The 900951-nt window shown below is 71.3% G+C and carries 833 protein-coding genes, 6 tRNA genes, 1 other RNA gene, 21 pseudogenes and 3 riboswitches (2 of these 864 cut by a window edge); of the genes and pseudogenes, 472 read left to right on the plus strand and 389 right to left on the minus strand.

Annotated elements, in window-relative coordinates; all coding sequences use genetic code 11:
* From ACWY4P_RS35530 to obgE, 4 genes are all read left to right on the plus strand, one after another.
* A protein-coding gene (locus tag ACWY4P_RS35530; RefSeq protein WP_456204645.1) for an Rne/Rng family ribonuclease crosses the window boundary here: on the plus strand, nucleotides 1–303 show its final stretch. 4131 nt of this gene lie to the left of the window's left edge; 303 of the gene's 4434 nt are visible here — the last part of the coding sequence; the start codon falls outside the window, past its left edge; it ends in the stop codon at nucleotides 301–303.
* 307 nt (nucleotides 304–610) lie between these two features.
* Entirely contained in the window at nucleotides 611–931 is a 321-nt protein-coding gene (gene rplU, locus ACWY4P_RS35535) for a 50S ribosomal protein L21 (protein ID WP_456204646.1), read from the plus strand.
* A gap of 14 nt (nucleotides 932–945) precedes the next feature.
* Nucleotides 946–1203, plus strand: coding sequence for a 50S ribosomal protein L27 (gene rpmA, locus ACWY4P_RS35540; protein WP_014179696.1), 258 nt, complete (start codon nucleotides 946–948; stop codon nucleotides 1201–1203).
* Nucleotides 1204–1348: 145 nt separating this feature from the next.
* Nucleotides 1349–2782, plus strand: a complete 1434-nt coding sequence (obgE, locus tag ACWY4P_RS35545; RefSeq protein ID WP_456204647.1) for a GTPase ObgE — start codon at nucleotides 1349–1351, stop codon at nucleotides 2780–2782.
* 250 nt (nucleotides 2783–3032) lie between these two features.
* On the opposite strand, the gene ACWY4P_RS35550 is transcribed toward obgE, so the two are convergent.
* Nucleotides 3033–5144: a hypothetical protein gene (locus ACWY4P_RS35550; RefSeq protein WP_456204648.1), complete on the minus strand. Its 2112-nt coding sequence runs from the start codon at nucleotides 5142–5144 to the stop codon at nucleotides 3033–3035.
* Nucleotides 5145–5517: 373 nt separating this feature from the next.
* On the opposite strand from ACWY4P_RS35550, the gene proB reads away from it, so the two are divergent.
* From proB to ACWY4P_RS35575, 5 genes are all read left to right on the plus strand, one after another.
* Nucleotides 5518–6693 carry a glutamate 5-kinase gene (gene proB / locus ACWY4P_RS35555; RefSeq protein WP_456204649.1) on the plus strand — a complete coding sequence of 392 codons (1176 nt, stop codon included), beginning with the start codon at nucleotides 5518–5520 and terminating at the stop codon, nucleotides 6691–6693.
* 212 nt (nucleotides 6694–6905) lie between these two features.
* Complete coding sequence (locus tag ACWY4P_RS35560; RefSeq protein WP_456204650.1) at nucleotides 6906–7376, plus strand: hypothetical protein; 471 nt, start codon at nucleotides 6906–6908, stop codon at nucleotides 7374–7376.
* Nucleotides 7377–7545: 169 nt separating this feature from the next.
* The gene (locus ACWY4P_RS35565) at nucleotides 7546–8853 is read left to right on the plus strand and encodes a glutamate-5-semialdehyde dehydrogenase (RefSeq protein ID WP_456204651.1); all 1308 of its coding nucleotides are present in this window, start codon (nucleotides 7546–7548) and stop codon (nucleotides 8851–8853) included.
* Between the two features lie 186 nt (nucleotides 8854–9039).
* Nucleotides 9040–9699 (plus strand): SCO2584 family spore wall biosynthesis protein, encoded by a 660-nt coding sequence (locus ACWY4P_RS35570; protein WP_456204652.1) that lies wholly within the window; start codon nucleotides 9040–9042, stop codon nucleotides 9697–9699.
* 70 nt (nucleotides 9700–9769) lie between these two features.
* Entirely contained in the window at nucleotides 9770–10855 is a 1086-nt protein-coding gene (locus ACWY4P_RS35575; protein ID WP_456204653.1) for an SCO2583 family membrane protein, read from the plus strand.
* A 4-nt stretch (nucleotides 10856–10859) separates the two neighbouring features.
* Here ACWY4P_RS35575 and ACWY4P_RS35580 read toward each other — a convergent pair whose 3' ends face one another.
* Complete coding sequence (locus ACWY4P_RS35580; RefSeq protein ID WP_456204654.1) at nucleotides 10860–12023, minus strand: M48 family metallopeptidase; 1164 nt, start codon at nucleotides 12021–12023, stop codon at nucleotides 10860–10862.
* A 123-nt stretch (nucleotides 12024–12146) separates the two neighbouring features.
* Between ACWY4P_RS35580 and ACWY4P_RS35585 the strand changes: the two genes are divergently transcribed.
* The 7 genes from ACWY4P_RS35585 (at nucleotide 12147) to ACWY4P_RS35615 (ending at nucleotide 16401) form a co-directional block, all read left to right on the plus strand.
* Nucleotides 12147–12299, plus strand: coding sequence for a hypothetical protein (locus ACWY4P_RS35585; protein WP_456213372.1), 153 nt, complete (start codon nucleotides 12147–12149; stop codon nucleotides 12297–12299).
* A gap of 66 nt (nucleotides 12300–12365) precedes the next feature.
* On the plus strand, nucleotides 12366–12530 hold the full coding sequence (locus ACWY4P_RS35590) for a hypothetical protein (protein ID WP_456204655.1): 165 nt from the start codon (nucleotides 12366–12368) through the stop codon (nucleotides 12528–12530).
* A gap of 17 nt (nucleotides 12531–12547) precedes the next feature.
* Entirely contained in the window at nucleotides 12548–13201 is a 654-nt protein-coding gene (gene nadD, locus ACWY4P_RS35595) for a nicotinate-nucleotide adenylyltransferase (protein WP_456204656.1), read from the plus strand.
* 10 nt (nucleotides 13202–13211) lie between these two features.
* On the plus strand, nucleotides 13212–15077 hold the full coding sequence (locus ACWY4P_RS35600; RefSeq protein ID WP_456204657.1) for a LytR C-terminal domain-containing protein: 1866 nt from the start codon (nucleotides 13212–13214) through the stop codon (nucleotides 15075–15077).
* 83 nt (nucleotides 15078–15160) lie between these two features.
* Nucleotides 15161–15601, plus strand: a complete 441-nt coding sequence (gene rsfS / locus ACWY4P_RS35605; protein ID WP_456204658.1) for a ribosome silencing factor — start codon at nucleotides 15161–15163, stop codon at nucleotides 15599–15601.
* On the plus strand, nucleotides 15598–16251 hold the full coding sequence (locus tag ACWY4P_RS35610; RefSeq protein ID WP_456213167.1) for a histidine phosphatase family protein: 654 nt from the start codon (nucleotides 15598–15600) through the stop codon (nucleotides 16249–16251). The genes rsfS and ACWY4P_RS35610 overlap by 4 nt, the downstream gene beginning before the upstream one ends.
* Nucleotides 16252–16328: 77 nt before the next feature.
* Nucleotides 16329–16401, plus strand: a tRNA-Ala gene (locus ACWY4P_RS35615).
* A gap of 31 nt (nucleotides 16402–16432) precedes the next feature.
* Here the strand turns inward: ACWY4P_RS35615 and ACWY4P_RS35620 are convergent.
* On the minus strand, nucleotides 16433–17371 hold the full coding sequence (locus ACWY4P_RS35620) for a helix-turn-helix transcriptional regulator (protein WP_456204659.1): 939 nt from the start codon (nucleotides 17369–17371) through the stop codon (nucleotides 16433–16435).
* A gap of 190 nt (nucleotides 17372–17561) precedes the next feature.
* Between ACWY4P_RS35620 and ACWY4P_RS35625 the strand changes: the two genes are divergently transcribed.
* The 9 genes from ACWY4P_RS35625 to ACWY4P_RS35665 all read left to right on the plus strand — a co-directional run bounded on the left by ACWY4P_RS35625 (nucleotide 17562) and on the right by ACWY4P_RS35665 (nucleotide 28799).
* The gene (locus ACWY4P_RS35625) at nucleotides 17562–19076 is read left to right on the plus strand and encodes an MFS transporter (protein ID WP_456204660.1); all 1515 of its coding nucleotides are present in this window, start codon (nucleotides 17562–17564) and stop codon (nucleotides 19074–19076) included.
* Entirely contained in the window at nucleotides 19073–19267 is a 195-nt protein-coding gene (locus tag ACWY4P_RS35630) for a hypothetical protein (protein ID WP_456213168.1), read from the plus strand. Before ACWY4P_RS35625 ends, ACWY4P_RS35630 begins: the two co-directional genes overlap by 4 nt.
* 6 nt (nucleotides 19268–19273) lie before the next feature.
* Nucleotides 19274–19507 carry a hypothetical protein gene (locus tag ACWY4P_RS35635; protein WP_065959277.1) on the plus strand — a complete coding sequence of 78 codons (234 nt, stop codon included), beginning with the start codon at nucleotides 19274–19276 and terminating at the stop codon, nucleotides 19505–19507.
* A 130-nt stretch (nucleotides 19508–19637) separates the two neighbouring features.
* Nucleotides 19638–19710 (plus strand) — tRNA-Ala (locus ACWY4P_RS35640).
* 310 nt (nucleotides 19711–20020) lie between these two features.
* The gene (gene leuS, locus ACWY4P_RS35645; protein ID WP_456204661.1) at nucleotides 20021–22897 is read left to right on the plus strand and encodes a leucine--tRNA ligase; all 2877 of its coding nucleotides are present in this window, start codon (nucleotides 20021–20023) and stop codon (nucleotides 22895–22897) included.
* Nucleotides 22898–23050: 153 nt separating this feature from the next.
* Nucleotides 23051–23866 carry a hypothetical protein gene (locus ACWY4P_RS35650; RefSeq protein WP_456204662.1) on the plus strand — a complete coding sequence of 272 codons (816 nt, stop codon included), beginning with the start codon at nucleotides 23051–23053 and terminating at the stop codon, nucleotides 23864–23866.
* Nucleotides 23867–23921: 55 nt separating this feature from the next.
* A complete protein-coding gene (locus ACWY4P_RS35655; protein ID WP_456204663.1) occupies nucleotides 23922–24767 on the plus strand; it encodes a DegV family protein in 846 nt (281 codons plus the stop codon).
* Nucleotides 24768–24882: 115 nt separating this feature from the next.
* Nucleotides 24883–26019 (plus strand): helix-hairpin-helix domain-containing protein, encoded by a 1137-nt coding sequence (locus tag ACWY4P_RS35660; protein ID WP_456204664.1) that lies wholly within the window; start codon nucleotides 24883–24885, stop codon nucleotides 26017–26019.
* Nucleotides 26016–28799 (plus strand): ComEC/Rec2 family competence protein, encoded by a 2784-nt coding sequence (locus ACWY4P_RS35665; RefSeq protein WP_456204665.1) that lies wholly within the window; start codon nucleotides 26016–26018, stop codon nucleotides 28797–28799. The genes ACWY4P_RS35660 and ACWY4P_RS35665 overlap by 4 nt, the downstream gene beginning before the upstream one ends.
* 54 nt (nucleotides 28800–28853) lie before the next feature.
* Here ACWY4P_RS35665 and ACWY4P_RS35670 read toward each other — a convergent pair whose 3' ends face one another.
* Nucleotides 28854–29132, minus strand: a complete 279-nt coding sequence (locus tag ACWY4P_RS35670; protein ID WP_456213169.1) for a hypothetical protein — start codon at nucleotides 29130–29132, stop codon at nucleotides 28854–28856.
* A 53-nt stretch (nucleotides 29133–29185) separates the two neighbouring features.
* Between ACWY4P_RS35670 and holA the strand changes: the two genes are divergently transcribed.
* The gene (holA, locus tag ACWY4P_RS35675) at nucleotides 29186–30172 is read left to right on the plus strand and encodes a DNA polymerase III subunit delta (protein ID WP_456204666.1); all 987 of its coding nucleotides are present in this window, start codon (nucleotides 29186–29188) and stop codon (nucleotides 30170–30172) included.
* Between the two features lie 79 nt (nucleotides 30173–30251).
* Here the strand turns inward: holA and ACWY4P_RS35680 are convergent, their stop codons facing one another.
* Both ACWY4P_RS35680 and rpsT read right to left on the minus strand, forming a co-directional pair.
* Nucleotides 30252–31226, minus strand: a complete 975-nt coding sequence (locus tag ACWY4P_RS35680; RefSeq protein WP_456204667.1) for a hypothetical protein — start codon at nucleotides 31224–31226, stop codon at nucleotides 30252–30254.
* A 239-nt stretch (nucleotides 31227–31465) separates the two neighbouring features.
* Nucleotides 31466–31732 (minus strand): 30S ribosomal protein S20, encoded by a 267-nt coding sequence (gene rpsT, locus ACWY4P_RS35685; RefSeq protein WP_089506760.1) that lies wholly within the window; start codon nucleotides 31730–31732, stop codon nucleotides 31466–31468.
* Between the two features lie 252 nt (nucleotides 31733–31984).
* On the opposite strand from rpsT, the gene lepA reads away from it, so the two are divergent.
* From lepA to hemW, 4 genes are all read left to right on the plus strand, one after another.
* Nucleotides 31985–33853: a translation elongation factor 4 gene (gene lepA, locus ACWY4P_RS35690; RefSeq protein WP_456204668.1), complete on the plus strand. Its 1869-nt coding sequence runs from the start codon at nucleotides 31985–31987 to the stop codon at nucleotides 33851–33853.
* A gap of 297 nt (nucleotides 33854–34150) precedes the next feature.
* Complete coding sequence (locus tag ACWY4P_RS35695) at nucleotides 34151–36040, plus strand: AMP-dependent synthetase/ligase (RefSeq protein WP_456204669.1); 1890 nt, start codon at nucleotides 34151–34153, stop codon at nucleotides 36038–36040.
* 194 nt (nucleotides 36041–36234) lie between these two features.
* Complete coding sequence (locus ACWY4P_RS35700; RefSeq protein WP_456204670.1) at nucleotides 36235–38400, plus strand: SpoIIE family protein phosphatase; 2166 nt, start codon at nucleotides 36235–36237, stop codon at nucleotides 38398–38400.
* A 152-nt stretch (nucleotides 38401–38552) separates the two neighbouring features.
* On the plus strand, nucleotides 38553–39785 hold the full coding sequence (gene hemW / locus ACWY4P_RS35705; protein ID WP_456204671.1) for a radical SAM family heme chaperone HemW: 1233 nt from the start codon (nucleotides 38553–38555) through the stop codon (nucleotides 39783–39785).
* 112 nt (nucleotides 39786–39897) lie between these two features.
* On the opposite strand, the gene ACWY4P_RS35710 is transcribed toward hemW, so the two are convergent.
* Both ACWY4P_RS35710 and ACWY4P_RS35715 read right to left on the minus strand, forming a co-directional pair.
* Nucleotides 39898–40728: a DUF3097 domain-containing protein gene (locus ACWY4P_RS35710; protein WP_456204672.1), complete on the minus strand. Its 831-nt coding sequence runs from the start codon at nucleotides 40726–40728 to the stop codon at nucleotides 39898–39900.
* Between the two features lie 22 nt (nucleotides 40729–40750).
* Nucleotides 40751–41485, minus strand: a complete 735-nt coding sequence (locus tag ACWY4P_RS35715; protein ID WP_456204673.1) for an MBL fold metallo-hydrolase — start codon at nucleotides 41483–41485, stop codon at nucleotides 40751–40753.
* Between the two features lie 195 nt (nucleotides 41486–41680).
* Here ACWY4P_RS35715 and hrcA point away from each other — a divergent pair, with 195 nt between their 5' ends.
* The 14 genes from hrcA (at nucleotide 41681) to era (ending at nucleotide 54797) form a co-directional block, all read left to right on the plus strand.
* Nucleotides 41681–42697 carry a heat-inducible transcriptional repressor HrcA gene (hrcA, locus tag ACWY4P_RS35720; RefSeq protein ID WP_456213170.1) on the plus strand — a complete coding sequence of 339 codons (1017 nt, stop codon included), beginning with the start codon at nucleotides 41681–41683 and terminating at the stop codon, nucleotides 42695–42697.
* Complete coding sequence (gene dnaJ, locus ACWY4P_RS35725) at nucleotides 42698–43837, plus strand: molecular chaperone DnaJ (protein ID WP_456204674.1); 1140 nt, start codon at nucleotides 42698–42700, stop codon at nucleotides 43835–43837. It begins immediately after the preceding gene.
* Between the two features lie 175 nt (nucleotides 43838–44012).
* The gene (locus ACWY4P_RS35730) at nucleotides 44013–45104 is read left to right on the plus strand and encodes a nitronate monooxygenase (RefSeq protein ID WP_456204675.1); all 1092 of its coding nucleotides are present in this window, start codon (nucleotides 44013–44015) and stop codon (nucleotides 45102–45104) included.
* Entirely contained in the window at nucleotides 45101–45844 is a 744-nt protein-coding gene (locus ACWY4P_RS35735; protein ID WP_456204676.1) for a 16S rRNA (uracil(1498)-N(3))-methyltransferase, read from the plus strand. Before ACWY4P_RS35730 ends, ACWY4P_RS35735 begins: the two co-directional genes overlap by 4 nt.
* A gap of 121 nt (nucleotides 45845–45965) precedes the next feature.
* Nucleotides 45966–46454 (plus strand): hypothetical protein, encoded by a 489-nt coding sequence (locus tag ACWY4P_RS35740; protein WP_456204677.1) that lies wholly within the window; start codon nucleotides 45966–45968, stop codon nucleotides 46452–46454.
* 128 nt (nucleotides 46455–46582) lie between these two features.
* Nucleotides 46583–46942: a histidine triad nucleotide-binding protein gene (locus ACWY4P_RS35745; protein WP_456204678.1), complete on the plus strand. Its 360-nt coding sequence runs from the start codon at nucleotides 46583–46585 to the stop codon at nucleotides 46940–46942.
* A gap of 5 nt (nucleotides 46943–46947) precedes the next feature.
* A complete protein-coding gene (locus ACWY4P_RS35750) occupies nucleotides 46948–47868 on the plus strand; it encodes a ribonuclease Z (protein WP_456204679.1) in 921 nt (306 codons plus the stop codon).
* 177 nt (nucleotides 47869–48045) lie between these two features.
* Nucleotides 48046–49170: a carbohydrate kinase family protein gene (locus ACWY4P_RS35755; RefSeq protein ID WP_456204680.1), complete on the plus strand. Its 1125-nt coding sequence runs from the start codon at nucleotides 48046–48048 to the stop codon at nucleotides 49168–49170.
* A 137-nt stretch (nucleotides 49171–49307) separates the two neighbouring features.
* Nucleotides 49308–50309, plus strand: a complete 1002-nt coding sequence (locus ACWY4P_RS35760; protein ID WP_456204681.1) for a PhoH family protein — start codon at nucleotides 49308–49310, stop codon at nucleotides 50307–50309.
* 12 nt (nucleotides 50310–50321) lie between these two features.
* Nucleotides 50322–50819, plus strand: a complete 498-nt coding sequence (gene ybeY / locus ACWY4P_RS35765) for an rRNA maturation RNase YbeY (RefSeq protein ID WP_456204682.1) — start codon at nucleotides 50322–50324, stop codon at nucleotides 50817–50819.
* A complete protein-coding gene (locus ACWY4P_RS35770) occupies nucleotides 50816–52129 on the plus strand; it encodes a hemolysin family protein (RefSeq protein WP_456204683.1) in 1314 nt (437 codons plus the stop codon). The genes ybeY and ACWY4P_RS35770 overlap by 4 nt, the downstream gene beginning before the upstream one ends.
* A gap of 117 nt (nucleotides 52130–52246) precedes the next feature.
* A complete protein-coding gene (locus ACWY4P_RS35775; protein WP_456204684.1) occupies nucleotides 52247–52609 on the plus strand; it encodes a cytidine deaminase in 363 nt (120 codons plus the stop codon).
* Between the two features lie 185 nt (nucleotides 52610–52794).
* Nucleotides 52795–53790 (plus strand): aldo/keto reductase, encoded by a 996-nt coding sequence (locus ACWY4P_RS35780; protein ID WP_456204685.1) that lies wholly within the window; start codon nucleotides 52795–52797, stop codon nucleotides 53788–53790.
* 41 nt (nucleotides 53791–53831) lie between these two features.
* Entirely contained in the window at nucleotides 53832–54797 is a 966-nt protein-coding gene (gene era / locus ACWY4P_RS35785; protein ID WP_456204686.1) for a GTPase Era, read from the plus strand.
* A 309-nt stretch (nucleotides 54798–55106) separates the two neighbouring features.
* Here era and ACWY4P_RS35790 read toward each other — a convergent pair whose 3' ends face one another.
* Nucleotides 55107–55373 carry a protealysin inhibitor emfourin gene (locus ACWY4P_RS35790; RefSeq protein ID WP_456204687.1) on the minus strand — a complete coding sequence of 89 codons (267 nt, stop codon included), beginning with the start codon at nucleotides 55371–55373 and terminating at the stop codon, nucleotides 55107–55109.
* Nucleotides 55374–55451: 78 nt separating this feature from the next.
* Nucleotides 55452–56546 (minus strand): M4 family metallopeptidase, encoded by a 1095-nt coding sequence (locus tag ACWY4P_RS35795; RefSeq protein ID WP_456204688.1) that lies wholly within the window; start codon nucleotides 56544–56546, stop codon nucleotides 55452–55454.
* A 307-nt stretch (nucleotides 56547–56853) separates the two neighbouring features.
* On the opposite strand from ACWY4P_RS35795, the gene leuA (ACWY4P_RS35800) reads away from it, so the two are divergent.
* From leuA (ACWY4P_RS35800) to ACWY4P_RS35820, 5 genes are all read left to right on the plus strand, one after another.
* Nucleotides 56854–58638, plus strand: a complete 1785-nt coding sequence (gene leuA / locus ACWY4P_RS35800) for a 2-isopropylmalate synthase (RefSeq protein WP_456204689.1) — start codon at nucleotides 56854–56856, stop codon at nucleotides 58636–58638.
* A gap of 206 nt (nucleotides 58639–58844) precedes the next feature.
* The gene (locus ACWY4P_RS35805) at nucleotides 58845–59612 is read left to right on the plus strand and encodes a TerB family tellurite resistance protein (protein ID WP_456204690.1); all 768 of its coding nucleotides are present in this window, start codon (nucleotides 58845–58847) and stop codon (nucleotides 59610–59612) included.
* A gap of 274 nt (nucleotides 59613–59886) precedes the next feature.
* Entirely contained in the window at nucleotides 59887–61953 is a 2067-nt protein-coding gene (locus ACWY4P_RS35810; protein ID WP_456213171.1) for an MMPL family transporter, read from the plus strand.
* A gap of 107 nt (nucleotides 61954–62060) precedes the next feature.
* Nucleotides 62061–63521 carry a sensor histidine kinase gene (locus ACWY4P_RS35815; RefSeq protein ID WP_456204691.1) on the plus strand — a complete coding sequence of 487 codons (1461 nt, stop codon included), beginning with the start codon at nucleotides 62061–62063 and terminating at the stop codon, nucleotides 63519–63521.
* Nucleotides 63518–64204, plus strand: coding sequence for a response regulator transcription factor (locus tag ACWY4P_RS35820; protein WP_456204692.1), 687 nt, complete (start codon nucleotides 63518–63520; stop codon nucleotides 64202–64204). The genes ACWY4P_RS35815 and ACWY4P_RS35820 overlap by 4 nt, the downstream gene beginning before the upstream one ends.
* A 3-nt stretch (nucleotides 64205–64207) precedes the next feature.
* Here ACWY4P_RS35820 and ACWY4P_RS35825 read toward each other — a convergent pair whose 3' ends face one another.
* Entirely contained in the window at nucleotides 64208–64798 is a 591-nt protein-coding gene (locus ACWY4P_RS35825) for a carboxymuconolactone decarboxylase family protein (RefSeq protein ID WP_456204693.1), read from the minus strand.
* Between the two features lie 70 nt (nucleotides 64799–64868).
* Between ACWY4P_RS35825 and ACWY4P_RS35830 the strand changes: the two genes are divergently transcribed.
* Nucleotides 64869–65363 carry a MarR family winged helix-turn-helix transcriptional regulator gene (locus ACWY4P_RS35830; protein WP_456204694.1) on the plus strand — a complete coding sequence of 165 codons (495 nt, stop codon included), beginning with the start codon at nucleotides 64869–64871 and terminating at the stop codon, nucleotides 65361–65363.
* An 88-nt stretch (nucleotides 65364–65451) separates the two neighbouring features.
* On the opposite strand, the gene sigJ is transcribed toward ACWY4P_RS35830, so the two are convergent.
* Nucleotides 65452–66444, minus strand: a complete 993-nt coding sequence (gene sigJ, locus ACWY4P_RS35835; protein ID WP_456204695.1) for an RNA polymerase sigma factor SigJ — start codon at nucleotides 66442–66444, stop codon at nucleotides 65452–65454.
* A 152-nt stretch (nucleotides 66445–66596) separates the two neighbouring features.
* Between sigJ and ACWY4P_RS35840 the strand changes: the two genes are divergently transcribed.
* From ACWY4P_RS35840 to ACWY4P_RS35855, 4 genes and pseudogenes are all read left to right on the plus strand, one after another.
* Entirely contained in the window at nucleotides 66597–67115 is a 519-nt protein-coding gene (locus tag ACWY4P_RS35840) for a carboxymuconolactone decarboxylase family protein (protein ID WP_456204696.1), read from the plus strand.
* A 10-nt stretch (nucleotides 67116–67125) separates the two neighbouring features.
* Nucleotides 67126–67593: pseudogene (locus ACWY4P_RS35845) on the plus strand (helix-turn-helix domain-containing protein); the annotation flags it as partial.
* 291 nt (nucleotides 67594–67884) lie between these two features.
* Nucleotides 67885–70605, plus strand: coding sequence for a WGR domain-containing protein (locus ACWY4P_RS35850; protein ID WP_456204697.1), 2721 nt, complete (start codon nucleotides 67885–67887; stop codon nucleotides 70603–70605).
* A 161-nt stretch (nucleotides 70606–70766) separates the two neighbouring features.
* On the plus strand, nucleotides 70767–72140 hold the full coding sequence (locus ACWY4P_RS35855) for a recombinase XerD (protein WP_456204698.1): 1374 nt from the start codon (nucleotides 70767–70769) through the stop codon (nucleotides 72138–72140).
* On the opposite strand, the gene ACWY4P_RS35860 is transcribed toward ACWY4P_RS35855, so the two are convergent.
* Entirely contained in the window at nucleotides 72104–72523 is a 420-nt protein-coding gene (locus ACWY4P_RS35860; RefSeq protein WP_456204700.1) for a hypothetical protein, read from the minus strand. The two genes, ACWY4P_RS35855 and ACWY4P_RS35860, sit on opposite strands and share 37 nt — an antisense overlap.
* Before the next feature lie 144 nt (nucleotides 72524–72667).
* On the minus strand, nucleotides 72668–73150 hold the full coding sequence (locus ACWY4P_RS35865; RefSeq protein WP_456204701.1) for a hypothetical protein: 483 nt from the start codon (nucleotides 73148–73150) through the stop codon (nucleotides 72668–72670).
* Between ACWY4P_RS35865 and ACWY4P_RS35870 the strand changes: the two genes are divergently transcribed.
* From ACWY4P_RS35870 to ACWY4P_RS35880, 3 genes are all read left to right on the plus strand, one after another.
* Entirely contained in the window at nucleotides 73143–74099 is a 957-nt protein-coding gene (locus tag ACWY4P_RS35870; protein ID WP_456204702.1) for a hypothetical protein, read from the plus strand. The genes ACWY4P_RS35865 and ACWY4P_RS35870 overlap by 8 nt on opposite strands.
* A 1716-nt stretch (nucleotides 74100–75815) precedes the next feature.
* Nucleotides 75816–76628 carry a hypothetical protein gene (locus tag ACWY4P_RS35875; RefSeq protein ID WP_456204704.1) on the plus strand — a complete coding sequence of 271 codons (813 nt, stop codon included), beginning with the start codon at nucleotides 75816–75818 and terminating at the stop codon, nucleotides 76626–76628.
* Nucleotides 76628–77029 carry a hypothetical protein gene (locus tag ACWY4P_RS35880; RefSeq protein ID WP_456204705.1) on the plus strand — a complete coding sequence of 134 codons (402 nt, stop codon included), beginning with the start codon at nucleotides 76628–76630 and terminating at the stop codon, nucleotides 77027–77029. Before ACWY4P_RS35875 ends, ACWY4P_RS35880 begins: the two co-directional genes overlap by 1 nt.
* On the opposite strand, the gene ACWY4P_RS35885 is transcribed toward ACWY4P_RS35880, so the two are convergent.
* Complete coding sequence (locus ACWY4P_RS35885; protein ID WP_456204706.1) at nucleotides 77020–77229, minus strand: hypothetical protein; 210 nt, start codon at nucleotides 77227–77229, stop codon at nucleotides 77020–77022. The two genes, ACWY4P_RS35880 and ACWY4P_RS35885, sit on opposite strands and share 10 nt — an antisense overlap.
* Before the next feature lie 19 nt (nucleotides 77230–77248).
* Nucleotides 77249–78004, minus strand: a complete 756-nt coding sequence (locus ACWY4P_RS35890; protein ID WP_456204707.1) for an AraC family transcriptional regulator — start codon at nucleotides 78002–78004, stop codon at nucleotides 77249–77251.
* Between the two features lie 150 nt (nucleotides 78005–78154).
* On the opposite strand from ACWY4P_RS35890, the gene ACWY4P_RS35895 reads away from it, so the two are divergent.
* A complete protein-coding gene (locus ACWY4P_RS35895) occupies nucleotides 78155–79315 on the plus strand; it encodes a MalY/PatB family protein (RefSeq protein ID WP_456204708.1) in 1161 nt (386 codons plus the stop codon).
* Between the two features lie 85 nt (nucleotides 79316–79400).
* Nucleotides 79401–80615, plus strand: coding sequence for an MFS transporter (locus tag ACWY4P_RS35900; RefSeq protein WP_456204709.1), 1215 nt, complete (start codon nucleotides 79401–79403; stop codon nucleotides 80613–80615).
* 224 nt (nucleotides 80616–80839) lie between these two features.
* Here ACWY4P_RS35900 and ACWY4P_RS35905 read toward each other — a convergent pair whose 3' ends face one another.
* Entirely contained in the window at nucleotides 80840–81043 is a 204-nt protein-coding gene (locus tag ACWY4P_RS35905; RefSeq protein WP_456204710.1) for a hypothetical protein, read from the minus strand.
* 307 nt (nucleotides 81044–81350) lie between these two features.
* Nucleotides 81351–82031, minus strand: a complete 681-nt coding sequence (locus ACWY4P_RS35910; RefSeq protein WP_456204711.1) for a GNAT family N-acetyltransferase — start codon at nucleotides 82029–82031, stop codon at nucleotides 81351–81353.
* 91 nt (nucleotides 82032–82122) lie between these two features.
* On the opposite strand from ACWY4P_RS35910, the gene ACWY4P_RS35915 reads away from it, so the two are divergent.
* Nucleotides 82123–82332 carry a helix-turn-helix domain-containing protein gene (locus ACWY4P_RS35915; protein ID WP_043491624.1) on the plus strand — a complete coding sequence of 70 codons (210 nt, stop codon included), beginning with the start codon at nucleotides 82123–82125 and terminating at the stop codon, nucleotides 82330–82332.
* Entirely contained in the window at nucleotides 82332–82922 is a 591-nt protein-coding gene (locus ACWY4P_RS35920; protein ID WP_456204713.1) for a Clp protease N-terminal domain-containing protein, read from the plus strand. Before ACWY4P_RS35915 ends, ACWY4P_RS35920 begins: the two co-directional genes overlap by 1 nt.
* 58 nt (nucleotides 82923–82980) lie before the next feature.
* Here ACWY4P_RS35920 and ACWY4P_RS35925 read toward each other — a convergent pair whose 3' ends face one another.
* A complete protein-coding gene (locus ACWY4P_RS35925) occupies nucleotides 82981–83892 on the minus strand; it encodes a LysR family transcriptional regulator (protein ID WP_456204714.1) in 912 nt (303 codons plus the stop codon).
* Between the two features lie 176 nt (nucleotides 83893–84068).
* Between ACWY4P_RS35925 and ACWY4P_RS35930 the strand changes: the two genes are divergently transcribed.
* The 3 genes from ACWY4P_RS35930 to ACWY4P_RS35940 all read left to right on the plus strand — a co-directional run bounded on the left by ACWY4P_RS35930 (nucleotide 84069) and on the right by ACWY4P_RS35940 (nucleotide 87799).
* Nucleotides 84069–84887, plus strand: coding sequence for an alpha/beta fold hydrolase (locus tag ACWY4P_RS35930; protein WP_456204715.1), 819 nt, complete (start codon nucleotides 84069–84071; stop codon nucleotides 84885–84887).
* Between the two features lie 180 nt (nucleotides 84888–85067).
* Nucleotides 85068–85586, plus strand: coding sequence for a hypothetical protein (locus ACWY4P_RS35935; RefSeq protein ID WP_456204716.1), 519 nt, complete (start codon nucleotides 85068–85070; stop codon nucleotides 85584–85586).
* A gap of 11 nt (nucleotides 85587–85597) precedes the next feature.
* Entirely contained in the window at nucleotides 85598–87799 is a 2202-nt protein-coding gene (locus ACWY4P_RS35940; protein WP_456204717.1) for a hypothetical protein, read from the plus strand.
* Between the two features lie 58 nt (nucleotides 87800–87857).
* Here the strand turns inward: ACWY4P_RS35940 and ACWY4P_RS35945 are convergent, their stop codons facing one another.
* The 6 genes from ACWY4P_RS35945 to ACWY4P_RS35970 all read right to left on the minus strand — a co-directional run bounded on the left by ACWY4P_RS35945 (nucleotide 87858) and on the right by ACWY4P_RS35970 (nucleotide 95329).
* Complete coding sequence (locus ACWY4P_RS35945) at nucleotides 87858–90365, minus strand: acyl-CoA dehydrogenase family protein (RefSeq protein ID WP_456204718.1); 2508 nt, start codon at nucleotides 90363–90365, stop codon at nucleotides 87858–87860.
* Complete coding sequence (locus ACWY4P_RS35950) at nucleotides 90362–90577, minus strand: acyl carrier protein (protein WP_456204719.1); 216 nt, start codon at nucleotides 90575–90577, stop codon at nucleotides 90362–90364. Before ACWY4P_RS35950 ends, ACWY4P_RS35945 begins: the two co-directional genes overlap by 4 nt.
* Nucleotides 90578–90679: 102 nt before the next feature.
* Nucleotides 90680–92395: an acyl-CoA dehydrogenase gene (locus tag ACWY4P_RS35955; RefSeq protein WP_456204720.1), complete on the minus strand. Its 1716-nt coding sequence runs from the start codon at nucleotides 92393–92395 to the stop codon at nucleotides 90680–90682.
* Nucleotides 92392–93228: an acyl-CoA thioesterase gene (locus tag ACWY4P_RS35960; protein WP_456204721.1), complete on the minus strand. Its 837-nt coding sequence runs from the start codon at nucleotides 93226–93228 to the stop codon at nucleotides 92392–92394. The genes ACWY4P_RS35955 and ACWY4P_RS35960 overlap by 4 nt, the downstream gene beginning before the upstream one ends.
* Nucleotides 93229–93234: 6 nt before the next feature.
* Nucleotides 93235–93501 carry a MoaD/ThiS family protein gene (locus ACWY4P_RS35965; RefSeq protein WP_456204722.1) on the minus strand — a complete coding sequence of 89 codons (267 nt, stop codon included), beginning with the start codon at nucleotides 93499–93501 and terminating at the stop codon, nucleotides 93235–93237.
* A 25-nt stretch (nucleotides 93502–93526) separates the two neighbouring features.
* The gene (locus tag ACWY4P_RS35970; RefSeq protein WP_456204723.1) at nucleotides 93527–95329 is read right to left on the minus strand and encodes a fatty acyl-AMP ligase; all 1803 of its coding nucleotides are present in this window, start codon (nucleotides 95327–95329) and stop codon (nucleotides 93527–93529) included.
* Between the two features lie 251 nt (nucleotides 95330–95580).
* Between ACWY4P_RS35970 and ACWY4P_RS35975 the strand changes: the two genes are divergently transcribed.
* The 8 genes from ACWY4P_RS35975 to ACWY4P_RS36010 all read left to right on the plus strand — a co-directional run bounded on the left by ACWY4P_RS35975 (nucleotide 95581) and on the right by ACWY4P_RS36010 (nucleotide 103341).
* Nucleotides 95581–97014: an MFS transporter gene (locus ACWY4P_RS35975; protein ID WP_456204724.1), complete on the plus strand. Its 1434-nt coding sequence runs from the start codon at nucleotides 95581–95583 to the stop codon at nucleotides 97012–97014.
* A 14-nt stretch (nucleotides 97015–97028) separates the two neighbouring features.
* Entirely contained in the window at nucleotides 97029–98501 is a 1473-nt protein-coding gene (locus ACWY4P_RS35980) for a cytochrome P450 (RefSeq protein WP_456204725.1), read from the plus strand.
* A 142-nt stretch (nucleotides 98502–98643) separates the two neighbouring features.
* Entirely contained in the window at nucleotides 98644–98940 is a 297-nt protein-coding gene (locus ACWY4P_RS35985; protein WP_456204726.1) for a hypothetical protein, read from the plus strand.
* Complete coding sequence (locus tag ACWY4P_RS35990) at nucleotides 98937–99887, plus strand: acyl-ACP desaturase (protein ID WP_456204727.1); 951 nt, start codon at nucleotides 98937–98939, stop codon at nucleotides 99885–99887. The genes ACWY4P_RS35985 and ACWY4P_RS35990 overlap by 4 nt, the downstream gene beginning before the upstream one ends.
* The gene (locus ACWY4P_RS35995; RefSeq protein ID WP_456204728.1) at nucleotides 99863–100339 is read left to right on the plus strand and encodes a holo-ACP synthase; all 477 of its coding nucleotides are present in this window, start codon (nucleotides 99863–99865) and stop codon (nucleotides 100337–100339) included. The genes ACWY4P_RS35990 and ACWY4P_RS35995 overlap by 25 nt, the downstream gene beginning before the upstream one ends.
* A 19-nt stretch (nucleotides 100340–100358) precedes the next feature.
* The gene (locus tag ACWY4P_RS36000) at nucleotides 100359–100715 is read left to right on the plus strand and encodes an acyl-CoA thioesterase (protein ID WP_456204729.1); all 357 of its coding nucleotides are present in this window, start codon (nucleotides 100359–100361) and stop codon (nucleotides 100713–100715) included.
* A 42-nt stretch (nucleotides 100716–100757) separates the two neighbouring features.
* The gene (locus tag ACWY4P_RS36005) at nucleotides 100758–101729 is read left to right on the plus strand and encodes an alpha/beta fold hydrolase (protein WP_456204730.1); all 972 of its coding nucleotides are present in this window, start codon (nucleotides 100758–100760) and stop codon (nucleotides 101727–101729) included.
* Nucleotides 101730–101739: 10 nt separating this feature from the next.
* Nucleotides 101740–103341, plus strand: a complete 1602-nt coding sequence (locus ACWY4P_RS36010) for an AMP-binding protein (protein ID WP_456204731.1) — start codon at nucleotides 101740–101742, stop codon at nucleotides 103339–103341.
* A gap of 127 nt (nucleotides 103342–103468) precedes the next feature.
* Here the strand turns inward: ACWY4P_RS36010 and ACWY4P_RS36015 are convergent, their stop codons facing one another.
* Together ACWY4P_RS36015 and ACWY4P_RS36020 are read right to left on the minus strand one after the other, a co-directional pair.
* Nucleotides 103469–104947, minus strand: coding sequence for a hypothetical protein (locus ACWY4P_RS36015; RefSeq protein ID WP_456204732.1), 1479 nt, complete (start codon nucleotides 104945–104947; stop codon nucleotides 103469–103471).
* 173 nt (nucleotides 104948–105120) lie between these two features.
* Nucleotides 105121–106344, minus strand: a complete 1224-nt coding sequence (locus tag ACWY4P_RS36020; protein WP_456204733.1) for a DUF4032 domain-containing protein — start codon at nucleotides 106342–106344, stop codon at nucleotides 105121–105123.
* A gap of 146 nt (nucleotides 106345–106490) precedes the next feature.
* On the opposite strand from ACWY4P_RS36020, the gene ACWY4P_RS36025 reads away from it, so the two are divergent.
* Nucleotides 106491–107597 carry a hypothetical protein gene (locus tag ACWY4P_RS36025; RefSeq protein WP_456204734.1) on the plus strand — a complete coding sequence of 369 codons (1107 nt, stop codon included), beginning with the start codon at nucleotides 106491–106493 and terminating at the stop codon, nucleotides 107595–107597.
* A gap of 39 nt (nucleotides 107598–107636) precedes the next feature.
* Here ACWY4P_RS36025 and ACWY4P_RS36030 read toward each other — a convergent pair whose 3' ends face one another.
* The gene (locus ACWY4P_RS36030) at nucleotides 107637–108230 is read right to left on the minus strand and encodes a TetR/AcrR family transcriptional regulator (RefSeq protein WP_456204735.1); all 594 of its coding nucleotides are present in this window, start codon (nucleotides 108228–108230) and stop codon (nucleotides 107637–107639) included.
* A gap of 110 nt (nucleotides 108231–108340) precedes the next feature.
* Here ACWY4P_RS36030 and ACWY4P_RS36035 point away from each other — a divergent pair, with 110 nt between their 5' ends.
* Genes ACWY4P_RS36035 through ACWY4P_RS36045 form a run of 3 tightly spaced genes read left to right on the plus strand, consistent with a single transcriptional unit; the run spans nucleotide 108341 to nucleotide 110435 of the window.
* A complete protein-coding gene (locus ACWY4P_RS36035) occupies nucleotides 108341–109165 on the plus strand; it encodes an SDR family oxidoreductase (protein ID WP_456204736.1) in 825 nt (274 codons plus the stop codon).
* Nucleotides 109166–109167: 2 nt separating this feature from the next.
* Nucleotides 109168–109557 carry a pyridoxamine 5'-phosphate oxidase family protein gene (locus ACWY4P_RS36040; RefSeq protein WP_456213172.1) on the plus strand — a complete coding sequence of 130 codons (390 nt, stop codon included), beginning with the start codon at nucleotides 109168–109170 and terminating at the stop codon, nucleotides 109555–109557.
* A gap of 11 nt (nucleotides 109558–109568) precedes the next feature.
* The gene (locus tag ACWY4P_RS36045) at nucleotides 109569–110435 is read left to right on the plus strand and encodes a haloalkane dehalogenase (RefSeq protein ID WP_456204737.1); all 867 of its coding nucleotides are present in this window, start codon (nucleotides 109569–109571) and stop codon (nucleotides 110433–110435) included.
* Between the two features lie 324 nt (nucleotides 110436–110759).
* Here the strand turns inward: ACWY4P_RS36045 and ACWY4P_RS36050 are convergent, their stop codons facing one another.
* Nucleotides 110760–111596 (minus strand): helix-turn-helix transcriptional regulator, encoded by an 837-nt coding sequence (locus tag ACWY4P_RS36050; protein ID WP_456204738.1) that lies wholly within the window; start codon nucleotides 111594–111596, stop codon nucleotides 110760–110762.
* 106 nt (nucleotides 111597–111702) lie between these two features.
* On the opposite strand from ACWY4P_RS36050, the gene ACWY4P_RS36055 reads away from it, so the two are divergent.
* Nucleotides 111703–112425: an SDR family oxidoreductase gene (locus ACWY4P_RS36055; protein WP_456204739.1), complete on the plus strand. Its 723-nt coding sequence runs from the start codon at nucleotides 111703–111705 to the stop codon at nucleotides 112423–112425.
* Nucleotides 112426–112436: 11 nt separating this feature from the next.
* Nucleotides 112437–112811, plus strand: coding sequence for a hypothetical protein (locus tag ACWY4P_RS36060; protein WP_456204740.1), 375 nt, complete (start codon nucleotides 112437–112439; stop codon nucleotides 112809–112811).
* Nucleotides 112812–112904: 93 nt separating this feature from the next.
* Here the strand turns inward: ACWY4P_RS36060 and ACWY4P_RS36065 are convergent, their stop codons facing one another.
* The 6 genes from ACWY4P_RS36065 to ACWY4P_RS36090 form a co-directional block, all read right to left on the minus strand.
* Nucleotides 112905–113762, minus strand: coding sequence for an NmrA/HSCARG family protein (locus ACWY4P_RS36065; RefSeq protein ID WP_456204741.1), 858 nt, complete (start codon nucleotides 113760–113762; stop codon nucleotides 112905–112907).
* Nucleotides 113763–114022: 260 nt separating this feature from the next.
* The gene (dctA, locus tag ACWY4P_RS36070) at nucleotides 114023–115348 is read right to left on the minus strand and encodes a C4-dicarboxylate transporter DctA (RefSeq protein ID WP_456204742.1); all 1326 of its coding nucleotides are present in this window, start codon (nucleotides 115346–115348) and stop codon (nucleotides 114023–114025) included.
* A gap of 210 nt (nucleotides 115349–115558) precedes the next feature.
* Nucleotides 115559–116962 (minus strand): aldehyde dehydrogenase family protein, encoded by a 1404-nt coding sequence (locus ACWY4P_RS36075; protein WP_456204743.1) that lies wholly within the window; start codon nucleotides 116960–116962, stop codon nucleotides 115559–115561.
* The gene (locus ACWY4P_RS36080; protein ID WP_456204744.1) at nucleotides 116959–117393 is read right to left on the minus strand and encodes a cupin domain-containing protein; all 435 of its coding nucleotides are present in this window, start codon (nucleotides 117391–117393) and stop codon (nucleotides 116959–116961) included. Before ACWY4P_RS36080 ends, ACWY4P_RS36075 begins: the two co-directional genes overlap by 4 nt.
* A gap of 40 nt (nucleotides 117394–117433) precedes the next feature.
* Entirely contained in the window at nucleotides 117434–117736 is a 303-nt protein-coding gene (locus ACWY4P_RS36085; RefSeq protein ID WP_456204745.1) for a putative quinol monooxygenase, read from the minus strand.
* The gene (locus ACWY4P_RS36090) at nucleotides 117733–118830 is read right to left on the minus strand and encodes an Ldh family oxidoreductase (RefSeq protein WP_456204746.1); all 1098 of its coding nucleotides are present in this window, start codon (nucleotides 118828–118830) and stop codon (nucleotides 117733–117735) included. Before ACWY4P_RS36090 ends, ACWY4P_RS36085 begins: the two co-directional genes overlap by 4 nt.
* A 169-nt stretch (nucleotides 118831–118999) precedes the next feature.
* On the opposite strand from ACWY4P_RS36090, the gene ACWY4P_RS36095 reads away from it, so the two are divergent.
* Nucleotides 119000–119242, plus strand: coding sequence for a helix-turn-helix transcriptional regulator (locus tag ACWY4P_RS36095; protein ID WP_014179785.1), 243 nt, complete (start codon nucleotides 119000–119002; stop codon nucleotides 119240–119242).
* 2 nt (nucleotides 119243–119244) lie between these two features.
* A complete protein-coding gene (locus ACWY4P_RS36100; protein WP_456204747.1) occupies nucleotides 119245–119784 on the plus strand; it encodes a hypothetical protein in 540 nt (179 codons plus the stop codon).
* Between the two features lie 47 nt (nucleotides 119785–119831).
* Here ACWY4P_RS36100 and ACWY4P_RS36105 read toward each other — a convergent pair whose 3' ends face one another.
* Nucleotides 119832–120770 carry an SDR family oxidoreductase gene (locus ACWY4P_RS36105; RefSeq protein ID WP_456204748.1) on the minus strand — a complete coding sequence of 313 codons (939 nt, stop codon included), beginning with the start codon at nucleotides 120768–120770 and terminating at the stop codon, nucleotides 119832–119834.
* A gap of 139 nt (nucleotides 120771–120909) precedes the next feature.
* Here ACWY4P_RS36105 and ACWY4P_RS36110 point away from each other — a divergent pair, with 139 nt between their 5' ends.
* The gene (locus tag ACWY4P_RS36110; RefSeq protein WP_456204749.1) at nucleotides 120910–121476 is read left to right on the plus strand and encodes a TetR family transcriptional regulator; all 567 of its coding nucleotides are present in this window, start codon (nucleotides 120910–120912) and stop codon (nucleotides 121474–121476) included.
* Between the two features lie 13 nt (nucleotides 121477–121489).
* On the opposite strand, the gene ACWY4P_RS36115 is transcribed toward ACWY4P_RS36110, so the two are convergent.
* A complete protein-coding gene (locus ACWY4P_RS36115) occupies nucleotides 121490–122218 on the minus strand; it encodes a GntR family transcriptional regulator (RefSeq protein WP_456204750.1) in 729 nt (242 codons plus the stop codon).
* Nucleotides 122219–122352: 134 nt separating this feature from the next.
* On the opposite strand from ACWY4P_RS36115, the gene ACWY4P_RS36120 reads away from it, so the two are divergent.
* From ACWY4P_RS36120 to ACWY4P_RS36130, 3 genes and pseudogenes are all read left to right on the plus strand, one after another.
* The gene (locus ACWY4P_RS36120) at nucleotides 122353–122706 is read left to right on the plus strand and encodes an antibiotic biosynthesis monooxygenase family protein (RefSeq protein ID WP_456204751.1); all 354 of its coding nucleotides are present in this window, start codon (nucleotides 122353–122355) and stop codon (nucleotides 122704–122706) included.
* A gap of 44 nt (nucleotides 122707–122750) precedes the next feature.
* Nucleotides 122751–122849 (plus strand): annotated as a pseudogene (locus ACWY4P_RS36125) (SAM-dependent methyltransferase); the annotation flags it as partial.
* Between the two features lie 101 nt (nucleotides 122850–122950).
* On the plus strand, nucleotides 122951–123427 hold the full coding sequence (locus ACWY4P_RS36130; RefSeq protein WP_456204752.1) for a RidA family protein: 477 nt from the start codon (nucleotides 122951–122953) through the stop codon (nucleotides 123425–123427).
* 37 nt (nucleotides 123428–123464) lie between these two features.
* Here ACWY4P_RS36130 and ACWY4P_RS36135 read toward each other — a convergent pair.
* A pseudogene (locus tag ACWY4P_RS36135) lies at nucleotides 123465–123729 on the minus strand (hypothetical protein); the annotation flags it as partial.
* Nucleotide 123730: 1 nt separating this feature from the next.
* On the opposite strand from ACWY4P_RS36135, the gene ACWY4P_RS36140 reads away from it, so the two are divergent.
* Nucleotides 123731–124834 (plus strand): mandelate racemase/muconate lactonizing enzyme family protein, encoded by a 1104-nt coding sequence (locus ACWY4P_RS36140; RefSeq protein ID WP_456213173.1) that lies wholly within the window; start codon nucleotides 123731–123733, stop codon nucleotides 124832–124834.
* A gap of 55 nt (nucleotides 124835–124889) precedes the next feature.
* Here the strand turns inward: ACWY4P_RS36140 and ACWY4P_RS36145 are convergent, their stop codons facing one another.
* A complete protein-coding gene (locus tag ACWY4P_RS36145) occupies nucleotides 124890–125789 on the minus strand; it encodes an NmrA family NAD(P)-binding protein (RefSeq protein ID WP_456204753.1) in 900 nt (299 codons plus the stop codon).
* A 193-nt stretch (nucleotides 125790–125982) separates the two neighbouring features.
* Between ACWY4P_RS36145 and ACWY4P_RS36150 the strand changes: the two genes are divergently transcribed.
* Nucleotides 125983–126669: a TetR/AcrR family transcriptional regulator gene (locus ACWY4P_RS36150; RefSeq protein WP_456204754.1), complete on the plus strand. Its 687-nt coding sequence runs from the start codon at nucleotides 125983–125985 to the stop codon at nucleotides 126667–126669.
* A gap of 271 nt (nucleotides 126670–126940) precedes the next feature.
* Here the strand turns inward: ACWY4P_RS36150 and ACWY4P_RS36155 are convergent, their stop codons facing one another.
* Nucleotides 126941–127837, minus strand: coding sequence for an RNA polymerase sigma-70 factor (locus ACWY4P_RS36155; protein WP_456204755.1), 897 nt, complete (start codon nucleotides 127835–127837; stop codon nucleotides 126941–126943).
* Nucleotides 127838–127995: 158 nt separating this feature from the next.
* A complete protein-coding gene (locus ACWY4P_RS36160) occupies nucleotides 127996–129186 on the minus strand; it encodes an NAD(P)/FAD-dependent oxidoreductase (protein WP_456213174.1) in 1191 nt (396 codons plus the stop codon).
* A gap of 319 nt (nucleotides 129187–129505) precedes the next feature.
* Between ACWY4P_RS36160 and ACWY4P_RS36165 the strand changes: the two genes are divergently transcribed.
* Complete coding sequence (locus ACWY4P_RS36165) at nucleotides 129506–129718, plus strand: hypothetical protein (protein ID WP_456204756.1); 213 nt, start codon at nucleotides 129506–129508, stop codon at nucleotides 129716–129718.
* 43 nt (nucleotides 129719–129761) lie between these two features.
* Here the strand turns inward: ACWY4P_RS36165 and ACWY4P_RS36170 are convergent, their stop codons facing one another.
* Nucleotides 129762–130880, minus strand: coding sequence for an FAD-dependent oxidoreductase (locus ACWY4P_RS36170; RefSeq protein ID WP_456204757.1), 1119 nt, complete (start codon nucleotides 130878–130880; stop codon nucleotides 129762–129764).
* A 53-nt stretch (nucleotides 130881–130933) separates the two neighbouring features.
* Here ACWY4P_RS36170 and ACWY4P_RS36175 point away from each other — a divergent pair, with 53 nt between their 5' ends.
* The gene (locus ACWY4P_RS36175; protein WP_456204758.1) at nucleotides 130934–131626 is read left to right on the plus strand and encodes a TetR/AcrR family transcriptional regulator; all 693 of its coding nucleotides are present in this window, start codon (nucleotides 130934–130936) and stop codon (nucleotides 131624–131626) included.
* Between the two features lie 82 nt (nucleotides 131627–131708).
* Here the strand turns inward: ACWY4P_RS36175 and ACWY4P_RS36180 are convergent, their stop codons facing one another.
* Nucleotides 131709–131891 (minus strand): hypothetical protein, encoded by a 183-nt coding sequence (locus tag ACWY4P_RS36180; RefSeq protein WP_456213175.1) that lies wholly within the window; start codon nucleotides 131889–131891, stop codon nucleotides 131709–131711.
* Between ACWY4P_RS36180 and ACWY4P_RS36185 the strand changes: the two are divergent.
* Nucleotides 131844–132064 (plus strand): annotated as a pseudogene (locus tag ACWY4P_RS36185) (IS701 family transposase); the annotation flags it as partial. The gene ACWY4P_RS36180 and the pseudogene ACWY4P_RS36185 overlap by 48 nt on opposite strands.
* A gap of 59 nt (nucleotides 132065–132123) precedes the next feature.
* Here the strand turns inward: ACWY4P_RS36185 and ACWY4P_RS36190 are convergent.
* Both ACWY4P_RS36190 and ACWY4P_RS36195 read right to left on the minus strand, forming a co-directional pair.
* Entirely contained in the window at nucleotides 132124–132735 is a 612-nt protein-coding gene (locus ACWY4P_RS36190) for a hypothetical protein (protein ID WP_456204759.1), read from the minus strand.
* Between the two features lie 85 nt (nucleotides 132736–132820).
* Nucleotides 132821–133288 carry a lipocalin-like domain-containing protein gene (locus ACWY4P_RS36195; RefSeq protein WP_456204760.1) on the minus strand — a complete coding sequence of 156 codons (468 nt, stop codon included), beginning with the start codon at nucleotides 133286–133288 and terminating at the stop codon, nucleotides 132821–132823.
* Between the two features lie 78 nt (nucleotides 133289–133366).
* Between ACWY4P_RS36195 and ACWY4P_RS36200 the strand changes: the two genes are divergently transcribed.
* Together ACWY4P_RS36200 and ACWY4P_RS36205 are read left to right on the plus strand one after the other, a co-directional pair.
* Nucleotides 133367–133876 carry a MarR family winged helix-turn-helix transcriptional regulator gene (locus ACWY4P_RS36200; RefSeq protein ID WP_456204761.1) on the plus strand — a complete coding sequence of 170 codons (510 nt, stop codon included), beginning with the start codon at nucleotides 133367–133369 and terminating at the stop codon, nucleotides 133874–133876.
* A gap of 89 nt (nucleotides 133877–133965) precedes the next feature.
* On the plus strand, nucleotides 133966–134433 hold the full coding sequence (locus ACWY4P_RS36205; RefSeq protein WP_456204762.1) for a MaoC family dehydratase: 468 nt from the start codon (nucleotides 133966–133968) through the stop codon (nucleotides 134431–134433).
* Here the strand turns inward: ACWY4P_RS36205 and ACWY4P_RS36210 are convergent.
* Nucleotides 134384–134868, minus strand: a pseudogene (locus ACWY4P_RS36210) (hypothetical protein); the annotation flags it as partial. The gene ACWY4P_RS36205 and the pseudogene ACWY4P_RS36210 sit on opposite strands and share 50 nt — an antisense overlap.
* Before the next feature lie 602 nt (nucleotides 134869–135470).
* Here ACWY4P_RS36210 and ACWY4P_RS36215 point away from each other — a divergent pair.
* The 3 genes from ACWY4P_RS36215 to ACWY4P_RS36225 all read left to right on the plus strand — a co-directional run bounded on the left by ACWY4P_RS36215 (nucleotide 135471) and on the right by ACWY4P_RS36225 (nucleotide 138786).
* Nucleotides 135471–135740, plus strand: coding sequence for a hypothetical protein (locus tag ACWY4P_RS36215; protein ID WP_456204763.1), 270 nt, complete (start codon nucleotides 135471–135473; stop codon nucleotides 135738–135740).
* The gene (locus tag ACWY4P_RS36220) at nucleotides 135733–136356 is read left to right on the plus strand and encodes a DUF6879 family protein (RefSeq protein ID WP_456204764.1); all 624 of its coding nucleotides are present in this window, start codon (nucleotides 135733–135735) and stop codon (nucleotides 136354–136356) included. The genes ACWY4P_RS36215 and ACWY4P_RS36220 overlap by 8 nt, the downstream gene beginning before the upstream one ends.
* A gap of 87 nt (nucleotides 136357–136443) precedes the next feature.
* Complete coding sequence (locus ACWY4P_RS36225) at nucleotides 136444–138786, plus strand: ATP-binding protein (protein ID WP_456204765.1); 2343 nt, start codon at nucleotides 136444–136446, stop codon at nucleotides 138784–138786.
* Between the two features lie 24 nt (nucleotides 138787–138810).
* Here ACWY4P_RS36225 and ACWY4P_RS36230 read toward each other — a convergent pair whose 3' ends face one another.
* Entirely contained in the window at nucleotides 138811–139230 is a 420-nt protein-coding gene (locus ACWY4P_RS36230; protein ID WP_456204766.1) for an ATP-binding protein, read from the minus strand.
* 169 nt (nucleotides 139231–139399) lie between these two features.
* Here ACWY4P_RS36230 and ACWY4P_RS36235 point away from each other — a divergent pair, with 169 nt between their 5' ends.
* Together ACWY4P_RS36235 and ACWY4P_RS36240 are read left to right on the plus strand one after the other, a co-directional pair.
* Nucleotides 139400–140251: a helix-turn-helix domain-containing protein gene (locus ACWY4P_RS36235; RefSeq protein WP_456204767.1), complete on the plus strand. Its 852-nt coding sequence runs from the start codon at nucleotides 139400–139402 to the stop codon at nucleotides 140249–140251.
* A gap of 10 nt (nucleotides 140252–140261) precedes the next feature.
* On the plus strand, nucleotides 140262–140465 hold the full coding sequence (locus ACWY4P_RS36240) for a DUF397 domain-containing protein (RefSeq protein WP_456204768.1): 204 nt from the start codon (nucleotides 140262–140264) through the stop codon (nucleotides 140463–140465).
* Nucleotides 140466–140648: 183 nt separating this feature from the next.
* Here ACWY4P_RS36240 and ACWY4P_RS36245 read toward each other — a convergent pair whose 3' ends face one another.
* The 3 genes from ACWY4P_RS36245 to ACWY4P_RS36255 all read right to left on the minus strand — a co-directional run bounded on the left by ACWY4P_RS36245 (nucleotide 140649) and on the right by ACWY4P_RS36255 (nucleotide 143562).
* A complete protein-coding gene (locus ACWY4P_RS36245; RefSeq protein ID WP_456204769.1) occupies nucleotides 140649–141125 on the minus strand; it encodes a hypothetical protein in 477 nt (158 codons plus the stop codon).
* Between the two features lie 76 nt (nucleotides 141126–141201).
* Entirely contained in the window at nucleotides 141202–143088 is a 1887-nt protein-coding gene (locus ACWY4P_RS36250) for an alpha/beta hydrolase (RefSeq protein WP_456204770.1), read from the minus strand.
* Between the two features lie 9 nt (nucleotides 143089–143097).
* Complete coding sequence (locus tag ACWY4P_RS36255) at nucleotides 143098–143562, minus strand: hypothetical protein (RefSeq protein ID WP_456204771.1); 465 nt, start codon at nucleotides 143560–143562, stop codon at nucleotides 143098–143100.
* A gap of 307 nt (nucleotides 143563–143869) precedes the next feature.
* On the opposite strand from ACWY4P_RS36255, the gene ACWY4P_RS36260 reads away from it, so the two are divergent.
* The 6 genes from ACWY4P_RS36260 to ACWY4P_RS36285 all read left to right on the plus strand — a co-directional run bounded on the left by ACWY4P_RS36260 (nucleotide 143870) and on the right by ACWY4P_RS36285 (nucleotide 148841).
* Entirely contained in the window at nucleotides 143870–144115 is a 246-nt protein-coding gene (locus ACWY4P_RS36260) for a hypothetical protein (RefSeq protein WP_456204772.1), read from the plus strand.
* A 47-nt stretch (nucleotides 144116–144162) separates the two neighbouring features.
* The gene (gene recO / locus ACWY4P_RS36265) at nucleotides 144163–144912 is read left to right on the plus strand and encodes a DNA repair protein RecO (RefSeq protein WP_014179800.1); all 750 of its coding nucleotides are present in this window, start codon (nucleotides 144163–144165) and stop codon (nucleotides 144910–144912) included.
* A gap of 35 nt (nucleotides 144913–144947) precedes the next feature.
* Nucleotides 144948–145784 carry an isoprenyl transferase gene (locus ACWY4P_RS36270; protein ID WP_456204773.1) on the plus strand — a complete coding sequence of 279 codons (837 nt, stop codon included), beginning with the start codon at nucleotides 144948–144950 and terminating at the stop codon, nucleotides 145782–145784.
* Nucleotides 145785–146114: 330 nt separating this feature from the next.
* The gene (locus tag ACWY4P_RS36275; RefSeq protein ID WP_456204774.1) at nucleotides 146115–146912 is read left to right on the plus strand and encodes a CPBP family intramembrane glutamic endopeptidase; all 798 of its coding nucleotides are present in this window, start codon (nucleotides 146115–146117) and stop codon (nucleotides 146910–146912) included.
* Between the two features lie 19 nt (nucleotides 146913–146931).
* Nucleotides 146932–148245 carry a sensor histidine kinase gene (locus ACWY4P_RS36280; RefSeq protein WP_456204775.1) on the plus strand — a complete coding sequence of 438 codons (1314 nt, stop codon included), beginning with the start codon at nucleotides 146932–146934 and terminating at the stop codon, nucleotides 148243–148245.
* Nucleotides 148197–148841, plus strand: coding sequence for a response regulator transcription factor (locus tag ACWY4P_RS36285; RefSeq protein WP_456204776.1), 645 nt, complete (start codon nucleotides 148197–148199; stop codon nucleotides 148839–148841). Before ACWY4P_RS36280 ends, ACWY4P_RS36285 begins: the two co-directional genes overlap by 49 nt.
* A gap of 21 nt (nucleotides 148842–148862) precedes the next feature.
* Here ACWY4P_RS36285 and ACWY4P_RS36290 read toward each other — a convergent pair whose 3' ends face one another.
* The 4 genes from ACWY4P_RS36290 to ACWY4P_RS36305 all read right to left on the minus strand — a co-directional run bounded on the left by ACWY4P_RS36290 (nucleotide 148863) and on the right by ACWY4P_RS36305 (nucleotide 152223).
* On the minus strand, nucleotides 148863–149285 hold the full coding sequence (locus ACWY4P_RS36290; protein ID WP_456204777.1) for a Fur family transcriptional regulator: 423 nt from the start codon (nucleotides 149283–149285) through the stop codon (nucleotides 148863–148865).
* Between the two features lie 89 nt (nucleotides 149286–149374).
* The gene (locus ACWY4P_RS36295; protein ID WP_456204778.1) at nucleotides 149375–150295 is read right to left on the minus strand and encodes a metal ABC transporter permease; all 921 of its coding nucleotides are present in this window, start codon (nucleotides 150293–150295) and stop codon (nucleotides 149375–149377) included.
* Nucleotide 150296: 1 nt separating this feature from the next.
* Entirely contained in the window at nucleotides 150297–151193 is an 897-nt protein-coding gene (locus ACWY4P_RS36300; RefSeq protein WP_456204779.1) for a metal ABC transporter ATP-binding protein, read from the minus strand.
* Between the two features lie 49 nt (nucleotides 151194–151242).
* Nucleotides 151243–152223, minus strand: coding sequence for a metal ABC transporter substrate-binding protein (locus ACWY4P_RS36305; protein WP_456204780.1), 981 nt, complete (start codon nucleotides 152221–152223; stop codon nucleotides 151243–151245).
* Between the two features lie 20 nt (nucleotides 152224–152243).
* Between ACWY4P_RS36305 and ACWY4P_RS36310 the strand changes: the two genes are divergently transcribed.
* The 3 genes from ACWY4P_RS36310 (at nucleotide 152244) to ACWY4P_RS36320 (ending at nucleotide 154229) form a co-directional block, all read left to right on the plus strand.
* Entirely contained in the window at nucleotides 152244–152417 is a 174-nt protein-coding gene (locus ACWY4P_RS36310) for a hypothetical protein (protein ID WP_456204781.1), read from the plus strand.
* A gap of 10 nt (nucleotides 152418–152427) precedes the next feature.
* Complete coding sequence (locus tag ACWY4P_RS36315; protein ID WP_456204782.1) at nucleotides 152428–153810, plus strand: glycine--tRNA ligase; 1383 nt, start codon at nucleotides 152428–152430, stop codon at nucleotides 153808–153810.
* Nucleotides 153811–153935: 125 nt separating this feature from the next.
* Entirely contained in the window at nucleotides 153936–154229 is a 294-nt protein-coding gene (locus ACWY4P_RS36320; protein WP_456204783.1) for a hypothetical protein, read from the plus strand.
* On the opposite strand, the gene ACWY4P_RS36325 is transcribed toward ACWY4P_RS36320, so the two are convergent.
* On the minus strand, nucleotides 154198–154581 hold the full coding sequence (locus ACWY4P_RS36325; RefSeq protein WP_456204784.1) for a hypothetical protein: 384 nt from the start codon (nucleotides 154579–154581) through the stop codon (nucleotides 154198–154200). The two genes, ACWY4P_RS36320 and ACWY4P_RS36325, sit on opposite strands and share 32 nt — an antisense overlap.
* A 335-nt stretch (nucleotides 154582–154916) precedes the next feature.
* On the opposite strand from ACWY4P_RS36325, the gene ACWY4P_RS36330 reads away from it, so the two are divergent.
* The gene (locus tag ACWY4P_RS36330; protein ID WP_456204785.1) at nucleotides 154917–156113 is read left to right on the plus strand and encodes a histidine kinase; all 1197 of its coding nucleotides are present in this window, start codon (nucleotides 154917–154919) and stop codon (nucleotides 156111–156113) included.
* Nucleotides 156101–156742 (plus strand): response regulator transcription factor, encoded by a 642-nt coding sequence (locus tag ACWY4P_RS36335; protein ID WP_456204786.1) that lies wholly within the window; start codon nucleotides 156101–156103, stop codon nucleotides 156740–156742. The genes ACWY4P_RS36330 and ACWY4P_RS36335 overlap by 13 nt, the downstream gene beginning before the upstream one ends.
* Nucleotides 156743–156751: 9 nt before the next feature.
* Here the strand turns inward: ACWY4P_RS36335 and ACWY4P_RS36340 are convergent, their stop codons facing one another.
* Complete coding sequence (locus tag ACWY4P_RS36340) at nucleotides 156752–158125, minus strand: MFS transporter (RefSeq protein ID WP_456213176.1); 1374 nt, start codon at nucleotides 158123–158125, stop codon at nucleotides 156752–156754.
* A gap of 204 nt (nucleotides 158126–158329) precedes the next feature.
* On the opposite strand from ACWY4P_RS36340, the gene ACWY4P_RS36345 reads away from it, so the two are divergent.
* Complete coding sequence (locus tag ACWY4P_RS36345; RefSeq protein ID WP_456204787.1) at nucleotides 158330–159262, plus strand: helix-turn-helix transcriptional regulator; 933 nt, start codon at nucleotides 158330–158332, stop codon at nucleotides 159260–159262.
* Here the strand turns inward: ACWY4P_RS36345 and ACWY4P_RS36350 are convergent.
* Entirely contained in the window at nucleotides 159196–160290 is a 1095-nt protein-coding gene (locus ACWY4P_RS36350) for a serine hydrolase domain-containing protein (protein WP_456204788.1), read from the minus strand. The two genes, ACWY4P_RS36345 and ACWY4P_RS36350, sit on opposite strands and share 67 nt — an antisense overlap.
* Before the next feature lie 141 nt (nucleotides 160291–160431).
* A complete protein-coding gene (locus ACWY4P_RS36355) occupies nucleotides 160432–161886 on the minus strand; it encodes an MFS transporter (RefSeq protein WP_456204789.1) in 1455 nt (484 codons plus the stop codon).
* A 148-nt stretch (nucleotides 161887–162034) separates the two neighbouring features.
* On the opposite strand from ACWY4P_RS36355, the gene dusB reads away from it, so the two are divergent.
* The gene (dusB, locus tag ACWY4P_RS36360) at nucleotides 162035–163168 is read left to right on the plus strand and encodes a tRNA dihydrouridine synthase DusB (RefSeq protein ID WP_456204790.1); all 1134 of its coding nucleotides are present in this window, start codon (nucleotides 162035–162037) and stop codon (nucleotides 163166–163168) included.
* 108 nt (nucleotides 163169–163276) lie between these two features.
* Here dusB and ACWY4P_RS36365 read toward each other — a convergent pair whose 3' ends face one another.
* A complete protein-coding gene (locus ACWY4P_RS36365) occupies nucleotides 163277–164686 on the minus strand; it encodes an MGH1-like glycoside hydrolase domain-containing protein (RefSeq protein WP_456213177.1) in 1410 nt (469 codons plus the stop codon).
* A gap of 172 nt (nucleotides 164687–164858) precedes the next feature.
* On the opposite strand from ACWY4P_RS36365, the gene ACWY4P_RS36370 reads away from it, so the two are divergent.
* The 5 genes from ACWY4P_RS36370 (at nucleotide 164859) to ppdK (ending at nucleotide 172763) form a co-directional block, all read left to right on the plus strand.
* A complete protein-coding gene (locus tag ACWY4P_RS36370; protein ID WP_456204791.1) occupies nucleotides 164859–166268 on the plus strand; it encodes an ABC transporter substrate-binding protein in 1410 nt (469 codons plus the stop codon).
* Nucleotides 166265–167338 (plus strand): carbohydrate ABC transporter permease, encoded by a 1074-nt coding sequence (locus ACWY4P_RS36375; RefSeq protein WP_456204792.1) that lies wholly within the window; start codon nucleotides 166265–166267, stop codon nucleotides 167336–167338. The genes ACWY4P_RS36370 and ACWY4P_RS36375 overlap by 4 nt, the downstream gene beginning before the upstream one ends.
* Nucleotides 167339–167358: 20 nt before the next feature.
* Entirely contained in the window at nucleotides 167359–168225 is an 867-nt protein-coding gene (locus ACWY4P_RS36380; protein WP_456213178.1) for a carbohydrate ABC transporter permease, read from the plus strand.
* A gap of 148 nt (nucleotides 168226–168373) precedes the next feature.
* Nucleotides 168374–169573 carry an ROK family transcriptional regulator gene (locus tag ACWY4P_RS36385; RefSeq protein ID WP_456204793.1) on the plus strand — a complete coding sequence of 400 codons (1200 nt, stop codon included), beginning with the start codon at nucleotides 168374–168376 and terminating at the stop codon, nucleotides 169571–169573.
* 463 nt (nucleotides 169574–170036) lie between these two features.
* On the plus strand, nucleotides 170037–172763 hold the full coding sequence (gene ppdK / locus ACWY4P_RS36390) for a pyruvate, phosphate dikinase (protein WP_456204794.1): 2727 nt from the start codon (nucleotides 170037–170039) through the stop codon (nucleotides 172761–172763).
* A 121-nt stretch (nucleotides 172764–172884) separates the two neighbouring features.
* Here the strand turns inward: ppdK and ACWY4P_RS36395 are convergent, their stop codons facing one another.
* The 5 genes from ACWY4P_RS36395 to ACWY4P_RS36415 form a co-directional block, all read right to left on the minus strand.
* Nucleotides 172885–173034: a hypothetical protein gene (locus ACWY4P_RS36395; RefSeq protein WP_456204795.1), complete on the minus strand. Its 150-nt coding sequence runs from the start codon at nucleotides 173032–173034 to the stop codon at nucleotides 172885–172887.
* 552 nt (nucleotides 173035–173586) lie between these two features.
* The gene (locus tag ACWY4P_RS36400) at nucleotides 173587–173772 is read right to left on the minus strand and encodes a hypothetical protein (RefSeq protein WP_456204796.1); all 186 of its coding nucleotides are present in this window, start codon (nucleotides 173770–173772) and stop codon (nucleotides 173587–173589) included.
* Nucleotides 173769–174185 carry a hypothetical protein gene (locus tag ACWY4P_RS36405; protein WP_456204797.1) on the minus strand — a complete coding sequence of 139 codons (417 nt, stop codon included), beginning with the start codon at nucleotides 174183–174185 and terminating at the stop codon, nucleotides 173769–173771. Before ACWY4P_RS36405 ends, ACWY4P_RS36400 begins: the two co-directional genes overlap by 4 nt.
* 102 nt (nucleotides 174186–174287) lie before the next feature.
* Complete coding sequence (locus ACWY4P_RS36410; RefSeq protein ID WP_456204798.1) at nucleotides 174288–175484, minus strand: helix-turn-helix domain-containing protein; 1197 nt, start codon at nucleotides 175482–175484, stop codon at nucleotides 174288–174290.
* 166 nt (nucleotides 175485–175650) lie between these two features.
* On the minus strand, nucleotides 175651–176274 hold the full coding sequence (locus ACWY4P_RS36415) for a TetR/AcrR family transcriptional regulator (RefSeq protein ID WP_456204799.1): 624 nt from the start codon (nucleotides 176272–176274) through the stop codon (nucleotides 175651–175653).
* A gap of 67 nt (nucleotides 176275–176341) precedes the next feature.
* Here ACWY4P_RS36415 and ACWY4P_RS36420 point away from each other — a divergent pair, with 67 nt between their 5' ends.
* Nucleotides 176342–176773, plus strand: a complete 432-nt coding sequence (locus tag ACWY4P_RS36420) for a hypothetical protein (RefSeq protein WP_456204800.1) — start codon at nucleotides 176342–176344, stop codon at nucleotides 176771–176773.
* Nucleotides 176774–177013: 240 nt separating this feature from the next.
* Nucleotides 177014–178633 (plus strand): MFS transporter, encoded by a 1620-nt coding sequence (locus ACWY4P_RS36425; protein ID WP_456204801.1) that lies wholly within the window; start codon nucleotides 177014–177016, stop codon nucleotides 178631–178633.
* Between the two features lie 61 nt (nucleotides 178634–178694).
* Here the strand turns inward: ACWY4P_RS36425 and ACWY4P_RS36430 are convergent, their stop codons facing one another.
* Nucleotides 178695–179609 (minus strand): MBL fold metallo-hydrolase, encoded by a 915-nt coding sequence (locus tag ACWY4P_RS36430; protein WP_456204802.1) that lies wholly within the window; start codon nucleotides 179607–179609, stop codon nucleotides 178695–178697.
* Nucleotides 179610–179709: 100 nt separating this feature from the next.
* On the opposite strand from ACWY4P_RS36430, the pseudogene ACWY4P_RS36435 reads away from it, so the two are divergent.
* Both ACWY4P_RS36435 and ACWY4P_RS36440 read left to right on the plus strand, forming a co-directional pair.
* Nucleotides 179710–180630 (plus strand): annotated as a pseudogene (locus ACWY4P_RS36435) (AraC family transcriptional regulator); the annotation flags it as partial.
* Nucleotides 180631–181001: 371 nt separating this feature from the next.
* Nucleotides 181002–182120, plus strand: a complete 1119-nt coding sequence (locus ACWY4P_RS36440) for an ArsR/SmtB family transcription factor (RefSeq protein ID WP_456204803.1) — start codon at nucleotides 181002–181004, stop codon at nucleotides 182118–182120.
* Between the two features lie 9 nt (nucleotides 182121–182129).
* Here the strand turns inward: ACWY4P_RS36440 and ACWY4P_RS36445 are convergent, their stop codons facing one another.
* From ACWY4P_RS36445 to ACWY4P_RS36490, 10 genes are all read right to left on the minus strand, one after another.
* Nucleotides 182130–182966, minus strand: coding sequence for a carbohydrate ABC transporter permease (locus ACWY4P_RS36445; RefSeq protein WP_456204804.1), 837 nt, complete (start codon nucleotides 182964–182966; stop codon nucleotides 182130–182132).
* A 5-nt stretch (nucleotides 182967–182971) separates the two neighbouring features.
* Nucleotides 182972–183886 carry a carbohydrate ABC transporter permease gene (locus tag ACWY4P_RS36450; protein ID WP_456213179.1) on the minus strand — a complete coding sequence of 305 codons (915 nt, stop codon included), beginning with the start codon at nucleotides 183884–183886 and terminating at the stop codon, nucleotides 182972–182974.
* Nucleotides 183887–183945: 59 nt separating this feature from the next.
* Entirely contained in the window at nucleotides 183946–185217 is a 1272-nt protein-coding gene (locus ACWY4P_RS36455; RefSeq protein WP_456213180.1) for an ABC transporter substrate-binding protein, read from the minus strand.
* Between the two features lie 128 nt (nucleotides 185218–185345).
* The gene (pcaDC, locus tag ACWY4P_RS36460) at nucleotides 185346–186626 is read right to left on the minus strand and encodes a bifunctional 3-oxoadipate enol-lactonase/4-carboxymuconolactone decarboxylase PcaDC (protein ID WP_456204805.1); all 1281 of its coding nucleotides are present in this window, start codon (nucleotides 186624–186626) and stop codon (nucleotides 185346–185348) included.
* Between the two features lie 183 nt (nucleotides 186627–186809).
* Nucleotides 186810–188426: a lyase family protein gene (locus ACWY4P_RS36465; protein ID WP_456213181.1), complete on the minus strand. Its 1617-nt coding sequence runs from the start codon at nucleotides 188424–188426 to the stop codon at nucleotides 186810–186812.
* A 106-nt stretch (nucleotides 188427–188532) separates the two neighbouring features.
* Entirely contained in the window at nucleotides 188533–189144 is a 612-nt protein-coding gene (pcaG, locus tag ACWY4P_RS36470; protein ID WP_456204806.1) for a protocatechuate 3,4-dioxygenase subunit alpha, read from the minus strand.
* Entirely contained in the window at nucleotides 189144–189911 is a 768-nt protein-coding gene (gene pcaH / locus ACWY4P_RS36475) for a protocatechuate 3,4-dioxygenase subunit beta (RefSeq protein WP_456213182.1), read from the minus strand. Before pcaH ends, pcaG begins: the two co-directional genes overlap by 1 nt.
* Nucleotides 189912–189922: 11 nt before the next feature.
* Nucleotides 189923–191134: a thiolase family protein gene (locus ACWY4P_RS36480; protein WP_456204807.1), complete on the minus strand. Its 1212-nt coding sequence runs from the start codon at nucleotides 191132–191134 to the stop codon at nucleotides 189923–189925.
* 5 nt (nucleotides 191135–191139) lie between these two features.
* On the minus strand, nucleotides 191140–191928 hold the full coding sequence (locus ACWY4P_RS36485; RefSeq protein ID WP_456204808.1) for a CoA-transferase subunit beta: 789 nt from the start codon (nucleotides 191926–191928) through the stop codon (nucleotides 191140–191142).
* Nucleotides 191928–192767 (minus strand): CoA transferase subunit A, encoded by an 840-nt coding sequence (locus ACWY4P_RS36490; RefSeq protein WP_456204809.1) that lies wholly within the window; start codon nucleotides 192765–192767, stop codon nucleotides 191928–191930. The genes ACWY4P_RS36485 and ACWY4P_RS36490 overlap by 1 nt, the downstream gene beginning before the upstream one ends.
* 229 nt (nucleotides 192768–192996) lie before the next feature.
* Between ACWY4P_RS36490 and ACWY4P_RS36495 the strand changes: the two genes are divergently transcribed.
* Nucleotides 192997–193434 carry a MarR family winged helix-turn-helix transcriptional regulator gene (locus ACWY4P_RS36495; RefSeq protein WP_456204810.1) on the plus strand — a complete coding sequence of 146 codons (438 nt, stop codon included), beginning with the start codon at nucleotides 192997–192999 and terminating at the stop codon, nucleotides 193432–193434.
* Nucleotides 193435–193440: 6 nt separating this feature from the next.
* Here the strand turns inward: ACWY4P_RS36495 and ACWY4P_RS36500 are convergent, their stop codons facing one another.
* On the minus strand, nucleotides 193441–194247 hold the full coding sequence (locus ACWY4P_RS36500) for an IclR family transcriptional regulator (RefSeq protein ID WP_456204811.1): 807 nt from the start codon (nucleotides 194245–194247) through the stop codon (nucleotides 193441–193443).
* A gap of 297 nt (nucleotides 194248–194544) precedes the next feature.
* Here ACWY4P_RS36500 and ACWY4P_RS36505 point away from each other — a divergent pair, with 297 nt between their 5' ends.
* From ACWY4P_RS36505 to ACWY4P_RS36515, 3 genes are read left to right on the plus strand one after another with little or no spacing between them, the layout of a single operon-like run.
* Nucleotides 194545–195555: a zinc-dependent alcohol dehydrogenase gene (locus tag ACWY4P_RS36505; protein WP_456204812.1), complete on the plus strand. Its 1011-nt coding sequence runs from the start codon at nucleotides 194545–194547 to the stop codon at nucleotides 195553–195555.
* Nucleotides 195542–196438: a sugar phosphate isomerase/epimerase family protein gene (locus tag ACWY4P_RS36510; protein WP_456204813.1), complete on the plus strand. Its 897-nt coding sequence runs from the start codon at nucleotides 195542–195544 to the stop codon at nucleotides 196436–196438. The genes ACWY4P_RS36505 and ACWY4P_RS36510 overlap by 14 nt, the downstream gene beginning before the upstream one ends.
* 52 nt (nucleotides 196439–196490) lie before the next feature.
* Complete coding sequence (locus tag ACWY4P_RS36515) at nucleotides 196491–197858, plus strand: MFS transporter (protein WP_456204814.1); 1368 nt, start codon at nucleotides 196491–196493, stop codon at nucleotides 197856–197858.
* Here the strand turns inward: ACWY4P_RS36515 and ACWY4P_RS36520 are convergent.
* Nucleotides 197827–198816, minus strand: coding sequence for an NADP-dependent oxidoreductase (locus ACWY4P_RS36520; protein ID WP_456204815.1), 990 nt, complete (start codon nucleotides 198814–198816; stop codon nucleotides 197827–197829). The genes ACWY4P_RS36515 and ACWY4P_RS36520 overlap by 32 nt on opposite strands.
* Before the next feature lie 133 nt (nucleotides 198817–198949).
* On the opposite strand from ACWY4P_RS36520, the gene ACWY4P_RS36525 reads away from it, so the two are divergent.
* Nucleotides 198950–199270 (plus strand): hypothetical protein, encoded by a 321-nt coding sequence (locus ACWY4P_RS36525; RefSeq protein ID WP_456204816.1) that lies wholly within the window; start codon nucleotides 198950–198952, stop codon nucleotides 199268–199270.
* Between the two features lie 2 nt (nucleotides 199271–199272).
* Complete coding sequence (aroQ, locus tag ACWY4P_RS36530; protein WP_456204817.1) at nucleotides 199273–199743, plus strand: type II 3-dehydroquinate dehydratase; 471 nt, start codon at nucleotides 199273–199275, stop codon at nucleotides 199741–199743.
* An 84-nt stretch (nucleotides 199744–199827) separates the two neighbouring features.
* On the opposite strand, the gene ACWY4P_RS36535 is transcribed toward aroQ, so the two are convergent.
* The 3 genes from ACWY4P_RS36535 to ACWY4P_RS36545 are packed head-to-tail and all read right to left on the minus strand — an operon-like array spanning nucleotide 199828 to nucleotide 201446.
* Nucleotides 199828–200205 carry a roadblock/LC7 domain-containing protein gene (locus ACWY4P_RS36535; protein WP_456204818.1) on the minus strand — a complete coding sequence of 126 codons (378 nt, stop codon included), beginning with the start codon at nucleotides 200203–200205 and terminating at the stop codon, nucleotides 199828–199830.
* Nucleotides 200206–200250: 45 nt separating this feature from the next.
* Nucleotides 200251–201087 (minus strand): hypothetical protein, encoded by an 837-nt coding sequence (locus tag ACWY4P_RS36540; RefSeq protein ID WP_456204819.1) that lies wholly within the window; start codon nucleotides 201085–201087, stop codon nucleotides 200251–200253.
* Nucleotides 201084–201446 carry a hypothetical protein gene (locus tag ACWY4P_RS36545; protein ID WP_456204820.1) on the minus strand — a complete coding sequence of 121 codons (363 nt, stop codon included), beginning with the start codon at nucleotides 201444–201446 and terminating at the stop codon, nucleotides 201084–201086. Before ACWY4P_RS36545 ends, ACWY4P_RS36540 begins: the two co-directional genes overlap by 4 nt.
* Nucleotides 201447–201667: 221 nt before the next feature.
* On the opposite strand from ACWY4P_RS36545, the gene ACWY4P_RS36550 reads away from it, so the two are divergent.
* On the plus strand, nucleotides 201668–202033 hold the full coding sequence (locus ACWY4P_RS36550) for a hypothetical protein (RefSeq protein ID WP_456204821.1): 366 nt from the start codon (nucleotides 201668–201670) through the stop codon (nucleotides 202031–202033).
* Nucleotides 202034–202171: 138 nt separating this feature from the next.
* Nucleotides 202172–202915: a class I SAM-dependent methyltransferase gene (locus ACWY4P_RS36555; RefSeq protein ID WP_456204822.1), complete on the plus strand. Its 744-nt coding sequence runs from the start codon at nucleotides 202172–202174 to the stop codon at nucleotides 202913–202915.
* 6 nt (nucleotides 202916–202921) lie between these two features.
* On the opposite strand, the gene ACWY4P_RS36560 is transcribed toward ACWY4P_RS36555, so the two are convergent.
* Nucleotides 202922–203851, minus strand: a complete 930-nt coding sequence (locus tag ACWY4P_RS36560) for an oxidoreductase (RefSeq protein WP_456204823.1) — start codon at nucleotides 203849–203851, stop codon at nucleotides 202922–202924.
* Nucleotides 203852–203981: 130 nt separating this feature from the next.
* Between ACWY4P_RS36560 and ACWY4P_RS36565 the strand changes: the two genes are divergently transcribed.
* On the plus strand, nucleotides 203982–204992 hold the full coding sequence (locus tag ACWY4P_RS36565; RefSeq protein WP_456204824.1) for a WD40 repeat domain-containing protein: 1011 nt from the start codon (nucleotides 203982–203984) through the stop codon (nucleotides 204990–204992).
* Here ACWY4P_RS36565 and ACWY4P_RS36570 read toward each other — a convergent pair.
* The gene (locus tag ACWY4P_RS36570; protein ID WP_456204825.1) at nucleotides 204984–205406 is read right to left on the minus strand and encodes an ATP-binding protein; all 423 of its coding nucleotides are present in this window, start codon (nucleotides 205404–205406) and stop codon (nucleotides 204984–204986) included. The two genes, ACWY4P_RS36565 and ACWY4P_RS36570, sit on opposite strands and share 9 nt — an antisense overlap.
* A 154-nt stretch (nucleotides 205407–205560) precedes the next feature.
* Between ACWY4P_RS36570 and ACWY4P_RS36575 the strand changes: the two genes are divergently transcribed.
* From ACWY4P_RS36575 to cpt, 3 genes are read left to right on the plus strand one after another with little or no spacing between them, the layout of a single operon-like run.
* Nucleotides 205561–206397 (plus strand): helix-turn-helix domain-containing protein, encoded by an 837-nt coding sequence (locus ACWY4P_RS36575; protein WP_456204826.1) that lies wholly within the window; start codon nucleotides 205561–205563, stop codon nucleotides 206395–206397.
* Nucleotides 206398–206407: 10 nt separating this feature from the next.
* Nucleotides 206408–206611, plus strand: a complete 204-nt coding sequence (locus ACWY4P_RS36580; protein WP_456204827.1) for a DUF397 domain-containing protein — start codon at nucleotides 206408–206410, stop codon at nucleotides 206609–206611.
* A gap of 18 nt (nucleotides 206612–206629) precedes the next feature.
* The gene (gene cpt, locus ACWY4P_RS36585; RefSeq protein WP_456204828.1) at nucleotides 206630–207181 is read left to right on the plus strand and encodes a chloramphenicol phosphotransferase CPT; all 552 of its coding nucleotides are present in this window, start codon (nucleotides 206630–206632) and stop codon (nucleotides 207179–207181) included.
* Here the strand turns inward: cpt and ACWY4P_RS36590 are convergent.
* Both ACWY4P_RS36590 and ACWY4P_RS36595 read right to left on the minus strand, forming a co-directional pair.
* Nucleotides 207156–207575, minus strand: a complete 420-nt coding sequence (locus ACWY4P_RS36590; RefSeq protein WP_456204829.1) for an SRPBCC family protein — start codon at nucleotides 207573–207575, stop codon at nucleotides 207156–207158. The genes cpt and ACWY4P_RS36590 overlap by 26 nt on opposite strands.
* A 48-nt stretch (nucleotides 207576–207623) precedes the next feature.
* Entirely contained in the window at nucleotides 207624–208484 is an 861-nt protein-coding gene (locus ACWY4P_RS36595) for an alpha/beta fold hydrolase (protein ID WP_456204830.1), read from the minus strand.
* A 102-nt stretch (nucleotides 208485–208586) separates the two neighbouring features.
* On the opposite strand from ACWY4P_RS36595, the gene ACWY4P_RS36600 reads away from it, so the two are divergent.
* Genes ACWY4P_RS36600 through ACWY4P_RS36610 form a run of 3 tightly spaced genes read left to right on the plus strand, consistent with a single transcriptional unit; the run spans nucleotide 208587 to nucleotide 212041 of the window.
* Nucleotides 208587–209021, plus strand: coding sequence for a MarR family winged helix-turn-helix transcriptional regulator (locus ACWY4P_RS36600; RefSeq protein ID WP_456204831.1), 435 nt, complete (start codon nucleotides 208587–208589; stop codon nucleotides 209019–209021).
* A 26-nt stretch (nucleotides 209022–209047) separates the two neighbouring features.
* Nucleotides 209048–209941: an amidohydrolase family protein gene (locus ACWY4P_RS36605; RefSeq protein ID WP_456204832.1), complete on the plus strand. Its 894-nt coding sequence runs from the start codon at nucleotides 209048–209050 to the stop codon at nucleotides 209939–209941.
* Nucleotides 209942–209998: 57 nt separating this feature from the next.
* On the plus strand, nucleotides 209999–212041 hold the full coding sequence (locus ACWY4P_RS36610) for a hypothetical protein (protein WP_456204833.1): 2043 nt from the start codon (nucleotides 209999–210001) through the stop codon (nucleotides 212039–212041).
* Between the two features lie 40 nt (nucleotides 212042–212081).
* Here ACWY4P_RS36610 and ACWY4P_RS36615 read toward each other — a convergent pair whose 3' ends face one another.
* From ACWY4P_RS36615 to ACWY4P_RS36635, 5 genes are all read right to left on the minus strand, one after another.
* Nucleotides 212082–214481, minus strand: coding sequence for a beta-xylosidase/alpha-l-arabinosidase (locus tag ACWY4P_RS36615; RefSeq protein WP_456204834.1), 2400 nt, complete (start codon nucleotides 214479–214481; stop codon nucleotides 212082–212084).
* A 57-nt stretch (nucleotides 214482–214538) separates the two neighbouring features.
* Nucleotides 214539–215465, minus strand: coding sequence for a carbohydrate ABC transporter permease (locus tag ACWY4P_RS36620; protein WP_456204835.1), 927 nt, complete (start codon nucleotides 215463–215465; stop codon nucleotides 214539–214541).
* Entirely contained in the window at nucleotides 215462–216433 is a 972-nt protein-coding gene (locus ACWY4P_RS36625; protein ID WP_456204836.1) for a carbohydrate ABC transporter permease, read from the minus strand. The genes ACWY4P_RS36620 and ACWY4P_RS36625 overlap by 4 nt, the downstream gene beginning before the upstream one ends.
* Nucleotides 216433–217749, minus strand: coding sequence for an ABC transporter substrate-binding protein (locus tag ACWY4P_RS36630; protein ID WP_456204837.1), 1317 nt, complete (start codon nucleotides 217747–217749; stop codon nucleotides 216433–216435). The genes ACWY4P_RS36625 and ACWY4P_RS36630 overlap by 1 nt, the downstream gene beginning before the upstream one ends.
* 185 nt (nucleotides 217750–217934) lie before the next feature.
* Entirely contained in the window at nucleotides 217935–218978 is a 1044-nt protein-coding gene (locus ACWY4P_RS36635; protein ID WP_456204838.1) for a LacI family DNA-binding transcriptional regulator, read from the minus strand.
* Between the two features lie 128 nt (nucleotides 218979–219106).
* Here ACWY4P_RS36635 and ACWY4P_RS36640 point away from each other — a divergent pair, with 128 nt between their 5' ends.
* The 5 genes from ACWY4P_RS36640 (at nucleotide 219107) to ACWY4P_RS36660 (ending at nucleotide 225028) form a co-directional block, all read left to right on the plus strand.
* On the plus strand, nucleotides 219107–220315 hold the full coding sequence (locus ACWY4P_RS36640; RefSeq protein WP_456204839.1) for an endo-1,4-beta-xylanase: 1209 nt from the start codon (nucleotides 219107–219109) through the stop codon (nucleotides 220313–220315).
* 13 nt (nucleotides 220316–220328) lie between these two features.
* On the plus strand, nucleotides 220329–221750 hold the full coding sequence (locus ACWY4P_RS36645; protein WP_456204840.1) for an endo-1,4-beta-xylanase: 1422 nt from the start codon (nucleotides 220329–220331) through the stop codon (nucleotides 221748–221750).
* A gap of 166 nt (nucleotides 221751–221916) precedes the next feature.
* Complete coding sequence (locus ACWY4P_RS36650) at nucleotides 221917–222516, plus strand: RNA polymerase sigma factor (protein ID WP_456204841.1); 600 nt, start codon at nucleotides 221917–221919, stop codon at nucleotides 222514–222516.
* Nucleotide 222517: 1 nt separating this feature from the next.
* Nucleotides 222518–223705: a CU044_5270 family protein gene (locus ACWY4P_RS36655; RefSeq protein WP_456204842.1), complete on the plus strand. Its 1188-nt coding sequence runs from the start codon at nucleotides 222518–222520 to the stop codon at nucleotides 223703–223705.
* Between the two features lie 69 nt (nucleotides 223706–223774).
* A complete protein-coding gene (locus ACWY4P_RS36660) occupies nucleotides 223775–225028 on the plus strand; it encodes a hypothetical protein (RefSeq protein ID WP_456204843.1) in 1254 nt (417 codons plus the stop codon).
* Here ACWY4P_RS36660 and nirD read toward each other — a convergent pair.
* The 11 genes from nirD to ACWY4P_RS36715 form a co-directional block, all read right to left on the minus strand.
* Nucleotides 225011–225385 carry a nitrite reductase small subunit NirD gene (gene nirD, locus ACWY4P_RS36665; RefSeq protein ID WP_456204844.1) on the minus strand — a complete coding sequence of 125 codons (375 nt, stop codon included), beginning with the start codon at nucleotides 225383–225385 and terminating at the stop codon, nucleotides 225011–225013. The genes ACWY4P_RS36660 and nirD overlap by 18 nt on opposite strands.
* The gene (gene nirB, locus ACWY4P_RS36670; RefSeq protein ID WP_456204845.1) at nucleotides 225382–228024 is read right to left on the minus strand and encodes a nitrite reductase large subunit NirB; all 2643 of its coding nucleotides are present in this window, start codon (nucleotides 228022–228024) and stop codon (nucleotides 225382–225384) included. Before nirB ends, nirD begins: the two co-directional genes overlap by 4 nt.
* Before the next feature lie 2 nt (nucleotides 228025–228026).
* Complete coding sequence (locus ACWY4P_RS36675) at nucleotides 228027–229373, minus strand: NAD(P)/FAD-dependent oxidoreductase (RefSeq protein WP_456204846.1); 1347 nt, start codon at nucleotides 229371–229373, stop codon at nucleotides 228027–228029.
* Between the two features lie 81 nt (nucleotides 229374–229454).
* The gene (locus tag ACWY4P_RS36680) at nucleotides 229455–230810 is read right to left on the minus strand and encodes a cytochrome P450 family protein (protein ID WP_456204847.1); all 1356 of its coding nucleotides are present in this window, start codon (nucleotides 230808–230810) and stop codon (nucleotides 229455–229457) included.
* Complete coding sequence (locus ACWY4P_RS36685) at nucleotides 230807–232039, minus strand: cytochrome P450 (RefSeq protein WP_456213183.1); 1233 nt, start codon at nucleotides 232037–232039, stop codon at nucleotides 230807–230809. Before ACWY4P_RS36685 ends, ACWY4P_RS36680 begins: the two co-directional genes overlap by 4 nt.
* A gap of 104 nt (nucleotides 232040–232143) precedes the next feature.
* A complete protein-coding gene (locus ACWY4P_RS36690) occupies nucleotides 232144–232929 on the minus strand; it encodes a GTP-binding protein (RefSeq protein ID WP_456204848.1) in 786 nt (261 codons plus the stop codon).
* On the minus strand, nucleotides 232913–233272 hold the full coding sequence (locus ACWY4P_RS36695; RefSeq protein ID WP_456204849.1) for a DUF742 domain-containing protein: 360 nt from the start codon (nucleotides 233270–233272) through the stop codon (nucleotides 232913–232915). The genes ACWY4P_RS36690 and ACWY4P_RS36695 overlap by 17 nt, the downstream gene beginning before the upstream one ends.
* Nucleotides 233269–233715, minus strand: coding sequence for a roadblock/LC7 domain-containing protein (locus tag ACWY4P_RS36700; protein ID WP_456204850.1), 447 nt, complete (start codon nucleotides 233713–233715; stop codon nucleotides 233269–233271). Before ACWY4P_RS36700 ends, ACWY4P_RS36695 begins: the two co-directional genes overlap by 4 nt.
* The gene (locus tag ACWY4P_RS36705) at nucleotides 233715–234971 is read right to left on the minus strand and encodes an ATP-binding protein (protein WP_456204851.1); all 1257 of its coding nucleotides are present in this window, start codon (nucleotides 234969–234971) and stop codon (nucleotides 233715–233717) included. The genes ACWY4P_RS36700 and ACWY4P_RS36705 overlap by 1 nt, the downstream gene beginning before the upstream one ends.
* A gap of 91 nt (nucleotides 234972–235062) precedes the next feature.
* Nucleotides 235063–236373, minus strand: a complete 1311-nt coding sequence (locus tag ACWY4P_RS36710) for a sensor histidine kinase (RefSeq protein ID WP_456204852.1) — start codon at nucleotides 236371–236373, stop codon at nucleotides 235063–235065.
* A gap of 7 nt (nucleotides 236374–236380) precedes the next feature.
* Nucleotides 236381–237058: a response regulator transcription factor gene (locus tag ACWY4P_RS36715; RefSeq protein WP_456204853.1), complete on the minus strand. Its 678-nt coding sequence runs from the start codon at nucleotides 237056–237058 to the stop codon at nucleotides 236381–236383.
* Between the two features lie 136 nt (nucleotides 237059–237194).
* On the opposite strand from ACWY4P_RS36715, the gene ACWY4P_RS36720 reads away from it, so the two are divergent.
* The 4 genes from ACWY4P_RS36720 (at nucleotide 237195) to ACWY4P_RS36735 (ending at nucleotide 241049) form a co-directional block, all read left to right on the plus strand.
* On the plus strand, nucleotides 237195–237710 hold the full coding sequence (locus ACWY4P_RS36720) for a hypothetical protein (RefSeq protein ID WP_456204854.1): 516 nt from the start codon (nucleotides 237195–237197) through the stop codon (nucleotides 237708–237710).
* A 328-nt stretch (nucleotides 237711–238038) separates the two neighbouring features.
* A complete protein-coding gene (locus tag ACWY4P_RS36725) occupies nucleotides 238039–238278 on the plus strand; it encodes a hypothetical protein (RefSeq protein ID WP_456204855.1) in 240 nt (79 codons plus the stop codon).
* A gap of 40 nt (nucleotides 238279–238318) precedes the next feature.
* Complete coding sequence (locus tag ACWY4P_RS36730; RefSeq protein ID WP_456204856.1) at nucleotides 238319–240154, plus strand: stealth family protein; 1836 nt, start codon at nucleotides 238319–238321, stop codon at nucleotides 240152–240154.
* A 109-nt stretch (nucleotides 240155–240263) separates the two neighbouring features.
* Nucleotides 240264–241049 (plus strand): sulfite exporter TauE/SafE family protein, encoded by a 786-nt coding sequence (locus ACWY4P_RS36735; protein WP_456204857.1) that lies wholly within the window; start codon nucleotides 240264–240266, stop codon nucleotides 241047–241049.
* A 13-nt stretch (nucleotides 241050–241062) separates the two neighbouring features.
* Here ACWY4P_RS36735 and chvE (ACWY4P_RS36740) read toward each other — a convergent pair whose 3' ends face one another.
* The 4 genes and pseudogenes from chvE (ACWY4P_RS36740) to ACWY4P_RS36755 form a co-directional block, all read right to left on the minus strand.
* Nucleotides 241063–242220, minus strand: coding sequence for a multiple monosaccharide ABC transporter substrate-binding protein (gene chvE / locus ACWY4P_RS36740; protein ID WP_456213184.1), 1158 nt, complete (start codon nucleotides 242218–242220; stop codon nucleotides 241063–241065).
* A 129-nt stretch (nucleotides 242221–242349) separates the two neighbouring features.
* Nucleotides 242350–243096 (minus strand): annotated as a pseudogene (locus ACWY4P_RS36745) (serine/threonine-protein kinase); the annotation flags it as partial.
* Nucleotides 243097–243217: 121 nt separating this feature from the next.
* Nucleotides 243218–243406, minus strand: a complete 189-nt coding sequence (locus ACWY4P_RS36750; protein ID WP_456204858.1) for a DUF397 domain-containing protein — start codon at nucleotides 243404–243406, stop codon at nucleotides 243218–243220.
* Nucleotides 243407–243409: 3 nt separating this feature from the next.
* Complete coding sequence (locus tag ACWY4P_RS36755) at nucleotides 243410–244291, minus strand: helix-turn-helix domain-containing protein (protein ID WP_456204859.1); 882 nt, start codon at nucleotides 244289–244291, stop codon at nucleotides 243410–243412.
* Nucleotides 244292–244500: 209 nt separating this feature from the next.
* On the opposite strand from ACWY4P_RS36755, the gene ACWY4P_RS36760 reads away from it, so the two are divergent.
* The 5 genes from ACWY4P_RS36760 to ACWY4P_RS36780 all read left to right on the plus strand — a co-directional run bounded on the left by ACWY4P_RS36760 (nucleotide 244501) and on the right by ACWY4P_RS36780 (nucleotide 248826).
* The gene (locus ACWY4P_RS36760) at nucleotides 244501–244953 is read left to right on the plus strand and encodes an ATP-binding protein (protein ID WP_456204860.1); all 453 of its coding nucleotides are present in this window, start codon (nucleotides 244501–244503) and stop codon (nucleotides 244951–244953) included.
* 77 nt (nucleotides 244954–245030) lie between these two features.
* Nucleotides 245031–245567 (plus strand): SRPBCC family protein, encoded by a 537-nt coding sequence (locus tag ACWY4P_RS36765; protein ID WP_456204861.1) that lies wholly within the window; start codon nucleotides 245031–245033, stop codon nucleotides 245565–245567.
* A 458-nt stretch (nucleotides 245568–246025) separates the two neighbouring features.
* Nucleotides 246026–247261 (plus strand): DUF222 domain-containing protein, encoded by a 1236-nt coding sequence (locus ACWY4P_RS36770; RefSeq protein ID WP_456204862.1) that lies wholly within the window; start codon nucleotides 246026–246028, stop codon nucleotides 247259–247261.
* 152 nt (nucleotides 247262–247413) lie between these two features.
* Nucleotides 247414–247920, plus strand: coding sequence for a carboxymuconolactone decarboxylase family protein (locus ACWY4P_RS36775; protein ID WP_456204863.1), 507 nt, complete (start codon nucleotides 247414–247416; stop codon nucleotides 247918–247920).
* Nucleotides 247921–248148: 228 nt separating this feature from the next.
* A complete protein-coding gene (locus ACWY4P_RS36780) occupies nucleotides 248149–248826 on the plus strand; it encodes a TIGR04222 domain-containing membrane protein (protein WP_456204864.1) in 678 nt (225 codons plus the stop codon).
* 24 nt (nucleotides 248827–248850) lie between these two features.
* Here ACWY4P_RS36780 and ACWY4P_RS36785 read toward each other — a convergent pair whose 3' ends face one another.
* A complete protein-coding gene (locus ACWY4P_RS36785; RefSeq protein ID WP_456204865.1) occupies nucleotides 248851–250047 on the minus strand; it encodes an epoxide hydrolase family protein in 1197 nt (398 codons plus the stop codon).
* A 50-nt stretch (nucleotides 250048–250097) separates the two neighbouring features.
* Nucleotides 250098–251555 (minus strand): MFS transporter, encoded by a 1458-nt coding sequence (locus tag ACWY4P_RS36790; protein WP_456204866.1) that lies wholly within the window; start codon nucleotides 251553–251555, stop codon nucleotides 250098–250100.
* A 172-nt stretch (nucleotides 251556–251727) separates the two neighbouring features.
* Here ACWY4P_RS36790 and ACWY4P_RS36795 point away from each other — a divergent pair, with 172 nt between their 5' ends.
* Nucleotides 251728–252195 carry a MarR family winged helix-turn-helix transcriptional regulator gene (locus ACWY4P_RS36795; RefSeq protein WP_456204867.1) on the plus strand — a complete coding sequence of 156 codons (468 nt, stop codon included), beginning with the start codon at nucleotides 251728–251730 and terminating at the stop codon, nucleotides 252193–252195.
* A 120-nt stretch (nucleotides 252196–252315) separates the two neighbouring features.
* Here the strand turns inward: ACWY4P_RS36795 and ACWY4P_RS36800 are convergent, their stop codons facing one another.
* Nucleotides 252316–254607, minus strand: a complete 2292-nt coding sequence (locus ACWY4P_RS36800) for an alpha-galactosidase (RefSeq protein ID WP_456204868.1) — start codon at nucleotides 254605–254607, stop codon at nucleotides 252316–252318.
* Nucleotides 254608–254689: 82 nt separating this feature from the next.
* Here ACWY4P_RS36800 and ACWY4P_RS36805 point away from each other — a divergent pair, with 82 nt between their 5' ends.
* The 5 genes from ACWY4P_RS36805 to ACWY4P_RS36825 all read left to right on the plus strand — a co-directional run bounded on the left by ACWY4P_RS36805 (nucleotide 254690) and on the right by ACWY4P_RS36825 (nucleotide 261550).
* Nucleotides 254690–255724 (plus strand): LacI family DNA-binding transcriptional regulator, encoded by a 1035-nt coding sequence (locus ACWY4P_RS36805; protein WP_456204869.1) that lies wholly within the window; start codon nucleotides 254690–254692, stop codon nucleotides 255722–255724.
* A gap of 115 nt (nucleotides 255725–255839) precedes the next feature.
* A complete protein-coding gene (locus ACWY4P_RS36810) occupies nucleotides 255840–257168 on the plus strand; it encodes an ABC transporter substrate-binding protein (protein ID WP_456204870.1) in 1329 nt (442 codons plus the stop codon).
* Nucleotides 257169–257184: 16 nt separating this feature from the next.
* Nucleotides 257185–258126 (plus strand): carbohydrate ABC transporter permease, encoded by a 942-nt coding sequence (locus tag ACWY4P_RS36815; protein ID WP_456204871.1) that lies wholly within the window; start codon nucleotides 257185–257187, stop codon nucleotides 258124–258126.
* Nucleotides 258123–258971, plus strand: coding sequence for a carbohydrate ABC transporter permease (locus ACWY4P_RS36820; RefSeq protein WP_456204872.1), 849 nt, complete (start codon nucleotides 258123–258125; stop codon nucleotides 258969–258971). Before ACWY4P_RS36815 ends, ACWY4P_RS36820 begins: the two co-directional genes overlap by 4 nt.
* 26 nt (nucleotides 258972–258997) lie before the next feature.
* On the plus strand, nucleotides 258998–261550 hold the full coding sequence (locus ACWY4P_RS36825) for a CBM35 domain-containing protein (protein ID WP_456204873.1): 2553 nt from the start codon (nucleotides 258998–259000) through the stop codon (nucleotides 261548–261550).
* Nucleotides 261551–261599: 49 nt separating this feature from the next.
* Here the strand turns inward: ACWY4P_RS36825 and ACWY4P_RS36830 are convergent, their stop codons facing one another.
* Nucleotides 261600–261998 (minus strand): cupin, encoded by a 399-nt coding sequence (locus tag ACWY4P_RS36830; RefSeq protein ID WP_456204874.1) that lies wholly within the window; start codon nucleotides 261996–261998, stop codon nucleotides 261600–261602.
* A gap of 125 nt (nucleotides 261999–262123) precedes the next feature.
* Between ACWY4P_RS36830 and cutA the strand changes: the two genes are divergently transcribed.
* On the plus strand, nucleotides 262124–262447 hold the full coding sequence (gene cutA, locus ACWY4P_RS36835) for a divalent-cation tolerance protein CutA (protein WP_456204875.1): 324 nt from the start codon (nucleotides 262124–262126) through the stop codon (nucleotides 262445–262447).
* 59 nt (nucleotides 262448–262506) lie between these two features.
* On the opposite strand, the gene ACWY4P_RS36840 is transcribed toward cutA, so the two are convergent.
* Complete coding sequence (locus tag ACWY4P_RS36840) at nucleotides 262507–263220, minus strand: SanA/YdcF family protein (RefSeq protein WP_456204876.1); 714 nt, start codon at nucleotides 263218–263220, stop codon at nucleotides 262507–262509.
* 214 nt (nucleotides 263221–263434) lie between these two features.
* On the opposite strand from ACWY4P_RS36840, the gene ACWY4P_RS36845 reads away from it, so the two are divergent.
* A complete protein-coding gene (locus tag ACWY4P_RS36845) occupies nucleotides 263435–264421 on the plus strand; it encodes an adenosine deaminase (RefSeq protein ID WP_456204877.1) in 987 nt (328 codons plus the stop codon).
* 54 nt (nucleotides 264422–264475) lie between these two features.
* On the opposite strand, the gene ACWY4P_RS36850 is transcribed toward ACWY4P_RS36845, so the two are convergent.
* A complete protein-coding gene (locus tag ACWY4P_RS36850) occupies nucleotides 264476–266659 on the minus strand; it encodes a molybdopterin oxidoreductase family protein (protein WP_456204878.1) in 2184 nt (727 codons plus the stop codon).
* 351 nt (nucleotides 266660–267010) lie between these two features.
* Here ACWY4P_RS36850 and ACWY4P_RS36855 point away from each other — a divergent pair, with 351 nt between their 5' ends.
* The 5 genes from ACWY4P_RS36855 (at nucleotide 267011) to ACWY4P_RS36875 (ending at nucleotide 274489) form a co-directional block, all read left to right on the plus strand.
* The gene (locus ACWY4P_RS36855; RefSeq protein ID WP_456204879.1) at nucleotides 267011–267835 is read left to right on the plus strand and encodes a sirohydrochlorin chelatase; all 825 of its coding nucleotides are present in this window, start codon (nucleotides 267011–267013) and stop codon (nucleotides 267833–267835) included.
* Nucleotides 267832–269319 (plus strand): deoxyguanosinetriphosphate triphosphohydrolase, encoded by a 1488-nt coding sequence (locus tag ACWY4P_RS36860; protein ID WP_456204880.1) that lies wholly within the window; start codon nucleotides 267832–267834, stop codon nucleotides 269317–269319. Before ACWY4P_RS36855 ends, ACWY4P_RS36860 begins: the two co-directional genes overlap by 4 nt.
* 217 nt (nucleotides 269320–269536) lie before the next feature.
* Complete coding sequence (locus tag ACWY4P_RS36865) at nucleotides 269537–270817, plus strand: NAD(P)/FAD-dependent oxidoreductase (protein ID WP_456204881.1); 1281 nt, start codon at nucleotides 269537–269539, stop codon at nucleotides 270815–270817.
* Nucleotides 270818–270878: 61 nt separating this feature from the next.
* Complete coding sequence (dnaG, locus tag ACWY4P_RS36870; protein WP_456204882.1) at nucleotides 270879–272879, plus strand: DNA primase; 2001 nt, start codon at nucleotides 270879–270881, stop codon at nucleotides 272877–272879.
* 197 nt (nucleotides 272880–273076) lie between these two features.
* Nucleotides 273077–274489, plus strand: a complete 1413-nt coding sequence (locus ACWY4P_RS36875; protein WP_456213185.1) for an RNA polymerase sigma factor — start codon at nucleotides 273077–273079, stop codon at nucleotides 274487–274489.
* Nucleotides 274490–274583: 94 nt separating this feature from the next.
* On the opposite strand, the gene ACWY4P_RS36880 is transcribed toward ACWY4P_RS36875, so the two are convergent.
* Entirely contained in the window at nucleotides 274584–276065 is a 1482-nt protein-coding gene (locus tag ACWY4P_RS36880) for an FGGY family carbohydrate kinase (protein ID WP_456204883.1), read from the minus strand.
* 27 nt (nucleotides 276066–276092) lie between these two features.
* Nucleotides 276093–276362 (minus strand): YtxH domain-containing protein, encoded by a 270-nt coding sequence (locus tag ACWY4P_RS36885; protein ID WP_456204884.1) that lies wholly within the window; start codon nucleotides 276360–276362, stop codon nucleotides 276093–276095.
* Nucleotides 276363–276572: 210 nt separating this feature from the next.
* Between ACWY4P_RS36885 and ACWY4P_RS36890 the strand changes: the two genes are divergently transcribed.
* The 4 genes from ACWY4P_RS36890 (at nucleotide 276573) to ACWY4P_RS36905 (ending at nucleotide 278043) form a co-directional block, all read left to right on the plus strand.
* A tRNA-Asn gene (locus ACWY4P_RS36890) sits at nucleotides 276573–276645 on the plus strand.
* 5 nt (nucleotides 276646–276650) lie between these two features.
* Nucleotides 276651–276723, plus strand: a tRNA-Asn gene (locus ACWY4P_RS36895).
* 204 nt (nucleotides 276724–276927) lie between these two features.
* Nucleotides 276928–277001 (plus strand) — tRNA-Ile (locus ACWY4P_RS36900).
* 415 nt (nucleotides 277002–277416) lie between these two features.
* Nucleotides 277417–278043: a hypothetical protein gene (locus ACWY4P_RS36905; RefSeq protein WP_456204885.1), complete on the plus strand. Its 627-nt coding sequence runs from the start codon at nucleotides 277417–277419 to the stop codon at nucleotides 278041–278043.
* A 151-nt stretch (nucleotides 278044–278194) separates the two neighbouring features.
* Here the strand turns inward: ACWY4P_RS36905 and ACWY4P_RS36910 are convergent, their stop codons facing one another.
* Nucleotides 278195–279859, minus strand: a complete 1665-nt coding sequence (locus ACWY4P_RS36910) for a DUF3105 domain-containing protein (RefSeq protein ID WP_456204886.1) — start codon at nucleotides 279857–279859, stop codon at nucleotides 278195–278197.
* Between the two features lie 107 nt (nucleotides 279860–279966).
* On the opposite strand from ACWY4P_RS36910, the gene ACWY4P_RS36915 reads away from it, so the two are divergent.
* Nucleotides 279967–280305, plus strand: coding sequence for a hypothetical protein (locus ACWY4P_RS36915; protein ID WP_456204887.1), 339 nt, complete (start codon nucleotides 279967–279969; stop codon nucleotides 280303–280305).
* 364 nt (nucleotides 280306–280669) lie between these two features.
* On the opposite strand, the gene ACWY4P_RS36920 is transcribed toward ACWY4P_RS36915, so the two are convergent.
* Nucleotides 280670–280999, minus strand: coding sequence for a hypothetical protein (locus tag ACWY4P_RS36920; RefSeq protein ID WP_456204888.1), 330 nt, complete (start codon nucleotides 280997–280999; stop codon nucleotides 280670–280672).
* Nucleotides 281000–281206: 207 nt separating this feature from the next.
* Between ACWY4P_RS36920 and ACWY4P_RS36925 the strand changes: the two genes are divergently transcribed.
* On the plus strand, nucleotides 281207–281662 hold the full coding sequence (locus ACWY4P_RS36925) for a hypothetical protein (RefSeq protein WP_456204889.1): 456 nt from the start codon (nucleotides 281207–281209) through the stop codon (nucleotides 281660–281662).
* Here the strand turns inward: ACWY4P_RS36925 and ACWY4P_RS36930 are convergent.
* Complete coding sequence (locus ACWY4P_RS36930) at nucleotides 281634–281888, minus strand: Txe/YoeB family addiction module toxin (protein ID WP_456204890.1); 255 nt, start codon at nucleotides 281886–281888, stop codon at nucleotides 281634–281636. The two genes, ACWY4P_RS36925 and ACWY4P_RS36930, sit on opposite strands and share 29 nt — an antisense overlap.
* Nucleotides 281885–282148: a type II toxin-antitoxin system Phd/YefM family antitoxin gene (locus ACWY4P_RS36935; RefSeq protein ID WP_456204891.1), complete on the minus strand. Its 264-nt coding sequence runs from the start codon at nucleotides 282146–282148 to the stop codon at nucleotides 281885–281887. The genes ACWY4P_RS36930 and ACWY4P_RS36935 overlap by 4 nt, the downstream gene beginning before the upstream one ends.
* A 754-nt stretch (nucleotides 282149–282902) precedes the next feature.
* On the opposite strand from ACWY4P_RS36935, the gene ACWY4P_RS36940 reads away from it, so the two are divergent.
* Entirely contained in the window at nucleotides 282903–284249 is a 1347-nt protein-coding gene (locus ACWY4P_RS36940) for a hypothetical protein (RefSeq protein WP_456204892.1), read from the plus strand.
* A 375-nt stretch (nucleotides 284250–284624) separates the two neighbouring features.
* Entirely contained in the window at nucleotides 284625–284732 is a 108-nt protein-coding gene (locus ACWY4P_RS36945) for a pyridoxine 5'-phosphate oxidase C-terminal domain-containing protein (RefSeq protein WP_456204893.1), read from the plus strand.
* Nucleotides 284733–284941: 209 nt separating this feature from the next.
* On the opposite strand, the gene ACWY4P_RS36950 is transcribed toward ACWY4P_RS36945, so the two are convergent.
* Nucleotides 284942–289057, minus strand: coding sequence for a molybdopterin-dependent oxidoreductase (locus ACWY4P_RS36950; protein WP_456213186.1), 4116 nt, complete (start codon nucleotides 289055–289057; stop codon nucleotides 284942–284944).
* 660 nt (nucleotides 289058–289717) lie between these two features.
* Between ACWY4P_RS36950 and ACWY4P_RS36955 the strand changes: the two genes are divergently transcribed.
* A complete protein-coding gene (locus ACWY4P_RS36955) occupies nucleotides 289718–290389 on the plus strand; it encodes a hypothetical protein (protein ID WP_456204894.1) in 672 nt (223 codons plus the stop codon).
* Between the two features lie 199 nt (nucleotides 290390–290588).
* On the opposite strand, the gene ACWY4P_RS36960 is transcribed toward ACWY4P_RS36955, so the two are convergent.
* On the minus strand, nucleotides 290589–290942 hold the full coding sequence (locus ACWY4P_RS36960; protein WP_456204895.1) for a DUF4333 domain-containing protein: 354 nt from the start codon (nucleotides 290940–290942) through the stop codon (nucleotides 290589–290591).
* Between the two features lie 239 nt (nucleotides 290943–291181).
* Between ACWY4P_RS36960 and ACWY4P_RS36965 the strand changes: the two genes are divergently transcribed.
* Entirely contained in the window at nucleotides 291182–291802 is a 621-nt protein-coding gene (locus ACWY4P_RS36965) for a choice-of-anchor C family protein (RefSeq protein ID WP_456204896.1), read from the plus strand.
* 114 nt (nucleotides 291803–291916) lie between these two features.
* Here the strand turns inward: ACWY4P_RS36965 and ACWY4P_RS36970 are convergent, their stop codons facing one another.
* On the minus strand, nucleotides 291917–292921 hold the full coding sequence (locus ACWY4P_RS36970) for an AraC-like ligand-binding domain-containing protein (RefSeq protein ID WP_456204897.1): 1005 nt from the start codon (nucleotides 292919–292921) through the stop codon (nucleotides 291917–291919).
* Nucleotides 292922–293119: 198 nt separating this feature from the next.
* On the opposite strand from ACWY4P_RS36970, the gene ACWY4P_RS36975 reads away from it, so the two are divergent.
* The 6 genes from ACWY4P_RS36975 to ACWY4P_RS37000 all read left to right on the plus strand — a co-directional run bounded on the left by ACWY4P_RS36975 (nucleotide 293120) and on the right by ACWY4P_RS37000 (nucleotide 298464).
* On the plus strand, nucleotides 293120–294634 hold the full coding sequence (locus tag ACWY4P_RS36975; RefSeq protein WP_456204898.1) for an FG-GAP and VCBS repeat-containing protein: 1515 nt from the start codon (nucleotides 293120–293122) through the stop codon (nucleotides 294632–294634).
* A 245-nt stretch (nucleotides 294635–294879) separates the two neighbouring features.
* Nucleotides 294880–295665, plus strand: a complete 786-nt coding sequence (locus ACWY4P_RS36980) for an RNA ligase family protein (RefSeq protein ID WP_456204899.1) — start codon at nucleotides 294880–294882, stop codon at nucleotides 295663–295665.
* Entirely contained in the window at nucleotides 295652–296845 is a 1194-nt protein-coding gene (locus tag ACWY4P_RS36985; RefSeq protein WP_456204900.1) for an AAA family ATPase, read from the plus strand. The genes ACWY4P_RS36980 and ACWY4P_RS36985 overlap by 14 nt, the downstream gene beginning before the upstream one ends.
* Before the next feature lie 75 nt (nucleotides 296846–296920).
* Nucleotides 296921–297343 carry a thioredoxin gene (gene trxA, locus ACWY4P_RS36990; protein ID WP_456204901.1) on the plus strand — a complete coding sequence of 141 codons (423 nt, stop codon included), beginning with the start codon at nucleotides 296921–296923 and terminating at the stop codon, nucleotides 297341–297343.
* On the plus strand, nucleotides 297336–297935 hold the full coding sequence (locus ACWY4P_RS36995) for a histidine phosphatase family protein (RefSeq protein ID WP_456204902.1): 600 nt from the start codon (nucleotides 297336–297338) through the stop codon (nucleotides 297933–297935). Before trxA ends, ACWY4P_RS36995 begins: the two co-directional genes overlap by 8 nt.
* A gap of 103 nt (nucleotides 297936–298038) precedes the next feature.
* On the plus strand, nucleotides 298039–298464 hold the full coding sequence (locus tag ACWY4P_RS37000; RefSeq protein ID WP_456204903.1) for an OsmC family protein: 426 nt from the start codon (nucleotides 298039–298041) through the stop codon (nucleotides 298462–298464).
* Here the strand turns inward: ACWY4P_RS37000 and ACWY4P_RS37005 are convergent.
* Complete coding sequence (locus ACWY4P_RS37005; RefSeq protein ID WP_456204904.1) at nucleotides 298439–299053, minus strand: hypothetical protein; 615 nt, start codon at nucleotides 299051–299053, stop codon at nucleotides 298439–298441. The genes ACWY4P_RS37000 and ACWY4P_RS37005 overlap by 26 nt on opposite strands.
* A gap of 173 nt (nucleotides 299054–299226) precedes the next feature.
* On the opposite strand from ACWY4P_RS37005, the gene ACWY4P_RS37010 reads away from it, so the two are divergent.
* The 3 genes from ACWY4P_RS37010 to ACWY4P_RS37020 all read left to right on the plus strand — a co-directional run bounded on the left by ACWY4P_RS37010 (nucleotide 299227) and on the right by ACWY4P_RS37020 (nucleotide 301907).
* Nucleotides 299227–300003 (plus strand): IclR family transcriptional regulator, encoded by a 777-nt coding sequence (locus ACWY4P_RS37010; protein WP_456204906.1) that lies wholly within the window; start codon nucleotides 299227–299229, stop codon nucleotides 300001–300003.
* Nucleotides 300000–300869 (plus strand): SMP-30/gluconolactonase/LRE family protein, encoded by an 870-nt coding sequence (locus ACWY4P_RS37015; protein WP_456204907.1) that lies wholly within the window; start codon nucleotides 300000–300002, stop codon nucleotides 300867–300869. The genes ACWY4P_RS37010 and ACWY4P_RS37015 overlap by 4 nt, the downstream gene beginning before the upstream one ends.
* A 213-nt stretch (nucleotides 300870–301082) precedes the next feature.
* Nucleotides 301083–301907 carry an SCO2400 family protein gene (locus ACWY4P_RS37020; RefSeq protein ID WP_456204908.1) on the plus strand — a complete coding sequence of 275 codons (825 nt, stop codon included), beginning with the start codon at nucleotides 301083–301085 and terminating at the stop codon, nucleotides 301905–301907.
* A gap of 66 nt (nucleotides 301908–301973) precedes the next feature.
* Here the strand turns inward: ACWY4P_RS37020 and ACWY4P_RS37025 are convergent, their stop codons facing one another.
* Nucleotides 301974–302432: a MarR family winged helix-turn-helix transcriptional regulator gene (locus tag ACWY4P_RS37025; protein WP_456204910.1), complete on the minus strand. Its 459-nt coding sequence runs from the start codon at nucleotides 302430–302432 to the stop codon at nucleotides 301974–301976.
* Between the two features lie 75 nt (nucleotides 302433–302507).
* On the opposite strand from ACWY4P_RS37025, the gene ACWY4P_RS37030 reads away from it, so the two are divergent.
* Nucleotides 302508–303536 (plus strand): NADP-dependent oxidoreductase, encoded by a 1029-nt coding sequence (locus tag ACWY4P_RS37030; protein ID WP_456204912.1) that lies wholly within the window; start codon nucleotides 302508–302510, stop codon nucleotides 303534–303536.
* A 39-nt stretch (nucleotides 303537–303575) separates the two neighbouring features.
* Here the strand turns inward: ACWY4P_RS37030 and ACWY4P_RS37035 are convergent, their stop codons facing one another.
* Nucleotides 303576–305837 (minus strand): alpha-galactosidase, encoded by a 2262-nt coding sequence (locus tag ACWY4P_RS37035; RefSeq protein ID WP_456204914.1) that lies wholly within the window; start codon nucleotides 305835–305837, stop codon nucleotides 303576–303578.
* Between the two features lie 257 nt (nucleotides 305838–306094).
* Between ACWY4P_RS37035 and ACWY4P_RS37040 the strand changes: the two genes are divergently transcribed.
* Genes ACWY4P_RS37040 through ACWY4P_RS37050 form a run of 3 tightly spaced genes read left to right on the plus strand, consistent with a single transcriptional unit; the run spans nucleotide 306095 to nucleotide 309293 of the window.
* Nucleotides 306095–307432, plus strand: a complete 1338-nt coding sequence (locus ACWY4P_RS37040; RefSeq protein ID WP_456204915.1) for an extracellular solute-binding protein — start codon at nucleotides 306095–306097, stop codon at nucleotides 307430–307432.
* Nucleotides 307429–308394, plus strand: coding sequence for a carbohydrate ABC transporter permease (locus tag ACWY4P_RS37045; RefSeq protein ID WP_456204916.1), 966 nt, complete (start codon nucleotides 307429–307431; stop codon nucleotides 308392–308394). The genes ACWY4P_RS37040 and ACWY4P_RS37045 overlap by 4 nt, the downstream gene beginning before the upstream one ends.
* Nucleotides 308391–309293, plus strand: coding sequence for a carbohydrate ABC transporter permease (locus ACWY4P_RS37050; protein WP_456204917.1), 903 nt, complete (start codon nucleotides 308391–308393; stop codon nucleotides 309291–309293). Before ACWY4P_RS37045 ends, ACWY4P_RS37050 begins: the two co-directional genes overlap by 4 nt.
* Nucleotides 309294–309367: 74 nt before the next feature.
* On the opposite strand, the gene ACWY4P_RS37055 is transcribed toward ACWY4P_RS37050, so the two are convergent.
* A complete protein-coding gene (locus ACWY4P_RS37055; RefSeq protein WP_456204918.1) occupies nucleotides 309368–310783 on the minus strand; it encodes a glycoside hydrolase family 30 protein in 1416 nt (471 codons plus the stop codon).
* 172 nt (nucleotides 310784–310955) lie between these two features.
* Between ACWY4P_RS37055 and ACWY4P_RS37060 the strand changes: the two genes are divergently transcribed.
* From ACWY4P_RS37060 to ACWY4P_RS37080, 5 genes are all read left to right on the plus strand, one after another.
* Nucleotides 310956–311963 carry an arabinan endo-1,5-alpha-L-arabinosidase gene (locus ACWY4P_RS37060; RefSeq protein ID WP_456204919.1) on the plus strand — a complete coding sequence of 336 codons (1008 nt, stop codon included), beginning with the start codon at nucleotides 310956–310958 and terminating at the stop codon, nucleotides 311961–311963.
* 152 nt (nucleotides 311964–312115) lie between these two features.
* Nucleotides 312116–313099 (plus strand): phage baseplate protein, encoded by a 984-nt coding sequence (locus tag ACWY4P_RS37065; protein WP_456204920.1) that lies wholly within the window; start codon nucleotides 312116–312118, stop codon nucleotides 313097–313099.
* 350 nt (nucleotides 313100–313449) lie between these two features.
* Nucleotides 313450–313866 (plus strand): hypothetical protein, encoded by a 417-nt coding sequence (locus ACWY4P_RS37070; protein WP_456204921.1) that lies wholly within the window; start codon nucleotides 313450–313452, stop codon nucleotides 313864–313866.
* 54 nt (nucleotides 313867–313920) lie between these two features.
* Nucleotides 313921–314172 (plus strand): hypothetical protein, encoded by a 252-nt coding sequence (locus ACWY4P_RS37075; RefSeq protein ID WP_456204923.1) that lies wholly within the window; start codon nucleotides 313921–313923, stop codon nucleotides 314170–314172.
* Nucleotides 314173–314249: 77 nt separating this feature from the next.
* A complete protein-coding gene (locus ACWY4P_RS37080) occupies nucleotides 314250–314633 on the plus strand; it encodes a hypothetical protein (RefSeq protein ID WP_456204924.1) in 384 nt (127 codons plus the stop codon).
* A gap of 15 nt (nucleotides 314634–314648) precedes the next feature.
* On the opposite strand, the gene ACWY4P_RS37085 is transcribed toward ACWY4P_RS37080, so the two are convergent.
* The 3 genes from ACWY4P_RS37085 to ACWY4P_RS37095 all read right to left on the minus strand — a co-directional run bounded on the left by ACWY4P_RS37085 (nucleotide 314649) and on the right by ACWY4P_RS37095 (nucleotide 316613).
* The gene (locus ACWY4P_RS37085; RefSeq protein WP_456204925.1) at nucleotides 314649–315155 is read right to left on the minus strand and encodes a DinB family protein; all 507 of its coding nucleotides are present in this window, start codon (nucleotides 315153–315155) and stop codon (nucleotides 314649–314651) included.
* Between the two features lie 36 nt (nucleotides 315156–315191).
* Nucleotides 315192–315728 carry a hypothetical protein gene (locus ACWY4P_RS37090; RefSeq protein WP_456204926.1) on the minus strand — a complete coding sequence of 179 codons (537 nt, stop codon included), beginning with the start codon at nucleotides 315726–315728 and terminating at the stop codon, nucleotides 315192–315194.
* 186 nt (nucleotides 315729–315914) lie between these two features.
* A complete protein-coding gene (locus tag ACWY4P_RS37095; protein WP_456204927.1) occupies nucleotides 315915–316613 on the minus strand; it encodes a tectonin domain-containing protein in 699 nt (232 codons plus the stop codon).
* A 492-nt stretch (nucleotides 316614–317105) separates the two neighbouring features.
* Here ACWY4P_RS37095 and ACWY4P_RS37100 point away from each other — a divergent pair, with 492 nt between their 5' ends.
* Both ACWY4P_RS37100 and ACWY4P_RS37105 read left to right on the plus strand, forming a co-directional pair.
* Complete coding sequence (locus tag ACWY4P_RS37100) at nucleotides 317106–317858, plus strand: ABC transporter ATP-binding protein (protein WP_456204928.1); 753 nt, start codon at nucleotides 317106–317108, stop codon at nucleotides 317856–317858.
* 5 nt (nucleotides 317859–317863) lie between these two features.
* Nucleotides 317864–319645 carry an ABC transporter permease gene (locus ACWY4P_RS37105; protein ID WP_456204929.1) on the plus strand — a complete coding sequence of 594 codons (1782 nt, stop codon included), beginning with the start codon at nucleotides 317864–317866 and terminating at the stop codon, nucleotides 319643–319645.
* Nucleotides 319646–319676: 31 nt separating this feature from the next.
* Here ACWY4P_RS37105 and ACWY4P_RS37110 read toward each other — a convergent pair whose 3' ends face one another.
* Nucleotides 319677–320975 carry a hypothetical protein gene (locus tag ACWY4P_RS37110; RefSeq protein ID WP_456204930.1) on the minus strand — a complete coding sequence of 433 codons (1299 nt, stop codon included), beginning with the start codon at nucleotides 320973–320975 and terminating at the stop codon, nucleotides 319677–319679.
* A 200-nt stretch (nucleotides 320976–321175) separates the two neighbouring features.
* On the opposite strand from ACWY4P_RS37110, the gene arfA reads away from it, so the two are divergent.
* Nucleotides 321176–322723, plus strand: a complete 1548-nt coding sequence (arfA, locus tag ACWY4P_RS37115) for an arabinosylfuranosidase ArfA (protein WP_456204931.1) — start codon at nucleotides 321176–321178, stop codon at nucleotides 322721–322723.
* Here arfA and ACWY4P_RS37120 read toward each other — a convergent pair.
* Nucleotides 322707–323357: a DsbA family oxidoreductase gene (locus ACWY4P_RS37120; protein WP_456204933.1), complete on the minus strand. Its 651-nt coding sequence runs from the start codon at nucleotides 323355–323357 to the stop codon at nucleotides 322707–322709. The genes arfA and ACWY4P_RS37120 overlap by 17 nt on opposite strands.
* A 38-nt stretch (nucleotides 323358–323395) precedes the next feature.
* Nucleotides 323396–324103 (minus strand): SDR family oxidoreductase, encoded by a 708-nt coding sequence (locus tag ACWY4P_RS37125; protein WP_456204934.1) that lies wholly within the window; start codon nucleotides 324101–324103, stop codon nucleotides 323396–323398.
* A 112-nt stretch (nucleotides 324104–324215) separates the two neighbouring features.
* On the opposite strand from ACWY4P_RS37125, the gene ACWY4P_RS37130 reads away from it, so the two are divergent.
* Nucleotides 324216–325172, plus strand: a complete 957-nt coding sequence (locus tag ACWY4P_RS37130) for a helix-turn-helix transcriptional regulator (protein WP_456204935.1) — start codon at nucleotides 324216–324218, stop codon at nucleotides 325170–325172.
* Nucleotides 325173–325229: 57 nt separating this feature from the next.
* Here ACWY4P_RS37130 and ACWY4P_RS37135 read toward each other — a convergent pair whose 3' ends face one another.
* The 6 genes from ACWY4P_RS37135 to ACWY4P_RS37160 all read right to left on the minus strand — a co-directional run bounded on the left by ACWY4P_RS37135 (nucleotide 325230) and on the right by ACWY4P_RS37160 (nucleotide 331979).
* Nucleotides 325230–326645: a GntP family transporter gene (locus ACWY4P_RS37135; protein ID WP_456204936.1), complete on the minus strand. Its 1416-nt coding sequence runs from the start codon at nucleotides 326643–326645 to the stop codon at nucleotides 325230–325232.
* Entirely contained in the window at nucleotides 326642–327574 is a 933-nt protein-coding gene (locus ACWY4P_RS37140) for an NAD(P)-dependent oxidoreductase (RefSeq protein ID WP_456204937.1), read from the minus strand. Before ACWY4P_RS37140 ends, ACWY4P_RS37135 begins: the two co-directional genes overlap by 4 nt.
* A 288-nt stretch (nucleotides 327575–327862) precedes the next feature.
* Nucleotides 327863–328729, minus strand: a complete 867-nt coding sequence (locus ACWY4P_RS37145) for a class II fructose-bisphosphate aldolase (RefSeq protein ID WP_456204938.1) — start codon at nucleotides 328727–328729, stop codon at nucleotides 327863–327865.
* The gene (locus tag ACWY4P_RS37150) at nucleotides 328726–330159 is read right to left on the minus strand and encodes a four-carbon acid sugar kinase family protein (protein WP_456204939.1); all 1434 of its coding nucleotides are present in this window, start codon (nucleotides 330157–330159) and stop codon (nucleotides 328726–328728) included. The genes ACWY4P_RS37145 and ACWY4P_RS37150 overlap by 4 nt, the downstream gene beginning before the upstream one ends.
* 142 nt (nucleotides 330160–330301) lie before the next feature.
* A complete protein-coding gene (locus ACWY4P_RS37155; RefSeq protein ID WP_456204940.1) occupies nucleotides 330302–331021 on the minus strand; it encodes a FadR/GntR family transcriptional regulator in 720 nt (239 codons plus the stop codon).
* A gap of 175 nt (nucleotides 331022–331196) precedes the next feature.
* Nucleotides 331197–331979, minus strand: a complete 783-nt coding sequence (locus ACWY4P_RS37160; protein ID WP_456204941.1) for an intradiol ring-cleavage dioxygenase — start codon at nucleotides 331977–331979, stop codon at nucleotides 331197–331199.
* Between the two features lie 362 nt (nucleotides 331980–332341).
* Here ACWY4P_RS37160 and ACWY4P_RS37165 point away from each other — a divergent pair, with 362 nt between their 5' ends.
* The 3 genes from ACWY4P_RS37165 to ACWY4P_RS37175 all read left to right on the plus strand — a co-directional run bounded on the left by ACWY4P_RS37165 (nucleotide 332342) and on the right by ACWY4P_RS37175 (nucleotide 335704).
* Nucleotides 332342–333346 carry a pectate lyase family protein gene (locus tag ACWY4P_RS37165; RefSeq protein ID WP_456204942.1) on the plus strand — a complete coding sequence of 335 codons (1005 nt, stop codon included), beginning with the start codon at nucleotides 332342–332344 and terminating at the stop codon, nucleotides 333344–333346.
* Nucleotides 333347–333460: 114 nt separating this feature from the next.
* Nucleotides 333461–334831, plus strand: coding sequence for a jacalin-like lectin (locus ACWY4P_RS37170; protein ID WP_456204943.1), 1371 nt, complete (start codon nucleotides 333461–333463; stop codon nucleotides 334829–334831).
* A 42-nt stretch (nucleotides 334832–334873) separates the two neighbouring features.
* Nucleotides 334874–335704: an EI24 domain-containing protein gene (locus tag ACWY4P_RS37175; protein ID WP_456204944.1), complete on the plus strand. Its 831-nt coding sequence runs from the start codon at nucleotides 334874–334876 to the stop codon at nucleotides 335702–335704.
* Between the two features lie 3 nt (nucleotides 335705–335707).
* On the opposite strand, the gene ACWY4P_RS37180 is transcribed toward ACWY4P_RS37175, so the two are convergent.
* Together ACWY4P_RS37180 and ACWY4P_RS37185 are read right to left on the minus strand one after the other, a co-directional pair.
* Nucleotides 335708–335998, minus strand: a complete 291-nt coding sequence (locus tag ACWY4P_RS37180) for a hypothetical protein (protein ID WP_456204945.1) — start codon at nucleotides 335996–335998, stop codon at nucleotides 335708–335710.
* 6 nt (nucleotides 335999–336004) lie between these two features.
* Nucleotides 336005–336259, minus strand: a complete 255-nt coding sequence (locus tag ACWY4P_RS37185) for a hypothetical protein (RefSeq protein ID WP_456204946.1) — start codon at nucleotides 336257–336259, stop codon at nucleotides 336005–336007.
* 251 nt (nucleotides 336260–336510) lie between these two features.
* Here ACWY4P_RS37185 and ACWY4P_RS37190 point away from each other — a divergent pair, with 251 nt between their 5' ends.
* Together ACWY4P_RS37190 and ACWY4P_RS37195 are read left to right on the plus strand one after the other, a co-directional pair.
* A complete protein-coding gene (locus tag ACWY4P_RS37190; protein WP_358702537.1) occupies nucleotides 336511–337350 on the plus strand; it encodes a helix-turn-helix domain-containing protein in 840 nt (279 codons plus the stop codon).
* Nucleotides 337347–337556, plus strand: a complete 210-nt coding sequence (locus ACWY4P_RS37195; RefSeq protein ID WP_456204947.1) for a DUF397 domain-containing protein — start codon at nucleotides 337347–337349, stop codon at nucleotides 337554–337556. The genes ACWY4P_RS37190 and ACWY4P_RS37195 overlap by 4 nt, the downstream gene beginning before the upstream one ends.
* Before the next feature lie 77 nt (nucleotides 337557–337633).
* Here the strand turns inward: ACWY4P_RS37195 and ACWY4P_RS37200 are convergent, their stop codons facing one another.
* From ACWY4P_RS37200 to ACWY4P_RS37245, 10 genes are all read right to left on the minus strand, one after another.
* The gene (locus ACWY4P_RS37200; protein WP_456204948.1) at nucleotides 337634–341626 is read right to left on the minus strand and encodes a trypsin-like peptidase domain-containing protein; all 3993 of its coding nucleotides are present in this window, start codon (nucleotides 341624–341626) and stop codon (nucleotides 337634–337636) included.
* Between the two features lie 65 nt (nucleotides 341627–341691).
* Nucleotides 341692–342849 carry an aldose epimerase family protein gene (locus ACWY4P_RS37205; RefSeq protein WP_456204949.1) on the minus strand — a complete coding sequence of 386 codons (1158 nt, stop codon included), beginning with the start codon at nucleotides 342847–342849 and terminating at the stop codon, nucleotides 341692–341694.
* A gap of 34 nt (nucleotides 342850–342883) precedes the next feature.
* On the minus strand, nucleotides 342884–344116 hold the full coding sequence (gene mmsB / locus ACWY4P_RS37210; protein WP_456204950.1) for a multiple monosaccharide ABC transporter permease: 1233 nt from the start codon (nucleotides 344114–344116) through the stop codon (nucleotides 342884–342886).
* Nucleotides 344113–345675, minus strand: a complete 1563-nt coding sequence (gene mmsA / locus ACWY4P_RS37215; RefSeq protein WP_456204951.1) for a multiple monosaccharide ABC transporter ATP-binding protein — start codon at nucleotides 345673–345675, stop codon at nucleotides 344113–344115. Before mmsA ends, mmsB begins: the two co-directional genes overlap by 4 nt.
* Nucleotides 345676–345692: 17 nt before the next feature.
* Nucleotides 345693–346808, minus strand: a complete 1116-nt coding sequence (chvE, locus tag ACWY4P_RS37220) for a multiple monosaccharide ABC transporter substrate-binding protein (protein WP_456204952.1) — start codon at nucleotides 346806–346808, stop codon at nucleotides 345693–345695.
* Between the two features lie 36 nt (nucleotides 346809–346844).
* Nucleotides 346845–347843, minus strand: a complete 999-nt coding sequence (locus ACWY4P_RS37225; protein WP_456204953.1) for a hypothetical protein — start codon at nucleotides 347841–347843, stop codon at nucleotides 346845–346847.
* Between the two features lie 202 nt (nucleotides 347844–348045).
* Nucleotides 348046–349083, minus strand: coding sequence for a zinc-dependent alcohol dehydrogenase (locus ACWY4P_RS37230; protein ID WP_456204954.1), 1038 nt, complete (start codon nucleotides 349081–349083; stop codon nucleotides 348046–348048).
* Between the two features lie 76 nt (nucleotides 349084–349159).
* Complete coding sequence (locus ACWY4P_RS37235) at nucleotides 349160–350323, minus strand: mandelate racemase/muconate lactonizing enzyme family protein (RefSeq protein WP_456204955.1); 1164 nt, start codon at nucleotides 350321–350323, stop codon at nucleotides 349160–349162.
* 640 nt (nucleotides 350324–350963) lie between these two features.
* Complete coding sequence (locus ACWY4P_RS37240; RefSeq protein ID WP_456204956.1) at nucleotides 350964–351824, minus strand: hypothetical protein; 861 nt, start codon at nucleotides 351822–351824, stop codon at nucleotides 350964–350966.
* Between the two features lie 154 nt (nucleotides 351825–351978).
* Nucleotides 351979–352368 (minus strand): VOC family protein, encoded by a 390-nt coding sequence (locus ACWY4P_RS37245; RefSeq protein ID WP_456204957.1) that lies wholly within the window; start codon nucleotides 352366–352368, stop codon nucleotides 351979–351981.
* Between the two features lie 112 nt (nucleotides 352369–352480).
* Between ACWY4P_RS37245 and ACWY4P_RS37250 the strand changes: the two genes are divergently transcribed.
* From ACWY4P_RS37250 to ACWY4P_RS37260, 3 genes are all read left to right on the plus strand, one after another.
* Nucleotides 352481–352696, plus strand: a complete 216-nt coding sequence (locus ACWY4P_RS37250) for a DUF6011 domain-containing protein (RefSeq protein ID WP_456204958.1) — start codon at nucleotides 352481–352483, stop codon at nucleotides 352694–352696.
* Between the two features lie 282 nt (nucleotides 352697–352978).
* A complete protein-coding gene (locus ACWY4P_RS37255) occupies nucleotides 352979–353269 on the plus strand; it encodes a hypothetical protein (protein WP_456204959.1) in 291 nt (96 codons plus the stop codon).
* Between the two features lie 12 nt (nucleotides 353270–353281).
* On the plus strand, nucleotides 353282–353812 hold the full coding sequence (locus ACWY4P_RS37260) for a DUF3515 family protein (protein WP_456204960.1): 531 nt from the start codon (nucleotides 353282–353284) through the stop codon (nucleotides 353810–353812).
* A gap of 9 nt (nucleotides 353813–353821) precedes the next feature.
* On the opposite strand, the gene ACWY4P_RS37265 is transcribed toward ACWY4P_RS37260, so the two are convergent.
* The 3 genes from ACWY4P_RS37265 to ACWY4P_RS37275 form a co-directional block, all read right to left on the minus strand.
* Nucleotides 353822–354655, minus strand: a complete 834-nt coding sequence (locus ACWY4P_RS37265; RefSeq protein ID WP_456204961.1) for a hypothetical protein — start codon at nucleotides 354653–354655, stop codon at nucleotides 353822–353824.
* 12 nt (nucleotides 354656–354667) lie between these two features.
* On the minus strand, nucleotides 354668–355429 hold the full coding sequence (locus ACWY4P_RS37270) for an SGNH/GDSL hydrolase family protein (protein WP_456204962.1): 762 nt from the start codon (nucleotides 355427–355429) through the stop codon (nucleotides 354668–354670).
* Nucleotides 355430–355526: 97 nt separating this feature from the next.
* Nucleotides 355527–356177, minus strand: coding sequence for an NAD(P)-dependent oxidoreductase (locus tag ACWY4P_RS37275; protein ID WP_456204963.1), 651 nt, complete (start codon nucleotides 356175–356177; stop codon nucleotides 355527–355529).
* Nucleotides 356178–356254: 77 nt separating this feature from the next.
* On the opposite strand from ACWY4P_RS37275, the gene ACWY4P_RS37280 reads away from it, so the two are divergent.
* On the plus strand, nucleotides 356255–356860 hold the full coding sequence (locus tag ACWY4P_RS37280; protein WP_456204964.1) for a TetR/AcrR family transcriptional regulator: 606 nt from the start codon (nucleotides 356255–356257) through the stop codon (nucleotides 356858–356860).
* Nucleotides 356861–357382: 522 nt separating this feature from the next.
* Here the strand turns inward: ACWY4P_RS37280 and ACWY4P_RS37285 are convergent.
* From ACWY4P_RS37285 to ACWY4P_RS37295, 3 genes are read right to left on the minus strand one after another with little or no spacing between them, the layout of a single operon-like run.
* On the minus strand, nucleotides 357383–357652 hold the full coding sequence (locus ACWY4P_RS37285) for a type II toxin-antitoxin system RelE family toxin (RefSeq protein ID WP_456204965.1): 270 nt from the start codon (nucleotides 357650–357652) through the stop codon (nucleotides 357383–357385).
* Nucleotides 357649–357921: a type II toxin-antitoxin system Phd/YefM family antitoxin gene (locus ACWY4P_RS37290; protein WP_456204966.1), complete on the minus strand. Its 273-nt coding sequence runs from the start codon at nucleotides 357919–357921 to the stop codon at nucleotides 357649–357651. Before ACWY4P_RS37290 ends, ACWY4P_RS37285 begins: the two co-directional genes overlap by 4 nt.
* A 43-nt stretch (nucleotides 357922–357964) precedes the next feature.
* The gene (locus tag ACWY4P_RS37295; protein ID WP_456204967.1) at nucleotides 357965–358684 is read right to left on the minus strand and encodes a DUF4232 domain-containing protein; all 720 of its coding nucleotides are present in this window, start codon (nucleotides 358682–358684) and stop codon (nucleotides 357965–357967) included.
* A 167-nt stretch (nucleotides 358685–358851) separates the two neighbouring features.
* Between ACWY4P_RS37295 and ACWY4P_RS37300 the strand changes: the two genes are divergently transcribed.
* On the plus strand, nucleotides 358852–360207 hold the full coding sequence (locus tag ACWY4P_RS37300) for an alpha/beta hydrolase (RefSeq protein ID WP_456204968.1): 1356 nt from the start codon (nucleotides 358852–358854) through the stop codon (nucleotides 360205–360207).
* A 79-nt stretch (nucleotides 360208–360286) separates the two neighbouring features.
* Here ACWY4P_RS37300 and ACWY4P_RS37305 read toward each other — a convergent pair whose 3' ends face one another.
* The 3 genes from ACWY4P_RS37305 to ACWY4P_RS37315 all read right to left on the minus strand — a co-directional run bounded on the left by ACWY4P_RS37305 (nucleotide 360287) and on the right by ACWY4P_RS37315 (nucleotide 363855).
* The gene (locus tag ACWY4P_RS37305) at nucleotides 360287–361873 is read right to left on the minus strand and encodes a beta strand repeat-containing protein (protein ID WP_456204969.1); all 1587 of its coding nucleotides are present in this window, start codon (nucleotides 361871–361873) and stop codon (nucleotides 360287–360289) included.
* 162 nt (nucleotides 361874–362035) lie between these two features.
* Complete coding sequence (locus tag ACWY4P_RS37310) at nucleotides 362036–362773, minus strand: IPT/TIG domain-containing protein (RefSeq protein ID WP_456204970.1); 738 nt, start codon at nucleotides 362771–362773, stop codon at nucleotides 362036–362038.
* 458 nt (nucleotides 362774–363231) lie between these two features.
* Nucleotides 363232–363855, minus strand: a complete 624-nt coding sequence (locus tag ACWY4P_RS37315) for a TetR/AcrR family transcriptional regulator (RefSeq protein WP_456204971.1) — start codon at nucleotides 363853–363855, stop codon at nucleotides 363232–363234.
* A gap of 212 nt (nucleotides 363856–364067) precedes the next feature.
* Between ACWY4P_RS37315 and ACWY4P_RS37320 the strand changes: the two genes are divergently transcribed.
* Nucleotides 364068–366548, plus strand: coding sequence for a glycoside hydrolase family 3 protein (locus ACWY4P_RS37320; protein ID WP_456213187.1), 2481 nt, complete (start codon nucleotides 364068–364070; stop codon nucleotides 366546–366548).
* Between the two features lie 26 nt (nucleotides 366549–366574).
* On the opposite strand, the gene ACWY4P_RS37325 is transcribed toward ACWY4P_RS37320, so the two are convergent.
* Entirely contained in the window at nucleotides 366575–367519 is a 945-nt protein-coding gene (locus ACWY4P_RS37325) for an SGNH/GDSL hydrolase family protein (RefSeq protein ID WP_456204972.1), read from the minus strand.
* Between the two features lie 327 nt (nucleotides 367520–367846).
* Here ACWY4P_RS37325 and ACWY4P_RS37330 point away from each other — a divergent pair, with 327 nt between their 5' ends.
* Nucleotides 367847–368341 (plus strand): DUF3145 domain-containing protein, encoded by a 495-nt coding sequence (locus ACWY4P_RS37330; RefSeq protein WP_456204973.1) that lies wholly within the window; start codon nucleotides 367847–367849, stop codon nucleotides 368339–368341.
* A gap of 81 nt (nucleotides 368342–368422) precedes the next feature.
* Entirely contained in the window at nucleotides 368423–369322 is a 900-nt protein-coding gene (locus tag ACWY4P_RS37335) for an NAD(P)-dependent oxidoreductase (RefSeq protein WP_456204974.1), read from the plus strand.
* A 166-nt stretch (nucleotides 369323–369488) separates the two neighbouring features.
* Here ACWY4P_RS37335 and fabF read toward each other — a convergent pair whose 3' ends face one another.
* From fabF to ACWY4P_RS37360, 5 genes are all read right to left on the minus strand, one after another.
* Nucleotides 369489–370751: a beta-ketoacyl-ACP synthase II gene (fabF, locus tag ACWY4P_RS37340; RefSeq protein WP_456204975.1), complete on the minus strand. Its 1263-nt coding sequence runs from the start codon at nucleotides 370749–370751 to the stop codon at nucleotides 369489–369491.
* A 69-nt stretch (nucleotides 370752–370820) separates the two neighbouring features.
* Nucleotides 370821–371069, minus strand: coding sequence for an acyl carrier protein (locus tag ACWY4P_RS37345; RefSeq protein WP_319686044.1), 249 nt, complete (start codon nucleotides 371067–371069; stop codon nucleotides 370821–370823).
* A 75-nt stretch (nucleotides 371070–371144) separates the two neighbouring features.
* Entirely contained in the window at nucleotides 371145–372179 is a 1035-nt protein-coding gene (locus ACWY4P_RS37350; RefSeq protein ID WP_456204976.1) for a beta-ketoacyl-ACP synthase 3, read from the minus strand.
* Between the two features lie 13 nt (nucleotides 372180–372192).
* Nucleotides 372193–373164, minus strand: coding sequence for an ACP S-malonyltransferase (locus ACWY4P_RS37355; protein WP_456204977.1), 972 nt, complete (start codon nucleotides 373162–373164; stop codon nucleotides 372193–372195).
* 89 nt (nucleotides 373165–373253) lie between these two features.
* Nucleotides 373254–374438, minus strand: a complete 1185-nt coding sequence (locus ACWY4P_RS37360) for a PucR family transcriptional regulator (RefSeq protein WP_456204978.1) — start codon at nucleotides 374436–374438, stop codon at nucleotides 373254–373256.
* 60 nt (nucleotides 374439–374498) lie between these two features.
* On the opposite strand from ACWY4P_RS37360, the gene ACWY4P_RS37365 reads away from it, so the two are divergent.
* Nucleotides 374499–375182, plus strand: a complete 684-nt coding sequence (locus tag ACWY4P_RS37365; RefSeq protein ID WP_456213188.1) for a pirin family protein — start codon at nucleotides 374499–374501, stop codon at nucleotides 375180–375182.
* Between the two features lie 65 nt (nucleotides 375183–375247).
* Here ACWY4P_RS37365 and ACWY4P_RS37370 read toward each other — a convergent pair whose 3' ends face one another.
* Nucleotides 375248–376063, minus strand: coding sequence for a serine hydrolase domain-containing protein (locus ACWY4P_RS37370; RefSeq protein ID WP_456204979.1), 816 nt, complete (start codon nucleotides 376061–376063; stop codon nucleotides 375248–375250).
* 142 nt (nucleotides 376064–376205) lie between these two features.
* Between ACWY4P_RS37370 and ACWY4P_RS37375 the strand changes: the two genes are divergently transcribed.
* Entirely contained in the window at nucleotides 376206–376658 is a 453-nt protein-coding gene (locus ACWY4P_RS37375) for a MerR family transcriptional regulator (protein WP_456204980.1), read from the plus strand.
* A 181-nt stretch (nucleotides 376659–376839) separates the two neighbouring features.
* On the plus strand, nucleotides 376840–377775 hold the full coding sequence (locus tag ACWY4P_RS37380) for a DUF5829 family protein (protein WP_456204981.1): 936 nt from the start codon (nucleotides 376840–376842) through the stop codon (nucleotides 377773–377775).
* Between the two features lie 75 nt (nucleotides 377776–377850).
* On the opposite strand, the gene ACWY4P_RS37385 is transcribed toward ACWY4P_RS37380, so the two are convergent.
* The 6 genes from ACWY4P_RS37385 to ACWY4P_RS37410 form a co-directional block, all read right to left on the minus strand.
* Nucleotides 377851–379053 carry an alpha/beta hydrolase gene (locus ACWY4P_RS37385; RefSeq protein ID WP_456204982.1) on the minus strand — a complete coding sequence of 401 codons (1203 nt, stop codon included), beginning with the start codon at nucleotides 379051–379053 and terminating at the stop codon, nucleotides 377851–377853.
* 122 nt (nucleotides 379054–379175) lie between these two features.
* Nucleotides 379176–379850, minus strand: coding sequence for a response regulator (locus ACWY4P_RS37390; RefSeq protein WP_456204983.1), 675 nt, complete (start codon nucleotides 379848–379850; stop codon nucleotides 379176–379178).
* Nucleotides 379847–381340, minus strand: a complete 1494-nt coding sequence (locus tag ACWY4P_RS37395; RefSeq protein ID WP_456204984.1) for a sensor histidine kinase — start codon at nucleotides 381338–381340, stop codon at nucleotides 379847–379849. Before ACWY4P_RS37395 ends, ACWY4P_RS37390 begins: the two co-directional genes overlap by 4 nt.
* Before the next feature lie 54 nt (nucleotides 381341–381394).
* Nucleotides 381395–382402, minus strand: a complete 1008-nt coding sequence (locus ACWY4P_RS37400) for a DUF4429 domain-containing protein (RefSeq protein ID WP_456204985.1) — start codon at nucleotides 382400–382402, stop codon at nucleotides 381395–381397.
* A 177-nt stretch (nucleotides 382403–382579) separates the two neighbouring features.
* Nucleotides 382580–383785, minus strand: coding sequence for an alpha/beta hydrolase (locus ACWY4P_RS37405; RefSeq protein WP_456204986.1), 1206 nt, complete (start codon nucleotides 383783–383785; stop codon nucleotides 382580–382582).
* A 110-nt stretch (nucleotides 383786–383895) separates the two neighbouring features.
* On the minus strand, nucleotides 383896–384549 hold the full coding sequence (locus ACWY4P_RS37410) for a TetR family transcriptional regulator (protein WP_456204987.1): 654 nt from the start codon (nucleotides 384547–384549) through the stop codon (nucleotides 383896–383898).
* Between the two features lie 117 nt (nucleotides 384550–384666).
* On the opposite strand from ACWY4P_RS37410, the gene ACWY4P_RS37415 reads away from it, so the two are divergent.
* Nucleotides 384667–386268: an MFS transporter gene (locus ACWY4P_RS37415; RefSeq protein ID WP_456204988.1), complete on the plus strand. Its 1602-nt coding sequence runs from the start codon at nucleotides 384667–384669 to the stop codon at nucleotides 386266–386268.
* Nucleotides 386269–386396: 128 nt separating this feature from the next.
* Here ACWY4P_RS37415 and aceE (ACWY4P_RS37420) read toward each other — a convergent pair whose 3' ends face one another.
* The gene (gene aceE / locus ACWY4P_RS37420; RefSeq protein ID WP_456204989.1) at nucleotides 386397–389129 is read right to left on the minus strand and encodes a pyruvate dehydrogenase (acetyl-transferring), homodimeric type; all 2733 of its coding nucleotides are present in this window, start codon (nucleotides 389127–389129) and stop codon (nucleotides 386397–386399) included.
* A gap of 499 nt (nucleotides 389130–389628) precedes the next feature.
* Between aceE (ACWY4P_RS37420) and ACWY4P_RS37425 the strand changes: the two genes are divergently transcribed.
* The 6 genes from ACWY4P_RS37425 to ACWY4P_RS37450 all read left to right on the plus strand — a co-directional run bounded on the left by ACWY4P_RS37425 (nucleotide 389629) and on the right by ACWY4P_RS37450 (nucleotide 394256).
* A complete protein-coding gene (locus ACWY4P_RS37425; protein ID WP_456204990.1) occupies nucleotides 389629–390066 on the plus strand; it encodes a DUF3052 domain-containing protein in 438 nt (145 codons plus the stop codon).
* Between the two features lie 142 nt (nucleotides 390067–390208).
* Nucleotides 390209–390667 carry a peroxiredoxin gene (locus ACWY4P_RS37430; protein WP_456204991.1) on the plus strand — a complete coding sequence of 153 codons (459 nt, stop codon included), beginning with the start codon at nucleotides 390209–390211 and terminating at the stop codon, nucleotides 390665–390667.
* A 164-nt stretch (nucleotides 390668–390831) separates the two neighbouring features.
* Nucleotides 390832–391407, plus strand: coding sequence for a TerD family protein (locus tag ACWY4P_RS37435; RefSeq protein WP_450492254.1), 576 nt, complete (start codon nucleotides 390832–390834; stop codon nucleotides 391405–391407).
* A 153-nt stretch (nucleotides 391408–391560) separates the two neighbouring features.
* Nucleotides 391561–392136, plus strand: a complete 576-nt coding sequence (locus ACWY4P_RS37440) for a TerD family protein (RefSeq protein ID WP_456204992.1) — start codon at nucleotides 391561–391563, stop codon at nucleotides 392134–392136.
* Nucleotides 392137–392187: 51 nt separating this feature from the next.
* A complete protein-coding gene (locus ACWY4P_RS37445; RefSeq protein ID WP_456204993.1) occupies nucleotides 392188–393360 on the plus strand; it encodes a DUF475 domain-containing protein in 1173 nt (390 codons plus the stop codon).
* A 167-nt stretch (nucleotides 393361–393527) separates the two neighbouring features.
* A complete protein-coding gene (locus ACWY4P_RS37450; protein WP_456213189.1) occupies nucleotides 393528–394256 on the plus strand; it encodes a TerD family protein in 729 nt (242 codons plus the stop codon).
* Nucleotides 394257–394319: 63 nt separating this feature from the next.
* Here ACWY4P_RS37450 and ACWY4P_RS37455 read toward each other — a convergent pair whose 3' ends face one another.
* A complete protein-coding gene (locus ACWY4P_RS37455) occupies nucleotides 394320–395447 on the minus strand; it encodes a TerD family protein (RefSeq protein ID WP_456204994.1) in 1128 nt (375 codons plus the stop codon).
* Nucleotides 395448–395679: 232 nt separating this feature from the next.
* On the opposite strand from ACWY4P_RS37455, the gene ACWY4P_RS37460 reads away from it, so the two are divergent.
* The 3 genes from ACWY4P_RS37460 (at nucleotide 395680) to ACWY4P_RS37470 (ending at nucleotide 400520) form a co-directional block, all read left to right on the plus strand.
* On the plus strand, nucleotides 395680–396870 hold the full coding sequence (locus ACWY4P_RS37460) for an HpcH/HpaI aldolase/citrate lyase family protein (protein ID WP_456204995.1): 1191 nt from the start codon (nucleotides 395680–395682) through the stop codon (nucleotides 396868–396870).
* Nucleotides 396871–396933: 63 nt separating this feature from the next.
* Entirely contained in the window at nucleotides 396934–399681 is a 2748-nt protein-coding gene (locus ACWY4P_RS37465) for a phosphoribosyltransferase (RefSeq protein ID WP_456213190.1), read from the plus strand.
* On the plus strand, nucleotides 399681–400520 hold the full coding sequence (locus ACWY4P_RS37470; protein ID WP_456204996.1) for an HAD family hydrolase: 840 nt from the start codon (nucleotides 399681–399683) through the stop codon (nucleotides 400518–400520). The genes ACWY4P_RS37465 and ACWY4P_RS37470 overlap by 1 nt, the downstream gene beginning before the upstream one ends.
* A 54-nt stretch (nucleotides 400521–400574) precedes the next feature.
* Here the strand turns inward: ACWY4P_RS37470 and ACWY4P_RS37475 are convergent, their stop codons facing one another.
* Nucleotides 400575–401198 carry a DedA family protein gene (locus tag ACWY4P_RS37475; RefSeq protein WP_456204997.1) on the minus strand — a complete coding sequence of 208 codons (624 nt, stop codon included), beginning with the start codon at nucleotides 401196–401198 and terminating at the stop codon, nucleotides 400575–400577.
* Between the two features lie 134 nt (nucleotides 401199–401332).
* Here ACWY4P_RS37475 and ACWY4P_RS37480 point away from each other — a divergent pair, with 134 nt between their 5' ends.
* Genes ACWY4P_RS37480 through ACWY4P_RS37490 form a run of 3 tightly spaced genes read left to right on the plus strand, consistent with a single transcriptional unit; the run spans nucleotide 401333 to nucleotide 403853 of the window.
* Nucleotides 401333–402523, plus strand: coding sequence for a sensor histidine kinase (locus ACWY4P_RS37480; RefSeq protein ID WP_456204998.1), 1191 nt, complete (start codon nucleotides 401333–401335; stop codon nucleotides 402521–402523).
* Nucleotides 402514–403182: a response regulator transcription factor gene (locus tag ACWY4P_RS37485; RefSeq protein ID WP_456204999.1), complete on the plus strand. Its 669-nt coding sequence runs from the start codon at nucleotides 402514–402516 to the stop codon at nucleotides 403180–403182. The genes ACWY4P_RS37480 and ACWY4P_RS37485 overlap by 10 nt, the downstream gene beginning before the upstream one ends.
* A gap of 59 nt (nucleotides 403183–403241) precedes the next feature.
* On the plus strand, nucleotides 403242–403853 hold the full coding sequence (locus tag ACWY4P_RS37490; RefSeq protein WP_456213191.1) for an O-methyltransferase: 612 nt from the start codon (nucleotides 403242–403244) through the stop codon (nucleotides 403851–403853).
* Here the strand turns inward: ACWY4P_RS37490 and ACWY4P_RS37495 are convergent.
* From ACWY4P_RS37495 to ACWY4P_RS37505, 3 genes are all read right to left on the minus strand, one after another.
* Nucleotides 403807–404586: a DUF4383 domain-containing protein gene (locus ACWY4P_RS37495; RefSeq protein WP_456205000.1), complete on the minus strand. Its 780-nt coding sequence runs from the start codon at nucleotides 404584–404586 to the stop codon at nucleotides 403807–403809. The two genes, ACWY4P_RS37490 and ACWY4P_RS37495, sit on opposite strands and share 47 nt — an antisense overlap.
* 154 nt (nucleotides 404587–404740) lie before the next feature.
* Entirely contained in the window at nucleotides 404741–404962 is a 222-nt protein-coding gene (locus ACWY4P_RS37500) for an FmdB family zinc ribbon protein (protein WP_456205001.1), read from the minus strand.
* Between the two features lie 75 nt (nucleotides 404963–405037).
* Complete coding sequence (locus ACWY4P_RS37505) at nucleotides 405038–406294, minus strand: hypothetical protein (protein ID WP_456213192.1); 1257 nt, start codon at nucleotides 406292–406294, stop codon at nucleotides 405038–405040.
* A gap of 354 nt (nucleotides 406295–406648) precedes the next feature.
* Here ACWY4P_RS37505 and ACWY4P_RS37510 point away from each other — a divergent pair.
* A tRNA-Val gene (locus ACWY4P_RS37510) sits at nucleotides 406649–406720 on the plus strand.
* A gap of 180 nt (nucleotides 406721–406900) precedes the next feature.
* On the opposite strand, the gene ACWY4P_RS37515 is transcribed toward ACWY4P_RS37510, so the two are convergent.
* The 8 genes from ACWY4P_RS37515 to ACWY4P_RS37550 form a co-directional block, all read right to left on the minus strand.
* Nucleotides 406901–408028, minus strand: a complete 1128-nt coding sequence (locus ACWY4P_RS37515) for a methyltransferase domain-containing protein (RefSeq protein ID WP_456205002.1) — start codon at nucleotides 408026–408028, stop codon at nucleotides 406901–406903.
* Nucleotides 408025–408987 (minus strand): ATP-grasp ribosomal peptide maturase, encoded by a 963-nt coding sequence (gene tgmB / locus ACWY4P_RS37520; RefSeq protein ID WP_456205003.1) that lies wholly within the window; start codon nucleotides 408985–408987, stop codon nucleotides 408025–408027. The genes ACWY4P_RS37515 and tgmB overlap by 4 nt, the downstream gene beginning before the upstream one ends.
* A 26-nt stretch (nucleotides 408988–409013) precedes the next feature.
* Nucleotides 409014–409268: a putative ATP-grasp-modified RiPP gene (tgmA, locus tag ACWY4P_RS37525; RefSeq protein WP_456205004.1), complete on the minus strand. Its 255-nt coding sequence runs from the start codon at nucleotides 409266–409268 to the stop codon at nucleotides 409014–409016.
* Nucleotides 409269–409432: 164 nt separating this feature from the next.
* Nucleotides 409433–409660 carry a hypothetical protein gene (locus tag ACWY4P_RS37530; RefSeq protein WP_456205005.1) on the minus strand — a complete coding sequence of 76 codons (228 nt, stop codon included), beginning with the start codon at nucleotides 409658–409660 and terminating at the stop codon, nucleotides 409433–409435.
* Nucleotides 409657–409851 (minus strand): hypothetical protein, encoded by a 195-nt coding sequence (locus ACWY4P_RS37535; RefSeq protein WP_456205006.1) that lies wholly within the window; start codon nucleotides 409849–409851, stop codon nucleotides 409657–409659. Before ACWY4P_RS37535 ends, ACWY4P_RS37530 begins: the two co-directional genes overlap by 4 nt.
* Complete coding sequence (locus ACWY4P_RS37540; RefSeq protein ID WP_456205007.1) at nucleotides 409848–410180, minus strand: hypothetical protein; 333 nt, start codon at nucleotides 410178–410180, stop codon at nucleotides 409848–409850. Before ACWY4P_RS37540 ends, ACWY4P_RS37535 begins: the two co-directional genes overlap by 4 nt.
* A 190-nt stretch (nucleotides 410181–410370) precedes the next feature.
* Nucleotides 410371–411534: a helix-turn-helix domain-containing protein gene (locus ACWY4P_RS37545; RefSeq protein ID WP_456205008.1), complete on the minus strand. Its 1164-nt coding sequence runs from the start codon at nucleotides 411532–411534 to the stop codon at nucleotides 410371–410373.
* Nucleotides 411535–411839: 305 nt separating this feature from the next.
* Nucleotides 411840–412241 carry a hypothetical protein gene (locus ACWY4P_RS37550; protein WP_456205009.1) on the minus strand — a complete coding sequence of 134 codons (402 nt, stop codon included), beginning with the start codon at nucleotides 412239–412241 and terminating at the stop codon, nucleotides 411840–411842.
* Nucleotides 412242–412363: 122 nt separating this feature from the next.
* On the opposite strand from ACWY4P_RS37550, the gene ACWY4P_RS37555 reads away from it, so the two are divergent.
* Together ACWY4P_RS37555 and ACWY4P_RS37560 are read left to right on the plus strand one after the other, a co-directional pair.
* Nucleotides 412364–412843, plus strand: a complete 480-nt coding sequence (locus tag ACWY4P_RS37555) for a hypothetical protein (RefSeq protein ID WP_456205010.1) — start codon at nucleotides 412364–412366, stop codon at nucleotides 412841–412843.
* 95 nt (nucleotides 412844–412938) lie between these two features.
* Nucleotides 412939–413715 (plus strand): AraC family transcriptional regulator, encoded by a 777-nt coding sequence (locus ACWY4P_RS37560; protein WP_456205011.1) that lies wholly within the window; start codon nucleotides 412939–412941, stop codon nucleotides 413713–413715.
* On the opposite strand, the gene ACWY4P_RS37565 is transcribed toward ACWY4P_RS37560, so the two are convergent.
* The 13 genes from ACWY4P_RS37565 to ACWY4P_RS37625 all read right to left on the minus strand — a co-directional run bounded on the left by ACWY4P_RS37565 (nucleotide 413663) and on the right by ACWY4P_RS37625 (nucleotide 427440).
* Nucleotides 413663–415288: an MFS transporter gene (locus ACWY4P_RS37565; protein ID WP_456205012.1), complete on the minus strand. Its 1626-nt coding sequence runs from the start codon at nucleotides 415286–415288 to the stop codon at nucleotides 413663–413665. The genes ACWY4P_RS37560 and ACWY4P_RS37565 overlap by 53 nt on opposite strands.
* A gap of 172 nt (nucleotides 415289–415460) precedes the next feature.
* A complete protein-coding gene (locus ACWY4P_RS37570) occupies nucleotides 415461–416099 on the minus strand; it encodes a restriction endonuclease (RefSeq protein WP_456213193.1) in 639 nt (212 codons plus the stop codon).
* A gap of 182 nt (nucleotides 416100–416281) precedes the next feature.
* Nucleotides 416282–417883, minus strand: coding sequence for an MFS transporter (locus ACWY4P_RS37575; protein WP_456205013.1), 1602 nt, complete (start codon nucleotides 417881–417883; stop codon nucleotides 416282–416284).
* Nucleotides 417880–418803, minus strand: a complete 924-nt coding sequence (locus ACWY4P_RS37580) for an NAD-dependent epimerase/dehydratase family protein (protein WP_456205014.1) — start codon at nucleotides 418801–418803, stop codon at nucleotides 417880–417882. Before ACWY4P_RS37580 ends, ACWY4P_RS37575 begins: the two co-directional genes overlap by 4 nt.
* Nucleotides 418804–418806: 3 nt before the next feature.
* The gene (locus ACWY4P_RS37585; RefSeq protein ID WP_456205015.1) at nucleotides 418807–419406 is read right to left on the minus strand and encodes a hypothetical protein; all 600 of its coding nucleotides are present in this window, start codon (nucleotides 419404–419406) and stop codon (nucleotides 418807–418809) included.
* On the minus strand, nucleotides 419403–421124 hold the full coding sequence (locus ACWY4P_RS37590; protein WP_456205016.1) for a class I adenylate-forming enzyme family protein: 1722 nt from the start codon (nucleotides 421122–421124) through the stop codon (nucleotides 419403–419405). Before ACWY4P_RS37590 ends, ACWY4P_RS37585 begins: the two co-directional genes overlap by 4 nt.
* The gene (locus tag ACWY4P_RS37595; protein ID WP_456205017.1) at nucleotides 421111–422073 is read right to left on the minus strand and encodes a hypothetical protein; all 963 of its coding nucleotides are present in this window, start codon (nucleotides 422071–422073) and stop codon (nucleotides 421111–421113) included. Before ACWY4P_RS37595 ends, ACWY4P_RS37590 begins: the two co-directional genes overlap by 14 nt.
* Nucleotides 422070–423263, minus strand: a complete 1194-nt coding sequence (locus ACWY4P_RS37600; RefSeq protein WP_456205018.1) for a beta-ketoacyl-[acyl-carrier-protein] synthase family protein — start codon at nucleotides 423261–423263, stop codon at nucleotides 422070–422072. The genes ACWY4P_RS37595 and ACWY4P_RS37600 overlap by 4 nt, the downstream gene beginning before the upstream one ends.
* On the minus strand, nucleotides 423260–423598 hold the full coding sequence (locus tag ACWY4P_RS37605) for an acyl carrier protein (protein WP_456205019.1): 339 nt from the start codon (nucleotides 423596–423598) through the stop codon (nucleotides 423260–423262). Before ACWY4P_RS37605 ends, ACWY4P_RS37600 begins: the two co-directional genes overlap by 4 nt.
* Nucleotides 423595–423870, minus strand: a complete 276-nt coding sequence (locus ACWY4P_RS37610; RefSeq protein ID WP_456205020.1) for an acyl carrier protein — start codon at nucleotides 423868–423870, stop codon at nucleotides 423595–423597. The genes ACWY4P_RS37605 and ACWY4P_RS37610 overlap by 4 nt, the downstream gene beginning before the upstream one ends.
* 89 nt (nucleotides 423871–423959) lie before the next feature.
* On the minus strand, nucleotides 423960–425387 hold the full coding sequence (locus ACWY4P_RS37615) for a class I adenylate-forming enzyme family protein (protein WP_456205021.1): 1428 nt from the start codon (nucleotides 425385–425387) through the stop codon (nucleotides 423960–423962).
* Nucleotides 425387–426598 carry a 3-dehydroquinate synthase II family protein gene (locus ACWY4P_RS37620; protein ID WP_456205022.1) on the minus strand — a complete coding sequence of 404 codons (1212 nt, stop codon included), beginning with the start codon at nucleotides 426596–426598 and terminating at the stop codon, nucleotides 425387–425389. The genes ACWY4P_RS37615 and ACWY4P_RS37620 overlap by 1 nt, the downstream gene beginning before the upstream one ends.
* On the minus strand, nucleotides 426595–427440 hold the full coding sequence (locus tag ACWY4P_RS37625; protein ID WP_456205023.1) for a 2-amino-3,7-dideoxy-D-threo-hept-6-ulosonate synthase: 846 nt from the start codon (nucleotides 427438–427440) through the stop codon (nucleotides 426595–426597). The genes ACWY4P_RS37620 and ACWY4P_RS37625 overlap by 4 nt, the downstream gene beginning before the upstream one ends.
* Nucleotides 427441–428017: 577 nt before the next feature.
* Between ACWY4P_RS37625 and ACWY4P_RS37630 the strand changes: the two genes are divergently transcribed.
* From ACWY4P_RS37630 to ACWY4P_RS37640, 3 genes are read left to right on the plus strand one after another with little or no spacing between them, the layout of a single operon-like run.
* Nucleotides 428018–429388: an MFS transporter gene (locus ACWY4P_RS37630; RefSeq protein WP_456205024.1), complete on the plus strand. Its 1371-nt coding sequence runs from the start codon at nucleotides 428018–428020 to the stop codon at nucleotides 429386–429388.
* A gap of 16 nt (nucleotides 429389–429404) precedes the next feature.
* A complete protein-coding gene (locus tag ACWY4P_RS37635) occupies nucleotides 429405–429836 on the plus strand; it encodes a RidA family protein (RefSeq protein ID WP_456205025.1) in 432 nt (143 codons plus the stop codon).
* On the plus strand, nucleotides 429833–430621 hold the full coding sequence (locus ACWY4P_RS37640; RefSeq protein ID WP_456205026.1) for a hypothetical protein: 789 nt from the start codon (nucleotides 429833–429835) through the stop codon (nucleotides 430619–430621). Before ACWY4P_RS37635 ends, ACWY4P_RS37640 begins: the two co-directional genes overlap by 4 nt.
* Nucleotides 430622–430633: 12 nt before the next feature.
* On the opposite strand, the gene ACWY4P_RS37645 is transcribed toward ACWY4P_RS37640, so the two are convergent.
* Nucleotides 430634–431266 (minus strand): histidine phosphatase family protein, encoded by a 633-nt coding sequence (locus ACWY4P_RS37645; protein ID WP_456205027.1) that lies wholly within the window; start codon nucleotides 431264–431266, stop codon nucleotides 430634–430636.
* Between the two features lie 327 nt (nucleotides 431267–431593).
* Here ACWY4P_RS37645 and ACWY4P_RS37650 point away from each other — a divergent pair, with 327 nt between their 5' ends.
* The 3 genes from ACWY4P_RS37650 to ACWY4P_RS37660 all read left to right on the plus strand — a co-directional run bounded on the left by ACWY4P_RS37650 (nucleotide 431594) and on the right by ACWY4P_RS37660 (nucleotide 434395).
* Nucleotides 431594–432310 carry a hypothetical protein gene (locus tag ACWY4P_RS37650; protein ID WP_456205028.1) on the plus strand — a complete coding sequence of 239 codons (717 nt, stop codon included), beginning with the start codon at nucleotides 431594–431596 and terminating at the stop codon, nucleotides 432308–432310.
* Between the two features lie 191 nt (nucleotides 432311–432501).
* Nucleotides 432502–433002 (plus strand): hypothetical protein, encoded by a 501-nt coding sequence (locus tag ACWY4P_RS37655; protein ID WP_456205029.1) that lies wholly within the window; start codon nucleotides 432502–432504, stop codon nucleotides 433000–433002.
* Between the two features lie 22 nt (nucleotides 433003–433024).
* Nucleotides 433025–434395, plus strand: a complete 1371-nt coding sequence (locus ACWY4P_RS37660) for a hypothetical protein (RefSeq protein WP_456205030.1) — start codon at nucleotides 433025–433027, stop codon at nucleotides 434393–434395.
* Here ACWY4P_RS37660 and ACWY4P_RS37665 read toward each other — a convergent pair.
* The 3 genes from ACWY4P_RS37665 to ACWY4P_RS37675 form a co-directional block, all read right to left on the minus strand.
* Nucleotides 434392–435396, minus strand: a complete 1005-nt coding sequence (locus ACWY4P_RS37665) for an MASE1 domain-containing protein (RefSeq protein WP_456205031.1) — start codon at nucleotides 435394–435396, stop codon at nucleotides 434392–434394. The genes ACWY4P_RS37660 and ACWY4P_RS37665 overlap by 4 nt on opposite strands.
* Nucleotides 435396–435575, minus strand: coding sequence for a hypothetical protein (locus ACWY4P_RS37670; RefSeq protein ID WP_456205032.1), 180 nt, complete (start codon nucleotides 435573–435575; stop codon nucleotides 435396–435398). The genes ACWY4P_RS37665 and ACWY4P_RS37670 overlap by 1 nt, the downstream gene beginning before the upstream one ends.
* A 154-nt stretch (nucleotides 435576–435729) precedes the next feature.
* Nucleotides 435730–436557, minus strand: coding sequence for a PP2C family protein-serine/threonine phosphatase (locus ACWY4P_RS37675; protein WP_456205033.1), 828 nt, complete (start codon nucleotides 436555–436557; stop codon nucleotides 435730–435732).
* A 310-nt stretch (nucleotides 436558–436867) separates the two neighbouring features.
* Between ACWY4P_RS37675 and ACWY4P_RS37680 the strand changes: the two genes are divergently transcribed.
* Entirely contained in the window at nucleotides 436868–437650 is a 783-nt protein-coding gene (locus tag ACWY4P_RS37680; protein WP_456205034.1) for an alpha/beta fold hydrolase, read from the plus strand.
* Here the strand turns inward: ACWY4P_RS37680 and ACWY4P_RS37685 are convergent, their stop codons facing one another.
* From ACWY4P_RS37685 to ACWY4P_RS37710, 6 genes are all read right to left on the minus strand, one after another.
* On the minus strand, nucleotides 437651–438250 hold the full coding sequence (locus ACWY4P_RS37685; protein ID WP_456205035.1) for a lytic transglycosylase domain-containing protein: 600 nt from the start codon (nucleotides 438248–438250) through the stop codon (nucleotides 437651–437653). It abuts the gene before it with no gap.
* 187 nt (nucleotides 438251–438437) lie between these two features.
* Complete coding sequence (locus tag ACWY4P_RS37690) at nucleotides 438438–439091, minus strand: DedA family protein (protein WP_456205036.1); 654 nt, start codon at nucleotides 439089–439091, stop codon at nucleotides 438438–438440.
* A gap of 210 nt (nucleotides 439092–439301) precedes the next feature.
* The gene (locus ACWY4P_RS37695) at nucleotides 439302–439781 is read right to left on the minus strand and encodes a DoxX family protein (protein ID WP_456205037.1); all 480 of its coding nucleotides are present in this window, start codon (nucleotides 439779–439781) and stop codon (nucleotides 439302–439304) included.
* A 42-nt stretch (nucleotides 439782–439823) separates the two neighbouring features.
* Complete coding sequence (locus tag ACWY4P_RS37700) at nucleotides 439824–441794, minus strand: FAD/NAD(P)-binding protein (RefSeq protein WP_456205038.1); 1971 nt, start codon at nucleotides 441792–441794, stop codon at nucleotides 439824–439826.
* Nucleotides 441795–441924: 130 nt separating this feature from the next.
* Nucleotides 441925–443718: an alkaline phosphatase D family protein gene (locus ACWY4P_RS37705; protein ID WP_456205039.1), complete on the minus strand. Its 1794-nt coding sequence runs from the start codon at nucleotides 443716–443718 to the stop codon at nucleotides 441925–441927.
* 154 nt (nucleotides 443719–443872) lie between these two features.
* Nucleotides 443873–444544 (minus strand): HNH endonuclease family protein, encoded by a 672-nt coding sequence (locus ACWY4P_RS37710; RefSeq protein ID WP_456205040.1) that lies wholly within the window; start codon nucleotides 444542–444544, stop codon nucleotides 443873–443875.
* Between the two features lie 395 nt (nucleotides 444545–444939).
* On the opposite strand from ACWY4P_RS37710, the gene ACWY4P_RS37715 reads away from it, so the two are divergent.
* Together ACWY4P_RS37715 and ACWY4P_RS37720 are read left to right on the plus strand one after the other, a co-directional pair.
* The gene (locus tag ACWY4P_RS37715) at nucleotides 444940–445761 is read left to right on the plus strand and encodes an ABC transporter permease (protein WP_456205041.1); all 822 of its coding nucleotides are present in this window, start codon (nucleotides 444940–444942) and stop codon (nucleotides 445759–445761) included.
* A gap of 197 nt (nucleotides 445762–445958) precedes the next feature.
* Nucleotides 445959–446540, plus strand: coding sequence for a TMEM165/GDT1 family protein (locus ACWY4P_RS37720; RefSeq protein ID WP_456205042.1), 582 nt, complete (start codon nucleotides 445959–445961; stop codon nucleotides 446538–446540).
* Between the two features lie 71 nt (nucleotides 446541–446611).
* Here the strand turns inward: ACWY4P_RS37720 and ACWY4P_RS37725 are convergent, their stop codons facing one another.
* Nucleotides 446612–447274 carry an HAD-IA family hydrolase gene (locus ACWY4P_RS37725; protein ID WP_456205043.1) on the minus strand — a complete coding sequence of 221 codons (663 nt, stop codon included), beginning with the start codon at nucleotides 447272–447274 and terminating at the stop codon, nucleotides 446612–446614.
* 189 nt (nucleotides 447275–447463) lie between these two features.
* Nucleotides 447464–448693, minus strand: coding sequence for a peptidoglycan-binding domain-containing protein (locus ACWY4P_RS37730; protein WP_456205044.1), 1230 nt, complete (start codon nucleotides 448691–448693; stop codon nucleotides 447464–447466).
* A gap of 247 nt (nucleotides 448694–448940) precedes the next feature.
* On the opposite strand from ACWY4P_RS37730, the gene ACWY4P_RS37735 reads away from it, so the two are divergent.
* Entirely contained in the window at nucleotides 448941–451013 is a 2073-nt protein-coding gene (locus tag ACWY4P_RS37735; RefSeq protein WP_456205045.1) for an MDR family MFS transporter, read from the plus strand.
* 330 nt (nucleotides 451014–451343) lie between these two features.
* On the opposite strand, the gene ACWY4P_RS37740 is transcribed toward ACWY4P_RS37735, so the two are convergent.
* Entirely contained in the window at nucleotides 451344–451877 is a 534-nt protein-coding gene (locus ACWY4P_RS37740; protein WP_456205046.1) for a GNAT family N-acetyltransferase, read from the minus strand.
* A gap of 147 nt (nucleotides 451878–452024) precedes the next feature.
* Here ACWY4P_RS37740 and ACWY4P_RS37745 point away from each other — a divergent pair, with 147 nt between their 5' ends.
* Nucleotides 452025–452708, plus strand: a complete 684-nt coding sequence (locus ACWY4P_RS37745) for a hypothetical protein (protein ID WP_456205047.1) — start codon at nucleotides 452025–452027, stop codon at nucleotides 452706–452708.
* Entirely contained in the window at nucleotides 452708–453121 is a 414-nt protein-coding gene (locus ACWY4P_RS37750; protein ID WP_456205048.1) for a hypothetical protein, read from the plus strand. The genes ACWY4P_RS37745 and ACWY4P_RS37750 overlap by 1 nt, the downstream gene beginning before the upstream one ends.
* A 78-nt stretch (nucleotides 453122–453199) precedes the next feature.
* Here ACWY4P_RS37750 and ACWY4P_RS37755 read toward each other — a convergent pair whose 3' ends face one another.
* Nucleotides 453200–453631: a protein-tyrosine phosphatase family protein gene (locus ACWY4P_RS37755; protein WP_456205049.1), complete on the minus strand. Its 432-nt coding sequence runs from the start codon at nucleotides 453629–453631 to the stop codon at nucleotides 453200–453202.
* 204 nt (nucleotides 453632–453835) lie between these two features.
* On the opposite strand from ACWY4P_RS37755, the gene ACWY4P_RS37760 reads away from it, so the two are divergent.
* From ACWY4P_RS37760 to ACWY4P_RS37770, 3 genes are all read left to right on the plus strand, one after another.
* Complete coding sequence (locus ACWY4P_RS37760; protein ID WP_456205050.1) at nucleotides 453836–454813, plus strand: endonuclease/exonuclease/phosphatase family protein; 978 nt, start codon at nucleotides 453836–453838, stop codon at nucleotides 454811–454813.
* Nucleotides 454814–454880: 67 nt separating this feature from the next.
* Nucleotides 454881–455918, plus strand: a complete 1038-nt coding sequence (locus ACWY4P_RS37765; RefSeq protein ID WP_456205051.1) for an endonuclease/exonuclease/phosphatase family protein — start codon at nucleotides 454881–454883, stop codon at nucleotides 455916–455918.
* Nucleotides 455919–456040: 122 nt separating this feature from the next.
* On the plus strand, nucleotides 456041–457498 hold the full coding sequence (locus ACWY4P_RS37770) for an SMI1/KNR4 family protein (RefSeq protein WP_456205052.1): 1458 nt from the start codon (nucleotides 456041–456043) through the stop codon (nucleotides 457496–457498).
* A gap of 22 nt (nucleotides 457499–457520) precedes the next feature.
* Here the strand turns inward: ACWY4P_RS37770 and ACWY4P_RS37775 are convergent, their stop codons facing one another.
* Both ACWY4P_RS37775 and ACWY4P_RS37780 read right to left on the minus strand, forming a co-directional pair.
* On the minus strand, nucleotides 457521–458261 hold the full coding sequence (locus tag ACWY4P_RS37775; protein WP_456205053.1) for a class I SAM-dependent methyltransferase: 741 nt from the start codon (nucleotides 458259–458261) through the stop codon (nucleotides 457521–457523).
* Between the two features lie 78 nt (nucleotides 458262–458339).
* Nucleotides 458340–459263 carry a MarR family transcriptional regulator gene (locus ACWY4P_RS37780; RefSeq protein ID WP_456205054.1) on the minus strand — a complete coding sequence of 308 codons (924 nt, stop codon included), beginning with the start codon at nucleotides 459261–459263 and terminating at the stop codon, nucleotides 458340–458342.
* Between the two features lie 191 nt (nucleotides 459264–459454).
* Here ACWY4P_RS37780 and ACWY4P_RS37785 point away from each other — a divergent pair, with 191 nt between their 5' ends.
* Nucleotides 459455–459703 carry a hypothetical protein gene (locus ACWY4P_RS37785; protein WP_456205055.1) on the plus strand — a complete coding sequence of 83 codons (249 nt, stop codon included), beginning with the start codon at nucleotides 459455–459457 and terminating at the stop codon, nucleotides 459701–459703.
* Nucleotides 459700–461112 carry a serine hydrolase gene (locus ACWY4P_RS37790; protein ID WP_456205056.1) on the plus strand — a complete coding sequence of 471 codons (1413 nt, stop codon included), beginning with the start codon at nucleotides 459700–459702 and terminating at the stop codon, nucleotides 461110–461112. The genes ACWY4P_RS37785 and ACWY4P_RS37790 overlap by 4 nt, the downstream gene beginning before the upstream one ends.
* Nucleotides 461113–461164: 52 nt before the next feature.
* On the opposite strand, the gene ACWY4P_RS37795 is transcribed toward ACWY4P_RS37790, so the two are convergent.
* The 4 genes from ACWY4P_RS37795 to ACWY4P_RS37810 all read right to left on the minus strand — a co-directional run bounded on the left by ACWY4P_RS37795 (nucleotide 461165) and on the right by ACWY4P_RS37810 (nucleotide 464389).
* On the minus strand, nucleotides 461165–461491 hold the full coding sequence (locus tag ACWY4P_RS37795) for an antibiotic biosynthesis monooxygenase family protein (RefSeq protein WP_456205057.1): 327 nt from the start codon (nucleotides 461489–461491) through the stop codon (nucleotides 461165–461167).
* Nucleotides 461492–461546: 55 nt separating this feature from the next.
* Nucleotides 461547–462527: a WD40 repeat domain-containing protein gene (locus ACWY4P_RS37800; protein WP_456205058.1), complete on the minus strand. Its 981-nt coding sequence runs from the start codon at nucleotides 462525–462527 to the stop codon at nucleotides 461547–461549.
* 394 nt (nucleotides 462528–462921) lie between these two features.
* A complete protein-coding gene (locus tag ACWY4P_RS37805) occupies nucleotides 462922–463515 on the minus strand; it encodes a dihydrofolate reductase family protein (protein WP_456205059.1) in 594 nt (197 codons plus the stop codon).
* Nucleotides 463516–463633: 118 nt separating this feature from the next.
* The gene (locus tag ACWY4P_RS37810) at nucleotides 463634–464389 is read right to left on the minus strand and encodes a dienelactone hydrolase family protein (protein WP_456205060.1); all 756 of its coding nucleotides are present in this window, start codon (nucleotides 464387–464389) and stop codon (nucleotides 463634–463636) included.
* Between the two features lie 145 nt (nucleotides 464390–464534).
* Between ACWY4P_RS37810 and ACWY4P_RS37815 the strand changes: the two genes are divergently transcribed.
* The 3 genes from ACWY4P_RS37815 (at nucleotide 464535) to ACWY4P_RS37825 (ending at nucleotide 468400) form a co-directional block, all read left to right on the plus strand.
* Nucleotides 464535–465074, plus strand: coding sequence for a hypothetical protein (locus tag ACWY4P_RS37815; protein WP_456205061.1), 540 nt, complete (start codon nucleotides 464535–464537; stop codon nucleotides 465072–465074).
* Nucleotides 465075–465425: 351 nt separating this feature from the next.
* Nucleotides 465426–467492 (plus strand): bifunctional glycosyltransferase 87/phosphatase PAP2 family protein, encoded by a 2067-nt coding sequence (locus ACWY4P_RS37820; RefSeq protein WP_456205062.1) that lies wholly within the window; start codon nucleotides 465426–465428, stop codon nucleotides 467490–467492.
* Nucleotides 467493–467647: 155 nt separating this feature from the next.
* Entirely contained in the window at nucleotides 467648–468400 is a 753-nt protein-coding gene (locus tag ACWY4P_RS37825; RefSeq protein ID WP_456205063.1) for a superoxide dismutase family protein, read from the plus strand.
* A 21-nt stretch (nucleotides 468401–468421) separates the two neighbouring features.
* Here ACWY4P_RS37825 and ACWY4P_RS37830 read toward each other — a convergent pair whose 3' ends face one another.
* Nucleotides 468422–469078 carry an HD domain-containing protein gene (locus tag ACWY4P_RS37830; RefSeq protein ID WP_456205064.1) on the minus strand — a complete coding sequence of 219 codons (657 nt, stop codon included), beginning with the start codon at nucleotides 469076–469078 and terminating at the stop codon, nucleotides 468422–468424.
* A 73-nt stretch (nucleotides 469079–469151) separates the two neighbouring features.
* Nucleotides 469152–470384: a cytochrome P450 gene (locus tag ACWY4P_RS37835; protein WP_456205065.1), complete on the minus strand. Its 1233-nt coding sequence runs from the start codon at nucleotides 470382–470384 to the stop codon at nucleotides 469152–469154.
* Nucleotides 470385–470640: 256 nt separating this feature from the next.
* Here ACWY4P_RS37835 and ACWY4P_RS37840 point away from each other — a divergent pair, with 256 nt between their 5' ends.
* Complete coding sequence (locus ACWY4P_RS37840) at nucleotides 470641–471810, plus strand: steroid 3-ketoacyl-CoA thiolase (RefSeq protein ID WP_456205066.1); 1170 nt, start codon at nucleotides 470641–470643, stop codon at nucleotides 471808–471810.
* Here ACWY4P_RS37840 and ACWY4P_RS37845 read toward each other — a convergent pair.
* Entirely contained in the window at nucleotides 471794–472432 is a 639-nt protein-coding gene (locus ACWY4P_RS37845; protein WP_456205067.1) for a TetR/AcrR family transcriptional regulator, read from the minus strand. The genes ACWY4P_RS37840 and ACWY4P_RS37845 overlap by 17 nt on opposite strands.
* A 113-nt stretch (nucleotides 472433–472545) precedes the next feature.
* On the opposite strand from ACWY4P_RS37845, the gene ACWY4P_RS37850 reads away from it, so the two are divergent.
* On the plus strand, nucleotides 472546–473013 hold the full coding sequence (locus tag ACWY4P_RS37850) for a nuclear transport factor 2 family protein (protein ID WP_456205068.1): 468 nt from the start codon (nucleotides 472546–472548) through the stop codon (nucleotides 473011–473013).
* Nucleotides 473014–473133: 120 nt separating this feature from the next.
* Nucleotides 473134–473673 (plus strand): hypothetical protein, encoded by a 540-nt coding sequence (locus ACWY4P_RS37855; RefSeq protein ID WP_456205069.1) that lies wholly within the window; start codon nucleotides 473134–473136, stop codon nucleotides 473671–473673.
* Nucleotides 473674–473767: 94 nt separating this feature from the next.
* On the opposite strand, the gene ACWY4P_RS37860 is transcribed toward ACWY4P_RS37855, so the two are convergent.
* Genes ACWY4P_RS37860 through ACWY4P_RS37880 form a run of 5 tightly spaced genes read right to left on the minus strand, consistent with a single transcriptional unit; the run spans nucleotide 473768 to nucleotide 479640 of the window.
* A complete protein-coding gene (locus ACWY4P_RS37860) occupies nucleotides 473768–474739 on the minus strand; it encodes an ECF transporter S component (protein WP_456205070.1) in 972 nt (323 codons plus the stop codon).
* Nucleotides 474736–476412: an ABC transporter ATP-binding protein gene (locus ACWY4P_RS37865; RefSeq protein WP_456205071.1), complete on the minus strand. Its 1677-nt coding sequence runs from the start codon at nucleotides 476410–476412 to the stop codon at nucleotides 474736–474738. The genes ACWY4P_RS37860 and ACWY4P_RS37865 overlap by 4 nt, the downstream gene beginning before the upstream one ends.
* Nucleotides 476409–477644 carry a CbiQ family ECF transporter T component gene (locus tag ACWY4P_RS37870; protein ID WP_456205072.1) on the minus strand — a complete coding sequence of 412 codons (1236 nt, stop codon included), beginning with the start codon at nucleotides 477642–477644 and terminating at the stop codon, nucleotides 476409–476411. The genes ACWY4P_RS37865 and ACWY4P_RS37870 overlap by 4 nt, the downstream gene beginning before the upstream one ends.
* Nucleotides 477641–478315 (minus strand): SCO2322 family protein, encoded by a 675-nt coding sequence (locus tag ACWY4P_RS37875; RefSeq protein ID WP_456205073.1) that lies wholly within the window; start codon nucleotides 478313–478315, stop codon nucleotides 477641–477643. The genes ACWY4P_RS37870 and ACWY4P_RS37875 overlap by 4 nt, the downstream gene beginning before the upstream one ends.
* A complete protein-coding gene (locus ACWY4P_RS37880; RefSeq protein WP_456205074.1) occupies nucleotides 478315–479640 on the minus strand; it encodes a prenyltransferase/squalene oxidase repeat-containing protein in 1326 nt (441 codons plus the stop codon). Before ACWY4P_RS37880 ends, ACWY4P_RS37875 begins: the two co-directional genes overlap by 1 nt.
* Nucleotides 479641–479803: 163 nt before the next feature.
* Nucleotides 479804–479929: riboswitch (cobalamin riboswitch) on the minus strand.
* A gap of 90 nt (nucleotides 479930–480019) precedes the next feature.
* On the opposite strand from ACWY4P_RS37880, the gene ACWY4P_RS37885 reads away from it, so the two are divergent.
* Nucleotides 480020–480847 (plus strand): DUF5984 family protein, encoded by an 828-nt coding sequence (locus tag ACWY4P_RS37885; protein WP_456205075.1) that lies wholly within the window; start codon nucleotides 480020–480022, stop codon nucleotides 480845–480847.
* Here the strand turns inward: ACWY4P_RS37885 and ACWY4P_RS37890 are convergent.
* A complete protein-coding gene (locus ACWY4P_RS37890; RefSeq protein ID WP_456205076.1) occupies nucleotides 480819–481541 on the minus strand; it encodes a TetR/AcrR family transcriptional regulator in 723 nt (240 codons plus the stop codon). The two genes, ACWY4P_RS37885 and ACWY4P_RS37890, sit on opposite strands and share 29 nt — an antisense overlap.
* Nucleotides 481542–481933: 392 nt before the next feature.
* Here ACWY4P_RS37890 and ACWY4P_RS37895 point away from each other — a divergent pair, with 392 nt between their 5' ends.
* The 4 genes from ACWY4P_RS37895 (at nucleotide 481934) to ACWY4P_RS37910 (ending at nucleotide 486931) form a co-directional block, all read left to right on the plus strand.
* Complete coding sequence (locus tag ACWY4P_RS37895; protein WP_456205077.1) at nucleotides 481934–483082, plus strand: hypothetical protein; 1149 nt, start codon at nucleotides 481934–481936, stop codon at nucleotides 483080–483082.
* 130 nt (nucleotides 483083–483212) lie between these two features.
* Nucleotides 483213–485366 carry an LppP/LprE family lipoprotein gene (locus ACWY4P_RS37900; RefSeq protein ID WP_456205078.1) on the plus strand — a complete coding sequence of 718 codons (2154 nt, stop codon included), beginning with the start codon at nucleotides 483213–483215 and terminating at the stop codon, nucleotides 485364–485366.
* Between the two features lie 93 nt (nucleotides 485367–485459).
* A complete protein-coding gene (locus ACWY4P_RS37905; RefSeq protein ID WP_456205079.1) occupies nucleotides 485460–486083 on the plus strand; it encodes an RraA family protein in 624 nt (207 codons plus the stop codon).
* Between the two features lie 2 nt (nucleotides 486084–486085).
* Entirely contained in the window at nucleotides 486086–486931 is an 846-nt protein-coding gene (locus tag ACWY4P_RS37910) for a class I SAM-dependent methyltransferase (protein WP_456205080.1), read from the plus strand.
* Between the two features lie 26 nt (nucleotides 486932–486957).
* Here the strand turns inward: ACWY4P_RS37910 and ACWY4P_RS37915 are convergent, their stop codons facing one another.
* Complete coding sequence (locus tag ACWY4P_RS37915) at nucleotides 486958–487563, minus strand: TetR/AcrR family transcriptional regulator (protein ID WP_456205081.1); 606 nt, start codon at nucleotides 487561–487563, stop codon at nucleotides 486958–486960.
* Between the two features lie 113 nt (nucleotides 487564–487676).
* Between ACWY4P_RS37915 and ACWY4P_RS37920 the strand changes: the two genes are divergently transcribed.
* Nucleotides 487677–488474 (plus strand): acetoacetate decarboxylase family protein, encoded by a 798-nt coding sequence (locus tag ACWY4P_RS37920; protein WP_456205082.1) that lies wholly within the window; start codon nucleotides 487677–487679, stop codon nucleotides 488472–488474.
* Between the two features lie 26 nt (nucleotides 488475–488500).
* Here ACWY4P_RS37920 and ACWY4P_RS37925 read toward each other — a convergent pair whose 3' ends face one another.
* Entirely contained in the window at nucleotides 488501–489235 is a 735-nt protein-coding gene (locus ACWY4P_RS37925; RefSeq protein ID WP_456205083.1) for an alpha/beta fold hydrolase, read from the minus strand.
* Nucleotides 489236–489298: 63 nt separating this feature from the next.
* On the opposite strand from ACWY4P_RS37925, the gene ACWY4P_RS37930 reads away from it, so the two are divergent.
* Entirely contained in the window at nucleotides 489299–490297 is a 999-nt protein-coding gene (locus tag ACWY4P_RS37930) for a helix-turn-helix transcriptional regulator (protein ID WP_456205084.1), read from the plus strand.
* A 65-nt stretch (nucleotides 490298–490362) separates the two neighbouring features.
* On the opposite strand, the gene ACWY4P_RS37935 is transcribed toward ACWY4P_RS37930, so the two are convergent.
* Together ACWY4P_RS37935 and ACWY4P_RS37940 are read right to left on the minus strand one after the other, a co-directional pair.
* Nucleotides 490363–490896, minus strand: coding sequence for a GNAT family N-acetyltransferase (locus ACWY4P_RS37935; protein WP_456205085.1), 534 nt, complete (start codon nucleotides 490894–490896; stop codon nucleotides 490363–490365).
* A gap of 191 nt (nucleotides 490897–491087) precedes the next feature.
* The gene (locus ACWY4P_RS37940) at nucleotides 491088–492323 is read right to left on the minus strand and encodes an epoxide hydrolase family protein (protein ID WP_456205086.1); all 1236 of its coding nucleotides are present in this window, start codon (nucleotides 492321–492323) and stop codon (nucleotides 491088–491090) included.
* A gap of 63 nt (nucleotides 492324–492386) precedes the next feature.
* Between ACWY4P_RS37940 and ACWY4P_RS37945 the strand changes: the two genes are divergently transcribed.
* Nucleotides 492387–493355 carry a helix-turn-helix transcriptional regulator gene (locus ACWY4P_RS37945; RefSeq protein ID WP_456205087.1) on the plus strand — a complete coding sequence of 323 codons (969 nt, stop codon included), beginning with the start codon at nucleotides 492387–492389 and terminating at the stop codon, nucleotides 493353–493355.
* Nucleotides 493356–493384: 29 nt separating this feature from the next.
* On the opposite strand, the gene ACWY4P_RS37950 is transcribed toward ACWY4P_RS37945, so the two are convergent.
* Complete coding sequence (locus tag ACWY4P_RS37950) at nucleotides 493385–494245, minus strand: ATP-grasp peptide maturase system methyltransferase (RefSeq protein WP_456205088.1); 861 nt, start codon at nucleotides 494243–494245, stop codon at nucleotides 493385–493387.
* Nucleotides 494246–494522: 277 nt separating this feature from the next.
* Nucleotides 494523–494938: pseudogene (locus ACWY4P_RS37955) on the minus strand (ATP-grasp ribosomal peptide maturase); the annotation flags it as partial.
* Between the two features lie 34 nt (nucleotides 494939–494972).
* Here ACWY4P_RS37955 and ACWY4P_RS37960 point away from each other — a divergent pair.
* Nucleotides 494973–495295: pseudogene (locus ACWY4P_RS37960) on the plus strand (VOC family protein).
* Nucleotides 495296–495379: 84 nt separating this feature from the next.
* Here ACWY4P_RS37960 and ACWY4P_RS37965 read toward each other — a convergent pair.
* From ACWY4P_RS37965 to ACWY4P_RS37985, 5 genes are all read right to left on the minus strand, one after another.
* A complete protein-coding gene (locus ACWY4P_RS37965) occupies nucleotides 495380–495514 on the minus strand; it encodes a hypothetical protein (RefSeq protein ID WP_456205089.1) in 135 nt (44 codons plus the stop codon).
* A gap of 261 nt (nucleotides 495515–495775) precedes the next feature.
* Nucleotides 495776–496891, minus strand: coding sequence for a cytochrome P450 family protein (locus ACWY4P_RS37970; RefSeq protein WP_456213194.1), 1116 nt, complete (start codon nucleotides 496889–496891; stop codon nucleotides 495776–495778).
* Entirely contained in the window at nucleotides 496873–498327 is a 1455-nt protein-coding gene (locus tag ACWY4P_RS37975) for a cytochrome P450 (RefSeq protein ID WP_456205090.1), read from the minus strand. The genes ACWY4P_RS37970 and ACWY4P_RS37975 overlap by 19 nt, the downstream gene beginning before the upstream one ends.
* Nucleotides 498328–498642: 315 nt before the next feature.
* Complete coding sequence (locus ACWY4P_RS37980; RefSeq protein ID WP_456205091.1) at nucleotides 498643–500121, minus strand: cytochrome P450; 1479 nt, start codon at nucleotides 500119–500121, stop codon at nucleotides 498643–498645.
* 178 nt (nucleotides 500122–500299) lie between these two features.
* Entirely contained in the window at nucleotides 500300–501397 is a 1098-nt protein-coding gene (locus tag ACWY4P_RS37985) for an MBL fold metallo-hydrolase (protein ID WP_456205092.1), read from the minus strand.
* Nucleotides 501398–501534: 137 nt separating this feature from the next.
* Here ACWY4P_RS37985 and ACWY4P_RS37990 point away from each other — a divergent pair, with 137 nt between their 5' ends.
* From ACWY4P_RS37990 to ACWY4P_RS38015, 6 genes are all read left to right on the plus strand, one after another.
* Complete coding sequence (locus tag ACWY4P_RS37990; protein ID WP_456205093.1) at nucleotides 501535–503001, plus strand: aldehyde dehydrogenase; 1467 nt, start codon at nucleotides 501535–501537, stop codon at nucleotides 502999–503001.
* Nucleotides 503001–503261: a ferredoxin gene (locus ACWY4P_RS37995; protein WP_456205094.1), complete on the plus strand. Its 261-nt coding sequence runs from the start codon at nucleotides 503001–503003 to the stop codon at nucleotides 503259–503261. The genes ACWY4P_RS37990 and ACWY4P_RS37995 overlap by 1 nt, the downstream gene beginning before the upstream one ends.
* 178 nt (nucleotides 503262–503439) lie before the next feature.
* Entirely contained in the window at nucleotides 503440–506127 is a 2688-nt protein-coding gene (gene lanKC, locus ACWY4P_RS38000) for a class III lanthionine synthetase LanKC (RefSeq protein WP_456205095.1), read from the plus strand.
* A gap of 90 nt (nucleotides 506128–506217) precedes the next feature.
* Nucleotides 506218–506358 carry a SapB/AmfS family lanthipeptide gene (locus ACWY4P_RS38005; RefSeq protein ID WP_456205096.1) on the plus strand — a complete coding sequence of 47 codons (141 nt, stop codon included), beginning with the start codon at nucleotides 506218–506220 and terminating at the stop codon, nucleotides 506356–506358.
* 224 nt (nucleotides 506359–506582) lie between these two features.
* Complete coding sequence (locus ACWY4P_RS38010; protein WP_456205097.1) at nucleotides 506583–508448, plus strand: ABC transporter ATP-binding protein; 1866 nt, start codon at nucleotides 506583–506585, stop codon at nucleotides 508446–508448.
* Nucleotides 508441–511002, plus strand: coding sequence for an ATP-binding cassette domain-containing protein (locus ACWY4P_RS38015; protein WP_456205098.1), 2562 nt, complete (start codon nucleotides 508441–508443; stop codon nucleotides 511000–511002). Before ACWY4P_RS38010 ends, ACWY4P_RS38015 begins: the two co-directional genes overlap by 8 nt.
* Here ACWY4P_RS38015 and ACWY4P_RS38020 read toward each other — a convergent pair.
* Together ACWY4P_RS38020 and ACWY4P_RS38025 are read right to left on the minus strand one after the other, a co-directional pair.
* A pseudogene (locus ACWY4P_RS38020) lies at nucleotides 510928–511584 on the minus strand (response regulator transcription factor); the annotation flags it as partial. The gene ACWY4P_RS38015 and the pseudogene ACWY4P_RS38020 overlap by 75 nt on opposite strands.
* Before the next feature lie 39 nt (nucleotides 511585–511623).
* Nucleotides 511624–512331 carry a TetR family transcriptional regulator gene (locus ACWY4P_RS38025; protein ID WP_456205099.1) on the minus strand — a complete coding sequence of 236 codons (708 nt, stop codon included), beginning with the start codon at nucleotides 512329–512331 and terminating at the stop codon, nucleotides 511624–511626.
* Nucleotides 512332–512747: 416 nt separating this feature from the next.
* On the opposite strand from ACWY4P_RS38025, the gene ACWY4P_RS38030 reads away from it, so the two are divergent.
* The 3 genes from ACWY4P_RS38030 (at nucleotide 512748) to ACWY4P_RS38040 (ending at nucleotide 516100) form a co-directional block, all read left to right on the plus strand.
* On the plus strand, nucleotides 512748–514130 hold the full coding sequence (locus ACWY4P_RS38030) for a glycosyltransferase family 4 protein (protein ID WP_456205100.1): 1383 nt from the start codon (nucleotides 512748–512750) through the stop codon (nucleotides 514128–514130).
* Nucleotides 514131–514271: 141 nt separating this feature from the next.
* The gene (locus ACWY4P_RS38035; protein ID WP_456205101.1) at nucleotides 514272–515006 is read left to right on the plus strand and encodes a methyltransferase domain-containing protein; all 735 of its coding nucleotides are present in this window, start codon (nucleotides 514272–514274) and stop codon (nucleotides 515004–515006) included.
* Nucleotides 515003–516100: a prenyltransferase gene (locus ACWY4P_RS38040; protein WP_456205102.1), complete on the plus strand. Its 1098-nt coding sequence runs from the start codon at nucleotides 515003–515005 to the stop codon at nucleotides 516098–516100. Before ACWY4P_RS38035 ends, ACWY4P_RS38040 begins: the two co-directional genes overlap by 4 nt.
* A gap of 116 nt (nucleotides 516101–516216) precedes the next feature.
* Here ACWY4P_RS38040 and ACWY4P_RS38045 read toward each other — a convergent pair whose 3' ends face one another.
* From ACWY4P_RS38045 to ACWY4P_RS38060, 4 genes are all read right to left on the minus strand, one after another.
* A complete protein-coding gene (locus ACWY4P_RS38045; protein WP_456205103.1) occupies nucleotides 516217–517227 on the minus strand; it encodes an LLM class F420-dependent oxidoreductase in 1011 nt (336 codons plus the stop codon).
* 170 nt (nucleotides 517228–517397) lie between these two features.
* Nucleotides 517398–518228, minus strand: coding sequence for a hypothetical protein (locus tag ACWY4P_RS38050; RefSeq protein WP_456205104.1), 831 nt, complete (start codon nucleotides 518226–518228; stop codon nucleotides 517398–517400).
* A gap of 165 nt (nucleotides 518229–518393) precedes the next feature.
* Nucleotides 518394–519302: an N-acetylmuramoyl-L-alanine amidase gene (locus tag ACWY4P_RS38055; RefSeq protein WP_456205105.1), complete on the minus strand. Its 909-nt coding sequence runs from the start codon at nucleotides 519300–519302 to the stop codon at nucleotides 518394–518396.
* Nucleotides 519303–519394: 92 nt separating this feature from the next.
* Nucleotides 519395–519991 (minus strand): class I SAM-dependent methyltransferase, encoded by a 597-nt coding sequence (locus ACWY4P_RS38060; RefSeq protein WP_456213195.1) that lies wholly within the window; start codon nucleotides 519989–519991, stop codon nucleotides 519395–519397.
* Between the two features lie 186 nt (nucleotides 519992–520177).
* On the opposite strand from ACWY4P_RS38060, the gene ACWY4P_RS38065 reads away from it, so the two are divergent.
* The 6 genes from ACWY4P_RS38065 to ACWY4P_RS38090 all read left to right on the plus strand — a co-directional run bounded on the left by ACWY4P_RS38065 (nucleotide 520178) and on the right by ACWY4P_RS38090 (nucleotide 527367).
* The gene (locus tag ACWY4P_RS38065; RefSeq protein WP_456205106.1) at nucleotides 520178–521269 is read left to right on the plus strand and encodes an NADP-dependent oxidoreductase; all 1092 of its coding nucleotides are present in this window, start codon (nucleotides 520178–520180) and stop codon (nucleotides 521267–521269) included.
* Between the two features lie 54 nt (nucleotides 521270–521323).
* Nucleotides 521324–521743, plus strand: a complete 420-nt coding sequence (locus tag ACWY4P_RS38070) for a MerR family transcriptional regulator (RefSeq protein ID WP_456205107.1) — start codon at nucleotides 521324–521326, stop codon at nucleotides 521741–521743.
* 107 nt (nucleotides 521744–521850) lie between these two features.
* Entirely contained in the window at nucleotides 521851–524247 is a 2397-nt protein-coding gene (locus ACWY4P_RS38075; RefSeq protein WP_456205108.1) for an acyl-CoA dehydrogenase, read from the plus strand.
* A 121-nt stretch (nucleotides 524248–524368) separates the two neighbouring features.
* Nucleotides 524369–525817: an MFS transporter gene (locus tag ACWY4P_RS38080; protein WP_456205109.1), complete on the plus strand. Its 1449-nt coding sequence runs from the start codon at nucleotides 524369–524371 to the stop codon at nucleotides 525815–525817.
* Nucleotides 525818–525883: 66 nt separating this feature from the next.
* Nucleotides 525884–526423, plus strand: coding sequence for a SigE family RNA polymerase sigma factor (locus ACWY4P_RS38085; protein ID WP_456205110.1), 540 nt, complete (start codon nucleotides 525884–525886; stop codon nucleotides 526421–526423).
* A complete protein-coding gene (locus ACWY4P_RS38090) occupies nucleotides 526420–527367 on the plus strand; it encodes a hypothetical protein (RefSeq protein ID WP_456205111.1) in 948 nt (315 codons plus the stop codon). The genes ACWY4P_RS38085 and ACWY4P_RS38090 overlap by 4 nt, the downstream gene beginning before the upstream one ends.
* 52 nt (nucleotides 527368–527419) lie before the next feature.
* On the opposite strand, the gene ACWY4P_RS38095 is transcribed toward ACWY4P_RS38090, so the two are convergent.
* Together ACWY4P_RS38095 and ACWY4P_RS38100 are read right to left on the minus strand one after the other, a co-directional pair.
* The gene (locus ACWY4P_RS38095) at nucleotides 527420–528025 is read right to left on the minus strand and encodes a response regulator (protein WP_456205112.1); all 606 of its coding nucleotides are present in this window, start codon (nucleotides 528023–528025) and stop codon (nucleotides 527420–527422) included.
* Entirely contained in the window at nucleotides 528022–529299 is a 1278-nt protein-coding gene (locus ACWY4P_RS38100; RefSeq protein WP_456205113.1) for a sensor histidine kinase, read from the minus strand. The genes ACWY4P_RS38095 and ACWY4P_RS38100 overlap by 4 nt, the downstream gene beginning before the upstream one ends.
* 348 nt (nucleotides 529300–529647) lie before the next feature.
* Here ACWY4P_RS38100 and ACWY4P_RS38105 point away from each other — a divergent pair, with 348 nt between their 5' ends.
* The 3 genes from ACWY4P_RS38105 (at nucleotide 529648) to ACWY4P_RS38115 (ending at nucleotide 532686) form a co-directional block, all read left to right on the plus strand.
* Nucleotides 529648–530535, plus strand: a complete 888-nt coding sequence (locus ACWY4P_RS38105; RefSeq protein ID WP_456205114.1) for a MaoC/PaaZ C-terminal domain-containing protein — start codon at nucleotides 529648–529650, stop codon at nucleotides 530533–530535.
* Between the two features lie 57 nt (nucleotides 530536–530592).
* A complete protein-coding gene (locus tag ACWY4P_RS38110) occupies nucleotides 530593–531678 on the plus strand; it encodes a Zn-dependent alcohol dehydrogenase (RefSeq protein ID WP_456205115.1) in 1086 nt (361 codons plus the stop codon).
* 69 nt (nucleotides 531679–531747) lie between these two features.
* A complete protein-coding gene (locus tag ACWY4P_RS38115) occupies nucleotides 531748–532686 on the plus strand; it encodes a 3-oxoacyl-ACP reductase (RefSeq protein ID WP_456213196.1) in 939 nt (312 codons plus the stop codon).
* A 60-nt stretch (nucleotides 532687–532746) separates the two neighbouring features.
* Here ACWY4P_RS38115 and ACWY4P_RS38120 read toward each other — a convergent pair whose 3' ends face one another.
* Both ACWY4P_RS38120 and ACWY4P_RS38125 read right to left on the minus strand, forming a co-directional pair.
* On the minus strand, nucleotides 532747–532920 hold the full coding sequence (locus ACWY4P_RS38120; RefSeq protein WP_456205116.1) for a hypothetical protein: 174 nt from the start codon (nucleotides 532918–532920) through the stop codon (nucleotides 532747–532749).
* A gap of 188 nt (nucleotides 532921–533108) precedes the next feature.
* Entirely contained in the window at nucleotides 533109–534842 is a 1734-nt protein-coding gene (locus ACWY4P_RS38125) for a hypothetical protein (protein WP_456205117.1), read from the minus strand.
* A 431-nt stretch (nucleotides 534843–535273) separates the two neighbouring features.
* On the opposite strand from ACWY4P_RS38125, the gene ACWY4P_RS38130 reads away from it, so the two are divergent.
* Genes ACWY4P_RS38130 through ACWY4P_RS38140 form a run of 3 tightly spaced genes read left to right on the plus strand, consistent with a single transcriptional unit; the run spans nucleotide 535274 to nucleotide 538195 of the window.
* Nucleotides 535274–536179: a Nif3-like dinuclear metal center hexameric protein gene (locus ACWY4P_RS38130; RefSeq protein ID WP_456205118.1), complete on the plus strand. Its 906-nt coding sequence runs from the start codon at nucleotides 535274–535276 to the stop codon at nucleotides 536177–536179.
* Nucleotides 536176–536919 carry a zinc ribbon domain-containing protein gene (locus ACWY4P_RS38135; RefSeq protein ID WP_456213197.1) on the plus strand — a complete coding sequence of 248 codons (744 nt, stop codon included), beginning with the start codon at nucleotides 536176–536178 and terminating at the stop codon, nucleotides 536917–536919. The genes ACWY4P_RS38130 and ACWY4P_RS38135 overlap by 4 nt, the downstream gene beginning before the upstream one ends.
* Before the next feature lie 4 nt (nucleotides 536920–536923).
* Nucleotides 536924–538195, plus strand: coding sequence for a bifunctional RNase H/acid phosphatase (locus ACWY4P_RS38140; RefSeq protein ID WP_456205119.1), 1272 nt, complete (start codon nucleotides 536924–536926; stop codon nucleotides 538193–538195).
* Between the two features lie 3 nt (nucleotides 538196–538198).
* On the opposite strand, the gene ACWY4P_RS38145 is transcribed toward ACWY4P_RS38140, so the two are convergent.
* On the minus strand, nucleotides 538199–538909 hold the full coding sequence (locus ACWY4P_RS38145) for a TetR/AcrR family transcriptional regulator (protein WP_456205120.1): 711 nt from the start codon (nucleotides 538907–538909) through the stop codon (nucleotides 538199–538201).
* A 145-nt stretch (nucleotides 538910–539054) separates the two neighbouring features.
* Here ACWY4P_RS38145 and ACWY4P_RS38150 point away from each other — a divergent pair, with 145 nt between their 5' ends.
* Nucleotides 539055–540245, plus strand: coding sequence for an FAD-dependent monooxygenase (locus tag ACWY4P_RS38150; RefSeq protein WP_456205121.1), 1191 nt, complete (start codon nucleotides 539055–539057; stop codon nucleotides 540243–540245).
* Between the two features lie 42 nt (nucleotides 540246–540287).
* Here the strand turns inward: ACWY4P_RS38150 and eda are convergent, their stop codons facing one another.
* Both eda and yaaA read right to left on the minus strand, forming a co-directional pair.
* On the minus strand, nucleotides 540288–540950 hold the full coding sequence (gene eda / locus ACWY4P_RS38155) for a bifunctional 4-hydroxy-2-oxoglutarate aldolase/2-dehydro-3-deoxy-phosphogluconate aldolase (protein WP_456205122.1): 663 nt from the start codon (nucleotides 540948–540950) through the stop codon (nucleotides 540288–540290).
* 92 nt (nucleotides 540951–541042) lie between these two features.
* The gene (gene yaaA / locus ACWY4P_RS38160; RefSeq protein ID WP_456205123.1) at nucleotides 541043–541840 is read right to left on the minus strand and encodes a peroxide stress protein YaaA; all 798 of its coding nucleotides are present in this window, start codon (nucleotides 541838–541840) and stop codon (nucleotides 541043–541045) included.
* A gap of 160 nt (nucleotides 541841–542000) precedes the next feature.
* On the opposite strand from yaaA, the gene ACWY4P_RS38165 reads away from it, so the two are divergent.
* The 3 genes and pseudogenes from ACWY4P_RS38165 to ACWY4P_RS38175 all read left to right on the plus strand — a co-directional run.
* Nucleotides 542001–542579, plus strand: coding sequence for a Uma2 family endonuclease (locus ACWY4P_RS38165; RefSeq protein ID WP_456205124.1), 579 nt, complete (start codon nucleotides 542001–542003; stop codon nucleotides 542577–542579).
* Between the two features lie 56 nt (nucleotides 542580–542635).
* An RNA gene (rnpB, locus tag ACWY4P_RS38170) (RNase P RNA component class A) lies at nucleotides 542636–543042 on the plus strand.
* Nucleotides 543043–543537: 495 nt separating this feature from the next.
* Nucleotides 543538–543788: pseudogene (locus ACWY4P_RS38175) on the plus strand (RNA polymerase subunit sigma-24); the annotation flags it as partial.
* Between the two features lie 29 nt (nucleotides 543789–543817).
* Here the strand turns inward: ACWY4P_RS38175 and ACWY4P_RS38180 are convergent.
* Nucleotides 543818–545410 (minus strand): class I adenylate-forming enzyme family protein, encoded by a 1593-nt coding sequence (locus ACWY4P_RS38180; protein ID WP_456205125.1) that lies wholly within the window; start codon nucleotides 545408–545410, stop codon nucleotides 543818–543820.
* Between the two features lie 521 nt (nucleotides 545411–545931).
* Here ACWY4P_RS38180 and ACWY4P_RS38185 point away from each other — a divergent pair.
* The 5 genes from ACWY4P_RS38185 to ACWY4P_RS38205 all read left to right on the plus strand — a co-directional run bounded on the left by ACWY4P_RS38185 (nucleotide 545932) and on the right by ACWY4P_RS38205 (nucleotide 550223).
* Complete coding sequence (locus ACWY4P_RS38185; protein ID WP_456205126.1) at nucleotides 545932–547269, plus strand: aromatic ring-hydroxylating oxygenase subunit alpha; 1338 nt, start codon at nucleotides 545932–545934, stop codon at nucleotides 547267–547269.
* A complete protein-coding gene (locus ACWY4P_RS38190) occupies nucleotides 547266–547802 on the plus strand; it encodes a 3-phenylpropionate/cinnamic acid dioxygenase subunit beta (RefSeq protein WP_456205127.1) in 537 nt (178 codons plus the stop codon). The genes ACWY4P_RS38185 and ACWY4P_RS38190 overlap by 4 nt, the downstream gene beginning before the upstream one ends.
* 17 nt (nucleotides 547803–547819) lie before the next feature.
* Nucleotides 547820–548869, plus strand: coding sequence for an LLM class F420-dependent oxidoreductase (locus ACWY4P_RS38195; protein WP_456205128.1), 1050 nt, complete (start codon nucleotides 547820–547822; stop codon nucleotides 548867–548869).
* Between the two features lie 239 nt (nucleotides 548870–549108).
* Nucleotides 549109–549663 (plus strand): hypothetical protein, encoded by a 555-nt coding sequence (locus ACWY4P_RS38200; protein WP_456205129.1) that lies wholly within the window; start codon nucleotides 549109–549111, stop codon nucleotides 549661–549663.
* Nucleotides 549660–550223, plus strand: a complete 564-nt coding sequence (locus ACWY4P_RS38205; protein WP_456205130.1) for a hypothetical protein — start codon at nucleotides 549660–549662, stop codon at nucleotides 550221–550223. Before ACWY4P_RS38200 ends, ACWY4P_RS38205 begins: the two co-directional genes overlap by 4 nt.
* Before the next feature lie 182 nt (nucleotides 550224–550405).
* Here ACWY4P_RS38205 and ACWY4P_RS38210 read toward each other — a convergent pair whose 3' ends face one another.
* The gene (locus ACWY4P_RS38210) at nucleotides 550406–551881 is read right to left on the minus strand and encodes an FAD-binding protein (RefSeq protein ID WP_456205131.1); all 1476 of its coding nucleotides are present in this window, start codon (nucleotides 551879–551881) and stop codon (nucleotides 550406–550408) included.
* 463 nt (nucleotides 551882–552344) lie between these two features.
* On the opposite strand from ACWY4P_RS38210, the gene ACWY4P_RS38215 reads away from it, so the two are divergent.
* Complete coding sequence (locus ACWY4P_RS38215; protein ID WP_456205132.1) at nucleotides 552345–552896, plus strand: hypothetical protein; 552 nt, start codon at nucleotides 552345–552347, stop codon at nucleotides 552894–552896.
* 79 nt (nucleotides 552897–552975) lie between these two features.
* Here ACWY4P_RS38215 and ACWY4P_RS38220 read toward each other — a convergent pair whose 3' ends face one another.
* The 5 genes from ACWY4P_RS38220 to ACWY4P_RS38240 all read right to left on the minus strand — a co-directional run bounded on the left by ACWY4P_RS38220 (nucleotide 552976) and on the right by ACWY4P_RS38240 (nucleotide 558184).
* Nucleotides 552976–553797: an ABC transporter permease gene (locus tag ACWY4P_RS38220; protein WP_456205133.1), complete on the minus strand. Its 822-nt coding sequence runs from the start codon at nucleotides 553795–553797 to the stop codon at nucleotides 552976–552978.
* Nucleotides 553794–554807 carry an ATP-binding cassette domain-containing protein gene (locus ACWY4P_RS38225; RefSeq protein ID WP_456205134.1) on the minus strand — a complete coding sequence of 338 codons (1014 nt, stop codon included), beginning with the start codon at nucleotides 554805–554807 and terminating at the stop codon, nucleotides 553794–553796. Before ACWY4P_RS38225 ends, ACWY4P_RS38220 begins: the two co-directional genes overlap by 4 nt.
* 170 nt (nucleotides 554808–554977) lie before the next feature.
* Nucleotides 554978–555598 carry a TetR/AcrR family transcriptional regulator gene (locus tag ACWY4P_RS38230; RefSeq protein WP_456205136.1) on the minus strand — a complete coding sequence of 207 codons (621 nt, stop codon included), beginning with the start codon at nucleotides 555596–555598 and terminating at the stop codon, nucleotides 554978–554980.
* Between the two features lie 73 nt (nucleotides 555599–555671).
* The gene (locus ACWY4P_RS38235) at nucleotides 555672–556385 is read right to left on the minus strand and encodes an SDR family NAD(P)-dependent oxidoreductase (RefSeq protein WP_456205138.1); all 714 of its coding nucleotides are present in this window, start codon (nucleotides 556383–556385) and stop codon (nucleotides 555672–555674) included.
* 146 nt (nucleotides 556386–556531) lie between these two features.
* A complete protein-coding gene (locus ACWY4P_RS38240) occupies nucleotides 556532–558184 on the minus strand; it encodes an FAD-binding oxidoreductase (RefSeq protein WP_456205140.1) in 1653 nt (550 codons plus the stop codon).
* Nucleotides 558185–558592: 408 nt separating this feature from the next.
* Here ACWY4P_RS38240 and ACWY4P_RS38245 point away from each other — a divergent pair, with 408 nt between their 5' ends.
* From ACWY4P_RS38245 to ACWY4P_RS38295, 11 genes are read left to right on the plus strand one after another with little or no spacing between them, the layout of a single operon-like run.
* A complete protein-coding gene (locus ACWY4P_RS38245; RefSeq protein ID WP_456205142.1) occupies nucleotides 558593–560257 on the plus strand; it encodes a fatty acyl-AMP ligase in 1665 nt (554 codons plus the stop codon).
* The gene (locus ACWY4P_RS38250) at nucleotides 560254–560526 is read left to right on the plus strand and encodes an acyl carrier protein (RefSeq protein WP_456205144.1); all 273 of its coding nucleotides are present in this window, start codon (nucleotides 560254–560256) and stop codon (nucleotides 560524–560526) included. The genes ACWY4P_RS38245 and ACWY4P_RS38250 overlap by 4 nt, the downstream gene beginning before the upstream one ends.
* 3 nt (nucleotides 560527–560529) lie before the next feature.
* Nucleotides 560530–561348 (plus strand): acyl-ACP desaturase, encoded by an 819-nt coding sequence (locus tag ACWY4P_RS38255; protein ID WP_456205146.1) that lies wholly within the window; start codon nucleotides 560530–560532, stop codon nucleotides 561346–561348.
* Entirely contained in the window at nucleotides 561348–561641 is a 294-nt protein-coding gene (locus ACWY4P_RS38260) for an acyl carrier protein (RefSeq protein WP_456205148.1), read from the plus strand. Before ACWY4P_RS38255 ends, ACWY4P_RS38260 begins: the two co-directional genes overlap by 1 nt.
* Nucleotides 561634–562878: an aminotransferase class I/II-fold pyridoxal phosphate-dependent enzyme gene (locus ACWY4P_RS38265; protein WP_456205150.1), complete on the plus strand. Its 1245-nt coding sequence runs from the start codon at nucleotides 561634–561636 to the stop codon at nucleotides 562876–562878. Before ACWY4P_RS38260 ends, ACWY4P_RS38265 begins: the two co-directional genes overlap by 8 nt.
* Nucleotides 562875–564611: an AMP-binding protein gene (locus ACWY4P_RS38270; protein WP_456205151.1), complete on the plus strand. Its 1737-nt coding sequence runs from the start codon at nucleotides 562875–562877 to the stop codon at nucleotides 564609–564611. The genes ACWY4P_RS38265 and ACWY4P_RS38270 overlap by 4 nt, the downstream gene beginning before the upstream one ends.
* Nucleotides 564608–565699 carry a methyltransferase gene (locus ACWY4P_RS38275; RefSeq protein ID WP_456205152.1) on the plus strand — a complete coding sequence of 364 codons (1092 nt, stop codon included), beginning with the start codon at nucleotides 564608–564610 and terminating at the stop codon, nucleotides 565697–565699. Before ACWY4P_RS38270 ends, ACWY4P_RS38275 begins: the two co-directional genes overlap by 4 nt.
* A 6-nt stretch (nucleotides 565700–565705) precedes the next feature.
* Nucleotides 565706–566884 carry an acyl-CoA dehydrogenase gene (locus ACWY4P_RS38280; RefSeq protein ID WP_456205153.1) on the plus strand — a complete coding sequence of 393 codons (1179 nt, stop codon included), beginning with the start codon at nucleotides 565706–565708 and terminating at the stop codon, nucleotides 566882–566884.
* A gap of 41 nt (nucleotides 566885–566925) precedes the next feature.
* Entirely contained in the window at nucleotides 566926–569292 is a 2367-nt protein-coding gene (locus ACWY4P_RS38285) for an MMPL family transporter (protein ID WP_456205154.1), read from the plus strand.
* A gap of 7 nt (nucleotides 569293–569299) precedes the next feature.
* Complete coding sequence (locus ACWY4P_RS38290) at nucleotides 569300–570571, plus strand: hypothetical protein (RefSeq protein WP_456205155.1); 1272 nt, start codon at nucleotides 569300–569302, stop codon at nucleotides 570569–570571.
* An 18-nt stretch (nucleotides 570572–570589) separates the two neighbouring features.
* Complete coding sequence (locus tag ACWY4P_RS38295) at nucleotides 570590–571039, plus strand: SRPBCC family protein (protein WP_456205156.1); 450 nt, start codon at nucleotides 570590–570592, stop codon at nucleotides 571037–571039.
* Between the two features lie 161 nt (nucleotides 571040–571200).
* Here ACWY4P_RS38295 and ACWY4P_RS38300 read toward each other — a convergent pair whose 3' ends face one another.
* From ACWY4P_RS38300 to ACWY4P_RS38310, 3 genes are all read right to left on the minus strand, one after another.
* Nucleotides 571201–571905, minus strand: a complete 705-nt coding sequence (locus ACWY4P_RS38300) for a response regulator (RefSeq protein ID WP_456205157.1) — start codon at nucleotides 571903–571905, stop codon at nucleotides 571201–571203.
* Nucleotides 571906–572167: 262 nt separating this feature from the next.
* Nucleotides 572168–572848 (minus strand): hypothetical protein, encoded by a 681-nt coding sequence (locus tag ACWY4P_RS38305; protein WP_456205158.1) that lies wholly within the window; start codon nucleotides 572846–572848, stop codon nucleotides 572168–572170.
* Nucleotides 572849–573045: 197 nt separating this feature from the next.
* A complete protein-coding gene (locus ACWY4P_RS38310) occupies nucleotides 573046–573840 on the minus strand; it encodes an SDR family oxidoreductase (RefSeq protein ID WP_456205159.1) in 795 nt (264 codons plus the stop codon).
* A gap of 247 nt (nucleotides 573841–574087) precedes the next feature.
* On the opposite strand from ACWY4P_RS38310, the gene ACWY4P_RS38315 reads away from it, so the two are divergent.
* Nucleotides 574088–575710, plus strand: a complete 1623-nt coding sequence (locus ACWY4P_RS38315) for an alkaline phosphatase D family protein (RefSeq protein WP_456205160.1) — start codon at nucleotides 574088–574090, stop codon at nucleotides 575708–575710.
* A 246-nt stretch (nucleotides 575711–575956) separates the two neighbouring features.
* Nucleotides 575957–576073, plus strand: a pseudogene (locus ACWY4P_RS38320) (NUDIX domain-containing protein); the annotation flags it as partial.
* 132 nt (nucleotides 576074–576205) lie between these two features.
* Here ACWY4P_RS38320 and ACWY4P_RS38325 read toward each other — a convergent pair.
* Nucleotides 576206–576790, minus strand: a pseudogene (locus ACWY4P_RS38325) (recombinase family protein); the annotation flags it as partial.
* Nucleotides 576791–577296: 506 nt separating this feature from the next.
* Here ACWY4P_RS38325 and ACWY4P_RS38330 point away from each other — a divergent pair.
* Together ACWY4P_RS38330 and ACWY4P_RS38335 are read left to right on the plus strand one after the other, a co-directional pair.
* Nucleotides 577297–578583, plus strand: coding sequence for an ice-binding family protein (locus tag ACWY4P_RS38330; RefSeq protein WP_456205161.1), 1287 nt, complete (start codon nucleotides 577297–577299; stop codon nucleotides 578581–578583).
* Between the two features lie 306 nt (nucleotides 578584–578889).
* On the plus strand, nucleotides 578890–579048 hold the full coding sequence (locus ACWY4P_RS38335; RefSeq protein WP_456205162.1) for an ice-binding family protein: 159 nt from the start codon (nucleotides 578890–578892) through the stop codon (nucleotides 579046–579048).
* Between the two features lie 406 nt (nucleotides 579049–579454).
* Here the strand turns inward: ACWY4P_RS38335 and ACWY4P_RS38340 are convergent, their stop codons facing one another.
* Entirely contained in the window at nucleotides 579455–580453 is a 999-nt protein-coding gene (locus ACWY4P_RS38340; RefSeq protein WP_456205163.1) for a Gfo/Idh/MocA family protein, read from the minus strand.
* Between the two features lie 99 nt (nucleotides 580454–580552).
* On the opposite strand from ACWY4P_RS38340, the gene ACWY4P_RS38345 reads away from it, so the two are divergent.
* Together ACWY4P_RS38345 and ACWY4P_RS38350 are read left to right on the plus strand one after the other, a co-directional pair.
* Complete coding sequence (locus ACWY4P_RS38345) at nucleotides 580553–581869, plus strand: multidrug effflux MFS transporter (protein ID WP_456205164.1); 1317 nt, start codon at nucleotides 580553–580555, stop codon at nucleotides 581867–581869.
* The gene (locus tag ACWY4P_RS38350; protein ID WP_456205165.1) at nucleotides 581845–582978 is read left to right on the plus strand and encodes a serine hydrolase domain-containing protein; all 1134 of its coding nucleotides are present in this window, start codon (nucleotides 581845–581847) and stop codon (nucleotides 582976–582978) included. The genes ACWY4P_RS38345 and ACWY4P_RS38350 overlap by 25 nt, the downstream gene beginning before the upstream one ends.
* Before the next feature lie 3 nt (nucleotides 582979–582981).
* On the opposite strand, the gene ACWY4P_RS38355 is transcribed toward ACWY4P_RS38350, so the two are convergent.
* On the minus strand, nucleotides 582982–583398 hold the full coding sequence (locus ACWY4P_RS38355; RefSeq protein WP_456205166.1) for a VOC family protein: 417 nt from the start codon (nucleotides 583396–583398) through the stop codon (nucleotides 582982–582984).
* A gap of 15 nt (nucleotides 583399–583413) precedes the next feature.
* Nucleotides 583414–583842 (minus strand): helix-turn-helix transcriptional regulator, encoded by a 429-nt coding sequence (locus ACWY4P_RS38360; protein WP_456205167.1) that lies wholly within the window; start codon nucleotides 583840–583842, stop codon nucleotides 583414–583416.
* 121 nt (nucleotides 583843–583963) lie between these two features.
* On the opposite strand from ACWY4P_RS38360, the gene ACWY4P_RS38365 reads away from it, so the two are divergent.
* Both ACWY4P_RS38365 and ACWY4P_RS38370 read left to right on the plus strand, forming a co-directional pair.
* A complete protein-coding gene (locus ACWY4P_RS38365; protein ID WP_456205169.1) occupies nucleotides 583964–584374 on the plus strand; it encodes a VOC family protein in 411 nt (136 codons plus the stop codon).
* A gap of 52 nt (nucleotides 584375–584426) precedes the next feature.
* Complete coding sequence (locus ACWY4P_RS38370) at nucleotides 584427–586859, plus strand: ATP-binding cassette domain-containing protein (RefSeq protein WP_456205170.1); 2433 nt, start codon at nucleotides 584427–584429, stop codon at nucleotides 586857–586859.
* Between the two features lie 15 nt (nucleotides 586860–586874).
* Here ACWY4P_RS38370 and ACWY4P_RS38375 read toward each other — a convergent pair whose 3' ends face one another.
* Both ACWY4P_RS38375 and ddaH read right to left on the minus strand, forming a co-directional pair.
* Entirely contained in the window at nucleotides 586875–587912 is a 1038-nt protein-coding gene (locus ACWY4P_RS38375) for a small ribosomal subunit Rsm22 family protein (RefSeq protein WP_456205171.1), read from the minus strand.
* A 324-nt stretch (nucleotides 587913–588236) separates the two neighbouring features.
* Nucleotides 588237–589031 carry a dimethylargininase gene (gene ddaH, locus ACWY4P_RS38380; RefSeq protein WP_456213198.1) on the minus strand — a complete coding sequence of 265 codons (795 nt, stop codon included), beginning with the start codon at nucleotides 589029–589031 and terminating at the stop codon, nucleotides 588237–588239.
* 177 nt (nucleotides 589032–589208) lie between these two features.
* Between ddaH and ACWY4P_RS38385 the strand changes: the two genes are divergently transcribed.
* Complete coding sequence (locus tag ACWY4P_RS38385; protein WP_456205172.1) at nucleotides 589209–589811, plus strand: TetR/AcrR family transcriptional regulator; 603 nt, start codon at nucleotides 589209–589211, stop codon at nucleotides 589809–589811.
* Nucleotides 589812–589850: 39 nt separating this feature from the next.
* Here the strand turns inward: ACWY4P_RS38385 and ACWY4P_RS38390 are convergent, their stop codons facing one another.
* Nucleotides 589851–590663: a glycerophosphodiester phosphodiesterase gene (locus ACWY4P_RS38390; protein WP_456205173.1), complete on the minus strand. Its 813-nt coding sequence runs from the start codon at nucleotides 590661–590663 to the stop codon at nucleotides 589851–589853.
* A gap of 205 nt (nucleotides 590664–590868) precedes the next feature.
* On the opposite strand from ACWY4P_RS38390, the gene ACWY4P_RS38395 reads away from it, so the two are divergent.
* Nucleotides 590869–591612, plus strand: coding sequence for a bifunctional DNA primase/polymerase (locus ACWY4P_RS38395; RefSeq protein ID WP_456205174.1), 744 nt, complete (start codon nucleotides 590869–590871; stop codon nucleotides 591610–591612).
* 82 nt (nucleotides 591613–591694) lie between these two features.
* On the opposite strand, the gene ACWY4P_RS38400 is transcribed toward ACWY4P_RS38395, so the two are convergent.
* The 5 genes from ACWY4P_RS38400 to map form a co-directional block, all read right to left on the minus strand.
* Nucleotides 591695–592600, minus strand: coding sequence for a hypothetical protein (locus tag ACWY4P_RS38400; RefSeq protein ID WP_456205176.1), 906 nt, complete (start codon nucleotides 592598–592600; stop codon nucleotides 591695–591697).
* Complete coding sequence (gene efeU / locus ACWY4P_RS38405) at nucleotides 592551–593543, minus strand: iron uptake transporter permease EfeU (RefSeq protein ID WP_456205177.1); 993 nt, start codon at nucleotides 593541–593543, stop codon at nucleotides 592551–592553. The genes ACWY4P_RS38400 and efeU overlap by 50 nt, the downstream gene beginning before the upstream one ends.
* A gap of 28 nt (nucleotides 593544–593571) precedes the next feature.
* Entirely contained in the window at nucleotides 593572–594882 is a 1311-nt protein-coding gene (gene efeB, locus ACWY4P_RS38410) for an iron uptake transporter deferrochelatase/peroxidase subunit (RefSeq protein WP_456205178.1), read from the minus strand.
* Between the two features lie 13 nt (nucleotides 594883–594895).
* The gene (gene efeO / locus ACWY4P_RS38415; protein ID WP_456205179.1) at nucleotides 594896–596023 is read right to left on the minus strand and encodes an iron uptake system protein EfeO; all 1128 of its coding nucleotides are present in this window, start codon (nucleotides 596021–596023) and stop codon (nucleotides 594896–594898) included.
* A gap of 157 nt (nucleotides 596024–596180) precedes the next feature.
* Nucleotides 596181–597038, minus strand: coding sequence for a type I methionyl aminopeptidase (gene map / locus ACWY4P_RS38420; protein ID WP_456205180.1), 858 nt, complete (start codon nucleotides 597036–597038; stop codon nucleotides 596181–596183).
* Between the two features lie 71 nt (nucleotides 597039–597109).
* Between map and ACWY4P_RS38425 the strand changes: the two genes are divergently transcribed.
* Nucleotides 597110–597364 carry a hypothetical protein gene (locus ACWY4P_RS38425; protein ID WP_456205181.1) on the plus strand — a complete coding sequence of 85 codons (255 nt, stop codon included), beginning with the start codon at nucleotides 597110–597112 and terminating at the stop codon, nucleotides 597362–597364.
* Between the two features lie 219 nt (nucleotides 597365–597583).
* On the opposite strand, the gene ACWY4P_RS38430 is transcribed toward ACWY4P_RS38425, so the two are convergent.
* From ACWY4P_RS38430 to ACWY4P_RS38440, 3 genes are all read right to left on the minus strand, one after another.
* Nucleotides 597584–598903 carry an MFS transporter gene (locus ACWY4P_RS38430; protein WP_456205183.1) on the minus strand — a complete coding sequence of 440 codons (1320 nt, stop codon included), beginning with the start codon at nucleotides 598901–598903 and terminating at the stop codon, nucleotides 597584–597586.
* A gap of 72 nt (nucleotides 598904–598975) precedes the next feature.
* Nucleotides 598976–599581 carry a hypothetical protein gene (locus ACWY4P_RS38435; protein WP_456205184.1) on the minus strand — a complete coding sequence of 202 codons (606 nt, stop codon included), beginning with the start codon at nucleotides 599579–599581 and terminating at the stop codon, nucleotides 598976–598978.
* A 98-nt stretch (nucleotides 599582–599679) separates the two neighbouring features.
* Nucleotides 599680–599877: a DUF5708 family protein gene (locus ACWY4P_RS38440; RefSeq protein ID WP_456205185.1), complete on the minus strand. Its 198-nt coding sequence runs from the start codon at nucleotides 599875–599877 to the stop codon at nucleotides 599680–599682.
* Between the two features lie 256 nt (nucleotides 599878–600133).
* Here ACWY4P_RS38440 and ACWY4P_RS38445 point away from each other — a divergent pair, with 256 nt between their 5' ends.
* From ACWY4P_RS38445 to ACWY4P_RS38470, 6 genes are all read left to right on the plus strand, one after another.
* Complete coding sequence (locus ACWY4P_RS38445) at nucleotides 600134–601261, plus strand: sialidase family protein (protein WP_456205186.1); 1128 nt, start codon at nucleotides 600134–600136, stop codon at nucleotides 601259–601261.
* A complete protein-coding gene (locus tag ACWY4P_RS38450; RefSeq protein WP_456205187.1) occupies nucleotides 601258–602613 on the plus strand; it encodes an ABC transporter substrate-binding protein in 1356 nt (451 codons plus the stop codon). The genes ACWY4P_RS38445 and ACWY4P_RS38450 overlap by 4 nt, the downstream gene beginning before the upstream one ends.
* On the plus strand, nucleotides 602610–603539 hold the full coding sequence (locus tag ACWY4P_RS38455; RefSeq protein WP_456205188.1) for a carbohydrate ABC transporter permease: 930 nt from the start codon (nucleotides 602610–602612) through the stop codon (nucleotides 603537–603539). The genes ACWY4P_RS38450 and ACWY4P_RS38455 overlap by 4 nt, the downstream gene beginning before the upstream one ends.
* A complete protein-coding gene (locus tag ACWY4P_RS38460; protein ID WP_456205189.1) occupies nucleotides 603536–604477 on the plus strand; it encodes a carbohydrate ABC transporter permease in 942 nt (313 codons plus the stop codon). The genes ACWY4P_RS38455 and ACWY4P_RS38460 overlap by 4 nt, the downstream gene beginning before the upstream one ends.
* A 46-nt stretch (nucleotides 604478–604523) precedes the next feature.
* Entirely contained in the window at nucleotides 604524–605246 is a 723-nt protein-coding gene (gene npdG / locus ACWY4P_RS38465) for an NADPH-dependent F420 reductase (protein ID WP_456205191.1), read from the plus strand.
* Between the two features lie 129 nt (nucleotides 605247–605375).
* Complete coding sequence (locus ACWY4P_RS38470; RefSeq protein WP_456205193.1) at nucleotides 605376–605588, plus strand: hypothetical protein; 213 nt, start codon at nucleotides 605376–605378, stop codon at nucleotides 605586–605588.
* Nucleotides 605589–605604: 16 nt separating this feature from the next.
* Here the strand turns inward: ACWY4P_RS38470 and ACWY4P_RS38475 are convergent, their stop codons facing one another.
* Nucleotides 605605–606390, minus strand: coding sequence for a site-2 protease family protein (locus ACWY4P_RS38475; RefSeq protein WP_456205194.1), 786 nt, complete (start codon nucleotides 606388–606390; stop codon nucleotides 605605–605607).
* Between the two features lie 146 nt (nucleotides 606391–606536).
* Here ACWY4P_RS38475 and ACWY4P_RS38480 point away from each other — a divergent pair, with 146 nt between their 5' ends.
* Entirely contained in the window at nucleotides 606537–610043 is a 3507-nt protein-coding gene (locus ACWY4P_RS38480; RefSeq protein WP_456205195.1) for an AfsR/SARP family transcriptional regulator, read from the plus strand.
* 38 nt (nucleotides 610044–610081) lie between these two features.
* On the opposite strand, the gene ACWY4P_RS38485 is transcribed toward ACWY4P_RS38480, so the two are convergent.
* The 3 genes from ACWY4P_RS38485 to panB all read right to left on the minus strand — a co-directional run bounded on the left by ACWY4P_RS38485 (nucleotide 610082) and on the right by panB (nucleotide 612978).
* The gene (locus ACWY4P_RS38485; protein WP_456205197.1) at nucleotides 610082–610909 is read right to left on the minus strand and encodes an ABC transporter permease; all 828 of its coding nucleotides are present in this window, start codon (nucleotides 610907–610909) and stop codon (nucleotides 610082–610084) included.
* Nucleotides 610906–611919: an ATP-binding cassette domain-containing protein gene (locus ACWY4P_RS38490; protein ID WP_456205198.1), complete on the minus strand. Its 1014-nt coding sequence runs from the start codon at nucleotides 611917–611919 to the stop codon at nucleotides 610906–610908. Before ACWY4P_RS38490 ends, ACWY4P_RS38485 begins: the two co-directional genes overlap by 4 nt.
* A gap of 168 nt (nucleotides 611920–612087) precedes the next feature.
* Nucleotides 612088–612978, minus strand: a complete 891-nt coding sequence (panB, locus tag ACWY4P_RS38495; protein WP_456205199.1) for a 3-methyl-2-oxobutanoate hydroxymethyltransferase — start codon at nucleotides 612976–612978, stop codon at nucleotides 612088–612090.
* A 202-nt stretch (nucleotides 612979–613180) separates the two neighbouring features.
* Here panB and ACWY4P_RS38500 point away from each other — a divergent pair, with 202 nt between their 5' ends.
* The 5 genes from ACWY4P_RS38500 to ACWY4P_RS38520 all read left to right on the plus strand — a co-directional run bounded on the left by ACWY4P_RS38500 (nucleotide 613181) and on the right by ACWY4P_RS38520 (nucleotide 618577).
* A complete protein-coding gene (locus tag ACWY4P_RS38500; RefSeq protein WP_456205200.1) occupies nucleotides 613181–614809 on the plus strand; it encodes an MFS transporter in 1629 nt (542 codons plus the stop codon).
* Nucleotides 614806–615414 carry a TetR/AcrR family transcriptional regulator gene (locus ACWY4P_RS38505; RefSeq protein ID WP_456205201.1) on the plus strand — a complete coding sequence of 203 codons (609 nt, stop codon included), beginning with the start codon at nucleotides 614806–614808 and terminating at the stop codon, nucleotides 615412–615414. The genes ACWY4P_RS38500 and ACWY4P_RS38505 overlap by 4 nt, the downstream gene beginning before the upstream one ends.
* Nucleotides 615415–615636: 222 nt before the next feature.
* Entirely contained in the window at nucleotides 615637–616665 is a 1029-nt protein-coding gene (locus ACWY4P_RS38510) for an endonuclease/exonuclease/phosphatase family protein (protein ID WP_456205203.1), read from the plus strand.
* A gap of 140 nt (nucleotides 616666–616805) precedes the next feature.
* Entirely contained in the window at nucleotides 616806–618011 is a 1206-nt protein-coding gene (locus ACWY4P_RS38515) for an MFS transporter (RefSeq protein WP_456205204.1), read from the plus strand.
* A gap of 143 nt (nucleotides 618012–618154) precedes the next feature.
* Nucleotides 618155–618577, plus strand: coding sequence for a hypothetical protein (locus tag ACWY4P_RS38520; protein ID WP_456205205.1), 423 nt, complete (start codon nucleotides 618155–618157; stop codon nucleotides 618575–618577).
* A gap of 10 nt (nucleotides 618578–618587) precedes the next feature.
* Here ACWY4P_RS38520 and ACWY4P_RS38525 read toward each other — a convergent pair whose 3' ends face one another.
* Nucleotides 618588–619622 carry a hypothetical protein gene (locus tag ACWY4P_RS38525; RefSeq protein ID WP_456205207.1) on the minus strand — a complete coding sequence of 345 codons (1035 nt, stop codon included), beginning with the start codon at nucleotides 619620–619622 and terminating at the stop codon, nucleotides 618588–618590.
* A 128-nt stretch (nucleotides 619623–619750) separates the two neighbouring features.
* On the opposite strand from ACWY4P_RS38525, the pseudogene ACWY4P_RS38530 reads away from it, so the two are divergent.
* The 5 genes and pseudogenes from ACWY4P_RS38530 to ACWY4P_RS38550 form a co-directional block, all read left to right on the plus strand.
* Nucleotides 619751–619906, plus strand: a pseudogene (locus tag ACWY4P_RS38530) (methyltransferase domain-containing protein); the annotation flags it as partial.
* Between the two features lie 211 nt (nucleotides 619907–620117).
* A complete protein-coding gene (locus ACWY4P_RS38535; protein ID WP_456213373.1) occupies nucleotides 620118–620465 on the plus strand; it encodes a hypothetical protein in 348 nt (115 codons plus the stop codon).
* A gap of 18 nt (nucleotides 620466–620483) precedes the next feature.
* The gene (locus ACWY4P_RS38540; RefSeq protein ID WP_456205208.1) at nucleotides 620484–621719 is read left to right on the plus strand and encodes an MFS transporter; all 1236 of its coding nucleotides are present in this window, start codon (nucleotides 620484–620486) and stop codon (nucleotides 621717–621719) included.
* 64 nt (nucleotides 621720–621783) lie between these two features.
* Entirely contained in the window at nucleotides 621784–622569 is a 786-nt protein-coding gene (locus ACWY4P_RS38545) for an alpha/beta fold hydrolase (RefSeq protein WP_456205209.1), read from the plus strand.
* A 270-nt stretch (nucleotides 622570–622839) separates the two neighbouring features.
* Nucleotides 622840–623613 carry an SDR family oxidoreductase gene (locus ACWY4P_RS38550; RefSeq protein WP_456205211.1) on the plus strand — a complete coding sequence of 258 codons (774 nt, stop codon included), beginning with the start codon at nucleotides 622840–622842 and terminating at the stop codon, nucleotides 623611–623613.
* Nucleotides 623614–623950: 337 nt separating this feature from the next.
* Here the strand turns inward: ACWY4P_RS38550 and ACWY4P_RS38555 are convergent, their stop codons facing one another.
* Nucleotides 623951–625708, minus strand: coding sequence for an NAD+ synthase (locus ACWY4P_RS38555; protein WP_456205212.1), 1758 nt, complete (start codon nucleotides 625706–625708; stop codon nucleotides 623951–623953).
* A 137-nt stretch (nucleotides 625709–625845) separates the two neighbouring features.
* On the minus strand, nucleotides 625846–627414 hold the full coding sequence (locus ACWY4P_RS38560) for a multicopper oxidase family protein (RefSeq protein WP_456205213.1): 1569 nt from the start codon (nucleotides 627412–627414) through the stop codon (nucleotides 625846–625848).
* Nucleotides 627415–627885: 471 nt separating this feature from the next.
* On the opposite strand from ACWY4P_RS38560, the gene glnA (ACWY4P_RS38565) reads away from it, so the two are divergent.
* The 4 genes from glnA (ACWY4P_RS38565) (at nucleotide 627886) to ACWY4P_RS38580 (ending at nucleotide 635607) form a co-directional block, all read left to right on the plus strand.
* Nucleotides 627886–629247, plus strand: coding sequence for a type I glutamate--ammonia ligase (glnA, locus tag ACWY4P_RS38565; protein ID WP_456205214.1), 1362 nt, complete (start codon nucleotides 627886–627888; stop codon nucleotides 629245–629247).
* 76 nt (nucleotides 629248–629323) lie between these two features.
* Complete coding sequence (locus ACWY4P_RS38570) at nucleotides 629324–630961, plus strand: serine/threonine-protein kinase (protein ID WP_456205216.1); 1638 nt, start codon at nucleotides 629324–629326, stop codon at nucleotides 630959–630961.
* Nucleotides 630962–631091: 130 nt separating this feature from the next.
* The gene (locus ACWY4P_RS38575) at nucleotides 631092–634349 is read left to right on the plus strand and encodes a bifunctional [glutamine synthetase] adenylyltransferase/[glutamine synthetase]-adenylyl-L-tyrosine phosphorylase (protein WP_456205218.1); all 3258 of its coding nucleotides are present in this window, start codon (nucleotides 631092–631094) and stop codon (nucleotides 634347–634349) included.
* A gap of 184 nt (nucleotides 634350–634533) precedes the next feature.
* A complete protein-coding gene (locus tag ACWY4P_RS38580) occupies nucleotides 634534–635607 on the plus strand; it encodes a ketoacyl-ACP synthase III family protein (RefSeq protein ID WP_456205219.1) in 1074 nt (357 codons plus the stop codon).
* Between the two features lie 27 nt (nucleotides 635608–635634).
* Here the strand turns inward: ACWY4P_RS38580 and ACWY4P_RS38585 are convergent, their stop codons facing one another.
* Nucleotides 635635–636924, minus strand: coding sequence for a cytochrome P450 (locus tag ACWY4P_RS38585; RefSeq protein ID WP_456205221.1), 1290 nt, complete (start codon nucleotides 636922–636924; stop codon nucleotides 635635–635637).
* Nucleotides 636925–637096: 172 nt separating this feature from the next.
* Nucleotides 637097–637576 (minus strand): winged helix-turn-helix transcriptional regulator, encoded by a 480-nt coding sequence (locus ACWY4P_RS38590; RefSeq protein ID WP_456205222.1) that lies wholly within the window; start codon nucleotides 637574–637576, stop codon nucleotides 637097–637099.
* A gap of 186 nt (nucleotides 637577–637762) precedes the next feature.
* On the opposite strand from ACWY4P_RS38590, the gene ACWY4P_RS38595 reads away from it, so the two are divergent.
* Together ACWY4P_RS38595 and ACWY4P_RS38600 are read left to right on the plus strand one after the other, a co-directional pair.
* On the plus strand, nucleotides 637763–639172 hold the full coding sequence (locus ACWY4P_RS38595; protein WP_456213199.1) for an MFS transporter: 1410 nt from the start codon (nucleotides 637763–637765) through the stop codon (nucleotides 639170–639172).
* The gene (locus ACWY4P_RS38600) at nucleotides 639163–639651 is read left to right on the plus strand and encodes a pyridoxamine 5'-phosphate oxidase family protein (RefSeq protein ID WP_456205223.1); all 489 of its coding nucleotides are present in this window, start codon (nucleotides 639163–639165) and stop codon (nucleotides 639649–639651) included. Before ACWY4P_RS38595 ends, ACWY4P_RS38600 begins: the two co-directional genes overlap by 10 nt.
* A 24-nt stretch (nucleotides 639652–639675) precedes the next feature.
* Here ACWY4P_RS38600 and ACWY4P_RS38605 read toward each other — a convergent pair whose 3' ends face one another.
* Together ACWY4P_RS38605 and ACWY4P_RS38610 are read right to left on the minus strand one after the other, a co-directional pair.
* A complete protein-coding gene (locus ACWY4P_RS38605) occupies nucleotides 639676–640401 on the minus strand; it encodes an IPT/TIG domain-containing protein (RefSeq protein WP_456205224.1) in 726 nt (241 codons plus the stop codon).
* A 49-nt stretch (nucleotides 640402–640450) separates the two neighbouring features.
* Nucleotides 640451–641464, minus strand: a complete 1014-nt coding sequence (locus ACWY4P_RS38610; protein ID WP_456205225.1) for a LysR family transcriptional regulator — start codon at nucleotides 641462–641464, stop codon at nucleotides 640451–640453.
* Nucleotides 641465–641536: 72 nt separating this feature from the next.
* Here ACWY4P_RS38610 and ACWY4P_RS38615 point away from each other — a divergent pair.
* From ACWY4P_RS38615 to ACWY4P_RS38625, 3 genes and pseudogenes are all read left to right on the plus strand, one after another.
* Nucleotides 641537–641783: pseudogene (locus ACWY4P_RS38615) on the plus strand (hypothetical protein).
* Between the two features lie 31 nt (nucleotides 641784–641814).
* Nucleotides 641815–642393, plus strand: a complete 579-nt coding sequence (locus ACWY4P_RS38620) for a TetR/AcrR family transcriptional regulator (RefSeq protein ID WP_456205227.1) — start codon at nucleotides 641815–641817, stop codon at nucleotides 642391–642393.
* Between the two features lie 105 nt (nucleotides 642394–642498).
* Nucleotides 642499–643797 carry a hypothetical protein gene (locus ACWY4P_RS38625; protein WP_456205228.1) on the plus strand — a complete coding sequence of 433 codons (1299 nt, stop codon included), beginning with the start codon at nucleotides 642499–642501 and terminating at the stop codon, nucleotides 643795–643797.
* A 62-nt stretch (nucleotides 643798–643859) separates the two neighbouring features.
* Here the strand turns inward: ACWY4P_RS38625 and ACWY4P_RS38630 are convergent, their stop codons facing one another.
* Together ACWY4P_RS38630 and ACWY4P_RS38635 are read right to left on the minus strand one after the other, a co-directional pair.
* Complete coding sequence (locus ACWY4P_RS38630; RefSeq protein ID WP_456205230.1) at nucleotides 643860–644009, minus strand: hypothetical protein; 150 nt, start codon at nucleotides 644007–644009, stop codon at nucleotides 643860–643862.
* 744 nt (nucleotides 644010–644753) lie between these two features.
* Entirely contained in the window at nucleotides 644754–644912 is a 159-nt protein-coding gene (locus ACWY4P_RS38635; protein WP_456205231.1) for a hypothetical protein, read from the minus strand.
* 141 nt (nucleotides 644913–645053) lie between these two features.
* Here ACWY4P_RS38635 and ACWY4P_RS38640 point away from each other — a divergent pair.
* The 3 genes and pseudogenes from ACWY4P_RS38640 to ACWY4P_RS38650 all read left to right on the plus strand — a co-directional run.
* A pseudogene (locus ACWY4P_RS38640) lies at nucleotides 645054–645425 on the plus strand (Scr1 family TA system antitoxin-like transcriptional regulator); the annotation flags it as partial.
* A 49-nt stretch (nucleotides 645426–645474) separates the two neighbouring features.
* Nucleotides 645475–645711 (plus strand): Scr1 family TA system antitoxin-like transcriptional regulator, encoded by a 237-nt coding sequence (locus ACWY4P_RS38645; RefSeq protein WP_456205232.1) that lies wholly within the window; start codon nucleotides 645475–645477, stop codon nucleotides 645709–645711.
* Between the two features lie 14 nt (nucleotides 645712–645725).
* Entirely contained in the window at nucleotides 645726–645887 is a 162-nt protein-coding gene (locus tag ACWY4P_RS38650; RefSeq protein ID WP_456213200.1) for a DUF397 domain-containing protein, read from the plus strand.
* A 5-nt stretch (nucleotides 645888–645892) separates the two neighbouring features.
* Here ACWY4P_RS38650 and ACWY4P_RS38655 read toward each other — a convergent pair.
* The 3 genes and pseudogenes from ACWY4P_RS38655 to ACWY4P_RS38665 form a co-directional block, all read right to left on the minus strand.
* Nucleotides 645893–646168 (minus strand): annotated as a pseudogene (locus tag ACWY4P_RS38655) (DUF6368 family protein); the annotation flags it as partial.
* A gap of 143 nt (nucleotides 646169–646311) precedes the next feature.
* Nucleotides 646312–647091, minus strand: coding sequence for an alpha/beta fold hydrolase (locus ACWY4P_RS38660; protein ID WP_456205233.1), 780 nt, complete (start codon nucleotides 647089–647091; stop codon nucleotides 646312–646314).
* A 92-nt stretch (nucleotides 647092–647183) separates the two neighbouring features.
* On the minus strand, nucleotides 647184–648335 hold the full coding sequence (locus ACWY4P_RS38665; RefSeq protein ID WP_456205234.1) for a TDT family transporter: 1152 nt from the start codon (nucleotides 648333–648335) through the stop codon (nucleotides 647184–647186).
* Nucleotides 648336–649372: 1037 nt separating this feature from the next.
* On the opposite strand from ACWY4P_RS38665, the pseudogene ACWY4P_RS38670 reads away from it, so the two are divergent.
* Nucleotides 649373–649507 (plus strand): annotated as a pseudogene (locus tag ACWY4P_RS38670) (hypothetical protein); the annotation flags it as partial.
* A pseudogene (locus tag ACWY4P_RS38675) lies at nucleotides 649508–652153 on the plus strand (multifunctional oxoglutarate decarboxylase/oxoglutarate dehydrogenase thiamine pyrophosphate-binding subunit/dihydrolipoyllysine-residue succinyltransferase subunit); the annotation flags it as partial. It lies immediately after the preceding pseudogene.
* A gap of 18 nt (nucleotides 652154–652171) precedes the next feature.
* Here the strand turns inward: ACWY4P_RS38675 and ACWY4P_RS38680 are convergent.
* The 7 genes from ACWY4P_RS38680 to ACWY4P_RS38710 all read right to left on the minus strand — a co-directional run bounded on the left by ACWY4P_RS38680 (nucleotide 652172) and on the right by ACWY4P_RS38710 (nucleotide 660055).
* Nucleotides 652172–653185: a GlxA family transcriptional regulator gene (locus ACWY4P_RS38680; RefSeq protein WP_456205235.1), complete on the minus strand. Its 1014-nt coding sequence runs from the start codon at nucleotides 653183–653185 to the stop codon at nucleotides 652172–652174.
* Between the two features lie 110 nt (nucleotides 653186–653295).
* A complete protein-coding gene (locus ACWY4P_RS38685) occupies nucleotides 653296–653928 on the minus strand; it encodes a helix-turn-helix transcriptional regulator (protein WP_456205236.1) in 633 nt (210 codons plus the stop codon).
* Complete coding sequence (locus ACWY4P_RS38690) at nucleotides 653925–655040, minus strand: threonine synthase (protein WP_456213201.1); 1116 nt, start codon at nucleotides 655038–655040, stop codon at nucleotides 653925–653927. The genes ACWY4P_RS38685 and ACWY4P_RS38690 overlap by 4 nt, the downstream gene beginning before the upstream one ends.
* 157 nt (nucleotides 655041–655197) lie before the next feature.
* Nucleotides 655198–655986 carry an HAD family hydrolase gene (locus ACWY4P_RS38695; protein ID WP_456205237.1) on the minus strand — a complete coding sequence of 263 codons (789 nt, stop codon included), beginning with the start codon at nucleotides 655984–655986 and terminating at the stop codon, nucleotides 655198–655200.
* 329 nt (nucleotides 655987–656315) lie between these two features.
* Entirely contained in the window at nucleotides 656316–657206 is an 891-nt protein-coding gene (locus tag ACWY4P_RS38700) for a phosphatase PAP2 family protein (RefSeq protein ID WP_456205238.1), read from the minus strand.
* Nucleotides 657207–657321: 115 nt separating this feature from the next.
* A complete protein-coding gene (locus tag ACWY4P_RS38705; RefSeq protein WP_456205239.1) occupies nucleotides 657322–658362 on the minus strand; it encodes a LacI family DNA-binding transcriptional regulator in 1041 nt (346 codons plus the stop codon).
* Nucleotides 658363–658387: 25 nt separating this feature from the next.
* Nucleotides 658388–660055 carry a glycoside hydrolase family 13 protein gene (locus ACWY4P_RS38710; protein ID WP_456205240.1) on the minus strand — a complete coding sequence of 556 codons (1668 nt, stop codon included), beginning with the start codon at nucleotides 660053–660055 and terminating at the stop codon, nucleotides 658388–658390.
* 264 nt (nucleotides 660056–660319) lie between these two features.
* On the opposite strand from ACWY4P_RS38710, the gene ACWY4P_RS38715 reads away from it, so the two are divergent.
* The 3 genes from ACWY4P_RS38715 to ACWY4P_RS38725 are packed head-to-tail and all read left to right on the plus strand — an operon-like array spanning nucleotide 660320 to nucleotide 663498.
* Nucleotides 660320–661603, plus strand: coding sequence for an extracellular solute-binding protein (locus tag ACWY4P_RS38715; protein ID WP_456205241.1), 1284 nt, complete (start codon nucleotides 660320–660322; stop codon nucleotides 661601–661603).
* Between the two features lie 12 nt (nucleotides 661604–661615).
* Complete coding sequence (locus ACWY4P_RS38720; RefSeq protein WP_456205242.1) at nucleotides 661616–662665, plus strand: carbohydrate ABC transporter permease; 1050 nt, start codon at nucleotides 661616–661618, stop codon at nucleotides 662663–662665.
* A 2-nt stretch (nucleotides 662666–662667) separates the two neighbouring features.
* A complete protein-coding gene (locus ACWY4P_RS38725) occupies nucleotides 662668–663498 on the plus strand; it encodes a sugar ABC transporter permease (protein ID WP_456205243.1) in 831 nt (276 codons plus the stop codon).
* A gap of 24 nt (nucleotides 663499–663522) precedes the next feature.
* On the opposite strand, the gene ACWY4P_RS38730 is transcribed toward ACWY4P_RS38725, so the two are convergent.
* Complete coding sequence (locus ACWY4P_RS38730; protein WP_456205244.1) at nucleotides 663523–666153, minus strand: SpoIIE family protein phosphatase; 2631 nt, start codon at nucleotides 666151–666153, stop codon at nucleotides 663523–663525.
* Nucleotides 666154–666287: 134 nt separating this feature from the next.
* Nucleotides 666288–667895, minus strand: coding sequence for a GMC family oxidoreductase (locus ACWY4P_RS38735; RefSeq protein ID WP_456205246.1), 1608 nt, complete (start codon nucleotides 667893–667895; stop codon nucleotides 666288–666290).
* Between the two features lie 310 nt (nucleotides 667896–668205).
* Here ACWY4P_RS38735 and ACWY4P_RS38740 point away from each other — a divergent pair.
* Nucleotides 668206–669585 (plus strand): annotated as a pseudogene (locus ACWY4P_RS38740) (alpha-amylase); the annotation flags it as partial.
* 55 nt (nucleotides 669586–669640) lie between these two features.
* On the opposite strand, the gene ACWY4P_RS38745 reads toward ACWY4P_RS38740, so the two are convergent.
* Complete coding sequence (locus ACWY4P_RS38745; RefSeq protein WP_456205247.1) at nucleotides 669641–670252, minus strand: hypothetical protein; 612 nt, start codon at nucleotides 670250–670252, stop codon at nucleotides 669641–669643.
* A gap of 200 nt (nucleotides 670253–670452) precedes the next feature.
* Between ACWY4P_RS38745 and ACWY4P_RS38750 the strand changes: the two genes are divergently transcribed.
* Nucleotides 670453–670980, plus strand: coding sequence for a DinB family protein (locus tag ACWY4P_RS38750; RefSeq protein ID WP_456205248.1), 528 nt, complete (start codon nucleotides 670453–670455; stop codon nucleotides 670978–670980).
* A 7-nt stretch (nucleotides 670981–670987) separates the two neighbouring features.
* Here the strand turns inward: ACWY4P_RS38750 and ACWY4P_RS38755 are convergent, their stop codons facing one another.
* Nucleotides 670988–673024: a hypothetical protein gene (locus ACWY4P_RS38755; protein ID WP_456205249.1), complete on the minus strand. Its 2037-nt coding sequence runs from the start codon at nucleotides 673022–673024 to the stop codon at nucleotides 670988–670990.
* 187 nt (nucleotides 673025–673211) lie between these two features.
* On the opposite strand from ACWY4P_RS38755, the gene ACWY4P_RS38760 reads away from it, so the two are divergent.
* Nucleotides 673212–674417 (plus strand): hypothetical protein, encoded by a 1206-nt coding sequence (locus tag ACWY4P_RS38760; protein ID WP_456205250.1) that lies wholly within the window; start codon nucleotides 673212–673214, stop codon nucleotides 674415–674417.
* 82 nt (nucleotides 674418–674499) lie between these two features.
* Here ACWY4P_RS38760 and ACWY4P_RS38765 read toward each other — a convergent pair whose 3' ends face one another.
* The 5 genes from ACWY4P_RS38765 to ACWY4P_RS38785 all read right to left on the minus strand — a co-directional run bounded on the left by ACWY4P_RS38765 (nucleotide 674500) and on the right by ACWY4P_RS38785 (nucleotide 680780).
* Complete coding sequence (locus tag ACWY4P_RS38765; protein WP_456205251.1) at nucleotides 674500–677637, minus strand: alpha-N-acetylglucosaminidase; 3138 nt, start codon at nucleotides 677635–677637, stop codon at nucleotides 674500–674502.
* Nucleotides 677638–677770: 133 nt separating this feature from the next.
* Nucleotides 677771–678910, minus strand: coding sequence for a winged helix DNA-binding domain-containing protein (locus tag ACWY4P_RS38770; RefSeq protein WP_456205252.1), 1140 nt, complete (start codon nucleotides 678908–678910; stop codon nucleotides 677771–677773).
* Nucleotides 678911–678937: 27 nt separating this feature from the next.
* Nucleotides 678938–679597 (minus strand): LuxR C-terminal-related transcriptional regulator, encoded by a 660-nt coding sequence (locus ACWY4P_RS38775; RefSeq protein WP_456205254.1) that lies wholly within the window; start codon nucleotides 679595–679597, stop codon nucleotides 678938–678940.
* A gap of 87 nt (nucleotides 679598–679684) precedes the next feature.
* Nucleotides 679685–679885: a DUF397 domain-containing protein gene (locus ACWY4P_RS38780; RefSeq protein WP_456205255.1), complete on the minus strand. Its 201-nt coding sequence runs from the start codon at nucleotides 679883–679885 to the stop codon at nucleotides 679685–679687.
* Between the two features lie 10 nt (nucleotides 679886–679895).
* Nucleotides 679896–680780 (minus strand): helix-turn-helix domain-containing protein, encoded by an 885-nt coding sequence (locus ACWY4P_RS38785; RefSeq protein ID WP_456205256.1) that lies wholly within the window; start codon nucleotides 680778–680780, stop codon nucleotides 679896–679898.
* A gap of 133 nt (nucleotides 680781–680913) precedes the next feature.
* Between ACWY4P_RS38785 and ACWY4P_RS38790 the strand changes: the two genes are divergently transcribed.
* Nucleotides 680914–681348: an ATP-binding protein gene (locus ACWY4P_RS38790; RefSeq protein WP_456205257.1), complete on the plus strand. Its 435-nt coding sequence runs from the start codon at nucleotides 680914–680916 to the stop codon at nucleotides 681346–681348.
* 53 nt (nucleotides 681349–681401) lie between these two features.
* Here ACWY4P_RS38790 and ACWY4P_RS38795 read toward each other — a convergent pair whose 3' ends face one another.
* On the minus strand, nucleotides 681402–681626 hold the full coding sequence (locus ACWY4P_RS38795; RefSeq protein ID WP_456205258.1) for a WD40 repeat domain-containing protein: 225 nt from the start codon (nucleotides 681624–681626) through the stop codon (nucleotides 681402–681404).
* A gap of 26 nt (nucleotides 681627–681652) precedes the next feature.
* Between ACWY4P_RS38795 and ACWY4P_RS38800 the strand changes: the two genes are divergently transcribed.
* The 3 genes from ACWY4P_RS38800 (at nucleotide 681653) to ACWY4P_RS38810 (ending at nucleotide 684668) form a co-directional block, all read left to right on the plus strand.
* A complete protein-coding gene (locus ACWY4P_RS38800; RefSeq protein WP_456205259.1) occupies nucleotides 681653–682609 on the plus strand; it encodes a LysR family transcriptional regulator in 957 nt (318 codons plus the stop codon).
* A gap of 48 nt (nucleotides 682610–682657) precedes the next feature.
* Nucleotides 682658–684073, plus strand: a complete 1416-nt coding sequence (locus ACWY4P_RS38805) for a PT domain-containing protein (RefSeq protein WP_456205260.1) — start codon at nucleotides 682658–682660, stop codon at nucleotides 684071–684073.
* Between the two features lie 220 nt (nucleotides 684074–684293).
* A complete protein-coding gene (locus ACWY4P_RS38810; protein WP_456213202.1) occupies nucleotides 684294–684668 on the plus strand; it encodes a VOC family protein in 375 nt (124 codons plus the stop codon).
* A gap of 51 nt (nucleotides 684669–684719) precedes the next feature.
* On the opposite strand, the gene ACWY4P_RS38815 is transcribed toward ACWY4P_RS38810, so the two are convergent.
* The 3 genes from ACWY4P_RS38815 to ACWY4P_RS38825 are packed head-to-tail and all read right to left on the minus strand — an operon-like array spanning nucleotide 684720 to nucleotide 686172.
* Nucleotides 684720–685067, minus strand: coding sequence for a VOC family protein (locus tag ACWY4P_RS38815; protein WP_456205261.1), 348 nt, complete (start codon nucleotides 685065–685067; stop codon nucleotides 684720–684722).
* Entirely contained in the window at nucleotides 685064–685807 is a 744-nt protein-coding gene (locus tag ACWY4P_RS38820; RefSeq protein WP_456205262.1) for a hypothetical protein, read from the minus strand. Before ACWY4P_RS38820 ends, ACWY4P_RS38815 begins: the two co-directional genes overlap by 4 nt.
* A gap of 26 nt (nucleotides 685808–685833) precedes the next feature.
* Complete coding sequence (locus tag ACWY4P_RS38825) at nucleotides 685834–686172, minus strand: putative quinol monooxygenase (RefSeq protein ID WP_456205263.1); 339 nt, start codon at nucleotides 686170–686172, stop codon at nucleotides 685834–685836.
* Nucleotides 686173–686310: 138 nt separating this feature from the next.
* Here ACWY4P_RS38825 and ACWY4P_RS38830 point away from each other — a divergent pair, with 138 nt between their 5' ends.
* Nucleotides 686311–687243 (plus strand): hypothetical protein, encoded by a 933-nt coding sequence (locus ACWY4P_RS38830; protein WP_456205264.1) that lies wholly within the window; start codon nucleotides 686311–686313, stop codon nucleotides 687241–687243.
* A gap of 205 nt (nucleotides 687244–687448) precedes the next feature.
* A complete protein-coding gene (locus tag ACWY4P_RS38835) occupies nucleotides 687449–689587 on the plus strand; it encodes a hypothetical protein (RefSeq protein WP_456205266.1) in 2139 nt (712 codons plus the stop codon).
* A gap of 13 nt (nucleotides 689588–689600) precedes the next feature.
* Here ACWY4P_RS38835 and ACWY4P_RS38840 read toward each other — a convergent pair whose 3' ends face one another.
* From ACWY4P_RS38840 to ACWY4P_RS38850, 3 genes are all read right to left on the minus strand, one after another.
* Nucleotides 689601–690764, minus strand: coding sequence for an ARPP-2 domain-containing protein (locus ACWY4P_RS38840; RefSeq protein ID WP_456205267.1), 1164 nt, complete (start codon nucleotides 690762–690764; stop codon nucleotides 689601–689603).
* Nucleotides 690761–692185 (minus strand): hypothetical protein, encoded by a 1425-nt coding sequence (locus tag ACWY4P_RS38845; protein WP_456205269.1) that lies wholly within the window; start codon nucleotides 692183–692185, stop codon nucleotides 690761–690763. Before ACWY4P_RS38845 ends, ACWY4P_RS38840 begins: the two co-directional genes overlap by 4 nt.
* 221 nt (nucleotides 692186–692406) lie before the next feature.
* On the minus strand, nucleotides 692407–693690 hold the full coding sequence (locus ACWY4P_RS38850; protein ID WP_456205271.1) for a sensor histidine kinase: 1284 nt from the start codon (nucleotides 693688–693690) through the stop codon (nucleotides 692407–692409).
* A gap of 308 nt (nucleotides 693691–693998) precedes the next feature.
* Here ACWY4P_RS38850 and ACWY4P_RS38855 point away from each other — a divergent pair, with 308 nt between their 5' ends.
* Nucleotides 693999–696212: an MMPL family transporter gene (locus ACWY4P_RS38855; RefSeq protein WP_456205273.1), complete on the plus strand. Its 2214-nt coding sequence runs from the start codon at nucleotides 693999–694001 to the stop codon at nucleotides 696210–696212.
* Between the two features lie 117 nt (nucleotides 696213–696329).
* Here ACWY4P_RS38855 and ACWY4P_RS38860 read toward each other — a convergent pair whose 3' ends face one another.
* Together ACWY4P_RS38860 and ACWY4P_RS38865 are read right to left on the minus strand one after the other, a co-directional pair.
* Entirely contained in the window at nucleotides 696330–696932 is a 603-nt protein-coding gene (locus ACWY4P_RS38860; protein WP_456205274.1) for a winged helix-turn-helix domain-containing protein, read from the minus strand.
* A 105-nt stretch (nucleotides 696933–697037) separates the two neighbouring features.
* Nucleotides 697038–697169 (minus strand): hypothetical protein, encoded by a 132-nt coding sequence (locus tag ACWY4P_RS38865; protein WP_456205276.1) that lies wholly within the window; start codon nucleotides 697167–697169, stop codon nucleotides 697038–697040.
* 121 nt (nucleotides 697170–697290) lie between these two features.
* On the opposite strand from ACWY4P_RS38865, the gene ACWY4P_RS38870 reads away from it, so the two are divergent.
* The 6 genes from ACWY4P_RS38870 to ACWY4P_RS38895 all read left to right on the plus strand — a co-directional run bounded on the left by ACWY4P_RS38870 (nucleotide 697291) and on the right by ACWY4P_RS38895 (nucleotide 700542).
* Nucleotides 697291–697662, plus strand: a complete 372-nt coding sequence (locus ACWY4P_RS38870; RefSeq protein WP_456205278.1) for a 5-carboxymethyl-2-hydroxymuconate Delta-isomerase — start codon at nucleotides 697291–697293, stop codon at nucleotides 697660–697662.
* Between the two features lie 171 nt (nucleotides 697663–697833).
* Entirely contained in the window at nucleotides 697834–698109 is a 276-nt protein-coding gene (locus ACWY4P_RS38875; RefSeq protein ID WP_456205279.1) for a hypothetical protein, read from the plus strand.
* Complete coding sequence (locus ACWY4P_RS38880) at nucleotides 698094–698234, plus strand: hypothetical protein (protein WP_456205280.1); 141 nt, start codon at nucleotides 698094–698096, stop codon at nucleotides 698232–698234. The genes ACWY4P_RS38875 and ACWY4P_RS38880 overlap by 16 nt, the downstream gene beginning before the upstream one ends.
* 120 nt (nucleotides 698235–698354) lie before the next feature.
* Nucleotides 698355–698804: an SPW repeat protein gene (locus tag ACWY4P_RS38885; protein WP_456205282.1), complete on the plus strand. Its 450-nt coding sequence runs from the start codon at nucleotides 698355–698357 to the stop codon at nucleotides 698802–698804.
* A gap of 287 nt (nucleotides 698805–699091) precedes the next feature.
* A complete protein-coding gene (locus ACWY4P_RS38890; RefSeq protein WP_456205283.1) occupies nucleotides 699092–699907 on the plus strand; it encodes a carbon-nitrogen hydrolase family protein in 816 nt (271 codons plus the stop codon).
* Nucleotides 699908–700047: 140 nt separating this feature from the next.
* Nucleotides 700048–700542 carry an inorganic diphosphatase gene (locus ACWY4P_RS38895; RefSeq protein WP_456205284.1) on the plus strand — a complete coding sequence of 165 codons (495 nt, stop codon included), beginning with the start codon at nucleotides 700048–700050 and terminating at the stop codon, nucleotides 700540–700542.
* Between the two features lie 20 nt (nucleotides 700543–700562).
* On the opposite strand, the gene ACWY4P_RS38900 is transcribed toward ACWY4P_RS38895, so the two are convergent.
* From ACWY4P_RS38900 to ACWY4P_RS38920, 5 genes are all read right to left on the minus strand, one after another.
* Entirely contained in the window at nucleotides 700563–702485 is a 1923-nt protein-coding gene (locus tag ACWY4P_RS38900) for an ABC transporter ATP-binding protein (RefSeq protein ID WP_456205285.1), read from the minus strand.
* A gap of 192 nt (nucleotides 702486–702677) precedes the next feature.
* Nucleotides 702678–703889: a sugar ABC transporter permease gene (locus ACWY4P_RS38905; RefSeq protein WP_456205286.1), complete on the minus strand. Its 1212-nt coding sequence runs from the start codon at nucleotides 703887–703889 to the stop codon at nucleotides 702678–702680.
* A complete protein-coding gene (locus ACWY4P_RS38910; protein WP_456205287.1) occupies nucleotides 703886–704668 on the minus strand; it encodes an ATP-binding cassette domain-containing protein in 783 nt (260 codons plus the stop codon). The genes ACWY4P_RS38905 and ACWY4P_RS38910 overlap by 4 nt, the downstream gene beginning before the upstream one ends.
* 5 nt (nucleotides 704669–704673) lie before the next feature.
* The gene (locus tag ACWY4P_RS38915) at nucleotides 704674–705774 is read right to left on the minus strand and encodes a sugar ABC transporter substrate-binding protein (protein WP_456205288.1); all 1101 of its coding nucleotides are present in this window, start codon (nucleotides 705772–705774) and stop codon (nucleotides 704674–704676) included.
* A gap of 25 nt (nucleotides 705775–705799) precedes the next feature.
* On the minus strand, nucleotides 705800–708409 hold the full coding sequence (locus tag ACWY4P_RS38920) for a SpoIIE family protein phosphatase (protein WP_456205289.1): 2610 nt from the start codon (nucleotides 708407–708409) through the stop codon (nucleotides 705800–705802).
* Between the two features lie 510 nt (nucleotides 708410–708919).
* Here ACWY4P_RS38920 and ACWY4P_RS38925 point away from each other — a divergent pair.
* Entirely contained in the window at nucleotides 708920–710149 is a 1230-nt protein-coding gene (locus tag ACWY4P_RS38925) for an Ig-like domain repeat protein (RefSeq protein WP_456205290.1), read from the plus strand.
* Between the two features lie 128 nt (nucleotides 710150–710277).
* Here the strand turns inward: ACWY4P_RS38925 and glnA (ACWY4P_RS38930) are convergent, their stop codons facing one another.
* Nucleotides 710278–711687 carry a type I glutamate--ammonia ligase gene (gene glnA / locus ACWY4P_RS38930; RefSeq protein ID WP_456205292.1) on the minus strand — a complete coding sequence of 470 codons (1410 nt, stop codon included), beginning with the start codon at nucleotides 711685–711687 and terminating at the stop codon, nucleotides 710278–710280.
* Nucleotides 711688–711954: 267 nt separating this feature from the next.
* Here glnA (ACWY4P_RS38930) and ACWY4P_RS38935 point away from each other — a divergent pair, with 267 nt between their 5' ends.
* A complete protein-coding gene (locus ACWY4P_RS38935; protein WP_456205293.1) occupies nucleotides 711955–712422 on the plus strand; it encodes an RDD family protein in 468 nt (155 codons plus the stop codon).
* Nucleotides 712423–712574: 152 nt separating this feature from the next.
* On the opposite strand, the gene ACWY4P_RS38940 is transcribed toward ACWY4P_RS38935, so the two are convergent.
* The 4 genes from ACWY4P_RS38940 to lipB form a co-directional block, all read right to left on the minus strand.
* Nucleotides 712575–713255, minus strand: coding sequence for a DUF4191 domain-containing protein (locus ACWY4P_RS38940; RefSeq protein ID WP_456205294.1), 681 nt, complete (start codon nucleotides 713253–713255; stop codon nucleotides 712575–712577).
* A 10-nt stretch (nucleotides 713256–713265) separates the two neighbouring features.
* The gene (locus ACWY4P_RS38945; RefSeq protein WP_014180346.1) at nucleotides 713266–713466 is read right to left on the minus strand and encodes an SCO2195 family GlnR-regulated protein; all 201 of its coding nucleotides are present in this window, start codon (nucleotides 713464–713466) and stop codon (nucleotides 713266–713268) included.
* 227 nt (nucleotides 713467–713693) lie between these two features.
* Entirely contained in the window at nucleotides 713694–714644 is a 951-nt protein-coding gene (lipA, locus tag ACWY4P_RS38950; RefSeq protein WP_456205296.1) for a lipoyl synthase, read from the minus strand.
* Between the two features lie 156 nt (nucleotides 714645–714800).
* On the minus strand, nucleotides 714801–715583 hold the full coding sequence (lipB, locus tag ACWY4P_RS38955) for a lipoyl(octanoyl) transferase LipB (protein ID WP_456205298.1): 783 nt from the start codon (nucleotides 715581–715583) through the stop codon (nucleotides 714801–714803).
* Between the two features lie 215 nt (nucleotides 715584–715798).
* On the opposite strand from lipB, the gene ACWY4P_RS38960 reads away from it, so the two are divergent.
* Nucleotides 715799–717286 (plus strand): regulator, encoded by a 1488-nt coding sequence (locus ACWY4P_RS38960; protein ID WP_456205300.1) that lies wholly within the window; start codon nucleotides 715799–715801, stop codon nucleotides 717284–717286.
* A gap of 161 nt (nucleotides 717287–717447) precedes the next feature.
* On the opposite strand, the gene ACWY4P_RS38965 is transcribed toward ACWY4P_RS38960, so the two are convergent.
* The 4 genes from ACWY4P_RS38965 to ACWY4P_RS38980 form a co-directional block, all read right to left on the minus strand.
* The gene (locus ACWY4P_RS38965; RefSeq protein WP_456205302.1) at nucleotides 717448–717633 is read right to left on the minus strand and encodes a hypothetical protein; all 186 of its coding nucleotides are present in this window, start codon (nucleotides 717631–717633) and stop codon (nucleotides 717448–717450) included.
* 329 nt (nucleotides 717634–717962) lie between these two features.
* Nucleotides 717963–719342 (minus strand): NAD(P)/FAD-dependent oxidoreductase, encoded by a 1380-nt coding sequence (locus tag ACWY4P_RS38970; protein WP_456205304.1) that lies wholly within the window; start codon nucleotides 719340–719342, stop codon nucleotides 717963–717965.
* Nucleotides 719343–719552: 210 nt separating this feature from the next.
* Nucleotides 719553–720461 carry a TIGR01777 family oxidoreductase gene (locus ACWY4P_RS38975; RefSeq protein WP_456205306.1) on the minus strand — a complete coding sequence of 303 codons (909 nt, stop codon included), beginning with the start codon at nucleotides 720459–720461 and terminating at the stop codon, nucleotides 719553–719555.
* A gap of 121 nt (nucleotides 720462–720582) precedes the next feature.
* On the minus strand, nucleotides 720583–721101 hold the full coding sequence (locus ACWY4P_RS38980; RefSeq protein ID WP_456213203.1) for a DUF4240 domain-containing protein: 519 nt from the start codon (nucleotides 721099–721101) through the stop codon (nucleotides 720583–720585).
* A 145-nt stretch (nucleotides 721102–721246) separates the two neighbouring features.
* Here ACWY4P_RS38980 and ACWY4P_RS38985 point away from each other — a divergent pair, with 145 nt between their 5' ends.
* Nucleotides 721247–722167, plus strand: a complete 921-nt coding sequence (locus ACWY4P_RS38985) for an SDR family oxidoreductase (RefSeq protein ID WP_456205307.1) — start codon at nucleotides 721247–721249, stop codon at nucleotides 722165–722167.
* Here the strand turns inward: ACWY4P_RS38985 and ACWY4P_RS38990 are convergent.
* From ACWY4P_RS38990 to ACWY4P_RS39020, 7 genes are all read right to left on the minus strand, one after another.
* A complete protein-coding gene (locus ACWY4P_RS38990) occupies nucleotides 722158–723162 on the minus strand; it encodes a helix-turn-helix transcriptional regulator (RefSeq protein WP_456205309.1) in 1005 nt (334 codons plus the stop codon). The two genes, ACWY4P_RS38985 and ACWY4P_RS38990, sit on opposite strands and share 10 nt — an antisense overlap.
* Before the next feature lie 110 nt (nucleotides 723163–723272).
* On the minus strand, nucleotides 723273–725975 hold the full coding sequence (aceE, locus tag ACWY4P_RS38995; protein ID WP_456213204.1) for a pyruvate dehydrogenase (acetyl-transferring), homodimeric type: 2703 nt from the start codon (nucleotides 725973–725975) through the stop codon (nucleotides 723273–723275).
* Nucleotides 725976–726133: 158 nt separating this feature from the next.
* On the minus strand, nucleotides 726134–726757 hold the full coding sequence (locus tag ACWY4P_RS39000; RefSeq protein ID WP_319699170.1) for a GntR family transcriptional regulator: 624 nt from the start codon (nucleotides 726755–726757) through the stop codon (nucleotides 726134–726136).
* Nucleotides 726758–726870: 113 nt separating this feature from the next.
* On the minus strand, nucleotides 726871–728619 hold the full coding sequence (gene sucB / locus ACWY4P_RS39005; protein WP_456205311.1) for a 2-oxoglutarate dehydrogenase, E2 component, dihydrolipoamide succinyltransferase: 1749 nt from the start codon (nucleotides 728617–728619) through the stop codon (nucleotides 726871–726873).
* A 50-nt stretch (nucleotides 728620–728669) separates the two neighbouring features.
* On the minus strand, nucleotides 728670–730058 hold the full coding sequence (lpdA, locus tag ACWY4P_RS39010) for a dihydrolipoyl dehydrogenase (protein ID WP_456205312.1): 1389 nt from the start codon (nucleotides 730056–730058) through the stop codon (nucleotides 728670–728672).
* 312 nt (nucleotides 730059–730370) lie between these two features.
* Entirely contained in the window at nucleotides 730371–731924 is a 1554-nt protein-coding gene (locus ACWY4P_RS39015) for a leucyl aminopeptidase (RefSeq protein WP_456205314.1), read from the minus strand.
* 380 nt (nucleotides 731925–732304) lie between these two features.
* Nucleotides 732305–733300 (minus strand): adenosylcobinamide-GDP ribazoletransferase, encoded by a 996-nt coding sequence (locus tag ACWY4P_RS39020; RefSeq protein ID WP_456205315.1) that lies wholly within the window; start codon nucleotides 733298–733300, stop codon nucleotides 732305–732307.
* Nucleotides 733301–733333: 33 nt separating this feature from the next.
* On the opposite strand from ACWY4P_RS39020, the gene ACWY4P_RS39025 reads away from it, so the two are divergent.
* The gene (locus ACWY4P_RS39025; RefSeq protein WP_456205316.1) at nucleotides 733334–734077 is read left to right on the plus strand and encodes a hypothetical protein; all 744 of its coding nucleotides are present in this window, start codon (nucleotides 733334–733336) and stop codon (nucleotides 734075–734077) included.
* A gap of 61 nt (nucleotides 734078–734138) precedes the next feature.
* On the opposite strand, the gene ACWY4P_RS39030 is transcribed toward ACWY4P_RS39025, so the two are convergent.
* On the minus strand, nucleotides 734139–735917 hold the full coding sequence (locus tag ACWY4P_RS39030; protein ID WP_456205317.1) for a phosphatidylglycerol lysyltransferase domain-containing protein: 1779 nt from the start codon (nucleotides 735915–735917) through the stop codon (nucleotides 734139–734141).
* A 47-nt stretch (nucleotides 735918–735964) separates the two neighbouring features.
* Nucleotides 735965–737089: a nicotinate-nucleotide--dimethylbenzimidazole phosphoribosyltransferase gene (gene cobT / locus ACWY4P_RS39035; RefSeq protein WP_456213205.1), complete on the minus strand. Its 1125-nt coding sequence runs from the start codon at nucleotides 737087–737089 to the stop codon at nucleotides 735965–735967.
* A 137-nt stretch (nucleotides 737090–737226) separates the two neighbouring features.
* Here cobT and ACWY4P_RS39040 point away from each other — a divergent pair, with 137 nt between their 5' ends.
* The gene (locus ACWY4P_RS39040) at nucleotides 737227–737979 is read left to right on the plus strand and encodes a PH domain-containing protein (RefSeq protein WP_456205319.1); all 753 of its coding nucleotides are present in this window, start codon (nucleotides 737227–737229) and stop codon (nucleotides 737977–737979) included.
* Nucleotides 737980–737996: 17 nt separating this feature from the next.
* Here the strand turns inward: ACWY4P_RS39040 and ACWY4P_RS39045 are convergent, their stop codons facing one another.
* Nucleotides 737997–739196 (minus strand): bifunctional adenosylcobinamide kinase/adenosylcobinamide-phosphate guanylyltransferase, encoded by a 1200-nt coding sequence (locus tag ACWY4P_RS39045; protein WP_456205320.1) that lies wholly within the window; start codon nucleotides 739194–739196, stop codon nucleotides 737997–737999.
* A 118-nt stretch (nucleotides 739197–739314) separates the two neighbouring features.
* On the opposite strand from ACWY4P_RS39045, the gene ACWY4P_RS39050 reads away from it, so the two are divergent.
* Complete coding sequence (locus ACWY4P_RS39050) at nucleotides 739315–739524, plus strand: hypothetical protein (RefSeq protein ID WP_456205321.1); 210 nt, start codon at nucleotides 739315–739317, stop codon at nucleotides 739522–739524.
* 20 nt (nucleotides 739525–739544) lie between these two features.
* On the opposite strand, the gene ACWY4P_RS39055 is transcribed toward ACWY4P_RS39050, so the two are convergent.
* Both ACWY4P_RS39055 and ACWY4P_RS39060 read right to left on the minus strand, forming a co-directional pair.
* Nucleotides 739545–740249 carry a class I SAM-dependent methyltransferase gene (locus ACWY4P_RS39055; protein ID WP_456213206.1) on the minus strand — a complete coding sequence of 235 codons (705 nt, stop codon included), beginning with the start codon at nucleotides 740247–740249 and terminating at the stop codon, nucleotides 739545–739547.
* An 86-nt stretch (nucleotides 740250–740335) separates the two neighbouring features.
* Nucleotides 740336–740932, minus strand: a complete 597-nt coding sequence (locus tag ACWY4P_RS39060; RefSeq protein WP_456205322.1) for a DUF3043 domain-containing protein — start codon at nucleotides 740930–740932, stop codon at nucleotides 740336–740338.
* 240 nt (nucleotides 740933–741172) lie between these two features.
* Between ACWY4P_RS39060 and ACWY4P_RS39065 the strand changes: the two genes are divergently transcribed.
* From ACWY4P_RS39065 to ACWY4P_RS39080, 4 genes are read left to right on the plus strand one after another with little or no spacing between them, the layout of a single operon-like run.
* Entirely contained in the window at nucleotides 741173–741943 is a 771-nt protein-coding gene (locus tag ACWY4P_RS39065; protein ID WP_456205323.1) for a PspA/IM30 family protein, read from the plus strand.
* 35 nt (nucleotides 741944–741978) lie between these two features.
* Nucleotides 741979–742257, plus strand: coding sequence for a PspA-associated protein PspAA (gene pspAA / locus ACWY4P_RS39070; RefSeq protein ID WP_456205324.1), 279 nt, complete (start codon nucleotides 741979–741981; stop codon nucleotides 742255–742257).
* Nucleotides 742258–742286: 29 nt separating this feature from the next.
* Nucleotides 742287–743579, plus strand: a complete 1293-nt coding sequence (locus ACWY4P_RS39075) for a sensor histidine kinase (protein WP_456205325.1) — start codon at nucleotides 742287–742289, stop codon at nucleotides 743577–743579.
* Nucleotides 743576–744256 (plus strand): response regulator transcription factor, encoded by a 681-nt coding sequence (locus ACWY4P_RS39080; RefSeq protein WP_456205326.1) that lies wholly within the window; start codon nucleotides 743576–743578, stop codon nucleotides 744254–744256. Before ACWY4P_RS39075 ends, ACWY4P_RS39080 begins: the two co-directional genes overlap by 4 nt.
* 101 nt (nucleotides 744257–744357) lie before the next feature.
* On the opposite strand, the gene nadA is transcribed toward ACWY4P_RS39080, so the two are convergent.
* Entirely contained in the window at nucleotides 744358–745545 is a 1188-nt protein-coding gene (nadA, locus tag ACWY4P_RS39085; RefSeq protein WP_456205327.1) for a quinolinate synthase NadA, read from the minus strand.
* Between the two features lie 228 nt (nucleotides 745546–745773).
* Here nadA and ACWY4P_RS39090 point away from each other — a divergent pair, with 228 nt between their 5' ends.
* Entirely contained in the window at nucleotides 745774–746127 is a 354-nt protein-coding gene (locus ACWY4P_RS39090; RefSeq protein WP_311724667.1) for a HesB/IscA family protein, read from the plus strand.
* Nucleotides 746128–746225: 98 nt separating this feature from the next.
* Here ACWY4P_RS39090 and ACWY4P_RS39095 read toward each other — a convergent pair whose 3' ends face one another.
* Nucleotides 746226–747803, minus strand: a complete 1578-nt coding sequence (locus ACWY4P_RS39095) for a hypothetical protein (RefSeq protein WP_456205329.1) — start codon at nucleotides 747801–747803, stop codon at nucleotides 746226–746228.
* A gap of 249 nt (nucleotides 747804–748052) precedes the next feature.
* Between ACWY4P_RS39095 and ACWY4P_RS39100 the strand changes: the two genes are divergently transcribed.
* Nucleotides 748053–749030 (plus strand): carbohydrate kinase family protein, encoded by a 978-nt coding sequence (locus tag ACWY4P_RS39100; protein ID WP_456205331.1) that lies wholly within the window; start codon nucleotides 748053–748055, stop codon nucleotides 749028–749030.
* A 31-nt stretch (nucleotides 749031–749061) separates the two neighbouring features.
* Here ACWY4P_RS39100 and ACWY4P_RS39105 read toward each other — a convergent pair whose 3' ends face one another.
* Nucleotides 749062–750516, minus strand: a complete 1455-nt coding sequence (locus ACWY4P_RS39105; RefSeq protein ID WP_456205332.1) for an aminotransferase class V-fold PLP-dependent enzyme — start codon at nucleotides 750514–750516, stop codon at nucleotides 749062–749064.
* A 276-nt stretch (nucleotides 750517–750792) separates the two neighbouring features.
* Between ACWY4P_RS39105 and ctaC the strand changes: the two genes are divergently transcribed.
* From ctaC to ACWY4P_RS39125, 4 genes are all read left to right on the plus strand, one after another.
* A complete protein-coding gene (gene ctaC, locus ACWY4P_RS39110) occupies nucleotides 750793–751755 on the plus strand; it encodes an aa3-type cytochrome oxidase subunit II (RefSeq protein ID WP_456205333.1) in 963 nt (320 codons plus the stop codon).
* Nucleotides 751752–753494 (plus strand): aa3-type cytochrome oxidase subunit I, encoded by a 1743-nt coding sequence (gene ctaD, locus ACWY4P_RS39115; protein WP_456205334.1) that lies wholly within the window; start codon nucleotides 751752–751754, stop codon nucleotides 753492–753494. The genes ctaC and ctaD overlap by 4 nt, the downstream gene beginning before the upstream one ends.
* Nucleotides 753491–753889 carry a cytochrome c oxidase subunit 4 gene (locus ACWY4P_RS39120; RefSeq protein ID WP_456205335.1) on the plus strand — a complete coding sequence of 133 codons (399 nt, stop codon included), beginning with the start codon at nucleotides 753491–753493 and terminating at the stop codon, nucleotides 753887–753889. The genes ctaD and ACWY4P_RS39120 overlap by 4 nt, the downstream gene beginning before the upstream one ends.
* A 153-nt stretch (nucleotides 753890–754042) precedes the next feature.
* Nucleotides 754043–755296 (plus strand): Ig-like domain-containing protein, encoded by a 1254-nt coding sequence (locus ACWY4P_RS39125; RefSeq protein ID WP_456205336.1) that lies wholly within the window; start codon nucleotides 754043–754045, stop codon nucleotides 755294–755296.
* Nucleotides 755297–755324: 28 nt separating this feature from the next.
* Here ACWY4P_RS39125 and ACWY4P_RS39130 read toward each other — a convergent pair whose 3' ends face one another.
* Nucleotides 755325–755726 carry a hypothetical protein gene (locus ACWY4P_RS39130; protein WP_456205338.1) on the minus strand — a complete coding sequence of 134 codons (402 nt, stop codon included), beginning with the start codon at nucleotides 755724–755726 and terminating at the stop codon, nucleotides 755325–755327.
* Nucleotides 755727–755977: 251 nt separating this feature from the next.
* On the opposite strand from ACWY4P_RS39130, the gene ctaE reads away from it, so the two are divergent.
* The 6 genes from ctaE to ACWY4P_RS39160 all read left to right on the plus strand — a co-directional run bounded on the left by ctaE (nucleotide 755978) and on the right by ACWY4P_RS39160 (nucleotide 763287).
* On the plus strand, nucleotides 755978–756598 hold the full coding sequence (ctaE, locus tag ACWY4P_RS39135; RefSeq protein ID WP_014180385.1) for an aa3-type cytochrome oxidase subunit III: 621 nt from the start codon (nucleotides 755978–755980) through the stop codon (nucleotides 756596–756598).
* Between the two features lie 68 nt (nucleotides 756599–756666).
* Nucleotides 756667–757476 carry a cytochrome bc1 complex diheme cytochrome c subunit gene (gene qcrC, locus ACWY4P_RS39140; protein ID WP_456205339.1) on the plus strand — a complete coding sequence of 270 codons (810 nt, stop codon included), beginning with the start codon at nucleotides 756667–756669 and terminating at the stop codon, nucleotides 757474–757476.
* Nucleotides 757473–758534, plus strand: a complete 1062-nt coding sequence (gene qcrA, locus ACWY4P_RS39145; RefSeq protein ID WP_456205341.1) for a cytochrome bc1 complex Rieske iron-sulfur subunit — start codon at nucleotides 757473–757475, stop codon at nucleotides 758532–758534. Before qcrC ends, qcrA begins: the two co-directional genes overlap by 4 nt.
* Entirely contained in the window at nucleotides 758531–760162 is a 1632-nt protein-coding gene (qcrB, locus tag ACWY4P_RS39150; protein WP_456205343.1) for a cytochrome bc1 complex cytochrome b subunit, read from the plus strand. The genes qcrA and qcrB overlap by 4 nt, the downstream gene beginning before the upstream one ends.
* Before the next feature lie 194 nt (nucleotides 760163–760356).
* Nucleotides 760357–761430, plus strand: coding sequence for an anthranilate phosphoribosyltransferase (trpD, locus tag ACWY4P_RS39155; RefSeq protein WP_456205344.1), 1074 nt, complete (start codon nucleotides 760357–760359; stop codon nucleotides 761428–761430).
* Between the two features lie 140 nt (nucleotides 761431–761570).
* Nucleotides 761571–761688, plus strand: a riboswitch (SAM riboswitch).
* A gap of 204 nt (nucleotides 761689–761892) precedes the next feature.
* On the plus strand, nucleotides 761893–763287 hold the full coding sequence (locus ACWY4P_RS39160) for an aminotransferase class V-fold PLP-dependent enzyme (RefSeq protein WP_456205345.1): 1395 nt from the start codon (nucleotides 761893–761895) through the stop codon (nucleotides 763285–763287).
* Nucleotides 763288–763308: 21 nt separating this feature from the next.
* On the opposite strand, the gene ACWY4P_RS39165 is transcribed toward ACWY4P_RS39160, so the two are convergent.
* Entirely contained in the window at nucleotides 763309–763590 is a 282-nt protein-coding gene (locus ACWY4P_RS39165; RefSeq protein WP_089514181.1) for an Lrp/AsnC ligand binding domain-containing protein, read from the minus strand.
* Nucleotides 763587–764297 (minus strand): rhomboid family intramembrane serine protease, encoded by a 711-nt coding sequence (locus ACWY4P_RS39170; RefSeq protein ID WP_456205347.1) that lies wholly within the window; start codon nucleotides 764295–764297, stop codon nucleotides 763587–763589. Before ACWY4P_RS39170 ends, ACWY4P_RS39165 begins: the two co-directional genes overlap by 4 nt.
* 164 nt (nucleotides 764298–764461) lie before the next feature.
* Between ACWY4P_RS39170 and ACWY4P_RS39175 the strand changes: the two genes are divergently transcribed.
* The 5 genes from ACWY4P_RS39175 (at nucleotide 764462) to ACWY4P_RS39195 (ending at nucleotide 770085) form a co-directional block, all read left to right on the plus strand.
* Nucleotides 764462–764707, plus strand: coding sequence for a hypothetical protein (locus ACWY4P_RS39175; protein ID WP_319698276.1), 246 nt, complete (start codon nucleotides 764462–764464; stop codon nucleotides 764705–764707).
* Nucleotides 764708–764724: 17 nt separating this feature from the next.
* Complete coding sequence (locus ACWY4P_RS39180) at nucleotides 764725–766086, plus strand: NYN domain-containing protein (RefSeq protein WP_456205348.1); 1362 nt, start codon at nucleotides 764725–764727, stop codon at nucleotides 766084–766086.
* A gap of 304 nt (nucleotides 766087–766390) precedes the next feature.
* Nucleotides 766391–767416, plus strand: a complete 1026-nt coding sequence (locus ACWY4P_RS39185; protein ID WP_456205349.1) for an NlpC/P60 family protein — start codon at nucleotides 766391–766393, stop codon at nucleotides 767414–767416.
* 220 nt (nucleotides 767417–767636) lie between these two features.
* Nucleotides 767637–768725 (plus strand): NlpC/P60 family protein, encoded by a 1089-nt coding sequence (locus ACWY4P_RS39190; protein ID WP_456205350.1) that lies wholly within the window; start codon nucleotides 767637–767639, stop codon nucleotides 768723–768725.
* 64 nt (nucleotides 768726–768789) lie between these two features.
* Nucleotides 768790–770085: a hypothetical protein gene (locus ACWY4P_RS39195; RefSeq protein ID WP_456205351.1), complete on the plus strand. Its 1296-nt coding sequence runs from the start codon at nucleotides 768790–768792 to the stop codon at nucleotides 770083–770085.
* Here the strand turns inward: ACWY4P_RS39195 and ACWY4P_RS39200 are convergent.
* Complete coding sequence (locus tag ACWY4P_RS39200; RefSeq protein WP_456205352.1) at nucleotides 770042–770350, minus strand: hypothetical protein; 309 nt, start codon at nucleotides 770348–770350, stop codon at nucleotides 770042–770044. The two genes, ACWY4P_RS39195 and ACWY4P_RS39200, sit on opposite strands and share 44 nt — an antisense overlap.
* Here ACWY4P_RS39200 and ACWY4P_RS39205 point away from each other — a divergent pair.
* Nucleotides 770334–770624 carry an MATE family efflux transporter gene (locus ACWY4P_RS39205; protein WP_456205353.1) on the plus strand — a complete coding sequence of 97 codons (291 nt, stop codon included), beginning with the start codon at nucleotides 770334–770336 and terminating at the stop codon, nucleotides 770622–770624. The two genes, ACWY4P_RS39200 and ACWY4P_RS39205, sit on opposite strands and share 17 nt — an antisense overlap.
* 43 nt (nucleotides 770625–770667) lie before the next feature.
* Nucleotides 770668–771816 (plus strand): glycosyltransferase family 4 protein, encoded by a 1149-nt coding sequence (locus ACWY4P_RS39210; RefSeq protein WP_456205355.1) that lies wholly within the window; start codon nucleotides 770668–770670, stop codon nucleotides 771814–771816.
* Between the two features lie 48 nt (nucleotides 771817–771864).
* Here ACWY4P_RS39210 and ACWY4P_RS39215 read toward each other — a convergent pair whose 3' ends face one another.
* Nucleotides 771865–773664, minus strand: coding sequence for an AMP-dependent synthetase/ligase (locus ACWY4P_RS39215; RefSeq protein WP_456205357.1), 1800 nt, complete (start codon nucleotides 773662–773664; stop codon nucleotides 771865–771867).
* A 252-nt stretch (nucleotides 773665–773916) separates the two neighbouring features.
* On the opposite strand from ACWY4P_RS39215, the gene ACWY4P_RS39220 reads away from it, so the two are divergent.
* From ACWY4P_RS39220 to ACWY4P_RS39245, 6 genes are all read left to right on the plus strand, one after another.
* The gene (locus tag ACWY4P_RS39220; RefSeq protein ID WP_456205358.1) at nucleotides 773917–774678 is read left to right on the plus strand and encodes a metallophosphoesterase family protein; all 762 of its coding nucleotides are present in this window, start codon (nucleotides 773917–773919) and stop codon (nucleotides 774676–774678) included.
* A gap of 138 nt (nucleotides 774679–774816) precedes the next feature.
* The gene (locus tag ACWY4P_RS39225) at nucleotides 774817–775260 is read left to right on the plus strand and encodes an SRPBCC family protein (RefSeq protein WP_319698143.1); all 444 of its coding nucleotides are present in this window, start codon (nucleotides 774817–774819) and stop codon (nucleotides 775258–775260) included.
* A 159-nt stretch (nucleotides 775261–775419) separates the two neighbouring features.
* Complete coding sequence (locus ACWY4P_RS39230) at nucleotides 775420–776730, plus strand: ArsA family ATPase (RefSeq protein WP_456205360.1); 1311 nt, start codon at nucleotides 775420–775422, stop codon at nucleotides 776728–776730.
* A 101-nt stretch (nucleotides 776731–776831) separates the two neighbouring features.
* Entirely contained in the window at nucleotides 776832–777335 is a 504-nt protein-coding gene (locus ACWY4P_RS39235) for a DUF5304 domain-containing protein (protein ID WP_456205361.1), read from the plus strand.
* Nucleotides 777336–777392: 57 nt separating this feature from the next.
* The gene (locus tag ACWY4P_RS39240; protein ID WP_456205362.1) at nucleotides 777393–778334 is read left to right on the plus strand and encodes an ROK family glucokinase; all 942 of its coding nucleotides are present in this window, start codon (nucleotides 777393–777395) and stop codon (nucleotides 778332–778334) included.
* Nucleotides 778335–778355: 21 nt separating this feature from the next.
* Nucleotides 778356–779171, plus strand: a complete 816-nt coding sequence (locus tag ACWY4P_RS39245; protein WP_456205363.1) for an endonuclease/exonuclease/phosphatase family protein — start codon at nucleotides 778356–778358, stop codon at nucleotides 779169–779171.
* 15 nt (nucleotides 779172–779186) lie between these two features.
* Here ACWY4P_RS39245 and ACWY4P_RS39250 read toward each other — a convergent pair whose 3' ends face one another.
* The 4 genes from ACWY4P_RS39250 to ACWY4P_RS39265 form a co-directional block, all read right to left on the minus strand.
* On the minus strand, nucleotides 779187–780173 hold the full coding sequence (locus tag ACWY4P_RS39250) for a CU044_5270 family protein (protein ID WP_456205365.1): 987 nt from the start codon (nucleotides 780171–780173) through the stop codon (nucleotides 779187–779189).
* Nucleotides 780166–780786: an RNA polymerase sigma factor gene (locus ACWY4P_RS39255; RefSeq protein ID WP_456205366.1), complete on the minus strand. Its 621-nt coding sequence runs from the start codon at nucleotides 780784–780786 to the stop codon at nucleotides 780166–780168. The genes ACWY4P_RS39250 and ACWY4P_RS39255 overlap by 8 nt, the downstream gene beginning before the upstream one ends.
* 120 nt (nucleotides 780787–780906) lie before the next feature.
* Nucleotides 780907–781515 carry a hypothetical protein gene (locus tag ACWY4P_RS39260; RefSeq protein ID WP_456205368.1) on the minus strand — a complete coding sequence of 203 codons (609 nt, stop codon included), beginning with the start codon at nucleotides 781513–781515 and terminating at the stop codon, nucleotides 780907–780909.
* Nucleotides 781502–782317, minus strand: a complete 816-nt coding sequence (locus ACWY4P_RS39265; protein ID WP_456205370.1) for an alpha/beta hydrolase — start codon at nucleotides 782315–782317, stop codon at nucleotides 781502–781504. The genes ACWY4P_RS39260 and ACWY4P_RS39265 overlap by 14 nt, the downstream gene beginning before the upstream one ends.
* A 181-nt stretch (nucleotides 782318–782498) precedes the next feature.
* Between ACWY4P_RS39265 and ACWY4P_RS39270 the strand changes: the two genes are divergently transcribed.
* The 4 genes from ACWY4P_RS39270 (at nucleotide 782499) to ACWY4P_RS39285 (ending at nucleotide 786550) form a co-directional block, all read left to right on the plus strand.
* The gene (locus tag ACWY4P_RS39270) at nucleotides 782499–783305 is read left to right on the plus strand and encodes a lysophospholipid acyltransferase family protein (protein WP_456205371.1); all 807 of its coding nucleotides are present in this window, start codon (nucleotides 782499–782501) and stop codon (nucleotides 783303–783305) included.
* 61 nt (nucleotides 783306–783366) lie between these two features.
* Nucleotides 783367–784605 carry a MacS family sensor histidine kinase gene (gene macS, locus ACWY4P_RS39275; RefSeq protein WP_456213207.1) on the plus strand — a complete coding sequence of 413 codons (1239 nt, stop codon included), beginning with the start codon at nucleotides 783367–783369 and terminating at the stop codon, nucleotides 784603–784605.
* Nucleotides 784605–785333 carry a response regulator gene (locus ACWY4P_RS39280; RefSeq protein ID WP_456213208.1) on the plus strand — a complete coding sequence of 243 codons (729 nt, stop codon included), beginning with the start codon at nucleotides 784605–784607 and terminating at the stop codon, nucleotides 785331–785333. Before macS ends, ACWY4P_RS39280 begins: the two co-directional genes overlap by 1 nt.
* A 188-nt stretch (nucleotides 785334–785521) precedes the next feature.
* A complete protein-coding gene (locus ACWY4P_RS39285) occupies nucleotides 785522–786550 on the plus strand; it encodes a 6-phosphofructokinase (RefSeq protein WP_456205372.1) in 1029 nt (342 codons plus the stop codon).
* 71 nt (nucleotides 786551–786621) lie between these two features.
* Here ACWY4P_RS39285 and ACWY4P_RS39290 read toward each other — a convergent pair whose 3' ends face one another.
* The gene (locus tag ACWY4P_RS39290) at nucleotides 786622–788583 is read right to left on the minus strand and encodes an anthranilate synthase family protein (RefSeq protein WP_456205373.1); all 1962 of its coding nucleotides are present in this window, start codon (nucleotides 788581–788583) and stop codon (nucleotides 786622–786624) included.
* 94 nt (nucleotides 788584–788677) lie between these two features.
* The gene (locus ACWY4P_RS39295; protein WP_106516695.1) at nucleotides 788678–788734 is read right to left on the minus strand and encodes a trp operon leader peptide; all 57 of its coding nucleotides are present in this window, start codon (nucleotides 788732–788734) and stop codon (nucleotides 788678–788680) included.
* 115 nt (nucleotides 788735–788849) lie between these two features.
* Here ACWY4P_RS39295 and ACWY4P_RS39300 point away from each other — a divergent pair, with 115 nt between their 5' ends.
* Nucleotides 788850–790199, plus strand: a complete 1350-nt coding sequence (locus ACWY4P_RS39300; RefSeq protein WP_456205375.1) for a class II 3-deoxy-7-phosphoheptulonate synthase — start codon at nucleotides 788850–788852, stop codon at nucleotides 790197–790199.
* A gap of 124 nt (nucleotides 790200–790323) precedes the next feature.
* Entirely contained in the window at nucleotides 790324–790575 is a 252-nt protein-coding gene (locus tag ACWY4P_RS39305; RefSeq protein WP_456205376.1) for a (2Fe-2S)-binding protein, read from the plus strand.
* A gap of 32 nt (nucleotides 790576–790607) precedes the next feature.
* Here the strand turns inward: ACWY4P_RS39305 and bfr are convergent, their stop codons facing one another.
* Nucleotides 790608–791087, minus strand: coding sequence for a bacterioferritin (gene bfr, locus ACWY4P_RS39310; protein WP_456205378.1), 480 nt, complete (start codon nucleotides 791085–791087; stop codon nucleotides 790608–790610).
* Between the two features lie 158 nt (nucleotides 791088–791245).
* Here bfr and ACWY4P_RS39315 point away from each other — a divergent pair, with 158 nt between their 5' ends.
* Nucleotides 791246–791869 carry a sulfite oxidase-like oxidoreductase gene (locus ACWY4P_RS39315; protein ID WP_456205379.1) on the plus strand — a complete coding sequence of 208 codons (624 nt, stop codon included), beginning with the start codon at nucleotides 791246–791248 and terminating at the stop codon, nucleotides 791867–791869.
* Nucleotides 791870–791885: 16 nt separating this feature from the next.
* Here the strand turns inward: ACWY4P_RS39315 and ACWY4P_RS39320 are convergent, their stop codons facing one another.
* The 7 genes from ACWY4P_RS39320 to thiO all read right to left on the minus strand — a co-directional run bounded on the left by ACWY4P_RS39320 (nucleotide 791886) and on the right by thiO (nucleotide 798363).
* Nucleotides 791886–792428 (minus strand): DUF4396 domain-containing protein, encoded by a 543-nt coding sequence (locus tag ACWY4P_RS39320; protein WP_456205381.1) that lies wholly within the window; start codon nucleotides 792426–792428, stop codon nucleotides 791886–791888.
* Between the two features lie 86 nt (nucleotides 792429–792514).
* Nucleotides 792515–793396, minus strand: a complete 882-nt coding sequence (locus ACWY4P_RS39325) for a deoxyribonuclease IV (RefSeq protein WP_456205383.1) — start codon at nucleotides 793394–793396, stop codon at nucleotides 792515–792517.
* 64 nt (nucleotides 793397–793460) lie between these two features.
* A complete protein-coding gene (gene pknB, locus ACWY4P_RS39330; RefSeq protein ID WP_456205384.1) occupies nucleotides 793461–795413 on the minus strand; it encodes a Stk1 family PASTA domain-containing Ser/Thr kinase in 1953 nt (650 codons plus the stop codon).
* A gap of 162 nt (nucleotides 795414–795575) precedes the next feature.
* Nucleotides 795576–796028, minus strand: a complete 453-nt coding sequence (locus ACWY4P_RS39335) for an SRPBCC domain-containing protein (protein WP_456205385.1) — start codon at nucleotides 796026–796028, stop codon at nucleotides 795576–795578.
* Between the two features lie 25 nt (nucleotides 796029–796053).
* On the minus strand, nucleotides 796054–796797 hold the full coding sequence (locus tag ACWY4P_RS39340; protein WP_456213209.1) for a thiazole synthase: 744 nt from the start codon (nucleotides 796795–796797) through the stop codon (nucleotides 796054–796056).
* A gap of 133 nt (nucleotides 796798–796930) precedes the next feature.
* Nucleotides 796931–797131 carry a sulfur carrier protein ThiS gene (gene thiS / locus ACWY4P_RS39345; protein WP_456213210.1) on the minus strand — a complete coding sequence of 67 codons (201 nt, stop codon included), beginning with the start codon at nucleotides 797129–797131 and terminating at the stop codon, nucleotides 796931–796933.
* Nucleotides 797132–797139: 8 nt separating this feature from the next.
* Complete coding sequence (thiO, locus tag ACWY4P_RS39350) at nucleotides 797140–798363, minus strand: glycine oxidase ThiO (protein WP_456205386.1); 1224 nt, start codon at nucleotides 798361–798363, stop codon at nucleotides 797140–797142.
* A riboswitch (TPP riboswitch) is annotated at nucleotides 798360–798474 on the minus strand. (Overlaps the previous gene by 4 nt.)
* Nucleotides 798475–798699: 225 nt before the next feature.
* On the opposite strand from thiO, the gene ACWY4P_RS39355 reads away from it, so the two are divergent.
* From ACWY4P_RS39355 to ACWY4P_RS39375, 5 genes are all read left to right on the plus strand, one after another.
* Nucleotides 798700–799878, plus strand: a complete 1179-nt coding sequence (locus tag ACWY4P_RS39355; RefSeq protein ID WP_456213211.1) for an NAD(P)/FAD-dependent oxidoreductase — start codon at nucleotides 798700–798702, stop codon at nucleotides 799876–799878.
* A 114-nt stretch (nucleotides 799879–799992) separates the two neighbouring features.
* A complete protein-coding gene (locus tag ACWY4P_RS39360) occupies nucleotides 799993–800358 on the plus strand; it encodes an Rv2175c family DNA-binding protein (protein WP_456205388.1) in 366 nt (121 codons plus the stop codon).
* Between the two features lie 221 nt (nucleotides 800359–800579).
* Entirely contained in the window at nucleotides 800580–801236 is a 657-nt protein-coding gene (gene thiE / locus ACWY4P_RS39365) for a thiamine phosphate synthase (RefSeq protein ID WP_456205390.1), read from the plus strand.
* Between the two features lie 120 nt (nucleotides 801237–801356).
* Nucleotides 801357–802274: a methylenetetrahydrofolate reductase [NAD(P)H] gene (gene metF / locus ACWY4P_RS39370; RefSeq protein ID WP_456205391.1), complete on the plus strand. Its 918-nt coding sequence runs from the start codon at nucleotides 801357–801359 to the stop codon at nucleotides 802272–802274.
* Nucleotides 802275–802313: 39 nt separating this feature from the next.
* Nucleotides 802314–803261: a hypothetical protein gene (locus ACWY4P_RS39375; protein ID WP_456205392.1), complete on the plus strand. Its 948-nt coding sequence runs from the start codon at nucleotides 802314–802316 to the stop codon at nucleotides 803259–803261.
* A 105-nt stretch (nucleotides 803262–803366) separates the two neighbouring features.
* Here the strand turns inward: ACWY4P_RS39375 and ACWY4P_RS39380 are convergent, their stop codons facing one another.
* Nucleotides 803367–804968 (minus strand): phytoene desaturase family protein, encoded by a 1602-nt coding sequence (locus ACWY4P_RS39380; protein ID WP_456205394.1) that lies wholly within the window; start codon nucleotides 804966–804968, stop codon nucleotides 803367–803369.
* 557 nt (nucleotides 804969–805525) lie between these two features.
* Nucleotides 805526–806128: pseudogene (locus ACWY4P_RS39385) on the minus strand (TetR/AcrR family transcriptional regulator); the annotation flags it as partial.
* 216 nt (nucleotides 806129–806344) lie between these two features.
* Between ACWY4P_RS39385 and ACWY4P_RS39390 the strand changes: the two are divergent.
* The 3 genes from ACWY4P_RS39390 (at nucleotide 806345) to ACWY4P_RS39400 (ending at nucleotide 808594) form a co-directional block, all read left to right on the plus strand.
* Complete coding sequence (locus ACWY4P_RS39390; protein ID WP_456205395.1) at nucleotides 806345–806878, plus strand: SAV_6107 family HEPN domain-containing protein; 534 nt, start codon at nucleotides 806345–806347, stop codon at nucleotides 806876–806878.
* Between the two features lie 250 nt (nucleotides 806879–807128).
* On the plus strand, nucleotides 807129–807911 hold the full coding sequence (locus ACWY4P_RS39395; RefSeq protein WP_456205397.1) for a methyltransferase: 783 nt from the start codon (nucleotides 807129–807131) through the stop codon (nucleotides 807909–807911).
* 281 nt (nucleotides 807912–808192) lie between these two features.
* Nucleotides 808193–808594 (plus strand): DUF3040 domain-containing protein, encoded by a 402-nt coding sequence (locus ACWY4P_RS39400; protein WP_014180435.1) that lies wholly within the window; start codon nucleotides 808193–808195, stop codon nucleotides 808592–808594.
* Between the two features lie 252 nt (nucleotides 808595–808846).
* Here the strand turns inward: ACWY4P_RS39400 and ACWY4P_RS39405 are convergent, their stop codons facing one another.
* The 4 genes from ACWY4P_RS39405 to ACWY4P_RS39420 all read right to left on the minus strand — a co-directional run bounded on the left by ACWY4P_RS39405 (nucleotide 808847) and on the right by ACWY4P_RS39420 (nucleotide 814572).
* Nucleotides 808847–811279, minus strand: coding sequence for a transglutaminase family protein (locus ACWY4P_RS39405; RefSeq protein WP_456205398.1), 2433 nt, complete (start codon nucleotides 811277–811279; stop codon nucleotides 808847–808849).
* A complete protein-coding gene (locus ACWY4P_RS39410; protein ID WP_456205400.1) occupies nucleotides 811276–812679 on the minus strand; it encodes a DUF58 domain-containing protein in 1404 nt (467 codons plus the stop codon). The genes ACWY4P_RS39405 and ACWY4P_RS39410 overlap by 4 nt, the downstream gene beginning before the upstream one ends.
* Complete coding sequence (locus tag ACWY4P_RS39415) at nucleotides 812679–813794, minus strand: AAA family ATPase (RefSeq protein ID WP_456205401.1); 1116 nt, start codon at nucleotides 813792–813794, stop codon at nucleotides 812679–812681. Before ACWY4P_RS39415 ends, ACWY4P_RS39410 begins: the two co-directional genes overlap by 1 nt.
* 202 nt (nucleotides 813795–813996) lie before the next feature.
* Entirely contained in the window at nucleotides 813997–814572 is a 576-nt protein-coding gene (locus ACWY4P_RS39420) for a beta-class carbonic anhydrase (protein ID WP_456205403.1), read from the minus strand.
* A 417-nt stretch (nucleotides 814573–814989) separates the two neighbouring features.
* Between ACWY4P_RS39420 and rsmH the strand changes: the two genes are divergently transcribed.
* The 16 genes from rsmH to ACWY4P_RS39500 all read left to right on the plus strand — a co-directional run bounded on the left by rsmH (nucleotide 814990) and on the right by ACWY4P_RS39500 (nucleotide 833381).
* On the plus strand, nucleotides 814990–815952 hold the full coding sequence (rsmH, locus tag ACWY4P_RS39425; RefSeq protein ID WP_456205404.1) for a 16S rRNA (cytosine(1402)-N(4))-methyltransferase RsmH: 963 nt from the start codon (nucleotides 814990–814992) through the stop codon (nucleotides 815950–815952).
* 220 nt (nucleotides 815953–816172) lie between these two features.
* Nucleotides 816173–816733 (plus strand): FtsB family cell division protein, encoded by a 561-nt coding sequence (locus tag ACWY4P_RS39430; protein ID WP_456205405.1) that lies wholly within the window; start codon nucleotides 816173–816175, stop codon nucleotides 816731–816733.
* 55 nt (nucleotides 816734–816788) lie between these two features.
* Nucleotides 816789–818786, plus strand: a complete 1998-nt coding sequence (locus ACWY4P_RS39435) for a penicillin-binding transpeptidase domain-containing protein (protein ID WP_456205406.1) — start codon at nucleotides 816789–816791, stop codon at nucleotides 818784–818786.
* 90 nt (nucleotides 818787–818876) lie between these two features.
* A complete protein-coding gene (locus ACWY4P_RS39440) occupies nucleotides 818877–820496 on the plus strand; it encodes a UDP-N-acetylmuramoyl-L-alanyl-D-glutamate--2,6-diaminopimelate ligase (RefSeq protein ID WP_456205408.1) in 1620 nt (539 codons plus the stop codon).
* Between the two features lie 62 nt (nucleotides 820497–820558).
* On the plus strand, nucleotides 820559–822004 hold the full coding sequence (locus ACWY4P_RS39445) for a UDP-N-acetylmuramoyl-tripeptide--D-alanyl-D-alanine ligase (protein WP_456205409.1): 1446 nt from the start codon (nucleotides 820559–820561) through the stop codon (nucleotides 822002–822004).
* An 8-nt stretch (nucleotides 822005–822012) separates the two neighbouring features.
* Nucleotides 822013–823080 (plus strand): phospho-N-acetylmuramoyl-pentapeptide-transferase, encoded by a 1068-nt coding sequence (gene mraY, locus ACWY4P_RS39450; RefSeq protein WP_089514099.1) that lies wholly within the window; start codon nucleotides 822013–822015, stop codon nucleotides 823078–823080.
* Nucleotides 823065–824513, plus strand: coding sequence for a UDP-N-acetylmuramoyl-L-alanine--D-glutamate ligase (murD, locus tag ACWY4P_RS39455; RefSeq protein ID WP_456205410.1), 1449 nt, complete (start codon nucleotides 823065–823067; stop codon nucleotides 824511–824513). Before mraY ends, murD begins: the two co-directional genes overlap by 16 nt.
* 54 nt (nucleotides 824514–824567) lie before the next feature.
* On the plus strand, nucleotides 824568–826052 hold the full coding sequence (gene ftsW, locus ACWY4P_RS39460) for a putative lipid II flippase FtsW (RefSeq protein WP_456205412.1): 1485 nt from the start codon (nucleotides 824568–824570) through the stop codon (nucleotides 826050–826052).
* 6 nt (nucleotides 826053–826058) lie between these two features.
* On the plus strand, nucleotides 826059–827153 hold the full coding sequence (gene murG / locus ACWY4P_RS39465; protein WP_456205414.1) for an undecaprenyldiphospho-muramoylpentapeptide beta-N-acetylglucosaminyltransferase: 1095 nt from the start codon (nucleotides 826059–826061) through the stop codon (nucleotides 827151–827153).
* Nucleotides 827154–827218: 65 nt separating this feature from the next.
* Entirely contained in the window at nucleotides 827219–828016 is a 798-nt protein-coding gene (locus ACWY4P_RS39470) for a cell division protein FtsQ/DivIB (RefSeq protein WP_456205415.1), read from the plus strand.
* A 277-nt stretch (nucleotides 828017–828293) separates the two neighbouring features.
* Entirely contained in the window at nucleotides 828294–829532 is a 1239-nt protein-coding gene (gene ftsZ, locus ACWY4P_RS39475; RefSeq protein WP_456205416.1) for a cell division protein FtsZ, read from the plus strand.
* A 44-nt stretch (nucleotides 829533–829576) separates the two neighbouring features.
* Complete coding sequence (gene pgeF / locus ACWY4P_RS39480) at nucleotides 829577–830308, plus strand: peptidoglycan editing factor PgeF (RefSeq protein ID WP_456205417.1); 732 nt, start codon at nucleotides 829577–829579, stop codon at nucleotides 830306–830308.
* A gap of 3 nt (nucleotides 830309–830311) precedes the next feature.
* Nucleotides 830312–831031 carry a YggS family pyridoxal phosphate-dependent enzyme gene (locus ACWY4P_RS39485; protein ID WP_456205419.1) on the plus strand — a complete coding sequence of 240 codons (720 nt, stop codon included), beginning with the start codon at nucleotides 830312–830314 and terminating at the stop codon, nucleotides 831029–831031.
* A gap of 123 nt (nucleotides 831032–831154) precedes the next feature.
* Entirely contained in the window at nucleotides 831155–831769 is a 615-nt protein-coding gene (locus ACWY4P_RS39490; protein WP_456205420.1) for a cell division protein SepF, read from the plus strand.
* Between the two features lie 72 nt (nucleotides 831770–831841).
* Entirely contained in the window at nucleotides 831842–832138 is a 297-nt protein-coding gene (locus tag ACWY4P_RS39495; RefSeq protein ID WP_014180455.1) for a YggT family protein, read from the plus strand.
* Between the two features lie 49 nt (nucleotides 832139–832187).
* Nucleotides 832188–833381, plus strand: a complete 1194-nt coding sequence (locus ACWY4P_RS39500; protein WP_456205421.1) for a DivIVA domain-containing protein — start codon at nucleotides 832188–832190, stop codon at nucleotides 833379–833381.
* Nucleotides 833382–833668: 287 nt separating this feature from the next.
* On the opposite strand, the gene ileS is transcribed toward ACWY4P_RS39500, so the two are convergent.
* Nucleotides 833669–836806 carry an isoleucine--tRNA ligase gene (gene ileS / locus ACWY4P_RS39505; protein WP_456205423.1) on the minus strand — a complete coding sequence of 1046 codons (3138 nt, stop codon included), beginning with the start codon at nucleotides 836804–836806 and terminating at the stop codon, nucleotides 833669–833671.
* A 591-nt stretch (nucleotides 836807–837397) separates the two neighbouring features.
* On the opposite strand from ileS, the gene ACWY4P_RS39510 reads away from it, so the two are divergent.
* The 4 genes from ACWY4P_RS39510 to ACWY4P_RS39525 all read left to right on the plus strand — a co-directional run bounded on the left by ACWY4P_RS39510 (nucleotide 837398) and on the right by ACWY4P_RS39525 (nucleotide 840289).
* Nucleotides 837398–838162 (plus strand): TraR/DksA family transcriptional regulator, encoded by a 765-nt coding sequence (locus tag ACWY4P_RS39510; RefSeq protein ID WP_456205424.1) that lies wholly within the window; start codon nucleotides 837398–837400, stop codon nucleotides 838160–838162.
* A 74-nt stretch (nucleotides 838163–838236) separates the two neighbouring features.
* The gene (lspA, locus tag ACWY4P_RS39515; RefSeq protein ID WP_456205425.1) at nucleotides 838237–838815 is read left to right on the plus strand and encodes a signal peptidase II; all 579 of its coding nucleotides are present in this window, start codon (nucleotides 838237–838239) and stop codon (nucleotides 838813–838815) included.
* Between the two features lie 65 nt (nucleotides 838816–838880).
* Complete coding sequence (locus ACWY4P_RS39520) at nucleotides 838881–839822, plus strand: RluA family pseudouridine synthase (protein WP_456205426.1); 942 nt, start codon at nucleotides 838881–838883, stop codon at nucleotides 839820–839822.
* Nucleotides 839819–840289 (plus strand): GNAT family N-acetyltransferase, encoded by a 471-nt coding sequence (locus tag ACWY4P_RS39525; protein ID WP_456205428.1) that lies wholly within the window; start codon nucleotides 839819–839821, stop codon nucleotides 840287–840289. The genes ACWY4P_RS39520 and ACWY4P_RS39525 overlap by 4 nt, the downstream gene beginning before the upstream one ends.
* A 13-nt stretch (nucleotides 840290–840302) precedes the next feature.
* On the opposite strand, the gene ACWY4P_RS39530 is transcribed toward ACWY4P_RS39525, so the two are convergent.
* Entirely contained in the window at nucleotides 840303–841424 is a 1122-nt protein-coding gene (locus ACWY4P_RS39530) for a mechanosensitive ion channel family protein (RefSeq protein ID WP_456205430.1), read from the minus strand.
* A 77-nt stretch (nucleotides 841425–841501) separates the two neighbouring features.
* On the opposite strand from ACWY4P_RS39530, the gene ACWY4P_RS39535 reads away from it, so the two are divergent.
* Nucleotides 841502–842059 (plus strand): dienelactone hydrolase family protein, encoded by a 558-nt coding sequence (locus ACWY4P_RS39535; protein WP_456213212.1) that lies wholly within the window; start codon nucleotides 841502–841504, stop codon nucleotides 842057–842059.
* A 26-nt stretch (nucleotides 842060–842085) separates the two neighbouring features.
* On the opposite strand, the gene ACWY4P_RS39540 is transcribed toward ACWY4P_RS39535, so the two are convergent.
* The 3 genes from ACWY4P_RS39540 to ACWY4P_RS39550 form a co-directional block, all read right to left on the minus strand.
* A complete protein-coding gene (locus ACWY4P_RS39540) occupies nucleotides 842086–842922 on the minus strand; it encodes a thioredoxin domain-containing protein (RefSeq protein WP_456205432.1) in 837 nt (278 codons plus the stop codon).
* 65 nt (nucleotides 842923–842987) lie between these two features.
* Nucleotides 842988–843668: a hypothetical protein gene (locus tag ACWY4P_RS39545; RefSeq protein WP_456205434.1), complete on the minus strand. Its 681-nt coding sequence runs from the start codon at nucleotides 843666–843668 to the stop codon at nucleotides 842988–842990.
* A gap of 121 nt (nucleotides 843669–843789) precedes the next feature.
* A complete protein-coding gene (locus ACWY4P_RS39550) occupies nucleotides 843790–845115 on the minus strand; it encodes a DUF2252 domain-containing protein (RefSeq protein WP_456205436.1) in 1326 nt (441 codons plus the stop codon).
* Between the two features lie 206 nt (nucleotides 845116–845321).
* Here ACWY4P_RS39550 and dnaE point away from each other — a divergent pair, with 206 nt between their 5' ends.
* Nucleotides 845322–848867, plus strand: coding sequence for a DNA polymerase III subunit alpha (dnaE, locus tag ACWY4P_RS39555; protein ID WP_456205437.1), 3546 nt, complete (start codon nucleotides 845322–845324; stop codon nucleotides 848865–848867).
* 94 nt (nucleotides 848868–848961) lie between these two features.
* Here the strand turns inward: dnaE and ACWY4P_RS39560 are convergent, their stop codons facing one another.
* On the minus strand, nucleotides 848962–849162 hold the full coding sequence (locus ACWY4P_RS39560) for a hypothetical protein (RefSeq protein WP_456205438.1): 201 nt from the start codon (nucleotides 849160–849162) through the stop codon (nucleotides 848962–848964).
* 275 nt (nucleotides 849163–849437) lie between these two features.
* On the opposite strand from ACWY4P_RS39560, the gene ACWY4P_RS39565 reads away from it, so the two are divergent.
* The 4 genes from ACWY4P_RS39565 to ACWY4P_RS39580 all read left to right on the plus strand — a co-directional run bounded on the left by ACWY4P_RS39565 (nucleotide 849438) and on the right by ACWY4P_RS39580 (nucleotide 853550).
* Nucleotides 849438–850793 carry an NYN domain-containing protein gene (locus tag ACWY4P_RS39565; protein WP_456205439.1) on the plus strand — a complete coding sequence of 452 codons (1356 nt, stop codon included), beginning with the start codon at nucleotides 849438–849440 and terminating at the stop codon, nucleotides 850791–850793.
* A 114-nt stretch (nucleotides 850794–850907) separates the two neighbouring features.
* Nucleotides 850908–851927, plus strand: coding sequence for an ABC transporter ATP-binding protein (locus ACWY4P_RS39570; protein ID WP_456205441.1), 1020 nt, complete (start codon nucleotides 850908–850910; stop codon nucleotides 851925–851927).
* A 106-nt stretch (nucleotides 851928–852033) separates the two neighbouring features.
* Nucleotides 852034–852834, plus strand: a complete 801-nt coding sequence (locus ACWY4P_RS39575; RefSeq protein WP_456213213.1) for an ABC transporter permease — start codon at nucleotides 852034–852036, stop codon at nucleotides 852832–852834.
* Nucleotides 852835–852893: 59 nt separating this feature from the next.
* The gene (locus ACWY4P_RS39580; RefSeq protein WP_456205442.1) at nucleotides 852894–853550 is read left to right on the plus strand and encodes a DUF2567 domain-containing protein; all 657 of its coding nucleotides are present in this window, start codon (nucleotides 852894–852896) and stop codon (nucleotides 853548–853550) included.
* 161 nt (nucleotides 853551–853711) lie between these two features.
* Here the strand turns inward: ACWY4P_RS39580 and ybaK are convergent, their stop codons facing one another.
* Genes ybaK through ACWY4P_RS39595 form a run of 3 tightly spaced genes read right to left on the minus strand, consistent with a single transcriptional unit; the run spans nucleotide 853712 to nucleotide 856603 of the window.
* Nucleotides 853712–854209 carry a Cys-tRNA(Pro) deacylase gene (ybaK, locus tag ACWY4P_RS39585; RefSeq protein WP_456205444.1) on the minus strand — a complete coding sequence of 166 codons (498 nt, stop codon included), beginning with the start codon at nucleotides 854207–854209 and terminating at the stop codon, nucleotides 853712–853714.
* A gap of 24 nt (nucleotides 854210–854233) precedes the next feature.
* The gene (locus ACWY4P_RS39590; protein WP_456205445.1) at nucleotides 854234–854974 is read right to left on the minus strand and encodes an LON peptidase substrate-binding domain-containing protein; all 741 of its coding nucleotides are present in this window, start codon (nucleotides 854972–854974) and stop codon (nucleotides 854234–854236) included.
* 33 nt (nucleotides 854975–855007) lie between these two features.
* Nucleotides 855008–856603, minus strand: a complete 1596-nt coding sequence (locus ACWY4P_RS39595; protein WP_456205447.1) for an oxidoreductase — start codon at nucleotides 856601–856603, stop codon at nucleotides 855008–855010.
* 169 nt (nucleotides 856604–856772) lie between these two features.
* Between ACWY4P_RS39595 and hisD the strand changes: the two genes are divergently transcribed.
* From hisD to hisF, 8 genes are all read left to right on the plus strand, one after another.
* The gene (gene hisD / locus ACWY4P_RS39600; protein WP_456205448.1) at nucleotides 856773–858098 is read left to right on the plus strand and encodes a histidinol dehydrogenase; all 1326 of its coding nucleotides are present in this window, start codon (nucleotides 856773–856775) and stop codon (nucleotides 858096–858098) included.
* Nucleotides 858095–859213 carry a histidinol-phosphate transaminase gene (locus ACWY4P_RS39605; RefSeq protein WP_456205449.1) on the plus strand — a complete coding sequence of 373 codons (1119 nt, stop codon included), beginning with the start codon at nucleotides 858095–858097 and terminating at the stop codon, nucleotides 859211–859213. Before hisD ends, ACWY4P_RS39605 begins: the two co-directional genes overlap by 4 nt.
* Nucleotides 859210–859803, plus strand: coding sequence for an imidazoleglycerol-phosphate dehydratase HisB (gene hisB, locus ACWY4P_RS39610; protein ID WP_456205450.1), 594 nt, complete (start codon nucleotides 859210–859212; stop codon nucleotides 859801–859803). The genes ACWY4P_RS39605 and hisB overlap by 4 nt, the downstream gene beginning before the upstream one ends.
* Nucleotides 859800–859964: a hypothetical protein gene (locus tag ACWY4P_RS39615; RefSeq protein ID WP_456205451.1), complete on the plus strand. Its 165-nt coding sequence runs from the start codon at nucleotides 859800–859802 to the stop codon at nucleotides 859962–859964. Before hisB ends, ACWY4P_RS39615 begins: the two co-directional genes overlap by 4 nt.
* Nucleotides 859961–860605, plus strand: a complete 645-nt coding sequence (gene hisH / locus ACWY4P_RS39620) for an imidazole glycerol phosphate synthase subunit HisH (protein ID WP_456213214.1) — start codon at nucleotides 859961–859963, stop codon at nucleotides 860603–860605. Before ACWY4P_RS39615 ends, hisH begins: the two co-directional genes overlap by 4 nt.
* Before the next feature lie 78 nt (nucleotides 860606–860683).
* Complete coding sequence (gene priA / locus ACWY4P_RS39625) at nucleotides 860684–861415, plus strand: bifunctional 1-(5-phosphoribosyl)-5-((5-phosphoribosylamino)methylideneamino)imidazole-4-carboxamide isomerase/phosphoribosylanthranilate isomerase PriA (RefSeq protein WP_456205452.1); 732 nt, start codon at nucleotides 860684–860686, stop codon at nucleotides 861413–861415.
* Nucleotides 861412–861819: a RidA family protein gene (locus ACWY4P_RS39630; protein WP_456205453.1), complete on the plus strand. Its 408-nt coding sequence runs from the start codon at nucleotides 861412–861414 to the stop codon at nucleotides 861817–861819. The genes priA and ACWY4P_RS39630 overlap by 4 nt, the downstream gene beginning before the upstream one ends.
* A complete protein-coding gene (hisF, locus tag ACWY4P_RS39635) occupies nucleotides 861816–862601 on the plus strand; it encodes an imidazole glycerol phosphate synthase subunit HisF (RefSeq protein WP_456205455.1) in 786 nt (261 codons plus the stop codon). The genes ACWY4P_RS39630 and hisF overlap by 4 nt, the downstream gene beginning before the upstream one ends.
* A 266-nt stretch (nucleotides 862602–862867) precedes the next feature.
* On the opposite strand, the gene ACWY4P_RS39640 is transcribed toward hisF, so the two are convergent.
* Nucleotides 862868–863620: a TetR/AcrR family transcriptional regulator gene (locus ACWY4P_RS39640; protein ID WP_456205456.1), complete on the minus strand. Its 753-nt coding sequence runs from the start codon at nucleotides 863618–863620 to the stop codon at nucleotides 862868–862870.
* A gap of 118 nt (nucleotides 863621–863738) precedes the next feature.
* On the opposite strand from ACWY4P_RS39640, the gene ACWY4P_RS39645 reads away from it, so the two are divergent.
* The 3 genes from ACWY4P_RS39645 to ACWY4P_RS39655 are packed head-to-tail and all read left to right on the plus strand — an operon-like array spanning nucleotide 863739 to nucleotide 867101.
* A complete protein-coding gene (locus tag ACWY4P_RS39645; protein ID WP_456205457.1) occupies nucleotides 863739–864362 on the plus strand; it encodes an NADPH-dependent FMN reductase in 624 nt (207 codons plus the stop codon).
* A 17-nt stretch (nucleotides 864363–864379) separates the two neighbouring features.
* A complete protein-coding gene (locus tag ACWY4P_RS39650; protein WP_456205458.1) occupies nucleotides 864380–865942 on the plus strand; it encodes an MDR family MFS transporter in 1563 nt (520 codons plus the stop codon).
* 40 nt (nucleotides 865943–865982) lie between these two features.
* On the plus strand, nucleotides 865983–867101 hold the full coding sequence (locus ACWY4P_RS39655; RefSeq protein WP_456205459.1) for an NADH:flavin oxidoreductase: 1119 nt from the start codon (nucleotides 865983–865985) through the stop codon (nucleotides 867099–867101).
* 45 nt (nucleotides 867102–867146) lie between these two features.
* Here the strand turns inward: ACWY4P_RS39655 and ACWY4P_RS39660 are convergent, their stop codons facing one another.
* Nucleotides 867147–867461 (minus strand): DUF1330 domain-containing protein, encoded by a 315-nt coding sequence (locus tag ACWY4P_RS39660; RefSeq protein ID WP_456205460.1) that lies wholly within the window; start codon nucleotides 867459–867461, stop codon nucleotides 867147–867149.
* A 78-nt stretch (nucleotides 867462–867539) separates the two neighbouring features.
* On the opposite strand from ACWY4P_RS39660, the gene ACWY4P_RS39665 reads away from it, so the two are divergent.
* Complete coding sequence (locus ACWY4P_RS39665; RefSeq protein WP_456205461.1) at nucleotides 867540–868262, plus strand: TetR/AcrR family transcriptional regulator; 723 nt, start codon at nucleotides 867540–867542, stop codon at nucleotides 868260–868262.
* Nucleotides 868263–868297: 35 nt separating this feature from the next.
* Here ACWY4P_RS39665 and ACWY4P_RS39670 read toward each other — a convergent pair whose 3' ends face one another.
* Entirely contained in the window at nucleotides 868298–868603 is a 306-nt protein-coding gene (locus tag ACWY4P_RS39670; RefSeq protein WP_456205462.1) for a hypothetical protein, read from the minus strand.
* A gap of 207 nt (nucleotides 868604–868810) precedes the next feature.
* Here ACWY4P_RS39670 and ACWY4P_RS39675 point away from each other — a divergent pair, with 207 nt between their 5' ends.
* Entirely contained in the window at nucleotides 868811–869152 is a 342-nt protein-coding gene (locus ACWY4P_RS39675; RefSeq protein ID WP_456205463.1) for a nuclear transport factor 2 family protein, read from the plus strand.
* Between the two features lie 14 nt (nucleotides 869153–869166).
* Here ACWY4P_RS39675 and ACWY4P_RS39680 read toward each other — a convergent pair whose 3' ends face one another.
* Complete coding sequence (locus tag ACWY4P_RS39680; RefSeq protein ID WP_456205464.1) at nucleotides 869167–869931, minus strand: GntR family transcriptional regulator; 765 nt, start codon at nucleotides 869929–869931, stop codon at nucleotides 869167–869169.
* Between the two features lie 167 nt (nucleotides 869932–870098).
* On the opposite strand from ACWY4P_RS39680, the gene ACWY4P_RS39685 reads away from it, so the two are divergent.
* Nucleotides 870099–870539 (plus strand): ATP-binding protein, encoded by a 441-nt coding sequence (locus ACWY4P_RS39685; RefSeq protein ID WP_456205465.1) that lies wholly within the window; start codon nucleotides 870099–870101, stop codon nucleotides 870537–870539.
* 263 nt (nucleotides 870540–870802) lie between these two features.
* On the plus strand, nucleotides 870803–871609 hold the full coding sequence (locus tag ACWY4P_RS39690) for a nucleotidyltransferase domain-containing protein (protein ID WP_456205466.1): 807 nt from the start codon (nucleotides 870803–870805) through the stop codon (nucleotides 871607–871609).
* On the opposite strand, the gene ACWY4P_RS39695 is transcribed toward ACWY4P_RS39690, so the two are convergent.
* The gene (locus ACWY4P_RS39695; protein WP_456205467.1) at nucleotides 871610–872209 is read right to left on the minus strand and encodes a hypothetical protein; all 600 of its coding nucleotides are present in this window, start codon (nucleotides 872207–872209) and stop codon (nucleotides 871610–871612) included.
* Nucleotides 872210–872479: 270 nt separating this feature from the next.
* Here ACWY4P_RS39695 and ACWY4P_RS39700 point away from each other — a divergent pair, with 270 nt between their 5' ends.
* Nucleotides 872480–872908 (plus strand): hypothetical protein, encoded by a 429-nt coding sequence (locus ACWY4P_RS39700; RefSeq protein WP_456213215.1) that lies wholly within the window; start codon nucleotides 872480–872482, stop codon nucleotides 872906–872908.
* Complete coding sequence (locus ACWY4P_RS39705; protein ID WP_456205469.1) at nucleotides 872905–874449, plus strand: multicopper oxidase family protein; 1545 nt, start codon at nucleotides 872905–872907, stop codon at nucleotides 874447–874449. Before ACWY4P_RS39700 ends, ACWY4P_RS39705 begins: the two co-directional genes overlap by 4 nt.
* Nucleotides 874450–874510: 61 nt before the next feature.
* Here the strand turns inward: ACWY4P_RS39705 and ACWY4P_RS39710 are convergent, their stop codons facing one another.
* On the minus strand, nucleotides 874511–875446 hold the full coding sequence (locus ACWY4P_RS39710; RefSeq protein ID WP_456205471.1) for a GntR family transcriptional regulator: 936 nt from the start codon (nucleotides 875444–875446) through the stop codon (nucleotides 874511–874513).
* Between the two features lie 202 nt (nucleotides 875447–875648).
* Between ACWY4P_RS39710 and ACWY4P_RS39715 the strand changes: the two genes are divergently transcribed.
* Nucleotides 875649–876758 carry an FAD-dependent monooxygenase gene (locus ACWY4P_RS39715; RefSeq protein WP_456205472.1) on the plus strand — a complete coding sequence of 370 codons (1110 nt, stop codon included), beginning with the start codon at nucleotides 875649–875651 and terminating at the stop codon, nucleotides 876756–876758.
* 334 nt (nucleotides 876759–877092) lie between these two features.
* On the opposite strand, the gene ACWY4P_RS39720 is transcribed toward ACWY4P_RS39715, so the two are convergent.
* Together ACWY4P_RS39720 and ACWY4P_RS39725 are read right to left on the minus strand one after the other, a co-directional pair.
* Nucleotides 877093–877647 (minus strand): hypothetical protein, encoded by a 555-nt coding sequence (locus ACWY4P_RS39720; RefSeq protein WP_456205474.1) that lies wholly within the window; start codon nucleotides 877645–877647, stop codon nucleotides 877093–877095.
* Nucleotides 877648–877666: 19 nt separating this feature from the next.
* Nucleotides 877667–878161, minus strand: coding sequence for a hypothetical protein (locus ACWY4P_RS39725; RefSeq protein WP_456205476.1), 495 nt, complete (start codon nucleotides 878159–878161; stop codon nucleotides 877667–877669).
* Between the two features lie 316 nt (nucleotides 878162–878477).
* On the opposite strand from ACWY4P_RS39725, the gene ACWY4P_RS39730 reads away from it, so the two are divergent.
* Nucleotides 878478–878939 carry an FAD-dependent monooxygenase gene (locus tag ACWY4P_RS39730; protein ID WP_456213216.1) on the plus strand — a complete coding sequence of 154 codons (462 nt, stop codon included), beginning with the start codon at nucleotides 878478–878480 and terminating at the stop codon, nucleotides 878937–878939.
* Between the two features lie 21 nt (nucleotides 878940–878960).
* Here the strand turns inward: ACWY4P_RS39730 and ACWY4P_RS39735 are convergent, their stop codons facing one another.
* On the minus strand, nucleotides 878961–879668 hold the full coding sequence (locus ACWY4P_RS39735) for a FadR/GntR family transcriptional regulator (RefSeq protein WP_456205477.1): 708 nt from the start codon (nucleotides 879666–879668) through the stop codon (nucleotides 878961–878963).
* A gap of 265 nt (nucleotides 879669–879933) precedes the next feature.
* On the opposite strand from ACWY4P_RS39735, the gene leuA (ACWY4P_RS39740) reads away from it, so the two are divergent.
* Nucleotides 879934–881697: a 2-isopropylmalate synthase gene (gene leuA / locus ACWY4P_RS39740; RefSeq protein WP_456205478.1), complete on the plus strand. Its 1764-nt coding sequence runs from the start codon at nucleotides 879934–879936 to the stop codon at nucleotides 881695–881697.
* Nucleotides 881698–881789: 92 nt separating this feature from the next.
* Here leuA (ACWY4P_RS39740) and ACWY4P_RS39745 read toward each other — a convergent pair whose 3' ends face one another.
* Both ACWY4P_RS39745 and ACWY4P_RS39750 read right to left on the minus strand, forming a co-directional pair.
* A complete protein-coding gene (locus tag ACWY4P_RS39745) occupies nucleotides 881790–882422 on the minus strand; it encodes a TIGR03085 family metal-binding protein (protein ID WP_456205479.1) in 633 nt (210 codons plus the stop codon).
* 129 nt (nucleotides 882423–882551) lie between these two features.
* Nucleotides 882552–883535: a hypothetical protein gene (locus ACWY4P_RS39750; protein WP_456205481.1), complete on the minus strand. Its 984-nt coding sequence runs from the start codon at nucleotides 883533–883535 to the stop codon at nucleotides 882552–882554.
* Between the two features lie 110 nt (nucleotides 883536–883645).
* On the opposite strand from ACWY4P_RS39750, the gene hisI reads away from it, so the two are divergent.
* The 16 genes from hisI to ACWY4P_RS39830 form a co-directional block, all read left to right on the plus strand.
* Complete coding sequence (hisI, locus tag ACWY4P_RS39755; protein WP_456205482.1) at nucleotides 883646–884011, plus strand: phosphoribosyl-AMP cyclohydrolase; 366 nt, start codon at nucleotides 883646–883648, stop codon at nucleotides 884009–884011.
* 32 nt (nucleotides 884012–884043) lie between these two features.
* Complete coding sequence (locus ACWY4P_RS39760; RefSeq protein WP_456213217.1) at nucleotides 884044–885537, plus strand: anthranilate synthase component I; 1494 nt, start codon at nucleotides 884044–884046, stop codon at nucleotides 885535–885537.
* A gap of 86 nt (nucleotides 885538–885623) precedes the next feature.
* A complete protein-coding gene (locus tag ACWY4P_RS39765; RefSeq protein WP_456205484.1) occupies nucleotides 885624–886310 on the plus strand; it encodes a TIGR02234 family membrane protein in 687 nt (228 codons plus the stop codon).
* Nucleotides 886311–886482: 172 nt separating this feature from the next.
* Complete coding sequence (locus ACWY4P_RS39770) at nucleotides 886483–886731, plus strand: HGxxPAAW family protein (protein WP_456205486.1); 249 nt, start codon at nucleotides 886483–886485, stop codon at nucleotides 886729–886731.
* Nucleotides 886732–886895: 164 nt separating this feature from the next.
* On the plus strand, nucleotides 886896–887417 hold the full coding sequence (locus ACWY4P_RS39775) for a DUF2752 domain-containing protein (protein WP_456205487.1): 522 nt from the start codon (nucleotides 886896–886898) through the stop codon (nucleotides 887415–887417).
* Nucleotides 887418–887619: 202 nt separating this feature from the next.
* Entirely contained in the window at nucleotides 887620–888429 is an 810-nt protein-coding gene (gene trpC / locus ACWY4P_RS39780) for an indole-3-glycerol phosphate synthase TrpC (protein WP_456205488.1), read from the plus strand.
* Nucleotides 888430–888436: 7 nt separating this feature from the next.
* Nucleotides 888437–888622, plus strand: coding sequence for a tryptophan biosynthesis modulator TrpM (gene trpM / locus ACWY4P_RS39785; RefSeq protein WP_456205490.1), 186 nt, complete (start codon nucleotides 888437–888439; stop codon nucleotides 888620–888622).
* A gap of 227 nt (nucleotides 888623–888849) precedes the next feature.
* Complete coding sequence (gene trpB / locus ACWY4P_RS39790) at nucleotides 888850–890082, plus strand: tryptophan synthase subunit beta (protein WP_456205492.1); 1233 nt, start codon at nucleotides 888850–888852, stop codon at nucleotides 890080–890082.
* Nucleotides 890082–890891, plus strand: a complete 810-nt coding sequence (trpA, locus tag ACWY4P_RS39795; RefSeq protein WP_456205493.1) for a tryptophan synthase subunit alpha — start codon at nucleotides 890082–890084, stop codon at nucleotides 890889–890891. The genes trpB and trpA overlap by 1 nt, the downstream gene beginning before the upstream one ends.
* Nucleotides 890892–890946: 55 nt before the next feature.
* Nucleotides 890947–891705: a DsbA family protein gene (locus ACWY4P_RS39800; RefSeq protein ID WP_456205495.1), complete on the plus strand. Its 759-nt coding sequence runs from the start codon at nucleotides 890947–890949 to the stop codon at nucleotides 891703–891705.
* A 70-nt stretch (nucleotides 891706–891775) separates the two neighbouring features.
* Entirely contained in the window at nucleotides 891776–892810 is a 1035-nt protein-coding gene (lgt, locus tag ACWY4P_RS39805; RefSeq protein ID WP_456205497.1) for a prolipoprotein diacylglyceryl transferase, read from the plus strand.
* Nucleotides 892811–892984: 174 nt separating this feature from the next.
* Complete coding sequence (locus ACWY4P_RS39810; protein ID WP_456205498.1) at nucleotides 892985–893719, plus strand: VIT1/CCC1 transporter family protein; 735 nt, start codon at nucleotides 892985–892987, stop codon at nucleotides 893717–893719.
* A 295-nt stretch (nucleotides 893720–894014) separates the two neighbouring features.
* A complete protein-coding gene (gltB, locus tag ACWY4P_RS39815) occupies nucleotides 894015–898565 on the plus strand; it encodes a glutamate synthase large subunit (RefSeq protein ID WP_456205499.1) in 4551 nt (1516 codons plus the stop codon).
* On the plus strand, nucleotides 898558–900018 hold the full coding sequence (locus ACWY4P_RS39820) for a glutamate synthase subunit beta (protein ID WP_456205500.1): 1461 nt from the start codon (nucleotides 898558–898560) through the stop codon (nucleotides 900016–900018). The genes gltB and ACWY4P_RS39820 overlap by 8 nt, the downstream gene beginning before the upstream one ends.
* A gap of 184 nt (nucleotides 900019–900202) precedes the next feature.
* Nucleotides 900203–900646: a GntR family transcriptional regulator gene (locus ACWY4P_RS39825; protein ID WP_456205501.1), complete on the plus strand. Its 444-nt coding sequence runs from the start codon at nucleotides 900203–900205 to the stop codon at nucleotides 900644–900646.
* A protein-coding gene (locus ACWY4P_RS39830; protein ID WP_456205502.1) for an ABC transporter ATP-binding protein crosses the window boundary here: on the plus strand, nucleotides 900643–900951 show its 5' portion. 681 nt of this gene lie beyond the right edge of the window; only the first 309 of its 990 coding nucleotides appear in the window; the start codon lies at nucleotides 900643–900645; the stop codon falls past the right edge of the window. The genes ACWY4P_RS39825 and ACWY4P_RS39830 overlap by 4 nt, the downstream gene beginning before the upstream one ends.

Here is a 900951-nt window from a genome sequence, read left to right on the forward strand (position 1 = left end):
TCGGCACCGGAGCCGGTGGCCGTGGGCGAGCCCGAGGCCCCTGAGACGGCCTCCGAGGCGGCTTCCGAGGCCGCGGTGGAGCCGGAGGACGCGGCCGCCCCGGCGCCGGCGAAGAAGACGGCCCGCAAGGCCGCCAAGAAGGCGCCGGCGAAGAAGGCGGCGGCCAAGAAGACGGCGGCGAAGAAGACGACCGCCAAGAAGACCGCCGCGAAGAAGACGACGGCCAAGAAGTCGGCGGCCAAGAAGACCGCGGCGGCGGAGCAGCAGACGCCGTCCTCGGTCTCGGCCTCCACCGACGACTGAGCACGCCGGACCGGGGCCGGGGCGCCCGGGGCATCCACTGACAACGCTGTGGAGCCCCGGGCGCCCCGCCCCGGTTTGACCCCCTGGTCCCGGCCCCGTAACCTTGACCGTCGGCGTTTGTACGCCAACCCCCTGAGTAGAAACCCCCTGAGCAAATCCCTCCCGCTCTGTCGGGAGAGGCCGCTCGCCGATGCCGTATCACTCTCATGAGGCGATACGAGTCGATCGGTGAACCACGGACCGTACGGGTCGGTGGGGAGCGGCTGGCATCAGAGGTCCCGATTACTAGCGAGAGAGTGAGAACCGCGTGTACGCAATCGTGCGCACCGGCGGCCGCCAGCAGAAGGTGGCCGTGGGCGACGTCATCGAGGTCGACCGTTTGTCCAGCAGTAAGGTCGGCGACACCGTCGAGCTCTCGACTCTGCTCGTTGTCGACGGCGACGCCGTGACCAGCGACCCGTGGGTCCTGGCCGGGGTCAAGGTGCAGGCCGAGGTCGTGGACCACCACAAGGGCGTCAAGATCGACATCCTGAAGTACAAGAACAAGACCGGCTACCGCAAGCGGATCGGCCACCGTCAGCTGCACACCGCGCTGAAGATCACCAGCATCGACGCGGCTGCGAAGTAAGGGACTGAGGAGAGATGGCACACAAGAAGGGCGCATCGTCCACCCGGAACGGTCGCGACTCCAACGCCCAGCGGCTCGGCGTCAAGCGCTTCGGCGGCCAGGTCGTCAACGCGGGTGAGATCCTGGTCCGCCAGCGCGGCACGCACTTCCACCCGGGCACGGGCGTCGGCCGTGGCGGCGACGACACGCTGTTCGCGCTGGCCGCCGGTGCGGTGCAGTTCGGCACCGCGCGTGGCCGCAAGGTCGTGAACATCGTTCCGGTCGCTGAGTAATCAGCCCGGGGCGACACCACACACCTTTCCGAGGGCGGACCGCTCTTTCCCGTGACGGGGAAGCGGGTCCGCCCTCGGCGCGTTACGTCTAAGACATTCCGTACGTAAGACGTTCGGTACGTAGCTAATTTGGAGGCACAGCGTCATGACCACCTTCGTGGACCGCGTCGAGCTGCACGTCGCCGCGGGTAACGGAGGCCACGGCTGCGCCTCCGTACACCGGGAGAAGTTCAAGCCGCTCGGCGGCCCGGACGGCGGCAACGGCGGCCGTGGCGGCGATGTGATCCTGGTCGTCGACCAGTCGGTCACCACGTTGCTCGACTACCACCACAGCCCGCACCGCAAGGCCACCAACGGCAAGCCCGGCGAGGGCGGCAACCGCTCCGGCAAGGACGGCACGGACCTGGTCCTGCCCGTCCCGGACGGCACCGTCGTCCTCGACACGGGGGGCAACGTCCTGGCCGACCTGGTCGGCCAGGGCACCACCTACGTCGCCGCCCAGGGCGGGCGCGGCGGCCTGGGCAACGCCGCCCTGGCCTCGGCCCGCCGCAAGGCCCCCGGCTTCGCGCTGCTGGGCGAGCCGGGCCACGCCGGGGACGTCGTCCTGGAGCTCAAGACGGTCGCGGACGTGGCCCTGGTCGGCTTCCCGAGCGCCGGCAAGTCCTCGCTGATCTCGGTGCTCTCGGCCGCCAAGCCGAAGATCGCCGACTATCCGTTCACCACCCTGGTGCCCAACCTCGGCGTGGTGACGGCGGGCTCGACCGTCTACACGATCGCCGATGTGCCGGGCCTGATCCCGGGCGCCAGCCAGGGCAAGGGCCTGGGCCTGGAGTTCCTGCGCCATGTCGAGCGCTGCTCGGTGCTCGTCCACGTCCTGGACACGGCGGCGCTGGAGTCCGAGCGCGACCCGCTGAGCGACCTCGACGTCATCGAGGCGGAGTTGAGGGAGTACGGCGGCCTCGAGAACCGGCCGCGGCTGGTTGCCCTGAACAAGGTCGACGTCCCCGACGGCCAGGACCTCGCCGACATCATCCGGCCGGACCTGGAGGCCCGTGGCTACCAGGTCTTCGAGGTGTCGGCGGTCTCCCGGCACGGCCTCAAGGAGCTCTCGTTCGCCCTGGCGAAGATCGTCGGGGACGCGCGGGAGGCCAGGCCCACGGAGGAGGCGACCCGTATCGTCATCCGCCCGAAGGCCGTGGACGACGCGGGCTTCAGGGTCGTCGCCGAGGACGGCTTCTACCGGGTCGTGGGCGAGAAGCCCGAGCGCTGGGTCCACCAGACCGACTTCAACAACGACGAGGCCGTCGGCTACCTCGCCGACCGGCTGGCCCGGCTGGGCGTCGAGGAACAGCTGGTGAAGGCCGGGGCGCGGGCGGGCGACGAGGTCGTCATCGGCGCCACGGACGATGCCGTCGTCTTCGACTGGGAGCCGACCATCACGGCCGGTGCGGAGATGCTCGGCCGCCGTGGCGAGGACCACCGCTTCGAGGCCCCCCGCCCGGCCGCCCAGCGCCGCCGCGAGCGCGACGCGGAGCGGGACGAGGCCGACCACGAGTACGGCGCGTTCAAGCCCTTCTAGCGGCGCGTGAGGGCCTTCGGCGGGGGCCCGGCCCTCCGGCGCCGAGGCCCCCTTCCCGCGCCGCCTGTGGCCGGTAAGGCGGGCCCGTACGGCGCGGGGCGCGGTTACGGTTGCCCGCGTACGGCGAAGGGCTCGCACAGCGGCTTGTACGGCGAAGGGCCCCGGGAGAACCAGACGTTCTCCCGGGGCCCTTCACTGTGCCACTTGACTGTGCCGCGCTGCCCGGACGAGTCCGGGGAGTGTGGTCCGGTCAGACCGCCGCCGTCTCCTCCGCCTCGGGCGAGCCCGGCTCCAGCTCCGCTTCCTCCGCGGCGTCCCTGGCCTCGCGCTGCGCGGGGATCTCGTCCGCCAGGCGGGTGGCCATCCGGGCCCGGCGGGCGTCGGCCTTGGCGCACAGGGCCTGCGCGGCCTCGTTGAAGCGCACCAGCGACGGCGGGTCGGACGGGCCCAGCAGGTGCACCTTCAGCTCTGCGCGGGCGGCCACGTCGGTGTCCTTCTCCGGGTCGCGGACCGCTTCGAGCAGCGCGGGCACGCCCTTCGCGTCCGGGGTGAGGACGGTCGCGGCGCGCACCGTCGGGAAGCCCGACTTGAACTCGGCCTCGGACAGCCCGCTGGTGTTCGCCACCGCGTACGGCTTCTCGCTCGTCAGGTAGTCGGAGACCACGCTCGAGACGTCGCTGATCAGCAGGTCCGACTGGTTGAAGCAGGTGAAGATGGCCGGCCGGGGGCCGGTGATGATCTGGTGCTCCCACACCGGCATCGACGCCCAGTAGGCGTTCTCCCAGGCCGCGGTGGCCGCCGCGACGACCGCGGCGCGGTCCTTGTCCGGGGCGCCCTGGAGCTTCATGCGCTCGATCTCGTCCGCGTTGGGGCGGAAGGAGGTGCTGGTGAGGCGGTTGAGCTCGTCGGTACGGCGGGTCAGCTCGGCGGCGGCCTCCGAGCCGGGCCGGGCGCCGCTCCGCTTGGTGTTCGCCTCGGTGATCATCGCCATGATGCGCTCGTTGGAGCGGCCCGCGCGCGGGTCGACCGAGCCGGTCATCGGGTGCGGCTTGTACAGGAGGCGCACCTTGGGGTCGGCGAGCAGCTCGCGGACGATGTTCTCGCCCGCCAGGATGACCGAGGTGTTGCCCGGGTTGCCGTCCCAGCCCTCCCAGGTGGGCGCGTACAGCACGGTGGTGAAGTGCTCGCCGCCGGTGCCGCCGAGCGCGCCGTTGGCCGCGGCCGCGTAGGGGCGGATCGGGGCCAGCTGCGGGCGGCCGACCTCGACCACGTCCTTGTCCTCGACGCCGATGTCGGCGAGCTGGTAGCGCTCACGCGCCGCCGGACCCGCGACCCACACCTCGTCGTATGCCTTGGCGTACGGGTTGCAGCTGGAGAGCTTGTCGCTCTCGCCGTGGTTGGTGAAGGCGTGCTTGATCGACGGGATGCGCAGGACCTGCGAGGTCTTGCCGGAGTTCGCCGGGTGCAGCAGCACCTTGAGCGTGGAGTGCTCCAGCCGCATGAGGTGCGCGACCTTCGGCAGGCACACGATCGGCACGTCCGTCGCGTCGATCTTCTGCACCATGAAGCGCTCGCGGAGCACGATGATCGGGTTGCCGTCGAGCGCGGCGAGCGTGGAGAGCCACATGTTCGCCTGGTACGCCGAGGTGGTGCCGCCGGAGAAGTACATCCCCACCGTCGGCTGGTACTCCGCCAGCCACTTGTCCAGCCACGCCAGCGCCTTGGCCTCGCCGGCCACGCGCTTGCGCGGCAGCAGCCAGGTGCCCAGGTGGGCGGTGCCGGCAACCGAGATCAGCAGGCCGACGGCCACGCCGATCGCGCCCCACAAGGCGTTCTCGGTGCCCGCGGTGACCAGCAGACCCACGGTGACCGGGATCGACAGGCGCATCAGCCGACGGCCGTGCTGGCGGGCGAACAGCCGCGGCGGGGCGTCGCTCAGCCGCAGCGCCGACGCGTCGATGTTGCGGGTGACGAACGGCAGCTGGCGGGTGCGGCGGACCAGTATGGCCACGGCCTGGCAGGCGAAGTGCGTCACATAGAACAGCAGCAGCCCCGCCGTGAGCGGCGCCTGCTCGTGCAGCGGGTCGATGCCGTCTATGCGCAGCAGTCCCACCACGATGAGCATGTCCCGGAACAGCTGCCGCACCGTGACGTCGAAGCGGACCTTGCCGAGCAGCGACAGCAGTCCGGGTTGCTGGTGCTGCAGATATAGATCGAGCGCGAGGCCACCCGCCGAGGCGGCGATCAGGAGGGGCACGTTCGGGAGTACGGCGCCGACGAGCTGTGTGGTGAAGAACACCAGCATCGCGAGCAGCGCAGCCAGCTGTACGGCCCGGCGGGGGGCGATTCCGGCAGAGGGCACGGGTTGAGCTCCTGGCAGGAGAACGAAGGAAGTGTATGGGGGGACCCCTGACCGTATGCCGCCGCCAGGCCCGGTGACAATCCGCGCCCGCGCCAACCGTCTCGAATCGGGGCCAAAGGAGCCGCCCGAGGTCGGGCGGGCGACCACCGGGCGACCTCGAGGCGACTGTCAGGCGACCGGCAGGCGGCCGGCGGACGGTCGGTGGGGGTTCATCAGGGTGGCTCGTCGGGTGGCTCGTCGGGCGGCTCGTCCAGGGGGTGAAATGCGCGGGCGCTCGGCGCCGTGGCTGACGTACATTGCGCGCTTGTCATGATGAGTGTGTAGGAAGCGCTCGCCAGGGCGCGTACGACCAGGGGACGAGCAGGGGAGCGGCGTGAGCGAGCAGGACGGGTCGGCGGCGGTACGGGACGAGGTGGCCGCGGCCCGCAGGATCGTGGTCAAGGTCGGCTCGTCCTCCCTCACCACCGCGGCGGGAGGCCTGGACGCCGACCGGGTCGACGCGCTGGTGGACGTCCTCGCCAAATTCGCGGATGGCCCAGGCGGGCCAGGCGGCCCCGGCGGCGCGGACGGCAAGGAGATAGTCCTGGTCTCCTCCGGTGCCATCGCCGCGGGCCTGGCGCCGCTGGGGCTGGAGCGGCGCCCGCGCGACCTCGCCCGCCAGCAGGCGGCCGCCAGCGTCGGCCAGGGCCTGCTGGTGGCCCGCTACACCGCCTCCTTCGCGCGCTACGGGCGCCGGGTCGGCCAGGTGCTGCTCACCACCGACGACACCAGCCGCCGCGCCCACTACCGCAACGCCACCCGCACCCTGGACCAGCTGCTGGCCATGGGGGCCGTGCCGGTCGTCAACGAGAACGACACGGTGGCCACGGACGAGATCCGGTTCGGTGACAACGACCGGCTCGCGGCCCTGGTCGCCCATCTCGTACGGGCCGACCTGCTGGTGCTGCTCTCCGACGTGGACGGCCTCTACGACGGGGACCCCCGGACCCCCGGCGCCTCCCGGATCGCCGAGGTCACCGGCCCCAAGGACCTGGACGGCGTCTCGATCGGCAGCGCGGGCCGCTCCGGGGTGGGCACCGGCGGCATGGTCACCAAGGTCGAGGCGGCCCGTATCGCGGCCGCGGCCGGTGTCCCGGTGGTGCTCACCTCCGCCAGCCGGGCCGGTGACGCCCTGCTGGGCCGCCCCACCGGCACGTTCTTCCACCGCACCGGCCGCCGCTCCGCCGACCGGCTGCTGTGGCTGGCCCACGCCTCCGCCCCGCGCGGGTCGCTCACCCTGGACGACGGGGCCGTGCGGGCCGTGGTCGAGCGCCGCACCTCGCTGCTGCCGGCCGGTATCGCCGCCGTGGAGGGCGAGTTCACCGCGGGGGACCCGGTCGAGCTGCGCGACACCGAAGGGCGGGCCGTCGCCCGCGGGCTGGTCAACTTCGACGCCAAGGAGATCCCCCGGCTGATCGGACGGTCGACGCGTGAGCTGGCCCGGGAGCTGGGCCCCGCGTACGAGCGCGAGGTCGTGCACCGGGACGACCTGGTCGTGTTGCACACGTGACGGACGTCACTGAGGGGACAGAAAATCCGACAAGTCCGTTCATTCATCGGAGAGCTTCCGGAAAATCGCCACGCGGCCTCCCGCGGGCTGGTCAACTTTGTTGCACGGGGCCGCACCGGCAGTGGGCCCGTACACCGAACCGCGGGTAACCGCAGCACAACACCGGCTCCGCCCGGCGCGTGAGCGGAGCAGCGAGCAACAGGAGGCCGCCGGTGAGACGAGGGCGCTCGGGGGCGCTGCCCAAAGGAGTGGCGGGGCGCACCCTGACCAGTGTCGGGACCGTGGGCGCCGGGGTGGGCGAGGCGCGGGACACGGTGGGCGCGGCGGGCGCGCCCGGCGAGGTCACCCGCATGTGGCACGTCACCCTCAGCCTTTCGGGCGCGGAGGCCCCGCTGCGGGACGTCCGGCAGGCGCTCGAGCGGCTGGCCCACGACCATCCGTTCCTGCTGACCAGCCGCTATGCCAACGATCACGCCGAGATCCGCTACTGGGAAGAGGCCCGGGACCTGCACGACGCCGCGGCGGTCGCCCTGCGGCTGTGGGGCGAGCACCGGTCCACGGCCAAACTGCCGCCCTGGGAGATCGTCGGCCTCGAGGTCATCGACCGCGAGACGTACCACCAGCGCGTGGCGGAGGGGTACGGCCCGCCGCCGGCCGCGCCGGTAGGGGTGCACCCGTACTGATGGGCTGATGGGCGCTGACAGGGCGCGGCCGTTTTCGCGCGCCCTCAGGGCGTGTCCTTGTGGCGTGATGGAGTGCCCTTATGGCGCGAACGTTCCCATCGTGAGAATTCCGTCTCGAAAAGCGGAACGGCGGAGGGCATACGGCCGGGCGCTCAGTAGGCTTCACTCCATGACCAGCGCACCCACCTCGCCCCTCACCGACCCCTGGCCGAAGTCCCCGGTCCTCCAGGCCGCCTACCGGGCCCGGGTCGCGGCCACTGAGCTCGCCCCGCTGCCGCGCGCGGCCAAGGACGACGCGCTGCTCGCGATGGCCGACGCCCTCGAGGTGCGGACCAGGGAGATCGTCGAGGCCAACGCGGCGGACGTGGAGCGGGCGCGCGAGGCGGGCACGAGCGAGGCGATCGTCGACCGGCTCACCCTCACCCCCGAGCGGGTGCGGGCCATCGCCTCGGATGTGCGGGACGTGGTGGCGCTGCCCGACCCGGTCGGCGAGGTGGTGCGCGGCTCGACCCTGCCCAACGGGATCGATCTGCGCCAGGTGCGGGTACCGCTCGGCGTCGTCGGAATCATCTACGAGGCCCGGCCCAACGTCACGGTGGACGCGGCCGCGCTGTGCCTGAAGTCGGGCAACGCCGTGCTGCTGCGCGGCTCGTCGTCCGCGTACCAGTCCAACGCCGCGCTGGTGAAGGTCCTGCGCGACGCGGTCGGCGGGGCCGGACTGCCCGCCGACGCCGTGCAGTTGGTGCCGGGCGAGAGCCGGGAGTCGGTGGCCGAGTTGATGCGCGCCCGCGGCCTGGTGGACGTGCTGATCCCGCGGGGTGGCGCGTCGCTGATCCGTACGGTCGTCGAGGAGTCGACGGTCCCGGTCATCGAGACCGGCACCGGCAACTGCCATGTGTACGTGGACGCGCAGGCCGACCTCGACATGGCGATCGAGATCCTGGTGAACTCCAAGGCGCAGCGGCCCAGTGTGTGCAACGCCGCCGAGACCCTGCTGGTCCACCAGGACATCGCGCCCGCGTTCCTGCCGCGCGCGCTGGACGCGCTGGCCGAGGCCGGGGTGACGGTGCACGCCGATGAGCGGGTGCTGGCCCTCGCGGAGCAGTTGGAAGGGTCCAAGGCCACGGTCGTTCCGGCGGTGGTGGAGGACTGGGAGACCGAGTACCTCTCGTACGACATCGCGGCGGCGGTCGTGGACTCCCTGGACGCCGCGGTGGCCCACATCCGGCTGTGGTCCTCCGGCCACACCGAGGCGATCGTCACCACCTCCCAGACGGCCGCCCGCCGCTTCACCCAACTGGTGGACTCGACGACGGTCGCGGTCAACGCCTCCACCCGGTTCACGGACGGCGGCCAGTTCGGCTTCGGCGCCGAGATCGGCATCTCCACGCAGAAGCTGCACGCCCGCGGCCCGATGGGCCTGCCCGAGTTGACCTCGACCAAGTACATCGTCACCGGCGACGGCCACACCCGCTGAGCGGGATTCCCGCTGCGGCGTCACCCGTGTGGGGTCCCCCATCCGGCGTCCCCCGATCGGGGGACGCCGCCGCCTCTCGGGGGTACGCCGGTCGGGTGGAACTTCCGCCGCCCCACTCCTGGCCCGCGTTCCCCCGAATACCATTTCACCCTGCCCAAATTGACCCGTCCGGTCTACTCTGAATGGGTGCCGGACGACGTGGGAGGCAAGCCGTTCCCGGACGGTGACGAGCCCGACGACCGCAGCCACGGGGAAGCGAACGACGAGTTCGCCGCCGTGGTCTTCGACGAGGACTTCGTACGGTCCGCCACGATCCACGAACCCACCGCCATCGAGCGGATGCTGGCCGCCGCCCAGGCCCGCGCCGACGCCGAGGCGTCCCGCCGCCGCATGGCCGGTGTATCCCCCGAGGACGAGCTGTACGAGGACGGTTACGGCCCCGACGGCGACGCCGAGTTCGGATATGACCCTGATGACGACTCTGACACCGACCCGGGCTATGGATTCGGCCACGGCCGGGACGCCGACGGACCCTATGGCCCGTACGGCCGGTACGGCAGCGCCGGGCGCCCCTACCGCGGCCATGCCCGCTGGCACCGCCCGGTGGCCTGGCTGCTGGCCGTCCTGATGGGGATCGGGGTGGTCGCGCTGGCCTTCACGGCCGTCTACCGCGGTGCCTCCGGCAACCGTCAGGACCCGACTCCGCCGCCCGCCACCAGCGGCGTCGATGCCACGCCCGCCGACCGCCCGGGCGCCGTGCCGTCGGCGTCGTCGGCAGCGTCGTCGGGGTTTGCCGACGCGGACCGGCCGGCCGCCACGGCGACGACAGTGCCGCGCTCGCCGTGACCGTCGCCGTGACCGAAGTTGTGGAGTATCACCGCGTTTACCGGCGCCCCTCGCGACCTACTCTTGAGGTATGACCGGGCGTGGAAACCCTCCTGAGGGGACCCCCGAGGGCGTCCCGGGAGGTGGTGACGACGAATATCGCTCCGTCGTTTTCGACGAGTCGTTCGTCCGCGCTGCCCGGCTCCAGGAATTCTCGGCCCAGGAGCGCATGGGCGAACATGCCAGAGCGGTGCGCAGCCGGCACGCCTGGGCGCGGGCGGGCGCCTCGCGCCAGGCCGTCATCCTGGTGCTGCTGATCGCCTTCGCCTTCGCCGCCGCCGTCTATATGGGCGTGCGCCACCCCTACCAGAACCCCCAGCCGCAGGCCGTCGAGCCGTTGCGCAGCAGCGTGGTGCCGCTCGCGCCGCGCGGCCAGGTGCCCGGCGGGGAGCCCGCGGCCCTGTTCGAGAACAGCCCGGCCGACGCGTTCGCCACCGGCGCCGCGGGCGTCACCCTGCCCGGAGTGCGGCGCACCCACAGCTTCTCCGAGAGCCAGGTGATGACCGCGCTCACCACCGCCAAGGAATACCTCGTCAAGTCGGCCATCGACCCGGCCGTGCTCACCGGCGGCGAGGCGCGGTCCGTACGGCTGCTGCTCGATCCGGACCAGCTCGACCAGTTCGACCGCAGCTTCGAACACCCGGCCGACGACGGGCGGTACGCGGCCACCGGCTGGCTGACCCGCTTCAACCCGGCCGAGGTGACGCTGGCCGCACCGGCCGTACGGGTCCACGGCACCCTCACGGCCACCGAGCGGAGCACCACGACGCTGGAGGTCACCGCCGACCACACCTTCGTCTACGCCGTGCGGCGGCCCCATGAGGGCGGCACCGACCACTCCTCGCTGTTCACCGTGCGGCGCGAGACGCGATTCCGCTTCGACCGCGACGATCTGCGCGACCACCACCTGGAGGTGGTGCAGAGCTCCGTGCTGGCGGGCCCGCAGGCGTGCGCCGCGAACACGGCCGGATATCTGCGGCCGCTGCTGGCCGGGCAGAGCGCCAAGGGCGACGCACCGCCCGGCACGGACCCGTACAGCTCCGGCCGTCCCACGGCCTCCCTGTGCGGCGTCCTGTCCCCCGGAGCCCTGCCGCACCTGCCGGGCTCCGCCTCCTGACGTTTTACGGAAGGTCCGGCTCGGGATCGGCCTTGGGCGGAGCGTCACCGCCCTGGCCGCCCTGACTGCCCTGGCCGTCCTGACCACCCTGGGGTGACTCCTTGGCAGACGGGGCGCCGCCGGCGAACTTCTCGCGCAGCTTGCTGCCGAGGTCCCCGGCCCCGCCCGCCACATCGCGCACAAAGGCCATCAGCGGGTCCTTGCTGCCGCGCACCGACTCCGCGTAGTGGTTCGCCGACTCCTTGAAGGAGTCGCTGACCGAGGTGTCCTTGTCCTCGTCGCGCCGCGGGTAGTGACCGTCCATGATCCGCTGGTAGTCGCGTCCGGCGGCCCACTTCTTCAGCTCGGCGGCGCGCACGGTGGTGAACGGGTGGCTGCGCGGCAGCATGTTCAGGATCTTCAGCACGGAGTCCCGCAGATCGCCGCCGGCCTCGTACTCCTCGGCCTGCTCCAGGAAGGCGTCCACGTTCATCTCGTGCAGGTGGTGGCCGCCCGCGAGCTTCATCAGCCCACGCATCGACGCTCGCAGGTCCTGCCCCACCAGCAGCCCGGCGCGGTCCGCCGACAGCTCCGACTTGCGGAACCACTCGCGCAGCGCCGTCACCACGGCCATCACCGCGACATTGCCGAGCGGGATCCAGGCGACCTTCATCGCCAGGTTGGTCAGGAACAGCAGGATCGTGCGGTAGACCGAGTGACCGGACAGCGCGTGGCCCACCTCGTGGCCGACGACCGCCCGCATCTCCTCCTCGTCGAGCAGCTCGACCAGGCCGGTGGTCACCACGATGATCGGCTCTTCCATGCCGATGCACATCGCGTTCGGCCGCGGGTCCTGTGTGACGTACATCGCGGGGATCTTGTCCAGGTCCAGGATGTAGCAGGCGTCCCGGAGCATGTCGTGGAGGTGCGCGAACTGCCGGTCGCTCACCCGCACCGAGTCGGACAGATACAGCAGCCGCAGGCTCCGCTCGGGCAGCAGCCCGCTCAGCGCCTTGAAGATCGTGTCGAAGCCGGTCAGCTTGCGCAGCGCGACCAGCGCGGACCGGTCCGCCGGGTGTTCGTACGCGCGCGAGGAGATGCCCGGGAACCGCCGCCGGTCACGCCCCGGCACCCGCTCCTGCCCGCCGCCCGCGCCGTGCTCGCCCCCAGGCGTGTTGCTGTCGCTCATCTGGCCCCCTCGCTGGACTGCTTGGTCGGTGCCGTCACCAGCCTAGGGCCTCGCCCCGTGCTCGCGGCGGACACGGCCCAGGCTGGTGACGGCCGTCGGCCGGGGGAGGGTTAGCGTGGAGGCATGCCCGACATGACTGGTCTCACCGAAGTGCTCGCCGTCACCACCAAGCACGGCGGAGGGCCGGGCGCGCTGCTGCGCGTCGTCCTCGTGGTGGGCGTCGTGGGCGCCGTGCTGCTGGCCTGGTTCCTGTTGCGCGGGTACAAGCAGGACTGAGATCCGGCTCGCATACGATGTGGCGGACGCACTTGCCCGCCTCGACCCGGATAGGTTCTGCCTGCGATGACCGCTTACAGCACCGCGCACGCCACCCTGACCACTCTCGCCTCCGAGAGCGAGCACGTCGACAAGCACGCCAGCATCAGCCCCTACATGACCGGCGGCGGGGCTCTGTTCATCCTCCTTCTGCTGCTGTGGGTCACCACGCGCTTCAACCGGGACCGCTGACCGAGGTCACAGTCCCCATGGGTCCCGGCGCGCAGCCGGGCCCAGTAGGGTCTGCTCGCATGGGAGAGCAGATGGGCCACGTCAAGCGGCGGCTCGGGGTGATGGGCGGGACGTTCGACCCGATCCACCACGGTCACCTGGTCGCCGCCAGTGAGGTCGCCTCGCAGTTCCACCTGGACGAAGTGGTGTTCGTACCGACCGGGCAGCCATGGCAGAAGAGCCACAAGAAGGTGTCCCCGGCCGAGGACCGCTATCTGATGACGGTGATCGCGACGGCCTCGAACCCGCAGTTCTCGGTCAGCCGCATCGACATCGACCGGGGCGGCGCCACGTACACCACGGACACGCTGCGCGATCTGCGCGCGTTGAACAGTGACGCGGACTTGTTCTTCATCACCGGTGCGGACGCGCTGGCCCAGATCCTCACCTGGCGGGACGCCGAGGAACTGTTCTCGCTCGCGCACTTCATCGGGGTGACCAGACCCGGGCACATACTGGCCGACCCGGGGTTGCCGGAGGGCGGGGTGTCGCTGGTCGAGGTGCCGGCGCTGGCGATCTCCTCCTCGGACTGCCGCGCGCGGGTCGCACACGGCGAGCCGGTCTGGTATCTGGTGCCGGACGGTGTGGTGCGCTACATCGACAAGCGCGAGCTGTACCGGCACGACTGCTGAAGGGGCACCGGTGAACGACCGACAGGACCCGTACGACCCGTACGCGCGGGATTCCTATCCCCAGGACCCGCAGATCTACGGCTACGACGCCTATGGCCGGCCGGTGTACCAGCCGCAGGACGAGCAGCAGGGCTACGACCCGTATGCGCAAGGGCAGCCGCAGCAGCAGCCGCCGCAGGAAGGTTACGGCTACGACCCGTACGCGCAGCAGCAGGCGCAGCAGTACGGGCAGGGGCAGCAGCCCCAGTACGACCCGTACGCCGGGCAGCAGCAGTACCCGCAGCAGCCGCAGCAGCCGCAGCAGGGCTACGACTACGCCCCGTACGACAGCCCGCAGGGCCCTGCGCCCGGCTCGGCCCACGGCACGCCGCAGGACGCCTCGTACGGCGCGGCGCCCTACGAGACGCCCTACGCCCCCGGCGGCCGCCCGACCGTCCCCCCGCAGCGCGACCCGGCGGCCCCTGGGGACGCGTACGAGGGGCCCGGCCCCGCCGAGCGCGAGGGGGCGCCCTCCCGGGCCGACGCCCGCACCGGCGGACAGCCCGGCAGCCAGGCGGACAGGCCGTCCGCCGGGCCGTCCGCCGGGCAGCCCGCGGATCAGTCCGACGGCGAGCCGTACCGCACCGAGCAGTTCTCCTTCGTCGAGGAGCCGGACGAGGACTCCGAAGACGTCATCGACTGGCTCAAGTTCGCCGAGACCCGCTCCGAGCGGCGCGACGAGCGCAAGCGCAAGGGCCGCAACCGCCTGGTGGCGCTCGTGGTGGTCATGGTCCTGGCCGCGGTGGGCGGGGTCGGCTACCTCTGGTACGCGGGCAAGCTGCCGGGCCTGTCCGGCGACGAGCAGGGCCCGGCCGCCGCCGGCGGACCCCAGAAGCGCGATGTGATCGTGGTCAACCTGCGCGAGACCAAGGGCGGGCGCACCTCCACCGCCCTGCTGGTCGACAACGAGACCACCAAGAAGGGCACCACCGTCCTGCTGCCCAACGCCCTCGCCCTGTCCACCGAGGACGGCGGCTCCACCACCCTCGGCAAGTCGGTGGTCGACGAGGGCTCCGACGCCACCCGTGACTCCCTGAACACGCTGCTGGGCTCGAAGATCCAGGGCACCTGGCGACTGGACACCCCGTATCTGGAGAACCTGGTCGAGCTGGTGGGCGGCATCACCGTTGACGCCGACGCCACCGTCCCGGGCGCCGCGAAGGGCGACGACCCGCTGGTCGAGCGGGGCAAACAGCGCGACCTGGGCGGCGAGGCCGCCGTCGGGTACGCCACCTACCGCGGGCAGGGCGAGGCGCAGACCAAGCAGCTCGCGCGGTTCGGACAGGTCATGCACGCGGCGCTGAAGAAGATCTCCAGCGACCCGTCCGGCGCCACCAGGACCGTGGAGTCGCTCGCCCAGATCCCGGACCCGTCGCTGAGCGAGAAGGAACTCGGCGCGTCGCTGGCCCGGCTGGCCGAGCAGGCCAAGGGCGGCTCGTACGGCACCACTATGCTGCCCGTCCAGCCGGACGGCACGCTCAGCGAGCAGTCCACCGACCAGGTGGTCAGGACCATCCTCGGCGGCGCCGTCAAGAATGCCGATCAGGACGCGGCACCGCGGGTCAGCGTGAAGAACGCGGGCTCGGTGCGGGGCGCGGCGAACGAGGCGCAGGTCGCCCTGGTCAACGGCGGCTTCACGGTCGTCGGCGCCACCGAGCAGGGCGGCACGCCGCAGGCGGCCTCGCAGGTGCTGTACGCGGACGCGAAGCAGGCCGCCCAGGCGAAGGAGGTCGCCAAGACGCTCGGACTGGGTGCCACCGCCGCGAAGAAGGGCAAGGTCGCCTCGAACGCGGACATCACGGTGCTCCTCGGCCCGGACTACCAGCCGAAGAGCTGACCGGGCGGCGAACGGCCGGACGGGGTGACGGTGGGGCGTGAGACGCTTGGGGTATCACGTCCCACCGACCGAAAGCCTCGCCTGTGACCGCCACGGACCGCTCCATCGAGCTCATCAACGCCGCCGCCCAGGCCGCCGCCGACAAGCTCGCGCACGACATCATCGCGTACGACGTCAGCGATGTGCTCTCGATCACCGACGCCTTCCTGCTGGCCTCGGCTCCCAACGACCGCCAGGTCAAGTCGATCGTCGACGAGATCGAGGAGCGGCTGACCAAGGAGTTGGGCGCCAAGCCGGTCCGCCGCGAGGGCGACCGCGAGGCCCGCTGGGTGCTGCTGGACTACGTGGACATCGTGGTGCACGTCCAGCACAGCGAGGAGCGCGTCTTCTACGCCCTGGAGCGGCTGTGGAAGGACTGCCCGCGGCTGGAGCTGCCCGCCGACGCCGAGGCCACCCGTGGCAAGGGGCAGGAGTACGCGCAGGCTCAGGCCGCCGACAGCGGGCTGGACGGTGAGCTGCGCTGAACGGCTCCCAGGGCGGCCGTGGCCGCCGCGTAGTCCTGTGGCGCCACGGCCAGACGGCCTGGAATCTCGAGCGCCGCTTCCAGGGGACCACGGACATCGAGCTGACGGAGACGGGGGTCGTGCAGGCGCGCCGCTCGGCCCGGCTGCTGGCCGCGCTGAAGCCGCACGCGATCCTCGCCTCCGACCTCAGCCGCGCCAAGGCGACGGCCGCCGAGCTGGCCACCGTCACGGGCCTGGAGGTCAACTACGACGCGGGGCTGCGGGAGAGCTACGCCGGGCAGTGGCAGGGGCTCACCCATGAAGAGATCACGGCCCGGTTCGGCGAGCAGTACGCGGCGTGGAAGCGCGGTGAGCCGGTGCGGCGCGGCGGCGGCGAGCTGGAGACCGAGGTGGCCGACCGGGCCGCGCCGGTCGTGTCGGAGGCCGCCGACAAGCTGCCGGACGGCGGCACGCTCGTCGTGGTCAGCCATGGCGGCACGATCCGCACCACCATCGGGCGGCTGCTCGGCCTCGAGCCGAATTCCTGGGAGGCGCTCGGCGGGCTGTCCAACTGCAGCTGGTCGGTGCTGGGCGAGGGCGCGCGCGGCTGGCGGCTCCTGGAGCACAACGCCGGGTCGCTGCCGGAGCCGGTGCTCGGCGACGACGACTGAGACGGCTGGATTTCCTTTTCCGGCAGGTCACCGGCTAAGCTTCATCCCGTTCGAAGCGCTTCGGCGCGACGGAGAGCGGGGCTATAGCTCAGTTGGTAGAGCGCCTGCATGGCATGCAGGAGGTCAGGAGTTCAATTCTCCTTAGCTCCACAGATACCCGATCACGGTGATCCCGCTTCCCTCACAGGGAGGCGGGATCGTTCGTTTCCGCCTCCGTGGCCGCCGCTTGCTCCGCCAGAATCTCGGAGACGTGCCGGGCGTGCCGGGGGCAGCCGATGAGCAGATCGTCGATCGCGCGCAGCCGGCCCAGCAACGCCCGGCTCTGTTCGTCGCTCGGGGTGTAGACCACGACGCGGCTCTCCGGAGCCCCCTGAACCACCAGGGAGGTCGAGAGCAGCCGCAGCTCGCCGACCGAGGCATGCCGCACGAGCTTGATCCGGGAGCCGGGCGGGGCGACATCCCCGCTGCGCCACATCCGGGCGAATTCCTCGCTGAGGCCCAGCAGCCGGTTGATGAAGTCCTCCCAGGCGGGCTCGCCCACATGGCGGCCGTATCCGCCGCGCAGCGTCGCCACCATGAGCGGCAGCTCATTGGCCCGGTTGATGAACATGGAGCAGCAGTTGGGGTGGGAGAACAGCTGCCACAGCGCGTTCCGCTCGGGGCGGGGGGCTATCGCGAGCGACGGGAAGAGGGTCGTGTACGCGGCGTTCAGCGCCAGCATGTCGTACCGCGCGTTGTAGACCACCGCCGGGAGCGGGTCCATCGCGTCGATGATGCCCTGCACCTCGGGGCTGACCGTCTGAGCCTCGTCCGCCGGGTCGGGGGCGTACGGCACCTCGGCGAGGTGGTAGAGGTGCTCGCGCTCGGCCTGGTCCAGGCGCAGGGTGCGGGCCACCGCGTCCAGCACCTGGGCGCTGGCGTTGATCGGGCGGCCCTGTTCCAGCCAGGTGTACCAGGTCACGCCGACCCCGGAGAGCTGGGCGACCTCCTCCCTGCGCAGCCCCGGCGTGCGGCGGCGCAGGCCCGGGGCCATGCCCACGTCGGCCGGCGTCACGCGGGCGCGCCGGGTGCGCAGGAAGGCGGCCAGCTCCGGCCGCCGGCGGTGGGTGCTCACTGCCATCGTCGTCCCCCAAATCCCCCATGCCCCCAAGCCCCCAAGCCCCATGGGCGGGCGTCCCGCGTGCCCCGGATCCCCTCGGGGGTCTCCGTCCGTCCATGCTCCCCGCCGCGGCGGCCGGCTGCCAGGTGCTGCCAGTACCAGCATCGGCGGGCTCTCGTTACCCGTACCGGCCCGGCTCCAGGCTCGCTCCATGACACACACCACCCCGACCACCTCCGTGGCGCCCGGCGCGCTCGACGACACCGGTGGATCCAGTAAAGGCGATGCCACTGACAACCGGGCCCGGCGCCGGGCGCCGGGCCCCGGCCGACTGCTCGCGATCGTCCTGACCGGGCAGCTCATGGCGGTCCTCGACGTCTTCATCGTCAACGTCGCCGCCCCGACCCTCCGCGCCGATCTGCATGCCTCGGGCTCCGGGCTGCAACTGGTCGTCGCGGGCTACACGATCTCCTACGCCGTGCTGCTGATCACCGGCGCGCGGCTGGGCGCCCTGATCGGCCACCGGCAGGCGTTCCTGGCCGGGCTCACGGTCTTCACCGTCGCCTCGCTGGCCTGCGGGCTGGCCCCCGGGACCGGGGCGCTGATCGCCTTCCGGTTCGTCCAGGGCGCGGGCGCGGCGGTGATGCTGCCGCAGGTGCTCAGCCTCATCCAGCGCACTTTCACGGGCGCTTCGCGGGCCCGCGCGCTCGGGGCCTACTCCGTGGTCCTGGCCTCCGGCGCGGCCGTCGGGCAGGTCCTGGGCGGGGCGCTGGTGCAGGCGGATCTGTTCGGGGCCGGCTGGCGCCCGGTCTTCCTGGTGAATGTGCCGATCGGCCTTCTGCTGCTGGTCCTGGGGCCGCGCTGGCTGGGCGGTGCCGAGGAGCGGCCGGCGGCGGGCGCGGGCGGCGGCGCGGCGGGGCGGTCCGGGGCCCTGGATCTGGCCGGTCTGCTGCTGCTCGCGGCGGCGGTGCTGCTGTTCACCGTGCCGATGGTGCTCGGCCAGGAGCGGGGCTGGCCGCTGTGGGGCTGGGTCATGCTGGGCCTGAGCGCGGTCCTGGCGGCGGTCTTCGCGGCGTACGAGTCCCGGCTGGCCGGGCGTGGCGGGGCGCCGCTGATCTCGCCCCGGGTGGTGGGGGCGCCGGGCATGCCGCTGGCGATCGCCCGGATCGTCCTGGCGATGGCGGCCAACGGGGGCTTCCTGTTCGTGCTGACGCTGCATGTGCAGGGCGCGCTCGGCTACAGCGCCCTGCGGGCCGGCTGCACCTTCGCGCCCACGGCCGTGGCGTTCGGCCTGGCCGGCCTCAACTGGCAGCGCATTCCGGCCCGCTGGCAGCCCGTCACCGTACCGGCCGGATTCGTGCTGGCGGCCGCCTCGTTCGCCGGGGCCGGGCTGGTGCTGCGCGACGGATCGGATGGCGGTCCCTGGCTGTTCGTTGCCCTGGTGGGCATCGGGATGGGGCTCGCCCTCGCCTACAGCCCCGTGCTGACCCGGACGTTGGCGACCATCAGGCCGCAGGACGCGGCGGACGCCAGCGGGGTGCTGGTGACATCGGCTCAACTCGGCCTGCTGACCGGCGTCGCCGTCTTCGGCGCGGTCTTCCTGGGCCACGGGCCGGGCGTGGACGCCTCCGCGGACGCCCTGTGGGTGACCTGCCTGGCGCTGGCGGGCGCGGCGCTGTGCGGAGCGATTGTTGGTCTGGTGATACGTGTGAGGTATCTCCGCTGACCTGGGCGCCCTCCCATGGCAGAATCGGCGGCCGGGGGGATGGGGCGACGAGTCCGAAGGGGAGGGACAGTGGGATGCCGAGCAGCATTCTGCGGTGCCCGTCCTGCGGCTCCGGTGAGGTGGCCCAGGTCCTCGGTGACAACGGCGGTGTTTCCTACGTGTGTACGGCCTGCGGCCACAGCTGGAGCTGAGTGAGATTGGGAGCACACAGCCGGAAGTGCGACTGGTGTGGCAGCGGGACGCCGATCGTGCGCGACATGGAGCCGCTCAACCCCGACTACCAGTACTGGTGTGTGGAGTGCGCCCGGGCGCTGATCATCAAGGGCGACCCGATCGAGACGTACCGGGAGCTCGAAGGGGAGCCGATCTACGGACGGCTCCTTGACGAGCACTGCACCCTGAAGCGTTTCTACTCCTTCGCGACGGCGTAGACGGCATAAACGGCATAAAAGGGCGGCTGTGAGGGGCGCCCCGGCCCCTGGATAACCGATTTGGCAGAAGGCCGGGCGCTCCGTGTAATGTAGGCGATGCCGCCGAGGGGAACCGGGCGGAGCAGGGCCTGGGGCTATAGCTCAGTTGGTAGAGCGCTTGCATGGCATGCAAGAGGTCAGGAGTTCAATTCTCCTTAGCTCCACAGTGTGAGTGGGCGGGCCGTCCGGCGAGGACGGCCCGCCCATTGTCGTAGGCCCGGGGCGCGGGCGGCGAGTCCGGCCCGGCGGCAACCTCTGTGCGCGCCATTGGTGCCCTGCGGTAACCTGGCTCCATGCGTGCCGTACGCCTTCTGCTTAGCGGGCCGCGCTGATCAGTCCCGACCGGTGATCCACCTGGTCGGAATCGGCGCGGCGTCCCCTCCTGTGCGAGGGGTCTTTTTGTTTCAGATGCGACTGCGACGAAAAGTCGCCCGGTACCGCGGGCAGAGACGACCTGATGGAGCTTTGAGGACCATGAGCGAGACCAATGCCGCCGCCGAGGCGGCCGCGCCGCACCGCTACACCGCCGCGCTGGCCGCTGACATCGAGGCCCGCTGGCAGGACTTCTGGGACGCGAACGGCACGTACGACGCCTCCAACCCGAGCGGTGAGCTGGCCGGGGACCCGGAGGACGCGGCGCGGCCCAAGAAGTTCGTCATGGACATGTTCCCGTACCCCTCGGGTGCGGGCCTGCACGTCGGCCACCCCCTGGGCTATATCGCCACCGACGTCTACGCGCGCTTCCACCGCATGACGGGCCACAACGTCCTGCACACCCTGGGCTTCGACGCCTTCGGCCTGCCCGCCGAGCAGTACGCCGTGCAGACCGGCACCCACCCCCGGGTGAGCACCGAGGCCAACATCGGGAACATGCGGCGCCAGCTGCGCCGCCTGGGCCTGGGCCACGACCCGCGCCGCTCCTTCGCGACGATCGACCCGGACTACTACAAGTGGACCCAGTGGATCTTCCTGCAGATCTTCAACTCCTGGTACGACGAGGAGGCCGGGAAGGCGCGTCCGATCGCCACCCTGGTCGAGCAGTTCGCCTCCGGTGAGCGGGCGACCCCGGACGGGCGCCCCTGGGACGGGCTGACCGCCGCCGAGCGCGCGGATGTCCTGAGCGGCTACCGCCTGGCGTACGCCTCCGACGCGCCCGTCAACTGGTGTCCGGGCCTGGGCACCGTGCTGGCCAACGAGGAGGTCACCGCCGAGGGCCGCTCCGAGCGCGGCAACTTCCCGGTCTTCAAGGCCAACCTGCGGCAGTGGAACATGCGGATCACCGCCTACGCGGACCGGCTGCTGGAAGACCTGGAGGCGCTGGACTGGCCGGAGGCCATCAAGCTCCAGCAGCGCAACTGGATCGGGCGGAGCGAGGGCGCCCGGGTGGACTTCCCCGTGGCGGGCCACCCCGACGCCCAGATCACGATCTTCACCACCCGCCAGGACACCCTGTTCGGCGCCACCTATATGGTGCTGGCTCCCGAGCACGGCCTGGTGGACGCCATCGTCCCGGCCGCCTGGCCCGAGGGCACACACGACGTGTGGACCGGCGGCCACGACACCCCGGCCGAGGCCGTCGCCGCGTACCGGAAGCAGTCCGCCGCCAAGTCCGACGTCGAGCGGCAGGTCGAGGCCAAGGACAAGACCGGCGTCTTCACGGGCGCCTTCGCGGTCAACCCGGTCAGCGGCGACCGGGTGCCGGTCTTCATCGCCGACTATGTGCTGATGGGCTACGGCACCGGCGCGATCATGGCCGTCCCCGCGCACGACACCCGCGACTTCGCCTTCGCCCGCGCCTTCGAGCTGCCGATGCGCTGTGTCGTCGAGCCCTCGGACGATCGCGGCACCGACCCGTCCACCTGGGACGACGCCTTCGGCTCGTACGACGCGAAGATCGTCAACTCGGCGGGCGAGGACATCTCCCTGGACGGGCTCGGCGTCGTGGAGGCCAAGGCCCGGATGGCCGAGTGGCTGGCCGCCCGCGGCATCGGCGAAGGCACCGTCAACTTCCGGCTGCGCGACTGGCTGTTCAGCCGCCAGCGCTACTGGGGCGAACCCTTCCCGATCGTCTACGACGAGGACGGCGTGGCCCACCCGCTGCCCGAGTCGATGCTGCCGCTGGAGCTGCCGGAGGTCGAGGACTACTCGCCGCGCACCTTCGACCCCGACGACGCCGACACCTCCCCGGAGACCCCGCTGTCCCGGAACGAGGACTGGGTCAACGTGGTGCTGGACCTGGGCGACGGCGCCGGGCCCAAGCGGTACCGCCGCGAGACCAACACCATGCCCAACTGGGCCGGCTCCTGCTGGTACGAGCTGCGCTACCTGGACCCGCACAACGCCGAGCGGCTGGTCGACCCGGACATCGAGCGGTACTGGATGGGGCCGCGCGAGGGGCAGCCGACCGGCGGCGTCGACCTGTACGTCGGCGGCGCCGAGCACGCCGTGCTGCACCTGCTGTACGCGCGCTTCTGGTCCAAGGTGCTGTACGACCTGGGCCACATCTCCTCGGCCGAGCCGTTCCACAAGCTGTACAACCAGGGCATGATCCAGGCCTATGTCTACCGGGACAGCCGCGGCATCGCGGTCCCGGCGGCGGAGGTCGAGGAGCGGGACGGCGCGTACCACTACCAGGGCGAGAAGGTCACCCGCCTGCTGGGCAAGATGGGCAAGTCCCTGAAGAACGCCGTCACCCCGGACGAGATCTGCGCCGAGTACGGGGCCGACACGCTGCGCCTGTACGAGATGGCCATGGGGCCGCTGGACGTGTCGCGGCCCTGGGACACCCGAGCGGTGGTCGGCCAGTACCGGCTGCTGCAGCGCCTGTGGCGCAACGTGGTGGACGAGGCCACCGGCGAGGTCACCGTCGTGGACACCGAGGCGGACGAGGCGACGCTGCGCGCCCTGCACAAGGCGATCGACGGCGTGCGGCAGGACATGGTGAACCTGCGGTTCAACACCGCCATCGCCAAGATCACCGAGCTGAACAACCACGTCACCAAGGCCCGCGAGGTGCCGCGCCAGGTCGCCGAGGCCCTGGTGCTGCTGATCGCGCCGCTGGCCCCGCACATCGCCGAGGAGCTGTGGCGCACGCTGGGCCACGACACGACGGTCGTCCACGAGCCCTTCCCGGTCGCCGACCCGGCGTATGTCGTCGACGAGACCGTGACCTGCGTGGTGCAGGTCAAGGGCAAGGTCAAGGCACGGCTGGAGGTCGCGCCTTCGGTCTCCGAGGAGGAGCTGGAGAAGCTGGCGCTGGAGGACCCGGCGGTGGTGGCCGCGCTGAACGGCGCGGGGATCCGGAAGGTGATCGTACGGGCGCCGAAGCTGGTGAACATCGTCCCCGCGTGATCGCTTGCTGAGCGCTTCGGGGTCAGGGATCCCGCGTACGGGCGGGTCGGGGGGGCGTCGGGAACCCCCGACCCGCCCGTTGCGTTTACGGTGGGAGGACGACCGATGCCGCCGGCCGGTGCCGCCCGGCCCGCCCGCCGCGAAGGAGCGCGCATGGAAGCCGTTGTCTGGATCCTGCTGCTTGTCTTCCTGCTCTTCGTCTCGGCGGGGGTCTACGCGAGCGTGCGGGCGGTCAAGGCGGCCAAGCGGGGCATCGATCGCACGGTCAGCCAGGCTCGCCGCACGGTGGAGGACACCAGGCTGCGGGCCAAGCAGTTCGTGCAGCCCGGCCCGGCGGGCGAGCTCGCCGAGCTGCGCCTGTCGCTGCGCACCTCGATTCGGGCGACCCATGAGGCGCTGCGGGCGGGGGCGCCCCAAGACCCGTCGCTGTCGGAGGCATTGGGCCTGTTCGAGCGGCTCAGCGCCCATGGGCGGGAGCTGGACGAGGAGCTGAAGCGGCTGGAGCAGGAGCCCGCCAAGGGCCGCCTGAAGTCCCAGCTGCCCGAGCTCCGGGAGCGTGCGGAGCGGATCACCCGCTCCGCGGACTCGCTGCGCTGGGCGGCGCAGGACCGGGCGCAGCGCTTTGCCCGGGACGACCTGGACGCGCTGGACCGCGAGATCGAAGTCGAGGCGAGCGCGCTGCGGCACTGGGCGCCGGGGCCCGAGCCGTCCCCGGCGGCCCCCGGGTCCGCGGCAGGATCTCCGGCCGGGTCCGCAGCCGGCTCCGCTGGGCCTGCCGCGTCCGCGTCCGCGCCCGGCCCGGCGTCCTCGGCGGATCGCCCGACGGCAGGCGAGGCACCCCGGTCCATCACCGGCCCCAGCTCCAGGGGCGGGGCGGACCGCTGGTGGCAGACAGTGACCTCAACGGCTGACGCCGCGGGAACCTCAGCGGCTGACGCCGCGGGCGCGCGCCGCGAGAACACGACCTGATCATCCGGCGGGGTCGCGCTGTCCGCCCAGGCCATCCCCCGATAACCTCCCAGTCATGTCCCGCCATGTCGCGATCGTGACCGATTCCACGGCGTACCTTCCGCAGGAGGCCATGGAGCGGCACCACATCGTCTCGGTGCCGCTGACGGTGGTGCTCGAAGACCGGGCACTGGAGGAGGGGACCGAGATCTCGGCCCGGTCCCTCGCGCAGGCGTTGCAGAAGCGCAGACCGGTGACCACGTCCCGGCCCAGCCCGGGGACGTTCGCGGCCGCCTACCGCGCGGCCGCCGAGGCGGGCGCGACGGGCATCGTCTCCCTCCATCTGTCGGCCGAGTTCTCCGGCACCTACGACGCGGCCGTGCTCGCGGCTCAGGACGCGCCCGTGCCGGTGCGGGTGGTGGACAGCGGGATGGTGGCCATGGCGCTCGGCTTCTGCGCCCTGTCGGCGGCCGAGGCCGCGGAGAGCGGCGGCACGCTGGACGAGGCGGTCGCGGCCGCCGAGAAGCGGGCCGAGGGCACGGCCGCCTACTTCTACGTCGACACCCTCGACTATCTGCGCCGCGGCGGCCGCATCGGGGCGGCCCAGGCGCTGCTCGGCTCGGCCCTCGCGGTCAAGCCGCTGCTGCAACTGGACGAGGGCCGGATCGAGCTGCGGGAGAAGGTCCGCACCGCGTCCAAGGCCATCGCCCGGCTGGAGGAGATCGTGGTGGAGCGGGCCGGCCGGAGCCCCGTGGACATCGCGGTGCAGCACCTGGCCGCGGGCGAGCGGGCGGCGGCCCTCGCGGACCGGCTGCGCGACCGGGTGCCCGGGCTCCAGGAGCTGTACGTGAGCGAGGTGGGCGCGGTGATCGGCGCCCACACCGGCCCTGGTCTGCTGGGCGCGGTGGTCTCGCCGCGCTAGCGGGGCGGGGCCGGGTGCGCCCGTCCGGGTGACGGAGTTATCCACAACTCGTGGGTTATCCCCGGAAATTGGGGTGCGTCGGCGAGATCGGCCGAGGCGGCCTACCGTCAGGCGCATGGGAGCACACTCACGCACAGTAACCACCAGGCCCGGCCCGGCACGCCGACACAACCGCCGCCCGCCCTCCGGCCCGGGCCACCACCTGCTCCGCCGCCCCGGCGCCGGCACCCGCCCGGCCGCGGCCGCGTACCACCGCCACGCACGAGCGACCGCACTCTTCCGCACCGCACCACGAGTCACCGCCGCCACCCCCCAACCACCCCCGGCGGATGCCGATGCCTCCGGGAGCCGGGGTGCCCGGCGAGACACGGAGCGGGACGAGGCGAGCGAAGAACGCGCCGCTACCGATATGGACGCGGCGGACGGCGTCAAGGCGGTCGAGGCAGTCAGAACAGTTGAGGAGGCCAGGCCGGTCAAGGCGGAAGTCGGCACCGGCAACCGGGGCTTGCCGCGCCGCGACCGCCTGCGGCTCGCGCTGAAGGAGCGGCTGCCACTGTGGCTCCAGCTCCGCTGCGGCATCGAGCTGCGGACCCTGGCCGCGCTGGCCGTCGCGCTGCTCGTCGCGGCAGCCTTCGCGGCGTATCACTTCTTGACCGGCCGACCGCAGACCGTCACGGCGCCGGCCCCGGAGCCCCCTCGCACGGCGGCCTCCGAACCGGCCCCGGCTCCGTCCCCCGGGGCGGGACCCATGGCCGGGGCGGGGCCGACCCCGGGCGCCGCGAGGTCGGTCGTGGTCGATGTGTCGGGCAAGGTCCGCGACCCGGGTGTGCACCGGCTGCGCTCGGGTTCGAGGGTCGCCGACGCGCTGGAGGCGGCCGGAGGGGCCCGGCCGGGCACGGACCTCAGCGGGTTGAACCGGGCCCGTGTCCTGACGGACGGCGAGCAGATCATGGTCGGCGCGCTCCCTGCCCCGACCTCCGCCGGCAGTGGCCCCGCCGTTACGGCCGAGTCGGGCGGCACAGCGGGCGGCACAGCGGGCGGCGCGGGGCCCGCGCCCGCCGCACCGGTCAGCCTGAACTCCGCCACCGCCGACCAACTGGACACCCTTCCCGGGGTCGGACCCGTGCTGGCCCGGCACATCATCGATTACCGCACCCAGCACGGCGGTTTCCGCTCCGTCGACGAACTCCGCGAGGTCAACGGGATCGGCGACCGCCGGTTCGCCGACCTCCGCCCGCTGGTCCGCCCATGACGCCCCGACAGGCCCAGCGTGCCCGCGCCCCGGTGCACGCCGAGGCCGCCTCCCCGCGTGGAGCCTCCGCCCCACGCCAGGAGGGCCCGGCCGACCTACGCCTCGTGCCGCCCGCCCTCGCGGCCTGGCTCGCGGCGGCGCTCGCACTCGGAGCGTCCGGCCGTACGGTGGCCCTGGCCTGCGCGGGAGCCTGCCTCGCGGCAACCGCCCTCGTGTGGGCCGCCCACCGCCCTCGGGGTGCCGCCGTCCCACCGCCGCCCGACACTCCGGCCCGGGCCGCGGCCACCGTGACACCTTCCCGCGCCGGGGGAGGCGGCGCCGGGGCCGCTCCCCGACGCCTGGGGCCGTCTGCTGCCGCGTCACGGACGACATCCACGGGCACACCCAGGCGGGTTGCCCGAGGCCCGGGCATCGCCCCGCGAGCGGGACCGGTAGGTCCCGGCGAAGCGGGAGTTGGGGCCGGCCCGGGAGTTGGGGCGCGGCGGCGTGGGCTTGTGGGGAGCGTGGCCGCGGCGCTGGTGTGCGGGGCCGCGGCGGCCGCCGTCGCCTGGGCACACGGGGCGGACGTGCGGCGGGGGCCGGTGCCGTCGCTGGCCCGGGCGTACGCCGGGGCCACCGTCGAGCTGACCGTCACGGGCGACCCGCGCCTCACCCGTCCCCGGGTGCGGGGAGCCGCGCCCGCGCCCGCGTCCGTGGTGCTGGAGGCGGAGGCGACTCGTGTCGCCGCCGATCGCGGCGGCTCGGCGGCCACCACCCGCGCCCCCGTTCTCGTGATCGCCCACTCACGGCCCCGGGAGCAGGCCGCCTGGCTCCGGCTGCTGCCCTCCGCGCGCCTGCGCGTGCACGGCCGCCTTGCCCCGCCGGCACATGGCGGCGACCGCATCGCCGCCGTGGTGCGGGTCGACGGCGGCGGTTCGCCGCGGATTATCGCGGGGCCCACCGCGGCCCAGCGCGTGGCCGGGCGGCTGCGGGCCGGTTTGCGCGCCGCGACCGACGGGCTGGCCCCGGACGCGCGGGCGCTGCTCCCGGGGCTTGTCGTGGGGGACACCTCAAGGGTGCCGCCGGACCTCGACGAGGCGTTCCGGGCCGCGGACATGACGCACCTGCTGGCGGTCAGCGGAAGCAACTTGTCCGTGATCCTCGCGCTGCTGATCGGCCCGCCCCACCTCGCCGCCCGGGCCGAGCGGCGCGGCCTCGCCGCCCGGCTGGGCATCTCGCTGCGGATGACGGCGCTGCTCGGCGGGGGACTCACGCTCGGCTTCGTCATCGTCTGCAGACCCGACCCCAGCGTGCTGCGCGCCGCCGCGTGCGGGCTGATCACCTTGCTGGCCATCGCCACGGGCCGCCGCCGGTCCCTGCTGCCGGCCCTGGCCGCCGCCGTTCTGGGGCTGGTCCTCTACGACCCCTGGTTGGCGCGGAGCTACGGATTTCTGCTCTCCGTGCTGGCCACGGGCGCGCTGCTGACCCTCGCGCCGGGCCTCGGCGCCGCTCTGCGGCGGCGCGGGCTGCCGCCACGGGCCGCCGAGATGCTGGCCGCGGCCGTGGCGGCCCAGGCGGTGTGCGCGCCGGTCGTCGTGGTGCTGGCCGGGCGGGTGAGCCTGGTGGCGATCCCCTGCAATCTGTTCGCCGAGCTCGCGGTCGCCCCCGCCACGATCCTCGGCTTCGCCGCCCTCGCGGCGGCCCCGCTCGCGTTCCCGGCCGCCGAGTGGCTGGCCTGGCTGGCCGGTTGGCCGGCCGGGTGGATCGCCTCCGTGGCCCGCGCGGGCGCGGGGCTGCCCGGGGCGGAGATGGCCTGGCCGGGCGGCTGGACCGGCGGGCTGCTGCTGGCCGCCGTCACCGCGGTCGCGGTGTTCACCGGCCGCCGCCTGCTGAGGCACCGGCTGCTGTGCGCGCTCTGCGCGCTGCTTCTGTTGCTCGTGCTCATCCGCCCGGCCCCGCTGGCCCGCGTCATCTCCGGCTGGCCGCCGCCCGGTTGGCGCCTGGTGGTCTGCGACGTCGGCCAGGGCGACGCGCTGGTCCTCTCCGCCGGCCCCGGCACGGCCGTCGTCGTGGACACCGGTCCCGAGCCGCGCGCCGTCGACCGCTGCCTGCGGACGCTGGGCGTGGTGCGTATTCCGCTGCTCGTTCTCACCCACTTCCACGCCGACCATGTGGCCGGGCTGAGCGGCGCGCTGCGCGGCAGGGCGGTGGGCGCGATCGAGACGACGCCCCTGTGGGACCCGCCGGACCAGGCCGAGTCCGTGCGCCGCCGGGCCGGGGCGGCGCATATCCCGATGATCACCCCCGCGCCGGGGGAGCGCCGCCGGGTCGGCTCCCTGTCCTGGGAGGTGCTGTGGCCGCCGCCCACGGCCGTATCGACTGCGGAAGGTCCGGACACGGCCGTGCCGCCCACGGAGGGAGCGGGCGCAACCGTGCCGCCCGTGGAGGGGCCGAACGACGCGAGCGTCACCCTCCTGGTCCGCACGGCGGGCCTGACCTTCCTCCTTCTGGGCGATCTCGAACCGCCCGCACAGAGCGCCCTGTTGGCCGCCCACCCCGCGCTGCCCGAGGTGGACGTCCTCAAGGTCGCCCACCACGGCTCCGCCTACCAGGACCCGCGCTTGCTCCGCCGCGTGAGCCCCCGCCTCGCGCTGATCAGCTGTGGCGCGGACAACCCGTACGGCCACCCGTCGCCCCAAACCGTCACCGCCCTCCGTGCGCAGGGTGCGGCCGTCCTGCGCACCGACTCCGCCGGCCCGATCGCGATCACCGGCCCGGACCTGCGGGCGGCCATCCGATGACGTGGCGCGCAGGCGCGTCCGGCACGGGCACGCGCAGCCACTCGGCCCCCGGGGCTATTCGGCCTCCAGCCATCCCTCGTACTCGGCCGCGAACGCGTCCAGCGCCGTCGGATCCAGCGCCCCGGCCGGGTCCTCCACGACCACCAGCCACTGCGCGTCCTCCGCGTCGTCCTCACCCGCCAGCGCGTCCCGGATCAGATGGGGTTCCTCGGCGACGCCGAAGCGGTCGGCCAGGCCCTCGGCCACCTCCTGCGCCGCGTCACGGTCGGGCAGCACCAGGACATGTCGTACGGGGTCGGAGCGTGCGTCGGTCACTGGATCATTGTCGGGTATCCGGGAAGCGGGGCTGTCGGGGTTGTCGGCGGGGCGTGGGATGCTGGACGGCGATGGCCAGGAAGACGACGACCGACGATCCGCTCGCCCCCGTGACCCTTGCCGTGGGCCAGGAGGACCTGCTGCTCGACCGTGCCGTGCAGCAGGTCGTGGCGGCGGCCCGGGCCTCCGACCCGGACACCGATGTGCGCGACCTCACGCCGGACGCGCTACAGCCCGGCACGCTTGCCGAGCTGACGAGCCCCTCCCTGTTCGCCGAGCGCAAGGTCGTGGTGGTGCGCAACGCACAGGATCTGTCGGCGGACACGATCAAGGACGTGAAGGGGTATCTGAGTGCCCCCGCCGAGGAGATCACCCTTGTCCTGCTGCACGCCGGCGGTGCCAAGGGCAAGGGGCTGCTCGACGCCGCCCGCAAGGCGGGCGCGCGCGAGGTCGCGTGCCCGAAGATGACCAAGCCGGCCGACCGGCTGGCCTTTGTGCGGGCGGAGTTCCGGGCCACCGGGCGGTCCGCCACGCCGGAGGCGTGCCAGGCGCTGGTCGACGCCATCGGTAGCGATCTGCGCGAGCTGGCGAGTGCCTGCGCGCAGCTCGTCGCCGATGTCGAGGGCACGATCGACGAGGCCGTCGTCGCCCGCTACTACACGGGCCGCGCCGAGGCGTCCAGCTTCACCGTCGCCGACCGCGCGGTCGAAGGGCGCACCGCCGAGGCCCTGGAGGCGCTGCGCTGGGCCATGGCCACGGGCGTGGCGCCGGTGCTGATCACCAGCGCCCTCGCCCAGGGCGTGCGCGCCATCGGCAAGCTGGCCTCAGCGCCGCGTGGCGCGCGCCCCGGCGACCTGGCGCGCGAGCTCGGCATGCCGCCCTGGAAGATCGACCGGGTGCGGCAGCAGATGCGCGGGTGGTCGGCGGACGGCGTGGCGGTGGCGCTGCGCGCGGTGGCCGACGCCGACGCGGGGGTCAAGGGCGGCGGTGACGACCCGGAGTACGCGCTGGAGAAGGCGGTGGTCACCATCGCCCGTGCCGCCCGCGCGGGCCGTTAGACCCCGTTGGGCCCGGCGCCGTTGGGCCCGGCGCCGTGGACCCGCCCGGGAGCGGCCCGTCAGGGCCGCTTCGGGCCGTCTACTTCTGAAGCTTCTCCAGCGTCCCCTTCGCGCTCTTCTTGAGCATTTCGGTGATCTCGGAGTTGCTCTTGACCGAGTTGCCCGACGAGCTCGACGCGTACTGCGACCACGTCGTCTGATACGTCATCCAGCCGTCGCGCACCCCGAGGATCACATAGGCGCTGGTGTTGCTGGTGCCCTCGTACTCCTGGGCCACCACGTACGCCTCGTCGCCGACGCCGCTGACCTTGGACACCTTGTAGTGGGTGGAGGAGGTCTTCTGGTTCTTGTACGACATGTAGGTCGCCTTGAACTCGGGCGTCGGGTCCGTCTTCCGGTGCAGATACGCCGTCGTGTAGAGCCAGGCGGAGGAGTAGTCACCGCTGGACGAGGAGCTGGGCTCGTAGTCGACGTTGCACGTCATGGAGTCCATGGCCGGGTCTTCCGAGCTGCTGTGCTGCGGATTGGTCCCGCTGGTCGCCTCCTTCTCCTTGAAGGAGGCGTCCTGGATGGGGGAGAAGTCGCTGGAGGTGCACAGGTTGCCGGCGTACTGGTAGCTCCCCAGGTCGGCCTTCTTCTCGGCGCTCCCGAAGCCGCCGGTCGAGAACACGACCCCGGCCCACACCGCCGAGGCGACGACCGCCCCGCCCAGGGCCCACAGCCAGCCCTTGCCGCGGCCGCCGGGGCCGCCCGGGCCGGCGGGCGGCATCGGGGGCTGGGTGCCCATCGGGCCGTATCCGCCCCCGGGCGCCGTCTCGGGCGTGGACCAGCCACCGGCCCCGGGAGGCCCGGGAGGACCAGGGGGCATCGCGGTGACGGCGGGCATGGCGGGCATCGTCGGCTGCGCGTACGGATACGGCGACTGCTGGGGCGACTGTCCCTGCTGCGGGCCTTGCGCGTAGGGGTTCGGCTGCGGGGCCGGAGCGCCGGGCTGAGGTGGCTGGGGCTGCTGGGGCGGCCCGTACGGGTTGGGAGACTCCCCCGGTATCGACATGACGTGAACATACCCGATTAAAGGCAAAAGCCCCACGCTGCCCTGGGGAAAGGGCGAGCGTGGGGCCTTCGCTTGAAGCCGAGTGCGCCGCACCCGCGTGGCGAACGCAGGCCGCGTGCGGCGCGGTGCCGCAGTCATTGCTGTCGGCTGCCGGCGCGGAGCGGGTGAGAGGGACCGCTTGTGTCCGTACCGGCAGGGTGGGGCGGTAGCCCCTGGGGTCAGCGCGGTGGCCCCGAGGATCAGCCCTGGAGGCCGGCGACCTGGCTGGCCAGGGCCGACTTCTTGTTGGCGGCGTTGTTCTTGTGGAGGACGCCCTTGCTGACGGCCTTGTCCAGCTTCCGGGACGCGACGCGGGCGGCGGCGGTGGCCTTCTCGACGTCACCGGCGGCGACGGCCTCGCGGGTCCGACGGATCGCGGTCTTCAGCTCGGACTTGACGGACTTGTTGCGCAGGCGCGCCTTCTCGTTCGTCTTGTTCCGCTTGATCTGGGACTTGATGTTCGCCACGTAAAGAGCCTTCGCAGGTTCGTTGGATTTCGCTGTTTCGTTTCGCATCCGGTGTCGCGCGCGATAAGAGGGGCGCGAGACACAGTCGGCCAGGTTACCAGTAGGCTTCACGGCCGCCCAAACCAAGACCTGGGGGCGTCGGAACAGGGCCCGAATCCGTACCGAATCCGTACCGAACCCGGCACGGTCGCCAGGCATGGGACCATGGACTGAACTGACAACACCGAGTCCCGCCTAGACACAGGACCCTGCGTGCCCGCGACCCCTACCAATGTGCCGGAGCCGAGCCGTACCGACCCGGCTCTCATCCGCAACTTCTGCATCATCGCGCACATCGACCACGGCAAGTCGACGCTCGCCGACCGGATGCTCCAGCTGACCGGGGTGGTCGAGCAGCGGCAGATGCGCGCGCAGTACCTCGACCGCATGGACATCGAGCGCGAGCGCGGCATCACGATCAAGTCCCAGGCGGTCCGGCTGCCCTGGGCACCCACCCAGGGCGGGGATGCGGGCGCCACCCACATCCTCAACATGATCGACACCCCGGGCCACGTGGACTTCACCTACGAGGTCTCACGCTCCCTCGCGGCCTGCGAGGGTTGCATCCTGCTGGTCGACGCGGCCCAGGGGATCGAGGCGCAGACCCTCGCCAACCTTTACCTGGCCCTGGAGAACGACCTCACGATCATCCCGGTCCTCAACAAGATCGACCTCCCCGCCGCCCAGCCCGAGAAGTACGCCGCCGAGCTGGCCCACATCATCGGCTGCGACCCCTCCGACGTGCTCAAGGTCTCCGCCAAGACCGGGGAGGGCGTGGCCGAGCTGCTGGACGAGGCCGTCAGGCTGATCCCGGCCCCGGTGGGCGTCAAGGACGCCCCCGCCCGAGCCATGATCTTCGACTCGGTCTATGACGCGTACCGGGGCGTCGTGACCTACGTCAAGGTCGTCGACGGCACGCTGGGCAAGCGCGAGCGCATCAGGATGATGTCCACCGGCGCCGCCCACGAGCTGCTCGAGATCGGCACCAACTCGCCCGAGATGACCCCGGCCGACGGGCTGTCCGTCGGTGAGGTGGGCTATCTGATCACCGGGGTGAAGGACGTCCGCCAGTCCAAGGTCGGCGACACGATCACCCAGTTCAGCAAGGGCGCGACCGAGGCGCTGGGCGGTTACAAGGACCCCAAGCCCATGGTCTTCTCCGGGCTGTATCCGCTGGACGGCTCGGACTACCCCGAGCTGCGCGAGGCCCTGGACAAGCTCCAGCTCAACGACGCCGCGCTGGTCTACGAGCCGGAGACCTCTGCCGCCCTCGGCTTCGGCTTCCGGGTCGGCTTCCTCGGCCTCCTCCACCTGGAGGTCATCCGTGAGCGCCTGGAGCGCGAATTCGGCCTCGACCTGATCGCCACCGCGCCCAATGTGGTCTACCGCGTGGACATGGAGGACGGCAGCGAGCACACCGTCACCAATCCCAGCGAGTTCCCCGTGGGCAAGATCGACAAGGTGCACGAGCCGGTCGTCCGGTCCACCATCCTGGCCCCGAGCGAGTTCATCGGCGCGATCATGGAGCTCTGCCAGAACCGTCGCGGTGTGATGCTCGGCATGGACTACCTCTCCGAGGATCGGGTCGAGATCCGCTACACCCTTCCGCTCGCCGAGGTGGTCTTCGACTTCTTCGACCAGCTGAAGTCCAAGACCCGCGGCTATGCCTCGCTCGACTACGAGCCCACCGGCGAGCAGGCCTCCGACCTGGTCAAGGTCGACATCCTGCTGCACGGCGACAAGGTCGACGCCTTCTCCGCGATCACCCACAAGGACAAGGCGTACGCGTACGGCGTCCGGCTGGTCGCCAAGCTGCGCGAGCTGATCCCGCGGCAGAACTTCGAGGTGCCGATCCAGGCCGCCATCGGCAGCCGGGTGATCGCCCGTGAGACGGTCCGTGCCATCCGGAAGGACGTCCTGGCCAAGTGCTACGGCGGTGACATCTCCCGGAAGCGGAAGCTGCTGGAGAAGCAGAAGGAGGGCAAGAAGCGGATGAAGATGGTCGGCAACGTGGAGGTCCCGCAGGAGGCCTTCATCGCCGTGCTGTCCTCCGACGAGGGCGACGCGAAGGCGAAGAAGTAGCCCCCCGGTCATCCCTGGCCACCCTGGGGTCGCCCCTGGGTCACCTCTGGGTCACCCCGGGGTCGGCGGGCCCGGCGCGCGGCGCCGGGCCCGCCGACCGCTTTTGCGACGTTCAGCGACTTTCACCGCAACGCTTCCATAGTTTCAACTAGGTGGCCGAAGCCCCCTTACGCGGTACGGTTCCGGCCCTTACCCTGATCACTGCTCGAAGGTTACTCGCGAGTCAATAAGCACGGGGCGAGCAGTGACACGAGGCAAGCAGTGAGGCAAGCACCGAGGCGGGCTCCGGAGGATGCCGTGACCGACACACAGACTTTGCTCGAGAACCGCCCGCCGTCCCTGGCGACGCACTTCCTCCAGCGCGTCGAGGCGACGCCGGACAACGAGGCATACCGCTATCCGGTCCCGCCCGCCTCGGGCGAGGGCCCCGACGACTGGCGGCCCCTGACCTGGCGCGAGACCGCGGACCGGGTCTTCGCCATCGCCGCCGGCCTGATCGGCCTCGGCATCCGCCCCGAGGAGCGGGTGGCGCTGGCCTGCTCCACGCGCGTCGAGTGGATCCTCACCGACCTCGGGGTGCTGTGCGCGGGCGCCGCGACCACCACGGTCTACCCGAGCACCAACGTCGAGGAGACCGCCTTCATCCTCTCCGACTCCGGCAGCCGGGTGCTGATCGCCGAGGACGCGGCGCAGCTGGCCAAGGTGCGGGAGCAGCGCGAGGACCTCCCCGAGCTGGCCCATGTCGTGGTGATCGAGGCCGAGGACGCGACCCCCGCCGAGGGCGACCCCGAGGGTTGGGTGCTCTCGCTCGCCGAGCTGGAGAAGCGCGGCACGGCCTACCTCGACGATCACCCGGACGTGGTGCGCGAGCGCATGGACGCGCTCCGCGCCGACCAGCTGGCCACGCTCATCTACACCTCCGGCACCACCGGGCGCCCCAAGGGCGTACGCCTGTCGCATGACACCTGGTCGTACATGGCCATCGTGATCGGCAATCTCGACGGCATCCTCTTCGCCGACGATGTGCAGTACCTGTGGCTGCCGCTGTCGCATGTCTTCGGCAAGGTGCTGACGGCGGGGCAGGTCTACGTCGGGCACACGACGGCCGTGGACGGCCGAGTGGACAAGATCATCGAAAATCTGCCGGTGGTCAGGCCCACGTATATGTGTGCCGTGCCGCGGATCTTCGAGAAGGTCTACAACGGCGTCGCGCAGCGGGCGCGCGAGGGCGGCGCGGCCAAGTACAAGATCTTCCGGTGGGCGGCCGAGATCGCCCGCGAGTACGCCAAGACCTCCCAGGACAACTTCCGCCGCACCGGCACCGCCTCCGTGCCGCTCGGTCTCAAGGCCAAGCACGCCGCCGCCGACAAGCTCGTCTACGCCAAGCTGCGCGAGGCCTTCGGCGGGCGGCTGAGGGCCGCGGTGTCCGGCGCGGCCTCGCTCGCGCCCGAGATCGGCTACTTCTTCGCCGGCGCCGGCATCAACATCCTGGAGGGCTACGGGCTGACCGAGACCAGCGGCCCGGGCTTCCTGAACCCGGTGGAATACCGCACCGGCACGGTGGGGAAGGCGTTCGCGGGCCTTGAGGTGCGGATCGCCGAGGACGGCGAGATCCTGATGCGCGGCCCCTCCATCATGCAGGGCTACCACGAACTGCCGGAGCTGACCGGGCAGGTGCTGGAGTCCGACGGCTGGTTCCACACCGGCGACATCGGCGAGCTTTCCCCGGACGGCTATCTCACCATCACCGACCGGAAGAAGGACCTGATCAAGACCTCGGGAGGCAAGTACGTCGCGCCGGCCGAGGTCGAGGGCAAGTTCAAGGCCGTGTGCCCCTTCGTCTCCAACATGCTTGTGCACGGCGCGGACCGTAACTACTGCACCGCGCTGATCTCCCTCGACGAGCCGACGATCATGGGCTGGGCGCAGGAGCACGGCCTGGAGGGGAAGTCGTACGCCGAGGTGGTGGCCACGGAGGAGGTGCGGCAGTTGATCGACGGCTATGTGGGACGGCTCAACGAGGGGCTGCAGCGCTGGCAGACGATCAAGAAGTTCCGGCTGCTGCCGCGCGACCTGGACATCGAGCACGGTGAGCTCACACCGAGCTTGAAGCTGAAGCGACCGGTAGTCGAGCGGGAATACAAGGACCTGCTGGAGGATATGTACGACGGCGCGCGGGAAGTCTGAGGGTTCGGGAGGCTTGAGGGTCGCCCATGCGCCGGGCGACCCCGGGCGGGGTGTCGGGGTGGGGGTGTCGGGTGGGGCTCATGGGCCGTACGAGGCGTACGATCCGCACAAGCGCCGCAGTTCCGACGCACTCTTCACCTGATTTTTCCCCTCATCGCGGCTCACTTGCGTAACTCGGCGCATATGAGGGCGGCATGTCTGCCACTCTGTCGGTGTCGGACTACGGCGTTACGCCGGGACTGCTCAGGAGCCGCACAGTGGGGACGCCTTCTTCTGCCACACCTGCTTCTGTCTCATCTGATCCGGCGCCGGGGGCGGTGCCGGGTGTAGTGCCTCGCCCCCGGCCCGGATCCGGGCCGGGGCCGGCGCTCGTAGCCGTGCCCGGGGCCGTGCCGGCCGCTCGGATCGCCGCCGCGCGCACCAGCCTGCCCGGCAATCCGCTGGCGGCCTCCGCCGCGCGCCGGTTCGCCCGCACGGCCCTCGCGGACTGGACCTCGCTCGACTTCCCCGCCGTCGGCCGGATCCCCGACGGGGTCGCGGACGAGGTCGTGCTGCTGGTGAGCGAACTGGTCACCAACGCCGTGGTGCACGCCGGGACGGCGGTCGAGGTGAGCTGTGCGCTGGACGTCTTAACCGGAGACGGGGAAGTGCCCTCCGTGGTCGTCGAGGTGACCGACCATCACCCCACCCGTTTCCTGCGCGGCGAGCCTCCCGACGGGGGCGAGGAGCCGGGGTGCGGCGGACACGGGCTGCGGCTGGTCGCCGAGCTCGCCGAATGCTGGGGCACGGCCTATCGCCGGGACAGCAAGACGGTGTGGTTCCAATTGCCCGTCACCCCGGCCGAGGCCGTCGCCCTTCCGAGCGAACCGCTTCCGGGTGAGCCGCTTCCGGGTGGCTCACTGCCCACCGACGGCTCCCCCAAGGACGGCTCCCTCAACGGGGACTCCTCAAAGGACGACTCGCTGAAGGACGACTCGCTGAAGGGCGACCCGTCGAGCGGCGACTCGCTGAGTGGCGATGCGTACGCCGTCGAACTCCTGGCCCCCGCCCCCCGGCGCGTCGGCGTCCGCCACACCGACGCCGACTGGGTCCGGGAGGGCGCGCTGTCCTTCCTCGCCGAGGCGTCCGAGCTGCTGGCCGGGCAGTTCGACGAGGACATGGTGACCTCGCTGGCCGCCCAGCTGCTCGTGCCGCGGTTCGCCGACTGGAGCGCGGTGTGGCTCGACGCGGAAGGCGGCCCGCCGCGGCTCGCCCAGGTGTGGCACGCGAGCGAGAGCCGGATCGAGACCCTCCGCCAGGTGCTCGAGAAGGAGCCGCTGGAGCTGCCCGCCACCGCGCGCGGCCGAGCCGTGCCCTGGGCGTGGCCCAGCGACCCCTCCGCCTACGGGCCCGGCGGCGCGGCCCTGGCCTGCCGCCTCATCGCGAACGGGCGCACCGTCGGCACGCTGCTGCTCGGCCGGGCCGGGCTGATGCGAGTGCCGGGCGAGGTGGCCGACCTGGTCGAGGACTTCGCCCGCCGGGTCGCGCTCGCGCTGTCGTCCGCCCGGCAGTACACGCGGCAGGCGACGATCAGCCGGGTGCTGCAGCGCGGGCTGCTGCCGTCCCATATCGCGCGGATCCCGGGCGTGGAGTCGGCGGTGGTGTACGAGCCGACCGGCGGCATCTCGGCCGGGGGCGACTTCTACGACATCTTCCCGGCGGGGAACGGCCGCTGGGTCTTCGTCCTGGGCGATGTGTGCGGGAACGGGCCGGAGGCGGCCGTGGTGACCGGGCTCGTACGGCCCTGGCTGCGGCTGCTGGCGCGCGAGGGATACGGCGTGGGGGCGGTCCTGGAACGGCTCAACCGGATGCTGGGGGAGGAGGCCGTCGAGGCCGCGGTCGAGGGCGCGGCGGAGGCCGTGGCGGCGGGCGTGGGGCTGCCGGTGGGCGGCGGGGTGTCGCGGTTCCTGTCGCTGCTGTACGGGGAGCTCGTGCCGCTGGGCGAGGACGGCGAGGACGGCATCCGCTGCACGCTCGCCAGCGCGGGACATCCGCTGCCCCTGGTGCTCCGGCCCGACGGGTCGGTGCGCACCGTCGCCGAGCCGCAGATCCTGCTGGGCGTCGTGGACGACGTCACGTACGAGAGCGAGACCTTCGAGCTGGCGCCCGGGGAGACGCTGGTGTGTGTGACGGACGGGGTCACGGAGCACAGATCGGGCGCCCGGCAGTTCGACGACGGGGACGGGCTGGCGTCGCTGCTCGGCGACTGCGTGGGGCTGGACGCGGGGGATGTGGCGGAGCGGATCCGGCAGGCGGTGCACGCGTTCGCGGTCGAGCCGCCGGACGACGATCTGGCGATGCTGGTGCTGCGGGCGCGGTAGGGGCGGCGCCCGGACGGATCTCTCCCTCCCCCCGTCCCTACCCGACACCGGGGGCGGGGTTCCACCGCGTGGGGGGGCTCGGAGGCCTGGGGCGGGCCGCCCCAGGCCGCGAGGCGTTCGGGGCGCTGCCCCGATGGCGGACAATGGGGGGCATGCCTTCCGTACTGCCCGATGGCGAGCCCATGCCCGAGGACGGCGCGCTGCCCGCGAGCGCCGTGGCCGGGGCGGCACACCGGCCGCTCGGGTTCTATCTGCATGTGCCCTACTGCGCGACGCGCTGCGGGTACTGCGACTTCAACACCTACACCGCCACTGAGCTGCGCGGTTCCGGCGGCGTGCTCGCTTCCCGCGACAACTACGCCGAGATGGTCGCCGAGGAGGTCCGCCTCGCCCGCAAGGTGCTGGGGGACGACCCCCGGCCGGTCGAGACCGTGTTCGTCGGGGGCGGCACCCCGACCCTGCTGGCCGCCGCCGACCTCGGGCGGATGCTCGGCGCCATCCGGGACGAGTTCGGGCTGGCGGAGGGGGCCGAGGTCACCACCGAGGCCAACCCGGAGTCGGTCGACCCGCGGTATCTGGAACAGCTGCGGGAGGCCGGGTTCAACCGGGTCTCGTTCGGGATGCAGAGCGCCCGGCAGCATGTCCTGCGGGTGCTGGACCGCACCCACACCCCGGGCCGCCCGGAGGCGTGCGTGGCCGAGGCTCGGGCGGCCGGGTTCGACCATGTGAACCTGGACCTGATCTACGGCACGCCGGGGGAGAGCGACGAGGACTGGCGCGCCTCGCTGGAGGCCGCGCTGGGCGCCGGGCCCGACCATGTGTCGGCGTACGCGCTGATCGTCGAGGAGGGCACCCAGCTCGCCCGGCGGATCCGGCGCGGCGAGGTCCCGATGACCGACGACGATGTGCACGCCGATCGGTATCTCATCGCGGAGGAGACGCTGTCGGCGGCCGGGTTCCGCTGGTACGAGGTGTCGAACTGGGCCACGTCGGACGCCGGCCGGTGCCGCCACAACGAGCTGTACTGGCGCGGCGCGGACTGGTGGGGCGCCGGTCCCGGCGCGCACAGCCATGTGGGCGGCGTGCGCTGGTGGAACGTGAAGCACCCCGGCGCGTACGCGCAGGCGCTGAGCGAGGGCCGGTCCCCGGGGGCGGGCCGCGAGATGCTGACCGACGAGGAGCGCCGGGTGGAGCGGATCCTGCTGGAGCTGCGGCTTGTGGAGGGCTGCCCGCTGGACCTGCTGGCCCCGGCGGGCGCCGCCGCGGCGGCCCGGGCCGTGGCGGACGGCCTGCTGGAGCCGGAGCCGTACGGCGAGGGCCGGGCGGTGCTGACCCTGCGGGGGCGGCTGCTGGCCGACGCGGTGGTGCGCGATCTGGTGGACTGACACCTGTCCGGACGCCCGCCTGACCCGACGGCGTGAGGATGACCCGACGCCCGGGTGACCCGACGCCCGGATGACGTGACGCTCGCATGCCCCGACGCCCGGACGGGCCCCGCTACGGCCCGTCCGGACCGCCCACGGTCACATGGTCGATCAGCTCCTCCACCCGCCCCAGCAGGGTCGGCTCCAGGTCCTTGTAGGAGCGGACCGAGGACAGGATCCTCTGCCAGGCCGCCCCCGTGTTCTCGGGCCACCCCAGCGCCCGGCAGACGCCCGTCTTCCAGTCCTGGCCGTGCGGCACCGTCGGCCAGGCGGCAATGCCGACCGAGGAGGGCTTCACGGCCTCCCACACGTCGATGTAGGGGTGCCCGACGATCAGCACGTGCTCGCCGGTGACCTCGGCCGCGATACGGGACTCCTTCGTGCCCGGGACCAGGTGGTCGACCAGCACGCCGAGGCGGGCGTCGGGGCCGGGGGAGAAGTCGCGGACGATCGCGGGCAGGTCGTCGATGCCCTCCAGGTACTCCACGACCACGCCCTCGATGCGCAGGTCGTCCCCCCACACCCGCTCGACGAGCTCCGCGTCGTGGCGCCCCTCCACGTAGATGCGCCCCGCGCGGGCGACGCGCGCGCGGGCCTGAGGGAGGGCGAGGGAGCCGGAGGCGGTGCGGCGCGGGGCCGTGGGGGCGGCGGCGCGGGGGCGCACCAGGGTGACGACGCGGCCCTCCAGGAGGAAGCCGCGCGGTTCCATGGGGAAGACCCGGTGTTTGCCGAAGCGGTCCTCCAGAGTCACCGTGGGGCCCTGCGCGGTCTTCTCGCAGCGGATCACGGCGCCGCAGAACCCGGTGGTGACCTCCTCGACGACCAGGTCGGGCTCGGCGGGCACCTCGGGCGCGGGCGCCTGGCGCTTCCAGGGCGGGGTCAGGTCCGGGTCGTACTGTCGCATCCGAGTGACCCTAGCGCCGGCGTCAGGAGGACACGCCGAAACGAGCGGCGAGCTCATCGCGCTGCGCCCGGACGAAACGGGCGTCCACGGCGGCGCCGTGCCCGGGGACGTACAGCGCGTCCTCGCCGCCGAGGGCGAGCAGCCGGTCCAGGGCGGCGGGCCACTGTCCGGGGATCGCGTCGGCGCCCGCCTGGGGCGGTCCCGACTCCTCGACCAGATCGCCGCAGAAGACCACCTCGGGCTCGCCCGGGGCCTGGCCGGGGACGAGGACGGCCAGGTCGTGGGCGGTGTGGCCGGGGCCCACGTTCGCCAGCAGGACGGGCCGGTCGCCCAGGTCCAGGGTGAGCTCGCCGCACACCAGGTGGTGCGGGCGTACGAGATGGTCGGCGGCCCCGGCGGCGGCGTCGGGGTCCGCGCCGTGGCGCACCGCGTCCTCGCGCAGCGTGTCCCGCTCGCGGCGCAGCAGCTCGTCGAGCCCGGCGGCCCCGTACACCTCGCAGCCCGCGAAGGCGGCGGTGCCGAAGACATGGTCGAAGTGGGGGTGGGTGAGGGCGATGTGAGTGGGGCGGCGGCCGAAGAGCCGGGTGATCTCGCGGCGTACCCAGGCACCCTCGGCCAGGTCGGCGCCGGTGTCGACGACCAGGACGCCGGTCCGGCCGGCGATCGCGCCGACGGTCGCGTCCCAGCCGGGCAGACGGCACCGGGCGACGGACGGCGCGAGATCTTCCCAGCGCGCCTCTTCCCAACGGGTGTCCATACGGAGACGCTAGCGGGGGCAGAGGCAAACCGAGACGCCAACAGACGCCAACGACGCCAACAGGGGCAGTGGCAAAGCGGCGGCTCTTGCCCCGGCCACGGCACCCCGCCGTACACTGGCTGAGGGGTTCTGGCACTCGTGACCATTGAGTGCCAGGGGGAAGACCTGATGAGACGGCTGGACTGGAGGTGCGCGGTGCTCAGCGAACGCAGACTCGAGGTACTGCGTGCGATCGTCCAGGACTATGTGGGCACGGAGGAGCCGGTCGGCTCCAAGGCGCTCACCGAGCGGCACCGGCTGGGCGTCTCCCCGGCCACGGTGCGCAACGACATGGCGGCGCTGGAGGACGATGGCTATATCGCCCAGCCGCACACCAGCGCCGGGCGCATCCCCACGGACAAGGGCTACCGGCTCTTCGTCGACAAGCTGGCCGGGGTGAAGCCCCTGTCCACGCCGGAGCGGCGGGCCATCCAGAACTTCCTGGACGGCGCCGTGGACCTCGACGATGTGGTGGGGCGCACGGTCCGGCTGCTCGCGCAGCTGACCCGGCAGGTCGCGGTGGTGCAGTATCCCTCGCTGACCCGCTCGACGGTCCGCCATGTGGAGCTGCTGGCGATGAGCCCGGCGCGGGTGATGCTGGTGCTGATCACCGACACCGGCCGGGTCGAGCAGCGCATGGTGGACTGCCCGGCGCCCGTGAGCGAGGAGTCGCTCGCGGATCTGCGGGCCCGGCTGAACAGCCGGGTCGTGGGCCGGCGGTTCTCGGATGTGCCGCGGCTGGTGCAGGACCTGCCCGAGGCCTTCGAGCAGGAGGACCGGGGGACCGTCTCGACGGTCCTGGCCACCCTGCTGGAGACGCTGGTCGAAGAGACCGAGGAGCGGCTGATGATCGGCGGCACCGCCAATCTCACCCGCTTCGGGCATGATTTCCCCCTGACGATCCGGCCCGTGCTCGAAGCGCTGGAGGAGCAGGTCGTTCTGCTCAAGCTGCTCGGCGAGGCGAAGGACTCGGGCATGACCGTACGGATCGGGCATGAGAATGCTCACGAGGGCCTGAATTCCACTTCGGTCGTGGCAGTCGGCTACGGTTCGGGCGACGAGGCGGTCGCCAAACTCGGCGTGGTCGGACCGACCCGCATGGACTACCCCGGAACGATGGGAGCGGTACGCGCAGTGGCACGTTACGTCGGACAGATCCTGGCGGAGTCGTAAGTGGCGACGGACTACTACGCAGTCCTGGGCGTGCGGCGTGATGCCTCGCAGGACGAGATCAAGAAGGCATTCCGCCGGCTCGCGCGTGAGCTGCACCCGGACGTGAATCCGGATCCCAAGACCCAGGAGCGGTTCAAGGAGATCAACGCCGCCTACGAGGTCTTGTCCGATCCTCAGAAGAAGCAGGTCTACGACCTGGGCGGGGACCCGCTGTCCGCCTCGGGCGGCGCCGGGGGCGGCGCGGGCGGCTTCGGCGCGGGCTTCGGCAACTTCTCCGACATCATGGACGCCTTCTTCGGCACCGCGTCGCAGCGCGGCCCGAGGTCCAGGACCCGGCGCGGCCAGGACGCCATGATCCGCCTCGATGTGGAGCTGACCGAGGCGGCCTTCGGGACCACCAAGGACATCCAGGTCGACACCGCGGTCGTCTGTACGACGTGCAGCGGCGAGGGCGCGGCGCCCGGCACCTCGGCGCAGACCTGTGACATGTGCCGCGGCCGGGGCGAGGTGTCCCAGGTGACGCGGTCCTTCCTCGGCCAGGTCATGACCTCCCGGCCGTGCCCGCAGTGCCAGGGCTTCGGCACCGTGGTGCCGACCCCGTGCCCGGAGTGCGCGGGCGACGGGCGGATCCGCTCGCGCCGGACGCTGACCGTGAAGATCCCGGCCGGTGTGGACAACGGCACCCGGATCCAGCTCGCCGGCGAGGGCGAGGTCGGCCCGGGCGGCGGCCCGGCGGGCGATCTGTACGTGGAGATCCACGAACTGCCGCACCCGGTCTTCCAGCGCCGGGGCGACGACCTGCACTGCACGGTGACCATCCCGATGACGGCGGCGTCGCTGGGCACGAAGGTGCCCCTGGAGACGCTCGACGGCCTGGAGGAGGTCGACATCCGGCCCGGCACCCAGTCCGGCCAGTCGATCCCGCTCCACCAGCGCGGCGTCACCCACCTGCGCGGCGGCGGCCGCGGCGACCTGATCGTCCATGTCGAGGTGCAGACCCCGGCCAAGCTCGACCCGGAGCAGGAGGAGCTGCTGCGGCGGCTGGCCAAGCTGCGGGGCGAGGAGCGGCCGGTGGGCGAATTCAAGCCAGGGCAGCAGGGGTTGTTCTCGCGTCTGAAGGATGCGTTCAACGGGCGGTAGGCGCCCGGCCGGGGGTCCGGGGGTGGCCCCCGGGGGATGGAGTAAGCCAGGGCAGCAGGGGTTGTTCTCGCGCTTGAAGGATGCGTTCAACGGGCGTTAGGCGGCTGGCCCGACCCGAAGGGCGCGGCCCTGAGCCGGGTTCTGACCGGCGCGGAGGACATGACACGATGTCGCCATGTCCTCCGCGCTGACCGATCTCTTTCGGTACCCGATCGTGCAGGCCCCGATGGCGGGCGGGGCCTCCTGCTCGCAGTTGGCCGCCACCGTCTCCGAGGCCGGCGGCCTCGGGTTCCTCGCCGCCGGCTACAAGACGCCGGAGGCGATGTACCAGGAGATCAAGCAGCTGCGGGGGGAGACCGCCCGGCCCTTCGGCGTGAACCTGTTCATGCCGCAGCCGCTCACCGCCGACCCCGCCGCCGTGGAGGTCTACCGGGAGCAGCTCGCCGGGGAGGCGGCCTGGTACGACACCCCGCTGGGCGACCCCGACGCGGGCTCCGACGACGCGTACGACGCCAAGCTGGCGATCCTCCTCGACGACCCGGTCCCGGTCGTCTCGTTCACCTTCGGCTGCCCCACCCGCGCCGTCCTCGACGCCTTCGGCAGGGCCGGGACGCGGACGGTGGTGACCGTGACCTCGCCCGCCGAGGCGCAGTCCGCCCAGTGGGCGGGCGCCGACGCCGTGTGCGTACAGGGCGTCGAGGCGGGCGGCCACCAGGGCACCCACCGCGACGACCCGCGCGCCGACGGGACGGGCGCCGGGTTCGGCCTGCTGTCGCTGCTCGCGCTGGTCCGGGAGGTCGTGCAGATTCCGGTCATCGCGGCGGGCGGGCTGATGCGCGGCTCGCAGATCGCCGGGGCGCTGGCGGCGGGCGCGGTCGCGGCCCAGCTGGGGACCGCGTTCCTGGTCTGCCCCGAGTCGGGGGCCAACGCCCTGCACAAGCGGGCCATGACCGACCCGGTGTTCGGCCGTACGGAGCTGACCCGCGCCTTCTCCGGGCGCCCCGCGCGCGGGCTGGTCAACCGCTTTATGCGCGAGCACGGCCGATACGCCCCGGCCGCCTACCCCCAGGTGCACCACCTCACCTCGGGGCTGCGGAAGGCGGCGGCGAAGGCCGGCGATCCGCAGGGCATGGCGCTGTGGGCGGGGCAGGGCCACCGGCTGGCCCGGGAGCTGCCCGCCGCGCGGCTGGTGGAGGTGCTGGCGGCCGAACTGGACGCGGCACGTGAGGGTTTGGGCGTCATGCGGGACAGAGGGGCGGTGTCGTGACCGCACCCGTCTTCCTGGCCGACTCCCTGGCGGGGGCGGCCGTGGGGGCGCGGCTGGCGCTCGAGGGGCCGGAGGGGCGGCATGCCGTGTCGGTGCGCCGGCTGCGCGTGGGCGAGCCGGTGGTGCTGACGGACGGGGCGGGTACGGGCGCGTTCGGCGTCGTGGCGGCGGTCGAGGGCAAGGACCGGCTGCTGGTCGAGGTGGCCGAGGTGCGCCATGAGGCGCAGCCGAGCCCGCGGATCACCGTGGTCCAGGCGCTGCCGAAGGGGGACCGCGGCGAACTGGCCGTGGAGACCATGACGGAGACCGGCGTGGACGCCATCGTGCCCTGGGCGGCGGCGCGTTGTGTCACCCAGTGGAAGGGCGAGCGCGGCCTGAAGGCGCTGGGCAAGTGGCGGTCGACGGCCCGGGAGGCGGGCAAGCAGTCGCGTCGGCTCATCTTCCCCGAGGTGGCGGACGCGATGACGACCCGCCAGGTTGCTCGGCTTCTGGCCGAATCCGACTTCGCCGCTGTGCTGCACGAGGAGGGCAGCGAGCCGCTCGCGACCGCGCCGCTGCCCGCCGAGGGAAGCGTTGTGCTGGTGGTCGGCCCGGAAGGGGGCGTATCACCCGAGGAGTTGGCGGCCTTCGCCGAGGCGGGGGCGCGCCCGTACCGCCTGGGCCCGACCGTGCTGCGCACCTCCACGGCCGGAACGGCGGCGGCCGCGCTGCTCCTGGGCCGCACGGGGCGCTGGGGCTGACGCACCTGCCCCCGGGCGCCCCGGGCGCCCCCGACCGCCCTCGCACGCCCGGCGGATCATGTGGCCGAGTGTGCTCTTCCGGATCCCCCCGCTCCGGTGGGAACCTCTGTCTATGGGGGCAATGAGGCATCAAAGGAACGCGCTCTTCGCGGGGGTGGCGGCGGCCCTGACGATCGTCGCGGTGGCGGCGTGCGAGCCCAGGGACGACACCGGGCTCAACGCCATCGGGGTGGCGGTCACCACGGACCGGGTCAGCACGCGCGCGCTCGAAAAGGGCGGCATCGACGTGCGCTGGATGACATGCAACGCGGATGTGAAGGGCAAGCACACGTCCGGCCCCTCGCAGGACGCGAAGGCCTCCGTCCACTGCCGGGGCAAGACCGATGACGACCGCACCATCAAGGTCACCGGCACCGTCACCTACGAGCGCGAGAACATCTGCGTACGGGGCGATCTGACCGCCAAGGTGGACGACCACCGCGTCTTCCAGGCCAATGTGATCGGCGACTGCAACGCACGGAAGACGAGGCATCCCAAGCCGTCCCGGAACACCACCCACCCGTGGGACCGGCGGACCACGGCGGGCAGCGACAAAGGCAGCGACAAGTAGGTCGGCAGCCGATGGCGCACGCTTCCGCTCGACGGGCGCGTGACCACCATGTGGTTCCGGCGCGCGGCCTCCGGGCCTCCCGGTAGCATCCGGTTGCGTACCAGCCGACGATGCGTAAGGAGCCACCGGTGCCGGGAGAACCGCAGGCCGACTGCCTGTTCTGCAAAATCGTCTCGAAGGAGGTGCCGGCGACCGTCGTCCGCGAGACCGAGACGACCCTCGCCTTCCGGGACATCAACCCCCAGGCGCCGACCCACGTCCTGGTGATCCCCAAGGTCCACTACCCGGACGCCGCCTCCCTCGCGGACGCGGAGCCGCAGATCGCCGCCGACATACTGCGCGAGGCGGGTGCGGTCGCCGCCGACGAGGAGATCGACGACACCGGCTTCCGCGTCATCTTCAACACCGGCGCGGGCGCGGGCCAGACCGTCTTCCACGCGCACGCCCACATCCTGGGCGGCCGCGGCTTCAACTGGCCCCCGGGGTAATCCCCTTGTCCGTACGTGAACTGGTCGTCCTGGGCACCGCGAGCCAGGTGCCGACCCGGCACCGCAACCACAACGGCTATCTGCTGCGCTGGGACGGCGAGGGCATCCTCTTCGACCCCGGCGAGGGCACCCAGCGCCAGATGCTGCGGGCGGGGGTCGCGGCCCATGACATCAACCGGATCTGTGTCACGCACTTCCACGGGGACCACTCGCTGGGCCTGGCCGGGGTCGTCCAGCGGATCAACCTGGACCGGGTGCCGCACCCGGTGACCGCGCACTACCCGGAGAGCGGGCAGCGCTTCTTCGAGCGGCTGCGCTACGCGACCGCGTACCGCGAGACCGTGCCGCTGGCCGAGGCGCCGGTGGCGGGCGAGGGCGGGGTCCTGGCGCGGACCGCCGGGTACACGCTGGAGGCGCGCAGGCTCTCCCACCCGGTCGAGTCCTACGGCTACCGGCTGACCGAGCCCGACGGCCGCCGCATGCTGCCCGAGAGGCTCGCGGCGTACGGCATCCGCGGGCCGGAGGTCGGCCGGCTGCAGCGGGAGGGGACGCTGGAGCGGGAGGGGCGCACGGTCACCCTGGAAGACGTCAGCGAGATGCGGCGCGGGCAGCGCTTCGCCTTCGTCATGGACACCCGGCTGTGCGAGGGCGCCCACGACCTTGCGCAGGGCTGTGACCTGCTGGTGATCGAGTCCACCTTCCTGGACGAGGACGAGCCGCTGGCGGTGGAGTACGGGCATCTCACGGCCGGGCAGGCGGCGCGGCTGGCCGCGGAGGCGGGGGTGCGGCACCTGGTGCTGACCCACTTCTCCCAGCGGTACGGCGACCCCTCCGACTTCGAGCGCCAGGCGCGGGCGGCGGGCTTCGAGGGGGAGCTGACGGTGGCGCAGGACCTGATGAGCGTGGCGCTGCCCAAGCGGCGCTGACCGCTCCAGGGCCCGGCGCCGCTGTCGGTGCCATCGTGCACACTGGCCGCAGCCGCATTCACCCGCATTCGTGACGACATTCGTGACGACATGAAGTGCATTCGCTGAACGAGATTCGCTGAACGACATTGACTGAACGGGACCGGCGACGAGGCCGGTCCGATCTGGGAGCGCACGGTGACCACAGACCACGGCCAGCCGCTCGCGGCGGAATGCCCGGCGGAGTACCCCCTGCTCGACCCGCTCGCGGCCGTCCGCAGACTCGGTGACCCGGCCTGGGACGTCTATCTCACCGGCACGGTCTTTCTGGACATCATCTTCACCGGCCTGGACTCCGCCCCGGTGCGCGGCACCGAGTCCTGGGCCCGCGGCATGGGCTCCAGCCCCGGCGGGGTGGCCAACATGGCCACCGCCCTGGCCCGCCTCGGCCTGCGCACCTCCCTCGCCGCCGCCTTCGGGGACGACATGTACGGGGACTACTGCCGCGACGCCCTGGACCGCGGCGAGGGCATCGACCTGTCGCTGTCCCGTACGGTGCGCGGCTGGCACTCCCCGGTGACCGTGTCCATGGCCTACGAGGGCGAGCGCACGATGGTCTCCCACGGCCATGAGGCGCCGCCGCCCGAAGAGCCCGCCCCCAGCTGCCCGCCCCCGGCCCGCGCGGCCATCGCCTCCCTGGTCCCGGGGAACCGCGAGGAGTGGGTCGCCCAGGCCGTCGGTCACGGCAGCATGGTCTTCGCGGACGTCGGCTGGGACGACACCGGCCGCTGGGACCCGGCCGACCTCGCCGATCTCGAGCACTGCGAGGCGTTCCTGCCCAACGCGGCCGAGGCGATGCGGTACACCCGCACCGACTGCCCGCGCGCCGCCGCCCGCGCGCTCGCCGACAAGGTGCCGCTCGCGGTCGTCACCCTCGGCGCCGAGGGGGCGTACGCGGTGGACGGGCGGACCGGCGAGACCGCCGAGGTGCCCGCGATCGCCGTGGAGGCCCTGGATCCGACGGGCGCGGGCGATGTGTTCGTCGCGGGCTTTGTCACCGGCACCCTCGCCCAGTGGCCGCTCGCCGACCGGCTGGCCTTCGCGGGCCTGAGCGCCGCGCTGTCCGTGCAGGAGTTCGGCGGCTCGCTGTCGGCGCCCGGCTGGGTGGAGATCGCCGCCTGGTGGCAGCACGCGAAGTCGTACGACGACCAGGACCCCTCCGCGCTGCGCCGCTACGCCTTCCTGGACCGGATCCTCCCGGCGGCCGCCCGCCCCTGGCCGCTGCGCCGGGCCGTGCCCACGATCGGCTTCCGGCAGGCGTGAAGCGAGCGTGAAGCAGGATCCGGTGTGGAGTAAAAGGACTCGGGTGTTGTCAGTGCTCCGTCGTACCCTTGTACTCGAGGTTGTCGAGCAACGAGAACCCCGCAAGAGGAGGTAGGAGCAGGCCTCAGAGCCGGCCCATGACGCAACCAACCACAGCACGCCAGGCGCATGCGCAGTTCACGGTTCCGAACAAGCACCCGATGGTCATGGTGCTGGGATCGGGCGATTCGCTGCTGCGTGTCATCGAAGAGGCCTTCCCGGCGACCGACATCCATGTGCGGGGCAATGAAGTCAGCGCGACCGGTGACCCCCGGGAAGTCGCCCTCATCCAGCGCCTGTTCGACGAGATGATGCTGGTGCTCCGCACCGGTCAACCGATGACAGAGGACGCGGTGGAGCGCTCGATCGCCATGCTGCGCGCGGCGGAGGACGGCGAGATAGGGGTGGAGACCCCGGCCGAGGTGCTCACCCAGAACATCCTCTCCAACCGCGGCCGCACCATCCGCCCCAAGACCCTCAACCAGAAGCGCTATGTCGACGCCATCGACAAGCACACCGTCGTCTTCGGCATCGGTCCGGCCGGCACCGGCAAGACCTATCTGGCCATGGCCAAGGCGGTCCAGGCCCTGCAGTCCAAGCAGGTCACCCGGATCATCCTGACCCGGCCGGCGGTCGAGGCGGGCGAGCGGCTCGGCTTCCTGCCCGGCACGCTCTACGAGAAGATCGACCCGTATCTGCGCCCGCTGTACGACGCGCTGCACGACATGCTCGACCCCGACTCCATCCCGCGCCTGATGGCCGCGGGCACGATCGAGGTCGCACCGCTGGCGTATATGCGCGGCCGCACGCTCAACGACGCGTTCATCATCCTCGACGAGGCCCAGAACACGAACCCCGAGCAGATGAAGATGTTCCTCACCCGGCTCGGTTTCGACTCCAAGATCGTGATCACGGGTGACATCACCCAGATCGACCTCCCTGGCGGGACCAAGAGCGGTCTGCGCCAGGTGCAGGAGATCCTGGAGGGCGTCGATGACGTCCACTTCTCCCGGCTCACCAGCACCGATGTGGTCCGCCACAAGCTGGTCGGCCGTATTGTCGACGCGTACGAGTTGTACGACAGCCGGAACGGAAAGTAAAACAACACTCTTATGGCGATCGACGTCAACAACGAATCCGGCACGGAGATCGATGAGCGGGCGGTGCTGGATGTCGCCCGCTACGCCTTGGCCCGGATGCGTATCCACCCGCTCTCCGAGCTCTCGGTGATCGTCGTCGATGCCGACGCCATGGAGCAGCTCCACATCCAGTGGATGGACCTGCCGGGGCCCACCGACGTCATGTCCTTCCCGATGGACGAGCTGCGCCCGCCCGCGAAGGACGACGAGGAGCCCCCGCAGGGCCTCCTCGGGGACATCGTGCTCTGCCCCGAGGTGGCCAAGAAGCAGGGGGAGGAGGCGCCGACCGGACACTCCATGGACGAGGAGCTTCAGCTCCTGACCGTCCACGGCGTCCTCCACCTCCTCGGCTACGACCACGAGGAGCCGGACGAGCGGGCCGAGATGTTCGGCCTCCAGGCCGCCATCGTCGACGGCTGGCGCGCCGAGCAGGGCATGACCGGTCCCTCCCCGGCCCCCACGACCCGATGACCGGCCGACTGATCGCAGCGGCCGTCCTGCTGGTGGTGGTCGCCTGGCTCGCGGCCTGCGCCGAGGCCGGCCTGGCCCGCACCACCCGATTCCGCGCCGAGGAGGCCGTGCGGGCCGGGCGGCGCGGCAGCGCCAAGCTGATGCAGGTCGCGGAGGACCCCACCCGCTATCTGAACGTCGCGCTGCTGGTGCGGGTCGCCTGCGAGGTGGCGGCCGGCGCGGTCGTCACCTACGCGTGTCTGCGCGAGTTCGACGAGACCTGGAAGGCGCTGACCATCGCGATCGGCGTGATGGTCCTCGTCTCGTATGTGGCCGTCGGCGTCTCGCCGCGCACCATCGGCGCCCAGCACCCGCTGAACACCGCGACCGCCGCCGCGTATGTCCTGCTGCCCCTGGCCCGGGTCATGGGCCCCATCCCGCCGCTGCTGATCCTCATCGGTAACGCGCTGACCCCCGGCAAGGGCTTCCGCAAGGGGCCCTTCGCCTCCGAGGCCGAGCTGCGCGCCCTGGTGGACCTCGCGGAGAAGGAGTCGCTGATCGAGGACGAGGAGCGGCGCATGGTGCACTCCGTCTTCGAACTCGGCGACACGCTGGTGCGCGAGGTGATGGTGCCGCGCACCGACCTCGTCGCCATCGAGCGCTTCAAGACCATCCGGCAGGCCCTGACCCTCGCGCTGCGCTCCGGCTTCTCCCGGATCCCGGTCACCGGGGAGAACGAGGACGACATCGTCGGCATCGTCTACCTCAAGGACCTCGCCCGCAAGACGCACATCAACCGCGAGGCCGAGTCCGAGCTGGTCTCCACCGCCATGCGGCCCGCCGCCTTCGTGCCCGACACCAAGAACGCCGGCGACCTGCTGCGCGAGATGCAGCAGGACCGCAACCACGTCGCGGTCGTCGTCGACGAATACGGCGGCACGGCCGGGATCGTCACCATCGAGGACATCCTCGAGGAGATCGTCGGTGAGATCACCGACGAGTACGACCGCGAGCTGCCGCCCATCCAGGACCTGGGCGACGGCAGCCACCGGGTCACCGCCCGGCTCGGCCTGGACGACCTCGGCGAGCTGTACGGGACGGACCTGGACGACGAGGACGTTGAGACGGTCGGCGGGCTGCTGGCCAAGTCGCTGGGGCGGGTGCCGATCGCGGGAGCCACGGCGGAGGTCGAGGTGGAGGACGGCGGTGCCGACTCCGACCTCAAGGCCCTGCGGCTGACCGCAGAGTCCCCGGCCGGCCGCCGCAACCGCATCGTCACGGTCCTGGTCGAGCCGGTCCGCGCGACGGCGGAGACCGAGCCCGAGGATTGAGTCCCCCCGAAAGCTGACCTTGCCGGAGGGGGCCGGCGCGGCGGCCCGCGCTCGCACGCGGGCTGACCTTGGCTGACGGTGGGCCGGCTCCTGTCCGCCACGCCCGCGGCCCCGCCTATGCTCGTCCGCATGAGCGAAGCCGCACCCCTGGACCCCGAAGACCGCAAGATCATCACCCTCGCCCGCTCCGCACGAGCCCGCAACGGCGTTCCCGAGGGCGCCGCCGTACGCGACGAGACGGGCCGTACGTATGTCGCCGGCACCGTCGCCCTCCCCTCGCTCCCGCTGAGCGCGCTGCGGACCGCCGTCGCGATGGCGGTCGCCAGCGGCGCGAAGTCCCTGGAGGCCGCGGCCGTCGTGACCGAGGCCGAGGCCCTTCCGGAGGAGGACCGCGCGGCCGTACGGGACCTGGGCGGGGAGGGCACCCCGGTGCTGCTGGCGGGCCCCGACGGCGGGCTGCGCACCACGATCCAGGCCTGAGGGACCCGTACGAGAGCCGGTCTGCGCGCGCGGGGCAGGGCGTCATAGCCGTCGGCTATGACAACAGCTCTTGGACGCGCGCCGGGGTCGGGCGGAAAGCTGAGGCAGGAAAGGACAGGCCGGGGGCAACACCCCGGCCACCCCCGCCCCCACCCCACCCCCTCCGCACCGAGGAGCCCGCGCCCATGCCCGCCCTTCCCATCCGTACCCTTGGCGACCTGAAGATCTCCGCGATCGGCTACGGCGCCATGGTGCTGTCCCCCGGCGTGTACGGGGAGATCGACGACGACCGCGCCCTGACCGCCCTGCGCTCCGCCCTCGACGAGGGCGCCACGCACATCGACACCTCCGACGGCTACGGCGAGGGCGGCCACAACGAGCGCATCGTCGGCCAGGCCGTCCGGGGCCGCCGCGACGAGGTCACGATCGCCACCAAGTTCGGCTTCCGCCGCCCCGAAGGCGTCGAGGGGCACGCCTTCCCCGTCAACTACACCTACGGCGAGCTGGCCGTGAACGCCGAGCCCCGCCACATCCGCCGCTACGCGGAGACCTCCCTGCGCACCCTCGGTACCGACCGGATCGACCTCTACTACCCGCACTTCCCGGACCCCACCGTCCCGATCGAGGACACCGTCGGCGCCGTCGCCGAGCTGATCTCCGACGGCCTGGTACGCCACCTGGGGCTGTCCAACGTCACCGCCGAGCAGCTCGCCCGCGCCCATGCCGTGCACCCGGTCGCCGCCGTACAGACCCAGTGGTCGATGTGGACCCCCGTGGACGCCGAGCTGCTCGCCGCGGCCCGCGAGCTGGGCGTGGGCGTCGTAGCCTGGTCCCCGCTGGGCAGCGGCTTTCTGACCGGCACGGTCCAGGACATCGCCGCCGACGACTTCCGCCGCTTCATCCCGCGCTACCACGACGGCAACCTCCGGGCGAACAACGACCGCTACGCGCCGCTGCGCGCCATCGCCGGGGACCTCGGCCTGACCCCGGGGCAGCTGGCGCTGGCCTGGCTGCTCCACCAGGACGAGCACGTCGTCCCGATCCCCGGCAGCCGCACCCCGGCCCATATCGCGGAGAACCTCGCCGCCGCCCGCGCCGAGCTCACCCCCGACACCCTCGCCCGGATCGCCGAGGCCCTGGCCGCCTTCGCCCCCGAGGGCGCCAGCGCCCTCCTCGGCTGACTGTGGCCGTCTGGTCGGCGCGGGCCGGGGTATCGGGGACAATGGGCGCCATGAGTGCCGCTACGTCCCCTTCCCAGCCCGAGCCGCAGGCGTCCCCGCACCGCGCGGGCTTCGCCTGCTTCGTCGGCCGCCCCAACGCGGGCAAGTCGACCCTGACCAACGCACTGGTAGGGACGAAGGTCGCGATCACCTCCAACCGCCCGCAGACCACCCGCCACACCGTCCGCGGCATCGTGCACCGCCCCGACGCCCAGCTGGTGCTGGTCGACACCCCGGGCCTGCACAAGCCGCGCACCCTGCTCGGCGAGCGCCTGAACGACGTCGTACGGACCACCTGGGCCGAGGTCGACGTCATCGGCTTCTGCCTGCCCGCCGACCAGAAGCTCGGCCCCGGCGACCGCTTCATCGCGGGCGAGCTGGCCGGGATCAAGAAAACCCCCAAGATCGCCATCGTCACCAAGACCGACCTGGTCGACTCCCAGCAGCTCGCCGAGCAGCTGATCGCCGTCGACCGGCTCGGCAAGGAACTGGGCGTCGAGTGGGCCGAGATCGTCCCCGTCTCCGCCACCGGCGGCGACCAGGTGGGCCTCCTCGCGGATCTGCTCGCGCCGCTGCTCCCGGAGAGCCCGGCGCTCTACCCCGAGGGCGACCTCACCGACGAGCCCGAGCAGGTCATGGTCGCCGAGCTGATCCGCGAGGCGGCCTTGGAGGGCGTCCGGGACGAGCTACCGCACTCCATCGCCGTGGTGGTCGAGGAGATGCTGCCCCGCGAGGACCGCCCCGCCGACCGGCCGCTCCTCGACATCCACGCCAACCTCTACATCGAGCGCCCCAGCCAGAAGGGCATCATCATCGGCCCCAAGGGCAAGCGCCTGAAGGAGGTCGGGACGAAGTCCCGCAAGCACATCGAGGCGCTGCTGGGCACGCCGGTCTTCCTGGACCTGCACGTCAAGGTCGCGAAGGACTGGCAGCGGGACCCCAAGCAGCTGCGGAAGCTGGGCTTCTGACGACACCGGTCACCGCCGGTCGGAGGCCGGCGCAGCCGTCCGAAGCCCGGGAGGCCCCTGGGGCCGAGGGGTGCGAGGGTGGCGGACAGGAGGAGGTCCCCAAGCAGCTGCGGAAGCTGGGCTTCTGACGACACCGGTCACCGCCGGTCGGAGGCCGGCGCAGCCGTCCGAAGCCCGGGAGGCCCCTGGGGCCGAGGGGTGCGAGGGTGGCGGACAGGAGGAGGTCCCCAAGCAGCTGCGGAAGCTGGGCTTCTGACCACACCGGTCACCGCCGGTCGGAGGCCGCTTCAGAAGCTTGGGCCCCCGGCCCTACGCGCCCTCCTTGAGGACCGTACGCACCAGCTCCCGCTGGGCGTCGCTCAGGTGCGGGTCGGCGGCGTGGACGGTCCGGCCGTCCACCGTGATCTCGTAGTGGAAGCCGTCCGGGACGCCGCGCGAGGGCGTGATGTGTCCGGTCTCGACGGCCTGGTGGGCCAGGGCTTCCAGGTGCTTGGCGTCGGGCCGGCCGGAGGTGTCCAGCTCGGCCCGGCGCTCGATACCGGCGAACCCGCCGGTGCGGATGACGGAAATGCGCATGGATCCATCAGTACCCGGTGCGGGCCGCGGCCCGCAGCGGGCGCGGAGATCCGTCCGTACGGCCCTCGCGGCGCGCCGCTAGCGCGCCCCCGCCCGCGCCCGCAGGTCGGAGATGCCCACCTTGGCCCAGGCGTCCAGCACCGCCTGCTGCTCCTCGCCCTCCCCGTACCGCGACTGCGCGGCCGCCGCCGTCAGCTGGGCGAAGTCGGCGAAGTCCGCGTCGTAGGCCAGCTCCCCGCCGGTCAGGGTGTCGTACCAGATCTGTCCGGCCCGCTCCCAGGCGTGGCCGCCGAGGGCCTTGGCGACGAGGTAGAAGGCGTGGTTGGGGATGCCGGAGTTGATGTGCACGCCGCCGTTGTCCCGCGAGGTGCGCACATAGTGCTCCATCGTCGCCGGCTGCGGGTCCTTGCCGAGGACGTCGTCGTCGTACGCCGTGCCGGGGGCCTTCATCGAGCGCAGCGCGACGCCGGTGACCCGGTCCGCCAGCAGCCCGGCGCCGATCAGCCAGTCGGCCTCGTCGGCCGTATGGCCGAGCTGGAACTGCTTGGTGAGCGAGCCGAAGACATCCGACATGGACTCGTTGAGCGCGCCGGACTGGCCGAAGTACTCCAGGTTGGCCGTGTACTGGGTGACGCCGTGCGTGAGCTCGTGGGCCGTCACGTCGACCGGGATGGTGAAGTCTTTGAAGATCTCGCCGTCGCCGTCGCCGAACACCATCTGTTCGCCGTTCCAGAAGGCGTTGCCGTACTCCTGGCCGTAGTGGACGGTGGCGTTCAGCGGCAGCCCGGAGTCGTCGATGGAGCGCCTGCTGTACGCCTTGAGGAACATCTCGAAGGTCGCGCCGAGGCCGTCGTACGCACGGTTCACCGTGTCGTCGCCGGTGGCCTGGCCGCCCTCGGCGCGCGCCTTCTTCCCCGGCAGGGTCTCCTTGTGCCCGGCGTCGAAGATGGTGCGCTTGGGCTTGTCGGAGGGCGCTCCGGTGGGGGCGGCGAGGCCGCGGACGGTGGTGATACGGCGGCGGGTGCGCTCCAGGGCGTCGCGCTCCAGGGTGCGGCGGGCGGGGTCGGCCAGCGCGGGGTCCTCGGCGCGGGCCAGTTTGTCGAGGACGTGCGGCGGCACGATGGTGCAGAAAACAGGGTGATGGTCACGACGGTTGTGAGCGTTGGCGTCCATGCGAGGCAATGTGGCACTCTGTCCTGCGGTTGTCACGCCTTGGAGTCGCGATTCCTGAAATCGAGTGGTTGATAGCGATTCTTCCGCAGCGAATGTGACGCATGCGTCATCCCGCATGGTGATACGGGGCCACCGGTCCCGCGGGTCTCGGTTACGCTTCTAGGCATCATGCGTTTCGGGCTGCTTCTTCTTAGCTGCCGCGGCGAGGGCCTGTAGTCGTAGGCCGACCCCCTCCCCGCGGAGTTCGATGTTGCGGTGCATACGCCCCGTCGGCCGCCCAGCGGACATACGAGGAGCCCTACGCATCATGAGCACGTCTGATCATTCCGCGAGCGCCCAGAGCCCCGTCGGCCGTCGTACGCCGATCACCGCCGCGGCCGTCACCCAGCGGCCGTCCGGGATGCCGATCCACAAGTACGGCCGGTACGAGGCCGTGGACATCCCCGACCGCACCTGGCCGGACCAGCGCATCACCGCCGCCCCCCGCTGGCTGTCCACGGACCTGCGCGACGGCAACCAGGCCCTGATCGACCCGATGTCCCCGGCCCGCAAGCGCGAGATGTTCGACCTGCTGGTGCGCATGGGATACAAGGAGATCGAGGTCGGCTTCCCCTCGTCCGGGCAGACCGACTTCGACTTCGTACGGTCGATCATCGAAGAGGGCGCGATCCCCGAGGACGTGACGATCTCCGTCCTCACCCAGGCCCGCGAAGAGCTGATCGAGCGCACGGTGGAGTCCCTGCGCGGGGCCCACAAGGCGACCGTCCACCTGTACAACGCCACCGCCCCCGTCTTCCGCCGGGTGGTCTTCCGGGGCTCGCGCGAGCAGGTCAAGCAGATCGCGGTGGACGGCACCCGGCTGGTGATGGAGTACGCCGACAAGATCCTGGGCGACGAGACGGCCTTCGGCTACCAGTACAGCCCCGAGATCTTCACCGACACCGAGCTGGACTTCGCGCTGGAGGTCTGCGAGGGCGTCATGGACGTCTGGCAGCCCGAGGACGGCCGCGAGATCATCCTCAACCTGCCCGCCACTGTCGAGCGCTCCACCCCCTCCACGCACGCGGACCGCTTCGAGTGGATGTCGCGCCACCTGTCCCGGCGCGAGCACATCTGCCTGTCGGTCCACCCGCACAACGACCGCGGCACCGCCGTCGCCGCCGCCGAGCTGGCCATCATGGCGGGCGCGGACCGCATCGAGGGATGCCTGTTCGGGCAGGGCGAGCGCACCGGCAACGTCGACCTGGTGACGCTGGGCATGAACCTGTTCTCCCAGGGCGTCGACCCGCAGATCGACTTCTCGCAGATCGACGAGATCCGCCGCACCGCCGAGTACTGCAACCAGATGGAGATCCACCCGCGCCACCCGTACGCGGGCGATCTGGTCTACACCGCCTTCTCCGGCTCCCACCAGGACGCCATCAAGAAGGGGTTCGAGGCGATGGAGGCGAGCGCGGCCGAGCAGGGCAAGACGGTCGACGAGATCGAGTGGGCGGTCCCCTACCTGCCGATCGACCCCAAGGACGTCGGCCGCTCCTACGAGGCGGTCATCCGCGTCAACTCGCAGTCCGGCAAGGGCGGCATCGCCTATGTCCTGAAGAACGACCACAAGCTGGACCTGCCGCGCCGGATGCAGATCGAGTTCTCGAAGATTATTCAGGCCAAGACCGACGCCGAGGGCGGCGAGGTCACCCCGGCCCAGATCTGGTCGGTCTTCCAGGATGAGTACCTGCCCACCGACGACAACCAGTGGGGCCGGATCGCGCTGCGCACCGCGCAGACCTCGACGACGAGCGAGGGCACCGACGCGCTCACCGTCGAGGCCGTCGTGGACGGCGCCGAGACCGTGCTGACCGGCTCCGGCAACGGCCCGCTGGCCGCGTTCTTCGACGCGCTGGCCGCCATTGACCTGGACGTACGGCTGCTGGACTACTCCGAGCACACCCTCAGCGAGGGTGCGGGCGCGCAGGCCGCCGCGTACATCGAGTGCGCGATCGACGGCAAGGTGCTGTGGGGCGTCGGCGTCGACGCCAACATCGTGCGGGCCTCCCTGAAGGCCGTCGTCTCCGCGGTCAACCGCGCCGGCCGCTGAGCCCCGCGCCGACCGCGTCAACCGCGTGAGGCGCCGAGCGGTGGCTTCACTCACACGGGCCCTGCCCGCCGTGTACCCGGATGTCACGGCGGGCAGAGCCGCGTCTTTGGCCTGTTGTCTCCGTTCGGGGTACTGACGCCGCATCATAGATGTGGCTAGCATCACGTCAGCGCGGCAACGTGGCCGAAGCGTTATGGAGGTGTGACGTGGCGCACGCGCAAGCCCGACGCGACCGGGATCTGTGTGTGATAGGCGTCCGCACTCTGTGGCGGACCGTGGGCGACGGCGAGTTCTTCTGCCCCGACTGCGGAGGCGACCGGAACTATCGCCGCCGCACCGGCCGTCGCCGTATCGTCGTTCTCGGCCTCCCGGTCCTGCCGCGCGGGCCGGTCGCCCCGGTCGTCGAGTGCGCCGCCTGCGGCGGCCGCTTCGGCACCGAGACGCTGGACCACCCCACCACCACCCGCTTCTCCGCGATGCTGCGCGACGCCGTGCACACCGTGGCCCTCGCGGTGCTCGCCGCGGGCGGCACCGAATCGCCCGCGGTGCGGCAGGCCGCGGTCGGCGCGGTGCGGGCCGCGGGGTTCACCGACTGCGGCGAGGAGCAGCTGCTGGAGCTCATCGAGGCGCTCGCCGCCGACACCGGACGGCTGCCCGGCGCCGCCGCGTACGACGCCGCGACCGCCGCGGCCGCGGGCACCGCCGGCCAGGGCGGGCGGGACATCGGGCGGGACGGCCTCGACCCGTGCGGCACCGCGCTGGCCATCGAGCTCCACGAGGCCCTGGAGCCGCTGGCGCCGCACCTGGCGCCGACGGGGCGGGAGTCGATCCTGCTCCAGGGCGCCCGGATCGCGGTGGCCGACGGCCCGTACCGGCCGGCGGAGCGCGCCGTGCTGGAGACCGTGGGCCGGGCGCTGATGATCTGCCCCGACGACACGGCCCGGCTGATGGCCGCGATCCGCGCGCCCTTCTGAGCCGTCTCCGAGCGCTGCACGACGTCGCTTTCCGCGGCGGCGTTACTTCCCCGGGAGTAGTCAGGCCCGTTCCGCACCCGGCGCAGTAGCCGCCATCTCCCCCGTCGGCGCGACGATTCGCCCGCCCGGCGCCGGGAGCCTGGACGGCATGCAGACCACGCAGCCAACGCACACGACCCCGCCGCGAGAACCGTCACGGGAGCGGCGAGAACCAGCCCGCGCCCCGGGCCGTCGCCGCACACTGCCGTGGACTGTGGTCGCCGCATGGGTGCTGGTGCTCCTGGCCGCCGTGCCCTTCGCGGGCAAGCTGGGCGACGTCAAGCGCGACACGGCGGTCGACTATCTGCCCGCGAGCGCCGACTCCACCCAGGTCGCGAAACTCCAGGCGGCGCTGCCCGGCGGCGACACCACCGACCTCGTCCTCGTCTACCGGCGGGACGGCGGGCTGACCGCCGCCGACCGGGAGGCGGCCGACGCGCAGGTCGCCCGGGTCGTCGGGAGCCGCGAGACCGTCCAGGGCAGGCCGCCGCGCGCCATCCCGTCCCGGGACGGCACCACCGTGATGTACCCGGTGGCGCTCACCGGGCTGAAGGACGAGAAGGTGCGCGCCGACGCCGTCAAGGACGTACGCGCCGAACTGGCCGACCACCCCGAGGGCCTGAGCGTCCGGCTGGGCGGCGACGGCGCGCTGCGCGCCGACTCGCAGGAAGTCTTCCAGTCCACGGACGGCACCTTGATGTTCGCCACCGCCGGTGTCGTCGCCCTGCTGCTGATCCTCACCTACCGCAGCCCGTTCCTGTGGCTGGTGCCGCTGGTGGTCGTCGGCGTGGCCGCGGCGGCCGCGATGGCCGTCGTCTACGGCCTGGTCCAGAGCTTCGACCTCGTCGTCACCAGCATGAGCTCGTCGATCATGACCGTTCTCTTGTTCGGCGCCGGCACCGACTACGCCCTGCTGCTGGTCTCCCGCTACCGCGAGGAACTGCGCCGCCACCGGCTCCCGTACGACGCGATGCGCGCCGCCGTACGCGGCTGCGGCCCCGCCGTCCTCGCCTCCTGCGGCACCGTCGCGGCCGGGCTGCTGTGCCTGCTCGCCGCCGACCTCAACAGCAGCAGCGGCCTCGGGCCCGTCGGCGCGGTGGGCGTGGTGTGCGCGCTCGCCGCCATGATGACGCTGCTGCCCGCGGTGCTGGTGCTGCTCGGCCGCCGGGTGTTCTGGCCGCTGATCCCCGCGTACGGCAGCGAACCGCGCGCCCGGCGCGGCCTGTTCGCGGCCATGGGGAGCTCGGCGGGACGCCGGCCCGGCACCGTCCTGCTCGCCGGCGGCGTGCTGCTTGGCGCCCTCGCGCTCGGCGTCCTCAACCTGCCCGGCGACCTCAAGCAGGCGGACACCTTCACCGAACGGCCGGAATCCGTCGTCGCCATGAAGACCCTGGCCGACGCCTACCCCGAGAGCAGCAGCCAGCCGATCAGCGTCCTCGCGCGCACCGGGCGGGCCGGTGAAGTGCTCGACCGGGCGGGCGGTACGGAGGGGGTCGCGCGGGCTGAGCGCGGCCGCAGCGGCGGCGGATGGACCGAGATCGACGTCTACGCCAAGGCGCCCCCGCAGTCCGCGGGGGAGCGGCACACCATCCACGCCCTGCGCGCCGGACTCCACCGCGTCGAAGGGGCCGACGCCCACGTCGGCGGGGCCAACGCCCAGGAACTCGACCTGAAGGACACCAACTCCCGCGACCGGACGGTCGTCATCCCGCTCGTCCTCGCCGCCGTCCTGCTGATCCTCGTCGCCCTGCTGCGCAGCCTGGTCGCGCCACTCCTCCTGGTCGTCGCCGTGGTCGCGGTATGGGGCGCGGCGATGGGCCTCGGCGGTCTCTTCTTCGAACCGGTCTTCGGCTTCGCGGGGATCGACCCCGGACTGCCGCTGCTGTCCTTCGTCTTCCTGGTCGCCCTCGGCGTCGACTACGGCATCTTCCTGATGCACCGTATGCGGGAGGAGTCCCTGCGCGGCGCGGACGTCCCGGAGGCCGCGCTCACCGCCCTGCGCACCACGGGCGGGGTGATCGCCTCGGCCGGCCTGGTGCTGGCGGCCACCTTCGCGGTGCTGGGGTCGCTGCCGCTGGTGATGCTGGCCGAGATGGGGTTCGTCGTCGCGGTCGGGGTGCTGCTGGACACCTTCCTGGTCCGGACGTACCTGGTGACGTCGGCGAGCCTGCTACTGCGGCGCGCGGTGTGGTGGCCGGGAGCGCTCTCCCGCCGCCCGGCCGGCCCCACGTCCGGGGCCCCCGCCCCGGAGCGGGCGGAGGCCGGTGACGGGGGGCTTCCCGCTACCCGCCCCTTCCCGTAGCCGGTCGATGTGCGGTTCCGCCGCGTGGGGGGCTCCGCCCGGGCCGGGAAAGGGCGGCAGGAGCCCCTCCGCCCGGGCCTGGCCCCCGCAGATGCCGATGCCCGAGGATGGAGCCCGTGCCCGCACAGACCGTCACCGAGCCCGCGCGTCGGACGGCGCCGACATCCCGGCGCCTGCCGGTGCGCGTGCTGCGCAGCCTCCACCGCCTTCCCGGCGCGGCCGAGACCCGGGCCGAGGCCGCGTCCCGGCGGCGGGTCGACGCCGGGCTCGCGGCGGTCGTGCTCGCCGTGCAGTGCGGGCTGGCGCTGTTCGTGCACGGGACCGGCGCCCGCCGGCCCGACGCGATCGGGTGGACGCTGCTCGTCGGGAGCGCGGTGGTGCTGGCCGGGCGTCGGCACAGTCCGATGCTCGTCACCGTGGCGGTCGTCTGCATGGTCGGGTCGTACCACGCCCTGAACTACGAGCACGTCGCCGCCGTCCCGGCCGGGCTGACCGCCCTCTACACCCTCGCGGTCTTCGGCCCGCCCCTGCGGTCCCTGCTCACCGTGACCTTCGTGATCGGTCTCATGGTGACGGTCATGTCCTGGGGCGGCAGACCTCACGGCGCCACGGACATGCTGCGCAGCTCCGGCTGGGTGCTGTCGGTCGTGGTGATCGGCGAGGCGGTGCGGATCCACCGCCAGTACGTCGCGGCGATCGTCGAACGCGCCGAGCGCGCCGAGCGGACCCGCGAGGAGGAGGCCGCCCGGCGCGTCGCGGAGGAGCGGCTGCGGATCGCCCGCGACCTGCACGACCTGCTGGCGCACAGCATCACGCTGATCGGCGTCCAGACCTCGGTCGCCGCCCACGTCCTGATCGCCGACCCCGACCGGCTCGACCGCGAACTGTTGGCCAAGGCGCTCGACTCCATATCCGACACCTGCCGCGACGCGCGCGCCGAACTGCGGGTCACCTTGCAGGTGCTGAGGGCGGGGGAGGGTGGCGAGGCCGGTGCGGCCGACGGGATCGACGGGATGGACCGGATCGAGGGGATAGGCACCGGTCCGCCACCCGGGCTCGCCGGGCTGGCCGACCTGGCGGCGGCCGCGGAGGCGGCGGGGGTACGGGTGCGGCTGACCGTCGACGTGGACGCATCGGACCTGTCGCCGGCCGTGGGCGCGGCCGCGTACCGCATCGTGCAAGAGGCCTTGACCAACGCCGTCCGCCACGCGCCCGGCACCCTGGTGCGGCTCACTGTGGCCCGGGACGGCGGGGGCGGCCTGCGCGTCACGGCAGTGGACGACGGTCCGTCGGATCCGTCGGGTTCGTCGGGTTCCTCGGGCGAGGGCGCGCCCCCGCCCGCGCCCGAGGACCCCGACCGCCCGCACGGCTACGGCCTCGTCGGCATGCGCGAGCGCGCCCGCAGCGTGGCGGGAACCCTGACCGCGGGGCCGCGCCGGGACGGCCCCGGCTTCGCCGTGACGGCCGCCCTGCCGTACGGCAGGGGCGCGCGGGAGCGCGCGGCGCCACCCTCGCTCAGGCGCGACCACGCGCGGACTCATTCACCGTCAACGGAGGGAACGACATGAGCGCGCCGATCAGGGTGCTGCTCGCCGACGACCAGACGCTGGTGCGGGCCGCCTTCGCCATGCTGATCGAGTCGGCCCGCGACATGGAGGTCGTCGGACAGGCGGGCACCGGCCGGGAGGCGATCGAACTGGCCCGTACCGCACGCGCCGACCTGGTCGTCATGGACATCCGGATGCCCGACCTCGACGGCATCGAGGCGACCCGCCGCATCGCCGCCGACGACGATCTCGCCGGGGTGCGGATCCTCGTCCTGACCACGTACGACACCGACGAGCACATCGTCGAGGCGCTGCGCGCGGGCGCTTCCGGCTTCCTGGTGAAGGACACCCGGCCCGCCGAACTGCTGGACGGGATACGGACCGTGGCGGCCGGTGAGTCCCTGCTGTCCCCCGGCCCGACCGCCCGCCTCATCGCCCGCATGCTGCGCCTCCCCGCGGCCCCGCCCCCGGCCGCCTTCGCCCCCGCCGGCCTGGGCGCCCTCTCCGAGCGGGAGCGTCAGGTCCTCACCCTCGTCGCCCGCGGTCTGAACAACGCGGAGATCGCCGAGGCGCTTGGGCTGTCGCCGCTGACGGCCAAGACCCATGTGAGCCGCATCATGGGCAAGCTCGCCGCCCGCGACCGGGCCCAACTAGTCATCACGGCCTACGAGTGCGGCCTGGTCACCCCGTCCCGCTCGCCCTGAACGTCAGGCAGCCTCCCCGCTCCACGCGAAGGGCGCGAGCTGCTCGTCCAGCGGCGCGTCGACCATCCGGTTGGCCAGGGTCGACACGGTGTAGGCGCCGATGCCCAGCACGACTTCGAGGGCGTTCCGCGGGGTGTATCCGTGCGCGAGGAAGGCCTCCAGCTCGTCTGGCCCGACAGCTCCCGCGGCCTCCAGGACCTGGAGCGTGAAGGCCCTTACGGCCTCCAGCCGTTCGTCGGCCAGCGGCCGCCGCTCGCGCAGCGCCGCGGTCAGTTCGGCGTCGGCGTCCAGCGCGGCGAGCTTGCCGGTGTGCATGGCGACACAGACGTGACAGGCGTTGCGGGTCGCGATGGTGAGGATGACCACCTCGCGCGCCAGCGGGTCTAGGGTCGTCGTCTCGAACAGTCCGCTGAGCTTGAAGAAGCCCTCGAGCAGCTGCGGCGAGGAGGCCAGCCGCGCCATCGGCGCCGGGAGGTAGCCCATGCGCTGGGCGGTGGCCTCCATGAGTCGGCGCGAGGCGGCCGGCGCGGACTCCAGGGTGTGATCGACGAACGGAACAGACGGAGCTGACGGGACAGGCGGGTGTGCGGGCATGGCGAAGCTCCCTGACCTAAGATAGACAACATGGTTGTCGAAAACGTAAACCAGGTTGTCGAGTTGCGCAATGGCGGATGACGCCCAGGGCATTCAGCCCGCCCAGGACCGGCCGGGCTACGAGCTGCCTCTGCTGCTGTTCGCCGGATTCCGGTCCCTCATCGACCAGTTGCACGCCGAGCTCGCCCGCCAGGGCCATCCGGACGTCCGCCCCGCCTATGGCTTCGCCATGCAGGCCATCGGCCGCGACGGCGCCACCGCCAGCGAGCTCGGCCGACGGCTCGGCGTCTCCAAACAGGCCGCGGGCAAGACGGCCGACCGCCTGGAGGCGCTGGGCTACGCCGTCCGGGCCGAGGACCCGGCGGACGCCCGGCGCAAGGTGATCCGGCTGACCCCGCGCGGCCTGGACGGGCTGGCCAGATCGGCCGCCGTCTTCGAGGAGCTGCGCGCCCAGTGGGCCGCGGCGCTCGGCCCGGAGCGGCTGCGCGGTCTGGAGGACGACCTGCGCGTCATGGTGCCGCCCAGCGGCTTCCGCCTCGATGTGGCCGGGTGGTTCGGCCCCTGAAGTGTGGCCAAGCCTGTGCTGGTGCGCAGACTGACCGACGAGGAGGGGCAGAGGCCGCAGCAGTTCGACTTGAGGGGCCACACCCAACTCAGACAGCCCGCGTCTTTGGGAGTCTCGGTACCTCTCTGCCGGGCAGGCCGCAGCTGTGGCCCACCGTCCACGGCCGGAGCTTCTCGGGGTTGCGTACGGCCCAGATGTGGGTGATCCGGTCGCCTGCGATGTCGAACGCGTACACGGTCACGATGACGCCGTCCTGCTGGGCGACCAGGCCGGGCTGTCCGTTGACGGTACGCTCCAGGATCGTCAGGTTGGCCAGCCTGCCGGTGAGATCGACGAGGCCGTGCGCGAGCTGCTCGGCGTCTTCGACAGGGCGGCGCACGGTGGTGGCGAGGCCGCCGCCGTCGCCGGTTGCCGTGACATCCGGATCGAGGAGGCCGATGAGGGCGTCGATGTCCTTGGCTTCCCAGGCCTGCTTGAAGTTCCTGACGATGGCGGCCTGCCGGGCGGTTGGGGGCGCGGCTGTCTGCGAGGTGCGGATGCGCCGGCGGGCCGATGAGGCCAGCTGGCGGCAGGCCGCCGGCGTGCGGCCGACGATGTCGGCGACTTCGGTGAAGGGGTAGCGGAAGACGTCGTGGAGGATGAAGGCGACGCGTTCGGCCGGGGTCATTGATTCGAGTACGACGAGGAAGGCCATGCTGATCGACTCGTCGAGGGTGACGCGGTCGGCCGGGTCGATGGTGGTGTCGCCCGCCCGACCACCTGACCACTCCGCGGGTTCGGGCAGGGGCTCGGGAATCCAGTCGCCGACGTAGTTCTCCCGTCGGGCTCGTGCCGAGCTGAGCAGGTTGAGGCAGATGCGGCCGGCGACCTTGGTCAGCCAGGCACCGGGGGATTCGATGGCTTGCTGCTGCTGTGGGGACAGGGTGTACCAGCGGGCGTAGGTTTCCTGCACGGCATCCTCGGCTTCGGCGAGGGAGCCGAGGAGCCGGTAGGCGAGGTTGATCAGCTGCCGCCGCTCGCTCATGATCGCGCTCAGGCTCGGGTCGGGTCGGCCGTCTCCCGGCTCGGATGAGGTGGTCATGGTGTCGGCGGCTCCCTCGGTCGCGTCTGTCCTCACCAGTTCGACAAGACAGCGCCTCTAAACGTGAGGTTGGCGCCCCGCCTCACATTCCGAGCGACTGTCCTGTCGGACTGGTGAGACACCATCCAGCACACAGGAAGGAAGACCTCGCCATGTCCACGCAAACGGCGACCGACACGACGACGGAGCAGGACGGCATCCAGTCGCGTCTGCCCGACCTCACCCAGCTCTTTCCCGAGCTGGCAAAACTCTCCGGAGCCGTGCGTAACGCCGTCCGGAACGGGCCGGTTCCGCAGACCACCATCAGCCTGATGCTGCTCCGCGCCGCGCAGATCGTCGGCAGCACCTACCACGCCGTCTCGTTGACCGACAACCTCCGCAAAGCCGGGGAAACCGAGAAGCGCATCACCGCCGTGGCGACATGGCAGGACGCCCCCTACTTCACCGACGCCGAACGGGTCGCACTGGAGCTCGTGGAGGCCGTCCTCACCCCGAACCCGTTCGGAGAGCGCGTCTCCGACGAGCTGTTCGCCAAGGCGTCCGCACTCTACGACGACGACGCGATCTGGACGCTGACCATGGCGATCGGCCACTTCTGCTTGTTCGTCCCGGTCGCTCTCATCGGCAAGCCGATCCCCGGTAGGCCCATCGGGAAGAACTACAGCAAGTAACGCCAACAGGCTCAGGGCGCGCCGGCATGAGGCGGGGCCGCCGGTGGACCCGGAGGTGGCCTGGGCCTGGCGCCGGATCGTCGTCAGCCGTGGCCTGGCCCGGGTCGACGGACTCGCAGCCGAGGTCGGGTGGAGCCGTAAGCGGCTGTGGTCCCGGTTCCGGTCGCAGCTCGGCCTGCCGCCCAAGCGCGCCGTGAAGCTGGTCCGCTTCGACCATGCCGCCCACCGCCTGGTCGCGGGTGAAGGCGCGGCCCAAGTCGCGGCCGAAACCGGCTACGCCGACCAGTCCCATCTGCACCGGGACGTCATGACGTTCACCGGGTCAACTCCCGCGACCGTGGCCGGAGAGCTGTTTCTCGCCGTTGACGACATCGCATGGCCCAGCCGCGGAAAAGCGGGTGCGGAACAAGTTCGGGGCGACTCGGCTTGGGTTCGCTCTGCTCGGGCTGCGGCGTACGGACGCGCACCGGCTGGGTAGGCGGTGCAGATCTGCACCGTCCGCTACATCGGCCGGTTCCTGCTGTTGCCCGGCGTCTCGATGCCGGCGTCGCGCCTCTGTGAGCAGGCTGAGAAGGGGTGCATGGCCGGGAGCAAGTGCAGGGCCGTCAGCGGCTGTTGTCAGTGACCGGATCTACTGTGAGGCCCGTCGATCGCCCGTGTCGGGGGCGGGTTCATCACAGGAGCGCTGACCTGGGGTCGGCGTGGGTCCGAGGAAGGGGCGGCCGTGCGGCGCTGGGAGCCGGCTGACGGGGGAGAAGACAGCCCGACCATGTTCTGGGAGGTCGGGTCGGACGGCGCGGTGGTGACCGTCCGTCACGGAGAGGCCGGTGCACCGGGGCATACGCGGGTCGAGGACTGCGGCTCGGCGACGGCCGCGCAGGCGTACGTGGCCGAGGCCGTGCGGGAGAAGGAGCGCCAGGGGTACGCGCCCGTGGGCGCCGGCCACACGCCGGACGCCGGGGGCACCGGAAATGCCAAAGATGCCGCGGCGACGCCCGACGAGGACTCCTTCACGCTGCCCGCCGCCTGGCGGCAGAGCCTCCGCCCGCGCTGGGGCGGCATCACCCGGTACTCGCACGCCCCCCACGAGTCCGCTCTCGACTCCTGGGACAGGCGGCTCGCGGTGGCGAAGGAGGAGTGGACCGGCACGGTCCTCGGCGGGGCCGTCCCGGGCATCGCCCCTGAGCCGGCAGCCGCCGCACGCCGCTATCTGGAGGGGACGGCGGATCCGGTCGGCGCCGCGGTTCTGGCCGTGGTCACCGACCGCGGGAAGTTGCTGTACGACGCGGTCGCCGACGCCTGGTATCTGCGGCACGGGCGGGTCTTCGCGGCCCGTGCCGCGGTGGAGCTGTTCGAGCTCGACCACGAGGACGACCAGGGCCGGACCACCAGGCTGGCCGTCCTGCCCGAGGGCGACTCGCCGCAGCGGCTGTGGTTGCGCCGGGGCGCCGCCGACCGGGTGCGGACGCTGCTGTCGATGGCCGGTGAGGACCAGTACCGCGAGGTGGTGGCGGCTCTGGCCGCGCACCGCGGCGGTGCGCGGCGCCGAATTGTGGTGTCGTATCTGGTCCCGGGCGAGACCGACTGGGTCGCGGAATGCTGCGCCGACCCGGGGGAGAGCGGCCGGGAAGACCGTGTCGTACGCGCCATGCTGTTCGAGTCGCTGAACGACGAGGAGCAGCTGCGGGCTCTGCTGCGGGCGGGCGGCGTGCCCGCCTACGACGGCAGGCTCTCCACCGCGGCCACCGTCGCCGAGGGCGTCGGCCCGGCCGTCGCCGCGCTGATCGCGGAGATCTGGCGGCACCGTACGCCTTCCTACGGGGCGTCGGCGGAAGAACAGGCGGGCATCCTGGCGGAACTGCCGACTGACGAGGCGTTCGAGCTGCTGATGTCCCACGCGGACGACAAACAGGTGCGTCCGGCGCTGCTGGAGGCGGTGCGTCGGTATCCGGTGCGCGCGGCCCGCCTGCTGGCCGGCCGGGCGGCGCCCGCCCCGGGCCGCAACTCCTTCCTGCTGGGCCAGTTGCTGACCGCGCATGTAGCCACGCACGGTGAGTTGCTGAAGTCGCGGCTCGCACAGTTCCCGCCCAAGGCCGCCGAGGTGGTGCGGGAGCTGCTGCACCCGGCCGCCGCCGACGCCCCTGCCGACGCGCTGCCCGAGCTGCTGGTGAGCCCGCCGTGGACAGGCAGGCGGACGGCGCCGAAGCCGAGAACCGTCAAGGGGCTCGTCGCCGGGGAGGAGACCCGCATGCTGTGGCAGCCCGGCGAGCGCGAGGCATGGGCTGCCGCCGTCGAGGAGCCCAGGCGGCGGGTGCGGCGCCGGCAGAACGAGCCGTATCCCGACGTCCGAACCCTGGGGGAGCAGTTCACGGGCCTCGACAACTATCGTCTGGCCGCCCTGTTCGCCGACGGCCCGGACACGTACCGCCCGCTGCTGGCGCAGTGGACTCCCGAGCACATGTGGGAGCTCGTCAAGGAGCTGAAGCCGGTGGCCGCCCGATGGGAGGAGGACGCGCTGCCGCCGCTGCTGCACGCCGTGGCGCGGCAGCCCGCTGTGGCCGGCGGGCTGCTCCTGCCCTATCGGCAGCTGGAGGTCGCGCGGCTGATGGCCGACTGGTTCGTGCGGCTGAAGTCCGTGGCGGCCACGACCCGTGCCTGGTTCGCCCGGCACGGCGCGGACGCCGCCGCGCTGCTGGTGCCCGACGCGGCCGGTCCGGCGGGCGCCGCCCGCCACGGCGCCGAGCACGCGCTGCGGGCCATCGCCGCCACACACGGCAAGGACGCCGTCCTCGACGCGGCGGCCGGTCACGGTTCCCAGGCGGTCGCGGTCGTCCGTGACCTGCTGTCGGCCGATCGTCTGGAGCTCGCGCTGCCGTCGAGGATGCCGGAGCCCGCAGCCTGGGCGGCCCCCCGGTTGCTGCCGCGAGTGCTGCTGAGTGGCCGGACCTCGGCGCTGCCGGCCGAGTCCGTGCGCCATCTGCTGACCATGCTGGCGATCTCCCGGCCGGGCGCGGTCTATACGGGCGTGGAGATGGTGAAGGAGGCGTGCGATCCCGAGTCGCTGGCCGCCTTCGCCTGGTCCTTGTTCGAGCAGTGGCGGCTGTCCGGGATGCCGGCCAAGGAAAGCTGGGCGCTGCATGCCCTGGGGTGGCTCGGCGACGACGACACGGTGCGCCGGCTGACGCCGGTCCTGCGGAACTGGCCGGGCGAGGGAGCGCATCAGCGGGCCGTGGAGGGCCTGGACGTGCTGGCGGCCATCGGCAGCGACGTGGCCCTGACGCATCTGCACGGGGTGTCCCAGCGGGTGAAATTCAAGGCGCTCAAGACGCGCGCCAAGGAGAAGATCGAGCAGGTGGCGGCCGATCTGGGGCTGTCCGGCGAGGAACTCGCCGACCGGCTGGTGCCGGACTTCGGGCTGGACGCCGACGGCTCGACCGTCGTGGACTACGGGCCCCGTTATGCAAGGGAAGTCCAGCTGTCTCAGCAGTGATCCCTGAGTGACATGAGGCCCCAGATGCGGCTGTTAGGTTCCAGCCTCCTGGATGTCTCATGATCATGGTGGTACGGGGTGGACTACTTCTTTGTCTCACGCAGCAAGGTGCGTCGCTTCTACGAGGCGCCTCCCGGCGTCGATCTCGACGCGATGGGTACGTGTCGAGGCCGGGGGCGCTGAAGGAGGGGACGCCCTTCTTCTTCGACTCACGGATGCGCCCGGCGGAGCCGCTGGTCTCGTTCTTCCTTGAGATGGCGAAGACGCTGAAGGCGAAGTTGCTGCAGGACTACACGTACGACGCCCTCGACTTGACCGAGTACTTGGAGAACGAGCTCGACCCGCCGGTCGACCTGTTGTCAGTGATAGAGGAAGACCTCGTGGCGTACCGGGAGGACTGCACCGAGCACCGCGAGTCGCCCGATGCGCCGGCGACATGGAAGCGGCGCCGGGCACTGATCAACGGCTTCTACGGGTGGGCCGAAGACCAGAAGCTGATCGACAAACGGCCCTACTTCCGCCGCCGCAACGGCCGTGACGTGTTGTCCTGGGGTGCCACGACGCAGCTGGACGTGCGTCATTTGACCTGGCGGCAGTGGAACTTTTTCAAGCAGGTGGGGCTGCGCGGCTATCTGCCCACCGGGCGCGTCGACCACGCGTTCCGCGGGCGCTCCCCGCTGCGCAACAGCGCGGCGCCAGAACTGGCGATCACGACGGGGATGCGGTTGCAGGAGTTCAGCTGCCTGCTGGACATCGAGGTCGGGCCACCACGCCGAGACGGTTCCCCGGCGGAGGTGCCGCTGCAGGCGATCGCGAAGTACGGGCTGCCCCGCACGGTGACCATCCAGGACGCGACGCTGCGGGAGCTGGACATGTACCGGCGTACTGAGAGGGCAGCGCAGGTCAGGGCTGCGGCGAAGGCGCTGTGGAGGCGGCGCGAGGAGCTGTTCATCGTCGACGACGTCGACCTTCGGCGGATGAAGCTGCGCGGGAAGCTCGACGGCCGGCGCCGAACCTTCCGGGTCGAGAGCATGAACGCCGGTAAGCGCCGTCTCGCCGTTGTCGAGGGGGATCACGGCTTGGAGCCGATGGCGCTGTTCGTCGGCCGCGGCGGCAGGATGCCGAGCAGGCAGCGGTGGGAGCAGATATTCGACGAGGCGCACCTGCGCGCACTGCGGCTGAGTGAGGAGTACGAGGTCGGCTTCGTCATGCCGCGCGAGGTTCGAATCCACGACACGCGCCACACCTTCGCTGTCTACATGCTGCGGTTGCTGACCAAGCTGATCCTCCAGGAGGAGGCCGAGCAGTACCTGGCGGGTGGGCACATCGGCTACCTGACGGACCACATCTCGCGGAACCCTCTGCTGATCCTGCAGGGCCTGTTGGGTCACCGCAGTCCAAGCTCGACCTTGCGTTACCTGCGGTACATGCGCGACACCAACGTGCTGGTGGCGAAGGCGATCGCCGAGTGGAACAACCGGGATACGACCTACGCCGACTACGCGGCCGCGATCGCCGAACAGAGGGCAGCCTGATGCCCCGCCGCGGTGAGCGCAAGCCGCGCGTCCGCAGCAGCGTTCCCGAGCCGCTGCCCACCCGGGAGCCGAACCGCGTCGGGATCCGGGCGCTGACGTGGACGCGCCGTGGAGTGACGGCCCGCCGTACGGTGGATCCGGCGAAGTACCGGTGCAGCACCCTGGCGGCGCAGCTGGCCGACGAGTGGATCACGTACACCCGTGCGATGGCGCGGAGCGACGGTGGCGTCGACCTGGCCCAGGCGGTGCGCAGCTTCGCCAAGTTCGTCGACAAGCACCTGCCCACGCTCGGCATGGACCCGGCAGATGCCCGCCTGGACGGCCACGAGATGGATCTGGTCGAGGTCATCCACGCGTGGGAGGAAGACCTGCGGCAACAGCACGGACTGCGCTCCAACTCCCCCCATGTGAAGACCAACTGCCTACTGACGCTGATCGAGCAGCGCGCGCTGAAGGACACGGGCATACCGGAGGTGCTGCGGCTGCGCGCACAGGCCCCGCCCGCCTACCCGCCGCGCAGGAGCGAGCTACTGGACGAGTTCTCCAACGCGGAGCGGATCGCGCTGCGGGACGCGGCTCGTGATGCCGTCCGGGCGCTCGAGGCCCGGCTTGCCCGGGGCCGGCAACTGCCGGCCCGTGGGATTGATCCCCGGGAGGGCGGGTGGCACGAGCCGGCGAACCTGGCGTGGGCGGCGGCGCACCCGTGGCTGCTGACCGTGGAGGTGCTCAAGCCGCAGTTCCCTCAGAACGTGCTGAGCTGGCCGGAGCCGGTGAAGGACCTGCTGCCCGCGGCCTCGGACGGCACCCTCCTCAAGCGTGGATTCCGCTATCTCGTCGCCGAGCTGGGCGCGCTGCTGTTCCCCACCGAGATAGACCTTCAGGCCTTCCGGGTGCTTCTGCTGCTGGGCATGAGCGATACGAGCCCGGAAGAACTTCACGATCTCCAACTGCCCGACATCGAGTTCACCGACGGTGGCGTGCGCCTGGTGCAGCGCAAGGACCGTGCCCACCGAGTCCGCGCAGACCTGCACCCCGACCCCCGGCCCGGAAGAGGGGGCGGCGGAGTTCGCCGGGGACGGCGCCTGGGACGTTCCGGGCCTGCTGCGCCGGCTCCTGGCAGCGACCGAATTGTCCCGGAAGGTCTTCCCCGATGCCGAGCCCTGGCTGTTCCTGGCGGTGGAACGACGTCACAGGGGTGTCCTGGACGCCGAAGTCGCCCAGTTCAAGAACCGGGAACGGCGCTTCGGCGGCTGGATCGCCCAGCAGCGCGACGCCACCGGGAAGCCCCTGGATATCTCCCGGCCCTTCGAGATTCGGCGGCTGCGCAAGACGACCAAGGTCGTACGCGCGGTCGCGCTCGGCGGCACGGTGAGCGACCTGGCCGGAGACGACCACCACATCGAGGTCTACCGCATGCACTACGCGCACGGCACGACCGCGCACATCCTGGCCGGACGGGCCATCAACCGGGCCCAGAAGTGGGTCTTCGAGCGCATGAGCACGGCTACGCGCCCCGTGCTCGTCACCGAGGAGGCCGAGAAACATCTGGAGAAGCCCGAAGTCGCCGAAGACCTCGGGCTGGAGATCGAGCAGGCCAAGGCCCTGCGCTCGGGGGATCTGGACATGGGCCTGGTCAACTGCCGCAACCCCTACGCCTCGCCGCACCGCAAGGACGCCAAGGTCTGCCACGTCGCCCCCGCGATGTGCATGCTGTGCCGCAACGCCGTGGTGTTCACCTCCCAGATCCCGCGCCTTCTGCTGCTGTCCGATCACATCGAGCGGATGCGGACCACCCTCGCCCCGCCGCACTGGCAGGCCCTGTGGGGCCGGCAGGCGGCCGCTCTGGCAGAGGTCTTCGCCGAGTGCGCCGAACTCGTACCCGACGCCCGCCGCGAGATCGCCGAACTCGGCCTGCGCCTCCATCTTCCCCTGGGGATGAGAACGGAGTTCGACCGATGAGGGCCCGCCCCGCGCCCGCGCCCCTGCCCTCGACAGCCTTCCGCGACGACGAGAAGGTCTTCAACCACGGCGGCTACCAACTCCTCGACACCATCGCCGTGCCACGGTTCGGCGACACCCGCTACTGGCCGGCCGACTGCATCGGCCGCCCTGCCAACCGGAAGCCGTCGGACTGGCGGTTCGTCTTCCCCCAGGACGACCCGCTGATCAACCTTCAGCTGCGCGAGTACTGCTTCGCCCTGCTCAACCCCTCCCACCCAGTCCTGCGTAAATCGCTGATCTTCCTGTCAGCCGTACCGCTGTCCGTCGCCACCATCAACCCGTCGATGATGGAAATCAGAAAGGTCATGCACTGGGGCCGCGAGCAGGGACTGCCGGCCGACCTCGGCCTGTGGGACCCGGAAGACTGGCACGAGGCGATAGCCCACAAAGCATCCCAGGTCGAGGGAGCCAAGACCGTCGCCTTCCACGTAACGGCCATCCGACGCCTGCGCCAACTCACCGCGGTCATCACCGGCATCAGCGCATTCGACGACCCCTGGGGCGACGAGACAGCCGAGGCCATCGGTGCCAAGGCATACGACGAGGACACTCCCAGCCGGGACACCCTCGCCACCCCTGCGATCCCGCCGCAGACCTGGTGGCCGCTCCTACGCGGAGCCTGGACCTACATCCACACCTTCGCCCCGGACATCTTCCGCTGGCGGGACCACTTCGCCCAGCAGATGGAGCCACGGCCCGATGCGCCGCGCTCCACCAGCGCACGCCCGACCCGTGCTGAGGACACCGACGCCCTCCTGGAGGAGTGGCTCAGCACGCCGGGCAACGAGGTGCCGGTACACGAGGCCGACTACCAGAACGCCAAGGCCGGGACGCCTATGTGGACTGCCCTCAGCAAGATGGTCACTGGCGGAAGGTCGATGAACATCTTCGGGGCGACCAATACGAGCAGCAGGCCAGAGCAGCGGCGCGCCATCGTCCTGGTCGCGATCGGCGAAGGCCGCGTGGCGACCGTCAGGGCAGGCGTGGGCCGCGGCAGGGGCTCCGCCGCACCGAGCTACATCGCGCCGGGCACCGGTCCGGGCGTCACCCAGGCACAGCTGGACGACGACGTCCGACAGTGGCTCGCCGATCCGTCCACGCTGGTGCCCGTGCACGCCACCAACGACCACGGGAAGGCGGGAGAACCGATCTGGGCGATGGCCGCCCGCATGATCTGGGGCCCCACTCCCCCAGAGACTCATCGGAAGCGGTACGCCAAGAGACTCGACCTGCGCCACCGGACAGGAGCGGCGCGCGGGCGCATGCTGATGGAGGCCGTGGCCGCCGGCCGCGGCGTGCCCGTCGATCTCGGCGTGGGGGTGGGCTGGCGTGCCTACCCGCTGCCGTGCCCGGACGCCGCCCGCATCCAACGCGAGGACGGCACGTCGGCCCCATGGCGTACGCAGATCAGCGCTGCAGAACTCGCCTTCGAACTACACATGCTGCGAGCAGCCGTGTACGTGTTCGCCAGCGCGCTGACACTGATGCGCGACTCGGAGGTCCAAGAGATCCAGCGCGACGCCGTGCGCACCTACTTCGGCTCCCCGGCCGTCGTCTCCCGCAAGACCAAGATGGACCCGGCCCGCCCGGAGCCGCACTGGTGGATCATCGAACCAGTCGCTGAGGCGCTTGCGGTCCTCGAGCAACTGTCCTTGGCACCCCACCCACCTGTTCGTGGCGCTGGCCCCGCCCACCGGCAAACAGCCCCACAGCGAGCCCGGGGTCCACTCCGAGGTCGAGATCGACTTCTTCATCAACGGCATCAACACCATCGCCCACCGGCACGGACTGGCCAAGATCCCACCCTCGCACGTGCGCTCGCACATGTTCCGAAAAACCATGGCGCAGCTCGCCGGACGAGAGCCCGACTCGGAGATTGCGCTCGGCCTCCAGCTGAAGCACGCCGTGCGCCGGGCGGTGGCCAACCGCACCACCCAGGCGTACGCGCAGATGGACGCGAGCTGGGCCAAGGAATTCGACACCGAACTGCACCACGCCGCCGCCCGCAAGCTCGTGGATCTGCTACGAGGCCGCCGCCAGGGCGAACGCGTCGCGGTCGGCCCTGGCGCCGCCCGGCTCCACGCCGGGCTCGACAAGGTCATCGCCACCATCGACCACGACCCTCAACTACGCGCTCAGATCGCCGACGAACGAGTCGAAGAAGCCCTCCTGGCCGACGAGTTCCCCAACCTGCACCTGGGCACCATCAACCATTGCATGTTCGACGCCCCGCAGGCCGAGTGCCAGGACGAACTACCCGAAGACCAGCGCGGACTGGCCCCTCTGATCGGCGCCTGCCAGCCGGCTCGGTGCCGCAACTCGACCATCACCCGAGCCCACGCCCCGTACTGGGGTGCGGAAGAGGACGACCTGACCGCTCTGTCCAAGGATCCGCGGCTGTCGCCCCCGAACCGTGAGGCGGCCTTCATCCGCCTCGCCGACGTCCAGCGCATCACCCGCGCGCTTGAAGAGGAAGGCCCCGCCTGATGCCGGTATCTGCAGCGTCCGCCGAGAAACTGAAGGCGGCCATGGCCCGGCTGCTGGCGGGCAAACCCCTGCACACCGACGGCGCCCTCACGAAGGAGAACCTTGCCCGCGAAGCACAGGTCAGCCATGCGACCGTGCACCGCGCCGAAGGCATACTCGCCGAGTGGGACGCACAGGTTGCCCGCCCCGTCCTGCGCACACCCGGCGAGGTCCAGCGCGACGAGACGATCGCTGAGCTCCGCAGGCAGTTGCGCGAGGCGAAGGCACAAGCTGCCGAGAACCAGGGGAAGCTCGACGCCCTCGCCACGGTGACGGCGAACCTCTACGCAGAGAACCTCGCGCTGAAGAAACGGCTCGGACGTAAGGGCGTGGCGGTCTTGCCCACCGAAGATCACGAATAGCCGACCTTGCCATCAACCGCGCTCTCGTCTGAGCCTCCGCTCCTCGACGACGGCGGTACGCCGGTGACGTTCGCCTTCTGGCACACCGACTGGCTGGAGAAGACCGAGCGCGCCGCGCCGTGATCCGGGATGACGAGGTCGGGGAAGTTCCTCATCGGGCGAGACGGAGTCGGCTGCCGACCGGTGGCCTGGGTGCGCATGGCGGAGTCGTTGTGACGGTCAACCTGTCTGCCGGCGGGGCTGGTGTGTTCCCGGGGTGTGTCCGAAGGCGCGGCGGAAGACGTCGATGAAGGCGCTGGCGGACGACCAGCCGCACAGGTGGGCCACGGTGGTGACCGGGGTGTTCTCGGCCAGCAGGACCAGGGCGCGGTACAGCCGCAGCTGGGTGCGCCACTGGGGGAAGGTCATGCCGAGGTCGGCCTTGAACAGGCGGGAGAGGGTGCGGTCGCTGGCGCCGACTTCCCTGCCGAGGGCTGCCAGGGTGCGGTCGTCGGCAGGGTTCGTGCGCAGAATGTCGCAGACCGCCCTGAGCTGAGGGGTGGTCGGGGTGGGCAGGTGCAGGGGCTGCTGGGGCGAGGCCCGCAGCTGGTCGAGCAGTACGGCCCGCAGCCGCCCGCGCTCGGGACTCTCGTCGTGCGGGGTGTGCGTGTAGGCGAGGATCAGTTCCCGCAGGAGCGGCCCGACCGTGAGCACGGTCGGGCCGTCCAGACCGAGCGGGTTGTCGCTCGCGGGCAGGCCGACCAGGTGGAGTTCGAGCTCGCCGTGGGCCTGGTGGGCGTGCACGGTGCCGGCCGGCACCCAGATGGCGCGGGTGCCCGGCGCGATCCACGTCCCGGTGCTGGTCGTCACGGCCAGCACGCCCCTGCCCGCGTAGACGATCTGGTGGTCGTCGTGGCGGTGGGCGTCGATGGCGGCTCCGGGCGCCAGCCACTGGGCGCGAGTCGGCGCTGTGGGCTCGTGGCGGATTTCTGTCATTGGTTGGCAGTTTATCGGAAGCACGACATATCGCTCGGCGTCGACCATGGCGATGTGCCGGTCCCGCCAGCCCGCGCGTCGCCGGCCCCGGCCGCCGAGACGCACGCCCCCTCTGCCTTCCCGTCGTCACGATCTCCAGGAGCCCCATCGATGAGCAGCGCCTTCCGGGTCCCCCCGCTCACTGAACTCCGTCAGCGCCTCAGCGCGAAATGGCAGACCTTCCCGCACGATGTGCTGCCCCTGCCCGTCGCCGAGATGGATTTCCCGCTCGCCGAGCCGGTCGCCGCCGCCCTGCACCAGGCGATCCGCCGCTCCGACACCGGCTACGCGGCACCCACCGCCGATCTCGCCAAGGCGGTCGCCGGCTACGCCCTGCGCACCTGGGACTGGGACATCGACCCCGACGGCGTGCACACCGTCGCCGACGTCGGAATCGGGATCGTCGAGACGTTGCGCCGCATCGTCGCCCCCGGGGACAAGGTGGTCATCAGTCCGCCGGTCTACGAGCCGTTCTTCTGGTGGGTGCAGGAGGTGGGCGCCCATGTCGTCGAGGCGCCGCTGACCGAGGCACCCTCGGCCGACAGCATCGCGCGGGGCCCGCGCCTGGACCTGGCCGCCCTGGGGCGGGCCTTCGCCGACGGGGCCAGGGCCTACCTGCTGTGCAGCCCGCACAATCCGCTCGGCCTCGTGCACCCGCGCGAGGACCTGGTCGCGCTGGCCGAACTGGCCGAGAAATACGGCGTCTTCGTCCTCGCCGACGAGATCCACGCCCCGCTCGTGCTGGCCGGGGCGGGGTTCGTCCCGTTCCTGTCGGTGTCGCAGGAGGCGCGGCGCTGGGGCTTCTCGTTCCTGTCCGCCAGCAAGGGCTGGAACCTGGCCGGGCTCAAGGCCGCCACCATCATCACCGCCGACCCGGCGCCGAAGCGGTACGTCGAGCGTATGTCGCCCCACTGCCTCTACCGCACCGGGCACCTGGGGGTGATCGCCACCGTCGCCGCCCTCAACGACGCGGACGCCTGGCTCGCCGAGGTCCTGGAGGTCCTCGACCACAACCGGACCCTGCTCGCCGAGCTCCTGGACAAGCATCTCCCCGCGGCGCGCTACACGCCGCCGCAGGCCAGTTTCCTGGCGTGGATCGACTTCCGGGCCCTCGGCTGGGGCGACGACCCCGCCGCCCACATCCTCGGCGCGGCCAAGGTCGCCCTGAACTCCGGTCACCGTTACGGCTTTCCCGGCTTCGCCCGGCTCAACTTCGGCTGCGCGCCGGAGACCCTCACCGAGGCGGTCATCCGTATCGCCGAGTCCTGCTGACACCCGCTCGCGCGTAGCGGTTTTCCACTACTAGTTGGCTTTTTAGCGGAAGCGGGACACCTTGCCCGGCGGTGAGCATGGTGAGGTGTCAAGGAACAGATCGATCACTCTGCTGTCGGTCGGCCATGCCTGCGTGGACATCTACCAGGGCGCGGTCGCCTCTCTGGTCCCCTTCTTCGTCGCCGAGCGCGCCTACAGCTACGCCGCCGTCTCGGGCATCGTGCTCGCCGCATCCGTCCTGTCCTCGGTGGCCCAACCCGTGTTCGGCCTGCTCACCGACCGCTGGGCGATGCCCTGGCTCCTGCCCGCGAGCACGATCCTCGGCGGACTGGGGATCGCCCTGAGCGGTCTGAGCGGCTCCTACGCCCTGACCCTGGTGTTCGTCGCGGTGTCCGGCATCGGGGTCGCCGCCTACCATCCCGAGTCCGCCCGCGTCGCCCGGCTCGTCAGCGAAGGAAGTCACAGCGCGATGGGCTGGTTCTCCGTCGGCGGCAACCTCGGCTTCGCCGCCGCGCCGCTCATGGTCACCGCCGTCGTCGCCTCCGGTGGTCTGCGCCTGTCGCCGTTGCTCGTGCTGCCCGCCCTCGCCGGCAGCGTGCTGTGCCTGCCCGTCCTGCGCACACTGCAGCGGAAGGCAGCCCTCGGCGGCTCCAACACTGCCATCGCGGCGGGCGCCGACGACAAAGCGTCGTTCGTGAAGCTGTCGCTGGCCGTGGTCTTCCGGTCCGTCGTCTTCGTCGGCCTGAGCACCTTCATCTCGCTCTACGCCCAACAGCGCACGGACGGCGGTACGGCAGCCGGCACCGCGGCCCTGTTCGTGCTCTACATCGGCGGCGCGCTGGGCTCCGTCCTGGGCGGCAGCCTCGCCAACCGCTGGGACCGGGTCACCGTCGCCCGCTGGTCCTACCTCCTCACGATCCCCGCCGTCGCCGGAACCGTGTTCGCCCCCGGCCCGGCGTTCTACGTATTCGTGGCGCTGACCTCCGCCGGCCTGTACATCCCCTTCTCCCTGCACGTCACCCTCGGCCAGGACTACCTGCCCACCCGCGTCGGCACCGCCAGCGGGGTCACGCTCGGACTCACCGTCAGCATCGGCGGCCTCGTCAGCCCCCTCATCGGCACCATCGCCGACGCGACCTCCCTGCGCACCGCCCTGGCCCCCCTGATCCTGATGCCCGTGCTGAGCTGGCTGCTGTTCCGCACCCTGCCCGAACCCACCCCGCCGGAGCCCATCGCGACGGCGCGGCAGACCGAGGACGGCACGGCTGCCGAACTCTCTCCGGCGCACGATCTGCGCTGAGCGGCAACTCGACGTCCGCACGCGAAACCGCCTCACGAAGTATCCATTGGCCAGGCCAGAAGGTCACGAACGAGCAACGGTTCCTAGTTGTCCCTGAGATACCTGCTCGCCTGGCTCGCAATGGATCATCCTTGGGCCTCACCTGGGTGTTGGTGAGATAGGAGGGGGTCTGAGACAGGCGAGCTGTTCATAATCAGCATCAGCTACTGGAATCTGCGGGCCCGTCACAGTGCCGCGGCCGCGAGCGCGGCCGAGGCTTCCCGCCATCGCGCGAAGAAGATCGCCGCTGCTCTGGTCGCCGTCCACGGTCCGAACCTGACCGTCGAGGACTGCGACATCCGTACCTGGTTCCGCCTGTGGGGCCGTGCCTGCTCGGCCACCGCCCCCGGACGGCTGATCGCCGCACTCGCCGCCGAGTGCACGGCCACCGGCGGACGGCTCCTGCGTGCCTCGACCTTCACCACCGCCCTGTCTCAGCACTGCCTGTGCGGCCGACGCGTACCCAAGTCTCTGCGCGACCGCACCCATCACTGCGACCCGGTGGGCGGCGGATGCGGGCTGCGTGGCGACCGTGACCTGGTCTCCGCCGCCCTGGCCGCCTTCACCACCCTCACCGACCCCGACGACCCCACCACCGCCCGCCTGGACCAGACCCGCACCCCAGCGGCCCAAGGCCCACACCGGAACGACACGACCGCACACCGGCCGCCCCCGCACACACATACGGGACAAGTCTTAGTGAGGAGTGTCGTCCTCGCCGCCCTTCTCGCCCTCCGTCACACCGAACAGCTCCAGGCACGGCTCGAGGCCCGCCACCCGCACCGGGACGGTGCGCTGCGCCTCCCAGTCGGCGCGGTCCAGGCGCAGCCGCTGGAGGGTGCGGGACTGCCCGCGTACGGACAGCACCTCGAGCCCGTCCGGGCGGTAGCCGACCCGCCGCGAGACGCCCAGTGAGCGCCCGTTCTCCAGCATCGCGGCCGAGATCACGCTGCGCGCCCCCAGCCCCTCGAAGGCCAGGTGGGCCACCGCCGCGCGCATCTCCGTGCCGATGCCCTGTCCTTGATGGGCCAGGCCCAGCCAGGAGCCGGTCTCCGCCTGCCGGGTGATCGCGAAGTCGGTCGCGAACAGGTCCTGGCGGCCGACCACCTTGCCCTCGTGCAGCACCGCGAAGCTCATGTTCCACTTCTCCGGGCGCCACTCGGCGATGGTGCCCAGCAGGTGCTGGAAGGTGCCGCGCCCCACCTGTTCCGGGGGGCCGTCGGTCCACGGGAAGCAGAACGGCATCTCGGCGGGGTCGTGTACGCCCGCCACCGCGACCGCGGCTATCTCGTCGAGGAGTTCCAGGTCCGGAAGGCGCAGCTCCAGGCGCGGCGTGGTGAGCCGGAGCCCGAAGGGCGGCCAGTAATGGAGGTCCATGACGAGAGGCTGCCGAATATCCGTTCGCCCGTCGAGCCAATTTCGTCAACCGAGGTTGACGCGACCCGTTGTGTCAACCTACATTGACAGCATGACCGAGGCAACGAACCTCGCCGAGCGGGCGGGCGACCAGGACCCCCGGGTCGGGCTGCGTGCCGTCGCCGCGCTCCGCCGGCTGTTGGAGCAACTGGAGGCCGTGCAGGTGCGCAGCGCCCGCGCGAAGGGCTGGTCGTGGCAGGAGATCGCCGCCGAGCTGGGTGTCAGCCGGCAGGCGGTCCACAAGAAGCACGGGAGGCGTTGATGTTCGAGAGGTTCACCACCAGTGCGCGCCAGGTCGTCCGGGGAGCCGTGAGGTACGCCGACGGCACAGGCGGCGGCGCAGGCGGCGGCACGGGCAGCGGCACTGTCGGCGAGGCGGAGCTGCTGCTCGCGCTCCTGGACCGTACGGGCACCCCCGCCGCCGACGTCCTCACCGCCCTCGGCGCGGCCGGCCGCCGCGCGGCGATCGAGCGCGACCTGGCCGCGGTGCGCCGCCGCGGCGGCATCTCGGCCGAGGACGCGAAGGCCCTGGCCGGGCTCGGCATCGACGTCGAGGAAGTCGTCGCGAGCGTCGAGCGGGTCCACGGCCCGGGCGCCCTCGCCGAGCCCGCGGAGACCACCCGGCGGCGCGGCCGGCCGGTCCGGAGGCCCTTCACACGGGAGGCCAAGTCGGTCCTGGAGCGGTCCCTGCGGATCTCGCTGGGCCGCGGCGACAAGTACATCGGCGACGAACACCTGCTGCTGGCCCTGACCGCCCGCCCGGGCGTCGCCGCGCATGTGCTCGCCGATCACGGAGTGACGTACGTCCAGGTCGAACGGGCCCTCGTCGCCCACCGGGCAGAGGCAGGCTAGAGCCGATGCCGGATGCCGGTGACCTACGCGTCCGACCCGTGAGCTTGCGGCGACGAGGTCACTCGCCGCCCAGGCCCTGGCGCATCGCGGCGATCAGCGTGCGGTGCAGGGCGGACGGCCGCCGGTCCGCGCGCCGGGCGACGAACACCGGCAGGCGGGGCCGGGCATCGGCGATCCGTATCTCCCGCAGCGAGCCGTCCGCCAGCTCGGCCGCGACCGACGCGCGGAACAGCAGCGCGGCTCCGAGCCCGGAGCGCACGGCGTGCTTGATCGCCTCGGGGTGGCCCAGCTCGATGACCACGTTGCGGTCGGTGACGCCGAGCTCCGCGAGCTCGGTGTCCTCGATGTCCCGGCGGCGGGAGCCTCGCGGTGTGGAGACGAAGGGCATCCGTGCGAGGTCGGCCGCCTGGACACGGGTGTCCGCCGTGCCGCTCGTGTCCGCCGCGCCGACCAGGACGAGGTCCTGGTGTCCCACCAGCTCGCCGGACAGGCCCTGACCGGGCGGGATCCGGTGGGCGATGGTCACGGCCAGGTCGCACAGCCCCGAGGTGACGGCCTCCCAGATGTGGTTGGGGTCGAGCACATGCGCGGCGATGCGGGCGTCCGGGTGGGCCGAGGCGAAGTCGACGAGGACGGGAGGCAGCAGATAGCTGCCCACCGTCATGCTGGCGGCCACCGTGACGGCGCCCGCGGTGCCGTCGGCCAGCCCGGCGAGTTCGCGCTCCAGCTCACTGCTTCGGCGCAGCGTGTCGCGCGCCCATCCGTACGCGGCCCGGCCCGCGTCGGTGAGTTCCAGGCGCTGTCCGGCCCGGTCGAAGAGCTGTGCTCCCAGGCGCTGTTCCAGGGACCGGATGTGGCCGCTGACGACCGGCTGGGAGACATACAGCCGACCGGCGGCGCGGCCGATCCCGCCGAGCTCGACGACCGTGCAGAGGACTTCCAGCTTGTACAGCGAGATCCGGTTGTCCACCCCGGCGGCCCCTTCCAGTACACGTCATAGCCTTTTGGCTATGACCGGCTCACCATAGTCGTCTTTGTGTGCCGCGGAGGTGCCAACTAGCCTCGCAGAAAAGGGCATTCGGATCAGCGTATGGGTCCTCCGCCGCGCAAGGGCGCGGGATGACGCTGAAGGAGTGAGGCGATCCCATGGTTCCCACGAGCGAGTTCACCTTCCACGGCGGAGACGGCTGCCCGCTGTACGCCACCACCGTCGGCCGGGCCGAGGCCGGCCGCGACGGCCCCCCGCTGGTGCTGCTGCACGGCGGGGGCCCGGACCACCACAGCCTGCTGCCGCTGGCCCGTCTGCTGGCCGACCGCCTGACGGTGGTCCTCCCCGACGTACGGGGCTACGGCCGCTCCGTGTGCCACGATCCGTCCCGGCACACCTGGGCGCGGTATACCGACGACCTCATCGCGCTGCTGGACCGTCTGGATGTCCGTGGCGCCGTCCTGGGCGGCACCGGTCTCGGTGCCACGGTCGCCCTGCGCACCGCGCTCACCCACCCCGACCGGGTGGCGGCCACCGTCCTGATCAGCCTCGAGGACATCGAGGACGACGAGGCCAAAGCGGCCGAGACCGCGTTCCTGGACGCGTTCGCCGCCCGCGTCCTGGCCGACGGGCTCGAGGCGGCGTGGGCGCCGGTCCTGGAGCAGATGCCCCCGGTGATCGGCTCGATGGTGCGCGACGCGTTCCCGCGCACGGATCCGGCCAGCGTCGCCGCGGCCGCGTACATCGGCCATGACCGGGCCTTTCACGACGTCGCCGAGCTGACCGCGGTGCGAGCGCCCACCCTGATCGTCCCCGGCACCGACGCGCGGCACCCGACCGAGTTCGCCGGGCGGGTGGCCGATGTCCTGCCCCGCGGCCGCCTCGCGCCCGTGGGCATCTCGCCGGATCTGCGCACCGCCGCCGACCTCGCGGAGGCGGTGGCCCCGGCCGTCCGGGAGTTCCTGGACGGCGTCTGATCCTCGCGTCGATCTGGCGCTGACCTGCGGCGAAGACCACGATCTACAGCTGGAGTAGGGCTCCCGTTTCCATCCTCGTAAAGATCCGTATTCCGTCGTCCCGAACGATGCCAGAGGGACAGCCGACGGCACTTCGCCGTTCGGAGCGTCAGGGGGAAGCGGGACAGGGGGAAGCGGAAGATGTCCTTCGACGAGGAATGGGCCCAGCTCAAGGCCGCCGCGCAGGAGGAGCACTCCACGCCGGGGCGGTCCAGCGGTATGCGGCTCAACCAGCTCGACGGCGGGGGCGGCGGCGGTGGTGGGTTCACCCCGTACGGCGGGCTGTGCACGACTCCGGCGGAGAAGAAGACGGCGGCCGGGGTCATCGAGAACGAGCTGGAGCCGGGCCTGAGCAAGGCGGGCGACGACGCGGACACCAAGTCCAACACGGCGATCAGCGAGTTCCACGGCTGGGACACGGCGCTGGGGCTGAAGGACGTCCTGACCGAGTGGCAGACGCAGGTGAAGGCCCTGGTGAAGCGGATCGGCGGGGAGAAGGAGGCCCTGCGCGGCACCAACACCCTCTTCACGGGCACGGACCTCCACACCGGCTCGAGCTTCTGCGGCATCTACCAGTCCCAGGGCTCCCCGTACGGCACTTCCGCCACCGGCGGCTCGCAGCCGCCGCTGCCCCTCCCCCTCGCCTCCTCGCACCACTGAGAGGGAACCTGATGGTCACCTACCGCCAGGTCATGGACACCGACCTCGCCAAGCTGACCGACGCCGCCCAGGCGTGGGACGACATGGCGGACAAGCTCGAGAAGCTGGAGACGACGTACCAGACCAAGGTCCAGAAGATCAGCTCTGGCATGTCCTGGTCCGGCATCAGCGCCAACGCCGCCTTCAACACGGCCGTCCAGACTCGCCATGAGCTCGACGCGGCCCAGGTGGAGGCGCGGGCCGTCGCGGATCTGCTGCGCGATGCCCACGGACAGTTCGTGCGGCTGGTGGCCGCGGTCAAGGACGCGGTCAAGCAGGCCCAGCAGGCCGGGATGAAGGTCGACGCCGACGGCCGGTGCACCTTCGACTACGCCAAGGCCACCGAGAAGGAGGCCTTCGCCGCCCACCACGACCCCGACCTCCCGGAGACCGAGCGCTCCTGGACCCGGCTGATCGAGCAGGCCGTGAAGGCCGTCGAGGACGCCGACTACGGCGTCAAGCTCGCGCTGCGGGAGTCCGTGAAGGACACGGACGGCAAGGGCGACCCGCACGGCTTCAACGGGGCCGCGCAGGGCGATGTCGAGGTGTACGAGGGGCGGCGGGCCACCGAGCTCGGGGAGAAGCTCGCCGACGGGAAGCTGTCGCCGGCGGAGCTGAAGGAAATGCAGATCCTGATGCGCAACAACGCGCAGAGCAAGCCCTTCAGCCAGACGTTCCTCGGCGGCCTGGGTCCTGAGGAGGCCATCAAGCTGGGCGACAAGCTCACCGGGCTGTCGTACAACAAGGACGGCTCGGTCAACACCGAATACCTCTCGGTGGAGCAGGGGCTGGCCCACTCGGTGGCCACGGCCACCACCGTGCCCGGGAGCATCAACGAACGCCCGCCGGGCTCACCGGAGTTCAACACCTGGCTGAAGAGCCCGGACGGAAAGTTCTTCCGCGAGTGGACGGAAGGCGTCAAGAAGGTCGGCGACAAGAACTTCGGCAGCAACACCGAGCCGCGGTACGGCTACCAGTCGTATATGAGCATGCTCCAGACCTACGACAAGTTCGACGACCAGTACCTCTACACGCTGGGCGACGACATCATCGAGGTGGAGAAGAAGCATCCGGACCTGTGGACCCAGTGGAACGGCAACGACGCCGGCGTCGAGAACGATCCGCTCGACGCCGCCCTGGGCCTCATGGGCAAGAACCCCGAGGCCGCCACCGCGTTCCTCGACCCCGGCGGCAAGGGGCCGCTGAAGAACGACCACCTCACGTATCTCATCGAGCAGCGTGACTGGCCGAAGGACGTGCTCAACGGCCCCGGCGCGATGCTGGAGATGGACGACCCGACCGCCAAGGCGGGCTTCGGAGCCGCGCTCGAAGCCGCCGCCACCGGCAATGTCCCGGGCACCAAGTACGCACTGGGAGAGCACACCCCGGCCGAGGCCCGGGTGATGTACGAGGCCATCGAGGGCTTCAACAGGGCCGGGGCGGCGGAGAACCTGGACCTGAACCTGCGCCGGCCGATGGCGCACATCCTCGCCGACTACACCCCCGACCTGCACCAGACCCTCGCCCGCGACAACACCCTCTACCGCGAGCACAACGGACTCTGGAACGAGAACGGCGAACTCAAGGTCTCCGTCCCCGAGGACCACCTCGTCAAGATCATGCGCGGGGTCGCCAACGACCCCAGCGCGTTCGCCGATCTCTACAACACCCAGGCCTACTACGAGGCGGGAACCTTCTCCGGCATGCCGGAGAAGGTCTCCGAGCACACCCGGGTGCCGATCCAGGAGGCGTCCTCGGTCCTCGGCATGTACGACGGGGTGCGCGCGGACGCCCTCTTCGACGACCGTGACAAGAAGATCCAGTGGGAACGGGACTTCAACAACCGCCTCACCAGCATCACCAGCCTCGGCCCGAAGTTCGTGTCCAACTCGGCCGCCGGGTTTGCCTCCGAGGTCGTCTACCGGATCATCCGCACCGAAACCCACGACATCATGTGGGAGCGCATCAAGGAGGCCGGCCAGGAGGCGACCCTGGAGAACGCCAAGCAGTTCACGGCGGGCCAGAAGGAAGTCGACTCCATGGTCGCCGCCTGGGCGAAGACCCACGGCCACGCCGAGGACAGCAACTACACCAAGGACCTCATCGGCATCGGCCAGACCAAGCACGCGGAAGGCCGCAACCAGGCCCTGATCCATCTGCGCGCCGACTACTGAGCCACCTCCCCGCGGCCGGTGGGTCCCGCACGGCCGCGGGGCCCGCACCGGCCGTACGTCAGGCGGGGCGGCGCGCCGCGATCAGCCGGATGCCGAGCGCGGCGTCGTCCCACGCGGTCCGCACATGCCCCAGCCCCGCCGCCGTCAGTACGCCCTCGACCTCGCCGGCCGCGGGCGTCCACCCGCCCGCGAGCGCGAGGTCCAGGCGCGCCGCGGCGGCGCCCAGCGGGCGCTTCGGCGGCAGCGGGCACGGCAGGACGACCCAGCCGCCGGGCAGCAGCGCCTCCACGGCCGCCGTGACGGCCGCCCGCAGCTGATCGGGGCCCGGCAGCCCGGCGGCGGGCAGCCAGGCGAGCGCGAGCCGGTCGCCCGCCGCGAAGCCCCCCGCCGCAAAGCCTTCCGCCGTGACGCTCATGGGGTCGCCGACCCGGACCCGCACCTCCCCGCCGCCTGCGATCCCGACCCCGATGCCGGTTCCGCCCGCGCCCACGGCCACCGGCTCCGGCTCCGGCTCCAGCGCGAGCACCGGTACGAACGGGATGTGACGCGCCAGCTCGACGGCGGACCGGCCGCCGTCCCCGGCCGCGCAGCCCACCTGCGCCCCGGGCCGGTCCAGCAGCTCCGGCAGCCCCTCCAGCCTTCCCAGCAGGGAGTTGACCAGCACATCGGCCAGCGGCGCCGCCTCGCCTCCGCACCCGGTCAGCGACTCCCGCCCCGCGACCGGCTTTCCGTCCCGCAGCCGGACCCCGCCGTCCAGCGCGCGCCGCAGCCGCGCCGCGAACGCCGAGGCGCGCGGGCCGCCGATCAGCACCCGCTCCAGGCCTTCATCGGCGGTGTAGCGGCCCTCGCCGTCCCGGCGCACCACCGAGGCGGCCACCAAAACCTCCAACAGCCCCTCGGCGAGGCCGGGCGGCAGCAGGTCCTCGGCCGCCTCCCGTACCGTGCACGGCTCCAGCAGCCGGGCCAGCAGCCCGGTCTCGCCCGCCACCCCGCACGCCAGCAGGCCCCACGCCCCCGCCCCCAGGCTCGCGAGCCGCCCCTCGAACAGGCCGGCCGGCCCCTGCGGCAGCGCCTCGGGCGCCCGCCCCGCCCGTACGGCCGCCACCAGGGCGTGGGCCCTGTCGAGCAGCGCGGCCGCCGCGCCGCGCCGCTCCGCCCGGAAAGCGTCGGAGGCGTCGGGGGCATCGAGTGCGTCGGGGACATCAGGGGTGTCGAGTCCGGCCGCCGAGACCACCGCCGCCACCGCGTCGGCGAACTCCCCGCCGTCCCCGTACGCGGCGGCGTGCAGCGCCCACCACCCGTCCGCCAGCTTGGCGACGGTGCGCTCGGCGGCCTCCTCCCGTACCCGCTTGCCCTCCAGGCCGACGATCGTGCGCTGACCCAGTTGCAGAAGAAGCATCTCCTGGGAGCCCTGACCGGAGATCAGGCCCAGGATGTCGCGCATGAACCGCTCCCACGGGAACGCGGACATGTACGCCTCGCCGCCCTGGAGGCTCATCACCAGTTGGCCGACGCGCAGCGCGCACTCCGATGCCTGGTGCTTGGCGACGGTGGCGAACTCGTCGAAGTACGGGTCGCGGTCCGGCGACCGGGTGCCGTCCAGCGCCCGGTAGACGCTCGCGCGGGCCGACTGGAGCAGCATGCGCAGCTCGCCGACCGACCGCTCGACGTTGGCGTGGTCGAGTACCCGCCGCCCGCCGCGCCTGCGGGAGTTCAGCGCCTCCACACAGTTCTCGATCACCCCGTCCAGCGCGCCCAACACCCCGCACGCGCTCATCGTCCGGCGGATGCGCGCATAGGTGTTCAGCTCGCTGAGCGCGTCGGCGCGCCACAGAAGTCGCGCCGGGGACAGCCGCACCTCGTGCAGGATCACCTGGCCCAGGCCCATGGTGTGCATGCCCATGGTGTCCATGTGTACGGGAGTGACGCCCGGGTCGTCCTTCTCGACGAGGAACGCCAGCATGTCGTTGGACGCCTCGTCGCGCAGGAACAGCACGAACAGATCGGCGAAGCGCGCCCCGGCCAGAAACCGCTTGGCGCCGTTGAGCACCCAGACATCGCCGTCCAGCCGCGCCGTGGAGTGGTAGTCGTACGGGTCCCGGCTCTCGTACGCGCCCTGCACCCCGAAGCGCCGGCCGGCCAGCAGATCCGGAACGTAGGCCTCGATCAGCTCCGGTGTGCCGCTGGACAGGATCAACTCGGTGATCTCGACGCTGATGTCGAGCAGGACGGCGAAGCCGGGGTCGCGCGAGAGGCGGGCGATCTCCTCGACCACCACGCCCCACGCCAGCTTGTCCCGCCCCTCGCCGCCGATCTCGGCCGGCAGCGAGAACCCCAGCAGCCCCAGCTCGCCGGCCTGCTCGAAGACGCGGTTGTCGAGCGGCCGGCACTCCTTGTCGCGGAAGTGCGAACCGGGGTTGGCCACATCCAGGACGAAGCTCCCGAACCGGCGCCGGGCCTCGCGGCGGACCCGCTCGATCTCGGCGTCCAGGGTGCGGTGTCCACTCCTTGGGGACAGGTCCGCCCGGTTCATCACATCGGCGGCGTGCGCCCGGCGGCCCGTCATGCCCCGGCCCCCTGCCGGGTGCTGTCCAGCTCATGCACCAGGTCCTGGAGCGTCTCCTCGCCGAGGAACCGCTCCAGCGGGATGGTGGCGCCGGTGCGCTCCTCGACCTCGACGGAGAGCTGGGCCGCGGTGAGCGAGTCGATGCCGATCTCGCCCAGCGGCCGGTCGACGGGCAGCCGCCGCCCGTCGAGGCCGAGCAGCTCCCCGATCAACGAGGGCAGCCAGGCGTCGGCGGACTCGGCGGACTCGGCGGACTCGGCGGTCTCGGCGGACTCGGCGGTGCCGTCGTGCTGTTCGGTGGTGATGACGTCCTCCTAAATGCGGCCCGGCGCGGACCCCCGGTACTGCGGAGCGAGCCGCAGCGGGACGAGGGAGAACGCCCGATCGTCGTCGTCAAGGTCTTCGAGCCGGCGCACCAGCCGGTCCTCGGCCTCCCGGTCCGGCCCGACCGGGAACCCCAGCCGCTCCACCACGCGGCGCAGCGCGGCCGAGAGCCAGGCCCGGTCCGCGGCCAGGCCGCCGAGCGCCTCCCGGCGCCGCAGCCAGGTGTGCAGACAGCAGGCGCCCGCGTGCACCAGACAGTGCCGGCGGGCCGCCTCGTACGCCTCGGAGGTGCGCGCCGGGCCGAGCGTGCGCAGCGTCTCCCGCGTCTCGTCGCGCACCGTCAGCAGCGTGCGCCCGAGCGAGGACAGCTCTTGGTCGTCGCCCAGCGCCGCCACCGCCTCGTCGAGGAGGTCGACCACCTCGTCGGCGCCCCCGTAGGTGAGCGACGGGCGCTGGTCCCGGGGCGCCACCGGAGTCACCGGCTCGCCGAACCCGAACAGCAGCGGCAGGGGCACCTCGGCCCGCCCCCCGGCCCGCCGCCGCGCCCCGCTGACCAACTGGGCGCGGACCGTGTCCAGCTGCACCAGCTGCGTGCCCTCGAACACCGGGGTGATCGCCACATCGCGCACCAGCTTCTGGAACGCCCCGTCCGCGACCCCCTCGCGCAGATAGGCCCGCGCGCTCAGCACCTCGCCGCACGCGTTCACCGCGTCCACGCAGAGCGCGGGCACCACGTACTTCGCCACCGCGGACCACAGCGCCATCCGCTGCCGAGCCACATCGAGGGCGCGCGCCGCGGCCAGCCCGGTGCACTCCGCGATCAGCAGGTCGGCGAAGGCGCGCGCCAGCAGCGAGCGCACCGGGGCCAAGGCCAGCGTCGGTTCGCCGTACAGCACACGCCCGCGCGCGTGCCGCAGCGCGATGCGCAGCGCCGTGTCGGCCGCGCCGAGGCTGCTCCCGCCCACCAGCGTCCGGGTGAACTGGAGCATGCCGGTGACCATCTCGATGCCGCGGCCCGGCCGTCCGATCACGGCGTCGGCGCCGACCCGGCAGTCGTCGAGGACGAAGCCGCTCAGGTCGTGGCCGCGCAGGCCGTGGGTGGGCACCTTCGGCAGCCGCCGCACCGCGTCGCCGCCGACGGCGACAGCTTCGAAGTCCACCAAGAACAGTCCGAAGGACGGGTCGGAAGCGGCGAGTACGGTGGCGAACGAGGACCGCCTGCCGTTGCCGACCAGCCACTTCTTCCCGTTCAGCACAAACCCGTCGCCCGTGGGCACCGCGCGGGTGGCGGTGGCGAGCAGATCGCTGCCCGCCGCCTCCTCGCTGATGCCGGCGGTGCCCCAGGCGCGGCCGAGCGCCAGCTCGGCGACCCGGCGCCGCTGCGCGTCGTCACCCCAGATCCACACCGGCGCGGTGGCCAGCAGTGTCGAGCCGAACCCCACCGAGACCGCGAGCTCCCGGCGCGACGCCGCGCGCACCACGGCCAGCAGCGACTCGAACGAGCCGAGCCGGCCGCCCTCGGCGACCGGCACCAGGTGCTCATGCAGACCGGCCGCCCAGGCCGCCTCGTACGCGGCCGTGGGCTCGGCCTCCAGATCGTCCGCGCGCACACCGCCCGCCAGCGACATGCCGGTGCCCGGATCGAACGGGCAGCCCAGCGCCCGCTCCAGCTCCTCCGCCGCCCCGAACGTCTCCATCCCGGTCATGCGTGCTCCACCACGATCGCGTACGGCCCTGAGCCGTCGCCACCGTCGTCGTCGAGCCCCAGCTCATGGACGAACGCGAGCCGACCGCCGTGGCGGTAGACGGTGGTGCGCACCCGCAGCAGATCCCACAGCTGGCCGGCCCGCAGCCAGGTCGCGTCGACCCGGCGGATCCCCTCGCCCAGCGCACGGCGCAGCTCGGGCGCCTTCCCGCCGTGCCGCATCACACACTCCTCGCGCGCGCCGCCCGCGAACCCGAGGGACTCGACCCAGTACCACTGGTCGGCCACCTCGCAGTGGTGGCGGTGGACCCGGAACGTCGTGGTGTTCGAGGCGATCCGCTCGCCCTCGCGCTCGTACGTGCCCAACAGCCCGCGCACCGGCGACAGATACGGGGAGCGCTCGATCTCGTCGTCGTGGAAGCCCGCCACGAACGAGTCCGGCAGCGTCGTCGGCGCGCCTGAAAGAGCCTGGTCGCCGCTGAGCCGCAGCGGCACCGAGGTGGCGCGGGTGCGCACCGCCACCCCCGCCGGGCCCGAGACCGTCATCTCCATCTCCAGCTGCGAGGAGCGCGGCCCGCGCACCCGGGCGCGCACCTCGACCAGCGCGTCGTCGGCGTCGGGGAACCGCAGGGGCCGCTCGTACTCCAGCTGCCAGGCCCACAGGACGAATCCCACCCGGTGCTCGGACACCAGCGTGCGGTGGCCGCACACATGGTCGCGCAGCCAGCGGGTGCCGGCCTGGAACGCGAGCCGCCCGACGGCGGTGGGCTGTAGCTGGGCCGGGGTGAAGAGGCTCGCGTCGAGCACGACCTCGTAGGTGGAGCTGCGCGGCATCGGCGGCTAGCCCCCGGATATCGCGGTGACGATGTCCACCCGGTCGTCCTCGGTGGCCTCCCGGTCCAGCTCGTCCAGGGAGAGCTTTTCGCCGTTGAGGGCGATCAGATGCGTGGCGCGCACGCTTCCCTCCCGGTCCATCAGCACCTCGGCCAGGTCGGGGTAGCGGTCGGTCAGCGCGGTCAGTCCGGCGCGCACGGTGGCGCCGCCGACCTCGATCTCGTTCTCGTAGCCGGTGAACCGGAGCAGGACGCCCCGCACTTTGACGATCACGTCGGTTTCCCCCTCGTGGATGTGGTCATATCGCGGGCGCGGGCCGGGCGGGAGCCTGCCAGCGGGCGAGCTCGTCGAGTTCGCCGGCGAGGAACTGGCGGCGTGCCAGCCAGCGCTGCACCTTGCCGCTCGACGTCTTGGGGATGGTCCGCGGCCGTACCAGGACCACGGTGTACGGCGGGACGCTCAGCTCCATCGAGACCGCCCGCCGGATCCCCTCCATGGCCGCCCCGTATCGCGCCTCATCCCCCGCTGCCCCTTCTTTTACGGGGTTTGCCTCGTAAACCAGCACCAACCGCTCGGCCGCGCCCTCGTCGTCCTCGACCGCGAAGGCGGCGCCGCAGTTGCGGCGGATGTCGGCGACCTCGGCCTCGCAGACCCGCTCGATGTCGACGGGGTGGTAGTTGCGCCCGTTGACGACGACCAGGTCCTTCAGCCGCCCCGCCGGGAACAGCTCGCCGTCCAGGACGAACCCGAGGTCGCCGGTGCGCAGATACGGGCCTTCGCCGGTGGTGGTCGTGGCGCCGAAGGTGGCGTCGGTGTCCTCCGGGCGCCGCCAGTAGCCGTCGGCGACGCTCGGCGAGTCGAGCCAGATCTCGCCCACCGCGCCCTCGCCCAGCGGCTCGCGGGTGGCCGGGTCGGCGATCAGCAGCCTGGTCTCGGGGCCGGGGGAGCCGCAGCTCACCAGCGACCTGGAGCGCTCCTGCGGCCCGGCCGGGCGGGCCGTGCCGTGCGCCTCGAGCGCGTCGCGCGCGACCGACACCGAGCGCCAGCCGCCCAGCGGTTTGCCGCCGGTCACGAACAGAGTCGCCTCGGCGAGCCCGTAACACGGATAGAACGACTCGGCTCTGAAGCCGCACGGCGCGAAACGCTCGGCGAAGCGTGCCATGGTGTCGGCGCGGACCGGCTCGGCGCCGGTGAAGACGAGCTCGACACCCGACAGGTCGAGCCCCTCCAGGTCCGCGTCCTTGGCGCGCCGTACGCACAGGTCGTACGCGAAGTTCGGGCCGCCGGTGACCGTCACGCCGTAGCGGGAGACCATGCGCAGCCAGGACAGCGGGCGGCGCAGGAACGTCACCGGCGACATGAGCGTCACCGGAATGCCGGAGGACAGCGGGGTGAGGATGCCGCCGATCAGCCCCATGTCGTGGTACGGGGGCAGCCAGACGCCGCCCGAGCTGCTCCGGTGCAGCCCGAACCCGCGGGCGATCTGTGAGGAGTTGTCGATCAGCTGGGCGTGGCTGAGCATGACGCCGCGCGGCAGCGACGTCGACCCCGAGGTGTACTGGAGCAGCGCCAGCCGGTCCGGCCGGATCTCCGGCAGTGAACCCTCGTCCGGCGAAGCGTCGCCGGTCGGGTCAGTCGGGTCGGCCAGGTCGGTCGCGATCAGACGGGGGGTGCGGCCGGCGAGCGCCGTGGCGAGCCACTCGGCCAGCAGCGGCGCGATGTCCGAGGTGGTCAGGACGGTGTCCGAGCCGGTGTCCTCGATGATGGCGGCGAGCCGCGGCATCGTACGCGCCAGGCGCGCCGGGTCGGGCGGGAAGGCGGGCACCGCGGGCACCCCGGCGTAGAAGCAGCCGAACAGCCCCGCGAGGTAGTCCAGGCCGGGCGCGAAGAGCAGCAGCGCCGGGTCGGGCCGCCCGCCGGTGGCGGCCGACAGCCTGGCCGCGACGGCTCGTGCGCGTGCGTCGAGCTCGGCGTAGGTGATCTCGGCGGCCGACTCGTCGTCCGCCACGAACCGGTAGGCGAGGGCATCGGGTGCTTGCGCCGCCCGCTCACGCAGCAGCCGCGCGAAGCTTTTGGCCCCGCGCCCATGTGGACCAGCCAACTGAGCCGTCTCCCCCCGTGATCGACACGGCGAGCAAGTGTTACAGCAACGTTGACGAACCGTCAACGATCTTATTTTCGCGGTGGGTTGAGCGGTGGGCCGAGCGGACCGAGATGGGTTCCGCGGGGCCGCCGGGGGATTGACACTCGCGGGTAACAACGAGCATCGTGATCAGCCTCACCAGGGTGAAGGATCAGGGTGAAGGATCGGTGCCTCAGACCGCGTGCCTGTCCAGGAGGGGACACCTGCCCATGACCGACTTACCGGTCGCTCCCGACGGAACGCGGGACGCCGTGGCGAACGATCCCGCCGCCGAGCCACCCGCCAAGCCACCCGTCAGGCTCGTCCTGCTGTGCTGCCTCGGCGCCTTCGTGGCATTCCTGGACAGCACCATCGTGAACGTGGCGTTCCCCAACATCGCCGAGACCTTCGACACCACCGACCTGCCCACGCTGTCCTGGGTGCTCAACGGCTACAACGTGGTGATCGCCGCGCTCCTCATGCCCGCCGGCCGGGCGGCCGACCGGCTCGGCTGCCGACGGGCCTTCGTGGTGGGTCTCGCCACGTTCACCGTCGCGTCCGCGGTCTGCGGGATCGCCGACTCGGCCGCGGTCCTCATCGGCGCCCGGCTGGTACAGGCGGTCGGCGCCGCGATCCTCGTCCCCACCTCGCTCGCACTGCTGCTGCCCATGTTCCCGATGGCCAGGCGCCTGGTGGCGATCACCATCTGGAGCGCGTCCGCCGCGCTGGCCGCCGGGATCGGGCCCGGCCTCGGCGGGCTGCTCGCCGAGCACTGGAGCTGGCGGGCGGTGTTCCTGGTGAACATCCCGATCGGGATCGTCGCCGTATGGGCCGGCCGGCACCTCGCCGAGCAGCGCGAACGCGGCGGCCCCACCCCCGACGTCCTGGGCTCGGTGCTGCTCGGCGCCTCCCTCGGCCTGCTCGCGCTGGGCCTGGTCAAGGCCCCGGACTGGGACTGGGCGAGCGCGCGCACCATCGGCTGCCTGGTCGCCGGGGCGGTGCTGGCGGCGGCGGCGGTGGTCCGCAGCGCACGCCACCCGGCCCCGGTCGTCTCCCTCGATCTGCTGCGCTCGCGCAACGCCGTGGGCGGCAACATCGGCTCGATGCTGTTCTCGGTGACCTTCTACGCCGTCATCCTGAACAACATCCTGTTCCTGACCGGCCACTGGCACTGGTCCCTGCTCACCGCGGGCCTCGCCACCACACCACCGCCGCTCGCCAGCGCCCTGGTGGCCCGGCCGGCCGGCCGCCTCGCCGAGAAGTTCGGCGACCCGCTGGTCGTCATCGCCGGCTGCCTGATCTACATCTGCGGCACCCTGCTGCTGTTCTGGGGCGGCGGCCAGGACCCGGACTTCCTGACCCACTGGCTGCCCGGGGCGGCCGTCATGGGTCTTGGCGCCGGCCTGGTCTGGCCGGTGCTGGGCGGGGTGGCCCTGGCCGGGGTCGAGCCCAGCCGGCTGGCCACCGCCAGTGCGGCCAACGCCGCCTTCCGCCAGCTCGGCGCCGTCCTCGGCACGGCGCTCGCGGTGTCCATCGTCACCTCGTCCGCGGGCGACCCGCTCGGCGGAGCGCGCAACACCTGGTACCTCTCGATCGGCTTCGCCTTCGGGGTGGCGGTGCTCACGGCCGTGACCGTACGCCGCACCACGGCCCCGGCGGCCTGACACCGGAGACGACGATGGCGAGCAAGGCGACAGCGACCACGGCGGCCGGAGTGACCGGAGCGGCCGAAGTGACCGGAGTGACCGAAGCGCCGACCGTGGCCGGAACGCCGCTGCTCGGCTCGATGCCCGACCTCCTGGGCGACCCGCTGGCGGCCTACCTGCGGGCCCGCCGCGACCACGGCGACGTCGTCCGGTTCCGCGCCGGGCCGCCCGGTCTGCGGCGGGACATCTACGCCGTGTTCTCGGCCGAGGGCGTCCAGCAGGTCCTGGCGACGGAGGCGGCCAACTTCCGCAAGGACAACGTCATCTACGAGGAGCTGCGACAGGCTCTCGGCAATGGCCTGCTCACCAGCCAGGACGAGGACTACCGGCGGCAGCGCCGGCTCATCCAGCCGCTGTTCACCCGCCGCCGGGTCGAGAGCTACGCCACCGCCGTCACCTCGGAGGCCGCGGCCCTCGCCGCCCGCTGGCGGGAGACCCCGGGCGGCGCCGGCGGCACCCTCGAGCTGGTGGAGGAAATGCGCGGATACGCGCTGCGCGTCGTCGGCCGCGTCCTGTTCGGCTCCGACGTCGAGCAGACCATCGAGGTCGTCCGGGACAGCCTGCCGATGCTCAACGAGCGCGCGCGGGCCCGCGCCCTGTCCCCGGTCAAGCTGCCCCGCGACTGGCCCACCCCCGCCAACCGCCGCGCCGCCCGGGCCCAGGCCGGGCTGTACGCGCTGTGCGACGCCATCATCGGCAAGCGCACGGAAGGCCGGGAGCGCGACGAGTGCGACGAGCGGGCACCCGGACCCGGACCGGAGGACGGCGTCGAGGATCTGCTCACCCTCCTCATCCGTACCCAGAACGCCGAGGACGGCAGCCTGACCCGCGCCGAACTGCGGGAACAGGTCCTGGTCTTCTTTCTCGCCGGACACGACACCACCGCCACCGCGCTCACCTTCGCCCTCCACCTCCTGGCCCGCCACCCGGCCGAGCAGCGGCGGGTGCACGACGAACTGGACCGGGTGCTCCCCGACGGCCGCACCCCCACCGCGGCGGACCTGGAGGCCCTGCCCCGCCTCACCATGGTGCTGAAGGAGGCCATGCGGCTGTTTCCGCCGTCCCCGGCCGTCAGCCGCCGCGCCGTGGCCGAGACCGTCATCGGCGGCCGCCGTATCCCGGCCGGTGCCGCCGTTCTCGTCAGCCAGTGGGTCGCCCACCGCCACCCCGCCTACTGGAAGGACCCGGAGCGCTTCGACCCGGAGCGCTTCACCCCACAGGCGGAGGCCGGTCGGCCGCGTTACGCGTACTTCCCGTTCGGCGGCGGGCCCAGGGCCTGCATCGGGCAGCACTTCTCGACGCTGCATTCGGTGCTGAGCCTGGCGACACTGCTGCGGGAATACGACATCGAAGACGCATCGGACGGCGGCGACGTTCCACTCGGCGCCGGGATCACGCTGCTGACGAAGGGTCCGGTGCGGGTAGGTGTGCGCCCTCGCACCTAATTGGCGACATTGCCGCGATATCGCCGGACAGGAGGATTCGGTAACTCGGATTGACGCCCTCCGTTTGTTCCGGTTGGCATCAACTGGCCTGTGTCTCCTATCACTTGGCCGAAAGAGCCGAAAGCCAGTACGCTTCTGGACCATGGTCGCACCTGAGGTAGAGCCTTACATCCGGAAGAAATTCGCAGAGAACGCAGATCTTACGGAAGAGCAGCTATTCACGGCCGACGCGACATTGGCCGATGTGGTCGCCGCCAGCCCGCGAATGACCAACAGCATCGATCTCATGGAAGCGTTTGCGCGCACCGCAAACGCATTGCGGAAGGACTACGGTGTGCGGGTGCGCCTCCCGGCGCTGCCTCTCGATACGCCGATTACGACCGTGCTGAAGACCTTCCTCGAGGAATTCGAGCGTCAGCAAAAGGAGGCGGCCGCATGAGCATCGCCGAGACGGACCAGGCCGCGTCCCCGGTCATCCGCCGGTCGGTCGCCCCCGACGGGCCGGCCGCCATCACCACCGACCTCTATGACGCGCTGACCAAGCGCGGCATGTCCCTGGTCGACGTCACCTGGGAGCAGCAGCGGCTGCACGAGTCCCGGCGGTGGAGCGTCGTGGAGATGCTGGAGGCCGTCGACCTGGCCAGCCTCACCCCGCTCGACCGCAACCTGGTCTGGAACGCGGGCCGGGCCGAGCTGACCACCAAGCCGGGCGCGGACCGTCTCGAGCGCCAGGCGGAGGCCGAGGTCCGGCGCTGGCAGGACAAGAACCCCACGGTCGCCTCGATCATGGAGGCGTGCGGCACCTGGAGCCGCTACTGGAACGAAGAGGAAGCCCACCACGAGACGGTCTTCAACCGGCTGGCCGATCTCAGCGGGATGGAGCCGATCTCGGACGAGACCTTCATCCAGTTCCGCCAGGTGTTCCCCGACGACGACATGCTCCGCACGCTGGTGCTGCTCGCCATCTCGGAGATCACGGCCGCGGTCAACTACGGCCAGTGCCAGCACGTCATCGAGGACCCGGGGCTGCGCCGCATTTTCAAGCAGGTCGCCGCCGACGAGATTCAGCACCGCAACTACTTCGTCTCCTTCGCCAAGGCGCTGGTGGACAGCGGCGAATACCCGGCCAAGGACGCGTTCGCGGTGGCCCACCTCTTCCTCCGCGAGGAGGGTGAGCTCCAGGGCAGCGCCCGCAAGCAGCTGGAGCAGCGCGGTTCGCATGTGAACTGGTGGGATCAGCTCGAAACGGGTGACAGCGACTTCCGTCCCGAGGCGCTGGAGAAGAAGGAGCAGCTCATCTGCGGCGCCCTGAAGAAGATCACCGGGATCGAGGTCCATTCCCGTGAAGAGGTCGAGGACACGTGGATGGATCTCGTCGGGAGCTGATCGGTCTGGGGCACGACCTCCAGCTGATCAGTGAACTGGAGGTCGCCTCCTCTCTCCGTGAACCCGATGTCTTCTTCACCCGCGGAGAACTGCGCCACTTCGAATCGAAGGTCTCTCCCCTGGAGAGCATGGCGGGGGCGTTCGCGGCCAAAGAAGCTCTTTTCAAAGCAATTCCGGCGGCGGCTGAGACCTGGTTCTGGACCGATGCCGAGCTGGTCCACGACCACCGTGGCGCACCGCGGTTCCAGGCCCACGGAGCGCTGGCCGGCCATCTGGCCCGACACCGGCTCCGGGTCAGCGTTTCCCTCTCGCACAGCGGCGGCTTCGTATCCGCCGTGGTCATGGTGACCGGCGGGACCGCGGCACTGACACGTTTCTTCGACACGACCAATCGGGCGGTACGACGTGTTTTTCGGCGAATCCCGGCTGACCCTGCCGGTGCGCCCCAATGACCTCGATGCCTTGGGGCATGTGAACAACGCGGTCGCGCTCGAATACCTGGAGGCCGGGCGGTGGGACTGGCTCGGCCGCCAGGGGCTGGTGCACGGCGACCGCATGATCGCGGTGGTCGCCCGCACCGAGATCGACTACCTGGCGGAGATCCCTCGCGGCCAGGTCGAGGTGTGTACGTCCCTCGAGTCGCCGTCCGCGGAGGAGTTCGACGAGGACGACCTCACCTTCCGGGCGCGGTTCCGGCAGCGACTCCACCTTCCGGAGGCGGCGCGCCCCGCGGTGGACGCCCTGGTCACCGTGGCCTTCCTGGATGCCGCCCAGCGGTGTCTGGTCTCGATGCAGGACTTCCTCGCGGCCTCCGCCGTCTCGAACTGAACGAGCCTGCACGAGCCTGCACGAGCAAGGATGGAGAGCGCGATGAGCACGGCAGACGATCCGGCAGGTGACCCGCCAGGTGACCCGGCGGAGACCGAACGCTGGGTGCCGACCTCCGACGGCCATGAGCTGCACCTCAGGCAGGTGCGACCGGGGGCCGACAGCGGGGGAGCGCCCGGTGTGCTGTTCCTCCCCGGCCTCTTCGCGGACGGGGGGTTCTTCCTCGGCAGGTCCGGACAGGGGCCCGCGAAGGCGTTCCTGGACGAGGGCTTCGCCGCGTACGTGGCCTCGCTGCGCGGGCACGGCCCCAGCCGCTGGCCCGAGCGGCGGGCCTACGACTGGAACTTCGACACCTATGTGCGCCACGACGTGCCGGATCTGATCCGGGCGGTGTCGGCGGCCCACGACGGGCCGCTGTTCGTCCTGGCGCACAGCATGGTCGGCTATGCGGCCCTGGCCGCGCTCGGCGTCGACCCCGACCTGCAGAAACGACTCGCCGGGGTGGCCACGGTCTCCTCCGCGGTCAACGACTTCAGCGACGGCGGACTGTCCAAACGGGCCCAGGTGACCTTCTCCGCGGTGATCTCCCGGCTGGCCGGACGGTTCCCGGCGCGGGCGCTGAAGCAGGGCCGCTGGGACGAACCGCCGGGGCTGATGCGGCAGTTCGCCGACTGGGGCCCCTCCGGCGCCTTCCGTAGCGCCGACGGACAGACGGACTACTGGCAGGCCCTCGGACAGGTGACGCTGCCGGTGCTGGTCGGGGTCGGCGCGGGCGACACCTTCCACGCGTCCCCCGCCCGGGCCCGGAAGCTGGCCGACCACCTGGGCGGCGGCGCGGAGTTCACCCTCTTCGGCCGGGAGACCGGGCTGAGCTGGGACCCCGGCCACGTCGATGTGATCCGCGGCGCCCGCGCCCAGGAGCAGGTGCTGCCCCGGCTGGTGGCCTGGATGCGCGGCATTTCCCCCACCGGCGACACGACCGGCGATGCCGCCGGACAGACGACCGACGAGTAGGAGAGGCGCGGTGCTCGAGCACATTCAGCGCAACCAGGAGTGCCCGCCCGAACGGGGCCTGTACCTGTACGACAAGTTCATCGACCCGCCCGAGTTCGTCAGTTACCAGGACGTCCCGGAGCAGGTCGCCGCGTACGCCGACTTCTTCCGCGACCAGGGCGTGGAGCCGGGGACGCGGGTGCTGTTCCCGTTCGAGACATCCAGCGCGGTGATCTTCGCCTTCCTGGGCCTCATGGAGATCGGCGCCGTCCCGCTGTCGGTCAAGCCGCTGGTCCTGGACACGCCGAGGGAGGCCTATCTGGACTTCCTGGGCCGGGTCGCCCGGGACTACGAGGCGGCCCGCGTGCTGGAGGTCCCGACCCTGGCCACGCTCGACCTGCCGGTCCCCGGCCTGCCGCTGCCGCCGGCCGGGATCCGTAAGCCCGGCGCCCGGCTGCGCACCCCGGCGGCCGACGAGCTGGCGTTCGTACAGTTCTCGTCCGGGTCGACGTCCTTCCCCAAGGGGATCCCGGTCCGGCAGGACATGCTCCGCGCCAACCTGACCATGATCACCCGTACGGACGGCCGGAAGCCCGAGGAGCGGGTCAGCAGCTGGCTGCCGCTCTACCACGACATGGGACTGGTCGGCGGACTGCTGTCCTGCCTCGCCACGGGGTGCGATCTGCTCCTCGCCGAGCCGGTGACCTTCCTGTTCGATGCCCGTGGCTGGTGGGAGCACATGGCTCGGGAGGGGGCCGCCGGCACGGTGATCCCCAACTTCGCGGTCGACTACTCGCTCAAGCTGATGCAGGACCTCGACGCCGAGGAACTCGCCGAGATCGACCTCTCCCGGGTGCGGTCGATCTACCTCGGCAGCGAACCCATCAACCTGCCCAACCTCAACGCCTTCCTGGACCTGATGGCCCCGGCGGGGCTGCGGCGCGATGTGTTCATGCCCTGCTACGGCATGGCCGAGGCCGTGCTGCTGGTCTCCAGCCGCCCGGTGAGCAGCGAGATCCGGGTCGTTGACACCCCCTCGGGGGTGCCGGCCATCTCGGTGGGCCGGCCGATGCCGGAGTACACCGTGCGCCTCCGCGATGAGCAGGGGCGGGTGTGCGAGGACGGCCAGCTGGGCGAGATCGAGCTGACCGGCGGCAGCCTGGCCGCCTCCTACCTCGACAAACAGGCCCCGCTGACGGGGGACGACGGCTACTACGCCACCGGCGACATCGGATTTCTCGACGACGGCGAGCTGTTCATCACCGGCCGCATCAGCGACCGGATCAAGGTGGGCGGCCAGAGCTACTTCGCGTCCGACTTCGAGCAGGCGTTGGAGCGGCTGGAGTTCGTGCGCGACGGCCGCGCCGCCGTGCTTCAGATCGGCGCGGACATCGTCGTCCTGTCCGAGGTGGACCGCACGGCACGCGAGGACATCGAGGGCAGCCGGGCGCGGATCGTCGACCATCTGGTGCGCACGGTCGGGGTGACGGTACGGGCCACGGATGTGCACTATGTGCGCCCCGGCCAGCTGGAGCGCACCAGCAGCGGCAAGCTGCGGCGCCGGGCGATCGCGGAGGCGTACGAGCAGGGACGGCTGAAGGGGCTGACCTTCGACCTGCCCGCGGGCGGGTGAGATGTGCGGCTCCACCGCGTGCGGCTCCACCGCGCGGGGCCCTGCCCCAGACCCCCGTCCGGGGGCGGAGCCCAAGCCGCGCGGTGGAGCCGCACATCGCCGGAGCCGCGCATCGACGGTCCGGGGGCTACTTCGCCCCGAGCACCAGGGCCAGCGGCACCTTCTCGTGGGATTCGGTCGCGGGCTTCATGGCGTTCTTGCTGCCTATGTAGAGCCGCTTGTCCGTGTAGATGACCTGCCCGTCCGAGGTGTAGCTGTTCTCGGTGAACGCGGTGTCCTCCGGGTTCTGCATCAGCTTCTTCTTCTCGTACGACTTGGTGTCGATGAGCCAGACCGCGCCGCCCCGGCTGATCGTGGGCTCCTGGTACGCCAGGACGGAGGAGCCGTCCTCGTCGAGCCGCAGCGGCACCAGCGGGCCGCCTTCGGCGCCGTCGGCCTTGGCGGTCACCTTGCCGGTCTTCAGGTCGATGGCGACGATCTCGTTGGACGGGCCCGACGCGGCGCTCGCGCGGTAGTCCGTGCCCAGATAGAGCAGGCCGGCCGGCTTGCTGACGACGATCTGCGTACAGCCCCCGACGTCGGTCGCCTCGCAGTCGGCCTCGTACTTGCCGCCCTCCATGCCGAACTTGCTCAGCAGCTTGCCTTCTTTGCCGCTGTCGTCGATCGCCAGGAAGTCGGAGACCCCCGACCCCGACGAGTCGCCCGCGTTGATCCCGATGACCAGCGGGTCGGTGGACACCACATGGGCGTATTCGATGCCCGACGTCACCTTGTACGAGGACTTCACCGCCCGGGTCTTCGGGTCCACCGTCTGGACCTCCAGCTGCGGGCTGCCGGACACCTCGCACTCGCGCACCGCGATCAGCTTCGGTCCGTCGCCGACATAGCCGTTGTCCGAGCAGTCCTCGTCCGAGTCCGGCATCCACAGCGGCTTGCCGTCGGTCGACCAGGCCGCGCCGCCGCTGATGCCGCCCGCGGCCACGGTGTCGCCGCCTATGGTCACCTCGTCGAACATGACCGGGCTGTCGGACGCCAGCTCACCGGTCTCCCGGCCCTGCTTCGTCCAGACCAGCTTGCCCTTCTTCAGGTCGACCAGGCCGACCTGGGTGCACACCGAGGGGTTCTGCGAGTCGTCCTCAAAAAGGATCGCGGTCAGGCCCGCCTCGGTGACCTGCGGCGACGACCAGCAGATCTCACCGTCGAGCGGGATCTCCCACGAGGCGGAGCCCCCGGTGAGCGGATAGCCGACGATCTTCTTGACGTCCGCCTTGACCAAGTTCTTGTCGGTCACCCACATGCCCGCGGTGTCGACCATCTTGGCGACCTTCGGCATCGGGACCTGGCCCAGCACCTGCGCGTCGATGGCCCCGGACGCCGAGTCGCCGCCCTTCCCGCCCCCGCCGTCGCCCGAGTCCTTGCCCACGGCGAACCAGACACCGCCGGCGACCAGCACGAGCGCCACCACCGCGCCGACGATGACCCCGGCGGGCGACTTCGACTTCGACTTCCGACGGCGGTCGGCCCGGCCCCCGCCCGGCGGCGGCCCCGGGGGCGGGGGCCCCGGCGGCGGATAACCGTGGCCGGGCGGCGGGGGCGGCTGGGACATCGCAATTCTCCTTCTCGCAGGGGTGGTCGCACGGGTCACACAAATATGTGGAACGACAGCGAGAAGGATTTCTATCAAACTCGCGCCATTGATGCACGGCGCGGGTGCGGATTTTCGGGAAACCGCAGTTCACGCGATTACTGATCCAAATTCCAGTGGAAATGTTCCGCGGATTATTTTCCGAATTCGGTCTGCCGGGGACCGAGTATCGTCCGCACGTAGTCCTCGACCGTCGCCTCGAGCCCCACGTCCCGGCCCGCCTGCTCGGACAACGACCAGCGGTGTTCGAGCAGTTCGTGGTAGATCTGCGCGGTATCGGTGGAACCCCGCAGCTCCAGGGGCACGGCCCGCACGGTGGGCCGGAAGACATCGCGGACCCAGCGGTGCGCGAGCACTTCCGGGCGCGCGCCGAGCGGGTCGCCCGGAGCGTAGTCGTCCTGTGAGACCATCCATGTCTCCAGATCGTTCAGGAGGCTGCGCGCCTGATTCTCCTCCGCGTCGAGACCGGTCAGCCGCAACAATTGCCGCTGATGGTGACCGGCGTCCACGACTTTCGGCAGAAAAGTGACCGTATCTCCATCCGGCGACCGCTGGATCTGCATTTCCGCGACATCGAAACCGAGATCGTTCAGCCGTCGCACCCGCCGGTCGATGTAGTGCCGCTTGGCCAGCGGATAGACCGACTCGCGGGTCAGCTCGTGCCACAGCTCGTCGTACCGCTCGACGATCTCCCGGCCGAACAGCACCGGATCCACGGAGGGGTGCAGCGACCCGCCCGCCTCCAGGTCCATCAGCTCGCCCGCGATGTTCACCCGGGCGACCTCGATGTCATAGCTGCGCTGCCCGCCCGACAGCCGCGGATGGAGCTGCCCGGTCTCCGCGTCCACCAGATACGCCGCGTACGCGCCCGCGTCCCGTCGGAACAGCGTGTTGGACAGCGAACAGTCGCCCCAGGCGAAGCCGCTCAGATGCAGCCGCACCAGCAGCACGGCGAGCGCGTCGAGCAGCCGCTTGATCGTGCCGGGCCGCATCGTCGTCTCGAACATCGACCGGTACGGCAGCGAGCCCACCAGATGGCGGGTGATCAGCGCGGGCTCCAGCGGTTCGCCGCGCTCATCGGTCCGCCCCGTGACCACCGCGACCGCGTCCACGGCGGGCACGGCCAGCCGGTCCAGGTCCCGCAGCAGCCCGTACTCCCGCACGGCCGCCCACTCGCCGACCTCCTTGACCGCGACCACCTCCCCGCCCGCCCGCGCGAACCGCACCACATGGCGCGAGATACCACGCGGCAGCGCGACCAGATGCTCATCCGGCCACTGCTCCAGCGGGACGCTCCACGGGAGGTCCAGGAGGGCGGCCGGATGCTCGGGGGAGGTCGCGGTGATTTTGAGGTCCATGGGAAACCAGTGACACACCGGCGCGCCGGAGTCCAGGGTTCGGCGCCCGGCAGCGACGGGCATCACACCTGGCCGGGCGGTGACCGACGGCCGTTGTCAGACCCTCGCCGTACGGTTCTCATGACGCCGTTCACACCGGAGGAGCCATGACCTTCGCCGCCCGTCTCGTCACCACCTTCCCAGCGCCCTTGCACGGCCGGGCTGGGGTGGACGCCCCGATTCCGCAGATCGGGCCGGGGATGCGGCTGGTCGTGCAGCGCGGCGACGCCGAGGTGGCGGCGTACGACCTCGACGAGTACGCCGCCGAGGGCGAGGCCGCGGTGGTCCGCTTCCCGGCGCCCTGGCCGCGCCGGTTCGGCAGGGTCGCCGTCTCCCCCCGCCGGGACCTCGCCGTCTTCGTCGGGGTGCACGCGCTGCGGGCCGTGGACGCGACGGGCGCGGTGCGATGGGAGGTCCGGCACGGCTGCTGGGAGGGGCGCTGCCGCGCGTCGCACATGTCGTACGAGGAGTACGCCGACCTGGACGAGCACCCGTACACCGGCAGTGGCTCGGCGGCCGTCTCGGCGGACGGCAAGCTGGTCTGGGCGCACATCCGCGGCCCGCTCGCCTCGGACGCCGACCCCGATCCGGGCGCGCTCGACGAATGGCTGGTGCTCGACGCCGCGGACGGCCGGGTGCTGGGCCGGATGGACGCGCAGACGTCGGCCGTCGGCTCGGAGCATGTGCCGCACCCCGACCCCGGGCAGATGGCGTTGAGCGTCGGCGAGGGCCAGGACGGGGCGCCGCTGCTGTGGGGCCGCTGGGACGGTCGGACGCTCTCCGTCGACCGACTGGGCGACGACGACTGGGTGCTGCTGGCGATCAGCCCGTCCGGCGACCGCTTTCTGACGGTCACCCACTACCAGGAGACGCTCGCCGTGCACCGCGCCGCCGACGGCTCGGTGCTCGCCGAGCTGGTCGCCGAGGCCGCCGTGCCTCCTCACCCCGATGCGCAATTCGAGCACCGAGAGGTGTGGTGGGACCACAACGCCGGTTTCCTCGACGAGGACACCGTCATCACAGGGACGTTCGAGAGCGACCTGATAGCCGGGGGCGAGGTCGGCCGCAACTGGCTGCTGGACGCGGCGCGGATGCGCCTCACCGGGCAGATCGACTACCCGTTCCCCCTGTCGAGCTGGCCCACGGCGCTGGGCGACGGCACCTGGCTCACCTGGTCCGAGGCCTCGGACGTCCTGCACCTGTGGACCCTGTGAGACCCCGTTGATCAGTCCCGTTGATCAGGTCCCGCTGATTCAGGTCAGGGTGTCGAGCCAGCGGCTGAGACGGGCCCCCTCGCGGGTCATGATCTCCGGGTCGCGCAGGGCGTTGGAGAGCAGGGACATGCCCTGGTAGGCGCCGACGAGAGCGAGCGCCAGGCCCTCGGGGTCGGCCACGCCCATCTCGCGGTACTGCCGCTCCACCCAGTCCAGCAGCTGCCGGACGACATGGCCCGCCACGAGGTCGAGGCCGCCTTCGTCGCGTTTGCCGAGCTCGGTGGCGAGGGTGCCGGTGGGGCAGCCGTAGCGGGCCGCGATGTCGCGCTGGCCGACCCAGGCGGCCACCAGGCTCTTGAGGCGTTCGCGCGGGTCGGGGAGCTGGTCGAGCTGGTCGGTGAGAACTTTCAGATGGGAGACATGCTCGGCGAGGGCCGCCTCGACCAGCTCGTCCTTGGTCTTGAAGTAGTAGTACACGTTGCCCGCCGGGACATCGGCGGCGCGGGCGATGTCGGCGATGGTCGTGCGCTCCACGCCCTGCTCATGCAAGACCCGGGCCGCGGCGGCCGTCAGCCGCTGCCGCTTGCCGACGGCCTTGCGCGGACGGGGCGGCGAATCTTCTGAGTCAGTCACCCGACTAACTATAGACAGCCGGTGGTCGAACTGTGCTAGCTTCTCCTCGTGCCGAGTTAGTCAGTCGACTAACTAACCAAACAACTCGCTCATCGAACAGGGAGAACAACATGATCGTGGTGACTGGTGCGACCGGGAACGTCGGGCGGGCGCTGGTGCGGATGCTCGCCGAGGCCGAGGTGCCGGTGACGGCCGTGGCCCGGCACATCACCGACGCCGATGTGCCGCCGGGGGTGCGGGCGGTGGCCGCCGACCTGGCCGAACCGGCCGGCCTGCGAGGCGCGTTCGAGGCGGCCGAAGCGCTGTTCCTGCTGGTGGCGGGGGAGGACCCGCGCGGCATCATGGAGATGGCGCATACCGCCGGAATCCGCACGGTGGTGCTGCTGTCCTCGCAGGGCGCGGGGACCCGCCCGGAGGCATACCGTCACCCGGGGCTGTTCGAGGCGGCCGTACGGGAGTCGGGACTGGACTGGACGGTCCTGCGCTCCGGCGGCATGGCCGGCAACGCCTTCGCCTGGGCCGAGTCGATCCGTACGGGACGGGCGGTCGCGGCGCCGTTCGGTGACGTGGGCCTGCCCTTCATCGACCCCGATGACGTGGCCGCGGTCGCCGCCGCCGTCCTGCGCCGCCCGGACGCCCACCTCGGCGCCGTCTACACCCTCACCGGCCCCGCCCCCACCACCCCGCGCGAGCGGGCCGCGGCGATCGCGGCAGCCCTCGGCGAACCGGTCCGCTTCACCGAACAGACCCGCGAGGAGGCCCATGAGCAGATGGCGCGGTTCATGCCGCTGCCCGTGGTCGAGGGCACCCTGGCCATCCTGGGCGAACCGACCGAGGACGAGCAGCGGGTGAGCCCCGATGTCGCACATGTCCTGGGCCGGGCGCCGGGCACCTTCGCCGCCTGGGCCGAACGCAACATCGCGGCCTTCCGGTGAGCGTGCCGGTGAGCGTGTCGGCCGAGGACTTCCTCGCCGAGCCGCACATAGCCACCCTGACCACCTTGCGCCCCGACAGCTCGCTCCACGTGGTCGCGGTGCGCTTCACCTGGGACGCCCGTGCGGGTCTCGCCCGTGTCCTGACCGTCGACACGACGCGTAAGGCCAGAAACCTCATCGCCGGGCCGGGCGGGCGCGCGGCGCTCTGCCAGGCGGTGGGGTTCCGGTGGGTGACGCTCGAAGGGCCCGCCACCGTGCACGACGCACCCGAGCGGGTGGCCGAAGGCGCCCGCCGCTACACCACGCGCTACGGAACGCCGCCGCCTGCCCCGCCCGGCCGCGTGGTCATAGAGATCGCGGTCGACCGCGTCACTCACCTCAACCTCCGCTAAAGGAGCGCATCATGCCTGTTCAGCACCTCCACGGCTCGACCATGCACTACCGGGAGTCCGGCACCGGGACGCCGATCGTCTTCCTGCACGGCAACCCGACCTCCTCCTACCTGTGGCGGCACGTCATGCCGGCCGTAGGCCCCGGACGGCTGCTGGCCCCCGATCTGATCGGCATGGGCGAGTCGGGCAAGCCCGAGATCGACTACACCTTCGCCGACCACGCCCGCTACCTGGACGCCTGGTTCGACGCGCTCGACCTTCAGGACGTGGTACTGGTCGGGCACGACTGGGGTGGCGCGCTGGCCTTCGACTGGGCCGCGCGCCATCCGCACCGGGTGCGCGGCATCGCGTTCACCGAAACCATCGTCAAGCCGATGGCCTGGGAGGAGTTTCCCGAAGGCGGCCGGGAGCTGTTCCGGGCGATCAAGACTGACGGCATCGGCGAGGCGATGATCCTCGACGACAACGCCTTCATCGAACAGGCCCTGCCCGGCACCGTCGCCACCCCCCTCACCCAGGGCGACCTCGACGTCTACCGCAAGCCCTACCCGACCCGGGAGAGCAGGCTGCCGCTTCTGCGCTGGCCGCGCTCGATGCCGCTGGGCGGCGAGCCCGCCGACGTCGTGGCCAGGATCGAGGCGTACGACCGGTGGCTGAAGGCCAGCCCCGACGTGCCCAAACTACTGCTCACGTTCGCGCCCGGGCCGGGGGCGATGATGCACGAGGACATCATCGCGTGGTGCGCGGAGAATATCGCCGGCCTGGAGATCGAGCGCTCCGAGGCCGTCGCCGGGCACCACACGCCGGAGGATCAGCCGCAGTTGATCGCCGCCGCCATAGCGGCCTGGGCGGACAGCCACGGCCTGCGCCTCCCGTGAAGGCCTGCCGAACCGCCGACGGATGATGCGGATCAACCGGGCAGAAGAGGTGGTAACTGCTGGCCGAGAGGTGCGAATAAGGCCGGGTGAGCTCGATCGTGTGATGGTCGGCTTCCGGGGTTGAGGTTTCCCCTGCGTGGCGGGGTGGCGTGAACTCGCGCTCTGGGACGACGGGTTCGGCGCCGGTGTGCGGGGCCAGCGCTCAAGACCGTTCGGGGCGTGCCAGTGCGCGGACTCACTCCCGCTCACTGCTCAGGATCGAAAATCGGGCAGTACCTCCGCTCGAAACCTCTGGCGGAGGCCCGAACCGGTATCGAACGCCTCTCAGGCACGCCGGAGCCCGGTCACCCGCAGCATGTCGAGCGCCGTAGCTTCGGGGGTTCCCGGCTCGGCCGAGTACACGAACACGGTCTGGTTGCCGTCCGGGAGCAGGAGGGTGTCGCAGTCGAGCGTGATCGTGCCCAGTTGGGGATGGCTGATGCTCTTGGTCGCGACACGCCAGGGGGTGGAACACCCCTCCTGCCACAGCTCCTCGAAGCGCGGGCTGCCACAACGTAGCTGCGTGATCAGTTGCGCGAGGTCGGGGTCATCGGGGTAACGGGCCTGGGCGGCACGCAGTGTGCCGACCGAGGCGCGCGCGGCCGCGTCGTCTTCGCCCGGGCCCGTGGCCACCTGACAGCGGCTACTACCGAGAAAACGTTGCCAGATGAGGTTCCGTCGCTGCCGCGGCCACGCGGACATGTCGCCCTGAAGCGCCGCCGCGAGGGGGTTCCAGGCCAGCACGTCGCCCTTGGCGGAGAGCACCAGCACGGGCAGATCCGACATCCGGTCCAGGAGTCGCAGAGCGGTGGGCCGTACGGTCATCGCGATGCGTCCGGCGTGCGGCGGTTCGTGGCCGGCGAGCCGGAACACCAGGTCGCGGTCGTCGTCGTTGAGCCGCAGGGCCTGGACCAAAGCGGCGATGACCCGGGGCGAGGGGCGCGGGCCGCGCCCCTGCTCCAGCCGGACCACGTAGTCGACGCTCAGGCCCGCGAGCGTCGCCACTTCTTCCCGGCGCAGGCCCGGCACCTGGCGGTGCGTTCCCGACGGCAGCCCGACGTCCTGCGGTCGCACGCGCGCCCGCGCTCTGCGGAGCACCTCGGCGAGTTCGGCGCGGTTCATTCCTCAATGATGCCGCACGGATCGCGCCGGCCTGGCGGGCTGGTACCGCGGGTCCCATGCCTCAGCGGCCCTGGTGTGACCGGGCGCGCTCACCGACGATCACCCCATGGCAGACACGAAGACGGTGGCGCTGGTCACCGGAGCGAACAAAGGGCTGGGCCGGGAGGCCGTGCGCCGCCTGGCAGGGGAGGGATGGCTGGTCTTCCTGGCCGCCCGGGATCGGGAACGCGGCATGCTGGCCGCGGACACGCTGACGGGTGAGGGGCTCGATGTCGAGTTCGTCGAACTCGACGTGACCTCGGACGACTCAGTGGCGGCGGCCGTGAAGGCCGTCGCCGGGCGCGTGGATCACTTGGACGTCCTGGTCAACAACGCGGGAGTCGGTGGTCCGTTGCTGGATCCGGCCGACGTGGACGTCGACGCGGTACGGGCTCTGTACGAGACCAACGTGTTCGGTCAGGTGCGGGTCACGCACGCGTTCCTGCCGTTGCTTCGCCAGTCCGAGCAGCCGCGTATCGTCATGGTGTCCAGCGGTCTCGCCTCACTGACACACGCCGGCGACCCAGCCCGCCCCGAGTCCGGCTTCCTCAGCCTGGACTACGCCTCGTCAAAAACGGCGCTCAACATGGTCGTGTCCCAGTACGCCCGAGCGCTGCCCGAGTTCAGGGTCAACGCTGCTGATCCGGGCTTCCCCGCCACTGACATGAACCATCACACCGGCATCCACACCCTCGCCGAAGGCACCGACGCGATCGTCCGGTTGGCTGCCCTGGACCTGGACGGGCCGACCGGAGGCTTCTTCGACCGTAACGGCCCCGTCCCCTGGTAGGAGCACAGAAAATGACAAGGATAAGGATTCTGACGATCGGGCTCCACCCGAGCGCGATCGACTACACCAAGCATCCGGGCCTCGACGAGGCGACGCTCACCGCACGGATCGAGCAGGGCGATGCGGCTCTGCGGATGGCTGGCTTCGACGCGGTGACGTGCCTGGTCGCATCCGACCCGGACGCGGCGGAGAAGTCCATCCGCGAACGGCTTTCCGAGGGATCGTTCGGCGTGGTCATGATCGGAGGCGGTGTGCGCATGGCGCCCGAGCACACCCTTCTGTTCGAACGGCTGATCAACGTGCTGGCCGCGACGGCATCCGGGATCCGGTTCTGCTTCAACACCTCACCGGAGACGACGATCGACGCCATTCGCCGTTGGGTATAGCCGCACCCGGCCCTTCGGCCACTGTTCCGGTGCCCTGTCCCGGCGGGTTGGCCCCTTTCAGTTGTCGGACCAGTTTCAGTTGTCGGACCCGGCTCAGCCCAACGGACGAGGCCGCGGCCACTGCTGGTCGGCGGCCCAGTCCGTGAAGGAGGTCCAGGCGATGTCCGGGAAGTCGGCGCGCAGCGCGGGGATGTCCACGGCGTAGCCGGTCTCCGTGAGGAACGTGAACATGGCTCCCATGTCCGCGCTGGCCTGCCGGACCAGGTCCAGCGGCACATGGCGGTACTCGACCGGACCGCCGGCCGCCGCGGTGATCGCCTGGGCCATCTGCCGTGGTGTGGGCGCGTCGCCCGCGACCTCCATCCGGCGTCCGATCCACTGCCCGGGGTCGGCGATCACGGCGGCCACGACCGCGCCCAGGTCGCGGCGGGCGATCTGCTGGAGCGGGGTGTCGGCGGGCACCGCGAGCGACAGCGTGCCCTGGGCGATCTCGTCCAGGCCGCCCAGGGCGTTCTCGAAGAAGTACGTCGGTGCGATCACGGTCGCCGGCAGGTCCGTCTCCGTCAGCAGCCGCTCGATCCGCGCCTTGCTCTCGAAGTGGGGGATGCCGGTGGAACGGTTCGCCGAGGCCACCGAGGCGAGCACCAGATGCGCCAGCCCCGCCCGGCCGGCGGCCTCGATGATCGCCTGGCCCTGCCGCACCTCCGCGTCCGTGCCCGACTCGAACGGCGTGGTCACCGCGAAGGCGGCGGACGAGCCGTCGAAAGCCGCCGTCAGCGACCGGGCGTCGGACAGCTCGCCGGGGACCACGTCCACCCCCTGCTCGGCGAGCCGGCGCGCCCGCGGCGCCGCGGGGTCACGGACCACAGCCCGAACGCCCTGCCCAGACGCCACCAGCGCCTGTGTCACCGCGCCGCCCTGTCCACCGGTGGCTCCCAGTACTGTGATCATGCGTACTCCGTAGAACAGCCGAGGCCCACGGCCTCGGAACTCGATGGGCGCGCTCGTGCCGGTGCGCCCCCACCGTCTTACATGATCAGCGAGCGGATGGCAGCCGCGGTGGTACCCAGTCGCCGTGTCGCAGGATGGCCTGGACGGTGACCCGGCACCACCTCCGCCTACTACCGCACGGTCTGGTGAACGGCGGAAGCGTGTCCGAGGAGCAGATCCGCGGGCTGGTGGCGGCGGCTCTGCGATAGCCCGCGCGATGGCTACGCGCGTACGCCGGCGGCGTTGGTGACGGGGCCGACGTCCTTGCCGTCGAGGACCGCCTTGGCGCGTTCCAGGTCGAACTCGCCCTCCCATTTGGCGATGAAGATGGTGGCGACGGCGTTGCCGAGGACGGTGGTGAGGATGCGGCCCTCGTTGAGGAAGCGGTCGATGCCGACGATCAGGGCCAGGGCCGCCATCGGGACGTGGCCGATGATGCTGACGCTGCTGGCCAGTACGACGAAGGCGCCGCCGGGGACACCGGCCGCCCCCTTGCTGGTGAGCATCATGATGCCGAGCATGGTGAGCTGTTCGCCCAGCGACAGGTGGATGTCCAGGGCCTGGGCGAGGAAGAGCGAGCTCATCGTGAGGTAGATGGCGGTGCCGTCGAGGTTGAAGGAGTAGCCCGCCGGCAGGGTGAGGCCGACGACCGGCCGGGAGGCGCCCAGGTGCTCCATCTTGCCGACCATGCGGGGGAGGACGGCCTCGCTGGAGCAGGTGGCGAGGATGATCAGGAGCTCTTCCTTCAGATAGCGGCAGAGCTTGAACAGGTTCAGGCCGGTGTAGCGCAGCAGCCCGCCGAAGACGACGAGAATGAACACCAGGCAGGTCACGGAGAAGATCGCGATCAGGATCAGCAGCTGGTGGAGGGTGCCGATGCCGTACTTGCCGACGGTCAGCGCCAGGCCTCCGAAGGCGCCGAGCGGGGCGGTGCGCATGACCCAGCCGACGACCTTGAAGACGACCTGGGAGAGGTTCTCCACGCCGCGCAGCAGGCCCTGGGCGGGCTCGCCCACGGCCTTGACGCCGATGCCGAACAGCACGGAGACGAGCATGACCGGCAGGATCTCGCCCTCGGTGAAGGCGCTGAACATGGTGGTCGGGATGATCGACAGTACGAAGTCGGGCAGGTCGATGTGGGTGCCGGTGGTGCCCTCGGGCAGGTCCTCCGTGCTGAGGGAGGACGCGTCGATGTGCATGCCCGCGCCCGGCTGGAACACATTGCCGACCACCAGGCCGACGGCCATGCACAGCCCCGTCAGGACGATGAAGTAGGCGAGTGACTTGGCGCCCACCCGGCCGACCCGGCCGATGCTGTCCACCTTGCCCACGCCGAGGACCACCGCGCAGAAGATCACCGGTGCGACGATCATCTTCATCAGGCCGACGAATCCGTCACTGAACGGCTGCATCCGCACGGCGGCGCTCGGCCACACCGCACCGACCACGATGCCTGCCGCCACGCCGATGAGGACCTGAACCCACAGCTGGCGCAGCCAGTATCCGATGCCGCGCGTCGTTGCTGCCGCGCTCGGAGTGCTGGACATTTCTCATCCCTTCTACGGGCCCTGCTACGGGCCGGAGATCCGGAAACCCGGAAACACATCTCTGTATACAGGGATGAATTCAGAACTGTATAGACCTCTGTCGACAACTTCTGGGGCGGTGTCCCCGGAACACCAAAGGCCCCGTCCGCGCAGCCGCGCAGACGGGACCCCGGAAGAAACCCAGCAGGTCACACGGGTGGTGACAGGAGATCAGCGGCCGACCGTGCGCCCCACCCAGTACGTACGGGTGTTGGTGAACTCAACGAGGCCCTCGGCCGCCAGCTCCCGCCCGTATCCGCTCCGTTTGGTGCCGCCGAAGGGCAGCCGCGGGTCCGAGGCGACGATCGCGTTGACGAAGGCCGCGCCGCTGGTGACGCGGCGGGCCAGGGCCACACCGCGGACCGGGTCCGCCGTCCACACGCTCAGGCCGAGCCCGTACGCGGTGGCGTTCGCGAGCCGGACGGCGTCCTCGTCGTCCCGGGCGACGGCGAGGGCGGCCAGCGGGCCGAAGGTCTCCTCGTCGAAGGCGGCCATGCCCGGCCCGGTGTCCGCCAGGACGGTCGGCTCGTAGAAGTAGCCGTCGCCCGGCAGGGGACGGCCTCCGGTGAGGAGACGGGCCCCGGCGGCCACGGAGCTCTGGACCTGCCGGTGGATCGCCGCGCGCAGGTCGTCCCGGGCCAGCGGGCCGACCTGGGTGTCCGGCTCCCGCGGGTCCCCGACCCGCAGCGCCTCGACACCGGCCACGAACGCGGAGGTGAAGGCGTCCGCCACCGACTCGCTGACGATGAACCGCTTCGCACAGACGCAACTCTGGCCGGAGTTGGCGAAGCGCGCCTTCACGGCGGCCGCCGCGGCCGCCCCGACATCGGCGTCGTCGAGCACCACGAAGGCGTCCGAACCACCCAGCTCCAGAACGGACTTCTTCGCCGCGCGCCCCGCCGCCGAGCCCACGGCCGCACCCGCCCGGTTGCTTCCCGTCAAGGTCACGGCGGCGACGCGGTCGTCCGCGATGAGCCGGGCCGTGACCTCGGGCACGTCGGGCTCCGCGATCAGCAGCGCGGTCACCAGGTGCTCGGGGAAACCCGCCGCCACGAACAGGTCCTGCAGCGCCAGCGCGCTCCCGGTCACGTTCGACGCGTGCTTCAGCAGCACGCCATTGCCCGCCACCAGCGAGGGGATGGCGAAGCGCATGACCTGCCAGACGGGGAAGTTCCACGGCATGACCGCCAGCACCAGCCCCAGGGGCTCGTGGGACACCCAGGCCGCCTCGGCGGCGTCGACCTCGATGTGCCGGTCGGCGAGGATGGCCGGCCCCTGCCGCGCGTAGTACTCGGCGGTGAGGGCGGACTTCTCGACCTCGCCCTCCGCCTCGCTCACCGGTTTGCCCATCTCCGCCACGACCAGGGAGGCGAGCGCGCCCCGGTGTTCGCGCAGCGCGCGGGCGAGGCGGGCGGCGCGGGCCGCCCGTTCGGCGACCGGGAGCAGCGCCCAGGCGCGGCTCGCCGTGTGCGCCCGCTCCACGGCCGCCTCGACGCGCTCCGCGTCCCACCCTTCGACGGCCGATATGAGCTGACCCGTAGCGGGATTGACGACCTTCATGGTGTTGTCGCTCATGCGGTGGGCGCCCCTCCCTTGTCGTGCTCGGAGAGGTGCTCGAAGGTCTCGCCGGTGGCGGTGATGGTCCGGGTGACGTCCCGCCCGCCGTAGACCCAGTAGATCCGCATGACGCCCGCGCCCCGGTTGAAGAACCGGTGCGGAACACCGGCCGGGACCCAGGTGGCCTGGCCGGCCTCCAGGTCGAAGAGCTCGCCGTCGATCTCGGCCGTCGCCTCGCCCTGGAGGATCAGCACGGACTCCTCGACGTTGTGGCTGTGCAGCGGAAGTCCGGTGCCCGGCTGGAACACGGTCTGGCCGGTGGTGATGACGGCCGTGTCGGAGTTCCACTTGCCGACGTAGGGGAGGGTGGCGACACCTCCGCCGCGGTCGAAGCGTTCGACCTCGGCGGGGTGGATGAGCAGGTTCGGTGCGGCGGGCTTGGTGCACATGGGGGTCGGGTTCCGTTCTTCGAGGTGCGGGCCTGCGGGGTCAGGAGTGGTGGAACAGACGGCGGGAGAGGGTGTTGACCTGGCTCCCGGGCACCACGTACTTCGCGGCGGCCTCGCGCCAGACCGCGAAGTGCGGGGCGGAGCGGTGGGCCTCGACGGCGGCCTCGTCGTCGTAGATCTCGTGGAAGACGAAGTGGTGGTCGTCGCCCAGATCGCAGACGACGTCGAAGAAGCGGCAGCCGGGTTCGTCGTGGAAGGAGCGCTCGGCGTTCTCCTCGATGGCGGCCAGGAAGTCGTCGCGGCAGCCGGGGACGACCTGGAGGGATACGGTCAGCGCGATCATGCGGGGAGCTCCTTGGAAGCGGCGATCGGGGTGGTGGCCGGGGTGGTGATCGGGGTGGGCAGAGGCGCGCCGGTGGCGGTGGCGACGCGGGTGAGGGAGCGCCAGGTGTCCTCGGCGACCGCGATGCCCTCGGTCCGCAGCCGCTCGGCGGTACGGGCCTCCGGCTCGCCGGGGACGAAGACCTCGGCCGCGCCCGGCGCGGTGGGGGTGGCCTTGGTCTCCTCGATCAGCGTCTCCACCCGCCGCTCGAACTCGGCCGGTTCGGCCATCGCGCGGATGTCGAGGCAGATCAGCAGATGGCCCACGCCGCTGCGGCCCGTCGGCCGGTACGGACCGACGACCGAGGTCCCGAACGCGCTGCCGGTCAACACCCCGGCCAGCACGTCGAACATGAACGAGATGGCGTACCCCTTGTGGCCGGCCATCGGCAGGATCAGCCCCTCGACGGCCCGGCGCGGATCGGTGGTCGGCACGCCGTCGGCATCGGCCGCCCAGCCCTCGGGGATCGGCTGCCCGCGCTCCCTGGCGTGGTAGATCTTGCCGCGCGCCACGGCCGTGTTGGCGATGTCCATCACGACCGTGCCGTAGCGGCCGCCCGGCGCGGCGATCGACCAGGGGTTGGTGCCGACGCGCTTCTCCCGCCCGCCCCACGGGGCCATGGCTGGGCTGGCGTTGGTGGCGAGGATCGCCACACAGCCCCGCTCGGCGGCCTTGCGGGTGAAGTAGGCGGCGGTGCCGAAGTGACCGGAGTCGCGTACGGCCACCGCGCTGATCCCGTGCTCCCGGGCCCGCTCGACGCCCCAGCCCACCGCCCGGTCGGCGAGCACCTGCCCCAGCCCGTCCCGTCCGTCCACCACCAGCACCGCCCCGCCGTCACTCACGATCCGCGGGTCGGCGACCGGGGCCGTCGCGCCCGTGGCCAGGCGGTCCAGGTACCACGGCAGGCGCAGCATCCCGTGGGAGGGATGCCCCCATAGCTCGGCGGTCACCAGCGTGTCCGCGAGGAGGTGGGCGTCCCCGGGCGGTACGCCATGGGCTTCGGCGGCGGCGGTGGCGAACCGGAGCAGGTCGGCGGCGCGGACGGTATGCGGCATGAGGCTGTCCTCGCGTCAGGTCGGTGAGGGGGCAGGGCGGACACAGATTTGTATCCATTCCTGTATACATCAGCGCGTACGAGGAAGTCACGGGGAGGGGTGGGGTGGTGGCGGTCACGCGTCGGCGGATCTGTTGCAGCGGTACTGCGGGATGTAGTACTTCTTATATATGAGCGAGCAGGTGCACAACAGATTGGCGATGGTGCGCGCCGAGCGGAAAGTGTCGCGTCAGAGCCTGGCCGAGTCGGTAGGGGTGCACTACCAGACCATCGGCTATATCGAGCGGGGGCAGTACAACCCGAGCCTCGACCTGGCGCTGAAGATCGCGAAGTTCTTCGGGCTGCCGGTGGAGGCGCTGTTCTCGCTCGAGCCGTTCCGGCCGCTCACGGACGAGGTCTACGGGAGGAAATAGCCATGCCGACGACTCGAATGACCGACTATGACCGGCGCATGGTGCGGCTGATGAACGACCGCCGAGCGCGCTCGCTGTACGCCACGGCCGCACGCCGACGCCTGGCCGTCGCCGTACACATCACGCTCACCGCGGCCTTCGGGGCGCTGATGACCCACCTCTACCTCGCGGAGTCGGAGCCGATCTGGGCCATCGTCGTGATGGCGGTCCTGCTGCTGCCCTGGATGATCGCGACCGGAGCGATCAACGCCGCCACCCACGGCCTGCTGGAACTGCGCGAACGCGCCCTGGACGAGCGGCAGTCGGCCGAACGCAGCCGGGTCCTGGCCCGTGCCCACCGGGTGATGACCCTGCTGCTGGCCACGGCCGCGGCCGGCCTGCTGACCGCGGGCGCGGCCGGCGGCGACGCGCCTACCGCCTACGTGGCGCCCGTGCTCATCGCCGTCCTCGTGGCCCACTGGCTGATGCCGCTGTGGATGGCCGGCCTCATGGCCGAGGACGAACCGGCCGAGGACGAGGCGCTCGCGGTTCAGCCAGGCTGACCCGGCCGGCCCGGGCCGGCCCGCTCGGCCCGGCCGGCCGGGGCCGGTCATGCGGTCGTCGAGGTGCGGAAGTAGTGGCCCTCGCCGAGGTCGTCGATGAGCCCGGGGTGGGTCGGCTGCCACCCCAGCAGCTCGCGGGTCAGCGCGCTCGAGGCCGGGCTGTCGGTCGCGAGGAAGCCGGCCAGCCAGGTGAAGTGCTCGGCCGAGTCCTCGGGGGAGACGGAGGCGACAGGGACCTCGAGGTGGCGCCCGATCACTTCGGCGACGGCGCGGATCTGCACGCCCTCCTCGGCGATCGCGTGCAGCACCGATCCCGCCGGGGCCTTCTCGAGCGCCAGGCGGATCAGGTGCGCCGCGTCGGACCGGTGCACGGCAGGCCAGCGGTTGGTCCCGTCGCCGATGTAGCCGGAGACGCCGTGGGTGCGGGCGATGTCGACCAGCGTCGCCATGAAGCCGTGGTCCCCCTCGCCGTGCACCGTCGGGGCGAGCCGCACAACCGACGAGCGGATGTCGCGGGAAGCGAAGGAGGCCGCCAGTTGTGCCGTGGCCAGCCGCGCCCGCGGCCCGGCGCCCAGATGCTCCGGGGTCCGGCCGCCGGGAGTGCCGTCCTCTTCGGTGGCCACCTGCCCCGGTGCGAGCCCGAGCGTCCCGGAGGCGACGACCAACGGCCGCCCGGAGCCCGCGAGCGCCTCGCCGAATGTCTCGACGGCGCGGCGATCCGCGTCGGCGGCCTCCTCGAAGCCCCCTGAGAAAGCGATGTCGTGCTTGAAGGCGAGGTGGACCACGCCATCCGAGGCGGCAGCCGCGCTCCGCAGACCGTCGAGATCGTCAAGGGTGCCGCGATGCACCTCGGCCCCGGCCGCGGTGAGCGCGGCGGCCGAGGAGTCCGAGCGGGCGAGCCCGACGACCTGATGGCCCGCGCCGATGAGCTCGGGCACGACGGCGGAGCCGATCCAGCCGGAAGCGCCGGTGACGAAGACGCGCATAAGAAAAACCTCCAGTAAGTCGGCCGTCCCTGCCGCACGGCATGACGCGGCGACCAGGACAGGTCGACAGTCGATGTCAGTCACTGTCATCGACCGTAGCATCTGATGTCATTCACTGTCATCGCGTAGGATCGGCGGCATGAGTCGATGGGAGCCGAACGCGCGTGGGCGGCTCGAGCAGGCGGCGCTGGAGCTCTACAGCGAGCGCGGGTTCGAGCAGACGACGGTGGCGGAGATCGCCAAGCGGGCGGGGCTCACGGAGCGAACCTTCTTCCGGCACTTCGCCGACAAGCGTGAGGTTCTGTTCGCAGGCTCGGGCTCGCTCCAAGAGCTCTTCGTGAGCACCGTCACCGGCGTGCCCGATTCCGCGGCGCCGATCGACGCGGTGGCCGCGGCCCTCGAAGCCGTCGCCGCCGCATTCCAGGGACGCCACGCCCACTCCCGAAAGCGCCAGGCCGTCATCGTCGCCAACGCCGAGCTCCGGGAGCGCGAGCTGATCAAGCTCGCGTCCTTGTCCGCGGCACTGGCCGAGACGTTGCGTCGGCGCGGCGTCGCGGGCCCGGCCGCGAGTCTGGCCGCCGAGGCGGGCATCGCCGTTTTCAAGATCGCGTTCGAGCGCTGGATCGACGAGACCAACCAGCGAGACCTGTCGCAACTCATCCGAGAGTCCCTCGACGAGCTCAAAGCCGTAACAGCAGGGAATTGATCGCCGGTAGGGCTCAGCGGGCGATGTCCAGCTGGATCTCCACGCCGGGCGCGGCACCCTCGCCGCTGGTCAGACTCTCGATGAGCGCCTGGAGGGTCTGCGCCAGGTGGTGGCGGGAGGCCGACTCGGCCGCCTGGGCATCCCCGTGCGTGATCGCCTTCAGCATCGCGCGGTGCTCCTCCAGCGAGGTCAGCATGCGCCGCGGGCCACTGTGCGACAGATGCCGCAGCCGCACGGTCTGGCTGCGCAGATCGCGGATCGTACGGGCCAGATACGGGTTGCGACACGCGGCGATGACCGCCTGGTCGTAGCCCTCGGCCAGCGCGTAGAAGTCCTGATACCCGCGCGTCTGGGCGGCGAGGTCCAGGGCGCGGAAGGACTCCTCGAACGCGTCCAGCCGCGCCAGCAGCTCATGGAACGGAGCCAGTACGCGCTCGTCGGTCGCCCCCGAGGTCGCGACCAGGGCCGCGGCCCGGGGCTCCAGCAGCATCCGGATCTCGAAGAGCGCCCGCACCCCGCCCAGCGAGATCGCGGCCACCCGCGCCACCTCGCCCGGCACGAAGTCCACGAGCCCCTCGGCGGCCAGCCGGCGGATGGCCTCGCGTACGGGGGTGCGGGAGGCCCCGAGCTCCTCGCCGAGCTGGACCTCGCTCAGCTTCGCCCCGGGCTTCAGGCGCAGCGACTCGATGTCCCCCTTCAGCCGCTCATAGACGGCTTCGCTCTTGCCGGTCGCCCGGGCCATCCCGGCCCCCCTTGTCGATCCATCCGCACACGTCTCTGTATACACAGCCTACCCAGTGCGGCCGACCCGCGGCCCGTGTATCCCGTTCAGGAGGACGCTGGATCGTTGGGCGCATCCCGCCTTACGGTGGCGCCATGAGCGATCACTCCGAAGCGCCTGTCACGCCGGTCGAGGCCTTTGAACCCCCCTACTACGTGGCTGTCTTCACTGCGGTGCGAACCCAGGACCAGAGTGGCTACAGCGAGACCAGCGCACGCATGGAAGACCTGGTGAAGGACGTCCCTGGGTTCCTGGGGATGGACTTCGCGCAGACTCCTGGTGGGCTGGCCATCACCGTCGGGTACTTCCGCGACGCCGACGCCCTCACGGAGTGGCGGAGCAACGCCGAGCACCGCGCGGCGCAAAAGCGCGGGCAAGCCGAGTGGTACCAGAGCTACACGCTGCATGTGGCGAAAGTGGAGCGGAGCCACGGGTTCACGCGGGCGTAGGTCCCACAGAGCCTGACAGCAGGCTGACCAACCGAAGCGTAGTCCTCGCTCGCGAGACCTACCCTGACCTGCGGTTCGAGGTCGGCTCCATGGACGCCCTGGACGTGGCCGACGGCGGGCTGAACGGCATCGTGTGGTGCAGTTGCTGGAGGGGGAGTTCGGGACGTTCCATACGCCCATGCATATCAGCCAGGTCCTGGGCAGGTATTGGACGTATCGGTGCAGGTCACCTAGCGTTCGGCGGATGACAGAGCGACTGACAGAGCGACTGACAGAGCGACTGACGGAGAGACCGGCGGAGCGGCGGGCGGAGCGGCCGGAGCAGCGGCCGAGGGAGCGGCGCGCGATCCTCAGCGGTTCGACGTTCGAGGAGCGGATCGGCTACGCCCGGGCCGTGGTGGACGGCGACTGGGTGCACGTCTCCGGGACGACCGGTTTCGACTACGCCGCCATGACGATCTCCGACGACGTGGTGGTCCAGGCCGAGCAGTGCCTGCGCAACATCGAGGCGGCGCTGGCCGAGGCGGGCTGCACCCTCGCCGACGTGGTGAGGGTGCGTTACATGCTCCCCGACCGCGAGGACTTCGAGCCGTGCTGGCCGACCCTGCGCCGCGCCTTCGGCGGGATCCGCCCGGCCGCGACCATGCTGGTGTGCGGCCTCTCCGACCCCCGTATGAAGATCGAGATCGAGGCGTACGCCCGGCGGCGGCCTGCCACGTGACGGCCCGCGCGACCGCCCGTGCCCAGGGCAGGGCGTGTCTGAGGCGGGCGAAGTAGCGTTCGACGACGTTGCGGGCCTGGTACAGCGGGCGGTCCGCGCCGCGCCCGGTTGGCTTTCCGGTTGGCGCGCTCCGGGATGACCGCCCGGATGCCCCGGCGCCGCAGGCCCTGGCGCCGCAGGCTCCGGCGGATCGCCCGCCACCCTCTCTCGGCGCGCCCTGGCCGATCAGGCCGCCGAACCGCGCAGCGCCTTGCCGCGCGTCCGACAGAACCCCCTGAGTGTGATGAGGCCTGATCGATGACCATCGCCGCTGTCCATGTCCACCGTCTGGTGGCTCCCCTCCACACGCCGTTCGTCACTGCCCTGGCGCACCTGACCCACGTCTCGACCGTCGTCGTCGAGATCGTGGACCGCGACGGGCGCTCCGGCTTCGGTGAGGCGCCGGAGGTGTGGACTGTCACCGGATCCTCACTCGCCTCCAGCGAGGCCTGCGTCACCGAGGTCTTCACCCCGCTTCTCATCGGTCGCGACGCCGATGACCTGGTGGAGAACTGTCGCAGGGTCAGCCGCGCCGTGGTCGGCAACGAGCCGGCCAAGGCCGCGGTGGACATCGCGCTCCACGATCTCGCCGCGGTCCGCCTCGGGGTCCCGCTGGTCCGACTGCTCGGCGGCTCCCGGCTGGTGGTGCCCACCGACGTGAGCCTTGCGGTCGGCACGGTGGACAGCATGGCCACGGCGGCGAAGAGCCGGGTCGCGGAGGGATTCGACGTGCTGAAAGTCAAGGTCGGCACGGACGCGGCCACGGACATCGACCGCGTGACGGCAGTCCGCCAGGCGGTCGGTCCCGAGGTGAGGATCCGTCTCGACGCCAACCAGGGGTGGACGCCCCGCGAGGCGGTACGGGTCATCCGCTCGCTGGAGGACGCCGGCATGGGGGTGGAGTTCGTCGAACAGCCGGTGACCTACCGGGATGTGGCGGGCCTGGCCTGGGTGAGCGACCGCGTCGAGACCCCGATCATGGCGGACGAATCCGTCTTCGACGTGCGCGACCTGGTGGAGGTGATCCGCCGGCGCGCGGCGGACCTGGTCAACGTCAAGCTGGCGAAGAGCGGCGGACTCAGCGCCGCCCGTACCCTCCTCGAACTGGCGCGAGCCCAGGGCATGGGCACCATCCTCGGCTGCATGCTGGAGAGCGAGATCGGCACCGGCGCCGCGGCCAGCCTGGTAGCCGCCTACGGGACCACGATGGTGAGCGACCTCGACGCAGTGTGGTGGCTCCAGTGTCCCGCCGTCGTCGGCGGCATGCGGTACCAAGGCGCTGCGGTCGTGCTGCCCGACGCGCCGGGCCTGGGCATCTCCGGCCTGGTGGCCACAGAAGCCCGGGAAGCCACGGACGCACGGGCATGACGATCGCCGTCCCTTCCGCCGGTCGCCACGTCCAGCGCCTCCGAGCCGAAGCCCGTCATACCGCGCTTGAGGGTTTGGGGTTCCAGCCGTCGCGGCTACTTTGCGCCGTGGGCCAGAGATGGGACACCGGGGCCTTCGTGGGGTGACCGATGGTGGCTTCGAGCGTGGGGTTGGTGGCGTTGAACTCGCCATTGCGCGATGCGGCGAACATCGTCAAGGCGAACTCCGCAGCCGGCCGCGGCATCCCGCCGGCGACTGCTGCGGATATCCACTCGTTGTCGTCCATGACGACTCGGGTGATGGTCCGGCCGGTGATGCGGCTGAGGATTTCGGCAACGTCGGCGAAGTCCAGCGTGTGGGGGGCGGTCAGCGGCGGCGTGATCCCTTCGAGTGCGCCGTCTTCGGCCAGGGCGAAGGCCGCGGCTTCTGCCAGGTCCTCGTGGGCCGTCCAGGACACCGGGCCGTCCTGTGGCACGGCGAGCGTGCCGGTCTCCAGCGCCGCGCCGATGTAGTAGCCCAAGGTGGAGGCGTAGAACCCGTTGCGAAGAGCGGTGTAGGGGACTCCTTGCCGCTTGAGGTGTTCCTCGGTGGCCGCGTGGACCTTCTGTGGCGGGAAGAGCGACGTGGGAGAGGCGGCCTGGTGGCTGGTGTACAGGATGCGTTGGGCGCCCGCTTCCCGCGCCGCGTCGATGGCGGCGCTGTTGGCGGTCAACGCGCCGTCGCCTCGAATGGCCGCGGAGACGACCAGGACGCGCTCGGCACCTTCGAAGGCGTGCTTCAGACTGCCGGGTTCGGTGAAGTCCCCCGCTCGGACTCGGACGCCGCGCTCGGCGAGGTCGGCGGCCTTGCTCACGTCGCGCACACTGACGGCGATCCTGTCGGCCGGTACCCGCTCCAGCAGGCGGTTGACGATCAGCGACCCGAGGCGGCCGGTGGCTCCCGTGACGATCAGCATCGGTGGCTCCAGTCTGGTGGTGTTTCCAACGGAACGAAAATAACGGTAACACTGATACTTCCGTTGGATGCAACTGTGTGAGTCCATCCGGAGATCGGCTGGCGCTGCCAGCAATTTGGACAGGCCGACGGAGGTTCGTTGGCAATATCGGCGATAACATCGCCTGTCACACATGGGCGATACCATCGTCTCCATGGCACCGAACACGCAGCGGCGAGACATCACCCGGGACCGCATCGTGAAGACCGCGGCCGGCCTGCTGCGCGACCAAGGGCCGGCCGCGGTGACCACGCGCCGCGTGGCCCACGAGGCCGGGCTCCAGCCTCCCGCTCTCTACCGTTTCTTCCAGGACAAGGACGACCTGCTGGATGCCGCCGCGGAGCATGTCTTCGCCGAACATGTGGCGAGCAAGCGGACCACCGCGCCCTCGGACGACCCTGTGGAAGACCTCCGCGCCGGATGGAACACGCAGATCAGCTTTGGCCTGGCCAACCCGTACGTGTACGGCCTGTTGCTCGACCCGGCCCGCGCACGCGACACCCCGGCGCAGGTCAGGGGTGTGCGGATCCTCGCCGAGCGTGTGCACAGAATCGCCGCCGCCGGGCGGCTTCGGGTGAGCGAGGAACGCGCTGTCAACCTCATCCGCTCGGCGGGGACCGGAACCGTCCACACTCTGCTGTCCCTGCCACCGGAGCAAAGCGACCCGCACCTGGCCGACGCCGCCTTCGACGCGATCGCTCGCGCCATCCTCGCGGATGAGCCCGCTGTCCCCACCCAGGCCCCGGCGGCCGTCGTCGCGGCCTTCCGCACCCTCCTGCCCGAACTGCCCGGTCTCAGCAAAGCCGAGGCCGCGCTTCTCGACGAGTGGCTGCAACGCTGACCCACCACCGCGCCGGCGACTACCGTCGTGGCTCCGCGGTGATCGTCCTTTGGCCACCGAGTTCCGGCGAGAGGGAACCCGCTATGACCGATATCTTCGCTGTCTCCATCGACGCCGTCGAGGGACGCACCCTCCGGGGGAGGGTGCACATCGTCAACCCCGACGAGTCGAGCTGCGTCGCGGCCGGATGGATCCGCTCGCCGTGGTCTGCCGGCAGGCGCACGCAGCGTGCGAAGGCGCGGCTCGCGGACAGCGGGGGGCGGGGGGACGGTCAGCGGGAGGTGAGGGGGGTTTCGGACTCGACGCGGGTGAGCTTTTCGGGGTTGCGGACGTAGTAGAGGCCCGCGACGTGGGCGTTCTCCACGCGGAAGGCCAGCACGCCGTCGATCACGCCGTCCAGACGCAGGATGAGTCCGGGGTTGCCGTTGACCGTCGTGGGTTCACTGGTGAGGGTGCCGCCGGCCTTGTCGAGACTGCCGATCATGTAACGGAGCACCTTGTCGGCGCCGACGACCGGCCGCAGGGCCGCCAGTTTGAGGCCGCCGCCGTCGCTGACGAAGACAACGTCCGGGGCGAGTACGTTGAGCAGCCCCTGCAGGTCCCCGGTCACGAGGGCGGACTGGAACGAATTCAAGGCTGCCCGGGTTTCTTCCGGTGAAACCGGTGTGCGCGGCCGGCGGGCGTCGACGTGTTGGCGGGCGCGGTAGGCGATCTGGCGTGCGGCGGCGGGGCTCTTGTCGATCGCGGCCGCGATGTCGTCGTAGCCGATGTCGAAGACCTCGCGCAGCACGAAGACGGCGCGTTCGGTCGGTGAGAGGGTTTCGAGGATGAACATGAGCGCCAGCGACAGGTTCTCGGACAGTTCGACGTCCTCGGCCACATCCGGCGCGGTGAGCAGAGGCTCGGGCAGCCAGGGGCCGACGTAGGCCTCCTTGCGCCGTTTGAGGGTGCGCAGCCGGTTGAGTGCTTGCCGGGTTGTGATCCGTACCAGGTAGGCGCGCTGGTCCCGCACCTGCGCCAGGTCGACCTTGACCCACCGCAGCCAGGCCTCCTGGAGGACGTCCTCGGCGTCCGCCGCCGATCCGAGCATCTCGTAGGCGACGGTGAACAGCAGGTCGCGGTGGGCGACGAAGGCCTCCGTCGCGGGGTCGGTGGCGTGGTCGTTCATGTCGTGCGCTTCACTCTCTGGTGGTCGGCCCCATGGGCCGGAAGCAGGCCGTGGAACATGTACCCAGTCTGATGACGGGGTCGTCGGCAGCAGCCTCCTCACTGGTCAGGCCGCGTGGGCCGGACCGGTCGGGTCCGGCCCACGGAGGCTCCTGGCGGCTAGGCCGAGCGCCGGGTGCCGGACGGCGTCGTGCGGTTTTTCGACTGCGGCGATTCCAGGCGGTCGCCGTGGGATGCGCGGGAACTGGCCTTGCGTGCCCCGGACACCAGCTTGTTGAGGGTGAACCGGCAGGCGATCTCCTTGACGCCGGCACCGGTCCGCCCGCTGATGCTGAGCGCGTTCACCTTGTCGTTCGGGTAGGAGAACTGGGTGACGCCCTCGTCTCGGCCGAGGCTGAGGCACTGCCCGGCGAAGAACATCCGGACGGGAGCGGCTTTCTTTCCCGCGATCCGGCGCAGGATCGTGTCGGCGGCCGCCGGGCCCAGCTGCACGGCGGCCTGGCAGCTCATCCGGAACGGGTGGTCCGGCATCACTCCCGCGTCCCCGGCGGCGACGATGCGCTCGTCGTCCACACTGGTCAGCGTCGTGTCGGTGACCAGGCGGCCTTCGGCGTCGGTGCGCAGCCCGCTGCGGGCGGCCAGGTCCGGGACACGGAATCCCGCGGTCCAGATCGTTACCGGGCTGGGCAGCTCGCGGCCGTCGTCGAGCCGTACGGCGTCGCGTGTCACTTCCGTCACCCGCGCACGGGGACCTTCGAGGACGGTCACACCCAGCTTGGCGAGCCGACGGGCGACCGGGCGGCGGACTCGGGCATGCAGGGAGGGGCCGAGCACGTTGCCGCAGACCAGGGTGACCTTGCGGCCCGCTTCCGCCAGCTCGGCGGCGGTCTCCAGGCCGGTCGGGCCGGCCCCGACCACGGTCACCGGAGCCGACGCGGGCGCCGCGGCCAGCGTCGACCGCAGTCGTTCCGCCCCCTCGAGGTCCGACACCCAGTGAGCGAACTCCACCGCTCCGGGCACGCCGGGATCGGAGGCGCCGCTGCCCACCGCGTAGACGAGGTAGTCGTAGGAGACCGTGCCACCGCCCGCCAGCGACACCTTGCGCTCGGCGGCGTCGATCCGGGTCGCGGTGTCGACCACCAGCCGGACGTTCCCGCCCAGAACCTCACCGAAGCCCTCGACCGCGTCATCGGAGCCGGTCACGAGCTGGTGCAGGCGGATCCGCGAGACGAAGTCGGGACGCGGATTGACCAGGGTCACCGACACGCCATCGCGCCGAGCCAGGCGATTGGCCGCCGTCACGCCCCCGTACCCGCCGCCGACCACGACCACCTCGACGTTCTCGTTCATCATGTCTCCCTCGCGTTGCGGACTCGGCATGGAGACACCAGCCGCGCGCCCGGTGTAACAGCCCGCGGATGAGACGCAGCGCACACCGGACGCGGCGGAAACGCCGCCCCTTCCGCCGCGAGTGGCGTAACACGGCCCTGACGAGGTCGGGCAGGGGCCGGGGAGTCTTGCGGTAGCGGGCGAGTGGGGCCCAGCCCGCTGTTACCTCACTCCACCGCTACCTCGCGGAGGCAGCCTCTGCCGCCGCGCCGTCCGGAAGGTACGCGCCAGGTTCCTGCGCGAGGCACGGATCACCGCCCGCCTGCGGCACCACGACATCGTGACCATCCACGACCTCGGCGAGACCGGAACAGAGGGCAACAGGGCCCCGTTCCTGGTGATGGAACTGGTCCGGGGCGAGGGCCTGGACGCGAAGCTGCGCCGAGGTGCCGTCACCCTGCCAGACGCTGCCCACCTGGCCTCGCCGTACGGTCACGCCCTGGTCGAGCGTGGCGCGCTCGGCGGGCTCCAGGTCGGCCGTGCGGTCCCGTGAAGCCGTGGCGAGCTGTTGGTGCTGGTGCTCTCGCGCTTGGCAGTCAGGATGGCTGGACTTGGTCGAAGAGGGCGAGGGCTTCGGCGGGGTCCGGGCTCACAAGGCGTTCCAGACCGGCCGTCGTGATCTTCGCCCACCTGCCGGCCCGTGCCCACATCTGTTCCTCGAAGGCGCGGACGGCCTCGTCCAGATCTCCAGGGCCGGTGGCGATGGACTCGGCGAGTTCGGCGCCTTCCAGCATCGCGAGGTTCGCGCCCACCCCCAGTGGGGGCATCAGATGGGCGGCGTCGCCCAGTAGCGTCACCCCGAAGACGTGGGTCCAGGTATGGGACACGGGCAGGACGTAGAAGGGGCGGTGGACGAAAGCGGTGCCGTTGCGGAGGAGGTCGAGGACGGGAGCGGCCCAGCCGTCGAACAGAGCCAGCAGGCTCGATCGCACGGCCTCGACGTCGGCCAGGTCCAGGTTCGTGTGCCAGTCCAGCGGCGCGCGGAATTTGGTGTACACCTTCACGTGGCCGCCGCTGTTGCGCTGGGCGACGAGGCTTCGGTTCACGCCATACACAACCACGGAACCGTCGCCGATCAGCCGGGCGAGGTCAGGGTGGCGGGTGTCGACGTCGTCGAGGGAGGTCTCGATCGAGGTGACGCCGGTGTAGTGCGGCGTCACCGACGAGACTGCCGGGCGGACCCGGGACCAGGCGCCGTCCGCGCCGACCACGAGGTCGAACGTCTCCTGTCGCCCGTCCGCGAAATGGACCAGTACGCCATCCCGGGTCCCCGGCACCACCTGCGTCACGCCCCGGCCCCACTGGACGTCGAGAGGGCCGAGCAGCAGGTCACGGAGTTGCCCGCGGTCGATCTCGGGATTGGCCCGGTCATCTGGACGGGGTCGCCAGTCGCGCAGGACGGTCCCATCCGTGTCCAGGATGCGCATGGCCTGCCCCTCGGGACGAGACAGCGCCTGGTACTCCGCCAGCAGCCCCGCCTTGTCCAGCGCGAGCTGGCCCAGCCCTTCATGCAGGTCCAGCGTGCCGCCCGGGGGGCGGGCGTCGGGGGCGGGATCGCGTTCGAGGACGGCGACGGGGTAATCATGGCGGTGCAGGACGCGGGCGAAGGTAAGGCCGGCAGGGCCGCTCCCGACCACTGCGATGCGATGTCTCATACCAATACACTGTATTGCTTCATTGCAGTGCATCGCAACAGTATGGTGTGACCATGACTGTGTGGGACCGGCCGGAGCCGCCGACTCAGCCCGTGCCGCTCGACCGGGAGCGGATCGTAGCCGCGGCCATCGCGCTGGCCGACGAGGGCGGGCTGGAGGCGGTGTCCGTGCGCAAGGTCGCCGCCCGCCTGGATGCCGGCCCCATGCGGCTGTACAGATACATTTCCACCAAGGAGGAGCTGTTCGACCTCATGGTGGACGAGGTCCAGGCCGAGATCCGCCCCGAGGAGCAGCCCGGTGACTGGCGGGAGGCGCTGCGCGTCCTCGCCCAGCGCACCAGGCAGGCCGCTCTCCGTCACGAATGGCTGGCCGACCTGCTAGGCGGCCGCCCGACCCTGGGCCCGAACGGCCTTGCCATGACCGAGGCCACGCTGGCCGCCCTCGACGGCCTCGCCGACATCGACACCGTCATGCGCGCTGTGGAGACTGTCAGCGCCTACTTCACCGGCGCGATCAGGCGCGAGATCGCGAACCTGCGGGCCGAGCGCGCCACGGGCCTGTCCAAGCGCGACTGGCAGCGCGCCTCCGGCCCGCATGTGACGAGGATGTTGGCCACGGGCCGCTTCCCGGCGCTGGCCAAGGCCGTGTACGACGGCACGGACGTGGACGCCGAGACATCCTTCGCGACCGGCCTGGACTGGGTCCTCGACGCCGTGGCCGCCAAACTCGCCCGGCCGCCGGCGTGACGCCCAGCTCCTGCCGAATGTGAGCGAGGCCGAGGGCCGTACTGCTCAACGGGCATGACAGGGTCCTTCACAGAGGTGGCGGTCAGGCGGCCGTGCTGAAGCCGGAGACGGCCGGGTCCTGGTCGCGGAGCTGGGTGAAGTCGACGTCGAGTTTCGAGTCGTACGCCTCGGGCTGGATGCCGAGTTCGTGGGTGGAGTACTCGCCGAACCGTTTGATGTGCTCGGTCAGGTACGGCGAGATGTGGGCCAGGTCCTCCGGGTCGATCTCCCAGCCCGGGCGGGAGACTTGGCGCTGGGCCTGCTGTCGGACCTGCCGAACGCAAGAACTGCTGGAGCATCGCCGAGTGGGCCGGGCAGATCACTCCGCATGGCATGCGGCACCTGCTGAAGGGCACGCGCACCATCGGTGTGCAGCGCCAGTACACCGGCACCACCGGGAGCGAGCCGCGAATCAGACATGAAGATCACGAATGCGATTGGAGTACTGGAAGGCGTATTCAGACGCAATCCCACAGGAAGCGGCCCTCCTTGCCGTCCGGCGAGACAAAGACCCAACCGGCTCCCCACCCGCTTCGCTCCCAGGCGTAATAGCACGGCTCGATATCTTCCGTCACCCCATCCTCTGCCAGACCCTCGAGCGGGAGCCAGTCCGACAGTTCTGACGTGAGCTGAACGACCAGTTCCCAACCCTCTCCCGGATACCGCTCGTCGTGTATCCAATCCGGCTCCACCCCAGGCCCGCCGAGGAACACGGACGTGTTCTCCGCCAGGCGTGGCAGATGGTCGATACACACCGCGGGCCCCTCGGCCTGCGCCCGCACGGTCACAAAGTCCGGTACGCGGCCACCCGGTTGGATCACCACCGCGTTTTCGCCACCCTCGGCGATATGGGTTCCGCCAACGGCCTCTTCATCGCCCATGAACAGATAGGCGAGCCGCCCGCCAGCGAGTGTGAACTGACCCAGGAACTGCATGGGCTCGCCAGTGGTGCTCGAGAGTGGCCACTGCGGCTCCTCCAGCCACACCGGCTGCCCGCCGACCTTGATGACCGGCTCACGTACGGGGCCGTCGGCGGGGACGAATTCGAGGCGGGCGCCAGGCGGGAACATGGACTCTCCTTGTGGTCGACGTTGGGCAAGATATCTTGGGTAATGCGGTCTTCCTTCCCGATGAGACCGGGTCCGGGCTCGGAGCTCAGGCCCGGGGGTGGTGCGGGGCCCGGCGCCAGGTGAGGGTGCCCGTGCGCTCCCGTCCGTTCTTCAGGATCGGCTCGATCAGGTCGAGTGTCAGGGTGTCGCCGGTGATGCGTGCGCGCCGGGGGACGTCCGCGCCTTCCCAGTTGGGGAACAGGCTGGTCGTCGGCTGGTGCGTGACGACGTCGTCCGCGACGGAGTAGGTGCCGGCGTAGGCGAGGTAGCCCACCGCCGCGGCGGCCCGCTCGGGCGGCGTGCCGCCGTGCAGGGCCCCGTCGCTGTAGGCGGGGCGCCCGGAGCTGCTGATCTGCACGGACATGAACCCGTCCGCCGTGTAGATGATGACGCCTTGGGCGTCGGCCCCCAGGGGATGCTCCGCGTGGCCGCCGTCGGCGTCCGCGGTCACGTAGGAGGCGAGGGTCCAGGCGCCGACCAGACCGTCTGCGAGAGCTGCTGTTGATGCGTTCATAGCTGCCAGGCTACAAGATAGGTGCATATACACGTGACTGTTGTTAGGGTGGCTGACACAGACGGGAGGAGCGCGATCGTGGCCGAGCAGGACCCGCAGGGAGGGGCCGAGAGAGCCGAACTGCGGCGGCTTCTGAAGGAGACCGAGGGAACGTGCTTCGCCGCGGCCGCCCGACGTGCTGCCCGGCTCCTGACCGCCGCCTACGACCGGGCACTGGCACCATCCGGTCTGCGGATCGGCCAGTTCAGCCTGCTGCACTCGGTGGCGCTGCACGGGCCGCTCCCGCTCGCCCAGCTTGCCGAGCACATCGGCATGGACCGGACCACGCTCACCCGGAACCTCAAGCCGATGGTGCGCGAGGGGCTCCTTGCTGTCACGCCCGGCGCGCAGGACCACCGCGTCCGCGCCGTGGCCGTGACCAACCACGGCGCCGAACGGCTGCTGCAGGCGCTCCCGTTGTGGGAGGGCGCGCAGGCGGACGTCGCCGCGGACTTCGGGGTCGACCGGGCCGCCCGGCTGCGATCGGAGCTGAAGGCCGTGGCACGGACCGGACCGGCCGCCGCAGACACCGGTGCCGCCCCCGCGTGAACCCGCGGGGGCGGAGGCCGGCCCCCGCAAGTCCCCGCCCCGGGCGGCCCCGCGATACGAGGCCGTGACCGACAAGGAGGGACCCCCTCGTGACACCCCCTCATCCGCTCTACCTCGACGACCTGAAGGCCGGAGACGAGTTCCGCAGCGCGGAGCACCAGGTCGACGCCGATCAGGTCATCGCCTTCGCCCGGGACTTCGATCCGCAGCCCTTCCATCTGGACCCGCAGGCCGCGAAGGACACGTTCTTCCAGGGCCTGGCCGCCAGCGGCTGGCACACGGCCGCGATCACCATGAAGCTGCTGGTCGGCAGCCTGCCGCTGGGCAGCGGCATCATCGGCGCCGGAGGCGAGGTGGCCTGGCCCCGCGCGGTCCGCCCTGGCGACGCACTGCACGTGGTCAGCACCGTCCTTGAGGTGGCCCCGTCGCGCTCACGCCCGGACCGGGGGATCGTCACCTTGGAGTGCCGCACGGTGAACCAGACGGGCGACACCTGCCAGCGCCTGGTCACCAAGCTGGTCGTGATGCGCCGGCCGGAGCAGCCGACCGCTGTGTGACGACCCCCCTCCGCTCGCGCACGGCAGCGAAGCGCGGGCCATCCACCGCTGTGCTCGCGCTCCGCTGCTTGGCGAGAACCGCCGCCGCGCCGGGCCGCTCGCCGAGGTGGGTCAGCGAGGAGTGGCGCCACTCGTGCAGGTCCCAGCCGGTGCCCGGCCCGGCCAGGGGCCGTGTGCCTGGTCGAGCAGCGCGTGGGCCTGCCCGTAGGAGAGGCGGGCCAGGCCGGTGTCCGGGCAGACGTCGCGGGCGGAGAGCACCTTGCCGAGGCCGGGGCGGCGGTGGGCGACGAACACCGGCCCGCGGGTGCGGTCGCGGATCAGCCGTGGCAGCAGCCGGGCGATGCCGGCGTCCCAGTACACCGTCTCCAGCACGAAGTCCTCGCGGGCGGTGCCGCGGCGGCGGACCTTGGGCTGGGCGCCCTTGGCCTTCACTGGGTCCACGCGAAGGTCTCAACGTCAGGTGTCGGCTGCTCGCCCTCCTCGCGGTACGGCTTGTAGGTGTCCCGGTACTCCGGCAGGGTGGTCGACTCGCACGGCATGGGCGTCCTCCGGGGTGTCCGACAGGCTGGACACCGTACCCACGCCTCCCGCCCGTCACGGCGGGATCGCGTCACCTTCCCTGCGGACGTCAGCGGGGACGACGTTGTCCGGACAGCCGAGCCACACCCGCTGACCGGCGGAGGTGGCAGTGAGCCCGAATCGTGTGCGCGTCGGCCGGCCGGCCCGCGCCCACCAGGTGCGTGTCGCCTCCAGCTCGTTCCAGAGTAGCCGTGGGCTGTCGCTCTCGGCCGGGTCCGGCTTCCCTCCATGCTTCCCCCAACTGGCCAGCCTCTTGGTCGTCGATAAACGCAATTCATGGTGACGTGCAGTCAGGCCGTCTGGCAGGGCGCAAAGACGCACTCGCTGGCAGACTGCGTCGCATGCGCTCCGACACGTCTCCGTTGGCGTCACAGCCATAGCATGACTGGCACTTGATGTGTCACAAGCCTGTAAAGTGATGGGCAGTCAGTGATGCTGGGAGATGATGGAGGCAGCTGATGGCTCGTATCTGGGAGGCTGACCCGTCGGCGTTATTCGTCAAACGTCTGGGAAAGTCAGCGGCAGAGCTTGGCAACTCTGAGGACGAGGAAAAGTGCCCGGATATTTGGCAGCTGGAAAATGGTGATATCGCCGTGATCGGCCGCGACCTCACTGCCGCCTACGCTTCGCGTTTGCCAAGTGGCGTGCCCATCGGTTCCGGAGAGCGGCTGGTTGTGATTCCCGGAAACATGCTCAGCGCAGCAAAGGCAGATATTCCCGATGCTTGATCTTCGCGCCCCAGCGCTCCCGGCTGAACAAGGCGAACCACTCGATGACGACGCCTACGTCACTGACTTCCGGGCACGACGCAAGGCCATCCGTAATGGCGAGTCCTGGAAGTTGGAACGGCTACAGCACTTCGAAGAGGAGGGCAGCCCCGCCCGCGACGCGCTCCGTCGAGGCGACTGGGGCGAAGCGCTCCGGCTCTTCGAGGCGAGGCGTGAGGGCACACAGAAGGCGGCTGAAGAGGATCGGCGGAAGGGCTCCCCGTTCCATCGCTTGCGCGTGGTGGAAGAGCCGCTGACGCCATACATGCAATGGGAGCTGCACTCGCTCCACGTCCGTGCGGAGGCCGGGCACCCCACTCGTGTGCTGCCCGCGAAGGAAGTCGCCGCCGCTGAGATCGAACACCTTCTGCCCGAGTTCGTCATCCTCGACAATCTCACTCTTTATGAGATTCTCTACACCGAGACCGGAGCCTTCGAGAGCGCCCGCCGTTTCACCGACCCCGAGATCGTAGAACCTTGGGTGACCTATGTGAAGCAGGCTTGGGCGGTAGCGGAGGACATCCGGACCTACTTCGAGCGTGCGGTGGTGCATCTTCCGCCGCCCCCGGCGGCATGAGCGGAGCAAATCAACGCCTCGGCCGGGGACGAGGGAAGTCATCCACAAGGCTCTCAGAATGAGCTGTCAGGGTCGTCTCGGGACGTCGTGCAGGCCGGCAATGTCTCGGGCGGAATCAACTTTTACCAGGGGGCGCCGGGGGAGTCGGCCGGCCTCATACCGCGACAGCTTCCGGCTGATGTGCACGCCTTTGTCAACCGCACCGACGAACTGCATCAGCTTGATGCGATCCTGACCAGCCCAAGCGGCGACCGACTGGTTGTCTCGATCCATGTAGTGGACGGCACGGCAGGTGCGGGGAAGACCTCGCTGGTGTTGCGCTGGGCCCATCAAGTCAAGGACCGCTTTCCCGACGGTCAGCTCTTCGTCAATCTGCGGGGCTACGACCCCGGCGAACCCGTCACCGCGGACCAGGCACTACGCCGATTCTTGCGCGCGCTCGGCGTGCCTGCCGACCAGATTCCCCAGGATGTCGATGCTGCCGCCGCTTTGTACCGCTCGCTGCTCGCCGAGCGACGCGTCCTGATCCTGCTCGACAACGCCGCCACGGTCAGCCAGGTGCGGCCGCTCCTGCCCGGTACTGGTAACAGCCTGGTAGTGGTGACCAGCCGCAACCGGCTCGCCGGCCTCACCGTACGAGACGGGGCCCGCCGTCTGACGCTCGGCACCCTTCCCGAGCCTGAGGCGATCGCCTTACTGCGCGCGGTCACCAGCGGCTATCGGCCCGGAGACGATGGGGAAAAGCTGACCGAACTGGCGCGTCTTTGCGCTCGGCTGCCGCTCGCCTTGCGTATCGCGGCAGAGCGCGCCGCCAGTCATCCTCACATGAGGATCGACGATCTCATCTCTGACTTGCGGGACGAGTCGGCGCTGTGGGACGCGCTCAGCACAGGCATCGACGAGGAAGCAGAGGCGGTCCACTCGGTTTTCGCCTGGTCCTACCGCGCCCTGCCGGAACCCTCCGCGCGGCTTTTTCGCCTGCTGGGAATTCATCCGGGTCCCGAGTTCAGCCTCCACGCGGCCGCGGCCCTCTGTGAGCTCAGCCTCAGCCGCACGAGGCAACTCCTGGACGATCTCGTGGGCGCCCACCTGCTTGAACAAACCGCGCCGGACCGATTCCAGTTCCACGACCTACTGCGTGCCTTCGCCACCGGTCAGGCGCAGAGCGATGAACCCGCGGAGCAACGGAACGCGGCCCTGCGCCGTGTGCTGGACTGGTATCTGCATACTGCTGACGCGGCGCAGAGTTGGCTCAGACCTTCCGAGCAGCATTCCCTCCTGGCGGCATCGACAGCTTCCGTGCCTCCCCTGGTCTTCGCCGATTACGACGCGGCGGCGGACTGGGCGGACCGCGAACACACGACTCTGCTCCGTTTGGTTCCGGCCGCCGCATCAGCCGGGATCGACACTCTCGCCTGGCGCCTGGCCGAGGTGCTGTGGAATGCCCGCTACCCATCAGCGCCAGGCAGTGACTGGATCGACCCGATGCGTGCCGGTCTGGCGGCAGCGGAACGGGCGGACGAACCGGGTGCCCAAATCCGTTTGCTCAACTACCTCGGCATGGCCTACCGGAAATACCGCCGCCTCGACGAGGGCATGGAATGTCACCGACGAGCCAGGGAAGTCGCGCACAGGACAGCCATACCCCTCGAAGAGGCGCGCTCGCTGAATCTCATCGGCCTGATTCACCTTGAGAGCCGCCAATTCGACCCGGCCGCTGACCACTTCGAGCGTTCCGCTGCGATCTTCCGTGATGCGGATGAACCTCGCAGAGCGGCCATGGCCCTGTCCAACATCGCCAGCACCCGTCTCGACGCGGGCCGCCTGCCTGAGGCCGAGGAGGCCGCCCAACAGGCGCTCGCCGCCCACCGAGCCCTGAACAACGAAAGAAGCGTGGGCAATGCCTTGTATATCGTCGCCGAGCTCCGCCGCGAGCAGGGTGAACTCACAGAGGCACGACGTGCGATCGATGAAGCCCTTGACATCGCGCTCAACCTCAGGAGCCACGTCCTGGAGGGCTTTTGGCTGCTCACTCTGGGCGACATCCAGCGTGCCGATGGGCAATACGGCGACGCGCTGACCTCGTACCAGCGGTCCGCCAAACTCCATCGCCGTCTCGGCGACCGCAGCCGAGAAGCCCTCGCCTGGCGAGGCACCGGGCAGACCTATGCGGCAATGGACCGCGGCGATGAGGCTGCCGCGTTCCATCGGCGAGCCGCCGCCGTGCACGGACAGCTCGGCGATGCTTGGCAGCACGCTCTGGAACTCGACCACCTGGCCGCCGCTGTGGATAGGGAGGACCCCCAAGCGGCCCGCGTCCACTGGGTCGAGGCTCTATCCCACCTGGCTGAATACACCGACCCCCGGGCTGTGGCCGTGCGGTCCCGCATCGAGAGGCGTCTGGCCGATCCTCCTGTCGAGGAGCGGTGACCTTGCGGTGCGCCGCTGGACCCGTCATTCGGCGAGCGGGTCGCGCAGCTCGAACCAGATGTGCTTGCCGGTGGGCTGTGCGCCGCTCTCCCAGGTGACGCCGCAGGCGTGGGCGAGTTGCTTCATGAGGAAGAGGCCGCGGCCACCTTCCTCGTCGGTCTCCGCCCTGCGCGGGCGGGGGAGGTCGTCCGGGGAGCTGTCGCGTACGGCGATGGTGGCGATGCGGTCCCGTACGAGGGTGTCGATGTGGATGACGGGGGTGGCTGTGTGCTGGTGGACGTTGGTGACCGCTTCCGATACGAGGAGGCGGGCCGTGTCCGCGAGGTCGTCCAGGCCGTTGGCCTGGAGGAGGGCGGCGATCGCGTCGCGGCAGGCTTTGGGGCTCTTGGGGGAGTTGGGGGCGCTGAGCCGGTAGGCGTAGGCGGGTTCGGCGACTTCGGGCATGGCGGGTTCTCCCAACGCGGTGCGTGATGGTTCCGATGCGCTGTGCTATCGAGACCATAAGGCATTGAGTGCATCCCTGTACTCATTCACGGATATCTCTGCCCTCGATCTGGTGATCCGGTAATCTCGCGACGACACTGTGTGATGACGGAGTGAGGGAGGGCGGGGCATGACGCACACGGCAGCCCCGAGCGCGAGGCGGCGCCGACTCGGCGCGGAGCTGCGCAAGATGCGTGAGCACGCCGGGATGACGGTGGCCTACGCGGCTCAGCAACTGGGCGCCGAGGGCCCGCGGATCAGCAACATGGAGTCCGGTCGCCTGGGCGTGAGCGAGGAGCGTGTCAGGATGCTGGCCGCCATCTACGCCTGCGGCGACCAGGCATACGTTGACGCTCTTGCGGCCATCGCCACCGAGCGCGGCCGGGGGTGGTGGGAGGGCTACCGGGACCGGATGGCTGTCGACGCGCTGGATCTGGCCGAGCTGGACTTCCACGCCGTGGGTCTGCGCGCGGTGCAGATCATGCACATTCCGGGGCTGCTGCAGACCGAGGACTACGCGAACGCCGTGTTCTCCACCGCCGAACCCGCACTCACCCCGGTGCAACGGCGAGTGAACGTCTCGTACCGGATGAGGCGCCGCGAGGTGCTCGATCGGGATGTCCCTCCGCAGTGCACCTTCCTCATTCACGAGGCAGCGTTGAGGATGGAGTTCGGCGGGTCCAAGGTGGCCCGTGGACAGTTGGAGCGCCTGTTGGAGGCGTCGGAGTGGGACAACGTCACCGTCCGGGCCATTCCCTTCTCCGCTGGGGGATTTCCGCATGCGGGAGCCTCCGTGACGTACATGTACGGAGTGGTTCCGCAGTTGGATACGGTTCAGCTCGACACGCCCACCGGCGTGACCTTCCTGGACGGGGAGACGCATCTCGCCAACTACCGGCGGATCCTCGACCGGACGGAAGGGCTGTCCCTCGCACCTGCGGACACGCGCGATTTCATCCAAGCCATCGCACAACGACTCTGAAGGCATCGAGATGTCCGACATACAGTGGCAGAAGTCGTCCTACTCGGCGGACGGCCCCGGCAACAACTGCGTCGAGCTGGCCCGCGCCGCCGACGCGTCGATCCTCCTGCGGGAGAGCGACGAACCGCACACCGTGATCACAACCACCCCCACCGCCCTCCGCTCCCTCACCCTCGCCGTGAAGGCCGGGCGGTTCGATCACTTCCCCCACTAGGGGGTGTTCGGGGGCTTTGCCCCTGGACCCCGGGGTCTGGGGCAGCGCCCCCACGCGGCGGAGCTGTGTGGTCAGGGGCGGCCTTCGGCAGGCTGCCCCTCGATCGTGCGACAGCGCCGCAGGTAGTGACAGCGGCGGGCGACTGCTCGGCGTCCGCGGGCAGTCGCGTTTCAGGATGGGGCGTCAGTAGTTGTCGCGGTCGACTCCCTTGGGGGTTCGGTAGATGGGAGACCCGACGGAGAACACGATTCGGTCGTTCTTGGGCGCGGACGCATGCGCGTTTTCTCCGGAGCTGCTGACCCAGAGCTCCGCGGACAACGAGTACTTGTCCTTTTCGTGTACGGCCTCTATCTCCAACTGGCGGTCCGTTGAATTCACGTGCCCGAACCGAGTGATGCGCCACCCCTCCTTCGGAAGTTCTTCACGCAAGCGGTTGAAGCCGCGCGTCAACTCCCGCTCAGACAGGCGAGAGATGGACCAGAAATGCTGGACGAAATACTCCCGTTCCCTCTGTTGGGAGGGCATTGTCGCAGGTCCGGCCGGCGACACTTTCCCTTGAAGCCGGACCATGTCGAACACGTCACTGGACAGCTTTCTGACGTGCTGCTTGGCCTGCGTCGGATGCATTTCCTTCGGCGCCGCACCGTCCGAGTCATTCATGGATCCGCACCCCACGACACATAGGAGAACCGCCGCAGCGGCCAGTACCCGTCGAAATCGCCACACCTTCCACACTTCAGACGTCCCAATTCGCCGGCTCACGCCAGTCGACCGGCAGAAGTGATCCATCGTCGCGTGGCTTCATTTGCACCTTGCCGTATTCTCCCACGATGACCCTTCCTTGGTTCTCGATACTGAGACTCGGCACATTTTTGTCGTCGTCGTAGTCCCAGTAGCCGCTGTGCCCCTCGGTATCGGTGGCCATCTGGTTGGCGCCGAAGATTGGGTCAGTTGGGTCAATGCCCGAGACCCCGCCCCCGTGGCCGAAGCGGCCAACGCCGTTTACCAAATCGTCACCCTTGGCGTGCTCATTCCAGACATGCCCCTTGCCCACGTCCAGATCCGCGGCATTTTCCACCCGGGCGCCAGGGCTGCCGGCGAACACGATGTCGTCGACGCCGAGGTCCCTGTCTTCGGCCGCGGCGCCGATGACCGTGGTCCCATATGAATGTGCGATTGCAGTGATGTGAGCGTCGGAACCAGATTTGTTCGCAGCGTTGAGGCCATCGATGAACTGGCCGTACGCGCCTACGGCATTGTCCGCATATTCATCCCGAGTGGCGTCTGAGAGTTCCGGCGGCGCATCGTAGCCTATCCAAGTAACGGTCGATACTTCCTGATCGGTCAAACGCTGGGACGTTTTCCACAAGTTCACCCCGCGATTGATGTCTCCGTTACTGTTACTGAGCGAGGCTCCGGTTCCAGGTGTGTACACCGCGATGTGATCCGCATCATCAGGATTTCCGTTGGCGACGATGGCCCGCCCCCGCCCTTCCGCGCTGAATCCCAGCAGATACGCCTCCGGCAGACCGTCCTCTCCGGTCCTGTCAAAGCGGCGCTGAATGGCGTCCATACCCTTCAAGGATTCGTTAATCCTGGTTCTTTCCCTGTCCCACGCCTGCCAGGCCAGCGTCACCTGCTTTTCCCCCTGAACGGGAAGATGAGTTATGTTGTTCCACTTTTGCTCGTACTTCGCGGGCTCATTCTTGCCGAGCTCGTCGAGTTTCAGGTTGAGTTCGGCACGGGTTTCGGCGAGCACGGTCCGGTTCGCTTCGTCGCGCACGGCTGCGGGTAAACCGTCACGCTTGCCGAGTCCTGCTGGATCGAGGGCGAGAATAGCGTCCTGCTCATTCTTCGAGAGGCTCTTCCACCACGTGGCGTTCTCTTCCGGATTGCTGTCGTTCAGGGGCGCTTTGATGGCGTCCAGATATTCCTTCGCACTGCGGCGGACGCCACCCATGTCTCTCTTCGCGTCAGCCCAGTCCTCGGCGGCGACGACCAGGTCGTCGTCAGCCTTCAACTTGCGCAGCTCAGGGGCCCACTTTTCGTCGGCCCGGGTGGCCTGGTGGACGGCTTGCGCAATGCGGTTGGCGATGGCCAGCGCGCGGGCGTAATTCGGGTTGCCGTGGAGGTTCGACGCCTGGCGGTCAAGAGCCTCGGCCGTGTCCTTCGCGTCCCCAGCAGGGTCGATCGGGTTGCGGGTCTCCCCGGAGGCAACCCCCTTGACCGTACCGCCCTCGGGCACCTTGCCGTCGACCTTGTCGCCGGCCGACGGGTAGCTCACCGAGCCGTCGGAGTCCACGGTGAACTGTGCGGCAGCGGCATCCTCCACAGCGGCGTCGAGCTTGTTCTTGGCTGCCCGTAGTTCGTAGGCCAGAGAGTTGAGAGCGGTGGTGATGAGTGCGCATTCGACCTGGGTGTAATGGAAGTTCGTGGCCAGCTTCCGGAGTTTCCGGACAGCCTTGTCCACGGCTTTGCCCTCGAGCGATTTCCGCATCCCCGCGGTCACTTGCTGCTCGATGTCGTCCTTGGCCTGACTCGCCATGTCGCCGAGGGTCCGATAGCCGCCTGCCGCGTCCTCGAACTCAGAAGGCTTGAGGGACTTGAGAGTCGTGTAATCCACTGGTCCGCGTCACCGCCCCCGGCTCTCGCCACCGACGGGCTTCGTGTCCTTGTACAGGCCGTCCCATCTATCGAATGCGCTCTCGATGGCCGCGTCGTTCTCGTAGTGGTGATCCCCGGCCTTCTGGAGCCGGTCCTGAAAGGTGCCGCACTTGCCGCTCACACCTTTCAGATAGCGCTTCCAGGAGTGGTAGAGCTCCCGCTGGGCCGCCGCGCTCTCGATACCGCCGCCGGTCTCGCTGCCCGCGCCCAGGCCCTTCTGCTCCTCCTCCAGCTTTGTCAGCGCGGTCTTGATGTTCCCCCGCAGCTTGCCGACTCCCTGGCCCGCCTCCGTCCACGCGTTCTTGCTGGACCTCACGCCACCCGATCCCTCTTGCCCCCAGTCGGGCTTGTCACCGGCGCCCGCGAGGCTCATCCCGGTCTCCCCGGATGCCTCGCGCTTCATCTGCGCCCATTCGGCCTCGAATGTCGACATGCGATCCTCTCCCCCTCGTACTGCACACCTGGCAGCGATGCGCAAAACGATCATCCTAGCGTCACGTCGACGTCACGGCGCGTGTCGCTGCCTCAATATTCACCACAAACGCACAGGTGAGCGCTAAGGCCGCCGGGACTGGGCCGAGCCGTGAGGCCCCGCGTCCCCGCGGAGCGGACCGCGTACAGTCGGCCCGGCGCGCGGCGTCGGACCCGTTGCGCTCACGAGTGCAGGGGGACCGCAGGCCAGGGGGCCGACTCGCCGGACGCACGGTGCTCGCCGAGCTGCTCGACCTGCCCTGCATCAGTTGCTGCGGCCGGTCGCCGGGCTGATCGACGCGACGCCCGGTCCGCAGCGGGACGCCGTGCGCGGGGCGTTAGGGCTGGCGGCGCCGCCTGCCGTGCAGGACCGGTTCCTGGTGGCCGCGGGGGTGCTGTCGCCCGAGGCCATCGACTTCCAGATCCCGACGGCCAGGGTAATGAATGAACGGAACGGCGCTGCCGTTCGACGAGGACGCCCAACGGCGCTCATCGCCCACTTCGCCACCGCCTGAGCAGGCGACGTTCTCCGCGGTGTCCGCCGTCATGGAGAATGAGCGCCATGAGTCTGTTCCGCGACGACGGCATCGTGCTGCGCACCCAGAAGCTGGGCGAGGCGGACCGGATCATCACGCTGCTCACCCGTGGTCACGGCCGGGTACGGGCCGTGGCCCGGGGGGTGCGGCGGACGAAGTCGAAGTTCGGGGCGCGGCTCGAGCCGTTCAGCCATGTCGATGTGCAGTTCTTCTCGCGCGGGGGCGGCGAGCTGGTCGGCCGCGGGCTGCCGCTGTGCACGCAGAGTGAGACCATCGCTCCGTACGGCAGCGCCATCGTGACCGACTACGCCCGCTACACCGCCGGTACGGCGATGCTGGAGACCGCCGAGCGGTTCACCGACCACGAGGGCGAGCCCGCCATGCAGCAGTATCTGCTGCTGGTCGGCGCGCTGCGGACGCTCGCCTCGGGGGAGCATGAGCCGCATCTGATCCTGGACGCGTTCCTGCTCCGCTCGCTCGCGGTGAACGGCTACGCGCCGAGTTTCGACAACTGCGCGAAGTGCGGCATGCCCGGGCCGAACCGGTTCTTCTCGGTCGGTGCGGGCGGGGTGATCTGCGGGGAGTGCCGGGTGCCCGGAAGCGTCGTACCCTCGGCGGAGGCGCTGATGCTGCTGGGTGCGCTGCTGACCGGGGACTGGGAGACGGCGGACGCGTGTGAGGCTCGGCATGCCCGGGAGGGCAGTGGGCTCGTGGCGGCGTATTTGCACTGGCACCTGGAGCGGGGGCTCCGGTCGCTTCGGTACGTAGAGAAATAAAGCGCAAAAGCAGTTGAGAGGGAGACGGCAGGCACATGGCACGACGCGGGATTCTGGGCCGACAGCGGCGCGAGTACCGGGCCCCGGACCTGCACCCTTCGGGTGCCCGTCCGCCGAAGATCCCCGGTGAGCTGGTGCCCAAGCATGTGGCCGTTGTCATGGACGGCAACGGCCGCTGGGCCAAGGAGCGCGGGCTGCCGCGTACCGAGGGGCACAAGGTGGGCGAGGGCGTGGTCCTCGATGTGCTCAAGGGGTGTCTGGAGATCGGGGTCAAGAACCTCTCCCTCTACGCCTTCTCCACCGAGAACTGGAAGCGCTCGCCCGACGAGGTCCGCTTCCTGATGAACTTCAACCGGGACGTCATCCGCCGCCGCCGCGACGAGATGGACGAGATGGGCATCCGCATCCGCTGGGCGGGGCGGATGCCGAAGCTGTGGAAGTCGGTGGCGCAGGAGCTGCAGGTCGCGCAGGAGCAGACCAAGGACAACGACGCCATGACCATGTACTTCTGTATGAACTACGGCGGCCGGGCGGAGATCGCGGACGCGGCGAAGGCGCTGGCGGAGGACATCAGGGCGGGCCGGCTGGACCCGTCGAAGGTGAACGAGAAGACCTTCGCGAAGTACCTCTACTACCCCGACATGCCGGATGTGGATCTCTTCCTGCGGCCCTCGGGCGAGCAGCGCACGTCCAACTACCTGATCTGGCAGAGCGCGTACGCGGAGATGGTCTACCAGGACGTGCTGTGGCCGGACTTCGACCGCCGCGACCTGTGGCGCGCCTGCCTGGAGTACGCCTCGCGCGACCGCCGCTTCGGCGGGGCGATCCCGAACGAGGTGCAGAAGGACGGTTCCCAGCCCGGTCCGCAGTAACGCCGACCGACCACCCTGCCGCGTCTTCCCCGGCCGGTGCCGTTGCCTTAATTGGCGGCGGCACCGGCCGTTGTGCTCTCAGCCACGCCCATGCCCGTCCCGGCGGCGTCGCCGGTTCCGGTCCCAGCGGTGGCGCCCGTCCCGGGCCCCGGCAAGGTCCCCGAGGGCCGCAAGGTGCGGGACTGGCTGCGGCGGGGCAGGCGGTGAGTGCGTAGGGGGTAGATCTGGATACACCCCTGTTCGGCAGCTACGTGCAAGGGCAGCGGGCTCCCCGACCGGCATCGTCGACAGCGACGACATCCGGTTCGACCCGATCGGGGGCCTGGCGGCATGCACAAGTGGAAAGCGAAGGCGGGGGTGTTCCTCGCGGTCACGTTTGTGACGGCGGGGGTGTTGGGCGCGGCCCAGTCCGCGACCGGGATACCGGTGGAGGTCATCCAGCTGACCCAGTTCGGGCCCGCGCTGGGGGTGGTGGCGGTGGCGCTGCTGTGGCCTTCCCCGGTGCGGTCGCTGCTCGCCGGAGCGCTGCCCGAGGGCCGGGCAGGGTGGGCGACGGGCCCCTCGGCGCGGCGGGCGGGCCGTGCGCTGCCGCTGCTTGCCACGGCGGTGCTGATCACCGCGATCGGCGCGGGCGCGTACGCCCTGGCGACCGGTGATGCTCACGTCACCGATCCGCGCACACTGGACCACCCCTTCACGCTGATCGTGGTGGCGCAGCTGGTCGGGGCGTGCGGTGAGGAGATCGGCTGGCGCTGCTTCTTCCAGCCCCTGCTGCGGACCCGTTTCGGCCCGCTCGCCGCGTCGACCGCGGTGGGCGCGGTGTGGGGCGTGTGGCATGTGCAGGTGTTCGCGCAGGCTCCGGCGTACGCGGCCGGGTTTCTGCTGTCCACGGTGGCGATGTCGGTCGTGCTGGGGCTCGGCCTGGAGCGGGTGCGGGCGAACCGGCTGCTGCTCGCGGGTGGCTTCCACACCCTGATCAATCTGGGCATGCTCCTGTTCATGGACGAGGAGTCCGGTGCGGTGCTGCCCATGGTGCTGTTCGGGGCCGCCTGTCTGGTGGCGGCGGTGCCATGGGTGAGGCGGGCAACGGCGGTTAGGATCCGCGCGATGGCGCACTCGGCGCGCTGAAGGGGAGCAACGGGCGGTCATGGGGGGAACACGGGGCGGCGGCCTGCGCGCCCTCGTCCGGTGCCAGCTGCTCGGGCTGGCCGCCTTCGCGGTGTGCGCCCTCGGCGGGCTGGTGATCTGCGCCCTGCTGCTGCTCCCGATCGGGGTCGGGTTCCGGCTCCTGCCGCCCGCCGCGGCGGCCCTGCGCGGGCTCTCCGACCGGTACCGGTCGTGGACCGCCCGCTGGACGGGTACGGGGATCAGCCCGCCGGAGCCGCTCGCCCTCGACCGGGCCGAGCGCCCCCGCCGCCGGGCGGCCGTGGTCCTCGGCGACGAGGGGTTCTGGCACGATCTGCGGTGGGCCTGGCTGGAGCCGTGGTTCGGCGGGCTGCTGGTCGCGATCCCGCTCGCCCTCGTCGAGTACGGGGCGTTCGGCGCGCTGGTGCAGCCGTTCATCTGGCGGCTCATCGACGACGGCAACTGGTACGCCTTCATCCCCGTACGCTCCACCCCGACCATGCTCGCCGCGCTGGTCCTCGGCCTCGCGTTCATCGCGGCGGGTGTGCGCCTGGCTCCCGTCATGCTCAAGCTGCACGCCCGCTGGAGCCGTCGTCTGCTGTCCGCGCCGCTCAGCACCGAACTCGCCCGGCGCGTCGAACGGCTCACCGACATCCGTGACGAGTCGCTGGACGCGCAGGCGGCCGAACTGCGCCGCATCGAACGGGACCTGCACGACGGCGCACAGGCCAGGCTGGTCGCCCTCGGCATGACGCTGGATGAGGCGACCCGGCTGCTGGGCACCGGCCACACCGGCGACACGGGCCACATCGGCGACATCGACCTCAGCGCCGTCCGCGCGCTGCTGCTCGACGTGCGGGAGTCCTCCGCACGGGCGCTCCAGGACCTACGCGACCTGGTCCACGGCATCCAGCCCCCGGTGCTCGCCGACCGGGGGCTCGGCGACGCCGTACGGTCGCTCGCGCTCGACAGCTTCCTCGACGTCCACGTCGAGGTTCACCTGCCGCCCGGGCGGCTTCCGGCACCGGTCGAGTCCGCCGCCTACTTCGCGGTCAGCGAGCTCCTCGCCAACGCGGCCAAGCACTCCGGCGCCCAGGAGGTGCGTATCTCCCTGACCCATGAGATCGCACGGCTGCACATCACGGTCACCGACGACGGCCGGGGCGGCGCGGACCTCTCCCACGGCACCGGACTGCGCGGCGTCCAGCGCCGGTTGGGTACCTTCGACGGCACTCTCGCCCTGCGGAGCCCGCCGGGCGGCCCGACCACCGTGACCCTGGAGATTCCGTGCGCGTCGTCCTCGCCGAAGACCTCTTCCTGCTCAGGGACGGGCTGATGCGCACCCTGCGGGAGCACGGCTGCGAGGTGATCGCCTCCGTGGACAACGGCCCGGCCCTACTGCGCGCGCTGCGCGAGGAGGACCTGGACGTCGCCGTGGTCGACATCCGTCTGCCGCCGACCCACACCGACGAGGGTCTCCAGGCCGCCCTGGAGGCCCGCCGCACCCGCCCCGCGCTGCCGGTGCTGATCCTGTCCCAGTACGTGGACCAGCTCTACGCCCACGAGCTGCTGGCCGGGGGCGAGGGCGGCATCGGCTATCTCCTCAAGGACCGGGTCACCCACACCGGGCAGTTCATCGACGCGGTGCGCACCGTCGCGGCCGGCGGCACGGTCATGGACCCGCAGGTGATCGCCAAGCTGCTGGCCCGCAGCGACGCCAGGGGCCGCACCGGAAGCCTCACCCCGCGCGAACACGACGTGCTGAAACTGATGGCCGAGGGCCGGTCGAACGCCGCCGTCGCGCACGCCCTGCACATCAGCGAGAGCGCGATCGCCAAGCACACCGCGAGCATCTTCGACAAGCTGCGGATCGAACCGTCCGCCGACGACAACCGCCGCGTGCTGGCCGTACTGGCCTATCTCAAGCGGTGAGGCTGCCCGCGGGGCGTCGCGTTACCCCTTGGCCGCCGTCGCCGCGCAGTCCCCGCAGGTGCCGAAGATCTCGATCGTGTGGGCGACGTCCACGAAGCCGTGCTCCGCCGCGATCGCGTCGGCCCACTTCTCCACGGCCGGGCCCTCGACCTCGACCGCCTTGCCGCAGGAGCGGCAGACCAGGTGGTGGTGGTGCTCGCCGCTGCTGCAGCGGCGGTAGACGGCCTCGCCGTCGGTGGTGCGCAGGACGTCGACCTCGCCCGCGTCGGCGAGGGACTGGAGCGTGCGGTAGACCGTGGTCAGGCCGACGGAGTCGCCGCGGTGCTTGAGCATGTCGTGGAGCTCTTGCGCACTGCGGAACTCGTCCACCTCGTCCAGCGCCGCCGCTACCGCCGCGCGCTGCCTGGTGGACCGGCCGCGTACTGGGGGACCCGCGGTCACCACAGTTGCCTCCTCAACATCGCCTGCTCGTCGCCTGCTCGTACGTCGCGCATCCGCGTGGCCATTGTGCCAGGGAAAGCTGAGCGGACGGGCTAGACCAGCACATCGTCCCCTTCGCCCGCTCCGGAGGAGGGCGCGGCCGTACGGGCGCCGGGGAGCGGGAGGGTGCAGCGCTCCTCGGCCGCGGCGGCTCTGCGGGCGCGACTTCTCGCCAATGGGGCGGCGAGCGCGGTGATCGCGGCGAAGACGGCGATGGCGAGCACGACGATGCTCGCACCGGGCGGGACGTCCTCGTAGAAGGAGAAGACCGTGCCGGAGAGCGTCACCACGACGCCGATGGCGACGGCGAGCGCGAGCGTCATCGCGAAGCCGCGGGTGGCCTGTTGGGCGGCCGCGACCGGGACCACCATCAGGGCGCTGACCAGCAGCAGGCCCACGACGCGCATGGCGACGGTGACGGTGACGGCGGCGGTGATCGCCAGCAGCAGGTTGAGGGTGCGCACCGGAAGGCCGGTCACCCGCGCGAACTCCTCGTCCTGGCAGACCGCGAACAACTGGCGGCGCAGCCCGAGGGTGATCAGCACGACGAAGGCCGCGAGGCAGCTGATCACGGTCACGTCCTCGCGCGAGACGGTGGTGATCGAGCCGAAGAGATACGTGGTGAGGTTGGCGTTGGAGCCGGTCGGCGAGAGGTTGATCAGCAGCACGCCGCCGGCCATGCCGCCGTAGAAGAGCATCGCGAGGGCCAGGTCGCCGCGCGTCTTGCCGTACCAGCGGATCAGCTCCATGAGGATCGCGCCGAGCGCGGAGACCGCGACGGCTGTCCACACCGGGTTGGTGCCGGTCAGGAAGCCGAGCGCGACGCCGGTGAGCGCGACGTGGCCGATGCCGTCGCCCATGATCGCCTGGCGGCGCTGGACGAGGTAGATGCCGACGGCGGGGGCGGTGATGCCGACAAGAACGGCGGCGATCAGAGCCCGCTGCATGAACGCGTAGTCGAGGATCTCCAACATGTCAGGTCAGCAATCCCGTCCGGATCGGTTCGGCGTCGTGCGCCGCGTGCGGGTGTACGTGGTCGTGGCCGGGCAGCGCGTGCTGGCCCACGGCCTTGGGCGGCGGGCCGTCGTGGACGACGCAGCCGTCGCGCAGCACCACCGCGCGGTCGATCAGCGGCTCCAGCGGGCCGAGCTCATGGAGGACCAGCAGCACGGTGGCGCCCTGGGCGACCTGCTCGCGCAGCGTCTCGGCGAGGATCTCCTGGCTGGCCAGGTCGACCCCGGCCATCGGCTCGTCCATGATCAGCAGTTCGGGCTCGCCGGCCAGCGCGCGGGCGATCAGCACCCGCTGGTGCTGGCCGCCGGACAGGGCGCCCACCGGGTCCTTGGCGCGGTCGGCCATCCCGACGAGCTCCAGCGCCCGCCGCACCGCCGCCCGGTCCGCCGCGCGTGGCGGACCCAGCCGCCTGCGGGCCAGCCGCCCGGCGGAGACCACCTCGCGGACGGTGGCGGGGACGCCGCTGGCGGCGGTGGTGCGCTGCGGTACGTAGCCGATGCGGGCCCAGTCGCGGAAGCGGCGGCTGGGGGTGCCGAACAGCTTCAGCTCGCCGCTGGACAGCGGCACCTGGCCGACGACGGAGCGCACCGCCGTGGACTTGCCGGAGCCGTTGGCGCCGAGCAGCGCGACGACCTCGCCGCGCCGTACGGTCAGGTCGACGCCGCGCAGCACGGGGCGGCCGCCGAGCGAGGCGGTGGCGCCCCGCAGCGATATGACCACCGGGGCCGCGTCGGAGGTCTCGGCGGATGTTTCGGTAGAGGTCTCGGCGGAGGTTTTGGTAGAGGTCTCGGGGGAGGCCTTGGCAGGGGCCTCGGCGGCCGGCGCGGTGCCGGGGGCTGTGGCGGGTTCCGGCTTCATACGGCTTCCTCCGCTCGTCGTGGGTCGTGCGCTCGTCGTGGGTCGCGCCTCACTTGGCGCCCAGGGCCGTCTTGAGCGCCTTGAGGTTCGCGTGCATGACCTCGAAGTAGTCGTCGCCCTTGGACTTGTCGCTGATGCCCTCGATCGGGTCGAGCACATCCGTACGCAGACGCAGATCCCCCGCCAGGGTCTTGGCGGTCTTGTCGCTCACCAGCGTCTCGAAGAACACCGTGCCGACCTTTTCCTTCTTCGCGACCGAGTGCAGCGCCTTCATCCGGGCCGGGCTGGGCTCGGAGTCCGGGTCGATGCCGGAGATGGCCTCCTGGCGCAGGCCGTAGCGCTCGGCGAGATAGCCGAAGGCGGCGTGGGTGGTGATGAAGGTGTCCGAGGTGCGGTTCTTCAGGCCGGTCGTGAAGTCGTCGTTCAGCGCGCCGAGCTGCTTGACCAGCGCGGCGGTGTTCTTCTTGTAGTCGGCCGCGTTGTCGGGGTCGGCCTTCCGCAGCGCCTTGCCGACGCCCTCGGCGACCTGGGCGTAACGCACCGGATCCAGCCAGATGTGCGGGTCGGAGCCGGCGTCCTCGCCGTGCCCGTGCTCGTCGTCCCCGTGCTCGTCGTGCTCGTGCTCGTGCTCGTCGCCCGCCACCTCGGTACCGTGGTCCTCCAGGGTGGTGAACGAGGCCGCGTCGGCGACGTGCTTCGGCTCGGCCTGGCCGATGGCGGCGTCGACGGCCGGCTGTAGCCCCTTGAGGTAGATGACCAGTCCGGCCTTGCTGAGGTCCGCGGTCTGCCGGGCGCTGATGTCCAGGTCGTGCGGTTCCGCGCCGGGCTTGGTCAAACTGGACACATGGACGTGACCGCCGCCTATCCGCTCGGCGAGGAACTGCATCGGGTAGAACGACGCCACCACATCGAGTTTGCCGTCCGTACGGCCGTCTGTCGCATCGGCGGAGCAGGCTGTGAGTGTCGTGGCCAGACCGAGAACAGCGGCTCCGGCGACAGCGGCCGGGAGGATGGGGCGGCGTATGTTCATGACTCTCATTTTCAACAAAGATGGAAACGATTGTCAACAACGATCTGCTTCCTGATCGCTTCGCTTACCGATTTGATCCGAGGGGTGGAGCCGCCGGTAATCTGAAGCATTCGCTTTGTCGTCCGCTTGCCGTCCGCAAAGCCGCCATCAGTCGTCATCAGCCATCACCAGTCGTCATCAGCCGTCATCAATGAAGAGAGCACCGTGGCCGCCGACAAGATCGACACCATCGTCAGCCTGAGCAAGCGCCGTGGCTTCGTCTACCCGTCCAGCGAGATCTACGGCGGGCAGCGAGCTGCCTGGGACTACGGACCGCTCGGCGTTGAGCTGAAGGAGAACATCAAGCGCCAGTGGTGGCGCTCGATGGTCACCTCGCGCGACGACGTGGTCGGACTCGACTCGTCGGTGATCCTCGCTCGCGAGGTCTGGGAGGCGTCCGGCCACGTCGCCACCTTCACCGACCCGCTCACCGAGTGCACCTCCTGCCACAAGCGGTTCCGCGCGGACCACCTGGAGGAGGCGTACGAGGCCAAGCACGGCCGGCAGCCCGAGAACGGGCTGGCGGACGTCAACTGTCCGCACTGCGGCACCAAGGGCAGCTTCACCGAGCCCAAGCAGTTCTCCGGCCTGCTCTCCACGCACCTCGGCCCGACCCAGGACTCCGCCTCGGTCGCCTATCTGCGCCCCGAGACCGCCCAGGGCATCTTCACCAACTTCCTCGCCGTGCAGCAGACCTCGCGCCGGAAGCCGCCGTTCGGCATCGCCCAGATCGGCAAGTCCTTCCGTAACGAGATCACGCCGGGCAACTTCATCTTCCGCACGCGCGAGTTCGAGCAGATGGAGATGGAGTTCTTCGTCAAGCCGGGCGAGGACGAGCAGTGGCAGGAATACTGGATGGAGCAGCGCTGGAACTGGTACCGCGACCTCGGCCTCCAGGAGGCCAACATCCGCTGGTACGAGCACGCCAAGGAGAAGCTCTCCCACTACTCCAAGCGCACCGCCGACATCGAGTACCGCTTCAACTTCGGCGGCTCTGAGTGGGGCGAGCTCGAGGGCGTGGCCAACCGCACCGACTACGACCTGAAGGCCCACTCCCAGGCCTCCGGCCAGGACCTGTCGTACTTCGACCAGGAGGCCGGCGAGCGCTGGACGCCGTACGTCATCGAGCCGGCGGCGGGCGTGGGCCGCGCCATGCTGGCCTTCCTCCTCGACGCGTACGTCGAGGACGAGGCGCCCAACGCCAAGGGCAAGATGGAGAAGCGCACCGTGCTGCGGCTCGACCCGCGCCTCGCGCCGGTCAAGGTCGCCGTGCTGCCGCTGTCCCGTAACCCGCAGCTCTCGCCGAAGGCCAAGGGGCTCGCGGCGGACCTGCGCAAGCACTGGAACATCGAGTTCGACGACGCGGGCGCGATCGGCCGCCGCTACCGCCGCCAGGACGAGATCGGCACGCCCTTCTGCGTCACCGTCGACTTCGACACCCTCGAGGACAACGCGGTGACCGTGCGTGAGCGCGACACGATGAAGCAGGAGCGGGTCTCCCTCGACCAGATCCAGTCCTACCTGGGCGGCCGACTGATCGGCTGCTGACCAGGGCGTTTCAAAGGCGATCAGGCTGAGACGGGCCCTGGTGCCGCGGGTAGACTGCCGCGGCGCCAGGGCCCGGCTTTGTGGCTCTGCGGAGAACCGGGGGTTCCGGAATCGTGTTGCGAGGTGTGACGCATCACATCACTGCCACCCGCGAGGACGGCACCGTCTTCGAGGTGAGCTACGGATACGGCGCGCGGCAGCGGCGGATGCTCGGCTGTCTGCACTGTGACTGGGAAGAACAGATCACCTACGGCGGCGCCCGGCACAAGGGGCTCGATCACCTCGCCCAGGCACACGGCGCGGTCGGCAGGCCGACGATGGCGGCCGACGCGCGGGCGCGGCGGCAGGTCATGTGGGCGATGACGGTCTGCTTCCTGATCTCCGCGGTCATCCTGTGGTGGGCCACGTCCCAGACCTGAGGTCCGTGTCGGGAGCCGTCTTCTTCAGGGCCAGCACCGCGCACACCACCGCAAGCGGCAGCTCCGCGCACACCGCCATCGCCAGGGCCGCGGCCACCTCGGCGCCCGGGGCCGCCGTCACGGTGTCGAACCACGCGTCCACCACCAACAGCGCGCAGGTCGCCGCCGCGGTGAGCCGGTGGCGGCCGTCGCCGCGCCGCCGCAGCAGGCCGGTGGCCAGCAGACCGAGCGCCTCCAGCGCGTCCAGGCCCGCCCACGCCGCGTTCCAGTGGCCGACCTGGGTGGTGGGCGGCAGCGTCGTCGCCAGTACGACCAGCCAGGGGACCAGCGCCGCGCCGCTGACGAGAAGCACCCACTCCACCCGGATCCGGCGCCCGCGACGGCCGGGGCCACTCCGACGGCTGGGGCCACTCCGACGGCTGGGGCCACTCCGACGGTTGGGGCCTCCGGGCTCGACGCGGCCCGCGCGGGCGGTCCGTGCGGGGCGGGCCGTGGGGGCGTACAGGGCGCTCATCGGTGCTGCTCTCCTTCCGGCCCGGCTCCTCCTCGGGCACGGCCACCAGCCTTCTCGACGCGGCCTCGCCTGTCGGTAACGCGAGTTGCCGAACGGGGGTGGCACCAGTTGCACCCCCGATCCGGGTACGGGCATGAACGACCCGCCCCAGGGCGGCGGTCTAAGGTCGGCGCATGAGACTCCCCACCGCGCCGAGAGCAGCGCTCGGCCGGCTGCGGCGCGACGCGGTGTTCGGGCTCGCGGGCATATCCGTGCAGTTCGTGGCGGCGCTGGTGATGGCGGTGCCGTGGCTGACATACGACGGCGGGCCGTCCGAGTTGCTGGCGGTCCTGTTCGCCGTCGCCCTCCCCGTCGGCGTTCTGGCCGCCGTCACCCCGATGTTCACCCACATGCAGCGGCGCCGCTTCAAGGCCCTGCTCGACGTCGACATCCCCGGCCAGGCGCGCAGGGGGCGGCAGCTGCGCTACAACCTGCTGATCGGCCCGGCCATCGCGTGCGGCGCGGTACTCGCCTGGAGCTTCGCCCTGGCGGGGCTGGCGGCCGCGACCGTGTTCATCTGGAGCGCGCCGGTACCCGGGCGGCTGAAGTTCCTCCCCAACGCCACGGCGGCCGGGTATCTCACCGCGGGCGGCGTGGCCCTGCTGGCCCTCGCGTACTGGCTCACCGGCGCCCTCGTACGGCTCGACGTCCGCGCCGCCACCGCGCTGCTCGGCCCCGACCCGGCCAAGGTGCTGGAGCGCCGGGTCGAGGACCTGACCGAGCGCCGCGCGGGCACCGTCGACGCGGCCGACGCCGAACGCCGCCGCATCGAGCGCGACCTGCACGACGGCGCCCAGCAGCGGCTGGTCTCCATGGCGGTCAACCTCGGCCTGGCCAAGGCCACGCTCGGCGATCTGCCCGAGGAGGCCCGCAAGGTCATCGACGAGGCGCACCGGGAGGCCAAGGAGGCCATCGAGGAACTGAACAACCTGGTGCGCGGGCTGCACCCCGCCGTCCTCGACGACCGCGGCCTGGACGCCGCCCTCTCCGGCATCGCCGCCCGCGCCCCGCTGCCGGTGCGGCTGCACGTCGACATCCCCGGGCGCCCCGTGCCCACCGTCGAGGCCGTCGCCTACTTCGTCGTCTCCGAGTCCCTGGCCAACGTCACCAAGCACGCGCAGGCCACGGGGGCCGAGGTCACGGTCGTGAGGACGGGCGACATACTGCGGGTGGTCATCGCCGACGACGGGGTCGGCGGTGCCGATCCCGCCCAGGGCAGCGGCCTTGCGGGGCTCGTGGGGCGCGTGGGCTCCGTGGACGGGACCTTCGACCTCAGCAGCCCCCGCGGGGGCCCGACCGTCATCACCGTGGAGCTGCCGTGCGTGCTGTGATCGCCGAGGACTCGGTCCTGCTGCGGATCGGTCTGGTGAAGGTCCTTCAGACCGCGGGCTTCGAGGTCGCGGCGGAGACGGATGACGCGGACGGCCTGCTCGCGGCGGTCGAGGAACACCGCCCGGACATCGCCGTGGTCGACGTCCGGATGCCCCCGGGCTTCACCGACGAGGGCGTACGGGCCGCGCTGCTGATCCGGCGCCAGTGGCCGGACACGGCGGTGCTGCTGCTGTCCCAGTACGTGGAGGAGCGCTACGCCGCCGACCTGCTCACCGCGCACACCAGCGGGATCGGCTACCTCCTCAAGCAACGCGTCGCGGACGTCGAGGACTTCATCGCCGCCCTCCACCGCGTCGCGGGCGGCGGCACCGCCCTCGACCCCCAAGTCGTCGCCCAACTCCTGGTCCGCCACCGTGGCCCGCTGGACCGGCTCACCGTGCGCGAGCGGGAGGTTCTGGAGCTGATGGCCCAGGGGCGGTCCAACGCGGGGATCGCGGAGGGGTTGGTGATCAGCGAGTCGGCGGTGGCCAAGCACATCAACAGCATCTTCGTGAAGCTCGACCTGCCGGTGGCCGAGGGGGACCACCGACGGGTGCTGGCGGTGCTGCGCTTCCTCGGCGTGGGGTGACCTCCCCGCTCACCCCAGGACACGCGGCAGCCGCAGGCTCAGCAGGCCCGTCACCACGACCCCCGCGAGCTGAATGGCCAGGGTCCTGACCAGGGCGTCTCCCATGCCCACCGACGGCGCCAGGGTCAGGAAGAGCGTGCCGAGGGTGGCCACGCCCAGCGCCAGGGCGGACTGCTGGGTGGTGACCATCACTCCGCTGCCCACCCCGGCCCGCTCGGCGGGGACCTCGGCGAGGATGCCGCGGATCAGGACCGGGAGCTGCAGGCCCTGGCCGAAACCGGCGACCGCGATGCCGGGCGCCAGGTCGACCACGGACAGGTCGGTCCAGCTCCGCTGGACGGCCAGGATCAGCAGCGCGATGCCCACGGCCTGGATCACCGCGCCCGCGGTCACCACCCGGCTGCCATACCGGCTCACCAGGCGCGGGCCCATCAGCGACGCCACGAAGAAGGTCGTGGCCATGGGGGTCAGGGCGACACCGGCCTCGACGGGCCCGTACCGCAGGCCCTGCTGAAGGGCGACCGCGATGACGAACATGAAGCCGCCGAAGCCCGCACTGAACGGCAGGATCATCAGCAGGCCCCGCCGCAGCCCCCGCAGCGCGAACAGGCTCGGCGGCAGCAGCGGGGTGCGGCCGGAGGCCTCCAGGCGGCGCTCGACGGTGTAGAAGGCGATGGCCGCGACGGGGAAGACGCCCAACAGCAGCCAGGTCCACAGGGGCCAGCCGGCCGCGCGGCCCTCGGTCAGCGGCAGCAGCAGCGCGATCAGGGCGAGGGCCAGCAGCACGGTGCCCGGCGCGTCGACGGGCGCGGGACGCTCGGAACGGGTCTCCGGGATCGCGCGGGCCGCGAGGACCAGGCCGGCCAGCGCGACCGGCACATTGACCAGGAAGACCGCACGCCAGCTGGTGCCCGCGAGGTCGGCCGCCACCAGCACACCGCCCAGGATCTGCCCCGCCACCATGGCAAGACCGGCCGTGGCGCCGTACAGGCTCACCGCGCGGGCGCGGCGCGGCCCGGAGGTGGTGGCGTGGATGGTGGCGAGCACCTGGGGGAGCAGCAGCGCCGCCGAGGCGCCCTGCGCCACGCGGCCCGCCACCAGGCTCCACGCGTTCGGCGCGAGCCCACAGGCCAGGGACGTCAGCCCGAAGGCGGCCATGCCGGCGAGGAAGAGCCTGCGCCGCCCGAAGGTGTCGCCCAGCCGGCCGCCGAGGACCAGCAGTACGGCGTACGCGACGCCGTACCCGGCGACGACCAGCTCCAGCAGGGCGGGGCCCGCGTTCAGATCGCGGTCCATGGCGGGCAGGGCGACGTTGACGATGAAGAAGTCGATGAGGGGGAGGGCCGCGCCGAGCAGCACGGTGAACAGGCCGAGGGCGTTCAGGCCCCCGGCGGCGCCGCTCGGTGCGCCGGTGGCCCTGACGGCTCCGGCCGGCTTGACGGCCCCGGCGGCCGGGCTCTGAGTACGGATGCTTGTCTGCGTCACGACTACGACCCTGGCGCCTGGCTCAGACGGGTACCAGAGTGTTCTTATCCTGGTACAAGAACTACCTGGCAACCGGCTGAGACCTCAGGCACCCTGGATCCCATGACCACCATGGCGCAGGAGACCGCGACCGCGACCGCGGCCACCGACATACGACGCGGCGAGCTGGCGGCGTTTCTGCGCAGCCGGCGCGAGCGGATCACCCCCGAGCAGGTGGGCCTGCCACACGGCCGGCGCAGGCGCACGCCGGGGCTGCGCCGCGAGGAGGTCGCCCAGCTGGCCGCGGTCGGGGTCACCTGGTACACCTGGCTCGAACAGGCCCGGGACATCCATGTCTCCACGCAGGTCCTCGACTCGATCGCCCGCGCGCTGCTCCTGGACCGCAGCGAGCGCGAGCACCTGTTCGCGCTCTCGGGCGCCGTCGACCCGAGCCCCGGCAGCCAGTGCGCCGGCGTGACCCCCGCGCTGGAGCTGATGTTGGAGCAGCTGGAGCCCTTCCCGGCCTGCCTTCAGAACGCGCGGTTCGACATCCTCGCGTACAACCGCACCTACGGGCGGCTGCTGTGCGACCTGGACGCGGTGCCGCCGGAGGACCGCAACGGCCTGTGGCTGGCCTTCACACACGACGAGTGGCGCGCCAGCATGGTCGACCGGGACGAGTCGGTCCGGTTGATGGCCGCCAAGTTCCGGGCCTCGATGGCCGAGCACCTGGCCGAGCCGCCGTGGAAGGCGCTGCTGAAGCGGCTCCAGGACGCCTCGCCGGAGTTCCGCGAGGTCTGGGCCCGGCACGAGGTGCTGCGCCCCGGCGACAAGGTCAAGGTCTTCCGCCAGGCGCAGGTGGGCACGCTCCGGGTCACCGCCACCAGCCTGTGGACCGGCCCGAACTCAGGCCCCAAGCTGGTGGCCTACACCCCGGCGGACGCCGAGACGCACGAGCGCCTGGAGAAGCTTCACGCCTTGGCGAAGGCTCAGTCCTCGCCCACCACGGTCAGGTCGTCGCCCAGGGCCGTGGCAATCTCGGCAGCGCGGGAGTGATCGTCCAATCGGCGCGTCAGGTAGGCGCAGGCGTGCTGGTGCCGGAGCGACCACCAGGCGACCGAGCCGCCGATACCACCCTTGGCGATCTTGCCCTTGTCGCGGATGAAGCCCAGCGTCCAGGTGATCTCGGTGCCGAAGACCTCATCGAAGTCGGTGACCTGGGAGGTGAGGAGCTCGGTGTGCAGCCGCGGCCCCAGCAGTTCGTGTACCGGTCCGTCCTCGCTGGTGAGGCGGGAGAAGAACGCCGCCATGGCGGTCGCGGTCGTGTGCAGGTTGGCCGCTCCGAAGACCGACTGCCGCCAGGCCCGGGAGTTCGTCCGCGCTATGTCCAGGGCGCCGGCGGGGATCTCCAGCCATGGCGCCGCGTGGAGCTGCCGCGGCCAGTCCGGGTCCGCATACTCCAGGTCGGCGACGCGGTCCAGCGCGTGATCCGGCACTCCGAACCAGGCGTCGAGCCCCAGCGCGGGCCGCACCACATCGTTGAACATCTCGCCCAGCGTTGTCCCGGCGCCCGCGCGCAGGATGCCGTCGACCAGGTGGCCGTAAGTCAGTGCGTGTTCCCCGAGCGACGTTCCGGGAGCGTACTCCGGCGCCGCCCGCGCCAGGCTTTCCCGCAGCCCGCTGTCATCCAGTAGGTCGAGACCCGAGGCTTCGGCCGCGAAACGCGGCTGGCCCGCCCGGTGTGTGAGCACCTGACGGAGTGTGGTCCGCTCCTTGCCCCGGACCCCGTACTCGCGCCAGTACCTGGCGATCGGCTCGTCCAGCGCCAGCGCCCCCTCGCGCACCGCCACCAGGGCGGCGAGCGTGACGAACGACTTCGACAGCGAGTAGGGCTGGACCAGCGTGTCGCTCTGCCAGGGACGGCTCCGTCCGGCATCGGCCCACCCCCCGCTCAGCCGGACGACCTCGCGGCCCTCCCGCCAGACCGACAGCCCCGCCCCTGTTTCCAGGCCCTCGTCCATCAGCCGCTGGAAGACCTGACGCACCGCGTCATACCCGTCCGCGACGAACCCCTCGACCTTCACCGTGCCCCCTCCTCTGTCCCACGCCCAGGTGAGCCAGGCCCCGGGCATATACCCTCCGGGGGTATCTTGGCTTCGGAAGAATACCTGGGCGGGGTATGTGCGGCAAGGTGGGCGCCGGGTGCACGGCCCGCGCGGCGGGCCTTACGCCTTGGCGCCGGCCGAGGTCTGAGCGGGCGCGCGTTCGCCGTCGTCGAAGAGCGCGGCGGCGCGCCGGGCGGTGGTGGCCGCCCACTTGCCGGTGGTCACCAGCCCGAGCAGCAGGACCGCGGCCCCGCACCCGGCGATGATCCACCAGGCGGGGCGGGCCGCGTCGGTGAAGCGCGCGGCGGTGCCCGAGGCGCCCGAGGACAGCACCGCGCCGATCACCGCGACACCCAGCGACGCGCCCACCTGGCGGCTGGTGGAGGCCACGGCGGCCGCGACCCCGGCCTGGGTGCGCGGCATGCCGGACACCGCGGTGTTGGTGATGGGCGCGTTGACCAGGCCGAAGCCGATGCCGAACAGCACATAGCCGGCCAGCAGCAGGGCGTCGGTGGCCTGGGCGTCGAAGGCCGCGAACAGCACCCCGCTCGCCCCCATCGCCGCCCCGGCCAGCAGCAGCGAAACACGCGGCCCGCGGCTGCCGACCAGCCGCCCGGACAGCGGCGCGAAGACCAAGCACATGGCCGCCATCGGCAGCATCCACAGCCCGGCGTGCAGCGCGTTGAGCCCGCGCACGTCCTGTAGATACAGCGTGTTCAGGAACAGGAACCCGCTCAGCGCCGCGAAGGCGCTCACCGCTATGACCGTGGCTCCGCTGAAGGGCACGCTGTGGAAGAAGCGCAGCTCGATCAGTGGCTCGGTGCGGCGCCGCTCGTATGCCACGAGCGCGGCCAGCGATCCGGCCGCGACCGCGGTGCACACGGCGATCAGCGGGGAGCCCCAGCCCCGGTCGGGCGCCTCGATGATCGCGTAGGTGAGCGAGCCGAGCAGGGCGATCACCAGCAGCTGGCCCACCGGATCGGCCCGGCGCGGCTTCGGGGCGCGCGACTCGGGCACGTACCGGGCGGTCAGCACCAGGGCCGCGAGCCCGACCGGCACATTGAGCCAGAAGATCGAGCGCCAGCCGACCGACTGCACCAGCAACCCGCCCACCAGCGGTCCGGCCGCCATGCTGATGCCGACGACCCCGCCCCACACCCCGATCGCGCGGGCCCGCTCCTTGGGCTCGGTGAAGGTGTTGGTGATGATCGACATGGCGACGGGGTTGAGCATCGAGCCGCCGACCGCCTGCACCATGCGGAAGGCCACCAGCGCCTCCAGGTTCGGCGCGAGACTGCACAGCGCCGAGCCGAGGGTGAAGACCACCAGGCCGGTCTGGAAGGTGCGCTTGCGCCCGACCCGGTCGGCCGTCGAGCCCGCGAGCATCAGCAGCGCGGCGACAACCAGGGTGTACGCGTCGATCGTCCACTGCATCCCGGAGACGGAGGCGTCCAGCTCACGCCGCATCGAGGGCAGCGCGACATTGAGGACGGTGTTGTCGAGGCTGACGAGCAGCAGGCTCATGCAGCAGATCGCCAGCACGAGCATGCGACGCCGGTGGCTCAGCTCAGGCATGGTTGAACGCTACATCGACAATCCGGGGCCGGCCCGCGAACCGTTCGGACATTCCCCCGTGGCGGATAGGGGACGGGGGTGCGCGACAATAAGAGTTCCGCCTCCGTTCACGACCGTACCCGAGGAAGCCCTTTCCATGACCGCCCCCATGACTGCCACGCAGCTGCAGATCGGACCGCACACGGTGACCCCGCCGGTGGTGCTCGCGCCCATGGCCGGGATCACCAACGCGCCGTTCCGCACCCTGTGCCGGGAGTTCTCCGGTGGCAAGGGGCTGTTCGTGAGCGAGATGATCACGACCCGGGCGCTGGTCGAGCGCGACGCCAAGACCATGCGGCTGATCCACTTCGACGGGACCGAGAAGCCCCGCTCCATCCAGCTGTACGGGGTGGACCCGGTGACCGTCGGCAAGGCCGTACGGATGATCGTCGAAGAGGACCTGGCCGACCACATCGACCTGAACTTCGGCTGCCCGGTGCCCAAGGTCACCCGCAAGGGCGGCGGCTCGGCGCTCCCGTACAAGCGGAACCTGCTGCGTGCGATCCTGCGCGAGGCCGTCACCGGCGCGGGCCCGCTGCCGGTGACGATGAAGATGCGCAAGGGCATCGACGACGACCACATCACCTACCTCGACGCGGGCCGCATCGCGGTCGAGGAGGGCGTGACCGCCATCGCGCTGCACGGCCGTACGGCGGCACAGCACTACGGCGGCACCGCCGACTGGGACGCCATCGCCCGGCTGAAGGAGGCCGTCCCCGAGATCCCGGTGCTGGGCAACGGCGACATCTGGTCGGCGGAGGACGCGGTGCGGATGATGCGCGAGACGGGCTGCGACGGCGTGGTCGTGGGGCGCGGCTGCCTGGGGCGGCCGTGGCTGTTCGGCGACCTGGTGGCGGCCTTCGAGGGCGGCGGCGCGCCGGCCCGGCCGACGCTCAAGGAGGTCGCGGCGGTCATGCGGCGCCACGCCGAGCTGCTGGCCCAGTGGCTGGAGGACGAGGAGCGTGGCGTGATCGACTTCCGTAAGCACGTCGCGTGGTACACCAAGGGCTTCTCGGTGGGCTCCGAGATGCGCAAGCGGCTGGCGATCACGTCGTCCCTGGACGAGCTGGACGCGCTGCTCGGCGAGCTGGACCTGGACCAGGAGTGGCCGACGGGCGCGGACGGGCCGCGCGGGCGTACCTCCGGCCGCAACCGGGTGGTGCTGCCGGACGGCTGGCTGGACGACCCGTACGACCGCGCCGGCGTGAGCGCGGACGCGGAGCTGGACACCTCCGGCGGCTGAGCCAGTTGGCGGCCGGTTGGGTGAGTGGCTGAGCCAGTTGGTGGCTGACCGGTTGAGTGGCTGAGCCAGTTTGGCGGCTGACCGGGGCGGCGGGCCTCCGGCCGTCCGTCACTCCGATCCGGCCGCCATCTCCCGCTCCGACGCGACCAGGTCCGCACCCGCCTCGCCCGAGGTCACCAGCAGGTCCAGCGCCAGCGCCGCCGTCCAGCCGAAGTCGCGGGTGCCGCGCGCCTCGCCGGTGTACGGGTCGACGTACTCGGCGAAGCCGGAGGAGACGGCCGTGTCGAGGACGGTGGAGCGCAGCGCGTCGGCCCGGTCCACCGCGCCGTGCTGCCGCAGGCCACGCTCCACCAGCCAGTTGACGTTGAACCAGGCGGGCCCGCGCCAGTACCGGGACGGGTCGAAGGCGCGCCCCAACAGGTCGTAGCTGGGCACGAGACGCGCCGAGGCGCCCAGGCCGCCCGGATCGCCCAGGCCGAAGTGGGGGCCGGACGCGGTGCGGATCAGGGCGGTGGCGATCCCGTGCGGCAGGTCGGGCACGATCAGCGGCAGCAGGCCCGCGGCGCTGCGCTCGGGAATCAGCGCACCGCCCCCTGCGCCCGCCCCGCCACCCCCTGCGCCCGCGCCGCCGCGTAGGTCACGGCACAGGAACAGCCCCGCGGCCGGGTCCCACAGGCGCTCGACCAGGGCGGCGGTGAGCCGCCGCGCCCGCGCCCGGTGTGGCGCCGGGTCGGCGCCGACGGCGGCGGCGATCTCGGCCAGCGCATGCTCGGAGGCGATCAGCAGCGCGTTGACCCCGGGGTCTTCCACGGCGAAGGCGGGTGGTGGACCGTCGTCGCGGTAGCCGCGGTCCCGGTAGTCGGCGGCGAGCCGCACATAGCGGCCGTAGTCCAGGTCGGTGGGCCGGTCGGCGGCCGCGCCGTGGTCGAGGTCGGCGCGGCGGAAGGTGCCGGGCGGGGCGGGTTCGACCCGCGCCAGCGGGGCGTCCCAGCAGGGGCTGTTGTCCATGCCGGGCTCCCAGGGGTGGACCACGGACACCAGCCCGTGGCCGCCCAGGTCCCGGGACTCGGTGAGGTAGCGGTGCCAGGCCGCGAGCCGCGGGTACAGCCGGGCCAGGAAGCCGCGGCGGGCCGAGGCCCGCGGGTCGGCGAGGTGCACCAGCCGGCAGGCGAGGGCGTGGACGGGCGGCTGGACGATGCCGGAGGTCTCGACGGCCGAGGGGGCGCCGAGCGCCGCGCCCGCGCTGGATGAGCGCCAGAAGTCGGGGCTGGGGAAGTACGCGTCCAGTGGCACCGCGGGGTTGAAGACGATGTGCGGGATCCGGCCGTCGCCCCACTGGGCGCCCAGCAGGGTCTCCAGCTCGCGCTGGGCGCGGCGCACCGACAGATGGCGCAGCCCGATGGCGATGAACGCCGAGTCCCAGCTCCACTGGTGCGGGTACAGGCCGCGCGAGGGGACCGTGGAGGTGCCGGTCCAGTTCTCCAGGAGCACCCGCCGGGCGCCGCGCAGCAGCCGCATCGGCGCGGGTTGGAAGAGCTCGCCGCTTTCCACGAAGGACTCCGAGGGGGGTGGGGTTGTGGCTTCGTCATTGCTGTTACGGCGAAGGTATCTCAGGCTTATGTCTTGTCAATACGCAAAACTGCTGCTGTGATGCGTTGCTCATAAGCATAAGTTGTGCGTGAGGACAGAGATGCGACTGTGGACCCGGCGGTCGAAGGCGACCGCAGCCGGGATAGCCGCGGCACTGGGTATCGGGCTACTGGCCGGGTGCTCGGGCGGCGCGACCAACAAACCCGCCAAACCCGACAACAAGCTCACGGTGTGGTCACTGGAGAGCCTGCCTCCGCGGATGGCGGCGACCCAGAAGATCGTCGACCGGTTCGAGAAGAAGACCGGCATCAGCGTCAAGCTGGTGGGGGTGAGCGAGGCGCAGCTGCCCCAGATGATCATGTCGGCGGCGGCCGCCGGGCGGCTGCCCGATGTGATTGCCGCCCTCCCGCTGGGCCAGATGTGGCAGATGTACAGCAACGGCCTGGTCAACACCCGCGTCCCGGCAGATGTGATCAGACGGCTCGGCCCCGGCACCTTCGATGCCAACGCCCTCGGCCTCGCCTCCGACCGGGGCACCCGGCTCGGCGTACCGTCCGACGCCTGGCTCCAACTGCTCGTCTACCGCAAGGACCTGCTCGAACAGGACGGTCTTTCGGCCCCCGACAGCTACCGCGACCTGCTGCGAGCCGCCGACCGGCTGGACGTACGCGGCCGGGACGGGATCTCCGCCGCCACCGACCCCGCGGACGTGTTCACCCAGCAGAGCTTCGAGAGCCTCGCCCTCGCCAACGGCTGCCGGCTCATCGACGACCAGGGGGACGTGGGGCTGGACTCCCCGGCCTGCCGCACCGCCTTCACGGCGTACGACACTCTGGCCCGGCGCCACGGCGCGCCCGGCACCCAGACCGTCGACTCGACCCGCGCCACGTACTTCTCCGGGAAGTCGGCGATGGTCATCTGGTCGTCGTTCCTCCTGGACGAGCTCGCGGGGCTGCGCAAGGACGCACTGCCCAGCTGCCCCCAGTGCGCGCGCGACCGCTCGTTCCTCGCCGACAACAGCGGGATCGTCACGGCGCTCAAGGGCCCGGACGGCCGGGAGGCCGCGCAGTTCGGCGACGTCACCTCCTGGACCGTGACCAAGACCGCCGAGACCGAGGCGACGAAGACCTTCCTCACCTACATGATGACCTCGGGCTACGAGGGCTGGTTCGGCATGGCGCCCGAGGGCAAGATCCCCGTCCGCACCGGCACCGCCGAGTCCCCGGGCCGCTATCTGCGGGCCTGGCGCGCCAGCGACATGGGCGTCGACACCAGGAAGCCGATGAACGAGGTCTTCCCCGACGCGCTGCTCGACGAGCTCGCGGCGGGCGTCGGCAGGATCAAGCGCTGGGGGATCGAGCAGGGCGAGGGCGCCCTGGTCGGCGCGCTCAACGGCGAGCTGCCCATCCCCAAGATCGTCTCCGCCATGACCGGCGGCCAGCTTTCGCCCGACCGGGCCGCGCACGACGCCGCCGAGGAAGTCACCGCTCTGCGGAGGTCCCTGCGATGACCGCCACCAGCCCCGCTTCCGACCCCAGGCCCCACTCCGACCCCGACCCCAGTCCCCACTCCGACACGAGTCCCGCTCCCGGCGCCGACGCCCGCCCCGCGCAGACCCGGCCCGCCCCCGGCCCCCGACGCCTCGCCGCCGCCCGGCGCGAGAACCGCGCGGGCCTCGCCTTCGTCACGCCCACCTTCGTGGTGGTGCTGGTCGTGGTCGTGCTGCCCATCCTGTGGACCGTACTGCTGGCCTTCCAGCGCGCCCGGCTCATCGACATCCAGGGCATGGGCCTGTTCGGTCACTGGACCCTGGACAACTTCACGGCCGTCTTCGACTCGCCCGGCTTCTGGTCCTCCCTGTGGACCACCCTCCTCTACACCGCGGGGGCCACCTTCGGCTCGATCACCCTCGGCCTGGTCACCGCGCTCGCGCTGCGCCGGCCGTTCCGCGGCCGGGGGCTGCTGCGCGGGGCCATGCTGCTGCCGTATGTCGCCCCGGTCGTCGCCGTCGCCTTCGTCTGGCAGGTGGCGCTCAGCCCGCAGTACGGCATCGTCAACGCGTGGGGGGCCAAGCTGTTCGGCTGGGACGACCCGATCGCCTTCCTGTCCACCCGCCAGTACACCGTGGAGCTGCCGGGGCTGAGCTTCGACGTACCGCTGGCCCTGCTGACCGTCATCGCTTTCGAGACCTGGCGCTACTTCCCCTTCGCGTTCCTGTTCCTGCTGGCCCGGCTCCAGGCGGTGCCGCCCGGCCTGGAGGAGGCGGCCAAGGTCGACGGCGCCACGCCCAGCCAGCGGCTGAGGCACATCCTGCTGCCGCAGCTGATGCCGGTGATCGCGCTGCTGAGCGTGTTGCGCTTCATCATGACCTTCAACAAGTTCGACGACGTCTATCTGCTCACCGGCGGTGGCGCCGGGACGGATGTGGTCGCGGTACGGGTCTACGACTTCCTCACCTCGCGCTACGACGTCGGGGCGGCCTCCGCCCAGGCCCTCGTCCTCGCCGCGGTGCTGATGGCCCTGCTCGGCGTCTACTTCGCCTTCTTCGCCCGTAAGACCCAGGAGGAGGCAGCCAAATGAGCCAGCCGACGCGCCGTCCGATGAGCCGTGCGCAGTTCGAGGAGCGCCTGTTCGCCGTCGCGCGCTGGGTGGTGATCGCCTTCCTCGCGCTGATCACCATCGTGCCGTTCGGCTACATGCTGCTGCTGTCGGTGAAGCCGATCGACGCGCTGCTGCTGGACCCCGGCAGCCTCTGGGTGTCCGCGAAGGACTTCACCCTCGACACCTACCGGAGCGTCCTCAAGTCGGCTGACGAGGGCGGCCAGGGCTTTCTGCGGATGCTGCTGAACTCCGCGCTGGTCTCGCTCGGCACGGTCGCGCTGACCCTGCTGGCCGCGGTGCCCGGCGCGTACGCGGTCAGCAGGCTGCGGTTCTTCGGCAGCCGCCAGGTCGGGGCGCTGTTCCTCGCGGTGTATCTGTTCCCCGCGACGCTGCTGGCCGTGCCGCTGTTCGTCATGTTCGCCAAGCTGGGGCTGCAGGGCAGCCTGGTGGGGCTGGCGATCGTCTACGTCGCGCAGACCGTGCCGGTGTCGGTGTACATGTTGAAGAACTACTTCGACACCGTCCCGTACAGCGTCGAGGAGGCCGCGGCGCTGGACGGCTGCTCTCGGCTGCAGACGATCCGCAAGGTCGTGCTGCCGCTTGCGCTGCCCTCCCTCATGGCGACCGGCCTGTACATCTTTATGATCGCCTGGAATGAATTCCTCTTCGCGCTGCTCTTCCTCGCCGCCGAACCCGACCTGTGGACCGTCTCCCTGGGACTCCAGCAGCTCGCGGGCGGCGTCGAGGTCTCCAAGACGGTCCTCATGGCCGGATCGGTGGTGCTCACCCTGCCGGTGGTGCTGCTGTTCTTCGCCGCCGAGCGACTGTTGACCGAGGGCCTGACCAGCGGCGCGGACAAGGGGTAGCCACCCGGGTGCCGGTCTGTCATACGGGCGCAACAGGCGAGCACGTACAACAGACACACAGGCACCAGGAACACAGGCAACAGGAACACAGGCACCACAGACACGACTGGCAGCAGGTCGTATCCGACCGAGGGCCGTGAGGAGCGAGATGGCGGGCAGCACCGGGACCCAGGCCAGTGCGGGCCACCTGCTTCAGCTGATCCGCAGCGGGCGGGCCACCACGCGCGGCGAGTTGCAGGCCGCCACCGGGCTGTCCAGGTCCACCGTCGGGCACCGCCTGGACCAGCTCTTCCGGGCGGGCTGGGTGCGCGGCGGCGCGGGCGGCACCTCCACCGGGGGGCGCCCCTCGGCCCGGCTGGAGTTCGACCCCGGCCATGCCGTGGTGCTGGCCGTCAATCTGGAGACCCGGCACGGGCGGGCCGCCGTCCTGGACCTGGCGGGCACCCCGCTGGCCGAGCACACCGCGCCGCTGGACATAGCGGATGGCCCCGAGCGGGTGCTGGACGAGGTCGGCGGGTGGTTCGGGCCGCTGCTGGAGCGGGCCGGGAGCGACCCGGGGCGGGTCTGCGGCATCGGTCTTTCCGTCCCGGGCCCGGTGGACTGGGAGAGCGGACAGGCCGTGCAGCCGCCGATCATGCCGGGCTGGGACCGCTATCCGATCGGGGAGCGGACCCGGCGCGCCTTCACCGAGAAGGTCGCGGGGGCGGCCCCGGTGCCGGTGCTGGTCGACAACGACGCCAATTTGATGGCGTACGGGGAACAGCGCGCCGGCTACCCCGACTGCTCGGCGTTCGTCCTGGTCAAGGTCTCCACCGGGATAGGCGCCGGAGTGGTCGTCGGCGGCGAGATCTATCGCGGCATCGACGGCGGGGCCGGGGACATCGGCCACATCCGGCTGCACGACCGCCCCGACGCGCTGTGCATGTGCGGCTCGTACGGCTGTCTGGCGGCGGTGGCCAGCGGGCGGGCGCTGGCCCGGGACCTGAGCGCGGCGGGGCGGCCCGCCGCCTCCGGCTCGGATGTGCGCGGGCTGCTGGCGGAGGGCGACCCGACGGCGGTGCGGATGGCCAGGGAGGCCGGGCAGCGGGTCGGGGAGGTGCTGGTCACCGTGGTCACGCTGCTCAACCCGGGGGTGCTGATGGTGGGCGGGGACCTGGCCGGGGTGCCGTTTCTGACCGGCGTGCGGGAGTTGCTGTACCAACGGGCGCTGCCGCGCACCACGGCCAATCTCCAGGTGGTCACCTCGCGGCTGGGCGACCGCGCGAGCCTGGTCGGGGCCACCGCGATGGTCGTGGAGTCGCTGTACTCCCCGGAGCGGGCGGACGCCCGGCTCGCGGCGCTCGCCTGAAGCCGCCCCGACCCGCCCCGACCCTGCCCATCTGAGCGTGCTCGTTTGAGCAGGCCCCCACTCGTTGTATCCAAAAGGCGAGATGAAGCCCCGTCAGAGCGCGTGATTCGCGCCACTCTGATAGGCGCATTGCTCAGATGAGCGCCCGCCCGGGGGTGGTCCAGTGGTTGGGGGCTGTGCTCACCTCTCCAAGTCATGGCACTCCGTGCCACCTGTTGATGTTCGACATCTCGAACCCTCGATTACGTAGGGTGATAATCGAGCGCTTTGATGTGGGCGCAGCGTGGGTGTGTGTTCGATTCTTGAAGAACTCGAGAGGTGGGGTCATTCGTACGAGTGACTTTCGAACTCGTGGCAGGCGGGTGGTTACGGCCGAGTGACGGGGGAGTGGACATGCTCAGGCGCCTTTGATCTGGGTACGCTCCCCGCCGTCAGGGCAGCCGAGCCGAGGAGTTCGAGTCCCGTGCCGGAAACACAAGATCAGCAGAAGTTCGTTTACGACTTCACCGAGGGCAACAAGGATCTCAAGGACCTGCTCGGCGGGAAGGGCGCGAACCTCGCCGAGATGACCAATCTCGGTCTCCCGGTGCCACCGGGTTTCACCATCACCACTGAGGCCTGCAAGGTCTACCTCGACAGTGGTGAGGAGCCCGCGGCCCTGCGCGACGAGGTGAGTGCGCACCTCGACGCCCTGGAGCAGAAGATGGGCAAGGAGCTCGGTCAGACGGACGACCCGCTGCTGGTCTCCGTACGCTCCGGGGCGAAGTTCTCGATGCCCGGCATGATGGACACCGTCCTGAACATCGGGCTCTCCGACGACTCGGTCGCGGGTCTGGCAGCCCAGGCGGGCGACGAGCGGTTCGCGTGGGACTCCTACCGCCGCCTCATCCAGATGTTCGGCAAGACGGTGCTCGGCGTGGACGGCGACCTCTTCGAGGAGGCGCTGGAGGAGGCCAAGCGCGCCAAGGGCGTGACCGTCGACGTCGACCTGGACGCCAGTGACCTCAAGCGGCTGGTCGGCGAGTTCAAGGACATCGTCGCCAAGGAGACCGGCCGCAGCTTCCCGCAGGAGCCGCGCGAGCAGATGGACCTCGCGGTGCGGGCGGTCTTCGACTCGTGGAACGGCGACCGCGCCAAGCTCTACCGCCGCCAGGAGCGCATCCCTCACGACCTGGGCACCGCGGTCAACATCTGTTCCATGGTCTTCGGCAACCTCGGCCCCGACTCGGGCACCGGCGTCGCCTTCACCCGCGACCCGGCCAGCGGCCAGCAGGGCGTCTACGGCGACTACCTGCAGAACGCGCAGGGCGAGGACGTCGTCGCCGGCATCCGCAACACCGTTCCGCTCGCCGACCTCGAAGAGATCGACAAGGGCTCGTACGACGAGCTCATGCGGATCATGGAGATCCTCGAGACGCACTACCGGGACCTGTGCGACATCGAGTTCACCATCGAGCGCGGCAAGCTGTGGATGCTCCAGACCCGCGTCGGCAAGCGCACCGCCGGGGCCGCCTTCCGGATCGCCACCCAGCTGGTGGACCAGGGCCTGATCGACGAGGCCGAGGCGCTGCGCCGGGTCAACGGCGCGCAGCTCGCCCAGCTGATGTTCCCGCGCTTCGACGAGGAGGTGGCCGAGGGCGGCACCGTACGGAAGCTCGGGCGGGGCATCGCCGCCTCGCCGGGCGCCGCCGTCGGCAAGGCCGTCTTCGACTCGTACACCGCGGTCAAGTGGTCCCGGTCCGGCGAGAAGGTCATCCTCATCCGCCGTGAGACCAACCCCGACGACCTCGACGGCATGATCGCCGCCGAGGGCATCCTGACCTCCCGGGGCGGCAAGACCTCGCACGCCGCCGTGGTCGCCCGCGGCATGGGCAAGACCTGTGTCTGCGGCGCCGAGGAGCTCGAAGTCGACACCAAGCGGCGCCGGATGACGGTGCCCGGCCTCGACGGCAAGGACGGCCTGGTGATCGAGGAGGGCGACGTCGTCTCCATCGACGGCTCCACCGGCAAGGTCTACCTCGGCGAGGTGCCGGTCGTCCCGTCCCCGGTCGTCGAGTACTTCGAGGGCCGGATGCACGCGGGCGCCGACGACGCCGACGAACTGGTGGGCGCCGTGCACCGGATCATGGCCTACGCCGACCGGGTGCGCCGGCTGCGGGTGCGGGCCAACGCCGACAACGCCGAGGACGCCTCCCGCGCCCGGCGGTTCGGGGCCCAGGGCATCGGCCTGTGCCGCACCGAGCACATGTTCCTCGGCGAGCGGCGCGAGCTGGTCGAGCGGCTGATCCTCGCCCACACCGAGGAGGAGCGCGAGGCCGCCCTCGGCGCGCTGCTGCCGCTCCAGAAGGACGACTTCGTCGAGCTCTTGGAGGCGATGGACGGCCTGCCCGTCACCGTACGGCTGCTCGACCCGCCGCTCCACGAGTTCCTGCCCGACATCACCGAGCTGTCCGTGCGCGTCGCGCTCGCCGAGTCCCGCAAGGACCACAACGAGAACGACCTGCGGCTGCTGCAGGCCGTGCACCGCCTGCACGAGCAGAACCCGATGCTGGGCCTGCGCGGGGTGCGCCTCGGCCTCGTCATCCCGGGCCTGTTCGCCATGCAGGTACGGGCCATCGCGGAGGCCGCCGCCGAGCGCCGGAACGCCAAGGCCGACCCGCGTGCCGAGATCATGATTCCGCTGGTCGGCACGGTCCAGGAGCTGGAGATCGTCCGCGAGGAGGCCGAGCGCGTCATCGAGGAGGTGGAGCGGGCCCGGGGCGTGGACCTCAAGCTGACCCTCGGCACCATGATCGAGCTGCCGCGCGCCGCGCTGACCGCCGCTCAGATCGCCGAGTCCGCCGACTTCTTCTCCTTCGGCACCAACGACCTCACCCAGACCGTCTGGGGCTTCTCCCGCGACGACGTCGAGGCCAGCTTCTTCACCGCCTACCTGGAGAAGGGCATCTTCGGCGTCAGCCCCTTCGAGACCATCGACAAGGACGGCGTCGGCTCCCTCGTCCGCAGCGCCGCCGAGGCCGGCCGCGCCACCCGCCCCGACCTCAAGCTCGGCGTCTGCGGGGAGCACGGCGGCGACCCGGAGTCCGTCCACTTCTTCCACGAGGTGGGCCTGGACTACGTCTCCTGCTCGCCGTTCCGTATCCCGGTCGCGCGCCTGGAAGCCGGCCGCGCGGCGGTCATGGAGCGGTAACCGGCCAGCCAGACCACCGGAGTCGGCCCGGGGCACCCTACCCTCAGCCCCATCGCCGACTCCGGACCGCGAAGGGGGCGGCACCTGTGCGGAGGTGCCGCCCCCTCCTTCGCTGATCGGGTCAGCGGCTGGTGTACGTGTAGGCGAGCAGCGCTATCGGCATCGCGGCGCACACGGCCAGGCAGATCATCCACGCGGGCACGCCGAAGAAGCGGGTCCCCTCGTCATCCTCGTGAGGCTCAGCGCCCGCGCACTCCGGACGCCGGCACATCCCTACAGTCCGAATCTTCATGGCCTACCGCTTCCGCAGCCAGGGGAGGAGTACCAGCGTCATGGCCCCGAGAGTAGCGAGCGGTAAGGGTGCCGCGACCATGCATCCACTTGACCCTCCTGCCATCCCCATGTCGCCGCCCGGGGCGGACGTGCGGTGCTTCCCAGCGTTGTTGCCCTTGCTGTGCTTCCCCTTTGCGGTGCCGCTCGCCTTGTCCTGGTACTCGCTGTAATCGCTCACGAAGCCTCCAAGGTGGTGAATGGGATTCGCCCGATCGGCTGTCCGCGCCTCCGGCGGCGCCGCCGAGGCGGGGATGAAGCAGGCCCGCCCGCCTCCGAGGGGCGGTACGGAAGCGGGCGGACGCCGTGAGGCGGCCACTGGGTGGGTGCTCCGGTACGGGGGGAACCGGACGCCAGCGGCCCACTGCCTACGTGGCCGCGCGCTCGCTACCCCTGCGTCGGCAGATTGCGGGGGCACGGCACCACTCCTGCACCTCGGCGTACCGGGGGTCTCGGTTTGCGAGGCGGCGGTACGGAGTCATTCGGGCGGCCATCAGGCCCTGCCCAGCTGCCGGGCGCGGCGGAGAGCGGCGAGCGGGTCGCGCTGCTGCGGGAAGCGAGAGGCATGCTCGGGGCAGGCGTAGATGGTGCGGCCGCCGGCGCTCGCGCTGTGCTCGATCGCGACGACGACCGGCTTGCTGGTTGGCTTGTCGCAGCTTGCGCAGATCTGAGACGTCATCGGCCGACCCCTTGGACGGGGCCGAGCTCCTTGAGGGTGGCCAGGGTCAGCGCCCCATGCAGCAACTGGGCGTCGGTGAGGTAGCAGTCGGGACCCACAGGGATCCTCCAGTACGTTCCCGGGCTGCTCGTCCAGTGCGCGGGCGGCACGCCGACATAGCTGGCCTCGGCGGTCGAGGCGCCGAGCACCTGCACGTCCCGCACGTTCCAGCCGTCCGCGGCCCCGGGGGCCACCAGCCAGTACAGGGGCCCATGCCGATCCTGGATGACGGCGCCGGACGCGTCGCCGAGGAGTTTGAGCGCGTGCTCGCCAACCCTCACGGACGCTCTGACGGAGTCCCACCATTTGCCTGTCGGGACGACCTTGATGTCGTATCCGCTCGGCGGGGTCCACTTCAGGGCTTTGATCGTCATGGCCGGCTCCATGTACGGACGGTGTACTGACCGTCACAGCGTGCCAACCTGGCAGGGCGTCAGGTTGCACCGAACTGTGCAACCTGACGTTGACTGCCGGTGCTACAGGCCGATCCAGCTCGCATACTCGGCAAGCTCGCTGCTGCGCGACCGCTCACGCGACCGCAGGGCGATGACCGCCTCGCGGGTCGTGGGGTGATACCGCGTCTGCTGCGGCGCCGTCCGGCGAGCCTTCTGCAGACAGCTGAGTGCCTGGGTGGAATCCCCGGTCCACACGTTGGCCCTGCCCAGGTCCAGCCAGTGATGCCCTGCCCGAGACCGGTCCCAGCGCTTGGGGAACCGCACATCGTCCGCTAGCTGGACAGCCTGGCCGTACTCCTCCAAGTCGCAGGCGATGGAGACCGCGTGGACGCCGACATTCGCCGGCCCCCATCCCACGCCGTAGGCGGCGGTCTCGCCGGTCCGCTGTGCCAGTCCGCGGGCCTCGGACAGACGGGCCTCGACCTGAGCGGGTTGCTTCATTCGGCCAGCGATCACAGCTGCCCGCAGGTGAAGGACACCAGCCATCGCGGCCAGGCCGTCCGTACTCCGCGAATCCTGACCTTCCAGGTCCCGGAGAGTGCTGTCCACGACGCGCATGCCCAGGTCGTATCGGCTGGAGGAGAGAGTGGTCTGGGCGCGCAGGTAGCCGTACATGGCGGCAAGGCCCGGTTCGTCGGCGCGAGGTGCCGCCCAGTCCAGGCGCTGCAGGGCAACGGTGGCGAGGTCCACGTATCCGAAGGACCAGGCCAGCGTGAAGACGCACCGGAACGCCCACGCCAGGCACTCATGGGCCTGCCGCTGCTCCTCGCCGCTGGTGGTGTGGACGGCCTGAACGCATTCGTCGATGAGTGCTGGGAGGTCGGCGGCCATCGGTAGGTACTCGGCTTGCCGCCGTTGGACCAGCACCTTCTCCATGTCGGCGCGGATGAGCGCGACGGGGCGGGCTGGCACCTGCCAGTCGAGGGGAATGTCCCAGTTCTCCATGCTCACTCGGATGGGCTGTATGACCTCGTCGAGCCGCTCGCGCCGGAGTTCCTGGGTGTAGGGCTGGCCGAGGAGATCCGAGGTGGTCACGCTGAGCGCGCGGGCGCAGGCCGCTATGAGCGATGGCGAGGCGGGCCGCTGGCCGCACTCGACCTTGGACAGTAGGGACTTCGAGACGTTGGCACGCATGGCCAGACCTTGTTGGGTCAGGCCGCGCTCGCGGCGGGTGCGCGCGATTCGTGCGCCGGTGTGTTCCTCATTGCTCTGTGGCATGCTGAACTCCGTTCTGACCTAGACACTCAGAACGGTACCCGCGGTCGGCTCTGCGGGTACGGCTGATCGGCCCCCGACCACTCGTCGGGGGCCGTCGCGCTACTGGAGAGATGGCGAAAGGGCTCGCGCGCCCGCGCCGCCGTCATCACTCCGGACCGCGAAGCCCTCAGGAGCCGTCCGCATCGTGGTCGACGAGGGCCGCGTCAGATGCCAGGGCGCGGGCGGCGTCGGCGAAGTACTGCTCGTCGGCGCCGGGGGCGAGGCCGAGGAGGACGCCCTGGGTGAGGCCGACGAACAGTGCCCTGAGTGCGGTGACCAGACGCTGCGCCTGATGCGACGTCAGCACGGTCCCGTTGTGTGATCTGCCGGTGAACAACGCGATCAGGTGGCTCTCCTGTGTCCGGACGGACGCGGCGAGTCGGGAACCCAGTTCGGGGTCGTGCAGGGTCATGTCCAGCAGGGTGATCTGCAGCGACAGGGCAGGCAGCGCGTCGGGAGCGTCACAGCTGCGCCGGTAGTGCCGGGCAAAGGCGTCGACTGCTTCAAGGAGATCCATTTCGGCGGGAATCGCCTGTTCGACCTCTTCGTAGTGCGGCCGCAGGTAGTCGGTGACCAGGGCTACCACCAGGCCGCTCTTGCTGCCGAACAGCGAGTAGATGGCGCCGGTGGTCAGGTCGGCCCGCTCGGCGATCTCCTCCAGCCTGGCGCGGTACCCATCTCGGGAGACGACCTCGAACGCCGCATCCAGCAAGGCACGGCGGTTGCGTTCCTTGGTCTCCGCTCTTGTCATTCTCATAATTCCATTATCCTAGTAATCTCGTTACGATGGACGGGACAGGCATCAGGGAGGAACGCTCATGACGCAGGCCCAGGCTGTGACACCGTCAGCGACGCGCCGCTTGGTCGGCGCCATCGCCGATGGCAGTGTCAAGGTGTTGCTCGGTGCCGTCTTCATCATTGGCGCTGCGCGGCTCGGCGATTGGCTCGGTGTATCTACCTGGCTGATGGTCGTCTCCGGCGTTGCCCTGCTGATCGGCGGCGGGATCGAGATCAGGTATGTGCGCAGCCGCCCGATGTCCACATACACGCGGCTCATGGTCGCCTACGACAGCGGCTGGGTGCTGGCTGCGCTTGTCGGCCTGCTGATGGCATGGCGGGGCAGCGGTGCCGGGGGCGAGGTGTGGATCGGATACCAGGCGGCGGCACCCATCGCGCTCGCCGCACTGCTGGTGGCTGCCGCCCCCTTGCCGCCGACTCCGGACACCCGCACCACGAACCCGGCGGGCTGACCGGGGACTTCTGCCCCCGTCCGTGATCGACCGGACGTGCGAGCCCCACGTGTTACGCTCCGAGTCGACTTCTCACCGTCGGGCCTCGCGCCTCGCCAACCAGCTTCCCCCGGGTCCGGATGACACGGGGAAGGTGGAAGTCACCTCACCACATCCTGGGAAGGGTGTTCTGTGATGGTGGCGACGTGCGTGCGTCCGTCGGCTCTTCCGGTTCTCCCTTCCCTCAGGGAGGTTTCCGGAGTGTCGGAAGTCAAATCCGCGGAGCAACCAACCACGCAGTCCGTACAGCGTCCGTGGCTGGTCCTCGCGATCATGTGCATCGGCTTCTTCATGTCGTTGCTCGACGGATCCATCGTCAACGTCGCCATCCCCACCCTGATCGACAGCCTTGACGCCTCGTACGACCAGGTGCTGTGGGTCATCGACGGCTATCTGCTCGTCTTCTCGGTGCTGCTGATCACCACCGGGCGGCTGGGGGACATCTACGGCTACCGACGGCTGTACGTGATCGGCATCGTCGGCTTCACCGTCGCGTCGGCGCTGTGCGGGCTGGCCGATTCGCCGGGTCGGCTGCTGGCCGCGCGGGCGTTGCAGGGGCTGGCCGGGGCGCTGCTGTTTCCGCAGGTCATTTCGTCGATCCTGACGATCTTTCCGCCACGGCAGCGCGGCCGTGCGTTCGGTCTGTTCGGGGCGATCGTGGGCTTCGCGCCAGTCGTCGGCCCGGTTGTGGGCGGTTTTCTGCTCGCTCATCTCAGCTGGCGCTGGATCTTCTTCATCAACGTCCCGATCGGGATCGCCACCGCCGTGCTGGCGCTGACCTTCGCGCCGCCCATGCGCTCGGGCCGCACCCACCGGCTCGATCTGGTCGGCGTCGCGCTTGCCACCGCCGGGCTGAGCGGCATCGTGTTCGGCCTGATCGAGGGGGAGCGCTATGACTGGGGCACCATCGCAGGGCCGATCAGCATCGCCTCGGTCATCGTCGCGGGCGTCGTGCTGCTGGTGGTGTTCGTCCTCTGGCAGCAGCGGCAGCAGCGGCAGCGGGAAGAGCCTTTGATGCCGCTGGCGTTGTTCCGGGCGCGCAACTTCGCGGTCGGCAACTGGGTCGGCTTCGTCTTCCAGCTCGGCATGATCGGCATCATGTTTGTGCTGGTGCTGTATCTGCAGATGGCGCGCGGGTACTCGGCGCTGGAGACGGGGTTGGTGGTGCTGCCGAACGCCGTGCTCACCGTGGTCGGCTCCGCGTACGCCGGACGGCTGTCGGACAAGTTCGGCGGCAAGTACATCCTGATGGCTGGGGTGACGCTGCTGGCGGTCGGTCTGCTCGTACTGGTGGCGATGGCCGGCCCCACTAGCAGTGCGTGGAGTCTGCTGCCTGGTCTGACCATCATCGGGATCGCCAGCGGCGCCACGTTCGCGCCCCTGCAGCAGGCCACCATGGACGGCGTCGACCCACGGCTGGCCGGGGCGGCCTCCGGCGTCTCCAGCACCACCCGGCAGGTCGGCGGCGTCCTCGGCACCGCCGTACTGGGCGCCCTGCTGTCGGCCCGCCTCTCCTCGACGTTGCACAGCGAGGCCGAGAAGCGCGCCGGTCGGCTGCCGGAGCAGCTGCGTACGCGATTCATCGACAACAGCGCCGCCGCCGGGCAGCACTTCCGTCCGCCCACGGCGCCGGACGGTCTGACCCCGGCCGCGACCAGGCTGTACGAACGCGTCACCAGCGACACGTTCGCCACCGGTTTCGTAGGCGCCATGCGCACCACGTTTGTGGCGTGCGCCGTGGTTCTGGTGGCCGCCGCCTTGTTCTGCTTCCTGTTCGGCCCGGGGAGGAAGCCGACGGCCGAGACCGCACCGCTGGAGTGACCGGGTGATGACGGTGGTCGCGGCCCGGTGGCCGTGACCACCGTCAAGCTCACTTCTCGATCTACCGCGTTCCGTAGGCCGCCCACCGATCGAGAGCGAACCCGCCGCCCTCCCGCCGGACCTCCACGGCACCCGCCCCGCCGAAGTGCGCGGGGATGACCAACTCCCGTTCGTCAGCGGCTCGTTCGAGGATCCGGCGGCGGCTGGACACCGCCTGCGCCGGGTCGAGGCAGAAGCAGGTGCTGAGGGAGGGGTGGAGAATCTGCACCGGGCTGTGCAGCAGATCGCCGACGAACACCGCCCGGTCGCCGCCGGAGGCGAGCCGCAGGACTGATGAGCCGGGCGTGTGGCCGGGCGCGGACTCCAGGGTGAGGTGCTGGTCGATGCGGTACGAGCCGTTCCACAGGACGGCCTGACCGGCGCGGTGGATGGGCGCGATGCTGTCCTCGTAGATCAGCCGGTCGTCTTCGCGCAGGCCGTTGGCATATGCGTTGTCCGGGCCGAAGTGGTGGTCGTCGGCCGCGGGGATGAGGTATTGGGCGTGGGGAAAGGTCGGCAGCCATTCCCCCTCGGCGTCCTTGGTGTTCCAGCCGACGTGATCGCCGTGGACATGGGTGTTGACGACGACGTCGACGTCCTGCGGGCGGACCCCGGCCCGCGCCAGGCGGTCGAGGAAGTCACCGCGCCAGTGGTGGAACTGCGGCGAACTCGGCCGCTCTCGCCCGTTGCCGACCCCGGTGTCGATCAGGACGGTCCGCCCGCCGCTGCGCAGCACCCAGCTCTGCAGGGCGACCACCGCCCTGTCGCTGTCCGGATCCCAGTGGTCCGGTGCCAGCCATTCCTCGTTGTCCTTCCACACCTCGGCGGCCGCCTCCGGGACGAGGCCGCGGGTGGGTGCGAATGGCCCCTGCCACTCGGTGACCCGGATGACCTCGACATCGCCCAGCACGATGCTCTGCACGCTCTCGTTCTTCATGTCCTCGAACCTAGAAGGAGCGGTTGATCTCCTCAATGCTCGTCGAGCTCAGACAGATACGCATCCGGCTCAGTCTTGAGTCCACCGATACCCTGGCTCGATGGATGTGGTGAGCGACGCGATCTCGACCGTGCGCCTCGGGCGGCCCTCCTCCAGCCGGGTGCGGGTGAGCGGGAGTTGGTGCACCCGGCTCGCCCCGTATGACGGCGCGGGCTTCCATGTCGTACTGGAGGGCGGCTGCTGGCTGCTGCCCGACGGTGGCCCTCCGGTCTCGCTCGGTGCGGGTGACGCGGTGCTGCTGCCACACGGCACGGGGCATGTGATCGCCGACTCTCCCGTGGACGCGGTGGCCGTGGAGCGGGCGGTGCCGTTCGAGCGATGGCTGGACGGGACGGTTCCGCGCCGGCCGGCGGCCGTCTCGGGCGAGGCGGCGGGCAAGGTGGCGATGGTGTGCGGCAAGTACCGGCTCGACCGCAGTCGCGTACACCCGCTCATGGCGGAACTGCCCGAGGTCGTCCATCTGCCGAACCGCGTCGGCAGCCACCCCGAACTCCGGTCCGTCATCGACCTGCTGGGCCGCGAGCTGGGGGGACAGCAGCCCGGCTCCTGCATGGCGATCCCCAGCCTGCTCGATCTCTTCCTCATTTACGTGCTCCGTTCCTGGATGGCCGAGGGCGCGTCCGGAGCCTGGCCGGGCGTTCTGGGCGATCCGGTGGCGGCCGCCGCGCTACGGGCGCTGCACTCCGACCCGTCCGCCCCGTGGACCAACGACCGCCTGGCCACCGAGGTGGGCGTCTCGCGCCCCACCCTGGCCCGCCGGTTCACGGCCCTGGTCGGCCGGCCCCCGATGGCGTACCTCACCTGGTGGCGTCTGACCCTCGCCGCCACCCAGCTCCGCGACACACCGGATCCCCTGGCCACCATCGCCCGCCGGGTCGGCTACGGCACCCCGTACGCCCTCTCCCACGCCTTCAGCCGGGAGTTCGGGACCAGCCCCGGGCGGTACCGGGCGGAGATCGCCGCGGGACGGACCACCCCGCGGGCGAGGGGGCGGCACCTGGCCGGGAGCCGCCCCCTCTTACTCCCCCCACGGGAGCCGTTGCCGCTCGCATCGGCTCGGGCGGCAACAGAAGTGCCCAGACGGCCGTAACACACTCGTCACCCCCCACGGGAACGAGCAATCCGGTCGTGAGCACCGCCTGTTGAATTGCGGACGTCCCCCGGGGCCTTTCCCGGTGGCCGCGCTTTTCAACGAGGAACAGCATTCCGGCCCCGCCCGGCCCGCCGCGCCCCGTTTCAACTCTGGCCAAAAGGACGTGGTCACTGACGGTGGCACCGTGCATACTCATCCGTGGTCGGGGGCGATCACGGGTGTCACTTGGTGGGGGTCCAGTGCTGCGTGTGCATTTCGGCGAGCTCGATCTGGCCCGGCTGCGGATGGCGATCCGCCCGGACGCGCTGTGGGAAACGGTTTTGAGTTTCCACCGGCTGCGGGAGCACCGGGCCGCCACCGTATACGGAGAATGGCGTTCACTGGCGCGAAATAGGTTGAACGGCGAAGCGCGGCTGCTCGCGCCGCTCATTCCCTCACGCGGCTATTTCCCCGACTTCCTGACCCCCGCCGAGGGCGGAATCGGCCGCGACAACGGCATGGAGGCGCTGCGCGCCACCTCGCAGGCCCGGCTGCACACCGAGATCTCCCGCCTCCCCGCGGCCCGCCTCCCCGGCTGGATACGCGACCTCGGCCAGGGCGAGCGGCGGTCCCTGGACCGCCTGACCACCGCGCTGACCTCCTACCACCAGGCCGCCATCGCCCCGTACTGGCCGCGCCTCCAGGCCCGTATCGAGGCCGACCGCGCCGTGCGGGGCCGCGCCCTGCTGGACGGGGGAGCCGACGGGCTGCTGGCGTCCCTGCCGCCCACGATGCGCTGGCGGCCGCCGGTCCTGGAGGTCGACTACCCGGTCGACCGCGACCTGGAGCTCGGCGGGCGCGGGCTGCTGCTCCAGCCGTCGTTCTTCTGCCGAAGAACCCCGGTCACCCTCTACGACCCCGACCTCAGACCGGTGCTGGTCTACCCGGTCGAGCACACCCCGCGCCCCGTACCGCCCTGCCCCCCGGCCCGTCCCGCCACGGCCCTCCACACCCGGCCCGCGCCGATTTCCGGCCCCGCCCCCGGCCCCGCCCCCGGCTCCGCTCCCGGCTCCGCCCGCGGTCCCGTTCCCGGCCCCCTTCCCGTACCTGGCCGCGAGGCCGCCCAATCGCTGAGCAAGCTCGTCGGACAGACCCGCTCCGCCGTGCTTCAGGGGGTCGGCGGCGGCTGCACCACCAGCGAACTCGCCCGCCGCGTCGGCGTGTCGATCGCCTCCGCCAGCCAGCACGCCAGCGTGCTGCGCGACGCCGGCCTGCTGCTCACCCTCCGCCGGGGCAGCGCCGTGCTGCACACTCTGACCCCGCTGGGCGCCGCCCTGCTGCGCGGCGGCGCCCCCGAACAGCGCACGGCCCGGCTGTAGCCCGGCGCCTCAGTCGTCGATGCCCGAGCGCTCCACCCCCGCCACGATGTAGCGCTGGAGAAAGAGGAAGACCACCAGCAGCGGCAGAATCGAGACGGCCGCGGCGACGAACAGCTCGTGGATGTTGACGGTCTGGGCGGTGGTGAACGTCGACAGGGCGACCTGGACGGTCCACGCCTCCCGGTCCTGGCCGATGACCAGCGGCCACAGGAAGGAATTCCAGGCGCCGATGAAGACGATCGTGCCGACGGCGGCGAACACCGGCCGAGAATTGGGCACGACGACCCGCCAGTACGTGCGCCAGTAGCCGAGCCCGTCCACCCGCGCCGCGTCCTCCAATTCCCGGGGGAACCCGAGAAAGTACTGGCGGAAGACGAACGCCGCGAACGCGCTGAAGAGCGTCGGCACCACCAGCCCGCGCAGCGTGGACACCCAGCCCAGCGAGGACACCAGGACGAAGGTCGGCACGAAGGTGACGGCCGCCGGGACCATGAGGGTGCCCAGGATCCAGTAGAAGACCACGTTCGCGTAGCGGTACGGGATCCGGGCGAGTCCGTACCCCGCGAGGGAGGCCAGCAGCAGCGTGCCCAGCGTCGTCGCCACCGCGATCAGCGAGGAGTTGAGCAGCGCGTGCGCCATCGGCACATTCGGGTCGTCGAACAGCTCGCCGATGTTGGACCACCGCAGATCGCTCGGGAAGAACGTCCACTCGGCGGAGGTGATGTCCTCCTCGCGCGACAGCCCGTTGCGCACCAGCAGATAGAAGGGGATCAGGAAGACCATCGCCAGCGCGATCAGCAGGACGAGCCGCAGCGCGCGGCCGACGCGGACGAGGGGCTCTCGCATCACTGTCAGTCCTCCTTCCGGCCGAGCCCGAACCAGCGGGCCTGAGCCACCGTCACCACCGCGATGATCAGCGCCAGAATCACCGCGCCCGCGCTGCCGAGCCCCAGGTTCTGCCCCTGCCCCAGCGCCGTGTAGTACAGGTACACCAGCGGCGGGCGGGCGTACGGCGGATAGCCGCGCGAGTCCGAGAGCAGGTTGTAGAACTCGTCGAACGCCTGGAAGGCGTTGATGACCAGCAGCAGCGTCACCGCGATCGACGTCGCCCGCAGCTGCGGAAAGGTGATGTGCCGGAAGACCTGCCACCCCGGCCGCGCCCCGTCCACGGCCGCCGCCTCGTACAGGCCGCGCGGGATGCGCTGGAGCCCGGCCAGGAACAGCACCATGTAGAAGCCCGCCTGTAGCCACAGCCGTACGGTCACGATGACCAGCCAGTACCAGGGCGGGTCGGTCGTCGACAGCCAGGCGATCTGATCCGTGCCGAACCAGCCGAGCACGGTGTTGGCCAGCCCGAACCGCACCCCGTTGAAGATCGACATCTTCCAGATCAGCGCCGCCACGACATACGAGCACGCCACGGGGAGGAAGAACACCGACCGGAAGAACGCCTGCGCCCAGCGCAGCCTGTTGACCATCAGCGCGAGTGAGAGCGAGAGAACGTAGGTGGCCGGGACGATGAAGGCCGTGAAGACCAGGAAGGTGACGAGGCTGTCGGTGAAGGCGTCGTCCCGCAGCATCGCCGTGTAGTTGTCCAGGCCGACGAACTCGGTCGGCGAGACCGTGTTGTGCGCGTCGAAGAAGCTGAGGTAGACGCTCCACGCCAGCGGTACGTAAGTGAACAGACCGAGCCCGATCGCGAACGGGCCGACGAAGACCCAGAACCAGAGCGTGCGGTTCTGCTTGCCCAGCAGCCTGCGCCGCATACCCCGCGCGGGCTTGTCCTGAAGCGGGCGCGACAGCGTGTCCTGCGCCATCGCCGCCGTCAGCTCTTCTTCACGCGCCGCAGCTCCGCCCCCACCTTGCGCACCACGCCCCGCAGCTCCTGGTCCGCGCTCGCGCCGTCCTTGATGATCCGGCTGAGCGCGTCCTGGTAGGCGGTCCGGCTCGCCGGGGTCCACAGCAGCGGCTCGGCGAAGCCGTGGTCGGTGGCGTAGCGCACCGCGTCCCCGGCCGCGCCCTCGCGCAGCTTGTCGGCCTTCTTGGCGAGCGAGATCCGGGCCGGGATGTGGAAGCCGTACGACAGCGCGAAGTCCTCCTGGTACTCCGTCCTGTCCACCCACAGCCACTTCACGAAGGCCTTCGCCTCCTCCTTGTGCCTCGCCTTGGAACTGACCGCCGCGCCATACGCCCCGACCGGCACCGACGGCTTCCCCGCCGACCCGTCCTTCGGGAACGGCAGCACCCCGAAGTCGTTGCCCAGCTCCTTCTTGACCAGCGGCAACGCCCACAGGCCCGACCACTGCATGGCGGTGAGCCCCTGGATGAACGCCGACGGATCCGACCAGTCCGAGGGCGCGCCGAGCAGCAGCGACTTGTCCGCGTACAGCCGGTGGATCTTCTCCAGCGCGCGGGCGGCGGCCGGGTCGTCGAAGCCGACCTCGCCCTCGTCGGTGACCAGCCGCAACCCCGCGGCCTGGAGCGGGGTGCCGCCGAGCACCCCCGCGCCCCCGTCATTGCCCAGGAACAGCCCCTTGGTCTTCTTGTCCGTGAGCTCCTTCGCCGCGTCGACCAGCGCGTCGAGCGTCCGCGGCGGCTCCACGCCGGCGTCCTTCAGCAGGCTCTTCCGGTAGTAGAGCAGCTGCATGTCGACGACCTGCGGAACGCCCCAGATCTTGCCGTCGTACGTCTTGGGCGCGAGGACCGCCTGGTTGAAGTCGTCCTTGACGCCGTCGAGGAGGTCGGTCAGATCCTCCACCTGACCGCCCTGGATCTGGTCCAGCGTCGGTCCGTTGGCCTCGAAGACGTCCGGGCCGGACGTGGTGAGCAGCGCGGCGGCCGTCTGCTGGTCGTAGTTCCCCGGCCGCCACTGCACCTCGACCGTGGCCTTGCCGGTCTTGCCGTACGCCGCGGCGTACCGCTTCACCGCCCGCTCGGTGCCGTCCTCGCCGTACTGGTGGTACCACTGCTCGATGACCGGCTTGCCGCCCGAGTCCTCCGACTCCCGGCCGGTGTTCGAGCCGCACGCGGCGGCCAGCGCTCCCGTCAGAGCCAGGCTCCCGCCGGTGCCGAGCAGTCGTCTGCGGCTGATGGACATGTGATTGCTGGACATGCTGCGCCCCCTCGCGCCGTCGCTCCCTGTGACCGGATCGTGCAACCAACCACGGTACGGCCCCAATGATCAACCATGGGGGTGGATTGCGACAGCGCTGTTGCGGCGGTATGTCAGCTGCTCTGGTTGACGTTTGACGGGCCGTCGGGGCCGTCGGGGCCGTCAGCCGGCCCCAGCTCGTCGAAGACCCGCTGGGCCGTGGCGAACGCGGAGTTCGCCGCCGGGACGCCGCAGTAGACCGCGCTCTGCAGCAGCACCTCGCCGATCTCCTCGCGGGTCAGGCCATTGGTGAGGGCGGCCCGTATGTGCATGGCCAGCTCCGCGTCGTGGCCGTGGGCGATGAGCGCGGTGAGGGTGATACAGCTGCGGGTGCGGCGGTCCAGGGCGTCGCCGGTCCAGATCTCGCCCCAGGCGTAGCGGGTGATGAAGTCCTGGAACCGGGCGGTGAAGGGGGTCGTACGGGCGATCGCGCGGTCGACGTGGGGGTCGCCGAGGACGGCGCGGCGGACGGCCATTCCGGCGGCGCGGCGGGAGGCGTCGTCGCTGGTGCTGGTGCCGGTGCGGGCTTTGGTGCCGGTGTTGGCGTTGATGTCCGCCTCTGCGTCCGTGCCCACCCCCGCGCCCCCGGCGAAGTGCGCGAGCAGCACGGCCGTGACCGGCTCCGGCCGCTCCACCCCGGCCAGATGCGCCGCCCCCGCCACCTCCAGCAGGCTCGCCCCCGGCACCGCGTCCGCGATCTCGCGGGCGTGGGCGGGCGGGGTGGCGGGGTCGTCGCGGCCGGCGACGACGAGCGTGGGCACGCCCGTGATGGACGGCAGCGCGGAGCGCAGGTCGTACGAGGCGAGGGCGTCGCAGCAGGCGGCGTACCCCGCGCGGGCACAGCTCCGCAGGTCCTCCAGCAGCGCGACGGCGCGGGGTGAGGCGGCGAAGCGGTGCGAGAACCATGTGCCCGGGCGGCTCGCGACCATCGCATCCGTACCCTCCGCCCGCACGAGCGCGGCCCTCTCGCGCCAGGCCGCGGGGTCGCCGAAGCGGGCCGAGGAGCAGATCACGGCGAGCGATTCGACCCGCTCCGGGTGGTGCGCGGCCAGGTGCAGACCGACCGCCCCGCCGATCGAGATCCCCGCGTACGCGAACCGCTCCCACCCCTGCGCGTCGGCGAGCCGCAGCACGAGGGCGGCGAGGTCGCCGACGGTGGCGCTGCCGTCGGAGGGCAGCAGCCCGGCGGGGGAGCGGCCGTGCCCGGGCAGATCCCAGCGCAGCACGCGGTGCGTGCGGGCGAGGGCGGGCAGCTGGGGCTCCCAGACGGCGAGGGAGGTGCCGACGGACGGGCCGAGGATGAGGGGCGGGGCGGTGGCGGGGCCGTCGAGGAGGTGGTGCGGGAGGTCAGTCATGGTCGGCGCTCCGGGCGGCGGTGGGCGTTGGGCATGGGGCGGGCTCGGGAAAGGCTGGTGACGGGCTGGACTGGGCTGGGACAGGAGGCCGGGCTGGGCCGGGTTGGGACAGAGGGCCGGGGGCCGGGCTGGGCTGGGACAGGTGGCCGGGGGCCGGGCCGGGCTGGGACAGGGAGCCGGGGATCACGCACCGTCGGTCTGCGGGGTCTGCGGGGTCTGCGGGGTCTGCGGGGAGCCGGGGACATCAGGAGCCGCGCGGCGGAGTGCCCGGTCGACGAGCGCGCCGGCGGAGCCGGTGTAGCGGGCCGGATCCGTCAACTCCCGCAGCTGCGCCTCGGGCAGCAGGCCCGCGAGTCCCGGTACCTCCGCCAGCGCGTCGGCCAGCGCCGCCGCCAGTCCGCCGCCCTCCTCCCTCGCCCGCCGGGACGCCGACGTCAGCAGCTCCTTCGCGCGCGAGCGGCCCACGAGAGGAGCGAGGGCGGCGGCGATGCGCTCGCTGACGATGAGGCCGTCGGTGAGTGCGAGGTGTTCGCCCATCCGGCGCGGGAACACCCGCAGGCCCTCCGCCAGCTCGGCGGCCTCCCGCGCGGCCCCGCCCGCCAGCCGCAGCAGCTCGCGCAGCGGCTGCCACTCGGCGTGCCACGCCCCGGCGGGCCGCTCGTCCTCGGCGGCGAGCGAGCCGAGGAGCGTGGCGGCAAGCCCGGGCGCCTGCCGGGCGGCGGCGGCGATGAGCGTGGCGCGGACGGGGTTGCTCTTGTGCGGCATCGCGGACGAGCCGCCCCCGCTGCCCTCGGCGACCTCCCCGATCTCCGTCCGGGAGAGCACCAGGACATCCGCCGCGACCTTGCCCAGCGCGCCGGTGGCGAAGGCGAGCGCGGCCCCGAGATCGGCCACCGGGGTACGCAGCGTGTGCCACGGCAGCACGGGCTCAGCGAGCCCCAGCTCCCCAGCGAACCGCGCCACGAGCCGGACCCCAAGGTGGACCCCAAGGTCTCCGCCCGGCCCGGGCGCAGCGCCTGGCCCGGCCGGGGCGGCTGGTGTCGGGCCGCCGGCCTCGCCGGGCGTTCGGCCGCCGATGTCGGCGGCCGGGTCGGCCGGGGCCGCGGTCGCCGTGCCGGCCGCCATGGTCGTGGCGGCCCTGCCCCGTTCGGCGTCCGGACCCGTCGCCGGCCGCACGCCGGGGGACTGCGGCCGGTCGGGCGTCGGCGCGCGCTCCGTGTCGGCGTCGGGCCGGTCTGGTTGGCCGGGTGCCGATCCCGTGTCGGGGGCCTCCGCTGGCGCGGCGAAGGCCGCCAGCGTGCCGGCCGCGCCGCCCAGTTGGGCGGGCGGGCGGAGGGCGGTGAGGCGGTCGTGGGCGTCCAGGGTCAGGGCGCGCCAGCCTGCCGCCTTCAGGCCGAAGGTGGTGGGCACGGCGTGCTGGGTCAGGGTGCGGGCGGGCATGGGGGTGTCGCGGTGTGCGGCCGCGAGCCGGCCGAGCGCCGTGGCCGTGCGGCCGAGGTCGGCCAGGATCAGCGGCAGGGCGCGGGCGGCGACCAGCATCGCGGCGGTGTCCAGGATGTCCTGGCTGGTCGCGCCGCGATGAACGTACGCGGCCGCCTCCCGGTCCGTACGGGCCACCGCCGCCGTCATCTCGGCGACCAGCGGGATGACCGGGTTGCCCCCGGCGCGGGCCCGCACGGCGAGGTCCCGCACGTCGTACAGCTCCGCGCGCGCCACGCCCGCCACCGCCCCCGCGGCCGCTCCGGGCGCCTGCCCGAGCGCGGCCTGCGCCCGGGTGAGCGCGGCCTCCGCGTCCAGCATGGCCTGGAGGAAGGCGACGTCCCCGGTGGCCTCCTCAACGCTCGCCCCGACCCGCACCGGCGACAGCAGCCCGCTGTCGGCGGCGAGAGCAGCCGGGTCGTGGGAGTTAGCGGAACTCAAGGAAGACCGTCTCCCCCTCGCCCTGGAGGCGGATGTCGAAGCGGTACGTCCCCGGCTGCGGCCCGGCCGTCGCCACCAGGGTCTCGCGGCGGGCCGGGGGCAGCGAGGCGAGGAGGGGGTCGGCGGCGTTGGCGGCGGCGTTTTCGGGGAGGTAGACGCGGGTGAAGAGGTGGTGCAGCAGGCCGCGGGCGTGGACGCAGACGCTGATGTAGGGGGCCGGGGAGGGGGCGCCCGGGGGGAGGGTGTGAGCGGTCCAGTGGCCGTCGGCGTCCGTGGGGATCCGGCCGAAGCCGGTGAAATCCACGCCGTTGCGGCCCGCGTAGCCGCCGGTCACCGGGTCGCGGCGGATCGAGCCGGGGGCGCCGGACAGAGAGCCGTCCGGGCCCGCCTGCCAGAGTTCGACCAGGGCGTCGGGGACGGGGGCGCCCGCGCCGTCGTAGACGTATCCGTGCAGGGTGATCGCGTCCGCGCGCCCCGCCGGGGCCATGTCGCCGCCGCCGGTGAAGGGGAGCGCGTAGCCGTAGAAGGGGCCGACGGTGTGCGAGGGGGTGGGGGACAGGTCGGGGGACGGGGTGGGGGACATGGGCTGCGTGGACATCAGCGGCCCTCCTCTGTCCAGGTGGCGGACGGCCCGTCCAGGACGATGTCCCAGCGGTAGCCGAGCGACCATTCGGGCTGGGAGAGCGCGTGGTCGTACGTCGCGACCAGCCGCTGTCGCGCCCGCTCGTCGGTGACCGACTGGAGGATCGGGTCGTAGCCGAACAGCGGGTCGCCGGGGAAGTACATCTGGGTGACCAGGCGCTGGGTGAACGCCGTCCCGAAGAGGGAGAAGTGGAGGTGTGCGGGGCGCCACGCGCCCACGTGGTTGCGCCACGGATACGCGCCCGGCTTGATCGTGGTGAAGGTGTAGCCCCCGTCGTCGCCGGTGAGGGTGCGTCCGACGCCGGTGAAGTTGGGGTCGAGCGGGGCGGGGTGCTGGTCGCGCAGATGGGCGTAGCGCCCGGACGCGTTGGCCTGCCACAGCTCGACGAGCTGTCCGCGCACCGGGCGGCCCCGGCTGTCGAGGAGCCGTCCGGAGACGGTGATGCGCTCGCCGAGGGGTTCGCCCTGGTGCTGGACGGTGAGGTCGTTGTCGGTCGCGGTGATGTCGGTGTGGCCGAAGACCGGCGTGTGCAGCTCGACGGTCTCCGGGTCGCCCTGGACGGCGACGAGTGGCTGCTTGGGGTGGCGCAGCAGGCTGCTGCGGTACGGCGGGAAGTCGCGTGACGGGTGGTCGGCGGCGGGCGCCCCGTCGGCGCGGGCCTGGCCGTACTCCTCGCGGATCACGGCCAGTTCGCCGTCGATGTCGGACTGGGTGAGAGACAACTGTGTCACCGTTACCTTTCGAGTACGAGGGCGAGGCCCTGCCCGACGCCGATGCACAAGGTGGCCAGGCCCACCCCGGAGCCCGCCGCCGCGAGCTGGTGGGCGACGGCCCCGGCGAGCCGGGCGCCGGAGGCGCCGAGGGGGTGGCCGATGGCGATGGCGCCGCCGCGCGGGTTGACGAGGGCGGGGTCCAGGTCCGGCCACTCGGCGAGGCAGCCCAGCACCTGTGCGGCGAAGGCTTCGTTGAGCTCCAGGGTGGTCAGGTCGGCGAAGGTGCGCCCGGCCTTGGCGAGCGCGCGGTGCACGGCCTCGACCGGCCCGAGGCCGAAGTACTGCGGCTCGATGCCGGTGACGGCGGATGCGCCGATGCGGGCCAGCGGCTCGCGCCCGGTGGCCCGCAGCCCCTCCTCGTCGACGAGCAGCAGCGCGGCCGCGCCGTCGTTGAGCGGCGAGGCGTTGCCGGCCGTGACCGTGCCGCCGTCCTTGCGGAAGGCGGGCTTCAGCTTGGCCAGGGACTCAAGCGATGTGGTGTCGCGGATGGTCTCGTCCCGGGGCAGGTCCACGCCCTCGTACGGCACGACCTCCGCGTCGTACGCCCCTTCCCGCCACGCCCGCGCCGCCTTCTCATGGCTGGCGAGCGCGTACGCGTCCTGCGCCGCGCGGCCGATGCCGTGCTTGTCGGCGATCAGTTCGGCGCCCTCGCCGAGGGCGACGGTCCACTCGGGCGGCATGTCGGGGTTGGTCATGCGCCAGCCGAGCGTGGTGGAGTACAGCTGCTGGTGCCCGGCCGGGAAGGCCCGCTCCGGCTTGGGCAGCACCCAGGGGGCGCGGCTCATCGACTCCACGCCCCCGGCCAGCGCGATGTGCGCGTCGCCGACGGCGATGGCGCGGGCGGCCTGGAGCACGGCCTCCAGGCCCGAGGCGCACAGCCGGTTGACGGTCGCGCCCGGCACGCCGACGGGGAGCCCCGCCAGCAGGACGGCCATCCGGGCCACATCGCGGTTCTCCTCGCCCGCGCCGTTGGCGTTGCCGAAGTAGACGTCGTCGATGCTGGCCGGGTCGAGGTCGGGGGTGCGGGCGAGGAGGGCGCGTACGACATGGGCGGCCAGGTCGTCGGGGCGCACGCCCGCGAGCGCGCCGCCGTACTTGCCGACGGGCGTGCGCACGGCGTCGACGATGTAGACCTCGCGCAGGGTGCCGTTGCGCGGCGTGGCGTTGGTCATCGGGATCAGGCGTCCTTTCCGGAGCTCTTTCCGGAGCTCTTTCCGGCGTTCTTGAGCGCGCGCAGGGCGGCGAGCTCCTGCGGTGTCGGCGGCTCGGTCGCGCCAAGCTCGTCGCTCACCCGCAGCTCCCAGCCCGTGGCGGCCCGTACCTGCTCCACAGATACCCCCGGGTGCAGCTCGGTCAGCACCAGCTCCGCGGTCGCCGGGTCGGGGCGCAGCACGCCGAGGTCGGTGATGACGGCGACCGGGCCCGCGCCGGGCATGCCGAGCTTCTTGCGGTCGCCGGGGCCGCCGCCGTGGCCGAGGGTGGTCACGAAGTCGAGCTTCGGGACGAAGTTGCGGGTGGAGTGGCGCAGCACCATCAGCACCTTGCCGCAGTTCGAGGCGATCTCGGGGGCGCCGCCCGCGCCCGGCAGCCGGCCCTCCGGCTTGTCCGGGCCGCGGTTCACGACCGTGGTGTTGATGTTGGCGTAGCGGTCGACCTGCGCCGCGCCCAGGAAGCCGACGTCGATCCGGCCGCCCTGCAGCCAGTAGTTGAACATCTCCGGCACCGGCACCACGGCGTCCGCGGTCTCGGCGAGCTCGCCGTCGCCGATGGACAGCGGCAGCCGGGTCGGCTTGGAGCCGATCGTCCCAGACTCGTAGATCAGGACCAGGCCCGGATTGACCGTGGCGCGGGCGAGGTTGGCGGCGGTGCTGGGCAGCCCGATGCCGACGAAGCAGGTCCTGGCGCCGGCGAGCGCGCGGGCGGCGTTGACCTCCATCAGCTCGTCGCGGGTGAAGTTGTCGGTCATCACGCGCCAACCTTGTCGCCGCTGCCGCTGGGGATGCTGCCTCGCACGTGCTCCTCGATCCATCGCGTGAACGCCTCGCGGTCGCGGGCGATCAGGTCCCAGGCCTGGTAGAAGGCGTTGTCCCGGACCGAGTACCCGGAGGCGTACGAGGGGTGGGCGCCGCCGGGGACGTGGGCCACCGCGTCGATGACCCAGGTCGGCAGGACGACCCCGCCCGGCCGCGGCTCCAGCGTGTCGACGATCTCCTCAACGGTCACCAGGACCCGGTCGGCGGCGAGCGCCGCCTCCTTCTGCACACCGGTCAGGCCCCACAGCTGGACGTTGCCGTCCCGGTCGGCCTGCTGGGCGTGGATGACGGTGACGTCCGGGTTCAGGGCCGCGACCGCGGCCAGCTCCTCGCCGGTGAAGGGGCAGACGACGGTTGCGACCGTCTCCGTACGGGACGGGATGTCGCTTCCCCGGTAGCCGCGCAACACGGCGAACGGCAGCTTGGACGCGCCCGCCACATAGCGGTTGGCCATGCCCGCGTGGCTGTGCTCGTCCAGCTCCAGGGGGCGCGGCCAGCCGTTCTCCACGGCGTCGCGGAAGCGGTGCAGCGAGCCGACGCCGGGGTTGCCACCCCAGGAGAAGATCAGCTTGCGCACCAGTCCGGCGCCGATCAGCTGGTCGTAGATGACGTCGGGGGTCATCCGGGCGAGGGTGAGGTCGGTGATGCCCTGACGGATGATCTCGTGCGCGGCGGCGTACGGAATCAGGTGGGTGAAGCCCTCCATCGCGAGGGTGTCCCCATCGTGGACAAGGTCCGCCACGGCGTCGTGCAGGCTACGAATGTCGGCCATCGTCACTCCGCGGTGCTCGCACAACTGAGGCCATCTGGGGCCGTCTGAGACCATCTGGACCCAGATGCTCAGTGTGCTGATTATTTTTGTCTGCCCAGAACGCTGTCATTGGCGAGGAGGTGCGGTCAAGGGACATGCGGAAGAAAAACCTGTGCTCGACGTGCGCGCTTCCGCAGGGCAGAATTATTCAGTGTACGAATGAAATGCGAGGGAAGAGGGGCGACGGGGCATGGGCGCGGTCGATCTGAGCACGCACCCCGGGCACCTGGCCCGCCGGCTGCAGCAGGCACACTCCCTCCTGTGGGGCGCGATGGTCTCGGAGGAGACGACCTCGCCGCAGTTCGCGGTGCTCAACGCGCTCGTCGAGAAGCCGGACATCGACCAGCGCACCCTCAGTGAACACGTCCACCTCGACCGCTCCACCATCGCCGACGTCGTGGCCCGGCTGGCCCGGCGCGGGCTGGTCGAGCGGGTGCGTGACCCGCGCGACGGGCGCCGCAATGTGCTCAAGCTGACGGATGAGGGCGTCCGCGTCCACCGCAAGCTGGTGACGCGTACGGCGCGGATGAACCGGGTCTTCCTCGCGCCGCTGGACGAAGGGGAGCGGGAGACGCTGCTGCGGCTGATCGCGCGGGTCGCGGACGCGGCGGAGGAGTTGCGGGCGTAGGTCGCCCTATCCGCGCAGGCCGCCGAACCCCCCGCTGCCCCCGACCGTGCGGGCCGCCGTCGTCAGTGAGTTGACGAAGCGTGGCAGCCGCTCCGCCGTGAAGCGGGCGGATGGGCCGCCGAAGGACAGTGCCGCGACCACCTCGCCGCCCCGTGCCCGTACCGGGACGGCCACCGCCGACAGCCCTTCCTCGTGCTCGCCGTGGCTGACCGCGTACCCGTTGCGCAGTGTGTCGGCCACCCAGCGGCGCAGCGTCGTGGTGTGGTCCGGGCCGTGGGGGGAGCGGCGGGCGACCCGGTCGAGCAGCGTGTCGTCCGCCCCGAGCAGCAGCACCTTGGACGGGCCGCCCGCCCACAGCGGCAGTTCGTCGCCGACCTGGACGACATGGCGCAGCGCCTGTGGGCCCTCCTCCTGGGCGATGCAGATGCGGTGCACATCGCGCCGTACGTACAGGTGCACCGTCTCCCGGTGCTCGGCGGCCAGTTCGCGCAGCGCCCGGCGGGCGGGGGCGGGCAGCCGCCAGCCCTGGTCCGCCATGCGGACCCAGCGCAGGAAGGCGGGGCCCGCGGTGTAGCGGCCGTGTTCATCCAGCCAGAGCAGGCCGTTGAGGCGCAGGGTCTGGAGGATCCGCAGCACGGTGGTCTTGGGCAGGCCGCTGGTGGTGACGATCTCGCGGAGGGACAGCGCGGGGCGGTGCTCGTTGAACAGCTCGAGGATGTCGATGGTCCGCTGGACCGTCCGCATACCCCGGGCCTCGCCGCCTTCCTTGCCGCCTTCCTTGTCGTCCTTGCTGCCCGTGCTGTCTTCGCTCATGCCGCCGTTCCTTACCGTTCGGTCCGCTCGGCGGACCTGTCCAGTCCCGATATGGACGCCCAGTATGGACCGAGGTCCGCTGCGCGGACCAGGGCCGGAGCGGGGCGGGTAAGGGCTTTCTGGCTTGGCAGGCCCCGATTCCCGGTCCGGCTGCCCCATTTACACCGCGGTTACTCGCCCGCAACCTCTTGTCGATGCTCAGCATACGTTCTATCGTCACCGGCACACGGACCCAAAGGTCCATTCAGCGGACCAACTCCCCATGTCCGCCCTCCCCCTCCCCACGTAGGAGACACGGTGAAAGCAGCCGTCCTCACCGCTCCCCGCCGCCTTGAGACAGTCGACGACTGGCCGGAACCCGAGTGTGGCCCCCACGATGTCCTGGTCCGCCTCGAAGGCATGGGCATCTGCGGCTCCGACCTGGCCGTCTTCGACGGCGACCGGGCCGTCCCGGCGCTGCCGTGGGTCGTCGGCCACGAGGGCTTCGGCCGGGTCGTCGCCGTCGGCGAGCGGGTCGTGGACCGCGCCGTGGGTGGGCGCGTGGTCATCGAGCCGAACTACGCCTGTCTCGGCTGCCCCGAGTGCGCCCGCGGCCTGACCTCCGCCTGCACCAAGCGCGCCATCGTCGGCATGAACGCGCCCGGTCTCCTCGCCGAGCGGATCGCCGTCCCCGCCCCCTTCGCCCACCCCGTCCCCGACACCGCCGATCCCGCCGACCTCGCCTGCGCCGAGCCGTACACGGTGGCCCGCACCGCCGTGCGGCGCGGGGGAGTCGGCGCCGGGGACAAGACCCTGGTCGTCGGCGCGGGCGCGCAGGGCCTGCTGCTGTGCCAGGCGCTGCTGGCCATCGGCGTCCGCCCGGCCGTCGTGGAGCCGCACCCCCGCCGCCTGGCGCACGCCGAGGCGCTCGGCGCCCGCGCCGCGGCCGACGGCGAGGGCGGTTTCGCGTACGTCTTCGAGTCCTCCGGGGTGGCTGCCGCGCTGGGCGCGGCCCTGGAGCGTACGGTCCCCGGCGCCACCGCCGTCCTCGTCGGGCTCGGCGCGGCGGCGCTGCCGCTCAGCGTCAACCAGCTGGTCCGCTCCCAGCTCACCCTGCGCGGCTCGCTCATCTACGACCACCCCGGCGACTTCACGGCCGCGCTGGCCGACATCACCTCCGACGCGGTGCGGCCCGGCGCGGCGACCTGTGCCCGCTTCCCGCTGGAGCGTGCGCAGGAGGCGTTCGCGGGGGCCCGGGACCGGGCCGGCAAGACCTGGATCTCCCTGGATCTCTTCGATGACGGCGGCTGCCCCGATGACGGCGACTGACGCCCCCGGGCTCACCCTGTCCGCCCTGACCCTGCGCACCGCCTCCTTCGGCGAGCGCGTCCGGGCCGCCGCGCAGGCCGGGTTCACCGGCATCGGCCTGGCCGTGCACCAGTACCGGAGGGCCCGCGCGGAGGGCTGGACCGACGCCCGGCTGGCGGCCCTGCTGTCCGAGTACGGCCTGCGGCTCACCGAGGTGGAGCTGCTGCGCCACTGGGCGCGGCCGCGGCGCTACGACGAGCGGCGGCGCAGCGAGGACGACACCGTCTTCCGCATCGCGGAGACCTTCGGCGCCCGGCGGGTCAACGCCGGGATGTTCGACGAGCACCCGTACCAGGACCTGGTCGACGGGCTCCGGGCGGCCGCCGAGCGCGCCGAGCGGGCGGGGGCGGTGCTGGGACTGGAGTTCATGCCGTTCTCCGGCATCCGCGATCTGGGTCTCGCGGCGCGTGTCGTGTCCGCCGTACGGTCCCCACGCCCGACAGGGGCCGCGTCCGCGCCCGCCTCCGCGCCCGCCTCCGCGTCCGCGTCCCCCGGGCTGATCCTCGACGCCTGGCACCTCACCCGGGGCCGTACCCGTCCTGAGGAGATCGCGGCCCTGCCGCCCGGCGCCGTGGTGAGCGTCCAGCTCGACGACGTGCTGCCCACCCCCCTGTCCGACACCCTGCACGAAGCCCGCCACCAGCGGCAGCTGCCGGGAGAGGGAGCGGCCGACCTCACCGGTCTGCTGCGACTGCTGTGCCGAGCCGGCGTACAGGCTCCCGTCTCGGTCGAGGTCCTCTCAGACGACCTCGACGCCCGCGCACCCGCGGAGACCGCCGCGCGCGCGTACCGGACCACGTGTCGCGTCCTTGCCACGGCTGCCGTGGCCACCCCCGCCGCCTGACTTCCCGCTGAGTCCCCCAGCTGAGTCCCCCGGCCGAGACAAAGGAGTCTTCATGAGCACCACAAGCACCAACACTGACGCCAATGCCGACGACTCCACCGCTCCACCACCCCTCATCCCCGACCGCGCCCGCCCGGCCGTCAGCCGCGCCCGCTACGGCCTGCTCGCGTCGCTGTTCGTCATCACCGCGATCAACTACCTGGACCGTACGAACCTGTCGGTCGCCCTCCCGCACATCAAGGACGACTTCCACCTCAGCGCCACCGAACAGGGCGTGCTGCTCTCCTCCTTCGGCTGGGCGTATCTGCTGCTCCAGATCCCCACCGGGCGGCTGATCGACAAGGTCGGCGCCAAGCTGGCCTTCGGCTACGCGCTCATCGGCTGGTCGCTGGCCACCGGCGCCATGGCGCTGACCCGCGGCTTCGGCTCGCTGATCGGCGTGCGCGTCGCGCTCGGCGCCTTCGAGGCCCCGGCCTTCCCGTCCAACAACCGGCTCGTCGTCAACTGGTTCCCCGGCCGCGAGCGCGGGCGGGCCACCGCCACGTACACCGCGGGCGAGTACATCGGCCTGGCGATCGCCGCACCGGTGCTCTCGCTGCTCACCGTGCACTTCGGGTGGCACTCGGTCTTCCTGGTGACCGGGGCCATCGGGCTGCTCTTCTCCGTCGTCTGGTTCCGCCGGGTGTACGACCGGCCGGAGCAGAGCCCGCGGGTCAGCGCCGAGGAACTCGCCCACATCCGGCAGGCGGACGAGCAGGAGACGGCCGACGCCGCCGAGAAGGCCGCGGCGAGCGAGCCCACGGACATCTGGGACGATCTGCGGGTACTGCTCACCAACCGGCGGCTGTGGGGCATGTACATCGGCCAGTTCGCCAGCGCCTCCGTGCTGTTCTTCTTCCTCACCTGGTTCCCCAGCTATCTGGTGGAGGAGAAGGACATGGGCGTCATCAAGGCCGGGTTCTGGGCCTCCGCCCCGTATCTCGCGGCGCTGGTCGGCACGCTGGTCGGCGGCGCCTGGTCGGACCGGATGCTCAACAGCGGGAAGTCCCGTACGTTCGCCCGCAAGGCCCCCGTGATGATCGGCTTCGTACTGGCCTCGATCATCGTCTGCGCGAACTTCACCAACTCCGTTCCGCTCGTGATCACTTTCATGTCGATCGCGTTCTTCGCCCAGGGCCTGATGCAGAACAGCTGGGCGCTGTTCTCGGACGCCGTCCCGCGCCGGCTCACCGGCACCGGCGGCGGCGTGTTCAACTTCATGGCCAACGCGGGCGGGGTGCTCACCCCGCTGGTGATCGGCGTCATCGTCGACAGCACGGGCTCCTTCGCCTGGGCGCTCGGCTACATCGGCATCGTGGTGGCCGTGGGGCTGCTGGCGTACGCGCTGCTCATCGACAAGGTGGAGCGGGTCGAGGCGTGACGTGGGGCTCGTCACCGACATGGAGGACGATCTTGCCGCGCGGGTGTTCGGTACGCAGCGCCTCGTACGCGGCGCGGGTATCGGCGAGCGGGACGACCCGGTCCACCACCGGGGTGAGCCGTCGGCCGTCGATCAGTTCGGTGATCGCCTCGAGACCGGCGCGATCGGGCTCGACGACGAAGAACACGCCACGCGCACCACGGGCGGCGGCCCGCTCGGGGTTCGGCGGCCGCACGATGCTGACCAGCGTCCCGCCCCGGCGCAGCACCGTCCACGAACGGGTCTGCGTCTCGCCGCCCACCGTGTCGAACACGACATCGGCGTCGGCGACGCGGTCCTCGAAGCGCTCGGCGTGGTGATCGATGACCTCTTCGGCGCCCAGCCCCGTGACGAACTCGCGGTCCCGCGCTGAGGCGGTGGCCGTCACCCGCGCGCCCAGCGCCACGGCGATCTGCACGGCGAAGGACCCCACGCCGCCCGCGCCGCCGTGGACCAGCACATGCTGTCCGGCCTCTGTGCCGGCGTGGTCGGACAGCGCCTGCCAGGCGGTGAGAGCGGCAAGGGGAACGGCGGCCGCGGTGTCGTGGTCCAGCCGGGCGGGCTTGGCGGCGAGCGCGGCGGTGGGGACGGTGACGTACTCGGCGGCCGCGCCGTCGCGGGTGAAGGGGATCAGCCCGTAGACCTCGTCGCCCACCGCGAGATCCGTGACGCCCCCGCCGAGCTCGGCGACGACCCCCGAGACCTCGTGTGAGGGGACGACCGGCGTGCGGGCCCGGCCCGTTCCGTCGAAGCTGTCGGTCCAGGAGGCGTCCCAGGCCAGTTCGCCGGAGGTGATGGAGGCGGCCCGCACCTCCACGAGAACTTCCCCGGCCCCGGGCTCCGGCCGTGGCGCGGACTCGTACGCCAGCCGCTCGGGGCCACCTCGTGTGTGAGCCCGTACCGCATGCATCGTGCTCATCGGTCGATCAGCTCCTTTCACACGTACCTCGCACTCACCAGTGTGGAACCGGTGGCGTGGCGGGGCGCGTCGAGCAGGTCCGTACAGCGGACCACGAGAACCGTTCAACGGTCCCCGGAGCTACCATGTCCAGGTGACCGTGACTCAACAGCCCCCCACTCCGGCCGACTGGTGGGTGACCGCGGACCAGTCGCTCACCCTCGCCGGCCGCCACACCGGCGCCGCCCACACCGCCCCCGATCTGCTCGCCACCCTCAGCGAGATCGCCGAGGCCCGCCGCGCCACCGACTCCGCCCTCGGCGCCGCGGTACAGGCGCTGCTCGGCTCGGGCCACAACTGGGACGAGATCGCCGCCGCCCTCGGCCTCCCCGACGCCGAAACGGCCCGCCGGGCCACCGCCTCCGCCCTCGAAGGCGCCCGCCGCGCCCTCGACGAACGAATCGGACACCATTGACGATGACCACCCGCCCCCGTGTCCTGCTGCTGCACGGCCCGAACCTCAACCTCCTCGGCGAGCGTGACCCCGGCACCTACGGATCCACCACGCTCGAGCAGATCGAGGAGCGTACGGCTGCGCTGGGGCAGGAGCTGGGCGCCGAGGTGCGGTGCGCGCAGAGCAACAGCGAGGGCGTGCTCGTCGACCTCGTCCACCAGGCCCGCCACGACGACGGCATCATCTTCAACCCCGGCGCGTACGCGCACTACAGCTACGCGCTGCGCGACGCGGTGGACGCGGTGGCGGGCCTCGGTGTGCCCTGTATCGAGGTCCACATCTCCAATGTGTACGCCCGCGAGCCATTCCGGCACACCTCGGTGACGGCGGCGGTGAGCCAGGGCTATCTCTGCGGCCACGGCGTCTTCGGCTACGAACTGGCGCTGCGCGCCGTACTCCACCGCATCGAGGAGCGCCGCCGTATCAACGGCTGACGAGGCGGCTGATCAGCCGCCTGACCAGAGGGTTGATCAGACGCCTGATCAGACGGTTCATCAGGCGCCCGATCAGGCGGTTGATCAGGCGCTGAGATCCACGGACATCAGGGCGGCGAGGCGCTCGACGGTCGCGCGGGAGGTCACATGGAGCCCGTCCAGGTCGAGCCCCTCGTCCCCCCTGACCGCCAGCAGCGCCTGCTCCCCGATGGCGTACACGACGAGGTGCCCCGACTGCGCGCGAGTGACCACCTCGCGCAGCCCGCCGATGCCGACCTCCCCCGCGGTGCGCCGGGCGAGGCCCAGCGAGGCGGCCGCGAGCGCCGCCACCGACTCGGCGTGGATCTCGTAGCTGTCGGAAGCCACGAGAAGGCCGTCGGCGGTGGCGACGAGCGTGTCGCTCACGCCAAGGACTTGTTCCCGCAGGCCTTTCAGCTCCTGGACCAGTCCTTCATCACTCACTACGAGAACTCCTTGCGCCGTGTGCGGGGGGTGGTGCTGCGGTATTCAGTTGGTCGGGCGGTTGGTGCCCGGGCGGCGCCGGGGCAGTGCGGCGGGCGGGAGCGGGTCGGGCGGTACGACGCCGGAGCCGACCCCGGCCCCGGCCGCGCCACCGCCCTCCTCCCGGGCAGGTGTCCTGATCGCGGCGCCGGCGGCCCCGGCGGCCCCCGTGGGCGCAGGGGCGGGCCGGCCGTCCAGCAGGCCGCGGGTGGCCATGGAGACGATGTCGGTGACGACGGCGAAGGTGCCGCGCCCGACCAGAAAGGCGATGTCACGGGGCGTGTGCCGGCCGTTGGCGTGCAGCAGGATGTCGCGGAAACGGGGGTTCGCCACGCCGCTCGGGGCGGCCCGGCCCGTCACCCGGTGCAGCACCAACTGCTGTGGCGAGCCCCACCGTTGGGACAGCTCGGACAGCCGACGGCGGTTCTCCCGCAGCAGATCCCGCGGATGCACCCCGGGCCGTACGGGAAGCGGGAGATTGACGGCTCCGGGCTCGGCCTGCCACCGCTCCGGCCGGTTCAGCGCCATGGTGAAGGCCCCGTCGTACAGGGCGGAGACCGTGACCACCTCCAGCTCCGCCGCGCTGATCCCGGCGGTCGCCGTCAGCTGCTCCGCCACCCGCTCCTCGGCGACCCCGGCGGCGAACGCCGCGGACCACTCCCGCTCGGTGATCCGCCCCGACTTCAGCAACAGGGACTCGGGCCCCGGGGCACCGGGGGTGACGATCCCCGCGATCAGCCCCTCGCGCAGATGCATGACCCCCGCCGGGCTTCCCTCGATCCGCAGCACCCCGGTGAACCGTTGCTCACACAGCGCCGTCAACTCGCTCCGGAAGTCGTTCATGCGAGCAATTGCCGTGCGTGGTCGTCAATCTGACGGGCCGCCAACGCCAGGTTCGTACTCTCCCTGGCGAGCGCGACCACCAGCAACAGGGCGTCGCCCCGCTCCCGGGGCACCACCCGGGTGAGGTAGTGACACTGCGTGGTGGTCACCGTGATGTTCTCCAACTCCGCGTATCCCGTGGCGGCTTCGAAAGTGTCCGAAACCTGACGAGCATCGTCACAGGCCTGCTCGGCACGCGGCAGCGCCGAACGATCACCACTGAAGCCGTACTCCAGCCCCGTGGTGCCGTCCACCAGCATGGCGGCGCTGACTCCCTGGTGGTCGAGCAAGTGGCGCATGGACATGGCCAGTTCGGACACCCCGCCCCCTTCACTTCTGGAGTGCCGCGACGATACTCTTCGATCACAATTTTGGCGAGAAAGAACTCAGCCGATCACAATCTGCCTAAAAATCATCAACAGTTGTGCTTCTCTTGCACGTTACGTGATGGCGCCCGTTGCCGCACGAGCTCTGCCGACCATCCTGCTCGCCACCCGTCGTACGGCGTGACGACCCGCCGAAGACCTCGAAGGAAGTGCTGATGAACATCGAGACTGCTCTGAAGGAGGCCATGACGATCGACGGAGCCTTGGGGGTGGCTCTCGTCGATTACGAGAGCGGCATGACCCTGGGCACCGTGGGCGGCGGCAGCGGCCTCGACCTGGAGCTGGCCGCGGCCGGCAACACGGAGGTCGTCCGGGCCAAGATCCGCACGCTGGCCAGCCTGGAGATCCGCGACTCCATCGAGGACATCCTCATCACGCTGACCAACCAGTACCACCTCATCCGACCGCTGCAGCAGTCGAACGGCTCGCTCTTCCTCTACATCGCCCTGGACCGCCAGCGCGCGAACCTCGCCCTCGCGCGCCACAACCTGCGCAAGCTCGAGCAGGGCCTGGAGGTCTGACCGGCGCGGCGCGCGACATCGGCTACACGGGGGCGCACCGGGCAGCCGGTGCGCCCCCGTGCTGCGCTCACTGAATGTCCAGGGCCCGCCGTGCCTGGCCTGCCCACAGCGGTGAAAGCCCTGCGCAAACTGAGATGCATGGCCATCTATGACACGCTCAGCGCGACCTACGGCCGGACCCGGCAGCCGGATCCGCGGATCGCCGCGCAGATTCACGCCGCGCTCGGGAACGCCGCGGACGTGATCAACGTAGGAGCGGGCACCGGCTCCTACGAGCCGCCGCAGACGGTTCTCGCCCTCGAGCCCAGCCACGTCATGCTCACCCAGCGCCCACCCGGGGCCGCGCCCGCCGTGCGCGCGGTCGCCGAACATCTTCCGCTGCGCGACAACGCTGCCGACGCCGTCATGGCACTGCTGACCGTCCATCACTGGAGCGATGTTGCGGCCGGCATCGCCGAACTCCGCCGGGTCGCGCGCCGCCGCGTCGTCATCCTGACCTGGGACCAGCAGATCTTCCGCGAGCAGTTCTGGCTCGTGCGCGAGTACCTTCCCCAGGCCGCCGCCTTCGACGACACCCGGGCCATCCCGACCGGCCGGCTGGCCACGCTGCTTGGCGGGGCGCAGCACGAGCCCGTCCGCGTCCCGCACGACTGCACGGACGGGTTCGGAGCGGCCTACTGGCGCCGCCCCCACGCCTATCTCGACCCACAGGTGCGCGCCGGAATCTCCATGCTCGCCCAGACCGGAGAAGACGTCCTCGCCCCCGGCCTGACAAGGCTCAGCGACGACCTCGCGACCGGCCGTTGGCACCACCGTCACGCCGACCTGCTCGCACTCGACACCATCGACGTCGGCTATCGACTGCTGGTGACCGACTCCTGACCTGCGTCAGCCCGCGAGCGCGTCGTACCGCACACCCGTCAACCGCTCCGACGCCGCCCACAACCCCCTGCCCGCCCTGTCGTCCCGCGTCCACTTCGCGCGGGCCGAGCGGGTGGGGGTGCCGCGCCACATCTGGAAGGGCGGGCCGAAGAAGTCGTCCTGGCGTACGTCGGGGGCGGTGGCCGCGTAGAGGGTGGGGAGGGCGCCGTTGTCGGGGGTCTGGGCGAAGAAGCGGTTGCCGATCTCCATGAAGCGCTGGGTCCCGCGGCGGCCCTCCATCCTGGGGGCGGCGGTCTGGAGATTGGTCGAGGCGTAGCCGGGGTGGGCCGCGGCGGCAGTCAGCCAGGCGCCGGAGGCGCGCAGACGGCGGGACAGTTCGTGGATGAAGAGGAGATTGGCGCTCTTGGAGCGGGAGTAGGCGGTCCAACGCCGGTATTTGTGCTCCATGTTCAGGTCGCGCGGATCGACTGTCCCCAGCATGTGCATAAAGCTGGAGACGCTCACCACTCGCGCTCCCGGGCCCGCCTCCAGCAGCTTCGGCAGCAGCAGCCCGGTCAGCGCGAAGTGCCCCAGGTGGTTGACGCCGAACTGCATCTCGAAGCCGTCGGCGGTTCTGCGGTACGGGAGGGCCATCACGCCCGCGTTGTTGATCAGCAGATCGAGCCGGTCGCCCTTGTGCTCGGCCGCGAAGGCCCGTACGGACTTCAGGTCTGCCAGGTCCAGCGACGCGACCCGCACGTCCGCGCCCGGCGCCTGCGCCCGGATCCGCTCCGCGGCCTCGGACCCGCGCGCCTCGCTGCGGCAGGCCAGCACCACCTGGGCGCCGTGGCGGGCCAGCTCGCGGGCGGTGACGTAGCCGATGCCGCTGTTGGCGCCGGTCACCACGGCGGTGCGGCCGGTCTGGTCGGGGATGTCGCTCGCGGTCCAGCCCTTCATCACATGCTCCTTCGCCGTCTGCGCTACGCGCTGGTAGCCGTCGCCTCCGGCCACAGATTAGGCGCGCAGTCGCGAAGGTGCGAGGTGGGTTTCGCCGTGTGCTTCGGCGCCTCGCCTTAGCATCACCGGCATGACTGACGATCGGTTGATCAAGCACAGCATGATTCCGTCCGAAGGAAACATCGACGACTTCGCTGTGGTCGATGTGAACGGACGTCCCTTGGCGGTGTGCGCCAGTCGCAACGACGTGTGGACGTGGGACCTGCTCAGCGGTGAGTGGCTGGAGCGGCCACTGGCCGATTTCGACAACGGGTCGTACGGCATTCCCGTGTACCCGGACTTCCAGCATGTTGACGTGGCCGTCGCCGATGGGCGGGTGCTGTTCGCTGCGGGCGGGCAGCACCAGGGGCCGGGCCTGTGGGACGTGATGAGCGGCGAGCTGCTCAATGCCCCGCCGGAGTTCCGCAGCTGCGTCCACGCCTTGGCCCTGACCTCGGTGGGCGGGCGCACCACCCTTGTGGCCGGTGCGGCCGCGCCCGAGGTGTGGGTGTGGGATCCGTCGGATCCCGAGGTCGAGGCGTGGGGTCCGACAGATGACGAGTACGCGGAGGGGCAGGAGCCTCGGGAGCTTCCCGGTCATTCCGACGATATGTGCGGTCTCGTGGCGGGGCGGCTGCACGGGCGTCCGGTTGTCGTGTCGGGCGGCGACAGCGAAGTTCTGCTGTCGGATCTCGAGTCCGAAGAGCTGCTCCACAAGTGGTCTGCCGACGGATCGGTCCACGCCGTTGCCCTGTCCGAGGTCGGTGGCCGTCCCGTTGTGCTGGCGGTGACCCACTCCGGCGAGATGCGGATCTGGGACGCGGTCGGCGGCGATCCGGTCAGCAACTTCCCCACGGGCCATACGGAGCGCACGTCCGCCTTGGCCACCGCTGTGATCGGAGCCCGGACACTCGCGGTGACCGGCAGCGACGACGGGACGGCCCGGATCTGGGACCTCGCCGAGGGCCGGCAGGTCGGGGCGCCACTGGCCGGACACGAGGGCGAAGTCTGGACCGTGGCGATCACGCTGGCGGAGGGCCGTCACGTGGTGCTGACGGCGGGCCGAGGAGGCGTCGTACGCGTCTGGGACCCATCAGCCTGACGACGACGGCGAAGGTGCGAGGCGGGCGGACCGGCACTCGAACCACACGTCCTTGCCGGTGGGTGTGGGCAGGACGCCCCAGCGGTGGGCGGTGCTACTGAGGATGAACATGCCGCGCCCGCTCTCGGCGCACCAGTCCGGTTCGCGGACGGTGGGGAGCGTGGGCTCCGTGTCGCTGACCGTGGTGCGGACGCCGTCCGGGGTGTTCTGGAGCCGGAGGTGGCACTCGCCGGAGTCGGTGTGCTTGTGGACGTTCGCCAATACTTCGGTGACGCAGAGCGCCACGGCGTCGATGAGGTCATCGCGGCCCCAGAGCCGCAGATGGGCGCCGATGATGCGGCGGATGCGGATCAGTATTTCGGGGGCGGCGTGCAGGTGCTGATCGTAGCGCTGGGGGACCTCTTCAACTGCCATGGCGGGCACGGCCTTTCGGTGACGGTCGGTGATGCCGCGATGATGGGCCGTCACCTATCGCTCAGGCAAGTTATTCCTTAGCCGTCACTCGTATGAGTGATGAAAGTGCGCAAGGCGCTTGTTCGGAAGTCCGATTGCGGAGCAGCATGCCGCCATGGCACAGAGCGATATGCCCACCATGCGCAGTCGTCGGCTCGGCGCGGAGCTGCGCCGACTCCGCATTGAGGCGGGCTTGAAGGTCCATGAGGTTGCCGAAGTCCTGGAGTGCGGGCAGCCGAAAGTCAGCCAGATCGAGAACGGGAGGCGAGGCATCCGGCCGCTGGATCTGACGGTGCTGCTCAAGCACTACGGGGTCGAGGACGAGCGTCAGTGTGCGAGCCTCAGGCGGCTGGCCAAGGAGATCCACAAGGTGGACTGGTGGAGCGGTCAAGGCCCGCTATTGCGGGATGACTTGAGAGACCTCCTCACCCTTGAGGCGGACTCCGAGCTGGTGCGCACCTACGAGTCCATGCTCATTCCGGGTCTGCTGCAGACCGAGGAGTACGTGCGGCATATGTTCGCGGTGCTCCCCTCCGACCGTGTGGAACTCCTTGTCGAGACAAGGATGAAGCGCAGGGAACTGCTCGACGACCAGTCCGGGTTCTGCCTGCGCGCCATCATCGACGTACCCGCGCTGCACCGCATCGGCGGATCTCCGGATGTGGCTCTTGAGCAGCTTGAACATCTTCTGCGCGAGGCGAAACGGCCCAACGTGAACATCCAGATCCTGCCGCTGGATGCGCCCCTTCCGTTGGAACAGTGTCCTCCGTTCACCGTCTTCCGTCAGAGGGGCGAACCCCCGGCGGACATCGTCTGGTTGGAGCACATCACCGGTGGTAGCTTGCTCGAACGGCGGCAGGACGTTGTGCGGTACTCGACGGCGTGGGACGAGCTGACGGCCGCCGCACTGTCTCCCGCCGCATCTCTGCAGTACATCCACGACCTCACTTAGGAAGCAGACCGTGATATCTGAGCTTGACCGCGCGATGTGGCACAAGAGCAGCTACAGCGGCACCGCGAACAACTGCGTCGAACGCGGCATCCTCCCCACCGGCCGTCAGGCCGTCCGTGACACCAAGGACCGCGCGCGCGGCGCCCTGCGCTTCGAGCCATCGGCCTGGCAGGCGTTCGTGGACGCCGTCCGGGACGGCGAGCTCGACGGTTAGGCCGTTTACCCTGGCGCGATGGCTACTCACGTGATCGTCCTCAACGGTGGTTCCAGCTCGGGGAAATCCAGCCTCGCCAGGGGGTTGCAGGCGGTTCTGCCGGATCCATGGCTGACGTTCAGCATCGACACGCTGATCGAGGCGATGCCCGCGTCCATGACGGGGTCGACATCGGGGATCGAGATCGCTCCGGATGGCGGCGTGAGCGTCGGGTCCGAGTTCAGGGCGCTGGAGGCCGCGTGGATCGAGGGGGTCGCCGCGATGGCCCGGGCCGGGGCTCGGGTCATCGTCGACGAGGTGTTCCTGGGGCAGGCGGAGTCACAGCAGCGGTGGGTGAAGGCTCTGCGCGGCCTCGGTGTGCTGTGGGTCGGCGTCAGGTGTGAGCCCAAGGTTGCCGCGACCCGTGAGGCCGCCCGCGGGGATCGGGCTGTGGGAATGGCCGAGTCGCAGGCGGATGTGGTCCACCAGGGCGTGAGCTACGACCTGGAGGTGGACACCACGCACACCGAGCCCCTGGAGTGTGCGCGGGCCATCGCCGCTCGTGTCAGCCGCGCTCCGTCACCTGCTTGAGCGTGGCGAGGTCGCGGGTCACCGCGTCCGCGTCGCGTCGGAAGTCCTCGTCGCTCATGTCCGGCTGTCGGCGGAGGGTGAACACCACCTCGCAGCCGGTGGCGTCAGCGATCACCCGCACCGGGTTGTAGACGGTCTCGCCCGACGGCAGTGTGACATCGTGATCGAGGACGCCGAACTCGTTTCGGGGCGCGAAGGCGACCACGACCCGCCCCATGGGCGACGACTCGGCGATCCACTGCCCGTCGATCTTGTCGATGGAGTTCCCCAGCCCGTGAGCCCACCGGGGCAGGTTGGTGGGGGTCGACGCAAAGTCGTAGACCTCCTTGGCGGGGCGGTCGATATGTGTGCTGATGTGGCGCGATTCCGAAGCGATTTTCTCCGTGTTCTCCATGGCCTCGACGGTACGGTGCCGCTGCCGACGTGGTCTTGAACGAATCGGTCATAGCTGAGCAGGGACGGCGAGCAGGTCGCGCAGGCGGGCCGCGTAGCCGGACGGGTGGCTGGTGTTGCCGTTGTGGCCGCCGGGCAGTTCCACCACCTCCGTGCCGAGCGCGCTGGCGAGGGCGTAGGCGCAGCGGCGGTCGAAGACGCCGTCGGGGGTGGTGCGGCCGACGGCCGGGATGATGCGGGTGGGGGTGGCCGTGAGAGCGGGGAGGTCGAGCGTGTCGGCGAGTACCGCCGTGAAGTCGTGGCGGATGAAGTAGTCGAAGTTGGCGCGGCGCAGGTCGTTGATGGGCTGTGGGGTCAGGCTGGGTTCGGAGTCGCGGCCGCTGGTGTCGATGCCGAGGACGCGGGCGATCTCGGGGAGGGCTGCGGCGAGGCCGTCGCGTACGTAGAGCTGCCGCAGGTGGGCGAGTTCGTGTTCGTGGTGGGTCCGTTCGGCGGCGGGGAGCAGCCGTGGCGCGACGGGCTCGTGGGCGATCAGGGTGTGGATTCGGCCGGGGTGGCGCAGCGCGAGGTGCAGGCCGATGACGGCGCCGAGGCTGCAGCCGAGCATCGCGGCCGGTTCGGGTGTCACCGCCGCGAGTACGCGCGCCGCGTCGTCCGCGTGCTCGGTGAGCTTGGCCCCGCGCGACGGGTCGTGGAGTCGGCTCCGTGACAGGCCCCGCCGGTCGTAGGTGACCACCGTGTACGTGTCGGCGAGGCGCGCGGCGAGGTCGACGCTGCGGTCGGCGTCCCCCTCGCCACTCTGGCCGATCAGCAGCGCGGGGCCGTCCCCGCGCACCTGGTAGTGGAGGGTGGCGCCGGGCGCGTCGAGGGTGCCGGTGCGAGTGTTCTCATACGTGTTCTCGTACGTCATGGGGTTCCCCTCGTGTCAGTGGCGTGGCTGCCACGCATCACAGTAATCCATCGAATTCGATGCATCAAGATAGATGTATCCAATTCGATGTACCCTCGCTCCGTGAACGGAGTCGAACTCTTCCTCCTCGGCCGTACGCTCATGAAGATCGGCGAGGACGCCATGCCCGAACCCCCCGGCGGGAGCGAACGCCACGCGGGCAGCACCCGCCTCGTGCTGATCGCCGCCAGCGACATCGCCGCTCACCCCGGCACCACCGTCGGCGATATCGCGGCCCGCACCGGACTGCCGCAGAGCCAGATCTCCACCGCCGTCGCCCGCCTGAAGGAGGCGGGGTCCATCACCACCGCCCCCGACCCCGCCGACCGTCGCCGCGCGCTCATCAGCCCCGCTGCCGAGCCCTCCGCCCGCGTCGCGCAGGTGCGCGCCACGACCATCGACGCGGCCCTCGCCACCGCCCTCGGCACCGACGACCCTCAGCGGCTGCGCGAGGTGACCGACGCCCTCGCGGTCCTCGCCCGCCACTTCACTCCGTAAGCGACCACGGCACTACCCTGCCGTTCATGGCCGACCCGCTTCTCATGACCGCCGAGCGTGCCGACGTCGCCGCCTTCCGCGCCGAGGTGGGGCTCGACCACCTCATCGACGTCCACACCCACTTCATGCCGCAGCGCGTCCTGGACAAGGTCTGGGCGTACTTCGACGCGGCGGGCCCTCTCGTGGGGAAGGTCTGGCCGATCGCGTACCGGCAAGAGGAGCAGGAACGCCTCGACGTGCTGCGCGGCTTCGGAGTGCGCGCCTTCACCGCGATGCTCTACCCGCACAAGCCCGCCATGGCCCGCTGGCTCAACGACTGGGCCGCCGACTTCGCCGCCCGTACGCCGGACTGTCTGCACACCGCGACCTTCTACGCCGAGCCCTGCGCCCTCGACGATGTGCGCCGCGCCCTCGACCAGGGTGCGCGCGTCTTCAAGTGCCATCTGCAGGTCGGGGGCTTCGACCCCAACGACCCGCTGCTGGACGGGGTGTGGGCGCTGCTCGCCGAGCGCGGCATACCCGTGGTCAGCCACTGCGGCTCCGGGCCCATCCCCGGCCGGCACACCGGGCCCGGCCCGATCGGCGCCGTCCTCGCCCGCCATCCCGCGCTGCGGCTGGTGGTCGCGCATCTGGGCGGGCCGGAGTACGCGGAATTCCTCGACCTGGCCGAGCGGTACGAGCACGTCATGCTCGACACGACCATGTCCTTCACCTCGTTTGTCGAGGCCGATATGCCCTTCCCGCGCGCCGAGCTGCCCAGGCTCGCCGCCCTGCGGGAGAAGGTCCTGCTGGGCACCGACTTCCCGAACATCCCGTATCCGTACGTGGATGCCCTGCGCGCCCTGCGGGACCTCGGTCTCGGCGCCGACTGGCTGCGCGCGGTCTGCCATGACAACGCCGCCCGGCTTTTCGGTCTTTGAGTCGTTCTGTGACCGGCAGGTCGGCCCGCTGTCGGACCCATGAGTCAAGATCTCTCCATGGAGACAACAGCAGGCGGGCTGGTGACGGCGCGGGCCGAGGTGGCGGCCCTGGACGATCACGGCGTGGGGAGCGCGCTGAGCGGGCTCATCGGCGGGTGGGGGTATTGGACGCGTGACGGCGCCCTGGCCGGCATCGAGCGGACCGGGCGTTATCTGGCCGGGACCTCGGATCCGGCCGGGCCGGACGGCGGTCCGGGGAAGGCCGGGGAAGGGTCCTGGACGCGGTTCATCGGGCGGATCGGGGCCGTGGCCCTGCGCGCCGCCGCGCCGTCCACCTGCGAGGAATTCCGTCAGCGGCTGCTGGCGCTGCTGGAGTTCTGGGCGGAGGGGCCCTTCGCCGACCCGGAGGCCCGGCTGCGCACGGGTGTGGTGCGGCTGGCGGAGGACGCGCCGGAGTCGGTGCGGGACGAGCGGGGGGCCGCCGTCGCGGTCTGGTGGTCCCGTGAGCACGGCGAGGACGGCCGTAGGTTCGTCGACCTGCGGGCCGGGGACGCGGACCCGCCGAGCCTGGGGACCATCGAAGAGGTGCACGAGGTCCCGCACGGCTGGGGCAGCGCCGAGCAGCTGCGCCGCCTCGTGGGCCTGGTCCGTGAGCGCGGGCCGGTGCCGTGGGATCACGAGGCCGTGGCCCTGCTGCGCGACGGCACGGGCATGGGGCGTGCGGGCGCGTCCCTCGCGTTGGCGGGGCTCATCACCCGGGTGCACGTCCGGTGCTTCGAGAACCACGAACGGGGGATTCTGCGGCTCAAAGTGGCCGAGGCCGAGGACGGCGCGTCCGAACACAATCGGCTGACCTCGCTGGAGCGGCTTGAGCTGCTGGCGGACGTGCTGCCCGAGGACCCGGCCGAGCTGTGGGAGCCGGGCGGGATGCGGGCGGTGGCGGAGCGGCTGGCCGAGGCGTGGCGGGCGCGGCGCGGGCGGCGGGTCGTGGTGCCGCAGCCTACGCATAACGCGGTCGTCGACCTGCAGCTGCTGCGCCTGTCCGCGGCCGAGTTCTGCGCGGCGTTCACCAATCCCACCGCCGAACCCGGGCTCAGCGCCCCCGTCGACACCTGGATCAAGAACACCGACCACGGCCCGATGGTCACCGACGCCAATGCCCGGTGGGACATCGCGAGGTTCGAGGACCGCCTGCTCACCGTCGTCCCCCACCTGTCCTGGGTCTACTCCGACATCCCCGCCGGTGACCCCGTCCGCGACGGGGCGCCCGGCCTGGTACGAGTGCTTCAGGAGCGGTTGAACCACCCGGGGCTGCTGCTGGACGCAGGCACGCTCGACCACAAGGTGGGGCCCTCGGTCGCCGACGTGCACGAGCGATTCGGGTACCAGCCGTATGCAGGGCCGGAGCGGCTGGACGTCGCGAGCATCGACGACGGGCTCACCGTGGTCACGGACGGCATAGTCGACCGCAGGGGCTACCTGTCCCGGACCCGCCTGTACTTCCGTCCGGCGTTCTACGGCGACGACGAGCGTTCCCGGGCGCTGTTGGCGGCCAGGGCCGACTCCCGCTACGACCGCGAGCTCGGGATCGTGGAGTGGCTGCGCGGCCCGGCCTGCGCGCGCATCGTCGAGCGGATCGAGAGCGCCGCGCTGCCCGCCGGCGCGTACGAGACGAACCCGGCGGCCTCCGCGCCCGACGTGGTGGCGCGGGTCGCGGGCAAGCTCGGCCTCGACGAGGACGCGGCGGCGCTCTACCTCCAGCTGCTGGCCCTGCCCGTGCCGAGCGACCGGAACATCCGCACCTGGAACGGGTGGAAGACCGCCCGGCACCAGAAGGCCGCCGCCCAGCTGGTCGAGCGCGGCCTGGTCGTCGAGGACAAGCGTCCCCGGGCGGGCCGTCAGCTCTTCCTGCCGGGCGAGTGGATCCACGCCAAGAAGCCCTACCAGCCCATGGAGGCGTGGAAGGCGGAGCTGATCGGGGTGGACCGCTCCTACAACGGGCGCCTGGAGAACCCCCTTCCGCTGCCCACCCGCACCCTGCCCGAGCTGTTCGCCCACGCCTGGGCGCTGGTCGAGAGCGGAAGTGGTCCTTCGGCGTAAGGCATGTAAGGCATGTAAGGCATGTAAGGCCTGTAAGACCTCACTTCACCTTCGCCTCGCACACCAGCCGCCGCCGGTGGTCCACCGCCCGCTCCGGCCCGGTCAGCGTCAGCGGCACCGTGTGCCGTACGTCGGCGTCCGCGCTGGAGGCGGCCAGGCGCAGCTCCAGGGGCCCGGGTTCGACGATCCGGCCCCCGTCGGGGGCGCCCGGGTAGGAGGCCAGGTCGGCGTGGAAGGTGAAGTGGACCTCGGCGCTCTCGCCGGGGGCGAGCGGGACGCGGGCGTAGCCGATGAGCCGGGTGACCGGGCGGACGGTGCGGGCCACGGGCTGGCGCAGATAGAGCTGGACCACCTCGGTGCCGGGACGCTCGCCCGTGTTGCGGACGGTCAGGCGCAGCGTGGTCTCGCCGTCGGTGGCCAGGGTGGCCGCGTCCGCCGCGTCCGTCACCGGGGGCTCCCAGGCGAAGGAGGTGTACGAGAGGCCGTGGCCGAAGGGGTGCAGCGGGGTCGGGTCGACGTTGCTGGCCTCGCCCCGCAGGCCGAGCGGAGGCTGTAGGTACGTCCAGGGCTGGCCGCCGGTCGCGTACGGGACGCTGACGGGCAGCCGGCCCGAGGGGTTGACCCGGCCGGAGAGGACCGCGGCGACGGCCGGGCCGCCCTCCTCGCCGGGGAAGAAGGCCTGGACGGCCGCGGCGAGCAGGCCCGACCAGCGGCCGAGCGCGTACGGGCGGCCGGTGAGCAGCACCAGCACGACGGGCGTGCCGGTGGCCAGGAGGGTGTCGAGCAGCGCGCCCTGTTCGCCGGGGAGTTCCAGGTCGGCGGCGTCGCAGCCCTCGCCGGAGGTGCCCCGGCCGAAGAGGCCGGAGCGGTCGCCGAGCACGGCGACGCAGACATCCGCGTCCGCGGCGGCGCGGGCGGCCCGTGCGAGGCGGCTCTCGGTGGCGACGGCGGCCGAGGTGCCGGTGGCACCGGGCGGGGCTGTGGCCGGGCCGGGCGGGGCGCAGCCCTCGGCGTGGGTGACGCGTGCGTCGGGGAGTTCGGCGCGCAGGGCGGCGAGCAGCGTCGGCAGGTCGATGCCGAGGGGCAGCTCCGGGTGTTCGACGCCCACGTGCCGGGGGAAGGTGTAGCAGCCGAGCATCGCGGCGGGGTCGTCGGCGAGCGGGCCGACGAGCGCGATCCGGGTCTCGGGCGCGAGCGGCAGCGCGTCGCGGTCGTTGGCGAGCAGCACCACCGACTCCTCGGCCAGCTGCCGGGCCACCTCCCGCATCACCGGCGGGTCCAGGTCCACGACCTGGGGCAGCGCGGGCGGCGTGGCCGACCAGTCCGGGTCCAGCAGCCCCAGCTCGCACTTCTGCCGCAGCACCCGCAGCGCCGCCCCGTCCACCAGCGCCTCGTCCACCTCCCCGGCCCGTACGGCCTCGTACAGCGGCGCGGCGAAGCAGCGCACGGCGGGCAGTTCCACATCCACGCCCGCCTCCAGGGCGAGCGCCGCGGCGCGCGCGGGGGTGCCGGCGACGCGGTGGTGCAGCTCCAGGAAGGAGAGGCTGAAGTAGTCGGAGACGATGGTGCCGGTGAAGCCCCAGCGCTCGCGCAGCAGTTCCGTCAGCAGCCATCGGTTCGCGGCCGACGGGACGCCGTCGAGGTCGTTGTAGGAGGGCATGACCGAGCGCGCCCCGCCCTCCCGTACGGCCATCTCGAACGGCGGCAGGATGACGTCCGCGAGCTCACGCGGGCCGATGGAGACCGGGGCGTGGTTGCGGGCGCCGCGCGAGGCGGAGTAGCCCGCGAAGTGCTTGAGGGTGGCGATGATCCCGGCCGACTGGAGGCCCCGCACATACGCGGTGCCGATGGTCCCGACCAGGTACGGGTCCTCGCCGATGGACTCCTCCGTGCGGCCCCAGCGCGGGTCGCGCACCACGTCGAGGACGGGCGACAGGCCCTGGTGGATGCCCACCGCCCGCATCGAGGCGCCGATCAGCTCGGCGGCCCGGCCCACCAGCGCCGGGTCGAAGGTCGCGCCCCAGGCCAGCGGGGTGGGGAAGACGGTGGCGCCCCAGGCGGCGAACCCGGTCAGGCACTCCTCGTGGGCGACGGCCGGGATCCCGAAGCGGTTGCCCGCGGCGACCCGCGCCTGGGTGCGGGCGAGGGCGGCGGCGCCCTCGCCCGGCTCGACGGGGCCGGTGCCGAAGGGGCGGGTCAGCTGGCCGAGTCCGTGGCGGAGCAGGACGTCGAGGTCGACCTCCTCGTTGACCTGGTGCTGGAGCGGGGCGACGTCCTCGCCGCCCCCGCCCCCGCCCCCATCCCCGGAGCTGGAGCTGGAGCCGGAGCCCGGCCAGACGCCGGCGAGTTGGGCGAGCTTCTCCTCCAGGGTCATCCGGGAGAGCAGGTCCGCGGCGCGATCTTCGGCGGAAAGGGAGGTGTCCTGCCAGGGGTGAGGCATGAAGCTCCTTGTCTCAGGACTCTCGGGCTCGGGGACGGCTGCTCGGTCGGGGGCCGCTCACTTGCCGCCCACGCCCATCAGGCCGTTGATCAGCTGACGGCGGGCGAAGAGATAGACGACGAAGATCGGGACGATGGACAGCACGACCGCGGTGAGCAGCGCCGGGGTGTCCACCCGGAACTCGCCGACGTAGTCGTACAGGCCCAGGGTCAGCACCCGGTTGCTCCTGGACTGGGTGAGGATCAGCGGGAACATGAAGCCGTTCCAGGCGTGCAGCGCCGAGTACACGCCGACCGTGGAGATCCCCGCCCGCGACATCGGCACCACCAGCCGCAGCAGCACCCGGGTCGGCCCGGCGCCGTCCAGCGCCATCGACTCGTACAGCTCCTCGTCGATGTCGCGCATGGTGCCGGTCAGGATCAGCACGCTGACGGGGAGGGAGAAGGCGGCCGTCGGCAGGATCACCGCCAGCAGGGTGTCGTACAGCTGGAGCTTGGTGATCACCAGATAGATCGGGATGATCACCGCCTGGGACGGGATCGCGAGCCCCAGCAGAAAGATCTGGAAGGCGCGCCGGGACACCCGGCTGCGGGAGCGCACCACCGCGTAGCCGACGGTCACCGACAGCACGATGACGATGGCGGCGCAGACGGCGGTGACGACCAGGGTGTTGCCCAGGTAGGTGAAGAAGTGGCTGCTGAGGACCCGGTCGTAGTTGGCGAGGGTGGGGTGGGTGGGCAGCGAGAGCGGCCCGTTGTCGATATAGCCGTCGCGGGTCCGGAAGGTGGTGGCCACCAGGACGTACAGCGGGGCGCCGACGATGACCAGCCAGAGGAGGGAGGCAAGCCCGGCGGGGTAGTTGGGTCTCCGGGGGCCGCTCCCCTTCAGAAGCCGGGGCAGGCCCGGGCGGCGGGGCTTCGGCGGCGGGGCCGCCTTGTCGGCCGTACGGTCCGCCTCGGGGCGCTGGTGCAGCACGTCGGTCACATCCCCTCCCTGGTGCTGCGCATCGCGCTGAAGCCGGTCAGCCGCACCAGCAGCAGCGAGACGGTGGTGGCGACGACGACGAGGAGGGCGGCGACCGCGCTGGCGTAGCCGAGGTCGAAGGCCTGGAAGCCGTTCTTGTACATCAGGAACGGCACGATGCTGGTGTCCGTGCCCGGGCCGCCCTTGGTGAGGATCAGGACGGTGTCGAAGAAGGTCAGCGCGCCCACCACCATGATCACCGACGAGGTGACCACGGTGTTGCGCAGCTGGGGCAGCGTGATCGAGAAGAACTGGCGGACGGTGCCCGCGCCGTCGATGGCCGCCGCGTCGTAGAGCGAGCGCGGGATGGCCCGGGCGCCGCCCTGGTAGATCAGCGTGTGGAGGGGGATGAACTGCCAGGCGGTGACGAAGAGGATGGCGCCGAAGGCGCCCTGGGGGTCGCCGAGCAGATCGCCGTCCGCGAAGCCGAGGGCGGGCCCGATCTCCGCGATGAGGCCGAAGTTGGGGTCCAGCAGCTGCTTCCACACCAGGGCGAGGGCGACGGAGGACGCCAGCAGGGGCAGGAAGAAGATCGCCGACAGCAGGGCGCGGTTGCGCTGCCGCCCGGCCGCCCACACCCCCAGCAGCAGCGCGATCGGGGTCTGTACGAGCCAGGTCAGGACGGTCAGCAGCAGGCTGAGCCAGACCGCCTGGCGCATGTCCGGGTCGTGCCACAGCCGGGACCAGTTGTCGGTGCCGATCCACTGAGGGGAGCCGATGCCGTCCCAGTCGGTGAAGGCCAGATAGCCGACCAGCAGCATGGGGGCGACGGCGAAGCACGCGAAGAACAGCACCCCGGGGAGCGCCCAGGCGGCGCTGGGGCGGCCCACACCGTTACGGCCCCCGCCGTTACGGCCCCCGCCGACGCGGGGCGCGCCCTTGTCGGGCGCGCCCTTGGGGTCGGCGCCTTTGCTGACGGCGCCCGCCACTACTTGATGTCCTTCTGCATCGCCGCGACGAAATCGGCCGGGCTCAGCTGCCCGTTGAACAGCTTCTGGATGTTCGTGTGCAGCTTCGGGGTGTTCTTGGCCGACAGCGCCTGGTCCCAGGAGAGGGTGAAGCTGGGAGCCTCACGGACCATGTCGTACTGGAACTGCGCATAGGTCGGGTTCTCGTGCTTGCTCAGCAGCGAGGTGGCGTCCGAGGTGGCGGGCACATCGCCGTTGGCTATCAGGTCCTTGGAGTAGTCCTGCTTGGCGGCGAACTTCACGAACTCGATCGCCGCGTCCTTCTTCTTCCCCTTGGCCTTCGCGTTGACGGACCAGTAGTTGGTCGGATTGCCCACCACGTTCTTGGGGTCGCCCTTGCCGTCCGGGACCGCCGGGAAGTCGGTCCAGCCGAGCCCGGACTTGGCGAAGTCCGGCTGGTTCGCCTTCTGGTTGGCGTACTCCCAGGAGCCCATCAGATGCATCGCGGCCTTGCCCTTGGCGAAGAGCGTGGAGGCCCCGTCGGCGGTGTAGTTGACCGACTTGTAGTTCTTGCCGAAGGTGCCCCGGTCGACCAGGTCCTTGATCGTCTCGGCGGTCTTCAGCACGGCCGGGTCGCTCCACCCGGAGGCGTCCCCGCTCTGGATCCTCTTGAAGACGTCGGCCCCGCCGTAGCGGTCCACCAGGTACTCCACCCACATCAGCTCGGTCCACGGGTCCGTGCCCGCGAGCGCGAAGGGGGTGACGCCCTTCTTCTTGAAGGTGGCGATGAGGCCCAGCAGATCGTCCCAGGACTTGGGGGGCTGTGCCCCCGCGTCCTTGAACACCTGCTTGTTGTAGAAGAGGATCACCGGCTGCATGCCGCGCATGGGGATGCCGTAGTACCTGCCGTTCACCGCCCCGGCCTTGAGGATGGAGGGGATGAACGCCTTCTTCAGCTCCGGGTCCTTCTCCAGCGCCGGGCCGAGGTCGACCAGCATGTCCTCCTTGACGAAGTCGCTGATGCTGCCCCCGCCCCAGTTGAAGAAGACGTCCGGGGCGTTGGGGGTGCCCATGGAGGTGCGCATCTTGTCCGAGTAGCCCTCGCCGGGCACCTCGGTGAGCTTCACCTTCACATCCGAGGTCTTGTTGAAGCGCTCGACGACCGCGCGCTGCACCTTGGTCGAGGCGTCCTGGTAGACCCAGACGCTGAGTTCGTCGTCCGAGCCGCCGGGGCCGGAGCTGCCGCAGGCGGTGAGGGTGGTGGTGGCCAAGAGCAGTGCGGCAGCGAGGGTGGACGCACGGAGGATCGACCGTGACCTGGGGGTACGCATCGGCATCGTCGCATTGCCTTCCGGAAGTAGCCCGATAATTCTCGGAAGTGATTGCGTGGGACGGTATGAGCGTGCTGATGCCCTGTCAATAGATCGCGCAGACAGGGCTGGAGGGGCGGGCGACGGGCGGGCGACGGGCGGGCGATGGGCGGGCGATGGGCGGGCGATGGACGGGCGGGCGGACGGGCCGGCTACGGGGCGCTCGGCGGGGCCGTACTGGCGCGCACGACCAGCGCCGTCGCGAGTTCCACCCGGGGGGACTCGATCTCCTCGCCGCGCGCCTGGCGCAGCACCGTACGGGCCGCCAGCTTGCCCATCTCCGCGAGCGGCTGGCGCACGGTGGTCAGCGGCGGGGCCGACCAGCGGACTTCCGGAAGGTCGTCGAAGCCCACCACGCTCACGTCCTCCGGCACCCGCAGGCCCCGGCGGCGCAGGGCCTCGATCGCGCCCAGGGCCATCTGGTCGCTGGAGGCGAACACGGCGGTGGGCGGGGTGGCCGCGTCCATCAGCTGATCGCAGCCGACGAAACCGGACTCGTGGTAGAAGTCGCCCTGCGCGACCAGCGCCTGGTCGTACGCCACCCCCGCCGCCTCCAGGGCGGCCCGGTGGCCGTCCAGCCGGGCCCGGCTGCACAGCAGCCGCGGCGGGCCGGCGATAAAGCCGATCCGGTGGTGGCCCAGGCCCAGCAGATGCTCGGTCGCGGCCATTCCGCCGGCCCAGTTGGTCGCCCCGATGGTGGGCGCGTCCAGGGCGGGGGCGCCGGCCGGGTCGACCACCACGATCGGCACGTTCAGCCGCCGCAGCTCCTCGTGCAGCACCGGTTCGAGCACGGAGGTCACCAGGATCACCCCGTCCGAGGCGCGCGCCCGCAGGTTCTTCATCCACTGCCGCGCCGCGCCCGCCCGGCCGTGGATGGCGGAGACCACCGTGCCCACGCCGTCCTGGTGCGCGACCTCCTCCACACCGCGGATGATCTCCACCGCCCAGGGGCTGTCCAGGTCGTTGAAGACCAGGTCCACCAGGGCGGCCCGGTCGCCCGGGGCGGTCTGGCGGCGGCGATAGCCGTGGAGCCGCAGCAGATTCTCCACCCGGGCCCGGGTCTCGGGCGAGACGTCCGAACGTCCGTTGACGACCCGCGAGACCGTGGGCACCGACACCCCGGCCTCCTGTGCGATGGCCGTGATCGTCACCTTGGGCCGGGCGCCGCCCTCGGCCCCCACGCTCTCCGTAGCCATTTCCGCCTCCTCCGTTGACGAGAGTCACTCCCGCCTCTAGCTTTCCGGGCGCACCCTCGGAACCTTGCAGAAGTCTTCCGGAAAACCGGATCAGACGTGAAGAGAAGAGAGGGACGTCCATGAAGCTCATGAGCTTACGCAGCGGCGCGCTGGTGGCCTCGGCCGCCGTGGCGACCCTGGCCTTCGGCCTCGCCGCCCCCGGTCAGGCCGCGGATCACCCGGCCGGAAAGGCGACCGCCAAGACCGCCAAGACCGCCAAGACCGCCAAGACCGCCAAGACCGCCAAGACCGCCAAGACCGCCAAGACCGCCGAGACCGCCGAGACCGCCAAGACCGCCGACTCCGCTGACACAGCCGGCACCGGCGGCGACACCCGCGTCAAGGCGAACCCCACCCTCCGCGAGGTCGCCGACCGCACCGGCCGCTTCGTCGGTACGGCCATCAACGACGGCCGGCTCGGCGACGCCACCTACGCCAACATCGCCAAGAGCGAGTTCTCCAGCGTCACCGCCGAGAACGCCATGAAGTGGGGCTCGGTCGAGCCCAACCGCGGCCAGTTCAACTGGGCCGCCGCCGACCGGCTGGTCTCCTTCGCGCAGAGCAACAACCAGAAGGTCTACGGCCACACTCTCGTCTGGCACAGCCAGATGCCGAACTGGCTGGCCAACGGGTCGTTCTCCAACGCCGAGCTGCGCACCATGATGACCGGCCACGTCACCACCCAGGTCAGCCGCTACAAGGGCAAGGTCCAGCGCTGGGACGTGGTCAACGAGGCGTTCAACGAGGACGGGACGCTGCGCCAGTCCAAGTTCCAGCAGCAGCTCGGCGAGTCGTACATCGCCGACGCCTTCCGCGCCGCCCGCGCCGCCGACCCCGGCGCCAAGCTCTTCATCAACGACTACAACACCGAGGGCACGGGCGCGAAGAGCAACGGCCTGTACAACCTGGTCCAGCGGCTCAAGAGCCAGGGCGTGCCCATCGACGGCGTCGGCTTCCAGAGCCACCTCATCGTGGGCCAGGTGCCCTCCACCATGAAGGCCAACCTCCAGCGCTTCGCCGACCTGGGCCTGGACATCGTCGTCTCCGAGCTCGACATCCGCATGGCCACCCCGGCCGACTCCGCCAAGCTCCAGCAGCAGGCGGCCAACTACAAGACCGTGGCCCAGACCTGCCTGGCCATCTCCCGCTGCGTCGGCATCACCGTATGGGGCTTCGGCGACCGGGACTCCTGGGTCCCCGGCACCTTCCCCGGCCAGGGCGCGGCCAACCTGTACGACAACAACTACCAGCCCAAGCCCGCCTACACCGCGTTCCGCGACGGCCTGGCCGGATCCTAGGGAGCGGCACCCGATGAGACTTCACCCGCACGGTCCGCGCCCGCACGGTACACGGGCCCAGGGCATACGCAGAGCCGCGCTCGGCCTGGCCGCCGCCGGAGCGCTCCTGCTGGGCCTGGCCACGCCCAGCAGCGCGGCCGACCCGGTGCTGCGCGACCTGGCCCAGGCGAAGGGCAAGTACTACGGCACCGCCGTGACCGCGTCCAAGCTGGGCGGCACCTACGCCACGATCGCCGGCGGCCAGTTCGACTCGATCACCCCCGGCAACGAGATGAAGTGGGAGTCCGTCGAGCCCAGCCGCGGCACGTACAACTGGTCCGGCGCGGACGCCGTGGTCAACTTCGCCCAGTCACACACCATGCAGGTGCGCGGCCACACCCTGGTCTGGCACAGCCAGCTGCCGGGCTGGCTGACCTCCGGCACCTGGACCGCCGACCAGCTGCGCACCCTCATGACCGACCACATCACCACCGAGGTCGGCCGCTACAAGGGCAAGATCTCGCACTGGGACGTGGTCAACGAGCCGTTCAACGAGGACGGCACCTTCCGGCAGTCGATGTGGTACACGAAGCTCGGCCAGAGCTATATCGCCGACGCGCTGCGCGCCGCCCGCGCCGCCGACCCGGACGCCAAGCTGTACCTCAACGACTACAACACCGACGGCACGGGCGCGAAGAGCGACGCCATGTACAACCTGGTCAAGTCGCTCAAGGCGCAGGGCGTCCCGATCGACGGCGTCGGCTTCCAGGGCCATCTCATCCTCGGCCAGGTGCCGTCCACGATGCAGGCCAACCTGCAGCGCTTCGCCGACCTCGGCGTGGACGTCGCCGTCACCGAGCTGGACATCCGGATGCAGCTGCCGGTCACCGACGCCAAGCTCGCGCAGCAGAAGGCCGACTACAAGGCCGTCACCAGCGCCTGCGTCGCCGTCACCCGCTGCAAGGGGGTGACGGTCTGGGGGTTCACCGACTCCGACTCCTGGATCCCCGACGTCTTCGACGGCCAGGGCGCCGCCACCCCGTACGACGAGAACTACCAGCCCAAACCGGCGTACTACGGCATCGCCGAAGCCCTCGGCTGGAGCGGCGACGGCGGGCAGGACCCGACGCCCACCACGGGCTGCGCGGTGACCTACTCCGTCACCAACCAGTGGAACACCGGCTTCACGGCGAACGTCACCGTCAAGAACACCGGGTCCAGTCCCGTCAGCGGCTGGAAGGTGGCCTGGACCTACCCCTCCGGCCAGCAGGTGACCTCCGCCTGGAACGCCACCGTGACCCAGACCGGCTCCCAGGTCACGGCGGCCGACGCGGGCTACAACGCCACGATCGGCGCCGGCGGCTCGGTGTCGTTCGGCTTCAACGGCAACTGGTCCGGCTCCAACACCGCACCCAGCGCCTTCACTCTCAACGGCGCGACCTGCACAGCCGGCTGAGAGCCCCCTCGCCTGGACGGTGACTCCGCCTCGCCGTCCAGGCACCGCACCGCACCGCACCGCACTGCACTGCACCGCACGCTTTCGAATTCCCTCTCCTCAGGGTGTAAGAAATCGCGGTTCTCGACCACTGCCAGGTGAGAGAGCCGAGATGAGGAGACGGCGCGTGACCGACGCCCAACGCTTCCGTGACCTGTACGAGGAGTGCTATCCCCGTGTGCTCGCCTACGCCTCGAGCCTGGTGGGCCGGCAGGTCGGTGAGGACATCACCAGCGAGACCTTCACGGTCGCCTGGCGGCGGATGCGGGACATCCCCACGCCACCGCTGCCGTGGCTGCTCGGCGTGGCCCGCAATCTGACCAGCGAGCTGCGCCGCCGCGACGGCAGACAGTACGCCCTGGCCGCGGAGGAGGCCCAGCGCATCATGGCCTCCGGCGCCCAGGTCGACGACGTGGCCGCGGATGTGACCGAGCGCGAGGCGGCGCTGCAGGCGCTGGCCAGGCTGTCCGACGCGGACCGCGAGGTGCTGACGCTGGTCGCCTGGCACGGGCTCGGCCCGAGACAGGCCGCACGCGTCCTCGGCTGCTCCACCGCCACGTTCTCGGTGCGGCTGCACCGGGCCAGGCGGCGGCTCGAGCGAGCCGTGAACACAGTCGCAGCCGTGAACACAGACGCAGCCGTAAACACAGTCGCAGCCGGCGCCGCGGCCGGACTCTCTCGCGATCCTCGCGACTCTCGCCCGAAAGTGACAGTGAAGGAGCACTGACATGGCACGCAAGCGGCCCGATGTCATGAAGACGCTGGCAAACGCCCGGCCCCCGGAGTTCGACCCGGAGCGCCTGGCCGGTTCCGAACGCGCCCGGCACGACCTGATCACCATCCTGAGCAGCGCCCCCGAGGGGCCGGAAGCCCGCCGGTCCGCCCGGCCGTTCACCTGGCGCTGGGCGCTGCCCGTCGCCGCGACGGCGGCCGTGGCCGGGGTGCTCGTCGCCACCCTCCCCCAGGGCGGCCCGGGCGTCCAAGGCGCCCACGGCTCCCGGGCGACCGCCGGTCCCGCCACGAACAGCCCCCGGCACACCCCCGATACCGGCCGCCTGGCGCTGCTGAACGTGGCCGCCCGGGTGGATCGCGCGGCGGACGAGGGCACGTACTGGCAGACGACCACGCGGTCGGCCTGGATCGGCGTCGTCGCCGAGCCCGAGTCGACCTTCGCGGTCGTCTCCTCCGAGACGCAGCAGTGGTCCTTCGGGGTACGGCCCGGGACGCGGAGCCTGTGGGTCTCGGGGATCGACGACACCACCAAGCCCCGCACCGAGCGCGACACCGCGCGCTGGCGGGCCGCCGGATCGCCGAAGGACCTGACGCTCGCCGACTCCAGGTCGGGCGGCAGGCTCGGGCTGCGGATGGACATGGGGTCCGGCAAGCGGCCGACGGTGACCCGGATCAACAGCGGCGACAAGATCGCTGCCCTCGGTGCGCGCAATGTGACCTACGCGGACCTGCGGAAACTGCCCGGCGACAGGGCGAAGTTGAAGGAGGTGCTGGCGGACCTGTACGAGGAGGACCGGGGGAGCGAGATCTCCGGCCGCACCGAGTGGACGTGGCGGCAGGCGGCCAACCTGATCGACCTCCCGGTCAGGCCCGAGGTCCGGGCCGCCGCGTACCGCGTCATCGCCGATCTGCCGGGCATCCGGTCGCTCGGCGAGGTGACCGACCCGCTGGGCCGCAAGGGGGTCGGCTTCGCCCTGCCCGCGACCGACCGGCCCGACTACGGGGAAGCCCGGTCGGAGCTGATCGTGGACCCGGCGACCGGGGCCCTGCTGTCCGACCAGGAGACACTGACCAAGCCGAACGCGAAGGCCGCCGAGGCGGGGCTCACGGCGGGCACGGTGGTGAACTACACCGCCAACGTCAGGTCGGAGTGGTCCGACCGGCAGCTCAAGACCCCCAACTGAGAGCTGTAAGAACCGGCGGGCAGCGGCCATTTCCTTCTGAGAACCCACCCCCCGAGCAGAAGGAGCACCATGGCCAGGAACGCAGGGCGGCCCGAAGCGCGTCGGATGCGGCTGCGCATGGCGGTCGCGGTGTGCGCGGTCGTACTCGGCACGTCCGGCACGTTCGGCGCGCAGGCCAACGCCGCGCCCGGCACCGCGTCCGCCACCGCGACCGGCGCCGCGACCGACCGCGCGTCCCGCGCCGCCACCCCGTGGCAGCTGCGGACGCCGCTCAGCGAGACCGTCTCGACGGAGTTCTGGGGCGTCGCCTCGACCGGCGCCAAGGACGCCTGGGCGGTGGGCCGGAAGACGGACGGCGCCGATGGGCCCACCCCCGTGATCAGGCACTGGAACGGCACGAAGTGGGCGGATGTGCCCGCCGCCGCCACCGGCGGCAAGGCCGCGCAGCTGGAGAAGGTCGCCGCCGCGGCGCCCGACGACGCCTGGGCGGCCGGCTCCCTGGCCGACAACATGTCCGCGCCGATCCTGCTGCAGCACTGGGACGGCAAGAAGTGGACGAAGGTCGACCACGCGGCGCCCGCGGAGGGGTCGGTGAGCTTCGTCGGCAGCATCGCCACTTTCGGTACGAAGGCGGCCTGGCTGACCAGCTTCGACTGGGACCCGACCGGCAACACCGCCACATACCGCCTGGAGCGCTGGACCGGCTCCGCGTGGCAGAAGGTGTCCCTGCCCGCAGCCCCCGGCGGCGGCCAGGTACAGCCCTGGGACATCACCGGCACCGGCCCGGACGACGTCTGGGTCACCGCCGACGCGGTGACCGGCGATGTGTCCGTACCGCTGCTGTACCACTGGAACGGCAGCGGCTGGACGGTCCGCGAGGTGCCGACCCCCACCGACCACCCGACCGGCTGGTCGGCCAACCACGCCGTGGCCACCGGCCGTAACTCGGTCTACGTCATCGGGAAGACCAACGACCCGCAGGCGCCCACCGCCACCCTGGCCACCCGCTGGAACGGCAGCCGCTGGCAGTCGCTCCCCGCGCTCCCCGTCGACGAGGCGAACGCCGCGGGCGCGGACGGCGCCGGGGGGCTGTGGATCGGCGGCTGGATCCCGGGCAGCCCCCACTCCGTGCTGTCTCGCTGGACCGGCACCAAGTGGGCGACCGAGGAGCTGCCCGCCGATGTCACCGAGCACAGCGAGATGTCCACGGTGCTCGGCATCGCGGGCGTCCCCGGGACGAAGGGCGTGTTCGCCGCGGGGACGGCCGGCTGCGCGAGCGACCCCGTCATGTGCGGGGTCGTGGTCTCACGCGACCTGCGCTGACACCCCGTCATCCGTACGGGCCGCATACGCCTGGACGACGACCCCCCCGTCGTCCAGGCACCGCCCCGTCTCCAGGTCGAAGCGCTGCTTCAGCAGCGGCGAGGCGACGAACGACCGGCCCTGTACGGAGCCCAGCAGACCCCGCGAGAGCACATACGCGCCGGTGAACGGATCGCGGTTGTCGATCGCGTACGGCCGCCCCGCGCGGTCCAGGAAGACCGCGACCTGGGTCCCGTCCGGCAGCAGCGCGGCCACCCCGCGCCCCGGCGTCAGGTCCGAGAGGTCGCAGACCGCGAACCACCGCTGGTCGATCAGGAGTTCCACGCGGACATCGATCCGCTCGGGTGCCATGGTCATCGGCTTGCGGTCCCTTCGAGAGTACGGTCGAGAGTGCGGACGGGGATGCTGGGGCCGGACAGGATCGTCAGGTCCGGCTTCACCTGGTCGCGCTCGGGCACGAACTTCACCGTTGGGTCCGGCGCGCCCGGCGCGTTGACGAAGGACACGAAGCGCCGCAGCCGCTCCGGGTCGTCGAGGGTCTCGGCCCACTCGTCGCGGTAGCCCGCCACATGGTCGGCCATCAGCGCCTCCAGCTCGGCGCACAGCCCCAGCGAGTCGTCGACCACCACGTCCCGTACGTGGTCCAGGCCGCCCTCGATCCGCTCCAGCCAGGCGGAGGTGCGCTCCAGCCGGTCCGCGGTGCGGATGTAGAACATCAGGAACCGGTCGATGAGCCGGATCAGCTGCTCGTCGTCGAGGTCCTGGGCGAGCAGGTCCGCGTGGCGCGGGTCCGCGCCGCCGTTGCCCCCGACGTACAGGTTCCAGCCGTTCGAGGTGGCGATCACCCCGAAGTCCTTGCCGCGCGCCTCCGCGCACTCGCGCGCACACCCGGAGACGGCCGACTTCAGCTTGTGCGGGGAGCGCAGCCCCCGGTAGCGCAGCTCCAGGTCGATGGCCATCCGGACCGAGTCCTGCACGCCGTAGCGGCACCAGGTCTGCCCCACGCACGACTTCACGGTGCGCAGCGCCTTGCCGTACGCGTGCCCCGACTCGAACCCGGCGTCCACCAGCCGCGTCCAGATGAGCGGCAGTTGGTCCACGCGGGCGCCGAACATATCGATCCGCTGCCCGCCGGTGATCTTCGTGTAGAGCCCGAAGTCGCGCGCCACCTCGCCGATGACGATCAGCTTCTCGGGGGTGATCTCCCCGCCGGGGATGCGCGGCACGATCGAGTACGAGCCGTTGCGCTGGAGATTCGCCAGGAAGTGGTCGTTGGTGTCCTGAAGCGCCGCCTGCTCGCCGTCCAGCACATAGCCGCTGGCGCCCACCGTCGGAGCGAGCGAGGCGATGATCGACGCCACGGTCGGCTTGCAGACCTCACAGCCGTTGCCGCTGCGCGCCTCCTCGCGGCCGTGGCTGTCCAGCAGCGCGGCGTAGGAGGTGATGCGCAGCGTCCGGACGATCTCGTACAGCTCGGCCCGGGTGTAGGAGAAGCAGCCGCACAGCCCCTTGTCGACGCTGACGCCGCTCGACTCCAGCTCGTCGTTGACCAGAGTCGTGAGCGCCTTGAGGCAGCTGCCGCAGCCGGTGCCCGCCTTGGTGCACTTCTTCACCTCGGGGACCGTGGCGCACTGGTGGTCGGTGACCGCCCCGCGGATCGTGCCCTTGGTGACGTTGTGGCAGTTGCAGATGACCGCCTCGTCCGGCAGCGCCGACGGGCCGATCGCGGCCGGCGCCCCGAGCCCGGCCGGCAGCACCAGCTGCTCGGGCGCGACCGGCGGCACCGAGCCGGTCAGCGGCCGCAGCATGCCGTACGCCTCGGCGTCGCCGACCAGCACCCCGCCGAGCAGCGCCCCGTCGGAGCCGATCACCAGCTTCTTGTAGACGCCCGCGCGGGAGTCGGAGTACACCACGTCCAGACAGCCCTCGGCCGCGCCGTGCGCATCGCCGAACGAGGCCACGTCCACGCCAAGCAGCTTGAGCTTGGTGGACGTGTCGGCTCCCGTGAAGCCACTCTCACTGCTTGCTTCGGCCGCCTCCGCGATGTCGCCGGCGGCCACCAGCGCCATCTCGTACCCCGGCGCCACCAGCCCGTACACCCGGCCGTCGGCGGCCAGCGCGCACTCGCCGATCGCGTACACCGCCGGGTCGCTCGTACGGCACCGCTCGTCCACCGCGACCCCGCCGCGCTCGCCGACCGTCAGCCCGCAGTCGCGCGCCAGCTGGTCGCGGGGGCGCACCCCCGCCGAGAAGACGACCAGATCGGTGTCGATGGACGACCCGTCCGACAGGGCCATGCCGGTGACCGCGCCGTCCGCGCCCGCCGTGATCTCCTTCCCGCCGACGCCCGTGTGCACGACCAGGCCCATGTCCTCCACGGTCCGGCGCAGCGCGGCGCCGCCGCCCTCGTCCACCTGGATCGCCATCAGCCGCGGGTTGAACTCCACGATGTGCGTGGTCAGCCCCAGTCCCTTGAGCGCGCCCGCCGCCTCCAGGCCCAGCAGCCCGCCGCCGACCACGGCGCCGGTCGAGCAGTTCTTGGCGTACTCCTCGATCTCCAGCAGGTCTTCGATGGTGCGGTAGACGAAGCAGCCCTGGCTGTCCTTGCCGGGCACCGGCGGCACGAACGGGTACGAGCCGGTGGCCAGCACCAGCGTGTCGTACGCGACGGTCAGCCCGGAGCGCGCGGTGACCGTGCGCGCGGCGCGGTCGATGTGCTCGGCCGGGTCGCCCAGGTGCAGCTCGATGCCGTGCCGGGCCATGAAGCCGTCCTCCACGAGGGACAGGTCCTCGGCGGTCCGGCCGGAGAAGTACGAGGTCAGCTGGACGCGGTCATACGCCGGGCGCGGCTCCTCGCACAGCACGACGACCCGGGCGCGCTCGGTCACGCCCTGCTCGGCGAGGGCCTCCAGGAAGCGCTGGCCGACCATGCCGTGCCCGACGAGCACGATGGTGGGGGCGGCGGTGGCGGTGGTGGCGGGGTTCGGTGCGCTCATCGTCAGGAGCCTCCATCGTTGGTCAGCAGGTGGAGCAAGGGAGCGGAGGGGAGCGGCTCGTCACCCTCCCAAGTACGGGCGAGCGCGCCGACGCTGCCGAGATCGCCGAGCAGAATCCCCCCGACGAGGCGGTCCCCGCGGACCACGACCTTGCGGTACGCGTTCCGCGTGGCGTCGGTCAGATGCACGACGTCGTCGCCGGGGGCGGGGGTGGTCTCGCCGAACGCGGCGAGGTCCAGGGGGCTGGACGCGGCGGCGAGAGTGAGGCGGGTGAGGGCGCGTGATCCCGCGTACCGGGGTCCGGTTTCGCTGCCGTCTGCGGCCCGGTGGCCGGGTTGTGCCCACCCGTTCCGCCCCGCGGAACGATTGCCCACAACATGCGCCAAAGTGTCCGCCTGGTCCTGGGCCGGGCCGGCCAGCCCGTACAGGACGCCGCCGTGCTCCGCGCAGTCGCCGATCGCGAAGACCCGCGGATCGCTGGTGCGCAGCGTGTCGTCCACGACGACACCGCGCGCCACGTCGAGCCCGGCCGCGCGGGCCAAGCCCACGCGTGGCCGGACGCCGCAGGCGAGCACGACGAGATCGGCCTCGAGCGCGTATCTGTCCGCCAGCTCCACGGCGCTCACGGCGCGCCCGCCGCCGTCCACGGACCGCGTGCGCAGGCCCCGCACGCGGCACTCCGTGTGGACTTCCACGCCGAGCGCCTCCACATGGCGCCGCAGCAGCTCCGCGGCGCCCGTGTCCAGCTGCCGTTCCATGAGGTGTTCGCCCTGGTGGGCGAGGACGACCTGGGCGCCGCGCTGGGCCAGGGCCCGCGCCGCGGAGACGCCGAGCAGGCCGCCGCCGATGACGACGGCGCGGACGCCGGGGCGGATGGCCGCGGCGAGGGCCAGGCAGTCGTCCATGGTCCGGAAGGCGTGGACGCCGTCCGGCAGATCGTGGCTGTGGGGCTCGAAGAGCCCGCGCAGCGGGGGCAGCACCGGGTTGGAGCCGGTGGCCAGCACCAGCGAGTCGTACGGGACGCGGCGCCCGTCGTCGCACACCACTTCCCCGGGGTCCCGGTCGAGCCGGACCACGCGTACGCCGCTGAGCCGGCGGACCGCGGCGGGGGCCGGGAGGGCGATGACATCCGGGGTGTACCGCCCGGCGAGGACCTCGGCGAGCAGCACACGGTTGTACGCCGGGTGGGGCTCCTCCCCGATGACCATCACATCGAGGGCGCTGTCGGCGCCATCGGCGGCTGTCGCGGCGAGCTGCTGCGCCAGCCGCGTCCCGGCCATGCCGCCGCCGACGACCACCACCCTGTGGCGGCCGCGCGGCTCGCTGTCCGGCTCCCTGTTCGACCTCATGCCAGGAAGCGTGCGGGGTGCCTGTTACCCGGCCGCATCACCGCCGTTTCCCTGAAGCAACGCTGCCCTCAGCGCGCCCCGTCAGCCGCTGTGAGCCGCGGGCCGTACGCCGTCGAGCCGGAGCGGAAGCTCCTGGGGGCTGTTGCCGACGAAGCTGGGGTGCGGGACGAGCTCCCCGTCGCGGACGGCCAGGTCCAGCCCGGGGAAGCGGGTGAACAGCGCGTCGAGGGCGACCGTGGCCTCCATACGGGCCAGTGGCGCGCCGAGGCAGTAGTGCGCGCCGTGGCCGAAGGACAGATGGCGGGCGGCGTCCGGGCGGGTGTGGCGGGTGATGTCGAAGCGGTCGGCGTCCGCGCCGTGGGCCCGCGGGTCGCGCCCGGCGGAGGTGTACGAGACGAGGACGGGGGCGCCCTGGGGGATCACCGTGCCGCCGACGGCCAGGTCACGGGTCGGGTAGCGGAAGGGGAAGAAGCTGACGGGGCTGTCGTAGCGCAGGGTCTCCTCGACCACATCGCCCCAGGATGCCTGGCCGGCGCGCACCAGCTCCAGCTGGTCGCGGTGGGCGCACAGCGCCCGCACGGCGTTGGTGATCAGGTTGAGCGTGGTCTCGTGCCCGGCGATGATCATCAGCAGCAGTGTGCCGATGAGCTCCTCCTCGCTGAGCCGGTCGCCGGCCTCCTCCCCGTCGCGTACGTCCCGCACGGCTATCAAGGCGCTCGTGAGGTCGTCGCCGGGGGAGCGCAGCCGGGCGGCGGCCACCTGGCCCAGGATGGCCACCATCTCGCGGTTGGCGGCCAGCGCCCGCTCGGGCGCGGTCCGGGTGCCGACGATGTCGTTGGAGAGGGCGTGCAGCCGGTCCTGGTGCTCGGGGCCGACGCCGAGCAGCCGGCAGATCACGCCCATGGGCAGCGGCAGCGCGAAGTGGCGGCGCAGGTCCACCACGCCGTCGGGGGCCTCGGCGGCGGCCTCGGCCAGCCGGTCCAGGAGGGAGGCGGCCAGCTCCTCGACGGCGGGGCGCAGCGCCTCCACGCGGCGCGGGGTGAAGGCCCGGGTGACCAGGGAGCGCAGCCGCTTGTGGTCGGCGCCGTCGGCGGTGGTCATGCCCCGTACGGTGGCGAAGGTCGCCAGCGGCCAGCCGGGCGGGATCTCTCCGTCCCGCAGCGCGGCGAAGTGGCGGGCGTCCTTGGCGACTTCGGGGTGGGAGGTGAAGTCCTTGAGTTCCTCGTGCCGGGTGATGGCGTAGGCGGTGACGTCGCCGGGCAGCAGGACCGGGACCGCGGCCCCGCGCTCCCGCAGCCGTTCGTTGACCGCGTGCTGGCCGGCCCCGGTGGGGTCCAGCCGATGAGGGGAGGCCGGTTCGTGGGGGGCCTGGCCGTGCGGGGCCTGGCCGTGCGGGGCCGGGGCGGCGTGCGGTAAGGGGCATCGGCCGTCGGTCATCGTAAGCCTCCTGAGTCTGCCGTGTGGGTGGTCGCCGCCGCGCCCGCCGCGCCCGCCGCGCCCGCCGCGTCCGCCGCGAGCTGCGGGGCGGTGAACCGCACCGGCAGCCCGGCCAGGTTCTTGGACCAGGGCGAGGTGATCCAGGCGAGCTGGTCCTCGGGCACGGCGAGTTCGAGGTCGGGCAGCCGGTGCCGGAGCGTGTCCACGGCGGTCCGGGTGATCAGCCGCGCCGGGTCCCGCGCCGGGCAGGTGTGCGGGCCGGCCCCGAAGGCGAGGTGCGAGCGGTTGCCGACGACCGGCCGGCCGTCCTCGGGCAGTACGTGGGGGTCGGCGTTCGCCCCCGCCAGGCCCAGGATGAGCATGTCCCCGGCGCGGATGTGCTGCCCGCCGAAGCGCAGATCGCGGGTGGCGTAGCGGCCGGGGAAGTTGGCGGTGGGCGGATAGCGCCACAGCACCAGGTCCAGCGCGTCGTCGACCGTGAGGTGCCCGCGGGCCAGCGAGGAGCGGAAGCCCGGGTCGGTGAGGAGGATCCGTACGGTGTCGGCGATCCAGTTCACGGTCGTCTGGTTCCCCGCCACGATGATCACTACGAGGTTGTGCAGGACTTCCTGGTCGCTGAGATCGGCCGGGTGTTCCAGCAGCCAGGAGGTCAGGTCCGCGCCCGGCCGCCGCTTCTTCTGCTCGATCAGCTCCAGCAGGATGCCGCCCATGCGCCGGTTGGCGCCGGTGGCGGCGGCGGTGGGGTTGACGATGGCGGCGATCGCCTCGACCAGCCGCGGCCCGCGCTCCTCGTCGAGGCCCAGGGTCTGGGTGACCACCTGGAGCGGGAGCATCCGCGCGTACTGCGGCACGAGATCCGCCTCGTGCCGGTCCGCGAACTCGGCGATGAGCCGCTCGGCGGTGGACCGCACCCTGCGGATCAGCTCGTGCCCGTCGAGCCGGCCCAGCGCCTCGGCGACCGCCGAGCGCATCCGGCGGTGCTGCTGGCCGTCGGCGAACAGCAGCGCCGGGCGCCAGCCGACCAGCGGGATCAGCGGCGAGTCGGGCGGTACGCGGCCGTCGCGCAGCGGGGTCCAGCGCCTGGGGTCGTGGGAGAAGTACTGCTCGTCGCGGGTCAGATGGAGCAGCTCGCGATGGCCGAGCACCAGCCACGCCTCGATGCCGGGCGCGATGGCGACGGGCACGACCGGGCCGTGCTCGTGGCGCATCCGTTCGTACAGCGCGGGCATGTCACCGTTCAGCGTCGGCCCGTACAGCGGCACCGGAGTCGGCAGCGCGCCGACCGCCCCGCCGGCTGCCCCACCGGCCGTCCCACCAGCTGCCCCATCGGCCGTCACGACGCCTCCGTGAGGGTCTCTATGAGGTGGGTGACCAGTGAGATCAGCGCCTTGACCGAGGACTTGTGCTCCCGGGCGTCGCAGATGACGAGCGGGGTGTGGGGGAGCAGATCGAGCGCGGAGCGCAGATCGTCCTCGCTGTGCAGCACGCTGTCGGGGAAGGCGTTGACCGCGACGGAGAACGGGACGTCCAGGTCCTCCAGATGCCCGATGGCATCGAAGGAGGCCTCCAGATCACGAGTGTCGACCAGCGCGAGCGCGCCCAGGGCGCCGCGCGCCAGGTCCTTCCACGCGGGTAGAAAACGCTGCTGGCCCGGCGTGCCGAACAGATAGAGCACCAACTCGCCGCCCAGCGTGATCCGGCCGAAGTCCAGGGCCACCGTGGTCGTGATCTTGGATGGCCGTACGGCGGTGTCGAGCCGGGCGCCCGCCTGGGTCATGGTCGCCTCGGTGGACAGCGGCTTGATCTCCGAGACCGTGCCGATCAGCGTGGTCTTGCCGACGCCCATGGGGCCGACGACCAGGATCTTGGCCGCGCCGGACACGCTGGACTGCACGTACATGACGGGTGTCCCGGCCAGATCGTCCGCGTCGGCCGAGTCGTCCGCGTCATTCATGTCGGCCATGTTGTCCCCGTCACCCTCGTCGTCTTCGTCGTTCACGCCGTGCACACCGACCACGTCCTCCACGTCGTCCATGCCGTGCACACCGTCCATGTCATCCGCGCCGTTCGTCCCGTCCGTGCCGTCTGCGCCGTCCGAGATCTCAGAGCTTGCTCTCAAGCCCATCGAGCACCTTCCTCAGCAAGTCTCTGTCGGCACGCTCGACGGCCCGGACGGGCGGGCGCGCCACGATATGCCCCCAGTCGATGAGATCTGCCAGCAGCACCTGCACCACGGCCGGTGGCTGGCCGAGGTGCGCGGCCACCTCCGCCACCGACAGCAGGCCCTGGCAGAAGTCGACGATCCGGCGGTACTCGGGCTGTAGTTCCGGGGGCGGCGCGCTCCCCGAGGCCATGACGAGCGTCTCCCACGGCAGATCGTCCCGTGAGGAACCCGCGCGGCCACGTGTGATCACGTAGGGCCGCACCGCCGGGGTGGTCCGTTCCTCGCGGGGCTCGGTCATGACGTCGGGTTCATCGGCTCCCGAGGACGGCTGCTCAGATGGGCGCCGATCTTCGCCACCAGCAGCTGCATCTGCTGGGCCACCAGACCGACATCCGCTTCCATATCGGTGGCCACGCCCAGGGACGCCCCTTGTCCGGCCGAGGTGAACAGCACGAACCCCTTGTCGGACTCGACCATAAGCTGCCGCACCCCCGCGTCGTCCCCGAATAACAGCGCCGCCGTGGACTGCCCGGTCACCGTGAGCGCCGCGCAGGCGGCGGCCAGCGACTCGGCCTCCGCCACGCCCAGCCGGGGCACGTCCCCCGTCAGCCCCTCGGCGGAGCCGTGTCCCATGCGCAGGCCGTCCTCCGAGACGACGACGGCGTGTCGCACGCCCGGGATCTGCGTCAGCGGACGCAGCATCCATCCAACGTCCGGCAGCCTGGATATGGTTCCGGCCACTACCAGCCTCCTTCTCGATCTGCTCGGTCCTGTTGGTCGGTCTCGGCCACCTCCGCGCGCCCGCGCCGGGTGCCGGAGACGATGCTGGCGATGGAGGCGCGAGCGGCCTCGGGGGTCCACGGGTCGCCGGCGGGGGCGGGGGCGGGTGCCTCGGCGCCGGGCGCCTTCGGGTTCGTACGGCGGCGGTTGCGCCGCCGCGGCAGCCCGGCCCCGGACTCAGCCCCGGCCCCGGACTCAGCCCCGGCCTCGGCGAGTACGGGTACGGGTGCGGGTGCGACCGGGGCGGTCAGGGGCTCGATGACGACCGGCTCCGCGTCCACGACCGGCTCGGCGCTCCCGCCCAGCAGCCGGTGCGGTACGAAGACCACCACCCGCGTCCCGCCGTACGCCGATGCCGTCGACAGCTCCACGCTGAAGCCCAGCTCCCGCGACCACCGCCCGACACACGCCAGTCCCAGCCGCGGCACCGCCCCCAGCTGCGCCAGGTCCAGCCCCTCCCGGAGCTGGGCGACGGCCTGCTCCAGCACATCGGGCGGCATGCCGAGCCCCGCGTCGTCGATCTCGACGACCGCGCCCGCGGCGACCTCCCGGATGGAGACCGCGACCTGGGTGCGCGAGGGGGAGAAGACCGTGGCGTTCTCCAGCAGTTCGGCGACCGCGTGCATCAGGCCCTCGACCGCGGGCGCCACCACGTACAGCGTCTGTCCGCCGTGCACATCCACCCGCCCGAACTCCACGATCCGCGACTGCGCGCCGCGCACACAGTCGAAGAGCGTCACCGGCCGGGTCTCGCGCCGCGCGGGCCAGATCCCGCACATCACCATCAGGGTCTGCGCCTTGCGGGTCATCTGGGCCGCGGCGTGGTCGGCCTTCATCACCTCGGCCATCAAGGCCGCCTCGCTGATGCGCTGTTCGAGGCCGTCGAGCACCTGCTGCTGCACCACCGCCATGGCGTGCATGTTCCTGGCCACGGACTCGAACGACGCCTGGACGGAGTCGCGCAGGTTGCGCTCCCGGCGGGCCGCCTCGTCCAACTCGGCCCGTACGACGGCCAGCCGCGCGACCTCCTCGCCCCGTTCGGCCGCGACGCCCCGTTCCCGCTCCGCTTCGGCTCGCGCCTCAGCGGCGGCGGCCCGCTCCCGCTCCGCCGCCGTACGCGCCTCAGCGACCGCTTTGCGCAGCCTGACGACCCATAACAAGCCCAGCAGCGACGTCAGCACCAGCAAAGCGGATGCGACGACGATGACGGCCACCATCCCCGACAACACCTTCGTACACCTCCACCCGCGACGCGGCCAAGAACGGGCAGATACTACTGACCAACCGATCAGTCTGTTCCGGTAGTTGTCAAAGTCTCATCTGAGAAGGCAGTCGCAGCAGCACCCGGACCCCTCCCCGGGGGCTGGTGTGGAGGGTCAGGGTTCCGCCGTGGGCGTGCGCGATGTCCTTGGCGATCGCGAGGCCGAGCCCGGTGCCGCCGTCCTGCCGGGCGCGGGCGTCGTCCAGCCGGGTGAAGCGCTCGAAGACGCGCTCGCGGTCGGGTTCGGGGATGCCGGGGCCGTCGTCGTCCACGGAGAGTTCGACCATGCCGTCGCGGACCGCGACACCGATCGAGACGGTCGTGCGCGCGTGTCTGCGGGCGTTGTCGGTGAGGTTGGTGAGCAGCCGTGAGAGCTGTACGCGGCTGCCGTGGACGACGGCGGCGGCCGGTCCGGCGTCCCCGTCGGAGGCGTCCGCGCACTCCGGCACCGTGCCGGGATGGCGCCGTACCTCCTCGGCCGCCAGCGCCGCGAGGTCCACCGGGGACCGGGGCGGCGCCTCCTGCGCGTCGAGCCTGGCGAGCAGCAGCAGATCGGAGGCGACGGCCTGGAGGCGTTCGGTGTCCTGGAGGGCCTTGTGCACGGCGGTCGGCCAGTCCGTCCGCGAGGGGCGGGCCAGGGCGAGTTCGAGCTGGGCCCGTACGGCCGCGATGGGGCTGCGCAGCTCGTGAGAGGCGTCCGCGACGAACTGGCGCTGCCGGGTCATGGCCTGGTACAGCCGGTCCAGGGTGGCGTTCATCGTCCGCGCCAGCCGGGAGATCTCGTCGCGCGCCTTGGACACCGGGACCCGGCGGTGCAGATCGCGCTCGGTGATCTCGGTGAACTCCTCCCGTATGGCGGCCACCGGGCGCAGGGCGCGGCCGACCAGCAGCCAGGTGAGGGCGGCCACGAACAGCACGAGCCCGGCGGCCGCGGGGGCGACCTGGCGCAGCAGCAGCCGGGTGGCGTTGTCGAGGGCGGTGGTCGAGGGGGTGACGTCCACGCTGTACGGCGTGCTGGCCGTTACGGGAACGATGGTGAGCGGGTTGCCGGCCATCGCGCGGTCCGACGGACGTTGCGCCGTCGCGTGTGAGGGGATGAACACCCGTCCCGTCTTGTCCTTGATGGTCACCGGGTCGGGCGCGACGACCACCGCCTCGCGCCCATCCTTCCAGGGCGTCTTCAGCTGGCTCTTGATGGAAACGGCGGCCTGCTCGGCGTCCGTCTTCGCGCTGTCGCGCAGGTTCTGCTGAAGGACCAGCACCAGGGTCAGCATGCACAGCGCTATCGCGAGGGCGACGGTGCCGACGGCGGCCGACGTGGCCTTGGCGCGGACACTCATCCCGGTCAGCGGGCTCATGGAGCGGTCACCCTCCGTCGCGGGCCAGCAGATATCCCGCGCCCCGTATCGTGCGGATCGCCTGCCGGCCGTACGGGACGTCGATCTTCCGGCGCAGGGTTCTGATGTAGACCTCGACGAGATTGGCCCCGCCTTCGTAGGCGGTGTCCCACACCGTGTGCACGATCTCGGTCTTGGAGACCACCTGTCCGGCGCGGCGGGCCAGGCACTCCAGTACGGCGAACTCCTTGGCCGTCAGCGTGACGCTCTCCTTCCCCCGGCTGCAGGCCAGGGCCGCCGGCTCCAGCCGCAGATCGCCCAGTTCGAGCACCTCGGGCCGGTCCAGGCCGCCGCGCCGCACCAGGGCGCGCACCCGCGCGATCAGGACGACGTAGGAGAACGGCTTGGTCAGATAGTCGTCCGCGCCGACGTCGAGCCCGTCGGCCTCGTCGTATTCGCCGTCCTTGGCGGTCAGCATCAGGATCGGCGTCCAGACGCCGGCCTCCCGCAGTCGCGAACAGACCTGGTAGCCGGACAGCCCGGGCAGCATCACATCCAGCACGATCGCCGCGTACTCGGTGCGCTGGGCCAGCGCCAGGCCACCGCGCCCGTCGCCGGCCGTCTCGACGGTGAAACCCTCCTGCTCCAGACCTTCCTTGAGAAGTTCGCGGAGCCGGGCGTCGTCTTCCACCACGAGAATGCGCACGGGAGCAGCATGGCACGCGCAAGCTGAGCCTCCGCTGAAGAGCCTTCAGCGAGGACTCAGCATCGGTGCGCCACGGTGGGTGCACCGACGGACCGGGAGTCCGCCGGGTTCACCTTCCGTGCGTAGGGAGACACTTGTGACTCGCTCCAGCTCCACCGCCACGAAGCGCCGAGGCGTCGCGCTCGCCGCGGCGGTCGGCGTCCTGACGCTGGGGGCCGCGGCCTCCGCCTCGGCGGCCGGGCCGTTGCGCACCGCCTCGAAGGGGAGTGCCGATGTGAAGATCGCCACCAAGGGGCCCAATGGCCTGTGCGCGGATCCGTCCGTCAAGCTCGGGACGCCGGGCAAGGGCACCACGGTCCCCAAGGCCGGCAAGGCCATCATGGTCACCAAGCCCGGCAAGTTCGTCCCGGGCACCAAGCCCGGCGAGACAGTCGAGATCTCCAAGATCACCAAACGGTCCGTGCCCAAGGACGCCACCGGCATGCCGATCGGTATCTGGAAGTGCCCCGGTCTGACCCTGCAGGGCGAGCCGGGCAACCAGGACAAGCCGTGCAAGGTCATCGAGGTCAAGGGTGATGCCTCGACCTGGAACGAGACCCCGGGCGAGGAGTGCCACGCCATCGCGGTTCAGGCAGCCTCGAAGAAGCGGTAGCGCGCGGCCGCGGCCAATGACGGATTGCCAGCTCGGGGGTGGCCGGCGGTCCCGGACCTGGGTCGGTCCGGGTCTCCGGGCGGCGATAGGTGACTGGTGTTGAGCGGGTCTTCCTGGGCGTGCGGTGTCGCCGTTGAGGGCGTCAGGATCGTGTTGTCGGCTGGTGCTCGGATGGCCTGTGGGCGGCTCGTGGCCGTTTCGGGGATTGCTGAGGGTCTTGGCGCGGCCGGGTGCGGGGCGTTCGCGTGGTCTTGGGCCTCTTCCGGCAGTCAGCCGGTGGCCCCCGCGAACGTTTTCCACCCATCAGGCAAGTAACGGTGACCGGTCTGTGCGACGAAAGGTGTCCGCGGTGTTCGTCTTCCGCTACTCGATGGCCGCGCTGACCCGTCTGACCAGCCGGGTCCGGGTCCGGACGGGGTTCCCCGCATCGGCCGACGACGTATTCGGCGAAGCGGAGGGCTGGCCCGTCCGCCATTGCGACGACTGTGGCCGGACACGGTTGTCGGAGGCCTCGGGCGACGGCTTCCACACCTGTGTCTTCTGCGGTTCCGTCGACGTCGGCGTCTGACCCGGTCCCATATGCAGATCATTTCGAGAGGTCGGGACACGTGAAGAAGCAATCTGCGCAGGATGCGACGCCGCCGTCCGAGGACTCGCCGTGGAGCGCCCACGCGGCGGCGCTCGTCCGGCGGAACCCCGAGACGTCCTGGTGGGTCGGCGTCTACCGGCGGAGTCTGCCGGTGAGCACGCGCCGAGCGCTCGCCCAGCGGTTCTCCCCCGAGGTGCGCAGACAGGTCAAGCGGCGCCTTGCCGCCGTCCCGACGGCCGCGTCCGGCGTGGGCCGGATACGGGCCGCCCGCGAACTGCGACGCCTCAAGGACCTGCTCACCGGCCCGGACCGGGCGCTGCACAGCGTGCGGGGCGTCCCCAAGGTCGCCCTGGTCGGTCAGGCCGTCTCGCCGTTGCAGGCGCGCGGCGACAACCTGGCCGCGGTGTGCCGGGCCCTGGACGCGGCGCACGTGGACTACTTCTGTGTACGTGGCGGCCGGGACGGCTCCGCCGTCGTCGCGGCACCGGCCGAGGACCGCCCCCGTGTCCACCAGGCCCTGGCCGAACTCTGCGCGACCCTGCCCGGCTATGTCTCCGCCATGGACCGGCGGACCCGTACGCCCCGCTCCTCCGAGCCCGGCTTCGCCCCCGCCTCCTGGCACCGGCTCGCCACGGCGGAGGTGATCCGTATGACCTGGTACCACAGCGACCCCACCGGCCGACTGGTGCTGGGCCCCGAACACGGCTGTGACGTGGAGTTCTGGCCGGCGGACGGAGACCGGCTACTCGCTCCCCGCCCGAACCGGGTGGCCGATCAGGTGCCCCGTTGCGACGCGCCGCAGCGGATCTCCGACTCGGTGTTCACCCGGCTCGCGCCCCCCGAGGGCCGCCCGCTGCCCGAGGTGCGCACCCGCCGGGAGTTCACCGCGCCCCGGCCCGACGACATCCGGTTCCCCGTCGACGTGGTCTACACCTGGGTCGACGGGCAGGACCCGGCCTGGCTGCGCCGCCGGGCCGAGGCAGCGGGGCAGGCGTATCACGAGGAGGCCGCGAACGCGGCGCGGTTCATCAGCCGCGACGAGCTGCGCTACTCACTGCGTTCCCTGTACCAGAACGCGCCCTGGATCCGCACCGTGTTCCTGGTGACCGACGACCAGATACCGTCCTGGCTCGACCCCGGTGCCCCGGGGCTCCAGGTGGTCAGCCACAAGGAGATCTTCACCGACCCGAGCGTGCTGCCGACCTTCAACTCGCACGCCATCGAGAGCCAACTGCACCACATCGACGGTCTGTCCGAGCACTTCCTCTACTTCAACGACGACGTCTTCCTCGGCCGGCCCGCCACCCCGCAGGACTTCTTCCACGCCAATGGGCTGACCAAGTTCTTCCCCTCCCCCGCGCTGATCCCGCCCGGCGAGCCGTCCACAGAGGACGTGCCGGTCTCGGTCGCCGGGAAGAACAACCGGGCCCTGCTCCGGACCCGGTTCGGCTCCGTGATCACCCAGAAGATGAAGCACACTCCGCACCCGCTGCGGCGCAGCGTCCTGGAAGAGATCGAGACCGTCTTCGCCGACCGCCACCGGGCTACCGCGGGCAAGGCGTTCCGCAGCATGGAGGATCTGTCCATCGCCTCCTCGCTCCACCACTACTACGCCTTCCACACGGCCCGCGCGGTCCCCGGCAGCCTCCGCTACGCCTACCTGGACCTGTCGCACCCGGACACCGCGACACGGCTCGCCAAGTTGCTGGCGCGCCGGGACCGCCAGGTGTTCTGCCTCAACGACACCATCTCGGGCGAGCAGGACATCGAGGCACAGCAGGCCCTGCTCGGGCCGTTCCTCGACGCGTACTTCCCCGTCCCCGCTCCGTACGAGAAGGGCGAGCACCGTCGGTAAGCGCCGGCAGGGCGGCACGCGCTATCCAAGGTCGGGCCAAGCGCCGATACAACAGAGCGGAACCAGACCGCAAGATTTCTGGCGCATCGCACTGGCTAGGCTGCTGACCATGCCTGACATACCGCTGGTGACGTTGCTCCTGCTCTGCCTGGCCGCGGCTGGTGCCGGCTGGATCGACGCCGTAGTGGGAGGCGGGGGCCTCCTGCTGCTGCCCGCCATGCTGGTCGGGCTGCCGCACTACCAGCCCACCTACATCCTGGGCACCAACAAGGCGATCGGCATCGTCGGCACGACCGGTGCGGCCATCACCTACACCCGCAAGACCCCGCTCGACATACGGCTCGCCACGCGCATCGGCGCCGCCGCCGTCGCCGGCTCCCTCGCGGGCGCCTTCCTCGCCTCCGGCATCAACAGCGGCGTGCTGCGTCCGTTGATCATGGTGGTCCTGCTGGCCGTCCTCGCCTTCGTCCTGCTCCGCCCCGCCTTCGGCACCGCCCCGGCCCCCGCGGAGCCCCTGACCAGGCAGCGCATCCTGGCCGCGATCCTCGCCATCGGCCTCGGCCTCGGCTTCTACGACGGCCTCATCGGCCCGGGCACCGGCACCTTCCTCGTCATCGCCCTCGTCGCCACCCTCCACATGACCCTGGTCACCGCCTCCGCCACGGCCAAGGTCGTCAACGTCTGCACCAACTTCGGCGCGCTCGTCACCTTCGCCGTCCAGGGCACGGTCCTGTGGCGCATGGCGGCGCTGCTCGCGCTCTTCAACCTGGGCGGCGGCATGCTGGGCGCGCGGATGGCGCTGAAGCGGGGGAGCGGGTTCGTACGGGGGGTGCTGGTGGTCGTCGTGGTCTCGCTGGTCTGCAAGCTGGCGTACGACCAGTGGCTGGCCGGGTGATCGGGTGGCTGCTCTATTTCAGTTCGGCTGAGGTGTAGTAGCCCTCGTCCACCAGAATCCGGGTGTTGGACTTGTCGATGTTCACCGGCTGGACCAGATAGGACGGGACCACCTTCTCGTGGTTGTCGTACGACGTGGTGTCGTTGACCTTTGGCTTGCCGCCCGTCATTATCGCGTCGCCCATCCGTACAGCGGCCTTGGCGAGCTTGCGGGTGTCCTTGTAGACGGTCTGGGCCTGCTCGCCCCTGATGATCGACTTGACCGAGGCGAGCTCCGCGTCCTGCCCGGTGACGATCGGATACGGCCGGCTCCCGGTGCCGTAGCCGGCGCCCATGAGCGCGGAGAGGATGCCGATGGACATGCCGTCGTACGGCGAGAGCACCGCGTCGACCCTGGCCTTGGTGTACGACTCGACCAGCAGGTCCGTCATCCGCCTTTGGGCGGCAGCGCCGGACCAGCGCAGGGTGGTGAGCTGGTTGAGCTCGGTCTGGCCGCTGCGGACCACGATCTGGTGCTTGTCGATGTACGGCTTGAGCGTGTCCATCGCGCCGTTGAAGAAGTACGGGGTGTTCGGGTCTTCGCTCGAACCGGCGAACAGCTCGACGTTGAACGGGCCCTTCTCACCTCTGTCGAGCCCCAGCTTGTGGACGATGCAGTCGCCCTCCAGCCGGCCGACCTTGCGGCTGTCGAAGCTGACGTAGTAGTCGACCGCGTCGGTGTTCAGCAACGGCCGGTCGTACGCGATGACCTTGATGCCCGCGTCCTTGGCCCGCTCCAGCACGTCGGCCAGCGCGGCGCTGTCGATCGGGGCGACCACCAGCAGTTTGTGCCCCTTGGCGATCATGTTTTCGATCTGCGAGGCCTGCTGGTTGGTGTCGTTGTTGCCGTACTGGAGGTCGACCTTGTAGCCCTTGGCCTCGAACTGCTTCTTCATGGCCTCGCCGTCGGCTGTCCACCGCTCGGAGGACTTGGTCGGCATCGCCAGGCCGATCGTGCCGTCATGGGTACTGGTGCCCACGTTCTTATCGGCGGTCTTGCCACCGGAATCCCCGAACGGCCACTTCAGTACCAGGCCCGTCACGACGCAGGCCAGAACCAAGGCCCCCGCGGCGACGAGCGCCCCTGCCCTGCGCCGGGGGCGTGACGTGGCAGCGCTGGACTGTGAGGTGATGGTGACGGTCTCGGGCAAGCGGCGAGCGGTTTGCGTGGTCATGGCCGCTGTTGGCGAACGGAGCATGGTCAGGGCCGCCGGGACGGTCGGGCGCCGGTCCGGGTCCTTGTCCAGCAGCTGCGTGATGAGCGGGGTGAGCCGTCCGGCCCGCCGGGGCGGCGGCGCCTGGTCGAACAGGACGGCGGTCAGCGATCCGGTGGGGGTGTCGCGGCGGAACGGCGAGACGCCCTCCACGGCCTGGTACAGCGTCACCCCGAGCGAGAACAGGTCGCTGGAGGCCAGCCCGTCGGTGCCGCGCACCCGCTCGGGGGCCATGTACTCCACTGAGCCGATGATCGCCCCGGTGGCGGTCAGGGCGGTGTCGGTATGGTGGACCGCGATCCCGAAATCGGTGAGCAGGACCTTGCCGTCCTCGGCCATCATGACGTTGGCCGGTTTGACGTCGCGATGCACGATTCCCGCGTCGTGTGCCGCGCCGAGCGCGTGCAGCAGCTGCTCGGCGACGTTCGCGGCCTCCTCCGCCGACAGCGGTCCGCGCGCGGCGAGCCGCTCCTCCAGCGAGCAGCCGTCGACCAGTTGCATGACGATCCAGGGGCGGTCGTCCTCGATGACGACGTCGTGGACCGCGACGATGTTCGGGTGGTCGCGCAGCCGGGCGGCGTTGCGGCCCTCACGCGCGGCGCGCGCCAGCCGTTCGGCCTGCTCGCTCTCCGACACCGACGTGGACAGCCACAGCTCCTTGACCGCCACGTCGATGTGCAGAGCCTCGTCACGGGCCTTCCAGACCCGCCCGAATCCTCCTGAGCCGAGGTCGGAGACCAGCCGGTAGCGGCCTCCGATCAACTGGCCCGGCTGCGCGTTCCGTGTCACGGCCACCCCCGTTTGGTCCCAACCACGGTCCAGGACGAGTAGATCACCAGTCGGCTCGCTCTTGTAAAGGCCCTGGATTCAGGCACTTTACTCGCCGCTGGACCACTACCGGGCCCCGGTTCGTTCGTCAGCCGAGCCGTCCGGTGGCTATGGCCGACCGGAAGGCGGTCCAGGCGGTGGGTGGTATGCGGAGTATCGGACCGTCCGGGTTTTTGGAGTCGCGTATCGCGACGGCGTCGGGCACGTTGGTGGCCACCTCGACGCACTCGTCCGTTCCGTTGCTGTAGCTGGACTTGCGGAATGCGAAGGTTGTCACGGCTCACAGTTCCTTAATGAGGGCCCGGATGAAGGCGTGAGACTCGGCCTCGGGGAGAGCGCGCCGTGCGGTCTCCTCGAACAGTCTTACGTGCTGCGCGGCGCCGTCGCCACCCTCGACCCATGCCGTGGACAACGCCAACTCCAGGTACACCACATCCATGGACCCTGGTTCGGCGAACGAGATGACGTTGAAGGAGCCCGCGAGCCCCGGGGTGAGCCCGGCGCTGAAGGGGAGAACCTGGATGGTGACGTTGGGTCGCTCGCCCCAGCCGACAAGGCTCGTCAACTGCTCCCGCAACACCTCGGGTTCGGACCCGGGGATGCGCAGCGCGGCCTCCGGAATCATCGCCCAGAGGGAGAGTGGCGTCTTCCCGGAAAGTCTCTGCTGACGCGCGGCTCTGGAGGCCACGAACTTCTCGGTCTCATCGGAGCGCTCGTCCGAGACCGTGGCGCGCCGCAACGACCGAGCGTAGGCCACGGTCTGGAGCAGGCCTGGGATGAAGGACACCTGCCATGTCTTGATCGCGGTGGCGGCGTTCTCCAGAGGCACGTACTCCCTCATGGGCTTGGAGAGAGGGGCGTCGTTCCACCAGCCCTTGGCCTTGCGGCGCTCGCGGTCGATACGGGCCAACTCCAGGAGGGCGCCCACCGTCTCCGGGGCGGACACGCCGTACAGCTCGCACAGCGCCCGGATATCCGGCTCGCGCATGGGAACCCACCCGCTCTCCATTTTCGCGACCTTTCCGGTGGACGCGGTGATGGCCTTCGCGGCTTGCCCTTGAGTCAATCCCGCCATGGTCCGGAGCCGCAGGAGTTCCCCACCGAGCTTGCGCCCCAGGACTGTTGAGACGCGATTCTCCTGTGCGGCCTGATCCTCTGCCATGTCGGCGACCTCCCTGATTCACGCACAGTGTGAGCTTGTGTACGCCCCGCACGCAAGATCGGTTACAAATTTCCCGGGTTTAATTGAAACAATGCCCGGCGAGGCGCTACGGTCCGTGATGAACCGCTTGCACAGCGAGGCAGATGGGCGGCCGTACTCCGCCCTGCCTCCGTGCGCTCAGGCCCCAAACCGCCTGCTGGAGGTGTGCGATGGCATTCGCGCCCCAAGACCCCCGGATCCCCGACCCCAACGACCCCGTCGTCCAACGCGACCGCGTCGACTACACCCCGTTCCCCAAAAGCGTGACCTTCGCCCGCCGCTACACCGCGCGGCTGGTCGCCCACTGGGGCCACCCCGCCCTCGCGGACGACGCCGCGCTCATCGTCTCCGAGCTGGCCAGCAACGCCGTGCTGCACGGCAGCGTCCCGGGGCGTCACTTCCGCGTACAGCTCACCCTCACCAAAACTCACCTGCGCATCGCCGTCTCCGACGCCAAGGGCGAACGCCTCCCCCACCCGCGCCGCCCCACACCCGACGACAAATTCGGACGCGGGCTCCTCATCGTCCGGGCGCTGGCCACCCGCTGGGGCGTGCGCGAGCGAACCGTGGGAAAGGAAGTCTGGGTCGAGCTCGACCTGGCCACCTCACCCGTCGAACTCTGATGCCGTCCACGGGGGAGGGGCGTTGGGAGCTGCACGCGCCGCGATGAGTTTTCGGCGACCAGCCGGTCTACCCATGCATGGATGAAGACTTTGGCGTCACCGGCGCCCACACCGAGGTCGAAATGCTCGTCGACTTGACCATTGATGAGCTCTGGGCCGTAATCACGGACCTGTCGCGATACGGCGACTGGAGTCCCGAGTGCACCCACGCGGTCTGGCTGGACGGCTGGACCGAACCGGCCGTCGGCGCACGGTACGAGGCCCGCAATCGGTTCCCCAACGGCTTGGTCACGCGCGTGGTGTGCGTGGTCACCGCCGCCGATCCGCCGTACTCGTTCGGCTGGGACGTGTACGGCGGAGACCCGGACACCCACGAACCGTTCGCCACTTGGCGCTACAACCTGCGTCCCGCCGTGCGGCCCGAGCAGACGGTGGTCCGCCAGTCGTTCACACACGGCCCGGGCGACAGCGGAGCCCGCGCGGCCGTACGCGCCGACCCCGCCAACGCCGAAGCGCTCCTACAGGGGCGGCTGGACCAGCTGCGCCACAACATGAAGGTGACGATCGGGGCGATGATCTGCGACGTAGCCCGGGGGCGCCCTGGGCCGACATAGCCCCGCAGGCTTTTGGGCACCGGGACCGGCGGGGAACCAGACCCTGGCAGTGTTGCGCTCGGTCGCAGCCTGCTGGGTCCTCAAGTGAGCTTCGAGGGTGTGTGCCCACGGATCTTGGGTCTGGAACCATGCCGGGCACCGGTACCTGGGCTCGGGTGGGTGAAGGGGGGAGCATGGGTGGAGTTCCGGGTTCCGAACAGTCACTCGAAGGGGTGTAGTTGGGGCTGTGGCCTGGTTGGATTACGGAGAGTGAGGGAGGATGGAGGGGTGAGCCCGCCTGGGGAGGCGGGTGTTGAGCGCATCACTGGGGGGTGATCGCCATGGGGGACAACGCTACGACCACTGCTACGGAGACCTCCCGTCCGTCTCCAACTCCGGCGTCGGTGTTGGTTCCGGGGACGCCGGATGAATGGGCTGCTTACCTGGCCGGTATGGCCCCGGGGCCACAGACCGCAATCGTGTTGCCGCTCCTGGACCCGGAGAAGCTCTCCCACGCGGGCCGTATCGACGCACTCAGGGCTCTGGAGCGGCATGCGGCGTGGATCCAGGCGCAGCAGGTGTACATCCTGGCGGCGTTGGATGCCGACGCGCAGGCGGCGCTGCCGGAGGGGAAGTGGAGCGAGAGTATTGAGGGGGAGTGGAACTTTGCGTGTGAGGAAGTGGCCTGTGCGCTGAAGTTGTCGGGGACGACGGCGGCTAAGCGGCTTCGGGTGGCCCGTGAGCTGGACAGCCGCTACCCGACCACGCTCGGGCTGCTGGAGCGTGGGGAGATCTCTTACATGCAGGCTGTCGCTGTTACCGAGGCCTGTGGCGTTTTGGACCCGCTGCTTGCCGCGCAGGTCGAAGCCGCTGTGGCCGGGAAGATGCCGGGGCTTGCGACCGGGCAGACCCGGCGGGCGCTGGCCCGGGAGATTGTGCGGGCGGATCCGCATGGGGCGGAGGAGCGGCACCGGAAGCGGAAGCGGGAGCGGCAGTTGGTCCACTATCCGCAGGATGACGGCATGGCCATGTGGGGTGCGATCCTGCCGGCCGGGCAGGCCGCCCGTATGAACCAGGCTGTGGACGCGCATGCTGCCACGCTGCCGGATGAGGGGCGGACGCTGGAGCAGAAGCGGGTGGATGCCCTGTTCGACCTGGTCGTCAACCGCACCGTCACCAGCGGCACCAGCGGTGAGCAGGAGGCTGGTGGGCGGTCGGCGGCCGTGGTGCAGGTCACGGTCCCGTTGGATGTGCTGATCGGGGAGAGTGAGGAGCCCGCGCAGTTGAAGGGGTACGGTCCGATCACCGCGGGGCAGGCGCGGGAGATCGCGTTCGCGGAGGGGACGGTCTGGCGGCGTCTGATCATCGAGCCGAAGACCGGGATGCTGGTCAAGACGGATCCGACGACGTACAAGCCGACGGCGGAGACGGAGCGGCATGTGATCGCCCGGGACGGCCGGTGCACCTTCCCCACCTGCCAGATGCCTGCCCACCGCTGCGACCTCGACCATATCCAGCCGTTCGACCATGACGATCCGGCGGCCGGGGGCCAGACCGTCCCCGAGAATCTCGGCCCGCTGTGTCGGCGGCACCACCTGATGAAGACCCATCACCCGGGATGGCGGGTCACCCGGGATGCCGACACCGGGGTCACCACCTGGACCGCGCCCACCGGCCACACCTACACCAACCCACCCCACAACTACCTCGAATAAACACCGCACCCAGACGAGTACCAGGGCACCCCTTTCGGCTCAGAGCTGGGAACACTTGGTGGCCCGTCGGTGAACCTTGCCCATCGGTCACATTCCTCCGCTGTGATCCGTCAGGGCAGTGACAGCGACGTGAAGCCCGAAGGGGAGACGATATGGAAGCACGTTCGATCACTGTGGAGGTACCGATGCGTCCACGGATGTCCCGGGATCCTCAGGAGCTCGTCCCCGAGCTGGCGGAGGTGTCGGCGGCGCTGTTCAAGGCCACCGGCAACCGTTCGATACCGCGGACCACGATCAGTCTGGTCCAGCTGCGCGCCGGCCAGATCGTCGGCAACACCTACTTGACCGTCCTGCACACGGGCTTCCTGCGCAAGGCCGGGGAATCGGAAGAGCGGATCACTGCGGTGGCGTCCTGGCGGGACGCGCCGTATTTCACCGGTGCCGAGCGTGCCGCGCTGGCTCTGGTGGAAGCTGTGCTCCAGCCGTCCGCACACGGTGAGCGGGTGCCCGATGAGCTGTACGCCCAGGTGTCGGAGCACTACGACGACAAGGCGCTCGCCACCTTGACCATCGCCATCGGGCAGGTCAACTTCTTCGTCCCCATCGCCCTCATCGCCAAGCCGGTCCCCGGACGGTCGTTCACCGATCCGTGGGAATGAGACCGGCCGGCTGCGTAAGGCCCGACGTACGTCCATCAGCCCATGCTGGGAGCGGTGGTCCGCGCCCAGCATGGGGACGTCCGGGAAATGGCTGATGCGGCCTTCTCGCGGAGCGGGGTGCCGCGAACCTCAAGTCCGGCTCTGAAGTGGTGCCGACCTGGGTTCGCGGGCCATCGGCCGGACAATACTGCTGGTAAAGAAATCGGCCGGACGGACGGGGGCATTCCTGTGCGGACGATATTTCGGCGGCGCGACTCGGCGGCGCCGCGGACACTGGATCTCTACGACATCGCTTACTTGGCGGGCGGGCCGCAGCGCGTGGTTCAGACCGCCCTCATCACGCTGCGCGAGCGCGGCGCCATCAAGTTCATCGGCCCTCGGGTGCGGGCCTTCAGGGCCGGGGAACCGGCCGACCACCTGGTCGAGCGCGCACTTGTCAAGCTGTGCTACCCGGTCGGGAAGAGCGCGGAGGACGCGGCAGCCGAGGTGCTGTACGGACCCGAGATCAAGGAGATCGGGCGCCGACTTGCGTCGTACGGCCTGCTCAGCCGCCGCCGACGGCGAGTCACGCCCGAGGGTGTACGGGAGCTGGAGTCGGCCAAGGAGGCGGGGGCGCTTCCCGTGTACGTTTTCGACGGCCCTGCCGCCCTTTCGGACAAGCGGTTGTGCTCAGCCGTCAAGGAGGCGGTGCCGTTTTCGTTCTGGCACGGCCCAAGTTCGCTTCAGGTGGGCAGCGCCTTCCTGTTCGAGCACGACGATGACCGCGATTTGTACGCGGATTCGGGCTCAGACTCGGGTTCGGGCTCAGACTCGGGGTCAGGTTCAGGTTCGGACTGGGGATCCCACTCCGACTCCGGTCATGCCTCCTGCGGGAGTGGCTGTGGCGGTGGAGGCGGCGGCTACTGACGTGGCCGGCGCCTCCCGCGAGGGTCACCGCACGGTGCGGAAGAACGCCCGTACGTCGCCGATGAGCAGCTCGGGCACCTCAAGGGCCGCGAAGTGGCCGCCTCGGTCGAACTCGGTCCAGTGCGTGACCGTGTACTCCCGCTCGGCGAAGGCACGTACGGGCAGCGTCAGATCGTGCGGGAAGACGGCCACGCCCAGGGGCGCGGGGCAGGGGAGCGGGCGGCCGCGGTGGCGTACGGACTCGTAGTGGAGGCGGGCGGACGAGCCCGCGGTGCCGGTGAGCCAGTAGAGCATCACATTCGTGAGCAGACGGTCGGCGTCGACCGGGTGTGATGGGTCGCTCCAGGCCGTGAAGAGGTCCGCGATCCAGGCGAGTTGGCCGACGGGCGAGTCGGTGAGGGCGTAGGCCGCGGTCTGTGGCCGGGTGGCCTGGATGCGGACCTGGCCCACCGGCGCGGCGAGATAACGCTCCAGTTTGGCGATGCGCGCCCGGTCCTCCTCCGAGAGGTCCGCGAGGGCGGCCGGGGATGCGGTCCCGGAAGGCGGGGGCGTCGGGAGGTAGTTGAGGTGGACGCCGGCCACACGGCCGGGATCCACCGTCGCGAGCTGGCGGGAGATCATCGAGCCCCAGTCGCCGCCCTGCGCTCCGTAGCGGTCGTAGCCGAGGCGGCGCATCAGCTCGGCCCAGGCCTGGGCGACCCGGGGCGCGCTCCAGCCGGGGTCGCGGGTGGGGCCGGAGAAGCCGAAGCCGGGGATGGACGGGATCACCAGATGGAACGCGTCGGCCGGGTCGCCGCCGTACGCGCGGGGATCGGTGAGCGGGCCGATGACGTCGAGGAACTCCACCACCGACCCCGGCCAGCCGTGGGTGAGGATCAGCGGGAGCGCGTCCGGCTCGGGGGAGCGGACGTGCAGAAAGTGCACGCGAGCACCGTCGATGTCCGTGGTGAACTGCGGGAATCGGTTGAGGTGCGCTTCCTGTGCGCGCCAGTCGTAGGCGGTACGCCAGTGCTCGGCCAGCCCCTTGAGGTGGGCGAGCGGCACGCCGTACTCCCATCCGGTGCCGGGGAGTTCATCCGGCCAGCGGGTGCGGGCGAGGCGCGCGGTGAGGTCGTCGAGCTCCGCCTGGGGGACGTCGATGCGGAAGGGGGAGATGGCGTCTGCGGGGGAGATGGTGTCGGTGAGGAAGATGGCGTCTGCGGGGGACACGGTCTCGGTCATGGGTCGCTCCAGCGAGGGGTGTTTCCGTGAGGGGGCAGGGAAGGGCGGGGCTACGGTGTCGGCTTCTTGTGGCCGCTGATCAGAAACACCGCCACCGTCGCCACACAGAGGAATGCGGCGCCCGCGAACCCGGCGGCGTGGTAGCCGTGGACCGCCGCGCGGTCGGCGAGACCGGCGGCCGGGGGGTGAGAGCGCAGATAGTCGGCGCTCGCAGTGCTCGCGAGGGTGCTGAGCAGGGCGGTGCCCAGGGACGCGCCGATCTGCTGGGAGGTCATGACGGCCGCCCCGGCTACCCCCGTGTCCGGCCCCGCGCCGAGCGTCGCGGTGCTGTTGGCGGGGACCATCACCCAGCCGACGCCCAGGCCGAGCAGGACGAAGACGGGCAGCACCTGGGTGGCGTAGTCGCTGTCGGGGCGCAGCAGACCGAGCAGCGCCAGCCCGGCCGCGGTCACCAGCAGTCCCGGGCACAGCAGCAGTCGTACCGGGGCGCGCATCACGAGCCGGCCGACGACCCGCACGCCGAGCATGATGGCCGCGGTGAAGGGGAGGAAGGCCAGGCCCGCCTCGATCGGTGAGTAGCCCAGCACGTTCTGCAGATAGAAGGTGAGGAAGAAGAACGCGGCGAAGTTGCCCGCCGCGAGGCACAGCACGGCCAGATACGCCCCGCCCCGCGCCCGGTCGAGCACGATGCGCGGGGGCAGCAGCGCATGGGCGGTACGGCTCTGGGCGCGGGCGAAGAGCGTGAGGAGCACCAGGCCCGCGGTGAGGGAGCCGAGTGTGAGCGCTCCGGACCAGCCGTCGGTCTGCGCCCGGGTGCAGCCGTAGACGAGGGCGATGAGCCCGGCGGTGGCAAGCGCCGCGCCGAGCACGTCCAGCCGGGCCCCGCCTCGGCCGCGGGGCGCGGGGCGGACCGTACGGGCAATGCCGAGGCCCGCGACGAGTGCGATGGGCACGCTCAGGAGCAGGCTCCAGCGCCAGTTGAGGTAGTCGGTGAACACGCCGCCGAGCACGACGCCGACGCCTGTGCTGCTGCCCATGATGGTGCCGTAGATGCCGAAGGCCCGACCGCGTTCGGCGGGGGTGGTGAACGCCGTGCCGAGCAGGGCGAGGGCGGAGGGGGTGAACAGTGCGCCGCACAACCCTTGGAGAGCGCGGGCGGTCAGCAGCATGGCTGGGTTCACCGCGAGCCCGCCCAGCGCGGAGGCGGCGGCGAAGCCCGCCAGGCCCAGCAGCAGGGCCCGTCGGCGGCCGATGAGGTCCGAGACCCGGCCGCCGAGCAGCAGGAAGCCGCCGTAGCCGAGAGCGAAGGCGGTCACGACCCACTGGCTGCCGGTGTCCGACAGACCCAGCGCCCGCTGGGCGGACGGCAGCGCGATGTTCATGACCGTGCCGTCCGCGGCGATCATGAGCTGGCCGGTGGCGATCGCGATCAGCGCCCACCAGCGGCGGGGGTCGGGGGCGGGGGCGGAGGGTGCAGGTGCGGCCGTCGCCTGGCCGGATGTGCGCATGGGGCACCTCGATGGTGGGATGGGTGAAGGAAATGTTTGCCGCAACAATGTTTGCCGCAACAATGTTTGCCGCAACAATGTTTGCCGCAACAATGTTGGTCGCGTCAACGTTGGTGAGGTCAACGATAGCGGCATTCGTGGGTCGTGCCAACAAACTTGTTAGGCTGCTCGCATGAAGACGACGGCCGACGACCCGGCGCCCAACGCCAAGCCCGCCCGGATCCGAGCGCTGCCAAGCTGGCTGATCACCCATACCGCAGTGCACGCCCATCGGCTGACCTCCGAGGCCTTCGTGTCTATGGGCTCCGGTCGCTACCACTACTCGCTGCTCGCTGCGCTCGAGGAGTTCGGGCCGTCCAGCCAGGCGACTCTGGGCCGCCGCTGCAGCATCGACCGCAGCTATGTCGTCGGGGCGGTCAACGAGCTGGCGGAGCAGGGGTTTGTGGAGCGCGTCCAGGACGAGGCGGACCGTCGGCGCAACACCGTCACCATCACCCCGGCCGGGGTGCGGCAGCTGGAGCGGCTGGACTCGGCGCTCGCGGAGGCACAGGACGCGCTGCTCGGACCGCTCTCGGCAGCCGAACGCGAGCAGCTGCGGGGGCTCTTGGGGCGCGTCCTGGACCACAACGCGGGGACTTGACCGGCGCCGGACGGGCGGAAAGCCGCCGCCGGACGGGCGGCACAAGGCAGCCCGTCCGGCGGCGGTCGGCCCGTCCGGCGGCGGCGAATTCTGGCGCGGGCTGAACCGCCGAGTGCGCCTCTAACCTGTGGGAGTCAGCCGGACCAGCAGGGCCATCGGCGTACGCGGCAGCGCCACGGCCAACTCGCCCCGCCCCGCGTCCCACCGCACCTCGCCGTCCGATCCGGCCGCCGGGTGCAGCACCTCCACCTCCGCCCCTCGGCCCGCCAAGTGCCCGAGCGGCAGCGCGCACTCCGCCGGGCCGCCCTCCCGGCGCCACACCGTCACATACGTCGCCTCACCACTGCGCACCCCCAGCGCCACCCAGGCGTCGTCCCACCCCGGCAGCCCCAGCGGCCAGAACGGCACCCCCGTGGCCAGATCGCCCCGCAGTCGCCGATACGTCGCGACAGCCGCCCGCACCCGGGCCAGCTGTGGCGGTGACATCCGGTCGAGGTGGCCGGAGAGGTGGACGCGGCCCAGCAGGGCGCCCGCCAGGGTGAAGTCGATCTCGTCGTCGGTGAATTCGGGCTGCGGGTAGGCCCACACGGCGCCCTGCTCCAAGGGCACCGCCGTGGGCGCCGAGGCGGCGATGGGCGGGTAGCGGAGCGGGTCCTGCTGGTCGCTGGTGGACTGTAGCTGGGTGATGGCCACTGAGGACCAGTCCATGCGCATCCCGCCCGAGGCGCAGTTCTCGATGACCAGCCCGGGGTGGCGGTCGAGCACGGCGGTCAGCCAGTCCTGATAGGCGCGGGCGTGGGCGAGGAGGCCCGCGCCGGGGGCGGTGCGGCCGGTCTCGGGGTGCCAGTCGGTGCCCGGCGCCACGCTGATGTTGTAGTCGAGTTTGAGGTAGCCCACCCCCCACTCGCCGGCGATGCGGTCGATGGTCTTGTCGAGGTGGGCGCGGGCGGCCGGGTGGCGCAGATCGAGGTGGTGGCGGCCGTGTTCGGTGAGACGGACCCCGTCGCGCTGGAAGAAGGCGTCGTCGGGCAGCTCGGCGGCGACCGGGCTGCGTACGCCGACGACCTCCGGCTCCAGCCACAGCCCCGGGACCATGTCGCGCGAGCGGATGTGGTCCAGTACGGCTCGGATGCCGCCGCCGGGGAAGCGGCGGGCCGAGGGCTGCCAGGCGCCGACGCTGTCCCACCAGCCCTGCGCATCGTCGTCGTACCAGCCGGAGTCGATGCAGAAGTACTCCGCCCCGGCCTCGGCGGCGGCGTCGATCAGCGGCAGCAGGCGCTCGGTGGTGGGGTCGCCCATGAGGGTGTTCATGTAGTCGTTGAACACCACGGGCAGGGCGGTGTGGTCCGGGTGCGGGCGGCGGGTGGCGCGGCGGTAGGCGGTGAGGTGGGCCAGCGCCTCGTCGAGGCCGCCGCCCCGGGCGAGCGCCAGCGCGGCGGGGACGGTGGTGAACGACGCGCCGGGGGCGAGTCGTTCGCGCCACTGGTGCTCGGCGTCGGTCGGCCCGTGGAGCGCGGCGTACGTGCCGTGAGCCCGCTCCCCGGTCTCCCACCGCCAGCCGGTCGGCGACTCGATCTGCCACACCCACGCGTCGCCGGTGGTGCGGTCGGTCAGCGCCCCCATGGGCAGCCGGCCGTCGGACGGCCAGCTGCCGCGGCTGTGGAGGGTGAGGGCGGCGCGGCTGTCGTGCTGGTGGGCGGCCCGGTTGAGGTCGACGATCCGGGTGCGCAGGGGTTCACTCGCCCAACGGCACTCGGCGAGCCAGTCGTTGCGTGCCTCGTGCACCTCGAGCGTGTCGGGGGAGGGGAGCCCGCCGAGGGCGAGGCTGGTGACGGCCTGGACGACCAGCGGGGCGGTGCCTTCGTTGGTGAGCCGGACCTCGCCGCGCAGCACCGGCAGCCCGTCGGGGGAGGACAGCCGGACCTCGGCGGTCAGGCCGGAGTCCGGGTCGTGGAGGTCGATCGTCAGCCGGTGCCAGCCCCGTCCGTCCTGCCTGCCGTGACCGTCCTGCCCGTCGTGCCTGCCCTGCCCGTCGTGCCTGCCCTGCCCGTCGTGCCCGTCGTGCCTGTCCTGCCTGCCGTGACCGTCCCGCCTGTCCTGCCCGTCGTGCTCGTCCCGTACGGCCCGGTGCCCCCGGTGGCGCAGCCGGGCGCCCAGCGCGGTCTCGATGCCGCGCTGCCCGGACCACTCGCTGCCGTAACCGAGGGCCAGCACCTCGACGAGCGGCAGCGGGGCGGTGCCGGTGCCATCAGCGCTGCCGCCGGAGACCCCTTCGCCGTCCGGAATCGTCAGCCGTACGAGCCGCACCACCCCGTCGTGGCCCGTCTCGAAGTGGGCCGTGAGCCCCGCGTGGCCCCAAGTGAATTTTTCCAGGGCGCCGTCTGACGCCACCTCGGATGCCCTACCGGTCAACGTGTCCCCTCCTGGTCCGTCCGTGGTTCCCCGTTGCGTTCTTTCTCTTGACGACCCCAATGTGACCGGTCACAATCCTGGCATGAATGTGACCGGTCACACAAGGCGGCCAGGAATCCGCGATGTGGCGACGGCGGCGGGCGTCTCGTACCAGACGGTCTCGCGGGTGATCAACAACCATCCGAGCGTCAAGCCGTCGACCCGCGAGCGCGTACTCACCGCCATCGAGGAGCTGGGTTTCCGCCGCAGCGCCACCGCCCTCGCGCTGGCCAGCGGACGTGCGCGTTCGGTCACCGTGCTGACCGCCGACACCACGCACTACGGCTACGCCGCGACCCTCCAGGGCATCGAGGAGGCCGCCCGCGCCTCCTCCTACGCGGTCGGGATCAGCGTGCTGGAGGCCGCCGACGAGGCCGCCGTGCGCGCCGAGGTGCAGCGCGCGGCCGACTCCGGCGGCGGGCTGATCGTGATGGCGTACGACACCGCGGGCGTACGGGCGCTGGCGGCGGTCCCGGAGGAGCTGCCGGTGGTGGGCGTGGTGGAGACCCCCGCGAGCCCGCCCGGCGAGCACCGACCCTGGGTGTGGACCGACGACCGGGAGGCGGCCCGCGCAGCCACCCGCCATCTGCTGGGCCTCGGCCACCAGACCGTGCACTATGTCGCGATCCCCTCCAGCACCCGCCGCACCGGCCAGCGCACCGCGGGCTGGCGGGACGCGCTGCGCGAGGCGGGGGCGCCGGAACCGCGGCCGGTGGCGGGAAGCTGGGACCCGGCCAGCGGCTACCAGGCGGGGCGGAAGCTGGCCCGCGACCCGTCGGTCACCGCGATCCTGTGCGGCAACGACGACCTGGCGCTCGGCGTGATCCGCGCGCTGCATGAGGCGGGCCGGGCGATCCCCGGCGAGGTGAGCGTGGCCGGATTCGACGACGCGCCGCACTCCGCGTACCTCACCCCCTCCCTGACCACCGTGCGGCTGGACTTCACGGGGCTGGGCCGGGCCGCCTTCGGGCTGCTGTACGGGCTGGTCGAACAGGCCGAGCCGGTCGCCCCGCACCCCGTGTCCGTACCCGAGCTGATCGTCCGGGAGAGCTCCGGACCGCCACCGCCACCGCCGTGAGCGCGACGCACCCTCGCCCCTTCCGCCCACCCCCCTCCGTGTACGCCGCCCGCCCCGCCCCGCCCCACCCGCCCCGCCCCAGCACTCCGACGACGCAGTGAGGCAGAGAACCGCGATGAGAAGAGTCCTCCCCGCCCTCGCGCTGATATGCGCCACCGCCCTGACCGCCACCGCCTGCAGCGACGCGACCTCCTCGGGCGGCGACGACACGGGCGGCGCGGCCAAGACGAAGGTCGACCCCACGGCCCGGCTCGACGGCGTCAAGCTGACGATGTGGACCGCGCAGAACACGGTCAACGCGCCCAAGCAGGTCATCCAGGCGTTCGAGAAGGCCACCGGCGCCAAGGTCGACACCCAGCCCATCCCCGACCCCTACGAGCAGAACGTGCCGACCAAGCTCGCCGCGGGCGACCGGCCGGACCTGATGTTCTGGCAGCCCAGCATCTCCACCCTCCCCTTCATCCAGCCGCAGCGGAATCTGCTCACCCTCGACGGCGAGCCCTGGGAGGCCAAGCTCGGCGACACCGAGAAGGCCCTGGGCATGATCGGCGGCAAGCGCTACGCCGCCATCGTCACCAGCCCCGCCATGCTCGGCGTCTACTACAACAAGGACGTCTTCAAGAAGGCCGGCATCGCCGAGAAGGACTTCCCCAAGAGCTACGCGGAGCTCCTCGCCCTCGGCCACCGCATCAAGGACAAGGTGCCGGGCACCGCGCCGTTCTACGAGGTGGGCGGCGACAAGTGGCCGCTCCAGTGGCAGGTCCAGGTGCAGCTGACCGACCTGGACAAGCAGTGGTGGGAAGGGCTCAACAAGAACGAGAACAAGTGGACCGACCCCGCCGTCGTCAAGGCCATCGCCACCTACAAGGACAAGCTGCTCGGCGCCGGGCTCGCCCAGAAGAACTACCGGACCGGAACCTTCACCGACTCCGCGGACGCCCTGTGGAAGGGCGACGCGGGCATGGTCCTCAACGTCACGTCCTTCCAGAGCCAGATCCAGGCCAAGCACAGCACCGCCGAGATCGACAAGAAGCTCGGCTGGTTCCCCGTCGCCAACTCCAGCGCCAACGGCCTCTACTCCCCGGACCAGACGAACGGCGTCGTCGCCTTCAAGACCGGTGACGAGAAGCGGCAGAACGCCGCCCGCCAGTTCCTCGCCTTCTGGCTCGGCCCCGACTACGCCGACTACATCAAGACGATGAAGATCCCGTCCGTCGAGCCGTCCGTGCCCACCCCCGACGGGCTGCCGCGGACCGCCACGGACCAGGTCGCCCAGCTCCCCAAGGCCATCGGAGTGTTCCAGGCCAAGGCCATCGTCGCCCCCGATCTGCACCTCGCCCTCGCCGACATGATCTACGGCAAGAAGTCGCCGAAGCAGGTCGCCGAGGCGGTGCAGGACCAGTTCGCCCAGGTGGCCAAGGCCCAGGGCGCTCCGGGCTTCTGAGCGAGGAGGGCCAGCCATGGCAGACACCGCCGTACGAACGCGCGCCCGGGCCGCCGGGGGCAGCGGAGGCAAAGGGGCCGGGCGGCGGAAGAGCGTGGGGCGGCTGCCCAGAGCAGCCGTGCACCACCCCTGGTGGTTCGCGCTGCCGGCCGTGGTGGTCTTCGCGGGCTTCTTCCTGCTGCCGAACCTGCTGAACTTCTTCTACCCGTTCACCAACTGGTCGGCGTACCACACCGACATCTCCTTCGCCGGGCTCGACAACTTCACCACCATCGCCGACGACGGATCGCTGCTCCGCGCCATCCGCACCACCTTGGTGTACGCGGTGCTCGCGGCGCTCTTCCAGAACGTCTTCGGGCTGGTGCTGGCCCTGCTGCTGGAGCAGGACACCCGCTTCAACCGCTTCTTCCGCGCGGTGTTCTTCCTGCCCGTCCTGATCTCGGCGCTCGCCGTCGGCTACGTCTTCCAGGCCCTGCTCGACCAGGACGGCGCGGTCAACCAGCTCCTGGGCACGGACATCCCGTGGCTGGGCTCCACCACCTGGACGATGGTGCTGGTCAGCGCCATCCACGGGTGGAAGTGGATGGGGTTGGCCATGCTCATCTACCTCGCCGGGCTCAAGGGCATCCCCGGCGACACGCTGGAGGCGGCCAAGGTCGACGGCGCCGGCGCCTGGCGGACGTTCTGGTCGATCCGCTTCCCGATGCTCGCGCCCGCGGTCACCTTCAATGTGACCACCGCGCTGATCGGTTCGATGAACACCTTCGACATCGTGCAGGCGACCACCGGCGGCGGCCCGGCGGCCTCCACCGAGGTCTTCAACATCTACATGTTCCGGGTCTTCGGACAGGGCCTGTACGCACAGGCGTCCGCGATGAGCCTGGTGCTCTTCCTGGTGGTCGTGGCGGTCGCGATCCCGCTCGTGATCGGACTGCGCCGAAGGGAGCAGATGCTGTGAGTGCGCCGGCTGTCTCTTCTACCGCCCGCGTCTGGCGGTACGCCCGCCCCGCCCTGGTCCTGCTGCTCGCGGCGCTCGCCGTCGGCGTACCGCTGTGGCTGGTCCTGGCCACCTCGGCCAAGTCCCAGGGCGAGGCCGTCAAGCCCAACCTCGCCCCGCCCGGCCACTGGCAGCCCGGCGCCAACTACGACCAGGCCCTCAGCGAGGGCGAGATGGTACGCGGCTTCGTCAACAGCCTGCTGGTCGTGGCGCCCTCGGTGGTGCTGGTCCTGGTGCTGGGCGCGGGCGCCGCCTGGGTCTTCGCCCGGCGCCCGGGGCGGCTGGTGTCGGCCGCGTACGCCCTCACCATCAGCGGGCTGCTGCTGCCACCCGCCGTGATCACCATCGTCATGGAGCTGCGGCAACTGGGCCTGGCCAACACCCGCCCCGGCATGATCGCCGTCTACACCGGGATGTACCTGTCCACGTCGATCTTCTTCATGACCGGCTTCATCCGCACCATCCCGCCGGAGCTGGAGGAGGCGGCGCGGATGGACGGCGCCTCGCCGCTGCGCGTCTTCACGCGGATCGTCCTTCCGCTGCTGCGCCCCGTGATTGCCACCGCGACGATCATGGTGATGCTCTACGCCTGGAGCGACATCTTCTACGCCTTCTTCGTCCTGGGCGGAGGGGACAAGGCGACGCTGCCGCTGGGCCTCTACAAGGTCGCCAGCGCACAGCTCTACCTCAACAACTGGCATCTGGTCTTCGCCTATGTGGTCGTCATGAGCCTGCCCATGGTCGCCGTGTTCCTGGTGGCCCAGCGAAAGATCGTTTCTGGAATCACCAGTGGAGCCGTCAAGTAACTGGAGGTCCTGTGAGAAGAGTTCCCATGAGAAAGCGACGAGCCCTCACCACCGTGATAGCCGGGGCGGCGGCGCTGATCGCCGCCACGTTGCCCGGCGCCGCGCACGCCGACACCGATAAGGCCGGGCAGTCCAAGGCGGCGGCCCAGCGCATCTCCGTCGACCTCGCCGCGAGCGAGGGCGAGGTGCTGCACGGCGCCAACGGGGCGCTGTACGGGCTGAGCGACGACGGCGTGCCCAGCGACGCCGTCCTCGCCCCGCTGAAGCTGACCGCCATCTCGCAGAAGCCGGAGGGCGGGGCACAGCACCCCAACGGCGACGCGCTGACGGTTTCGAAGTCGTACTTCCGCAACGGCGGCGGCGATGTCTACATCCTGCTTCAGGACAGCTATTCCCAATGGCCGTACCAGGACATGGGGATCGACGACTACCTCCCCAAGGTCGAGAAGATCGCCAAGGATGTGGCGGGCGCGCCGCACAGCGAGCGCTTCGTCTATGTGCCGTTCAACGAGCCCGACTGGATCTGGTACAAGCTCAACTCCTCCGACACCGCCACCTACCAGAAGGGCCGGGACCGCTTCTTCGCCGAGTGGAAGACGGTCTACCAGCGCATCCGCTCCATCGACCCCGACGCCCGGATCGCCGGCCCCAACGAGGCGTACTACGACACCCGCTTCCTTCCGGAGTTCCTGACCTGGGCGAAGGCCAACAAGGTGCTGCCGGACGTGATGACCTGGCATGAGCTGTCGTCGGGTTCGCTGAAGGACTTCCAGCCCCACTACGACGCCTACCGCGCGCTGGAGAAGCGCGTCGGGATCTCGCCGCGCCCGATCAGCATCGACGAGTACGCCAACCGCCGCGACCTGTCCGTCCCGGGTCAGCTGGTCCAGTGGGTGTCGATGTTCGAGCGCAACAAGGTGTACGCCAACCAGGCCTACTGGGACGCCGCCGGCAATCTCAGCGGCAATGTCGTACGGTCGAACATCCCCAACGGCGGCTGGTGGTTCTTCCGCTGGTACGCCGGGATGACCGGCCGGACCGTCAAGGTCACCCCGCCCACCGCCGACGCCATCGACACCCTTCAGGGCCTGGCCTCGTACGACCCGTCCCGCAAGCAGGCGCAGATCCTCGTGGGCGGCTCGGCGGGCGACGCGGACGTGGCGGTCGAGCACATCGACCGCGACCTGTTCGGCTCGCGGGTCGTGGCGACCGTCTCCGAGGCCGAATGGTCCGGCTACGAGGGCGCGGCCGCGCCGCCGCGCGTGCTGTCCCGGAGCGAGGTCAAGGTCGGCGCGGACGGCTCGGTGACGGTGCCGCTGACCGGCATGAAGGCGATGTCCGCGTACCGGATCACGCTCACCCCGGCCGGCACCGGCACCCCGCGGGCGGCCGCCGTGCCGTGGAGCGCGTCCTACGAGGCCGAGGACCCCGCGAAGGCGACCATCACCGACGGCCAGGTCTACACCCAGGGCACCGTCTCCAACGCCAACGGCTACGCCGCCTCCGGCACCAAGGACGTCGGCTCCCTCAACAAGTCCTCCAGCAAGGTCGCCTTCAACGTCGATGTCCCCAAGACCGGCGCCTACGACCTGGCGATCTTCTACGGCAACCAGACCGGCGCCCCCTCCACCCAGACCCTGACCGTGGACGGCCAGTCCGCGCAGCCGGTCACCTACCCCTCCACACTCAACTGGACCTACCGCGGCATCCAGCACATCACCGTCCGGCTGGGCGCGGGCAGCCACACCCTCACCCTGGCCCACGACAAGGGTGAGGCCACCCTCGACAAGATCGACCTGACCGCCGCCACCACCCCGGCCGCCTCCTACGAGGCCACCCTGGCCGACCCCTCCGGCAGCCCGCGCTACGACTACTCCTCGGCGGCCGGCGTCGGCACCGGGTCCCTGGTGCTCGACGGCCCGGACGCCGCGGTCTTCGATGTGTACGCGCCGCGCGACGGCTACTACACCGTGACCCCGCGCGGCTCCGGCGCCCCCGTCAAGCTGTCGCTGCACGGCACCACCACGACCACCGCCCCGGAGCGGGCCGAGCGGCTCTTCCTCACCGCGGGCAACAACCGCGTCACCGCCGCCTCCGCCACCGGGTCCGCCGTCCGGCTCGCCTCCCTCGACGTGACGGGCGCGGGCGACACCAAGGGGCTGGCCTCGTACGAGGCGGAGAGCGGCACCCTGGGCGGGGCCGCCGCCAAGACCTCCAGCGACTACGCCTCGGGCGGCGCCTACGTCGGCTCGCTCGGCGACGGCGCGGCCAACAACCTCAAGCTGACCGTCCAGGCCCCCTCGGCGGGCCGCTACATGCTGATCGTCGACTACGCCAACAACCAGCGCGCGGACGGGCACGAGTACAACACCAACGTCATCTCCCGGACCGCCGATATCGCGGTCGGGGGCGGCGCGGCTCAGCGCGTCGCGTTCAAGAACACCTGGACCTGGAACGACTACTGGGGCCTCGGCATCCCGGTCGACCTGGCGAAGGGCGCGAACACGCTGACGTTCTCCAACGCGGGCTCGTACGCCCCGAACATCGACCGCGTCCAGCTCGCCCCGGTGACGGGCTGAACGAAGGTGCGCACCGCGCCCCGGCACGGCACACCGCCGTGCCGGGGCGTCAGCGCGCCATGTGGGGGTGTGCGGTGTGATCGTGCGCGGCGGCCTCCTCGGTGGGGGTGGGGCAGCCCACCGTGGCGGTCACGGCGGTGAGCAGCACCACCGAGTCCTCCACCGCCACCAGCCCGTGGCGCTCCTGGGGGATGCGCTGCACCTGCCCCGCGATGAGGTCCAGCCGGACATGGCCGGTCTTGCCCGCGGTCAGCCGGACATGTCCGTGCAGCACCTGGAGGCTGGCCGCCGGGGGCGCGTTGTGCTCGTCGAGCTCGCAGCCGGCGACCATGGCGATCACGCTCTGCCGCAGCGGCCCGTCGTGCAGGAACAGATGTGAGCTTCGGCCGTGGGGGTCGGTCTTGGCCCGGTCCAGGTGGTGGCGTGCGAGTGCGGTGAGGTCGTCCATGAGTGTCCCTCGATCGGCCGTGTCTGATCGTCGCCGGGTCACCTCAATCGTCACCGGCTAACGTGTTCCGCGCCAGTCGCACAGCCAGCCGGGACGCGCATGAGGCACAGAGAGGTTCTTCCGCCGTGGCCGACTTCCTGACCGTACTGACCACCACCGACACCCCCGAGAAGGCCGAGGCGCTGGCCCGCGGGGCCGTGACCGCGCGGCTGGCGGCCTGCGCGCAGATCAGCCAGCCCGTCACGTCGGTGTACCGGTGGCAGGGCGAGATCGAGACGGCCGCCGAGTGGCAGGTGATGTTCAAGACCACCGCGGCGCGGTACGGGGAGCTGGAGGCGCACCTCCGCGAGGCGCACGACTACGAGACGCCGGAGATCATCGCGACGCCGATCACGCAGGGCAGCGAGGAGTACCTGGCGTGGGTGGTGGAGCAGACGACGATCGACTGAGCGCGTGCGGCTGAACGTACGAGGCTGAACGTACGAGGCTGAACGTAGGGGCGCACGGCTCAGCGGGAGTCCGCCAGCGCCTTCTGGATCCCCCGCTCGCGCGGCCCCAGGAAGTGCGGGTCCGGCTTGAAGGTCGCGTCCAGCGCGGCCTTGCTCGCCGCGATGGCCTCCCGCGCCCCGCCGAAGAACCACGTCACGTCGTGCGGCTCGTCGACGCCGACCCCGTACGCGTCGATGCCCGCCGCCTCGCACAGCGCCAGCGCCCGGCGGATATGGAAGCCCTGGCTCACCAGCACCGCCCGGTGCACGCCGAAGATCCGCTCGGCGCGGCTGCACGAGTCCCAGGTGTCGAAGCCCGCGTAGTCGCTGACGATGCGCTCGTCCGGCACGCCGTGCCGGACGAGATAGGAGCGCATCGCGTCCGGCTCGTCGTAGTCGTGCCGGCTGTTGTCGCCGGTCACCAGGATCGCGCGGACCTTGCCCCGCTCATACAGCTCGGCGGTCGCGTCGAGGCGGTGCGCCAGGTACGGGGACGGCTCGCCGTTCCACAGCCCGGCGCCGAAGACCACCGCCACCGGGGCCTTGGGGACGTCCGCGACCGTACGGACCCGGGCGTCGGTGGACAGCCGCAGCCAGGTCGCGGGCAGCAGCGCGACCACGCCGAGCGCCATCACCACCTGGACGGCGCGGCGCTGCCCGCGGCGGGTCCTGGGGAGGCGCAGCCGCGCCCGCCCGGCCCGCACCGCTCTCCGTACCCGCTCTCCGGCACCCATCTGTCCACCGCTTTCGCCACCCACCGCTTTCGCCACCCACCGCTTTCGCCACCCACCGCTTTCGCCACCCACCGCTTTCTCCGCTGTCCGACTGGACTGACGCCGATCACGGCCGATCGGTTGCTTGATCGGTTCGGCCGACAGACGCCGCCGCATTAGGCTGGTTCCCCTCCCTGTCCCCTCCCCGTCAGCGAAAACAGCAGGTGATCCCGTCGTGCCCCCGATCCCCAAAGCAGAGCTCCACCTCCACATCGAGGGCACCCTCGAGCCCGAGCTGGCCTTCGCGCTCGCCGAGCGCAACGGCGTCGAGCTGCCGTACGCCACCCAGGACGAGCTGCGCGCCGCGTACTCCTTCACCGACCTCCAGGACTTCCTGGACCTCTACTACGCGCTGATGGCGGTGTTGCGCACCGAGGACGACTTCGCCGACCTCACCAACGCCTACCTGGCCCGCGCCCGCGCGCAGGGCGTCCGGCACGCCGAGATCTTCTTCGACCCGCAGGCCCACACCGCGCGCGGCGTCCCCATCGGCACGGTCATCGACGGCCTGTCGCGCGCGCTGGACGCGGCGGAGCAGACGTACGGCATCACCACCCGCCTGATCATGTGCTTCCTGCGCGACGAGAGCGCCGAGTCCGCCCTCGAGACCTTCGAGTCGGCCCGCCCTTACCTGGACCGCCTCGCGGCCGTCGGCCTCGACTCGGCGGAGGTCGGCAATCCGCCGTCGAAGTTCCGCGAGGTGTACGCGCGGGCGCGGGAGGCGGGGCTCAAGTGTGTGGCGCACGCGGGGGAGGAGGGGCCGCCCGCGTATGTGTGGGAGGCGCTGGACGTCCTCGGCGTCGACCGCGTCGACCACGGTGTGCGCTCTCTGGAGGACGAGGCTCTGGTGGCCAGGCTGGTGGCGGACCAGGTCCCGCTGACCGTGTGCCCGCTGTCCAACGTCCGGCTGCGGGTCGTCGACCGGCTCGAGGACCACCCGCTGCGGGCGATGCTGGACGCGGGGCTGCTGGTGACGGTGAACTCCGACGACCCGGCGTACTTCGGCGGCTACGCGGGGGACAACTTCGACGCGGTGCGGGACGCGCTGCGGCTGGACGACGCCACGCTGCGGGTGCTCGCGCGGAACTCCTTCCGCGCGTCCTTCCTGGACGAGGCGGTGCGCTCGGCTTACCTGAAGGAAGTCGACGCGTACGAGGTGTGAGGCGCGGCCGGGGTTCGGAGCCGCTCCCTGTGGGCTGTGCGGCCGGGGTGGGGACTATCCCGCGGCCCGTTCCACCCGTACCGCGCACACCTTGAATTCCGGCATCCGGGAGACCGGATCCAGCGCCGGATTCGTGAGCGTGTTGGCCCGTCCCTCGCCCGCCCAGTGGAAGGGCATGAACACCGTGTCCGGCCGGATGTCCCGGCTGATGCGGGCCGGGGCGACGGCCCGCCCGCGGCGGGAGACCACCGCGAGGGGGTCGCCCTCGGCGGCACCCAGGCGCTCGGCGAGCAGGGGGTGCAGCTGGACGAAGGGGCCGGGGGCGGCCCGGTTCAGCTCCTCGACGCGGCGCGTCTGCGCGCCCGACTGGTACTGGGAGAGCACCCGGCCGGTGGTGAGGAACAGCGGGTACTCCGCGTCGGGCTCCTCCGCCGCGGGGCGGTGGGTCACCGGTACGAAGCGGGCCCGGCCGTCGTCGGTCGCGAAGCGGTCGAGGAAGAGGCGCGGTGTACCGGGGTGGGGGCTGGGGCCGGCCAAGGCGGCCTGAGCCTCGCCCGTACCGCCCGCCTGCGCCCCGGCGCCCTCCCGCCCCTCCGGGCAGGGCCAGAAGACCCCGTCCTCCTCCGCGATCCGGTGGTAGGTGATGCCCGAGTAGTCCGCCGCCCCGCCCGCCGACGCGCGGCGCAGCTCGTCGAAGACCTCCTCCGGGTCCGTCGGGAAGCCCTTCTCCCAGCCCAGCCGGGCGGCCAGCCCGTTCAGCACCTCCAGGTCCGAGCGGACGCCGGGCGGCGGGGTGATGGCGGCGCGGCGCAGGATGACCCGGCCTTCCAGGTTGGTCGTCGTGCCCGTCTCCTCCGCCCACTGGGTCACCGGAAGGACGACGTCCGCGAGGGCGGCGGTCTCCGAGAGGACCACGTCCGCGACCGCCATGAAGTCCAACGACCGCAACCGCGCCTCTATATGGGCCGCGCGGGGAGCGGAGACCACCGGGTTGGAGCCCATGAGCAGCAGGGCCCGTACGTCGCCGCCGAGCGCGTCCAGCAGCTCGTACGCGCTGCGCCCCGGCCCGGGCAGCGCGTCGGGGTCGACGCCCCACACGCCCGCCACATGGGCGCGGGCCGCCGGGTCGTCGAGCTTGCGGTAGCCGGGCAGCTGGTCGGCCTTCTGGCCGTGTTCGCGGCCGCCCTGGCCGTTGCCCTGGCCGGTGAGGCAGCCGTAGCCGGACAGCGGGCGGCCCGCGCGGCCGGTGGCCAGGCACAGGTTGATCCAGGCGCCGACCGTGTCCGTGCCCTTCGACTGCTGCTCGGGCCCGCGCGCCGTGAGCACCATGGAGCTTTCCGCATCGCAGAACATCCGCATCGCTTCGCGGAGTTCGGGGACCGGCACGCCCGTGATCCGTTCGACCATCTCCGGCCAGTGCGCCATCGCGGCGGCCCGCGCCTCGGGCCAGCCGCTCGTGCGCCGTGCGATGAACTCCTCGTCCACCCGCCCCTCCGCGACCACCAGGTGCAGCAGCCCCAGCGCGAGCGCCAGGTCCGTCCCGGGGCGCGGCGCCAGGTGCAGATCCGCCTGCTCGGCCGTCCGCGTCCGGCGCGGGTCGATCACGATCAGCTTGCCGCCCGACTCCTTCAGCTCGGTCAGATAGCGCAGCGCGGGCGGCATGGTCTCGGCCAGATTCGAGCCGACGAGGATCACACACCCAGTACGGGCCACGTCCGCCAGCGGGAACGGCAGCCCGCGGTCCAGGCCGAAGGCCTTGTTGTGCGCGGCGGCCGCCGAGGACATGCAGAAACGGCCGTTGTAGTCGATCTGCGAGGTGCCGAGCGCGACCCGCGCGAACTTCCCCAGCGCGTACGCCTTCTCGTTCGTCAGCCCGCCCCCGCCGAAGACCCCCACCGCGTCCCGCCCGTGCGCCTCCGCCGCGCCCGCCAGCCCCTCCGCGACCCGGTCCAGGGCCTCCTCCCAGGTGGCCGGTTCGAGCCGGCCGGTGTCAGGGCGGCGGACCAGCGGCTCGGTCAGGCGCACCCGGGAGGAGAGCACGGCGGGCGCCGTGCGGCCCTTGCCGCACAGCGCGCCGCGGTTCACGGGGAAGGCCGGCCGCTCCACGACCTCCACATTCCCCTCCGTCCCCGGCGCGGGGCGCAGCGCCATGCCGCACTGCAGCGAGCAGTACGGGCAGTGGGTGTCGACGGCGTCGGTGGCGACGGCGTCGGTCGGCATGGCGGTCGCGTGCGGCATGAGGCCAGCGTGCTACGGCCGTGTTACGGCCTGCGTCCGCTCGCGTTACGCACCGGGCAACCGGACCTCAGCGCGGCCCGCGGTGATCGGTGAACTCATGGCAATCACCTGTGACGGCCACGCAACGGGGGCGCAATGTCCCGCTGCGAGGCTCTTGTCATGACGGCGTCGCCCCATCCCGGTCCCGCCAGCCCTTCAGCCGCCCCCGGTCCGGCCAACCCTTCAGCCGCCCTCGGTCCCATTGCGTCCTCGGCCGCCCCCGGTCCCGTAGCCTCCCCGGCCGCTCCCGGCCTCCCAGCCCCTTCCGGCTCCCCAGCCCCTTCCGGCTCCCTCGACAGTACGGCCCAGCTCATGACCCGGATCACCGCACAGCTCAGCTCGCAACTCGGCCATCTGAACCTCGGCGGCACGCGGCGCCGGCCCCGGCCCACCGCCCCGCGCCGACCGCCCACGCTCGTCGCCGTGGCGCACGGCAGCCGTGACCCCGAGGCGCTGCGCACGGTCGCCTCGCTCGTGGACCGCGTCCGCGCGCTCCGCCCCGACCTGCCCGTACGGCTCGGCCACGTCGAGCTGAACGATCCGCTGCTCGCCGACACGCTCGCCGCGCTGCACGGCGAGGCCGTCCTCGTGCCGCTCCTTCTCGGCCGCGGCTATCACATCAAACGGGACCTGCCGGACGCCGTCGCCGCCGCACCCCACCTGTCCGTCCGTGTCGCCGCCCCGCTCGGCCCGCACCCACTGCTCGCCGAGGCCCTGCACACGCGCCTCACCGAGGCCGGGTGGCCGTCCGGCGGGCTGTCCGGGGCGGGCGTCGTCCTGGCGGCGGCGGGCTCGCGCGACCGGGACTCGGCCGCCGACACGGCCCGTACCGCCGCCCTGCTCAGCGCCCGGCTCGGCGGCGTGCCCGTACTGCCCGGCTACGCCTCCGCCGCCGCGCCCACCGTGGCCGAGGCGGTACGCGCCCTGACCGACATGGGACGTGGCCGACGGATCGCGGTGGCCTCGTACTTCGCCGCGCCCGGCCGCTTCGCGACCCAGTGCGCGACCGCCGCGCCGGGAATCGCCTCCGGCCCGCTCGGGGACCATCCCGCCGTCGCCCGGCTGGTGCTCCACCGCTATGAACAGGCGCTCGCCTCTGCACCCATGTCATACCCGGCGGTTACCGTCGGTGTATGAGCCGCACTGGACCCACGGCACCCGATCCATCAGCTGAGTCCGCCGAACAAGCCCAGCCGACCCCCGAGCCACCTCCTCAGCCAACCTCCGAGCCAACCGCCGGGCCAACCCCCGCGCCAGCCCCTGAGCCGACTTCCCAGCCGACCGAGTCCGCGGCCTCGGCGAGCCCCGGCTACGAGGCGGCGGACCTCGAGCGGTGGGCGGTCGAGCCCGACAAGCGTCCGGGCCGGACCGCCTTCCAGCGGGACCGGGCGCGGGTGCTGCACTCGGCCGCGCTGCGCAGGCTGGCCGGCAAGACGCAGGTCGTCCCCCCGGCCCCCGCCGCCGACCCGGGCCCCGGTGCCGGCGTCCCGGCCTGGGACGCCACCCCGCGCACCCGGCTGACCCACTCCCTGGAGTGCGCGCAAGTGGGCCGGGAGCTCGGCGCCGCCCTCGGCTGCGACCCGGACCTGGTGGAGATGGCCTGCCTCGCCCACGACCTCGGCCACCCGCCCTTCGGGCACAACGGCGAGCAGGCGCTCAACGAGGTCGCCGAGGCGTGCGGCGGCTTCGAGGGGAACGCCCAGTCGCTGCGGCTGCTCGCCCGGCTGGAGCCCAAGCGGTTCGTCGCCGACCCGGAGACCGGCGCGCCGGTGAGCGTGGGGCTCAACCTCACCCGCGCCGCGCTCGACGCGGCCACCAAGTACCCCTGGCCGCGGGGCGGCCACCCCAGCGATCCCGGGTCCCGCAAGTTCGGGGTGTACGAGGACGACATCCCGGTCTTCGCCTGGTTCCGGCAGGGCGCGCCCGAGCACCGCACCTGCTTCGAGGCCCAGGTCATGGACTGGTCCGACGACGTGGCGTACTCGGTCCACGACGTCGAGGACGGCCTGCACGCCGGCCATCTCGACCCCGGCCTGCTGCTCGCCGATCCCGAGCGGCGAGAGGTGTTCGCGGTCGCCGCGGACCGCTACGCCCCGGGCGCCGAGTCGGACGAGCTGGCCGAGGCGCTGGACCGGCTGCTCGACCAGGAGTGGTGGCCGCACGGCTACGACGGGTCCTCCGCCGCCCAGGCCCGGCTCAAGGACGCCACCAGCCAGCTCATCGGCCGCTTCTGCCTCGCCGCGGAGGGGGCCACCCGCGCCGCCTACGGCACCGGCCGGTTCACCCGCTACGGCGCCGAGTTGGTGGTGCCGCGCGGGGCGCGGCTGGAGTGCGCGGTGCTGAAGGCGGTCGCCGACCGTTATGTGATGCAGCGCGCCGACCAGGAGGCGGTCCGCGCGGACCAGCGGGTCATCATCGCCGAGCTCGGCGAGGCGCTGATCGCCCGCGCCCCGGTCGGCCTGGACCCGCAGTTCCGCGCGCTGTTCGACGAGGCGGACGCGGCCGGGGACGACGCCGGGCGGCTGCGCGCCATCGTCGACCAGATCGCCGCCCTCACGGACGCCTCCGCCCGCTCCCTGCACGCCCGCCTGACCGCGCCCCGCACGGCACGGCAGGCATGAGCGGGGCGGCCTGCCGGCCATGAGCGGCGCGGCCCGCGGGCCCGGTCCGCCAACCAACTCCGACGCGGCCCGCTGGCCCGTACGGCGTACTGCCTCTTCCCGCCGCACGCGCGGTGCGGGAGGCTCGAACATCGGCTCACATGACCGGGGCTCACACGACCGGCCTTGACACGGCGTAGCCGCGCGCGGGCATCGCGCGGCAGCGAGGAGGAGACAAGTGGTCGACGCACACCAGACGTTCGTCATCGTCGGAGGGGGTCTGGCCGGGGCAAAAGCCGCGGAAACCCTCCGGGCCGAGGGATTCACCGGCCGGGTGATCCTGATCTGTGACGAGCGCGACCACCCCTATGAGCGACCGCCCCTGTCCAAGGGCTTTCTCACCGGCAGCCAGGAACGCGACAGCGTCTTCGTCCATGAGCCCGCCTGGTACGCCCAGGCCGATATCGAGCTGCACCTCGGCCAGACCGCCGTGCAGCTCGACCGCGCGGCCAAGGCCGTCGTCCTCGGCGACCGCACCCGCGTCCACTACGACCGGCTGCTGCTGGCCACCGGCGCTGAGCCGCGCCGCCTCGACATCCCCGGCACCGACCTCGTCGGCGTCCACCACCTGCGCCGCCTCGCCCACGCCGAGCGGCTGCGGTCCGTCCTGGCCGCCCTCGGCCGGGACAACGGCCAGCTGGTCATCGCGGGGGCGGGCTGGATCGGCCTGGAGGTCGCGGCCGCCGCGCGCGGGTACGGCGCCGAGGTGACGATCGTCGAGCCCGAGCCCACCCCGCTGCACCGCGTGGTCGGCCCCGAGCTCGGCACCCTCTTCGCCGACCTGCACCAGGAGCACGGCGTCCGCTTCCACTTCGGAGCCCGGCTCACCGGGATCACCGGGCAGGACGGCGTGGTGCTGGCGGCCTGCACCGACGACGGGGAGGAGCACCCCGCCCACGACGTCCTGGCCGCCATCGGCGCCGCCCCGCGTACCGCCCTCGCCGAGGCCTCCGGCCTGGAGGTGGCGGACCGCGCGGCGGGCGGCGGCATCGCGGTCGACGCCTCGCTGCGCACCAGCGACCCGGACATCTTCGCGGCGGGCGATGTGGCCGCGGCCCCCCTCTCCTTCCCGGGCGGCGTCGAGCCGCCGGGGGGCCGGGTGCGCGTCGAGCACTGGGCCAACGCGCTCAACGGCGGGCCGGCCGCGGCCCGCGCCATGCTCGGGCAGGACGTGACGTACGACCGCGTGCCCTACTTCTTCTCCGACCAGTACGACGTCGGCCTGGAGTACTCCGGCTACGCGCCGCCCGGCTCGTACGACCAGGTGGTGTGCCGCGGCGATGTCGGCAAGCGGCAGTTCATCGCCTTCTGGCTGAGCGAGGGCCGCCTGCTGGCGGGGATGAATGTGAACGTGTGGGACGTCGTCGAGCCCATCCAGCGCCTCATCCGCAGCGGCGTCCGCCTCGACCCCAACGATCTGGCGAACCCGTCCGTCCCGCTGGCGTCGCTGCTGCCGTAGGCGGATCGCGCGCGCCCGGCCGGGCTCCGGCGGTGTCGGAGCCCGGCCGTAGAATTCACGCGTGGCAGGCAGGATCAACGATGACGACGTGAAGGCGGTGCGGGACGCGGTCCCGATCGACGCCGTTGTGTCCGAGTACCTCCAGCTGCGCAACGCCGGCGGCGGAAATCTCAAGGGGCTGTGCCCCTTCCATGACGAGAAGTCCCCGTCCTTCCAGGTCAGCCCCAGCAAGGGGCTTTTCTACTGTTTTGGCTGCCAGGAGGGCGGCGACACGGTCGACTTCATCATGAAGATCGACCACCTCTCCTTCGCCGAGACCATCGAGCGGCTCGCCTCCCAGGCCGGCATCACCTTGCGCTACGAGCAGGGCAGCGCGACCCCCGGCCGGCAGCAGGGCGAGCGCACCCGCCTGGTGGAGGCCCACAAGGCGGCCGCCCAGTTCTACGTGGAGCAGCTGGACAGCCCCGAGGCGGAGATCGGCCGCAGATTCCTCGCCGAGCGCGGCTTCGACCAGGCCGCCGCCCAGCACTTCGGCGTCGGCTACAGCCCGGCAGGCTGGGACCACCTCGTCCGCTTCCTGCGCGGCCGCGGCTTCACCGACAAGGAGCTGATCCTCTCCGGCCTCGCCCAGGAGAGCCGCCGCAACCCCATCGACCGCTTCCGCGGCCGTCTGATGTGGCCCATCCGCGACATCACCGGCGAGGTCGTCGGCTTCGGCGCGCGCAAGCTGCGCGACGACGACAACGGCCCGAAGTATCTGAACACGCCCGAGACGCCGCTCTACAAGAAGTCCCATGTGCTGTACGGCATCGACCTCGCCAAGAAGGAGATCGCCAAGACCAGCCGGGCCGTCGTCGTCGAGGGCTACACGGACGTCATGGCCTGCCACCTCGCCGGGGTGACCACCGCCATCGCCACCTGCGGCACGGCCTTCGGCGGCGACCACATCAAGATCCTCCGGCGGCTTTTGATGGACAATTCCAGCGCCGAGGTGGTCTTCACCTTCGACGGCGACGCGGCCGGCCAGAAGGCGGCGCTGCGGGCCTTCGAGGACGACCAGAAGTTCGCCGCCGAGACCTATATCGCGGTCACGCCTGGCGGGATGGACCCGTGCGAGCTGCGCCTCGCCGAGGGCGACGACGCGGTCAAGGTGCTGGTGGAGAGCCGTACGCAGCTCTTCGAGTTCGCGATCCGGCAGATCATCGCCCGGCACAACCTGGATACGGCGGTGGGGCGGGCCGCCGCGCTGGAGGAGGCCGCGCCCGTCGTCGCCGGGATCAAGAACAGGTCGATCCAGCACGAGTCCGCGGTGCACCTCGCGGGGCTGCTCGGCATCCTCGACACCCAGTTCGTCGTCCGCCGGGTCTCGCAGCTCGCCCAGTGGGCCCGCGAGCGCGGCCAGCGCGGCGGCGGCCCACAGCAGGGCGGCGCCCGCCGCGGCGGCGGCCCGGGCGGACCAGGCGGCCCCGGTGGCTCCGGCGGCCCGGGTGGGGGCTATGGCGGCCCCGGTGCCGGCCCTGGTGCCGGGCATGCGTCGGGGCCGGGCGGCCCCGACGGCGGGCCGCAGTCCCCGCGCGGCCCCGCGCTGAACCTCCGCAGCCCCGCCCACCGCGTCGAGCGCGAGCTGCTGAAGCTCGCCCTCCAGCGCCCGGAGCTGGTCTCCCCGGCCTTCGACGCCTACGGGGTCGACGAGTTCACCGCCCCGCCGTACGCGGCCGTGCGCCGCGTCGTCGAGGACGCGGGCGGGGCGGGCGCCGCCGACGGCGACTATCTGACGCGGGTCCGCGAGGCCGCCCCCGACGACGCGGTCCGCGCGATGGTCACCGAGCTCGCGGTCGAGCCCCTGCACACCCGCCGCGACCCCGACGAGGCGTACGCGGGCGTCCAGTTGGTGGCCGTCCGGCTGGCCGCGGTGAACCATCGGATCGGCGAGGTCCGGGGCGCCCTCCAGCGCCTCGGCGCCGACGCCGACCCCGCCCACCTCGCCGCCGTGCAGAACGAGCTCTGGGTCCTCCAGCAGTACGGGCAGTCCCTCCGCGAGAAGGGCGCGGCGGCCCTGTAGGGGCCGGGTAGGGGGCCCTGCAGGGGGCTGTGGGCCTGCGCTGTAACCGCCTGGTCACGGCCCGCAGCGCAAAAAGTGCTCGCACGCCCCTCGTGGCGGGCCTGTGTCGTACTCCACACTGGGTTGCGGTGCCTGAGTCCTCGGAGCGCGGCGGTGTTGGCCAGGAAGGGCCGGATTCCCCCGCAGATCCGCTCATGATGTACGGGACGGATGGTGGCGTGGCCGCCGCAGCCGTACCCGATCGTTCTGCCGCCTCAGCAGCGATCACCCTGGAGGTCGCCCCCGTGCAGACCCAGACCCTGACCGACGCGGCCCCCATAGCGACGCCGCCACAGTCCGTGTCCCCCCACGCGCACCCCCACGCCCACCCCCACGCCGACTCCGAACCGCCCGCGGCCTCGGCACCGGCCGCGCTGGAGGCGGTAGCAGCCCTGGCGGCCGTGACCGCCCCACCAGAGGCGGAGGCGCCGGAAGCGGCGGAACCCCCCGAGACCACGGAACCCCCCGAGGCCGCTGAACCCCCCGAGGCCGCTGAACCCCCCGAGACCGCGGAACCCCCCGAGACCGCGGAACCCCCCGAGACCGCGGAACCCCCCGAGACCGCGGAACCCCCCGAGACCGCGGAACCCCCCGAGGCCGCTGAACCCCCCGAAGCTGCCGAGGCCGCCGAGCCGCCCGTACGCGCCGACACCTCCAGCGGCCCCTCCTCCGACCTCTTCCGCCAGTACCTGCGCGAGATCGGCCGCATCCCGCTGCTGTCCGCGGTCGAGGAAGTGGAGCTCGCACGCCGGGTCGAGGCCGGTCTGTTCGCCGAGGAGAAGCTCGGCACCACCCCCGACCTCGACAGCCAGCTCGCCCTCGACCTCGACCGGCTGGTCGTCCTGGGCCGCATGGCCAAGCGCCGCCTCATCGAGGCCAACCTCCGCCTCGTCGTCTCCGTCGCCAAGCGCTATGTCGGCAGAGGCCTGACCATGCTCGACCTGGTGCAGGAGGGCAACCTCGGGCTGATCCGCGCGGTGGAGAAGTTCGACTACGCCCGCGGGTACAAGTTCTCCACGTACGCGACCTGGTGGATCCGCCAGGCCATGTCCCGTGCCCTCGCGGACCAGGCCCGCACGATCCGGGTCCCGGTGCATGTCGTCGAGCTGATCAACCGGGTGGTGCGGGTGCAGCGCCGGATGCTGCAGGAGCGCGGCTATGAGCCCACGTCCGAGGAGGTCGCCCACCACCTCGACCTCCCCGCGGAGCGGGTGAGCGAGGTGCTGCGCCTCGCCCAGGAGCCGGTGTCGCTGCACGCGCCCGTCGGGGAGGAGGACGATGTCGCGCTCGGCGACCTGATCGAGGACGGGGATGCCGCCTCGCCGGTCGAGTCCGCGGCGTTCCTGCTGCTGCGGGAGCATCTGGAGGCCGTGCTCTCCACGCTCGGGGAGCGGGAGCGGAAGGTGGTGCAGCTGCGGTACGGGCTGGCCGACGGGCGGCCCCGGACGCTGGAGGAGATCGGGCGGATCTTCGGGGTCACGCGGGAGCGGATCCGGCAGATCGAGTCGAAGACGCTCAACAAGCTCCGGGACCACGCGTTCGCGGACCAGCTCCGCGGCTACCTGGACTGACGGCGACTGACGGCCACTGACTGGAGCTGACTGGAGCTGACCGGGACTGACGGGTGACTGCCGGCGCGCCCTGCCCCGCCACCACACCCCATGGCTACCCCATGGCCAGGCCCGACTCGAACGCCCCCGGGTGGGTCTGCTCGCGGACCGCGACGTACTGCTGCCGCACCGCCTGCCCCACCGCCAGCTCCTCGCCCGGCTCGAAGACCTGGCTCGCGGCCGCCGGCCACAGCGGAGGCTGGTGCGGCGAGAGGGTGCCGTGCGCGGCGCCCAGGGCCCAGGCGGCCTGCCGGGCGGCGCCCAGCGCGGCGTAGTCCGCGGGCTGGACCACCACGACCTGGGCGCCCAGCAGCGCGGGGGCGATGGCGCGCACCGCGGGAAGGTCCGCCGCGGGCCCCAGCAGGAACACCCGCCGCACCGCGACCCCGCGCCCGCGCAGCACGTCCAGCGCGTCCGCGAGCCCGCACAGCATGCCCTCGAAGGCAGCGCGGGCCAGGTGCTCGGGCTTCATGCTCTCGCGGCGCAGCCCCGTCAGCGTCCCGGCGGTGTGCGGCAGATGCGGGGTGCGCTCGCCCTCCAGGTAGGGCAGCAGGACCAGCCCGTACGAGCCGGGTGTGGACTTCAGCGCGAGCGAGGAGAGCCCCTCCAGGTCGACGCTCAGCAGCTCCGCGGTGCCGCGCAGCGCCCGTACGGCGTTGAGCGTGTGGACGACGGGCAGGTGCATGCCGGTGGCGTCCGCGTACGAGGTGATGGTGCCGGAGGGGTCGACGAGCGCCTCGTGGTGGACGGAGAAGACCGAACCCGAGGCGCCCAGCGAGATCACCGCGTCGCCGATGCCGACGCCGAGGCCGAAGGCGGCCGCCATGGTCTCGCCGGTCCCGGCGGAGATCAGGAGCCCCTCGGGGGTGCGGCCAGCGGCCTCGGCAGGGCCGATGACCTCGGGCAGCCGCACCTGGTGGCCGAGCGCCAGCTCGATGAGGTCGGGGCGCCAGGAGCCGGTCGCGGCGGACCAGTAGCCGGTGCCGGAGGCCGTGCCGCGGTCGGTGGTGCGCCGCGCGGGCCGCCCCAGCAGCTGCCACACCAGCCAGTCGTGCGGCTGCATCAGCTCGGCCACCCGCCGCGCCGCGTCCGGCTCGGTGCGGGCCAGCCACCGCAGCTTCGCCACGGCCTGCGTCGCAGCCGGCACGGCGCCGACCGCCTGCGCCCACGCGGCGCGGCCGCCGAGCGACTCGGTGAGGTCGGCGGCCGCGGACTGGGCGCGCTTGTCGTTGCCCACCAGGGCGGGCCTGACGAGAACCCCGCCCGCGTCCAGCGCGAGCAGCCCGTGGCCCTGCGCCGACACGCCGATGGCCTGCACCCCCTCCAGCAGCTTGCCCTCGGCGGCCTCGCCGAGCGACAGCAGCCAGGATTGGGGGTCCACGTCGTACGGCGACGCGGGGGCGGCCCCCGGGGAGGCCGCGGCGTCGGCCGCGGGGTGCGGGGCATAACCCTGCCTGAGCACGGCTCCCGTATCCGCATCGCAGACGACGATCCGTGTGCTCTCGGACGAACTGTCCAACCCGGCGACTATCCCCATGGACCCAGATCATGCCACCGCGGCGGGCTAGGTGTTGCTCGTCCCCCAGTCGTCCTCCCCGCCGGCGGGCCTCTCCCGCTGCCCGATCCGCTCGCGCAGCGGCTTGGTCTTCTCGAAGGCCTTGACCGCCGCCTGCCGCCCGCCCAGCGCGGCTGTCTCGGCGGTGTTCCGGACCGCCGGATTCCGCACGAACTGCTGCGCGCACTTACGCAGCTGCTCGTACCGCTCGCGGCCGGCCCGCGTGCCGAGTACGTATCCGACAGCCAGCCCCGTCATGAACGTCAGCCGGTAGCGCATCGACCTGCCCTTCTGGTTGTCCTTCGCTTCGGACCCTTGGGTCGTGCTGCGCCTACCCGTCCCGGCCACAGATCACCCGTGGCCGCCGTGGACACCCACGAGGTTACCGATTGGCGGAGCACCCCCCTGCTTGCGCTAATGTATGTGTCGCAGCGAGCGCACGCCGTCCGGAAGCCCCGGACGGGGTCGCGGTCGGTGCACACGGAGCAATCCCCTGTAGCTCAATTGGCAGAGCAGCCGGCTGTTAACCGGCAGGTTACTGGTTCGAGTCCAGTCGGGGGAGCTCGGTCCCCTGTAGCTCAATTGGCAGAGCATTCGGCTGTTAACCGGAGGGTTACTGGTTCGAGTCCAGTCGGGGGAGCAGCGGGAGAGGACCCCACGGGGTCCTTTTTCATTTCCGGCGGCCCTTTACCTCTCTCACCCCGGCCCCTCCGGCGCCCGGGCCGTCGCGCGCCCCTGTACGCGGGCATGGGGGTGCCCATCCCCGGCCCTCCGAAGCAACAGATCGTATGAGCGGCTATGCTGCGGCAGACGGCGCGCACGGATGTGTACGACGCGCCGTTACGGGGCGGTAGCTCAGCCGGTTAGAGCAGCGGACTCATAATCCGTCGGCCGTGGGTTCGAGTCCCACCCGCCCCACCGCTCGGCAGGTCGGAGCAACGGTTCTGACCTGCAAGGATGTATCGGTGGGCTCCGTCGCGAGTGCCGTGTGGCGCCTTGAAAATCGCCTGATCAAGATCCAGGGGCCCCTACAGGGGCCCGGAGCGTGCCCGAAATGCCGAGTACGGTTGCCATGTCGCGTAAGTCCTGGATCTCGGCACTCCTGGGCAGGCGAGATCGCACTGGGCGTGTGAACGCCTCCCGGTCGCTAGCCCGTCCAAGACCGTGCCATGACCGCCGCGCACCCGCTGAACCTCCCACGCTCAGAGTGCTGACCAGGGGAAATCCAGAAGTCCGGCCGGAGTGCCAGGGGCCCGTCGGGTGGGTCACGGCCATTGCCCTGGGACGGTGCGGTGTGCACCCTGATGAGAAGGGGATCGCAGGGGGAGGTGCGATGAGACGCCCAGAGGTGCCCTCATTGGTGAGCTACCGGGCGCTGGTGGTGATGCTGGAGGCTCAGGGGGCGACAGAGCCCGTCGATGGTCGGGTGGTTGCCGACGAGGTCTTGCCCTGGGCCCTCCTCCAGGACAGTCAGTACAGCGCCCGGCTCCCGTCCTTGTTCCTGCTGCGGAGACCACAGGCGATGGGAGGGTCTCGGGGCGAGCGTGTCCGGTGCACGTCGGAGGAGTTCCGGCGCTGGCGGGAGGCCGCCCTCGCGTATGCCGCGGCTGTGGACCGCGTCAGTGCCGAGATGGAGGCCGGCCGCGAGCGGGCGGCGCACGCCCGGTGGTGGATACCCGGCGAACGGCGCCGCGCTGACGAGGCATGGCGGGAAGTGCGGCGGCGGTACGCCGAGGTGGTTCGAGAGGCGAGCGAGGCGTACGCGCCCGTCCGCGACGAGATCCGCCGGGCGATCGACGCCGAGGAGGAGCGGCTCCGGGAGCTCTTCCGCGAGCAGGGCCTCACGCTGGAACAGTGGCAGCGCCGTCTGTTCTCCCCGGGCCCTTCACAAGGCCGGGGCAACCCCTCCGGCGGCACCGCGACCGGTGGCACGGGCGGCTTCGGCTTCGGTGGCTTCTGAGGACTGTCCGGCGGATCATCCGTATGACGATGCTGTTTACATCGTCATGGAGCTGGTGGAGGCGCCGTCGCTGGCGGAGATCCTGGAGCGGTATGGGAAAGGTCTCGCGGGGGAGGTCACGGCCGTGACGGCCGGGGTGTTCCGGCAGTGGTCAGGAGGACACGCCTCCGGTGCAGGAAGCCCCCGGCTCGGGGGTTTGTACGCCCTGGACGTACTTTTCGAGGAACGCGTCGACCCGAGCGTCGGACGCGTTCTGGACGTTGAGCTGGTGTCCCCAGGCCGTCAGCGTGATCGGTGACGACTGGTTCTTATAGGGGCTCATCAGGGTGTACGGCGTCTTCGCCACCTTGGCCTCCAGCGCCGTGACGTCCCCGCGGGCGGCCTTGTCGTTGTACGTGACCCAGACGGCGCCGTGCTCCAGGGCGTGCACGGCGTTCTCGTTGCGGATCTGGCTGCTGTAGACGTCACCGTCGCAGTTCTGCCAGGCGGGGTCGTGGTCGCCACCGGCGGGAGGCGTCATGGGGTAGCTGACCGGGGTGGTGACGTGGTTCCGGCTCAGATTGGACCATGACTTTTCGTCGGCGCCCGAAGCCGCCTGGGACGTGGACGTAGCTGTTTCCGCCTGCGGTTCAGGCTTTGCGTCGTTGTTGGAGTCGTCATTGGAGTCGTCTCTGAGGAGGAAGAAGGCTCCACCTCCCAGGAGAATCACCACCACCACCGCGAGGGCGATCCACATGGCCCCTTTCCTCTCCGCGCCGGGTGTGAGGGTCTGGGGGTGGGCCGGTGGGGCGTACGGCATGGGGCCGGGCGCGTGGGCATAGGTGTGCTGTCCGGTGGCGGTGGGGTGGCCCTGCCAGGTGGCCTGGGCGGGGTGTGCCGGCGGAGCTGACGGCATGTGCGGCGGTGTGGTCGTCGCGCCGGCGGTGGTGGGGTGGCTCCCACTTGTCGCCTGGCCCGGGCGGGGTGGTTCTGCCGCGGGCGGTGCGGTGGCGGTGGACGGGAGCAGGGCGCCGGCTTCCTCGCTGGTCATCCGGTCGGCGGTGGCGCGGGTGAGGAGTCCGGTGATCAGTGTCGAGAGCGGAGGCTGGCAGTTCAGCGGCGGCAGGTCGTCATGGAGGATCGCATGGAGGGTGGCGGCCGGGGTCTGGCGGGCGAATGGATCGTGGCCCTCGACGGCGTGGAACAAGGTGGCGCCCAGTGACCATAGATCCGCCGCGGGAGAAGGATCAGCGCCCTGGAACAGTTCCGGGGCCGTATAGCCGGTCGAGCCGGCGACACCGTGGCCGGTCAGGCGGGTGTTGTCCATGGCGTGGGCGATGCCGAAGTCGACGAGCTTGACGTGGTCGCCGGGCAGCACCATGACATTGCTGGGCTTGATGTCCCGGTGCACGAGTCCTATCGAGTGCGCGGCGTCCAGAGCGGCCAGCAACTGTCCGGCTATACGGACCACTCGCTCCTGGGGCAGGGTCCTGTACCACTCCAGGAGCTCCGCCAGCGAGGGCGCCTCCACCAGCTCCATGACGATGTAGACAGCGTCGTCCTCGGGCGTCGCCGGCACGAGATCGTAGATCGCCGCAACACCGGGATGGTTGAGCCGACCTGCCGTATGGGCCTCGCGCAAGGCCCGTTCACCGAACATCGACCGCTCCTCGGCCGACAGCCCTGGCGGAGTACGCAACTCCTTGACTGCCGCAACCCGTCCGATCAGCTCGTCGGTCGCCCTCCAGACCACTCCCATGCCGCCCCGGCCCAGCTCGCCTGCCAGGCGATACCGGCCGGCCACCAGCCGTTGTACGTCCTGGGAATCTGTCCCCACAACCGCGCTCCTCACGCCCGACCGGCCGACGCCCCGCGCGCTGGCCTTGCAGCAGGTTATCCAGTGGTGCCATCACGTAAAGATCTCACGGGGGAGGTCACGAGCCGATGGCCGGGAAGTTCGCCTGCGATCCGCAGGAAGCCGAGCTGGTCGCGCGGGAGTTGACCCGCATGCGCTCCGATATGCGGCTCTCGCCGCCGCACCCCCTGGAGGGCTCTTATGCCGCCGGGGCGGTCTGTGCCTGCGCTGTTCGGAAACTCATCGTTGCTGCTCGGGGTGGTCTGGCGCGCCATCGCAGTCTGTTGGAACCCTGTCCGGTGATCGTTTCGCTCCTGTTGAGTGCCCTGTGTCCCCGGATCGAGAACGGACTGGGCCCCGACATTGCCTCTGCGATCTTCACTCAGAACCCGGCCTGCGCATTCGCGGTGCAGTGGCGGCAGCCATGAGCCGCAAGCGGCCCTGGCAACCACACACGGTCACCGTCACCCCTGCCTCATCCAGGAATTGGTGCCAACTGAATACGCGAGCTCACCAGTACGAGGTTCTTGTTCGGTAAGCCCCTGCTCATAGCAGTGGCCAGCCTCCAGGCGCCCGGGGAGAGGGGCCCTCGCAGGGGCCCAAGAGGGGCCCAGGGGCCGGCTAGGGGGCCGGAACGACCAGGAAAGATCAGGAAAGGCCACGTCCTTGCCGGACGGAAATGCGGCTCTGACCTGCGGAAACGGGAAGCATGAGGAAGGATCGGGAAGATCGCGGACGATCCTCAAAGGACTCATAATCCGTCGGCCGTGGGTTCGAGTCCCACCCGCCCCATCACGCGCTATGCGAGCAGAAACCCTCTGGCCAGGCTCTTAGCTGGGCAGAGGCGATGACGGAAGGAGTTTGGCGACCCTGCTCGATCATGATTTCAAGATCGACAAGACGGAATTCGGGACGCTGATTCCTGGCAAAGTGAGCATGCAGCGCAGGTCGCGCGTTTGGGGCCGGGGGTAGGGAGGCGATGCGTCGTCCCGGATGGGGAAGCGGTTCGGTCGTGGTGAAGGCGCCGCTGACACGCTGGCCGGTCAGCCGGGCGGATCGTTCCGGACTGGTTTCGGTGCCGCCGGGCGCGCCGGGCGCGGCGTTGGGTGCGGGTGCGGACACAGGTGACTCCTTGGTCGAGCGTGATCGAACGGGCCGGGAAGCGCAAGCGTCGAGCGGTGCGCCCAGGCCGAACAACCGCGCAGTCGGCGCCTGTGCGGGCTGTGCCGAAGAGGGATCAATGAGGGCGTTCGGCCGGGGTGGACGTAGCCGTGGTGGGAAAGGGTCGCGGTGTTACCGCCGGGCCGAAGGGCGGGATGTTCAGGTCTCGTGAGGCGGCTGTCCGTCCAGGAGGGCGACGGCGTCACGCACGAGGCGGGCCTCGGCCTGTGCTGCCGCGGCGGTGAGAGCGGTGATCGCGTCTTGGTGTTCGCCGTCGCCAGCCTGGGGCAGGACGTCTACGTGGGCGTCGACTACGCGCTGGTCGTCTCCGTCCTGCCCGACAGCGAGACCGAAGCCGTCAAGGGCATGGGACTGTTCAACATCGCCAACGCCCTCCCACAGAGTGTCGCACCCGCCATCGGAGGCGGCTCGAACTACGCGGTTCGTGCCAGGCGGGGAAGCCGTCGCCGCGGTGGCCCTGTCCGCCAGGCGTGCCAGGTGAGAGAAGGCGTTCGTGGTCTGGGCGAGTGCGGCGACGGCACCGTTCGGCCGCGGACGTCGACCGGGTTCACAGAGCCGACCGGCTCCGTGCGTGTCAGTAGTGGTACCGGGCCTGGACGATGATCAACTCGTCGTCGGTCGGCTTGTACACGAGCCGATGCGTGTCGTCGATTCTCCGGGACCAGTAGTCCGAAAGATCACCCTTCAGAGGCTCCGGCTTGCCGATGCCCTTGAAGGGATCGCGCGTCGTGTCGTCGATCAGCTTGTTGATGCGCTTGACCATCTTGCGGTCGTTTTCGGCCCGGTAGGTGTAGTCCTCCCAGGCGTGCGGCGTGAACGAGACCTTCACGCACGCCCCGCGTCGGGGTCGATCAACTCATGCTGCTGAGCCTCGCCGGCCTCCGCCTCGGCGATGGAGTCCAGTAGGCGACGGGCGTTCTTAGGGGAGCGCAGGAGATGCACCGTCTCCGTCCAGGAGTTGAAGTCCTCTTCGGACATCAGGATGGCGTTGCCCTTGCGGGAGGTGATGTGAACCGGGGCGTGATCCTCGTTGACCTGCTCGATCAGCGGGAACAGGTTCTGGCGCGCCTCGCTGGCGGTGATGGACATGGTTGCCGCCTCCCCTCTCTACTTGTACAAGATATCGTACGAATCTCGTCGGGTCCACTGATCGCTGCCGACCTGACCTGAGGACCGTTCCGCGAGCTGCGGAGCGGGTTCGAAGTGCTCCACTCGCCTGGCCCGACCCTCCCGCAACGCCGCCTCCCAGTCCGTCCGGGACGTATTCGGGACGTGTTCGGGACGCAAGGATAGGAGCGGACAGGCAAGGGGCGAGCATGTCAGGGCCCTGGTGACCTGCGGTGATCATGATTTCATGATCGTGGGGACAGGGTTGAGGGCGCCGATTTCCGATCAAAGCAGACATCTTGCGTGGTGTCGGGGGGTGGCGCGCAGCAGTCGCCTGGGCTGCTTGCGGCGGGGCCGACGGAGACCGTGGAGGCCTCCACCGCTCGCCGGTTGCCGTCCATGGCGAGGGCCGCGACCTGTGGCGCGAGGGTGACCACACCGACAACCCGCTGGGCTTTCGGGATCGCCGACGACATCCGAGGCGCCCTGCGAGACGTGCTGACCTTCGGCCGGGGCAGCGACGCCCTCGCTGGCGCCGGCCTCCCCGTCGGCCCCGCGGCTGAGCGCAGGCAGCGGATACTCCTGGATCACAACCTCGCGGGTTCGAATCCCGCCGCCGGTCTCGACCGGCGTTGCCGAGCGGTCGAAGGCAAAGTCACCGCAGCCGACCTCGGTCTCGGGCACCCTAGCGAGCCAAATATGTCCGTAATATGGGAATTGAACTAGCGTCGTACACATGAAGGCGATACAAAGCGTCTTCCGTCTCGTCCCGGTGCTCGCCATGGTCGTCGCCGCGTTCCTCCTCGCCGTCGCGGCAAACCCCGGAGCACGAGGCGCGGACGGTCTCGACAACGCTGCCAGAGCTCTGCGAAATGGGCCGGTCCACGTAGATCCGCGGGCCCAGGACATCCTGCCCCGTTCCGACGCCGACGCCCTGTCGAAGAAGATCGAGAAGGCCGGCAAACCGGTCCTCGTCGCCGTGTTCCCCGCCTCCCAGGAGTTCGACCGGGCGACCTTGCTCCAGGATCTGCGGACCAAGGTCGGCATCACCGGCGTGTACGCGGTCGCGCTCGGTGACCGCTTCGACGCGGGCGCGGACCGCTCGGTGATGTCGCACCAGGCCGTGCAGAACCTGACCGGCGCGGTGCAGCGCTCCGACCCGGGCGACGTCAGGGCAATGATCATCGGCTTCGTCGACCAGGCCGTACAGCAGGCCAGAGGCGAGGCGCCGACCACCTGGAGCAGTGGCTCGTCCGCGGACGGCCGCGCCCCCGGATGGGCGAACCTGCTCACCGCCGTGGGTGTGCTGGCGGTCGTCGTCGGTGGCCTCCTCCTGCTGCGCAGGCGCGGCCTGAGGCGCCGGGAGCAGGCGGAGCGGGCCCGGCTGGAGGCCCTTCGGCCGGTGGTGGACGAGGACATTACCGCCTTCGGCGAGGAGTTGAGCCGGATCGGCTTCGACCCGGTCACCGCGAAGGCGGATGACGCGATGCTCGCGGATTACGACCAAGCCCTGGACTGCTACGAAAGGGCCAAGGCGACGATGGGGTCGGCGCGGCGCCCGGAGGATGTCGAAGGCGTGAGCCGGGCGCTGGAGCAGGGCCGATTTGCACTCGTCACCCTTGAGGCCCGGATGGCGGGCGGACCGCTGCCGGAGCGTCGGCCTCCGTGCTTCTTCGACCCGCGGCACGGCCCCTCGGCGGAGGACGTGCGGTGGGCCCCGCCGGGTGGGTCCGAACGGACCGTTCCGGCGTGCGCGGCGGACGCGACCCGACTGGCCGACGGACAGGAACCCTGGATCAGGGAGGTGAGCACGCCGCAAGGGCAGCGCCCCTACTGGGAGAGCGGGCCTACCTACGCCCCCTGGGCGTACGGCTACTTCGGTGGCGGGCTGCTGCCGGGCCTGCTGGTGGGCACGATGCTCGGCAACCTGATGGGATCCTCCTACGCGTACGGGAACGAGTTCGGCGACGGCGGGGATGCGAGCCCGCAAGGCGGCGAGTACTCCGGTGGCGATTTCGACCCGGGTGACTTCGGGGGCGGTGGCGGCTTCGGCGACGGCGGCGGCTTCGGCGGAGATTTCTGACGCATCCGCCGACCGCGCCCGGCGGCCTCCCGGGTCGGTGCGCCCGCCGGACGACGTGCCGCAAGGTTGACCGCTCGTTCCCCTTCGCCCGGCGCCACCAGCCCGCGCTCCTCGATCTCCGCGAAGAGCCGCGCGGCCTTCGCCTGGGCATACACCAACCGTGCCGCGCAACGGAGTTCGTACAGGTAGGGTCCTGGCGCGTGAATGAGGCGATGCGCGCGGCGAACGCGAACGTGTCGGCCCACTTCTACCGGCCGGCTGTCGGACGGCAGGTGCGGATCGTGGGCACCGCGGCGGGCGTGGGCCGGGCCGCCTCGGAGTCCGACTTCGCCGAACGCGGCCGCGCATCCCGCCTCGCCGCCCACCTTCACCGAGGTGGAGTTCTGGGAGGCGAGCGTCGACCGGGTCCACCACCGCGTGGTGTATCGCAGGGACGCCGCCGTCGGCCGGGGCGCGTGGCAACACGAGCTGCTGTGGCCCTGAGCCGCCGCCACGGCGGCGAGGAGGACTCAGGGGCTGACGATCAGGCGGGGGACAGCACCGTGGCACTCCGGCTGCGTGCGGTGGGACCTCGCCGCGCACCACAACATCGGTGACCCCCGGCAGGAGCGACGCTACTCCCACCAAGAGCGGGAGGGCGACGGCCCGGCTCTGTGACCGGGACGCCCACCGGCCTCCCCGCCCGGCCGTGGTCAGTAGACGTCGCGCAGGTAGCGTTTGTCGGCGGCGAGCTGCTTGACGTAGGCCGCCGCCTCGGCCTCGCTCAGGCCGCCGTGGGCGGTGGCGATGTCCCGCAGGGCCTGGTCGACGTCCTTGGCCATGCGGGAGGCATCGCCGCAGACGTAGAAGTGGGCGCCGTCCTGGAGCCAGGACCACAGCAGGGGGCCGTGTTCGCGCATGCGGTCCTGGACGTAGACCTTGGCGCGCTGGTCGCGGGAGAAGGCGGTGTCCAGGCGGGTGAGGGTGGACTCGGTGAGGAACGCGGTCAGCTCCTCCTCGTAGTAGAAGTCGGTTGCCCGGTGCTGTTCGCCGAAGAACAGCCAGTTCGGGGCGCGGTGGCCGCGGGCCCTTCGCTCCTCCAGGAAGCCGATGAAGGGCGCGATACCGGTGCCGGGGCCGACCATCACCGCCGGAGTGGCGGGATCGGCGGGCGGGCGGAAGTGCGGCGCGCGCTGGACGCGGACCGGCACCGGGGTCCCCGGCTCGGCGTCGGCGAGGAAGGGGGAGCAGACGCCCTGGCGGGGGCGGCCGCCCAGGTTCTCGTAGCGGACGACGGAGACCGTCAGCGACACCAGGTGTGGGTCGGTCAGAGGGCTGGACGATATGGAGTACAGGCGGGGTTGCAGGCGCCCCAGCACATCGGCCCACTCCTGCGCCCCGGCCCGGATGCCGAACTCGGCGACCACGTCCACGGCCTGGCGTCCCCAGGACCACTGAGCCAACTCGCCCTTGTTGTCCGGCCGCAGCAGCTTCCGCGCCTCACGCGGGTCGCGGGCTCGATCGGCGACGAAGCGCAGCAGGTCGGGGGTGATGCGGGTGATGGCCAGGTGACGCAGCAGGGCCTCGGCGAAGGGTACCTCTCCGACGCTCCTGACCTGAACGGCCGTATCCGCGTCGAGGCCGGTGACGGCCAGCCACTCCGTCACGAGGTCCGGCCAGTTGAGAGGGTGCACCGCCAGGGCGTCACCGGCCTCGTAGGCCAGCGGGATCTCGCTGTCGCGGGTGTCGAAGGTGAAGCGGCGGACCTCCTTGCCCGCGCCCGGCAGACTCAGCGGACGGTTGCCGGTCAGGCGGGCGGTGGCGGTGGCGGTGGCTGGGGCTGGGGCTGGGGCGGTGGCGGGACGGCTCGGTCGGGGAGCCGTCTCGGCCGCGGGGGCCGGGGCGAGTGCCGGTTGCTCCGTGCCCTTCAGCGCGGTGAGTATCTGGTCGAGCCAGGCCCCGGCGTCGACCTCGTAGTCCGGTTCGCAGTCGGTGCGCGGGGCCAGCCGCACCGCGCCCAGTTCTTCCATACGGCGGTCGAGGCGGCGGCCATGGCCGCAGAAGTCATCGTACGAGGAGTCGCCGAAGGCCAGGACGGCGTAGCGGCTGCCCTTCAGGCGTGGGGCATCGGGTGAGGTGAGGGCATCCCAGAACCCGGCGCCGTTGTCCGGGGCGTCGCCGTCACCGAAGGTGCTTGTGATCAGCAGCAGGTCGGCGTCGGACGGCAGCGCGGCGGGGTCGGCCTCGTCCATCGACAGGTGGGTGGCGGGGTGGCCGTCCGTGGTGAGCCGCTCGGCCGTGGCGGTCGCGAACTCCTCGGCGTTCCCGGTCTGGGACGCCCAGAGGACCACGACGTGGCGGCGCGGAGCGTCCGCGGATGGGGAGGACGACACCAGGGAGCCGCCGGGGTCGTGTGCCGCGGAATGGGGCGGCTCGGTTCTCTCGGTTCTGGAGTACATCCCGGCCAGCACGCCGTTCACCCACAGCAGGTGCTCCGGGCTGAACGGGGCGTCCGGCGGCAGGACCGGCACGCCGGGGGCGCCGGACGGGATACCGGCGAGGAAGCCGGTCAGGTAGCGGCGTTCGTCTTCGGCCAGGACTGGCGGCGGCGCGGGTGCCAGCCCGAACGGGGTGGGGGCGGCAGCGGTGGGAAGGGCGGCGGGCGGCGGGGGGACCGCCGGGCTTTCGGTGGGCGCCGAGGCCGTGGGCTGTGCGCTCACCAGGGCCGGAGCCTGCACCGTCACCGGGGTGGCCACCTTGGTCAGCGAAACCGCGCACACCTTGAACTCGGGCTGGAACGAAAGCGGATCGACGGCGTCGCTGGTCACCGCGTTGACGCTCAGGTACTCCCCGAACAGGTCGTTCCAGTGGAACGGCGCGAAACAGCAGCCCGGCCGCACCCGGTCGGTGACCACCGCGGGCAGCACAGCCCGGCCGCGCCGCGAGGCGACCTCCACCGAATCCCCCTCGGCGATGCCCAGCTCGGCCGCGTCCTGCGGGTGCACTTCCACGAAGGGGCGGGGGTTGAGCTTGTTCAGCCTGGGCACCTTGGCCGTCTTGGTCAGGGTGTGCCACTGGTGCTGGAGGCGGCCGGTGTTGAGTACGTACGGGTAGTCGTCATCGGGCAGCTCCGCCGCGGGGATGTGCGGGCGGGCGTAGAAGACCGCACGGCCGCTCGGGGTCGGGAAGGTCAGCGAGCCGTTCTCGGCGACGTACCGGATCGGATTGCGGTCGGATCCCTCGGCGCTCGGGGCAGGCCACTGCACCGGGGTGGAGCGCAGTCGCTCGTAGCTCACGCCGCGCAGGTCCCAGCCGGTCACCGGGTTCCAGGCGCGCTTGATCTCCTCGAAGACCTCCTCGGCACTGTCGTACGCGAAACCCTTCCCGTACCCCATCGCGCGGGCCACGGCGGCGATGATCCGCCAATCCGCCATCGCCTCGCCGGGCGGATCGGCGGCCGGCCGGGCGAGGGTGAGGTTGCGCTCGCTGTTGACCAGAACGCCCTCGGTCTCGGTCCACAGCGCGCCGGGCAGTACGACATCGGCGTACGCGTTCGTCTCCGTCTCGGCGAACACGTCCTGCGCGATGACGAACTCGGCGGCCTCCAAGCCCTCGATGACCGTCTTGCGGTTCGCGACGGAGGCGACCGGGTTGGTACAGATGATCCAGCACGCCTTGATGTCCCCGTCGGCCATCTTCTGGAACATCTCGACCGTGCCCTTGCCGACTCCGTCGGCGCGCAGTGCGCCCGGCTCCAGCTCCCACAGCTTCTCGGCGAAGGCCCGGTCGGCGTCGGCGAGCACCGACCGCTGTCCGGGCAGTCCCGGCCCCATGTAGCCCATCTCCCGGCCGCCCATGGCATTGGGCTGGCCGGTGAGGGAGAACGGCCCGCTGCCCGGGCGGCAGATGGCGCCCGTGGCGAGATGCAGGTTGACCAGCGCGTTGGTGTTCCAGGTGCCGTGGGTTGACTGGTTCAGGCCCATCGTCCAGCAGCTCATCCATTCCCCTGCCTCGCCGATGAGCCGCGCAGCCTCCCGGATGTCGTCCTCCGGGATGCCGGTGATCTCCGCGACGGTGGCGGACGGATAGTCGGCGAGGAAGTCCGGCAGCGACTCCCAGTCCTCGGTGTGCGCGGCGATGAACTCCGCGTCCGTGTGTCCGTTCGCGTGCAGCAGGTGCAGCAGCCCGTTCAGCAGCGCCAGGTCCGTACCCGGCTTGACCTGCAGGAACAGGTCGGCCTTGGCTGCGGTGGCAGTGCGGCGCGGGTCGACGACGATCAGCTTGGCGCCCGCCGACTTCACCCGGTCCATCATGCGCAGGAAGAGGACCGGATGGCAGTCGGCCATGTTGGAGCCGATGACGAAGAAGACATCCGCCTTGTCGAAGTCCTGGTAGGAGCCCGGCGGTCCGTCCGCGCCCAGCGACAGCTTGTAACCGGTGCCGGCGCTGGCCATGCACAGCCGGGAGTTCGACTCGATCTGGTTGGTGCGGATGAAGCCCTTGGCCAGCTTGTTCGTGAGGTACTGCGCCTCCAGACTCATCTGGCCGGAGACGTAGAGGGCGACGGCGTCGGGACCGTGCTCGTCGATGATCGCCCGCAGGCGGCGGGCGGTCTCGGCGATCGCCTCGTCCCTGGACGTCGGCACCGGCTCTTCCCCGCGCCGCGGACGACGGAGCGCCGTGGTCAGGCGCCCCGGGGCGGCGAGCATGTCGGCCGTGGTGGCGCCCTTGGTGCACAGCCGGCCGAAGTTCGCCGGGTGCTCCTTGTCCCCGGATACCTTCAGGACCGTACGGCGGCCGTCCGGCCCCCTGCCGACGTCGAGGACCATGCCGCAGCCCACCCCGCAGTAGGAGCAGACCGTCCGGACCTTCGTCGTATCCTCGCTCCGCGAGCCCGGCGCGACCACGGGCGCCTCCTTTTCCTGTGTTCGGCTTCCTGCGTTCGGCCTGGGCCCACCTTCCGTGACCGTACGGACCGCTCATTACGCGGGGGTCTCTCCGGCCGATCACCAGGGGTTAAGCCCACCTCTCAGGGCCTGGCAGGCGCCCGTGAGCTGTGCGAGGAACACCTCGCCTTCCCCGCCCGACGTGCGGTTGCGGCTTGACGAGTCAGCGTCCCGAGGTGTGTACGGAGCGATCATGCGCAATGCCTCATTGACAGCCGAGCCGTCGTGAGCAGTGCCGCGCGGCAGTACGCGGTGTTTCCCGACCGTGGCCTGTTCGTCTCCGCCCGCCACGTACCTGGCCGATATCGACCTTGCCACTTGTCCTGATGTGCCCGGGATAATTTGCCGTCGTCGCCGCGCGCTGTCGGCGCGGCGCCTCGATTTGGAGGGCCCTATTCCGCCCTCCCCCGTCTGATCCACCTCAGTTTCGCCCTGTTCCTCTCTGCTCCATCGCACAAACGGGAATTCAGTGATGGTCATTCACGCTCGTGGAACGGTTCGGCACCTTTTCCGGATCAACCGAAGACATCCTGGGAGACACACGTGAGAAAGCTGAAGCTGGGCAGCAGATCGGCCCGAGTGGCGTCCGCGCTGGCGGTCGGCTTACTGATGGTGACCGGCCTGTCGGCCACGTCGGCCAACGCGGCGCCGTCCTCGGCCAACGCCGCGCCCGAACTGGGGGTTCGGTTCTACCCCGACGGAGACGGCCAGTGCGACGGGCCGACGAATCCGCCGGAGCGGTGGGTCAGCGCACCCGACTGGACCTCCACCATCCGCCTGGACACCGACAACCGCGCGGGCGGCTGCCAGCTGGCTTTCGGCATCTACGACCCGTCGAACTCCCTCGCGGGCCTGACCGTCACCTACACCTGGACGGCAGAGCCCGGCAGCGACGAAAGCCAGTGCGAGAACGGGGGCTCGCACGCGATCCCGGTCAAGCCGTTCAAGACGTTCGGCGACAACATCCGGGTGGACACCGACGGCCGGGCGGGCTGGTGCAACCTCACCTTCACCCTGTCCGGACGCTCGGACATCGGCCTCGATGTGCAGTTCTACGGCGACGGTGGCCGCGACGCCTCGGGACAGTGCAAGAACTACATCCCGCAGGGCAGCTACGACACGGCCTATGAGGGCCACCCCGTGACACTGAGCGACGACACCGACGGCCGCGCCGGCGGCTGCTACCTGTCGCTCCGCCTGAACCGCCTGTTCTAAGAAGGTCCGTGGACGGCCCGGGGTGCATGGGTACCCGCCCCCGGGTCTCGTCCCCGTGCGAGTGGCGGCGAGCGTGACTCGGGACCGGTCCCGGGTGGGCCGGACTAGCTTGTGGAGCGACTCGTGTGGGGGGTTGGTATGGAGACAGCGATCCTCGTTGCCCCACCGACGGTCAGCGCCTTCGTGGACGGCGCGATGGTCAGCTCGCAGCCGGGGAAGGCGTGTCGTCGGCCTTGATGTCGAAGTTGATCTGGTCTCCCTTGACGGAGGACACCGTGACCGATACGCCCAGGGTGCTGCCGTCGTCCGCGGTGAGTTTGCACCGGGTGGTGTTGCCGACCTTGCCGACGAGGTCCTCGGGACAGGCGATGCGCGGCTTCGGCTGACCCGTTGTGGCGGCGAGCTTTTCGGCGACTGCGGTGGCCAGCTTGTCCGCAGACAGCTTCGGCGTGGACTTTTCGACCTTGACCGAGGCCGAGCAGCCGACGAGCAGCACGCCTGCGGCTACGGCCGAGAGGATCGAAGTTGCCGCGGACAACCGGGCTGTGGTCATGCTGGACTCCGGTTTGTGGGGGGACATGACAAGAAGCGGCTGGAAGCATACTTGACAGGGTGCTTCGGGCGCCTTCGAGGGGCTTCCTGGCAGGGGGCATTGGTGTGCGAGGTGGCGCGAGCGGTCACCGGGCGATGCCCGGCACGTCCGCACTCCTGTATGCGAGCCTTCCTGGCGCCTTCTGCGCGGTGGAAAGGTCGAGCGCGTTCCACCGACCTTCACCTTTCAGGAGGAAATACATGGTGGTTTCCCGCTCTGCCGTCACTTCTGCCGTCACCGCGATTGCCGTGGTCGGGCTGCTGGCCGCCTCCGGTACGGCGCTGGCGGCCGCCCCGGCCGCCCCCGCCACCGCGACGGTCAGCCGGTTCGATGACGGCAGCTTCGAGTACCCCACGGCGCCCGCGAACGCGTTCTCGACACTCTCCAGCGGCCAGTCCATCGGCCCGTGGAAGGTCACCAGCGGGGCCGTGGACTTGATCGGCGCCGGATTCTGGCAGGCAGCCGAGGGGAACCAGTCCGTCGATCTCAACGCGGTCCAGTCGGGAGCGGTGGCGCAGACCTTCTCGACGAGGGCTGGGCGGAAGTACACGGTGAGGTATTCGCTCGCCGCGAATCCCGAAGGTGGTCCGGTGGTGAAGACGGGGAGGGTGCTGATCGACGGGCAGAACTTCCAGGACTTCTCGTTCAACTCCACGGGCACGAGCCGTACGAACATGGGCTACGTCACCCGCGAGGTCACGTTCGTGGCGAACAACAACACGACGACGCTCGGCTTCGCCAGCACGGTGGGCGGCGCCTACGGCCCGGTCATCGATGACGTACGGGTCGAGACCTGCCCTCCGTGTGACTGCTCGAAGTAAGGGCAGGCGGGTCACCGGCGGCGTCCCCATCGCCGCGCGCCCGCGCGGCTGATCGTCGTCGCTCGCCGGGGCGCCTCCCGTCCGGTGTCGGGTGGCCGCAGCGCCTGGCGGTCGTCACCGGACGGGAGGCGCCGTCTGGCGCTCCGCGCCACCGCTCAAGGCGTGGCGGTATTCGCTCGGCGACATGCCATAGGCGCCCCGGAAGGCGCGGGTGAAGTCGCCGGGGCGGGAGAACCCCCAGTTCGCGGCGGTGGCCTGGATCGGCCGCGCGGCGAGCCGGGGGTCGGCGAGGTCGCGGCGGCAGCGTTCGAGGCGTTGGTTGCGGATCCAGGACGCCACGGTCAGGCCGTGCCGCTGGAAGAGGCGGTGGAGCGAGCGGGGGGAGATGTGGTGGGCCGCGGCGACGGCGGCCGGGGTGAGGCCGGGGTCGTGCAGGTGTTCGCGGATGAAGGCCTGGACCTGGAGGAGCAGGGAGCGCTCCCGGCTCTCGGGCGGCAGGGCGGAGAGGGCGTCGAGCCGCTGGGCGATGGTGTGGGCGAGCAGGTCGATCAGGGTGGTGGACAGCCGGGCCGCGTCCTGGGGGCCGAACTGCTGCGGATTGCGGGCGATGTGTGTGAGGAACTGGGTGAGCAGCGATGCGAATCCCTCGCCGCCGGGTATCCGGGTGGCCGCGAGGTGGTCCACCTGCCGTGCGGTCAGCGGAAAGGCCGCCCGGGGCAGATGCAGGAGCAACTGGCGGACCGGCGCCTTGCCCGCGGGGCTGGCCCAGCCGTCGAACGGCTCCGATGAGCTGTACACCGCCAGATCCCCGGAGCCGAGCAGGGTCTGCCTTCTGAACTGCGATAACCCCATGTTCCCGGAGAGCGTGAGCGACAGTTGCACATAGCCGGGGTCGCTGCGCTGGATCAGCCGTGGGGTCCGGGTCACGGTCAGCATGGGGTAGGTCATGTCGGAGACCTGGAGGTCGCCGAGGTTCAGCACCCGGGCCGAGGCCTCGAAGTCCGCTGCCTGGTCGCTGCCCATGGCGGTCGGGATCAGTGTCGAAGCCGTCATGTCGTGCCACCAGCCGAACCGCTCTTCCGGTGTCAGCCGTGCCGTCGTCATGGTCGCGATGTCCATGATGTCCCCTCGACGCCGCCGATTCGTCTCTGCCCGTCACCGCTCTGTCCGTTACCGCTCTGTCCGTTACCGCAGACTCCCAAGACGCGGTTTCCGGGAGCGCGGGTTGCGCCGCGGCGCCGTATGGCGGGAACCGCGCGGCGCCGACGGTGAGACCATGATCGGAGAAACCGCCGTCTGCCGTCACGAGGTGTCGCCGTGCGTCCGCTCCTCCCCACTGCCGCGACCGTCTGCGCCGCCGCCCTGTTCCTGTCCGGGTGCGGCGACGCGGGGGACACGGGGGAGGGGGACGCGCCGCGGCGGGGCAAGGCGGCCACCGCGAAGAGTCTGATCGCCAAGTCCCCGGGGGACTTCAACGGCGACGGGTACGACGACTTCGCCACCCTCGTGAACCCGCCGACCAAGTCCGGCACCCCGCACTCCCCCGGCCTGGCCGTCGTCTACGGCTCGGCCCGCGGGCTCGACCCGGACAAGCGCCTCGTCCTCGACGAGCGGTCGGACCGCCACCAGTACGAGGGCCCGTTGCTGCGCGCCGACCTCGACGGCGACGGATACACCGACCTGGTGACGGTGCGCCGCGCGTTTGAGAAGGGGAGTGCTACGTCGACCTCGGAGACGGTGGTGCTGCGCGGCGGGCGGAGCGGTCTGACGCGGCCCCGGCCGCTGACCGTGGGCGGCGTGGAGGCGACGGCGGCCGGGGACTTCGACGGGGACGGGACGGCGGACCTGCTCGTCCCGGGGCGGGACGATGAGGACCAGTCCGGGCCCGGCAAGGGGCAGGTGCTGTACGGGCCGTTCGGCGACGGCGGCCGCACCCCCGCCCGCACCGCGAACTTCATCGCCGACCAACACGGCTACGCCGCCCCGGCGAGCGCCACCACCGGGGACTTCGACGGCGACCGGCACACCGATGTGGTGCTGACGTACTCGTTCGACGCCGAGCAGGACGACTCCGCCCCACAGGACCTCACCTCTGTCGCCTTCTTTCGGGGCGGCCCGCGGGGCCTGGTGCGGCACCGGCCGGCCGAGGAGCGCATCGGTGCGCTCCTCGGGACGCAGGACGGGCCGACCGTGCCCAGGGCCGGGGACGCCGACAACGACGGGATCGACGACCTGCTGGCCACCGGCGAGGGGGAGCAGGGGCGCGCCGCCCGCTCGGGCCGGCTCACCGTCGTCCACGGCTCGAAGTCCGGCCTGGGCGTGGGCCGCGCGGACCTGACGGTCGACCAGTCGAGCCCCGGCGTGCCGGGCGACCCGCAGTTCGACGACTGGTTCGGGGACCTCCCGGCGGTCGGCGACGTCAACGCCGACGGCAACCCCGACCTGGTGGTCTCCAGCCCCGGCGAGGACCGCGACAGGGGCCGCATCACGCTGCTCCCCGGCTCCTCGGACGGTAAGGGCGGCAAGGGCGGCAAGGGCGGCGAGTACGACCCGAAGCGGAGCGAGGGCGAGGGGGACAGCGGGGAACTGGCCATCGATCTGGACACCCCGGGCGTGTCCGGTTCGCGGGGCAGCGGCGCATCCGCCTTCAGCCGCTTCGGCCCGCAGCCCCCGCTGCTGGACGTCGACGGCGACGGACACGCCGACGTGATCGCCTCCACGCCCGGCGACGCGTACGGCAAGCCGCAGAGTTTCTGGGTCTTCCGGGGGGTGGACGACGGGCTGTCGACGAAGGACGCCGGGCGCTTCACGGTCGCCGACCTCGGCCTGTGACGGCGTCCGTGCTGTACCTCGCGCCCCGTCGTCGGCGCCCTGTCGTCGGTGTCCTGGTTGTCCCCGCCCCGTCGTCGGCGCCCGTTGTCAGTGGCCCGCCCTACCGTGGAACACGTCCTATCCACGCTGCGGGCTGCGCGTGACTCGGACGCGAGAAGGCCGGGCCCATACAGCGCGGGTCCGGTCTTCGCATGCCCCGAAAACCTCGTTGCCCGGTCCACCGCGTACGGCGTAGAAAGAATCCCGTGATCCGCAAGTACCCGAGGACCCCGCATCTGCGGGGCTCCCGACTCCAGCCCGGCGACGAGGACTTGGCCGCCGTACCGTTCGCCGAGATCGCGGGCCGGTACCTCGTGGTGGAGGAGAAGCTCGACGGCGCCAATGCGGCGATCAGCTTCACGCCGGACGGGGAGCTGCGGCTCCAGAGCCGTGGCCATTTCCTCACCGGCGGGCCCCGCGAGCGTCACTTCTCGCCGTTCAAGGCGTGGGCGGCGCTGGTCCGGGACCTGCTGTGGCCGCGGCTGGGGAGCCGCTATGTGCTGTACGGCGAGTGGCTCTATGCCAAGCACACGGTGTACTACGACGCGCTGCCGCACTACTTCTGCGAATTCGACGTGCTGGACCGCGACGAGGGCGTGTTCCTGTCCACCGCCCGCCGCGGCGAGCTGCTGGAGGGGCTTCCCGTGCACTCGGTGCCCGTGCTGCACACCGGGCCGCTGAGCAGCCTGGACGCGCTGACCGCGTTCGTCGGGCCGTCGACGTGCCGTACGGAGGGGTGGCGGGCGGCGCTGCGGGAGACGGCCGCGGCGGGCGGGCTCGACCCCGAGCGGGTGGCCGCGGAGACCGACTCCGAGGACTTCATGGAGGGCCTGTATGTGAAGGTCGAGGAGGACGGCGTGGTGGCGGGCCGCTACAAGTGGGTGCGCGCCGGCTTCCTCACCAGCGTGCTGGACTCCGGCACGCACTGGCTCGACCGCCCGATCGTGCCCAACCGGCTCCGGGACCCGGCGGTGATGTATGCGCGCGCCTGAGGAGCCCGGCCCTTCCGCGAAGCCGTCCGCCGCAGGCGGCGCCTTTCAGGAGCTGCTGGAGCTGTGCCCCGGGCCGCCGGACTGGACGGTCCCCTGGGAGCGGATCGTCGCGGCGTATCCGTGGATCCGCCGCCTGGCGGGCGTACCGCAGGACGCCGCCCACCACGGTGAGGGCGATGTGGCCACCCACACCCGCATGGCGGCCGAGGCGCTGGCGGGGCTGCCCGAGTGGCGGGCCAGGACCGCGGCCGGGCGGGCGCTGCTGTTCGCCGCCGTACTGCTGCACGACGCGGCGAAGCCGGACTGCACCGTCACCGACCCCGACGGGCGGATCACCGCCCGCGGCCACTCCCGGCGCGGGGAGCTGATCGCCCGCAGGGTGCTGTGGGAGCTGGGGGCGCCCATCGCCTGGCGTGAGCACGTCGCCGCCCTGGTCAGGCACCACCAGGTGCCGTTCTGGGCGCTGGAGCGGCCGGATCTGGAGCGCATCGCCTTCCGGGCCAGCCTGCTGGCCAGCAACGACGACCTGGCGGTGCTGGCGCAGGCCGACATCCTCGGCCGGATCTGCGGCGACACGGACGTGATGCTGGAGAACGTCGCCCTGTACCGCGAGTACTGCGCCGATCAGGAGTGCCTGACCACGCCGCGCCGGTTCCCCTCCGACCACGCCCGCTTCGAGTACTTCCGCACCCCCGGCCGGGACCCGGACTACGCCGCGTACGACGACACCCGGATGACGGTGACCGTCCTGTCGGGGCTGCCCGGCGTGGGCAAGGACCACTGGATCGGCGCCCACCGTCCCGGCCTGCCCGTGGTCAGCCTGGACGCGCTGCGCGCCGAGCTGGGCGTGGATCCGGCGGCCGACCAGGCCCCGGTGGTGGCGGCCGCTCGGGAGGCGGCGCGGGGGTATCTGCGCGCGGGCGAGCCGTTCGTCTGGAACGCCACCAACGTCTCGCGGCGGCTGCGCGAGCAGTGCGTGGGGCTGGTGGCCGCGTACGGCGGGCGGGTCGAGCTGGTGGCGCTCGAAGCGCCGCCCGCGGTGCTGCGCGCCCGCAACGCCGCCCGGCCCCGGCCGGTGCCCGGGGCGGTCATCGACCGGCTGGTCCGCCGCTGGGAGACCCCCGACCCCACCGAGGCGCACCAGGTCACCTGGATCGACACGGCGGGGAATACCACCTGAGGCGACCTGGTTGACGCGGTCCGGGCCACTGCAGAACAGCCCACTGCCGACAGTACGGAAGCAGGTAGCGCAGGCATGAGCACCGTTGAACTCACCAAGGACAACTTCGACGAGATCGTCTCGGGAAACGACTTCGTCCTGATCGACTTCTGGGCCTCCTGGTGCGGGCCGTGCCGGATGTTCGCGCCTGTGTACGAGCGGGCCGCGGAGAAACACCAGGACCTGGTCTTCGCGAAGGTCGACACCGAGGCGCAGCCCGAGCTCGCCGCCGCGTTCGACATCCAGTCCATCCCGACCCTGATGATCGTGCGCGAGAACATCGCCGTCTTCGCCCAGCCCGGCGCGCTCCCCGAGCCGACCCTGGAGGACATCATCGGCCAGGCCCGTGGCCTCGACATGGACGAGGTCCGCGCCTCCGTCGCCGAGGCCGCCGAGGCATCCGAGGCCAAGGAGAAGACGGAGGCGGGCGAGGCGGGAGCGCCGGGCAGCCATGGGTGAGCTGCTGCTGATCCGGCACGGCGAGACCGAGTGGAGCCGGTCGGGCAGACACACCAGCTGGACCGACCTGCCGCTCACGCCCCGCGGCGAGGAACAGGCCCGCTCGCTGCGTCCGCTGCTCGCCGACCGCAAGATCGCGCTCGCCCTGGTCAGCCCCATGAGCCGGGCCGCGGCGACGGCCCGGCTCGCGGGCATCGAGGGGGCGCGGACCGAGCCGGACCTGCACGAGTGGGACTACGGCGGCTACGAGGGCATCACCACCGACCAGATCCACCGCACCAGGCCCGACTGGAACCTGTGGACCGACGGGGTCGCCCCGGGCGACCCCGGGCACCCCGGCGAGACGCCCGAGCAGATCGGCGCCCGCGTCGACCGGGTGCTCGCCGCCATCGAACCCGAGCTGCGCGCCGACCGCGGCGATGTGGTCCTCGTCGCCCACGGGCACGTCCTGCGCGTCCTCACCGCGCGCCGCCTCGGGCTGCCGCCCTCCGCAGGCGCGCTCTTCCGCCTCGACACGGCGACCGTCAGCCGCATCGGAACCGAGCACGGCCGCCCCGCCATGGTCGCGTGGAACGCGGGCCCCGGGTCGTAGGCTCAGGGGCGATCACCGGCAGGTGATCCATGCGGGTGGATCCCACGCAGGCGATTCCAGCAGGCTCGCAGAAGCTGGCAGAAGCTCACAGAAGGCAGGAAGCATGGCTACGACGCGCACCGCGCACACCGTCTGGCACGGCAATCTGACCGAGGGCAAAGGGGCGGTGACCTTCGACTCCTCCGGGATCGGCGAGCAGCCGGTCTCCTGGCCCTCCCGCGCCGAGCAGGCGAACGGCAAGACCAGCCCGGAGGAGCTGATCGCGGCCGCGCACTCCAGCTGCTTCTCGATGGCGCTGTCGCACGGCCTCACCCAGGCCGGGACCCCGCCGACGCAGCTGACCACGCAGGCCGATGTCACCTTCCAGCCGGGCACCGGCATCACCGGCATCCACCTCAGCGTGGAGGGCACGGTCGAGGGCGTGGACGAGGCCACGTTCGTCGCGGCGGCCGAGGAGGCCAAGAAGAACTGCCCGGTGAGCCAGGCGCTCGCCGGTACGGAGATCACCCTCTCGGCGAAGCTGTCCTGACGGCGTCCACGCGCTGTAGCAGACCCCAGGTGAACTCCGCCACGCAGTGGTGGAGTTCACCTTTCCCGTCCGGGGCCGTGAAGCCGAGCCGCCAGCGGGTGGGCGCCGAGCCCTCCATCGGCCGGGCGGGCGCGAAGGCCTCCGCCACCTCGTCCACCGTGCATGACCAGGGCGTCAGGTCCTCGACCGTACGCGGCCGGGGCCCGGCCGCGCCGGGCGCGCGCACCAGCCACTCGTTCCACACCCCGCCGCCCGGCACGGTCAGCACCTCGAACCGCAGATCCGGCCACAGCGGCACCGGCCAGCTCAGCGCCTCGCAGCTCAGATCGCCGATCCGGCGGGTGGCCGTGGTCTCGGGCGCTCCGAGCACGGAACGGTAGTGGGCGACCGCGGACCGGCGCCGTGGCGAGCGCCGCATGGCCTGCCAGCGGCGGTTGGCCTCGCGCATCACGGAGCGGCTGAAGCCCAGCTCGCGCAGTGCGCCCTCGACCAGGTCCGGGTGATAATCGGCCATTCTCCGCAGCAGTACCAGCACGAAGGGGAAGGGGGTGGGAAAGGAGTCGGCCGAGGGGTCGAGCGCGGAGTTCATGGCCCCATCGTGGCGTACCCGGTGCGTACGCAGTGCGTGCCCGGGCCTCTGGGACGGCGCATGGCCATTGCCTGGAGAAGTCACCTCTGCGTAATCTGTGTTCGCGATACCGGCCGCTGGCCGGAATCTCGAACAGATGGTGCCAACTGAACCAGAAGGGGTGGGCGAGCCACATGGGACGCTTGGTGCCCGCGGTGACCCGGGCTCTGGACATACTCGAGCTCTTCCTCGACGGGGACGGCACGCTCTCCGCACCCGAGATCACCCGCAAGCTCGGGCTGCCCCGCACGACGGTTCATGAGCTGGTGACCACCCTGGCCGCCCGCTCCTACCTGGTGCAAGTGCCCGACCAGCCCGGTCGCTACCGGCTCGGGGTGCGTCCGTACCAGCTGGGCAGCCGATACGCCGAGCAGCTGGACCTGGCCGCCGAGGGCCAGCAGGTGGCCCGCAGCGTCGCCGAGACCTGCGACGAGACCGTCCATGTCGCCATCCTCGAGGGCGTGGACGTCATCTATATCGCCAAGGTCGACTCCACCCACGCCGTCCGCATGGTCTCCGCCGCCGGCCGCCGGCTGCCCGCCCACTGCACCTCGGTCGGCAAGATGCTGCTCGCCTCCCTTTCGGAGGAGGCCCTGGCCGCCCGCATCCCGGAGGACAAGCCGCTGGCCGCGATGACGGACAACAGCATCACCTCCCCGCACGAGCTGCGCCGCCACCTCGCCACCATCCGCGAGCGCGGCGTCGCCGTCGAGCAGCGCGAGTCCAACCCGGACGTGAGCTGCGTGGCGGCCCCGGTGCGGGACGCGGCCGGCAAGGTCGTGGCGGCGCTGTCCATCTCGGTGCCGATGATCCGCTGGAGCGAGGAGCGGCAGGACGAACTGGCGGAGCTGGCCGCCAAGGGCGCGGGCGAGCTGTCGGCCCGCCTCGGACACCGGAGGCGCGGAGCATGAGCGGCACGAGCACCCGTGACAACGGGCTGGAGGTCGCCGTCCGGGCGGCCGCCGAGCTGGGCGAGGGCCCGACCTGGGACGCCGCGGCGCAGCGGCTGATCTGGGTCGACATCCTCTCGTCCCGCGTGCACACCTACGACCCGGCCAGCGGTCGGCGCACGGTCCTGGCCACCGAGCAGCACGTCGGCGCGGCCAAGCCCCGCGCGGGCGGCGGCCTGGTGGTCAACCTCCGCGACGGCATCGGCCTGTACGGGGCCGACGGCGGATTCTCCTGGCTGGCCCATGAGGCGGTCCCCGGCCGCCGCGGCAACGACGCGGCCGTGGCACCGGACGGCTCGCTGTGGGCGGGCACCATGCGCTACGACGAGGCGACGGGCGGCGGCACGCTGTCCCGGATCGCCCCGGACGGCTCCCGTACGGAGATCCTGCCGGACGTCACGGTCAGCAACGGCACCGGCTGGAGCCCGGACGGCCGCCTCATGTACTACGTCGACACCCCGACCTGCCGGATCGACGTCTTCGACGTGGCGGGCGAGGGGGTCACGGGCCGCCGTCCCTTCGTACGGATCGAGGACGGCGCGGGCTTCCCCGACGGGCTGTGCGTGGACGCCGACGGCTGTGTGTGGGTCGCGCTGTGGGACGGCGGCGCGGTTCGCCGCTACACCCCGGACGGCACGCTCGACCGGGTGGTCGAGCTGCCGGTGCGCCGCCCGACCGCGTGCGCCTTTGGCGGCTCCGGCCTGACCGACCTGTATGTGACCTCGGCCCGGGTCGGGCTCGGCCCGGGCGAGCAGCCGCTCGCCGGGTCGGTGCTGGTCCTCGCGGGGGCGGGGCGGGGCCTTGCGCAGCCGGCGTTCAAGGGCTGAAGCGCTGAGTGGGCTGAGGTATTGAGCGGGCTGAGGGGCTGCGAGGCTGAGGGGCTGAGGGGCTGAGGGGCTGAGGGGCTGAGAGGCTGAGAGGCTGAGGCGGACAATTTCGGCCAAGCGGAGGCAGGCTCGGCGCGAAATCGATCCTTGCACAGGATCCTCACAATCCGCGGTTCCTCCGCTACCCGCCGGGCACATAGCCTGCCCGGCGAAATGGATTACTGCCCTGCCTGCCGACGCCACCTCAACGGCGCTCTCGCCTGCCCCGGTTGCGGCGCGTACGCCGAGGAGTACGCGTACCCCGCCGCCGAAGGCGCCGCCGTCGACTACGGCCGGGCCGACGGCCACAGGGGCGGCGAGGCCGACGTCGGCGAGGACGGGGTCGTCGGCGAGGATGAGGTCGTCGGCGAGGACGCCGACGGCGAGCCGTCCTCGGCCCCCGGCGCGGCCTCGACCCGCGCGGACCGGCGCAAGGCGTCCCGCAGAAAGCCGAAGCCCCGCGGAATCATCGGCGGCCGGGCGCGCCGTGCGCGCCGCGGGCGGGGGCGCCGGGTGACGATCATGGCGTCGGTGCTCGGCCCCGTGCTGGCCGGGTTGTTCGTGGCGGAGATAGCCACGGAGGGCGGCATCTTCCATGAGCCCTCGTCCTCGTCCAGCCCCGACAAGCCGTCGGAGGCGGACCGCAGCCCGGGCGAGGGGGACTCCAGCGGACCGCGCACGCGCGAGAGCGGAGCGCCGAGCGCGGGGCCGTCCGCGGGTGCGGACGGCGCGAGCGCGGACGAGGGCAGGGGCGACGACGAGGACGGCGCGGGCAAGGACAAGAAGAAGCCCAAGGACAGCAAGTCGCCCAGCGCCGACGACTCCTCGTCGGCCGGCGGTACGGGCGGGGCCACGGCCACCGCCACGGGCGGCGGGGGAGGCGGGGCCACCCGGCCCCCGACCTCACCCTCCGACCCCGACCCCACCACCTCGCTCCCGTCCCAGCCCACGCCCTCGCCTACGGAGACCTGCGACCGCTTCCTGTGGTGGTGCACATAGGAAGGGCCGCCGACGGCGGCTCTGGCCCCTGCCTGGTCCGGTCCAGGATCAGACCGGGCCAGGGGATCAGACCGGGTCCATCCCGAGCGTCCGCTTGAGCAGGTCGCGCAGTACCGTGCGCTCCTGCTTCGACAGCCCGGCCAGTGGCGCGCGCGCGAAGTCGAGTGAGCCGCGCAGCCGGTCGGCGGTCTCCTTGCCCCGGTCCGTCGCCGCGGCGAGCTTGACGCGGCGGTCGGCCGGGTCCAGGCGGCGCTCGGCGAGGCCGCGGGCCTCCAGGCGGTCGATGATCCCGGTGACGTTCGACGGCTCGCACTTCAGCTGCTGCGCGATGCGGCGCATGGGCGTCGGACCCCGGGACAGCAGCCCGAGTACCCGCGCCTGCGCGCCGGTGAGGGAGTGCTTCGCGGCGGCCATCTCGTATTCCTCGTGATAGCGAGCGACGATGGTGCCAATGAGCTCGACGACTTCGAGTGTCAGCGGATCAGGAGGTTCGGTACTGGAGGTCATGGGGACCAGGGTACCCATTTATTTGACATCATGAAATATCCAGCAGCATGATTGTTTCACGACCTGAAGCATAAGAAGCATGAGGAGGACCCCATGGCCCCCAAGCCCGAGATTCCCGCCACCAGCCGCGAATGGCACCTCGTCGCCCGTCCCGAGGGATGGCCGAAGCCGGAGGACTTCGCGCTGCGCGAGACCCCCGTCACCGAGCCGGGCCCCGGCCAGGTGCTGGTCCGCAACCTGTACATGTCGGTGGACCCGTACATGCGCGGTCGGATGAACGACGTGAAGTCGTACGTCCCGCCGTTCAAGCTCGACCACCCGATGGACGGCGGCGCCGTGGGCGAGGTCATCGCCTCGAACGCGGAGGGCATCGCCGTCGGCGAGCACGTCCTGCACTTCGGCGGCTGGCGCGAGTACGCGCAGGTGGACGCCAAGCACGCGGTCAAGGTGGACCCGGCCGCCGCCCCCCTCTCCGCCTACCTCGGCGTCCTCGGCATGACCGGCCTGACCGCGTACGCGGGCCTGATCGAGGTCGCCTCCTTCAAGGAGGGCGACGCGGTCTTCGTCTCCGGCGCGGCGGGCGCGGTCGGCAGCGAGGTCGGCCAGATCGCCAAGCTCAAGGGCGCCTCGCGGGTCATCGGCAGCGCGGGCTCCGACGAGAAGGTCAGGCTGCTGACCGAGGAGTACGGCTTCGACGCGGCGTTCAACTACAAGAACGGCCCGGTCGCCGAGCAGCTCAAGGAGGCCGCGCCCGACGGCATCGACGTCTACTTCGACAACGTGGGCGGCGAGCACCTGGAGGCCGCCATCGGCAGCCTCAACGTGCACGGACGCATCACCGTCTGCGGCATGATCGCCCAGTACAACGCGACCGAGCCGCCCACCGCCCCGCGTAACCTCGCCCTCGTCATCGGCAAGCGGCTGCGCGTCCAGGGCATGCTCGTGAACGACCACCAGCACCTCCAGCAGCAGTTCGTCGAGGAGGTCGGCGACTGGCTGCGCGAGGGCAAGCTGCACTACCGGGAGACGGTGATCAAGGGCGTCGACAACGCGGTGGACGCGTTCCTGGGCATGCTGCGCGGTGCGAACATCGGCAAGATGATCGTCGCGCTGAACGACTGACCATCGGCGTCGGCGCGCCGGGCGGGCGACCGGCTGCGGCTACCGGCTGAGCAGAGCCACCGCGCCCGACCACTCCGGGGGCCGCTGCCACCGCAGCCGACCCCCGGCGAGGGAGAGCGCGCCGGTGCCGTCGGCGAGGAGCGACGCGTCCAGCGCCCAGTCCCCGCTGACCGCGCTGTCCCCGCCGGTCCCGCCGCCTTCGCCGGTCCCGCTGCCCGCGCCTTCCTCGTCCGGCAGCCGTACCGACAACGACTCGTCCGGGTCGGCGAAGGCGTGCAGGACGACCAGGGCGCGCCGGCCGTCGGGGGACAGCCGTACGACGGACTGCCAGCCGGCGGCGTTGCGCAGGGCGGCCCCGCGGGTGCCGCCCTGCCGCGTCGTCCCGTCGTCGATGAGCGGCGCGGCCCGCCCGTACAGGTCCAGCGCCTCGCGCACCAGCGCCCACTGCCGCTCGTCGAGCCGGTCCGGGTCGCCGGACAGGCAGATCCGGCCGAGGAAGCCCGCGGCCAGCTTGTAGACGAGCGCGGCGCCGGAGTCGTCGGCCCGTACGGTCGCCCACACCAGCGACTGGCGGGGGAGCAGCACCCGCTGTAGCCCGGCCGCGATCGCCGGGGCCTCGCGGGCCTCGAAGGCGTCCGAGCCCGAGGAGACGGCGGTGAGCGCGGCGTACGCGGGGTCGATGCGGTGGCCGCCGCCCGCGCAGTTCTCGATGACGAGGTCGGGCAGCCGGGCGGAGAGGCGCGCGATGAAGTCGCGGGAGGCGGCGGTGAGTTCGCGCAGGCTCTCGCCGTCGTCGCCCGGGCCCAGATGCGCGTTGTAGTCGATCTTGAGATAGCCGAAGCCGCCCTCGCTCAGCAGCGCGGTCATCCGGTCCAGCAGCGGCTCGGCGACCTCGGGCCGGCGCAGATCCAGGAAGCGGCGGGCGGACACGTGCACGGGGACCCCGTCGTACGCGATGTGGCGCGCCGCGTCCTCGTACGCCCGCGACAGCTCGCCCGTCGTCTCCGGCTCCCACCACAGCCCGGGTACGAAGCCGCGCCCACGCAGCTGCCGGGCGGTCTCGGCGAGCCCGTACGGAAAGCGCTCCGCGCTGGGCGTCCAGTCGCCGTGGCTGCGGCCCCAGTCCTCCCCGGGCTCGCTGAACCAGCCGCAGTCGATGACGAAGTACCGGACGCCGGAGCCCTGGAGGCGGTCGGCGAGGGCCAGGATCCGCTCGTGGGTGGGGTTGCCCCAGGTCGTCGCGTACTCGTTGAACATCGCCGGCAGCGGTGACGTCTGCTCGGGGCCGGGCCGCGGGTGGTCGGCCCAGGCGGGCAGGAGCCGCGCGCAGAGCGCGTCCAGGTCGCCGTGGACGGCGGTGACGACGGCCTCGGGCGCCTCGTACGACTCGCCGGGCGCAAGGGTACGGCGCCAGTGGCCGAAGTCGTGGTCCGCGGGGCCGCCGCCGATGGCCAGCCCGTCGCGGGAGCGCAGCAGCTCCAGCTGCCAGGGGCCGCCCGCGGCCAGCTGGACGCCCCACACCACCCCGGCCTCGGTGTCCTCGACGGCCAGCCAGGGCATCCAGCCCGCCGCGGGCATCGACCCGGGCGCGCCGAAGCGCTCCGCCACCGTGCCGATGTTCACCCAGGGCCGCTCCAGGTGCAGTTGCTCCGCGGTCGTGCTGACCAGCCGGGCCTCGGCGCTCCAGGCGGAGCGGACGCGGTGGACGACGAGCCGGCCGGGGGCGTCGTCGGCGGCGAAGGGGGTGATGCCGCCGAGGGTGAAGGAGGAGATCAGGTCCAGGGCGAAGGGGCGGTCGCCCTCGTTGGTGGCGCTGGTGCGGATCCGTACGAAGGGGTCGCCGGGGCGGTGGGTCAGCCGATGGACGACCAACAGGCCCTGCCCGTCGGACAGTTCGGTGACGATCTCGGTGACCGTCTCGGTGCACGTCTCTGTGGTGGCTTCTGTGGTGGCCTCTGCGGTGGTCTCTGTGATGCGCTGCGCCCGCAGCCGCAGCGCCGCCGTCGTGGCCGTCCGACGCAGGGTTCGGACGCCCGCGAAGGGCTCGGGTACGGGGTCTCCGGCGCGGGCCACCGCCGCCAACGGCTCGATGTGGCGGGCGGGGCCGGTGTCGGGGTGGTGGCGGGCGGCGTCCTCCGGCAGGCGGTCGCGGGGTGGCGCCAGGCGGTCGGCGAGCGCGGTCGGGAAGATCTCCAGGCCGACCACGGCTCCGGCTCCGGCCCCGGTGCCTTCCGCCCCACCCGTACCGTCCGCCGCATGGTCCCGCGGGTACCGGACCGTCAGATCTCCCAGCACGAACATCCGTTACCCCGCCTCACTCGCCCGGAATGGACCTGATCGTCGTTCGGTATACCGGCACACGTCTGGCATACCGGCTGACACATCGGCCGGACGGTAAGCGCTTGCTCCGACGCGGGTCAAGAGGCGGGGCGAGTCGTGTTCAAAGCGTTGACGTGCACTCCTCGGCAGCTTATGTTCCCGTCCGAAGTTACGAGCGGCATTCGAAATGGCGAACAACGGCGAACAGCGCTGCCTTGGTGCAGCAGGAATGAGCCGCAATGCAACGATGCTCCCCAAGCCGCCGCAGCGTGCTCACCGGGCTCGGCGCGCTCGCCGCCACCGGCGCCGTGGGCGCGGGCGCCGCCGGCTGCGCCGCGCCCTCGTCGGTCGGCGCGGGCAAGACCCGGCTGCGCTACTGGCACCTCTTCGGCGGCGGCGACGGCGTCAACATGAAGGCGATGCTGGACGCCTACAGCGCGGCCCATCCCTCGATCGGCCTGGAGGCCGCCACCCTCCAGTGGGGCTCGCCGTACTACACCAAGCTCGGCATGGCGGGCGCGGGCGGCCGCGCCCCCGAGGTCGCGGCGCTGCACCTGGCCCGGCTCGCCGGCTTCGCGCCCGGCCGCCTCCTCGACGCCTTCGACCTCGATCTGCTCGCCGACCACGGGGTGACCGCCGCCGACTTCCCCGAGGACATCTGGAAGCGCGGCGCGGTCGGGGGCAAGCAGTACGCCATCCCGCTCGACACCCACCCCATGGTGCTCTTCTACAACACCGAGGTGTGCGAGAAGGCCGGGCTGCTCGGCGCCGACGGCAAGCTCAAGCCCATCCACGGCGTCGAGGAGTTCACCGCCGCCCTGCGCACCGCCAAGAAGGTCACCGGGCAGCCGGGGCTGGTCACCGAGACCATCGGCGGCGATGTCATCGGCCCCTGGCGGGTGTTCTCCACCCTCTACTCCCAGACCGGCGGAAAGGTCCTGTCCGCCGACGGCCGACGCCTCGCCCTCGACGACGCCAAGGCGCTCAAGGCCCTCCGGTACATGGCCATGCTCGTCGACGAGGGGCTGTGCCACCGCCGCGTCGACTACCCGGGCTCCGTCGGCGTCTTCAACGGCGGCAAGACCGCCTTCTACCTCAACGGCGAATGGGAGATCAGCTCCTTCCGCACCACCAAGCTGCCGTTCTCCATGACCCGGGTGCCCAATCTCTTCGGCCGCCCCACCGCCCAGGCCGACTGCCACTCCTTCGTCCTGCCCCACCAGACCGACCGGGGCGGCGAAACCAACGAAGCGGCCCACGAGTTCGTGGCCTGGATGCTGAAGCACACCGTCGAGTGGGCCAAGGGCGGGCATGTGCCGGCCTATCTGCCGACGCTGAAGAACCCCGCGTATCTGAAGCTCCAGCCGCAGTCCGAATACCGCTCGGTCGTCAACGACGTCGCGCTCGACGAACCCGCCTGGTTCGCCGGCTCCGCCTCCCTCATGTGGATCGAGCTCGGCTCGGTCTTCTCCGGGGTGTTCACCGGCTCCCGTACGCCCCAGAGCGCGCTGAAAGAGGCCAAGTCCCGGCTGCGCGAGCTCCTCGACACCCCCAATCCCTTCGGAGGTGCGAAATGAGCGCGCCGACCGTCACCGCGCCGCCGCCCCCGCCGCGTTCCTCGCGGGCCGCGGCCGCCACCACCCCGCCCAGGACCGTGCGCCGCCACTGGACCGAGCACGGGCTGGTCTTCGTCGGGCCCTTCCTTCTCGTCTACGCCCTCTTCCTCCTCTGGCCGCTGCTGTACGGCGTCAAGATGAGCCTCGGCGACGACAACATCGCCGGCACCGACAGCCACTTCATCGGCTTCGACAACTACGCCGAGGCCTTCCAGGACCCCGATGTGTGGTCCTCGCTGTGGAACACGGTCTGGTTCACCGTCCTGTCCACGGTCCCCCTCGTCCTCCTCGGCCTGGTCCTGGCGCTGCTCGCGCACCATCTGCGCGTGGTCCAGTGGCTGTGGCGGCTGAGCTGGTTCGCGCCCTTCCTGCTGCCGTCCGGCGTCGTCGGGCTGCTCTTCCTGTGGGTGATCTTCCCGTCCGACTTCGGCTTCGCCGACCAGGCACTGGCCTCCCTCGGCCTGCACCCCGGCATCGGCTGGCTCACCGACGAGCGCTACGCCATGCTGTCCATCGTCGCGACCACCGTCTGGTGGACCGTCGGCTTCAACTTCCTGCTGTATCTCGCCGCGCTCCAGGCCATCCCACAACACCTCTACGAGGCGGCGGAGCTGGACGGCGCGGGCGCCTGGGCCAGGCTGCGGAACATCACCCTGCCGATGCTGCGGCGCACCACGGGCGTCGTGGTCGTCCTGCAGATCCTGGCCTCGCTGAAGATCTTCGATCAGGTCTACATCATGACCGCCGGCGGCCCGGACGATGCCACCCGGCCGATCCTGCAGTACGTCTACCAGTCCGGCTTCACCGGCTACCGCATCGGCTACGCCTCCGCCGTCTCGTATCTCTTCTTCGCCCTGATCGTGATCGTCTCCCTGGTCCATCTGCGGCTGACCCGCCGCGCGAGTGAGGAGGGCGGGAAATGAGCGCGGAGACCCCCGTGAGTGAGACCCCCGTGAGTGGGATGAAGGCGAGAGCGGGCGCCGACGCGGGGCGCAGGGTCCGCTGGGCCCCGGGCCGGATCGCCATGCTGCTGATCGCGCTCGCGCTGGTGGTGGTGTGGTTGCTGCCGCTGGCGTGGGCGGTGGCCACCTCCCTCAAGCCGGAGGGAGAGACCACCAGGACGCCGCTGGAGTGGATCGGCTCGACGATCACCTTCGACGCGTACCGCGAGGTGTGGAAGTCGGGCGACATCGGGCAGTGGATGTTCAACTCCGCCTACATCTCGGTCATGACGACCCTGCTGACCGTGGTGCTGTGCGCCATGGCCGCGTACGGCTTCTCGCGGACCGAGTTCCGCGGCCGCAAGGTGCTCTACGGGCTGGTGCTGGCCGGGATCATGGTGCCGCCGCAGGTGCTGATGGCCCCGCTGTTCGCGGAGATGGTCTCCATGGGGCTCGTCGACACCTACTGGGGCGTGATCCTGCCGCAGGTCGCCGTGCCCGCGATGGTCTTCATCCTGGTGAAGTTCTTCGACGGGGTGCCGCGTGAGCTGGAGGAGGCGGCGTTCGTGGACGGGGCGGGGCGGTGGCGGGTCTTCTGGACCATCGTGATGCCGCTGTCCCGGCCGGTGCTCGCCGCCGTGGCGATCTTCACCTTCATCTCGACGTGGAACAACTTCCTGTGGCCGTTCCTGGTCACGACCGACCCGAACGGGATGACGCTGCCGGTGGGGCTGGTCAACGTCCAGTCCTCGTACGGGCTGCGGTACGCCCAGATGATGGCCTCGGTCGTGATCGCGGGCCTGCCGCTGCTGGTGGTCTTCGCGCTCTTCCAGCGCCAGATCGTCCGCGGCGTCGCCCATACGGGTCTGGCGGGCCAGTGAGTGTCCCCCCACGGGGCGGGTCCGGTCTGCCCGGCCCGGCAGACCGCCGGGCAGACCGGACCCACCGGTGGTGCTCAGCTCCCCAGCACCACCGTGGTCAGCGACCGCGCCGGCAGCTCGACTCCCAGCTTGCCGCCTTGGACGTGCGCCGCGCCGACCCGGCTGAGCGAGTGCGTCTCATCCGTGCGGTACACCGACCCGCGCGCGGAACCCCCGGTGCCGCCGCCCGCCAGCGCGTAGTCCGCCCGCACCGCGTCCGTCCCCGTGTTGAGGATCTCCAGCACCCGCGCCCCGTCCTGGTTGCGGAACGCCGTGATCCTGACGCCCGCCGCCTCGGACGACGCGGCCACCCGCACCGCCCCCGGCCGGATGAACCTGCTGTACGCGGCCAGCGCCCACAGCCGCTTGGAGACGTGGTAATCCGCCCCGTCCAGCTGGATCAGCCCCCGGGTCGCCCCGATCGAGGCGCCGAACCAGTACACATACGCGCTGGCGCGGGCGTCCGCGAGGGTGGTGTGGATGGCCTCGGCGACGGCCAGTCCGTCGTAGCCGCTGCCGTCGTCCCACGCCTCGTTCCAGGTGGCGCCGTTCGGGCTCCACTCGGACATCCAGGTGCGGCGGCCGGTCGGCAGCGGCTGGTCGGAGGGCGTGACGTACGGGTGGCCGGTGTGCACCCCGACCAACGCCGCGGCCCGCGGATCCGCCTCGATCGCCGCGCTGAACTCCGCCTGCTGGTCCCACCCGGCCGCGTCGCAGCACACCAGGTCGATTCCGGCCCGTCGCACGGTCGGCCCGAGCGCCTTGACCGTCTCCACCGCCTGCTCGGGCGTGAACTGCATGGACGCGTACGAGGTGGAGAGGTCCGGCTCGTTGGTGAAGCCGAGGTCGGTGATGCGGATGCCCTCCTGGCGGTAGAACTTCGCGTACTGGACGAGGTAGTCGGCGTAGGCCTGCCGCCACTCGGGCTTGAGCGTCCCGCCGTTCGCGTCCGTGCCGTTGGTCTTCATATAGCCGGGCGCGCTCCAGGCGTCGGCGTAGAAGCGCTTGACGCCGTACGCCTTCGCCTCCTTCGCCAGCCACACCTGGCCGCCGTCGTCGCCGTCCCACTCATAGCGCGGCGTGGCCTTTGGCCCGCCCGGGTCGGTCGGCTGGATCGACTTCATGTGGTCGTACACGTCGTCCGAGGACGAGCCGACGCCCAGCCGCAGAATGCTCAGTCCGGCCCCGGCCTTCCGGTCCAGCAGCAGGTCCAGGACCTCCCGCTGGTGTTCGGGGGTCAGCCCGCGCGCGCCGTGCATGATGTCGGCGCGCTGGAAGGCCTGCGAGAAGCCGAAGCCGTCGATGGGCTGGAGGCGTCGGCCGAAATCCACCCGGCCGAGGGTCCCCGCCGCGGTGCCGTCACCGGCTCGGGCTTCCGGCACGGTCGCCGCCGTTCCCAGGAGGGCGACGGCCAATGCGCCCGTCACAGCGGCGCGCATCACCTTGATCACGAGAGCGTCCCTTCCTCTGCCTCCGAAAAACTTCCGGAACGTCACCGAAACGTCCGGGGGACCGTATGGGCAGCTGAGGGGCGAGTCAATCCCTGCGGACGAGGGAGGTGTTGAGGCCACCAATCGCTATGTGTTTCGGAGGGGCACCGAAAACATTCCGAAGGAGAGCCGAATGATCCACGCCACGTTCGCGCGTACGCGCACAGGCGGCCGCTTCCGCGGGGCCCGGCGACTCGCCGCCCTGGCGGCCGCCACGGCCTTCGCCCTGCTGCCGACGAGCGCCTCCGCCTACCCCAATCCGGGCCGGGTGACGGGCGACATCGTCGTGCACGACCCCACCATGATCCGCGCCACCGACGGCACCTACCTGCTGTACTCCACCCACGGCGGCCTGGAGGCCCGCACCTCCACCGACCGGATCGCCTTCAGCCGCTCGGGGAACGCCTTCAACTCCCCGCCGTCGTGGTGGAAGAACTACTCCGCCGGCAACGACCCCTGGGCGCCCGACATCTCGTACCAGGGCGGCAAGTACCTGATGTACTACGCCGTCTCGTCCTTCGGGTCGAGCAACTCCGCGATCGGGTTCGCCACCTCGTCCAGCGGCAAGGCGGGCACCTGGACCGACTACGGCGTCGTGCACTCCACCACCGGCAGCAGCAACTACAACGCCATCGACCCCAACCTCTTCGTCGACGGCGACGGCAAGTGGTGGCTGTCCTTCGGCTCGTGGTGGTCGGGGCTGAAGATGATCCGCATCGACCCGTCCACGGGCAAGCAGTACGCGGGCGACAAGACCGTCTACAGCATCGCCTCCCGGCCCACCGGCACCAAGGCCGTCGAGGCGCCCACGGTCGTCAAGCGCAACGGCTACTACTACCTGTTCGCCTCGTACGACACCTGCTGTGCGGGCACCAGCTCCACGTACAAGATCAAGGTCGGCCGCGCCTCCAGCCCCACCGGGCCGTACCTCGACAAGAACGGGGTCAACATGATGAACAACGGCGGCTCGGTGGTCCTGGAGTCCCACGGCCGCTACATCGGCCCCGGCGGGCAGTCGGTCATGAGCGATGTCGACGGTGACCTGCTCGTCTACCACTACTACGACGGCCAGGACAACGGCACGCCGAAGCTCGGCGTCAACCTCCTGAGCTGGAGTGGAGGTTGGCCGACGGCGTACTGATCACGATCTGACATGGACCTGACGGTTCGAGGAGGTGTACCCCGGGCAAATCTGGAGACGGATCACCAAGGCCCTACGCGCGTAGCGCCCCCGCCCCTCATCACCGAGGGACGGGGGCGCTCCCGCACATCACCGACAGAAAGCGAAGATTCATGACGCAAGACCACACATGGAACAGACGCCGGTTACTGATGCTCGGTGGCGGGGCCGCGGCGGGTGCCGCGCTCGGCCTGGGGGCCAAGGTGGCCACCGCGAGCGAGGCCGCGCCCACCGCCGTACCGACGTCCCCGCGCTTCCAGCTGACCGAGCCCTCGTACGACCTCTTCCGCCATGCGCGGCTGCACAACACGAGGGTCCAGCAGTCCTTCACTTTCGACAACGTCAACCGGCGCCTGTTCGTGGCCCAGCTCAAGGACGGCTCCGCGGACAGCAGCGGCGATCTGTGCATCACCCAGCTGGACTTCTCCGGCAATGAGCTCGGCTATATGTATCTGCTCGGATTCGGGCACGCCGTGTCCATAGGCGCGCAGCCCGTGGGGTCGGACACCTATCTGTGGACCGAGGTGGACGTCAACAGCGGTGCCCGCGGCAAACGACTGGCCCGCTTCCGCTGGAGCAGCGGGACGACCCTCTCCAGCACCTCCTCCGCCCTGGCCAAGCACTCGCCCGTCTCCGATGCGACGGAGACGACCTGCGCGATCGACCCGGTGAACAACCGGATGGCGATCCGCTATCTGAACACCGCGGGCAGCAGGCGGTACGCGATCTTCAATGTGAACGAGGTCGCGGCCGGGAACTACGCCAACCGCCTGGCGGACTTCGCCCAGCCCAGCGACCCCGCCGTCTTCCAGGGCTACGCGCTCTACGGCAGCTACGTCTACCAGCTGACCGGCACCGCTTACGGCGCCGACAACCCGTCCCCCGGCAACGCCTACACCTCCAGCGTCAACGTCAACACCGGCGCGCTCACCCAGCGGGCCTTCACCGGGGCCGGCTCGACGCTGACCTACCGCGAGCCCGAGGGCATGGGGGTGTACCGGACGGCCGCGGGGGAGGTCCGGCTGTTCCTCGGCTTCGCCTCCGGTGACGCGGGCGACCGCCGCAGCAACCTCTTCTACAAGAACGTGCTCGCCTGAAACGTGCTCGTCTGGGCCGAGGCTCAGCGGGCCGGGCTTCCGCCCAGCGTCTCGTATCGGTAGTCGCTGGGCGGGAGCGGGCGCGCTGCGCGGCGGCGCCCGGCCTGGACGTCGTACGGCGGTGAGGAGCCGACGACGTGCATGCCATAGGGGCGCGAATGCCAAAGGTAAAAGATCGGTAAACGCTATAGGCGGAAAGATGTGATCATGGCGCGATATTGCCCCTCGTGTCGATGGTCCGCCGTGCCTGTTCCGCCGGAATAAGCCCAGGTCATGCCGTGTGTGAAGGGCCCTAGGATGCACGGCATCCGCTCCGACCGTGGCTGGTATCCGACCCTGGCTGGTATTCGATGTCCCTGCACACCTACACCCCGTCCCCCAGCTCCGGCTCCCGCCCGGCCTGGCGGCGCTGGTCCCCGCTCGTCCCCGTCCTGGTGATCGCCTCGGCGGCGCTGCTCGCCGCCAGCGCGGCCTTCGACGGCGACACCTTCCAGCACTGCAAGCACCTGGGCCCCTCCACCCGGATGTACCTCACCGCCTGGGCCGGCCCACTGTGCTCCCTGGCCGCCTTGCTGCTCCTCTGGGGCCTGCACCGCGGGGCGCGCCGCCGGGGGCAGCGTCTGGGGGTGGCTGTGTCCGGGCGGCTGGCCATGGGGGCCGGATGCCTGATCCCGCTGCTGCTCCTGGTGCAGCTGGTGATCCTGTGGGGGACGTACCAGCCGGATCCGTCCGGGGGCTACGACTGCTCGGGGCTCATGGTGGCGTAGGCCCGGACACTCGGGGTACCTGAGGGGTCCGTCCGCCGACGAAGGGAACCGGCAGTGACCGACCGACGACTGGAAGCCCCCGGGGACCACACTCACGCCGTACCGAGGGATCTGCCCGACCAGCAGGCGCACGACGGCCCGGACCCCCTGGATGTGGACAGCTCCGCAGCCCGGTACAGCCCACCCGACGACCCCGACGACGACGTGCCCGATCTGGACGAGTCCGGCACCGGGCGGCGGGGGAGCCCTCGGCAGTCCGGGAGCCCGCGCCCGGACCATCCGATTCCGGACGAGCCATCCGGGTGAAACCGCGCAAAAGCTGCGAAAATAAAGGTAAGGACAACCGCTCAGACAATCGCTCAGTAGTGAAGAAGGTGCCCGCCATGGCGAACGTGGAATGGCACGCCGAGCACGTAATGGTGACCCTCACCGGAATCTCGCGGGACGACGCCGACGTGGTCTTCGACGTGCTCCACCGGTGCTACCGCTCCGACGAGGCATACGCCGGTCTGCCGCAGCATCTGCTCGAGGGACACCCGGTGGTGTGGACCTCGACCTTCGAGGTGACCCCGAACCATCCAGAGCCCGAACCCACCGCCCTGACCGCCCCCATCACGGCCGACTTGCAGGGGTGCCCGTGTCAGGTGGAGCAGATGCGCGAGGTCCTGGCCCGCGCCTTCGCCATCGAGGACCGGGGCCGGGTCCCCGGCGACCAGGAGCGCGAGCTGGAGCTCCGGCTGGTGAGCCCCCGGCTGGTGAGCCCGTAGCGGCCGGCGCCGACGTCAGACGCCAACGGTCCCGTCGATGCCCTCGCGGAGGAAATCGGCGTGGCCGTTGTGCCGCCCGTACTCCAGGATCATGTGCATCATCACCGTGCGCAGCGACACATCCTGCCCCCACCGCGCGGCGTGGACCGTCACATCGAGCGACTCCGCCTCCGCCTCGATCCGCCGCGCGTGCTCCACCTCCGCCTGCCAGGCCTCGAACGCCTCCGCCCGCGTGGCTTCCCGCGCGTCGTAGGCCACCTGGAAGTCGAACGAGTCCGACCACACGAGCGGGATGTCCTCGCCGTTGATCACCCTGCGGAACCAGTTGCGTTCCACCTCGGCCATGTGCCGCACCAGCCCGAGCAGCGAGAGCGTCGAAGGCGGCATCGACTGATGCCGCAACTCCTCGTCGGACAGGCCGTCGCACTTCCTGGCGAGGGTCGCCCGGTGGAAGTCGAGGAAGCCGCGCAGCGTCTCGCGCTCGTCCGCGGTCGTGGGTATGCGGGGGCGTTCGGTGGTCACAGCTGGATCCCCTTCGTAAGAGCTCGCTCGCCGAGGCTATCGACACCATGCGGACGCGGAGAGCGCTGAATCATCGACGAACCGGCTCGCCCACGCCTTGAACTGTTCGTCGTATTCCTTTTGCCGAGTCCAGAGCGCGTCGAGGTCCTCCGGTGGCCGCAGCCCGAAGGTCTCGTTCAGCCAGGTGAGGTATTCCTGGTGGCCCTCGGTGTGCTGCTCGACGCCGTCGGGGTTCAAGGTCTCATCGTCGATGGTCAGGAGCTGAAACAGCTCCGGCAGGTTTCGCGCGACGATGTAGAGATCGCCTTCGTCGCCGACGAAGACGACAGGCAAGGTGGCGAGGTCGGTCCGATCGTCACATCGCCACAGGGCGTAGTGGGAACCGGTGCCGGTGGCCAGCGCGAAGGGGATGAACCGGTCCAGGAACTCCGGATCCTCCGACCAGGTGTCCAGGCCGGCGTCCACGCCGTACTCGCACAGTTCGAACCCGGCTGAGTACCAGACCTGACCGATCCGGTCCTGGAACTTTTTGAGCAGGTTCAGTTCCGGGATGGGCGAGTACGCGTCACTCACGATTCCAGTCCCCCGTCCTTGAGCGCCGCGACGACTGCTTTCCGGTCACGGCAAGCGAATCATGGGTCGACAGGGCATCGGCTCGCAACCGCTCTCTCGTACGGGGCCCGTGGCTCTGTGGCCCTCCGGGCCCGGCCGGGAGTCGGGCCGGGCCGGAAAGCTCACGCGTAGCGTTGCGGGCAGGGCTTAGCCCGGCTGGTCCCCGGTGTACCGGTAGATGGCGCCGACGGAGTCGACGCAGTACACGGTGCCGTCGGCGGCCACGCCGATGTCGACCGCGGAGCCGGGGATGTTCACCCACGGCTTGGCGTCGTCCCCGGTGTAACGGTAGATCGCGTGGGCGGAGTTGACGCCCCAGACGTTGGTCCTGGACCCGACCGAGATCCGGGACAGGGTGCCGTCGATGTTCTTCCAGTGGTTGGAGTCCTCGTCCCCGGTGTATCGGTAGATCGCCCCGGCGGAGTTGACCACCCACACGGTGCCGTCGGCTGCCGCGCCGACATCGACCGCGGAGCCTGGGATGTTCACCCACGGATTGGCGTCGTCCCCGGTGTAACGGTAAATGGCGTTGCCGGCGTTGACCCCCCAGACATGGGTCCTGGACCCGGCCGAGATCCGGGACAGGCTGCCGGGGATGTTCTTCCAGTGGTTGGAGTCCTCGTCCCCGGTGTATCGGTAGATCGCGTGGGCGGAGTTGACCACCCACACCGTGCCGTCGGCAGCCGCGCCGACATCGACCGCGGAGCCGGGGATGTTGTGCCAGGGATTGGCATCGTCCCCGGTGAACCGATAGATGGCGGATGCGGAGTTGACGCCCCACACGTTGGTCCTGGACCCGGCCGAGATAGCCGTGAGAGTCCCGTTGATCTTCTTCCATCCAGCCATACCGAACTCGCTCCTCTCGCTTTGGAACCTGCGTCCAGGTACTTGGCGAGCTGAGCTCCCATCAAACAGTCCAATATTCTGACTGATCATTCAAAATGGTCAGAAACGGATGTTTGGCGCCCGGGTATGTCCGAGGTGTCGGGGCGCACGGGCGATCGGTCGGGTGGCTATCTGTCCGGATCTGCGTAGCGCGTGTGGGGGATCGACGCGACGCACGGATCTGTGCAGTCGGCTGCGGCTATCGGAGCCTGGCGGTCGTGGACCGTCCCGGCCGCCGGGTCGATCGTCCGGATTACGGATGGTGACAGGAGCGGGCAGGGCCTCGGTTGACTCCTGTGACGGCTAACCGCTATTCATTAGCTAACCGTTAGGGGGATGCATGCGGTCCGCTCGGGGAATCGATGAACGCGGGCCAGAACTATGTGACGTTGGCCCGGCTGGAACGAGCGGGTGAACTGGCCGGTCGAGGGTCGAGAACAAAGCTGAGGATGGATGAACCAGTTCGACGCGGTGCTGCAGGCCCGCGACCTGTTGAGGACCCATGGCCGGGGGGAGAGCCTGGTTCACGCGGTGGACGGCGTCGACCTGGACGTACGGGCCGGACAGATGCTGGCAGTCATGGGGCCCAGCGGCTGCGGGAAGTCCACCCTGCTGCACCTGCTGGGCGGCCTGGAGCGGCTCACCGACGGAGAGGTGTGGCTGGCCGGCCGACGCACCGACACCCTCAGCGAACGGGCCCTGGCCCAACTGCGACGCCGCTCGGTGGGCTTTGTCTTCCAGGCCTTCCACCTGGTCGAGGAACTGTCGGCGGCGGAGAACGTGGAACTGCCCGTACTGCTGGCCGGACGCCCGCTGCGCGCGGCCCGGCGGCGCGCGGACCAGTTGCTGGAGCAGGTCGGGCTGGCCGACCGTGCCCGGCATCTGCCCTGGCAGCTGTCGGGCGGCCAGCGCCAGCGGGTGGCCATCGCCCGCGCCCTGGCCAACGAGCCGCTGGTGCTGCTGGCCGACGAGCCGACCGGGAACCTGGACACCGCGGCCACCCTCGACGTGCTGCGGCTCTTTGAGGACTTGCGTGCCGCGGGGCAGACCCTCGTGATCGTCACGCACGACGAGAGGGTCGCGGCCACCGCGGACCGGCTCGTGTCGATGCGCGACGGCAGACTCGTCGACGACACCTGGATGGACGGCACCAGGATGGCGGACCGCAGGCAGCCGGTGGACGGCAACCACGGGTGGGAGGGCTGACCGTCATGGGCCGTATCCTGCTCGTGTTCCGCCTCGTCTGGTCCGACGTACGCCGCCATCCCGGCCAGGCCGCGATGCTTCTTCTCTCCCTCACGGTCGCCACCGGCATGCTGGCCCTGGGCGGGTCGCTGGGCGGGGCGACCGAGACGCTCTACCGCCACACGCGCGCCGCCACGGCCGGGCCGGACGTGGTGGCGGTCTCCCCCGACAACTCCTCCGCCACGGCCACGACTCAGGCCTCGTTGACAAGCGACCCCGCGGTCACCGCCCACAGCGGTCCCTACCTCCAGTACTACTCGAAGCTCACGGCGAAGGGCTCCACCTCGCACGTGGTGGTGACAGCCGCCGAGGCGAAACCGGGCCCGGTGGACCGCCCTCTGGTGACCTCCGGCACCTGGGTACGCTCCGGAGGCGTCGTGGTCGAACGCGGCTTCGCCACCGCGCTGGGTGTCCACGTCGGCGACCACGTCACCGTCGCCGGCCGCTCCCGGCCGGTCGTCGGGACAGCCGTGAGCGCTGCCGGCACCGTCTATCCGTTCGCGCAGTTGGCCGGTCCCGACGGCGGGCCGAGTGACTACAGCGGTCTGGTCTGGATGAGCGAACAGGACACCCGGGCGCTGGCCTCCAAGCATCTTTCGGTGTCCTCCCTCCTCTACCTGAAACTGCGCGACCCGGACGCGACCCAGGCGTTCCTGAACGCGCACCGCGGCCCCTCGGTCCATGCGAACTTCCAGACCTGGCAATTCATGATCGTCCAGGACGCCACGATCATTGAGGCCAGCCAGCCCATCCTGGTCATCGGCAGTTGGCTGCTGAGCTTTCTCGCCATCGTCGGCGTGGCCACCCTCGCCGCGGGACGCGCCGCCAAGCAGACCCGCCGCGTGGGACTGCTCAAGGCCGTCGGCGCCACGCCCGGCCTCATCGCCGCCGTCCTGCTCACCGAATACGTGACCCTGGCACTACTCGCCGACGCTCTCGGCCTGCTGGCCGCGCGGCTCACCCAACCCGCCATCGTCAACCCCACCGCCAGCCTGCTGACCACCTCCGCCGGACCGAGCGGCGGCACCATCGCCCTCACCACCGTCGTCGCCCTGGCCGTGGCCATCCTCACCACCCTCGGCCCGACCATGCGGGCCCTGCGCACCGAAACCGTCGCCGCGCTGGCCGACACCGCACGCCAACCCGGCCGCCGGGCCCGCCTGACACGACTGTCCGCGATGCTGCCGGTCCCGGTCCTGCTCGGGCTGCGCCTGATCGCCCGTCGGCCCGGCCGCGCGTTCTTGCAGGCATGCAGCACAGCAGCCACCGTCATCACGATCACGGCACTGCTGATCATCTTCGTCCAGCGCCAGGTGAGTTACGGGATCGACTCGCCCCACCTGGGCAATCTGAAGGACGCTCAAAGCCGGCACATGATAGTCGCCGTCGCCGCCGCACTGGTCACCCTCGCCGCCGTGAACACCCTCACGACCACGTGGACCACGGCACTGGAGGCCCGGCACACCATGGCCGTCGCACGCACTCTCGGCGCCACCCCCGGGCAGATCACGGCCGGGCTGTCCGCCGCACAGCTCCTGCCCACCGTGCCCGGCGCCCTCGTCGGCATCCCCTTGGGCATTGCCTTCTGCTGGCCCTTCAGCAAGGCAGGGACGATCTACCCCCCGGCGTGGTGGCTGTTCGGCGCCGCATTCACGGCCGTACTGGCCACCGCCGCACTCACCGCCCTGCCCGCCCGCATCGCGGCCCGCCGATCCGTCGCACAAACCCTCAGCGCCGAAACAACGTGAGCGCTGAGCGGCGATCTGAACTTCGCGGTGCTCAGGCCCCCGTTTCCCCCTTGAAGATCATGTACAGAGCTTCGCCCGGTCCGACGACCAGGAGCCTGCGCGCATCGTCGAACACGTCGATCGTGCCGTCGGCGCGCCAGAACCGGCCGGTCTTGTCGGTGTCGGCCCATACGGCCATCCGGCGCTCCGGGCCGCCGACTCGCTCCAGGGGCCGGGCGAGGAGCTCGTCCAGGAGGGCGTCGACCAGCTCGTCGGGCGCGTCGGACTGGTCGCGGCACTGTTCCCGGCAGGTGCGGCGGAACGCCTCGACCTCGGTCAGGAAGGCGGCGGTGGCCAAGGAGTACAGCTGGTCACCCAGCATCCAGTCATCGGTTACCGGTTCCCCGGGGGCACCGAGGGTGGTGCAGTCCTTCGCCGGGTAGTCGTCCTGTTCCTCGTCGTCGATCTGTGCCTGGGTCGGGATCAGATGCGGAGGGCCGAACCAGGCGCCCGCCCCGTAGTCGTAGTAGACCCCCAGGTAGGAGTCGTCGTACTGCTCGCACCATGATGTGCCCTCCCACCAGTCCCGCACCTCGTCGAGGTCGGTGGCCCGCTCCGGATCGATGTCGTGAGGCTGCCATCCGACGGTGAACGCGGCGCGCCCGTCGCACTTCAGGAAGGCCGCGAGCACCGTCCCGGCGCACACGGCGCGCACCTTCGCCTCGGCGAGCCGGTGATCCTCGGGGGTGGCCCGGACGCCGTCGGGGCAGGCGGCGAAGGAGCACGCGGGGTGAAGGGGCTCGCCGCGGATCTCCGGGCGCGGTGCGACGCTGATGCGTATCATCACCGGGTTGTACTCGGTCTCCCACGACAGCACCACATGGGTCTCGCCGTCCACGACCGCGCCGGTCGCCGGGTCCACGACCGTCACCAACGCCGCTTCCCTCCCCTGGGAGAGGATCATCTCGCGCAGGTCGGCGATGAGCAGTCCGACCCGTCGTGACGGCATGCCGCCGTGCCCCAGCAGGGCTCGCTCCACGGCGGAGACCGTCTCTGCCACGGGAACGGACCGGCAGGCCCGCGGCTCGCGCCGCATGCCGCCGGCGGCCACGGTGGGGTAGAGCCCGCTCTTCAGGAGCGCGTCGGGCGTCAGCCCGGCATCCTCCGGCTCCGGCCGGATGCTCGTGACCACCATGGGGGCGCCGGGGGCGTCCTCGCTCAGCCAGCGGTCGAGGAGATGAGCCCGCACCGCCACATCGAGGTAGTCGTCCCAGTCGTAGTCCCGAAGGTCGCCCTCCTGGCCGTCGTGTTCGGGATGCGCGAGGAACTCTTCGCGGGTGCAGCTCAACACAGGGACCTCCTGGGGCAGATGGCGGCACAGGAAGTCTCTCGCGCGCCTCCGACGGCCGGGCCGGAGGTTTCCGCGCTGCGCGAGGCGTTGACGCGTGGGGAACGGAGATCTTACCGTCTCGTTCGAAGTTGCGATCGGTATCCGATATCTCGGACAAGCGACCAAGCGACAGCGCGCCAGCGCAGGAGAGAGACGCCGCAATGCAGCCGACGACCCCCGGCAACCGCACCCCCGACACCCCCGCTCCCGCCCGTCCGGCCCGCTTCACCCTCGACCCTGCCTTCGCCGTGGGCGACGTCAACCCGCGCCTGTTCGGGTCGTTCGTCGAGCACCTCGGCCGCTGCGTCTACACCGGCATCTACGAACCCGGCCACCCCACCGCCGACGAGGCCGGTCTGCGCACCGACGTCCTGGAGCTGATCCGCGAGCTGGGAGTCACCGTCATCCGCTACCCGGGCGGCAACTTCGTCTCCGGCTACAAGTGGGAGGACGGCGTCGGCCCGGCCGACGAGCGCCCCCGCCGACTGGACCTGGCCTGGCGGTCGACCGAGACCAACCGCTTTGGACTCGGCGAGTACATCGACTTCCTCCGCAAGGTCGACGGCGAGCCGATGATGGCGCTCAACCTCGGCACGCGCGGCGTGGCCGAGGCGCTGGAGCTCCAGGAATACGCCAACCACCCCTCCGGGACCGCCCTGTCCGACCGCCGTATCGCGCACGGCGACAAGGACCCGTACGGCATCCGGCTGTGGTGCCTGGGCAACGAGATGGACGGGCCCTGGCAGACCGGCCACAAGACGGCCGAGGAGTACGGGCGGCTGGCCGCCGAGACCGCCCGTGCGATGCGGCAGATCGATCCGGACGTGCGGCTGGTGGCCTGCGGCAGTTCGTCGCAGGCCATGCCGACCTTCGCGGAGTGGGAGGCGACGGTCCTGCGGGAGGCCTACGACCTCGTCGACTACATCTCCCTGCACGCCTATTACGAAGAGCTCGACGGCGACCGCGACTCCTTCCTCGCCTCGGCCGTCGACATGGAGTCCTTCATCGAGAACGTGGTCGCCACCTGCGACCACGTGGGCGCCCGGCTGAAGTCCAAGAAGAAGATCAACCTCTCCTTCGACGAGTGGAACGTCTGGTACCTGACCCGTTTCCACGACGCGGAGCCGCCCAACTGGGAGGAGGCCCCCCGGCTCCTGGAGGACAACTACTCCGTCACCGACGCCGTCGTCTTCGGCTCGCTGCTCATCGCGCTGCTGCGCCACGCCGACCGGGTCACCGTCGCCTGCCTCGCCCAACTCGTCAACGTCATCGCGCCGATCATGACCGAGCCGGGCGGCCCGGCCTGGAAGCAGACCACCTTCTTCCCGTTCGCGCAGGCCTCCCGCCACGGGCGCGGGCGGGTCCTTCAGGTCAACGTCGACAGCCCGACGCACAAGACGGCCAAGTACGGCGAGGTGCCGCTGCTGCACGCCACCGCCGTCGCGGACGAGGAGACCGGCGAGGTCACCGTCTTCGCCGTCAACCGCGCCCAGGCGGACCCGCTGCCGCTGGAGGTGGACCTGCGCGGCCTGCCCGTGTCCCGGATCGTCGAGCACAGTGTCCTCGCGGACGCCGACCCCGAGGCCCGCAACACCCTGGCCGAGCCGGAGCGCGTCACCCCGCACGCCGCGACCGGCACGGCCCTGGACGGCGGGGTGCTGCGGGCCACGCTGGAACCGATGTCCTGGAACGTCATCCGGCTGGCGTGAGCGCGGTCAGCGCCGCGCGGTAGGCCTCCTCCGGCTGCGCGCCTTCGAGGACCGTCCCGTCCTCGAAGCGGACGTACGGCACGGCGTCGACATGGACGCCGAGCGCGCGCACGCGGTCGAGTTCGGCGCGCAGCTCGGCCGCGTCGCTGTCGTTGGTGTCGTCGGCGGCGCCATCATGGTCGTCCTGCGCCACCACCCCGGTCTCGGCGGCCAGCCGGGCCAGGGTGGTGCGGTCGGAGATCAGCAGCCCGTCGGTGAAGTACGCGCGGAACAGCCGCTCCGCCATCCGCTCGCCGAGCCCCTGTGCGGACGCGCGGGCGACCAGCCGGTGCGCCTCGAAGGTATTGGTGTACTGGGCGCGCTCGAAGTGCGGCTCCAGGCCGTCCGCCACGCCGAAGGCGGTGTCGGAGGTGACCTGTCGTACGAATGCCTCGCCACGGGTCCGCCGCCAGACCTCGAACAGCGGCTCACCGGCGGACGGCGCCTCGGGCTCGGCCTGGAAGGGGCGGAGGACCACGTCGACCTCGCCGCCGTCGGCGCGGTAGTGGCGGGCGGCCCGGGTGAGGCGGGTGAAACCGAGGTAGCAACGGACACAGGCGAGGTCCAGGGCGATCTCAACACGGCGTTTCGGCATGGTCGTTCCCATCGGGTAGGGGAGTGCGGGGTTCGCGGTCACCAGGGGAGCGGGCCGGCGGCCGAGAAATAGCCGCCGGTGGGGCCGTCGGGGGCGACGGTGGCCATCCGCACGATGATCTCGGCGCCCTCCGCGACCGTCCGGTTTCCGGCGTGACCGTTGAAGTCGGTCGCGGTCAGGCCGGGGTCGACGGCGTTGACCCTGATATGCGGGAGGGCGTGGGCGTACTGCACGGTGACCATGTTCAGCGCGGCCTTGGAGGAGCCGTACGACAGCGCCGGAAGCCACACGGGCACGGACGGGGCATGAGCGGGCGGGTCGGCGGCGACGGCCAGTGACCCCAGCCCGCTGCTGACGTTCACGACGACGGGCGTCTCGCTCGCCTCGAGCAGCGGCAGAAAGGCGTGGGTGACCCGCACGGCGCCGAAGACATTGGTGTCGTAGACCGTCAGCAGGTCGTCGGCGGTGACCTCGGCGGCGGAACGGGCGGGCCCGCCGATTCCGGCGTTGTTGACCAGGACGTCGAGGCGGCCCGCCTCCTCCTGGACGAGCTTCGCGGCCGCCCGTACGGAATCCTCACTGGTCACGTCGAGCGGCAGCGGGCGGGCGCCGACCCGCCGCGCCACCTCCTCGCCACGCCGGGCGTCCCGCGCCCCGAGATAGACGGTGTGCCCGGCCTCGACCAGCTGCCGGGCGGTCTCGAGGCCGAGCCCCCTGGTGGCACCGGTGATGAGTGTCGTTCGCATGCCATCAGCGTCGGCGCCGCGCGAAGAAACAGGGAGTACAAGGCTCTTCCTGGTAAAAGCGATACCAGGCTGCGCGCGGGACGCCCGCCGCCCCCGGCCGGATACTGAACCGATGAGCGGGACAGGGAGCGGGACAGGGAGCGGTGACGGGAACGACGGACGCCCGGGCGGGGACGTGAGCCGACCGGCGCGCGACACACAGAACGGCGACGGGGACGACGTGGCCGGCGACCTCGCCACCGCGCTGCGCCGCTGGCGCGACCGGCTCGACCCGGCGACGGTCGGCCTGCCGGCCGGACGCGTGCGCCGCGCGCCGGGGCTGCGGCGCCAGGAACTGGCCCAGCTCGCGGGGATGTCCGTCGACTACGTCATCCGTCTCGAACAGGGCCGCGCGACCTCCCCGTCCACCCAGATCCTCACCGCCCTCGCCCGCGCCCTGCGGCTGTCGGAACCGGAACGCCGCCACCTGTTCCTGCTCGCGGGCCGGCCCGCGCCCACCACCCACCGCATCTCGGCCCACCTCACCCCCGGTGTCCAGCGCATGCTCGACCAGATGCGGGCCACCCCGGTCGGGGTGTACGACGCGGCGTGGACCCTGATCTCCTGGAACCAGCTGTACGCCGCGCTGCACGGCGACCCCTCCGGGCGCTCGGAGCGCGAGCGCAACGTACTGTGGCGCCACTTCACCGGAAGCTCCGACCGCGTGACCCACACCCCCGAACAACAGGCCCGCTTCGAAACCGCCACCGTCGCCGACCTGCGCTCCGCGACCGCCCGCTACCCCTCCGACCGGGGCCTGCGCACCCTCGTCGCCGACCTGCGCCGCGCCAGCGACCGCTTCGCCCGGCTCTGGGACTCCCACGCGGTGGGCAGCCACACCATGGACACCAAGACGGTCCACCACCCCGACGTCGGCCCGCTCGTCCTCGACTGCGACGTCCTCAACGCCCCCGGCAGCGACCTCCACGTCGTCATCCACACCGCCGCCCCGGGCACGGACGCCGCGGACAAGCTGAGCCTGCTCGCGGTGATCGGCACGCAGACGATGGCAGGAGACGCGTGTGCCTGACCCCGCCGGGGCCAGGCACACGCGGTCCGTCTCGCTGCCGTGTCGTCGCGGTACCCGCTAAACGACCAGCCAGAGCAGGCTCGTCAGCAGGAAGCCCACCACGCCCATCGCCGTCGTCAGGACGGTCCAGGTGCGCAGGCCGTCGCCGACCTCCAGGCCGACCAGGCGGGTGAACATCCAGTAGCCGGCGTCGTTGATGTGCGAGACCGACAGGCCGCCCGCGCCCATCGCCAGGCAGACCAGGGCCAGTTGCTGCGGTGACAGATCGGTGCGCTGGAGCAGCGGGGTGATCAGCCCGGCCGTGGTGACCAGGGCCACCGTGGTGGAGCCCTGCACCGCGCGCAGCAGCATCGTCATCGCGAAGGCCAGGGCCAGCAGCGGCAGCCCCGTACGGTCCAGGACGTCGGCCACGGCGTCGCCGATGCCGGTCTTCACCAGCACCTTGCCGAAGACCCCGCCCGCGCCCGCCACCAGGATCACCATGGCCACGCCCGGCAGCGCCGAGCCCATGACCTCGGAGATACGGGCGCTCGACCAGCCGCGCCGGGCGCCCAGGAAGTAAGCGGCGAGCGCCGCCGCGACGAGCAGCGCGACCATCGGGGCGCCCAGGACGGTGAGGACGGCGCGGAGGGTGGAGCCCTCGGAGAGGAAGTTGGTGCCGATGGTGCCGAGGAGGATCAGGACGATCGGGGTGACGATCAAGGACACCACCATGCCGAAGGACGGCGGGTTCTCCGCGCCCTCGACCACGGCCTTGGGCGCAGGCCCGGCTTCGGACCCGGCTCCGGCTTCGGCCCCGGACTCGTTTTCGTCGCCCCCCGTGCCGAACACCTTCGCGTACACATCGGCCGTCATCGGGTACTCGCGGCGCGTCAGCCGCTTGGCGAACAGATAGCCCAGCAGGATCACGACCGCCGTCACCGGGATGCCGAAGAGCAGCACCCAGCCCTGGTCGGCGCCGATCGTCGTGGCCGCCGCCACCGCGCCCGGGTGGGGCGGCAGGAAGGCGTGCACGGTGAGCATCGCCGCGCCCATGGGCAGGGCGTACACCAGCAGCGGCTTGCGCGACGCGCGGGCCACGCCGTACGCGATCGGCATCAGGATGATCAGGCCGACCTCGAAGAACACCGGGATGCCGAGCAGAAACCCGGCCGCGGTGAGCGCGAGCGGCGTGCGCCGTTCCCCGAAGCGGTCCATGAGCGAGTGCGCCAAGGACGCGGCGCCGCCGGACAGTTCGATGATGCGGCCGATCATCGCGCCCAGGGCGATGATCGTGGCTATGTGGCCGAGCGTCGAGCCCATGCCCTCTTCGATGGTGGCCACCAGCTCCGCGGCCGGGACGCCCGCCGTGAGCGCCACGCCGATGGACACGACGACCAGGGCGACGAAGGGCTGGATCTTCGCCTTGATGATCATCAGCAGCAGGAGGGCCACGCCCACCCCCGCCACCAGCAGCAGCGCGCCGTGGCTCATCGGCCTTCTCCTCTCGGGGACAGGACCGTCACGATGGAGGAGTCGTCGCGGGCCGCGAGCCCGGCCCGCTCGCCCAGCAGATACAGCTGCTCGGCCGCCGAGGCCAGCGGCACCGGCACATGCGCGTCCTTCGCGATGCCGGTCACGATGCCCATGTCCTTGACGAAGATGTCGAGGCGGGAGCGGACCTCGACGGAGTCCGCCTCGGCGCCGTACGCCTGCGCCATGCGCGGCCCGCGGTCGGCGAACATGAACGAGCCCGCCGCGCCCTGGCTCAGGCTGTCGATCACGGTCTGCGGGTCGAGGCCGAGGCCGCGCGCGAGGGCCACGGCCTCGGCGGCGGCGGCGATGTGCACGCCCGCGAGCAGCTGGTTGATGGCCTTCAGCGCCTGGCCGTCGCCGGGCTTGTCGCCGATGACCGTCAGCGTGGAGGCGAGCCGGTCCAGCACCGGGCGGGCCACCTCCAGGGCGGCCGGCTCCGCGCCGACCACGATCAGCAGATCGCCGTTCCCGGCGCGGGTCGGGCCGCCGCTGACCGGGGCGTCCACGAGCCGTACGTCCTTGCCCCGCTCGGCGAGCGCGGCGGCGGTCGACCGGGCCGCCTCCGGGCCGACGGTGCTGGTGAGCACCACCACGGCCCCGGCCTTCAGCGTCTCGGCGGCGCCCGCCTCGCCGAACAGCGCGCCGTGGACCTGCGCCTGGTCGCGTACGGCCAGTACGACGACATCGGCGTCGCGGGCCGCGCCGGCCGGGGTGGCGGCCTCGGTGGCCCCATGCCCGACGGCGAGCGCGCGGCGCTCGGCGGCGATGTCGAACACGGCCACCGGGAACGCCCCGGCCAGCCGCTGCGCCATGGGCAGCCCCATGGCACCCAGACCGATGACGGCGGTCCGGGGGGTGGATGTTGATGGGGAAGCGGATGTGGACATGCGGGTTCCTTGGAGGGAGTGGGAGGGGACGAGGGGGGGAGGGGACGGGGAGTGAGACAGGACAAGTCGGCCGTCGCCGCGCCCAGCGGTGGCTGAGGAGGCGAAGTGGGCCCGGCTTGGCAGGGGAGTCCCGAGGGGCCGGGATCCCTGGGGTTTCGGGGGCCGAGGGCCGGGCGCCGGAGCGGGGTGGGGGCAGGCCCGCCGCAGGCGCGGACGGGCCGGGCCCGAGGCGGGGGCCGGGCCGGAGCGGGGTACGTCCGGGGTGGGGGCGGGCCGGCCGGGAGCGGGCTACATCGGGGGCACCTGGCCGGGCCCCGACAGCCGCCGCGTGATCCGGAGCGCGGTCGCGGCGACCGCCTCCCGCCCCCCGGCCCACGTCGACACCACGTCCGAGCCGGGCAGCGCGCCGGGCAGCGCCGCGGCCACCGCCTCCAGGTACGCCCGCCGCAGCTCCGCGTTGACGTTCACCTTGGCCACGCCGCGCCGTACCGCGCCGAGCAGCTGCTCCTCGGGCAGCCCGCTCGCGCCGTGCAGCACCAGGGGCACCGGGACGGCGTCGCGGATGCGCGCCAGGCGGTCCAGGTCCAGCCGTACCGGATCGGCCGTGAAGCCGTGGACGTTTCCGACGGCGACCGCCAGCGCGTCCACACCCGTCGCGGCCACGAACTCCGCGGCCTGCTCCGGGTCGGTCATGGAGCCGCCGGTCGCGCGGGCGTCGGTCGAGACGTCCTCGTCGCCCGCCAGCGCGCCCAGTTCGGCCTCGACCCAGACGCCCGCGGCGTGGGCCCGCTCGACGGCCTCGCGGGTGAGCGCCACGTTCTCGGTGAAGGGGAGGTGTGAGCCGTCGACCATGACGGAGGTGTAGCCCGCCTCGACGCAGGCCGTGATCTCCTCCAGGTCCCGGCTGTGGTCCAGGTGCACGCCGAGCGGGGCGTCCGAGCGCCGGGCGGCGTCGAGGGCGAGGGCCATCAGGGCCGCGCGGCCCGCGTGCTTGAAGGCGCTCGACCCGGCCTGGAGCAGCACCGGCCGGCCGGCGGCCTCGGCCGCGGCGACGATGCCCTGGACGGTCTCGAGGTTGTAGGCGACAAAGCCCGGTATCGCCCGGCCCTCGCGGGCGGCGGCGGTCAGGGCGTCGGTTCCACGCAGCAGCATCATCGGCTCCGGAGCAGGTCGATCGCGTCCGCGAGGGCGCTGTCGTCCCCGACGTTGCCGGCGAAGACGATGTACGGGATGCCGACGCTGGGGCCGGACTCGGGCTCCCACAGCGAGACGATGCCGGGGAGCAGCGTGCCGCGCGCCCAGGCCCGGCGGATCTCCAGGCCCTCGGTCGCGATGTCGCTCGAGGTGATGCCGCCCTTGGCGACGACGAACGCGGGCCGCCGCTCGGCGGTGATCGCCCGTACGGTCTCGACCAGCGCGGCGGACACGTTGCGGGCGATGGCGAGCGAGTCGTCCGCGTCGGCGCCGGTGACGACGGAGCGGGTGGTGCGCACCACGACCTCGCTCCCGTCCAGTGCCCGGGCGCAGGCGCGCGCCACCTCGGCGATGTGCGCGGCGCGGCGCCCTTCGTCGAGCAGGGCGTGGACGTCGAGCTCGAACTCGGCGATGCCGCCGCGCTCGCGCAGCCGCTCCAGCTGGCGGGTGGTGAGCCCGACGTGCGAGCCGACGGCGATCAGGCCGTGGCCCTGGCCCTGGCCCTGGCCCGCCGGGGCCGCCGCGTCCCGCCCCGCCCGCAGCTCCTCCGCGGTCAGCGGGGCGCGGGCGGACTGGCCCGCGCGGGCCCGGACGAAGGAGGGGCCGCAGCGGTACAGCAGGCGGGCGCCGGTGGCCTCAGCCGTGGCCGAGGCGAGGGCGAGAACGCGCAGATCGTCGTCGGTCAGGGCGTCCGCGACGGCCGTCCGGCCCTCGCGCAGCGAGCCCAGCAGCTCGGCCACGTGCTCGGGGCCGCGTACCCGCAGGTCTTCCAGGGTGATGCGCAGGACGTCGGCCGCGGCGACCCGGCCGCCGGTCTTCTCCTCGATCCACTCCGGGAGGCGGGAGTTGGCGTAGCCGAACGTGGCGTCGCGCGCGAACTCGCTCTGCCCGACCGGCAGCATCCCCTCCGCCGTACGCATCCAGTGGACCGAGTCGGCGGTGAGCCGCCCGGCCTCGATGTACGCGGGGACGAGTACGACACCGTCCACGGGCACCTCGTCGGCCAGGACGTCGGTCTCCAGCGGGAAGTGTCCGCGCAGCGTGGAGTCGCCGCGGCTGGCCAGCACATAGCCGATGCCCTCGGCGGCGGAGGCCCGCGCCAGGGCGCGGACGACCTCGCGGTTGCGGGCGGCGGCCGCGTCCGGGGCGAGGCTGCGGGTGTTGGTGAGCACGAAGAAGGCCGTGCTGTCCTGGCGCAGCGCCCACCGCAGGTCCTCGACCGTCCAGGTGGTGAGGACGGGCACGTCGGCGACGGTCTGCGTGCCGGTCGGGTCGTCGTCGAGCACGACCAGGCGGCGGTCCGCGGCGAGGGCGGCGGTCACCTCGGCGGGGGTCACCTCGCGGGGCGGGGGCAGTTCGTGCGCCTCGGGGAAGTGGAGGGTCTGGGACATGGGTGGATCTACTTTCGTGCGTGTCCGGGCAGGCCGGGGTAGTGGCGTGGCGCCCTTGGGTGTGGTCAGGGCGGGCCCGGGAAGTGGTGCTCAGGGGCGGGGCGGGGGCTCGGGGAGGGCGTGGGCTCAGGGAGGGGCGGGCTCAGGCGTCCTGCTGCTTGGCGTGCGCCACCTGCGTGACGTGGGTACGCAGGTCGTCCGTGGTCTGCGCCATGTGGTCGTCCATCGCGCGCCGGGCCTTCTCCGGATCCGCGGCGCGCAGCGCCTCCAGGACGACCTCGTGGTGCTGGATGGCGTTCGTGCGGATCTGGGGCACGGCCGAGGTCTGCCGACGGCCCTCGACGAGCAGCCTGCCGAAGGGTTCGAAGAGCAGGGGTACGAAGGCGTTGCCGGAGGCCCGCATCACCACGTCGTGGAAGGCGATGTCCGCCTCGACGAACTGCTCGGTGTCCCCGGCCCGCGCGGCCGCCCGCATCTCCTCCAGCAACTCGTCGAGCTGCGCCAGGTCGTCCTCCGAGCGCCGGGCGGCAGCCAGCTGGGCGGCCCCGACCTCGATCATCCGCCGCGCCTCGATCAGCTTCTCGGAGACCGCGCCGCCCGTCCGGGGCCCGGCGGCCGCGGCGCGGATCATCGGTTCGAGCGCGGTCCACTGGTCGGGCGTGTTGACGTAGGTGCCCCGGCCGCGGTGGATGCGGACGATGTTCTGCGACCGCAGAACCTTGATCGCCTCGCGGAGGGTGAGCCTGCTGGCCTCGTGCTGCTCGGCCAGCACGGCCTCCGGGGGGAGCGCGGTGCCGGGCGGGTGGTGGCCGTCGATGATCGCGGACAGCAGTCGCTCGGCGATGTCGTCGGACAGCGGCATTGCTGTCGACCTCCTTGCCGTGTGCATCAGACATCAGACATCTGATGTCCCAGCGAAGGTAGGCACGGTTTTGGCGGCCGTCAACCCCCCTGTGGAGAAAAGACGGCCCCCGCCGGGCCGTGGGTGGCACGCCGGGCGGGGGCCGGAGGTCGCGAGGGGTGGTCGGGCGGGCCGGTCAGGCGTCCGGGTCCACGCCGACCGTGAGGGTGCCCTGGTAGCCCGCCGAGGGCGAGGAGCCCAGCGCCGTCAGGGTCAGCAGGCCGGAGGACGCCCCGCCGCCGTCGTAGATGCCGTCGGCGTCGAGGGTGGTGCGGGGGACGGTGTTGGTGGAGTACGGCGAGAGCTTCGCGACGGCCTGGGTGGCGGTTTCGGAGAAGAAGAGCTGGCCGGTGTGGATCTCGTTGCCGCCGGTGAACGAGCCGTCGGAGGTGAGCGTGACGCCGGTGTGCACCTTGAGGTGGATGTGGATGCAGCGGCCCCGGTACCAGCCGGGGTAGATGCCGGTGAGCTTGGCGATCCCATCGGTGCCCGTGAGCACACCGCCGCGGAGGAACTTGCCGTTGTCCGGCTCCTGGTGGCCGTTGTTGCCGACGAAGCCGGAGTACTCGCCGAGCGCGTCGCAGTACCAGATCTCCGCGAGCGCCTTGCTGAGCGGTGCGCAGGTGGCGTTGTCGACGACGGTGAGCGCGAGTCGGAGCGGGACGCCGGGCTTGCCCTCCGAGACGTCGGAGCGGACGAGCGCGCGTTCGAGGTAGTAGGGGCCTTCGGTGAGCTCCTTGGTGAGGGTGCAGACGGCGGCCGCCGCGGGGGCGATCCGGAGGGACGGGGCTTCGGCCCCGGCTTCGGCTCGGCCGGTGGTCGCGGTGGCGGCGGCCGTGCCCAGTCCGACGGCCGCGGCGGCGGCGCTACCGGCGATCAGTACTCTGCGGCGCCCGATGGGGGCAGGGGAATCTGTCATGAGCACGCAAAATAGAAGGGGTGTCTGTGTGGCCGCTATGAGTTCGGCAAAGTCTCCGCGCGTCAACAGGCCTTTAACGCCAACTCCTTGCGGCGGCAGGGAATCGATGGGCGTTCGATGAAAGGTTGTTGACGGTGGCGCAAGGGCGTTGACATCAATACAAGCGCTTACTAGCTTCGTTCCCGGTAGCTGCCCTCTGCCGGCACGGACTGACCACCCGCTTGGCGGCAGAGTCGAACACGTCAGAGCCGCACCTTTGGCGATCTCCACCGGCCCTAGCGACCAGCGTGCTTGCCGCTCATCAGCAAGCGCTTGCCTCCCCTCCCGTGTGGAGATCTTCTCGGAATGAGAGGACTCCCCCCATGACCGAACAGCGCACCATCCTCCGCCGACGCCACCTGACCGCGCTCGCCGCGGGTGTCGTGGCCGCGCTCACCCTCGGCACCATCTCGGCCGTCTCCGCCCACAGCGCGCCGTCCGGCGAGACCGCCGTCACGGCCGAGAACTCGCCGATCGGCTTCGGCGCGGGCACCACCGGCGGCGGAAACGCCTCCGCCACCACCGTCACCACCCTGGCCGCCTTCAAGAGCGCCGTCGCGAGCGACAGCGCGAAGGTCGTCAAGGTATCCGGCCTCATCTCGCTGTCCGGGCAGGTGGACGTCGGGTCCAACACCACCGTGCTGGGCGTCGGTTCGTCGTCCGGATTCACCGGCGGTGGGCTGCGGATCAAGGAGTCGACCAACGTCATCATCCGCAACCTGAACATCAGCAAGCCGCTGAAGCCCTCCGACGCGATCACCATCCAGGAATCCACGAAGGTGTGGGTCGACCACAACACCCTCTCGGCCGACCGGGACCACGACAAGGACTACTACGACGGCCTGTTGGACATCAACCACGGGTCCGACAGCATCACCGTGTCCTGGAACAAGTTCGCCGACCACTTCAAGGGCAGCCTGGTCGGACACAGCGACAACAACGCCGGCGAGGACACCGGCCACCTGAAGGTGACCTACAGCCACAACTGGTTCTCCAACGTGTACTCGCGGATCCCCAGCCTGAGGTTCGGGACCGGGCACTTCTACGACAACTACGTGCAGGGCGCGGAAACCGCCGTGCACCCCAGGATGGGCGCGCAGATGCTCGTCGAGAACAACGTGTTCCGCGACACCAAGGTGGCGGTGACCACCAACCGCGACAGCGACGTGGACGGATACGCGGTGCTGCGGGGCAACGACCTGGGTGGCGCCGCCACCGAGATCTCCCAGGTCGGCAGCTTCACCAACCCGCCGTACTCGTACACCGCCGAGCCCGCGTCGTCCGTCGTCTCGACGGTGACGGGACAGGCCGGGGCGGGCAAGATCTGAGCACCACCTGACCCGCGCCCTCAAGCACCCCCCACACCCCGCACCCGCCCCACCGGAGCCCCCTCCGGTGGGGCGGGTGCTCCTCCGAAGCCCTCCCGGGAGAGGAACGAGCAGATGAGACGTGCCAGACGGCTGGGAATCGCACTGGCGGCGGCGCTCGCCGCGGGCACGGCCGCCCTGGGTGGCGGCACACCGGCCGCGGCGGATCCGGCCGCCTCGCACGGCACCGCGAACACACCCGCCGCGGCCCCCGGCAGCGGCTCGTTCAACGTGCTCACCTACAACGTGGCCGGGCTGCCCGAGGGACTGTCCTCCGGCCACCCCGAGAGGAACACCCCGCTCATCTCCCCGCGCCTGGGCGCGTACGACCTGGTCAACGTCCAGGAGGACTTCAACTACCACGCCGCGCTCTACGCCGGTGACGACCACCCGTACCGCACCCCCACCAGCGGCGGAGTGCCCTTCGGTGACGGCCTCAACACCCTCTCCGACCTGCCGTACGACGACTTCGAGCGGGTGAAGTGGGCCAGGTGCAACGGCACCGACTGCCTCACCCCCAAGGGCTTCTCCCTCGCGCGCCTGCGCCTGGCCGAAGGCGTCCACGTCGACGTCTACAACGTCCACACCAACGCGGGCACGACAGCCGCCGACCTCGCCGCCCGCCGCGCCAACATCACCCAGCTCTCCGACTTCATCACCGCCAACTCCGCCGGCAACGCGGTCATCGTGATGGGCGACACCAACACCCGCTACACCCGTGCCGAGGACAACATCCGCGACCTGACCGGCCGCAACGGCCTCACCGACGCCTGGGTCGACCTCGTCCGCGGCGGCTCCGCCCCGCCCGCCGGCTCCGACGCCCTGGTCTGCGACCCGGACCACGTCACCAACGACTGCGAGGTCGTCGACAAGGTCCTCTACCGCTCCGGCCCGCTGCTCACCCTCACCGCCACCCGCTACAACAACGAGCACCCGGCCTTCCTCGACTCCGCCGGCGAACCGCTGTCCGACCACTACCCGCACACCGTCGGCTTCTCCTGGAAGCTCCCGCAGGGCCTGCGCGCCAGCGACCAGTTCGGCGGCCCCCACGGCACGGCCTTCAACGACGCCGACGACCTCCCCGCCACCCCCGCCGCGCCCCGCACCCTCACGGTGCGCGGCGCCTCCCGCCTCGACGCGGTGTCCCTGACCCTGGACGGCGGGACCACCCTCACCCACGGCGGCACCGGCGGCACCGCCGCCACCCTCACCCTCGCCCCCGCCGAACACCTCACCTCGGTCACCCTCACCCAAGGCACCAAGGACGGCCGCGCCCGCCTCTTCTCCGCCGCCTTCACCACCGACACGGGGCGCCGGGTCGCCGCCGGAACGCCGACCGCCGACGCCGTGACGTACACCGCCCCCGCCGGCTGGCAGATCACCGGCTTCACGGGGCGCGCGGGCGGTGAGATCGACAAGCTGGGCGTGGTGTACGCGCGGAAGTAGGGGTTCACCTGCTGTTACCCGACCCCAGTAAGCTACGGCCCCATGCGTGATCTTGCGGCCGGGTTCGGCTATCTGATGAAGGGGCAGCGCTGGGTGGCCCGGCACGGACGGTGGTGGTGGTTCGGGATGATTCCCGCCCTCATCACCCTCGTCGGGTACGCGGCGGCGCTCGTCGCACTGTACTTCTGGACCGACGACATCATCGACTGGTCCACCCCCTTCGCCGACGGCTGGCCCTCGCCATGGCTCGACGTCTTCCGGGGCGCGCTCGCCGTCCTCTTCGTCGGCGTCTGCCTCTTCCTCGCCATCCTCACCTTCACCGCGGTCACGCTGCTCGTCGGCCAGCCCTTCTACGAATCCCTCTCCGAACAGGTCGACATCTCCGAATCCGGCACCGCGCCCGAGTCCGGCCTGCCGCTGTGGCGCGAGCTGTGGATCGGCCTGCGCGAGGCGATCGCGCTGGTGATACGGGTCGTGTTGTGGGGCGTGCTGTTCTTCGCCCTGGGTTTTGTGCCGGTGATCGGCCAGACGGTGATCCCGGTGCTCGCCTTCTGTGTCACGGGCTTCTTCCTGACCGAAGAGCTCACGTCGATTGCCTTGCTGCGGCGCGGGGTGCTGCTGAAGGAGCGGCGCCGGCTGCTGCGTGGCCGCCGGATGTTCAGCCTCGGCTTCGGCGTCCCGCTGGCGCTGGCCTTCCTGCTGCCGCTGGTGGCGGTGTTCCTGATGCCGGGGGCGGTGGCGGGGGCGACGCTGTTCGTACGGGATCTGATGGGGGAGGAGGCGCGGGCGGATGACGATGAGTTTGCGGACGGGGACGACGGCCGTTCGCAGCCGGGCCACCCTGCGGCGCCTTATTCCGGGGCGCAGCCGTAGCGACTACGGGGTGAAGCGAACCGTCACGTTCGCCCAGCCGTCCGGGCTCGCGTAGTGCCAGGTGCCGGTTTCGTCGGCTGAGAGCATTGCTTCGGAGTACAGGGCTGCGACGAGGAGTTTCCAGGGCTCGTCTCGCTCGGCGGTTTCCTCGTGGGCCAGGTCCCGTAGCGATTTGGAGGCCGCCTTGAAGATGGCGGTGCGGATGTCGAAATACCGCGTGCGGTCGGCTTTTCCTGTGGTGACGCCGGATGTGCTGATGAACGTCCATTCGGCGTGCCAGGGGCCATCTGCCATGGGGGATCACTCCGGCGAAGTGCTGCCTCGTTGGCGCTGGGCGTGAAGCTTGGCGATGGCGCGTAGCTGGCGCTGCTCGTACGCGGTGGCCGGTCGCACTGAGGCACAGTGCGATCGCCATTTGAGGCCGGTGGGGCGGGCGAGGCAGACCATCGGGCCGTCGAAGTCGGCGATGGTTGCGGGCATGTCGTAGTGCCGGTCGTAGACCACCATGCCAACCGCGAGACTGGGCAGCACCTTGGTCCAGTGCGCGCCGCTCACTTCGACCCCCGCGCCAGATGCTGAGCGATCTGTTCGCCCAGGGCCACCGACTGCTGCCGCAGTTCCTCCAGGGTCGGCCGGTCGCCGCCGCTTTGCTGCCCCTGCTGTTCGTGCTGTTCGTCGGCCTGTCCTGGCGGATTTGTGGTTCCGCCGACCATCGATGGCTCCTCTCCGTAGTGTTACCACTACTGGGAGCGCCCAGCGTGGTCTACAGGCGGGGTGTCTTCAACGTTCCAGGCACGGAGGGCACATTGGTAAACCTGAAGGAGTTGAACCCGGACGCCTCGCCCCAAGCGGCCTACGGGGCGCGTTTACGCAGCAAGCGGGAAGCGCGCGACTGGACTCAGGACCAGTTGGGTGAGCGGATGGGCTACTCGGGGAGGCATGTTTCGGCGGTCGAAACAGGCTGCAAACCGCCAACGCGCCGGTTCTCGCGGTGCGCGGACACGGCCCTCGGGCTCACCGGGACCTCAGACTCGTTTGAACGCGCGTGGGGGGAGCTCCGGAACGGCAGTCTGCTGGAGGGATTCCCGGAGTACGTCGGGTACGAGGCCCAGGCAGTAGAGATCCGGGTGTTTGAGGTTGGGATCATTCCCGGCTTGCTTCAGACACCCGCGTACGCACGGGCGCTGGCAGACGGTGATGTACGCCGGGGCACCATCACGCCCGAACAAGCAGCTGAACGAGTCTCGGTTCTGGCGGAGCGGCAGGCGGCACTCGTACGGTCCCGGCCGCCCACGATGCTCGTGGTGATGGATGAGAGTTGCATCCGACGTCCAGTCGGCGGCGCCGAGGTCATGAACGAGCAGCTGCAACACCTCGTGGAGGTCGCTGCGTTGCCGAACACCCATCTTCAGGTTGCTCCGTACGGCATAGGCGAGCGACGACCGTTCAACTTGCCCGTCTACCTGCTGACGATGTCGGATTGGTCCATGATGGCGTATGCGGAGTCACAGGCCCGGGGATATCTGGACCGCGAATCCACCTACGTTCAGGCCACGTTGTCGGCCTACCATCAGTTGCAGGCCGAAGCCCTGTCACAAACAGAATCCGTGGCCATGATCGAGCAGGTACGAAAGGGCACCCCGTGACGACCGATTCCCCCCGCTGGTTCAAGTCCTCCTACAGCTCCAACGGCGGCGCCTGCGTCGAGGTCGCCGCCAACCTCGTCGCCTCGCGCGGCATAGTCCCCGTCCGTGACAGCAAGGAGCCGCACGGTCCGGCGCTCGTCTTCGAGTCGTTCGCCTGGTCGTCGTTCGTCGCCGCCGTCAAGGGCGGGGAGTTCCCCGCCGCCTGACCACGAAGCAACGCGAACTCCCTCCTGCCCCGCGCTGCGAAGCCGTCGCGCGGGACAGGAGGGAGATGGGCGGCGACTTACCCTTCGTCCACGCCTTCGGTGAGCTGATCGAGCAGGGCGGCCAGCCACTCGGCGTCTCGGCGGCGCGAGAAGGCGGTGTCGGGCGGCGCGAGTGAGGCGTACACGGTCCGGAGCGCGGAGATGTCTTCCGGGGTGAGGGGAGCGCCGAGAGAGCGCAGCCCGTCCACGGCCTCCCTGACCCCGTACAGACTACGGAGCTCGGTGTCGCCCGCACGCAGCGCGAGCACCTTCCGGTACGCGGCGGCCGCCTCGCCCTTCTTGCCGCAGCGTGCCAGGAAGCCGCCGAGCCGCATGAATTCGTAGTCGTGCGTGGCCACACCTGACCACCGCCGGAGCAGATCCTCCAGAGCCCCTCGCTCGCCGTACCGCTCCAGCATCCGGGCCAGATCGAACAAGTCCCGCCTGGGCAGATGGGGGGAGGCGGCCGCTTCGAGCAGCAGGGCCCGTCCTTCCTCGGGGCGCAGAGCGGACAGCAGCCGCAGGGGCTCGGTGAGAGCCGCCATCTCCCAGGTGTCGGGATCGTCCATGCACGCGCGCACCAGGGTCAGCGCGAGGCGGCTGGCCTCGTCTTCCACCCCCGCACCGGCGAGGAGCCGGGCGATGTCCAGTCCCGCACCCCCCGATACCGGCCGCCGAGACAGCGAGATGAGTGTGTCGACCGCCACCGCGTGGAACTCTCCGCCGAGCAGGTCCTGGACCGCGCGCAGAGCAATTGAGACCTCAGTGTCGGAGTGGTTGGCGATGGTCAGCAGCGCATCCAGCCCCCGCGGGTCTCCAGCCCATACGAGGTGCTTGGCGATCTCCACCGCCTCGCCCAATGGGATGGGATGGGCGAGGCGCGCCTCCGTGGCGTTCCGTACCTCGTCGACATAACCCTCGCGATACAGCGTGCGGGCGACGTCGGCCCAGTAGGGCCCCCACAGCGGGGGTGAGGTGCCGTCCTTTCCGGGAGCGAGTGCGGCGAGGGCCGGCTCCGGTACGCCCGTACGCACCAGCACGGTGTACGGGGTGGCGTTCAATTCGCCGGACGGGAGAGGGGCGCCGAGGATCCGCCGTGCGAGAGCCGCGGCCGCCTCATCCCGTCCGGCGGACAAATACGCTTCGGCAGCGGCACACAGAGCCTGGACGATGTCCTCGAGCCAGTACTCCCGCTCGCCCCTCGACAAGCGGCTCTCAGCGGGTGGCCAATGCTCGACCACGGTGAAGAGCGCGTCGGTCATGGAGTCCGCTGTGTCATACGCACCCGCCGTGATCAGTAGCCGCATGTCGTCCGCGTTGGGCAGCCGGTCACCGTCGGGGGGCAGGTCCAGCAGGCGCAGCAGCGATACCGTGTCCCCCAGTGCGACGGCGCAGTTGCCAAGGAGTACGCGCTCCAGGTCGTCGCCGGCCCGCAGTGACACATCGGTGAGGACACGTCGCACGGGGCCGTGGATCCGGCTGCCCAGGTCCAGCAGGTGGTACGCCGCGGCGATCCGTCCTTCACTGACCGGACCGCTCCAGATTCTCCCGGAGTTCGGCGACGCATAACTTGTGGGCTCAACCTGCCGCGCCGCCAGAAGACGCTCGGCCTTTGCCAGCGCGGCCTCGAAACCGAAGATGCGCCCGAGCGCAACGACGGCACCTGAGCGCGCGGTGATGCTGAGCCGATCGTTGTCGGCCATGGTCAGCAGGGCCTGGTATGCCGCGTCGCGCATGGGCTGGGCGGCGATCAGGGCGCAGAACTCCGCTGCGTGCCAGCGGGAACCGGCCCGCTCGAGCAGCCTGTTCAGCACCGAGGTGGTGAGGGCATCGGGCACCCGCACACCCTCCGCCAGCAACCGCCCGGCCAGCGCTGCGTGGTCGTCCGGAACACTGCTGTCCCAGCCCACGACGGCGATGCTGGCCCCCCGGTGCATGCCAAAGAGGTCGTAGTCGTCACTGCTCCGCAGCAGCCACCCCACCAACCCCTCCGCATCGGCCCCCGCCCGCCCCGCCCAACACGCAATGGCCAGCACCCCGAAGTCCCGCCGCTCTCCCCGCAACGCATCCCGAACCAACCCATCCCGCAGCGGCTCCGCCCCCGGCCAGTCGGCGGGCAACCGACTCGCCGTGTCGTGGGCGGCCAGGTATTCCGCGAAGCTGCGGTGAGCCCAGTGCAACTCGCCCGAGCCCCGCTCGTACAACAACAACCCGGTGCCGCTCAGCAGACCGGTGACCACCTCGCGCCAGCCGTGCAGGAAGTCCGTGGGCTCATCGGCCTGCTGGGCGATCCACCGCAGCGCCTCCTCCAGCAGCGGTGCGTCAGCCGTCAGCGTGTTGTGGGCGAGCTCGGTGAGCAACGGGACACGCGCGCCGTACAGCCACTCCGCGAGTCGCCGTGAGCCGCCCGCCTGAGCCACGGCCCGCAGCAGCCCGGCCCGCCGTTCTTCCTCCCCTGGACGACCGCTGAGCAGGTAGCCGACGCATTCCTGGTACAGGCCGGGCCGTCCAGTCGGAAGCCCGGCTTCCGGCGCTCGGCGGAAGATCGACAGGGTGATCGCCGCGACCAGGGGCGTACGTACCAACTGCCGTAGCCCGCTGCGCTCGACCTCCCGCAGGAAAGCCTCGGCCCGCTCAGATTCCCCGTCCAGCCAGCGGCGGGCCAGTTCGCGGAGCTGGGACTCGTCGAAGGGCGCGAGGGCGTACGAGGCGAGGCCCGCGTCGCGCAAGGGGGACAGCTCGTGCGCGGGCAGGAAGCGGGTGGTGACCACCCAGCGGTACGGCCCCGACACGTTGGCCGCCACGATGGAGATCACGCGGCGCCGCGCCGCCGTGTCCACGATCTCGTCCAGGCCGTCGACCAACAGGAGCCAATTCGTGCCGCCGGACTCGAAGAGGTCGCGGGGGAGTTCGGCACCCAGATGGCCCCCGAGCCGCCGCTGTACCGACGTGCGCAGCAGGGCAGGCAGCGGAGCACCGTGGGTCAGGTCGACGGCGGGGATGCGTACGGCGTGTTCCCGCGCCCCGGGCGCCTCCGCGCGCTGCCGCGCCACCCGCTGCGTGAACGTCGACTTGCCCGCGCCCGCCTCGCCCTCGATCAGCACATGCCGGTGGCGGTCCAGGATTTCCTCGGCGGGGACGGGCTCCGGGGCCACCGTCTCGGTGTGTTCCACGACCCGCTGGTGGACGTAGACCCGTTCCAGACCGGGAGCGTCGGCATCGAGGAAGCGGTAGGGCTGGACATCGGAGTCCGTGCGCTCGGCGCTCAGCAGGGCCCGTACCGCTTCCTCCCGCCGCGCCGCGCGCCCAGCGGGCACGCAGACGTCCCGCAGCCCCTCCCGCCGCGCGGGGAAGCCGGTGAAGAGGGCGAGTTGGGCCGACTCCGCCTCGCTCAGCGTGTCGTGCCAGCGGTCCACGCGTGAGGCCGTGAGCCGTCCCAGGCCCTCGGAGGCGTGATGCTCGATGACGACACCGATGAGATGGCCCTCGCTCCACACCGCCGCGCCCGACATCGCCTCCCAAGGGGACACCTCGGGGGCGGGGTCCGGGGCGGGGGCGTCGACCCGGATGGAGAGGGTCTTCTGGCGACTGTTGGACCAAGGGGAGATGGTGCCCTGCTGGTGGTGGGCGTCCCGGAAACGCGAGCCCGAGCCCGATCCGGGTGCGTCCTCGCGGAGCTTGAAGCGTGGGAAACCCATCATCGAGCAGGGGAGTTCGCCGTCGGCGTCCACCAGTCTGCCGAAGGTGACCGTTGGGACGGGAGGCAGGTCCGGGGTGTCCATGAGGGACACCACCGCGATATCGATGCGCGGGGCCGTGAACACGACGACCCCGTCCGCGCTCCACGCGCCCTCCTGGTCGGCGCGGAACCTGAGCTGGATGGTGGCCGCGTCCGCCACCACATGCGCGGCGGTGAGCACCGTACGGTCGGTGATCAGGTACCCCGATCCGCGTTTGCCCTTGCATCCGCCATCGTCCGTTTCATAGGTGACGATGACCTCCGCGACCCGGTCAGGGTCCAGACCCCGCATGCGAACTCCCTCCCGCCCCGCACTCTAAGGCCATCGCGCGGGGTGGGAGGGAGCGAAAGACGCGCTCAGCGCGTCGAGAACGAGTGCACCGTCGTCGACCGGTACGTCTGCCCCGGCCGCAGCACCGTGGACGGGAAGCTGGGCTGGTTGGGCGAGTCGGGGAAGTGCTGGGTCTCCAGGCAGAAGCCGTCGCCCTGCCGGTAGACGTGCCCCGACGTGCCCGCCAGCGTGCCGACCAGGAAGTTGCCGGTGTAGAACTGCACACCCGGCTCGGTGGTCGCGATCCGCATCACCCGGCCCGACTCCGGCTCGCTGACCGTCACGATGTGTTCGGGACGGCTCGTGATGCCCTTGTCCAGGACGAAGTTGTGGTCGATCCCCTGCCCGTACAGCACCTGCTGGTGCGCCTCCCGGATGTCCCGGCCGATCGTCTTCGACCGACGGAAGTCGAAGGGCGTGCCGGCCACCTTCGCCAGCTCGCCGGTCGGGATGAGGGTCTTGTTGACCGGGGTGTAGCGGGAGGCGGCGATCTCCAGGCGGTGGTCGTAGATGGAGCCGGTACCCTCCCCGCCCAGGTTGTAGTAGGTGTGGTTGGTGAGGTTGACGACCGTGGGCTTGTCGGTCGTGGCCTCGTAGTCGATGCGCCAGTCGCCTGCCGACGTGAGGGTGTAGTCGACCCGGATCGTCAGCTTCCCGGGGTAGCCCATCTCGCCGTCGGGGCTGACCCGGCGCAGGGTCAGGCCGACGTTTCCGCCGCCCTCGAACGGCTCGATGGACCAGACCCGCTTGTCGAAGCCCTTGTCCCCGCCGTGCAGGCTGTTGGGGCCGTCGTTGACGGGGAGTTGGTAGGCGTGGCCGTCGAGGCTGAACTTGCCGGCCGCGATGCGGTTGCCGTAGCGGCCGATCAGGGCGCCGAAGTACGGGCTGCCGGCGACATACGAGTCCAGGTCGGCGAAGCCGAGCGAGACGTTGGCGGGGCGGCCGTGCCGGTCGGGGATCTCCAGGGACTGGACGATGCCGCCGTAGGTCAGCACGGACAGCCGGGTGCGGCCGTTCTCGATCGTCCAGCGATCGACGCGGGTGCCGTCCGCCAGCGTCCCGAAGTGTTCCTTCACCGCGCGTCCGCCGCCCTTCGCGTAAGCCGTGCCCGTGCTCGTACCGACGGCCGTGGCCGCCAGCCCGGCGGCCGCCGCCGTCATCAGTGTGCGTCTGCTCGTGGTCATGTGCGGCTCCATCAGTAGTAGTGGGGAGACGGACCTATGAACCGACCCTGCGCTTGTTCCAGATGTCGAAGCCCACCGCGGCGAGCAGCACCAGGCCCTTGATCACCTGCTGGTACTCGGTCCCGATGCCCACCAGCGACATGCCGTTGTTGAGCACACCGAGCACCAGACCACCGATGATCGCGCCCAGTACGGTGCCGACGCCGCCGCTGGCCGAGGCGCCACCGATGAACGCGGCGGCGATGGCCTCCAGCTCGAAGTTGAGGCCCGCGCTCGGGGTGGCGGAGCCCAGCCGGGCGGTGAAGACCAGACCGGCGAGTGCGGCCAGCAGGCCCATGTTGACGAACACCATGAAGGTGACGCGCTTGTCGCGGACACCCGACAGCTTGGCCGCCGGCTGGTTGCCGCCGAGGGCGTACACATGCCGTCCGACGACGGTGTTGCGCATCACAAAGCTGAAGATCACCAGCAGGCCCGCCAGGATCAGCAGCCCCACCGGCGCGCCGTGCCAGCTGGAGAGGGTCATGGCGAAGGCCATCACCGCGGCCACGATCGCGGCGCACTTGGCGTAGAAGAGGCCGAGCGGCATCACGTCCAGCTCATACGCCGCACGCTGCTGCCGGCCCCGCCACTCCTGCCAGACGGCCGCCGCGCACACCGCGAGGCCGATGACCATGGTGGGGTTGTGGTACTGCGTGTACGGGCCCATCTCCGGGATGAAGCCGATGCTGATCTTCCGGAAACCCTCCGGGAAGGGCGACAGGGACTGCCCGTCCAGCAGGATCTGGGTGCCGCCGCGGAAGACCAGCATGCCGGCCAGCGTGACGATGAAGGACGGGATCCCGACGTACGCGATCCAGAAGCCCTGCCACGCCCCGGCCACCGCGCCGACCAGCAGACAGAGGATCACCGCGAGTGGCCAGGGCACATCGTGGTTGACCATCAACACGCCCGCGAAGGCGCCGACGAACGCGACCAGCGATCCGACCGACAGATCGATATGCCCGGCGATGATCACGATCATCATGCCGATCGCGAGGATCAGGATGTAGCCGTTCTGCTGCACCAGGTTGGTGACGTTGAGCGGCCGCAGCAGGATGTTGTCGGACCATATCTGGAAGATGACGATGATCAGCGCGAGCGCCACCAGCATCCCGTACTGGCGCACATTGGCCCGCAGGCTCTGCACCAGCAGCGTCCCGATGTTCGGGGAGCCGTCGGCCGGCGGTGGTGCCGGGTTCTTGATGTCCTGGGTCGCCGTGCTCATCCTTCGTCTCCTCTGTCCCTGGTCATGTGGCGCATCAGAACCTCCTGAGTCGCCTCGGCCCGCGGGACCTCCCCGGTCAGCCGCCCAGCCGCCATCGTGTAAATCCGGTCGCACATCCCCAGCAACTCGCCCAGCTCCGAGGAGATGAAGACGACGGCCTTGCCCTGGGCCGCCAGGTCGTTGATGACCGTGTAGATCTCGTACTTGGCCCCGACGTCGATGCCACGGGTGGGCTCGTCGAGGATGAGCACCTCGGGACCCACATGGATCCACTTGCTGAGGACGACCTTCTGCTGATTGCCGCCGCTGAGCTTGCCCACATACTCGAAGACCGTGGGGGCCTTGATGTTCATCGTCTTCCGGAACCGCTCGGCCACCCGCGACTCCTCGTGCTCGTTGACCACGCCGCGGCGCGCCACCTTGGCAAGCGAGGAGAGTGAGATGTTCCGGCTGATGGTGTCCTCGAGGTTGAGCCCGTAGTGCTTGCGGTCCTCGGTGACATAGGCGATGCCGTGCTCGATCGCCTCCGGGACGGTGCGGGTACGGACCTCCTTGCCGTCGCGGTAGACCCGGCCGCCGGTGTACCGGCCGTAGGTGCGTCCGAAGACGCTCATCGCCAGCTCCGTGCGGCCCGCGCCCATGAGGCCGGCGATGCCCACGATCTCGCCGCGCCGCACGTTCAGCGACACCCCGTCCACGACGTTGCGCTGCTGGTCGATGGGGTGGCGTACGGTCCAGTCCTCGATGGCCATGGCCACCTCGGAGGCGTCGTCACCCTCGTACGCGGTGCGCTCGGGGAAGCGGTTGTCGAGGTCCCGGCCGACCATCCCGCGGATGATGCGGTCCTCGGAGACCTGCGGCTCCGACTCCGGCGTCTCGCGGACGACCATGGTCTCGATGGTCTGGCCGTCGCGCAGGATGGTGACGGAGTCGGCGACCCTGCGGATCTCGTTCAGCTTGTGCGAGATGATGATGCAGGAGATGCCCTGGGCTTTGAACTCCATGAGCAGATCGAGGAGTTTGCCGCTGTCCTCGTCGTTGAGGGCCGCGGTCGGCTCGTCCAGGATCAGCAGCTTCACCTCCTTGGAGAGGGCCTTGGCGATCTCCACGAGCTGCTGCTTGCCCACCCCGATGTCGGCGACCCGCGTCTGCGGGGACTCCGCAAGACCGACCCGCTTGAGCAGCGCGGTGGCGTGCTTGAGGGTCTCGTTCCAGCTGATCAGGCCGCCCTTGGCGTGTTCGTTGCCGAGGAAGATGTTCTCGGCGATGGACAGGTACGGGATCAGGGCCAGTTCCTGGTGGATGATGACGATGCCGCGCTGCTCGCTGGCCTTGATGTCCTTGAACGCGCACACCTCCCCCTGGAACTGGATCTCCCCTTCGTAGCTGCCGTGCGGATAGACCCCGCTGAGCACCTTCATGAGGGTCGACTTCCCGGCGCCGTTCTCCCCGCAGATGGCGTGGATCTCGCCCTCGCGGATGCGGAGGTTGACGTCGGACAGCGCCTTGACCCCGGGAAAGGTCTTGGTGATGGAGCGCATTTCGAGAATGTGGTTCATGTTCCCGGCCTCCATCCCTACTTCAGCTGGCCGGCGGTGTAGTAGCCCTCTTTTACGAGGAGCTGGGTGTTGGACTTGTCGATGCTGACCGGGTTGAGCAGATAGGCCGGCACGGTCTTCTTGCCGTTGTTGTACGACTTGGTGTCGTTGACCTGGGGCTTGCCGCCGGTCAGCTTCGCGGTGGCCATCTGGACGGTGGCCTTGGCGAGCTTGCGGGTGTCCTTGTAGACGGTCTGCGTCTGCTCGCCGCGGATGATGGACTTCACGGAGGGGAGCTCGGCGTCCTGCCCGGACACGGCCGGGTAGGGCTTGTCCTTCGTGCCGTAGCCGACGCCGCGCAGCGCGGACAGGATGCCGATGGACATGCCGTCGTACGGCGAGAGCACGGCGTTGATGTCGGCGTTGCTGTACGCCGCGTTGAGCAGGTCCTCCATGCGGTTCTGGGCGGCGCTGGCGCTCCACTTCGCCGTGTACAGCTGGTTGAGCTTCGTCTGCTTGCTGCGGACGACGAGCCGCCCGTCATCGAGGTACGGCTTGAGCACGCTCATCGCGCCGTTGAAGAAGTACCGGGTGTTGTTGTCGTCCGAGGAGCCGGCGAACAGCTCGATGTTGAACGGGCCCTTCTTGCCCCCCTTGTCCTTGGGCAGCCCGAGCTTGTTCACGAGATACGTGGCCTGGAGCACGCCGACCTTGAAGTTGTCGAAGGTCGCGTAGTAGTCGACGTACTTGGAGCCCAGGAGCAGCCGGTCGTAGGAGATCACCGGTATGTTCGCGTCATGGGCGCTCTTTAGCACGTCGGTCAGCGCGGTCCCGTCGATGGGCGCGATCACCAGCAACTTGTACTGCTTGGTGACCATGTTCTCGAGCTGGGCCACCTGGGCGCGTACGTCGTCCTCGCCGTACTGGAGGTCCGTCTTGTAGCCCGCCGCCTGGAACTGCTTGACCATGTTCTTGCCGTCGGCGATCCACCGCGCGGACGACTTGGTCGGCATCGAGATGCCGATCGTGTTGTTGTTGCCGCCTTTGTAGCGGCTGCCGCCGACCGCCTCCTGGCCGCAGGCGGTGGCGGTGAGCGAGAGCGTGAGCAGGGCGGCGAGCGCCGCCAAGGCTCGTACCGCTCTTGCCTTGCGCATGATCATCGGGTCGTCCTTCCCTTGTACGTCCGTGGCTCAGGATTCTTGGCGCGCGGGCTGTGCCTGCGCTGCGGAAAAGCGCCGCAGCGGGCCGGGCAGCCGGGACCCCAGCGGGGACATCCCGCCGTCCGCGCCCAGCCGGGCGAGCAGGTCGAGCACGAGCCGGCCGCGGCGTACCCGCTCACGGGCGCTGTTCAGCGCGAGATCGCGCAGCTGGGCGCCGTACGGGTAGATGCCGGGGGACTTGCTGAGCCCGAACTTCAGGTAGATGGGGGCGCCGCGCCGGATCAGCTCGGCGGCGTCGTAGATGCGGACAAAGCCGCCGAGGTCGTCGGGGGCCTCCACATAGAAGTCCATCGGGGCGCCGGAGACCCGGCGGATCTCGGTGAGGTGCTCGAGCGTCAGGTCCGACGGGATGTTGATGGAGTCGGCGCCGAGCTGCTCGTACACCGCGAACGAGGCCGGGTTGACCGGGCCGACCAGCGCGGACAGCTTGAAGGTGGTGTCGGCCGGCAGCTCGCCGCGCTCGCGCAGCTGGTGCAGCAGCCACAGCACGCCCTCGTCCGCGACCAGCAGACACTTGACGCCCAGGGAGGCGGCGCGCAGCGCGTCCTCGACGCAGCCCGCGACCGCGTCATGGCCGCGGGCGCGCAGGCCGCCGCCGCCGGAGTCGGTGCGGGTGGCGGCGCCGATGTCCCAGGTGCCGCGCGGGCCGGTGAACAGGCACAGCTCGGCGTTGCGCTCCGCGCAGGACTCGACCATCTCGGTGATCTCGGAGTCGGTGAGCATCCAGACGCCGCTGCCCTGGCTGATCCGGTGGATCGGCACATCGAGGCGGCCGGCCTCCTTGAACACGGTGGCCAGCGCCTCGGGCCCCTCCACGGAGGGGATCTCGGTGCGCCAGGTGCCGCCGTCCGGGAAGGAGTGCGGGGAGGTGTCGGCGGGGTCGGCGGCGGGTGCGGAGTGGCCGAGCGACGCGAGGGCCGCGTCGGCGGGGCGGCGGGGGCCGGAGGTGGTGGCTGAGGCGGCGGTCACGGTGCTCCCTGTGGAGTGATGGCCGGTGTTTCGGCGTCCGGCTGCTGTGCTGCCCGGCACGTCGTCGTCCGGGGCGGGTGGTGCTGTGCGTGGTGCGGGGGGTTGTCCGATGCCTGGTTTTGTCCGGCATTTCGAACGACATTCGGTCCATTGGGTGCACGTCGGTACGGGCCGTGTCAGGGCGGCCCGTACCGACGCGCGGCTACGGGAGGGCCTGCGGGCGCAGCAGGACCTTGCCGACCTTCGGATCGCCGCTGCCGACCAGGTCGATCGCGGTGCCGAAGTCGGTGAGCGGCAGCTCGTGGGTGACCAGCGGCAGCAGGGACAGCAGCCCGGCGTCGAAGACCCGCACGGCGTGCGCCCACGCGGCGGGCGGGGCCCCGAAGACCGTCTGCACCTCGATCTGGCGCACCACCAGGTCGGTGGGGTCCAGACCGTCCGCGCCCGCCGCCGGGATGCCGGTGAGCACGAGCCGCCCGCCGCGCCGCAGCAGCGCGGCGGAGTCCCGGGCCGCGGAGGCGGAGCCCGCGGTCTCGATAACGATGTCGTACGTCCCGGCCTCGGCCTCGGGCAGCGCGTCCCGCGTACGGAACCTCGTCGCGCCGAAGGACAGCGACAGCTCCTCCCGGTCCCGGCGGGTGCCGACCACCAGCAGCTCGGCGGGGGAGGCCGCGGCCAGGAACTGGACCGCGATCATGCCGAGGGTGCCGGTGCCGACCACCGCGACCCGCTCGCCCGGCCGGGCGTTCGCCTTGAGCGCGGCGGCCGCCACACAGGCGGCGGGCTCCAGCAGCGCGGCGGCGGAGAGGTCGGCGTCGTCGGCGAGCGGGTGCAGCAGGCGGGCGGGGAGGGTGAGGGTGGTGGCCATCGCGCCCGGCTGGGTGAAGCCGGTCTCCTCGTACCCCGCGGTGCACAGCGTGGTGTCCCCGGCGTGGCAGCGGTCGCACACCTGGCAGTTGCGGAACCCCTCGCCGACCACCTTCCGGCCGACCAGCGCGGCCGGCACCCCGGCCCCGACGGCCTCGACCGTGCCCGACCACTCGTGGCCGGGGGTGACCGGGTAGCGGACGTACCCCTCGGGCCGGTTCCCCTGGTAGATCTCGCGGTCGCTGCCGCAGATCCCGGAGGCGTGCACCCGTACCCGCGCGTCCCCGGGCCCGGGCTCGGCCACGGCACGGGTCTCCAGCCGGTGGCTGCCCGGCCTGTCGAGTACGAGGGCGTCTTCTGTGCCGCTGCTCACTTCTGCTCCTGTGCCGCTCACCTCTGCTCCCCTCCTGGCCTGCCCCCGTCGGGGGCTGTCCCGGGGATATCCCTACTCACTTGTTCCCGGTGCCCGACGGGTCCCGCTTCTCCCAGCCCTCGGCCCACAGGTCGAAGCGGGCCTGCTGCTGCGGGAACTCGGCGGCCGCGTCGGTGTCCAGCTCGACGCCGAGGCCGGGGGCGTGGGAGAGCTCGAAGTAGCCGTCCACGACCTGCGGCGCGTTCTTGACCACCTTCTTGATCTCCGAGTCGGCGAAGTCGTTGAAGTGCTCGAGGATCTTGAAGTTGGGGGTGCAGCCGGCGAGCTGGAGGCTGGCCGCCGTCAGCACGGACCCGCCCACGTTGTGCGGCGCGACCAGCACGTAGTGCGTCTCGGCGGTCGCGGCCAGCTTGCGCATCTCGTTGATGCCGCCGATGTGGCCGAGGTCGGGCTGGATGATGTCGGCGGCCTGCGACTCGAACAGCTCGCGGAACTCGATCCGGTCGTGGATGCGCTCGCCCGTCGCGATCGGGAGGTGCGTCTTCTCCGCGACCTTCGCGAGCGCCTTCAGGTTCTCCGGCGGCACCGGCTCCTCCAGCCAGGACGGCTGGAACCGCTCCAGCTCCTTGGCCAGGCGGACGGCCGTCGCCGGGCTGAACCGCCCGTGCATCTCGACCAGCAGCTCGGCCTCCGGCCCGATCGCGTCGCGCACGGCCTCGACGAGGGAGAGCGAGTGCAGCGTCTCGGCGTGGTCGAGCTCGAAGTGGCCGGTGCCGAAGGGGTCCAGCTTGAGCGCCTGGTAGCCGCGCTCGACGACCGTGGTGGCCGCCTTGTGGAAGGCCTCCGGCGTGCGCTCGACCGTGTACCAGCCGTTCGCGTACGCCTTGACCTTGTCGGTCACCTTGCCGCCGAGCAGCTGCCAGACGGGCACACCGAGGGCCTTGCCCTTGATGTCCCAGCAGGCCATCTCGACGCAGGCGATCCCCGACATCACGATCTCGCCCGCTCGGCCGTAGTCGCCGTACTTCATCCGCCGTACGAGGTCCTCGACGGCGAAGGGGTCGGATCCGGCGATGTGGTTGGCCTCGGCCTCACGGAGATAGCCGAGCAGCGCGTCGGTGTGGCCGAGCATGCGGGTCTCGCCGACGCCCGTGATGCCCTCGTCGGTGTGGACCTGCACGTAGGTCAGGTTGCGCCAGGGGGTGCCGACGACATGCGTGCTGATTCCGGTGATGCGCAAGGCGGTATGCCCTTTCGCGAGTGGTGGTGCGTAGTGTGGCGTTCGATATTTCGTCACACGTTCGAAATCCTGGCGTGACGGTAGTCACCGGGCGTAAGGGGTGTCAATGGCCATGCGTCGAATGGTTGTCGAATGATTTTCACGTTTGTGTCGCGGCTCGGGTGGGTGGTCGACAGGTTTGTTGTCGAACGGATATCGGAGCAGGTCCCCGGGGGCCCTGCGCTCCGCAAGGTGCGCTTGGCCGCGTTCAGAGCTGTGGGGGGACCACCGTGACGCCGAGATCGTTGAGAGCGGGGGCCGTCGCGGCGGTGCTCGCGGCGTAGCGACCTGGCCCCCGCTACGACGAGAACCACGCATACTCGACGGGGGACGTGAGCGCGTACGGCTCCTACCCGGGCGCGGGTACGCCGTCTCGCTCGCCGACGTCTGCGCGTAGGGGACGGTCGGTGAGTCGGCGGTCGAGGCCGATGTGCACGGGGTGCATCTGGAAGGCGGCTGCGAGGAGCCACAGGGCGGCCACTGATGTATGCGGTACCGGCGCGCCGCTGCAGAGCATCGATGCCGTGTGGGCGACGGCGACGCCGGTTCGGGAAGGGTGACCGATGGCGCGGACCGAGGGCTACGGGGCCGGCCTTGCCGGCTACTTGATCTCTACGCGGAGCTCTTTCCGCAAGTCGGCCGCGATCCTGGCGCCTTCTTCAAGAGACAGCTTCTCCTTCGTCGCGTCGACCGGAATCACTGCGGCGACCGTGCTGTGGTCGCCCCAGATGCACAGGGGAGTGGTGCCCGGCTGGCCGGGCTCAGCGTCGGCCTTCCGGTACTGACACTTCATGATCCCGTTCTTGAACCCTTTCGGTGACCGCGTCTCCTTGCTGCCGGCAAGTTCGGAGAGTCCGGCTCCTCGCCCCATGATGTCGAAGTACGCGTCCACGGACTTCTCCGGATCGCCCACGTCGCCGTAGAAGCCGGTGAAGACGATGCTCTTCGCGTTATCGAAGTCCGACTCGGGGTTGGTCACGTCGACGGTCGACCAGTTGTTGTTGATGCTCTTCCCGTTAGAGATACCGAGCAGAGCCATCTCCCCATCGGCCAAGCCGTGCTCCTGGGGTGCGTCACCCCAACTCTTGTACTCGCCAAGTACGGTGTCCGGCGCTGTGAGCTTGTAGCGCTTTCCGTCGTCGGCGACGGTTTCAGTGTCGTCTTCGTCTCCGCCGAACAGGACCAAGCCGCCGACGATCGCGCCGACAACGATCAGCACGCCGGCCGCTATGCCGATGTTCTTCCGCTTGGTGTCACCGACCTGAGGAGGGGCCGGTGGGGTGGGCAGCACCGAAGCCGGCGGGTAGGCGAACTGCTGTGGGTGGTTCTGATGCGGCGGGAAGGAGGGATACCCCGGCTGGCTGGAGGGTGTGGCGGCTTGCGGGTACTCATAGCCCTGCTGTCCTGGACCGGCACCGCTGCTCTGGCCGTACGGTCCCGGCGGGGGCTGACTGTGACTCATGGGTGCTGTGTCCCAACTGAACGCGAGGCTGGACGCGTCATGGTGCGAGGATGTGGGCTCTGGTTGCCGACCGGGCTGCTCTGATTCGGTCGTCGAAGTATCCCAGTTGCGCGCTGTCCCCGCTCCGGCTCTGGTTGAGCGGTGCTCGTCTGCCTCAGTGGCCGGTGGGCCCGTTCCAGTCGACCAGCTGGATGATGACGCCGTTGGGGTCGCGGACCTGGAAGGCGCGTTCGCCCCACTCCTCCTCGGTCAGCGGCATGGTGATCGCGACGCCCTCGGCGCGCAGGCGGGCCAGCTCGCCTTCGAGGTCGTCGACGACGAGGGCGACGATCAGGCCGGCGGCGTGCTCGTCGCGCTGGTCGGCGGGCAGGGTCTCCACCCCGCGGCGCACGAAGATGACGTTCATGCCGAGGTCGTCGCGGGTCAGGGACGCGAAGCCGTCGGCGGCCATTTCCTCGTGGAAGCCGAAGTGTTCGACAAGGAAGGCGCTGGAGGCGGGGACGTCGTCGACGTTGAGGGACACGGCGCAAGAGGTGACCTTCACGGGCACTCCTTCAGGTTCGCACGGGAGGCTTTTCTCTATACACAGTACATTGTACTGCGTATAGAGTGCAGGTGAGGGGTTCCCGGGGGAGCGGGCCTGGTACACCAGAGTCATGACCGCCGATGACCCCACCGCACTGCCCGGCCTCGCTGAGGAGCCCCTCACCCCGCGTCGCCGTGTCACCTGCCGTATGTGCGGGCGGCCCTTGCGTGGGCGTGAGGCGCGCTTGTGGGGGCTCGGGGATGAGTGCCGGGCCAAGCTGGCGGTGCGGAGTGCGCCGAAGCCGCCCGCGCATGATGTCGAGCAGGACACGCTGCCGGGGGTCTGATGCGAGTGGTGTGGTAGGGCCTATCCGGCGGCGGGCCGGGCTGCCCTCGCGCGTTCGTCGGCGGGCGACCGCAAGAAGTGCGGCGGGGGCAGGGCGAGTTCGAGGGCCGTGCTGACGAACCAGTCGTTCTCGCGCACCGAACTGCGCGACATGTGTGCCGGCGCGCTGCTCGGGGCGCTCGGGGCGGTCCTGCCGGACCTGATGGCTGAACACTGAGGCGCTGGTGGGACGATGATCCAGAAGGCTGGTCATTAGCCCACCGACGGGTCTGAGGAGCATGCCGTGATCACTCCCTGGCACCGTGCCGTTTCCTACGCGGCGATCGTCACCCTTGCCTCCTGGGCGGTGGGCGAGGTCACGAACTTTCTCTGGGCGTTCGCGGCAGACGGGGGAGCCTGGGCTCGGGCCGCCTTTCTGTTTCCGGATGAGTTGGTCTTCCCGCTGTCCGCGATCGTCGTGTTGACGGGGGTGCGGATGCTGCTGCCGGCGTTGTCGCGGTCGCGTACGGTCGCCGTCGACGCGAGCCTGTACACCCTCGGTTGGCCGCGAACCTTTGTTGTCCAGTGGAAGTGAGGGTTTCTGACGATGGGCCGTCTTTCTCGCAAGGCGCGGGTCACTGTCGGCGTGGCCGCCGCCGGGCTGGTTGTCGCCGGGGTGGTCGTGGTGCGCGTGGTGAGCTCGCCCGCGTACGGTGTGGAGGCGGCGCCGAGGGGCGACGCGCCGGAGTGCGAGCGGATCGCGAAGGGCTATCCGTCAAGCCTGGTCGGGCGGGAGCGCGCTCATGGCGGGGCGCCCGGGGTCGCCGTGTGGGGTGACCGGGCGGTGATACTGCGCTGCGGGATGCGCCCGCCCCTTCCGACGGTCGACACGTGCGTGAAGGTCAACGATGTGGACTGGGTGATCGAGGAGGCGAAGCTCCACAGTGGCCGGAAGGTCCTCATCACCTACGGCCGGGACCCGGCGGTGGAGGTCTCGGTCTCCGACCGGGTCGCCGAGATCGACGGTGTCCTGGTGGAGTTGAGCAAGGCGGTGAAGCCGATCCGGCAGCAGCGGGGGAAGTGCCTGTCTGCGGACGATGTGCCGTACGGGGCGAGCAGCACGCCTTACGGGGGCTGAGCGCCGCCGTCAGCGCGAGGGGCGTTTCTCCCATTCCTCGCGGTCGCGCTCGTAGACCTCGTCGGGCGCGAGGAGATCGGTCGCGCCGGTGAAGCGGAGGAAGCCGGGGTCCAGGCAGTTGTCCCAGTCGTCGGCGCAGCGGTGCTGCCAGGAGGGGCCGTCCCAGTCGTCGTCCTCGCGGGCGCGGTGGACGACGCGGCCCCGCCAGCGGTACTCGATGTGCGTGGCCGCCGGGTGGTCGTCGGCGAGCGGGGCGAGCCAGGCGGGGGCGATGGCGGTGAGGGCCTCGCCCCAGTCGTTCGGGGTGGTGGGGGTGGCCAGGGCCGTCGGCGGCGGGTCGGGCAGCGGGCTCGTGGGGGTGGCCATGGGGCCGACCTCGGCGTCGCGGCAGTTGCCGGTGCGGTAGCTGCCGTTGACGGACAGCCGCCACGAGCCGTCGGGATGGCGCTGCCAGGGTGCTTCGGGGGCAACGGGCGGGCGGTCGCCGGTGGCCGTCACGCGTACTTCGTCGAACCCGTAGCGGCAGTACCGGTGCGGGCCGTCGTTGACGTCGTCCTGCCAGATCACGTCCTGATCGCTGCCCTCGTTGTGGTGCCGGCCCCAGATGGCGCCGTAGAGGTACGGGGCGTGGTCCTGGCAGAAGTTCACGATGTCGGGGCTCTTGCCCGAGCCGTACTGGACGTCGACGTAGCGCCCTTCCGGCCCGCACCGGGTCAGGACCGGGACGTGGTACGAACCGCCGCGGCCGAGCAGCATCCAGGTGATCCACTGCGCCTCGACGCCGGTGATGCGGTCACCGGGGCGGGCGTAGACCCGGATGGCGTCGGTGAAGATGTTCGACACGGTTTCATCATGTCAGCCGTTGGCACGGGCGGCCGGAGGGGTGTTGGCGGCGCGGAGGAACTCCTCGATCACGTCCGCGATCATCGCGGCTCCGCGGCTGTTCTGGTGGATGAAGTCTGTCGTCAGCTCCAGGCCGCGCCGCCGGGCGATGCTGTCGAAGGACCTGCCCAGCATGAAGTGTTGCATCGCGGCCCGGCTGGACAGCGCTCTGCCGTCTCGGAAGGCGATGCGGGGGGTGTGGCCACCCGCCCTGAGGTGGCCGGCCTGTCGTTCGTGGAGCGGCAGGTACGCGGTGCCGCAGGCGGCGGCCGTCTCCCTGACCACCTCGCTGAACTCGCCGGCCCGCAGCATCGGCGCCGAGCCCGGCTCCTGGCCCAGCGCCGGCAGCGACGCGAGGGCGACCCGGGCGTGGGTCTCCTCGGTCAGCCGGTGGGCGATGGTGGTGAGGTTCTGCCGGTACCAGTCGATCGTCGGCCGGGTCGGCAGCTTCTTCATCCTGGTGTACATGCGGAGGTTCTTCTCGCTGAGGCTCGCGTTGGCGTCGTTGGTGCCGATCAGCACGATGACGACGTCCGGCCGCTGGGCGACGACGGGGTCGAGGCGCTGTAGGGCGTTGTAGGCGAGGTCGCCGTTCGCGCCCGCGTTGGTGAAGGCGTAGGGCTGTCCGGCGGTGCGCTCTTTGAGTATCTGGATGTAGTCCACGCTGACCTGGGCGCTGGTGAGGCTGTCGCCCAGGCATACGACCTGGGTGGTGCCGGTGTGCTGGGTGGTCACGCGGTTTTCCTTCCGGTGGTCCGGGCCGGAGGGCCTGGACGGTGGGGCGTGGCAGGTGTGGTGCGGGTGGGCGGCCGGTGCGGTTCCGGCCGGTTTCTTAGGTGGCGATCCCCACTGCCCGGCCCACGGTGGCCGGGTCGTCGAGGCAGGTCAGCAGCGCGTCCGCCACGTCGGCCCGGCTGATGGTCATGCCGCCCGGGACGTTGCCGCCGACGACGCGCCGGTAGGCGCCGGTGCGGGGCTTGTCCGTCAGCTTGGGCGGTCGTACGACGGTCCATTCCGTGCCGCTCGCGCTGATCGCCTCCTCCATGGCCGCCAGGTCCGCGTAGGTGTCGCGTAGCACCCTGCGCAGCAGCGGGAAGACCACGGCGCGGGTGAGCGGGCCCTCGCCCTCGGCCACGGGGCCGACCGGGGCGGCGCTGACGGCGGACAGCCGGCGGACCCCCGTCCGGTCCATGGCCGCGGTGATCGCGCGCAGGGCGGTGCCGGCGATGTGTGTGGTCTTCGCCTGCGCGTTGCTCGTCGGGCCCACGGCGGAGATCACCGCGTCCCGGCCGGTCACGGCGGGGAGCAGCGGCTCGTGGTGGGTGAGGGAGGGGACGGTGACGACCTGGAGCCGTGGATGGGCGGGGACGGGCAGCCGCGCGGGGTCGCGCACCACCGCGGTCACCTCGTGGCCTGAGTCGAGGGCCTGCTGGACGACCTGGCGGCCGATGCGGCCGGTGGCGCCGAAGACGGTGAGTTTCATGGGAGCTCCCTGGGTGTGGCGGGACGTAGGGGGGTGGGTGAGTGCTCACTCACCCCTGCTTCCGGTAGGGTGAGTGAATGCTCACCCCGAAGTCAAGTCGGCCCACCCCGGAGCGTCTGCTGGACGCCGCCGAGAAGCTGATGCGCACCATCGGACTGGCCAACGCCACGACCAAGGCCATCGCCCGCGAGGCGGGCTGCTCGGAGGCCGCGCTCTACAAGCACTTCGCGAACAAGGAAGAGCTGTTCGTACGGGTGCTCACGGAGCGCTCCCCCAACGCCGGCCCGCTCCTCGCCGCGCTCACCGGCGAGCCGGGGGAGCGCACCCCCGAGGAGTGCCTGGCGGAGATCGCCCGCCACGCCTCGCTCTTCTACGCCGACGCCATGCCGATGGCGGCCTCTCTCTTCGCCGAGCCGGCCCTGCTCAACCGCCACCGGGAGGGCATTCAGCAGATCGGCAGGGGCCCGCACATGGTGCTCGACGCGCTGACCGGCCATCTGCGGCGGGAGCGCGACCGCGGGCGGATCCGAGCCGACGCCGATCCGCGCGCCGCTGCGGCGCTGCTGCTCGGCGCCTGCTTTCAGCGGGCGTTCTTTCTGCACTTCTCGGGCGAGGAGGCCGTGCAGCCGGTGGAGGAGTTCGCCGCGGCCGTGGCCCGTACGGTGTGGGCGGCGGTCGGGTGAGACCGCGCCTCGGGGGGCGCGCCAACTGCGCTGTCGTCGAACGGCCTTGCGTATGATGCGGGCGGTCTCGCAGCCGCGGGGCCCGTGTGCGTTTCTTTGACGAAAGGCGGACCACCACCGTGTCCGATGACCAGGAGGACGAGGTCCACGAGGTGCTCGACGAGCTGGAAGACGCTCTGGAGGACATGGGCATCGACATCGAGCTCGACGGCGACTGAGCGTCGGGCGGCTGAGCGGCTGGGACTGAGCGGGGAGGGTGGTCGACGCGCGTTGGCCACCCTCCCCGCGCGAGCCGGTCCGCGAGGGCGGCGAAGTCGTCGTCGACCCATCCTCCTGTTGCGGGGCCTTGGCCTGAGCCTGCCCGTGATCGCGGAGGCCCTGGACCGGCAGCGGGACGAGGAGACGGCCCTCCGTGACCACATCGAGCTCCGAGGCGAGCGTGACCGTCTGGATCGGCGGATCAGGGCCATCCGGCAGGGCCGGGGCCGACCGGGGCCTGTGAGGGCCTGGGCGGCCTGTGCCTCACAGGTTGCGGTAGACGTCGCGCCGATTGCCCACCTTGACGACGAGAATGACGAGTTCGCCGTCATCGATCTGGTAGGCGATCCGGTAATTGCCGACCCGGAGCCGGTAGAGACCCGACGGGCCGGTGAGCTTCTTGATGTCGGCGTCCTCGCGGTACGGGTCGTCGCCGAGGGCCGTCAGCGCGGTCAGGATGCGCATGGCATCGGGCCGACTGATGGCTCGGAGCTGTCGCTGTGCCGCCGCGGTGAACCGGAACGCGTACTTCACGCCGCGTCTTCGCTGTGCTCGGTGAACAGGTCCGCCAGCAACTCGGCCATTGTCACGGTGGGGCCGCCCTCGGCCAACACCGCTTCCGCCTCTCTGGCCAACATCACGTCGGCTGCCTCTTCCAGTGCCTCGAAGTCCGCGATCGGAACCACGGCGGCCACCGGAACGCCGTTGCGAGTGATCACCGTCGGGGTGCCCTGCTCGGCCCGGTTGATGTGGTCCGCAAGGTGTGTGCGGGCTTCTCGTACGGTCACGGTGTTCTCGGTCATGCACTCAGTGTACGCGTCTGTGTGTACGCGCGTGAGTGCCTGCTTACCGCGTGGCGGTCCGGGCGCTCTGGCGGGGGGTGGGTGTCTTCGTGGAGGTCTTCTCCGGGGTGGACCAGGGGCTGACGCCAAGCTTGCCGGTGTTGCCGAGGTCGAGCAGGGCGGTCACGGTCTGCGCGGGGCGTCCCGCGGCCGGAGTGATCTCCACCTGGCTGCCGTTGACGGCCGGGGTCGTCGCGTCGGTCACGGTGTTCCGCCACACCAGGCCCGCCACCGCCGTCTCCTTGGGCCGCAGCGTCACCTGCCGGGGCGCGGCGTCGAAGTTGTCGAGGGTGGCGATGCCCGCGGAGCCGTGGCTGACGCGGATGTCCAGTGCCTTTCCGTCCTCGTCCAGGACGCGGATGGTCGGATAGCCGCGCAGCGTGTAGGTGCGCTTGCCGCAGTTGACCAGCTCCAGAGTCATGGCGCGCAGGCCCATGGCGGCGCTCGGCTCTTCGGCCCGGACGTACACACCGGACTCCGGGCAGGTGGGCGGTGCGGCGGGGGTGGGGCTCGACAGGTCGCCGTAGGGGCGTTTGCTGGGGTCGATGGGGGCGACGGACGGGGCGGGAGGCGGGACGGGTGCCGCGGCCGTCTCGGAGGCGGGCTTGGTGCCGCAGGCGGTGAGGAGGCCGAGCAGGCCCGCCGCGCAGCCAAGTGCGACCACACGACCGGGAGTTGAGCTGCGGGGTCTGACCGGGTCCGGGTCCGTCGGTCTCTCGTTCATGCGGCCATGTGTCGTCATGGCGGCATCCTTGCACGGTCGGCCATGAGTTCGACTCGTATCCCGTGTACCCGCGTATCCCGTATATCCCGGGTACCCCGACGAAAGTCAGATGCTTCCCTGGCGATCGGCAGTGGGGCGGGGAGCCGGTGCCGGGCCAGAGTCGGGGCATGCGATTGATGACTTCCGCCGTGTCCCGGCTCTCACGGCGTCAACTACTCGGCGGCCTCGCCGCCACGGGGGCCGCCGTGACCCTCGCGTCCGCTTCCCTCGCTTCCGGCGCGGTGTCCTCCGGCAACGGCGGCAAGGGCGACAAGGGCCGCACGGGCGGCACGGAGCAGGCGCGCGAGGGGGACGCCATACGGGTCGAGTTGCCCGCGCCCACCGGTCCGTACCCGGTCGGGATGGTTGAGCTGCACCTGGTGGACCGGGGGCGGAAGGAGCGGTGGGGGCCTGGGGACCGGGAGCTCATGGTGAGTGTGTGGTACCCGGCGCAGCGGGAGGCGGACGGGGCGCGGGTGCCGTATATGCGGCCGGGTGCGGCCGAGGTGTTCGGGGCGGGGGCCGCGCGGATCCTGAAGGTCGAGGGCGGGGCCATCGACTGGGCCGGCTTCACCACGCACGCCCGCGAGGGGGCGGGCGTGGCGCGTGGGCTGGGGCGCAGGCCCGTGGTGCTGTATTCGCCCGGGATGTACAACGAGCGCACGCTGGACACCGGCGCGGTGGTGGAGCTGGCCGGCCAGGGCTATGTCGTGGTGACGGTCGACCCGACCTACGAGGCGCACGCGGTGGAGTTCCCCGACGGGAGGGTCGCCGAGGCGTCCGCGGAGATCGGCAAGATCGAGCCGATCGTCGACCGCAACAAGGCGGTGCTGGAGGTGCGGGTGGCCGATGTCCGGTTCGTGCTGGACCGGCTGGAGGTGCTCGCGCGCGGTGGCAACCCCGACGCCGGGCGGCGACGGCTGCCCAGCGGGCTCGGCGCGGCGCTGGACATGGCGCGGGTCGGGATGTTCGGGCACTCGCTCGGGGGCATGACGACGGCCGAGGCCATGCGGCTGGACCGGCGGATCCGGGCCGGGGTGAACCTGGACGGGCCGCTGGGTTACGACTGGACCGACCCCGATCTGCTGCTGCCGGTCGCGCACAGCGGGCTGGACCGGCCGTTTCTGCTCATGGGGGCGTGGCTGGACACCACGTCGGGGCGGCAGCCGCACACCCATGAGCACTCGCCCTCCTGGCGGGCGCTGTGGCGCAACTCCACGGGCTGGAAGCGCGACCTGTGGACGCAGACGGCCGAGCACAACTCGTTCACCGACTACGAGATCGTCCTCCCCGCCCTCGCCGAACGCCTCACGCTGCCCGAGGGGTTCCAGAAGCAGATGATCGGCAGCGTGAACCCGACCCGCTTCGCGGCGAGTCGGCGGGCCTACCTCACGGCGTTCTTCGACCGGCATCTGCGCGGGCTGCACCGGCCGCTGCTGGACGGGCCGTCGCCGGACCACCCGGACGTGCGGTTCATCGACTGAGCGCGGGTGACGACGACTCCTGTGCCGCCCGTGGCTGCCGTCCGTGGCTGCCGTCCGTGGCGCGGCACAGGGCGTCGGCTTACCCCGGCGGGGGCACGTAGGTGAAGGTCAGGTTGTTGCTGGTGCCGCCCGTGGCCGTGACGTTGACGTTGGCCGAGCCGGTGCCGGGCGGGGAGACCGCGACCAGCTGAGTGTCGGAGAGCACCGTGTACGCGGCCGAGACGGCGTTGAAGTGGACGGACGAGGTGGTGGTGAGGTTGGTCCCGGTGACGGTCACCGACGTGCCGCCGATCTCCGGGCCCAGGTTGGGGTTGAGGGTGGTGATGGCGGGGGCCGGGGCGTAGGTGTAGACGAGGTTGTTGCTGGTCCCGCCGGGGGTGGTGACGTTCACATTGACGGTCCCGCTGCCGGCCGGCGCCGGGAAGCTGACCTGGTTGTCGTTGAGGACGGTGAAGGTGACCGAGGCGGCACCGACGTGCACCGCGCTGGTGAGGGTGAGGTTGAAGCCGTTGATGACCACCGTGTTGGCCCCGCCCGTCGGTCCGCTCGCGGGGTCGAGCGAGGTCAGGGCGGGCGGCGACACGTAGAAGTAGAAGACGCCCGAGCTGCTGGTGCCGCCCGGGGTGACCACGTTCACCGGGGAGGCTCCGGGGGCGCCGGGCGGGGCGGTGGCGGTGATCTGGGTGGCGGAGTTGACGGTGAAGGAGGGGGCGGCGGCGGCGCCGAACAGCACCTGGGTGGCGCCGGTGAAGCCGGTGCCGGTGATGACGACGGAGTTGCCGCCGCCCGTCGGCCCCTGCGCGGGGCTGACCGCGGTGACCGTGGGGATGGCGCTGTAGGTGTAGGAGAGGTTGTTGCTGGTGCCGCCGGGGGTCGTGACGTTGACGTTGACCGTGCCGGTTCCGGGCGGGGCGACCGCGGACACCTGGGTGGGCGAGAGCACCGTGAAGCCGGCCGCGGCGGCGCCGAAGTGGACGGATGTGGTGGTGGCCAGGTTGGTCCCGGTGATGGTGACCGTATTGCCGCCGGCCTGCGGCCCCGAGGTCGGGCTCAGGGAGGTGATGGCCGGGGCGGCGAGGTAGGTGTACGTGAGGCCGTTGCTCGTGCCGTTGGGCGTGGTGACCTTCACCTGCACGCTGCCGGTGCCGGGCGGGGCGGTGGCGGTGATCTGGGTGGCGGAGTTGACGGTGAAGGAGGGGGCGGCGGTGGCGCCGAACAGCACCTGGGTGGCGCCCGTGAAGCCGGTGCCGGTGAGGACGACGGAGTTGCCGCCGCCGGTCGGCCCGGAGGTCGGACTGAGACCGCTGAGGGTCGGCGCCGGCGCCGCGGTGTAGGTGAAGTTGACGGCCTGGGTGCTGGTGCCGTTCGGCGTGGTGACGGTGATCCGGACGGTGCCGCTGTTCGCCGGAACGGTCGCGGTGATCTGTGTGTCGGAGACGACGCTGAAGGAGGACAGGGCGGTGCCGAACCTGACCTGGGTGGCGCCGGTGAAGCCACTGCCGCTGATGACCACCGACGTCCCCGCCGGCCCGCTGCCCGGACTCACCCCGGTCACCACGGGCGGTGCAGCGGCGGCCTGCGGGGTGGGGGTGGCGGTCTTCGTATCGGCGTCAGCGGTGGTGGCGGGTGGTGCGGTGGAGGGTTGGGCGGTGGGGGTGGAGGGCACGGCTGCGCCTTTCTCGTCTCCGTTTCCGGGGGCGTGGATGTGTGTCAGGACCGCGGTGTGCCGGGTGGGGCGGGCCGGGGACGGATGGTGGCGGGGCGGTGGTACGGCGCGCGGCGAGGGGCGGGAGACGGCCGTGGCCGTCTCCCGCCCCTGAGCGGTGGATCATCCGGGCGGGGCCGCGTAGACGAAGTTCTGCGTGGAGTCGGTGCCGCCGGGGGTGGTCACATTGACGGCGACCGTCCCGGTGCCGGCCGGGGCGTAGGCGATGAGCTGGGTGTCGCTGTTCACCACGAAGGCGGCCGAGGTGGCGCCGTAGGTCACGCTGGTCGTCTCGCTGAGGCCGGTGCCGACGATGGTGCTGGCGGTCCCGCCGGCCTCCGGACCGGTCCCCGGGGTGATGCTGGTGGTCGTGGGCGCGTCCTCGTAGGTGAAGAACAGCCCGTTGGTGGAGCCGCCCTTGGTGGTGACGGTGACCGGCACGGTCTGGGCGGTGGCGGAGGTCGGCGCCGTGACGTTGAGGGTGCTGTCGTTGACGACGGTGGGGGTGGCCGAGCCGACGGCGCCGAAGGTCACCGATGAGGCGGTGCTCAGATTGGCGCCGGAGATGGTGGTGGTCGCCCCGGTCAGCGGTCCCGAGGTGTTGCTGAGGGCGGTCTTGATCGGCTGGGGGACGTAGAAGTAGTTGACGGGGCTGGTGGTGCCGCCGGGCGTGGTCACCGTCACGCCCACGACGCCGTTGCCCGAGGGGGCGGTGGCGGTGATCTGGGTGGCGGAGTTGACGGTGAAGGAGGCGGACTTGGTGCCGAATTTCACGCTCGTCGCGCCGGTGAAGTTGGTACCGGTGATGACGACCGAGTTCCCGCCTGCTGATGGGCCCTGGGTCGGATTGAGTGTTGCCATGGGGGGGGCTCCTTTTGTGGTGTGCGGCGTATCCCTCGGATTCGGAAGGTGATTGCGGTCTCCGCTGCCATGGATCGCGGAAAGGCCGTATCGGATCCGTGCAGGCGGGCCTGCGCCGGGGGATGGGAAGCCGCTGGTCGAGAGGGGATGGCGGCCCCGTAGCCGGCAGATCGGGACTCGCGGGCCGTGGCTCGCAGCCGGTAGCTCTGCGAGGTGGCTGCCTCTCTGGATCGATTGAACGGAATGTTCGATCAGGTGAGAAGAGCGTGCGTGATGCCGCTGGGAGTGAATATGACTGTATGTAAAAGCAACGCGAGGAGGAATTCCGCGCCGGAGTGCCTCGATGTGTGCCGGTTTTCCCTTCACCGGGCTGGACACCGACCGCTGAATTCTGGTGCGGCGTTTCCGGGAGGGCGAGCACGGGGAGCGGGCAGAGGCGGGCTCTGCGGCCTGCTCCGTCAGTCGCGCGGCGGTGCCGGCTGCCCCAGCAGGGTGAGGAAGGACCGGAAGGCGGCGGGCATGTCCACCGCCTCCGGGTCGTGCAGCCACTGGTACTGAAGCCCGTCCAGCACCGCGACCAGCAGCGGCGCGGCCTCCTCGGGCCGGAGGCCGCCGGGCAGCCGGTCGCCGAACTCGCCGCGCAGGGTGGCCGCCATGTCGGCGCGCACCCGCTCGTAGCGCCGGGTGAAGAACTCGCGGGCCGGGTGGTCGTCGGTGACGCTCTCGCCGAGGAGGGCGGAGAAGGTCTGCACGATGCCCGGCCGCATGGCGTTGTACTCCACCAGCGAGGCGAGCAGATCCAGCGGCCAGGCGGCCGAATCACCGCGCCGCGCGGAGCCGGTGTCCCACTGGTCGCGCTCCGCGAGCACCGCGACGAGCAGCGCCTCCTTGGTGGGGAAGTAGTGCAGCAGACCCTGCTGGGTCAGGCCGACGCGCTCGGCGACCGCGCCCAGAGTGGCGCCCCGGTAGCCGCGCTCGGCGATCACCTCGAGCGCGCGGCGGACGATCTCGGCGCGCCGCTCCTCGCCGCGCGCCCCGCGTCTGGCGCCGCCGTCCCCGCCGCTCCGCGCCCGTTCGGCCATCGCCGTGCCTGCCTTCCCGCTTCCCGCTCGCCGACTGAAACACTCGTTCGCCGCTCGCCGACCGTACGGCATCCCCCGCACCGCGAGGCTCGGATATCGAACTGAATAACGAAATGGTAACTATACCTACCTGGCTACAGGTCATCGCGGGCGGTCCGGTCCACCATGGCCTCAATCGACCGCAGCGATCAGCAGGAGGCGCCGTGAAGGCCGTGGAGAACGCGCTGGGCAAGCTCGACCTGGACACCAAGGCGCGGCTGCTCTCCGGCCAGGACATGTGGTCGCTGCCCGCCGTCCCGGAGATCGGGCTGCGGTCGCTGGTGATGTCGGACGGCCCGATCGGCGTGCGCGGGGTGCGCTGGAGCGCCGACGACCCGTCGATCGCCCTGCCCAGCCCCACCGCCCTGGCCGCGACCTGGGACCCGGGCCTCGCCCGCCGCGCGGGTCACCTGCTCGCCCAGGAGGCGCGCCGCAAGGGCGTGCATGTGCTGCTGGCGCCGACCGTCAACCTGCACCGCTCACCGCTGGGCGGCCGCCACTTCGAGGCGTACAGCGAGGACCCGTACCTCACCGGCGAGATCGGCACCGGCTACGTGACCGGCGTCCAGGAGGGCGGGGTGGGCACGACCGTCAAGCACTTCGTCGCCAACGACGCCGAGACCGAGCGCTTCACCGTCGACAACAGGGTCGGCGCGCGGGCGCTGCGCGAGCTGTACCTCGCCCCCTTCGAAGCCATCGTCAAGAACGCCCGCCCCTGGGGCGTCATGGCCGCCTACAACGGCGTCAACGGCTCGACGATGACCGAGCACCGCGAGCTGCAGCAGGGGGTGCTGCGCGGCGAGTGGGGGTTCGACGGCTTCATCGTCTCCGACTGGCTGGCCGCCCGCGACACCGTACGGGACCTGCTCGGCGGGCTCGACGTCGCCATGCCCGGCCCGCGCACCGTCTACGGCGAGGCGCTGGCCGCCGCCGTACGGGCCGGGGAGGTCCCCGAGGCCGACGTGGACGAGGCGGTGCGCCGCGTGCTGACCCTCGCCGCCCGGGTCGGGGCCCTGGACGGGGTGGCCCCGGCGGTGGCCGTCGCCGACCGGCCGGGCCCCATCGACGGTGAGGCGCTGGCCCGCGAGATCGCCCGGCGCTCCTTCGTCCTGCTGCGCAACGCCCCCGCGCCCGACGGCCGCCCCGCCCTGCCGCTCGACCCCGCCCAGGTGACGAGCGTCGCGCTGCTCGGCGCGGCTGCCCGGGACGCCCGGGTGCTCGGCGGCGGCTCCGCCCAGGTCTTCCCCGAGAGCGTCATCTCCCCGCTGGAGGGGCTGCGCGCGGCCCTGCCCCCGGGCGTCCTGACCTACGCCGTCGGCGCCGACCCCACCGATGAACTCGCCCCGGCCGCCCAGGGGTTCGAGCTGCGCGCCGTCGTGCGCGCCGAGGACGGGCGGACGCTGGGGGAGTCGACGCTGCCGAACGGAGAGGTGCGGTGGCTCGGCGACCTCCCGGACGGGGTGACGTACGAGGAACTGCACACCGTCGAGATCACCGGCACCCTCACCCCGCGCGAGTCCGGCCGCCACACCTTCGGCACCCGGGGCCTCGGCGGGTTCCGGCTGGCCGTCGACGACGAGGTGCTCTACGACGGGGTGCAGGACATGGAGGACGCGCGCGACCCCTTCGAGGCGTTCTTCGGCGAGCCCCAGCCGCGGGCGACCGCCGAGCTGACGGCGGACAAGCCCGTACGGGTCAGCCTCACCTGTACGGCCGTCAAGGTTGAGGAGGCCCCGCTGGAGGCCGTGTGCATGAGCCTCATGCACCGCGCCCCCGAGCGCGACGCCGACGAGCTGATCGAGGAGGCCGTGGCGGCCGCCGCGGCCGCCGAGGTCGCCGTGGTGGTCGTCGCCACCACCGAGCGCGTCGAGAGCGAGGGCTTCGACCGCTCCGACCTGCGGCTGCCGGGCCGTCAGGACGAGCTGGTGCGGCGCGTGGCCGCGACCGGCACCCGCACCGTGGTGGTCGTCAACTCCGGCTCGCCGGTGGAGATGCCGTGGCGCGAGGACGTCGCCGCGGTGCTGCTGAGCTGGTTCCCGGGGCAGGACGCGGGCCTCGCGCTCGCGGACGTCCTGCTCGGCGCGGGGGAGCCCGGCGGGCGGCTGCCCACCACCTGGCCGGCCCGGCTCGAGGACGCCCCGGTCAGCGAGGTCCGGCCGACGGAGGGCCGGCTGAGCTACGACGAGGGCGTGTTCATCGGCTACCGCGCCTGGGAGCGGCGCGCGGCGCAGCGGCCGGAGGCGGCCCCGGCGCCCGCGTACTGCTTCGGCCACGGCCTCGGGTACACCGAATGGGCCTACGAGTCGGCGGAGTTCACCGCGGCTGAGCCGGGCGGCGACGACCTGGGCACGCTCACCGTATGGGTCCGCAACACCGGGGCGCGGGCGGGCCGGGAGGTGGTCCAGGTCTATCTCGAGGTGCCCGAGGGCGACGGCGAGGAGCGGCCGGTGCGCCGCCTCGCGGGGTTCGCCTCCGTGGCCGCCGGGCCGGGCGGGAAGGCGCGGGCGGCCATCACGCTGCCGCGCCGGGCCGCGGAGGTCTGGGACGAGGCCGCGCACGCCTGGCGGCTGGTCCCCGGCGGGTACGCCGCGCGGGTGGGCCGCAGCATCGCCGACCGCCAGCTGTCCGTGCCGGTGCCGGTGCCGGTGGCCTGACCTCTGATCAGCGGAGTGTGGCCGGTTTATGGCGCGGTGATGCGACGGTAGGCCATCTCGGCGAGTTGCTGCTGGCCCTCCTTGCTCGGGTGGAACCAGTCCCACTTGCTCAACTCGTCCGTGGAGAACTGGTAGTTGTGCACCGCGTCGTCGTACCGGCACAGCGTGTCCTGGGCGCAGACGGACTTCAGCGCCGCGTTGTACTCGTCCACCCGGTCCTCCACCCGGCGGCGCCGATCCTCCGCCGCCGGGTCGGTGGCGTCGGAGTCCTTGAGCATCGACGGGCAGATCCCCAGCTTCCAGATCTGCCGGCCCAGCACGTTCTTGCGCCCCTCGGACCACAGCCGCTTCAGGTCCGGCACGCTGGCCACGTACACCTGCGTCTTGGGCAGGTCGTCGCGCAGCGTCTTGAACGCGGCGCTGAAGTCGGTCCGGAAGTCGGCCGTCGAGGTCATGTCGTCGACCGAGGTCCGGCAGGCGTCATTGGCGCCGATCAGGATGGTCACCAGCTGCGGCTTCCGGGTGACCGCCGACTGGACCTGGCCGGACAGGTCGGCCACCACCGCCCCCGTCTTGGCGTAGTTCCAGCTGCGCGTGGAGGAGCGGGAAGCGGCGGGCAGCAGCCGGCGGGCGAGGCTGTTCACCTCCGTCCCGGTGGACCAGGACACCTCGGGGCAGTCGGACAGCACCGAGCAGGCGTCGAAGCCGCGGGTGATGGAGTCGCCGAGGGAGGCGATGGAGTCGGGCCTGGTGTTCCACAGGATGCTGGGCTTGGCGGCGGGGCGCTTGCTGCTCCCGGAGCCGCCCGGGTGGGAGGCGTCGTCGGAGCCGCCGAGGCAGCCTCCCGACGCCAGCACGGCGCCCGTCGTGAGCAGTGCGACGGCGGTGCGCGCGGCGGCGGTACGAGGAGTCGTGGACGTGAACCGTGCCCCCAGAAATGTCCGGTGCCGGCGTGCTGCGTTGCCCCGCATGGCTGTTCCCCCTCCGACTCTTGGGTGATTCTGTCCAGGACCGACGGTACGTCACTCGTCCGGCCGCACCGCGCGGTAGCTTTTTCCCGTGCCAGTTGAGCTCCGCCCCTGGCGGGAGCGGGAGCGTTCCGGTACGGGCAAATTACCTGGCGTCACATCATGTCCGTTTTCAGAAGAATTCTGCCCGAAAAATTTCACTGAAGGTAACCTTGGGGCTGGTGCGAGGGTGATCATTAGGGCAGAATGTCTAGTGGTGTCCCAGGCGTCACCGGTACGGACACGAGGCCGCTGGGGAAGGCGTACCTCGAAACCGCACAGGAGGCCCAGGTGACGACACGTGGAGTTCTGTACATGCACTCCGCTCCGCGCGCGCTGTGCCCGCACGTCGAATGGGCCATCGCGGGCGTACTCGGCGTGCGCGTCACCCTCGACTGGATCAAACAGCCCGCCGCGTCCGGCACTTGGCGCGCCGAGTTCTCCTGGCAGGGTGAGGTCGGCACCGCCTCCAAACTGGCCTCCGCGCTCCGCGGCTGGCAGCTGCTGCGCTTCGAGGTGACCGCGGAACCGTGCGCCACGGCCGAGGGCGAGCGCTACAGCTCCACCCCCGATCTCGGCATCTTCCACGCCGTCACCGGCATGCACGGCGACATCCTGATCCCCGAGGACCGGCTGCGCGCCGCGCTCGCGCGCTCGGCGCGCGGGGAGAGCGATCTACAGGCCGAGGTCGCCAAGCTGCTCGGCAAGCCCTGGGACGACGAGTTGGAGCCCTTCCGCTACGCGGGGGAGGGCGCCCCCGTCCGCTGGCTCCACCAGGTGGTCTGAGCCGGGCGGTCTGAGTCGGGTGGTGTGAGCCAGTTGGTGTGCGTTTGACCTGGAGACCGCTCCAGGACCTAGCGTTCAGACATGACCGAGAACCTCCCCACACCCCGTCCCGCACAATCCGTCGCGGTCCTCGGCGCCGGCATCATGGGCTTCCCGATGGCCCGCAACCTCGCCGGCGCCGGGCTCGAGGTCCGCGCGTGGAACCGCACCCGGACCAAGGCCGAGGCGCTGGCCGCCCACGGTGTGCGCGTCACCGACACCCCCGCCGAGGCCGTGGACGGCGCCGACGCCGTCCTGACGATGCTGTACGACGGCCCGACCGCCCTCGACGTGATGCGGCAGGCCGCCCCGGCGCTGCGCCCCGGCACGGTGTGGGCCCAGTCCACCACCGCCGGTCTCGATGGCCTGGACGCCCTCGCCGCGTTCGCCCGGGAGAGCGGCCTGGTCTTCGTCGACGCCCCCGTCCTGGGCACCAAGCAGCCCGCCGAGAGCGGACAGCTGCTGGTGCTCGCCGCGGGCCCGGAGCCGGCCCGTACCGTCCTGGCCCCGGTCTTCGCCGGGGTCGGCAGCCGGACCCTGTGGGTGGGTGACAGCGGCGAGGAGGGCGCGGCCACTCGGCTCAAGCTGGTGGCCAACAGCTGGGTGCTCGCCGTCACCAACGGCGCCGCCGAGGCCCTCGCGCTGGCCAAGGGGCTCGGCGTGGACCCGCGTGCCTTCCTGGACACCGTCGCGGGCGGGCCGCTGGACATGGGCTATCTGCGGGCCAAGGCGGAGCTGCTGCTCAGCGGCCGTCTGGAGGCCAGCTTCGCGACCAGGACCGCCGAGAAGGACGCCCGGCTGATCGTCGAGGCGGGCGAGCGCGCGGGGGTGCGGCTGGATGTGGCGGCCGCGGGTGCGGAGCGGTTCCGGCGGGCCACCGAGCGGGGGTTCGGCGACGCGGACATGGTGGCCTCGTACTTCGCGAGCTTCGACGAGACCTGAGCCGGACCGGGCGCCCGCGTCCGGGCAAGGCGAGGCCGTATGCCTAAGGCCGCATACGTAAGGCTGTGTACGTAAGGCCGTATGCGTAAGGCCGTATACGTGACGCCGCATGCGTAAGGCCCGTACGGTCACTCACCTGCGAGTGACCGTACGGGCCTTCGTGAGCTCACACCGTGCGGAAAGCAAGCACCACGTTGTGGCCGCCGAAGCCGAACGAGTCGTTGAGCGCCGCGATGGTGCCCGCCGGGAGGGGCCGTGGCTCGCCGCGCACGACGTCCGCGTCCGCCTCCGGGTCGAGGCTGTCGAGGTTGATGGTCGGCGGGGCCAGCCGGTGGTACAGGGCCAGCACCGTGGCGACCGTCTCCACGCCGCCCGCGCCGCCGAGCAGATGGCCGGTCATCGACTTGGTGGCGGAGATCGCCATGTGGTCGACGTCGTGGCCGAAGACCTTGCGCAGCGCCTTGATCTCCGCCACATCGCCCTGCGGGGTCGAGGTCGCGTGCGCGTTGACGTGCACGATCTCGGCCGGCTTGAGCTCGGCGGAGTCGACCAGGTTCTGCAGCGCGTGTGCGATGCCGTTGCCGGACGGCTCCGGCTGGGTGATGTGGTGCGCGTCGGCGGAGATGCCCTGGCCGACGGCCTCGGCGTAGACCCGCGCGCCGCGCCGGGCGGCGTGCTCGGCCGACTCCAGGACGACGACGCCCGAGCCCTCACCCATCACAAAGCCGTTGCGGCCGGCGTCGTACGGGCGCGAGGCGCCCTGCGGGTCCTCGTTGTTCTTCGACATCGCCATCATGTTGCCGAAGGCCACGATGGGCAGCGGGTGGATGGCCGCCTCGGTGCCGCCCGCGACGACCACATCGGCGCGGCCGGTGCGGATCATCTCGATGGCGTAGCCGATGGCCTCCGCGCCCGACGCACACGCGCTGACCGGGGTGTGCACACCGGCGCGGGCGCCGACCTCCAGGCCGACGTTGGCCGCCGGGCCGTTGGGCATCAGCATCGGCACGGTGTGCGGGGACACCTTGCGGACGCCCTTCTCGCGCAGCACGTCGTGCTGCTCGAGGAGGGTGGTCACGCCGCCGATGCCGGAGGCCACGACCGCGCCGAGCCGGTCGGGGTCGACCGTCGGGTCCTCGCCCGCCTTGGCGGTGAAGCCGGCGTCCGCCCACGCCTCACGGGCCGCGATCAGCGCGAACTGCGCCGAGCGGTCCAGCCTGCGGGCCTGCGGGCGCGGGATGACGGTGCCCGGCTCCACCGCGATCCGCGCGGCGATGCGGACGGGCAGATCGACCGCCCAGTCCTCCTCGAGGAGGCTGACGCCGGAACGTCCGGCGAGCAGTGCCTCCCAGGTGGAAGGGGCGTCGCCACCCAGCGGCGTCGTGGCACCAACACCGGTGACGACCACGGTGCGATTGGTCGAGTTCACAGGAATTCTTACTCCACGTGTAGAGGGTGCTGGACCTGCCACCGCTCGGGTGGCGACAAGCGCTCGGACTCAGCCCTGGTGCTTGAGGATGTAGTCGGCGGCGTCGCCGACCGTCTTGAGGTTCTTGACGTCGTCGTCCGGGATCTTGACGTCGAAGCGCTCTTCGGCGGCGACGACGACCTCGACCATGGACAGCGAGTCGACGTCCAGGTCGTCCGTGAAGGACTTGTCCAGCAGGACGTCCTCGGTCGGGATACCGGCGATCTCGTTGACGATCTCGGCGAGACCCTCGACGATCTCTTCCTGAGTGGCGGCCATTGCGGCGCTCCTTCTTCGGGTGATTGCGGTGAGTGCGCAGCGTCCGACCTGTTCGGGGCTGCGTGGGGATCTTGACTAAGGGAGGGTAACGATCGTCGCTGCGTACACGAGACCCGCCCCGAAGCCGATGACGAGCGCGGTGTCGCCGCTCTTCGCCTGCCCGGTCGCCAACAGCCGCTCCATTGCGAGCGGGATGGAGGCGGCCGAGGTGTTGCCGGTGGTTTCCACGTCGCGGGCAACCGTGACGTGCTCCGGCAGCTCAAGGGTTTTGACCATCGAGTCGATGATCCGCATGTTGGCCTGGTGGGGGATGAAGACGTCGAGGTCCTGCGGGCTGACCCCGGCGTCGTCGAGGGCCTGCTTGGCGACCTTGGCCATCTCGTAGACCGCCCAGCGGAAGACCGCCTGGCCCTCCTGGGTGATCGCGGGGAACTTGACGTTGCCCTCGCTGTCGAGCGGGAGCTTGGAGACGTCGCCGACGCCGTACTCGTTCCACGGCACCGTCTGGGTGATCGTCTCGGACTTGTCGCCCTCGGAGCCCCAGACGGTCGGGCCGATCGCGGGCTCGGTGGACGGGCCGACGACCACGGCGCCCGCGCCGTCGCCGAACAGGAAGGCCGTCGCGCGGTCCTCCAGGTCGGTCAGGTCCGAGAGCCGCTCCACGCCGACGACCAGGACGTACTCCGCGGTGCCGTCGGTGACCATGCCCTTGGCGAGGGTCAGGCCGTAGCCGAAGCCCGCGCAGCCCGCCGAGATGTCGAAGGCGGCCGGCTTGCCCGTGCCGAGCAGATGGGCGATCTCGGTCGCCACCGCGGGGGTCTGCTTGAAGTGCGAGACGGTCGCGACGACCACGCCGCCGATCTGCTCCGGCGTCAGGCCCGCCGCGGCGATGGCCTTTCCGCCCGCCTCGACGGACATCGTGGCCACCGTCTCGTCCGGCCCGGCCCAGTGCCGCGTGGCGATCCCCGAGCGGCTGCGGATCCACTCGTCGGAGGAGTCGATGTGCTTGAGGATCTCCTCGTTGGGCACCACGCGGTGCGGACGGTAGCCGCCGACACCGAGAATGCGCGCGTACGGTGCGCCCTTGCTGGGCTTGATCTTCGCGGTCATGCTCTGGGAGCTCCTATTCGGCCGGGGTGCCGGCGACCGGAACGGCGTGCTCGGCGATCAGCGCACGGGCCGCCTCGAGGTCGTCGGGAGTCTTGAGAGCCAGCGTCTTGACGCCCGGCAGGGCGCGCTTGGCGATGCCGACGAGTGTGCCACCCGGTGCCACCTCGATGATCGCGGTGGCACCCAGCTGCTGGAAGGTCTCCATGCACAGGTCCCAGCGGACCGGGTTGGACACCTGGGCGACCAGGCGCTGGGCGACCTCGGGGCCGGACGTGACGACCTGCCCGTCCCGGTTGGAGACGTAGGGGAGGCGCGGATCGGCGACGGGGGCGCCCTCGACCAGGGTCTGGAGCGCCGAGACCGCCGGGGCCATGTGGTCGGTGTGGAACGCGCCCGCCACCTTCAGCGGGACGACGCGGCGCACCCCTTCCGGCTTGTCCTCGGCCAGCGCGGCCAGCTGCTCGGCGGTGCCGGCCGCCACGATCTGGCCGGCGCCGTTGACGTTCGCCGGGGTCAGCCCGAGCTTGGCCAGATGGGCGACGACGTCCTCCTGCTCACCGCCGAGCACCGCGGCCATGCCGGTCTCGGCCTGCGCCGCGGCCTCCGCCATGGCGAGCCCGCGCCGGCGGACCAGCACCATGGCGGCCTCCTCGGTCAGCACACCGGCGACCGCGGCCGCCGTGATCTCGCCGACGCTGTGCCCGGCGCTCGCGCCGAGTGAATGCTTGCATCCCTCGGCAAATCCCTCGGCGCCCTCGGTGAACAGGGCGTGGGCGGAGGCGAGTCCCGCGGCCACCAGCAGCGGCTGGGCGACGGCGGTGTCCCGGATCTCCTCCTCGTCGGCCTTGGTGCCGTAGTGGATCAGATCCAGTCCGGATACGGCGGACCACCACGTCAACCGTTCGGTGACGCCGGGGAGGTCGAGCCAGGGGGTCAGGAAGCCGGGCTTCTGGGCGCCCTGGCCGGGAGCGACGAGTACGAGCACCCTCACACTCTCTCTTGTGGTTGGTCCCGCCCGCCCGTGAGGACAAGGACGAAGAACCGTTAAGGGAATTGTTGGACTCCGACAAAGACCTAGGCCTGGGGGCCCGCGTCGGCCAGACGCCCCAGGATCAGGGCTATGCGCAGAGTAAACGCCGACCGCACATCGGAGGGCGACCATCCGGTGACGTCGGTCACACGTCGTAGCCGGTAGCGCACGGTGTTGGGGTGAACGAAGAGCATCCGCGCCGCGCCTTCCAAACTGCTTGCCTGTTCCAGATATACGCTCAGAGTTTCCAGCAGGGCAGAGCCCGCTTCCTCCAGCGGTCTGTAGATCTCCTCCACCAACTGCTCACGCGCCGCCGGGTCCGTGGCCATCGCGCGCTCCGGCAGCAGATCGTCCGCGAGCACCGGCCGCGGCGCGTCCGGCCAGGCGGTGCACGCCTTCAGCCCGGCCGCGGCCGCCGCCGCGGACTTGGTCGCGGCCAGCAGGTCGGAGACCACCGGGCCGGCCACCACCGGGCCCGCCGCGAACGGCCCGATCAGCGCTTTCGCCGACTGAAGCGGATTGTCCGAGCCGCCCGCGACCACCACCAGACGGTCGCCGAGAACACCGGTGAGCACCTGTAGCTTGGCGTGGCGGGCGGCGCGCCGGATCGCCTCCACGGTCAGCTCGCTGTCCCCGTCGGGCGCGGTGCCCAGCACCACGCACACATGCTCCGGGGAGTTCCAGCCCAGGGCGGCGGCGCGGGACAGCGCCCCCTCGTCCGCCTCCCCCGACAGCACGGCGTTGACCACCAGCGACTCCAGCCGGGCGTCCCACGCGCCCCGGGCCTCGGCCGCCTGCGCGTACACCTGTGCGGTGGCGAAGGCGATCTCCCGCGCGTACACCAGCAGCGCCTCGCGCAGCACCGATTCGTCGCCGGGGGCCGCCACCTCGTCGATCGCGGACTCCATGACCTCGATCGTGGTGCGGACCATCTCGACGGTCTGCCGCAGGGTGATCGCCCGGGTCAGCTCGCGCGGTGCGGTGCCGAAGACATCGGTGCTGATGGCCTGCGGGGCCTCCGGGTGCCGGAACCACTCGGTGAACGCCGCGATGCCCGCCTGGGCGACGAGCCCGATCCAGGACCGGTTCTCGGGTGGCATCGCGCGGTACCACGGCAGCTGCTCGTCCATGCGGGCGATGGCGCTCGCTGCGAGCTTCCCGGAGGACTTCTCCAGGCGGCGCAGGGTGGCGCTGTGCGGATGAGGGCTGTTCGCGGCTGGTTCTGGCACGAGGACAAGACTGCCTTATCGGATGACGAGGGTGGGGGTGTGGGTACCGTGGGCCGGGTGATGTGGGTACAGCGCGCCGGAGAACGGTACCGGGGCGGAGACGGGACGGGCGTCGAGACGCGCCACGCCTTTTCCTTTTCTGGGTATTACGACCCGGAAAATGTGCGATTTGGGTCACTCGTGGCCTGTAACGAGGAGCGGCTGGCGCCGGGGGCGGGCTTCGCCGAGCATCCGCACCGCGACCTGGAGATCGTCACCTGGGTGATCGAGGGTGAGCTCACCCACGAGGACTCCACCGGAGGCCGCACCGTGGTGCGCCCCGGCGATGTGCAGCGGCTCAGCGCGGGCGGCGGTGTCCGGCACAGCGAGCGCAACGAGGGCCGCGAGCCGCTCGCCTTCGTCCAGATGTGGCTGACCCCGGCGCCCGGCTTCAGCTCGGCGGGCGCCGGTGCCGAGCCCGCGTACGAGGTGGTGCGCGGCGTGGCCGACGCGGCGCCGTACGCCCTGGAGCGGGCGGACGCCTTGCTCGGTGTGTGGCGGCCGGCCGCCGGGGAGCGCACCGAGCTGCCGGCCGCGCCCTGGGTGTACGCGCATGTGGTGCGGGGTGAGCTGGATCTCGCGGGCGAGACCCTGACGGCGGGGGACGCGGCGCGGATCACCGACGGGCGGGGGCTCCGGGCCCATGCCCTGGGCGAGGCGGAGCTGCTGGTGTGGGCGATGCGGGCGGAGCCGTCGTACGGCTGAGTGTGGTCGGCCGTGGTGCGGCGGCGCGCCATAGGTGTGTCAGGTGTGTGTCAGGCGCGCGTGTGTCAGGCGCGCAGCTCGGCGAGGACCGCGTCGGTCAGCGGGGGCCAGACCTCGCTCGCCCAGGGGCCGAACGCGCGGTCCGTCAGGACCACGCAGGCCGCCCGCGCCTCCGGGTCCACCCACAGGAACGTACCGGACTGCCCGAAATGCCCGAAGGCGCGGGGTGAGGACGTGGCGCCCGTCCAGTGCGGCGACTTGCCGTCACGTATCTCGAAGCCGAGCCCCCAGTCGTTGGGCCGCTGGTGACCGTAGCCCGGCAGCACGCCGTTCAGGCCGGGGAAGGCGACGGAGGTGGCCTCCGCCAGGGTCTCGGCGGCCAGCAGCCGCGGGGCCTGTAGCTCGGCCGCGAAACGGACCAGGTCGGCGGCGGTGGAGACGCCGTCCTTGGCGGGGGAGCCGGGCAGGTCGGTCGAGGCCATGCCCAGCGGCTCCAGCACCGCCTGGCGCAGATAATCGGCGAACGGAATGTCCGTGGCCTTGGCGATGTGGTCGCCGAGCACCTCGAACCCCGCGTTGGAGTACAGCCGGCGGGTGCCGGGCGGGGCGGCCACGCAGTGCACGTCGAAGGTGAGCCCGGAGGCGTGGGCCAGCAGATGGCGGACCGTGGAGCCCTCGGGCCCGGCCGGCTCGTCCAGCTCCACCGCGCCCTCCTCGACGGCGACCAGCGCGGCGTACGCGGCGAGTGGCTTGGTGACCGAGGCGAGGGGGAAGGCTTGGTCGGCCGGGCCGTATGATCCGGCCACCGTGCCGTCCGCGCGCACGACGGCGGCGGCCGCCGTGGGTACCGGCCAGTTCTCGATCATCCGCAGGCTCTCCATGGCATCAGAGCCTAACCAAGGGCTGATGCCGGACAAGAATTCGTCAAAATCTGCGCTTGCTTGGAGTGCACTCCAAGTCAATAGCGTTGAGGACGTCGTGAGGCTCTACGGATCAACGACTGCGAGAGGGCGGCGAAGCGGCATGACCGTGTTGGAGAGCGCACCGGTGAAGGTGCAGGCATGCGCGGGGGCGAGCACCCACCCCCGGCCCGCCGGACAGGACCGCTACACGATCAGCGAGGTCGTCGCCCACACCGGGCTGACGGCGCACACCCTGCGCTGGTACGAGCGGATAGGGCTGATGCCGCACGTGGACCGCACCCACACCGGCCAGCGCCGCTTCAGCAACAAAGACCTGGACTGGCTCTCCCTCGTCGGCAAGCTCCGGCTGACCGGGATGCCGGTCGCGGACATGGTCCGCTACGCCGAGCTGGTGCGCGAGGGGGAGCACACCTTCCGCGAGCGCGAGGAGCTGCTGACCGCGCACCGGCAGAACGTGCGGGAGCGGATCGCCGAACTACAGGACACCCTGCACGTCCTCGACTTCAAGATCGATATCTACGCTGACGCCCGCCGGGTGTCGGAGAGGGCCTGAAAGCCGCGAGTAATACATTTCCGGAACTCGCCGAAAAAGCATTGCAGGGTGGACTTGGTCCCGGTGGTGCTTTTTGTCTTCCGAGTCCCGGTCTTGTTGCCGGTTCATTCAAGGAATAACAAATAGCGCTTCCCCTTCCGATACCCACTTCACTAAGATCTCCACCATGTTTATTCGTCGGATGTTAAGGGCAACCGTCGGCTTCGCTGTCGTCGCCGGTGTTGCCTTCACGGGGACCGTCGAGGCCGGCGCGAAGACGGCGCGGACCGCCGAGAGTCGGAAGTCGGCCGCTGAGCAGGTGCTCTACTACAACCATTCCTACGGCGTCGTCGACCGCGAGACGGCCGACGCCGTGGAGAATTCGGACTTCCTGCGGGAGTTCGCCAACTTCGAGGTCCGTACCACCACCGGTGGCGATCTCACCTGGACCGGCCGTTACCTTTACGGCAGCCAGACCTACATCGAGCTGTTCGGGACCGGCGACCTGCCCGGCCAGGACGCCAACTTCGGCTCCACCGCGGTGGCGTACTCGGCCGAGCACGACGGCGACCTGGCGAAGGTGAGCCAGGGGCTGCGGGATCAGGGGTTCGACAAGCTGGACGAATTCCTCCAGACGCGTGACTTCGGCGACGGTGTCCGGGTGCCGTGGTTCGACGGCGTCCAGTTCCCCGTCGCCGACTATCCCTATGACTCCTTCGGCTCATGGGCGATGGAGTACCGGGAGGAGTACTTCGCCGACCCGCGCAGCAAGACCGGTCCGGCGAGCTACCCCGGTGACACCAGCCGTCAGCGCTATCTGCCGGACACCTACAAGGACCACCAGATGCGGGACCTGACCCGTATCCGCTTCGCCGTCACCGAACGCGACCTCAACACGCAGCTGCCGCTGTTCGAGGCCGGCGGGCTGGACATCAAGAAGGTCCCGGGCGGTGTCCTCGTCAAGGACGGCCTGACCACGATCCAGTACGACGTGGTTCCGGCCGACAAGGTGGGTCTCAAGCAGATCCAGATGTCGCTCAACGCGCCGGTGGACGACCGGCACGTGGAGCGGATCGGCAACTCGACCCTCGTCGTGGGCCCCGGCGACCACGCCGTCTGGACCTTCGACAAGCCGTAACGACACAAGGCGCCATACGGCAACGCCGGCCTGGACCTGTCCAGGCCGGCGTTGCCGTATGGCGTGAGAGTCCCCTCACGCCAGGCCGTGGCGGCAGTCCTGCTCGTAGTCGGCGCTCTCCGCGCAGTGGACCGCCGCGAAGTGGCCGAGGGCGATCCGCGCGAAGTTGCGCAGCGACTCCGTGCCGGGGGCGAAGTAGCCCGTGTGGCCGTGGGCCCGGTCGCTGGAGACCACGCGCGCGCCGAAGGACGGGTCGGTCGGGTCCTGGCCGTGGCCCAGGCCCAGGAAGTCGAAGCCGGTCACTCGCCGGACCCAGTCGGAGCCGTCGCGCGCCGCCCAGACCCGGGCGGCCGGGCCCAGGTCCGCGGCGTCGCCTGCCCGTACGCCGGGGGAGCCGAACACCACCAGGTCGGAGATCTCGGCGCGGTCGAGACGGGAGGCGGTCAGCCCGCAGACGACCGAGCCGTAACTGTGGCAGAAGACGGCCGGCGGGGCCTGCGCGGCCTCACCGGCCGTCGCGGCGAGACCGGCGAGGAAGCGGTCGAGGCGGGGCACGCCCGCCTTGGCGAGGCGGCCGGTGGCGGCGTCAGGGCCGAGGCCCAGCGGGGTGGTGTAGCCGACCCAGACGACGACGGCCGTACGGACCCCGGGCGCCTCCCGGCCCATCTGCGCGCGCAGCGACCTGGCCATGCCCGCCGCGGAGCCGTACGGATGCTTCGCACGGTCGAAGCTCCCCAGGTCGGTGTCGGAACCGGGGACGAGAACCGCCGTGCGCTGAGCGGCCATCAGGTCCCCGTACACCTCGGCCACCTGGCCCCGGCCACGCGGATCGAAGGCCAGGATCCGGCGGCCGGGGGCGAGGAGCCTGGTGTAGCGGTCGATGAGGGGGCTCTCGGGATCCGCGGCCCGCTCCTTGTCGCGCTCCGCCCTGATCGCGACGGTGTTGGCGGTGTAGCGCAGCGCCACGGGCGCGCCGTCGAGATTGCCGACGACCAGCGGGTGACGGAGCGCCAGGGTCCGCTGCTGGGCCGCGGTGAGCCCGGCGAAGAACCGCGCGATCCCGGCGGGCGAGGCGGTGGCCGGGTCGGGCAGCCGGCCCGCGGCGCCGGGGCCCAGGGAGTGGTCCGCGCGCCAGGCGGCCGTACCGGGCGGCGGGCCGGTGACGGGCTGCTGCTCATGGGCCACGGCCCAGCCGGCGGTGCCCGCCATGACGGTGACCATGAGCGCGGCGGTGATCAGGCTGCGGGCCCGGTGCCTGCCGACCGATGTGTGCGACATGGTCGCGTCCCCCTCCGTTGTTCAGTGGCGGAGGGAAACGTAGGAAGACGATGGGCGGCGAAGCGTCACACCTCGGAGCCAACTCCCGGGTCATACCTGGGTAGGGGGTGGGTGGTGCCGGGCTATTGACCTGGTGTCACCAGGCCCGATTCATAGGCGAAGATCACGGCTTGGGCCCGGTCGCGCAGCCCCAGCTTGGCGAGCACCCGCCCGATGTGCGTCTTGACGGTCTGTTCGGCGAGCACCAGCGACTCCGCGATCTCCTGGTTGGACAGCCCACGGGCGATCAGCTCGAGCACCTCGGTCTCGCGCGGGGTGAGCCCGCTGCGCCGGACCGCGAAGTTCTTGCGCGGCGCGGGGCGCTGGCGCGCGAAGTCGGCTATGAGGCGGCGGGTGACGGACGGGGCGAGCAGCGCCTCCCCGGCGGCCACGATCCGCACCGCCGAGATCAGATCGGCGGGCGGGGCGTCCTTGAGCAGAAAGCCGCTGGCGCCCGCGCGCAGCGCCTCGTACACGTAGTCGTCGACGTCGAAGGTGGTGAGCATCAGCACCTTCGGGCGGTGGATGACGCCGGGCGGCGGGTCGAGTATTCGCCGCGCCGCCTCCAGGCCGTCCATCTCGGGCATCCGGACGTCCATGAGCACGACGTCCGGGTGGGTGCCGCGGCTGACGTCGACCCCCTGCTTCCCGTCGGGGGCCTCGCCGACCACGTCGATGTCGCTCTGTGCGGAGAGCAGCGCGGCGAAGCCCGCGCGCACCATGGCCTGGTCGTCGACGATGATCACCCGGATGGTCATGGGGCGAGAGGGTACCTTTCCGCGCTTGCCGTGTTGTCCGTGCCGGCCGCGCTTTCCGAGTCCGCCGAGTCCGCTGAGTCCCCGTCATCCGAGTCGTCTGCGGGGCCCGCCACCTCGACGAGTGGGAGCCGGGCCGCGAGCCGGAAGCCGCCGTCGGGCAGTGGGCCGGTGTCCAGGGTGCCGCCGACCAGACGGACGCGTTCACGCATGCCGATCAGGCCGTGTCCGGTGCCGGTGGTCTCCAGGGGCGGTCCGGGCGTGCCGCTCGCCGGGCCGTTGACGACCAGCACGGTCAGTCCCGTACGGTCCGCGGAGGCCAGGATCGACACGTTCGTCGGGGCGCCCGGCGCATGCCGCACCACATTGGCCAGCGCCTCCTGCACGATCCGGTACGCCGACAGGTCCACCGCCTGCGGCAGCGTCCCGAGCGCGGCCACGTCCTTCGCGATCGACAGTGTGGTGGGTATCCCGGCCCGTACGGTCGCCTCGACCAGCTGGGGCACCCGGTCCAGGCTGGGCTGCGGCGCGCGCTCCCCGCGCGCGTCCTCGCTGCGCAACACGCCCAGCAGCCGCCGCATCTCGGCGAGGGACTCGCGGGCGGTGGCCGCGATGGTGCCGAACTCCCGCTCCGCCTCGGGCGGGAGGCCGCCGATCCGGTACGGGGCGCTGTCGGCCTGCACCGTGATCACCGACATGTGGTGCGCGACCACGTCGTGCAGCTCACGCGCGATCCGGGCGCGCTCCTCCAGCAGGGTGCGCCGGGCCCGTTCCGCCTCGCTGATCGTCTCCTGCTCGGCCAGCCGCCGCTGGGCGTCCCCGCGCTCCCGCAGCGCGCCGCCGACCAGCAGCACCACACCGCCGAGCACGAACAGCAGCACGTTGGTGCCGTCGCTGTACCTGGCGCCGGGTATCCCCATGACCACCCCCACGCCGCCGGTGACCAGCCAGACCGCGACCAGGGTGTGGCGGGACTCGCGCAGCGCGAGGGCGAGGAGGAGGAAGAGGTAGCCGATGATGCCAGGCGGCTGCCACGGCCAGCTGCGCTCGGGGAGATCGGAGTAGCCCAACACCGACACCGCGCCGACGGTGTCGGCGATGAAGGCGATCCACCAGGCGGGCAGCGGGCGGGTCACGGCCAGCAGCAGCGGCGCCACCTGGGCGGCGGCCAACACGGTGGACAGGCCGCCGTTCAGGCCGTAGTCGTTGGCGAGGAGCTGGGCGGTGGCGGGGATCAGGATGATGACGAGGAGCCCTGCGACCGCGTACGGCAGCCGCCGCAGCCAGCGCCTGGGCGACCGCGCGAGCAGCGGGGTCGCCGGGTACGAGGGGGTCATGAGCGCCCGGGCGAGGACGGAGGTGTGCCGCCGGGTGACCGACAGCAGGCTCTCGTGCGCGGCGGACGGCACGGTGGTGGACGGCACGGTGGTGGACGCCCCTGGGGCGGGCGGCGGCTGGGCTTGCGGCGTCTGGGCGGGCGGCGGCTGGGACATGGCGGCTACAGCGTAGAAGGGACGGCGCGCCGGCACGTCATACCGGAGTACCGGTTAGAGCTCCGCCAGCAGCTCGGCCTTCTTCGAGCTGAACTCGTCGTCCGTCAGCAGGCCCGCCGTGTGCAGTTCGCCGAGGTGGCGGATGCGGTCCGCGATGTCGGCGGGGTCGCGGCGGCCGGGCCGGGCCGCGGAGCGGGCGCGGCCGGCGGACGGGTCCGGGGCGGCGGTCTGTACGGCCTCCAGCACCGCGGCGGCGAACGGCAGCGACTCGTGGACCAGGCCGTAGCCCAGGCCGAAGACGACCGCGGCGGGGTCCTGGTCGGGCCGCGCCGCGGCTGCGGCGCTCTCCGCGCCCGCCGAGCCGGCAGCGCCCCCACCCGAGCCCGCGCCCGTACGCGCCCTGCCTATGCCGCTGCCTCCGTCGGCCGCGCCCGGGCGCCCGTTCTCCGTGCCGTGCTCCAGCAGCCGCAGATAGCCGCTGCGCGCTTGCTTGGGGGAACCGCCGCCGGTCCCCTTGGACTCCGGCGAGCGCCATTCGACGCCTGACAGCTCGTCGACGCGGAAGCGCTGGTCCCCGGCCTTCCATTTGGCCGAGGAGGCGCCGGTCCAAAACCAGCGGAACGAGACGGCCTTGCCGTCGAAGGAGGCCTTGCCGTCGTACGCCTTGAACGACAGCGGCGGCGTGGGCGCCGCGACCAGGTAGGACTCGGCGGGGGTGGCGGCCGCGGGGCTGAGGGCGGTGCGGATCTCCTCGGCGTAGTACTCGGCGAGCGTTCCGCGCTCGGCGGGCAGCACCAGGCGGTACGGGTCGCCCCCGTCCTTGAGCTGGCCGTCGGCGGCGTCCATCAAGGGGTCGGCGCCGGGTCTCGGCACGGCGCGCAGCACCACCGTTCCCCGTTTGCCGGGAGTGACCTCCACCGCGGACAGCGCCTCGTAAGGGATGCGACGCTCGCCGAGCGCCTGAAGCAGCTTCGGCGTACGAATCCCCCGTTCGAAGCGGATGAGCACGGAGTCGGTGTCGAACTCCCAGACGGTCTGAAAACCGGCCAGCACATCACCCATGCGGCTCATCGTATGCGGCGGGGGCCCGCCCGTCCCCCCTCGGAGGTTACGCGCGTCAAATCAATTTGCGCCGTCAGCTAATTTTCAGCCGTGAGCGCAGGTTCCAGCCGTCAGCTCAGGCAGTTTCGGCCGTCAGAGGGGGCAAGTTCCGGCTGTAAGAGGGGGCAGTTCCGGCTGTCAGCTCAGGCCGGACCGGCAGGTGTCGCCGTCCGCACAGCTCACGGACTGGACCGAGCCGACCCCTACCCGGGCGAAGTTGTCCAGGCTGGTGGTGCCCGGCTCGAAGTACCCGGCGTGCCCTTGCGCCCCGTCGGCGGACAGGACGCGGGCTCCGAAGTCGGAGGAGACCGGGTCCGCGCCGTGGCCGAGCCCGCCGACCTCCACATGCGGGATGTCCTGGATCCAGTCGCCGGAGTCGCGCATCGCCCACACCCGGGCGCTGGTGCCCAGATCGGAGGCGTGGTCGGCGCGCATGCCGGGGCTGCCGGCGACGGCGATGTCGGTGACCTTGGGCGCCAGGTCGCGGGCGGCCACCCCGCACACCACCGATCCGTAGCTGTGGCACATCAGCGAGACGCGGCTGAGCGCGGGCAGGCCGTTGACCAGCGCGCGCAGCCGCAGGGCGCCCTGGGCGGCGAGCTTGCCGGTGGCGGCGTCCATGCCGACGCCGCTGGGGGAGGTGTAGTCGGCCCAGGCGATGACGGCGTTCTTGCCGTTCGGGTCGACGGCCCGCTCGGCGTTGTAGAGCGCGCTGGCCATGCCGACCACCGCGGTGTAGCTGCGCCCGGACTTCTGGAAGGTCAGGATGTCGGTGTCCACGCCGGGCACCACGACCGAGACACGGCCGGCGTGTTCCAGGTCGCCGAAGACCTCGGCGGCCCGCCCGGAGCCGGTGGGGTCGAAGGCGAGGATCTGCCGGTTGCCGCTCAGCAGCTCCTGGTAGCGGTCCATCCGGCGCCCGGCGTCCTGCCGTCCGAGCGGGGTGAGCTCGCTGTCGTGCATCCGCTTGCGCTCGCTGTCGCGGGCCCGGGCGAGGGCGATCCGGTTGGCGTGGTAGCGCAGCTCCACCGGCGCGCCGTTCATGTTGCCGACCACCAGCGGGTAGCGGCGGGCCAGGCGCTCGCGCTGGGCCGCGGTGAGCGAGTCCAGGTAGCGGGCCAGGCGGCGCGGCGGGCCGGTCGGGTCGGGGAGGGCGCGGCCGCCGAGGGAGCCGTGGTTCCACGCGGCCAGCGACACGGCCAGTGACCCTTCGGGCCCTCTCTGGTCCCGCATGGCCGTCCAGCCGGTGGTGGCGAGCAGGACGAAGACCACAGCCAGGGCGAGCAGCGCGCGCCAGGCGGTGGAGCCGGGAGAGGGAGAGCCGAGCTCAGAGAAGGAAGTCACTGCGGGACACCCTAGGAGAAGCGTGGCGGTGGCTGCCAAATGCGGTGACACTTCTCACGTTTGAAGGGGACCCAGCCGGGCGCCTTTATTGGGTTTTGTCTGATTTGGGATTATCTATCCCATCGTTCGGCCAATGCCGGCCCGACATGGTCGAGGTGGGACGCGGTGAGGTCCCGCAGGGCCTCCATGCTGGTGTCCTCGCCCTCGCCCCACAGCCGGCCCGCCACCCGGATCACCCCGCCGAACGCCGCGACCACCAGCCGCGGCCGCGGGTCCGTGTCGATGTCCAGCCCCTCACGGCGGGCGATCTCCCGGGCCAGCCGCTCCTCCAGTTCGGCGGTGCGGCGCAGGTGTACGGCCAGCAGGGCGGGGGTCGACTCGATCATGCAGTACATACGCATATGGAGGTCCTGGGGGACCAGCTGTGTGACGGCCTCGCCGATGGTGTCCCAGGCGTCGAGGACGGCGCCGCGCAGGGCGGCGAGCGGTGCCTCGTCGGCGGGGCGGTCGGCCAGGGCGGCGAAGAAGTGAGACTCCGCCACATCCTGGGCGGCGAAGGCCACTTCCTCCTTGTTGGCGAAGTACCGGAAGAAGGTGCGCTGGGAGACCTCGACCGCGTCCGCGATCTCGTCGACGGTGGTGTGGTCGTATCCGTTCCGGGTGAACAGCTCCAGGGCCGAGCGCGCCAGGGCGGCTCGCGTTCGTTGCTTCTTGCGTTCCCGAAGTCCCGCCGGTGGTGGTGCCACCGCCTGGTCCGTTGTCACCTGTGGGGCTCTCTTTCTGGCGCGTTCGGGCCGCTCACCATACCTGCGGGAAAGCTGACAGTTACCGAATCGTGAACTTGTTTGTCAATTGTCAGCGACTGACACTAGCCTCCCGTCATGACGTCTGAGACCACCGTCGCCCATGCGGCGCCGGAACCTCCCATACCCGATCCCCCGAAGGGACTGCGGGGACACCCGTGGCTGACGCTGCTGACCGTCGCCATCGGCGTGACGATGGTCGCCCTCGACGGCACGATCGTCGCGATCGCCAACCCCGCCATCGCCGAAGATCTCCACGCCTCGCTCGCCGACGCCCAATGGATCACCAACGGCTATCTGCTCGCCCTCGCCGTCTCACTGATCACGGCCGGCAAGCTCGGTGACCGCTTCGGCCACCGCCAGACCTTCCTGATCGGCGTCGTCGGCTTCGCCGCCTCCTCGGCCGCCATCGCCCTGTCCGGCAGCGTGAGCCTGCTGGTGGCCTTCCGCGTCCTCCAGGGCCTGTTCGGCGCCCTGTTGATGCCCGCCGCGCTCGGCCTGCTGCGCGCCACCTTCCCGGCCGAGAAGCTCAATATGGCCATCGGCATCTGGGGCATGGTGATCGGGGCCTCCACCGCGGGCGGACCGATCATCGGCGGTCTGCTCGTCGAGCACGTCAACTGGCAGTCCGTCTTCTACATCAACGTTCCCGTCGGCGTCCTGGCCCTCGTCTTCGGGCTGGCCATCCTCAGGGACCACCGCGCCGAGAACGCCCCCAAGTCCTTCGACATCCCCGGCATCGCGCTGCTGTCCGGCGCGATGTTCTGCCTGATCTGGGCGGTGATCAAGTCCGGCGAATGGCAGTGGGGCGACTCCCGGACGCTGCTGTTCCTCGGGCTCGCCGTGGTCTGCTTCGCCGCGTTCGCGTGGTGGGAGACCCGGACCAGCGAACCGCTGCTGCCGCTGCGCATGTTCCGCTCCGTACCGCTGTCCGCCGGCACCGTGCTGATGGTGCTGATGGCCTTCGGGTTCATGGGCGGGCTCTTCTTCGTCACCTTCTACCTTCAGAACGTGCACGGCATGAGCCCGGTCGACAGCGGGCTGCACCTGCTGCCGCTGACCGCCATGATGATCGTGGCCTCGCCGCTGGCCGGGGCGCTGATCACCAAGCTCGGGCCGCGGATCCCGCTGGTGGTCGCCATGCTGCTCACCTCCGCGTCGATGTTCGGCGCGTCCACCCTCGACGTGAACTCCTCCACCGCCGAGATGTCCCTGTGGTTCGGTCTCCTCGGCCTCGGCCTCGCCCCGGTGATGGTCGGCGCCACCGAGGTCATCGTCGGCAACGCCCCGATCGAGCTCTCCGGCGTCGCCGGCGGCCTTCAGCAGGCCTCCATGCAGGTCGGCGGCAGCATCGGCACGGCCGCGCTCGGCGCGGTCATGGCCGCCAAGGTCGACGACGACCTGCCCGGCTCCTGGCAGCGCGCCGGGCTGCCGCCGCTGTCCGGCAAGGATCTGGACCAGGCGTCCCAGGCGGTCGAGGTCGGCAAGCCCCCGATCACCCCGGACACGCCGCCGGAGTTCGTCGGCAAGATCACCAGCGTGGCGCATGACACCTTCGTGTCGGGGATGGGCATCGCCTTCACCGTCGCGGGCGTCGTCTCGCTCCTGGCGGCCGTGGTGGCGGCGTTCACCAAGCGCGGCGACAACGCGGAGGCGGGCGCCGGAGCGGCACACATCTGACGGCGCGCCCCGTACGGAACCGCGCACATCCGACCGGCACGGCAAAGCGCCGGGCGGGCTGTTCTTCTCAGCCCGCCCGGCGCTTTACGCGTTGCTTTATGTGTGGTTCAGCCCGTCTCAGGCTCCCGCTACGCGTCGCCCCCGGCCGCGCCGGGGTCGGCGGCGGCCACGTCCAGCAGCTGGTAACGGTCGATCGCCTGCTTCAGCACCGAGCGGTCGATCCGGCCCTCCTTGGCGAGCTCGGTGAGCACGCCCAGGACGATCGACTGCGCGTCGATGTGGAAGAAGCGGCGCGCCGCCCCGCGGGTGTCCGCGAAGCCGAAGCCGTCGGCGCCCAGCGACTGGTAGGTGCCGGGCACCCAGCGCGCGATCTGGTCCGGAACGGCCCGCATCCAGTCGGACACGGCCACCTTCGGCCCCTCCGCGTCGGCCAGCTTCCGCGTCACATACGGAACGCGCTGCTCCTCCTCCGGGTGGAGCAGATTGTGCCGCTCCGCCTCGACGGCGTCGCGCCGCAGCTCGTTCCAGGAGGTCGCCGACCACACATCGGCCTTCACATCCCACTCGTCGGCCAGGATGCGCTGCGCCTCCAGCGCCCACGGCACCGCCACGCCCGAGGCGAGGATCTGCGCCGGGATGGCACCCTTCTCGCCCTCCTGGTAGCGGTAGAGGCCCTTGAGGATGCCCTCGCGGTCCACGTCGGCGGGCTCGGCCGGGTGCCGGATCGGCTCGTTGTAGACGGTGAGGTAGTAGAAGACGTCCTCGCTGTCCTCGCCGTACATCCGGCGCAGACCGTCCTGCACGATGTGCGCGATCTCGAAGCCGAACGCCGGGTCGTACGCGACGACCGCCGGGTTGGTCGAGGCCAGCAGCTGCGAGTGGCCGTCCGCGTGCTGCAGACCCTCACCGGTCAGCGTCGTACGGCCGGCGGTCGCGCCCAGGACGAAACCGCGCGCGAGCTGGTCGGCCATCTGCCAGAACTGGTCGCCCGTGCGCTGGAAGCCGAACATCGAGTAGAAGACGTACACCGGGATCAGCGGTTCGCCGTGCGTGGCGTACGCCGAGCCCGCCGCGATCAGCGAGGCCGTACAGCCCGCCTCGGAGATGCCGTCGTGCAGCATCTGCCCGGTCGGCGACTCCTTGTAGGCCAACAGCAGCTCGCGGTCGACCGACTCGTAGGTCTGGCCCAGCGGGGAGTAGATCTTCGCCGAGGGGAAGAGCGAGTCCATGCCGAAGGTGCGGTACTCGTCGGGCGCGATCGGCACGAACCGCTTGCCGATCTCCTTGTCCCGCATCAGGTCCTTCAGCAGCCGTACGAACGCCATGGTGGTGGCGATCTGCTGCTGACCGGAGCCCTTCTTGGTCGCGGCGTACGTCTTGTCGCCCGGCAGCTGCAGCGGCTTGGCCCGCACCACGCGGGTCGGCACATACCCGTCGTGCGACTTGCGCCGGTCGTGCATGTACTGGATCTCCTCCGAGTCCCGGCCCGGGTGGTAGTACGGCGGCAGGCCGGACTCCAGCTCCTTGTCGGGGATCGGCAGGTGCAGCCGGTCGCGGAAGCGCTTGAGGTCGTCGACCGTCAGCTTCTTCATCTGGTGGGTCGCGTTGCGGCCCTCGAAGTTCGGGCCGAGCGTCCAGCCCTTGACCGTCTGGGCCAGGATCACCGTCGGCTGGCCCTTGTGGGCCTTGGCCGCCGCGTACGCCGCGTAGATCTTCCGGTGGTCGTGACCGCCGCGGCCCAGGTGCAGAATCTGGTCGTCGGTCATGTGCTCGACCATCTTGCGCAGCCGCTGGTCCTCGCCGAAGAAGTGCTCGCGGATGTACGCGCCGGTCTCGGTCGCGTACGTCTGGAACTGGCCGTCGGGCGTGGTGTTCAGCTTGTTGACCAGGATGCCGTCGCGGTCCTGCGCGAGCAGCGGGTCCCAGGTGCGGTCCCACACCAGCTTGATCACATTCCAGCCGGCGCCGCGGAACTGCGACTCCAGCTCCTGGATGATCTTGCCGTTGCCGCGCACCGGGCCGTCGAGGCGCTGGAGGTTGCAGTTGACGACGAAGGTCAGGTTGTCCAGGCCCTCACGGGCGGCGAGGGAGAGCTGGCCGAGCGACTCCGGCTCGTCCATCTCGCCGTCGCCCAGGAACGCCCACACATGCGACTTGGAGGTGTCGGCGATGCCGCGCGCCTCCATGTAGCGGTTCATCCGCGCCTGGTAGATCGCCCCGAGCGGGCCGAGGCCCATGGAGACCGTCGGGAACTCCCAGAAGTCCGGCATCGACCGCGGGTGCGGGTAGCTGGACAGGCCGTGGGAGGCCTTCGACTTCTCCTGCCGGAAGGCGTCCAGGTGCGCCTCGCTCAGCCGGTCGAGAAGGAACGCGCGGGCGTAGATGCCGGGGGAGGCGTGGCCCTGGAAGAAGATCTGGTCGCCGCCGTCGCCCCGGTCCTTGCCGCGGAAGAAGTGGTTGAAGCCCACGTCGTACAGCGAGGCGGAGGAGGCGAAGGTGGCGATGTGGCCGCCGACGCCGATGCCCGGGCGCTGGGCGCGGGAGACCATCACCGCCGCGTTCCACCGGGTCGCGTTGAGGATCTTGCGCTCGATCTCCTCGTTGCCGGGGAAGAACGGCTCGTCCTTGGTGGCGATGGTGTTGACGTAGTCGGTGCTGCGCATCTCGGGCACCGCGACGCGCTTCTCGCGGGCGCGCTCGATCAGGCGGAGCATGAGGTAGCGGGCACGTTCCCGGCCTCGCTCATAGACAGCTGCGTCGAGCGAGTCGAGCCACTCCTGGGTCTCTTCGGGATCGAAGTCCGGGACCTGGCTGGGAAGGCCGCCAATGATGATCGGGTTGCGATCGGATCCGGAAGCCACGCTATTCCTTCGCTTTTCGGTCGTGCTGTGCACGCAATGGATTCGTGCTCTGCTGGGTCGCGCCGATCTCCATCGTGTACCTCGCGTAGGGGATACGTCACCTCTACCGGGTGGTAACCATCACGTGGTGAGACGGTCGCTGCGCGGGCGTCGGAGTGCGACGGCCAAATCGCAACCATACGCCCACCCCGGGCGGAGATCGCGTACGCCCGTTCGGCCCTGGGTGGCGCACTCGGCGTAAGGTGGCGATACGCGCGTTCAAACGGGACATTTTGGAGTGATGTGACTCACTCGTGGCTGTTCGTCCATGATGGGAGTTGCGGCGACTCTCCCCCAATACTCCGTTGAACTCCGTATGGGGGGACCCCCCACGTTTGGGCGGGATCGCTGGCCAGGTACTTGCGCGATCCGCCCGGCCCGTGTGGACTACGCCCCATGCCCCGCGTACGCGCGTGGCGTGCGACTCGAGGAATGAACGCAAGATGACAGGAGGCAATCCGTGAGCGCGACCGCGGACCACGCGGAGGAGCGGACCAACCCTGCCGTGAGGCTGGGTTTCCAGCCCGATCAGGTGGTCCAGGAGATCGGCTACGACGATGATGTCGACCAGGAGCTCCGCGAGGCCATCGAGGAGATCACCGGCCAGGAGCTTGTCGGCGAGGACTACGAGGACGTGGCCGATGCCGTCGTGCTGTGGTTCCGTGAGGACGACGGCGACCTGACGGACGCGCTGGTGGACGCCATCCAGATGATCGACGACGGCGCACCGGTCTGGCTGCTGACCCCCAAGACCGGCCGTGACGGCTATGTCGAGCCGAGCGACATCAACGAGGCCGCGACTACCGCCGGCCTGTCCCAGACCAAGAGCTTCAACGCGGGCAAGGACTGGACGGGCAGCCGGCTGGTCACCCCGAAGGCCGCGAAGTCGAAGCGCTGAGCTGGTCCGGCGGGGCCGTCGGCACACGGCCCCACGACACCCTGCCGAGAGCCCCCCTCCGTACCGTTCGGAGGGGGGCTCTGCGCGTAGGGTGTTCCCCGATCAACCAGCCAATCCAGCTACCAGCGAAGGGATGCCACCCATGGCGATAGAGGTCGGCGCGAAGGCCCCCGATTTTGAGCTGAAGAACCAGCACGGGGAGTCGGTCCGGCTCTCCGACTTCCAGGGTGAGAAGAACGTCGTCCTCCTCTTCTACCCGTTCGCCTTCACCGGCGTGTGCACCGGCGAGCTGTGCGCCCTGCGCGATGAGCTGCCGACGTTCGTCAACGACGATGTGCAGCTGCTCGCCGTCTCCAACGACTCGCCCTTCTCGCTGCGCGTGTTCGCCGAGAAGGAGGGGCTCGAGTACCCGCTGCTGTCGGACTTCTGGCCGCACGGCGAGGCCAGCCGGGCGTACGGCGTCTTCGACGAGGAGAAGGGGTGCGCGGTGCGCGGCACCTTCGTGATCGACAAGGAGGGCGTGGTCCGCTGGACCATCGTCAACGGCCTCCCCGACGCCCGGGACCTCAACGAGTACGCGAAGGCCCTGGAAACCCTGTAACGCCCGGGAAACCCTGTGATGAGGGGAACCGCTCACTAGGATCGACGCGTTGATCCTGATGGGATCTCCGGGCGTTCCCAGGCCGTATCTGGGCGGCGCCCCGGCACCCGGCATAGCAATGAAGGGGCACACAGTGCTCCTGACGAACCTTTTTGGGAGGACTCGTGGGAGTCAGCCTCAGCAAGGGCGGCAACGTCTCGCTGACCAAGGAAGCCCCTAACCTGACCGCCATCACCGTGGGTCTGGGCTGGGACATCCGCACCACCACGGGCACTGACTTCGACCTCGACGCCAGCGCCCTGCTGACCAACGCCGAAGGCAAGGTCTCCGGCGACCAGAACTTCGTCTTCTTCAACAACCTGAAGAGCCCCGACGGCTCGGTCGAGCACACCGGCGACAACCTCACCGGTGAGGGCGAGGGCGACGACGAGCAGATCAAGGTGAACCTGGTCGGCGTGCCGGCCGATGTCGCCAAGATCGTGTTCCCGGTCTCGATCTACGACGCCGAGACCCGCCAGCAGAGCTTCGGCCAGGTCCGGAACGCGTTCATCCGTGTGGTCAACCAGGCCGACGGCAACGAGCTCGCCCGCTACGACCTGACCGAGGACGCCTCGACCGAGACCGCCATGGTCTTCGGCGAGCTGTACCGGCACGGGGCGGAGTGGAAGTTCCGGGCGATCGGCCAGGGGTACGCCTCGGGTCTGCGCGGCATCGCTCAGGACTTCGGCGTCAACGTCTGACACGCCCGTAGCACCACCCGCGTATGTACGTCCCGCGTACGCACCGTACCGCCCGCGCGTCCGGCGCCGCGTCCCTGCACATCGACAGGAGCGCGGCGCCGGACGTGCTGCTTCTCATGAGCTCTTAGCGACACCACGGGGAGGAATCAGATCATGGGCGTCACCCTCGCCAAGGGAGGCAATGTCTCCCTCACCAAGGCCGCGCCGAATCTCACCCAGGTGATGGTCGGCCTGGGCTGGGACGCGCGCTCGACCACCGGAGCGCCGTTCGACCTCGACGCCAGCGCGCTGCTGTGCCAGTCGGGGCGGGTGCTCGGCGACGAGTACTTCGTCTTCTACAACAATCTGAAGAGCCCCGAGGGCTCGGTCGAGCACACCGGCGACAACCTCACGGGTGAGGGCGAGGGCGACGACGAGTCGATCCTGATCGACCTCGCCAAGGTCCCGGCGCAGGTCGACAAGATCGTCTTCCCCGTGTCGATCCATGACGCGGACTCCAGGCGTCAGTCGTTCGGGCAGGTCAGCAACGCTTTCATCCGTGTGGTGAACCAGGCGGACGGTGCCGAGCTGGCCCGCTACGACCTCTCGGAGGACGCGTCCAGCGAGACGGCGATGATCTTCGGGGAGGTTTACCGCTATGGCGGCGAGTGGAAGTTCCGGGCTGTAGGGCAGGGGTACGCGTCGGGTCTTCGGGGCATCGCTCTAGACTTCGGGGTCAACGTTTCGTAAAGCCGCGTAAAGTGCGCGGGGGAGACCTCACGAAGAGGGATTGGACAGGAAGTGCTCCTCAAAACCTTTGGTTGGTCGTTCGCCGTGACGGCGGCCGGCCTGGCCTTGGCCGGCGTCCTCTGGGGGTGGAAGGGGCTCGCGATTGTCGGGATCCTCTCGATCCTGGAGATCTCGCTCTCGTTCGACAACGCGGTCATCAACGCGGGCATCCTCCGGAAGATGAACGCCTTCTGGCAGAAGATCTTCCTGACGGTCGGCATCCTGGTCGCCGTCTTCGGCATGCGCCTCGTCTTCCCCGTGATCATCGTGGCGATCACGGCGAAGATGGGGCCGCTGGAGGCCGTCGACCTGGCGATCAACAACAAGGACAAGTACGAACACCTGGTCACCGCCGCGCACCCGGCGATCGCGGCCTTCGGCGGGATGTTCCTGCTGATGATCTTCCTCGACTTCATCTTCGAGGAGCGCGACATCAAGTGGCTGGCCTGGCTGGAGCGGCCGCTGGCCAAGCTCGGCAAGCTGGACACCTTCTCGATCGTCATCGCCCTGCTGGCGCTGCTCGTGACCGCCATGACCTTCGCCACCGACGTGGCCCACGGCGGCGGTGACAAGAGCGCGACGGTCCTGCTGGCCGGCGTCGCCGGTCTGCTCACCTACCTGATCGTCGGCGGCATCTCCGGCTACTTCGAGGACAAGCTGGAGGAAGACGAAGAGGACGACGAAGACGGGGCCGACGAAGACGGCGACGAGGCGAAGGAGGCCGAGAAGGCCGCCGCAGGCCCGAAGGGCAGCCAGGGCGCCACGGTGGTCGGCCTGGCCGGCAAGGCCGCGTTCTTCCTGTTCCTCTACCTGGAGGTCATCGACGCGTCGTTCTCCTTCGACGGCGTCATCGGCGCCTTCGCGATCACCAACGACATCTTCGAGATGGCGCTGGGTCTGGGCATCGGCGCCATGTACATCCGGTCGCTGACCGTCTACCTCGTCCGCAGGGGCACCCTGGACGACTACGTCTACCTGGAGCACGGCGCGCACTACGCCATCGGCGCGCTCGCCGCCATCCTGCTCATCACGATCAAGTACGAGATCAACGAGGTGATCACCGGCCTGATCGGTGTGGTCCTGATCGGCGCCTCGTACTGGTCCTCGGTGGTGCGCAACCGCCGGGAGGAGGCAGCGGGGGGCGAGGACGCCGAGAGCAAGGCGGAAGTCACCTCCGGAGTGTGACGCGGGTCCGTTTGAGGAACGCTCTGAGCGGGGCGGGCCGGGAGTCCTGTCTCCCGGCCCGCCCCGCGGGCAGTTGGGCGTCGGGGCCTGGCGCAAGGCGCAGTTGGGCAGTTGAGGCAGTGCCGGCAGAGGCACTGGCGGAGCCACGATTGGTGGGGGTGCACACGATGGCGTTCTGGAACAACTGGGGACGGGGCGCGTGGCGCGAATTCGACAGCGGCGACGCCTCGGGTGTGGTCGCGCTGACCAAGCGGCACCAGACCATATCGCTGACCAAGCAGGGGGCGGCCAGCGGCAACCTGCGGATCAACCTGTCCTGGCGGATGCGGACGTCGGACTTCAACGACAGGGCGGGGCGTGGCTCGCTGCGCCATCCGCTGCGGATGTTCAAGCCGGAGATGGTGCAGGCCCAGGGCTCCGCGATGGTCAACGTCGACCTGGACCTGGCCTGCATGTACGAGCTGCAGAGCGGCGCCAAGGGCGTGGTCCAGCCGCTCGGCAACTTCCTGGGCAACCTCAATGAGGCGCCGTACGTCAAGCTCAGCGGCGACGACCGGTTCGGGTCCGGAACCGGCGAGACGATCTACATCAACATGGACCACAAGGACGACATCAAGCGGCTGCTCGTCTTCGTCTACATCTACGACGGCACCCCGGCCTTCGACCGCACCCACGGCATGGTCACGCTCTACCCCAGCAACGGGCCGCGGGTGGAGATCGAACTCCACGAGCGGGCCCCGCAGGCCCGCTCCTGCGCCGTGGTGATGATCGAGAACGTCAAGGGCGAGATGCTGGTCCGCCGCGAGGTGAAGTACGTGTACGGCTTCCAGGCGGAGCTGGACCGGCTGTACGGGTGGGGGCTCCAGTGGGGCCGGGGCTACAAGGAGAAGGTCTGAAGGTCTGAGGGCGGCGTAGCCGGGCGCCGGGGGTGTGCCCCGGCGCCCGGCTACGCCGGCTGCTCACCGGTGCTGGAACTGCGGCCCCTGCGGCGGCAGCGTGAAGTTGGGGTCGGGCAGCGGGGGCGGCGGTATGGGCTGGGTGCGCTGCACCTGCTGCGGGTAGCCGTACGCGGGCTGCTGCGGATATCCGTACGCCGGCTGCGCCGCCGGGGGCTGGGCGGGGGGCTGGGGTGGCTGCGGGTAGCCGTACGTGGGCTGCTGCGGGTAGCCATAGCCGGGCTGTGGCTGAGGCTGTGGCGGGGCGGTGGGTGGGGGCGGCACGGGGCCGTGGCCGGTCGGCAGCGGTGTGGGCGCCGCCATCGGCTGGGTCAGCTGCGAGTCGTCCCAGGAGTCCTGCCCGAAGACGGGGCCAGGGGGCGCCGCGCCATCCGCGGCGACCAGCGACGGGAATGCCGGCATGGGGGTGGGCGTGCCCTCCGGCTCGCCCCCGCTCCCGTTCCCGCCCCCGCCCCCGCTCCCGCTCCCGTTCCCGCTCGCGGGGGTGTCCGGGCTCCCGGGCCCGCCGGTGCTCGGGCCGGGAGCGGCGTCGGCCGCCGGGCGGCCCTCGCCGGTGTTTCCGCCGTCACCCCCACCGTCGCCCTCGCCGTCTTCCACCGAGATGCCGTACTCCGTGGCCAGCCCGACCAGCCCCGACTCATAGCCCTGCCCGAGCGCGCGGAACTTCCAGGAGCCGCCGCGCCGGTAGAGCTCGCCGCAGAGCAGCGCGGTCTCCTGGCCGGTCTCCGGCGCCACCACGAACTCCGCGAGCGGCTCCGTGCCCGCCGCGCCCGACGCGTCGTACAGCAGCAGGCTCAGGTCCGTCACCTGGCCGAAGGTGCCGCCGTCCGCCGACGCGGCCAGCACCACCCGGTGGACGGCCGGCTCCAGCGCCGCCAGGTCGGCCTCGACGGTGTCCGTCAGCCCCTCCGCCACCCGTTTCTTGGGCAGATGCCGGACCAGGCCGGACGGATGTCGTGGCTGGTTGTAGAAGACGAAATCCTCGTCCGAACGCACGCGCTCGTCCGGGCCCAGCAGTAGCGCCGAGGCGTCCACGTCGGGTACGTCCGTGCCGGGAGTCCAGCGGAGCACAGCCCGTACGGCGGTGGCCTCCAGCGGGATGTTCGATCCCTTCAGCATCGCGTGCGTCATGGCAGCAATCCTGCCCTCCCAGCCCTGGCCGGGACAACGCAGGGGGCCGGTGCGGGATCGGGAAGAGGCCGGAAAGGGTGGATGGGTCAGCATCCCGGACACGCGGTGGACGCACATGAGTTACGTGATTTTCACGCCCTTGGGGAACTTTTGACCAGTCGCCGCACGTACGATTATCGGCCACTACCCGGGCCGGAGCGGCCAGCGCGGGCACGGCAGCGTGGGGAGAACTATGCGGCATTTTGGACACCTGTCGGCCGAGGTGCGGAAAGATCTGTTCTACCGGGAGCCCGGCGAATTCAGCGCGGACTCTCCGGCCCACACGCTCGCTGTCGCCCTCGGTGCCACCCTCTACAGCCCGGCCACCCGGCCCCGCCTCGCCGATGACATCGTCAAACAGGCAGGTCAGGGTGTTACCTCCATGGTGCTCTGCCTGGAGGACTCGATAGACGACAACGAGGTGCCCGAGGCCGAGGAGAACCTCGTACGGCAGCTGGGCGAACTCTCGGCGCGCGGCCCGCATCTCCTGCTGCCCTTGCTGTTCATCCGCGTGCGGACCCCCGAGCAGATCGTCGATCTCGTCCAGCGGCTTGGAACGGCCGTGCGACTGCTGTCCGGATTCGTACTGCCGAAGTTCACCGAGGAGCGCGGCGTCCCCTTCCTCGAGGCGCTGATTTCGGCCGAAACCGAGGAGGCGACCGCGGCCCTGGGCGGACGGCGACTGTACGCGATGCCGGTCCTCGAATCGCCGGAGCTGATGCACCGGGAGACCCGCACCGAGACCCTGGCCGGCATCGGGCGCACCGTCGACAAGCACCGCGAGCGGGTCCTGGCGCTCCGCCTCGGCGTCACCGACCTGTGCTCGGCCTACGGGCTGCGCCGGGCGCCCGACATGACGGCGTACGACGTACAGCTCGTCGCCTCCGTCATCGCGGACGTGGTGAACATGCTGGGCCGCGCGGACGGCACCGGCTTCACGGTCACCGGGCCGGTGTGGGAGTACTTCAAGCCGCACGAGCGGATGTTCAAGCCGCAACTGCGCCTCAGCCCCTTCACCGACCACGCCGCGTCGTCGCTGCGCACCGCCCTCATCGAGCACGACATGGACGGACTGCTGCGCGAGATCGAACTCGACCGCGCCAACGGCCTACAGGGCAAGACCTGCATTCACCCGACGCATGTCGCCCCCGTGCATGCGCTGTCCGTGGTCAGTCACGAGGAGTACAGCGACGCCGTGGACATCCTCGAGCCGGAACGCGGCGGGGGCGGTGTGCTGCGCTCGGCGTACACCAACAAGATGAACGAGGTGAAGCCGCACCGCGCCTGGGCCGAGCGGACCCTGCGGCGCGCCGAGGTGTTCGGCGTGGCCCAGGAGCACATCAGCTTTGTGGAGCTGCTGGCGGCGGGGTTGCAGACGGGATGATGGGTGCCGGGACGGGTGCTTGATGGGGCTGAGCGGACTGATGAGGCAGGGGCGTACGGCGTGATGTGGTCGGGGCAGTGGGTCGCGGACCGGCTGGGTGTCGGGCTCGAAGGCGGCGATGAACTGCGCGAGCTGCTGGGGCTCGCGCTGCGGCGCAACCCCAAGCGCGCGCATCTGCTGGTGTCCAACGTGCTCGGCAAGCATGTGCCGCAGCGGCCGCGGGCCGTCCACGGCGCGGGCGTACGGCTCGGGCGCCGGGTGCGTGAGCTGCTGGGCGACGAGGCCGCGGCGCGCGCGGTCGTGCTCGGCTACGCGGAGACCGCGACGGGCCTGGGCCACAGCGTCGCGGACGGCCTCGGCCTCGCCCCCTACCTCCACTCCACCCGCCGCCCGGTCGAGGGGGTCGCGCCGGTGGGCGGCTTCGAGGAGGAGCACAGCCACGCCACGTCCCACCTCCTCCTCCCCGAGGACCCCGGCCTGCTGGCCACGGACGGCCCTCTGGTCCTCGTCGACGACGAGTTCTCGACGGGCCGGACGGTGCTCAACACGATCGCCGCCCTCCATCGGCGCTTCCCGCGGCAGCGGTACGTGGTGGTGGCCCTGGTCGACATGCGCTCGCCCGAGGACCGCGCCCGCCTGGACGCGTTCGCGGCCGACCTCGGCGCACGCGTGGACCTGATCGCGGCGGCGACGGGCACGGTCCGGCTCCCCGCGGGGGTCCTGGAGCGCGGACAGCGGCTGGTCGCGGAACACGAGGCCGCTGCCGCGCGGCCGGGGGCTGCGGACCCGGAGTCTGAGTCTGTGGACCCGGCGTCTGCGGCTGCGGACCCGGCGTCTGTGGACCCGGCGTCTGCGGCTGCGCCCGGCTCGGGGCGCGCGCTCCGGCCTGACTCGGTGCCCGGGCCTGTGGCCGACGCGGTGCCTGGGGCCGTGCCGGACGCGGCGCTCGCGCTCGGGCCGGGCAAGACGCCCGCGTCTGCGCCCCATCCCGCGCCCGCGTCCGCGTCGTCTGCGCCCGGCCCGGGGCTCGCGGGGCGGTCCGGCCGTGCGGGGGTGGTTCGGGTGGGGCTCGGCTGGCCTCAGGGGGTGCCCGACGGTGGGCGGCACGGCTTCACGCCCGCCCACCGGGAGCGGCTGGAGGCCGCGCTTCCGGGCATGGCGGCCCGTATCGCCGAAGCGCTGGGTGCCGCCGCGCCGGACACCACGCCCCCCCGCCGCGTGCTCGTCCTCGGCTTCGAGGAGCTCATGTACGCGCCGCTGCGGATCGCCGAGGCGCTGGAGTCCGCGTTGGAGTCCGCGCTGGACACCGGGTCGGGCGGGGCCGAGGTGCGGTACTCGACCACCACGCGCTCACCCGTGCTGGCCGTCGACGACCCCGGCTACGCGATCCGTACCCGCCTCGCCTTCCCCGCGCACGACGCGCCCGACGACGGGCCGGGCGAGCGCTACGCCTACAACGTCGCCCCCGGCGGCGACCCCACGCGCCGTTTCGACGCGATCGTCGCCGTGGTCGACTCCCCGGCCGACACCGCCGAACTGCACGCCCAGGATGGGCTGTTGGCGCAGCTCGCCGCGCACACCGACCGCCTCCTGCTGGCCGTCGTGCCGTCCTACACGCCGAACACCAACGCCCCCACCCCCGAGCGACAGGCGCCCCCCATGTCACAACCGCCGCTGCCGGAACCGCTGCGCGGCCCCGCGTTCTCCTCGTACGCCCCCGAAGATGTCGGCTGGCTGCTGCAGGACTTCTCCGACGTCACACTCGAAGCGCCCACCGAGGAGCGCGAGGAGGCGATCCAGAGCGGCGGCGCGCACTACGCCGAGTCGCTGCCCGTCGAGTACCAGCCCACCGAGGAGTACCAGGCGCTGTTCCGGGGCGCGCTCACCACCTCCGCGGCGCGCATCGCGCGGGCGGTCGGCGCGGTCACCGAGACCGTGCTCGCCGAGCGTTCGCCGCGCCCCGTCCTGGTGTCGCTGGCCCGGGCCGGCACCCCCGTCGGCGTGCTGATGCGCCGCTGGGCGCGCCACGCGCACGGTCTTGACCTGCCGCATTACGCCATTTCGATCGTGCGCGGCCGCGGCATCGACACCACCGCGCTGCGCTGGCTGGCGGACCGTCACGACCCCGCCGACGTGGTGTTCGTCGACGGCTGGACCGGCAAGGGCGCGATCACCCGCGAGCTGGCGGAGGCTGTGCGGCCGTATCCCGGCTTCGACCCGCGGATCGCCGTACTCGCCGACCCCGGCCGCTGCGTCGAGACGTACGGCACGCGCGATGACTTCCTCATCCCCTCCGCCTGCCTCAACTCGACCGTCTCCGGGCTGATATCGCGCACCGTGCTCCGCGCCGACCTGGTCGGTCCCGACGACTTCCACGGCGGGAAGTTCTACCGCGAGCTGGCCGGCGCCGATGTCTCCGGGTTCTTCCTCGACACCGTCACGGCCCACTTCGACGAGGTCGCCGACCAGGTCGCCGCCGACGCGAAGGAACTCGCGGCGGCCGACCGCAGCCCGACCTGGGAGGGGTGGGCGGCCGTCGAGCGGATCAGCGAGGAGTACGGCATCCACGACGTGAACCTCGTCAAGCCGGGCGTGGGCGAGACGACGCGTGTGCTGTTGCGCCGCGTCCCGTGGAAGATCCTCGCGGCGCGCGGCGCGGGCGCGGACCTGGCCCATGTGCGGCTGCTGGCCGAGCAGCGCGGGGTGCCGGTGGAGGAGGTGGACGACCTGACGTACTCGTGCGTCGGGCTGATCCACCCCCGCTATACGCGCGGGGCGACGGGCGCGGACGGCAAGGCGGTGACCGACTGATGACGAGCCATGAGCAGTCACCCCTGCTGATCGCGAGCGACCTCGACCGCACCCTGATCTACTCGGCGGCCGCGCTCGACCTCCGCATGCCGGACGCCGAGGCGCCGCGCCTGCTGTGCGTCGAGGTGTACGGCCACCAGCCGCTGTCGTACATGACGGAGACCGCGGCCGGGCTGCTCGCCGAACTGGCCCGCGGCGCCGTCTTCGTACCGACCACCACGCGCACCCGCGAGCAGTACGGCCGCGTCCGCCTCCCCGGCCCCGCCCCCCGCTTCGCGATCTGCGCGAACGGCGGGCATCTGCTGGTCGACGGCGAGTCCGACCCGGACTGGCAGGCGTCCGTGCGCGCCCGCCTCGCCGCGGCGTGCGCGCCGCTGGAGGAGGTCCGCGCCCATCTCGTCCGTACCGCGGACCCGGCCTGGCTGCTCAAGGAGCGGGTGGCCGAGGACCTGTTCGCCTACCTGGTCGTCGAACGGGCCCTGTTGCCCGGGGCTTACGTCAAGGAGCTGACCGCCTGGGCCGAGGAGCGAGGCTGGACGGTCTCGCTGCAGGGCCGCAAGATCTACGCCGTGCCGAAGCCGCTCACCAAGAGCGCGGCGGTCGCCGAGATCGCGCGCCGTACGGGAGCGCGCGAGGTGCTCGGCGCCGGGGACTCCCTCCTGGACGCCGACCTCCTCCTGGCCGCCGACCGCGCCTGGCGCCCGGGCCACGGCGAACTCGCCGACGAGGGCTGGACGGCGCCGCATGTGACCGCGCTGCGGGAGCGGGGCGTTGCGGCGGGGGAGGAGATCCTGCGAGCCTTCGCGGCCCGGACCGGGGTGGCCGGCGCGGGGGCGTGACGCCGCAACCTGGCCGGTCACTGCCTGACCCCTGCCCGCGCCCCCGGCACCCGTTCACCCCCGCCGCCGGCCCCGCCCCGGGCGGAAGACCCTGACGCCCACGAACGCCACCACCCCCAGCGCCGCCGCACCCGCCACCACCTTGGAGTACACCGAGACGTAGTCCGTCACCTCCCGCCAGTTGTCCCCCAGCGCATACCCGGCCAGCACGAACACCGTGTTCCAGATCAAGCTGCCGAGCGTGGTCAGGGCGAGGAAGACGGGCACCGGCATCCGCTCGATCCCGGCCGGCACCGAGATCAGACTGCGGAAGATCGGCACCATGCGCCCGAAGAAGACGGCCTTCGTGCCGTGCCGGGCGAACCACCGCTCCGTCCGCTCGATGTCCGCCACCTTCACCAGCGGCAGCCGCGCGGCGATCGCGACCGTACGGTCCCGGCCGAGCAGCCCGCCCGCCCAGTACAGGGCGAGCGCCCCGATCACCGAGCCGGCGGTGGTCCACAGCAGCGCGGCGTACAGGTTCATGTCGCCCTGCGCGGCGGCGAATCCCGCCAGCGGCAGGATCACCTCGCTGGGCAGGGGCGGGAAGAGGTTCTCCAGGGCAATGGCGGCGCCCGCGCCGGGCGCGCCAAGGGTGTCCATCAGGCCGGTGGCCCAGTCGGTGATCCGGTCGCTCATGCCCGACGACGCTAGAAAGGTGGCCGCCCCGGGACCATGAGGGCGCCCACCCGGCCGCACGGTCGCGCGCCGCACCCACAACCTGCGGAAATCCTCAGTGTGCGGGCCGGCGCGCGCCGCTAGCGTTGCCGCCCATGGGGACGAGGGGGACATCGAGGAGCTGGCTACGGCGCGGGCTGCGCGTGGCGGGCGGGCTGCTGATCGGCGCGGGCACCGCGGTCGTGGAGCTGGTGTGCGTCGCCGCGGCGGGCTTGGCCCTGCTGTGCGTACGGACCTGGCCGGGCGGGTGGCCGGCCGCCCGGCGGTGCGCGCTGCGCAGGGTGACGGCCGGGGCGCGGCGGCTGACGGAGACCGAGCGCCGCCGGCTGGCCCGCTTCCTGGGCCATGACATCGCGGCCGAGTACGACGACCGCGGCGCCCGCCAGTACCTGGCGGTGCGCTGGTCGCTGGGGCTGCTGGGCGGGCTGGTGCTGCTGGCCGTGGTGGTCGGCACCGCGTACGGCAGCCTGCTGCTGTGGGGCTGGTTCATCATGCGCGACGGCGAGTGGATCACGATCGCCGCCTCCGGCATCGGCGGGCTCTTCCTGCTCTTCCTCGCACTCCAGGGCATCGTCGGCGTCGCGATCCTGGAGGGGCAGCTGGCCCGCCACTTCCTCGGCCCCACCCACCAGGAGGCGCTCCGGCGCCGGATCGACGAGCTGTCCACCAGCCGTGCCGGGGTCGTGGACGCGGTGCACGACGAGCGCCGCCGTATCGAGCGCGATCTGCACGACGGGGTGCAGCAGCGGCTCGTCGCCCTCGGCATGCTGCTCGGCCGGGCCCGCCGCAGCCAGGACCCCGACAAGTCGCGCGCCCTGCTCGTCCAGGCCCACGAGGAGAGCCGGGCCGCGCTGACCGATCTGCGCGAGGTGGCGTGGCGGGTGTACCCCACGGCGCTGGACGAGGCCGGGCTGCGGGCGGCGCTGGAGGCGGTCGCCGAGCGGTCGGCGATCCCGGTGCGGCTGGAGTACGGGCTGACGGCGGAGCCGGGGGAGGCGGTCCGTACAGTGGCGTACTTCGTGGTTGCCGAGGCGGTGACCAACGCGATCAAGCACTCGGGCGCGGAGCGGGTCACGGTGGCGCTCACCCAGGGGGAGGCGCAGGTGGATTTTTCGGGCGGGTTGCTGCTGGTACGGGTCACCGACGACGGCGGGGGCGGCGCGGACCCGGCGGGCGGCGGGCTGCTGGGGCTGGCCCGGCGGGTGGCGGCGCTGGACGGCCGGCTGCGGGTGGTCAGCCCGCCCGGCGGACCCACGACGGTCAGTGCGGAGCTGCCATGCGCGTGATGCTGGCCGATGACTCGACCCTGCTCCGCGAGGGCCTGGTGCGGCTGCTCGCCGAGGAGGGCCACGAGGTGGTGGCGGCGGTGGGCGACGGCGCGGCGCTGGTCGAGGCGGTGGGACGGCACCCCGATGTGGACGCGGTGGTGGTCGACGTACGGATGCCGCCGACGCACACCGACGAGGGGCTGCGGGCGGCGCTGGAGATCCGGCGGCTCCACCCCGGCGTCGGCGTGCTGGTGCTGTCGCAGTACGTGGAGAAGCGGTACGCGACCGAACTGCTCACCTCGGACACCTCGGACACCTCGGGCGGAGGCGCGGGGGTCGGTTATCTGCTCAAGGACCGGGTGGTGGAGGTCGACGAGTTCCTGGACGCGCTGGAGCGGGTCGCGGCGGGCCGCGCCGCCTTCGACCCCGAGGTCGTCCGCAGACTGCTGGCCCGCAGCACCCACACCGACCCCCTCAGCCGGCTCACCCCGCGCGAGCGCGATGTCCTCGGCGCGATGGCGCAGGGCCACGCCAACACCGCCATCGCGGAGCGGCTGCATGTCTCGCGCAGCGCCGTCGAAAAGCACATCAACGCGATCTTCGACAAGCTCGAACTCCCCGCGAGTTCGGGTTACAGTCGCCGCGTACTGGCTGTACTGCGTTACCTGGGAAGCTGAAGGGGGCCACGTTGGCCGAGAGCAAGAGCACGCCGGTCACGGACGAGCTGTACGGCTACATGCTGCGGCACAACCCGCCGCTCGACCCGGTCCAGCGCGAGCTCGTCGAGGTCACGTACGCCCAGCTGCCCGAGTACGCGGGCATGCAGTCCGCCGAGGAGCAGGGCCCGCTGCTGGCGTTCCTGGTGCGGCTGACCGGCGCGCGGCACATCGTCGAGGTCGGCACCTTCACCGGCTTCTCCGCCCTGTCGATGGCGCAGGCGCTGCCCGCCGACGGCAAGCTGATCGCCTGCGACGTATCGGAGGAGTGGACGGCGTACGGCCGGGAGGCCTGGGCGAAGGCCGGGGTCGCGGACCGTATCGACCTGCGGATCGCGCCCGCACTGGACACGCTGCGGGCGATGCCGTCCGATCCGCACATCGACCTGGCCTATCTCGACGCGGACAAGGGCAACTACATCGCGTACTGGGAGGAGCTGGTGGAGCGCATGAGCCCGGGCGGGCTGATCGTCGCGGACAACGTGTTCTTCCACGGGTCCGTCGTCGACCCGGAGGCGACGGGCGCGGGCGCGGCGATCAAGGCGTTCAACGAGCATGTGGCCGCCGACACCCGGATGGAGTCGGTCATGCTGACGGTCGCGGATGGGCTGACCCTGGCGCGCCGCCGCTGAGCCTGCGCCGCCGCAGCAGCCGCCGGGCGTGCCGCCTCCCTTCCCGCCCTTCTTGCTGCCTTTCTTTCGGCTCTGTCTGCTGCTCTGTGGACATCCCGGGGGGCTTATCAAGCTTGCCCCACTTACCGGGCGGCCTACCGGGCGGCTGATCGCCACGACCGACCTCCCGGGCGTGCGCCTCGCGTTCGGCGAGGACGGGGTGGCGGGCCTGCCAGTACGGATTGTCGTGCGGCAGCCCGCCGCTGACCCGCCCGTACATGCCGAACCACATCAGCATCAGGCCGACCACGAAGCTGAACAGCACGTTCTGGAGGCGGAAGGCCAGGAAGTTGTAGGGCGACTCCAGCAGGGCGAGATTGACGAAACCGCTCAGCAGGAAGGCGATGCCCAGCACGATGTTGAGGGTCGACGCGAAGTTGCCGCCGATGACCATGCCGACGAACAGCAGCAGGCCGATGACGATGGACAGCACGCTCAGCGCGCCGTTGGTGTTCAGAGCGACAACGGTGTCACCGCCGGTGTCAAAGAAGCCGATCTGGTGGACCAGGCCCAGGATGCCGAAGGCGATCAGGACCAGCCCCATCAGGCCCGCACCGATGCGGTAGACCTGGCTGAGCCGGTGGTCGACCGGCAGATGCTCGTCGAGTTTGATGCGGACGCCGACCCGCTCAGGGAATTGGCGTCCGATCCCCGCCGGGTGAGGACCGATGGGGGAGGGGCGGCCAGTAGCCATGTCCGGCCTCCTTCGGGCTGATGGGCTTTACCCCTGCCGCTCGCGGAGACCCCAGCCTCGCGGTGCTGCGCGCTGCGCGGTCGAGGCCGTACCTGCGTACGTACCTCCCAGGATCCGCCCCCAGCCGGGCCGGCTCAACCGCGACCGCGCGACCTCAGCCGCAGCAGCCGCCCCCACAGCATCCACCGCCACCGCCACCGGAGGCCTGGGGCCGCGCCGGGGCGGAGGAGGAGCCGGTGACGGCGACCGTCGAGAGCAGCTTCACCGTGTCGCCGTGCCCGTCCGGGCAGGACGCGGGCGCCGAGGACTCGGCCATGGGCCGGTTCAGCTCGAAGGTGGTCCCGCAGGCGCGGCATCGGTACTCGTAGCGAGGCATAGGAGGCAGCATAGCCAGGGGAGAGGCGGTCCAACAGCGCGCACAGCCCGCGAAACTCGCAGGCCGGCGGGATGCTCAGTGCGCGCCCCCGCGCTCTTCACGGATCTCCTGCACCACGCGGGCGGTGGTCTGCCGCACGGCCTCCGTCTCGGACAGGAAGTGCCACCAGTCCGGGTGCCGCCCCTCCAGCCCCGCGATCGCCCGGTCCAGCCGCTCCACCGCGCCGTCCAGCGGCCTCGCGTGGCGCGGGTCGGGCGTATCGCGCCCGGCCATCGCCAGCCGCTGCGCGTCGCGGATCGCGAAGCGCGTGCGCTCGACTTCCTTGTTCCGGTCGTAGGACACCTCGTCGAGCCGCCGCAGCCGGTCGCCGGCCGCCGACACCGCCTCGTCCGTGGTGTTCAGCAGCGCCCGCACGGTCGCGAGCAGGGCGGTGGCATCCGCCCAGCGCTGCTCGTCCCGCGCCTCCTGCGCCTCCTTGAGCTTCGCCTCGGCCCGCGCGACATCCCCCGCGGCCTGCTCCGGGACGGCCTGCAGATCCTGCCAGCAGGCCGCGCTGTAGCGCCGCCGCAACTCGCTCAGCACGGGCGCGACGCCCTCCGTCCGCGTGGTGATCGCCTGCGCGCGGGTACGCAGCGACACCAGCCGCCGGTCGATCTCCGCGGCCCGCTCCGGCAGCCGCTCCGCCTCGCCGCGCACCGCCTCCGCCCGGCGCAGCACATCGTCCGCGCGCCGGATGGTCCCCTGCACACCATGTCGGCCGGCCCCCTCGTTGAGCCTGGTCAGCTCGGGCGCCAGCGCGGCCAGCCGCGCCGCCAGGTCGTCGGCCCGCAGCCCGGACCCCCGTACGGCATCCAGCGCGTCGCTCGCCGCGCGCAGCGCCTGCCGGGCCCGCTCCACGGCGGGCGCCAGCCGCGCCAGCTGGGTCTCGGCCCGCTCCAGCAGCGGGTCGAGCCCCTGCGCGAAGCGGTCGAGCTCCGCCTTGGTGCGCCGCAGCTCGTCCTTCGCCCTGACCAGATCGGCGCGGGCGCGCGAGGCGGCCTGTGCGTCCAGGTCGTCGTGGTCCAGGTCATGGGCGTCCACAGCGGTGATGTAGTCCCGGCTGACCTGGTCGATCCGCTGACCGAGCGCCTCGAAGTCGGCCGTCGCCCGCCGGGCGGCCGGTGAGTCGTCGACCGCCGTGATCGTCTCGATCGAGATCCGCAGATCGCGCTGCGCGGTGTCCAGCTCATAGAACGCCGCCGCGGCCTCGTCCTTCGCCGCCTGCGCCTGCGCCCGCTGCCCTTCCCCCCGCCCCCCGAACCACCGCCGCGCCCCGCCCCCCGCGAACGTCATCGGCACCACCGCCACCAGCAGCGGCAACGGCACCAGCACAAGCACGGCCCGCCCGACGACGGCCCCGACGACGGCCCCGGCGACCCGGCGCACCGGGCCGCGCGGACGACGCACTGCACCTGGGCGGCCTCCTGGACGCGGACGACGTACTGCACGTGCAGACTGCGCGGATGTCGCCGCCACTTCCCTCTCCCACATGGATCGCCCCAGGCCCGGCTGTCATTCTCCCACCCGTCACTGACGAACAGGCGGGTCGGTCGGTTCGCGATCAGGCGTGGCTCTTCCCACGTTCTTCCCACCGCCCGCTGGATTGCGGCGCCGGGGCGCGGACAAGGTAGGCTGACACCTCATGCCGGGCGCATAGCTCAGCGGTAGAGCGCTGCCCTTACAAGGCAGATGTCGGCGGTTCGAATCCGTCTGTGCCCACCGTGACTGATCGCAGGTGAGAGCCTGTTCTGGCCCCCTGATCCAAGCGGATCGGGGGGCCGCTTCATGGCCGGAGTCCACATGGAGTCCCCATCCCCACCGGAGCATCACGTGGCAACTGGTGTGGGTGGGTACGTGTTACGCCGTGAAACAGCGGAAGAAGATCGATCGGAGGGCGGCCTAGTCGGGCAGTCGCCAGCTCATGCTCTCCGGCTCGTCCAGCCACAGCGTATGAGCACCGTCCGCGGAGACCGACAGGCCGTACCGGTCGTGCCCTGGTCGTCCGACATCCCGCCAGTGACTGAGCAACGGCTCCCTCTCGGCCCATAGATCACGGGGGCCGCCGTGGTCGAGGCGAGCGGTCTGGACCCCGGTCATGGTGATACGCGCCCACGACGAGGTGACCGGGTCGAAGAGGCATCGCATCTGACGGCCGTCGTCGTCTGCCAGGGCGAACTCGTTGACCCCCGGTTGCGCCAGTGAGGCGAGCAGCTGCGGCATGGCAGCGTCCAGGCTTGTCGGGACGGTGATCTCCCGGGTCTGGTCGGACCACGTCAGCAGCGGCTGCACGAGCTGCCCCGCGGCGGTCCCCACGGTGTCAGGGCTCGACCGGGCGGTCATGAAGCCGGCCAGCTCGGGGAGGAACCGGCCGCCGGCCGAGTGGTCGGCCGCCACGGACAGGCGCGCGATGCCGCAGCCCACATTGGCCACGATCACCCCGCCCGGGCGGACTTGCTCCCGCCAGGCGTCCGGGATCCGGCCGACGCCGCACGTCGCCAGGAGCCGGTCGTACGGTGCACGCTCGGGGCAGCCGATCATCCCGTCGCCGACGACGAGTGTCGGCTCGTACCCGGCCTCGCGCAGGCGCATCTTCGCGGCCGCCACCAGATCGGGGTCGACGTCGACGGTCACGATGTTGTCGCTGCCGAGGCGGTGGGAGAGCAACGCGGCGTTGTAGCCGGTGCCTGCGCCGATCTCCAGCACGGTGTCCGCGTCATGGACGTCGAGGGCCTCGAGCATGCGGGCCATGAGGGAGGGTTGCGTGGACGAGCTGGTCGCGGCGCCGCCTTGGTCGAACTGGGTCAAGAGGCTGATGTCGCTGTAGGCCGTGACCAGCCATGCCGGGTCGCCCTGGCTGTACGTGTGGAGGCTGCCCTGCGCCCGGACGGTGAAAGCGGGGACGAACTTGTGGCGGGGGACGCTGAGGAAGGCGGCGCGCCACGGCTTGGTCCGGATACAACCAGTCCTCACCAGGTGGTCGGCCATGTGTTGCCGGAGCTCGTCGGCCGACGGTACTTCGGTGATCATGCGTGGGCCCTTTCCAGAAGGTCAGCGAGTGCTTGGGTGATGGGCGCCCTCAGGTCCGGGACGAATCCCCACTGCCCGTTGGGGTTGACGTCGACGAGGTACCAGTGGCCCTGTGGGTTAACGAGGAAGTCCAGGGCGACGTATTGCAGACCGAACGTGTACATCAGCATGTGGACGCCCCCGGCGACGTGCTCGGGCACCTGGCAGGGCTTGAACGTCAGGCTGTCGTAATCGGCGCGGAAGTCGATGCGGGAGGCGTCCGAGCCCGCGTGGATCTCGGCGGCGAACAGTCGCTCGGCGACAGCGGTGAGCCGCACCTCGTACGCCTTGTCCACCCATTCCTGGAACTGGTGAGCCGTGAGCCGGACGGACTCATCGATCTCGCCCGGCCGGACCTGCGTCGTCCACAGGGCCTGTGGCCGGTCGTCGTGGTCGCTGGGGTGGGTGGTGCCGAGCGCCTTGTACGCGGCGACTTGGCCCGGCAGTGCGGAAACGAACTCGCAGGCCTGGTCCGGGTCGTTGGTGATCAGCGTGCGGGGGACAGTCAGCCCGCCGCGGGCTGCCGCGGCCAAGGCGACGGGCGGGTAGGTGGCGAGCGCGTTGCGGTTCGGGTGGTTCACCCACAGGCAGGGCAGCGAGTACATCAGCCCGCTGAACCCGGCTTGTGCCTCGGCCTGCGCCCATCGTCCGTCCTGCTCGGACATGCCGGGGTGGAGGCGGAACGCTCCGGGGCGCCGGTAGTACACAGATTGGATGTCGCTGAGAGACACGTCCCGGTGCTGACCGCGTAAGACGCCCTGCCACGACGTGTGGTCGGGGCCGATCCGGGCCGTCATGGTCAGGGTCTCCGGGAAGGCCCCGGGATCGAGACGGCGCACGGGTATGGATCGCTCGTTGAGTTCGGCTATGACCAGGTCAGCGGTCGCGTCTTGGGGGCGGGTCAGCACCAGGACGGTCATGGTTCAGTTCCTCCAGTCAGCCAACGTCAGTCCGTGTCGTTCTCGGTGTCGGTCGCCAGCTGGTTGTCCTCCTTGGTCTGCGTCGTCGTCGTGAGCTTCGTCTGCATCGACGGCTCGCTGATGAACGGCGTCCCGGTCGCGGTCACGCTGATCTGCCGCTCCGGGCAGAGGTGCAGAGCCGGCATCACGAACGCTTCGCCCGTCACGGGGACGGTCTTGGACAAGCCGAACGGCCTGACGGCCGAGGTACCCCGGCGATCGAGGGTGTGGGTCGGTGCCATGGTGGTCTCTCCTTCACGATGTGGATCTTCGGTCGTCGTGCATTTGCGGCCCGCTCCGGTCGGCCGTCCTCGCCTGTCGGCGAGCGGCCGGAGCGGGGTCAGGTGGTGGGCCGCTGGCGTGAGCACGCCCGGACGGGGGACCAGACCGCCAGCGACCCACCGGTCTATGTGGCGTCCGCCTTCAGCGCCTCGGCGGGCGGAGTCCTGTGGCAAACGCAGTCACAGCGGACGGTCATGATGAGCGCGCCGCGGGTCGCGGGCGGTACAGGCTTCAGCCGCACTTCGTGCGGGCCTCGGCACAGGTCATGGATCTCGGCGGGCGTGGTGTCGGGCTCGGCCGTGTACAGATCGCAGTACGCGGACAGGCGGCGGTCGGCCGCCGGGGCGGTCACGACGCCAGCCTCTCGCTACGGGTGCGCTGCAGGGCCACGAGCACGTCGTAGAGGTTCGCGTCCGGGGGCGGGAATCGGCGGTGGCAGTCCGGGCACAGGTGCCGCAGGCAGCCGGGCCCGGACGCCGACGCGCGGACCACGGGGATCGGCTCGCGGGTGGGCTCGTTGCAGCAGTAGCAGAACTGCGTCACCGGGGAGCCCTCTCGCGGGGGCCGAGGGCCGCGCTGGCTGCGATCTTCAGTGCGGCGAACAGGGGCTCCGGGTCGGTGAGGTGCTGGTCCCGGGGCGGTACGCGCCAGCGCACCCCAGGCCCCTTCCGGCAGTCGACGGGGGGCACCTCGATGTAGGCGGTCGCTCCCCAGACTTCGACGCCGGGCAGCCAGCTCATGTCCCACGCGGTGGCCGCCCCGGGAGCGATGAGCCAACACAGCACCCCGTCGAAGGGGTTCTCGATGACGGCGGCCGTGGCCTCGCCGAGCAGGTCCAGGGCCTGTTTTCCGATGAAGCGTGGGACGCGCACGACCTCCCACGATTTGCCAGCGGGCTGCAGCTGCGCGCTATGGCCGCTGGGCGGCGTCCACGGTTCGGCTCTGGTCGTCATAGTCGGCTCCCCTGAGGGTGATGTGCATCCGTGCCGTGACGCTAAGTGAGATGCACGTCACACCTCAATGGCACTTTTGTGGAGCCGCCGACGGAAGTGTCAAGGAGAGTTACATCGGTAGGCCGACTGCGTCAGCCAAGGTGCGCATTTCGGACGTTAGCGTCCTTCGCTTCGCCACCACATCGGACAAGATGTCCCGCGCATACCGCTGACTGGCCAGCCACTCCGGCGCGTTGACGTTCACCTCGGTCAACACCGAAATCGATTCCCCGTACTGCCGCATCATCACGTGGGCCTTCGCCACATCAAGCCGGTGCCGGTGATACTCCGTGGAGACCGCCAGGCCACCAGGGCGCGTTGCCGCGCGCAGCACCTGGTCCGGCTGGTCCAGGACGATGTGCCGCTCCGCCGCCTTGTACCGCACCGTGGTCGGGCCCCACGTCGTGAGCCGCTCCGTACCCCGCGGCAACTCCCGGCCCATCAGGACCGCGACAGACCGCGCGAGCCGCATCGTGTCGTCCGCCTCACCCCGGCGGTTGTCACGCAGGTTCGCGGCTGAAGCCTGCATCAGCAGCCAACCCCACGCGGCCAGCTCTTCCGGCGTCGCACGGGAAACCCGCGGCTCAACGTCGTCAGCCCACCGCGTCGCCAGCTCCCGAGAGGCGGCAAGCTTCCCCTGGCGGACGAGCAGCCAGCTCCAGGTAGCGATGATTCCCGCAGCGCGCAGCCGGTCCGGCGCGTCGTCCAAAGCGCGGCGCAGTGCGGTCTCCGCCGCGCTGTACTGGCGGACCTGAGTGAGCGTCGATCCCGCGATCTGCAGTAGGTGGGACCGTACGTCTCGCGCATCAGTGGTGTCGCCGAGCGCGTCAGCGTCGCGTAGCAGCGGGGAGAGGAGGCCAGTGAGTTCGCCCAGTCGGTTGTCGAAGTAGGCGGCGCGCACCTCCGGCAGCATGGCGCGGACGCCTTCCACCGTAGGTCCCTCGTCTGTGTAGACGGCGGCGATCTGAACGGCCTGCCGGAGCGGACGCCATTGCTCGGCCGTGTCGCCTGCGGCCTCCTCGTCGTCGCGCTCCAGCAGGCTACTGGTAGGGACGCGCAGGGCGACAGCGAGCTGGTGGGCTGTCTCCATGCGAGTGTCGTCGAGGCTGCCCTGCTCCAACTTCCTGATGAGGGAGAGCGATACGCGGGAGGCGGCAGCCAGGTCCCGCTGGCTCAGACCACGCCGCTTGCGGATCTTGCGTAGCCGGGCGCCAATGTGAGTTTCTTCGGGCATACTGAACTCCGTTCTGAACTCGACACTCAGACGGTACTCCGGGGGAACCCGGGGATGCAGCGATCGGCCTCCAGATCACCCTGGGGGCCGTCGTGCTGTCTGGCCATGGCGAAAGCCCCTCGCCCACCCGGAGGCGAGACGAGGGGGCACAGTGTGGGACGTCAGCGGATCAGCAGCTAGGCCGTTTCTGACGGCTCTTGGACGGTGCCGCTGAGCCGGATGACGCTCGCGGCCACGGTGAGGGCGCCGTCATAGTCAAAGGGTATGGCTCAGCGGACCAGAACGTTCAGCGACCCAACGATCGTTCAGTCGGCGATGTAGCCCGATTTCGAGAGCCCGGACTGGAACACGAAGTAATACTCGGCGTTGTCCCTGACGTTGGTCGCGATCGCAGCCCACTTGCCCGAGGCGGCCCATTTGAGCTGACTGCAGTAGCCGCCGGCGTTGTAGAAGCAGACTTGGACCATCGAACCAGTATCCAGCTTGATGTTGATGTCATTGCAGTTAGATGACGTCCGCAGTCTCGTTTCGGTCCAGGGATACGTGCGGTGGGGACTGGGCTTCGAGAAGCGGATTGGCGTGTCATAGCAGGCCATCACGGTCTGGCCGTCTCCCGCAGTCGCGCCGGCGGAAGAAGCACCTGACACCAAAGCGCTGACGCACAGCGCCGCGACCGCTGCGGCAGCGGACACTCGGTTGTATTTCATGGAGCCCCTCCTCGTATCGAAAGTGGCTTCACAAGCATTCACGCCGTCACCGGGGACCGGTCGCGCTGACCTGGCAGACCACTCCGGTACGGCCGCCGTCGGGAGACTGCGAGCATGGGCCGGTGGACATCGCATGGGAACTGGGCGGGCTGCTGGGGGCGCGGGAAGACGGGGCCTTCGGCCTCGTCGGTTCCGAGGCGGACGGCTCGGTGGCGGAGCAGGTCCGCAAGCTCGCTGGGGAGGCGGAACGGGCGTGGGAGCAGTACCTGGTACCTGGGGCGATTGGACCGAGTTCGCCGACCGAGGTTGCGGAGAGGCTCGCGGAAATCGACGGCGAGCGAGCCGCGGAGCTCATGACCTATCTGGCAGTGGAGAACGTGGTATTCCCTGGTCAGCCGCGCCCTGATGGGGCTCATACACGCGGAAAGGTTGAACGTGTCAGGCAGCTGCTGGGCGATGGGGCTTCCTGGTACACCAACGTGAAGGACATCTCGCCGGGATCCCGCGAGTGGATGCCCGTCACGCGCTACACCTACGACGGAGTCGTTGCGGGCACGGGCAACGGCCTGGTCGTCGTACTGCTGCAGGTCGGCGAAGGTTGAGGGCGCCGAAATCTGCAGCACCGTCAGTAGAGTTGGGGTCTGTGATCGGTGAAAGGCACTTCACTGTCGACTATCCGGCCTTTGTCGTCGCGAGCATGGTCATCGCGCTGGAGCCGGGAACCAACGTCCCTACCCATAACCACCCGCAGCATCAGCTGACTTGGGCGCCGAGTGGCCCGCTCACGATCGAGGTCGACAACTTGCGCTGGGTGGTGCAGCGTTCGCGTGCGTTGTGGATTCCCGGCGGTGTGGATCACGCCGTCGTCCCCAGCTCCTCCTCCGCGATGCTTTCGCTGTACTTCGAACCGGACGACTGCCCGCTGCGCTGGAAGGCGCCGACGGTCATCGACGCAACCGGGCTGGTCGGGCCGCTGCTGTCCCACCTCGTGGAACTCGGCGGAGGCGCCGTGGAGCATCGCGCCCGGGTCACGGCCGTGCTGTGGGATCTGATGAAGCCCATGTCGGTCGCCACGATCCCGACCATCCTGCCCACCGATCCGCTGGCGCTGCGGGTCGCGCTCGCCATCAAGCAGGACCCCGCCGACCCCCGGGATCTGGAGGACTGGGGCCGGGAGGTCGGCGCGTCGCCGCGTACTCTCTCGCGCCGGTTCCGTGCCGAGACCGGGGTGAGCTTCAGCAGCTGGCGGACCAACGAACGGCTTAACGCGGCGCTGCCCATGCTGGGCATGGGACAGCCGGTCTCCCGGGTCGCCCGTGCGGTCGGCTACCAGACCGCGAGCGCCTTCATCACCGCGTTCCGACGGGAAGTGGGCACCACTCCCGCCGCGTACTTCAGCGGGAGCGGTGCCACATCCGCGATCACACAGACACCGGCTCCGGTTCCTGTTCCGGCGCCTGCGGCTGCCGACTGACCCGGCCGCGGTCGATCGCGAAGGCGATGACCGCGATCACCACGGAGACCGCACCGATGATCGCGCCCAGGGTCGCCATGGAGTTCAGCGCGTCGACGGACGCGCTGTCGGCGACGCGGGTCAGCGCGGGCACGGTGTCGTGGAACCGCGCCGGCACCGCCTCGACCACCTGATGCCCGGCCCCGGACCCGACCTGGTGGACGAACTGTTCCTTCAGGTCCCGCGGCACCGCGTCGGCCCCGGGAACCGCCGCGAGCCCGGACTCCGCCCTGTCCTGGGCGACGTGGCTGAACATCGCACCGAGCCCGGCAATGCCCATGGCCATGCCGACCTGGCGCAGGGTGCCGAACGTGGCACTGGACATCCCGGCGTTCTCCTGCGAGGCGAAGGTCAGAGACGCCGCCTGGTTGATCGCGGTGAGCGCGCCGATGCCGAGGCCGCCGACGACCATGCCGGGCAGGAAGTGGGTCCAGCTGTCGTCGCGACCGAAGTCGCCGAGCAGGAACATGCCCGCGGTGACCAGCGCCATGGTGGCCGACAGCCCGACCCCGATCGGCACCCGCTTGGCGAAGATCGCGGTCACCGGCGCGGCGATCATCGCGCAGAGGCTGATCGGCAGCAACCGCAGGCCCATCTCCAGCGGCGTGTAGCCGAGCGCGCCCATCAGGAACAGCGACAGGTAGATGGTTGCGGCCATCAGCGTGGCCATGTGCGCGACCGACACGATCGCGGTGCCGGCGAACCCGGGCTTCTTCGCCATCGAAATGTCGAAGAGCGGATGCCTGGCCTGCGTCTGCCAGGCCAGGAACGCGATCAGCAGCACGACCGCGATGATGATCAGGGAGATGACCGTCCCCGACGACCAGCCGAGTGCGTTGCTCCGGGTCAGCGCGAACACACCGGCCACGAGGCCGCCGGTGAGCAGCAGCGAGCCCAGCCAGTCGGCGCGACGGCCCGGGGTGCTCGCCGCCTCGGGCATCTTCAGCACGGCCAGCACGGTGAGAGCGATGCCGATCGGCACGTTGACGGTGAAGATCGAGCGCCAGCCGAACCGGGTGACCAACGCACCACCGATGACCGGGCCGAGGACGGTCGCGCCCGCCATCACGGCCCCGTAGACGCCGATCGCCTTCGCCCGGGCCCCGGCCCCCGGGTACGCGACCGACAGCAGCGGCAGCGCGGTGGCGAACAACATCGCGGCGCCGATGCCCTGCACCACGCGCAGGATGTCGAGTTGCACGATGCTGCCCGCCAGCGTCAACGCCAGCGACGCGAGGGTGAACACGACCATGCCGGCGACGAACATACGCTTGCGCCCGAACCGGTCGCCGAGCGTGGCGAAGGTCAGCATGACGCCGGCCAGCGGGATCGAATAGGCGTCGACGACCCACTGGAGCCCGTCGATGGAGGCATCGAAGTCCGTACGGATGTCGGCGAGCGCGGCGGAGACGACCATCGCGTCGAGCATCAGCATGAAGATCGCGACGCAGACCATCAACAGCACCAGCCCGGGCCGGCGCAGCGCGGCGTCGACCGGCGTTGAACCGCGTGCGGTCGTCGCAGTCGAGGACATGAGAACTCCCTGGAATCAGGCGTGGATGTCAGCTGCGGAGAAAGCACCCGTGCACGGGGGATGCCGCGCTGATCACGCTAGATCCGCAACAGGCCTGACAGGAACGACGTATGAGGACCGCCGATTTCGCGTAGCGGACAACTTCAGCCCGGCAGGGCCGGGCGATCGCGCATCAACGACGGCGGGCCGTGGTGGACCGTCCCGGCCAGGACGGTCGACGTCCGCGCGGCGGTCCGCCCCCCGCCCCGTTGAGGGGGAGCAGCGACCCCAGCGTGGCACCTCGCACCCACGCCCCGAGCAGGTCCCGGTGCATGGCGAAGATCCCGTGTTTCACCGCCAGCCTCTGGGCTTCCCGAGTGAAGTTGCACGTGGCGACGTACACCGCGACGTCCGCGCCGTGCTCGGCCTTCGCCGTGCCGAGGAACTTCTGCATCTCACCGCTCCCCACGGTGCGGTGGGGCGCGTAGTGCTTGCACTGGATCACCAGCCGCCGCCCGTCCGGCATCAGGCCCACGACATCGGCGCCCAGATCGCCGGACTTCCCGGAGACGAGGACCTGGGCGCAGCCGTCGCGGCGGCACAGGTCCGCGACGTACCGCTCGAACCGTTGCCAGGTCATCGCGTCGACATCGGACATGGCCAGCGCCCGCGCCTTGCGTTCCTCCTCGGCCTGCCAGGCATGGTCGCCCGCGACGGCGCTTCGGTGCGCCCTCAACAGCCACCAGCCGCCCCCGCCGAGCAGCGCCGCGCAGCCCACCCCCACGGCGTACGGCCACACCGTCTTCCAGGCCAGGACCGACACCAGCAGCAGCACGGCGCCGGCGCCCCACGCCCAGCGTCGTAACCGCGCCTTCAACCGTCGTGACGACCGAGTGCGCCGTCGTCGTGTCGCCATCGCACCCCCTGCCGGTCTGTCCCTCCGTAGTGTCGAGAGCAGCGGGACGCCCCCACAAGACCGCCTCATGAGCCGACAGCCCACTGGACGCGACGCCCCTACGCGGTCTCCACCTGGCCGTCCCGCGCCTCCCGCGGTCCCTCCGGCTGCTCCGGCTCCTCCTGGAGGTTCCGCGACCGCGCACCCCGCTCCCGCAGCCCCACGACGCACACCGCGAACCCGACGAAGGCCAGTACCGCGGTCCAGGCCGTTGCCGCGTCCATCGCGTCGAGGAAGGCGCGGTCGGCCAGTTCCGCGAGCTCCGGCAGCCGCAGCGAATCGGCCAGTGAGCGTGCCGCCTCGGCCGAGGTCCGGGCCTGTTCCTCGGCGCCGGGGGACAGCTGCCGCGGGCCGCCGGGCAGTGCGGCATCGGCCATCCGCTCGCGGTAGACCCCGGAGAGGATCGAGCCGGTCATCGCCACCCCGAGTGTCCCGCCCACCTGCCGTGTGACGCTGTTGACGGCCGACCCGGCGCCCGCGAGATGCGGTGGCACCCCGCGCATCATCGCGGCCGTGACCGGCGTACCGACCAGGCCCATGCCGAAACCCTGCACCCACAGCAGCGCGACGATGGCCGGGACCGGGGTCCGCGCGTCGAACCAGAGGTAGCCGACGTAGGTGGCGGCGGTGGCCAGGATTCCGGCCGCGACCGTCCACCGGGCAGATATGAGCCGGCTCAGCACCGGGGAGGCCTGACTGCCCAGGACGATGCCGACCGCGGCGGCGATCATGACGGTTCCGGCGCGGGCGGGGGAGAGCCCGCAGGGCCCCTGGAGGTAGAAGGCCGCGTAGAACAGATGCCCGGCCAGCGCCATGAACGCGAGCAGCAGCACCACGCTCCCCGCCGTGAACCCGGGCTGCCGGAAGAGCCGCAGGTCCAGGCTGGGGGCCGGGGATCTGCGCTGAGCGGCCACGAAGGCGGCGAGCAGCGCGCCGCCCAGCAGGAGGGGGAGCAGGACGTGCGGTCCGTACCAGGTCTGCCGGTTGCCGAGTTCGATGACCCCGTAGACCAGGCCGCCGAGGCCGAGCACCGACAGGGCCAGCCCCGGCAGGTCGAGCGCGCGACGCCGTGCGCCGCCCAGCTCGGGTACGCAGACCACCACTCCGGCCAGACACAGGGCGACGATCGGCACATTGACCAGGAACACCGACCCCCACCAGAAGTGGTCGAGCAGCGCCCCTCCCGCGACCGGGCCGACGGCCACGCCGAGGCCGCTGGAGGAGCTCCAGATCGCGATCGCCCGGGTGCGTTTCTCCTCCGGGGTGCTCCGCACGATGATCGACAGCGTCGCGGGCATCAGCAGCGCGCTGCCCGCGCCCATGAAGGCGCGCGCCACGATGAGCCAGGCCGGGTTTCCGGCGAACGCGCCCGCGGCGGAGGCGGCGCCGAACAGCGCCAGACCGGCGAGGAGGGTGGTACGGGGACCGAACCGGTCGGCCAGCGCGCCGCCCGCGAAGAGGGTGCAGGCGAAGACCAGGGTGTAGGCGCTGGCCACCCACTCCAGTTCGGCGGGGGTCGCGCCCAGGCCCCGGTCCGGGTCGGCCAGGGTGGTGACGGCGACGTTGAGGATCGAGGTGTCCAGCCAGATCAGCATCTGGGCGCAGACCACGACCAGGACGACGGCCCACGGCCGGGACGGGGTGGCCTTCTGGCCGGTCACTCCTCGCCCAGCCCGTCGCGCCAGCTCGGCCGCAGTGGCTTCCAGCCCAGCGCCGTACGGGCCCGGTCGTTGGCCGCCCCGCGCGCCGCGGTGAGCTGATGGGCGAGGAACCAGCCGAGCAGCCGGGGCGCGAGCGCGGCCGGGATCGCGCGTGGCGGCGGGCCGCCCAGCGTACGGGCGTAGTGCGGAAGCCACTGCGCGGCGGGGGCCGGCTCGTCGTCCGTCACATGGAACACGCCGGTGGCGTCCGACTCGACGGCCGCCACCGTGGCCCGCACGGCGTCCTCCACATGCAGGAACGAGGTGATCCCGGCCGCGCCCTCGGGCAGTGGGAGGCGCCCGGCCAGCACCGCCTGCCCGGTCCCGCCGGTCCGGGCGTACGCGGTCCCGGCGCCGTACAGCGTGCCGTACCGCAGCACTGCGCCCGCGAGGCCCGGGCTGTTCAGGACCAGCCGCTCCAGCTCGGCGACGGCCCGTACGGTGGCGGCCCAGCCCGGGTCCGGGGCGTCCGCGTACAGCGGCGCGTCCTCGCCGAGGACGGGATCTCCGGCCGGGGCGGCGGCGAAGGCGATGCTCTGCGCGACCAGCCGCCGCGCACCGGCGGCACGGGCCGCCGCGGCCAGATTGGCGGTGCCCTCGGTACGCACCCGCGCGGTCTGCGCGAAGGCCGCCGCGGGGTCGTCGCGCAACAGCCGCAACGCCGTCATCTGGTGGACGATCACCTCGGGCCGGTCGGCCGACACCGCCGACAGCAGGGCCTGCCGGTCGAGGGCGTCGGCGACCACGACCGCGTCCGCGTCCGGGGCCTTTGCCCGGGACGTCTCCCGTACCAGCGCGCTCACCTGATGGCCCCGCGCCCGCAACGCGCCCACCAGGGGATGTCCGATCACTCCGGTGGCCCCGGCGACAAGTACCCGCACGGCTCAGCCCTCCCCACCGGGAGCGACGGGAACGACGGGAGCGACAGGGGCGACCGGAGCGACCGGAGCGACCGGACCCGCGACTCGCATCAGCAGGCGGCACGCCTTGTCGCCGTCCCGCAGACAGCTCGCGGCCCGGTTCTCCGACAGGGTGACGCCGAGCCCCTCGGACCAGCCCGCGTGGATGTCGGTGCAGGGGCACTGGTAGCCCTCCAGCGAACCGGCCATCCGCACCATGGAGATGGCGAAGTTCCGCCGCAGCGTGAGCACGATCAGATCGTCGCCGGCCACCTCGGTGGAGGCGTTGCGCAGTTCCCGGGGGAACATCCGGTCACCGCACTCGTCGTACCGGCGGCGCAGCTCCTCCAGGTCCTTGGCGCGCTCACCGCTGTCGGGGAGCGCGCCGAACCGGCGGGCGACGCGCTGCCCGACCTGGAGGGCGACCTGGCGCAGCGCCTCGGCGTTGATCTCGTTCGCGGCCTGCTGCCCGAACCGTCTGGCCACCCCCTGGTACCAGTGGGCGTCGTGCTGCCACCACAGCCGGTACACCTCCACCGTCTGGGCGCGGTGGTTGATGCCGTCTTGTCCCGTGTCCGTACTCATGCCCGCTCCCTGCCGGCGAATCTGTCGCGCATCACTCGCTTGAGAACCTTGCCGGTGGCGCCCTTGGCCACGTCGTCGGGCCGCATCCGCAGGGCCCGGGCCACCGGGGGGTATCCGGCGGTCGCCAGGGCCTCGTTGACCCGGTCGGTCCATGCCCGGTCGCCGCTGTCGTTGTCGCCGTTGTCGTCGTAGTCGTCGCCGGCCTCGTGCGCCGGCTGGAGCAGCGCATAGGCCTCGGCTTCTCCGTCGCCGTCCCAGTCCGCCCGTACCCCCTCCGGGGCGACCCCGACGACGGTGCAGTCGGCCAGCTCGGGCAGCTCCCGCAGCAGCAGTTCCTCGGTACGGGTGGAGAACAGGATCCCGTTCCGGGTCCGGATGGCGTCCGGCGCCCGGTCCAGGTGGTAGAAGTTGCCGTCCTCGTCCTGGTAGGCGAGGTCCCCGGTGAGCCAATAGCCGCCCAGCCGCAGCCGGTGGAAGGTCAGCGAGTCGTTCCAGTACCCGGGGGTGAGCGTCGGCGACTTCAGCCCCAGGCGGCCGATCTCCCCGGGTGGCAGCGGGGTGCCGTCCTCGCCGAGCACGGCGGCCTGGGCGAAGCTGATCGGCTTGCCGACGCGGCGCGAGTAGGCCGAGGTGTCCTTGGTGTGCCGGTTGTGGAAGACCGAGTAGCCGGCTTCCGACGAGCCGAGCCCGTCCACGAAGACCGAGCCCTCGACCCGGGTACGGCGCAGATCCCTGCCGATCTTCTCGTGGCTGCCGTGCTGTACCAGGGCCCGGATGTGCGCCTCGTGCGCCGCGTCCCCGGTGTTGAACCACACCTGCACGCTGGACAGGTCACGGTCCGCCAGGTCCGCCGTGGCCATCTCGCCGAAGGTCCCGGCGAAGGCCAGCACCGTGCTCGGCCGGAACTCCTCGATGGCGTCCAGCACCTCGGTGCCGCGCTGGCTGGAGAGCAGCTTGATGTCCGCGCGCAGCAGCAGGCAGTACAGCAGCGTCGCCACCGCGGCGTTGTGCGCGCCCGGCAGCCCCACCAGCGTGCGCTCCATGTCGGCCCCGGTGGAGAAGCGGAGCCGGTGCAGCTGCGCGTACATCAGCGTCCGGTGGGTGTGCGGCACCCCTTTGGGCATACCGGTGGTGCCGGAGGAGTGGGAGATGATCACCGGGTCGGTGGGGTCGTGCCGGTACGGGTAGGACCGCGGCAGCAGCTCGCGGTGCGCCGGCCGGATCTCGGCGGCGGTCACGCAGAAGCCCGGCCCGGGCCCGGATGCGGATGCGGATTCAGAACCGGAGGCGGGCCCGGACAGTACGGCGTGGTGCTCCCGGTCCGTGAAGGCGCCCACCGCGCCCTGCCTGCGGACGTACTCCCGGGCGATCTCCGGGGGCAGGTTGCCGTTGACGAACGAGGGGATGGCGCCGAGGGACGTCAGCGCCAGGAAGTTCACCGCGAACTCGGTGCTGGAGTGGCTGTGCACCGCGACCGGGTCGCGGGGCCTGACGCCCTGGGCGGCGTACCAGCCCGCGTATGTCTCGACCGCCTCGCACAGCTGATGGAGCGTCAGTCTCTCGGGGCGGCTGCCGTCCGGCGCCTGCCAGGCGCCGTCCGTCCACAGCACGGGCTCGTCGAGCGGGCGGCCGTACGCCTTCAGACGCCACAGGACATTGCCTGCGCCCAGTTCGGTGTCCGAGCAGATCCGTGCCCGTTCCTGCCTACTGATGAGCATGGGTCCTCGTCTCGTCGCTTCCGACGCGGGTGTGCGTTGGGTTGTCGCAGGTGAGGAGGAACGCGGTGGGGCCGGGCCGCGCCTTCGGATCCGTCACCAGGAGGTGGCCGCCGCCGTCCCGCAGCAGCCGCCGGTGGGCCGCGGCCAGGCCGAACAGGCTGTGGAGGGACCCGGGGTGCCCGGGCTCCCCGGCCCCGCCGGTGTCGCGGTGGGCGTCGTACGCCTCGGCCGACCGGACCGAGACCGGTGTCCCGGCGCCGGGACGGCCGAGCAGCACCGCCACCGCCAGTCCGGCGGGCGCCGACGGGGGCGGAACCGGGCGGCCGCTGACGGCGGCCAGGTCCCGGTACACGGATGCCACCCTCCCCGAGGAGGCACCCCCCGCCGGGCTTCGCTCACCGCCGCCGCCCAGCTCCACGCCCAGCTCCACGCCCAGCTCCACGCCCAGTTCCATGCCCAGCTCCACGCCCAGCACCAGGACCCGGTCCAGCTCCGGGTCCTCCAGCAGCAGATCCGCCATGGCCAGCAGCTGGGTCACCGGGTCGTCGAGGACGGAGAGGCTGAACGTCTGCCCGGTGATCTGGAACTCCCGGCTCATATAGCCCAGTACGGAGTTGGCGGTGGCCTGCATGAACAGCAGCGGGTTGTGGACCTGCCCCGAGACCATGCGCCGACTGGCCAGATCCGCGGTGGTGGTGTCCCCCATCAGGCTGGCCAGCGCCACGGCGGTACGCGAGCCGTCGCCGGGCCTTTCGGTCAGGCACTGCCGGGCGACCTCGAAAGCCAGCGGGCTGAAGTGCGACTCCACGAAGCCGGGCAGCCTCGGCGGCGGGATGTCGCCGTCCTGCCCGGTGCCGAGGGTCGCGGTGGCGGTCGAGAGGATGCCGAGGGACGAACGGAGCACCGCCTTGTCGGCCTTCTCGGTGTTCTCGGCCTTCTTCGTCGTCACGGCCGCTCCAGCACGAGCGCGGTGTTGGCGCCCCCGAAGGCGGCGTTGACGGTCAGGGCCCGGCGCAGGTCGGCCGCGCGCGGCTGATTCGGCACGTAGTCCAGGTCGCACTCCGGGTCCGGCCGGGTGTATCCGGCGGTCGGCGGCAGTACGCCGTCCCTCAGGGCCAGCATCGTGATGACGAACTCCACCACGCCCGCGGCCTCCAGGAGGTGGCCGGTGGTGCTTTTGGTGGAGCTTATGGGTATCGCTTCGGCCCGCTCGGGGAGGGCGGCCCGCAGTCCGCGGGTCTCGGCCCCGTCGTTGTACTTGGTGCCGGTGCCATGGGCGTTGACATAGCCGAGGGCCGCCCCGTCCGGGTCCCCGGCGAGCCGCATCGCCTGCCGCGCCGCGCGTGCCAGCCCGACGCCCTCCGGGTCCGGCTGGGCGACGTGGTGGGTGTCCGTGGCCGCGCCCCAGCCCACCACCGTCGCCAGCGGCCGGGCGCGGCGGCGGCGGGCGTGCTCGGCGGACTCCAGCACGACCGCCGCCACTCCGTCGCCCAGCAGCAGTCCGCTGCGGTCGGCGCTGAACGGGCGCACCGCGCCGTCGCGGGACAGCGCCCGGCCGGAGTCGAACTTGCCGAAGGTCTCCTCCTCCACCAGGTATCCACCCGCGCAGACCGCCGTATCGATCCGGCCGGAGGAGATCAGCCGACAGGCATGGATGATCGCGGCGGCGGAGGCGACACAGGCGTTGGTGAAGGTGAGCCGCGGCCCGGTCAGCCCGAGCCGCCCCGCCAGCAGCTCGGTCAGGTGCGCGGGTACGGCGTCGGCGGCCCGCTCCGCGGCCCGGTCCGGGCCGTCGGGGGCGGGCGGGGAGCCGGCGGCGGCGCGCCAGTAGCGGGTGATGCTGGTGCAGTCGCCCGCGACGCCGAGCAGCACCGCGGCCTCCGTGCCCGGGCGGAGGCCGGCCATGTCGGCGGCTTCCGCGCCGCACCGCGCGAGCGCGTGGCGCAGCGCCCAGTCCTCGACCGCGTCGGGCCCGTCCGGGGCGGCGGCCGCCATCGGCGTACGGTACGGGCCGGTGTCGAACCGTGTGGTGGCCGTGAACGAGGGGATTCCCGCGAAGACGCCGCGCCGGAGGGCGTCGGCGCCCATGCCGAACGCGGTGCGCACACCGAATCCGGTCACCGTCACCTCACCGCTCATCGGGGCCCGCCCCCTTCGGCCCCTTCCGCCCCTCCCGACTCTTTCGCCTCTTCGGCCCCTTCCGCCTCTTCGGCCCGGTTGGTCTGGGCGGCGCGCAGATACTCGGTGAGCAGCCGGAGCGAGGTCAGCTGGAAGATCTCCTCATCGGTGGGCTCCACGACCAGGCCGTAGCGCTCCTCCACCACATGCAGCAGCCACACCAGGCCGAGGGAGTCCAGCACCAGTTCGGCGTCCTCGCCGAGGTCGGCGGGCACCCCGGCGAACACCTTGCGGTCCGACAGCAGCTCCCGGACGGCGTCGGTGGTGATGGGTGACAGCGCGGCTTCCGTGCTCATGCGTCGGCACCGCGTCGGACGACATCGGCCACGAGTCCGCCGAGGGTCAGGGAGGCCAGGGGCTCGATGTCGGCGTCGGGGATCTCCACGCCGAACCGCGACTCCAGCCGCAGGGTGAGCTCGATCAGGCTCAGTGAGTCCAGCTCCAGCCCGCCGACGGTCACCGGGCTCTCGTCCGTGATGCCGTCGCGGGTCGTCAGGAGGTTTATCACGTCGACGACGGTGTCCAGGACGAACTCGCGGACCTCGTCCTCAGCGATTGGCGCGGTCATGGTCAACATCTCCACGTAAAAGAGTGCGGCGAAAGTGTGTGAACGGCTCCGACCGGGCGAGGCAGGCCGGGGCAGGGCCGGGGCAGGGGCTAAGCGCCGACCGTCGCGGCCGCCTGGAGCGTGGCCGCCTGGCGCACCAGCTTCCCGTTGGCCGTGCGAGGCAGGGTCTCCAGCAGCCGGATCACCCGCGGCAGCTTGTAGTCGGCCAGCCGCTCCCGGCACCAGCGCAGCAGTTCCTCGGCGGACGGGCGCTCGTCCCCGGCGGTCACCGCGACATACGCCTCGGTCACGCCCTCGTGGACCAGGACCGCCCCTTCGACCCCCGGGTGCCGGCGGAGCACGTTCTCGACCTCGGTGAGATCCACCTTGAGGCCGCCGACCACGACGAGGGAGTCGGCGCGGCCGTGCACCCGGACCGCCCCGGTGGCGTCCACCGTGGCCCGGTCCCGGGTGCGCAGCCAGCCGTCCGCGTACTGTGTGCCGCCCGAGTCGAAGAGATACGGCGACTCCTCCAGCGCGACGTCCAGTTCGCCCTCGCGCACCCGCACCAGCACGCCCGGTGCGGTCCGGCCGACCGACGGCCGGAGCGCACCGCTGACGTCCATCGCGACCACGCCGCTCTCCGTGGTCCCGTACGACTCGCCGACCGGTACGCCGTACCGCCGCGCGAACCCCGCCGCGACCTCCGGGGGCATCATCTCGCCGCCCGACACCGCGACCCGCAGCTCGGGCAGGTCGGGGGGATCGATGGCGGCGGTGAGCAGTTCGTAGTGCATCGGCACCCCGAACAGGGCGGTGATCCGGTGGTCCACCGCGGTGCGCAGGATGTCGCGGGCCGAGACCCGGGGCGCGAAGACCACGGAGACGCCGGCCGCCAGCGAGTGCAGCAGCCCGCCGATCAGGCCGAAGCTGTGCGCCGTCGAACTGAGCAGCAGCACCCGGTCGCCCTCGCCCGGCATGCCGGGGATCGCGGCGAACCGCTCCACCTCGGCGGCGAGCGACCGCGCGGTCCGGCCGATCACCTTCGGCCGCCCGGTGGAGCCCGAGCTGAACTGGACCAGCCGATGCGCGGTGGCGGCCGGCCGGCCGGCCGCGCGGTACTCGGTGACGATCTCGTACTCGGGCCGGAAGCCGAACGTCCCCTGGACGTTGGAACCGGCCCGGACCATGAACTGCGGCCGGCAGGAGGCGCAGAGCGCTTCCACCTCGGCCGGTTTGAGCCGGAAGTCGAAGAGCATCACCTGGGCGCCGAGCCGCCACAGCGTGAGCAGCACCTCGGCCTGGGTGAAGCTGGGCGGGGTCCGCAGGCCCACGGTGCTGCCCGGGCCGATGCCGTATCCGGCGAACACCTCGGCCTGCCTGGCCACCTGCTCGCGCAACGCCCCCCGGCTGACGGTGACCTGTTTGTGCGTCAGATAGGGCAGGGCGTCGTCCCGGCCGTCGAACAGCCTCTGGACCACGGGGCCCATTCCGCTGTCCGCCGGGTCGCCGGATAAGCCCTCTCGCTCGTCGGTCATCAGGTCTCCTTGCAGAACTCGCCGATCGGCAGACCCACATGGCGCTGGTCCGTGGCCAGATAGCCGAGCAGCTCGTCACCGGTCTGCAGGTCGGTGACGTTGAGGACCTTCCCGCCCGGGCCGAGCACCCGTACGTGCCAGTCGTCCTGCACGGTCAGGCTGACCGCCTGCCCGTCCTCGGCGTGGGCGCGGATCTCCAGCAGCGGCCGGGACTCCAGCTTGGCGCGGCCGACCACGACCCGCCGGGTGCGGCCGTCGGCGCCGACCGCCAGCAGGGCGCTGCCGGAGCCCACCTCGCTCAGGTAGCTGGTGCGGTTGTCGGGCCCGAGCGTGTACGAGTGCAGGGCACCGGCGTTGACCCGGAACGGCCGGGTCGGCATGTACGGCAGCGGGTGGGTCTCGCTACAGCACAGGATGAACCCGGAGGAGTACGAGCCGACGAGGATTCCCTCGTCCTCCTCGAAGTGCGAGCAGGTGTCCACGCAGACCCGGTCGCCGAGCCCGACGTGCCGGATGCTCTCCACGGTCAGCGTGCCCAGCGTCAGCTGGGGCGTGGTGGCCTCAAGCAGCCGTGCCAGCGCGAACACCTCGTCGGCGCCGCGGGGCGCGTACAGGATGCCGTCCGAGCCGCGCTCCAGCACGTCGAAGACGATGGCCGCCTCTTCCAGGTCGGCGACGACGGTCACCAGTTTGCCTTCGGCGGACTCGGCCGCGGCGAGCACGATCTCCAGCGGGATCTTGGTCGGGTCGGCGAAGTGGATGACGGTGTACGGCAGCGCCATGGCGCCCGCGCACGACAGCCGCAGGGTGCGGTCGTCCCGTACGTCGATGAAGCCGGCGGCGGGCGGGCCACCCGCGGCTCGGTTGTCCGCGGCGAACGCGTCCAGTTCGCCCTGGGTGGTGAACTTCCGCAGCAGAACGTCGATTCCGGCGCCGGCCGGGGGCTCGGCGCCGGCCGCGGACTTCGGCTTCTTCGGATCCTCTTTCGGGCCCTCTTTCGGGCGCTCCTTCTCGCCGGGCTTCTTGGAGGTGGCCGCGGCCGTGGCCGGACCGCCGGGGATCAGCACCCGGGTGATGGTCGGGGGCAGCGTCCCGAGCAGCTCGGCATCGGTGGCCACCACCCCGGCCATCCGGGTGTGGATGGCCGCGTCCACCACCGCCTGGAGCTGTGGCCGGGGGACTTCACGGAGATCGATCCATGCGAACCTCATGCGATACCTGCCACGATCGTCGGGTACTGAGCCATGTCATCGGTCATTCCGTCGGGGCGCGTCGCCCGCTGTGCGCCGTCGCCGCTGCCGCCGTGGACGACCTCGGAGAGCCGGGACACCAGCGAGGCGGGGGAGGGGGCCGAGAAGACCCGGCGGCCGATGGCCAGCCCTCGACAGCCGGCGGCCATGACGGCCGTGCCGTACTCGATGAGGTCGGAGCCGTCCGGCGGGCCTCCGGCCGCCAGGACGGGGATGGGGCTGTGGGCCACCACCTCGGCCATCCGGTCGAGTGGCAGGGCGACCGAGGTCTTCACCATGTCGGCACCCAGGTCCGCGGCGACGTTGACCAGATGCGCGAGGAGACCGGGGTCGTGCGGGTTCTCGATCCGGGGGCCCCGCGGGTAGACCATCGCGATCAGCGGCATGGCCCACGCGTCGCAGGAGCGGGCCACCGCCCCCAGATCGGCGAGCTGCTGGGCCTCGGTGTCCGAGCCGATGTTCACATGGACGCTGACCGCGTCCGCGCCGAGCCGCAAGGCCTCCTCGACATCCCCGACCAGCACCTTCGCGTTGACATCGGCGGAGCAGGCGGTGCTGGCGCTCAGGTGCACCACCAGTGCGCAGTTCTTGAGGACGTCCGGCGCGAAGGCGCGGGCACGTCCCTTGTGGACGATGATCCCGTCGGCCCCGCCCGCCACCAGCGCTCGCACCAGATCGTCCCACTGGCCGCCCGGGACGATCGGGCCGTCCGACACGCTGTGGTCGAGTGGCACGAGCAGGTGTTTGTTGTCCCCCGCCAACGACAAACGTCTTAGTCGAAATAACTTGCCAGTTCTCAGCATGGGTAATGCGCCTTCCAAGCCCGGAGGCCGCATGGCAAGGTCTGGCAGCGGCTTCTAGTGAAAATCCTGGAAAAGTGGAACTGCGGCATCCCGTTGGGATCCATGTCTGAAAAAGAGCGGTCATGAAACTTTCAAGTTCCGGCCCGGCCTCAGCATTCACCGTGTGATCGCCTGTTGGCAAGGTGTGACCGCTTGGAAATTTTTACACAGTGCTTCGCATAACTATAAGGCGCTGGCTGGCTGGTTGGGGCGCTGGGCGTCGATCGCGCCGGGTGGTTATGCAGTGCGGAGGGCGGTGGCGCCGTGGTGCGGCATGGTGTGCTCTGTGTCCAATGTGGAGATCTGTCCCACCCGTTGCCGCATCGGATGCTTTATGGCTGTTGAGATGTGTAAAGAGGCGCTTATTCTTCTCCGGCGCCCCGCGATCACGCCCGGTTAAAGCGGGCGAGGCGGCTTCCTTGTCGAAATCGAATTTCCGGGCTTAGAGTGACAGGCGCTCCGATTCGTGTTGCATGCGAGGCCGTCCCCCTGTGGCCCCGGACCGTTCGGCTCCGGGCATACCGGAAGTGAACCCGCCATGCCCGATTCCCCATACCGCACCGCGCCCAAGGCCATTGGCCCCAGACCGGCCACCGCGCCACCGCCGGACGCGAAGGGCGGCGCGCCGCGGATCGCCGCCGCGAGCCTGATCGGCACCACGATCGAGTACTACGACTTCGCCGTGTACGGCACCGCCTCCGCGCTCGTCCTCGGGCCCGCCTTCTTCCCCTCCGACAACCCCGCCGCCTCCTCCATGGCCGCGTTCCTCACCTTCGCCGCGGCCTTCCTGACCCGCCCTCTCGGCGTCGTCCTGTTCGGGACGATCGGTGACCGGCTGGGCCGCCGACGGGCCCTGGTCGCCTCCCTCATGCTCATGGGTGTGGCGACGGTGGGCGTCGGACTGCTGCCCACCTACGACAGCGCGGGACTCCTCGCCCCCGTCCTGCTGGTGACGCTCCGTCTGCTGCAAGGCGTGAGCATGGGCGGCGAGTGGGGCGGGGCGGTGCTGCTGGCCGCGGAGCACGCGCCGCCCGGGCGCCGCGCGCTGTACGCGTCCATCCCCCAGGCCGGGCCCTCGCTCGGCTTCCTGCTCTCCAGCGCCGTCATCCTGCCCACCCGCTCCCTCGCGGGCCACGACGGCTTCACGAGCGGCGCGTGGCGGATCCCGTTCCTGCTCAGCGGCGTTCTGGTGGTGATCGGCCTGTGGGTGCGTACGACGGTTGCCGAGTCACCCGTGTTCAGCTCCGCGGCGCACCGTACGGCACCGGCGACAGCACCGGCACCGGCGCCGGGGTCCCGCTTTCCGCTCGGTGTGCTTCTCGCCCGGTATCCCGGTCCGCTGCTCCTCGGCATCGGCGCGGCGATCGGCGGCTCGGCCGTCTACTACCTGACGATCGTCTACAGCCTCTCGTACGGGCCGAAGGAGCTCCACATCCCCCAGAACACGATGCTGACCGCCGCGAGCATCGGCGCGGCGGCCGGCATCGCCATCACCCTCCCGGCCGCCAGGCTGGCCGACCGGATCGGCCGCCGCCCGGTGATGCTGACCGGAGCCGTCGGGTGCGTTCTGTGGGCCGTGCCCATGTACGCCTCCCTGAACTCGCGCGACGCCGTGGTGATCACCGGCGCCTACACGGTCGGACTCCTGCTGCTCGCGCTGATGTTCTCCCCGGTGGCGGCCTTTCTCCCCGAACTGTTCCCCGCCCGGCTGCGCTACACCGGCGCCTCCGCGGCCTTCATCCTCGCCAACACCCTCGGCGGCGGCTTCGCCCCGTCCATCGCCAGCTGGCTGAACAGCCAGTGGGAGTCGCCGCTCGTGCTCGGCTTCTACACCGGCGGGCTCTGTCTGGTGAGCCTGCTGTGCCTGCTGGCCCTGCCTGAGACCCGCGACCGGGAGTTCGACACCTGACCGTCTGCTGGTGGTCATGGAGAATGCCCGAATGATCAAAGGCATCCATACAGACCAAGCCCCGTTCGTGCGCTTCTCCGACGGTACCGAGCCGCCCCTGTCCCAGGCCATCGTGGCCGGTGGCCTGGTCTTCACCTCCGGCCAGGGGCCACTCGACCCCGCCACGAACGAGATACCGGCCGACTTCGCCGCCCAGGTGCGGCAGGTGCTGCACAACCTCGTCGCGGTGTTCGAGGCGGCGGGCAGCGGTAAGGACCGCATCATCAAGTGCACGTGCTATCTGAGCCACCGGAACGACTTTCCGGCGTTCAATCAGGTGTACCGGGAGTTCTTCGCGGACCGTTCGCCGCTGCCCGCCAGGACCACGGTGGTGACGCAACTCGTGCGTGAGGGCGTGCTCGTCGAGATCGACGCGGTCGCGGAAGTCCGCGGAGCGGCAGAGCGGTGAGCGACATCGAACGGTTTTACCCGACCGTCATCGTGGGGCTGCACGGCGTCTTCCACAAGCACCCCTGGATCGATCGGCTCCGCGCCGAACAGGACCTCGACGAGGACGTCTTCAGCCTCGCGGTGAAACAGTCCGAGGCGTACGGGTGGACCACCACGGGCGTCGGTGACCTCGAGGGCGCGCGGTGGGGACACAACGACGCGGGCGAGGACTGGACGGAGGACGGCCGGATACGTCAGATCGCCTGGCTCCAGATCGCCGCCGAGAACGTGCGCGGGCAGCGGCTGCCGGTCCTGCCGGCGGCGACGGTCCTCGGTGACGCCCTGCGCCGCATGGGCACCTTCCGCCTGACCGGTCTGCACACGCTGGCGCCGCTCCACCTCGCCCCGGACAGCCTGGTCCATCTGGCCCAGGCGGCGGACTGGTTCGCCCTGGACGACCCGGACGCGGCCGTGGAGTTCACGGTGACGGTCTCGGCGAGGGAGGCGGCGGCATCGGCCGTGCGGCGCCATGACGTACGGGCCCTGGCGCTGGAGCGGGCCTTCGGCCGCCTCACGGTCGAGGCCGTACCGCCGGGCCCGGACACCCAGGAGGGGCTGGCGCCGCCGGTCGCGGGGGAGGTCCAGACGGAGGGGATGCGGCAGGTGCTGGCTCTGCGCTGCGGCGCGCGCTCCTGGTCCCTGGACACGGCCGTCTGGGCCACCGAGATCGTCATCGACGCGCTCCGGGCGGCGGGAGCGACCCAGCCGGTCCTCATCGCGGTCTCGGGCCCCACCGAGGGCTGACCACCGGCCGTCTCACCCCCGCAGCTCGGGCGGGAAGCCGGTCCAGCGCAGGTCGGCGGGCAGGTGGGACATGTCGTTGTAGAAGAGGACGGAGGAGAGGCGGCCGGGGGCGTAGCGGATGACCGTTAGGGCCGCGTTGGCGTGGTTGAGGCCGAGCCAGCGCCAGCCGGGGGCGTCTTGTGCGGCGCGGACGAGCCAGCCGATGAGGAAGTTGTGGGTGACGAGCAGCTCGTGGCGGGGCTCGTCGCCGGGCACCGGGCCGGTGAAGAGGGCCAGGGCCTGGCGGGCGAGGGCCGGGCCGCGGTCGCGCTCTTCCGGGGGGAACCGGTCGATGAAGGCGAGGAGGGAATCGGCGGCGTCCGCGGGGAGTTCGCGTCGGTCGGGCACGTACGGGAGGTAGTCTCCGGCCGGTTCGGACGGGTGGAGGGGGACTTCGGGGAGCTGGGTGAGCTGCTCGGCGATCAGGCGGGCGGTCTGGGCGGCGCGGGGGAGCGGGCTGTGGTGGATGGCGGAGACGGGGTGGTCGCGCAGCCGCTCACCGAGCAGTACGGCCTGGCGGCGGCCGTTGGCCGTCAGCCCGGTCTCGTCGGGTGTGGCCTCGCCGTGGCGGGTCAGATAGAGGTAGCGGGCGGCCGTCGTGGGCATGTACGGGTTCCTTTACGGGTTCCTGCCGAGGTGCGAGCGCGACGTTGTGGGTGGGGGGCATCCAGAGGGACGTCCCCGGCTCGGTCGGGGTTGCGGGATCCGGGCTCCGTCTTGCCGCGGGTGCGACGGGCCGGCCGCTGAACTCCTGGTGACATTCCGGCCCGATGAGTTCAGGAGAAGTTCAGCGAATATCCGGCGCCGCACTTTTGCCTGCGCATATGCCGGTCGCCGGAGCGGTTTCACTCGGTAATGTCCCGTTCTTCCTCGTCCACGGAACCGGAGGAAGATCATCCAGCTCGACTAGTCTGCGGTGGCCGAGCTGGTGGAGTGACGGGGGAAGCGCGATGGGCGGTCTCAGCGAAGAAGCTGCTGGACGGCGTGGATTCCGGCTTGCCCGCGGACAAGGGTGACCCGGCGTGGGCGGTGAGAGACCCGGGGGCGGGTGACCGCTGGAACTTGTTCGAGGCGAAAAGCAAAGTGGCGATGGACAAAATCAACGGCCTGAGCCACGCGGGCCGGAATCTGGAGCACTACCTCTCGAACACGGGAACCCCCCTTGATCTGGACGTCGACAGCATGCTGCGCGACGACGACCCCATGTACGAAGATATCGAGTGGGCCATCGTCGACCATCAGGAGAAGTGGGCGGAACAGGCGCGTAAGGAGCTGGAGGAGTCGGGGGCGTCGACCGTCACCATTCCGGTGGAAACCAAGGGCCAAAACTATATGCACGCCGACCCCGGCTGGTACGAGGCCGTCGGCAGCGCAAAGTTCATCGTATCCGGCGTGATGACGGCGAAGCTCAACGAATACGGGAAGCCCGACTATTACCTGGACTACCAGGTGAACGTCTGGGACCGGTACAGCTGGAACGAGAGCAAGAACAACTGGCCGATGGACGTCTCCGACCCGGACATGGCCAAGCTGCAGGAGGCGGGGCTGGCGGAGGACTTCAACATGCGCGGCAGCAGTTCGGTGACGCACTACGACTACCGACAGCCAGGGCCGGATGGCGTTTACGACAGTCCGGGGCCGAAGGTCTAGGACCCGGCCCGGGCCCGCGGCCCCCGGCCCAGGCCCAGGTCCCGGCCGCGACGCCTGCCGGGCAGCAGCCGGAGAGATGTCATCCGCTTCGGCTACCATGCGTTTTGATCTGCGATTTGGTGCGGTGCGGCCAGGGGAGGGACGGCCGCGGCTCCGGGGCGCGGGTGTCCTCTAGGGGAGGTAACGGGGAAATGTCATTCGACAGCGAGTGGTCTCAGCTCAAGGCGGACGCGGCCGGGCGGCAGAGCGCCCATACGCGGCTCAACCAGTCTGCCGCGGACGGCGGGGGCGGCGGGGGCGGCGCGGACACGAAGAGCGGGGCCCCCGATCTGGTCGTGCACCAGGATGACCTGGGCGCCGTGGGACATGAGGCCTTCGTCCTGCACGGGGGGCTGCAGAAGGTGGCCGACATCGCCGGGGCGGGGGCGAACAAGGAGGGCGTGGGGTCGTCCATGCAGGCGGCCAAGGCGCTGAGCGACCACAACTTCGCCATGGGCGAGGCGCTGAGCACGACGGTCTCCGTCTGGAGTTCCCAGGTGAAGACCGTGCTTCAGATGTGCGCCCATATCTCCAACCACCTGGACTACTCGAAGAAGCGGCACGCGGATGACGACGTGCTGATCGCGGCATCCCTGCGGAACCGGGACGGCTCGGCCGTGAGCGTTTCCGAGATATCCAAGCTCGTGAAGTGACGGAAAGCTGCGGGGGAAGACAATGGGGGCTCTCACCTACGCGGATCTCGTCGGCGTCGATCTGGGGAAGCTCGGCACCGCGGTCACGGACTGGAAATGCGCCGTCGACGGTTTGAAGAGGCTGATGAGCGATGCGCGTTCGGGCCTGCTGAAGAAGTCGGACGGCGCGCGGTGGGCCGGGCTCAACGCCACCGTCACGCGTGAATTCGTCGGCAAGACCGCGAAAGAGTTCGCGGACCTGCACAAGGAAGCCAGCAGCATCTGGAGCGTCCTCGACGACGCGCATTCCCAGCTGACCGAGATCCAGTCCAGCGTCAAGTCGACCGTCGCACAGGCGCAGGACGACGGGCTCAGGCTCTCCGACAACTTCGACGGCACCGTGCGTTTCTTCTACCCCCATACGCCAGGGGACGACGGGACGCGGACACAAGCGCAGCTGGACACCCAGCAGGAGTACGCCAACCACGTCAACCGGAAGCTCGCCCGGGCCGCCGAGATCGACGGCGTCGTGAAGTCCGCGCTGGCCAAGAGCCACGGCGGGGACGCCTATGACGCGGGCCACTCCCAGTACCACTCGCTGGCCGAGGTCCGGGCCGACCGGGCCACGGAGATCGCCTCGCTGGGCAAGGACGCGAACGCCAAGCAGCGCGCCGAGCTGCGCGGGATCTGGGACGGCCTCAGCCCGGAACTCCGCGCCCGGGTGTGGCAGGAGAACAAGGACGGTCTGATGGCGGCCGGGGTCATGTCCCCGCAGTACAAGTGGAAGCCGGCGGATGTGGGATCCGGGAAGTTTCACTCGCGCGATCCCGGCATCAAGGACTATTTGTTCCAGCTCGAGGCGGGGGCCATGGTGGAGGGCGGTGACCTGGTGGGCTACGACGAGGGGGCCCGGGAGTTGGCCCACTACCTCGCAGGGTCCGGAAAGCCGCTGGATCTGGACATCAACCGGATGTGGGACGAGGACCCCGACGGGTTCCGCAAGGCCGCCACGGAAAACCTCACCAAGCACGAGGACGAGTGGCGGAAAGAGGCCCTGAAGGAGTTCGAGAAGTCGGGCGGCCGGCCGGTGTCCATTCCGGTGGAGACGAAGGCCGAGGGATACAAGCACAGCGACCGTGACTGGTATCTGGCCGTCGGGCACGGAATGGTCAACCATTCGGGCGTGGTGACGGTGGAGCCGGACGCGCACGGCAAGCCCAAGGTGTCCCTCGACTATCAGGTGAACGTCTGGGACCGGTTCAACTGGGACGACAACACGTCCTTCGACATCGGGGGTGTCACGGTCACCGGCGAGCAGATGCAAAATCTCCACCAGACCGGCCTCGCCCAGGAATACAACATGAACGGCAGCAGCGCGGTCCGGCATCGCGACCTGAGCCAGGCGCGCAGCTAGCGCTCGTTCGGCGGCTGCTCGCCCCGGCGCGGCGGCCACTGCCGTAGCGCCTCGCCCGGCGCCAGCCGGACCACCACCTCGGCGAGCTGGGTGCAGACCAGCTCGATCTGCTGGCGGGTGCGGTTCCGCTCCGTGATGATCGCCGACAGCAGCAGCGCGGTCAGTGCGGTGGAGCCGTTGAACGCCTGGAGGGTGACCATCTGCGCCAGCAGCGTATGCCCCGCGAACGGGCCGACCCCCTCCGCCGTCGCCTGGATCGCGAGGACCGACACGATGAGCGAGCACGGCGCGGCCCCCGCCAGCTGGAAGCGCAGCGCCGCCCAGATCAGGAAGGGGAAGACCAGGAAGAGCAGGCTGCCGACGGAGCGTGTGGCGACCAGCGTGATGGCCGCGGTGCCCAGGAGCAGCAGCCCCGCCTCGACCCATCGGTAGGGGTGGACGCCGCGCGGCAGCCGGGCCCTGCGCACCACCAGGAGCAGCGGTGTGACCACCAGGACGCCCATCGCGTCCCCCGTCCACCACACCGACCAGGTCGGCCAGAAGGCGTCGGTCGGGAGCGCCCCCTGGAGAACGAGCACACCGGTGCCCACCGTGGAGCTGATCAGCATGCCGGCCAGCGCGCCGAGAAACACCAGCGACAGCGCGTCCCGCAGCCGGTTCAGCTCCGTATGGAACCCCATGCGCCGCAGCAGCAGGTACGAGTACACCGGGGACAGGGTGTTGCCCGCCACGATCGCGGCGACCGCGGGGACCGTCGGGCCGATCGGCGCGTTGACCAAGAGGGCGCCCAGCGCGATGCCAGGCCAGGTGCGCAGGCCGAGGAGGAGCAGACAGGCCAGGGCGATGCCGGTGGGCGGCCAGAGCGGGGTGACCTGTCCGCGCACCAGCTCCTGTAGCAGCCCGATCCGGGCCCCGGCGTAGTAGGCCGCCGTGACGGCGACGATCCGCAGGCCCGTGGCACCGTATCGCCGGATCCAGTCATCGCCTGCCACAGCGGCCATCAGACAACGTCGTCGCAGCTCGGTGCGGGTGACACGCAGAGCCGCGGCGCGGCGTCCGCCGCACGGAGGAACCGGGGCGCGGGGTGCGGCGAGGGCACCGGGAGCGCGGGCGGCGCGGAGGGCGGGGGGATCACGGGGATGATGGTGGCCTTGACGGGCATGGCGGTCAAGTCGGCCATGGCGGGCATTGCGGGTATGGCGTTGGTGCTGGTATTGCGATGCCCCTGGTCCGGTGTTGCCGGACGGGTGCGGCGGTTTCGGGGTACGGCGGCTGCGGGGTACGGCGGTTCGGGGTGCGGCGGTTCGGGGTGCGGCGGTTTCGGGGTGCGGCGCTCAGGGCCGTACGCCGTCGTGGCGGAGCACGAGCACGGCCGCGTCGTCGCAGTGGCCGGTCCGGTCGGCGACCTTGCTCACCCGCGCGGCCAGCTCCTCCGCGTCCGTGTCATAGCCCGCGCCGACCAGCCGCGTCACCTCCGCCAGCCCCTCGTCGATCGGGTAGGACGGCCCTTCCACCACCCCGTCCGTGATCAGGACGAACGCTCCCGCCCGCGTCAGCAGCCGCCGGGTCACCGGATAGGTCTCGCCGCTTTGGATCCCCAGCGGCAGGCCCCCGGGGTCCCAGACGACCTCGGCCGGGCAGTCGGCCGAGGCCCGTATCGCCGGGACGTGGCCCGCGCGGGAGCAGGCCAGCTCGGCCGCGACCGGGTCGAAGCGGACGAAGGAGCAGGTGGTGAACAGATCGCTGCCCATCGAGATGAGCAGCTCGTTGACCCCGCACAGCACCTCGCCCGGGTCGCAGGTGGCGGTGGCGACGGCGCGCAGCCCCATGCGGACCTGGCCCATGAAGGCCGCCGCCTCCACGTCATGGCCCTGGACGTCGCCGATGGCGAAGCCGATCGAGGCGGTGCCGGGCAGCGGGAAGGCGTCGTACCAGTCGCCGCCGACGTCCAGCCCGTCCCGCGAGGGCGTGTAGCGGGCCGCGGCCCGCAGGCCGGGGAGCGCCGGCAGTCGGGCGGGCAGCATCTGGCGCTGGAGGGCCACGGCCAGCTCCACCCGCGCCTGCTGCAGCTTGATCCGCTCGAGGATCTGAGCGGTCAGCCGCCCCAGGGAACGCAGCGCCTCTTCGGTGCTCTCGTGCGGGGTGGTGCGGCGGCGGTTCATCGGTGCTCCGAGGGGTACCTCCCGGCGGCGGCCGGGGGAGCTCTGACCCGCGTCTTATGTTACGCGCGGTCACGGCCGAAGGGGTCGCGAGCGGGCCTGGGAGGGTTCCGCGGCCATCGCTGACCGCGCCGACGTCGGCACCGTACGTGAGCGAGGCGGGCGCGCCCCGCCCCCGCTGCCTGTCAGGTCACGGTCAGGCCGCGCTACGCATATGCGCAGCGGCCTTGCCGAGGGCGCCGGTTGACGCCACCGTTGTCCGGCAACGGGCACGCGCGCCGCGCGCCCGTCTTCGACTGGGACCGGAGGTGCCATGGGACCGATCGTTCCACCCCTCGTTCCACCGTTCGAGCTCGTCGGCGAAGGGCCGCACCGGGTCATGGCCATACACGGCTGGTTCTCGGACCGCGCCGCGTTCGCGGCCATGCTGCCGCACATCGACCGTCGGGCCTTCACCTACGCACTCCCCGATCTGCGCGGCTACGGGGAGGCGCGGGACATCCCCGGCGAGTACACCACCGGCGAGGCGGGCCGCGATCTGCTGGCGCTCGCCGACCACCTCGGCTGGCAGCGGTTCTCGCTCCTCGGGCACTCGATGGGCGGCGCCGTCGTGCAGCGCGTCGTGGCCGCCGCCCCCGACCGGGTCGGGAGGCTGGTCGGGGTCGCCCCCGTCCCCGCGAGCGGGATGCCGATGGAAGGTGAGCAGTGGGAGCTGTTCACCTCCGCCGCCGAGCGCCCCGAGAGCCGGCGGGCGATCATCGACTACACCACCGGCGGCCGCCACCCCGCCGCCTGGCTCGACCTGATGGTCCGGCACTCGCTGGAACACAGCGACGCCAAGGCGTTCCGGGCCTGGCTGGACTCCTGGGCCCTGGAGGACTTCCACGAGGACGTCGTGGGGTCCCGGGTGCCGGTCCGGGTGGTGGTCGGGGCGCACGACCCGGCGCTGACGGCGGAGCTGATGCGGCAGACCTGGCTGCGCTGGTATCCGCGTGCCGAACTCGTCGAGCTGTCCTGTGCCGGGCACTACCCCGCCGACGAGACACCGCTCGAACTCGTACGCGCCGTCGAGGACTTCATCGCGGCGGAGGCGTGATCACGGGCCAGCGGCAGCGGCTTCGGTGGACGGGTGCGCCGCCGCGTACTTCGCCTCGCTCTCGCGGTACTGGGGGAGCAGCGTGGTCAGGATGCGGTCCACGTACTCACGGGTCTCGGTGATCCTCGGGATCCCGCGGGCCTTGAGGACCGCGGTCGGTCCGGCGTTGTACGCGGCCAGCGCCAGCTTGGTCGGGTTGCCGGGCAGGGATTTCACCACGCCGTACAGATGGCACATATAGCGAGCCTGCGAGGGGATGGCGTCCTTGGGCTCCCAGACGTCGGCCTTACCGTCGCCGTCCCCGTCGCGGCCCCACTCGGCCCAGGTCTGCGGGGTGAACTGCGAGATGCCCTGCGCATGTCCGGAATCCGCGTCCGGCCGCCAGCCGCTCTCCGCGTGGATCTGCGCGGCCAGCAGCTCCACGCTCACCTTGGGGCAGGTGCGGGCGGCTGCCTCGACCACCGGGCGCTCGGCCGTGGGGATGGCCGGAAGCTCGGGCTCCGACGGGGCGGTGAAGTGCCGTACGACGAGGATCGCGGCGGCGAGCACCAGGGCGGTGCCGACCAGGGCGGCGACGGTACGGCTCCGGCGGGTCACCATGCGGGCGCCGGGCGGGTGGGGATACGCATGAGGGGACGGTAACGGGATTTCCGGGCCGGATCCGGAATCCGCACGCTTTATGAGCAGGTCTGCGTAACAAGGTCTGCGTGACAACGTCTGCGCGGCAAGGTCTGCACGGCCGGGTCCGCCGCCGGCGTCGGGTGGCGTCGGCTGACCTCGGCTCTGCCTACGGCTGTCCGGCTCCGCCCACCGCCGACTGTGCCGGCCGCCGCATCACATACGCCGCGCCCGCGCCGGCCGCGAAGAGCGCGAGCACCGAGACCGCCGTGCCCAGCCAGGTGGCGCCGAGCCACTGGCCGCCGACGTAACCCAGGCTCACGCTGTAGGCGGCCCAGGCCAGTCCGGCCACCGCCGACCAGGGCAGGAACTCCTTGACCCGGCGGTGCGCCGCGCCCGCGCCGAGACTGACGACCGATCGTCCGGCGGGCGCGAAGCGGGCTATGACGACCAGCGTGCCGCCGCCCTGGACCAGCGCCGTGCCCAACTTCTCCTGGGCGGAGGTGAGTCGGCGGGAGCGGGAGATGGCGCGGTCGAGGCGGTCGCTGCCGCGCCAGGCCAGCCGGTAGGCGACCATGTCGCCGAGGACGGAGGCGGTGGCGGCGCACAGCATGAGGGCGAACATCTGAGAGAAGTCGGCGGCGCCCGCCTGGACGCGCACCACGCCCACCGCGTCCACGGTGGTCCCGGCGGCCGCGGTGGCCGCCGTGATGACGAGGACACCACTGGGCAGAACGGGAAGGAACACGTCAAGGAGAACGGACATGCCGATAACCGCGTAAATCCATGGGGTGTTGGTCAGCGACCCCAAATGTTCCAACAACGTTTCTCCCGATCCGATTCCCCCCGGCCGCGGCGTCGCTGGGGAGCGACGGAAGCGGCCTTCACAGCCATACAGCGTACGCCTGTGACGGGCGAGGATAACGGCTAAGAAGTGTTGATGTTGTTCGAATCACGTCACGCGGGGGTTGCCTCCCCGGTGACGAATGGGAGGTACCCCCGCATAACGTGATACGCGGCTTTGGGCAGATGCTCAGGCGGCGGTCGGCTGACGGTGTGTCTCAGGGGTCGTGACCGTCTGGCGCGCCGAGCCGAGGAAGCGGTCGAGGGCCCAGGGGCCGGGGCCGGTGAAGACGATGAGCAGGAACGCCCAGCAGAACATCGCGGCCGCCTCGCCGCCGTTCTGGATGGGCCACAGCTTCTCGGGCTGGTGCTCGTGGAAGTACGCGTACGCCATCGAGCCGGAGGAGATGAACGCCGCGCTGCGGGTGCCCAGGCCGAGCAGCACCAGGCCGCCGCCGACGAGCTGGATCACGGCCGCGTACCAGCCGGGCCAGGTGCCGGCGTCGACGGTCTTGCCGGTGCCCATGATGCCGCCGAACCAGCCCAGCAGGGAGGAGGCTCCGTGGCAGAAGAAGAGCAGGCCGACGACGATGCGGAAGAGTGACAGGACGTACGGTCTCGTGCTGTCCAGGCGGTCGGCGAGACCTTGGGGGGTGGCGGACGGGGACATGGGGACTGCTCCTTGTTCCGGGGACGGGAAACAACGGGAGAGTCAGGTTAGGTTTCCCTCACCTTTTGTTGCAAGTTCAAGTTCCGCCAACTCTGACCCCGCCGCGCGCAGCGCCGCACGGGCCACCGCGTCGGCGTCGCACAAGGTCACCGAGTTGACCCCGGGCCGCGCGCCCGCCGCCGTCACCCAGTGCACGCCCTCCGTCGGCACCCCGATCGCAAACCGCCGTGGGTGGGGCCGCCCCTCGGCGTCCACCAGGCGATATGGGCTCGGGGTGACGTCCAGACCGCCCGTCTCGTAGCCCTCCACCCGGTGCGGACGGCACGCTCCGGCGCGCAGCAGATGGGCCAGCAGCGCGTCCGCCGTCCGCCGCAGATCGGGCTCCGGCAGCCGCGCCTCGATGAGCGTCGTCGTCACCACCACAGGGCCCGGAACCCGGGCCGAGCGCGCCCCGAAACCGGGGGTTCCGCCCGGCTCCGCGGCGGCCACGTCGATCACCTCCAGATGCGGACCGAGGACCTCGAGCACCCCCGCCTCGATCAGCGCGGCCATCTCTTCGATGCGGCGGCGCGGCGGGCCGATCGACAAAAAGGCGTTGAGCGGGGTGTACCAGCGGTCGAGATGGGACCGGCGCGAGCGCCCCGACAGACCGCCGTGGTCGACGATTTGCCGCAGCTCATTGCGCAGATCACGAAGTACGTCGAGGGCCGCCTTGACGGGGCCCGACACGTTCCCGAGCCGGGCGTGGGCCACGTCCTCGCGCGCGTACGCCAACAGCCACCGCCGGAAGTCCTCCCGCCCGGCGAAGTCCCGGCCCCGGTGCGGGTGGGCCACCGAATCCCAGCACCACCGGTCGTCCGGTGCGACGCCGAAATCGTCCAGCACCGCCGCCTCTTCCGCCCCGCCGTGCTCGGTGGCCAGAAAGCGCCCCTTGAAGCTCGTAGAGCCCGTAGATCCCTGCTGCCCCGGCAGACTCTGCTGGCTCGATTCACCCGAGTGCCCCTGCCGGTCCGGCCGGTCCAGCAGCGCCTCGTAGTAGACCGTCTCGGCCTCCTTGGCGATCAGCGGCCAGACCTCGGTCAGGAAGTCCGGCGGATCGCCGGATTCCGCTCGCTTGCGGAAGTGGTCGATCACCGCGGGCGTCAACAGCAGCGGATGGTGCCGCCCGTGGGCCCCCTTCGCGTTGTCGCCCCGCGCCTGGTAGGGAATGCCGCGCCGGGAGCCCGCGTACAGCCGCGGCTCGCGGCCCGAGGGGAGATAGACCAGCGTGCCGCCGTCGCCCGGCGCGAAGCCGCCGCCGCGGCCGACCGTCAGCAGCGCCATGTGGTCGAAGAAGTTGAGGCCGAGGCCGCGCAGCAGCACCGGCTCGCCGGGCGCGATGGGCGACAGGTCGACGTCGGCCGGGTTGGCGGGCGGGTAGTAGCGCAGCCCGTGGCGCTCGGCGTGGGCGGCGAACCGTTCCTCCGCCGCGTCGGCCACCGTCGGCAGATGGCCCTGGGCGAGCACGACCGCCCGCAGCCCGTCGAGCCGGCTGCCGTCCTCCAGGGTCAGCACCTGCTCGCCGCCCGGGCGTTCCTCGAGCCGTACGGCGCGCGCCGCGTGCACCCGGACGGTCACCGTGTCCGGCGCGCCCCGCACCACCTCCCCGAACACCCACTCCAGATAGCGGCCGTACAGCGCGCGGCTGGGGTAGTCGTCCGGGCCCAGGGCGGGGGCGAGCCCGCGGGCGGCGACCCACTCGTGCAGGCTCGGCCCGGTGCGGACCGGCCCCTCGCACTCGACGCTGGCGTCGGTGAAGAGGGTCACCTGTGAGGCCACGGTGTTCATCAGCAACTCGCCCGGCTGGGCCGTACGCCACACCCGGCCGGCGCCGGGCGGGGACGGATCCACCATGTGGACGGTGAGCCGCGCGCCGGGCGCCAGCTCCGGGGCCGAGGCGCACAGCCGCTCGAGCACGCTGGTGCCGCGGGGGCCGGCACCGACGACGGCTATGGCGTGGGGGTCTCCGGCCAAGATTGTGTCTCCCGGGGCAGATGTGACTCAGGGTTCGCCCATCATGCCGCTCGGCTCCCGGGAATCGCGGCGAGGTATGGAACTCCGGCCTCTGTTGTGGGAGGGATCACGCCGGGGTGGTGTGTCGGGGTCAGGGCTTGGGGCAGTGCTCGGACCAGTCTGCCTCCAGGGCCGTGACCAACCGCGCCCCGCCGCCCGACGGATCGCGCCTGGCCTGGTCGAGCCGCAGCCGCGCGGCGCGCCCGCGCAGCGTCAGCGTCATCAGCTGGTTGCCGAACCACGGACCGCCCGTCTTGCGCCAGCCGAGGCGGCTCGGGGTGACCCGTCCGTGCCGGGCGAAGGCGCGGCCGAGCCGGCGGCCCGCCCGGCTCCAGCCGAAGCGGAAACCGAGCCGGATCGAGGCGTAGGTGCGGTTGTGCACGGGCGAACACGTCAGCTGCCGCACCTGGCTGTCCGGCGGCTGCGGCCACTGCGACCAGTCGGGCTCGGCGACATACGCGTGGTGCACATCGCCGGACAGCACGCTGATCGTGGCCGGCGCCGCGGGCCCGCCGCCGACCTTCGCGATCAGCTCGGTCAGCGCGTCGAAGGACGCGGGGAAGGCGGCCCAGTGCTCCAAGTCGCCGCGCTGGCGCAGGTTCTCCGCGAGGCGCGCCCAGCGCGGGCCGCGCTTGCCGCGGCACACCGCGGCGTTCCAGGCCTCCACGTCATGGACGAAGTGCGGCAGCAGCCAGGGCAGCGAGGTGCCGATCAGGAGGTGGTCGTACGGCCCGGCGCGGCCGCTCGTGGCGTAGCTGTCCGTGCCCTCCAGCGCCTGCTCGCGCAGCCACGCCAGCTCGGGCTCGGCGAGCATCGCCCGCGCGCCCTCCTCCAGCACGCGCGCGGCCCGGGTGTCGACCATCAGCAGCCGCACCCGCCCGAAGTCGCGGCGGTAGCTCCAGCGGGTGTACGTGGGGTCGGCGTCGGCGCGGGCGGCGAACTCCCGCAGCAGGTCCGTGCCGTCCGGCGCGGCCCGCACCGCCGCGTACAGCGGATCGGCGGCCAGCTCGGCGGGGGAGAGGTTGCCCAGGTGCTGATGGACCCAGTACGACATCAGACCGCTGAGGATCCGCTCCCGCCACCACGGGGTGGCGCGGATCTCCCGCAGCCACGCCTCGCTGGTGTTCCAGTCGTCGATGACGTCATGGTCGTCGAAGATCATGCAGCTGGGGACGGTGGAGAGCAGCCAGCGCACCTCGGGGTCCAGCCAGGACTCGTAGTAGAGCCGGGTGTACTCCTCGTAGTCGGCGACCTGCTGCCACGGGGGCTGTGTCACATCGCGCCGCTCGGCGAGCCAGCGGCGGGTCTCCTCGGAGGTCTCGTCCGCGTAGACCTGGTCGCCCAGCAGGACGAGCACGTCGGGGCGCTCGGCCCCGGGCGTGTGGGCGAGGGTGTGCGCCAGGGTGTCCAGGGCGTCGGGGCCCATCGGGTCGGCCGAGGCGTCGGCGGGCGGCGCCGCCCACCGGCAGGAGCCGAAGGCGACACGCACGGCGGCGGGGGCGTCGGGGTCGGCGGGGTCAGCGAGGCTGGGTGGGTCGGCGGGGTTGGTGCCGGGGTTGGTGCCGGGGTCGGTGGAGGGCTCGGCGGAGGGCCGCGCGGGGGTACGGATCGTGGAATCCGGGAAGCGGGAGTCGGCCGGCGGCCACGCCTGCTCGCCGTCCAGCAGCACGCGGTAGGCCGTCTCGCCGCCCGGACGCAGCCCGGTGACCGGGACCAGGGCGTAGTGGTGCCCGGCGATCGACCAGGTGCGGGCCGTGCCGCCCGCGCCGTCGGCGCACCGCACCTCGGCCTCGCAAGGCCGGTCGGCCTCGATCCAGACCGTCGCGCTGGTGCCCGTCTCCCAGTCGACATGGCGCAGCAGCGGTCCCAGGCGCAACCCGGCCATCCGGCCCTCCTCCGTCGCTTCGTGGCGTCGAGGCGTCTTTGTGGCGCCCAAGGCGCCACAGCATCGAGGCGTTACGGTACGGAACGACGAAGGAGGGCGCGGTGGTTCCGGGGCGGAGCCTTCGGCACCCGTTCGAGCTGTCCGGGGCGGGGCCTCAGCAGCCGTTCAGGAGGGAGCTGAGGGCGCTCTTCTCGGCGGAGTCGACCGACAGGTCGTAGTAGTACTTCACCTGCACCCAGGCGCGGGCGTAGGTGCAGCGGTACGAGGTGACCGACGGCAGCCACTCGGCCGGGTCCTTGTCGCCCTTCGCCTGGTTCACGTTGTCCGTGACGGCGATCAGCTGCGGGCGGGTCAGGTCGTTGGCGAACGACTGGCGGCGGGAGGTGGTCCACTCGCTCGCGCCGGAGTCCCAGGCCTCGGCGAGCGGGACGAGGTGGTCGATGTCCAGGTCGGAGGCGGCGGTCCAGGTGGCGTTGTCGTAGACGGAGCGCCAGGTGCCGCTGACGGCGGCGCAGCTGGAGTCCTGCTGGACGTTGGTGCCGTCACGCTTGAGGACGACCTCGCGGGTGTTGCAGGCGCCGCTCTGGGTGATCCAGTGCGGGAAGAGGTCACGGTCGTAGCCCGTGCGGTCCTCCGTCGCCACGGTCAGCGAGGCGAGGTAGGTGCGGGCGGTGGCGGCGCTGACGGGGGTGGGCAGTGCCGCCTGGGCGGCCGGGCCGTTGAACAGGCCCGCCAGGGCCATCAGACCGGTGGCCGCGGCCAGTACGCTCAGCCGTCGACGCGCGTAGAAGCCGCGCCGGGCGAAGGCGTTGCGTATTCGGGACATGCGAACTCCCTTGGAGTGGGGGACGATTCGGCCCGGTGAGAGCCGGGTAACGCGGGGGTAATGCTGTCGCCGGAACGTTTCTCTTCGGAGTGCGACAGGTAACAGATTGGCGACATGGACACGTCATGTCAACGCGGGTGAGCCGAAGGGGCGCGCCGCCCGCGCCGGAGGCGCTGATGTGCGCTGTGAAAGGGAGAGCGCGCGCAGGCCGCGAGGTACGAGTGGCCGAGCACGGTCGACCGTCGACAGGGGCTGTAGCGCCCCGGAGGCGAACCGAGCCGCCAAAAAAAGGGGGTTCGGGCCCGGTAATTCCCTCGCGCCCGGCAAAGGCGGGCGGATGCGCGACCCTCGGTGGCGGCGGCCTCCTGTGCGGCGCGGGCGTCCTAATGTGAAGCGTGTACGCCCTCGCCGCCCGCACGGCCGCCTCCGCCACCCTGCTCCCGGTCGACCCCACCCTCGGCGTGGTCCTCGGGGCCCTGCTCCTGGCCGCCGTGACCGTCGCCGCCCGGGCCCACCTCGCCGACCGCGGCGACCGCGGCTACGCCCGCGCCATCGCCGTCGCGGGGCTGCGCGCGGCGGTCCAGCTGGCCGCCGTCTCGTACCTCATCGGCTGGGTGGTGCGTGCCCTGCCGGCGCTGCTGGGCTTCGTCGCGGTGATGTTCGCCGTCGCCGTACGCACCGCGGGCCGCCGCATCACCGACAATCACACCTGGTGGTGGGCGGCGCTCCCGATCGGCGCCGGGGTGGCGCCCGTGGTCGCCGTCCTGCTGCTGACCGGGCTGGTCCCGCTCAAGGGCGTCGCCCTGATCCCGATCACCGGCATCCTCATCGGCGGCGCCCTCACCGCGACCGTCCTCGGCGGCCGGCGCGCGCTGGACGAGCTCACCGCCCGCCACGGCGAGGTGGAGGCGGGCCTGGCGCTCGGGCTGCCCGACCGGGACGCGCGGCTGGAGATCGCCCGCCCGGTGGCCTCGGACGCGCTGGTGCCGGGGCTCGACCAGACCCGGACTGTGGGCCTTGTCACCCTCCCCGGCGCGTTCGTCGGCATGCTGCTGGGCGGCGCCTCGCCCGTGATGGCGGGCGCGGTGCAGCTGTTCGTGCTGGTCGCGCTGATGGCGGTGCAGGCGGTGGCGGTCTCGGTGGTCCTGGAGCTGGTCGCACGGGGGCGGCTGCACCGGGCGCGTCGCGTATCCTTGCCGACAGCAGAAGGGGAGTAGCTCTTCGCCGGACCGTCGACATACTGCCCGCCCCTCGTGGTGCGGGCCGGCGCCCGGAGCGTACGGCACCCGTCCCAGTGGGGTGGTGCGTACGCCAGCGAGACCTTCGGCCGCAGTGTCCGACGCTGCCGTGCCGAAGCGATCCCTCCCCCAGGGCCCCTCTCGGCGCGGCCCGAGCCCCTTGAGGTAACCAGCCCGTGTTCAGTCTCACCGTCGCCGCCGTCGTCTTCGGCGTCGTCTTCCTGGCCGAACTGCCCGACAAGACCGCCCTCGCCGGGCTGATGCTCGGCACCCGCTACCGCGCCTCGTACGTCTTCGTGGGAGTCGCCGCCGCCTTCGCGGTCCACGTCGCCCTCGCGATCGCGGCGGGCAGCGTGCTCGGGCTGCTGCCGCACCGCCTCGTCCAGGCGATCGTCGGCGTGCTCTTCCTCGGCGGCGCGGCGATCCTGCTCCTGAAGAAGGACGACGGGGACGAAGAGATCCGCAAGCCCGCCGACCAGAGCTTCTGGAAGGTCTCAGGGGCGGGGTTCATGCTCATCCTGGTCGCGGAGTTCGGCGACCTGACCCAGATCATGACGGCCAACCTGGCCGCCCGCTACGACGACCCGCTGTCGGTCGGCGTCGGCGCGGTGCTCGCCCTGTGGGCGGTCGCGGGGCTCGGCATCCTGGGCGGCCGCACGCTGATGCGGTACGTGCCGCTGCGGCTGATCACGAAGGTGGCGGCGCTGGTGATGCTGGCGCTGGCGGGATTCAGCCTGTACGAGGCGGTGGCGGGCTGACGGACGTGACGTCGGCCCGGGCGTGCGTCCGGGCCGGAGTCGTGACCGGCTGAGTCGGCAGGTTCGGGGTGTCAGTCGGTGAAGTGCAGGCGCAGGGCGCCGTCCGGCAGCGCCTCGACGCGGACCTGCTCCAGGTCCCGTACGTGCGCGTCAGGGGCGTGGGCCGCGGCCCGGGGGCCGACCCCGACCACCCGCATACCGGCCGCCCGGCCCGCGGCGATGCCCACCTCGGAGTCCTCGAAGACGACGCAGTCCTGGGGCTCGAAGCCCAGCTCGGCCGCGCCCTTGAGGAAGCCCTCCGGGTCCGGCTTGCTCGCCCCCACGCACTCCGCCGTGACCCGCACGCTCGGCATCGGCAGCCCCGCCGCGTCCATCCGGGCCCGGGCCAGCCCCTCGTCGGCGGAGGTGACCAGGGCGTGCGGCAGGCCCGCGAGCGAGGCCAGGAAGGCGGGGGCACCGGGGATGGCCACGACGCCGTCGACGTCCGAGGTCTCCCACTCCAGCATCCGCCGGTTGTCGGCCAGGTTCTCCTCGACGGGCCGCTCGGGGAGCAGCACCGCCATGGTGGCGTGCCCCTGCCGCCCGTGCACGACCTTGACCACGCTGTCCCCGTCGAGCCCGTGCTCGGCGGCCCAGCGGCGCCAGCAGCGCTCCACTACGGCGTCGGAGTTCACGAGGGTGCCGTCCATGTCGAGGAGGAGGACGCGGGCGGTGAACGGGGCGGTGGCCGGCATCGGCGTACTCCAGGGCGCGGGGAGAGAGACAAGTGGCTCCGCCCGCCGGTCAGGGAGTGCGGGCGGAACCACTTTGTTCCTCCACGATACAAAGAGCGTCGCCGGTGCGCCAGTGGCCCCGGTGGATCCCCCAAGGGTTCCCGGGGGATCCACCGGGCCTTCGCCGGTTTTTTACGGCTGGTCCGCTTTTTACGGCTCGTCGGTCCGCGACTCCAGCGCACGGCGCGTATTGGGCCCGTAGACCCCCTTCGGGTCGCCCTCCACCCCGTATGTGTTCTGGAAGCTGGAGACCGCGTTCCGTACGCCGTCGTCGTACTCGCCGTCCGACGACCCGAGGTAGAGCAGCAGCTGGCCCAGGCGCTTCTGGAGCTCGACCACCTCGGAGCCGCTGTCGCCCTCCTCCAGCACCGGCGGGCCGGTGGGGGTCGGGGTCTCGGTCGGGTCGGGGGAGACGCTGCCGGTCGCGTCGGTCGCCGAGGGGGTGGGCGAGGTGGCCGTCTTGGAGGGTTCCTTCGACTTCAGGGTCGAGGGCGAGCGGCTGGGCCGCGGGCTCGCGCTCTCCTTCCTGGAGGCGGAGGGCGTCGCGGTGGGGGTGGCGGACGATGCCGAGGACGAGGGCTTGTCGGGCGTCTCGTCGTCCTTGGTGGACGGGTCGTCGTCCGGTGTGCTGGAGCTCGGGTCCGACAGTGCCCGGTCGGCGTCCTGGTCGTGCTTCTTGTCCCCGCCCAGTAAACCGGTGCCGAAGGCCAGCGTGCCCGCCACCGCCACCGCGGCGGCCCCCGAGAGCACCGCCACCACCGGGCCTCTGCGGCTCTTCCGGTGGCGCCCGGTGGCGGCCGCGGCCCCGCCCCCGCCCCCGCCTCCGGCCCCGCCCCCGGCGGAGGCGGGTGCGTCGGCCTCGGCCCGCGCGGCCTCGATCGCCCCGATCCTGTCGATGGGCTGGGTGACGGGTTCGAATGCCTGGGTCGCCGCGGCGGCTCCCGCGGCCGCCGCGGTTCTGTTCTCTCTGCTCGTCTCTCTGCTCGCTCCGGCCGCTCTTTCGGCTCTTTCGGCTCTTTCGGCCTGTTCGGGTTCCGCGTCCGCATCGTGGTCGTCGCGGTCGTCGCGGTCGTCGCGGGCGGATCTGCGGGTCGTCATGCGCTCGAACAGCCGTATGTCACGGAGCTCGGGGCCCTTGCGGCGGTCTTCGCCGGAGAACGTGACGTACGGGCGTGGGCCCATGGGGTCGTCGCGTATCTCGTCGTCGAAGCCGTCGCGCACGCCGTCGCGGCCACGTATGCCGTCGCGGTCGTCGCGTATGTGGTCCTCGCTGTCGCCCGCCGCCGCGGCAGCCGCGGCGGCGCGCGCTGCACACGCGCAACCGGGGCGGCCGTTGTCGCGCGCCGGTGCGAAGCAGTGCGGGCAGAGGTCTGCCGTCACGGGTCTTTCCCTCCCTGGAGTCGCAGCGATTATGCAGAGCCTGTCATGTTCCGCGCAGCGCTTCCCAACGAGTGTGGGCCTTCTCGACAGGCCGTAACGGGGCATAAAGGCGAGGATGGGGTCAAGGACGCGGAGAAGGACGACGAGTCGACGCTGATGTCGAGGACGAGTCGAGAACGAGTCGAGGATGGGAACGCGGAGGCTCGCGAGCGGGCTGCCGCGCGGGCTGACAACGTACGGAGTCACCATGGCGCAGGACGCGAGCCGCCCGACCCCGGCCCCGGGCCCCGTGGCGCTCAGCCCCGGGGAGGGCCGTACGAGGCGTACGGTCCTCGTGGCGATCGGCGCCCTGCTGCTCGGACTGATGCTCGCCGCCCTCGACCAGACGATCGTCGCCACCGCCCTGCCCACGATCGTCAGCGATCTCGGCGGGCTGGAGCATCTGTCCTGGGTCGTCACCGCGTATCTGCTCGCCTCGACCGCCGCCACCCCGCTGTGGGGGAAACTCGGCGACCAGTACGGACGCAAGAAGCTCTTCCAGGCCGCCATCGTCATCTTCCTCGTCGGCTCGGCGCTGTGCGGGCTCGCGCGGAACATGCCGGAGCTGATCGCCTTCCGCGCGCTACAGGGGCTGGGCGGCGGCGGGCTGATCGTGCTGTCGATGGCGATCGTCGGCGACATCGTCACGCCCCGCGAACGCGGCCGTTACCAAGGCCTCTTCGGCGCGGTCTTCGGCGCTGCGAGCGTGCTCGGGCCGCTGCTGGGCGGGCTCTTCGTCGACCAGCTCAGCTGGCGCTGGGTCTTCTACATCAACATCCCCCTCGGCATCATCGCGCTCGCCGTCATCGCCGCCGTCCTGCACATCCCGGTCCGCGGCGCCCGCCACACCATCGACTACCTCGGCACCCTCCTCATCGCCGCCGTCGCCGCCGCGCTGGTGCTGATGACCTCCCTCGGCGGCGTGACCTACCCGTGGGGCTCCTGGCAGATCGCCGGGCTCGGGGCGCTGGGGCTGGTGCTGCTGGTGGCCTTCGTCCGAGTGGAGCGGCGCGCCGCGGAGCCCGTGCTGCCGCTCTATCTGTTCCGCAGCCGCTCCTTCGCGCTCTGCTCGGTCATCGGCTTCGTGGTCGGTTTCGCGATGTTCGGCAGCATGACCTACCTGCCGACGTTCCTCCAGGTCGTGCAGGGCGTTTCGCCGACCCTCTCCGGCGTCCACATGCTGCCGATGGTCTTCGGCATGCTCCTCGCCTCCACCGGCTCCGGCCAGGTCGTCAGCCGTACCGGCCATTACAAGATCTTCCCGATCCTCGGCACCGGCGTCACCGCCGTCGGCCTGCTGCTTCTGCACCAGCTGCGGCCGTCCACCAGCGTGGCCGAGACCAGCGCGTACTTCTTCGTCTTCGGCTTCGGGCTCGGCCTGGTCATGCAGGTCCTGGTGACCATCGTGCAGAACTCCGTCCGCTACCAGGACCTGGGCGTCGCCACCTCAGGCAACACCTTCTTCCGCTCCATCGGCGGCTCCTTCGGCGTCTCCGTCTTCGGCACGATCTTCGCCAACAGCCTCGCCCCGCGCCTCGCCGACGTGCTGGCCGGCCAGCGGCTGCCCCCCGGCGTCGACCCCGGCGCGCTCAGCGCCGACCCCCGGGCGGCAGGACTGCTGCCGACGGCGCTGCGGGCGAAGGTGCTGGACGCGTACTCCGTCTCCATCACCGACGTGTTCCTGTACGCGGCGCCGTTCGTGCTGATCGCCTTCGCCCTGGCCTGGTTCCTGCGGGAAGAGCCACTGCGGGCCAGCGTCACCGCGCCCGAGGCCAGCGAGGTGGTCGCCAGCAACCCCGTCGAACGCTCCTCGCACGACGAGGTCGCGCGCGCCCTCTCGCTGCTCGGCAGCCGCGAGGGCCGCAAGCGGGTCTACGAGGACATCGCCAAGCGCGCCGGCCTCGACCTCGAACCGGCCGCGAGCTGGATGCTGCTGCGGATGAGCCACTACGGCGCGGTCGAGCCCTTCCTGCTGGCCGAGCGCTCGCCCGTGCCGCTGCGGGTCATCATCGAGGCGGCCCGCCGGATCGAGGAGCGGGGGCTGGGCGCACGGGACGGGGTGTCGCTCGTGCCGACCAAGGAGGGGCGAACGGTGGCGGAGCGGCTCTACCGCGCCCGGGGGGAGTCGCTGGCGGAGCTGCTGGGCGACTGGTGGACCCCGGACCGCCCGACCGACCTGGTGGAGCTGGTGCGGGAGCTGAACCGGGAACTGTGCGGCTCGGACGCGGAGCAGCCGGACGACGGGGACACCCGACGGCCGGGGCCGTCGCCGACGGCGTAGCGGGGACGCGCGGCTGCGCTTGGCGCGGCGGGACATACGACGGGGCGGCTGCCCCCCGTTCGGCTGGGTCGGGTTCGGGCGGGCGCTTCGGGCGGGGCGGGTGGCTGCCCCCAGCGCGGTCGGCTGCCCTTGGCACGGCGGCTGTGCCTGGTGCGGGGGCACACCCGGCGGGGCGGCTGCTTCCCGTTCGGCTGCTCCGGGTGCGGGCGGGCGTTCCTGGTGCGGGGCGGGCACACTCGGCGAGGGCTGCTGCTCCCGGCGGAGGTGCGCACGCCCGGCGAAGGGACGGCCGCTCCCGGCGCACCCGACGCGCCGGCCTGCTCCCGGGGGTCAGCCGGCGACGCGGTCGCCGAGCTCCTTGCCCAGCCAGACCTCCGTGTACGGCCCCTCGCAGAACGGCGGGACGTCCGCGTACCCGTGCCGCGCGTACAGGGCCCGTGCCTCGGTCAGGTCCAGCCGCGTCTCCAGCACGATCCGCCCGGCGCCCAGCTCGCGCGCGGCCGTCTCGACCGCCGCGAGGAGTACGCCGCCCGCGCCCAGGCCGCGCTTGGCCGGCCGTACGAACATCCGCTTGAGCTCGGCCGTACGGCCGCCGTCCAGCAGCCGCACGCCCGCGCAGCCGGCGAGCTCGCCGCCGTGGTGGGCCACCAGGAACGCGCCGTGCGGCGGGGTGAGGTCGTCGCTCGGCATCTCGGCGAGGTGCTTGTCGATCTCCTCAGGGGTCGTGGAACGCCCCTCGTAGAGCTCGTACCAGCGGTCGGCGACATCGACCAGGTACTCGCGCAGCAGCCCGGCCGAGACGGGGTCTTCGACCGGGTGCGGGGCGACCGTCCAGGGCGCGCGGGTGCGGGGCGTGCTGCTCATGGCGGGCATCCTGACAGCTGCCGTACGAGGAGGCACCTGAGTTAACGCCCGCTGGGCGTTCGTGAGTTTGTGCGTCGCGAACCGGGCAACCCGGCAGGAACCAGCCCCGGTACGGAACGGGGCACCGGCGGAAGGCAGGAGCAGACCATGTCAACTGGCGTGACCATTAGCGTGGTTGTCGCTGTCGTCCTCCTCGTCGCCGCGCTCGCCGCGGGAATCGCCCGAGCGCGCCATGGAGGTCGGAACCGCGCTCTGCGACGCCGCTTCGGACCCGAGTACGACCTGACCGTCGCCCGCCATGCGGGCGACACACGAGCGGCGGAGCGGGAGCTCGACGAGCGGGTGCGGCAGCACGGCCACCTCAGGACCCGGCCGCTGTCCGGCGAGGTGCGCGAGCGGTATGTGGCCGAATGGGCCGGGATGCAGGAGGAGTTCATCGAGCAGCCGACCCGCGCCGCGGCCGACGCCGACCAGTTGCTGGCCCGTCTCGCCCACGATCGCGGCTTCCCCTCCGACCGCTACGACGAGCAGGTCGCGGCTCTGTCCGTGCACCACGCGGACAGTGTGCAGGGCTACCGCCAGCTCCACGCCGCGGCCCTGCGGGCCCGCGAGGGCCGGGCGGACACCGAGGAGCTGCGCGAGGCCGTGGTGCACGCCAGAGTTCTCTTCGAGGACCTGGTCAAGCCGCCGCACCACGGCGACGACGGCCACGGCACCGCCCAGAAGCACCACCAGCGAGGCGGCGGCACACGCAACTGGCTCGGCACGCGGCCGCGTACGCACACGCCGTGGGCGATGCGTGGCGGGGACCTGGGGCGGGGTGACGTCTGATGACCGAGCGTCCTGAGGCGACCGCCCCTCCGCGCGCCGGAGCCACGACCAAGACCTCAAGCGCCCCGAGCGCCCCGAGCGCCCCGAAAGGAGCCACAGGAGCCACAGGAGCCACAGGAGCCATCCCCAACGGCCCCACGTTCCCGGTCCTCCCACCGAGCGAGCACGACGAGCTGGCCCACCGCCTGCGGCACGCGACCAGCGGCTTCGTGGACGCCCCGCGCGGCGCCGTGGAAGAGGCCGATCTGCTCCTCGACGAGTTGTCCGGCCGCCTCACCGACCTCCTGGCCGACCGTCGCCGTGCGCTCCGCGACGCCTGGCACGAGGACGAGTCGGGCAGCGTACGGACGGAGGAACTGCGGCTGGCCATGCGCGGCTACCGCAACGTCCTGGAGCGGCTGCTGAACGTCTGAGCGCTCACCCGTCCCGACGTCCGCCGCCTCCGGCGCGCCCCGACAAGGCGCTCCGGAGGCGGCGGACGTCAGCGCGTGTCACGGCGCGAAGCGGGCCACGAAACGGCGTTGCCAGGGCGTCTCCACCGCGCGCGACACGTAGTGCTCGCGGACGTAGCCGACCGCCTCGTGGCCCGGCACCCCGTCCAGCACGGCGAGGCAGGCCAGCGCCGTGCCGGTACGCCCGACCCCGCCGCCGCAGGCGACCTCGACGCGTTCGCTCCCGGCACGCTCCCACGCCTCGCGCAGCGCCTCCCCGGCCGCGGCACGGTCGGACGGCAGCCGGAAGTCCGGCCAGCGGACCCAGCGGGCCTCCCAGGACACGGCGGGCGGTTCCTTGCCCAGCAGATACAGCGCGAAGCCGGGCTCCGGCCCGGCCGGCAGGGGGCGGCGCAGCCCCCTGCCCCGTACGAGTCGGCCCGAGGGCAGCCGCAACACGCCCGCCGCCGTGGATTCCCAAGTAGTGATCATCCGAGCGAGCGTAGCCGCCGCGTCACGTCCGCTCCGGGATTCAGCTGATCGCTGAGAACACCTTGTCCGCCAGAACGCTTTGTCCGCGGACAAACCCGGGTTGTCCACATTCCGACCTGCTGTTTCTCGCTCGCTACGGGCGGACAAACGGACCCGCGGGCAGTGTGACGGCATCAGTCGTCCCAGGCCAACGGAGGTCCCGCCGTGCCGATTTCCCTCTCCCGTGTCTGCCGCGCAGCGGCCGTACCCCTGTTCGCCGCCCTGCTGCTGACGTCCAGCGGCACGGCCACAGCGGCGGAGGCGCCGAATCTGCCGCGCCAGGTCACCGCCCTGAGCTGGAACGTGTGCGGCGGCTACCAAGGGTGCGTCGCCTGGGACAAGCCGCAAGAGAAGGTCGACCTGGTCGCCAAAGCCGTCAGGGATGACCCGGGCGTGACGGTCGTCATGCTCCAGGAAGTCTGCCTGGGGCTGCACGCCGAACCGCTCCAGGAGCGACTGGGGGACCAGTGGCAGGTCCAGTTCCGCGCCGCTCCCAACACCAGCACGCCACAGGACCCGAACGATCTCACCCCCTGCTCCGCGGACACGCGCGGCCTGCCGCCGGGCGAGACCCCCAGCCCCCTCCTCGCCGACGACGAGCAGGGCAACGACCAGCGCATCCAGGCCGGGGGACGGCGCGACCTGGCCGGCGTGCTCGTGGCCATGAAGAAGCTGCCCGGCAGCGAACTGCAGCCGGTGAACATGACGTTCGTCCAGGATCCGCAGCAGGGCGCGGCGTGCATCAAGGACACCGGCAATCTGCTGTTCGCGTGCAGCAGCCACTTCCAGAACGAGAAGGCGGACCCGGACGGCACGAGCCGCCGCACCAGCGGGCGCAACTTCCGGGACCAGACCGTTCACCTCCAGGCCCAGGGCTACCGGACGATCATCGGCGGCGACCTGAACGCGACGCCGGACACCAAGCCCCTCCAACCGCTGTACGACGGCAACTTCGAGGCCGACGTGAACATGAAGTGGCCGACGTTCCCTTCGCGGTGGCAGAAGCTCGACCACGTCTTCTTCAGCGACTACGGCTGGGACCTGCTCGGCGCGAGCGTGGAATTCCCCGGCTACTTCTTCCCGGCCGGAGAGAAGTTCAGCGACCACTGGATGCTCAAGGGCCGCGTCACCCCGACGGCCTGAAGCAGCGGAAACGAAAACGAACGAAGACGAACGAAGACGAAGACGAACGAAGACGGAGGGGAAACCGATGACCATACGCATGCGTGCCCGCAGGGCGCTCGCCCTCACCGCTGTCCTGCTCTCCTGGGCGATGGCCACCCCGGCGTCCACCGCCCTCGCGCAGGACCTGGACCCGCCTGCCGCGACAGTCCGCACCGAGTACCAGATCGGTACGTTCAACATGGCGGGCGGCAACGACGAACATGGCGTCAAGGGGGTGGAGGCTCCCGAGGCGCTGGTGCGCAGCGTCCAGGAGCGCCGTCCGGCCTTCGTCGCCGTACAGGAAGGCTGCGCGGACTGGAGCGCAACGCTCCGCGACCGTCTGGGCGGCGGACCGGGCCAGAACGGTGAGTACGCCGTCTTCTTCGACGCGGTGAAGCGCGGCGACCCCGACCCGTACCGGCCGGCCGACCAGCTCGCGGACGCCACCTGCAAACACGGGTCAGTGCCGTTCGGCAACGGTCTCGTCATCCGCAAGGACGTCTTCGGGGTCGCCCCGGACCAGCCGGTCGAGTCCTACCCGCTGACGCGCTACGTCATCGACGATCAACTGCGGCTCGGGGACGTGGAAAAGGCGCGGGAGTATGCGGAGAAGGAGCGCCGCGAAATGCTCTGTGTCAGGTCGGAGGCCAAGCGGCTGGTCGCCTGCTCCGTGCATCTGACGTATGACGACCGGGACTTGCGCATCGCGGAGGCGTCCAAGGCGCGCGAAGTCCTTCGGGACGCCTACCTCGGGTACACGAAGTTCCTGGGGGGCGACTTCAACGACGACCCGCTCTCCGCGGCGGCCGATCATTTCTACGCGCCGGGCTATCAGCGGGGCGCGGAGGGCGAGTTCAAGGAGGTCGACAGCCCCTGCGGCAACGACATCAAGGAGTCCACCGAGGCCCCGGGCCCGGCCGGCTGGCCGGCGTTCACCTACTGCCGCTCCGGTGAGAGCACCCACAACAGTGGCATGAAGATGGACGCGCTCTACGTGCCGCCCACCGTGGAGGTGACGTGGGCGGACGCCACCAAGGCCCTGCACTCCGACCATGTGCCGCTGTGGGCAGGCGTACTGCTGTGAGCTGAGGAGGCGGGACGGGGCGGGGACCGACCAAGGTCCCCGCCCCATCCGCTCCGGGCGTTGTCATACCCCCGTGCTGTCCTTGTCCTGTCGCAGTGGCCTCGAGGCGAGGGAGCACACCGGTGAACCGCGAGCAGTGGCGTCCGTTCCTCCAGCAGTGGAGCGAGGAGTGGATCGACAGCCACGACCCCGAGAATGACGGCGAGTTGGACGAGGAGGTGGTGCGTGACCGCTGGCTCGGCTTCGCCCCGGCGAGCGAGGAGGAGATCGCGGCGGCCGAGGCCCGCCTGGGCCGCACCCTGCCGGCGTCGCTGCGCGAATTCCTGGCGGTCACCAACGGGTGGCGGGATGCGGGCTGTTTCATCTACCGGCTGGCCGGAACGGCCGAGCTGGAGTGGCTGGCCGATTCCGACCGGTCGTACCTGATCGAGATCTACGACGAACTCGCGGAGGACGACGCAGAGAGCGAGGAGGAAGAAGAGGGGGAAGAAGAGGAGGAGGAAGAAGAGGAGGACCAGGACGTGATCGACGAGGCGAAGGTGCTGCGGCGTTCTCTGCTCATCTCGCTCGACGGTGACGCGGCGGATATCTTCCTTGACCCGGGGGACGTGAATGAGCACGGGGAATGGACCGCTTACTGGCTCGCTTCGTGGTCGGGATGCGGGCTGGAGCCTTTCGACTCCTTCTACGATTTGATATACCACCAGTACAAGTCTTTCCATGCTTTGCGGAAACCGGAGGGGGAGACCAAGGACCGCTGGGACACCAAGGTGGAAGAGGCCCGGCTCGCCGCTCTCAAGGGTGAAATCGAGGGGCCGTTGGAGGCGTTGGCCGAGGCGGAAGAATTCGGTAACGAGCGTGCGCTGCTGCTGCGGTTCCAGATGCTGACCATGCTCGGCGGCGGTGAGCAGAAGACAAATATCAGCCGTGTCGTGAACTACGCGCACCATCCCGATATCCTGCAACATCCCATATTTGAGCCGGAGTTGCTGCCCCTTGTCTTCGAAGAGGACCGCACTCGCGATCTGCCACACGGATGGTCCACGCTGCGATTCTCCAAGGAGAACGGCCCGGAATGGCTGCGGTCACTCATCGCCGACCATGAGGCCCGCCGCGCCGCCCCTGACTTCCGACTCTCCTTCGGGAACGCGAAATTCGACGCCGCTGTCCACCGCATCGTGGACCGGCTGACCGCCGACCCCGCGTTCCAGGTCCGGGACCCGTATGAGGAGCAGCGACGGAACGCGACCTACGAACGGATATGGGTGGACGGCCAGCCCGCCATTCGCGTGGAAATGCCAACCCTGACCGCCTCCACGGTCCTCATCAGCAAGGAATCGGAAGACGGCGCTCCCGCCAACGTCGAAGTGCACGACCCCTTCGGCGACTACGACCGGGCGCGGGAGCGTCAGCGACAGCTCATGGACGCGGCCTGGCCCGAACTGAAGGAGGCGATACGGCTATGGCGGCCGCGGCATGAGGACCACATAGCCCCCGTGCTGCTGTTCGCCAACCCCATACTCGCCGAGATGATCACCGACGAGCGGGGGCGGGAAATCCTTTCGATGTCCGCAAGCTGACCAATCCTGACGGACTTCCCGGTCATGGCAATCTGAGCTCAGCTCGATAACACTCAGTCACATAGGGCATTTCCATCGGACGCTCTGCCTCCAGCAGCGCGCGGACCCGCACCAGCAATTCCTCCCGCGCTGCGGGCTCCAGAGTGATCACGTAGCTGCGGGAGGCGACCATGTCCATGACCCCTCCGGCCGTCATCGGATGGCTCCAGCGGAAGTCCTGCCGCTCGACGGGCCCGAACGGCGCGCTCACGCCCTCCACCTGACGGTCTTCCGTCGGCGCCGCGGCGCAGCCGCGCAGGATCCGGTCCAGCTCTGCGACCCAGGGCACCGACACATCCCGGAAGTTCCACACCAGGCCCAGCCGCCCGCCTGGGCGCAGCACCCGGGCAGCTTCCGGGACCGCCCGCTCCAGGTCCACCCAGTGCCACGCCTGCGCGCAGACCAGGGTGTCCACGCTCGAGTCGGGCAGCGGGATCGACTCCCCTGTCCCTTCCAGAGCCCGCACATCAGGAAGCACGTGGGAGAACTGCTCGCGCATCCCGGCCGAGGGCTCCACCGCGACGACCTCCCGGCCCGGGGCCCGCAGCGCACGGGTCAGCTTGCCGGTGCCTGCGCCGAGATCAACCACGGTCCGTGCGCCCTCGGGCACCAGCCAGGCCACCGCCTCCGGCGGGTAGGGCGGGCGGCCACGCTCATAGGCGTCCGCTGCGGCTCCGAACGAGCCCGCCTGACGGTGTTTCTCCTGCTCCTCGGCTCTCGTCACGCCAGGCATCCTGCCAGGTGGCCGCTCGGTGCAACCTGGCGGACGGGTACTTCACCGGCATCGAGCCGTTGGCGCGACCTACTGGTCGAGTGCTTTGCGTTGCGCCGGGCTGAGGCGGTCCGGTCTCGTGGTGAGGGCGTACGTCTGGGGTCCGACGGTCCTCAGGGCGAGGGGATCGGCGATGGCGGGTTGCCGTTGGATCGCGTCCAGGGCGGCGGTGGCGCGACCCCGGGGCCAGTCGAGCGCGGTGGCCAGTGTGCTCAGGGTGAGCGGTCGGTCGGCGTGCATGAGGGCGGCGAGCACGGTCAGCGCGTCGTACACGGCGGTTTCGGTGAGGTCGCTGCCGCGCATCTGCTCGCTGAGCCGGCCGAAGAACTGGCCCATCGTGCCGAGTCGGGCGCCGACGGTCGTCTCGGCGCCGAAGATCTCGATGCCTCGCTGTGCGGCAGTCGCGATTTCGGCGTGTGCGCCGGTGTCGGCTTGCCACGCCCGGAGCCAGGCGTCGTCGTCGATGACGTACCGCTCGCGGCGCCTGCCGGGATCCGGTTGGCGCACCACCAGTTCCATCGTCTCGAGGTAGCCGATGGACTTGGATACCGACGCAGGGCTGACGTGCAGCCGGCGCACCAGGTCGGCTGCCGTCAGGCCGTCGGCGTCAGCGGTGAGCAGGCATATGAAAACCCGGGAGGTCATTCGGGGCAGGCCGGTCGCGGCCAGAAGCGTCGCGAACTGGTCCACGAAGCCGCTCACCACCTCGGTCGGCTGCTCGTCGGTCGCCGGCTCGGCGGGCTGGGCCGGCTTGCGCCGGCGGGCACGGTGGCTGGAGACCTGCTGCGCGTGGTCGGCCGCATAGTGGCCGGGTGCGCCGTTGTGCGCGACCTCGCGACTGATCGTGGACGTCGGTCGGCCGAGCCGACGGCCGATCTCGGCGTACCCGAGCCCTTCGGCCAGCCACGCCGCGATTCGCCGGCGGTCCTCGTAGGTCAGTCTGCCTCCTGGCACCGATGTGACTCCTCTCCTTGCGTTCAGCAACAGTACATTGCAACGACTCGATTGAGGGAATTGCGTTCATCCGCAATCCTGTTGCAACGATCCAGGGCTCAGTGGGTATTTGCTCGCCCATTCCGTTGACGCAATCTAAAACGCAACGTAGCTTTTCCTCGTCCGGAAAGAGAGGATCCAAGATGTACGTGATGGCCGTGTCGACAGTCTCGGACGACGGCAAGTTCTGGAGCGGGCTGAAGAAGGCACACGCCGAACTCCCCAAGGGCGCCACGTGGAAGCTGGCGGTCGCGAGCAAGGACGGAGCCAAGGCGGTGAACATCATCGCCCACGACTCCATCGATGGTGTCCGGGACTTCTTCGAGGCATACGCCGGCGCCTACGCCACGACGGAGTACTTCGAAGCGGACGCCGCGAACGCGGTCGGTCTCCCGCGATGACGCTCGACGTACCACGGATCCAGGCCCGGGTCGCCGAACTCCTGGCGGAATACGCAATCCCCAGCGCCGCGATCGGCGTGCTCCACGACGGAGAGCTCACCGAACTCGCGGTCGGCGTCAAGAACGTGGAAACGCGGGAACCCGCGACGACGGACACCGTCTACCAATGTGGCTCCATGACCAAGACGTGGACCGCGCTGGCCTTCATGCAACTCGTCGACGAAGGGAAAGTCGACCTCGACCAGCCGGTGCGGACGTATCTGCCCGGCTTCGCGGTGGCCGATCCCGAGGCAACCGCAAAGGTCACCCCTCGTCACCTGCTGTACCACACCAACGGTATCGAGGAAGCCTATGGCGACCCTGGCGAAGACGAGGACGTCTACGCGCGCATGGTCGAGAACATCGCCGACGCACCCCAGGTCTTCCCGCTGGGCCACACCCACGGTTACAGCGCGGCGCTGGGTTACGCGATTCTCGCGCGGATCCTGGAGGTGCACGACGGCGCACACTGGGACGACATCATGCGGCACCGCCTCTTCGAACCCATGGGCCTGACCAGCACGAACAGCTGGCACGAGCAGGTCGACGAAGCCCGGACCGCGACCGGGCACCTGATCCGTTCCCTGGAAGAGGGCCCCATCGTCACACCGGTGCCCTACCTGCCACGCGCATTCGGCCCCGGCGGAAACGTCACCTCCACTTCCCGGGAGGTGCTCGCCATGGCGCACGTCCTCCTCAACAAAGGCACGGCGCCAAGTGGAAAGCGAATCGTCTCGGCCGAGAGTATTCGAGAGATGATGCATTCGCGGGTGCCCGTACCGGATCCGCACATGTTCGGGCCGGCATGGGCGCTCGGCCTCATCGTGTGTGACTGGCACGGCGAAACCGTCTACGCGACCGACGGCAGTACGATCGGCCAGAACGCCCGGCTGCGGCTCCTGCCGGACTCGAACACCGCCATTGCGATGCTGACCAACGGCGGACCGCGGGAGAGCTTCTATCGCACGGTGTTCAACGAAATCCTCACCGACCTCGGCACGGTTGCCATCCCGGACCTGCCCGCACCGGACACGACGTTGAACCTCGACCTGTCCAGGTACGAAGGCGTCTACGGGCGCCCCGGCGCACGGTACGAGGTGTCGGCCGAAGACGGAAGGCTGTACCTGACCCTGGTCCTCGACCCGATGCAGGCAGAGTTCCTCCAAAAGCCGGACCGCATCAGATATGAGCTGCTCCCGGTGAGCGAGACCCATTTCCTGATGCCGGCGGCGGATCCGTTGGAAGACACCCAGACGGTCGCGATCTACGACTTCACGAACGGCACTGCCCAATACCTCCACACCAACTGCCGGGTGAACCCACGGCAAAGGCATCGCCACCCGATACGAGAAGACCGCCACCTCGTATGAAGCGGCGGTCACCTCGCATCATTCGGCCGGCGATGTTTGCGAGGGTCGCGTGTCAACCTTGCTTGGGTCCGGTCTGCTGCACGACCTCGAAGGACCACAGCGTCGAGCCGGAGGCGGCCGGCTTCTGCTGCGGCGCGCCCTCACCGCCGCGCTGGTGGGCCGCCTTCATCGGGCCCTCCATCCATGCCTGGAAGTCCTCCTCGCTGCGCCACCTGGTGTAGACCAGGTACGAGTCAGTCCCCTCGACGGGACGCAGCAGCTCAAACCACTCGAAGCCGTCGGAACTCTCGACCGTCCCGGCCCGTGAGGCGAAGCGCTTCTCCAGCACCTCGCGCTGCTCCTCGGGGACCGTCAGCACATTGATCTTCACGATGCTCATGGGTCCATCCTGCCTCAGCTGTACTGGCCGGTGACGAAATCTGCCTCTGACACGGTTACGCTATGTCGAGGGGCCAGACTCGGAGCTCGTCGTGGTGGCCCGCGGTGATGATGACGGTGCGGGCGTCCAGTTCGGTGATGTGGATGGCTTGGATTTCGCCGGTGTGGGCGGTGAAGGGAGCTCCCGCCGGGCCCCCGTTGGTGAGGTCCCAGATGTGGACGGTGCCGTCGTCGGCGCCGGTGACGGCCACCTGACGGCCCTTCACCGACGCGACGTCCAGGCAGGTGATGTCGCCGCCCTCGCCAGCCGACGCGGGGAGCTGTTGCAGCCACCGGCCGGTGGCGGGGTCGCCGAGGAGGAGGGTCGTACCTCCGGCGGCTACCACGCGCGGGTGGTCGTTCACGGTCACCAGGGCGACTCCCTCGACGGCCATGTCGAGCTGTTCGAACGTCGTCACGGGGGCCTCTTCACGGACGTCCCACACCCACACCTCGCCGTCCCAGCTGCCGGAGACCAGGGAGGAGCGGTGCCCCAGGCTGCCTGCCGCGAGGGCGCCGACGCCGGCGTACGAGCCGTGGTCGGAGAGGATCAGCTCTATGGACTCGGGGTCCTCTTCCTCAGGGGCGACGTCTTCCACAGGGTCCGAGAGCAGGATCACCGAGCCGGTGCCGCCGCCGGCGAACCATGTGCGGCCGTCCAGCTCCACCGTGGTCGCCGAGGCCACGCCGCCCAGATCGTCCCGCTCCGCGCTTCGTACGGCGCCGCTTTCGAGGTACCACTGCGCGAAGCCCTGATGCTCCCCGCCGCCGCCGACCACGATCCGCTCCCCGACGACGGTGGCGGCCATCGAGGTCACCTCCACCTCGTCCACCAGCTTGTGATCGGTCCACCGGCCATCGGGCAAGGACCACACGGCGGCCGAGTGGTTGCAGGCACAGACCACCAGCGGGTGACCGGCGACGTCGACGACGGCGAAGTCCTCCACGGAGCTGTAGGGAGACGTGGTGGACAGCAGGGGAACGGGTGGCGGCTTCATACCACCGGGATTGTAGGGATCACGGTCAACCGGCGCGGGCCGTCGGTCGGCACCGGCCTGTGACAGCCCCGGCGTTGATCTGGTCCTCGCGCATCGTGCACGGTGGGGGCGCCGCGCCGAAGCGGAGCAAGTCCGCGACCACGTACCGCGCCCCTCTGGGGCTCCCCACGGTGCGGGAGGTCGCTGATGGAAGGATCTGTGCTCATGATCAAGCGGCAAGTGGCCGCGAGGGGACTGGCGCTCGGCGTGGTGACCGGGTGTGGCGACGACGACACCACCGCACCTTCCGGCAAGGTGTCCGCTCACGGCAAGGCGTCCACTCCTGGTACGGAGTCGTCTCAGGCGCCGAGCACGGCCGCGGGACCGAGGCCGGTGCCGTTCTCGTTCGGACGGATTAACCGGCGGCTGGCCGGTACGTGCACACCTGCACGCCCGTGCCGCTGGTGACCGAGGAGACCAGTTCCAGCGTGCGCAGCGCACCGTCGCCGGGGAAGATCGTCTTTCCGCCGCCGAGGATCACCGGCATGCGCATCAGCAGGAGCTCGTCGAACAGGCCCTCGTGCAGGAGGGTGCGGACGAGCGTGGGGCTGCCCATGACCAACAGGTCGCCGCCTTCGGCGCCGTGCAGCTCGCGGATGCGGGCGACGGCCTCGTCGCCGCCGATGCGGGTGGTGTTGTCCCAGGTCAGCTGGTCGTCGCCCAGGGTCTTGGAGACCACGTACTTCCGGATGGAGTTCATCTGATCGGCGAACGGGTCGCCGGCCCGCTCGGGCCACGCCGCGGCCATCATCTGCCAGGTGCGGCGCCCGAACAGCAGCGCGTCGGCCTTGGACATCGCGTCCGCGAAGGCGCCGCCCACCACCTCCGGGTCGAAGAACGGGTGGGTCCAGCCGCCGTGTGCGAAGCCGCCCTCGGTGTCCTCCTCGGGGCTGCCCGGTGCCTGTACCACGCCGTCCAGGCTGATGAACTCACTGATCACGATGCGCACGGGACTCGCTCCTCCTGGTCGTTGCGGGGCTTACGGAGATAAAGACCGCCGAGCCGCGCCGAAGTCATCGCGCCCGCTCGATCCGGCGATGTGACGCGAGACACACCGGAGGGGGCGGTCAGAGCGTACGGCCGAAGAGGTCCAGAAGCGCGGTCCAGTGGCGCTTGTCCCCGTCGGCGTTGTAGGCGGCGGTGTCCGCCTGGGTGTAGCCGTGGTGCGCGTCCGGATAGACCTCGCTGTGGTGGCGCACGCCCGCGGCGGTGAGTGCCGCGTCGAGGCGTTCCATCTGCTCGGGCGGCATCGAGGAGTCCTGGTCGGCGTGGCCGAAGTACAGCTCGGCGGTGATGCGGTCGGCGACCAGGTGCGGGCTGTCGGGGGCCTCGGTGGCCAGGTCGCCGCCGTGGAAGCCGGCCATCGCCGCGACCCGGTCGGGGAAGGTGCCGGCCGTACGCAGGGCCAGGCGGGCGCCCATGCAGTAGCCGGTGACGCCGACGGGTCCGTCCGTGGCCTGCGGGCAGGCGGCCAGCCACCGCAGGTAGGCGTCGGCGTCACGCATGGCCGCCTCGGGGGTGAGTGCCTGGAGGAAGGGCATGAGCTGCGGGAAGAGATCGGGGCGCGTGGCGAAGTCGATGAAGTCGGGGAGCTCTACGAGCGGGGCGCGGCCGTGGCGGTAGAAGACGTGGGGGACGAGCACGGTGTAGCCCGCCTCGGCCAGCCGGTCGGCCATCTTCCACAGGTGCGGGCGCGGCCCGAAGATGTCCATGTAGAGCAGGACCGCGGGATGGGGGCTGTCGTCGTCGGGGTGGGCCAGATAGCCATCGGCGGTGCCGTCCGGAGTGGGAATATCCACAGATGTACCGTGCGTGGGGGGCATCGGTGTTCCTCCTCTTTCATCTCGTATGCCTGCGCCTGGTTGGCCATTCAAGAAACGCGCAAGATTCCCGCATGGCCCCACCGGGACCGTGGATTCGCGGCGGTCGATCGGTCGGCCGCATCACCGTATCCGGAGGGAATCACCGATGAAGCGCACGCCTCTCATGATCTCCGCCGTCGTGGCCTCCTCGCTGGCCGTCATGGCCTCGGCGACCACGGCGGAGGCCGCCTCGCGCCCCGCCATCGCGAAGTCGATCCTCAACCACCGGGGCATCACCCTGGCCACCACGCACGACAGCGGCCACCCGGACAAGGCGAACGCCAAGCAGAACATCGTGGACACCGCCGCCGGGCGGAAGGCCAAGCGCAGCAGCTACGGCACGGCCCCCGGCGGATCGGTCACGCTCAACAAGAGCATGCTGAACTCGATGCTGAAGCTGAACACCGCGAAGAGGTTCACCTTCAGGGTCACCGAGGTTGCGGGCGGCAGTCACTCGCGCGGCTCCAAGCACTACGCGGGCCGGGCCTTCGACGTCGGCACGGTCAACGGCAAGCGGGTCAGCACCAGTGGGGCGGGCTACAACAACGCCAAGAAGTTCATGCGGGCCTGCCGGTCCTATGGGGCCGTCCTCGTGCTCGGCCCCGGAGACGCCGGGCACTCCACCCACGTCCACTGCCAGTGGTGATCCACCTCTCGTGGTGATCCACGGCTGTTGGGGGAGGACGTCCGGTCCGTGCCGCGGGTCTGATTCGCGGCGCGGACCCGACCCCTGGTGGAATTGGGATGGACCTCACGGACTCATCCGGTCGACTGAGCGGTACTTTTCGGACAACCCTCGACGGCGGTCAGGTGACGAGGGGGTATTCCGCGTCTGAGTACAGGGCTCAGTAAGGTCTCAAACATCCGGACCGAGTGACGAGGGCGAGTGGGGGAGCGGCAGGGCGTGGCGAACGTGGAGCGAAGCGGACTGGGGAGAACCCCGGGCACGAGGCCGGGCCCTGGTGCCGCCGGGGCGCGGACGTCACGAAACATCCTGGTGCTGGGAGCGCTGTGGCTCCTCGCCGGGGTGCTGGCCGTCCGTCAGGCCGCGGCGGTGCTGCGGCTGCCACCCGACGAGCGGCTGACCGACCTCGAGACCTGGATCGGTGAGCGGGGCGTCCTGCATGTGAGCGGGTCGCTGTACGACGGGGACGCGTTCACCGGGACGCCCTTCTCCGGGCTGGTGCTCAAACCGCTGACGCGCGCCGCCGAGCAGAGCCTCGGCTACGCCTGGACCTTCGGCACCCTGCTGCTGGTCGTGGTGCTCGGCCTGGTCGCGGCCCGCTCCCTGCCCGGCCCGGTCTCCCGGCGCACCGCGCTGCTCGCCGCGCCCGTCGCGATCAGCCTGCTGGTGCTGTCCCTGCCCGTACGGAACACCTTCACGCTCGGCCAGACCAGCATCATCCCGGTGCTGCTGGTGCTGCTCACCGTGTGGCCCAGGACCTCCGGGCGGCAGGCGGGCGTACTCCTCGGCGTGGCCGCGGCGCTACAGCCCGCGCTGCTGCTGTTCGCGGTGGTCCTGTGGCTCATCGGGCGGCGGCGCGCGGCGGCCCTCGCGGGCGCCACCTTCGCCGCCTGCTCCGCGCTGGCCTGGGCGGTGATGCCGCACGACTCGTGGACGTACTGGATTCACCACTTCGGCGGCGCCGGGCTCGGCGCGCCCGCGGACGGCCTGGCCAACCAGTCCCTGCACGGGCTGCTGCTGCGGATGGGTCTTTCGGGCCCGGCCGAGCTGGCGCTGCTGGCGGTGCTCGCGGTGGCGGTGGCCGTGGTCGGTCTGCGGCGCGCCGCGCACTACGCCAAGGACGGGCAGTTGCTGCTGGCGGCGGCTATCACCGGCAGCGTGGCGCTGGCGATTTCGCCCACGTCCTGGCAGTACCAGCAGCTGTGGATCCTGCTGGCCGTTGTCGGGCGGGTCGGCAAGCGCGCCACGGACCGGCTGGTGTGGCCGGTGCTGGTGGTGCTGGTGATGACTCTCAACCGCCGTGCGCTGCTGCCCGATATCGAAATTCTTGGGCATATCGGATATAACGCACCGCTGCTGGCGGCCCTGGCCGCCGCCTGTCTGGTGCCCTTCCTGTCCCGTACCTCCCCGGCATGGGACAGCCCGGCCCCGACGCCGGTCTCGGAACCGGTCCAGGGGCGCTTCGCCTGGGTGCCGTTGCTGCGCTTCGTGCGACGGCCGCTGTCCCGCCCGAACCTGATGCTCGAGCTGATGTTCATCCGTATCGGCTACTTCGGGTACTCGTTCATCCGCGCGCACGCCCCCGACTCGCGGACCCTCGCGGAGAGCCATGGCGACCAGATCCTCACGGCCGAGAAGTGGCTGAGCATTGACATCGAGCACTGGTTCAACAGCGTGGTGGCGGACACGCCATGGCTGAGGGACGCGATGAACTGGTACTACAGCACCTTTCACTTCCTGGTGCCGCTGTCCCTGCTGGCCTGGCTGTATCTGCGCCGCCCCGTCACCTACCGCTGGGCCCGCACCCCGCTGGCCTTCGCCACGATGCTCGCGCTGGTCGGCTTCTGGCTCTACCCGACCGCCCCGCCGCGGCTGATGGGCCTCGGCTTCATCGACACCGCACACGGGCCGCAGGACTTGGACAATCCGGACTTCGGCGCGCTGACCAAGCTGTCCAACCAGTACGCGGCCATGCCCTCGCTGCATGTGGGGTGGTCGCTGTGGTGCGGGGTCGTCATCGCGATCGTGGCGCCGTACGTGTGGATGAAGGTGCTCGGGCTGTTGTATCCGCTGCTGACCACCGCGGTGATCGTCGGTACGGCGAACCACTGGGTGCTGGACGCGGTCGGCGGCGCGGTGGTCGTGGCGGCCGGGTTCGGGCTCCAGTACGTGCTGCTCGGCGTCGGGAAGCGGCCGAAGGAGGAGCCCGCCGGGCCGCTGTGGCCGCTCAGGTTCCGCAAGCGGGGGCCGGGGGAGCCGGAGCCGGGGGAGCCGGTGTCGGCGGCGCCCGCGCTGGTCGCGTCGGTGCCGGGGCCGTCCAAGGAGCCCGTCTCCGAGGCCGCCGAGCCGACAGAGGTCGCCGGGCCGGGCTCGCGCTGAGCCACAGGTCGGGCCTGCAGGCCCGGGCTCGCGTTGAAGGGTGTGGCGAACGGCACTAGCGTGGAAAGAGACGGGCCCGGCCGGGCGGGACATGGCGCGGGGCCCGCGCCCGGGGGCCAACCAAGGGGGGCCCACGCTCGGAGGAGTGATCCCCCATGTCTCTAGCCCTGGCGGTCACGGCGGCAGCCGCGGCGTCGATGGTCGCGGTCTCCCCTGCGGTGTCACCGCCCTGTCCCCTCGTGGTGGTCCACGCGAAGTTCGCGCCGGCCGCCGAGGCCGGTGACCACAAAGCGGTGACGTACAACACCAAGATGGTGCCGACCTCCGCAAAGGTCGTCGTGGTGGAGTTCCTGGGCGGACAGCACGGGAAGGGCGAGTGGAAGGACGAGTACCGCCACCACCGCATGCAGGGCGCACCCCAGGGCGCACCCCAGGGCGCACAGAGCACACCGAGCCCGCAGGACACGCCCACCACACCCAGCCCGCAGGGCACTCAGACAAGCCCGCAAGGTACGCCGAGCCCGCACGGTACGCAGGGCGAGGGCAAAGGCACCCGGGTCATGGTGTGGGTACGCGGTCTCAAGGCGAACCACACCTTCGGGGTGCATGTCCATACGAAGACCTGCGGGACCATGCCCGATGACTCGGGTCCGCATTATCAGAACGTGAAGGACCCGAAGCAGCCGTCGACCAACCCGAAGTACGCCAATCCCCGCAATGAGGTGTGGCTGGACTTCACCACCGACGGACATGGCGAAGCCCACTCCATGACCCATGTGAACTGGCGCTTCCGGGACGCTCAGGCGCGCTCCGTCGTGATCCACGAGCATGCGACCGCCACGGAGAAGGGCAAGGCGGGTATGGCGGGTGCGCGGGTGGCGTGCGTCAAGGTGCCGTTCAAGGGATAACGCGTCTCAGGGGACAACGCGTCAAGGCGTCAGCGGCGCGGGGGTCAGCAGCCCGCGTCGCACCGACGCGTCGCGGACCTCCTCGTACAGCGCGCGGAGCGTCTCGCTGACGGCCACCCGAGGGAGTTGCAGCCGGTCCAGGGCGTCGGCGTCCATGGCGGCGTTGGTGTCGGTGGGCATGTCGTGCCAGCCCTGGCCGGTGAGGTACCGCATCAGCGCGGGGTTGAGCCGGTCCACCCCGCGTACCAGGCAGGCCTCGGGCGTACGGCCCTCTTCGTACTCGTGCCACAGGGCCAGGAACTCGGGCCGCAGCGCGCCCGGCAGCGAGGCGAACGGGTCCTCGGCGGGATCGACTGAAGGATCGGAGTCGGAGTCGGAGTCGGGGTCGAGATCGGGAGCGGGAGCGGGAGCGAGCTCGACCAGGTCGTGCATCAGACAGAGCTTGAGCATCTTGGTCAGGTCGAGGCAGTGCCCGGCCTCCCGCTCGAACTCGGCGTGCAGTGTCCAGCTGACCATCGCGAGGTGCCAGGAGTGCTCGGCGACGCTCTCCTTGCGCGCCGGGGTGGCGTTGTTGGGGCGCTCGACCTCCCGCAGCCGGGCCGTGAAGGCGATGAAGTCGAAGAGTCTTCGAAGCTCGTACTCGTGCTGTGCGCCGGGCGTGCCGCTCGTGTCGTTCATGGCGGACAGTGTGCCCCCGGCCGGGGCCACAGCGGCACTCCCGGGCGGGGAGCGAGCCACGGGTCACTGGCGGTCAGCCGTATGTCACCTGCAACTCTTTGATCCCGTTCAGCCACGGCGACCGCAGCCGCCTCGGATCGCCCGCGAGCCGGATGTCCGGCATGGCGTCCGCGATCGCGTTGAAGATGAGGCGGATCTCCAGCTCCGCGAGGCTCTTGCCGAGGCAGAAGTGCGGGCCTCCGCCGCCGAAGCCCAGGTGCGGGTTGGGGTCACGGGTGATGTCGAAGGCCTCGGGCCGGTCGAAGACCTCCGGGTCGTGGTTGGCTGAGGAGTAGAAGATGCCGACCCGCTGGCCCGCCGCGATCCGCTGCCCGCCCAGCTCGGTGTCCTGGGTGGCGGTGCGCTGGAAGGACATGACCGGGGTGGCCCACCGTACGATCTCGTCCGCGGCGGTGGCGAGGCGCTCCCGCTTGAACAGCTCCCACTGGTCGGGGTGGGTGAGGAAGGCGTGCATGCCGTGGCTGATGGCGTTGCGCGTGGTCTCGTTGCCCGCGACCGCGAGGAGCAGGACGAAGAAGCCGAACTCGTCGGAGGCGAGGTTGCCCTGGTCCTCCGCGGCGACCAGCTGGCTGACGATGTCCTTGGCCGGGCAGGCCTTGCGGTCGGCGGCCAGGTTCATGGCGTACGAGATCAGCTCCATGGCCGACTCCGCGCCGATCTCCTCGGTGATGGCGAGCTCCGGGTCGTCGTACGCCACCATCTTGTTGGACCAGTCGAAGATCTTGGAGCGGTCCTGCTGTGGAACGCCGATCAGCTCGGCGATGGCCTGGAGCGGCAGTTCACAGGCCACATCGGTGACGAAGTCGCCGCTGCCCTCCTCCTTGGCCCCGGCCACGATCCGTGTGGCGCGGTCGCGCAGGGCGTCCTCCAGCGCGCGGATCGCGCGGGGGGTGAAGCCGCGCTGGACGATCTGGCGGACCCGGGTGTGCTCGGGCGGGTCCATATTGAGCATGATCAGCTTCTGGACGTCGATCTGGTCGCGGTGGATGTGTTCGTTGAAGCGGATGATCGCGGTGTTGAGGTGGGAGGAGAAGATCTCCGGTTTGGTCGACACCTCTTTGACGTCGGCGTGGCGGGTGACGGCCCAGTACCCGTCGTCGTTGAAGCCCGCGACTCCGTGCGGCTGGGGGATCCACCACACCTTGGCGGTCTGCCTCATTTGGGCGAACTCCGGGAGTGGCAGACGCTGCTGGTAGATGTCGGGGTCGGTGAAGTCGAATCCTTCGGGAAGCGCTGGGCAGGACATCGGCCACTCCAGATCTGACGGCCTATCAGAAGTGTGGAGAAGGTAGTAACGGGTTCTACAAGTGGCAAGTGCTATGGCCGCCTTTGTTGCGCTGGGCGGGCGCACAACGGGCGCGGGACGGGTCAACAACGGGCATGCAAGCCCCTTGCGTCGCCGGGCGGGGCGTCAGCAGACTGACTGAGGAACTAGAACGCGTACTAGTTCCGTCGCGGGCGCTGCCGGGAGCCCCGCGGAAACAGGAGAGGACGGACGAGTCATGGCCGCGGAACCCGTCATCGTCGAAGCCGTACGCACCCCCATCGGCAAGCGCGGAGGCGCGCTCGCCAACCTGCACCCCGCCTATCTGCTCGGTGAGACGTACCGCGAACTCCTCGCCCGTACCGGCATCCAGCCCGACTGTGTGGAACAGATCGTCGGCGGCACCGTCACCCACGCCGGCGAGCAGTCGATGAACCCCGCGCGCAACGCCTGGCTCGCCGTGGGCCTACCGTACGAGACCGCGGCCACGACCGTCGACTGCCAGTGCGGCTCCTCGCAGCAGGCCAACCACATGGTGGCCAACATGGTCGCGACCGGGGTCATCGACGTCGGCATCGGCTGCGGCGTCGAGGCCATGTCGCGGGTGCCGCTGGGCAGCGGCTCGAAGCACGGGCCCGGCAAGCCGTTTCCGGACGAGTGGAACGTCGACCTGCCCAACCAGTTCGAGGCGGCGGAGCGGATCGCCCGCCGCCGCGGGCTCACCCGGGAGAAGGTCGACTCCCTCGGCCTCCTCTCGCAGGAGCGGGCCGCCCGGGCGTGGGCGGAGGAGCGCTTCAAGCGCGAGACCTTCGCGGTGCAGGTGCCGACGACCGAGGACGAGCAGGCGGCCGGGCAGGGCATGTGGCGGCTCGTCGACCGGGACGAGGGGCTGCGCGACACCAGCATGGAGGCGCTCGGCGGGCTCAAGCCGGTGATGCCGACCGCCGTGCACACCGCGGGCAACTCCTCCCAGATCTCCGACGGCGCGGCCGCGGTGATGTGGGCGTCCAAGCGCATGGCGCGGGCGCTGAAACTCAAGCCGCGCGCGCGGATCGTCGCCCAGGCGCTGGTCGGCACCGACCCGCACTACCACCTGGACGGGCCGGTCGACGCGACGCGGGCGGTGCTCGGCAAGGCGGGGATGACGCTCAAGGACATCGACGTCGTCGAGATCAACGAGGCGTTCGCGTCGGTGGTGTTGTCGTGGGCGCAGGTCTTCGAACAGGACCTGGAGAAGGTGAACGTCAACGGCGGCGCGATAGCGCTGGGGCACCCGGTCGGAGCCACCGGCGCCCGTCTGATCACCACGGCGCTGCATGAACTGGAGCGGGCGGACAAGGAGTTCGCGCTGATCACGATGTGCGCGGGTGGCGCACTGGCGACCGGGACGATCATTCAGCGCCTTTGACCAGGGCGTGGAGGGCGGGCCGCAGGGCGGCGGCGATCTCCTCGGGGGAGGCGCGGCGCAGGTCGTCGATGCCGAGCAGCTGATGGCCGATGGTCACCCCGACCATGGTGGCGACGGCCAGCGCGGCGTGCAGACGGGCGTCCTGGGAGGCGGGGTCCTGGTGCCCGTCTTGGGGCAGGGCTGACATGGCGGCCGCGAGCTCGGTGATCTGATGGTCGAGGGCGGCGCGGGCCGCCTCCGCCGCCTCCGGGTGGGTGAGCATGGAGCGCAGCATCGCCAGCGAGGCCTCCGGCAGCCCGCCGATCTTCATCCCGAGCGAGGTCAGCAGCGAGTCCGTCAGCGCCGCGGGGTCGCCGGTCCGCGGCCGGTCTCCCGTGTCCGTACCCGTGTCCGTACCCGCGTCCGTCCCTGCGACCGAGATCCGCACGGCCTGGGAGAACAACTGCTGCTTCGAGCCGAAGTACTGCATGACCAGCGCGGGGTCGACCTGTGCAGCCGTCGCGACCGCGCGGATCGTCGTGCGCTCGAAGCCGCGCTCGGCGAACAGCTCGCGGGCGGCGGCGAGGATGCGCTGCTCGGTGTTGCGGCGGCGCTCGGCGCGGGTGGGTCCGGCTGCGGTCATATCCCTGACTCTACCGATCGCTCTACAGCTGTTGACCGGGGTCGCGCTCGCTCTACACTCGTTGAGTCAACGCACGTTGAGCGAAACCGCGTGAGTGAACGGAGCGCATCGTCATGCCCGAAACCACCGCAGCCACGCCCGAGCCCGCCACAGGGCCGCGTGAGATCGTCGAGCGCTTCCACCGCGCGATGCTGAAGAAGTCGGCGGACGACCTCGCCGACCTGTACGCGGCCGACGCCCGTCATGAGTTCCCGTTCCTGTTCCCCGGGCTGCCCGCGCGCTTCGACGGGCGCGAGGAGATCCGGGCGGGCTACCGGGCGATGTGGGGCGCGAGCCCCGTGCGGGCCGAGACGATCCGCGACGTGGTGATCCACGAGACGGCGGAGGCGGGCACGGTCGTCGTCGAGCAGACCGTGGTCGGGGCGGTGGCGCCGACCGGCCGCCCCGTCACCGTCCCGGGGATCCTGGTGATCCGGGTCCGGGACGGGCAGATCGTCCACACCCGCGACTACATGGACGGGCTCGGCGTGGCCACGGCCACCGACCGCCTTCCGGATCTCGTCGCCGCGCTCGGCGGATAGCACCGGCCCGGAGGAGCACCACCCCGGGGCTCGAGCCCGCCGCGAGGGCCGCGTGCTTCCCTGACCGCCCGCACACGCGGACCGAGTCGAAGGGAAGCGACATACATGTCAGCTCGCCGAATGCTCACCGGTACGTTCCTGGGCCTCGGGGCCCTGCTCCTGGCCACCTCGGCCATCGCCCCGACGGCCGGCGCCCAGGCGCCCGCGTCCCCCCGTTCTGCCGCGGCGCCGGTGCCGGTCACGGCGCTCAACTGCGACGGCGACACCGGCAAGTGCACGGCCAATCTCCAGTTCGGCGACAACAGGTGGGTCGCGCAGTGGAGCGCGTCCATCTTCCATCAGGCGGTGGGGTCCGGTTCGCCGTCGGTCCGCAGTGCTGCGGCGCCGGTGCCGGTCACGGCTCTGAAGTGTGACGGCGACACCGGCAAGTGCACGGCCAATCTCCAGTTCGGCGACAACAGGTGGGTCGCGCAGTGGAGCGCGTCCATCTTCCATCAGGCGGTGGAGTCCGGTTCGCCGTCGGTCCGCAGTGCTGCGGCGCCGGTGCCGGTCACGGCTCTGAAGTGTGACGGCGACACCGGTAAATGTACGGCCAACCTCAACTTCGGCGATGGTAAGTGGGTCGCCCAGTGGAACGCCGCGATCTTCCACCAGGGCTAGTTTCCCTCCCGGCCGGCCCCTGAAAGAGGCCGGTCACGCGGCGGGCGGTACCGGCGCATCATGCGCGTCGGCACCGCCCGTTCGCCGTTTCGGGCTACGGCTCCTCGAAGGCGACCGGCGCGTCGAAGGCCGCCCGGCGGGTCGCACGGCGCAGGGCCCGGAGCACCGTACGGCCGAGGGTGAGGGTGAGCACCACCGTCACCACCGCGCGCGGGAGGTCCCAGCCGAGGGACGTCGCCAGGCAGTATGCGACGAAGCGGGCCAGGTTGTGCGACAGCGGATCGCCCGGCACGAACGACACGCCCGAGGCCATCCCGGCGAGATAGGGCCAGCCCTGAAGATTCATCACCGTGCCGTACAGGACCGAGGCGACCGCCCCGTACCCGGCGAGCAGGAACAACTCCGCGCGCCCGCGCAGCCGGTCCGCCCCCGGCAGCAGGCCCGCGCCCATGCCCACCCACCCCATGGACAGCATCTGGAACGGCATCCACGGCCCCACCCCACCCGTCAGCAGCGCGGAGGCGAACATCGACACCGCACCGAGCACAAAACCGAAGCCCGGGCCCAGCACCCGCCCCGACAGCACCATCAGGAAGAACATCGGCTCGATACCCGCCGTCCCCGCGCCCAGCGGCCGCAGCGCGGCCCCGGCGGCCGCCAGCACCCCCAGCATCGCGACGGCCTTGGAACCGAGGCCGGTGTCGGCGATCGTCGCCACGACGACGGCCAGCAGCAGCGGCAGCAGCGCGGCGAAGAGCCAGGGCGCGTCGGCGGAGTGGGCGAGCCCGGACGCGGAGTCGGACAGCAGCGGCCAGCCGAAGGCGGCGACACCGATCGCGGAGACGAGGGCGAGGGCGGCGACGGAGCGGGGGCCGAGGCGGACCGCGCGGACCCGGCGGGCGGCGCCGGGGGCGTAGCCCGGGCGGGGCGTTTTGCCTGGGTGGGGCGTGTCACCTGGGCGGGGCGTCCCGCCCAGGGCGGGCGTGTCACCTGGGCGGGGCGTCCCGCCCAGGGCGGGCGTGTCATCCGGCCCGTTCCGCTCGGTGCCGTCGCCATCCGGCCTCATGTGGCCCGCTCCCGGTCCTCCAGGGCCCGCCGTACCTGCCGGACCGTCAGCCACGGCAGCGGGGCCAGCACCTTGGCGACCTGCGGGGCGAACGCGGGGGAGGACACCACCACCTCCGCCGTCGGGCCGTCGGCCACGACCTCCCCGTCGGCCAGGATCACCACCCGGTGGGCGAGTTCGGCGGCCAGCTCCACGTCGTGCGTGGCGAGGACGGTCGCATGGCCGTCCGCGGCCAGCGCGCGCAGGATCTCGACCAGGCGCGCCTTCGCCGCGTAGTCCAGGCCGCGGGTCGGCTCGTCGAGCAGGAGCAGCGGCGGGCGCGCGGTGAGGACGACCGACAGCGCGAGCGCGAGCCGCTGGCCCTCGGACAGATCGCGGGGGTGTGCCGAGTCCGCCAAGCCGGGCAGTAGCCGGCCGACCAGTTCGCGGCAGGTGCCCGGGGCCGCGCCCGCGTCGTGGTCGGCCGCCGCGCACTCCGCGGCGACGGTGTCGGCGTAGAGCAGGTCACGCGGCTCCTGCGGTACGAGGCCGACGTGGCGCAGCAGTTCGGCGGGCCGGGTGCGATGCGGTACGACGCCCCGGCCGCCGGCATTCCCGCCGCCTGCCCCTCGGCCGCCCGGCCCGGCGGCCCCGACGCGTACCGAACCGGAGGCGGGCGTGTGCATCCCGACCAGCGTGGACAGCAAGGTCGACTTTCCCGCGCCGTTGCGGCCCATCAGCGCCACCGTCTCGCCCGGCCGCACCGTCAGGTCCACGCCGCGCAGCGCCTCGACCCGCCCGTGGCGTACGGCCAGCCGCACCGCCTCGGCGACGGGTTCGCCCGCCGGACCGCCCCCCTGAACTCCGGTCGGCGCGAGCGGGGTCAGCCGCTCCCGCAGCGGCGCCGCCTTGCGGCGGGCGTCCCGTATGGACAGCGGGAGGGGGGTCCAGCCCGCGAGGTGGCCGAGCTCGACGACGGGCGGCTGGACGGGCGAGACCGCCATCACCTCGGCCGGGTCCCCGACGACGGGGGCCGCGCCGGGGGAGGGCAGCAGGATCAGCTGGTCGGCGTACTGGACCACCCGCTCCAGGCGGTGTTCGGCCATCAGCACGGTGGTGCCGAGGTCGTGCACGAGCCGCTGAAGCACCGCCAGGACCTCTTCGGCCGCCGCGGGGTCCAGCGCCGACGTCGGCTCGTCGAGAACCAGGACGCGCGGATGCGTGGTGAGCACCGAGCCGATGGCGACCCGCTGCCGCTGTCCGCCGGAGAGCGTCGCGATGGGCCGGTCGCGCAGCGCGGCGAGGCCGAGCAGGTCCAGGGTCTCCTCGACCCGGCGGCGCATGGTGTCCGGGGGGACGCCCAGCGACTCCATGCCGTACGCGAGTTCGTCCTCGACGGTGTCCGTGACGAAGTGGGCCAGCGGGTCCTGGCCCACCGTGCCCACGACATCGGCCAGTTCGCGCGGCTTGTGGGTGCGGGTGTCGCGGCCCGCCACGGTGACCCGCCCGTGCAGCGTGCCGCCCGTGAAGTGCGGCACCAGGCCGGAGACGGCGCCCAGGAGAGTCGACTTGCCGACTCCCGAGGGACCGACGAGCAGACACAGCTCCCCCTCCGGCACGGTCAGATCCACGCCCTGGAGTGCGGGCCGCGCCGCGTCTTCGTAGGTGACGGACACCTGCTCGAAGCGGATCACCGCGTGGCCTCCTTGCCGGTGTCCTCGCTGGTCTTCTGGGTGGTGAGTGATGCCGGACGCGAACCCGGACCCGGACGCGAACCCGGACCCGGACCCGGACCCGGAGCCGGACCCGGAGCCCGGCCCGGGGCGACGAACGCCGGGAGCAGCCCGACCAGCACCCCGGCCGCGGGCCACAGCGGCAGCACGGGCGCGGTGAGCGGGACGGCGGGCGGGTTCAGGGCCTGTGGGGCGTACGAGGCCGCCCAGATCATCAGGCCCGCGACCGCCACCCCGGACCCGGACACCAGCCACGCCCGCGTGCCCCACCGGTCCGGCCGGTAGCGGCTGCGCACCGAACGGCGGCCGCCCAGCCACAGCCCGCCGAGCGCGGCGGCGAGCCCGGCGAGCAGCACCGGCAGGCCGAAGCCCGCGCCCTGGGCCGCCAGCAGCCCGTACGTACCGGCGCACACGCCGAGCAGCCCGCCGAGGGTGAGGACGGCGGTCGCGCGGGCGACGGCGGGCGGGACGTGGGCGGTGCGGCCGTAGCCGCGCGCGTCCATCGCGGCCGCGAGCGCCACGGAACGCTCCAGCGCCCCCTCCAGGACCGGCAGCCCGACCTGGAGCAGGGCGCGCACCCCGCGGTCGGGGCGGCCGCGCAGCCGGCGGGCGGCGCGCAGCCGCTGGACGTCGGAGACCAGGTTCGGGGCGAAGGTCATCGCGACCACGACCGTCACGCCCGCCTCGTACAGCGCGCCGGGCAGGGACTTGAGCAGCCGGGCGGGGTTGGCGAGCGCGTTCGCCGCGCCGACGCAGACCAGGAGGGTGGCCAGCTTCAGCCCGTCGTACAGCGCGAAGGTCAGCCCCTCGGCGGTGACCCGGCCGCCGATCCGCACGCCCTGCGCCCAGTCGGGGAGCGGAACTTCGGGGAGCGTGACCAGCACGTGTGTGCCGGGGATCGGCGAGCCGAGGAGGACCGCGAAGCACAGCCGGATGGCCAGCACCACAAGCCCCAGCTTGAGGAACGCGCCGTACGAGCGCGCCCACGGCGCGTCCGTGCGGCGCGTGGCGACCACATAGCCCGCGACGGCGACGAGCAGCCCCAGCAGCAGCGGATTGGTGGTGCGGGAGGCGGCCGTGGCCAGCCCGAGCGCCCACAGCCACCAGGCCCCGGCGTGCAGCGCACCGCGCGCGGTGTGCGCGGTGTGCACGGTCTGCGGGTGTCCGGCGGCGGCCCGGTCGGCGCCGCTCATCGCCGGTGGTGGCGGCGCGCCTGCCACACGGCGGCGGCCCCCAGCGCGACCACGGCGGCCAGGCCGCCGATCAGCCCGGCCGACGGGCCGCCTCCGCCACCGCCCTGCGCGCCGTCCCCGCTGCTGCTGCCGCCGCCGGATCCGCCGCTGGTGGCGTCGACCTGTTCGCCGCAGCCCGTGGCGGGGTAGCCGGCGATGGCGCACAGCAGGGCGGAGGAGCTGTAGCGCAGCGGCTCGGCGACGGCCGCCAGCGCGTCCCCGGCGCTCGCGTCCTCGCCGACCCGGGCGCACTCCGTACGGGGCTCGGGCGGGGTGCGGTGGTCGGGGGCGTCGGCGGCCGTGCCGAAGTCGAGGACCACCGCGACGCGTTTGGTGCCGCCCTTCGCGGGGGTGTGCGCGCAGACCGTCCCGAAGTCGGTCGAGTCGCGGGGCTGGGTGGCGTCGCCCGAGTCCTCGCTCACGGCGAACCGGAATCCGATCATGTCGCCGTCGCCCGGCCGGGCCGTGGCGGGCCCCTGCGTGGCGTACGTCCAGCCGTTGGCGCCCCGCTCCCGCTGCCAGAACGACCAGTAGCGGTAGCCCGCGGCCTGCGCGGGCGAGGCGCCGAGCGCGAGCGCGGACACCAGCGCGGACATGAGCACGGCGCAGACGAGGGCGGCGCGTTGACCCATCAGAGCTGCTGCTTCTTCCGGCCGCTCAGCAGGAAGCCGATGCCGACGCCGGCCACCATGAAGACGCCCACCGTCCACCAGACGCCGCCGACACCCCCGTTGTCGTCGTCCTTCTTGTCCTTGCCGTCGTCCTTGCCCGAGTCCTTGTCCGAGTCGGCCTGCGACCCGGCCGCGGAGACCGACTCCGGCTTCGGGCCGGTGGCGTTCAGCTGCTGGACGAGGTCGGCGCCGCCGAAGCTGCGCGGATCCGCCCCGGCCGCATGCGCCGCGAGGACCAGCTTGGCCAGGGCGCCCGGGTCGCCCTTCGCCCACGCCAGCGCGCCGTTCTTCTCGTTCTGCAGCCACTGGAGGGGCTTGGCCGCGGTCGCGCTGTGCTCCCCGGCGGCCAGCGCGACGATGGCGTCCGCCGTGCCGCCGAAGTCGGGCTGGGCCTTGGCGCCGGGCATGGCGGACAGCAGGTGGCGGCCGTGCGCGGCCATGGTGTCCGACAGATACGCGGCGGCGGCCTGCGCGGCCTCGGCCGCCCCGTCCGGCTTGCCGCTGCCGCCCTTGCCCGCGCCGCAGTCCAGCGGCTTCGGGGCCTTGCCGGCGTCCTTGCCGGCCGGTTCGAAGACAAAGCCCTTGCCCTCGGTGGCCAGCGCGGCGGCCGCGGTCGCCAGGTCGTTGGCGATTTTCGTCCGGGGTTCGCCCTTGTCCGCCGTATACGCGAACGCCCCGCGCTGCCCCTCCTTCGCGTCACACCCCAGCTGAAGGCCCAGCAGCACGTCGTACGGCGTCTTGCCGCCCTTGGCGGACTTCACCCGCTCCGGGTCCTGGCCGGTGGCGGCGAAGGCGCCGACGGCGGCGGAGGTGGAGTTGGCATCGCTCGGGCTGCCCGGGTTCAGGCCCCAGCCGCCGTCGTCGTTCTGGTGCTTCTTCAGCCAGCCGACGCCCTTCTCGACGGTGGCGCTGCGCCCGCCGACCGCGGCCAGCGCCTGCACGGCCGCCGCCGTCGCGTCGGTGAACTCGCCCTTCTTCGGGTCGCAGGGCGTTGCGGCGTCGGCCCGGTACGCGGCGAAGCCGCCGTCCTCGCACTGCTGGCCGGCCAGCCAGTCGATGGCCGACCGCGCCGGGGTGACCCCGACCGCGTCCTGGGCGAGCAGCGCGAGTGACTGCCGCCACACCCCGTCGAACTTCGGGTCCTTGGTGCCGTACAGCCCCTTGGGCAGCGCCGCCGAGCCGGACGGCTTGGGGGAGGGCGAGGTGTCGGCGAACGCGGCGGGGGCGGCGGCCGTGCACAGGGCGGCCAGGGCGGCCAGAGCCGTGGCGCTGCGGCGTACGTTCATGGCGACGGTGCCTCTCGGTCGATGGTCTCGGCGGTGGCTGGGCATCGGTACGCGGCCACGCACGGCCGTCCACCCCGCACGCCGAGGGGACGCACGAACGCGGTGACACCGGGCTCAGCTCCGCATACCTCGACGGTGCCGCCGCCGGACGGGCCGACGGCGGGAGCCTGTGGTGCGCCCGACCAGGTGCTCCGGCTCGTACGCCCTGCGGCACACAGCCCGTACTCACGGTTGCGGGTCAGCGCCGGATTCTCACCGGCTTCCCCCGATCGGACGCGGATGAAGTTTTCACGGATACTTTATCCGGCGCCGAACCGGGCCGGACCACGGCGGTCGGGCCCCCGCACCATGCGGAACCGCTCGCGGCGCTGGAGGGCTGATGATCCGGTTCCGTTTTGGCCTGACCCCCTTGGAGGAAGTGCGGCCCTGGGGGCGGCGCGAGCGCCCCGTGCTGCACTGGTTCGGGCTGACCGACGGCTGGTACGTGATCGACCTCGGCGACCATGAGCTGCTGCGCTACTCCGAGCGCACGGTGCGGTCGCTGCGGGGCGGCGGGGGCGGCGGCCCGGCGCACCCGTATGCGGACTACTACGTGGTCCGGCTGTGGGAGGACCTGCTCGCGCTCCTGCCGGCGGCGCTGGAGCCGGTGCCCGAGGACCTGGCCGGCTTCGTGGCCGGCGACTCCTCCGGCTGGCACTGGGAGGAGACCCCGGAGGCCGCGGCCGAGGCCGCGGCCGAGGCCGCGGCGCAGTGGCACGGCGACCGCACCCTGTACACGGGGTATCTGCGGGTCGAGCCGCACATCCGCTGCTGGCGGACCGTCGCCGGGGAGGACGACGCTACGGAGGATGACGCCACCGGGGACGTCATGAACGTCAGCTGGGCGCATCAATCCGATCCCGAGAACGAGATCGAGTTCGCCGGCCCGGCGACGGGCCGGGTGACCGTGCCGACCAGCGCCTTCGTCGCCGCCGTGGCCGAGTTCGACCGCGCGCTGCTGGAGGCGATGGAGCGGCGGATCGGCGAACTGGAGGCGGCGGGGCCGCCGCCGGGGGTCGAGCTCGACCTGGAGCAGCTGCGCCGCGAGCACCGGGACCGGGCGGGGTGGCTGGAGCGGGCGCGGGCGTACGAGTACGCCACCGACTGGGCCGCCGTACGGACGGGCGCGGCGGAGCTGCTCAGATCACCAGGCGAGGACTGCGGGTGAGGCCGAGGATGCCGAGGAGTCGGTCCATCATGTCCTCGAACAGCGGCACCGGGTCATCCAGGGCGTAGGACATGTGGCTGTAGACGGCCAGGCAGAGCATGCCGTAGATCTGGCGCCAGCAGGTGATCATCAGGAGCGCGACACCGATGGGGACTTCGATGCCCATGGCCTCGCGGTACGTCCGCAACTGCCGTGCCAGGACCGGGTCGATCTCCTCGTCGGACGGGTGGGCCAGCTGCTGCTCACGCCACAGCCGGGTGAAGAGCTGCCCGTACATCCCGCCCAGATCGCGCAATATGACGTGCGGGATGTCGTCGGCGGACGCGGCGGCCGCCTGCGGATAGCCGGCCCCCATGAGCAGGTTGAACTCCGCAGGGTTGGCCACTGACCAGTCGAACACGGCCCGGGTGGCGGCGTGCAGCCGGGCGCTGATGTCGTCGGGGTCCTGCCGTTCCACCGCCGCCGCGACCACCTGCATGAACTCCGCCATCACGTCGTCGTAGACGGCGCGGATGAGCCCGTTTCTGCCCTCGAAGTAGCGGTAGAGCGCGGGGGAGGTGACGCCGACGCTGCGGGCCACGGCGGCGACGGTGAGACCTTCGACCCCCTCCGCGGCGGTGATCCGGCGGGCGGCGGCCTTGGCGTCGCGTTCGAGCTCCGCGCGTAGCCGCTCCCGCCGCGTCAGCCCTGCCATGCGCTCGCCTCCGCCCCCGTCTGGGTCTGTGCCGGACACCGTCGCCTCCTTGTCGTGGTCGGGTGCGCCTCAATGATCCTTCATCGGCTGTCGGCGTATGGGGCAACCGACTTGCCGTGAAGGTGCATCGCATGGTTAATACTATTCTCGCTTCTAAGGGCAGTCACGCTTGGGGGAAGGCGGAGAGCTGAGTGAGTAAGGCGTATGTGGCCGCGGTGGCGGCGGCGACCGTTCTCGCGGTGGGAGGCGTGACCGGGTGTGGCGCGTCCGACGACTCGGGGAAGGACGGCGGGCGATCCGGTGTCTCGGACGGCGGTGGGCGCAAGTCCGGGGCGGGCGCGGCGGGTTTGAGGGATTCAGGGGATGCGGCGGGATCCGGGCTCGCTGGGGCGATGAAAAACCTCTCCCGTGTGGCCTCGGCCACCGGGCCGGTGATCTGCTGGGACGACAAAGACGGCAAGGGTGAGCACGTCGCGGCCTTTGACGACACGTTCGGCAAGCGCGTTGCCACGTACTCCGAGGAGCCGCTGTTGTCCCGGCTCGCCGAGATCGCCGAGCAGGGGGACGCGGACCGGGCGTTCGTGCGCAGCCTCTGCGGGAAGCAGCAGTACGGCAAGAGCGCGGCGGACCTGGGGGTCAGTCCGGTCTCCCCGGACGGCCGGCGCGTCGCGGTCGAGGTGGTCACGGACGAGGCGGGCGCCCTCACGTCGTCGCATGTGGGGTGGCTGGACCTGGCCACGGGGGAGTTCACGGACATCACCGAGGCCGCGCAGAAAGGGGGCTACAGCCCGGAGAAGCACTCCGACGAGCTCCCCGGATTCGCCCCGGACGGATCGCTGTGGTTCCTGCGGGACGAGCAGGTGTACTACTCGGCGGATGAGAACGGCAGCCTCTCCCGGCACCCGATCAGCAAGGCATGCCATGACGAGCGATCCGGGAACGACGGCTTCTACCGCCCGGTGAACTCGGCGGCCGTCACCTGTCCGCGCCTCATTCACCCGAGCGGGAAGTTCGCTGTCTCTCCCGCCACCGTCATCGACGGCATCGACTCGTACGACGGGTTCGACCTCGATCTCCTGGCACCCGAAATGGACCGGCTCGACGACGACACGGCCTTCGGCGACCCCACCGACCAGATGGTCGTGCGCGACGGCGACGGCGACGACGTACGCGACTGCGACCCCGTGGCCTGGATCAACGCCGACGACCTGCTCTGCGAGGGGGCGTCGAACACCTTCTTCACCGTCCGGGCCGACGCGAGCGAGCTGGGGGAAAGGCCCGACGGGAGCGATCCGCTGGAGGCCGAGGTGAAGGCGGAGGTCGTGCGCGAGACGGATAACGAGATCCTTTCCGTGGCCCTGTCCGCGGATCGTCAGTACCTCTACATCGCGTTGAAAGAGGTCCTGGACGAGGGCGACGTAAAGCTGTACCGGGCCGACTTGACGACGCCCGGCGAACCGGAGGAGCTGGGGCCGCTCCCGCAGGGGGTGGGGGACAACTTCATGTTCCGCGGAAACTTCCAGACCGGCGATTTCCAGTAGCGGGCGCGCGAGCAGAGCACATCGGGGGCATCGAATGTCGAAATGGTGGCCGCGCAGGCGGTCGTTGCGTATCTTGCTGTCGGCCGGAATCGCGCTGGCCGTCTCGGCCGGTCTGCTCACCGCGTGGCAGATGGCGGTCAACCGGCCGGGAAAACTGGCCGTCAAGGTCACGGGCCTTCCCGCCAAGGCGCGTTTCACCCTCCATATCAGCGGGACGAACGGTTTCAGCGAAGAGCTGACGGCTGACAAGACGTTCTCCGTCAAACCCGGTGACTACCGCATCACGGCGAAGGCCGGCCATGCGAAGGGGAACGTCTACTACACGGCGGACGAGACCACGACCTGGACGGTGGACAGTGGTGAGACCGAGCGGGCGGTGATCGATTACGCCGTGGCGCTCTCCGAGAAGACGACGGTCCTGAAATCCGCCGACACCGGACTCCTCAAGCGCCCCGGCAAGTCGGAGATGGTCTTCGCCGCGGGCTCGTCGGCGGCGCGCAAGCTGAAGAAGGGTGCCTTCGTCCTCGCCGCCGAGAGCGAGCTGACGCCGCAGGGGCTGGTGCGCGAGGTGCGCGGGGTGACCCGGGAGAAGGACCGGGTCGTCGTCCGGACGAAGGACGCCACGCTTCAGCAGGCGATGCCCAAGGCCGTGCTGCGGGTCGAGGACACCTCTAGCGGGACAAAGGACGCGATGCAGCCGGCGGCCTATCAGATGCCTGCGGCGGCTGCCTCCTCCAGCCCCGAGCCCGATAGCCAGTCCGAGCTCTCCATCAGGGTCGACACCTGGCAGGGGAAAGGGAAGTTCGGCCAGAATCTGAAATGCGGGAACGGGATGCCGCTCATCAGATTCGAGCACAGCCAGATGCAATTCGGCATGGCAGGCTCGACGTTCGGGTGGAACAGGCGGGAGGGTGTCTGGAGCAAGGTGGACCTCCAGATGCAGCAGAAGTACAAGCTGACGGTCGGTACTCCGGCGGGCGCACAGTGCATCTACGACCAAGAGTTTCCCGCGCTGACCCTGCGCTCCATCCCCGTGAAGCTTCTCAGGGTCGGGCCTTTCACCCTGGATCCCGAACTGGTTGCGTTTCTCAATGTGAAGATCAAGGGATCGGTCGGAGCAAAGCTGGAAATCGAGAGCCCCGTGGACCTTCAGGGAAATGCGCGGCTGAGCCTGACCCGGAAGCCTACGGCCGACGCCACCGGCTGGCCTCCGAAGGCCACGGCCAAGCTGGTCGGGGTAGCCGATCTCACGGCGAAGGCGAAGGTCGGCGCTCGCGTAAAACTCAAGGTGAGCCCCGTCATCGACTTCTTGGTCGGCTCCGTCTATGTCGACTACGCCTGGCCTGTCGAAGGAAAGATCGATGTCAAGAACGACTCAGCCAAGGTCAGACACTTTCAGGAGCTAGTGGTCGGGGCCAGTATCAAACCTGGTGATGCGGGTCTCCTGCTCGGTATACCCCCTGGAGGTCGTGACATCAACGTGGGGTTTCCCGTGACCAAACCGCGTACGCTCTGGGAATCCGCCCCGGGCGAAGTCAAGGCCAAGGCGAAGAAGGCCGACGTCAACAAGGCGGTGACCTGCCCCTCCCGGGCGTGGATGACCAGGGAAGTCGCAGCTGCCATCGGCAACGTCGCCAATGTGGACCTGGGCGCGACGAAGTGCTGGCCCGGCTGGGCGGCCGTCGTCTGGTCCGACACACCGCACACGGACTCCGTGACGATCAGCGTCTTCAAGCGCAATGCCCGCCACTTCTACCCCGCCGTTCATCTGCTGCCCGTCATGGACGACCCGTACGATCCCGACTGGCTCCGTGACTGCGAAACCCTCCGCGGGATGAAGCCCCCGGCCGCGCTGATTTCCTTCGTCGGCTGCACCGCGCAACCGGCGGCTGAGCAGGACCAGTTGGACGCTACGGCCGCTCTGAGGCTCATCGAGAACACCAGCCACACCCCCGACCTCACGGCCGACGTGCTCGGCGCTCTCCCCGGCCCGCTGCGCGCCGTCAGGGCGATGTGCACCGGCAGCTACGACGGAAACTGCGCGGCCGTGTTCTTCTTCCACGGAAACCGATTCGTGGGCCAGGCGAGCGGACCAGGGGCGATGGCGGTCGAAACGCAGGACGGCAAGACGGTGACGCTCGCCCGCCCCATCTTCAAGGACAGCGATCCGAGCTGCTGCCCCTCGGGCGGCACCGCCCGTTACCAGGTCCGCTGGAGCGACGGCGCCCTCGCCGCCACCCCGTCCCTGCCGGGCTTCGAGCAGCACAACGAGCCGGTCCGTTGACCACCGTCAGGTAGCCACCGTCATGGGCGATCATGGGCGAGGGCGGTCCGCCGGACCCCCTCGTCCATGGCCGCAGATGGAAGAAGGCAGACCATGACCGATGCCACCGGCTTCGAGAACATCCCCCCGACCACCCTCGCCGACATCCTGGGCCGCGAGCAGGTCATGGAGATCGGCATCCGCCCGCTCTGGTCCCCGACCCCGCGAGTCGCCGGCCCCGCGTTCACCGTGCGGTGCCCTGCCGGTGACAACCTCATGCTCCACGCGGCCATCCACCGCGCGGAGCCCGGCTCGATCATCGTCGTCGAGTCGGGAGACGTGGACTACGCCCTCGCCGGAGGAAACGTCTGCGCCGTCGCCCAGCGCCGGGGGATCGTGGCGTTCGTGCTCGACGGGGTGATACGTGACCTCGGGGAGGTGCGGGAGATGGGCTTTCCCGTCTTCGCCAGGGGAGTCATCCCCATCCCGGGCACCAAGGCGGCCGCCCGGCCGCTCAATGTCCGGGTGCGGTGCGGCGGCGTCGACGTGAACGCCGGGGACATCGTGGTGGCCGACGAGGAGGGCATCGTGGTCACTCCCCACGCCCGCCGGGAGGAGGTGCTCCTCGCCGCGCAGGCGAAGCTGGCCAAGGAGGCCGAGGAATCCTTCGACGCGTGGGAGGAGGCGCACCGCGCCCGCATCGACAAGATCCTGGGCGACAAGGGCTTCGTGGACTGAACATGGTCGTGGGCTGGGAGTGGGACGACACGCTGTTCGCGGGCACGGCCGCCTACTACCGGCGCGGGAGGCTCCCGTACGCACCTGGGCTGGCGGACGTGCTCGCCGAGGTTCTGCGACTCGACGGGCGAGGGCGCCTCATCGACGTGGGGTGTGGACCAGGCACCCTCGCGCTGAGTCTGGCGCACCTGTTCCGTGAGGTCGTCGGCGTGGACCCGGACAGCGGGATGATCGCCGAAGCCGGGCGCGAGGCCGCCATGGCGGGTGTCACCGGGAAGGCGCGGTGGGTGCGGGCCCGCGCGGAGGATCTGCCCGCAGGCCTTGGCACCTTCACCGTCGCGACCTTCGGTCAGTCCTTCCACTGGATGGACCGCGACCTGGTGGCGGCAACCATCAGGGACATGCTCCGGCCCGGTGGGGCGCTGGTGCATGTCTCGGACCTGAAGACGGAAACCCGGACGGTCGTCGGCCTTCCGTATCCGGCCGTGCCCTACGCCGCGGTGGAGGAGCTGGTCAGGCATTACCTGGGTCCGGTCCGACGCGCCGGCCGGGGGGTGCTGCCGCAGGGGACGCCCGGCGGTGAGGCGGCAGTGTTCACCCGGGCGGGATTCTCCGGGCCCCGGCGCCATGTCGTTCCCGGCGGGCAGGCGCTGACACGTACCCGGGACGATGTCGTCGCCTCGGTGTTCTCCATGTCGTTCTCCGCTCCGCATCTGTTCGGCACGCGGCGTGACGACTTCGAGGCGGATCTGCGCCGACTCCTGCGGGAGGCCTCTCCGTCGGGCCGGTTCTCCGAACGCCTGCCGAGCACCGAGGTCTTCGTCTGGCTGGGGCGTGCCCAGAGGTAATGGGCAGTGCCCCGGCCATGAGCACCTCAAGATTCATTTCGGTGGGGGAGCCGCGGGGGAGCGTCGGTGACGAGTTGAACAAGGTGTTCGGCGAGGTCGGCGTCGAGGGGGGAGCCGGTCATGAGTCGTCGGTAGAGGATGGTGCCGGCCCATATGTCCTGGACGAGGTCGGTGTCGAGGTCGTGGGGCAGGTCGCCGCGTTGGATTCCGCGGCGCAGTGCCGCGGCGATGTTCTCGCGCTTGCGGTACAGGAAGGCTTCCCGGAACCGGGTCATGAGTTCGGGGTGGTGGAGGAGGCCGCCGGCGAGTGCGGGCAGTGAGGCGGCCATGTCCTCGTTGGCGTAGTTGTCGATGGTCATGTCGACGGCGTGGCGCAGTTCGGCGTGGGTGTCGCCCAGATCGGGGATGTCCTCGGCGCGGTAGATCTCGGCGAGCGCGTCGGCGACGAGCGCCTCCTTGCTGGGCCACCAGCGGTAGATGGTCGATTTGCCGACGCCCGCGGCCGCCGCGACGGCTTCGATGGTCAGCGCCGCGTATCCCTGTTCCGACAGAACATTCCGTGCCGCGTCGAGGATCTTTGCAGCGGAACGCGGCCCACCGGCGACCGAGCCTGAGGAGAAGACGAGTGCCATGATAAGAACGATACGTATCGTTTCACTTGCGGGTCAAGGCGTGCTATCGTCGCCTCCCGTTCGATGAAACGATACGTATCGTTTCATTCTTGTCTCTTCCCGAAGGACGTGTCATGAAGGGTTACACCGTCCCCCTGTCTCCCCGTGGCATCGCGAACCTGGCGCCCGCCCCGCCGTGGCACTATGCCGGTACCGCGGTGGGTGTGGAGTTCTTCACCGACCCGGCCGCCGCCGCGGCGACCCTGCCCAAGGGGCTGACCCCCGACCCGGACTCCGCCGGCCGCGGCGTCGCGATGTTCATCGACTGGCAGTACTCCTCCACGGACCTGGAGTACCTGGACCCCGTACGCTCGCAGTACCGGGAGTTCCTCATCACCCTGGACGCCCACTACAACGGCGCCCCGGTGGCCTGGTGCCCCTACATCTACGTCGACAACGACTCCGCCATGGCCCGCGGCTGGGTCCAGGGCTTCCCCAAGAAGCTCGGCGCCGTCCACCAGACCCGCGCCTACTCCGTCGGCGGCCCCGGCACCCCTGTCCTCGGCCCGGGCGGCCGGTTCGGCGCCACCGCCTCCGCCGCCGGACAGCGGATCGCCGAAGCCAAGATCACCCTCGAACAGCCGGTCCCCGACCCCGCCGCCCTGATGAGCCGCCCCGTGGTCAACCTCCGCCACTTCCCCCGCCTGGCCGCCGGACAACACGACGAGCCCGCCGTCCACGAACTGGTCATGGCCGTCCTGGACGACGCCGCCGTCAGCGACGCCTGGGTCGGCACCGCAGACCTCGCCTTCCTCCCCGCCCACGGCGAAGAACTCGCCGACCTGCCCGTCCAGCGCACCGGCAAGGGATTCCACTTCGACCTCGCCTACACGGTCACCGACCTCAAGGCCCTCGCCGACCACAGCGACTGACCACCCCACAGGCCTGGGGCTGCCGGTCAGGCCGCCTCGTGCAGGATCGCCGCCAGTTCGCCGGGGCGGTCGAACATCGGCCAGTGCCAGCCGGGCAGGTCCCGGTAGGTCAGGCCTTCGTCCGCCATGTGCCGGAAGGCGGGGGCGGTGGCGGCCATCGCCCGGACCTGCTCGACCGGGAAGCTGCACAGCACGTGCAGCCGCGGCAGCTTCTCCCAGGCCCCGGTCAGCCGGACCGGGGTGGTGGCGGTGGCCCACGGCTGCGGCGCCGACAGCCGCGCCAGCCGCTCGAGTGTGCCGTCGGGCAGCTCGGGCACCCCGGAGGCCGGCTCCTGCCACGGCGGTGGCGGCAGCTGCCAGCCGTGCCCCACCGTGCGTACCAGCTCGGCGTTGCGCGCCTGCTCCTCCGGCGGGGTGAACTGCGTCTGGGACATCCCGTCCGGCAGCGGCCCGCTGTCGATGAACACCAGCCGGGCGATCCGTTCCGGCATCCGGTCCGCCACGCTCGGGATCACCACCGCGCCCGCGTAGCTGTGCCCGACCAGCACCACATCGTGCAGGTCCTCGTAACGGATCAGGTTGAGCACGTCGGTGACGTGCGTCTCCAGGTCGGTGTCGGGCCGGGCCAGGTGCGCGCGCTCGCCCATGCCGGTCAGGCTGAGCGGGTGGACCTCGTGCCCACGGCCGCGCAGCTCGGCCGCTACCGGGCGCCAGGCCCAGGCCCCGAGCCAGAACCCGGGCAGTAGTACGTAAGTTGACATGGCCCACACGCTAGGACCGATACCGGACAGGATCCGCCCGGTATTCCCGGGATACTTCCGGGCATGACCCGACCGACCGCCCGAGTGCTCGCCCTGCTGGAGATCCTCCAGGCCGGCGGCACCCGCACCGTCGCCGACCTGGCCGACCGGCTCGGCGTGGACGAGCGCACCGTCCGGCGCTACGTCGACCACCTGATCGACCTGGACGTCCCGGTCCGGTCGGTGCGCGGCCGGTACGGCGGCTACCGGCTCGCCCCCGGCTACCGGATGCCCCCGCTGATGCTCACCGACGAGGAGGCGCTGGCCGTGCTGCTCGGCCTGGTCGCCGGCCGGCGGGCCGGGCTGGTGACCACGTCCGTCGCGGCGACGGAGAGCGCCGCCGCCAAGGTGCGCCGGGTGCTGCCCGAGGCGCTCGGCCGCCGCCTGGACGCGCTGCTGGCCACCGCGGACTTCACCGCCCCGACCCGTCCCGTGACCACCCCGGAGACGGGCGTGCTGCTGATGCTCGCGGAGGCCGCGCGGCACCGCCGGCCGGTCGCCCTCACCTACACCGCCTGGAACGGGCGGCACAGCGAGCGCACCGTGCACCCGTACGGGATCGTCGCCCACTCCGGGCGCTGGTACGTGACAGGGGCGGACTCGGCCAGCGGCGAGGTACGCACGTTTCGGCTCGACCGGATCGAGACCGCGACGGAGCTGCCGGGGTCGTTCGAGGTGCCGGTGGGGTTCGACGCGGCCGCCCGGGTGCTGTCCGGGCTCGCCGAGGTGCCCTACCTGCACGAGGTGTCGCTGCGGATCCAGGGCACGGCCGAGCAGGTCCGCTCCCGGATCCCGGCCGGGATCGCCACCGTGCGGGAACTCCCGGCCGCCTCCGGGGCGGGGGAGGGTGGCGTATGGGTACGGGTCCAGCTGCGGGCCGAGCGGCTGGAGTGGGTCGCCTCCGTGCTCGCCTGGCTGGACCGCCCCTTCGTGATCGAGCACCCGGACGCGCTGCGCGACCACGTGCACGCCCTGGCCCGCCGACTCGCCACCTGCGCCGACGCGGTCACCGGCAGCGAGTAGGCGAGCGGCGTCTCGGAGACCCGCGGTGGGGCCGGCGGCATACCGCCGGCCCCACCGGGTCACCGCTACCGCTGCTCGAGGTCTCGCTTCGTGATCCTGAACCGGGCCACGTTCTCCTCGGTGGCCAACTGCTGGAAGCCCGCCTTCTCCAGCACGCGCAGAGAGGACGGGTTCGACAGCTCCACGCTGGCGAAGACGGTGTGGACATCCGGTGCGGTGAGGGCGAACTCCGCCAGGGCCCTGGTGGCCTCGGGGGCGTAGCCTCGGCCGCGGCGGGAGGCCACGATGCCGTATCCGATTTCGAGGGTGCCGTCGCTGGGCGGCCAGAACAGGCCGGTCGAGCCCACCACCAAGCCACTGTCGCGCTCGATGATCAGGCGGTGGCCGTATGCGCCGAGCCAGTGCGGGTGCTGGTCGAAGAGGCCCGCGATCACCCGATCACCCTCGGCGGGGAAGTCGTCCGCCCAGTGCGCCGACCTGGTGTCGCCGAGGACCGCGGTGGCCTCGGCGGTGGTCCACGTCCGGAGGACGAGGCGGTCGGTGGTCAGATCATCGTGGGCCGATGATGGGGAGGAGGAAGTAGAGCAAGTGGAAGACACGTGTCACTCCTGGTCGTTGGAACGACCCGGGCCGCGCTCTGCTACCGCGCGGGCCGGACGAGGGCATGCTGACGAAGGCCGACGGCAGCCATATTCATCAACCTCCTCGTCAGGTGATCACGCGTCTCTCGCGTCGGTGTGATCGTAGCAATCTCTTTCCCGTCATGAGGTCCACTCAGCGGAGGGGCATCTCAGCGCAGTTTCCGGAAGAACGAACGGATGTCGGCGGTCAGGACATCCGGCGCCTCCATCGCCAGGAAGTGGCCGCCCTCCTCCAGTTCGGTCCAGGCAGTGATGTTGTGATCGCGCTCGGCCCACCGCCGCACGGTCACATCGTGGGCGGAGACCAGTACGGCCGTTGGGACCGTGCCGCGTTGCGGGGACCAGTCGCCTCCTTCGCCGCTCCAGTCGCCCTCCTCGCCGCTCCAGTCCGCGCCGTCGCCCGAGTCGGTCCATGCCGTCGCGGACATCTCCTCGTAGTACACCTGCGCCGCCGACCCGGCCGTACCGGTGAACCAGTACAGCGAGATGTCCGTCAGCATGCGGTCCCGGTCTACGCTCTCCTCCGGCAGGCCGTCCTCCGGCCAGGTCAGTTCCTTGAACTTCTCCACGATCCAGGCGAGCTGACCGGCCGGTGAGTCGTGCAGGCCGTACGTCACCGTCTGCGGCCGCTTGGCATTGCACTGCAGATAGCCGTCGTTGGCGTGCTGCAGCCGCTGCCAGCGGCGCTGGTCGGGCTCGCTCAGGCCGTCCGTCTCGCCCTCCGCCCCGATCGGGAAGGTGATCATCGCGTTGAGGTGAATGCCGATGACGCGCTCGGGTGCCTGCCTGCCCATCCGGGGCGCCACCCAGGACCCGGTGTCGTACCCCTGGACGCCGTACCGCTGGTAGCCCAGCCGGGCCATCAGCCGGTCCAGTACTTCGGCCATCCGGGCCGCGTTCATCCCGGGGCCGGCCAGCGGGGTGGAGAAGCCGAATCCTGGGAGCGAGGGGATGACCAGATGGAAGGCGTCGGCCGGGTCTCCGCCGTGTGACCGGGGGTCGGACAGCGGCCCGATGACGTCGAGGAAGTCGGCGAAGCCGCCGGGCCAGCCGTGCAGCAGCATGAGCGGGGTGGCGTCCGGCTCGGGGGAGCGTACGTGGAGGAAGTGCAGGTTCTGCCCGTCGACGGTGGTGACGAACTGCGGGTGGGCGTTGAGCGCGGCCTCCTGCTCGCGCCAGTCGTACGAGGTGCGCCAGTAGTCGGCGAGCTCCTTCAGATAGCCGACCGGAACCCCGCGGCTCCAGCCGACACCCGGCAGCTCGCCCGGCCAGCGGGTGTTGGCCAGGCGGGCATTGAGGTCGTCGATCAGGGCCTGGGGAATCGCGATGCGGAAGGGGCGGATGGTGGTGTCGGAGTCGGTGTCGTGCGGGGTGTTCTGTGCCATGCCCCGGAGGTTAGGAGGGGCTTAGGACAGGCGCCTTCCCAAGTTCGTGGCAGTGTCGGGGGAATGTTGGAGACCTCCGCACGGCTGCTGCGCCTGCTCTCGCTTCTGCAGACGCACCGGGAATGGACCGGCGCCGAGCTCGCCGCGCGCCTCGGCGTCTCGACGCGCACCGTGCGCCGCGATGTGGACCGGCTGCGCGAGCTCGGCTACCCGGTGCATGCCACGCGGGGAATCGCCGGCTACCGGCTGGGGGCCGGTGCGTCCCTGCCTCCGCTGCAGTTCGACGACGACGAGGCCGTCGCGGCGGCGATCGCCCTGCGGACGGCGGCCGGCGGAGCCGTCACGGGCATCGAGGAGGCGTCCCTGCGCGCCATGGCCAAGCTCGAACAGGTGCTGCCGTCCCGCCTGCGGCACCGCGTGGACGCGCTGAAGCAGGCCACGCTGCGCATCGGGCCGACCGGGCCGGAGGTGGAGCCGGACACGCTCATGGTGATCGCGGACGCGTGCCGACGAAGCGAACGCCTCCGCTTCGACTACTCCAGCCCGCGCACCGGCGCCACCGTCCGCTCCGCCGAACCCCACCGCCTCGTCCACTTCGACCGGCACTGGTACCTCGTCGCCTGGGACACCGACCGCGGCGACTGGCGTACGTTCCGGGTGGACCGGCTGACCCCGCGCACGCCGACCGGACCGAGGTTCGCCCCCAGGCCGGCGCCCGACGGCGACGTCGCCGCGTATCTGTCCCGGCAACTCTCCCAACGCGCCTGGCCGTACCAGGCGACGGTCACGCTGTACGCGTCCGTCGAGGAGGCGGCCGACCGGGTCTGGCCGGGCATGGGCGCGATCGAGGCCGTGGACGGGCAGGGCTGTCTGCTGCACCTCGGCGCGGACTCCGTCTGGGACCTGATGTGGATGATCACCTCGGTGGACCTCGACTTCACCCTGACCGACGGCCCGCCTGAACTCGCCGACGCCCTGCGCGCCCACGCCGAGCGCTGCCTGCGCGCGGTGGCCAGCGCGTCATCGACGTGATCGAACATGGCATTTGACGGACGTAGCGGTCACGGCCGGAGCCTGGGCCAGGTGATCGTCTGCCCCTCCGGCGTCACTGTGATCGCGAACCGCTCCAACGCCGGTGCGCCATCCGCACGCCAGCGGCTCACCCGGTCCTCTATCGCGTCCCAGATCCGATGCGGGCCGCCCTGCCGTACCGTCCAGCGTCCATCGGCCTCCGACAACGCCGCCCATGACCCGCCCGCCACGTCGATGAGCAACTGCTCCGTACGCCCCTCGGCGACCATGCTGATCCGCTGCGCCCGGGGTGCCGCGAGCTGGGCGACGAACCGGGCGGTCCAGTCGGCGTCGAGGACATCGGTGCCGAGCTCGGCCTGACGTTGCTCACCACCGCCGAGGTCGGGCAACATCCCGAGCGCGGGCGGCAGATGAGGGCGGGCCAGCATGAAGGAGATCTGCCCGCCGAGGAAGCGGCCGGACGCCGTGCCGTCGCCCCGGACGGTCAGCCGGGCCAGTTCGGAGGAGTACAGCCAGCCGCTGACGGTGGCCAGGATGATTCCGCCGGGGCGGGTCTGCTCGATCCACGCGCCGGGTACGGTCAGAACGCCGCAGGTCGCGATGGTCCGGTCGTACGGGGCGCCGTCCGGGTGCCCGGCCAGACCGTCGCCGACCACGAGGCGCGGCAGCCGGCCACAGGAACCCAGCGCGGCACTGGCCCGGCCGGACACCGCGTGGTCGACTTCCACGGAGGTCACCAGGTCGTCGCCGAGCCGGTGGCAGAGAAGGGCGGTGGAGTATCCGGACCCGGTGCCGATCTCCAGCACCCGGTTCCCGTCCTGGACCTGGAGGTCCTCCAGCATGCGTACGACGAGGCCCGGCATCGTGCTGGAGGAGGTGGGAGCGCGCATGATCTCCCCCGGATGTCCCCAGGAACGACCGTGCCCGCGACCTGTATCACCAGGGACTCGTCCGTATAGCAACGCTCCAGCCACTGGACGTCCTCCGGCATGACCGGCCGCCACGCGGTCGGCCCCGGTCCGTCCACCCGCTCGAAGAACCCGCCCCGCACGAACTCGTGCCGCGGGACGGCCTGCACCGCCTCCCGCCACGGAGCGGTACGCAGATGGCCACCGGCCGCCAGGCCGTCGGCCATGCGTCGGCGCAGCCGCTTGTCGTCCGTCGCGTTCATGTTCTCTCCAGCAGGTCAGCCATCGCCGCCACCAAGGGCAACCCGGTCTCCGGCTCCAGCCACGCCCACTGGCCCGAGGGGTTGCATTCCAGGAACCACCATCGGCCCTGTCGGTCCACGGCGAAGTCGAAAGCGCCGAAGACCAGCCGGAAGTGTGCGAGGTAGGCGAACAGGCCCTCGGTGATCGCCTCCGGGGGCCGTACGACGGTGTACGTCAACCGGGCGTAGTCCGTACACCAGTCCAGCAGGCCGGAGCCGATACGGACGCAGAACACCCGCTCGCCAATGACGGTCACCCTGATGTCCGCGACCTTCTCCAGATGAACGCCCGTGCCGCATCCGGTTCGGAGCTCAGCAGCGTCGGCTGGATGTGGAACCCCGCCTCGGCGGCGGCAGCGAGTCCGGAGGGCCTGCGGGATCATGTCGGGGTTGTCCACCGCCGAGCGATGGGGCCTGCCGTGTATGGGCCGCGCAACGCGGACGCCCCGCGTGAGGAGGCGGAAGACGACTGGGTGGTGCTGGTCCCGGTGGAGGGGCACGGGCCCAGCTGGCGCTCGGTCTCAGCAGGACGCCGGTTCAGGAGCATCCGCGGATTCATCTGGACCTGTATGCCGGGGACGCGGCGGACCAGGCCGCCGAGGTCGAGCGGCTGGTGTCCCTGGGCGCCCAGCGCGTGGACTGGGACCTTTATCCGGACGACGCCGACTTCGTCGTGCTCGCCGACCCCGAGGGCAACCGCTTCTGCGTCATAGACACCAGCCACGGATGACCCGTCGGGAAGTGTCAGACACCTGGCTCTCCTCTTGTGCTTCGAGTTCCACCCCGGCCCGGCCCGGCCATCGGATACCAGTCGTCAGTGACTGGTGGCGTGCCGGTAGGCCAGTCGTGTGAGGTAGGGGATCAGGCGGAGCCGGCCACTGGGGAGCGGATAGCCGTTGGCAGTGGCCCAGTCGCAGACGACATCGAAGTCGGGGTCCTCGGTGGTCATGTCCGGGGTGCCACTGACCGCGTATGCGGTCAGTCGGGCCTCGGTGAGGAGGGCCGGCGGCAGACTGAGGTCGAAGCGTCATGCCCAGCTCGGACACCTCGGCATCGGTGATCGGCTCGGTCCCCGCCCCGGGCGCCCCGCCCATCCGTAGCGCCAACTCCTTCGCGTCGATCCCGCGAGCCAGGACCACGCCGGACATCAAGCCCGTCCCCCCCCAACCCCCTCGGACAGCCACTGAATACCGTCACCCATGACGCCCCCCTACCTCCCGGTGCGCACCGGGAGCGTCTGGTGGCCGTTGGAGATGAGGGTGGGGAGGGGGCGTAGGTCCTGTGGAGGGACGGCGAGTTGGAGGTCCGGGAAACGGTCGAAGAGGGCCGGGAGGGCGATACGGGCTTCGAGGCGGGCCAGGGGGGCGCCCAGGCAGTAGTGGACGCCGTGGCCGAAGGCCAGGTGTTCCTTGACGGAGCGGGTGACGTCGAAGCGGCCGGCGTCCTCGCCGTGGGCGTCGGGGTGGCGGTTGACGGCGGTGAGGGAGAGGAGGATCGCGTCGCCCTGCTTGATGGTGACGTCCGCGAGTTCGATGTCCTCGACGGCGTAGCGCAGCGGCACGTTGACCACGGGGGGCTGGGCGCGCAGGGTCTCCTCGATCACGTCGTCCCAGGTGGCCTGGGACGAGCGGACCAGGGCGAGCTGGTCGGGGTGGGTCAGCATGGCGTGGACGGCGTTGTCGAGGAGCTGGACCGTGGTCTCGAAGCCGGCGGCGATGAGCAGGCCGACGGTGTCGGCGAGTTCCTGCTCGTTGAGGCGGGAGCCGTCCTCGTCGCGGACGGCGATGAGGTCGCTGGTGATGTCGTCGCCGGGGGTGTCCCGTTTGAGGGCGACGAGTTCGCGCAGCAGGGCCTCGTGGCCCTGGTAGGCGGCGGCGGCCTCGTCGGGGTTCGCGGTCGTACGGAACATGGTGGCGACGTACTCGAGCTCGCGCTCGCGCATCTCGCCCTTGGGGATGCCGAGCAGTTCGCAGATGACCTCGATGGGGATCGTGTGGCAGTACGCCGCCTTGAGGTCGACCGGCGTGTCGGGTCCGCCTGCCGCGAGGTCGTCCAGCAGGCCGGATACCAGCTGTTCGATATGGGGGCGCAGCGCGGCCGTGCGGCGGGTGGTGAAGGCCTTGGCGACGAGCCTGCGCAGCCGGGTGTGGTCGGCGCCGTAGGCGGTGAACATGTTCTCCACCGCGACCCAGGCGATCAGGGGCCAGGTCGCGGGGATCTCACCGCCGAGGAACTTGGGCCAGTGCTGCCTGGGGTCCTTGGAGACGCGCGGGTCGGTGAGCAGCTGCTTGAGGAGGGCGGGGTCGGTTATCGCCCACGCCACCACGTGATCAGGGAGTTCCACCAGGGTCGCTGGGCCGCGTTCCCGGAGCCGTGCCCCTTCGCCGTGGACGTCGCGCCCTTGGGGGTCGAGGACGAGGGGTCTGTCGACGGGTCGGGGGTGGGGTTCCATGCGTTGCCTCCGGTGGTCTGGTCGGTCGCGGTGGCGCCTGTTTGATCGTACTTGGCGGCTACCGGAGGGAAATGGACCGGCAGGGCGGCCAGGGCCCGGTGGAAGGGGCCGGGGCGCCAGTGCAGTTGGGCGGGGTCGACGGCCAGCTCGATGTCCGGCACGCGGTCGAGGAGCTTCTCGACGGCGGTGGAGGCGATGATCCGCGCCGGGTCCTTCGCGGGGCAGGCGTGCGGGCCCGCGCCGAACGCCAGGTGGGCGCGGTTGCCGCGGCGGTCGGCGACCAGGTGCGGGTCGTTGTTGGCGGCGGCCATGCTGATGAGGACGGGGGCGCCCTTGGCCAGCCGGTGTCCGGCGACAGTGACGTCGCGGACCGGGAAGTGGGTGGCGTAGTTGGCGATCGGCGGGTCGGTCCACAGCACCTCGTCGAGCGCCTCGTCGACCGGCATGGTGCCGCCCGACAGATCGCCCGCGAACCGGTCGTCGGACAGCAGCAGTCGCAGCGCGTTGCAGATCAGGTTCTTCACGGGCTCGACGCCGGCGCCCAGAAGGAGGACGAGCTGACTCACCATCTCCTCGTCGCTGAGCCGGGCGGGGTGGGCCAGCAGCCAGGAGGTGATGTCCGCCCCGGGCTCGGCCCGCTTCATGGCGATCAGCGCGAGGAGGGTCTCGGTGAGGACGACGTTGGCCTTCACGGCGTCTTCGCTGGCGTCCAAGAGCGCGGCCATGGCCCTGACCAGCGTCTCGCTCAGCTCGGGCGGGCAGCCGAAGAGCTGGTTGAAGACGAGCAGCGGCAGCCGGGCGCAGTACTCGCTGAGCAGTTCGGCCTCGCCCTCGGGGCCGAAGAGGTCGATGAGGAGGTCGGCGCTCTCCTCGACGTAGGTGCGCAGGGCGTGTGGGTTGAGGCGGTTGAGGGTGTCGGAGACCGCGCCGCGGTACCGCTCGTGCTCCTCTCCGTCGGTGTACATGGGGTTGGGCCGGTACATCATCATCGGGACGACGGGGCTGTCCATGGGGACCGTGCCGTCGGCGAGCGCTTCCCAGCGGCGCGGGTCCCTGGGAAACGTCTCGGTGTTGCGCATGATCTCCAGGGCGGTGGCGTAGCCGGTGACGAGCGAGGCGTGGACGCCGGGGGAGATCTCCACGGGCGCCACGGGCCCGTACGCGCGCAGCCGTGCGTAGACGGCGGCCGGGTCGGCGGCGAACTCGGGCCCGTACAGCGACTCGGGGCGGCCCGCTTGCGGGGCCTGGCCGGAGTGTGCGGGGCAGCCGGGGGGCGGGGTCGGGCCGGAGTCGGGGGTGGAGGTGGGCACACGTACTCCTGGGTGGCACGGGGATGAACAGGGCACGACAGTGTCATGGCGGGGGGTGAGCCCGGCTCGATCCCGTGAGGCGGAGACGTCGTAGGCGCGGCCGAACGGGGGCAAGGTTAGCTGTGGATCACCGGCGCCTCCACCCCTGAGGGGGACCCAAACTGCCTGGTACGCGGGCCGGCCCGGCGGCGCCGCCCCCGCCGCGGGCCGGGAGCGGCGGTCACACCGCCTGGTACGCCACCGGGTCCGTGCCCGGCACCGGCTCCGCCCGGCCCTGTTTCACCAGGCGGCTGATCAGGGGCCAGGTCGCGGGGATCACCGCCCACGCCGCCATGTGATCAGGGAGTTCCACCAGGGTCGCTGGGCCGCGTTCCGGGAGCCGCGCTCGCTCGCCGTGGACGTCGCGTCCTTGGGGGTCGAGGACGAGGGGGCGGAGGACGAGGGGGCGGAGGTCGAGAGGGCCGGGCTGGGGTTCCATGCGTTGCCCCCGGGGCTCTGGTCGGTCGCGGCGGCACTCACGGCATCGTACTTGGCGGCTACCGGAGGGAACCGGACCGGCAGGGCGGCCAGGGCCCGGTGGACGGGCCCCGGGCGCCACCGCAGTTGATCGGGGTGGACGGCCAGCTCGATGTCGGGGAGGCGGTCGAGGAGCTTCTCGACGGCGATGGAGGTGATGATCCGCGCCGGGTCCTTCGCGGGGCAGGCGTGCGGGCCCGCGCCGAACGACAGGTGTGCGCGGTTGCCGCGGCGGTCGGAGACAAGGTGCGGGTCGTTGTTGGCGGCGGCCATGCTGATGAGGACGGGGGCACCCTTGGCCAGCCGGTGTCCGGCGACGGTGACGTCGTGAACCGGGTAGTGGGTACAGAAGTTGGCCACCGGAGGGTCGGTCCACAGCACCTCGTCGAGCGCGTCGTCGACCGGCATGGTGCCGCCCGACAGATCGCCCGCGAACCGCTCGTCGGACAGCAGCAGCCGCAGCGCGTTGCAGATCAGGTTCTTCACGGGTTCGACGCCCGCGCCCAAGAGGAGGATGACCTGCTGGGTCAGTTCCTCGTCGTTGAGCCGGGCGGGGTGAGCTATCAGCCAGGAGGTGATGTCCGCCGCGGGCTCGGCCCGCTTCGTGGCGATGAGGGCGGAGAAGGTCTCGCGGAGGACGGCGTCGGCCTTCATGGCGTCCTCGTCGACGTCGAAGACCGCGGCCATGGACTTCACCAGCGGCTCGCTCAGCTCGGGCGGGCAGCCGAAGAGCTGGGTGAATACGAGCAGCGGCAGCCGGGCGCAGTACTCGCCGAGCAGTTCGGCCTCGCCCTCGGGGCCGAAGAGGTCGATGAGCAGGTCGGCGCTCTCCTCGACGTAGGTGCGCAGGGCGTGTGGGTTCAGCCGGTTGAGGGTGTCGGAGACCGCGCTGCGGTACCGCTCGTGGTCCTCGCCGTCGGTGTACATGGAGTTGGGCCGGTACATCATCAGCGGGACGATGGGGCTGTCCATGGGGACCGTGCCGTCGGCGAGGGCTTCCCAGCGGCGCGGGTCCCTGGCGAAGGTGTCGGGGCTGCGCAGGATCTCGAGGGCGGTCGCGTAGCCGATGGCGAGCGAGGCGTAAACGCCGGGGGCGAGTTCCACGGGCGCGACGGGCCCGTATGCGCGCAGCCGTGCGTAGACGGCGGCCGGGTCGGCGGCGAACTCGGGTCCGTACAGCGGCTCGGGGCGGCCCGGTTCCGGGGCCTGGCCGGAGTGTGCGGGGCAGCCGGGGGGCGGGGTCGGACCGGAGTCGGAGTCGGGGGCGGAGGTCGGCACACGTGCTCCTGGGTGTTGCTGGGACGAGCAGAGGCTGGGACGAGCAGAGGCTGGGATGAGCAGGGCATGACATCGAGCGCCCGGCTCGATCCGCGAAGCAGAGTTCTCGTATGTACGGCACGGCCGAGCGGGGTAAGGCTAGCTGTGGATCACCGGTGCCTCCACCCCTGCGGGGGACTCAAACCGCCTGGTACGCCACCGGGTCCGTGCCCGGTACCGGCTCCGCCCGGCCCTGTTTCACCAGGCGGCGCAGATGCGCCTCGGCCTCCGATACGGCGATGTTGCGCGATCCGTAGGGGATGTCGGCCCAGGGGCGGTTCCACTCCATGGCCTCGGCCAGCTGCCAGGGCGTCAGCGGCGCGCCGAGCAGCAGGGCGCGCAGCCCGGCCAGGCGCTCCTCGTGGTGGCGCAGCAGCGCCCGGACCCGGCCCGGGGCGTCGGTGAAGGCGTGCTGGTGGGCGGGGAGCACCTCGGCCGGGTCGAGGACGGCGACGCGTTCGAGGGAGTCCAGGTAGTCGCCGAGGGGGTCGGTGACGGTCGCGTCGTCGGGGTCCTCGTACAGGCCGATGTGCGGGCTGATCTCGGGCAGCAGATGGTCGCCGGAGAACAGGCGGCCATGGCCGGGCATGCCCTCGCCGGCCGCCGGGTGGGCCTCTTCGAGGTGCAGACAGACATGGCCGGGGGTGTGGCCGGGGGTCCAGATGGCGCGCAGCCGGCGGCCGGGCAGGTCGAGGAGTTCCCCGGGGACGATATGGCGGTCGGGCTGGGCGGCGCGCCTGCCCGGGAGGGCGTCGGTGTGGCCGGAGGCGCGGGCTTCGCGCAGCGGGGCGAGGTGCTCCTCGGGGGCTCCTGCCGCGGCGAGTTTCACGGCGAGATAGTCGAGCCAGCGGGTGGGCTCGGCCTCGCGGGTGCGGCGTACGACCTCGGCGTCGGCGGCGTGCATGGCGATCCACGCGCCGGAGGCCTCGCGTACCTGGGCGGACAGCCCGTGGTGGTCGGGGTGGTGGTGGGTGACGAGCACGCCGTGGACGGCGGACACCGAGGTGCCGCAGGCGGCGAGGCCGGCGGTGAGGGAGTCCCAGGCCGTCGGGTCGTCCCAGCCGGTGTCGATGAGGACCGGGCCGCGGTCGGTGTCGAGGAGGTGGACGAGGGTGTGACCGAGGGGGTTGTCCGGGATGGGGACCGGGATGCTCCACACCCCGCCGCCGTGGTCGGTCACTCCGGCTCCCGCTGTCCCTGCTACCTCTGCTGCCCCTGCTCCCTCTGCTCCCGTCATGGACGTCCCCTCTCCCGGCCGCTCGTGCGAGCAAGGCAAGCATCGCAAGCATTGCCCATGATAACTAGAACTGGTATCAGTTCTGATGCAGCGTCAGATAGGCATCAGATCAGGGCGAGCGGGCGGGAGGCTCGGCGATGAGCGACCTCATCGAGCACGGACAGCTCTTCATCGGCGGCGCATTGGCCGATCCGGTCGGCACGGATGTGATCGAGGTCGTCTCGCCGCACACCGAGGCGGTCATCGGGCGGGTGCCGCACGCCTCGCGCGAGGACGTGGACCGGGCGGTCGCGGCGGCGCGCACGGCCTTCGAGGCGGGGCCCTGGGCCCGGGCGTCGCTGGAGGAGCGGATCGCGGTCGTCACCCGTATCAAGGACGCCGTCGCCGCCCGCCACGAGGAGATCGCCAAGGTCATCAGCGCGCAGAACGGCTCCCCGTACTCCTGGAGCGTGCTGGGCCAGGCGCTCGGCGCGCTGATGGTGTGGGACTCGGCGATCACGGTGGCCCGCGGCTTCGTCTTCGAGGAGCGGCGCGCCGGGGTCCTGGGGCCGCTGCTGGTGCGGCGCGAGCCGGTCGGGGTGGTCGCGGCCGTGGTGCCGTGGAACGTCCCGCAGTTCACGGCGGCGGCGAAGCTGGCGCCCGCGCTGCTGGCCGGGTGTTCGGTGATCCTCAAGCCGTCGCCCGAGACCCCGCTGGACTCCTACATCCTGGCGGAGATCGTGGCCGAGGCCGGGCTGCCGGAGGGGGTGCTGTCGATCCTCCCGGCGGACCGCGAGGTCAGCGAGTACCTGGTCGGGCACCCGGGCGTGGACAAGGTGTCCTTCACCGGCTCGGTCGCGGGCGGCAAGCGCGTCATGGAGGTCGCCTCGCGCAATCTGACCCGGGTGACCCTCGAACTGGGCGGCAAGTCCGCCGCGGTGATCCTGCCGGACGCCGACCTGGACGCGGCGGTCGCCGGGATCGTGCCCAACGCGTGGATGAACAACGGGCAGGCGTGCGTCGCCCAGACCCGCATCCTCGCCCCGCGCAGCCACTACGACGAGATCGCCGACCGCTTCGCGGCCGCCGCCTCGGCCCTGGTCGTCGGCGACCCGCTGGACCCCGCGACCCAGGTCGGCCCGCTGGTGGCACGGCGCCAGCAGCAGCGGTCGCTGGACTACATCGCCACCGGGCAGCGGGAGGGCGCCAAGGTGCTTACGGGCGGCGGGCGTCCGGCGGACCGGGAGAAGGGCTGGTACGTCGAGCCGACGCTGTTCGGCGACGTCGACAACGGCATGCGCGTCGCCCGCGAGGAGATCTTCGGGCCGGTGATCTGCCTGCTGCCGTACGGGGACGAGGAGGAGGCGGTGCGCATCGCCGACGACTCCGACTACGGCCTGTCCGGCAGCGTGTGGACCGCGGACGTGGCGCGCGGCATCGAGATCGCGCGGCGGATCCGCACCGGGACGTACTCCGTCAACACCTTCAGCCTCGACATGCTCGGGCCGTTCGGCGGCTACAAGAACTCCGGGCTGGGGCGGGAGTTCGGGCCCGAGGGCTTCTCCTCGTTCCTGGAGCACAAGATGATCCATCTGCCGCAGGGCTGGGACGGGGAGCAGGGCTGATGGGCGACCGCTGGCATGTCGAGGTGGACCGCGACGTCTGCATCGGCTCGGGGCTGTGTGTGAGCGCGGCGCCCGGCGGGTTCCGGCTCGACGCGGCACGGCAGTCGCATCCGGTCGCGGCGGAGACGGACGCGTCGGAGGCGGTGCTGGCGGCGGCCGAGGGGTGCCCGGTCGAGGCCATCGCCATCCGACTCATCGGCGGTGCGGCGGGTGGGGACGGCGGCTCCCGGGGTGAGCAGGTATTTCCCCCGGATGAATAGCCGGGCCGCGCCCCGATGGGTGGGGCGCGGTAATATCGAACTGCAGTTCATGAGTAATTTCGAACTGTAGTTCATCGAACTTACTCATGCGTATTGCACGGTCTCTTCGTGACGGATGTGACTGTTCCCCTCGGCGGTGGCGTGGAAATCTCTAGGCCATCACGCCGAGGGGGACGCGATGGATAAAAGGTATGAGGTCTTCTGTCTGGTCGACAGATATTTCTATGAGACCCCTGACCGGCTGTCCGCCGATGCGAGGGATTCCGAATCCCGCTACGAGGCCGCCCAGCGCCCCGCCCCCGTCGGGTGGGAGACCTTCACCTCCGGGGACTGGCTGCACGTCAACCCCGTACTGCCGGACGGGACTCCCCGGCCGGGCCGGCCCAACCAGGGCTGGAAGGTGCATGTCTCGGCCTGTCTCGACAACGCGGAAAAGAGCGCGGCCAAGGTCTGGGACTACTGCGTGCCCAGGGAAATACCCTTTAAATTCGTGCCGACCGCGCATGCGCTGCACCTGCGCAACTCGAAATACGCGGGGCGCGGCTCCAGCGGGAAGTTCGCCACCATCTACCCGGCCGACGAGGCGGAACTCCACACCGTTCTCCGCGAATTGGGTGAGCTGCTGGCGGGCGAGCCGGGCCCGTACATCCTGACCGATCTGCGCTGGCAGGACGGCCCGCTGTATGTGCGATACGGCGGCTTCGCGCAGCGCTTCTGCGTTGCCGACGCCGACGACTCAGGCGCCGCCGCTGGCTCAGGCGCCGCCGGCGGCGCGCTCGTGCCCGCCATCGAGGACCCGTCGGGCAGGCTCGTCCCGGACCGCCGCGACCCCGCCTTCCACCTCCCCGAGTGGGTGACGCTGCCCGACTTCCTCGCGCCGCAGCTGGCCGCCCGCAACGCCACCACGGTCGCCGACCTCCCGTACCGCATCGAGAAGGCCCTGCACTTCTCCAACGGCGGCGGGGTCTACGTGGGGACGGACACCCGCACCGGCGCGAAGGTGGTCCTCAAGGAGGCGCGCCCGTACGCCGGGCTCGCCTCGGACGGGGCGGACGCCGTCACCCGCCTGGAGCGGGAGAAGGCCGCGCTGGAGCGGCTGTCGGGGCTGGGCGTGGCGCCGGAGGTGCGTGACTGGTTCACCCTCGGCGACCACCGCTTCCTGGTGATGGACCATGTCGCGGGCCGCACCCTCAACTCCTTCTTCGCCAGGCGCCACCCGCTGCTGGCCGCCGAGCCGGATCCGGCCGCGGTCGCCGAGTACACCCGCTGGGCGCTACGGATCCACGGCGCGGTCGAGGAGGCCGTCGCCGCGGTCCATGGGCGCGGGGTGGTCTTCAACGACCTGCACATGTTCAACATCATGGTCAGCCCCGACGAGTCGTCCGTCATGCTGCTGGACTTCGAGGCGGCCGCGCACATCGGCGAGGGGCGGCGGCAGGCCCTTGCCCACCCCGGCTTCGTCGCCCCGCTCGACCGCCGGGGCTTCGAGGTGGACCGCTACGCGCTCGCGTGTCTGCGGCTCGCCCTCTTCGTACCGATGACCACGCTGCTGGTGGTGGACCGCGGGAAGGCGGCGCACCTGGCGGAGGTGGCGGCCGGGCAGTTCCCGGTGGACCGGGCCTTCCTGGACGAGGCGGTGGAGGTGATCGCGGGCGGCGGGCACGGGGGGCGCGGCGGCTCGGCGGGGGCGGCGGGTGGCGGTGGTGCTGCTGTGGGGACGGCGGGCCGCGGCGGCGGCTCGTACGTGCCCGTGGACCCCGCGGACTGGCCCCGCAGCCGTGACTCGATGGCCCGCGCCATCCGCGCCTCGGCCACGCCCGAGCGCGACGACCGGCTCTTCCCCGGCGACATCGGCCAGTTCGCCGACGGCGGCGGGCTCGGGGTGGCGCACGGCGCGGCAGGTGTCCTCTACGCGCTCGACCAGACCGGCGCCGGGCGGTTCGAGGCGGGGGAGGAGTGGCTGCTGAAGCACACCGCCCCGCCCCCGCGCGGCACCCCGCTCGGCTTCTACGACGGGCTGGCGGGCGTGGCGTACGTCCTGGAGCGGCTCGGCCACACCGATCGCGCGCTGGAGCTCATCGAGCGGGTCCTCGACGAGAAGTGGCAGCGGCTGGCGCCGGACCTGCACGGCGGACTCGCCGGCGTCGGCCTGACGCTGGACCACCTCGCCCGGGCCACCGGCGAGGCGGGGCTGCGCGAGCGGGCCTGGGAGGTGGCGCGGCTGCTCGCGGACCGGTCGGCCACCGGCGTCCGGCTGACCGGCAAGCGGGCCGGGCTGCTGCACGGTGCGACCGGCCCGGCGCTGCTCTTCCTGCGGCTGTACGAGCACTCGGGCGACCCGGCGCTGCTCGACCTCGCCACCACCGCGCTCGGCCAGGACCTGGACCGCTGTGTCCGGGACCGCCACGGCACCCTGCTCGTCGACGAGGGGTTCCGCACCATGCCGTACCTGGGCGCGGGAAGCGTCGGGATCGGGATGGTCCTCGACAGCCGGCTCGCCCACGGGGATGCCGATGCCGACACCGACTTCGAGGCGGCACGCGGCGATATCGCGGCCGCGGCGTCGCTGCGCTACTACGCCCAGCCGGGGCTGTTCAACGGCCGCGCCGGGATGGTGCTGCACCTCGCCCGCACCACCACCCCGGACCTCGCGCCCGAACGGCTCGCCGCGCAGATCGCGGGCCTGGGCTGGTACGCCGTGCCGTACCAGGGGCATCTCGCCTTCCCCGGAGAGCAGATGATGCGCCTTTCGATGGATCTGGCCACCGGAACCGCGGGCTGCCTGCTCGCACTCGGCGCGGCATGCGCACCGCCGCACGCCGCACCGGTCGGCCTGCCCTTCCTGCCGCCGCTCGGGCGGCCCTAGGACCGGCCCCCGCCAAGGGGGTCGCAGCAAGGAAACGCAAGGAAACGCAAGGAAACCCATCCCCAGGGATATTGAGAGAGAGGAACGACTATGACTCTGCTTGACCTTCAGACGCTCGAGACCGAGGAGTCCGAGGACTTCGGCGGCGGTGGCGGTGGCGGCGGCGAAAGCAGCGTGAGCCTGCTGCTCTGTGACAAGCACAGCTCGCACAGCAACCTCCTGTGCCTGTGACCTGAGCGGTCTCGCACCAACGCGGTCCCGGCGGCACCACCCGCCGGGACCGCGTCCCCGCGGGGATCGGCCCACCGCACCCGCGACCCCGCGCCGGGCTTCCGGATCGGCGCGGGGCTCGGCGGCGCGGTTTCGGGCGTGCGCCCGCGTCGTCCGGCGTCGGCAGCCGTTGGTCGGCCGAACGACCAACGCCCCACTCGCGAGGAGACGAGGACCTGCCCCGCATGGCCTCTTCCACCCCGGCAGACCCCACCACAGACCCCACCACAGACCCCACCACAGGCACCACCGCCGCCCCCGACAGGCCCGACGGGCCCGACGGCCGTGCGGGCGAGGGGTTGTTGCGGGGGGCGCTGCGGCACAGCGCGGGGCGTGTCGCCGCCGTCTTCTGTCTCACCACCGCGTCCGCCGCCGTCGGGCTCGCCCTCCCCGCCGTCCTCGGCCGTACGCTCGACGTCCTGCTCGCCGACGCCCACGGCGCCGAGGCGCGGCGCTGGGTGCTCGGGAGCGCGGGGCTCACCTGTCTGCTCGTGGTGCTGGACGCGCTGGACTCGCTCCTCACCGGCACCGCCAACGCCCGCTCCATCGCCTGGCTGCGCCGCCGCCTGCTGCGCCATACGCTGAGCGCCGGGCCGCGCGCGGGACGGCGGCTCGCGCCCGGGGACCTGGTGACCCGGCTCGTGGGCAACGCCGCGCAGGCCGGGACCGCGCCGACCGCGCTGGCCTCCGCGCTGGCCGCCGTCGTCACCCCGGTCGGTGGGCTGGTCGCGCTGGCCCTCATCGACCCGTGGCTCGCCGTCGCCTTCCTGGTCGGGCTGCCGCTTCTCGCCGTCCTGCTCCGCTCGTTCGTCCGGGACACCACCGACAGCGTCGCCCGCTACCAGCACAGCCAGGGCGAGATCGCGAGCCGTCTGGTGGAGGCGCTGGGCGGGGCGCGGACCATCGCGGCGGCCGGGACGGGCGGCAGGGAGCGGGCGCGGGTGCTCGCGCCGCTGCCCGAGCTCAGCCGGCAGGGGTATCGCATGTGGCGGGTCCAGGGGCGCTCCGCCGCGTGGGCCGCCGCCATCGTGCCGCTGCTGCAGATCGCGGTGCTCGCCGTGGCCGGGCTGCGGCTGACGGCGGGCGAGCTGAGCGTCGGCGGCCTGCTGGCCGCCGCCCGCTACGCGGTGCTGGCCACCGGCATCGGCATGCTGGTCGGCCACCTCAACGGCCTGGTGCGCAGCCGCACCGCCGCCCGTCGCTTCGCGCCCGTCCTCGCCGAGCCCGCCACCGCGTACGGCACGCGCCCGCTGCCGCCGGGGGACGGGACGCTGGAGCTGCGCGGGGTCCGGGCGGCGCGCGGCGGGCGTGCGGTGCTGTGCGGCGTCGACCTGGTGGTGCCGGGCGGGCGCTGCCTCGCCGTGGTCGGCCGCTCCGGCTCCGGCAAGTCGACGCTGGCCGCGCTCGCCGGGCGGCTCGCCGACCCGGACGGCGGCGAGGTGTTACTCGATGGCGTGCCGCTGCCCGAACTCACCCACGACGCGCTGCGCCGCGCGATCGGCTATGCCTTCGAGCGCCCGGCGCTGCTCGGCGGCACGGTCGGCGGGACCATCGCGCTGGGACCGGCCCCGCCCCCGCCCGGGCGGGTCGTCGAGGCGGCGCGCGCGGCCTGCGCCGACGACTTCGTACGGCTGCTCCCGGACGGGTACGCCACGCCCTGCGCAAAGGCGCCGCTGTCGGGGGGCGAGACCCAACGCCTGGGCCTGGCCCGGGCGTTCGCCCACGAGGGCAGGGTGCTGATCCTCGACGACGCCACCTCGAGCCTGGACACCGTCACCGAACTGCGGGTGACCCGGGCGCTGTCCGGCCGCCTCCTGGGTGCCCGGCCCCGCACCCGGGTGATCGTCGCCCACCGCGCGGCGACGGCGGCCCGCGCGGATCTCGTGGTCTGGCTGGAGGACGGGCGGGTACGGGCGGCGGGGCGCCACGCCGAGCTCTGGGCACTGGACGGCTACCGGGCGGTGTTCGCCGCGCCGGATGTTTCCGGCGAGCCGGATGTACCGGACGTATCCGAAGTGCCGCAAGCGGACGGGGGAGTTCAGGGTGGCTGAATCCGGGCCGGGCAAAAGGGGCGGCCGGGTCGGGGGACGCGGGGCTAGGCCGGGGCCATATGCCGAGGGCATTCGCTTTCTGCGCGAGCGGCGCCGGGTGCTGCTGCGGCTCGCGGCGTGGTCGGCGCTGGAGTCCGGACAGACGTTCCTGGGCGGATACGCGCTGGCCCGGGCGCTGGACGACGGCTTCCTGGCGGGGGAGCGGGGTGTCGGGCTGGCGTGGCTGGGGCTCGCCGCGCTGGCCGTGGCCTTCGGCGCGTACGGCACCGGCCGCGTCTACCGGGCGATGGCCGCCCTCGTCGAGCCGCTGCGCGACGCGCTCGTGCGCCGGGTGGTGACGCACGCCGTGGGGGGTGCGGGTGGTGTGGGTGCGGGCGGTGGGGGCAGTACGGCGGTTTCCCGGCTCACCCATCAGGTGGAGATCGCCCGTGACACCTTCGCGGGCCTGGTCATGGTCTCCCGCTCCTTCGTGTTCGTCGCCGCCGGCGCCCTGGTCGGCCTCTTCTCGCTCGCCCCGGTCCTGCTGCTCGTCGTCCTCCCGCCGCTGGTCCTCGGTCTGGCGCTGTTCCTGGCGACGCTGCGTCCGATGGCCCGCCGCCAGGAGGCGTTCCTCGAAGCGGACGAGAACATCGCGGAGACGCTGGGCGCCGTCGCCTCCGGGCTGCGGGACATCGCGGCGGCGGGGGCGGAGGAGCGGGTCGGGGCGGACGCGGGGGAGCGGATCGACGCCGAGTACCGGGCGGCGCGCGCCCTCGCCCGCTGGGGCGTGGTGCGGGCGGTCGCCCTCGGGGTCGGCGGGCGGCTGCCCGTCGTGCTGCTGCTGGTAGCCGCCCCGTGGCTGCTGGGGCGGGGGGTGACGACGGGTGCGCTGGTGGGGGCGCTGGCCTATCTACAGCAGTCGCTGCTGCCCGCCCTGCAGAGCCTGATGCAGGCGCTCGGCACGGGCGGCTCGCGGCTGGCGGTGGTGGTCCGGCGGCTGGCCGGGACGGCACCCGACGGGGATGAGCCGGGCCCGGCGCCTGCCGCTGCCCGCACGGCGGACGGGCCCGAGGCGCCCGGCGCGGAGACGGGTCATGCGCCGGAGGGCCGCGCGGCGGCGGTTGCTGCGACGAAGCCCTCGGCGGCGGCCTGCGTGGCGGGGGAGTCTGTGGCGTCGGCCTCTGCGGTGGGAGAGCTTCCGACGGCGGCCTGTGCGGCAACTGCCCCCGGAGCGGCGGAGTCTTCGGAGGCGCTTCGCGCGGCGGGGGAGGCCGCGACGGCCGTGGCGACGAAGCCCTCGGCGGCGGCCTGCGCGGCGGGGGAGTCTCTGGCGTCGGCCCCTGTGGTGGGAGAGCCTCCGACGGCGGCCTGTGCGGCAACTGCCCCCGGAGCGGCGGAGCCCTCGGCGGCGCCCCGCGCGGCGACGGTCGCTGCGACGACGGGGCCCGCAGTGGCGGCGCCCCGCGCGGCGGGGGAGCCTGTGGCGTCGGCCCCTGTGGTGGGAGAGCTTCCGACGGCGGCCTGTGCGGCAACTGCCCCCGGAGCGGCGGAGCCCCCGGCAACAGCCCGCGCGGCGGCGGACCCCGCGGCGGCGGTCCCGGAGGAAGCCGTGGCCTCGCGCCCCGCCTTCGCCGCCGTTGAGCTGCGCTCGGTCACCTTCGCGTACGGCGACCGCGCCGCCCCGGTCGTCGAGGGCCTGGACCTCGACGTCCCGGCGGGTGGCCATCTGGCCGTGGTCGGGCCGAGCGGCATCGGGAAGTCCACGTTGGCGGGGCTGATCGCGGGGCTGCTGGAGCCGCGCTCGGGCGAGGTCCGGGTGTGCGGGGAGCCCGTACGAGGGCCCGGCGCCGTACGGCCGGCCGCGCTGCGGGTGCTGATTCCGCAGGAGGCGTACGTCTTCTCCGGCACTCTTGCCGACAACCTCCGCTACCTGTGCCCGGAGCCGGACACCGCCCCAAAAGCGCGTACGGACGCCGAACTCGCCGCTGTCGCCGAGGCCATGGGGCTCGGCGCGCTGCTGTCCCGGATCGGCGGGCCGTACGCCGATGTCGACCCCGCCGCCCTGTCCGCGGGGGAGCGCCAGCTGATCGCGCTCGCCCGCGCGTATCTCTCGCCCGCCCCCGTGGTGCTGCTCGACGAGGCGACCTGCCATCTCGACCCGGCCGCCGAGGCCCGCGCGGAGCGGGCCTTCGCGCGGCGCCCCGGCACCACCCTGATCGTGATCGCCCACCGCGTGAGCTCGGCGCGCCGGGCCGAGCGCGTGCTGGTCATGGACGGTCGGCACGCGGTCTGCGGCCGCCATGGCGAGCTGCTGGAGAGCTCGGCGCTCTACCGTGACCTCGCGGGAAGCTGGGACAGCAGGGAAAGCCGGGAAGGCCGGGAAAGCGGCTCGGGCGGCCGGTCGGGCGCCGGGGCGTCAGACCCAGCCCTCGCCCCGCGAGATGCGGATGGCGTCCACGCGGTTGCGCGCCCCGGTCTTCCGGGTGATCGCGGCCATGTAGTTGCGTATGGTCCCGTTGGACAGGTGCAGGCTGTGGGCGATCTCGGCGATCGAGGCGCCCTCGGCGGCCAGTGAGAGCACGCTCAACTCACGTGCGGTCAGGGGCATGTGGGCCGCCTGGAGAAAGCCGTAGCCCAGGGAGTCGTCGATGAAACGCTCCTTGTTCGCGACGTGCCGTATGCCGTCCAGCAGCCGGTCCGGCGAGGCGTTCCGGTCGATGTAGCCGAGGGCCTGTGCCTCGTGGGCCCGCCGCAGCGGCCCCGGCCGCTCCGCGTCCGCCAGCACCAGCAGCTCGCACCGGCCGTCCTTGCCGGATATCTCACCGGGTATCCCCGCAGATATCCCTTCGGACATCCCCTCCGATATCTTGGCTAACTCCCCTTTTCTCGTGGCTCTGTCGGAGCCCGGACAGTCCGTGTCCACCACGCATACGTGCGGTCGGACCGCGCGGGCTCTGCTGCGTGCGTCGCGCCATGATGTCGTCGTCACCTCGATGTCCGGTTCGGCTTCGATCAGTGCTGCCAATGCGGATCGCAACAAGCAAGAGTCGTGCACCAGAAGTACCCGGATCACGTGCTGTCCCTCCACCCCGTGCGGTATGCCCGGTTCCGGGCGCCGTTGATGAATACCGGGGTTGCCCCTGTCATGAACGCGCATATTGAGCCAAGTAGGGGGCGCGCGGGCGCGCGGAAGAGCTCATTCGCGCGTTTCTGCCCCCGAGTGCGCCTCCTGCGCCCCCGGCGCGCCGTTCCCGCCGCCCCCGCCCTCGCCGCCCTCGCCGCCCTCGCCGCGCCCCGCCCGGCGCGGGGCGGTGAGGTCGATGAGGCGGCAGACCGTCTCGATGTCGATCTTCACTTGGGCGATGGAGGCGCGCCCCGACAGCCAGGTGATCAGCGCCGAGTGCCAGGTGTGCTCGATGACGCGCACGGCGGACAGCTGCTCGGGCGTCGGCGGTCCGTCCAGCCCCATCGCGTCGAGGATGATCGCGGTGGTGAGCCGGGAGACGGTGTCCACCTCCGGGCTGACCGAGCGGTCGGCGAAGGTGAGCGCCCGGACCATCGCGTCCGCCAGATGGGGCTCGCGCTGCAGCGCCCGGAAGGCGCGCATCAGGGTCTGGGCGACCCGGGCGGTCGGCTCCTGCTCGGTCGGGGGGTGCTTGCGCAGCGCCTCGTGCATGTGCTGTAGCTGGTCCTGCATGGTCGCCACCAGCAGATGGACCTTGGAGGGGAAGTAGCGGTAGAGCGTGCCGAGCGCCACGCCCGAGTTCTCGGCGACCTCGCGCATCTGCACCGCGTCGAAGCCGCCGCGGCTGGCCAGCCGGGCGCTGGCGTGCAGGATCCGCCGACGGCGCGCCTCCTGCCGCTCGGTCAGCTGCAGGGAGGCCGGCTTGGCTTCTGCGGTCATCTGTCTCACTTCGGTGCGGTACAGGTGTGATCCGCAGACGGCCGGCCGGCCGCGGGGGCCGGGGCGGGGGATGCGCCAACGGGTCACGGGGTGTGTCGTGTGTCCTGGGGAGTGTCGTGTGTCGTGGGGCCACTGAAACTCGTTCTAGGTTAGCGCGGCGGGTCGCCCTCCACACCGGCGTTTGCGCAGTTGAGACAGGTGGCGGCGCTACTGGCGAGTATCCGGGGGAGCCACCCGTGCGCCACCTGAACCTCCCTACCTGCGGACGCAGTGGTGCGGATCACCCGTCCCGGCAGCGGCACCGATGTCCTGACCAGGTATCTTCGAGACTTCTCGGGCGATCCGATAGTGAAACTTGTTCTAGATAAACGCGAGCGGTTACGCTCCCGCTGAGTTGCACACAGGAGGGGGCGCGAGTGACCGCTGAGGCCGCGCGGAAGACCGGGACCGAACCGCTTCCCGACCCGCCTCCAGCAACCGTCGAGGGGGATCCGGACAGACCGCTGCGGATCGCGCTGCTCACCTACAAGGGGAATCCGTTCTGCGGGGGCCAGGGCGTCTACATACGCCACCTCTCCCGTGAACTCGCCCGGCTCGGCCACACCGTGGAGGTCATCGGCTCCCAGCCGTACCCGGTCCTCGACGGCCAGGCGGGCGTCACCCTCACCGAGCTGCCCAGCCTCGACCTCTACCGGCAGCCCGACCCCTTCCGTACGCCCCGGCGCGAGGAGTTCCGCGACTGGATCGACGCCCTGGAGGTCGGCACGATGTGGACCGGCGGCTTCCCCGAGCCGCTGACCTTCAGCCTGCGCGCCCGCCGCCATCTGGCCGCCCGACGCGGCGAGTTCGACGTCGTCCACGACAACCAGACCCTCGGCTACGGCCTGCTGGACCTGGACCGCGTGGGCTTCCCGCTGGTCACCACCATCCACCACCCGATCACCGTCGACCGGCAGCTGGATCTGGACGCCGCGCCCGACTGGAAGCGCCGCGCCTCGGTGCGCCGCTGGTACGGCTTCACCCGGATGCAGAAACGGGTGGCCCGGCGGCTGCCCTCCGTGCTCACCGTCTCCGGCTCCTCCCGCCGGGAGATCGTCGACCAGCTCGGGGTGCGCCCGGGCCGGGTCCACGTGGTGCACATAGGCGCGGACACCCGGCTGTTCTCCCCGGACCCCGCCGTGCCCGAGGTGCCCGGCCGGATCGTCACCACTTCCAGCGCGGACGTACCGCTCAAGGGCCTGGTCCACCTCGTGGAGGCGCTCGCGAAGGTCCGCACCGAGAACCCCGACGCGCATCTGGTGGTCGTCGGCAAGCGCCCCGAGACCGGGCCGGTGGCCGAGGCCATGACCCGGTACGGGCTCGAAGGCGCCGTCGACTTCGTCAAGGGCATCAGCGACGCCGAACTCGTCGACCTGGTGCGCGGCGCGCAGATCGCCTGCGTGCCCTCGCTGTACGAGGGGTTCTCGCTCCCCGCCGCCGAGGCCATGGCCACCGGCACCCCGCTGGTCGCCACCACCGGCGGCGCGATACCCGAGGTCGCCGGCGCCGACGGCGAGACCTGCCTCGCGGTACCGCCCGGCGACGCGGGCGCGCTCGCCGCCGCGCTCAACCGGCTCCTGGACGACGCGGAGCTGCGCCGGAAGATGGGCGCCGCGGGTCGTGAGCGGGTCCTCACGCACTTCACCTGGGAGCGGGCCGCGATCGGCACGGTGGAGCGCTACCGCGAGGCCATCGCGGCCCGCGCCGCAGCCCCCCGCCCCCGGCCCGCCGCCCGCGCCGCCGTCCGCCGCCCTGCCTGACCGCCCTCCCACCGCCCCGCCTGACCGCCCTCCCGCCGCCCTCCCGCCGCTCTTCCACCGCCTTCTCCGACCGCCCCGCAGCCCCGCCCAACACCCGCAGCCCGATCCGCCGGAATCCCACTGATCAGAAGGCAGACCACCGTGCTGACCGTCGATTTCTCCCGCTTCCCGCTCGCCCCCGGCGATCGCGTCCTCGACCTGGGCTGCGGCGCCGGCCGGCACGCCTTCGAGTGTTACCGGCGCGGCGCGCGGGTCGTCGCCCTCGACCGCAACGGCGAGGAGATACGGGAAGTCGCCAAGTGGTTCGCCGCCATGAAGGAGGCGGGCGAGGCCCCCAGGGGCGCGACGGCCACCGCCATGGAGGGCGACGCGCTGGCCCTGCCCTTCCCCGACGACAGCTTCGACGTCGTCATCATCTCCGAGGTGATGGAGCACATACCCGACGACAAGGGCGTGCTGGCCGAGATGGTGCGGGTGCTGCGGCCCGGCGGCCGGATCGCGGTCACCGTGCCGCGCTACGGGCCGGAGAAGGTCTGCTGGACGCTGTCCGACGCGTACCACGAGGTCGAAGGCGGCCACATCCGCATCTACCGCGCGGACGAACTCCTCGCCAAGATGCGCGAGGCCGGGCTGCGCCCCTTCGGCACCCACCACGCCCACGCGCTGCACAGCCCCTACTGGTGGCTCAAGTGCGCCTTCGGGGTGGACAACGACAAGGCCCTGCCCGTCCGGGCGTACCACAAGCTGCTGGTCTGGGACATCATGAAGAAGCCCCTGGCCACCCGGGTCGCCGAACGGGCCCTGAACCCGGTCATCGGCAAGAGCTTCGTGGCGTACGCGACCAAGCCGCACACCCCCTCCCAGGGGGAGGCGTGACGGCCTTCGGCCCCGGGCCCGGCCGCACCGAACGCCTCGTCCTGCCCGGTGTGCTGACCGCGGAACAGGCCACGCGGACGGTGGCGGGCATCGCCGCCGTCCAGCGCGGCGACGGAGCCATCCCGTGGTTCCGCGGCCACCACCTCGACCCGTGGGACCACATCGAGGCCGCGATGGCGCTGGACGCGGCGGGCGAGCGGGAGCGCGCCGAGGCCGCGTACGAGTGGCTGGCCCGCCACCAGAACCCCGACGGCTCCTGGTACGCCGCCTACCGGGACACCGCGAGCGGCGTCGACGCCGCGCACCCCGCCGACCCCGGCCGGGAGAGCAACTTCTGCGCGTACGTCGCCGTCGGCGTCTGGCACCACTACCTGGCCACCGGCGACGACGCCTTCCTGGACCGCAGCTGGCCGACCGTCGTCGCCGCCGTCGAGTTCGTCCTCGGCCTGCAGCAGCCCGGCGGACAGATCGGCTGGCGGCGCGAGGCCGACGGCTCCGCGGCCACCGACGCCCTGCTCACCGGCTCCTCCTCCGTCTACCAGGCGCTGCGCTGCGCCCTGGCCATCGCGGAGCACCGCGAGGAGCCCCAGCCGGACTGGGAGCTGTCGGCGGGGCTGCTGGGGCACGCCATCCGCCACCACCCCGAGCGGTTCCTCAACAAGGACCACTACTCGATGGACTGGTACTACCCGGTGCTCGGCGGGGCCCTCACCGGCGCCGCGGCCAAGGAGCGCATCGAGGCGGACTGGGACCGCTTCGTCGTCCCCGGCCTGGGCGTGCGCTGCCTGTCCACCAACCCCTGGATCACCGGCGGCGAGAGCTGCGAACTGGCCCTCGCGCTCTGGGCGATGGGGGAGTCCGACCGGGCGGTGGAGATACTTCAGTGGATCCAGTCCCCGCTGCGCGCGGAGGACGGGATGTACTGGACGGGCTACGTCTTCGAGGACGACGCCGTCTGGCCCGAGGAGCGCACAACCTGGACCGCGGGCTCGCTGCTGCTGGCGGCGGCCGCGCTCGGCGGGGACGAGGCGACCACGGCGGTCTTCGGCGGGGAGCGGCTGCCGCGCGGGCTGGACTCGGACTGCTGCGGGTAGTTCCCTGAGCGTCGGGCCGCGGCGTCGGGCTGCGGCCTCGGGCCCGGCCGGTGTCGGGCCGCGGTGTCGGGCCCGGCCGGTGTCGGGACCCGCTGCCGCGCGCCTCAAGTTCTTGCTCAGCCGTTGAGTTCGGCCAGCGTCTGCAGGGTCTCCGGGTCCGGCGCGGTCACCAGCAGGTCGGTCACCGGGCCCTTGCGCCACAGCTCCAGCCGCTCCGCGATCCGCTCGCGCGGACCGACCAGCGAGATCTCGTCCGCGAAGGCGTCCGGCACCGCCTGGACCGCCTCCGTGCGGCGGCCCGCGAGGAAGAGCTCCTGGACCCGTCGCGCCTCCGCCTCGTAGCCCATGCGCCCCATCAGGTCGGCGTGGAAGTTACGTGCCGAGTGGCCCATGCCGCCGATGTAGAAGCCGAGCATCGCCTTTACCGGCAGCAGCCCCTCGGCGACGTCCGCGCAGACCCGGGCCTGGGCCATGGGCGCCACCACGAATCCCTCGGGCGCCTCGGCGAGCGCCGCCTCGTACAGCTCCGTGCGCCCTGGCGACCAGTACAGCGGCAGCCAGCCGTCGGCGATCCGCACCGTCTGCGCGATGTTCTTGGGGCCCTCCGCGCCGAGGAGCACGGGCAGATCGGCGCGGAGCGGGTGGACGATCGGCTTGAGCGGCTTGCCGAGGCCGCCGGCGTCCGGCCCGGCGTACGGGTGCGGATGGAAGCGCCCGTCCAGCCGCACCGGGGCCTCCCGGCGCAGCACTTGGCGGATGACCTCCACATACTCGCGGGTGGCGGTCAGCGGGCTCTTCGGGAACGGCCGCCCGTACCAGCCCTCGACGACCTGCGGTCCGGACAGCCCGAGGCCGAGCATCATCCGGCCGCCGGAGAGGTGGTCGAGGGTGAGGGCGTGCATCGCGGTGGCGGTGGGGGTGCGGGCCGCCATCTGTGCGACGGCCGTGCCCAGCTTGACGCGGGTGGTGTGGGCGGCGATCCAGGTGAGCGGGGTGAAGGCGTCCGAACCCCAGGACTCGGCCGTCCATACGGAGTGATAGCCGAACCGCTCGGCCTGCCGGGCGAGTTCCAGGTGGCGGGGGTCGGGGCCGCGGCCCCAGTAGCCGAGCGCCAGTCCGAGCCGCATGGCATCCCTCCATCCCGTGTCGCATGACGGCTGACGGTGTGTCAGGTGATGCGGCGGACTGTACGGGCCGGACCCGGGAAAGGCAACGGCCCCCCGCCCTTGACCGGGCGGGGGGCCGTAGCTGTGGCGATCAGCGAGCCGAGTCGAGCGTGTGGCTCGCGTGGGCGGTGTCAGCCGCGCTGGATCCCCGTGGTGTCCTGCAGCACGCCGCGGCGGCCGTCCTGCGTCTGGGCGACCAGCGCCTGACCGCGCTGCTCCACCGCGAGGTACCAGGTACCGGGGGCCAGCTCGGCGATGGTCGACGAGGAGCCGTCCTCCGCGTACAGCGGGCGGGCCACCGGCACCGCGAACCAGAACGGAGTGAAGTCCGAACCGCTCGCGGCCGGCGGGGCCGGCTGGCTCGGGCCCGGCTGGGCGCCGAACGGCTGGGCCGGCTGACCGGGCTGCGCACCGTACGGAGCCGGGGCGCCGGGCTGCGCGGCACCCGGGCCCGGGTAGCCGTAACCGGGCTGCGGGGCGGGGGCGCCGTACGGGGACGGGGCCGCCGGGCCGGCGGCGCTCATCAGCGGGGCCTGGAGCGCGGGCAGGCGCGGGGTCAGGATGACGGCCGCCGCCATGGCGAGGGTGGCCAGCAGCGAGATGATCGAGCCGGCGCCCATGCTGCCGCGGTCGGGGACGAGGAAGAGCGTCCAGAGCGAGCCCCAGGCGGAGGCCACCACGAACCCGGCGCCCCACTGGCCGAGGGTGAGCCCGCTGACCTTGCGGGTCTCGGGCTGGAAGCGGCCGGCGACGACGAGCCCCGCGCCGATCAGGCCGGCCAGGAACACCGACGGAAGGATGACGAAGTACGCGTCCGTGTCCCACGCGTTCGGCAGGTCGAGCTTGTCACAGAAATCGCCGCAGTCGTCAGCGGAGTAGAAGTCGAGGAACGAGGCGATGAACAGCAACACCGCTGCTCCGATCACCACGCCGTCGCCTCGAGTGAGGGAGCGGATGTTCAACGTAGAGGTCCTTTGTCGGTTTAGTCTGTACGGACGGCAGCCGCCGGGCGCATGGCGCGAAGGCGTCGGGGGTGGTGCACCATCGTACGGGTGAATCTGCCGCCGGTGAGCAGGGGTGTCCGATCGGTGTCCCGGTCGTGACCTGCTGTTCGGGGAGTTGTTGCGTTATCCGTTCAAGAAGTCCGTAATGCCCTGTGCGATCCCCCGCGCGGCGCGCTCCCGCCACGCCGCGTCGGTCAGTTGTGCGGCGTCCTTCGGGTCACGCATATTGCCGCACTCGATGAACACCTTCGGAACGGTCGAGAGATTGAGTCCGCCGAGGTCGTCGCGCACTTTCAGACCCGTGCCGTCCCCCATGTAGTTGGCGGGCGCGGCTCCGGTCGCCTCGCTGAAGTCCGTGACCAGCCGCTTGCCGAGGCGGCGGGAGGGGCCGGTGATCGACGAGGTGTCGGCCCCGCCGCCGCGCACGGAGGCGGGCAGGATGACATGGAAGCCACGCTGCCCGGCGGCCGCGCCGTCCGCGTGCACGGAGACGACCGCGTCGGCGTGCGCCTTGTTGCCGATCTCCGCCCGCTCGTCCACGCAGGGCCCGAACGGCCGGTCGCCGTCCTGGGTGAAGACGACCTTGGCGCCCCGGTCTTGGAGCAGGGTGCGCACGCGGCGTGAGACGTCGAGGGTGAAGGACGCCTCGGAATAGCCGGAGTTGGTGGCCGTGCCGGTGGTGTCGCACTCCTTCTTCGCCGTGCCGATGTCGACGCTGCGGGCGATTTCGGAGGAGTGATCGCGGTTGTGTGGATTGTGGCCGGGGTCGATGACCACGACCTTGCCGGCGAGCGGCCGACCGGAGTCGTCCTTCGGACGTCTTGTGGCCGCGCTCGACGGGCCACCGGTTGCGGGCGGGGCGATCGAGGTGCTGTCGGCGGTCGGCAGGGAGCCGGTGCCGCCGCTCTTCTGCTCGCCCATGGAATCCCAGACCAGCCAGCCGATGAGACAGGCGGGCACCAGCGCGGTCAGCACGACGGCGAGAGTGCCGCCGCGGCGGCCGGGGCTGGGAGGAAAGCTTCCGTTCGACACTCGGGCGATGGTAGCCGTGCGGGGTCAGCGGGCGCGGCCGGGTCACGAAGGCGGTCGCGCAGGCGGGGCTTCCGGGGCGGGGCAGGGGAAGGTCAGCCGGCCGCGTCTCCGCCCGTACGGCGCAGCACGCGCAGCGAGCCGGTCACGGACACCTCGGCGAAGGCGCCGGAGGCGAGCGCGCGGCGGTAGATCCGGTACGGGGCCCGGCCGCCGTCGGCCGGGTCGGGGAACACGTCGTGGATCACGAGGAGCCCGCCGGGGGCCAGCTGCGGGGCCCAGCCCTCGTAGTCGGCCGTCGCGTGCTCGTCGGTGTGGCCGCCGTCGATGAACACCAGGCCGACCGGCCCGCCCCATACGGCCGCGACCTGCGGGGACCGGCCGACGACGGCGATCACGTGGTCTTCGAGACCGGCGGCGTGGAGGGTGCGGCGGAAGGTCGGCAGGGTGTCCATCCGGCCGACCTCGGGGTCGACGACCTCCGGGTCGTGGTACTCCCAGCCGGGCTGCTGCTCCTCGGAGCCGCGGTGGTGGTCGACGGTGACCGCGACCGTGCCCGCCGCGCGGGCGGCGGCGGCCAGCAGGATCGTGGAGCGGCCGCAGTACGTGCCGACCTCGAGGAGCGGCAGCCGCAGCGCGGCGGCCGCGCCGACAGCGGCGGCGTACAGGGCGAGACCCTCGTCCACGGGCATGAAGCCCTTCGCGGCCTGGAAGGCGGCGAGCGTGGGGGCGTCGGGGGTCTCGGTGGGGGTTCCGGCGGGAGCTGAGGCAGGCTGGGTCACCCGGACATCGTGCCGTACGGACCTGCGGCGGGGCGGCGGGGGTGGTGGCGGCCGGGCTTGACCTTGACCCATGGGTCAATCCTTAGCGTCGCCGGCATGATCACAGCTTCGAAGGGCACTGCCCTGTCTGTTGAGTCCGGCCCCTCCGAGTCCGGCCCCTCTGAGTCCGGCCCCTCCCGCCGTGGCCCCCGCACGGGGCTGGAGGTCCGGCTCGCCGCCCGGCCCGACGGGCTTCCCGCGCTCGGCGACTTCGAGCTCGCCGAGGTGGCCGTTCCTGATCCGGCGCCGGGCCAGGTGCTGGTCCGCAATCTCTTCATGTCGCTCGACCCCGGCATGCTCATGCTGATGACGGGCGAGTCCGGCCTGCCGATGCCGCGCTACGAGGTCGGCGAGGTGATGTACGGGGACGCCGTCGGCGAGGTGGTCGCCTCGGCGGACCCGTCCCTGGGCGAGGGCGACCTGGTCGTGCACCGGATGGGCTGGCGGGAGTACGCCCTGGCCCCGGCCGGGGCGTACCGCCGAGTCGACAAGGACGCCTATCCGACCCCCTCCACCCATCTGAGCTTCGGGCTGGTCGCCTACGTCGGGCTCATGGACGCGGCGCGGCTGCGCCCCGGCGACACCGTCTTCGTCTCCAGCGCGGCCGGGGCGACCGGGAGCATGGCCGGGCAGATCGCCCGGCTCAAGGGCGCGGCCCGGGTGATCGGCAGCGCCGGGTCGCCCGAGAAGGTCGCCCATCTGACCGGGAAGCTCGGTTTCGACGCGGCGTTCGACTACCACGACGGGCCGGTCGTCGACCGGCTGCGCGAGGTGGCCCCCGACGGCATCGACGTCTACTTCGACAACGTGGGCGGCGAGCAGCTGCGCGCCGCGATCGAGGTCATGAACGTGCACGGACGCATCGCCGTCTGCGGAGCCCTCAACCGGCAGAGCACGGCCCGCCCCGACGACGGGCCCGGCGATCTGCTCGCCGTCCTCGGCAAGCGGCTGACCATCCGCGGCTTCACGATGGGCGACCACCTGGAGCGCGCCGCGGAGTTCGGCCCGCAGTTCCGCGCCTGGCTGCGCGACGGGGCCGTCGTCTACGAGGAGACGGTGATCGACGGACTGGCCGAGGCGCCGCGGACGCTCCTGGACATGGTCGGCGGCGCGTACACCGGGAAGACGGTGGTCCGGCTCGGAAGTTGACCTCGGCGAATGCCGGGAGAGCTCGGCACTAGGGTGGGTGCGGAGGTGGCGGCGATGCTGATCGGGGAACTGGCGACGCGGACGGGGGCCACGACCCGCGCCCTGCGCTACTACGAGGCGCAGGGCCTGCTGGAGTCCGAGCGGACGGGCAACGGCTACCGCGTGTACGGGCCGGGCGCGATGACCCGGGTCCGCAACATCCGCGACCTGCTGGCCTCCGGGTTCACCGTCGAGGATGTGAAGTCCTTCGTGGCCTACCTCGACGACAACCTGCCCGAGGTGTTCACCTACTCGCCGAAGTGCGCCGACGGCTATGGCGTCGGCGCGCAGCGGGTGGCCGAGCTGGAGGAGCGGATCGCGTCGCTCACCAGGCTCCGCGGCGTCCTCGTCCGCCGGATGCCCTGGCTGGCGGGGTCCGCGGACGCCGTCGATACCGGGGACGGTGTGGACACCGCCGCTGAGCCGGCGGCCTGAGCGGCGTCCCTCCGGCCTCCCCGCCGGTCTTCCCTCATTTCTGACTATCCGTCAGATTGGATACCGGCAGGCAGGGCGAGAGTTCCGAGATCCGAGAGAGGTGCTCCATGGGCATCGCCATCACGGAAGACCAGCGGGAACTGGCGCGCGCGGTGCGGGGCTGGGCCGCGCGGGCCGTGCCACCCGAGGAGGTGCGCAAGCTGCTGGACGCCCCCGCGGGCGGCTCGGGGCGGCCCGCCTACTGGGACGGGCTGGTTGAGCAGGGGCTGCTCGGGCCGCACCTGCCGGAGGCGTACGGAGGGGGCGGCGGCCGGCTGCTCGACCTCGCCGTCGTCCTGGAGGAGACCGGGCGGGCGGTCCTCCCCGGGCCGTATCTGCCGACCGTGCTGGCCTCGGCGGTGCTGGCACGCGCGGGGCAGGGCGAGTTGACCGCCGCGCTCGCCGAGGGCACGCGCGTCGGCGCGGTCGCCCTGGGCACCGGATCGCTCACCGCCACACCTGCGGCGGCGACGGGTGGGGCGGCGGCTGGCGGGGCGGGTACCGGCGGGGCGCGGGCTGGCGGGGTGCCGACCGGCGGGGCGGCGGCCGATGCGGCGGCCGATGCGGCGGCCGGCGGGGTGCGGGGCTGGGTGTTGGACGGGTGCGCGCCGCCCGTGCTCGGCGCGGCCGACGCCGACCTCGTCGTGCTGGCCGCCACGACCGCCGACGACGGCACGGCGTGGTTCGCCGTCGACGCCCGCGACCTGGAGATCCGCGCCCACGACAGCGCCGACCCGACCCGCCCCACCGCCGAGGTGAGGGCCTCGCGTACGGCCGTCGCCGCCGACCGGGCGCTCGCCGTGGACCCGGGGCTGGTGCGGGACCTGGCCGCGGTGCTCTTCGCGGCCGAGGCGTGCGGGACGGCGGCGTGGGCCCTGGAGACCGCGGTCGCGCACGCCAGGACGCGCGAGCAGTTCGGGCGGCCCATCGGCCAGTTCCAGGCCGTCAAGCACCTGTGCGCCGACATGCTCGTACGCGTCGAGCAGGCGCGCGCCCTCACCTGGGACGCGGCCCGCGCGGCGGGCGACGAGCCGTCGGCGCACGCGGAGCCGGCGCACGCGGAGCCGGCCCACGCGGAGCCGGCGGCGCGCGAGCGGCCGGGCCCGCGCGCCCTGACCGCCGCGCTCGCCGCCGCCACCGCGCTCGACGCCGCCCACGGGTGCGCCAAGGACTGCATCCAGATCCTCGGCGGGATCGGCTTCACCTGGGAGCACGACGCCCACCTCCACCTCCGCCGCGCGACCGCCGCGCGGGCCCTGCTCGGCACGGGCGGCGCGCACCGGCTGCGGGCCGCCCGGCTCGCCGCCGCGGGCGCGCGGCGTGAGCTGCGGCTCGAGCTCCCGGCCGAGGGGGAGGTCCGCCGGGACTACGAGCGGTACCGGACGCAGGCGCGCGCCGTGATCGAGGCGGCGCGCGGCCTGGACCCCGGCGCCGCCCGCCGCGCCCTCGCGCCCACCGGTCACGCCGCCCCGCATCTGCCGGCCCCGTACGGGCTCGGTGCCGGCCCCGTACAACAGCTCGCGGTGCAGCGGGAGCTGGCCGACGCGGGGGTGGTCCTGAGCGACCTGGGGGTCGCCACCTGGGTCGTGCCCTCGCTCATCGCGTACGGGACGCCGGAGCAGCGGGAGCGCTATCTGCTGCCGACGCTCCGCGGCGAGCTGCGGTGGTGCCAGCTGTTCTCCGAGCCGGAGGCGGGGTCCGACCTGGCGGCGCTGCGCACGAAGGCCGAGCGGACCGGGGAGGGGTGGCGGGTCAGCGGGCAGAAGGTGTGGACGTCGGGGGCGCGGCGGGCGCACCACGGCATCCTGCTGGCCCGTACGAACCCACGGGCGCCCAAGCACAAGGGGCTCACCTACTTCCTTGTCGACATGGAGCGGACCGCCGGGATCGACATCCGTCCGCTGCGGGAGATCACCGGGGAGTCGCTCTTCAACGAGGTCTATCTGGACGACGTGCTGCTGCCGCACGACGCGGTGGTGGGCGAGGTGGACGGCGGCTGGGCGGTGGCCCGCAACACGCTCGGCAACGAGCGCGTCCACATGGCCGACCAGCTGACCTTCGACACCGGCTTGGAGGCCCTGATCGCGCGCACGGCCGACAACGCCGATAACACCGACCGCGTCGACCACTGGGTGCGGGAGCGGGTCGGGGCGCTGGCGGCCGAGGCGCACGCGCTGGCCTGCCTGGGGCTGCGCACCACCTTGCGGCAGGTCTCCGGCGTGGAGCCGGGGGCCGGCGCGAGCGTCCGCAAGCTCATCCAGACCGCGCACCAGCAGAAGGTCGCCGAGCTGGCCCTGGAGCTGCTGGGCCCGGCGGGCGCGGTGCGCGAGGGCGCGGGGGAGCGGGCGCTGCACGGCTTTCTCATGTCCCGCTGCCTGACCATCGCCGGTGGTACGACGCAGGTGCAGCTGAACGTCGTCGCGGAGCGGATGCTGGGGCTGCCTCGCGACCCGGCGCCCGCGTAGTGCGCGCCCCGGCTCGCGTCCGGCGGTGTGCGCCTACTGCGTGAGACCTACACCCAACAGCTGCCGTAGGTACGACAAAAATACGATGCAGCATGCAGGGGTCGGTGCAAGCATCACGGCCATGGCCGCCCACACCCCCTCCACCACGGATAACTCATCCGCCGCACCTCGTGTCACCCCACCGGCCTGGGCGGTGCTGCTGGCCGCGTGCGCGGGGCAGTTCCTGGTCGTCCTGGACGTGTCGGTGGTCAATGTCGCGCTGCCGTCGATGCGTACGGACCTCGGGCTCGGCGAGACCGCGTTGCAGTGGGTGGTCAACGCCTACGCGCTCACCTTCGCCGGATTCCTGCTGCTCGGCGGCCGGGCCGCCGACCTCTTCGGGCGCAAGCGCGCCTTCCTCGTCGGCCTCGGCCTGTTCACCGCCGCCAGCCTGGCAGGCGGACTCGCCCGGGAGCCCTGGCAGTTGGTCGCCGCCCGGGCCGCCCAGGGCCTGGGCGCGGCCGTGCTCTCCCCGGCCACCCTCACCATCCTCACCACCACCTTCCCGGGCGGCGCGGCCCGCACCCGGGCCATCGGCACCTGGACGGCGGTCGGCGCGGGCGGCGGCGCCGCGGGCGGGCTGGTCGGCGGGCTGCTCACCGACTACCTCTCCTGGCGCTGGGTGCTGCTGGTCAATGTGCCCGTGGGCGCGCTGGTGCTGGTCGCCGCGGCGGTGTGTCTGGCCGAGAGCCGGGCGGCGGCCGGGCGCCGGCTCGACGTACCGGGCGCGGTCCTCGTCACGACGGGGGTCTCCTCGCTCGCGTACGGCATCGTGCAGACCGAGCGGCACGGCTGGGTCGCCGCCGACTCGCTCGTCCCGCTGCTCGGCGGGCTGGCGCTGCTCGGCGTCTTCATCGCCGTCGAGGCGCGCACCCGGGCCCCGCTGATGCCGCTCGGGCTGTTCCGCGTCAGAGCGGTCTGGGCGGCGAACGCGGTGATGCTGGTGTGCGGCGGCGGCATGTTCGCGATGTGGTACTTCATGTCCCTTTACTTGCAGAACGTGCTGCACTTCAGCCCCGTCGAGGCCGGTCTTGCCTTCCTTCCGCACACCCTGTCCATCGTCCTCGGCTCCAAGCTCGCGCCCCGGCTGATGGCGGTGGTCAGTGGCAAGGCGCTGGCGATGACCGGCGGGATCATGGCCGTCGTCGGCTACGCCTGGCAGAGCCGGATGGACGCCGACGGCACCTTCGTCGGTACGGTCCTGGGCCCCGCGATCGTCATGTCGCTCGGCTCCGGCCTGATGATGACCCCACTGGCCACGGCCGCCACCTCGGGCGCCGCGCCGTCCGAGGCCGGGCTGGTGGCGGGCCTGGTCAACACCAGCCGTCAGATCGGCGGCGCGCTCGGCCTGACCGTGCTGACCACGGTCGCCGCCGAGCGCATCTCCACGACCGAAGGCGGCAGTGGCGGGGACGGGCCGGGGCCGGTGGCGCTGGCGGCCGGGTACAGCCACGCGTTCACCGTGGCGTCGGGCATCATCGCCGCCGCCGTGATCCTGATGGCCGTGGCCCTGCCGCGCAGGCGCGGCTGAGAATTCTTCCGCGGCCGGGCAACGGTTCGCCGCCTTCGTGGACTCCGTAAGGCGAAGGAGGTGCCCATGGGGAACACGACGGCGGACCGGGACGAGGAGTTCCGGGAGTTCGTCACCACGCGGTGGCCGCGGCTGCTGCGCACCGCGTACCTGCTCAGCGGCGAACAGCACGCGGCCGAGGACCTGGTCCAATCGGCCCTGATCCGGGTCTACGTGGCGTGGCGGCGGGTCCGCGACGCGGACGAGCCGGACGCCTATGTGCGCCGCGTCCTCGTCAACGAGCACGCACGGCGCTACCGCAGAAGGCTGAAGGAGTTCCTGTCCATCGGCCCGGGCGACTCGGCCCACTGGCAGGTGCCCGACCGGGACCGGATCGCCCTGGCCGACGACCGGGAGATGCTGCGCCAGGCCCTCGCGCAACTCCCGCCGCGCCAGCGACAGGCCGTGGTGCTGCGCTACTGGGAGGACCTCAGCGAGTCGCAGGTGGCGGCCGCCATGGGCTGCTCGGTCGGAACGGTCAAGAGTCAGGCGGCGAAGGGGCTGACGAAGCTGCGGGCCGCGCTGACGCGCGAAGACGTGACCGTGGGTCACGGGGAGGTGCGATGAACAGGGAGTCGTGGTACGTGGAGCCCGAGTACGAGAGGGATCCGGACCGGGAAGCGGGCGAAGTGGCGGGCCGGCTGGCCGTGATCGCGGACGAGGTGGTCATCGGCCCCGCGCCCTACCCGGACGTGGTCCGCGACGGCCGTCGGCGCAGGACGCGCCGTCGGGTGGGGGCCACCGCCCTGGCGGCCACGGCCGTGCTGGTGGCCGGAGGCCTGAGCCTGGGGGAGTTCGGCGACTTCGGCCAGGGAGGGACGGCGACGCCGGCCGCCGGCCGGGCGTCGGCGCCGGCCGCGCTGGAGCCGGTCACGACCGTGGTGGGCAAGGGGACGGTCGACGGGAAGCGGTGGCAGGTCTCGGTCACCGTCTACGGGCCCGCGCGGACGAAGGAGGAGGCGCACCGCCAGTACGACCTGGCGCTGCGCCGGGGGGACGCGTATCCGCTGCTGGACGGCGAGTGGGAGGGGGGGTATCCGAAGACCCTGCGCATCGGCGTCACCTGGTACTCCACCCGGGTGACCGAGGGCACGGGGAAGCCGCGGAGGATGGCGGACTGGGTGTCGCCGAAGCCCGCCAAGGGGGAGACGCTGCTGGGCGGCTCGTATCAGCACGCGGGCGCCGAGGCCGGTCCGGTGGGCCTGGCGTGGCTGGCGCCGAAGGTGGAGCGCGTGGTGGTCCACTGGAAGGACGGTTCGACCGATGAGCCGAAGGTGGTCCCGGTGAAGGGCACCGACGTCCGCTGGATCGTGAGCGAGCGCCCGGCCCACGGGGTGCCGGACAAGTTCATCGACCTCTACGACGGCACGGGGAAGCGGACGCGGCTGGGGCCCGCCGTGCGGCTGGAGGACCTGAAGAAGAAGGTGCCGGCGGCCGTGACGAAGGAGCAGCTGGAGGCCGTGACGAAGTCGAGTTGGGGGACGCCGGTGAAGATCACCGACCTGAGGTGACGGGGCGGGCGGCCCCGGGGCGGCCTGGGGGGCGCCCCGGGGCCGCCCGCCGTCACAGCCAGCCGTTCTGGCGCGCCGCCCGCACCGCCTCCATGCGGTTGCGGGTCTGGGTCTTGCCGATGGCCGAGGACAGGTAGTTGCGGACGGTGGCGGGGGACAGATGGACCTTGGCGGCGATGTCGGCGACGGTCGCCCCGTCCACCGCGGCCGTCAGCACGTCACGCTCACGCGGCGTCAGCGGGTTGGGGCCCGCGCTCAGGGCGGCCGCGGCCAGGCCCGGGTCGATGACCCGCTCGCCCGCGAGCACCCGGCGGACCGCGACGGCCAGCTCCTCGACCGGGCCGTCCTTGACCAGGAACCCGGAGGCCCCCGCCTCCATCGCGCGGCGCAGATAGCCGGGGCGGCCGAAGGTGGTCAGGATCAGCACATGGCAGCCCGGGAGCGCCTGGCGCAGCGCGGCGGCGGCGTCCAGGCCGCTGAGGCCCGGGAGTTCGATGTCGAGGAGGGCCACGTCCGGCCGCGTCTCGAGCGCGCGGGGCACGATCTCGTCGCCGTCGCCGACCTGCGCGACGATCTCGAAGTCCGGCTCCAGGCCGAGCAGCAGGGCCAGCGCGCCCCGCATCATGCCCTGGTCCTCGGCGAGCAGTAGCCTGATCACGCCGTGCGGGCCTCCTTGACGTCCATCGGATCCTTGACCATGTCTTCTCCGGCTTCTCCGGCTTCTCCGTCTATCGGAAGTGCCGCCGCGAGCCGGAAGCCACGGCGCCCGGCCGGTCCGGCCTCCAACGAGCCGCCCGCCGCGGCCAGCCGCTCGGCCAGGCCCTTGAGGCCCGTGCCTCCCACGGCCGTTCCGGCAGAGCCGGCCGTATCGGCGGATACGGCCGTACCGGCGGAACGGGAGCCTACGCCGTTTCCGTCGTCGACGATCTCCAGACGCACCTGATCGGCCTCCTGAAGGACCTCGATCTCGCACCGGCTCGCCCTGCTGTGCCGCACCACATTGGTGACCCCCTCGCGGACCACCCAGCCCAGCAGCGCCTCGGCCTGCGGGGGCAGCGGCGGCCCCGACCGGCGGACGACGGAGTCGATGCCCGAGGCGTCGAGCAGCGAGCGGGCCCGGTCCAGCTCGGTCGCCAGGCTGCCCTCGCGGTAGCCGGTGACGGCCTCCCGGATCTCGGTGAGGGCCTGGCGGCCGACGGCCTCGATGTCGGCGGCCTGGCCCAGCGCGGCGTCCAGGTCGCGCGGGGCCAGGCGGCGTACGGCCTCGGCCTTGACCACCACGACCGACATGGTGTGGCCCAGCAGGTCGTGCAGGTCGCGGGAGAAGCGCAGCCGCTCCTTCTCGACGGCGGTGCGGGCCAGCTCCTGGCGGGTCGCGCGCAACTCGGCGACGGTCTCGAAGAGCGACAGGACCGCCGCCGTCACCAGGCCGGACATGACCGTCCCGTACCCGACGGTCAGCGCCTCGTCCGCGCCGCCGCGCCAGCCGGAGATGACCCCGGCGGAGGCCGAGTACGTGAGCAGCAGCAGTCCCAGCCGACGGCCGCGGACCACGATGCCGGTGGCCAGTGACAGCAGCACGAAGCAGAGCAGCCAGTTGCCCGCGTAGCCGATGGTCAGGGCGTAGGTGAGGGCGGTCAGCCCGGCGAGCGAGCCGATGCACAGCGGGGTCTGGCGGCGCCGCCTGTTGAGGCCGGTGACGACGGTGGTGGCGTACAGCGCGCAGAAGGCGGCCACCCCGGCGGCGCCGAGCCACGGCAGCGGGGTCTTCCCGTGGATGAGGTCCTTGACGTCCCCCGTGAGCATGAAGGGCCAGAAGAGGAAGGCAGGCGGGCCGGGCGGCCTGCGGCGCTCGATGCGCTCGACATCCGAGGTGGCCGGGGTGGCCGAGGCAGCCGAGGAATCCGTGCGACGCCAGGTTCTTGCAGACATGCTCCGAGGTTACGGAAGCCGCGGGTGAGCTGGTCAGATCCGATTGTCAGCGCCCGTCCTGTGACATTTGTCCCGGCCGGGCGCGGGGCGGCCGGTCCTGCCGATCCAACCGATCTGACAAACCGTCAGCAGTCTTCCCAGTGCATGGGGATTCGGCTATACATGGGGCCGTCGGCTAGAACGCGTTCCAGTATCGATATGCGGCTCCGCCGCGCGGGCTGCCGTACGCGCCCGTACGCGTCCGTACGCGGAACCCGCAGCGGCCGACCAGTTACGACCCCGGCGCGGCCGACGGTGCGGACGGGCGGGCCGGGGTCTTCCAGACCGTGGCGAGGAGTGCTCTCAGCAATGCCCATCGATGCCGCCAAGGCCGTCTCGGCCGAACCCAGGACGACGGCTCTCACCTGGGGCCACAAGGACATCCAGCTCTACCACCTCGGCGTGGGGGCGGGCATCCCGGCCACCGACCCCGACGAACTCCGCTACACCCTCGAGAGCAAGCTGCATGTCCTCCCCAGCTTCGCCACGGTCGCGGGCGGCGGCATGGCGGTGGCCGGCGGCCTCAGCGCCCCCGGCGTCGACGTCGACCTCGCCGCCGTTCTGCACGGCGGCCAGACCATCGAGCTGCACCGGCCCATCCCGCTCGCCGGGGACGCCACCCAGACGTCCAAAGTCGCCGCCGTCTACGACAAGGGCAAGGCCGCGGTCATCGTGCTGCGCAGCGACGTCGCCGACGCGGACGGGCCGCTGTGGACCTGCGACACCCGGATCTTCGTACGCGGAGAGGGCGGTTTCGGCGGCGACCGCGGGCCCGCCGACCGGATCGAGCCCCCCGCCCGCGAACCCGACCTGACCGTCGAGCGCGCGATCCGCGAGGACCAGGCGCTGCTCTACCGCCTCTCCGGGGACTGGAACCCGCTCCACGCCGATCCCGAGTTCGCCAAGGTCGCGGGCTTCGACCGGCCGATCCTGCACGGTCTGTGCTCGTACGGGATCGCGCTCAAGGCCGTCGTGGACACCGCCCTGGGCGGGGACGTCGCCCGCGTCCGCTCGTACACCACGCGGTTCGCGGGGGTCGTCTTCCCCGGCGAGACGCTGCGCGTCCGGATGTGGCGGGACTCCGGCGCGCCGGGCCGCGTCCAGGTGCTGGCCACGGCCGTCGAGCGGGACGACGCGCCGGTCCTGACCGACACGCTCGTCGAGCACACCGCCGAGCACACCGCCGAGCACGACTGAGAAGCAGACCTCGCACGGACGAACGGACGAACGGACGAACGGACGAGAGGAGCCGCTGTGCGCGCAGCCGTACTGCACGAGATAGGGCAGGACAAGCTCGAAGTCCTTGACGACATGGAGGCGGTGGGCTTCGGCCCCGGCAAGGTCAGGCTGCGCGTCAAGGCCACCGGGCTGTGCCACTCCGACCTGTCCGCCATGAGCGGCGTACTGCCCCAGCCCGGGCCCTTCGTCCCCGGGCACGAGGGCGCGGGCGAGATCGTCGAGGTGGGGGAGGGGGTGACCGGCCTGAGCGCGGGCGACCGGGCGCTGGTGTGCTGGCTGCCCGCCTGCGGCTCGTGTCCGGCCTGCGAGCGCGGCCAGTCCCACCTGTGCCTGAGCGGCTTCATGAACGCCGGCACCCCCAACTTCAAGCGCCCCGGCGGCGCCCCGGAAGACATCTTCGGCTTCGCCGGGACCGGCACCTTCGCCGAAGAGGTCGTGCTGCCCGCGCAGTGCGCCGTGCCGATCCCGGACGATGTGCCGTACGACATCGCGGCCCTCATCGGCTGCGGGGTGACCACGGGGCTCGGCGCGGCCCTCAACACGGCCCAGGTCGAGGCGGGCTCCTCGGTCGCGGTCATCGGCTGCGGCGGCGTGGGCATCAGCGTGATCCAGGGCGCCCGGGCGGTGGGCGCCGCGCAGATCGTGGCCGTCGATCCGGTCGAGCCGCGGCGCCAGGCGGCGCTGCGCTTCGGGGCCACGGAAGCGGTCGCGCCCGAGGGCCTGGACGACGCCAAGAACCGCGTCACGTCGGGCGAGGGCTTCGACTACGTCTTCGAGGTCGTCGGCAGGTCCGCCACCGCCCGCACGGCCTACGAGGCGACGCGGCGCGGCGGCACGCTGTGCGTGGTCGGGGCGGGGGCGCTGGACGACTTCCTGCAACTCAGCATGTTCGAGCTGTTCTTCGACGAGAAGCGGATCCTGCCCTCGCTGTACGGCGGCGGCGATGTGCTCCGCTCGTACCGGCGGGCCGTCGCGCTGTGGCGGGCGGGCCGGATCGACCTCGAAGGGCTCATCACTCACCGCGTACGGCTCACCGAGATCAACGACGCGCTGGACCAGATGCGGACGGGCGAGGCGCTGCGCACCTGCATCCAGGTCTGAGCGCCCTGGACCTCAGGCGGTTGGACCGCTGTATCTGGACACAGACCCGGGAGGACGTTCATGCCGCGCATGCCGCTGGCGGGGAAGACCGCGATCGTCACGGGCGCCGGGCGGGGCCTCGGCCGCGCCGAGGCGCTCGAGCTGGCTCGGCTGGGTGCCAATGTCGTCGTCAACGACTTCGGCCGGTCCGGACGCGACGGCTCGGGCGAGGCGTCCGCCGCCCCCGCCGAGGCGGTCGCCCAGGAGATCCGGGCGGCCGGCGGACAGGCCACGGCCCACGTCGGGGACGTGGCCGACTTCGAGCAGGCGGCCGAGCTGGTGCGGCTCGCGGTCGACACCTATGGCGCGCTCGACATCCTGGTCAACAACGCGGGCATCCTGCGGGACCGGATGGTCTTCTCGATGACCGAGGACGAGTGGGACTCCGTCATCCGCGTCCATCTCAAGGGCCACTTCAACACCACCCGTTTCGCCGCCGCCCACTGGCGGGAGCGCTCCAAGGCGGCGGACGGCGGCCCGGTCGGCGGCCGGATCGTGAACACCTCCTCCGAGGCGTTTCTCGCCGGTTCCGCGGGCCAGCCGAACTACGCCGCGGCCAAGGGCGGCATCGTCGGGCTGACGACCTCCACGGCGGCGGCGCTCGCCAAGTACGGAGTGACGGCCAACGTCATCTGCCCGCGCGCCCGCACCCGCATGACCGAGGACGTCTTCGCAGGCCTCGAACCCCCCGACGACGGAACCCTCGACGCGCTCGCGCCCGAGCACGTCGCCCCTCTCGTCGGCTATCTGGCGGCCCCGGAGGCGGCGGGCGTGAGCGGGCAGGTCTTCGTCGTCCACGGCGGGATGGTCGCCGTCCTGGAGCGGCCGAAGGTGGCGGCGAAGCTGGACACGGCGAAAGACGCCTTCACCTTCGAGGAACTGGACGGACTGCTCACGCCGTACTTCGCCGCACGGCCGCGCGGGGAGACCTTCGCGGCGGTGGAGGTGCTGGGCCTCAAGCGAGCGTAGGGCCCGGGGCCGCGGGGCCCCAGGTCGCAAAGGACGCTTGAGGGACGCCTTGAGGACCCCTTAGGACGCGGCCGCCGCCTCGACGGGGCGGCGGTGGCGGCCGTGGGGCGGGGTCTGGGCGTCCTCGGACGCGGCCCGGCCCCGGTGCTTGCCGAGGACTGTGTCGTCGGCCCCCGCTGCGGCGGCCGCCTGCTGCGGACGCGGCTCGGTCGTGTGGATGCGGGCTTGGGGCATCTTGGAAGTCACCTCGTCAGATCGCTGCGTACGGTGCACGGGAGGTCGGCCACGAAGTCGGCTCGCCACGACGTCAAGACGAGGGTCACAACGCGTCAATACGTGCCACCCAACGCCCCGCGGGTGAACGGAACGCGGCTGCCCTGGCCCCCCGCAGAAGGGGGCGCCTCCCAGCGGTAGCTGGGGGACTAACCAGAGCGTCGATCTCGGACCCAACGGGGTGGGCGGGGTGGACGGGGCGGGCGGGGCTGATGGGACGGGCGGAGCTGGTCGCGGGAGGCGAGCGGGGCCTGCTGTAGTGGTACGGGGCGCGCGGCGAGGCCGGACTCCGGCCTGGGGGCGGAGTCGGGGGCGGGGGCGGGCATGAGCTCGGGTCTGAGCCGGTGGGCGGGCAGGCGCTCGGGCCCCTGCTCGGGCTCCCGTCCGGCGAGGCTCCCCTGCTCCCGTACGTGCTCCCGCTCCCGGTCCTGTACGCGCTCCCTCCCGCGCTCAGAGCCGGACGGCGGCCCGGACGGCGGCCCGGACGGCGTCCCAGAGCCCGGTCCGGAGCCCGGTCCGGAGCCCGGTCCGGCCCCGCGCCGGGGTTCCGTCGCCGCCTCGGGGTCGGTCGCTGCTTCGGCGCCGGGCTCCGCCTCGGGGCCGGTCTCCTGCTCGACCCCGGCCCATGACCCCGTCCCGGCCCATGGCTCGACCCCGGTCTCGCCCGCGGGGGCCGCGGCCCCCGCCCCGACCCGGGTCCACGACGCGATCGCGGCCCCCGCCGACAGAGACGGCGACGGCGACGCCGACGGCCGTCCCGGCCCCGCCGGCCCCATGGGCCGCGGCAGATCCAGGGACCCCACCACGCGGTCCACCCGCGTGACCCGCGCCACCCGCGGCGGCACCGGCGGCTCCGGCATCCGCAGCCGCGCCAGCCCGCACGGCACCTGTCCCGTCGCGTACGGCAGCCGCAGCTCGCCGTCGCGGGTCCACAGACCCGCGCCCGCCAGCCAGCCCTCAGGCGCCGGGAGTTGTTGCAACCGACGCTCGGCCGGCCGCCACAGGCCCACCCACGGCCGCTCGGCCGGACCGTCGATGCGGAAGGCCACCGCGCACGCCTCCGGCGTCAGCACCTGTCCCGGCTGCACCGCGAAGGGCTCCGCCTCGGCCTGGGCGGGCCGCAGGCAGTCGGGGAACCTGACGGGGCGGGCGCTGCCCAGCACACCCCACCCCAGCCGCTCGTCCCCGGGCGCGTCGGACCGTACGAGCAGCAGGCCGCTGTCCGGGTCGGCCAGCAGCAGCCGGTCGTCGCTGTCGTCGGTGATCTGCAGCAGCGGGCTGGTCTCGCCGCCCCGCCGCAGGTCGACGACCACGGTCTTGGTGCGGCCGTCGAGCCGCCGGTCGAGGGCGAGCAGCCGGCCCGTACGGTCCAGCCAGATGCCGCCCGTGCAGCGGCCGGGCAGCTCGGCCAGGTGCTGCGGCCCGAAGCCGCCGCCGTGCACCAGCCACACCGAGGTGGACCGCTCGCCGTGGCCGAGCGCGAAGGCGAACGAGCCGCCGGGCGCGGGCGGCAGCAGCGACAGCTCGGCGCATTCGATGGCGCCCAGCGGTCGTTCGCCGGTGCCGGGGCCGGCCGGGTAGAGCAGGGAGAGGGTGTGGCGGCCGGCCACCCGGCGCCGGATGAGCACCTGCCCGTCGGCCAGGGGCAGCACCTCGCTGTCCGGCTCCTCGGGCTGGGCCGCGGGCAGCGGCACGGCGTACGGCTCGGGCCCGTCGAGCGTCCAGCGCTCGGGGAACCAGCAGCCCGCCTCGCTGCTGAGCGCGAGCCGGGCGCCGTACGAACCGTCCGCGGCGATCGTGAACGCCGCTCGGCGCCGGTGTGCGGTGCCCTGGGCACCGGTGAGACCTGCGGCGAGCGCGGCATCGAAGGCACAGGCTGTCATCGTTCAGTCACCTCCGGCCACTGAACGTAGTTTTCGCACTCCCTGCCGAACACCGAAATCGGCTTGCTTCACACGTAAGTGTGTCTGTTGCCCGATTCGCCTGAGAAGTCGAGTCCGGCTGTGCTGTGTGCCGGACCCGCCTCTCGGCCCCGGCCCCGTCGTGGCCCGGGAGGTAGCGTCTCTGGAACTCTTGAGGATCCTGGGTCATCGCGTGGCCCCGAGGGGTGGAAGCGGTAACGAGCGCGGACGAGTCCGGGCCGGTCACCTCGGCTGAACCGTGGCACCGACGGCGGGGACCGCGCGCATTTCGAGCACGCGGCGGGTACGCAAGGTGGAACGACAGGCGGCTCATGTGGTTATGCCCTGGTCTTACCCCAGCCTCATTGAGCTCCCTGAAGCCGATCAGTGTGCTGCCGAGTACCCTTGCCCCCGTGCCCGCACTCTCCGACGTCCTCGCCGCACTCGACGCACTCTGGCCGCCCGAGCGGGCGGAGCAGTGGGACGCCGTCGGCACGGTCTGCGGAGACCCCGACGCCGAGGTCGGCCGCGTTCTGTTCGCCGTCGACCCGGTGCAGGAAGTCGCCGACGAGGCGGTGAAGCTGGGCGCCGGCCTGCTCGTCACCCACCACCCGCTCTATCTGCGCGGTACGACCACGGTCGCGGCCTCCACCTTCAAAGGCCGGGTCGTGCACACCCTGATCAAGAACGACATCGCGCTGCACGTCGCGCACACCAACGCCGACCGCGCCGACCCGGGCGTCTCCGACGCCCTCGCCGGCGCCCTCGACCTGCGGATCACCGGCCCGCTGGTGCCCGACCCCACCGACCCGGCAGGGCGCCGCGGGCTCGGCCGGGTCTGCGAGCTGGACCACCCCGTCGCCCTGCGGGACTTCGCCGAGCGCGCCGCGGCCCGGCTGCCCGCCACGGCCCAGGGCATCCGCGTCGCGGGCGACCCGGACCGGCTGATCCGTACGGTCGCCGTCTGCGGCGGCTCCGGCGACAGCCTCTTCGCCGAGGTGCGCGCGGCCGGGGTCGACGCGTACCTCACCGCCGACCTGCGCCACCACCCCGCCTCCGAGGCCCAGCAGGCCGCGGCGATGTCCCGCGGCGGGGACGGTCTGGCGCTGCTGGACGCCGCCCACTGGGCCACCGAGTGGCCGTGGATCGAGCAGGCCGCCGCGCAGCTCGACGAGATCTCCGACCGGCACGGCTGGGGACTGCGCACCCACATCTCCCGTACGGTCACCGACCCTTGGACCGCTCACGCGCCCGCCACCGCGTACGCGCCCACCACCGCTCACGTCCCGTCAACCACCACCCCTGGAGCCCCACGCTGAACGCCGCGCCCGCCGACCAGATCCGCCTCCTCGAGGTCCAGGCCCTCGACGTCCGGCTCTCACAACTCGCCCACAAGCGCAGGACGCTCCCCGAGCACGCCGAGCTCGACACCCTGATCGCCGACCTCACCCAGCTGCGCGACCTCCTCGTGGCGGCGCAGACCGAGGAGAGCGACACCGCCCGCGAGCAGACGAAGGCGGAGCAGGACGTGGATCAGGTGCGCCAGCGCGCCGCCCGCGACCAGAAGCGCCTCGACTCCGGAGCCGTCACCTCTCCGAAGGACCTGGAGAACCTCCAGCACGAGATCGCCTCCCTCGCCAAGCGGCAGAGCGACCTGGAGGACGTCGTCCTGGAGGTCATGGAGCGCCGCGAGTCCGCACAGGAGCGGGCGACCGAGCTGACCGGCCGCGTCGAGTCGCTACAGGCCAAGATCGGTGACGCCACCGCCCGGCGGGACACGGCGGCCGGGGAGATCGACGCCGAGGTGGCGACCGCCACCAAGGAGCGCGCGGTCATCGCCGGGACGATCCCCGCCGACCTGCTGAAGCTCTACGACAAGCTGCGCGAGCAGCAGGGCGGCGTCGGCGCGGCCCGGCTCTACCAGCGGCGCTGCGACGGCTGCCGCCAGGAGCTGGCGATCACCGAGCTCAACGAGGTGCGGGCGGCGGCCCCGGACACGGTGATGCGGTGCGAGAACTGCCGCCGCATCCTGGTCCGTACGCCCGAGTCCGGGCTGTAGGCCGATGACGCGTCGCTTCGTCGTCGAGGCCGACGGCGGCTCCCGGGGCAACCCGGGGCCGGCCGGCTACGGCGCGGTCGTCCGCGACGCGGAGACCGGCGAGACCCTCGCCGAGGCGGCGGAGTACATCGGCACCGCGACCAACAACGTCGCCGAGTACAAGGGCCTGGTCGCCGGGTTGCGGGCCGCGCACGCCCTCGACCCGGAGGCCGAGGTCCAGGTCCGGATGGACTCCAAGCTCGTGGTCGAGCAGATGTCGGGCCGCTGGAAGATCAAGCACCCCGGCATGCGCCCGCTCGCGGCCGAGGCCAAGGCGATCTTTCCGCCCGGGCAGGTGTCGTACGAGTGGATCCCGCGCGAGCGGAACAAGCACGCGGACCGGCTCGCCAACGAGGCGATGGACGCGGGCGCGCGGGGCGAGCAGTGGGCGGCGGCCGGCACGGCTGGTACGGCGGCTGCCGCAGCCGGAGCCACGGGCTCTGGAGCCACGAGTACCCGAGCCGCGAGTACTGGAGCCGCGAGTACCGGAGCCACGCGTACCGGAGCCACGCGTACCGGATCCACGCCGTCCGGCGACGACGCCCTTGAAACGCCCGCCGAGACCACGGCCCCGGCCGTCGCGCCCCCGGGCTGGGCCGTCCCGGCCGACCTGGGCACCCCCGCCACCTTCGTCCTGCTCCGGCACGGCGAGACCGCGCTGACCCCGGAGAAGCGCTTCTCCGGCACCGGCGGCTCCGACCCCGAGCTCTCGCCCGTGGGCCGCCGCCAGGCCGAGCTGGTGGCGGCGGCGCTGGCCGCGCGCGGCACCATCCAGGTGGTGGTCAGCTCGCCGCTCAGACGCTGCGTCGAGACGGCCGAGGCGGCGGCGTCCCGCATCGGTGTCGACGTCCGTATCGAAGAGGGGCTGCGGGAGACCGACTTCGGGGCCTGGGAGGGCCTGACGTTCGCGGAGGTACGGGAGCGCTACCCGGACGACCTCCAGGCCTGGCTCGCCTCCTCGAAGGCGGCCCCCACCGGCGGCGGCGAGAGCTTCGCAACGGTCGCCCGCCGGGTCGCGCTCACCCGCGACAAGCTCATCGCGCGCCATGCGGGCCGTACGGTGCTGCTGGTCACGCATGTGACACCGATCAAGACCCTGGTCCGGCTGGCGCTGGGCGCGCCGCCGGAGTCGCTGTTCCGGATGGAGATCTCCGCGGCGTCGCTGTCGGCGCTGGCGTACTACGCGGACGGCAACGCGTCGCTGCGCCTGCTGAACGACACAGCGCACCTGCGCTAGCCGTCAGGCCCCGGCCCCGGCCGCGGGGAGGCCGGATTCGGCGCGGTCGGCGTCGATCAGGTCGGTGAGCAAGGCGGCGGTGGCGGCGGCGATATCCCGCAGCGTGGCCTCAGAGGCCGCCGACTCGCTCTCGAACGCGCGCTGGACGGTCCGCGCGAGCAGGTCGGCTCGTTGATCGGTTGCGCCTTCGGCCCGGAGAAAGCCCTCGAAAGTCGCCTGGTAGGCGTAGCCGACCTCCGCGACGTCCATGTCGTCGCGGAGCAGACCGCGCTCGGCGAGCAGTGCGAAGTAGCCATGCGCCATCGTGCTGTGCCGCTCGTCGCGGGCGGTATCCGGTGAACTGGTCAGCTTGCCGAGCAGGACGGGGTCGTCCAGGAGGAATCCGCGCAGCAGCGGGCGGTCGGTGATGGCCAGGAAGTAGGTGCGGGCGAAGCGGTGCAGCAGGCAGGTCTGCGGATCCCGCCGCAGCGCCTGCCGCAGCTCGTCCATCGCGTAGTGCACCTCCCGCTCGAAGACCGCGCTGAACAACTGCTCGCGGTTCTTCCAGTGCAGATAGACGGTGCCCTTGCCGATCTCGGCTCCGGCGGCCACATCGTCGATGGTCACCCGCCGGTAGCCGTGGCGAAGCAGCAGGTCGGCGGCCACATCGAGGATCCGCGTGGCGCGCTCGGCGCGCTGGTGGGGGTCGCGGAGCCGGCCGGTGTTCGCACTCATGGAAGGACCGTATGACCAGATGTGAGTTTTGGTCAATTGCCGCGAGAGGTCGCCTCCATCTGTTGACTAACTTTCGAAATTCGTCATACGGTCATGTCGAGACGGCGGACGGCCATCCGGCCAACCCCTGCGACGGGAGCGAGAGATGAACGCCAAGGCGAACCCGACAGTCCTGATCTCCGGAGCCGGTATCGCCGGCACGACGCTGGCGTACTGGCTGGCGCGGCACGGATTCCGGCCCACCGTCGTCGAGCGCGCGGCGGGCCTGCGCTCCAGCGGCAACCCGGTGGATGTGCGCGGCCCGGCCGTGGAGGTCGCCGAGCGCATGGGCGTGATGCCGCGGCTGCGCCAGGCCCGCACCCAGGTGACGGCGATGAGCTTCGTCAACGGCTCCGGCCGTCAGGTGGGCCGGGTCAACATGCGGGCCCTCCAGCGGGCATCCGACAGCCGGGAGGTCGAGGTCACCCGCACCGATCTGGCGGCGATCCTCTACGAGGCGAGCCAGGACTCCGCCGAGATTCTCTTCGGCGACACCATGACCGCGCTGAGCCAGGACCGCGACGGCGTGGACGTCACCTTCGAAAAGGCCGCGCCACGCCGGTTCGACCTGGTCGTCGGGGCCGATGGGCTCCACTCGACGACCCGCCGGCTGGCCTTCGGGCCCGAGTCGGAATTCGTCCGCCACATGGGCCTCTATGTCGCGACGATGCCGCTCGACGGCCCGGCCGACACCCCGCAGGACGTCGTCATCCACAACGCCCCCGGCCGGATGGCCTCCCTGCACCCCGTCCACGGCCGGGCCCTGGCGGCATTCATCTTCCGCCACCCGGCGGTGGCGGACTTCAACCACCGCGACCTCGCACAGCACAAGCGGATCCTCGCCGACGCCTACGCCGACGACGGCTGGCGCGTACCCGAACTGCTGGACCGGGCCCGCGCCGCCGAGGATCTGTGGTTCGACTCCGTCAGCCAGGTGCGGCTCGACTCCTGGGCGAACGGCCGCATCGCGCTGCTGGGCGACGCCGCCTCCTCCGTATCGCTGTTCGGCGACGGCTCCACCCTGGCCATGGCGGGAGCCCACACCCTCGCCGAGCAACTGGCCGCCACCCCCACCGACCCCCACGCGGCCTTCGCGCGATACGAGGCCGAGCACCGCACGCTGGTCGACCCCCGGCAGGGAAACGTCGCGACGGCCGCCGCGCTCATGGTGCCCGCGACCCGCGCCGGAGTCGCCGCGCGCAACATGGCCAGCCGGCTCTGGCCGACCGTGGCGGCCGCGTCCTGGATCCGCAACCGGATCGCCCCGTCCCGCAAGCCCGCACCGGCCATCGCCTGAAGGAAGGCCGGGTCGGGGAAGCGGCGGGCGGGAGCCCGGCCGTCAGCCCCGCAGGGCCGCCGCCTCGCGGGCGAGTCCCTCCACCCGTGCCCAGTCGCGCGCGGCGACGACGTCCGACGGCAGCATCCAAGTGCCGCCGACGCAGCCCACGTTGGGAAGGGCGAGATAGCCCGGGGCGCGGGAGGCGTCGATGCCGCCCGTGGGGCAGAAGCGGGCCTGGGGGAGCGGGGAGGCGAGCGACCGCAGATAGGCCGTCCCCCCGGCCGCCTCCGCGGGGAAGAACTTCATCTCGGTCACCCCGCGCTCCAGCAGCGCCACGACTTCCGAAGTGGTCGAGACCCCCGGCAGAAACGGTATGCCCGACGCGCGCATCGCGCCCAACAGCCGGTCGGTCCAGCCGGGGCTGACCAGGAACCGCGCCCCGGCCGCGACGGAGGCCTCCACATGCTCGGGCGTCAGCACCGTCCCGACGCCCACAACCGCCTCCGGCACTTCCTCGGCGATGGCCCGGATGGCGTCCCACGCGGCCGGGGTGCGCAGGGTCACCTCGATCGCGGGCAGCCCGCCCGCGACCAGCGCACGGGCCATCGGCACGGCGTGGGCCGCGTCGTCGATGACGACGACGGGGATGACGGGGGCGAGGTCGAGCACGGAGGAGGAGCCGGAGGGCGTGGCGGAGAGGGCAGCGCTAGTCACGCCGGCCATCCTGCCGCCGCCGGACACAGCACGCAACGGCCGTTGCGCATGATGCAATGACGGGACACGAGAGATACGGGAGGCTGCGGCGGCTCACGGGCCTACACCTCGGTGACCACCACATCCAGCCCCCAGCCGCGCCCGGGCTTGTCCGGCGCGGCGGCCTCCACGGTGTAGCCGAGCCCCCGCAGCGCCTCCACCAGCTCCTCGGGCCCGGCCGGCTCCGCCCCCGCGACCAGCAGATCCCGCACCAGCCGCCCCTTGGTCGCCTTGTTGAAGTGGCTGACCACCGACCGCTTCTCGACCCCGTTCACGATCTTCGACTGGAGCACCCGCACGGTCGCCGTGCGCTCCGCCACCTCGCCCTTCGGCTTCCACGCCGTGGCGTACGCCGCCGACCGCAGATCCAGCACCAGCCCGTCCCCCGCCGCCTCCGGCAGCACCTCGCTCATCGGCGCCCGCCAGAACGCCCCGAGCGCGCCGAGCCCCGGCAGCTTCACGCCCATCGAGCAGCGGTACGACGGGATCCGGTCGTCGATCCGTACGGCACCCCACAACCCCGAGAAGACCAGCAGCGACCGCGCCGCCCGGCGCCGTGCGGCGGCGGTCAGGGTCGCCAGCCCGAGCGCGTCGTACAGCACGCCGGTGTAGATCTCCCCGGCCGGGCGCGTCCCGGCCTCCCGCAGCGCCGCGTTCTTCGCCACCTCGCCGCGCAGTCCCTCGCTCAGCCCGAGCACCTCGGCTGCCTTCGCCACATCGCCCGAGCACAGCGACACCAGCTCATCGAGCACCACCGCCCGCGCCGCACCCAGCCCCGGCAGCGACAGCGCCCCCGGCTCCAGCGGGCTCCCCGACTCTGCCGGGGCCTTTCCCTCCGACGGCGGCAACAGCACGAGCACGGTCTTCTCTCCTTCACTTCACGGGGCCGGGCGAGCCCGTGGCAGCCTACGGCCTCGCGCACGGGCTTCTGCGCCACGATCGAGTGAGGAAGACGCCTTTTCGTACGGTGCCGACCCCCTCGTACCTACGGTGGCGGCGAGGCAGGGAAGGGGGCGTGGCATGAGCGCCATGGCACACGAACCGTCCGCGCAGGAGGAGGTCCTGCTGGAGGGTTTCCTGGCACTGGATACGCCGGAAGGCTTCCGGGCCGAGCTGGTCGAGGGGGACATCGTCGTGACGGCGCCGCCGGACGGGGAGCACGAGACCTACATCAGCCGGATCGTCAGGCAGGTGATCAGGAAGTCCGTCACCGACATGGACGTCTCCGGCCACAAGGGGCTCAAGGTCCCGCGCGGTGGGCTGTGTGTGCGCAACCATGTGATCCCCGACGCGACGTTCGCGCCCGTTGAGCAGGATCTCTTCCGGGGTGCCGAGTCCTGGATGCCGTGTGAGGGCGTCTCGATGGTCGTCGAGGTCACCTCGACCAGGCCGGACCGCGACCGGGAGGCCAAGCGCCACTGCTACGCGAACGGGGGCATCCCGCTCTACCTCCTCGTCGACCGGGAGAAGAGCTCGGTGACGTTGTTCAGCGACCCGGAGAAGGCCGAATATCAGGAGGCCGCCACGGTCTCCTTCGGCAAGTCGATCGACCTTCCCGCGCCCTTCTCCTTCCCACTGGAGACCGCCGACTTCCTGTGATCCCCGCCGCTGTCCGGGGCACCGCACGCCACGGGTAGCATGGTCACCACGGCGGACGAGTCGGCCGGGCGGTCGCGTCGGGGTCTTTCGGGATCCCGCCGAGGAACGTCCGGGCTCCACACGGCAGGGTGGTGGGTAACGCCCACCCGGGGTGACCCGCGGGACAGTGCCACAGAAAACAGACCGCCGGGAGCCGCGAGGCTTCCCGGTAAGGGTGAAACGGTGGTGTAAGAGACCACCAGCGTCCGAGGTGACTCGGACGGCTCGGTAAACCCCACCTGGAGCAAGGTCAAGAGGAGCCGCCACCCGGCGGCTCTGCGCGGACGATCGAGGGCTGCCCGCCCGAGTCCGCGGGTAGACCGCACGAGGCCGGCGGCAACGTCGGTCCTAGATGGATGGCCGCCGCCCCGGGGGCCGTAAGGGCCCTGGGGGACAGAACCCGGCGTACAGGCCGACTCGTCCGCCGCCAGGGGTCCGTGGCCAGCGAATATGCTGGTCAGGGGCCCTTTTTGTCGGATCGGGAGCTCGGCCAGACCCCGTTCCGCACCGGTTCAAACCGGGCCGCACGGCTACGTACGTAGCCATGAGAGTAGCCATGGGTCGTGGGGCCGGAGATTGGCGGCGGCGGGGTCTGACCTGCGGCAAGCGGCATCTGTCCTGGGCTGTCCGGGTGGTCCCGCCGCGATGCCTGAGCAGGATACGGAGCCGCGTCCAGCTTGTACCTCTTCGACAGCCCGGCTTACTGACCCCGTCCGGCTGGGGCGCGGCCGACGCTGCGCCCCGGCCCCCTGCCGTCCCTCTCCGCCCGCTCCACGCCCTCGAGGACTCTCCGCCATGCAAACCGCGACCCGTTCGAGCTGCCCGCCATCCAGACCGCGCAGGAAGCCCCCCGCGGCCGCCACGCTGGCGAAGCCGAAGCGGAAGAAGCGGACCATGCACCCCTCACGCCGAAGAGGTCGGCGCCGTCCTGCGCCCGGTCGAGGGCAGCGAGCGTATCGCCCAGTATCTGATTCACATCGCTGGCAAAGCCCCTGGGCTGACGCTCCTGGAGCGGACGGTCAACGGCCAGCCCGGCCTGGTCGCCCAGCAAGCCGGCGTCACCACCGTGACCGTGGCGGCGTTCAGTCCACTGGCGGCCGCATCACTCGCATCTGGGCGATCCGCAACCCGGAGAAACTCCGTCCGTGGACCGAGAACGGACAGAGCTGACCCGGCGCCACCATCGGCTTGGAAAAGGCTCAGTGTCGCTCGGCTTCCTGCCGGTGAGCAAACAAGGAACGCAAGGCAATGCGGTCCACTTTTTCGGCTGGGGTGTGCGGAATCTTTTCCAGCGTTATGATGTTAGTGGGTCGCTTATACTTGACGAGACGTTCGGCGCAATGCTGGTGAATGTCCGCCACGTCGGGAGATATGCCTGGGAGGGGCACGATGAATGATATTGGCTGCTCGCCTTTCTGTAAATCAGGTGCACCGATAGTGACGGAATGTGCAACGTGAGGATGTGAGGCCACTACCTCGTCTATCTCGCGCGGGTAAACATTGAATCCGCCTACGAGAATCATATCCTTCACGCGGTCGACAATGTGTAAGTTTCCATTTGCGTCAATCCGACCGAGGTCACCGGTACGTAACCAGCCATTTTCCAGTGCTGCGCCGGTATCCTCCGACCGCCTGTGATAGCCACGGAACATGCGTTGGGGGCAGTGCACGAGGATTTCCCCCACTGTGTCGACGGGCTGCGGCTCCTGGCTTCCGCCCGCACTGATCCGAATTGTGACCTGGGGAGCGGGGCGTCCTACGGATCCCGCCAGCGCCTCCTTTCCGGGCACCTGGCTCGTGATAGGCGCAATCTCGGTCATGCCGTATGCCTCACGAACCTCCACGCCAGTGGCGTCTTTCCACTGGCGGAGCACTTGGGCAGGGAAAGGCGAGCCGCCGCCCGGGCAGACGCGCAGATGCCGCAGGTCTGCCGAGGCGAGATTCGGGGCAGCCAATAGCCCACTATAGATCGCTGCGGGTCCTCCAGAAAAAACGCTGACACCATAGCGTTCCATCGCATCGATCACGGCGCTGGGTTGGAAGCGGGAGAAAATTACGACGCAGGCGCGGCCGTAGACGGGGTTGAGTACACCCATCAGGAGGCCCCATATATGGGTCATGGGTGCGACTGTGGCCCATGCCTCGACATCAGCCTCTGTAGGCCAGCAGGCTTCCATTGCCTGTACCGTGGCCATCAGAGAGGAATGGCTGTGGGCCACCCCTTTGGGTACTCCTGTGGTTCCTCCGGTGTACATCAGAGTGGCTAAGTCGTTGGGGCGAGGGAGGTGGCGATCGTAAATATCCAGCGCGGGATCGTTACGCCAGCAATCAAGTGAAAGGTCGGTCGTGTCGAAGGTGAGAATGGCAGGCGGCTGACTGGCATCCAGTGCGGCGGTGACGTTGTCCGCGCCGCGTGTCGTCACGACAGCGGCCGGGGCAGCATCGGCCAGCAGCGGGCGCAGTTCAGCCGGTGTATACGCAGGATTGAAGAGCACCACCTGGGCCCCGGCGGTCAGAACGGCGAAGATCGACACCGCCATCTCAAGTCCGTTGGGCAGCACGAGCGCCACGGTCTGGCCAGCCGCCACGCCTACCCTGTCCAGGCATGCGGCCAAGCCGGCTGCGCACCGCCCGTACTCCTGGTAAGTGAGCTGCCGCTCGTCTTGGCGCAGCGCGATGCGATCAGGCGCAGTGTCCACTGCATCCCAAAAGGCATCGATGACGGTGGCGTGGGCACGCCGCCCGACGCCAACCGCGGCCGCTGCACCTTCGGTGGGCTCTGGTACGGGCATCCCGTCCTCCTTCTCGGCATGAGGCAGTCCGTCAGGCTACCGATTCCGTAATCGACTGACGGGACGCTGTCAGGACCTTGCCAAGGTCCAGTGGACCTGTCCGCTTGTGTCCGTGGCTTGGGGTTTACCGCTCTCGAGGGCAGTGGTTAGCTTGCATCAATCGATTGATCTATCGACTCCCGGGAGGGCCCTGTGGACAGGGAGCCTGGTGAAGCATGCTCTGCGCGAGCGGCGTCTGCAGGTTGCGCCCGGCACTACGTGTCGCCCCTGCCTATCTTTGCAAGTGAGGCCGTTGGCACCTCTTTCCTGTCGAAGTGCCAATCACCATCACTCTCCTGGTGAGCCTTCGATGTGGGTCTTCGAGAGGTATGGCTGAGTGTCTCGGCCTCACCCCATGGTGCCTGGCTCGACAGAGCATGCCTGTCTCCCGCCCCATGCCCGTTGAGCACGATGTTGAGCACGATGAGGAGGGGGCAGACCATCGCTGCCCCTGGACACACCCCTTACAGATAGAAGGCGTAATGGCTGATTTACCCGCCCATCTTCGGCAAATCTTGGCTCTGAAAGAGCTGGATCGAGGCTGGCTCGACCCTCGAATATTTCAGGACCCAGAGATTTACGAGCTTGAGTTGGAGAGAGTATTCGCGCGGTGTTGGCTCTTTCTTGCACATGAGTCACAACTCCCCGATTACGGCTCATTTCTCACCACCTGGATGGGAAGGGACAACGTGCTGGTTGTCCGGCGACGGGACCGTACCATCGGTGCATATTTAAATAGCTGTCCGCACCGGGCAAATCCTGTGGTCAGGGCCAGTATTGGCAACGCAAAAACTTTCATCTGTAACTATCACTGCTGGTCGTTCGATACCGACGGCAAGCTAAGGTCTATGCACGAGGCGAGCTCCTTTGAGCGCACGCCTGGATTCGATCGATCCGAGTTGGGGTTGCGTCCTGTCGCGCAGGTCGACAGCTATAAAGGATTAGTTTTCGGTACCCTCGATGCGACAGCTCCTTCGCTAGCCGAATACTTGGGTCCCATCACCTACATGCTGGATACCGTTCTGGACAACGATCCCGGAGGGACGGAGTTCCTTCCGGGATCCATCCGTTCTGAAATCTCCTGCAACTATAAAATCCCTGCGGAGAACTTCGCGAGCGATGCTCTTCATGCTCGGTATACCCACGCATCCGGGGCAAAGGTGATGCTCGGCCGTCAAGTTCCTCTCCTGGGGGCACCAGACGCCGAAAGTTTCCAGGTCAATGTCAACGGGCACTGTTGGGAATTCAATCTTGACAAACGGGGCAACGCGGCCACTCTTGGTCAGCCGCTCGTCAAGAATTATCTGAAGGAGCACGAGGCACAGTTCGTTGAGCGACTCGGGTGGCCACGTGCTTGGGCAGTCGGCTCGACCAGTTCCGCGACCATCTTTCCAAACTTTTCGTTCCTGCCTGGGCAGAACACCTTTCGTGTCTGGCGGCCTGTGGGTCCTAACCGAACGGTGCTGCACACCTTTGTCCTGGTAAACAGGAATGCTCCCGAGGAAGTCAAGCGAGCATGGCGAATCGGAGCAATGCATACATTTTCGCCGACCGGGGTGTTCGAGAGTGATGACGCGCCGCCCTGGCAAGGTGCGACCGTGTCCCATGGGGGCACCGTCACCCGAAGGCACCATCTGTACAGTGCCCTGGGTGAGGGCACTCGCGTAACGCTCCCAGGACTACCGGAAGGGCTCAACGTCTCTAGAGGACAGATAAGTGAGGAGAACGCACGGGCCTACTACAAACGATGGCGCGATCTCATGCTCGCCCCCACCTGGAGTGAAGTCAGCAGCAACTCAACATCTGCGGAGATGCCATGAGCGAGTCTCCTGTGATTCCGTCGCAGTCCACTCCAGATTTACAACGGGGTGTGGAAAACTTCCTCTATAAAGAGGCTCGGCTCCTCGATAACGGTAAGTATCTTCAATGGTTGGAGCTGTGCACTGAGGACATCCATTATTGGATGCCCGGAATTGAGGATCGCCAGCGCCGGGACCCTGTGGGAGTCTATGGATCTGAACGGATGGCCTACTTCGATCATGATAAGAGATTACTCAAGGAGCGTGCGCAGCACCTTGAACATCCGGCTGCATGGTCCCAAGACCCTCCGATCCGTCACCTGCACGTCGTCAGCAACGTCGAGGTCATACCCGCTGACGCTCTTGGAGAGCTGGAAGTTCACTCCGTGCTGATCCTGTATTCCAGCCGATTTGACGACGAGAGGTACACGTTGTATGCCCGCCGCGAAGACAGGTTGCGACGTGTCGAGGACGGGTCTCTCCGCATTGCTCGCCGCACCATCCTGCCACTGGACAGCACGTTGCCGACTCCGTCTATCAACACGTTTCTATAGCCGAGCGGAGAGGCTGCATGACCAGTAACCGCCCTGCTGGTGGGTACGAGAATCTGCCGCAGATCACGGTGGGCCTGGGCCTTTGGAAAGACAGGCCTGCGCACGAAGCGCTTGAGACGGCGAAGCTCGCTGACGAGCAAAACTTTCCCGAACTGTGGATCGGCGAGAGAGAAACCTACGACGCCATCGCCCTGGCCACAGCCATCGGAGGCTGCACACAGAGCATCCCCCTGACTCTAGGGCCGCTGCCCGTCGCGGTTCGGGATCCTGCAATGATCGCAAGAGGGGCGGCCAGCGTCGCCGCCCTTGCCGGCGGCAGGACGGTGCGCATCGCCGTGGGGCCGTCCAGCCCCGTCATCGTCACGGGGTGGCACGGGCGTGACCACCAGCGGCCAGCTAAAGCCATGAGTGAATCCGTACAGGCTCTCAGGCACTTTCTTGCCCAGGAGAGGGCAGTGGTCGACGGCCAGGTGATCCGGACTCGCGGGTACCGATTGCACCTTCCTGCACCCGCCGGACACCTGACGATGGCCGCCTTCGGGACACACACCATCCGTGCGGCAGCTCGCCAGGCCGACCGGATGGCAGTAGCCCTCGTCACTGCCGAGACTGCAGGGGAATTGGCGGATCAACTCGCCAAGGAGTCGGAGGCGGCCAGGCGCCCTCGTCCACCAGTCGCCGCTTGGGTACCGGTAGCTGCTACTGCGGGGCGTGGCACACAGCAGAAGGAGAAAGAGGCGGCCCTGAGGCAAGTCCGCCGCATGTTGGCCGACTATCTCAAGGCACCTGGCTACAGCGAGATGTTCACGCGTGCCGGGTACGGTGATGTCGTGGAATTCGCGCGAAGTACGCCACGTCCTCGTCACTCTTCACTGACTGAAGCAGTTCCGTTTGAATTGGTCGAAAAGATCGGAATATTTGGGAACAGGGAAGCTGTCCGGAAAGGCCTGCTGGCCTATGGAGCGGTAGTTGACGAAGTAGTTGCACTGCCTTGCTCCACACCGGACGACCCAGCTGGCGCTTTCACTCTGCAGGTCCTCCAGGCGATTAGGCAGGGAACGGAATGAGCGGCTGCTCCAGCCAACACTTCCTACGATCGGCCAGCACGTACATCGACGAGTGGAAGCGGCGCGCGGCGTGACAAGCACCGCCGCGAACGTTGATGCGATGAGTCTTCGAGAGCCACCTGCTCGTACTTCCCGCTCAATCTCGGTGCCCCCGGGGCAGTTCCGGTCACACGTGGAGGGGGAGCGTCGCGGTGATGGGCCGTCATTCGGCTGTCAATGGGAGCACCTAGGGTGCCGATATGAAAAGTTGGATCGACAGTCGGCTCGGAGAGTCGTATCCGGGTCATGAGGTGAATCTTGTCTTCGTCCGCGGGCTGACCGCCGACGCCGTCGTCGAAGGGCTTGGCAGGTTGCGGCGTCAGGTGCTGGAGACGGGATCGTCCGATGGGTGGACCTGGGCGGTGCACGACACCTTCGCCCCGGAGATCGACGACTTCGACCCGGTGGACTATCGGCCGCTGTGCGAAGACGGGGCCGAGGCGGTGGTGTTCGTGGTGGAGCCGTGCAGCGCCAAGGCCCACTCGCCCGACTTCACCTACTACCGGGACGGCCGGTGCGTAGTGCACTTCAGTTTCGAGGATCTGGGCCAGCGGGTGGGGGACAACCCCGACTATCTGTCGGCCGAGCTGCTGGACGCCGGGCTGATAGGACCGGACGCGTACTGCGATATGGCGGACGAGGACGGGCACGACTGCCTCGACCTTGACTATGACGACGACGACCGCTTGGTGCGGGCGATAGCGGCCGCCTTCGGCCTGCCGTCGCCGCCGCTGGCTGCGGAGGTGGTGGGGTGAGCTGGCTGCCTCCGAACACGTTCGCCACGTTCTGCCGGGCCATGGATACCAGCCTGCTGCAACGGATCCTGACGGATTCGGGGCGCCCGGCACGGGCCGTGGGTGAGGACGGCGGCTGGGGGTGGGTGCTGCAGGACGCCTATGCGGCGCCGTCCGGGCAGGGTGCGGAGGCGTTGGCCAGGGATATCACGGGCTACCGCTTCGTGGAGCTGGTGGGAGACAAGGCGGAAACCGTGTTCCTGGCGTCCACGCCGGCGTGTGAGTGCCCACATGGCCAGAGCTACATGGTTCCGCACTGCCCGCGGCACCCGTTCCAGTTCGCCTACCACCGCGGTGGCTTCGAGCAGCTGTACCTCAACCTGGGTGCCCGCAGGGAGTCGCGGCGGGGCGGTGGGATGGCAGACCATCTGCTCCGGGAGTTCCTGGCAGCGGGCCTGGTGGGGAGGGAAACGCCGCGCTATGCGGCGGAGCCGGGCTTCAACGAGGACGGCGCGGTAACGGTGGGGATTCTCGCGCGCCATTTCAGCCTTCCCACGCCGCCGTTGTGGGCGGCGGCGTAGATCCATGAGTGGCTCGAGGCGCGCCCGTTCCTGGCCGCGCCGCCCACCGGCGGCGGAGGCGATGGTCGCCCTTACGCGATCGGTCGCCACCGCGCGTCCGCACCACCGTCATGCCACGGGTCGGCAGACGGCGATGCGGGGGCGCCGGCCGGCCCGCCGCGCGGACGGACAGGCGGGCGTGCTCAGGCGGTGAAGATGTGCTGGCCCGGGGCGAGCAGGTGATGCGGGTCGTAGCGGCGCTTGGCGGCGGCGAACTCCTCCCACGCCTCGCCGTAGTGGCCGCGCCAGTCGTCGGCGGTCATCGGGATGGACCCCACGGGGTACTGGGTGCCGCCGGCCGCGCGGACTCGCTCGTACGCGGCGTGGTTGGCGGCCACCCGGGCGGTTATTGCCGCTTGGTCCTTCGGGTCGAGCGCCCACAGGACGGCCATCAGGTACGGCACCGGGTCGTCCGGGATCCGCAGCAGCGGGGCGCGCAGGTGGCGGCGGACCAGTGGGTAGAGCAGCACCAGGCCGCCGACCTCCTGTCCGGCAAGTCCGTCCAGCAGGGTGCGGGACAGCTCGGCGGCGCGGTCGCCGGGCAGTAACAGGTTGAGCCAGGGGTGGGCCCAGGTCCAGACGCCGACGTGCTTGAGCTTCTTCACGCCCTCGGCGAGACGGTTGAGGAAGTTGAAGTACGGCAGCGACTCGATGGTGATCCGGCAGGACCGGTCGTACCGCAGGCCGCGCAGCCACTCGGCGTCGTCCGGCTCGGACCCGGCGGGCGGCCCGTAGACGGCGAACTCCAGCACGCAATTGGTGTATGCACCCTTGTCGTCCGCCTCGACCCACCCCTCGACATACGCGTACCGCTCATCCTCGGCGAGCTGCCGCTGGTCGGCGAGGAGTGTCTCGAGGTCCAGGTACGACAGCTGGTAGCGCCACACGGTCTCGGGGGCGGTGACCAGCCGCAGCGTCGCCGAGACGATGACCGCGCACTGGCCGAGGCCGGCGAGCACGGCGTGGAACAGGTCCGGCCGCTGGGTGGGCGAGCAGCTGACCACGTCCCCGGCCCCGGTGACGACTTCCAGCGCGATGACGTTGTCCACCTGGGCACCGGACCGGCATGCCTGGCCGCCGAGCCCGCCGACCGACAGGGTGCCGCCCACCGACAGCTCCAGGTAGTCGGTGAAGACCGGGGGCGTCAGTCCGTGCCGCAGCGTCTCGCGTACCACCGCGCTCCACACCGCCCCGGCCTCCACCGCGATCTGCCCCGCCGTCACCGGCCCGATTCCGTTCAGCGGCTCGGTCTCGATCACCAGCCCGCCGTCCACCTGCGCCTGCCCGTACGTCCCGTGCCCCTGGCCGCGGGCGGCCACCTTGATGCGGTACGCATTGCAGAACCGGATCATCGCCGCGATCTCCTCGACGGAATCGGTCCGCAGTACGCCTCCCGGGACGTGGTGCACGATGTGCCCGAAGTCGTCCCCGTCGTCGGTGAGCAACGTCTCGTCCGCCCGCAGCGAGCCCTCCAGCCGCGGCACATGCACCAGGCCGGCCCGCCCGGCCCTTACCTCCGCCTCCGTTACCCACACTCGTGCCTGCGGATCGAAGGCCACCACCTCGACTCCGGCCGCCCCGGCTGGTAAATCCGCCGATCGCTCCACCTGTTCCGCCATGCCTCCCCCTTCCGCCCGCTGCCCGTCCGGGGCGGTACTTCACGGACCCCACGCCATAAACCGGACGATCGTACCGCCGTTATCGCGCCCGTACGGGGGCGCTTCGCGATCGGACCGGAAATCGACGTGAGGCAGGCGGTATGAGGCGGTGGCCCGGCTCAGGCGGTCGGCTGCCAAGGCCGTACGACGACACGGGAGAGTGACACCGGCGCTGATGGCCCAGACGCCGCCGCCCCTCCCGAGAATTGCCGCCTGCGGGCACTTGCCCGAGCCGACCAGCTCGAGGTCGACCCGGCGGGCAGGCCGACTCGTCCGCCATGAGCGCGCTGACCGGCGCAAAAGCCCTGTTCGTGGCTCTCCGGCCGGGTCGGAACCCCCCGGAATGATGTCGGGGCGGGGAGCCCCTTAGGGTGGCATGTGCTCGTCACAGCCTGATCGGCTGTCTGTTCCGCGGGGGTAGTGCATGCATCGCCGTTCCATTCGTTTTGTCGCCGTCGCCGCGGTCGGGTTGTTGGCCCTGACCGGCTGTGGGAAGAAGGACAAGGGCAGCAGCGGGCTCGGGGGCGGCGGCTTCGTCTCCGGCGGCGGGAGCGGTGGCGCGTCGTCCGGCGCCAGCGGGGTCCCGACCGACCTGCCGACCGACCTGCCCTCGGGCGTCCCGTCGTACCCGACCCCGACCTCGACCCCGTCGTCGTCGTCCCCCTCCGTGCCGTCCACCTACGACCCGGAAGGGCTCGACGAGACCGACGGCAGCAACTGCAACTTCGACCCGTCGACCCGTCAGCTCAAGTACGACGTCACCATCACCAACGCCGACACGACGCGAGGCTACAGCTACAGCATCGCGGTGAACTGGAACGATCCGTCGGGCGGCCTTATCGGGTACCGCCACAAATACATCACGGTGCTCGCGAACTCCACCAAGACGGTCACCATGGAGGACACCACCAGCTACACCCAACGGACGTCCATCACCTGCCAGATCAGCGCGGCGGACAAAACCCCGGCGTCCTGAGCCTCACCGCACCCGACAGTCCTTGCCGGGTGCGGTGAGCAGGAGAGGCGGGCAGGAGAGAGAGGCCGGCTCGCCGCTCTTACGCCGACTTGCGGTAGGCCCGGAAAGCCCGTGTGGCCAGGAAGGCCATCGCGAGGGCTGCCGCGGTGAGCAGTCCCAGATGTGTCCAGACGATGCTCCAGTCGGTGTGTGCGAGCATCGCCTGCCGCGCCGTGACGACCGCCCATTCCATGGGGTTGTACCCGGCGACATGGCCGACCCAGCTCGGAGCGAGGTGGAGGTCCATCACGGCGGAGCTCAGGAACATCAGCGGCAGCGTGGTGAACTGGGAGATGGCGATCAGTGTCGCCTGCTGACGGGTGAGCAGGGCGACGGCGTTGGACAGTGCCGAGAAGATCAGTGTCAGCAGTACCGCGGCCAGGACGGTGACGCCGACACCGGCGACGCCGCCGGGGAAGCGGGCCCCGGCGAGCAGTGCGATGACCACGATGACCAGGCTTTGGATGATGGTCTGGATCGCCTGGTAGGCCATGGTCGCGCACATCATGGCGGCTCGGCCGGCGGGGGAGGTGAGCAGTCGGTCCATCACGCCGCGGTCGATGTCCTGCAAGTAGGTCGTCCCTGCCCACGCGCTCGCGAACAGCGCGGTCATCATCACCACACCCGGCGTGAGGAATTGCAGGAAACCGCCGCTGCCGTGCGCGAATCCGGGCAGGTTCACGATCGAGCGGAAGAGCTGTCCGAACAGCAGCAGCCAGATCACCGGCTGCACGAGCCCGATGATGAGGAAGGTGGGCATCCGCCGCAGCGTGCGCAGCAGGCGGCCGGTGAGGAACGCGGTGTGTGTGATCACGGTGGTCAGCGGACGCGTGCCGACGGGTTCCATGGGTGCTGTGGTCACTTCGCCGCCTCCAGGGTCTTCGGGTCCTGGTCGCCGGCGGCCTCGAGGCGGTGGCCGGTGTGGCGGAGGTAGACGTCGTCGAGCGAAGGGCGGGCAAGCGTCGCCGAGGTCACGGCGATGCCGGCTTCTTCGAGCGCGGCCAGTGCGGGCGGCAGCGCCCGGGCGCCGTCGTCGGTGCGGCCACGGACCGTGCACCCGGCCATGGTGATCTCGCGTAGTTGTGGCACCCGTCGCAGTACCGCTCGTGCTCTGCCGTCGGCTTCGGCGAGTTCGATCTGCACCGCGTCGCCGCGCAGGTCGCTCTTGAGTTCGTCCGGGGTGCCTGCGGCGATCACTGTGCCGTGGTCGACGATCGCGAGCCGGTCGGCGAGGTGGTCGGCCTCGTCGAGGTAGTGCGTGGTGAGCAGTACGGTCATCTGCTCGTCGTCGGCCATCCTGGCGATCTCGTGCCACATCTCGCTCCGGGCCTGGGGGTCGAGGCCCGTGGTCGGCTCGTCGAGGAAGAGCACCTGCGGGCGGTGCATCAGCCCCAGTGCGACGTCCAGCTTGCGCGCCATGCCGCCGGAGTACGTGCTGACCAGCCGGTTCGCGGCGTCGGTCAGGCCGAACCTGTCGATGAGCGCATGGGCCCGTGCCGTGGCGTCACGGCGGGACATCCCGTGGATGCGGCCCGCGAGCAGCAGGTTCTCGGTCGCGGTCGCCATCGGGTCCGTGCCGGGCTTCTGGGCCACGAATCCGATCGCCTGGCGCACCCGGTCCGGCTTCGCCGCGACGTCGATGCCGGCGACGCGTGCCGATCCTGAGTCGGCGACCGACAGCGTGGAGAGGATCTTCACCATGGTGGATTTGCCTGCCCCGTTCGGGCCGAGCAGCCCGAAGACGGTCCCCTTCGCGGCGGAGAAGCTCAGCCCCCGCAACGCCGCGACCGGGGGTTTGTTCCTGCCTGCTGGGTAGGTCTTGACCAGATCAACGGCTTCCAAAGCCGTTTCCGCTCGTCGAACAGCAACCATCGCCGCACACCCTTGTCAAAATCTGGTGTGACTCCCACCTTCCTGGTGTCACCGGACACGAGGAGGCTGAATGGCGAGGGCTGAACCCTACGGTGAGATGTCGCAGTTGACGTTAACAAGGGTGTGCGAGCAGGTGCAAACGAGCCCTCCGCCGGCCGGGCGGCGGGGGGTCAGATGGCGGCCGGTGCGTCCTGCGGAGGGCGGGACCCGAGCAGGGCCAGGCAGTTCGCCCACAGGGCGTCGAGGTGCTCGACGTTGTTGTAGAGCTTGGCGAAGAGCACTTGGCCCTCGAGCTGGGCGACGACGGATCGGGCGGCCTGGCGGGTGGCGGTGACCGTCACATCGCCGCGCTCCACGGCTTCGGTGATGACCTTGTCGACCATGTCGACCTGCTCGTCGAAGATCTGCTGCAGACGTTCGCGGATGGTTTCGGTCTGGTTGGACATCTCCAGGGTCAGGTTCCCGAATAGACAGCCCGCGATCGTGCCGCAGCTCTGCTGCCCGGCATGCTGATCGGCGCGGGTCGCCTCGAACAGCTGCCGCAGCCGCTGGAGCGGCTCGGTGTCGCTGCCCAGGGCGCGAGCCCACCCCTGGCGCTCCTCGCTCCAGTGCTCGTCGATGACGGCGAGGGCCAGCGCCTCCTTGGACTCGAAGAAGTAATAGAAGCTGCCCTTCGGCACGCCCGCGGCCTTGCAGATCTCGGCCACACCCAACGATGAGTACCCGCGCAGCTCGATGAGCGACTCGGCGGCGGTGAGGATCTTCTCCCGTGCATCACTGGTCCGTCCCATGATGGCAAGTGTACGACCGGTCGACTAGTCGTGGGCTGTGTCCGGGGTCGGCGCTGAACGCCGACCCCGGAGCTCAGCGTCCGGCGCTCTGGCCGCCGTCGACGTGGAGGATCTCGCCGGTGACGAAGGGGGCCTTCTCCAGGTAGACGATGGCGTCGACGATGTCGCTGACTTCGCCCATCCGGCCAACGGGGTGCAGGGCGGCGAGGGCCTCGTGGGTCTCCTCGGGGTGCATGGGGGTCTTGATGATGCCAGGGGACACGGCGTTGGCGCGGATGCCGCGGGTGGCGTATTCGATGGCCAGGGACTTGGTGGCGGACTGCAGGCCGCCCTTGGTCAGCGAGGCCAGTACGGAGGGGACGTTGGAGTCGGCGTGTTCGGCCAGGGTGGTCGTGATGTTGACGATGTGGCCGCCGCCCTGGGTGAGCATGTGCGGGATGGCGAGCTGGGTGATGGAGAAGAAGCCCGTCAGGTTGATGCCGGTCACCGCGCGGAAGTCGTCCGGGGTGTAGTTGGTGAACGGCTTGGCGATGAAGATGCCGGCGTTGTTGATGAGGGTGTCGATACGCCCGAAGCGCTCGATGCCCGCGGTGATCACGCGCTCGGCGGTGGCGGGGTCGGCGATGTCGCCCTGGACCGTGAGCACGCCCGGGTCGGGGGACTCGGCGATGCCGCGCGAGGTGGCGACGACGGCGTAGTCGAGGTCGCGGTAGGCGGTGACCAGGGCGGCTCCGATGCCCTGCGACGCGCCGGTGATGACGGCGACCTTCTGGCCCTCAGTGCTCATGATGTTCCTTCTCCGGGGGGATGGGGTGGCTCGACCAGTACTAGCCGACCGGTCGCCTAAACGGAAGGTAGACGACCGGTCGAGAACTGTCAAAGAGTCGGCCCATGCCGCTGGAGGCCGCGCCCACGGCCCTGAGGTGTCGCGGGTCAGGGGCGGATCGAGAGGGTGTGGCGGAAGATGTCGCGCGGGTCCCAGCGGGCCTTGGCCGCGCGCAGGCGGGGGTGGTTGGCCTTGTAGTAGAGGGTCTGCCAGGGCGTGTCCGAGGTGTTCCAGCGCGGGTCGGCGAGGTCGGTGTCCGGGTAGTTGATGAAGGCGCCGTCGGCGGTCTCGCCGGGTACGGGGACGCCGCCGGTGTCGGCGAACAGGTCCCGGTAGCACTCGCGGATCCAGGTCAGGTATTCGGGCGCCCGGTCGGGCTCGGCCCAGGACGCGAGGCAGGAGAGCTTCAGTACGGAGTCGCGGTGCGGCATGGCCGTATCGGAGAGGGACAGTGTGTTGACGGCGCCCCCGTAGGTGTTGAGGACGACGCTCCCGGCGACCACATCGGAGTCCGTGCGGGTGAGGTGACGGTGTACGACGGCGATCTGCGAGTCCGTGAGGCGGCGGCGCAGAAAGGCCGACTTGATCTTGATGTGCCAGTCGCCCACCGCCTCTCCCGAGCCGTACAGCGCGGCGGTGAGCCAGGGCAGCCGGTGGACCTTCAGGTTGCCCGGCCGGGTGGTGCCCGCGCTCACCGCGCCGAGGAAGCCGTCCAGCAGCCGGCGGTCCGCGCCGGGCTCCGCGGCGACCTGGCCGAGGAGCAGATGGGACCCGGCCGCGCGGCGGGTCAGGGCGAACTCGGCGTAGAGCGCGGCGTTCTGGTCGTCCGCGGCGCCGTGCCGCTCGGCCCACTGCCCGTGGTTGCGCACCATGCGGGTGAAGCGTTCCTCGTCCATCCCCTCCCAGCTCCAGTCCGCGGTGAAGGTGAGCGCGGTCCTGGTGGGGGCGGGCAGCATGCGGGCCGGGTCCGTGTCGTCCGTGGCCTCGGGGGAGCGGAACCAGAAGCGGGTCACGACGCCGAAGTTGCCGCCCCCGCCGCCCGTGTGGGCCCACCACAGCTCGCGGTTCGGGTCGTCCTCCTCCCGGGTGGCCACGACGGCGCGCACCTCGCCCGCGCGGTCCACGACGACGACCTCCACCGCGTAGAGATAGTCGCTGACGAGCCCGAACAGCCGGCACAGCGGCCCGTATCCGCCGCCGGGCACATGCCCGCCCGCGCCCACCTCGGCGTGGTACCCGGCCGGTAAGGTCACGCCCCAGCCGAGGTACAGCTTCCGGTACACCTCGCCGAGGGTGGCCCCGGCCTCGACGACGAAGGCCCGGCGCCGTTCGTCGAAGGAGACCTCCCCCATGGGTGACATGTCGATGACGGCCTTGACGTCGGGGTTGTCGACGAAGTCCTCGAAGCAGTGCCCGCCGCTGCGGACGGCGAGCCGCGCCCCGGACCGCACCGCCTCCCGTACGGTCCGTACGACGTGCTCCGTCGAGCCGACCAGGTAGACGCGCTCGGGCCTGCCCCGGAAGCGGTTGCCGGCGCCCCTCGCGACCAGGTGGGCGTAGCGGGGGTCGGCGGGGGACACGCGCAGCGGGCCGTCGGGCAGCCAGCCCGACGCACCCGCGCGGGAGCCGGCGGCGGTGCCTGCGCCGGAGCCTTCTGGGGGTGCCGCCCGCGCCGCCGACGGGGTCAGCGCCAGCCCCGCGCCCGCCGCTGACACGGCCCGCAGGACGGTGCGCCGCGCGTGCTTGTCGTGTGAATCCACAGCCGTTCCTCGCCGTTCGGTGGACATGGTGTGCGCGCCATGCGGTGGCGCACGTCCGACGGTAGGGAGACACGGCCGCCCTGAGAGGTGGGCTACGCGGCGGATCCGGGGTACATCCGGCACCACCTCGCCGGGGGGTTTCCACCCCCGGCTCCCCCTCCGCCCGGAGTCCCCCGGCGGCACGAGCGCCGCCCGCCCACCCCCTGAGGTTGATCCGGCGTGCCGCGGAAGGTTGACGTCGAGCTTCCGCCCGGGTTGCAGCATGACTACATCGGGTGCCGGATTCCGTGCGGTGCGAGCCTCGGTAGTTTCTTGCCGTGTCGTACGGCGCCGGGGACCGAAAATGCGGCCCGGCAAAACGATGCCCCCTTGCCATGGGGTGTACGTGCACGCGGAGGTTTCCAGCACGTGAGCTTTTCTCGTGTCATCGCTCGGTTGTCATCAACGTCCCGGGGGTTCACCTTTGTCTCCGGGGATTCCACTGACTTTCTCAGCTTCGCGGAGCTGAAGGCCGCCGGTGAGGACTTCGGCAGGAGGCTCGCGTCCGCGGGTTTTCAGCGAGGTGACCGCGGCATTCTGATGCTCTCCGGTCAGCGTGAGTTCATCGTCGCCTTTATCGGTATGGTGCGGGCCGGAGTCATCCCCGTACCGGTATTCCCGCCGGCCATGCTGACCCGGATCGAGGCCTACCAGGAACGCCTGCACTCGATCCATTCGTCATGCGAGCCGCGGCACATCGTCGCCGACGAGTCGCTCTTCGACCTCTGCGTCGAGGCGGCGGGGGCGAAGCCCATCGGCTACGCGGAACTCGCCGCCGGGGAGCCGACCGGAGAGCTCGTGGAGGCGGAAGGCGGGGAGCCGCTCTTCCTGCAGTACACCTCCGGCTCCACCGCCAGCCCCAAGGGCGTCGTGGTCACCCACGACAACCTCCTGGAGAACGCGCGGGCCATGGACGAGGCGCTGGGGACGTCCGGCGAGCGCGACCGGTTCGTCAGCTGGCTCCCGCTGTACCACGACATGGGGCTCATCGGCTGCATGCTCGGGCCGCTGGTGTACGAGGTCCCCGTCTGGTTCATCCCGCCCTACGAATTCGCGCGCCGCCCCACCACCTGGCTCGACTGGATGTCCCGGATCTCCGGCACCTTCAGCTACGCCCCCAACTTCGCCTACGAGCTGGTCACCCGCCGGGCGACCGACGCGCAACTGGCCGGCTGGGACCTGTCCGCGTGGCGGGTGGCGGGGGTCGGCGCGGAGCCGGTCCGGCCGGGGACCATGCGGGAGTTCGCCGAGCGCTTCGCCGGCACCGGGTTCGACGCGAACGCCATCACCCCCTCCTACGGGCTGGCGGAAGGCACCCTCGGGGTGGCCTTCACCACGATCGGCGAGGGGCTTCGCACGCTGTCGGTGGACAGCGCGGCCTTCGAGGAGCAGGGCCTGGTCCGCCCGGTGGACGCCGCGCCCGGGGCCGAGGAGTCCGGGGTCCGCGAGATCGTCTCCTGCGGGCGGCTGCTGAGCGGCTGGGACGCCCGTATCCGGGCCGCCTCCGGCGAGCTCGCCGGAGAGTCCACCGAGGGGCAGATCGAGATCCGCGGGGGCAGCGTCGCGCGCGGCTACTGGGGAGCGCCCGAGCTGACCGAGGAGACCTTCCAGGACGGCTGGCTGCGCACCGGCGACCTCGGCTTTCTGCGCGAGGGCGAGCTGTATGTCACCGGCCGGACGAAGGACCTGGTCATCCACCACGGCCGCAAGTACCACCCGACGGACATCGAATGGGCCGCGCTGGGGCTCCCGGGGGTCCGCCCCGACCATGTGATCGCGTTCTCCACCCCGGACGAGCGCCTGGTGGTGGTGGCCGAGCACAAGCCGGCGGCCTCGCCCCCGGACCTCGCGAAGCAGATCGCCACCCGGGTCCGCGGCTCGGTCGGGGTGACGCCCGACGACGTGGTGCTGGTGAAGCCCGGCACGCTGCCCAAGACCAGCAGCGGCAAACTGCGGCGCGCCACCTGCCGCGACGCGTATTCCCACGGCGCGTATTCCCACAACGGCCTCGCGGGCCATGGAGGAGCTCAGTGACGACCGCCGATCTGACGGAAGAAGAAGCGCTCAGCATCGTCGCCAAGGCCGCGGCGGAGGTGGACGCCCGGCTGGCCGAGCGGACGTTCACGCTGGCGGACGACATCGGGGAGATCGGCCTCGACTCGGTGGCCACCCTCGAACTGATCGTCTCCATCGAGGACCAGACCGGGCTCAGCTTCGACGACGACGTGCTGTTCGGGGTCAGCACCGTCGGCGATGTCGTCGGACTGATCCGGTCCGGTACGCCCGCGGTCCGGGAGGGCTGAGCCGTGGACCTCCTTTCAGAGGAGTCGCTGTACCGGCAGTACATGGAGTTCTTCGAACTCGCCGAGCGCCGCCGCCGCTGGAGCGTCTTCGACGACATCCCGTGGGACAAATGGCAGGAGCAGAGCCGGGACGAGAGCCTGGCCCAGTGCGCGGAGACCTTCCTCGGCGTGGAGATGTATCTCCCGGACTATGTGTCCGAAGGGCTCAACCTCGTACGGGAATCCTTCGGACAGGCCTGGTTCCAGGTCAACTGGGGCTATGAGGAGTCCAAGCACGCGCTCGCCCTGAAGGAATTCCTGCTGCGCAGCGGCCAGCGCACCGGGGAGCAGATCCGGGAATTCGAGAGCAAAGTGCTGAGCCGGCGGTGGACGATGCCGTTCAGTACGCCGCGCAGGATGTTCGTGTACGGCGCCATCCAGGAGAAGACGACCTGGATGAGCTATCGGCAGCAGCTGAACCGGGCCCGTGACCTCGGCGATCCGGTGATGGCCGAGATTTGCCGCTACATCGCGCGGGACGAGGCCGCGCACGCGGATTTCTACCGGCGCACTCTCCAGGCCTGCCTCCAGGAGGACTACGAGGGCACGCTCAAGGACATCGCGCACGTGGTCAAGGAATTCAAGATGCCGGCCTACGACCTGCTGCCGGACTACGACAAGCGGCTGGCGGTCATGCAGGTCATCGGGATCGACCGCGAGGTGTTCTTCCGCGACGTCCTGATGCCGACCCTCAAGAAGGTCGGCGTCAGCCGCCGCGATCTGGTCAGGGCCCGGGGACAACTGCGCCGGGAAGGCCAGGACCAACAGGGAGAGGACGAGTGATGGCAGAGCAGTCGACCCGGGTGACGGATGACGAGGTCATGAAGGTGATCTTGGACCACCTGGTGGTCCGCGGGGTGTCCGCCGAGCGCATCGTGCGCGGCGCGACCTGGAAGGCCGACCTCGGCATCGACTCGCTCGACATCCTCACCCTCACCCAGGAGCTCGAGGACACCTTCCACGTGAAGATCGGCGAAGAGGACGCGATCGACCTGCGCACCGTCGGGGACGCCGTCGACTACATCGTGCGCGTGTCCGGCGCCCGGACCGAGAGCGAGGGGGCCCACGATGCCTGAGTACACGGCGAGTTGGCTGAAGGACCTGCAGTCGTCGGAGTTCGTCACCGCGTACCACCGCGGCGTCGCCAACGGAAACCTGCCGTTCTTCCGTAACGCGGAATCCCTGCTCGACCCGGTCGTCACCATGGAGGGCACACCCCGGCTGATGCTGGGGTCGCCCAACTACCTGGGTCTGGCCAGCCACCCCCGTGTGCTGGCCGGCGCCAAGGCCGCGGTGGACCGCTACGGCACCTCGCTCACCGGCTCCCGGATCCTCAACGGAACCACGGCCCTGCACCGGGAGATGGAGGAGGAGCTGGCGGACTGGCTCGGGGTCGAGGCCACCCTGCTGTTCACCACCGGCTTCCAGACCAACATCGGCACCATCAGCGCCCTGGTGGGCGTGGGCGACACCGTGGTTTCCGACTCCTTCGCACACGCCTCGATGCTCGACGGGGCCGGGCTCTCCCGGGCCAAGCTGCGCGGCTTCCGGCACAACCGGATGGACCTGTTCGCCGACAGCGTCCGCCGGGCCAAGGCCGACGGGGGCCGGATCCTGGTCATCCTCGACGGGCTGTACTCGATGGAGGGGGACCTGCCGCCGCTGGACGAGATGCTGGACATCTGCCGGGAGAACGACGCGGCGGTGATGCTGGACGAGGCGCACTCCCTCGGTGTGCTCGGCGAGCACGGCACCGGCGCGGCCGAGGTCTTCGGTGTCCAGGACCAGATCGACATCCGGATGGGCGCCCTGTCCAAGGCGCTGGCCGGCGTCGGCGGGTTCATCGCCGGCAGCCGCGAGCTGATCGACTACCTCCAGATCACCGCGCGCGCCTTCGTGTTCACCACGGTCGGCGTCCCGGCGGCCCTGGGCGGTTCGCTGGAGGCCATCCGCATCCGCCGCTCCCCCGAGGGCGCCCAGCTCGCCGAGCAGCTGCGCCGCAACTCCCGCTTCCTGCGCACCGAACTCAAGGGCCTGGGCCTGCCGATGGGCCCCGACTCGGACCTCCCCGAGCGGACGACCCCCATCATCCCGGTCATCCTCGGCGACGACGACCTGGCCATGGAGTGGTGGCGGCAGCTGTACGACCGGGGGGTGTTCACCGGTGTGGCGCTGTACCCCGGCGTCCCGCCGACGGGCGCCATGCTGCGGATCTGCCCGATGGCCACCCACACCCAGGCCCAGCTGGAACAGGCCCTCGAGGTGTTCGCCGAGGTGCAGAAGGTGATGAAGCGGAAGGCGGGTACCCCGTGACCGGTGCGCCCGGCGCCGCTCCCTCACCGCTGCTGTCCTGGCTGGTCGCCCCGCGCACCGACCGCGGCATGCGCTTCGCGCAGGGCTCGGGCGGCTGGGACCGCTACAGCTACGCCGACCTGGCGCACCTGGTCTCCCTGGCCAGCGCGGCCTTCCGAGCCCGGGCGCTGCCGGACCGCCCGGGCGTGGTGCTGGCCACGCCCAACAGCGTCGGCTTCGTCACCGGTTACTTCGGCGCCGTGAACGCGGGGCTGGTCCCCACGGCCATCGCGCCGCCCGCCCGCTTCGGCGGCCGCGAGGACTACGTACGGCACGTCGCCCGCGTCCTGCGGCTGACCCGCGCCTCGGCGGTGGTCGGCGACCCGGTGCACCTGTCGATACTCACCGACGCTGCTGCCGCCGCCGAGGCGGCGGGCGAGGACGGCGGCGGCCCGGTCGCCGTGCTGTCCAGCGACTTCTCCACCGGCACCGAGACCGACCGGCTCAGCGCGGTCCCCGCCGCCGAGCTGGCCACCCTCCAGTTCACCTCCGGCTCGACCAGCAGCCCCCGCGGGGTGCGCATCACCTGGGCGAACATGGAGGCCAACGCCCGCGGCAACGGTCGGCTGATCGACTACGACGGCGCGCAGCAGACCGTGAGCTGGGTGCCGATGTACCACGACCTGGGGCTCGTCGGCTGTCTGATGACCATCGTGTCCCAGCAGGGCGATCTGTCCCTGATGCGCCCGGAGCAGTTCATCTACGACCCCCGGCGCTGGGTCGACTGCATCGCCCGGGAGGGGATGGCGTACACCGCGGCGCCTTCGTTCGGATTCGCGTACGCGGCCCGCCGGCTGAAGCCCGAGCACCTGAAGGGCGCCGACTTCTCCACCCTGCGCTCGGCCACCCTGGGAGCGGAGCGGCACGATCCGCGCGGGCTGTGGGAGTTCACCGAGCTGTGCGAGCCGTACGGCTTCGACCCCGCCGTGTTCACGCCCTGCTACGGCATGGCCGAGATGACGCTCGGGATCACCGGACACCCGCCGGGCACCGTGCCGCAGGCGGTCCATCTCGACTGGGAGTCGCTCGCCCCGGAACAGCCGGTCAAGGTCCTCGCCCGCGGCACGCTGCGGGACGCGGGCGCCGCCGACAGCCCGGCCCAGTGGCTGGTCAGCTCGGGGACTCCGATCGAGGGCGTCTCGCTGACCGCGGTGGACGCCGAGGGCCGGCCGCTGCCCGACGGCTACCTCGGCGAGCTCCTCCTGTCCGGCGACAGCGTGGCCGCCGGGTACGAGCCGCCGGACGCCGAGAGCTCGTCCCGGTTCGCGGACGGCAGCGTGTACTCCGGAGACGCCGGGTTCCTGCTGGACGGCCAGACGTACGTCATCGGACGGCTGGGCGACGCCCTGAGCGTCCGGGGCCGCAACATCTACGCCGAGGACCTGGACGCCCGGCTCGGGGACACCCCCGGCGTGGACCGGTACCGCTGCGCCACCCTGGTCGACGCCCGCCGGATCGTGGTGCTGGCCGAGCTGGAGCCGGGGGAGTGGGCCGAGCGGCTGGCCGAGGCGCTGTCCCTCTACATCGGCGGCGTCGTCGACGTCACCGTCTTCAGCTGCCGACGCGGCACCATCCAGCGCACCTCCAGCGGCAAGCCCCGGCGCCGCCTGATGTTGACCCAGTACCTGGAACAGAAACTGCCCGGCGAAGTGGTCGCCCACCGCCCGCAGCGCCCCGAGGAAGGACAAGTATGACCGAGCAAGCCGATTCCTCCGCCGAGTCCTCCGGCGATTCCTCCGCCGACGAACAGCTGAAACCGGTCGACGTCATAGCGCACTCAGTGCTCCCGGTCGCCGGCCTGATGCAGCTCATCCTGGGCCACTGGGGCACCCAGGTGGTCGGCACGCTCGCCACCCTGGGCATCCCCGACTCGCTCGCGGACGGCCCGCGCAGCGCCGAGGACCTCGCCAAGCAGCACGAGGTGGACCCGCGGGCGCTGTACCGGGTGTTGCGGGCGGCGGCCACGCTGCGGGTGCTCGACCACGCCGAGGACGAGACGTTCGCGCTGACCGAGGCCGGACACTTCCTGCGCACCGACTACCCGTTCTCCATGCGCTACAACGCCATGCTGCACAGCTCGCGCTGGCACTGGGACCCGTGGTCGCTGACCCCGGAGGCGGTGCGCAAGGGCGGCGAGGCCTTCTCCGACCACCACGGTCAGCCCTACTACGCGTACATCGACAAGCACCCCGAGGAGGGCGACCTCTTCGACCGCGCGATGACGGCCATGGCCTCCCAGGCGCAGCTGCTGGCCGTCCCGCTGCACGACTTCGGCCGGCACAAGGTGGTCGTGGACGTCGGCGGCGGCGCGGGCGTGGTGCTGTCCAACCTGCTGGAGACCCACGCCGACCTGCGCGGAGTGCTGTTCGACCGCGAGCGGGTGGTGGGCAGCGCCAAGGAGCTGCTGAGCGAGGCCGGGCACGCCGAGCGCGTCGACTTCGTGCCCGGGGACATGTTCGAGTCGGTGCCCGAGGGCGGCGACTGCTATCTGCTGTCGATGGTCGTCAACGACTACAACGACGACAAGGCCCGCAAGCTGCTGGAGAACTGCCGGGCCGCCATGGACAAGGACGCCACCCTGGTCCTGTTCGACATGGTGATCCCGGGCAACGGCAACCCCTCCTTCGCCACCCTCGGCGACATCGAGTGCCTGGTCGTCAGCGGCGGTGAGCTGCGTACCGAGCCGGAGATCAAGGCCCTGCTCGCGTCCGCCGGATTCCGCCTCGAAGCCGTCCACCGCGGCTTCTCCCCCGTCTGTGCCGTCGTAGCGAAGCCGGAGTAGTCCACCATGACCGACACCCATTCGTCCGCAGCGGGCCGCCTCGGGGCGCGGGAGCGCGCGGTGCTGGAGCGGCTGCTCCCCGGGCTCGACGAGAAGCTGGCGGCCCACCCGCTGGCGGATCTCGAGAAGCGGGGCGGACCGGCCATCCCGGCGTTCCGGGAGGCCGGCGGGGCCGGGCTGCTGGTGCCCGCCGAGCACGACGGCCTGGGCGCCGAGCCGCTGGACGCGGTCCGCGTCCAGCGGGCCCTGGCCATGCGCTCGCCCTCGCTGGCGGTCGCCGCGATGATGCACCAGCTCTCGCTGGCCACCTTCACGGAGTATCTGACCGAGCACTGCGCCCCCGACGCCTTCGAGTGGATCCTGCTGAAGTCGATCGCGGGGGAGAAGCAGCTGGTCGCCTCGGCCTCCGCCGAGGCCAAGCGCGGCGGCAGCATGCTCGAGCCGACCATGCGCGCCCGCCGGGACGGCACGAACTTCATCGTCAGCGGCAGCAAGAAGCCGTGCAGCCTGTCGGCGTCGATGGACTGGTTCACCGCCAGCGTGCTGGTGGAGGGCGACGAGAAGTACGACGGCCATCTGGCCATGGCCCTGATTCCCGCGGCGACCGAGGGCCTGGTGCGCCGCCCGTTCTGGGCGAGCGAGGTGCTCGCGGGCGCCGAGAGCGACGAGGTGGTGCTGGAGGACCTCGTCCTGGACGAGTCGCTGATGATCTTCACCGACCAGCGGCCCGGCACTCAGATGGACACCCTCCAGATCCGCGGCTGGACCTGGTTCGAGCTGCTGGCCGCGGCCTCGTACGTGGGGGTGGCGAGCACCCTCGTGGCGAAGGCGATGGCCTCCCCGCGGGTCTCGCGTACCGAGCTGGGCGCCCTGCTGGTGAAGCTGGAGAGCGCCATGGGCGCCGTGGAGAACGTCGCCCGGGACATGACCGGCTCCATCGAGGACCCGGGCGGCCAGCTGGCCCGCGCGCTGCTGGCCCGCTTCCAGGTCCAGGAGTCGGTGATGGAGGTGTCCACGGCCGCGAGTGAGCTGGCGGGCGGCATCTCCTTCATCCGCGACACCGAGGTCGGCTATCTCCTTCAGGCCACCCGCGCCCTGGCGTTCCACCCGCCGGCACGGGCCAAGGCGCTGCCCGCCCTGGCCGGTTACTTCCTGGGCGAGGACCTGGACACCACGGTCTACTGATCGCCGACCGCAGGACTGGAAAAAGCCGGGGAGAGGCCAACGTGACGGAGCGGTTCGTACGGTTCATCGGCCGGGTGCGATGGCCGTTGCTGGCGGTGTGGGGCGCGCTGCTGGTGATCAGCGGGCTGCTCGCGCTGTCGCTGCCGGACAAGCTGAGCGGCGGCGGCTGGTATGTCCCCGGCTCCCAGTCCACCTGGGTGGCGCAGCAGCAGAAGGAGGGCTTCACCGGCCGCGGCAGGACGAGCGTCACCATGGTCGTCCACGACGAGCGCCACGCCACCGGCACGGCCCCCTTCGAGCGTCGGGTACGCCAGGTCATGGCCGACATCGAGGGCGACAAACGGCTCAAGGCCGCCTCGCACTACGGGTGGTCCACTCTCCAGGGCGCGCCGAAGAACGCGTTCGTCGGCCGGGACGGCCACACCGCGATCGAGATGTTCGGCCTCGACGTGGACGACGGCACCGCCCGGCGGATCCTCCCCGACATCCAGCGGGAGTTCGACGAGCGGTACGGGGCGCGGGGCCTGACCGTCGGCATGGTGGGCACGGCCCCGTTCTTCGGCGAGATCAATGTGCTGAGCGAAGAGGGCCTGGTCAAGGCGGAGATCATCGTACTGCCGCTGATCACCCTGATCCTGCTGCTGCTGTTCCGCAGCGTGGTCTCCGCGGTGGTCGCCATGATCACCGCGGGCACGGCCGCGGTGGTCACCTTCGCGATCCTGTCCGTGCTCGCCGACTCCTACGACCTGTCGGTGTTCGTCCAGAACACCGCGACCATGCTGGGTCTGGGCGTCGGCATCGACTACTCGATGTTCATGATCCGCCGCTTCCGGGACGAGCTGGAGGGCGGCGAGCCGGTGGAGCGCGCCCTGCGGATCGCGCTCGCCACCTCCGGGGAGACCGTGGTCGCCTCGGGCGTGACCGTCATCGTGTCCATGGCCACCCTGGCCTTCGTCGACCTCCCGGTGATCCAGTCGATCGCCCTCGGCGCCGCGCTGGTCGTCGCGGTGTCGGTGCTCACCAGCATCCTGCTGCTGCCGGTGCTGCTGTACGTGGTGGGCGGCCGGATCGGGCGCTGGGACCTGTTCGCCAAGCTGCGCCCGGCGAACGCCGCCGCGGACCCCCGCGAGCGCGGCTGGTACCGCTTCGCCCACCGGGTGCTGCGCCGGCCGGTGCTCGCCCTGCTGGGCGGCAGCGCGCTGCTGGCGGTGGGCGCCGTCCCGGCGCTGGCCCTGGACACCTTCACCCCGGACGCCAAGATCACCCCCACCTCCTCGACCGTGCGCCAGTCCTACGACCGGGTGGAGGAGCAGTTCGGGAAGGGCGACGCCTCCCCGATGGTGGTGCTGATCCGCTCCGACACCCCGCTGCGCGGTCAGGGCGGGCGGATCGCCGCGCTCCGGGACGAGCTGGAAGCCCTGAAGCACGTCCGGCGGGTGGACTCCGCGCTGGACACCCTGGAACAGGCGGCTCCGGGGCGCCCGTTCGACGCCCTCGAACCCGCCGTACGCGACCGGCTGCCGGACCCCGTCCGCGCCTCGGTGGGGTACTTCGTCTCCAAGGACCGCACCACGTTCATCGCGCAGGTGATCCCCGAGGAGCACGCCTCCTCGCCCGAGACGCGCCGGCTGCTCGCGGACGTCCGGCGGGTGGCGGCGCGGGCCGACGGGAACGGGCTGCGCATCGAGGTCGGCGGCCAGACCGCCGAGGGCGTGGACGCCAACAAGGTGATCGCCGACGGACTGCCCACGGTCGTCGGGGTGATGCTCCTCGCGATCTTCGTCATCCTGATGCTGTCGTTCCGCTCGGTGCTGCTGCCGCTGAAGGCCATCTTGGTCAATGTGCTGTCCGTGTCCGTGGCGTTCGGCATGCTGGCCCTCGCCTTCAAGGAGGGCAGCCCGGTGGCGGAGGCGCTCGGCTTCGACGCGTCCGGCCGGGTCACCAACTTCGTACCGGTGCTCCTGCTCGCCCTGCTGTTCAGTCTGAGCACGGACTACGAGGTGTTCGTGCTGGGCCGGGTGCGCGAGTACTACAAGGCGGGATACGGCAACACCGAGAGCGTGGCGCTCGGCATCTCCGCCACCGGCCCGCTGATCACCGGGGCGGCGGTGCTGATGGTGGCGGTGTTCGGCGGTTTCACCCTCTCCGGGATCCAGCCCATCGGCGAGCTGGGCTTCGGCATGGCGGTGGCCATCGCCGTGGACGCCACGCTGGTGCGGATGTTCGTCGTACCGGCCGCCATGAAGCTCATGGGCTCGGCGAACTGGTGGTTCCCCGGCCGCCGCGCCTCATCCGTAGCCGGTTACTCAAGAACCTCAAGAACGAGGAGCACGCAAGAGCATGGCAGCGAGCGACACTTGGCAGAGCTTCCCGCTGATCGAGGGCCTGAAGTCCCGCCGGGCCCGTAGATTCGGCATGGGGATGACGGTCCCCGGCGGGCCGCTGGAGTACCGCAGCAAGCACGAGCCGGTGCCGCTGACGGAGGAGGAGCAGGCGATCCTCACCTTCGCCGCCTGCGGCATCACCGGCCCCGCGCTGAACGACTGGAACTGGGAGAAGGGCAAGGGCGGCAATGTGATGGCCGGCGTGGTCGGCCGCACCGTCTCCAGCTCCGACGCGCTCCAGAGCGGGGCGATGGTGGTCATGGACGACGAGGCCACCTATCTGATCCGCCGGCCCGCCGATCTGTCCATGGCGGAGCTGAACGAGGTCAAGGAACTGGTCGCCAAGAACGACTTCGTCGGGGCGTACCGGGCCACCCGGATCAGGATCGGGACCGAGCGCCGCCATCCGCCGGTGGCGTCCCCGTACAACCTGACCGGCAACGAGTGGTCGCTGCACACCCCCGGGTCCACCTACTTCCTGCCGATCGAGGACCTGTCCTACCTCTACATCAACATCCTGCTGGAGTTCTTCAACGAGGAGATGGCGGCCTTCTGCCTGGATGAGCGGCGGTTCTTCCTGCCGGCCGGTATCGGCAAGTTCGGCAAGTCCAAGGGCGGCCACCTGGACGACGACCCGCGGAAGCTGAAGTCCATGCCGATGGAGTACGCCGAGCGGCTCCTGGTGGAGACGGCGTGCATCGAGATGGGCATGATGCTCCAGAATCTCGGGCTGGTCAGCCAGGCGCTGGGCCTGGGCGGCTTCCCGCACTACACCGGGCACGACGGCGCGTGGTTCGAGGCGCTGGACTTCCGGATGGCGGAGATGCCGATCAGCCAGTACTTCCGGGTGCCCACGCTGGCCAAGATGGTCCTCAAACTCCGCAGGCAGGACGCGGGCTTCGCCTACCCGCTGGGTCTCGAGCGGGACGGCGAGGTGCTGCTCAAGCCGTACTGCCCGCCGTACTACGAGTCGATGGAGGCGGCGGTGTACGCGGTCGTCGAGCGCAAGTTCGGCAAGGACGGCATCTACCGCGGCGGGATCGGCCGGGGCGGCTGGCGGGAGCCGGAGAAGGTGGCGGCCGGGATCAGCGGGATCAGCCAGAAGGCGATCGACGCCGTGGTGGCCTTCTGCGAATACAGCTACAAGAAGTCCGGCCGGTTCCCCTCGTATCTGCCCGCGTACCACACGCAGATGGGCTTCCAGTCCGTCCACCTCGACGTCGACTTCTACGACGAGTTCTACGACCCGTCCGTGGTGCCCGAGGTGCACCGGTCCCATATGCGGGACTGGCACGGGCGCTGACCGGAAGGCGGGCGCACAGTGGACGAGGTCTCGATCTCCGTCGCCGCCCCACCCGAGCGGGTGTGGCGGCTGGTCTCCGACGTCACCGGCATGGGCCGGTTCAGCCCCGAGTGCAAGGGCGGGCGCTGGGTGGGTCCGGCGTCGGCGCCCGCCGTCGGGGCCCGGTTCCGCGGCCGCAACAGGCGTGGGCCGATCTTCTGGACCACCGACTGCACGGTCGTGGAGTGCGAGGAAGGGAAGGTGTTCGCGTTCGATGTCGCCCAGTCGAAGGTGCGGTGGGGCTATCGGATCGAACCCGACGGCGACGGCGTCGTACTGACCGAGTGGCGGGAGCACGTCGGCCGCCCCAACCTGCTGATACGGGCCGTCGACGCCAGCGGTCTCGTGGGGTTCCGGCGGGAGCGGCTGATGGTCGAGGGAATGCGCACCACCCTGGCCCGGATCAAGGAGGTGGCGGAGCGGAAGTGAGGCTGGACGATTCAAGCCCTGTGTCCGCGCGGGAAGGCACCGCGCTGCCCCGGCGGCCGGAAACGCCGTCATCGTCACCGGTCGCCGGCACGGCCGGTCCGCCGGGGCAGGCCCGTCATCGGGAAGGAGAACAGCCGGAAACCGTCAGAGGCGCGGCGCCCTCAGGCGACCGGCTGGGGCTGCGAGGGAACGACCAGGCCGCACTCATAGCCCAGCGCCACCGCCTGGGCCCGGCTGGTGATGCCGAGCTTGGTCATCGCGCGGTTCAGATGGGTCTTCACGGTCGCCTCACTGATCTTGAGCTCCCGCGCGATGGCGGAGTTGCTGCGGCCCTTGGCGACATGCCGCAGCACCTCGGTCTCCCGCATGGTCAGCATGGCCAGGGTGGACCCCGCGGTCTCGGTGGCCGTCGCGCGGTAGGTGTACGCGTCGATCAGCCGCTCCATCACGCTGGGCGAGAAGGCCATGTCGCCGGTGGCGACCCCGCTGATGGAGGCGGTCATCTTCTGCGGTGAGGTGTCCTTGAGCAGGATCCCGGCGGCGCCCACGCGCAGTGCGGACTGGATTTCCTCGTCGCTGACCTCCGAGGCGGTGATGATGACGCGGGGCGGTCGGGCAGGCGCGGTCTCCACGATGCGCTGGGTGGTGGCGATTCCCCCGAGATGTGGCAGGGAGATGTCCATGAGAATGACGTCCGGGCTGTGCGCGGCGGCCAGGGCGTGGGCGCCGTCGCTGTCGGCGGCCTCGCCGACGGCGCGCAGCCCGGAGGCCGAGCTCAGCAGGGTTAACAGCCCCAGTCTCGCCAGGGCATGTCCATCGGCGATCAGGACCTTGATCGGCACTGCGTCCTCCCCCGTTACGATCACCTTCGAGCTCCTCTCATCCACGCCGGCAAAGGTGCCCAAACGACACCGAAAGGTGTCCAGCTGAGCAGAGATTGGCACCCTTAAGGGCACTGGCGTGGGGCTGGTTGCAACTTCTGTGCTGTTCAGAGCGGTTCCGGTGGTGCTGTAGTTACCTCTGGTAGGCGATCGTCGCGCATGGTGGACGCGGTCTCAAGCACATGGGGACTTCATGCCACCTTCTGCTCCACGGCCTTGCGGACGGCGCCGCGATGAGGTCGGGTGTTCAGCCGTCCAGCGCGGCGAGGGCCGTCTTCGCGGCGGTGATCGCGCCCTGGCGTATCTCGTCGGTGCCGGCCGCCTCGTGCGTCTCGAAGTCGCCGCCGTTGTAGGTCACGGTGACCACCGCGTTGGCCTCGCGCGCGACCACGACCGCCTCGCGTATGCGCTGCTGGTCGTCGGTCGTGACGTTCAGGCTGACCGACGCCTGGTCGCCGAGGCCGGGCACGGCGGTGCTCGGGCCGTCGCCCTGCGCCGACTGGGCGCGCGCGGGCGCGGAGGCCGACACATCGTAGGTGACGTCCAGCCAGCGGTAGTCGAATCCGCTCAGCGCGTGCCAGGAGCAGCCCGAGCGGCGGGCGGCGTCGCTCGTCTTGAGCCTGGTGCCGGCCGTCGCGGCGGCCGGCACCAGGTCCTTGACGGTGCCCGCCGGGAGGGTGGCGCAGGGCTTGGCCGGGGGCTCGGGGTAGCGCGGCGCGGCGGTGCCGGTGCCCTGCCCGTCCGACGACGGGGCGGATGTGGGACCCGATGTCGCGGTCGTGGTCGCGCTCGCGGAGGGGCGCGGGGAGGAGGCGGAGGGCTTGGGGTGCGCGTCCGAGTCGTCCGTGGTCGTCATGGCCACGCCCGCGACGGCGAGTACGGCGACCGGCAGCAGGCGGGCGACCAGCGTGAGCGGCAGAGAACGCATGGCGGTCTCTCTTCGGTCGTGAGCGGCATCGTGAGCGGCGCGGGTGGGAGACGACCATGCCATACGAACGAGTCTACGAACAGCCCGGGGCGCCCCGAGGACCGCGGCGGGCTGGCCCTATGGGGTGAAATCAGCACGTGATCGAATTATCGGATCAAGTGACTGGTTAAGTACGCGTAGTGACGATCCTTCGCCCGTCAGCCCCGCCCGATGAACGGCATCGCCGTCGCCATCACCGTCGCGAACTGCACGTTCGCCTCCAGTGGCAGCGACGCCATGTGGCGCACCGTACGAGCCACGTCGGCGGCGTCCATCACCGGCTCGACCGCCGTCTCCCCGTTCGCCTGCGGGACACCGGCGCTCATCCTCTCGGTCATCTCGGTGGCCGCGTTGCCGATGTCGATCTGCCCGCACGCGATGCCGTACGGGCGCCCGTCCAGCGACAGCGACTTGGTGAGCCCGGTCAGGGCGTGCTTGGTCGCCGTGTAGGCGATGCTCCGCGGCCGCGGGGCGTGCGCCGAGACCGAGCCGTTGTTGATGATCCGGCCGCCTCGCGGATCCTGGGTGCGCATCAGGCGGAACGCGGCCTGCGCGCACAGGAACGAGCCGGTCAGATTGGTGTCCACCACCGCCTGCCAGTCCTCGTGGCTCAGCTCGTCCAGCGGCACGTTCCGCGGTCCGAAGCTGCCGGCGTTGTTGAACAGCAGGTCCAGTCGGCCGAAGCGGTCCCGTACCGCCGCGAAGAGCGCGTCGACCTGCTCGGGGCGGGTCACATCGGCGGGTACGGCGATCACCGCGCCGTCCCGGCCCGCCAGCCGCTCCGTCTCCGCGAGGGCCTCCCGGCGGCGTCCGGCCAGGGCCACCGACCAGCCCGCGGCGGCGAGTTCGAGGGCCACCGCCCGGCCGATCCCGGAACCCGCGCCGGTCACCACCGCGACCTTCGACACGACCGACGCCTCCGACGCGTGCACCGCGCTTTCGTTGCCACTCATGGGCCCGCAGCGTACGCGAGATCAACTCCCCGCGGCGTGGCGGCATATCGCGTCAAACGTCCCATCTCGATGCGGAACTCACCGGTCCGACATCTTGATGACGTGTACAGGCTAGCGCGCGGCCGCTCTCTGCCCGTGCAATTTCTCTGACGCACGAGCGAGTCGCCACACACCGGACGCCACAGCCACCGGACGCCACGGCAGCCGGACGCCACAGCCAGTCGCCACGAGCCAGGGGAGAGCCAAGATGGCACACCACCCGCATCAGCAGGCCATACGAGCCGCGGCAGCGCGCCTGGGCCGCCGCCGCTTCCTCACCGTCACCGGGGCCGCCGCGGCCATCGCCTTCACCACCAACCTGCCCAGCGCCCAAGCCACCGAGCTGACCTCGCACTCCCTCAGCGAAAACCCCTTCACGCTCGGCGTGGCCTCCGGCGATCCGCTGCCGGACGCCGTCGTGCTGTGGACCAGGCTCGCCCCGCGCCCGTACGAGCCGGGCAACGGACTGCCCGACGAGGGCTTCGTACGCGTCGGCTGGGAGATCGCGCACGACGAGCGCTTCAGACGCGTGGTCCGCAAGGGCACGGCCACCGCACACGCCGAGTTCAACTACACCGTGCACCTCGACGCCAAGGGCCTCGACGCCGACCGCGTCTACTGGTACCGCTTCCGCGCCGGCCGCTTCACCAGCCCCACCGGCCGCACCCGCACCGCCCCCGCCACCGGCGCCCACGTCCGCGAGGGCCGCTTCGGCCTGGTGTCCTGCCAGGCGTACCACGACGGCTACTTCACCGCCTACGGCCACCTCGCGAACGAGGACCTGGACGCCGTCTTCCACGTCGGCGACTACCAGTACGAGTACGCCGTCAACGCGGTCGGCGGCGCGCGCAACTACACCGACCGCACCCTGCCCGCCCTCTTCAACACCGAGACCATCACCCTCGACCAGTACCGGCTGCGCTACGCCCTCTACAAGACCGACGAGGACCTCCAGGCCGCGCACGCCGCCTTCCCCTGGTACGTCACCTGGGACGACCACGAGACCGAGAACAACTACGCGGGCGACATCGACGAGAACGGGAACCCGCCGGAGGAGTTCCTGATCCGCCGGGCCGCCGCCTACCGCGCGTACTGGGAGAACATGCCGCTGCGCATGCCCCAGCAGCCCGCCGGCCCCGACATGCGGCTCTACCGCCGCTTCCACTACGGCAGGCTCGCCCAGTTCGACATCCTCGACACCCGCCAGTACCGCTCCAACCAGGCGTACGGGGACGGCTGGCAGTACCCGGGGCCCGAGTCCGAGGACCCCTCGCGCACCCTCACCGGCACCGCCCAGGAGCGCTGGCTGCTCGACGGCTTCCAGCGCTCCAAGGCCACCTGGAACGTGCTCCCGCAGCAGGTCACCTTCTCGCAGCGGAAGAACACCACCGCCGACCGCTCCAAGCTCAGCATGGACTCCTGGGACGGCTACCCCGCCTCCCGCGCGCGGATCCTCGCGGGCGTCGAGGCGGCCGGGATCGACAACTTCGTCGTCCTCACCGGCGACGTCCACGTCCACTACGCCTTCGACATCAAGAAGGACTTCGACGACCCCACGTCCCGCACCCTGGGCGTGGAGTTCGTCGGCACCTCCATCACCAGCGGCAAGGACGGCTCCGACAAGCCGTCCAACTGGGCCACGTACATGGCGGCCAACCCGCACATGAAGTTCTACAACGGCCGCCGCGGCTATGTGACGTTCACCCTGGACCGCGAGCAGACCCGGGCCGACTACAAGACGGTCGCCGGGGTCACCTCGCCGGGCGCGCCGCTCACCACGGCGGCGTCGTTCGTCAGCGAGGCCGGCAACCCCGGCCTCCAGGACGCCTGACGGCCGCCTGAACCGGCCGGGCGGCGAATGCACCGAGTGCCACCGCGTCAACACGACGGTGACCCCGATACCGACGGCACGGGATTGGTGATCAACCCGCAGCCGGACCACCCTGTCACTTGTAGGCTCTGGGGTGGTCCGGCGCTGCAGCTGTTGGTCCTGCACGTTGCGATGCCCGCACAGGAGGGGTGACCCACGGCGCGGACCGAGCACTACGACGATCCGGACGCGCCCGGGCCGAACAGCTTGGTTGTCGCCGCGTCGGCTGTCGTCACCGACGAGACCGGCCGCATCCTGCTCCAGCGCCGCCGGGACAACGACCTTTGGGCACTCCCCGGCGGCGGCATGGAGGTCGCGCAGGCCCATCTCCTGGTCGCGCAGGTGGAGGGCCATGGAGAGCATGCCCTCGTCGGTGACGCCCGCGCCGCCGATGGTCTTGCCGCGCCTGCGGGCGGACTCGTGGCCCTCCAGGGTGCGGTCACGGATGTACTCGCGTTCCATGCCGGACAGGGCGGCCGGCACGGTGAACACGACGCCGGAGGGGTCGTGCGAGCCCTTGAGCTCTCCGGTGAGGAACTCCAGGCCGACATCGCGGGTTTTGAGGCCTTCGGCGAGCGTCGCCAGTTCCATGCCGCGGCCGAGGCGCTTGTGCTCGTGGACGACGAGGGTGACACGGACGCCGGAGGCGCGCAGTTCACCGGCGAGCGTGACCGCGTTCTCCAGCTCGGGCCGCTTGGTGGCGCGGGTAGAGATCTTCTCCGAGAAGATCCGGGTCACCCCGACCTCGGCGAGAGAGTCGAGTTGAGAGTCCAGGGACTGCCGGGCGGTGGACGCGCGGGCGTAGCCGAGACGGACGTGCCCGACCGGCTCGGCGCCGGCGTTCACCGGCCGCGGCAGTTCGGTCCAGACCGAGCCGGGCTTGCGCACGGCGGGAGTCGGCCACCGGCGGCCGCTGGCAGATCGTCCAGGCCCTCCTGCAGCAGCCCCCAGGACGCCCACGACGTGCCAAGGACTTCGCCGCCGCCCTCGGTAGCACCGGCAAGCAGGGCCTCCACAGCTTCGACGTCCAAATGTCAGCATGGGCCCGCCGAGGCCGGCTCACCAAAACCGCCCCGGGCATCTACCGGATCGCACCCCCACCAGCGATAGACACAGCCCCGTGACCCTTGACTTCGCGGACGAGAACAGGGCCTACGCGGCACGCTCGGTCAGCTGTCGGGTCGGGAATGTATGTCGACTGACGACACGCCAGGCAAATGGGTGAAACCATTGTAATTGCTCGATGATGTCACCCTTATGGGTCTTTAGTATGTTTTGCTTCTTATGTTGTTATTGGTGGCGGTTTGATGAATGCCGGTATGTCACCACCTCCGGAAGGTTATTGCTTTGGAATTCCGCCTACGGGGCGGCAGTTGCGGAGGGGCGACGTGCGTAGAGAGGTCCGTGGCCTGACTGGCAGTCATCGCGGGCGCTCGGAATCCCTTGCCGGGGCGACTGAGCTCAATGCCGATAAGAGAGGTCTTGCTATGGCAGTGGATGCCATCCCGTCCGCCCCACCAGGCAGAGGGCGTAGACGCAGTCGACTCATGCGAACCTTCGCACTGATCCCCGGAGTAGCGCTGCTGGCGACACTCACGATGGTTTCGGGCCTTGCGCACGCCGCAGAAGCTCCGGTGCTACTCGGGAGAGCTACCAATTACGCGGTCCTGGCCGGTTCAACTGTCACCAATACGGGCCCCAGCGTCATCAACGGCGATTTGGGAGTGAGCCCTGGCTCGGCGGTGACGGGCTTTCCGCCCGGCATCGTCAACGGAGCGATCCACGCAGCCGACGCCGCCGCCGCTGGGGCGCAGGCCGATCTCGGCGTCGCCTACGGCGACGCGGCCAGCCGGGGACCCGGGGCCGCCGTCTCGGGCGACCTCGGCGGATCAACCCTGACGCCCGGCGTCTACACGTCCTCGTCCTCGCTGGGAATCACGGGGACAGTCCGTCTCGATGCCCAGGGCGACCCCGACGCCGTCTTCATCATCCAGATGGTTTCGACCCTGTCCGCGGAGGTGGGAAGCAACGTCCTCCTCATCAACGGGGCACGGGCGTGCAACGTGTTCTGGCAGGTGGGAAGTTCCGCCACGATCAAGGTCAGTTCCTCCTTCAAGGGCAACATCCTGGCCCAGGCGTCTATTACGGTACAGACCGGCGCGGTGATCGAAGGCCGAGCCCTGGCGCTTGTTGGCGCCGTCACGCTCGACACCAACACCATTACGAGGGCCGCCTGCGCCGTCGGCCCGCCCGGTCCCGCCGGTCCCGCTGGTCCTGCCGGTCCCGCTGGTCCTGCCGGTCCCGCTGGTCCTGCCGGTCCCGCTGGTCCCGCCGGTCCCGCTGGTCCCGCCGGTCCTCCTGGGCCTCCCGGGGCTCCCGGCGATGACGGTCCCGGCGGTGGCGGCGGTGGCGGCGGTGGCGGCGGTCCGGGTGGTCCCGGCGGTCCGGGCGGCGGTGGTGGTCCCGGCGGTCCGGGCGGCGGTGGTGGTCCGGGCGGTCCGGGCGGCGGTGGTGGTCCGGGCGGTCCGGGCGGCGGCGGTCCCGGTGGCGGTCCCGGCGGCGGCGGTCCGGGCGGCGGTCCCGGTGGTGGTGGCGGTCACGGCGGTCCGGGCGGTCACGGCGACCACGGCGGTCCGGGCGGTCACGGTGAGCAAAGCGACAACGGCGGTCACAGCGGTCACAGCGGTTACAGCGGCAACGACGGCTGCGACGACCTCGACAGTCACGACGACCGCGACGACCACGACGACTACGACGACTACGACGAGCACGGTCCGTGGGACGATTGCGCAGATCACAGGAGCGTGTCGTTGGTAGCTCGACGGACGTGCTAGCCCTGACAAGGCCGATCCTCATCTTCGTGAGGAGAGACCTTTGTGGAGCGAACAGTCCACGGTGTCAGCCCATCGCAGCGGTACCATCTCGTGCCCTCTGACCAGTCAACGTTGGGCACCAGGCTGGATCCCCGAGACATCCCGCCCTTCCCGTCATAGGCGGATTTCTGCGCGCTTATGACCCATGGTTGAAGCTTGATAAGACCGGTGGGAGGGTTCCTACCCGCCGTTCGGCGGCACCTGAGCCCCTGGACTCCGCGTCCGGGGGCTCAGTGGTGCTCGAGGGCATCAGCCGAGCGTCCGGTCATGCGTCCAGGGCCTGTCCGGACGGGGCCGGGCGCACCCGGACACGGCAGCCGGCTCACGTCGATCACCCTGACTACTGGGGCAACGATCAACGGCCAAGCGCTGGCACGCAACGGCTCCGTGACGATGGACACCAACACCATCACTCGGGCGATGTGATCCGGGAGTTCGAGCGCTCCTCGGCCGCCAGCAGCTCGGCGCCCGCTGCCGGACCTGATGCGGGGTCCGATAGCTGTCGGACATGAGGGCTGCCGGCGCGCGCGCTGCCAAGGAGGCCCGCGGACTGCCGACCGGGCGCCCGGCGAAGCTCAACGCGACCACCCGAGCCGGAGCCGCCCAGCGGACCAAGGACGGCGCGATCCCCGGGCAAGTCGCCGCCGACCTCGGCGTCAGCCGCTCCACGCTGTACCGGGAATGTCCTGCTCGGATGCCGGTAACGATCTCTGTGCCAGAGCTTGCCCGCGACTGCGCCGTGGAGCGAGGAACTTGCCGGAACTCGCCAGAGACGTGGGCCCGCGGCGGCGGACGCCGCCGCGGGCCTTCCCCTGCCGCTTCTCAGCCCGCGTCACCCCGCGTCGACGGCGTATCGCACGCCGATCCGCTCGCGCACCGCATCCAGCGTGCGCATCACCGCGAGCGTGCCGTCCAGCGGCACCAGCGGGGACTCCATCTCGCCCGCCCGCAGACAGCGCATCACCTCCGCCGCCTCGTGCTGCAAGCCGCGCAGGCCGGCCTCCGCGCCCTCCGCCGTGAACACCTCAGGATCCCGCCCCGGCCGGTGCAGCACAAACCGCTCCGGGTGGAAGAAGCCGCGCGGGAACTCGATCCGGCCCGCCGACCCGGTCACCGACGCGGTCTGCGGCGTATCGGCGTTGAGCGAGCAGCTCAGCAGCGCCACCGCGCCGCTGTCCCAGCCCAGCAGGATCCCGGTGTTCTCGTCCACGCCCTCCGGCGTCAGCCGCGCCCGCGCCTGGACGTCATCGGGCTCGCCCAGCAGCAACTGCGCGAAGGACACCGGATACACCCCGAGGTCGAGCAGCGCGCCGCCGCCCTGCGCCGGGTCGCGCAGCCGGTGCCCGGCGTCGAACGGCCCGGCCAGGCCGAAGTCCGCCTGTACCGTTCGCACCTCGCCGATCGCGCCGTCACGGACCAGCTCGGCCATCCGCCGGACGACCGGATTGCAGTACGTCCACATCGCCTCCATCAGGAAGCTGCCGCGGGCCCGGGCGAGCCCGATCAGCTCGGCCGCCTCCCGCACATTGAGCGTGAACGCCTTCTCGCACAGCACCGCGCGCCCCGCCTCCAGGCACAGCCCGGCCGAGACGCGGTGCGCCGAATGCGGGGTTGCGACGTACACCACATCCACGTCCTCGTCGGCGGCGAGCTCGGCCCAACTGCCGTGCGCACGCGGTATCCCGAACCGCTCGGCGAAGCGCTTCGCGGACTCCGTACTGCGCGAGCCGACCGCCACCACCTGCGCGTCCGCCATCTCCAGCAGGTCCGCCGTGAACGACGCCGCGATCCCGCCCGTCGCCAGAATTCCCCACCGCACGGTCTCGGCCATCCTCGTCCCACTCTCCCGCTCGCTTGCCGGCCACACCGGTCATGACCACAACGAATTGCTGAGAGCATAGAGAAGACTCAACGACTCACGGAGAGCTGAATGCCGCCGTCCGGCCATCCGACCACATCCGACCACAGACCCATATCCGTACCCGAGTCCACCCCCTCCGCCGTCTCCCCGAGCCCCGCCCCGAGCCCCGCGCCGAGCCGCGCCCGCCGCGCCGGCCTGCTGGTCACCCTCGTCCTCGGCGGGCTCAACGCCCTCCCGCCGCTGTCCATGGACATGTACCTCCCGGCCCTGCCCGAGGTCACCGGCGCGCTGCACAGCCCCGCCGCCACCGTCCAGCTCACCCTCACCGCCTGTCTGGCGGGCATGGCGCTCGGCCAGCTGGTCGTGGGCCCCATGAGCGACAAGTGGGGGCGCCGCCGCCCCCTGCTCATCGGCATGGTGATCTACATCCTCGCCACCGCCATCTGCGCCGTCGCGCCCACCGTCGAGCTGCTGATCGCCTTCCGGCTGCTCCAGGGGCTGGCCGGGGCCGCGGGCATCGTGATCTCCCGCGCCGTCGTCCGCGACCTGTACGACGGCGCCGAGATGGCCCGCTTCTTCTCCACCCTCATGCTGATCTCCGGCGTCGCGCCCGTCGCCGCGCCCGTCATCGGCGGCCAGATCCTCCGCCTCACCGACTGGCGCGGCGTCTTCGTCGTGCTGACCGTCGTCGGCGCGCTGCTCACCCTCGTCGTCTGGCGCTGGCTGCACGAGACGCTGCCGCCCGAGCGGCGCCACAGCGGCGGCCTCGGCGAGACGCTGCACACCATGCGCGGACTGCTCGCCGACCGCGTCTTCACCGGCTACCTGCTCGCGGGCAGCTTCGCCTTCGCCGCCCTCTTCGCCTATGTCTCCGGATCCACCTTCGTCGTCCAGGAGATCTACGGCGCCTCCCCGCAGACCTTCAGCCTGCTCTTCGGGATCAACTCGATCGGCCTGGTCGCCGTCGGACAGCTCAACGGAAAGGTGCTGGCCGGACGGGTCAACCTGGACGCGGCCCTGCTCGTCGGCCTCGCCGCGATCACCCTGTCGGCCGCCGCGCTCTGCCTGATGGCCACCGGGGTCTTCGGCGACGTCGGCCTCGTACCGATGGCCGCCGGGCTGTTCGTGCTGATGTCCGCGATGGGCCTGGTCATGCCCAACACCAACACCCAGGCGCTGATGCGCACCAAGCACGCCGCGGGCTCCGCGTCCGCGCTGCTGGGCACCTCCTCCTTCCTCGTCGGCGCGATCGCCTCGCCGCTGGTGGGCATCGCCGGCGAGCACACGGCCGTGCCGATGACCGTGGTCCAGCTGGTGTGTGCGCTCGCGGCCGTGGCTGGCTTCCTGGCACTGTGCCGTCCATGGCAGCAGCGCAAGACCGGCTGAACCCTTTGCACCAGCTCATACGAGACGTGGCGGCGCTCCCCGAGGGGGAGCGCCCCTGGTGCGCCGGGGTGGTCGTGGCCGCCGGGCGGGGCCCGGACGTCCTCGTCGAGGAGGCCTTCGGCTGGGCGGTGCGGTACGCGGCGTACGACGAGGCCACGGACCGCGGCGTGGAGCTGCCGCGCGAGCGGTGGGTGCCGACGCGGACCGGGCGGGGCGCGGGGCCGGGCCGGGACCGAGGGCAGGACACCGTCTTCGACCTCGCCTCCCTGACCAAGCTGTTCACGACGATCGTCGCGGTGCGGCGCGTCGAGCGCGGCGAGATCGACCTGGACGGCCGGGTCGCCGCGTACGCCCCCGAGTTCACCGCCGCCGCCGAACACGGGATCACCGTGCGGCAGCTGCTCACCCACACCTCCGGGCTACTGCCCGAACTGCCGCTGTACGACTACGACGGGTACGAACAGCGGCTGGCGAGGCTGCACGCCGAACCCCCGACCACCGCCCCCGGCACCGCCCGCCGCTACTCCGACCTCAACTTCCTGCTGCTGCAACGCGTCGTCGAGCGGGTGACCGGCCGCTCGCTGGCCCACCTCGTACGCGACGACATCACCCGCCCCCTCGGCATGACCGTCACCCGCTACTGCCCGCCCCGCGCCTGGCTGCCCCGCATCGCCGCCACCGAGGACCAGCGGCGCCCCTGGGCCAAGCTCGACCGCGGCATGCTGCGCGGCGTCGTCCACGACGAGAACGCCTACGCCCTGGGCGGCATCGCGGGCCACGCGGGCCTCTTCTCCACGGCCGCGGACCTGACGCTGCTGTGCCGCGCCCTGCTCGGCGGCGGCCCGCCCGTGCTGCGCCCGGAGTCCGTCGACCTGATGCTGGCCGCGCCCGGGCTGGGGTTCGAGGTCGATCAGCCCTGGTTCATGGGCGAGCTGGCGGGCCGGGGCGCGGCGGGCCACACGGGCTTCACGGGCACCAGCATGGTGCTCGACCGGGCCACGTCCTCGTTTCTGGTGCTGCTGGCCAACACGGTGCACCCACGCCGCCGCCCGGCCGACAGCGCCCCGCGCGCGGCGGCGGGGACGGCGCTGGCGCGGGCGCTGCGGTAGGGCTCACTTCTTGAGCGGCTGGTTGAAGCGCAGCAGATTGCCGGCCGGGTCGCGGAAGGCGCAGTCGCGGAGGCCGTAGAACTGGTCCATGGGCTCCTGCAGCACCTCGGCACCCGCGGCCCTGATGCGCTCGAAGGTGGCGTCGCAGTCGTCCGTCGAGAAGATGACGCCGCGCAGCAGGCCCTTCGCCATCAGTTCCGCCATGGTCTGTCTGTCGGCCGGCGAGGCGTTCGGGTCGGCGAGTGGCGGTTCCAGGACGATGCTCACGTCCGGCTGCGAGGGCGACCCGACGGTCACCCAGCGCATTCCCTCGAACTCGACGTCGTTGCGCACCTCGAGGCCGAGCACATCGCGGTAGAAGGCGATCGCCTTGTCGTGGTCGTCGACGGCGATGAAGCAGGTGGAAAGCGTGATCTCCATAACAATCACGCTACGCTACGGCCGCGGGGCGGGGCGCGCCTCCGAGTTCCTGACCGGCCGCGTGTGGATCTTGGCGATGCACGCCGGGATGGCGGCGGCGTGGTCATGGCTCCGGGCCCGGTACGCGCTCGGGCTCTCGCCGACCAGCTCGGTGAAGCGCGAGCTGAACGACCCCAGCGACGTACAGCCGACCGCGAAGCAGACCTCGGTCACCGTGAGGTCACCGCGCCGCAGCAGCGCCTTGGCCCGCTCGATGCGGCGGGTCATCAGGTAGCTGTAGGGCGTCTCGCCGAAGGCGGCGCGGAAGCTGCGGGAGAAATGGCCCGGCGACATCAGGGCGCCGTGCGCCAGCGCCGGGACGTCGAGCGGCTCGGCGTAGTCGCGGTCCATCCGGTCGCGGGCCCGCCGCAGCCGTACGAGGTCGTCGAGGTCCTGCCGTTTCATTCGACGAGTTTCGCACAGCGCCCGAGGCGATGAGGAGCCTCGAGACAGATGACCAGACCGATCAGGAACCGATCAGGAATGGAGAAGCCCGGGTCACGGAGCCGCAGCTAGCGTGATCGCCATGGACATCACCATTCACTGGACCTTCCTCCCGCATGACGACCCGGACGCCTCCCTGGCCTTCTACCGCGACACCCTCGGCTTCGAAGTCCGCAACGACGTCGGACAGGGCAAGATGCGCTGGATCACGGTCGGCCCCGCCGACCAGCCCGGCACGTCCATCGTCCTGGAGCCGCCGGCCACCGACCCCAGCACCACCGACGACGAGCGCGGCACCATCGTCGAGATGATGGCCAAGGGCACCTACGCCCGCATCACCCTGGCCACCGCCGACCTCGACGGCGTCTTCGCGCGGCTTCAGGCCGGCGATGCCGAGGTCGTCCAAGAGCCGATCGATCAGCCGTACGGTGTTCGCGACTGTGCCTTCCGCGACCCCGCGGGCAACCTGATCCGCATCAACGAGCTGCGCTGAGCCGACGGCGAAGGCAACCCCGCGCAACAGTCCGTAACAGAACGGAGACACGATGAGCATGGCCAAGAAGACGGACACGGAGTCGCCCGCGCCGCACGCCGCCGACAGCCACGATCTGATCCGCGTGCACGGCGCGCGCGAGAACAACCTCAAGGACGTCAGCATCGAGATCCCGAAGCGCCGGCTGACGGTGTTCACCGGAGTCTCCGGCTCGGGCAAGAGCTCGCTGGTGTTCAACACGATCGCCGCGGAGTCGCAGCGGCTGATCAACGAGACCTACAGCGCCTTCGTGCAGGGCTTCATGCCGACGCTGGCACGGCCCGAGGTCGACGTCCTCGACGGGCTGACCACGGTGATCACCGTCGACCAGCAGCGGATGGGTGCCGACCCCCGCTCGACGGTCGGCACCGCCACCGACGCCAACGCGATGCTGCGCATCCTCTTCAGCCGGCTCGGGAAGCCGCACATCGGCCCGCCCAGCGCGTACGCCTTCAACGTCCCCTCGGTCCGGGCGAGCGGTGCGATCACCGTCGAGCGCGGTGCCAAGAAGGCGGTGAAGGCGACCTTCACCCGTACCGGCGGCATGTGTACGCGCTGCGAAGGCCGGGGCTCGGTCACCGATCTCGACCTCACCCAGCTCTACGACGACTCCAAGTCGCTCGCCGAGGGCGCGATCACCGTCCCCGGTTACAAGGGGGGCGGCTGGAACTCCCGGCTCTACATCGAGTCGGGCTTCTTCGACCCGGACAAGCCCGTCCGGAAGTTCACGAAGAAGGAGCTGCACGACTTCCTCCACCGCGAGCCGACCAGGATGAAGATCGCGGGCATCAACATGACCTACGAGGGGCTGATCCCGCGGATCCAGAAGTCGATGCTCTCCAAGGACAAGGAGGCGATGCAGCCGCACATCCGGGAGTTCGTGGAACGGGCGGTCACCTTCACCACCTGCCCCGAGTGCGACGGCACCCGGCTCAGCGAGGGCGCCCGGGCATCGAAGATCAAGAAGATCAGCATCGCCGACGCCTGCGCGATGCAGATCAGCGACCTGGCCGAATGGGTCCGCGGCATCGCGGAGCCGTCGGTGGCGCCGCTGCTCACCGCGCTGCAGCAGACCCTCGACTCGTTCGTGGAGATCGGCCTCGGCTATCTCTCGCTCGACCGGCCGTCGGGCACGCTCTCGGGCGGCGAGGCACAGCGCACCAAGATGATCCGCCACCTCGGCTCCTCGCTCACCGACGTCACGTACGTCTTCGACGAGCCCACCACGGGCCTGCACCCCCACGACATCCAGCGGATGAACGACCTGCTGGTGCGGCTGCGGGACAAGGGCAACACGGTGCTCGTCGTGGAGCACAAGCCGCAGACGATCGCGATCGCCGACCACATCGTCGATCTCGGCCCCGGCGCCGGCACGGCGGGCGGCACCGTCTGCTTCGAGGGCACCGTCGAGGGGCTGCGGGCCGGCGACACCGTCACCGGCCGCCATCTCGACGACCGGGCCGGCCTCAAGGAGACGGTGCGGACGCCCAAGGGCCGGCTTCCGGTCCGCGGCGCGACGACACACAACCTGCGGGGCGTCGACGTCGACATCCCGCTCGGGGTGCTCTGCGTGGTCACCGGAGTGGCGGGCTCCGGCAAGAGCTCCCTCGTACACGGATCGCTGTGTCAACAGTCGGGGGCTGCCGACGAAGGCGTGGTGTCGGTCGACCAGAGCGCGATCCGCGGCTCCAGGCGGAGCAACCCGGCGACGTACACCGGGCTGCTCGACCCGATCCGCAAGGCGTTCGCGACGGCCAACGGCGTGAAGCCGGCGCTGTTCAGCGCCAACTCCGAGGGTGCCTGCCCCACCTGCAGCGGCGCCGGCGTCGTCTACACCGACCTGGGGATGATGGCCGGCGTCTCCACCACCTGCGAGGACTGCGAGGGGAAGCGGTTCGACGCCTCGGTGCTGGAGTACCACCTCGGCGGCCGCGACATCAGCGAGGTGCTCGCGATGTCGGTGACCGAGGCCGAGGAGTTCTTCGGCGCCGGCGAGGCCTGCGCTTCCCCAAGCTCTTCGAGCAGGGGATACCCCATGGCCGCGCACCGCATCCTCGGCCGGCTCGCCGACGTCGGGCTCGGCTACCTCAGCCTCGGCCAGCCGCTCACCACGCTGTCCGGCGGCGAGCGGCAGCGGCTCAAGCTGGCCACCCACATGGCCGAGAAGGGCGGCGTCTACGTCCTCGACGAGCCGACCGCCGGCCTGCACCTCGCCGACGTCGAGCAGCTGCTCGGTCTGCTCGACCGGCTCGTCGACTCCGGCAAGTCGGTCATCGTCGTCGAGCACCACCCTGCTGTCATGGCGCACGCCGACTGGATCATCGACCTCGGCCCCGGCGCCGGCCACGACGGCGGCCGGATCGTCTTCGAGGGGACACCCGCCGAACTCGTCGCCGCCCGCTCCACCCTCACCGGCGAGCACCTCGCGGCCTACGTCGGCACGTGATCGACAGCGGGACGATCAGTGGGCCGGGCCCGCGGCGGCGCCCTCGTCCGCGTTCGGCCAGGCGTCGCCCCAGTCGGCGTCGCGGGCCGTGCGGTAGCGGGGGCCCTGGCGCTTGGTGACGGTCTCGCGGCGCAGGCCCGCGTCCGGGGTGCACAGGTCGAGCAGCACCTGGCCCTTGCGGAGCTGCGGGCGGCGTACCACGCGGGCGTCCGCGGGCGCGGCGGGGAAGCGGGCCGCCGCGACGTACGCGAACTTCTCGTCCTCGTACGGCAGCGAACCACCCTTCACCTGCCGGTGCAGCGACGACCGGCTGACCCGGGCCGCGAAGTGGCACCAGTCCGTGCCCGGCTCGATCGGGCACTGCGCGCTGTGCGGGCACGGGGCCACCACGCGCAGCCCCGCCGCCAGCAGCTGATCCCGCGCCTCGCGGACGCGGAGGTAGCCGTCCGGGGTGCCGGGCTCGACCAGTACGACGGCCTGGGCGGCCCGGGCCGCCTCGTCGACGACGGCGCGGCGGTCGGCGGGGGTCAGCTCGCCGAGTACGTAGGAGACGGTGACCAGGTCGGTCGCGTCGGGGAGGGACAGGCCGTCGCCGATGGCCTGGCGCTGCCAGCGCACCTCCCGCAGCGCCTCGACGTCCGCGCCGCCGGCCAGCTCCCGGCCGAGGGCGAGCGCGGGCTCGGCCCAGTCCAGGACGGTGGTGGCGCGGGCCCCGTCCGGCCAGGTCGCGGCGGTCGCCCAGGTGGCCGCGCCGGTGCCGCCGCCGATGTCCACATGAGTGGCCGGGCTCCACTCCGGCGCCGCCGCGCGGAACGCGGCCAGCGCGGAGCGCACGGCTTCGAAGGTGGCGGGCATCCGGTACGCGGCGTAGGCCACGACGTCGGACCGGTCGCGCAGCACGGGCGCGTCGGTCGGGGTCCGCCCCCGGTAGTTCTCGATCAGCCGCCCCGTCGCCTGGGCAGCCTGCCGGGGCGGCAGCCCATCGAGCAGCGCGGCGAGCGCGGCGCGCAGCGTCTCGCCGGTTCGGGCGGCTTCGGGAGCGGATGCGTGCACCCACCGAAGTTTACCGCCCGAGCGACAGCCCGCGGCCGGCCGGTCGTGGCGGCGCGCTCCCGCTGCCCCGCTGCGCTCCCGCCGCCCGGGTGCGGCGGCAGCTCCCGCGGTGCGCGGTCGGCAGCGCCCCTGGCTCGCTCCGGCGGCACGGTCCCGTCGCCGCGGCAGCGCCGAACCGGGCCCCGGCTCCGCTGCGGCCACCTGGGCCTCGGCCGCCGCCTGCTGTCGGCCCGTCCCCGCCCGCCCGGCCCCGGCGGCGGCCCTTCCGGCGTCGGGCGCTGGGGGCGGCGACGCCCGGCGGGGGCCGGGCGTCCGGGGTCGGGCCTAGCGGCCCGGATCTCGTAGCTCCTGCGTGCAGCACTTCACGCTGCCGCCGCCCTTGAGCAGCTCGCTCAGGTCCATCGCGATCGGCTCGTAGCCCCGTTCGCGCAGGGGACCGAAGAGTCCGGCCGCTGCCTGGGGGAGTACGACATGGCGGCCGTCGCTGACCGCGTTGAGCCCGAGGGCCGAGGCGTCCGCCTCCGTGGCTATGATCGCGTCGGGGAAGAGACGGCCGAGTACGGTCCGGCTGCCGGGTGAGAAGGCGCCGGGGTAGTACATGATCTCCGTGTCCGTCGTGTCGTCGAGCACGCACAGCGCCGTGTCGAGGTGGTAGTAGCGCGGATCGACGAGATCCAGGCCGATCACGGGGCGACCGAAGAACTCCTGCGCTTCGGAGTGCGAGAGCGGGCTGCTGCGGAAGCCGCGGCCCGCCAGCAGCCAGGACGCGGTGACTGCGAAGTCGCCCTCGGCCTCGTTGACGTGCTCGGGCTCGCGCACCTCCGCGTAGCCGTGGGCGCGGAACCAGTCCAGGTGGGCCGCCGCCTCGCCGGTGCGCTCGGGATGGGCGAAGCGGGCGCCGAGGACGCGGCCGTCGACGACGGTCGCGCCGTTCGCCGCGTACACCATGTCGGGGAGGTCGGGCCGGGGCGCGAGCTCCTCGACGGTGTGGCCGAGGGAGCGGTAGCGGTCGCGCAGGTCCTCCCACTGGGCGAGCGCGAGCGGGAGGTCCACGGGCTTGGCCGGGTCCATCCAGGGGTTGATGGAGTAGGTGACCCTGAAGTGGGTCGGCGGACACATCAGATAGCGGCGCGCGGTGGCGCGGCGCTCAGGGGTACGCAAGGACAAGGATGGCTCCTCACGGGAGTGCAGGCCCGTACGGATCGTCGTACGTGGTCCTGGCCTCATGGTGCGCCCCGGTGCCCGCCCGGGGTATGAGCCGAATGGATGGTTTAGGAGGTCGGTAGGTTGTCCGCCATGGCCGACAAAGCAGCGCCCGACTCCGCCCGCCGCAGCGAACGCTCCCGCCGGGCGATCCTCGACGCCGCTCTGGAGCTCGTCGGCGAGATGGGCTATCCCCGGCTCACCATCGAGGCCATCGCGGCCCGTGCCGGGGTCGGCAAACAGACGATCTACCGCTGGTGGCCTTCCAAGGCCGCGGTGCTGCTGGACGCCTTCATCGCTCAGGGGGAGACGCCCGAGGGCGGCGAGCCCGCGCTGCCCGACACGGGGGATCTGGAGGCGGATCTCAAGCTCGTGCTGCGGGGGGCGGTCGACCAGATGAACGCGCCCGCGTACGACCTGCCCGCCCGCGCGCTGACCGCCGAGGGGCTGGTGAACCCCGAGCTCGGCGCCCATTTCGTCGCCCGGGTCCTGGAGCCGGGGCTGCGGCTGCTCGCCGAGCGGCTGCGGGCCGCCCAGGACGCCGGGCAGGTCGCGCGGGACGTCGACCCGAACGTCGCCGTCGAGCTGGTGTGCGGCCCGCTGACCCACCGCTGGCTGCTGCGCACCCATCCGCTCACGCACGAGTACGCGGACGCGGTGGTCGAGACGGCGCTGTGGGGGATCCTCAAGAGGTGATCAGCAACACGTGACCACGTGACCACGTGATCCGCGAGATCAGCGCGCGGTCGACGTCAGCGGCGTCGGCGCGTCCGTGATGATGCCGCCGCAGCCCAGCCGCAGCATCCGGTCCCGCGCCTCGGGAGTGTTCACCGTGTGGGCCCACACCCGGCGTATGCCGGAGGCCACCGCCCGCCGCAGGTCCTGCTTCCGCGCCTGGTAGTCCACGTCCAGCAGATCCACGAACCCCCGCCATGCGCGGGGCCGGTCCTTGCGCAACTGCCGGGCCGAGCGCCACAGCTGCGTCAGCAGCCCCATCCGGTGGGCCTGCCGGGCCACGCGGAGGCGGTTGGTGTTGACGAAGACGGAGCGGGTCAGGCCGCGCTCGTGGATCATCGCGGACAGGCGGGGCAGGCTGTCGGGGTCCTTCGCCTCCACCATCAGCACCCTGCGTCCGCCGAAGAGGTCCAGCGCCTCGCCGACGGTCGGCGGCGCCTCGGGCAGCCACAGGCCGGGCAGCCAGGGGCCCGGCCGCAGCCGTATGGTCCGCCACTGGGCGGCGGTGAGCGACCTCACAGGGCCGGTCGAGTACGTCGTACGGTCCAGCGTCGCGTCGTGCATCACCACGAGCGTGCCGTCCCGCAGCATCCTGGTGTCGAAGTCCAGGACCTGGGCGGCGGCGCGCTCGTAGGCGGCGGTCAGGCCGGACACGCTGTTCTCGGGGACTTCCAGGGCCCCGCCGCGATGCGCCACGTAGGCAATCGGCGGGAGCGAATCGGCGGTCGGGGGCCCGCCGCGCCGCCCGGACGGGAGGGTCGGCACGGTGGGCGGCGCGGCGGCCGGGGCGGTGGCCGGCACAGCGGCCGGCACGGACAGGGTGAGGACCGCTATACCAGTCAGTAGAGACCTCGTGACCATAAGGGCACGCTAGGGGCGCCAGTTCGGTTATGCCCGATATCCGCACCCAGAGGGGGGTCCCGGGCACCCCGGATGCGGACACCGGCCACCTCGGGAGCAGGATGGTGGCAGCATTGGCTGGGTATCCGGCGGTACCGGCGGGGAAGCGAGGCGGTAGATGGAACGCAAGGGCAGGTTCTCCCAGTGGCTGCGCCGACCGCGGAGCGGAGCGGGCGGCGACACGGGCACGGGGGCGGGCGCGGCCGGCGCCCGCGAGGATCTGCTCATGGCCGCTGCCGCCGCCGGGTTCCCGCTCGCGCCGGCCGCCCATCCCTCCGGCTACGGCTGTTCCTGCGACCGCATCGGCTGTCCGACCCCGGCCCGGCACCCCGTTTCCTTCGCCTGGCAGACGCAGGCGACCACCGACCCGGAGAAGGTCGCGCGGTGGCTGCAGAGCGACCCCGAGGCGAACTTCATCACCGCCACCGGCATCGCCCATGACGTGCTGGATGTGCCCGTGGCCGCCGGCCGGCTGGCCATGGAGCGGCTCGGCGAGGCCGGTGTCGAGGTCGGGCCCGTGGCCACCACCAGCGCCGAGCACCAGCAGGGGCAGGTCCGCATGCTGTTCTTCACGGCCACCCGCGGCACCCCGGAGGACGAGGACGAGTGGTGGCCGTGCGAGCTGGACTGCCACCCCGAGACGATGGACGAGCACCCCGGGCTGCGCTGGCACTGCCGGGGCAGCTATGTGCTCCTGCCGCCCGCGCGGCTGCCGGGGGACGGCCGGGTGGCCTGGCTGCTGGGGCCGGAGCGGCCGCTGCCGGACCCGCTGTCGCTGCTGGAGTCGCTGACCGACGCGTGTGCCCGGCTCGCGGACGAGGGGCACGAGCACGAGTCGCACGCCTGGCCGATAGGACGCTGACAGGGCGGGACGGTGCGGCGCGAGACGCCGACCGGCACCACGCCTGCGACTGGAGCGACGCTGACGACCGGGGGAGCGGGCCCTACTCGCCCTTCGCAGCCGTCACGCCCTCCAGCCGGTTGAGGAACACCACCTTCGGGTCCGCCGCGTCCTTCGCCGGGACCCGTACCGCCGACTCCGACACCCGGGTCAAGGTCACCGACTTCTTCGCCTCGCCGGTCATCAGCGCCTTGATCTGCGGGGTGGGGTTGGGCCGGTAGCCCTTCGCCATGGTCTGCTTCTGCCGGTGGTGGGAGGTGAAGAAGACCAGGGCCCCGCCGTCGTTCAGGCGCAGCCCCACCGGGGCGTAGCGGGCGCCGTTCGCGGCCGTGTCGATGTACTCGGTCCAGAACTTCGGGGTGCGCAGGAACTTCTTCCGCCCGGTCCGCAGCCCCGACGTCGACTGGCCGTCCGCGAAGACCTCGCCCTTGCCGGTCATCAGATAGTCGGTGTACTCGGCGCTGAGCTCGTCCGGCGCGGCCGCCAGCCTGGGCGTGGCCCCCTCGGTCGGCACGGGCTTTGCCCAGCCGTCCTTGTCGAGCTGGAAGTCCGGCACCTCGTCCTGGCTGAGGATGGACAGATACGCGGCCTTCCACGGCTCGTCCGCCCCGCCTCGGGTGAAGACCAGCAGCCAGCGGTTGTCGTCGCGGTTGCTCTCGGTGTTCGCCAGGAAGAACTTCGGCCAGCCGACCTGCTTGGGTATGACGTAGCGCGCGTCGTTGAGTTCCAGCGGCGGGTAATCGGGGTTCCCGCCGGGCTTGCCGGCGTGCTGCGCCTTCAGGTCGGCCGCGCTGATGTCCAGCAGCGGGCCGGTCTGGACCTGGTTCGCCAGCGCCGGATCCAGCTCGCGGTAGGACTTGTTGTAGACGTCCGTGAACCGCTTGAGCGCCTTCGGCGCCTCATCCTTCGCGACGGACGGGATGTTCTCCCGCTCGCCGTGCACCGTCATGCAGCCTGTCAGCGTCATCGCCAGCGTCACTGCCACCGCCGCCGCTGCCGCGGCTTTCGGAACTGCGCACTGCCGACGCTGTGACCTGCGTGCCCTGCGTGTCATGGGGCGTGGGCTCCTTCGGGACTGCCTTGGACGGCGCAACCCTACCGGGGACCAGGAAGAAGGCGAGCGTGGGGACCAGATACAGCAGCCACACCGAGACCTGGAGAACGGTCGGGTCCGGCTGGAAGTTGAAGACGCCCTTGAGCACGGTGCCGTACCAGGAGTCCGGCGGGATGGTTCCGCTGATGTCGAAGGCCAGGTCGTGCAGGCCGGGGACGAACTCCGCCTCCTGCAGGTCATGGAAGCCGTACGCGAGCACGCCCGCCGCCACGATGACCAGCATGCCGCCGGTCCAGGTGAAGAACTTCGCCAGGTTGATCTTCAGCGCGCCGCGGTAGAACAGCCAGCCCAGCAGTACCGCGGTGAGCAGCCCCAGGACCGCCCCGATCAGCGGCCGCGACGTCCCGTCGTTGCTGGCCTGCACCGCCGTCCAGACGAACAGCGCGGTCTCCAGGCCCTCGCGGCCCACCGCCAGGAACGCGGTCACCACCAGCGCCCCGGTGCCCATCGCGAGCGCCGCGTCCAGCTTGCCGTGCAGCTCGCGCTTCAGGTGCCGGGCGGTGCGCCGCATCCAGAACACCATCCAGGTCACCAGGCCGACCGCGACGATCGACAGCGAGCCGCCCAGCGCCTCCTGCGCCTTGAACGTCAGCTCCCGCGTGCCGAACTGCAGCGCCGCGCCGAAGGACAGGCTCACCGCGACCGCGACGCCGATGCCCAGCCAGACCGGGCGCAGCGCCTCCCGGCGCTCGGTCTTGACCAGATAGGCGACGAGGATGCAGACGACCAGGCTGGCTTCCAGCCCTTCGCGCAGTCCGACCAGGTAGTTGCCGAACACGAGGTTCGCCTTTCTCTTCTCTCTTCGGTCAGGTGAACAGCGCCCGGCCCCACCAGTCGCCCGCGTCGCGGACGCCCGGCGGGACGGCGAACAGCGCCGAACCCACGTGCTGGATGTACTCGTTGAGCGCGTCGTCGCGCCCCAGTTTCTGCTGCACGGGCACAAACCCCTGCCGCACGTCCCGCTGGTAGGCGAGGAAGAACAGCCCCGCGTCCAGCCGCCCCAGGCCGTCCGTGCCGTCGGTGAAGGAGTAGCCGCGACGCAGGATCCGCGCCCCGCCGTTGGAGTCCGGGTGGGCGAGGCGGACATGCGCGGTGGGCAGCATCGCCTTCAGGTTCGGCTCGTCGCGCTCGCGCGGCCTGCCGATGGGCGCGCCCTCGCCCTTGGTGCGCCCGAAGACGTCCTCCTGCTCCTGGAGGGAGGTGCGGTCCCAGGTCTCGATGTGCATCCGGATGCGGCGGGCGACCAGGTACGAGCCGCCGGCCAGCCACTCGGGGCCGGTCTTTCCCCCCACCCACACATGCTTGTCCAGGGCCGCGGAGTCGGTGCCCGCGATGTTCCGGGTGCCGTCCTTGAACCCCATCATGTTGCGCGGGGTCTGCGCGTCCGGCGTCGTCGAGGACGTCTTGCCGAAGCCCAGCTGCGACCAGCGGATGGCGACCTTGCCCATGCCGATACGGGCCAGGTTGCGGATCGCGTGCACCGCCACCTGCGGGTCGTCCGCGCACGCCTGAACGCACAGGTCGCCGTCGCTGCGCGCCGCGTCCAGGTTGTCGCCGGGGAACGCGGGCAGCTCGATCAGGGCCTCCGGGCGGCGCCCGGCGAGGCCGAAGCGGTCCTTGCCCTTCTTGTCCTTGAAGAGGGTCGGCCCGAAGCCCACGGTGAGGGTGAGCCGGGACGGCTTGAGCCCCAGCGCCTCGCCGGTGTCGTCCGGCGGGGCCTCGGCGAGCCCGCCGACGGCGCCGCCGCCGACCGCGTGGCCCTGTGTCATCCGGGCGGCCGCCTTCGTCCACTCCTTCAGGAGCGCGATCAGCTCGTCGCGGTCGTCGGTGGTGACGTCGAAGGCCGCGAAGTGCAGCCGGTCCTGCACGGCGGTGGCGATCCCGGCCTGGTGCGCGCCGTAGAAGGGCACCGCGGCCCCGCTGTCGGCCACCGGCTGGGCGGTCGCGTCGGAGCCGCCGAGGGCCGCCGCGGCGCTCCCGCCCGCGGCGGCGCCGAGCGCGAGCCCGGCGCCGCCCCAGCCGAGCAGCGCGCGGCGCGAGGGGGCGGTGCGGCGCGCGGAGGCGGGCTCGTCGACGGGCTCGTCGGCCGGGGGCGTTTGTGCTGACTGGTCGGTCATGGTCGGCGCGCCCCTACTTCGCCACGGCCGCGGCGAGCTTGGACAGCGGCTCGGCCAGGGCGTTGACCGCGTCGGACAGCTCCTTGCGCTTGGCCTCGCCGACGGTGTCGTACGACACGAACCCGTCACCCTCGCGGTACTTGTCGAGCAGCTTCTTCACCGCCGCGAACTGCTTGTCCAGATCCTTGGTCAGGGCCGGGTTGTTCTGCGAGGCCACCGGCTTGAGCAGCTGGTACGACTTCTCGGCGCCGTCGACATTGCCCTCGAAGTCGACCAGGTCGGTGTGGCTGTAGCGCTCCTCCTCGCCGGTGACCTTGCCGGTCTGCACCTCGTCGAGGAGTTCCTTGGCGCCGTTGGCCATGCCGGTGGGGGTGATGTCCGCCGTGCCGACCCGCTTCTGCCAGTCCTTCAGATCCTTGATCAGCTGGTCCGCGAGGGTCTTGTCCTCGGCGGTGATCTTCTTGTCCTGCCACAGGGACTTCTCGAGCCGGTGCCAGCCGGTCCACTTCTGGCCCTTCTCCAGGCCGTCCTCGCGGATGTCCACCTTCGGGTCGATGTCGCCGAAGGACTCGGCGACCGGCTCGGTGCGCTCCCAGCCGACGCGCGAGGGCGCGTACGCCTTCTTGGCGGCCTCCAGGTCGCCCTTCTTGACCGCGTCCGCGAACGCCTGGGCCTTCGGCAGCGTCTCGTCGGCCTGCGCCTGGGCATAGGCGCGGTAGTCGGCCACCGCCTTGTCCAGCTTCGGGTTCCGCTTGGCGACCTTGCCGCCGGTCACGGTCACCTTCTGCCGGATGCCGTGGCCCTTCATGCCGGGCTTGCAGGCGATCTCGTAGGTGCCCGCCTTGATCTCGGCGGTGATGCTGGCCTTGAGGCCGGAGCCGATGTTCTCCCGCTCGGTGACGATCCGGTCGCCGGGCGCGTAGACGTACACCTCGGTGACCTTGGAGCCCTTGTTCTCCACCGCGAGCCTGACGTGCCCGGCCGGGAATTTGGTCTTGGAGACCTCGCACTTGTCGTTGGACGCCGTGATCCGGATCGCGTCGGAGCCCTTGGCGTCGGACTTCTCGGCGCAGCCGGACACGGCGGCCAGCGAGGCCACCGCCGCGATGGCGGTGACGGCGGAAGAGCGGGCGGCTCTCATAAACGGACTCCAGTCGAGATCGGGCAGCATGCCGACATGGCGGCATGTCGAGACAGGGGCCGGATAGGCCGCCCTAACTTAACTGAGGCTTACCTACCCAGCTCCAGCTCAGCCCCAAGAATCCGTAAGCCGAGAGTAAAAAATTGGTAATACGACCCTATGGGAGGGTCAGAACCTCCGCGCCCGTCTCGGTCACCACGAGCGTGTGTTCGAACTGGGCCGTCCGCTTCCGATCCTTGGTGACGACCGTCCAGCCGTCGTCCCACATGTCGTACTCGTAGCTGCCCAGCGTCAGCATCGGCTCGATCGTGAAGGTCATCCCCGGCTTGATCTCGGTGGTGTGATGCGGGCTGTCGTAGTGCGGGACGATCAGGCCGGAGTGGAAGGACGAGTTGATGCCGTGGCCGGTGAAGTCGCGGACCACGCCGTAGCCGAAGCGCTTGGCGTACGACTCGATGACGCGGCCGATGATGTTGATGCGGCGGCCCGGCTTGACCGCCTTGATCGCGCGGTTGAGGGACTCCCGGGTGCGCTCCACCAGCAGCCGCGACTCCTCGTCCACCTCGCCGCACAGATAGGTGGCGTTGGTGTCGCCGTGCACGCCGCCGATGAACGCGGTCACATCCAGGTTCACGATGTCGCCGTCGCGCAGCACCGTCGAGTCCGGGATGCCGTGGCAGATGACCTCGTTGACGGAGGAGCACAGCGACTTGGGGAAGCCGCGGTAGCCCAGCGTCGAGGGGTACGCGCCGTGGTCGCACAGGTACTCGTGCGCCACCCGGTCCAGCTCGTCCGTGGTGACCCCCGGCGCGATCCGGCTCGCGGCCTCCCCCATCGCCCGCGCGGCGATCCCGCCCGCGATCCGCATCCGCTCGATCGTTTCGGCGTCCTGGACCTCGGACCCCGTATACGGCGTCGGGCCCTCTTTGCCGACGTACTCGGGGCGGGGGATAGAGGCGGGGACGGGGCGGGCGGGAGAGAGCTTTCCCGGGACAAGAAGCGACTGGCCAGACATGTCAGCGAGTGTATCGGCGGCGCATCGGGCAGCATGGCGGGAAACTGGAGAGACGAGGGAGGGAGGCCGCGATGGCGCTGTTCAAGAAGCGGGCCGCGGGGAAGCCGGGCGAGTGGTACTACTGCATCAAGCACCAGAAGGTCGAGGAGGGCCCGGAATGCCGGGCGGCCGACCGGCTGGGGCCGTACCCGAGCCGCACCGAGGCCGAACACGCGGTGGAGCTGACCGCGGAGCGGAACGTCGAGTGGGAGAGCGACCCGCGCTGGCGCGATGAGCCCGCGCGCGGCGGGGGCGCGCCGGACGAAGGTGCGCGGGACGGCGGCTGACCGCGGTCGGCCGAGTGCCGGGGCTGCGTCCCGCCCGTCGGACGGGTGCCCCGGACCGGGTTGCGGGTTGCCCCCCGGGCCGCGCTGGTTCCGCGGCCCCGGACCGCGGCGCGGCTCTGCTCCCGGACCCCGCTGAAGCCGCGGCCCTGGGGGCGTTCCTGGGACGGCGGGTCGGCTTGCTCGAGGCCGGATGCCCGGACGGGGGAGCCGCGCGGCGGCTCACGCCGCCGCGTCCACCGCCGCGTCCGCCGCCCCTCGCGACTCGCGGACGCGCCGCGCGTGCGGATCCGTCCTCGCGTCGTACGCCATGAGCTTCGGCAGGGCCAGGGCCAGCAGCCCGATCGACGCGACGCACGCCAGCCCGCCCGTCCACACCGAGGCCCGCACCCCCACCAGCCCGGCCATGCCCCCGGCCCGGACCTGGCCCAGCTGCGGCCCCGTCGCGTACGACAGCAGCTCGATGCCCGCCAGCCGCCCCCGCAGCTCGTCGGGGATCGTCTGGTTCCACATCGTCGCGCGGAACAGCCCGCTGACCATGTCCGCCCCGCCCGCCACCGCCAGACACAGCAGCACCAGCCAGACGTTCGGCAGCCATCCCGCCGCGGCCATCGCCGCCCCCCACAGCGCCGCGCTCAGCACGACCATCCGGCCGTGCCGGTGCACCCGGGAGGCCCAGCCGCTGGTCACGCTCACCACGATGGAGCCGACCGACCCGGCCGCGTACATCAGGCCGAGCGACCAGGGCGCGTCCAGTTCGTCGGCGAGGAAGGGGAAGATCGCGTTCGGGAAGGCGAACAGCATGGCCGCCATGTCCACCGCGTACGTGCCCAGAAGATCCTTGCGCCGCCAGGCGTAGCTCGCCCCCTCGCCGATCGCCCGCAGCGACGGCTTCTCCGCGTCGTGGGCGGGCGGCGCCGGGGTGAAGCCGAGCGCGAGGAGGATCGAGACGGCGAACGTCAGCAGGTCCAGCCCGTACGCGAAGGGCAGCCCGGCGTACGCGACGACGACGCCCGCGAGCGAGGGTCCCGCCACGGCGGACAGCTGCCAGCGGATCGAGTTCAGCGCGGCGGCCGCGGTGAGCTGGTCGTGCGGCACGATACGGGCCGTGACCGCGTCGATGGCCGGGCGCTGCAGCCCGGTGAGCGCGCTGGTCAGGGCGGCCACGACATACAGCGGCCACAGCATGGGTTCGGGCAGCAGGCTGTTGGCCAGCAGCAGCGCCGACAGCAGCCCCAGGCCCGCCTCGGTGAGCAGGATCAGTTTCCGGCGGTCGACGGCGTCGGCGAGCGCCCCGCCGTACAGACCGAAGACGACGAGCGGAACCAGCTCGACCGCGCCGATCGCGCCGACGGCGAGGGTCGACCCCGTCAACTCCTTGATCTGCAGCGGCAGCGCCACCATGGTCAGAAAGCTGCCGAAGGCGGTCACCAGACCCGCGGTCCACAGCAGGCGGAAGTCGCGGGAGGAGCGCCAGGGCGCGAGATCGGGCAGCAGGGCGCGCCGACGCGCCCCCGGAGGCGGGGGATGGTCGTCCGTCACAAGGGGCCATGGTCCGGGGCCGCCCGCGTGGCCCACAAACGAATTAATTGCGCCATCGCTCCGGCGCCGGCCCTACCAGGGCGCCGGTGGCGGGGCCGTCAGCTGGTCGGCCAGCCGGGCGAGGCGGTCGCGGAAGCGGTGGCGGCCGCGCGGCGCGGGGAGGCCGTTCTCCCCGGCGGCCGCGCTGACCAGGTGCTGGAGGGTGTCCAGATCGAGGCCCGCGCCGGCCGGGGCGGCCAGCGCGTCATGGGCCAGGGCGTGCAGCTCGGCGTGGCCGCCGTCGAGGGCGAGCACGGTGGCCCCGCTCCGGCGCGCGTCGTGCACCCGCTCCAACAGCCCGGCCCCCGGGTCGTCCGGCGCGACCACGAGCAGCGTCTCACCGCGCCTGGCGCACTCCAACCGGCCGAGGCCGACGGACAGATGGGCGGGGACCGCGCCGTCCGGGACCCGGTGGCGTACGAGGGTGGGGGACAGCTCGGGCAGGCCGGACCAGGCGGCCTCGTCGTCGAGGTGCGCGGCCAGGTGCCACGGCTCGTACCGCTCGCTGCCCACCAGCAGCAGCCCGCCCCCGCGCGGCCCGACCGAGGCCCGCAGGGAGCCCGCGAACCGGCGGGTGGCGGGCAGCCACTCGGTCCCGGTGAGCACGTCGCGCAGCAGCGCGACCCGTACGGCGTCCATGGCACCGGGATCCTGCCGTGGCGCGCGGGGCGGCGGGGGCGTATCGGGTCGGCCTCACCCCTTCGGGCGGCTTCGAACGCCTCAGCTCTTCGAACGCCTCAGCTCTTCGAGCGTTGCCCGCCCAGGCTCAGGTACGAGCCGTAGAGCAGCTGGGCGCCGCCCCAGCACATCATCACGACCCCGATCTTGGTGAGGGTCACGACGGGGAGTTCGACGTCCCCGGTGAACAGCCACAGCGCCAGCCCGAGGACGAGGGTGACGCTCCCTTCGAGGAGCTGCTTGAGGGCCTTGGTCATCGTGGTGCGCTGTCCTTCGTCACGGGGGCGGGCGAACAACTTCACGCTATGAGCCGCCGCCTGACGGATCCTCGGCCCGACGGACGAGATCAACAGCGGCCTCCTGCATCCTTCGACGGACCCGCCGCGAAGTGTTCATGTGCCGTCCCTTGACGCTCTGTGAGACGAACCCTAAGGTCGCCGCACACAAGGGACGTCCTACGTCCGGTCATTTATGGCGGCGGCACTCGATTGCAACGGGGCATCGGAGGGTCGGATGGCAAGCGGTGTGGCAGCGCGCGTGTACGAGGTCTCCGTGCCGTTCCGGGCGGGGGCCGAGGGGTACGCGAGCTATCGCATTCCGGCGGTGGTGGCGACGGCCGCCGGGACGCTGCTGGCCTTCGCCGAGGGGCGGGTGGGGTCCTCCGCCGACCACGGGAACATCGACCTCGTCCTCAAGCGGTCGGCCGACGGCGGGCGGACCTGGGGGCCTTTACAGGTCGTCGCGGAGAACGGCAGCGGCACGGCCGGGAATCCGGCGCCCGTGGTCACCGCCGGCGGCCGCGTCGTCCTCGTCCATGTGACCAGCGCCGCCACCGCCACCGAGGCCCTGATCCGGCGCGGCGAGGTGTCCGCCGCCGACGGGCGCCGGGTGTGGGTGACGCACAGCGACGACGACGGGGCGAGCTGGAGCGCGGCCCGGGAGATCACCGGCGAGGCGAAGCGGCCGGAGTGGCGCTGGTACGCCACCACGCCCGGCCACGCCCTGCGGCTCCGGCACGGCTCCTGGGCGGGCCGGATCGTCGTCCCGGGCAATCACTCGACGCCGCCGACCGTCGCCGGCGACACCGGGGCCGAGGGGAAGTACGACGGCGGACACGATCTGCTCAGCGACGACGACGGCGTCACCTGGCGGATCGGGTACGTCGAGGACAACCCCGACGGATACGTCAACGCCAACGAGACCACCGCGGCCGAACTCCCCGACGGCCGGGTCTACTTCAACACCCGCAGTGACGCGAACGCGCCCGGCAACCGCGCCGACGCCCACTCGTCCGACGGCGGCGCGACTCTCGACAAGCCCTTCAGGCCGCAGGCCGGGCTGGTCGCGCCGGTCGTCGAGGGCAGCGTGCTGCACCTGAGCGAACCCGGGGGAGCAGAGGCAGGCGTGCTGCTGTTCTCCGGGCCCGCGGACCCCGGCTACCGGGCCCTGATGACGGTGCGGGTCAGCCGCGACGGCGGGGTCACCTGGCGGCCCGCGCACACCGTCGACGGGCTGCCGGCCGCCTACTCCGACCTGGTCAGGATCGATGACGCGACCGTCGGACTGCTGTACGAGACCGGCGACTTCAGCGCCTACTCGACGATCACCTTCCGGCGCATTCCGGTGAAGGAGCTGGTATGAGCGAGATGCACCACCACAGTTCTCACGGGCACCTCCAGGCCCCCGGGCGGCGCGCCGTCCTGGGCGGCGCGGCCGCCGTGGCGGCCGGCTTCGCCCTGGCGGGCTGTGGCTCGGACGACGGGGACGACGAGCCCAAGGGCCGCAAGAAGGGCGAGAAGGTCACGCTGACCTTCTGGTCCTGGGTGCCGGGCATCGACAAGCCCGTCGATCTGTGGAACAGCAAGAACCCCGAGGTGCAGGTCAAGGTCGAGAAGGTCTCGGCCGTGGACGGCGCCCAGTACGCGAAGATGCACGCCGCGATCAAGTCGGGCAACCCGCCGGACCTCGGTCAGATCGAGTACCCGGTCGTGCCCAGCTTCCTCATCGACAACGGCCTGCTGGACCTCACCAAGTACGGGATCGACAAGTACAAGGACAAGTTCGTCGGCTGGCAGTGGCAGCAGTCGGTGTTCGGCAAGGCCGTCTACGCCGTGCCGCAGGCGTCCGGTCCCATGGGCCTGTTCATCCGTCAGGACCTGTTCGACAAGTGGGACATCGAACCGCCCACCACCTGGGACGAGTACGAGGCGGCGGCCAAGGCGATCCGTAAGAAGGGCGCCTGGATCGAGACCTTCTCGGCGACCAACGGCAACCGCTTCGCGGGCCTGGCCTGGCAGGCCGGGGCGCGCTGGTTCGGCACCGAGGGCGACACCTGGACGGTGTCCATCGACGACGAGCCGACCCGCAAGGTCGCCGACTACTGGGAGGCGCTGGTCAAGCAGAAGCTGATCAAGACCATCCCGGACCGGCAGAACGCCTGGTACAAGGACGTCCAGACCGGTGCGATGGCCTCCTGGCTCGGCGCCAGCTGGGGCGATGCGCTGCTGGTCGGCAACGCCCCCAAGACCAGCGGAAAGTGGCGGGTCGTGCCCATGCCGCAATGGAAGAAGGGCGACGGCGCCTTCGCCAACTGGGGCGGCTCCACCACCGCGGTCTTCGCCAAGAGCAAGTACCCCCAGGACGCCCTGGACTTCGCGATCTGGCTCAACACCGATCCCGAGTCGATCAAGCTTCTTATCGACAACGGCTATGGCACTCCCGCCGCCAAGCAGGGCTACGCCACCTCCCAGCTGGATGTGCACAAGGACTTCTTCGGCGGCCAGGAGTACAGCAAGGTGTTCGACGCCGCGAGCAAGGGCGTGGACACCAGCTGGCGGTGGGGCCCGGCCACCGACACCCTCTACCAGCGGCTCGGCGACGCCTTCACCGCGGCCTTCGGTGACGGCGGCTCCTTCCGGTCCGTACTGAAGAAGGTGCAGGGCGAGACGATCAGTGATCTCAAGCAAAAGGGACTGCAGGTGAAGGCCGGGTGAGACGCCCCACCCGCACCGAGGCCCGCAGCGCACGGGCGGCGGCCGGATTTCTGCTGCCCTTCCTCGCGCTTTTCCTCCTGTGCTTCATCGCGCCCATCGGATACGCCCTGTATCAGAGCCTGCTGAAGGTCGAGCGCACCGGCGCGCTCGGCCTCGGCGGCGAGACCAACGAGGTGTGGGCGGGCCTGGCCAACTACACCACCGCGCTCCAGGACGACCGCTTCACCGCCGGGTTCGGGCGGGTGCTGCTGTTCGGCGCCGTGCAGATCCCGGTGATGATCGTGCTGGCCACCGGACTCGCGCTGCTGCTGGAGGCGGCGTCCGCCCGCTGGGTCGGCTTCTTCCGGACGGCCTTCTTCCTGCCGTACGGGGTGCCCGGCGTCATCGCGTCGATCCTGTGGGGCTTTCTGTACGTACCGGGCATCAGCCCCCTGGTGGAGATGGCGCACTCCGCCGGATGGGACGTGGACTTCCTGGGCCGCTCCACCGTGCTGTGGTCCATCGCCAACATCGTCACCTGGCAGTTCACCGGCTACAACATGCTGGTGCTGATCGCTCAGCTGAAGGCCGTGCCCGGCGAGCTGTACGAGGCGGCGCGCATCGACGGGGCCAGGGCCTGGCAGATCGCCTGGCACATCAAGCTGCCGCTGATCCGGCCCGCGCTCGTGCTGACCACCGTCTTCAGCATCATCGGCACCCTCCAGCTGTTCGCCGAACCCAAGGTGCTCAAACCGCTCAGCAACTCCATCGACTCCGGCTACACACCCAACCTGGCCGCCTACAACGAGGCGTTCACCAGTAACAACCAGCACATCGCTGCGGCCGAGGCGGTGCTGCTCGCGCTCGTCGCCTGCGTGCTGTCCTTCGGCTTCCTCAGGCTCGTGGGACAGCGAGAGCCCAAGAGGAAGGGCGGGATGAGCAGGTGAGCACCCAGGTCACCCAGCAGATCCCGGCGGACGGCACCCCGGCGCCGGACACCGGGGCCAGCGAGCCGCGCCGCCCCGGCCGCCGCCGGGACGGCCGGCAGCCGCCGCTGCGCTACCGCATCATCACCGTCTCGCTGCTCGCCGTCGCGGCCGTCTACTTCCTGGTCCCGGTCTACTGGCTGGTGGTGTCGTCGACCAAGTCAAGCAGCGACCTCTTCGGCACGTTCGGCTTCTGGTTCCACGACCCGCACCCCATCGACTATCTGCGCCGGGTGCTGACCTACGACGACGGCATCTACGTCCGCTGGTTCGCCAACAGCCTGATGTACGCGGGCGTCGGGGCGCTGGCCGCGACCCTGCTGTCGGCCGCCGCCGGCTACGCCCTGGCCAAGTTCCCCTTCCCCGGGCGGGAGGGCGTCTTCAACGTCATCCTCGCCGGGGTGCTCATCCCGGGCACCGCGCTCGCCCTCCCGCTGTATCTCCTCTTCAGCGAGATGGGGCTCGCCAACACCTACGCGGCGGTGCTGCTGCCCAGCGTGGTCAGCCCCTTCGGGGTCTACCTGTGCCGGATCTACGCGGCCGCCGCCGTGCCCGACTCGCTGCTGGAGGCGGCGCGGATCGACGGCGCGGGCGAGGCGCGGATCTTCTCCACGCTCGGGCTGCGGCTGATGACCCCGGCGCTGGTGACCGTCTTCCTGTTCCAGTTCGTGCATATCTGGAACAACTTCTTCCTGCCGCTGGTGATGCTCTCGGACTCCGATCTGTATCCGATCCAGCTGGGCCTCACCTCCTGGCAGGGGTACGCGGACCGGCAGCCCGAGCTCTACCAGTACACGGTCGGCGGCGCCTTCCTGTCCGTACTGCCGCTGATGGTCCTGATGGGGGTCCTCCAGCGGTACTGGCGCACCGGGCTCACGGAGGGCAGCGTCAAGGCGTGACCGGGGCGGGCGTGTCCGTGTCGCCGGGCGTGTCAATATCGCTGTCATGACTACTGCTGATGACCCGACCCCTGCGAAGAAGGCCCCCGCCAAGGACCCCTGGGACCTGCCCGACGTGTCCGACCTGGTCGTCGGAGTGCTCGGGGGCACCGGCGACCAGGGGCGCGGCCTGGCGTACCGGCTGGCCCGGGTGGGCCAGAAGGTGATCATCGGCTCCCGGGCCGCGGAGCGGGCGCGCACCGCGGCCGAGGAGCTGGGCGGCGAGCAGTCCGGCATCGAGGGCGCGGAGAACGTCGAGTGCGCGCGGCGCAGCGATGTCGTGATCGTCGCGGTGCCGTGGGAGGGCCACGCCAAGCTCCTGGAGGCGCTGCGCGAGGAGCTGAGCGGCAAGCTCGTCGTCGACTGTGTGAACCCGCTCGGCTTCGACAAGAAGGGCGCCTACGCGCTCAAGCCCGAGGAGGGCAGCGCCGCCGAGCAGGCCGCGGCCCTGCTGCCCGACTCACGGGTGACCGCCGCCTTCCACCATCTGTCGGCGGTGCTGCTCCAGGACCCGGAGGTCGAGCGGATCGACACGGATGTGATGGTGCTGGGCGAGAGCCGCGCCGACACGGACCTGGTGCAGGCGCTGGCGGGCCGGATCCCCGGGATGCGGGGCGTGTTCGCGGGGCGGCTGCGCAACGCCCACCAGGTCGAGTCGCTGGTCGCCAACCTGATCTCGACGAACCGCCGCTACAAGGCGCACGCGGGCCTGCGGATCACGGACGTCTGACCGGACTGCCGGACTGCCGGACTGCCGGACTGCCGGGATTCCGGACTGTCGGACTGCCGGACGGGGCGTGGGACGGGGCATGGGGGACAATGTCCGGGACTGGTACATCCCCGGACAGGAGTCGACCTCATGCCCCGACTGGCCCTCTACACCCTGGCCGTCTGCCTCCTCGCCACCGCCGCGGCGGTCGTGTCCTTCGCGCGGGGCAGCTGGCTCGGCGTCGTGTGGATCCTGCTCGCGGGCATCTCCTCCAACATGACCTGGTACTACCTGCGCAAGGCCAAGATCGACCGGGCCGCCGCCCAGGAGGGTGCCCGGGAGGCCCAGGTCACGACGGGTTGAGCCACGACGGGTCGAGCTAGGACAGCTGGGGCTCGCCCTTCCAGAAGCTGAAGAACTCACGGCCCCAGAACGTCTCCCACTCCGACACGCCCAGCGCCCGCATCACCGCGTCGATGGCGTCGAAGAAGACGTGGTTGACCTCCGGAATCCACAGCACACCGAACACCGCGAGCAGCCCGAACGGCGCGTACGGCTCGACCTGCCGCCGCACCCGGTACGACAGCCACGGCTCGATCACGCCGTAGCCGTCCAGCCCCGGGACCGGGAGGGAGTTCAGGATGGCCGCGGTGACCTGGAGCATCGCCAGGAACGCGAGCGCGTAGCGGAACACGGCCGGCACGCCGTCCAGGGCGCCGAGCCAGAACGGCGCGGTCAGCGCGACGGCGAACGCGACATTCGTCAGCGGCCCGGCCGCCGAGATCAGGCTGTGCTTCCAGCGGCCGCGGATGCGGTGCCGCTCGATGAACACCGCCCCGCCGGGGAGCCCGATCCCGCCCATGATCACGAAGATGACGGGCAGCACGATGCTGAGCGCCACATGGGTGTACTTCAGCGGGTTCAAGGTCAGGTAGCCCTTGGCGCCGATCGATATGTCGCCGCCGTGCAGCGCGGTGCGCGCATGGGCGTACTCATGGAGACACAGCGACACGATCCAGCCCGAGACCACGAAGAGGAACACGGCGAAGCCGGGGCTCGCGGAGAAGTCCGTCCACACCGCCCATCCGGACACGCCCATGATCGCGACCAGGGCGAGGAACACGGGGCTGATCCGCCGGTCGCGGCGGGTGACTGCGGTGGCCATGCGTGATGTCTCTCCGTGGGGGCTGTGCGGTCGGGGCAGGGTGCGGTGACCGGGAAACGTCGAGCGGGGTGCGGGGAGTTCCGGGGGCAGATGCTATGGGCGAACAGCTGAGCGGACCAGCCGCCGCCGTGCATGACAATAGGGCGGTGCGCTACGCCATACTCGGCACCACCCAGGCCCAACGCGACGACGGTACCCCCGTCACGCTCGGCGGCACCCGTCTGCGCGTACTGCTGACCGTGCTGGCGCTCCACCCCGGACGGGTGCACACCACCGGCGCGCTGATCGAAGAGGTGTGGGACGCCGACCCGCCCGCCGACGGGAACGGTGCGCTACAGGCCCTCGTCGGCCGCCTCCGCAGGGCCCTCGGCAAGGACGCCGTGCGCTCGGTCCCCGGCGGCTATCGGCTCTGCGCCGACCGCGACGACATCGATCTGCACCGCTTCGAACGCCTCGTGGACGAGGGGGCCAGGGCCCTGGACGACGGCGACCCGGCCAAGGCCGCCGCCGTCCTCGACGACGCCCTCGCCCTGTGGCGCGGCCCGGCCCTCGCCGACCTCCCCGGCGGCGGCTCGACGGCGGCCCGGGCCGAGGCCCGCCGCCTGGACGCCCGGCGCTGCCGCATCGCGGCCGACCTCGCCCTCGGCCGGGCCGAGCAGGCCCTGCCCCAGCTCGCCGGGGACTGCGCCGCCCATCCGCTCGACGAGCCCCTGCACGCCCTGCGGATCCGCGCGCTGCGCGACGCGGGCCGCCCGGCGGAGGCGCTGACCGCGTACGAGGCGATCCGCGTCGAGATCGCCGACCGGCTCGGCGCGGACCCCGGGCCCGCCCTGCGCGCGCTCCACGCCGAGCTGCTGGACCCGCCCGCCGTCCCCGTAATGCCTGCCGCATCTGCTGTATCTGCGCCATTTGTGACATCTGTGACATCTGTGACATCTGTGACACCTGCTGTATCTGCCGTATCCGCGGCGCCGGGGGGCGCGCCGGCCCCGGCCTCCGACGGCGTACCGCCCCGGGGGCCGGGTGCGCGGCCCGGGGCGCGGGGCGGCAATCTGCGGGCCCGGCTCACCAGCTTCGTCGGCCGCGAGGCGGACCTCGGGATGCTGCGGGCGGACCTGGCCGGGCAGCACCGGCTCATCACCCTCCTCGGGCCCGGCGGGGCCGGGAAGACGCGGCTGTCGCAGGAGGCCGCCGAGTCGGCGGCGGACGTCTGGCCGGACGGCGTCTGGCTGGCCGAGCTGGCGCCCGTGGACGACCCGGGGACCGTGCCGGAGACCGTGCTCACCGCGCTCGGGGCGCGCCAGACCGTCATCCGCGGCACCGCCGCGGAAGGGCTGCGGGCCGCGACCGACCCGACCACGTTCGACCCGCTCGCGCGGCTCGTGGAGCACTGCGCGCCGCGCCGCATGCTGATCGTGCTCGACAACTGCGAGCACCTCGTCGACGCCGCGGCCCGGCTCGCCGAGACCCTGCTCACCCGCTGTCCCGGCGTCACCGTCCTGGCCACCAGCCGGGAACCGCTCGCCGTCCCGGGCGAGTTGGTGCGCCCGGTGGATCCGCTGCCGGACCCCGTCGCGCTGCGGCTGCTCCAGGACCGGGGCGCGGCGGCCCGGCCCGGCTTCCGGGTGGACGATGACCCGGCCGCCTGCGCCGAGATCTGCCGCAGGCTCGACGGCCTGCCGCTGGCCATCGAGCTGGCCGCGGCGCGGCTGCGGTCGCTCACCCCGCGTCAGCTCGCCGACCGGCTCGACGACCGCTTCCGCCTGCTGACCAGCGGCAGCCGGACCGTGTTGCCCCGCCAGCAGACGCTGCGCGCGGTCGTCGACTGGTCCTGGGAACTGCTCGACGAGCGGGAGCGCACCGTGCTGCGCCGGCTGTCGGTCTTCGCGGGCGGCTGCGACCTGGCCGCCGCCGAGGCCGTATGCGGGGACCCGGGCGACGGGGCCGGTGGGGGCGGAGAGGCTGACGGGGGCGACGGGGCCGGCGGGGCTGACGCGGCCGGGCGGGCCGGCGCGGTCGACCCCCTCGATGTCACCGCCCTGCTCGGCTCGCTCGTCGACAAGTCCCTGGTCGTCGCCGCCCCCGACGCGGCGGGCGGGATGCGCTACCGGCTGCTGGAGACCGTCGCCGAGTACGCCGCCCAGCGGCTCGATCAGGCGGGGGAGCGCCCGGTGGTCGAGCGGCGGCACCTGGTCGCCTACCGGGAGCTGGCCCGCATCGCCGACCCCCTGCTGCGCGGCCGGGAACAGCGTGTGTGGCTCGGCCGGCTGGAGACGGAGCACGACAATCTGCGGGCCGCTCTGCGCCGCGCCGTCGCCGTGCGTGACGAGCACGAGGCGCTGTGCCTGGTGCTGTCGCTCGGTTGGTTCTGGCAGCTGCGCGGCCACCGCGGCGATGCGCGCCAGTGGTCGGCGGCCGCGGCGGCGCTCGGCCCCAACCCCTTCGCACCGCCCGTGTCCCCGGTGCCCCCGCTGTTCGCGTCCGCCACGGACCGGCCGCCGCCCATGCCGCCCGACCTGCTCGACGAGGCGCGGCGTGGGGTGCGGCTGATCGGGCTGGCCAACATCGAGGGCGACATGCGGGAGCTGGGGAGCGAGGAGGCGCGGCGCGAGCTGCGGGGGATCGTCTCCGCCTACCACCCGGGGCTGCCGCAGAACTGCCGCGTACCGGGCTTCATGTGGTTCTACGCCGTGCTGCTCACGGGCGACTTCGCGCTGCTGCGGGAGATCGTCGAAGAGGGGGTGCGCACCTGCCGGGAGCTCGGCTACGAGTGGGAGACTGCCATGATCCTGCAACTGCGCGCCAAGATCCTGAGCGACCGGGTCGAGGAGACCGACGAGGCGCGGCGGGACGCCGACGAGAGCCTGGAGATCTTCACCCGGCTCGGGGACGCGTGGGGCGTGGCCGAGGCCCTGTCCGGCCGGGGTGAGCTGCTGGAGCAGCGCGGAGAGGGCGAGGCGGCCGCCGCCGACTACCGCGCGGCGATCGGCTGTGCCGAGCAGCTCGGCGCGCTGACGCAGGTGACGCTGCTGCGGGCCCGGCTGGCCGGGGTGATGGTCGAGAGCGAGGTGGCGGCCGAGGTCGCCGAGGGCGAGCGGATGCTGCGCGAGGTGGTGGAGCAGGGGCAGCACGTGGACTCCGAGGCGCTGGCCTACGCCCGGCTGCACCTCGCCATGCGGTGCGGCAACGTCGGAGCCACCCAGGAGGCGCGGGTCCAGCTGGAGCAGTTGCTGGCGGAGTTCGACCAGCGCGCGCTGGACCTCTTCCAGAGTCTGGTGGAGGGGCTGCTCGGCTGGCTGGATCTGCTCGACGGACGGCCCGAGGACGCCCTGCTGAGGCTGCGGGGAGCCCTGACCAAGGGCGACGACCCGCTGGCCCAGATGATCGCGCCGCAGATGCGGGTCATCCATGTCCTGACCGGTGCCCGGGCACTGGCCGTGCTGGGCGGCGCGGCGCGAGCCGAGACCGCGGCGCGGCTGCTCGGCGCGTACGACGCGCTGCGGCCGACCGGCTACCACGTCCCGACCATGGAGATCACGAACCGCGAGGAGGCGGAGGCCGCGGTGCGGGACCTGCTGGGCGACGCGGCGTACGAGCGGGCGTACGCCGAGGGCGGCGGCCTGTCCCTGGAGGAGGCCACCGCCCTCGTATGACGCGGCGGGTGCGGCGGGTGCGGCGGTTCGTGCGCGGTTCAGGTCTTGTTGCGGAACTTCGCCACCGCCAGCGGCGCGGTGACCACCGTGATGGCCAGCGCCCAGATCAGGACGATGGTCACCGGATGGGCGACCGCGCCATGACCGCTGGTCAGCGCCCGGGCCCCGTCCGCCAGCTGGGACAGCGGGTTGTAGTCGGTGAAGGACTGCAGCCACCCCGGCATGGTCGAGGTCGGGGCGAAGATGGACGAGCCGAACTGCAGCGGCATGATCACGAGGAACCCCAGTCCCTGTACGGCCTGAGGGGTCTTCAGCGACAGGCCGAGCAGCATGAATATCCAGGTCAGCGAGGAGCCGAAGAACAGGGCCAGGGCGACCGCGGCGAGCAGCTCGACCGGGCCGGTCTTGAGGTCGAACCCCATGATGAAGCCCATGACCAGCAGGACCACAGTGGACACCAGCATCCGGCCGGTCTCCACGATCAGCTTGGCGATCAGCACCGAGGAGCGGGCGATGGGCATCGTCCGGAAGCGGTCCATGACGCCCTTGTTGAAGTCGTCGTTGACGCCGGTGCCGACCGACATCGCGATGTTCAGACCGCCCATCGCCATCATCCCGGGGATGAAGTAGTTCACGTAGGCGTTCCGGTCGCCCTGCGCCACCGCGCCGCCGAAGACGTACACGAACAGCAGCGAGAAGATGATCGGCATCAGCAGGGCGTCGAACATCGACTCCGGGTCCTGCTTGATCTGCAGGGCGTTGCGCCGCACCAGCGCGCCGGTGTGGCGCAGATTGGCGCGCAGCCCGATCCGGCCCTCGCCGGGCAGTGCCTTCACGGGCGCGGAACTCACCGTCGCGGCGCTCACGCGGCGACCTCCTCGAGTGCGTCGTGCGTCTCAGATATGGAGGTCTTCTGGCCGGTGATGGCCAGGAACACCTCGTCCAGGCTGGGCAGATGGGTGTCGATCCCGGAGATCGCGAAGCCGCGGTCGCCGAGCAGGCCGATCACGGCGGTCAGCTGCTCGTCGCTGATGATCGGCACATTGACCAGGCCCTCTTCCACATCCGCGGTCGCGCCGCCGACGCCGTCGAGCCCCGCCTGGGCGATCGCGCCGACCATGCGGTGCAGCTCGCCGGGGTCGGACGGGCGGATCTGCAGGGTGCGGCCGCCGACCTTGGCCTTGAGCTCGTTGACCCGGCCCTCGGCGATGACCTTGCCTTGGTCGATGACCGTCAGGTCGTCCGCGAGCTGCTCGGCCTCCTCCATGTACTGCGTGGTCAGCAGGACCGTGGAGCCCTCGGAGACCATCCGCTTGACCTCGTCCCACACCTCGTTGCGGGTGCGCGGGTCAAGACCGGTGGTCGGCTCGTCCAGATAGAGCACGGAGGGTTGGCCGATCATGGACGCGGCCAGGTCCAGCCGGCGGCGCATACCGCCGGAGTAGGTGCGCGCGGCCCGCTTGGCCGCGTCGGTCAGGGAGAACCGCTCCAGCATGGCGTCCGCCCGCGCGCGGGCGTCCTTGCGGGACAGGTCGAGCAGCCGCCCGATCATGTAGAGGTTCTCCCAGCCGGAGAGCTTCTCGTCGACCGAGGCGTACTGCCCGGTCAGCCCGATCCTGCGGCGCAGCTGCCGAGGCTGGCGCACCACGTCGTACCCGGCCACCACCGCGGTGCCGGCGTCCGGCACCAGCAGCGTGGAGAGGCAGCGGACGAGGGTGGTCTTGCCCGCGCCGTTCGGGCCGAGCACGCCGAGGACGGTGCCTTCCGGCACCGTCAGGTCCACCCCGTCGACGGCTTTGGTGTCGCCGAAGTGTTTGACCAGCCCCCGTACTTCGACGGCGTTGCCGCCGCTGGTCGTGTGTTCGTATCGCGTCATATGACCACGATGACAGCAGCCACCGACAGACCACCGACAAGCAGCAGACAAGCGGCAGACAAGCGGCAGACAGCCCGCCGACGGGGGAAGATCGGCGGGCTGTCGGTGTACCGCGATGGCTCGTGGTGCCGTGGCTCAGCGGCTGCTCAGTGGCTTCTCAGCGGCTGCTCAGTGGAACGAGTGCTCCGCGGCCGGGTAGGCGCCGCCGACGACGTCCTCCGCGAAGGCGCGTGCCGCGTCCCCGAGGGTCTGGCGCAGCTGCGCGTACTGCTTGACGAAGCGCGGCACGCGGCCGGCGGTCAGACCCGCCATGTCGGTCCACACCAGGACCTGCGCGTCGCAGTCCGGCCCGGCGCCGATGCCCACGGTCGGGATGTGCAGGGAGCGGGTGACCTCGGCGGCCACCTCGGCCGGGACGGTCTCCAGCACGACCGCGAAGGCGCCCGCGTCCTGGACCGCCTTGGCGTCCCGCAGCAGCTGCTGCGCGGCCTCCTCGCCGCGCCCCTGCACCGGGTATCCGCCGTAGGCGTTGACGGACTGCGGGGTGAGGCCGACGTGGGCCATGACCGGGATGCCGGACTGGACCAGCAGCTCGATCTGGTGGGCGGAGCGCTCGCCGCCCTCCAGCTTCACCGCGCCCACCCCGGCCTCCTTGACCAGGCGGGTGGCGCTGCGCAGCGCCTGCACGGGGCCTTCCTGGTACGAGCCGAAGGGCAGGTCGCCGACGATCAGGGCGCGCTTGGTGCCCCGTACGACGGCGGCGGACAGGATGGTGATCTCGTCCATGGTGACCGGCACGGTGGACTCGTAGCCGAGGTGGCAGTTGCCCATCGAGTCGCCGACCAGCATGACCGGGATGCCGGCCTCGTCGAAGACGGAGGCGGTCATCGCGTCGTAGGCGGTGAGCATGGGCCACTTCTCGCCGCGCTCCTTGGCGGCGGCGATGTCACGGACGGTGATGCGCCGGGACCCCTTCCCTCCGTACAGCGCCTTTCCGGCCGCGGACGGGCCGGTCCCGCTGCTGTCGGGCTGTTTCCCGGCAGGGCTGACGTGCGTCATCGCAACGCTCCTGTTCGTCATCTCGAGGCGCCCTCACGGCGTCCCCGGACCACCCCCATGCTGGCACGCGGTGCCGCCGGGCGAAAGTGGGCCCCGTACGGCCCCGCTCGGCGTGCGCGGGACCGTAAAGGCGGGTAAAGGCTCGCAAAGATTTTCCAATACGAGACGGTTCCGTATCGGAACGCTGCCTAGCCTGGGAGATATGGCCTCCCCCTCCGACACCCAGGGCGCCTCCGCCGTGAGCGGCGTCCCCGAGGTGATCCACCGCAGACGGTGGGCGATCCTGGTCGTGCTGATGCTCAGCGTCCTGGTCGTCGTCCTCGACAACTCCATACTCAACGTGGCGATGAAGACCATCGCCTCGCCCGAGCCGACGGGGCTCGGCGCCAGCCAGAGCCAGCTGGAATGGGCGATCAACTCCTACACCCTCGTCTTCGCCGGGCTGCTGTTCACCGCCGGTCTCCTCGGCGACCGGCTGGGTCGCAAGAAGGTGCTGCTCAGCGGCATGGTGGTGTTCGGCATCGGCTCGGTGCTCGCCGCGTACTCCGGCTCGCCGGGCGAGCTGATCGGCTTCCGGGCGCTGATGGGCCTGGGCGCGGCGCTCGTGATGCCCGCCACCCTCGCCATCCTGGTGAACGTCTTCGAGCGCGAGGAGCAGCCCAAGGCCATCGGCATCTGGACCGCGGCCGTCGGCCTCGGCATCGCGATCGGCCCGATCACCGGCGGCGTGCTGCTGGAGCACTTCTGGTGGGGCTCGGTCTTCTTCGTCAATGTGCCCGTCGTCGTCATCGCGCTGGTCGCGATGGCGCTGCTGGTCCCCGACTCCAAGGACCCGGCGCCCGGCCGGCTCGACCCCGGCGGTGTGCTGCTGTCGGTCGTGGGTCTGGTGCTGCTGGTGTACGGCATCATCAAGGGCGGCCAGCTCGCCGACTTCTCCGACGCGCGGGTGCTGGGCACGATCGGCGGCGGCCTGGTCGTCCTGGCGCTGTTCGTGGTGTACGAGAAGCGCAGCGACCACCCGGCTATCGATGTCTCGTACTTCCGCAAGCCCGCCTTCTCGGCCGCCGTCGCCGCGATCGCGCTGGTCTTCTTCGCCCTGATGGGCGTGACCTTCTTCATGGTCTTCTACATCCAGAGCGTGCGCGGCTACAGCGCGCTGGAGTCGGGCCTGCTGATCCTGCCGCTCGCCGTCGCCCAGCTGATCTTCGCGCCGCGCACCCGGCTGGTCGTCGAGCGGTTCGGGGTCCGGGCGGTGTGCGCGGGCGGCATGCTGCTGGTGGCCGGGACCATGGCGGGGTTCACGCAGCTGGGGGTGGACACCCCCCTCGTGGTGATGGAGCTGCTCTTCTTCTTCCAGGGCGCGGGGATGGCGCACATCATGCCGCCCGTCACGCTGACGGTCATGCAGACGCTGCCGCGCCAGAAGGCCGGCTCCGGCTCGGCGCTCAACAACACCTTCCGCCAGGTCGGCGGCGCGCTCGGGGTCGCGGTGCTCGGCTCGGTGCTCTCCACCTCCTACCGCAACGGCATCAAGGACACCCTGGCGGGCATGTCCGGGCTGTCCGACTCCGCGCGGCACACGGCGGGGGAGTCCGTCGAGGCCACCCTCGGCCTCGCCGAGAAGCTTGGGCCCACCAAGGGCCAGGCGCTGATCGGCCCCGCGCACGACGCCTTCGTCCACGCCATGCACATCACCGCGCTCGGCTCGGCGGCCGTCGCCCTCTTCGGCGCGCTGGTCGTGCTGGCCTTCCTGCCCGGCAAGGGCGCCGCCGAAGGCGAGCCCGGCGCCGGCCGGTCGCGGGAGAAAACGGGAGCCGGAGCGGAGCGATGACCGCGTCCGACTACGCGGGGCCCCGGCTGCCGGGGCGGCCGCGCAGCGCCGCCGCCGACGCCGCGATCATCGAGGCCGCGCTGCGGCTGATCGAGGAGGGCGCCACGATCGGCGAGCTGTCCATCGAGCGGATCGCGCGCGAGGCGGGGGTCGGCAAGGCCACCGTCTACCGCCGCTGGTCCGGCAAGGACGCGCTGATGATCGATGTGATGCGCTCGCTGGAGGAGCCGAGCCCGCGGCCGGCCGGGGTCTCGGTCCGCGACGACCTGGTCACCATCCTGGAGTTGATGCGGCGGCGCGGCCTGGCCAAGCGGAACTCCGCCCTGCTGCGCACCGTGGTCACTCAGATGCACGCCAACCGCACGCTGTGGCGCGCCTATGACGACCATGTGATAGCGGCCCGGCGCGAGGTGCTCTACGAGGTGCTGCGCGGTGGGATGGCGAGCGGCGAGATCCGCGACGACCTCGATGTCGAGCTGCTCGCCGATCTGTTCACCGGCCCGATGCTGTCCCGCACGATTCTTCACGAACGGAAGGCGCTGCCGGAGGGACTGGCCGAGCGCATCGTCGATACGGTGCTCGAAGGGGTGCGGCCCCGGGTGTGACGCCCGTCGCCTCGCGGCTGGTGACACCCGCCGTCTTATGGCTGGTTTGTGCCCGTTGTGTCACAACGGCCGCGCTCTCCCCCCGGAGCCGGAACCCATACGCTCCCGGTGAACGTCCCCCTGTTGGGGGCACTCGCCCGGAGCGTCGGGGAAAGCCCTGGTCATCGCCTATGGTCTTAGCCCAAGGCGCGGCAGTTGAGGCAAGCGAGGGACGGACGACGAATGGCGCAGGCGTACACGCAGGAGACGGCACAGCACGGGGGAGACGCTCCTGAGCCGACCGGCTCTCGGGCCCGGCGCCTGCTCGACCGGCTCCGGCGTGACCGCGGGATCTGGCGGCGGGGGCTGGTCCTCGCGGCGATCGCGGTGCTGCTCGCGCTGGTCATGATCTTCCACGCCGAGATCCCCAACCGCGTGGGCAACCTCGGCAGTCTGCTGGAGACCTTCCTGCCCTGGCTGGGTCTGCTGATCCCGATCCTGCTGGTGCTCGCGCTGGTCCGCCGGTCGGCCAGCGCCGTGCTCTCGCTGGTGCTGCCGATCGCCGTATGGCTGAACCTCTTCGGCGGGCTGATGTTCGCCGACAAGTCCGGCGGCGACGGCGATCTGACGGTCGTCACCCACAACGTCAACGCGGACAACCCCAACCCGGCCGAGACCGCGAAGGACGTGGCCGCCTCGGGCGCGGACGTGGTGGCCCTGGAGGAGTTGAAGAGCGCCGCGGTGCCGACGTACGAGCGGGCGCTGGCGGGCACCTACCGCTACCACACGGTCCAGGGCACGGTCGGGCTCTGGAGCAAGTACCCGCTCTCCGGCACCAAGCCGGTGGACATCAAGCTCGGCTGGACGCGGGCGCTGCGCACCACCGTCGCCGCCCCCGACGGCCGCGTCGCCGTGTACGTCGCACATCTGCCATCCGTCCGGGTGAAGTTCAACGCGGGCTTCACCGCCGGGCAGCGCGACGACAGCGCCGACGCGCTGGGCGAGGCCATCTCCGACGAGCCGCTCGACAAGGTGATTCTGCTGGGCGACCTGAACGGCACCATGAACGACCGGTCGCTGGCCCCCGTCACCTCGCAGATGCGGTCCGCGCAGGGCGCGGCGGGCGACGGCTTCGGCTTCAGCTGGCCCGCGTCGTTCCCGATGGCGCGCATCGACCAGATCATGGTGCGCGGGATGGCGCCGGTCTCGGCGTGGACCCTGCCGCGGACCGGGAGCGACCATCTGCCGGTGGCGGCGTCGGTCAAGCTCTGAGAACTGCCGACGAGACCTACAGACCTAACGACATGTTCACCTGGGCGATTCTCCCAGGGAACAAAACGCGTGAGAGACTTTGTTCCGGAAGAGAACATACACGTCCCTTGCCGTTTTCTCCTTCGTTTGAAAGGTCTCTCATGCCCCTGGCCCTGCTCGCACTCGCTGTGAGCGCCTTCGGCATTGGTACTACCGAGTTCGTGATGATGGGCCTGCTGCCCAACGTCGCCGACGATCTGGGCACCTCGGTGCCGACAGCCGGGTACCTCGTCTCCGCCTACGCCATCGGTGTCGTGGTGGGCGCTCCGCTGCTGACCGCCCTCGGCTCCCGCATCCCGCGCAAGCGGATGCTCATCCTTCTCATGGCGCTCTTCACGGTGGGCAACCTCGCCTCCGCCCTGGCCCCCTCCTTCGGGCTGCTGGTGGCCGGACGGGTGCTCGCCGGGCTGCCGCACGGCGCGTTCTTCGGCGTCGGCGCGGTGGTCGCGGCGCGGCTGGTGGCGGAGGAGCGGCGGGCCCGCGCGGTCGCCACGATGTTCCTCGGCCTCACCGTCGCCAACATCGTCGGCGTGCCCGTGGCCACCCTGCTCGGCCAGCGCCTCGGCTGGCGCGCCACCTTCGTCGTGGTCGCCGCGATCGGCATCGTCGCCATGGCCGCGCTCGCCCGGCTCATCCCGCAGATCTCCCTGGACCAGCAGGCCGGCCTCCGCCACGAACTGGGCGCGCTGCGTGACCGCCAGGTCGTACTCGGGCTGCTCACCGCGGTCTTCGGCTTCGCCGGCGTCTTCGCCGTCTACAGCTACCTCTCCTCGATGATGACCGAGGTCACCGGCCTGGCCGAGACCTCCGTCACGGTGGTACTGGCCCTCTTCGGCATCGGCATGACCCTGGGCGCGCTGATCGCCGGACCGCTCACCGACCGGGCCCTGCGGCCCACGCTCTACGGGTCGCTGGCGGCGCTCGCGGCGGTGCTGGTGCTGTTCGACTTCACCGTGCACGTGCAGTGGGCGGCCATGGTCACGGTCGTGGTGCTGGGCGCGGTCGGCTTCATGACCACGACCCCGTTGCAGATGCTGGTCATGAACAAGGCCCGGCACGCCCCGACCCTCGCCTCCGCCTCCAACCACTCCGCCTTCAACCTCGCCAACGCGGGCGGCGCCTGGCTCGGCGGCGTCGCGATCGCGGCCGGCTGGGGCTGGACCTCGCCGACCCTGGTCGGCGCGGCACTCGCGGTGGTCGGCCTGGCCATCGCGGTCACGGCGGGCGCGCTCGACCGCGGTACGAGTGGGGCGTCCCGGGTGGTGGCGAGCAGCGAGTCGATGCCCCGTCTCACCGAGGTGGGCTGACCTCGCCGCCCGTACGGACCGCACACACGAGCGCGCCCCCGCCCCCGGCCCGACCGACGGCCGGTGGCGGGGGCGCGTTGCGGTGCGGGGGGCGCCGCCTCCGTCGGCGCCTTGGAACGCATCCCTGACTACGCTGTCGGCGCATGGACCCGATCTTCCGGCTTCCGCCCAATTCCCCGCTGTCCGTGGCCGTTTCCGAGGAGTGGGGCCTGATCCCGTTGCGTGTTCCGGCCGGTTGGAACGTCATCTACAACCAGCTGTCGGCCCGACGTCTGCCGGATGGAAGGGTCGAGGCCAACGACTCGGAGGACCTGTACTGGGCGCGTACGGCACCACCGCCGTGGCTGACCGCGGAGGAGGTGGTGGAGAAGGGCGGCCTGCGGGCTCGGGAGATCACCGTAGACGCCGGCTGGTACGGCGGCTGCGGCTTCCGCGTCGTCGTCCTCGACCCCGACTGGGACCATGAGCGGGCCTCTTGCACCACGCCCGACCTCGGCGAGTTCGTCGCCACCCTGGAGGCGTGGATGTGGATGATCACCCAGCGAGGGGAGCTCCCCACGTCGTGAGCCGGTGGGCTCAGCAAGTGGTCCAGCGACGGAGTCGTCCCTCGTCGGGCCGTTCGTATCCGGGGATGTGCATGGTCAGCCAGGTGCCGTCGCCGTGACCGCGCACGAACCCGCTGTCCTGTTCGTCCGGGAATTGCGCGGGATATGCGATGTACCCGAGCGGTTCCAAGGTGTCGGTGCGGAACAATAGATGCCGGTTCTTCTCGCCGTCGTGACGTCCGACGACGAGCACCTGTTTCGGGTCCAGGAAACAGGCGCCCGGGGTGAATTCCCAGTGATCCCATCGCCCGTCCTCGTTCAGCCGGATCTCGCTCCCCGTGAAGTCGCCCACGACGATGTCGTGCCAGGTACCGCCGAGCCAGTGGCGACCGTCGGGAGACACGTCCAGCGGGAACCAGCGCCCTCGGACGGGAGCGCTCTCGACGTTGTCGTGCCAGGCAGTCCAGATGCCATCCGCTGCGTGACCGTCGAAGTAGGCAAATCCCAGTCGGCTCCCATCGGGAGAGGTGATGATGTCCGTGATCCCCCGGTAGCGGGATTCCGCTCTACCGGTGATCTGCCAGTCCGACGTCCTGACCACCCATCGCTCGGCGTCATCCACCCAGTTCTCGTCGGCGTATGGGCCGAGGACCGGTATGAAGGCCCACAACTCGGAGCCGTCGGAGCTGAACACTCCACAGGCCGGCACCGCGTCACCGCCGGCATCGCCGAAAGTGGGATATGTGGTGCGCCAGGCCACCCTTCCGGTCGAGTCAACGACCATCATGCACTCGGTGCCCGCGAGAACCACCCACCGGCGATCAGGGCTCACATCGATCCGGATGTCCCCATCCGGCTCCCGATATCGACACGCCAGCTCCTCTGGGACAGGGAAACGGGAGACGACCCGTAACGCGCGGTCCAGCACCATGACCTCGCGGGCGCAGGGGACTGCCAGGAAGCCGTCCGTCAGCAATCGCACCGCGCCGCGTAGTGGCACGGATGCCTCCGCGACCAGCTGCGCCCGCGCCCCGGGGCCCAAGGAGGCGTAAAGATCATCAGGCATGCGGGGAAGGGTACCCGTCCCTCCCGCCAGGGCGTTGAGGGAAGACCATTGCCGGTCCCGCGGATGCGGGCGGTGGCCGTCGCGTCGGACACCCCCCCGCGCTTCGCGCCCGCCTCGGCGACAGCCTTGTGCACTCCGTCGACATCGACCCGGACCTCGTCGAAACCGCCCGCGGCCGACTCGCCACCGCGGGATTTCAACCGCACCTCGCCACCGGCGACGGGCGAAGCGGCCACCCGGCACACTCCGCATTCGACCGGATCATCGCGACCTGCTCAGTCCCTGGCATCCCTGCCGCATGGATCGAGCAACCCCGGCCTGGCGGCATCATCATCGCCGACCTGTCCCTCGGCATCGAGGGCGGCCTCGTCCGGCTCGCCGTCGACGAGGAACGCCGCGCCCTCGGGCACTTCACCGCCACGACCGGGCGCTTCATGGCCGCTCGTGGTGACGCGCGCACGTACTCCCGGCGTGAGAGGGGCGCCGTACGCACCCGTGGCCGATTCCCGGGAGACCAAGGTCACCGCCGCGGACATCCGTGCGCACTACCCGTTCCACCTGGTGGCCGCCTTGCACCTCCCCGGTGTCGAGCTCGTCCACCACGTCGACGACGAGACCCGTGACTTGGCGCTACAGCTTCAGCGGCGTGACGGGTCGTGGGCCCGCGCCCCGCTCACCGGGGAGCACGTCGGCACCGTCACGCACGGTGGCGCCGTCGACCTGTGGGAGCAGATGGAGGCCGCCTGGCTCGGCCATCGCTGCCGGCGCCGGGTTCCGCCATCCTTCCCCCGTATGGTCGGCGGGAACGCCTCACTCGCCGACTTGACTCTGACACCGATGTGAGACTTTAGCGTCGCGTTCATGAGTTCGACGTCTCCCCGCGTGAACCGGCTCGCGCTCGGCGCGCTTGCCGCATGTCTGTTCGTCGTGGTCACGGCCGAGTACGTGGTCGTGGGTCTGCTGCCGGAGCTGTCCGACGATCTGCGGGTGTCCGTGCCCACCGCCGGGCTGCTGGTGACCGGGTACGCGCTGGCGACCACTGTCGGCGGTCCGCTGGTGACCGCGCTGACCCTGCGCGCACCGCGCAAGAGGGCGCTGCTGGGGCTGCTCGTGGTGTTCACGGCGGGCAATCTGGTGGCCGCGAGCGCCGACGGGTTCGGGCTGCTGATGGCCGCGCGGGTGCTCACCGCGCTGACCCACAGCACGTTCTTCGCGATCACGCTGGTCACCGCCGCGGCAATGGTCCCCGAGGCGCGGCGGGGCCGGGCGGTCGCCTTCGTATCCACCGGGCTGAACCTGGCCACCGTCCTCGGCGCTCCGCTCGGCACCTGGATCGGCAACGCCCACGGCTGGCGGGCGGTGTTCTGGACCCTCGGCGCGGTCAGCGCGTTGGCGTTCGTGGCAGTCGGGCTGTTCGTCCCGGCCATCCGCCCGGACGCGACGCCCCGGCTCCGTGACGGGCTCGCGGCGCTTCGCGCCCGCCGGGCCGTCGTACTCCTCGCGGTCACCCTGGTCGCCGAGACCGGATTCTTCGTCGTCTACACCTACATCGCGCCGATACTCGGCGGCGTCGCCGGATTCGGCGAGCGGTCGGTCACGGCCCTGCTGGTGGTCTTCGGCGGCGGGGCGCTCGTCGGGAACATCGTCGGGGGCCGGTTGGCCGACCGCCGCCCCCAGGGCTCGCTGCGCGCCCTGATCGGCGCGCTGGCGACCGGGCTGGCCGTCTTCGCGGTCACCAGCCACTGGGCCGCGACGGCCGCGGTGACGGTGTTCGGCCTCGGCGTGGTCGCCTTCGCGCTGGTGCCGGTTCTGCAGACCCGGGCGGTGGCCGCCGCGCCGGACGCCCCCACGCTGGCCGTCTCCGCGTACACCTCTGTCTTCAACCTCGCCATCGCGGCCGGGTCCTGGCTCGGCGGCCGGGTCCTGGGGAGCGGCGGCCTCGGCCTGACCACACTCGCCCCGGTCGGCGCGCTCGTCGTGCTGGCCGCGCTGGGTCTGGCGGCCGACAGGGTCTTCACGGGGCGCGGCGGCGTGACCGGCCGTCGGCCGAGCCGAAGCGACGGCGCCGAGCCTGCGCGGCAGAGCCAGACCCTGTGATCCCCGGACCGGCCTCGCGGCCGCCGGGAACCGCACATCATCCATCCACGGAAGGAACACCTCCATGACCACCACATCAACCCTTGGACGCATCGTGCGCGGCACGGGCCCCGGGCTCCTCCTCGCCCACGGCGGCACCGGCAGCGTCGACGGAAACTACGGCCCGATCCTGGACGGGCTGGCCGAACGGTACAAGGTGGTCGGCCCCGACTACCCCGGCTCGGGCCGCACCCCGGCCGCCGAGGGGCCGCTCGACCTCGACCGGCTCGCCGACGACCTCGTCGCCACCGCCGTCGAGGAAGGGCTCGAGACCTTCGCGATCGCCGGGTACTCCCTGGGCGGCCCCGTCGCCCTACGCGCCGCGACCCGGCACCCGGAACGGGTGACCGCCCTGGTGCTGACCGCCACCTTCGCCCACCCGAGCCCGCGGATGCGGCTGCTGGTCGAGGACTGGCTGCGTCACCTCAGGTCGGACGACGAGGAGGCGGCGGCCCGGTGGATGGTGCTCGCCGGTGCCGGGGCGCCGTTCTTGGAGCGGATGACCGCCGAGCAGCTCGCGGAGGCGGTGGCCGGGGCCCGCGCCTCCGTACCGCCCGGGGCGGTCCAGCAGGTCGAGCTCGTCGGAAGCGTGGACGTACGCGAGGACCTCGGCCGGATCAGGGTGCCGACCCTGGTGATCTCCACCACCCTGGACGCGATGGCCACGCCGCACCACCACCGGCAGGTCGCGGACGGGATCGCCGGAGCGGAGTTCGCGGAGCTCCCCTCCGGCCACCTCCCGTTCGCGGAGGCCCCCGACGAGTGGCTGGCGCTGATCAGGAAGTTCCTGGACGCGCACGTGGGTGACTAGTACTCCAGCCGTTAGATCGTGATCTTGCCGTCCAGTGTGGCTGGGCAGGCGAGATGGCGGGTTGGCGCATGTGATCAGTGTCGTGTCGCGTGCCATGCAACCAGTGCGAGTTCGGCCGTTTCGGTCAGCTCGGCCGCCGCAGCCCCATCGCGGGCGCGCTGCGACATGCCCTGGATGACCGTGGCGAAGTACGCGGCCAACGCACGGGGGTTGGCCGCATCGGATAGCTCGCCAGCCATCGCTCACCAAATCGAGGAGTAGTCAACAGCTATGGGCACGCGCACACTTGAGGGAAAGATCGCACTGGTCACCGGCGGCAGCCGAGGCATCGGCCGGGCCATCGCGCAACGTCTCGGCCGGGACGGCGCCACCGTCGCCGTCGCCTACGCCCGTGACGAGACAGCGGCGAACGAGGTCGTTGAACGCATCCGCAAGGACGGCGGCCGCGCCTTCGCCCTGCACGCGGAGTTGGGACGGCATGATGATGCGGCCTCCCTGTGGGCTGCCTTTGATGCCCATGCCGACCAGTACACGCCTGGCGGAGGCGTCGACATCATCGTCAATAACGCCGGCATCGGCTGCAGCTCTGATCTGGCGTCGCTGACCGAGGACGGCTTCGACGAGGTCTTCGCCGTGAACGTCCGCGCACCGTTCTTCATCGTGCAGCAAGGGCTGGAGCGGCTGCGCGACGGAGGGCGGATCATCAACATCTCCAGTGGTGCGGCTCGCCTGGCCATGCCGGAGATCATCGCCTACGGCGCCACCAAGGGTGCACTCGACACCTTCACCCTCACCCTCGCCAAGGAATTGGGGCCCCGAGGCATCACAGCGAACTCGGTGGCGCCCGGCGTCATCGACACGGACGTCAACGCGAGCTGGCTGCGAGGCAATCCGCAGGCCGAAGCCCACGCGGCGTCCCTGGCCGCGCTGGGCCGGGTCGGGCAGCCGGAAGACGTGGCTGACATCGTGGCCTTCCTCGCCTCCGACGACGCACGCTGGGTGACCGGCCGGGTGATCGACGCGACGGGCGGTTCTGGGCTGTGAGCCTCCCTCCTTGGGCGGGAGCACCTCGCGGTGATTTCCAGCCCGAGGGGGCCCGCTGGCGGGATGCGTTTGAGGACGTGATGGGCCGGGTGGCGGGCCGGTTTGCCTGGGTCGAATCCCGCCGTCGGGCGGCTCGGTTGGTGCTCGGGCTACAGCCGCCCACCAGCTCGGCCGGTCCGACTGGTGACGCCGCCACCAGGCCCGATCCCAGGCCAGCCACTACCGGCGACAAGCCGCTCAGACATGAAGATCACGATCTGACGGCTGGAGTGCTAGGCGGGGCGGGTTTCTCTCCCCGCCCCTTCCCGAACCATGGGCTCCGGGGGCCGGGAGCGGATCAGCCGTGTTCGCGCCAGCGGTTGGTGATCGGGAGGCGGCGGTCCTTGCCGAAGCCCTTGGCGGAGATCTTCGTGCCCGGCGGGTACTGTCGCCGCTTGTACTCGGCGGTGTCCACCAGCCGCAGAATCCGCGTGACCAGCTCGTCGTCGTAGCCCGCCGCGACGATCTCCGCCCGGCCCTGGTCCCGGTCGACGTACAGCTCCAGGATCTGGTCGAGCACGTCGTAGTCGGGGAGGGAGTCGGTGTCGACCTGGCCCGGGCGCAGCTCGGCGCTCGGGGGCTTGGTGATCGAGTTCTCCGGGATGGGCGGGGTCTGGTCGCGCTCTTCCGCGGCCTGGTTGCGCCAGGTCGCCAGGCGGAAGATGGACGTCTTGTAGACGTCCTTGATGGGGCCGTACGCGCCGACCGAGTCCCCGTACAGGGTCGAATAGCCGCAGGCCAGCTCGGACTTGTTGCCCGGGGCCAGCACGATGTGGCCCTCCTGGTTGGAGATGGCCATCAGCATCGTGCCGCGCAGCCGCGACTGCAGGTTCTCCTCGGCCAGGCCGGTGAGGTGCAGCGACTCCATGTAGGCGTCGAACATCGGGGCGATCGGGACCGTACGGAAGTTCAGCCCCGTGCGCCGGGCGAGCTCGGCGGCGTCGGCGATCGAGTGCTCGGAGGAGTAGCGGGACGGCATGGCGACGCCGTACACGTTCTGCGCGCCGACCGCGTCGCACGCGATGGCCGCGACGAGCGCGGAGTCGATGCCGCCGGACAGGCCGATCAGCACGCTGCGGAAGCCGTTCTTGGCCACGTACGCGCGCAGGCCGACGACGAGCGCGGTGTAGATCTCCTCGTCGTCGCCGAGCCGCTCGGCGTGGCCGCCGGACAGCTCGGGCTCGTACGCCGGGAGCGGGTCCGCGGAGAGCGTGAGGTGCTCGATGCGCAGCCCGTCGTCCACGACGCCCTGCGGCACGGAGCCGGGGTCGGCGGCGGGCAGGTCGAGGTCGAGCAGCACACACCCCTCGGCGAACTGCGGGGCGCGGGCGATCACCTCGCCGTCGCGGTCGACGACGATCGAGTCGCCGTCGAAGACCAGCTCGTCCTGGCCGCCGATCATGGCGAGGTACGCGGTGGTGCAGCCCGCCTCCTGGGCGCGCTTGCGGACCAGCTCCAGGCGGGTGTCGTCCTTGTTGCGCTCGTACGGCGAGGCGTTGATCGACACCAGCAGCCCGGCCCCGGCGGAGCGGGTGGCGGGCACTCGGCCGCCGTCCTGCCACAGGTCCTCGCAGATGGCGAGGGCGACGTCGACGCCGTGCACGCGGATCATGGGCAGCGTCTCGCCCGGGACGAAGTAGCGGAACTCGTCGAAGACGCCGTAGTTCGGCAGGTGGTGCTTGGCGAAGGTGAGCACCACGTCGCCGCGGTGCAGCACGGCGCCGGCGTTCTGCGGGGCCCCGGCCGGCTGGCCGAACCGCGGCTGGGCCCGCTCGCTGCGGTCGAGATAGCCGACGACGACGGGCAGCTCACCGAAGCCCTCGGCATCCAGCCGGGCGGCCAGCGCGCGCAGCGCGGCGCGGGACGCCTCGACGAAGGAGGAGCGCAGCGCCAGGTCCTCGACGGGGTAGCCGGTCAGCACCATCTCGGGGAACGCCACCAGGTGGGCGCCCTGCTCGGCGGAGTGCCGGGTCCAGTGGACTATCGACTCGGTGTTGCCGTCGAGGTCGCCGACGGTCGAGTCGATCTGGTTCAGAGCGAGGCGAAGTTGAGGCACGGCGCCCAGTGTAATCGTCTCTTTGACGCGATGGCCCTGAGTGTCTCCTTCGTCACGTCGGCCCGGTCTCCGTCGGCCCGGTCTCCGTCGGCCCGGTCTCCGTGGTCACGTGCGACGGAGACCGGGCCACGGTCCGGCTACTCCTGGTAACCGATGATCGTCATCAGCCCGGACTCCGAGTGGTAGACGTTGTGGCAGTGGACCATCCACAGCCCCGGGTTCTCCGCGTCGAAGTCGACGTTCACCTTGTGGTGCGGCAGCAGGATCGTCGTGTCCTTGCGCGGGCCGTCGTCCGGCAGCTGGAAGGTGTGGCCGTGCAGATGCATCGGGTGCCACATGTCGGTGCCGTTGATGAAGGACAGGCGGACCCGTTCGCCCGCGCGCACCGGATAGCGCTGCGACGGGTCGTACGGCTTGCCGTTGATCGCCCAGTCGTACCGCTGCATGGACCCGGTGATCCGCAGCCGGATCGTCCGGTCGGGGTCGCGGGGCTTCAGCCGCACGTCCTCCGCGGCCCGCAGCTCGTCCGCGGTGATCAGTCTGCCGTCCAGCTCCTTGGGGCGCACGGACGGCCGCGGCGCTCCGGCGGCCTCGCTGGTGCGCAGCAGGGCCATCGCGGAGCGCCCCTTGCCCTCGGCCAGCGCGATGAGCGGGAAGACCCCGTCCTGGGCGGTGACCACCACGTCATAGCGTTCGGCCATGCCCAGCAGCAGCGCGTCGGTGGTGGTGTGCTCGACCGGGAAGCCGTCGGTGTGGGTGACCGTCATGGTGTGGCCGCCGAGCGCGACGCGGAAGGCGGTGTCACCGCCCGCGTTGATGATGCGGATGCGGACGCGGTCGCCGGGCTTGGCGCGGAAGGCCCGGGGGTCGTCCGGGGTGCGGCCGTTGACCAGGTAGTACGGATACGCCACATTGCCCGGGTCGCCGCCCAGCAGCCGGCTCTCGGCGCCCCTCAGCAGCCGGGACGGGCCGGTGCGGGGGCCGTCGTCGTCTTCGGCGTCATCCCTGCCGCCGCCCGTATCGTCCATGCCTGCCATGCCCGCCATGCCGCCGCCGAGCTCCTCCAGCACCGCGTCCGGGGTGCTGCCGTCCACCCCGTCGACCCAGTCGTCGAGGATGACGATCCACTCCAGGTCGTACTCGAGCGGCTCCCTGGGGTCCTCGACGATCAGCGGCGCGTACAGCCCCCGGTCCAGTTGGACGCCGGAGTGCGGATGGAACCAGTACGTGCCCGGGTCCGGCACCGTGAAGCGGTAGTCGAAGGAGGCTCCGGCCTTGATCGGCGGCTGGGTCAGGCCCGGGACGCCGTCCATGTCGTTGCGCAGGGAGATGCCGTGCCAGTGCAGGGTGGTGGACCGCGGCAGGTGGTTGGCGAGCCGGACCGCGAGGGTGTCGCCCGCGGTGACCCGGATCGGCCGGCCGGGCAGCTCGTCCCCGTACGCCCAGGTCCTGACCGTACGGGCGCCGAGGTCGAGCGAGGTGGTGGTGGCGGTCAGCCGGATCTCCTGTACGGGCCCGCGCCCCCGCATCCGGTCGGTGGCGGCGACCTCCTCGCCGTAGGGGGAGACATAGCCCTCGCCGGGGCGGTGTGGGCCGTGTGGGTCGTCGAACGCGGAGGACGAGGGCGAGCAGGAGGTGAGCGGTACGCCGCCGCCCGCGACGGCGATCCCCGCGCCGAGCACGGCGCGGCGAGTGAATGCGTGCATGAGTGGGCACCCCTATGGCCGATGTGTGTGAGCTGCTTGGAAGGGGCGGCGCGTACGCCCGCCCCGCGCGGGGGTGCGGGGTGGGCGGACGCGCTCCTATATACGCAGCAGCAGCGCGGCACACAGGGGCATCCGGCGGCGCCAGGCGGTCGTCGCCCTCCGCTGTCCGCGCATCGCGTTCCTCCGGTCGCTCCGGTCGGCCACGGCCCCTACGATCGGTGTCGGCGCACGCCGACTTCGGCCAAACCTTACCCCCAAGGGGTATCGAAACCCGGGTGGCGGGCCCGGGCGCGAGGTGCTCGGAGCCGTCCGGGGCTACATGAAAGTACGATGCACACATCGTGGCGGGGAAAGCCGGGGAAAGCCGGGGAGAGGTGTGAAACCTCTCCGAAACCCTGTCGGGTGATACTGGGGTCCACAGGCGCCCCACACGTACCCCAAGTGCCGTCTGACCTGCAAGGATAGGGGACCATGGATAAGCAGCAGGAGTTCGTGCTCCGCACCCTCGAAGAGCGCGACATCCGGTTCGTGCGGCTGTGGTTCACCGACGTGCTCGGCTTCCTCAAGTCGGTCGCCGTCGCGCCCGCCGAGCTCGAAGGCGCCTTCGACGAAGGCATCGGCTTCGATGGCTCCGCCATCGAGGGCTTCGCCCGCGTCTACGAGTCCGACATGATCGCCAAGCCGGACCCGGGCACCTTCCAGATCCTGCCCTGGCGCGCCGAGGCCCCCGGCACCGCCCGGATGTTCTGCGACATCCTGATGCCGGACGGCTCCCCGTCGTTCGCCGATCCGCGCTTTGTGCTCAAGCGGATCCTGGCCAGGACCTCCGACCTCGGGTTCACCTTCTACACCCACCCCGAGATCGAGTTCTTCCTGCTCAGCCAGAAGCCCGTGGACGGCAGCCGCCCGGTGCCGGCCGACTCCTCCGGGTACTTCGACCACACCCCGCAGAACATCGGCATGGACTTCCGCCGCCAGGCCATCACCATGCTCGAGTCGATGGGCATCTCGGTCGAGTTCTCCCACCACGAGGGCGCGCCCGGCCAGCAGGAGATCGACCTGCGCTACGCCGACGCGCTGTCCACCGCCGACAACATCATGACGTTCCGGCTGGTCATGAAGCAGGTGGCGCTGGAGCAGGGCGTGCAGGCCACGTTCATGCCCAAGCCGTTCTCCGAGTATCCCGGCTCCGGCATGCACACCCACCTCTCCCTCTTCGAAGGCGACCGGAACGCCTTCTACGAGTCCGGCGCCGAGTTCCAGCTCTCCAAGGTCGGCCGCTCCTTCATCGCGGGCCTGCTGCGCCACGCCGGAGAGATCTCCGCCGTCACCAACCAGTGGGTCAACTCCTACAAGCGCATCTGGGGCGGCTCACAGCGCACCGCGGGCGCCGGCGGCGAGGCCCCCTCGTACATCTGCTGGGGCCACAACAACCGCTCCGCGCTGGTCCGCGTGCCCCTCTACAAACCCGGCAAGACCGGCTCCACCCGCGTCGAGGTCCGCTCCCTCGACTCCGGCGCCAACCCCTACCTCGCCTACGCCGTGCTGCTCGCGGCGGGCCTCAAGGGCATCGAGGAGGGCTACGAGCTCCCGGCCGGGGCCGACGACGACGTGTGGGCGCTGTCCGACGCGGAGCGGCGCTCCCTGGGCATCGAGCCGCTGCCGCAGAACCTGGGCGAGGCCATCTACCTGATGGAGCGCAGCGAGCTGGTCGCCGAGACGCTCGGTGAGCACGTCTTCGACTTCTTCCTGCGCAACAAGAAGCAGGAGTGGGAGGAGTACCGCTCCGAGGTCACGCCCTTCGAGCTGCGCAAGAACCTGCCGGTGCTGTAAGCCAGGGCTCCTGGCCGGCGTCGTCACGGCGTCGGCCAGGAGTTGAGGGCTCGCCCGTGTTGTTATGCTCCCGTCCGTGACTGGGGGCGGGGAGAGACGCGTCGACCTGACAGGCAGCGGCGCTCGCCCGCTCGAATCCTCGGACCCGCCGCGCATCGGTCCTTACCGGACCCTGGGTGTGCTGGGCACGGGCGGTATGGGCCGGGTCTACCTCGGTGTGGACGACTCCGGGCGGTTCGCGGCGGTCAAGCAGGTACTGCCCCACCTCATCCAGAACGATCATTTCCTGAAGCATTTCAGGCACGAACTCGACAACTTGGCCCGGCTCCCGGTGGGGCTGAGCGCCCGCCTGCTGGCCTCGGACCGCGCCGAGCGGCCCTCGTGGTTCGCCACCGAGTATGTGTCCGGGGTCGATCTCGCTCAGGCGCGGGACCTGCACGGAGCCGGGCTCCCCCCGTCCCACATGTGGCTGCTGATGCGCGAGGTCGCCCGTTCCCTCGCGGCCGTGCACGCCCTGGACGTGGTGCACCGCGATCTCAAGCCCTCCAACGTGATGCTGACGCTCGACGGCCTCAAGGTGATCGACTTCGGGGTGGCCCGCGCGGCGGACCAGAGTCGGCTGACCCTCACCGGGCAGACCGTGGGCACGCCCGCCTTCATGGCGCCCGAGCAGGCCATGGGACACAAACGGCTGACAGGGGCGGCCGACGTGTTCGCCCTCGGCTGTCTGATCTACTACGCCGCGCAAGGCGAACCGCCGTTCGGCGTCGGCTCCGGCCCCGATGTGCTCTTCCGCGTGGTGCACGGCGATCCGGAGCTCGGCCCGCTGCGCGCGGCCGACCCGGATCTGGCCGACCTGGTGGCCGCCTGTCTGGCCAAGGATCCGGCCGACCGCCCCACCGCCACGGAGCTGGTCACGAGGTGCGCCCCGAATCTGCCGACGGTGGTGACGGGCGACGCGGCAGGGGAAGCCAGTCCGGTCTGGCCGCGCGAAGTCACGGCCCTGATCGCCCAGAGGGCGGCCTTCGCCGATCGCGAGATCGCCGATCGTGAGACCCTCACCGCTTCCGCGGCCGTCCAGGACCCAACCGCCGAGCACGGCACGTACGGCACGACGCCGTACGAAACCGCGGTATCGGGCGAGGAGCCGCTCGATGCCCCCCGCCGTCGGCGAAGAGGCGGCCTCGCCGTACTCGCCATCGCCGCGGTGTGCGTGGCGGCGATCGCTGGTTTGATCATCTGGGCGGCGCACGGCACCGACCGGGACAAGGCCGCGGGCGGCACCGGCGGCGCGGCCGGCGCCACCACGACGCCCAGGACCCACCGGCCCACCCCCTCGCAGACCTCGCAGACCTCGTACACCACCCCGCCCGCTTCGCAGCCTCCGTCCTCCGAGCGACCCGGATCCTCCTGGCAACCCCGAGGAAAGGGCGGACCGGATCTCGTTCCGTCCGGCTACGCCGTGCTGGGAGGCGTCGACATCGCCGCCTACTGCCGGAGTCAGGGACCCGATCTCCAAGCCGTCCTCGGTGTCGGCGCCGACGACAACGTCTTCGGTTGGAGGTGCGGCACACCGGGGGGACGACGGCCGTACAAGAGCACGGACATCGACGTCTCGGTCGCGGCGGCGTGTACCCAGCAGTACGACTCCGACGCGATCGCGCACTACTACGACATCGACAACGCGCACTCCTGGCAATGCTGGGGCCCCTGACACTCGTCCGGCGCTGACCTCACACGTCACCATCCGCCCCGCAGGGCCTAGGCTCGTCAGCGGGCCCGCCCTGGTCACCGGGGCGCGGGCCCGTGGGCGGCGGCACTCGAGAGGCACGGGAGGCGGCGGCATGTCCGTACCGCAGGGACGCAGAAGCAGCAACTTCACCCGGCTGCTGCGGCACGGCTTCACCGACCCCTCCGCGGCCCAGCGGCTGCTGGACGTGCCCGAGCTGTCCGCCGTACGGAGCGACCCGGTGCTGCTGGAGGCGCTGGGCGCGACCGCGGACCCCGACCTGACCCTGCGCGGGCTCGTACGGCTCGTCGAGGCGCTGCCGGACGGCGGGGCGGCGGGCGGTCCGGCCGTCGGCTCGCGGCAGGCGCTGCTGGACACCCTCGTCACCGCCAAGCCGCTGCGCGACCGGCTGCTCGGGGTGCTCGGCGCGTCCGAGGCGCTGGGCGACCACCTCGCCCGGCACCCGGGGGACTGGCAGGCCCTGGTGACGTACGAGTCGGTGGATCTGCACCCGACCACCCCCGAGTTCGAGCGGGCCCTGGCCGAGGGCATCTGGGGCCCGCCCGGGGCGGGCCGGCCCCGGCCCGACGCGCTGCGCATCGCCTACCGCCGCGCGCTGCTGGCCATCGCCGCCCGCGATGTGTGCGGCACCACCGACGTGGCCCAGGCGGCCGCCGAGCTGGCCGACCTGGCGACCGCCACGCTGCGCGCCGCGCTGGAGATCGCCGCCGAGGAGCAGCCCGAGGACGCCGCCGCCTGCCGGCTCGCCGTGATCGGCATGGGCAAGTGCGGCGGCCGGGAGCTCAACTACGTCTCCGACGTGGACGTCATCTTTGTGGCAGAAGCCCCCGAAGGAGCTGTAGGCGTCGAGGAGGGCCAGGCGGTGCGGGCCGCGACCCGGCTCGCCTCCCGGCTGATGCGGATCTGCTCCGAGGCCACCGTCGAGGGCAGCATCTGGCCGGTCGACGCCAACCTCCGCCCCGAGGGCCGCAACGGGCCGCTGGTGCGCACCCTCTCCAGCCATCTGGCGTACTACCAGCGGTGGGCCAAGACCTGGGAGTTCCAGGCGCTGCTCAAGGCCCGGCCGGTCGCGGGCGACGCCGAGCTCGGCCGGGCGTACGTGGACGCCCTCGCGCCCATGGTGTGGCAGGCCGTCGAGCGCGAGAACTTCGTCCCCGACGTGCAGCAGATGCGCCGCCGCGTCGTCGAGAACATCCCCGTCGCCGAGATAGACCGCGAGCTCAAGCTCGGCCCCGGAGGTCTGCGCGACGTCGAATTCGCCGTTCAGCTGCTTCAGTTGGTCCACGGGCGGTCCGACGAGACGCTGCGCAGCGGCACCACGCTCGACGCGCTCGCGGCACTGGCCGCGGGCGGCTACGTGGGGCGCTCCGACACCGCCGCGCTGGACGCCGCGTACCGCTTTCTGCGCTCCATGGAGCACCGCATCCAGCTGTACCGGCTGCGCCGCACCCATCTGGTGCCCGAGGACGAGGCCGACCTGCGGCGGCTCGGCCGTTCCCTCGGCTTCCGTACGGAGCCGGTGGCCGAGCTAGGCGCGGCGTGGCGGCGCCACGCGCGCGAGGTCCGGCGGCTGCACGAGAAGCTCTTCTACCGGCCGCTGCTGGACGCGGTCGCCCAACTGGAGCCCGGCGAGACCCGGCTCAGCTCCAAGGCCGCGGGCCAGCGCCTGGAGGCCCTCGGCTACGCCGATCCGGCGGCCGCGCTACGACATCTGGAGGCGCTGGCGTCCGGTGTGACCCGTAAAGCGGCGATTCAGCGTACGCTGCTGCCCGTGCTGCTGGGCTGGTTCGCCGATTCCGCCGACCCGGACGCCGGGCTGTTGGGCTTCCGGAAGGTCTCCGACGCCCTGGGCAAGACGCCCTGGTATCTGCGGCTGCTGCGCGACGAGGGCGCCGCCGCGGAGAATCTGGCGCGGGTGCTGTCCGCCGGGCGGCTCGCCCCCGACCTGCTGCTGCGCGCCCCCGAGGCGGTCGCCCTGCTCGGCGACCCGGAGGGGCTGCGGCCGCGCGGCCGGGCCCACCTGGAGCAGGAGACCCTCGCGGCGGTCGGCCGCGCCGACGGCGCGGAGGCGGCGGTCGCGGCGGCGCGCGGGGTGCGGCGGCGCGAGCTGTTCCGTACCGCGGCCGCCGACATCATCGAGAGCGCGCGCCTGGCGAACGGCGCCGCACAGCCGTCGGTGAGCCTTCCGCCGCCCGGCGGCGCGGGGGCGGCGGGCGCCGGGGCGCTCGCGGCCCCCGGCGGCGCGCGGCCCCCCGCCACCGGGCCGGGCACCCCGGGCCCCCTCCGCCCCGCCGGGGCGGCGAAGCCGGCCGGGGCCGCCCATGCCGCCGCGGCGGCCAAGGGCGTTCCGGGGGCGGGCGAGCCGCCGCTGGACCCGCCCGCGCTGGTCGACCTGGTCGGGGACGCCGTCTCCGACCTCAACGCCGCGACGATCGCGGGCGCGCTGCGCGCCGCGGTGCGCGGGAAGTGGGGCGACCAGCTGCCCACCCGCTTCGCGGTCATCGGGATGGGCCGGTTCGGTGGCCACGAGCTGGGCTACGGCTCGGACGCCGACGTGCTGTTCGTCCACGAGCCGCGCGAGGGCGTGGACGAACAGGAAGCCTCGCGCGCCGCGTTCGCCGTGGCCAACGAGATGCGGCGGCTGCTCCAGCTGCCCACCGTCGACCCGCCGCTGGCCATCGACGCCGACCTGCGACCGGAGGGCAAGTCCGGCCCGCTGGTGCGCACCCTCGCCTCGTACGCCGCCTACTACCGGCGCTGGTCGCTGGTCTGGGAGAGCCAGGCGCTGCTGCGTGCCGAGCCGGTCGCGGGCGACCCCGACCTGGGCGCCCGCTTCATCGAGCTGATCGACCCGCTGCGCTACCCCGCCGAGGGCCTCGGCGAGGACGCGGTCCGCGAGATCCGGCGGCTCAAGGCCCGGATGGAATCCGAACGCCTGCCCCGCGGCGCCGACCCCACCACCCACACCAAGCTGGGCCGCGGCGGCCTGTCCGACGTCGAGTGGACGGTGCAGCTGCTCCAGATGCGCCACGGCTGGGCCGAACCGGGCCTGCGCACCACCCGCACCCGCGAGGCCCTGGCCGCCGCCCACGCCGCCGAACTGATCGGCGCGGAGGACGCGCAGACCCTGGACGAGGCCTGGGTGCTGGCCACCCGCGCCCGCAACGGCATCATGCTGGTCCGCGGCCGCCCCGGCGACACCTTCCCCGGCGACAGCCGCGAACTGGCGGCGGTCTCCCGCTACCTGGGCTACGGCCCCGGCATGGTCGGCCAGATGCTCGACGACTACCGCCGCACGACGCGGCGGGCGCGGGCGGTGGTGGACCGGCTGTTCTACGACTACGAGGGCTGAGGTCACACCGCCTGCACACAGACCGCTCCGGTCCGCAGTACGCCCTGCCCTCGAGTCGGAAGCGACCACCCCTCTTCCGGGCCGGCATATGAAGCAATGGGCGCCGCGCGGAGAAATGCCTCACCCGAATGCACGGACAGGTGCCTTCGCGTCGCCGATCCGAACCGAGGGCGAAGGAGCGTATATGCGGACATCGGGTGTGTGTATCGCCGCGGTCGGGACGTATCTGCCCGACAGCGTGAGCGTGACCGAGGCCGTTCGGCAGGGCCGGCTGGACGCCGAGGAAGCGGAGCGGTCCGGTCTGCTCGGAGCGGCCGTCGCGGGCGACACTCCGGCACCGGAGATGGCCGTCCGCGCGGTCCGCACGGCGTTGGGGCGCTGGGGCGGCGACACCTCCGAGCTGGGGCTGCTGCTCTACGCCGACGTCTACCGCTGCGGCCCCGACGGCTGGCTTCCGCAGTCCTATGTCATGCGTGAGGCGGTCGGCGGCGCACTGCTGGCGGTGGGCGTCCGGCAGGGATGCAACGGCGTCTTCGGGGCGCTTGAGCTGGCAGCGGCACATCTGCGGGGCGGCGGCAGCGAGGCGGCACTGATCGTCGCGGCCGACAACATGGGCTCACCTCTGGTGGACCGCTGGCAGTCGAGCCCGGGCTACTTCCTCGCCGACGGCGCCTCGGCGCTGGTCCTCACCCGGTCCGCCGGCTTCGCCAGGCTGCTCTCCGTCAACTCCAGGGCCGTGCCGGAACTCGAGGCATTGCACCGCGGCACTCAGCCGCTGGATCCGTCCGGCACGGCCCGGCCAGTACCGCTCGACCTCCGGGCCAGGCGGGAGGAGTTCCACGCCGGCGGCGACTGGCCGAAGGGCTGGAAGCAGAGGATGATGGAGGCCCAGCGTGAACTGTTGGCCACAACCCTCGACGAGGCAGGCGTCGGCGCCGAGGACATGAGCCGCCTCGTCACCCCCCATACGAGCCGGGAAATGACCGACGCGTGGACGTCCTCCCTGGGCCTCACCCTGGAGCAGTCGTCCTGGGGCTTCGGCCGCCGGGTGGGCCACATCATGGCCGGCGACCAGCTGGCCTCCGTCGAGCATCTGCTCATGGCCCAGGAGATCGGCCCCGGCGACCGCCTCCTGCTGGTGGGATCAGGCCCCGGCCTGGGCCTCGCGGCGGCCGTGGTGGAGGTCACCGCGCTCCCGTCGTGGGCACCCGGACGCCACGCCCGGATACCGGACGCGGCCGCCGACGGGAGGCATTGATCGCGACGGCGACCGCGCTGTCGTGTCTCAGCCCCGCGGTGTGAAATGGCAGGGGAGCCGCGTCATTCCGTGGATGGACGTCCCGGTCAGAAACTCGGGCTCACCCGCCTCGATATCGGGCAGCACCTGCAGCAGTTCCCGGAAGAGGATCCTCAGCTGCGCCCTGGCGAGCTGGGCGGCCAGGCAGTAGTGCGCACCGCCACCGCCGAAGGACAGATGGGGGTTGGGATCGCGGGCGAGGTCAAAACGTCCCGGTTCGCGGAAGACGGCCGCGTCGCGGTTGCCCGAGGCGTAGAACATCACCACCTTGTCCCCGGCCGGGATGTGCCGGCCGCCGAGCCGGGTGGGGGCCACCACCGTACGGCGGAAGGTCAGCACCGGTGTGGCGTAGCGCAGGATCTCCTCCACGGCGGAGCCGATCCGGCCGTCGAGGTCGGCCAGCAGCCAGGCGCGTTGCTCGGGCAGGTCGGTGAGCAGTCTGAGCCCGTGGCCGATGGTCTGCGTCGTACTGTCGTTGCCCGCCAGGCACAGCAGCAGGAAGAAGTCGGCGATGTCGTCGTCGGTCAGCCGGTCCCCGTCGACCTCGGCCTGGACCAGGACGGTCATCAGGTCCGGAGCCGGGCGGCCACGCCGTAACCCGGCCAGATTCAGCGCCATGGCGCGCAGTCTGCGATGGCCCTCGATCAGAAGCTCCAGAGGGCCCTGCTCGTCCCCGCCCTCCCCGTCCGTGCCGCTGCCGCTGATGCTCTGGGAGACCGTCGCGGCCACGGTGTCCTGCCATTCGCGGGGGATGCCCATCACATCGGAGATCACGCGCATGGGCAGCAGCGATGCGCAGTCCCGCATGAAGTCGGCCCTGCCGTCGGGGCGGCGGGCCAACTCGCCGACGATCCGCCGCGCGTGGGCCTCGATCCGCTGTCGCATCCCAAGGATGTGCCGCGGGGTGAAGGCGCCGCTGACCAGCCGTCTGATCTTGGTGTGCCGGGGCGGGTCCATGGCGAGCAGGGACTGGGAGCCTTCGACCAGACCCTCGGGGATGTTCTCGAGCAGCACACCGGCGGACGAGGCGAACAGATCGGCGCGGCGGCTGACCGCCATGATGTCCTCATGCCGGACGACGGCCCAAAAGCCCGTGTCGTCCGGGTCCGGCAGCAGCCTCCCCTCCACCGGCCGGTGCCAGGACACCGGCCGCTCGGCGCGCAGCAGGGCGAAGGACCGCTCCCGCTCCTCGGCGGTCTGCGACCAGAAGGCCAGGGACGACAGGTCCACGGGGTCATAGCGCTTCTCACCGGCGTGGACGGCGCGTGGGGCATCCATTTTCCCTCCAAGAGCTGACCTGGGAGCGGCGGGTGCGGTTCACCGCCGATGGCGGACAGGGGGCCGGAGTGCTTGGCGAACCCTTGTCCTCTGCCCGTTCCGTCCTGAGCGGCGGTCGACAACGATCGGAGCCCCCCGCGCATCCGATACGCGTACGCGTATGGGGACCGGCTCAGGCCCCGCCCACCGCCAACTGCGCGCCCTCGCTTGGGCTTTCGGCTCCGGTCGTCGTTTCCGTCTTGGCCTCGCGCTGGTCGTACTCGGTGCGCGCGGTGGCGATCTCGTCCTGGTGGTCCTCGGTCCAGGTGACGAGCGCCTGGATGGTGTCGTGCAGCGTCGCGCCGAGCGAAGTGAGCTGGTAGTCCACGCGCGGCGGGACGACCGGGTGCACCGTACGGCGCACCAGCCCGTCGCGCTCCAGGTGGCGCAGCGTCACGGTGAGCATGCGCTGGCTGATGCCGTCGATCTCGCGCCGCAGTTCGGTGAAGCGCAGGGTGCGGCGGTCGAGCAGGGCGATGACGAGCAGCGACCACTTGTCGGCCACGCGGTCGAGGATCTGACGGACCTCGCAGCCCTCTCGGGTGTCCCACTGGCGGGGGTCGTTCTCGGTTCCCGTGCAGTGACTCGGTGACTTCAAAGTGCCTTCTTCCATGGTCGTTCAGGGTGCATCAGGATCGAGGCAGTAACAAGAGGGAACCGACAGGCGTCCCGGTAACCGCTCGCGACGCGTCCCCTCTTCCTTCCTCCTCTCTTTCTTCCTGCTTCAAGGAGCTGTGCTGTGTCCACGTCGTCCACGTCACCACCGCAGGAGACCGTCCCGGAGTCCGGCGCCCCCCGCTTGAACGGGCGCGCCTTGGGAGTGCTCTTTGTGCTGTGCGGAGCGATCTTCCTGGAGGGCATCGATGTGGCCATGCTCAATGTGGCCCTGCCGTCGATCCGCGCCGACCTGGGGATGTCCACCGGTGAGCTGCAGTGGGTGATGAGCGCGTACGTCGTGGGTTACGGCGGGTTCATGCTGCTGGGCGGAAGAGCGGCGGACCTCTTCGGCCGCCGACAGATGTTCCTGTTGTGGCTCACCGTGTTCCTGCTCTTCTCCGGCCTGGGCGGCTTCGCCGACGACGGACCGACGCTCATCGTCGCCCGCTTTGTGACGGGGGTCGCGGCCGCGTTCATGACCCCGGCCGGACTGTCCATCATCACGACCAGCTTTGAGGAGGGGCCGCAGCGAGACAAGGCCCTCCTCGTCTACTCCGGCACCGCGGCCGGAGGCTTCTCCATCGGCCTGGTCGTCGGAGGGCTGCTGACCTCGGCCGACTGGCGCTGGGTGTTCTTCGCGCCCGTTGTCCTGTCGTTCCTCATCCTGGTCGCCGCGCTGGCCCTCGTCCCCAAGTCCGAACGGCCCGACCGCACCGGACAGCGTGTCGATCTGCTCGGGGCGCTCACCGTGACCGGTGCGATCGTGCTTCTCGTCCTCGCCGTCGAACGCGCCGCCCACACCAGCGTGGGCCAGACGCTCGGCACCCTCGCCGCCGGCCTCGTACTCCTCACCGTCTTCCTGCTCACCGAACGCCGGGCGGCCGCCCCGCTGGTGCGGCTGGGGATCTTCCGTAGCGGCCCCCTGGTACGCGCGAACCTCTCCGCGCTGTTCTTCTCGGGCGGTTTCTTCGGCTTCCAGTTCATCGCCGTGCTGTATCTGCGGGAGCTGCGAGGCTGGTCCACGGTCGAGACCAGCCTCGCGCTCCTGGTGATCGGCATCGACGCCGCGCTCTCACCCACGCTCACCCCCAGACTCGTCAACCGCTTCGGCAACGCCCGGGTCATCTTCGGGGGTCTGGTGCTGGCCGTGCTGTCGTACGCCCTGTTCCTGCCGGTCGGCGAGGACTGGACGTACGCGGCGATGTTCCCCAGCTTCATCACCCTCGGCCTGGCCTTCTCCCTGGCGTACGGCCCGCTCACCATCGTCGCGACCGAAGGCGTCAAGGAGGAGGAGCAGGGCCTTGCCGGAGGCCTCCTCTACACCTCCTTCCAGTTCGGCGCCGCCCTCGGCCTGTCCACGGTCACCGCCGTCAACGTCGCCGCCACGGGCGACAGCGGATCCCCTCAGGCCCTGCTCGACGGCTACCACGCCGCCCTGCTCGTCCCGCTCATCGCGGCCGCCCTGGCCGCGCTCATCAGCGCGTTCGGCCTCCGCGGCCGTGGCCGTGGCCGGGGCCGCGCCTGCGACGAGGCGGTGGCGACATGGCGCTGAAGGTCAGCTTTTTCTCCGACGTGGAGGGCGAGTTCTTCCAGTACGTCAGCGACATCGCGTACGCGACCATGATCACCGTCGACAAGAAGAACCGCCCCCGGGCCCGCGTACTCCTCCCCATCTGGGAGCTCGTGGACGGCCGCCCCGTCGGCTGGCTCGCCGCCTACAGGACACCGGTGAAGTCGGCCCACTTGGCGAACAATCCGCACACCACCTACTCGTACTGGAGCCCTCGCCAGAACGCCGTGTTCATCGACAGCGTCTCCACCTGGGTCGAGGACGAGCCCACCAAGCGCTACGCCTGGGAGCTCTACCGCAAGGGCAGCCCACCCGGGGTCGGCTACGACCCTCGCGGATACTGGCGCGGCGGACCGACAGACCCGGAGTACCACGTGTTGCGCATCGAGCCGTGGCGGGTGCAGGTGCTGCGCGGAAGGGATTTGCGCAGCAAGATCTGGGCCGCCGAAGGCGGCGCGTAGAGACCGTCGGTGCGCTCCCGGCCGTCACTGGTAGAGGTAGGTGGCCGGAGCGGTGCTGCTCCCCCCGGTGGTGGTGACGGCGACGGCGACGGCGCCCAGGGCATGGGCGGGCGTGATGGCGGCGACCGTCGTGTCGGAGATGACGCCGAACGCGGCCGGGACGCCGCCGAACGTCACATCGGTCGTGGTCTGCAGACCGGTGCCGGTGATGGTGACGGTCTCGCCCCCGGTGGTCAGCCCGGTGAGCGGAGTGAAGCCGGTGACGTTCGGCGCGGCGACATAGGTGAAAGAGGCGGTGCCCGCGACCCCACCCCTGGTCGTGACGGCCACGGTGGCGACGCCCGCCGCGTGCGCCGGGGCGGTGACGTGCAACTCGCTGTCGGACACGACGGTCGGCACTACGGACGAGCCGCCGATGCTCACCGCTGTGGCGGTGAGCAGACAGCGGCCCGTGATGACGAGGGTGCCGCCGCCCGTGAGCGGCCCGGACGACGGACTGATGTCGGTGACGACGGGCGGGGGGATGTAGAAGAACGGCTCCGGAGCGCTCGGGCCTCCCGCCGTGGTCACACTCACCGGGACCACGCCCGAGCCCGCCGGGGAGACGACCGTCACCGCGGTGGCCGTGTTGCCGGTGATGGCCGCCTGCCGCGGGCCGAAGCGCACCGCGGTGGCGCCGCCGAGGTCGGTGCCCGTGATGGTCACCGTGTCGCCCCCGCCAGTGGATCCGTTGCTCGGTGATAAGGGCATGGACTTCCTCCTCGTACGCATGCACTTGTCCGCGCATCGAACGAACGGCTCAGAGCCGGACACGAGTTTCGGTGTACTCCAGTAGCTCAAGATCCCCGGTCCCGGCCAAGTGGCCCGCAGGGGAATTCACTCCAATGGAGGAGCGCGCAAGCCCCGGCTCGGGCGTCCCGGCCTGCTGGCTGACAGCTGTCAGCAGGTGTGCGACCAGAGGGCTTCGGTCGTCCTTGCGCCAGGCGACCGCGACCCGGGTGCGGGCGGTGCCGGGCTCGATCCTGCGGAAGACGACGCCTTTGAGACGGATGCGTCGGATGCTCGCCGGGGCCAGCGACACCCCCAGACCGGCTTCCACCAGAGCGCAGACGGTCTGCCATTCCACCGCGTGCTGGACCACCTCGGGGGTGAAGCCCGCTGCCGTGCACAGACCGGTGATCTGGTCATAGAGCTGCGGGCCGACCTCGCGGGGCAGCAGCACGAAAGGGGAGTCCGCCAACTGTGCGACCGGAACGCTCCGTTGGGCGGCGCGTGGATGTGAGGTCGGCAGGACGGCCACGAACGGCTCGGTCAGGACGGTCTGGAAACCGAGCCCCGGTTCGTCGGCGGCGGGCTCGCGCAGCAGGCCGATGTCGATGGTCTTGTCATGCAGGGCGGCGATCTGCGGCGCGCTGGTCATCTCACGGATGTCCAGACGCACGTCGGGGAACCGTTCCCGGAACCGACGCAGCAGGCCGGGCAGGACCGTCAGGGCGAGCGACGCGGCGAAGCCGATCCGCAGCCGGCCGACCCGGCCGCTGCCGACGGCCCGGGCCGCGGCCAGCCCGTCCGCGAGCTCGGCGAGGGCGCGCTGGGCGGCGGGCAGCAGTTCGCGGCCCGCGGAGGTGAGGGCCACGCCCCCTGGCTTGCGGCTGAACAGCGCGTGGCCGACCTTGCCCTCCAGGCGGGCGATCTGTTGGCTCAGCGGCGGCTGGGCGATACCCAGGCGCGCGGCGGCATGGCCGAAGTGGAGTTCCTCGGCGAGCACGACGAAGGCGTGCAGCTGCGGCAGGGGGAGTTCGGGGCGTTCCATACGCCTAGAGATATCATCCCAAGCCCGCTGCCTTATTGGACGTATTTACCCTGGTCACCTAGCGTTCGGCGAATGACAGAGCGACGCGCGATCCTGTGGCTCGACCTTTGAGGAGCGGATCGGCTATGCCCGGGCCGTGGTCGACGGCGACTGGGTGCATGTGTCCGGGACGACCGGGTTCGACTACGCCACCATGACCATCTCGGACGACGTGGTGCGGGTGCGCTATCTCCTCCCCGACCCCCGTATGAAGATCGAGATAGAGGTGTACGCGCGGCGGGCCACCACGCGCACTGTGGTCGGCGCGGCTCTTTCTTGAGCGTTCGATCCAGATAGATTATGGTGGGCGTATGGCAAGGACCCGGGAGTTCGACACCGAGGCGGCGGTGAGCCGCGCGATGGAGCTGTTCTGGGCGCGCGGATACGAGGGGACCTCGGTGCGCGACCTGACCCGGCACCTCGGGATCGGGCAGGGGTCCCTGTACGCCGCGTTCGGCGACAAGGACGGCCTGTACCGGGCCGCGCTGGAGCACTACCGCACCACGTTCGCGGCGGCCGCGCTGCGCAGCCTCGACGAGAGGGCGGACGCCCGGTCGGCGATCCGCGCGATGCTGGTCGAGCGGGTCCGGATCGCCGTCGAACACGACGGCCGGGGCTGCCTGTTGATCAATGCCGCCTGCGAGCGGGTGCCGGAGGACGCGGCGACCCGGCGTACCGTGCGTGACGTGCTGGGTGTCAGTCAGGACGCGCTCGCCGAAGTGCTGCGCGTGGCGGCGGAGCGGGGTGAGATCTCGGCGCGGCACGACCCGCACATCCTCGCCGCCTTCCTCGTGACCTTCCTCAACGGGCTGCTTGTCTCCTCGAAGATCACACCGGACCCGCGTGCCCTCGAACCCCTTGTGGAGGTCGCGCTGGCCACCCTCGACTGACTTTTTCATGCCCGCAATCTGTATCGACTGATCCAGAAAACCTCGTCGCCCACGCGGAACGCAGACGCCGACACCCACCACTGCCTCATCGACACCGGAGGACCCATGCCCCCCTCGCGGACTTCGACCACTCCCGCCCTCGGCGGCAGCCGATGGAACACCTTCCCGGCGGCGGGCACCATGACCGCCCGCGAGTTCTTCACCGGCGCCGAGCCGCTGCTGCAGGGCGTCATCGATGCCCTGCAGAGCGTCGACCGCGAGGTACTCGACGCGCAGATCCACGCGACGCTCGGCCTCGGCACCCGGGAGACCTCGCTGCCGCTGGCCATCGGCCCCGACGCCGCCTCGGCGACCCGCGAACTGGCCGCACAGGCCGAGACCATCGGCCGAGAGATCGCCTCCTGGGCGACCGAGGCCCTGGACCGGCTGCTCACCCACCGGACACCGCTGCCCGCGGGCCCGCTCGTCGTCCGCAGCCACTGCTACGGCCACCTGCTCACCCACCCCGCGACCGATCTGCTCATGGGGCGCCGCGGCGGCCCCGTCACGATGCAGCTCTACAACGAGTGGCTGCACCAGATGGTCCTGCTGCGCGACGCCCTGCTGCCCTTCACCAACTGGCAGGACGTCCCGCTCCTCGTCACCCCGACCGGACTGCGGCACACCGAACCGGCCCGCGACCGCTTCCTCACCGAACTCCTGGTCCGCCAGATCCGGCACACCAGCATCGTGGACTTCGCCCGCCACACCGTCACCGGCGCCTGCGGCCCCGACGGCTACGGCTTCGACCACGACGGCGGCACCGTCCTGCCCGCCGTCGTCGACACGCCACCCCTCGCCGCGCCCCGACACCTGCTGACCTGGCGCCCCGACCCCGCCGCCGGAGACACCGCCACGTACGTCGCCGAGGTACAGGACTACTACACCGCACCCCGCACGCTCATCGAGCACCTGCCGCCCGCCACCGGAACACCGGGGCCGATCACCGGCCGTATCGTGGCCGATCCGGTCGTCGATGGGACCCGCACCGCCCGCATCGAAGTGACCCACGTGCCCCCCAATGGCGCCACCGCCCGCGTCGACCTCGGCCAGGCCCTGCGCGGCCACCGCTTCGCCCACCGCCAGGACCTCACGACACATGCCGAGGCATCCGGTGACGCCCTAACCGCGGAGGTGTGGGCCGTACTGCGCGCACTCGGGTTGGTGTGGACGGAGGGCGGCGACGTCACCGTGGACGCCACCGCTCAGCACAACACCGTCGTTCTGGCACTGCTCGGCCGGCTCTACCCGGACAACGTCGTCCTGCGCCGTGCCGGCCATCGCGCCGGTCCGGTGACCGCGGCCAGGAACGGACCGAGCGGCCTCGTGATCGACATCCGCCGCGAAGCACACCAGGAAAGCTGATAGGCAATGGTTTCTGACCGTCGTGGAGACCTCATCCGCACGGCCCGTGCCCGTTCCTGGCCCTAGCGCTGCGGGCAGGAGATCTCGGGGCGTAGGTGGTGAGGGCTGCAGATCAGGCTTCCGGTGAGGTACCAGCCGCCGACGATGTCTTCTCCGGCGGCGAGGGCTTTGGTGGTGCGCTGGAGGGTGACGCCCATGGTGCAGACGCTCACGGTGCACGCAGCTTGACTCGTCGTCGGCCTCGCGGGTGCGGGTTTCGTCTCGGACCCTCCGGGTCCAAAGCGCCAGCAGGAGGGGAGAAGGGGGACGCCGGCCCGGTGCCCCAATTCCTCGGCCCAGCGGACGGTTGGGCTCAGGACAGGCTCCGCTGCGCTCCACCACGACTGCTGCCGCGCGGTGGCTGCCCGGTCAGTCCAGCGGTGCGCTCGGCCGGGGGCGCGGGAGCACGACGGAGAGCGGGCACCGGCGGGCGGGATCGGCTCTCCCCCACCCCCTCTCAGAAAAACGCTTGATGCAGAGCAAGTGTTTTTTGAGAGGGGGTGGGGGGAGGCCCGAACCGGACCGGCGTCCACCGCTCCGAGCGACCATCCACCGCCGTCCGCCCGTCCGCCGCACGCCGGCCGGTGAGGGCCCGTTGGGCTGGACGGCGACGATGCCTCCGCCCCCTCCCCCTTCCCGCTGCTGGCCGCTCTGCGCCGAAGGCGCGAGACGATGCCCGCACTCGGCGACCGGACCATGCCGTCCAGCGGCGTTGACCCGTTCGTCGTGTTCCCGCGCCCCCGGCCGAGCGCACCGCTGGACTGACCGGGCAGCCAAACGCGCAGCGCAGCCAAACGCGCAGCGCAGCCAAACGCGCAGCGCAGTGGAGCGCACCCGCACCCGTATGTCTATGAGTGTGTCCGGTGGCCCCACCGTTCCAGGGTTCGGTGGTCTCGTCCGAGGTGGCGTGGCGTTCGTCATGTGCCCGCGCCGCCCACCTGGAACCACACCGCCTTTCCTGGGCCGGGGCTATGGTGGCAGACGCCCCAGTCGGCGGCGCAGCTGTCGATGAGGAACAGGCCCCGGCCGTTTTCGGCGTCCGTCGTGGCCCTGGCGAGGGCGCGTGGTGAAGGCACGCCGGGCGCGTCGTCGGTGACGAGGACGCGGAGTGCGCCGAGGGCGCCCCACTCGGCGTAGAGGGTGACGGGTGCCGCGCGACGGGGCTACGGGCCAACCCGACCCAACGGCAACGACGGCTGGGCGAAGAGCTGCGGAAGTTGCGCGAGGCGAGTGGGCTGTCCGCGACGGAAGCGGGTGCCCGCGTGGGGTTGGGGCGGGCGCACATGAGTCACATCGAGACGGGGCGAACGGCCATCCCCGAGGAGAAGCTGCGGGCGCTTGCTGACGTATACGGTTGCACAAGCCATCCCTTGGTCGATGGGCTGTGCGAGATGAGTCGCGCCACGGGGCGGGGCTGGTGGTCGGCCTACAAGGAGACCCATGACGCCCGAGCCTTCGACCTCGCGGAGTTGGAGGAGGGCGCTGCGACACACCGTTCGTTCCAGTGGATGTACGTGCCCGGTCTGCTCCAGACCCCGGACTACATGCATAGCCTCTTCGAGAGCAATCGGCCAAACAGCCCTGAAGTGGTCGACAGGGCTGTCGAGTTCCGACTGCGGCGGCAGCAGGTATTGCTCGATGGAGCGCAGCACCGGCATCCTGGACGGCCGGGTGCCAGAGCTGAGTACCGTCTACGTAGAGCATCCGGTCTCGTCCGTCTTCCTCGGCGACCGGGAGCACCTTGCCCAGTACAACGCCGCCTTCGAGCATCTGAGTGCGGTGGCGCTGTCGCCGATTGCGCTTCGGGCTGGGCGCGAGTGCCATACGAAGCGAGACTCGCTCCAGCTCATCCAGCACTTGCTGTACGTACTGTGAAGGGAACCTCATTCATGCCTTCGTGGCGGAAGTCAAGCTTCAGTAGCGGTCAGATCAGCTCCGATTGCCTGGAGGTCGCTGCCTCGCCGCACAACCGCATACTCCTGCGCGAGAGCGACGACCCGACCGCCGTCATCACCACCACCCCGGGAAGCCCGGACACGAGCCGCACCTGATCCTCGCGCAACTCCGCGTTGGCGACGCCGCCGAGCACGCCCATGTTTCCGGCGGTCAGCAAGGCCAGGACGACATGATCGACCGGGCTGTTGCAGAAGGCATGCACGTCGACCGCGTAGGTCGGGGTGTAGGCGATGAGCGGCTTCTGGTCGACCTCGTCGGCGTGTTCGGCTTCGAAGGTCTCCTCGTCGCCGATTCCGGGGCCCATCAGGGAGACCAGGACCGGCCGATGTCCGGCGACACCGCCGGTGTCCGCGATGCCGAGGCTCTCCGTCCGCACATGGAGGTTGTACTCGCCGATCCGTTTCTCCTCGAGGCATGGCGAGGAGGGCCACCAAGTAGTCGTGGAGTCGTTGGATGGCGGAGTTGGACGGTGCTTCCGCCAGTTCGATCACCAACACCGCGCCCATGGCGTGCGGTCGGTCAGCCCTGGACAGGAGCCGCGAGTGCCGTCGCTGTCGCGCGGGCGAAGGCTTGCGGGTTGTCCAGCATGATGTTGTGTCCGCAGTCCGGGATCGCGACGACGGACACTCCGGCCTCGGTGAGTGGACCGGTGCCCGGGAGCGGGCCGTCGGCCTCGGGCAGCAGGAAGGTGCGGGGGATCTTCAGGTCCAGCAGCAGATCACGCATGGTGGGGACGGTGCCGCGGGTGAGGTGGACCGCGCTGCGGTGCAGCGCCTCCCGGCCGGCCAGGCGCATCGTGGACCACCAGTGCGGGCCGACCCGGTCGCGGACCTCTTCCCAGCCGCCCGTCAAGAACTCCTCCTCTGTGTAGGCGGCGATACCGCTGCTGCCCGAAGAGCCGGGCTTGCGCGGGATCGGGTCGAGGTTGGCGTCGACCAGGACGAGGCGGGAGACCAGGTGGGGGTGGCGGGCGGCCAGGACGATGGCCACCGAGCCGCCCATGCTGTGCGCGATCAGTTCGGCGCCGGTGACACCCGCGCAGGTCAGCGCCTCGGCGAGCGCATCGGCATGTGACTCCAGCGTGTAGTCGAAGCCCGTCGGCCGGTCGCTGATGCCGTGACCCAGCAGGTCGACCAGCAGGGAACGGCGGCCGGCCAGGAGGGGGTGTACCGCGATCTCCGCGAAGTAGGCGGGCGACGTGGCGCCCAGCCCGTGCACGTAGACGCGTGGCGGCTCCTGCCCGGGCAGCTCGACCCACCGGATCCGGTCACCCTCGGGTGTTACGGCGGCGTTGTGCATGGTCTGCTCCCCTGCAGTCAAGATCGATGTATCGATGGAGAGACGAGAGTAGTCACACCTGGGCGCGGTGGCCGCCGCCCCGCGGCGATGGATTACGCCCGGGGCTCCCGCCGGCCCGCGTGCGCCGCCGCGTGGCGCAGTGAGCGGCAGGCCACCACGGCCCAGGCGGCGACGAGCAGCGTGTAGAGGACGACGGCAGCCCAGACGAACACGTGCGAGCCGGTACGGGCGGCGAGGGCGCCGGTGCCGGTGACCAGGGCGCCGAGGGGGAAGATGAAGGACCACCAGGTGGGCGCGAAGGGCAGCCCCGCTCGGAACTCCCGCACGGTCAGCGCGGTGGCGAGTGCCAGCCACAGCATGGCGAAGCCCCACACCCCGACTCCGCCCAGCAGCGCGACGACTGCCGCGCCCCGCACGTACGGCGCGGGCAGCGCGCTCGGCGCCGCTGTGGCCAGCACACCCAGCCCCGTCACGACCTGGCCCAGCGCCCCCAGGCCGATCCACACCGTGGGCACCATCGCGCCAGTGGGCGCGTCATGGTGCACCAGGCGGCTGTAGATCATGGCCAGCACCAGCAGTGCCGCCACCAGGCCGAGCCCGAACATCGCGTAGCAGCCCAGCAGCATGGCCAGCCGCGGCTGCCCGGCAGGCGTGTGCGGGACGAGCAGCGCGCCCGTCGTGGCGGAGACCAACGGCGGTACCACCGGCATCAGCCACCCACCGAACGCCGCGTCCGGTGCGAAGCGGTGCCGGGTGACCATCAGGTACGGCACCGTACAGGCTGTGACAAGACCGAGTGCGGTGCCGAGCGACCACAGCACCCAGTCCACGTCCAGCGCGGCCCGCGCCCCGATCACGGGCTGACCGAGTTGCAGCGCCCCGGCGCCCACCGTGAGGAGCGCCACGGCCGGCGCGCCGAAGAATTGAGCGTGCATCGGATCGGCGGCGTGCAGCCGCAGCGCCCGCTGCCGGACGTAGCCGACCGCCAGTACGACGAGCAGCAGGCCGGCCCCCAGCCAGACCACCGTGGCGGCGCCCCGCAGCCCGGGGAAGGTTCGGGGCAGGGTGGCCGCCGCGTTGGCGACGATGCCGGTGCCCATGACGGCCGCGAACCAGCTGGGGCCGAACAGCGGGCGAGGTGTTACGTTCGCCGTGGGCAGCGGGGGGCCGGGAGGGACGGAGAGCCTCTGGTCCACCTCGCCCTCGCTCGGGACGGCTCGGGCACTGCTGGGGTGGGGTGTCACGGCGTGGAACGCCTCTTTCCTCGTCTTGGGAATCACCGTCGGGAACCGGCCGGCCGGTGGCCCAAGCCCAGCAGATGAGGGTCGCGGCCAAGTCCGTCGACCCGTTGGCGTCACGAGGCTATGGCGGCCTCTCGTTCCTGCCGTATAACAGCACGTGCCACAACACCCTCACATCAGGACGTGACGGGGAGTGCCGCCCGAACCTGAGGCGGGACGGCGGTGACGCGACGAAGACCAGGTCAGCGCCGGTGGGCAACGGGCGGTCCATGCGTTCCGGCGTCACCTGCGGGGACGTAACCGCCCGACTATCCGTTGAGGCGTCGGAGCACCATGGCTCGTCGTGCGGCTGCGTGCGTATGCCGTGACGGGGGACGTGCGTACTGCGCCACCGGGTTCGCCCTGGCGTGGGGGAGCGGTCTGTCAGCCCGCCGAGCGCGCCATCGCCGCGAGTCGCGGGTAGGTGATCGAGTCGTCGAAGGGCACGCCGAGGATGTCCCAGCCGACCGAGCCGAGGGCGTCGAAGGTCTGCCCGTAGTCGGTCAGATCTGCGACGATCGAGCTGATGTCGTCCCGGCCGGCGTCCGGTCGATGCCGACCACCTCATGTCCGGCGACCAGCAGCGCGTCGACGGCGTGGCGGCCGACCTTTTCCTTCACAGCCGGTCACGGCGACGCGGAGAGCAGGGGGCGGGGCGCACGCGGTCAGGCGCGTGCTGTGGCGCCTTCTCGCCGGGCTGCTTCATCCAGCAGATCACCGCTGCGGGGGCGTCCCACGGTGGGCGCGCGCCGCACCCTGAAAGCCGCGCAGCACGCCCGCAAAGCCAAACCACGTCCCTGAGCCGTGTCAGCCACCGGATGCCGGTGCCGGAGGGCGGGCGGCGACGTCCTGATCTGCCGCAGTCCTGGCACGCTCGCGCGCCCCGCCGTGCCGAGGAGCCCTCGTAACCTTGGAAGGGCTGACGAGGCCGACGGTCCTCATTGCCGCGGACCGCCTCGGCCCAGGCGGCGGCTGGGCCGGTTTCGGCCACGCCGTCCGTGATGGTCTCCGTAAGTGGAAAGAAGGCGTTCTGCGCCGTGGCTTCACAATCAGGCAGTACTCCCTCGGTCTCGCACCAGGTGGAATTCGGCATCAACGAGTGGCTCGTCGACGAATTCCGGGAGCGGTATCTCCGCGATCCCGATTCCGTCGACGTGGTCTGGCAGGACTACTTCCGGGCGTCCGCGACGGGGCACGAGGCCGTGCCCGGGCGTGCCGGAGCGACAGCGCACGAGGATGATGCCGACCTTGTGGCCAAGGCGGTCCGCGTCGCGGCCCTGATCCACTCGTATCGAGTCCGCGGGCACCTGGCGGCCGTCACCAATCCCCTCGCCGCGGAGCCGTCTTCCGGCCACCCGGACCTGGAGCCTTCGGGACACGGCCTCGATGCCGCGGACGCCGCGCGGGAATTCCCCGTCGATGGCTTTGCCGGACGCCAGGAGATGACGCTGCGCGACATTGTGAGCACGCTTCGCGACGCGTACTGCGGCACTACCGGCATCGAGTACATGCACATCCAGGATCCGCAGGAGCGGCTCTGGATCCAGCAGCGCGTGGAGGGTCCGCAGCCCCGCCCAGGACACGCTGAGCAACTGCGGATTCTGTACCGCCTGGGCGCCGCCGAGGCGTTCGAGACGTTCCTGCACACCAAGTACGTCGGGCAGAAGAGGTATTCGCTGGAAGGCGGGGAGTCGGCGATCGTCCTGCTGGACGCGCTGCTCGGGCGCGCCGCGCGGCTGGGCACGCGTGAGGCGGTCATCGGGATGGCGCACCGCGGCCGGCTGAACGTACTCGCCAACATCGTGGGCAAGCCCTACGCCCAGATCTTCGACGAATTCGAGGACGCGGTCGACATCCGGTCCGCGCAGGGCTCCGGCGACGTGAAGTACCACCTCGGGGCCGCCGGCACCTTTCACACCGCGGACGGTCACGCGGTCGCGGTCTCCGTGGTGGCGAACCCCTCTCACCTGGAGATCGTGGGGCCCGTGGCGCAGGGGGTCGTGCGGGGGCGGCAGGATCTCGCGGAGGGCGGCCACGGGCCGTTCTCGGTGCTGCCCGTGGTGGTCCACGGTGATGCCGCCTTCGCGGGGCAGGGCGTGGTCGCCGAAACGCTGAACATGTCGCAGCTGCCGGGCTATCGCACCGGCGGTACCGTCCACGTGGCCATCAACAACCAGCTGGGGTTCACCACCGCGCCTGCCGGTGGCCGGTCGAGTGTGTACGCGACCGATGTCGCGCGGACCGTCGAGGCCCCCGTCTTTCATGTCAACGGGGACGATCCCGAAGCGGTCGTCCGGGTGGCACAGCTGGCCTTCGACTACCGGCAGGCGTTCCACAAGGATGTTGTCGTCGATCTGGTCTGCTACCGGCGCCACGGGCACAGCGAGGTCGACGATCCTTCCATCACGCAGCCGGCCATGTACGACCGCATCGCCGCGCGGCCGTCCGTGCGGAATCTGTACGTGGAGTCGCTGCGCGGCGCGGGCGTCATCGATGAGCAGGAAGCCGAACGTGCCCGGCGGGGCTACCGGGGCCAACTCGAGCGAGCCTTCGCCGAGACCGCCGGGGCGTCCTCGCCCGACCACGAGCCGCTTGCGGCTCGCGCTGTCGCGGATCCCCCGGTCCGCGGGGCCGTGACAGCCGTCGCCGAGGCGACGCTGCGGCGCGTCCTGGGCACCCAGACCGACCTGCCGCGGGATTTCACCCCGCACCCGCGCGTTCTCCCGCAACTGCGACGGCGCGCGGCCATGCTCGATGGCGGGAACGTCGACTGGGCCACCGCGGAAGCACTCGCGATCGGATCGCTGCTTCTGGACGGGGTGCCGGTGCGGCTGGCCGGGCAGGATTCCCGCCGAGGGACCTTCGGCCAACGGCATGCCGTGCTCACCGACCGCCGTACGGGGCGGCAGCACACCCCGTTGGATTCGCTCGGTTCGGGAGCGGCACGTTTCACGCCGTACGACTCACTCCTGTCCGAACTCGCCGTGCTCGCCTTCGAATACGGCTATTCGCTGGCCCGGCCGGATGCCCTGGTGCTGTGGGAGGCGCAGTTCGGCGACTTCGCCAACGGCGCGCAGACAGTTGTCGACGAGTACCTCTCCTCCTCGGAGCAGAAGTGGGGGCAGCGATCGGGCCTCGCGCTGTTGCTGCCGCACGGCCTGGAGGGGCAGGGGCCGGACCATTCCTCAGCTCGCATGGAGCGCTTCCTGCAGCTGTGCGCGGACGACAACATGACCGTCGCCAACCCCTCGCTGCCGGCCAACTACTTTCACCTGCTCAGGGGACAGGGCCTCGACGCGCGGCGCAGGCCGCTGGTGGTCTTCACGCCCAAGTCCATGCTGCGGTTGAAGGCCGCGACCTCCGGCCTGGAGGAGTTCACCGGCGGTTCCTTCCGCCCGGTCGTCCCGGACACCACGCAGGACCCCGCCCAGGTCGAGCGGGTACTGCTGTGTTCCGGCAAGGTCTTCTACGACCTGGACGCGCACCGGCGCGACTCGGGACGGGACGGGACCGCCATCGTCCGGCTGGAGCGCCTGTACCCGTTCCCGGCTGACGAACTGCGATCGGAACTGTCCAGGTATCCGTCCGGCGTCGACGTGCGATGGGTTCAGGAGGAGCCGGCCAATCAGGGTGCGTGGACCTTTGTCGGGCCCCGGGTCGCCCCCCTGACCCCCGTCCCTGTGGGGTGTGTGAGTCGACCGGCCGCCTCTGCCCCGGCGGTCGGGTCCGCTCGCCGTCACGCCGCCGAGCAGCAGGATGTTGTCCGGCGGGCCTTCGCCTGACGCCGACGGGGTGCCGGCTCAGCCGGCACCCGCGGGTGCCCCGGCGTCCGCCACTCCGGTGCTGTGGAACCGCGCCCGGAACGCGCCCGGAGTCACCTTGAGATTCCGTACGAACGCTCTGCGTAGCGACTCGGGGGAGCCGAACCCGGTGCGGCGGGCGATCACGGCCATGGGATCGTCGCCGGTCTCCAGCATCGCCTGCGCCGCTTCCAGCCGGATCTGCTCCACGTACCGGGCCGGTGTCGTGCCCACCTCGTCGCCGAAGAGCCGGGTCACCTGGCGGGAGCTGATGCCGGCCCGGCGGGCCATGGCGGCCAGTGTGTGGTTGGCGCCGGGGTCTTCCGCGACGGCGTCCAGCACCCGGCGAAGCATTTCCTGGCGAGTGTGCGGAGCACGGGCGCGAACGCTGAACTGGGACTGCCCGCCCGGCCGTTGCATGAAGACCACCATGTCCTTGGCTACCGCGCGGGCCACTTCGGCCCCATAGTGCTCTTCCACGAGAGCCAGCGAGAGGTCGATGCCCGCGCTGACTCCGGCCGAGGTCATCACCTTGCCGTCCTGGACGAAGATCGCGTCGGGCTTGACCTGGACGGTGGGGAAACGCAGGGCGAGCTGCTGTGAGTAGCGCCAGTGGGTGGCGGCGCCACGGCCGTCCAGAAGGCCGGCGGCGGCCAGCAGAAAGGCGCCGGTGCAGACGGAAGCCGTGCGCCGAGAGTTCGCGTCGAGCCTCCGCACGGTGTCCAGCAGCGCGTCGTCCTTGATCATCTGGTCCCAGCCCGGACCCCCGGGGATCACCAGAACGTCGCTGGTCTCGCGCGCGTCCTCGACGGCCATGTCGACGCCGAGACGGGTGCCTGACGAGCTCGTCACCTCGTGGCCGTCGGCCGACACCATGTTCAGCCGGTAGCGGCCGCCGAATTCGTTCGCCGAAGTGAACACCTCGATCGGACCGGTCACATCCAGTAGCCGGACCCCAGGAAAGACGAGGATCGTCACGAGGAGCGGGCCGGTTCCGGCGTGGGTGTGGTTCATCGAATGCCTCCGGACCTGCCATACGGGTACTGTCCATGCTAAACGCCGTGAGTTGGCAAAACAGACCGACCAGTGCCGCGGCGCGAGGAGCCGGTGGTGACCGGGCTCCGTCAGGCGGGCGAGCGCAGGTAGTTGTAGACCGTCGCCCGGGAGACGCCCAGCAGCTCCGTCACCACCTGCACGGAGTGCTTGACCTGGAGAAAGCCGCGGGTCTTGAGGGAGCGTACGAGCTCCTTCTTCGCGGCGGAGCCGAGGCTGCGCGGGGTGTGGCCGCGGGCCGCGGCGAATTCCTCGATGACGGTGCGGAGTTCGTCGGCGGTGCGGGCGCGCAGGGTTTCGGTGAGGGGCTGCTCCTGGTCGTCGGTCCTGACCAGGTTGTTGAGGCTGCGGGCGACGCTGGCGAACAGCGAGACGTCGAGGTTGAGGCAGATGGCGGCGATGTACTCGCCCGCGCTGTTCTTGATGCCGATCGAGGTGCTCTTGGCCGGGCGGCCGTCCGGGAAGCGGTTGGGGTAGTTCTGGACGATGTCCGGGAAGCCGGGGTCCTGGATGCGGGCGATGCCCAGCTCGGTGGCGGGGTCGCCGACGGAGCGGCCGGAGAGGTTGCTCTCTATGGCCCGGATGGCGTGTTCGGGGTCGCGCAGATCGTGCAGGACGACCTCGCACAGGCCCGGGAACATCCGGCCGATGGCGACGACGATCTTCTCGGTCTCGCGCAGGAGCAGGTCGTCCTCGGCGGTCATGGTGTGCCTCCCTGGTCGGCGAAGAGGGCGCCCATCGCCGTCGCTGCCTTGAGCCCCGAGCCCGTCAGCAGCACGACCGTCGTCTCACCCGGGCGGATCGCGCCCCGGGCGCGGAAGACGTCGATCGCGGCGGCCGCGGTCGCGCTGGTCGGCTCCGCGTACAGGCCCATGGCGGCCAGGCGGCGGGCCGCGGTGGCGATGTCGTCCTCGGGGACGGCCGCCATGTCGCCGTCCGAGCGGCGGACGGCCCGGACGACCTCCGGCAGCCGGATGGGCTCGCGGATGGCGGTGCCCTCGGCGATGGTGGGGGCGAAGGGGGCGGGGCCCTGCGCGTGGAACGCCGCGTGGATGGGGGCGCAGTTGGCGGGCTGGGCGACGAGCAGCCGGGGGCGGCGCCGGATCTGGCCGGAGGCCAGCAGCTCGGAGAAGCCGAGGTCGCAGCCCAGGACGGTGGAACCCGCGCCGGCCACGGTGACGACATTGTCCGGGGCCGTGAAGCCCAGGTCCTCCCACAGCTCGTACGCGAGGGTCTTGGTGCCCTGGAGGAAGAACGGGTGCCAGTTGTGGCTGGCGTAGTACGTATGCTCCGACCGGCGCAGCGCCTCCGCCGCGGTGGCGTCCCGGTCGCCCGGGACGAGCTCCACCCGCGCCCCGTACGCCCGGCTCTGGAGCACCTTGGCGGGGGAGGTGGCCTCGGGGGCGAGGATCGTGGCCCGGATGCCGGCTGCCGCGCAGTACGCCGCGACGGAGGCGCCGCCGTTGCCGGAGCTGTCCTCGAGGACCTCCGGCACGCCCCGCTGCGCGAGCAGGGAGATCATCACGCTGGTGCCGCGGTCCTTGAAGCTGCCGGTGGGGCTGAACCACTCCAGCTTGAAGTGGACCGGGACCTTGCCCCAGGCCTTCTCGACCAGCGGGGTGCAGCCCTCGCCGAGCGACACCGGAGCGGCGATGTCCACGGGCAGGGCCGCGCGGTAGCGCCACAGCGAGCGGGCGCCGGTGTCCACGTCCTCGCGGGTGATGCCGGGCAGGGGGGAGACGGTCAGCGGGGCGCCGTCGTCGCCGCACCAGCGCGCGTCGCTGAGCGGGTAGCGGGCGCCGGATCGCTCGTCCAGGTAGTGGGGTTCAGGGTGGCCGGGTTCGGCGTGGCTGTGTTCAGGGCGGTTGGGTTCAGGGCGGTTGGGTTCAGGATGGCTGGGTTCAGGATGGCTGGGTTCAGGGTCCACTTTAGAAATTCTGTTTAGTTGTGGAGGATCGGTCAAGGGTGCCCCGTCAGGGGCGGCCGTACAGGCGCTCCAGGATCGCCGCCACCCCGTCCTCGTCATGGTCCGGCGCCACCTCGTCCGCGACGGCGATCAGACCGGGGTGTGCGTTGCCCATCGCGACCCCGTACCCGGCCCACTCCAGCATCGGGATGTCGTTCGGCATATCGCCGAAGGCGATCGTGTCCGCGGGCGAGAAGCCCATGCGCTCCGCCGCCCGCCCCAGCCCCACGGACTTGTCCACCCCGGCCGGCAGCACCTCGATCATGCCCTTCTCGGAGTGCGTCACCGACACCTCGTCCCCGCCCGCCAGCGCCGCGGCCGCCGCGACCCGGCCGTCGGGCAGCTCGCGGTGGCGCATCAGCACCTTCTCGATCGGCTGCGCCCACAGCTCCTCCCGGCTGCCGACGAGCCCCCAGCCCGGGCGCACCCGGTCGGCGAAGCGCGGCGTGATCACGAAGCGGTTCTCGGGCGCGGCGGTGACCACCGCCAGCTCCAGCGGGCGCCCGCCCAGCTCCTCCTCGGTGCGCTTGACCACCGCCCGCGCCAGGTCCAGGTCCAGCGCCGCGGAGGCCAGCAGCCGGTCCGCCGAGGCGTCGTACAGCTGCGCGCCCTGACCGCACACCGCGAGCCCCTGATAGCCGATGGCGACCAGGAACTCCCGGCAGGAGGCGGCGGACCGGCCGGTGACGACCAGATGGCGCGCCCCGGCGCGGTCCGCGAGGGCGAGCGCCGCGCGGGTACGGGCCGAGACGGTCAGGTCGGTGCGCAGCAGCGTGCCGTCGAGGTCGGTGGCCACGAGGCGGAAGCGCGACTCGTCGGAGTCCGGGCGGGGCCGTGGGAGCCGAAGTGCCTTGGTGGGTAAACCATCCGAACCGGTGAAGCGGCGCCCGGTTATGGAGGGTGTGGATGGTGCAGGCGTGGCTGGCGTGGCGTCGGCGGTGTGCACGTGCCGGTATCCCTTTCGTGTCCTTGGGCCCGCGGCAGTGCCCCCGGGTACGCGCGCAGGTGCGCGCGCGACGCGGACTGTTGCCCTCGCGCGATGGTCGAGCCGGTGATCGAGCCTCTGAATGCTGAGCCAGAATGGCGGCTCGGGCGGGTGCGATCAAGCGGCCTTGACAGCCGGGCTCACGCCGCCTTCAGCCCGGCCTTCGGCTGGGCCTCCGCCCGCCCCGCCGTCACCTGCCTCGGCAGCCGGTAGGAGAGCCTGCCGTACCACAGCCGCGACAGGGTGAAGCCGAACGACAGGCAGATGACGCCGCCGACGGCGTCCAGCCAGAAGTGATTGGCCGTCGCCACGATCACCACCAGCGTGGCCGTCGGGTACAGCAGCCCCAGCGCCTTCACCCACACCGGGCGGGCCAGCATGGCGATGGTGACGCCGCACCACAGCGACCAGCCGATGTGCATCGACGGCATCGCCGCGTACTGGTTCGACATGCTGGCCAGGTTGCCCGAGGCCATCGACCCCCAGGTGCGGTGTGCCACGACGGTGTCGACGAAGTGGCCCCCGGCCATCAGCCGGGGCGGGGCCAGCGGGAAGAAGTAGTAGCCCAGCAGCGCGACGCCCGTGGTCGCGAAGAGCACCAGCCGGGTGGCGGCGTAGCGGCCCGGGTGCCAGTGGTAGAGCCATGCCAGCACGCCGAGGGTCACGATGAAGTGCAGCGTGGCGTAGTAGTAGTTCATTCCTACGATCAGCCAGCTGACCGAGTCGATCGCGTGGTTGACGCCGTTCTCGAAGGCCATGCCGAGTTGGCCCTCCCAGTCCCAGATCCAACCGGCGTTGCGCATCGCCTCGTGGCGCTGCTCCGGGACGGCGTTGCGGATCAGGGAGTACGTCCAGTAGCTGACGGCGACGAGGAGGATCTCGAACCAGAGCCGGGGTCTGCGGGGGGTGCGCAGCCGGTCCATGAGCGTATGGGGTCGCGCCGGGCGTGCACCGGTCTCCGTGCTGCTTCCCTCGATGGGCGACGGAGTGGCCGTCCGGCTTGCCAGAGTCCTCACAGTCGCTTCACCCATGGGGCAACAGTCTGCCAGAAGCGGCCCGGCGGCAGATCGTCCTTCGGTCCGTTCTTGACGTCTTATGTCCTACTCCGGGCCGTCCCGCATGTGGCGTAGTCCGGTGTACGCCCGGTTATGTCCCTCCGCCTCGCGCTCCCGCCCCGTGGGCCGAGGCCGTGGAGCCGCGGACCACCAGTTCCGGGAGGAAGACGAACTCGCTGGGCGGGGCCGGGGTGCCGCCGATCTCCTCCAGCAGGGCCCGCACCGCGGCCTGGCCCATGGACTGCACGGGCTTGCGGATGGTGGTCAGCGGCGGGTCGGTGAAGGCGATCAGCGGCGAGTCGTCGAAGCCGACCACCGAGACGTCCCGCGGGACGGCCAGGCCCTGCTGCCGGGCCGCGCGTATGGCGCCCAGTGCCATCATGTCGCTCGCGCACACCACCGCCGTGCAGCCGCGCTCGATCAGCGCGCCGGCCGCCGCCTGGCCGCCCTCCAGCGTGTACAGCGAATGCTGGATCAGCTCCTCGGACTCCTCGGGCCCGACCCCCAGCTGCTCCTGCATCGCGCGCTGGAAGCCCTCGATCTTCCGCAGCACGGGGACGAACCGCTTGGGGCCCAGCGCCAGCCCGATCCGGGTGTGCCCGAGCGAGGCCAGGTGGGTCACCGCCAGCAGCATCGCCGCCCGGTCGTCGGGAGAGATGAAGGGCGCCCGCACCTTGGGGGAGTAGCCGTCGACCAGGACGAACGGCACGCCCTGGCCGCGGAGCTGGTCGTAGCGCTGCATATCGGCGCTGGTGTCCGCGTGCAGCCCGGAGACGAAGATGATCCCCGCCACCCCGCGGTCCACCAGCATCTCGGTCAGCTCGTCCTCGGTCGAGCCGCCCGGGGTCTGGGTGGCCAGCACCGGGGTGTAGCCCTGGCGGGTCAGCGCCTGCCCGATCACCTGGGCGAGCGCGGGGAAGATCGGGTTCTCCAGCTCGGGGGTGATCAGGCCCACCAGCCCCGCGCTGCGCTGCCGCAGCCGCACCGGCCGCTCGTATCCGAGCACGTCGAGTGCGGCCAGGACGGATTCGCGGGTGGTCGCCGCCACGCCGGGCTTGCCGTTCAGGACGCGGCTGACCGTGGCTTCGCTGACCCCCGCCTGGGCTGCGATGTCAGCGAGTCGTGCGGTCATGGGGCTGGACTGTACCGGTCGCATGTCAGATTGCCCACCACGCGCAGGAATCGGCGGGAATGCGCACCGTACCCGCCCCGTACTCGAGCGGGGCCGAGGACAGCAGCGCACGCCCGGGAACGGGCAGTTCCACCCCCTCCCCGAGGGTGTTGAGGGTGCACACGAACCCCGGGCGGGAGAGCGCGAGCACCCCCTGGGGGGCGTCCAGCCAGTCCATCGGGGTGTCGCCGAGGCCGGGCACCTCCCTGCGCACCGCGAGCGCCGCGCGGTACAGCTCCAGCGTAGAGTCCGGGTCGCCGCTCTGGGCCTCGACCGACAGATCCCGCCAGTCCGTGGGCTGCGGCAGCCAGCTGCCGCCGGGGCCGAACCCGTACGACTCCCCGTCGCGCGACCAGGGGATGGGCACCCGGCAGCCGTCCCGGAAGCCGTCCTGGCCGCTCTCCTGGAAGGTGCGGAAGAAGGCCGGGTCCTGGCGGCAGTCGTCCGGCAGGTCCGTGACCTCCGGCAGCCCCAGCTCCTCGCCCTGGTAGATGTACGTCGAGCCGGGCAGCGCCAGCATCAGCAGGGCGGCGGCCCGGGCCCGGCGCAGGCCCTGGGCGGGGCTGTCCTCGGCGTAGCGGGTGAGGTGCCGGACCACGTCGTGGTTGGAGAGCACCCAGGTGGTGGGGGCGCCCACGGAGGCGGTCGCGGCCAGCGAGTCGTCGATCACCTCGCGCATCGCCGCCGCGTCCCACGGGCACCTGAGGAACTGGAAGTTGAAGGCCTGGTGCAGCTCGTCGGGGCGTACGTACAGGGCCAGCCGCTCGGAGGTGGGGGCCCATGCCTCGGCGACGCCGATCCGCACCGTGCCGCCGTGAGCCTGGCTGTAGGAGTCCAGCTGGCGCCGCCAGGCGCGGTGGATCTCGTGCACCCCGTCCTGGTCGAAGAACGGCAGCACCTGCGCGCCGATCAGCTTGGCCTGCTCGGTGCGGCCGATGTCGGGCAGGCCGGCGGCCTTGACCATGCCGTGCGCGACATCGATGCGGAAGCCGTCCACGCCCAGGTCGAGCCAGAACTTCAGGACGGACGCGAACTCCTCGGCGACCTCGGGGCACTCCCAGTTGAGGTCGGGCTGCTCGGGCGCGAAGAGGTGCAGATACCACTCGCCGGGGGTGCCGTCGGGGCCGGTGGTGCGGGTCCAGGCGGGGCCGCCGAAGACCGACTCCCAGTCGTTGGGGGGCAGCTCGCCGTCCGCGCCCCGGCCCGGGTGGAAGTGGTAGCGCTCGCGGGCCGCCCCCCGAGGCCGGTCCGCGAGCGCTTCCTGGAACCACACGTGCTGATCGGAGGTGTGGTTCGGAACGATGTCCACGATCACCTTGAGACCGAGCTCATGGGCGGTGCGCACCAGGTCGTCGGCGTCGCCGAGGGTGCCGAACAGCGGGTCGACGGCGCGGTAGTCGGCCACGTCGTATCCGCCGTCGGCCTGCGGCGAGGCGAAGAACGGGGTCAGCCAGACCGCGTCCACGCCCAGGCGGGCCAGGTGCGGCAGCCGCTCACGGGCGCCGCGCAGGTCCCCGATGCCGTCGCCGTCGCTGTCGGCGAAGGACCGCACGTACACCTGGTAGATGACGGCGTCGCGCCACCAGCCGGTGCCGCTGGACGGTTGCCCGGTCTCGGTCCGGGGGGAGGGGGAGGTGGTGAGCTCCTGGGTCATGCCGGTGAACGTAACAGCTCTGCAATGCCTTGCGGAAGAGCTTGCAGGAGCTTGCCGGTGCCTGTCGGGGCGGCTCAGGGCGCCAACCGGGGCACTCCGGCGCATCTGCCGAGCGCTCGGGCGGCCACCGGAGGGACACGTGGAGGTAACGATCCCGAGCGCTTGCAGAAATCCGCCGCAAAGTCTTTCGGCTGATTTGCATCCCTGTTACGTTCCTCGGCAACTCGGCGCCGCGATGGCGCGGCCGGCTTTGGAGGAGTTCAGATGCGACGTGGCATAGCGGCCACTGCGCTCGTCGCGGCGATGGCGCTCGCGGCGACCGCGTGCGGCGGTGATGACGGCGGCAGTGGCGGGGGCAAGAAGTCGGCCGGGGAGATCTCCGGCACCGTGACCTACTGGGACACCTCGAACGAAGCCGAGAAGGGCACCTACAGGCAGCTCGCCGAGGACTTCGGCAAGAAGTACCCGAAGGTCAAGGTCAACTACGTCAATGTGCCGTTCGGCGAGGCGCTGAACAACTTCAAGAACGCCGCGGGCAGCGGCGGCTCCGGCGCCCCGGACGTGCTGCGCGCCGAGGTCGCCTGGACCCAGGACCTCGCCAACATCGGCTATCTGGCCCCGCTGGACGGCACCGCCGCCCTCGACAACGAGTCGGACTATCTGCCCAAGGCCGCCGCCGGTACCAAGTTCAAGGGCAAGACCTACGCCGCGCCGCAGGTCATCGACACCCTCGGCCTCTTCTACAACAAGAAGCTGCTGAAGGAGGCCGGCGTCGAGCCGCCGACCAGCTGGACCGAGCTCAAGGCGGCCGCGAAGAAGATCAAGCAGAAGACCGGCAAGACCGGCCTCTATCTGCGCGGTGACGACGCCTACTGGTTCCTGCCCTTCATCTACGGCGAGGGCGGCGACCTCCTGGACACCGGCGCCAAGAAGGTCACCGTCGACGACGAGCCCGGCATCAGGGCCTTCGCGGCCGCCCGCGACCTGGTCAAGTCCGGCGCGGCGGTCACCGACGCCACCGACGGCTGGGACAACATGCAGAACGCCATCAAGAACGGCGACGTCGCGATGACCGTCAATGGTCCGTGGGCGATCGAGGACACCCTGGCCGGCAAGGCGTTCAAGGACGACAAGTCCAACCTCGGCGTGGTCCCCGTTCCGGCCGGCAGCAAGGCCCAGGGCTCCCCGCAGGGCGGCCAGAACCTCACCGTCTACGCCGGGTCCAAGAACCTGGACGCCTCCTACGCCTTCGTCAAGTACATGAGCTCGGCCGAGGTCCAGGCCAAGACCACCGAGAAGCTCAGCCTGCTGCCGACCCGCACCTCGGTCTACGCGAACAAGACGGTCGCGGCCAACGCCAACGTCAAGTTCTTCAAGTCGGCCGTGGACAAGGCCGTCGAACGCCCCTGGATCCCCGAGGGCAACAGCCTCTTCCAGGCGATCCTGGTCGAGTTCCCGAACGTGGTGACCGGCAAGACCTCCCCCGAGAAGGCGGCCAAGTCGGTCGGCGCCGCGTACCGCAAGCTCCTCAAGGGCGACTGGAAGTAGGGACCCGCGACGATGGCTGTCGAGACCGGGCAGTCGGCAGGATCGGCCGCGGGCGCGGAGGGCGCCCGCGGCCGGGTCCGCAAGGCCGCCACAACCGACAAGGCCGGCCGGACCGGCAAGGCGAGCAAGCGGCCTCCCGGCCGGATCCGCAACGCGCTGAGCCGCCACTGGTACGCCTGGGCCATGGTCGCGCCCGTCGTGCTCGTGATCGGCCTGATCATCGGCTATCCGCTGGCGCGCGGCGTGTATCTGTCGCTCACCGACGCCAACGAGGCGAACGTCGAGCGCACCATCGGGATGAACCACATCCCGGCGACGTACGAGTTCGTCGGCCTGGACAACTTCACCGCGATCCTGAAGGACCCGATCTTCTGGGACCGGCTCGGCTGGACCGTGACCTGGACCGTCGGCTGCGTCGCCCTCACCTTCGCCATCGGCCTCGGCCTGGCCGTCATGCTCAACCGCAGATTCGCCGGCCGCACCCTCTACCGGTCGCTGCTGATCCTGCCCTGGGCCGTGCCCGCCTTCGTCTCCGTCTTCGCCTGGCGCCTTCTCTACAACGAGAGAAACGGCATCCTCAACAAGATCCTGGACGGCGGCGGCATCGACGCCGTGCCCTGGCTGAACGACCCCACCATGGCCAAGATCTCGGTGATCGCCGTGAACGTCTGGCTCGGGGTGCCGTTCATGCTGGTCGCGCTGCTCGGCGGCTTGCAGTCTATCCCCGGCGAGCTGTACGAAGCCGCTGAGATGGACGGGGCCAGGCCCTGGCAGCGGTTCCGCCACATCACCCTGCCCGGGCTGCGCTCGGTCAGCTCCACGGTGGTGCTGCTGTCCACCATCTGGACCTTCAACATGTTCCCGGTGATCTTCCTGCTCACCCGCGGCGGACCGGGCGACAGCACAGAGGTCCTGGTGACGTACGCCTACCGGCTCTCGTTCGTCAACAGCCCGCGCGACTTCGCGGGCGCCTCGGCATGGGGCGTGCTCATCCTGCTGATCCTCATGCTCTTCGCGGCGGTCTACCGCCGCGCACTCCGCAGGCAGGGAGAGGTGTGGTGACCATGCGCGACCAACGACGTTCCCCGCTGGCCTCGGTCGGGCTGCACGCGACCCTCATCGTCGCCTCCGCCGTCGCGGTCTTCCCGCCGCTGTGGCTGCTGGTGACCTCCTTCAAGCCCAAGAGCGAGGCGTTCTCCACGGATGTGGTGAAGAACGCGACGCTGGACAACTACCACCACGTCCTCGCCGATACGAAGTTCCTCACCTGGTTCGGCAACTCGCTGTTCATCGTGCTGATCACCACGCTGCTCGGCGTGTTCGTGGCGGCCACCACCGGATACGCCGTCAGCCGCTTCCGCTTCCCCGGCATGCGCCCGCTGATGTGGCTGCTGCTGATCACCCAGATGTTCCCGGTGGCCATCCTCATCGTCCCGCTGTACAACATCATGGCCACGCTGGGCTGGCTCAACCAGCCGGTGGCGCTCATCGTCACCTACCTCACCGTCGCCGTGCCGTTCTGCGCCTGGATGATGAAGGGCTTCTTCGACACCATCCCGGTGGAGATCGACGAATCCGGCCGGGTCGACGGGCTCAACCCCTTCGGCACCTTCTGGCGGCTGGTGGTGCCGCTGGCCAAGCCGGGCCTGGCGGTGACCGGGTTCTACACCTTCATCACGGCCTGGGCCGAGGTCGCGTACGCCTCCGCCTTCATGACGGGCGAGGAGAACCTCACCCTCTCCGCCGGGCTCCAGACCTTCGTCAACCAGTACACCTCGGACTGGGGCTCCATGACCGCGGCCGCCGTCCTGATCGCCATCCCGGCGACGCTGGTGTTCGCCTGGGCCCAGCGCCACCTGGTAGCCGGGCTCACCGCCGGCGCGACCAAGTCGTGACCGCCGGCCGTCGGGGTGACTCGACTACCGGGGGGCGGCGGGCGACGTCACGGCGTGCGGGGGCAGTATCTGCTCCGTCCAGATGCACTTGCCCGCGGCCGTGAAACGGGTACCCCACCGCTGGGACAGCGCCGCGACCAGCTGCAGTCCGCGTCCACCCTCGTCGGTGTCGGCGGCGCGGCGGATGCGCGGGGTGGTGAGGCTGCCGTCCGAGACTTCGCAGATCAGCGCGTGGCCGTAGATCAGACGCAGCTGTATGGGGCCTTTGGCATGCCGGACCACATTGCCGACCAGCTCGCTGACCAGTAGTTCTGTCGTCATCGACAGCTCGTCGAGACGCCACGCGGACAGCTGCTCCGTGGCCCGGTGGCGGGCTTCGGCGGCGGCGATGGGGCCGTCCGGGAGGCTCCAGGAGACGACCTGGCCGGGGGCCAGCGACCGCGCACGGACGATCAGCAGAGCGGCGTCGTCCTGGGTCTCGGTCTGCTCCGGCAACAGCGCTCTGATGACCGCGCCGCACAGGCGGTCGGGATCGGGGAGGGGCAGGGTGGCGGACGTGGCCGGGGGCTGTCCCGGTGGGCCCGAGGGGGGTGCGGCGGCACGGGTGAGGGCCTGGGCGAGGCGGGCCATGCCCTCATCGATATCGACGGTGGAGGATTCGACCAGGCCGTCGGTGTACAGCGCGAGGACGCTGCCGTCGGGAATGTGGACCTCATGGGTCTCGAAGGGCGGGATGGCGGCGCCGAGCGGCGGGTCGGCGACGACTTCGGGGAAGTGGGTGGTGCCGTCGGGGTCGACGATGGCGGGCGGTGGGTGCCCGGCGCTCGCGAAGACGCAGCCGTTGGAGGTGGGGTCGTAGACCGTGTACAGGCAGGTGGCGTAGAAGTCGTCGCCGAGGGCTCCGACGAGGTCGTTGAGGTGGGTGAGCAGTTCGTCGGGCGCGAGGTCGAGGTCGGCGAGCGTGTGGACGGCCGTACGCAGCCGGCCCATCGTCGCGGCCTCGGACAGCCCATGGCCCATGACGTCGCCGATGACGAGGGCGACCCGCTCGCCGGACAGCGGGATGAGGTCGTACCAGTCGCCGCCGACCTGCATGCCCTCGGCGGCAGGCAGATAGCAGGCGGCGGCGGTGACGGCCGACACGGCGGGCAGGGTACGAGGCAGCAGGCCACGCTGGAGCTCCTGGGCGCGGGTGTGCTCGGCGTCGTAGAGACGGGCCCGCTCCAGCGCCTGGGCGACCAGTCCGCTCAGCGCGATGAGCAGGGAACGGTCCTCCTCCGAGAAGTGGCGCGGTCGGCTGAATGCCACCGCGCAGTAGCCGATCTGGTGGTCGGAGGCGATCAGGGGGAGGAAGGCCCACGCTCGCATCCCGCTTTTGTAGAGGTAGCCGACAGCGTCCGGGTGTTGTTCGGCGTACTCCTGCGGACTGGACAGAAAGCTCGGGGAGCGGGCGCTTAGCACTTGGGCGATAGCAGACATGTCCGACACCATCATCTTGTGGATGATCTCGACGAAGTGTTCCGGGTACCCGGCCGAGCCGACCATGCGCCACCGCCCGTTTTCGACCAGCTGGCAGATCAGGCCGGTCGCGCCGATGGGCGGGAGCATGCGGTCGGCGACCGCCTTCACGACGTCCTGGACGGTCAGCGCCTTGGCGAGCGCCGAGGTGAGCTCGCCCATGAGGGTGGCACGCTCCGCCACAGTGCGCTCGGCCGCGCACCGCTCGGCTTCCCGCTCCCGGCGTTCGGTGATGTCGATGATGTGGACGACCAGGCCGTCGGGGGCCGGGTCGAGGCGCACGTGGTACCAGCCCGCCCTCCCGGGCCACCGGGTGTCGTAGCCGACGGGTGCGCGGGTGGCCACGGCCCGCCTGTGGCAGGCGGCCATCCCGGTCTCACGGACCATCGGGTGGCTCCACAGCTCGGCCCCCGACACCTCCTCCGCGGAAGATCCGAGCAACCTCAGGGCCGCCGCGTTGGCGAAGGTGACCCGTGCGTCGCGGTCGAGCGTGAGAAGGCCGTCGTTCGTCTGCCACACGGCGCCGCCGACGGCGTTGCCGCCGGGCGGCTCCTTCGCGTGCCCGGCCACCCAGTCGGCGACCATCCGTAGAAAACCGTGCTGCGCGTCGCTGAGGTCGCCAGGCGTGCCCACCAGGACGGACAGCGCGCCCACCGGCTGTCCTTCGGCCGTGACCACCGGCACAGAGACCACAGCGCTGCCGCGAGGGAGCGGGCCGGCGCCGGGGCCGGGGTCCCCGGGGGAGAAGCGGCCGGGGGGCGACGGAGGTGGCCGGCGCGGGCCGTCGGGCGGAGGAGGCGTCCGGACATGAGCGCCGTCGCCGTCGCCGTCTCCGTACGGCAGGGACGACACGGGGGCCCCGTGGTCCTCGTCCGTGAGGATCTCCCACCCCGCGGCCAGGGAATCGGGGAGCCCGACGCTGGCCGACAGGCGGAGCCCGCCGTGGTCCGAATCGCGCAGATGGATCATGCCCCCGAGGGCGCCGAGCTCGGCGACCACCTGTCCGAGGGCAAGCGACAGCGGCCCAGTGCCACTCAGGCTGTCAGCCGCGGAACCCAGCAGCCGAAGCCGTGTTCGCGCTGACCGAGTGAGCCGGGTGTTCACGATGTCTGGGTGCCGCCGGTCGTCCACACCCATGGCGTCACCTGTCGTCCCCTCGGGAGTTCGGTGCCGTACGACCGTGGGCCGTCGCCGTCTCTTATGAGCCGATATGCCGAATATAGTCCTTGTCGTGGAGTGCGCGGATCAGAGGCGTCGCCGGATGTGCGGGGTCAGTGGATGCCGTGACCGGATTTGATCAGGTCGGCCGCCCGCTCACCGATGACGACGCAGGGGGCCATGGTGTTGCCGCTGGTGATGCAGGGCATGATCGAGCCGTCCGCGATGCGCAGACCCTCGACGCCGTAGACCCTCAGGGCACTGTCGACCACGGACATCTCGTCGCGCCCCATCTTCGCGGTGCAGGTCTCGTGGAAGTACGAGCCGGACGCGTTGCGGACGAAGTCCTCGAGTTCGTCGCCGCTCAGCGGACCGGGCATGACCTCGCGCCTGACGAACGGCTTCAGCTCTGACGAGTTGCCGATCTCCCGGCAGAGTCCTACGCCGTACTCGAGTGCCTTCACGTCCTCCCCCGCGCTCAGGAAATTGGCGTCGATCAGCGGAACGGCCATAGGGTCCGCGCTGGTCAGCCGCACGGATCCACGGCTGGCGGGCCGGGCGAGGCCGGGCGCGAGGGTCCAGGCGGAATCGGCTCCGACGGGAACGTCGTACGGGGCGGCCGCGGCCTCGCTGGCGAACGGGAGCTCGTCGAGCACCGGCATCAGGTCGGGGCCGGGCAGCGAGGGGGCGCTCTTGGCGAAGAAGGCGAACTCGGCGGCGTTGTTCCTGGGGGCTTCGGGGACCTGGTATTCCCAGACGCAGCCTGCGAGCAGGATGTGGTCCTGGAGGTTCTTCCCGACGCCGGGCAGGTGCACGACGCCCGGGATGCCGAGCGCGGCGCGTTCGGCCTGGTCACCGATGCCGGAGAGGATCAGCAGCTTCGGCGTGTTGATGGCGCCGAGCGAGAGGATCACCTCCTGCCCCGCCGAGACGCTCTGCGCGTGGCCCCGTTGGACGAACTCCACTGCGGTCACCCGGTTCCCCGACAGCTCCAGCCTGGTCACCTCGGCGCACAGCACGATGTCGAGGTTGGGACGGCCCATGACCGGATGGAGGTACGAGGCGGCTATTGAGACCCTGGCGTTGCCCCGGTCGACCAGCAGGTTGGGATGGCCGCAGCCGCTGTCGGACTCCGTGGGATCGGCGTTGAGGTCGGCGACGGCGGGGATGCCCAACGCGGACGCCGCCTCGACCAGCGCCGGCGCGAGCGGAACCGGGTTCAGGGGGAGGGTGACACGCAGGGGGCCGCCGATGCCGCGGCGGGGGTCGGCCGGGCCGGTCCAGTCCTCGACCCGCCGGTAGATGTCGCGGACGGACGCGTAGGACCAGCCGGAATCGCCGGTCTCCTCGGCCCAGTGGTCGAAGTCGTTGCGGTGGCCTCGGGCCCAGACGGAGGCGTTGATGCTGGAACCTCCGCCCAGCACCTTGCCCATCGGCAGCGGGGGCGCACGGCCGTTGAGGGAGGAGGACGGCTGGGCGCGGTAGCCCCAGTCGCGTTCGCTGCCGATATTGGACATCCACCGGGTGCAGTCGATGACCGACGGCACCCGGTCGCTGCCACCGGCCTCCAGCAGGAGAACGCTCACGTCGGGGTTGTCCGACAGGTTCCGGGCGACGACGGACCCCGAGGTCCCTCCGCCGCAGACGATGAAGTCGTAGGCAGGATGAAGGGTGTCGGTGACGATCTCCCGGTCCACGGTGACGCGGCTGGTGTGTGCCATGGGTGTGGGCCCTCCTTGCCGGAAGGGGAGATCGTCGCGGAACCCTGTTGCGTCTGCGTCGCCTGTGGATCTCCGCGAATCCAGCCTAACGAGGCCTTCGGCCCGCTCGCCAGTGACGCCCGGCCCGCCCCGCAATTTCTTGCGTAAGGTCTTGCAGCGCCAAATCGCCAGGGGTACGGTCCGGTGACCGGTCGGCGACCGACGTCCCTGACGTCTTGCGGTAAGAACCTTCAACGGCCTTACAGGCATGCGCGTTGCCGCACGAGGCTCGATCGTTTCCCGCAATCTCCCCCCACAAGCAGGAGGAACGATGGCCAGCAGACCCCTCGCGGCCGCCCTCGCCCTCGCGGCGGGCGCGGCACTGATCGTCACCCTGCCGGGGCCGGCGCAGGCCGCGCCGCCCGGCGACAAGGACGTCACCGCCGAACTCTTCGAGTGGACCTACGACTCGGTGGCCAAGGAGTGCACCAGCACGCTGGGGCCGGCCGGTTACGGCTATGTCGAGGTCTCCCCGGCGACCGAGCACATCCAAGGCGGCCAGTGGTGGACCTCGTACCAGCCCGTCAGCTACAAGATCGCCGGTCGGCTCGGTGACCGCGCCGCCTTCAAGAACATGATCGACACCTGCCATGCGGCGGGCGTGAAGGTCGTCGCCGACGCCGTCATCAACCACATGTCAGCGGGGTCCGGCACCGGAACCGGCGGCTCCTCGTACACCAAGTACGACTACCCCGGGATCTACCAGTCCCAGGACATGGACGACTGCACCGCGCAGATCAGCAACTACCAGGACCGCTGGAACGTGCAGCGCTGCGAGCTGGTGGGCCTGGCCGACCTGGACACCGGCGAGTCGTATGTGCGCGACCGGATCGCCCAGTACCTGAACGACCTGCTCTCGCTCGGTGTCGACGGCTTCCGGATCGATGCCGCCAAGCACATGGCGGCCGAGGACCTGGCCGCGATCAAGGGCAAGCTGAGCAACCCGAACGTCTACTGGAAGCAAGAGGTCATCTACGGCGCGGGCGAGGCCGTCTCGCCGACGGAGTACCTGGGCAACGGCGATGTCCAGGAATTCCGCTACGGCCGCGATCTCAAGCGGGTCTTCAAAGGCGAGAAACTGGCCTATCTCAACAATTTCGGCGAAGGCTGGGGCTATATGGCCTCGGGCAAATCCGGTGTCTTCGTTGACAACTGGGACACCGAGCGCAATGGCTCCACCCTCACCTACAAGGACAACGCCGACTACACCCTCGCCAACGTCTTCATGCTGGCCTGGCCGTACGGCTCGCCGGACGTCCACTCCGGCTATGAGTTCTCCGACAACGACGCCGGGCCGCCGAACGGGGGGACGGTGAACGCCTGCTGGCAGGACGGCTGGAAATGCCAGCACAAATGGCCCGAGATCCTCAAAATGGTCGCGTTCCGCAATACGGCGCGCGGCACGGCCGTCACCAACTGGTGGGACAACGGCAACAACGCCATCGCCTTCGGGCGCGGTGACAAGGCGTACGTCGCCATCAACCATGAGAGCGGCTCGCTGACCCGGACCTTCCAGACCTCGCTGCCCGCCGGCGCCTACTGCGATGTGCAGAGCGGCAAGGGTGTCACGGTCGACTCCTCCGGCCAGTTCACCGCCACCCTGGGCGCCAACACGGCGGTGGCCCTGCACGTGGGCGCGCGGAGCTGCGGCTGAGCGCCGGGGCTGATCGGAGCCGCATATCGAGGGATATGCGGCTCCTTCGCCGTTACGCGGGCTTGGTGCGGGTGAACCGGTCGGGGTTGCCGGTCGTCCAGTTGAGGGCGAGATTCTGGCCGCCGTTGCTGACCTGGGCCGTACCGCTCGCGCTCTGGCCCTGGCAGGTGATGGAGATGGCCAGGGAGGCGCTGATGGTCCCGGAGCAGGACCCCTTGGGGCCACTCATGGTCATGGACGTGCCGCTGATCTGCAAGGTCAGCAGGTTGCCGCTCGCGTCGCGGATCGTGTAGTACCAGGTGCCCTGGACGCTCGCCAACCGGCCGCCGGTGGACGGGCGAGAGGGGACGCTGGTACGGCTCGGGGTCGGGGCCTTGGGGGTGCTCGTGGCGCTGTGCCCGGGTGCCCGGGTGGCCGTCTTGCCGGGGGCCTTGCCGGGGGCCTTGCTGCGGCTCGGGGTGGACGTGGGGCTGGAGGATTTCATGTCGCCCGAGTCGCCGGTGCTGGAAGGCGTGGGCTTGCCTGTGTCCTTGGACTGACTGGCGCCCTTGTCGTCCTTGGCCGGCGATGCTGACTTTCCGTCGCCGTCGTCGCCGCCGCAGCCGGTCAGGGTGAGTGCCAGTACCGCGACAGCGGTGGTGGCGATCGAAGTCGTTATCCGCACGAGATATCCTGCCGTACCCAAATCATTATGGAATTCTGTGGACGCAGGCGAGCCTTCCATACGCGACAAGACGAAATCCAGTGGCCAAACACGTTCTCTGGATCAGTTCTGCTGCACTGCGGATAAGGGACCGCATTTCGGGTCCATTCGCCCCGGAAAATCGGTTTCGGGCACGGGTGATGGCATGTCAGGATCGCCGGATGGACGCATCCCCACGCCAACTGGCGCGCTGGCAGTTCGAGCTGACCTGGTCCCTGTTCGAGTACCACCTGGAGCGGCTGGAGCCGGACGACTTCCTGTGGGAGCCCGCCGCCCTCTGCTGGACGGTGCGTCAGCAGCCCGACGGGACCTGGGTGCCCGACTGGGCGGACACCGAACCCGATCCGGTGCCGGTCCCCACGATCGGCTGGCTGAGCTGGCACATCGGGTGGTGGTGGAGCGTGACCATCGACCACGCACAGGGCCGTACGCCCCGGGACCGCACCGAGGTCACCTGGCCGGGGGACGGCACGGCGGCCGTCGAGTGGCTGCGCGGGCTGCGCGCGGACTGGCTGGCGGTGCTGGACGGGCTCACCGACGCCGACCTGGAGGCCGTCGCGCCGTTCCCCTGGCAGAACGACCCCCAGCACACCGTCGCCCACATGATCGCCTGGGTGAATGCCGAACTCATGAAGAACGCCGCCGAGATCGGCCAACTCCGGATGCTGCGCGCCGCGTCACCGCGCTGAGCCGAGGTCAGCGCAGCGCCGTCAGCCGCCCGCCGGAGGCCAGGCGGCCGCTCAGCCGGGCCTGGTCGCCCGCCTCGGCGGGCAGCGTCAGCAACCGGCCCACCGCCCTGCCCCGGACATCGCCGCGCGCCGCGACGGAGGTCACCTGGCCGCTGCCCGCCGCCAGCAGATACCACCGCCCGGTGCGTGACTTCCACAGCGCGCCCGCCAGCACCCGCGGCGCACGCGGCCCGCAGGCCGGAGAGCCGTCCGCGCTCGCGACCACCGCGGCCGGGGCGCCCGGGTCCGTGGCCGGGGGCTGGAACTGGGCCAGCACCCGGCCGCCCGGGCCGCGCCAGGTCTCCGCGCGGGTGCACACCCAGTCCGCCGCGCCGCCGCCCTCGGGCAGCCGCTGGGCCGCGAACCGCCAGGCGTTGACCGCGCGCACACCCCGCGAATGCAGCAGCGGCAGCCGGCAGGCGGTGTGCGCCCAGGCCTCCCGGGCCGCCGCGCCCGCCACATCCCGCGGCCCCGCGCCCGGCCCCCGCCCGCCCGGGGCGCCGTACGTCAGCCGGGCCGGGACGATCTCGCCCAGGTCCGTCACCAGGCGGGAGCCCAGCCGCAGCGCCGTCCAGCTCTCGCAGTCGGGCGTTTGCCCCGCACCGCGCACCAGGCCCGCGCCGCCCGCCCGCACCGGGTCGGTCACCCCGTCGGCGGCCAGGCGCAGCGGCCGCGCCGCCTCGTCGGGCCGGACCAGGTCCCGTACGGAGGGGTGACGCACCCAAGGGGCCGTCAGATAGCGGACGTTGCCGTCCCTGCGGGTGGCGACCAGCCCGGTCGAGGAGGCCGCGTCGGCGGCGTCGGCCCGCGCGAAGTCCAGCGCCACCGCGCCGCCGTCGCCCCGGCCCGCCTCCGCGTACCGCACCACCCGCAGCCCGTCGTACAGCAGCACCACCGCCGCTTGGTCCACCTCGCCCGCGTACAGCAGCTGCGGCGGCCCCGACGGCGGGCCGGACTGGGTGCCGGGTGTGGCCGACACGCGTACCGAGCGGCCCGGCCGCGCCCACACGGCCAGCGCCCGGCGCAGCAGCGGCGTGTCGTCCGCACGGCCGCCACGCGCGGGCCAGGACGAGAAGTCGGCGCGCGTGGCGGTGCGCCACGCGCCGGGCGCGGCGCGGGTCAGCTCGGCCGGGTCCAGCGCCCGCTCCGAGGACGGGTTCCGGGCGTACGAGGGCGCGGCCGCGCCGCTGGGGCCCCAGCCCTCGCCCGGCAGGCCGAGCAGTGTGCCGCACACCACCAGCGCCGCGGCTGCGGCGAGCGCCGCCCGCACGTGCTGGCGGCGCCGCATCAGGTCGGTGGGCCGGGCCTGGAGCGAACAGGGGTCGAACTCGGGGGACTCCAGCAGCGCCCCGTCCCGGCTGCCCGCCGGGTCGTCCACCGCGTCCGCTTCGGCGAGCGCGCCCCGCGGATCGGCGACCCCAGCGGCCTTCAGCACCTCGCGCACCTCGCGGTCGCCCATCCGCTCCAGGTCGCGCAGCACGTACGCGGCGCGGCCGGGGCCGGACAGCTCCGACAGCGCCTTGTCCAGGGCGAGTTCATCGGCCCCGCCCGGGCGCGGGATCAGCCGCAGTCCCCACACCCGGGGCAGCGCCGGGGCCAGCGGCCCACGCCGCCGCCGCGCGGCCCGCAGCGCGCCGCGCAGCACCCGCAGCCGCACGAAGGCGTACCCGCCGTCGCCGCCCGCCGAGCCCGCCGGTCCGCGCTGCCCGGGCAGCCTGGGCCCGGCGTCAGCGCGGGTGTCGGCGTCGGTGTCGGCGTCGGTGTCGGCGTTGGTGTCGCGGTCGGTGTCGGCGTTCGCGTTCGCCCGGCCGCGGGGCAGCGCACGCTGAGCGAGCGCGTGCGCCGCCAACACCCGGCGCGCGCGCCCCAGGCCCGGCGGCAGCACCAGGTAGGCGAGCCGCACCAGGCGCGGGTAGTGCTCGACGATGGCGGCCTCGGCCTGCTCGACATCGATGAGGGTGGGGGATTCGCCGGAGAGGTTGGCTGTCGCCTGCTGCTGCTCCACGGTTGGAGAACGAGCGCCGCATGCGATGGTCACCGCCCCCCGCGTCGCCGGCGGGTCGGCCGCACGCCGTCCTCGGAGCCCCCGAGCGGGAACTGGCCGCGCTGGTCCGGCAGTTGAGGGAGAGGCGTCTCCAGAAGCCCGGTTGGGGAGCCGCCTCCGACGCTACCTGAAAGGCCATAACGTGACAGTGATCCACAGCAGCCGCGGTGTCCGCGGCGCGATCGTGGCGAGTGCCGCGCTCCTGGCCGCCGCGAGCACGACGTCGGCCTCAGCCGCCCCCTCGACCCCGCCCGGGACCTTGCCGCGCGCCTCCGGGTGGAGCGAGTCGAACGTGGAGCCGGGCAACGCCTCGCTCATCGGCTCGACCCGGCCCGACGCGCGAACCACGTGGGTCGCCGGCATGCGGTTCGTCCCGAAGGGGGAGGGCTTCAACTTCGCGCCCACCCTGTGGGAGCGTGACGAGCGGAAGGGCCCCGGCTGGAAGCGGGTGCGGACCGCGCCCGTACCCCAGTCCTACGACATCCGGTTCAACGACGTCGACGCCTCTTCGCCGCGTAACGCCGTACTGGGCGGTGACTACGCCGAGCAAGCCGGGGGTGTGGTCACCCAGCGCTGGAACGGCAGGGACTGGAAGGCCGCGGTCGCTCCGGTGCCGCAGGGGACCATGAGCGCCGGATTCCTCTCCGTCGACACCCGCGCCCCCCGCGACGCCTGGGGAGCGGGCTGGGCCCAAGTCCCCGTCACGGAGGACGACTCCCGCAACGTGGGGCTGCTCCAGCACTGGGACGGCACCCGCTGGAAGGCGCAGCGGCTCCCGGACGTCGGTGCGGGAGACAGCGGCGGCTGGAACCTGGAGAGCGTGGCCGCGCTCGCCGCGGATGACGTGTGGGCGGTGGGCAGTATGTACAACGCCAAGGTCGCGGAGCCGGTGCTGCTGCACTACGACGGCGCACGCTGGCGCAAGGCCCCCGCCCCGGACATCGACGCCACGCGCGTGGGCCTGAGCGCGGTCGCCGCCGGGCCGCGCGGGCAGGTGTGGGCCGTGGGTCAGCTCAAGAAGCCCGACGGCTCCTGGGAGGGGCTGGCACTGAGATACGACGGCAGGAAGTGGGTCGACGTCCCGCTGCCGGAGGGGACCGGGGAACTCCGGTCGGTCGCGGTCAGCCAGGGCTCCCCGGTCGTCCTGGTGAGCGCGACGGATGACACCCGCGGCGCGGTGCTCCGCCGCAGCGGCGGACGGTGGGTGTCGATGCACCTGCCGACCGGCGGTGCCGAGCCGCTCGAGGGGATCGACATCGCGGCCTCGGGCCGGACCGTCGACGTCACGGGCCTGTACCCGCCGGACGGCTCCCAGTGGGTGGGGCCCGGAGTGGTGCTGACCGCACGCCGGTAGACGGCGCCCGAGCGGGGGACGGACGGGCACCCGCCGTCCCCCGCCTCCGGTCACCGCGTCAAGATCCGAAGCGCCCGCGGGCTCACCCCACGCGCCACCCGCTGAACTCCACCGTCCCGCGCGCCACGTTCCCCCCGTGCGTCGCGCTCATGAAGATCCCGACGTCCTGCGCGGAGCCGGAGCCCCCCGGCGCCGTCACCGTCGCCACCGTCCGCCAGGTCGTCCCGTCGTCGGTCGACAGCTCGCCCTTGTACGAGGTGGCGGACACCCGCGTCAGCCGCAGCAGCACGGGCGCCTTGACGCCGGTGATCCGCTTGTACGCGTCCAGCGTGCCGTCCCCGTTCGTGTCGTACGACAGCACGACGCCGTTGGACGGGGTGGCGGCCAGGTTCACAAAGCCCCGGGAGCCCGCCGTCGCCAGGCTGTCGCGCGCGATGATGCCGGCCCGGGCCCATGCGCCGGTCACGGCCTGGCTGTCCACCTTCACCGTGACGGCGGTGCCGACCGCCAGCGCGCCCTCCCGGTACACCGACCCGAACTCGGTCGTCGCCTTCCACAGGTCGCGCCCCGCCCCGTCGATCGCGAAGCGATCCGACAACTGGCCGAAGACCGCACCGTTGTTGGTGACCGTCTTCAGGCCGGAGTCCAGCGGCCCGGCCACCCACAGCGTGCCGGTGCGCAGCAGCCGCACCCGGTCCTCGCCGCGCGGCCCGAACTCCACGCCGAGCTCGTACGGCAGCGGCTTCAGCGGGTCCTGGAGCGGGTCTTCGGGTGCGGTGGCCCGCCAGTGGACCTCGCCGGTCCTGGCCGCCGGGATCGAGCGGAGCCAGGTGTCGCCCTGCGGCTTCGGGTCGAGCCCGGTCACGGTCAGGTCGAAGTCGACGCGGCCGGTGGCGCGCAGCCCGTTCATGTTGCGCAGGGCCGCGGCGATGTCGGCGGCGCCGCCGGGCTCCACCTGGGGCGGGGTGGTGGAGACGCTGGCCGTGCCCTGGTACGGGGCCTTGGCCAGCGCCTCGTACACCCGGCGCCCCGTGCGGTGGGCGTCCGTCGTGGGCCGGACCGGGTAGCTCTTGCGTTCGCGCGTCCAGGGTTCCTCGACCGCGAACCAGTCGAAGTCGCGCGGCTCGCGCCCCTCGGCGAGCGCGTCCTCCAGCTCGTCCAGGTAGCTCTGCCACTGCGGCAGGTGGAAGTCGCCGATGAGGCCGTTCCAGTCGCGGTTGGCGTAGTTGGCCAGCTTCCCGGTGTCCGCCGTGACCCGGTCCGCCCAGGTGGTGATGAGGGTGCGCGCGAGGTGTTCGAGGTGCGCGGCCTCCGCCTCGTCGGACCCCATCCGCTTGGCGTCCTCCAGCCAGGGTCCGAGCAGGAAGCCGCGGTGCGCGCCGGTCATGTCGTCGCTCAGCCGCATCAGCTTCAGCCACAGCCGGGCCAGCGTCCGGAAGGTCTCCAGGTCCTTGCGCTGGTACGCGTCGTGCAGATGAGGGATCAGCGTCCAGGAGCGGTCGGCGAGCGCCTGCCGGGCGATGTCGGTCAGATCGTGGCGGTAGGCGTCGGAGTCGCGCAGCGCCGGGCGTACGTCGAGCAGCGCGGCGAAGGCGGGGTCGAAGTCCGCCAGGTCGAAGGCGGGGATGCGGGTGGCGTAGTTGGTGCCGGAGCGCGCGGTCACATCGGGGCGGGCGGAGAAGACCGAGTCGTGCGGGCGCCCGTCGGAGCTGGTGATCTGGTACGCGGTGTCGCGCAGCGCCGCGTACGCCTCCCGGCCCCGCTCGTCCCGCCCGCCCAGCCGTACGTCCGCGTATGTACGGAACCACTCCGCGCGGTCCACCGCCGCATCCCGCCACGCCAACTCGCTGAACAGCTCGAACGCCGCCGGATCGCGCCCGGTCGCCTCCGCCATGTAGGCGGTGCCGACCAGCTTGCTGCCCGGCTTGTCGCGCCACTGGGTGAACCGCCGCGCCCAGATGTGGGTCTTGGCGCCGATGGTGGTGCGGCCGCCGAAGTTCGGGATGGTGCCAAAGGCGTACGGCACCGAGCCCCAGTCCTGCTCCCGGTCGCCGATCGAGTCCAGGTCCGAGAGGCCGTCCACCACCAGCATCCGGTCGTGGTCCACGGCGTCCAGCAGCTCCCGCCGGGGGTTGGCCTGCCAGCCGAGGATCACCCAGATCGCGCCGGGCCGGGCGGTCTGCAGGGCGGTCTCCACGGCGCGGGCCGCGTCGGCCACGGGGACGTCCCCGGGGGCGCCGCCCTCGTGCAGCAGATCCATCTTGAACAGCTCGCACTCGCCGAACAGCTCTTGCTGGTGGCGGTAGAACGAGGCGGCCACCTGCCGGAACGACTCGGTGCGCGGATCGAGCCAGTCGGGGCGCTCGAGCCCGTTCCAGGTGCCCTGCGGGACCGTACGCGCCCCCGGGTTGCGCTCGACGAACCCGTCCGGAACGGTCCCGAAGTAGCCGGGGAACACCGGCCGCATGCCCAGCTCGCGCAGCCGGTCGGCGATCTTCTGCCCCAGGTCGATGCGCTTGGCCAGCAGCTCGGGGCTCACCGGCCCGCCGTACCCGCTCATGTTCTGGAGCAGCCACCAGGGCTGGTGGGAGGGCGCGGGCAGCCAGGCGCGCGCCTCCTCCTCGGAGTAGCCGAAGTCCTTGAGGAGCAGGTGGTAGACGGCCTCCTGCCCGGCGGTGACCAGCAGCTCGTTGCAGCCGTGCAGGGCCGCGACGTCGATCAGGTGCTCCCAGTGGTCCCAGCCGGCGAACGGCGCGGTGTAGCCGTCGTGGGTGTCGTTGAACGCGAAGCGGTGCGGGAGCGCGGTCGACTGCTCGACGCGGCCCCGGGGCGCGGGCAGCGTCCTGGGCAGGTTCAGCTGGTCCCCGGCCCAGGTGATCAGGGCATGACAGGTGTACTTCAGATACCAGTGCACCCCGGTGAGCAGGACCGCCGGGCTGGTCCCCGCCACCTCGATCCGCCCCGCCCGCCCCGAGACCTCGAACCGCTCCTTGCCGCCCTCGCCCTCGATCGGCACCAGCCGGAACTGCTTGGCGTGCTCCGGCAGCAGCCGTTTGAGGGCGGCGCGCGCGGGCGCGGTGTCGAACACGGCGCCGTCCTCCGCGGCTTCCCCTGCGTTTTCCGTCCCCTCGGCCGCCGCCGGGGACTGGCCCCCGAGGGCGGCCCCGACGCCGAGTGCTCCGGCGGTTCCGATCAGCGTACGTCTGCTCAGATCGCTCATGATGCCCCCAATGACGCCCGGCCCGGGCCAACGGTGGTATGTGAGCGGCACGTTAACGAGGGTGACGGGGTGCCAGCAATGGTGCGTACGGGGTGTCCACCCGTACGGGCCCAAGCGCCGATCACCACCATGCCTAGCCCGGCAGTACGCGCACCTGTACGCCGGAGAGCTTGGCCCACCAGTGGTCGTAACGGCTGTAGACCCGGGGGTCGCGGTCGGCCAGCAGCGTCAGCAACGAACGGGCCTCCGCGGCGAGCCCGTCCCATGCCGCCGCCGACAGCTCATGGAAGGCCATGGCCTCGATGCCACCGTCGACCGGCCGCCACACACCGGCCACATAGCCGTCGACCAGCAGCGTCGGCAGCACATCGCCGTTGACGCGGATGACCATCCGGCGGTAGTCCGGGGGGATCACCCGGCTGCGGTCGGCGTAGGCGAGCAGGACGCTGTCCCACATCGCCATCAGCCGGGGCGGGGCCGGGGTGTCCGCGGCCGGGCGCGGAGCGCCCGGAAGGTCGAACAGCGCGGCCTTATCGGGGCCTTGGAGCTCTTCGACGGCGTCGCCGAGCGCGCGCAGCGCCTGGCGTATCGGCGTCCGCTGGACCATGGCGAACTGCGCCATGTCCGCGACCGAAGCCGGCCCGAACCCCTCCAGATAGCGCACGAGCAGCCGCTGCAGCGCGTCCGGATCCACCTCCCGCCCCAAGCGCATCGGCCCCGCCTGCGCCGCGCGGTACGACGGCCGGACCCCGAAGGACCACGGCCCGCCGGTCGGCGCGTGCCACAGCGGCGCGTATGCCCGCAGCCCCCACCACGCACCGGCCTTCTTCTCGACGCCCAGCCGCTCCTCGAGCCACGCATCGAACTCGGCCGTCGTGCGCGGCTGCTCGGCGAACGCCAGTAGTTCTGGGACGAGTTCATCGGCATCGGCCGGCGTGAGCCCGGCGGCGGCGAAGCGGTAGCCGAGCCTGGACGCGTAGAGGGTCGGGCGCATCGCCTCGCGGAAGACCTGGTAGTCGTCGGCGTGGACCGCGTGCAGGGTGATCCGCATCAAGGTCGCCTTGACGACTTTCTGGCCGGTGAACGCGGCGTCCAGCTCGGCCGGAGCGAATCCGGTCAGCCGGTTCCACAGCGCGACGTACGGCGAGCCGGCCTGCTGCGCCTGCAGCGCGACGATGCGGCGTACGGCGTCGAGGGCGCCCAGCGACTCCCGTCGCAGCAGTAGTTGACGGCTGAGCGTGGCCCGGTTGAGTTCGCGCGCGGTGATCTCCACGACGGAGGATTGTGCCGTACAGGCCTTTCAGCCCTGAGGATGCCCCCGGTCGAGATAGGCCAGCACGGCCAGCACCCGGCGGTTGTCGTCGTCGGACGGCGGCAGGCCGAGCTTCCCGAAGATGTTCGAGGTGTGCTTGGCCACCGCCCGCTCGGTGACGAACAGCTGTGCGGCGATGGCCGCGTTGGAGCGCCCCTGCGCCATCAGCTCCATCACCTCCCGCTCGCGCGGCGTCAGATTCCCCATTGGCTTGTCCTGCGATCGCCGGGTCAGCAACTGCGAGATCACCTGCGGATCCATCGCCGTCCCGCCCGCCGCGACCCGCCGCACCGCGTCGATGAACTGGTCGGCGTCGAACACCCGGTCCTTGAGCAGATACCCCACCCCACCGCTCCCATCGGCCAGCAGCTCCCGCGCGTACAGCTGCTCCACATGCTGCGACAACACCAACACCGGCAACCCCGGCCGCGCCCGCCGCGCCGCCAGCGCGCACTGCAGCCCTTCGTCGGTGAACGACGGCGGCAGCCGCACGTCCACGACCGCGACGTCCGGCTTCAGCTCGGCGAACGCGCGGGTCAGATCGGGCCCGGTGTCCACGGCCGCGGCGATCTCGAAGTCGTAGGCCTCCAGCAGCCGGACCAGCCCGTCCCGCAGGAGGAAGAGGTCTTCGGCGAGGACAACGCGCACGGCGGCTCCAAGACTTCGTCGGGCCCCGGGGGTGGGGGACTTGACCGAATCCGACGAATGTACCGCTGTGAGGTGAGCGTGGGGTTATCAGCGGCCCGGACGGTCGAGGGCGCCGGATTTTATGGTGCGGAGGAGTGCGCGGAGGGCGGCGGGGGTGGTGGCTATGACGGTGTGGGGTTCGTCGCTCTCCCGGAGGTGGGGGGCGCCGGTGGGGTCGGCGGCGACCTCCACGCAGGTGTCGGAGTGGCCTTCGCTGAAGCTCGACTTCCGCCAATTGAGCTGGTCCATGTACGCCTTCCTAGAGCAGGGGGTACAGGAGCCGCTGGATGAGTCCCAACGAGTCCTTCACGCCACGTGCCTCCGGCGAGATGGTCGCGTCGACAGGAGGCAACGCCACGTCGCACATTTTAGCGAGCGCCCCGTTGTATCGGGCGAGTGCGTCGGCGTCTCCCAGATACATGGACTTCTCGACGTGCGCCACGATCACCGTGCTCAACTCCGCCACGGTGGGCTCGACCATCGTGAAGGAGGAGCCGAACGGCACGGGGCCGTCGAACGGCAGAACCTGCAGCGTCACGTTCGGGAGGCGGGACAGCTCGATCAACCGCAGCAGCTGCTCGCGCATCAACGCGCGGTCTCCCAGGGACGCCCGCAGCGCGGCCTCGTGAATGATCGCGTGGAATCGGGGAGCCCGCTCACCGGTGAGCACCTTCTGGCGTTCCAGGCGGAACTCGATGGCCAGTTCGTCCTCCTCGCGTGACGTGCGGACGTAACCGGCCCGATGGATGGCTGTCGCGTACGCCCGCGTCTGCAACAGCCCGGGAACGAACGTCGGCTCGTAGCAGAGGATCGCCTCGGCGCCGGCTTCCAGTTCCGACAGGTCCATAAGCGAGGGGCGCAGCTTGCCCCGGTACGCGGTCCACCAGCCCTTGCCCGATGCCTGGCCCATCTCCACCAGGGCGTCAACGTAGGTTGAGTCTTCGCGCCCTGCGGCAGCGGCGAGAGCCCGCAGCCGCTCAGGCGACAGGCCGGTGCGTCCAGACTCGACGTTGCTGATGTGCGATTGGTTCATGTTCATCACCGCAGCGCTTTGGCCAACGCTGAGACCAGCACGTTCGCGTAGCTTGCGAACCTCGGCCCCGAAGCGACGTTGGCGGTAGGTGGGGTTGGCTCGCAGTCCCATGCGTCCTCCCTCGATGGCGGTCAGTGTTACTACCCAACCACGTAGCGTGCCGACCGGGTTGTGAATTGACAACTCGTGGCGCTACTTTAGGTGTGGCGCCAGTCACGCAAGGTACTCACCTGGAGGCTGCCACATGCGCACGCCCGAAGAGCCCTGGTCCTACGGCCTGTTCATCCCCCACGACCCCCGCGCCGTGGGCGTCGTACGGGCCACCATCCGCCACATCCTCAAATCGGCGCGCCTCGACTGTCTCGTGGACACCGCCGAACTCCTCGTCTCCGAGCTGACGACGAACGCCCTGCGTAACACCGCCACCGACTCCTACGTCAGCATGGACTGGCAGCCCACACCGCCGGACTTCCGCGTCACCGTGTGGGACTCGGGCTCGGCCCTGCCCCAGCCCGTACAGGCAGGGGGCGATGACGAGGGCGGCCGGGGGCTGGCGCTGGTCGAGTCGTGTTCGGACGACTGGGGTGTGGTCGACTACACCGACAAGGACGCGGGTGTCACCGGGAAGGCGGTGTGGTTCGCCCTCGCGCCGCCGAGGCCCGAGGAGCGGCACGGCTGAGCGCAAGAGGGGGAGCCGCGCGCGGGGCGGTCCATGACCTTGCGCCCCGCGCGTTACCTATAGAGGTTTTTCCACAGTCGTACCGCGCGGTGCTTGCTGTCGTTGCCCGCGATGAGCCGGCCGTCCGGGCTGAAGGCCAGGTCCTCGACCGAGTCGACATAGTTGTCGCTGAGGGTGGCTCTTTGGCGGCCGGTGGTCACGTCCCACAGCCGCACCTTGCCGTCGAGGCCGCACCGTCGCGGGATCAGACAACCGGCTCCCGGGCGAGCCACAACCATCAGTTGGGCACATTTATGCTGGATCAATGGATACCGAGGCGGTGCGATCGTTCGTCCGCGCGGCCGAGCTCGGACAGCTGCAACAGGCGGCCGACGAGCTCGGCGTCACGCAACAGGCCGTGTCGAAGCGGATCGCAACCCTCGAGCGTGAACTCGACGTCCGGTTGTTCACCCGCACCGCCCGAGGGGTCGAGCTGACACTCGACGGTCAGGCTTTCCTCCCGCACGCCCGGCACGTCATCACGGGTGTCGATCGCGCCGTCACCGCGATCAGACCGGGCTCGCGGGCCCTTCGGATCGACGTTCTCGGCCTGCGATCCGCGCAGGCCGTCGTCCTGCACGACTATTGGCGGTCGCATCCCGAAACCGACCTCGACGTGGTGACCCTCAGGGTCAACGACCCGCGCGTGGCGGTCACCGCCGTCCAAGCAGGCGATATCGACGCCTCGTTCCGCTCGGTCACCGACCCGGCCACACTCCCGCGCGACGTGCAGATGATCCACGCGTTCGACTCCCCGCTGGAACTCCTCGTCGGCCCGAGGCACCCGCTCGCCTCCGCACGAACACTGACCCCGTCCCAGCTGCGCCGGCACCGGATCTGGGTGCCGGGTATCGCGCCGCGAAGCGAATGGGCAGAGTTCTACGATCAGCTCGCCACCGACTTCGACCTCCGCATCGACGCCGCGGGCCCGAACTTCGGCAGCGAGGTACTCCTCGACATCCTCGCGGACTCCGCGGACGTGGCAACCCTCGTGGGCTCGCGCGACCGGTACATCTGGCCGACGAACCACGACCTGCGCCGCATCCCGATCGTGAATCCGTCGCTCGCGTACCCGCTCTCGCTCATCTTCCGCCGAGCGAATCCACACCCGGGACTCCGGGCCATCATCAACCACTGCGGAAGCCTGGCACCGCTCCCCGAGACAGCCTGGCTCCCGTCCTGGGCAACGACCCGGGGAACCGTTCTGCCGGATTCCGCGTGATGTCCTGACGTGGAACCGGCTGGTGGTGGGCGATCGAAGGGGGACCGGGTGCGGGCTCGGGTGTGGGCGGCTGTGGGCGTGGCGGTGTCGCTTTCGGTGGCGCTGGTGGCGTGCGGGCCGGAGAAGGAGAAGGAGTGGACGGGGGCGGAGCCTTCGAAGGGGTCCGCGGCCGAGGCCGCGCGGTTCGCGCCGTTGGTGCGGCTGGCCAAGGGGGAGTCGCTGTTGCCGATGGACGCGACGCGGTTCATCGGGCGGTCCGCGCTGCGCTTCGACCACGAGGGCTTCTGCCGTGACGAGGGGCCGGTGGCCGATCCGATCGACCCGCGGCGGTTGGGGAGTAAGGACAATTCCTACAAGCACGCGGAGGTGCAGCCGGGGAAGTCGTCGTCCAAGCCGGTGTCCTGCCCCGGACACGGGGATAAGTGGCACACCTCGACCGAGGCCGACGGCGGTTTCTATCTCGACCCGCCGAAGGAGGTGCGGAAGGGCGAGGGCACTGACGCCCCGGTCTACTGGGAGTACCACAACCACAAGACCGACCCGAAGCGCGCGGCGTACGTCTACTGGTTCTTCTACGCCTACAACAACCTGACCCCGGGCAACCGGCACGAGGGCGACTGGGAGCGCGTCGCGGTCCAATTGCGCGACGGCAAGCCGGAGGCGGTGACGTTCGCGAAGCACGGCAAGGATACGTGCAGCGTGAAGTGGTCGGAACTGGATCCGCAGGACGGGCATCCGACGGTGTACTCGGCGCGTGGTTCACACGGTTCCTATCCGACCGATAAGAACCAGTGGGTGAACGGCACGCTCGATCGGCCCTCGAAGGGCGGCGCCGAGTGGCGCACTTGGGAGCACGCCCGCCCTGTCAACCGCGAGCCCTGGTGGGGGTACGCCGGGTGGTGGGGGTCGCAGCAGCATGTGAGCGGATTCAACGGGCCGATGGGCCCGCGCCCGGGGCGTCTGCTGTCGGGCATCTTCACCAACGACAGTTGCGGGCCCGCCGACAAGCCGCCGACGGATCCGCCCAAGGACCAGCCCACAGATCAGCCCACAGATCAGCCCACGGACCAGCCCACGGACCAGCCCACAGATCAGCCCACGGACCAGGCCGCGCCCAGGACGAAGGAGGGGGCGATCCGGCGGTACGAGCAGTATCTGCACGCCGTGGGCCGGGAGGACATCAAGACGGTCTGCGAGGTGGCCGGGCCCGCGGCGAAGCAGGCGGAGGACCAGGGGTTCGGTCCGTGCACGTCCACATTCCTCGTCACGTTCCAGATGATCTCGCCTACGCAGAAGAAGGCTCTGCAGACCGCGACGGTCGATCCGCAGAAGGTCGTCGTACGAAGCCCCGCCAAGATCGACATTCCGGCCGATGCGGTCAAGGCCTCCGTCACCTTCTCCGAAAACGAGATCGGGACCAGCACCCTGGAGTACATGAAGGACGACTGGTACATCACTGACTGAGCGCGTATGGCGCGCTGTTGTCGTAACCGGCAAGATCCAGTAAGGTCACCCGACGTGAACACCGGACCGGCATCGCGCCACACACGGATCGGCTATCCGGTGGAGGTCTGACGGCATGGTGGGTGCGGAGAAAGCACCCCCTCAGTTCGGCACGCGGACCTCCCCGCGCTCGTGCACCGAGAGTTCCTTCTTCGTGTCGAGCAACAGCGAGGTCAGCCGAATGACAGTTTCGTTCAACCACACCATCATCGCCTCCAAGGACCGCAACGAGTCGGCTCGGTTCTTCCGGGATCTGCTGGAGATTCCGGAAGCACCGTCCTGGGGCCCGTTCATCAATATCCAGCTCAGCGACGGCGTGCTGCTCCAGTTCGCCGAGCCGCCGGTGGAGATCCAGATGCAGCATTACGCGTTTCTGATCGACGACGAGCTCTTCGACCGGGCGTATCAGCGGCTGTGTGATGGCGGCGTTGTGCACTGGGCCGATCCGCAGATGCAGCGTTCCGGTGAGATCAACAACGAGCACGGCGGCCGAGGGGTGTACTTCAAGGACCCTGCCGGTCATGCGATCGAGCTGATCACACGGCCGTACCTGTAGCCGAGTGAGTCCCTGGTCGGGCGCCCCGGCATGGCGCCCGACCAGGGAGTATCAGCGGTGACTCAGGACGTTGATCACCCGGCCGCCCGGGTCGCGGACGAAGAAGCGGCGAACGCCCCACTCCTCGTCCTGGAGGGGGTGCACGATCTCCGCTCCGGCCTCGCGCATCGCCGCGTAGGCCGCGTCCACGTCGTCCACCTCGATGCTCATGTCAGGGGAGACCGGTGCGGTCTTGTCGCTCGTCATAAAGCTGACCTGGGCCGCCGGGGTGGTGGGGGAGGCGAGGGTCATGATCCAGCCGTGGTTCATGACCTGCTCGAATCCCAGCCGGCCGTAGAACTCCAGGTTCTGCTCCATGTCCTCGGAGTGGACAATGGGCATGACGCGACGAATGGTCATCGACAACTCCTGTCTGCTCCTGTCTGCGAAAAGCCGACTCTATTCGTGTCGGCTTCGCGTCGCCTCGTTCTCCTCCGCAACACCACAGCGCTCAGCAGCACCCCCAGCCCCGTGCCCCAGACGGCCAACGAGGCAATGGCGGATTCGTTGACGTGGTCGCCGTTGCCTTCCGGCGCGGGGAGTCCGGCGGTCGCGTAGTGGGGGAGCAGGAGGAGGCCCGCCCCGAGCGCGGTCAGTACCGCCCAGCCGGCGCCGCTCCGGCGGGGCTGGTGGGCGGACCAGAGGACGGCGGCCGTGAGGGCGAGGGCGCAGGCGAGGGCGGGGAGGACGGTGTAGGTCAGCCATTCGGAGAGGAGGGGCTGCCAGTACCACTCCGCGTCGGGCCTGGGCTCGTCGAAGTAGTACAGGGTGCGGGGCTGGGGCGGTCCCGTGAAGTCCCGGATCGTCCCGGGGGTGATGCCGCCCAGCAGGCCGCCTGTGAAGGCGAGGCCCGCCACGCGGGCCCGTGCTCCGCCGGGCCTTGTGGACGCGGCCCCGAGCCGCAGGAGCCAGACCGCGCACCAGCCAGCCAGGAGCCCCAGCACGACCCCCTTGGCCGAGCCGTAGCCGATCGGCGTCCAGACGTTCCACGGGTAGTTGCGCATGTGCTCGGCGCGCCGGCTCCCCGCCAGGCCCCAGGCGACCGCGCCCGCCGCCACCGCCAAGGGCACCACTCCGGCGGGGCGTTTTCTTTCGTTCATCGTCAAGGCGGACGCGTCCGCCGTCCTTATGGTTGCGGGTAGTCGCTGATCATGGTGTTGAAGTAGCCCTCGGGGAGTTCTTCGAGGTAGTCCAGCAGATTGGCCAGGAAGTCGCGCAGCGGCGGGCGGGCGTTGTGGCGGTCAAGGTCTTCCTGGGAGCGCCAGACCTCGTAGAGGAAGAGCCGGCCATCCTCGTGCTCGTGGAGGTTGTACTGGAGGTTGCCCTCTTCCTGCCGGGTGGGTTCCACGAGGGAGGAGAGGAGCTGTCTGACCTCGTCGGCGCGGTCGGGCTTGGGGCGCAGGAAGCCGTAGAGGGAGAGGGGCGTCTGCGTGGCCGTCGTCGTGGGTGCCATGGTCGTCGTCATGGGGCAACGCTAAAGTCTGACATGGGTGTGAAGGTCAAGTCAGGTGGCGGCGGTATGCGGAACCCGGCACACTCCTTGTCGCGTCCCGTTGTGTGACGCCAGTTCAAACCATCTGCCATGGGGGAGAGTCCACCGCGCATGAGCCACAACCAGCCGCCACCTGGATCGTACGGCCCGCCTCCGGCACAGCCGCCGGGCCCGCCGCCCGGCCAGCCGCCGCAGGGTGGACCGAACCCGTACGGGCAGGGGGTCCCGAACCCGGCCCCGGACCTGTACGCGCAGGGCGGCGCCCCGTACGCCGCGCCGCAGCCGCCGCAGCCGGGCTACGGCTACCCGCAGCAGCCCCAGCCCGGATATCCCCAGCCCGGATATCCGCCGCCCGTCCCGCCCGGCATGCCGCAGCCCCCGCAGAGCGGCGGCGGCAAGGGCAAGACGACGGGCCTGGTGATCGGCGCCGTGGTCGTGATCGGGGCGATCGTCGGGGGCGTCGTGCTGCTGGGGAGCGGCGACGACGGGAAGATGACCGACGACGGCAAGGACTACAGGCTCACCGCACCCCGGACCGTGCTCGGCGAATACACGAGTGACGGAGACGACAGCACTGCGCAACCGCTGGACGCCGAGGAGGCGCAGGTGTTCGGCCTGACGGCGGGCACGGGGGTGAACGCGGACTGGGCCACCTCCGGTGACGCGAAGAAACTCGAGATGCTGGGCGCCTACGGGGACGTGAAGGACCCGGAGAAGTCCGTCGACGCCTTCTTCAGCAACCTGAAGAAGAAGGCCGAGACGGCGGGCAGTGAGGACAGCGACGCCCTGGTGGTGGGCAGCCCGGAGCCCAAGTCGCCCGAGGGCTTCGAGAACGGCGTCATGAAGTGTCAGGTCATCAAGGCGAAGGAGGAGCCGGACCCGGATGAGCCCAACACGCTGGCGCTGTGCGCATGGGCCGACTACGACACGGTGGCCGTGGTGGTGCCGCACGAGGGGACGAAGAACCTGACGCTCGACGAGTCCGCGAAGATCGCCGCCGATCTCCGCAAGGAGGTGCGGGTGGAGGTCCCGAAATCATCGTGACATAGGTCATGGGTGAGGCGGGTCACAAGGGGCCATGGTGGATGTTACCCGATTTTCCCTTTCCTTGTGACGGAATTCTTTCGACATTATGAACTGGCCTGGGAAAACGGCCCGTTCCCCCAGGCCAGGGGTACTGTCGCGGTTCGACCGACGTACCACCTGATGCTCAGCCATGGGGGAAACCGTGCTCACCTACCACCAGGTCATGACAGCTGATCTGTCTTACCTGGAGACCGCCGCGGGGCAGTGGAAGGAGGCGGCGAAGAAGTTCTCGGATGCCCAGAAGGTCTACCGGGAAAGCGTTAAGTCGGTAGGCGTTGACGGAAGCTGGACCGGCCAGGCGAATTTCGTCGCCAAGGACAGCATGGACGTCACGGACGGGCAATTCACCGCCGCTCAGAAGGAGGCGAAGGCCGTTGCCTCGCTGCTGACCGACGCCCACCACCAGTTCGTGGAACTGCGCGGGAAGGTGAAGTCCGCGGTCGCGGACGCGGTGAAGGCCGGAATGAAGGTCTCGGACGCCGGCATCGCGAGTTACGACTTCTCGAAGGCGAGCGAGGCGGAGGCCAATGTCGCGCGGCACGACCCGGACCTGCGCCGGATCGAGCAGTCGTGGACCGAGCACATCGCGGCGGCGGTCAAGGCGGTCGATGACGCCGACCAGGGCGTGAAGCTCGCGCTGAAGGCGGCGGTGCAGGATCCCAACCCCGTCGACGGCGCCGTCAACGGGTTCAACGGCCAGGCGGAAGGCGACATCGAGAAGGTCGAGGCCAAGGAGGCCCAGGAGCTCGCGACCAAGCTCAACTCCGGCGACAAGCTCAGCGACAAAGAGATGGCCGAATTCCAGCGGCTGTTCCGTGACAACGAGCACAACAAGGCGTTCAGCCAGACCTTCCTGGACGGCCTGGGCCCCAAGGGCACCATCCAGCTCAACAACAGGTTCCACAGCCTCGGCAAGGGCGGCGACAAGAAGGACTTCACCACCCTCCAGGAGGGCGTGGCGACCTCGATCGCCACGGCCACCAAGTCGCCCTCCGACCCCTTCTACAAGAAGTGGCGCGAGGGCCTGCGCAAGGTCGGCGACGAGAACTTCGGCAAGAAGACGAACCCGCTCACCGGCTACCAGTCGTTCCTCGACCTGATGACGCACGGCAAGAACTACGGGAAGCAGTTCCTCACCGACGTCGGCGACGACATCATCGCCACGGAGAAGAAGGACGACTTCGGGACCAGTCGGTGGACGCAGTGGGGCGCGGGCCACAAGGACTTCACGGGCGATCCGCTCGACACCCTGCTCGGCATCATGGGCAAGCAGCCCGACGTCGCGACGTCCTACCTCGACCCCGGGGCGGACGGCAAGAACGAGCGCCTGAAGTATCTGCTCCAGGACCGTGACTGGCCCTCGTGGGACACCGCCACCGGCCAGGGCACCTACAGCATGGACGACCCGGCGAACCGCCTGGGCCTGGGGGCCGCGCTCGAGGCGGCCGCCACCGGCAATGTGCCGGGCACCGAGCACCCGCTGGGCGGGCACACCGAGGCCGAGGCGCGGGTCATGCACGACTCCATCAAGCTCGTCAACAAGGACTGGCGCGGCGACGAGATGCCCGCCAACCTGCGGTCGAGCCTGGGCCACATGCTCATGGACTACACGGCCGACACCCACGAGATCCTGTCCCGCACCAACGAGGACTACAAGGTCAACGCGGACGGCGGCGGGGTGTGGAACGACGACGGCACGGTCCGTATGGCCGTGTCCCCCGAGGAGCTGTCCCGCATCATGCGCGGCGTGTCGGAGGACCCCGCGGCCTACGCCGGGATGTACGCCGCCGAGCGGCAGTACGCGGCGCAGACGCTGGCCGGAACCGACTTCAAGCACCCGAACGACCGCACCGCCGCCATCAACGCCGCCTCCTCCACTTTCGGCTTCTACGACGGGGTCAGCTCCGACATCGCCTTCGACAAGAGGGACAAGGCGGTGCAGTGGGCCTCGGACGTCCGGACGGCCGCCTTCACCATCCCCGCGGTCGCGTTCAACTTCGTTCCGTCGACGCCCGCCGCCGTGCCGGTCCTCGGCAACGTGGTCCAATCCATCCTCTACGTGGGCATGTACGAGTGGGGCAAGGACCAGGTCGCCCAGGCCAGCCAGTCGGCGATGCTGGAGAACATGAAGACGTTCGACGTCGGGCAGCGGCAGGTGGACTCCCTCGTCGTGGGCTGGAGCAAGGAACACGGCGAGGACGCCGACAGCGGTCTGACCAGGACACTCGTCGGCTCCGGCCAGGAACGCCACGACAGCGCGCGCCGGGAGGCGCTCCAGGCCCTGGGGCGGCCGGGGTTCTGACGGCCGCCGGTCGTCAGGTGGCCATGCGGCAGGCCGCCGCGCGGTAGTGGTCGCGTATGTCCTGGCGCAGCAGCGCGCCGAAGCCCGCGTGCTCGATCCGGGAGGCCAGCTGGTCGAGGGTCACGCCTTGGGCGTCGGCGGTCGCGCCGAGGTGCCAGTCGTGGGCGGCGAGGAGGGTGAGCAGATGGCCGCGGCGGGTCTGGGCCTCCGAGAGCCGGAACGTCTTGAGGTAGGCCAGGCGGCCGTCCTCGTGGGTGATGGTCTCGCCGATGTGCTGCTCGGTGTTGCGGTGGAAGGGCGGCAGGAAGCGGGACAGGGCGAAGGGCCCCATCGTACGGACGCGCTGGAGGGTGTACGACTCGTCGAGCAGCCCGCCCGCCATGGTGCGGTCGTGGAACTCGGCCCACTCCCGCTGCTGCCGGGCGGCCTCCGCCCGCAGCTCGGCCAGCGAGCTCACCGCGCTGTCGCTGATCCGCGCCCGGAACTCCGGGACCGGGCCGTGCAGCGTGGTGTAGTGGTGGATCAGCTCCCCGAAGAGGTCCAGGACCAGCGAGGGGTGCAGGGCGCGGTAGTCGTCGGGGTGCGGCACCACGAAGGCGGCGGCCAGGGCGTCGGCCGCGTAGACCATGACCCCGCACTGGCCGGGGTGGATCTCGAAGACCCGCAGCGCGTCGCGCAGCCCCTCCACCTCGGCCCCGGCATACGCCTGCTCGACCCGCGGGGACAGACCATGGCTGACCGCCCGGTGCGACCACTCCTCCCAGACCACCTCGGGGCCGCCGAAGTGCAGCGCCAGATAGCCCTCCAGGGCCAGGTGGAGGGGGAGGAAACGCACCCGGTTCTTGTCGACGCGGCGGGCCATCCGGCGGTGGAAGCGGAGTGGAACGCACGGCGGGCGCGGCCCGCGCGGGTCCGGCCGCAGCTGGGTGCCGTAGGAGGACGCGGGGGTGCCGTCGTCGGTCCAGGTCGCCACGTAACCGTGCGGGATGTACGAGCAGTACGCGGTGCGCCGGTCCACCGCCACGGCGGCGAAGTCGTCGCCGTAGAGCCGGTCGTCCAGGCGCAGATCGGTGATCGGCTCGTCGCGCACCAGCGGCACCAGGCGGATCGCGCCCCACACCTGGGAGGGCAACGCGGTCAGCCCCGTGAGCGCCACGAGCGTCGTGTCCTGATTCACCGCTCCACCTCGAGAAACCCCCGTACGCGGGCGTCCACATGCGCCCACAGCTCGGCCGCGCGGGTGCGGCCCTCCGCGAACTGGGCGAGCTCCACCAGGGCCGGGAGGTCCTCCGCGTCCCGCACCCCGACGGTCGGCACCTCCCGCGCCAGCCGCCGTACGTCGAAGTCCTCCGCGTCGTACACCGGGTTGAGGTGGACCACGCTGGTGCGGCCCCGGGGGTCCAGGCGGGTGCGCCATATCCGCAGCACCTCGCCGGCCAGGCCGGGCGGCGCGTTGTCCCAGCCGTCGGAGACGATGACGAGCCGGTCCGGCCGGTGCTCCAGCGCGTCCAGGACACGGGCGCCCAGCGGCGTCGGGCCCAGCGGATACATCAGCAGCGCGTCGGTGCGGCCGGACAGCCACAGCGGGATCAACTCGCCCGCCAGCGCCTCCAGCAGGAAGTGGCAGCCCAGCGCCACCGCCAGCGGGCGGCGCCGCTTCTGCGCCGAGCCGAAGGCCGAGAAGCTGTCGTCCAGCACCGCGGCCACCCGCCCCCAGCTGCCCGCGCGCGGGCCCGCGGTGCGCCGCGCGGCCGCCCGCAGCGCGCCGGTCAGCTCCTCGCGACGGCGGACGCGGTCGTCCAGGGGGAGGGAGAGGACATAGCTCGCCAGCCGGGTCAGGGGCATGGCGGCGAGGTCGCCGGCCACCGCGTCCGCCCGGTGCGCACGGGCCGACTCCTGGAGCCGCAGCCGCTCCAGCCGGGTCAGCCGCGGGGCGATCCGCTCCAGGAAGACGCCCCGGTCGATGCCGTGCTTGACCGCGAACCCCTCGGCGACGGTGTACGGCAGCTCGTACAGCGCGCTCTGGGTGTAGTGGGCGCGGCGCCAGGCGTCGAACAGGGGGGTGGAGAAGCCGGTCCGGCGGGTGTGCGGGGCGAAGAGGAAGAGACCGAGCTCGGTGTCGAGCGGCAGATGGGCATGGCGGGCGGCCGCCTTGACCCCGGCACGGTACTTGACCGCGTCGAGCGCCGGATCGGGGCGGGCCGCCAGCCAGTCCCGCATGATGGCCCGGGTGCGGCGGTTGTTGACCCCGGCCCGGCGCAGCTCGCGGAAGAGCCGGTACACCCGCTGCGGCGGAAGCACGGCCAGCCGCCCGGCGATCAGCCGCCCCTCGGCGCGGCGCTGCTCCGGCGACGCCTCGGAGGCGGTCTCCAGCAGCCTGCGCACGATCAGCGCCGCGTTGTGGTGGTTGATGTCCAGCGCGAGCGTCGCCGCGTACAGCTCCCGGTAGTTGCCGAGCACATACGCGTGCAGAAAGTCCAGCGACATGCGCTGCTCCCACTCGCCCGAGCGGAACTCCCGCTGTCCGGTCGAGGTGATCGCCGCGTTCACGAACAGCAGCAGGTCCTCGGCCGCCACGAGGTCGGCCTGACTCTCCATCGGGGGCGCTCCCTGGCGGCGTGGTGTGCGGGTGTCGGCCGGGGAATGGGGGCACGAGCTGCGAATCTTCGCTTAACAGGCGGGTTCCGGAAGTCGCACCGAAGTCCCGCGGCCGACTGTCGCACGCTAACACCCGTGCCCGGCGCTCCGCTCTTGGGTTTCCAGGCCCGGAAACCCAAGAGCGGTGGCCTCAGGCACGGGGGTCTCAGACGGCAGTGTTCTCAGACAGTGGGGCGCGGGGCGGAGAGCCGGCAGGGTATCTCGATCGTCACCATCGTCGGCCCGCCGACCGGGCTGCTCATGGCCATCACCCCGTCGAAGGTGCCCAGCCGCCGCCGCACTCCGCTCAGCCCGGAGCCCTCCGAGGCGGACGCCCCGCCCTTCCCGTCGTCGGTCACCGCGATACGCAGGGCACCGGCGTCGGCGTCGTGGTGGACGTCGATCCACACCTGCTTGGCGCCGGAGTGCTTGGCCGCGTTCGTCAGCAGCTCGCTGATCGCGAAGTACGCCGCCGACTCGACCGGCTCGTCGGTCCGCCCCGGGAGGTCCACCTCCACCTCGATGGCCAGCGGCATCCGCAGCGCCAGCGCCCGCACGGCATCCCCCAGGCCCCGCTCGGCCAGCACCGGCGGATGGATGCCGCGGACCAGGTCGCGCAGCTCGGCCAGCGCCTCGGCGGAGCTGGCGCGGGCCGCCGCGAGCAGCTCCCTGGCCTTGGCCGGGTCCTTCTCCATGAGCGCCTCGACGGTGCCCAGACTCATGCCCATGGCGACCAGGCGGGCCTGCGCGCCGTCGTGCAGATCGCGCTCGATGCGGCGCAGCTCGGCGGCGGAGGTGTCGACCGCGTCGTCCCGGGTCTCGGTGAGGTGCTGGACCCGCTCGGCGAGCGTCATGTTCGGGGTGGGCGCCAGGAAGGCCCGGCCGACCAGGAAGTGGGCGCGCAGCAGAACGGGGGAGGCGAAGATGCCCAGCACGAGGTAGCCACAGCCCAGCAGGGCGGCGTAATTCGCGGTGGACTGGGAGGTGACCGGGATGAACGTGTACCAGTAGCCGCCCGCCCCGTCCACGATCGGCCGCCAGGTGTACAGCGCCAGCGCCCAGCCCTCCAGACTCAGCGGAATCAGCACGAACGCCAGCAGCGCCGTGACGGCCCCGGCGGTCATGTCGATGAACAGCCACAACAGGTCCCGCCAGGTCGCCGGGTCCTTCAGCATCAGGGAGCACCGCTCCACCAGGCCCACGACGCCGCCGCGCCCATCGGGAGGCAGGGTGCGGTACGGCAGCGGGATCTCGACGCCGGACCAGCGGGCGGCCAGCAGCCGTCTCAGATTGGCGTGTGCGCGCACCAGGGCGAGCAGGGGCGGGGTGGTGAGCACACCCAGGCCCAGCGGGATGAAGGCCAGGGACACCACCAACAGCGTGAACAGCGTGATCGACCCGGCCAGCGAGGCGATCGCGACACACAGCCCCCGGGCGGTGGCCACCAGCGCCCTGCGTACCTTCATCGGATATCTCCCTGACGCTTCCACGGGACCCGCGCCGGGGCCCGCACCCCGGCCGGGACGCTCCCTACCGCCGGACAGTCCAAGTCTGGCGGACCCCGCCGCCATGGTCACTCGGCCCTGCCCCCGTCCCGGGGTATACCTAGCCCCACCCCCGGGACTCTCCTTTTGCTTCAGCCGATTGGGGACTTGTGCGGCTGGGGCGCGAGCCCGCCCTTGTCTAGCGTCGATGACGTGACCTCAACAGTCCAATCAGTCCGTTCAGTCCTGTCAGTTCCGTTCAGGACTCACACCTCCCGGGGGGAGACACCATGAGCGCAACGAGGCAGGGACTCGCCGTACGACTCGGCGGGTGGAGCACCCGACACCGCAAGACCGCGATCATCGGATGGCTGCTGTTCGTCGTGGTCGTCGCGGCCGTCGGCGGGATGTCCGGCATCAGCGAGATGACCAACTCCCAAAACGGCAGCGGTGACTCGGCGCGCGCCGAGAAGATCCTGGAGGACACCGGGCTCAAGGCCCCCGCCGGAGAGATGGTGATGCTGCGCAGCGCCGAGCCGGACGGCTGGCGGGATGCGGCGGGCGACCTCGCGGCGCGGCTGGGGAAGACCGGCGAGGCCGAGCGGATCCAGCGGCCGGTGCGCTCGGAGAGCGGCCGGGAGGGGCTGATCAGCTTTGAGATGAAGGGCGACGCGGACACCGCGGGGGACCGGGTGAAGCCGGTGCTCGACGCGGTGAAGCAGACCGAGGCGGCCCACGAGGGCGTCACGCTCTACGAGTTCGGCGACGCCAGCTTCGCGCACAACCTGGACGGCATCCTCTCCGGCGACATGAAGACCGCGGAGCTCACGGCCGTTCCCCTGGCGCTGGGCATCCTGCTGGTGGTCTTCGGTGCCCTGGTCGCCGCGCTGCTGCCGGTCTTCCTCGCGGTGACCGCCTGCATCGGCACCTTCGGCCTGCTCGCGCTGGCCAGCCACAAGCTGCCCCTGTACTCCAGCACCAACTCCGTGATGTTCCTGGTGGGCCTGGCCGTCGGCGTCGACTACTGCCTGTTCTACCTGCGGCGTGAGCGGGACGAGCGGGCCGCGGGCCGGGACGCCGAGACCGCGCTGCGCATCGCCGCGGCGACCAGCGGACGGGCCGTGCTGGTCTCCGGCCTCACGGTCATGCTGGCGATGTCGGGCATGTTCCTGTCGGGGCTGCTGCTCTTCAAGGGCTTCGCGGTCGCCACCATCCTGGTCGTCTTCACCTCGATGCTCGGCTCGGTGACGGTGCTGCCCGCGATGCTGTCCTGGCTCGGTGACCGGATCAACGCCGGACGGGTGCCGCTGCTGAACCGGCGCCGCAAGAAGGGCGTGCACGCCAGTGGTGGCATCTCCGGCCGGCTGATGAAGCCGGTGCTGGCCAAGCCGGGCCTGTTCGCCGTCCTCGCGGGCGTGCTGCTGCTGGCCCTGTGCGCTCCCGCCCTCAGCATGAAGACCGAACAGCTCGGCATGGAGAAGCAGTTCGGCTCGGAGTCGAAGCTGACGGTGGCCTTCAAGGAGATCACCGAGTCCTTCCCCGGCGGCCCCGCCCCGGCCGAGGTGATCGTACGGGCCGACGACCTCTCCTCGTCGCGCTTCCAGGGCGCGGTCGCCGATCTGAGGAAGAAGCTCGCCGCCTCGCCCGAGTTCGGCAAGAACGTCGAGGTCGAGCTGCACAAGGACGAGGACGTGGCGCGCATCGAGGTGCCACTGGCCGGGAACGGCTCCAACGCCACCTCCAAGCACGCCCTGGGCACCCTGAAGGACGACATCGTCCCGCAGGTCCTCGGCCCGGTCTCCGAGAAGGCGTACGTGGGCGGCGAGCTGGCCTCGAGTATCGATTTCAACGACCAGCTGAACAGCGACATCGTGCCGGTGTTCCTCTTCATCGCCGCCGTGACCTTCCTGCTGATGCTGGTCTGCTTCCGGTCGCTGCCGATCGCCATCGTGTCGATCCTGCTCAACCTGCTGTCGGTCGGTGCCGCGTACGGCACGATGACCGCCGTCTTCCAGCACGGCTGGGGCGCGGAGACGCTGGGCATGGAGCCGGCCGGGGCGATCGAAGGCTGGATGCCGCTGTTCGTCCTGGTGATCCTCTTCGGTCTTTCGATGGACTACCACGTCTTCGTGGTCTCCCGGATCCGTGAGGCGCACGAGCGGGGCCTGAGTACCCGGGAGGCGATCCGCGACGGCATCCGGTCCACGGCGGGCTCGATCACCGGAGCGGCCGCCATCATGGTCGCGGTGTTCTCGGTCTTCGCCCTGCTCCAGATGCAGGACATGCAGCAGATGGGCGTCGGCCTCGCCGTCGCGGTGCTGGTGGACGCCACGCTCGTCCGGATGGTGCTGCTGCCCTCGGTGATGGCGCTGCTCGGAGAGCGCAACTGGTACCTGCCGCGAGCGCTCGCCTGGCTGCCGCGCCTCAACCACGGCGGGCACGACGAGGAGCCGCTGCCGCCCGTGACCCAGGGCCACCAGCCGCCGGTGTCCATCGGCCGCTGACGGCCCGAGGCACGGACCCCCGAACACCGGCCCGCCGCGCCGGGTCAGGCCGTATGTCGCCTGACCCGGCGCGGCGGGCGTCGCGCTGTCGTATCGGTGTGTGCCGGGCCGGGTGCCTCAGGTGGTCGGCGCGTACTTGTAGCCGACCCGGCGGACCGTCACGATCGTGCCCCGGTGCTCGGGGCCCATCTTCCGCCGCAGCCGGGCGACATGGACGTCCACGGTCCGCCCGTCGCCGACATGGCCGTACCCCCACACGGTGGTCACCAGCTGGTCGCGGGTGTGCACCCGGTGCGGGTGCGCCACGAGGTGGGCCAGCAGCTCGAACTCCAGATACGTCAGGTCGAGCGGCCGCCCGGCGACATGCGCGGTGCGCTGGTCGGGGTCGATCCGTACGAGCTCGTCCCTCGTGACCGCGCCGCCCTGCCCGCCCTGTCCGGTCTGGCTGCCCTGGCCGGTCTGCCCGGTCTGGCCCGCCGCCGTGGTGTCGGCGGCCGGGACGAGCACGAGATAGCCGACCATCGGCGGCTGTCCGGGGAGCGTGGGCAGGGTGTGCGGGGGAGCGGGCAGCCAGGTGGCGCCGGGGTGCAGCAGCTCGGCGACCGGCGGCACCTCGTCGGGTGCGACGGCGCGCAGCCGCTGTCGCTGCGGATGGGGGTGGCGGCCTGGAGCGGTGGGGGAGGCGGAGGAGGAAGCGGACAGACTTCGAACGTTCGTCATGGGAATCGGCTCTTTCGCGCTCAAGGGGCGTCGGTGGACGTCGTGCGCGCGGGCTGGGCCGCCGGGGATCACCCGGGAGCAGGGCGGCTGAGCGGTCGAGTGGCGTCAGCGGCCGAGCGAGCGGGCCCGCGCATGCGATACGCGGCAACACTCGCGGTCGAAGTGGTGCGCCTGCCGGGACGGCCAGAACGGCTTGAGGTCGAGGGGACCCGTCGCGGCGTCATGGAGGCTGGCCATGGACCTATTGAAGCAGACGACCGGCCCCCGGCGCTCGCCGCGGTGACGGGGTGCGACGATGCCCACGCAACAGGCCCGCGAGAGCGCAGCCCGCCACGACCCCGCAAGGAGCGCATTCCCCATGCCGCACATCGTCGTCGAGTACTCCGACACCCTGACCGAGGCCTTCGACCGCCGCGCCTTCGGCCTCGCCCTGCACCCGGTCGTCGCGAAGACCGTCGACACCAAGGTCGAGGCCTGCAAGACCCGGTTCCGTCGGCTCGAGGAGGCCGTCCTGGCCGACGGCGCCCCGCACCACGCCATGATCCACATCGAGGTGGCGATCCTGTCCGGCCGGGACGCCGAGATCAAGCGGGAGCTGTCCGGCGCCGTGCTGGAGGTCGCGCGCGCCCATCTGGCGCCCGTGCCGGGGCTGACCGTGCAGACCACCGTCAATGTGACCGACCTCGACCGCGCCTGGTACGCCAAGCACGAGCAGGTCTACCCGGCCTGACCACGCACTACGGGCCCGTGGCGACCCAGATGGCCCGGTCGGGCGAGCCGTCCCACTCCGTGCGCAGCCCGGCCTCCGCCAGGGCCGCCACGACCCTGGCCGCGCTGCGCGGACGACCATCCGGCCACCCGCCTGAGCAACCCGTCCGAGCACCCCATCCCGCTCGTGCCCGTGCCCCAGCTGTATGCGGCCGACGTGCCCGGCCTGCCGTTCCCGCCCGGCACGGATCTGCTACAGCTGCTGTGGTGCCCGTACGACCATGAGGCCTACTGCGTGCCCTGGCCCGAACTGCCCTGGCCCGAACTGCCCTGGCCCGAACTGCGCTGGCGCGCCTCGGGCGATGTGGGCGAGGTGCTCGCGGACCCGCCCCGCCCGGCGGGCGCCCCGCGCGGCTACCTGCCGGCGCCGTGCGCCTGGACCGCGGGCGCCGGATGGACCATCTGCTGACCGTCGACAGCGCGGAGTTCGACGGCGGATCCGCGAAGACCTGGCTGCCCGTCGAGGACCGGCCGCCCGTGGGGGAGATCAGCGACCTCCCCTACGAGCGGCGGAATGCCGCTTCGTGGGCATAACCGCTCCGCTACCGCTCAAACGGACATCTGCCTATAAAACAAGGCGAGGCGCACAATAATGTTGCGGCGTTGCGCCGCACTGCGCGGTCAGACTTGCATGGATCGAAGGAGGCGAGTCGTATGGCCGACGTCTCACGCCACAGGAGTGATATCACGCACCACCCCGACGTAACCGAGATGCGCGAGCGCTACGCACGCATGCTTGGCACGCGGGATGTTGTCTTCGTCGACGGGCCGGTGCTCCTGGCCGGTCTCTACTTCGCCATCTCCCCCTGGGTGATCCACTTCTCGGGCACCCGCCCCGACCTCACGGTCAACAACCTCATCCTGGGCATCTGCGTGGCCCTGCTGGGCGTCGGCCTGACCACGGCGCCGCGCCGGATGTACGGCCTGTGCTGGGCGATGTCCGCGATCGGTGTATGGATGATCATCTCTCCCTGGGTGGTCACACGGTTCCCCGACGCCGGAATGATCTGGAACAACGTCATTGTTGGCGCCCTCACGTGCGTGCTCGGACTGGTCGCGGCGGGGGTGTTGATGCGCACCGGCCGCGAGGCGCGAGAAGCGTAGAACGACAGGTGCGCCGACAGGTGCGTCAACAGGCGATTGGCAGGTGAATCGGCAGGTAGAGCGAGAAGGTCCGTCGGCCGCACGACCCCATGGGGCGTGCGGCCGACGGCTTTCGCCCGATGGCTTTCCGCTGACGGGCGGCCAGTTCCCGCCCCGGGGCGCAGGGCTGGCGTCCCCGGGATACGGCCGAGATGCGCAGGCCGCACAATGAGCGCACCCCCGGGGCGTCACGTACACACCCGTAGGGACCACTCGAGGCAACGTCCAGGGAATGAGGCAGATCGCGCATGCGCATCGCACTGAGCCAGATCGTCAGCGGCCCGCGCCCGGAGCGGAACCTTGCCGTCCTTCGGGAGCAGGCACACCGCGCCGCCGCGGCCGACGCCCGCCTGATCGTCTTCCCCGAGGCCGCCATGGCGTGCTTCGGCATGCCGCTGCGGCCGCTCGCCGAGCCGCTTGACGGCCCGTGGGCCACCGAGGTCCGGCAGATCGCCAAGGACACGGGGCTGGTGGTCGTGGCGGGCATGTTCACCCCGGCACGAGACGGCCGGGTGACCAACACCCTGCTGGCCACCGGCCCCGGGGTGGAGACCTCCTACGACAAGATCCATCTCTACGACGCCTTCGGCTACGCGGAGTCCGACTCCGTCGCGCCCGGCTCCAAGGTGGTGACCTTCGACCTGGAGGGGCTCCGGATCGGCCTGGCCACCTGCTACGACGTGCGCTTCCCCGAGCTGTTCCGGGCCCACGCAGACGCCGGCGCGCAGCTCTCGCTGCTGCCCGCCTCCTGGGGCGCGGGGCCCGGCAAGCGCGAACAGTGGGAGCTGCTCATCCGGGCGCGGGCGCTGGACGCCACCGTATGGCTGGCCGCCGTGGGCCAGGCCGACCCCGCGGCCACCGGCACCCTGGCGGCCGAGACGGCCGACCCGACAGCCCCCACCGGCATCGGCCACAGCGCCGTGGTCGGCCCCGACGGGACCGTACGGCAGCGGCTGGGGGCGACCCCGGGGCTGCTGGTGGCGGAGGTCAGCACCGACGAGGTCACGGCCGTGCGGCGCAAGGTGTCCGTCCTGGCCAACCGGAGGCTGGGCCGGGGCCTGTGACCCCCGGGTCCGGCCGGCCCGCCGCCCCGTGCGGCCGCACCCGGCCCCCGGCCCCGCCGGTCCGAGCTGCTCGTACGGCGCTCACGGCGCACACTGGAAGCGCGCGCCGGGCGCGCGGATGACCGGGGGAGGAGGTCGCGTTGGAGTTCGACGTCGTCGTGGAGATCCCCGAGGGATCCCGCAACAAGTACGAGATGGACCATGAGTCGGGGCGGATCCGGCTGGACCGGATGCTGTTCACCGCCACCAAGTACCCGGCCGACTACGGCTATATCGATCACACCCTGGGGCGCGACGGCGACCCGCTGGACGCCCTGGTCACGGTCGGTGAGCCCACGTTCCCCGGGTGTGTCATCGAGTGCCGGGCCATCGGGATGTTCTGCATGAGCGACGAGAAGGGCCCGGACGAGAAGATCCTGTGCGTCCCCGCCCATGACCCGCGCTATGCCGATGTGCAGGACATCGGCGATGTCGCCGAGTTCGACCGGATGGAGATCACCCACTTCTTCGAGGTCTACAAGGACCTCGAACCCGGCAAGTCCGTCGAGGGCTCCCACTGGGAGGGCCGCGACCAGGCCTACGCGGAGATAGCGGCCTCACGCGCCAGGGCGGCCGAGTCGGCCCGGGGCGGCTGAGTCGGCCGGGGACGGCTGAGTCAGCCCGGGACACCCCGGTCGTTCTGAAGGGTCCACAGCTCCCGGAACAGCCCGGGGGAGTCGACCAGTTCCGCGAAGGTGCCCTGCTGGATCACCCGGCCGCGGTCCAGGACCACGATGCGGTCGGCGACGGCGACGTTGGCCAGGCGGTGGGTGACCAGGACGACCGCGCGGTCCTCCGCCAGCCGCCGCAGCCCCGCGAAGATGCGGTGCTCGGCGCGGGCGTCGAGGGCGCTGGTGGGCTCGTCCATCACCAGCAGTCCGGCGGGCCGGTGGAAGGCGCGCGCCAAGGCGATGCGCTGCCACTGGCCGCCGGACAGCTCCACCCCGCCCCACCACTGCCGGGCCAGCAGGGTGTCCAGGCCGCTGCGCAGCCCGTCCAGGACCTCGTGCGCACCGGAGTGCACGGCGGCGTCCCGTACGGCCTCGTCCCCGCCGTGCGGCTGGCCGAGCGTGATGTTCTCGCGGGCGGTGAGCGGCCAGTGGGCGTAGTCCTGGGGGACGACCGCGGTGTGCCGCCACAGCGAGTTCGGGTCGAGGTCCCCGGTCTTGGCGTCGTCCCAGGTCACCGCGCCGCTGGAGGGCAGATACAGACCCGAGAGCAGCTTGCTCAGGGTGGTCTTGCCGGAGCCGTTCTCGCCGACCAGGGCGAGGACTTCGCCGCGCCGGACCTCGACGCTCACCTCGTCCAGAGCCGGCGCGTCCGACTCCGGATACCGGTAGGTGACCGACTCGGCCCTGACCACCTTCGGGGCGGACGCGACCCGGCCGCCGCGCCGCATCCGGTGGCCGCCCGCCTCCTCGACGAACTCCGCCCAGTCGTCCAGATACAGCCCGGTACGGAACAGCCGGGTCCCGTACCCCACCATGCCGCGCAGCGAGGAGCCCACCGTGCGCAGCGCGAAGACCGCGGTCCCCGCCGAGGCGACGGACATCCGCCCCGAGCCCAGGAGCAGCGCCAGCGCCGCCCACACCAGCCCGGAAGCGACGCCTCCGGCCAGCGCGCCCAGCACCGCGAACCGCGCTCCCCGGTGGGCCGCCCGGTCGGTCGCTGCGTCGACCCGCGCGCCGATGGCGCGGTAGCGGTCGAGTAGGAAGGACGCCATGGTGCCCGAGCGCAGCTGGTCGGCGATGTCCCTGTCGACCATGTACCAGCGCAGCAGCCCGAGCGTGCGCCGCTCGGCGCTCATCGCGCGCGAGGTCTCGTAATGCACCCGGGCCGCCTTCATCCCGGCCACCCCCTGCGGCAGGGCCGCGAGCAGCAGCAGCGGCAGCAGCGCCGGGTGCAGCACGGTCACCACGCCCGCCGCCGCCACCAGGGAGGCGAGGCAGGCCATCAGCTGCTGGGACTCGATGATCAGATCCTGGGCGACGTCGGCGCCCCGGTCGGCCGCGTCCCACTTGTCGTTGAACCCGGGGTTGTCGTACGCCGCCAGCTCGGCGTTGATCGCCGCGTCCAGCATCCGCATCTCGGCCTCCCGGGAGATCCGGGGGGCCAGCCGGGTGGAGATGTTGGACACGGCGATGCCCAGCAGCGCCCGTAATCCGGCCGCCCCGGCCAGCACCGCGAGCGAGGGCAGCGCCTCCTGGACCCGCTCGGCCATGTGCCCGGAGGAGATCAGCGCCGTGATCGTGCCGGTGGTGGCCAGCAGCCCGAACGCCTCGAAGAACCCCGACAGCACCTGGCACAGCACCAGCCCCACCACCGCCCTGCGGTCCACCTGCCACGCCAGCGCCAGCGCCCGCCGCACCAGCTGTGGCAGCCTGCGCGCCATGGACCGGCCGGTGATCGGGTTCCGTTCGAACACCGCGAGCGTGTGCGACCGGAACCGCAGCTCCTCGGCGGGCCGCTCCTCGGCTGGCTGGTCGGCCGACTGGTCGGAGGGCTGCTCGGCCGGCTGGTCGGAGGTCTGGGCTGCCATCGAATCCCCCCTGTGGCGGGCGCTCCCGAGCTCCCGCGGCGGTGCCGTTCGGCGAGGTGGTCGGGTCCCACACGCTGCCGCATGGTTCACCGAGGCGTCCGGCATACGGCGCGGATCCACCCGAACGGGGCATGGTCCTGCCCGGCCGCCGGGGTCGGGCCCGGCCGCCGGGGTCGGGCCCGGCCGCGGGGGTCAGGCCCGGCCGCGGGTCTTCTGGGCGCGCCGGGAGAGCGAGTCGAGGACGACCGCGGCGAGCAGCACCCCGCCGGTGAGCATGAACTGGACGGCCGACTGGACGCTCAGCAGGGCCATGCCGGAGCCGAGCGACTCGATGACCAGGATGCCCAGCGCCGCGCACCAGGTCCGGCCGTGCCCGCCGAACAGGCTCGTACCGCCGATGACGGCCGCCGCGAGGGCGTTGAGCAGGAGGATGCCGGAGCCGGAGGGCTGGCTCACCGAGGTGATCCGCGAGGCCAGGAACAGCCCGCCGAGCGCGGCCATCGTGCCGGACACCATGAGGACCGAGACCCGCACCCACGCCACCCGGACCCCGGCCCGGCGGGCCGCCTCGACGCCGCCGCCCAGCGCGTAGACCGTGCGGCCGTAGGGCGTGCGGCGCAGCAGCACATCCAGGGCGGCGACCAGGAGGACGAAGATCAGCAGAGCGAGCGGCAGGCCCTGGAACTGGTTGAGCACATAGGCGGCCGCGAACGCGACCACCGCGATCGCGGCGGTGCGTACCACGATCTCGTGGAGCGGCCGGTACGGCATCGCGGCGGCCTTGCGGCGCTGCCGGTCGCGGTACGCGGCGAGGAAGAAGGCGGCCGGGCCGAGGGCCGCGAGTCCGTAGGCGGCGGCGATGTCGTTGAAGTAGTAGCTGGTCAGCTTGGCGACCAGGCCCTGGCTGTCGAGGTTGATGGTGCCGCCCTGGTTGAGGACGTAGAGGGTCACGCCGTTCCAGGCCAGCAGCCCGGCGAGAGTGACGACGAAGGCCGGTACGCCGAATCTGGCGAAGAAGAACCCGTGCAGGGCTCCGACCAGCGCGCCCAGGAGCACCGCGATGATCAGGGCGAGCCACTCCGGCAGGCCCTGGTTGACGTTCAGTACGGCGAAGACGGCCGCCGCCAGCCCGCCGACCGAGCCGACCGACAGATCGATCTCCCCGAGGAGCAGCACGAAGACGATGCCGACGGCGATCAGGCCGGTGCCCACGATGTCCACGCTCAGGTTGGACAGGTTGCGCGGGGAGAGGAAGTTGCTGTTCAGGATCTCGAAGACGGCCCACAGCACGATCAGGCCGAGGACGACCGGCAGCACGCCGAGCTCGCCGCCGCTCAGCCGCCGCCGTACGTCGCCGAGGACGCCCTTGACGCATCGGCCAGGCACCAGAGCGCGGCCGGTCACAGCCCCGCCTCCCCGGCGCGGGGCGGACGGCGGGCATGGGAGGTGGCGCCGGTGATGGAGGAGATGATCTGTTCCTGGGACGTGGTCATCACGTCGAAGAAGCCGTTGTTGCGGCCCAGGCGCAACACCGCGGCCTGGTCCGCCACGGCTTTCACATCGCCCATGTTGTGGCTGATCAGCAGCACCCCCAGACCGCGGTCGCGCAGCCGGTCCACCAGGTCGAGGACCTGGGCGGTCTGCTCGACGCCCAGGGAGGCGGTGGGCTCGTCGAGCAGCAGCAGCCTGGGCTCGCCGAGCAGCGAGCGGGAGATCGCGACGGTCTGCCGCTGGCCGCCGGACAGCGTGGCCACCGGGACGCGCACATCGGGGATGCGGATGGACAGGCCCTTCAGCAGGCCGCGGGTGCGGCGCTCCATCTCCACCTCGTCGAGGATGCCGAGGCTGCGTACCTCGCGGCCGAGGAAGATGTTGCCGACGACATCGAGGTTCTCGCACAGCGCCAGGTCCTGGTAGACGGTCGCGATGCCCAGGCTCTGCGCGTCGTGGGGGCGCTTGACCTGGACCGTGCGGCCCTCCCACTCGATGACGCCCTGGTCGGCGGGGCCGACTCCGGCGATCACCTTGACGAGGGTGGACTTGCCGGCGCCGTTGTCGCCCAGCAGGGCGACGACCTGACCGGTGTGAATCTCCAGATCGACGTCGGTGAGCGCCTGGACGGCGCCGAAGCGCTTGGAGACGCCGCGCAACGCCAGCAGAGGCGGAGCCGGCACGGTAACCATCTCCCCTACGGCATGAGCCCGGCCCTCTCACAGGCCGACCGGTACTCCGGGGTGCAGATCTGATGAATCGTGTACATACCGTCCTTGACCACCGTCTTCCTGATGGTGTGCACGGTCAGCGGGATCGGGCGGAGCAGCACGGCCGGGACGTCGCCGCGCACCCGGTCCCTGGCGATATGGCCGGGGCCCGCGCCATGGGCCAGGGCGACGGCGATCCCGGCGGCCGTGTACGCCTCGGGCTTGAAGGGCTTGTAGACGCTCATGTACTGGTCGCCCTCGACGATGCGCTGGACGGCCGCGAGCTCGGCGTCCTGGCCGGTGACCGGGGGAATCGGCCGGATGCTGTTGGCCCTGAGGGCGGCGATGACGCCGGAGGCGAGGCCGTCGTTGGCGGCGTAGACGCCGTCGATGCGACGGGGCCCGAGCGCGGCGATGGCGCCGGACATGTCGGCGTAGGCGTTCTCCGGACGCCATCCGGCCGCGTCGTACGACTTGTCGATCCTGACCTTGCCGGTGAGGACGGACAGCGCTCCCTTCTCGAACGCGACCCCGTTGGGGTCGGCCTGGTCCCCGTTCACCATGACGATCCCGCCGCCGTGCGCCCGCCGGTCCATGGCCCTCAGCAGCGCCTGCGCCTGGAGCCTGCCGACCTCCTTGCCGTCGAAGGAGACATAGGCCGAGACGGGGCCCTCGGCGAGGCGGTCGTACGAGAGGACCGGGATGTGCGCGTCCTGCGCCTTCTCGACCGCGGGGCGCAGCGACTTGGCGTCCACGGGGACCAGGACCAGGGCGTCCATCCCCTTGATGATCATCGAGTCCACCTGCTGCTGCTGGAGGGCCACATCGCCCTCGGCGTTGACGGCCTCCACCGCGCAGTCGTGGCACAGCTGCCCGATCCGCCGCTCGATCAGGGGCCGGTCGAACCGGTCCCAGCGCGGAGTGGTGCTGTCCGGCATCAGCAGGCCGATCGTCGGGCGGCCCGTCGCGGCGGGCGAGGCGGGCCGGACGGCGGTGCCGGTCTCGGCGGCCTTGCCGCAGGCCCCCAGCGCGAGGGCCAGGGACGCCGCGGCCACGAGGACGGCGGCACCGCGCGGACGACCTCTCACGATGGGAAGCACCTCCTCACGCGGGCTAGCCGGCGCTGTCCACAGCCCTGCCGTCGGCCCCATCCGTACCGTCGAGGGCTTTGCCGTCCACAGCCCCGCCGTCGGCCCCATCCGTCTCGTCGGGCCGGTGCGCCACGACCTCGCTCCACACCTGCTTGCCGCCGCTGACCGGCACCGAGCCCCAGGTCGACGACATCGCCTCGACCAGGAGCAGGCCCCGGCCGCCGGTCGACTCCCAGTCCACAAGCACCGGCTTGGCGGGCGACCGCGGCGACGAGTCGCTCACCGCGACCCGCAGCCGGTCCCCGGCCAGCGTGAGGTCGAGCCGCACCGGGCCCTGCGTATGCACCAGGGCGTTGGTGACCAGCTCGGAGACCACGAGCAGGACCATGTCGGCCTCCTCGGCCACCCGCCAGGAGCGCAGTGTGCGCGCGGTGAAGCGGCGCGCGTGCATCACGGCGTCGGGCAGCCGCCACACCGCCCAGCCGGCCCGGATCGGCCGGACCTTCATCCCGTCGTAGCGCAGCAGCAGCAGGGCCACGTCGTCGTCGCGCCGGCTCAGGTCGCCCAGCAGCGAGTCGGCCAGCCGCCCGGCGTCGGACGGATCCGCGTCGGAGAGCGCCCCGCGCACCCGCAGCAGGCCGTCGTCCAGGGGGAGGGTCGCGGACTCCACCAGCCCGTCCGTGAGCAGCGTGAGCACCGTGCCGGGGGTCAGCCCGACCGCGGTCATGGCGAACTCGGCGTCGGCGATCACCCCCAGCGGCGGCCCGCCCTCGGCCTCCACCTCCTCCGTGGAGCCGTCCGGGTGGCGCAGCAGCGGCGGCAGATGCCCGGCCCGTACGAACCAGGCGTCGCCCTCCTCCATGTCCAGCTCGACGTAGGCGCAGGTGGCGAACAGCTCCGTCTCCATGCCGACCAGCAGCCGGTTGGCATGGCAGACGACCACGTCGGGCGGGTGGCCCTCCACCGCGTAGGCCCTGATGGCCGTGCGTATCTGGCCCATGATGGTCGCGGCCCCGGCGCTGTGCCCCTGGACGTCGCCGATCACCAGCGCCACATGGCCGTTGGGCAGCGGGATGACGTCGTACCAGTCGCCGCCCACCTCCAGCCCGCTCATCGCGGGCAGATAGCGGGCCACGGCCACCCCGCCGGGGATCTCGGGCAGCCTGCGGGGCAGCAGGCTGCGCTGAAGCATGGTGGCGAGCTCGTGCTCGGCGTCGTACGCGTGGGCGCGCATCAGGGCCTGCCCCACCAGACCCGCCGTCGCGGTCAGCAGCGACCGCTCCTCCGGGCAGAACCCGTGCGGCTCCTCCCAGCCGACCAGACAGACCCCGACCACCCGGCCCTGCGCCGGGAGCGGCAGGACGGCGAGACCGCCGGCCCCCATGTCCGCGAGGCCGGGCTCCAGGCCACTGCCCGAGGGCAGCAGGCAGATCCGGCCCTCGCGCAGCGCGGTCTCCAGCGTGGGCAGCACGCGGGTCGGCACATCGGGCCACTCCGACCGCCACTCGGACCGCCACATCCCCGGCCAGGCGCCGGGCTCCGGCGGGTCGAGGGCGGTCACCACCAGCCGGTCGCCCTCCAGCTCCGCGAGCGCCACCCGGTCGGCGCCCAGCGGCTCGCGCAGCGCGGCGGTCACCACCAGGCTGACGTCCCGGACCGTCATCGCGTTGGCCAGCGCCGCGGACAGCTGTTGCACGCGGGAGACCTCGTCGGCGGTGGGCCGCAGATACGAGGCGTCCGCCACCAGGCCCAGCAGCCGCTCAGGGGTCCCCACGGCATCGCCCTGGATCCGGCAGCACAGGCGCAGCCAGCGCAGCTCGCCGCTGGGCCGGCGGATACGGAACTCCAGGTCACGGCTGCCGAGACTCAGCTGACCAGGCTCGACGATGGACATCAGCGCGGGCAGGTCCTCCGGCACGGTGTGCGCCAGCAGGGTCTCCACCCGCCCGTCGAACATGTCGGGGGAGATGTCCACCAGCTCCAGCAGCTGCGCGTCCGCGTCGATCCGCCCGGTGTTCAGCACCAGGGTGAACGAGCCGACGTGAAGGTGGTCCAGCGCCGAGCGCAGCACCGACAGCGGCCCGCTCCGGCCCGCCGCCCCGCCGCCGGCCTGAGCCTGCGCGCCCGCCTTGAGCTGGGCGGCGATCTGGTCCGCGTACAGCTCCAGGAAATTGCGCTGCTCGGCGTCGAAGCCGTCCCCGGGATACACCACGACCAGGCAGCCCAGCCGCCTGCCGTCCGCCCCCAGCGGCAGCGCGCCCAGGGACATGTCGGCCGGGAGGGCTCGCTGGGCGATCTCCCCATAGGCGGCGAGCTTCGCGGAGGTCGACCACTGGGGCCGCCCGGTGCGGAAGGCGTCGGCGACCGGGGAGCGCCCGGACAGCGGATAGCTGGTCGGCAGCCCGTACAGGGCGCGCGGGCCGCCGGCCGTCTCGGTCAGCCGCAGCTCGTCGCCGTCCGCGGACAGTACGTAGACAGCCGTCAGCGCCGCCGTGGCGAACACCAGGGCCTGCTCTGTCACGGCGTGCTCCTGCTCCACTGTGGGCGGCTGGAAGCCGACACCGGACGCCCTGTCGCCCGGGTCCCTCCTCCGCCGCGTGATGTCCACTCCGGAGCCGCCATGGCCGGCCATTTCGCCATTCCACCTCCTGGCCCGCCTGTGTACCGCCCACACGTGTGAGGGCGCTCACACAAACAGGATGGCATAGCCGCCACGGAACGAGCGGGGGTGCGGCCGAGCGCTGGTGATCTGCGGAAATGGATCTCCGGGCGGGATCTCCGGTGGGATCTCCAGGACGGATCTTGAGGCGGGGGTCTTGAGAAGCGGGAAGCGGAGCTCATATGCCAAACGCGCGCCGCGCCGCATACGCCGCCCGCGCCCCGCGCGCCGCAGAGCGCTGCGCCATTCAGGGTAATTCGCGGTCATCTCTATGGCGTAACCGTGTTGACGGCGCGCCTACTAGTCGTACTGACCGGTGGGTTTTCCCATCTGCCGGGGGACGGCGACGCGTATGTGACGCAGCGTCAGTCGTCGTGATGAGCCCCCCCAGCACATGAAGCGCCCGCTCCGCCCGGCTCAAGGCTTCGCGCGGCGCGACACGACCCACCAAACACCCACAGCACGCAGCACGGAGGGCTCATCATGCCTAGTCCCACGATTACCCTGGTCACCGTATCGCCGAATCCGGTGGTCGTCGGCCAGTCGTTCACCGTCACCGCCACCGTGATCCCGCTCGGAGTCGGAACCCCCACGGGCAACGTGAACATCTCCATTCCTGGAGCGACGCCTGCCTCGGCCAACCCGGGGCTGGTGGGCGGCACGGCCTCGGCGACCTTCACCGCCCTGAGCGCCGGTGTTCTCACGGTCACCGCCACCTACTCCGGCGACGCCAACTTCACGGGCTCCACCGGCTTCAACGCCGTGGTCGTCCTCCAGGGCACGACGACCACCTCGGTGGTCTCCACGCCGGACCCGTCAGGGCTGGGGCAGAACGTGGCGATCACCGCGACGGTCACCGCGGTGGGCCCCGCGACGGGCACGCCGACCGGAACGGTCACCTTCGTCGTCACCGGCTCCGGAGGCGGAACGTTCACCCAGCCGTTGAACGGCGCCGGCCAGGCCACGATCAACCTCAACACCCTGGGCGTCGGCACGCACGCCATCACGGCCATCTACAGCGGCGACACGAACTTCCTGCCATCCACCGGCTCCGACACCCAGACGGTCAACCCCGGGCCGGCGGCCACGACGACCACAGTGGTCTCCTCGCCGAACCCGTCGGTGTTCGGACAGCCAGTGACGTTCACCGCCACGGTCACCACGAACCCGCCCGCGACGGGCACACCGACCGGTACGGTCGCCTTCACCATCAGCGGCCCCGGCGGTACCGTCACGTCCGGCGCCGTGGCGTTGTCGGGCGGTGTGGCGACCTTCACCACCAACCTCCTCAACGCCGATCCCACCGCCTACACCGTGACCGCCGTCTACACCCCCAACACCACGAACTTCCTCACCTCGACGGGGACCAACACCCACGTGGTGAACAAGGCGAACACGAAGACCACGGTCACTTCCAGCCCCAACCCCTCCACGTCGGCACAGTCGATCACCTACATCGCCTTCGTGGAAGCCGTATCACCGGGGGCGGGAGTCCCCACGGGTTCGGTCACCATCACCGTCACGGACGCTACGAGCGCCATCGTTGTGGGCCCCACCATTGTGCCCCTGGACGGCAACGGCTTCGCCGTCCTCGCAGGCGGCGCCCTGCCGGCCTCCGGCAGTCCCTACACGGTCAGCGCCAGCTACCCCTCGGCCGCCCAAACCAACTTCAACGGGTCCAGCGACACCAACCAGCACACCGTCACTCCGTGACCCGCTCACCCGGCTCCGCCGGAAGCGTGGTCACCACGGAAAGCAACTGAGTGGCAAAGCACTGAGCCCCGCCACCGCCCCGAGGGGCAGTGGCGGGGCTCACCCGAGTCCGGGAGAGGCCGGTGGGATCACACGTCGTAGTAGAGCTCGAACTCGTGCGGGTGCGGACGCAGCTGCAGCGGAGCGATCTCGTTGGTGCGCTTGTAGTCGATCCAGGTCTCGATCAGGTCCGAGGTGAAGACGTTGCCCTGGAGCAGGAACTCGTGGTCGGCCTCGAGGGAGTCGAGGACGGCCGGGAGGGAGGTCGGGACCTGGGGGACGCCCGCGTGCTCCTCGGGGGCGAGCTCGTACAGGTCCTTGTCGATCGGCTCGGCCGGCTCGATCTTGTTCTTGATGCCGTCCAGGCCCGCGAGGAGGAGGGCGGAGAAGGCCAGGTACGGGTTGCCGGAGGAGTCCGGGGCGCGGAACTCGACGCGCTTGGCCTTCGGGTTGGAACCGGTGATCGGGATACGCATCGCGGCGGAGCGGTTGCGCTGCGAGTACACCAGGTTGACCGGGGCCTCGAAGCCCGGGACCAGGCGGTGGTAGGAGTTCACCGTCGGGTTGGTGAAGGCCAGCAGCGACGGGGCGTGCTTGAGGATGCCGCCGATGTAGTAGCGGGCGGTGTCCGACAGGCCCGCGTAGCCCTGCTCGTCGTAGAAGAGGGGGTCGCCGCCCAGCCACAGGGACTGGTGGACGTGCATGCCCGAGCCGTTGTCACCGAAGATCGGCTTCGGCATGAAGGTCGCGGTCTTGCCGTTCTTCCACGCGACGTTCTTGACGATGTACTTGAACAGCTGCAGATCGTCGGCCGCGGCGAGCAGCGTGTTGAACTTGTAGTTGATCTCGGCCTGGCCGGCGGTGCCCACCTCGTGGTGCTGGCGCTCGACCTGGAGACCGGACTTGTTCAGCTCGAGGCTGATCTCGGCGCGCAGGTCGGCGAAGTGGTCGACCGGCGGGGTCGGGAAGTAGCCGCCCTTGTAGCGGACCTTGTAGCCGCGGTTGTCCTCCAGCGCACCGGTGTTCCAGGCGCCCGCCTCGGAGTCGATGTGGTAGAAGGCCTCGTTCGACTTGGTGTCGAAGCGGACGCTGTCGAAGACGTAGAACTCGGCCTCGGGGCCGAAGTACGCGGTGTCGGCGATGCCGGTGGAGGCGAGGTAGGCCTCGGCCTTCTTGGCGATGTTCCGCGGGTCACGGCTGTACTGCTCGCCCGTGATCGGGTCGTGGATGAAGAAGTTGATGTTGAGCGTCTTGTCCCGGCGGAACGGGTCGACACGCGCCGTCGACAGATCCGCACGCAGCGCCATGTCCGACTCGTGGATCGCCTGGAATCCGCGGATCGACGAGCCGTCGAAGGCGAGCTCCTCGTGCGGGTCGAACGCCTCCGCCGGTACGGTGAAGTGCTGCATGACGCCGGGAAGGTCACAGAACCGGACGTCGACGAACTTGACGTCCTCGTCCGAGATGAACTTCCGAGCGTCGTCGGCGTTCTGGAACATCCAACTCCTCCTAGCCCGGCCGCGGGGGACGGGGATTTGTTCGGTCGCGCGGCTCATGTGCGGCTGGCGCGCTGGGGCCGACGATAGGCAGACGGGATTTCCCGGGCATGACCCATTTGTTTCACCCAGGTTAACCGGCATACGTCTGGTGCGCGGGGGGCATGTGAGGCCGGGGCCCGGTCCGTGAGGGGGCGGTCCCGGGGAGAAGCGCGCGGGAAGCGGGCCCCGCTCCGTGGGGAACGTATGCGGTCGCAGTAACGTGGTCGGGTGGACAACAGGCAAGCAATCGGATCATGGCTCTCCGGACCGCGCGCGGCCGCCGAGGACATGGGCGTCGAGCTGGGCTACCGGGGCGAGGCACTGGGGCTGCCCGAGAGCGGGCCGGGCTCCATCGCGCCCATCGGACGCCGCCTCGGGGCGCTGCTCGTCGACTGGGGACTGTGCCTGCTCGTCTCCTACGCGCTGCTGTCCGGCGGCAAGGCGCAGGCCACGGGCAACTGGGCGCTGGCCGTCTTCTTCGTGCTGAGCGTGCTCACCGTCGGCACGGTCGGCTGCACCCCCGGCAAGCTGCTGCTGAAGCTGCGCGTGATCTCCGCGAGCGGCGGGCGGCTGAGCCTGCCGCGGGTGGTGCTGCGCAGCGTGCTGCTGCTGATCGTGATCCCCGCGGTGGTCTGGGACCGGGACACGCGCGGCCTGCACGACCGGCTCTCCAACTCGGTGCAGATCCGGGTCTGAGCCGGATCAAGGTCTGAGCCGGGCTTGATGCGGCTGTTTCGATACGGCTGTTTCGATACGACTGGGCGGCCCGGAATCTCGATTCCGGGCCGCCCAGTCGTATGCGGTCCTATGCCGGTCCTACACCGGTCCTGTGCGGCGGGTCGAACGGCTCAGCGGCCCTTCGGCATCCGCATCCCCTTGGGCATCGGGCCCTTCGGGATCGGCATGTTGCTCATCAGGTCGCCCAGCGCCCGCAGCCGGTCGTTGACCACGGTCACCTGCGGGCCGGGCAGTACCCGCGGCAGCTTCAGCAGCTTGGTGCGCAGCTTCTTGATCGGCACCTGGTCCTCGCCGGTGCCCACGATCACATCGTGTACCGGGACGTCCGCGACGATGCGCGCCATCCGCTTCTTCTCCGCGGCCAGCATGGACTTCAGCCGGTTCGGGTTGCCCTCGCCGACCAGCACGATGCCCGCCTTGCCGACGGCCCGGTGGACGACGTCCTGGTTGCGGTTCATCGCCACCGCGGGCGTCACCGACCAGCCACGGCCGACGTTCTCCAGCACCGCGGCCGCCGCGCCCGGCTGTCCCTCCATCTGTCCGAAGGCCGCTCGCTCGGCACGGCGGCCGAAAACGATCGCCATCGCGAGGAAGGCCAGGACAAAGCCCAGGATGCCCAGGAAGATCGGGTGGTCGATCCAGAAGCCGATCGCGAGGAAGACACCGAAGGTGACGATTCCCACCGCGGCGACGACAAGACCGACCTTCGAGTCGACCTTCTTGGTCATCTTGTAGGTCAGGGCGATCTGCTTCAGCCGCCCGGGGTTCTCGGATGTTTCCTTCCTCGCCATACAGCGAAGTTTACGTGGCCTGGGAAGCCCCGGTGGACACGGCCTCCAGGACGTGCTCGGCCTCGTGGCGGTCCTTGGCGCGGCGCCGGTCCTCCAGGACCGCGGTCCAGGCGTTACGGCGGGCGGTGCGCTGCCCGCCGCCCAGCAGCAGACCCTCCAGAGCGAGCAGAGCGTCGGTGACGGACGGCGGACGTACAGGCGCGGCCGACATGGGTCCCCCTCGGGAGCGGCGGATGATCAGAGCCCACACACAGAACGTTGTGTGGCTTAATCGTTACCCAAAGGTGTTACCAGTGCGTGACCGGCCGGTCAAACACCGATGAAGCCTTGAAATGCTCCCGATCTCGCCTTGACCTGCGGCATCGCGCGAAGCGCGGCGCGCGGGGTGTGCCCGTACTCACATAGCGTGTTGGTCACATGCCGTGGTCATCGCGGTGGTCATACCGCCTGAACGGCCACCGCGACACCGCGCTTTTCGATCGCCTGCTGGTAGAGCCGGCCCGCGCGGTACGAGGAGCGGACCAAGGGGCCGGACATGACACCGGCGTAGCCGATCTCTTCCGCCTCCTCCTTCAGCTCCACGAACTCCTGGGGCTTGACCCAGCGGTCCACCGGGTGGTGCCGGACGGTCGGGCGCAGATACTGCGTGATTGTGATCAGCTCGCAACCCGCGTCGTACAGGTCCTGTAGCGCCTGGCTGATTTCCGCCCGCTCCTCGCCCATGCCCAGGATCAGATTGGACTTGGTGACCAGACCCGCCTCGCGCGCCTTGGTGATCACTTCGAGCGAGCGCTCATAGCGGAAGCCGGGGCGGATGCGCTTGAAGATCCGCGGAACGGTCTCCACGTTGTGCGCGAGCACCTCGGGGCGCGCGGAGAAGACCTCGGCGAGCTGCTCGGGCACCGCGTTGAAGTCCGGGATCAGCAACTCGACGCCGGTGTCCGGCATCAGCGAGTGGATCTGGCGGACCGTCTCGGCGTACAGCCAGGCGCCGCCGTCCTCGAGGTCGTCGCGGGCGACACCGGTGACCGTCGCGTACTTCAGCTCCATGGACTGGACGGACTCCGCGACCCGGCGCGGCTCGTCGCGGTCCAGGGCCTGCGGTTTGCCGGTGTCGATCTGACAGAAGTCACAGCGCCGGGTGCACTGGTCGCCGCCGATCAGGAAGGTCGCCTCGCGGTCCTCCCAGCATTCGTAGATGTTCGGACAGCCCGCCTCCTGGCACACGGTGTGCAGGCCCTCGCGCTTCACCAGGCCCTGTAGCTCGGTGTACTCGGGACCCATCTTCGCGCGGGTCTTGATCCACTCGGGCTTGCGCTCGATGGGCGTCTGGCTGTTCCGGACCTCAAGGCGCAGCATTTTGCGTCCGTCGGGTGCGACTGCGGACACGTCCGGCACTCCTTAGTGCTTGGCGAGTTTTTACTTGATCGGGCCGGCGAGGCATCGAATCTTCGGCGAACCCCAGCGTACGCCCGTTATTCGCACGCCTTTACGTCCAGGGCAACCGAGAACCCCCAGGGCCCATTCCCCGGCGGGGTGCGGCGGTCAGACGGCGCGCGGCAGCGGCACGGTGGACTCCATGACGACCCGCAGATGCTTCTCGATCACCGGGAGCACCTCCGCCACGGGGATGCCGCGGCCCAGCTCCTCCGAGAGTGAGGTCACCCCCGCGTCGCGGATGCCGCACGGCACGATCCGGTCGAACCAGGTGGTGTCGGGGTCGCAGTTCAGCGAGAAGCCGTGCATTGTCACGCCCTTGGCGACCCGCACCCCGATCTGGGCGAGCTTGCGGTCCTCGCCGCGCTGGCCGGCGTTGGACGGGGCGTACTCCGGGCCGCTCAGCCGCGGGTCGAACTCCTCGTCGGCGACGCGCGGGTCGAAGTCCAGGTTCAGCCCGCCCAGCGCGCGGCGCTCCTCCACCGGGTCCCCCAGCACCCAGACCCCGCTGCGGCCCTCGACCCGGGTGGCCTCCAGGCCGAACTCCGCACAGGTCAGCAGCAGGGCCTCCTCCAGACGTCGTACGTGCGCGATGACGTCCACCGGACGCGGCAGCTTGAGGATCGGATAGCCGACGAGCTGCCCCGGGCCATGCCAGGTGATCTTGCCGCCGCGGTCCACGTCCACGACCGGGGTGCCGTCCAGGGGGCGCTCGTTGTCGGCCGTGCGCCGGCCCGCGGTGTAGACCGGCGGGTGCTCCAGCAGCAGGCAGGTGTCCGGCACCTCGTCCGCGAACCGCGCGGCGTGCACCCGCCGTTGCTCCTGCCACGCCTCCTGGTACTCGACGGCGTCCGCCCCGAACCCCAGATGGACAAAGCGCAGCTCACTCACGGCGGCAATCCCTTCGGACCTCGTACAGCGCTCCGGCGCCCCGCTCGGGGCGCCTCAGCCACTGTACGTCCGGCGAACCCGCCCTCCGCATCCGGATCGTGCTCAGCCGACCCTCACACGATCGGATGAATGCGGGGCGACCGAGACGATCAGTGCCTCACCGGCGGCTACTTTCGGGCCGTTTCCACGAAGCGATCAGGGAGACCGGCAGGCTGATGACGGAACGACCTCCGCAGCGCATTCCCAACCGTCAGCTCGCCGCGCTCATCGCGGAGGCTGGCTTCTCCAACGCCGGGCTCGCCCGGCGGGTCGACCAGCTAGGCCTCGAGCATGGCCTGGACCTTCGGTACGACAAGACATCGGTGACCCGCTGGCTGCGTGGACAGCAGCCGCGCGGCACCACCCCGGCGCTGATCGCCGAGGTCTTCACCCGGCGCCTGGGGCGCCGGCTCAGCGCCCAGGACCTGGGCCTCGACGCATGTGCGCCGGTCTACGCCGGGCTGGAGTTCGCCGCCAGCCCGCAGGAGGCGGTGGACATCGTCAGCGGGCTGTGGCGCAAGGACTCCGGCAGCCAGGCCGAGCTGCGGAAGATCGCCTTCACCCCGGCAGGTCTGGTGGTCCCCAGCCGCGACTGGCTGATCGGGCGGCCCGACGACAAGGTCGCGCGCGGCGAGCCGCCCGCGGCGGCCGCCGCCGCGGGGCCGCCGGGGCCCAGGCCGGCCGTCCGGGCCCCCGGCCAGGGCGCCCGGCCGCCGCTGCCCCGGCAGCGGCAGGCGGACCGGTCCCAGCGCGGCCCGGGCTACCGGGTCACCGCCGGGGACATCGCCGCGCTGCGGTCGGTCGGCGAGCTGTTCCGGTCGCTGGACCAGACGTACGGCGGCGGACACGCGCGGCAGGCCCTGGTGCGCTACCTCGAGCACGAGGGCGAGCCGATGCTGCGCGGCACCTACGGGGAGGCGACCGGGCGGCGGCTGTTCGCGGCGATCGCCGATCTGACCCGGCTGGCGGGCTGGACGTCGTACGACATCGCCGCCCACGGCCTGGCCCAGCGCTACTTCGTCCAGGCGCTGCGGCTCGCGCAGGCCGCGGGGGACCGGCCGTACGGCAGCTATGTGCTGGTCACGATGAGCCGCCAGGCCGTCTATCTGGGCCATGGGCGGGAGGCCGTCCAGCTGGCCCGGGTGGCCCAGCAGGGCATGGGCGCCGGCGCCCCGCCCGTCCTCCAGTCGCTGCTGCACGCCGTGGAGGCCCGGGGCCACGCCGTGCTGGGCGAGGTGCGGGCCTGCACCGCCTCGCTGGCGCGCGCCGAACGGGCGCTGGAGACGGCCCGGCCGGGGGACGAGGTGCCCTTCTGGGCGCGGTTCTTCGACGAGGCGCAGCTGGCCGACGAGTTCGGACACTGCCACCGCGATCTACAGCAGTACCGCGCCGCCGCCCAGCACGCCGAGCGCTCGCTCCAGCTGCGCGGGAAGGGGTACGCGCGCAGCAGGCTGTTCTGCCGGGTGGTGCTGGCGACGGCGCGGCTGGGCCTCGGCGAGCTGGAGCAGGCGTGCGCGCTGGGCGCGGAGGCGGCGCAGCAGGCGGCCGAGATGCGGTCGGCGCGGGCCACGGACTACGTACGGGACTTCGAGCGCCGGCTGGAGCCGTACCGGGACGCGGCGGCGGTGCGGGGGTACCGGGACCGGGTGGCGGCGCTGGGGTAGGGCGGGGCGCCGCCCTCGGCGACGGGTGCGGCGGCGGGCCGTCTCGTGTGCGCGGCGGCTTGCCCCGCGGGCTACGGGGGCTACGGGGGCTTGTTCCGGGCTACGGGGCTTGTCCCGCGGGCTGCGGCGGCTTGTTCCGGGTCACGGGGACATGCTCCGGGTTACGCGGGCTTGTCCCAGGTCGGGTGGACGCCGAAGGTCCGCTCGAGGCCCGAGCGGCCCGCGTCGGTCAGCAGGACCACCCGGCGGCGGCCGTCCCGGCGGATCCAGTCGCGCTCGAACAGCTGGTCCGTGAGCGCGGCGCCGAGGGCTCCGGCCAGATGGTGGCGCTGTTCGGTCCAGTCCACGCAGTAGCGGATCAGCGGGCGCCGCCCGGAGCCGATCCGCGTCCACGCCGAACGCCGCCAATTCCTCGCGTCCGTGCGCCGTCAGCCGGTACGTCGTGTCCTTCCCCGGGGTGGACAGCCGGTCGTGCGTCGCCGTCCCGGGGCCGTAACGGACCCGGGCCGCTGGAGGGCTGTGCCGGACGGTAGGGCCGGACGGCAGGTCCGGGGCGGGTGGTGGGTGGCGCGTGGCGGGTCTGCGGGCGGTGGGTCGTGACGCCCAAGGGCGGAGCCTGGGCGCGGGGCGGCGGGCGAAGCCCCCGCCGCCCCGCAGGTCCTCCGGGCGCGGCGGGTCAGGCCGCCGCCGCGTCCGGGGTCGAGGGCTCGGCGCCGGGGAGGGCGCCGAGGTCGTGGAGGATCGCTCGGGCGGCCCGGCGGCCGGACACGAGGGCGCCCTGCACGGTGCTGGAGTCGCGGTGGTCGCCGCACACATACAGGCCGGACAGCAGCCGGACCGGGCGACGCAGGTCGTGGGGGGCGGGCATGGCGGGGACCGCGTCGGGGTCGTGGTGGGCGGCGAGCAGCTCCCAGCGGGCGGTGGAGGTGCCGTAGACCGCGGCCAGCTGGGCTCGTGCGGCCCGGTCGAGCTCGGCGGTCGGCAGGGCCGCGGCGGCGCCGAGGACCGTGGAGGTGATCAGGACCCGTCCGGGCGGGGTGCGCGCGGGGTCGACCTCGCTGGCCACGGCGGTGTGGGCGACCGGGCCGTGGTCCCCGGCGGTGAGCACCAGCGCGGGCTCGCGCAGCGGCGACCGGTCCGCGGTGTGGTGCAACACGGTGACCGGGTGGAAGGCCGGGAGCCGCAGCCCGGGGAGGAGGTCGGCGGCGGCGCGCGCGCCGGTGGCCACCAGCACCGAGCGGCAGGCGATCTCGCCGTGCCCGGCGGTGGCCACGGCGGTGGTGGAGGCCGTCACGGCGCGTACGCCGGTGCGTACCGTCCCCGGCGGCAGGGCCGCGGCCAGCAGCTCCGGGACGGCCGAGGCGCCGCCCGCGGGGAGGCACAGCCGGCCCCGTGCGTAGCCGCGCAGCACCAGGTCGGCGCAGCGGCTGGAGGTGGTCAGCTCGGGGTCGCTGAGCAGCGAGACGAGCAGCGGGCGCAGAAAGCTCTCGAGGGTACGGGCCGGCAGCCCGCGCCCCGCGAGGGTCTCGGCGACGGGCCGGTCGGGGCGGGCGAGGAGGCGGTCGGCGGGCAGGGCGGCGAGCCTGCCGAGGGCGGCGCCGAGCCGGGCCTGGTCGAGCGCGCCGCCGAGGGGCGCACGGGCGGCGTTTGCGAGGGCGCGTGCTGTGGTCAGTGCGCCCCTCGTGCCCCGGCCGCCCGTGCCGGCCCGGCCGCTCGTGCCCCGGCTGCCCGTGCCCCAGCCGCCGGTACCGGCGGCACCGACCCGGTGGGTGCGGCCGTCGGAGCGCACCAGCACGCCCTGGGAGAAGGGGCGCAGCACGAGCTCGCCGAGCCCCGGGGTGTGTCGCAGCTCGGGGAAGGAGGTGTTGATCAGTTGTCCGGTGCGGTCCAGCCGGAAACCGTCGACCAGATCGGTGGTCATGCGGCCGCCCACGCGGGGCGCGGCTTCCAGCACGCTGACCGCGACCCCCGCACTGGTCAGCTGATGGGCCGCGGCCAGCCCCGCCAGTCCGGCTCCCACGATGACGACGTCCGTGCGGTGCGCGCTGGTGAGCACGTGCCCTCCCCGAGGTCGGTGCGTACGCTAATGGGCCCGGTGCCCCCGACCGGCAGCCCGGATACGTATATTCCGCAACTCGGGTTCCCTGGGCCCGTCATGACGGTACGGACAAAAACGGTCGATGCCAGACGCGCATCGACCGAGCATGGGTGCACAGCGGTCGCACATGAGATCTGACGGTCGGTCAGTGGCGACCGCCGCGCCCGGTCAACGGCGACCGCCGCGCGCGGCCAGCGCGGCCCGCAGCGCCTCATCGATCCCCGGGTGGGCGAAGGAGAACCCCGAGTCCAGCAGCCGCCGGGGCACGGCCCGCACACTGCCGAGGACATCGCCGGAGAACTCGCCGAGCGCGAGCCGCAGCGCGGGCGCGGGCACGGACAGCAGCGTCGGCCGGCCCAGCACCCGCCCCATGGCGGCGGTCACCTCCCGGTTGGTGACGGGCTCGGGCGCGGTGAGGTTGACCGGGCCCACGAGGTCCTCGGTGGTCAGGAGGTGGCGCAGGGCGGTGATGTGGTCGTCCAGGGCGATAAAACTCCAGTACTGGCGGCCGCTGCCCATCCGGCCGCCGAGGCCGAGCCGGAACAGCGGGAAGAGCCGCCCCCACGCCCCGCCCTCCCCGGCCACCACCAGTCCCGTGCGGGCGAACACGGTCCGCACGCCCGCCTCCTGGGCCGGCGCGGCCGCCTCCTCCCACTCCTGGCACAGTCCCGCGAGGAAGCCCTCGCCAGGGGGCGCACTCTCGTCCACCATGCGCTCCCCGGTGTCGCCGTAGAAGCCGACCGCGCTGCCGCTCACCAGCACCCGCGGCGGAGTGTCGAGCGAGGCGACGGCCTCGGCGACGGCCGCCGTGCCGAGCACCCGGCTGTCCCGCAGCTCCTTCTTGTACGCGTCGGTCCAGCGGTGGTCGCCGATGCCCGCGCCCGCGAGGTGCACCACCCCCTCACAGCCCGCGAGCCCCTCGGCGTCCACCCACTGCCGTTTCGGATCCCACCGGACCTCGTCCTCCGCCCGCGGCGCGCGCCGCACCAGCCGTACCACCTCGTGGCCGTCCGTGCGCAGGGAGCGGACGAGGGCCGTGCCGATGAGCCCCGACGAACCGGTGATCGCGATACGCATGGGGCCATCCTGCCGCGATCGTGCGCGGGATGTCGGGCATGACGGCCAACGCCACGGACATGACGGCCAACGCCACGGGCATGACGGCCAACGCCACGGGCGCGGCCCGAGCACCTGTGAGCTACGCGCGGAAGCGTTCCCACAGCCGGGGGAACCGCTCCGCCAGCGCCCGCTCGTCCTCCAAGTCGACGGCCGCGCCCAACGGTTCGGCCGACCGTGACGGCAGGCCCAGTGCGGGCATCACCGCGCCGGTCAGCTGCTCGTACGCCTCGTCCGCCGCGAAGCCCAGGTCCTCGCAGTCCCCGTCCACCTGCTCGTCGAATTTCTCGAGCAGCTCGGCGAGGTCGTCCGGCTCGTGCAGTGCGCCCTCGAACACCTCCCGGCCCTGGCCGATCAGCCAGTAGCGGAAGGCGTCGAAGGCGTCGTCGCCCACATCCCCCAGCAGAAGCTGAGCCGCGCCCCACAGGTCCCAGCGGTAGCCACGGTTGGAACGGGCCTCGAAGTGGCGGGCGAAGTCCAGGACGGCGTCCGGGTCCAGCTGGGACAGCCGCTCGACGAGCAGGTCGGACTGGTCCTCGGGGTCGCCCTCGGCGGCATCCCGAGCGCTGTCGACCAGCTCCCAGAACTCCGTCTCGTCCATCACGGGACCAGGATCAGCCCTCGCGCGCGCCCGCGCACGCCGGAGTGGCCCGCGAGGCGGCCCGAAAAAGGCGACAGAAGGTGTCTGGTTTCCCTGCCAGGGTCGGTGTGTCCAACCAAGCGGCACATCGAAGGGACGTATCCACGTGAGCACACAGGGCGCACTGGCGGGCAAGATCGCACTGGTCGCGGGGGCGACGCGGGGCGCCGGCCGGGCGATGGCCGTGGAGCTGGGAGCGGCCGGGGCCACCGTCTACGCGACGGGGCGCACCACGCGGGAGGCGGTCAGCGAGGTCGGGCGGCCGACGGAGACCATCGAGGAGACGGCGGAGCTGATCACGGCGGCCGGCGGCACGGGGATCGCGGTGCCGGTCGACCACCTGGAGCCCGAGCAGGTACGGGCACTGGTGAAGCGGATCGAGAAGGAGCAGGGGCGGCTGGACGTGCTCGTCAACGACGTGTGGGGCGGCGAGCACCTGGTCACCTTCGACAAGAAGACCTGGGAGCTGGAGCTCGAGAACGGGCTGCGGATGCTCCGGCTCGGTGTCGAGACCCACCTCATCACCAGCTACTACGCGCTGCCGCTGCTGATCCGGCGGCCGGGTGGCTTGGTGATCGAGGTCACCGACGGCACCGCCGAATTCAACAAGACCTACCGCGAGAACCTCTTCTTCGACGTCACCAAGAATGCCCCCATCCGGATGGCCTTCGGGCTCGCCGAGGAGCTGAAGGAGTTCGGCGGCACGGCGGTCTCCATCACCCCGGGCTTTCTGCGCTCCGAGCAGATGCTCGACCACTTCGGGGTGACCGAGGAGAACTGGCGCGACGCCGTCGCGCGGGAGCCGCACTTCGCCATCGCCGAGACGCCGCACTTCATCGGACGGGCGGTCGCGGCGCTCGCCGCGGACCCGGAGCGGGCGCGGTGGTCCGGCAAGTCGCTCTCCAGCGGGGAGCTGGCCAAGGACTACGGCTTCACCGACGTGGACGGATCCCGGCCGGACGCCTTCGGCTATTTCCGGGATGTCGTCTTCGGCGGGAAGGAGGGGACGGCCGCGGACTACCGGTAGAGCGCCGCGGCGCGGGCGGCCGCCACGGCGAAGCGCTCGCGCAGCTCCGGCGGCTCCAGGACCTCCGCCTCCGGGCCGAGCGCCAGCAGCTGCTCGTACGCCACCTCCAGCGACTCCACGGGCAGGGTGACGGTGATCCGCCCCTGTCCGCCGGGGTCCCCGGCCGTCCCGGCCGCCGCCACCGCCTCCTGGCCCGCCGTACGGTCCGTCACCTGCGGCAGCCGGCGCGCGCCCTCCCCGGTCAGCCGCAGCACGACCTTCTCGCGCAGGAGCGAGCGGGCGAACTGCGCGGCCCGCTCCGCCCAGAACGCGGGCAGGTCGAAGTCCGCCAGCCGCTCGAAGCGGTCGTGGCGGTCACGGCCTTGCGTGGTGGCCGTGGGCCCGACGGCGGCGAAGCGGTCCACCCGGTAGACGCGGAAGTCGCCCGCGGCCTCGATCCGGGCCGCGAGGTACCAGACGCCCGCCTTCAGCACCAGGCCGTACGGCTCCAGCTCCCGCTCCACCTCCGTGTCCCGGCGGCGGTAGCGGGCGGTGATCCGGCGGTCGTCCCACACCGCGTCCGCGACCGCGGGCAGCAGCTCGGGCGTCTCGGGCTCCTGCCACCAGCCGGGGGCGTCGAGATGGAAGCGCTGGGCCGCGGTGTGCGAGGCGTCGCGCAGCTCGGGGAGGAGCGCGGCGGAGACCTTCAGCCGGGCGGCGGAGGCGGCGTCCGCGAGCCCCATGCCCCGCAGCGCGGACGGCACCCCGGACAGGAACAGCGCCTCGGCCTCCGTGCGGCCGAGGCCGGTCAGCCGGGTGCGGTAGCCGCCGACCAGGCGGTAGCCGCCGGTGCGGCCGCGGTCCGCGTAGACCGGGACCCCGGCCTCGGAGAGCGCGGCCACATCGCGCGTGACCGTACGCTCCGAGACCTCCAGCTCCCGCGCCAGCTCGGCCCCCGTCATCGAGGGCCGGGACTGAAGCAGGAGCACGAGATGGATGAGGCGGGCGGCGCGCATGCGCCCATCATCGCGCGCGGCCGCCGTCGGCCGGAGCGTTCCTCCCCCACCCCGCCCCTTCCGAACCGAAGGGGCGGGGTGGGGGAGAGCCGGGGTGGGGGAGAGAACCCTCAGATGCCGTAGCGCTCCGCTGCTTCCTTCGCCGCCGTGGGCTTGACCTCGCCGCGGCGGGCGAGGCGGTTCAGGGCGGTGACCACGATCGCCGGGGCGTCGACGCCGAAGTGGCGGCGGGCGGCCTCGCGGGTGTCGGAGAGGCCGAAGCCGTCCGTGCCGAGCGAGTACCAGTCCTGCTCGACCCACTGGCTGATCTGGTCGGGGACGGTGCGCATCCAGTCGCTGACGGCGAGGACCGGGCCCGGTGCGCCTGCCAGGGCACGGGTGACGTACGGGACCCGGTCTTCACCGTTGAGCTGCGCCGCGTCACAGGACAGGGCGTCACGGCGCAGCTCGCTCCAGGAGGTGGCGGACCACACGTCGGCGGCCACGCCCCAGTCGTCGGCGAGGAGCTTCTGGGCGTCCAGGGCCCAGTGGATGGCGGTGCCGGAGGCGAGGAGCTGGATGCGCGGGGCGCCCTCGTCCGTCGGCTCGGCCGACTTGTAGCGGTAGAGGCCCTTGAGGATGCCCTCCTCGACGCCCTCGCCGGTCGGCATGGGCGGCTGGACCTTGGTCTCGTTGTAGACGGTCAGGTAGTAGAAGACGTCCTCGGCGTCCGGGCCGTACATCCTCCGCAGACCGTCCCGCACGATCGCGCCGACCTCGTACGCGAAGGCCGGGTCGTACGCGACCGCCGCCGGGTTGGTGGAGGCGATCAGGTGGGAGTGGCCGTCGGCGTGCTGAAGGCCTTCGCCGGTCATGGTGGTGCGGCCCGCCGTGGCGCCGATCAGGAAGCCGCGGCCGAGCTGGTCGGCCAGCGCCCACATCTGGTCGGCGGTGCGCTGCCAGCCGAACATCGAATAGAAGATGTAGAAGGGGATCATCGGCTCGCCGTGTGTCGCGTACGAGGTCGCGGCGGCGGTGAAGTCGGCCATCGAACCGGCTTCGGTGATGCCCTCGTTGAGGATCTGACCGTTCGCCGCTTCCTTGTAGTAGAGCAGCTGGTCGCGGTCGACCGGGTCGTAGGTCTGGCCGAGCGGCGAGTAGATCCCGGCGGTCGGGAAGAGCGACTCCATGCCGAAGGTGCGCGCCTCGTCGGGGACGATCGGCACCCAGCGGCGGCCGGTCTCCTTGTCCCGCATCAGGTCCTTGACCAGGCGGACGAACGCCATGGTGGTGGCGATCTCCTGAGTCCCGGAGCCCTTGGCGAGGGCCTCGAAGGGCTTGGCCGACGGCTCGGGCAGGGCGACCGGGTGGACCTTGCGGGCCGGGGCGGGGCCGCCGAGGGCGGCGCGGCGCTCCTGGAGGTAGCGCACCTCGGGGGAGTCGGCGCCGGGGTGGGCGTACGGGACCAGCGTGTCGTCCAGCGCGCTGTCCGGGATGGGCAGCTCCAGGAGGTCGCGCATGGCGCGGAACTCCTTGCCGGTCAACTTCTTCATCTGGTGGTTGGCGTTGCGCGACTCGAAGCCGGGGCCGAGCGTGTAGCCCTTGACCGTCTGGGCCAGGACGACGGTCGGGGCGCCCTTGTGCTCCATGGCCGCGCGGTACGCCGCGTACACCTTGCGCGGCTCGTGGCCGGCCCGGGAGGTGCGGAAGCACTCGGCGAGCTTGGCGTCGGTGAGGCCCTGGCCGAGCCGGGCGAGCTCGGGGCCGGCGCCGAAGAAGTGGTCGCGGATGTAGACGGCGTCGCGGGTCGCGTACGTCTGGAACTGGGCGTCGGGGACCTCGCGCAGCCGGCGCAGCAGGGCGCCCGAGGTGTCGAGGGCGAGCAGCTCGTCCCAGGCGGAGCCCCACAGGGCCTTGACGACATTCCAGCCGGCGGCGCGGAACTGCGCCTCCAGCTCCTGCACGATCTTGAAGTTGGCGCGTACCGGGCCGTCGAGCCGCTGGAGGTTGCAGTTGATGACGAAGGTGAGGTTGTCCAGGCCCTCGCGGCCGGCCAGGGCGAGCGCCGCGGTCGACTCGGGCTCGTCCATCTCGCCGTCGCCGAGGAAGGCCCAGACGTGGGAGGCGGACGTGTCCTTGATGCCGCGGTTCGCGAGGTAGCGGTTGAAGCGGGCCTGGTAGATCGCGGAGAGCGGGCCGAGCCCCATGGAGACGGTGGGGAACTCCCACAGCCAGGGCAGCCGCCGCGGGTGCGGGTAGGAGGGCAGGCCCGAGCCGCCCGTCTCGCGGCGGAAGTTGTCCAGGTGGGCCTCGGTCAGCCGGCCGTCGAGGAAGGCGCGGGCGTAGATGCCGGGGGAGGCGTGGCCCTGGATGTAGAGCTGGTCGCCGCTGCCGTCGCCTTCCTTGCCGCGGAAGAAGTGCTGGAAGCCCGTCTCGTAGAGCCAGGCGGCGGAGGCGAAGGTGGCGATGTGGCCGCCGAGGCCGTCACGGCTGCCGCGGGTGACCATCGCGGCGGCGTTCCACCGGTTCCAGGCGGTGATGCGCCGCTCCATGTCCTCGTCGCCGGGGACGGCGGGCTCGGCGGCGGTGGGGATGGTGTTGACGTAGTCCGTCTCGAGCAGCGGCGGCAGCCCCAGCCCGGCGCCCTCCGCGTGCTCCAGCGTGCGGCGCATCAGGTACGAGGCGCGGTGTGGACCCGCGGCCCGGGTGACGGCCTCGAGGGACGCGCCCCACTCGGAGGTCTCCTCGGGGTCGCGGTCCGGGAGCTGGTCGAGCTCACTGGGCTGCTTGGGGGCGGGCTGCTGGATGGGGAGCTTCTGTGCGGCTGCCGCCATCCCTCCGTTGACGAGGTCGGTCATGTCATGACTGTAAATTCTGATCGATGATCGATCAAAGTGCTTGAGCCTAAAAACTTCTCCGAAAGGCGAAATTGGCATTCCGTGCCGCGAAAGTAGGCACGCGGTGCAGGCCTCAGTCGACCCGTACAGCCTGGCTAGGCGCGTGGCGCGCAGCCCAGGACATGCTCCTTGACGAGTTCCGCCACCCTTGGGTCCCGTCGCCGGAACGCGTCCACGACGGCCTGGTGCTCCTCGGCGTACGACTGCTGGCGGGTGCCCAGCCAGCGGATGGACAGGGTGGTCCAGATCTCGATGCCGAGCGACTCCCAGGTGTGCAGCAGCACACTGTTGCCGGAGGCCCGGACCAGCTCGCGGTGGAAGGCCACGGTGTGCCGCACCTGGGCCTCCCCGTCGGATCTTCGGTCCGCCTCGTACAGCGCCGCCACCTCGGGCTCCAGCGCCGAGGTGTCCTCGGCCAGCCGGGGCGCGGCCAGCTCCGCGGCGATCTGTTCGAGACCGGCCCGCACCGGATAGATCTCCTCCAGGTCGGCGGCGGTCAGATTGCGGACGCGTACGCCCTTGTTGGGCGCGGACTCGATCAGCCGCAGCGTCTCCAGCTCGCGCAGGGCCTCGCGGACGGGCGTCTGGCTGACCTCCAGCTCGGTGGCGATCCGGCGCTCCACGATCCGCTCGCCCGGCTTCCAGCGCCCGCTGACGATGCCCTCCACGATGTGCTCGCGGATCTGCTCGCGCAGCGAGTGGACGACGGGATGGACCATGGCACTCCTCCGGACGGTACTGACATGACAATACGGCGGGCACGCGAACGGCGGCGCCCCCGCCCGGATCTCTCCGGGCGGGGGCGCCGCCGTCAGCTGTGCCGACTGGGGGTTCAGAGGCCGAGCTCGACCTCGAACTCGCCGGCCTCCAGGATCTCCTTGACCGCCGTCAGGTAGCGGGCGGCGTCCGCGCCGTCCACCAGGCGGTGGTCGTAGGAGAGCGCGACGTACGTCATGTCGCGCACCGCGATCGTCTCGCCGAGCTCCGGGTGGTTGATGACCACCGGGCGGCGGACGGTCGCGCCGATGCCCAGGATGGCGACCTGGTTCGGGGGCACGATGATCGTGTCGAACAGGGCGCCGCGCGAGCCGGTGTTGCTGATGGTGAAGGTCGCGCCGGACACCTCATCCGGAGTGATCTTGCTGGACCGCACCTTGCCCGCCAGCTCCGCCGTCTTCTTGGCGAGACCGGCGAGGCTGAGGTCACCCGCGTTCTTGATGACCGGGGTCATCAAGCCCTTCTCCGCGTCGACGGCGATGCCGACGTTCTCGACGTCGAAGTAGGTGATGGTGCCCTCGTCGTCGTTGATCCGGGCGTTGATGGCCGGGTGGCTCTTCAGCGCCTGGACGGCGGCCTTGACGAAGAACGGCATCGGCGAGAGCTTGACGCCCTCACGCTGCGCGAACGCCTCCTTCGCCTGGGCCCGCAGCCGCATGAGCTTGGTGATGTCCACCTCGACCACGCTGGTGAGCTGCGCCTGCGTGTGCAGGGCCTTCATCATGTTGTCGCCGATGACCTTGCGCATCCGCGGCATCTTGACGGTCTGGCCGCGCAGCGGCGACGGGGCCGCGGCAGCGGCCTTCGGCGCCGCGGCCGGGACGGCCTGGGCCTGCGCCCGGGCGGCGGCCTTGGCGGCCTCCGCGGCGGCGATGACGTCCTGCTTGCGGACGCGCCCACCGACGCCGGTGCCCCTGACGGTGGCCAGGTCCACGCCGTTCTCCGCGGCGAGCTTGCGCACCAGCGGGGTCACATAGGCGCCCTCGCCCTCACCAGCGGCCGGAGCCGGGGTGACCGGAGCCGGAGCGACCGGAGCGGGAGCGGCCGGGGCCGGGGCGGGCGCCGGAGCGGCGGCCTGCGGGGCCGGGGCGGCCGGAGCCGGGGCGGGCGCCGGGACGACCGGAGCCGGAGCCGGGGCCGGAGCGGCGGGAGCCGGAGCCGGGGCCGCGGGGGCGGGCGCGGCGGCCGGAGCGGCGCCTGCGACACCGATCACGGCCAGCTTGGCGCCGACCTCGGCGGTCTCGTCCTCGGCGACCAGGATCTCGAGCAGGGTGCCCGAGGCCGGGGCCGGGATCTCGGTGTCGACCTTGTCGGTGGAGACCTCGAGCAGCGGCTCGTCGGCCTCGACCGAGTCGCCGACCTCCTTGAGCCAGCGGGTGACCGTGCCCTCGGTCACCGACTCGCCCAGGGCGGGCAGCACGACGTCGGTGCCCTCGGCGGCGCCCGCGGGGGCGGCGGCCGGAGCAGCGGGGGCCGGGGCCTCGGCGACGGGGGCCGGGGCGGGCTCGGGCTGCGCCGCGGGGGCGGGCTCGGCCACGGGGGCGGGGGCGGCGGCCGGGGCCGCGCCGCCGTCGTCGATGACGGCCAGCTCGGCGCCGACCTCCACCGTCTCGTCCTCGGCCACCTTGATGGAGGTGAGCACACCGGCCGCGGGGGCCGGGATCTCGGTGTCGACCTTGTCGGTGGAGACCTCGAGCAGAGGCTCGTCGGCCTCGACCCGCTCACCCTCGGCCTTCAGCCAACGGGTGACGGTGCCCTCGGTCACGCTCTCGCCGAGCGCCGGCAGGGTTACGGAAACCGCCATGGTTTCGGTTGCTCCTAACGATCTGTACGGATTTTTCGCGCTCGGGATGACTAGTCGTGGGCGTGCAGGGGCTTGCCGGCCAGTGCCAGGTGGGCCTCGCCGAGCGCCTCGTTCTGGGTCGGGTGGGCGTGGAGAAGCTGCGCGACCTCGGACGGCAGCGCCTCCCAGTTGTAGATCAACTGAGCCTCGCCGACCTGCTCTCCCATGCGGTCACCGACCATGTGGACGCCGATGACGGCACCGTCCCGCACCTGGACGAGCTTGATCTCGCCCGAGGTCTTCAGGATCTTGCTCTTGCCGTTGCCCGCGAGGTTGAACTTGAGGGCGACGACCTTGTCCGCGCCGTACAGCTCCTTGGCCTTGGCCTCCGTGATGCCGACCGAGGCGACCTCGGGGTGGCAGTAGGTGACCCGCGGCACGCCGTCGTAGTCGATCGGCACGGTCTTCAGACCGGCCAGCCGCTCCGCCACCAGGATGCCCTCGGCGAACCCGACGTGCGCGAGCTGGAGCGTGGGCACCAGGTCGCCGACGGCCGAGATGGTGGGGACATTGGTCTGCATGTACTCGTCGACGAGGACATAGCCGCGGTCCATCGCGACCCCGGCCTCCTCGTAGCCCAGGCCCTGCGAGACCGGGCCGCGGCCGACGGCGACGAGCAGCAGCTCGGCCTCGAAGGTCTTGCCGTTCTCCAGCGAGACCTTCACACCGTCGGCGGTGTACTCGACGCCCGAGAAGCGGGAGCCGAGGGAGAAGGTGATGCCGCGCTTGCGGAAGGCGCGCTCCAGCAGCTTGGAGCTGTTCTCGTCCTCGACCGGGACGAGGTGGGGAAGCGCCTCGACGATGGTGATGTCGGCCCCGAAGGACTTCCACGCGGAGGCGAACTCGACGCCGATGACGCCGCCGCCCAGCACGATCGCGGACTTCGGCACCCGGTCCAGGACCAGCGCGTGGTCCGAGGAGATGACGCGGTTGCCGTCGATCTCCAGGCCCGGGAGCGACTTCGGCACGGAGCCCGTGGCGAGCAGGATGTGGCGGCCGGTGTAGCGCTGGCCGTCGACATCGACCGAGGTCGGCGAGGACAGCCGGCCCTCACCGGTCACATAGGTGACCTTCCGGGAGGCGACCAGACCCTGCAGGCCCTTGTAGAGGCCCGAGATCACGCCGTCCTTGTACTTGTGCACGCCCTCGATGTCGATGCCCTCGAAGGTGGTCTTCACACCGAACTCGGAACCCTCACGGGCCTGGTCCGCGATCTCACCGGCGTGCAGCAGAGCCTTGGTGGGGATGCAGCCGCGGTGCAGGCAGGTGCCGCCCAGCTTGTCCTTCTCGATCAGGGCGACGTCCAGACCCAGCTGCGCCGCGCGCAGGGCAGCGGCGTAACCGCCGCTACCGCCTCCGAGGATCACTAGGTCGAAAACGGTGCTGGCGTCGTTCGCCACGTCACGTCCTCCATGCATGGTGCGCCGGGGCCGGCCGTCGGTGGCCGGGCGGCGGCTGTTGTTCGGCCGCGTCTTGCTTTCGGCCCTGGTGTCGGGGGCCCTGTCCTGCCGAGACAACATCTTCGCACTTGTTGACGGGAGGCGGGACGCGGGGCCGCTGTGTGACATATCTCCAAACCCCTGTTCAGGGGTTACTCGCGCGTATTGCGTGCGTAGGGAGGTCGGATTTCGTTTACGGCGAAATCCACGCGGCCCGCGCGGAGCGGCCGGGCCCGCTTACGAGCAGGTCGTTGGGGCCCGGCCGGTGGCGGCTCAGCCGAGGTCGCCGTCCGCGGTGCGCTCGGCCAGCCGCACCAGGGTGCGGACCGCGGAGCCCGTACCGCCCTTGGGGGTGTAGCCGAACGGGCCGGACTCGTTGAACGCGGGACCCGCGATGTCCAGGTGGGCCCAGACGGTGCCCTCCTCGATGAACTCCTTCAGGAAGATCCCGGCCACCAGACCGCCGCCCATCCGCTCGCCCATGTTGGCCAGGTCGGCCACCGGCGAGTCGATGCTCTTGCGCAGGTCCGAGGGGAGCGGCATCGGCCAGGACTTCTCGCCGACCTCCTCCGCGATCTCGTGCAGCGAGGTACGGAACGCCTCGTCGTTCGCCATGATCCCGAACGTGCGGTGGCCCAGCGCGAACACCATCGCGCCGGTCAGCGTCGCCACGTCCACGATCGCGTCCGGCTTCTCCTCGCAGGCGCGGGTCAGCGCGTCGGCCAGCACCAGCCGGCCCTCGGCGTCGGTGTTCAGCACCTCGACGGTCTTGCCGCTGTACATCGTCAGCACGTCGCCGGGACGGGTGGCCGAGCCCGACGGCATGTTCTCGGCGAGCGCCAGCCAGCCGGTCACATTGACCCGCAGGCCCAGCTTCGCGACGGCGACCACCGTGGCGAACACGGCGGCGGCGCCGCTCATGTCGCACTTCATGGTCTCGTTGTGGCCGGCCGGCTTGAGCGAGATGCCGCCCGAGTCGTAGGTGATGCCCTTGCCGACCAGGGCCAGGGTCTTCTCCGCCTCCGGGTGCGAGTAGGCGACCCGGACCAGGCGCGGCGGGGCCTCCGACCCCTGGCCGACGCCCATGATGCCGCCGTACCCGCCCTTCTTCAGCGCCTTCTCGTCCAGCACCTCGGTCTTGAGACCGTGTTCCTTGGCCGCCTCCAGCACGGCGGCGGCGAAGATGGCGGGGTTGAGCAGGTTCGAGGGGGTGTTGATCAGGTCGCGGGCGCGGTTGATCTCGGCGGTGAGGGCGATGGCGCGCTCGGCCGCAGCCTTGAACTCCTTGTCGCGCGGCTTGGCGCCGAGCAGGGCGACCTCGGCGAGCGGGGCGCCGTTCTTCTTGTCGCCGCTCTTGGCGTTGGAGCCGGGGTTGCCGCCGTTCTGGGCGGCCTTCTGGTTCGCCTTGTACGAGTACGCGCCGAGCAGCGCGCCCTCGGCGACGGCGGCGGCGTCCTCCGCGTCCGCCACCGGCAGCGCGAACGCGCCCTTCTTCGAACCGGACAGCGCGCGGGCGGCCGCACCGGCCGCGCGGCGCAGCGCCTCGGCGTCGTAACCGTCGCCCTTGGCCGGGGCGTCGCCGAGTCCGACCGCCAGCACGACCGGGGCCTTGAGGCCGGACGCGGCGGGCAGTTTGGTCACCTCGCCATCCGCGCCGGTCGCCCCGAGGGTCTCCAGGACGGAGGCCAGCTTCCCGCCGAAGGCCTTGTCCACGGCCTCGGCGCCGGGGGCGACGACGGGGCCCTTGGCCCCCTTCGCCACGCCGACGACGACGGCGTCCGCGCGCAGCGTCGCGGCGGAGGAGGTGCTGAGAGTCAGAGAAGTCACGGTGATGGGGTCCCTCTTCCGGATAGTTCCTCGGCCGACGTGGGGTGTCCCTGTCGAGACAGGGACGGGTCAGCCGCGCCCATCGGCATCGTAGGCGCGGGTCACCAGGTGCCCGAGCGGCGGGCTGTCGCGGGCCATCGCGAGGGTAACTCCCCCGACGGCACCGGCGCGCGGGCTCGCGAGCACGGGTGAGCACCGGGCACCCTCTCGCGCACCGGCCCCGGGCCCCTGGGCGCGGCGCGGCCGTGCGGTGGTCGCGGTGCGCGCGGGGGGAGCGCTGGGCGCGCGGACGGGGGCAGACGGCGGCGTCCAGTCCGTGGACGTGCGGGGACGCGCGGGGACATGCGCGGCCGTGCGGGGGCGGTGCGGGGCGGGCCGGGTCAGGCGAGGGCTGTGGCGATCAGGGCGGTCGTGGCGGCCGTTTCGGCGAGTGCGCCGAAGACGTCGCCGGTGACGCCGCCGAAGCGACGGCGGCAGTGGCGCTGGAGGAGCTCGGCGGCGCCCAGCGCGGCGAGGACGGCGAGCGCGTGGTGCACCGCCCCGTACGCGCCGAAGGCCGCGCCGCCCGCCGCGCACACGACGACGGACACCGCCGCCGCTCCCAGCGCGGGCCCGGCCGGCACCGCCCCCGCGACCGCGGCGCCCAGCCCCTCCGGCCGCGCCGCCGGCACCCCTTCGCGTGCCGCGAGCGTCAACGCGCACCGCGCCGCCGTCCCCGCGGCGGCCGCCGCCACCGCGCCGTGCGGCCAGCCGGCCCCGTACAGCTCGGCCAGCGCGGCCACCTGCGCGAGCAGGACGAACAGCAGGGTGACGACCCCGAACGGCCCGATGTCCGACCGCTTCATGATGCGCAGCGCGTCGTCCGCCGGCTTGCCGCTGCCGAGGCCGTCGGCGGTGTCGGCCAGCCCGTCCAGATGCAGCCCGCGGGTCAGTACGGCGGACACCGCGACCGTGCCCACCGCCGCCAGCAGCGCGCCGCCGCCCAGGAGCAGCAGCGCCGCGCCCGCCGAAGCCGCGCAGAGCCCGACCGTGAGCCCGACCAGCGGGGCGCACAACATCCCGGCGCGCGCCGCCTCGCGGTCCCAGCGCGTCACACGTACGGGGAGGGCCGTGAGCGTGCCGAAGGCGAAGCGCGCCCCGTCCTCCCAGGAGGCGCGCGGAGGGTGGGGCGGGGGCGGGGGGTCCGATGGGGGTTCGGCTTGGGTCGGCTCGTCCGGCTCGTCCGGCTGGTTCGACTCGGTCGGCTCGTCCGCCTCGGTCGGTTGGTTGGACTCCGGAGGCGCGGCGGGCCGTGGCGGGGCTGCCGGCCTGGGGGGCCGCGGAGGCCGCGGGGGCCCGGGCGGGCGTGCGGGGGACTCATCCGGCGTGGTGTCCATCGCGTCGCAGGCTATCGCGCACGCTGAGAAGCCATGGGGCATTGGTGGTATCGGAACATCGTCGAGCCCGGCAAGCTGCCGCTGCTCCTCGCCCTGGCCTCGTTCATCCTCTCGTTCGCGATCACCCGCACCATCACCCGGCTCATCAGGGCCGGCAAGGGGCCGTTCCGCAACATCAGCCCCGGCGGGCTGCACATTCACCACGTCGTCCCCGGCGTCGTGCTCACCGTCATCGGCGGCTTCGGCGCGATCGCCGGTGCGCGGACCCGCCTCTGGGAGTACGTGGCGGCGGTGGTGTTCGGGGTGGGCGCGGGGCTGGTGCTCGACGAGTTCGCGCTGATCCTGCATCTCCACGACGTGTACTGGACCGAGCAGGGCCGGCAGAGCGTCGAGGTGGTCGTGATCACCGCGGCACTGGTCGGCCTGGTGCTGAGCGGCTTTCTGCCGTTCGGGGTGAACGAGGTGTCCGCCGCCGAGCGCCACGACCGCGGCGCGGTGATCGTGAACGTCTGCGTCAACTTCCTGTTCGCCCTGTTCGCGCTGGCCAAGGGCAAGCCGCGGATCGCGGTGCTCGGCGTGCTGATGCCGGTCCTGGCGCTCGTCGGCGCGGTCCGGCTGGCGCGGCCGGCGTCGCCCTGGGCGCGGCGCTTCTATCGCCGCAGGCCGCGGGCGCGCCGGCGGGCGCGGAGCCGGGCGGAGCGGCATGACGCGCGCTGGCGTGGGGTGCGGCGGCGGTTGCAGGACTGGATCGGCGGGTTCTCCGAGTCGGGGTCCTGACGGTCGCGGCGGCGGTGTCCGTCCTCGTACGCACGACCGGGTATCGCACGGCCGGCGGCTCTCAGCGTGCCGCCGTCGTCTCCAAGTGCTTGCGGTTCAGCCACTTGGGCAGCCCCGGCGCCTCCAGGAAACCCTCGGCCCGCGCCGCGGCGATGCCGATCCGCGGCAGGTCGGTGCTCTTCTCGAAGAGCAGGTAGCGGGGCTCCCAGATCGGCCGGTACTTGGCGTTGGCGCGGTAGAGCGACTCGATCTGCCACCAGCGGGAGAAGAAGCTGAGCAGCGAGCGCCACAGCCGCAGTACGGGGCCGGCGCCCAGCCTGGACCCGCGCTCGAAGACGGACCGGAACACCGCGAAGTTCAGCGAGATCTGGTCGGCGCCGACCTCTTTCGCCCGCTGGATCAGCTCCAGCACCATGAACTCCATCAGCCCGTTGTCCGAGTCCCGGTCGCGCCGCATCAGGTCCAGGGAGAGCCCGTGCGAGCCCCAGGGCGCGAAGCTGAGCAGCGCGCGCGGACTGCCGTCGTGGTCCGCGCAGTCCAGCAGCACACAGCGGCCGTCGGCGGGGTCGCCGAGCCGGCCGAGCGCCATGGAGAAGCCGCGCTCGGTCTCGCCGTCCCGCCAGTCGTCGGCGAGCCGCAGCAGCTCGGCCATCTCCTCCTCGGGGATGTCCTCGTGGTGGCGGATGCGGACCGTGTAGCCGGCGCGCCTGACGCGGTTGTAGGCCTGGCGCACGGTGCGCATGGCGCGCCCCTCCAGCGTGAACTCCCCGGTGTCGACGATCGCCTCGTCCCCGAGTTCGAGGGCGTCCAGGCCGTGTCGCGCGTACACCGTGCCGCCCTCCTCGCTCGCGCCGATCACGGCAGGGGTCCAGCCGTGCTCACGGGCCTCGGTCAGCCATCGGTCGATCGCGCCGGGCCAGGCCTCCGGGTCGCCGAGGGGGTCGCCCGAGGCGAGGGAGACGCCGCTGACCACCCGGTAGGTCACGGCGGACTTGCCGGTCGGCGACCAGATGACGCTCTTGTCGTGGCGCAGCGCGAAGTAGCCGAGCGAGTCGCGGTCGCCGTGCCGCTCGAGCAGCGCGCGCAGCCGTCGCTCGTCCTCCACGGAGATCGGGTCGACGACGCGGCGGGAGCGGAAGGCCGCGTACAGCACGAGCAGGAGCAGCGCCGTGCTCATGATGTTGATGGCCACGTTGGCCCAGCCCGGGGTCTCGATGCCCTCGATGTGGCCTTCCACGGTCGTGAGGGAGATCAGGCGCAGCACGCCGTAGTGCCAGCGGTCCAGGAACGAGGAGCGGTAGTCGTCGGGCGCGGTGTTGGTGACGGTCACCAGCGCGGTCGCCAGCAGCGAGCCGATCAGCAGCCCGCCGACGGCGACGGCGGCCGCGAGCTTCGGATTCGAGCGGTCGCCCTTGGCGTAGAACTCGCGGCGACCGATGAGCAGGGCGACGACGAAGGCGGCGGTGAGGCCCAGCGAGATCCAGTTCTGCGGGTGGCGGGCGACGGGCGGCCGGGTCAGGGCGAGGGCCAGCAGGGGGACGGTCAGCCCGCCGAGGACGAGGTTGAGGATCCAGGCGGCGCGCTTGTGGCGGCGCATGGTGATCGCCAGGAACATCGAGAAGGCGCCGGAGAAGAAGCCCGCGGTGAGGAGGTACGGGGTGAAGTACTGGTCGACGTTGTGGCGCTTGATGTCGTTGCCGAGGGAGACCCACATCGCGCCGAGGAAGTTCAGCGCGGTGACGGCGCGCAGGTACCAGACGGCGAAGGCGGCGGAGCGGCGCGGCCAGGGGCGGCCGCGCCGGGTGGCCTCCGCAGTCGGCTTCGAACGAACCTCTCCCATGCCGTGAGCATAGGTGCAGAGGGGTGCGAGGGGTGGGGCGGGCGTGGTCAGGTGATGTCGTCGGCCGCCGGGGCGTCGTCCTGCCCTTCGTCCTGCCCGTCGGCCCGCCCGTCGGCGCCCTCGTCGGGCGCCGGGTCGGTCCGCTCGGGCAGTTCCGCGGCGAGCGCCGCGGCCGCCCGCACCAGCGGCAGGGCCAGCAGCGCCCCCGTCCCCTCGCCCACGGTGACGCCGTGGTCGAGCAGCGGGTCGAGCGCGATCCGGTCGAGCGCCTTCTCCTGGGCCGGCTCGCCGCTGTTCTGCCCGGCCAGCCACCAGTCGGGCGCGCGGAACGCCACGCGCTGCGCGACGAGGGCGCAGGCCGCGGAGACCACGCCGTCGAGGATGACGGGGGTGCGGCGCACGGCGCTCTGGAGCAGGAAGCCGGTCATCGCGGCGAGGTCGGCGCCGCCGCTGGTCGCCAGCAGCTGCAGCTGGTCGCCGAGGACCGGGCGGGCGCGGCGCAGCCCGTCGCGGATGGCCGCGCACTTGCGCATCCAGGCGAGGTCGTCGATGCCCGCGCCGCCACGGCCGGTGACCACGGAGGCGTCGGTGCCGCAGAGCGCGGCGATCAGGGTGCCGGCGGCGGTGGTGCCGCCGACGCTCACATCGCCGAGCACGACGATGTCCGTACCCGCGTCGGCCTCTTCGTCGGCGATGGCCATGCCCGCGCGGAAGGCCTGCTCGGCCTCCTCCAGGGTCAGCGCGTCCTCGGTGTCGAGCCGGCCGGAGCCGCGCCGGACGCGGTGGCGGGTGACCTCCTTGGGGAGGTCGTCGGGGTCGCAGTCCAGGGACATGTCGACGACGCGCACGGGCACGTCGTAGTGGCGGGCCAGGATGGCCACGGGGCTCTCGCCGTCGAGTACGGCGCGTACGAGCCGGTGCGCGGTCCCGGCGGGACGGCCGGACACGCCCAGCTCCGCGACGCCGTGGTCGCCGGCGAACAGCACCACCCGCGGCCGCTCGACGGGCTTGACCGGCACCCGCTGCTGGGCGGCGGACAGCCACTCGCCCAGCTCGTCCAGGCGCCCGAGCGTCCCCGGAGGCAGCGTCAGCCGCTCCCGGCGCTCCTCGGCATCGCGCCGGACGCCGCCGTCGGGACGTTCGATCAGGTCGACGAAGTCATCGAGATTCAGACCGCTCACGGGCGGAACCCTACCGGGGGTACGCCGATGGTGTGGTGGGGGTGTGAGAGGGGGACCCCTCCCCGCTCTCGGCCGCTAGCGTTGCATGGTTCGGGTGTCGGCCCAGGAAGGGTCAGGAGGGGGAGCGGATGACCGGGACGGGGGAGGGCAGCCCGCAGGTCCGCGAGTACCGTGCGCCACTCGCGCTGTCGGTGTTCGTCATTGTCTTTTTCGGGGGCGGCGGCCTCACGGTGCTGGGGCCGTTCTTCGCTGGTGACGCGCCCATCGCCCTCGTGATCGTGATGGTCGCGGTGGTGGCTCCCCTGGTCCTCGTGCTGGTCGTCGTGGTCTGTGGGAGCGTGACCGTCGTCAACGAGGACCATGTCGCCGTCCGTAGACTGTTCCGGACCCGGAGGACGGCCTGGTGCGACATCCAGGGCATCGAGATCGAGGGCAATCCGGGCGCGATGGTCGATCAGACGCAGCCCACGGGGATCGTCGTTGTCCACCACCGCGACGGTCGAAGGATCACGCTTCCCCATCTCCACGACAGGCGCGGGCTGTCGGTGTACCAAGAAGTGTCTGCCATGCGCGAGATGTGGGAGCGGCGGCGCGGCGAGGACTGGACGCCGCGGCCCGGCGCCGAAGCCGCGGTGGCCGAGGCAGAGGCGCGGACGAGGACCGCGGGCACGGTCATGGCCGCGGGCGCGCGCGGCGGGGCCGCGGCGGCGGGGACGGTTGGCGTGCTGGCCGTGTGCTTCCTGATCTCGATGTTCACCGGTGCGCTGGATGCCCTGCCGGAGATTCCCGAGGGGCTGTTCATCGGGGTGTTCACGGGCCTGCCTGTGGTGGCCTTCGCAGCGGCCTTCGCGATCTCCATCGCCCGTGACCGGCGCCGGTAGGCGCCCGGCCCCGGTGGTCAGCCCCGCAGGGGGAGTGCCTGGCCGGCCACGACCAGGAGGACTTGTTCGCACTCGGCCGCGAACGCCGCGTTCAGGCGGCCGAGTTCATCGCGGAAGCGGCGCCCCGACGCGGTGGCGGGGACCACGCCGGAGCCCACCTCGTTGCTGACGGCGACCACCGTGCGGGGGGTGGCCCGGAGGGCGGAGACGAGGGCGTCCACGCGTTCGTGGAGGGCGCGCCTGCCGCCGTGGGTCCAGGTGTCGTCGTCCCAGGCACCGACGGAGTCCATCGCGTCGGTGAGCCACAGCGCGAGGCAGTCGATCAGCAGCGGCCCGCCGTCCTGGGCGAGCAGCGGCGGCAGGTCGCAGGTCTCGGTGGTGCGCCAGGAGCCGGGACGGCGCTCGCGGTGGGCGGCGATGCGCGCGGCCCAGTCGGGGTCCCCGTCGCGGGTGCCGCCGGTGGCCACGTAGAGGACGTCGGGGAGGGCCGCGAGCCGCCGTTCGGCCTCCAGGGACTTGCCGGAGCGCGCGCCGCCCAGGACGAGGGTGCGGCGGGGCAGGTCCGGCACCGCGTGGTACTCGCCGACGACGACCGTGTCGCCGTCCGGTACGGCGCGCGCGCCCGCCGCCGCGAGCCGGCGGTGCAGCTCGGGGCCGGGCGGGACGGTGTGGTCGAGGTGGACGGCGAGGACGTCGGTGGTCGGGCCGACCGCCCCCGCGGCACGGAGGTGGGCCAGCGCGCCGGGGCGGCCGAGGACGTCCAGCAGCACCATGTCGTAGGGCTCGGCGGGGGCGGCCAGGCCGGCCGGGGCCGCGCCGGGCGGGAGGTAGAGCAGGCGGGTGGAGTCGGGGCCGGTGACCTCGTAGCCGGTGCCGGGGGTGTCCAGCGGGACGGCCCGTACCCGGTGGCCGCTGATCAGGGCCAGCTCGCGGCCGTCGGGGACCCGGCCCGGCGCGGGCAGCCCGGCGGGGAACTCGACGGCCGGGCCCTCGTGCGGGTGTGAGAGGAGCACCTGTACGACGCCGGTCAGGGAGTATCCGGCGCGCGCGGCGGCGAAGGCCGCGCCGGGGGTGAGGTCGAGGAGCAGCGCGCCGTCGATCAGCAGCGCGGTCGCGGCCCGCGCCTCGTCGCCGACGGCGGTGGCGCAGGCCGCGCAGGGGCAGCCGTGACGGGGCAGCCCGGCGGGGGCCCCGGTGCCCAGGAGAGTGAGTTCCACGCCCCGATCGTCTCGCGTCCCGGTGCGGCGGGCGCGCCCAGGTCACCCCGTCGGGAGTGATCAGTCGCCTAGGCTGCTGGGCAGACATCATGTGACCGGCGGGATGGAGGAGGCGGACATGGCATGGACGTGGCGGTTCGAGAAGTCCGACGGTACGGAGACGAAGCCCGCGGTGCAGCCCGACGAGTTCCCTACGCAGGGGGACGCCGAGTCATGGATCGGAGAGGAGTGGAAGGCCCTGCTGGAGGGAGGGGCGGAGCAGGTGACCCTTTTCGAAGACGGGTCGAAGATCTATGGGCCGATGAGTCTGCAGGCCGAGCAGGGGTGAGCTGAGAGTGCGCGGCTGACTCAGCCGCGCACTCCGCACAGGTGCAGCAGCGCCGCCACCGCGCGGTAGGGGTCCGTACGCCCGGCCCGGTCCTCCGCCGCCAGCAGCCGGTCCCAGTCGTCCGGGGCCGGGGTGTCGTCGGGGGCCGGGTCGGTGAAGACCCGCACGCCGTACCAGGTGTGCAGCGGCGCGCCGATCGCGGTGAGCGTGGTGGTCAGCGCCTCGCGGTGGTCGGCGCGGGCGGTCAGGCCGATGCGGTCGGTGTACGCGGGGGAGTCGAAGGCGGCGAGCGCGGCGCCCCAATCCCCCGAGAGCCCCGGCCGCAGCGCGAGCGCGTCGGCGTTGCGGACCAGGAGCGAGAGCAGGCCGCCGGGGGCCAGGACCCGGGCCAGGGCGGCGAGCATCGGGTCCGGCTCGGGCACGTACATCAGCACGTCATGGCACAGGACGACGTCGAAGGCGCCCGGCAGGAAGTGCGCGCCCGTGTCCCGGCCGTCGCCCTCGATGAGGCGCATCCGCTCCCGGATGCCCTCGGGCTCGCGCGACAGGGCCGCGCGGACCGCGTCCAGCATCGCCGGATCGGACTCGAGCCCGGTGACCTCGTGGCCCGCCCGGGCCAGCCGGAGGGCCTGGGTGCCCTGGCCGAGGCCGACGTCGAGTACGCGCAGCCGCCGGCCCACCGGGAAGTGGGCCGCGATCCGCTCGTCGAGCTGCCGGGTGACCAGCGCCTGCCGGACGGTGTCGGGTAAGGCCCCGAGGCCGCTCGGCCGGCCGCCCGCCCCGCCCGCGAAATCGGAAGTGGCCGTGAAGCTCAGGGCCGCTCTCCGCGCTTGACCTGCGGCTTGGGCAGCCGCAGGCGGCGCATCTGGAGCGTACGCATCAGGGCGTACGCCACCACGCCGCGCAGATTCTCGTCGGGGAACCGCTTGCGCAGCTGACGCTTGAGCTGGATGCCGAGGACGACCGAGTTGACGACGATCAGCAGGATGACCAGCATCCAGAGCAGCAGCACATAGGTCTGCATGGCTCCGGCCTGGATCATGCTGAGGACCAGGATCACCACGGCCAGCGGCAGGAAGAACTCCGCGACGAAGAAGCGGGAGTCCACATAGTCACGGGCGAAGCGCCGCACCGGACCCTTGTCACGGGCCGGCAGATAGCGCTCGTCGCCGCCGGCCAGCGCCTCGCGCTGGCGCGCGAGGTCGGCGCGGCGGGACTCGCGCTGGCGCCGCGTCGCGTCCTTGCGAGTCATCTTCGAATTCGCCAGGCTGCGGCGCTGCGACTGGGCGTCGCTGCGCTTGGGGGTCGGGCGGCCCTTGGGCGCCTGCGGGTCACGGGTCTGCTGCGGCTGGTCCGCGATCACCTTGGCGGTGGCGGCCTGCTCGTCCTTTGAACGGCTACGGAACACAAAGCCCAAGGGTACGGGTTTGGTGGTGTGGGCCCCAGCCCCTGGGGGAACGATCCGGCAACGGCACCGCGCTCCTCCTTGCGCCGGAGGCGCCCGGGAGTCTGATCGTCCTGGAGGAGGAGCGCGAGCGGGTCCGAACAGTGCGGTAATGGATACAGGGCCCGTAGGCTGGGTCTGTTGGATGTGCTGGAGCCGGTAGTCCGTAGTCCGTAGTCCGTTAGAAGGGGGCGCGCGAGGCCCATGAGCGGTGTCATGAAGCGTATGGGAATGATCTTCCGCGCGAAGGCCAACAAGGCCCTGGACCGGGCCGAGGACCCGCGCGAGACCCTTGACTACTCGTACCAGAAGCAGCTGGAGCTGCTGCAGAAGGTGCGGCGCGGCGTCGCCGACGTGGCCACCTCCCGCAAGCGCCTGGAGCTTCAGCTCAACCAGTTGCAGAAGGAGTCCGACAAGCTCGAGGGCCAGGGGCGCAAGGCGCTCGCGCTCGGCCGGGAGGACCTGGCGCGCGAGGCGCTCTCCCGCCGTGCCGCGCTGCAGCAGCAGGTCACCGACCTGGAAACGCAGCACCAGACGTTGCAGGGCGAAGAGGAGAAGCTGACCCTGGCCTCGCAGCGGCTGCAGGCCAAGGTGGACGCCTTCCGTACGAAGAAGGAGACCATCAAGGCCACCTACACCGCGGCCCAGGCCCAGACCCGGATCGGCGAGGCGTTCTCCGGCATCTCCGAGGAGATGGGCGACGTCGGCATGGCGATCCAGCGCGCCGAGGACAAGACCGCGCAGCTGCAGGCCCGGGCCGGTGCCCTCGACGAGCTGATGGCCTCCGGTGCGCTCGACGACCCCTCCGGCATGGCCAAGGACGACCTCGCCGCGGAGCTGGACCGGATCTCCGGCGGCTCGGATGTGGAGCTGGAGCTTCAGCGGATGAAGGCCGAGCTGGCGGGCGGCGCCCCGCAGCAGGCCATCGAGAGCGGGGAGAAGCAGGAGCAGTCCCGCCCCAATATGGACAAGTAGGCAGGCAGGTCACCCGCGCCCCGAAGGAGGTCGTCATGATCGTACGGATCATGGGGGAGGGGCAGCTGCGGGTGGACGATTCCCACCTGTCCGGGCTGAACAAGCTCGACGACGAGCTGCTCGCCGAGGTGCAGAGCGGCGATGAGGACGGCTTCCGTCGCACGCTCGGCGCGCTGCTGGACGCGGTGCGCTCACTGGGCGAGCCGCTTCCCGACGACTCGCTGGAGCCGTCGGAGCTGATCCTGCCCACCCCGGACGCGACGCTCCAGGATGTCCGGGCGATGCTCGGGGACGACGGCCTCATCCCGGGCTGAGACGGCGCGCGGTGGCGCAGCGCTTACGGTTGGATGCCGTGACTCCCCTCGCCGTCGGGCCAGGCCTGGCCCGTCCATACCGCTGGCTGATCGCGCATCCGCGGGCGCTGGACGCGCTGCTGGCCGTGGTCGCCTTCGCGCTGATGCTGATCGGCGCGGCCGCCAGCCCGCACGCCGGCCGCCACCCGGCCGACCCGATCGACCCGGCCTTCGTCCTGCTGGCCGCGCTCGCCGCGGCCGCGCTGGTGCTGCGCCGCAGATTCCCGATCGGCGTCCTCGCGGTCACCACCGCGCTCACCGTCGTGGAGGTCGTCACCGCCCATGACGGGCCGCCGCGCACCTCGATCGTGTTCGGCGTCGCAGTGGCCCTGTGCACCGTCGCCGCGCGCACCGACCGGCCGACCACGCTGCGGGTCGGCCTCACCACCGTCGCCCTGCTCACCGGGACCGCGATGCTCTTCGGGGTGCACCCCTGGTACGCGCAGGAGAACTTCGGCATCTTCACCTGGACCGGGCTGGCCGCCGCGGCGGGCGACGCGGCGCGCAGCCGCCGCGCCTATATCGCGGCCATCGAGGAGCGTGCGGTGCGGGCCGAGCGGACCCGCGAGGAGGAGGCCCGCCGCCGGGTCGCCGAGGAGCGGCTGCGCATCGCCCGCGAGCTGCACGATGTGGTCGCCCACCACATCGCGCTGGTCAACGTCCAGGCCGGGGTCGCCTCGCATGTCATGGACAACCGCCCGGACCAGGCCAAGCAGGCGCTCGCGCACGTACGGCAGGCCAGCCGCTCGGCGCTGGACGAGCTGCGCGCCACCGTCGGCCTGCTGCGGCAGTACGGCGACCCCGCCGCGCCCACCGAGCCGGCCCCGGGACTCGCGGTGCTGGACCAGCTCGTCGACGGTTTCGTCAAGGCCGGGCTGCGGGTGGAGGTGGAGGCGGTCTCCCGGGACGGGCTCGGCCCGCTGGCGGCGTCCGTGGACCTCACCGCCTACCGGATCGTCCAGGAGGCCCTGACCAATGTGCACAAGCACGCCGGGCCGGACGCCAAGGCCCAGGTCCGTATCGTGCGCACCTCCGCCGTGCTGCTGATCACGGTCGACGACGACGGCCCCTGCGCCGAGCAGCCCCCGGCGGAGGATCCCGGCGGCGGACACGGGCTGATCGGGATGCGGGAGCGGGTCGCCGCGCTGGGCGGCAACTGTGAAGCGGCACCCCGGCCGCAGGGCGGTTTCCGGGTCCGGGTGAGACTGCCCTTGCAGGCGCGGAGAGGGGAGCCGCGTAAACAGGGGGGACAAGGGGGCGAAGGGGGCGAAGGGGACTCATGACGATCAAGGTGCTGCTGGCCGACGACCAGGCGCTGCTGCGCAGCGCGTTCCGGGTGCTGGTGGACTCCGAGCCGGACATGGAGGTGATCGGCGAGGCGTCGGACGGCGCCGAGGCCGTGGAGATCGCCCGCGACCGGGGCGCCGATGTGGTCCTGATGGACATCCGGATGCCCGGCACGGACGGGCTGGCCGCCACCCGCATGATCAGCGAGGATCCGCGGCTCGAGGCCGTCCGGGTGGTGATGCTGACGACCTTCGAGGTGGACGAGTACGTCGTGGAGTCGCTGCGGGCCGGCGCGAGCGGCTTCCTGGGCAAGGGGGCCGAGCCCGATGAGCTGCTGGCCGCGATCCGGATCGCGGCGGCGGGGGAGGCGCTGCTGTCCCCGGCCGCCACGAAGGGGCTGATCGCCAAGTTCCTGGCGCAGGGCGGCTCGCGGGACGGGGAGGCCGGGGCGTATGACGCGGCGCGGCTGGACGCGCTGACGGGGCGGGAGCGCGAGGTGCTGGTGCAGGTCGCGGGCGGGCTGTCCAACGACGAGATCGCGGCGCGGCTGGAGGTCAGCCCGCTCACGGTCAAGACGCATGTGAACCGTGCGATGGCCAAGCTCGGCGCCCGCGACCGGGCGCAGCTGGTGGTGATCTCGTACGAGACGGGGCTGGTGCGGCCCCGGGTGTGAGCGGGCAGGCCGAGGGCCCGGGGGGTTTCCGCCTCCGGGCCCTCAGGTGCCTGTTGCGTCAGGCGTCTGTCGCGTCGGGTGTCTGTCGCGTCAGGTGTCCGTTACGGCAGGGCCAGCATGCGCTCGAGGGCGAGCTTGGCGTAGGCCTCGGTCTCCTTGTCGACCTGGATCCGGTTGACGACCTTGCCGGCCGCGAGCGACTCCAGGGACCAGACCAGGTGCGGCAGGTCGATCCGGTTCATCGTGGAGCAGAAGCAGACCGTGCGATCGAGGAAGACGATCTCCTTGTCCTCGCTGGCGAAACGGTTCGCCAGGCGGCGGACGAGGTTCAGCTCGGTGCCGATCGCCCACTTCGAGCCGGCCGGCGCGGCCTCCAGCGTCTTGATGATGTGCTCGGTCGAGCCCACGTGGTCCGCCGCCGCCACGACCTCGTGCTTGCACTCGGGGTGCACCAGGACATTGACGCCCGGGACGCGCCCGCGGACCTCGTTGACGGAGTCCAGCGAGAAGCGGCCGTGCACCGAGCAGTGCCCGCGCCACAGGATCATCTTGGCGGCGCGCAGCTCGTCGGCGGTCAGCCCGCCGTTCGGCTTGTGCGGGTTGTAGACCACGCAGTCGTCCAGGGACAGACCCATCTCGCGCACCGCGGTGTTGCGCCCGAGGTGCTGGTCGGGCAGGAAAAGAACCTTCTCGCCTTGCTCGAAGGCCCAGTCCAGCGCCCGCTTCGCGTTCGAGGAGGTGCATATGGTGCCGCCGTGCTTGCCGGTGAACGCCTTGATGTCGGCGGAGGAGTTCATGTACGAGACGGGCACCGTCACCCCGGCGACCCCGGCCTCGGTCAGCACGTCCCAGCACTCGGCGACCTGCTCGGCGGTGGCCATGTCGGCCATCGAGCAGCCCGCGGCCAGGTCCGGGAGGATCACCTGCTGGCTGTCGCCGGTGAGGATGTCGGCGGACTCGGCCATGAAGTGCACACCGCAGAAGACGATGTACTCGGCGTCCGGCCGGGCGGCCGCGTCGCGGGCCAGCTTGAAGGAGTCCCCGGTGACGTCGGCGAACTCGATGACCTCGTCGCGCTGGTAGTGGTGGCCCAGCACGAACACCCGGTCCCCGAGCTCGGCCTTGGCCGCGCGGGCGCGCGCCACCAGGTCCGGGTCGGAGGGCGCGGGCAGATCGCCGGGGCACTCCACGCCACGCTCGCTCCTGGGGTCGGCCTCCCGGCCGAGGAGGAGCAGGGCGAGCGGTGTCGGCTGGACATCGAGGGGTTGGGCGGTGGTCACGTCACGCACCCTTCTTTCTTCGCGGGGACCCTTAATCGTCAAAATGACGCTATCTATCATAACTGCTTCATGTCAGTTTGACGATGCCCATCGCGTCGATGTGACGCATTCCAGAGCGCGGTGCACGTGTGCGAGCATGAACAGCGCAGGAAGAAAAGCGCCCGCCCCGGAATGAATCCGGGACGCCATTGGTTTGAGCCGACGGCAAGCAGTCCGTACGACCCGGGAGAGAAGCAGATGACCGTTCAGGACGAGACCACCGCGAGCGAGGGCATCATCCTGTCCGACGCCGCCGCGTCGAAGGTCAAGGGCCTGCTGGAGCAGGAGGGCCGCGACGACCTCGCGCTGCGCGTCGCCGTCCAGCCCGGCGGCTGCTCCGGCCTGCGCTACCAGCTCTTCTTCGACGAGCGTTCGCTCGACGGCGACGTCGTCAAGGACTTCGGCGGGGTCAAGGTCGTGACCGACCGCATGAGCGCCCCGTACCTGAACGGCGCCTCGATCGACTTCGTCGACACCATCGAGAAGCAGGGCTTCACGATCGACAACCCGAACGCCACGGGCTCCTGCGCCTGTGGTGACTCGTTCAGCTGAGGCGTTTTTCGTCCAGCCGCTGGACACCTTGATTCAGACGCCGCAGGGGGCGGGCCCGGCCGGGCCCGCCCCCTGCGGCGTCTTCGGTCGCCCCCGCGTCACTTGCGCTTGGGCACGGTCTCGCCGGTCCTGGCGTCCACGACCTTGCGGTCGCCCAGCGGCTTGTCCAGCTCGACCTTCTTGTCGATCTGCTTGGCGATGAGGATGCAGGGCCGGCCCGGGTGCAGCCGCTTGCCCTTGATCTCCAGCTTCACCTGCGACGAGGACTCCTCGGCGGAGACCGTGTACGACTCGCAGACGCCGCCCCAGAAGCGCACCGTCAGGCTCTTGCCGTCCACGGTGTACGACGTGATGTCGTCGACATGGTCCTCGCCGGACCCCGTGGACGGGGATGTGCCGGAGGGGGACGGCTTCTTGATGAACTTCGGGTCGACGGCGGGGTAGGCGACCGTGTTCATGGCGTCATCCGCGCTCGACGGCCCGACCTGGAAGAGCCAGGACGGCACCAGTGCCCGCCGGCCGTCCACGGAGTGCGCCGCGAGGCCCAGGGTCGCCTTGCGCACCGTGACCTCGTCACCCGTGCCGCCCGTGCTGCCCGTCGCCGCCTTCTCAGGTGCGCTCTTCTCGGATGTGCTCTTCCCGGGCTCGGCCTTCTCGGGCACCGCGTCCGGGCCGTAGGCGGTGTCGTCGCCCTTGTTGAGCCGCTTCATCGCCTCGGCCGCGCCGATCAGCGGATATGTGTCGTCCTTCGCGGGCTTCGACAGCAGACCGTTGCCGCCGACCAGCTGTCCGTCGGCGCCCACCTGCACACTCGTCTGCCAGCCGTGCGTCGGCAGATCGTCCAGCACCGGGTCCGCCTTCACGACCCGCACCGCGCCGTAGAGCTGCGTCGCGTCCAGCTTCGCGCCGTCCAGCCCCAGCGCGTCCAGCACCGGCTGGGCCGCGCGCTTGGCCTTGGCCTCCGAGACGGCCTTGTCGGATCCCTTGTCGCTCTTCGCCCCGGACCCCTTGGAGCCGGCGGCGGAGTCGGCGGCCTCGCCGCGGTAAGAGGGACAGCTCTTGCCGCTGCCCTTCGAGTCGGGGGACTGCGCGTCGGAGGACTGAGTGTCGGAGGGCTGCGTGCCGGAGCCCGTGTCCGGCGGCTGTACGCAGGAGGTGCCGCCCGGGGACCCGTAGGCCGTGTACGACCAGCCGCCCGGCGCCTTCCGGCTCACCTGGAGCACCGGGCCCATCGCGTCCTTGGCGCCCCCGACCTTCCATACGCCGTGGTCCGCGCGCGGGGTCCCCGCCACGTCCAGGGCCTTGGCCAGCCGCGCCACCTCGGCCTTGGAGACCTCTGCGCCGGTCCGGTACACCGGCGCCGACTCGGGCCCGTCCGGCAGCTTGCCCGCGGCCTTGTACTGCCGGCCGTACGGGTTCGGCTCGCCCGGCGCGATCCCCGCCCGGCCCGGGGATCCGTATCCGTCCAGTGCGAGCGGCTTCGGCGAACCGTCCTTCTGTGCGGCCCCCGGGTCCTGCGCGCCGCCGCCCGCGGCGGTGGAGGCCCAGTACGCCCCGCCGCCGCCGGCGAGCAGGACCGCAGCCGCCACCGAGGCGACGGCCAGCGGCGAGCGCCGCCGCGGCCGCGGGTTCTCGCCCTCGGGGGTCTGTGGGGTGTCGGTGTCCTCGGTGCTCACCGTATCGCTCCTTCGGCTCCGCTCTGGCTGTACCGTCCCACCTCTCGCGAGGGGGACGTCGCTGAGACGGAGCGAAGGGGCGTGTGGTTCCTCCATGCGCCGTAACCGGCGCCGTATGCATCGTGCACGCGGTGAGCAAAGGGCTACTATCGGGTGGTTTCAGCCATTCGTGCGGGGGTGGCGGAGCCGATAGCGTAAGGCGCGCGTTTCCTCCGACTTTTCTCCGTCTCCCGCAGGAGCAGACCAGCCGTGCGTATCGCAGTCACCGGCTCCATCGCCACCGACCATCTGATGACCTTCCCCGGCCGCTTCGCCGATCAGCTGGTCGCCGACCAGCTGCACACGGTCTCCCTCTCCTTCCTGGTGGACACCCTCGACGTCCGCCGCGGCGGCGTCGGTCCCAACATCTGCTACGGCATGGGCGTCCTCGGCCTGCGCCCCATCCTGGTCGGGGCGGCCGGCGCGGACTTCGCGGAGTACCGGGCCTGGCTGGAGCGCCACGGCGTGGACACCGAGTCCGTCCATATCTCCGAGGTCCTGCACACCGCGCGCTTCGTGTGCACCACCGACGCCGACCACAACCAGATCGCGTCCTTCTACACCGGCGCGATGAGCGAGGCCCGCCAGATCGAGCTCCAGCCCGTCGCCGACCGGGTCGGCGGCCTCGACCTCGTGCTCATCAGCGCGGACGACCCGGAGGCGATGGTCCGCCACACCGAGGAGTGCCGCACGCGCTCCATCCCGTTCGCCGCCGACCCCTCGCAGCAGCTCGCGCGCATGGGCGGCGAGGACATCCGGCTGCTCGTCGAGGGCGCGGACTACCTGTTCACCAACGAGTACGAGGCCGCGCTGATCGAGACCAAGACCGGCTGGTCGGCGGACGAGATCCTGGCCAAGGTCGGCACCCGCGTCACCACGCTCGGGGCGCAGGGCGTGCGGATCGACCGCACCGGCGAGCAGCCGATCGTCGTCGGCTGCCCGGAGGAGGAGGCGAAGGTGGACCCGACGGGCGTCGGCGACGCGTTCCGCGCGGGCTTCCTCTCCGGGCTCTCCTGGGGCCTCTCCCTCGAGCGCGCGGCCCAGGTCGGCTGCATGCTCGCCACGCTGGTCATCGAGACCCTCGGCCCCCAGGAGTACGAGCTGCGCCGCGGCCACTTCACGGACCGCTTCGCCAAGGCGTACGGCCAGGACGCGGCCTCCGAGGTCCAGCCCCACCTGGCCGGCTGAGGGGTTCTGCCGCTACTTCCTCGGGGGTCGCTTACGCCCGGCGGCGGACGCGGTACGCCGTACCGCGCTCGGCCGGGCGCTCCCCCGCGTACTCGTGGCCGCGCATCGCGCACCACGCCGGGATGTCCAGTCGCGCGGCCTCGTCGTCGGCGAGCACCGTGACGAGGCCGCCGACCGGGACGTCCCCGATGACCTTGGCCAGTTCGATGACCGGGATCGGGCAGAGCTTGCCGAGCGAGTCCACCACCAGCTCCGCCTCCTCGCCGCCCGACCCGGCCGCGGCCACCGCGACCGCCGGAGCTGCCGCGGCTGCCGACGCCACCGCAGCTGCCGACGCCTCGTCCTGCCCCGGCGCGCCCAACTGCCCGCGCACCCGGCGCACCACGTCCGGCAGCAGGGCGAGGAAGCGCTCCACGTCCTCCTCGGGTGTCCCCAGCGGCAGCGAGACGCGGACGTTGCCCTCGGACAGCACGCCCATCGCGCGCAGCACATGGCTCGGCGTCAGGGTGCTGGAGGTGCACGAGGAGCCGGAGGAGACGGAGAAGCCCGCGCGGTCCAACTCGTGCAGCAACGTCTCCCCATCGACATAGAGACAAGAGAAGGTCACCAGATGGGGCAGCCGCCGCTCCGGGTCGCCGACCACCTCCACGTCGGGGATCAGCCGGGGCACCCGCGTACGGATCCGGTCCACCAGCTCCCGCAGCCGCTCCGCCTCCGCGGCGGCCTCCCCCCGTACGGCGCGCAGCGAGGCCGCTGCCGCCACGACGGCCGGGATGTTCTCGAAGCCGGGGGCGCGGCCCGACTCGCGTTCGTCCGCCGGGCCGTGGGCGGCGAAGCGCACGCCCTTGCGTACGGCAAGCAGGCCGACGCCCGACGGGCCGCCCCACTTGTGGGCGCTCGCGGTCAGCAGCGACCAGTCGCCCGCGACCGTGCCCCAGGCCAGCGACTGGGCGGCGTCCACGAGCAGCGGCACACCCGCCTCCCCGCACTCCGCCGCGGCCTCGGCCACCGGCTGTCGCGTGCCCACCTCGTGGTTGGCGGACTGGAGACAGGCCAGGGCGGTCGCGCCGGGGGCGTCGCGCAGGGCGGCGGCGTACGCGCCGGGCGCGACCCGGCCGGCGCTGTCCACCGGGACCTCGGTGACCGTGCCGCCGCCCGCCTCGTGGGCGGCCGCGGCGTGCAGCACCGCGGAGTGCTCGACGGCGGAGACGACCAGATGGCGGCCGGCCCGGCGGCGGCCCGCGAGGGCTCCGGCGATGCCGTCGTGCAGCGCGCGGGTACCCGAAGAGGTGAAAGTGAGTTCGTCGGGGCGACAGCCGACGGCCTCGGCCGCCGTCTCCCGCGCGGCGTCCAACAGCAGCCTGGCGCGCCGCCCCTCGCGGTAGAGGCGGGCCGGGTCGGCCCATCCCTCGTCGAGCGCGGCGAGCAGCGCCTGGCGGGCGATGGGGTGCAGCGGGGCGGACGAAGCGGCGTCGAAGTAGGGCACATACAGAACGCTAGTCGCAGCCCGCGGAAGTCGGGTCTCCGCCTCTTCGGAGCCTCTTTGGAGTCTCTTCGGAGCCTGTTCGGACCCCCTTCGAACGGGTTCCTCCACCTCTTCGGGGAGCGCCCCGGCGCGTTGGGCACCCTCCCCGCGCGGCCCTAAAAGGCGTCCAGTAGGGTTTGGTCCGCATAAACATCCAAACCCCTGCCCGCACCGGGCCGGCGACCGACCAGAGAGACGGCCGCGGCCGTGCGGGCGAGACTCTCGGGAAGGCGCTACGTGAGTCCCAACGGCTCCGACCGCTCGTCGCGGCGCCCGGTGCGGCGGAAGCTGCTGCAGGCGCTGGCCGCGGGCTTGGTCCTGGCGACCGCCACCGGTTGCACATCCAAGGACTTCCCCCGCCTCGGAATGCCCACCCCGGTCACGGAGGAGGCGCCAAGGATCCTCTCCCTGTGGCAGGGCTCGTGGGCGGCTGCGCTCGCCACGGGCGTGCTGGTCTGGGGGCTGATCCTGTGGGCGGTCATCTTCCACCGCCGCAGCAGGACCAAGATCGAGGTTCCCGCGCAGACCCGGTACAACATGCCCATCGAGGCGCTGTACACCGTGGTCCCGATCATCATCGTCTCGGTGCTCTTCTACTTCACCGCGCGTGATGAGAACGAGCTCCTGAAGACCTCCGCGAAGCCCGCCCACGTGATCAACGTGGTGGGCTACCAGTGGAGCTGGGGCTTCAACTACATGGAGAACGTGGACGGCAACCTGTCCACGCCCAAGAAGACGCCCGAGGAGGTCTCCTCGATCCCGGACCGCATGCTCAAGGCCGTGCCCAAGGGTGCCGAGGGCGTGTACGTGGCGGGCACCCCGGGTGACCACAACCCGGACACCGGCAACCCCGGCCCCACCCTGGTGCTGCCGAAGGGCGAGAAGGTCCAGTTCATCCTGACCTCCCGCGATGTCATCCACTCCTTCTGGGTGGTTCCCTTCCTGATGAAGATGGACGTCATCCCGGGGCACACCAACCGCTTCGAGGTGACCCCGAACAAGTACGGCACCTTCCTGGGCAAGTGCGCGGAGCTCTGCGGCAACGACCACTCGCGGATGCTCTTCAACGTCAAGGTCGTCTCCCCGAAGGCTTACCGGGAGTACCTGAAGGGCCTGGCCGAGAAGGGCCAGACCGGATACATCCCGGCGGGCATTGAGCAGACGGACGCCGCCAAGAACGCGGAGACCAAGAACAAGTGAGCATCCTCAACGAACCTCAGGGTGCCGACGCAGCCGCCGCGCAAGCGGACGAGCTGCCGGTGCGCCGTAAGCAGCCAGGGAACGTCGTCGTCAAGTGGTTGACCACCACCGACCACAAGACGATCGGGACGCTCTATCTCGTCACGTCGTTCGCCTTCTTCTGCATCGGTGGGCTCCTGGCGCTGCTCATGCGCGCCGAGCTGGCCCGTCCCGGCACGCAGCTCATGTCGAACGAGCAGTTCAACCAGGCGTTCACCATGCATGGCACGATCATGCTGCTGATGTTCGCCACGCCGCTGTTCGCCGGCTTCGCGAACTGGATCATGCCGTTGCAGATCGGTGCGCCGGATGTGGCGTTCCCGCGGCTGAACATGTTCGCCTACTGGCTGTACCTGTTCGGCTCGCTGATCGCGGTGGCCGGGTTCCTCACCCCGCAGGGCGCGGCCGACTTCGGCTGGTTCGCCTACTCGCCGCTGTCGGACGCGGTCCGCTCGCCGGGCGTGGGCGCCGATATGTGGATCATGGGTCTGGCCTTCTCCGGCTTCGGCACGATCCTCGGCTCGGTCAACTTCATCACCACCATCATCTGCATGCGCGCTCCGGGCATGACGATGTTCCGCATGCCGATCTTCACCTGGAACGTACTGCTCACCGGTGTGCTGGTGCTGCTGGCCTTCCCGGTGCTGGCCGCCGCGCTGTTCGCCCTGGAGGCAGACCGTAAATTCGGGGCGCATGTGTTCGACGCGGCCAATGGCGGCGCATTGCTGTGGCAACACCTCTTCTGGTTCTTCGGCCATCCAGAGGTGTACATCATCGCGCTGCCGTTCTTCGGAATCGTCTCCGAGATCATTCCGGTCTTTTCCCGCAAGCCGATGTTCGGTTACATCTCCCTGATCGGTGCGACGATCTCGATCGCGGGCCTTTCGGTGACGGTGTGGGCGCACCACATGTATGTCACAGGCGGCGTACTCCTGCCGTTCTTCTCCTTCATGACATTCCTGATCGCGGTGCCGACCGGTATCAAGTTCTTCAACTGGATCGGCACGATGTGGAAGGGGTCGCTGAGTTTCGAGACCCCGATGCTGTGGACGATCGGCTTCCTGATCACCTTCACCTTCGGTGGTCTGACCGGGGTCATCCTGGCCTCGCCTCCGATGGACTTCCACGTCTCGGACACCTACTTCGTGGTGGCGCACTTCCACTACGTGGTCTTCGGTACGGTCGTCTTCGCGATGTTCGCCGGATTCCACTTCTGGTGGCCGAAGTTCACCGGCAAGATGCTGGACGAGCGCCTCGGCAAGATCACCTTCTGGACGCTGTTCATCGGCTTCCACGGCACGTTCCTGGTCCAGCACTGGCTCGGTGCCGAGGGCATGCCGCGCCGGTACGCCGACTACCTGGCGGCCGACGGCTTCACCACGCTGAACACGATCTCGACGATCAGCTCGTTCCTGCTCGGCATGTCGATCCTGCCGTTCCTCTACAACGTCTGGAAGACCGCCAAGTACGGCAAGAAGGTCGAGGTGGACGACCCGTGGGGCTACGGCCGCTCGCTGGAGTGGGCGACCTCCTGCCCGCCGCCGCGGCACAACTTCCTCACGCTGCCCCGCATCCGCTCCGAATCCCCGGCGTTCGACCTGCACCACCCGGAGATCGCGGCGCTCGACCAGCTTGAGAACCACGGGGCCGCCGCGTCCGACGACAAGGCCCTCGCGGGTGGCAAGGAGGCCGGCAAGTGAAGGTCCAAGGCCGGATGTTCATCTGGCTCGCCGTCTTCATCCTCATCATGGCGATCGTCTATGGGGTGTGGTCGAAGGAGCCCGCCGGCACCACCGCGCTCTTCCTTGCCTTCGGGCTGAGCGTGATGATCGGCTACTACCTCGCCTTCACCGCCCGCCGGGTGGATGTCGGGGCGCAGGACAACAAGAACGCGGATGTCGCGGACGACGCCGGTGAGGTGGGCTTCTTCTCCCCGCACAGCTGGCAGCCGCTCTCCCTGGCGATCGGTGGCGCCCTGGCCTTCATGGGCGTGATCTTCGGCTGGTGGCTGCTGTACTTCTCCGCCCCGGTCATCATGGTCGGCCTCTTCGGCTGGGTGTTCGAGTACTACCGCGGCGAGAACCAGAACCAGTAACAACCCGAGCGGGGCCCGGACACCTTCTCCAGGTGTCCGGGCCCCGCTTCGTCGTGTCCCGGGTTCGTCGTGTCCCGGGTTCGTCAGGTCGCCGGTTCACTCGACTGCCTCGTTCCGCGAGCCGTCCGGGACCGGACTTCCTAGCTTGTGACCATGAGCCACACACCTCGATCACCCCGATCCCGGACGGTGCTCGGCTGCGCTCTGCTGCTGGCACCCCTGATAGCGACGGGGCTCACCGGATGCGGCGGCCCCTCCTCGGACCCGCTGGCGGCCAAGCCGTACGACGCGGCCGACCAGGTCGCCTTCAGCGGCGTGGGCGGCTCCCACAAGGCCGACCCCGACAAGCCGCTGGAGGTCACGGCCAAGGGCGACGACAGCCGTATCACCGACGTCACGGCGACCGACTCCGCGGGGCGGTACGTACGCGGAGAGCTCACGCCCGACGGCAAGCGCTGGCGCAGCACCGTGCCCCTGGCCGCGGGCACCCACTACACGCTGCGGGTGAGCACCGAGGACGCCGACGGGGCGCCGGGGCGCCGGACCATCGGCTTCGACACCTCGGGGGCCGAGAGCAGGCTGCGGGTCACCTTCGGCCCCGACGCCGGCACCTATGGGGTGGGCCAGCCCATCACCGCCGCACTGAACGCGCCGGTCAAGGACGCCTCGGCGCGGTCCGTCGTCGAGCGCGCCCTGAAGGTGGACTCACAGCCCGCGGTGGACGGCGTCTGGCACTGGGTGGACGACCGGACCCTGCACTACCGCCCGCGCGACTACTGGCCCGCGCACGCCACGATCGACGTGCACGCCAACCTCAAGGGCATCAGGGTCGCGAGCGGCCTGTACGGCGCGTCCTCCAAGCCGCTGCGGCTGCGCACCGGCGACCGCATGGAGGCCATCACCGACTCCGGCACCCACCAGATGACGGTGCTGAAGAACGGCCAGGCGATCCGTACCATCCCCATCACCACCGGCATGCCCGGCTTCGACACCCGCAACGGCATCAAGGTGATCCTCGCCAAGGAGTCCGCAGTACGGATGACCGGGGCCAGCATCGGCCTCGGCAACTCCTACGACCTGATGGTCCACTGGGCCACCCGGGTGACCTGGAGCGGCGAATACGTCCACGCGGCGCCCTGGTCCGTCGGCTCGCAGGGCGCGGCCAACGTCAGCCACGGCTGCACCGGCATGAGCACCGAGAACGCGCACTGGTTCTTCGACACCGTGCGCCTCGGCGACATCGTCAAGGTCGTGAACAGTCACGGCTCGATGATGACGCCGTTCGACAACGGCTTCGGCGACTGGAACGTGGCCTGGGACAAGTGGCGCGAGGGCAGCGCCGTGGCCGGCGGACGGCCCGACGGCAGCACCCCGGCCGACTCGGCCAGGCTGCGTCCCCAGGTGTGAGACGCGGCCAGGGGTGACGCGTCAGGCGTCAGGCATCCACGGAGCGCCGCTGGCGCAACAGTTCCGCCAGCGCGTCCGCGAGGGCCACCGGGTCCACCGGATGGGTGACCGCGGCCTCGGCGCGGCTCCACGTGGCCAGCCAGGCGTCCTGCGGGCGGCCGATGAGCAGCAGAACCGGAGGGCAGCGGAAGATCTCGTCCTTGATCTGCCGGCAGACCCCCATGCCGCCCGCGGGCGCCGTCTCGCCGTCCAGCACGCATACGTCGATACCGCCGTCCTCCAGCGCCGAGAGGACGGCGGGGAGGGTCGCGCACTCCACGAACTCCACGGGCGGGACGTCGGGAGCGGGCCGGCGCCCGGCCGCGAGCCGGACCTGCTGGCGGGTGCTCGAGTCATCGCTGTAGACCAGCACCGTGGCGGTCGGCTGCATCGTTCCTCCGCGTTACATGGGTGGCGCGTTACATGGGTGCACTCCTGGCGCGGATGCTACTCCCGTACAGCCCTGGGGAGGAGGGGGTGTGCAGGCCCCTCCTCCCTTCGGGGGACCGTGCGAGGAGCGCTCGGCACCCGCAGGGCGACCTGCTGACGCACGCTCTTCAACCGGCCGTACGAGCAGCATCGATGCCCTTGACACTCCGAACGGTACCCCCGGGAGTGAGGGCTGGATAAGCGACCGACATAATGTCGGTCGTGGCGACAGCAACAGCAGTAGATACCGGGCACGCGCACCCGTCGGTCAACCGGCCGAACCTCACCAGCGTCGGAACCATCATCTGGCTGAGTTCCGAGCTGATGTTCTTCGCGGCCCTCTTCGCGATGTACTTCACCCTGCGGTCGGTGACCGGCGCTGAGCACTGGAAGGAAATGGCGTCCGCGCTGAACTTCCCGTTCTCCGCGACGAACACCACGATCCTGGTGCTCTCCTCTCTCACCTGCCAGCTCGGTGTCTTCGCTGCCGAGCGCGGTGACGTGAAGAAGCTGCGCGCCTGGTTCGTGATCACCTTCATCATGGGCGCGATCTTCGTCGGCGGTCAGATCTTCGAATACACCGAACTGGTCAAGCACGAGGGTCTGTCGCTCTCGTCCGACCCGTACGGCTCGGTGTTCTACCTGACCACCGGCTTCCACGGACTGCACGTGACGGGCGGACTCATCGCCTTCCTGCTGGTCCTGGGCAGGACGTACGCGGCCAAGAGGTTCACTCACCAGCAGGCGACGGCGGCCATCGTGGTGTCTTATTACTGGCACTTCGTCGACGTCGTCTGGATCGGCCTCTTCGCCACGATCTACATGATCAAGTAATCCGGTCGCCGCACCGGCACCACGTCCTCAAAGCATCGACGCAGAAGATCCTGACACCGGGGTAATCCGTGAAAAAGCTCTCCGCACGACGGCGCCATCCGCTGGCTGCGCTCGTCGTCCTACTCTTCGCGCTGGCGGTCACTGGGGGGCTGTACGCCGCGTTCTCGCCGAGCGAGGCGAAGGCCGATGACAGCTCCGCCCAGTCCCTCGCCATCGAGGAGGGCAAGAAGCTCTATGCCGTCGGCTGCGCCAGCTGCCACGGCACCGGCGGTCAGGGTACGACCGACGGTCCGAGCCTGGTCGGCGTCGGCTCCGCCGCCGTGGACTTCCAGGTCAGCAGCGGTCGTATGCCCGCGCAGCAGCCTGGCGCCCAGGTGCCCAAGAAGAAGAACATCTACTCGGACGCCCAGATCCAGCAGCTGTCCGCGTACATCGCCTCGCTCGGCCCCGGCCCGGTGACGCCCACCAAGGAGCAGTACGACCCCGCGGGCGGCGACGTCGCCGAGGGCGGTGAGCTCTTCCGGACCAACTGCGCGCAGTGCCACAACTTCGTCGGCAAGGGCGGCGCCCTGACCAACGGCAAGTACGCGCCGTCCCTCGAGGGTGTGTCCCCCAAGCACCTCTACGAGGCCATGCAGACGGGCCCGCAGAACATGCCCTCCTTCCCGGACACCGTGATGCCCGAGGAGAAGAAGAAGGCCATCATCGCGTACCTGGACACGGTCAACAGCGACAAGACCGAGACCCCCGGCGGTATGGAGATCGGCGGCCTGGGCCCGGTCAGTGAGGGTCTGTTCGGCTGGGTCTTCGGCATGGGGGCCATGATCGCCCTGACCATCTGGGTCGCCGCCCGGACCGCAAAGGCCAAGAAGTCATGAGTAGCCACGACATTTCACAAACAGAAGACAACCTGCCACATGGGCGGGAAGCCGCGGCGGGCGGCGAGGTAGAGACGGCCGACAACCCGTTCGCCGACCCGGGCCTGCCGCCGCACGAGCACCGTCAGCAGGACATCGACGAACGGGCCGCGCAGCGCTCCGAGCGCACGGTCGCCCTGTTCTTCACGGTCTCGATGCTGGCGACGATCGCCTTCATCGCCTCGTATGTGGCCTTCCCGGTCGACGAGATCATCTATGTCTTCCCGCTCGGCCACATCAGCGCGCTGAACTTCTCGCTCGGCCTGTCCCTCGGTATCGCGCTGTTCGCCATCGGCGCGGGTGCGGTCCACTGGGCCCGCACCCTGATGTCGGACGTGGAGATCGCCGACGAGCGCCACCCGATCGAGGCCGAGCCCGAGGTCAAGGCCAAGGTGCTGGAGGACTTCCGGGCGGGCGCGGCCGAGTCCGGCTTCGGCCGGCGCAAGCTGGCCCGCAACACCCTCTTCGGCGCGCTGACCCTGGTGCCGCTGGCCGGCCTGGTGCTGCTGCGCGACCTCGGCCCGCTGCCGGGTGACAAGCTCCGGCACACCAAGTGGGCCAAGGGCAAGCGCCTGATGAACTACAACACCGGAGGGGCGCTGCGCCCCGAGGACATCGCGGTCGGCTCGCTCACCTTCGCCATGCCCGAGGGCATGAAGGAGTCCGACCACGACTTCCAGACGCAGATCGCCAAGGCGTCCCTGATGCTGGTCCGGCTGCAGCCGGAGAACATCAAGGACAGGCGCGAGCTGGACTGGTCGCACGACGGCATCGTCGCGTTCTCCAAGATCTGCACCCACGTCGGCTGCCCGATCAACCTGTACGAGCAGCAGACGCACCACGTCCTGTGCCCGTGCCACCAGTCGACCTTCGACCTCGCCGACGGCGGCCGCGTGATCTTCGGCCCGGCCGGGCACGCCCTGCCGCAGCTGCGGATCGGCGTCAACAAGGAAGGCTTCCTCGAAGCCAAGGGTGACTTCGCGGAGCCTGTCGGTCCTGCTTTCTGGGAGCGCGGATGAGTACTGCAACTGAAACGCAGCGCGGTCGCAAGGCGCCCGCGGGCGAGCGGGTGGCCGACTGGGCCGACGGCCGGCTGGGCATCTACAGCCTCGCCAAGGCCAACATGCGCAAGATCTTCCCGGACCACTGGTCCTTCATGCTGGGTGAGGTCGCGCTCTACAGCTTCATCATCATCATCCTCACGGGTGTGTATCTGACGCTGTTCTTCCACCCCAGCATGGAAGAGGTCGTGTACCACGGCCCGTACGTCCCGATGCAGGGCGTGCGGATGTCCGAGGCGTTCGCCTCGACGCTCGACATCAGCTTCGAGGTGCGTGGCGGTCTGCTCATCCGGCAGATCCACCACTGGGCCGCGCTGGTCTTCCTCTCGGCGATGCTCGTGCACATGATGCGCGTCTTCTTCACCGGCGCGTTCCGCAAGCCGCGCGAGGTCAACTGGCTGTTCGGCTTCCTGCTGTTCTTCCTCGGCATGCTGACCGGCTTCACCGGCTACTCGCTCCCCGACGACCTGCTCTCCGGCACCGGTCTGCGGTTCATCGAGGGTGTGTTCCTGTCGATCCCGGTCGTCGGCACCTACATCTCGATGTTCGTGTTCGGCGGCGAGTTCCCCGGGATGGACCTGATCCCGAGGCTCTACCCGGTCCACGTCCTGCTGCTGCCGGGCATCATGCTCGGCCTGCTGGTGGCGCACCTGATCCTGGTCTTCTACCACAAGCACACGCAGTACCCGGGGCCCGGCAAGACCGAGAAGAACGTGGTCGGCATGCCTCTGCTGCCGGTCTACATGGCCAAGGCGGGCGGCTTCTTCTTCCTGGTCTTCGGTGTGATCGCGATCCTCTCCGCGGTCGCCACGATCAACCCGATCTGGGCCATCGGCCCATACCGGCCGGACCAGGTGTCGACCGGCGCCCAGCCCGACTGGTACATGGGCTTCGCCGAGGGTCTGGTCCGTGTGATGCCCGGCTGGGAGATCACCGCCTGGGGCCACACGCTCGTCCTGGGCGTGTTCATCCCGATCGTGCTCTTCCCGCTGGTCCTGTTCGCGATCGGGGTCTACCCCTTCATCGAGTCCTGGATCACCGGCGACAAGCGCGAGCACCACATCCTGGACCGCCCGCGCAACGCCCCGACCCGCACCGCCTTCGGTGTCGCCTGGCTGACCGCCTACCTGGTGATGCTGGTCGGTGGTGGAAACGACCTGTGGGCCACCCACTTCCACCTGTCGATCAACTCGATCACCTGGTTCGTCCGGATCGGTTTCTTCGTCGGCCCGGTGCTGGCCTTCATCGTCACCAAGCGGATCTGCCTGGGTCTCCAGCGGCGCGACAAGGACAAGGTGCTGCACGGGCGCGAGACCGGCATCATCAAGCGGCTGCCGCACGGCGAGTTCATCGAGGTGCACGCGCCGCTCTCGCAGGAGGACCTGCACATGCTCACCCAGCATGAGCAGCCCAAGCCGCTCGAGGTCGGCCCCGAGGTCGACGAGAACGGTGTCCGCCGCAAGATAAAGCCCTCGCAGAAGCTCCGGGCGAAGTTGTCCAAGGGCTACTACGGCGGGGACAACGTGATCCCCAAGCCGACCGCCGAGGAGTACAAGGAGATCACCAGCGGCCACGGCCACCACTGATCCCCTCAGCGAACACCTCAGCTGTACGCCACACACCAGGGCCCCGGCCCGGACCACACGGTCCGGGCCGGGGCCCTGGGCCGTGTCCGGGACCCGGGCGCCGGGCCGCTCGCCCGGCCCGCGCCGATAGGCTTGCCGGGGGCCGCTGAAGTGCGCGGACCCCTCCCTGCCCAGCCGAGATCCAGGAGCGGACCATGGACGTTGTGACCCCAGCCGGAGGCGACAACCGCGCGACGGCCCGCACCTGGCCGGACGTACTCGACTCGCTGCTGCTCGGCCACGACCTCACCGCCGACGACACCGCCTGGGTCATGGACCGGATCATGAGCGGCGAGGCCAGCGACGCGCAGATCGCCGGCTTCGCGGTCGCGCTGCGCGCCAAGGGCGCGACCGTGGCGGAGGTGTCCGGTCTGGTCCGCACCATGTACGAGCACGCGAGGGTGATCGAGATCCCCGGGCCCACCGTCGACATCGTGGGCACCGGAGGCGACCGGGCCAAGACCGTCAACATCTCCACCATGGCGGCGCTCGTGGTGGCGGGCACCGGCGCCAAGGTGGTCAAGCACGGCAACCGCGCCGCGTCCTCCGCCAGCGGCTCCTCCGACGTCCTCGCGAAGCTCGGTGTCGACCTGGACATCTCGCCGCAGCGGGTGGTCGAGGTCGCCGAGGAGGCCGGCATCACCTTCTGCTTCGCGGTGAAGTTCCACCCCTCGCTGCGCCACGTCGGGACCGCGCGCAGCGATCTGGGCATCGCCACCATCTTCAACTTCCTCGGCCCGCTCACCAACCCCGCCCGGGTGCGGGCCCAGGCCACCGGGGTCGCGGACGCCCGTATGGCGCCCATCCTCGCCGGTGTGCTCGCCGAACGCGGCTCCTCCGCGCTGGTCGTCCGCGGCGACGACGGGCTGGACGAGCTGACCGTCACCTCCACCTCCCAGGTGTGGGTGGTCGAGGGCGGCACCGTACGGCAGGAGACCTTCGACCCGCGCGACGTCGGCATCGACCTGGTCCCGGTGGAGGCCCTGCGCGGCGCCGACCCCTCGTACAACGCGGATGTGGCCCGGCGGCTGCTGGCGGGGGAGCGCGGTCCGGTCCGGGACGCGGTGCTGCTCAACTCGGCGGCCGCGCTGGTCGCGCTGGAGGGCGGGATGGGCGACACGCCCCTCACGGAGCGGATCGCGGCGGGCATCGAGAAGGCGGCCGAGTCGATCGACTCGGGCGCGGCCCGGGCCTCGCTGGAACGGTGGGTCCTGGCCACCAACGCGTGACGCCTTTTTCAGGGCTCGCCTTTTCAGGGCTCGCCTTTTCAGGGCTCGCCTTTTCCGGGCTCGACTCGAGAGCGAGACCCCTGTCCGTATCGCGGACAGGGGTCTCGCCCTTTCGGTGCGGCATGGCATACTCCTGCGCAGGTCACGAGCGACAGCGACTTCGGCCCCGGCCCGCTGTCCGGCAACCCTCCGTCCGTGGCGGGGTGCCCCGGGTGATGACCAGGCCGCAGGCAGCGAGGCCTGCGGCAAGCGCGGACCCCTCGCGAAACCCAGGGGTCCTGGTTGTCGAGGGAGTTCTTCCGTGATGCAGCGAATGCGCTAGGGCCGACGGCCCCTTTTTCCCCTCAACCGGCGCGGTGTCGTCATCGCCCGCGCGTTGAGCTTCTTTCCGCGTGCCCGGCGGCGGGCTGCCCCATGCACGCGTGACGCATTCACCTCTTCGTCCTCCCGGGAGACTTCGCCATGTCCGCGACCGCCGCTGCCACCACCGCCACCCACACCCCGCTGCCCGTCCTCGGCCGTGACGTCCTCGTCCCGCTGGTCACCGGCGGCGAGGTCAGCTACGCCGCGCTGGACTACGCCGCCAGCGCCCCCGCCCTTCAGCGGGTCTGGGACGACATCGCCGCCTACGCCCCGTACTACGGCAGCGTGCACCGCGGGGCCGGCTACCTCTCGCAGCTGTCCACCGACCTGTTCGAGAACAGCCGCAAGGAGGTGGCCGCGTTCCTCGGCTGCCGCCCCGACGACCAGGTGGTCTTCACCCGCGCCACCACCGACTCGCTCAACCTCCTCGCCGCCGCCCTCCCGCAGGGCACCCAGGTGTTCGTGTTCGAGACCGAGCACCACGCCTCGCTGCTGCCGTGGCAGCAGCGCGAGGGCGTCGAGGTCGGCTATCTGAGTGCGCCGCGCTCCCCGCGGCAGGCCGTCGAGACGCTGGAGCGGGCGCTGGCCGCATGGCGGGCGGAGCAGCGGGCGGTGGACGGGGACACGGGCGCGGCGCTGGTGTGTGTGACCGGCGCGTCGAATGTGACCGGTGAGCTGTGGCCGGTGCGGGAGCTGGCGCGGGTGGCCCACGCACACGGCGCCCGGATCGTGCTGGACGCCGCGCAGCTCGCCCCGCACCACCCCGTGGACATCGCCGACCTGGACGTCGACTGGGTCGCGTTCTCCGGGCACAAGCTGTACGCGCCCTTCGGGGCCGGTGTGCTGGCGGGGCGCGCGGACTGGTTGCGTGAGGCCCGGCCGTATCTGGCGGGCGGCGGCGCCAGCCGCAAGGTGGCTCGTCGGGACAACGGCGGGGTGGACGTGGAGTGGCACACCACCGAGGCCCGGCACGAGGCCGGCTCGCCGAACGTCATCGGGGCGTATGCGATCGCCTCGGCCTGCAAGGCACTGACCGAGGCCGGGTTCGAGTCCCTGGTGGCGCGGGAGCGGCAGCTGATCGCCAAGGTCCGCGCGGGGCTGGCCGAGGTGCCGGAGGTGCGGGTGCTGTCGCTGTTCGGCGACGACGCCCCCCGGGTGGGGGTCATCTCCTTCGTGGTGGAGGGCTGGAACAGCTCGCACTTCGCGGCCGCGCTCTCCGCGGAGTACGGCATCGGCGTGCGCGACGGCCTGTTCTGCGCGCATCCGCTGGTGCGCACCCTGCTGGGCGGCGAGCCCGGCGAGGCGGGCGAGTGCGGGGCCCCGGAGGCCGCTCCGGGGGAGCGGTCGCTGAACGCGATCCGGGTCAGCTTCGGCGCGGGCACCCCGGACGAGCACGTCGAGCGGTTCGTCGCCGCGGTGAGGGAACTGGTCCGGGACGGCGCGAAGTGGAGCTACCGCACCGAGGACGGGCGCTGCGTCCCGGACCGCGGCTGAAGGCCCGGAGGAGCGGCCCGCTCAGCCGTCGAGGCCGATCGCGAAGGCGGCCTCGAGGTCGTGCTGGGAGTAGGTGCGGAAGGCGATGTGGGTCTCGGTGGAGGCCACGCCCGGCACCTTGCTGATCCGGCCCGGGATGACGTCCGCGAGGTCGTCGTGCCGGGCCACCCGCACCATCGCGATCAGATCGTGCGCCCCGGTGACCGAGTAGACCTCGCTCACGCCGTCGAGCGCGGCGATCTGCTCGGCGATCTCGGGGATCTGGTCCACGCTGGTCTTGATGAGCACGATCGAAGTGATCACGGCTGGCTTTCTCCCTCGCTGGACCTGACTGCCCTGCTCACTCTAGTCGTCCGCCCGAAGCGGGCCCACGCGTAGAGGAACCCGAGGCTGAACCCCACGAGGTGGGCGAGGTAGGCGACCCCGGGGCGGTCGTCGGCCGCGCGGGCGGCCAGCCACTGGAGCGCGACCCAGAAGATCAGCACCACCCAGGCGGGGAAGCGCAGCGGCAGGAAGAACAGAAACGGGAAGAGACTGGTCACCCGGGCCCGGGGGAACAGCCACAGAAAGGCCCCCAGGACCCCGGAGATGGCCCCGGAGGCGCCGACCAGGCTCTGGGTGGAGCCGGCGTGCGCCGCCGCGTAGCCGAGCAGCGCCAGATAGCCGGTGGCGAGGTAGAAGAGGGCGAACTGGATCCGCCCCATGCGCTCCTCGGCCATCGCCCCGAAGACGTACAGGAACAGCATGTTGCCGAGCAGGTGCAGCCAGTTGCCGTGGACGAAGAGCGCGGTGAGCGGGGCCAGCGGCTCGGCGGGCGCGCCGCTCCACAGCGCGCTGGGCACCACCCCCCAGCGCTCGAAGTAGCCCGTCTGGGCCCGCAGCAGCTCGCCCCCGGTGCCATAGCCGGGGTTGAGGCCGGAGGCCGGCCCGAGGGCGAAGACCAGGCAGCAGGCGGCGATGAGGGCGTAAGTCATCAGGGGGCGGCCGGGCCCCTCCGACGTCTCGATCATGGGCAGATCATGGCGTACCGGGCACAACCTGCCCAGAGTGCCTCGCCGCCGCCGGGGGGCGGGCCGGGGAGCGCACCGGCCCCGGCGCGGGGCAGGGCTCAGGCCGTAGGGTTACAGCACGCCAAGTGCCACAGTGGAATGAAGACGACGAGGATGACGACGCCATGGCCGTGCCCCTGCCGACAGCCGAGACCCGCTGGCGCTGCACCCTGTGCGGCAACCTGACCCGGTTCGATGTGACGCGCTCGACCAAGGCCGTCGAATACGTCCATCTCGACCTGGGCGGGGAGCCCAGGGTCGAGGAGCGCGAGGTGGTCAGTGAGACCATTGAGTCGGTGCGCTGCCGCTGGTGCAACGCGGTCGACCAGATCGAGCTGGTCGACCGTCCGGGCGCGAGCGCGAGCGCCTGAGAACGGAGCGATGACAGGTGGTGGAGCGGACGGGCGACCCCGCGTCGGCCGGTGACGCCGAGGGCGTCGCCGAGGCGCTCGACCGCCCCCTGCCGGAGGGGGTCAGGCGCCGGGTCGTGGCTCTGGTGGCGGATGCCTTCGGAGGGCTGACGGTCACCGAGCTGCCCGCCCAGCTGCGGCAGTACGCCCGCTTCACCCCGACCCGCCGGGCGAAGTTCGCGGGCAACGCGATGGCCGCGACCGTGGAGTCCGACCCGGTCTTCCGGCAGCGGATCGCGGGGCGGCTGCGGGAGACGCAGAAGGAGCTCGCCGAGGCCATCGAGGGCGGCTCGCCGCCGGCCGCGGCCGATCCGGTGGATGTCGCGGCGCTCGCCTATGTGCTGCGGCCGGCCGGTTGGGTCAAGCTGGTTGAGGCCGCGGGCGAGGAGGCGCAGCGGGCCTCCGCCGAGCGGGCCGGCGAGGAGGCGGAGCGCGAACTGCGGCGGCTGCGGGAGGAGCTCGGCGAGGCCCGGACCGCGGCGCGTACGGAGGCCGAGCGGTCCCGCGCCGAGCTGGAGGCGGCCCGCAAGGAGTCGGACACGCTGCACCGGAAGCTGCGCAGCGCGCTCAGCGACGTCAAGCGCGGCGAGGCGGCGCTGCGCAAGGCCGCCGCCGAGCTGGAGTCCGTACGGTCGACGGCCGCGGTGCGGCAGGCCACGGCGGAGGGCGAGGCGCGGCGGCTGCGGGCCCGGCTCGTTGAGGTGGAGTCGGCGCTGGAGGCCAGCCGGCGGGCGGCGCGCGAGGGGCGCAGCGTCGAGGACATGCGGGTGCGGCTGCTGCTGGACACGGTGCTGGACGCGGCGCAGGGGCTACGGCGCGAACTGGCGCTGCCGCCCGCGTCGATGCGTCCGGCGGACGCGGTGGACGCGGTCGAGCCGGGCAAGATGACACCGAAGGACATAGCGGCCAGGGCGCTGTCGGAGATGGACCCCGCGCTGCTCGACCAGCTGCTCGCGCTGCCCCAGGCCCACGTGGTGGTGGACGGCTACAACGTCACCAAGACCGGCTATCCGACGATGCCGCTGGAGAAGCAGCGGCTGCGGCTGCTGGGCGGGCTCGCGGTGCTGGCGGCCCAGACGGGCGCGGAGATGACCTGTGTCTTCGACGGGGCGGAGCTGGCCGCGCCGGTGCTGCTGGCGCCGCCGCGGGGGGTGCGGGTGCTGTTCAGCAAGCCGGGGGTGACCGCGGACGAGCTGATCAGGCAGCTGGTCCGGGCCGAACCGCCGGGTCGGCCGGTGGTCGTGGTCTCGACGGACCGCGAGGTGGCGGACGGGGTGGCCAAGGCTGGGGCACGACCGGTCTCCTCCGCTCTGTTGCTCAAGCGGCTCGCGCGTACCTGAGTGACTCCTGACGGCGCGTTGGACGGCGGCCGGACGGCTGTTGGCGCCTGCGGAGCGTCAACCGACCGTTACGGTATGTGTGATGTTTGTAAAAGATGCGCCTGGAGACCGACTTTTTTGTCGTTGGGATTTGAACGGATCACGACGAGGTCACTAAGGTCAGCTCGAACCTCCGCGCGGTTGATCATCCATCCGGGATGACAGCGGGGGTACCGCCGAGTCCGCGTGCGCTGCGTTCCGCGGAGCCGGGGTCTTGACCCCCACTCACCCGGTAGGCGGCTCGAGGAAGAAGGAGCTCGCCTTCGTGGCGTCCCACCGTCGACCCAAGCAGCCGAGCCGCACTCGGGTAACCGTCTTCACCGCGACCGCCGCGGCGGCCGTCGCTCTCTCGTCCCAGGCCGCGCAGGCCGCTCCCAAGCAGGACAAGAAGGACGTCAAGGAGCAGGTCGACAAGCTCTACGAGCAGGCGGAGGGGGCGACCGAGAAGTACAACGGCGCCAAGGAGAAGAAGGAAAAGCTGGAGAAGCAGGTCGGCGAGCTCCAGGACAAGGTGGCGCGCGGCCAGGAGGAGCTCAACAAGCTCCGTAACGGCCTGGGTTCGATGGCCACCGCCCAGTACCGCTCCGGTGGCATCGACCCCTCCGTGCAGCTGCTGCTCTCCTCCGACCCGGACACCTACCTCGACAAGGCCTCCACACTCAGTCAGGTGAGCGGCAAGCAGGCCGAGTCGCTGCGCAAGATCGCCGACAAGCAGCGCACGCTCAAGCAGCAGCGCCAGGAGGCGTCCACGAAGCTTCAGGACCTCGAGGACACCCGCAAGGTCCTGGGTGAGAAGAAGAAGGAGATCCAGGGCAAGCTCTCCAAGGCCCAGCAGCTCCTGAACACTCTCACCGCCAAGGAGCGGGCCGCACTCGCCGCCAAGGAGCAGGAGCGGGCCAACCGCTCCAACCAGCGGGTGAGCCTGGGCAACGACGTGCCCGACTCGCAGCGCGCCGCCGCCGCGCTGGCCGCGGCCAAGTCGAAGATAGGCTCACCGTATGTGTGGGGCGCGACCGGGCCGTCCTCCTTCGACTGCTCCGGGCTCACCGGCTGGGCGTACTCGCAGGCCGGTGTCCAGCTGCCGCGCATCTCGCAGGACCAGGCGAACGCCGGCACCCGCATAGGCCGCGGCGAGCTCAAGCCGGGCGACCTGGTGCTCTTCTACGGCGACCTGCACCACATAGGCCTGTACGCGGGCAACGGCCAGGTGCTGCACGCCCCCAAGCCCGGGGCCAATGTGCGCTACGAGTCGATGGACAACATGCCGTTCATGTTCGGCGTCCGGGTCTGACCCACCCCACCCCACCCGAACCGTCCGTTCGGGGGAATTCGGGGGAAGCCGAGCAACCTCCGCTGAGCGTCCGCCCCGCCGGTGACCTGCGTCTCCGGCGGGGCGTCACGTTGTGTGCCCGTCGCGCTCCTTGGACCGAGCGTGATCGTACGGCTACTGTCTGCGCGCAGTTCCCGACACAGCGGACTTTCCGACACAGCGGAAGGGAGTGCGGCTTCCCATGGCGTCCTGTCGCCGCCCCTCTCAGCCCGGTTTCACTCAGCCCGGTTCGCCGCGATCCGGCTCCGGCCGGACCACCGCCCTCGGCCGGGTGACCGCCCTGACCGCCGCCTCGGCCGCCGTGGCGTCGGCGGCCGCGCTGTCGGCGGTGCCGGCCTGCGCCGAGCCGCACGACCCCTCCTCGGACACCGCGGCTCCGCACGCCACCCCCGGCACGGTGGAGCGGCTCTACGCGCAGGCGGAGCGGGCGACCGAGCGCTACAACGCGGCCGAGGCGCACGCCCAGGGCCTGCGCCTCCAGGTCGACCGGATCCAGGACCGCGTCGCCCGCGGCCAGGAGCGGCTCAACCGGATGCGGGTGGCGCTCGGCGCCCTCGCGGGCGGCCAGTACCGGTCCGGCGGGGTCGACCCCGGCCTCGCGCTGATCCTCTCCGAGGACCCCGCCCACTACCTCGACAAGGCCGCCACCCTGCAGCGGATCGGCAAGCGGCAGGCCGGGCAGCTACGGGTCTTCGAGGGCACCCAGCGGACGCTGCGCCAGCAGCGCGCGGAGGCGGCGGCCAGGCTCGCGCGGCTGGAGCACAGCCGCAAGGCCGTCATCCGCCACAAGCGGTCCGTGCGGCACAAGCTGGCCACGGCGCGCCGGCTGTTCAACGCCCTGCCGCCCGCCCAGCGCGCGGCCTATCTGCACGGCTCGCGCGCGGCGTCCCAGCCGGTCGGCGTGGCGGAGCTGCCGCCGTCCTCGCCGCGCGCGGCCGCCGCGCTCGAGGCCGCGCGCCGGGCGGTGGGCCTGCCCTACGCCTGGGGGCAGGCCGGCCCCACCGCCTTCGACTGCTCGGGGCTGACCCAATGGGCGTACGGGCGGGCCGGGGTGGCGATCCCGCGCACCTCACAGCAGCAGGCGTCCGCCGGGCACCAGGTGGCGCTGAGCCACATCCGCCCCGGTGACCTGGTGGTCTACCGCTCCGACGCGGGCCATGTCGGGATGTACGCGGGCAACGGGCAGGTGATCCACGCGCCCTACCCGGGGGCGCGGGTGCGGTACGACCCGGTCGGCATGATGTCGATTTCCGCCATCACACGGGTCTGATGCCACCACACGTGTCTGATAAGCGCGTCTGATTCCGAACCGCGAGCCTCGTACGATCTACGGCGTGGCGGGTAGGCGGCGGCCGGGCGGACGGCGGGCGGGCAGACGGTGGGCGTGGCGGGCGGCGCCGTGCCTGGCCGCGCTCTGCGTCCTGGTGGCCGTCGCGCTCACCGGCTGCGGCACCGTCCAGGCCCCCGACGACGGCGCGGGGCGGGACGGGCGGGCCGTCCAGCAACTGCTCGACCGGCGGGCCGCGGCGGTCCGGGAGCGCGACGCGGGCGCCTTTCTCGCCACCGTCGACCGGCGCTCGGCCCGCTATCTGGCCGAGCAGCGGCGGATGTTCGCCAACCTGGCCGCCGTACCGGTGCGCTCCTGGACCTACCGCCTGGTGGACACCGGCGGCTTCGACCCCGCGCTGGGCGAGGGCCGCCGCCTCGCCGCCCGGGTCGAACTGCGCTACCGGCTGTCCGGTTACGACACCGCGCCGGTCGTCGCCGAGGAGTATCTGACCCTCGCCCAGCGGAACGGGCGCTGGTACGTGGCCTCCGACGACGGCGAGGAGGGCGGCAGGCGGACCTCCGTGGAGCTGTGGGACCAGGGCGCGGTGACCGCCGTGCGCGGCGAGGACAGCCTCGTCCTCGGCGTGGGCCAGGGCCGGCGGCGGCTGCGCGAGGTGGCGGCCGGGGCGGACCGGGCGGTGGCCGTCCTGCGGAAGGTGTGGCCGCACGCCTGGGCCGGGCGGGTGGTGGTGGAGGTCCCCGCCTCCCTGAACCGGATGGCCGCCCTGCTGGGCTCGTCCGCGAGCGGCTACCGCGGCATCGCGGCCGTCACCACCGGCGAGGCGCGGGCCGGCCGTTTCGCGGCCGCCGACCGCGTCATCCTCAACCCCGAGGCGTACCAGGTCCTCGGCGACTTCGGACGGCGCGTCGTGCTCACCCACGAGACGGCCCATGTGGCCACCCGCGCCGTCACCACCGCCGCCACCCCGATGTGGCTCTCCGAGGGCTTCGCCGACTGGACGGGCTACCTCGGCACCGACCGCGCCCCCCGCGAGGTGGCCCCCGAACTCGCCCGCTCCGTCGCGGCCGGCCGCCTGCCGGACGCCCTCCCGGACGACAAGGCCTTCGGCTTCGGCGGCGACGCGGACGCCCTGTCCCGGGCGTACGAGGAGGGCTGGCTGGCCTGCCGCTTGATCGCGGAGAAGTGGGGCGAGGGGAAGCTGATCGACTTCTACCGCGCGGTGGGCGAGAGCCCGCGCCGCCAGGGGGCGGTGGAGTCCGCGCTGCGCGAGGTGCTGGGCACGAACCTGGCCGAGTTCACCGACCTGTGGCGCAAGTACGTGTCCGCGGAGCTCGGTTAGCGGGCTGGCGCGCCTCCAGCCGGTCCAGGGCGTCCGCGAGCCACCGCCGCTCCTCCGCCGTGGTCGCGCGGGCGATCCGCAGCATGCCCTCACGGAAGACGTCCCCGGCCCGCTCCGCGCGCACCGGCTCGCCGCCCTGGTAGAAGAAGCTCGACGGGGCGTCCAGGAACGCCTGGCGGCGCCGCAGCACGGCCGCCTGCTCGGCGCGGTCCGGCAGATGGCGGAGGAACGCGAGCACCGGGCTGCCGATGGCCGCCGACCTCACGGCCCGGATGGCCGGTTCCCTGCTGCTGGTGGCCATCGCGCCGTGGGTGATGCGGGCGTTCGCCGCGCCGCCGGACGTCGCCGCGGCCGGCACGGCGTTTCTGCGCTGCCTGGGCCCGTATCTGGCCCTGCTGGGCTGCTTCATCGCGCTGGGCGGCGTGTTCGAGGGGGCCGGGGGCAGCCCGCTGAGGCTGCGCGTCACCCTCGTCGGCACGGCCGTCCAGCTGCCCCTGGCCTACGGCCTGTCCGGCTTCGGGCTGCCCGGGGTGTGCTGACGGGGCCCGGCGGCCGCGCCCGCACCCGGTACTGTCGGCGGGGATGGACAAGACCCTGATCGTCACCAACGACTTCCCGCCCCGGCCCGGCGGCATCCAGGCGTTTCTGCACAACATCGCGCTGCGCCTGGACCCGCAGCGGGTCGTCGTCTACGCCTCCACCTGGAAGCGCGGCAGGGAGGGCGCCGAGGCCACCGCCCGGTTCGACGCCGAGCAGCCGTTCCGCGTCGTACGGGACCGTACGACCATGCTGCTGCCCACCCCGCGGGTGACCCGGCGGGCCGGCGAGCTGCTGCGCGCGCACGGCTGCACCGCGGTGTGGTTCGGGGCCGCCGCCCCGCTCGGGCTGATGGCCCCGGCGCTGCGCGGGGCGGGCGCCCGGCGGCTGGTGGCGACCACCCATGGGCACGAGGCCGCCTGGGCCCAGCTCCCCGCCTCCCGCGGGCTGCTGCGCCGGATCGGCGAGGGCGCCGACACCCTCACCTATCTCGGCGAGTACACCCGCTCGCGGATCGCGGCGGCGATCGGGCCCGAGGCGGCGGCGCGCATGGTCCAGCTGACGCCCGGCGTGGACGAGAAGACCTTCCACCCCGGCTCGGGCGGCGCCGGGGTCCGGGCCAGGCTCGGGCTCGCCGACCGCCCCGTCGTGGTCTGTGTCTCCCGGCTGGTGCCGCGCAAGGGGCAGGACACCCTCATCCAGGCCATGCCGCGGATCCTGGCGCGGGTCCCGGACGCCGTCCTGCTGATCGTCGGCGGCGGCCCGTACGCCAAGGAGCTGCGCCGGCTGGCCGAGACCACCGGCGTCGCCGACTCCGTGCGCTTCACCGGCGCGGTCCCCTGGGAGGATCTGCCCGCCCACTACGGCGCGGGCGACGTGTTCGCCATGCCCTGCCGCACCCGCCGCGGCGGCCTGGACGTCGAAGGCCTCGGCATCGTCTACCTGGAGGCCTCCGCGACCGGCCTGCCCGTCGTCGCCGGAGACTCCGGCGGCGCGCCGGACGCGGTCCTCGAGGGCGAGACGGGCTGGGTGGTGCGGGGCGGCTCGGCCGAGCAGGCGGCCGAGCGGATCGTCGCGCTGCTCCAGGACCCCGAGCTGCGGCGGCGGATGGGGGAGCGGGGGCGCGCCTGGGTCGAGGAGCGCTGGCGCTGGGACCTGCTCGCCGAGCGCCTGGAGGGCCTGCTCGCCGGCTGATCCGGCTGATCCGGCTGATCCGGCTGATCCACAGGGACAGGGGCCCGGTCAGCGCTGGTAGAGCGCCTCGATCTCGGCCGCGAAGTCCTTGGCCACCACGTTCCGCTTGAGCTTCAGCGACGGCGTGACATGCCCGGAGTCCTCGGTGAACTGCGTGGCGAGGATGCGGAACTTGCGCACCGACTCCGCCTTCGAGACCGCCGCGTTCCCGTCGTCCACCGCCCGCTGGATCTCGGCCAGCAGCTCGGGGTCCTCCCGCAGCTCGGCCACCGTGGAGCCGGCCGGCTTGCCGTGCTCGGCCAGCCAGCGAGGCAGGAACTCCTCGTCGACGGTGACCAGCGCGCCGACGAAGGGGCGGCCGTCGCCGACCACCATGCACTCGGCGATCAGGGCGTGCGCCCTGATCCGGTCCTCGATCACCGCCGGGGCCACGTTCTTGCCGCCCGCGGTGACGATGATCTCCTTCTTGCGGCCGGTGATGGTGAGATAGCCGTCCTCGTCGAGGGTGCCCACGTCGCCGGTGTGGAACCAGCCGTCGGACAGCGCCTCCGCCGTCGCCGCCTCGTTGTTCCAGTACCCGCTGAACAGGTGCTCGCCGTGCAGCAGCACCTCCCCGTCGTCCGCGATCCGGACCACCGTGCCCGGCATCGGCTGGCCCACCGAGCCGAGCTTCTGCCGGTCCCACGGGTTGAAGGTGGTCGCCGCGCAGGACTCCGTCAGGCCGTACCCCTCCAGCACCGTGAAGCCGATGCCCCGGTAGAAGTGGCCGAGCCGGGCGCCCAGCGGGGCGCCGCCGGAGATCGCGTGGGTGGCCCGGCCGCCCAGGACGGCGCGCAGCTTGCTGTAGACCAGGCGGTCGAAGAGCTTGTGCCTGACCTTGAGGCCGAAGGACGGCCCGGCGGGGGAGTCCAGCGCCTCGCTGTAGGCGATGGCGGTCGCGGCCGCCTTGTCGAAGATCTTGCCCTTGCCGTCGGCCTGCGCCTTCGCCCGCGCCGCGTTGTAGACCTTCTCGAAGACGCGCGGCACACCGAGCACCAACGTCGGCCGGAAGGAGGCGAGTTCGTCGGTGAGCGTCTTGACGTCCGGGACATGCCCGAGCTTGATCGGCGCCAGCACCGCCGCGATCTCCACCAGCCGCCCGAAGACATGCGCCTCGGGGAGGAAGAGCAGCACTGACGACTCGCCGGTCACGAAGATCGGCTTGAGGCGGGCCACGACATTGCCGCACTCGGCGAAGAAGCTGCGGTGGGAGAGCACACAGCCCTTGGGGCGGCCGGTGGTGCCCGAGGTGTAGACGATCGTGGCCGGGGAGTCGGCGTTCGCGATGGCGCTGCGCTCGTCGACCACCGCGTCCGCGATGTCCGCGCCCAGCTTCCGCAGGGTCTCGACCGCCCCGCCGCCCTCGATCCGCCAGAGGCCCTTCAGCGCGGGCAGCGTGTCCCGTACGGACTCGACGGCGGCCTCGTGCGCGGCGGACTCCACCACGCAGGCGACCGCGCCCGAGTCGCCGAGGATCCACTGGGTCTGCTCGGCCGAACTCGTCTCGTAGACCGGCACGGTGACCGCGCCCGCGCTCCAGACGGCGAAGTCCAGCAGCGTCCACTCATAGCGGGTGCGCGACATCAGCCCGACCCGGTCGCCCGGCTCCACCCCGGCGGCGATCAGGCCCTTGGCCACGGCCCGCACCTCGGCGAGGAACTCGACGGCGGTGACGTCCTGCCACTCGCCGTCGACCTTCCGGCCGACCACGGCCACCTCGGGATGGTGGGTGGCGTTGCGCCGGATGAGGTCCGTCAGATTCCCGTCGGCCGGAACCTCGTACAGGGCCGGAAGGCTGAACTCGCGCAAGACTGCTGCTCCTCGTCGGGCGCCGGCGCCGCTACACGGGCAATGGGGGGTGGTGGACTGCCCGGACGTTACCGATGGGTATGGCATCTGGGATAGGGGGTCCTCCCAGATGTTTGATGCGTCACACCCCGCTCTCGTACTGGCCGCAGACTAGTCGACGCGGCCCGGGGCCCGGAAGTATCCGCAGGTGGTGGCGGGGTGGTCCAAGCCGGTGCCTGACGGCCCGAGCCCGCAGGACTTAGGCTGACCCGCATGCGAGTTCACGTGGTCAGCGACGTGCACGGCAACAGCCGGGACCTGAAGAAGGCGGGCGAAGGCGCGGACGCCCTGATCTGTCTCGGGGACCTGGTGCTCTTCCTCGACTACGCCGATCACTCCCGGGGCATCTTCCCCGACCTGTTCGGTGTCGAGAACGCCGACCGCATCGTGGAGCTGCGCACCGCCCGCCGGTTCGAGGAGGCCCGCGCGTTCGGCAACCGGCTGTGGGACGGGCTGGACCGCAACGCCGCCATCGAGTCCGCGGTGCGCCGGCAGTACGCCGAGCTCTTCGCGGCCTTTCCCGCCCCCACCTACGCGACCTACGGCAATGTCGACATACCGAGGCTGTGGCCCGAGTACGCCGGGCCCGGCACCACCGTCCTCGACGGCGAGCGGATCGAGATCGGCGGCCGGGTCTTCGGCTTCGTCGGCGGCGGGCTGCGCACCCCGATGCGCACGCCGTACGAGATCGACGACGAGGTCTACGCCGCGAAGATCGCCGCGCTCGGCGAGGTCGACGTGTTGTGCACCCACATCCCGCCCGATGTGCCCGAGCTGTGCTACGACACCGTCGCCCGCCGCTTCGAGCGGGGCAGCGCCGCCCTCCTCGACGCCATCCGCGCCGTGCGTCCCAAGTACGCCTTCTTCGGCCATGTCCACCAGCCGCTCGCCCGCCGGATGCGGATCGGCGCCACCGAGTGCGTCAACGTCGGACACTTCGCCTCGACCGGCACCCCCTGGACCCTGGAGTGGTGAGACCGTCAGACCATCCGACAGTAGGGCCCGCGACGCCGCGGGCCCTACTGTCGGACGGTCCAAGCCGCGCGCGGTAGCCTTCAGCGGCAGAGACCCAGGCGGCGGATCAAGCGGACCGACACCGAAGGAACCACGGCGATGGCGGAACACACCAGCTCGAGCATCACGATCGAGGCGGCACCGGCCGACGTGATGGAGGTGATCGCCGACTTCGACCGTTACCCGGAGTGGTCCGGAGAGGTGAAGGAGGCCGACGTCCTCACCAAGGACGACCGGGGCCGCGCCGAGAAGGTGCGGATGCTGCTCGACGCCGGGGCGATCAAGGACGACTACACCCTGGAGTACACCTGGACAGGTGACAACCAGGTCAGCTGGTCCCTGGTCAAGTCCCAGATGCTGCGCTCCCTCGACGGCTCCTACCTGCTGGCCCCCCTCGACAGCGGCAAGCGCACCGAGGTCACCTACCAGCTCACCGTCGACGTCAAGATCCCGATGCTCGGCATGATCAAGCGCAAGGCCGAGAAGGTCATCATCGACCGCGCGCTGGCCGGTCTGAAGAAGCGGGTGGAGAGCGCCGCCTAGGCCCGACCAGGCCCGCCTGGACCCGCCCAGGCCCTCTGGGCCCCCGCCCGGCGCGGGCGCGACCGCGAGCGCCACTGATCCCGCTACCGTCGGGAAGCCCCACCTCGTGCCCCCAGCTACCGCTGGAGGTACCCCCGCCCTGCCCGGAGGCTCCTTTTCATGCGTACGGTCCTCGTCACCGGTACCGGCGGCGCGGGCCGCACCACCGTCGCCGCCGCGACCGCGCTCGCCGCCGCCCGCGAGGGACGGCGCGCCCTGCTGCTCACGGCGGACCGCGACGGCACCCCGGAGGCGCTGCTCGGCCTCCCCGCGCCCCGGCCCGCCGCACCGGCGGCCGAGCGGCTGCCGTGGTCCCCGCCGGTCGAGGTCGCCCCCGGGCTGTGGGCCGCGCGCATCGCCGCCGCCGACTGGTTCCGCGGCGAGCTGACCGCGCTCCAGGAGCGGGGGCGCGGCGCGCTGGACATGCTCGGCGCGACCCCGCTGGACCCCGAGGAGCTGACCGGCCTGCCCGGCGCGGAGGCCTTCGCGGTGCTGCGCGCGCTGCGCGCCGCCCACGAACCGAGTTCTCCCTGGGACGTCCTGGTCGTCGACATGCCGCCCGCCCCCGACACGATCGCGGTCCTGGCGCTGCCCGAGCAGCTGCGCCGCTATCTGCGCCGGCTGCTGCCCGCCGAGCGGCAGGCGGCGCGCGCCCTGCGGCCGATGCTGGCGCAGCTCGCCGGGGTGCCGATGCCCGCCCAGAAGCTGTACGAGACGGCCGAGCGCTGGGAGCGCGAGCTGGCCGGCGTCCAGGCCCTGATCGAGTCCGAGGCCACCACCGTACGGCTGGTGGTGGACCCGGGACCGCTCGCCGACCGGGCGCTGCGCACCGCGCGCGCCGGGCTCGCGCTGTACGGCTGCCGCGTGGAGGCCGTGGTCGCCAACCGGCTGCTGCCCACCGGCACCGCCGACCCCTGGCTCGCGGCGCTGTCCGGCCGCCAGCAGGCCGCGCTCAAGGAGCTGCACGGGGAGTGGGCGCCCGACGTCCCCGTCCGCGAGCTGCCGCACCTGGGCCACGACCCGCTGGAGGCGAGCGGCCCGCACGACTCCGCCGGTCCCCCTGACTCCGCCGGCCCGGGCGGCGCGCACCGGGCGGGCGGACCCGCCGCCGGGCTCGCCGCCCTCGCCGGCCCGGCCGGGGCCCCCGAGCCGCGGCCCGACCGCCGGGCCGCCGAGCCGTGGACGGTCGAGGACCGCCTCGCCGACGAAGGGGAGCTGGTGTGGCGGCTGCCGCTGCCCGGCGCCGACCGCGACGCCCTCGGCCTGGTGCGCCGCGGCGATGAACTGATCGTCACCGTCGGCCCGTTCCACCGGGTGCTGCCACTGCCGTCCGCCCTGCGCCGCTGCACCGTGTCCGGCGCCGGGCTGCGCGACGGCCGCCTCCACGTCCGGTTCGCACCGGATCCCGAGCTGTGGCCGAAGAGCCTGTGACGACTCTCGCCTCTTTTCTCGCCTTGTCATTCCGGTAACGTCGGGAGCAAGCCCGGATGAACACCCCCGGGCCGCCAGTCCCTCCGCCGCAGGAGCCCGCCATGAGCGACGCCACCGAGCGCCCCGCCGAATCCCCGGTCACCGACGTACCGGTCACCGACATCGACCCCGACGCCTGGGAGCGGGCCTGTGCCGAGGACCTCGCCGCGGAGCGGGCCCGCCGCCGGGCCGGCGAGGGCGGCCACGAGCCCGGCAGCGCCGCCGAGGAGCTGCGCAAGCTGGCCGAGGCCATCGCCGACAGGTTCGCCGGCCCCCAGGCCCCGCTGGCCGGGACGGCCGTGCAGGGCGCCGTACAACACTTGATCGCACAGGCCAAGGCCGCTGTCGAACCGGTCATCGAACGGAACCCTGAGGTCTTCGACCACCTCGCCACCGCCGGCACCGAGCTCCTCGCCGCTTATCGGGCCGCGGTCCAGGGCCAGGAGCAGCGCTGGACGCGGGGCGGCGACAACCGCGCCGACGAGACGGACGACCGAGCCAACAAGGCCGACGAGGGCGACGAGGGCGACGAGTCTTCGAGTAGTGAACACATCGACCTCGACTGAGCCCCGTCTCCGGTACCGTTGTGCTCGGCGGGGTTCGACCAAATAACTGAGGGACACATGGGACTCACCATCGGCGTCGACATCGGCGGCACGAAGATCGCAGCTGGCGTGGTCGACGAAGAGGGCTCGATTCTCGAGACGTGCAAGGTATCGACCCCGCTGACTCCCGAGGGGGTCGTCGACGCCATCGCGGACGCGGTGCGCCAGGTCAGCACCGGCCATGACATCGAGGCCGTCGGTATCGGCGCGGCCGGTTACGTGGACGACAAGCGCGCCACGGTGCTCTTCGCGCCCAACATCAACTGGCGCCACGAGGCGCTCAAGGACAAGGTCGAGCAGCGCGTGGGCCTGCCCGTCGTCGTCGAGAACGACGCGAACGCCGCCGCGTGGGGCGAGTACCGCTTCGGCGCCGGCCAGGGCCATGACGACGTCGTGTGCATCACGCTCGGCACCGGCCTCGGCGGCGGCATCATCATCGGTGGCAAGCTGCACCGCGGCCGCTTCGGCGTCGCCGCCGAGTTCGGCCACATCCGCGTCGTCCCGGACGGGCTGCTGTGCGGCTGCGGCAGCCAGGGCTGCTGGGAGCAGTACGCCTCCGGCCGCGCCCTGGTCCGCTACGCCAAGCAGCGCGCCAACGCCACCCCGGAGAGCGCCGAGGTGCTGCTCGGCCTCGGCGACGGCACCCCCGAGGGCATCCAGGGCAAGCACATCAGCGACGCCGCCCGCCAGGGCGATCCGGTCGCCATCGACTCCTTCCGAGAGCTGGCCCGCTGGGCCGGCGCCGGTCTTGCCGACCTCGCCTCGCTCTTCGACCCCTCGGCGTTCATCGTCGGCGGCGGCGTCTCCGACGAGGGCGACCTGGTCCTCGAGCCGATCCGCAAGTCCTTCCGCCGCTGGCTGGTCGGCAATCAGTGGCGCCCGCACGCCCAGGTGCTCGCCGCCCAGCTCGGCGGCAAGGCCGGGCTCGTCGGCGCCGCCGACCTGGCCCGCCAGGGCTGACCGGGACGGGGGGGACGACACATGGTGCTCGCGGACCTGCCGGCATCGGCCACCGCCCAGGACGCGGCGGTGGTGCGGGTGCTCAGCTACAACATCCGCTCGCTGCGCGACGACCGCGAGGCGCTGGTCCGGGTCATCCGGGCCTGCGCCCCCGACGTGCTGTGCGTGCAGGAGGCGCCGCGCTTCTTCCGCTGGCGCAAGGCCGCCTCCTGGCTGGCCCGCGAGACCGGCCTCGTCCACACCACCGGCGGTGCCACCGCCGCCGGCCCGATGCTGCTGACCTCGCTGCGCGCCCATGTGGAGCGGACCGAGGACATCCTGCTGCCCCGCGTCCCCGGCCTGCACCGGCGCGGCCTGGCCACCGCCGTGCTGCGGTTCGGGGGCGGGCACCGGGGCGACAACGGGATCAGGCTCGGCGTGGTCAGCTGCCATCTGAGCCTGGCCGCGGCCGAGCGCTACGACCAGGCGGGGATGGTGCTGGACCACCTGGCCCGGCTGGACGTCCCGTACACCGTCCTGGCCGGCGACATCAACGACCAGCCCGAGGGCCGCGCCTTCCGCCGGCTGGCCGGACCGCTGCGCGACGCCTGGGCCACCGAGCCCTGGGGGAGCGAGTTCACCTACCCGCCGGACCGGCCGCGGCGGCGCATCGACGCGCTCTTCGCGACCGAGGGTGTGGAGATCCTCGGCTGCGGGGTGCCGGCCGGGCTGCCCGGGGTCACCGAGACAGACCTGAGGGCGGCCTCGGACCATCTCCCGGTCCTGGCCGCCCTCAGGCTCCCCCGTGTTTCCCCCGTCGTGCCCGCCGGTCGGACGAGCACGGGTCTCCTGGCCTGAGGCCCTGGCTAAGGCCTAAGGCCGCTGCTTGACCTTGTCCACCACCGCGTAGCCGTCCAGGTACGAGCGCTGGACGTACTGGTCGTGGGTCTTGTCGGAGCTGCGGATGTCGCGCATGCCCAGGTAGGCGTATGTGTTCGCGTCGAAGATGAACACCGACGACAGCCCGTGCGGGCTGTCGTACGAGATCGCGATGCCCTCGCGCCCCTTGGCGTCCTTCTCGCCCGGGGTCGCCTTGACCCCCGGGATCCTGCCGAGCGCCTCGTACGCCGCGGCCCGCAGCCCGTCGGGCATCACCGGCACGCGGTACAGCAGCCCCGCGAGGCCGAACTCGATGTCACCCCACTCGTCGTCCTCGATCGGCCTGTTGTAGTGCGGCTTCTTGTACGCCCAGTCGCGCACCGCGATCAGCAGCTTGTCCGGGTCCGTCGGCAGTTTCTCCAGCCGTGTCCAGTCCTGGGGCGGCCAGGACGAGCCCTCCTGCGGGTCCGGGTCGGACCACCAGCCATGGCCGATCTCCATCACCCACGACCGGTGGGAGCCGTCGACGGACCGCCAGTTCTCGTCCGTGTAAGTCTTGGTCTTCCCGGTCTTCTTCGACGTCTCCTTGATGATCTCTTTGGTGTAGATGAACTGGTCGTCGCGGGGCTCGATGCCCTTCCCCCGCTTCCGCTCGAAGGCCGCCGCCCCGTTCAGCACCGTGCGCGCGCTGACGTTCTGTAGACGGGGCGACGCGGTGGGGCGGGCCTGGGCGGGGTCCGAGCCCGAGCCCTGGTTCACCGCGACCAGCACGCCCGCGGTCGCGGCGGCGGCCACGGACGCGGCGACGACCACCCGCAGCAGCGGGTGGCGGCGCCGCGGGGCGGGGGCGCCGCCCATCGCGGCGAACAGCCGGGCCCGGGCCCGGCTGCGGGCCCGGCCGGTGAGCGGCGGCGCGCCCGTGTCCCAGTCGCGCAGCAGCTCGAGTTCGTCCTGGTCTGGCGGCAATGGCTGATTACTCATGGCCGGATTCCTCCCGGAAGGCAGTTGGATCGGATCCGCCCAGTGCTTCGCGCAATTTGCTGCGAGCCCGATGCAGCCGTGATCTGACCGTGCCGACGGGCACCTCCAGGGCCTCCGCGGCCTCCTCGTAACCGAGACCGGCCCAGGCCACCAGCAACACGACATCCCGGTGCCGGGCGGGCAGCCGGGACAGCGCCCCGGCCAGCTCCCGCCGTACCCCCTGCGCGGTGACCCGCGCGGCGACCCGGTCCGCGACCGCCTCGTCGTGGTCGGCGGGCGCGGGCAGCCGCCCGAGCGCCTTGAAGCGCCGGGCCTCGGCCCGGCGGTGCCGGCTGATGAGGTTGGTCGCGATGCCGAACAGCCACGGGCGGGCGTCGGCCCGCTCGAGGTCGTACCGGTGCCGCTGCTGGAAAGCGGTGGTGAACGTCTCCGCCATCAGGTCGTCCGCCGCCTCGGTGCCGAGCCGGCGGGCCGCGTAGCGGTGCACCGCGTCGGCGTGGCGGTCGAACAGCACGGCGAAGGCTTCGGGCTCGTCCCGAGACCGTTCGATCAACGAGGCGTCGGTGTCCTGGCTCTGGTCCTGGCCGAGCCGGACGCCTGTTCCGACGGTCATCGGGGCTCCTCTCGTTCCTGCGAACGCTTCGAAGATGTGGGCTTGTTCACCCGTACTTCGCCGTTCGCGGGAATCGAGTTCCCTTTCCGTCGTTCAGGCGGCCGGGGCCGCCGCGCCGGGTCAGACGACCGCGCCGCGCCCCGGGTCCTCGTCCTCCTCCTCGCCGTCGTCCTTCATCCGCAGCACCAGCGTGGTGAAGCCGCCCAGGAAGCCGCCCACCGCGAGCGTGGTGATCCACCAGGTCAGCTCCACCTGGAACAGCACCACGCCGAGCAGCAGCAGCGGGCCGCCCAGGACGCCCAGCCAGGCGAAGCGGGCGGTGGCGTCGGTCTCGGGGAGCGGGGGCGGCTCGGGCGGGACGAAGTGGCCCTCGTCGGTCTCGTCGAAGTCGTCGTCGGACGGCTCGGCGGGCTCCCAGTCGCGCGGGCCGACGCCCGGCGCGTACACGATGAAGCTGCCGAGAGGCTTGTCCGGCTTGGCCACATCGACCGGGCCGGCCCCCGCTTCCGGGGCGTCCTTGTCGTCCCCGTCGCGTCGGCCGTGCGGGTCGGCCGCGTCATCCGCGTCGGCTGCGTTTTCCGCGTCGTCGGGGAGATCTTCGGCCTCGGGCCATGGCGCCGGTCCCTCGGGGTCCCGGGTCTCCTTGCCGTACGCCGCGACGATCTCGGCGAACGCGGCATCGTCGTCCCGCGCGCCTGCCTCGTTCTCGTTCGGGTCACGCTCCGCCACTGGCCGCCGCCCCCTCCTTCCCGAGTCGCGTATCCGTCCCACTGTCCTCATCGATACCCCGCGCCAGCCTGCTGATGAACGCATGGGTCTCGGCGAAGACGAGCTCAGCGTCGTGGTCCAGCGTCGCCACGTGGTAGCTGCGCTCCAGCACCAGCTCGGTGACGTCCCGGGAGGAGACCCGGCTCAGGATCCGCGCCGAATCGACCGGCGGCACCACATGGTCCTGCGCGCTGTGCATCAGCAGCAGCGGCTGGGTCACCCGCGGCAGCTCGGCGTCCACTTCCAGGAGCAGCCGGCGCAGCTGGTACGCGCCGTGCAACGGCACCCGGTCATAGCCCGTCTCCGGCGTGCCCGGCTTGGCGATGTCGCTCACGATGCCCTTGACGGAGGGGACCAGATGGCGCAGCACCGGCAGTGCCGGGGCCGCCCGGTCGTGCATCTTGTGGGCCGGGTTGACCAGGGCGAGCCCGCTGACCCGCGCCCCGTGCCGGGCGGCCAGCCGCAGGGCGAGCGCGCCGCCCATCGACAGACCGCATACGAACACCTGCCGACATCGCTCGGCGAGCCCGCGGAACTCCCGGTCCACCTCGGCGTACCAGTCCCCCCGGCTGGTGACCGCGAGCTCCTGCCAGCGGGTGCCGTGGCCGGGCAGCAGCGGGAGCGAGACCGTCAGGCCCTGCCGCGCGAGGTGCTCGGCCCAGGGGCGGACCGACTGGGGCGAGCCGGTGAAGCCATGACAGACGAGGACGCCGATCTCTCCGCCGTCGTGGCGGAACGGCTGGGCCCCGGGCAGGAGCGGCACCGCGGATCTCCGTTCGGTGTATCTGGCAGGTGTTTAGCTGTATCTGGCAGTCGGTGGAACGGGGCCGGGCGGCCCGGGATCTCAGCGTACGCGGCGCGCCGCACAGGGGGTAGGCACGTTAAGGTCTCCTCGTCGGGTAAAGGTCGGATACAGGCGAGGTCCTCGGTTGTTCTACGGCGCCATGAAGCTGTCGGTCGGCGGCACGTTGAAGCTTGCCTTCCGGCCCTGGGTGGAGGGACTGGAGAACGTCCCCGCCGAGGGGCCGGCCATTCTCGCCAGCAACCATCTGTCCTTCTCCGACTCCTTCTTCCTCCCCGCGATGCTCGACCGCAAGGTCACCTTCATCGCCAAGCAGGAGTACTTCACCACCCCGGGCGTGAAAGGCAAGCTGACCGCCGCGTTCTTCAAGGGCGTCGGGCAGCTGCCGGTGGACCGCTCGGGCGGGCGCGGCGCGAGTGAGGCCGCGATCAAGAGCGGCATCGAGGTGCTGGAGCGCGGCGAGCTGTTCGGCATCTACCCGGAGGGCACGCGCTCGCCGGACGGGCGGCTGTACCGCGGCAAGCCGGGCGGTCTGGCGCGGGTGGCGCTGGCGACGGGCGCCCCGGTGATCCCGGTCGCGATGATCGACACCGAGAAGATCCAGCCACCGGGCAAGGTCATGCCCAAGCTGATGCGGCCGGGCATCCGGATCGGCAAGCCGCTGGACTTCAGCCGCTACCACGGCATGGACAACGACCGCTTCATCCTGCGTTCGGTGACCGACGAGGTCATGTACGAGATCATGAAGCTGTCCGGCCAGGAGTACGTCGACATCTACGCGACCGTCGCCAAGCGGCAGATCGCGGATGCCGAGGCGGCCCGCAAACGCGAGGGCAGGAGCGCCGAGGGCGCCGGCGACGACAAGCCCGGGGATCGGGGCGGGGACAAGCCCAGGGACCAGAGCGGGGACCAGGGCGGGGACCAGGGCGGGGACAAGTCCGGGGCGTGACCGAGTCCGGCGCGGGGGTGGGGAAGTGGCGCAGCGGCCCAAGGGCGAGCGTGTCGTGCGCATGTCGGTGGAGCAGCCCCTCTGGCGGGCACTGACCGCCTACCGGGTGCTCACGCTGCTGTACGCGCTCACCCTCTACGCCTACGGCTACGACAACTACGACCACCCGCTCGGCGCGGGCGCCTATATGGCCGTGCTGACCGTGTGGACCGCGCTCACCGTCCGCATGGTCTCCTCGGCCGAGCGGTGCACCCTGCGCTTCCTGGCCGGTGACCTGACCGTCGCGGTGGTCGGCATCCTGCTCACCCCGCTCGTCGACACCCACGACCGCATCGCCGAGGGCACGCCCACCCTGCCGTCGATATGGACGGCCGGAGCCGTGCTCGGCTTCGCGATCAAGGGCGGCTGGCGGTGGGCCGCCTGGGCCTCCACCGTCGTCTGCGCGGCCAACATCATCGAACGCGGCGGATTCGCCCAGGACGCCGTCCACATGCTCATGCTGGTGTGGGTGGCGAGCGTGGCGATCGGCTATGTGGTCGAGGTGGCCCGCGCCAGTGAGCGCACCCTGGCCCGCGCGCTGCGGATCGAGGCTGCCACGCGCGAACGGGAGCGGCTGGCCCGCGACATCCACGACAGCGTGCTCCAGGTCCTCGCCATGGTGCAGCGGCGGGGCGCCGCGATCGGCGGGGAGGCGGCCGAGCTGGGGCGGATGGCGGGGGAGCAGGAGATCGCGCTGCGCACGCTGATCTCCACCGGCCCGGCGACCGGGCCCGCCGCCCCCCTGAGGGCCCGGGGCGCGGCGGACTCGGGGGACGCGGCACAGTCGGCTGAGCCGGCTGGGGCCGTGCTTCTGACGGTCGCGGCCGACGCACCCGCCACGGACGGGGCGACCGGGGGCGAACGGTGCGATCTGCTGGCCCTGTTGGCCCGGCACGCCGGATCCCGTGTCACCCTCTCCGGGCCCGGCACCGCCGTACCGCTCCCCGCCGAGGCCGCCACCGAGCTCGCGGCCGCCGTCGGCGCCGCCTTGGACAATGTGCGGGCGCACGCGGGAGAGGGCGCGCACACCTGGATCCTGGTCGAGGACGAGCCGGACGCGGTGACGGTGACCGTCCGCGACGACGGCCCCGGCATCCCCGAGGGGCGGCTGGCCGACGCCGAGCGCGAGGGGCGGCTCGGCGTGGCGCTGTCCATCCGGGGGCGCCTGCGCGACCTGGGCGGCAGCGCCGAGTGGATCTCGGCGCCCGGCCAGGGCACCGAGGTGGAGTTGAGGGTTCCGCGGCAGGGGGAGACCGGATGATGACCGAGCGGCGGGACAGCGGACAGGGCGGCGGACAGGACGCGGAGCACGAGGGGCGGCCCGTGACCGTGATGGTGGTCGACGACCACCCGATGTGGCGCGACGCCGTCGCCCGCGACCTGTCCGAGGCCGGGTTCGAGGTGGTGGCCACGGCGGGGGACGGCCCGCAGGCCGTGCGCCGCGCCAAGGCCGCGAACCCCGACGTCCTGGTGCTCGACCTCAACCTCCCCGGGCTGCCCGGGGTCGAGGTCTGCCGGCAGCTCGTGGGCGGCGAGTCCGGCCCGCCCGGCCCGCGCGTACTCGTGCTCTCCGCGAGCGGGGAACACACGGACGTCCTGGAGGCGGTGAAGTCCGGCGCGACCGGCTATCTGCTCAAGTCGGCCAGTACGGCGGAGCTGCTGGACGCGGTGCGCCGGACGGCCGCCGGGGAGCCGGTGTTCACCCCGGGCCTCGCGGGCCTGGTGCTCGGCGAGTACCGCCGGCTGGCGAAGGACCCCGCCCCCGCCGCACCCGACCGCCCCGTCGCCCCCCGGCTGACCGAGCGGGAGACAGAGGTGCTGCGGCTGGTGGCCAAGGGGCTGTCGTACAAGCAGATCGCCGAGCGGCTGGTCATCTCGCACCGCACGGTGCAGAACCACGTCCAGAACACCCTCGGCAAGCTCCAGTTGCACAACCGCGTCGAGCTGGTGCGGTACGCGATCGAGCGCGGCCTGGACACCGGCGCCTGACCAGGCGAACCGAGCCGCAAAAAAGGAGCGTCAGCGGCTGATACCGCTCGTTCGAGTGAAGTTGGCCGGCAACTGCCCCTGCCCACAAGGGATTCACTTCTCGCCCTATCCCATGTGACATGGATCACCGTTAGCGTGGCTTCACGTACCGGGCATTCACGGGAATTCATGAGAGAAGGGAAGAAACGATGCGGGTCGGAGTGCTGACCGGTGGCGGTGACTGCCCCGGGCTCAACGCGGTCATCCGCGCCACCGTCCGTAAGGGCGTGCAGGAGTACGGCTATGACTTCGTCGGCTTCCGGGACGGCTGGCGCGGTCCGCTCGAAGGCGACACCGTGACCCTCGACATCCAGGCCGTGCGGGGCATCCTGCCGCGCGGCGGCACCATCCTCGGGTCGTCCCGCACCAACCCCCTCAAGAGCCAGGACGGCATCCGCCGCGTCAAGGAGACCCTCGCCAAGGAGGAGGTGGACGCGCTCATCGCGATCGGCGGCGAGGACACCCTCGGGGTGGCCGCGCGGCTCTCCGGCGAGTACGGGATCCCCTGCGTCGGCGTCCCCAAGACCATCGACAACGATCTGTCCGCCACCGACTACACCTTCGGCTTCGACACCGCCGTCAACATCGCCACCGAGGCCATCGACCGCCTCCACACCACGGCCGAGTCGCATATGCGCGTCCTCGTCGTCGAGGTGATGGGCCGTCACGCGGGCTGGATCGCCCTCCACTCCGGGCTGGCCGGCGGCGCCAACGTCATCCTCATCCCCGAGCAGCGCTTCGACGTGGACCAGATCTGCGCCTGGGTCGAGTCCCGCTTCAAGATCCGCTACGCCCCGATCGTGGTCGTCGCGGAGGGAGCCATGCCCAAGGGCGGCGACGCGGTCCTCAAGGACGGGTCGCTCGACTCCTTCGGCCACGTCCGGCTCTCCGGCATCGGCGAGTGGCTGGCCAAGGAGATCGAGAGGCGCACCGGCAAGGAGGCCCGCACCACCGTGCTCGGCCACGTGCAGCGCGGCGGCACCCCCAGCGCCTTCGACCGCTGGCTCGCCACCCGCTTCGGGCTGCACGCCATCGACGCCGTCCGGGACGAGGACTACGGCAAGATGGTCGCGCTGCGCGGCACCGACATCGTCCGCGTCCCCCTCGCCGAGGCCACCGCACGGCTGAAGACCGTGGACCTCTCGCTGTACGCCGAGGCCGAGGTCTTCTTCGGCTGACGCCCGACGGGCGGGGAGGGGGCGGAGCCTGCGGCGCCGCCCCCTCCCCGCCCGGGCGGTCGGGGGCGCCGTTACACCAGGACGGCCGCCAGCAGCTCGGCCACGATGGCCGAGCCGTTCAGCGTCAGCACGGACTCGGGGTGGAACTGCACGCCCGCGAAGTTCGGCCCGCGCAGCGCGTGCACCTCACCGCCGGCCGGGTCGCGGCTCACCTCCACCCGGTGCATCGCCAGCTCGGCCACCGCCGCCTCGTCGCACCGCGCGGTGAAGGTGTTGTAGAAGCCGACGGTCTCCTCGCGCCCGAAGAAGCCGATCCGCTCCTGCGCGCCCTGGAACGGCACGTCCTTCCGTACGATCTCCAGGCCCAGCTCGGCCGCCAGCAGCTCGTGCCCCAGGCACACCCCAAGCAGCCCGTGCCGGTGCCCGCGCACCAGGTCCGCCGTCAGCCCGCGCAGAAACCGCATCTTCGGGTCGGCCGTGTCCGACGGGTCGCCCGGCCCCGGGCCGAGCACCACCGGCCCCTCGTGGGCCAGCGCCGCCTCCCGTACCCCCGGCTCGTCGAACCGCCGCACGGTCACCGTCAGCCCGGTGGTCCGCAGCAGATGCGCCAGCATCGCGGTGAAGGTGTCCTCGCCGTCGACCACCAGCGCGTGCCCGGTCGGCCGGGCCCCGGCCGGCGGCGCGGGCTCGGGGGTGTGCATCCGCAGCCAGAACGGGGCCAGATCGGCCCGCCGGGCGTCCAGCGCCGCCCGCACCCGGGGGTCGTCCGCCAGCCGGGGGAGCGCGGGGCGGGCATCCCGCCCCGCGGGCGCCGGACGCACCCCGAGGGCGGTGAGCACCCCGGCCGCCTTGGCGTGCGTCTCGGCGACCTCGCTCCGGGGGTCGGAGTGGCGCACCAGCGTCGCCCCGACCGGCACTCGCAGCGCACCGGCGCCGTCGATGTCGGCGGTGCGGATCAGGATCGGCGAGTCCAGGGTCTGGGCGCCGCCGGCGTCCCGCCCGATGAGCGCGAGCGCCCCCGCGTAGTAGCCGCGCCCCGCCCCGTCGGGCCCGGCGGGCTCGTACCGCTCGATCACCCGGCAGGCGTTCTGCACCGGCGAGCCGGTCACCGTCGCCGCGAACATCGTCTCCCGCAGCACGTCCCGGACGTCCAGGGAGGAGCGGCCGCGCAGCTCGTACTCGGTGTGCGCGAGGTGTGCCATCTCCTTGAGCCGGGGGCCGACCACCACACCGCCCATGTCGCCGACCGTGCACATCATCTTCAGCTCCTCGTCCACGACCATGGACAGCTCCTCCACCTCCTTGCGGTCGTGCAGGAACTCCAGCAGCCCGTCCAGCCGGGCCCCGTCCCGGGGATAGCGGTACGTTCCGCTGATCGGGTTCATCACGACCGTCCCGCCGGACATCCGCACATGCACCTCGGGGCTGGCGCCCACCAGCGTCCGTCCGTCCGCCAAGCGGACGACGTACGTCCAGTACGCGCCGCGCTCCCCGGCCAGCAGCCGCCGGAACAGCGCGAGCGCGTCGGCGCGGCTGAAGCCCGGGATCTCGCCCCGGAACGTTCTGCGGATCACGAAGTTCGCGCCCTCGCCGGTGCCGATCTCGTCCTCGACGACCCGCTCCACGATCGCCGCGTACGCGTCGTCGTCCACGTCGAAGGCCCCGTCCTGGACCCGCACGTCGTGCGCGGGCAGCGCGTCCAGCACCTCGCCCAGCGGCAGCTCGTACGTCTCCTCGGGCCGCAGCACGGCCAGCGGCGTCCCGTCGTCGCGTACGTCGAACCCGCGCTCTCGGATCTGCCGGAACGGCACCAGCGCCAGCGCGTCATGGGTGCCCGCGCCGGTGCCCGGTGCCCCGGTCGGCAGCGGGATGTCGGTCAGCCGGGCCACCTCGGTGACCGGGCCCAGGAGCACCTCGACGGTGTCGGGGGCGTGGCCGGGCGTACGGCGGTGCAGCAGGGCGAAGGGCGGGCAGTCGGCGGCCAGCAGCCGCCGGATGATCGCGCGCGGGTCGTGGTGCGGATCACGGTGCATGGCGGGGGGTTCCTTCCGGGAGGGAGGAACGACCCGCGGATACGCCGAAGGCCGCCCCTCGGGCGGCCTTCGCGATGTCGGTGAGTACGCGCGATCAGTGGGCCGCCGGATGAGCGGTCCACCACCAGGTCATGGTCAGTCGCGCGAACATGGCTCGGACCCTACCCCATGTTTCCGCGCGGCGGTGCGGGGTTCCGGGGGCGGTAGGTGTCTCACCTGGTGGGCAGTGGGCTGGACGGCCGTGGGGACCCCGTAACCTTGCTGGCGTGACCGTGAACGCTGAAACCCACACCGGTGGCCACACCTGGAAGTCTCTTCCCGCGGCGCAGCAGCCCGACTGGCCGGACCAAGCGGCTCTGCGCGAGGTGATCGCCCAGCTCGAGTCCTATCCGCCGCTCGTTTTCGCGGGCGAGTGCGACCAGTTGCGCGACCGCCTGGGTGCCGTGGCCCGGGGTGAAGCGTTCCTGCTCCAGGGCGGCGACTGCGCCGAGGCGTTCGACGCCGTGGGCGCGGACCAGATCCGCAACAAGCTGAAGACGCTGCTGCAGATGGGCGCCGTACTGACCTACGCCGGGCAGGTCCCGGTGGTGAAGGTCGGGCGGATCGCGGGCCAGTACAGCAAGCCGCGCTCCAAGCCGACCGAGACCCGCGACGGGGTGACCCTGCCGACCTACCGCGGCGACTCGGTCAACGGCTTCGAGTTCACCGAGAAGGACCGGATCCCGGACCCGCAGCGGCTCAAGCGGATGTACCAGGCCTCCGCCTCGACGCTGAACCTCGTGCGCGCCTTCACCACCGGCGGCTACGCGGACCTGCGCCAGGTGCACGCCTGGAACCAGGACTTCGTGAAGTCGTCCCCCGCGGGCCAGCGCTACGAGGCGCTGGCGCGCGAGATCGACCGCGCGCTGAACTTCATGAACGCCTGCGGGGTGGACCCGGAGGAGTTCAAGACCGTCGAGTTCTACTCCTCGCACGAGGCCCTGATCCTGGACTACGAGTCGGCGCTGACCCGCACGGACTCCCGTACGGGCGAGCTGTACGACGTGTCCGGCCACATGGTGTGGATCGGCGAGCGCACCCGCCAGCTGGACGGGGCGCATGTCGAGTTCGCCGCGCGGATCCGCAACCCCGTCGGCGTGAAGCTCGGCCCGACGACGACGCCCGAAGAGGCGCTGACGCTGATCGACCGGATCGACCCGAACCGTGAGCCCGGCCGGCTCACCTTCATCACCCGGATGGGCGCGGACAAGGTCCGCGACAAGCTGCCCGACCTGGTGGAGAAGGTGACGGCGTCCGGCGCCCAGGTGGCCTGGATCTGCGACCCGATGCACGGCAACACCTTCGAGGCGGCGTCCGGGCACAAGACCCGCCGCTTCGACGATGTGCTGGACGAGGTCAAGGGCTTCTTCGAGGTCCACAAGGGGCTCGGCACCCACCCGGGCGGCATCCACATGGAGCTGACCGGCGACGATGTCACCGAGTGCGTGGGCGGCGGCGACGAGATCTTCGTCGACGATCTGCACCAGCGCTACGAGACGGCCTGCGACCCGCGGCTCAACCGCAGCCAGTCGCTGGACCTGGCGTTCCTGGTCGCGGAGATGTACCGGGACCAGTGACATACCGGGACTGAACGGTGCGATGGGGCGCGGATCACATGGATCCGCGCCCCATCGGCGTTGTCGGCCCTCCCGAGGGGGAGGTAAGGTAAGGGTTACCTCACTGATCGATCTGGAGAGCCGCGTGTACATCTGCTCATGCTTCGGCATCACCGAGAAGCAGGTGCGCGAGCATGCCGAGTCCGGTGCCTGCACCCCGCGCCAGATCGCGGGCGCCTGCAAGGCCGGCACGGACTGCGGCTCCTGCGTACGGCGCATCCAGGCGCTGCTGGGCCGCGGGGCGTGCCCCAGGCGCGAGTCCCTGGACACACTCGGCCCGGCCGGTGTGCCCGCCGTCGTGTCGGCGTCCGACTCCCAGGTCGCGGAAGCCGCGTAACGCCCGTCCGCTGATCCGGTCCGGTCCGGTCCTCAGCTCTCCGGCTGTTCGATCTGCTGGGCGATGTACAGGGCCTCGCTGAGTTTTTCGATCAGCGCGAGCTGGGTGTCGAGATAGTCGATGTGGTGTTCCTCGTCGGCGAGGATGTCCTCGAAGATATTGGCCGAGGTGATGTCGCCCTTGGTCCGCATGACCTCGATGCCGCGCTTGAGACGGTCGATGGCCTCGATTTCCACCTGCCGGTCCGCCTGGAACATCTCGGTGACCGTCTGGCCCACGCGCACATGGAACAGTCGCTGATAATTGGGCAGCCCGTCCAGGAGAAGGATCCGATCGGTGATCAGCTCCGCGTGCTTCATCTCGTCGAACGATTCCGCTCGGGTGTATGTCGCGAGCTTCGTCCAGCCGAAGTTCTCCTGCATCTTCGAATGCAGGAAGTACTGGTTGATCGCGGTCAGCTCACCGGTCAGCTGCTCGTTGAGAAACTCGAGGACCTCGGGGTCACCCTGCATCGAAGGGGCTCCTTCCCATCAGGACGGGGATGGCGGGTTGTGCGCATCGTCGCACCGCCCCGTCGAGAGCGTCCAGTAAGTGCACGCTTAGTGCGAGTTGCCCGGATAGCTGCTGCCCTGGTCACGACCACCCCCGAAGGTCTGACACCATGGAGTCCATGGGTCAGTCGGAAAGCCGCGAGGGGGAGCCCGGACAGCTGCCTCCGGGGCAGCGGCTGCAGCGCGGTTGGCCGGTTACGCACTATGGGCCGGTCCCCAAGTTCAAGCCGGACCGCTGGGAGTTCCGGGTCTTCGGTGCCACGGCCGACGGGGAAAAGCGCGCCTGGACGCATGACGAGTTCTCGGCGCTGCCGTACTCCACCGTCGTGGCCGATCTGCACTGCGTGACGAAATTCAGCATGCTGGGCGCGGAATGGGGCGGCGTGGCGGCGCGTCGGATCGTGGAACTCGCGCCGCCCGCTCCCGAGGTCACGCATGTGATGGTGTGGGCGGAGTACGGTTTCAGTTCGAATCTGCGGCTCTCGGATTTCACCGCCGAGACGACCATCTTCGCCACGCACAAGGACGGCGAGCTGCTCACCGCCGAGCATGGATTTCCGGTCCGGCTGGTCGTTCCTCATCTCTATGCCTGGAAGGGGCCCAAATGGGTCCGGGGCGTGGAGTACATGACCGCCGACCGCCGTGGCTTCTGGGAGGAGCGCGGCTACCACAACCTCGGCGACCCGTGGCAGGAGCAGCGCTACTCCTATCAGGAGCAGCCGGGGGACGGCCCGGAGCTGTAGCGGCGCCTCGTCGGCGTCAGTGGTACTGGTGCACCACGGCGTGGCCCTTGCCGCGGCCGATCATCCACCGGTTGACGGGGGTGGTCACGGCGAAGGCGACGACGAAGGACAGCGCGAGGGTGAGCCAGAACAGCGCGTCGGACAGCGTCGCGTCCATCGCCCCCGGAAAGACCAGGATGGTCGCGTTGTCGGCGAGCTCCATCACGGCGATCGAGACGGTGTCCGCGGCGAGCGCGACCCCAAGCGCCGTACGCAGGTCCAGCCCGGCGCGCAGAACGCCGCGGATGGTGAGCGAGTAGCCGAAGACGAAGGCGAGCACGATCGCCAGGATCATGGTCGGGGCGTTGTGCCAGCCGAGCGCGGTGCCGATGGCCATGCCCAGGACCTCGCCGATGGCGCAGCCGGTGAGGCAGTGCAGCGTGGCCTGGGCGGCCATGGTCCAGCTCGCCGGGGCGTGGCCGGTGTGCGCGCCGTGGCCGGTGTGATCGGTGTGGCCTTGCCTGTGGTGCCGGCCGTGCTGGTCGTGCTCATGCCCGGTGTGGACGTCGTGCCGCTCCATCGGATCACTCTCCGGAGGGTGATGGTGTTCCTGTTGGCCTTCCGTTCAGTGAACCGAATACCCCACTAGGGTATTCCCGACGCCTGTCAGCCGTCGCGGAGTTCCTTGAGCCGCGCCACATCCGTCGCGTGCCCCTCCTTGCCGCCCGGGGTCTCGATCACCAGCGGCACCCCCTTCGTCGCCGGATGCCGGAACAGCTCCCGGAACGGATCGGCGCCGATATGGCCCGCGCCGATGTTCTCGTGGCGGTCCTTGTGGGCCCCGACGACGTCCTTGGAGTCATTGGCATGGATCAGTTTCAGCCGTCCCTTGCCCGTGACCGAGACCAGCTCGTCGAGCGTCTTCTTCATTCCGCCCGCGGCCGCCAGGTCGTGACCGGCGGCGAAGACATGGCAGGTGTCCAGGCAGACGCCCAGCTTCGGGTGCCGGTCCAGCGCGTCGAAGTACGGGCCGAGGTCCTCGACCAGCGAACACAGCGAGGCGCCCTGGCCGGCCGTCGGCTCCAGCAGCAGCCAGGGGTCGTCGTCGTGGGTGAGCTCGTCGAGCAGCGGCAGCACGCGCTCCCGCACCTGGGCGATGGCCTTGGGCCGCCCCCGGCCGCCGGTGGCGGAGCCCGTGTGGACGACGACGCCCAGCGCGCCGATCGCGCGGCCCCGCCGCAGCGAGTGGCGCAGCGAGTCGACCGAGCGCTCGGCCGTGTCGGCGTTGTGCGAGCCGAAGTTGATCAGGTAGGGGGCATGGACGTACGCCTGGATCGACTGGTCGGCACACGCCGCGCGGAACTTCTCGTCCTGCGCTGCCACGCCGCGCGGAGTGGCCCAGCCGCGCGGGTTGGCGACGAAGACCTGGACGGCCTCGGCCCCGATGTCGCGGGTGTACGGCAGGCCGATGGTGGCGAGGCCGCCGGCCACGCGGATATGGCCGCCGACCGGATTGCGGGCGCGGGTGCGGTTCTTGGACGTACTCACGAGCCCAGGGTGCCAGCCCGGGCCCGGCGCACGGCCGCCGGGCCCGGGGGCTTGGAAGACTCGCTTAGAAGACGCCCTTGACCTTGATCGTGATGGTGCTGCCCTTGGGCGCCTCGTCCCCGCCGTCCACCGACTGGTCGGTGACCTTGTCGCCGGGGAACAGCAGCGGCTTGTCCACGTCGACCTCGAAGCCCGCCGCCTCCAGGGCCTCCTTCGCGTCGTCCACGGACTCGCCCGTGACGTCCGGCACCTCGATCATCTCCTGGCCCTTGGACAGGATCAGCGTCACTTCGTCGCCCTTGGCGCCCACGGCGTCCCCGTCCGAGGACGGGGACTGGTCCGCGACCGAGCCCTTGTCCTCGTCGGAGAAGACCCGTTCCGACGAGATCTTCACCTTGAATCCCGCCTCGGTCAGCTCGGCCCGGGCGTCTTCCACGGACTCGCCGACCACGTCGGGGATGTCGATCTTGGGGCCCCTGCTGACCTCGATCCCCACGGGGGTGTTCGGCCGGCGGGTGGTGCCGGCCACCGGGTCGGTGCTGAGCACCGAGCCCTGCGGCGTCTCGTCGCTGAAGGTCTTGGTCACCTCGCCGACGGACAGATTCGCGTCCGAGATCTGCTGCTTCGCCTGCTTGATCGGCATGCCCACGACATTCGGCACCTTGGTGCGCGGCGGCCCGTCGGAGATGTGGATCGTCACCGTGCCGGTGTCGCGGATCCGCTTGCCGCCGCCCGGGTCGGTCTTGACGACCTTGCCCTTGTCCACGACATCGCTGAACTCCCGGGTGACCTTCACCTCGAGCCCGGCGTCCTTCAGCTTCTTCCGGGCGTCCGCCTCGGACTTGCCCAGCACATAGGGCACCTTGGTGAACTGGCCGGAATTGATGTACCAGATGCCCACCCCGAGGCCGAGCGCGAGCAGCAGCCCGACCACGATGGTCACGACCCCGCGGCGCGGCAGACGGCCGCGGCCGGCGGACCGCCGGGGACGGTCGGCCTGCGGCGGCTGTGGCGGCAGCTCCAGCCTGCTGGTGAGATTCAGCTGCTGCTCGTCGGCGGGCACCGGCCCTCCGATGCCGCCGACCGGGCGCGGGATCACGCTCGTACGGTCCTCGGAGCCGTCGTGCGTGTCCGCCTTGGCCTGCGGGGGCACGGCGTCGAGCTGCTCGTCGGTCAGCGCGGCGCGCGCGGTCCGCGCGACGCCGAGCAGCTCGACCGCGTCGGCGGGGCGCTGCCCGAGCTCGCGCGCGGTGGCCGCGGCGACCAGGTCGTCCAGCTGCGGTGCGACCCCCGGCGCGATGGCGGACGGCGGCGGCACGTCCTCGTTCAGCCGCTGGTAGAGGACCTGCGCCGGGGTGGCGCCGGTGTGCGGCTTGGCGCCGGTCAGCATCTCGTAGAGCACCACGCCGCAGGCGTAGACGTCGGCCCGGGTGTCGGCCGTGCCGTGCTCGATCTGCTCGGGCGCGAGATAGGAGACGGTGCCCAGCAGGGTGCCGGTGGAGGCGCTGGTGTTGGTGTCCACGGCCCGCACCAGCCCGAAGTCGGCGACCTTCACCCGGCCGTCGTCGCCGATCAGCACGTTCTCCGGCTTCATGTCCCGGTGGACGAACCCCGCGCGGTGCGCCGCCCCGAGCGCGGCCAGCACCGGCTCCAGGATGTCCAGCGCGGCCCGCGGCTGCAGCGCGCCGCGCTCACGCAGCACATCGCGCAGCGTGCACCCGGCGACGTACTCCATCGCGAGATAGACGTGGGAGCCGTCGGTGCCCTGGTCGAAGACGCCCACCACATTGGGGTGGGCGAGTCTGGCCACGGATTTCGCCTCGCGGATGAAGCGCTCGACGAAGGCGTCGTCGGTGGCGAGCGACTGATGCATCACCTTGAGGGCCAGCACACGGTCGAGCCGCGTGTCGACGGCCCGGTAGACCGTCGCCATGCCGCCCACGGCGATGCGCGCCTCGACGCGATAGCGGCCGTCGAGCAGCTGTCCGACCAGGGGGTCATGCAGGGTCGTATCCACGAGAGAGCAGTCTACGAGCCGATGACGACACGCAAGGTCACCTGCGAGGCGCGGGCGCGGGACTGGTGCCGAACAGTGACACCGGGCGCCGCCGCGGGGTCGGCTTCGCCCCTGTTGTGCCTGCTCGCGCGCCTTGGTGATGAGTGTGCCTGTAAGCGCGCCTCAGTTGTGCGACGCGGCGGCCAGCGCGGCCAGCTCCTCCAGCGCGGTGGTCCATGTCGCGGCGGCGTACTCCGCGTGCTTGGCCTTCGCGCCGTCGGGGACCGCGAGCTCCCGGATGCCGCTCTCGGCCAGGCGGAGCCGGGTGCCGTGGCCCTCGGCGGAGAGCGCGAACTCCACCAGGGTCGAGTCGCCCGGTTCCGCGCCCAGGGGGCGGTCCGGCTCTCTGGCGAGCCGGAAGCGGAACAGCGCGTCCGGCACCGACTTCTCCACCCTGCCGTGGAACTCCCCCTGTTCGTCCCAGCGGAAGCGGAGCGTCCCGCCGGGGCGCGGGTCGATCTCGCACCCTTCGAACGCGTACCAGACGCGGATGTGCTCGGGGGTCGTCAGCACCCGCCATACGCGGTCGACGGGCGCTTGGATGTACACCTCGCGCTCGATCCGGTCGGCCACCATGCCACCACGCTAACCGCTCCCCGGCCTACCCGAAGGCAGGGCGCTCCGGGTCCAGCGAGGCCAACCCCTCCGCGGGTGAGGAGGCGTGGGCGAAATGGCGGCGCGGGATGCGGCCGGCGCGGTGGGCCAGCCGGCCGGCCCGGACCGCGTGCCGCATGGCCTCGGCCATCAGGACGGGCTCCTGGGCGCGGGTGACGGCGGACGCGAGCATCACCGCCGCGCAGCCCAGCTCCATGGCGAGCGCGGCGTCCGAGGCGGTGCCCGCCCCCGCGTCCAGGATCACCGGGACCGTGGCGCGCTCGACGATCAGCTGGAAGTTGTGCGGATTGCGGATGCCGAGACCCGAGCCGATGGGGGAGCCCAGCGGCATGATCGCGGCGCAGCCCACGTCCTCCAGCCGGCGGGCCAGGACCGGGTCGTCATTGGTGTACGGCAGGACGGTGAAGCCGTCGTCGACCAGTGTCTCGGCGGCGTCCAGCAGCTCGACCGGGTCGGGGAGCAGGGTGCGCTCGTCGGCCACCACCTCCAGCTTGACCCAGTCGGTGCCCAGCGCCTCCCTCGCCAGCCGGGCCGTCAGCACCGCCTCGCCGGCCGTGAAGCACCCGGCGGTGTTGGGCAGCACGCGGATGCCGTGCCGGTCGAGCACCGACAGGACCGAGCCCTGCACGGTGGGGTCCAGGCGGCGCATCGCGACGGTGGTGAGCTCCGTACCGGAGGCGAGCAGCGAGCGCTCCATGACCTCCAGGCTGGGCGCGCCGCCGGTGCCCATGATCAGGCGGGAGGAGAAGGCGGTCCCCGCGATGGTGAGCGGGTCCGGCGCCGGTTCGGGGCGGACAGTGGCGTACGCCGCGTCGTGGGTCGCGTCGTGGGTCGTGTCGTGCATGGTGTCGGCCATCTGGGGTTCAGCCTCCTTGGACCGCGGTGAGGACCTCGACCCGGTCCCCGTCGCCGAGCGGGGTGGCGGGCCACTGGCCGCGCGGGACGACCTGTTCGTTGACGGCCGCGGCGACCCCCGAGCGCGCCGGGGTCAGCTCCGCGACCAGCAGGTCGAGGGTGGTGCCGCCGGGGAGCCGGCGGGGCTCGCCGTTCACGGAGACGGTCATGGACACGCTCATGTGGGCTGCTCCTGCGGTGCGGGGGTGGCGGTGGGGCGGTCGGCCGGGAAGCGCCGCGGGGAGAACGGGCGGGCCTCGTCCGGGGGTTCGCCGTGCGTCAGCACCTCGGCCATCACGTCGCCCGTGACGGGGGTGAGGAGGATGCCGTTGCGGTAGTGGCCGGTGGCCACGAGCAGGCCGGGCAGCGCGCTCGGGCCGAGCAGCGGCGCGTTGTCGGGGGAGCCGGGGCGCAGCCCGGCGCAGGTCTCGACGAGCGGCAGCTCGGTGATGCCGGGCACCAGCTCATGCGCGTCGCGCAGCAGTTCGTAGACGCCGCCCGCGGTGACCGTGGTGTCCCAGCCGAGCTCTTCCGAGGTGGCGCCGACGACCAGCTCACCGTTCTCGCGCGGCACCAGATAGACATGCCCGCCGCGCACCTCGGCCCGCACGGTCCGGGACAGGAACGGCGCGTACGCGGGCGGCACGCGCAGCCGCAGCACCTGGCCCTTGACGGGGCGTACGGGGGGCAGCGCGTCCTCGGGGACGCCCACGAGCCGCCCGCTGAAGCTGCCCGCGGCCAGCACGGTCCGCTCGGCCGCCAGCCGTGTGCCGTCGGCGAGTTCGACGCCGGTCGCGCGGTCCGCCGCGAGCGTGAGCCGCTCCGCGCGGGCGCGGTGGAAGACCACGCCGGCCCGCTCGCACGCCGTCAGCAGCGCCGCCGCCAGCCGCCGCGGGTCGACCTGGTGGTCCCCGTCCACGCGCAGGCCGCCGCGCACGCCCGGCGCGAGCATCGGCTCCAGGCGCCGGCATTCGCGCCCCGTCAACCACTGCGACTCCAGCCCGAGCCGCCGCTGGAAGTCATGGAGTTCGCGCAGCTGGGCGCGGTCGTCGGGGTCGAAGGCCACGGCGAGCGTGCCGCAGGCGCGGTAGCCGACGTCCTGGCCGCTGGCCTCCTCCAGCTCGGCCACGAAGTCCGGATAGCGGCGCGCGGAGGCCAGGTTGAGGGCCAGCAGCGTCTGCTCGCCGTAGTGGAGCTCGGTGACGGCCGCGAGCATCCCCGCCGCCACCTGGGCCGCGCCGCCGCCCGGCGCCGGGTCGGCGACGGCGGTGCGCAAGCCCCGCTGGGCCGCCCGCCACGCCGTGACCAGGCCGATGACGCCGCCTCCGACGACCAGCGCGTCGTACGGCCCGTCCGGCTGCGTGCGTGACCGCGTACGTGAGGGTGTGCGCGATGCGTGCATGGGCGTGACGCCCCTCCCTTCGCCGGCATGACCCGGATCAGGTTCGTACGGTCGGAGGCCGCTTCAGCCTCCCTCTCAGCCCGCTGCGTCCGGGCTCCCGCGAGTGCTTCGTCCCGCCACCTTAGTACGAGGCCGGAACCGCCAGGAAGGGCGAGCCCCTCCGGGCGCCCCGCCCCGGCCGCTTCTGTGCTTCTGTGCTTCTGTGCTGGAGATCTCGTCCGCCGGTTGTCCGGTGGGCCCCGCGCGCCGCCCTACAGTGATCGTGTGAGCGATGAGACGACGAAGTCGGCGTCCCCGGGAGGCAGCGGGCAGCAGGTGGTGATCGTCGGCGCGGGAATGGCCGGGGTGCAGACCGCCGTCGCGCTGCGCGACCAGGGCTGGACCGGCGGCATTCTGCTGCTCGGCGCCGAGGCGCACCAGCCGTACGACCGGCCGCCGCTGTCCAAAGCCGTGCTGCTCGGCAAGGCCGAGGGCTCGGCCTTCGACGTGGACTTCGCCGCGCTCGGCGTCGAGCTGCGGCTCGGGGTGTCCGTCACCGGTCTGGACACCGGCGCGCGGCGGCTGGAGACCGCGTCGGGCCCGGTGCCGTACGACGTCCTGGTGATCGCCACCGGCGCCGAGCCGATCACCCTGCCCGGTGGCGAGGGCGCGCCCGGTGTGCATCTGCTGCGCACGCTCGACGACGCGGAGCGGTTGCGCCCGGTGCTCGCCGGGCAGCGCGAGATCGTGGTGGTCGGGGCGGGCTGGATCGGCGCGGAGTTCGCCACGGCGGCGCGCGAGGCGGGCTGTGCCGTGACCGTCGTGGAGGCCGCGGACCGTCCGCTGGCGGGCGCCCTCCCGGCCGAGGTCGCGGCCCCCATGGCGGGCTGGTACGCCGACTACGGCGTCGAGCTGGTCACCGGCGCGCAGGTGGCCGCCGTGGACGAGCAGGGGGTGCTGCTCGAAGACGGCACCCGGCTGCACGCGGACGCGGTGGTCGTCGGCATCGGGGCGCGGCCCGCCACAGGCTGGCTGGCGGGCTCGGGCGTCGAGCTGGCCCCGGACCGGTCCGTGGCCGCCGACGAACAGCTGCGCACCTCGGCGCCCGACGTCTACGCCGTCGGCGACTGTGCGTCGTTCCCCTCCGGCCGCTACGGCGAGCGGCTGCTGGTGCACCACTGGGACAACGCCCTCCAGGGGCCGCGCACCGTCGCCGCCAATGTGGTCGGCAGCCGGACCGCGCACTTCACCGGTTCGGTCTACGACCCGGTGCCGTATTTCTGGTCCGAGCAGTTCGGCCGCTTCGTGCAGTACGTGGGCCACCACGCCGCCGCCGACGAACTCGTCTGGCGCGGCGACCCGCAGGGCGCGGCCTGGTCGGTGTGCTGGCTGCGCGAGGGGGCGCTGGTCGCCCTGCTGGCCGTCGGCCGTCCGCGCGATCTGGCCCAGGGCCGCAAGCTGATCGAACAGGGCTCCCGGCTGGACCGCGTCCACGCCGCGGACCCGTCGGTGCCGCTCAAGTCGGCGGTCCTGTGACCCCCGGCGCGCCCCGGCGGTGACCTCGGCCGAGGGCCGGCGGACGGCGGCGTACCGGCGCCGGTGCCCGGCGCCCGACTACCCACTGTCAGTCCCAGATGGCAGGCTTGTCCCGTGACCGAGATTGACGCAAAGATCGATGCTCTCGTCCCCGCCTGGCTCACCCTCCCCGACGTCGCCGAACGGCTCGGTGTCGAGGTGACGCGCGTGCGGCAGCTGGTCAAGGAGGGTCAGCTGATCGCGGTGCGCCGTGGCGAGAACCACGTGCTCCAGGTGCCCACCGAGTTCATCGGTGACGGAAAGGTCGTCAAGGGCCTGGTGGGCACTCTGACGCTGCTGAAGGACGACGGCTTCAGCGACGAAGAAATGCTGGAGTGGCTCTTCACCCCGGACCCGAGCCTGCCCGGCACCCCGGCCCAGGCCCTGCACGAGAATCGCGGCACCGAGGTCAAGCGCCGCGCCCAGGCGCTCGCCGTCTGAGCCACGGCTGACCCACCGCCGCGCCCTCCGTACCGTCTGACCCGTACCGTCTGACCCATACCCGTCTGACCCATACCCGTCTCATCCGTACCGCTCATCCGTACTGCCTGATTCATCACCCGCGGCGTACGGGCCGGCCGCTCCGGTCCGTACGCCGCCGACACACCGCCACCGCCACAACGCGGCAGACACGCCGCCGACCCAGGGGGAAAGCCGTCCCGATGGCCGCCACCACCGCCCGCGAGCAGCTCGCCGACGCCCGGCTCTATCTGTGCACCGACGCGCGCCGGCGCCAGGGCGATCTGCCGGAGTTCCTGGACGCCGTCCTGGGATCGGGGGTGGACATCGTCCAGCTGCGCGACAAGGGCATGGAGGCCCGCGAGGAGCTCGACCACCTCGCGGTGTTCGCCGACGCCTGCCGCCGCCACGGCAAGCTGCTGGCGGTCAACGACCGGGCGGACGTCGCCCACGCCGTCGGCGCCGACGTGCTGCACCTGGGCCAGGGCGACCTGCCGGTCCCGGCGGCGCGCGCGATCCTCGGCGCGGACGTGCTGATCGGGCGGTCCACCCACGCGCCGGCCGAGGCAGAGGCCGCGGCCGCCGAGCCGGGCGTCGACTACTTCTGCACCGGGCCCTGCTGGCCCACCCCCACCAAGCCGGGGCGGCCCGCCCCGGGCCTGTCGCTGGTGCGCCACACCGCCGCCCTGAAGCCCGCCCGGCCCTGGTTCGCCATCGGCGGAATCGACGCGTCGAACCTGGACGAGGTGGTGGAGGCGGGCGCACGGCGGGTCGTGGTGGTGCGGGCGATCACCGAGGCCGAGGACCCCGGGGCGGCCGCCGCCGAGCTGGCCAAGCGGGTGCGCGCCCACGCCCTGTGAGGGGCGCGTCGCCCCGCTCGTCGTCGGCAAAGTGTCCGCAGTGCGGACCAAAGCCCGGCGAAAGGGGCATAACACCTCCGTCCGCTGGGCGTGCGCCGAACCGCTGGCTAACCTTCCCGTATGGCCCTTGGTACAGCTTCCACCAGGACAGATCGCGCACGAACGGTGCGTGATCTGCTCGCATCAGGCGAGCAGTCGTACTCCTTCGAATTCTTCGCGCCGAAGACGGAGAAGGGCGAACAGACTCTGTGGAACGCCATCCGTCGGCTCGAAGCCGTCTCACCGACCTTCGTCTCCGTGACCTACGGCGCGGGCGGCTCCTCCCGTGAGGGGACCGTGCGCGTCACCGAGCGCATCGCGACCGACACCACACTCACCCCGGTCGCCCACCTCACCGCCGTCAACCACTCCCGCGCCGAACTCCGCAACATCATCGGGCAGTACGCGGGCGCCGGGATCCGCAACATGCTCGCGCTGCGCGGCGACCCGCCCGGCGACCCGATGGGCGAGTGGGTCCGCCACCCCGACGGCGTCACCTACGCCGCCGAACTGGTCGAACTCATCAAGGAGTCGGGGGACTTCTGCGTCGGCGTCGCGGCCTTCCCCGAGATGCATCCGCGCTCGTCGGACTGGGACACCGAAATCGGCCACTTCGTGGACAAGTGCCGCGCGGGCGCGGACTTCGCGATCACCCAGATGTTCTTCTACCCCGAGGACTATCTGCGGCTGCGCGACCGGGTCGCCGCCACGGGCTGTACGACGCCGATCATCCCTGAGATCATGCCCGTCACAAACGTGAAGCAGATCGAACGGTTCGCGCAGCTGAGCAACGCCGCCTTCCCGCCGGACCTCGCGGAGCGGATCCTGGCGGTCAAGGACGACGCGGCGGCTGTACGCTCGATCGGGATCGACTACGCCACGCAGTTGTGCGCGCGGTTGATGGCTGAGGAGATCCCCGGGCTTCACTTCATTACGCTGAACCACTCCCCGGCGACACTGGAGATCTACGAGAATCTGGGACTGCATCAGCGGTCCTGAGGACGGCAGCCGAGGGGCGGCCGCACGAGAGGGGCGGGCATGGGCTGGACGGTCCTCTACATCGCGTTCGGTGTCGTCGCGCTGTGGCTGCTGGGAGAGGTACTGCTGCAGTACAAGGCGCGGCTGCGCTGGCGGCTCCTCGCCTTCACCGGTTTCCTCGGCGTGGTGGCCGGGGTGGTCATCCCGTCCGTGCCGGTGATCGGCGCGGGGGCGATCGCCTTCGCGGTCGGCCAGACGTACGTCACGCTGTCCTTCCGGCGCGGCTTTGTCGCCGGGTGGGCGCTGCACGGGCTGCCGGGCCTCAGCCGCGGGGAGCGCGAGAGCGCCCCGCCCGCGGTGGACGCCGAGCCGACGCTGGAGGTCTCCGACCTGGAGGCGGTCCCGATGGCCGCACCGGAGCCGCCCGCGTACCAGCCGCAGCCGCTGCCCGACGACACGGGCGAGTACGGCGTCTACGGCGACTTCGCCACGCAGGCCGCACAGGGCGCCGGGGCCGGTGGCTACGGCGGCTATGAGAGCTACGGCGGCTACGGCACCCCGGACGGCCAGGCCGTCTACGCGGACGCCGCCCAGGGCCACAGCAACGGCCAGGACATCTACGCGGACGCCGGGCAGTACGGCTACGGCGCCGGGGCCTACGCGGGCTACACCGACCCGTACGGCGGCTCCCAGCAGCAGGGGTACGAGCAGCAGGGCGATCAGCAGTACGCCGACCAGCACCAGCAGTACGCCGGGCAGTACGCCGCCTACGGTCAGGACCAGTACGGCAGCGGCGGCCTCGGCGACCACTACGCCGCGGAGCCCTCCTACGGCGGGCAGCAGCAGTACGCCCCCGACGCCGGGATGCAGCCCGGCGGGGGGTGGGTCCCTCAGCAGCGCGACGGTGACACGGGGCTCCCGCAGGACCAGCCGCAGGACCAGCCGCCGTACCCCTACCAGCAGCAGGACTACAACAACGGCGGCTACGACGAGCGGTACCGCTACTGACAGTTCTTCGACCAGCTCTTCGACGGGGCGGCGTGGGGAGATCCCCGCGCCGCCCCGCCGCGTCAGCCGCCGCCCCGCCGGGTCACCGCCGCATCACCACCGTGGTCACTGCGAGCCGCGCCAGTCCGCGCCGTCGACGATCAGCCCGGCCACCATCGCGCCGGACATTCCCGCATGGGCCAGCCCGCCGCCCGGATGCGCCCAGCCGCCCGCCAGGTACAGGCCCGGCAGCCGGGTCAGGTTCGCGGGGCGCAGAAAGCGGCCCGCCGCGCCGGCCAGCGCGGGTCCGGGCACGGCGCCGCCCGCGGCGCCGGTGTCCGCGGCGGTGTCGGCGGGGGTGCGCACCTCGCGCCACAGGAGCCGGTCGCGCAGGCCCGGTATCGCCGCCTCGGCGGCCGCCACCAGCCGGTCCGCGTCCTCCGCGGCGGCCGTGCCGTCGATCCAGTCCACCGGCCCGTGCGGGGCGACGGTCGCGGTGAGCGTGACGGCCTCGTGGTCCTCGTCGGGGCGGGTCGTGGGGTCGTCCGGGCGCAGCACGGTCACCGTCGGGCGGGGGCACGGCTCGCGCGTCCCGAGGCCGTCACCGGGCTCGCCGGGCCTACCGGGCGCGCCTGCCTCGCCTGCCTTGCCGAAGACCGCCGCCAGCTCCGCGTCGCGGTCCGGGGCGTGCACCACGGTGCGGTGCGCCGCGCCCCGGGGGCGCGCGCCGCGCAGCGCGAGGAAGACCGTGAGCCGCCCCGCCGCCCCGCCGCCGGGCACGGCGGCGGGGCGCACATCCCCGTCGCGCCACGGCTCGGCCCCGCCCAGCAGCGCGGGCAGCAGCGCCGGGTCGATGCCGGCCACCACCGCGTCCGCCTCCGCCACCGAGCCGTCCGCCAGCTCCACGCCCGCCGCGCGCCCGTCCTTCTCGACGATGCCGACGACCTCGGCGCCGAAGCTGAACCGCACCTTCCGGGCCCGGCAGCGCTCGTACACCGCGTCGGCCAGCGCCCGCATTCCGCCACGCGCATACCAGGTGCCGAAGGTCTGCTCCAGATAGGGCAGCACCGCGGCACCGGCCGGAGCGGTGCGCGGATCGAGGCTGTGCGCGAGCGCGTGGCTCTCCAGCAGGGCGACGGCCCTGGGATCCTTCAGCTCGCGGCGCGCCACATCGGCGAGCGTGGCGGGTCTCCGGGTGGCCCCGCCGTCCCGCCGGAACCACCCGGAGACCCCGCGGCGGGCCGGCGCCGGATACGGGTCGCGGCCCAGGGCCTGCCAGTCCGCGCGCAGCGGCTCCTCGAGCAGCGGTCTGCGGGTGGCGTCCCAGGCCTCGCGCGCCCGGTTGACCAGGTCGCTCCAGCGCTCGCCCGCGCCCGCGCCGAAGGCGTCGTCCAGCGCCCGGACGACCCCCGCCCGCGAGGCGTTGGGCAGCGGGAGATCCGTGCCATCGGCGAAGACATGCCTGCTCGCGGGGTCGACCTGGGCCAGCTCGACACACTGCTCCAGGGTTTCCTTGCCGGTCTTCACAAACAGATCGCGATAGACGGCGGGCAGATGGAGCAGCCCGGGGCCGGTGTCGAAGGCGAAGCCGTCCCGCTCGAACCGCCCGACCCCGCCGCCATGGGTCCGCCCGCGCTCGTACACCGCCACCTGGTGGCCTGCGACGGCCAGCCGGGCGGCGGCCGCCATGGCGCCCATCCCAGCGCCGATCACCGCAATCCGTGCCATGACCGCGACTTTATCCGCCGCCACCGACACCGGGCACCGCGGCCTGGGGACGAGCGCCCAGGGCTTGAGTAGGTGTACCTAGTCGGACAGATGAGTAGCCGCGCGGATGGGCCATGACCTGCGCGGACGGGAGAGTGGTGGGCGCGGAAGGGGCGCGGCGCCGGACCGCCGACACGGGGCGGCGGAACGGCGTGGCGACCTGTCCGAGACGGGGAGAGTCCCCCGGGGGAATCGCGGGGGACCACGGGGGGAGGCTCCCCCGGCCAAAGCTGGGGGCACCCCCTGTTTTGGCGCGGATCGATCGGGGTTCGGACCGCACCAGAACAGCGGGCACCCCCAGCGGTAGCCGGGGGAGCCTTTCTGGGCCGTCCGGGCCTCTCCGGAGCGCCGGGCCCGACTCAGCCCGGGGTTCGGGCGCCCTCTGTCGGGGCTCCGAGACCCTGGGCCGGGGCTCCGACGCCCATGGCCTGGGCTCCGACCCCCATAGCCTGGGCTCCGACCCCCATAGCCTGGGCTCCGACCCCCATAGCCTGGGCTCCGACCCCCATAGCCTGGGCTCCGCCCAGGCGCCCCTGGAGCAGCCGGGACAGCGCGGCGTGCACATCGTCCAGCGACCGCTCCGGCTGGTACGACTGCCAGTCCAGGGCCGCCACCAGCACCATCCCGAACAGCGCCGAGGCGGTCAGCGGGATGTCGATGTCCTCGCCCAACTCCCGCGCGGCCACGCACTCCCGCAGCACCGACTCGATCACCGCGATCGCCTGCCGCCGCACCACCATCAGCGTGGGCTGCCAGGCGCGGTTGGTGCGCCACAGCTCGGCGACGTACAGCTGGGTCAACGAGGGGTAGCGCGCGATGAAGTGCAGCCCCGCGCGGACCATCGCGTCCAGCGCGTCGACATGGCTGCCGCCGCGCTCGGCCGTCTCGTCGGCGGCACTCTGGAGCGAGGCGGTCAGCAGCTCGATGCCGTGCCGCAGCAGCTCTTCGAAGAGCACGGTCTTGCTCGCGAAGTTGTAGTAGACCGTGCCCTTGGCCACTCCGGCCCGCTCGGCGATCTCGTCCACGGTGGTGGAGGAGAACCCCTGCTCCGCGATGAGGGTGACCGCTGCCTCGAAAAGCTTCTGCCGGGTGGCCTGGCGACGCGTGCTGCTGCTGTCCATGGCGCTGATTGTGCCCGCTGCCCAAGTGGTCCCGCTCACAGGCCCGTTCCCGAGACGATCACAGGCTCAGCTCCGGGTGCGGCCGCGCGAGGAGCACGCCGTTCCGGGACGTTCGCGCAGGTCAGAGTCGATTGTCAGTGGTGTGCCCCACGATGGGGCCATACGGCGGTCGCCTTACCACATAACCGGCCGCCACGCGACGACAGGAGGTTCGTCATGGCCAGTACCGCCGCAGCGCGCCGGCACCGTGCCGCCGCCCCTGCCCCTTCGTTGACCGGTCCCGCGAGCGATGTCCACCCCGTGCTGCGCCGCGCGTCCGCGCCGCCCGCCGCGCTCGACCTGCTCACCCAGGCCCACCACGGCCTGGAGGAGGCCGCCGGACTGGAGACCGCCAACGAGCGCTTCGCCACCGCCCACCTGGCCGCCCTGCGCACGGCGGCCGCCGTGCTCGCCGTGCGTGGCCGCCCCGAGCCCACCGTGCGCCGCCGCGCGCGGATCCGCAGCGCCTGGGAAGTGCTGCCCGAAGTCGCCCCCGAACTGACCGAGTGGAGCGCCCTGTTCGCCTCGGGCGCCGATCGCAGGGCCCGCGCCGAGGCGGGTATACCGGGCGCGGCGACCTGCCGGGACGCGGACGATCTGCTGCGCGCCGTCGCGATGTTCCTGCGCCTGGTCGAGCGGATGCTGGCCCTTCAGCCCGCCCTGACCCAGCAGCCGCAGGCGACCGCGCCCGGCGGGAAGGAGGGCGCGTAGCCACGGCCCGGGCGCCCGGGAGCGCCCGCCGGGTCCCGGGCGCGTCGGTCGAGGGCCTGGGAGGGAGGCCCGGGGGCGCGGCCCTCGGACCGGCGCAGGGGGCACCTCCCAGCGGTAGCCGGGAGGGGGCACCTCCCAGCGGTAGCTGGGGGAGCATCGCGGCAGAGGCAATAGGCTGGTAGCGCCGACGTCAGTAACTCGTCGCCTCCGCCGCAGGCGGTGGCGGCACCGCGCCGAGGAGCCACCCACCGTGTCAGACCCGCTGCGCCCCCGCGCGTCCCTCCGTACCGCCGTGGTGTGGGAGGTCCTCAGAGACGCCCTGGACCGCCGGGTCAAGGCGGTGGGCCCGGGCTCCGGCGGTGGCGGCCGAGTGCCCGGTGTGCTGGACGTGCTCGACACCGGAGGCGGCAGCGGCAACTTCGCGGTGCCGGTCGCCCGCCTCGGCCACCGCGTCACGGTGGTCGACCCCAGCCCCAACGCGCTGTTCGCGCTGGAGCGGCGGGCCGCCGAGGCCGGGGTCGCCGACCGGGTGCGGGGGGTCCAGGGCGATGCCGCCGACCTGTTCGAGGTGGCCGAGCGCGGCGGCTATGACGTGGTGCTGTGCCATGGCGTGCTGGAGTACGTCGACGATCCGGCCGAGGGCCTGGGGAACGCCGTGGCGGCCCTGCGCCCGGCCGGCACCCTCAGCGTGCTCGCCGCGGGCCTCGGCGGTGCCGTGCTCGCCCGGGCGCTGGCCGGCCACTTCACCGAGGCCCGGCAAGCGCTTGCCGATCCGGCCGGCCGCTGGGGCGCCGGCGACCCGATGCCCCGCCGCTTCACCCCCGAGCAACTGACCGGACTGGTCACGGCGGCGGGCCTGGAGGTCGGCGCGGTGCACGGGGTGCGGGTCTTCGCCGATCTGGTGCCGGGCGTGCTGGTCGACACCGAGCCGGACGCCGTGGAGGCCCTGCTGCAACTGGAGGCCGCCGCCGCCGAACTGCCCGCCTTCCACTCCGTCGCCACCCAGCTGCATGTGCTCGCGGAGCGCGACTGACCGCTACCGCCCCCTCCGACCTGCGTGACCGCATGACGGACGGCGCAGGTGGAGTAGGCCACAGGCCCCCCGATCGGCCGCCTGTCCCCGTATGATCGGAGTACACCGTCCGGCATGGCGGATCGGCGGGAGGGGAATGCACGTCTCAGCGTCAACAAACGCCACGCGCGTATCGGTGACGAATTGGCGCAGAGGGGCGGGTTTCACGGGGGCGATTCCCTGCCTATCCTGAAAGGGTCGCACCCCGGTCGCCCCCCGCGACCGACGAGTAGGAGGACTCCGTGCCGCTCTCGGAGCACGAGCAGCGCATGCTCGAGCAAATGGAGCGAGCGCTGTACGCCGAAGACCCCAAGTTCGCGACAGCGCTTGAGGGCAGCGGCCTGCGCACGTACACCCGGCGACGGGTCTATCAGGCGATCGCGGGCTTTCTGGTGGGCGTTGCGCTCCTGATGGTCGGCGTGATCATTCCGCAGCAGATCTGGATCAGCGTGGTGGGGTTCCTCGTCATGCTGGGATGTGCCGGGCTCGCGGTGACCGGCTGGCGCAAGGCGCCCAAGCCCGGCGAGCGGCCCCAGGCGGGCGGGGGCGGGCCCGCGGCCCGTCGCCAGAGCCGTCAGCGCCGCTCCATGATGAGCCGGATCGAGGAGCGCTGGCAGCGCCGCCGCGATGAGCAGGGCCACTAGGGCTCGGTTCTCCCCCGGCTGACCGCTGGGAGGCGCTCCCGCCGGAGTGCCTCGGCCCCTGTTGACGGTCGACCACGCGCCGGAGTCGGCTCCGCCGCGTGGCCTCCGCGCGACGCATACAGACGCATACAGACGCATACAGAAGCGCGCACAAGCAAGCGCACACGTCATAGAGCGGGACACAGCACGAGCGAGGGGCGGTCGCCATCCGGCGGCCGCCCCTCGCCTCGCTTTCGCGTCCCTCGTCCCCCGTCAGCCCCGCTGGCGGCTGGGGCCGCCCCGCAGCTCGGACACCCACCGTGCCCACCGGGGCGCGCCCCACCGCTCGACCAGCGTGGACCAGCGAGCCGAGGCCGCCCACACCACCCGGACCGCCGACCGCGGGGCCAGCAGCGCCCGCAGCCGGCCCCATCGCCCGGCCTTGGCCCGGAATCCGGCCAGCACCAGCCGCACCTCGTCCCCGACGCCCGGCGCCGGGCGCGGCCGCGGCGCGAACAGCACCTGCTCGACCGCCTCGGCCACCCGCCGGGCCGCCTCGGCCGCCTCATGGTCGAGCTCCGCCATCCGCACGATGCGGCCCACCGCGTTGCGCGAGGTCTGGGAGTCGTCCGGCACGATCCCGAAATCCCAGGCGGTATCGAGCAGTTCCCGCCAGGCCGCCAGGACCCGGTCGGCCGCGTCCTGCTCGGTGCGCCCGCCCGAGCCGCTCAGTCTGCGGGCCCGGAGCCGCTGCCGCCACAGCATCGGCAGCAGGGGCACCACCAGCAGCAGCGCCGCGAACGAACTCCAGCCGATCTGCTTGCTGACCGACCAGCCGCCGCTCGAGGAGGGCCTGTCGGGCTGCTGGCCCGGGGCCCCGCCGCACTCGCCGAGCTTCTTCATGTCCTGCGCGCAGCTGTCCGACGCCGACGGCGCGACCGACGGCTCGTCGGACGCGGTGGGCGCCTGCGTCGGGTCATCGGTGGAGTCGCCGGAGGGCGGCTGCTCCATCGTGTAGTCGGGCGGGGTGCCGCGGCTGGGGGTGGGCTCGAAACGGGTCCAGCCGACGCCCTCGAAGTACAGCTCGGGCCAGGCGTGGGCGTCCTTGAGCCCGACCGACACCGAACCGTCGGCCTGCGCCGTGCCGGGGGTGAACCCGACGGCCACCCGGGCCGGGATGCCCAGCGTGCGGGCCATGGCCGCCATGGAGAAGGAGAAGTGGACGCAGAAGCCCTCCTTCTGCTGGAGGAACTTGACGATGGCGGCCGAGCCACTGCCCGACTGCACCCGCGTGTCGTAGCGGAAGCCGCCGCTCACGGCGAACCAGTCCTGGAGCTTCACCGCCTGCTCATACGCGTTCGAGGCGCCCGCGGTCACCTGGCGCGCCGTGCGGGCGACGACGGGCGGCAGCGAGTCCGGTACCTCGGTGTACTCCCGCAGCAGCTTCGCCGCCGGCTGTGGCGCGGCGGCCAGCTGCGCCGCCGTCGGCTCCACGACCAGGCTGTTGACCTGGTACCGCGCACCGCGGGTGGTCTGTCCCCGGTCGCCGACCAGCGTCCGGCCCTCCGGCTCATAGCGCCAGCGGCCGTCGATATCGACCTTGGTGGCCGGGTAGGGGAGGGGCAGCCAGTTCTGCGCGTACCAGTCGGCGGCCTGGATGGTGGTGTCGACCGAGGAGACACGGACGGAGGGGCCGAGACCGGCCGGGGTGGGCAGGTTGTCCGGCACGTCCTGGACATGCCGCTCCGAGGACTTCCACGCCGTCCCGTCGAACTTGTCCAGCGCGACGATCCGCAGATACATGTCCTGGGTGGTCTGGGAGGAGGTGCGGTACCGCAGCACCTCGCGGTTCTGCGGCTGGTTCAGGCTGTCCTGCAACGACACCAGCGGATTCACCGCCGAGATCGTGCCGTTTCCCCCGCCCCCGCCACCGCCGCCGTTCTGCTCGTCCAGCAGGCCGCCGTCCAGGGACGGCAGCACCGCGGGCACCGCCAGGGCGATGCCCAGCGCGAGCGCGCCGATCCTGCGGCCGGTGCGAACCGGGGCCAGCGCCGGGCTGCCGCCCGCCCCGGCCAGGCCCGAGGGCCCCATCCCGTACGGGCGCGGGGCGCCACCGCTGAACACCCGGCCCCACTGGGACAGCCGGTCCCGCCCCTCGGCCAGCAGCAACAGCAGATAGCCGGCCGCCGCCACCAGGAACCACAGCCAGTCGCTGCCGCCGTCGGACAGGCCGGCCGCGACCGAGTACAGCGCGAGCAGCGGCAGCCCGGCGGGGGCGGCGCTGCGGTAGGTCACCGCGAGCGCGTCGACCACAAGACCTATCACCAGCACCCCGCCCACCAGCAGCAGCTTGATGCCGTCGGTGACCGGCGCCGGGATCGCGTACTGCCCCACGTCGACCGTGCCCTGCTCCAGCAGACGCCCGAGCTCCTGGAACGCCTGCGGGCTCGGGAGCACCCCGGCGAGCGCCTCGTGGCGCGCGAAGGTGACCGTGAGCAGCAGCAGGCCCGTCACGGCCTGTGCCGCCAGCGTCAGCGGGCGCGCCAGCGGCACCCGGCGGGCCAGCGCGCCCACCGTGCTCTGGATCGCCAGCAGCAGCCCGGCCTGCACGAGCCAGCCGGGCTTGTTGACCAGCGGCAGCAGCGCGCAGGCCGCCGCCACCGTCGCCAGCGCGGCGCATATCGCCAGTCGCACGCTTCCGCTCATGCCCAGCCCCCTGTCATACCGCCGCCCGCCGGCGGCGGGCCGACGTCGGCCCGGACGCCGCCCTGGGCGTCGGCCTCCTGCCACAGCTGCGCCAGCGTGGTGCCCGGGGAGACCGGCAGCGCCGTCCACCCCGACTCCCGCAGCATCCGCAGCCGCTCCTCCAGACCGTGCGGGTCCGGGGCCCATGCGCCCCGGGACCAGGCGGCGCCGTCCAGGACGAACGCCACCGCCGTCCCGGTGCGGTGCCGCATCCGGCCGACCATCGTCGCCTGCTCCTCGTCCAGATCGCCGAGGAACGCCACCAGCAGTCCCTCGTTGCCCCCGCGCAGCGCCTCGTAGGACCGGGAGAGCCCGGCCTCCTCGGAGTGGTCCACCACCGCGAGGGTGTCGAGCATCAGCCCGGCCGTGTCCGCCGAGTCATGGCCCGAGCCGGTGAAGCCGCCCCCGCTGTCCGGGCCCGGCACCGAGCTGCCGGTGTCGGTCAGCAGCCGGACCCCGTAGCCCCGCTCCAGCAGGTGCACCGCGGCCGAGGCCGCTCCCGAGACCGCCCATTCGAAGGCCGAGTCCGGGCCTGAGCCCTGGTGGGCCACCTGCCGGGTGTCCAGCAGCACCGTGCAGCTGGCGCGCTGCGGCTGCTCCTCCCGGCGGACCATCAGCTCGCCGTAGCGCGCGGTGGACCGCCAGTGGACCCGGCGCAGGTCGTCGCCGTGGCGGTAGCCGCGCGGGATGACGTCGTCCTCGCCCGCGAGCGCGAGCGAGCGGTGCCGCCCGTCGCCGTAACCCATGGCCTCACCCGTGAAGCGCACCAGGGGCAGCGGCTCGACCCGCGGCACCACCGTCAGCGTGTCGTACGCGCTGAAGGAGCGGGTGAGCTCGCACATCCCGAACGGGTCGTTCAGCCGCAGCTGCAACGGGCCGAGCGGATAGCGGCCGCGCAGATCGGAGCGGACCCGATAGGACACCTCGCGGCGCCCGCCCGGCTCCACCCGGTCCAGTACGAAGCGGGGCCGCGGCCCGAGCACATACGGCACGCGGTCCTGGAGCATCAGCAGACCGGTGGGCAGCCGCGAGACATTGTCGATACGCAGATGCACCCGGGCCTCCGAGCCCGCCGGGACCCGCGCGGGGGAGAGCCGTCTGCTGCCCGCCACCCGGTAACGGGTGCGGTAGACCACGGCCACGCACACCAGGGGCAGCGCCGCGAGCAGCAGCCCGACCCGCAGCAGATCGGCCTGCCCCAGGACATAGCTGCACACCGCGGCCGCCACCCCGGCCGCCAGGAACGAGCGGCCGCGGGTGGTCAGGCCGGCGAGCGCCGCGCGCAACCCGCCCCGGTCCTCGCGGCCGTCGCCGTCGCCGTTGCCATCGCCGGGGACCATGGGCATCCCCCCTGCCGTCATCACAGCCTCCGCGCGCCCGGCGGCTGCTGGCCGTACTCAACCGGGGGCGCGGGTGGCACGGGGGGCATCGGACCGGCGCCGGGCGGCAGCGGCGCCCCTGGCGGCGGCATCGGGGCCGCGCCGGGCGGCACCTGGCCCACGCCGCGGGGGGCCGCGCTGGGCACCGGGGTGCGCTGGAGGATGTCCGTGACCACCTGCTCCGCGGTGCGCCGGTTCAGCTGGGCCTGTGCGGTCGGCAGCAGCCGGTGGGCCAGCACGGCCACGGCGAGCGACTGCACATCGTCGGGCAGGGCGAAGTCCCGCCCGGCCAGCGCCGCGGCCGCCTTGGCCGCCCGCAGCAGATGCAGCGTCGCCCGAGGGGACGCGCCCAGCCGCAGATCGGGGTGGTTGCGGGTGGCGGAGACCAGGTCGACCGCATACCGCCGGACCGCCTCGGCCACATGGACCTCGCGGACCGCCTCGATGAGCTTGGCGATCTCATGGGCGTGGGCCACCGGCTGTAGATCGTCCAGCGGGGAGACACCGCCATGGATGTCCAGCATCTGGAGCTCGGCCTGCGGGCTCGGATAGCCGATCGAGACACGCACCATGAAGCGGTCGCGCTGCGCCTCGGGCAGCGGGTAGGTGCCCTCCATCTCGATCGGGTTCTGCGTGGCCACGACCATGAAGGGGGTCGGCAGCTCGTAAGTCTGCCCGTCGATGGTGACCTGCCGCTCCTCCATCGACTCCAGCAGCGCCGACTGGGTCTTGGGCGAGGCCCGGTTGATCTCGTCGCCGATGACGATCTGGGAAAAGATCGCACCCGGCTTGAACTCGAAGTCCTTCTGCTGCTGGTCGTAGACGCTCACACCGGTGATGTCCGACGGCAGCAGGTCGGGCGTGAACTGGATACGGCGCACCGAACAGTCGATGGACTTCGCGAGCGCCTTGGCAAGCATGGTCTTTCCCACGCCCGGGACATCCTCCAGCAGGAGATGCCCCTCAGCGAGCAGTACGGTCAGCGAAAGCCGCACGACCTCGGGCTTGCCCTCGATCACACCCTCCACCGACCTGCGGATCCGCTCCGCTGTGGTGGTCAGATCGCTGAGGCTCGCTCGCTCGTCATAGGTCGTCACCCGGCCCTCCTCGGCCCGATCTCGGGCCGCTGCCCTCGGAACGGACCGGCCCACCGCAACACGCTGACATCGGCCCCCCGCAGACCGCGGGGGGTGATGTCACATACGCATTCTTGCGGTCCCTGCCTCATCTCGTCACTCGGCTGTGGATAACCCGGAGTGATTTGTCGGGACTGGGAGGCTTTGAGGAGTTAAAACGGGCTCACTCGCGTGGCGCCACCTCGCGCAGCAGACCCGTCGTCACGTCGAAGACGAAGCCGCGCACATCATCCGTGTGGAGCAGGAACGGAGAAGTCCGCACCCGCTGCATCGACTGGCGTACGTCGGTGTCGAGGTCCTTGAACGCCTCGACCGCCCACGACGGCCGCTGGCCGACCTCGGCCTCCAGATCGTGCCGGAAGTCCTCGGTCAGGTTCAGCAGGCCGCAGCCCGTGTGGTGGATGAGCACGACGCTGCGGGTGCCCAGCGCGCGCTGGCTGATCGTCAGGGAGCGGATGACGTCGTCGGTGACCACACCGCCCGCGTTGCGGATGGTGTGGCAGTCGCCCAGCTCCAGGCCGAGCGCCTCGTGCAGATCGAGACGCGCGTCCATGCAGGCGACCACGGCGACGCGCAGCACGGGGCGGGCGTCCATGCCGGGGTCCTGGAACTCGGCGGCATAGCGGCGGTTGGCCTCTACGAGGCGATCGGTGACGGTACCTCCCGTGCGGGCGGCGCTGTCGGCGCTGTCGGTGCTGTCGGTGGGCTGGGGCAGCGGCTGCGGCGCGGATATCGACATAGCTGGGACACTACCTTCCACCAGGGGTTTTTGTCTTTTCTTTAGATAGGGCAAACGGGTGCATCGACCGGCGCGCGGCCGCCCGTGTGAGGGACCACACACGGGCGGCGCCCGCGCCTCCGCGCGCCCGCGCCACATGTTTCGACGGGCTTCGACACCCGCGCCGGGCACGCTGGCCGGTTGGTTGACCGAAGGGACGAGTGGACTAAAGTGGCGCGAAGTGGGAGGCCCGACGCTCCCCAAGGATCCCGGATTTTCGCGTGAGCGCGGTGCGTACGTACCACTCGGCCTCCTCCCGCTCCGGCCGCCTGACGTCACTTCCCCGGCGCCAGTAGGTCACTTCCCCTTCAGAGCGGGTGGGGACCCGGCGGTGCGTGCCCTCCTCGCCCGACCCTCAGAAGGGCGCACGAGCAGCGCATGAGCAGCAACGCTCTCCACGTCCCCGTCATGCTCCAGCGCTGCCTGGACATGCTCGCCCCCGCCCTGGCGCGGCCCGGAGCGGTCGTGGTGGACTGCACGCTGGGCCTCGGCGGCCACAGCGAGGCGCTGCTGCGCACCTTCCCCGAGGCCAGGCTGGTCGCCCTGGACCGCGACCCGGCGGCGCTCGAGCTCTCCGGCGCGCGGCTGGCCCCCTACGGCGACCGGGCGACACTCGTCCACGCCGTCTACGACGAGCTCCCCGAGGTCCTCGACGGGCTCGGCATCCCGCGTGTCCAGGGGATCCTCTTCGACCTCGGCGTGTCCTCCATGCAGCTGGACGAGGCCGAGCGTGGCTTCGCGTACGCGCAGGACGCGCCGCTGGACATGCGGATGGACCAGACGACCGGGATCAGCGCGGCCGAGGTGCTCAACACGTACCCGCCGGGCGAACTGGTGCGGATCCTGCGGACCTATGGCGAGGAGAAGTTCGCCAGGAAGATCGTGGACGCGGTGGTGCGCGAGCGCGCGAAGGAACCGTTCCGCAACAGCGCCCGGCTGGTCGAACTGATCCGTGCAGCCCTGCCGCAGGCGGCCAAGCGCACCGGCGGCAACCCCGCCAAGCGCACCTTCCAGGCGCTGCGGATCGAGGTCAACGGCGAACTCACGGTCCTGGAACGCGCGATCCCGGCCGCCGTCGCGACCCTCGCGGTCGGCGGCCGGATCGCCGTCCTCTCCTACCACTCGCTCGAGGACCGCCTGGTCAAGCAGGTACTCGCAGCCGGCGCGGAGTCCACCGCGCCCCCCGGCCTGCCGGTCGTCCCCGAGCGCTACCAGCCCCGCCTCAAACTGCTCACCCGCGGCGCGGAGCTCCCCACGGAGGAAGAGATCGCCGAAAACCGCCGCGCCGCCCCCGCCCGCCTGAGGGGCGCGGAGCGCATCCGCGAGGAGGTCGCACCGTGAGCGACGCGCGCGCGATGGTGATGCCCGCGCTTTCGCCACGTGGGCGGAGAAGCGAGCGCGTAGGTGCCGCGGGCGCCGCGCGCGCGGCCGCCGGGTGGTGGGCGGCTCCGATGCCCGCGCCCTCGCCGTGCCCGCCGCAGGCGTCCGCGCCCTCGCGGCAGTGCCCGCCGCGGGGGCTTGGCGGTGGCGTGAGGCTGGATGGGGACGGGGGGACGTGGTGATGGCAGGGGGGTCGCGGGTGGCGCGGCGGACGCCGTTTGTGTTGCTGGTCGTCGTGTTGCTGGGCTCCGGGCTGATCGCGCTGCTGCTGCTCAACTCCTCCCTCAACCAAGGGTCCTTCGAGCTCAGCAGGCTGGAGAAGCAGAGCACCGAGCTCTCCGACGAGCGGCAGGCGCTCCAGCAGGAAGTGGACCGGCTCTCCGCGCCGGACGCGCTGGAGCGGCGGGCCCGGGAGCTCGGGATGGTGCCGGGCGGCAGCCCGGCCTTTCTGAACCCGGACGGCAGCGTCAGCGGCGCGCCCGCCCCCGCGTCGGGCGGGCCCTCGGTGTACCGCGCCCCCGCGCCGCCGCTGCCGTCGCTGCCCGCCGCGTCGCCCTCGGCCCAGGCCTCGGCGCCCGGGCCGACGGCCGCGTCGTCGGCGTCGTCGCCGGCGCCAGGCGGGGCGGCCGATGCCTCCCAGGCTTCCCCGGCACCGTCGGCGGCGCCCTCCCCTCAGGGCTCCGCGACAACCACCGCGCCCGGTGCCGCTCCGTCCGCGAACTCCACCCCCGCCCCCCGGTAGGTGACACGGTGACGCGACCCTCTGCCTGCGCCCAGCCCGGTCCGGGGACGGCAGCATGACGGCCCCGCGCGACCCCCGCCGCCTGCCGGGCCCCGCCGGACCGCCGCGGGGCGACGGCCGCCCGCGCCAGGGCGCGCCACGCCGCCCGGGCGACGGGCGCCCCGCCCCGCGGCGGTCCGGCGGGGCAGCCCGCCCGGCGCAGCCCGCCCGGCCGGGGAACGCCGCACCGCCGCTGCGGCTGGGCAGCCCGCGCCCCCGGCTGCGGCTGATCAGCCTCGGCCTCACCCTGATCATGCTGGCCTTCGTCGTACGGCTGTTGCAGGTGCAGGCCGTCGACGCAGGCGCGTACGCGTCGAAGGCCAATGTGAACCGCTACATCCCGGTCACGCTGGCCGCCGAGCGCGGCTCGATCACCGACCGCCACGGCGTCGACCTGGCCACCACCGTGGACGCGTACGACATCACCGCCGCCCCCGACCTCCTCGCCCCCGAGACGGCCAAGGTCGACGACGCGCCGCGCCAGGCCGCCGCGCTGCTCGCGCCGATCCTCGGCGCGGAGCAGGCGGACCTGGAGCGGAAGCTCACCGCCAATCCGAAGTCGAAGTACGTGGTGCTGGCCCGCCAGCAGTCCCCGCAGGTGTGGAAGCAGATCAAGGACCTCAAGAACGCGCTGGACGACGCGGCGGCCAAGGGCAAGGGCGTGAACGTCCTGGCCGGGGTCAACCGCGAGGCGCACAGCAAGCGCGTCTACCCGAACGGGGACCTCGCCGCCGGGGTGCTCGGCTTCGTGGACGCGGAGGGGCACGGCGCCGCGGGGGTCGAGCGGGAGCTGAACAAGCAGCTCGCGGGCAAGGACGGAAAGCGGGTCTACGCCCAGTCCGGCGGCCGTCAGGTGCCCACCGGAGACGTCAAGGAGCAGCCCGCGGTGCCCGGCAGCCACGTCGAGCTGACGATCGACCGCGACATCCAGTGGGCCGCGCAGAGCGCCATCAGCGAGCAGGTGAAGAAGTCCAGGGCGGACCGCGGCTATGTGGTCGTCCAGGACACCCGCACCGGCGAGATCCTGGCCCTGGCCAACGCCCCGGGGTTCGACCCGAACGACATCTCGGACGCGAACGCGGACGCGCTGGGCAACGCCGCGCTTTCGGACGCGTACGAGCCGGGCAGCGTCAGCAAGCTGATGTCGATGGCCGCCGTCCTGGAGGAGGGCGCCGCCACCTGGGACACCCATGTGGTGGTCCCCAACCGGCTGCCGCGCGCGGACCGCGCCTTCGCGGACGACATCGACCACCCCACCTGGTACCTCACCCTCAACGGGGTGCTCGCCAAGTCCAGCAACATCGGCACGATCCTCGCCACCGAGCAGCTGGGGAAGAACCAGAAGCAAGCCGACCGGATTCTCTATTCCTATCTGCGGAAGTTCGGGATCGGCGGCTACACCGGGCTCGGCTTCCCCGGCGAGACCCGGGGCATCCTGGCCAAGCCGGAGGACTGGAGCGCCTCACAGCAGTACACGATCCCCTTCGGCCAGGGGCTGTCGCTCAACGCCGTGCAGGCGGCCTCCGTCTACTCCACCATCGCCAACGGCGGCGAACGCATCCAGCCCTCCCTGGTACGCGGCACCCAGGGCTCCGGAGACCGTTTCACGGCCGCGCCGACCCCCAAGCGGACCCGGGTGGTCAGCGAGAAGACCGCGAAGACGCTCGCCTCGATGCTCGAGTCCGTCGTCGACAACCAGCAGGGCACCGGAACGAAGGCGAAGATCCCCGGCTACCGCGTCGCGGGCAAGACCGGCACGTCCAACCGGGTGGACCCCAAGACCGGCCGCTACCACGGCTACACCGCGTCCTTCGCGGGCTTCGCGCCCGCCGACCAGCCGCGGGTGACCGTGTACTGCGCCGTCCAGAACCCGACCAAGGGCAGCTACTTCGGCGGCCAGGTGTGCGGGCCGGTCTTCAAGCGGGTCATGGAGTTCTCGCTGAAGACGCTCCAGGTGGCCCCGTCCGGAAAGCGGGCGACGCGGCTGCCGGTCAGCTACGACCCCAGCGGGTGACTGTCAAGCCGTGACCCCGATCACTCCGCTTCCGCGCACACCACCCCCCTGATTTCGCGGGGGAGCGGGTCCGGCGGGTACGCTCACGCCGTGCCCCACGCTGATCAGTCTGAAACCTCTCGGCCCTTCCAGAAGGGTGTTCCCTCGGCCTACCCGGGAGCGGCGCCGCGACCCCGCCAGGTCCGCCCCATCCCGCTCAGGGAGCTGGCCGATCAGCTGGGGCTCGATGCCCCGCAGGCCCCGGAGGAGGCCACCGTCACGGGCATCACCCACGACTCGAGGGCCGTGCGCCCCGGCGATGTCTACGCGGCCCTGCCCGGCGCCCGCCTCCACGGCGCGGACTTCGCCGCCCAGGCCGCCGACCTCGGCGCCGTGGCCGTGCTCACCGACCCGGGCGGCGCCGACCGCGCGGCGGCCACCGGGCTGCCGGTCCTGGCCGTCGAGAACCCGCGCGGCCGGATGGGCGCCCTGGCCGTCACGATCTACGGCGAGCCGGGCCGGGACCTGCTGCAGATCGGCATCACCGGCACCTCGGGCAAGACCACGACCGCGTACCTCGTCGAGGGCGGGCTGAAGGCGGCCGCGGCCAAGGGCGACGGCTCGCTCACCGGCCTGATCGGCACCGTCGAGTCGCGGATCGGCGACGAGCGGATCAAATCCGAGCGCACCACCCCCGAGGCCACCGACCTGCAGGCCCTCTTCGCGGTGATGCGCGAGCGCGGGGTCCGCTCGCTGGCCATGGAGGTCTCCAGCCACGCCCTGGTGCTCGGCCGGGTCGACGGCTGCGTCTTCGACGTCGCCGTCTTCAACAACCTCAGCCCGGAGCACATGGAGTTCCACTCCGGCATGGAGGACTACTTCCAGGCCAAGGCCCAGCTGTTCACCAAGGCGCGCAGCCGCGCCGCGGTGATCAACCTGGACGACGAGTACGGCAAGCGCCTGGTGGACCTCTCCGAGGTCCCGGTCACCACCTTCTCCGCCGAGGGCCACCCCGACGCCCACTGGCGCGCGGCCGACGTGACGGTGGGCCCGCTCGGCTCCCAGTTCACCGTCCTCGGCCCGAACGGCGAGTCCGTGACCGCCGCCGCGCCGCTCGCGGGCGCCTTCAACGTCGCCAACGCGCTCGCCGCCGTCGTGGCGCTCGCCGTCGCCGGGATCGACCCGCAGACCGCCGCCGACGGCGTCGCGGCCGTCCCCGGGGTGCCCGGCCGGCTTGAGCGCGTCGACGCCGGACAGCCGTATCTCGCGGTCGTGGACTACGCCCACAAGACGGACGCCGTCGAGTCGGTGCTGCGCGCCCTGCGCAAGGTCACCGAGGGCAGGCTGCACGCCGTCCTCGGCTGTGGCGGCGACCGCGATCAGCAAAAACGCGGCCCTATGGGTGCCGCTGTCGCACGCTACGCCGACACCGCCGTGCTGACCTCGGACAACCCCCGCTCCGAGGACCCGCTGGCGATTCTGGCCACCATGCTCGCGGGCGCCGCCGAGGTGCCCGCCCACGAACGCGGCGATGTGCTGGTCGACGCCGACCGGGCGCACGCCATCGCCGCCGCCGTCGCCCGCGCCGAGCCCGGCGACACCGTGCTGGTCGCGGGCAAGGGCCATGAGCTGGGCCAGGACATCGCCGGGGTGGTACGACCCTTCGACGACCGCCAGGTACTGCGCGAAGCCATCGAGCTCGCCATCAAACGCCAAGACAACCAGGGATGACAGACCGCCATGCGCGCACCAGCCCCCTCCCGGCAGCTTCCCCGCACGGCCGGAGGTGATCAGTGATCGCTCTGTCCCTCGCCGAGATCATCGGCATCGTCGACGGACAGCCGCACGACATACCGGACACGGACCGCAGGGTCACCGGCCCCGTCGTGATCGACTCCCGTGAGGTGCGCCCGGGCGGCCTCTTCGCGGCGCTCCCCGGCGAGCGCGTGGACGGGCACGACTTCGCGCGCGGCGCGGTCGAGGACGGCGCGGTGGCGGTGCTGGCCGCCCGGCCCGTGCCCCCTGCCGTTGCCGCGGACGCGCCCGTACCGGCCATCGTCGTGCCCGATGTCCAGGCCGCCCTGGGGGCGCTGGCCCGCGCCGTCGTGCAGCGCCTGGACGCCACCGTGGTCGCGCTCACCGGCTCGGCGGGCAAGACCAGCACCAAGGACCTGATCGCGCAGCTGCTGCGGCGGCACGGCCCCACCGTGTGGACGCCGGGCTCGCTCAACAACGAGATCGGCCTGCCACTCACCGCGATGAGCGCCGACGAGACGACCCGCCATCTGGTGCTGGAGATGGGCGCCCGGGGCAAGGGCCACATCAAGTACCTGACGGACCTCACCCCGCCCCGCGTCGGCCTGGTCCTCAACGTCGGCACCGCCCACATCGGCGAGTTCGGCGGCCGCGAGGCGATCGCCGAGGCCAAGGGCGAGCTCGTCGAGGCCCTGCCCGCCGCCGCGGAGGGCGGGGTCGCGGTGCTCAACGCCGACGACCCCCTCGTACGCGCCATGGCGACGCGCACCAAGGCCCGTACGGTGCTGTTCGGCGAGGCCGCCGACGCCGACGTACGTGCCGAGAATGTCCGGCTCGCCGACGGCGGTCGGCCGTCCTTCACCCTTCACACCCCTACCGGGTGCAGTGAAGTGACCATGCGCCTGTACGGTGAGCACCACGTGTCGAACGCGCTTGCCGCGGCCGCCGTCGCCCACGAGTTGGGCATGTCCGTCGACGAGATCGCCGTGGCGCTCTCCGAGGCGGGCCAGCTCTCCCGCTGGCGGATGGAGGTCACCGAGCGCGCGGACGGCGTGACGGTCGTCAACGACGCCTACAACGCGAACCCCGAGTCCATGCGAGCCGCGCTGCGCGCGCTGGCCGCGATGGGCAAGGCCGGCGAGGCGGGAGGGGGGCGCACGTGGGCGGTGCTGGGTCCGATGGCCGAGCTCGGCGAGGAGTCACTGGCCGAGCACGACGCGGTCGGGCGGCTGGCCGTCAGGCTCAACGTCAGCAAGCTCGTGGCGGTCGGCGGCCAGGAGGCCGCATGGCTCGACATGGGCGCCAAGAACGAGGGTTCGTGGGGTGAGGAGTCGGTGCACGTGTCCGACGTGCGGGCGGCGGTCGATCTGTTGCGCAGCGAGCTGCGACCGGGGGACGTCGTGCTGGTGAAGGCATCCAGGTCGGTGGGGCTGGAGCGGGTCGCGCAGGCGTTGCTCGAGGGCGAGGGTGAGGTCGTCCGCTGATGGGTGGCATGAGGCAGATCCTCTTCTCGGGAGCCATCGGGCTCTTTCTGACCCTGATCGGCACCCCGCTGCTGATCAAGCTGCTGGCGCGCAAGGGCTACGGCCAGTTCATCCGGGACGACGGCCCGCGCAGCCACGGCAGCAAGAAGGGCACGCCCACCATGGGCGGCATCTCCTTCATCCTGGCCACGCTGATCGCCTACGCACTGACGAAGGTGATCACCGGCAGCGAGCCCACCTTCTCCGGCGTGCTGGTGCTCTTCCTGTTCGCCGGCATGGGCCTGGTCGGCTTCCTGGACGACTACATCAAGATCGTCAAGCAGCGGAGCCTGGGTCTGCGCGCCAAGGCCAAGATGCTCGGCCAGCTGATCGTCGGCGTCGCCTTCGCGATCCTCTCGCTGAACTTCGCCGACTCCCGGCAGCAGACCCCCGCCTCCGACCGGCTGTCCTTCGTCCAGGACTTCGGCTGGTCCTTCGGCCCGGTGATCTTCGCGATCTGGGCGCTGTTCATGATCCTGGCGATGTCGAACGGCGTGAACCTCACCGACGGCCTCGACGGCCTGGCCACCGGCGCGTCCGTGATGGTCTTCGGCGCCTACACCTTCATCGGCGTCTGGCAGTACCAGGAGTCCTGCGCCAACGCGCAGACCCTGACCAACCCCTCGTCGTGTTTCGAGGTCCGGGATCCGCTCGATCTCGCGGTCGTCGCCTCCGCGCTGATGGGCGCCTGCTTCGGCTTCCTGTGGTGGAACACCTCGCCCGCGAAGATCTTCATGGGTGACACCGGCTCCCTCGCGCTCGGCGGCGCGCTCGCCGGCCTGGCCATCTGCTCCCGCACCGAGCTGCTGATGGCCATCCTCGGCGGTCTGTTCGTCCTGATCACCATGTCCGTGGTCATCCAGGTCGGCTCCTTCCGGCTCACCGGGCGGCGCGTCTTTCGGATGGCGCCGCTACAGCACCACTTCGAACTCAAGGGGTGGAGCGAAGTCCTTGTGGTGGTCCGGTTCTGGATCATCCAGGGCATGTGCGTGATCGTCGGACTCGGCCTCTTCTACGGGGGATGGCGAGCGCAGTGACACTGGACGTCTCCGACCTCGCCGGGCGGCATGTCACCGTCGCCGGACTCGGCGTCTCCGGGGTCCCCGCGGCGCGTGCGCTGCGGGGCCTCGGGGCCACGGTGACCGTCGTCAACGGCAACGACGGCGAGCGGCAGCGCGCCGAGGCGGCCGAGCTGGAGACGCTGGGCGTCACGGTCCGGCTCGGCGACGGAGACACTCTCCCCCCGGGCACCGAGCTGATCGTCACCACGCCCGGCTGGAAGCCGAGCAGCCCGCTGTTCCTGGCGGCCGCCGAGGCCGGCGTGCCGGTGTGGGGGGATGTGGAGCTGGCCTGGCGGCTGCGCGGCGCTGACGCGCCGCCGTGGCTCGCGGTCACCGGCACCAACGGCAAGACCACCACCGTGCGCATGCTGGCCGCCATCCTGGAGGCGGCCGGGCTGCGCACCGCCGCCGTCGGCAACATCGGCGTCTCGCTGCTGGACGTGGTGCTCGGCGAGGAGCCGTACGACGTGCTGGCCGTCGAGCTCTCCAGCTACCAGCTGCACTGGGCGCCGTCGCTGCGCGCCCACTCCGGCGCCGTGCTCAACCTCGCGCCCGACCACCTCGACTGGCACGGCTCGATGGCGGCGTACGCGGCCGACAAGGGCCGTATCTACGAGGGCAACCAGGTCGCCTGCGTCTACAACGTCGCCGACCCGGCCACCGAGGACCTGGTGCGCGCGGCCGAGGTCGAGGAGGGCTGCCGCGCGATCGGCTTCACCCTCGGCACCCCCGGCCCGTCCCAGTTCGGCGTCGTCGAGAACATCCTGGTCGACCGGGCCTTCGTGGCGGACCGGCAGAAGCAGGCCCAGGAGCTCGCCGAGGTCTCCGATGTGAATCCGCCGGCCCCGCACAACATCGCCAACGCCCTTGCGGCGGCCGCCCTGGCCCGCGCCTTCGGCGTCCCGCCCAGCGCCGTACGGGACGGGCTGCGCGCCTTCCGGCCCGACCCGCACCGCGTCGAGCATGTCGCGGACGTGGCCGGGGTGGCGTACGTGGACGACTCCAAGGCCACCAACACCCACGCGGCCCAGGCGTCGTTGGACAGCTTCGAGCACATCGTGTGGATCGCGGGCGGCCTGGCCAAGGGCGCCACCTTCGACGAACTGGTCGTCGCCTCGGCGAAGCGGCTGCGCGGGGTCGTGCTGATCGGCGCGGACCGCGCCCTGATCCGCGAAGCGCTCACGCGACACGCGGCAGATGTCCCGGTTGTGGACCTCGACCGGACCGACACTGGGGCGATGGCGGCGGCTGTCCGGGAAGCGGCCCGGCTCGCCCGGCCGGGCGATACGGTCCTGTTGGCCCCGGCCTGCGCCTCGATGGACATGTTCGTCAATTACAACAAGCGGGGCGACGCCTTCGCCGCGGCGGTTCACGACCTGGCCTCCGGCCGGGTCCCGGACGATCAGTAACCCGCCGATCCCCCGCGCGGACCGCTCGCGCGGGGACCTTGGAGGGGATACGACATGACGGCTGACCAGCCGGCCGCGCCGCGACCCTGGAGGCCCGGCCGCCCGGGCGCCGGCCGCGGCGCGCCACGGGCCCAGGCGGCCCCCAGGGCTCAGGCGACCCCGCGAGCCCAGGCCGCCTCGCGGGAGCGGGCTGCCGCGCGCGAGCGGGCCCTGCGCTTCGCCCGCCCCGAGCGCGGCCCGGGAGCCCCCCGCCCGCCGCGCCGCCCCACCCGCGGGAGCCTGCTGGAGGCGCTGCGCGGCGCCCAGACGCGGGTGAGAAAGGCGTGGGACCGGCCGCTGACCGCGTACTACCTGATCATGGGCGGCAGCCTGCTGATCGTCGTGCTCGGCCTGGTGATGGTCTACTCCGCCTCCCAGATCAAGGCGCTGCAGTCGGGCCTGGCCCCCTCCTACTTCTTCCGCAAGCAGCTGCTCGCCGCCGTGCTGGGCGGAGCGCTGCTGCTGCTCGCCGTGCGCATGCCCATCAAGCTGCACCGCGCCTTCGCCTATCCGCTCCTCGCGGGGTCGGTCTTCCTGATGTGCCTGGTCCAGGTGCCGGGGATAGGAGTGGCGGTCAACGGCAACCAGAACTGGATCTCCTTCGGCGGCCCGTTCCTGCTGCAACCCTCCGAATTCGGCAAGCTCGCGCTGGTGCTGTGGGGGGCCGATCTGCTGGCCCGCAAGCAGGACAAGCGGCTGCTGACCCAGTGGAAGCACCTGCTGGTCCCGCTGGTGCCCGCGGCGGCCCTGCTGCTCGGCCTGATCATGCTGGGCGGGGACATGGGCACCGCGATCATCCTCACCGCCATCCTCTTCGGCCTGCTGTGGCTGGCCGGGGCCCCCACCCGGCTGTTCGCCGGCGTGCTCGCCTTCGCCGTGGCGATCGGCGTGCTGCTGATCAAGACCAGCGCCAACCGGATGTCCCGGCTCGCCTGCATCGGGGCCACCGAGCCCGGCCCCAATGATCAGTGCTGGCAGGCGGTGCACGGGATCTACGCCCTCGCCAACGGCGGCTGGTTCGGTTCCGGACTGGGTGCAAGTATGGAAAAATGGGGCGAACTACCCGAGCCGCACACCGACTTCATCTTCGCCATTACCGGGGAGGAACTCGGCCTCGCGGGGACGCTGTCGGTGCTCGTCCTCTTCGCGGCTCTAGGCTATGCGGGTATCCGCGTGGCCGGACGCACGGAGGACCACTTCGTGAGGTATGCCGCGGGAGGCGTGACCACCTGGATCACGGCCCAGGCCGTGGTCAATATCGGTGCGGTGCTCGGTCTGCTGCCGATCGCCGGGGTCCCGCTCCCGCTGTTCTCCTACGGAGGATCCGCCCTGCTGCCGACCATGTTCGCGATCGGCCTGTTGATCGCCTTCGCGCGGGCTGAGCCGAGCGCGCAGGCGGCGCTGGCCACGCGGCAGCCTGCTTTGCGGAAGAAGCTGGCTCGGGTGAGACGGAAGACGATGAGACGGCGCGTCAAGAAGCGACCGTCCGGAGAGCGGTGAATTTCGGTGCATGTCGTACTCGCCGGTGGGGGGACCGCCGGCCACATCGAGCCCGCGCTCGCCCTCGCGGACGCCCTGCGCAGGCAGGATCCGACCGTGGGGATCACGGCGCTCGGCACGGAGCGGGGACTCGAGACCCGGCTTGTGCCCGAGCGGGGTTATGAACTCGGGCTGATCCCCGCCGTACCGCTGCCGCGCAAGCCAACCCCTGAGCTGATCACTGTCCCCGGGCGGCTGCGCGGCACGATCAAGGCTGCCGAGCAGATCCTGGAGCGCACCAAGGCCGACTGCGTGGTCGGCTTCGGCGGCTATGTGGCGCTGCCCGGCTATCTGGCCGCGAAGCGGCTCGGGGTGCCCATCATCGTCCACGAGGCCAACGCCCGGCCGGGCCTCGCCAACAAGATCGGCTCCCGCTACGCCAAGTTCGTCGCGGTCTCCACCCCGGACAGCAAGCTGCGCGGCGCCCGCTACGTGGGCATCCCGCTGCGCCGCACCATCGCCACCCTCGACCGGGCGGCGGTCCGCCCCGAGGCGCGCGCCGCCTTCGGCCTCGACCAGAACCTGCCGACGCTGCTGGTCTCCGGCGGCTCGCAGGGCGCGCGCCGGCTGAACGAGGTGGTCCAGGCGGTCGCCCCGTTCCTGCAGCGGGCCGGAATCCAGATCCTGCACGCGGTCGGGCCGAAAAACGAACTGCCGCGCGTGGACAACATGCCCGGTATGCCGCCCTATGTACCGGTACCGTACGTGGATCGGATGGACCTCGCGTACGCCGCGGCGGACATGATGCTCTGCCGCGCGGGCGCGATGACCGTCGCCGAGCTGTCCGCCGTCGGGCTGCCGGCCGCCTACGTCCCACTGCCCATCGGCAACGGCGAGCAGCGGCTCAACGCCCAGCCACTGGTCAAGGCCGGCGGCGGGCTGCTGGTCGACGACGCGGAGCTGACCCCCGAGTGGGTGCAGTCCCATGTGCTCCCGGTGCTCGGTGACCCGCACCGGCTGTACGAGATGTCCCGGCGCGCCGCCGAGTTCGGCCGCCGGGACGCCGACGAGCTGCTGGTCGGCATGGTGTACGAGGCAATCGCGGCACGCCGCCAGAGGTGAGGCCGGGCCGGTCCGGAGGGTGACCTCCGGGACCCTCCGGACCGGAAGAAAGAAGGTGGGGAAGCGTGGCCGGAGCGACGACCGCCAAGGGCGGCGCCCGAAGGACACCGCCGCCCGGCCCGCCCCCGCCCGCCCTCAAGGCGCGCCGCCGCCTCCGGCTCCCGCGCCGCCGCACGGTGCTGGTGACGGGGGTGGCGGCGGCGCTCCTCGGCTCCGGCGTCACCTGGCTGCTGTACGGGTCGAGCTGGCTGCGGGTCGAGCATGTGGCCGTCAGCGGCACGGCCGCCCTGACCCCCGACGAGGTGCGCGAGGCCGCCGCCATCCCGCTGGACGAGCCGCTGGCGGCGGTGGACACCGACTCCGTCGAGCACAGGCTGCGGGCGCGGCTGTCGCGGATAGCGGAGGTGGATGTCTCGCGGTCCTGGCCGGACACCATCGCCGTACGGGTGACCGAGCGCAGGCCCGAGGCGATCGTCCAGAAGAACGGCAAGTTTCTCGAAGTGGATGAGGAAGGAGTGCTGTTCGCGACCGTTCCACAGGCGCCGAAGGGCGTTCCGCTGCTGGAAGTGGAGGCGGACCGGTCGCCGAGTTCCCGCCATTTCGGCGCGGTCAGGCTGCGTCGCGAAGCGATCGGCGTGATCGCCCAACTGCCGGAAAAGGTCCGGGTGGACACTCTCTCGGTACGCGTTCGTTCCTTTGACTCGATCACGCTCGGGCTGACCCGCGGCCGCACGGTCGTGTGGGGCAGCTCCGAGCGCGGGGCGGCGAAGGCGAAGACTCTCACCGCGCTCATGAAGGCCGTGCCGGACGCGGAGCGCTACGACGTCAGTGCGCCGACCGCCCCCGCCGTGTCGCATAGTTGACGTGCATAGCGGCAGGCCAGGACCCTGGTTGGCTAGCCCGCTGGGTGATCACATAGGGTGAAAAGAAAAACGGGAGGTTCGGCGTGTTCGTTGAACGCGCGCCACTTGTCGACTTAGTGTCCTGTTCCGAAGACTCCAGGAAACAGAGGCACTGGTAACCCTAAACTTCAGCGTTAGGGTTGGGGTCGGCGATCAGAACCGTCCCATTCGGCATCAGTCGGCGCACCGCGGCAACAGCGGGGTGACGACACGTAACTCGAGGCGAGAGGCCTTCGACGTGGCAGCACCGCAGAACTACCTCGCAGTCATCAAAGTCGTCGGCATCGGCGGCGGTGGCGTGAATGCCATCAACCGGATGATCGAGGTCGGGCTCAAGGGCGTCGAGTTCATCGCGATCAACACCGATGCGCAGGCCCTGCTGATGAGTGACGCGGACGTCAAACTCGACGTCGGTCGCGAGCTCACCCGCGGCCTCGGCGCCGGCGCCAATCCCGACGTCGGCCGGAAGGCCGCCGAGGACCACCGAGAGGAGATCGAGGAGGTCCTCAAGGGGGCCGACATGGTCTTCGTCACCGCGGGCGAGGGCGGCGGCACCGGCACCGGCGGCGCGCCCGTCGTCGCCAACATCGCCCGCTCGCTGGGCGCACTGACGATCGGCGTGGTCACCCGTCCGTTCACCTTCGAGGGCCGCCGCCGCGCCAATCAGGCCGAGGACGGCATCGCGGGGCTGCGCGACGAGGTCGACACCCTCATCGTGATTCCGAACGACCGGCTGCTGTCCATTTCGGACCGTCAGGTGAGCGTGCTCGACGCGTTCAAGTCCGCGGACCAGGTACTGCTGTCGGGCGTTCAGGGCATCACCGACCTGATCACCACCCCGGGTCTGATCAACCTCGACTTCGCGGACGTCAAGTCGGTGATGTCCGAGGCGGGCTCGGCGCTCATGGGCATCGGCTCGGCCCGCGGCGACGACCGCGCGGTGGCCGCCGCCGAGATGGCGATCTCCTCGCCGCTGCTGGAGGCCTCCATCGACGGTGCGCGCGGCGTGCTGCTCTCCATCTCCGGCGGTTCCGACCTCGGCCTGTTCGAGATCAACGAGGCCGCCCAGCTGGTGAGCGAGGCCGCGCACCCCGAGGCCAACATCATCTTCGGCGCGGTGATCGACGACGCGCTCGGCGACGAGGTCCGGGTCACCGTCATCGCGGCCGGCTTCGACGGCGGCCAGCCGCCGGCCAAGAACCGTGACAAGGTGCTCGGCTCCTACGGCGGCGGCCGCGACGAGGGCCTCGGCTCGGTCGGCGCCGGCACCGGCCGTTCGTCCTCCGACACCGGTAGCCGGCCGTCCTTCGGCGGGCTCGGCAGCGTCACCCCGCGCGAGGAGGAGCCCGCGCCCGCGCCGACCCCCGTCGCCGAGGTCCCGCCGCCCGCCCCGATGCCCGCCCCCCAGGTCCCGCCGGCCCGTCCGTACCCGGAGAGCCAGGCCGAGGAGCTGGACGTGCCGGACTTCCTCAAGTGAGCCGTGCCGACATGGCTCCACGGCGATCCTGAAGCGATCCAGAAGTGATAGCGCAACAGCACGACGCGAGCGGCGCGCACTTCGCCTTCACCGACCGGTGGGGCGGAGTGAGCGCCGCTCCGTATGACGAGCTCAACCTCGGCGGCGCGGTCGGCGACGACGCCGCGGCCGTACGGACCAACCGCGAACTGGCCGCCAAGGCGCTGGGCCTGGACCCGGCCGAGGTCGTCTGGATGAACCAGGTGCACGGCCGGGACGTGGCCGTGGTCGACGGGCCGTGGGGGGACCGCGAGGTCCCGGCGGTCGACGCGGTGGTGACGGCCCGTCGAGGGCTCGCCCTCGCCGTCCTCACCGCCGACTGCACCCCGGTGCTGCTGGCCGATCCGGTGGCCGGGGTCGCCGGGGCCGCGCACGCCGGCCGGCCGGGCCTGGTCGCCGGGGTCGTGCCCGCGGTGGTGCGGGCGATGACCGAACTGGGCGCGGACCCCGCCCGGATTCTCGCCCGTACGGGCCCCTCGGTCTGCGGGCGCTGCTACGAAGTACCCGAGGCGATGCGCGCCGAGGTCGCCGAGACCGTGCCCGCGGCGTGGGCCGAGACCAGCTGGGGCACTCCGGCGGTGGATGTGACCGCCGGGGTGCGCTCCCAGCTCGCGCACGCGGGTGTGGAGACGGACGAACAGCCCCATGTCTGCACGCTGGAATCAGCGGACCACTTCTCGTACCGACGCGAGCGCACCACCGGGCGGCTCGCGAGCTATGTCTGGTTGGGCGGCTGAGCTGTGACGGATCGCAGAACGGAACTGGCCGAAAATCTGGCCCGCGTGGAGGAACGTATCTCCGCGGCTTGTGCGGCTGCCGACCGCAAACGTGAAGAAGTCACGTTGATTGTGGTGACCAAGACCTACCCGGCGAGCGATGTCCGGCTCCTCGCGGAACTCGGCGTTCATCATGTGGCGGAGAACCGCGACCAGGACGCCGCCCCCAAAGCGGCCGAATGTGCCGATATTCCGCTGATTTGGCACTTTGTTGGGCAATTGCAGACCAATAAGGTGCGATCGGTGGCTAGTTATGCCGATATGGTGCAATCCATCGACCGTAAGCGGCTGGTTGACGCGCTGTCGCGCGCGGCGGTGGCGGCCGGCCGTGAACTCGGCTGTCTGCTCCAGGTGGCCCTCGATGCGGAGTCGGGTCAACAGGGAGAGCGGGGAGGTGTCGCGCCGGACGGGGTGGAGGCGCTCGCTGACGCGGTGGTCGAGGCTCAAGGGCTGCGGCTGGACGGGCTGATGACGGTGGCCCCGCTGGCCGGGCCGTACGCGGGGCGGCCGCGGGCCGCCTTCGGCCGGCTGATGGAAATCTCATCCCGCCTGCGCGCGGCCCATCCTGCTGCGAACATGGTCTCGGCGGGGATGAGCTCGGATCTCGAGGACGCGGTGGCGGCCGGAGCGACACATGTGCGCGTCGGCACGGCGGTACTCGGAGTCCGACCCAGGCTCCGGTAACGTCGCGAAGAAGTCGGACCACAGCAGAAAATATGGTCATTCCCGCCAAAAGGCGGGCAGGCCGCGTGGATCCAAGGCATCCGGTGGCGGAGCCGATCCACCACAGAGCGGAGGACGCAGAGAATGGCCGGCGCGATGCGCAAGATGGCGGTCTACCTCGGCCTCGTGGAGGACGATGGGTACGACGGCCGGGGATTCGACCCCGACGACGAGTTCGAGCCCGAGCCGGAGCCCGATCGGGATCGTCGCAGGCATCAGGTGGCGGAAACCGAGCCGCGGCCGGAGAGGGGCGAATCTGTACGAGTCGTCCATCCCCCGGCACAGCGTGAACCCGCCCCGCTCGTAGCGGAAACCGGGCGACCCGCGCGAATCGCCCCCGTGGCATCCATCACACCTGAACGTCAGAACTTGGAGAAGAACGCGCCGGTGATCATGCCCAAGGTCGTGTCCGAGCGAGAGCCGTACCGCATCACGACGCTGCACCCCAGGACCTACAACGAGGCCCGTACTATCGGGGAACACTTCCGTGAGGGTACTCCGGTGATCATGAATCTGACGGAGATGGACGACACGGACGCAAAGCGACTTGTCGACTTTGCGGCCGGACTCGTCTTCGGCCTCCATGGGAGCATTGAGCGGGTGACTCAGAAGGTGTTTCTGTTGTCTCCTGCTAACGTCGATGTCACGGCGGAGGACAAGGCCCGTATCGCAGAGGGCGGGTTCTTCAACCAAAGCTGAGACGCAACACGGCAACACCGAGTCATCAACAGGCCGTACGGCCGAGCATGCATGGGGAGAGGGACGCGCGGGATGGGCATCGCACTGCAGGTGATCTACATCGCGCTGTATTGCTTCCTGATCGTGCTGATCTTCCGGCTGGTGATGGACTACGTCTTCCAGTTCGCCCGCTCGTGGCAACCCGGCAAGGCGATGGTGGTCATCCTGGAGGCCGCCTACACTGTCACCGATCCGCCGCTGAAGCTTCTGCGGCGGTTCATCCCGCCGTTGCGTCTCGGGGGTGTGGCGCTCGACCTGTCCTTCTTCGTTCTGATGATCATCGTCTGGATCCTGATCACCGTCGTCCGCAACTTTGCGAGCAGCGTGTGAACGATACGGTCTTGCCGATTGCCGACGACTACGTTGAGGTGAGTTAGAGATGCCGTTGACCCCCGAGGACGTGCGGAACAAGCAGTTCACGACCGTCCGCCTCCGAGAAGGCTATGACGAGGACGAGGTCGATGCCTTCCTCGACGAGGTCGAAGCCGAACTGACTCGGCTGTTGCGGGAGAACGAGGATCTGCGCGCCAAGCTGGCAGCCGCGACCAGGGCTGCCGCTCAGAGTCAGCAGCAGAACATGCGTAAACCGCCGGAACAGCAGGAGCGACCCGGCGCCCCTGTGCCCGCCGCCATATCCGGACCGCAGCCCGTGCCGCCCGGCCAGCAGCAGATGGGTGGCCCGCCCCAACTTCCGGGCGGTGCCCCGCAGCTGCCGGCAGGCCCGATGGGTCAGGGTGGACCGGGTCAGATGGGCCAGGGCGGCCCCGGACCGATGGGCCAGGGTGGCCCGATGGGTCAGGGCGGTCCGATGGGCCAGGGTGGCCCGATGGGCCAGGGTGGCCCCATGGGTCAGGGTGGCCCGATGGGCCAGAACGGTCCGATGGGTCCCGGTGGCCCCATGGGCGGTCCGATGGGCGGCCCCGGTGGCCCGCAGCTGCCGCAGCCGGGCCAGGGCCCGGGCGGCGACAGTGCCGCGCGCGTGCTCTCGCTCGCGCAGCAGACCGCCGACCAGGCGATCGCCGAGGCCCGTTCCGAGGCCAACAAGATCGTCGGTGAGGCCCGCAGCCGCGCCGAGGGCCTGGAGCGGGACGCCCGCGCCAAGGCCGACGCGCTGGAGCGGGACGCGCAGGAGAAGCACCGCGTCGCGATGGGCTCGCTGGAGTCGGCCCGCGCCACGCTGGAGCGCAAGGTCGAGGACCTGCGCGGCTTCGAGCGCGAGTACCGCACGCGGCTGAAGTCGTACCTGGAGAGCCAGCTGCGCCAGCTGGAGAACCAGGCCGACGACTCCCTGGCCCCGCCGCGCACCCCGGCGACCGCCTCGCTGCCGCCGTCCCCGTCCATGACCGGCTCCATGGCCTCGGCCGGCGCGGGCACGATGGGCGGCCACACCATGGGCGGCAACCAGCCCATGGGCGGCCACACCCAGGGCGGCGCGCCGTCCTACGGTGGCCAGCAGCAGATGTCCCCCGCGATGACCCAGCCGATGGCCCCGGTCCGCCCGCAGGCCCCGCAGCCGATGCAGCAGGCGCCGAGCCCCATGCGCGGGTTCCTCATCGACGAGGACGACAACTGACGCGGCGGCGCGCGGCGTAGCGCGCAGCGCGTAAAGGTCGGTAATCAGACGGGCCGGGCCCGGGAGCGATGCTCCCGGGCCCGGCCCGTTTCGTGCGCCTAAACCGGCGCCGCTCTCGCGGACTGGGTTGCGTAACCGTATTCACGCGGCTCCGCCGCATGGTGGGGGGCCGAAGTCCCGGCCCCCCACCACGATGTCCGCGCCGAAGACGCAACCATCAATTGCGCAACCCATACGGCGAGCAACCAGGTCCGCGAGAGCGGCGCCGGTTTAGGCGCAAAAAGGGGTTACGCCTTGCGGAGGCGGAAGGCGAGGCCCAGGGCCTCGTCGGAGAACTCCTCGCCGTAGGCGGAGTCACCGTCGCCGGACGCGAAGTCCGTCGCGAGGACCTCGTCCGCGATCAGCGCCGCGTGGTCGGTCAGCGCCGTACGGACCTCCTCGTCCGCCGCGCGCCAGCGCAGCGCGATCCGGTCGGCCACGTCGAGGCCGCTGTTCTTGCGGGCCTCCTGGATCAGCCGGATCGCGTCACGGGCGAGCCCCGCGCGCCGCAGTTCCGGGGTGATCTCCAGGTCGAGGGCCACCGTCGCGCCCGCGTCGGAGGCGACCGACCACCCCTCGCGCGGGGTCTCGGTGATGATCACCTCGTCCGCGGACAGCGCGACCGTCTCGCCGTCCACCACCACCGTCGCCGTCCCCTCGCGCAGCGCCACCGACAGCGCGGCCGCGTCCGCCTCGGCGATCGCCTTGGCGACCGGCTGGGTGCCCTTGCCGAAGCGCTTGCCCAGCGCGCGGAAGTTGGCCTTCGCCGTGGTGTCGACGAGCGAGCCGCCGACCTCGCTGAGCGAGGCGAGGGACGAGACGTTCAGCTCCTCCTCGATCTGCGTGCGCAGCTCCGCGGACAGCGACTCGAAGCCGGCCGCCGCGACCAGCGCGCGCGACAGCGGCTGACGGGTCTTGACCCCGGACTCGGCGCGGGTCGCGCGGCCCAGCTCCACCAGGCGGCGCACCAGCGTCATCCGCGTCGAGAGGGCCGGGTCGATCAGGTCCTTGTCGGCCTCGGGCCACCTGGTCAGGTGCACGGACTCCGGGGCGTCCGGGGTGACCGGGACGATCAGGTCCTGCCAGACCCGCTCGGTGATGAAGGGGACGAGCGGGGCCAGCAGCCGGGTGACCGTCTCGATCACCTCGTGCAGCGTGCGCAGCGCGGCCGCGTCGCCCTGCCAGAAACGGCGGCGGGAGCGGCGGACGTACCAGTTGGACAGGTCGTCGACGAAGCCCGACAGCAGCTTGCCGGCGCGCTGGGTGTCGTACGCCTCCAGGGCCTGCGTCACCTGCTCGGTCAGCGTGCCCAGCTCGCCCAGCAGCCAGCGGTCGAGCAGCGGCCGGTCGGCCGGGGCCGGGTCGGCCTCGCTCGGGGCCCAGCCCGAGGTGCGCGCGTACAGGGCCTGGAAGGCGACCGTGTTCCAGTAGGTGAGCAGCGTCTTGCGGACGACCTCCTGGATGGTGCCGTGGCCCACCCGGCGCGCCGCCCAGGGCGAGCCGCCGGCGGCCATGAACCAGCGGACGGCGTCCGCGCCGTGCTGCTCCATGAGCGGGATCGGCTCCAGGATGTTGCCCAGGTGCTTGGACATCTTCCGGCCGTCCTCGGCCAGGATGTGTCCGAGGCAGACCACGTTCTCGTAGCTCGACCTGTCGAAGACGAGCGTGCCGATCGCCATCAGGGTGTAGAACCAGCCACGGGTCTGGTCGATGGCCTCGGAGATGAACTGCGCCGGGTACCGCTTCTCGAAGACCTCCTTGTTGCGGTACGGGTAACCCCACTGGGCGAAGGGCATCGAGCCCGAGTCGTACCAGGCGTCGATGACCTCGGGGACCCGTACGGCCTCCAGCTCGCAGCCCTCGGCGGTGCAGGTGAAGGTCACGTCGTCGATGAACGGCCGGTGCGGGTCCAGGCCCGTCTGGTCGGCGCCGGTGAGCTCGGAGAGCTCGGCGAGGGAGCCGACGCAGGTGAGGTGGTTGTCGGCGCAGCGCCAGATGGGCAGCGGGGTGCCCCAGTAGCGGTTGCGGGACAGAGCCCAGTCGATGTTGTTGTTCAGCCAGTCGCCGTAGCGGCCGTGCTTGACCGACTCGGGGAACCAGTTCGTCCGCTCGTTCTCGCGCAGCAGCGCGTCCTTGACCGCGGTGGTGCGGACGTACCAGGACGGCTGCGCGTAGTAGAGCAGCGCGGTGTGGCAGCGCCAGCAGTGCGGGTAGCTGTGCTCGTACGGCACATGCCGGAACAGCAGGCCGCGGGCGTCCAGATCGGCCGTCAGCGCCTCGTCGGCCTTCTTGAAGAACTGGCCACCGACCAGCTCCAGGCCCTCCTCGAAGGTGCCGTCCGTGCGGACCGGGTTGATGTACGGCAGGCCGTACGCACGGCAGGTCCGCAGGTCGTCCTCGCCGAACGCAGGGGCCTGGTGGACCAGGCCGGTGCCGTCCTCGGTCGTCACATACTCGGCGTTGACCACGAAGTGCGCGTCGCCGTCGACATCCACGAGGGCGAACGGGCGCTGGTAGGTCCAGCGCTCCATCTCGGCCCCGGTGAACGCCTGCCCGGTCGCGGTCCAGCCCTCCCCGAGCGCCTTCTCCAGCAGCGGCTCGGCGACGACCAGCTTCTCCTGGCCGTCGGTGGCGACCACATAGCGGACGTCGGGGTGCGCGGCGACGGCCATGTTGGACACCAGGGTCCACGGCGTGGTCGTCCACACCAGCAGCGCCGCCTCGCCCGCCAGCGGGCCCGAGGTGAGCGGGAAGCGGACGAAGACCGACGGGTCGACGACCGTCTCGTAGCCCTGCGCCAGCTCGTGGTCGGACAGACCGGTGCCGCAGCGCGGACACCAGGGGGCGACCCGGTGGTCCTGGACCAGCAGCCCCTTGTTGAAGATCTCCTTGAGCGACCACCACACCGACTCGACGTACTCGGGGTTCATGGTCCAGTACGCGCCGTCGAGGTCGGTCCAGAACCCCATGCGCGTGGTGAGCTCGGCGAAGGCGTCGATGTGCCGGCTGACCGACTCGCGGCACCTGGCGTTGAACTCGGCGATGCCGTACGCCTCGATGTCCTGCTTGCCGCTGAAGCCGAGCTCCTTCTCGACGGCCAGCTCGACCGGCAGGCCGTGGCAGTCCCAGCCCGCTTTGCGCTCGACGTGGTAGCCGCGCATGGTGCGGAAGCGCGGGAAGACGTCCTTGAAGACGCGGGCTTCGATGTGATGGGCGCCCGGCATGCCGTTGGCGGTCGGCGGGCCCTCGTAGAAGACCCACTCGGGCCGCCCCGCGGACTGCTCGAGGCTCCGGGCGAAGATCTTGTTCTCCCGCCAGAAGTCGAGCACGGCGTGCTCGAGGGCGGGCAGGTCGACCTGGGCGGGCACCTGGCGGTACTGCGTCATCGGATGCTTCCTCCGGCGGACACGTGCTGGTTGCGTTCCGTCGGAGGGACGAGAGCTCGCGCTCCCGCGGTACCACCCTCCTTGGCCGGGAGCGGCTTAAAGCTCCTGGCCCCCTCATTGGGGTCGCGACGCCGGTTTTACTGGCCCTGAGCGGGGGTTCTTCCGGCAGCTCCGGGGTGATCCTTCACATCGCGCTCGCCCCCGGGCTCGCACCGTCCCCGGGTCGCTCATGGCTGCGTACGACGCTACTCGTCCCCTTCCACGCCTTTCGCTTCGCCCAGTGTACGGGTCCGGGCGCCACCTGGCCGACCGGTTTCCGGGCTGCGCCGAGTGAGGTACGGGCCACCGGGGCGGTGACCCGAATGGCGATACGCACGGTGCCGGAGTCCGCCTGGCCGGGACGTCACCACGCGGTACTGATTCATGGCCGGATTACCGGGCGGGCGGTGGGGCACAACCGATGAGACCGGGTTGTCCCGCGGGCAAGCCGGGCGAATCGGGCGGCGTGCCCCGTTGCCGAGTGCCTGGAGTCGATTTATCGTTCCGGAACGATTCGCGTGCAAGATCACAATATGTGAAGGGGCCGCGGCCATGGTGGCGAGGAAGACCGCCGTGAAGAAGAGCACGGCGAAGGCGACGAAGGCCACGACCGTCAGGAAGAGCGCTTCCGGGAAGAAGGCGGCAGCACCCGCCATGGCGGCCGGGAAGGCCGCGAAGAGCGAGGTGGGCAAGAAGGCCGCGGCCAAGAAGGTCACGGCCAAAAAGGCCGAGGCCACGAAGGCCACGGCCAAGAAGACCACCAAGAAGGCCGCACCGGCCGAGCAGGCGGTGCCCGCGAAGAAGACGGGAGCCAGGAAAGTGGTTGCGAAGAAGACTCCGAGCGGGGCGCCGACCGCGAAGCAGGCCCCCGAGGCGCCCGGCGCCGTCCCCAAGGCCCGCACCCGCATCGGCCCCGTGGTCCCCGGCGAGCTGGCCGTACGCCCGGGTGAGGAACCCTGGTCGCCGGAGGAGGTGGCCGCGGCGCGCACCGAGCTGATGACCGAGGCCGATCGGCTGCGCGCCGAGATCCTCGCCTCCGAGGAGGCGATCAGCGGGCTGATGCGGGACTCCGGGGACGGCGCCGGCGACGACCAGGCCGACACCGGCACCAAGAACATCACGCGCGAGCACGAGCTGGCCCTGGCCGGCAACGCCCGCGAGATGCTGCTCCAGACCGAGCGCGCCCTGGAGCGGCTGGACGCCGGGACGTACGGGCTGTGCGAGAACTGCGGCAACCCCATCGGCAAGGCCCGGATGCAGGCGTTCCCCAGGGCCACGCTCTGCGTGGAGTGCAAACAGCGGCAGGAGCGGCGCTGACCGCCCGTCGGGAGTGCCGTACCCTCGTCCTCAGCCAGGGGGAGACTGGCCCGGACGATGTTTGAGGGACTCACGTGACAGAGGCGGAGCAGGCCATCGGTACGCCAGAAGCGGGGAAGGCCGAGGAAGGCGCCGTCGCGGGTGCCGGCGGCGCGGAGGCCGGGCGCGGGCGGCGGCGCATCGGGGTGCTGCTCGCGGTCGCCACGTTCGCCTACCTCGTCGACCTGAGCAGCAAGCTGCTCGTGGTCGCCAAGCTGGAGCACCATGACCCGATCGAGGTGATCGGCACCTGGCTCCAGTTCGAGGTGATCCGCAACCGGGGCGCGGCCTTCGGCTTCGGCGAGGCCATGACGATCGTCTTCACGGTGATAGCGACGGGCGTCATCGTGGTGATCGCCCGGCTGGCCCGCAAGCTCTACAGCCTGCCCTGGGCCATCGCGCTCGGGCTGCTGCTGGGCGGCGCCTTCGGCAACCTCACCGACCGCGTCTTCCGCGCGCCCGGCGGGCTACAGGGCGCGGTGGTCGACTTCATCGCACCCGCCCACTTCGCGGTCTTCAACCTCGCCGACTCGGCGATCGTCTGCGGTGGCTTCCTGATCGTCATCCTCTCCTTCCGCGGCCTGGACCCGGACGGCACCGTCCACAAGGACTGACCGCAGGAGCAGGGGGCTGAGGACTGACGTACGAACCGGGGTGTGCGGTCCGGCATACTCGACGGGTGAGTACGATTCCCGAGATCCGCACGCTCCCCGTACCCGACGGCCTCGAAGGCGAGCGCGTCGACGCCGCGATCGCACGCATGTTCGGCTTTTCTCGGACCAAGGCGGCGGAGCTGGCCGCCGCGGGAAAGGTGCAGGTCGACGGCAGCGTCGCGGGCAAGTCCGACCGAGTCTCCGGCGGCGCCTGGCTCGAGGTGGAGATGCCCCAGGCCGCGCCGCCCGTACGGGTCGTCGCCGAGCCCGTCGAGGGCATGGAGATCGTGCACGACGACGAACACGTCGTGGTGGTCGACAAGCCGGTCGGGGTCGCCGCCCACCCCAGCCCCGGCTGGACCGGGCCCACCGTCATCGGCGGCCTGGCCGCCGCGGGCTTCCGTGTCTCGACCTCCGGGGCCGCCGAGCGGCAGGGGATCGTCCACCGGCTGGACGTCGGCACCTCCGGGCTCATGGTCGTCGCCAAGTCCGAGCTCGCCTACACCCTGCTCAAGCAGCAGTTCCGCGAGCGCACGGTCGACAAGCGCTACCAGGCCCTCGTCCAGGGCCACCCCGACCCGCTCAGCGGCACCATCGACGCGCCGATCGGCCGCCATCCGCAGCACGACTACAAGTGGGCCGTGACCGCCGAGGGCAAGCCCAGCGTCACCCACTACGACCTCATCGAGGCGTTCCGCGCCGCCAGCCTCCTCGACATCAAGCTGGAGACGGGCCGCACCCACCAGATCCGCGTCCACATGGCGGCCCACCGCCACCCGTGCGTCGGCGACCTGACGTACGGCGCCGACCCCACGCTCGCCAAGCGGCTGCGGCTGACCCGGCAGTGGCTGCACGCCGTGCGCCTGGGCTTCGAGCACCCGGGGGGCGGCGGCTGGGCGGAGTTCGAGAGCCCCTACCCGGACGACCTGCAGAAGGCGCTGGACACCGTGCGGGCGGACAGCGCGTGACGTACCGGATCGAGGCCGTGGGCGCCGACGCCCTCGAGGCCTGCCGCGGGGTCCGCCGCGAGGTCTTCGTCGTCGAGCAGCGGATTCCCGAGTCGGAGGAGATGGACGAGTACGACGCACACGCCGTCCACCTCCTCGCCACCGGCCCCGAGGGCCCGGCGGGCACCGTCCGCTTCCTCCATGGCGCGGCCGCGGACAAGAAGTACGGCCACGCGGGCGTGGACGGCGCCACGACCGCGGTCCTCGGCCGGCTCGCGGTCCTGCCGGCCGCCCGCGGCACCGGGCTCGGCGCGGAGCTCGTCCGCGCCGTCGAGGCGGAGGCGCTGCGGCGCGGTCTCGCCGAGGTCTACCTGGAGTCCCAGACCCACGCCCTCGGCTTCTACGAGCGCCTCGGCTACGCGGCGTACGGCCCCGAGTTCGACGAGGGCAGCGGGATCCCGCACCGCGCCATGCGCAGGGCGCTGTAGCCCCGGACAGGACCTAGCTCCGGCGCGGGCCGGTGCCGTCCTTGCGGAGGTCGCCGTCGAAGCGGGTGAGGCGGTCCTCGGAGTCGGCCGCGGTCCGCGGCGGCTGGATGGTCGCCGTGGTGATGCGCGGCAGCGCGTACGGATGGTGCTCCCGCAGCCACGCGATCATCTGCTCCCGCACCTCACAGCGCACATCCCACACGTTGTCCGCGTCCCGCGCCGTGACCAGCGCCCGCACCACGATCGTGGACGGCGTGGTGTCGGTGACCGCGAGGCTCCAGTCCCGGCCGTCCCACGCCGGGGACTTCCGCACGATCTCGCCCAGCCGCACCCGCATCGCCGCGACCGGCGCCGAGTGGTCGAGGTGGAAGAAGACCGTGCCGGTCTTCTGCGTGCCGCCGCGCGACCAGTTCTCGAACGGCTTGGCCGTGAAGTACGACACCGGCATGGTGATCCGGCGCTCGTCCCAGGTCCGCACCGACAGAAAGGTCAGCGTGATCTCCTCGACCGTGCCCCACTCGCCGTCCACGACCACCGTGTCGCCTATCCGCACCATGTCGCCGAAGGCGATCTGCAGCCCGGCGAAGAGGTTGCCCAGCGTCGACTGCGCGGCGACGCCGGCGACGATGCCCAGGATCCCGGCGGAGGCCAGCATGGAGGTGCCCACCGTGCGCATCGCGGGGAAGGTCAGCAGCATCGCCGACGCCGCGACCACCCCGACGATCGCGGTCACCACCCGCTGGATGAGCGTCACCTGGGTGCGCACCCGGCGCACCCGCGCCGGGTCGTGCGCGCTGGCGGCATAGCGGCGGTACGAGGACTCCACCACCGCCGCCGAGACCCGCACCGCGAGCCACGCTGCGGCAGCGATCAGCACCAGCGCGAGCAGCTGCGCGATGCCCGACGTGTGCTCCCGGACCACCCGCGCGTGCGTCTTGTCGTACGAGCCGCGCAGCAGCGCCGAGCACACCGTCACCTGGAGCGGAAGCCGGCAGCGCCGTAGCAGGCCCCACAATGGCGTCTCCGCGTGGCGGGCGTCGGTGCGCCGCAGCAGCCGGTCGACCGCCCAGCCGATGAACAGGGTGATGGCGAGCGAGCCGCCTATGACGACGAGCGGACGCAGTACGTCCTCCATGGACACCTATCCTGATCCTTCTCTCGCGACAAGGAAGTGACGAAGTGACCCGTTCCCCGATCCTGCTCCTCCATTCGATGTACGGGCTGCGGCCCGCCGTGCACGCCGCCGCGGAGCGGCTGCGCGCGGCGGGGCACGAGGTTCACGTACCCGATCTGTTCGAGGGGCGGACGGCCGACAGCGCCGAGGACGGCATGGCCCTCAAGGAGGAGATCGGCAAGGATGAGCTGCTGCGGCGGGCCGTGGCGGCGGTCGCGCCGCTGTCGGACCGCGGCGTGGTGTACGCGGGGTTCTCGCTCGGCGGGTCGATCGCCCAGAACCTGGCGCTGGGCGACGAGAAGGCGCGCGGGCTGCTGCTTCTGCACGGCACCTCGGACATCGCCGAGGACGCGGCGGCGGACGGCCTGCCGGTGCAGCTGCATGTCGCGGATCCGGACCCCTTCGAGCCGCACGACTGGCTGAACGCCTGGTATCTGCGGATGGGGCGGGCCGGGGCGGACGTGGAGATCTACCGCTATCCGGGGGCCGGGCACCTGTTCACCGACCCGGAGCTGCCGGACTGGGACGAGGAGGCGGCCGAGGCCACCTGGAAGGTGGCGCTCGGCTTCCTCGCGGAGGTGGCGGGGGAGCGGTAGCCGGTCAGCGCCCCGGGCCGTCGGCGCTACTTCCTGAGGTTCTGCTGGACCAGCGGGGTGAACTGGTCCGGGGTGAGCGGGGGGCTCCCCTTGCTGTCCGCCGTCAGGATCTTGCCGTTCAGCTTGATCGTCGGGGTGCCGGTCACGTCCTTGGTGTCGTCGAACGTCTTCGACATGGCCAGCGCCCACCGGTCGTAGGTGCCGTTCGTCACGGCCTTCTCGAAGGTCTTGTTGCCCTTGAGCTCCTTGACCTGCTGGGCGATGGCGATCAGCTTCTGGTCGCCGGCGAAGGCGTCGTCGGTCTCCTGGGGGTGGTTCTTGGCCGAGTAGAGCGCGGACTTGTACTCCAGGAAGGCGTCCGGGCTGACATTGAGGGCCGCGCCCAGCGCGCTCAGGGCGTTCTTCGAACCGGCCCCGACGATGCCTTCCTTGTCGTCCAGGAAGGTGCCCATCGTGTACTGCGCCTTGAAGGTGCCGTCCTTGATGTCCTTCGCCACGGTCCTGCCCGTGTACTGCTCGAACTCCGCGCAGATCGGGCAGCGCATGTCCTCGTAGACATGCAGGGTGTTCTTGGCGTTCTTGTTGCCGATGACCACGGTCGTGCCCTGGGGGCCGGTGGTGTGGGCGGGCTTCACCAGGGCCGTCTTCTCGGCGGCGGCCTTCCACTTCTTGCTGGCGTTGTCGCCGCCGTTCAGCTGGGTGACGCCGTAGCCTATGCCGCCCGCTATCGCGAGGATGGCGACGACCGCGCCGCCGACGACCAGCTGGCGGCGCATCCGGTCCTTCTTGGCCTGGCGCTCGCGCTCGGCGCGCAGCCGCTCGCGGGCGGCCTGCTTGTTCTGGTGGCTGTTGCGGTTGCTCATGGTGGATCGGTCTCCGTCGTGTGAAGGTCGCACGAAGTCGCACGAAAGGGTGGGAAACGCTGTGCTCAGGCGGTGGCTGAGCACGGCGGACCACGCCGCACGACGGAGTGCACGAGGAGAGGGAGCGCCGGGGCCGGACTCGGGGGTCCCACCGGCCGCGGGGAGCGGCGCCGGGGCGCGAAGGCCGCGGTGACCACCGCGGCGGCCAGCAGCAGCGGCCGGAAGGCGAAGGCGGTGAGCGAGGTGAGCAGCCGGGCCACGGCGGCCTCGCCGCGCCGCAGCCAGGCCGCGGCGATCAGCCCGACCGCGACATGGGCGGCGAGCAGCAGCCAGGGGGTGGCGGAGCCCACGGCGGCCGTGAGGGCGCCGCCGCCGTCCGGCCCGGCGACCCGGGCCAGCGGGGAGCCGACGCCGCCGCCACCACACAGGAGGTCCACCCCCAGGGCGCGCAGGGAGCCCGCCACGGGGCCGCCAGAGGGCCCGTAACAGGCGCTCTGGCCGGTGGTGAACACCGTGTCGGCGGCCAGCTCCAGCGGGACCAGGAGGGCGGCGATGCTCCAGTAGCCGCGCTCCCGGCCCGCCAGGGCGTACGCGATCACGAAGACGACGGCCGACAGCGCCGCCACGGTCGGCAGCGGCAGCGGCGCGCGCGACAGCAGGACGTGGGCGGCGGAGGACAGCGTGACGCACAGCGCTGTGAACAGCGCCGCGCGCAGTGCCCTCAGCAGCGGTCCCGTACCGTCCATAAGGTCCGATTGTCACACGACGGGCTGTAGGGGTGGCGTCAAGATCGTGGGCGGGGATCGCTCCCCGCCCACCCGCCTGCGACCTTGAGCAGGTCCACGCGGCGGAGCCGCATATCGATACTCACAGCCCGGGAATGCGGCCGTTCCGGAAGAGGTCCACGAAGATCTGGTGGTCGGCCCGCGCCCGTGCCCCGTAGGAGTGCGCGAAGTCCACCAGCAGCTCCGCGAAGCCGCCCTCGTCCGCCGCGATCACCGCGTCGATGGCCCGCTCGGTGGAGAAGGGCACCAGCGAGTGGCCGCTCTGGTCGTCGGCGGCCGCGTGCATGGTGGCCGTGGCCCGCCCCAGGTCGGCGACGACCGCCGCGATCTCGGCCGGATCGTCGATGTCGGACCAGTCGAGGTCCACCGCGTACGGGGAGATCTCGGCGACCAGCTGCCCCGAGCCGTCCAGCTCGGTCCAGCCCAGCCAGGGGTCGGCGTGCGCCTGTAGGGCGCGCTGCGAGATGACCGTGCGGTGTCCCTCGTGGTGGAAGTACGAGCGCACCGGCTCGTCCGTGATGTGCCGGGAGACCGCCGGGGTCTGCGCCTGCTTCATGTAGATCACCACATCGTTCTCGAGGGCGTCGCTGTTGCCCTCCAGAAGGATGTTGTACGAGGGCAGCCCGGCGCTGCCGATGCCGATGCCGCGGCGGCCGACGACGTCCTTGACGCGGTAGGAGTCCGGCCGGGCGAGGCTGGACTCGGGGAGCGTCTCCAGATAGCCGTCGAAGGCGGCCAGGACCTTGTAGCGGGTCGCCGCGTCCAGCTCGACCGAGCCGCCGCCGGAGGCGAAGCGCCGCTCGAAGTCGCGGATCGTGGTCATCGAGTCGAGCAGCCCGAAGCGGGTCAGCGAGCGGGCGTCACGCAGCGCGTCCAGCAGCGGGCCCTCGGCGGTCTCCAGGGTGAAGGGCGGCACCTCGTCGTTCTTGGCGCCGGCGGCCAGGGCGTGGATACGCTCGCGGTAGGCGGCCGCGTAGATGCGCACCAGCTCGCTGATCTTCTCGTCGCTGAGCGCCTTGGTGTAGCCGATCAGCGCGACGGAGGCCGCGAAGCGCTTGAGGTCCCAGGTGAAGGGGCCGACATACGCCTCGTCGAAGTCGTTGACGTTGAAGATCAGGCGGCCGTTGGCGTCCATGTAGGTGCCGAAGTTCTCGGCGTGGAGGTCACCGTGGATCCACACCCGGCCCGTGCGCTCGTCCAGGTAGGGGCCGCCGTCGCGCTCCTGCTCCACATCGGCGTAGAACAGGCAGGCCGTGCCGCGGTAGAACGCGAAGGCCGAGGCGGCCATCTTGCGGAACTTGACGCGGAAGGCGGCCGGGTCGGCGGCGAGCAGCTCGCCGAAGGCGGTGTCGAAGATGGCGAGGATGTGCTCGCCGCGCTGTTCCGCCTGGGTCTGCTGGGTCGGCATCGCGGGGCGCCTCCTGGTGCGTGAAAAAAGAACGTGTAGAAGAGCATGACAAAGATCGCGAACGGGACGGCTCGTTCCGTCCGTCCCAACGCCTGAGGCTACTCGTGGGTGCCCGCCCGCTGTCAGTCCGGAGGGGTAACCTTCGGAGCTGTTCCGTCACCGTTCATCGCCACCCGTCACCGACCGTTCGCCGGAGGTCTGCCACCGTGACCAAGCCGCCCTTCACGCACCTGCATGTCCACACCCAGTACTCGCTGCTGGATGGTGCGGCGCGGCTCAAGGACATGTTCAACGCCTGCCAGGAAATGGGCATGACGCACATCGCCATGACCGACCATGGCAACCTCCACGGCGCGTACGACTTCTACCAGCAGGCGACCGGCGCGGGCATCACGCCGATCATCGGGATCGAGGCGTATGTCGCCCCCGAGTCGCGGCGCTACAAGCGACGGGTCCAGTGGGGCCAGCCGCACCAGAAGCGGGACGACGTCTCCGGCTCCGGTGGTTACACCCACAAGACGATCTGGGCCTCCAACAAGGCCGGTCTGCACAATCTCTTCAGGCTCTCCTCGGACGCCTATATGGAGGGCTACTTCGTCAAGTGGCCCCGGATGGACAAGGAGACCATCGCCCAGTGGTCGGAGGGCCTGATCGCCTCCACGGGCTGTCCGTCCGGCGAGCTGCAGACCCGGCTGCGGCTCGGCCAGTTCGACGAGGCCCTCAAGGCCGCCTCGGAGTACCAGGACATCTTCGGCAAGGACAAGTACTTCCTTGAGCTGATGGACCACGGGATCGAGATCGAGCGCCGGGTCCGCGACGGCCTGCTGGAGGTCGGCAAGAAGCTGGGCATCCCCCCGCTGGTCACCAACGACTCGCACTACACCTACTCCCGCGAGTCCGAGGCCCACGACGCGCTGCTGTGCGTCCAGACCGGCAAGAACCTCTCCGACCCCGACCGCTTCCGCTTCGACGGCTCCGGCTACTACCTGAAGTCGACGGACGAGATGTACGCCATCGACTCCTCCGACGCCTGGCAGGAAGGATGCCGGAACACCCTGCTGGTCGCCGAGCAGATCGACGCCACAGGGTGGTTCGACAAGCATGACCTGATGCCGCGCTTCGACGTGCCCGAGGGCTACACGGAGGTCTCCTGGTTCCAGGAGGAGGTCAAGCGCGGCATGGAGCGCCGGTACCCGGCCGGGGTGCCGGAGGACCGCCAGAAGCAGGCCGATTACGAGATGGACGTCATCATCCAGATGGGGTTCCCGGGCTACTTCCTCGTGGTCGCCGACTTCATCATGTGGGCGAAGAACAACGGCATCGCGGTCGGCCCCGGCCGTGGTTCCGCGGCCGGTTCGATCGTCGCGTACGCGATGGGCATCACCGACCTCGACCCGATCGACCACGGCCTGATCTTCGAGCGGTTCCTGAACCCCGAGCGCGTCTCCATGCCCGATGTCGACATCGACTTCGACGAGCGCAGGCGCGGTGAGGTGATCAGGTACGTCACCGAGAAGTACGGCGCCGACAAGGTCGCCCAGATCGGCACGTACGGCACCATCAAGGCCAAGAACGCGATCAAGGACTCGGCCCGGGTACTCGGTTACCCGTACGCGATGGGCGACCGGATCACCAAGGCCATGCCCGCCGATGTGCTCGGCAAGGGCATTCCGCTGTCCGGCATCACCGACGAGAAGCACCCCCGCTACAGCGAGGCGGCCGAGGTGCGCGGGATGTACGAGAACGAGGCGGATGTGAAGAAGGTCATCGATACCGCCCGCGGTATCGAGGGCCTGGTGCGGCAGATGGGTGTGCACGCCGCGGGCGTGATCATGTCCAGCGAGACCGTGACCGAGCATGTGCCGGTCTTCTCGCCGAAGAACGACGGCCAGGTCGTGACCCAGTGGGACTACCCCACCTGTGAGTCGCTCGGCCTGCTGAAGATGGACTTCCTCGGCCTGCGCAACCTGACCATCATGGACGACGCGGTCAAGATGGTGCGCGCCAACAAGGGCGTCGACCTCAAGCTGCTCGAGCTGCCGCTGGACGACCCCAAGACCTATGACCTGCTGTGCCGCGGTGACACGCTCGGCGTCTTCCAGTTCGACGGCGGCCCCATGCGCTCCCTGCTGCGCATGATGAAGCCCGACAACTTCGAGGACATCTCCGCCGTCTCGGCCCTCTACCGGCCGGGCCCGATGGGCATGAACTCGCACATCAACTACGCGCTGCGGAAGAACGGCCAGCAGGAGATCACCCCGATCCACCCGGAGCTGGAGGAGCCGCTCAAGGAGGTCCTCGGCATCACCTACGGCCTGGTCGTCTACCAGGAGCAGGTGCAGAAGGCCGCCCAGGTGCTCGCGGGCTACTCACTGGGCCAGGCCGACCTGCTGCGGCGCGCGATGGGCAAGAAGAAGAAGGAGGTCCTCGACAAGGAGTTCATCCCCTTCCAGAAGGGCTGCCGCGACCGCGGCTACTCCGACGAGGCCATCCAGGCGGTGTGGGACGTGCTGGTCCCCTTCGCCGGCTACGCCTTCAACAAGGCCCACTCCTCCGCGTACGGTCTGGTCACCTACTGGACCGCGTACCTCAAGGCCAACTACCCCGCCGAGTACATGGCCGGGCTGCTCACCTCGGTGCGCGACGACAAGGACAAGTCGGCGATCTACCTCAACGAGTGCCGCCGCATGGGCATCAAGGTGCTCACGCCGAACGTCAACGAGTCCGAGGCGAACTTTGCCGCCCAGGGCGACGATGTGATCCTCTTCGGTCTCACCGCGGTCCGTAACGTCGGCGCCAACGTCGTCGAGGCGATCATCCGCAGTCGCAAGTCGAAGGGGAAATACAGCTCCTTCCCGGACTATCTGGACAAGGTCGAGGCGGTCGTGTGCAACAAGCGCACCACCGAATCGCTGATCAAGGCCGGGGCCTTCGACGAGATGGGCCACACCCGCAAGGGGCTCACCGCCCACTACGAGACCATGATCGACAACGTGGTCGCGGTGAAGCGCAAGGAGGCCGAGGGCCAGTTCGACCTCTTCGGCGGCATGGGCGGCGACGACGGAGGCGGCGACGGGCCGGGCTTCGGGCTCGACGTCGAGTTCTCCGACATCGAGTGGGACAAGGCGTATCTGCTCGCCCAGGAGCGCGAGATGCTCGGCCTGTACGTCTCCGACCACCCGCTCTTCGGCATCGAGCACGTCCTCAACGACAAGGCCGACGCCGCCATCGCCCAGCTCACCGGCGGTGAGCACTCCGACGGCGCCATCGTCACCATCGGCGGCATCATCTCCGGCCTCCAGCGCAAGATGACCAAGCAGGGCAACGCCTGGGCCATCGCCACCGTCGAGGACCTCGCGGGCTCCATCGACTGCATGTTCTTCCCCGCCACCTACCAGCTGGTCTCCACCCAACTGGTCGAGGACACCGTCGTGTTCGTCAAGGGACGCCTCGACAAGCGCGAGGACGTACCCCGGCTGGTCGCCATGGAGCTCATGGTCCCCGACCTGTCCGAGGCCGGGGCCAACGCGCCCGTGACGATCACCATCCCCACGGTGAAGGTCACCCCGCCCCTGGTCGAGAAGCTCGGCGAGGTGCTCACCCACCACCGGGGCTCCACCGAGGTGCGAATCAAGCTCCAGGGGGCGCGTAAGACCACGGTGCTCCGGCTCGACCGGCACCGGGTCACCGCCGACCCCGCGCTGTTCGGCGACCTCAAGGTGCTGCTGGGGCCGGCCTGCCTGGCGGGCTGACGGACACCAGTCATGAGAGCGGGCTGACGGACCACCGCTCATGGGAGGGGCGCGCCCGCACCGGGCGCGCCCCTCAACCGCTGTGCGGTGGCGATCAATTGTGGCCGAAGCTCTTCTGCCGGTCCTTACGGGCGGTGGTCGAAGGGGCCGTCGCCGGGCCGCCCTCCGACTGCATGGCCTGCGACTGCGCGTCCATCGAGGAGTTCTGTGCCTGCTCACTCGGACGGTCGGCCGTACCGCGGCCCTGGCGCTGCTGCTGTTGCTGCTTGCGGTCGCGGTTCTTGTTCTTAGCCATGGTCCTGTGCCTCCAGTTGGGATCGCCCCCCAGGGGAAGAGCCCTCCGGGAAGAAACACTGGCACGCCGGAGCGAAGGCTGCATTTCGGGCAATTACGGTGAGTGAGAAGGAGGGTCTTCGAGGGTAAGCCGTATCCGCCACGCCAGTGATCCAGTTCGGACTGATAACCCCGGTACGGTCGGGCACACTCCATGAAGAGGCCGAAAACAGGAATCTGAGCACGGCTGTGCACGGGGGGCGACCGAGGACTGGACTTCAGGAAAGAGGGTGGAACGTGGACCGCTGCGTCGTCCTGGTGGACGCCGGCTATCTGCTGGGCGCCGCCGCGAGCCTGCTCGCCGGGGAGCCAGCCCGGTCCCGCATCTCCGTCGACCACGCGACCCTCATCCAGGGGCTGCGCGAGCGCGCCGAAGCCGACACCGAGCGGCCGCTGCTGCGCATCTACTGGTTCGACGGAGCCCCCGACCGCGTTCCCCAGCCCGAGCACCGGCGGCTGCGCGTCATGCCCCGTGTCACCGTCCGGCTGGGCGCCCTGACCCGCAGCGACGGCCGCTGGGCGCAGAAGGGCGTGGACGCCGCCATGCACGCCGAGCTCACCGAGCTGGCCCGCAACCGCGCCTGCTCCGACATCGTCCTCGTCACCGGCGACGGCGACCTGCTGCCCGGCCTGATGTCCGCCAAGGAACACGGCGTGGCCGTCCACCTGTGGGCCGTCCAGGCCGCCGACGGCGACTACAACCAGTCGGAGGACCTGGTCGCCGAGGCCGACGAGCGGCGGGTCCTGGACCGCGCGTGGATCACCCGGGCCGTCCGCGCCAAGGACCTCACCGGGCCGTGCGCGCCCGTCTCCGAGCCCCGGCCGGAGATCGCGGCCATCCTCTCCGCCCCGCTGCCCGAGACGGCCGCGGCGGCCGCCGCAGGGGCGGTGACCGGTGTCTCCGGGGTTCCGGGCGTCCCCGGCGACCTGGCCCCGGGCCGCAACGGCGCCGCACGGCCGGGCGGCGCGCCCGGGCGCGCCGCGGGCGGGCGGGCCGCCGACGCGGCCCCGGCGGGCGGCTCCGGCGCCGCCGGCCCCGACACCGCCCCGGCGGACGGCACGGAGGCGGGCTCAGCGCCCGGCGGCAGAGGCGTGCCCACGCCCAAGGACCTCGCCGACCTCGGCCGCGGCGCCGGCAGCCACACGGGCGCCCAGCCGGCCCCCAGCGCCACGCTGCGCTGGTCCTCCGACAAGGGCTGGATCGAGCGCGGCTCGGGCACCGGGCTCGGCGAGCCGCCGGAGACCGCCGGGCTGCCCATGCTGGCCCAGCTCACCAGCCCCGAGCAGCGCTGGGCCGACCGCGAGGAGGACATCACCACCGTCAGCGGCGACCCCTTCGAGGTGGGCCAGGTCTTCGCCCGCCGCTGGATCGAGCGGCTCTCCGACCCGGGCCACCTCCAGCAGCTCTCCACCGAGTACCCGCGCATCCCCCACCGCATCGACGGGGAACTGCTGCGCTACGCGGCCCGCTTCGGGCTGCTCGCCCACAAGGACGACCAGATCGACGAGCACGACCGCTACGCGATCCGGGCCGGCTTCTGGCGCGAGATCGACACCCGTACGGCCGCCGAGCACGCCCCGGCACCCGACTGATTGCCCCGGCGCGGGCACCTCCCAGCGGCAGCTGGGGGAGAACCGAGCCATGGATAAGGGGCGCCCCCGACCCGAGGGCAAGCGGGGGTGATTGGACGCGTACCCTCGTAGCTCGTGAGGACGGGCGCGAAACAGGCTGTGGGCGGCGATGTGGTGTGCACCGTGCGCGGCCTGGTCAAGACCTATCCCACCGCGCGCGGCCGCCGGGGCGCGCCCGTCGCCCCCGCCGTCCGGGCCAGTGACGGCATCGACCTCGAGGTGGGCCGTGGCGAGGTGTTCGGGCTGCTCGGCCCGAACGGCGCCGGGAAGTCCACCCTGGTGCGCCAGCTCACCGGGCTGCTCCGCCCCGACGAGGGCAGTGTCCGGGTCCTCGGCCACGATCTCGTACGCCACCCCGAGCGCGCGGCGCGCCTCCTCGGCTATCTGGGGCAGGACTCGACCGCGCTGGACGAGCTGACCGTCTCGCTCGCCGCCGAGACCACGGGGCGGCTGCGCGGGCTGGACGTCCGCGCCGCCCGCGCGGAGCGGGACGCGGTGATCGAGGAGCTGGGCCTCGGCGAGCTGGCCGGGCGCCCGCTCAGGAAGCTCTCCGGCGGGCAGCGGCGGCTGGCCTGCTTCGCCGCCGCGCTGGTCGGGGAGCGGCCGCTGCTGGTGCTGGACGAGCCGACCACCGGGATGGACCCCGTCGCCCGGCGGGCCGTGTGGGCCGCCGTCGACCGGCGGCGGGCGGAGCGGGGGGCGACGGTGCTGCTGGTCACGCACAATGTGATCGAGGCGGAGACCGTCCTGGACCGGGTGGCGGTGCTGGAGCGCGGCCGGGTCATCGCCTGCGACACCCCGGCCGGGCTGAAGACGCTGGTCGCCGACGAGGTCCGGGTGGACCTCGTATGGCGCGGGGAGCCGCCGCTGGAGGTGCCGGAGGTCGCGGCGCTGCGGGAGGCCGCGCTGGTCTCCGGGCGGCGCTGGACGCTGCGGATGGCCCCGGAGCGGGCCCGGGCCGCGATCGCCACGGTGACCGGCGGCCCGGCCTTCGCCGCGCTCGACGACTTCACGCTGGCGACGCCTAGCCTGGAGGACGTCTATCTCGCCCTTGGCGGCCGCTCGGAGGGGGCGCAGGGGCTGGTGAAGGCGTGACGACCATAGGGGCCGCCGGTGCCGCACGGGGTGCGGCCGGCGCGGGGAACAGGAGCAGCACAAGGTGAGTGTCGTGCCCGTGGAGGCTGTGTCCGGCGGAGAAGCCCTGGCCGGGGCCGCCGAGGCGCCGTGGCCCGGCGGCGACGCCGCCCCCGCCCCACTGGCGGCGCGGGCGCGGCTGCTGCCCGCGCTGGCCGCCGTCTACCGGGCGCAGCTGTCCCGGGCCCGGGTGGCCCGGATACCGCTGCTGTTCGTGGCGACCTTCCAGTCCGTGGGAATCATGATCCTGATGCGCGGGGTCGTGGACGGCGGGGTGGAGGCGCGGTCCGTGGTCGCCGGGTCCAGCGTGCTGGTCGTGGCGTTCGTCGCGCTGAACCTGCTGGCGCAGTACTTCGGGCAGCTGCGGGCGAGCGGCGGGCTCGACCACTACGCGACCCTGCCGGTGCCGCCCGCCGCCGTCGTGCTCGGCGCGGCGGCCGCGTACGCCTCCTTCACCGTGCCGGGGACGGTGGTCACCGCCGTGGTGGGGAGCGCGCTGTTCCAGCTGCCGATGGCGCATCTGTGGGTGCTGGGCGCGGTGATCCCGCTGTCCGGCGCGGCCCTCGCGGGCCTGGGCGCGGCGCTCGGGCTGCTCGCGCCCCGCCAGGAACTGGCCACGCTGTGCGGGCAGTTGGGCATGTCGGCCGCGCTGCTGCTGGGCGTGTTGCCTGCCGAGCGGATGCCCGCGCCGGTGTCGTACGCGCGCGATGTGCTGCCCTCGACGTACGGTGTGGAGGCGTTGGCGCGGTCCTTCGACGGGCACCCCGACTGGCTGGTGGTCTGCGCGGACCTCGGGGTGTGCGCGGGTGTGGCGGTGGTCTCGCTGGCCGCCGCGACCTGGGCGTATCGGCGCGCGGCCGTGCGGTGACGCGCCGCGGCGCGCCTCCCGCCGCCCGCTGTACCTCCACCGCCTGGCACCATGACGGGGTGACCGCACCGTTGACTCCGCACGATCAGCCTCAACAGCCTTCGCCGCACGACCCGTCTCCGTTGGGAGGTGCAGTGCCCTACCCCTCCGCCTCGGACGCCTCTGGGCCGGACCCCTCGGCTCCGGACCACTCCGAGCCCGGCCCCGAGCTGCGCGCCGAGCTGGTGCAGGCGGCGCTGGTGGCGATCGGGGTGGCGGTGTCCGGGGTGCTGCTCGGGCTGGTGTGGCTGTGGCTGGCGCCGCGGGTTCCGCTGGTCTGGATCGGCGACGGGATCTATCCGAAGGACGCCGAGGGCGAGCAGGCGATGGGGGCGGACGGGGTGTTCACCCTGTGGGCGCTGGCCTTCGGGGCCGTGTCCGCGGGCCTCGTCTTCTGGTTCTTCCGGCGGGGCGGCATCGCGCTGGTCGTGGGGCTCGCGATCGGCGGGGTGCTGGCTTCGGTGATCGCCTGGCGGCTCGGTGTGTGGCTCGGCCCCGAGTCCAGTATCGAGGCGCACGCCAAGGCGGTGGGCAAGGGCGTGACGTTCGACGCGCCGCTGAAGCTGGCGGCCAAGGGGGCGCTGCTGGCGTGGTCGTTCGCGGCCATGGCGGTACACCTGGGGCTCACCTCGCTTTTCGGACCGCGAGACGAAGAGCCGGCGCAGCCGGCGGGCTGAGCTGTGCCGACGCAGCCGGCGGGCTGAGCTGTGCTGGCGCAGCCGACGGGCTGAGGGCGTGCCGGCACGGCCGGCGCCTGCGGTTGCGGTGACTTCGAGTCGGCGACACGCCGGTGCCACGGCGTGTCGCCGGCTCAAAGTCACCGCAAGAGCCGAGTCGATCAGGTGTCGAAGCGCGCGATCGGCGCCAGCACCGCGTCCGTGAGTGTCGCGAGGTCCTTGGGCGACAGCTCGACCTCCAGCCCGCGCCGCCCCGCCGAGACGCAGATCGTCTCGTGGGTGGACGCCGACGCGTCCAGGGCCGTGGGCAGGCGCTTGCGCTGGCCGAGCGGGGAGATCCCGCCCAGCACGTAGCCCGTGCTGCGCTCGGCCGCCGCCGGGTCCGCCATGGTCGCGCGCTTGCCGCCCACCGCCGCCGCCAGGGCCTTGAGGTCGAGCGTGGCGGAGACGGGCACGATCGCGACGGTGAGGCCGCCGTCGACGCTCGCGATGAGGGTCTTGAAGACCCGGGCCGGGGCCACGCCGAGGGCCTGCGCGGCCTCCTCGCCGTAGGAGGGGGCCGCCGGGTCGTGCTCGTAGGCGTGCACCGTGAAGGCGGTGCCGGCGGCGGTCAGGGCGGTGGTGGCCGGGGTGCCGGCGGAGGTCTTCTTCTTGGCCATATGAGGTGGGGGTGAGGTGGGGTCTCAGTTGGGGCTGGTGGGGTGGCGGGTCAGATCGACCGCGGGAAGCGAGGGGAGCTTACCGATCAGGGCGCTCTCCGCGCGCAGTACTTTCAGCTCCTCGGCCAGCCGGGTGGCGGTGTCGGGGGCCTGTAGCAGCCGCTGCTTGGTCGGCGTGTCGAGCACGGCGGCGGCCGCGACCAGGTAGGAGAGAACGGACGGCTCGCCGGGCAGGTCCTGCTGGGCGGCCAGGGTCCGCTCGCGGGCGCCCGCGAGCCGCTTCTGGTAGGTGCGGAAGGCGCGTACGACACCGGAGGCGAGCGCCCCGGCGCCGTCCCCCGGCTTCTCGTCGAGCTCGTCGATCTCGGCCGTCAGATACGGGCCCGAGGGGTCGACCGAGCGCAGTTCGAAGCGGGTGGTGCCGGTGGCGAGCACCTCGAAGGTGCCGTCCTTCTGCTCCCGGATGGTGGCCGCGTCCGCGACACACCCGATGGCGTGGAAGGACTTCATCGGCTCCAGCCCGAACCCGGCCGCCGCGCCGCGTTCGGGCTCGGCGGTGGGGTCCGGGAGGCCGACCGCCGTCGGTGCGACCTCGCGGCCGTCCCGGATGGCGATGACACCGAAGCGGCGTGGCGCGTCCTCGGGGAGCGCCAACAGATCGCGCATCATGGCGCGATACCGCTGCTCGAAGACGTTCAGGGGCATGACGAGCCCCGGGAACAGCACCGTGTTCAGCGGGAAGAGCGGAAGGCGCGCGGAGGTCACAGGCGTTAAGCCTAATGGCCCCGCGCGCCCCGATCACTGGCGGCGCAGCAGCCGGGAGGCGCCAGCGGCGACGGTGGTGGCCAGGATCCAGCCGAGCAGGATGGTCACGATGGCCGCCCATTGGACCGCGCCGTCGGGTTTCCAGTAGCTGTCCTGGCCCAGGTCGATCACCGGGAGCAGCAGGTCGAGGGTGTACAGCGAGGCGTTCCAGTTCGGCGACTCGCCCGGCTTGATGGGATCCGGCCGGTTGTGGGAGAAGAACACCGAGCCGATCGCCCACAGCACCGCCATCCACACCGCCGCCCGGCCGGGTCGGTAGCCGTAGGCCACGGTCCAGTCCTGGAGATAGCCCCACAGCTTCCCGGCCGGCGGCAGCGTCTCGCGGCGCCGCCGCTCCTTGGCGAGCAGCACCTCGCGCGCCTCCGCGTCCTCGCCGCTGGTGCGCATCGCCGTGGCGAGCATCTCGTACGGGCCCCGGGAGAACTCCGGGGTCGCGGCCGCCACCCACTCCAGCCGCCGGGAGAGCGGGAAGTGGCCGACCGGGATCAGACACTCGTAGGAGAAGCCCGCCATGGTCAGCCCGCCGGGGCCCGGCCAGCTGACCGACTTGTCAACCAGGTTGACCACCCGCGCGCCGGAGAGGATCACCCGTCCCCGCTGCGGCCGCTCCCCGACGAACCGCAGCTCCGGCGTCTGGATCCGGCGCAGCGACAGCTCCTGGTCGTTCTCCATGACGAAGCGGGCCTGGTCGAAGTCGACCGCGTCATTGAACCGCCCGTCGTCCAGGCGTATCCCGCCCTCGCACTCGAAGCGCTGGATACGCGTCCCGCGCGTCGGCGTGTTGCTGGTGCCGTACGGCGGGGTGGAGCCGCTGGAGTAGCTGCTCACCCCGGCGGCGGTGAGGTAGAGGCTGCGCTCCACGGTCAGCTGCGGGGCGTTCAGCGCGCGGCGCCCGTACGGATTGCGCAGCTGGGCGCCGCGCAGGCTGAGCGACACGCCGATCTGCGCGCCGCGCATGCTCAGCTCGCCGTGCGACTCGATCATCTCGGCCTGTAGGTCCTGGGCGACGGTCAGCCCGTCGGCGGCGATCGACTGGCCCCGCCGGTCCCGGCGCACCACTAACTGATTGAGCAGCAGGTCCGTACCGATATGGGCGTCGGTGAGCCGGATGCCGTGCTCCACGACACAGCGCGGCAGATGCAGATCGCCCTCGGTGCGCAGCCGCGCCGCCTCCAGCCGCGGCAGCGCGCAGCCGACCAGGCGGAGCGTGGTGAAGCTGGCCTCGGGGAGCAGCACCTCCCGCTCGAAGCGGCAGTTCTTCATCTCCACATACGGCTCGATGGTGCCGCCGGCCAGGTCGAGCGTGCCCGTGATGTGCACCCCGTTGAGCTTGAGCGCGGCGACCCGGCCGGGCTGCGGGGGAGGGCCGTCGAGCAGCAGCAGGGCTACGACGCGGGCGCGCACACTGCGCTCGGGGCCCCAGGCGTAGGGGCCGGAGGGGTCGTTGCGCTGAGGGTGGGAGGTGCGCAGATCGTGGGTGCTGCCGTTGCGGAACGCCTGCCACATGCCCCACTCCGCGGTGGTCAGGTCGAGCCCGGGGGGTGGATCGCCGTCGCGTGGCTCGGTCACAGCCGTGTCCCCTCCTGTTCTCCGTACCCCCGTACGGATCCCCATTCCCGCTGAGTAACCGCTTGAACGCTTGCGGTCAGGGTTAACTTCCAAGGTCAACTTAGGGGGTACGTATCACTCACTGATACGGGGGGCGGGCCGCCGGTACGGGTCTGAGACAATTGATCGCGTGATCTCCCGTATCGATCTGCGCGGTGCCGCCTTCCCTGAGGGCGGGATCGACCGCGACCTGTTGCCCCGTGCCGAGCTCGACGTCGAGGCCGCCCTGGAGAAGGTGCGGCTGATCTGCGACGACGTGCGCCATCGCGGCACCGCGGCGCTGATCGACTACGCGCGGCGGTTCGACGGTGTGACGATCGAGCGGGTGCGGGTGCCCGAGGAGGCGCTGACGCGCGCCCTCGAGGAGCTGGACCCGGCCCTGCGGGCGGCCCTGGAGGAGTCCATCCGGCGGACCCGGCTGGTCCACCGCGAGCAGCGGCGCGCCGACCACACCACGCAGGTCGTGCCGGGTGGCACGGTCACCGAGCGCTGGGTGCCGGTCGAGCGGGTGGGTCTCTATGTGCCGGGCGGCCGGTCCGTCTACCCGTCCTCCGTTGTGATGAACGTGGTGCCCGCGCAGGAGGCCGGGGTCGGCTCGATGGCCGTCTCCTCGCCGCCGCAGAGTGACTTCGGCGGGCTGCCGCACCCCACCATTCTGGCGGCGTGCGCGCTGCTCGGCGTGGCCGAGGTGTACGCGGCGGGCGGCGCCCAGGCCGTCGCCATGTTCGCGTACGGCACCGAGGAGTGCCGCCCGGTCTCCCTGGTCACCGGGCCCGGAAACATCTGGGTGACCGCGGCCAAGCGGCTGCTCAAGGGGCGCATCGGCATCGACGCCGAGGCCGGCCCCACCGAGATCGCGATCCTCGCCGACGCCACCGCCGACCCGGTGCATGTCGCAGCCGACCTGATCAGCCAGGCCGAGCACGACCCGCTGGCCGCCTCGGTGCTCGTCACCGACTCCGAGGAGCTGGCCGCGGCGGTCGACAAGGAGCTGGAGGCGCAGGTCGCCGCGACCAAGCACGTCGAGGACCGGATCCGCCCGGCGCTGAGCGGGCGGCAGTCCGGCATCGTGCTGGTCGACGGCCTCGATCAGGGGCTCGCGGTCGTGGACGCGTACGCCGCCGAGCACCTGGAGATCCAGACGAGGGACGCGGCGGCGGTCGCCGCCCGGGTGCGGAACGCCGGGGCGATCTTCGTCGGCCCGTACGCGCCCGTCAGCCTCGGCGACTACGCGGCAGGGTCCAACCATGTGCTGCCCACCGGCGGCTGCGCCTGCCACTCCTCGGGGCTGTCGGTGCAGTCCTTCCTGCGCGGCATCCATGTCGTGGACTACACGCGGGAGGCGCTGGCGGAGGTCGCCGGCCATGTGGTGACGCTCGCCGAGGCGGAGGATCTGCCCGCCCACGGCGCCGCGGTGAAGGCAAGGTTCGACTGGAAGGTGCCGGGCGACAAGTGACCGGGATTGACGATCTCCCCATCAGGGACGAGCTGCGCGGCAAGTCCCCGTACGGCGCCCCCCAGCTGGACGTACCCGTACGGCTGAACACCAACGAGAATCCGTACCCGCTGCCCGAGGCGCTGGTGGCCCGGATCGCCGAGCGGGTCACCGAGGCGGCCCGCCACCTCAACCGCTACCCGGACCGGGACGCGATCGAGCTGCGCACCGAGCTCGCGAAGTATCTGACCCACACGGCCGGCCACGAGGTCGGCGTGGCCAATCTGTGGGCCGCCAACGGCTCCAACGAGGTGCTTCAGCAGCTGCTGCAGACCTTCGGCGGGCCCGGGCGCACCGCCATCGGCTTCGAGCCCTCGTACTCGATGCACGCGCTGATCTCCCGCTCCACCGGCACCGGCTGGATTTCCGGCCCGCGGAACGCCGATTTCACCATCGATGTCGACGCGGCCCGCGCGGCCATCGCCGAGCACCGCCCCGATGTCGTCTTCGTCACCTCACCGAACAACCCGACCGGCACCGCCGTCGAGGCCGAGACCGTGCTGGCCCTCTACGACGCGGCACAGGCGGCACGGGCGAACGCGGCCGGGGCGCTCGTGGTGATCGACGAGGCGTACGGCGAGTTCAGCCACCGCCCCTCGCTGCTTCCGCTGATCGAGGGACGGCCCCGGCTCGTCCTCTCCCGGACGATGTCCAAGGCGTTCGGCGCGGCCGGGCTGCGACTCGGCTATCTCGCCGCCGACCCGGCGGTGGTGGACGCTGTCCAGCTGGTCCGCCTGCCCTACCACCTGTCCGCCGTCACCCAGGCCACCGCGCTGGCCGCCCTCGAGCACACCGATACCCTGCTCGGATACGTCGAGGCGCTCAAGACCGAGCGGGACCGCCTGGTGCGCGAGCTGCGCGCGCTCGGCTGCGAGGTGACCGAGTCGGACGCCAATTTCGTACAGTTCGGCCGCTTCGAGGACGCCCACGTGGCGTGGCAGGCCCTGCTGGAGCGGGGGGTCCTGGTCCGTGACAACGGTGTGCCGGGCAGACTGCGGGTCACCGCGGGCACCCCGGCCGAGAACGACGCGTTCCTCGACGCGGTACGCGAGCTGATGAAGGAGAGAAGCGCATGACCCGCGTGGGCCGTGTGGAGCGCACCACCAAGGAAACCTCGGTCGTCGTCGAGATCGACCTCGACGGCGTCGGCAAGGTAGACGTGTCGACGGGCGTCGGCTTCTACGACCACATGCTCGACCAGCTCGGCCGCCACGGTCTCTTCGACCTCACCGTCAAGACCGAGGGCGACCTGCACATCGACACCCACCACACCATCGAGGACACCGCCCTCGCGCTCGGCGCCGCCTTCAAACAGGCGCTCGGCGACAAGGTGGGGATCTACCGCTTCGGCAACTGCACGGTGCCGCTGGACGAGTCGCTGGCCCAGGTGACCGTGGACCTCTCGGGCCGCCCGTATCTGGTGCACAGCGAGCCGGAGAACATGGCGCCGATGATCGGCGCCTACGACACCACGATGACCCGGCACATCCTGGAGTCCTTCGTCGCGCAGGCGCAGATCGCCCTGCACGTCCACGTCCCGTACGGGCGCAACGCCCACCACATCGTCGAATGCCAGTTCAAGGCGCTGGCGCGGGCGCTGCGCTATGCGAGCGAGCGCGACCCGCGCGCCGCGGGCATTCTTCCCTCCACGAAGGGCGCCCTATGAGCGGTCTTTCTACTGCCTTTATCGTCCTCGGTCTGTTTCTGCTCGGTGGGGTCTACTCCTTCGTCAAGCAGGGCCTGCCCAAGAGCGTCATCGTGCTGCTCGGCATCGGCGCCGCGATGTCGCTCACGGCCGGAGTCCTTCGGCTGGAGGTGTGGAATTGACCTCGGGCGCCAAGAAGGTCGTCGTCTTCGACTACGGCTTCGGCAACGTACGGTCCGCCGAGCGGTCCCTCGCCCACGTCGGCGCGGACGTCGAGATCACCCGTGACTACGACCGGGCCGACGCCGCCGACGGCCTCCTGGTCCCCGGCGTCGGCGCCTTCGCCGCCTGCATGAAGGGGCTGCGCGAGGCCCGCGGCGACTGGCTCGTGGGGCGCCGGCTGGCCGGCGGGCGCCCGGTGATGGGCATCTGCGTGGGCATGCAGATCCTCTTCGGGCGCGGCATCGAGCACGGCGTGGAGGCCGAGGGCCTGGACGAGTGGCCCGGCACCGTCGAGCAGCTGAACGCCCCCGTCGTCCCCCACATGGGGTGGAACACGGTCAAGGCCCCCGAGGACTCCCAGCTCTTCGCGGGCCTGGACGAGGACGCCCGCTTCTACTTCGTGCACTCCTACGCGGTCCGCACCTGGGAGCTCGAAGTGACCAACCCGCACATCCCCGCCCCCAAGGTCACCTGGGCCACACATGGCGAGCCGTTCGTCGCCGCGGTCGAGAACGGCCCGCTGTGGGCGACCCAGTTCCACCCCGAGAAGTCCGGCGACGCCGGAGCGCAGTTGCTGCGCAACTGGCTCGACACGCTCTGACCGGCCCGGCCGTCCCCGTTACTCCGTAGCCGTTTACCCCGTAGCCGTCACTTCGCAGCCCTCACCGTAAGGTCTCCCATGAGCACGCACCGCCTCGAACTCCTCCCCGCCGTCGACGTCCGCGACGGCCAGGCCGTACGCCTCGTCCACGGCGAGTCCGGCTCCGAGACGTCCTACGGCGACCCGCTGGAGGCCGCCCTCGCCTGGCAGCGGGCCGGCGCCGAGTGGCTGCACCTGGTGGACCTGGACGCGGCCTTCGGCACCGGCGACAACCGCGAGCGGATCGCCGAGGTCGCGGACGCCATGGACCTCAAGGTCGAGCTCTCCGGCGGCATCCGCGACGACGCCTCGCTCGCCGCCGCCCTCGCCACCGGCTGCACCCGCGTCAACCTCGGCACCGCCGCGCTGGAGTCCCCGGAATGGGTCGCCAAGGTCATCGCCGAGTACGGGGACCGCATCGCCGTGGGCCTCGATGTCCGCGGCACCACCCTGCGCGGCCGCGGCTGGACCCGCGACGGCGGCGACCTGTACGAGACCCTTGCCCGCCTGGACTCCGAGGGCTGCGCCCGCTATGTCGTCACCGACATCGCCAAGGACGGCACCCTCCAGGGACCCAACCTGGAGCTGCTGAAGAACGTCTGCGCCGCGACCGACAAGCCGGTCGTCGCCTCCGGCGGCGTTTCCTCCCTTGACGATCTGCGTGCCCTTGCGACCCTGGTACCGGAGGGTGTGGAGGGCGCCATTGTCGGCAAGGCTCTCTACGCCAAGGCGTTCACCTTGGAAGAGGCGTTGGAGGCGGTATCCGTATGACCTCACCCGAGAGTGTGCGGCGCGTCCAGGCGGACAGCCCCTGGGAAGAGACCATCGGCTTCGCCAGGGCCGTCGCGGCCGGCGACCGGGTCCTGGTCGCCGGGACGATGCCGCTGGTGGGCGGGGTCCTGCAGGGCGAGGGCGATCCGTACGAACAGACCCTGGCCGCCTTCCGCAACGCGCTGGACGCGCTGCGGAAGTTCGACCTCGGCGTCGAATCGGTCATCCGTACCCGCATGTACCTCACCCACGCGCGCGATGTGGACGAGGTGGGCCGCGCCCACAAGGAGCTCTTCGACGCCGTACGCCCCGCCGCGACCCTCGTCGTGGTGTCCGGCTTCGTCGACTCGCGCGTCCTGGTGGAAGTCGAAGTAGAAGCATTCCGAGGAGCCCAAGCGTCATGACCCTGGCGGTCCGAGTCATCCCCTGCCTGGACGTGGACAACGGCCGGGTCGTCAAGGGAGTCAACTTCCAGAACCTGCGGGACGCGGGCGACCCCGTCGAGATGGCCAAGATCTACGGCGAGGAGGGCGCCGACGAGCTGACCTTCCTCGACATCACGGCCTCCTCCGGCAACCGCGAGACCACGTACGACGTGGTGCGCCGCACCGCGGAGCAGGTCTTCATCCCCCTCACCGTGGGCGGCGGCGTCCGCACCGTGGAGGACGTCGACAAGCTGCTGCGGGCCGGCGCCGACAAGGTCGGCGTCAACACCGCCGCCATCGCCCGCCCCGAGCTGATCCGGGAGATCGCCGAGCGCTTCGGCAGCCAGGTTCTCGTCCTGTCCGTCGACGCACGCCGCTGCGCGCCTACTCCCGACGGGGGACCGGCCACCCCGTCCGGCTATGAGGTCACCACCCACGGCGGCCGCCGCGGCACCGGCATCGACGCCGTGGAATGGGCCCACCGCGCCGCCGAGCTGGGGGCGGGGGAGATCCTGCTGAACTCGATGGACGCCGACGGCACCAAGGACGGCTACGACACCGCCATGATCGAGGCGGTCCGTAAGCACGTCACCGTCCCCGTCATCGCCAGCGGCGGCGCCGGCAAGCTCGCCGACTTCTCCCCGGCGATCGCCGCGGGCGCGGACGCGGTGCTCGCGGCCACCGTCTTCCACTTCGGTGATCTGCGCATCGGCCAGGTCAAGGAGGCGCTGCGGGAGACGGGGCACCCGGTGCGGCTGTAGGCCTCCGGGCGCTCCGGGCGGCGGCCGCCCGGAGCGCCGGGCCCCGGCTCACCCCCCGGTGTCGAAAGCGCGCAGCACCAGCTTGCCCTGGGGGTCGTCGCCAGCGCCTTGGGGGCCTTGAGCGCGACCACAACGATCGGGTCACGCCACGCGACCCGGCTGGAGAGACGGCGGTCGGCGCCGTGGAGTTGCACCAAGGGCGGGGCCGTCTCTCCGGGGTCGGCGGGCCCGACATACCGGTGACTGAGGCCGCGCACGCTCATGGCTCAGATGCCCAGACGGGCGGCGATTCCATCGAGGACGGCATCGAGCCCGATCTCGAACTGCCACTCCGCGTCGTCCTTGCGGGTCGCCTCGTTGATGTAGCGGGCGTATGTCGGGTACCGGCCGGTGTTCATCAGCCAGTTCATGCGCGGGGCAAGGGCGATGCGCGTCTCGTCGGCGCTGGCCCACCCCTGCTCCTGCATCAGCTCCGCGAGGCCGATCTCACGGTCCACGGCGCCTTTCACGTAGGAGTCGACGGCGCGGCAGACCGCCATCATCGTGTCGACGTCCAGATCGAGCTCGTCGAGCGAGGCCAGGGCGTTTTCGACCACGGCCACTTGGTTCGGCGTCAGCGTGAACACCGCCGTGCGGGCCACCCAGCGGTGCTGGAGGAGCACCGCCCTGGTGCGCCGGGAGAGCGTGTGCATGGCCTGCCGCCAGTCCTTGGCGCCCTCGGGCGGCGTCATCTCGCCGTAGACGTGGTCGACCATCAGCTCCAGGAGCTCGCCCTTGCCGGACACATAGCGGTACGCCGCCATCGGCGCGACCCCCAGATCGGTCGCGAGGCGGCGCATGGTGACGGCGTCGATGCCTTCCGCATCGGCGATCGCCACCGCGGCCCGGGCGATGCGCTCGGGGGTGAGCGTGGAGCGCGGGGCGGGAGCCGGGCGGTTCAGCCGCTCCCACAGGAAGGCGGCCTCCGGCTCGCCCTGCTCCAGCTTTGCCTGCGTCTCCTGCTTCTTCCGGGGAGGCATGGGGCCAGCTCCTTCTCTCACGAGTGATGTACAGAGTATCGCCCAGTGGACAACGTACACACTGCTGTGTACGTTGTATCTCGAAGAATACGGCGTACACAGCGAACGGGAGCCTCCCATGAACGACCTCGACGACAACCCCAATGGCGGCCTCAGCGGCGGCCCGCTGCGCGTGGCGGTCCTCGTCGGCAGCACCCGGGACGGCCGCTTCGGACCCGTGGTGGCCGGATGGACGGCCGGCCACATCGCCCAGCGCGAGGACATGGAGGCGGACCTTGTCGACCTGGTCGAGACCCCGGTCCCGACCGTCATGCCGGCCTTCGGGCAGCAGCCGTCCGACGAGGACGTGGCGCTGCTCGGCGCCGTCGCCCCGCGGCTGGCGGCGGCCGACGCGTTCGTCATCGTCACGCCGGAGTACAACCACAGCTACCCGGCGGCCCTGAAGAACGCGATCGACTGGCACAACCCGCAGTGGCACGCCAAGCCGGTCGCCTTCGTCTCCTATGGCGGCATCTCCGGCGGTCTGCGCGCGGTCGAGCACCTGCGGGGCGTCCTGGCCGAGCTGCACGCGGTGACCATCCGCAACACGGTCAGCTTCCACAACTACGGCGACAAGTTCGACGCGGACGGCAAGCCCCTGGACCCGGAGTGCGACGCCGCGGCCAAGTCCCTGCTCGACCAGCTGACCTGGTGGGGGCTCGCGCTGCGGGACGCCCGCGCCGCCCGCCCGTACACCGGCTGAGGCGGGGGAGCGCAGCCATGACCGGCGACCCGGGGGACGCGCCCCCTCCCGCCCGACAGAACCCTCCCTACCTGGGCATCTTCGGCCTGATGCTCGGCATCTTCCTGGCGACCCTCGACGGCCAGATCGTCGGCGTCGCGCTGCCGACCATCGTCGGCGACCTGGGCGGCCTCGACCACTTCTCCTGGGCCGTCACGTCCTACCTGCTCACCTTGGCCGCGACCACCCCGATCTGGGGCAAACTCGGCGACCTCTACGGCCGCAAGGGCGCCTACCTCTGGTCCGTGGTGCTCTTCCTGATCGGCACCGTCCTGTGCGGCCTCGCGCAGAACATGGGACAACTCATCGCCTTCCGCGCCGCCCAGGGCCTCGGGGCCGGCGGTCTCATGGTCGGTGCGATGTCCATCATCGGCGTACTGATCCCCGCTCAGGAACGCGGCCGCGTCCAGTCGATGATCGGCGTGATGCTGCCCGTCGCCTTCGTCGGCGGGCCGCTGCTCGGCGGATTCATCACCGACGTCCTGGACTGGCGCTGGGTCTTCTACGTCAATGTGCCCTTCGGTATCGCCGCGCTGCTCGCCGTCGGCAAGGGCGTACGGCTGCCACGGGCGCGGGCCGGCGGACGGATCGACTACCCCGGTACGGCCCTGCTGACCGCCGCCATCCTGTCGCTCACCCTGCTGGCCGGCTGGGGCGGCACCCGCTACGACTGGACCTCGCCGCAGATCGTGCTGCTCGGCGCGGTGGCCGCCGCGGCCCTCGCCGCCTTCATCCGGGTGGAACGGCGCGCGAAGGAGCCCGTCATCCCGCTGCGGCTGTTCCGCAGCCGCGACTTCACCCTCGCCCAGGCCCTCAGCTTCCTGGTCGGCGCCGCGCTGATCTCGGTGGCCAGCTACCTGCCCCAGTACATGCAGTTCGTGCAGGGATCCTCCTCCACCGTCAGCGGCATGCAAGGCCTGCCCCTGATGATGGGCATGCTGGCGGCGCAGCTCATCACCGGCAGGCTGATGGACCGGGACGGCCTGGAACGCGTGGTGCCGATCACCGGTGCCGCCCTCACCGTCACCGGCGTGCTCCTGCTGCTCCTGCTCGACACCGGCACCCCGGTGTTCGCCGCCTCGGCCCTCCCCCTGGTGTTCGGCGCCGGCGTCGGCATGCTGATGCAGAGCACGCTGCTCACCACGATGAACACCGCACCGCCACGCGACATGGGCGCCGCCACCGGCACCGTCACCCTGCTGCGCACGATCGGCGGCTCGCTCGGCGTCGCCGCCCTCGGCGCCGTGCACATCGGCCGGATGGCCGCCGAACTCGCCGACCGGCTCGGCGCCCGCACCGCCGAAAAGCTCACCTCCACGGGCGAGGTGACCCCGGCCTCGGTCGATCGGATGGCCGCCCACGAGCGCCACGCCGTCCAGGAGGCGTTCATCAGCGGCCTGCACGGCGTCCTCGCCGGCACGGCCGTCCTGGCGGTGGCCGCCTTCGCCCTCGCCTGGTGCGTCCGCGGGAACTCGTCCGCCAAGCCCTCCGAGCCCACCAAGGAAACGGACCGCGCGCAGATCCCGGCGACGGCGGACTGAAGCCTTGTCACACGCACCCGACAGAGAAAGCAGACCAGCCATGTCCAGCACCCCCGCCGCACGCGCCAAGGACGTCCTTCTGCGCCCCTTCACCCTGGGCGGCCTCACCCTTGTCAACCGGATCGTGATGGCGCCGATGACCCGTGAGTTCTCGCCCGGTGGCGTACCGGGCGAGGATGTGGCGGCGTACTACGCCCGGCGGGCCGCGGGCGGGGTCGGCCTGATCATCACCGAGGGGACGTACATCGGTCATGAATCGGCGGGCAGCAGTGACCGCGTCCCCCGTATCCACGGAGAACAGGCCCTGGCGGGTTGGGCCAGGGTGACGGACGCGGTGCACAGCGCCGGCGGGAAAATCATGTCGCAGCTGTGGCACGTGGGCATGGACCGCAAGCCCGGCACCCCGCCCGTGCCCGCCGCCCCGGCCATGGGCCCCTCCGGCATCGCCGTCGACGGTACGGAGTCCGGCCGGGCCATGACCCAGGCCGACATCGACGATGTTGTCGCGGCCTACGCCACGGCTGCCGCGTCCGCCCAGCGCATCGGGTTCGACGGCGTGGAGATACACGCGGGCCACGGCTATCTCATCGACCAGTTCCTCTGGGAGCGGACCAACCGGCGTACCGATGCCTACGGCGGGAACCTCGTCGCCCGCTCCCGCTTCGCCGCCGAGGTCATCGCCGCTGTCCGCCGGGCGGTCTCCCCGGGATTCCCGATCACCCTCCGGTTCTCACAGTGGAAGATGGGCGCCTACGACGCCAGGCTCGCCCGGTCGCCGCAAGAGTTGGAAACCCTGCTCGCCCCGCTGGCGGACGCCGGAGTCGACGCCTTCCACTGCTCCACCCGCCGTTTCCACCAGCCCGAGTTCGAAGGGTCCGACCTCAACCTGGCAGGCTGGACGAAGAAGCTCTTGGGCATGCCCGCGATCTCCGTCGGCTCGGTCGGCCTCGACAACGAGTTCACCGATGTGATCCAGGGCCGGCCGGGCGAGGTCACGGGCATCGAAGGACTGCTCGACCGGATGGAGCGCGACGAGTTCGACCTCGCGGCCGTCGGCCGCGCCCTGCTCGGCGACCCCGACTGGCTCACAAAGGTCCTGACCGACCGCACGGCGGACCTCAGGCCCTTCCACGTGGGCCTGCTCGCCGCCCTGAACTGAGCTGCTCCGCCGAGGCCCTGTCCGGCCACCGCACCAGCAGCACAGTCAGGCAGGGAGAGAGAAGCCCTCGGGCGGCGCGCCCTCGACGAACAACATTCCCACCCGAACCTTGCCCTCACGTATCTCCCGGGCCCGCCGGTACTCGGGGGAGTCGTACCACTCCCGGATCCGGTCCATGTCGGGAAACTCGATGACCAGGAACCGGGAGGAGTCCCAGGTGCCTTCGACGGGCTCGGGCGTGGGGCCCGCGGCCAGGTAACGGCCGCCGTGGTCGAGGATGGACTGCTGGGCCACGGGGGCGTAGGCCCAGCCGGCCTCCTCGTCGATCACATCGGCGTTGACGATGACGTAAGCGGGCATGGGGTTCCCCGTTTCCTTTGGACACGGCGTGTACTTATGTCACGGCGGAGACTATTGCATCCCTGTAACCTGCTCAAGGTGGGCATCGACGAGGGCGAAAGCGTTGCGGGTGTGATGAGCCGCCGGGAGCGGCTGCGGGCGGAGACGAGCCGGGAGATCAAAGCCATCGCGCTGCGGCAGATGGCAGACGGCGGGCCCGGAGCGATCTCGCTGCGCGGCATCGCCCGTGAGATGAGGATGACCGCTCGCGCGATCTACAGCTACTTCCCCACCCGGGACGACCTGATCACGGCACTGATCAGCGAAATCGCCGCCTCGCTCGCGGAGGCGCTGGAGACCGCCAGCAACGCCGTGCCCGACACTGACCCCGGCGGCAGGCTGCTGGCGTGGGGCCAGGCCCTGAGGGAGTGGGCGCTGGCTCACCCGGAGAGCTTCCGGCTCTTCTACGGCCACCCCATCCCCGGCTACCAACCCCCCGAGGACGGACCGGTGGACCGGACGGCACGCCGTGTGTGCCGCGAGCTGACCCGCCTGGTGGCCGCCGCATGGCCCCAAGCGCGGCACCGCCAGCCCGAGGACACCTCCTGGTCCGACCTCCACCCGGTCTACGTGGCGAAGATTCAGGCAGACCTCCCGGACGTGCCCCCCGCCGCGGCGGCGCTCGCGCTGCGCGTCTGGGGCCGGATGCATGGCCTGGTGGCCCTGGAGATCGACGGCCACATCCACCCCGTCGCGGGGAACCCGGCCGCCCTGCACCGCGCCGAAATGCTTGACCTGGTCGGGTCACTGGGCTTGGCCTAGGTTCTGCCCGGGGCGGGCAGGCCGGTCCTCGTCCGTCAGTGATCTCGCTTGCTCACATCGACCCTCGCGTCGATACCGCGCATGCTGTGCGGCCAGCGTTCGTCGATGACCTTCGCGGCCTCCCGGCAGGCGTCACAGGCATCCGCCCGCTCCGGGAACCAGAGGTGGTCCGACGGTGAGATGCCGATTCGCTCGAGCCCGCACAGCGTTCTGTCGGACGAACCGAAGGCATGGGCGACGTCAGCGGGCAGGTCGTCCGCGGCGGCTCTCTCCCAGCGCATGTCCACCGGCATGTACGGCGGACGCACGATCTCGGACGCCTCCCCGCCCACGGACGTCATCGCATGACACCACGGGCAGGACCAGATCTCGTCATGCCACCGGCTCGGCCGCACCGGCCATTGCCGCATCTCACGGCCGCACACATCGCACCCCACCCGCGTGATCCTCACACACGCCGGCGGCCCCCGCCGATGAGTTCCGGCGGCGGGATCGGTCTCCCCTTATGGGGGCCAGGAGAAAGACCCGGATCGGAAGGAAGAGCAGTCATGGCGAACGTCGACGTCGTCCGCGCGTGCATGGAGAGCTACCTCGCCCAGGACCGTGACACCGCGGACCGGCTGATCGCCGAGGATTTCGTCTTCACGAGTCCGCAGGACGACCACATCGACAAAGCCGCGTTCTTCGAACGCTGCTTCCCCACGGTCGATCGCCTCCGGTACCAGAAGATCCTGGAAGCGGTCCCTACCGGGGGCGACGACGTCTTCCTCCTGTACGAGTACGAACTGAAGACCGGCGGACGCTATCGCAACGTCGAGCTGATCACCGTGCGGGACGGAAGGCTTACTGAGACCCAGGTCTTCTTCGGCGGCCGCGTCCGGGAGACATGAGCGCCGATCTCCGGTCACGCGTCGAAGTCGTATTCCAGGATGTAGGAAGCGGCGTCGAGCACCATCTCATTGACCTCCACCGCCGCTCCGTTCTCGGCGAAGGCCGTGCGGCAGACCAGGATGACGGGGGTGCCGCTGGACAGCCGGAGGTCCTGTGCCTCAGTCGCGCTGGGCATGCGTGACCGGATCTCCTCCCGGAAGTGCACTGGTGCGTGGCCGAGCTCCGCGAGCCGTGCGTAGACGCCGCCGGGCCCGCTGTTCTCCCGGGTGATCGCTGAATCCGCGACCAGGGCGGTGGGCAGGTACGACGTAGCGAGCAGGACCGGCTTGCCGTCGAGGACGAAGCGGCGGGTGCGGGTGCAGACCCGGTCGCCGGGGCGAAGCCCCAGCACATCGGCGATGTGGCTCGCGGCTTCCTCCTTGGTCACCGAGATGTTGTCGACGGTGAGCTCGCGGTCCTCATCCAGGTCAGCGGACCAGATCGACCGCCCCGCTCCCCACTGGCCACGGGCGAGCCGCTGAATGCCGCGTCGCCGCAGTGGTCGGAAGGTCCGTACGAAGACCCCGGCGCCCTTGCGGGCTTCGGCGATGCCTTCGCTCTGCAGGACGCCGAGCGCTTGGCGGGCGGTCATGCGAGCCACCTGGTACGTGGTCATCAGCTCGTTCTCGCCGGGCAGGCGGTCACCCGGCCCGTACTCACCGGCAGCGATAGCCGCCTTGAGCGCATTGGCGATGCGCTGGTACTTGAGCCGTCCGACGTCGCCCTGACCCGCTGGCAATGGCTGTCCTCCGTTCGAATCTGGAGACGTTTCGTTCCTCTCTAGAGACACCCTAGGTCTCCGTTCGATCGATTGAGCAATCGGGTCATGCCTTAGCGTGATTGACATCTCTAGAGATGTTCTTCTGAACTGGGGATGTCTAGAGATGTCTCCATGGGGAGGGCGCGATGGCGCGTTTCGTGGATGTGCAGGGCGATGAGAAGGATCCTGAGCGGCTCGGATTGCTTGTCCTGTGCCCCGTCCCGGAGTCGGTGCCGCGGGCCCGCCGCTGGTTCAGGAAGTTCACGGCTCACGAGGAGCTCGATTGCTCGATCGACGACTGCGTGCTGTTGATCTCGGAGCTGGTCACCAATGCGATCAGGTACGGCTCGGCGGAGGGGATCTGGCGGGTGCGGGTGGAGTGGTACCGGGTGGGGCAGTCGCTTCGGGTGCATGTGCACAACCCCGGTCTCCCGGCCGGGGTCCGGCTGCGCAGCCCTGCCGCCGACGAGGCCCACGGGCGCGGGCTGTTGATCGTGGACACGGTGTGCGACGAGTGGTGGTCGGGGCCGAGTCCGTACGGGGGCACGGTCGTTGTGTTCGTGATGTACAAGGCGTTCGGCCGCTGACGCTGACCTTCGCGTCCGTACGGCGTATACTCTGCGGCCATCGTCCGTCGACGACCCCCGCGGCATCCCGGCGGGCGCGACAGGCGCCCGCTCACTCCGGAACCAGACGTGGTCTGACGGAGACGTGCCGGCCCGCTCCGCCCGCACAAAGTTCGGCCGAACGAACCGAAGGCATGGGCGACATCAGCAGGCAGGTGGCACGCGACTGTGCTCACGCGGTCAACCCTGCCCACATTCGCCGTCGGCTTGGCACGATGGCAGCCATGGATGCCCAGCCACAGCCTGACCCCACAACCTTCCCGGAGGCGACCGGTTCCAGGGCGGTCGCCGAGTATGCTCACGAAGCCCGGGGACTGGTCTTCGCTCGCTATCCGGACGCACTCGGCGCCGCACTCGGCGGGTCCAGCGCCTCCGGCCGGGCCACCCCCGGCAGCGACCTCGACATCGCTGTCCTTCTCCCCGACGACGGCACCAGCCGCCGTGAAGTGTTCCGCCACGAAGGCCGCCTCGCCGAGGTGTTCCTGCACACCCGCGCGGACTTGGGGGAGGTGTTCGCGGCGGCCCGGGCCAGCCGCCGAGCGACCGCGCTCTTCATTTACGCGGAGTCCGTCTTGCTGCACGACCCGGATGGCCATGTCGAAACCCGGCGTGCCGAGGCCCAGGCCCTGCTCGCTGCCGGGCCCGAACCCCTTACCCCGAACGAGAGCGAGTTCGGCCGCTTCCTGCTCACCGACCTTCTGGACGACTTGGCCGAGACCGGTTCCGGCGGTGACCGGCATGAGCAACTGGCCATCGCCGACCGGACGCTGCACGAAGCCGCACACCTCCTGACCGCTCATCACCGCGCCTGGAACGGGGCCGGCAAGTGGCTGCCCCGGCGCCTGACCGCGGCCGATCCGGTCCTCGGTCGGGAACTGCTCCGTGGGCACCTGACCCTCGCCGAGCGTGCCGACCCGGCGCCGCTGACCACCGCGGCCCGCGGCGTGCTGGAGCTGTTGGGTGGTCCCCTCCGGGAGGGCTACGTCGCGCCCTGGCGCCCGTCCGCCGGGAACGGAGCCGGCGAGTCATAGTCACGACTCAAGGTCGGTGAACCCGTACGGGATGCCTCCCCGCTCGATCAGCGCGTCCTCCAGCTCGTCCTCGTCGAGGTCGTCCTCCTCGCAGTCCTCCCAGCCGTCGTCCTCAAAGGCGACGTCATCGGGATCCTCGGCGAGCAGCACATAGTCGTCGTCCGTCGCGACCTCGCCGATCAGCGCCGGTACCTCGATGGCGTCCCAGTCAACGGTGACCTTGATCGCCTTGTCGAGTTCCCCGGAGAACATTCCATCGGCGAGCACCACCGACACCTTGGCCGGGTCATCCGCACCGACGGCGTAACCGGTCGGCTCGCCGGAGTCGAGAAAGGTGATGTCCGGGTAGCCGTCGACCGAGACCGTGACAAAGGGGTGGAGAGCTATCGAGTGCGTCCGGGTGCCTTGCTGATACACGTGAAGCGCAAGCTCCGCGGTGGGGTTGTACCAGCACAGTAGATACACGTTGAGGCTGTCGGACAGTTCATCCGCGAGGTCGTCCTTCACCTCGTCGAGGCTGCCCCTGATGTAGTGGGCGTCCTTGCGGGCGGCTCCCGGGGACACTCCGAACGCCAGGCCGTAGAAACTCTTGGGCGGCATGACGGTCAAGCTACACCGCGGTCCAACAACCTGAACTCTGGGTCCTTATGCAGGTGTTCTTGTGGTCTGGGCTCCAATCTCGGCGAACCGCAGGGGTGTTGCCAAGCGCGATGCGGGCAACCCGCGCCGCCCGCCCCCCCTGCCCTGCTGTCAGTGGTTCCGGGCCGGGCCTGCCAATGTAGTTCGCTAGAATATTATCTTCCGGAGTATAGTTTTCCAGGGTCAGGCGCCGCGCCGAACACCCGAGAACCCAGGAGCCACTCCATGCCCATGCCCACCCCTCGCACTCTCGCCCCACCCCCCGACTCCGTCGGCTCCCCGTCGGCCGCGGGCCGCCACCGCGTTCCGTGGTTCATGCGGATCACGCTCCTCCTGCAGTCAGCGGCGATCCTGGCGCAGGCGGTCACCGCCGGTCTGCTGCTGGCCTCCGTGCCCATCGGCCGGACCCTGCATGCCGGGATGGCGCAGGCCGTGCTGGGGGCCGTCCTGCTCAACCTCCTGGCCGCGGTCCTGGCCTGGCGCCCGGGCGGCGGCTCACCGCGGCTCATCCTCAAAAGCACGCCCATGCTCGTCTTCACCGCGCTGCAGGCGGCGCTCGGCGCGGCCCACGTACGTGAGGTGCATGTGCCGCTCGGGGTGCTGATGTTCGGGGCGAGCGTGATGTTGCTGATGCAGGCCAGGGGCGGTGAGACGGCATGACACGCACCCGTCGGCAGGCGGTCCGGCTGCTGGGAGGCTCGGCGGTGCTCCTGCCCGCCGTTGGTCTTGGGGTGCCCCGCTTGGTGGCGGCCGTGGCCGGCAAGAGGGTCGACACGGTGGGGAAGGTCGTCTTCACCCGGCGCCTTCAAGCGCCCCCGCTCGCCACTTCCCGGGTCGACGGCCGGGGGCGGCGGGTGTTCGACCTGACCATCCGTGCGGGCCGTACGGAGTTCGCCCCCGGCCGCCCCTCGGTCACCTGGGGCGTGAACGGCGGCTTCCTCGGCCCGACGCTGCGGGCCCGCCGCGGCGAGAGCGTGCTGGTCAACGTACGCAACCAGGTGGGCGAGGCGACGTCCCTGCACTGGCACGGCATGCATCTGCCGCCCGCGATGGACGGCGGTCCGCATCAGATGATCGCGCCCGGCGCCGTCTGGTCGCCGACCTGGACGATCGACCAGCCCGCGGCCTCCCTGTGGTACCACCCGCACCTGCACGGCAGCACCGCCCGTCACCTCTACCGGGGCGTGGCCGGGATATTCCTCGTCGATGAGCCCGGTGACGCCGTGGCCGCCTCGCTGCCCCACACGTACGGCGTCGATGACATCCCGCTCATCGTGCAGGACCGGCGCTTCGCGGGCGGTTTCATGCCCCCGGACGAGGACATGGCCGGCACCACCGGCTTCCTCGGCGACGAGCTGTTGGTCAACGGCGTGCGTGGCCCCTACCTGGACGTCACCACCGAGCGGGTCAGGCTGCGGCTGCTGAACGGCTCCAACGCCCGGGTGTACAACTTCCGCTTCGCCGACAACCGTTCGTTCCACCAGATCGCCTCCGACGGCGGACTGCTGGCCACCGCGCACACCACCGAGTCGATCCAGCTCTCACCCGGTGAGCGTGCCGAGATCGTGGTCGCCGTCGAGCCGGGCGAGCGGGCGGTGCTGCGCAGCCAGGACCCGGCCACGGGCAGCGGGTTCGTCCAGCATGACGGTGGATCCGACCGTTTCGACGTGCTGCAACTGCGGGCGGCCCGCTCCCTCGCACCCTCGCCCGGCGTCCCGGCGCGCCTGGCCGAGCTGCCCCGGCCGCACGCCGAGTCGGCCGCGCGTACGCGCACGTTCGAACTCGCCGAACACCGCATCAACGGCGAGCAGATGGACCTGGGGCGCATCGACTTTCCGGTGCGCCTGGACTCCACCGAGATCTGGCATGTGCGCAGCGGCGACGGCACCCTGCACAGCTTCCATGTGCACGACGTCCAGTTCCAGGTGCTCTCGGTGAACGGCCGGAAGCCGCCGCCCGGGCTGTCCGGCCGCAAGGACACGGTCCTGCTGCCCCCGGGCACGGACATGCGGCTCATCATGAGGTTCACCGACCACGCGGACCCGGACGTGCCGTACATGTATCACTGCCACATGCTCTACCACGAAGACCAGGGCATGATGGGCCAGTTCGTGGTCCTGGGCCCGGGCCAGCGGGTCGGCCGGCCGCCGCGCCCCGCCGCCCACGCGGAGCACGCGCTGCACGCGCACGGCGAGCGGTGAGAGGCTCCCGACAAAACCGCTGAGTGTCATCGGCGCCCGCCAACGGCCTCCGGTACGACGCCTAACGGCCCTCGATGATGACGGCGATCCCGTCGAGCAGCGGCCCCAGGCCGAACTCGAAGAGCTCGTCGAGGCGGAGGTCGTAGCCGTCGGGGAGGGCGGCGGTGAGGCGGGTGAACGCCGGGTAGCGGGGGGAGGTGGTGATCGCCTGGAAGGCCTGGGCCTGACGGTCCATCCACTCGTCCTCCGACAGGCCCGTGGCGGCCTCGGCCTGGGCCTCCTGTTCCAGGTTGACCGCGATGCCCTGGATGTAGCTGTAGAGGAGGACGTGCAGGTCGAGGACGGTCTTCGGGTCGAGGCCGTGGCCGTCGAGGGTGTCGAGCACCCACTCGGCGTGGACCATCAGGTTGGGCAGCAGCAGGGGGCGGGTGAGGGGGCCGGTCTGGGCCAGCCAGGGGTGTTCGCGGTAGAGGGCCCATAGGGTGCGCGCGGCCAGTTCCAGGCGGGGGCGCCAGCCGGTGGGAGGGTCGGCGGGATAGGACTTCTCGCCGAACGCGGTGTCGGCCATGAGGAGTACGAGGTCCTCCTTGCTGCCGACATGGCGATATGGCGACATCGCGGCCACGCCCAGCCGCGCCGCGACGCCGCGCATCGACAGCGCGGCCAGCCCCTCGGAATCGGCGATCTCGATGGCCGCGCGGACGATGCGTTCGCGGGTCAGCTCGTGTTCGGGGCCCGGGGGCGGTGGGGTGCGGCGTGGGGAAGGGGCGGCGACCTGGGCGGCCACGACCGTGCCGACCCGGGGCCGTGCCTCGACGAGGCCTTCCAGGCGCAGGGTGGTGAGCGCCTTGGTGGCGGTGGCGAGGGCGACGCCCCACTCCTTGGCGATCTGGCGGGTCGAGGGCACCCGGTCGCCAGGGGTCAGTTCGCCGTCGGCGATGCGGCGCCGGATCTCGGTGACGATGCGCAGATAGGGCGGATCGGGCTCGGGGGGCATCTCCAACTCCGTCCCTTCGTTTTTTCGCGGCTGTTTTCCGGCTCGCTGCTCCTGTACTAGTGCAGACGTTAGCAGGGGGAGTGGGGTGGAGTCAGGGACTGTACTAGGGCAGCTGAGGGTGAAAGCGCAGCTGGGACGGCATGCGTACGGTGTACATTCAGATGTGTACCCAGGTCGCGTACACCGTATGAAGGAGCTTCCCATGAAGACTGTGCTCATCTCCGGCGCCGGCCTCGCCGGCCCCGCCCTCGCCTACTGGCTGCGCCACCACGGCTTCGCCCCGACCGTGGTCGAGCGCGCGCCCGCCCCGCGCGCCGGCGGGCAGGCGGTGGACATCCGCGGCGTGGCCATCGAGGTCGTCCGACGCATGGGGCTGCTGGAGCGGGCGCGCGAGCTGCGCACCCGGATGCGCGGCATGTCGGTGCTCGATGGCGACGGCAACGAGATCGAGCGGTCCACCGACAAGACGTACAGCAGCGGCCGGCTCGACAGCGACGACATCGAGTTGCTGCGCGAGGACCTCACCGGGCTGCTGTACGAGCGGACCCGTGGCGGCGCGGAGTATGTCTTCGGGGACGGCGTCGCGGCCCTCCGCCAGGACGAGCACGGCGTGCGCGTGGACTTCGAGAGCGGGCGGTCGCGCGGCTTCGACCTGGTGGTCGGCGCCGACGGGCAGCACTCGACCGTGCGCGGCCTGGCCTTCGGCCCGGAGGAGGAGTTCGCCCACCCCCTCGGGATGCATGTGGCGATCTTCCGCGCGGACAACTTCCTGGGCCTGGACGACTGGCAGCTGTGGCTCAGGGACGGCACCGCCGGCTACGGCATCTACCCCGTACGCGACAACTCCGAGCTGAGGATCACCTTCGGCTGGGCGGCCGGGCCCCAGGAGCAGCGGGTCGACCACCGCGATATCGAGGGGCAGAAGCGGGCGCTCGCCGACCGGATGGCCGCCGTCCGCTGGGAGGCGCCGAGGATGCTCAAGGCGATGTGGGAGGCGTCCGACTTCTACTCGGACGCGATGGCGCAGATCCGGATGGAGCACTGGTCGCGGGGGCGGGTGGCGCTGCTCGGGGACGCGGGCTACTGTGCGTCTCCGCTGTCGGGCCAGGGCACCAGCCTGGCCCTGGTGGGCGCCTATGTGCTGGCCGACGCGCTGGGCCGAGCGGACGGCGACCACCGCGCGGCGTTCGACCGGTACGAGCGGCGCATGCGGCCGTTCGTCGAGCTCAACCAGGCGCTGGCCACGGAGAATCCCGGCGGGCCGGCCTCCGAGGAGTCGGTCGAGCGGGCCAAGAACGCGATCTCGCTATAACCAGGCCAATCGGTCATCAGGAGACGGCCGTCGCGTAGGCGCAGGGTGGGAGGGCACAGGGCAGCGTCGGCGGGGACGTGGGCGGGCAAGCGGAAACGGATACGGACCTGCGTCCAGTCCCGGCGGGAGGCGGGGGCCGCCGCACGGGTGGGCAGGCGCAGGGTCGTGCGCCCCGACCAACCCGGACCGGCACCCGGGACCCCACGTTGTCCTCGTGGAAGTGCTCCAGGAGGCCGCCCGCCAGCGCCGACCCGCCACCGGCCCCTCCGGCCGTGCGCGCGCAGACACCTTGGGCTTCCCAAGGCCACCGGGCTCCACTGTCACGACTCCCCTGTTATGCCTCCAGCAGAGAGTGGTATTGGGCGTGGCCCGCGTCGGACGGGTCTCCGCCGTGGATCTTGGCCAGCGCGCGCTTGGCCAGACCGTCGATCGTGACGGCCCGGCGAATTTCATGATTGACGGCTTCGGTGTACGACTGCGTGGAGTCCAGTGACCACCACGACCCGCCGTCCCCGAACTCATGGAAACTCACGGTGCCGTCGGAGTTGTCGGAGACCCTGAACCCGTCGTCCTGCGCGCTTGCGACGAGCGACTTGACTTTGGACTGAATCGCAGTCAGCTGGGAATGCGCGTCGTCCAGGATGGCCCAGATGCTGCTGGCCTCCTTGTACAGGTCCTCGAACTCTTTCGCGGTCTTGCTGACGAATTCACGCGTGACGGTCGCGTTGAGCCCAGCCCACCGCGCACCCTCCGACTTCTTCAGCAGGCCCGAACGCGCATCGCTCATCAGCTTCTTCAAACCATCGACAACGGACTTCCAGTCCGTGACCGCGGTACTGAGCTTTCCCAGATCGACCCCGACGAGATCCGCGTAAGTGAGAGTCCCCATCGTCATTCCCCCGTTTCCGCTACTTCACCATCTCGGATATCTCGGAAACGCTCACGGCCGAGCCGTCCCGGTTTCGAAACGAGGCCGCGATCAGCTCGTCGTCATTCGCGTGACTCTTCTTCGAGTAGTCCAGGTGATTGGAGATATGGGCGCACATCTGCAGCATGGTTTTCACCTGGGAAGTCCAGACGGACACCGTCGTGCTCAGCTCCTCGCCCATGGTGAAGTTGTGGTCGCTCAGCGCCTTGGCCGACTGCATGGACGACCCCACGCCCTCCTTGTTCGCCCCGGCCCCGGCGATGTCGGCCGCCTTCTGCAGCTTCCCGTGCAGGACGAAGGCCTCGTGCCCCACGGCGCCCAAGTCGTCCTGCTGAACGATGAGATCGGAGGCCTTGCCGCCGTCCTCGCCCCCGCCGCCACCGCCGGCCGCGGCAAGCTGGTTGAGTCGCGTATGGGCGCTCTGCTGCCCGGCCGCGTCGGCCTTGAGCTGAGACCACTCGCTGTCGAACGACATTTCCCCGTTACCTCCCGTAGAGAACATCAGCGCGTCCGGTGCTGCGGCCGTCCCTCCCCTGGCCCGCCGCACCACATCGCGAATAAAAACGCATGCTAGCTGAATCGGATGAAATCACTCCGGCTGCGGCCGGGCAAAGTTAGCCTCGATTCGTCAGCGGGGTTCGATCGCTGATCGATCCGGCGGTTCGCCCGTAATGTTCTTGGCCGGTGTGGGACGGGCCGTCGCGTGACGCCGCGGCTGCGCCGGGTTCCACGGGCTCGGAGACTGCGAAGGTCCCTCTTTCCTCCCCGTACGCGACAACTCCGAGTCGAGGATCACCTTCGGCTGGGCGGCCGGGCCCCAGGAGCAGCGGGTCGACCACCGCGATATCGAGGGGCAGAAGCGGGCGCTCGCCGACCGGATGACCGCCGTCCGCTGGGAGGCGCCGAGGATGCTCAAGGCGATGTGGGAGGCGTCCGACTTCTACTCGGACGCGATGGCGCAGATCCGGATGGAGCGCTGGTCGCGGGGGCGGGTGGCGCTGCTCGGGGACGCGGGCTACTGTGCGTCTCCGCTGTCGGGCCAGGGCACCAGCCTGGCCCTGGTGGGCGCCTATGTGCTGGCCGACGCGCTCGGCCGGGCGGACGGCGACCACCGCGCCGGGTTCGCCGCGTACGAACGGCGCATGCGGCCGTTCGTCGAGCTCAACCAGGCGCTGGCCACGGAGAATCCAGGCGGGCCGGCCTCCGAGGAGTCGGTCGAGCGGGCCAAGGCCGCGATCTCGCTCGACGGTTGAAAACCTCGCTCGCCGCGTCGCTCAGTCGGGGCGGCCGTCGCGCAGCAGCGCCAGGGTCTGCTCCAGCTCGGCTCGCAGCACACGGCCCGCCATGTCCGCGTCGCCGCGCCCGACGGCCCTGACCAGGGCGGAGTGGGCCTCGTCACCCGGGTTCGGTGTCCCGGTCGCCCCGGTGCGCAGGGCGAGCAGGTCCACCAGGTCGATCAGGGCCTGCCGCAGCCGGGGGACGAATTCGGCGAACAGGTCGATGAGTACGGGGTTGTGCGCGGCGCCGACCACTGCCGCGTGCAGCGCGATGTCCGCGTCGACGAACGCGGCGTCATCGCCCGCGGCCGCGGCGCTCCGGGCGTCCAGCGCCGCGTTCAGGGTGGTGAGGTCGGCGTCGGTGCGGCGCAGCGCGGCCAGGCGGGCGGCCTGGACCTCGACCAGCATGCGCACCTCGAAGACGTCGGTGACGGCCGCGCGGCGGAGCCGGGCGGGCCAGTCCTCGGCGGGCTCGGTGGCGATGACGAAGACGCCGGAGCCCTGACGGGCCCGCACCAGCCCCGCCCCGGCCAGGACGCGGACCGCCTCGCGCACGGTGGAGCGGCCCACGCCCAGGGTCTTGGCCAGGGTGGTCTCCCCGGGGAGCTTGGTGCCGACCGGCCAGTGGCCTCCGGTGATCTCCTCGCGCAGCCGCGCGGCCGCCTGTTCGACCAGGGGGGTGGGGCGGAGGGCGCCTAGCGGCATCCGGGTCACCTTTCAGGGGGCGTCATCTCGTCGTCGGTGGAGGCTCATAGCTTCTCAGGGCGTCCGGCGGGAGTCCGACGTGCCTCTCAATTCCACAGGTTCTCAGCTTGTCTGAGGACCTGACATGTGGCTAGCCTGTCCGCATGACGCTGCGCGGGCTCATTCTTCTCGGCTGCCGCGGCGGGGCCTGACCGGACCGGCACCCCGCCGCGGGGTGCCGTGCTTGCCGGTCGCCTCCCGATCGAGCGAAGGAAATCCCGGCCTCATGGCTGTTCAGTACGACGAGCCCACCACCCCTCGATATGACGCCCCCTCCTGGAACCCGCAGCGCCCCAGCGCCATGCCGTACCACCGCTACCGGTCCGTGTACGACAGGGTCGCGGTGCCGCTGACCGACGACCGCACCTGGCCGGGGCGCCGGATCGAGCGGGCCCCGCTGTGGGTGCCGGTGGATCTGCGCGACGGCAACCAGGCCCTGGCCGAGCCGATGGACACCCCGCGCAAGCGCCGGATGTTCGACCTCCTGGTCGCGATGGGCTTCAAGGAGATCGAGGTCGGCTACCCCTCCGCGAGCCAGACCGACTTCGACTTCGTACGCCACCTCGCGGAGAGCGACGCGGTCCCCGCCGATGTGACCGTGGTGGTCTTCACCCCGGCCCGCCGCGATCTGATCGAGCGGACCTTCGCCGCCATCGAGGGCCTGCCCCGCTCAGTGGTGCATCTGTACACCGCCACCGCCCCCGTCTGGCGCGAGGTGGTGCTCGACCGCAGCCGCGGCGAGGTGTACGGGATGATCCGGGACGCCGCCGGGCACCTGGCCCGGCTCGCCGAGGCGCGCCCCGAGGACATCCGGTTCCAGTTCTCCCCGGAGGTCTTCAACCTCACCGAGCCCGACTTCGTGCTGGAGGTCTGCAACGGCCTGACCGAGCTGTGGGACGCCTGCCCCGAGCGGCCGGTGATCCACAACCTGCCCGCCACCGTCGAGTGCGCCACCCCCAACGTGTACGCCGACCAGATCGAGTACATGCACCGCCACCTGGAGCGGCGCTCGGACGTCGTCCTCTCCGTGCACCCGCACAACGACCGGGGCACCGGGGTCGCCTGCGCGGAACTGGCCGTTCTGGCGGGTGCCCAGCGCGTCGAGGGCTGCTTGTTCGGCAATGGCGAGCGAACGGGCAACGTCGACCTGGTGACGCTCGCCCTGAACCTCTACGCCCAGGGCGTGGACCCGATGATCGACTTCTCCGACATCGACGCGATCCGCGACACCGTCGAGCACTGCAACCGGCTGCCGGTCCACCCCCGCCACCCCTACGGCGGCGAGCTGGTCTATACGGCCTTCTCCGGCACCCACCAGGACGCCATCAGCAAGGGGCTGGCCCAGCACGCCCGGCGGGCCGCCGAGTCCGGAGTGCCGGAGGGGCAGACGCCGTGGGCGGTGCCGTATCTGCCGATCGACCCGGCCGACGTGGGGCGCACCTACGAGGCGGTCATCCGCGTCAACAGCCAGTCCGGCAAGGGCGGCATCGCCCATCTGCTCCAGGCGCACTACGGCCTGGACCTGCCGAAGCGGCTGCGCGCCGACTTCTCCCGCGCCGTGCAGGCCGCCACCGACGACAGCGGGCGGGAGGCCTCGGCCAAGGACCTGTGGGAGCTGTTCCGCGCGTCCTATCTCGCCCCCGGTCACGACGGCCCGGTCACCCTCACGTCGTGGACCACCCAGGAGACCGGCCCCGGCGAGCACCGCTTCGTCTGCGAGCTGCACACAGGCGAGGACGTAGATGAATACGTGGGCACGGGCAACGGGCCGCTGTCCGCCTTCGCCGACGCCCTGGCCGGCGCCGGGATCGCCGTGGACATCCTCCACTACGCCGAGCACGCGACGGCCGCCGGACCCGGCAGCCCCGCCGTGGCCTACGTCGAATGCCGCGTCGATGGCACCACGCGATGGGGCGCCGGTCAGGACACCTCCGTGCTCACCGCCTCGGTACACGCCGTCCTGGCCGCGGTGAACCGGGCGGCGCGGTGAATCGGACGCGGTGAACCTGGCGCGGTGACCGTGGTGAGGTGAAGGGCTGTGCGGCGAGGGGGCGGTGGGCCGGCGTTCCGCCGGACGCCGCGTCAGATGCCGAGCTTGGCGGTGTGGAGCATGGCCACCGCCTCCTTGTCGCCCTCCAACTCGACCCGGGCGGCGTCCTGGCGGCCGAACAGAAAGACCGCCAGCTCGCCCGGGTCCGCGGTGGCCGTGACCACCGGGGTGCCGCGGTGCGCCACCACCGTACGGCCGTCCGGGCGGCGCAGCACCAGACCGACCGGGGATCTGCGGCCGATCGTCTTGGCGATCCGCTCGATCCTGGACCACAGCGCGTCGGCGAAGACCGGGTCGATCTCGCGCGGCTGCCAGTCCGGCTGGGCCCGGCGGATGTCCTCGGCGTGGACGTAGAACTCGACGGTGTTGGCCGCCTCGTCCACCTGCTTGACGGCGAACGGCGACATCCGCGGCGGGCCCTCGCGGAAGAGCTGGATCAGCTCCGCGTACGGCTTCGCGGCGAACTCGGCCTGCACCCGCTCAAGCCGCCCGGCCAGCGGCTTGAGCAGCAGGCCGGCGGCCGCGTCCGCGCGGCGCTCGCGGACCACCAGATGGGCGGCCAGGTCATGGGTGGTCCAGCCTTCGCACAGCGTCGGGGCCTCGGAGCCCGCGGTCTCCAACAGGTCGGCCAGGAGCAGCCGTTCGCGCCTCGCGTGAGTGGACATACCGCCCACCCTACGACCGCCGTCCAGCCCCCGCCACCGGCGCCGTGCCACCGGCGCGGTGCCACCGGCGCGGTGCCACCGCGGCCACCGCTCGCCCGGGGTCACCCCGGATGAGGCCCCGTCACCCCGTCACCCCGGGAGCGGCTTGGTCAGCTTCTTGCCGTTCGGGCCCGAGCTTAGCGTCAGCGCGCAGGAGATCTGGTCCTCGCCCCGGATCCGGTAGGTGCCCAGCGCCGGATAGAGCGCGTAGTAGTAATACAGTCGGCCGTCGTTCGGTATGGACTTCAGCCGTTCCTTGGCGTCCGTCTCGCACAGCGTCAGCGCCTTGTCCTGGATTGCCTTCTCGGTGGAGAAGTCCCCGGTCAGCGTCTCGTTGGCGACCACCTCACCGTCGTGCGGACCGTTGCACCCCCGCTTCTCGACCTTTGTCACGCTGCTGTCCAGCGAGGGGTGGTCGAAGCACTCGCCGGGCTTGAGCACCACATACGGCACCAGGTCGGCGGGGTCCCCCGACGCGGAGGCCGAGGGGGTCGTACCGCCGTCGGGGACGTCGCTGCCGCCGCCCAGCGGCGCGCCCTGCCCGGGGTCCGCCGAGCCGGACGCTCCGTCGGAGGGAGCCTCGGACTCCGCCGCCGACGCGGAGGCCGAGGCCGAGGGGGAGTCCGACGACTTCGCGTCGGCCGACGCGTGTGCCGTCTCGTCGCCGGACGCCTCGGTCTTGCCGCCGTCGTCGCGCATGCCGATCAGGATCCCGCCGATGACCAGCGCGCCCGCGACCACCGCGGCGATGGCGATCGCCGCGACCCTGGCCCCGCTCGGGCCGGGGGGCGGCGGTGGCGGAGGCAGGAGACCGGGGGGAAAGGCGCCGGGCGGGAGCGCGCCGGGAGGCAGTGCGCCGGCGGGCGGTCCGAAGCCGCCCGACGGCGGCAGCTGGCCCTGCGGCGCGGGCAGGCCGGGCTGCGCGGGCGGCCCGAAGCCCTGCTCCGGAGGCGGCCCGAAGCCCTGCCCCTGGCCCTGCTCGGGCGGCGGCCCGAAACCTTGCTCCGGCGGCGGCCCGAACCCCCCGCCGTTTCCAGATCGGTTGGAGTCGTTCGGCGACGGCGGAAACGTCATGCCCGAAGCATGCCCCATCCCACCGACAACCGAGCCATCGGGATCCACGGCGGCCCCGGCCCCGGGGAGCTCGGAATCACCTCCCGGCCCGGGGAGTGCAGAATGGTCGCATGACCGGCTCCGACCGCCCCTCCGCCCTCGACCCGGCCCTCGCCGCCCGCCTCAAGCGCAACGCCGACGGCCTCGTCCCCGCCATCGCCCAGCAGTACGACACCGGTGAGGTGCTGATGCTCGGCTGGATGGACGACGAGGCGCTGCGCCGCACCCTCACCACCGGCCGGTGCACCTATTGGAGCCGCAGCCGCCGGGAGTACTGGGTCAAGGGCGACACCTCCGGGCACATACAGCTGGTCAAGTCCGTCGCCCTCGACTGCGACGCCGACACCATCCTGGTCAAGGTGGACCAGGTCGGCGCGGCCTGCCACACCGGCGACCGCACCTGTTTCGATTCCGACGTCCTGCCGGTCGGCCAGTAGGCTCGCCAGCCATGACCCAGGGTGCGCACACGATGGACCTCGAGACCTTCCGCAAGCTGGCGGCCGACCGCCGCGTCATCCCCGTCAGCCGGCGGCTGCTCGCGGACGGCGACACCCCGGTCGGGCTCTACCGCAAGCTCGCCGCCGAGCGCCCCGGCACCTTCCTCCTGGAGTCCGCCGAGAACGGCCGGTCCTGGTCCCGCTACTCCTTCATCGGCGTACGCAGCGCCGCCACCCTCACCGAGCGTGACGGCCATGCGCACTGGCTGGGCGCCCCGCCCGTCGGCGTCCCCACCGAGGGCGACCCGCTGGAGGCGCTGCGCGCGACCATCGAGACCCTGCACACCCCCCGCGACCTCGGCGGGCTGGTCCATCTGCCGCCGTTCACCGGAGGCATGGTCGGCTACCTCGGCTACGACATCGTGCGCCGCCTGGAGAAGATCGGCGAGAGCGGCCGGGACGATCTGCGGCTGCCCGAGCTGACCATGCTGCTCACCTCGGATCTCGCCGTGCTCGACCACTGGGACGGCACCGTCCTGCTGATCGCCAACGCGATCAACCACAACGACCTCGACACGGGCGTCGACGAGGCGTACGCGGACGCCGTGGCGCGACTCGACGCGATGGCCGCCGACCTGGCCCGCCCCGTCCCCACGGACCCCACCGCCCTGCCGGCCTCCGAGCTCCCCGAATACACCGCCCTGTGGGGCGGGCCGGACTTCATGGCGGCCGTGGAGGACGTCAAGGAGCGCATCCGCGCGGGCGAGGCCTTCCAGGTCGTGCCCTCCCAGCGGTTCGAGACGCCCTGCGCGGCGAGCGCCCTGGACGTCTACCGCGTGCTGCGGGCCACCAACCCGAGCCCGTATATGTACCTCTTCCGCTTCGACGGGTTCGACGTCGTGGGCTCCAGCCCGGAAGCGCTGGTCAAGGTCGAGGACGGGCGGGCGATGGTGCACCCGATCGCCGGTACGCGGCCCCGCGGCGCCACGCCCCAGGAGGACACCGCCCTCGCCGACGAACTCCTCGCCGACCCCAAGGAGCGCGCCGAGCACCTCATGCTCGTCGACCTGGGGCGCAACGACCTCGGCCGGGTCTGCCGGCCCGGCAGCGTCGAGGTCGTCGACTTCATGTCGATCGAGCGCTACAGCCACGTCATGCACATCGTCTCCACCGTGACCGGCAGGCTCGCCGAGGGCCGCACGGCCTTCGACGTGCTCACCGCCTGCTTCCCCGCCGGCACCCTCTCCGGCGCCCCCAAGCCGCGCGCCATGCAGATCATCGAGGAGCTGGAGCCGAGCCGCCGCGGGCTGTACGGGGGATGTGTCGGATATCTCGACTTCGCGGGCGACTCCGACACCGCGATCGCCATCCGTACGGCGCTGCTGCGGGACGGGACGGCGTACGTCCAGGCCGGCGCGGGGATCGTCGCCGACTCCGACCCGGCGGCGGAGGACGCGGAGTGCCGGAACAAGGCGGCGGCGGTGCTGCGGGCCGTGCACACGGCGGGACGGCTGGAGCGGGGCTGACGCGCTGGGCCCGCATTCCCGGGGATACGCCCCGGGAGGTATCCCCGGGGCGGGGTTTGTCCGACCCGTGGGGGATAGTGGTACGCGTGAGTGCAGCAGCCGTACCCCAGCCCCGGGCCCACCACGAGCCCACCGCCTCAGCCGTGCGCGGCCGTAGACGCAGCCTCGGCGTCGCCCTGCTGTCCGGCGCGCTCGGCGCCGCGCTCGTGCTGCTGGCCACCAGCCGCACCTGGGCCAAGGGCACGGCGGCGGTCGCCAAGGGCACCCTGCCGCAGCATGCGAACGGGGACGACATCACCGGGCTGCCCGGAGCGCTGGCGGTCGTCGGCCTCGCCGCGCTCGTCGCGGTGTTCGCCGTCAACCGCCTCGGGCGCTGGGTCGTCTCCGGACTGCTGGCCCTCAGCGGGGCGGGGATCGTGGTCAGCTCGCTGATGGGCGCGTCCGACAAGGCGGCGCTCGAGGAGAAGGCGTCCCAGGCGACCGGCCTGGCCGACAGCGCCATCCACGACGTCGCGTACACCCCGTGGCCCTGGGTCGCCTTGGTGGGCGGGCTGCTGCTGCTGCTCGCCGGGGTGCTCGCGCTGGGCTACGGCCGCCACTGGCCCGCCATGTCCGGGCGGTACGAGCGCGCGGGGGGCGGCGAGGGGAGCCGCGCGGCGGCCCGTGCGCGGCGCGGTGGGTCCGCGGCCGCGGGGGATCCGGAGCGGCCCGAGGAGCTGTGGAAGGCCCTCGACCGAGGCGAGGACCCGACGGAGCGGTCGGGCCAGGCCTGAGCGACCCGGCGGACTTGGCCTGAGCGACCCGGCGGTCCGGTCGCAGCGTCCTGGCCGAACCCCGGCCTAAGCGCACCCCCGCTCAAGGCGGCTTCACCCGTCGGGGACAATGACGTGGGAGCGTTCGCCCCGCGCGCCCGGAACCCGGGCAGTAGAGCAACGAGGAGTATTCATGGCGGGTAACAACCACGGACACACCCCGGCCGCCTGGACCGGTGTCACCATCGCCTTCATCGGCTTCTGTATCGCCGGTGCGTTCGTCGTGCTGGCCAACCCGATCGGTTTCTGGGCGGGCATGGTCGTGGTGGCCCTCGGTGGTGTCGTCGGCCTGGCGATGCGCGCGGCCGGTCTCGGGATGACGCCGAAGCGGCAGCCGCAGGTGCAGCGGCAGGCCCAGCCGCAGGCGCAGGCCCAGCAGTGACCCGGGGGCGGGACTGAGGCGACCCGCCTCACCCGCCTGATCCGCCCGACCTGCCTGATCCGCCTGATCCGCATCGAGGCGCGGGTCCGGCCCAAGGCGCGGCGCGGGGCCGGGGCGTACGGCCGTACAGGGGCAGGTACGCGGGCCCTGAGCTGCGCCTTCGCATGTCCGCGGGAAGACTTGGCGATGTGACCGAGGAAACACCCGTGCCGTCGGCAGTCCCCGAGCCTCTCGATGCCTCCGATGCCCCCGAGGCTTACGGGTCCCGTGGAGCCGGGCTCACGCGTCGGTTGGCCGCCCCCGTGGGCGCCCTCGCGGCGGTCGTGGCCGCCTTCGCCTTCGTGGGGCTCGTCGATCCGAACGAGCCGGGCCACTACCCCGCCTGCCCGCTGCTGAGGCTCACCGGCGTGTACTGCCCCGGCTGCGGCGGGCTGCGCAGCGCGTACGCGGTCGCCCACGGTGAGCCGCTCACCGCGCTCGGGGCCAATGCGCTCGCCGTCCTCGGCTGTCTTGGATTCGCCGCGGTGTGGCTACGGTGGTTGTTGGAGTGCGCGCGGGGGCGGATGGCTGCGTCGGCGGGGCCGGTGGTGCCGCTGCGGGCCGTCCATGGGTGGGTGATCGGCGGGGTGGTCCTGGGTTTCACCGTTATCCGGAACCTCCCCTTCGGAAGTTTTCTCACGCCATGACCGTTGATTTATACGGGTGGCCGTTGGTTCCGTATCGGCCCGGCGTTGGTCGATTGTGCAGGTCCGCGTCAACCGGATGCGAGACCTCGGTCCTCCGGCAGATACCATCGCAGTGCCTGGTGAAGCGCTCGCCTCCGAGTGGACGCCCGCTGCGCCAGTAGTGATCAGAAGCTCCATCCCCGTCCGGAAGGGGGCCGCTCGCGTGAGTGTGCTCGACGAGATCATCGACGGAGTCCGTGCCGACCTCGCGGAGCGGCAGGCGCGCGTCACCCTCGACGAGCTCAAGGAGCGGGCCGCCAAGGCTCGGCAGGCCAAGGACGGGGTGGCCGCGCTCAAGGGCGACAGCGTCAAGGTGATCTGCGAGGTCAAGCGATCCAGCCCGTCCAAGGGCGCGCTTGCCGCGATCGCCGACCCGGCCGGCCTCGCCGCCGACTACGAGGCGGGCGGCGCCGCGGTCATCAGCGTGCTCACGGAGCAGCGGCGGTTCGGCGGGTCGCTGGCCGACCTGGAGGCAGTGCGGGCGAAGGTCGACATCCCGGTGCTGCGCAAGGACTTCATCGTCACCTCGTACCAGCTGTGGGAGGCGCGGGCGTACGGCGCGGATGTCGTCCTGCTCATCGTCGCCGCGCTGGACCAGGAGGCGCTGGTCTCGCTCATCGAGCGTGCCGAGTCGATCGGGCTGACGCCGCTCGTCGAGGTGCACGACGAGGAAGAGGTCGCGCGGGCGGTGGACGCGGGGGCGCGGATGATCGGCGTCAACGCGCGGAACCTGAAGACGCTCGAGGTGGACCGCGGGACCTTCGCGCGCGTCGCGCCGGAGATCCCGGACCACATCGTGAAGATCGCGGAGTCGGGTGTGCGCGGTCCGCACGATCTGATCGCATACGCGAACGACGGCGCGGACGCCGTGCTGGTGGGCGAGTCCCTGGTCACCGGCCGTGACCCTAAGGGCGCGGTCGCCGACCTGGTCGCGGCGGGTGCGCACCCGGCACTGCGGCACGGGCGGGACTGAGCCCTCAATGGACACGTACGCGCGCCTGGCCCGGGGGTGCCGCCCCCGTGGCTGCCGCGCGCCCGCGAGGCGGGTGCGGGGGCGGCGCGTGCGGTACCACATCGGGTGCGAGCCTGGGCAGGTCAACGGGCGCCGATGGCGTGCTGAGCGTCGCTCGTTGCGCGGGGTTCGCCCGTTGCGCGGGGTGCGCTGAGGGTTCGTGGTGGGTGCCGGGGGCGGAGCCTCCGGTTTCGGTGCGTCCCGGGTGCGGTGTGGGTTGGCTTCGGCTCTCCACTGATGGACCGGCTCCGGCCCAGTTGGGCGCGCGTCTTTCCCTCTCCCCTCCTCCTCCCCCTCGCGTGCTGCCGCGCGCAGCGATCATCGTGGTCATTTGTCCGTTATGAGTTGTGGGGTATCCGCCCCGACTGAGGAGTACGTCAGATGCCGTCTGACTTCTTTGTCCCGGACCCGGAGGGTCACGTCCCCAGCGCCGAGGGGTATTTCGGCGCGTTCGGTGGCACGTTCATCCCCGAGGCGCTGGTCGCCGCGGTGGATGAGGTCGCCGCCGAGTACGACAAGGTGAAGGCCGACCCGTCGTTCGCCGCTGAGCTCGAGGATCTGCTGGTCAACTACACGGGGCGGCCCAGCGCCCTGACCGAGGTGGCGCGGTTCGCGGAGCACGCGGGCGGTGCGCGGATCTTCCTGAAGCGCGAGGATCTCAACCACACCGGATCCCACAAGATCAACAACGTGCTGGGCCAGGCGCTGCTCGCCAAGCGCATGGGGAAGACCCGGGTGGTCGCCGAGACCGGCGCCGGGCAGCACGGCGTGGCCACGGCCACGGCCTGTGCGCTGTTCGGGCTCGAGTGTGTCGTCTACATGGGTGAGGTCGACACCGAGCGTCAGGCGCTCAACGTCGCGCGGATGCGGATCCTGGGCGCCGAGGTCGTCGCCGTGAAGACCGGCAGTCGGACGCTGAAGGACGCGATCAACGAGGCGTTCCGCGACTGGGTGGCCAACGTGGACCGTACGCACTATCTGTTCGGGACCGTCGCCGGACCGCATCCGTTCCCGGCGATGGTGCGCGACTTCCAACGGGTGATCGGCGTGGAGGCGCGGCGGCAGATCCTGGAGCGGGTCGGGCGGCTGCCGGATGCGGCGGTGGCGTGTGTCGGGGGTGGGTCGAACGCCATGGGGCTCTTCCACGCCTTCCTGAAGGACGAGTCCGTGCGGCTGGTCGGCTTCGAGCCGGCCGGGCACGGCGTGGAGACCGGGGAGCACGCGGCCACGCTGACCAAGGGGGAGCCGGGCATTCTGCATGGCTCCCGGTCGTATGTGCTCCAGGACGAGGACGGGCAGATTCTGGAGCCGTACTCGATCTCGGCCGGTCTGGACTACCCGGGGGTCGGGCCGGAGCACGCGTATCTGAAGGACACGGGGCGGGCCGAGTACCGAGCGGTCACCGACGACGCCGCGATGCAGGCGCTGCGGCTGCTGTCGCGCACCGAGGGGATCATCCCGGCGATCGAGAGCGCGCACGCTCTGGCGGGGGCGCTCGAGCTGGGGCGTGAGCTGGGCAGTGACGGGCTGGTGCTGGTCAACCTGTCGGGCCGGGGCGACAAGGACATGGACACGGCCGCGCGGTATTTCGGGCTCTACGAGGGAGAGAAGTGATGAGCGCAGAGCTGCTGGGGTCCGTGCTGGCGAGGGCCAAGGAGGAGGGGCGCGCCGCGCTCATCGGCTATATGCCGGCCGGTTACCCGACCGTCGACGCCGCGGTGCGGGCGATGACGGCGATGGTCGAGGGCGGCTGCGATGTGATCGAGGTCGGCCTGCCGTACAGCGACCCGGTGCTGGACGGCCCGGTCATCCAGACCGCCGACGACATCGCGCTGCGGGGCGGTGTTCGCATTCGCGATGTGATCCGTACGGTCGGCGAGGTGCATGAGCGGACCGGGGCGCCCGTCTTGTGCATGACGTACTGGAACCCGGTGGACCGGTACGGCGTCGAGCGGTTCGCCGCCGATCTGGCCGCGGTGGGCGGGGCGGGCTGCATCCTGCCCGATCTGCCGGTCCAGGAGTCGGAGGGGTGGCGGAAGGCCGCCGAGCAGCATGGTCTCGCCACGGTCTTCGTGGTGGCGCAGAGCAGCAGCGACGAGCGGCTGGCGAAGATCACCGCGGCGGGCAGCGGCTTTGTGTACGCGGCCTCGATCATGGGCGTTACCGGCACCCGCGAATCGGTGGGGCAGGGGGCTCGGGAGCTGGTGGCGCGTACCCGTGCGACGACCTCGCTGCCGGTGTGCGTGGGGCTCGGGGTGTCCAACCCCCGGCAGGCCGCCGAGGTGGCCGAGTACGCGGATGGCGTCATCGTCGGGACGGCGTTCGTGCGGCGGCTGATGGACGCCGAGGACCTGGAGACGGGGCTGGCGGCCGTCCGGGTGCTGGCGGGTGAGCTGGCGGAGGGCGTTCGCGTCCCCCGTTAGAGCGAATACGGGGCGGAGGAGCCCAGCTAAGGCTCCTCCGCCTCGTTGTCGAGGCGTGAGCGAGAAAAACCGTGAGGGTAAGCGCAGCGCCCGGGAGCGGCTGCGGGAACAGCGAGAGAAGGACCGGGCCCGCGCCAGGCGCAGGCGCGGCCTGGGCGTGGCCGGGGCGGTCGTGGCCGTGCTCGGGGTGGCCGCCGGGGTGGGCATGGTCGCCGCGAAGAGCGGCGGGGACTCGGGGAAGTCCGGCAGCCGGGCGGTCGCTCCCCGGGGCGCGACCGGCACGGTGATCCCGACGGGGAAGTCGAGCGCGAAGAAGACGCTGACCGTGTACGAGGACTTCCGCTGCCCCGGCTGCAAGCAGTTCGAGGACGTCTTCCGCAAGACCGTGCACCAGCTGGAGGACAAGGGGCGGATGAAGATCCGCTACCACCTGGTGACGATCATCGACGGCAACATGGGCGGCACCGGCTCGCTGTACGCGGCGAACGCGGCGGCCTGCGCGCAGGACGCCGGGAAGTATGTGGCGTACCACGATGTGCTCTACAAGAACCAGCCGTCGGAGACCAAGGACTCGTACGCGGACAAGACGAGGCTGATCAAGCTCGCGGGCAAGGTCCCGGGGCTGGACACCGAGGTCTTCCGCAGGTGTGTCCAGGAGGGCAAGCACGATGGGTGGGTGCGGAAGTCCAATGGCGTCTTCGCTCGCTCGGGGTACAGCATGACGCCGACCGTGCTGCTGGACGGGAAGGCGATTTACGGCGATCCGAACAAGCCGCTGAGTCCGCGGAAGCTCAAGCGGATGGTGACCGGGTAGCTCGTTATGCAGCCGTTGCGCCGGGTGGGTTGCCGCATCCGCCGCCCGGCACGGTAGCGTCGACTCCGACATGAACCTCGCATACATTCCCAGCCCGTCGTCCGGCGTGATCTACCTCGGCCCGATCCCGCTGCGCGGCTATGCCTTCTGCATCATCATCGGTGTCTTCGTGGCGGTCTGGCTCGGCGGCCGACGCTGGGTCGCCCGGGGCGGCCGGGTCGGCACGGTCGCCGACATCGCCGTGTGGGCGGTGCCCTTCGGCCTGGTCGGCGGCCGGCTGTACCACGTCATCACCGACTATGAGCTGTACTTCACCGACGGTCGCGACTGGGTGGACGCCTTCAAGATCTGGGAGGGCGGCCTCGGGATCTGGGGTGCGATCGCGATGGGCGCCCTCGGCGCCTGGATCGGCTGCCGGCGCCGGGGGATCCCGCTCCCGGCGTGGGCGGACGCGGTCGCGCCGGGGATCGCCTTCGCCCAGGCGATCGGCCGTTGGGGCAACTGGTTCAACCAGGAGCTGTACGGCAAGAAGACCGATCTGCCGTGGGCGCTGAAGATCGACGCCGACCCCGACATAGGCCGCGTCGCCGGTACGTACCACCCGACGTTCCTGTACGAGTCGCTGTGGTGCGTGGGCGTGGCGCTGCTGGTGATCTGGGCGGACCGGCGGTTCAAGCTGGGGCACGGCCGGGCGTTCGCGCTGTACGTCGCCACGTACACGGTGGGCCGCTTCTGGTGGGAGGCCCTGCGGGTGGACACCGCCCACCATGTGCTGGGCATGCGGCTGAACCAGTGGACGTCGATCTTTGTCTTCCTGGCGGCGGTGGCCTACTTCGTGATCTCCGCGAAGAAGGCCCCCGGACGGGAGGAGATCGTGGAGCCCGCCGCGGCCGCCGAGGCGGAGCAGTCCGAGGGCGGCGAGCCGGGCCGTGAGGACGGCGAGAAGGCGGAGCTCAGGGCTGAGAGGGAGCCCAAGGCCGAGGTGAAGTCCAAGGCCGAGGTGAAGCCCAAGGCCGAGGCGGAGCCCAAGGCCGAAGGAGAGCCCAAGGCCGGGTCGAAGGCGGAATCCACGGCGGAGACCGAGCCGGCCGAACCGTCGAAGTAGCTCTTCCGGAGGCCGCCGGACCCGTGACGGGTTCGGCGGCCTTCGCGTTTCCGCAGGTCAGCGAGGTAAGTTCGGCCTTCCTTGCTGGCGGGGACGGGGAATTCGTGCGTACCTTCGAACTGTTGGGTGGAGGGCGGCCGCGCCCGCACCCCCCGAAGGGAGCGCTTGTCCGTCATGGGGTCTGTCATCACGAGCACCGAACCACCGCACATCGCACACCGCGACAATCACACCCATCGCGATGTGAACGGCGGCTGGCTGCGCCCGGCCGTCTTCGGTGCCATGGACGGTCTTGTCTCCAACCTCGCGCTGATGACCGGTGTGGCGGGCGGCGCCGTGGACCGGCAGACGATCGTGATCACCGGCCTGGCGGGTCTTGCCGCCGGCGCGTTCTCGATGGCGGCCGGGGAGTACACCTCCGTCGCCTCCCAGCGTGAGCTGGTGGAGGCCGAGCTGGAGGTCGAGCGGCGCGAGCTGCGCAAGCATCCCGTGGACGAGCTGGAGGAGCTGGCGGCGCTGTACGAGTCGCGGGGCGTGGAGCCCCACCTGGCGCGCCAGGTGGCCGAGCAGCTGTCGAAGGACCCGGAGCAGGCGCTGGAGATACACGCCCGCGAGGAGCTGGGCATCGACCCGGACGATCTGCCCTCCCCGCTCGTCGCGGCGGTGTCCTCGTTCGGCTCGTTCGCGCTGGGCGCGCTGCTGCCGGTACTGCCGTATCTGCTGGGTGCGACGGTGCTGTGGCCGGCCGTGGGGCTGGCGCTGATCGGGCTGTTCGGGTGCGGTGCGGTGGTGGCGCGGGTGACCGCCCGTAGCTGGTGGTTCAGCGGACTGCGACAGCTGGCACTGGGTGGCGCGGCGGCCGGTGTGACATATGCCTTGGGCACACTCTTTGGTACGGCCTTGGGTTGATTTACCATACGGCGAGCCGCAAGATTACGCCGTTACTCGACGGTTTCAATCTGTTTACCGACGGGCATAACGCCGTAGCGCCGTGGGCAGTGTCGCCCGCTTCGCGCTGCGGCAGGGTGATCGGTTGATCCCCCTTTGCCTCACTTCACCCCCCGTGCCCGGTGTCCGCATGATGGAACAAGCTATCCGCTTTTCGAGAAGCGTCCCATCATGTAACCTGCACGAAAATTTCTTGGCGGAGGGCCAGCGTCGTCCCTCGGCACACCCAAATGCCGTGACGACGACGGGAGAGCCGATGCGCTCCGCATCCCACCCCGCCCGACAGGGGATGTACGACCCGCGCGATGAGCACGACGCCTGTGGCGTCGGCTTCGTGGCGACCCTCACCGGCGAGGCCAGCCATGAGCTCGTGGAGCAGGCTCTCACCGTCCTGAGGAACCTCGAGCACCGCGGGGCCACCGGTTCCGAGCCCGACTCCGGCGACGGCGCCGGCATTCTGGTGCAGGTCCCGGACGCCTTTCTGCGGACGAGCGTCGACGGGTTCGAGCTTCCCGAGGCCGGTTCGTACGCCGTGGGCATCGCCTTCCTCCCGGACGGAGAGGCCGACGGCGCCGCGGCCGCCGAGCACATCGAGCGGATCGCCGCCGAGGAGGACCTGACCGTCCTCGGCTGGCGCGAGGTGCCGGTCGCCCCCGAGCTGCTGGGCAACGGCGCGCGCGCCACCATGCCCGCCTTCTCCCAGCTCTTCGTCACCGACGGCGCCAGCAGCGGGCTGGCCCTGGACCGCAAGGCGTTTGTGCTGCGCAAGCGCGCCGAGCGGGAGGCCGGGGTCTACTTCCCGTCGCTCTCCTCGCGCACCCTGGTCTACAAGGGGATGCTGACCACCGGGCAGCTGGAGCCGTTCTTCCCCGACCTGTCCGACCGCCGCTTCGCCACCGCCATCGCGCTGGTCCACTCGCGGTTCTCCACCAACACCTTCCCGAGCTGGCCGCTGGCCCACCCCTACCGCTTCGTCGCCCACAACGGCGAGATCAACACGGTCAAGGGCAACCGCAACTGGATGCGCGCCCGGGAGTCGCAGCTGGTCAGCGACCTGTTCGGGGACAAGGCGCTGGAGCGGATCTTCCCGATCTGCACCCCCGACGCCTCCGACTCCGCAACCTTCGACGAGGTCCTGGAGCTGCTCCACCTCGGCGGCCGCTCGCTGCCGCACAGCGTGCTGATGATGGTCCCCGAGGCCTGGGAGAACCACCCCTCGATGGACCCGGCGCGGCGCGCCTTCTACCAGTACCACTCCACGATGATGGAGCCCTGGGACGGTCCGGCCTGCGTCACCTTCACCGACGGCACCCAGGTCGGCGCGGTCCTCGACCGCAACGGTCTGCGGCCCGGGCGCTACTGGGTCACCGACGACGGCCTGGTCGTGCTCTCCTCCGAGGTCGGCGTCCTGGACATCGACCCGGCCAGGGTGGTGCGCAAGGGACGGCTGCAGCCCGGCCGGATGTTCCTGGTCGACACCGCCGAGCGGCGCATCATCGAGGACGACGAGATCAAGGCCGCGCTCGCCACCGAGCAGCCGTACGGCGACTGGCTGGACGCGGGGCTGGTCGACCTGACGGATCTGCCGGAGCGTGAGCACATCGTGCACACCCACGCCTCGGTCACCCGCCGCCAGCAGACCTTCGGCTACACCGAGGAGGAGCTGCGGGTCATCCTGGCCCCGATGGCCAAGACCGGCGCCGAGCCGATCGGCTCGATGGGCACCGACGCCCCGATCGCCGCCCTCTCCGAGCGGCCGCGGCTGCTGTTCGACTACTTCACCCAGCTGTTCGCGCAGGTCACCAACCCGCCGCTGGACGCCATCCGCGAGGAGCTGGTCACCTCGCTGATCTCCTCGCTGGGCCCGCAGGGCAATCTTCTGGAGCCGACCCCGGCCTCCTGCCGCAGCGTCACCCTGCCCTTCCCGGTGATCGACAACGATGAGCTGGCCAAGCTCATCCACATCAACGCCGACGGCGACATGCCGGGCCTGAAGGCCGCGACCCTCTCCGGCCTGTACCGGGTCGGCGGGGGCGGCGAGGCGCTCGCCGCGCGCCTCACGGAGATCTGCGCCGAGGCCGACGCCGCCATCGAGGACGGCGCCCGGCTGATCGTGCTCTCCGACCGCCACTCGGACGCCGAGCACGCCCCGATCCCCTCCCTGCTGCTCACCTCCGCCGTCCATCACCACCTCATCGGCACCAAGCAGCGCAGCCAGGTGGGCCTGCTGATCGAGGCGGGCGACGTCCGCGAGGTGCACCATGTCGCGCTGCTCATCGGCTACGGCGCCGCGGCCGTCAACCCGTACCTGGCGATGGAGTCGGTCGAGGACCTGGTCCGCGCCGGGACGTTCCTGCCGGGCGTCGAGGCCGAGACCGCGATCCGCAACCTGATCAAGGCGCTCGGCAAGGGCGTGCTGAAGGTGATGTCCAAGATGGGCATCTCGACCGTCGCCTCCTACCGCGGCGCGCAGGTCTTCGAGGCCGTCGGCCTGGACGAGTCCTTCGTGGACAGCTACTTCCACGGCACCGCCACCAAGATCGGCGGCGCGGGCCTGGACGTCATCGCCCAGGAGGTCGCCGCCCGGCACACCAAGGCCTACCCCGCCTCCGGCGTCCCCTCCGCCCACCGGGCGCTGGAGATCGGCGGCGAGTACCAGTGGCGCCGCGAGGGCGAGCCGCACCTCTTCGACCCGGAGACGGTCTTCCGGCTTCAGCACTCCACCCGCTCCCGCCGCTACGACATCTTCAAGCAGTACACCGAGCGGGTGAACGGGCAGTCCGAGCGGCTGATGACGCTGCGCGGCCTGTTCGCCTTCAAGGGCGACCGGCCCTCGATCCCGCTCGAGGAGGTCGAGTCCACGGCTGAGATCGTCAAGCGCTTCTCCACCGGCGCCATGTCGTACGGCTCCATCTCCATGGAGGCGCACGAGACCCTGGCGATCGCCATGAACCAGCTGGGCGCCAAGTCCAACACCGGTGAGGGCGGCGAGGACCCGGAGCGTCTGTACGACCCGGCGCGCCGCTCCGCGATCAAGCAGGTCGCCTCCGGCCGCTTCGGTGTCACCAGCGAATACCTGGTCAACTCCGACGACATCCAGATCAAGATGGCGCAGGGCGCCAAGCCCGGCGAGGGCGGCCAGCTGCCCGGCCACAAGGTCTACCCGTGGGTCGCCAAGACCCGGCACTCCACCCCGGGCGTCGGCCTGATCTCCCCGCCGCCGCACCACGACATCTACTCCATCGAGGACCTCGCCCAGCTGATCCACGACCTGAAGAACGCCAACCCTAAGGCGCGCATTCACGTCAAGCTGGTCTCCGAGGTCGGCGTCGGCACCGTGGCCGCGGGCGTCAGCAAGGCGCACGCCGATGTGGTGCTGATCTCCGGCCACGACGGCGGCACCGGCGCCTCGCCGCTCACCTCGCTCAAGCACGCGGGCGGCCCCTGGGAGCTGGGCCTGGCCGAGACCCAGCAGACGCTGCTGCTCAACGGCCTGCGCGACCGCATCGTGGTGCAGACCGACGGCCAGCTGAAGACCGGCCGCGACGTCGTGATCGCCGCCCTGCTCGGCGCCGAGGAGTTCGGCTTCGCGACCGCCCCGCTGGTCGTCTCCGGCTGTGTCATGATGCGCGTCTGCCACCTGGACACCTGCCCGGTCGGCATCGCCACTCAGAACCCGGTGCTGCGCGAGCGGTTCGGCGGCAAGCCGGAGTTCGTGGTGAACTTCTTCGAGTTCATCGCCGAGGAGGTCCGCGAGCTCCTGGCCGAGCTGGGCTTCCGCACCCTGGACGAGGCCGTCGGCCACGCCGAGCTGCTGGACACCACCCGCGCCGTGGCGCACTGGAAGGCCCAGGGCCTGGACCTCGCCCCGCTGCTGCACGTCCCGGACCTGCCCGAGGGCGCGGTGCGCCACCAGGTGGTGAGCCAGGACCACGGCCTGGAGAAGGCGCTGGACAACGAGCTGATCAAGCTCGCGGCCGACGCGCTGAACGCGGAGAGCGCCGAGGCGGCCCAGCCGGTCCGCGCCCAGGTCACCATCCGCAACATCAACCGGACCGTGGGCACCATGCTCGGCCACGAGGTGACGAAGAAGTTCGGCGGCGCGGGCCTGCCCGAGGACACCGTCGACATCACCTTCACCGGCTCGGCCGGCCAGTCCTTCGGCGCGTTCCTGCCGCACGGCGTCACCCTGCGGCTGGAGGGCGACGCCAACGACTACGTCGGCAAGGGCCTGTCCGGCGGTCGGGTGATCGTCCGGCCGGACCGGGGCGCCGACCACCTCACCGAGTACTCCACCATCGCGGGCAACACCCTCGCGTACGGCGCCACCGGCGGCGAGATGTTCCTGCGCGGCAGCGTCGGCGAGCGGTTCTGCGTCCGCAACTCGGGCGCGACCGTTGTCTCCGAGGGCGTGGGCGACCACGGCTGCGAGTACATGACGGGCGGCCGGGCCGTGGTGCTCGGCCCGACGGGCCGCAACTTCGCGGCGGGCATGTCCGGTGGCATCGCCTACGTCGTCGACCTGGACCGGGACAACGTCAACGCCGGCAACATCGAGGCCATCGAGGCGCTCGACGAGGCCGACCAGCGGTGGCTGCACGATGTGGTGCGCCGCCACCACGAGGAGACCGCCTCCACCGTCGCGGGCGCGCTGCTCGCCGACTGGGACGCCGCCCTCGCCCGCTTCAGCAAGATCATCCCCACCACGTACAAGTCAGTGCTCGCCGCCAAGGACGCCGCCGAGCGAGCCGGGCTCTCCGAGTCCGAGACCACCGAGAAGATGATGGAGGCGGCGACCAATGGCTGATCCCAAGGGCTTTCTGAGCACGGACCGCGAGGTCGCCGCGACCCGCCCGGTGGCCGAGCGCGTCCAGGACTGGAACGAGGTCTACGTCCCCGGCTCGCTGCTGCCGATCATCAGCAAGCAGGCCGGCCGCTGTATGGACTGCGGCATCCCGTTCTGTCACAACGGCTGCCCGCTCGGAAACCTGATCCCCGAGTGGAACGACTACGCCTACCGCGAGGACTGGCGGGAGGCCAGCGAGCGGCTGCACGCGACCAACAACTTCCCGGAGTTCACCGGGCGGCTGTGCCCCGCCCCGTGCGAGGCCGCGTGTGTGCTGGGCATCAACCAGCCCGCGGTGACCATCAAGAACGTCGAGGTCACCATCATCGACAAGGCCTGGGAGACCGGCGACGTCACCCCGCAGCCGCCCGAGCGGCTGTCCGGCAAGACCGTCGCCGTCATCGGCTCCGGGCCGGCCGGCCTGGCCGCCGCCCAGCAGCTGACCCGGGCCGGCCACACGGTCGCGGTGTACGAGCGCGCCGACCGCATCGGCGGACTGCTGCGCTACGGCATCCCCGAGTTCAAGATGGAAAAGCGCCACATCAACCGCCGGATCGAGCAGATGCGCGCGGAGGGCACCAAGTTCCGCACCGGCGTGGAGATCGGCCGCGACATGGACGCCGCCAAGCTGCGCAAGCGGTACGACGCGGTGGTCATCGCGGCCGGCGCCACCACCGCCCGCGACCTGCCGGTGCCCGGGCGCGAGCTGAGTGGCGTGTACCAGGCCATGGAATATCTGCCGCTGGCCAACAAGGTCCAGGAGGGCGACTACGTCACCACCCCGATCAGCGCCGAGGGCAAGCACGTCGTGGTGATCGGCGGCGGCGACACCGGCGCGGACTGCGTCGGCACCGCCCACCGCCAGGGCGCCGCCTCGGTCACCCAGCTGGAGATCATGCCGCGCCCGGGCGAGGAGCGCTCCGCGGCCCAGCCCTGGCCGACCTTCCCGATGCTCTACAAGGTCACCTCCGCGCACGAGGAGGGCGGCGAGCGGGTCTACTCCGTCTCCACCACCCACTTCGAGGGCGATGAGGACGGCAATGTGCAGTGGCTCCACCTGATCGAGGTGGAGTTCAAGGACGGCAAGCTGGAGCAGAAGCCGGGCACGGAGCGGAAGATCCCGGCCCAGCTGGTCACCCTCGCCATGGGCTTCACCGGCACCGACCAGGACAACGGCCTGGTCCAGCAGTTCGGCCTGGAGCTGGACGCGCGCGGCAACGTCGCCCGCGACGCGGACTTCGCCACCAACATCGACGGCGTCTTCGTGGCCGGCGACGCGGGCCGCGGCCAGTCGCTGATCGTGTGGGCCATCGCCGAGGGCCGCTCGGCCGCCCGTGGCGTGGACCGCTATCTGGCGGGGACCAGCGCCCTGCCCGCCCCGATCCGCCCGACCGACCGCTCGCTGGTCGTCTGACCGGGTAAATCCCTCAGGACTCCGCCCGTACAACGGCGTACGGACCGGCCGCACGGCGCCCGCCCCCACCCGACCGGGGGCGGGCGCCGCGTGGTTTCCGCACCCTCCACCGGCCCCGCCTTGACAACCCCCGGGGATCGCCGCACCATCATTCCACTAACTAATTAGTGAAAGGGTGGTGAGGGTGGTGGAATACCGCATCGACCGCCGCAGCGGCATCGCCACCTATCTCCAGATCGTCCAGCAGACCAAGCAGGCGCTCCGCCTGGGCCTGCTACAGCCGGGGGACCGGCTGCCCACGGCCAAGGAAGTCGTCGCGGCCACCGCGATCAACCCCAACACCGTCCTCAAGGCCTACCGCGAACTGGAGCGGGAGGGCCTGGTCGAGCCGCGGCCCGGCCTCGGCACCTTCGTACGGCGCTCCCTGGCCCGGCCCGGCGCGGCCGCCGACTCGCCGCTGCGCGCCGAGCTGGCCGCGTGGGCGGACCGGGCGCGCGCCGCGGGGCTCGACCGCGAGGACGTCGCGGCGCTGATCGCCTCCGTCCTCGACGAGCGCTTCCCCGACGGCCCGGCCGCCCCCCACACCGACACCGGCGAGAGCACAGCCCTGAACAGGGAGCACGGGTGACCGACCGACACGATCCCTCCACCGCCCTGGAGGCCACCGGACTGGGCAAGAAGTACCGGCGCGGCTGGGCCCTGCGGGACCTCACGTTCCGGCTGCCCGCCGGGCGCATCTGCGCCCTGGTCGGCCCCAACGGCTCGGGCAAGAGCACCCTGCTGTCCCTGGCCGCCGATCTGCTCGCGCCGACCACCGGGACCCTACGGGTCTTCGGCGCCGACCCGCGGTCCGCCGAGGCGCGGCGGCGCATCGCCTTCGTGGCCCAGGACAAGCCCCTTTACCCGCGCTTCACCGTCGCCGAGACCCTGCGC

It is taken from the genome of Streptomyces sp. LZ34 (assembly GCF_053890475.1).

Bases quoted from the DNA above. Each gene is read 5' to 3' on its own strand.
- ACWY4P_RS38980 (WP_456213203.1), bottom strand. From the start codon at position 721,101: ATGGACGAGACGGAGTTCTGGGAGCTGGTCGACAGCGCTCGGGATGCC.
- arfA (WP_456204931.1), top strand. From the start codon at position 321,176: ATGCAGCCGACGACCCCCGGCAACCGCACCCCCGACACCCCCGCTCCC.
- ACWY4P_RS35840 (WP_456204696.1), top strand. From the start codon at position 66,597: ATGTCCACGCAAACGGCGACCGACACGACGACGGAGCAGGACGGCATC.
- ACWY4P_RS37460 (WP_456204995.1), top strand. From the start codon at position 395,680: ATGCGGCATTTTGGACACCTGTCGGCCGAGGTGCGGAAAGATCTGTTC.
- ACWY4P_RS39810 (WP_456205498.1), top strand. From the start codon at position 892,985: ATGGGGTCTGTCATCACGAGCACCGAACCACCGCACATCGCACACCGC.
- ACWY4P_RS39770 (WP_456205486.1), top strand. From the start codon at position 886,483: ATGGCGGGTAACAACCACGGACACACCCCGGCCGCCTGGACCGGTGTC.
- ACWY4P_RS38400 (WP_456205176.1), bottom strand. From the start codon at position 592,600: ATGACGGTGCACGGCGAGCGGGAGAACATCCCGTCCGTCGCGAAGGAT.
- ACWY4P_RS37050 (WP_456204917.1), top strand. From the start codon at position 308,391: ATGAGCGCGGAGACCCCCGTGAGTGAGACCCCCGTGAGTGGGATGAAG.
- dusB (WP_456204790.1), top strand. From the start codon at position 162,035: ATGACTGCCACGCAGCTGCAGATCGGACCGCACACGGTGACCCCGCCG.
- ACWY4P_RS37160 (WP_456204941.1), bottom strand. From the start codon at position 331,979: ATGACAGATTCCCCTGCCCCCATCGGGCGCCGCAGAGTACTGATCGCC.
- ACWY4P_RS39550 (WP_456205436.1), bottom strand. From the start codon at position 845,115: ATGCCGACCCAGCAGACCCAGGCGGAACAGCGCGGCGAGCACATCCTC.
- ACWY4P_RS38730 (WP_456205244.1), bottom strand. From the start codon at position 666,153: ATGGGTGTGGACGACCGGCGGCACCCAGACATCGTGAACACCCGGCTC.
- ACWY4P_RS36710 (WP_456204852.1), bottom strand. From the start codon at position 236,373: ATGAGCCCGCTGACCGGGATGAGTGTCCGCGCCAAGGCCACGTCGGCC.
- trpM (WP_456205490.1), top strand. From the start codon at position 888,437: ATGGACACGTACGCGCGCCTGGCCCGGGGGTGCCGCCCCCGTGGCTGC.
- ACWY4P_RS36230 (WP_456204766.1), bottom strand. From the start codon at position 139,230: ATGCCCGAAGTCGCCGAACCCGCCTACGCCTACCGGCTCAGCGCCCCC.
- ACWY4P_RS36610 (WP_456204833.1), top strand. From the start codon at position 209,999: ATGGAGACAACAGCAGGCGGGCTGGTGACGGCGCGGGCCGAGGTGGCG.
- ACWY4P_RS35890 (WP_456204707.1), bottom strand. From the start codon at position 78,004: ATGACAGAAATCCGCCACGAGCCCACAGCGCCGACTCGCGCCCAGTGG.
- ACWY4P_RS38765 (WP_456205251.1), bottom strand. From the start codon at position 677,637: ATGAGCGATCTGAGCAGACGTACGCTGATCGGAACCGCCGGAGCACTC.
- rpmA (WP_014179696.1), top strand. From the start codon at position 946: ATGGCACACAAGAAGGGCGCATCGTCCACCCGGAACGGTCGCGACTCC.
- ACWY4P_RS37465 (WP_456213190.1), top strand. From the start codon at position 396,934: ATGTGGTCGGGGCAGTGGGTCGCGGACCGGCTGGGTGTCGGGCTCGAA.
- ACWY4P_RS37395 (WP_456204984.1), bottom strand. From the start codon at position 381,340: ATGTCCCAGCCGCCGCCCGCCCAGACGCCGCAAGCCCAGCCGCCGCCC.
- ACWY4P_RS36110 (WP_456204749.1), top strand. From the start codon at position 120,910: ATGAGTCGATGGGAGCCGAACGCGCGTGGGCGGCTCGAGCAGGCGGCG.
- ACWY4P_RS39375 (WP_456205392.1), top strand. From the start codon at position 802,314: ATGGGCTGGACGGTCCTCTACATCGCGTTCGGTGTCGTCGCGCTGTGG.
- leuA (WP_456204689.1), top strand. From the start codon at position 56,854: ATGAGCACGTCTGATCATTCCGCGAGCGCCCAGAGCCCCGTCGGCCGT.
- ACWY4P_RS36685 (WP_456213183.1), bottom strand. From the start codon at position 232,039: ATGCCCGCGCTGTACGAACGGATGCGCCACGAGCACGGCCCGGTCGTG.
- ACWY4P_RS37315 (WP_456204971.1), bottom strand. From the start codon at position 363,855: ATGGCCGAACGGGCGCGGAGCGGCGGGGACGGCGGCGCCAGACGCGGG.
- ACWY4P_RS39645 (WP_456205457.1), top strand. From the start codon at position 863,739: ATGAACGACCTCGACGACAACCCCAATGGCGGCCTCAGCGGCGGCCCG.
- ACWY4P_RS37855 (WP_456205069.1), top strand. From the start codon at position 473,134: ATGCTCACCGGTACGTTCCTGGGCCTCGGGGCCCTGCTCCTGGCCACC.
- ACWY4P_RS37275 (WP_456204963.1), bottom strand. From the start codon at position 356,177: ATGAAACTCACCGTCTTCGGCGCCACCGGCCGCATCGGCCGCCAGGTC.
- ACWY4P_RS37515 (WP_456205002.1), bottom strand. From the start codon at position 408,028: ATGATCACCGAAGTACCGTCGGCCGACGAGCTCCGGCAACACATGGCC.
- ACWY4P_RS38825 (WP_456205263.1), bottom strand. From the start codon at position 686,172: ATGACGACGACCATGGCACCCACGACGACGGCCACGCAGACGCCCCTC.
- ACWY4P_RS37440 (WP_456204992.1), top strand. From the start codon at position 391,561: ATGGGCGTCACCCTCGCCAAGGGAGGCAATGTCTCCCTCACCAAGGCC.
- ACWY4P_RS37875 (WP_456205073.1), bottom strand. From the start codon at position 478,315: ATGGGTCAACGCGCCGCCCTCGTCTGCGCCGTGCTCATGTCCGCGCTG.
- ACWY4P_RS37350 (WP_456204976.1), bottom strand. From the start codon at position 372,179: ATGACCGCGAAGATCAAGCCCAGCAAGGGCGCACCGTACGCGCGCATT.
- ybeY (WP_456204682.1), top strand. From the start codon at position 50,322: ATGGCGATCGACGTCAACAACGAATCCGGCACGGAGATCGATGAGCGG.
- ACWY4P_RS37300 (WP_456204968.1), top strand. From the start codon at position 358,852: ATGCGATTGATGACTTCCGCCGTGTCCCGGCTCTCACGGCGTCAACTA.
- ACWY4P_RS39050 (WP_456205321.1), top strand. From the start codon at position 739,315: ATGGCATGGACGTGGCGGTTCGAGAAGTCCGACGGTACGGAGACGAAG.
- ACWY4P_RS37965 (WP_456205089.1), bottom strand. From the start codon at position 495,514: ATGACCACCGAGGACCCCGACTTCGATGTCGTCTGCGACTGGGCCACT.
- ACWY4P_RS37845 (WP_456205067.1), bottom strand. From the start codon at position 472,432: ATGACCGCAGCCGGACCCACCCGCGCCGAGCGCCGCCGCAACACCGAG.
- ACWY4P_RS37130 (WP_456204935.1), top strand. From the start codon at position 324,216: ATGAGCGGGACAGGGAGCGGGACAGGGAGCGGTGACGGGAACGACGGA.
- ACWY4P_RS36510 (WP_456204813.1), top strand. From the start codon at position 195,542: ATGACGGCGACTGACGCCCCCGGGCTCACCCTGTCCGCCCTGACCCTG.
- ACWY4P_RS39225 (WP_319698143.1), top strand. From the start codon at position 774,817: ATGGCGGAACACACCAGCTCGAGCATCACGATCGAGGCGGCACCGGCC.
- sucB (WP_456205311.1), bottom strand. From the start codon at position 728,619: ATGGCGGTTTCCGTAACCCTGCCGGCGCTCGGCGAGAGCGTGACCGAG.
- ACWY4P_RS35770 (WP_456204683.1), top strand. From the start codon at position 50,816: ATGACCGGCCGACTGATCGCAGCGGCCGTCCTGCTGGTGGTGGTCGCC.
- ACWY4P_RS39545 (WP_456205434.1), bottom strand. From the start codon at position 843,668: ATGGACGGTACGGGACCGCTGCTGAGGGCACTGCGCGCGGCGCTGTTC.
- ACWY4P_RS37450 (WP_456213189.1), top strand. From the start codon at position 393,528: ATGGCGTTCTGGAACAACTGGGGACGGGGCGCGTGGCGCGAATTCGAC.
- ACWY4P_RS38525 (WP_456205207.1), bottom strand. From the start codon at position 619,622: ATGCCTGATGATCTTTACGCCTCCTTGGGCCCCGGGGCGCGGGCGCAG.
- ACWY4P_RS36605 (WP_456204832.1), top strand. From the start codon at position 209,048: ATGGCCGACCCGCTTCTCATGACCGCCGAGCGTGCCGACGTCGCCGCC.
- ACWY4P_RS38870 (WP_456205278.1), top strand. From the start codon at position 697,291: ATGCCGCACATCGTCGTCGAGTACTCCGACACCCTGACCGAGGCCTTC.
- ACWY4P_RS37665 (WP_456205031.1), bottom strand. From the start codon at position 435,396: ATGGCCGCTGTGGCAGGCGATGACTGGATCCGGCGATACGGTGCCACG.
- ACWY4P_RS37910 (WP_456205080.1), top strand. From the start codon at position 486,086: ATGGTCGTGGGCTGGGAGTGGGACGACACGCTGTTCGCGGGCACGGCC.
- ACWY4P_RS38070 (WP_456205107.1), top strand. From the start codon at position 521,324: ATGCTGATCGGGGAACTGGCGACGCGGACGGGGGCCACGACCCGCGCC.
- trpB (WP_456205492.1), top strand. From the start codon at position 888,850: ATGCCGTCTGACTTCTTTGTCCCGGACCCGGAGGGTCACGTCCCCAGC.
- ACWY4P_RS36045 (WP_456204737.1), top strand. From the start codon at position 109,569: ATGCCTGTTCAGCACCTCCACGGCTCGACCATGCACTACCGGGAGTCC.
- ACWY4P_RS37400 (WP_456204985.1), bottom strand. From the start codon at position 382,402: ATGGGTGATGTGCTGGCCGGTTTTCAGACCGTCTGGGAGTTCGACACC.
- ACWY4P_RS36295 (WP_456204778.1), bottom strand. From the start codon at position 150,295: ATGTTGGAGATCCTCGACTACGCGTTCATGCAGCGGGCTCTGATCGCC.
- ACWY4P_RS38855 (WP_456205273.1), top strand. From the start codon at position 693,999: ATGAGCGCAACGAGGCAGGGACTCGCCGTACGACTCGGCGGGTGGAGC.
- ACWY4P_RS37415 (WP_456204988.1), top strand. From the start codon at position 384,667: ATGACGTCTGAGACCACCGTCGCCCATGCGGCGCCGGAACCTCCCATA.
- ctaE (WP_014180385.1), top strand. From the start codon at position 755,978: ATGTCGGTCGTGGCGACAGCAACAGCAGTAGATACCGGGCACGCGCAC.
- ACWY4P_RS37625 (WP_456205023.1), bottom strand. From the start codon at position 427,440: ATGCTGAGAACTGGCAAGTTATTTCGACTAAGACGTTTGTCGTTGGCG.
- ACWY4P_RS36885 (WP_456204884.1), bottom strand. From the start codon at position 276,362: ATGCGCTACCGGCTGACGTTCATGACGGGGCTGGCTGTCGGATACGTA.
- ACWY4P_RS38210 (WP_456205131.1), bottom strand. From the start codon at position 551,881: ATGGCGGAACAGGTGGAGCGATCGGCGGATTTACCAGCCGGGGCGGCC.
- ACWY4P_RS35680 (WP_456204667.1), bottom strand. From the start codon at position 31,226: ATGTCGATACCGGGGGAGTCTCCCAACCCGTACGGGCCGCCCCAGCAG.
- thiE (WP_456205390.1), top strand. From the start codon at position 800,580: ATGGCCGCCACCACCGCCCGCGAGCAGCTCGCCGACGCCCGGCTCTAT.
- ACWY4P_RS35715 (WP_456204673.1), bottom strand. From the start codon at position 41,485: ATGGACACCCGTTGGGAAGAGGCGCGCTGGGAAGATCTCGCGCCGTCC.
- ACWY4P_RS36560 (WP_456204823.1), bottom strand. From the start codon at position 203,851: ATGAAGGGCTGGACCGCGAGCGACATCCCCGACCAGACCGGCCGCACC.
- ACWY4P_RS36455 (WP_456213180.1), bottom strand. From the start codon at position 185,217: ATGTCCATCAGCCGCAGACGACTGCTCGGCACCGGCGGGAGCCTGGCT.
- ACWY4P_RS36680 (WP_456204847.1), bottom strand. From the start codon at position 230,810: ATGACCGACGGCCGATGCCCCTTACCGCACGCCGCCCCGGCCCCGCAC.
- ACWY4P_RS36500 (WP_456204811.1), bottom strand. From the start codon at position 194,247: ATGAGCGAAGACAGCACGGGCAGCAAGGACGACAAGGAAGGCGGCAAG.
- ACWY4P_RS38940 (WP_456205294.1), bottom strand. From the start codon at position 713,255: ATGGCGAGGAAGGAAACATCCGAGAACCCCGGGCGGCTGAAGCAGATC.
- ACWY4P_RS37545 (WP_456205008.1), bottom strand. From the start codon at position 411,534: ATGCCCGAAGAAACTCACATTGGCGCCCGGCTACGCAAGATCCGCAAG.
- ACWY4P_RS37500 (WP_456205001.1), bottom strand. From the start codon at position 404,962: ATGCCTCGCTACGAGTACCGATGCCGCGCCTGCGGGACCACCTTCGAG.
- ACWY4P_RS36465 (WP_456213181.1), bottom strand. From the start codon at position 188,426: ATGCTGGACGCGGAGGCCGCGCTCACCCGGGCGCAGGCCGCGCTCGGG.
- priA (WP_456205452.1), top strand. From the start codon at position 860,684: ATGAGCACGCACCGCCTCGAACTCCTCCCCGCCGTCGACGTCCGCGAC.
- ACWY4P_RS36970 (WP_456204897.1), bottom strand. From the start codon at position 292,921: ATGGACATCGCGACCATGACGACGGCACGGCTGACACCGGAAGAGCGG.
- ACWY4P_RS39615 (WP_456205451.1), top strand. From the start codon at position 859,800: ATGAGCGGTCTTTCTACTGCCTTTATCGTCCTCGGTCTGTTTCTGCTC.
- ACWY4P_RS37125 (WP_456204934.1), bottom strand. From the start codon at position 324,103: ATGCGAACGACACTCATCACCGGTGCCACCAGGGGGCTCGGCCTCGAG.
- ACWY4P_RS36420 (WP_456204800.1), top strand. From the start codon at position 176,342: ATGACGCAGGCCCAGGCTGTGACACCGTCAGCGACGCGCCGCTTGGTC.
- ACWY4P_RS37610 (WP_456205020.1), bottom strand. From the start codon at position 423,870: ATGACCGCGCCAATCGCTGAGGACGAGGTCCGCGAGTTCGTCCTGGAC.
- ACWY4P_RS39820 (WP_456205500.1), top strand. From the start codon at position 898,558: ATGGCTGATCCCAAGGGCTTTCTGAGCACGGACCGCGAGGTCGCCGCG.
- ACWY4P_RS36130 (WP_456204752.1), top strand. From the start codon at position 122,951: ATGACAGAGCGACTGACAGAGCGACTGACAGAGCGACTGACGGAGAGA.
- ACWY4P_RS36590 (WP_456204829.1), bottom strand. From the start codon at position 207,575: ATGGAGAACACGGAGAAAATCGCTTCGGAATCGCGCCACATCAGCACA.
- ACWY4P_RS38195 (WP_456205128.1), top strand. From the start codon at position 547,820: ATGACCAGTAACCGCCCTGCTGGTGGGTACGAGAATCTGCCGCAGATC.
- ACWY4P_RS38890 (WP_456205283.1), top strand. From the start codon at position 699,092: ATGCGCATCGCACTGAGCCAGATCGTCAGCGGCCCGCGCCCGGAGCGG.
- ACWY4P_RS36415 (WP_456204799.1), bottom strand. From the start codon at position 176,274: ATGACAAGAGCGGAGACCAAGGAACGCAACCGCCGTGCCTTGCTGGAT.
- ACWY4P_RS35585 (WP_456213372.1), top strand. From the start codon at position 12,147: ATGCCCGACATGACTGGTCTCACCGAAGTGCTCGCCGTCACCACCAAG.
- ACWY4P_RS39250 (WP_456205365.1), bottom strand. From the start codon at position 780,173: ATGAGTAATCAGCCATTGCCGCCAGACCAGGACGAACTCGAGCTGCTG.
- ACWY4P_RS38500 (WP_456205200.1), top strand. From the start codon at position 613,181: ATGGCCTCCCCCTCCGACACCCAGGGCGCCTCCGCCGTGAGCGGCGTC.
- ACWY4P_RS36550 (WP_456204821.1), top strand. From the start codon at position 201,668: ATGAACATCGAGACTGCTCTGAAGGAGGCCATGACGATCGACGGAGCC.
- ACWY4P_RS39405 (WP_456205398.1), bottom strand. From the start codon at position 811,279: ATGAGCGGAAGCGTGCGACTGGCGATATGCGCCGCGCTGGCGACGGTG.
- ACWY4P_RS36965 (WP_456204896.1), top strand. From the start codon at position 291,182: ATGGTGGTTTCCCGCTCTGCCGTCACTTCTGCCGTCACCGCGATTGCC.
- ACWY4P_RS39535 (WP_456213212.1), top strand. From the start codon at position 841,502: ATGTACGGGCTGCGGCCCGCCGTGCACGCCGCCGCGGAGCGGCTGCGC.
- ACWY4P_RS35920 (WP_456204713.1), top strand. From the start codon at position 82,332: ATGTTCGAGAGGTTCACCACCAGTGCGCGCCAGGTCGTCCGGGGAGCC.
- ACWY4P_RS39230 (WP_456205360.1), top strand. From the start codon at position 775,420: ATGCGTACGGTCCTCGTCACCGGTACCGGCGGCGCGGGCCGCACCACC.
- lanKC (WP_456205095.1), top strand. From the start codon at position 503,440: ATGGATAAAAGGTATGAGGTCTTCTGTCTGGTCGACAGATATTTCTAT.
- ACWY4P_RS37065 (WP_456204920.1), top strand. From the start codon at position 312,116: ATGACGCAAGACCACACATGGAACAGACGCCGGTTACTGATGCTCGGT.
- ACWY4P_RS36445 (WP_456204804.1), bottom strand. From the start codon at position 182,966: ATGCGAGAGCCCCTCGTCCGCGTCGGCCGCGCGCTGCGGCTCGTCCTG.
- ACWY4P_RS36105 (WP_456204748.1), bottom strand. From the start codon at position 120,770: ATGCGCGTCTTCGTCACCGGCGCTTCCGGCTGGATCGGCTCCGCCGTC.
- ACWY4P_RS36025 (WP_456204734.1), top strand. From the start codon at position 106,491: ATGACCTTCGCCGCCCGTCTCGTCACCACCTTCCCAGCGCCCTTGCAC.
- ACWY4P_RS37790 (WP_456205056.1), top strand. From the start codon at position 459,700: ATGACGCTCGACGTACCACGGATCCAGGCCCGGGTCGCCGAACTCCTG.
- ACWY4P_RS36275 (WP_456204774.1), top strand. From the start codon at position 146,115: ATGCACAAGTGGAAAGCGAAGGCGGGGGTGTTCCTCGCGGTCACGTTT.
- ACWY4P_RS36195 (WP_456204760.1), bottom strand. From the start codon at position 133,288: ATGAACGCATCAACAGCAGCTCTCGCAGACGGTCTGGTCGGCGCCTGG.
- ACWY4P_RS37695 (WP_456205037.1), bottom strand. From the start codon at position 439,781: ATGTCCCCGTCCGCCACCCCCCAAGGTCTCGCCGACCGCCTGGACAGC.
- ACWY4P_RS39420 (WP_456205403.1), bottom strand. From the start codon at position 814,572: ATGTCGATATCCGCGCCGCAGCCGCTGCCCCAGCCCACCGACAGCACC.
- ACWY4P_RS37240 (WP_456204956.1), bottom strand. From the start codon at position 351,824: ATGAGTCACAGTCAGCCCCCGCCGGGACCGTACGGCCAGAGCAGCGGT.
- ACWY4P_RS39320 (WP_456205381.1), bottom strand. From the start codon at position 792,428: ATGGAGCGGCACGACGTCCACACCGGGCATGAGCACGACCAGCACGGC.
- ACWY4P_RS38080 (WP_456205109.1), top strand. From the start codon at position 524,369: ATGGCCGCCCACACCCCCTCCACCACGGATAACTCATCCGCCGCACCT.
- ACWY4P_RS37045 (WP_456204916.1), top strand. From the start codon at position 307,429: ATGAGCGCGCCGACCGTCACCGCGCCGCCGCCCCCGCCGCGTTCCTCG.
- ACWY4P_RS39695 (WP_456205467.1), bottom strand. From the start codon at position 872,209: ATGCCGCCCAAGAGTTTCTACGGCCTGGCGTTCGGAGTGTCCCCGGGA.
- ACWY4P_RS38575 (WP_456205218.1), top strand. From the start codon at position 631,092: ATGTCCGTACCGCAGGGACGCAGAAGCAGCAACTTCACCCGGCTGCTG.
- ACWY4P_RS38395 (WP_456205174.1), top strand. From the start codon at position 590,869: ATGGAACGCAAGGGCAGGTTCTCCCAGTGGCTGCGCCGACCGCGGAGC.
- ACWY4P_RS38700 (WP_456205238.1), bottom strand. From the start codon at position 657,206: ATGGGTGAAGCGACTGTGAGGACTCTGGCAAGCCGGACGGCCACTCCG.
- ACWY4P_RS36055 (WP_456204739.1), top strand. From the start codon at position 111,703: ATGGCAGACACGAAGACGGTGGCGCTGGTCACCGGAGCGAACAAAGGG.
- ACWY4P_RS37885 (WP_456205075.1), top strand. From the start codon at position 480,020: ATGATCCGGTTCCGTTTTGGCCTGACCCCCTTGGAGGAAGTGCGGCCC.
- ACWY4P_RS37135 (WP_456204936.1), bottom strand. From the start codon at position 326,645: ATGAGCCACGGCGCGCTGCTGCTGGTGGCGGGGGTGGGCGTGGCCCTC.
- ACWY4P_RS39030 (WP_456205317.1), bottom strand. From the start codon at position 735,917: ATGGGAGAGGTTCGTTCGAAGCCGACTGCGGAGGCCACCCGGCGCGGC.
- ACWY4P_RS39690 (WP_456205466.1), top strand. From the start codon at position 870,803: ATGGATGCCCAGCCACAGCCTGACCCCACAACCTTCCCGGAGGCGACC.
- ACWY4P_RS36355 (WP_456204789.1), bottom strand. From the start codon at position 161,886: ATGCCTGAGCTGAGCCACCGGCGTCGCATGCTCGTGCTGGCGATCTGC.
- ACWY4P_RS38520 (WP_456205205.1), top strand. From the start codon at position 618,155: ATGGACCCGATCTTCCGGCTTCCGCCCAATTCCCCGCTGTCCGTGGCC.
- ACWY4P_RS38355 (WP_456205166.1), bottom strand. From the start codon at position 583,398: ATGGAGATCACGCTTTCCACCTGCTTCATCGCCGTCGACGACCACGAC.
- ACWY4P_RS39540 (WP_456205432.1), bottom strand. From the start codon at position 842,922: ATGAGCAACCGCAACAGCCACCAGAACAAGCAGGCCGCCCGCGAGCGG.
- ACWY4P_RS36375 (WP_456204792.1), top strand. From the start codon at position 166,265: ATGACCGCCACCAGCCCCGCTTCCGACCCCAGGCCCCACTCCGACCCC.
- ACWY4P_RS36495 (WP_456204810.1), top strand. From the start codon at position 192,997: ATGGGCGCGGTCGATCTGAGCACGCACCCCGGGCACCTGGCCCGCCGG.
- ACWY4P_RS38075 (WP_456205108.1), top strand. From the start codon at position 521,851: ATGGGCATCGCCATCACGGAAGACCAGCGGGAACTGGCGCGCGCGGTG.
- obgE (WP_456204647.1), top strand. From the start codon at position 1,349: ATGACCACCTTCGTGGACCGCGTCGAGCTGCACGTCGCCGCGGGTAAC.
- ACWY4P_RS36310 (WP_456204781.1), top strand. From the start codon at position 152,244: ATGGAAACGATTGTCAACAACGATCTGCTTCCTGATCGCTTCGCTTAC.
- ACWY4P_RS38275 (WP_456205152.1), top strand. From the start codon at position 564,608: ATGACCGAGCAAGCCGATTCCTCCGCCGAGTCCTCCGGCGATTCCTCC.
- ACWY4P_RS38450 (WP_456205187.1), top strand. From the start codon at position 601,258: ATGAGCGAGATGCACCACCACAGTTCTCACGGGCACCTCCAGGCCCCC.
- ACWY4P_RS36385 (WP_456204793.1), top strand. From the start codon at position 168,374: ATGGCGGGCAGCACCGGGACCCAGGCCAGTGCGGGCCACCTGCTTCAG.
- glnA (WP_456205214.1), top strand. From the start codon at position 627,886: ATGGATAAGCAGCAGGAGTTCGTGCTCCGCACCCTCGAAGAGCGCGAC.
- ACWY4P_RS39700 (WP_456213215.1), top strand. From the start codon at position 872,480: ATGCCCACCCCTCGCACTCTCGCCCCACCCCCCGACTCCGTCGGCTCC.
- ACWY4P_RS38120 (WP_456205116.1), bottom strand. From the start codon at position 532,920: ATGCCCCAAGCCCGCATCCACACGACCGAGCCGCGTCCGCAGCAGGCG.
- ACWY4P_RS37175 (WP_456204944.1), top strand. From the start codon at position 334,874: ATGCGTGATCTTGCGGCCGGGTTCGGCTATCTGATGAAGGGGCAGCGC.
- ACWY4P_RS39240 (WP_456205362.1), top strand. From the start codon at position 777,393: ATGGGACTCACCATCGGCGTCGACATCGGCGGCACGAAGATCGCAGCT.
- ACWY4P_RS37670 (WP_456205032.1), bottom strand. From the start codon at position 435,575: ATGGCCGACTTGACCGCCATGCCCGTCAAGGCCACCATCATCCCCGTG.
- ACWY4P_RS39175 (WP_319698276.1), top strand. From the start codon at position 764,462: ATGGCCGTGCCCCTGCCGACAGCCGAGACCCGCTGGCGCTGCACCCTG.
- ACWY4P_RS37035 (WP_456204914.1), bottom strand. From the start codon at position 305,837: ATGTTCGTGCTGGGAGATCTGACGGTCCGGTACCCGCGGGACCATGCG.
- ACWY4P_RS36595 (WP_456204830.1), bottom strand. From the start codon at position 208,484: ATGACGTACGAGAACACGTATGAGAACACTCGCACCGGCACCCTCGAC.
- ACWY4P_RS38750 (WP_456205248.1), top strand. From the start codon at position 670,453: ATGGACGCATCCCCACGCCAACTGGCGCGCTGGCAGTTCGAGCTGACC.
- ACWY4P_RS37675 (WP_456205033.1), bottom strand. From the start codon at position 436,557: ATGAACCGCCGCCGCACCACCCCGCACGAGAGCACCGAAGAGGCGCTG.
- ACWY4P_RS36555 (WP_456204822.1), top strand. From the start codon at position 202,172: ATGGCCATCTATGACACGCTCAGCGCGACCTACGGCCGGACCCGGCAG.
- ACWY4P_RS37105 (WP_456204929.1), top strand. From the start codon at position 317,864: ATGGGCCGTATCCTGCTCGTGTTCCGCCTCGTCTGGTCCGACGTACGC.
- ACWY4P_RS37100 (WP_456204928.1), top strand. From the start codon at position 317,106: ATGAACCAGTTCGACGCGGTGCTGCAGGCCCGCGACCTGTTGAGGACC.
- ACWY4P_RS37295 (WP_456204967.1), bottom strand. From the start codon at position 358,684: ATGAACGAGAGACCGACGGACCCGGACCCGGTCAGACCCCGCAGCTCA.
- nadD (WP_456204656.1), top strand. From the start codon at position 12,548: ATGGGTCCCGGCGCGCAGCCGGGCCCAGTAGGGTCTGCTCGCATGGGA.
- ACWY4P_RS36615 (WP_456204834.1), bottom strand. From the start codon at position 214,481: ATGCCTCACCCCTGGCAGGACACCTCCCTTTCCGCCGAAGATCGCGCC.
- ACWY4P_RS36635 (WP_456204838.1), bottom strand. From the start codon at position 218,978: ATGGCTACGGAGAGCGTGGGGGCCGAGGGCGGCGCCCGGCCCAAGGTG.
- ACWY4P_RS36370 (WP_456204791.1), top strand. From the start codon at position 164,859: ATGCGACTGTGGACCCGGCGGTCGAAGGCGACCGCAGCCGGGATAGCC.
- ACWY4P_RS36880 (WP_456204883.1), bottom strand. From the start codon at position 276,065: ATGGGGATAGTCGCCGGGTTGGACAGTTCGTCCGAGAGCACACGGATC.
- ACWY4P_RS35575 (WP_456204653.1), top strand. From the start codon at position 9,770: ATGACCGGGCGTGGAAACCCTCCTGAGGGGACCCCCGAGGGCGTCCCG.
- ACWY4P_RS38835 (WP_456205266.1), top strand. From the start codon at position 687,449: ATGACAGCTGATCTGTCTTACCTGGAGACCGCCGCGGGGCAGTGGAAG.
- recO (WP_014179800.1), top strand. From the start codon at position 144,163: ATGAGTCTGTTCCGCGACGACGGCATCGTGCTGCGCACCCAGAAGCTG.
- ACWY4P_RS36940 (WP_456204892.1), top strand. From the start codon at position 282,903: ATGAAGGCGATACAAAGCGTCTTCCGTCTCGTCCCGGTGCTCGCCATG.
- ACWY4P_RS37025 (WP_456204910.1), bottom strand. From the start codon at position 302,432: ATGGGTACCCTGGTCCCCATGACCTCCAGTACCGAACCTCCTGATCCG.
- ACWY4P_RS37390 (WP_456204983.1), bottom strand. From the start codon at position 379,850: ATGACCATCCGGGTGATCATCGTCGACGACCAGGCCATGGTGCGCGCG.
- ACWY4P_RS36825 (WP_456204873.1), top strand. From the start codon at position 258,998: ATGAGAAAGCGACGAGCCCTCACCACCGTGATAGCCGGGGCGGCGGCG.
- ACWY4P_RS36540 (WP_456204819.1), bottom strand. From the start codon at position 201,087: ATGAACGACTTCCGGAGCGAGTTGACGGCGCTGTGTGAGCAACGGTTC.
- ACWY4P_RS36995 (WP_456204902.1), top strand. From the start codon at position 297,336: ATGGGTGAGCTGCTGCTGATCCGGCACGGCGAGACCGAGTGGAGCCGG.
- ACWY4P_RS36760 (WP_456204860.1), top strand. From the start codon at position 244,501: ATGGCATTCGCGCCCCAAGACCCCCGGATCCCCGACCCCAACGACCCC.
- ACWY4P_RS35590 (WP_456204655.1), top strand. From the start codon at position 12,366: ATGACCGCTTACAGCACCGCGCACGCCACCCTGACCACTCTCGCCTCC.
- ACWY4P_RS35655 (WP_456204663.1), top strand. From the start codon at position 23,922: ATGTCCCGCCATGTCGCGATCGTGACCGATTCCACGGCGTACCTTCCG.
- ACWY4P_RS36675 (WP_456204846.1), bottom strand. From the start codon at position 229,373: ATGAGGTCGAACAGGGAGCCGGACAGCGAGCCGCGCGGCCGCCACAGG.
- ACWY4P_RS38230 (WP_456205136.1), bottom strand. From the start codon at position 555,598: ATGGGACGGACCAGTGATGCACGGGAGAAGATCCTCACCGCCGCCGAG.
- murD (WP_456205410.1), top strand. From the start codon at position 823,065: ATGGCGAGCGCAGTGACACTGGACGTCTCCGACCTCGCCGGGCGGCAT.
- chvE (WP_456204952.1), bottom strand. From the start codon at position 346,808: ATGCGCAAGGCAAGAGCGGTACGAGCCTTGGCGGCGCTCGCCGCCCTG.
- ACWY4P_RS38365 (WP_456205169.1), top strand. From the start codon at position 583,964: ATGGACATCACCATTCACTGGACCTTCCTCCCGCATGACGACCCGGAC.
- ACWY4P_RS38945 (WP_014180346.1), bottom strand. From the start codon at position 713,466: ATGTCGGCCGCGCCTGTACGTCCGCCGTCCGTCACCGACGCTCTGCTC.
- sigJ (WP_456204695.1), bottom strand. From the start codon at position 66,444: ATGACCACCTCATCCGAGCCGGGAGACGGCCGACCCGACCCGAGCCTG.
- ACWY4P_RS36860 (WP_456204880.1), top strand. From the start codon at position 267,832: ATGAGCCGCACTGGACCCACGGCACCCGATCCATCAGCTGAGTCCGCC.
- ACWY4P_RS35955 (WP_456204720.1), bottom strand. From the start codon at position 92,395: ATGACCGGGATGGAGACGTTCGGGGCGGCGGAGGAGCTGGAGCGGGCG.
- ACWY4P_RS39725 (WP_456205476.1), bottom strand. From the start codon at position 878,161: ATGTCGTTCGACAGCGAGTGGTCTCAGCTCAAGGCCGACGCGGCCGGG.
- ACWY4P_RS38925 (WP_456205290.1), top strand. From the start codon at position 708,920: ATGCCTAGTCCCACGATTACCCTGGTCACCGTATCGCCGAATCCGGTG.
- ACWY4P_RS35625 (WP_456204660.1), top strand. From the start codon at position 17,562: ATGACACACACCACCCCGACCACCTCCGTGGCGCCCGGCGCGCTCGAC.
- ACWY4P_RS37475 (WP_456204997.1), bottom strand. From the start codon at position 401,198: ATGAGCGACCGGATCACCGACTGGGCCACCGGCCTGATGGACACCCTT.
- ACWY4P_RS36085 (WP_456204745.1), bottom strand. From the start codon at position 117,736: ATGATCGCGCTGACCGTATCCCTCCAGGTCGTCCCCGGCTGCCGCGAC.
- ACWY4P_RS38585 (WP_456205221.1), bottom strand. From the start codon at position 636,924: ATGGATGCCCCACGCGCCGTCCACGCCGGTGAGAAGCGCTATGACCCC.
- ACWY4P_RS37890 (WP_456205076.1), bottom strand. From the start codon at position 481,541: ATGGCAGGGCTGACGCGGCGGGAGCGGCTACGCGCGGAGCTCGAACGC.
- ACWY4P_RS36905 (WP_456204885.1), top strand. From the start codon at position 277,417: ATGAGACGCCCAGAGGTGCCCTCATTGGTGAGCTACCGGGCGCTGGTG.
- ACWY4P_RS38560 (WP_456205213.1), bottom strand. From the start codon at position 627,414: ATGCACGCATTCACTCGCCGCGCCGTGCTCGGCGCGGGGATCGCCGTC.
- ACWY4P_RS37280 (WP_456204964.1), top strand. From the start codon at position 356,255: ATGCTCACCCCGAAGTCAAGTCGGCCCACCCCGGAGCGTCTGCTGGAC.
- ACWY4P_RS39090 (WP_311724667.1), top strand. From the start codon at position 745,774: ATGACCGTTCAGGACGAGACCACCGCGAGCGAGGGCATCATCCTGTCC.
- ddaH (WP_456213198.1), bottom strand. From the start codon at position 589,031: ATGTGTCCGCCGACCCACTTCAGGGTCACCTACTCCATCAACCCCTGG.
- mmsB (WP_456204950.1), bottom strand. From the start codon at position 344,116: ATGAGCACGGCGACCCAGGACATCAAGAACCCGGCACCACCGCCGGCC.
- ACWY4P_RS37150 (WP_456204939.1), bottom strand. From the start codon at position 330,159: ATGTCCCAGACCCTCCACTTCCCCGAGGCGCACGAACTGCCCCCGCCC.
- ACWY4P_RS35665 (WP_456204665.1), top strand. From the start codon at position 26,016: ATGACGCCCCGACAGGCCCAGCGTGCCCGCGCCCCGGTGCACGCCGAG.
- ACWY4P_RS37795 (WP_456205057.1), bottom strand. From the start codon at position 461,491: ATGAGCATCGTGAAGATCAATGTGCTGACGGTCCCCGAGGAGCAGCGC.
- ACWY4P_RS35650 (WP_456204662.1), top strand. From the start codon at position 23,051: ATGGAAGCCGTTGTCTGGATCCTGCTGCTTGTCTTCCTGCTCTTCGTC.
- ACWY4P_RS37495 (WP_456205000.1), bottom strand. From the start codon at position 404,586: ATGGCTACTGGCCGCCCCTCCCCCATCGGTCCTCACCCGGCGGGGATC.
- ACWY4P_RS39715 (WP_456205472.1), top strand. From the start codon at position 875,649: ATGAAGACTGTGCTCATCTCCGGCGCCGGCCTCGCCGGCCCCGCCCTC.
- nirD (WP_456204844.1), bottom strand. From the start codon at position 225,385: ATGACCATGGCACCCGAGCGGATCGATGTCCGCGTGGAACTCCTGATC.
- ACWY4P_RS39210 (WP_456205355.1), top strand. From the start codon at position 770,668: ATGGACAAGACCCTGATCGTCACCAACGACTTCCCGCCCCGGCCCGGC.
- ACWY4P_RS38425 (WP_456205181.1), top strand. From the start codon at position 597,110: ATGGCGCTGTTCAAGAAGCGGGCCGCGGGGAAGCCGGGCGAGTGGTAC.
- ACWY4P_RS36170 (WP_456204757.1), bottom strand. From the start codon at position 130,880: ATGAGACATCGCATCGCAGTGGTCGGGAGCGGCCCTGCCGGCCTTACC.
- ACWY4P_RS39080 (WP_456205326.1), top strand. From the start codon at position 743,576: ATGACGATCAAGGTGCTGCTGGCCGACGACCAGGCGCTGCTGCGCAGC.
- ACWY4P_RS36410 (WP_456204798.1), bottom strand. From the start codon at position 175,484: ATGCCACAGAGCAATGAGGAACACACCGGCGCACGAATCGCGCGCACC.
- ACWY4P_RS38475 (WP_456205194.1), bottom strand. From the start codon at position 606,390: ATGGCCACCGCAGTCACCCGCCGCGACCGGCGGATCAGCCCCGTGTTC.
- ACWY4P_RS35790 (WP_456204687.1), bottom strand. From the start codon at position 55,373: ATGCGCATTTCCGTCATCCGCACCGGCGGGTTCGCCGGTATCGAGCGC.
- ACWY4P_RS35820 (WP_456204692.1), top strand. From the start codon at position 63,518: ATGAGCGCGCCGATCAGGGTGCTGCTCGCCGACGACCAGACGCTGGTG.
- ACWY4P_RS37830 (WP_456205064.1), bottom strand. From the start codon at position 469,078: ATGAACGACACGAGCGGCACGCCCGGCGCACAGCACGAGTACGAGCTT.
- ACWY4P_RS36485 (WP_456204808.1), bottom strand. From the start codon at position 191,928: ATGACCGACAACTTCACCCGCGACGAGCTGATGGAGGTCAACGCCGCC.
- ACWY4P_RS36345 (WP_456204787.1), top strand. From the start codon at position 158,330: ATGACCACCATGGCGCAGGAGACCGCGACCGCGACCGCGGCCACCGAC.
- thiS (WP_456213210.1), bottom strand. From the start codon at position 797,131: ATGACCGTCTCCGTGAACGGCGAGCCCCGCCGGCTCCCCGGCGGCACC.
- ACWY4P_RS37850 (WP_456205068.1), top strand. From the start codon at position 472,546: ATGCCCGAAACCACCGCAGCCACGCCCGAGCCCGCCACAGGGCCGCGT.
- ACWY4P_RS37335 (WP_456204974.1), top strand. From the start codon at position 368,423: ATGACCGAGAACCTCCCCACACCCCGTCCCGCACAATCCGTCGCGGTC.
- ACWY4P_RS36490 (WP_456204809.1), bottom strand. From the start codon at position 192,767: ATGGCCGACATTCGTAGCCTGCACGACGCCGTGGCGGACCTTGTCCAC.
- ACWY4P_RS36985 (WP_456204900.1), top strand. From the start codon at position 295,652: ATGCGCGCGCCTGAGGAGCCCGGCCCTTCCGCGAAGCCGTCCGCCGCA.
- ACWY4P_RS38190 (WP_456205127.1), top strand. From the start codon at position 547,266: ATGAGCGAGTCTCCTGTGATTCCGTCGCAGTCCACTCCAGATTTACAA.
- ACWY4P_RS38880 (WP_456205280.1), top strand. From the start codon at position 698,094: ATGGACCATCTGCTGACCGTCGACAGCGCGGAGTTCGACGGCGGATCC.
- ACWY4P_RS39560 (WP_456205438.1), bottom strand. From the start codon at position 849,162: ATGGCTAAGAACAAGAACCGCGACCGCAAGCAGCAACAGCAGCAGCGC.
- efeO (WP_456205179.1), bottom strand. From the start codon at position 596,023: ATGAGAGCCGCCCGCTCTTCCGCCGTCACCGCCATCGCGGCGGTGGCC.
- ACWY4P_RS37020 (WP_456204908.1), top strand. From the start codon at position 301,083: ATGGATTACTGCCCTGCCTGCCGACGCCACCTCAACGGCGCTCTCGCC.
- ACWY4P_RS38165 (WP_456205124.1), top strand. From the start codon at position 542,001: ATGAGCGCCATGGCACACGAACCGTCCGCGCAGGAGGAGGTCCTGCTG.
- ACWY4P_RS39630 (WP_456205453.1), top strand. From the start codon at position 861,412: ATGACCTCACCCGAGAGTGTGCGGCGCGTCCAGGCGGACAGCCCCTGG.
- ACWY4P_RS37735 (WP_456205045.1), top strand. From the start codon at position 448,941: ATGGCGCAGGACGCGAGCCGCCCGACCCCGGCCCCGGGCCCCGTGGCG.
- ACWY4P_RS37810 (WP_456205060.1), bottom strand. From the start codon at position 464,389: ATGCCCCCCACGCACGGTACATCTGTGGATATTCCCACTCCGGACGGC.
- ACWY4P_RS37710 (WP_456205040.1), bottom strand. From the start codon at position 444,544: ATGTCCCGAATACGCAACGCCTTCGCCCGGCGCGGCTTCTACGCGCGT.
- ACWY4P_RS38650 (WP_456213200.1), top strand. From the start codon at position 645,726: ATGCCTTCGTGGCGGAAGTCAAGCTTCAGTAGCGGTCAGATCAGCTCC.
- ACWY4P_RS37840 (WP_456205066.1), top strand. From the start codon at position 470,641: ATGGCCGCGGAACCCGTCATCGTCGAAGCCGTACGCACCCCCATCGGC.
- pspAA (WP_456205324.1), top strand. From the start codon at position 741,979: ATGATCGTACGGATCATGGGGGAGGGGCAGCTGCGGGTGGACGATTCC.
- ACWY4P_RS37365 (WP_456213188.1), top strand. From the start codon at position 374,499: ATGTGGGTACAGCGCGCCGGAGAACGGTACCGGGGCGGAGACGGGACG.
- ACWY4P_RS36855 (WP_456204879.1), top strand. From the start codon at position 267,011: ATGACCCGGATCACCGCACAGCTCAGCTCGCAACTCGGCCATCTGAAC.
- ACWY4P_RS36270 (WP_456204773.1), top strand. From the start codon at position 144,948: ATGGCACGACGCGGGATTCTGGGCCGACAGCGGCGCGAGTACCGGGCC.
- ACWY4P_RS35850 (WP_456204697.1), top strand. From the start codon at position 67,885: ATGTTCTGGGAGGTCGGGTCGGACGGCGCGGTGGTGACCGTCCGTCAC.
- ACWY4P_RS39510 (WP_456205424.1), top strand. From the start codon at position 837,398: ATGGTGGCGAGGAAGACCGCCGTGAAGAAGAGCACGGCGAAGGCGACG.
- ACWY4P_RS37985 (WP_456205092.1), bottom strand. From the start codon at position 501,397: ATGACGGGAGCAGAGGGAGCAGGGGCAGCAGAGGTAGCAGGGACAGCG.
- ACWY4P_RS38025 (WP_456205099.1), bottom strand. From the start codon at position 512,331: ATGACCGCAGAAGCCAAGCCGGCCTCCCTGCAGCTGACCGAGCGGCAG.
- ACWY4P_RS37860 (WP_456205070.1), bottom strand. From the start codon at position 474,739: ATGAGGCCGGATGGCGACGGCACCGAGCGGAACGGGCCGGATGACACG.
- mmsA (WP_456204951.1), bottom strand. From the start codon at position 345,675: ATGAACCACATTCTCGAAATGCGCTCCATCACCAAGACCTTTCCCGGG.
- ACWY4P_RS39355 (WP_456213211.1), top strand. From the start codon at position 798,700: ATGGCCGGGGTGCAGACCGCCGTCGCGCTGCGCGACCAGGGCTGGACC.
- ACWY4P_RS37645 (WP_456205027.1), bottom strand. From the start codon at position 431,266: ATGCCCACGACGGCCGCCCGCTACCTCTATCTGACCCGCCACGGCGAG.
- ACWY4P_RS38705 (WP_456205239.1), bottom strand. From the start codon at position 658,362: ATGACCGCACGACTCGCTGACATCGCAGCCCAGGCGGGGGTCAGCGAA.
- ACWY4P_RS36300 (WP_456204779.1), bottom strand. From the start codon at position 151,193: ATGAAGCCGGAACCCGCCACAGCCCCCGGCACCGCGCCGGCCGCCGAG.
- ACWY4P_RS37655 (WP_456205029.1), top strand. From the start codon at position 432,502: ATGTCATTCGACAGCGAGTGGTCTCAGCTCAAGGCGGACGCGGCCGGG.
- ACWY4P_RS38600 (WP_456205223.1), top strand. From the start codon at position 639,163: ATGGCGCTGAAGGTCAGCTTTTTCTCCGACGTGGAGGGCGAGTTCTTC.
- ACWY4P_RS36120 (WP_456204751.1), top strand. From the start codon at position 122,353: ATGAGCGATCACTCCGAAGCGCCTGTCACGCCGGTCGAGGCCTTTGAA.
- ACWY4P_RS35780 (WP_456204685.1), top strand. From the start codon at position 52,795: ATGCCCGCCCTTCCCATCCGTACCCTTGGCGACCTGAAGATCTCCGCG.
- ACWY4P_RS36960 (WP_456204895.1), bottom strand. From the start codon at position 290,942: ATGACCACAGCCCGGTTGTCCGCGGCAACTTCGATCCTCTCGGCCGTA.
- trpD (WP_456205344.1), top strand. From the start codon at position 760,357: ATGGACGTTGTGACCCCAGCCGGAGGCGACAACCGCGCGACGGCCCGC.
- ACWY4P_RS38215 (WP_456205132.1), top strand. From the start codon at position 552,345: ATGCATCGCCGTTCCATTCGTTTTGTCGCCGTCGCCGCGGTCGGGTTG.
- ACWY4P_RS36950 (WP_456213186.1), bottom strand. From the start codon at position 289,057: ATGGTCCTCGACGTCGGCAGGGGGCCGGACGGCCGCCGTACGGTCCTG.
- ACWY4P_RS38725 (WP_456205243.1), top strand. From the start codon at position 662,668: ATGCGCGACCAACGACGTTCCCCGCTGGCCTCGGTCGGGCTGCACGCG.
- ACWY4P_RS37080 (WP_456204924.1), top strand. From the start codon at position 314,250: ATGGCGAACGTGGAATGGCACGCCGAGCACGTAATGGTGACCCTCACC.
- ACWY4P_RS36640 (WP_456204839.1), top strand. From the start codon at position 219,107: ATGAGCTTACGCAGCGGCGCGCTGGTGGCCTCGGCCGCCGTGGCGACC.
- trxA (WP_456204901.1), top strand. From the start codon at position 296,921: ATGAGCACCGTTGAACTCACCAAGGACAACTTCGACGAGATCGTCTCG.
- ACWY4P_RS36795 (WP_456204867.1), top strand. From the start codon at position 251,728: ATGAAGACGACGGCCGACGACCCGGCGCCCAACGCCAAGCCCGCCCGG.
- ACWY4P_RS36805 (WP_456204869.1), top strand. From the start codon at position 254,690: ATGAATGTGACCGGTCACACAAGGCGGCCAGGAATCCGCGATGTGGCG.
- ACWY4P_RS38960 (WP_456205300.1), top strand. From the start codon at position 715,799: ATGACGGAACGACCTCCGCAGCGCATTCCCAACCGTCAGCTCGCCGCG.
- ACWY4P_RS38590 (WP_456205222.1), bottom strand. From the start codon at position 637,576: ATGGAAGAAGGCACTTTGAAGTCACCGAGTCACTGCACGGGAACCGAG.
- ACWY4P_RS36790 (WP_456204866.1), bottom strand. From the start codon at position 251,555: ATGCGCACATCCGGCCAGGCGACGGCCGCACCTGCACCCTCCGCCCCC.
- ACWY4P_RS37485 (WP_456204999.1), top strand. From the start codon at position 402,514: ATGCGCGTGATGCTGGCCGATGACTCGACCCTGCTCCGCGAGGGCCTG.
- ACWY4P_RS38815 (WP_456205261.1), bottom strand. From the start codon at position 685,067: ATGACCATTCGTCGCGTCATGCCCATTGTCCACTCCGAGGACATGGAG.
- ACWY4P_RS37095 (WP_456204927.1), bottom strand. From the start codon at position 316,613: ATGGCTGGATGGAAGAAGATCAACGGGACTCTCACGGCTATCTCGGCC.
- ACWY4P_RS38150 (WP_456205121.1), top strand. From the start codon at position 539,055: ATGAACGCCAAGGCGAACCCGACAGTCCTGATCTCCGGAGCCGGTATC.
- ACWY4P_RS37480 (WP_456204998.1), top strand. From the start codon at position 401,333: ATGGGGACGAGGGGGACATCGAGGAGCTGGCTACGGCGCGGGCTGCGC.
- ACWY4P_RS38345 (WP_456205164.1), top strand. From the start codon at position 580,553: ATGCCGCCGTCCGGCCATCCGACCACATCCGACCACAGACCCATATCC.
- ACWY4P_RS37680 (WP_456205034.1), top strand. From the start codon at position 436,868: ATGGGACCGATCGTTCCACCCCTCGTTCCACCGTTCGAGCTCGTCGGC.
- ACWY4P_RS37950 (WP_456205088.1), bottom strand. From the start codon at position 494,245: ATGCGCGCTCCCACCTCCTCCAGCACGATGCCGGGCCTCGTCGTACGC.
- ACWY4P_RS37725 (WP_456205043.1), bottom strand. From the start codon at position 447,274: ATGCCGGCCACCGCCCCGTTCACCGCCCGCGTCCTCCTCCTCGACATG.
- ACWY4P_RS37060 (WP_456204919.1), top strand. From the start codon at position 310,956: ATGATCCACGCCACGTTCGCGCGTACGCGCACAGGCGGCCGCTTCCGC.
- ACWY4P_RS37870 (WP_456205072.1), bottom strand. From the start codon at position 477,644: ATGAGCGGCGCCGACCGGGCCGCCGCCGGACACCCGCAGACCGTGCAC.
- ACWY4P_RS36765 (WP_456204861.1), top strand. From the start codon at position 245,031: ATGGATGAAGACTTTGGCGTCACCGGCGCCCACACCGAGGTCGAAATG.
- ACWY4P_RS37585 (WP_456205015.1), bottom strand. From the start codon at position 419,406: ATGAGTACGGACACGGGACAAGACGGCATCAACCACCGCGCCCAGACG.
- ACWY4P_RS36915 (WP_456204887.1), top strand. From the start codon at position 279,967: ATGGCCGGGAAGTTCGCCTGCGATCCGCAGGAAGCCGAGCTGGTCGCG.
- ACWY4P_RS38310 (WP_456205159.1), bottom strand. From the start codon at position 573,840: ATGAGTGGCAACGAAAGCGCGGTGCACGCGTCGGAGGCGTCGGTCGTG.
- ACWY4P_RS37385 (WP_456204982.1), bottom strand. From the start codon at position 379,053: ATGTCGCACACATCGGTCGGCAGGCACCGGGCCCGCAGCCTGATCACC.
- ACWY4P_RS37605 (WP_456205019.1), bottom strand. From the start codon at position 423,598: ATGAGCACGGAAGCCGCGCTGTCACCCATCACCACCGACGCCGTCCGG.
- ACWY4P_RS37620 (WP_456205022.1), bottom strand. From the start codon at position 426,598: ATGAGGTTCGCATGGATCGATCTCCGTGAAGTCCCCCGGCCACAGCTC.
- ACWY4P_RS35895 (WP_456204708.1), top strand. From the start codon at position 78,155: ATGAGCAGCGCCTTCCGGGTCCCCCCGCTCACTGAACTCCGTCAGCGC.
- ACWY4P_RS36365 (WP_456213177.1), bottom strand. From the start codon at position 164,686: ATGCGGCTGCTGCGCGGCGCCCGGCGGGTGCTCCTGGAGAACTGGACC.
- ACWY4P_RS37930 (WP_456205084.1), top strand. From the start codon at position 489,299: ATGACCCGACCGACCGCCCGAGTGCTCGCCCTGCTGGAGATCCTCCAG.
- ACWY4P_RS38005 (WP_456205096.1), top strand. From the start codon at position 506,218: ATGACTCTGCTTGACCTTCAGACGCTCGAGACCGAGGAGTCCGAGGAC.
- ACWY4P_RS36255 (WP_456204771.1), bottom strand. From the start codon at position 143,562: ATGTCGACATTCGAGGCCGAATGGGCGCAGATGAAGCGCGAGGCATCC.
- ACWY4P_RS38550 (WP_456205211.1), top strand. From the start codon at position 622,840: ATGGGCACGCGCACACTTGAGGGAAAGATCGCACTGGTCACCGGCGGC.
- ACWY4P_RS38330 (WP_456205161.1), top strand. From the start codon at position 577,297: ATGCGAACCTTCGCACTGATCCCCGGAGTAGCGCTGCTGGCGACACTC.
- ACWY4P_RS37740 (WP_456205046.1), bottom strand. From the start codon at position 451,877: ATGAGCAGCACGCCCCGCACCCGCGCGCCCTGGACGGTCGCCCCGCAC.
- ACWY4P_RS36400 (WP_456204796.1), bottom strand. From the start codon at position 173,772: ATGACGTCTCAGATCTGCGCAAGCTGCGACAAGCCAACCAGCAAGCCG.
- ACWY4P_RS37685 (WP_456205035.1), bottom strand. From the start codon at position 438,250: ATGGTGACCCGCCGGAGCCGTACCGTCGCCGCCCTGGTCGGCACCGCC.
- ACWY4P_RS38145 (WP_456205120.1), bottom strand. From the start codon at position 538,909: ATGAGTGCGAACACCGGCCGGCTCCGCGACCCCCACCAGCGCGCCGAG.
- ACWY4P_RS36735 (WP_456204857.1), top strand. From the start codon at position 240,264: ATGCCTGACATACCGCTGGTGACGTTGCTCCTGCTCTGCCTGGCCGCG.
- rsmH (WP_456205404.1), top strand. From the start codon at position 814,990: ATGAGCAGCAACGCTCTCCACGTCCCCGTCATGCTCCAGCGCTGCCTG.
- ACWY4P_RS37170 (WP_456204943.1), top strand. From the start codon at position 333,461: ATGAGACGTGCCAGACGGCTGGGAATCGCACTGGCGGCGGCGCTCGCC.
- ACWY4P_RS39220 (WP_456205358.1), top strand. From the start codon at position 773,917: ATGCGAGTTCACGTGGTCAGCGACGTGCACGGCAACAGCCGGGACCTG.
- ACWY4P_RS37765 (WP_456205051.1), top strand. From the start codon at position 454,881: ATGACCATACGCATGCGTGCCCGCAGGGCGCTCGCCCTCACCGCTGTC.
- ACWY4P_RS39735 (WP_456205477.1), bottom strand. From the start codon at position 879,668: ATGCCGCTAGGCGCCCTCCGCCCCACCCCCCTGGTCGAACAGGCGGCC.
- ACWY4P_RS38090 (WP_456205111.1), top strand. From the start codon at position 526,420: ATGAACAGGGAGTCGTGGTACGTGGAGCCCGAGTACGAGAGGGATCCG.
- ACWY4P_RS35740 (WP_456204677.1), top strand. From the start codon at position 45,966: ATGAGGCATCAAAGGAACGCGCTCTTCGCGGGGGTGGCGGCGGCCCTG.
- ACWY4P_RS39705 (WP_456205469.1), top strand. From the start codon at position 872,905: ATGACACGCACCCGTCGGCAGGCGGTCCGGCTGCTGGGAGGCTCGGCG.
- ACWY4P_RS39410 (WP_456205400.1), bottom strand. From the start codon at position 812,679: ATGACGGCAGGGGGGATGCCCATGGTCCCCGGCGATGGCAACGGCGAC.
- ACWY4P_RS39500 (WP_456205421.1), top strand. From the start codon at position 832,188: ATGCCGTTGACCCCCGAGGACGTGCGGAACAAGCAGTTCACGACCGTC.
- ACWY4P_RS36090 (WP_456204746.1), bottom strand. From the start codon at position 118,830: ATGCCGCATACCGTCCGCGCCGCCGACCTGCTCCGGTTCGCCACCGCC.
- ACWY4P_RS36520 (WP_456204815.1), bottom strand. From the start codon at position 198,816: ATGAGCACGATGCATGCGGTACGGGCTCACACACGAGGTGGCCCCGAG.
- dctA (WP_456204742.1), bottom strand. From the start codon at position 115,348: ATGTCCAGCACTCCGAGCGCGGCAGCAACGACGCGCGGCATCGGATAC.
- mraY (WP_089514099.1), top strand. From the start codon at position 822,013: ATGAGGCAGATCCTCTTCTCGGGAGCCATCGGGCTCTTTCTGACCCTG.
- ACWY4P_RS37015 (WP_456204907.1), top strand. From the start codon at position 300,000: ATGAGCGGCACGAGCACCCGTGACAACGGGCTGGAGGTCGCCGTCCGG.
- ACWY4P_RS38625 (WP_456205228.1), top strand. From the start codon at position 642,499: ATGCCCCCCTCGCGGACTTCGACCACTCCCGCCCTCGGCGGCAGCCGA.
- ACWY4P_RS38100 (WP_456205113.1), bottom strand. From the start codon at position 529,299: ATGTCTGCAAGAACCTGGCGTCGCACGGATTCCTCGGCTGCCTCGGCC.
- cpt (WP_456204828.1), top strand. From the start codon at position 206,630: ATGGCTACTCACGTGATCGTCCTCAACGGTGGTTCCAGCTCGGGGAAA.
- ACWY4P_RS37180 (WP_456204945.1), bottom strand. From the start codon at position 335,998: ATGGCAGATGGCCCCTGGCACGCCGAATGGACGTTCATCAGCACATCC.
- ACWY4P_RS37630 (WP_456205024.1), top strand. From the start codon at position 428,018: ATGCCCGATTCCCCATACCGCACCGCGCCCAAGGCCATTGGCCCCAGA.
- ACWY4P_RS36785 (WP_456204865.1), bottom strand. From the start codon at position 250,047: ATGACCGAGACCGTGTCCCCCGCAGACGCCATCTTCCTCACCGACACC.
- lgt (WP_456205497.1), top strand. From the start codon at position 891,776: ATGAACCTCGCATACATTCCCAGCCCGTCGTCCGGCGTGATCTACCTC.
- ACWY4P_RS35940 (WP_456204717.1), top strand. From the start codon at position 85,598: ATGGTCACCTACCGCCAGGTCATGGACACCGACCTCGCCAAGCTGACC.
- ACWY4P_RS36080 (WP_456204744.1), bottom strand. From the start codon at position 117,393: ATGTGCACCAAGCCCGCCGCACCGAACCTGCTCATCCACCCCGCCGAG.
- ACWY4P_RS38540 (WP_456205208.1), top strand. From the start codon at position 620,484: ATGAGTTCGACGTCTCCCCGCGTGAACCGGCTCGCGCTCGGCGCGCTT.
- ACWY4P_RS36115 (WP_456204750.1), bottom strand. From the start codon at position 122,218: ATGGCCCGGGCGACCGGCAAGAGCGAAGCCGTCTATGAGCGGCTGAAG.
- ACWY4P_RS38920 (WP_456205289.1), bottom strand. From the start codon at position 708,409: ATGGCCGGCCATGGCGGCTCCGGAGTGGACATCACGCGGCGGAGGAGG.
- ACWY4P_RS39170 (WP_456205347.1), bottom strand. From the start codon at position 764,297: ATGATCGAGACGTCGGAGGGGCCCGGCCGCCCCCTGATGACTTACGCC.
- tgmA (WP_456205004.1), bottom strand. From the start codon at position 409,268: ATGGCACCGACCCACACCCTCGATCGCCGGGGTACCTCGGCCGTCAGG.
- ACWY4P_RS38645 (WP_456205232.1), top strand. From the start codon at position 645,475: ATGGAGCGCAGCACCGGCATCCTGGACGGCCGGGTGCCAGAGCTGAGT.
- ACWY4P_RS37250 (WP_456204958.1), top strand. From the start codon at position 352,481: ATGACCGCCGATGACCCCACCGCACTGCCCGGCCTCGCTGAGGAGCCC.
- ACWY4P_RS38315 (WP_456205160.1), top strand. From the start codon at position 574,088: ATGGCACACCACCCGCATCAGCAGGCCATACGAGCCGCGGCAGCGCGC.
- ACWY4P_RS38385 (WP_456205172.1), top strand. From the start codon at position 589,209: ATGGCCGACAAAGCAGCGCCCGACTCCGCCCGCCGCAGCGAACGCTCC.
- ACWY4P_RS38830 (WP_456205264.1), top strand. From the start codon at position 686,311: ATGAGCCACAACCAGCCGCCACCTGGATCGTACGGCCCGCCTCCGGCA.
- ACWY4P_RS37755 (WP_456205049.1), bottom strand. From the start codon at position 453,631: ATGATCACTACTTGGGAATCCACGGCGGCGGGCGTGTTGCGGCTGCCC.
- ACWY4P_RS38780 (WP_456205255.1), bottom strand. From the start codon at position 679,885: ATGGACCAGCTCAATTGGCGGAAGTCGAGCTTCAGCGAAGGCCACTCC.
- ACWY4P_RS39255 (WP_456205366.1), bottom strand. From the start codon at position 780,786: ATGACCGTCGGAACAGGCGTCCGGCTCGGCCAGGACCAGAGCCAGGAC.
- hisB (WP_456205450.1), top strand. From the start codon at position 859,210: ATGACCCGCGTGGGCCGTGTGGAGCGCACCACCAAGGAAACCTCGGTC.
- ACWY4P_RS37040 (WP_456204915.1), top strand. From the start codon at position 306,095: ATGCAACGATGCTCCCCAAGCCGCCGCAGCGTGCTCACCGGGCTCGGC.
- ACWY4P_RS39430 (WP_456205405.1), top strand. From the start codon at position 816,173: ATGGCAGGGGGGTCGCGGGTGGCGCGGCGGACGCCGTTTGTGTTGCTG.
- ACWY4P_RS39675 (WP_456205463.1), top strand. From the start codon at position 868,811: ATGGCGAACGTCGACGTCGTCCGCGCGTGCATGGAGAGCTACCTCGCC.
- ACWY4P_RS35700 (WP_456204670.1), top strand. From the start codon at position 36,235: ATGTCTGCCACTCTGTCGGTGTCGGACTACGGCGTTACGCCGGGACTG.
- ACWY4P_RS38010 (WP_456205097.1), top strand. From the start codon at position 506,583: ATGGCCTCTTCCACCCCGGCAGACCCCACCACAGACCCCACCACAGAC.
- ACWY4P_RS36660 (WP_456204843.1), top strand. From the start codon at position 223,775: ATGGCCAGGAACGCAGGGCGGCCCGAAGCGCGTCGGATGCGGCTGCGC.
- ACWY4P_RS38140 (WP_456205119.1), top strand. From the start codon at position 536,924: ATGACGCGTCGCTTCGTCGTCGAGGCCGACGGCGGCTCCCGGGGCAAC.
- ACWY4P_RS38045 (WP_456205103.1), bottom strand. From the start codon at position 517,227: ATGCGGCTCGGACTGGCGCTCGGCTACTGGGGCCGCGGCCCCGACCCC.
- ACWY4P_RS36015 (WP_456204732.1), bottom strand. From the start codon at position 104,947: ATGTCCCAGCCGCCCCCGCCGCCCGGCCACGGTTATCCGCCGCCGGGG.
- ACWY4P_RS35815 (WP_456204691.1), top strand. From the start codon at position 62,061: ATGGAGCCCGTGCCCGCACAGACCGTCACCGAGCCCGCGCGTCGGACG.
- ACWY4P_RS38115 (WP_456213196.1), top strand. From the start codon at position 531,748: ATGCCGCTGGCGGGGAAGACCGCGATCGTCACGGGCGCCGGGCGGGGC.
- ACWY4P_RS36645 (WP_456204840.1), top strand. From the start codon at position 220,329: ATGAGACTTCACCCGCACGGTCCGCGCCCGCACGGTACACGGGCCCAG.
- ACWY4P_RS38340 (WP_456205163.1), bottom strand. From the start codon at position 580,453: ATGGCCGAGACCGTGCGGTGGGGAATTCTGGCGACGGGCGGGATCGCG.
- ACWY4P_RS39290 (WP_456205373.1), bottom strand. From the start codon at position 788,583: ATGCACCGTGATCCGCACCACGACCCGCGCGCGATCATCCGGCGGCTG.
- leuA (WP_456205478.1), top strand. From the start codon at position 879,934: ATGGCTGTTCAGTACGACGAGCCCACCACCCCTCGATATGACGCCCCC.
- ACWY4P_RS38515 (WP_456205204.1), top strand. From the start codon at position 616,806: ATGCCCCTGGCCCTGCTCGCACTCGCTGTGAGCGCCTTCGGCATTGGT.
- qcrA (WP_456205341.1), top strand. From the start codon at position 757,473: ATGAGTAGCCACGACATTTCACAAACAGAAGACAACCTGCCACATGGG.
- ACWY4P_RS39020 (WP_456205315.1), bottom strand. From the start codon at position 733,300: ATGGACACCACGCCGGATGAGTCCCCCGCACGCCCGCCCGGGCCCCCG.
- ACWY4P_RS37920 (WP_456205082.1), top strand. From the start codon at position 487,677: ATGAAGGGTTACACCGTCCCCCTGTCTCCCCGTGGCATCGCGAACCTG.
- ACWY4P_RS37205 (WP_456204949.1), bottom strand. From the start codon at position 342,849: ATGACCACGAGCAGACGCACACTGATGACGGCGGCGGCCGCCGGGCTG.
- ACWY4P_RS39285 (WP_456205372.1), top strand. From the start codon at position 785,522: ATGCGGGTCGGAGTGCTGACCGGTGGCGGTGACTGCCCCGGGCTCAAC.
- ACWY4P_RS37825 (WP_456205063.1), top strand. From the start codon at position 467,648: ATGTCTCTAGCCCTGGCGGTCACGGCGGCAGCCGCGGCGTCGATGGTC.
- ACWY4P_RS37800 (WP_456205058.1), bottom strand. From the start codon at position 462,527: ATGAAGCCGCCACCCGTTCCCCTGCTGTCCACCACGTCTCCCTACAGC.
- ACWY4P_RS36480 (WP_456204807.1), bottom strand. From the start codon at position 191,134: ATGACCAACGCCACGCCGCGCAACGGCACCCTGCGCGAGGTCTACATC.
- ACWY4P_RS39775 (WP_456205487.1), top strand. From the start codon at position 886,896: ATGTCCGCGGGAAGACTTGGCGATGTGACCGAGGAAACACCCGTGCCG.
- ACWY4P_RS37635 (WP_456205025.1), top strand. From the start codon at position 429,405: ATGGAGAATGCCCGAATGATCAAAGGCATCCATACAGACCAAGCCCCG.
- ACWY4P_RS36695 (WP_456204849.1), bottom strand. From the start codon at position 233,272: ATGACCGAGCCCCGCGAGGAACGGACCACCCCGGCGGTGCGGCCCTAC.
- ACWY4P_RS36215 (WP_456204763.1), top strand. From the start codon at position 135,471: ATGGCTCGTATCTGGGAGGCTGACCCGTCGGCGTTATTCGTCAAACGT.
- ACWY4P_RS39660 (WP_456205460.1), bottom strand. From the start codon at position 867,461: ATGCCCGCTTACGTCATCGTCAACGCCGATGTGATCGACGAGGAGGCC.
- ACWY4P_RS38510 (WP_456205203.1), top strand. From the start codon at position 615,637: ATGGCGCAGGCGTACACGCAGGAGACGGCACAGCACGGGGGAGACGCT.
- ACWY4P_RS38735 (WP_456205246.1), bottom strand. From the start codon at position 667,895: ATGGCACACACCAGCCGCGTCACCGTGGACCGGGAGATCGTCACCGAC.
- ACWY4P_RS38580 (WP_456205219.1), top strand. From the start codon at position 634,534: ATGCGGACATCGGGTGTGTGTATCGCCGCGGTCGGGACGTATCTGCCC.
- ACWY4P_RS39760 (WP_456213217.1), top strand. From the start codon at position 884,044: ATGGACCTCGAGACCTTCCGCAAGCTGGCGGCCGACCGCCGCGTCATC.
- gltB (WP_456205499.1), top strand. From the start codon at position 894,015: ATGCGCTCCGCATCCCACCCCGCCCGACAGGGGATGTACGACCCGCGC.
- hemW (WP_456204671.1), top strand. From the start codon at position 38,553: ATGCCTTCCGTACTGCCCGATGGCGAGCCCATGCCCGAGGACGGCGCG.
- ACWY4P_RS36395 (WP_456204795.1), bottom strand. From the start codon at position 173,034: ATGTGCCGGCGTCCGGAGTGCGCGGGCGCTGAGCCTCACGAGGATGAC.
- ACWY4P_RS37815 (WP_456205061.1), top strand. From the start codon at position 464,535: ATGAAGCGCACGCCTCTCATGATCTCCGCCGTCGTGGCCTCCTCGCTG.
- eda (WP_456205122.1), bottom strand. From the start codon at position 540,950: ATGGCCGGCGTGACTAGCGCTGCCCTCTCCGCCACGCCCTCCGGCTCC.
- ACWY4P_RS39670 (WP_456205462.1), bottom strand. From the start codon at position 868,603: ATGACGTCCGTGGGCGGGGAGGCGTCCGAGATCGTGCGTCCGCCGTAC.
- ACWY4P_RS37940 (WP_456205086.1), bottom strand. From the start codon at position 492,323: ATGGCACAGAACACCCCGCACGACACCGACTCCGACACCACCATCCGC.
- ACWY4P_RS37325 (WP_456204972.1), bottom strand. From the start codon at position 367,519: ATGCGGGGCAACGCAGCACGCCGGCACCGGACATTTCTGGGGGCACGG.
- ACWY4P_RS37600 (WP_456205018.1), bottom strand. From the start codon at position 423,263: ATGAGCGGTGAGGTGACGGTGACCGGATTCGGTGTGCGCACCGCGTTC.
- ACWY4P_RS39160 (WP_456205345.1), top strand. From the start codon at position 761,893: ATGTCCGCGACCGCCGCTGCCACCACCGCCACCCACACCCCGCTGCCC.
- ACWY4P_RS38800 (WP_456205259.1), top strand. From the start codon at position 681,653: ATGGATACCGAGGCGGTGCGATCGTTCGTCCGCGCGGCCGAGCTCGGA.
- ACWY4P_RS37745 (WP_456205047.1), top strand. From the start codon at position 452,025: ATGTCAACTGGCGTGACCATTAGCGTGGTTGTCGCTGTCGTCCTCCTC.
- ACWY4P_RS38900 (WP_456205285.1), bottom strand. From the start codon at position 702,485: ATGGCAGCCCAGACCTCCGACCAGCCGGCCGAGCAGCCCTCCGACCAG.
- ACWY4P_RS37590 (WP_456205016.1), bottom strand. From the start codon at position 421,124: ATGCTCATCAGTAGGCAGGAACGGGCACGGATCTGCTCGGACACCGAA.
- ACWY4P_RS39495 (WP_014180455.1), top strand. From the start codon at position 831,842: ATGGGCATCGCACTGCAGGTGATCTACATCGCGCTGTATTGCTTCCTG.
- ACWY4P_RS38065 (WP_456205106.1), top strand. From the start codon at position 520,178: ATGATCACAGCTTCGAAGGGCACTGCCCTGTCTGTTGAGTCCGGCCCC.
- ACWY4P_RS38505 (WP_456205201.1), top strand. From the start codon at position 614,806: ATGACCGCGTCCGACTACGCGGGGCCCCGGCTGCCGGGGCGGCCGCGC.
- ACWY4P_RS36190 (WP_456204759.1), bottom strand. From the start codon at position 132,735: ATGTTCCCGCCTGGCGCCCGCCTCGAATTCGTCCCCGCCGACGGCCCC.
- ACWY4P_RS38260 (WP_456205148.1), top strand. From the start codon at position 561,348: ATGGCAGAGCAGTCGACCCGGGTGACGGATGACGAGGTCATGAAGGTG.
- ACWY4P_RS36450 (WP_456213179.1), bottom strand. From the start codon at position 183,886: ATGCGGCGCAGGCTGCTGGGCAAGCAGAACCGCACGCTCTGGTTCTGG.
- ACWY4P_RS38290 (WP_456205155.1), top strand. From the start codon at position 569,300: ATGGGGATGACGGTCCCCGGCGGGCCGCTGGAGTACCGCAGCAAGCAC.
- ACWY4P_RS35620 (WP_456204659.1), bottom strand. From the start codon at position 17,371: ATGGCAGTGAGCACCCACCGCCGGCGGCCGGAGCTGGCCGCCTTCCTG.
- ACWY4P_RS37145 (WP_456204938.1), bottom strand. From the start codon at position 328,729: ATGATGCTGCTGCGTGGAACCGACGCCCTGACCGCCGCCGCCCGCGAG.
- ACWY4P_RS37070 (WP_456204921.1), top strand. From the start codon at position 313,450: ATGTCCCTGCACACCTACACCCCGTCCCCCAGCTCCGGCTCCCGCCCG.
- ACWY4P_RS38445 (WP_456205186.1), top strand. From the start codon at position 600,134: ATGGCAAGCGGTGTGGCAGCGCGCGTGTACGAGGTCTCCGTGCCGTTC.
- ACWY4P_RS37560 (WP_456205011.1), top strand. From the start codon at position 412,939: ATGGTCATCGCGCTGGAGCCGGGAACCAACGTCCCTACCCATAACCAC.
- ACWY4P_RS38865 (WP_456205276.1), bottom strand. From the start codon at position 697,169: ATGGCCAGCCTCCATGACGCCGCGACGGGTCCCCTCGACCTCAAGCCG.
- ACWY4P_RS39750 (WP_456205481.1), bottom strand. From the start codon at position 883,535: ATGACGTTTCCGCCGTCGCCGAACGACTCCAACCGATCTGGAAACGGC.
- metF (WP_456205391.1), top strand. From the start codon at position 801,357: ATGGCCCTTGGTACAGCTTCCACCAGGACAGATCGCGCACGAACGGTG.
- ACWY4P_RS38845 (WP_456205269.1), bottom strand. From the start codon at position 692,185: ATGGAGAGTCAGGCCGACCTCGTGGCGGCCGAGGACCTGCTGCTGTTC.
- ACWY4P_RS36060 (WP_456204740.1), top strand. From the start codon at position 112,437: ATGACAAGGATAAGGATTCTGACGATCGGGCTCCACCCGAGCGCGATC.
- ACWY4P_RS39655 (WP_456205459.1), top strand. From the start codon at position 865,983: ATGTCCAGCACCCCCGCCGCACGCGCCAAGGACGTCCTTCTGCGCCCC.
- ACWY4P_RS38680 (WP_456205235.1), bottom strand. From the start codon at position 653,185: ATGAACCACACCCACGCCGGAACCGGCCCGCTCCTCGTGACGATCCTC.
- ACWY4P_RS38605 (WP_456205224.1), bottom strand. From the start codon at position 640,401: ATGCCCTTATCACCGAGCAACGGATCCACTGGCGGGGGCGACACGGTG.
- qcrB (WP_456205343.1), top strand. From the start codon at position 758,531: ATGAGTACTGCAACTGAAACGCAGCGCGGTCGCAAGGCGCCCGCGGGC.
- macS (WP_456213207.1), top strand. From the start codon at position 783,367: ATGTCGGTGGAGCAGCCCCTCTGGCGGGCACTGACCGCCTACCGGGTG.
- ACWY4P_RS36630 (WP_456204837.1), bottom strand. From the start codon at position 217,749: ATGCCGATGCGTACCCCCAGGTCACGGTCGATCCTCCGTGCGTCCACC.
- ACWY4P_RS39245 (WP_456205363.1), top strand. From the start codon at position 778,356: ATGGTGCTCGCGGACCTGCCGGCATCGGCCACCGCCCAGGACGCGGCG.
- ACWY4P_RS36815 (WP_456204871.1), top strand. From the start codon at position 257,185: ATGGCAGACACCGCCGTACGAACGCGCGCCCGGGCCGCCGGGGGCAGC.
- nirB (WP_456204845.1), bottom strand. From the start codon at position 228,024: ATGAGCGCACCGAACCCCGCCACCACCGCCACCGCCGCCCCCACCATC.
- ACWY4P_RS37140 (WP_456204937.1), bottom strand. From the start codon at position 327,574: ATGTCCACATCCGCTTCCCCATCAACATCCACCCCCCGGACCGCCGTC.
- ACWY4P_RS38085 (WP_456205110.1), top strand. From the start codon at position 525,884: ATGGGGAACACGACGGCGGACCGGGACGAGGAGTTCCGGGAGTTCGTC.
- ACWY4P_RS36100 (WP_456204747.1), top strand. From the start codon at position 119,245: ATGCCGACGACTCGAATGACCGACTATGACCGGCGCATGGTGCGGCTG.
- ACWY4P_RS39000 (WP_319699170.1), bottom strand. From the start codon at position 726,757: ATGGTCCATCCCGTCGTCCACTCGCTGCGCGAGCAGATCCGCGAGCAC.
- ACWY4P_RS37200 (WP_456204948.1), bottom strand. From the start codon at position 341,626: ATGCGGGGTCTGGACCCTGACCGGGTCGCGGAGGTCATCGTCACCTAT.
- ACWY4P_RS36220 (WP_456204764.1), top strand. From the start codon at position 135,733: ATGCTTGATCTTCGCGCCCCAGCGCTCCCGGCTGAACAAGGCGAACCA.
- ACWY4P_RS37010 (WP_456204906.1), top strand. From the start codon at position 299,227: ATGGGACGCTTGGTGCCCGCGGTGACCCGGGCTCTGGACATACTCGAG.
- ACWY4P_RS36035 (WP_456204736.1), top strand. From the start codon at position 108,341: ATGATCGTGGTGACTGGTGCGACCGGGAACGTCGGGCGGGCGCTGGTG.
- ACWY4P_RS38610 (WP_456205225.1), bottom strand. From the start codon at position 641,464: ATGGAACGCCCCGAACTCCCCCTGCCGCAGCTGCACGCCTTCGTCGTG.
- ACWY4P_RS39720 (WP_456205474.1), bottom strand. From the start codon at position 877,647: ATGGGGACTCTCACTTACGCGGATCTCGTCGGGGTCGATCTGGGAAAG.
- ACWY4P_RS39685 (WP_456205465.1), top strand. From the start codon at position 870,099: ATGGCGCGTTTCGTGGATGTGCAGGGCGATGAGAAGGATCCTGAGCGG.
- ACWY4P_RS36565 (WP_456204824.1), top strand. From the start codon at position 203,982: ATGACTGACGATCGGTTGATCAAGCACAGCATGATTCCGTCCGAAGGA.
- ACWY4P_RS38715 (WP_456205241.1), top strand. From the start codon at position 660,320: ATGCGACGTGGCATAGCGGCCACTGCGCTCGTCGCGGCGATGGCGCTC.
- ACWY4P_RS39335 (WP_456205385.1), bottom strand. From the start codon at position 796,028: ATGGTGGCCGACCGGATCGAGCGCGAGGTGTACATCCAAGCGCCCGTC.
- ybaK (WP_456205444.1), bottom strand. From the start codon at position 854,209: ATGGCCAAGAAGAAGACCTCCGCCGGCACCCCGGCCACCACCGCCCTG.
- ACWY4P_RS38125 (WP_456205117.1), bottom strand. From the start codon at position 534,842: ATGACAGCCTGTGCCTTCGATGCCGCGCTCGCCGCAGGTCTCACCGGT.
- ACWY4P_RS37880 (WP_456205074.1), bottom strand. From the start codon at position 479,640: ATGAACGTACGCCGCAGCGCCACGGCTCTGGCCGCCCTGGCCGCCCTG.
- ACWY4P_RS38850 (WP_456205271.1), bottom strand. From the start codon at position 693,690: ATGAAGGTACGCAGGGCGCTGGTGGCCACCGCCCGGGGGCTGTGTGTC.
- ACWY4P_RS39390 (WP_456205395.1), top strand. From the start codon at position 806,345: ATGGCCAGTACCGCCGCAGCGCGCCGGCACCGTGCCGCCGCCCCTGCC.
- ACWY4P_RS38470 (WP_456205193.1), top strand. From the start codon at position 605,376: ATGCCCCGACTGGCCCTCTACACCCTGGCCGTCTGCCTCCTCGCCACC.
- ACWY4P_RS38710 (WP_456205240.1), bottom strand. From the start codon at position 660,055: ATGACCCAGGAGCTCACCACCTCCCCCTCCCCCCGGACCGAGACCGGG.
- bfr (WP_456205378.1), bottom strand. From the start codon at position 791,087: ATGCAGGGTGACCCCGAGGTCCTCGAGTTTCTCAACGAGCAGCTGACC.
- holA (WP_456204666.1), top strand. From the start codon at position 29,186: ATGGCCAGGAAGACGACGACCGACGATCCGCTCGCCCCCGTGACCCTT.
- ACWY4P_RS37000 (WP_456204903.1), top strand. From the start codon at position 298,039: ATGGCTACGACGCGCACCGCGCACACCGTCTGGCACGGCAATCTGACC.
- ACWY4P_RS38280 (WP_456205153.1), top strand. From the start codon at position 565,706: ATGACCGACACCCATTCGTCCGCAGCGGGCCGCCTCGGGGCGCGGGAG.
- efeB (WP_456205178.1), bottom strand. From the start codon at position 594,882: ATGACCGACCAGTCAGCACAAACGCCCCCGGCCGACGAGCCCGTCGAC.
- tgmB (WP_456205003.1), bottom strand. From the start codon at position 408,987: ATGACCGTCCTGGTGCTGACCCGCCCCCAAGACGCGACCGCTGACCTG.
- ACWY4P_RS36810 (WP_456204870.1), top strand. From the start codon at position 255,840: ATGAGAAGAGTCCTCCCCGCCCTCGCGCTGATATGCGCCACCGCCCTG.
- ACWY4P_RS36575 (WP_456204826.1), top strand. From the start codon at position 205,561: ATGGCACAGAGCGATATGCCCACCATGCGCAGTCGTCGGCTCGGCGCG.
- ACWY4P_RS36875 (WP_456213185.1), top strand. From the start codon at position 273,077: ATGTACGGGACGGATGGTGGCGTGGCCGCCGCAGCCGTACCCGATCGT.
- thiO (WP_456205386.1), bottom strand. From the start codon at position 798,363: ATGCACGCATCGCGCACACCCTCACGTACGCGGTCACGCACGCAGCCG.
- ACWY4P_RS36705 (WP_456204851.1), bottom strand. From the start codon at position 234,971: ATGGTGGCCGTCATCGTCGTCGCATCCGCTTTGCTGGTGCTGACGTCG.
- ACWY4P_RS39205 (WP_456205353.1), top strand. From the start codon at position 770,334: ATGGCCGCCGACCTCACGGCCCGGATGGCCGGTTCCCTGCTGCTGGTG.
- ACWY4P_RS39340 (WP_456213209.1), bottom strand. From the start codon at position 796,797: ATGGGCACCGGCGGCGCGCCCAGCCTGGAGGTCATGGAGCGCTCGCTG.
- ACWY4P_RS36005 (WP_456204730.1), top strand. From the start codon at position 100,758: ATGAGCACGGCAGACGATCCGGCAGGTGACCCGCCAGGTGACCCGGCG.
- ACWY4P_RS37120 (WP_456204933.1), bottom strand. From the start codon at position 323,357: ATGCCGAAACGCCGTGTTGAGATCGCCCTGGACCTCGCCTGTGTCCGT.
- ACWY4P_RS38235 (WP_456205138.1), bottom strand. From the start codon at position 556,385: ATGAGCACTGAGGGCCAGAAGGTCGCCGTCATCACCGGCGCGTCGCAG.
- ACWY4P_RS35825 (WP_456204693.1), bottom strand. From the start codon at position 64,798: ATGCCCGCACACCCGCCTGTCCCGTCAGCTCCGTCTGTTCCGTTCGTC.
- ACWY4P_RS39125 (WP_456205336.1), top strand. From the start codon at position 754,043: ATGAGCCACACACCTCGATCACCCCGATCCCGGACGGTGCTCGGCTGC.
- ACWY4P_RS37470 (WP_456204996.1), top strand. From the start codon at position 399,681: ATGACGAGCCATGAGCAGTCACCCCTGCTGATCGCGAGCGACCTCGAC.
- ACWY4P_RS37375 (WP_456204980.1), top strand. From the start codon at position 376,206: ATGACCGTGTTGGAGAGCGCACCGGTGAAGGTGCAGGCATGCGCGGGG.
- pcaG (WP_456204806.1), bottom strand. From the start codon at position 189,144: ATGTCCACGCAGCCCATGTCCCCCACCCCGTCCCCCGACCTGTCCCCC.
- hisF (WP_456205455.1), top strand. From the start codon at position 861,816: ATGACCCTGGCGGTCCGAGTCATCCCCTGCCTGGACGTGGACAACGGC.
- era (WP_456204686.1), top strand. From the start codon at position 53,832: ATGGGCGCCATGAGTGCCGCTACGTCCCCTTCCCAGCCCGAGCCGCAG.
- ACWY4P_RS39435 (WP_456205406.1), top strand. From the start codon at position 816,789: ATGACGGCCCCGCGCGACCCCCGCCGCCTGCCGGGCCCCGCCGGACCG.
- ACWY4P_RS39745 (WP_456205479.1), bottom strand. From the start codon at position 882,422: ATGTCCACTCACGCGAGGCGCGAACGGCTGCTCCTGGCCGACCTGTTG.
- ACWY4P_RS36330 (WP_456204785.1), top strand. From the start codon at position 154,917: ATGAGACTCCCCACCGCGCCGAGAGCAGCGCTCGGCCGGCTGCGGCGC.
- ACWY4P_RS35775 (WP_456204684.1), top strand. From the start codon at position 52,247: ATGCTCGTCCGCATGAGCGAAGCCGCACCCCTGGACCCCGAAGACCGC.
- ACWY4P_RS36155 (WP_456204755.1), bottom strand. From the start codon at position 127,837: ATGAACGACCACGCCACCGACCCCGCGACGGAGGCCTTCGTCGCCCAC.
- ACWY4P_RS37430 (WP_456204991.1), top strand. From the start codon at position 390,209: ATGGCGATAGAGGTCGGCGCGAAGGCCCCCGATTTTGAGCTGAAGAAC.
- ACWY4P_RS36430 (WP_456204802.1), bottom strand. From the start codon at position 179,609: ATGAAGAACGAGAGCGTGCAGAGCATCGTGCTGGGCGATGTCGAGGTC.
- ACWY4P_RS36840 (WP_456204876.1), bottom strand. From the start codon at position 263,220: ATGGGTGCCGGAGAGCGGGTACGGAGAGCGGTGCGGGCCGGGCGGGCG.
- ACWY4P_RS39025 (WP_456205316.1), top strand. From the start codon at position 733,334: ATGGGGCATTGGTGGTATCGGAACATCGTCGAGCCCGGCAAGCTGCCG.
- ACWY4P_RS35830 (WP_456204694.1), top strand. From the start codon at position 64,869: ATGGCGGATGACGCCCAGGGCATTCAGCCCGCCCAGGACCGGCCGGGC.
- ACWY4P_RS36655 (WP_456204842.1), top strand. From the start codon at position 222,518: ATGGCACGCAAGCGGCCCGATGTCATGAAGACGCTGGCAAACGCCCGG.
- ACWY4P_RS35985 (WP_456204726.1), top strand. From the start codon at position 98,644: ATGGTCGCACCTGAGGTAGAGCCTTACATCCGGAAGAAATTCGCAGAG.
- ACWY4P_RS37705 (WP_456205039.1), bottom strand. From the start codon at position 443,718: ATGGCCGGGTTGCGCCTGGGACCGCTGCTGCGCCATGTCGACTGGGAG.
- ACWY4P_RS35660 (WP_456204664.1), top strand. From the start codon at position 24,883: ATGGGAGCACACTCACGCACAGTAACCACCAGGCCCGGCCCGGCACGC.
- ACWY4P_RS35885 (WP_456204706.1), bottom strand. From the start codon at position 77,229: ATGCGCACCCAGGCCACCGGTCGGCAGCCGACTCCGTCTCGCCCGATG.
- ACWY4P_RS36380 (WP_456213178.1), top strand. From the start codon at position 167,359: ATGAGCCGTGCGCAGTTCGAGGAGCGCCTGTTCGCCGTCGCGCGCTGG.
- ACWY4P_RS38975 (WP_456205306.1), bottom strand. From the start codon at position 720,461: ATGCGTATCGCGATCACCGGTTCGTCGGGGCTCATCGGCACGGCCCTC.
- ACWY4P_RS38990 (WP_456205309.1), bottom strand. From the start codon at position 723,162: ATGCGCGCCGCCCGCCTCATCCATCTCGTGCTCCTGCTTCAGTCCCGG.
- ileS (WP_456205423.1), bottom strand. From the start codon at position 836,806: ATGACGCAGTACCGCCAGGTGCCCGCCCAGGTCGACCTGCCCGCCCTC.
- ACWY4P_RS39380 (WP_456205394.1), bottom strand. From the start codon at position 804,968: ATGGCACGGATTGCGGTGATCGGCGCTGGGATGGGCGCCATGGCGGCC.
- ACWY4P_RS38305 (WP_456205158.1), bottom strand. From the start codon at position 572,848: ATGCGTTCTCTGCCGCTCACGCTGGTCGCCCGCCTGCTGCCGGTCGCC.
- ACWY4P_RS37370 (WP_456204979.1), bottom strand. From the start codon at position 376,063: ATGGAGAGCCTGCGGATGATCGAGAACTGGCCGGTACCCACGGCGGCC.
- leuS (WP_456204661.1), top strand. From the start codon at position 20,021: ATGAGCGAGACCAATGCCGCCGCCGAGGCGGCCGCGCCGCACCGCTAC.
- ACWY4P_RS37785 (WP_456205055.1), top strand. From the start codon at position 459,455: ATGGCCGTGTCGACAGTCTCGGACGACGGCAAGTTCTGGAGCGGGCTG.
- ACWY4P_RS38790 (WP_456205257.1), top strand. From the start codon at position 680,914: ATGCGCACGCCCGAAGAGCCCTGGTCCTACGGCCTGTTCATCCCCCAC.
- ACWY4P_RS38685 (WP_456205236.1), bottom strand. From the start codon at position 653,928: ATGACCGCCGAGGACGACCTGCTCCTGCGCGAGACCGAGAAGATCGTC.
- ACWY4P_RS38440 (WP_456205185.1), bottom strand. From the start codon at position 599,877: ATGACCAAGGCCCTCAAGCAGCTCCTCGAAGGGAGCGTCACCCTCGTC.
- ACWY4P_RS39280 (WP_456213208.1), top strand. From the start codon at position 784,605: ATGACCGAGCGGCGGGACAGCGGACAGGGCGGCGGACAGGACGCGGAG.
- ACWY4P_RS39315 (WP_456205379.1), top strand. From the start codon at position 791,246: ATGGGTCAGTCGGAAAGCCGCGAGGGGGAGCCCGGACAGCTGCCTCCG.
- ACWY4P_RS36020 (WP_456204733.1), bottom strand. From the start codon at position 106,344: ATGGACCTCAAAATCACCGCGACCTCCCCCGAGCATCCGGCCGCCCTC.
- ACWY4P_RS38885 (WP_456205282.1), top strand. From the start codon at position 698,355: ATGGCCGACGTCTCACGCCACAGGAGTGATATCACGCACCACCCCGAC.
- ACWY4P_RS38545 (WP_456205209.1), top strand. From the start codon at position 621,784: ATGACCACCACATCAACCCTTGGACGCATCGTGCGCGGCACGGGCCCC.
- hisI (WP_456205482.1), top strand. From the start codon at position 883,646: ATGACCGGCTCCGACCGCCCCTCCGCCCTCGACCCGGCCCTCGCCGCC.
- ACWY4P_RS36280 (WP_456204775.1), top strand. From the start codon at position 146,932: ATGGGGGGAACACGGGGCGGCGGCCTGCGCGCCCTCGTCCGGTGCCAG.
- aceE (WP_456213204.1), bottom strand. From the start codon at position 725,975: ATGGCGGCAGCCGCACAGAAGCTCCCCATCCAGCAGCCCGCCCCCAAG.
- ACWY4P_RS37945 (WP_456205087.1), top strand. From the start codon at position 492,387: ATGTTGGAGACCTCCGCACGGCTGCTGCGCCTGCTCTCGCTTCTGCAG.
- ACWY4P_RS35710 (WP_456204672.1), bottom strand. From the start codon at position 40,728: ATGCGACAGTACGACCCGGACCTGACCCCGCCCTGGAAGCGCCAGGCG.
- ACWY4P_RS37835 (WP_456205065.1), bottom strand. From the start codon at position 470,384: ATGTCCTGCCCAGCGCTTCCCGAAGGATTCGACTTCACCGACCCCGAC.
- npdG (WP_456205191.1), top strand. From the start codon at position 604,524: ATGACTACTGCTGATGACCCGACCCCTGCGAAGAAGGCCCCCGCCAAG.
- ACWY4P_RS38225 (WP_456205134.1), bottom strand. From the start codon at position 554,807: ATGGTTGCTGTTCGACGAGCGGAAACGGCTTTGGAAGCCGTTGATCTG.
- ACWY4P_RS39270 (WP_456205371.1), top strand. From the start codon at position 782,499: ATGAAGCTGTCGGTCGGCGGCACGTTGAAGCTTGCCTTCCGGCCCTGG.
- ACWY4P_RS38795 (WP_456205258.1), bottom strand. From the start codon at position 681,626: ATGGTTGTGGCTCGCCCGGGAGCCGGTTGTCTGATCCCGCGACGGTGC.
- ACWY4P_RS37030 (WP_456204912.1), top strand. From the start codon at position 302,508: ATGGCCCCCAAGCCCGAGATTCCCGCCACCAGCCGCGAATGGCACCTC.
- ACWY4P_RS37750 (WP_456205048.1), top strand. From the start codon at position 452,708: ATGACCGAGCGTCCTGAGGCGACCGCCCCTCCGCGCGCCGGAGCCACG.
- ACWY4P_RS37165 (WP_456204942.1), top strand. From the start codon at position 332,342: ATGACCGAACAGCGCACCATCCTCCGCCGACGCCACCTGACCGCGCTC.
- ACWY4P_RS35975 (WP_456204724.1), top strand. From the start codon at position 95,581: ATGACCGACTTACCGGTCGCTCCCGACGGAACGCGGGACGCCGTGGCG.
- ACWY4P_RS37895 (WP_456205077.1), top strand. From the start codon at position 481,934: ATGAAAAACCTCTCCCGTGTGGCCTCGGCCACCGGGCCGGTGATCTGC.
- ACWY4P_RS36515 (WP_456204814.1), top strand. From the start codon at position 196,491: ATGAGCACCACAAGCACCAACACTGACGCCAATGCCGACGACTCCACC.
- ACWY4P_RS37005 (WP_456204904.1), bottom strand. From the start codon at position 299,053: ATGAACTCCGCGCTCGACCCCTCGGCCGACTCCTTTCCCACCCCCTTC.
- ACWY4P_RS38435 (WP_456205184.1), bottom strand. From the start codon at position 599,581: ATGGACGCCGTACGGGTCGCGCTGCTGCGCGACGTGCTCACCGGGACC.
- ACWY4P_RS38370 (WP_456205170.1), top strand. From the start codon at position 584,427: ATGAGCATGGCCAAGAAGACGGACACGGAGTCGCCCGCGCCGCACGCC.
- ACWY4P_RS39235 (WP_456205361.1), top strand. From the start codon at position 776,832: ATGAGCGACGCCACCGAGCGCCCCGCCGAATCCCCGGTCACCGACGTA.
- ACWY4P_RS37455 (WP_456204994.1), bottom strand. From the start codon at position 395,447: ATGACGCACGCGATGCTGAAGGGATCGAACATCCCGCTGGAGGCCACC.
- ACWY4P_RS35580 (WP_456204654.1), bottom strand. From the start codon at position 12,023: ATGAGCGACAGCAACACGCCTGGGGGCGAGCACGGCGCGGGCGGCGGG.
- ACWY4P_RS36095 (WP_014179785.1), top strand. From the start codon at position 119,000: ATGAGCGAGCAGGTGCACAACAGATTGGCGATGGTGCGCGCCGAGCGG.
- ACWY4P_RS36150 (WP_456204754.1), top strand. From the start codon at position 125,983: ATGGCACCGAACACGCAGCGGCGAGACATCACCCGGGACCGCATCGTG.
- ACWY4P_RS37550 (WP_456205009.1), bottom strand. From the start codon at position 412,241: ATGAAATACAACCGAGTGTCCGCTGCCGCAGCGGTCGCGGCGCTGTGC.
- ACWY4P_RS38200 (WP_456205129.1), top strand. From the start codon at position 549,109: ATGAAAAGTTGGATCGACAGTCGGCTCGGAGAGTCGTATCCGGGTCAT.
- ACWY4P_RS37915 (WP_456205081.1), bottom strand. From the start codon at position 487,563: ATGGCACTCGTCTTCTCCTCAGGCTCGGTCGCCGGTGGGCCGCGTTCC.
- ACWY4P_RS36305 (WP_456204780.1), bottom strand. From the start codon at position 152,223: ATGAACATACGCCGCCCCATCCTCCCGGCCGCTGTCGCCGGAGCCGCT.
- ACWY4P_RS38620 (WP_456205227.1), top strand. From the start codon at position 641,815: ATGGCAAGGACCCGGGAGTTCGACACCGAGGCGGCGGTGAGCCGCGCG.
- ACWY4P_RS36245 (WP_456204769.1), bottom strand. From the start codon at position 141,125: ATGAATGACTCGGACGGTGCGGCGCCGAAGGAAATGCATCCGACGCAG.
- ACWY4P_RS36755 (WP_456204859.1), bottom strand. From the start codon at position 244,291: ATGGCAGAGGATCAGGCCGCACAGGAGAATCGCGTCTCAACAGTCCTG.
- ACWY4P_RS38810 (WP_456213202.1), top strand. From the start codon at position 684,294: ATGACAGTTTCGTTCAACCACACCATCATCGCCTCCAAGGACCGCAAC.
- ACWY4P_RS37490 (WP_456213191.1), top strand. From the start codon at position 403,242: ATGCTGCGGCACAACCCGCCGCTCGACCCGGTCCAGCGCGAGCTCGTC.
- ACWY4P_RS36065 (WP_456204741.1), bottom strand. From the start codon at position 113,762: ATGATCACAGTACTGGGAGCCACCGGTGGACAGGGCGGCGCGGTGACA.
- ACWY4P_RS38910 (WP_456205287.1), bottom strand. From the start codon at position 704,668: ATGGTTACCGTGCCGGCTCCGCCTCTGCTGGCGTTGCGCGGCGTCTCC.
- ACWY4P_RS37260 (WP_456204960.1), top strand. From the start codon at position 353,282: ATGGGCCGTCTTTCTCGCAAGGCGCGGGTCACTGTCGGCGTGGCCGCC.
- ACWY4P_RS35930 (WP_456204715.1), top strand. From the start codon at position 84,069: ATGGTTCCCACGAGCGAGTTCACCTTCCACGGCGGAGACGGCTGCCCG.
- ACWY4P_RS38060 (WP_456213195.1), bottom strand. From the start codon at position 519,991: ATGCCCGTGGACGAGGGTCTCGCCCTGTACGCCGCCGCTGTCGGCGCG.
- ACWY4P_RS37565 (WP_456205012.1), bottom strand. From the start codon at position 415,288: ATGTCCTCGACTGCGACGACCGCACGCGGTTCAACGCCGGTCGACGCC.
- ACWY4P_RS35915 (WP_043491624.1), top strand. From the start codon at position 82,123: ATGACCGAGGCAACGAACCTCGCCGAGCGGGCGGGCGACCAGGACCCC.
- ACWY4P_RS36775 (WP_456204863.1), top strand. From the start codon at position 247,414: ATGGAAGCACGTTCGATCACTGTGGAGGTACCGATGCGTCCACGGATG.
- ACWY4P_RS39040 (WP_456205319.1), top strand. From the start codon at position 737,227: ATGACCGGGACGGGGGAGGGCAGCCCGCAGGTCCGCGAGTACCGTGCG.
- ACWY4P_RS39490 (WP_456205420.1), top strand. From the start codon at position 831,155: ATGGCCGGCGCGATGCGCAAGATGGCGGTCTACCTCGGCCTCGTGGAG.
- ACWY4P_RS37310 (WP_456204970.1), bottom strand. From the start codon at position 362,773: ATGGCAACACTCAATCCGACCCAGGGCCCATCAGCAGGCGGGAACTCG.
- ACWY4P_RS35910 (WP_456204711.1), bottom strand. From the start codon at position 82,031: ATGGACCTCCATTACTGGCCGCCCTTCGGGCTCCGGCTCACCACGCCG.
- ACWY4P_RS37995 (WP_456205094.1), top strand. From the start codon at position 503,001: ATGGGCGACCGCTGGCATGTCGAGGTGGACCGCGACGTCTGCATCGGC.
- ACWY4P_RS36160 (WP_456213174.1), bottom strand. From the start codon at position 129,186: ATGAACGAGAACGTCGAGGTGGTCGTGGTCGGCGGCGGGTACGGGGGC.
- ACWY4P_RS37290 (WP_456204966.1), bottom strand. From the start codon at position 357,921: ATGACCGAGAACACCGTGACCGTACGAGAAGCCCGCACACACCTTGCG.
- ACWY4P_RS36175 (WP_456204758.1), top strand. From the start codon at position 130,934: ATGACTGTGTGGGACCGGCCGGAGCCGCCGACTCAGCCCGTGCCGCTC.
- ACWY4P_RS39530 (WP_456205430.1), bottom strand. From the start codon at position 841,424: ATGGAGGACGTACTGCGTCCGCTCGTCGTCATAGGCGGCTCGCTCGCC.
- ACWY4P_RS35795 (WP_456204688.1), bottom strand. From the start codon at position 56,546: ATGGACGCCAACGCTCACAACCGTCGTGACCATCACCCTGTTTTCTGC.
- ACWY4P_RS37505 (WP_456213192.1), bottom strand. From the start codon at position 406,294: ATGACGTTCGCGGGGGGCGGGGCGCGGCGGTGGTTCGGGGGGCGGGGG.
- ACWY4P_RS39190 (WP_456205350.1), top strand. From the start codon at position 767,637: ATGGCGTCCTGTCGCCGCCCCTCTCAGCCCGGTTTCACTCAGCCCGGT.
- ACWY4P_RS36075 (WP_456204743.1), bottom strand. From the start codon at position 116,962: ATGAGCGACAACACCATGAAGGTCGTCAATCCCGCTACGGGTCAGCTC.
- ACWY4P_RS36935 (WP_456204891.1), bottom strand. From the start codon at position 282,148: ATGTCCATCACCGCCAGCGAGGCGCGCCAGAACCTGTTCCCGCTGATC.
- ACWY4P_RS38350 (WP_456205165.1), top strand. From the start codon at position 581,845: ATGGCAGCAGCGCAAGACCGGCTGAACCCTTTGCACCAGCTCATACGA.
- ACWY4P_RS38490 (WP_456205198.1), bottom strand. From the start codon at position 611,919: ATGACGCGATACGAACACACGACCAGCGGCGGCAACGCCGTCGAAGTA.
- ACWY4P_RS38335 (WP_456205162.1), top strand. From the start codon at position 578,890: ATGCGTCCAGGGCCTGTCCGGACGGGGCCGGGCGCACCCGGACACGGC.
- ACWY4P_RS35960 (WP_456204721.1), bottom strand. From the start codon at position 93,228: ATGCCGCGCAGCTCCACCTACGAGGTCGTGCTCGACGCGAGCCTCTTC.
- trpA (WP_456205493.1), top strand. From the start codon at position 890,082: ATGAGCGCAGAGCTGCTGGGGTCCGTGCTGGCGAGGGCCAAGGAGGAG.
- ACWY4P_RS36405 (WP_456204797.1), bottom strand. From the start codon at position 174,185: ATGACGATCAAAGCCCTGAAGTGGACCCCGCCGAGCGGATACGACATC.
- ACWY4P_RS39065 (WP_456205323.1), top strand. From the start codon at position 741,173: ATGAGCGGTGTCATGAAGCGTATGGGAATGATCTTCCGCGCGAAGGCC.
- ACWY4P_RS36570 (WP_456204825.1), bottom strand. From the start codon at position 205,406: ATGGCAGTTGAAGAGGTCCCCCAGCGCTACGATCAGCACCTGCACGCC.
- ACWY4P_RS38105 (WP_456205114.1), top strand. From the start codon at position 529,648: ATGCCCATCGATGCCGCCAAGGCCGTCTCGGCCGAACCCAGGACGACG.
- ACWY4P_RS35945 (WP_456204718.1), bottom strand. From the start codon at position 90,365: ATGACGGGCCGCCGGGCGCACGCCGCCGATGTGATGAACCGGGCGGAC.
- ACWY4P_RS38185 (WP_456205126.1), top strand. From the start codon at position 545,932: ATGGCTGATTTACCCGCCCATCTTCGGCAAATCTTGGCTCTGAAAGAG.
- glnA (WP_456205292.1), bottom strand. From the start codon at position 711,687: ATGTTCCAGAACGCCGACGACGCTCGGAAGTTCATCTCGGACGAGGAC.
- ACWY4P_RS37615 (WP_456205021.1), bottom strand. From the start codon at position 425,387: ATGACCGACGAGCGAGAGGGCTTATCCGGCGACCCGGCGGACAGCGGA.
- ACWY4P_RS35730 (WP_456204675.1), top strand. From the start codon at position 44,013: ATGTCCTCCGCGCTGACCGATCTCTTTCGGTACCCGATCGTGCAGGCC.
- ACWY4P_RS37900 (WP_456205078.1), top strand. From the start codon at position 483,213: ATGGCGGTCAACCGGCCGGGAAAACTGGCCGTCAAGGTCACGGGCCTT.
- ACWY4P_RS37345 (WP_319686044.1), bottom strand. From the start codon at position 371,069: ATGGCCGCCACTCAGGAAGAGATCGTCGAGGGTCTCGCCGAGATCGTC.
- ACWY4P_RS37380 (WP_456204981.1), top strand. From the start codon at position 376,840: ATGTTAAGGGCAACCGTCGGCTTCGCTGTCGTCGCCGGTGTTGCCTTC.
- ACWY4P_RS36240 (WP_456204768.1), top strand. From the start codon at position 140,262: ATGTCCGACATACAGTGGCAGAAGTCGTCCTACTCGGCGGACGGCCCC.
- ACWY4P_RS38820 (WP_456205262.1), bottom strand. From the start codon at position 685,807: ATGAACGAAAGAAAACGCCCCGCCGGAGTGGTGCCCTTGGCGGTGGCG.
- ACWY4P_RS37925 (WP_456205083.1), bottom strand. From the start codon at position 489,235: ATGTCAACTTACGTACTACTGCCCGGGTTCTGGCTCGGGGCCTGGGCC.
- ACWY4P_RS35880 (WP_456204705.1), top strand. From the start codon at position 76,628: ATGCCGGTATCTGCAGCGTCCGCCGAGAAACTGAAGGCGGCCATGGCC.
- panB (WP_456205199.1), bottom strand. From the start codon at position 612,978: ATGACGCACGTCAGCCCTGCCGGGAAACAGCCCGACAGCAGCGGGACC.
- ACWY4P_RS39640 (WP_456205456.1), bottom strand. From the start codon at position 863,620: ATGCCTCCCCGGAAGAAGCAGGAGACGCAGGCAAAGCTGGAGCAGGGC.
- ACWY4P_RS37990 (WP_456205093.1), top strand. From the start codon at position 501,535: ATGAGCGACCTCATCGAGCACGGACAGCTCTTCATCGGCGGCGCATTG.
- ACWY4P_RS36830 (WP_456204874.1), bottom strand. From the start codon at position 261,998: ATGGACGACCTCACCGCACTCGCACGCCACCACCTGGACCGGGCCAAG.
- ACWY4P_RS39130 (WP_456205338.1), bottom strand. From the start codon at position 755,726: ATGCAGCCGACCGCCACGGTGCTGGTCTACAGCGATGACTCGAGCACC.
- aroQ (WP_456204817.1), top strand. From the start codon at position 199,273: ATGACCACCCGCCCCCGTGTCCTGCTGCTGCACGGCCCGAACCTCAAC.
- ACWY4P_RS39650 (WP_456205458.1), top strand. From the start codon at position 864,380: ATGACCGGCGACCCGGGGGACGCGCCCCCTCCCGCCCGACAGAACCCT.
- ACWY4P_RS37905 (WP_456205079.1), top strand. From the start codon at position 485,460: ATGACCGATGCCACCGGCTTCGAGAACATCCCCCCGACCACCCTCGCC.
- ACWY4P_RS36850 (WP_456204878.1), bottom strand. From the start codon at position 266,659: ATGCCGCACGCGACCGCCATGCCGACCGACGCCGTCGCCACCGACGCC.
- ACWY4P_RS36145 (WP_456204753.1), bottom strand. From the start codon at position 125,789: ATGCTGATCGTCACGGGAGCCACCGGCCGCCTCGGGTCGCTGATCGTC.
- ACWY4P_RS35760 (WP_456204681.1), top strand. From the start codon at position 49,308: ATGACGCAACCAACCACAGCACGCCAGGCGCATGCGCAGTTCACGGTT.
- ACWY4P_RS37155 (WP_456204940.1), bottom strand. From the start codon at position 331,021: ATGCCGCTGTCCGACGACATCGCCGAGCGACTGCTGTCCGCGATCATC.
- ACWY4P_RS39710 (WP_456205471.1), bottom strand. From the start codon at position 875,446: ATGCCCCCCGAGCCCGATCCGCCCTATCTGCGCATCGTCACCGAGATC.
- ftsW (WP_456205412.1), top strand. From the start codon at position 824,568: ATGACGGCTGACCAGCCGGCCGCGCCGCGACCCTGGAGGCCCGGCCGC.
- ACWY4P_RS35980 (WP_456204725.1), top strand. From the start codon at position 97,029: ATGGCGAGCAAGGCGACAGCGACCACGGCGGCCGGAGTGACCGGAGCG.
- ACWY4P_RS36050 (WP_456204738.1), bottom strand. From the start codon at position 111,596: ATGAACCGCGCCGAACTCGCCGAGGTGCTCCGCAGAGCGCGGGCGCGC.
- ACWY4P_RS38180 (WP_456205125.1), bottom strand. From the start codon at position 545,410: ATGCCCGTACCAGAGCCCACCGAAGGTGCAGCGGCCGCGGTTGGCGTC.
- ACWY4P_RS36235 (WP_456204767.1), top strand. From the start codon at position 139,400: ATGACGCACACGGCAGCCCCGAGCGCGAGGCGGCGCCGACTCGGCGCG.
- ACWY4P_RS38860 (WP_456205274.1), bottom strand. From the start codon at position 696,932: ATGACGAACGTTCGAAGTCTGTCCGCTTCCTCCTCCGCCTCCCCCACC.
- ACWY4P_RS37660 (WP_456205030.1), top strand. From the start codon at position 433,025: ATGGGGGCTCTCACCTACGCGGATCTCGTCGGCGTCGATCTGGGGAAG.
- ACWY4P_RS38785 (WP_456205256.1), bottom strand. From the start codon at position 680,780: ATGGGACTGCGAGCCAACCCCACCTACCGCCAACGTCGCTTCGGGGCC.
- ACWY4P_RS35935 (WP_456204716.1), top strand. From the start codon at position 85,068: ATGTCCTTCGACGAGGAATGGGCCCAGCTCAAGGCCGCCGCGCAGGAG.
- ACWY4P_RS38265 (WP_456205150.1), top strand. From the start codon at position 561,634: ATGCCTGAGTACACGGCGAGTTGGCTGAAGGACCTGCAGTCGTCGGAG.
- pcaDC (WP_456204805.1), bottom strand. From the start codon at position 186,626: ATGACTGACCTCCCGCACCACCTCCTCGACGGCCCCGCCACCGCCCCG.
- ACWY4P_RS38720 (WP_456205242.1), top strand. From the start codon at position 661,616: ATGGCTGTCGAGACCGGGCAGTCGGCAGGATCGGCCGCGGGCGCGGAG.
- ACWY4P_RS35565 (WP_456204651.1), top strand. From the start codon at position 7,546: ATGACCAGCGCACCCACCTCGCCCCTCACCGACCCCTGGCCGAAGTCC.
- ACWY4P_RS35990 (WP_456204727.1), top strand. From the start codon at position 98,937: ATGAGCATCGCCGAGACGGACCAGGCCGCGTCCCCGGTCATCCGCCGG.
- ACWY4P_RS38360 (WP_456205167.1), bottom strand. From the start codon at position 583,842: ATGAAACGGCAGGACCTCGACGACCTCGTACGGCTGCGGCGGGCCCGC.
- map (WP_456205180.1), bottom strand. From the start codon at position 597,038: ATGTCTGGCCAGTCGCTTCTTGTCCCGGGAAAGCTCTCTCCCGCCCGC.
- ACWY4P_RS38660 (WP_456205233.1), bottom strand. From the start codon at position 647,091: ATGCACAACGCCGCCGTAACACCCGAGGGTGACCGGATCCGGTGGGTC.